Genomic DNA, 893,834 nt, shown 5'->3' with positions numbered 1-893,834 from the left:
GATGGCCGCGATCGAGGCCGTGCTGCACGCCCGCCGCAGCGACCCGCAGGTGGCGGAGTGGCTGGAGCGGGCTGTAGCGCCCAATGAGGCCGGCGAGGCCCAGTTGCGCGAAATCCGCCGCAGCTATGAGCGCGCCGTCAAAGTGCCAGCTGATCTGGCCAAGAAAATCGCCCAGGTGACCTCTGAGGCGCAGGGTAAATGGGCCGCCGCACGCGCGGATGAGGACGTGGCTGCCTTCCTGCCGGTGCTGGAGGAAGTTGTCGCGCTGAAACGCGAGGAAGGCCAGGCGCTTGCGGCTGGCGGCGATGTCTATGACGCCATGGTCGAGGACTATGAGCACGGCATCACCGGGGCAGGGATCGCGGAGATCTTCGACGCCATGCGCCCGGGTCTGGTCGAGCTGCGCGCCAAGGTGTTGGAGAGACCTGCGCCGAAGGGGCTGGAGGGCACCTTCGACGAAGCGGTGCAGATGAAGCTTACGCGCAAGGTCGCCAAGGTCTTCGGCTACGACATGGCGCATGGCCGCGTCGACAAAGCGGTGCATCCGTTCAGCTCCGGCTCGGGGCTGGATGTGCGGATCACCACGCGGACCAGCGAAAGTGATCCGTTCAACTGCTTCTATTCGACCATTCACGAGGTTGGCCATGGCGCCTATGAGCAGAATATCAGCCGCGACTACCTGCTGACCCCGCTCGGCAGCGGCGTCTCGATGGGCGTGCATGAAAGCCAAAGCCGGATTTACGAGAACCAGATCGGCCGCAGCCGCGCCTTTACCGGCTGGCTGTTTGGGGAGATGAAAGACGCCTTTGGCGATTTCGGGATTGCCGATGCGGATGCCTTTTATGCGGCAGTGAATGCTGTGCATAAGGGCTATATCCGGACCGAGGCGGATGAGCTGCAATACAACCTCCATATCATGCTGCGGTTCGGCCTGGAGCGCGCGCTGATGAGCGGCGATCTGGCGGTGAAAGACCTTGAGGCCGCCTGGAATGACCGGTTTGAGGCGGACATTGGCTACAACGTCGACAAGCCGTCGAACGGCTGTTTGCAAGATGTGCATTGGTCGGTGGGCCTGTTCGGCTATTTCCCGACCTACTCGCTGGGCAATGTCTATGCAGGCTGCCTGTATCAGGCGCTGCGCCGGGATGTGCCGGGGCTGGATGCAGAGCTGGCAAAGGGCGACACCAGCGGTGCAACCGGCTGGCTGAAAGACAACCTGCAGCAGCATGGCGGTTTGCGCAGCCCGCGGGACACAATCATTCATGCGTCCGGCATGGAACCCGGGCACCAGCCGCTGCTGGGGTATCTGGAGGAAAAATTCAGCCTGATTTACGGGCTCTGATCACGGGTGGCACAGCCTGGCGGGGCGCAGGAAATCCTGCTGCCCCGGAAATGCCGTATTTTATGTTTATTCTCGGAAGCTCATGGGGATGTGAGTAAGAGAGTGAACCGATGCATACAGCCGTATCATACCTGATTTTTGCCAGCTTCGTGCTGGCGCCGGCCCTGATCTGAGGCGCAGGTCTCAGATCAAAGCCATCCGTTCGGCCCGTTCAGGGTCCGGGAACGGGCGGTAGAGGCCGATCTCAGCCCTGGCGATCAGGGCGGAGACGTTTGAGTAGAGGCGTTCAACCTCTTCATCGTGCTCTCCTAGCACTCTGAAGGCTTGATCCAGCTGGGTCATGTCCTTGAATTCGATTTCCAGCAGAAAATCGCGGCAGTTTTCACTGGCCAGGTTCAGCTTGCGCCGCAGCAGACGCCACCCCAGCACCACGCCGCGCTCTTGCAGATACGCCATCCATTGATCGACCGCGCTGGCAAAGGAAAGCGCCTTGGCTTCGTGCTGCAGGTCGATGGAGCAATGGTACAAGTTCATGGGGCACACCCTTCCTGAGAGAACAGAACTTGACCGAAAGAATGGCAGATACCGGTTAGAGCTCGGTTAATTCAACGAACGCCGCCCCGGCAACGGGACGGCGTTCAATGTTTCCAATGGGATGCGGCTTATTCCTCGCCGCCGTCCTCATCCTCGCCGTTTTCAGCAATCCAGGCGACAGAGACCACTTCCTCACCTTTGCCGGTGTTGAACACCCGCACACCGCCGGCCGAGCGCGAGCGGAAGGAGATGCCATCAACCGGCACCCGGATCGACTGGCCCTTGGAAGTGGCCAGCATGATCTGGTCGTCCATCTCTACCGGGAAGGAGGCCACGATCTCGCCGCCGCGCATCGCCTTGTCCATAGCTGTGACACCCATGCCGCCACGGCCGCGCACCGGGTAATCGTGCGAGGACGACAGCTTGCCCGAGCCGCCGGTAGTGATGGTCAGGATCAGATTCTCGGCTGCCGACATCTCTGAATAAAGCTCGGTGGAGAAGTTCGGATCCTCAACCGCATCTTCATCTGAAGCTTCGGCATCGTCGGTAAGGCCGGCCATCGCCCGGCGCATCTTGAGGTAGGCGGTGCGCTGCTCCGGGGTGTATTTGGAGTGGCGGATCACCGACATTGAGACAACACTGTCCTCGCCAGTCAGCTTGATGCCGCGGACACCGGTGGACTCGCGCGAGTTGAACACGCGCACATCCGTGGAGCGGAAGCGGATGGCGCGCCCCGAGTTGGTGAACAGCATCACGTCGTCGTCTTCCGAGCAGATGCGCACATTCACCAGCTGGACAGAACCGTCTTCGGGCAGCTTCATCGCGATCTTGCCGTTGCGGCGGACGTTGGTGAAATCCGACAGGCGGTTGCGACGCACATCGCCGCCGGAGGTCGCAAAGACCACCTGCAGGTTTTCCCATTCGTCATCCGGCACATCGACCGGCATGATGGCGGCAATGGAGACCCCGGTCGGGATCGGCAGGATGTTGACAATCGCCTTGCCCTTGGAGGTGCGGCCGCCCTGCGGCAGGCGCCAGGTCTTCAGCTTGTAGACCATGCCATCGGTGGTGAAGAACAGCAGCTGCGTATGGGTGTTGGCCACGAAGAGGGTGGTGATCACATCCTCTTCCTTGGTCTGCATACCCGAGACGCCCTTGCCGCCGCGCTTCTGGGCGCGGAAGTCGGCCAGCGGGGTGCGCTTGATGTAGCCGCCGGAGGTCACGGTTACCACCATGTCCTCGCGCTCGATCAGGTCCTCGTCCTCCATGTCGCCGGACCAGTCGACAATCTCGGTGCGGCGCGGCACCGCGAAATTGTCGCGCACCTCGCGCAGCTCGTCGCTGATGATGCCCATGATCCGCTCGCGCGAGGACAGGATTTCGAGGTATTCCTTGATCTTGGCCGCCAGTTCTTCCAGCTCGTCAGTGACTTCCTTGACGCCGATCTGGGTCAGGCGCTGCAGGCGCAGTTCCAGAATGGCACGGGCCTGGGTCTCCGACAGGTTATAGGTCCCGTCGTCGTTCATGGTGTGGGTCGGATCGTCGATCAGGCGGATGTAATCGGCAATGTCCGAGGCCGGCCAGCGGCGGGTCATCAGCTTTTCACGCGCCTCGGCAGCGTCGGCGGAGGAACGGATGGTGGCGACGATCTCATCGACGTTGGAGACTGCAACGGCCAGACCGCAGAGGATGTGGCTGCGTTCGCGCGCTTTGCGCAGCAAATGCGCGGTGCGGCGGGCAACGACATCCTCGCGGAAGTCGATGAAGGAGGTCAGGAACTTGCGCAGCGTCAGCTGTTCGGGCCGGCCGCCGTTCAGCGCCAGCATGTTGCAGCCGAAGGAGGTCTGCATTGGGGTGAAGCGGAACAGCTGGTTCAGCACCACCTCGGGCGTGGCGTCGCGTTTCAGCTCTACCACCACCCGCACGCCGTTACGGTCGGACTCGTCCTGCACGTGGGCAACGCCCTCGATCTTCTTCTCGCGGACCTGTTCGGCGATCTTTTCGATCATCGCGGCCTTGTTCACCTGATAGGGAATCTCATCCACGACAATGGCATAGCGGTCCTTGCGGATCTCCTCGACACGGGTTTTCGAGCGGATGATCACGCTGCCGCGGCCCTCAAGGTATGCCTTGCGCGCGCCGGAACGGCCCAGCATGACGCCGCCTGTCGGAAAGTCCGGGCCGGGGATATAGTCGATCAGCTGCTCGCTGGTCAGGTCGGGTTCGTCGATCAGCGCCAATGTGGCGTCAATTACTTCGCCCAGGTTGTGCGGCGGGATGTTGGTGGCCATGCCAACTGCGATACCGCCGGCACCATTGACCAGCATATTCGGGAAACGGGCCGGAAGCACGGTCGGTTCCCGGTCCTTGCCGTCGTAGTTGTCCTGGAAATCGACGGTCTCTTTTTCGATATCTGCCAACAGCGCCGCCGCGGGCTTGTCCATGCGGACTTCGGTATAACGCATCGCCGCCGGGTTATCGCCGTCCATGGAACCAAAGTTGCCCTGGCCATCCAGCAGCGGCAGCGACATCGAGAAGTCCTGCGCCATCCGAACCAGCGCGTCATAGATCGCGCTGTCGCCGTGCGGGTGGTATTTACCCATCACGTCGCCGACCGGGCGGGCCGACTTGCGGTAGGCCTTGTCATGGGTGTTGCCGGATTTGTGCATGGCGTAGAGAATCCGCCGGTGAACCGGTTTCAACCCGTCCCGCAGGTCGGGGATCGCACGGCTGACAATGACCGACATCGCATAGTCGAGATACGAGTTGCGCATCTCGGTTTCGATGGAGACTGTCGGGCCATCGTATGCCGGACGTTCCGGCAAATTTTCTTCCATGTTTTCAGGAGTTTCCGGCGTATCGCTCACGTTGGATGCCTGCTCTTCATCTTAGGGCTATATATTGTGTTTGCACCCTAACAGATACCGTATATGGGGCGCAAGCAAACAGCCCCGGGTGCCGCAGCGAAACCGTTCAAGCCAGGATAACGCACTGTTTTTGCGGAAATTAACCATTTGCAGCCTAGCATCATAAAGAGGGGGCAAGAATTGGAGGCTGAAAATGGAGAGCAGCGAAACCGAACTGATGCTGAAAGGCTATGGGCTGACAACAGCGGAATTCACCTACCGGATGCCCGATTACATCCATGTCCTGAACACGTTTGTCTGGCAGGAATACGATCTGGCGCCCGACCATCCGCGGCTGTTTGAATTCATCGAATTCTGGCAGCGCGAAATCGAAGGCCCGCTGCATTCGGTCCGCTTTACACATCGCAAGATGATCGGTCCCGGCGAATGGCGCAATGTGGTCGGGGAGTTTCAGATCCACTGAACGCTTGTCTGCCTAGCGCCAAGCGTAAACCGCGCATCCGGTGGAGCCGCTGGAGGTGAAGCTTTTCCCGTCCGCTGCCAGACGGCCCCGCCAGGTAACCGTGATACCAGGAAAGTAGTCCGTGCCGTTGATTTGCTGTCCGTTCAGATAAACCTCGGTGTTGGCGTTCTGGCCCAGTGAGTTGCTGAGGCGGCCGTGGTACCTGTTGCCGCCCGCGTGGGTATAATGCACGTTTCCTGTGACCTTGATGACCAGCGCACAGGTCGCCTTGAATTTCCAGGAACCGGCCAAGGGCGCCGCAGACGCGGATTGAGCGGATGTGGTAACCGGTTTGGCTGCCGGCTTGCAAAGGCGGCCTGTGTGGCTTTGGATTTCCTCAAGTGCATGTGCCGTTCCCAGGTCGTCAACTCCCAACGCTGATTTTGATGCTTCAAGGTATGCCGCGAACGCCCGGCGCGTCCTTGGGCCTGCGATACCGTCGGCGTGTCCAGCCTTGCAGCCGATCTGGTTCAGGGCATCCTGAGTTTCGGCCATAATGTCCCTTGAGTCAGGAACAACAGGTAAGGCGGCAGGCTGTTCAGTTGCGGCTTCCTGGCTGGGCAGGACCGGCTCCAGCCCCTGTCTAAGCTGCAAGGCTACGGCATAGCTGTATTCGTCTTTGCGGGCGGCATAGCGCTCCAGAAAACTGTCGAGCGCCATCGGGGTGCCGATGGACCTGGCGATTTCGAAGTCCGCGTGCATGGAGCCAGAAACAGGTTCGGCAGAGGGCGATGAAGCGGCAGCCTGCGTGAAGTAAAACTCTCCGAGCAGTTCATCATAATAGGCCGGAAATTGGTTGTGCTGAACTGTGTGCGCCAGATCGCGGACCTCCAGGCGCAGGCCGGAAACCAGCGATCGAAGCTCCAGGCCGGGTTCCGACAAGAGCGGAAGCAATGTCCGGGTAAAGACAGAGTTTTCCGCCGTGTCGGTTTCATTCAGCCGGTCCAGGGCCAGCTGGCCCGCTCCGGCGGAGAAAACAACGAAGGTGCCTTGCGGTGCGTTCATCCGCCCCAACCCCCGCGCGGTTCCGATACTGCGGCCCTCGGTCAGCTGGAACGGGTTGTTCCGGCAGGCGTCTATAATCGCGATTGCCGACCGGGCCCCGGTTTTGCGGATCCTGTCGAGAAGGGACGAAAGTGCGATGGACTCGGATTTCACAAAGTCGCTGCCGCCAGCGCCGGGAACGGCAATATCGGTTGGCAGCAGGTAATTTTCACCGTCGATCTCAATGCCGTGTCCAGCAAAGAACACAAAGGCGGTATCTCCGGGTTCCAGCTTGGCAGTGAATTCGGAAATCTTGCGGTTCAGCCCGCGCCGGTCTTGATCCAAGGCCTCCACAAGAGTGAATCCAAGCTCATTCAGCTTGGCCCCGATTGCCTCTGCGTCTGCCCGTGCCTTGGCCAAGGCAGGTACATCCGTGTAGCGGTCGTTACCAATAACCAGGGCCAGCCTGTTCTGAGCAGCGGCCGAAAGAGGAAGAAAACAGAACGCAATAAGGCAAAGAAATCGCATGAGACATACCTGGCAAAACAAGCGGCTTTAGCTGCTACATTACCATAGACAGGCCAAAGGTGCGCCTGTTCTGGCAGACTCTCCTGCAATTTGGCCTAGGCGGAACAGCTAGCTCCACCCAGAACGCAAAATTTGGCGCAGTGGGGATGGTTCAGCTGCACCGGGCGTTCCGCTTCGGCCAAGGTTTCTCCCATCTCGAACTCCGGAGCGTAAGGCAGCAGCGTACAGGCGAGAACCGCGGGGCTGTCCGCGCCCTTGCGTTTGACCACCATCCGCGATGAAGCGCACATAACGCTCTCCGGGCTTTTGTTCAAGATACTCCAGCAAGCGGTTGTAATCTCAGGTACTTCCACGCTTTCATCCATCTCGGGGAAAAGCACGGTCTGACCCGGGTTTGCCGCGTCGATGGCAAAGTCATGGGCCGCAAAAAGTGTGGCATACCCGGCGCGGGCCTCTGCCTCGGTCTCCTGCCAGACGGTGCGCCCGGCAACTGCCATCTGGAAGCCGTTGTCGCGCAGCCACTCCATTCCGGCAATGGTTTTGGCAAAGCTGCCCGCACCGCGCTCCTTGTCGTGCAGCGCCTCGCTGTGATGGTCGACGGAAATCCGGAGGGTTAGCTTTCCTTTGAATTCTTCCAGCAGTTCCAGCAGCCCGGATTTTACCGATTTGCGCATCATCGGCCGCATGGCGTTGGTTAGTATCAGAACTTCGAAACCGCGCTCCAGCGAGGCACGGGCCATGGCGATCATCTGCGGATTCATAAACGGCTCGCCGCCGGTGAAACCGATTTCACGAACCGGCCAATTGCGTTCGGAAATCTGGTCCAGGTAGCATTGCACTTCAGCTTCGGTCAGATAAACCAGCGCATCGTTGGTGGGCGAGCTCAGAATGTAGCAGTTGCTGCATTCGATGTTGCAAAGAGTGCCAGTGTTGAACCAAAGGGTCTCCGGATTGCTGAGCGGAACGGAAGCGCGGTCCTGACCTTTGGCCGTCACAAAGGCGTCTTGAAACTTGCCTAGGTTCGCGACGGGTTTTTGCAGGTCTTTCATGCGGATGTCCTTTGGGGCAGTTCCTTTCGCGGGAAGCTACCTTATACTGGGCAGGAAATGAAAGCAGCCGGGCAGGCACATGACAGGGATGTGAGCGGCAGTGTGCCGCCTCTGCACCGGACCAACGCAGGAAGAAGTAAGGAATGGTTTCGCGAGTCATACCGGTTGATCCGTTCGACCTGGTGATTTTTGGCGGCACTGGCGATCTTGCGCAGCGCAAGATTCTGCCGGCGCTGTTCCGCCGCCACTGTGCGGGTCAGCTGCCGGGCGGTGAGCGGATCATCGGGGCTGCGCGCACCGCGCTGAGCAGCGCTGAGTACCGCACCGTTGTGGCTGAAGCCATTCGCAACCACGCAGGGCCAAAGGCCTGCGGCGGCGGTGCGCTTGAGAGTTTTTTGAAACGGGTCAGCTATGTTGCGCTGGATGCGCTGGGTGAAGGGGGCTGGGGGGCGCTTGCCACTGAACTGGACACCGCTGCCGAGGCACCGGTCCGCGTGTTTTACTTCTCGGTCGGGCCTGGGCTGTTCGGCCCGCTGGCCGAGCGCCTTCAGCAATATGGTCTGGCCAACGCGGATACCCGGATTGTTGTGGAAAAGCCCTTCGGCCGGGATCTCGGCTCGGCGCGGGAGTTAAACCGGACTCTGGCGGGTCATTTTGATGAAGGCCAGATTTACCGGATCGACCATTATTTGGGCAAGGAAACCGTCCAGAACCTGATGGCGGTCCGCTTTGGCAACATGCTGTTCGAGCCTTTGTGGAACAGCCAGTACGTTGACCACATCCAGATTACCGTGGCGGAAACCGTCGGCGTTGAAGGGCGTGAGGAGTATTATGAGCGCGCAGGCGCCATGCGCGACATGATGCAAAACCATTTGATGCAGCTTCTGTGCCTGATCGCGATGGAGCCGCCGGCCAAATTTGACCCCGATGCGGTGCGCGACGAAAAACTGAAAGTCATTCGCGCGTTGGATCCGGTAGAGCCGCATCATATCGTGCGCGGCCAGTATCAGGCGTGTTTGGATCCAGCGGATCCGCATCCCTCGTACCGCGGGCTGGTGGACAATGCGCGCAGCACCACCGAAAGCTATGTGGCGCTGAAGGCGCATATCAGCAACTGGAGGTGGGCAGGCACGCCGTTTTATCTGCGGACCGGCAAGCGGCTGGTGAACCGGTCCTCGGTGATCAACGTAATGTTCAAGGACGCACCGCACTCGATCTTCGGCGCCGAGGCGGGACGCCATGCCAATCACCTGAAGATCCGCTTGCAGCCGAATGAGGGCATCACTCTGAGCGTGACCATCAAGGAACCGGGACAGGGCGGCATGCGTCTGGTCGACGTGCCGCTTGACATGAGCTTTGCCGAAGCACTGGGGCCGGAAGGCGGCGATCCGCCGGATGCCTATGAACGTTTGATTATGGATGTTGTGCGCGGCAACCAGACGTTGTTTATGAGGGGCGACGAGGTAGAGGCGGCCTGGGCCTGGACGGATCCGGTGATTGCGGGCTGGAAGTCCCGGGGAGATGTGCCTAAACCCTACGAGAGCGGCAGCACCGGACCCGGCGATGCCGATTTGCTGATGCGCCGCGATGGGCGTGAATGGAGGGGGATAAACCCATGAAATTCAACGAATACCCTGACCGGGACATGCTGGCGATCGAAGTGGCAAATGAAATCGCGGGTGATTTGAAGACGCATCTTTTTCACCATGAAGGGGCCTCCTTTGCGGTGGCTGGCGGCTCGACCCCGGGGGCGATCTTTGATGATCTGTGCGCGGCAGACCTGGAGTGGGACCGGGTGCAGGTGATGGCGACTGACGAACGCTGGGTTGCAACGGACAGTGAACGCTCAAATGCACGGATGATCCGCGCGCGCCTGCTGCAGAGCCGGGCCGCTGCAGCACGGTTTTTGCCGTTTCATGTCCCGGCGCGGGAACCAGAAGATGTGCTGGCGGAACTGGAAAGCCAGGTCGTTCCCCAGCTTCCGCTGTCGGTGCTGCTGCTGGGGATGGGCGAAGATATGCACACGGCTTCATTGTTTCCCGGGGCGGAAGGGATCGAAGCGGCACTGGCGGCTGACGCTCCGGCGCTGACGGTGGTGCGGCCGGACAGCCAGCCGGAAGCCCGGATCAGCCTCACGGCGCGGGTGCTGGATGGAGCAATCGCCAAGCACCTGGTGATCTTCGGAGATGCCAAGCGCAAGGCGCTTGAGCAGGCGATGTCGATGCCGCCGGAAAGTGCGCCGATTCAGGCAGTTCTGTCCGAGATCTCCGTCCATTGGGCGCCTTGAATTCAGGAAAGAAAATTATGTTTACGGTATTGAAAGCGCTGCATTCCAAGACCTGCAGCGGAAAAATGGTTGATTTGTTTGCTGAAAACCCTCATCGCGCCGCTGAGTTCAGCGTGCGGTCCGGGTCACTCCTCTTTGATTACTCCAAAACATGGATCACAGCAGAAACGCGTGCAGAACTGATTGCGCTGTGTGAAAGCCGGGGTGTTGCAGACAGGCGCGCGGCGATGTTCGACGGCGGCCGGATCAATGAAACCGAACAGCGCGCTGTCCTGCATACGGCTTTGAGGGACCCTGAGGGACCAGAGCTTCTGGTCGACGGGCAGGACGTCCGGGCGCCGCTGCGGCACACGCTGGAGCGCATGGAGGATTTGGCGGGGCAGGTGCGCTCTGGGGCCTTTGCCGGACCGGGCGGTGCCTTCACTGACGTTGTCAATATCGGGATCGGTGGCTCTGACCTCGGACCGGTGATGGCTGCATTGGCGCTGGCGCCCTACCACGATGGCCCGCGCTGTCATTTTGTTTCCAATGTGGACGGGGCGCATATCCACGATATTCTGCAACGGATTGATCCAAAGACAACTTTGGTGATTGTGGCTTCCAAAACCTTTACCACCATCGAGACGATGACCAACGCTGCAACGGCTCGGCGCTGGGTTGTGGAGGGCGGTGGTGATCCGGCGCAGCAGTTTCTGGCTCTGTCGACCTCAGAGGAAGAAACCGCGGCCTTTGGTATTCCGCTCAAGCACGTGTTCGGGTTCGAAGATTGGGTTGGCGGGCGCTATTCGGTCTGGGGGCCTATTGGGCTCAGCCTGATGCTGGCCGTCGGGCCGGAGAATTTCCGTGCTTTCCTGGCGGGCGGCAGGGCGATGGATGATCATTTCCGCAGCGCGCCCTGGCAGCAGAACATGCCTGTGATGCTGGCGCTGACCGGTATCTGGCACAATCAGGTGTGCGGCCATCCGACCCGCGCGGTGCTGCCCTATGACCAGCGGCTGAGGCGGCTTCCTGCGTATCTGCAGCAGTTGGAGATGGAATCTAACGGCAAGTCAGTAGCGATGGATGGTTCGGATCTGCCGTATTCCTCAGGTCCGGTTGTTTGGGGCGAGCCAGGGACCAACGGCCAGCACGCATTCTACCAGCTTCTGCATCAGGGAACCTCTGTCGTGCCGGCCGAATTTATCGTGGCAGCACAAGGTCATGAGCCAGATCTTGCACATCATCACAAGCTGCTGGTGGCGAATTGCCTGGCCCAGTCCGAAGCGCTGATGTGCGGACGCAGCCTGGAGGAAGCCTGTGCGCTGATGCGGGCAAAAGGCTATGAGGGGGCCGAGCTGGAGCGTCAGGCGCGGCACCGGGTGTTCCCGGGAAACCGTCCTTCGACCACACTGGTTTTTCCACAGCTGACACCGCATGTTCTGGGCCAGATAATTGCCCTTTATGAACACCGGGTGTTCGTAGAAGGGGTGATCCTGGGGATCAACTCTTTTGATCAGTGGGGGGTGGAACTGGGTAAGGAGCTGGCCAATACTCTGGCGCCTCTGCTGGCTGGCGAGGCTAGTGCAGACGGCAAGGATGGCTCTACCCGCGCCTTGCTGGATTTCGTGCGCGAGGCCGGCAGCTGACGCCAGTTATGGAAGTTGCGGGGCGGGGACGCCCCGCAGTGCTGATCAGGGCAGGGTAATGCTGCTGGTGATCGTGTTGACGAATTTTCCGTTCGACGGATCCGTCAGGGAAGAGAAGGTGCCGCCGCCTTTCGCCCCGGACCAGGGGCCCGTTCCGCCGCTTAGTTTCCAGCTGCCGGTCAATGCACCTGAGGCGTCCATGCCCTCGGCGTGCCAATGCAGCACAACCTTGTCTCCGGCCTTGTCGGTAAAGGCGCAGATACCTCCGCCGGTGACCCCGGAGGGGGCAGCCTCGACTGCGCCAAAGCATGGCCCTGCGGCACCGTTCATCGGGTGTCCCGCCTCTTCCATCTCAACATTTTCATAAGAACTGCTGGTCTGGATAACCATGTAGCCGTCGGAAACTTCGGTGGGTGTGTTGTTTGCAATGCCAGTACCGGTGCCGCCCTGTTCCCAGGTCGTGCCTGCACCCGCGGTTGCGGCCCCAAAGGCGCACAGGAGTGTGGCGGCGAAATATTGTTAAGTCATACTGGTACCCTCCCAAACTGGCAGCCCAAACAAAGCGGGCCTGCCGGGGCAGTCTAACATAAGAAGACGGCTTGCGCGCGGTCTGATCCGTCAGGCGGTGGCGCCATGAAATTTGGCGGGAAGACTCTGAAAAATAAGGAGAGTTGGAGCGGGTAGCGGGAATCGAACCCGCGCCTTAAGCTTGGGAAGCTCGCATGATACCATTTCACCATACCCGCTTGTGAAGGCAGGAGTATGCCGCGGCGCCGGCAAGGTCAAGGGTGCCGCGGCGAAAATCTTTCAGGGACTGGATCAGCCGCGGCGGCGTCGGCGGCGTCCGCCTCCGGCGCCTTCGCCTTCGCCGCCGCCGGTGTTGAAGTTCACCTGCGGCAGGGTCACGACGGTTTCCAGGATCGGGAAGGGCTCCGCCGAGTTTGGAATGGCGGACGCATTCACGAAATGCTCCTGGAAGCGGGGTTCCACGGCGGTTTCGATCTTCTCGATATTGCGGACGGTTTCCTCAATCTCGCCGCGCGCTTTGGTATTCAAAAGCGCAATGCGGGCACCGGTCCCGGCGGCATTTCCTGCCGACGTCACCTTGTCCAGCTGACAGTCGGGAATCATGCCCAGCACCATCGCGTGTTTGGCGGAGATATGGGCGCCAAAGGCGCCGGCCAGCACCACGCGGTCTACGGTCTGGACGCCGAATTTATCCATCAGCAGGCGCGCGCCGGAGTAGAGAGCTGCCTTGGCCATCTGGATGGCGCGGATGTCCGGGTTGGTGACAGTGATGGTGGGCCCGCCCTCGGCGGAGCCATCCCACAGCATGTAGGCGTTGGTGCGCCCGTCGGCGATACAGCGGGCGGAGCCGGTTTGTTCGGCCGAACCGATCAGGCCTGAGGCGTCCAGAACACCCGCCAGACGCATTTCGGCAATTGCCTCGATGATGCCAGAGCCGCAGATGCCGGTGATACCGGTAGTGGCAATGGAGGCGGCAAAGCCGTCTTCATCCGACCAGATTTCCGAACCGATCACACGGAAGCGGGGCTCCTTGGTCTCAGGATTGATCTCGACGCGTTCAATGGCGCCTGGCGCGGCGCGCTGGCCGCTGGAGATCTGCGCGCCCTCAAACGCCGGGCCGGTAGGCGAGGAGCAGGCCAGCACTTTTTCCTTGTTGCCCAGCAGGATCTCGGCGTTGGTGCCCACGTCGACGACCAGAACCAGGTCTTCGGATTTGTCGGGCGCTTCGGACAGCGCCACGGCCGCGGCGTCGGCCCCCACATGGCCTGCGATGCAAGGCAGCAGGTAGACACGGGCGGCAGGGTGGATGTTGAGATCCAGCTCAACCGCGCGCAGCGCCAGTGCGTTGGAGGTGCCAAGTGCAAAAGGCGCCTGGCCCAGCTCAAATGGGTCAATCCCGAGGAACAGGTGGTGCATAACCGGGTTGCAGACGAATACGGCGTCGACAATCAGCGCCTTGTCGATCTCCGCTTCGGACGCGATCTGGGTGAAAAGCGCGTTCATGCCCTCGCGAACGGCGTTTGTCATTTCGACATCGCCGCCCTTGTTCATCATCGAATAGCTGACGCGGCTCATCAGGTCTTCGCCAAAGCGGATCTGCGGGTTCATGATGCCCGAGGAGGCCACTACTTCGCCGGTTTTCAGATCGCACAGATGCGCCGCGATGGTGGTCGATCCGAGGTCTACAGCCAAGCCGTAGACGGTGCCCTCATAATAGCCCGGCCAGATGTGCATGATCTTGGGTGGGTGGCTTTCGTCGCCCAGATGCACGGCGACGGTGACTTTCCAGCCGCCCTTGCGCAGGATCGGCTGCATGCACTGCAGGATGTGCAGGTCGGTCTTGACGCCCTTGAGGCCCCACTGGGTTTCCAGCGCTTCGATCAGCCGCTCCATATCGCCGGAGGGCTTGTGCATGTCAGGCTCTTCCACCTCGACATAGAACAGGCGGGTGGAGGGATTCATGGTGATGTCGCGAGCCTCGGCGCGTTTGCGCACCACCTGGCGGTGCACCTGGCTCTCCGGCGGCACGTCCACCACGATGTCGCCTTGGATCGTCGCCTGGCAGCCCAGGCGGCGGCCGTCGATCAGGCCGCGCTTGTCCTTGTAGCGCTGCTCGACCTTGTTCCACTCGCTCAGCGCGCCTTCTTCGACGGTCACACCGTGCTTGGGAAACTCGCCGTAAGACGGGGTGATCTGGCATTTCGAGCAGATGCCGCGGCCGCCGCAGACCGAGTCGAGGTCGACCCCGAGCTGGCGCGCAGCGGTCAGGATCGGGGTGCCGGCGGGAAAACGTCCGCGCTTGCCGGAGGGGGTAAACACAACGAGGGGTTCGTCAGTCATGCCTGTGGCCTTCTCATTCCGCAATTTAGGCGGAGCATATGGGCTTTTGCGGCAAGCGAAAGGCAAAGGGCGGCATTTTCCCGTCTGCCGGCGCCATTTTTGAATTTTTGATGACCTTGGGATGCGGGTTTTCAACGGTCTGGCGGCTTGGATCCTTGCCGGGTTTCAACCTCTTTCAGCCACGACAGAATCTCTGCCCGGTTGCCATCCAGCCGGGGCGCAGAGGGGCGGGTGGCAGGATCCGGCAAACCGCTCATCTTGATCGGGTTTCCGGCGGCGGTATAGGTGGCGTTTCCATCTTCCCCCAGCACGCTTACAACCATATTGCGGGCAAGGATCTGCGGATCCTCAAGCACCTGGTCCATGGATTGGATCGGCCCGGTTGGAATGCCAGCTTCCGAGAGCAAGGCGATCCAGTGGTCTGTGCTGCCGCCCAGGGTCACAGCTTCGATCAACCGCTTCAGTAGCCGGGCATTCTCGCAGCGCGCCGGATTGGTGGCAAAGCGGGGGTCCTGGGCAAGCGGCAACTGCAGCACCGTGCAGAGCTTGGTAAAAAGCGCGTCGTTCCCAGCTGCAATCACAAACAGCCCGTCTGAGGCATGGAAGGTTTCAAACGGAGTGATTGACGGATGCCGGGCGCCAGAGGGCTGCGGCGCGTCTCCCGTAACCGAAGTGATTGCAATCGCGTGTTCCAGCAGTGCCAGCTGGCTGTCCAGCATGGCAACATCGACGAATTTGCCTTCACCGGTCTGCTGAACCTCCAGTAGAGCTGCAAGAATACCGTGGCCCAGGAACATGCCTGCCACGATATCGCCGATCGAGGCACCGACCCGCACAGGCTCACGGTTCTTTTCGCCGGTGATTGACATAACCCCGCCGCGGGCCTGTACCACCATGTCATAGGCCGGTTTGAGGGCATCCGGTCCGGTATGGCCAAACCCCGACACCGCGCCATAGATCAACCGCGGGTGTTTAGCGTGCAGGTCCTGCCAGCCATAGCCGAGCCTTTGCATCACCCCGGGGCGGTAGTTCTCCAGCAGCACATCCGCCTGCGCCAGCAGCCGTTCGAACACCGCGCGGTCTTCCGCCGCCTTCACGTCCAGCGCGATGCTTTGCTTGCCGTGGTTGATGGTGGCGAAATAGGCGCTTTCGCCGTCCTTGAACGGCGGAAAGGCACGGGTGTCGTCGCCCCCGCCGGGGCGTTCCACCTTGATCACCCGGGCGCCGAGATCCGACAGGATCATCGAGCAATAGGGACCCGCCAGCACATGGGTCAGGTCCAGAACGGTGATGTTGTTCAGCGGGCCGGGCATGGCTAAATCCTACACTGTTTCCTCAGCTTTTCTGATACGCCGCCACTTGCGGGGCGCCTTGACCCAGATCAGCCGCACCCAAGAGTTTTTCTGCACTGCAGGAATTCTGGCCCGGGCCTCTTTTCCCCCGCGGCTTTCTGTGCCATAGGGTCACCGCCAAACGGGGTTATGCATGGGGATGACAAATGCAAATTCGTGAGGCTCTCACCTTTGATGACGTTCTTCTGGTGCCGGGCGCGTCCAGCGTGCTGCCCAACACCGCCGATACCCGCACCCGGGTGACGCGGTCGGTGTCGCTGAACATTCCGCTGCTGAGTTCGGCAATGGACACCGTGACCGAGGCACGGATGGCGATTGCGATGGCGCAGGCCGGCGGCATGGGCGTGATCCACAAGAACCTGGATACCGAGGAGCAGGCCCGCCAGGTGCGCCGGGTCAAGCGCTTTGTCTCCGGCATCGTTTACAACCCGATCACGCTGACGGCGGATCAGACTCTGGCCGACGCCAAGGCGCTGCAGGAACGCTACCGGGTGACAGGTTTCCCGGTTGTCGACGGCTCGGGCCGTGTTCTGGGCATCGTGACCAACCGCGACATGCGCTTTGCCTCCGATGACAGCACGCCGGTCTCGGTGATGATGACCTCCGACAACCTGGCCATGCTGCAGGAGCCGGCCGATCTGGAGGAAGCCAAGTCGCTGATGAAGGCGCGCCGGATCGAAAAGCTGCTGGTCACTGATGGCGAAGGCAAGCTGACTGGTCTGCTGACCTTGAAGGACACTGAACAGGCGGTTCTGAACCCCACTGCCTGCAAGGATGAACTGGGCCGTCTGCGCGTAGCTGCCGCAAGTTCGGTTGGTGACAGCGGTTTTGCCCGTTCCGAGGCGCTGATCGACGCCGGTGTAGACATCGTCGTGGTGGACACCGCGCACGGTCATTCCGCTGGCGTGATCGAAGCGGTGAAACGGGTCAAGGCACTGTCCAGCTCTGTTCAGGTGATTGCCGGTAACGTGGCCACTGCAGAAGCCACAAAGGCGCTGATTGATGCGGGCGCTGACGCCGTGAAAGTGGGCATCGGCCCGGGTTCGATCTGCACCACCCGCATGGTGGCCGGCGTGGGTGTGCCGCAGCTGACCGCGATCATGGATTGCGCCGCAGCTGCCGGCGATATTCCTGTCATCGCTGACGGCGGCATCAAGTTCTCTGGCGATTTCGCCAAGGCGATTGCGGCCGGTGCGTCCTGCGCCATGGTGGGCTCGATGATTGCGGGCACCGATGAATCCCCGGGTGAAGTGATCCTCTATCAGGGCCGGTCCTTCAAATCCTACCGCGGCATGGGCTCGATGGGCGCCATGGCGCGCGGCTCGGCCGACCGGTATTTCCAGAAGGATGCGGCCAGCGACAAGCTGGTGCCGGAAGGCATTGAAGGCCAGGTGCCCTACAAGGGCGGCGCCAATGCGGTGATCCACCAGCTGGTGGGCGGCTTGCGTGCGGCAATGGGCTATACCGGCTGCGCCACCGTCGACGAGATGCGCAAGAACTGCAATTTTGTCCGCATCACCGGTGCCGGCCTGAAGGAAAGCCACGTCCATGACGTGCAGATCACCCGCGAAGCGCCGAACTACCGGGTGGGTTAAGAGCCATGCAGGCCGCTTGTAAGAAGAGGGCAGGGGCATGACCCCCGCCGCCCGCCTGCAGGCGGCCATCGAAATCCTGGACCAGGTGCTGGCAGGCGCGCCCGCCGAAAAAGCGCTGACGTCATGGGGACGGCGGAGCCGCTTTGCCGGTTCCAAGGACCGGGCCGCAGTGCGCGACCATGTGTTCACCGCGCTGCGCTGCCTGCGGTCGCACGCAGCACTTGGCGGTGCCCGCAGCGGCCGCGGATTGATCCTGGGCGCCGTGCGTGAGGCTGGGCTGGACCCGGAGGAATTCTTCACCGGTGAGGGCCATGCCCCGTCGCCGCTGACCGGGCAGGAGCGGCAGTCGCCTGCTGCGCCCGAAGGGGCTGAGGCCCTGGACATCCCGGATTGGCTCTGGCCTGAGTTCAGCAGCAGCCTGGGTAATCAGGCAGAGGCCGCCGCCCGTGCCCTGCGCAGCCGGGCACCGGTGCATCTGCGGGTAAACACGGCCAAGGGCTCCTTGCAGAAAGCGCAGGCAGCGCTGGAGGTCGCGGGAGTCGCCGCTCAGCCGCATCCCGTCGCTGCAACCGCTTTGGAAATCACTGAAGGTTCCCGCAAGCTGCGCAATTCCAAACCCTATCAAACCGGGCTGGTGGAACTGCAGGACGCCGCCAGCCAGGCGGTGGTGGAGAAGCTGCCGCTTCGGAATGGCATGACGGTTCTGGACTATTGTGCTGGCGGCGGCGGCAAAAGCCTGGCGATGGCAGCTCAGGCCAAGCTTGATGTCTTTGCCCATGACGCCGACCCGAGACGCATGAAGGATCTGCCGGAGCGTGCGGCACGGGCGGGTGCCAAGGTTTCGCTCCTGGAAAGCTCGATGCTGGCGCGCAATGCTCCGTTTGACCTGGTCCTGTGCGACGTGCCTTGTTCCGGCTCTGGTTCCTGGCGGCGCTCGCCTGAAGGCAAATGGCGTCTGACCCGAGAGGACCTGCAGGCGTTGCAACAGACGCAATCGGAAATATTGCGCAAAGCGGCCCGCCTGGTGGCGCCGGGGGGCACATTGGCCTATGCGACCTGCTCAATGCTAATTGCTGAAAATAGCGAACAGGTTCAACAGTTTATCCGGGAGAGCCAGGAGTGGTTTCTTGCCGCAGAGCAAGGCTGGCAGGTACAAAACGGCACGGACGGTTTCTACGTTGCCGTGTTGACGCATACAAAAGGCGGTTGTTAGGCTTCACGCTGGAAAACCGTTGTGTTTCTTAACGTGGTTTTAACCAAAACCGCCGCGTTATGGCGGCATCAAGCACTGTTGATGGAGCCGTAATGTCCGTGCGCCAAGAAACCTCCGTTCCGGAATTGCGGGTGTACGCGCCTGAACATGCCAGGCTGGCAGCAATTGTGCTGCTTGCCTTGATTTTGCTGTTCGGCCCCTGGCTGCTGCCGTTGCCGGAGTGGATCGGCCGCGGTTTCGTGATGGTCGGGCTGACGCTGATGGCAGTGGCGGTTCTGATGGTGATCCAGACCCGGGTCCGGTTGAATGCGCGGGCGATGGCTGCGGAGCTGCTGACCGGTTTCATCGAGAAGGATGCCACGCCAAGCTTTGTCACCGATGACGACGGGGTGATCCACGCCTGCAACGGTGCTGCTGTTAAGCGGTTTCAGGATGCCAGCCGCGAAACGCTAGCAGGAACACTGCGCTCGGTGCTGGCGAACCCCTCAGCGGTGCTCTACCGGCTGCAGAGCCGGGCTAGGGTCGACGGCGCAGCACGCGAGGACATCGTGACCCGGCGCGGCCAAGTGCGGCTGGCGGTGCACCAGATGAATGGCGGAAGCTTCCTGTGGCGGGTGGAGGACATCCTGGACCGCGGTGGCAATGGGCGCGGAGCGGAAACGATGCCGGTTCCGATGATCACCGTCGGCCGCACTGGAGCGGTCCTGTTCATGAATGAAGCCGCCCGCGGCCTGATTGGCGAACGGGTAAAGTCCACCGACCGGCTGTTCCCTTCGCTTCCGGTTCTGCCCGGGCAAATCAACACGCTCAGCACCAAAACCGGTCCGGTTCAGGTGCTCGTCAGCGAAAAGAACCGCACCCAGGGGCGCAGCGAGTTGTTCCTGATGGAGGTGGATGAGACCGGGTTCGATTCCGCTCAGGCCGGGCTTGAAGCGCTGCCGGTGCCGTTCCTGAAGGTTGCGCCGACGGGCGAGATCCTGACAACAAACCGGATGGCCCTGCGCCTATTGGGGGTTGATAGCTGTGCGAACCTGAAACTGGGCCAGCTGATGGAGGGCCTTGGCCGCCCGATGTCCGACTGGCTGCGCGATACGGCGGACGGGCTTGCGCCGAACAAGTCCGAGTTCCTGCGCCTGTCGCGTGCGGACAAGGAAGTTTTTGTCCAGGTGACGCTCACGCGCGTTGTGGAAGAGGGCACTCCGGTGCTGATTGCGGTCTTGAACGACGCGACCGAACTGAAGACGCTGGAAGCGCAATTTGTGCAAAGCCAGAAGATGCAGGCGATCGGCCAGCTGGCCGGCGGTGTGGCGCATGACTTCAACAACTTGCTGACGGCGATCTCGGGCCATTGCGATCTGCTGCTTCTGCGCCATGACCAGGGCGACCAGGACTATGGCGACCTGATCCAGATCCATGAAAATGCCAACCGGGCCGCCTCGCTGGTCAGCCAGCTGCTGGCGTTCTCGCGCAAGCAGACACTGCAGCCGGAAATCCTGGATGTGCGCGACACGCTCTCGGACCTGACCCATCTGCTGAACCGTCTGGTCGGCGAGAAGGTCACCCTGACCCTCAGCCACGATCCGGTGATGAAGTCGATCCGCGCCGACAAGCGGCAGCTTGAGCAGGTTCTAATGAACCTTGTGGTGAATGCGCGTGATGCGATGCCGCAGGGCGGCGAAATCCGTGTCGAAACCGAAGTGATCTCTCTGGACAAACCGCTGGAACGCGACCGTGCGACCGTGCCTTCAGGGGATTGGGTGACGGTCAAGGTTTCGGACGAAGGCGTCGGGATTGCGCCGGACAAGCTGCAAAAAGTGTTTGAGCCTTTCTACACAACCAAGCGCACCGGCGAAGGCACCGGGCTGGGCCTCTCGACCGCATATGGCATCATCAAACAGACCGGCGGTTATATTTTTGTCGACTCGGTCAAGGGCCACGGCACCCAATTCACCTTGTTTTTTCCTGTGTTCAAACAGCAGGCTGAACAGGCGGTGGTCGAGACACCTGCCGAGACTGACGACAAGGCAGCATCGGCTAGCCAGCATGGCGAAGGCGTGGTGCTGCTGGTTGAAGACGAGGCGCCAGTGCGCGCCTTTGCGTCCCGAGCGTTGCGCATGCGCGGCTATACGGTTCTGGAAGCCGAATTTGCCGAGGATGCGCTGCGCACGCTGGAGGATCCGGGCCTGACCGTGGACGTCTTTGTGACCGACGTTGTCATGCCTGGCATGGATGGCCCCAGCTGGGTGCGTGAAGCACTGAAAGAGCGGCCCGATACAAGGGTGGTGTTTGTCTCGGGGTATGCCGAAGGCGCCTTTGGCGAAGCTGACCCGGATGTGCCGAACTCGGTATTCCTGCCCAAACCGTTTTCTCTCAATCAACTCACTGAAACGGTGCACGCTCAGCTGCACTGACCCCTTAAGAAAGCCGCCGGGACTGGCGGCTTTCTTGTTCAGCGCAGGAGTATTAACTCGTAGAGCTCAAACTCCGCCGGGCGCTTGTGCCGCAGATGCGCTTCCGCCCCGGGGCTCAGCACGAGGTCGCCTTTGGGGCTGATATTCTTGCGCTCCAGAAAAATCTCCTGCTGCAGGCGCTGCTCAAGAAACGTCTTTAGCTTGTCCTGATCCTCGTAGCGGAACAGATGGCTGACCTTGCAGCCATTCGGCTGGGCTTCCAGAAACTTGGCCTGGCTTCCGACATTTGCAAAACTTGGCGGCTTGCCCTTGCAGTAGGCATGCAGGAATTCCTCGAAGCTGACGCCCTTGGTCGAGTTCGGCCTGCCGTCCAGGCTTGGTCTTTGTCGGTACCTGTACCAGCTGCCCAGCCAGCTGACCGGTTCCCGCATGACGGCTGCGACTTCCAGCTCCGCTCCGCAAACCCGTTCATACATCGGCCGGATCCACCGGTTATATCGGTAGAGCGGGGCATGCTTCAGCTCTGGCGGGCCGGAAATCACCAGGTCCGCCCGGTTGCGCAATGCGGCATGAAAGGCTGTGGTGCCAGTCTTGGGAACAGACAGCAAGGCCAGCCGTTCCTTGAAAAATATCATCATTCCGTTAACTGCCCGGTAAAATTTCTTGCTCGGCTTTAACCATAAACCAATCTTTAACACCCTGGCCTTGATGTGGGTACATCAGATTTTGGGTTGCAATGTTCTCTTTTTGATCTCATAAGGAACAAGAGGTGAACAAAGCAGTGATTGCCGCGCGCCCCGGTGTGTGACACATAGAAAAGGACAAGGGACTATGGCGGATCTTTTGACCATGAAAAATAAAGTAAGTGGTGACAAGCAAAAGGCGCTGGACAGCGCGCTTGCCCAGATTGAGCGGCAGTTCGGCAAGGGCTCGATCATGAAGCTTGGCGACGGCAATGCCATGCAGGAGATCGAGGCGAGCTCGACCGGTTCTCTGGGGCTGGACATCGCATTGGGAATCGGCGGCCTGCCGATGGGCCGGATCATCGAAATCTATGGCCCGGAAAGCTCCGGTAAAACGACGCTGACGCTGCATTGCATCGCAGAACAGCAGAAGAAGGGCGGCGTCTGCGCGTTCGTTGACGCAGAACACGCGCTGGACCCGCAGTATGCGGCCAAGCTGGGTGTTGACCTGGACGAACTGCTGATCTCGCAGCCCGACACTGGCGAACAGGCGCTGGAGATTACCGACACGCTGGTGCGCTCCGGTGCGGTCAATATGGTCATCGTCAACTCGGTGGCGGCACTGACACCGAAGTCCGAGCTTGAGGGCGACATGGGCGACAGCAACGTCGGTGTGCAGGCGCGCCTGATGAGCCAGGCAATGCGCAAGCTGACCGGCTCCATCAGCCGCTCCAAATGCATGGTGATCTTCATCAACCAGATCCGCATGAAGATCGGCGTGATGTTCGGTTCGCCCGAAACCACAACCGGCGGCAATGCACTGAAATTCTACTCCTCCGTCCGCTTGGACATCCGCCGCATCGGCGCGATCAAGGACCGGGACGAGGTGGTCGGCAACTCGACCCGCGTGAAGGTGGTCAAGAACAAGGTGGCGCCGCCGTTCAAGCAGGTGGAATTCGACATCATGTATGGCGAAGGCATCTCCAAGATGGGCGAGTTGCTGGATCTCGGCGTTGCGGCAGGGGTCGTGAACAAGTCGGGTGCCTGGTTCTCCTACGGGGATGAGCGGATCGGTCAGGGCCGGGAGAATGCCAAGGTTTTCCTGCGGGAAAACGCCTCTGTTGCTTATGACATCGAGGACAAGATCCGCGCCGCCCACGGGCTGGAGTTTGAGCGTCCTGATGTGGGTGATGCAGACGACATCCTTGAGGCCTAAGCGCCGGACAATCTGATCAAATCCAGGGAATATCAGGGCGTGGCGCAGGCTGCGCCCTTTTTCGCAGGGCCATGCCGCTTCCCGCTGTGGACAGTGAGCCGGCGGGCGGGTAAACCTGCCCGGAACGCTTTTTTAAGCCCGCAAGAGATCCCGCACATGCCGACGCTCAACGATATCCGCTCTACCTTTCTGAACTACTTTGGCCAACAAGGTCACCAAGTGGTGGACTCCAGCCCGCTGGTGCCCCGCAATGACCCGACCCTGATGTTCACCAACTCGGGCATGGTTCAGTTCAAGAACTGCTTCACCGGGGTGGAGACCCGCGACTACAAGCGCGCGACCACCTCGCAGAAATGCGTGCGCGCGGGCGGCAAGCACAACGATCTCGACAACGTCGGCTACACCGCGCGCCACCACACGTTCTTTGAAATGCTTGGCAACTTTTCCTTTGGCGATTACTTCAAGCACGAGGCGATCCCCTTTGCCTGGGAACTGATCACCAAGGAATTCGATATTCCGAAGGACCGGCTGTACACCACCGTCTATCACACAGACGATGAGGCCTTTGAAATCTGGAAGAAGATGGGCGTGCCGGAGGACCGGATTATCCGCATCGCGACCTCCGACAACTTCTGGCAGATGGGCGACACCGGCCCCTGCGGCCCCTGCACCGAGATCTTCTATGACCACGGCGAGCACATCTGGGGCGGCCCTCCGGGCTCGCCTGAGGAAGACGGCGACCGCTTTATTGAGATCTGGAACCTCGTCTTTATGCAGAACGAGAGGTTCGCCGATGGCTCGATGGTGGATCTGGAGATGCAGTCGATCGACACCGGCATGGGATTGGAGCGGATTGCGGCGCTGTTGCAGGGCACCCACGACAACTATGAAACCGACCTGTTCAAATCGCTGATCGAAGCCTCGGCAAATGTCACGAATACCGACCCGTTTGGCGACCAGAACGTGCATCACCGGGTGATCGCCGATCACCTGCGCTCCTGCTCCTTCCTGATTGCCGAAGGCGTGCTGCCCTCAAACGAAGGCCGCGGCTATGTGTTGCGCCGGATCATGCGCCGCGCGATGCGCCACGCCTCGCTGCTGGGCGCCATCGATCCGGTTATGCATAAGCTGGTGCCGTCTCTGGTCCAGAAGATGGGCGCGGCCTATCCGGAGCTTGGCCAAGGCCAGGCACTGATCGAGGAAACCTTTGAGCAGGAAGAAACCCGCTTCCTCAAGACCTTGGACCGCGGTCTGAAACTGCTGGACGAGGCCTCCGCCGACCTGGGGCAGGGCGACGTGCTGCCGGGTGAAACTGCGTTCAAGCTGTATGACACCTATGGCTTCCCGCTCGACCTGACCCAGGACGCCCTGCGCGCCAAGGAGATCGAGGTCGACACCGATGGTTTCGATGCTGCGATGAAAGAGCAGAAAGAGAAGTCCCGCGCTGGCGGCATTGGCCTGGGTGAAGCGGCGGATGTGAAGGTCTACTTCGACATCGTCGACGCGGCCGGCACCACGGATTTCCTGGGCTATGAGACCGAGAAGGCCGAAGGCCAGATCATGGCCATCGTCAAGGACGGCGCGCAGGTGCCGTCCGCCGCCAAGGGCGCCATGGTACAGATCATCCTGAACCAGACGCCATTTTACGGTGAAAGCGGCGGCCAGGTTGGTGACATTGGCGTGCTGACTGTTGAGGGCGGCGCGGCCCGTATCACAGACACCAAGAAAGTGGAGGGCCTGTTCCTGCACATCGCCGAAGTGACCGAAGGCGAGATCACCGTTGGCCATGGCGCTGCGATGGAAGTGGACCACGTACGCCGCAGCCAGATCCGGGCCAACCACTCGGCCACACACCTGCTGCACGAAGCGCTGCGCAACGCGCTGGGGGAGCATGTGGCACAGAAGGGCTCGCTGAATGCCGCCGACCGTTTGCGGTTTGACTTTAGCCACAACAAAGCAATGAGCGCTGAGGAACTCTCCAAGGTCGGTGCGGAAGTGAATGATTTCATCCGTCAAAACACGCCTGTGTCCACCCGGATCATGACCCCGGATGACGCCCGCGAACTTGGCGCCCAGGCGCTGTTTGGCGAGAAATACGGCGAAGAGGTCCGCGTGGTTTCCATGGGCCGCGCGCCGACCGGCAAGGGCCACGATGGTGAGACCTATTCGATTGAGCTTTGCGGCGGCACTCATGTGAAGCAGACCGGTGACATCGGCACATTTGTGATCCTCGGTGACAGTGCATCCTCCGCTGGCGTGCGCCGGATCGAGGCGCTGACAGGGGCCGCCGCGTTTGCGCATCTGGAACGCGAAGCGGGCCGGATGGCTGAAGTTGCCGGCGCGCTGAAGGCGCAGCCTGCCGACGTGATGGACCGTCTCAAGGCGATGATGGACGAACGCAAGGCGCTTCAGAACGAGATTTCCAACCTGAAGCAGCAGATCGCCATGGGCGGCGGCTCCGGGGGCGGCGCCGAGGCCAAGGACGTCAACGGCAAGAAGTTCCTGGCCCAGGCTCTGCAGGGCGTGTCCGGCAAGGACCTGCGCGGTCTGATCGACAAGCACAAACAGAACCTTGGCTCTGGTGTGATCCTGCTGATTGCTGAAGACGACGGTAAAGTGGCTGTGGCTGCGGGTGTGACTGACGATCTGACCGGCGACATTTCCGCCGTGGACGTTCTGAAAGCCGCGGTGCCGGCTGTCGGCGGCAAGGGCGGCGGCGGCCGCCCGGATATGGCCCAGGGCGGCGGTAAGGACTTCTCTGGTGCCGAGGAAGCGATCAAGGCTGCCGAGGCTGTTCTGGCAGGCTGACCGTTTGGTCAAAAAAATGCTTGGTCTTTCCGGCAAAAGCCTTAGGCTGCCGGAAAGACCATAACCTTGGGAGGCTCCGATGCCCGCGCTTTGGATTGCACATGTGACCGTTACCGACGCCGATGCCTATGGCAAATATGCAGAGCTGGCGGGCCCGGCCATCGCCAAACACGGCGGCACGTTCATCGCCCGCGGCGGCCGGTTTGTGCAGCTCGAGGGCAAGGAGCGGCCGCGCAATGTGGTTGCCAAGTTCCCGAGTGTCGACGCGGCAGTCGATTGCTATCACAGCCCGGAGTATCAGGAAGCACTGAGCCACGCGCGCGGAGCTTCCGAGCGCGAGCTGATGGTGGTGGAAACCTCCGAATAATGGTCACCGCATTTGCGGAAATGTTGAAACGCCACTCAGGCCAGGGCTGGGTAGCGTGGATCGGCGTGCGTCCCGGGCGGCGCGAAGATGTGCTGGCACCTGAAGCCGTTGACATTTCGCTGGCTGGTCTGGACGGAGATCACGGCAAACAAGGCAAGCGCGCAGTCACTTTGATCCAAGCTGAGCATTTGCCGGTGATTGCTGCATTGGCAGGGCTTGACGCTGTTCAGCCGGACCAACTGCGCCGGAACTTTCTGATTTCGGGTATCAACCTGGCCGCGTTGCGCAAAGCCAGGCTGCAGATTGGCAGCGTTGTTCTACAGATCTCCGGCCCTTGTCCGCCCTGTTCGCGGATGGAGGAGGTGCTGGGCCACGGTGGCTATAACGCAATGCGCGGGCATGGCGGCTGGTATGCCGAGGTGCTTCAGCCCGGCAGAGTGGCCCTGGGCGGCAGCGTCACCCATCTGACGGATCCAGAATGAAAAACGGCGGCAGATTTTTCTGCCGCCGTTTTCTATTCGTTAGGCGCTGGCCTTGGACATCCGCTTGCGCTCATGCGGGTCCAGGTAGCGCTTGCGCAGGCGCACGTTGTTCGGCGTCACCTCGACCAGTTCGTCGTCGTTGATATAGGCAATCGCCTCTTCCAGCGACAGGGTCATCGGAGTGGTCAGGCGCACAGCCTCGTCCGAGCCGGAGGCGCGCACGTTGGTCAGCTTCTTGCCTTTCAGCGGGTTCACTTCCAGGTCGTTGTCGCGGGAGTGCTCGCCGATGATCATGCCGGTGTAGATGTCGGCCTGGGCGCCGATCATCATCTTGCCGCGGTCTTCCAAGTTCCACAGCGCGTAAGCCACAGACTGGCCGTTCTCCATTGAGATCAGCACGCCTGCGCGGCGGCCCGGAATGGCGCCTTTGTGCGGGGCCCAGCCGTGGAACACGCGGTTGAGCACGCCGGTGCCCCGGGTGTCGGTCAGGAATTCGCCGTGATAGCCAATGAGCCCGCGCGAAGGGACGTGGGCGATGATGCGGGTCTTGCCTGCGCCTGCGGGCTTCATCTCGACCAGCTCACCCTTGCGGGCGCCGGTCAGCTTTTCGATCACCGCGCCGGAGTATTCGTCGTCCACGTCGATGGTGGCTTCTTCGATCGGCTCCATCTTCTGGCCGTCTTCCTCGCGCATGATCACCTGCGGGCGCGAGATCGACAGCTCGAACCCTTCGCGGCGCATGTTCTCGATCAGAACGCCCATCTGAAGTTCGCCGCGGCCGGAGACCTCGAATGCCTCGCCGCCTGGGGTGTCGGCGATTTTGATGGCAACGTTGGACTCGGCTTCTTTCATCAGCCGGTCGCGGATCACGCGGGACTGCACTTTTTTGCCGTCACGGCCGGCCAGCGGGCTGTCGTTGATGCCAAAGGTCACGGTGATGGTCGGCGGGTCGATCGGCTGGGCGTCCAGCGGCTCGTCGACAGCCAGTGCGCAGATGGTATCAGCCACGGTGGCCTTGGACATACCGGCGATGGAGACGATGTCGCCTGCCTGGGCTTCTTCGATGTCCTGCTGGGCCAGACCGCGGAAGGCCTGGATTTTGGTCACGCGGAATTGCTCGATCTTCTGGCCGATGCGGGAGATTGCCTGCACGGTGGCACCGACCTTCAGGGTGCCGGTCTCGACACGGCCGGTCAGCAGACGGCCCACAAAGGGGTCGCTGCCCAGAGTGGTGGCCAGCATGCGGAAATCGTCGTTCTGCTTCTTCACCTGCTTGGGCTCGGGCACGTGGTTCACGATCAGGTTGAACAGCGCGCTCAGGTCCTTGCGGGGGCCGTCGAGCTCATTGTCGGCCCAGCCATTGCGGCCAGAGGCATACATATGCGGGAAGTCCAGCTGGTCCTCGGTGGCGTCCAGCGAGGCAAAGAGATCAAAGCATTCGTCCAGCGCCCGGTCGGGTTCGGCATCCGGCTTGTCGACTTTGTTCAGCACCACGATCGGGCGCAGGCCCAGGGCCAGCGCCTTGGAGGTCACGAATTTGGTCTGCGGCATCGGGCCTTCAGCGGCGTCCACCAGCAGCACCACGCCGTCGACCATCGACAGGATACGTTCCACTTCGCCGCCAAAGTCGGCGTGGCCGGGGGTGTCGACGATATTGATCCGGGTGCCGTTCCACTCGACCGAGGTCGGCTTGGCAAAAATGGTGATGCCGCGCTCGCGCTCCAGATCGTTGCTGTCCATGGCGCGTTCCGCCACAGCCTGGTTTTCGCGGAAGGCGCCGGATTGTTTCAGCAGCTCGTCGACCAGGGTGGTTTTGCCGTGGTCAACGTGAGCAATGATCGCAATGTTGCGCAAGTCCATGACGTTCGCCTTTGTAAGGAAGTTGCGCCGCGCATAGCCCGAACCCCGCACAAAGGCCAGAGGAAAACCGCCTTAAGCCTGCGCAAATGCGGATCAGTGGCCCGAGGACTTGGAAAACAGGTGGATGATGACGATGCCGGACATGATCAGAACCATACCGATGACGGCGGGCAGATCCAGCTTTTGCCCGAAGACAAAGAAGGCAATCACCGCAATCAGCAGAATGCCAAGGCCGGACCAGATGGCGTAGACAATGCCCACCGGCATGAACTTCAACGTCAGCCCCATCATGTAGAAGGAAAAGCCATAGGCGACCAGGACGATCAGCGACGGCCCCAGTCTGGTAAACTGCTGGCTGGCTTGCAGGGCCGTGGTGCCGATGGTCTCAGCCGCCACCGCAATGATCAGATAAAAGTAGTGAATCGGCATCTCTGCCTCCCTCATCCGTGCTACGGTCTTCCCGCGGGCCCATGCTCCCCGCCTATCCGATCTTCATGCCGCGGGGAAGTCCCGATGCGTCACCGGCTGGTCCGTTTCCGCAGGTTGCAGCAGATGAACACATACTTGTGCGTGGGCACACTGGACTGTGATTGGGGGGATTCTTAGGAGTATGTTCCATCATTAGACCAATTCCCGGGAATGCCGTCTGCATTCCTGCTGCAGGAAAGGGATTGCAGACATGTGCCGATGGGCTGCCTACACCGGATCCGAGATTTTTCTTGAGGACATCATTTCCAAGCCCGAACATTCGTTGATCGTGCAAAGCCAGCAGGCGGCGGAGGCCAAGACGGTGACAAACGGCGACGGGTTCGGGGTGGCTTGGTATGCCCACCGGGAAGAGCCGGGGCTGTACCGCGATGTCTATCCGGCCTGGTCAGATTGCAACCTGCGCGCGGTGGCCGGGCAGGTCCAATCCGGTCTGTTTCTGGCGCATGTACGCGCGTCAACTGGTTCAGCCACCAGCCGAAACAACTGCCACCCGTTTGCGGCCGGACGGTGGAGTTTTATGCACAACGGCCAAGTGGGCGGGTTCGAAAACTTCCGCCGCCACGCCGACATGTGCATTCCTGACGAGCTGTATGAATACCGCCGCGGTGCCACCGATAGCGAGGTGCTGTTCCTGCTTGCCTTGTCCGAGGGCCTGGATGCGGATCCCAAAAGCGCTTTGGAAAGGGCAGTGGCCCGGATGGAGGCGCTGTCCCGCGCCCGGGGCACCACGCCGCACATGCGTCTGTCGGTGGCGATGTCAGACGGAGTACGGCTGTTTGCCGCCCGGTATTCTTCGGACCGGATCGCGCCGACCGTCTACTACCGCTGGAGCGCGTGCATGAATGGCTGGGCTGTGGTCTCCGAGCCGCTGGAGCAGAGCGGCCATGCCTGGAATGAGCTGAAGCCCGGGGAGTTTCTGACACTGACCCGGGACGGGGCCAAAACCCAGCTCTTCCGTCCGCAACTGGCCTAAAGTCGTCCGGCGCCGCGGAACCAGGGCTCGATCTTTGCCCGAACATAGATCCAGACGCCGGGTGCGCCACGGCTGACCTTGCTGCCGACCCGGGCGTCGATCTGCGGCAGGCTGACGTCATAGTCGACCCAGCTGCCGCCTCCATTCAGCAGGTTCAGCAGCACCGGTTGCACCCGGTCGATGGATTTGGCAAAAGTGGCATCAGTGCTTTCCGCCGCCTCGAACTCTTCCCAGATGCTCCGCATCGGTTTGCCTTGCTCCTGGGGCAGCATGCCGAACAGGCGGTCGGCCGCGGCCTTCTCTGCCTTGGCCAGCGCGGCCAGCGCATCGGGATCAATCACACCGTGGATCGGCGCGTCGCCTGCGTCGATTTCCACCAGGTCGTGCAGCAGCAGCATTTGCAGTACCCGGTCCACATCAACCGTGTTTGTGCTGTGCTCTGCCAGCACCCAAGCGTAAAGCATGATGTGCCAGCTGTGCTCTGCCGAGTTTTCATGCCTTGAGCCGTCGCCAAGCTTGGAGGCGCGTTCGACCAGCTTGAGCTTGTCTGCTTCATTCAGGAAGGCGAGACGGTTTGTGAACGGGCTGCAGTCAAATCCAGTGTCTTCCCCCAAAAGCGACCTTGCATGATGATAGGCTTCAGGAAAGTCCTGCTCCAGCGCCGCCGCGCGGCCGCCGTGCAGGTTCTGGCGGACCACGCCGACATGCCAGTCCAAAGGCTGGGCGCCGTAAAGGGTTTGAAAAACCGGCTGACAGTGGTCCACCCGTTTGGCAAAGCGTGCATCCGGGCTCTCCGCCGCCTCGAATTCCTGCCAGAGGGAAAGAAATTCAGCGCCTTGATCGGCGGGCAACATGCCGAAAAGGCGCCTGGCAGCGGCTTGCTCAGAAATTGCGACCGCCTCCCAGTCTACCGCATCGGTAATCGGGTGATCGCCGGCGTCAATCTCCACCAGGTCATGCAGCAGCAGCATCCGGATGGCGCGGAAGACATCCACATCCGGACCGGCAAAGGGCGCCAGTACCAGCGCATAGAGCGCCAGGTGCCAGCTGTGCTCTGCCGAGTTCTCGCAGCGGCTGCAGTCCAGGATCAGGTTTTGGCGCTCGACATGGCGGAGCTTGTCCGCCTCAAGAAGGAATGCGAACTGGGCATCCAGCCGGTCACTCACGCTTCGCCCTTTGCTTCTAGCTGCGCCTGCAGTGCGCTGACTTTCTGATTGAGGAAATCGCGCGCCTTGCGTTCTGCCAGGCGCACGCGGATTTCGGTCAGGAATGCCTCTTCGAGCGACTGGGAGGCAGCGCCAAGCACCTGGCCCACCTCCACATAAAACCGCTCCTCACCGCAGGCATCCTGCACCTTGAGTGTATCGACCGCCAGTTTTTGTGCCAGCGTCTCGATCGTGCCCATCAGCGGGTGTTCTCCGTCAGGCGGCGCTTCACGTAATCGGTCACATCGCCGATCATCGTGTCCATATGCGGTTCCTGGAAGAAATGATCGGCACCCTCGATCTCATTATGAGTGATGGTGATGCCTTTTTGCTCATGCAGCTTGCCAACCAGGCTGGCGGTGTCCGCGGGCGGTGCCACACGGTCGGCGGTGCCGTTGATGATCAGGCCCGAGGACGGGCAGGGCGCCAGGAAGGAGAAGTCATACATATTGGCGGGCGGAGCCACCGAGATGAAGCCGGTGATCTCCGGGCGGCGCATCAGCAGCTGCATGCCGATCCAGGCGCCAAACGAAAAACCCGCAACCCAGCAATGCTTGGAGTTGGAGTTCATCGACTGCAGGTAATCCAGCGCCGAGGCTGCATCGGAAAGCTCACCCACACCCTGGTCGTATTCGCCCTGGCTGCGGCCGACGCCGCGGAAATTGAACCGCAGAACCGTGAAGCCCATGTTGTAGAACGCATAGTGGAGGTTGTAGACCACCTTGTTGTTCATGGTGCCGCCAAACTGCGGATGCGGGTGCAGCACGATGGCGATGGGGGCGTCTTTTTCTTTTTGCGGGTGGTAGCGGCCTTCGAGGCGGCCTTCGGGTCCAGGAAAGATGACCTCGGGCATGGGCGGTTAAAATCCTACTCTCGTTGTCGGTCTGCCGTCAGAAAACTTGACGGGTTCCGTCAGGCATCTTAGAACAGTTCTAATTAGGGGCGCGGGCCAAGCCATGCACCGTCAGGCTGAGATACGCACAGTCGGTGGCAAGGTCAATGTTTTCGCACACACGGGCCCGTTTCGAGGGGTAAATTATGAAGCTTTCCACCAAAGGGCGCTACGCGATGGTCGCGCTGGCGGATATCGCGCTGCAGCCGCAGGACGCTTTGGTGCCGCTGGGCGACATTTCCAAGCGGCAGGACATCTCGCTGCCCTATCTGGAGCAGCTGTTCGTCAAGCTGCGCCGGGCCGGCCTGGTCAACTCGGTGCGCGGTCCAGGCGGCGGCTACCGGCTGGCCAAGGCGGCATCTGAGATCCGGGTGGTCGATGTGCTGTCTGCCGTGGATGAAACCGTAGACGCGATGCACAAGGGGGCAGGCGCCTCCGGTGCGCTGTCCGGAAGCCGGGCGCAGTCGCTGACCAACCGACTGTGGGAAGGCCTCAGCGCGCATGTCTACGTGTTCCTGCACCAGACCCGCTTGTCCGATGTGATCAAGAACGACCTGGCGCCGTGCCCGGCGGTGCCCAGCCTGTTTGCCGTGGTGGATGACTGACCGTGCGCCCTGACTTCAGCAGCTACCCCGCAATCTGCGGTCTAGATGGGATCGATCTTTCGGTGCAAAGCCCGGAGGCCTTTGAGGCCTTTGGAGCGTTGGCACCCAGGATCGGCGCGGTGGCATCTGAGGACAGGCATCATGTGAAGGGCAGCGCACGGGCAAGGAAGAGAGCCCAGATCGAGCGGCTGGCCTTTGCCGGTATGACCGCGGGCGAGGTGTATGTATTCCTTTTCCGGGCAACGGTGACAGCGCAGGAGGCTTGGTATAGGTCCCGCCATTTCTGGGGCAGGCTTTACAACTGGATGACCGGGCCGGCAAAGGCACATATCGAAGTGCCTGGCCATTTGCTGATCCGTATGTTCGAGGAGACCGCAGGAGAAGCACCGTATTTTCTGCAGCCGGGCTACACATACCAGCTCCGTCTCGATTATGCCGAGGCCTTTGCAGATTTGTACAAAACCCCTTATGAGGCGGAAACGCTCCGGGAAAAGATGACTTTATGACTCGTGTTTACCTCGACCATAACGCTACTGCGCTGCTTCGCCCCGAAGCCAGGGATGCAATGATTGCGGCGATGGACGTTTGCGGCAACCCGTCGTCGGTCCATGCCGAGGGCCGGGCTGCCAAGGCACTGGTAGAGAAGGCGCGGGCGCAGGTTGCAGCAGCTTTCGGGGCGGATGGCGCCGACATCGTGTTCACCTCCGGGTCAACCGAAGGTGCCTCGCTGGCGCTGTCGGGACGCAGCCTGCACGGGGCTCCGGTGGAGCATGATGCGGTGCGGGCCTGGACCGTTGAGGACCTTTCCGTGACGCCTGAAGGTGCTGTGCAGGCCGGCATTCCGGAGCAATCCACCGTGCAGCTGGCAAACTCGGAAACCGGCATCGTGCAGCAACTGCCGGACGGGCTGGCTGTAACAGACGCGACACAGGCCTTTGGCAAACTGCCGCTGGCCTTCAACTGGCTTGGTGCCGAAATGGCGCTGATTTCGGCCCACAAGCTGGGCGGCCCCAAGGGTATCGGCGCGGTTGTAATGAAACGCGGCACCGATCTGCCGGCCCAGATCAAGGGCGGCGGTCAGGAAATGGGGCGCCGCTCCGGCACCGAAAATGTCATTGGAATCGCGGGCTTCGGCGCTGCAGCTGAAGCAGCCGGAAAAGATCTGGCAAATGGTGTTTGGGATAGGGTTGCACAACTTAGAAATATTCTAGAAAAGGCTCTTGTGGCTGGCGCAAGCCATACTATTTTTGTCGGGAAGGATCAGAAGCGGCTGCCGAACACTTTGTGTTTTGCGACACCGGGCTGGAAAGGCGAAACCCAGGTCATGCAGATGGACCTCGCAGGGTTTGCGATCAGCGCGGGCAGCGCCTGTTCCAGCGGCAAGGTGCGCGCCAGCGCAGTGCTGACCGCCATGGGGTATGACGAGGCCACAGCTCAAAGCGCGGTGCGCGTTTCGCTGGGGCCTGAGACGACAGAAGAAGACGTGCTGCGCTTTGCCGATGCGTGGCTGCAAAAAGAAAAGAAACATCGCGCCCGCGCGGCGTGAGTGAGGAGAAGACAATGGCCGCTTTGGACCAGACCCAAGTCAAGGAAGGTGTTGACCAGGAAACCGTGGACGCCGTCCGCGAGGTTGGCGGTGCGTATAAATACGGCTGGGAAACCGATATCGAGATGGAATACGCGCCCAAGGGCGTGAACCCCGATATCGTCAAGCTGATCTCGGAAAAGAACGAAGAGCCCGAATGGATGACCGAGTGGCGCCTGCAAGCCTTTGAACGCTGGGAGCAGATGGACGAACCGGACTGGGCGATGGTCAGCTACCCGGAAATCGACTTCCAGGACCAGTATTACTATGCCCGTCCCAAGTCGATGGAAGTGAAGCCCAAGTCGCTGGATGAGGTCGACCCCAAGCTGCTGGCGACCTACGAAAAACTCGGTATCCCTCTGAAAGAACAGATGATTCTGGCAGGAGTCGAAGGCGCAGGCGAGACCCCGGAAGAAGGCCGGAAGGTTGCTGTGGACGCGGTGTTCGATTCCGTTTCCGTCGGCACCACCTTCCAGAAAGAGCTGAAAGAGGCGGGCGTCATCTTCTGCTCCATCTCGGAGGCGATCCGCGAGCACCCCGAGCTGGTGAAGAAATACCTTGGCTCGGTGGTCCCGGTCTCCGACAATTTCTATGCGACGCTGAACTCTGCCGTGTTCTCCGACGGTTCCTTTGTCTACGTGCCGCCGGGCGTGCGCTGCCCGATGGAGCTGTCCACCTATTTCCGGATCAACGCGGAAAACACCGGCCAGTTCGAACGTACCCTGATCATCGCCGACAAGGGCTCTTACGTGTCCTACCTCGAAGGCTGCACCGCACCGCAGCGCGATACCGCGCAGCTGCATGCTGCGGTGGTGGAAATCATCATCGAGGAAGACGCCGAGGTGAAATACTCCACCGTCCAGAACTGGTATCCAGGCGATGAGAACGGCAAGGGCGGCATCTACAACTTTGTGACCAAACGCGCCGACTGCCGCGGCGACCGCGCCAAGGTGATGTGGACCCAGGTGGAAACCGGCTCTGCCGTGACCTGGAAATACCCGTCCTGCATCCTGCGAGGCAACGAGAGCCAGGGCGAGTTCTACTCGATCGCCATCGCCAACAACATGCAGCAGGCCGACACCGGCACCAAGATGGTGCACCTGGGTAAGAACACCAAGTCGCGTATCGTCTCCAAAGGCATCTCGGCCGGCAAGGCGCAGAACACCTACCGCGGGCTGGTGTCGATGCACCCCAAGGCGAAGGACTCGCGCAACTACACCCAATGCGACTCGCTGCTGATCGGCGACAAATGCGGTGCCCACACGGTTCCCTACATCGAGGTCAAGAACAACTCCTCCCGTGTGGAGCATGAGGCGACCACTTCCAAGGTGGATGACGACCAGCTGTTCTACTGCCGCCAGCGCGGCATGGACGAGGAAGAGGCGGTGGCCCTGGTGGTCAACGGCTTCTGCAAGGACGTGCTGCAGGCGCTGCCGATGGAGTTCGCCATGGAAGCGCAGCAGCTGGTCGCGATCTCGCTGGAAGGGTCTGTCGGCTGATGGCAGGCCCCTGGGCATCACCGCAGGGAGGCAAGAGCATGATCGTCACAACGACCAATAGCGTCGAAGGCTACCAGATCGCCGAGTACAGAGGCATCGTGGTGGGTGAGGCGATCATGGGCGCCAATGTGGTGCGCGATGTCTTTGCCTCGATTACCGACATCGTCGGCGGTCGCTCCGGAGCCTATGAAAGCAAGTTGCAGGACGCGCGCGAAACCGCGCTGGCAGAGTTGGAGGATCGCGCCCGGGCCAAGGGCGCAAACGCTGTGGTTGGCGTTGATCTGGATTACGAAGTGGTCGGGCAGTCCATGCTGATGGTCTCGGCCAGCGGCACCGCGGTGGTGCTGGGATAGGAATGAAACGGCCCTCTGGGGCTAGAGAATATCGCGAGCTTGAGGCTTGCACGACATGTGAGACGAGGAAAAAATGCTCGAAATCAAAAACCTGCACGTCAAACTTGAAGACGAAGACAAGCAGATCTTGAAAGGTCTGGACCTCAAGGTCGAAGCCGGCAAGGTGCATGCCATCATGGGGCCGAACGGCTCGGGCAAATCCACCCTGTCTTACGTGCTGTCTGGCCGTGACGGCTATGAGGTGACCGAAGGCTCTGCCGCGCTGAATGGCGAAGAGATCCTGGAACTGGAACCGGAAGAGCGCGCCGCAGCCGGCATGTTCCTGGCGTTCCAATATCCGGTGGAAATCCCCGGCGTCGGCAACATGACCTTCCTGCGCACTGCAGTGAACGCACAGCGCAAGGCCCGCGGCGAAGAGGAGCTGTCCGCTTCCGACTTCCTGAAAGAAGTGCGCGCCAAAGCCAAGACGCTCAAGATCGACGCCGACATGCTGAAGCGCCCTGTCAACGTCGGCTTTTCCGGCGGCGAGAAAAAGCGCAACGAAATCTTGCAGATGGCGATGCTGGAACCGAAGATGTGCATCCTGGACGAGACCGACTCCGGTCTCGATGTGGACGCGATGAAGCTGGTTGCTGATGGCGTGAACGCGCTGCGCGACGAAGGCCGCGGTTTCCTGGTGATCACCCACTACCAGCGTCTGCTTGACCACATCAAACCCGACGTGGTGCACATCCTGGCAGGCGGCCGTATCGTCAAGACCGGCGGCCCCGAGCTGGCTCTGGAAGTGGAAAACAACGGCTACGCCGGCATTCTGGCCGAGGTGGACGCGTAATGGCACTGGCTGAAGCAAAGCAAACCGCAACCGAGGCGCGGCTGGCCGCGCTGGAGCTGCCCGAGGGCGGCTGCCTCAAGGCAGCGCGCCAGGCCGCGTTGTCGCGGGTCCAGACCATGGGCCTGCCCAGCCGCCGCGACGAGTATTGGAAGTACACCCGTCCCGACACGCTGACCACAGCAGAGGCCCCCAAGGCGGCGGTCTTCGAGACCGGCGAAGCCCCGATGTTCGACGGCTTTGACCGCCTCAAGGTCGTGTTCGTGGACGGTGTCTTTGATGCAGACGCCTCGGACGACCTGTCTTTGGAAGGTATCTCCATTGAGCGGATCGCCGACATTTGCGAGAAAGACATCCATTGGGCCAAAGACTTGTACGGTGTTCTTGAGGCACGCGGACAGACTCCTGTTCAGCGCCCGCTGGCCGCACTGAATACGGCCTTTGCCACCGATGGCGTGGTGATTCATGTGACAGGCTCGCCCTCCAAGCCGGTGAACCTGGTTTACCGTCACGCGGATGAGGCGTCTGACGCGATCCTGCACCATGTGATCAAGGTCGACAGCGGCGCATCCGCAACGATCCTTGAAAACGGCCCGGCTGCAGCGCGGTTCAACAAATGCATGGAAATCGACGTAGCGGATGGCGGTGCTTTGCATGTGGTGCGGGCGCAGGGCCGCGACCATGAGCGCCGTGCTGCAACGCACATGTTCGCCCGCCTCGGCACCGAGTTGGTTTTTAAATCCTTCACTCTGACTGTAAATGGCGTGCTGACCCGCAACGAGGCTGTGGTCGAACTGACCGGCGACGATGCGGTTGCCCACATCGCGGGCGCCTGTGTCGGCGATGGCGACTTCCACCACGACGACACCGTTTTCATCACTCATGACGCGGTGAACTGCGAAAGCCGCCAGGTTTTCAAGAAGGTGTTGCGCAACGGGGCGACCGGCGTGTTCCAGGGCAAGATCCTGGTGAAAGAAGGCGCGCAAAAGACTGACGGATATCAGATTTCCCAGTCCTTGCTGCTGGATGACGACAGCCAGTTCCTGGCCAAGCCCGAGCTGGAAATCTACGCCGATGACGTGGCCTGCTCGCATGGCTCCACCTCGGGTGCGATCGACGAGGAAGGCCTGTTCTACCTGCGCTCGCGCGGCGTGCCCAAGGCAGAGGCAACTGATCTCATGACGCTGGCTTTCCTGGCCGAAGCAGTCGAGGAGATCGAGGACAGCGATGTGGCTGCGGCCATTATTGAACGCCTCGAAGGCTGGCTCGCCCGGCGCCACTGATGTCTGTCACCACGGATATCCCGGCTACCTACAAGGGGCCGCGCAAGGTTTTTGCGCGGCTTCTGAGCATGGGTGCCCGGGAGGACCGGCTGCTGATCTTCCTGATCAGCGGCTGTGTGCTGACCTTTGTCGCACAGATGCCGAAACTGGCCCGCGAAGCGCATCTGACCGGGCAGGAATTGAACATGCTGCTGGGCGGGGCACTGCTGGGTCTCGTCTTCATTGCGCCTCTGCTGCTCTACACTCTGGCTCTGGCGGCGCATTGGATCGCCCGCGCGGCTGGCGGCCAGGGGGATGCCTACCGGTCCCGTCTGGCGCTGTTCTGGGCGTTCCTGGCGGCAAGCCCGCTGATGCTTCTGAACGGCTTGGTTGCCGGTTTTATCGGAGCAGGCGGAGCCTTGAACCTGGTTGGTGCGCTCTGGTGCGCCGTGTTCCTGTGGTTCTGGGTGTCCGGCATGATCCAAGGCTATTGGGCAAAGCAATGAATGCGCTAGCGGCCTTTGCTTTGCTCACGGTAAAAGCCCCCAAGGAGGCTGCCCGGCAGATCCTGGCGCATGATTGGCCGCGGGAGGCGCTCTGGACCGCGTTTCTGCTGTCTGTGGTGCTCAGCACCATGGTCCATGCCATTCAAAACATTCTGTTTCCGCAGCCGGCTGGTGCGGGGCTGCTGCAGGTTCCGCCAGGCGTGTTTTTCGTGATGATCCTGGTTCTGCAGGCGGGCTTCATAGCCATGCTGACAACCGCCGGCCGCTGGCTCGGCGGTCAAGGGAACTTCGTTTCGCTGCTGGCACTGATAACCTGGCTGCAACTGCTGATGGAGGCCTTCAAGGCCGGGATAGTCGCCTTGGCTTTGCTGGTGCCGTTTCTTGCAGACCTGGCCGTTATCGCCGTGAACGTCATGGTGTTTTTTATCCTCTTGCACTTTGTCAATTCGGCGCACAAATTCGGCTCGGTATGGCGCTCGCTTGGGGTGGTCTTGATGGCCAGTGCACTGCTTTTGTTTGCCCTTCTCTTCCTCGTGGGTCTGATCGGCCCCGCAAATCTGGGACTGCCCGAAAATGTATGACGTGGACAAAATCCGCTCCGACTTCCCGATCCTGACGCGCGAGGTGAACGGCAAACCGCTGACCTATCTTGATAATGGTGCCTCAGCTCAGAAGCCGCAGGTGGTGATTGATGCGGTGACCAGGGCATACGCAGAGGAATATTCCAATGTTCACCGTGGTTTGCATTATCTTTCTAACCTTGCGACCGAAAAGTACGAGGCGGTGCGCGGTATTATTGCGCGCTTCTTGAACGCCGGCGACGAAAACACCATCGTGCTGAACTCCGGCACCACTGAGGGCATCAACCTGGTCGCCTATGGCTGGGCCATGCCGCGGTTTGAGGCGGGTGACGAGATCGTGCTGTCGGTGATGGAGCACCATGCCAACATCGTGCCCTGGCACTTCCTGCGCGAGCGCCAGGGGGTGGTGCTGAAGTGGGTCGATGTGGCAGATGACGGCAGCCTCGATCCGCAAAAGGTGATCGACGCGATCGGCCCAAAGACCAAACTGGTCGCGGTCACCCAGTGCTCCAACGTTCTGGGCACGGTTGTGGACGTCAAGGCAATCACCCAAGGTGCCCATGCCAAGGGTGTGCCGGTGATGGTCGACGGTTCGCAAGGCGCCGTGCATATGCCGGTCGACGTACAGGACATCGGCTGCGATTTCTACGCGATCACTGGCCACAAGCTCTATGGCCCTTCCGGCTCTGGTGCAGTGTACATCAAGCCGGAACGCATGGCCGAGATGCGCCCCTTCATCGGCGGCGGCGACATGATCAAGGAAGTCTCCAAAGAAGGGATCATCTATAACGATCCGCCGATGAAGTTCGAGGCCGGCACGCCCGGCATCGTGCAGACCATCGGTCTGGGTGTGGCTTTGGAATACATGATGGATCTTGGCATGGACAACATTGCCAAGCATGAAGGCAGTTTACGCGATTATGCAATGCAGCGGCTGACTGGGCTGAACTGGATCAATGTACAGGGGCAAGCACCCGGAAAAGCAGCGATTTTCAGCTTCACTATGGAAGGTGCGGCGCACGCTCATGACATTTCCACCATCCTCGACAAGAAAGGCGTGGCGGTACGCGCCGGCCACCACTGCGCCGGACCGCTGATGGACCATTTGGGTGTCTCCGCCACCTGCCGCGCGTCCTTTGGCCTCTACAACACCAGGGATGAAGTCGACACGCTGATTGACGCGCTGGAGCTGGCGCACGAATTATTCGCCTGACCCGGCAGACAGCGATAACGAAAACGGCGCCTCGATAGGCGCCGTTTTTTCTTTCAGGGCAGTATATTACCCTTGGATCTTATCCGCCCGCAGCGGGCAGGACAGGTACACTCCGAACTCCTTGCCCAAATCGCAACTGACCCGCGCGTGAACCTTGCCCTGACGGTCCAGGAACCGCTGGCTGTCCTCCACCGGAAAGATCCCCTCGTGCCAGATGTTCGGGTGGATATAGAGCCCTTTGGAGCCGTCGCACCAGAAGGCAACAACCTTCTCCGGTTTCAGATCATCGCCGGGCAGCGCTGCGGGAATGATGAAGGGTTTGTTGTCCAGCGGGTAGAACAGCTGGCCGCCGTCCGGGTGGTAGTTCATGTGCCACAGCAGCACCTGGTCCCGCGGTGCGGTCTGCGCCTCCACCTGCGCCTTTTGCGGGTCGGTGGACCAGCCCAGCACATAGTTGCCATTGACCGCTTCGTTCTCGCCATAGAGCACATCACCGCGCCAGTCGCCGCGGAAGGTGCCCTCGACCCAGCCTGCCTCGTCGCCAGTGCCGTCGTCAATCGGTCGCCAGCCCTGGGCGGGCCACTGCACGATCTCGATCTCGAAATTCTCGGGATCATCCACCAAGCAGCCATAGCCCTTGACGCTTTCCTCGGTGGCCCGGATCAGCGGCACCTCATGCCAGGGCAGCGAGGGTTTGGAACTGGCTTCAAAGATGTACTCGGGCGCGCTCATTTTGCAGAAACCCGCGCGTTCATGTGCTGATCCACCATGCGCTGCACCATCGGCGCAAAATGCCAATAGTCCGGCGTTTCCATATCTGCCCGCTTGCCGGCCTCATCCAGATAGCGCACGGCGATGATCTGCTTGAGGTTCGGGTTCTTCTCCATCTCGGTGACTTCCTCGGCATTCATCGGCCCGCCTTGCAGGTTCAACGAATGGATGGAAGCCTCTGATAAACGGTTGAAATATTCCGGTTTGGTGGCGCAGAGATAGCGTTTCGCCGCCACATGATAGCGCACGCAATCGGTGATTACGGAAGGGAAGAACTGTTCCAGCACCTCGGCGCCGGCTTCCTCGTGGAAGCGGTCCTCGGTGTCATCCATGCTGAAGGTTCCGAACTCGCTGGTGAAATGGCCGATATCGTGGAGCAGCGCCCCCACGATAATCTCTTCCGGCTGCTTGTTCTGCTCGGCAATGGTGGCGCCCTGCAGCATGTGCTCGGTCATGGTGACCGGCTCGCCCAGGTATTCCTCGTCACCGCGGCGGTCGAAGATGTCGCCAATGAAAGCGACAATATTGTCTTGGGTCAGCTTGCTGAAATCCGGCTTGCTCATGTCTCAGCCCTCCAATTGGGCGTTCAGCACGTTCAGGGTCGAATGCAGCCCGTCCTTGTCGGCGTAGCAGCCCTGCAGCCAGCGCGAACCGGATCCGGAATACCCCAGGCGCGCGTGCATCACGCGGGTATTGTCGACAATGAAGCTCTCGCCCGGCTCCAGCTTGAAGGAGACACCCATGTCCGGATCGTCGATGAACTCGCCCAGGCGGCGGTAGGCGGCGTAATAGGCTTCCATCTTGTCGAACGGAATGTCGACAAAAGGCGCTGACGAACGGTTGTTGAAGCGCATGCCAACCATCTCGCCATCCGGCGACAGCTCGATCATCGGGCGGCGCGACTTCAGATGCACGCCGTCGGACCCCTTGTATTCGAACCGGGCCGGGTAGCCTGCCAGCAGGGCGAAACCTTCGGGGTTTTCCGCTTTCAGACGTTCAGCGGCGCGGAAGCCGTCAACAACGATACTCTCACCGCCTTCAGCCGAGTTTTCCAGGCAATAGAGGATTTGCAGCGACGGCACCGGATCGCGGTAGGGGTTGTCGGTATGCGCCTGCAGGCCCAGCCCGGTATAGGCGAGGTTGGTCGGGTTCACCTCGGTGCGGACCTCGAAATACTTGCCGTAGTTGGTCTCGCGGACAAAACCGAACATTTCAGCGTTCTCGACCAGCGCGCCTTCGGTCACGGGGCCGTTCACCAGCTTGGCAAATCCGAGACGGGCAATCGTGTCCAGCCAGTCGCGCTTGACCTGGGGGTCGGATTTCACCTCGTTCCAGTCAAAGGCAGGCGCCGGCTTGCTGCTGTTCCAGGTCTCGATGCCCGGTGCCGTGCGGCCGAATTCAGACGCTTGGTCAACGTCATAGGCGTGTTCTTTCAACCAAGCACCTGGGAAGGTAACGGTTTTGCCTTCGGGTGCAAAAGTCACGGTCAGCGCGCCGTCTTCCACCAGTGCGGTGCTGATCTTGGTATCCGCCGGAATGTCACCGATGGTGATCAGCCGCTGGCCGTTGCCGGGCGAGCGGGTCTCGGGGTCCAGCGCGTTGTCGCGCAGCCAGATTGCGTGAAAGCGGCTGTCGCTGCCGTCTTCGAATGTCAGGGTCAGAAAGCTGCCGGATGCGTCAGCGGTCACGGAACGGGGCATGGTGTTTCTCCGGTTGGCCTGGTTCTCTCTTGCGCTGATACCGGCGCTGAGCCATCAAGAGAACGACGGAAATCAGGGTTTGAGAGTTAGGTTTTCTAATGACCAGGAAAGTCACCAAACAGGGGCTGCCGCCGCTTGATTGGCTGAAAGTGTTTGAGGCCGCAGGCAGGCATGGCAGTTTCACAGCCGCCGCTGAGGAGTTCGGCGCCACCCAGGCGGCGGTCAGCCAGCGGATCCGCAACCTCGAAGCTTGGCTTGGGCGTCAGCTTTTTATCCGGTCGGCACGTGGTGTGGCCCTGACTGTTGATGGTGAGAGTTATCTGCCCCTGGTGCACGATTCCCTGCGGGCACTGGAACTGGGGACAGAGAATATTTTCGGCCAAACCATCCGTGAACTGCGGATCGCGGCGTCGCCATCTCATCTGGATCTGCTCCTCCTGCCGCGGCTGGGGGCTTTCTCCAGGAAATTCCCCGAGTTGCGGATTGTTACTGAAACGGTGCCGAAACGGCTGGAGTTTGAAGCCGCCGAAGGAGCCTTGCACATCCGTTATGGCCGTGGCGGCTGGGACGGGCGGGAAGGTGTGCTTCTGGCCAATGAGGTGCTTCAGCCCATGACGGCCCCCGGACTGGGGAAGGATTGGCGGCAGCTTAAGGTCATTGAATTGCGCGGCGAGCGGCCAGGCTGGGCTGAGTGGGCCCGGGTTACCGGCGAACCTGAGCCGGAATCTGGGCAGGTGTCCGTGGATTCCATGGCCCATGCCTTGCGGGCGGCCCGGCTTGGAATGGGCGTGGTGCTGGGCTCGCAGGCCCTGGCAGCCAATCTGCTGCAGACCGGCCAGCTTGAAAGTGCAGAGGCTCCGGAGCTGACGACGATTGACGGCTACTGGCTGACCTGGCCGCCGAGCCTTGGGAAGTCATCCCGTCAAAAGGCGCTGCTGGAGGCGCTAAAAACAGCTTTGCAGGCGTGAAAAGCGCAAGGGTTTCGAATGGTCTAGTGGAAAGTGGCGCACCCATGAGGATTCGAACCTCAGACCTCTGCCTTCGGAGGGCAGCGCTCTATCCAGCTGAGCTATGGGTGCGTCGTTAAGCCGGGGTATAACCGCGCTTTGCTACCTCTGCAACGGGAAAAACCGCCTGTTTCCAATTTCATGACATGACCCGGCACCAATTGCCCAAAAGTCTTGGCCTTCAAACGAAAAAGCCTGCAACGGGACGTGCAGGCTTGCATTCTTGCAAAGGGTTAGGGGGTTAGCCGCGCCAACTGCGGACAACGCCGCAATCCATGTGCACAAAGTTGGAACGGTAATATTTGCCGACGCCGCCCGCGCGGCAGGCCTCGGCAGCCTTGGCCATCTGCGAAACGGAACGGGAAGACAGCCGCAGGTCGGCTGCCTGGCCGCGCATGTGCAGCGAGTTCTTTGCCACCCCGCGCGAGCGGCTGCGCAGCATCGCGTTGGTCTTGGGGCTGCGGTAGCCGGACAGCAGCATATAGGGCTCATTCACGTCCAACAGGTTGTGAGAGGCCGCCATGATGTCGATGGTGCGCAGGTCCATGTCCTTGACCTGATCTGTGCGCCAGTCCCGCATGAAGTGGTTGATTTCCTTGACCGCGTCCTTGATGTACTGGCCATCGATCCAATAGACCATGTCCAGACGTTCGCCGGTGCGGCCGGAGTACATGCGGATGCGCCGGATATCGCCGCCGCCGCGCAAGAATCCTGCTGCATTGGAGAAGGTCGGGGCCGCTGCCACTGCGGTTGCAGCAAATACACCCAAGAGAGAACGCCGGGAAATCCCCGTGCCCGCGGTTTCTGCCATTTTCACTGCGCCGTCCCGTACGCTTTTTCGTCCTGCCTAGTTGCCCGATGTTACGGGCCCGCTAACTTCTTAGTTAACGTGCGGCTTGTATGGCACACCCTAAATCGTGTTCCAACAATTCTTTGCCGCGGGAGTATGGATAGGATGGATTTCGGCAATTTCTTGCGCAAAAGGGGAGGGTGGTTCCACTTTTCCCCGCGACTGTTGCAGGGGAGTCCCATAGACGCGGCTCCGGTGCATCAAAGTTAACTTTTCGCGATTGTGAATGGACAACGAAGGCTGGCTTTTACCAGAATTTCAGATAGGCACTGCCAGAATTGACAAAATACGGCTCGAGGACCGGAGATTATGATGCGCGCTTCCGCTGGAAAGATTTTGCCAGGGTTCAAAGCCGGGCTGTTTGCCCTTGCATTGGGCGGCTTGATGGCGGGGGCTGTTTCCATCCCGGCGCAGGCCGAAATTTCGGCGGCTTTCCGCCAGGCGGTGGCTGAGGCTGCGTCGTCCAGCGATGCAGTGGCCCGGTTTTACCGGGAAAACGGGTATCAGGCGATCTGGACCGGAACGGACGAAGCCTCGCGCCAGCGCCGCAGTGCGCTGCTGGCGGCACTTGGAGAAACCAGCGCCCACGGGCTGCCGGACCGCTCGGCCCAGGTCAGCGCATTGATGCAGCAGATGCGCGATGCCCGCACGACCCGGGATATCGGCAACGTCGAGGCCGCGCTGAGCCAGGCACTGGTGGATTACGCTACCGACTTGCAGACCGGCCTGCTGGTGCCGTCACGGATCGACGACGGCATGGTGCGCAAGAAACACACTGTGGACGGCGCCGTCTTCCTGAACGGCATCCGTGACGGTCAGCCTTTCGCCTATATGCGCAGCCTGGTGCCCGCGTCGCCGCAATACCGCGGCCTGATGCGCGAAAAGCTGCGGCTGGAACAAATTCTGGCGGCTGGCGGCTGGGGGCCTGTGGTCAATGCCAAGAAGCTGGAGCCTGGCGATCAGGGGCCTGCCGTCATTGCCCTGCGTAACCGTTTGATGGTGATGGGCTACCTGCCGCGCAGCGCTGCGCGCAGCTATGACGCCGCCCTCGAAAAAGCCGTGCAAAGCTTCCAGTCCGACCACGGCCTGGAAACCGATGGCGTGGCCGGGGCAGGCACCATTTCCGAAGTCAACAAACCCGTCTCCGAGCGTTTGAAGTCGATCATCATCGCGATGGAGCGGGAACGCTGGCTGACCCCGGACCGGGGTGAACGGCATGTCCTGGTCAACCAGACCGATTTCACTGCAAAGATCGTCGACAATGGCGATGTGACCTTTGAGACCCGATCGGTGATCGGCAAGAACACCCATGACCGCCGCAGCCCTGAGTTCTCTGACGAGATGGAGCATATGGTGATCAACCCGAGCTGGTACGTGCCGCGCTCGATCATCACCAAGGAATACCTGCCGCAACTGCAGAACAACCCGGGCGCCGTCGGCCACATTCAAATCACTGACCGGCGCGGCCGGGTGGTTGACCGCAGCACTGCTGATTTCACCCAGTACACTGCACGGAACTTCCCCTATTCCATGCGCCAGCCGCCCAGCAGCCGCAACGCGCTGGGGCTGGTCAAGTTCATGTTCCCGAACAAATACAACATCTATCTGCACAACACCCCGCAAAAGAGCCTGTTTGCCCGCGAAGTGCGCGCGTTTTCGCATGGCTGCATCCGCCTGGCCCAGCCATTTGAATTTGCCTATGCGCTGCTGGCCAAACAAACTGAAAACCCCAAGGACTTCTTCCACCGCATCCTGAGTTCCGGCAAGGAAACCAAGGTTGAGCTTGAAACCAAAGTACCGGTCCACATCATCTACCGGACTGCAGTTGTCTCCGGCAAAGGCCGCGCGGAATTCCGCCGTGATGTCTATGGCCGCGACGCCAAGGTCTGGGCCGCGCTGGAACGGGCAGGGGTGGTGCTGCCCAGCGTTCAGGGGTAAATATCAGGCCCATACAGGATAATTCTGAAAGGGCCTGCCATGTTCACAATCCGCCAGATCGCCGAGTCCCTGGGTGCAGAAGCCCAGGGCGACCTGGACCTGCAGATCGCAGGCGCGGCCGAGCCGCAGGATGCTGGCGCCAGCCAGATCGCCATGGCTATGGCACCTAAGTATGCCGAAGGCCTGCAGGTGGGAAATGCACAGGCAGCGGTTCTGTGGGAGGGCGCCGATTGGCAGTCCTTTGGCCTGAAGGCGGCGATCTTTGCACCGCGCCCCCGCATGACCATGTCCGGCGTGACGGAGATGCTGGACCGCGGCCAGGGATTTGCCGAAGGCATCCACCCCTCAGCCGTTATCGACCCTTCGGCAGAACTGGGTGATGGGGTTTCGGTCGGTCCTCTTTCTATCATCGCGGCCGGTGCTAAGATCGGCGCCCGCTCCGTGATCGGCCCGCATTGCTATGTCGGTGCGGATGCGGTGATCGGCGAGGATGCACACCTGCGTGAAATGGTCTCGATCGGCGCCCGCGCAAGTATCGGCAACCGCTTCCGCGCCCAGCCTGGCGCGCGTGTTGGCGGCGACGGGTTCTCCTATGTCACACCCGAAGTCTCCGGCGCCGAAAACGCCCGCAAGACCTTGGGCGACCAGGGCGAGGCCAAGGCCCAGGCCTGGGTGCGCATCCACTCGCTGGGTGCAGTCACCATTGGCGACGATGTCGAACTTGGCTCCAATTGCACCATCGACAACGGCACCATCCGGGACACAGTGATCGGCAATGGCACCAAGCTCGACAACCTTGTGCACGTTGGTCACAACACCAAGGTAGGCAATGACTGCCTGCTGTGCGGCCAGACCGGCGTCTCCGGCTCGGTTGATATCGGCAACAACGTGGTTCTGGGCGGCCAGTGCGGCGTGGTCGACAACATCTTCATCGGCGATGGCGTGATTGCAGGCGGCGGCACCAAGATCCTTTCCAACGTGCCTGCAGGCCGGGTGATCATGGGCTACCCCGGCGTCAAAATGGAAACCCACACCGAGATGTACAAAGCACAGCGCCGTCTGCCGCGTCTGATGCGTGACATCGAATTGTTAAAAAAGGCTGTTTTCAAGTAGCGGCGTAGTTACTACATCTGCCGCAACAAGAAAGCCGGGGGTCCCATCATGAGCACACAGGACAAGGTCATCGCAATCATTGCAGAACAGGCGGTTCTGGAACCATCTGACGTGACCCTGGACAGCACATTGGAGGACCTGGGCATCGACAGCCTGGGTCTGGTCGAAAGCATCTTTGCCATTGAAGAGGAATTCGACATCTCGATCCCTTTCAATGCCAACGCGCCAGAGCAGAGCGACTTTGATATCTCCAACGTTGCTGCGATCATATCCGGCATCGACCATCTGGTTGCGGAAAAAGCGTAAACTCTCATGAAACAAGTCGTCATCACCGGGGCAGGAACGATCAATGCCCTGGGCCACTCTGTGCCAGCCACGCTTGAAGCCATGCGCGAGGGGCGCTGCGGAATTGGCGAGCTGGAGTTCCGTGATGTTGACCGGCTGGCGATCAGGATCGGCGGCCAGGTCCGCGGGTTCGAAGCCGAAGGCCGCTTCAACCGCCAGCAGATGAGCCTCTATGACCGCTTCACCCAGTTCACCCTGACGGCGGCCAAGGAGGCGATTGAGCAATCCGGGCTGGAGTTTCACGGCGAGCTGTCGGCCAAGGCCGGCGTGGTGCTGGGCAACTCCGGCGGCGGTATGCAAACGCTGGATGAGAATTACCGCAGCGTCTATGAGGACGGCAAGAACCGGGTGCACCCCTTTGTGGTGCCCAAGCTGATGAACAATGCCGCGGCCGGCCATGTGTCGATGCAGTTCAATCTCAAAGGCCCCAGCTTCACGGTTTCCACGGCCTGTGCCTCGTCAAACCACGCCATGGCGCAAGCGTTCCAGATGGTGCGGTCCAGCATGAGCCCGGCGATGATCACCGGCGGCTCGGAATCCATGCTGTGCTTTGGCGGGGTCAAGGCCTGGGAAGGTCTGCGGGTGATGTCCAAGGATGCCTGCCGCCCGTTCAGCGCCAACCGCAACGGCATGGTGCAGGGCGAAGGCGCCGGAATCTTCGTGTTTGAAGAATATGAGCACGCCAAGGCACGTGGGGCGGAAATCCTCTGCGAAGTCATCGGCTTTGCCATGTCATCTGATGCAGCGGACATTGTGATGCCCAGCAAGCAGGGCGCGGCCCGCGCCATTGCCGGGGCGCTGCAAGATGCCAGGGTCGATGCCTCGGACGTGGGGTACATCAACGCCCATGGCACCGGCACAGCCGCCAATGACAAGACCGAATGCGCCGCTGTCGCCGATGTCTTCGGCCCCCAGGCTGACCAGCTGATGATCTCCTCGACCAAATCCATGCACGGCCATCTGATTGGCGGCACCGGCGCGGTGGAACTGCTGGCCTGTATCATGGCACTGCGTGACGGGGTGATTGCCCCGACCATCGGCTACGAGGAGGCGGACCCGGAATGCGCGCTGGACGTGGTGCCGAACGAAGCGCGGGAGGCCAAGGTTGGTGTGGCTTTGTCCAACGCCTTTGCCTTTGGCGGGCTGAACGCCGTGCTTGCGCTGCGCAAGATCTGACCGCACAACGGAAAACGCCGCGGCTTCAAGGACCGCGGCGCTTCAAAAGACGGCTGATACCGCGGCTTACTGCTGGACCACATCCACTACGTCATAGCCTGCGGTGAACCCGCTCAGCGACAGTTTCATCTGCACGACCTGTTCCGGCGCCGGGGCGGGGCGCAGCGACAGCACCGCCTCACTGCCTTTCTTGAAGGCATCGATATCGCCCTGGGTCAGGCCGATTTGCGCCACGCAGCCCAGCTGGTTGCAGAAGGAATAATTGTACCGCTTGGCCGGGGCGCCGTCGACTGAGATAGTCAACGCGGCCGGCAGCAGGGTCTCCAGCGGCACGATCACGGTTGCACCTGCGACGGCCTGACCGCCTTGCTGTTCGATCCGGAACAGAGAAACCTCCGCGATCGGATTGCCCTGTGGCCCGGCCAGAACCTGCAAGAGCGAGCAGGGGTCGGTCTCGTTTTCAGTCTTGATGCAAGCCAGATCCCAGTCGCCGTGCTTTTCCTTGGAATACCGCTCGCCCAGCTGCGGGCCGTCCGTGACGGGTTCACCCAGATCCAGCAACTGGTCCGCTGTCGATCCCGTTTGCCCGCCCTGTTCGGCTGTTTCCGCCCCGGCGGCATCCGCGTCCTCGGCGGTTTCCTGTGCAGCCAGCGGCGCGGTCATCGCCAAGAGGGCGGCAAGCGTAATCGGGGTCAGGGATTTCAACATGAATGCCTCGTGTTTCTAAAGACGCTGCCACCGCATGTAACACGCTGTCTGGACAGTGTCAGGTCAATAACAAATGATCGGCGGGGAAATCCGCGCACATCTCTTCAAATCCGGTAACTGCTGCGGCAACAACAAAAAAGGGAACCCGCTGGCCCCCTTTTTCGTCATTGCGTCTCCCCGTCGGACTGGCCGACTTAGTTATTGCGTAGGACGTTACGAAAGGGCTGGCCATCGGTCAACATACAAGTTCAAAAAAATTCAATTCGGCATGGATTTGAGGAAAACGCTCTGCAGCACGGCAGGCGGCGCTTACAAGTGGTGCTGAAAAAAGAAGGCCGTGCACAAGGCACGGCCAGTCTGACAGGGAGGAAATGTCCGCCACGGCAACCGCATTTGCTGGGGCGGGCATGTTTGAGTGTCGCATCTAAAAGTTAACGTTGTATTGTTATTCACAGGAAAAAGAACGAGCAGGGAACAGGTATGGCTGAGAGTGTTTTTCTGGGCGGTGGCGGTGAATCTTATGGTGAAGCGCAAGGGTTGAAGCTGAAATATGCAAACCGGCACGGATTGATTGCCGGGGCGACAGGCACCGGCAAGACGGTCACGCTGCAAATCCTGGCGGAAGGGTTTTCCAATGCAGGCGTGCCGGTCATTCTGGCGGATGTTAAAGGGGATCTGTCCGGCCTCGCAAAACCCGGAACCGCAGAGCACAAGCTGCACGGCGCCTTTACTGACCGCGCAGACACGATCGGATTTGCGGACTACAGCTACCACGCCTGCCCGGTCACATTCTGGGATCTCTACGGAGAGCAGGGCCATCCGGTCCGGACCACCGTTGCCGAAATGGGGCCTTTGCTGCTGTCACGCCTGCTGGAATTGAGCGAAGCGCAGGAAGGAATCCTGAACATTGCCTTCCGGCTGGCGGATGAAGAGGCCTTACCGCTGCTGGACCTGAAGGATCTGCAGGCGCTGCTGGTCTGGATCGGCGAAAACCGCGGGCAGCTGTCCCTGCGCTACGGCAATGTCTCTCCTGCCTCCATCGGCGCGATCCAGCGCCGGTTGCTGGTTCTGGAAAACCAGGGTGGTGCCGGGCTGTTCGGAGAGCCAGCGCTGGAACTGGCGGATCTGATGCGTTGCGACGCGGCGGGCCGCGGCATGGTCAATATCCTGGCGGCGGACAAGCTGATGGCCGCGCCAGGCCTTTATTCAACGTTCCTTTTGTGGCTGCTCAGTGAATTGTTCGAGGAACTGCCTGAGGTCGGAGATCCGGATAAACCCCGACTTGTGTTCTTTTTTGACGAGGCGCATCTTCTGTTCGAAGACGCCCCGAAGGCATTGGTCGACAAGGTCGAGCAGGTTGCCCGCCTTATCCGGTCCAAGGGCGTCGGGATCTACTTCATCACGCAAAACCCGGCCGACGTTCCTGAGGACATTCTGGGCCAGCTCGGCAACCGCGTTCAGCATGCGCTGCGGGCGTTCACTGCCAAGGACCGCAAGAATTTGAAACTGGCTGCGGAAACCTATCGCGAAAACCCGCGGTTTTCGACCGAAGACGCGATCCGTGAGGTTGGTGTCGGAGAAGCGGTGACGTCAATGCTGCAAAAGAAAGGCGTGCCTGGCGTGGTTGAGCGCACCCTGATCCGCCCGCCGAGTTCCCAGTTGGGGCCGATCACGCCGGCGGAACGGGCGGCTTTGCTGAATACTTCAGATCTTGCAGCGAAGTACACTGAGACCTTGGACCGGCGCTCAGCCTATGAAATCCTAACCCAGAGGGCCCAGTCAGCTGCACAGCAGGCGGAAGTTTCCGAGGTCGAAGCAGAAGAGGCTGCGCAGCCGATGGCACGGGAGTTCAACGCTGCCAGGCGCTACTCCGGTGCGCGCGTCAGCCGCTCCTCCTCCAAGGCCTACCGCAAGCGGGACACTTTCGCTTCGGCGATGTCGCAAGCGGTCATCAAGGAACTGAAGGGCACCACCGGCCGCCGCATTGTCCGGGGTATTCTCGGCAGCCTGTTCAAGGGGCGGTGACGGAAAACGGGGCTGGCAGCAGCCAGCCCCGAGCCTCCGGCGGGAGTATTTTCCACCAGAAAGAAGCAAAAACGCCGCCTGGTGTGTCCGGGCGGCGTTTGACGTTTATTTTTCAGGGATCAAGCCGCGGGGGCTGAACCTGAGTACCAGCAGCAAAATCAGCCCCATGGTGAACAGCCGCATGTGCGATGCGCTTGCCAGCAGATGGGCTTTCAGACCGCTGCCCTCAGCCATGCCGGAGGTTACCAGTTCCATCAGCAAGATGCCCATCGGCTCTACCTTGATCCAGAAGAACCAGATCAGCATGCCGCCCAGGACTGCGCCAAAGTTGTTGCCGGAACCGCCGACAATCACCATCACCCAAATGAGGAAGGTGAAGCGCAGCGGGTTGTAGGTCCCCGGCGTCAACTGGCTGTCCAGCGTGGTCATCATCGCACCGGCAATGCCGCAGATCGCGGAGCCCAGAACGAAGATCTGCAGGTGGCGGCGGGTCACATCCTTGCCCATCGCCTCTGCCGCGGTCTCATTGTCGCGGATCGCACGCATCATCCGGCCCCAGGGGCTTTTGAGGGCCATCTGCGCCATCCACAGGAAGGCCAGCAGAACCGCAGTGAACAACAGCGCATAGCCCGCCTTGACGTAGATGGTCGAGGCCAGAACCGGATCCAGGCCGAAGCCCGCAGCGCTCTCCACAAAGGCGGGATCGTTTTGCAGATCCACCTCATAGGGCAGCGGGCGCGGCAGGCCGACCACGTTTTTCACGCCGCGCGAAAGCCAGTCCTCGTTCTTCAAGACCGCCAGAATGATCTCGGCAATCCCGAGAGTAGCAATCGCCAGATAGTCCGAGCGCAGCCCCAATGCAGTCTTGCCGATCAGCCAGGCCGCACCCGCGGCCAGCAAGCCACCCGCAGGCCAGGCCAGCAGCACCGGCAGGCCCAGGCCGCCGATATTGCCCTGCAGCGCCGGGTTGATCGCCTCAACCGAGCCCACTGCCGGATCAAAGATCGCGCGATAGACGAAGAAGCCGGCGGTCATGACAGCAACCAGGACCAGCATGCGTGCCTTGCCGGGGGCCATGAACTTGGTGATCATCACACCGGACACGACCGTCAGCGCCCCCATGACCAGCGCCATCACGATGCTGACCCCGCCAGAGGACCAGGCCTCAGGGATCACCGGAGTCGAGGTCAGCACCACGGCCAGCCCGCCCAAAGCGGTAAAGCCCATGATGCCGACATTGAACAGCCCGGCAAAGCCCCATTGGATGTTCACCCCGATCGCCATGATGGCCGAGATCAGCCCCATGTTGAGGATCACCAGCGCCGAGTTCCAGGAGCCGGAGAAGAACAGGAAGTCGGTCATGCCTTCCAAGAGGATCATCACGCCGACAAAGACGAAAAGAAAGGTATGCTTCATAGTCTCACTCATACCGCTTTCCCTTTGAAAAGGCCGGTGGGCTTGAACAGGAGGACAACAATCAGGATCGCGAAGGAAACCGCGAATTTGTAGTCGGTGCTGAGGAGCTGAACCAGCCCGTCAGGTGCCAGTGCGTCGGGCAGTGAGTAGTTCAGCACCTTCTTCCAGGCATAGGTGATCGTCACCTCGGAGAAGGCGATGATGAATCCGCCGGCAATTGCGCCCAGCGGATTGCCAAGGCCGCCGACGATGGCGGAGGCAAAAATCGGCAGCAGCAGCTGGAAATAGGTGAAGGGTTTGAACGACTTGTCGAGACCGTAAAGCACGCCGGCAATGGTCGCCAGCGCCGCCACGATCATCCAGGTGTACATCACCACGCGCTCCGGGTTGATGCCGGACAGCAGCGCCAGATCCTCGTTATCCGAGTAGGCCCGCATGGATTTGCCGGTGCGGGTCTTGTTCAGGAACCAGAACAGCACTGCCACCACGATGATCGCGGTGATCACGGTGATGCCCTGGGTGGTCTTGATCGCCAGGCCCTCATTCAGGCCGGTCATCTGCTTGAAGGTGCGCGCCTTGATGATGAAACGCTCACCATCAGCAAACCGCTGGTCGCCAGGGCCGATGATGAAACGCACGAGGCCGTTCATCATGAACATCACGCCGAGCGAGACCATGACGAAGATCACCGGTTTCGCCTTCTGCTCGCGATAAAAGCGATAGACGGTCCGATCAGTGAACAGCGCCAGCAGGATGGTGCCGGCAATGCCAAAGGGCAGGGCGAGCAGCGCAGTCGGCAGCACGCCAAAGCTGATGCCCATCGACTGGAATAGCCAGGTGAACAGGATCGTCACCATCGCGCCAAACGCCATGGTGTCGCCATGGGCAAAGTTCGAGAACCGCAGGATACCGTAAATCAGCGTCACGCCCAGCGCGCCGAGCGCCAGCTGGCTGCCATAGGCCAGCCCCGGAATGACAACAAAATTAGTAAGCGCCACAAGGGCGTTGAGGAAGTCCATTAGCTGACACCCTTTTCGCAGTTGCCACGGACGTTGATCCCAATGGCCACGAGCTGTTCGTTTTGATTGACCAAGACGCTAGAGGTGAGCACAAACTCATAGTTGCGAAACAATGCAAAGGTTTGAGCGCCAACTTGATCTTTTGCGCCGCCGACCCCGACGACAAGAGTCTCGGAACTGTTTTCTAACAGCTCAAACTCTAGCGGCGTGTCAGCCGGGTTTTCGATATAGCCAAACGATAAGGTTCTGTTAGCGGCATCAACCGACAGCTTGTGAAGCAGTTCTGTTTCTTCGCAATATGACTGAGTTTGACAGGCCTCAGTGGCTACACATGCAAGTTCCATCGCTTGAGTACTTGTGGAAGTGACCGCGAATGCCCCAAGGGCACCTAGCACCGGAAGTAATTGCATACTCAGCCCCCCAAGAACGACTTGCGCACTTCGGGATCGGCAAGAAGCTCTTTGCCGGTGCCGGTATAGGCATTGCGCCCCTGCACCAGAACATAGCCTTTGTCCGCGATCTCAAGCGCTTGCTTGGCGTTCTGTTCCACCATCAGGATCGGCAGCCCGGTGCGGGCAACCTCGATGATCCGGTCGAACAGCTCGTCCATGACGATGGGGGAAACGCCCGCGGTGGGCTCGTCCAGCATCAGAACCTTGGGTTTGGTCATCAGCGCGCGGCCCACGGCCACCTGCTGGCGCTGGCCGCCTGACAGTTCGCCTGCAGGCTGGCTGCGCTTTTCCCGCAGGATCGGAAACAGGGTATAGACCTGCTCCATCGTGTCCCGGATGTCATCGGTGCGGATAAAGGCACCCATCTCCAGGTTTTCCTCAACCGTCATCGAGGTGAAGATGTTGTGAGTCTGTGGCACAAAGCCCATGCCCTTGACCACCCGGTCCTGGGGAGACAGCGCGGTGATATCCTCGCCGCCCAGCCGCACGGACCCTGAGCGCACGTTCAGCATCCCGAACACCGCCTTCATGGCGGTGGATTTGCCGGCCCCGTTCGGGCCCACGATCACGGCAATTTCGCCGGGGTTCACGGCGATGGTGCACTCATGCAGGATATCCGGCCCCTTGCCGTATCCGCCTGTCATGGTGTCGCCAATCAAAAAGGGTTCAGACATCAAAGGCCTCCCTTGTTCTTCTGGCTGAAAATATCCCGGGGGAGCCGCGCAGCGGCGGGGGCAGAGCCCCAAAAACCAACAACTCTGCCCATCATGCTTCCAGCTTGTCTTTGTTCTTGAGACCCGTGCCCAGATAGGCTTCGATCACGTGCTCATTCGCCTTGATCTCGTCCAGCGTGCCCTCGGCCAGCTTCTTGCCTTCGGCCATGCAGATCACCGGGTCGCACAGGCGGCCGATGAATTCCATGTTGTGTTCGATCACAACAAAGGTATAGCCGCGTTCTTCATTCAGGCGCTTGATGGCATCAGCAATGGTGTAAAGCAGGGTGCGGTTCACACCGGCGCCAACCTCGTCGAGGAAGACGATCTTGGCATCAACCATCATGGTCCGGCCAAGCTCCAGCAGCTTTTTCTGGCCGCCGGACACCTGGCCCGCCTTCAGATCGGCGATATGGCTGATCGTCAGGAACTCCAGCACCTCATCCGCCTTGGCGCGCAGTGCGCGCTCCTCATCGGCAATCCGCTTGCGGCCGAACCAGGTGTTCCACAGGGTCTCGCCCGACTGGTTGCCCGGCACCATCATCAGGTTTTCCCGGCAGGTCATCGAGGAGAACTCATGCGCGATCTGGAAGGTGCGCAGCAGCCCTTTATGGAACAGCTCATGCGGGGGCAGGCCGGTGATATCCTCACCATCCATGGTGACACGGCCGGAGGTCGGCGGCAGAACACCCGCGATTACATTGAACAAAGTGGTTTTGCCGGCACCGTTCGGCCCGATCAAACCGGTTATGGACCCCTTTGCGATTTCCAGCGAAGCGCCGTCCACCGCGTGGAACCCGCCGAAGTGCTTATGCAAGTCCTCGACGACGATCATGTCATTTCATCCCCTGCCGCGATTTTGCGGCGTTTTTAACTTGGAACAGCCCGGGCGGAACCCGGGCTGCTCTTTTTCGGTTAGATTTCTGATGGTTATCAGCGGAAGCGCAGGGTTTCGTTCTTGCCGCCCTTCACTTCGATCTCGCGGTAGGAGCCAGCGCTCTCACCCGGGCCGATCAGCTCGACGCCGGTCGCGCCCTGATAGTCGATGTCACCGCCAGCGGCGAGGATTTCCAGCGCCTTGCCCAGTTCGCCCGGGTTGATCGGCTCGCCCGGGGCGTTGGCCACGTCCAGGATCTTGCCGACATAATCCGCCGGGTTGGTGGAGTTGGCAGCCTGCATCGCCAGCAGGAACAGCGCCGCTGCGTCATAAGATTCAGACGCATAGGCCGAGGTGCCGTCAAAGCCGCGCTCCTTTGCCATTTCGGCAAAGATTTCCGCGCCTTTGGAGTCAGAGCCTGCGATCTGGCCAAAGGAGCCGTCCAGGTCCGGGCCGACGTTGGCCGGCAGGGTGTCGCCGATCATGCCGCCAGGCAGGCCAAAGGTGTCAAACGCACCGGAGTCCAGCGCACCCTGAATGATGCCAAGGCCGCCCTGGTCCAGATAGCCTGCAACCACCAGGATGTCGCCGCCGGCCGATGCCAGCGCGCCGACTTCTGCGGAATAGTCGCCCTTGCCGTCTTCATGCGCGGTCACGATGGTGACTTCGCCGCCGACACCTTCAAAGGAGGACTGGATCGCGTCCGCCAGGCCCTTGCCGTAGTCGTTGTTGGTATAGGTCAGCGCGATCGAGTTGATGCCGCGCTCTTTCAGGATCTCGGCCATCACCTGGCCTTCGCGTGCATCCGACGGCGAGGTGCGGAAGAACAACCCGTTGTCTTCCATGGTGCTGAGGCCGGGCGAGGTCGCCGACGGTGAAATCATCACCATGCCGTTCGGGATCGCCACGTTTTGCAGGATGGCGCCGGTCACGCCCGAGCAGTCGCCGCCGATGATGCCGTTGGCGCCTTCAGCAATCAGCTTTTCGCCGTTCGCCACGGCCAGGCCGTTGTCGATGCAGCCGGTGTCGGCACGGATTGGAGTCACGGTGGCGCTGTCCAGCAGCTTGCCCGACTTGGTGACTTCTTCCATGGCCAGCTCGGCGCCGTCGCCCATGGCCGGGGCCAGCGATTCAATCGGGCCGGTAAAGCCGAACAGCACGCCCAGTTTCACTTCCTTGGCGTGGCCGCCGGCATAAGCGGTGCCAGCCGTCAGCGCAGCGGCCGCGGTGGCCATCAGCAGTTTCTTCATTTGAAAACTCCCATTGTTGGAACAAAAATGTTCACATCGGACCCTAGGCAAGGCGGTTGAAAAAGAAAAGACTTATCGAACCGGAACACTTTCCTTGGGCCGTTTGGTTGAGGCTGCATCTCCATAAGATCCCCGGATGCAGCGCGGGCGTGGCTCTACAGGGGAATCAGTGAAAGGAAAAGGCCCCGATGCTGCGAAAATCCCTTCTCCTGACGGCTGTCGTAACGTTTTTGACGGTTTTCTCCACGGCCCGTGCAGAAAACTTGTCCAGCAGTCAGGGAGAGCTCAAGGTCACCCGCATGGCAGAGGGATTTGACGTGCCTTGGGCGTTTGATTTCATGCCGGATGGCGGCGTGCTGGTCACAGAGCGGGACGGGCAGTTGATCTACGTCCGGCAGGGCCGCAAACAGCGCATCACGGGCGTACCTGCGGTAGCCGCGGAGGGGCAGGGCGGCTTGCTGGACGTGATGGTGCCGCGGGATTTCTCCCAAAGCCGAGAGATCTTCCTGACCTATGCCAAACGCCAGGGGAGCGGCGCAGGCACCGCGCTGGCCTCAGGCCGGCTGAGCCGGGACAACAGGCGGCTGACAGGTGTCAAACTGCTGTTTGAAGCTGCACACGGCGCGCGCGGCGGGCGGCATTTCGGGTCCCGTGTTGTCGAGGCACGTGACGGCACGCTGTTTGTATCGCTGGGGGAACGCGGCGACCGGCCCAGCGCTCAGGATTTGACGCGGCACCAGGGTTCGGTGGTCCGGATCAACCGGGACGGCACGGTTCCCGCAGGCAACCCGTTCACAGGCCAAGCCGGAGCACAGCCGGAAATCTGGTCCTACGGCCACCGAAATCCACAGGGGATGTCACTCGACTTGCAGGGCAATCTCTGGGTGGCGGAACACGGCGCCAAGGGCGGGGACGAGGTCAACCGGGTGCACAAAGGCGCCAACTACGGCTGGCCGGTGATTTCTTACGGCCGTCACTACTCCGGCCGGAAGATTGGCGAAGGCACCTCGAAACCGGGCATGGAGCAGCCGGAATGGTACTGGGACCCCTCGATCGCCCCCTCCGGCATGATGATTTATTCCGGCAGGATGTGGCCGCAGTGGCGCGGAGATATCTTCGTGGGGTCACTGAAATTCGACTATGTCTCGCGCCTGTCCGGCGGCCCTCTGCGTGAGGAAGAGCAACTGCGCAGCGATGAAACCGGCCGCATTCGGGACGTGCAGGAAGCGCCGGACGGCAGCATCTGGTTTGCGTCGGAAAGCGAAGGCGGCATTTTCCGGATTTCCAAGTAGCAGCCTTGCGATGTTAAATATGGCTGACAGATTTGCAGAAAAAGGAATTTATCATGCGCAACTACCTAGCTGCCGCCGCCGTGGCTGTCTTGGCCTTCATGCCCGGGCTGGCCTTGGCCCAAGACAGTGTGTTCAAATCCTATGCCAGCTATGAGCGGTTTTTGGACACGGTCATCATGAGCCGGGATTTCAAGCAGCTGATTATCCGTCTGGGCGGACGGGATGAATACACGCCGGAGGAGATGAGCAATGTGGAAAGGCAGTTGCTGTCAATCTACCCGCGGGATTTCTCTGGCGGCGTACTGGCGGTGCGTCAGGAACTGCTGAACGGTTTCAGCAGGGAAATCCGGATTTTCTGGGATGATAAGTCACTGCGCTATTGTTATTTCTACGCCTTCCTGCATGAAGTGGACGGAAGTGTGGTGGTGCTGAAGTTCGACCTCAACACCAACTCCGACGTGATCTTCGGGAAATTGTAGCAGCGTCCCGGGGGCATGCAGTATCACGCCTTGTACGTCGCCGCCTTGCTGCCGCGCTCGCGGTAGGGGGTGGTGTCGTAATGCGCCCGATAGCATTTGGAGAAATGCGACGGCGAAGCAAAACCGCAGGCCAGCGCCACGTTGATCACGCTCATATCGGTCTGCATCAGGAGATTGCGCGCCTTCTGCAGCCGCAGCTCCATGTAATAGCGCTTGGGCGAGCGGTTCAGGTAACGGCGGAACAGCCGCTCCAACTGGCGGGTGGACATGCCCACATCCTGGGCCAGCACCGAGGGGCTGATCGGCTCTTCGATATTGGCTTCCATCATCTGGATCACCATCGACAGCTTCGGATGCCGTACCCCGATGCGGGTCGGGATCGACAGCCGCTGGGTGTCCTGGTCGGTGCGGATCGAGGAATAGATCAGCTGATCCGCCACCGCGTTTGCCAATTCCTCGCCATGGTCGTTGGCAATCAGCTTGAGCATCAGGTCGATAGAGGAGGTGCCGCCGGCGGTGGAGACCCTGTTGCCGTCGATCACAAAGACCGATTTGGTCAGGTCGACCTCATCGAACTCCTCGGCGAAGCTGTCGGCGTTTTCCCAGTGGATGGTCGCACGCTTGCCGTCCAGCAGCCCGGCTTTGGCCAATGCATATGATGCGGTGCACAGCCCTCCGACAGTCAGGCCCTTGCGGGCTTCGCGGCGCAGCCAGGCCAGCAGTTTCTTGGTGGTGGCTTCTTGCACGTCGATACCGGAACAGACCATCACCACATCGTCCCGGTGCAGCTCGATCAGGTCGTCATCAAGCTGGAAGGTGGTGCCTGCCGAGCAGGTCATGGTGTCGCCGCCTTCGCCGATCAGCGTCCAGCTATAGCTGTCGTCTCCGTTCATCCGGTTGGCGATGCGCAGGCATTCGACAGCCGATGCGTAGGACAGCATCGTGAACTTCTCGAGCAGCACGAAGACAAACCGTTTTGGCTGGCCGGCTTCAGTTCCAGAATCAGCAGGCTTGCGTGGCGTCTGCATGGCGGGCGTCCTTCAAGAAACAAGTCGGGCCGCGGGGCGGGCACCGCGGCAGGTCGGGAAACCGTGCTCACAGCTTGCAGCCCGGGTCAAGTGGGCTCAATTCTAAACTGGTCTCTCCGGTGCGGATTTTGTATAGAGCACCCGTTATACCTTAAAGACCTCTTATGCGGAGATAAAGTCATGAGCGAATGGCAAAAATCGGACTGGCGCAGCAAGCCGCGGGTTCAGATGCCGGACTATACGGATGCGGCAGCTCTGAACGCTGTCGAGGCTCAGCTTTCCAACTATCCGCCGCTGGTCTTTGCCGGCGAAGCCCGCAGGCTGAAACAGCACCTCGGCGCGGCAGGCCGCGGCGAAGCCTTCCTGCTGCAGGGCGGCGACTGCGCCGAGAGCTTTGACCAGTTCAGCGCCGACGGCATCCGCGACACGTTCAAGGTGATGCTGCAGATGGCAATGGTGCTGACTTATGGCGCCAAGGTGCCGGTGGTGAAGGTGGGCCGCATGGCCGGCCAGTTCGCCAAACCGCGCAGCGCGCCGACCGAAACCGTCGATGGTGTCGAACTGCCCAGCTACCGCGGCGACATCATCAACGAGCTGGCCTTCACGTCCGAGGCCCGCATTCCGAACCCGCAGAAGATGCTGCAGGCCTACACTCAGGCCGCGGCCACTGTGAACCTGCTGCGCGCCTTCTCGACCGGCGGTTTTGCCGACATGAGCCGGGTGCATTCCTGGACCCTGGGTTTCACCGACGAACAGGAAGTCCAGAAATACAGCGAGATTGCGAACCGTATTCAGGATTTGATCGACTTCATGGCCGCTGCGGGCATCACCGCCGACACCACCCATGAATTCTCGACCGTGGACTTCTATACCAGCCACGAAGGCTTGCTGCTGGAATATGAAGAAGCGCTGACCCGTCTCGATTCCACCTCCGGCAAATGGCTGGCCGGCTCCGGCCACATGATCTGGATCGGCGACCGCACCCGTCAGCCCGACGGCGCCCATGTTGAATTCTGCCGCGGCGTGCTGAATCCGATCGGCTTGAAATGCGGCCCGACCACAACGGCTGAGGACCTCAAGGTGCTGATGTCGCGCCTGAACCCGGAAAACGAAGAGGGTAAGCTGACCCTGATCGCGCGTTTCGGCGCCGGCAAGGCGGGCGAGCATCTGCCGCGCCTGGTCCAGGCGGTAAAGGAAGAGGGCGCCAATGTCACCTGGGTCTGCGACCCGATGCATGGCAACACCATCAAATCCTCCACCGGCTACAAAACCCGCCCCTTCGACAGTGTGCTGCGCGAAGTGCGCGACTTCTTCGGCGTCCACAAGGCCGAGGGCACCATCCCGGGCGGTGTGCATTTCGAAATGACCGGCCAGGATGTGACCGAATGCACCGGCGGCGTCCGCGCAGTGACCGAGGAAGACCTGAGCGACCGTTACCACACCGCCTGCGATCCGCGCCTCAATGCCAGCCAGTCGCTGGAACTGGCCTTCCTGGTGGCCGAGGAACTGTCGGACCTGCGCGCCGGACAAAGCGCCCGCCAGGCAGGCTGAAACGCAAGAGGGGCTGCCAGGCAGCCCCTTCCTGACTCTTGTCGGTGCAATCCAGTCTGACAACAAAAGAACGCCCCGGGGGTTCTCCCTCGGGGCGCAGTGCATTCAAGTGCTATGACCTTGAACTTGTATGAGGAAATTCGTACCGGCGGACCGGATCAGTCGTCCCGGCTGACCACCAGCCGCAGATGCGGCGCGCCCTTGCGCTTGCCCTCCGCAGGCTCTGCCGCTTTTGCCGCCGCGGCCGGATTGCCTGCCTTGCTGCGTTCCAGCAGCGCCTTGGCTTCTTCCAGGATCGAACGTTCGTTCTTGAACCGGGCCTGGGTCTCGGCAAAACCGGGATTGGGCTGGTTCACATCCCGGCGCTCATCCCTGGCGGGCTCTTTCGATGCCCGCGGCTTGGCCTTGAACTCTGCCGAACCGGAGGCCTTGGCAACTGCCCGCATTTCGATCGAGGAAATCGAGAACCGCTGCGACGTAGCCGCGTTATCTTCCTCGCCGAACGCCACCAGCACCCCCAGAACCCGGCTGATGTCGCCCAGATCGCTGCGCAGCGGCAGCAGCAGCATGCGGGCCTCACGCGGCTTGCGCATCCGCGGGCCTTCGATCTGCAGCTCCAGTTCAACAATGGCGGGCGTGTCGAACATATGCTCCATCGCAGAGCTCAGCTGCTTGCGGGCCTCGGCGGTGAAAAACGCGGTGATCGGCATGCCGCGCACTTCCATGCCGGCCATTTCATTCAGCATCGAGCCGGCCAGGCGGAAACGGGCGATGCCCGGCGCAATCCGCTCAAGGATGAAGGTATGGCTCAGGATGTTTTCCAGCCCGCGCGGATCAATCTGCGACCGGCTCGGCACATCATCGCCCCGGCGCAGTGCAGTCCAGTAGGCTTCGGCCTGGCGCAGCGCCGACAGCGACCCGCCATTGCGGAAGCTGTTCATCGAAACCACATTTTCGCGTCCTGAGGACATGCCATTCCCACTGCGGCTGCCAAAAATCATCTCATCATCCCCTAAAACCCTGGGCCCGGTCTTTCCTGCCAGCTAGCCGCTGTCTTAAGACTTAGGGCCGGTTTGGTTACCCTGAAGTTAAGATGACACAATCTAATTCAAATTTGGACTACTTCTTTAAGCAATGGTTAACGCGGGCGGGTAGAGGCATTTATGCGATTGCGCTTGCACCCTATACTTTCGAGACAGTAGAGCAGATCAATCACCAGCAATAAGAGGGCACCCCCATGACCATCCGCAGCATGACCGCCTTTGCCTCAGCTCAAGGAAGCTCCGATCTGCACAGCTGGAGCTGGGAAGTCCGCTCGGTCAATGCCAAGGGGCTGGACCTGCGCTTAAGGGTGCCGGATTGGCTAGAAGGCCTTGAAAACCATGTCCGTTCCGTTCTGGGCAAGGCGCTGGCGCGGGGCAATGTCTCGCTGACCTTGCGGATTTCCCGGGCCGAAGACGGCGCAGGCCGGGTGCAGGTCAACACCGCCGTGCTGCAATCCGTGGTCAAGGCGCTGGCCGAGGCGCAATCGGCCGCCAGCCAGAACCGCCTCGAAGTGCAGCCCGCTTCGGCGGCTGAGCTTCTTGCCTTCAAAGGGGTGCTGGAACAGTCCTCCGGTGACGATGATCCCGCTCCCCTGGTCAAGGAATTGAGCAAGGAGCTGGAAACGCTTGTGGCAGAGTTTGTTAACATGCGCGAAGCAGAAGGCGGCGCGCTTGCCCAAATCCTTAACGGCCAGCTGGAGCAGGTCGCCGCGCTGACCCTGCAGGCCGCAGAGCGGGCGGAAGACCGCAAAGCAAAGATGTCAGAGACGCTGAGGGCCAATTTGGCCCGGGTGATGGAAAACGCCGATGGCGCCGATCCGGACCGGGTGGCGCAGGAACTGGCCCTGATCGCAGTCAAGGCGGACGTCACCGAAGAGCTCGACCGCCTCGGCGCCCATGTCACGGCCGCCCGCGATCTGCTGGCCAAGGGCGGCGCCGTGGGCCGCAAGCTCGACTTCCTCATGCAGGAGTTCAACCGCGAGGCCAACACGCTGTGCTCCAAGGCGCAGCATGCCGGCTTGACTGCGGTGGGGCTAGAGCTGAAAACCGTGATCGACCAGATGCGCGAGCAGGTGCAGAACATAGAATAAGAAAAGGAGTGCCAGATGGCGGACCGCCGCGGCCTTTTGATCATCCTCTCGTCGCCTTCGGGCGCCGGCAAATCCACACTGGCGCGCCGCCTGATGGCGTGGGACCCGGGCCTTGCCTTCTCGGTCTCCGCCACAACCCGTGCCCCGCGCCCGGGAGAGGAGCATGGCCGTGAATATTACTTCATGTCCGAGGATGAGTTTAAGCAGAAGGTGGCCGAGGGTGGCATGCTGGAGCACGCCCACGTGTTCGGCAATTTCTACGGCTCGCCCGCAGGCCCGGTGAAGGACACCATCAAGGCCGGCCAGGACGTGCTGTTCGACGTCGACTGGCAGGGTGAGATCCAGATCCGCAACTCCGACCTGGGCAAGCACGCGCTGTCGATCTTCATCCTGCCGCCGTCGATCACCGAACTGCGCCGCCGCCTGGAAACCCGGGCGCAGGACAGCGACGAGGTGATCTCCAAGCGGATGATGAAAAGCTGGGATGAGATCAGCCACTGGGGCTATTATGACTATGTGCTGGTCAACGACGACTTGGACGAGACAGAGGCCAAGCTGAAAACCATCGTCGAGGCCGAGCGCATGCGCCGCATCCAGCAGCCCAAGCTGCAGGACCACGTCCGCGCCCTGCAAACCCAGTTCGAGGAGCAGTCATGACCCTTTTCGCTCTTGGCGCCGACCAGCCGCAGATCCATGACGATACCTGGGTCGCCCCCGATGCCAACCTGATCGGCAAGGTGGTGATGGAGGCAGGGTCTTCTGTCTGGTTTGGCGTCACCATCCGCGCCGATCACGAGGAAATCCGCATCTGCGAAGGCACCAACGTGCAGGAAAACGTGGTGATGCACATTGACGCGGGCTACCCGCTGACCATCGGCAAGAACTGTACCATCGGCCACAAGGCGATGCTGCATGGCTGCACCATCGGCGAGAACTCCCTGGTCGGCATGGGCGCCACCATTCTGAACGGCGCGAAGATCGGCAAGAACTGCCTGATCGGAGCCGGGGCCTTGATCACCGAGAACAAGGAAATCCCTGACAACTCTCTGGTGATGGGCAGCCCCGGCAAGGTGGTGCGCGAGGTGGACGCGGTGCTGGCGCAAAAACTCACCCAAAGCGCGCTTCTCTATCAGGACAATATGCGCCGCTTCCGGGCCGAGATGAAACCGCTGTAAGCGGCTGGGTTTCACGCCGGCTGAACGCTGCTGCCATATGCCGGTTACATGGCGGCGCTAAGCAGGCCGGACGATTGAAAGCGGAGACCAGATGACAACGGAGCAAACAGACGGTTTCCTGGCCGCCATCCCGCTGCCTGCGGTGCTGGTGGACCAGACCGAACGGATCATTGCAGCCAATACTGAAGGTGCAGCGTTGCTGGGCCTGGGTATCTTGGGCCGTCACTTTGCCACCATCCTGCGCCAGCCCAGCGTTGCCACGGCGATAAATCCTGCCTGCGCGACAAGACGCCCAAAACCGCCAAGCACCTGTCCAACGACGGCGCCCAGGACACCGCCTTTGCCGTCACCCTGCGCTATGTGCCCGGCATCGGCGCCGTCAGCGGCGGCGCGGTGCTGGCCTGTTTCGACGACATCACCGAACGCCAGCAGGCAGGCCAGATGCGGCGCGACTTCGTTGCCAATGTCAGCCACGAGCTGCGCACGCCGCTGACCGCCCTGATCGGCTTTATCGAGACCCTGCGAGGCCCGGCCAGGGATGACGCCGCCGCCCGCGACCGCTTCCTGACGATCATGGAGGGAGAGGCCAGCCGGATGAACCGCCTTGTCGGCGATCTGCTGTCCCTGAACCGGGTCGAGAGCGAGGAACGGGTGCGCCCCAAGGCGCAGGTCGATCTCACCGGCCTGCTGTCCTCGACCCTGAAAACGCTGGCCCCGGTGGCAGAAGCCCGCGGTGTGAACATGACGCTGGAAGCGCCGGAAGGCGGTATTCAGGTCACAGGCGATCCGGACCAGCTGCAGCAGGTGTTCACCAACCTGGTTGAAAACGCTGTGAAATACGGCGGCGATCAGGTGCGGGTTGCGCTGACCTATGCAGAGCGCGATCCGTCGGTGCGCGCGCCTGCCGCGCTTGTCCAAGTCATCGACAACGGCCCTGGCATCGCCGCCATCCACCTGCCGCGCCTGACCGAACGCTTCTACCGGGCCGACAGCCACCGCTCCCGCGAGATGGGCGGCACCGGCCTGGGACTGGCCATTGTAAAACACATCATCAACCGCCACCGCGGCCGCTTGCGGGTTGAAAGCGAACTGGGGCAAGGGTCTGTTTTCACCGTGATTCTGCCGGAATAACCGGTCTGAACCCTGTCCCAACCGCAAGCCGCCTCCGGAAAAAAAACGGCGGCGGCTTTCCCGTTTGTGGCAGATTTTTTTCGCAGCAAACCGGCTTTGTCATACAGCCGTTACACACGTGTCACAAAAGCCTTAACAGCAGCTTCTAGGAGAGGCGGCAAGATCATCACGGGGTGATCGAACATCGAAACTCTTGGAGACAACAGATGTCCTTTGTGAAACTGACCGCTTCCGCCCTGGCGATTTCCGCCGTATCTGCCACCGCAGCCGCTGCGCGTGACCAGGTCCAGGTTGCCGGTTCGTCCACCGTTCTGCCCTATGCCTCGATCGTGGCCGAAGCCTTTGGCGAGAACTTCGACTTCCCGACCCCGGTTGTGGAATCCGGCGGCTCCTCCGCTGGCCTCAAGCGCTTCTGCGAAGGTGTGGGTGAAAACACCATCGACGTCGCCAACGCCTCGCGCCAGATCAAGGACAAGGAAATCAAGGCCTGCGCCGAAAACGGCGTGACCGACATCATCGAAGTCCGCATCGGCTATGACGGCATCGTCTTTGCCTCCGACATCAACGCCAACGGCTTTGAGTACACCCCGACCGACTGGTTCCTGGCGCTGTCCGACAAGATCCTGGTCGACGGCCAGCTGGTCGACAACCCGAACCAGACCTGGGCAGACGTGAACGCCAACTTCCCGGCCGTTGATATCCAGGCCTTTGTTCCTGGCACCAAGCACGGCACCCGCGAAGTGTTCGAAGACAAGGTGATCCTGGCCGGTTGTGAAGCCACCGGCGCGTTTGAACACCTGCTGGCTCAGGCGGAAGGCGACACCGATAAGGCCAAGCACAAAGCGGCTGAGAAAGCCTGTATCGCCCTGCGCACCGATGGCAAATCGGTCGACATCGACGGCGACTACACCGAAACCCTGGCCCGGATCGAAAGCAACAAGGACGGCATTGGCGTCTTTGGCCTGGCCTTCTACGAGAACAACACCGACAAGCTGCAGGTTGCCACCATGTCCGGTATCGTTCCTTCCACCGAAAGCATCGCAACCGGTGAATACCCGGTGTCCCGCCCGCTGTTCTTCTACGTCAAGAAAGCCCACATCGGCGTGATCCCGGGCCTGAAGGAATATGCTGAGTTCTTCGTCGCTGACGAAGTTGCAGGCGAAGACGGCCCGCTGGCCGAATACGGCCTGGTTGCCGACCCGGAACTGGCAGACACCCAGGAAGCGGTTGCCAATGAGGCCGTGATGGGCGGCAACTCCTAAGCTGCCCCGCCTGAGATCTGATCCCTGCCGGGGCGGAGCCAACCTCCGCCCCGGCGCTTCTTCCGCGGCAGGGCTGCCGCAGCCAATACGCCACCGCCAATACCGGAGCTTTTCATGCCCACTTTCTGGCTTGTTGCCCTCCTGCTTGCGCTTTCTGCCGCGGGCTATTACGGCGGCCGCCGCCGCGCGATTGCCACCGCTGCGGGCAATGTCAAAGACCTGCATTCTCTGCCAGCCTACTACGGCTACCACGTGGCCCTTGCGGCCTTTGTTCCGGCGATCGGCGCCCTGGTAGTCTGGCTGCTGGCCCAGCCCATGTTCATCGAGACCCGCGTCTCCGGCATGATCCCGGCGGATGCAGTTCCGGAAAGCTCCTCTATTGGCCTGGTGATGAGCGACGTGCGCCGGGTGGCCGAAGGGCTGGACCTGGCGGTGGAGCAGGGGCTGCTGACCGCCCGTGAGGCCCGCAACGTCGCTGACAGCGGTCAGGACGTCCGCGCTCTGATGGGCGAAGTGGGCGTGGCCCTGGGCGATGACGTGCGCCCGGAAGTGCTGAATGCCGCGCAGGCCTACCGCAACCTCTCGAACACCGGCCGCATCGCGATGACCGTGGTTGTCGCCCTGCTGGCGCTAGGCGGGTTTGCATGGGCCTACGGCAAGACCCATAAGGAATATCGCGCCCGCAACGTGGTGGAGCGTGCGGTGCTGGCGCTGCTGATCCTGGCCGCCTCGCTGGCGATCCTGACCACCGTCGGCATTGTTCTGTCGATGCTGTTTGAAACCAAAAACTTCTTTGGCCTGCACAGCTGGACCGACTTCTTCTTCGGCGCCACCTGGGCCCCCAACTTCCGTGGCGACAGTGAGCTGTCGATCCTGCCGCTGCTGTGGGGCACGCTCTACATCTCCTTCATCGCGCTGCTGGTTGCGGTGCCGGTTGGTCTGTTTGCAGCCATCTACCTGTCGGAATACGCCAGCAACACCGTGCGCTCCTTTGCCAAGCCGCTGCTGGAGATCCTCGCGGGCATCCCCACCATCGTCTACGGCCTGTTTGCGCTGCTGACCGTTGGCCCGGCACTGGCAGACCTCTTTGGCAAGGGCGGCCTCCTGGGCGTTGAATGGATGGCAGGCGCCACTTCGGTCCTGACCGCGGGCCTTGTCATGGGCATCATGCTGATCCCCTTCGTCTCTTCCCTTTCAGATGACATCATCAACGCGGTGCCGCAGGCGATGCGCGACGGCTCGCTAGGGCTTGGCGCCACTAAGTCGGAAACCGTGCGCCAGGTGGTGATGCCGGCAGCACTCCCTGGCATCGTCGGCGCGGTGCTGCTGGCCGCCTCCCGTGCCATCGGCGAGACCATGATTGTGGTCATGGGGGCGGGCGCAATTGCCAAGTTCTCTGCCAACCCGCTGGAATCGATGACCACCATCACCACCCGCATCGTCAGCCAGCTGACCGGCGACACCGATTTTGCCAGCCCCGAAACGCTGGTTGCCTTTGCCCTGGGGCTGACCCTCTTTGTCCTGACCCTCGGCCTGAACGTCCTGGCGCTCTACATCGTGCGCAAATACCGGGAGCAGTACGACTAATGACTGACCTCAGCCAAACCCCTGCAGGCGCCGCGCCCCGTAAACACGCGGCTCTCTGCTGGAAAAATCCCCGCGCACCCGCAAGCGCAACGCTGCGGAAACCCGGTTCAAAGCCTATGGCATCGCCGCTATCACCGCGGGGCTGATCATGCTGCTGGTGCTGGTGACCACCATCGTCAGCAAGGGCACCGGTGCCTTCCAGCAGACCTTTGTCACGCTGAATGTGGAATTGCTGGAAGCCAAGCTCGACAAAAAGGGCAACCGCGATCTGGCCGACATTAAGAAGGTCACCACCTTCGGCTACGCCCCGATCATCAAGGGCGCGATGGAAGCTGCGGTTGAGGATCTGGGCATTGAAACCAGCCTCAAACCCAAGCAACTGGCCGGCATCCTGTCCAAGGACGCCGCCGCACAGCTGAGAAACTACGTGCTGGCGAACCCGGACCAGATCGGCCAGACGGTGGAGTTCCGCTTCCTCGCCTCCAGCCGCGTGGATGGTTACCTGAAGGGCCGCGTCACCCGCGACAGCATTGTCAACGACAAGAACATCTCGCCAGAACAGCTTGATCTTGTTGACGATTTGGCCGTTGCCGGTGTGCTGGAAAAGACCTTCAATCCCGACTTCATCTTTGGCGCGGATGCCTCTGACGCCCGCCCGGAGGCGGCCGGCATCGGCGTCTCCATGCTGGGGTCGCTGTTCATGATGCTGGTGGTGCTGGCGCTGGCGCTGCCGATCGGCGTGGCCGCCTCGATCTATCTTGAGGAATTTGCGCCGCAGAACTGGCTCACCGACATGATCGAGGTGAATATCTCGAACCTCGCGGCGGTTCCCTCCATCGTGTTCGGTATCCTCGGCCTCGCGGTCTTCATCAATTACATGCACCTGCCGACCTCGGCGCCGCTGGTGGGCGGGCTGGTGCTGACGCTGATGACCCTGCCGACCATCATCATCTCCACCCGCGCCTCGCTGAAATCGGTGCCGCCGTCGATCCGCGACGCCGCCTTGGGCGTCGGTGCGTCGAAGATGCAGGCGGTGTTCCACCATGTGCTGCCGCTGGCCGCGCCCGGCATCCTGACCGGCACCATCATCGGCCTGGCGCAGGCGCTGGGGGAAACCGCGCCGCTCCTGCTGATCGGCATGGTCGGCTTCATCGCCTCCAACGCGCCGGAAACCCTGGCTGACGGGCTGCTGGCCCCGAACTCCGCAATGCCCGCCCAGATCTACGAATGGGCCAAACGCGCCGACCCGGCCTTCTATGAGCGCGCCTGGGGCGGCATCATCATCCTTCTTCTCTTCCTGGTGACCATGAACACGCTTGCCGTGATCCTGCGCCGCCGCTTTGAACGCCGCTGGTAAAAGGGCATAGTGCAATGAACGACATGACCGTGATGGATAAGACCGTGGAAACCCAGAACATTAAAATCGCCGCCAAGGACGTGAACGTCTATTACGGTGACTCCCACGCGATCAAAGACGTGAATGTCGAGATCGAGGACAAGACCGTTACCGCCTTCATCGGCCCCTCCGGCTGCGGCAAGTCGACCTTCCTGCGCTGCCTGAACCGGATGAACGACACCATCGACATCTGCCGCGTCAAGGGGGATATCCTGCTGGACGGCGAGGACATCTATGACAAGCGTGTCGACCCGGTGCAGCTGCGCGCCAAGGTGGGCATGGTGTTCCAGAAGCCGAACCCGTTCCCCAAGTCGATCTATGACAACGTGGCCTACGGCCCGCGCATCCACGGCTTGGCGAAGAACAAGGCGGAACTGGATGAAATCGTGGAGAAATCCCTGCGCCGCGGTGCCATCTGGGATGAGGTGAAGGACCGCCTTGATGCGCCCGGAACCGGCCTGTCCGGCGGCCAGCAGCAGCGCCTGTGCATCGCCCGCGCCGTGGCGACGGAACCTGAGGTGCTGCTGATGGACGAGCCCTGTTCAGCGCTCGACCCCATCGCCACCGCGCAAGTGGAGGAACTGATCGACGAGCTTCGCAGCCAGTATTCGGTGGTGATCGTCACCCACTCGATGCAACAGGCCGCCCGGGTCAGCCAGAAAACCGCCTTCTTCCACCTTGGCAACCTGGTGGAATTCGGCCCCACCGGCCAGATTTTCACCAACCCCAACGACCCGCGCACAGAAAGCTACATCACCGGCCGGATCGGCTGATCTATAGGAATATCAACATGGTAGAACAGCATATTGCATCGGCATTCGACCGCGATCTGGAGGCGATTCAGGCCCGGATCATGAAAATGGGCGGATTGGTCGAAGACGCGATCCGCGAAGCCGCACGGGCGCTCGAAACCCGCGATGAGGAATTGGCACTTGAAGTCCGCCAGGCGGACAAGGCCATCGACGGTCTGGAAGAGCTGATCAACGAGGAAACCGCCCGGCTGATCGCTCTGCGCTCGCCAGCAGCTTCGGACCTGCGCCTGGTGCTGTCGGTGCTCAAGATCGCCGGCAACCTGGAACGTATTGGCGACTATGCGAAAAACATGGCCAAACGCACCGGCGTTCTGGCCCAGGGCCCCAGCACCAGTGAAGGCGCCGCCGCCCTGCGCCGGATGGCGCGCGAAGTGGAGCGGATGCTGAAAGATGCGCTCGACTCCTACATCCAGCGCGATGTGGAACTGGCCGCCGACGTGATCGCCCGCGACCGCGACGTCGACCAGATGTACAACGCCCTGTTCCGCGAGTTCCTGACCCATATGATGGAAGACCCGCGCAACATTTCGGCCTGTATGCACTTGCATTTCATAGCAAAAAACACCGAACGCATGGGCGATCACGTGACCTCGATCGCCGAGCAGGTGATTTATCTGGTCACCGGCGAAAAGCCGGAGGAAGACCGCAAGAAAGCCGACACCACCTCGACCACACCGCAGGAGATCTGACCGATGGCTGCCGAACAGCCCACCGTTTTGGTTGTCGAAGACGAAATGGCCCAGCGGGAAGTGCTGGCCTATAACCTCGAAGCCGACGGCTTCCGCGTGCTGCGCGCAGAACATGGCGAGGAAGCGCTGCTGGTGGTTGAAGAAGACATGCCCGATATCATCATCCTCGACTGGATGATGCCGAACCTCTCGGGCATTGAGGTCTGCCGCCGCCTGAAGACCCGTTCCGAAACCCGCAATATCCCGATCATCATGCTCTCGGCCCGGTCAGAGGAAGTCGACAAGGTCCGCGGGTTGGAGACCGGCGCCGACGACTATGTGGTGAAACCCTATTCGGTGGTCGAGCTGATGGCCCGGGTGCGCACCCAGTTGCGCCGGGTTCGGCCTTCGACTGTGGGCGTGCGTCTGGAATACGACGACATCGTTCTGGACGCGGAAACCCACAAGGTCAGCCGCGCCGACAATCCGCTGAAACTTGGGCCGACCGAATTCCGCCTGCTCTCCACCTTTATGGAAAAGCCGGGAAGGGTGTGGAGCCGCGAACAGCTTTTGGACCGGGTCTGGGGCCGCGACATCTATGTCGACACCCGCACCGTCGACGTCCACATCGGCCGCTTGCGCAAGGCGCTGACCCAATTCGGCGGCAGTGACCCCGTGCGCACCGTCCGCGGCGCAGGCTACGCGCTCGGCTGAGAACTGGCACCAGGGGGTGTACGGGCGGTGCACAGGGGGTGCACACAAGGCACCCCCTCATTCTTCAGGCACTTAGCGCGGCAGCGGGTCCTCGGGCTGCGCCTTGCCAGCCAGCCATTCCCGGAATTTGACGAGCGCCGGGGCACCGGCTTTCCGCTCCGGCCAGACCAGGTAATAGGCGCCCTCGGTTTCCGCAGCCTCCCCGTGCAGGGCCACCAGGCGCCCCGTCGCAAGATCCTGCTCCACCAGGTAATCCGGCATCAGGGCAACCCCCAGCCCGTGCAGTGCGGCCTGGGTTATGGTTGCGAATTGATCATAGATTGTACCGCTCAAATTCGCGCCAGCCTCGAAGTCCTGAAGTGCAAACCAATCCGCCCAGGCGTTTGTCCGCGTCTGGATGTGCAGCAGGGGCAGCTTCAGGATGTCCCTCGGCTGATCGACTGTCCTTCCCTCCAGAAGCTGCGGCGCACAGACCGGCAGCAACTGTTCGTGCTTGAGCAGCAGTGATTGAGTCCCCGGCCAATCCGCATTTCCGAAGTGTATTGCTGCATCAAAGGGTTCAGTGGCAAAGTTGAATGGCTCCAGCCGGGTCGACATATTGATTGTCACATCCGGGTGCAGCCGGGCAAACTCCGGCAGGCGCGGCATCAGCCAGCGCATTCCAAAGGCAGGCAGAATGGCCAGGTTCAGCGTGCCGGCCAGCGGTGCAGCCTGCAGACGCAAGGTTGATTGCACGATCTGGTTCAGCGCCTGACGTATCTCGGCGGCATAGTCCTGCGCCTCATTCGTCAGTGAGAGCCGCTTTTGGTCCCGCTGCACCAGCTCCATGCCCAGTTGCTTTTCCAGCGTTTGCAGCTGCCGGCTGACGGCACCTTGGGTCAAGGCAAGCTCGTCTGCAGCGGCAGAGGCGCTGCCAAGCCGGTCCAGCGCCTCCAGGGCGCGCAGGGAAGAAATGGAAGGCAGAAACCGCCGTGGTGTGCTCATGTATGAGTATTTCGCATATGTGCTTGCCAAAGTCTCGCTGTTTTTCCCGGTAACCTGCCGTTAGGGTTCTGTGCAATTCACATCCGAAAGGCAGGACAATGACCGACACTCCCGAACTGCGCGCAAAGGATGCGCCGGACCTGGGCCGTTTCACATGGGAAGACCCGCTACGGCTCGACGATCAGCTGACAGAAGACGAGCGCATGATCGCTGCATCGGCCCGCAGCTATTGCCAGGAAAAACTTCAGCCGCGCGTCCTAAGTGCTTATGAAAACGAGGAAACAGATCCGGAGATCTTCCGCGAGATGGGCGCGATGGGCCTTCTGGGCACTACGATACCGGAACAGTACGGCGGCCTCGGCGGCGGCTATGTGTCTTATGGCCTCGTGGCGCGTGAAGTGGAACGTGTCGACAGCGGCTACCGCTCGATGATGTCGGTGCAAAGCTCGCTGGTGATGTATCCCATCTACGCATATGGCAGCGAGGAACAGCGCCAGAAGTATCTGCCGAAACTGGCCGCTGGCGAGTGGATCGGCTGCTTTGGCCTAACCGAACCTGATGCCGGCTCCGACCCCGCCAGCATGAAGGCCCGAGCGGAAAAAACTGATGGAGGCTATAGGCTTACAGGCTCCAAGATGTGGATCTCCAACGCGCCGATCGCGGATGTCTTCGTGGTCTGGGCAAAGTCCGAAGCTCACGGCGGCAAGATCCGCGGCTTTGTGCTGGACAAGGGCCTGAAGGGCCTCAGCGCGCCGAAGATCGAAAACAAGGCCTCGCTGCGCGCGTCGATTACCGGTGAGATCGTGATGGATGGCGTTGAGGTTGGCGAGGATGCATTGCTGCCGCATGTTCAAGGCCTAAAGGGCCCGTTCGGCTGTTTGAACCGTGCGCGCTATGGTATCAGCTGGGGCGTAATGGGCGCTGCCGAGGCTTGCTGGCATGCGGCTCGGCAATACGGGCTGGACCGGACTCAATTCGGCCGCCCGTTGGCCAACACGCAATTGTTCCAGCTGAAACTGGCCAATATGCAGACTGAAATCACCTTGGGCCTGCAAGCCTCGCTGCGGGTCGGACGCCTGATGGATGAAGCGAATGCCGCGCCGGAGATGATCTCGATCATCAAGCGCAACAACTGCGGCAAGGCTTTGGAGATCGCGCGGCATGCAAGGGATATGCATGGCGGCAATGGGATCAGTCTGGAGTTCGACGTGATCCGTCACATGGTGAACTTGGAGACCGTAAACACCTATGAGGGCACCCACGACGTACATGCACTGATTCTGGGCCGCGCGCAGACCGGGCTGCAGGCGTTTTTTTAACACTCCGGTGCGGCGCAGAGGCTTTCTTTGCGCTGCATTTTTGCAATTACTATTTGCGAAACCGCAAAATCTGAAGGGGCAGGGATTTCTGCAACGGATTTCGGCAGTGGAAACCTATTCCTGATCTCCATTTTGGATCCAAAACTTTAAAGACTGAGCGACGCCTTGGGCTGATTTCTCCTGGAAAGTCCGCTGAATGTCAGCCCCAGAGTTAATCTCAAAGCGGATTAAATGCGCATTTGCACGCAGATCCCTTCTGTGTGCCAAGCGGTCTGGCAGAACTTCAAACTCGGAAATGCTGTCTCAGAAACCTCAGCCGTTTTGCATGTCTGATGGCGCTAACCTGCATTCCCAAAGGCGTAGCAAGTTGTAACGGCAATTTTGCAAGGTGGTTTTGCGTGCTTACACACCCATTCACGCAAGGGCGGCAGTCAAAACTGGAGATGAGTGTTGCAAAAATATGTCTATTAACAACAGCTTAACACGGAGAGGTCGGGTTTGAAAGATGTCTTCTCATATGCTGGGCGCAGCCGTCGGCAGAACCTGTGTTGTCGTATGGTGCCTGGCTGGCAGGAGGCAAAAGCGGTCCTGCTGGACAAAGAAAGCGGGCCGGAGAATGAACTCCGGCCCGCCCGATTTCAATTTAGAAACGTAGCAGTTACGCTGGCAGGTGAATGTTGAACTTCTCCCGGATCGCCATATCGGTCGCAGCATCGAACCGGGCAGCGGCACGCTGGGACAGGATCTGCTCTTTCTTGGCGGTTGCCTTGGCGATCAGGTCCGGCTTGTCGAGCTCGGCCCATTCCTTGGGTGAAGTGCGGTCGCCCAAGTCGGGGTAGACATAGTCCACCTGCATCCGGCTGAGAGTCTGGTCGGTGCCCAGATAGTGGCCGGGGCCGCCCATGCAGGTGGCGCGCATCTGGTCCAGTGCCAGGGTTTCGTCGTTGACCTCGATCCCGCGGACGCAGCGCTGTGCCTGGCCGAGCAAATCGTTGTCCAGGATCAGCGACTCGAGACAGAACCCCAGCAGCGAGGCGTGCATGCCTGCGGCTTCATAAACCATGTTCAGCCCGGACAGGCCGGCCATTACGGCAGAACACATCTGCTCCCAGCCAGCCTGCATGTCGGGAAGCTTGGAATCCGATGCGCCGGCGGCAGCGCCGCCCGGCAGGTTGTAAAACTTGTGCATCTGGGCGCAGCCTGCGGTCAGCAGGGCCTGTTCGCCGGAGCCAACGGTCATGGCGCCGGTGCGCAGGTCCAGGCCGAACGGCCAGGTGCCGACAATTGCCGGAGCGCCGGGTTTCACAGCGTTCACATAAACCAGGCCGGCCAGGCACTCGGCAACCGCCTGGGTGATTGCGCCGGCAATGGTGGACGGCGCAGTTGCGCCCGCCATGCCTGCCGACAGCAGCAGAACCGGCATGCCGCCCTTGATGCACTCTTCCATCACTTCGCAAGATTCCGTCGCGAATTTCATCGGTGGAACCACAAAGCAGTTGGAATTCGACACAAAGGGACGTTCGCGCCATTTGTCTTCGCCGCCTGCAATCATGTGCAGCAGCTCCAGACCGGGTTTGACGAAATCCGGCTCGGTAAACGAAACGCCGACGTGTTTTGTGGTGCCGGCGCAGGAAGCGTAGATGGAGTTCAGGTCCATTTCGCAATTGTCAGGAATATCGCGGCAAACCATCGGGCGCTGCACAAAGTGGATGTTGTCCAGCTGGTCGCAAATACGGGCAGCGTCGTGCAGGTCCTGTACAGTGGAGTCGCGGTATTCGCGGCCGTGCACATCGACCATGCTCACCGCGGCGCCAGCGGTGCCGTAGTGCACGCGGCCGCCGGAAAGCTCGAGGTCGTTCTTGCCGTCGCGGCTGAACAAGGTGATCGAGCGGTTGGCCTTGGCGATGGTGTCTTCAACCAAAGCGCGGGGGAAGCGGATGCGGCCGTCATCGCCGAGGATGGCGCCGGCACCTGTCAGATAGTCGATGCCGCTTTGCGGCGCGTCGGCGAGGCCGATCTCTTCCAGCGCAGTCAGTGCGGCTTCGTGGATTTTTTCCATGTCCGCTTGGCTGAGCATTTTCAGTGCCGTGGACTCCATGCCGGGACGCACTGGACGCAGATGTTCCGGCAATGCGGCAGCCCGGGCTGCACGGCGCGCGTTACGCCCGCCGCTGCGGCCAGCGCGGGAGGAGGAGGCTTGATCGTTCATTCTTGGTGAGCCTTTCAGGAAGTTGAGTTGAAATACTGAAGTTCCTACTCAGTGCGGCCGGCCCCTGGCCGCACGGCCGCGCGCCGCACCAATGGTGCGGTAGATCAGGCTGACGTGGCAGCGTTCTCCTTGCATGCGGACTCCTGTGTCTTTGCCGGTAATTTGGCATGCGTTTGCGAAGTTTCTAGCACATAAACGACCGCGGTGAAAAAAACGACATGTTTTTCATGTGGGCGGAATTTGCGGAGGAGGGCCGTCGGGCGAATCTGCGTTTGAGTAAAATGCTATTATTTTTAATGATGTAACCTCTATTTTTAACGCTTTTCAGAGCCTTTGGTTCTTGGCAGTTTGGCGATGGGAACCGAATATTAAGCATTAATGGCGATACTGGGGTCCTTGGGGATGGCGCGCTGAAACAGCGCATTTCGAAGAAGGCACAGCCACATGCCGAAGGTTAGGAAGACCAAACACTGTCTGACAATTGCTGCAGCCCTGGCGGTCACGGCCATGTTTGCGCAATCCGGAGCGGCCGATGGCTGGGCAAACCCTGAAACAGGCAGCATGTTCCCGGCCGCCGCGGTTTCAGCTGACACGAAAACAAACTCCTTTCAGCTGGCTTACGGCCGTGACCTTGGCGGCATGATCCTCCGCGGAATCGCCGCGCGTGAACGTGAGGGCGTTCTGACACGCGCTGTGCATGCAGATGAAACACGGCATTTTAGATTGCTGGCCGGTTATGACTTTGGCCCGGCCACGGGTTTTGTGAGCCTGGGACGGCTGCAAGCGCGCTCTTCCACAGGCAGGCAGGAAGGCCCGCTGGTGGGCCTGGGAATGCGGGTCTCGCTCAACCGAGCTCTGCAGCTGACCGGGGAGCTCCTGCATCATGAGACGGAACCGGCGCAAGGCGGTGGCCGGCAGCGGGGGGAAACGCTTTCGGTGAGCGCCGCTTTCCGGTTCTGACCGGAGCAATTGGCCTGGTTTCCCGCTAGGAAGCAATCTTCTGCTTTTCAATGGCTTGGCAGAATTCCGCCTGTGCGGTCCGGCGGAAATGCGCAAGGAGCGACGGACTTTCGGCCAGTCACTGCCAGTTCAGAGGGCGTGAGCAGCCGGGCTCTGGAACTTCCTGCAACAAGACCTTTTGTAGCGTTCAACGGCGCACAGCCTGCGCCGGGACTGCAAAAGGAGAAGTCTGAATGACTCGTTTCGTAGCTATGACAGCCATCGCCACCGTTCTGGGCAGTGCGGCATTCGCCGGCAATGTGAGCGAGCCGGTAATCGAACCCGCACCGGCGCCGGCACCTGTGCCGGTTGCCAATGACGGCGGCGATTGGACCGGTTTCTACCTGGGTGGCCAGATCGGCCAGCTGGATGCGGACGCCAGCAGCGGCGCCTCGGGCGATGATGCCGCCTATGGTATTCATGGCGGGTACAACCACGATTTCGGCCGTTTCGTTCTGGGTGGCGAATTGGATTATGATGCCACGGACCTGGATCTGGGCGGCGGCGCCACCATCGATTTTGTTGCCCGCGCCAAGGTGAAGGCGGGGTATGACTTTGGCAATGTGCTGGCCTATGTCACTGGCGGTGTCGCCGAGGCCGACAGTTCTTTGGGCAGTGAAACCGGCGAATTCTACGGTGTTGGCCTTGCCTATCAGGTCACCGACCAGTGGCAGATCGGAGGCGAGGTGCTGGAGCATAACTTTGATGAGTTCGGCAGCTCGGGCGTCGGCTCCGATGCCACTTCGGTTTCGCTGCGCGCGTCCTTCAAGTTCTGAATGGTTTGAGTTGGGGGCGCAGCACTCCTGTTCCGCTGCGCCCTTGGCCGCCCGGTCTGCACCCAAGGCAGATGGGGCGGCCTCTGCATTTTACGGTTAATGGCTTGGCTGGGCGGCAACCGCGTGGTATGCAGCCCGTATGAACCAGATCTGCACCGCCATTATCTGCTGCATTACCTGCTGACATATCAGCGGGCTGGTTTCTGTCGTTTTCATTTCCCTGACAAGTTGCTAAGCCCGCGCTGCGCGCAAAGGGTGATGCCGGCCTGTTCTGGCTGGGCATGGAAAAGGAACCGGGCATGGAAACCAAGGACATAGAGATCAAGCTGCAGAATACGAAGACCCGCAAGAAAGAAGTCTTTGAGCCGATCGACGCCAGCAATGTGCGGATGTATGTCTGCGGCCCCACGGTTTACGACCGGGCGCATCTGGGCAATGCGCGCCCGGTGGTTGTTTTTGATGTCCTCTACCGGCTGCTGCGCGAAGTTTACGGCGCAGATCAAGTGACTTACGCCCGGAACTTCACGGATGTTGATGACAAGATCAATGCCCGCGCCGCCGAAAGCGGGCGCCCGATCAGTGACATCACGGCGGAAACCACCCAGTGGTTTCTGGACGATATGGGGCAGCTTGGCGCGCTGGAGCCCAACCATATGCCGCGGGCAACTGAGTATATCCCGCAGATGGTGGCGATGATCGAGGATTTGATCGCCAAGGGGCACGCCTACGCCGCCGAAGGCCATGTGCTCTTTGCGGTCGATAGCTGGAAGTATGGGTATGGCAAACTGTCCGGACGGTCTGTGGATGATATGATCGCCGGCGCCCGGGTGGAAGTGGCCCCTTACAAAAAGAACCCGATGGATTTTGTCTTGTGGAAGCCGTCCACGGATGACCTGCCGGGCTGGGACAGCCCCTGGGGACGCGGGCGTCCGGGCTGGCATATCGAATGCTCGGCAATGTCCTATGAACTGCTGGGCGAGACTTTTGACATTCATGGCGGCGGCAACGACCTGATGTTTCCGCATCATGAGAATGAAATCGCGCAAAGCTGCTGTGCCCATCCGGAAGGCGAGTTCGCCCGGTTCTGGCTGCACAACGAGATGCTGCAGGTTGAAGGCAAGAAGATGTCCAAGTCGCTAGGCAATTTCTTTACCGTGCGCGACTTGCTGGACCAAGGGTATCCGGGTGAAGTGATCCGCTTGGTGTTTTTGCAAACACATTACCGCAAGCCGATGGACTGGACCGACAAAAAGGCCAAGGAAGCCGAGGCAACGTTGCGCAAGTGGCGTGCGCTGACCGCGGGCATTGAGCCCGCGTCCAGCGCTGCTGCCGCGGTCCTGGCGGCTCTGGCGGATGACCTCAACACCGCAGGTGCCATAGCTGAACTGCACAAACTGGCAGCGGCTGGCGATGCAGCGGGGTTGTTGGCATCGGCACAGATGCTGGGATTGCTGGCCGACGAAATGGGCGGGTGGCTGGCTGCATCCTCTGTCGACCTTTCTGCTCATGAAACGCGGCTGTTCGAAACGCGTCAGAAGGCGATGGAAAGCAAGGATTTTTCCGAAGTCGATAGGTTGAAATCAATCTACATTGAGGCCGGGTTGGAAGTTCGTATGAGCAAGGCCGGCGTTGAACTTGTTCCCGGTGCAGGGTTTGATCCAGACAAGCTGGAGGCGCTTTGATGGTAAAAGAACGCCTCTATCTTTACGACACCACCTTGCGGGATGGGCAGCAGACCCAGGGGGTGCAGTTCTCGACCGCCGAAAAAAAGCAGATTGCCCAGGCGCTTGACAACCTAGGTATCGATTACATCGAAGGCGGCTGGCCCGGCGCCAATCCGACCGACAGTGCGTTTTTCGGTGAGGCGCCTACGACCCGCGCCACTATGACCGCCTTTGGGATGACCAAACGGGCAGGGCGTTCGGCAGCCAATGATGATGTTCTGGCTGCAGTGATGAATGCGGGCACCAGGGCAGTGTGCCTGGTGGGCAAGAGCCATGACTACCACGTGACCCATGCGCTGGGGATCGAACTGGAGGAGAACCTCGACAATATCCGCGCCTCGGTGGCTCATATCGTTGCCCAGGGGCGCGAGGCGCTGTTTGATGCCGAGCATTTCTTTGACGGCTACTTGGACAACCCGGAGTATGCGCTGGCAGCTTGCCGCGCGGCTCTGGAGGCGGGGGCGCGCTGGGTGGTGCTGTGCGACACCAATGGAGGCGCGCTGCCGGCCGAGGTGAGCCGGATCGTCAGAGACGTGGTCGCAGCCGGAATTCCAGGTGAGAAACTTGGCATACACACCCATAACGACACGGAAAATGCGGTCGCTTGCTCTCTGGCTGCGGTGGATGCCGGCGCGCGTCAGATCCAGGGAACGCTGAACGGGTTGGGTGAACGTTGCGGCAACGCCAATCTGACCGCGCTCATCCCGACGCTGCTGCTGAAAGAGCCTTATGCGAGCTGTTTCGAAACCGGAGTGAGCCAAGCGGCACTGGCAGGCCTGACCCGGATCAGCCGGATGCTTGACGACATCCTCAACCGGGTTCCGGTGCGCCAGGCGGCCTACGTCGGCGCCTCGGCCTTTGCCCATAAGGCCGGGTTGCATGCCAGCGCGATCCTCAAGGATCCGACGACCTACGAGCATATTGATCCTGCACAGGTTGGCAATGCGCGGGTGATTCCGATGTCAAATCAGGCCGGGCAGTCAAACTTGCGCAAGCGGCTGGCTGATGCAGGATTGAGCGTTGAAAAAAGCAACCCGGCGCTGGCCCGGATCCTGGAGCGGATCAAACGGCGGGAGACGGACGGATACTCCTACGACACGGCCCAGGCCTCATTTGAGCTTTTGGCCCGGGAGGAACTGGGGCAACTGCCTGAGTTTTTCGAGGTCAAGCGCTACAAGGTCACCGTCGAGCGGCGCAAGAACAAATACAACCGGATGGTCAGCCTTTCGGAGGCGGTCGTTGTGGTGAAGGTAGACGGCGAAAAGCGCTTGTCTGTCAGTGAGTCACTGGACGAAACTGGCAGCGACCGAGGGCCGGTGAACGCCTTGGCGCGGGCGCTGATCAAGGATTTGGGGCGCTATTCGGCACAGCTGGAAGACATGCGGCTGGTCGACTTCAAGGTGCGCATTACACAAGGCGGCACCGAGGCGGTGACCCGTGTCATCATCGACAGCGAAGACAGCCAGGGCCGCCGATGGTCTACGGTTGGGGTCAGCGCAAACATAATCGATGCCTCCTTTGAAGCGCTGCTGGATGCGATCCGCTGGAAGCTGATCCATGATAGCGGGGCCGGGCAGGCGGATGCAGTTTGACGCTGATCTGACTGCTTGTGCAGAGCAGGTTCAAAAGAGCGATCCTGACCGCTTCCTTGCGGCCATGGCGGCGCCGGTCCAGGCGCGGCCGGTGCTGTTTGCGCTGTATGCTTTCAATGCTGAGCTGGCCCGGGCGCCCTGGGCCAGCCAAGAGAGCATGATTGCAGAAATGCGGGTGCAATGGTGGCGGGACGTTGGAGCGGAAATTGCCCAATGCAGGCCGGTCCGCCGCCACTATGCAGCGACACCTTTGGGGCGGTTGCTGAAACCTGAACTGGCTGTCTGCATCGATGCCATGGCAGAGGCGCGGCGCTGGGACATTTACAAGGACCCCTTTGCCGATCAGGCGGAGTTCGACAGCTACATCGATCGCACCAGCGGTTCACTGATGTGGATGGCCGCGGCTTCGCTTGGACAGGCCGACGAAGAGGTTGTGCGGGGATTTGCCTATGGCGCGGGAGTTGCCAATTGGCTTCGGGCGATTCCGGAACTGGAAGCGCAAAGGCGGATCCCGCTATTGGATGGCACCCCGGAAGGTGTGCGAGCTTTGGCTGGCAAGGGGCTGGAAAGGCTGGAAAAGTCCTGGAAGTTCCGTAGTGAAGTGTCAGCGCAGGCCGGGTCTGCTCTGCTGCCCGGCTGGCAGGCCGCGGCACTGCTGAAACAAGCGATCCGCCAGCCGGAGAGGGTCGCTCTGGGACAGCTCGGGCAAAGCGAGTTTAGGCGCAAAGCCAGCCTAATGTGGAAGGCCGCTACGGGACGCTGGTAGCAAAAGGGCCCTTGGAGGGTGCCCTTCACATGCCAGAAGGACGGATCAGGCCTCCTTGGGCCGCAGGACAAGCCACATCAGGGCGCCACCTGCCAGCACCAGGAACGGGCCCATAGCCAGATTGACCGCATTCCAGCCGTCCACTGGACTGCCGCCCGAGCAGTTCATCAGCCCGCCGGATGCCAGGGACGCCATGGTGACGCCGCCAAAGACCAGAAGGTCATTCAACCCTTGCATACGGCCTCTTTCATGCGCGTCATGGGCGCCTGCCAGCATGGTGGTGGCGCCTATGAAACCAAAATTCCAGCCCAGCCCCAGAAGCACCAAGGCGATAAAGAAGTTTTCCAGGTCAACACCTTGCAGGGCCACAGCACCCGCGCCGGCCAGGATCACAAGGCCCGCAGCAACGATTTTTTCAACACCGAAGCGGGCGATCAGATGGCCTGTGAAGAAAGACGGAATATACATTGCGAGAACATGCCATGTGACAACATCTGCCGCATTGCCCTCGGTAAATCCGCAGCCGACCACAGCCAGCGGAGTGGAGGTCATCACCAGATTCATCAGGGCGTAAGACACCATGGCGCAGATCACTGCGACGGCTATCACCGGCGTTTTCAGCAGCTCCATGCGGCTGCGGCCCTTGGGGCTGTCCTGGCTGGGCGGCGAAGGTTTGGGAATATCCAGAAAGAGGAATAGGACCGCTCCCAGCACGTTTACCGCGATTACCGCCAGATAGGTGCCCAGGAAAGGCACAACAAAGGCCTGGCTGGTTGCCTTGACCACCTGCGGGCCGATGATTGCAGCAGCGAGACCGCCGGCCATGACATAGGAAATCGCCTTGGGGCGGTATGCTTCTGAAGCTGTATCGGCTGCGGCAAAGCGGTAGAAACCATGCGCACTCATGTAGACGCCGGTCAACAGGCTGCCCAGCAGGAAGATGGGGAAGGAACCCAGATACAACCCGTATGCGCCGATCATGCCGCCAAGCGCACCAAATGCTGCTCCGGCAAAGAATCCGGCCCGGCGGCCCCAACGCTGCATGATGGCCGAGATTGGCGTCGCTGCCAGCATTGAGCCGCCGACAATCAGCGAAATTGGCAAAGTCGCAAAACAGGGGTTGGAAGCCAAGGACTGGCCGGCCAGCCCGCCAATGGTGAAGATCATCGGCATCTGCGCGCCTAGGATCGCCTGTGCCAGTACAAGAACGGCAACGTTTTTCTTGGCGACCGCGTCGCTGGGGGTGGTCATGCTCATGGTCATGTGGGATGCGTAGCTGTGAATATGTTCAGGGGCAAGCCGCCGGAACGCCGTGAGCGATCACGCTTTCTTTCAGACGGCTGCGCAGGGGAAGTAACGTGGCGTCGGAGAAGCGGACATTTGTTCCCGGCATCGGCCGGATCATTCAATGCGATGAGTGCGTGAGCGAAGGGGCAGCCTGGCTGGCCCAAAGCGATGCCCGCTTTGCCGAAGCGTTGAGGCTGACGGGTCCGCTGCCGCTCAGGCGCAAGCCGGAAGGGTTTGCGCAGCTCTTGAGTGCAATAATCAGCCAACAGGTGAGCGTGGCTTCAGCCAATGCGATCTGGAATCGGATGAAGGACGCAAAACTGGCGGGGCCTCGCAAGATCATGCAGGCAACCGACGACGATCTGCGTGCTGCGGGCCTCAGCCGTCAGAAAATCCGCTATGCCCGAGCGCTGGCGGAGGCGCGTATTGATTTCAATGCATTGCGCGATTCTCCTGACGGCCAAGTGATAGCCACTCTGGTTCAGGTACCAGGGATTGGCGTCTGGACGGCCGAGATCTATGCGATGTTTTCGCTGGGGCGTGCGGATGTGTTTGCCCATGGCGATCTGGCGTTGCAGGAGGCCGCGCGGGTGTTGTTTGAACTGCCGGAGCGGCCAAAGGAGCGCGAGATGCGGCAATTGGCCGAAGCCTGGTCGCCCTGGCGGTCGGTTGCGGCCCGCATCCTCTGGGCCTATTACCGGGTGGCGAAGGACAGGGAAGGGATCCGATAACTCGTGTACTTAATGCCGGCCGTAAAGAGCCGCTTTCCGGCGAAACCCGCTCGGTTGTAGTGTTCCTGCATGGCTATGGGGCCAATGGCGCCGATCTTCTGGGGCTGGCGGATCCGCTGAGCGAACACCTGCCGGATACGCTGTTTGTGGCACCTGACGCACCCGAGGCCTGCGCCGGGGCGCCTTTTGGCTTCCAGTGGTTCCCGATCCCCTGGATCGATGGGTCGTCGGAAGAGGAAAGCATGCGTGGTATGCAGGCGGCCGTCGAGGATCTGAACGCCTTTCTGGACGCCCTGATGGTGGACGAGGACGTGCTGCCTGAGCAGGTGGTTCTTTTCGGGTTTTCGCAAGGCACCATGATGAGCCTGCATGTGGCGCCGCGGCGTGAGGATCCGGTTTCCGGGATTGTTGCCTTTTCCGGGCGCCTTCTGGCACCAGAGCTGCTGAAGGACGAGGCGGTGTCCAAAATGCCAGTGCTGCTGGTGCATGGGGACCAGGATGATGTGGTTCCGGTGCAATCGCTGCCGCAAGCTGCCGAAGCTTTGCAGGAAGCCGGTTTCCTGGACGTTTTTGCGCATATCCAGAAGGGAACAGCGCATGGTATCGCGCCGGATGGCCTAAGTGTTGCGCTGGCATTCATGCGCGACAAACTGAGTCTTTGAGCCTGCGCTGAACCGGAGGCTCCCGCCCTGTTGCTGTCCCATCAGAGATAGGACGCGCCAGGTTGGGCCCGGCGGCGCGGATGCGCCGCAAAATTCTTGAAAAGAATTTTGGCCGGAAAATTTGAATTTTCCGGTTCGCTGCCCGAATGTCAGTAACTCCACAACTGCGGCTCGGCGATTTCCAGCGAGTTTCCAGCCGGATCCCGGAAGTAGATCGACCGGACGCCATGAGGCCAGTCAAACTCAGCCTCGATAGCAATACCCGCTTCCCGCAACCGGGCACGCATCCGCAGCAAGTCTTCGCGCGGCTGCGCAAAACAGACATGCCCGGGGCCGCGGGCGCCATGGGGCGGGACCGGCAGCTCCGGGTTCCCCGGCGGTTTCACAGTCTCATCTGCATTGAAAAGAAGAAGGACAGAAGCTCCGCAGCGGTAGAATAGGTGGCGGTTCCCTATGCGCTGAATTTGCTCAAGCCCAAGGATACCGCCATAAAACCGTTCTGCGGCATCAAGATCGTCCACATAGAGGGATGCTTCAAGAATTGCTTTGGGGGCAGGGGCTTGTGAGACCATGGGAGCAGGCTATCAGCGCCGCCTGGGCCTGTCACCCTTATCCCTGCGGGGACCGGCTCCCTTTGGCCTGCGTGGTGGTTTTTGCGAAGGTTTAGGGGGGGCTGGCACGCGCGGCGGATCCAGGTCTTCCCATCCGCCTTGCGGTAATCCGTCCAAGGTCCAGGCGCCAATGCTGTAGCGGATCAAGCGCAATGTCGGGTGTCCAGCAGCTGCAGTCATTCGGCGCACCTGGCGGTTTCTGCCTTCGCGGATCGTCAGCTCGATCCAGCTGTCCGGTACCGATTTGCGGACCCTGACAGGCGGGGTGCGTGCCCACAGGCCGTGCGGTTCCGGGATCCGCTTGGCCTTTGCAGGCTGCGTTGGCCCGTCTTTTAGCTCTATACCTTCTGACAGAACCTTGAGTGCATCGTCATCAGGTATTCCTTCGACTTGAACCCAATAGGTTTTCTCCATCTTGTGCTTGGGATCACTGATCCAGGATTGCAGCCGCCCGTTGTCGGTAAGCAGCATCAGCCCTTCGCTGTCGCGGTCGAGACGGCCCGCGGCATAGACGCCGGGGCAGTCAATAAACTTGCTCAGAGTTGGCCGCGGGCTGCCCTGGCTGCCGCGGTCAGTGAACTGTGGCAGGACATCATAGGGTTTGTTGAAACGGATCAGGCGGGTCATGGCTAGCCAATAGGCTGGAGCAGTAGGCAAGGCAAGCGGGCAGCTTGTGGATAACTGTCACGGGGGCGTCATGGAAACAGCCTAGTCAAACTGCGACATATTGTGGGTGATCAGGGCTTGTCAGGCGCTAACCACGATATATAGTCAAAGTTAAGCTGGGGCGGGTTCCCCGCTCTGGTTCCGGGACGCGGAAGATCAGGGCGAGGAAGACGTTCACAATGGATGGCGATTTCAGAGCAGAGTTTGTCAGATCCCCGGGGGCTCTCAAGCAGCACCCGGCACTGGTATTGAATGCAGATTACCGGCCATTGTCATATTACCCCTTGTCCTTGTGGTCCTGGCAGGATGCGGTGAAAGCGGCATGGCTCGACCGGGTGGCCATCGTGGCCGAATATGACGAGGTGGTGCACAGTCCGAGTACTGAGATCCGAATACCGTCTGTGGTGGTTCTGAAAGATTATGTAAAACCTCAAAAGCGCGTGGCCTTCACGCGCTTTAATTTGTTTCTGAGGGATGAATTCCGCTGCCAGTACTGCGGCAGCAAGGGGGAGCTGACTTTTGACCACGTGGTGCCGCGGGCCGCAGGCGGGGTGACGAGCTGGGAGAATGTTGTGGCGGCCTGCAGCCCCTGCAATCTGAAGAAGGGTTCCAAGTCGCTGCACCGAGCCGGGATGTCCTTGCGCAAGCCACCGCGGCGTCCCGGAGCCGAGGAGTTGCGCAATACCGGCCGTAAGTTCCCGCCGAACCATTTGCATGAAAGCTGGATGGATTTCCTGTATTGGGACACCGAGCTGGACGCTTAAGTATCATTTGTAAGGTTTTGAAAATCCAAGTTTCCAGCCTCCTCAGTCTCGTGTTTTTCCCGCTGAGCGGGCGGCGGATGTTCAGATCCCCATGAACCCTGCCTGCACGGCCTGAAGACTTCAGGCAAAGACTGAAGAGGCCGGAGTTGCCGGCGGCCTCAATTCTGACGGGCCGCCGTTGCATGATGTTAGGACTTGGCGCGCTGGAGCATTCCGAACAAATCACGGGGATCATCCGGATCGGCCAGCATATCGAGATCGATAAAGTAATCGGTGCCCTTGATGCGGTCGCGGATGTAGCGCAGGGCCGAGAAGTCCTCGATCGCGAATCCGACGCTGTCAAACAGGGTGATCTGGCGGTCGCCTGTGCGGCCTTGCTTCTGGCCCGTTATCACTTCCCACAATTCGGTGACGGCAAAGTCCTCGGGCATCTGTTGGATTTCGCCTTCGATCCGGGTTTGCGGCGGATACTCAACAAAAACGTCCGAACGGCTGAGGATGCCAGCCGCCAGTTCTGTTTTGCCGGGGCAATCGCCGCCGATGGCGTTGATATGCACACCGCTGCCAACCATGTTGTCGGTCAGGATGGTGGCATACTGCTTGTCGGCTGTGCAGGTCGTGAGGATTTGTGCGCCTTCGATGGCTTCCTCCGGCGTTTTACAGGAAACCACTTCGATCCCCAGCCCTTGGAGATTGCGGGCGCATTTCTCTGTTGCCGCCCCATCCTTGTCATACAGACGCACGGATTTCAGGCCGATAATGGCTTTCATCGCCAGCGTCTGAAACTCCGATTGGGCGCCATTGCCGATCATCGCCATCGTGTCCGCGCCTTTTGGTGCCAGATACTTAGCGGCCATTGCTGAGGTCGCGGCGGTACGCAGTGCTGTCAGCATGGTCATCTCAGTCAGCAGCACCGGGTAGCCGGTGTAAACGTCCGCCAGCAGGCCGAAGGCTGTAACCGTCTGCAGACCTTCGGAGGTGTTCTTGGGGTGGCCATTCACATATTTGAACCCATAGGCCTCACCGTCCGAGGTCGGCATCAGTTCAATCACGCCAACGTCGGAATGGCTGGCCACACGGGGGGTTTTGTCAAACAGCTCCCAGCGTTTGAAATCCTCTTCAACATAACCCGCCAGGTCCTGTAGCATCTGTTCGACGCCCACGTGATGAATGAGGCGCATCATGTTGTCGACGCTGACAAAAGGCACCAGGGCCTTGTCCGAAGGCTGGGTCATGCGGTTTTCCTTTCACGGGGGCTGAGATGGATGCCTGCCAGCATGCAGCGCACCGATCCGCCAGCGGTTTCGATGGTTGGAATGGTCAGGGGAATCAGCTCAGCGCTCTGTTCGATGAGCGCAACCTGATCCGGGCGCAGCGTTTGAAGAGCCTTGGCTGAGAGAACCAGAACACGCCCGCGGCCGGTGAGTTCAAGCGCGTTGCCGGCGAAGCTGGAAATTTGCTCCGCTGTCAGGTCTATCACCCGCCGGCCAGTCTCTTCCAGCCGCGCAGCCACTTCAATGCGGCGGGCAGGGTCCACGATCATGTCCAGGCAGATCAGCGCGTATTCAGTGCCGATACCCATCAGAACATTGGTGTGATAGACGTCGCAGCCCGCTTCATCTTTGGCTTCGAACACCATGGGTTCAAAGTTGAAATGGGTGCAGAAACGCTCCAGCAGCACAGGATCGGCACGGTTCGATTTCACCGTGTAGGCGATGCGGCCAATGTGATCGAGCACCATGGCGCCGGTGCCTTCCAGCGACAACCCGTCCTGCTCCAGCCCTGAATAGTCGATGACGTCCTGGACGCGGTATTCGCGCTTGAGCAGTTCGATCACGTCCCAGCGGCGTTCCTTGCGCCTGTTTTCCGCGAACATCGGGTAGACGGCCACATGCCCGCCGGCATGAGTCGAAAACCAGTTGTTCGGGAACACACTGTCTGGCGTTTCGGTGCCGGTGTCATCAAATACATGAACTGTCACGCCTGCACCGCGCAACACTTCCACGGCGCCGTCAAATTCCGCCAAGGCCTGGGCGGAAGTGGCTTCGTCGGAGTCGTTCGCTGATGTTTGAAAGGCGTTATCACCCTGAGTTTCCGGGTTTGAGCGGAAATGATGCGGCCGGATCATGATCACCGCCGAAGGGGCTTGCAGGCTGCTCACTGGTAGCTCCGTGTCGGGCGGTCAAAGACGCGGCGGCCAAGCGCAGAGGCGCAGAGGTCCACCATCAGATGCGCGGTGCGGCCGCGTTCGTCGAGGAAAGGGTTCAGTTCCACAAGGTCCAAAGAGGTCATCAAGCCGGAGTCATGCAGGATTTCGCACACCAGATGCGCCTCCCGCACGGTGGCGCCGCCGGGGACAGTTGTTCCGACGGCTGGAGCCACCGAGGGGTCCAGGAAGTCCACATCAAGCGACACATGCAGCATGCCATTGGCCTGCGCCACCTGCTCAAGAAAGCGGTTCAGCGGGCCGGCAATGCCGTTCTCGTCAATGTCGCGCATGTCATGCGTGCGGATAGCACTGTCCGCCAGTGCCAGCCGCTCCTGGGTGTCAACAGACCGCAGGCCGATCATGCAGACGTTTTCCTGAGGCACCGGGTTGGCGACCTCAGGAAAGCCTTCAAAACCCTCGCGGCCAGTGAAATATCCAACCGGAGTTCCATGCAGGTTGCCGCTGTCGGTGGTTTCCGGAGTGTGAAAATCAGTATGGGCATCAAGCCATAGAACAAACAGCGGCCGGTTCTGCCTGGCTGCAAAACTTGCAGCCCCGGCGACTGACCCCAGAGACAAGGAGTGATCTCCCCCTAGAAAGACGGGCAGGCCGCATTCCAGCGCATCTTCGGCTGCCTGTGCCAGGCGGGAGGTCCAGCCAATGGTCTCGTTGCGGGCAAAGACAACACCGTCCTCACCATCAGGCTTATGCGAGTCAGGCGCCACATTGCCCAGGTCCTCAACAGTGTGGCCCAGCCCCTCCAATGCTTCGGTGATACCAGCCGTACGGTAGGCGTCAGGGCCCATCAGGCAGCCGGCCCTTCGTTTGCCGCTGTCAACCGGTGCGCCAATCAGGATGCAATGTTGCGATGTCACGGGTCTCATCTCTCAAAAAGTCAGCTTTCCTACTAGAGACTTCCGAAACGCGGTGGATTCCAGCGGACAATTTGACCATAACGGGGTGGCATTGATCAATTTGAGGTGGAAAATGGACAAAACGGATGAGCGGTTGGTATCAGCACTGCGCCATAACGCACGTGCTTCTTTGTCGGACCTTGCGTTGGAGTTGAACCTGTCGCGGACGACGGTCCGGGCCCGGATCGAACGCCTGCAGGCGCGGGGGGATATCCTTGGTTTTACTGTCGTGCTGAAAGAGGATGTACTGCGTGATCCGGTGCGCGGGCTTATGCTGATCGGGATTGAGGGCCGCGGCACCAGCCGGATTACCCGGCAACTGCAAGGCTTGCCGGAGGTTCGGGCGATTCATACCACAAACGGCCGCTGGGATCTGATTGTCGAACTGGGAACCGAAACCTTGGAAACGCTGGACACGGCCTTGGCGAAGATCCGCACTTTTGAAGGCGTTGTCAGCAGTGAGACCAATCTTCTTCTGGCAACCAAAAAGGATACTTAAAGTCCAGGAATACAGAATAAGGTCAGTGTGTTGCTGGTCAAATCTCAGCTTACTGGAAAGTTACCCCTGCTTGCGGGCATGGTTGGCGGCGGCAATCCACAGAAGCGCGAGGCCAAAGGACGCAATTGCATTCCAGCTTGCCATCGACAGGGACAGCATCTCCCACGGCACCTCGTCACAGCGGACCAGCGGCGCAGCCATGATCTGTTCCATCAACTGATCCGGAGACAACCCGCCGACCGGGCCGGAGGTGCAGGTGGATGGGCCCTCCCACCAGCCTCGTTCCACGCCCGTGTGGTAGGCGCCAACACCTGCCGTGGCCAGCGCGGCCAGAGCGCCGAGGTAAGGCAGAACCGCACCGGGAATGATCAATGCCAGAACACCGATCCCGGCCGCGGCGGCGTGGGGGTAACGCTGCCAGTAGCAGAGTTTGCAGGGTGCCATTTCGCCAAGGTATTGGAAACCCAGCGCGCCCAGCAGCAATGCTGCGGAACCGCCAGCGGCCAGTATGATCAGAAAACGATGCATGATCAGATGAACCTCACCATCAGAAAACCGCCGAACAGGATCACCATGAAGGCGGAAAACACCATACCCAGACGGCGTTCGATGAAATCCCGGATCGGAGCGCCAAATTTCCACAGCAGGCCGGCTACGATGAAAAAACGCAGCGCCCGCGCAAGGATAGAAGTGGCAATGAAAGTGCCCAGCGGCATCCCGGTCCATCCCGACATGATGGTGATAACCTTGTAGGGGAACGGCGTGATCCCGGCACCAAGCACAGCCCAGAAACCAAAGTCGTTGAACCTGGTATTGAACTCTGCCATTGCGCCGCCTTTGCCCATGGCCTCCAGCACCGGCTGTCCGATGCTCTCATAGAAGAAGGCGCCGATGACATAGCCCAGCACGCCGCCTGCAACGGAAGCCACCAGCGCGACCAGAGCAATCAGCCAGGCACGCGACGGCCGCGCCAAGATCATGGGGATCATCAGGACATCGGGCGGGATCGGGAAGACTGAGCTTTCGACAAAGGCAACTGCGCCCAGCCACCAAAGCGCCTTGGGGTGATCAGCCAGAGCCATCGTCCGGTCGTATAGCGGTTTCAGCATTCTGCGGCCTGCATCCTCAACGGCGTTTGCGAAGGGAGGTGGCATGTGTGCGGGTCTCCGTCAACCTTTGCTGCCAATGAAATTGCCACCCGGCAATTTTTCGGGTGCAAAGTTCCGTTTTGGCTCTGGACCTTGGCCGCGCGCTTGGCTAGGAACGGGACGTGGCCCAAGTGGCGGAATGGTAGACGCAGGGGATTCAAAATCCCCCGCTGGTGACAGCGTGCCGGTTCGAGTCCGGCCTTGGGTACCAATAAAAACAAAGGCCTGCAGCGTCTTCTTGCTGCAGGCCTTTGTTTTATCTGCTGCCGTTATCAGGGGCCGTTCCTGCAATCATCGCAGTCACATAAAGTCAGCGGCTGTCCTTCAATCCGTAGTCCGCAAAGGCTGCTGCAACTTCTGCCATTTCGGAATCGCTGAGTATATGCGGCTTGCCCAAAGTCAAACTGGTTGCATAGCCCTTTGCCAAGGTTTCCAGCTCCACCATCCTCCAGAGCGCGCGGGGCAGGCTTTCGCCAGTAGCTACGGCCCCATGATTGGCCATCAGGCAGGCGCTGCGGTCCCGCAAAACCCGGGTGATATTGTCCGACAGCTGCTGGCTGCCAAACAGCGCATAATCCGCAACAGGCACGTCATTGCCGCCAAATGCGGCCACCATATAGTGGCAAGCCGGAATCGCTTGCCGGTTCATGGCCAGCGCACTGCAATAAACCGGGTGGGCATGCACAACCGCGCTGACATCTGGTTTTGATTGCAGGATGGCCAGGTGAAACGGCCATTCCGTCGATGGCTTCATCTGGCGCTCTGGAATTGCGCCGCCGTTCAGGGGCATCTGCACCAGCATGTCCGGGGTCATTTTTTCGTATGGAACGCCTGAAGGGGTGATCAGCATCTGGTCGCCGGCACGCACCGAGATGTTCCCGGAGGTCCCCTGATTGATGCCGGTGATGTTCATTTCAAGGCAGGCATCGATCACAGCCTGCCGCAGTTCGATGCTGTCCTGATAGGGCGGTTTCATGGGCAGACCTCTGTCAGGCGGTTTTTGCGGCGGCCATTTCCGGGAAGAGCTCTGCAAGGCCTTCTTCGGACGCAGTGCAGACGCCGCGTTCAGTGATCAGCCCGGTGACCAGCCGGTTCGGGGTCACATCAAAGGCAGGGTTGCCGCCCGGGGTGCCGTCGGGGGTGACTTGCACCAGGCCGATACCGCCATCCTCGGTTCTGCCTTGAACATGGGTGATTTCGCGTTCGCTGCGTTCTTCGATCGGGATCTCGGAAACGCCGTCGGACACCGTCCAGTCGATGGTCGGCGAGGGCAGCGCAACATAGAAAGGCACGCCGTTATCTTTTGCCGCCAAGGCCTTGAGGTATGTGCCGATTTTGTTGCAGACATCGCCGCGGCGGGTGGTGCGGTCGGTGCCGGTGATCATCAGATCGACCTGCCCGTGCTGCATCAGGTGGCCGCCGGCATTGTCGGTGATGTAGCTGTGGCTGATGCCATGGCTGCCAAGTTCCCAGGAGGTCAGCGCGCCCTGATTGCGCGGACGGGTTTCATCCACCCAGACATGGATCGGGATACCGGCATCATGGGCTTGATACATGGGGCTGGTGGCAGTGCCCCAGTCAACAGTTGCGATCCAGCCGGCATTGCAATGGGTCAGCAGCCGGACCGGCTCACCATTGGGTTTCTTCGCGGCAATTTCCTTAATCAGTTCCAGGCCATGCGCGCCGATACTGCGGTTGATTTCCACGTCTTCGTCGGCAATTTCATGGGCCAATGCCAGTGCGGCAGCCGCGCGTTGGCCTTCAGTCAGCGGACGCAGGCGGGTTCGGCAGCGATCCAGCGCCCAGCGCAGGTTGATGGCGGTAGGCCGGGTTGCGTTCAAAAAGCTCCAGGCCTGGTCCATCGCCGCATCCGACGGGTCAAGGCGCATCGCCAGCGCCATGCCATAGGCCGCGGTGGCCCCGATTAGCGGCGCACCACGCACCCGCATCTCGATGATGGCGTCAGCGAAATCCTGAAGGGTGCTGACCGGTTGCACCCGAAAGTCATGCGGCAGCCAGCGCTGGTCGATGATTTCCAGCACGTCTGCGTCGTGGTTCCACCAAAGGGAGCGGTAGTGCGTACCATTGACTTTCATCGGAAGTTCCCTTTCCCGTATCAGTTCCGCTGCGAGGGGGCCCGTCGACGGGCTCTGACACCGGTTTCCCTGAAATGCCCGCGGCGCGCAAGGTTTCGATGACGCCAGGGAGAAAATCCGATGTTTCCGCACCGGAAAACCGGTCACACCGCGTGTTCAACTTGCAGAAGAAGCCAGCACGTTATTCAATGCGGTTAACGGTTTGGATACATAGCGGCGGTCCGCAACATGGGCCGCCAAGATTTTTCTTGCAGATTGAAAGGCTCAGCAATGAAGCGTCTTTGGAACAGGGGCCTGCCCGGGACAACCGGGCTTGCAGTGATTGCGGCAATCGGATTGGCGGCACCCGGGGCCATTGCGCAGCAAGGGGCGGCGCCCAAAGTGTCCGTTGCCCAGGCGGTGATCAAGCCGGTCAAGGAGACGTCCACCTTCATCGGGCGTGGCGAAGCGATCGATAAAGCCGACATCATGGCCCGTGTCAGCGGCTATCTTGAAGAGGTTCTGGTCAAGGACGGCGCCGAGGTGGAGCAGGGCGATGTTCTGTTCCGCATCGAGCGCAGCGCTTATGAGGCGGTGCTGGAAAGCCGCCGGGCGGAACTGGCGCAGGCCGAGGCCAATCTTGAACTCGCCTCGCTGGACCTGGCCCGTAAACAGGAGTTGTTCGAGCGCGGCTCAGTGCCGGAAGCCGATCGCGACACCGCCCGCGCAAATGAGCTGGTGGCCGAGGCCCAGGTGCGCGCGGCTAAGGCTGCGATCCTGCAGGCAGAACTGGATCTGAGCTATACTGAAATTCACGCACCCTTCTCGGGCCGGGTTGGGCGCGTTGAGGTCAGCATTGGCGACGTAGTGAGCCCGAGTGGCTCTGCCTTGGTCAACATCGTGCGGGAAGCACCCGTTTATGTGTCTTTCTCGGTGAACGAAAAGCAGTTCGTCGAAATCCTGCAACAGCTTGAGGCGGAAGGCATTGACCGTTCCGACACCGAAACCGCGCCCGAGGTCTTCGTCGTGTTGCCCAACGGTGCAGAGCTGGAAGAAAAAGGCCGCATCGCCTTTGCCGGCAACAGGGTGGACCCGGCAACCGGTGCGGTGACAATCCGGGCCGAGTTCCATAATGATCACCGGCTGATCCTGGACGGCGCCTTTCTGACCGTTGGCCTGCAATCCCAGGAAGCGGTGGACCGGATCATCATCAGCCAGGCGGCAATTCAGCGCGACCAGCAGGGACCGTTTGTGCTGGTGGTGGATGAGCAGAACCAGGTGCAGCAGCGATACATCGTGACCGGCGATGTTCAGGGCACGGGTATCATCGTGCTGGACGGCTTGACCAAGGGCGAGACCGTTGTTGTCGAAGGCCTGCAAAAGATCCGTCCTGGTGTGGAAGTGGACCCGGTGCTGGCCGGTCAGACTGGAGAGTAAGCGATGTTTTCCTCCATCTTCATCTCACGGCCAAAGTTTGCGATTGTCATTTCCCTTGTTTTGACGGTTCTGGGCGTGATCGGCTATTTCGCGCTGCCAGTGGCACAGTTCCCTGAAATCACGCCGCCGGTGGTGAATGTCACCGCCAGCTACCCGGGCGCCAATGCCGAAACCGTGGAAAAGAGCGTTGCTGCGCCAATCGAGGCGCAGGTCAACGGGGTGGACGGGATGCTTTACATGTCATCCACCTCGGCCGACAACGGCAGCTACTCGCTGTCGGTGACTTTTGAGGTCGGCACCGATCCAGACATCGCCTCGGTCAACGTTCAGAACCGGGTGGCGCAGGCGGTTGCTGCGTTGCCTGCGGAAGTCACCGCCAACGGCGTGGTGACCCAGAAAAGCTCTTCCAACATGCTGCTGGTAACGGCGCTCACCTCTCCCAATGGCACGTATGACAGCGTGTTTTTGTCGAACTATGCCGCGATCAACCTCAAAGACGCGCTTGCCCGGGTAGAAGGCGTGGGCAAGGCCGATATCCTGACCAACTTTGAATATGCCATGCGGGTCTGGCTGGATCCCAACAAGATGGCAGGCCTGGGCATTTCGCCCGGTGACGTGATAAATGCGGTGCGCGAACAGAACATCGAAGTTTCCGCAGGGCAGGTGGGGGCACCGCCTGTCCCCGGTGACCAGGTGTTTCAATACACGATCAAGTCCAAGGGCCGGTTGACCGAGGTCAGTGAATTCGAAGACATCGTGATCCGTACCGGCGATGGCGGCAGCACCGTGAGGCTGCGCGATATTGCGCGGGTTGAATTGGGTGCCTCCAACTACGGTTCTTCCGGCTATTATGACGGGGTGCCAGCCACCATTCTTGCGGTCTACCAAGCCCCAGGCGCCAATGCGTTGGCAGTGTCGGAGGCTGTCCTGGCTGAAATGGATCGGCTGTCCGCAGACTTCCCCGACGACGTCACTTACGCAGTTCCTTTCAACACCACCGACTTTGTCGAGCAATCGCTGAATGATGTGATCTCCACCTTGATGATGACCTTTGTGCTGGTGATCTCTGTGGTGTTCATCTTTCTCGGCTCTGTCCGGGCGACGATCATTCCGGCGGTAGCGATCCCCGTGTCGCTGACCGGGACCTTTGCCTTCCTTCTGCTGCTGGGCATGTCGCTGAACACCATCTCGCTGTTTGCGCTGGTGCTGGCCATCGGTATCGTGGTGGACGACGCCATCGTGGTGGTCGAGAACGTAGAGCGTATCATCGCCGAGGAAGGTCTGCCCCCCGCCGAGGCAACCCGCAAGGCAATGGGCCAGATTACCGGCCCGGTGATCGCCACCACATTGGTGCTGCTGGCCGTGTTTGTTCCGGTCACCTTCATGCCGGGCATCACCGGGCAGCTCTATTCACAATTTGCTGTGACCATTTCAGTTGCGGTGGTGATCTCCTCGGTTAACGCGCTAACGCTGTCTCCGGCGCTGTGCGGTATCGTACTCAAAGCGCGGTCCGGTCCGCCCAAAGGGCTGCTGGCACTGTTTGAAAATATGATTGGCGGCGTGCGCAGCGGTTACCTGAGTATCGTAACGCGTCTATTGCGGCTGCCGGTCATTGGGCTGGCGATCATCGCGGCTGTTGCTTTTGGCACTGGCAGCATCTTCAACACAACCTCCAAAGGCTTCCTGCCGGCCGAAGACAACGGCTATTTGTTTGTCGATGTGCAACTGCCTGACGCGGCAGCGCTGGGGCGGACTGAGACGGTGACAAGCCGGATCGACGAGCAAATCCGGCAGATCCCCGGCGTGCAGGGCACCGTGCTTGTCAATGGTTTCAGCTTGCTGAACGGGGCCGGAGCCAATGGCGCGATGATCATTGCCAACCTTGCGCCCTGGGATGAGCGGCAAAGCGAGGCGCTGCATCCCAACGCGATCCTCGGCCAGATCTATGGCATCGCCAATGGCGAGGCTGCTGCCAGCATCGTCGCCTTCAACCCGCCGCCGATCTCTGGACTCGGCATGTCCGCCGGCGTGGAGATGGCAGTGCAGCAAACCGCCGGCGGCACCCCGCAGGATCTGGCGCAGTCGGTTGGCTCGCTGGTCTATTCCGCCAATCAGCGGTCTGAGATCCAGCAGTCCTACACCACTTTCCGGGCGAACGTGCCGCAGGTGTTTGTCGATTTGGACCGGGAGAAGGCCAAGACGCTGGACGTGCCGATTTCCGAGGTCTTTCAGACCATGCAGGCGCATCTCGGGTCCTATTATGTCAATGACTTCAATCTGTTCGGGCGTGTCTATAAGGTCATGCTGCAGGCCGAGGGCTCTTACCGCGACAAGATCGAGGATATCGGCGGCCTGTACGTGCGGGCGCAATCGGGGGAGATGGTGCCGCTGTCGACGCTGATTGATGTCGAGAATGTTCTGGGGCCGGTACTGCTCAAGCGGCACAACATCTTCCGCTCGGCGACCGTGACGGCGGTTCCAGCGGCGGGATTATCCACTGGTGATGCCATCCGGGTCATGCAGGAGGAGGCGACCAAGGCTCTGCCACCCGGCTACGCTTTTGAATGGACCGGAACGGCACAGCAGCAGCTGGACTCAGCCGGCCTGGTGACGGTCATCCTGGCGATGGCGGTGCTGTTCGGCTACCTGTTCCTAGTGGCGCAATACGAAAGCTGGACCATGCCGGTGGCAATCCTGCTGTCGGTGATTGTGGCCTTGTTCGGAGCCGTTGCAGCAGTGGCCCTGGCCGGCAATGACATCAACCTCTACACTCAGATCGGGATGATCATGCTGATTGGCCTGGCGTCAAAGAACGCAATCCTGATTGTCGAGTTCGCGATGGAGCAGCGCGCGGCAGGCCTGTCGATCCGCGAAGCAGCGCAGGAAGCCGCAAAACAGAGGTTCCGCGCGGTAATGATGACCGCGCTGTCCTTCCTCTTGGGGGTGGTGCCGTTGATGGTCGCCTCCGGCGCCGGAGCGGCCAGCCAGCGCGCGATAGGTATCGCTGTTTTTGGCGGCATGCTGGCAGCCACGGTCGTAGGTGTGATCGTTGTTCCGGTGCTCTATGCAGTGATGCAGGGGATGCGGGAACGGGTCAAAGGCATTCCTGCCGCCAGCCCGGCAGAGTGAAAACAACCGGCCCCGCAAGCCACCAGGTTTGCGGGGTTTCTACACGCTGGCGTGCTGTTTTTCAGTGGCAGCGGTGCGCGCATGATGGGCCTGCCGCGCCCGAAGCCCGCGTTCATGCGCGGCGGACAGGATCAAATCCCATTTACGCGGCGTGCAGCGGAATTCCGGTTCCACGTCGCAAGTCAGCGGCGCATTTGCCTCACTCGGCATCTTACGGGCTTCGGCGGACACACAGCGTTCCAAAGCCCAAAAATCCGTCAGAGACGGATTGGCGTAAATCACTTGGCTAAGCAGCATCGCTGCAAGCTCCCTGTCAATCTGTTGGTCACGGCTACGGTTTCTTGAACCGCGGCTCAATTTTTGTGTGATGCTTACTAGCGTCACACTTTCGGTTTGTCACCTGTTTCCTGACAGGCACGTGCCGTATTTGCGTTGATTTATCCGCACACCCGGCTGCGCGGACAGAGCGCGGGAGTGCCATGGGCAGAAGAAAAAGAATCGCGCAATGGTTTGATGATGACGCAAGGAAATTTTTAGTGTGCAGCACCGTACTTGCATGGTTCAGAGACGGGGAAAAATGCGTAACTTGCGTCAATAAAGAAGAAATTGCCGCCACAATGGGTGCGTCAATAAATAGCACCCTTGACTTGGCGGGGTGCCGGTGAAACCCTGCTGCGCGTGCAAAATAATCGCACGCGCCTTGCCTGGCGGGCCCAAAACCCCGTGCCGTGAAAGCCCCGTAATACCGTTTTCACATCTGTGTCAGGCCGGGCTGCAAATCATAAGACAAGTGGGAGAGACTTGATCATGAAACACACCAAGCTGGCTATCGGTGCATTGGTGGCGGCGTCCTTTGCGGCGCCCGCAGCATTTGCTCAGGAATACATCACCATTGGCACCGGCGGCGTGACCGGTGTTTATTACCCGACCGGCGGCGCCATCTGCCGTCTGGTGAACAAGGGCCGCAAGGAGCACGGTTTCAAATGCGCTGTCGAATCCACCGGCGGCTCGGTCTACAACATCAACACAATCCGTGAAGGCGAACTGCAATTCGGTGTGGCGCAGTCCGACTGGCAGTACCATGCCTACAACGGTTCCTCCAAATTTGAGGAAAAGGGCCCGTTTGAAGGCCTGCGCGCCGTATTCTCCGTGCACCCGGAGCCGTTCACGGTTGTGGCCCGTGCGGATGCCGGCATCGCCACCTTTGATGATCTCAAGGGCAAGCGTGTTAACATCGGCAATCCGGGATCCGGCCAGCGCGGCACCATGGAAGTGCTGATGGGCGCCAAGGGGTGGGGCATGGAAGACTTCGCCCTGGCGACTGAGCTTAAGGCGGCTGAACAGTCTGCAGCGCTGTGCGACAACCAGATCGACGCAATGATCTACACCGTCGGCCACCCGTCCGGCTCGATCCAGGAAGCCACCACTGCCTGTGACTCGGTGCTGGTGACCGTGGACGGCGAAGCGGTGGAAAAACTGGTGGGCGACAACGCCTTTTACCGCACCGCGACCATCCCCGGCGGCATGTACCGTGGCTCGGACGCTGACACCCAGACCTTTGGTGTGGGCGCTACTTTTGTGACTTCGGCGGACGTCTCTGATGATGCGGTCTATGCGGTGGTCAGTTCGGTGTTCGAGAACTTCGACGCCTTCAAAAAACTGCACCCGGCCTTTGCCCATCTGAAGCCGGAAGAAATGATTGCGGACGGCCTCTCGGCACCGCTGCATCCCGGCGCGGCCAAGTACTACAAGGAAAAAGGCTGGATCGAATAACCGGCCTGGACCTTAGAACGGGGCGCAGCGGCGCCCCGTTTCGTTCCCCAGGGGTGGGGAGATAATATGAAGGCTGCGCCTGCAGGCAGCGGCCCAAGGGGAGATTATCCATGACATCCGATGCTCAGGGAAATCGACCGCTCAGCGAAGAAGAGCTTCAGGAACTGGTCGCGTCCTCCGACGCCGGCGCCCGCAACCCGGTGGGGAGCGTGGGGGTGTTTCTGGCTGTTGTCGCCGTCATCTGGTCGGTTTTCCAAGTCATTCTGGCCTCGCCGCTGGCCAATCAGCTGCTGCCTGGCAGCGTGATCAATAACTCACGGCAAATCCACTTGGCCTTTGCCCTTTTCCTAGCCTACGCCGCCTATCCTGCACTGAAGTCCAGCCCTCGGGGCCACATCCCGATCCAGGATTGGATTTTTGCCGTTCTTGGAACAGGCATCGCGCTCTATGGCTATATCTTCTATCAAAAAATCGTCGACTCCGGCGGCCTGGCTGATGATGTCGACAAATGGTTTGCTCTCGCAGGCTTGATCCTGTTGTTCGAAGCAGCCCGCCGCGCGCTTGGACCGGCGATGGCGATCATCGCGACCATTTTCCTTGCCTATGTTTTCTTCGGCTCGTCGGATTGGGTGCCCGAAGTCATCCGCTGGAAAGGCGCCAGCCTGAAAAAGGCGATGAGCCATATGTGGATCACGTCCGAGGGCGTGTTTGGCATCGCTCTTGGCGTGTCGACCAAATTTGTCTTCCTCTTTGTGCTGTTCGGTGCGCTTCTCGATAAGGCCGGGGCAGGGAACTACTTCATCAAAATGGCCTTTGGCGCGCTGGGTCACCTGCGCGGCGGCCCGGCCAAAGCTGCCGTTGTGGGCTCGGCTGCAACCGGTCTGATCTCCGGTTCGTCTATTGCCAATGTGGTCACAACCGGCACCTTCACCATCCCGCTGATGAAACGTGTTGGCTTTACCAGTGAGCAGGCGGGATCGGTTGAGGTCGCCTCGTCGGTGAACGGCCAGATCATGCCGCCGGTTATGGGTGCAGCCGCGTTCCTGATGGTGGAGTATGTGGGCATCTCTTATGTCGAAGTGATCACCCATGCCTTCCTGCCAGCCGCGATTTCCTACATCGCGCTGGTCTATATCGTGCATCTGGAAGCGGTGAAGCGGAACATGCCGACACTGGGCAACCGCGTCGTCTCAATGGGCCGCACCATCGGTGGCATGGCGTTGTTCTTTGCCGGTTTTGCCGGGCTGTGCTACGGCGTTCAGTATCCGGTGAAATGGATCGTGGCAGCGATGCCGAACGCCTCTGGCCTGACCCTGTCAGCTTTGCTGGTCGCGGTCTATGCAGGGCTTTTGTGGCTAGCCTCTGGCGTGGACGATCTTGTGCCGGATGATCCGAATGCCAAAACGGTTGAACTGCCGGTTGTGGCCGAGATCTATAAGGCCGGTTTGCATTATCTGCTGCCGATCATTGTGCTGGTTTACTTCCTGATGATCGAACAGAAGTCGCCGGGCCTCTCTGCCTTTTGGGCCACGGCGCTGCTGTTTGTGATCTTGCTGACCCAGAAACCGCTCAAGGCGATTTTCCGTGGTCAAAGCAACATGGCAGAAACTTTCGTTGATGGCGTCAAGGACCTGTGGAACGGGCTGATTGACGGAGCCCGCAACATGATTGGCATCGCGCTGGCCACCGCCACCGCGGGGGTCATTGTGGGCACCGTAACGCTCACTGGTGTCGGGCAGGTGATGTCCGAATTGGTTGAGTTCGTCTCGGGCGGCAACCTGATCCTGATGCTGGTTATGGTCGGCCTGCTGTCGCTGGTGCTAGGCATGGGGCTTCCGACCACTGCCAACTACATCGTCGTCAGTTCGCTGATGGCGGGTGTGGTGGTAGAGCTTGGCGCCCAGTCCGGACTGATTGTGCCGCTGATTGCGGTGCATCTGTTTGTATTCTACTTCGGCATCATGGCGGATGTGACGCCGCCTGTGGGGCTGGCCAGCTTTGCCGCCGCCGCGGTGTCGGGCGGTGATGCCATCCGCACCGGTTTCACCGCATTCTTCTACAGCTTGCGCACCGTGGCGCTGCCGTTTGTGTTCATCTTTAACACTGATCTACTGCTGATCGATGTGAACTGGATACAAGGGATCATCGTCGCCATCTCGGCGACCATCGCTATCCTGGTCTTCACTGCCGGCACCATGGGCTACTTCGTCAGCCGCAGCCGGATCTATGAAAGCATCCTGCTGATCGCGGCGGCCTTTGCGCTGTTCCGGCCGGATTTCTTCATGGACCGTGTGATGCCGCCATATGCTGAAGTCCCGCCTGCAGAACTGGTTCAGGCCCTGGATGCGGCGGAAGCGGGCGCAGAGTTGAGGATCACTGTGCAAGGTCCTGATTTTGATACTTCCAAGATCAAGTCCACGACTCTGGTCCTGGCTGCGGGCAGCAGCGGCGGCCAGCAAACAGTGGATGATTTCGGCCTGTTGATGCTGGAAGAGGACGGGATTGTGAAATTGGATGAGCCGATGTTCGGCAAACCCGTTGCTTCAAGTCTGGACAGCTTCGACTTCTACGCTGACGAACCGGTGCAGATCATGTCGATTGAAGCCCCGGCCAGCCAGTTGCCCAAGGAACTGATCTTTTTCCCCGCCTTGCTGCTGGTCGCACTGGTTGCGCTGCTGCAGCGCGGCCGCGGGCGTGAACAAGAAGGAGTAACGGCATGAGCAAACCCGTTCTTTGCGCCTTGGAATTGAGTGATCAGGCGTCTGATGAAAAGGTCCTAGCCCAGGCCGGTCGGCTTGCGGAGATGGACGGAGCGCAGCTTGACGTAGTCAACGTGTTGCCGGATTTCGGCGAAAGCTGGGTTTCGGGGTTCTTTGAGGATCACCACCATGAAAAGGCGGTAAAAGACGCCACCCTACGCCTCAGCGACCTTTGCGCCAAGGTTCTGGGAGAGGAGAGGAACGCTACGGTGCGCCACGTGGTTGCAACCGGCACCGCCTATCAGGAGATCCTGAAAGTTGCGGAAACCGCGGGCAGCGGTCTGATCGTGATTGGCGCGCACAAGCCGGACTTGAAAGACTATCTGCTCGGGCCCAATGCGGCCCGGGTGATCCGGCATTCGGACTGTTCTGTTTTCGTAGTCCGCTGACTGTTTAAGGGGCGCCTGCGGGCGCCCTTATTCATAGCCTGTCATCTCCAGATACCCTTTGCCGCTATGGCTTCCGGTGACAGATACCGGGCCTTCCCAATAGGAAAATGAGGTGCCCATCCAACTTTGAGAGTTAAGTGCTTGCACCTCTACGGAAATTCCTTTCTCAGGCAGGCTGGCCTGCCAGCGGGTTGGTATCTTGCGGCCGTGTACTTCGCTTAATTCCAGTGGCTTGGCTTGGAAACGTCCAGGCAGCAACGGCTGCGCCTCGCCGGTCTTTGAAATCCACGTGCCGGAGGTGAAATCGCCGCTGTCACCGCGCAGAACAAATCCCATTAGTTTTTCGCCGCTGTCAAAGCTTAGCGAAAACCAGTCCCAGCCGCTTTGATCTTCCGCTAACGGCTGGCTTGACCATTCTCTGTCCAGCCAGCCATGGCCGGTGACATCAACCGGTCCGTCCGGCAGGGTAAGTGTTCCGGAAACCTGGTAATGCGGCTGGGAGTAATAGTAGCTGGCCTGGCCGCTGGCGGACTTGACCGAGAAACCTTCATCCCCATGCCAGACAATCGGGCCGTCAGCCCGAAGGCTTAAATCATAAGAAAAGGCATGGTCGCTAGCGGTTAATCGCATCTTTTCGAGGTCGCTTCCCTCTGATCGCATCTGCCAGTTGCCGATCCAGGCCTCAAACGGTGCCGTGGTAACTCCTGCCTGACCTATCCCGCCCCGCGCGATGCGCTCTGCAAACAGATGGCGGCCAGGAGAGGTCACGGCTGCATGGGCCATCCAGATCTGCGGGCTTTGCCAGCCCTCGGCTTCGCCTGGTGCAAGGGCTGAGCGGAACAACGTCCATTGAACGCCATAGCTCTGGCCATCCGTCCCTTCAAGATTGGCTGTTAAGTACCACCACTCAATACGGAAATCTGGATGAGCGCCGTGATCGCGCGGAAAGGTCAGCTGGTAACCTCGCTGCGGAACAGAAAACCCTTCAGCTTCTGTTCCCAAGCCGGCGTAACTCTGCGGACTGGCCGCCGCGGCCCATCCACAGAGGAAAAATGCGAGGGTAAATCTAGCGTTCATTGGCAAACACCTTGAGAAGTTCAGATGGATCCAGCCGGCTGAGGCGGAAGGCGGGCAGAGCGGCGGCAACAACCGCAGCCAGAAGAGCAAGCAAAAACAGCCGAAGCCAGTCCGCCGGAAACAGATGCATTGGCAATTCCCAGCCGAAAGCTTCCACGTTGATTACTGCCAGCAGTGCCCAAGCCAGAACCAGGCCCAGAGGCAGCGCAAGCACCGCGGTAAGTGCGGCCAGCAGCACGCTGCGCAAAAGCTCCGCGAGTGCCAGATTCCGGCGGGTAAGCCCCATGGCCCAGACCGGCGCCAGCTGAGGCAACCGCTGGCTCCACAAGGTCAGGAGGCTGCTCAGCATCGCAAAGGCGGCAACGCCAAGCGTGAGTAGGTTGAGCGCCGCGGTCACCACAAAGGTCCGGTCAAAGATTGCCAGGGACCGGGCTTTGATGCTGGCTTGGTCGATCACGTTTTCTCGTTGAAGGTCAAAAGTCTCCCGGATGTAGCTGACAGTCTCAGCCACCTTTTCTTGGGGTAGCCGCAAACCGAATTGCCGGTTCGGGAGTGCCGGAAACCTGGCGAGCAGTTCCGGCAGCGAAACAATTGCCTGGCCATTTGGATTGCCATAGTCGGAATACACCCCGGCAATGTTCAGCTCCCAATCGGGGCCAAGCCGGAGAGTGCCGCCGGGGGCGAGGCCATGGCGTCTCGCAAGCTGCTCATTGACCAGCAGGCCATTACCGTTAGCGACCTGTTCCCAGACATCCGGCAGTCCCTCCAGCAAAGGCCAATTGTCGCGGTAGGTCGCGTCGTCCACAATTCCGTAAAGCCGCAGCGGCGCCCTTTGAAACCGGATGTCGGTTCGACGGATTGGCAGAACTGTCACGCCACGTCCCTTAAGCCAGGCGGCAAGTTCAGCCCCCTGAGCGTCAGTGTTTGCAGTGACATATATTTCCGCTGACAGACGTTGGTCCAGCCAGCCCACGAATGTGAGGCGGAAACTGGAAACCATTGTTCCCACGCCAATATTTGCCGCCAGTGCCAGTAATAGCGCCATCAGGGCAAGCGACATGCCAGGCAGCTGGGCCCGTGTGTCAGCCCACAGCCAATCGCCAAAAGGACTGCGGGAAAACCGTGCGCCCAGCCGGAGCCCAGTTGAGATCAGCAAAGGAAGCATCAAGGCAGCCCCCAGCATGATACCGCCTAGAAATACAAAACCGGCAATAAGCCCTTGAAAAAAGGATAAAACAAGAAGGCCCGCAAGGATGCTGGCCGCGCCGGCTGTGGCCGACAGAATATGAGTGCGGCCAGCTTGCTGCCCCCGGGCACAGGTCGCTGGACCGGCCAGCAAAGGCATGCGCGATAGGGCAAACAGGGATTGGGCTCCGGCCAAAAACGTACCGCCAAGCGCCATGCCCAGCCCCGAGATTGCCCAGAAAGGCCGCAAGGACAGACTGCCTTCAATCGGCGCGCCATACAGCCCGGCCAAAGTGGCGCTGACTCCCGGAAGAAGGGCGGCGGCCACAAAGTACCCGCCGGCGAGCCCGATCAACCCGGCGCACAGCGCAATGGCAGCCAGTTCCCCCGCAAGCAGCAGCATCAGCAGGCGCATCGGCAAACCCAAGCCGCGCAGGGTCCGGATCAGGCCGCGGCGTTGTTCCAGGCTCAATCCTATCGCACCTTGAACAATGAACAGGCCTACGGCGAAAGACAGCAAGCCGAAAGCCGTCAGATTGAGGTGGAAACTGTCGGTTAGCCGCGCGGTATCTGAAGCCGCGCTCGCAGCGGAAACCCGGGTCAGGTCCGGGGCGAGTACCTCAAGCGGCCGCAGGCCCGGGATTTGTTCGGGAAGCACCAGAAGGTAGCTGAGCGTGTCCGGCTGGCGAAGCAACTCACCGGCAAGGCTCAGGTCTGCGACCAGGACCGTAGGCGGTAAAGCCTCGGAACGGGTGACGGGATAGGGCGGATGCGCCGCTTCCACCAAAGGGGCAACATCCGGGTGCGCAAACACCCGGCCGGGTGGCAGCAGGGCATCAAGGGGCGATGCGCCTTCCAACTCCACCGCTTGCGCTAGGGCTGGAACCAGAGGATGGCTGAGCAGATCAACTCCCATGATTTCAAAGCTTTGCCGCCCGATCCTGGCTGACCCTTCCAGTACAGGTGCCAGCTGCCAGCCGGCCCGGCGCAAGGCGGCGTATTGAGCCAGTGAAATTGATCCATCCTCAGGAATAATCCGGTCCGCACCGGCGGTTCCCAGCTGTTCTGCGGCCTGGGCATAGCTTGCACGGGCTTCGCTGTTGATTGCTTGAACTGCCGACCAGAGACCGGTTGCCAGTGCTAGCCCTGCCATCAGGGTTGCCAGTTGCAAAGGGTGGCGCCGCCAGTGGGACAGGATCGTTAGCAGGGCAGCGCGGATCATGCGGTTTTGCCGTGCTGCAAATGCAGCCTCCGGTCCAGCATTTGCGCAATTGCGGCTGAGTGGGTCACCAAAAACAGCGCCGCGCCGCTTTCGCGAACCAGCTCCAGCATCAGGCTCATCACCGCATCACTGGTGTTTTCGTCCAGGTTGCCAGTTGGCTCATCCGCGAGCAGCAGCCTAGGCCGCACTGCCAGTGCACGTGCAATGGCAACTCTCTGCTGCTGTCCGCCGGAGAGCTGCTCAGGGTAGCGGTCAAGCAGGCCGGCCAGTCCAAGTTTTTCTGTCAGCCGGGTTCCCCAATCGGCCTGCCATCTGCCGCCGAGCCGCGCGTGCAGCGCAATATTTTGCTGCACAGAGAGTGAGGGGATCAGGTTAAACTGTTGAAATATAATCGAAACTGAACCACGTCGCAACGCCGCGCGCTCAGCATCACCCAGCCTGGAAAGCCGCGTGTTTCCGATTTCGATCTCACCGCTGTCAAAGCTGTCGAGCGCCCCGGCGAGGTGAAGAAGGGTGCTTTTGCCCGATCCGCTGTCCCCGGTCAAAGCGAGGCTGTGCCCAGCTTCAATATCCAGCGAGACACCGCGCAGAACGGCCATGTCCGGCGCTTGGCCGGGATAAATTTTCGTCACATCGCGGATTCTCAGAACCATTCTGCAGCTGCCTCCGGCGCTTGTGGTCGTCGCTCCTTGCAGCAGCACTCAATACCCACGGCTCGCAGAAGTCCAGTGCGGCACATTTGCAGAATTTACGGGACGCTTCCGCCAGTTTCGCGAAAGGCCATTGTAGAATGGTTTGCACAGGTGCAGCAATGGCTTGCCGATACTTCACAATGCCGGGAGGACAGAGATGACACTTTGGAACCAGTTGTTGTGGGGATCGGTTTACTTGAGTGTCTGCCTGGTACTGGAAATCAGCGTGCTGGTGTGGTGCGCCGCCGTCCTGAACAAATTAGCCGGGCGCTTTGTCAAACCATACCGGGCCTGGCAGCTTGGCTTGATGCTGGTTGTGGCCATTTTTATCATCCTGGGCGGCCACACCGCGCAGGTCTGGATTTGGTCGGCAGCCTTCGTCCTGGTCGGGGCGATCGGAGATTGGAACACGTCCGTCTATTTCTCTCTGGCGACCTACACCACGCTGGGCTACGGCGATGTGGTTCTGGGGCCCGCATTAAGGATCTTTGCCGCGTTTGCCGCAGTCACAGGGCTGTTTGGCTTCGGTATAAGCACGGCCTTTCTGGTGAGCGCCATGGGCCGTCTGTTTGCTCTTCAAAGGCAAGAAGATGCGGTTGGAGGTTAAAGCACAGGCGCCAGCAGCCGCGCCGCTGGTGCAAGCAGGCGAATTGATAGTGTTTGCTGTTCCAGAGGCTGCGCAAGGCCAGTTGCGCGAAGAAAGTCCCTTTCCAGCATTTCAGAAATTTCACCGGCTGAGACGGCATCAAAAAACAGCGCCATGGTCTCAAAGTTCAGCCGGAAAGACCGGTTGTCCAGGTTGGCCGTGCCGATCCCTGCAATGGTGTCGTCTATGACAAAACACTTCTGGTGCATAAAGCCGCCTTGATAGCGCAAGATCTTCACCCCAGCGTCTCTCAGTTCATCAAAAAATGCAAAGGCGGCCAGCCAAGGAAGGTAGTGGTCAATGGATTCCGGCAAAAGGATCCGAACATCCAGTCCGCTTAGCGCTGCATGTTTCAACGCTGCAAACACGTCCTGGTCTGGAACGAGATAAGGTGAAGCCAGCCAAATACGGCTGCTGGCTGCGGCGATGGCAGAGAAGAACAGCATTGAGCCATTGCCTGTGTTGTCGCCGGGGCCAGTGGCAACGATCAACGCCGGCCGGTCTTGCTCTGACGGTTCTGCCTCCCAGTTCAGCAGATCCAATACCGGCTCTTGCGAACGCCAGTGCCAATCCTCTGCAAATCCAAGCTGCAATTGCTGGACAACCGGTCCGGTCAGGCGCACATGCGTGTCGCGCCAAGGGCCAAAAGCGGGATCCAGCCCCATGTACTCATCCCCGGCGTTTAGCCCTCCGGTGAAGCCGACACGGCCATCCACGATGACCGTTTTCCGGTGGTTCCGGAAATTGATCCTCAGACGCCGCCAGGGGCGCCAGCGGCCCGCAGGATCTAAGGTATTGACGCCCGCTGCCTCCAGCGTCTGCAGATAATCCCGTGGCAGGCGGCGGCTGCCGATACTGTCCAGCATGAACCAGATCGTGACACCGCGTTCTGCCGCAGCAACCAGCCGGGCCTGCAACTGGAGGCCAAGATCGTCGGCACGCAGGATGTAATATTGAATGAGAATGTATTCTTTCGCATTTTCAATCTCTTTGAAGATGGATCTAAATGTGTTCTGACCATCTATCAAAAGCTCCAGGCCGTTTCCCCGGCACACTTCCGATCCGGCTATCCGTTCAAACGGAGCGGTGTTGACTTTTAGTGTGCCAGCGCCTTCAGATTGGGTGCTGGTATAGGTGCGGGCAGCTGTTACGGCTTGCTGCGCTGCCTTGCAGGCGCGCCAGTAACCTTTGAACCTGTGGTGGCCAAACACCATGTAAGCGGGCAGGGCCAAAACGGGTGCTGCCAGCAGAAACACAACCCAGCCGATTGCGCCTTGCGGAGTCCGTGCTGTTCGTGCCGCGCTGAGGGCCGCCAGCCCTGCGGCTGTCCAGGTTGCGGCCAGCGCCGCCGTGCTGAGAACAAACCAGAACATGCAAATCCTTAAAAAGTCCGCATTTACTTCAAACTAGTATCCGCAGAACCCGATCGCCACTTGTGGTCGGCGGAAAGAAAACCGCAGGTTCTAAAAAGCAAACTGTGCGGCTGGCAATTCGCTGACGGCTGTGGAAACGTGCACCTATGCCGATCCTTCCCCCTTTCCACTGTTGGCCCGCCGCCCTCCTTTCAGCCATCCGCCGTTTCAACAGGAAGAACGGCTGGGTGATGAGCAGCCATATTGCCATGTCGATGATGCTGGCGCTGTTTCCCTTTGTCCTGTTCACCGTCGCTCTGGCGGGGACGGTCGCAGGGATGCTGTCCCAAGACGTGGAAAGAGAGACCATGACCGAGCTGGTGTTTGGCGCTTGGCCGGACACCGTTGCCCGGCCTATTCTGGCCGAGCTGGAAGCAGTTCTGCAAACGTCGAGCCCGCAGCTGGCAACTTTGGGTGGGCTGTTTGCTCTGTACTTCGCCTCAAACGGGGTGGACGCGGTCCGGATAGCCCTGGTGCAGGCTTATCATGACACAGACACCAGGCCGTACTGGAAGACCCGCGGCATTTGCATCTGCCTGGTGGTTTTGGGGGGCGCAGGCATCCTGGCTGCAGCCGTGTTCGAATTGCTGCTGCCGTTGTACGTGCGCTATCTTGCAGACCTGCTGCCGTTCGCCCAGCTTTCCGGTCATTGGGAGAAAGGTTTGAGCGGCATGCTGGCTTTGTTGCTGCCAGCGGGTGCGGTTCTGGCTTTTCATATTCTGTTGCCGGGCCGGATCCACAGGATGCGCCGTATATTGCCCGGCGTTGCGCTCACCCTGTTTTTGTGGCTGGTGGCGGGCAGTGGTTTTGCAATCTACGTTAGTTCCTTCGCTCAGTATTCAGCCACCTATGCCGGGTTGGCGGGCGCAATGGCGGCGATGATTTTCCTTTACCTGAATGCCGCGATCCTGATCCTGGGCGCAGAGTTCAACGGCGCCTTGATCGATATGGCGGATGGGCAGCTGTCATAGCCTCCGCGGCTTTTCTGCAACTGTTTCTGCTTCTTCAACAATAAGGCGGCGTTGCCACAATTAGGCCGTTCGGCGGCCCCAATCGCCTTCTACTTTGCAGAAAAGCGGCGGATCCAGAAGGGGCCATCATGACAAAACTGCAAAACAAACTGCGTCATATGCGTCTGTTCGAACTGATGCGCCAGCGGGAAATGGCCAGCCATGTGAGCCGCAAGCTGCGGGTGTCACGACTGACAGATGGCGAAGGCGACGAGGCGATTTTGCTGCGCACCCTGGCCGAAAGGTCGCTGACCACGCCGCACAACCGCCGGATCTGACTGGCTCAGCCGCGGAATCCCGTGGCGACTACAAACTTCTCAGAGCTGTCCGAACGTGAAGAGGGCGGCTTTATGTTCATCACCTTGGTGAATTTCTGTTTCAGCAGTTTCTGCAGTTCGCCTTCGGCACCGCCAGCCAGAACTTTGGCAACAAAGGTGCCGCCTTCTTCCAGCACGTCAAAAGCGAAATATGCGGCGGTTTCGCACAGCGAGATAATCCGCAAGTGGTCCGTTTGCTTGTGGCCCGAGCTGGCCGCTGCCATGTCGGACATCACAACGTCAGCCTTGCCGCCGAGCCATTCTTTTACCTTGTCATCGGCACCATCGTCCATGAAGTCCAGCTGGTGAAACTCGGCACCGGCCAGGGGTTCAACTTCCTGCAAGTCCACTCCGATAATCCGGCCGACAGCCTTGCCGGGCTTTTCGCCCAGAGAATTGATCCGCTTCACCGCTACCTGCGCCCAGCCGCCCGGCGCACAGCCTAGATCCACCACGCGGGCACCATTCACCAGAAAGCGGAATTTGTCGTCCAGCTCCATGATCTTAAAGGCCGCACGGCCGCGGTAGCCCTCGGCCTGGGCACGCTTCACATAGGGGTCGTTCAATTGCCGCTGCAGCCAGCGGGTTGAACTGAGCTTGCGCCCGCGGGCGGACTTCACTTTGACCTTCAGGTCGCGCTGACCGCGGCCGGAGGTGTTTTTGCCAGTTGGTGTCTTTGCCATTTCGCCGCCTTCCGGACCACGTCCGGTGCCTCAGAATTCCAAGCCTTGGGACATAGGGTATTTGTAACGGAATTAGAAGGGGCCGTCTTCCAGAACCCCGTCAGCGCTCATCTGCGCGTAAAGCAGCCCCTCACGCAGGCCGCGGTCCGCAACCGACAAACGGTCAGTTGGCCAGCAGCGCAGTAAGGCTTGCAGGATGGCGGAGCCAGACATGATAAGCGCTTGCCGGTCCTCGCCGATGCGGGGGTCTCGTCGGCGGCCCTGGGGGCCAAGTTCCAGGTATCCGCGGATCACCTTGTCGATTTGATCGCTAGTCATCCGAAGACCGTCTACCTTGGTGCGGTCATAGCGCTTGAGCCCCAGATGCGAGGCAGCCACGGTCGTCACCGTGCCGGAGGTGCCGACAATCTGGAAGCCTGCACGCGCCTGCTCATCCTTATAGGGGGCAAAATCGGCCAGGTTTTCCTCGAAGAACCAGCTCATCAGTGCAAAGCGGGCCGCGTCATCCTCGACGTCGTTGAACTGGTCGCGCAAAGTGGCCACCCCCAATGGAACGGAAATCCAGTCCACAACTTTGGCCGCAGGGAAGGGGCTTTCGCTCGGATGAAAGCCATTGTGCAGGCGCATAATCGCCGACGGGCGGTCGCGGCGGGGAACCGTGGAGATGTCGATCCAGACTAATTCGGTCGAGCCGCCGCCGATATCGACGACCAGCAATTGCGTGGTCTTGGTGGAAACCAGAGGCGCGCAGGAGATTACTGCGAGGCGCGCTTCTTCCTCCGGCTGGATGATCTCCAGGTTCAATCCGGTCTCCCGTTTTACCTGGCGGATAAAGTCCCGGGAATTGCGCGCTCGGCGGCAGGCTTCGGTAGCGACCAGCCGCATCCGCTTGACCTTGTTGCGTTTCAGTTTCTGCTGGCAGATCCGCAGCGCCTGTATGGTGCGCGCCATCGAGGACCGCGACAGCCGTCCGGTCCGCTCCAGCCCGGCACCGAGCTGCACCGACTTGGAGAAACTGTCGACCACATGAAAACCGCTGCCCTTGGGCTGGGCGATCAGCATGCGGCAGCTATTTGTACCCAGATCCAGCGCCGCATAAAGCGCATCAGGATCGGGCCGGGCCGGTGCAGGGGTCTCAACCGCCTTGGGAAACGCGCCCGCACCTTTCGAGCGCCTGGGCGCCATAATTCACGCCCTCCGATTATCGTGTTAAGGACGACAATAGGTGCGCGCGGGCAGCGGCGCAAGCACCGGGCGGCAGAAGCAGAGCAATTTCCGTCCGGTACCGGAAATCTCATAATCCACATGAATATTTTTGCGCCCGTGCCCTGTGGCATTCGAAGGTGCACAAAGCTAGGGTCGCGGCAGGGAAAACGTCGCTCTATCTCTTCACGTTGTCGAAATTCGACCAACGTGCGGGCGGCCGCCACTCTAGAACGTGGTCTATCCAGGTTAGGAGGAAATCAGGGTATGCCCGACGTTACGATCGTATACTGGCGCGACATCCCCGCGCAGGTCATCGTTGGCAAAGGCCGCCGCGGCGCCAAACGGCAGCTGGAAGAGCGGTTTGAGCAGGCCATCGACCGTGCGGCGATGAAGGTGAACGCCAAGGATGCCGACGCCTATCTTGCCGAATGGCGCAAGGCAGCCCCCTTTGCTGCGGAAGGCGAGGCGGCTGATATCGCCGAAGCCGAGGCAACCCGCCTGGAGACAGAATATGATCAGGACCGCCTGAAAGCGCTGATCGCAAACGACGGATGGGCGTGAGCCTGACACCACTATGGGAGGCCGTGATGGCTTTGCTGAACTTTAAGAAACGCGATTCTGGCGCAGGCCAGGCAGCGACCCCTGAAATGGAGGCCTTCCTGAAGGGTTACTCCATCGAAGTGATGCCGCGCACCGCCGCCAAGGTCGAAGATTTCCGCGACCTTCTGCCCGCGGGTACCCGCGTCTACATCGCGCACATCGAAGGCACTCCGATCGAGGATATGGTCGCCACCGCCAAGCGCATCGCCGGCGAGGGCTACGATGTGATGCCGCATTTCCCGGCGCGGATCATCAAGGACAAAGCAACCCTGGGCGACTGGATCAACCGTTACCAAGGCGAAGCAGGCGTCAAGCAGGGCCTGATCCTGGCCGGCGGTGTTGCTAAGCCGCACGGTGATTTCGACAGCTCTATGCAGCTCTTGGAAACCGGCCTGTTCGACGACGCGGGCTTCACCAACCTGCACGTGGCTGGCCACCCGGAGCCGAACCTGGACATCGACCCCAACGGCGGCCGCGCCAACACCTACTCAGCGCTAGACTGGAAACAGGAATTCTCCAAGCGCACCGACGCTGAGATGGCGCTGGCAACCCAGTTCTGTTTCGAAGCCCAGCCGGTGATCGAGTGGGTGAACGAGCTGAAAGAGCGCGGCATGAACCTGCCGGTGCACATCGGTATCGCCGGCCCGGCCAAGCTGCAAACCATGATCAAATTCGCCATTGCATGCGGCGTCGGCCCGTCGCTGAAAGTGCTGCAGAAGCGTGCCAAGGACGTCTCCAAGCTGCTGCTGCCGCATGAGCCGGGCGAGATCCTGGCGGATCTGGCAGCCCACAAGGCAGCCAACCCGGACTTCCAGATCGAGAAAGTCCACTTCTTCCCGCTGGGCGGCATCAAAACCAATGCCACCTGGGCCATCAACAACGGCGGCGAGTTTGCCAAGCCGGTTAACTCCTGAGACCCTAAGGATCAAAAATGACCCGTACAGTCGTAAATCAAAAACAAAAACCGCGATCCTGGGCTTTGACGAGCCCTTCTGCGTGATCGGTGAGCGCATCAACCCGACCGGCCGCAAGAAACTGGCAGCCGAACTGGAAGCCGGTGATTTCTCCACCGTTGAGAAAGACGCCCTGGCCCAGGTGATGGCAGGCGCCAACATCCTCGATATCAACGCGGGCGTGGTGTACAACTCCAACCCGAACCCGAACGAGACCGAGCCGCCCTTGATGACCAAAATCGTCGAGCTGGTGCAGGGCCTGACCGATGTACCGCTGTGCATCGACTCCTCGGTTCCGGGCGCACTGGAAGCCGGCCTGGCCGCGGCTGAAGGCCGTCCGCTGCTGAACTCTGTGACCGGCGAAGAAGACCGCCTGGAAATGGTGCTGCCGCTGGTCAAGAAGTACAACGTTCCGGTCGTGGCGATTTCCAACGACGACACCGGCATCTCTGAAGATCCGGAAGTCCGCTTTGCGGTTGCCAAAAAGATCGTTGAGCGCGCAGCCGACTTCGGCATCCCGGCGCATGACATCGTGGTTGACCCGCTGGTGATGCCGATCGGTGCGATGGCAACTGCCGGCCAGCAAGTGTTCGAACTGGTCCGCAAGCTGCGTCTGGAGCTGGGTGTAAACACCACTTGCGGCGCCTCGAACATCTCCTTCGGCCTGCCGAACCGTCACGGCATCAACAACGCCTTCCTGCCGATGGCAATGGCGGCTGGCATGACCTCTGCGATCATGAACCCGGTTGCGCTGCCGGTCACTCAGAAGAAGATCGCCGAGAAGAAAGCCGAAGTCGAAGCCGCTGGCATCATCCTGCCGGAAGGCATGGACGACGAGGCCTTCGTTCAGATGTTCGGCCTGGGCTCGACCAAGCCGAAGGCCGGCAAGGAAATGGAAGCCATCCGCGCGGCCAACCTGCTGACCAACAACGACCCGCACGGCGGCGACTGGATCAAGTTCAACAAGGCACCGGCAGCCGAAGGCGAAGAAGGCCGCGGCCGCGGCGGCCGTTCCGGCGGACGCCGCCGCCGCGCCTGATCCGCGCTGCAGAAGATTGAATGAAAGCCGGGCCAAGTGCCCGGCTTTCTTTTTGCAAGTTGGAACTCAAAATGTGGTTTTGAGACCGGTTCCGAGGGCACGTCCACTCGGTTCACGTCAACGAAGAATTTGATTTGCGAGGGTGGTTTCAGCAGTCTTGGTGCAGCAAGCAGGCAGGGGCAAAGTTGAATGCGCCAATTGAGGCTGCGTTCGGAACTGGATCAAAATTGAAGCGGGCGGAAAGTGGAGTCTCGTAGAGGTCAAGTTAAAGGGTGCAAGTGCTGAGACCCGCCTCCTGCCATGCTACATTCCAGGTGTCCAGCAGCGAGGCCAGCGGAACGGCGGCGGAAGAGCCCTTGCTCCAGGCTTTCAGCCAATGGGCGATAGGCTGGGCATGAAAACAATCCGCCAGTACCGCAGTCAGGTCCGCCTCTGGGCAGTTGCTAGGATCTGCCAGTTCCGGGGGGGCAGCTAAGAGATACCGCTGGCTGGCGTTCTCTAGGAGAGCCAGTCAGCGGAGGCTTCGCTGCAGTGATAGAACGGGGTCTCACACAGTGCGTACGTGCGGCATTGTCGTACATGAAGGGCACCTGAATCATATTGCCGCCGGCCGATTACGACGACCTGGCGACCCAGCTCAAGCGAAGACTTCCAGCGGGATCGCGTATCAAAGGCGGATTCCTTCCAGCGGGGGCCGCCAGGCAGGTCGAAGCGGACCACCCACCAGGACGGGCTGGGGTTCATCCGCCGCCGCGATTGGCTGGCCATTGCCGGGGCGGCGGCGGGGAACTTCATCTAATGCCACCCGCGCCCCGGTTCCGAGCCGCAATTGGTGTTCTCCATCGCCGTTCTGCGCGACCGCACCGTTCTGCGGCGGTTCCGGTAGGCCGTGAACTTGACTTCGCAAGCATGCTGCCTGGCCTAGCGGCTGGATGCTGGCAAGCTCCTGTTTGAAAACAGCGGTCTCTCTATCGAAGAGATTGTAGTTGCCTGCAGGTTCGGGATCCACGGCGCATTCAAGCGGGCCTTTCAGAGCAAATACAGCAAAGGGACCTCGAACAATCCTGATGCAGCGCCGTAAGCCGCTCATTTGATAGCACACTGATTTTACGGTACGAAAATCGACAACGACGAGTGTCTGGATCGTACGGGGTTGTAGCGGCCGTTGGAAGATAGTGGCGGAGAGACAGGGATTCGAACCCTGGGTGGGCTTGCACCCACAACGGTTTTCGAGACCGCCCCGTTCGACCACTCCGGCACCTCTCCGCGGGGGTCTGGTGGGGCAGCGTTTAAGGTTGATTCCGGACCTGCGCAAGGGGGAAATGCAGCTTTGGCAAAAAAAGCCGGTTTCCCGTTGTCTGCCAAAGGTTTTTGCCTAGATTTGACTTATGCGTATTACTGTTCCGTTGCCCGCAATATTGACCCGTGCCGTCCTGCTGGTTTGCTTGGCACTCATCACCGCCATAAGGCCGGCCCAGGCGGCGGATCGCGACCAGGTGGAAGCGTTTCTTGAAGTCACGGGTTTTGACGTTGCCCTGGACAGTATTGCGCTCTCCGCGTCCAGCGCCCCGCTGATGCTGGGCGTTGATGCGGGTGCGTTTGGCAGCCAGTGGACGAAGATGTCCGAGGAAGTGTTCGACACCTCGGACATGCGGGCCCTGGCGCTGGAGATCCTCGAGGAAACCCTGGATGATGAAGCCTTGGATCATGCGGCTGATTTCTATGCCAGCGATTTGGGGCAGCGGCTGGTACGGGCCGAAAATGCCTCGCACCTGGTGGAAGACGACGAGGTTAAGCAAATCGCGGGAAACCGGATTATCTCTGACCTTGTCAGGGCCGGCAGCAAGCGTGTTGCCATGTACCAGCGCATGGGCACCGCCATTGACGCCGCGGGCACCGGGGTGAAAGCGCTGCAGCAGATACAATTCCGTTTTCTGATGGCCGCCGCCGCAGCGGGGGTTGTTGAGCTTGAGCTGGATGCAGACGGGCTGCGGGCGCTGATGAAAGAACAGGAGGGTGAGATGCGGCTCAGTCTACAGGCCTCCAGTCTGGCGGCCTCTGCATATACCTACCAGGAGTTTTCGGATGCTGAAGTGCAGGCCTATGTGGAGGCACTGGAGGAGGCTCCAATGCAGCGGGTGTACGAGTTGCTGAACGCGGTGCAATATGAAATCACCGCCAACCGCTTCGAAGAGCTGGCGCGCCGGATGGCAGAGCTGACGCCGGGGCAGGATATCTGACTCAATAAGGCATTCGGACAGTCCTGTGGAAATTGGTTGACAGCACAGTATTTCCGAACCATAAGCCCGCATCCCGGCCCGGAATCCGTGCGCCGGGATTTATTTGCAATACCGCCCTATAGGGGCGCGCTGTTCGAGGCGGCATCTGCCGAAACACCCGCAAGGGGGCCGTAGGACGCGGTTAGAAAAGGAAAAACGCACATGTTTGCGGTCCTCAAGACTGGCGGCAAGCAGTACAAGGTTCAGGCGGGCGACGTGCTCCGCGTTGAAAAACTGGCTGCTGATGCTGGCGAAACCATCCAATTCGACGAAGTTCTGATGCTGGGCGGCGACGCACCGGTTGTTGGCGCTCCGCTGATCGAAGGCGCTGCTGTGAAGGCAGAAGTCATCGACCAGATCAAAGGCGACAAGGTCATCAACTTCGTCAAACGCCGCCGGAAGCACTCCTCCAAGCGCACCGTCGGCCACCGTCAGAAGCTGACCCTGGTCCGGATCACCGAGATCCTGGCTTCGGGCGCAACCAAAGCTGCTCCGAAAGCCGCTGCCAAAGCTGCACCTGCTGCTGCAGAAGCCGCTGCCTCGGACGACCTGACCCAGCTGACCGGCGTCGGCCCCGCAGCTGCCAAGAAACTGGCAGAAGCAGGCCTCACCAGCTTTGCCCAGATCGCAGCCTTGTCCGAAGACGACATTGCTGGTATCGAAGCAATCAAAGTGAAGCCCGAGTGGGTTGAGCAGGCCAAAGAGCTGGCCAAAGGCTAAGGAGAGAGAGAATGGCACATAAGAAAGCTGGCGGTTCCTCACGTAACGGCCGCGACTCCGCGGGCCGCCGCCTTGGCGTGAAACTGTTTGGCGGCCAGGCCGCCATCGCAGGCAACATCATCGTGCGTCAGCGCGGCACCAAGTTCTGGGCCGGCGAAGGCGTGGGCATGGGCAAGGATCACACCCTGTTCGCAACTGCCGACGGTGCTGTAAGCTTCCGCAAAGGCCTGAAAGGCCGCACCTTTGTATCGGTTCTCCCAGTGGCGGAGGCCGCTGAGTAAGCCGACCCGAACGGTAAAGAAATCTTTAGGGGGATCGGCTATACAGCCGGTCCCTTTTTCTGTTTTCCGATTGTGAGTTGATCATGGTTTCCCCAGCATCGATGAACGCCCCGTCTTCTGCTTTCCGCGTGCTTGGCGCTCACGGAGCGTCAACGGGAAGTTTGGCGGAATTTGAGGGCGCTATGTCTTGCCGCAAGGGCAGGTCATGCACATCTGAACTGAAACGCTGCAAAAACAAGGGCAAATGCCACCGGAAGATCTTTGGCAGAGGAGGAGCATGTCCATGAACCTGGAGCAGATCGTGAACCAGCAGGTCATCGAAACCGAGCGTTTTATCCTGCGCCCGCTGCGAAAATCGGACGCCGGGCTGATCTCCCACTATGCGGGTGAAGAACGCGTGGCCCGTATGACGCGCTCGGTGCCGCATCCGCTGCCGCCCGGCGCGGTTGAGGCCTATGTGGCGCGGGCAATGGCAGAAGACCGCGACGAAGATGTCTGGGTAATTGACGGCACGGCAGATGGCGACGCCGAACTGAAGGGGCTGATCGGTCTGAAACGGATGGACCGGAACCAGTCCGAGGTTTCTTATTGGACGGCGCCGCCGTTTTGGAATACCGGGCTTGCCTCTGCCGCGTTGAAGGCGCTGGTGGATGCAAATCCGCAAGGCAACGATGCGATGTTTGCCGTCGTCTTTCAGGATAACCCCGCTTCGGCCCGGGTGCTGATCCATTGCGGTTTTGATTACTTGGGCGACGCCGAAAGCTATTCGGTGGCGCGCGACACCACCGTCCCAACCTGGACTTACAGCCGAAAACTGTGATTGGCGCGGCGCGCGCTTTGCGGTAAGGCAATCGAAACATCCCGCAAGGGCGTCAAGCGCTTGCGGGACACTTGTACTGCGCGGACGGGCAGGGTGCCTGCCGCATTAAGGAGCTGTCATGAAATTCCTCGATCTGGCAAAGGTCTATATCCGCTCGGGCGCCGGCGGGAACGGCTGCGTCAGCTTCCGTCGTGAGAAGTATATCGAATACGGCGGGCCGGACGGGGGAGACGGCGGCAAGGGCGGCTCGGTCTGGGCTGAGGTGACCGAGGGGCTGAACACGCTGATCGACTTCCGTTACCAGCAGCATTTCTTTGCTAAAAACGGTCAGTCCGGCATGGGCCGCCAGCGCACCGGCAAGGACGGTGACGACATTATTCTGCGTGTCCCCGTGGGGACAGAGATCCTGGACGAGGATGAGGAAACCGTTCTGGCTGACCTCACCGAACCCGGCGCCCGCGTGCTGCTGGCAAAGGGCGGCAACGGCGGTTTTGGCAACCTGCACTTCAAATCCGCGACCAACCAGGCGCCGCGCCGGGCCAATCCAGGCCAGGAGGGCGTTGAACGCACCATCTGGCTGCGGCTCAAGCTGATTGCCGATGCGGGCCTCCTGGGCTTGCCGAATGCGGGTAAATCCACCTTCCTGTCGGCCACCTCCAACGCCCGGCCCAAGATTGCGGATTATCCGTTCACCACGCTGCACCCGAACCTGGGCGTGGTCGGCATCGACAACACCGAATTTGTGGTCGCGGACATTCCCGGCCTGATCGAAGGCGCCCACGAGGGCCGCGGCATCGGCGACCGTTTCCTGGGTCATGTGGAGCGTTGCGCAGTGCTTCTGCATCTGGTGGATGGCACCTCGGAAACCGTGGTCGAGGATTACGAGACCATCATCGGCGAGCTGGAGGCCTATGGCGGCGAACTGGCCACCAAAACCCGGATAACTGCGCTGAACAAGGTTGATGCAATTGATCCCGACGAGCTGCAGGAAAAGCGCGCCGCGCTTGAGGAAGCTGTCGGCGGGCCGGTGCTGCTGATGTCCGGTGTCAGCCGTGAGGGTGTGAGCGAAGTACTGCGCGCCTTGCGGAATGAGATTGATGACGACCGCCTGAGGATGAAGCCTGCCGAGGAGGAAGAGCCTTGGCAGCCTTGAGCAGCGCGAAACGGATTGTCGTCAAGATCGGCTCAGCCCTGCTTGTCGACCGCAATAGCGGCGAGCTGCGCGCAGGCTGGCTGCACTCTCTGGCCAATGATGTCGCATGGCTGAAGTCGCATGGCACCAATGTCGTGCTTGTCTCGTCGGGTTCGATTGCCTTGGGCCGCGGTGTTCTGGGTCTGCCCCGTGCAGATTTGCCGCTAGAACAGTCGCAAGCGGCCGCTGCGGTCGGGCAAATCCGCTTGGCCCGTGCGTATGAGGAGGCCTTGGCGCCGCACCGCATCACGACTGCACAGGTGCTGGTGACACTGGAAGACAGCGAAAACCGGCGCCGCTATCTGAATTCCCGTGCGACGCTGGAAACATTGCTGAGCATGGGCGCCGTGCCTATCGTCAACGAGAACGACACCATTGCAACGGATGAGATCCGATATGGCGACAACGACCGGCTGGCAGCGCAGGTGGCAGTGACGGTGGGGGCGGATGCCTTGATCCTGCTGTCAGATGTCGATGGCTTTTACAGCGCCAACCCCGCCTTGGATCCGAACGCCAAGCGCTATGACCGGATCGATGAGATCACACCGGAGATCGAGGCAATGGCAGGCGATGGTGTTTCCGGCCTGTCCAAGGGCGGCATGATCACTAAATTGCTGGCCGCGAAGATGGCCACAGCGGCCGGCTGCGCCATGGCGATCACTGAAGGTTCGCCCCTGAACCCGCTGAAATCACTTGAGGAAGGCGCAACCTGTACCTGGTTCACCGGACAGGGCGACCCGCAAGGAGCCCGCAAGCGTTGGATCAGTGCAATGAAGACCCGCGGTGTGATTACGATTGATCAAGGCGCCGCACGCGCGCTGATGTCCGGTAAAAGCCTGCTGCCCGCGGGTGTCCGTCATGTGGAGGGTGACTTTGGCCGCGGCGATCCGCTGGCCATCCTCGGCCCAGACGGCCACAAGCTGGGGCAGGGGCTGTCACGCTATACCGCGGAGGAGGCCCGTGCCATCCAGGGGCGCCAGTCACAGGAGATCGAGGCGACGCTGGGCTATCCCGGCCGTGCCGCACTGATCCACCGCGATGATATGGCGCTTTGAGAGACTAGACGAATAGTTTATTCCAGCCGGCAAGCCGAAGACGTGCAGACAGGGACCGGCAAGGGTGCGAGACATATGAAAGATAATGAGAACATTCCCGCCGTGATGGCGGAGCTTGGCAAACGTGCAAAGCAAGCAGCGCAAATCCTGGCGACAACCAGTGCGGAACGCAAACACGCAGCCTTGATCGGCGCTGCGGAGGCGGTCTGGAGCCGCCGGGCAGAGATCATCGCAGCAAATGCCAAGGACTTGGAGTTCGGCCGAGGCAAAGGCCTGTCGGACGCGATGATGGACCGGCTGATGCTGGACGAGGCGCGTATTCAGGGCATCGTTGATGGCCTGCGCGCCGTGGCGGAACAGCGCGACCCGGTAGGCGAAGTGATGGAGGAGTGGGAGCAGCCCACCGGCCTCAAGATCCAGCGCGTGCGCACACCGCTGGGCGTGATCGGCGTGATCTATGAAAGCCGTCCGAATGTGACTGCCGATGCCGGCGCGCTTTGCCTGAAGTCCGGCAATGCTGTGATCCTGCGCGGCGGTTCCGAAAGCTTCCATTCCTCGCAGGCTATTCACGCCTGCCTGGCGGAGGGGTTGAAATCTGCAGGCCTGCCGGAAGACGCGGTGCAACTGGTCCCGACCCGCGACCGCGCTGCGGTGCAGGAACTGCTGACCATGACAGATTACGTCGATGTCATCGTGCCGCGCGGCGGCAAGGGGCTGGTTGGCCTGGTCCAGCGTGAGGCTCGGGTGCCGGTTTTTGCCCACCTTGAGGGCATTGTGCATATCTACCTCGACAAGTCTGCCGATCCGGAAAAGGCACTGGACGTGGTGCTGAACGCAAAGACCCGCCGCACCGGCATCTGCGGCGCGGCTGAATGCCTGCTGATTTATCAGGACATCGCAGCTTCGCTGGGCAAGATGGTTCTGGAGGCCTTGACCTCCGCCGGCGTGGAAATCCGTGCCGAGGCTGGGCTGCCTGGACCGGACAGCATGACCACTGCTACGGCGGATGACTGGGGTAAAGAGTATCTGGATTCCATCATTGCGGCCAAGCAGGTAGCGGGCATTGATGAAGCAATCCAGCACATCCGTACGCATCACTCTCAGCATACTGATTGCATCATCACCGAAGATGAGGCCGCAGTTCAGAAATTCTTCTCCGAACTCGACAGCGCCATCCTGATGCACAATGCCTCAACCCAGTTTGCCGACGGCGGCGAGTTCGGCATGGGCGCCGAGATCGGCATTGCCACCGGCAAGATGCACGCCCGCGGGCCGGTTGGGGCCACCCAATTGACCAGTTTCAAGTACCTGGTGCGCGGCAACGGTACGACACGCGCCTAAGGCATCAAAAACGCAAAACGCCGGGCAGGAAGCCCGGCGTTTCTTTGTGAAAATACTGCAAATCAGAATTGCAGCGTAATTTTCTCCAGGCTCTGTTCCAGCCTGACTGTGCGGTTGGCTTCCTTTGCAGCCTCAGGCAACAGGGCGAATTGAACCAAAGCCGGGGTGATTTCGGCATTGGAGTTCCCGCCGCTGACCCGGGCCCAAAGCTCATCATCGACCGCCAGCTTGCTGCCTTCGCCCATTACCGTCCATTTGCCGTCTGCGCAGAAAATCTTGACCGTTCCGCCATAGGGCAGGGCGCTTTCCAAGCACAACGCTGACAGCAGCGCCAAACGTGCTTCACTGCGGGTGCAGCCGTCCAGCGGCGACCATTGGTACTTGATACGGCCGGACTTGGAGATATCTTCCAGCACCGATACCACTTCGGCACGCCCCATCTGCTGGTCGCCGGCGGCGCCAAAGGCGATACGGAAGAAACGGATACGCGCATTGGCATTGGCAACGCTGTCTGAGATCAGCTCCAATTCCGGACCGGACATGCTGCCGGCCATGCCCAGCAGTTCCAGCCCGTTGTTGATGGCACCGACGGGGCTGATCAGATCATGGCAGATCCGCGACCCTACCAAAGCGGCCAGATTGGCGTTATCTACACCCATAACTTCTACTTCCTCCGAATTGGGCCACCCGCCAATGAATGACCTCAACGCTATTTTAGCCCCCGGAATGTTCGTCCGGCACCCGGATCACCCTGAGTGGGGCATCGGCCAGGTTCAGTCGAACGCGGGCGGCAAGATCACCGTGAACTTCCCCGATCAAGGCAAGCTTGTGATTGATGGAGCGCGCGTCTCCCTTATCCCCGTCTTTGAGCCATAACGGTTTATGAAGGGTTAACGAACTCATTCAAACTTGACTGATAACTTGCGCTTTCTTTGCCTCTCAGGCTAGTTGCGCGCAAGCCTGAACCACGCAGGATAGCCGAATGCAAGACCGTGCTCCGGAATTTTCCGTGAAAATAGCAGAAACCGAGGCAGAGCTGCGCGCGGCACAGGCCTTGCGCTATGATGTTTTTGTCCGGGAACTCGGCGGCGGCGGTGAATTGGTCGATCACAATGCCGGGCTGGAGCGTGACCGGTTCGACCCCTTTTTCGACCATATGCTGGTCACGGATGAAGCGACCGGCCAAGTGGCCGGTGTGTACCGTCTTTTGCGGGATGACCAGGCGGCAAAGGCAGGGCAGTATTATTCTGAAGATGAATATGACTTGACCTCTCTAAAGAGGTCTGGACGCAGATTGCTGGAACTTGGCCGTTCCTGCCTGCATGCTGACTATCGCGGCGGGACTGCGATGTTTCATCTCTGGGCGGGCTTGGCGGAATATGTAGAGGCGCACGGTATCGACGTTCTGTTCGGTGTCGCAAGTTTTCATGGAACCGACCTGCAGGCGCTGGCCAATCCGTTGTCGATGCTGCACCATAACCACTTGGCTCCCCGGGACATTCGTGTCCGATCAAAAGTCTTTGAAAACATGGACTTGATCAAGGAAAGTGATCTGGACCGCAGGCGCGCGATGGTGGAAACACCAGCCTTGATCAAAGCCTATCTGCGGCTTGGCGGTTTCGTCGGAGCGGGCGCCTACATCGACCATGGTTTCAATACCACGGACGTCTGCCTGATCCTGGACACGGCCCGGATGAATGAACGGCAGCGCAAGATCTATTCCGGAGGCCGCGGCCGCTCATGAGTATCAGCTGGCAAAGCGAGGAGGCGCCAGACCCGGTCCGGATCGCGCCGCTTGGCTGGGGTTTGGTGCTGCTCCGCGGGCTGCCGCTGGCGCTGCTGGTCTTTGGTGGTCTGCTGGTATTGCTTGCAGTGCGCCTGATCGAACGGCCCGTCTGCGGCCTGCACCGGCCGGTAACCCCGTTTATCACCCAGTTTGTCTGCCGCAACGCGTTCCGCATTCTTGGCATCGCTTACAGAACCCGCGGAACTCTGATGCGGGAGCGTGGCCCTGTAGTGGCCAATCATTCTTCCTGGCTTGATATCTTTGCGCTGAATGCTCGCAAGCGGATCTACTTTGTATCCAAGGCCGAGGTCGCCAATTGGCCCGGCATCGGCTGGCTGGCCAGGGCCACTGGCACCGTGTTTGTCGAACGCAACCCCAAGAAGGCGAAGGAACAGGCAGAACTGTTCGAACAACGATTGGGTGCTGGCCACAAATTACTGTTCTTCCCAGAGGGAACATCTACGGATGGCCTTAGGGTTTTGCGTTTTAAAACAACGTTGTTCGCGGCATTTTTCACGAAAGAACTTCGCAATAGCCTGCATGTCCAGCCGGTCTCGGTAGTGTATCACGCACCCAAGGGGGCACCCGCCCGGTTTTACGGCTGGTGGGGCGACATGGACTTTTGCCCGCACCTGCTCAAGGTGCTTGGGGCTGCGCGGCAGGGTTCTGTTGAACTCATCTACCATCCACCGTTGAAAGTGTCTGGCTTTGCGGACCGCAAGGCGCTGGCTGCCCGCGCCGAAGAGGTCGTGCGCGCGGGTCACCAAAAAGCCCTGGAAGGATGAAACCAAGGACGGTATGGCAATTTCCGCTGTTCAGCCCTTGCCACGCTTCCGGAACTGATCTATAGGCGCGCCTACGAACCCGCAGGCGGGGTTTGGCCTGATCAGGGGAGACATCCCTGACGGACCCCCGGTTGGAGCATCCGCTCTGAACCCCCGCCGAGGATAGAAACCGGAAAGGAAAGAATAGCATGGCTCTTCCCGAGTTCACCATGCGTCAGCTGCTGGAAGCTGGCGTACACTTCGGCCACCAGACCCAGCGCTGGAACCCGCGCATGTCGCCGTTCATCTACGGCTCGCGCAACGGCATCCACATCATGGACCTGACCCAGACTGTTCCGATGCTGGACCAGGCGCTGCAGGTTGTCCGTGACACCGTCGCCAAAGGCGGCCGCGTCCTGTTCGTCGGCACCAAGCGCCAGGCCGCTGGCCCGATCGCCGAAGCAGCCGAGAAGTCCGCACAGTACTTCATGAACCACCGCTGGCTGGGCGGCACCCTGACCAACTGGAAAACCGTTTCCCAGTCGATCAACCGCCTGAAGGAAATCGACGAAAAGATGACCTCCGGAGCCGAAGGCCTGACCAAGAAAGAGCGTCTGGGCATGGAACGCGACCAGGAGAAGCTGCAGGCCTCCCTGGGCGGCATCCGCGAAATGGGCGGCGTGCCGGATCTTCTGTTCGTCATCGACGTGAAAAAAGAAGCGCTGGCAATCGCCGAAGCCAAGAAACTGGGCATCCCGGTTGTGGCTGTTGTCGACACCAACTGCTCCCCCGATGGCGTAGACTACATCATCCCGGGCAACGACGACGCATCGCGCGCCATCTCGCTGTACTGCGACCTGGTGGCCCGTGCCGCTCTGGACGGTATGTCCGCTCAGCTGGGCGCTGCTGGCGTTGACCTGGGCGCGCTGGAAGAGGCACCGGCAGAAGAAGCCGTTGCTGAAGAAGCAGCCGCTGACGCCTGATCCGTCCTGTCACGGAACTGACATGCGGGGCAGGGTATCACCTGCCCCAAATCCGTTTTTGAATTGAGGAGAGCCTAAGATGGCAATCACTGCAGCAATGGTGAAAGAACTGCGCGAATCCACCGGCGCAGGCATGATGGACGCGAAGAAAGCCCTGGTCGAAAACGACGGCAACATGGAAGCCGCTGTCGACTGGCTGCGCACCAAAGGTCTGGCAAAAGCCGCCAAGAAATCCGGCCGTACTGCTGCGGAAGGCCTGGTTGCTGTTGTCGTCGAAGGCGGCAAGGGCGTTGCGGTTGAAGTGAACTCGGAAACCGACTTCGTTGCCAAAAACGGCGAATTCCAGGAAATGGTTGGCAAGATCGCGACCGCAGCTCTGGGCGTTGCCGACGTCGAAGCGCTGTCCGCAGCAGACTTGGGCGGCAAGACCGTTGCCGACACCCTGACCGACAAGATCGCCACCATCGGCGAGAACATGTCGCTGCGCCGCATGGAGTCGCTGGAAGGTGAGACCGTCGTGTCCTACGTCCACAACGCGGCCACCGCCGGCATGGGCAAGATCGGCGTTCTGGTCTCCATGAACGGCGGCGACGAAGCCATCGGCAAGCAGATTGCCATGCACATCGCAGCCGTGAACCCGGCCGCGCTGTCCGAAGCAGACCTGGACGCCTCCGTGGTTGAGAAGGAAAAGCAGGTCCAAATGGACATCGCCCGCGAATCCGGCAAGCCGGAGCAGGTGATCGAGAAGATGATCGTCGGCCGCATGAAGAAATTCGTGGCGGAATCGACCCTGCTGAACCAGCAGTTCGTGGTGAACCCGGACCTGACTGTGGAAGCTGCTGCCAAGGAAGCCGGCGCGACCATCACCGGCTTTGTCCGCGTGGAAGTCGGCGAAGGCATCGAAGTTGAAAAAGAAGACTTCGCAGCGGAAGTGGCAAAGGCCGCTCAGGGCTGATCAGCTTCACAGCTTTCAAAGTTTAAAAGCAGGCAGGATCGTCCTGCCGGCTTTTTTGTGCTGTCCGGGAATGGCCAAACACCGTGCAGCAGTTGGTTTAGCTGCGTGATTTCCATGGGGTCAAAACTGGAGGCCGGAGAGGGTGAGGGGCCCCACTGATGGGGATGGATGGGACCCCTCTGATATCCGGAATAGGACGCGGACGAATACACGCCTATTCCTGATAAGGTAGGAGAGCCTTGAAATCGCAAGGGTCGATACCCGAAGTTCCTTGGCTAAAGCCACCACTCACGGAACACGTGCAACATGCAGCGAATTAAACTAATACGGTAGTATAGAATTCCTTACCTTTTTGACGCTGTTTGGCGTCTGAAACTGCATACAATTTTCTTGTAACATGGCGGCGACACGTCCGCATAGCGCACGATTTTTAAACCTATATATTTCAACTGCTTACGTGACTATTTGGGAGTTTCTTCGACGGTTTTTAGCGCAGTGTCAGGCGTCGACGACATACATCTGGTTATGCAACGCTGCCTTCAGGACGGCTTGCGCTGTTGTCTCGACGGACAGGGATTCCCGGGCCAGCCGAAGATGCTTTTCAATGGTCGCTGGGGTCAACCCCATCAGCATTGCAATATCCTGAGTTGTCTTCCCATCGCCAACCCATTGCAGGACTTCACGCTGGCGCTTGGTCAGGCTGCGGTTCGGGGCCGTGTAGGGCAGGGTGAGGATTTTCAGGTGTGCGACATTGTTCATCAGTACGATGTCATCACCGCGTTCTTCCCAGAGGGCATCCACCTCATCCTGGCTCATACCCGGTTTGGCGGCCAAGGAAATCGCCCCTTTGTACCGTTTGGAAGCGGAATAAAAGCTGACCGTGTAACCGGCGTTCATGTCCAGTTTCTGGTTGAACTCATGCACTTTCTTGGCTTGTGGGCTGAGCGTGTCGCTGGCGGCCATTTCCTGGACAATACGCCAGCTGCCGGCACCTTCATTGTCCAACGCCCAGCGAAGCATCGGCGCGTGAAAATAGAGCCCTTTGTGCAGGAACCCGTTCAGGTATTCGCTCTGATGATTGGAAAGGATGACAAAATCGTCGGGATCGCCAAGGGACGTTTCCGTTTTGTAGCGTGTATAGCCATAGATCAGACGGTCAAAACCGAATTCGGCCATTTGCTGGACATGCCCGTGCCAAAGCTGTTCCAGGCTTTCTGCGCCGCAAACGAAATTCAGATACTTTTTAACTTTCATGCCTGTCAGATCTTTTTCAAGTGAGCTGCCAGAGCATCCATCGCCAGGAGATAACCTTGGGCGCCAAACCCGCAAATCTGTCCCAGCGCCGCCTTGGCAATAAATGACGTATGGCGGAACGGCTCACGGGCATGAATGTTAGTGAGATGCACTTCAACGGCCGGGATCTCTACTGAAATAAGGGCGTCCATCAAAGCAATAGACGTATGGGTATAGGCGCCGGCATTGAGTGTGATACCCTGATGGCGGCCTTTGGCAGCGTGAATGGCGTCGATGAGTGCGCCTTCGTGGTTCGACTGCAGGCAATCCACCTCGAACCCGAGCGCCTTGCCATGGGCTGCACAGGATTGTTCAACCATCTCCAGCGTGACCGAACCATAAATGTCCGGCTGGCGCGTTCCCAGCAGGTTCAGATTTGGTCCGTTCAAAACCAGAATGCTTGGCATCGATTGTTTTCCTCACAGTGTTTCTTTTGAACTTCTAAGGCAAGTTCGCCCGGAAAGCGAATACCGAAAGGCGCTTGAAACCGAAATTCCGGATTTTGGGTAAATAAGGATACAGATCGGCTTGAGCTGAAGCTGAGCATAACAAAAACGTGACAAATCACTGTCTTGCTCAAACTTTTTCTGGCTCATTCCTCAGCTTCGCAAAAGTTTCTGGAAACGGTACCTGCTGGCTGTCGCTCCGGGCGTATCAAGTTAAGATGACCTGCCCGAAACCAAGAAAGCCTGATCCATGCCGGACACCGCAAAAATACTTCTGGATCTGCTCGATTTAGAAGAACTGGACACCAACCTTTACCGCGGCTCTGGTTCCGGGGGAGAGACGCCAACACGGATCTACGGCGGCCAGGTAGTTGCACAGGCGCTGACTGCAGCTTATGCTTCTGTTTCCGGGCGCTTATGCCACTCGCTTCATGCATATTTCATCCGTCCGGGCGATCCGTCCCGTCCGGTGATCTATGAAGTCGACCCCGCACGCGATGGCCGCAGCTTCACTACGCGCCGCGTGGTCGCTATGCAAAACGGAAAGCAAATTCTGAACCTGGCCGCGTCCTTTCAAGCCCGGGAATCAGGCTGGGAGCACCAGCATGCCATGCCGGATGTGCCGCCGCCGGACGGTTTGGAGCCTCGGCATAAGATCCTTTTGAGAAATGCATTCCGGGTGGAGAGTGGCAAGCGCGGCGAGTTTGTCCGGCCTCGGCCGTTTGAAATCCGCGAAGTGGAGCCAAGGGATCCATTGACGCCTGAAAAAACTAGCGACGTCAATAACATGTGGGTGCGGATGGAAGCAGCAAAGGGCGCGGGTCCTGAATTGCAGCATATTTTGATGGCCTATGTTTCCGACTTTGGTTTGCTCGGATCATCCTTGCGGCCGCACGGTTTGACGTTTCACAAACCAAACGCCATGACCGCCAGTCTGGATCACGCAATGTGGTTTCATGCACCGGTCCAGTTCCAGAACTGGCACCTGTATTCAATGGATGCTCCGTTCACGGGGAACGGCCGCGGCTTCAACCGCGGAGCAATCTATACGGAAGATGGACGACTGGTCGCCAGCGTAGCGCAAGAAGGCTTGCTGCGTCCCATAAGGTACTGAAATGTAATATCTTCATACCGTAAGATGTGTTGACTGTTCAGCTCAATAAATAACATAATTCTGATTATAGGATTTATGGGCAAGGTAAAAGTGGATTCACAACCGAAGTGCAAATTCTTTACGAATACAGAAGCTTGCATGGAGGATGTTGAATGGGACGCCACTACTCTCACTTGAGATTGGACGAACGCCGCAAGATTGCCAAGTGGCTTGAAGCCAAAATGCCGATTGCGGAGATTGCGGATCGTTTGTGCCGTGATGCTTCGACAATCTACCGGGACATTAAACGGAACCGTTACACAAACTCTGAACTTCCCGAACTGGATAGCTATCACGCCGTAGCCGCGCAAGACATGTATGAGCGCCGCCGTGCCATTCATCGAAAGATGATCGTTTTCCCGGAACTCAAGGTTGCCATTGAGGACCGGCTCAAGGTCGGCTGGTCACCTGAACAGATCGCAGGCCGGATGCGCCTGGAGCGCCATCCAGTCCGCGTGAGCCACGAGACGATCTACCGTTTCGCTTATTCCAAGGATGGCCGGGCTGAAGCGTTCTACAGGCACTTGCCCGAACAGCGCCGGCGCCGCAGGCCCAGAGGGTATAGGCGGCATCATCGGACCCGGATCTTTGACAGCCAGAGCCTGTCACGCAGACCCGAACGCATTTCCGAACGTGCCGAGTTCGGCCATTGGGAGTGCGACCTGATGATGTTTCGCAAAGAGCATGGAAAGATCAATGTCACCTCCCTGGTTGAGCGCGTCAGTCGCTACGCTGTCGTCATGCGCAACGAAGATCGTCAGTCAAAGCCGATCATGGAAGCGCTGATCAACGGGCTCGCTCCCCTGCCCGCCGATGCACGCCAGTCGATCACCTTCGACCGTGGAACGGAATTCTCTGCATGGGTGCGGCTCAAAGACGGGATCGGAGCAGACAGTTGGTTCTGTGACCCGCAAGCACCTTGGCAAAAAGGTACCGTCGAAAACACAAACAACAGGCTGCGAAAGTACCTGCCCCGCTCGACCGAACCGGCGGCGCTGACAAATCGGTATTTAAGGTCGATTTGCCACCGCCTCAATTCCACGCCGCGCAAATGCCTCGGATACCGGACCCCCGCCGAAGTGTTTGAAAACCACCTGATAGAAATTCAGAACCGATTGGAATAAAAAGGGATATCGGAAACTGCACTTCACCGTGAGCTCACAAATCTGAAGATGCCTGCCAAAGAAAAAGGCTTCCTCTGATTGACAGAGGAAGCCAGTTATCACCGATCAGGCTCCTTCATTGACTGCCCGAGTGTATTCTTACCTGGGCCTTCTCGATGTTCAGAACGGGCGCACCCGCTCCGGATAGTATCGGAAGCAGCCAATTCCACTTCCAGCTCCCGTCTGCGCCACCGAGGGAAATCCAGAGGCGAAGACAGTATTCGTCAGCTGCAGCCCGAGGTTCCGCCGCAAGTGTTGCACTTCATGCAGGTGCCGTTGCGCACCAGCGTGTAGTTGCCGCATTCGCCGCAGGCTTCACCCTCGTAGCCTTGCATTTTTGCCTTGGTGCGTGCGTCCATGCCTGTGCTGGGCTGCACGGTTGCCTCACTGGTCTCCGGCACCAGCGACTGCAGCGCGGCAACCGGATCGGTGCCGGTGCCCAACACGCCCGCTTCGGTCTGGCCGCCTTGCAGCACCACCAGTTCCTGCGGCAGACGCTTGCGCAGATAGCCGGTCGAGGAAATTTGCTTGAGAACCTCCAGCGACCGCGTGGCAGCGCTTTCGCTCAGCTCGGAGACGTTGGAGACGCCTTCTTCCTCGCCGCGGCCCAGATCGTCGAATGTTGCGCCTTCCGGCTTAACATGCGCCAGATCGGTGCGGTCGAGATAGGAAACCGCCAATTCGCGGAATACATAGTCAAGGATCGAGGTTGCGTTCTTGATCGAGTCGTTGCCTTGGACCATGCCCGCGGGCTCGAACTTGGTGAAGGTGAAGGCGTCGACAAACTCCTCCAGCGGCACGCCGTACTGCAGGCCAACCGAGACCGCGATGGCAAAGTTGTTCATCATCGCCCGGAATCCTGCGCCTTCCTTATGCATGTCGATGAAGATCTCGCCCAGGGTGCCGTCCGAGTATTCCCCGGTGCGCAAGTACACCTTGTGACCGCCGACAACCGCTTTCTGGGTGTAACCTTTGCGCCGCTGAGGCATCTTTTCCCGATGGCTGCGGACCAGCTCCTTGACTACGACTTTCTCGACGATCTTTTCGGCCAGCACAGCGGCTTTCTCCTGGGTCGAGCCGCTTTCCAGCACCTCCGCCGCGTCGTCGTCATCCTCGACCAATGCTGCGGCCAGCGGCTGGCTCAGCTTGGAACCGTCACGGTACAGCGCGTTGGCCTTCACGCCCAGGCTCCAGCTGAGCTCATAAGCTTTCTGGCAGTCCTCGATAGTGGCCGAGTTCGGCATGTTGATTGTCTTGGAGATAGCGCCGGAGATAAAGCTTTGCGCTGCGGCCATCATGCAAATATGGCTGTCAACACTCAGGAAACGCTTGCCTTTCTTGCCACAGGGGTTGGCGCAGTCAAAGATCGCGTAATGCTCTTCCTGCAGATGCGGCGCGCCTTCAAGGGTCATGGTGCCGCAGACGTGATCGTTGGCCGCGTCGATATCCGCCTTGGTGAAGCCCAGGTGACGAAGCAGGTCGAAAGTCGGATCGTTCAGCTTGGGTGCCGGGATGCCCAGCACGCCGGTGCAGAAATCCTCGCCCAGGGTCCACTGGTTGAACACGAACCGGATATCAAAAGCCAATTCCAGCGCCGCATCCACCTTGGCCAGCTCATTGGGACCAAAGCCATGGCCAGCCAGCGAGGTATGGTTGATGCCAGGCGCATTGCCGATGGAGCCATGGCCCACCGCGTAAGAGACGATCTCTTCAATCTGCGCGGAGCTGTAACCCAGCCCCTCAAGCGCCGAGGGCACAGAGCGGTTGATGATCTTGAAATACCCGCCGCCCGCAAGCTTCTTGAACTTCACCAGGGCAAAGTCCGGCTCGATGCCCGTGGTGTCGCAGTCCATCACCAGGCCAATGGTGCCGGTCGGTGCAATCACCGTGGTCTGGGCGTTGCGGTAGCCGTGCTTCTCACCCAGCTCCAGCGCTTCGTCCCAGGCACTGGCGGCCAGATCGGTCAGCAGCGCGTCCGGGCAATTGGCGATATCCAGCGGAACCGGCTTCACAGACAATTGTTCGTAGCCGTCAGCGTTGCCCTTTGCAGCGTTGCGGTGGTTGCGGATCACCCGCAGCATGTGATCTGCGTTTTTCGCATAACCCGGGAACGGGCCAAGCTCGGAGGCAATCTCGGCAGAGGTTGCATAGGAGACGCCGGTCATCAGCGCGGTCAGCGCGCCGCAAAGCGCCCTGCCCTCATCCGAGTCATAGCCAAAGCCCATGTTCATCAGCAGGCCGCCAATGTTGGCATAACCCAGGCCCAGAGTGCGGAAATCATAGGACCGTTGCGCGATTTCCTTGGACGGGAACTGTGCCATCATCACCGAGATTTCCAGCGTCAGCGTCCACAGGCGGCAGGAATGCATGAAATCATCCGCCTGGAACAGCCCGTCTTTCAGGAAACTCAGCAGGTTCAGTGATGCCAGATTACAGGCGGTGTCGTCCAGGAACATGTATTCCGAACAAGGGTTTGAGCCGCGAATCTCACCGTCTTCGGGGCAGGTGTGCCACTCGTTCACGGTATCGTGGAACTGGATGCCCGGATCGGCGCAGGCCCAGGCTGCATGGCCTACCTTTTCCCACAGGTCGCGGGCCTTGATCACCTTGGCAACCTTGCCGTTGGTGCGGTTGAACAGCTCCCAGTCAGCGTCCTTTTCGATTGCGTGCAGGAACGCATTGGTAACGCGGATAGAGTTGTTGGAGTTCTGGCCGGAAACAGAGCTGTAGGCCTCGGAATCCCAGTCGGTGTCGTAGGTCGGGAATTCGATCGACGTATGGCCCTGCTTGGCGTAGTCCAGCACCCGCTTGATGTAGGTTTCAGGGATCGCGACCTTCTTGGCTTCTCGGATGGCCGATTTCAGTCCGCCGTTGACCGCAGGGTCGTAGGCATCGGCCTCAGCCCCGTCCCAACTCCGGATCGCCTCGAAAATGCCGTTCAGCATCTTCTCGTGCATCTTGGAGCCCGCGACGATGGACGCGACCTTCTGCTCCTCGATCACCTTCCACTGGATGAAGTCTTCGATATCCGGGTGATCGGCGTCGACGATCACCATTTTTGCTGCCCGACGGGTTGTGCCGCCCGATTTGATGGCGCCCGCCGCGCGGTCGCCGATTTTGAGGAAGCCCATCAGGCCAGAGGATTTGCCGCCGCCCGACAGCGGCTCGCCTTCGGCGCGCAGATGGCTGAAATTGGTGCCAGTGCCGGAGCCGTATTTGAACAGCCGCGCTTCCCGCACCCACAGGTCCATGATGCCGCCATCCTTGACCAGATCATCCGAGACCGACTGAATGAAGCAGGCATGCGGCTGGGGGTGTTCATAGGCGCTGTCCGACTTTGTCAGTTTGCCGGTCTTGTAATCGACATAGTGGTGGCCTTGAGCCGGCCCGTCGATGCCATAGGCCCAATGCAGGCCGGTGTTGAACCACTGGGGCGAGTTCGGGGCCGAGCGCTGGGTCGCCAGCATATAGCGCATCTCGTCGTAATAAGCGCGGGCATCTTCCTCGGAGGAGAAATAGCCGCCCTTCCAGCCCCAATAAGCCCATGCGCCCGCCAGACGGTCGAACACCTGCTTGGAGGAAGTCTCGCCACCCGGAACCGCGCCGTCGTCGGGCACCGAGCGCCACAGGAACTCTGGTACGCCTTTCTCGCGGACCTTCTTCAGACGCGATGGCACGCCGGCCTTGCGGAAATACTTCTGGGCGATGACGTCGCTGGCCACCTGGCTCCAAGAAGCAGGAATTTCGATGTTGTCGAGCCGGAAAACGATAGTTCCGTCCGGATTGCGGATCTCAGAGGTGGCAGAAACGAATGCCAGATCGGCATATGCATCCTGGCCCGGTTTTGTGTATTTCCGTTCGATCTTCATGCTCTGCCCCTTTTCAAGCACTCATCGTTCATATGTCCTAGTGCCCCCGCACCAGCCGGTTCCGGATGCAAAACATGCAAAATCCATGGCGCACACCTTGCATGGCGTACCTGAGGCCCTCGCCGACCATTCTTCACAGGACTGTCTGCTGTTTTCAGCGTTGTTGCCGAGGCGTCTCGATCTACCAGATCTAGTATCGCCGCAACCGGTGTCCACAATTTGGCGTATTCAGACACAAAGGGTCAACGTTAAATTTACACCTCCGTAACGATCTTTGCTGTTGACGCTTTCTGCGGTTTCCCGGGTCCGGCACTCCCCATTGATTCATCCACAGGACGCCCCCGGCAAAGGGCTTCCGGCAGCAGTGTTCAATGCCGCAAAATTCTTCCGGCCAGAGAACGACTTGCCACACAACAGGACAGAGCGGGCCAACCTCCCGGCCCGGGACCCGGGACAAATTCTGGACGAGTTAACCTCAACAGGCGGCCTGAACAACTTAACGATGAGCTTGCTGTAGTCTTGCGCATCGAAGTATTCAGAGCGGCGGAGGGCATTAACCTTCTGACGCTTCACAGCGGCAATTGGTTAAGGGTGTCTTAACAGAAGGTTAAGGAAGTATTAACACCCAGAATTGTAGAGAGGGAAAGTCGAACAGCAAATACGGGAAACGAATTTGTCAGGCGCATCCGCGCGAGAAGATTTGTTCCAGTTTTATGCTGAGAAGTGGTCGGGGCGGCGAGATTCGAACTCACAACCCCCTGTACCCAAAACAGGTGCGCTACCAGACTGCGCCACGCCCCGGACCGTGCGCTTTCCTATATCCGCGGAACTGATTTGAAAAGCCCTAACAGGGCCAAACAGCACGTTTGCCTGAAAAAACTTGATGCCGCATCTCAGTGCCGGCAGAGATGCCATAGCGATGCGCCAGTCCACCGTTGATTTCCAAAACAGCAAACACATGATCACCGCCAGGGATCGGCGTCAGATCGCCCGGAACAGCATTTCCATGCACCGAGGTCACCGTTCCGGTTTCATCCAGGAAAATGATATCCAGCGGGATAAGCGTGTTCTTCATCCAGAAGGCGGCGGGTTGCGGGTGCTCATAGACAAACAGCATCCCTGCCCCGCGCGGCAGGCTCTCCCGGAACATCAGGCCTTGCGCCCGCTCCTGTTCATCGTCTGCGATTTCGACGCTGAATGCGGTCTGCCCCCACGTCCCGCGCAGTTCAACCCTTCCAGGCTTGCACTCAGAAGCCGCAGCGGTACCGGCTCCGATGGAAAGCACAGCGCCCAAACTCCAGGAAAGCAGGCGCCGTCTCAACGTATCAATCCAGACTGCCAGGCATCAGCGCGGCTTCCCACGCCAGGACCTCAACCGCCATACGGCCGCGCTTTCCGTCAATCACGCGCATCGCCAAGGCCTCGCCCGGCTGCAGATCCGCAAGCCCGGACTGGCGCAGAACCTCAACGTGCAGGAACACGTCCTCACCCCGGCCAAAAACATTGGCAAAGCCGAAGCCCTTACCTTTGTCGAACCATTTAACACGGGCGGGCTCGAGCGGCTCGCTTTGCAGGCTGTCCATGTCCAGTTCGGCAAAATCGCTCAGAACCGGAGTGTCGTCGCGTTCGGGCGGGAGAATCGAAAGCACCTCAACGGCCTGAACGCCGCGGCCGGTCTGGTGAGTAACCACCTCGATCCGGGCGCCGTCCGCAACGGAGCTTTGACCGAAATTGCGCAGCACGTTCACGTGCAGAAGAATGTCAGGCCCACCCTCGTCAGATACGACAAAACCGTACCCTTTGGCCGGGTCGAACCACTTCACCAGCCCCTGTACCTGCTGCAAGCTGCTGAGATCTTCTGCCACTTACTTATTCCACCGCGTTTTTTTTATTTTGATGATGCCCTGATGCGCGATTCTGACCTTGGAATTCAAGCTAAAAAGTCCTGAAATTGTCACGAAACTGCTATTGACCCCAGGTAAACCTTAACCATTTGCGTCATGGGTTGAGGCGCATGATTTCCCATGCTGCGTTTGCATCCTTGCGCCGCCAGCGGAACCGGTCGTGCAACCGGAATGCGCCATCGGCCCAGAACTCTATCTCCACCGGAACCAGCCGGTAGCCGCCCCAGAACGGCGGCCGGTCCGGGTTAGTTCCTTTGGTAGCGGTGATTTTCGCAACTTCCGCCATCAGCGCGCCGCGGCTTTCCAGCGGTTGCGATTGCTGCGAGGCCCAGGCGCCCAGGCGGCTCTTGAGTGAGCGCGACTTGTAGTAATCATCAGCCTGTGGGCCCTCTTCCCGGGTAATTTCGCCGCGCACGCGAATTTGACGGCGCAGAGATTTCCAGTGCATCACAAAGGCGGCCTTGCCGGCGTGATCCAGCTCTTGCGCCTTGGCGCTCCCGTAATTGGTGTAGAATACAAAGGCAGCGTCCTCAATCTCCTTGAGAAGCACCATCCGGCTGTTCGGCAGACCGGTCTCATCCACCGTGGCCAGGGCAATGGCATTGGGATCATTGGGTTCGGCCTGTTCGGCCTCCGCCAGCCAGGCACGCGCGATGGCAAAGGGATCGTCGCCTGCAAAAATACCAGAACGGTCGGACATCGGGCACCTCGTATCGGAATTGAGTGCAACCTATGCAGCTTCCCGGCCATCGGCAAGGGCGTGCACCCTTGAAGCGCCCCGCGCGGCATACTAAACACCGTCTAATTCAAGAGATCACAGGCGGAGAACCTGCATGTCTAGTCAACTGATGGCCGGTAAGCGCGGCCTCATCATGGGCCTTGCCAATGACAAATCGATTGCTTGGGGGATCGCCAAGGCCTGCGCCGACGCGGGTGCCGAGCTGGCGTTTTCCTATCAGGGCGATGCCCTGAAGAAACGCGTCGGTCCGCTGGCCGAACAATTGGGCAGCGGTATCGTCCTGCCCTGCGACGTCTCGGATGAGGCCTCGATCGACGCCTTGTTTTCCGAGCTGGAAAGCAAATGGGGCAAGCTGGACTTCGTGGTTCACGCCATCGGCTTTTCCGACAAGAACGAGCTGCGCGGCCGCTACGTCGACACCAGCCGGGCCAACTTTCAGATGACCATGGACATCTCGGTCTTCTCCTTCACTGCTGTTGCAAAACGTGCAGAGAAGATGATGACCGAAGGCGGCTCGCTGCTGACCCTCACCTATTACGGTGCCGAGCAGGTTATGCCTCACTACAATGTAATGGGCGTGGCCAAGGCGGCGCTGGAAGCATCGGTCAAATACCTGGCCGAGGATCTGGGCAAGGACGGTATCCGCGTCAACGCAATCTCGGCCGGCCCGATCAAGACACTGGCCGCCTCAGGCATCGGTGACTTCCGCTACATCATGAAGTGGAACGAGTACAACTCGCCGCTGCGCCGCAATGTGACCATTGATGACGTCGGAAATTCCGCGCTCTACCTGTTGTCCGACCTCAGCTCCGGCGTAACCGGCGAGAACCTGCATGTGGATGCCGGCTATCACGTGGTGGGCATGAAGGCGGTCGACGCGCCCGACATCTCCAAGTAACTGAACCCATTGAGAGCCCAGGCCCCGGCCCGGGCTCCCGCCAGCTGACGCGAACCCGCGGGGAGCAAGAAACATGACCGACCGTCTGCCGCACGAAAAAGGCTTTCACATCAGCTGGGACCAGATCCACCGCGACTCGCGGGCCTTGGCCTGGCGCCTGGACGGGCAAGGCCCGGATGACGGCGCCTGGCGTGCGGTGGTTGCGATCACCCGCGGCGGCATGGCGCCGGCCATGATCGTCAGCCGCGAGCTGGACATCCGCACCGTCGACACCATCTCGGTGAAATCCTACCACCACCAGGCGCAGGGCGAGGCCGAAGTGCTGAAAGCGCCTGACGCCGAACTGATGGGCGACGGCGAGGGTGTTCTGATCATCGACGATCTGGTCGACAGCGGTAAAACCCTGGAGCTGGTGCGCGACCTCTACCCCAAGGCGCATTTCGCCACCGTCTATGCTAAGCCCAAAGGGCGGCCGATGGTCGACACCTTCATCACCGAGGTCAGCCAGGATACCTGGATTTTCTTCCCCTGGGACATGGCGCTGCAATATGTGGAGCCGTATCGCGGCAAGGATTGATCCCTTCTTCAGTTCTGGTTTCAGCATCAGCGCGCCTTTCGGGGCGCGCTTTTCTTTTGCCGGGCTCCGGGTAATTCCGCTTGCGGCGCCCCCTTTTGCCAAGGATAGTCTTGACGGACTTCCGCTGCAATTTCCGGCGCTGCATACTCTCTGGAGCCTTTGATGAACCGCACCCGCACCCAAGCCACCTTTGTCTCCCCGATTGTCGAATCACGCCGCTGGGTGGCCGGAGTTGAATTTCCGCCAGAGCGCCCGCTGCTGAACGTCAGCCAGGCCGCGCCCGCAGAAGCACCGCCCCAGGGTCTGCGCCAGGCATTGGCAGACGCCGCACTTAATGACGTGAACGCTCATCTTTATGGCCCCGTGCTTGGCAACGGCCCGTTGCGGCAGGCCTTGGCCCGGCAGATTTCAGATCACTACCAGGCAGCAGTTAACTCTGACCAGACCGGGATAACCTCAGGCTGCAATCAGGCCTTTGCTGCCGCTATTGCCGCACTTTGCGGTGAAGGCGACGAGGTGATCATCCCCGTGCCCTGGTACTTCAATCATAAGATGTGGCTGGATATTTCCGGCGTCACCGCTGTGCCGCTGCAGGCCGGCGCAGGCATGCTGCCGGATCCCGAAGCCGCCGCGGCACTGATCACCGAACGCACCCGCGCCATTGTTCTGGTTACCCCCAACAACCCCTGCGGTGTGGAATACCCCGATGGGCTGGTGCGGGCATTCTTTGATTTGGCCCGAAAAAACAACCTGTCTCTGATCGTGGATGAGACCTACCGGGATTTTGACAGCCGGTCAGGAGCGCCGCATGGGCTGTTTCAAATGGCGGACTGGGACCAAACCCTGATCCATCTCTACTCCTTCTCCAAAGCGTACCGCCTCACCGGCCACCGGGTCGGGGCCATCGCGGCCTCCCCAGAAATGATGTTCGAAATGGAGAAGTTTCTGGATACTGTCACGATTTGCCCGTCCCAGCTGGGCCAGGCCGGTGCTCTTTGGGGAATTGAAAACCTGCAGGGCTGGCTGGCGGGCGAGCGGCAGGAAATCCTCGACCGCCGCGCCGCCATCGAAGAGGGGTTTCCGGCGCTTGCGGCAAAGGGCTGGCGATTGCTCGGATGCGGAGCCTACTTTGCATATGTTGAACACCCCTTCGATCTCACGTCCGGCGAAATCGCACGCAAACTGGTCGCCGAGGCCTCTGTTCTGATGCTGCCTGGTTCCATGTTCATGCCCGAAGGGAACCCGGACGGCGCACGCCAGTTCCGGATTGCCTTTGCCAATGTGGACCGGGCGGGCATTCAAACGCTGTTTGACCGGCTGGCTGCCTTTAATCCCTGACAACCCTGCGGTTTGATCCGCAACCGTCTTGCCCCTCTGCGGGCAGCCGCGTATTCAGTCAGCGGCATTTCCCGCCGCCGGGCCAGCGTCCCGCGCGGCAGAACAATAAAGAGGGCATCATGGCCGCAGGCATGCAAAAGCTATCCAAAACCTTTGTCTGGATCCTGATGGGGATGCTCATCGTCGGCCTCGCCGGATTTGGCGCGGTGAATTTCACCAGCTCGGCGTCGTCTGTTGCCCAGGTTGGCGACGAAGAGGTCAGTATCGGCGATTATGTGCGCGAGCTGCAGCGGGAACAGCGCGCCCTGCAAGCGCAGACCGGCCAGGCCATGCCGATGTCGCAGCTAACCGCCTTTGGCCTCGACCGGGTGGTTCTGGGCCGGCTGATCTCGATCGCGGCACTGGATCACGAGGCGAAGGAACTGGGCCTGTCGATCGGTGACGAAAACCTGATCGAGGAGCTGGCTGCCATCGACGCCTTCCAAAGCGTGAACGGAGGTTTTGACCGCGAGGCCTACCGTTTTGCTCTCAGCAATGCGGGCTTGTCCGAGAAACAATTCGAAGAAGACTTGCGCCGCGAATCCGCCCGCACCATCGTACAGAACGCTGTTCTGTCCGGCGCCAAAATGCCGCAAACGCTGACTGATACCCTGACCGGTTTCATCGGCGCCCGCCGCAGTTTCTCTTATGTGCAGGTGAATGCTTCTGACATCGTTCTCACCTCGCAGGTGCCTTCGGACGCTGATCTCCAGGCTTTCTACGAAGCTAACCAGGCCCTGTTCATGCTGCCTGAGGCCAAGGTAATCACCTATGCCGCCCTGCGCCCAGGAATGCTGGTGGATGAGGTGGAAATCGACGAGGCTATGCTGCGCGACCTGTTCGACGACCGCTCCAGCCAGTACCAGGTGCCGGAGCGCCGCCTGGTTGAACGCCTGGTCTTTGCTGATGAGGACGCCGCGGCCAGCGCCAAGGCGCAATTGGAAACCGGCGGTGCCACCTTTGAAAGCCTGGTCGACGCCCGCGGCCTGACCTTGCAGGACATTGACCTGGGTGACGTGACCATGGGCGATCTCGGCGCAGCTGGAACCGATATCTTTGCCGCCCAAGTGGGAGATGTGGCCGGCCCCTGCCCTCGGACCTCGGACCGGCGCTTTACCGCGTGAACGGCCGCCTGGAGGCGCAGATCACCACTTTCGAGCAGGCCAAACCCGAACTTCGCGACGAACTTGCCTCGGACCGCGCCCGCCGTCTGGTGGAAGCGCAGGCCGAAGATATCGACGACTTGCTTGCGGGCGGCGCCACGCTGGAAGAGCTGGCCACCGAAAGCGGCCTGGAACTTGCCCGGATCAATTGGACCAGCGAAGCCAGCGATGGCATCGCCGCCTATGAAGGTTTCCGTGCCGCCGCCGCTGCCGTCACCGCCGAAGACTTCCCGGCAGTGGATTTCCTTGATGATGGCAGCTTGTTCGCCCTGCGTCTGGACGAGGTCCTGCCCGAACGCCCTGAGCCTTTTGCAGAGGCAAGGGAAAAAGTCCTGGCTGCCTGGCAGGCAGACCGCCTGGCAACTGCGCTGCGAGAGCAGGGTGAAGACTTGCTAGCCCAAGCTCAGTCCGCAAACGGCTTTGCCGAAGGTGCCGCGGTAAAATCCGAAACCGGCCTGACCCGCACCGCCTATATCGACACCGTTCCGGCGGATCTGGTCACCCAGGTGTTCGAGATGGATGACGGCGAATTCCGCCTGGTTCAGGATGCGGAATCGGCTGTGGTTGCCCGCCTGAACGCTATCCTGCCGCCCGAAGAAACCGACGATATGAAGCTGCTCACCCAGGCCTTGCAGGCACAGATGGACCAGGCGCTGGCTCAGGCGCTGTTCCAGGCGTATATGCAAGACGTCCAGACCCGCGCCGAACCCCGTGTAGACCAGCAGGCGCTGAACGCCGCGCAGGCAAACTTCCAGTAATCAAGGCAAGCACCCATGGCCCTGACCCCCGATTTCGACAGTTTCTCCAAGGCCTATGAGGCCGGCGAAAACCAGGTCGTCTACACCCGTCTTGCCGCCGATCTCGACACGCCGGTGTCGCTGATGCTCAAACTCACCGGCGCCCAAAAGGACGCTTTCATGCTGGAGTCGGTGACCGGCGGCGAAGTGCGCGGGCGCTATTCGATAATCGGCATGAAACCGGATCTGGTCTGGCGCTGCCACGGGGAGCAGTCGTCGCTGAACCGCACAGCGCGGTTTGACGCCGAGAATTTCACCCCGCAGCCCGGCAATCCGATGGACAACCTGCGGGCTTTGATCGCCGAAAGCAAAATCGACTTGCCCGATGATCTGCCGCAGGCGGCGGCAGGCCTGTTCGGTTATCTTGGCTATGACATGATCCGCCTGGTGGAGCATCTGCCGGATGTGAACCCGGATCCGCTCGGCCTGCCCGACGCGCTGATGCTGCGCCCTTCGGTCATTGCCGTACTGGACGGTGTCAAGGGAGAGGTCACCGTGGTGTCGCCGGTCTGGTCCAGCGACGGTCAAACAGCCAAGGCGGCCTATGCCCAGGCGGCAGAACGGGTGATGGATGCCGTGCGCGACCTTGAACGCGCCATGCCGGCCGAAAGTCGCGACCTCGGGGAGGCCCATGAAGTGGCGCCGCCCAAGTCGAATTTCACCAAGGACGGCTACAAGGCTGCGGTGGAAAAGGCCAAGGAATACATCCGCGCAGGCGACATCTTCCAGGTCGTGCCGGCGCAGCGCTGGACCCAGGCGTTCCGCGAGCCGCCCTTCGCGCTTTACCGCAGCCTGCGGCGCACCAACCCGTCGCCCTTCATGTTCTATTTCAATTTCGGCGGCTTCCAGGTGGTTGGCGCCTCTCCGGAAATCCTGGTCCGCGTCTTCGGGCAGGAGGTCACAATCCGCCCCATCGCCGGCACCCGCCCGCGTGGCGCCACACCTGAGGAAGACAAGGCGCTGGAAGCCGATCTGCTGGACGACAAAAAGGAACTGGCCGAGCACCTGATGCTTCTGGACCTGGGCCGCAATGACACCGGCCGGGTGGCCAAGATCGGCACCGTGCGCCCGACCGAGAAATTCATCATCGAACGTTACAGCCATGTGATGCATATCGTCTCCAACGTCGTTGGCGAACTAGCCGAAGACAAGGACGCATTGGATGCCTTCTTTGCCGGCATGCCCGCAGGCACCGTTTCCGGCGCTCCCAAGGTGCGCGCAATGGAGATCATTGATGAACTGGAGCCGGAAAAACGCGGCATCTACGGCGGCGGTGTCGGCTATTTTTCAGCAGGCGGCGACATGGACATGTGCATCGCCTTGCGCACGGCGATCGTGAAGGACCAGAACCTCTACATCCAGGCTGGCGGCGGCGTTGTCTACGACAGCGACCCGGAGGCGGAATATATGGAGACGGTTCATAAATCCAATGCCATCCGCCGCGCTGCGGCAGACGCCGCCCGCTTCACTGGCAACGGCAACCGCTAAGGCAAATCCTGGAAGCCCGGCAGCCTCTTTCTGGCCGAAAATACTCCCGCCGGAGGCAACGGCGTCCTGCAGGGCGCCGTTTTCTATTTCGGCAGCTTGGCTTCCAGGCTGGCGGAAACCGGCGCAAGCGCAACCCGGGACGCCCGGTCCTGCAGGCCCCAGATCAGCAGCGCCGAGATGGTATCGGGACGCAGCCGGCCCAGCATGATGACCGCGCCCTCCTGACCGGCCCGGAAAGCCGCCTGATCCAGAAACCGCCGGATCGCCCGCGGGTTCTGGCCGGCGCCGTCAAAATCACGGAACACCACACCAGCAGGCACCCCATCGCGCAACGCCAGCTTCTGCACGGTATTGAGACCGCTGTTCTGGGTCACCAGCCCAAACCCAGCAGAAGCCGCAACCGCTGACACCTGATCCGCCAGCGGCCTGTTTCCCTGCACGCCGCTCTCAACACCTTCCAGGATCGCCACCGCCTCGGGCAGTTTGCCGCGCCAGACCTCCAGCGCAGTTTCCGCGTCCTGCGGCGACGCGCTGCGCGGCAAGTCCGCCAGCATCAAAACCTCGAACCCGGCCGATCGCCGTGCCGCCATCTTGGCCGCGGCCTGCGGATCTTCCGGATCAATCGCAAAGCTCAGCGGGTAGGGAAACTCCGCCAGAGCCTCAGCGCCAACCGCGCCGGCATCGTCGATCAGCACAATCGACATCAAGGGCCGGCCATCCGGGTTTGCAAACGACTCGGCATTGGCGGCAAAGGGGCGGCCTTCCGGCGCGCCTGCTTCAGCCAGCACAGGTTCCGCGGAATTGTCCCGCTCCGTAAGCGGCACAACCGGCGTCCCGATCCCCGGCGACAGAGGCTCCGCTTCCTGCGTTTCTTCCGCAGTCACTGTTTCTGCGGCAGGCGCCGCCTCTATTGAACCTTCAGCCTGGCCCCCGCCCGCCGCACCGATCACTGGCAGGGTTGTTGCCTGCGGAGCGGTACCGATATCCGGAGCCAGAACAGCCGCGCTTCTGGAAATTTCCGGCTCTTGCGCGGGATCTATCTGAACAGCCTCAGCAGCGCCTGCCTCAGGTTCTGCGGACGCAGTTTCAATAGGGTTTTCCGGTTCGGGCGCCGGTTCCGTTGCCGCAACAACATCAGCTTCGGCACCGGGCGCCTCAGGCACCTGTGGCTGCTGGGCTTGGGGCAGGCTTTCACCGCTTGCCCGCACAACACCCGGCGCATCTGCGGTTTCGGGGCCGCCGCTGCCTGCCGTGGCAGATGTCAGCCCAACATCAGGCTTTCGGGCCGGAGAGGTGTCTGCTGAGGCCAGGGCACTCAAATCGTCGCCACCGTTCAGGGTTTCAGGGGCATAGGGCTGCGCTTCAACCAGGTCCGCATCCTTAACAGGATCACTGTCAAGCTGCAGCGAAACTTCGCCTTCGCCATTTGGCAGTTTCGGCGCGGCGCCCGGGTCAATCTGTTCCGGCTGCAGTGCCGCCTGCGCGCTGTCATCAGCCGGTTCTGCCGATGGCTCCGGCTGCGGCGGCTGCATGGGCGAAGACAAAGACAACATCGCCAGCCCGCCCGCAGCCAGCAATGCCCCGACACTCACGCCGCCCAGAAATCCACGCATGCCTGTTCCGCCTCTCAAATCCTATCTGCCGTGCTGCGCCACCCGGCCCGCCTGGACGCCGCCTTTAGCGGTCTTGCCCAGGCAATCGCCTCTCCTGCCCTTGACGCTGCCCCGTAACCCTGAACATGTATGTTGCGACCACTATACTGCGGCGCGGCCCCCGCCCGCCACCCTTAAAAGAGCCCGTCCCGATGCTGCTGCTGATCGACAACTATGACTCCTTCACCTACAACCTCGTCCATTACCTGGGCGAGCTGGGTGCGGAAATGGAAGTGCACCGAAACGACGCCATCAATGTGCAGGAAGCTATGGCGATGAAGCCCTCCGGCATCCTGCTGTCGCCCGGACCTTGCGACCCTGATCAGGCCGGCATCTGCCTGGCCCTGACCGAAGCCGCCGCCGAGACTGGCACCCCGCTGCTGGGTGTTTGCCTTGGCCACCAGACCATCGGCCAGGCCTTCGGCGGCAAAGTGGTCCGCTGCCACGAAATCGTGCACGGCAAGATGGGCAAGATGCACCATAAGGATATTGGTGTTTTCAAAGGCTTGCCGACACCTTTTGACGCGACCCGCTATCACTCGCTGGTCGTTGAGCGCGACAGCCTGCCGGAATGCCTGGAAATCACAGCCGAGCTGGAAGATGGCACGATCATGGGTCTCCAGCACAAGGACCTGCCGATTCACGGCGTTCAATTCCATCCCGAGTCCATCGCTTCGGAACACGGCCACGCACTGCTGAAAAACTTCCTCGATGTCATGAAGGTGCCCGCATGAGCGATCAGCTGAAACCGCTTATCGGGGCCGCCGCCGAACGCGCGCTCACCCGTGAAGAAGCTGAAACCGCATTTACCCTTCTGTTTGAGGGGGAAGCCACCCCGAGCCAGATCGGCGGACTGCTCATGGCCATGCGCACCCGCGGCGAAAGCGTGGATGAATTCGCCGCCGCCGCCGCCGTCATGCGCGCCAAATGCAATCCGGTGACAGCACCCTCCGGCGCCATGGACATCGTCGGCACCGGCGGTGACGGAAAGAACACCCTGAACATCTCTACCGCCACCGCATTTGTAGTGGCCGGCGCCGGGGTAACCGTGGCCAAGCACGGCAACCGCAATCTCAGCTCCAAATCCGGCACCGCCGACATGCAGTCGCAGATGGGCATCAACGTGATGGTTGGCCCGGAAGTTGTTGAAAAGGCAATCAATGAGGCGGGCATCGGCTTTATGATGGCACCCATGCACCACCCGGCTGTTGCGCATGTGATGCCGACCCGGCAAGAGCTGGGCACCCGCACTATCTTTAATATCCTCGGTCCGCTCACCAACCCGGCCGGCGTGAAACGCCAGCTGACCGGCGCCTTCAGCCGCGGGATGATCCGCCCAATGGCTGAAACGCTCAAGGCGCTGGGTTCTGAACGCGCCTGGCTGGTGCATGGTTCGGATGGTACTGATGAACTGACCATCACCGGCGTTAGCTGGGTATCAGCGCTTGAGGAAAACGGCGATGTCCGCGACGTGGAAATCCATCCGGAAGACGCGGGCCTTCCGGTTCACCCGTTTGACATGATCGTCGGCGGCACGCCGGAGGAAAATGCCATGGCCTTCCGGGTGCTTCTGCAAGGCACCCCGTCCGCCTACCGTGACGCAGTTCTTCTGAACTCCGCTGCAGCGCTGCTGGTTGCCGGCAAGGCCTCCGACCTCAAGGAAGGTGTGACGCAAGCCGCAGAGTCCATCGACAGCGGTGCAGCCAAGGCGAAAGTCGAAGCCCTCGCCCGGATTACGTCCGCCGCATGACTGGTCTTCCTCCCGGGCTGGGTGCTTGGTCCAGCCTGCCGTTCTTCTCCGGCGAATGGCCAGCAATCGCCGCGGCCCTTCACGATGACCCGCGGCAGATCCTGCCGCCGGAACATCTGCGGTTTGCAGCGTTTGAGCTGACCCAGCCCGGCTCCGCCCGCGTGGTCATCCTCGGCCAGGACCCTTACCCGACGCCGGGCCATGCGCACGGTCTTGCCTTTTCCGCTGAGCCCGATGTGCGTCCTTTCCCGCGTTCTTTGTCTAACATTTACAAAGAGCTGGAGGCGGATATTGGTGTGACACGCCCGAACGCTGACTTGCGCGGCTGGGCCCGTCAGGGCGTGCTTCTTCTGAATACCGCGCTCTCGGTTCCCGCCGGAGAGGCAAATGGACACAAGCACCTCGGCTGGCACCATCTGGTGCATCAGGTCCTGGAACTTACGTCAGAACGCCCCACCGCCTACATTCTCTGGGGAAATACGGCGCAAAAGCTTGAAAAACATATCAAACCGGGCGATCACCTGATCCTGAAAACCGCCCACCCCTCGCCCTTGTCGGCGCGGCGCGGTTTCTTCGGGTCCCGGCCCTTTTCAAAAGTGAACAATTGGCTTACCGCCCGCGGCGAGGATGCCATAGACTGGAATGCAGGAACGGAGGCCCAGGCATGAGTGGAACTGGTATGACCGAAAACGTGCTCGACAAGATCAAGGCCTACAAGCTGGAAGAAGTGGCCGCAGACAAGGCCGCCAAACCGCTGGAGGCGGTCGAGGCCGAAGCGCGCGAGGCCTCCCCGGTGCGTGGCTTTGCCGACAGTCTCCTGCAAGCCAACCGCACAGGCTATGGCCTGATTGCCGAGATCAAGAAGGCCAGCCCCTCCAAAGGCCTGATCCGCCCTGATTTCGCGCCGACAGAGCTGGCCAAAGCCTATGAGGCCGGCGGCGCCACATGCCTGTCGGTGCTCACGGACACCCCCAGCTTCCAAGGCGCAAAAGACTTCCTCACCCAGGCGCGTGAAGCCTGCGCACTGCCCGCGCTGCGCAAGGATTTCATGTATGACACCTACCAGGTTGCCGAAGCCCGTGCTCTGGGCGCCGATTGCATTCTGATCATTCTCGCCTCGGTTTCCGATACACAGGCTCAGGAACTGGAGGTCAGCGCGTTTGAATGGGGCATGGATGTGCTGCTGGAGGTGCATGACGCTGAAGAACTGGAGCGCGCCTGCAACCTGAAATCACCGCTGATGGGCATCAACAACCGCAATCTCAAGACCTTCGAAACCACGCTGGACACCACCCGCGAACTGTCCCGCATGGTGCCAGCAGACCGGACCATCGTCTGCGAAAGCGGCCTGTTCACTCCTGCGGACCTCAGCGACATGGCCCGGTATGGCGCCCGCACCTTCCTGATCGGCGAAAGCCTGATGCGCCAGGAGGACGTGGCCATGGCAACCCGCAGCTTGCTGGCCAATCCGCTGATGCCTGGCGCAATGTAATTCAAGGAGTTAGGTCATGAGTCTCACCCATTTTGACACCAAGGGCGACGCCCATATGGTCGATGTCTCGGACAAGGCCGTGACCTCCCGCATTGCGACCGCCGAGGGTCATGTCTCCATGGCGCAAGAGACCTATGCGATCATCTCCGAAGGCCGCGCCAAGAAGGGCGATGTGTTGTCGGTCGCCCGGCTGGCCGGCATCATGGGCGCCAAGAAGACGCCCGATCTGATCCCGCTCTGCCACCCTCTGCCGGTGACCAAGGTCGCGGTGGAACTGACGCTGGACCCGGACCTGCCCGGCGTCCGCATCGAGGCCACCGTCAAGACCACCGGCCAGACCGGGGTGGAGATGGAAGCGCTCACCGCCGTCTCCACCGCCGCGCTCACCGTCTATGACATGGCCAAGGCCGTGGACAAGGCCATGCAGATCGGCGGCATTCGCGTCACCCTGAAAGATGGCGGAAAATCCGGCAGGTACGAGGCGTAAATGATCCCTGTCAGTGAAGCCCGCACGCATCTGCTGGCGCTTGTCCGGCGGCTTGAACCCGAAGAAGTTCCTCTGGCTGAGGCTGCCGGCCGCGTGCTTGCCCAGGACGTCCAAGCGCGCCGCGACCAGCCGCCGTTCCCGGCCTCCGCAATGGACGGCTATGCGGTCAACGCAGCCGAGGTTGAGCTGCACGCGATGTTCAAGGTGGTCGGCGAAGCCGCAGCCGGCCATGCGTTCAGCGGCCGCATCGGTGCAGGCCAAGCCGTGCGCATCTTCACCGGCGCGCCAGTGCCAGAAGGCGCAAGTTTCGTTGTCATCCAAGAGGATGTCACCCGCAATGGCGACCTGATCACCATCACGGATGCCCCGGGCAGTAACAGCAACATCCGCCCCTGCGGCGGCGACTTTCAAAGCGGCCAGACCATCAACGCCCCCAAGCGTCTGGCACCGGCAGATATTGCCTTGCTAGCCGCCATGAACATCCCCTCTGTGCCAGTCACCCGCCGGCCCGATGTAGCCCTGATCTCCACTGGGGACGAACTGGTGATGCCCGGCGGAACCCCAGGCCCGGACCAGATCATCGCCTCCAACACCTTTGGCCTGAAGGCAATGCTGGAAGATCTTGGCGCCCGCGCCCGCATCCTGCCGATCGCGCGCGACACCGAGAGCTCTCTTCGCATGGCCTTTGAACTCGCCGAAGGCGCCGATCTGGTCGTGACGATCGGCGGCGCCTCTGTCGGTGATCACGATCTGGTTGGCAAGGTCGCCGCGGACCTGGGAATGGAGCGCAGCTTCTACAAGGTTGCCATGCGCCCAGGCAAGCCGCTGATGGCGGGCCGGCTCAATGGTTCAGCCATGGCTGGACTTCCAGGAAACCCTGTGTCTGCAATGGTTTGCGGCCACATCTTCCTCGCTCCGATGATCCACGCCATGCTTGGTATGCCGGCCGGAGCCCAAAATTTGAAGACCGCTGTTCTTGCAAATTCCTTGTCTGCCAACGGCCCCCGCGAGCACTATATGCGCGCCAGGGTAGAAGCCGGCGCAATCACCGCATTCGCCAATCAGGACAGTTCCTTGCTCACCGTGCTGAGTGAGGCCAATGCCCTCCTGGTCCGCGCTCCCAGCGACCCCGCCCGGAGCGCAGGCGAAACGGTACACTACCTGCCGGTCTAACCGCTCTTTCATCTTTCCCTAAATACTCCCGCCTCGCCGCCCGGCAAGCGGCGGTGCCGCTGTGAGGGTGCGCGCACTCTTTGGACACTTCGCACCCCGTTGTTGACACAAAACGTGAACATGCGTAGAACAAAAGAAAACTTGAGGCCTGGAGGGAGCGGCGATGCTCACAAAGAAGCAACTTCAACTGCTGGAATTCATTCACAAACGCCTTCAGCGCGACGGAGTTCCGCCCAGCTTTGACGAAATGAAGGTCGAATTGGATCTGCGCTCCAAATCTGGCATTCACCGGCTGATCACTGCCTTGGAAGAACGCGGCTTTATCCGGCGCCTGCCGCACCGGGCGCGCGCAATTGAGATCATCCGGCTGCCCGAAAGCCTGGGTGGTGAGCCCGAGGCGCAGGGGTTTTCTCCCAAAGTGATTGATGGCGGACAAAGCAAGGGTGTATCACCTGCTTCTGCGGCATCTGATCCGATGCGCCAGGCCGCGGTGGAACTACCCGTGATGGGCCGGATTGCCGCCGGCGTGCCGATTGAGGCAATCAGCCAGGTTTCCCATCAGGTCGCCGTGCCGGGCGGCATGATTGCCCCTAATGGCCAGCATTTCGCGCTGGAGGTTAAGGGCGACTCGATGATCGAGGCCGGGATAAACAACGGTGACATCGTGGTGATCCGGGAAACCGGGGCTGCCGACAATGGAGACATCGTTGTCGCGCTGGTCGAAGGACAGGAAGCCACCTTGAAGTATTATCACCGGCAGGGCGGCATGATCGCTTTGGAGGCTGCAAACCCGGCCTATGAAACCCGCCGCTACCCAGAGGATCAGGTACAGGTTCAAGGCCGCCTGGTTGGTCTGATCCGTACCTACTGACCCAGCGCATCCGGGAGGAACATCTGGCGGAGCCGGCTGACTGTTTCTCCTTCCGGGTGCCAGCTGGTCCACAGTCTCTCCCCGGCAGCATCCCGGGCCGTGCGCATCCCGGTATCCGCGCTCAAGGCAATACTGCCTGTTTGCCACATCACTTCGGGTGTGAGCAGCAGGCAGCTCTCCAGCGTGTCCGCCTCAACAGTGGAAACGATTATTTCTTCCTCTCTACAATTAGTTTTTCTGGAAAGCTTGCGCAGCCCGGGTGCATGGGTCAGCTGAAAATCCGGACCAATCCAAACAGGCAAATCCGCTTCAAAGGTCTTCCAGCGGGCCGCAGCCGCACTTTGGATGGAGGGATCGCCATCATTTTCAAGCCAGATTTCCGCAGTAAACCCCTGCCCTTTTGCCCGCGATAACGCCCGGCCCTCCGGCTCCATCACACCGATCAGCCCTCCGGAGTCCGAGATCAGAACGTCCGGCCGCTCCGCGCCGGTCCACACTGCCAGGGCCGCGGCGGCGGGCAGAAATCCGGCCAGGCGCAGCCGACCTTGCCAGATCACTGCAAACAATGCACCCGACGCCAGCAGCGGCAATACCCAGGCTCCCGGTGCCGGGACATAGGACAAGGCGCCGTCAACACCGGACACAAACTGCGCCACGCTCAAAATCCAGTCCATTCCCCATTGCATGACTTTCAAGCCGATGCCCTCCAGGCCAAGGGGAGCCAGGCAAAGTGCCAGCACGGCGGCCGGAATAACCACGGAGCCCATGACCGGAACCGCCAGCAAGTTTGCCAGCAGCCCATAATGCGGGACAGTGTTGAAATGCGCCGCGGCAAAGGGCGCGGTTGCCGCACCGGCCACAGCCGAAGAAATCACCAGCGCGGTGACCGGACGCAGCCAGCGCGGGCCAAGCGGTATCCCGCTATCCCGCAGCCCGGCAAAAACTGCAACCAAGGCGGCGGTGGCGGCAAAACTCATCTGGAACCCAGGGCTCAGCAGGCTTTCCGGCCGCCGCAGCAAGACAATCATTGCCGCCACCGCCACCGCCCGCAAAGTAATGGCACGCCGGTTCAGCAGCACCGCACCCAGCATCACAGCCACCATGACAAAGGCCCGCTCGGTTGCAACATTTCCGCCCGACAAAGCCAAATAGCCCGCTCCCGCGGTCAAGGCTGCAATAGCCGCCAGTTTTTTGACGGGCCAGCGCAAGGCAACCGGAGGAACCAGGCAAAACATCCCCCGCACTGCGGCAAAGATAAATCCGGTCAGCAGCCCCATGTGCAGTCCCGATATCGCCAGCAAATGCGCCAGATTGCTTTGCCGCAGCGCTGTGAGCGTCTGTTCTCCGACGCCGCTCCGGTCGCCGGCCGTGATCGCTGCGGCAAATCCGCCTGTTTCCCCCGGAATACGGTGCTGCAAATACTGCGCCAAGGAACGTCGAAGGCGCTCAATGGGCACTCCGTTTCCTGGCGCCTCGCTCAACAAAACCGGAACCCTTGTGTAGCCCAGGCCGCCCAATTGCTTGAACCAGGCATGGCGGCGGAAATCAAAACCGTCTGGCTCGGCGGGCCCCTGCGGCGGCAGCAGATGCGCTGTTGTCATCACCCGGGCTCCGGGGGGCGGCACATCAGCCTGGCCTTTCAGAGAAATCCTCACCCGTGCAGGCGTGTCCTGCGGTGCAACCCGGGACAGCCTGACCTGATCCAGGGTTAGCCGCAGTGCATCGGTGGGAGAGCGGTCCACCGACACCACCCGTCCTTCCACAGACCCGTAATAGCGGAAATCCAGGACAGGTTCCGCAACCCAATGCGCTCTGGCACCAGCCAGGCACAGCCCCGCGGCGGCGCAAGCTGGTGCCCAGAACAAAAACGCCAGGGCCCGCCGCCGCAACGCGCAAATGGCAGACAGGACGGAAATAACTGCGAGAACCGCAAAAACCGCGGCTCCGGGTTCCTGTTTCAGAAAGAAATAGCTTCCAATCCCAACGCCCAGGAACGCTGGCACCCAAGGAAAGAGATGTCCCCGCTGCACCTGCAGCGTATCTGCGATCGCAGCGTTCAGCCGCATGCTTGCCCCCCGCCTTCTGGCCCGGTAGACAGGCGGAAATACTAGGCCTCAGATGGTTTCCAAAAGGTAAATCCCGCACATGACCCAACCGGTTGTCACCCGTTTCGCGCCCTCTCCCACCGGCTTTTTGCATATCGGCGGCGCCCGCACTGCGCTGTTCAACTGGCTCTACGCCCGCGGCCGCGGCGGCAAGTTCCTGCTGCGCATCGAAGACACCGACCGGGAACGCTCGACCCCAGAGGCTACCGCAGCAATCCTGCAAGGCATGGAGTGGCTCGGCCTGGATCACGACGGAGAGGTGATCAGCCAGTTCGAAGGCGCGGACCGGCACGCCGAAGTGGCGAAACAGTTGCTGGCCGAAGGCAAGGCCTATAAATGCTTTGCGACCCAGGACGAAATCGCCGCCTTCCGCGAGCAGGCCAAGGCCGAAGGCAAATCCACCCTCTACCGCTCGCCCTGGCGCGACGCCGAAACCTCCAGCCATCCTGACGCGCCCTACGTGATCCGCATCAAGGCGCCGCAAGGCGGCGTTACCGTTATCAAGGATCAGGTCCAGGGCGACGTCACCATCAGGAACGAGCAGCTGGACGACATGATCCTGCTGCGCTCCGACGGCACCCCCGTCTATATGCTTGCCGTTGTGGTGGACGACCATGATATGGGCGTCACCCATGTGATCCGCGGCGACGACCACCTCAACAACGCCGCACGCCAGATGATGATCTATGAAGCGATGGGCTGGGACGTTCCGGTCTGGGCGCATATCCCCCTGATCCATGGCCCTGACGGGAAAAAACTCAGCAAACGCCACGGCGCCCTGGGGGCTCAGGAATACCAGGCCATGGGTTATCCGGCGGCCGGCATGCGCAACTACCTGGCCCGTCTTGGCTGGTCCCACGGCGATGACGAATTTTTTACGGACGCGCAGGCGCAGGAGTGGTTTAACTTCGACGGCATCGGCAAGAGCCCGGCCCGGTTCGACACCAAGAAGCTGGAAAACCTCTGCGGACAGCACATCGCCGTTAGCGGCGACGCTGCATTGCGGCAAGAGATTGAGGCCTACCTGGCGGCAGCTGGCGAACCTGCTCTGACTGACGCGCAGTCACAGGGGCTGGAAGCTGCGATGTATTGCCTCAAGGACCGGGCGCGCACCTTCCCTGAACTTCTTGAAAAAGCGCATTTTATCCTTGCCTCACGGCCAATTGAGCGGGATGCGAAGGCGGAAAAGGCGCTTTCCTCTGTATCCGATGGTATACTGGAAGAATTGACGCCGCAGCTGCAAAATGCTAGCTGGGTCCGAGACGATCTGGAGGCGCTTCTGAATGAGTTTGCAGAAGCACAGGGTACCAAGTTCGGCAAGCTGGCAGGCCCCTTGCGGGCCGCGCTCGCGGGCCGCGCAGTAACGCCTTCGGTGTTTGACATGATGCTGATTCTGGGCCGCGAGGAAACTTTGGCCCGGCTCGCTGACGCAACGGGCTGAAACCGGTCATTAACTTCCGGGTAAGCCTGTTTTGATACGACAACCCCTGCGCGAATTCGCGCAGGTGCTGCCCGCATGAAGACGCCCGAGCGGCAGCTTTCGTGCCTGTAACAGGAAGGGACATCCATGACCGACACACAGAAATCTGCCACGCTCAGCCTGAACGGCGAAAACTACGAGCTGCCCATTTTCTCGCCGACGGCCGGGCCCGATGTCCTCGACATCCGCAAGCTCTATGCGCAGGCAGGTGTGTTCACCTATGACCCGGGGTTCACCTCGACTGCCAGCTGCGACAGCACCATCACCTATATTGATGGCGGCAAGGGCGAGCTGCTGCACCGCGGTTACCCGATCGACCAGCTGGCATCAAAATCCCATTACCTCGAAGTCTGCTACCTGCTGCTCTATGGTGAACTGCCGACCGCAGCCCAGCTGGAAGATTTTGAGACCCGTGTGACCCGTCACACCATGGTGCATGAACAGATGCACAATTTCTTTCGCGGGTTCCGCCGCGACGCGCACCCGATGGCGACCCTGGTGGGCGTGGTTGGCGCGATGTCGGCCTTCTACCACGACTCGCTGGACGTGACCGACCCCTGGCAGCGCGAAGTGGCTGCCGTGCGTCTGATCGCCAAACTGCCGACCATCGCCGCGATGGCCTATAAATATTCGATCGGCCAGCCATTCGTCTATCCGAAGAACGATCTCGACTACGCTGCCAACTTCCTGCACATGTGCTTCTCGGTGCCGTCCGAGGAATACCATGTGAACCCGATCCTGAGCCGCGCGATGGACCGGATCTTCATCCTGCACGCAGATCATGAGCAGAACGCATCGACCTCGACCGTGCGCCTGGCGTCTTCCTCTGGCGCCAACCCGTTTGCCTGTATCGCGGCCGGCATTGCCTGCCTCTGGGGTCCGGCCCACGGCGGCGCAAACCAGGCCTGCCTGGAGATGCTCAAGGAAATCGGGTCCGTGGACCGCATTCCGGAGTTCATCGAACGCGCCAAGGACAAGAACGACCCGTTCCGCCTGATGGGCTTTGGCCACCGTGTCTACAAGAACACCGACCCGCGTGCCAAAGTGCTGAAACAATCCGCGGACGAGGTGCTGGAGCTGCTGGGTGTCGAAGACAACCCGCTGCTGCAGGTCGCCAAGGAACTGGAACAGACGGCGCTGAACGACCCCTACTTCATCGAGAAGAAACTGTTCCCGAACGTCGACTTCTATTCCGGCATCATTCTCGAGGCGATGGGTTTCCCGACCTCGATGTTCACCCCGATCTTCGCGCTGTCGCGCACCGTCGGCTGGATCTCGCAGTGGAAGGAAATGATCGCCGATCCGCAAAACAAGATCGGCCGCCCGCGCCAGCTGTACCTGGGCGAAACCATGCGCGACTACACCGACATCGAAAAGCGCTAAGCGCCGGTTCCAAGCAATTCAAACGCCCCGCAGTTTGCGGGGCGTTTTCCTTTGCGTATCCGCAGCAAAACCAACTCCGGCATTGCTGCGCTGCCCACGAAATCCGGAGCAAACCGGTAACAATCACGCATTTCCGGACGGACTGTTTCTTCGGGAAATTCAATATTAAAGAGTATTTGACTAAATAAAAACAACCCAATACTCAATTTGACAACTCACTCAATTATGGCAGAGCGTCCCACGAAGATACTCCGGCAGAACGCTGGCTGTCAGGCAGTTAAAGGATTGAAAAAATGATCTTTTTGATCTTACTCGGCACCGGCCTGGCCATCGGCGGCGTGGCGCTTGCACTGGATGATGACAATGACCAGGCCGCTGACAGCACAGGTGAAACGATTACCGGAACAGAAGATCGGGACTTCCTAAGCGGTACAGAGCTTGACGATACCATCCTTGGTGAATCCGGCGACGATGCCCTTGCCGGGACCGAAGGTGATGACTGGCTGCGGGGCGGTGGCGATCAGGACCTTCTGTCCGGCGGAGCAGGAAATGACTCTCTTGCGGGCAGCCTGGGCGCGGATTGGCTGCAAGGCGGAGAAGGAAGCGATACGCTTCTCGGCGGTTTCGGGAACGATGCACTCAATGGTGGCGAAGGTGCCGACCTCATGGAAGGCGGGGAAGGCAATGACGTGCTGTCGGGCGGGTTGAGTTTCGAGGCCGGCGACGAAGACCTTGCGGATGCATTGGACGATTTCCTGTCTGGAATAAATCCGCAGCTTGACCCAAGGTTTGACGAAGTTGAGGACGACAACGCTGTGGACACTCTATACGGCGGCGCGGGCCATGACACTCTTGTTGCCGGCGCGGGTGATGTGCTTTCCGGCGGCGGCGGCAGCAACGACTTCGTAACTGGCTATTGGAGCGAAGCCGGCAACCCGGCGACTGTGACCGACTTCAACGTGGATGAGGACCAGTTGGTCTACTACCACAAGGACAGTGAAGCTGAGCCTGATCTAACGCTTGAGAGCGAAGACAACGAAGCCGGCGGCCAGGATGCTATTCTGTATGCCGATGGCGTTGCCGTTATGCGTGTCGCCAGCGCCGGCGGCGTCCTGAGCCTGGCCACGCATGTTACGATGGTGGAATCCTACGTAGACTAAAATGCGCAAAGCAGCCCAGCCCGGTAAAGGGGCTGAGCTGCTTTGCCTGATTCAGCGCCCCTCGAATTTCGCGGGGCGCTTTTCCATGAAGGCTGTGACACCTTCCAGGAAATCCCGTGTCTTGCCGCATTGTCCTTGCAGATGCGCTTCTTCGGAAAGCTGCTCTGCCAGGGTGCGGCCGAAACTCTCCCGCAGCGCCGATTTGGTGGCAGCAAATGCCTTGCTGGGTCCTTGCGCCAGATAGGCGGCCCGCCCGCGCCACTGGTCCTCGAAACCATCATCCGGCACAGCTTCCCAGATCATGCCCCAATCGCTGGCCTGCTGGGCGCTGATGCGGTCGGCAAACAGCGCCGCACCCATCGCCTTGGCCAGGCCGATCTGGCGCGGCAGGAACCAGGTGCCGCCAGCATCGGGGATCAGCCCGATCCTGGTGAACGCCTGCATGAAAAACGCGCTTTCGCAGGCAATCACCACATCAGCTGCCAGCGCCAGGTTGGCGCCTGCCCCGGCGGCAGCGCCATTGACCGCGGCCACCACCGGCACCGGGCAGTCATAGATCGCCTGCAGCATCGGCAAGTACTCATCGCGCAGCGTGCGCTCCAGGTCCAGGCTCCCCGCGCTTGCTGCATCGCTCAGATCCTGACCGGAGCAGAAGGCATCACCGGACCCTGTCAGGACCACCGCCCGCGCCTCTGCAGCGGCAAGGCGTATCGCATGGGTGATCTCGGCGCGCATCCGGCTGCTCAGCGCATTCTTCCGCGCCTCGCGGTTCAAGGTAATGACCGCCAGCCCGTCCTGTAGAGAAAACAGGATTTCCTTGTATTCCATGGGATTGCCTCACATGACTTCATCCAAAGGCGGAGCCCGCCCAGCTGCAGGCATCGTGACGCAAAGCCGCTCTGCCGGAAAGGCAGACCCGGCGTCAATCCTCAAGGATTTTCCGGAGCCGCTCCTGTTCTTCCGCACTCAGGCTCTTCTCGGCGCCCCTGGGCGCCTGGGCCCGGCCGCGCACATAGACGATGGCAATCAGCAGCGCTGCCAGCAGCATCAGTGGGCCCGCCGCCCACAACAGCCAATTGGCGCCGCTGGTGGTCGGGCGCAGCAGCACATACTCGCCATAACGGGCAACAATGAAATCCATTGCCTCGCGATCGCTGTCGCCAGCCACCAGCCGCTCCCGCAGCAGCACCCGCAAATCCCGGGCCAGCTCGGCGTTGGATTTATCGATGCTTTCGTTGCGGCATACCAGGCAGCGCAGATCCTTGGACAGCTCGCGCGCGCGCCCCTCAAGCGCCGGATCCTCCAGCACCTCATCAGGTTCAACCGCGACAGCCGGGGCCGGCGCAAAAACCGAAACAGCCAAGAAACAAGCCAAAACCGCGATCAGGAAACGCATGTGCTTCATTCCGCTGGCACTCCCTCCGAAGGTGTCTTGCGCGCGCCAGCCGCCACGCGGAAGCGCCGGTCGCTGAGGCTGAGAAGCCCGCCAAGCGCCATCAGGATCGAGCCGCCCCAAATCCAGTTGGCAAAGGGCTTGATATAGGTCCGCATGGTCCAGCCGCCATCCGCCTGCTGATCCCCCAGCACCACATAAAGGTCGCGGGTCACGCGGTAGTCGATGGCCGCTTCGGTCGTGGGCATCCGGCTAACCGGGTAATCGCGCTTCTCCGGGAACATCACCGCTTCCGGCCGGCCGTTCCGGGTCACTTCTACGCGCCCCTTGGTGGTGAAGTAATTCGGCCCCTGCTCGCGGCTCACGTCCTTCAGCACCAAGGTAAAAGCGCCGACCTGGAACGGCTCGCCCAGCTGCGCGACACGGATGTCTTCCTGCTCCCAGGCGGTGAGGCCGGCGATGGCAAAGATGGTGATCCCAAGGCCCGCATGTGCCGTGGCCTTGCCCCAATCCGCCCTCGGCAGCCGCAGCATGCGCTGCAGGCGCCCGGATGTGCCACTGCGCAGCCACAGGTCAGCCAGCGCGCCAAAGACCACCCAGGACCCCAGGAACAAGCCAACCGGTCCAAGGGCAGAGCGGCCGGTCTGCATAACCCAGCCCAGCACACCCAGCGAAACCGCCAGCAGGAACACATAGCGCAGCTGCCAGGCCGTCTTACCGATCCGCCCGCGCTTCCAGGGCAGCATGGCGCCCACTGGCAGCAGCAACCCCAGAACCACCATGAAGGGTGTGAAAGCAGAGTTGAAGAACGGCGGCCCGACACTCAGCTTCCGGTCAAAGACCATCTCGGCCACGATCGGCCAGACAGTTCCGAAGAATACCACAAAGCAACTAACGGCCAGCAGGATGTTGTTTGCCACCAGTGCGCTCTCGCGGCTGATCATGCCAAACACGCCTTTGGCCTCCATCGCCTGCGCCCGGGCCGCAAACAGCGTCAGCGCGCCGCCGGTGAAGAAGGCCAGGATGAACAGGATGAACACGCCGCGTTCCGGGTCATTGGCGAAGGCATGCACACTGGTGATGATGCCGGAACGCACAATGAACGTGCCGACCAGCGAAAACCCAAAGGCAAGAATTGCCAGCAGGATGGTCCAGCTTTTCAGCGCCTCGCGCTTTTCCACCACGATGGCCGAATGCAGCAGCGCCGCCGCCAGCAGCCAAGGCATGAAGGACGCGTTCTCAACCGGATCCCAGAACCAGAAACCGCCCCAGCCCAGTTCGTAATAGGCCCACCAGGACCCCAGCGCGATGCCGATGGTCAGGAAGATCCAGGCCGCCAGCGTCCAGGGCCGCACCCAGCGCCCCCAAGCTGCGTCAATCCGGCCCTCGATCAGCGCCGCCACGGCAAAGGAGAACGCCATGCTCAGGCCGACATAGCCGAGGTACAGGAACGGCGGATGGAAGGCGAGGCCCGGATCCTGCAGCAGCGGGTTCAGGTCCTGGCCGTCAAACGGCGGCACGGTAAGGCGCAGAAACGGGTTGGAGGTGAACAGGATGAAGGCAAAAAACGCCACGCCAATGGCGGCCTGCACCGCCAGCACCCGCGCCTTCAGGGTCGGCGGCAGCCCGCCTCCGAACACTGACGCCAGCGCTCCAAACAGGCTGACGATCAGCACCCACAACAGCATCGAGCCCTCGTGGTTCCCCCAGGTGCCGGAGATCTTGTAGAGCATCGGCTTGGCGGAATGGCTGTTCAGCGTCACCAGCTTCAACGAGAAGTCGGAGGTGATGAAGGCCCACATCAGCGCCCCGAAAGAAAACGCCGTGAACAGGAACTGCGCCTGGGCTGCGGGCTCAGCCACGGCCATCCAGCCGGGCCAGCGTTTCTGTGCGCCGATCAAGGGGATAACGGCCTGCACGATGGCAATCATGAAGGCGAGAATTAGGGCGAAATGTCCGAGTTCTGTGATCATGTGCCGGTCTGTCCATGCCTGGTCTTCGGGGATGGGTTTTCTATACGCCTGTCTGGTGGCAGGGCCAATGGCAATCGCCGCGCCACGCCGCCGCAGTGGGTAAATTGTGATCAGCCGCGGCGGGTTTTCCAGGCCTCCAGCGCCGGATTGCCCTCGCTTTCGGTTGCCTCCAGCCTAGCGCCTGCCTCAGTGCCAGCGGAGGCCGCTCCGGGAGTGCCTGCCCGCAGCCGGTTCAAGGCAGTGATGTTCTCCACCGCCTGCGGCACCCGCGCCATACTGGCGGCCAAGCCATGCTGGAATTCCTGCGTCTTCAATTGGTGCCGGGCACCGAAATAGAACGACACGATGACACCCAAGAGCCACCACAGCGGTTCCGGCACCAGGGCCAGTCCCTGCATCCGGGCCGCAAACCACACCGGATCTGTCAGCGCCGCCCCCATCAGAGCCAGCGTTCCCAGTGCCAGCATCGGCCGCGGCAGCCGGTTCACTCCGTCCATGAAACGATCGAAGCGGCCCTTAGCAGGCTGCTGAAACTCCGCGCCAAGCTGGCTCAGCGCAGCGATCTGAACTTCATGCGTCCGTGCGGCGCCCGCTTCGGAGTTCTCGCGGAACACTTCAACTGTTTCCCGCAGCACATTGCGGCGGCTGCCGAAAATCAGCGTTAGTACATCTGTGATCAGCCCCATGATGCGGTCCTTTGCTGAAAGTCCTGCTGGCTCAGATGGTACCCGGGGGAGATGAACTCTTCCGCCCGCTTGATCCAGCCCCCCTTGCCGCCATTGCGGCTGCGGGCATATTTGCGGCTGGCGGGCCTCCGGTCTGCCAAACGGAAATAATAGTTGCGCCGGGCGATCCCATAGGCATCGCGCAATGCTTCCGCGCCAATTTGCGCAGCTTGCCCTGCCGCACCAGCCGTCTGCGGTCCGATGGCTCCGTCCACCGCAACCTCATAGCTCATTTCGCGCAGCAGCCGCTGCAGGATCCGCACCGCATTGCCGCCAGCGTTGACGTACATGTCAAACACCGTTGCCTGCAGGCACTCGGGCAGGCTGGCGATCCTTGGTGCCTCAAAGTAGTGACGGATGAAGATCTCAGCCGCTTGTTTGCGGGTCAGCGCGCGCACATCAGCAATGCCCACCGTGCCGTCTCCGGTCAGATCCAGCCCCAGCCGGCGCAGGGTTCCAATCGTCACCCCGAATTTTGTGGCGCCGCCTGGATCATCCGGATCGTTCACATATCCGCCTTCGCGCGCCACGATCTCCGCGGCGATTTCCTTCACACTCAGCATCGCATCTCACCCTTTTCCAGCCCCGCAACCCTGCCGGAAAAAGACTAAGATCCGGCAGCACCACCGTACGCTGCTTACGCAACACCCGGCCGCCCGCGCTGCCGCGCCGCGCAACGCGCGGCGCCGGGCCCAACGCAAAACGCCTCCCGGAAGGGAGGCGTTCTTGGGGCGGGAGCAGCTTGCTCCAGCAGCGGATTCAGGTTTCGGGCTCCTGATAGACCCCCTGTTCCTTCAGGGCGTCCATGACTTCCTTAGGCATATAAGTCTCGTCATGTTTTGCCAGGATTTCAGAGGCTTCAAAGACACCGTTCACATAGCGGCCGGTGCCGACCATGCCCTGGTTCTCTTCAAACAGGTCCGGCAGCACCCCGGTATAGGCGACCTGCACGGTTGCCCCGCCATCGGTCACCGCAAAGCGCACGGTCTCACCCTGGCCGCGCTGCAGCGAGCCTTCGGCCACCAGCCCGCCGATGCGGAATACCTCAGAGGGCTGCGGCGGCGCCTCGGCCACCTGGCTGGGCGAGCGGAAATAGTTGATCCCGTCCCGCATGGCATAGCCGATCAAAGCCGTGGCTACGACCAGGGCCACCGCGGCAACCGCGATGACCTGGATACGGCGCTGTTTCTTCAGGTTCTTCATGGTGTCCTCAATTCAGCCCATGCATCAGCGCCTTCCCCTGTTCAGGGGAACAGCGGCGCCATCATCAGGCCTTCGGTCTCTTTCTCACCTAACATCAGGTTGGCGTTCTGCAAGGCTTGGCCGCTGCTACCTTTTGTCAGGTTATCCAGCGCGGTGATCACGATGGCGCGGCCTTCGATCCGGTCCTGCGCGACGCCGATATGGCAGAAGTTGGAGCCGCGCACATGATGGGTGCTCGGCGCTTCGCCAAAGGGCAGCAGCTCGATGAAAGGCTCATCCGCGTATGCCTTGGCAAAACTGTCGTGGATCGCCTGTGCATTGCCCTTGACATAGACGGTGGCCAGGATGCCCCGGTTTGCGGGCACCAGGTGCGGGGTGAACTGCACCTTGACCGGGCGGCCTGCGAGTTTGCTGAACTCCTGGTCGAACTCCCCCAGATGCCGGTGAGTGCCACCGATGGCATAGGCGTTGTAGCCCTCGCTCAGCTCTGCATGCAGCAGGTTTTCCTTAAGCGACCGGCCCGCGCCGGAGACTGCACATTTCAGGTCCAGGATGATCTCGTCCAGGTCAATCACACCGGCCTCGATCAGCGGCCGCAGGGCAAATTGGCCGGTGGCGGCGTTGCAGCCTGTACCAGCCACCAGGCGGGCGGATTTGATCTCTTCCCGGTAGAACTCAGTCAGGCCGTATACCGCCTCTTCCTGCTGCTCCAGTGCGGCGTGCGGGTTGCCGTACCATTTCTCGTATCCCGCCGGGTCGCGCAGCCGGAAGTCTGCCGAGAGGTCAACGATCTTCAGGGTCTTGGGCAGCGCCGCGATCACTTCCTGGCTGGTCTTATGCGGCAGCGCGCAGAAACACAGGTCGATGCCGGAAAAATCGATCTCATTGATCTTGCACAGCACCGGCAGTTCCATATGGCGCAGGTGCGGGAACACCTGGGCCATGGTCATGCCCGCCTTGCGGTCGGCGGACAGGGCCGCGATTTCGATGTTCGGGTGCTGGGCAATCAGCCGCACCAGTTCGGCGCCGGTATAGCCGGAAGCGCCAAGGATAGCCACTTTGTGGGTCATGTCAGACCTCGTCTTTCAATATGATATGCCGGTTCCGCAGCCATCTGCGGAGAGAACTAACGGAGTGCGGGGCGGCGCACTTTGACCTGGAACAACATGCCAGGCCGAAAACACTCAGGCCGCCTGAAAGGTCATTTCCCGTCGGAGAAACTGGGTCGCCCGGTCGCTGACGCGCGAGGGATCACCGGTGGTGAAAAAGCCGCCTTCGCCTGCGCCATACATATCCGGATGGCGCTGCAAATAATCCGCCAGGCTGTCGGCCACCAGATTGCCCTGGCTGAACACCTTGACGTCCGGGCCCAGAGCTTCCTGAAATGTCTGCTCCATCAACGGGTAATGGGTGCAGCCAAGGATTGCAGCCTGCGGATGCGGCATCTTCCGTTTCAACGCATCGACGTGGGAGCGCACAAGCGCTTCGGCCAGGATCATGTCGCCATCCTCGATCGCATCGACCACGCCGCCGCAGGCCTGCGCCTCGACATCGACACCAATGGCCCGGAACGCCAGTTCCCGCTGAAACGCCCGGCTGGCGACAGTGGCAGGCGTTGCGAACAGTGCCACATGCTTCACCTCGACCTCGCGCGGCGGCGAATTGTCGCCCCACTGGCGTTCCGTCAGCGCTTCGATCAGCGGCACAAAAACGCCGAGCACCCGCTTTCCCTGGGGCAACCCGCCCTCCTGCATCCGGCGCAGCGCTGCGGCGGACGCGGTGTTGCAAGCAAGGATCACCAGATCGCAGCCCTTGTCCCACATGTCCTGAACCGCTGATTTGGTCAGCTGATAAACGTCCTCGGCATCGCGCACGCCATATGGCGCCCGGGCATTGTCGCCGTAGTAGAGGAAATTCACATCCGGCAGGCGCGCCTGCGCCGCATTGAGGACGGTCAGCCCGCCCAGTCCTGAATCAAAGATGCCAACAGCCATAACGCTCTCTCACACGCGGTGTTTTTCCTCGAACTCAATCCCGTTGCCGCGGGAATTGAGCGGTACCGGTGTCAGGTCATACGTGGCTTTTCGCAGGAAATCCATCATTGCTTTGGAGACTTTTGCGCGCGGGGCGGGAACACCCGGTCCAACAGGCGCGCCATTACTGCCGGCACCGGTGTGCCTGCCCGCTTGCGGAATTCCTTGACCAGCGGCCTCGGGCCGCAGCGGTCCGCCATCCCCACGGCCCAGTGGATCACATTCACCCGGCTGCAGGCGTTTATCCACAAGTGGTTCATTGCTCCGGCAGACCCGGCAGCTGCAGAATGGACAATGGATAGGCCGCAGGCCAGGCGGCGGTGCATTTTCTGAACCTTACCTTTCATTCCGGTGTGGCAGATTGGGGTCATCCAGGACTGGGGCTCTGCCCCAGACCCCGGAGTATTTTTGACCAGAAAGAAGCCACAGGCCTGAGGGAGCGGACAGCGCCGCGCGTCAGCGCGGCGCGGGGCCCAACCGCAAGGTGCCATTCTGCGAATGGCCCCGGGCGGGCGGGAGCGCTTCGCCCGGCTGTTCTATTCTGCCGCTTGCTTCAGAGACACACCGCCCTGGCGCAAGGCGGCAAGCAGTTCTTCGCGGCGTTTGGCCGCCTTTTGCTCATTGGCCAGCTTGACCGGACCGAAGCCGCGGATCTGCAACGGCAGTTCCGCCAGAGCGATCAGGGGCTCCATCAGGTCCGGGACGGCCTTTGGCAGCCACTCCTTCATGTCGCGTTCATACTGTTTGATCAGAGCCCTCTCCATCCTGCGTTCGGCGGTGTAGCCGAAAACATCAAGCGGTGTGCCGCGCAAACCCTTCAGCTTGGCCAGCAGCCTGAACCCGCGTTCCATGCCCGCGCCGAACTTGCGTTTCATCGGGCGGCCGTCGGGACCGGTGCCGCTCAGCATCGGCGGCGCCAGGTGATAGGAAAGTTTGAGGTCGCCCTCGAACTCGGCTTCCGCCTTGGCGCGGGTGTCGAGCAGCAGCCGGGCCACCTCGTATTCATCCTTGCAGGCCAAGAGCTTGTGGTATCCCTTTGCCACCGCCTCTTTCAGCGCGGGATCGCTGATACCATCCAAGAGCTTGCCATAGCGTTTCGCCAGCCCTTTGCCCTGGTAGGCAATCAAGTGGTCCTTCCGGAAGGCGATTTTCTCGTCCAGCGTCTTGGGCTGGTCCACCACCTTGGGTTCGATCAGCCTGGCCGCTTCTTCCGGGTTCAGCACAGCCCAGCGGCCGATATCAAAGGCACGCTTGTTGCGCTCCACCGCGGCGCCGTTCATCCCGATCGCCTGTTCGATGGCTTCATGGCTGACAGGCACCAGCCCCTTTTGCCAGGCGCCGCCGAACACCATCATGTTGGAGAAGATTGAATTGCCCATGGCGGCGCGTGCCAATTCAGACGCATCGAACAGATCAAGCCGGTTGCGCAGGCGCGCCTGCAGGGCAACTTCCAGGCGGTCAACCGGCACCTTGAACTCGGTGTTTTTGGTGAACTCGCCGGTGATGATCTCATGGCTGTTCACAACCGCACCAGTCTGGCCGGTGGTTGTCAGGCCCAGCGTCTTAGCGCCGGCACTCACCACCAGGTCGCCGCCGATCAGCGCATGCGCTTCGCCGGTGGCGATGCGGATGGCCGAGATGTCCTCGGGGTTGTTGGCAATCCGGCAGTGGATGTGGACCGCGCCGCCCTTCTGGGCGAGGCCTGCCATTTCCATCAGGCCTGCACCCTTGCCGTCGATCTGCGCTGCCTGCGCCAGCACTGCGCCGATGGTCACAACGCCTGTGCCGCCGACGCCGGTGATCACCACGTTATGGGTGCCGTCGATTGCGGGCAGGTCGGGCTGCGGCAGATGCGGCAGGTCGATATCGGCAGTGGCTTCTTTGCGGACCTTGGCACCTTCGACAGTCACGAAGGACGGGCAGAATCCATTGACGCAGGAGAAATCCTTGTTGCAGGAGGACTGGTCGATGGCCCGCTTGCGGCCGAGTTCGGTGTCCTTGGGCACGATGGACACGCAGTTAGACTGTACCCCGCAATCGCCGCAGCCCTCGCAGACGTCTGTGTTGATGAACACCCGCTGGTCCGGGTCCGGGAACAGGCCGCGCTTACGGCGGCGGCGTTTTTCCGCGGCGCAGGTCTGGATGTAAATGATGGCAGAGACGCCCTCAACCTGTTCGTACTCGCGCTGGATCTTCATCATCTCGGCGCGTTCGTGCATCCGCATACCTGCCGGGAACAGCGCGGCGTCGACGTCTTCCTTCTCGTCATAGACCACGGCCATGGTCTTCACGCCCATCGCCTGCAGCTCATGCGCGATCTGATGCGCCGTGAGGCCCCCTTCGGCCTGCTGGCCGCCGGTCATGGCAACGGCGTCATTGTAGAGGATCTTGTAGGTGATGTTGGTGCCTTCAGCGAGCGCAGCACGGATCGCCTGCACACCGGAGTGGTTGTAGGTGCCATCGCCCAGGTTCTGGAACACATGCTTGCGTGTCGAGAACGGCGCTTCGCCGACCCAGTTGACGCCCTCGCCGCCCATGTGGGTGAAGCCTGTGGTTTCGCGGTCCATCCACTGCACCATGAAGTGGCAGCCGATGCCGGCATAAGCGCGGGATCCATCCGGCAGGCGGGTCGAGCTGTTGTGCGGACAGCCGGAGCAGAAGTAGGGCAGCCGGGTGGCGATTTCCTCAGCGTTGTCGGCGCGGCGCGCCTCAGCCAGGCTTTCAAGACCTGCCTTGATTGCTTCGGTTTCGCGGCCTTCCTCGATCAGGATACCGCCCAGTTTCTCGGCGATCATGATCGGGTCCAGCGCAAATTTTGTCGGGAACAGCTCCTCGCGGTGCAAGGCGCCTGCCCCGCCCTTGTACCAGCCATAAACCCGGCGGCCGCGGCGGTCGTCAAAGATCGCTTCCTTGATCTGGATCTCGATCAGCTTGCGCTTTTCCTCAACCACCACGATCAGGTCCAGCCCTTCGGCCCAGTCGTGGAAGCCCTTCATGTCCATCGGGAAGGTCTGGCCCACCTTGTAGGTGGTGATGCCCAGCCGCTCGGCCATGTTTTCATCGATGTTCAGCAGCTTCAGAGCATGCACCAGATCCAGCCAGTTCTTGCCTGCCGCGACAAAGCCGATCTTGGCGCCGGGCTTGCCCCACACGCGCTTGTCCATCTTGTTGGCGTGGCTGAACGCCTCTGCCGCAAAACGTTTGTAGTCGATGATGCGGTTTTCCTGGCGGAAGCGGTCGTCATCCAGGCGGATGTTCAGCCCGTCGCCCGGCATGTCGAATTCCGGTGTGACGATCTCCATCCGCTCCGGGCGTGCATCAACCACGGAGGTTACCTCGATGGTGTCCTTCATGGTCTTTAGGCCAACCCAGAGGCCGGAAAAGCGGCTGAGCGCATAGCCATAGATGCCGTAGTCCAGGATTTCCTGTACCCCGGCCGGGCTGACGATCGGCAGGTAGCAATCCAAAAGCGACCATTCCGACTGATGCAGCACGGTTGAGCTTTCGCCGGTGTGGTCGTCGCCCATCGCCAGCAGGACGCCGCCGTGTTTCGAGGTGCCGGCCATGTTGGCATGCCGGATCGCGTCGCCCGAACGGTCCACCCCGGGCCCCTTGCCATACCACAGGCCAAAGACGCCGTCGTATTTGCCCTCGCCTCGCACTTCGGCTTGCTGCGCACCCCACAGAGCGGTGACAGCGAGATCCTCGTTCAAGCCGTATTGAAAGGTGACATCCGCCTCTTTCAACTGCTTCTCGGCCCGGCTCATTTGCAGGTCAACCGCACCCAATGGCGATCCGCGGTAACCGGTGACCAGCCCGGCGGTGTTCAATCCCGCTGCCACGTCGCGGTGCTTTTGCATCAGCATCAGCCGCACCAGCGCCTGCGTGCCGTTCAACAGCACCGGCGACTTTTCGAGGTCGTATTTGTCGTTGAGTGAGATCTCTTGCGTGCCCATCCGGTCCTCCTCAACCTTGGATTAGCTTGCCTAACTGAACCCAATAATAGGTCAGAATTGCTGACCTGTGTAGAGCTCTTTTTTCACATTTTTGCTCGCTTGCACTGCGGAAACTGATACATAACTAAGATTTCATACAGTCGGCCCGAAACGCACAGAAAGTAACGCATATGGATTGGGATAAGCTCAGAATATTTCACGCGGTCGCGGATGCGGGCAGCCTGACCCATGCCGGAGATAAGCTGAATCTGTCGCAATCGGCGGTCAGCCGCCAGATCCGGGCGCTGGAAGAGAGCCTGAATGCGACGCTTTTCCACCGCCATGCGCGCGGACTGATTCTCACCGAGCAGGGTGAACTGCTGTTTGACGCCACACAATCCATGTCCAGCCGCCTGGAAGCCGCCGCCGCGCGCATCCGCGACAGCGAGGAGGAAGTGTTCGGAGAACTTCGTGTGACCACCACTGTTGGGTTCGGCACCCTGTGGCTCGCGCCGCGGCTGACAAAACTGTACGAGCAATACCCCAACCTCAAAATCGACCTGATGCTGGAGGAGCGGGTTCTGGACCTTCCCATGCGCGAGGCCGACGTGGCCATCCGCATGAAGGAGCCCAGCCAGGCCGACCTGGTGCGCAAGCGGCTGATGACGGTGCGGATGGGGTTATATGCCTCTCCTGCCTATATTGAGCAACGCGGCACATTGGAAACGGTGGCCGATATTTCCGAACACCGCCTGATCTGTCAGAACCAGCGGTCTGCCCAAGTCGGCTCAGCCGCTGTTCTGGGCAAGGCGCTGATGGCGAATAACCCGGGCTCTCTGCTCACCGTAAACAACTATTTTGGTGTGCTGCAAGGCGTGCTGCATGATCTCGGCGTCGGCATTCTGCCGGATTATGTGACCGAAGAGTTCCCGGAACTTGTCGAAGTGCTGCCGCCAGAAGACCAGAACCAGGTGCCGGTTTACCTTGCCTACCCCGAAGAACTCCGCCACTCACAGCGTGTTGGCGCTTTCCGCGACTTTGTGCAGTCCGAAATCATGGCACACCGAAAGCACATGAAAGAGCTCGGCAAGCTCTAAGCGCTAAACTTCCGGCAAGGCAGGATTTTCCCGCGGCGGCGCAGAAAGCTGGCCGGTTTTCGATGCGTCAATCCAGTGCTGCGGACCAAGCCATGCAAATTGCGCATACCAGCATTGACGTTCATTTGGTGTTAATCCCCTTGAAGGGGCAGGCATGGCGCCCTAAATGATCCTCATGAAGGCGGCGGCTTCGCCCCCCTTCATACCTCCCTGTTGGACTTCGGCCGAGCTTAGTGCTCGGCCTTTTTTTTGGCAGCTAACCTGCTGGCTTCATTTGATTTACTTCACGCCCGTCTTAGCTGGCCAATGCCGGAATCAAAGGTTCGGAGAAGTTGTTGAAACAGACAGGGGCCCTTGCTTTATGGATAACCGGACGAAATTTGTTCCGTCACTGCAAGAATTCTTCAGACGCTGAGCGACTTTCGCAATGCTTGTAATTTCAGCCGCTTTCCGAAGCCCGGCCAAAATTTGCATCACTTTGAAAAGCCTGCAACTTCATCCGGGCGGCCTCGCCCGCAGCTGCGGCGCAAAGACGCCCTGTATGAGAACTGATCCGGATTTCTTTAATTCCACTTCCCCCGCGCCCTTCCTTGCCCTAAAAGGCGCGCAATCGCAGCCATTGGGGACGTTTACGGATGCAGGAACCCGCCATCACGCCTGAATTGATTGCTAACCACGGGCTGAAGCCCGAGGAATACGATCTGATCCTCGAAATCATCGGGCGGGAGCCGACCTTCACTGAGCTGGGCATCTTCTCGGCAATGTGGAACGAGCACTGCTCCTATAAATCCTCAAAAAAATGGCTGCGCACCCTGCCGACTGAGGGCCCGCAGGTCATTTGCGGCCCTGGCGAGAACGCGGGCATCGTGGACATCGGTGATGGCGACGCGGTGGTCTTTAAGATGGAAAGCCACAACCACCCCTCCTACATCGAGCCCTACCAGGGTGCTGCAACCGGGGTTGGTGGCATCTTGCGCGACGTCTTCACCATGGGCGCACGCCCCATCGCCTCGATGAACTCGCTGTCCTTCGGCGAGACCTCCCACCCCAAGACCAAACAGCTGGTCAACGGCGTGGTTGAAGGCATCGGCGGTTATGGCAACTGCTTTGGCGTGCCTTGCGCCGGCGGCGAAGTCCGCTTCCACCCGGCCTACAACGGCAACTGCCTGGTGAACGCATTCGCCGCAGGCCTGGCCAAGACCGACGGCATCTTCTACTCTGCCGCGTCGGGCGTGGGCATGCCGGTTGTGTATCTGGGCGCCAAGACCGGCCGTGACGGCGTAGGCGGCGCCACCATGGCCTCGGCCGAATTCGACGACACCATCGAGGAAAAGCGCCCCACCGTTCAGGTTGGCGACCCCTTCACCGAAAAGCGCTTGATGGAAGCCACGCTGGAGCTGATGCAGACCGGTGCTGTGATTTCGATCCAGGACATGGGTGCCGCGGGCCTCACCTGCTCGGCCGTGGAAATGGGCGACAAGGGCAAGCTGGGCGTGCGCCTGGACCTGGAAAACGTGCCGCAGCGCGAAGAGAACATGACAGCTTATGAAATGATGCTGTCGGAGTCTCAGGAACGCATGCTGATGGTGCTGAAGCCGGAGCTGGAAGCCGAAGCCCGCGCCGTGTTCGAGAAATGGGACCTGGATTTCGCTATCGTCGGCGAAACCATCGCAGAAGACCGCTTCCTGATCATGCACAACGGCGAAGTGAAGGCGGACCTGGTTCTGTCCAAACTCTCCTCGACCGCGCCGGAATATGACCGCCCCTGGAATGAGCCGGTCATCCCCGAAGCACTGACCGACGCCGACGTGCCGACCATCGACCCGATTGATGGCCTCAAGGCACTGCTGGCCTCGCCGAACTATGCCGGCAAGCAATGGGTTTACGAACAGTACGACACCACCGTCATGGGCGACACCCAGCGCCGTCCGGGTGCAGGCTCTGGCCTGATCCGCGTGCATGGCACCGACAAGAAACTGGCCTTCACCTCCGACGTGACCCCGCGCTACGTCAAGGCGAACCCGGTTGAGGGCGGCAAGCAGGCAGTGGCCGAAGCCTACCGCAACCTGACCGCCGTTGGCGCCAAGCCCCTGGCAACCACCGACAACCTGAACTTCGGCAACCCCGAAAAGCCCGAGATCATGGGCCAGTTCGTCGGCGCCATCAAAGGCATTGGCGAGGCCGTGGCCGCACTGGATATGCCGATCGTCTCCGGCAACGTGTCTCTGTATAACGAGACCGACGGCCAGGCGATCCTGCCGACCCCAACGATCGGTGCCGTTGGCCTGGTGGCTGCAGATGAAGAGCCGATCATCGGCGAAGCCCGCGACGGCCATGTGGCCCTGTTGGTGGGTGAAACCATCGGCCACCTGGGCCAGTCCGCCCTGCTTGCCGAAGTCTTCAACCGCGAAGACGGCGACGCGCCAGCGGTCGACCTGGCAGCCGAGAAGCGCAATGGCGAATTCATCCGCGCCAACCGTGACTTCATCAAGGCCTGCACCGACCTCGGCGATGGCGGCCTGGCACTGGCAGCCTTTGAAATGGCTGAGGAAGCCGGCGTTGGCGTGCAGATCGATGCAGGCGACACTCAAACCCTGTTCGGTGAAGATCAGGCGCGTTACCTGATTGCCTGCAACTTCGATCAGGCCGAAGCTCTGATGCTGGCCGCGGGCCAGGCCGGCGTGCCGCTGACCACCGTCGGCAAGTTCGGCGGAGACAGCATCAAGATCGGCGGCTCCGAGGCATCGCTGGCCGAGCTGAAGGAGATCTTCCGCTCCAGCTTTGCGGCTGCTGTCGCCTGACCGCACGGCTTTACAAGGCTCTGAACCAACAACATGTTCAAAGGCGGGATGGCAAAGTCATCCCGCCTTTTCTATTGAACCGGGAGCCGGCCTTTGCACCTTCCTGAGCTGAAAGAGGATTGCAGCCGCTGCGCAGCCCTGTGCTGCCTCGCTTACCCGTTTGAGCCGCATGAAGACTTCGGGCTGGTCAAAGCGCAGGACACGCCCTGCCCCAATCTTGGGCCGGACTTCCGCTGCACGATCCATGACGACCTGATCCCCTCCGGCTTCGGCGGCTGCGTCGCTTATTCCTGCGCCGGCGCCGGTCAGCGCGTGACGCAAGAGCTGTTTGACGGCGAAACCTGGCGCGATGATCCGGACCTCTTGCCCCATATGACCTACGCCCTGCGGGTGCTGCGCCCGATCCACGAAGCGCTCTTGGTTCTGCAGGAAGCCTCTGCCCTGCCTTTGCCTGCGGCGCTGCAGGACCGTTGCCAGGTATTGACCGGGGCGCTCTGCCCGGAAAATCCATCTTCGGTCTGGGATTTCGAGGAAGACGGCGTGCAGGATGCGCTCGCCGCACTGCCGGACTTCGTCGAGGCTGTTGCACCTTTTGCGCAAGGCCGCAGCTAATCCTGCTTGCACAGCCCCCGGCGCCAACCTACATTTTTACCAAACGAGATAAAGGACTTCCCCGGATGCCCATGCAAGCCCACGAGATTGAAGAACTGCTGCGCGAAGCCTTCCCGGACGCCGAAATCCAGGTCGGCGGCACCGATGGCGTGCATATGTCGGCGATGGTTGTCGACGAAAGCTTCCGCGGCAAGAACCGCGTCCAGCAGCAGCGCGCCGTCTATGCCGCGCTGAAGGGCAAGATGGACGGCCCCGACGGCGAGCTGCACGCGCTGGCGCTGACGACGAAGGCGCCGGAGTAAGCGCTATGTCCTTGTTCACCTCCATTCTGGTTCTCGGCATTGTGGTCATGACCGCCATTGTGGCGTTAGTTTCCCAGCGCCGCCGCCCTTTGGAGGAGGACGACACAGACCCGAACTACCATACCCTGCGCTCTGATTATCAGTCGGGCATGGGCGGCGGCTCTGTCCGGACCTGGAAGGTTCCGAAAGACCCGCAGGAATACGCGCGCTTTTTCGTTCCCAGGAGCAAACGGAAATAGCGTTTTGCACATTCCGGCAAGCCTCCTGGCGCGGATTGGCAAAACGCACGTTATTACCTATATGACGGCCAACGGAAACGGCGCAGCAGCCGAAAGGAAATGGATTAATGACCGACGTAAAGACCCGCATTGACGAAACCGTCAAAGCCAGCGACGTTGTGCTGTTCATGAAAGGCACCAAGGAAATGCCCCAGTGCGGCTTCTCCTCGCGCGTGGCGGCGGTGCTGAACTACATCGGCGTGGACTACACCGATGTGAATGTCCTGGCGGATGAAGAGATCCGCGCCGGCATCAAGGAATACTCCGACTGGCCGACCATCCCGCAGCTCTATGTGAAGGGCGAATTTGTCGGCGGCTGCGACATCATCACCGAGATGACACTGTCCGGCGAACTGGACGGCATGTTCGACGAAAACGGCATCACCTTCAACAAGGATGCCGCCGACAAGATCCGCGAAGCCAACGGCTGAGCAAGGCTGCGCCAAAAAGAAAACCCCGCCGAGGCTTGTCTGCTCCGGCGGGGTTTTTCATGCCTGACGCAGATCAGACGTAGCTGCCGACAACCAGATAGTCGTTGCTGAAGGTATCACCGGCACCCAGCAGACGGGCAATGACTTCACCGCGCTCCAAAATCAGCGCATCACCAGTTTCATCGTCCTTTTCGACAGTGTAGTCGCTGCGGACCGGGGTGACCTCGTTGCCGTTCCCGTCATCAATGATGATCTGAACACCATCCTCGCCAAAGGTGTAGTCCTCGATGATGATGACTTCGTCACCCTCCTGGCCCACAACCAGCTCAAACTCGTCAGAGCCCGCACCGCCATTGCCGGTGTCCCCCTTGCCAAGAGCCAGGTTGTCGTCGCCCTCGCCGCCGACCAGCGTATCGGCGCCATCTGCAGCGGTGGAAACAAATACATCCGTCACCGGGTCCGGGTTTTCTTCATCACGGAACCGGGCAATTTCCTCGGCTGTCAGCTCGCGGTTCAGGTTCACCCCGTTCAGCTCGTCATCGCCCAGACCGCCGCTCAGGTAGTCGGCGCCATTGCCGCCGGACAAAGCGTCGTTCCAGGCGCCGCCTTCCAGCACATCGTCGCCATCACCGCCGAACAGCGCATCGATTTCATCGCCGCCGTTCAAAGTGTCATCTCCACCCTGGCCATAGGCAATATCGTGGAAACCGCCGCCAGCGACACTGTCGTCCCCGTCTCCGGCATAAACTACATCCTTGCCCTCGCCTGCGTCCACAGTGTCATCGCCTGCGCCGGCGTTCACCGTGTCAAAGCCGGTTCCTGCGTCGATCAAATCATCGGTGCCGCCATAACGGAGGTCATCTGCGGAATCCGTGGGTTCGGTGTTCAGGTCTTCACCGTCATTGTCGCCAATGCTGATGGCCAGGCCCGCGACAGCCAAAGTTCCAAGCAGAATTGCTGCAATCATCCGAACTTCCTTAAATTGACCTAAAAACATCTCTAAATTGTACTATGCGGGTTTGCCTGCCAGGTCCAGAGACCAGGCGCAACAGCCGTGCACCGCAGCTTCAAAACTGCGTTTCAACTCCGGAAACAATCTATAGGCGGCCCCAAGGCCGCCCTGAAGTCACACAGGACAGAAAGGCGTGCCGACAGTTATTCCCCGGGCGTAAATTCAAGCTGCTCAAGTGAAAAACTGCTGCCCGCGCCGGTCAGCCGCGCCACTAGGTTCCCGCTTTCCAGGATCAGCGCATCATCGCTGCCGTCTTCCTGCTGGACACTGTAGCCGCCTGTGTCCGCGCCCGCGATACGGATGCTGTCAGTCCCGGCCTCGTAATCCTGGATCGTGATGACAGCGGTGCCGGCGTCCGCCGGATAAAGCTCAAAAACATCACGCCCCGCGCCGCCATTGCCCGTATCTCCGGCGCCCAAAGCCAGGTAGTCCTGGCCATCGCCGCCGTTCAGCGTGTCAGCTTCGTCATCCGCCGAAAGGCTAAAGATATTCTCCGCAATTTCTTCACCTTCGCGCAATTGCGTCAACGTGTCTGCGTCCGGTTCGGGAACCACGCTGACGCCAAAGATATTGTCGTTGCCGCGCCCGCCTTCCAATAGATCGGATCCCGCACCGCCCGAGATCACGTCATCCCAGTCGCCGCCCAGCACGGTGTCGTCGCCCGTGCCGCCCAGCAGAATATCCTTGCCTTCCTCGCCCTCCAGCAGGTCATCTCCGTCACCGCCGAACAGGATGTCGTGAAAGCCGCCTCCAGACAGCCGGTCATGACCCGCCTCGCCAAACAGGATATCCTTGCCCAGCCCGCCGGCCACTGTGTCATCCCCGCCGCCCGCCGCGACCTGATCATTGCCGCGTCCGGCATCAATGCTGTCGGCGTCATCGCCAAGCTGCAGCCGGTCCGAGTATTCGGTCGGTTCCGTGTCAGGAACATCCTCTTCCGGCTCCGGAATATCGACATCAAAGCTGCTCATCGAGACACCGGCAACAACCAGCACCGCTAGGATCATCGCTTCCAACACTTTGCTGCTCCACTGCCTCAGGTCATTTTCCTGTGCAGCGAATTTACCGAAAATTGTTGTTAACCACGAGGCTTCAGTAGCTGCACGGCTTGAAAAACAGTGTTTCCGGCGGATCCAGCAAAGGCCCGGAAACGGACAGAATTCTGCCTTATTCCCAGGTCCTTAGAAGGCAAACTAACTGGTCAGGCGCCCGGCTGCGCCTTTTCTTCAAGCTCCTGAGCCAGTGCTTCGCTCCGCGCTGCCAGCTCTGCCAGGGTTTCCGCGACCTGGGGCGGAACAATCGGCACTTCAATGCGCTCGGGTTCCGGCGCGGGTGCCTCCCGCAGTTCTGCCAGTTCCCGCTCGCGCTCGGCAAGCTCGGCCTCGACTTCCTTGATCCGGTCTTCCACCGCAGCGGTCTTGTCCGCCAGCATCAGCCCGGCCATCAGCAGCATCCGCGCTTCGGGCATCCTGCCGATTTGGTCGGACAGAACCTGCGCCTCGTCGTCCAGCATCTTGGCGGCGGAATGCAGATAGCTTTCCTCGCCTTCCTGGCAGGAGACTTCAAAACTGCGGCCGCCGATATGAATGGTTACTTCGGGCATCAGACTTCCTCCCCTTCCGGCAGGTTGCGGGCATTGGCCAGCAGTGGCTCCAGCTTGGCCAGGACCGCGTTCACCTGGGCCTGATCACTGGCCTGTGCTGCGCGCAGCCCCTCAATTTCAGCCTCCATGGAGGAGTTGATCAGCCCGGCATCCCCCAGGCTCTGGGCGTTGGCATCGCGCAATGCAATGTTGGAAGCACGCAATTCCTCATTGGCCTGACGAAGCTGCTGCAATTCAGTGTCCAGCCTCAGCAGGGTTTCATTCTGGTGCGCGATCTCGGCACTCAAGTCCTGAGCCGGAGCCGCTTCAACCGGTGCCACAGCCCCTGCCTGCGCCTCCTCCAACTGCGACATCAGACTGTCATTCGCGGCCTTGACCTCAGCAAGCTGATCTTCCAGGCCTTCCTTCTCGCTGGCAGAGGTATTGGCAGCCGCTTCCAGCTCGCCCTTCAGACGCGAAACCTCTGCCCGCAGCGCTTCCTTCTCGGCCGGATCACCGGCCTCGTTGCGCAGCAGTTCAAGCTCAGCCTGCATGGCCGCGACATCCTCGCTGGCCGCAGGCGCCTGACCGCCGGCCTCTTGCAGGCGGGCGTGCAGCACTTTCACCCGCTCTTCAAGCTGGGCATTGGCGAGCTTTTCTTCTTCCAGCGCCTGCTCAACTTCGGCGTTGGCCGCGCCCGCAGCCGCAGCCTCTGCCGCTTTGGCGGCCTCAGCTGCTGATGCCTCTGCCTTGGCAGCGGCGTCCTCGGCCCTTGCCTGGTCCGCAGCGCGCGCCTCTTGCAGCGCGGCAGAGCCTGCACTGATACGCTCCAGCGCGGCCTGGATGCGGCCTTGCAATTCTTCAATCTGGTTCATGCCTGTCCCTCACCCGTCCACATCTTTTCCATATTCTCTCCGGCGCACCTGCGAATTGAACGCAACACCGCTGACATGGGCCAGTTCTTCTCTCTCAGGAATAAATCACCCCCCTTTGCGTTTCAACCACTTGCCGCGCCAAGTTCGCGCAGCAAGGCAGACATGCGCGCAAGCATGCTTGATCTTTGCGGCATCGCTGTTATTGAGCGCAGCAAATGCCTGTTAACGCCAAAGGACAATCCAAGTGGACCTGACAGCCCTGCGCACCGCAAACCCCGAGCATTGGAACAAAGCCGCCGCCATCCGCGCGCTGGCGCTGGACGCCGTTGCTGCCGCAAACTCCGGGCACACCGGCATGCCGATCGGCATGGCCGATGTGGCGACCGTGCTGTTCGAAAAGCACCTCAAATTCGATGCATCGAACCCGCAGTGGCCGGACCGCGACCGTTTCATCCTGTCCGCGGGCCATGGCTCGATGCTGATCTATTCGCTGCTGTATCTCACCGGCGACAAACAGGTCACCCTGGATCAGATCAAGAACTTCCGCCAATCCGGCGCGCTGACCGCAGGCCACCCGGAGAACTTCCTGCTGGACGCTGTTGAAGTCACCACCGGCCCGCTGGGCCAGGGCATCTCCAACGCCGTCGGTTTTGCCATGGCTGAGGAAATGCAGCGCGCCCACTACGGCAAGAAGGTCGTGGATCACCACACCTATGTGATCGCCGGCGACGGCTGCCTGATGGAAGGCATCAGCCAGGAGGCCATCGGCCTGGCAGGCCGTCACCAACTGGGCAAGCTGATCGTGTTCTGGGACAACAACAACATCACCATCGACGGCACCGTTGAACTGTCCGACCGCACCAACCAGGTGCAGCGCTTCAAGGCGTCGGGCTGGCAGGTGCTGGAAATCGACGGCCACGACCCCAAGGCCATCGACGAGGCCATCGAGGCGGCGAAGAAATCGAAAAAGCCGTCGATGATTGCCTGCAAGACCCACATCGCCCTGGGCCACGCCGCACAGGACACCTCCAAAGGCCACGGCGCCCTGACCGACGCAGGCCAGCTGCAGGCGGCCAAAGACGCTTATGGCTGGACCGGCGGCGCGTTTGAAGTCCCAGCCGACATCAAATCCCAGTGGGAAGAGATCGGCGCCCGCGGCAAGTCCGAGCGTGAAGCCTGGGAAGCCCGCTTTGCCGAACTGTCGCAGCAGAAGCAGGACCGTTTCAACCGCGCCTATGCGCTGGACGCGCCCAAGAAACTCTCTGCCGCCATCAAGGCACTGAAAAAGCAGGTAAGCGAGGAGCAACCCAAGGTTGCCACACGCAAATCCTCGGAAATGGCGCTGGCCGTCATCAACCCGCTGATGCCGGAAACCGTGGGCGGCTCTGCCGACCTTACCGGCTCCAACAACACCAAGACCGGCGACCTGGGTGTCTTTGACACCGACAACCGCAAGGGCCGTTACGTCTACTGGGGCATCCGCGAGCACGGCATGGCAGCCGCGATGAACGGCATGACCCTGCACGGCGGCATGCGCCCCTATGGCGGCACCTTCTTCTGCTTCACCGACTATGCCCGCCCGGCGATGCGCCTGGCCGCACTGTCGAAAATCCCGACCGTGTTTGTGATGACCCACGACTCGATCGGCGTCGGCGAAGACGGCCCGACCCACCAGCCGGTTGAACACCTGGCAATCTGCCGCGCGACCCCGAACACCTATGTGTTCCGCCCGGCCGACACCGTGGAAACCGCCGAGGCCTGGGAGATTGCCCTGACCGCCAAGGAAACCCCCTCGGTAATGACCCTGACTCGTCAGAACCTGCCGACCGTCCGGACCGAGCACAAGCTGACCAACATGGTCGAAAAAGGCGCCTATGTGCTGGCTGAGGCTGAAAACAAGCGCCAGGTGATCCTGATCGCCACCGGTTCCGAGGTTTCGGTTGCGATGGAAGCCAAGGCCAAGCTGGAAGCCGAAGGCATCGGCACCCGCGTCGTCTCCATGCCCTGCATGGAGCTGTTTGCAGCCCAGGACGAAGCCTACCGCCGCAAGGTCCTGCCCGCAGGCCCGGTCCGCGTCGGCATCGAGGCCGCCGTGCGCGATGGTGGCTGGGACCGCTGGCTGCTGGGCGAGCGCGGCCAGGAGAAGAAAGCCGGTTTCGTCGGCATGGACCGCTTCGGCGCCTCCGCCCCCGCAGGCGAGCTGTTCGAACGCTTCGGCATCACCGCCGAGGGCACAGTGGCGAAAGTGAAAGAGCTGCTGGGTTAACACCCGAAACTTAGATCATGACCTAGGGCACCCTAAAGGGTGCCCTTTTCTATTTCTGGTCGGCCATCCGGCGAAGGTTGCATCCGATCAAGCCTGGCTCACTTGAATGATCAGGTCATGGGGCACGTCTTTTAGACTGGTCTGCCAAGCTTGCTTTCGTCCAACAACTTTCTCTAGTCGGAGGCGCATGATATCTTCTGCTCGCCGTGACGCGACTTCAGGAAAACTCGTTTCAACTGCCTGTAGCAACCAGCCTTGAGGGTTACTCTTGCTCAACTCAACGGTCTTCGTTTCGGTTCCGTAAGTCAGACTGTAGAGAAACAAAGGCATTTTGATCTCCAATGTAAGCTATTAGTAAATTGGATCTCTGCTGGAAGGCCCGCAAAGCGTTAAAACTGAGTATAAACTAGCAGGACCAACGGACTTTTAGTGACCTGCCTTGCTTGCTCCAAGCTTCCCTAGAACCGGCCCGATCACCTTCGTCGCCAGCGGGATCAGCAGCAGCCCCAGCGCGACGCCAAACACCCCGTCCATCGCGGCCTTGGCCGTCCACTCGGCAAAGCCTTCCCAGGCAGAAGGCACCGCGTGGCCCACGGCATAGGCCCAGTCGTGGATCAGATGGCCCAGCCAGCCAAAGCCCAGCACCTCCAGCCCGTGAATGATGATGGAGCCGCCGACCCACAGCATCGCCGCGGTGCCGACCACCGACAGGATCTTCATCAGCACCGGCATGAACTTGACCAGCCCGCGCCCCAGCCCCCGGCCGATAGGCGTCGGCGCGTTGTTCGTCAGGTACAGCCCCACGTCGTCCATCTTCACAATCAGCGCGACAGAGCCATAGACCGCCAGCGTCACACCAATCGCCACCACCGCCAGAGTCGCAGCCTGCATCCAGACATTCGGCGCCTCGATGGCGGCCAGCGCGATGGTCATGATCTCCGCCGACAGGATGAAGTCGGTCTTGATCGCACCCTTGATCTTCTGTTCCTCCAGATGGCCAGGATCCTTGACGCTCATATCCTCGTCAATGGCGTGGCTGGCGTGCGGGAACAGCACGTGAAAGATCTTCTCAGCACCCTCAAAACACAGGTAGGATCCGCCCAGCATCAGCAAGGGCGTGATCAGCCAGGGCGCAAAATTGGCCAGCAGCATCGCAACCGGCAACAGGAGTATCAGCTTGTTGAACAAGGAGCCGCGAGTGATGCGCCAGATGATCGGCAGTTCGCGCGCGGGGGCAAAGCCCTGCAGGTACTTCGGTGTCACTGCCGCATCGTCGATGATCACGCCCGCGGTCTTGGCTCCGGCCTTGCCCGCTGCCGCCGCCACATCGTCGACCGAGGCCGCCGCAACCTTGGCAATCCCTGCCACATCATCCAGCAGCGCCAGCAAACCGCTCATACCAATTCCCTCAAATCCTGTTCGCGTTTGGGGGCAATCTGCCCGGTTCCGCGCCGCAGCACAAGCGTTAGCGCCACCGCGCCTCGAGCGTTGATTTCCGTTACCGCCACCGCCGCAAACCGTTACCGCCAACATCATGATTTTGCGCTAACAGTTTCATTTAATGCCGCTTTTACCCCTTTAGACCACATCCGCCCCGGTCTATATGGCGGCCAAAGGTTTTGCTCGCTTGGAGACGTACTCATGACCATCAAAGTCGGGATCAACGGTTTTGGCCGCATCGGCCGCTGCACCCTGTCGCATATCGCCGCCTCGGGCCGCGACGACATCGAAGTGATCAAGGTGAACGCCACCGGTCCGCTGGACACCGCGGCGCATCTGATCAAATACGACTCCGTGCATGGCCGTTTCCCCGGCGACGTCACCATCGGCGAAGGCACCATGAACCTGGGCCGCGGCGACATGCAGATGTTCTCCACCTACGACATGAACGAGCTGGACTGGTCGGGCTGCGATGTTGTTCTGGAATGCACCGGCAAGTTCAACGACGGCGAGAAGGCGAAGGCGCACCTGGAGCGCGGCGCCAAGAAAGTGCTGCTGTCCGCCCCCGGTAAAAACGTCGACAAAACCATCGTGTTCGGCGTCAACGACGACCAGCTGGAAGCCGGCGACACCATGATCTCCAACGGCTCCTGCACCACCAACTGCCTGGCGCCGCTGGCCAAGGTGCTGGACGAGGCCTTCGGCATCGAGCACGGCATCATGACCACCATTCACGCCTACACCGGCGACCAGCCGACCCTGGACCGCCGCCACAAGGACCTGTACCGCGCCCGCGCTGCGGCCATGTCGATGATCCCGACCTCGACCGGCGCCGCCAAGGCCCTGGGTGAAGTGCTGCCGAACCTGAAGGGCCGCCTGGACGGGTCCGCCATCCGCGTGCCGACCCCGAACGTCTCCGCTGTCGACCTGACCTTCCGCGCCGGCCGCGACGTGACCGCCGAGCAGATCAACGCTGCCGTCAAGGAAGCGGCTGAAGGCCCGATGAAGGGCGTTCTAGGCTTTGAGCCGGCGCCGCTGGTCTCCACCGACTTCAACCACACCCCGGAAAGCTCGATCTTCGCGCCGGACCAGACCCGCGTGGTCGAAGACCGCATGGTGCGCGTGCTGGCCTGGTACGACAACGAGTGGGGCTTCTCGGTGCGCATGGCCGATGTGGCTGTTGCCATGGGCAAACTGGGCTGATACCGGCCTTAACAGCTTGAGAATGCACGCCCGCTCAGGTTATCTGGGCGGGCGTTTTCTTTACGGCGGAGCCTTCATGACCAACCGGATTGCCATCTTCCTCGGCCTGTTCCTGATCTCCGCAGCCGTCATAGACATCGCCCTGTTCGGCGACGCACATATGATCTTCCTCGGCAAGAAGTTCTTTGCCTTGATCGACTGGGTCGCCTTCTGGCGCTGACCCGCGGCCGCCAGCCAACTGCATGCGCTTCAGCCTGCCGCTGGCGGAGTTGCTTCTTGCTGGTTGAAAATACTCCGGGGTGAATTGGCCAAGGGCCAAGAGGGGCAGCGCCCCTGCCCCGTCCCCCAGCCAAGCACATTCCGCCGCGGGTTTGCTCGCCGCTTGTTCAGCCCGTCTTGCCCAGCCGCTCCAGCAGCCGCTCCTTGACCAGGGGCGTCACGAATTTTGACACATCCCCGTCCAGCCGGGCGATTTCCTTGACCAGTTTGGAGGCAATCGCCTGATGCCGGGCTTCCGCCATCAGGAACACCGTCTCCACCGAGCTGTCCAGCGCCCGGTTCATGCCGACCATCTGGAATTCATACTCGAAATCAGCCACGGCCCGCAGACCGCGGACGATGATCTGGGCGCCGACGTCGCGGGCGCAGTCGATCAGCAGGTTCTCAAACGGATGCGCCACGATTTCGGTGCCGGTCTCGGCACACAGCTTGGCGCATTCCGCCTCGATCATTTCGACCCGTTCTTCCAGGTTGAACAATGGCCCCTTGTCGCGGTTGATCGCAACGCCGATCACCAGCTTGTCCACCAGCGCGCTGGCGCGGCGGATGATATCGATATGCCCGATGGTGATCGGGTCAAAGGTGCCGGGATACAGACCCACGCGCATGGGCGGCCTCCTGCCTTGTCAGAATTTCTGCGCACGCAAACACATTTGCATGCGCGAATGCAAGAGGGCAGAAATACGGACGCCCTGCCTGCGGCTCAGTGCCCCATGATCATGTCCTGCAGCGCGTCCTTTTCCATCGCGACCTGCGCCAGCTGCGCCTTCACGGCATCGCCAAGTGTCACGATTCCAATGAGTTTTCCGTCCTCGACCACCGGCATATGGCGAAACCGCCCATCGGTCATCTGCTGCAGGATCTCACCCACATTGGACTGGCTGGTGCAGGTGACCAGCTCGCGCGTCATATAGCCGCTGACCGGCTGGTCCAGGCATCCGGAACCGGCTTTGGCCAGTTCCCGCACAATATCGCGCTCAGACAGGATCCCGTCCGGATACTCGCCGTCAGCAGAAACCACTACGGTGCCAAAACGGTTGTCCGACATCACTTTTGCAGCCTCGGCAACGCTCGCATGCAGAGGCACGGTGACAACACCGGAGCCGGCCTTTGACTTCAAAATCTCCTGAACAAGCATTCTGCGCACACCTCCGAAATATTATTGCGTATTTCAGAGGTTTGCCGCAATGCAGCTTTAAGTCAAGGCTTCCAGCCGGGCCACCTCGTCGCGGATGCCTTTGGACAGGGCTTGCGCAAATCGGTTCAGCCGCTCGCTGCGCTGGTCCCCCTGATGGCGCACCAGATGGAAACTGCGGGTCAGGCTGACCTTGTCCGTCAGGATCTTGCGCAGCATCCGGTGGGCCGGCAGGCTGAAATCATGTGCGACGCAGATAGCCGTGCCCTGCGCCGCCATCTTGATCTGCACCGAAACGGAATTCGAGGCCAGCGCGACCCGTTCGATGCCAATGTCGTTCAGGTAGTCAAGCTCCTTGTCGAAGATCATGTCGGGTATGTAGCCGATCATTTTATGGCCCTTCAGATCTTCCAGACGGTTCAGCTGCGGGTGCTGCTTCAGGTAGTGGCGCGACGCCACCAGGTGCAGCCTGTAGTCGCAAATCTTCTGCACCAGCAGCTTGCCCGCGGTCGGCGCGCTGACGGTGACAGCCATATCCGCTTCCCGGCGGCTGAGATTGATCACCCGCGGCAGAGCGACGATTTGAATATCCAGATCCGGATTGTCTTCGGCGATCTGCGCGCAGACCTGCGGCAAAATGTAATTTGCGCTGCCATCCGGCGCGCCGATGCGGATTTGGCCTGACAAGGTGTCATTGGGTCCCGTCAGCGCTTCGGTGCCCGCACGCATCGCCTGCTCTGCCGCTTCTGCATGAACCAGCAGACGGTCGCCAGCCGCGCTCAGCGCATAGCCCTGCGGGGACTTCACAAACAGCGGGGTTTCCAGTGCTGCTTCAAACCGGGCAACCCGGCGGCCCACCGTGGCAGGGTCCATCTTCAGAATGCGCCCTGCCCCCGACAGGCTCGCCTCCCGGGCCACAGCCAAAAACACTTTCATATCATCCCACTGCGGATCCATTGCGCCGGTTCCTCCGTGCTTATGCTAACGATGCGTTAACCTTTTGCGTTCCTGCAAAGCCTCTTTGAAATCTTTCCTCTTTTCCGGCGTTTTTTGCAAGCCTAGGATTGCTGTCAAGGAAAACAGGAGGATCCGATGCAAGAACTCGGCCACTTTATCAACGGTAAGCTCTCTGCCGGCACTTCGGGCCGCTTTGACGATGTCTTCAACCCGGCCACCGGAGAAGTTCAGGCGAAACTGGCAATGGCCAGCGCAGCTGAAACCACCGCAATCATCGAAAAAGCCGCTGCTGCACAGCCCGCATGGGCTGCAACCAACCCGCAGAAACGCGCCCGTGTGATGATGAAAATGGTCGCGCTGATGAACCGCGACATGGACAAGCTGGCCGAGGCACTGAGCCGCGAGCACGGCAAAACCATCCCCGACGCCAAGGGCGACCTGCAGCGCGGCCTGGAAGTCGTCGAATACTGCGTCGGCGCACCGCAAATGCTGAAGGGTGAATTCACCGACAGCGCCGGCCCCGGCATCGACATGTTCTCCATGCGCCAGGCGCTGGGTGTTGTCGGCTCCATCATGCCGTTCAACTTCCCCGCCATGATGCCCCTGTGGCATGTTGGCCCGGCCCTGGCCTGCGGCAACGCCGTGGTGCTGAAGCCGTCCGAGCGCGACCCCTCCGTGCCGCTGATGCTGGCTGAACTGTTTGTTGAAGCCGGTCTGCCCGAAGGCGTGTTCCAGGTTGTGAACGGCGACAAGGAAGCCGTGGACACCATTCTGGACAGCGAGATCATCCAGGGCGTCTCTTTCGTGGGCTCCACCCCGATTGCGCAGTACATCTATTCCCGCGCCACCGCCAACGGCAAGCGCGCTCAATGCTTCGGCGGCGCCAAGAACCACATGATCGTGATGCCCGACGCTGATCTGGACCAGGCCGCTGACGCACTGGTCGGCGCTGGCTTTGGCGCGGCCGGCGAACGCTGCATGGCAATCTCGGTTGCGGTTCCGGTTGGTGAAGAAACCGCCGACAAGCTGATCGAAAAGCTGATCCCGCGCATCGAAAAGCTGAAAGTCGGCCCCTATACCGCAGGCGACGACGTCGACCTGGGCCCGGTGGTCACCGCAGCTGCCAAGGACCGTATCCTGGGCCTGATCCAGTCCGGTGTCGATCAGGGCGCGGAACTGGTTGTCGACAACCGAGACTTCTCTCTGCAAGGCTACGAAGACGGTTTCTTTGTCGGCCCGCATCTGTTTGACCGTGTCACCACCGACATGGACATCTACAAGCAGGAGATCTTTGGCCCGGTGCTTTCCACTGTGCGTGCAGGTACTTACGAAGAAGCCTTGAAACTGGCGATGGATCATGAGTACGGCAACGGCACCGCGATCTTCACCCGTGACGGCGACACCGCGCGCGACTTCGCATCCCGTGTGAACATCGGCATGGTCGGCATCAACGTTCCGATCCCGGTTCCGCTGGCCTACCACACCTTTGGCGGCTGGAAGAAATCCATGTTCGGCGACCTGAACCAGCACGGCCCCGACAGCTTCAAGTTCTACACCCGCACCAAGACCGTGACCTCCCGCTGGCCCTCGGGCATCAAGGAAGGCGGCGAGTTCAACTTCAAGGCCATGGACTAAGCTTCTGCGTTCAAAGAAAAATCAAAGGCCCCGGATTTCCGGGGCCTTTCTTTTTCCGCCCCATTCGCCGGGCATCACCCGCAATCCGTCACGACGTGAACCCGCAACTGTGAAGGAATAAACCTGTTTGCGGCAAAATTTCCCTTGCTCTGCCCGGCTGGTAGTCTATCCGGTCTGCACCACTCAAGAACAACGGCAGGCGCATGAGCAGCACCCAGATTCCCGACCGGCCCGGCGCGGCCGAAAAGACAGCACGCGAATGGGTCAAGGTGCTGGCCCACTACCGGGAACCGGATCATCTGCGCAGTGCCTTCGAACTGGCTGTCACTGTTGTGCCCTTCCTGGCGCTCTGGGCGCTGGCCTGGTGGTCGCTGTCCGTCAGCTATTGGCTGACCCTTGCCATCTCGGTTCCGATCGCCGCCTTTCTGCTGCGCCTGTTCACCATCCAGCATGACTGCGGCCACGGGTCCTTCTTCCGCAACCGCCATGTGAGCGACTGGGTCGGGCGGATCATTGGCGTGCTCACGCTCACGCCTTATGATGTCTGGCGCCGCACCCACTCGATCCACCACAGCACCCACGGCAACCTGGGAAAGCGCGGCATGGGCGACATCCACACGATGACCGTTGCCGAATACCGCGCAGAAAGCCGCTGGGGACGGCTGATGTACCGGCTCTACCGCCATCCGGTGACGCTGTTCGGCATTGGCCCCGGCTATCTGTTTTTCCTGCAAAACCGCATCCCTTACGGCCTGATGAACCAGTCCCGCTACTGGATCAGTGCGATGGGTACAAACGCCGCGATCCTCGCAGCACTTGGCGCAATCTGGTACTTTGGCGGCCTGATGCCGCTGTTGCTGATTTTTGTGCCCGCCACGCTCATTGCCGCGACGGCCGGGCTGTGGCTGTTTTACGTTCAGCACCAGTTCGAGACCACCCAATGGGAGCAGGAAGAAGATTGGCAGTTGCATGACTCTGCGCTGCACGGCAGCTCACACTATGTGCTGCCGCCGGTGCTGCAATGGCTCAGCGCCAATATCGGCATTCACCACGTGCATCACCTCTACAGCCGCATTCCCTTCTACCGGCTGCCGCAAGTGCTGCGGGACCACGCAGAGCTGGCCGAAGGCAACCGCATGACCATCCGCGAAAGCCTGGCCAATGCGCGGCTGCACCTGTGGGACGAAGACAGCAAGCGGCTGCTGTCTTTTGCCCAGGCCCGCCAGCTTTACGGCTGATACCTGCCCGGCGCAGCGGCGGGTTCCTGCCGCCCGCGCCTACACAAGCTTGTGAGGCGGATCAAATCCGCTATTGGGCCCCTAGGAAAACCCGTGTGCTTGCTTATCTTGCTGCGGAGTTTTCGAGCAGCCCGGCAGAGGACAAGATGACCAAACTCCGCATGACCCGCCGCGCCGCCCTGACCGGGCTTGGCGCAACCCTGGCCACGCCTGCGCTCTTGCGCGCCCAATCTTCCGACGCGTTTCCGCAAAGCGAACCGGCCATCCGCGAAGAAGTGCCCGTGCAGCGTAACATTTCGGCTTTTGCCCAGCAGGATTGGCGGGTGCATTTCGATGAGCTGGGGGTTGGCTGCTTGCTGGCCGATATCAGCTCCCGCGCCCTGCACTATTGGGGCGGGGACGGCGAGACGTACCGGCTGTTCCCTTCCTCGGTGCCGATGACCGAAGAACTGACCAAGCGCGGCTATACCAAGGTTGTGCGCAAGCGGGAAAACCCCAGCTGGACCCCAACCGCTTCCATGCGGGAACGTGACCCCACCCTGCCCCAGCGCATCGGGGGCGGCGAACCCGGCAACCCGCTGGGCACCCGCGCGATGTATCTGGACTGGCCCGCCTACCTGGTGCATGGCACCCACGACACCCGCAAGATCGGGCGGCAAAGCTCTTCCGGCTGCATCGGGCTCTACAACCAGCATGTTGAAGAACTTTATGAGATGGTTCAGATCGGCACCCAGGTCCGGCTGGTCTGAACCAGCCCGGCGCGCCGTCCGAAGGCGCGTTGAACAGTGGGGCGCAAACCGGTTTGCGCCCCTTGGCCATGCTCTTTGGAATTGACCCTAAATGGGCCGCAAACCGATGTGGGCCGGCTTCAGTCCCGCTTCATACCGTTCCACGGTTTTCTCCAGCAGCCGCTCGAAGTTGCGGGTGAATTTTTCAGTGTCATAAAGAGGGCCGGACTTGATGCCCTCCCCGACCCGCGATTTCACGTCCGCCAGGTATTCCGCCTCCTGCGCCAGCTTGAGCGCGATCGTTTCATACTGCTGCGGCGTCGCGGCAATCAGTTCCTTCATGCCAACGGTGGTCAGCAGGCTGGCCGCAACCCGCGCAGCAAATTGTTTGCCGGCCTTGGTGACTACGGGAACCCCGGCCCAAAGTGCGTCACTGGCGGTCGTGTGGGCATTTACGTTGAACGTATCCAGGAAAACATCCGCCAGCGGCAAACGGGCCAGGTGCTCATCCTGCTGGGCAAAACCTGCAAAGACAATCCGTTCTTCCCCAATGCCGCGTTTGGCGGCTTCGGCAAGAATGTTTTTCTTGATGATGTCATCCAGCGCGTAGAACCAGAGCACGCTGCCCGGCACCTGCTTCAGCAGGTTCATCCAGATATCGAATTCCTCTGGCGAAACCTTGTAAGGGTTATTGAAGGAGCAGAACACCAACGCATCTTCCGGCAGCCCCACACCGGCGCGGGTCGGTGTTTCCTCTGCAGCCTGGCGGCGGTCATCGTTGGATTGATAACAGTCCGGCATATAAAGGATTTTCTCCGAATAATATTTGCGGAACCGGGACGGCACGGTCACCGGGTCGGCAATCATGTAGTCCATTTCCGGAACACCAGTGGTCCCGGGGTATCCCAGATAGCTCACTTGAACCGGCGCCAGCCTGTAATCAAACAGGTTCACGCGGTTGCCCTTTGTGTGGCCCTTCAAGTCGACGGCGATGTCCAGATTGTCCGCGTGTGCTTGAGCGACAATGTCCTCGCTCGGCGCCTCTGCAACATAGCGGTACACGTCAGCGGAATCCTCTGCCCGCTGACGGCCCGCGTGCTCTTGCCGTGCCCCATAGTCGTAGATGTAGATCTCGAACTTGCCGCGGTCATGCAGTTCGAACATGCGGCCGATCAGGAACATCGTGGCGTGGTTGTAAAAGTCGCAGGAAAAATAGCCGATCCGGATTTTCCCGGACTTTTTCAGCGGCCCGCTGAATTTGGCAGGTTTGCTGCAAACCCTGGCAAAGTTCGCCGCCTGCTCGGAATAATGCCTCTGAATTTCCGGGTCATCAATAACGCTCAGGAATGAAAACGGATCAATAGTGGCCATAAACTTGGTACGGCTCTTAGACTTTTTACTGGACCTCGCAATGTCCGACCAGTCGCACTTGCGCCGCATCAAATGCGTCAAACGCGCCAGCACCACCTCGTTCGAAGGGTCAAATTTCAAAGTGTCCTTAAAATAATTTATTGCCTCTTCGTCCTGACCGATCCGCATCAGGTAACTGCCAATATACGCCAGGCACAGGGGGTTGTGCGGCTCAAGTTTCAAGGCCTCAATATGGCTGAGAAGCGCCTGATCTCTTTTCTCCATCAGCTCCAGCACTTCACCAAGTGTGGTGTGGATCTGCCGGTTCCGGCTATCAAGCTTAACTGCTTCCCTCAGCAGGTGCACGGCGTCATCCACCTTGCGCTCAAGCGCCTTGTTGCAGGCCAGCTTCCAAAGCTGCACAGCCTGTTCCTGGGGTGTCCCCTTGAGATCGGCCTGCACACCGCGCTTCATTGACATAGCAAGGTTTGCCCGGTGATTGGCCGCCAGGGCACCGGTGAAATCCGGCATTGGCCCGGTTTTGGCTGCTTTTGCGCCTGAGGAAGCCAGAAAATGCTGCGCCCCTGAATTCGACACTGCGTCTACTCCTTTTGGAATGTCCTGCAGGATTCACCTGCAATGGGTCTCTTTGAGGCAGAGTTTCCGCGAAGTTTCTTAATTTTCCCCTCATCGCCCTCCCGGTTCCGGCCAGATGGCCTGCGGCATTGATGCACGGCGGCTTTGCAATTGCGCAGCTTGCCTCCGCTCCCTGGGGCGGCTATTAAATAAACAACTGTTCAATTCATGCGCTTGCGGGAGGAGCTGCACATGGACTTCGCACTGACCGAGGAACAGACGGCCATTTTCGACATGGCCCATGCCTTTGGGCAAGAGAACATCGCGCCGCATTCCCGCGCGTGGGAAAAGGACGGCTCCATTCCCAAAGCGCTGTGGCCGCAATTGGCGGAACTGGGCTTCGGCGGCCTGTATGTCTCCGAGGAATACGGCGGCTCCGGCCTCAGCCGCCTGGACGCCACCCTTGTGTTCGAGGCCCTGGCAATGGCCGATCCGGCAGTTGGGTCCTTCCTGTCGATCCACAACATGTGCGGCGGCATGATCGACAAGTTCGGCTCGGAAGAGACCAAGCAGAAATGGCTGCCCAGCCTGTGCACCATGGAGAAGATCTTCTCCTACTGCCTGACCGAACCGGGCTCCGGCTCTGACGCGGCGGCCCTGAAAACCCGCGCCGAGCGCAGCAATGAGGGCTACGTGGTGAACGGCACCAAAGCCTTCATCTCCGGCGGCTCCTATTCTGACGCCTATGTCGTGATGTGCCGAACCGGCGAGGACGGGCCCAAAGGCATCTCTACAGTGGTGGTCGAGGACGGCAACCCGGGCCTCTCCTTCGGCGCGCTGGAGGACAAGATGGGCTGGAAGGCGCAGCCCACCTCGCAGGTTCAGTTCGACGATTGCGCAATTCCTGCGGACAACCTGATCGGCGAGGAAGGCAAAGGTTTTTCCTATGCGATGGCCGGGCTTGACGGCGGGCGGCTTAACATTTCGGCCGGGGCGCTTGGCGGCGCCCAGGCTGCGCTGGACCAGACCGTGCAATACATGTCGGAGCGCAAGGCCTTCGGCAAATCCATCAACCAGTTCCAGGCGCTGCAATTCCGGCTGGCAGAGTACGAAACCCGGCTGCAGGCCGCCCGCACCTTCCTGCGCCAAGCCGCCTGGAAGCTGGATACCGGCGCCCATGACGCCACCAAATTCTGCGCCATGGCCAAGCTGATGGTTACCGACACCGCCTTTGACGTGGCCAACGGCTGCCTGCAGCTGCACGGCGGCTATGGCTATCTGGCCGACTACGGCGTCGAGAAGATCGTGCGCGACCTCAGGGTGCACCAGATCCTGGAAGGCACCAACGAGATCATGCGCCTGATCGTCGCCCGCCAGCTTATTGCGGAGTAGCAGGCGCCCAATACAAATGGAGCTCCCACTATGAGTGACATCCATATCCGCAAGTCCGGCCAGGCCGGCCGCATCACTTTCACCCGCCCGAAGGCGCTGAACGCGATGAGCTATGAAATGTGCATGGCTATCGACGCCGCCATGCGCAGCTGGGCCAATGATGAAGCGGTCAAACTGGTGGTGATCGATGCCGACGGCGACAAGGCCTTTTGTGCAGGCGGTGATATTGCCGAGCTTTATGACACCGGCACCAAGGGCGACTATTCCTATGGCCGCACCTTCTGGCGCGATGAATACCGGCTGAACGCGCGGATCTTCGAATACAACAAGCCGGTAGTCAGCTTCATGCAGGGGTTCACCATGGGCGGCGGCGTCGGCATCGGCTGCCACGGCACCCACCGGGTTGTCGGCGAGACCAGCCAGATCGCCATGCCGGAAGTCGGCATCGGGCTGGTGCCGGACGTGGGCGGTTCGCTGATGCTGGCGATGGCGCCGGACCACCTGGGCGAATACCTGGGCATGAGTGCCGCGCGGATGGCGGCTGATGATGCGATCCTGGCAGGCTTTGCCGATTATTTCATCCCGCAAGAGCAGTGGCCGGACCTGACCGCCGCGCTGGAGGAAAGCGGCAGTGCCAAACCGGTGGAGGACGCAGCTCAGCCCGCGCCGGAGGGCAAGCTGCGCGCAGCCCGCGAGGACACCGCAAGACACTTCGGCAAGGACAGCCTGGAGGACATCCTTACAGGTCTGGAGGCCGAGACCAGCGAATTTGCCGCAGCCGCGCTGAAATCGCTGAACCGCAATTCGCCGCTGTCGATGGCCTGCACGCTGGAGATGCTGCGCCGCCTGCGGGCCGATGGCCCTGCCATCCGCCGGGCATTGGACCTGGAATACCGCTATACCTTCCGCGCCATGGAACAGAGCGATTTTCTGGAAGGCATCCGGGCCCAGATCATTGACAAGGACCGCAATCCGCAATGGCAATATGCGGGCAAGGATGTCCCGCTGCAGGCGGTCGAGGACATGCTGGCGCCGCTGGGCGCGGAAGCGCTGACATTTGAGGAGGACGTGCAATGAAGATCGGATTTATTGGACTGGGCAATATGGGCGGGCCGATGGCCGCCAACCTGGCCAAGGCAGGCCATGACGTCACCGGCTTCGACATGGCCGACGTCAGCATCGAGGGCGTGACCATGGCCGCATCCGGCCCCGAGGCCGCAGCAGGCGCCGATGCCGTCATCACCATGCTGCCCAACGGCGCTATCCTGCGCTTGGTCGCAGCCGAGGTCCTGCCGGCAATGGCCAAGGGCGCAGCCTTCATCGACTGCTCCACTGTCGATGTGGACTCTGCCCGTGCCGTGGCCGTGCAAGCCGCAGATGCAGGCCTGCTGTCCGTCGACGCACCGGTTTCCGGCGGCATCGGCGGCGCGGCAGGCGGCACGCTCACCTTCATGGCCGGCGGCTCTGCAGACGCCTTTGCGGCGGCGGAACCGCTGTTCGCCATCATGGGCCAGAAGGCCGTGCATTGCGGCGAGGCCGGCGCAGGCCAGGCTGCCAAGATCTGCAACAACATGATCCTCGGCGTCACCATGATCGCCACCTGCGAGGCTTTTGCCCTGGCCGACAAGCTGGGCCTCGACAGACAGAAGATGTTCGACGTGGTCTCCACCTCCTCCGGCTACAGCTGGACCATGAACGCCTATTGCCCGGCCCCCGGCGTCGGCCCGCAATCGCCTGCCGACAACGGCTACCAGCCAGGCTTTGCGGCGGAATTGATGCTCAAGGACCTTGGCCTCAGCCAGCAGGCGGCGGAAAGCGCAGACGCGGACACACCGATGGGCGAACTGGCGATGGCGCTCTACAAAAAGTTTGTCGAAGATGAAGGCGGCCAAGGGCGGGATTTTTCAGCCATGCTGCCCCGGTTTGAGCAGCGCAGCCGCAAAAACTGACAATTTACTCCGTAAGTTCAAAATCTTAACGAACGCCAACACAACGAAAGGGCAGCCCGGTGACAGCTGCCCTTTCCGTTTCAGTTATCGGAAATACCCCTAAAATTCGATTAAACTCCAGAATTCCGGCACCCCTCTGCCACAGTTCTGTCCAAGTTCAGCAGCATTCCGGTAAGCAATCGTTAAATCTTGCCCGCCGGAGACAGGCTGACCGCCATGGCCACTGCAACGGAACTCAATATCAACACCTCTGCCACCGCCACTCAAATGGCGGAAGAGATCTTTGGCGATGGTGTGACGGTCAACAGCGCCAGTTACAGCGGCGATGCCCTGTCCTCGGGCATCTACACCGGTGCAGACACCACCACCCCCGGGGTTGCGCCCGCGGACTCGGGTGTCATCCTGTCGACCGGCTATGCCCGCGACTTTACCAACAGCGATGGCTCCACCAACACCAACGTCCGCACCAACACCAGCACCAACACCACCGGTGCCAACAATGATGCAGACTTCAACGCCCTGGCCGGCGCCCCCACCCGCGACGCCTCCTTCATGGAGATCGACTTCACCCCGGACGGCGACCTGCTGACCATCGACTTCGTGCTCTCCTCCGAAGAATACCCCGAGTTCATCAACTCGCAGTACAACGACGTGGTCGGCGTCTGGGTGAACGGAGTAGAGGCGCAAGTCTCGATCGGCGACGGCACTGCCTCGATCGGCAACATCAACGGCGGCACGGAAAACATCTATGTCGACAACACCGGTGATCAGTTCAACACAGAGATGGACGGGTTCACCATCACCCTGACCTTTGTGGCTCCGGTCAATCCCGGCGTGGTCAATACGCTCAAGATCGGCGTCGCCGACACATCCGACAGCAGCTATGACACCAACCTGCTGATTGCCGGCGGATCTGTGCAAACGGCGGTTGTTGCCCAGGACGACCAGGAAGACATCGCCATCAACAAGACCCGGGTGATTGATGTGCTGGACAATGACAGCACCACCTCCGGCACGCTGACCATCACCCACATCAATGATCAGGCAGTCGCGGCCGGAGATACCGTCACGCTGACCACCGGCCAGCAGGTCACCCTCAACGCCGACGGCACCCTCACTGTGGTGACGGATGGCGATCTTGAGACCGTCTACTTCAACTACACTGCCGACAATGGTTTGGGGAACACGGACACCGGCCTGGTCGAGATCAACCAAACGGTGCCCTGCTTCCTGCGCGGCACGCTTATCCGGGTGCCGGGCGGCGAAATCCCGGTCGAGGATCTGCGCCCTGGCATGCAGGTGCTGACCTACGACAACGGCCCGCAGGAATTGCAATGGATCGGCAGCCGCCGCACCGCCTGCACCCCGCAGACCACGCCCATCCGCTTTGCCAAAGGCACTTGCGGCAACCACCGCGACCTCTGCGTTTCACCGCATCACCGGATGCTGGTCTCAGGGCCCCATGCGCAGTTGCTGTTCGGCGAGGACGAGGTGCTGGTCAAGGCCAAGGATCTGGTCAACGACAGCACCGTCCGCCCGGCGCAGGAGATGGCGGAGGCGGAGTACTTCCACCTGCTGTTCGGCCGCCACCAGATCCTCTGGGCAAACGGCGCGCTCAGCGAAAGCTACCAGCCCGGGCCGGAAACAACTGCCGGATTTGATTCCGGCACCCTTGCGGAAATCCAGGAGCTGTTTCCAGAACTCTGCGCGGAATCCGGCCGCGGTTACGGAAATGCCGCCCGTCTGGCCTTGCGCAGCTATGAGGCGCGGGTTCTTGCCGCCGCCTGACGTCCCATCCGGCGGGCTGCCGCCGCTGTTTGCCCGCACTCTTGGCATTTGCGCCGCACCCAGTATGTGAAAGGCAGCCAGGAAAGGACGCCCGTAAATGGTACGCCGTTACATTGTATCCGTTGTTATTGTTGCTGCAGCCTGCGCGGTGGCGATTCCGCTTGCTGCCGGCAATGGCCAAGGCAAAGCCGAAAAACCCGGTTTCCACTGCCCGCCCGGCCTTGCCAGGAAGTCGCAGCATTGCGGGCCGCCGGGCCAGGCCAAGAGGTTCTACCGCCGCGGCGACCACATCCTGGAAGACTACATCTGGATCGGCGATCCGGGTCATTGGGCACCCGATCCCTATGGCAGCTACGTTCAGGCCGGAGGCTACGTCTACCAGGTCAACCGGGAAACCCACAAAGTGCTGCGCCTGATCGGCGCTGCTGCGGCGCTGGCAGAGTGAGCCTTTACACGCTGCCCAAGATTCGCAACTTACGCCGCGCTGCCTCCGGCGGGGATGCATCCGGCCAGATGAAGACTGGATCCGCTCTTCTTCTGGCCGAAAATATCCCGGGGTGAATTGGCCCGCAGGGCCAAGAGGGGCAGCGCCCCTCTCCCACCAAACCTGCGGGGCAGCGCCCCTCCCGTTATTCCGCCGCCACCTTCCGAGCAGACAGAATGTCTTTCAAGTAGCGCCCCGTATGGCTGCGTGGCTCATCCGCCACCGCTTCCGGCGTGCCGGCCGCGACGATCTCGCCACCGCCGTCACCGCCCTCCGGGCCGATGTCGATGATCCAGTCGGCGGTCTTGATCACATCCAGGTTGTGCTCGATCACCACCACTGAGTTGCCCTGCTCCACCAGCTCGTGCAGCACCTCCAGCAGCTTCTTCACATCTTCAAAATGCAGACCTGTGGTCGGCTCATCCAGAATATACAGAGTCCGCCCGGTGGAGCGTTTCGACAGCTCCTTGGACAGTTTCACCCGCTGCGCCTCGCCGCCTGACAGCGTCGTCGCCTGCTGGCCCACCTTGATATAGCCCAGGCCCACCCGCATCAGCGCGTCCATCTTGTCGCGGATCGCCGGCACCGCCTGGAAGAAGCCTTGCGCGTCCTCCACCGTCATGTCCAAAACATCGGCAATGCTCTTGCCCTTGAATTTGATCTCCAGCGTCTCGCGGTTGTAACGCGCGCCCTTGCAGGTCTCGCAGGTCACATAGACGTCGGGCAGGAAATGCATCTCGATCTTGATGACGCCATCGCCCTGGCAGGCCTCGCAGCGGCCGCCCTTGACGTTGAAAGAGAACCGCCCCGGTTTGTAGCCGCGCGTCTTGGCCTCCGGCAGGCCGGCAAACCAGTCGCGGATCGGGGTGAAGGCGCCGGTATAGGTCGCAGGGTTCGATCGCGGCGTGCGCCCGATCGGGCGCTGGTCGATGTCGATCACCTTGTCCAGATGCTCCAGCCCCTTGATGCTCTCGCAGGGCGCTGGGGTCTGGCGCGCGCCGTTGAGGCGCATCGAGGCGGTCTTGAACAGCGTCTCAATCGTCAGCGTCGACTTGCCGCCGCCGGACACGCCGGTCACGCAGACAAACTTGCCCAGCGGGAATTCCGCCGTCACCTCTTTTAGATTGTTGCCGGTGGCCTTCACCACCTTGATCTTTTTCTTGTTGCCCTTGCGCCGCTTGGCCGGCACCGCAATCTCCCGCGTCCCGGCCAGATATTGGCCAGTGATCGAGTTGGTGTCGGAGGCAATCGCATGCGGCGTGCCGTGGCTCACCACCTCGCCGCCATGCACGCCGGCGCCAGGGCCGATGTCAAAGACATAATCCGCCTGGCGGATCATGTCCTCGTCATGCTCCACAACGATCACTGTGTTGCCTTGGTCGCGCAGGTTCTTGAGCGTGCCGATCAGCCGGTCATTGTCGCGCTGATGCAACCCGATAGAGGGCTCGTCGAGCACATAAAGCACCCCGGTCAGGCCGGAACCGATCTGGCTCGCCAAACGGATACGCTGGCTCTCGCCACCGGACAGGGTTCCGGAAGAACGAGACAGCGTAAGATATTCGAGCCCCACGTTATTCAGGAACCCAAGCCGCTCGCGGATCTCCTTCACAATGGCCCGCGCAATCTCTTGCTTTTGCTGGGTCAGATGGTTGGGCACATCCTCGATCCAGGCCAGCGCCTCGCGGATCGACAGCTGCACCACCTGCCCCACATGCACGCCTGCGATCCTCACCGCCAGCGCCTCGTCGCGCAGCCGGTAGCCCTCGCAGTGGTGGCAATGACGGTTGTTCTGATAGCGCTCGAATTCCTCACGGATCCAGTTGGAATCCGTCTCGCGGTAGCGCCGCTCCATATTTGGAATGACGCCCTCGAAGGTGCGCTCCACCTGGTAGACCCGTCCGCCCTCGTCATAGCGGAACATGATTTCCTCGTCCCCGGAGCCATACAGAAACACCTGCTGCACATGCTTTGGCAGGTCCTTCCAGACGGTATTCTTGTCAAACTCATAGTGCCGCGCGATGGCTTCGATGGTTTGCAGGAAATAGGGCGACTTGCCCTTGCGCCAGGGCGCCAGCGCACCATCATAAACCTTCAGAGACTGATCCGGCACCACCAGCCGCTCGTCAAAGAACAGCTCGACGCCCAGCCCGTCGCACTCCGGGCAAGCCCCGAAGGGCGCATTGAAGGAAAACAGCCGCGGCTCGATCTCAGGGATGGTGAAGCCGCTGACCGGGCAGGCAAAATTTTCGCTGAAGGTAATCCGCTCCGGATCACCCTCGCGCGGCGCGGTTTCCAGAATGGCAATGCCGTCGGCCAGATCCAACGCGGTACGAAGGGAGTCCGCCAGCCGCGTCTCCATGCCGGTCCGAACCACCAGGCGGTCGACCACCACGTCGATGTCATGGCGGAATTTCTTGTCCAGCTTGGGCGGTTCGTCCAGTTCATAGAACTCGCCGTCCACTTTCACCCGCTGGAATCCCTGTTTGCGCAGCTCCAGGAATTCCTTCTTGTACTCGCCCTTGCGGTCGCGGACGATCGGCGCCAGCAGATAGCCGCGGGAGCCCTCCTCCATCTCCATGATCCGGTCGACCATGTCCTGCACCTGCTGCGCCTCGATGGGCAGCCCGGTGGCCGGCGAGTAAGGCGTGCCGGCGCGGGCAAACAGCAGGCGCAGATAGTCGTAGATCTCTGTCACCGTGCCAACGGTGGAGCGCGGGTTCTTCGAGGTGGTCTTCTGCTCAATCGAAATCGCCGGGCTCAACCCGCTGATGTGATCCACATCCGGCTTTTCCATCATGTCGAGGAACTGGCGCGCATAAGCACTCAGGCTCTCGACATAGCGGCGCTGGCCCTCGGCATAGATGGTGTCGAACGCCAAGGACGACTTGCCCGAGCCAGACAGGCCGGTGATCACCACCAGCTCATCGCGCGGAATATCCACGTCGATGCTCTTCAGATTATGCTCGCGCGCGCCGCGCACTTCGATGGTTTTCAGCTCAGCCATAATGCCCCCGTGCCCGCGCCGCCGAACCCATGGCGGACGCCCGCCCTACAGATAGGGAATGCGGCGGAAAACGCCAAGCCCCAAAAGAGAACAATGCGCGAACAGGATGAAACTTGCTGACAGCAGCTGGCAGCAGCCGGAAATCCTGCGTTTTCCGGCCCGGAATTCGGTGCGAATTCCGGCGCGCCGCGCATCCGCGCGGCGCTTGGCCCAACGGGAACGGTCCCTGAAAAGGGTCCGGTGACGGGCGGGAGCCGCTGACTGTCCCGACGCTAAGCCCAGGCGCGCCGCCGCACAGACAGCAGCTGGTGCACCAGAATACCCGCCAGGAACAACGCGCAGACCACCAGCATCATGCCGCCGTAGCCCGCCACGCCCAGCGAGCCCAGCAGCAGCGGCGTGCCGATCACATTGCCAGCATTGCCCGCCTGCGACATGGCGCCGTTTGCCTCGGCCTGGTCTGCGGCAGAGATGTTCAGCTGCGGGACAGAGGCAAAGCTGCCGCTCTGCACCAGGCCAAAGGCCGCGGCCAGCGCAAAACACGCCAGCCAGTCCCCTGGCATGGCCCACAGCCACAGGCCCGCTGCTGCGCAAAGCGCAAACCCCAGCTGGATCAGCTTCACCGCCGGCATCACCCGCAGGAGTGCCACGCCCAGAACCATTGACGTCGCGATGGAGATCAGCGGAAACGCCCCCATCACAAACCCCCGCTGCCCCTCCGGCAGATGCGGCGGCAGCACCGTCAGCAGCGCCACAAAGCAGGTGGTATAGAACAGCCAGCCCGCGGCCGGCGCCAGCTTGAACGGCGAGCGGTAGATCTGCAGATGCAAGGCCGCCAGATTTGCCAGCCTCGGCATGGGCTGGCGCTGAGGCACCGGCAGGTCGCGCATCGCCCGCTGCAGCAACACCGCCAGCGCGGTCATCAGCACCGCATGGGCGGCAAACAGCGCCAGAATCCCGTGGGATGCCACCAGCGGCAGCCCCAGCCAATTGAGCAGCGCAAAGGCCACGCCAAAAAACGTGCTCCACACCGTCAGCGCCGCGCCCCGCTGCCTGTCACTGGCCAGCAGCGCCATCAGCGTCGGCCCGGCCACCACGATGCCCAGATGCGACAGCCCTTCGATCAGCCGTGTCGCCAGAAACAGCCCGTAGGGCAGATGCAGCACCTGCAGCGCCGACATCGCCGCCCCGGTCCACAAGGCCCAGACCAGCGCCCGCCGGAAGCCAAAGGCAGAGACGAACAGGCCCGCCGCCACACCCAACAGAACGCCGACAACCCCGGTCATCGAAACACTCAGGCTCAGGCCAGCACCGGCTTCAGGGTACAGCGCGCCAAGCTGTTCAAAAACAACCGAAACCTTTCCGTATTGCGCCGCAGCCCCCAGACCAGCAGCCCAAACCGCCAGAATCGCGCCCCAGCGGGTTTTACTGGATGCAACCATGACCGCTGCCCCTGTGTTCATGTCCGGCCTCTGGTTACCGCGGCGCGCAGCCAGAGGCCAGAGCGCCTACAGAAACTGACGCAACGCCCCAGAAAAGAACTGCGCCACAAAAAAGGCGGCCCGTCACAGGCCGCCCTTTCGAACTCCGCTTGACCGGAAGCTTACATGTGGATCACCCGGTCATAGGCGTCGAGCACTGACTCATGCATCATTTCGCTCAGCGTCGGGTGCGGGAAGACGGTGTTCATCAGATCTTCCTCGGTGGTCTCCAGCTGGCGGCCCACCACGTAGCCCTGGATCATCTCGGTCACTTCGGCGCCAACCATATGGGCGCCCAGCAGTTCGCCGGTTTTGGCGTCAAAGATGGTTTTCACCATGCCCTCGGCCTCACCCAGCGCAATCGCCTTACCGTTGCCGATGAAGGGGAAGCGGCCGACCTTGATGTCATAGCCCAGTTCCTTGGCTTTCGCCTCGGTATAACCGACGGAGGCGACCTGCGGCTGGCAGTAGGTGCAGCCGGCGATGCTTTCGGGCTTCACCGGATGCGCGTGTTTGCCTGCGATAAGTTCGGCCACCATCACGCCCTCGTGCGACGCCTTATGCGCCAGCCAGGGCGCGCCAGCGATGTCGCCGATGGCATAAAGGCCATCGACACCAGTGCGGCAGTACTCGTCAGTGATCACATGGGTGCGGTCGACCTTGACGCCCAGCTCTTCCAAGCCCAGGCCCTCAACGTTGCCGACGATCCCCACGGCGGAAATCACGGTGTCGAACTCTTGCTTCTCAACCTTGCCGCCCACCTCGATATGCGCGGTGACTTTACCCTTGCCGCGGTCCAGCTGCTTGACCATGGCTTTCTCCATGATCTTCATGCCCTGTTTGACAAAGGCCTTCTTGGCAAAGGCGGAGATTTCCGCGTCTTCCACCGGCAGCACCCTGTCCATCACCTCAACCACTGTCGTTTCGGCGCCCAGCGTGTTGTAGAAGCTGGCAAATTCGATGCCGATGGCGCCGGAACCAATGACCAGCAGCTTCTTCGGCATGCGGACCGGTTGCAGCGCGTGCTTGTAGGTCCAGACCAGATCGCCATCGGCTTCCAGCCCCGGGAGTTCGCGGGCGCGGGCGCCGGTGGCCAGCACGATGTTCTTGGCGGTCAGATCCTGCGTGCCCTTGTCGGTCTTGACCGAGACCTTGCCCTTGGCCGGAATGGACGCCTCGCCCATCACCACGTCGATCTTGTTCTTCTTCATCAGATGGCCGATGCCGGAGGACAGCTGTTTGGCCACCCCGCGCGAGCGTTTCACCACCGCGTCCAGGTCATAGCCGATGTTTTCCGCCTTCAGGCCGAAATCCTTGGCGCGCTCCATCAGGTGGAACACTTCCGACGAGCGCAGCAGCGCCTTGGTCGGGATGCAGCCCCAGTTCAGGCAGATGCCGCCCAGGTGCTCACGCTCCACTACACAGGTCTTCAGCCCCAGCTGCGCAGCGCGGATGGCGGCCACATAGCCCCCCGGCCCGGCGCCGATTACGATCACGTCATAGGATTGTGCGGCCATGGTGTCCCCTCGCCTAGAACAGGTTTCAAAAACTAGTTTACCGTTAAACTAGTTTTTTCTGCACTGCAATCACACTGTGCTGCGGCATAGCGGCCATGCAATTTCCAGCCATTTTTGCAACACCAGCCCGCTCAGGCTATGCCGGGTCCATCCGGCTTTCCAGCCCAATCGGTTGCTTTGCCGCAATAGATAACCGCAATACCCTGCGCAAAAGAAAACGCCGCGCCCCAACCGGGACACGGCGCTTGCCATCAAATTCAGTCTCAGGTCAGCCGGCCGCTTGCATCTGCCGCACTGTTTCGCCGTAGCCGCCTGCCATCACGTAATCCAGCTCCGGTCCGGTGCTGGCGCGGTGCAGCGCCTCGTTGCGGTAGGGAAACCGGCCGAACTGGCGGATCACCTCGCGGTGGGCGCGGGCATGCAGCAGGTTGCTGGTGCCGGTCTTGGGCATCCGCTCCATCATCAGGCGGATGCAGCGTTCCTGGTCGCAGAGGTTTTCCGAATGCATCAGCGGCAGGTAGAAGAACTGCCGCGCCGGCTCGTCGATCTTCATGTCCCACTTCTTGTTGATCGCCACCTTCGCCGCCGACAGCGCCGCCCGGTCGGACGCAAACGCCTTGCCTTCACCGCGGAACATATTGCGCGAGAACTGGTCCATCAGGATGATGTAGGCCAGCGTGCCGCTCGGGTAGGTGAGCCAGAAGGAGAACTTGCCCTCGCAAGCCGCCTCCCAGGTCTTTTGAAACTTCTCGCGGATCTGTTGATCCAGCGCCTCATCCTGCAGATACCATCCCTTCTCGCCGACTTCGTCGAGCCAGAATGCAAGTATCTCTTCGGGACCAGCCATCGGTCTGTAACTCCAAGTTTTTCCTGACCTTAACTTCAGGCCATTTTACATTGCGTTTACAAGTAAGCTTGGGTCACATTTTGCAACAGACAAGGGGGCTGTGTGAAATAATCCTCACAATTCCCGCTGGTTAGCGCAATCAGCCCGCTTCTTGGGCAGTTTCCTGCTCCTCCAGTTCCGTTTCGATGGCATATTCCTGAGCAAACTCCACCGCAACCGGCGTTGCCGTCGGCGTCATCACGGTGAAGCTGCCGGTCTCCTCGACGGGGACAGAGGCACGCTGGGTCGAGCGGTAGGCGGCATAGGCGGCCATCACAAACATCAGTGCAGCGATGAAGGTAAAGAACCCGGCCGGGCCAAAAACCGCATCCCCCATCAGCCAGCCGGTGATCACGGGGCCGGCAATGGCCCCCAGCCCGTTGATGAACACCAGCCCGCCGGAAGCCGCCGCCATGTCGTCGTGGTCCAGGTAGTCGTTGGTATAGGCGATCAGCAGCGAATAAAGCGGGTTGGACAGGCCGCCGATGAAGAAGGCCGCCACCAGCAGCATCTTGAAGTCGCTGCCGAACAAGAAGCCATGCACAGCCGCGCCGCCGCCGACCAGGGCGACAAACAAGATCAGAACCCGGCGGTCCATCCGATCGGACAGCCAGCCCAGCGGATACTGCAGGATCGTGGCCCCGACATAGAAGGTGGCAATAAAGATCGACAGCTCGGTCAGTGTCAAACCGGCGGCGGTGCCGTAAACCGCGCTCATGCCGAATTGGGCCGAGAACACACCGCCCAGCAGGAACATGCCGACACAGCCCAGCGGCGAGATCTTCATCAGCTCTTTCAGTGTCATCGGCTTGGTGGTGTCAAAGGCCGGGGTCGGCGAAATCGACAACAGAATCGGGCCAAAGGAGATCGAAACCAGGATCGAAGCGATGATGAACGCTTCATAGCCGCCCGGGTCGCCGATCTGGATCAGGCCCTGCGCGGTGACGATGCCGATCATCTGCACGATCATGTAAAGCGACAGCGCCTTGCCGCGGTTGCTGTTGTCGGCGGCATTGTTCAGCCAGCTCTCGGCGGTCACATACACGCCGGAGAAGCAGAAACCGATGATCACGCGCCCCAGCCCCCAGGCAACAGTGTTGGGCAGGATGGGGTAAAGGATCATCACCGCCGAGATGAAGGAGGCCAGTGCCGCAAACACCCGCACATGGCCCACCCGGCGGATCATCTCCGGCGCCAGCCGCGAGCCGCCCAGGAAGCCAACGAAATAAGCGGACATCACAATCGACATCTCAAAGGAGGAAAACCCCTCCAGGTCGCCCCGGACGCCCAGCATGGTGCCCTGCAGGCCGTTGCCCACCATCAGCAAGCATACCCCCAAGAGCAGCGCCCACGCGCTCGACAGCACCTGCAGCATTTCCATGCCTCCTTTGAAAGCAAAGCAGCCCTCCACAAGGGACGGGCTGCGGTCACAATTGATTGTTATGTCCCGGCGATCAAGGCTCAGGCGCCGTGTATCGCTGATTCTGATTGCAGTTTCGTGACCCCGGTCAAACCGCCGGCGCCCGCGTCGCGGCGCTTGTCTATGGATTCGCGCCGCTTTTCTGAAGTGTATCCGCCTTGGCGGGGATCAAAAGCGACGCGTCGCCATAAGAAAAGAACCGGTAGCCGCTGCGCACGGCGTGATCATAGATCCGCAGGATTTCCTCCTGCCCCATCAGGGCCGAGACCAGCATCAGCAAGGTCGACTTCGGCAGGTGGAAATTGGTCATCAGCGCATCCGCCACCTGGAACGTGAACCCCGGGTAGATGAAGATGTCGGTATCGCCTTCCCACGGATGGATCTGCCCGTCCCTGGCGGCGCTTTCGATCAGCCGCAGCGCTGTGGTGCCAACCGGGATCACCCGCCCGCCAGCCGCCTTGGTGGCCGCGATCTCGGCCGCGGCCTGCCCGCTCACCTTGCCCCATTCCGCATGCATCCGGTGGGTGGTCACATCTTCCACCTTGACCGGCAGGAAGGTGCCCGCGCCCACATGCAGCGTGACATAGGAAATCTCCACCCCGCGCGCGGCCAGGGCTTCCAGCAGCGGCGCATCGAAATGCAGCGAAGCCGTGGGCGCCGCCACTGCGCCGCTGTTCCTGGCCCAGACCGTTTGATAGTCGGTCTTGTCCTGTTCATCCGCGGCGCGTTTTGCAGCAATATAAGGCGGCAGCGGCATCGCGCCGGCCTCGGCCAATGCGGCGTCGAAATCGGTGCCGCTGAGGTTAAAGCGCAGTTGCCCCTGCCCGTCCGACACTTCTTCCAGCGTCGCGCTCAGCTTTTCGGAGAACACAATCTCCTCGCCCTGCTTGATCTTTTTCAGCGGCTTCAGCAATGCCGCCCAGCTGCCATCGGCACGCGGCTCCAGCAGGGTCGCCTCGATCTTGGCCGCCACTGGCCCTTGCGCACTGTCGCGGTGGCGCAGCCCGCTCAGGCGTGCAGGGATCACTTTGGTGTCGTTCAGCACCAGCCGGTCGCCGGGCTGCAGCCAGTCCACCAGATCGGTCACATGGCCGTCATGCAGAGCGCCGCCCGCGGCCACCAGCAGCCGCGCCGAGCTGCGCGGATTGGCAGGCCGGGTAGCAATCAGATCGTCGGGCAGGTCGAAGTCGAAGTCACTGAGTTTCATGGCGCGCGCTATAAGATGTGCTGCAGGGAAAATCTATGGCGATTTTCCAAGTTTGCGAGGGGCCGCGGCACAGGTCACCTCTCGCCGCCGCGCGGTTTGCGGTACTCCTCCCGCTGTTCCCGGGCGGCTTCTTCTTCGGCGGAAAAGGCCCGCTCCTGGCCGGGCACCTTGGGTGCCGGACCGCGGAACACCTCACGCAGGAAACCCGGCGCCAGCCCCGCCAGCGGGTTCACCGAAACCGAAGGATCATCCGCGGTGCCGCGCAGGGTGAAGGTGAACCCGATCAGCCCCTCGCCGTCACGCGGCGCCAGGATCCGCCCGATGGCGTTCACCAGATAGATCGGCGAGATCACCCCGCGCATGTTCAGCCTGCTGCTGTTCAGGTCATAGTTGCCGTCAAGCGACAGCCCCATCGACGGCCCGACCGCGCTGCTTTGATGCAGGATCAGATGCGACGCGCCCAGCCTGAACCGCCCCTCCATGCTGGTGAACAGGATGCCCTGGCCAGTCATTTCATCCAGCAGCCCCACCAGGCTGATGGCGTTCAGGATCGCGGCCATCGAGGGCGCATTGCGCACCCGGATGTTGCGCACATTGACCTTGCCGTCATATTCGCCGGGCCTGTCCGCCGGGATCAGCGTCATGTCGAAACTGCCGCCGCGGCCATGTTCGAACACCCCGGCAGAGCGGAACACACCGCCCGCGTCATTGGCGCGGATTCGCGAGGCGGTGCCGCCGTTCTGCGGCACCAGCGTGCCCGCCACCGGGGTCTGGCCGTTCAGCCGGGCAGTGAACTCGCCGTTCATGCCGCCCCGCGTCGAAAACCGGCCCTGAAAGTTCTGCAGCCCGATACTGTCCGTCACCTGCAGGTTCTGCAGCCGCAGCGTGATCGGCCCCGAATTGCCGCTGCTGCCGCCAGTGCTTTCCGAAGTTGCAGAAAACGGCGACCGGTTCAGATCCAGCCGCCCACCGGTCACTTCGATTGCAGGCGCCGCAGTGCCGCGGCCCCGGAAGGTCACCGCACCCTGGAACCAGTTACCGACCCGGGCGGAGGAAAACACCGCCTGGTCAAGCCCGCCGCTCTTGTGTGTGGTCACCCGGCCAGTTGCGGCGAGGCCCGGCGCCTGCAGCTCCAGCCGCTCCACCGTGGCGCTTTCTGCCAGCACCGCCGACAGCGACAGCTTGCCCTCAGCCTCTTCCCGCTTGCGCCAGCCCACATCCGGAATGCGCAGCCCAACCCCTGCCAGATCCGACTCCAGTTGCAGCCGCGGCGGCTGCCCCGGCTGCAAGTCGACCGCATAGCGGCCCTGGCCCTTGCCGAACACCGACCGCCGGGGCAGGCCCAGATTGAATGCCTGAACCGCGTCCTCCGACAGCTCGATGGTGCCCTCAACCCGGCTGTCCGGCGCGGCCTCCTTGCCGACCTGCTGCCGCCAGCTGGCGCTCAGCGGCACCCCGGACAGGCTGCCATCGCCACTGATCCGCACCTCGCCCTGGTTTCCCTCGACCTGCAACAGCGCAGCCGCCGCCACATGGCCCGGCACCAGCGTGCTGCTTTGAACAGCCCGCGCCTGGCCCCGGTAGTGATACAGGATCTCCTCCACCGGCACCTGTTTCTTGAGCGGCAGCGCCAAGGTGCCCGAGGCCTCCACCTGCCCCTGCGCCAAATCCACCGGCAGCCCGGCCTTGTCCATCACCAACAGCGGTTCCCGGTTCAGCAGGGACAGGGCCGCAGTGGCAGAACCGCGGGCCTCGATCCGGGCAATGCCCGGCGTGCCGTCGCGGGCCGAAGTATCGGGGATAATGAAGGAGGTTCCGGCGACATCCACCGCGCCGCCCTGATCCGCAATCACCTGCCCCCTGGAGGCCGTCACCACAAAACGGGTGCCGTAAAGGCTGAGCTGCCCTGCCGCCCGCCGCACCGGCGGCATGAATTTCTGAAACAACACCTCGGCTTCTTCAAACGCCAGATCCAGGCTGATGAAGGGTTTGCCGCTGCCGCGCCCGCGCATGTGGAAGCCGACATCCCGCACCGTTCCCTTGCGCAGGTTCTCCCGCACCCAGCCGCGCGGGTTCGGCGCCAGCGGCTCCGGCCACAGCTCCTTGACCCGGGCAACGGAAATCTGGTCAACCCGGCCGTTCAGGTCATAATCCCAGCCTTCCGCCCCGGCGCCGATGTCGCCATTGAAATGGATCCGGCTTTGACCATCGCGCACCAGCATCTCCCCCAGCTGTAACCGGAAAGGTTTCAATTGGAGGTCGAAATCCGCGTCCAGCCCGGGGAATTGCACCGGTGTTTCAAACAGCTGCTGCGGGTTCAGCTCCAAATTGGAGAACCGCAGCTGTCCCACCAGCCCGGCCAGCTGGCCGTTCTCGATCCCTGCCAGGCTGGCCTGCCCCTGCATCACACCCGACCCCCAGCCGCTCTGAACGCTCAGCTCGCTGAACTCCAGCACCTGCCCCGCGGGATCATAGGTGAAATAGCTGCGCGCGCCGGTGATCGGGACCGGCTTGGTCTGTGCTTCCGGCTGGATCACCCCTTCGCCGATGCGCAGGCTGGCCTGCACCGGCTCGATGGCGCCATCCTCCTCCACACCGCCGCGCAGCGCGCCCGAAATCGGCGCCCTCAGCACGCCCAGCCAGCCAAGCGCCGGGCTTTGCAGCGCTATATCCTCACTGGCGAGATCCGAAATCAGCACCCCGAAATCCGCCTCCGGGCTGCCAAGTTCGGAGGTATAGCTGGCCTCGACCGTGCCGACCTCGCCGCGCCCGCTCAGCACCGAGAAAGCCGCCGTAAGCGACACCGACTGACCATCCCGCTGCAACCCGATCTGACCGCCGTCCAGCGTCCAGCCCCGGCCCAGCCGGTCATCGGTGTAAGTCAGCGTCAGGGCGCTGGTTTCCACCCCGGTCAGCGCCGCCAGCACCGGTTTCTGCAACTGGCTGTCCCATTGCTCGATCAGCTCCGCCAGGGTGCCCGCCTGCCGGTACGGCAGCCCGCCGCTGGCAAAACTCAGCGCAAAGGAGCCGTCCTTGTTGCGGCGCAGAGCGGCAAACAGCCCGCTGAGCGCAATCCGCTTGGGCTGCACCTTGCCGCGCAGCAAGGGCCGCATGGCCAGGCTTGCCTGGGCATCCGCAAGCTGGGCGAACACGGTTCCGTCAGGGTGGCGCAGCACCACATCCTTGAGGCTCACCCGCGGACGCAGCCCTTCGTTGACCACCACATGGATGGCGCCGAAGTCGATCTGCAGCCCGTTCAGATGCTGCTCGATCCGGGTCTCCACCCGCTGGCGCACCCAGTCCGGCGCGTCCAGCCGGGTGCCAATGCCGAAATAGACCGCGCCCGCGCCCAGGAAGCACAGCAGCGCCAGCACCCAGGCCAGCCCGCGCAGCAGCCGCCAGCGCCAGCGGCGGCGCGCCGGTTTTTGCGGCCCGCACAGGCCGGTCTCCGCTGCCTGGTCAGGGCCGCGGACCGGCACCGCCTCTGCGGCGGCGCTGTTTTTCCCGCCGTCAGGTCCGATCTCAGCTTTCCCTTTGCTGCTCATTGATTATGTTTGCCGCCCAGTGAATTGCTCAGAAATCCGGAGACAGGCCTTGCTAGACGTATCAGATCCCGCCCCTTCCTTTACCCTGCCCCGCGGCGGCGGCGGAGAGGTCACATTGTCCAGCCTCCAGGGCGCGCCCGTGGTGCTGTTCTTCTACCCGCGTGATGATACCCCCGGCTGCACCAAAGAATCCATCGCCTTTTCAGAGGCTTTGCAGTCCTTCGCCGATGCCGGCGCTCACGTTTTCGGGATTTCCAAGGACACCGTCGCCAAGCATGAGAAATTCACCGCAAAACACACGCTGACAACACCTCTTCTGTCGGACGCGGAGGGCACGGTCTGCGAGGACTATGGCGTCTGGAAGGAAAAGAACATGTACGGCAGGAAGCATTGGGGAATCGAGCGCTCGACCTTCCTGATCGATGCCGGCGGCCGGATCGCCCGTGTCTGGCGCAAGGTCAAGGTTGATGGCCATGCCGATGAGGTGCTGGAAGCGGTCCGCGCCCTGTAACGCCGCAGCGGGGGCGCTCCCGCCAGATCCGCCAGCGCCTGTGCAGGCACTGGCTTCCCTGTTGGGCCCGGCGCCGCCCGCTGGGCGGCGCGCACCGCGCTTGCGCGGTGCCATGCCCAAGGCCGCCAGGGGGATCAGCCTGCTGATCTCCCGCGGGCGCGGGAGCGCTCCGGTTTCCGCACTGGACTCTGCCGCTGAATTCAGGTGAACCCGGAACCGCCGCACCGCCGCTTCAGGAGAGACGCATGACCGATCAGCCCCTTTCGCTTGCCGAACGCGCCGCCGAGGTTCTCACCACTGCGGACGGCCGGGAGAAAACAGCCCTGTCCCGCCGCCATGCTGCCGCGTGGTTCGCCAGCCGCAAGGGCGAAACGCCGCAGATCGCCATCGGCACCGCCTCCCCGCCGATGCATCCGGCGCGGCCCCAGGAACCCGAACTCCTGAACCCCCGCGACGTGCCCAAGCGCAAGCCGGGTTCTGAGGCGGGCCGCATCGCGCTGCTGCACGCAGTGGCGCATATCGAGCTCAATGCTGTCGATCTCCACTGGGACATCATCGCACGGTTTTCCCATGTGCCGATGCCGCTCGGATTCTTCGACGACTGGGTCAAGGCTGCGGATGAGGAATCCAAGCATTTCAACTTGATGTGCGATTGCCTTGAAGCACTGGGCAGCCATTACGGCGCCCTGCCGGCCCATGCAGGCATGTGGCGCGCCGCCGAAGACACCGCCGGCGATCTGATGGGCCGCCTTGCCGTGGTCCCGATGGTGCTGGAGGCCCGCGGCCTCGATGTGACACCGGGTATGATCGGCGTGTTCCGCAAGGCAAACCTGCCCCAGGCGGTGGACGCGCTGGAACTGATCTATGCCGAGGAAGTTGCCCATGTCGCCTACGGCTCCAAATGGTTCAATTTCCTCTGCGGGCGGGACAATCTGGACCCCAAGGAAGAGTTTCATGCCCTGGTGCGCAAATACTTCCGGGGCGCGCTGAAACCGCCCTTCAACGAGGAAAAGCGCGCCGACGCAGGCCTGCCGCCGGATTTCTACTGGCCGCTTGCGGATCAGGTGAAGCCGCTGCCGGGCTGGTGATCTCCGCCCCTTGCAGCACCGCCGGCAGTTTGACCGGGCGCCCGGTCAGCCTAGTTTTACCTGCAGCCTTCCAAGGCCTGACAAGGCAGAACCCAGCAACCGGTCGGCAACATGTTTGATAACGATTTTCCACTGTTAAGCGCTGCCAGCCTGGTGGCGCTGATCCTGCACAAGGCCGGCTCCGGCCCCATCACCCTGAAAAGCTGCGAAGAGGCGCTGGCCAATCTGTTCCGCCAGGCCAATGAAGATCCCGGCCTGCCGCCGCAGGACCTGCGCGGCCTTCTGGCCGGCCATCTGAACGATCTGGAAATCGCCCGCATCCTCGAGCCGGAGCAAAACGGCAGCTGGCAGCTCACCCGCCGCGGCCGCCAGGCGCTGAAACGGCATCCCGAAGGGCTCGACCAGACCGATCTGGCGAAATACCCGGAGTTTGCCGCCCATCTGCGCGACACCGCCCACCGCGCCTGCGGCATGGATCCGCGGATGAACAGCTATGACGAAGGCTATCTGGCCCGGCGCCGGGGGCTGTCCTTCACCGCAAACCCCTACGCCTTCGACAACGTCGACCATCAATCCTGGGAAAACGGCTGGATGGAGGCCCTGGAAGAGCGCCAGGGCTAGCACCCTGCCCGCCGCCCTGCCCGGCAGCCTGCCCGCCAGCCAGGAAACGGCTGCACAAGCCGCCGCGCGTTCGGCAGATTTCCGCCTATCCTGCGCTGCCTTCCCCCGGTTTCCGGCGCAAAGGGTCAACAGGCTTGCCCTATGGCCGCGCCCTGTCTATTCACTTCGCCCAAGGAGGCGGCACTGCGCTCACTGCGCTGCCTCGCAAGAAGGGACAGGGAACGGACCTTGCGCACTCGGCTCGCGATCAGAATTCATGCTTTCCTGGAACGCCGCTTTCCTGAGCGGCGGGTGTTCCTCAAATCAGACAGCGATACGCGGTTCATCCGGCTGCGCTCGGAGACCCAATTGGTGGCGGTGGCCGGCATCACCCTGTTTGTTGCCTGGGCCATTGTTGCAACTGCCATTGTGCTGATGGACAGCATCGGCGCCGGCAATTTCCGCGAGCTGGCCAAGCGCGACCAGCAGACCTACCGCGAGCGGCTGAATGCCCTCTCCGAAGAACGCGACGCCCGCGCCGAAGAGGCTTTGGCAGCGCAAGAGCGCTTCAACGCCGCGCTGGCGCAGATCTCGATGATGCAATCCGAATTGCTGGCCTCGGAAACCCGCCGCCGCGAACTGGAAACCGGCATTGAGGTGATCCAGACCACCCTGCGCGACACCATGACCCAGCGCGACAAGGCCCGCAAGACACTGGCCCGGCTGCAGGACGAAGCCGAAGACGAGACCGGCACCTATGCGGATATGGCCAGCGCGGCCGCGCAAACGGATATGCTGGCCGAGGTCCTGTCGGACACCGCCGCCGAGCGCGACCAGATCCTGGCCGATGCCCGGGATGCCATCAGCCAGCGCGACGAGCTGCAGCTGGAACTGCAGCTGATGGATGAACGCAACAGCCAGATCTTCCGCCAGCTCGAGGAAGCGGTTGCGGTCTCGGTCACCCCGCTCGACAAGATGTTCCGCAGCGCCGGCATGCCCACCGACCGGATCCTCGAACAGGTGCGGCGCGGCTACAACGGCCAGGGCGGCCCGCTTGAACCCCTGGCAATGTCGACCCGCGGCGAGGAGCCGGCACCGGAAGAGCTGCGCGCCAACAAGATCCTGGCGCAGCTGGATCAGCTGAACCTCTACCGGCTGGCGGCCCAGCAAGCGCCTTTTGCAACGCCGGTGAACCTGGGCCAGGTCCGCCAGACCTCGGGCTTCGGCTACCGGCGCGACCCCAAATCCGGCGGCCGCCGCCTGCACAAGGGCTCCGATTTCGCGGGCCGCACCGGCACCGACATCTTTGCCACCGCCGACGGCGTGGTGACCCATGCGGGCTGGCAGTCCGGCTACGGCCGCCTCGTCACCATCCGCCATGCCTTCGGCATCGAAACCAGATACGCCCATAACTCCAAGATCCGCGTGACAGAGGGCCAAAGGGTCTCGCGCGGGGATCACATTGCTGATATGGGTAACACCGGACGGTCCACCGGGACTCACCTCCATTACGAGGTCAGGGTCAACGGGCAACCTGTAAACCCCATGATCTATATCAAGGCTGCGAGAAATGTTTTCTAAGAGCAAAATCAACGAGCCCGGGCCGAAGCAGGCCGACGCAACCCCGGCACCCGCTGCTGCGCCGGCGGCTCCGGTCAGCGATTACAAGGCTTCCGCCCCCAAGGCCAAGCCCGCCGCATCGCTGCTGAGCTCGGACCTGCACATCACCGGCAACGTGAAAACCACCGGCGACATCCAGGTCGAAGGCACTGTCGAAGGCGATATCCGCGCGCATCTGCTGACCGTTGGCGAAACCGCCACCATCAAAGGCGAAGTCACCGCCGATGACGTGGTGATCAACGGCCGCATCGTCGGCCGCGTGCGCGGCCTCAAGGTGCGCCTGACCTCCACCGCGCGGGTCGAAGGCGATATCATCCACAAGACCATCGCGATCGAAAGCGGCGCCCATTTTGAAGGCTCGGTGCAGCGTCAGGACGACCCGCTGAACCCGGGCGGCCGCAAGGCAGCCCCGGCGCCTGCACCGGCCGCAGCCCCGGCCCCGTCGGCCGCTGTCCAAGCGGCCACCGCCGCCCACAAAGCCGAAGGCTGAGCCCCTCCCATTTGCGCCGGGCACTTGCCCGGCCTGCTCCAGGCGCCGCAGGCTGATCCCTGCGGCGCCTGTTGCATATCAAGCCTTTGCCCACTGCACAGGGTTTCGTAACAGCGCAGGCTTAGTGCCGGCAAAGACAGGCACCGCAGCGAGTTTACGTCACGTTAAGGAATCCATTACCTTGCGCTTTGCCAAACAAAGAGGCATTTGAGCAATCCAGCACACAACTTATTGGTTTTCTTATGGCCGTCTTCACCGTGAATGACTCCAGCCGTTCCTGGAGCGTACAAGATCTTCAAACCTACCGCGTTCTTAATCAAACGGTTGGTGACGTAAATCCCGGGCAGATCGAAATTCTCGGCAATAATTCTTCCGGCCGCCCTTCAAGCCTGACACTCACCGGCAGTTTCTCCGCCTTTGGGGCATCCATTTTCGGAACCGTCCGCGGAATCACTCATAAAATCGACGGTTCCATGGCCATGTCAGTGACCGGAATTGATGTCTCCTTTACCAAGTTCAACAGTTCGTTTCCGTTCTCCAGCGGCTTTGTCGAGGAAGCAACTGAAGGCAACGACACGTTCAATATCAATTCCACAGCCGGCGGTTTCTGGAGTGCGGGTGCAGGCAACGACACCATCAACGCCGGCAGGGGTGACGACACGATTTCCGGCGGCACAGGCACCGACCGCGCCGTAATCGCGGACCGGATCGGCGATGCAGAATTTTCCACAAGCTTTGGCTCCACGGTAATTGAAACTTCGCAAGGTACAGACCGCCTCACCTCAGTTGAACTTGTTAAGTTCGACAATTTGCTGGTCAGCCTGCGCACCGGCTCAACCTCTTCCAACACCCTTAATGGCGACACCCGCGGTGCCACCAAAAACGACCTGCTGCTTGGCGGCGATGGCAATGACACGATTTCCGGCAAGTCCGGACAGGATCTTTTGCTTGGCGAAAACGGTAACGACCGCCTCGTCGGCGGAGCCGGAAGTGACAAACTTATAGGCGGCAACGGCAACGATGTCCTCTATGGCAGCAATGGGACAGACACTCTTATCGGCGGAACCGACGACGACAGACTTCTTGGTGGCTCAGGACTGGATCGCCTGACAGGCGGCAGCGGCAAAGACACCCTCAATGGTGGCAGCGGCAAAGACACCCTCAATGGCGGCAGCGGAAGCGACCAGATGTACGGCGGCAAGGGCCAAGACATATTGAACGGCGGCAACGGCAACGATACGCTCAAAGGCCAGGATGGCAACGACACGCTCATGGGTGAGGCCGGCCGCGACCTGCTAATTGGCGGCGGCGGCGATGATGTGTTTGCCTTCCTCAGGCGTCAAGGCAACGACACCATCCAGGATTTCACCCTCGGCGAAGACCTGATCCAAATCGGCTCAGGCGGCGCCAGCCTGGATGACCTCAGCTTTACCAGCAAGGGAGCTGACGTGCTGATCTCCATTGCCAATGCAACAATCCTGGTGGAAGACATAACCCGCGCCGAGTTGCGCGATGCGGACAACTTCCTGTTCTGACCATCCTACCAGCCCGCAGACACTTGCGCCCTTGGCCGTTTCAACCTTGTGAGACATCGGCAATGCCCTGGGCCAGCCACGAAAAAAGGCCCGCCCCAATTCAGGAGCGGGCCTTTTCATGCAGGTAACCCAATCAGTTATTCGGTCACGGTCACCTTGGTCATCGCGTCGGGCTGGCCGACAACCGCACCGTTGTTCCCGGCGCCGCGCTTGATCGCGTCCACCACATCCATGCCTTCGGTCACCTTGCCGACAACCGTGTACTGGCCGTTCAGGAAATGGCCCGCATCAAACATGATAAAGAACTGCGAGTTGGCACTGTTCGGGCTTTGCGAGCGGGCCATGCCCACCACGCCGCGGTCAAACGGCAGGTCGGAGAACTCGGCCGGCAGGTCCGGACGGTTGGACCCGCCGCGCCCGGCATAGCTCATATCGCCGCCCAGCTTGCCGAACTCGACATCGCCGGTCTGCGCCATGAAGCCCTCGATCACCCGGTGAAACACCACCCCGTCATACTGGCCTTCAGCTGCCAGCGCGGTGATTTGCTCCACATGCGCAGGCGCCACATCCTCGAACAGGTCGATCTTGATGGAGCCATTGGCCTCGCCCTCGACCTGGATTTCCAGGCCGGTCGCGCCCGCTGGCGCGCTGCTCAGCACGCCAAAGGCAGGCCCCGCCGCCAGCAGGGCCAATGCGGTCAGGCATTTACGCATCCGCAGCAACCTTGACCGAAATCATCCGGTCCGGGCTCGCAGGCGGCTCGCCGCGGGTGATCGCGTCGACATGCTCCATGCCTTCGATGACACGGCCATAAACGGTGTACTGGCCGTTCAGGAAGTGGTTGTCCTTGAAGTTGATGAAGAACTGCGAGTTGGCGCTGTCCGGGTTGGCAGAGCGCGCCGCACCCAGGGTGCCTCGGTCATGCGGAAGTTTCGAGAACTCGGCCGGCAGGTTCGGCAAGTCAGAGCCGCCGGTGCCCGCCATGCGGATGTTGAAGCCATCTTCCATGTCACCGTTGGCCACGTCGCCGGTCTGCGCCATGAAGCCGTCGATCACGCGGTGGAAACAGACGTTGTCATACTCGCCGGCACGCGCCAATTCCTTCATGCGCTCAGCATGCTTCGGTGCCACGTCGGGCAGCAGCTCGATAACAACATTGCCGTCCTTCAGCTCGATGATGACGGTGTTTTCGGGATCTTTAATCTCGGCCATCTGGCCCTCCTGTCGTCGAAATTTGCAACGATAGTTAAGGGTAGCGCCACCAAATGCCAAGGGAGCATTGACTGATACGCAAAAACCCCCGAAACAGCGCCCGGATTTGACCGCATTTTCACCATAAGGGGGCTCTCAGGATGGGCTGGAAAACACTCGACGACATGGATCTGAACGGCAAGCGCGTGCTCGTGCGTGTGGACATCAACGTGCCGATCGTCGACGGGGTGGTCACCGACTCCACCCGCATCCGCCGCATCGCCCCCACCGTGGCCGACATCATCGCCGCAGGCGGCAAGCCAATCCTGCTGGCCCACTTCGGCCGCCCGGGCGGCGAGCGCCGCGAGAACCTGTCGCTCAATCAGCTGGTGCCGACGCTGGAACGCGCCTTTGAAACCAAGGTCCTGTTTGCCGCCGATTGCGTCGGCGCCGGGGCTGAGGCCGCCGCAGATGCGCTGCAGCCGGGTGAAGTGCTGCTCTTGGAGAACACCCGCTTCCACGCCGCCGAGACCAAGAACGACCCGGACCTGGCCGCCGGGATGGCGCGCCTGGGCGAGGTCTACTGCAACGATGCCTTCTCTGCCGCCCACCGCGCCCATTCCTCGACCGAGGCCATCGCCCGCCTGCTGCCCGCCTGCGCCGGCCGCCTGATGCAGGCCGAGCTGGAAGCGCTGGAAAGCGCCCTGGGCCAGCCCCAGCGCCCGGTGACCGCCGTGGTTGGCGGCGCCAAAGTCTCCACCAAGCTGGAGCTGCTGGGCAACCTGATCGAGAAAGTCGACCACCTGGTGATCGGCGGCGGCATGGCCAACACCTTTCTGGTCGCCAAGGGCCTGCCGGTCGGCATCTCCCTGGCCGAACGCATCATGAAGGACACCGCCGCCGAGATCCTCGCCAAGGCCGAGGCCGCAGGCTGCGAGATCATCCTGCCCTCCGACATCGTGGTCGCCAAGAAGTTCGAAGCCCACGCCGATCATGACACCCTGCCCGCCGATCAATGCCCCGAGGACGGCATGATCCTGGACGCAGGCCCCGACAGCCTGGCCCGCATCAACGAAGTGTTCGAGACCAGCAAGACCCTGATCTGGAACGGCCCGCTGGGCGCCTTTGAGCTGGAGCCCTTCGACACCGCCACCAACGCCGCTGCGCTCAAGGCCGCCGCCCTGACCCGCGCAGGCCAGCTGATTTCGGTCGCAGGCGGCGGAGACACCGTGGCCGCGCTGAACGCTTCAGGTGCTGCGGGCGATTTCAGCTATATCTCCACCGCCGGCGGCGCCTTCCTGGAATGGATGGAAGGCAAAGTGCTTCCCGGCGTTGCCGCATTGGAACAGTAAGTCTAACCCGCACTCAGCATGACCGCGCCCCGGCCTTCCCGCCGGGGCGTTTTCTTTGTCACGGGACAATAAAGCCTTTGCCGCAAGTCACTGCCTGCCCCTAGCGTCTTCCGCAGATATCCGGAACAAGGAGGCACAGGGATGTTTCAGGAGCGCATGACCCGCCTGCGGCAGAAGATGGCAGAGGCCGAAATCGGCGTGGCCCTGATCACCGACGACGACAATGTCTATTACCTGACCGGCTACTACGACTACCTGCATATGGAGTTTGGCCGCCCCACCATCCTGGTGGTTCCCTGCGACGGCCCTTCCCTGCTGATCACCCCGGTGATCGACGTGGTGATGGCCGAGGAGGTCGCCCAAGTGGACCGCATCGCTGCCTGGAACGACGGCGACGGCGCCGAGTGGCGCGCCGAACTGCCAGACGCCTTGGCAGGTGCTAGCCGCATCGCCATCGAGCCGGACCACATGCCGCCAATGGTGCGCGCTTGTGTCGATGAACTCGCGGGCAGCAGTGAAATCGCCAGCATCACCCCGGCGCTTTCCGACCTCAGGATGATCAAATCGGCGGAGGAGCTTCAGCTGGCCCGCCACGCTGGTCAGGTCGCAGGCGCCATGATGTCCGCAGGCCGCGCCGCCATTGCCGCCGGCGTGCCGGAATATGAGGTCGCCATTGCCACCTCCCAGGCTGGCACCCGAACTGCCGCGGACCTGCTGCGCGCCCATTACAGCGATGCCAACATGTCCCCCAGCACCCATTTCCTGCAGATCATGGCCTCAGGCCGGGAGATCACCAAGACCCATCATCGCGCCTCTACCCGCGTCATGCAGCAGGGAGAGCCGGTGTTCCTCTGCTTCTGCGGCATGACCAATTTCCACCGCTTCAAACTCGGGTTTGACCGCACCTTCTGGATTGGTGAGGCAGACCCCGAGCAAGCCCGCATCTACGAAGTGGCCGTAGCCAGCCAGAAGGCCGCGCTGGACGCTCTAGGACCAGGGGTGGAGGCTCAGGACGTGCACCGTGCCTATGCCGAGGTTATCCAGGACGCAGGCTTCAGCTACCCGTTCCGCTGCGGCCGCGCCACCGGCTTCAGCTTCCTTGAGCGCCCGCAGCTTGTGACCGGGGATACCACCGTCTTGCAGCCCGGCATGGTTTTGGCTGTCGACGGCTCCGTCTCAACAGACACATTCCGCGCCCAGGTTGGCGACAGCTTTATCATCACCAGCACAGGCTACGAGCAGATCACCTCCCACCCGAAGGCGCTGCAGGATATGATCCTCTGACCACCGCCTCCGCGCCCGCCGTCACACGCGCACAAAATCACCCCTGTGGACAAATTTGGGATTCCCAAGCCGATTCGGCTGTGGCATAGTCGGTTCAGACGCCGGCAAACGGTGCAAAATACAACACAAGCAGTAACATACAGGCACTCCCAACGTGACCCGAAGCAACCGCCCGCCGCTGGGCGCCATCGCCTTTTTTGCGACCGCCTTTGCGCTCAGCGCGTATTTCACCTTTGCGGCGGTGCAGGGCGATTTCGGTCTGTTCCGGAGGGTCGAGATCCAGGCCGAAGCCGAAGAGCTGCGGCTGGATCTCGGCCGTCTCCAATCCCAGGCCGCGGAGATGGAAAACCTCACCCGCCGCCTCTCCGACGACTACCTCGATCTCGATCTTCTGGACGAACAGGCCCGCTCGGTGCTCGGCCTTGTCCGCGCCGACGAGATCGTCATCCGCTGAAGCCCCCCCTTTCCGCAAAACCGCGTCCGGTTCCGCAAGAAACCGTTTCCCTGCAAACTCCGGCATGCCTGCCCGGCTGCCGCCTGCGTGGCATTTTTGCGCGGTTTGCGCGGTTTTTTACGCGCTGGAAACCCCGCGGCAGAATAACACTACCCAGGCGGCGAAAAACCCGCTATCAGTTTGTTTAACACTAAACTATCTAGCCTGCAGGGGGAGCCGACCACCATGGCCGCTAGAAAAAGCGCAAAGAAACCAAACGTTTCTGCCGAAGAACTGACCAAGTACTACCGCGAAATGCTGCTGATCCGCCGATTCGAGGAAAAATCGGGCCAGCTCTATGGCATGGGGCTGATCGGGGGCTTCTGCCACCTCTACATCGGCCAGGAAGCGGTTGTCGTGGGGCTCGAGGCCGCCGCCGAGGAAGGCGACAAGCGGATCACCTCCTACCGCGACCACGGCCACATGCTGGCCTGCGGCATGGACCCCGATGGCGTCATGGCCGAACTGACGGGCCGCGAGGGCGGCTATTCCAAGGGCAAAGGCGGCTCCATGCATATGTTCTCGAAAGAGAAGCATTTCTATGGCGGCCACGGCATCGTCGGCGCCCAGGTGCCGCTGGGGGCGGGCCTGGCATTTGCCGACAAATACAAGGGCAACGGCCGCGTCACCTTTACCTATTTCGGCGACGGCGCTGCCAACCAGGGCCAGGTCTATGAGACCTTCAACATGGCCGCGCTCTGGGATCTGCCGGTGATCTTCGTGATCGAAAACAACCAATACGCCATGGGCACCGCCCAGGCGCGCTCCACCTCCACCCCCGACATTTATACCCGCGGCGCCGCATTCGGCATTCCGGGCGAAGCGGTCGACGGCATGAACGTCCTCAGCGTCAAGGAAGCCGGCGAACGCGCCGTCGCCCACTGCCGCGCGGGCAAGGGCCCCTATATCCTGGAAGTCAAAACCTACCGCTACCGCGGCCACTCGATGTCGGATCCGGCCAAATACCGCACCCGCGAAGAGGTCCAGAAAATGCGCGAAGAGCGCGACCCGATCGAGCAGGTCCGCGACATGCTCCTGACCGGCAAGCACGCCACCGAAGAAGACCTCAAGGCGATCGACAAGGAAATCAAAGAGATCGTCAACAAATCCGCAGACTTCGCCAAGGAGAGCCCCGAGCCCGCCCTGGACGAGCTCTGGACCGACATCTACGCCTGAGAGGGAAGACCAAGACATGGCAACTGAAATCCTGATGCCCGCCCTGTCGCCGACCATGGAGGAAGGCACCCTGGCCAAATGGCTGGTCAAGGAAGGCGATACCGTGAACTCCGGCGACATCATGGCCGAGATCGAAACCGACAAGGCCACGATGGAGTTCGAAGCCGTCGATGAAGGCATCGTCGGCAAGATCCTGATCGGCGAAGGCACCGAAGGGGTTAAGGTCAACACCCCGATCGCGGTGCTGGTCGAGGACGGCGAAACCTACGACGCATCGGCAGCAGCAGCCCCGGCGGCCGAAGCTCCGGCACCCGCAGCCGAGGCTCCGGCCCCTGCCCCGGTTGCAGCAGCCGCAGCCGCACCGGTGGCCTCCGTCACGCTGGAGCCTGACTACCCGGAAGGCACCGAAATGGTGCAGACCACGGTCCGCGAAGCCCTGCGCGACGCCATGGCCGAAGAGATGCGCCGTGACGAAGACGTGTTCCTGATGGGCGAGGAAGTCGCCGAATACCAGGGCGCCTACAAGGTCAGCCAAGGCCTGCTGGACGAATTCGGCTCCAAGCGGGTGATCGATACGCCCATCACCGAGCACGGCTTTGCCGGCATCGCCACCGGTGCTGCCTTTGGCGGCCTGCGCCCGGTTGTCGAATTCATGACCTTCAACTTCGCCATGCAGGCGATTGACCACATCATCAACTCCGCGGCCAAGACGCTCTATATGTCCGGCGGCCAGATGGGGGCCCCGATGGTGTTCCGCGGCCCCAATGGCGCGGCCGCCCGCGTCGGTGCCCAGCACTCCCAGGACTACGCCGCCTGGTACATGCAGATCCCCGGCCTCAAGGTGGCGATGCCCTACTCCGCCGCTGACGCCAAGGGCCTGATGAAGACCGCCATCCGCGACGACAACCCGGTGATCTTCCTGGAGAACGAAATCCTCTACGGCCGCGCCTTCGACGTGCCCAAGCTGGACGATTACACCGTGCCCTTCGGCAAGGCCCGCATCTGGCGCGAAGGTTCGGACGTCACCATCGTCTCCTTTGGCATTGGCATGCAATACGCGCTGGAAGCCGCGGACAAGCTGGCCGAGGAAGGCATCAGCGCCGAAGTCATCGACCTGCGCACCTTGCGTCCGATGGACCTGCCCACCGTCATCGCCTCGGTCCAGAAGACCAACCGCCTGGTCACCGTCGAGGAAGGCTGGCCGCAGGGCTCCGTCGGCAGCTACATCGCCTCCGAAGTGCAGCGCGACGCGTTCGACTATCTGGACGCGCCGGTTGTGGTCTGCACCGGCAAGGACGTGCCGATGCCCTATGCCGCCAACCTGGAACGCCACGCGCTGATCACCACGGATGAGGTGGTCGCGGCGGTGAAACAAGTGACCTACCGGTAACCAGATGAAAAAGCGCTGGCTGTTTCTCCTGATCCCATCTGTATTCTCTGCTGGTTTTGCATCAGCAGAGATCAAAGATGGACTGCACAACGCGATGATGAACTCATACATCAGCGATCTTAAGAAACAGGCTGGCCGCTGCTCCGAAACGGGAGAAAACTAAATGCCCACCGAAATCCTGATGCCCGCGCTGTCCCCCACGATGGAGGAAGGCACTCTAGCCAAATGGCTGGTCAAGGAAGGCGATACTGTCTCCTCCGGCGACCTGATTGCCGAGATCGAAACCGACAAGGCCACCATGGAATTTGAAGCCGTGGACGAAGGCGTGGTCGGCAAGATCCTGATCGCCGAAGGCAGCGAAGGCGTGAAGGTGAACACCCCGATCGCGGTGCTGCTGGAAGACGGCGAAAGCGCCGATGACATCGGCAGCGCATCCGCGCCCGCCGCAGCACCTGCTGCAACGGCAGAGCCGGGGCCCGCCCCCGCACCCTCTCCTGCCACCGCAGCACCCGCCCCGGCGGCACCCGCAGCACCCGATGGCAGCCGGATCTTCGCCTCGCCGCTGGCGCGCCGCATCGCTGCGGACAAAGGCCTGGACCTGAGCGCAATCAAAGGCTCCGGCCCAAAGGGCCGCATCGTCAAAGCCGACGTCTTGGATGCCCAGCCGCAGGCTGCTGCAGCTCCGGCGCCTGCTGCCGCGCCTGCCGCAGCAGCTCAGGCCCCTGCCGCCGCAACACCCGCTGCCGGCCCCTCGGCCGATATGGTGGCCCGCATGTACGAAGGCCGCGCCTACGAGGAAGTCTCGCTCGACGGCATGCGCAAGACCATCGCTGCCCGCCTCAGCGAGGCCAAGCAGACCATCCCGCATTTCTACCTGCGCCGCGACATCCAGCTGGATGCGCTGCTGAAGTTCCGCCGCGAACTGAACAAGCAGCTCGAAACCCGCGGCGTCAAGCTCTCGGTCAACGACTTCATCATCAAGGCGGTGGCGCTGGCGCTGCAAGCTGTGCCCGACGCCAACGCGGTCTGGGCCGGCGACCGGGTCCTCAAGATGAAGGCCTCCGACGTGGCCGTTGCCGTCGCCATCGAGGGCGGCTTGTTCACCCCGGTGCTGCAGGACAGCGACACCAAATCCCTGTCGGCGCTCTCGTCCGAAATGAAGGACCTCGCCTCCCGCGCCCGCGAGCGCAAGCTGGCGCCGCATGAATACCAGGGCGGCTCTTTCGCGATCTCCAACCTCGGCATGTTCGGCATCGACAATTTCGACGCCATCGTGAACCCGCCGCACGCGGGCATCCTGGCGGTCGGCTCCGGCGTCAAAAAGCCGGTTGTCGGCGCCGATGGCGAGCTGAAGGTTGCCACCGTGATGAGCGTCACCATGTCGGTTGACCACCGCGTGATCGACGGCGCCCTGGGTGCGGACCTGTTGAAGGCCATCGTCGATAACCTGGAAAATCCCATGGTGATGCTGGCGTAATGCGCTCCGGCTCTCAGCCGCGACAGACCACCGCAAAAGACCGGGTCCGCCCGGTCTTTTCTGTTTTCGACCGCGCCGGCACCGCGGGCCGTTCGCAACGTGATGCAATGTGACCCGGGCGGCAGTTGTTCTGTTTGCTGCCAGGCTCCACCTTGAACCTGAAACCCGGTCCCGCAACCGGCCCAGCCTCAGAAACAAGGTGTCCCATGCCCCGCAGACATGTCCTGCCAGCCGTGCTTGCCGCCGCCGTGCTTGCCGCCGCTTTCCCGGCGCCGCCGGAGGCCAAGCCAAACGGCTACCCGGGCGAACACAGCTCCCTGAAACCGCCGGACCCGGAAGCCGCCGCCGCCCGCAAAGCCAAACGCCAGGAACGTGCCGAACGGCGCCGCCAGAGGAACGAAGACCGCAGGCTGCAGCGCCGGCAAAAGCAAAGCGGCAGCGCAAAATAGCGCTGCCGCCCCTTCTTCTTTGTAAAAATACTCAAAATCCCAGGGCCTGCGCCCCGCGGCTCACTCCGCTGCCGGCGATCCGGCCGGCACCACCTGGTCCATGTTGACAGAGGGCTGGTCGCAGCCCGCCTCGCCCACGATCCTGGCCGGAACCCCGGCCACCGTGGTGCAGGGCGGCACTTCAGCCAGCACCACAGAGCCGGCGGCAATCCGGCTGCAATGGCCGACCTTGATATTGCCCAGCACCTTGGCGCCGGCCCCGATCAGCACGCCATCGCCGATCTTGGGGTGGCGGTCCTCTTCTTCCTTGCCGGTGCCGCCCAGGGTCACCGAATGCAGCATCGAGACATTGTCTCCCACCACCGCGGTTTCGCCAATGACGATGGAATGGGCATGGTCGATCATGATCCCCTTGCCGATGCGGGCGCCGGGGTGAATGTCGATCCCGAAAATCTCGGAGGTGCGCATCTGGAAGAAATAGGCCAGGTCCTTCTGACCAATGTCCCACAGGTAATGGCTGACCCGGTAGGCCTGCACCGCCTGGAACCCCTTGAAATACAGGATCGGCTGCAGCAGCCGGTGGCTGGCCGGGTCGCGTTCGTTGATCGCCATCAGGTCGGCGCGGGCCGCCTCGACCAGCTCATTGCAATCGGCATAGGCGTCATCGACGATTTCGCGCAGGATGGTCATCGACATCTCGTTCGAGGACAGCTTGGCGGAAATCCGGTAGGACAGCGCCTTCTGCAGCGATTTGTGATGCAGGATACAGGCATGGATCAGCCCGCCCATCAGCGGCTGCGAGGCAACCGCCTCTTCAGCTTCACGGGTAATCCGGTCCCAAACAGGATCGACCGGGGTCACGGCTTGGCGCGTTTTGATCATGGCTCAGCATCCTTTCTCCGCTCAAGACTGCCATCTAAGCTTCTTTTCGGCAAACGCAAACCCGTGATGGCGTATATTTGCGGCATGAATGAGTCCGAACAGCAGAAATGGAAGGCGCAAATCCCGGCCGGGCCGCACAGCCTTGCCCGCGAGGACAGCCCGGGCGCGGACGGGGAGCGGCAACTCCGGTAATAGCTCGGAAAGCAGGGAGGATATCGTACCACGGCGCCTGTAACCGGGCTTGGCCGCGCGCAAATGCATCTCCGGCGCGTCCGGTTAAGCCTTTGCCGCGAGGGACAGCTGCGGTCAAAGCCAAGCGGCCCCGCGCCGGGCGCCTTGGCGCGCGGCGCTGCGCCCAACGGCTGGCCGGGCAGGTTTCCTGCCTGGGTCAGCGGGCGGGAGCACCGCCGCCGCCTCTGGCCAGAACCGCCGCGGCTTGGCGCAGCACCAGCCGGGTGCAGGCCAGATACTCCGGGTCATCCAGGAACGGCTCATCCGCCAGCCGCCAGGCCCGGGCCGCCGCTGACAGCGACCCGTCGCCCCAGCGCGGATGCAGCGCACCATGCGCCAAGGCCTCCGCCGCCCCCCTGAAGATCCGGCAGCACAAGGTCCTGCGGTCTTCTGCCGGCACCGCCAGCAGCGCCCGCGCCGCCGCCGATATATCGCCCGGCAGCAGCGGCCGCCTCATGCCAGCTCCAGCCGCGCCGCCAGCCCGGCGCCATAGCGCGCCGATAGCTGGCTGACTTCCAGGACAGCGCCGGGCATCACCCCGTCTGCCGCCTGGCTTGCCGCCGGATACGCCCACTGCGGCATCGCAGAGGTCTCCTGCCGCAGCACGGTGCTGCCCTGAAGCACCCTGATCCGGTAGGCCTCCGTCTCCTCGCCCAGCGGCACCTCGGGCAGCTCCCAGCTGTCGCCATCGACCCTTGTGCGGCGGATCCAGCTTGCGGTCAGGTCTTCTCCCAGCACGCCCGCCGCGCGCAGATGCACCGGCGCATAGGGGCGCAGCCCGTTGCCGTCGAAACTCTCCTGCAGATGCACATAAGAAGGATCATCCAGCGCCCGCCGCGCCGGGCCGATCCGGTAATGGCGCAGCCGCTTCCTCTGGCCCGGCGCCAGCTCCATCTGCAGCGGCGTGCCATCCAGCAGCACCACGAACGAGCCCGCCGGCCAGACCTCCGGCATCAGCCCGTCGCTGCCCTGCTGGCCGCGCAGGCGCCCGCGCAGCAGATAGGTCCGCGGTGCGATCAGCTCCGCCTCGCGGAACTGGAACAGCTCCCAATTGCCGGCCGTGCCATCGCCGATGGCCATCGCATTGGCGCCGTTCAGGACCGCCTGTTCGCCGCGGCTCTCCAGCGTGCCGGAGATCAGCTTCACCTGCAAATCCGCCCCCAGATCCCAGCGTCCGGCCCCGGCCGCCGCCAAGGGCGTTTGCGTCACCCCCACCACCTGCCGCGCGGCAATCACCTGCTCCAGCACATAGTTTTCATCCTCTTCCGCGCCGTAAACCGCGACGCTGCCGGGCCAGGCCTCGGCGGTCACCGCCAGATGCGGCGCATGCGGCACCTCATCGCCGCGCAGCAGCGGCAGGTCCATGAACAAGGGCAGCACCGGCCCCGGCGCCGCAAAGGCGTTGACGCCCGGCAGCTCCTCCGCCACCACTGCAAGGTCATAGACCCCGGGTTCAATCCGCACCGCCTCCACCAGCTGTGCCTCGGCCTGCTCAACACGGTCGATCCGGTACAGCTGATCCCGCCCCTCCAGCGGCAGCGAGACCACATCCCCGGCCCCCAGATGCAGCATCGAGGGCGGCAGCTGCAACCGCACCGTATCGCGCGAGATCCGCGTCTCCGCCAGCCAGCGCGCCACCACCTGGCGCGCCTCGGCCCGGGTCAGCGCCAGCGGCAGCTCGTTCTGGCTGACCGCATGGGTGGCCTCATCCGGCAGCACCGCCTCCACCGCGCCCGTGGCATGATCGCCGCCCCATTCGGTGAACTGCAGCCGCACCCGCCCGGCCAGTTCGGCGCCGCTTGAGCGGCTCAGCTCCGTGGTGCCCTGCATCTCGTCGCTTTCCGCCAGATGCTCCGGCGCCAGGGCCTCTGCCCCGGTGCCCTTGCGCATCCGGAAACGCAGCACCCCGTCGCGTTCGATCGCATCGAACCCGTGCCGCAGCATCAAGGGCTGCAGTGCCGCACGGGCATCGCTGACATCCGGGGTCACATAGCCATGCACCACCCCGTAAAGCCCCGTCACGTCAATATCGCTCAGCCCGGCCCGGCGGCAGATCTCCTCCACCACCGAGGCCAGCGTGCGCTGCCCGGCCCGCCCGTTGAGCCAATGGCCGCGCAGGTAATTCTCGCCGTCGTTCCAGATCTCCAGCCGGTTCGGAAACGCCGGAAACGGGCGCGCATCCCAGGCCCAGACATAGGCATTGGACATATCCAGCATCCGCCCGCCGTATTCCTCGGAGACCGGGTTGTTGGCCGGGTCCTCCCAATAGCCCAGGATCGCGCGCAGGTAATGAATCTGGATAAGATCATCCCGCAGGCCATTGGAAAATCTTGGAAGTTTCGATTCCGAGCTTTTCGGGTCCAGAAACTTGTTGGGCTGATTGGTGCCCTTGTCGATGGCCGCGCAGCCCAGTTCGGTGAACCAGACCGGCTTGGACTGCGGCTCCCACTCCGTGGGCAGGGCCTGGCGTACACCGTTGATCCGGTCGTAGTGCTGGTGCAGCCACCAGTTGCGGATGTCCTTGTAGCGCCAGATCCAGGGCTCCTCATAAGCACCGTCGGTGATCTCGGTGCGGATCTGCGCTTCGCGGGCTTCGGGGGAATGGTAATACCAGTCATAGCCCTCGCCGCCCTCGACATTGCTGCGCAGATAGTCCGGATCATAAATCGCAGGCACGCCGGCTTCGGCATCCAGATGATCCTCGCCCTCGCGCCAGTCGGACAGCGGCATGTAATTGTCGATGCCGATAAAGTCGATCTCCGGGTCGGCCCACAGCGGATCCAGGTGGAAATACCGGTCGCCCTCGGGGGATGTGTAGCCCCAGTATTCCGACCAGTCGGCGGCATAGCCGATCTTGGTCTGCGCCCCCAGCAGGATGCGCGCCTCAGCCGTCAGCGCCCGCAGCGCCGCCACCGCCGGGAAGCCCGCGGCTCCGCGGATCTGCGTCAGCGCCCGCATTTCCGAGCTGATGCAAAAGGCCTCGACCCCGCCCGCCGCCGCGCAAAGCGCCGCATTGTGCAGGATAAAGCGGCTCAGGCTCCACTCCTGCGGCCCGCTATAGCTGACGGTGCCGTCGCCAACGGTGAAATCCGCCGCGGTCACGGTGCCAAAGAATGCCGCCACTTCCGCATCCGCCGCCGCAGTCCCGTCCGGCGTACCGGGCTGCCCGGGCGCCTGCGACAGGGTAATGCGCCCGCGCCAGGGCAGATGCGGCTGGCTGGGGGCGCCGGTCCAGGGATCGGGCAGCGCGTTGCCCTCTGCCTGGTCCATCAGGATGAACGGGTAGAACATCACCCTGAGGCCGCGCGCCTGCATCTCGCGGATCGCCTCCACCACCGAGCCATCCGCCGGCGTGCCGCCATACAGCGGACCGTCTTCGTTGCTCAGCACCAGTTCAGCCGCGTCCCGGGTCAGGCCGCTGACGCTCCAGGCCATACTGCCCTCGGCGTCCTTGTGCTCCACCTTCGGCATCAGGCTGCATTCGCCGCAGCGCAGGTCGCCGCCGAACCAGGAGACAATCAGCGAGGCCGCCCCGCAGGACGGCAGCTCTGCCTCCAGCGCGTTAAGCGAGGTGTTCAGATCGGACAGGCCCGAGGGGGTATGCGCATTGGCCGGTTTCGACGATCCCGGCCCGCCGGAGTAATGCACGGTTTGTGCCGCCAGCGCGTATTCGCCGGTGCCGGGCATCAGCGCCACCCCCTGCACCAGCTGGCCCAGGTCCCCGCCGTGGGAACTGCTGTCCTGCTGCTCCGGGCGCAGCACATCAAAAGAGAACTGCGGCACTCGGTTGCCGAACCGGGCCAGCTCCAGGTTTTCCATCACCACATAGGCGGTGCCGCGGTAGGCAGGCACCTGCCCTGCGCCTTCGATCGCCTCCATCACCGGGTCGGGCAGCTGGTCCTTGCTGCCGCGGTAGACGGTCAGGTTCAGATCCTTGAGCGCCACCTCCTCGCCATCGGCCCAAACCCGCGAGACTGAAGCAATTTCACCTTCGCACAGCGCCACTGCCAGCGACACCGAATAGCTGTAGCTGGTCACCTGCGGCTGGCTTGGCCGCCCCTTGCCGCCGCCGCCGCCGCTGGTGGCTGCGGTTTCCAGAAAACGGGAGGACCAGATCACCTGCCCGCCCAGCCGCATCCGGCCATAGACCTGGGCCGCGGGCGCACCGTCGCCTGCCTGGGTCAGCCGGAAGCGGTCGACCTTGCCGGTTTCCACCGCCGCCGACCCCTGGCCCAGGAGCCGCTCATCGATCAGCCGGCCCAGGGTCGCCCCCACCGCGCGCCCGATCACCGCCGAGGACAGCCCGGCAACAGTGCCGCCAATGGTGCCGCCGATCGCCGCACCCGCGGCCGAGAGAAGAATGGTTGCCATCAGATCAGCTCCTTGAAATCAGCAAGTAGTCAGCATGAAGTCAGCGCGGCAGGAAATTGAAACCGCGCCACGATGCGGCGCTGCCAGGGCGGGCTCAGCGGGCTTTCCACCACCCCATGGCCCGCATAGGCATGGATGAAGGCCGGACCGGCGCGGCCCTGTCCCGCCTGGCCGCCAGGCCAGGCAGCGCCCGCCCCGCCGTGCAGGCGGGCGCTGCCCCCGCTGCCGCAGGCGGTGTCCCGCGCGACCCGGGACTGCACCCCCAGATGCTTGGCCACCGAGCCTTGCCGCATCCGGAACAGGATCACGTCGCCCGGGGCGGCCTGTTGCAGCGGCTTCTCCGCCAGATGCCGCCGCGCCGCCTGCCACAGCGCCTCGGCGCCCTGCGGCTCGGACCAGTCCATGGTGTAGGCAGGCGGCACTTCCGGCTCCCGCCCGTAGAGCGCGCGCCACAGCCCCCGGATCAGGCCAAGGCAATCGCAGCCCGCCCCCTTGCAGGAGGCCTGATGCACATAGGGCGTGCCGATCCAGGCACGCGCGGCAGTGACAACCCGGACGCTCACCTGCGGCTGCCCCCGGTATTGCTGCCCGACTGGCGCGGCACCGCCATCACCCAATCCTCGCCAGGAATATCCGGGAAGCCCTGGAAATTCAGCAGGTTGTTGAACTTCAGCCGGCAGGTTTCCTGGCGCTTGTCGCACCCCGCCTCCAGCCGGACCCGGTCGCCCGGCGCCACCAGCGCCCGGACCGGCTCCCACAGGGTGATGCTGCGGCCATCCGCCCGGCTCTGATCGGCCTTGATGGCGGCCCACAGGCCTTCGGCCGCGCCGCTCAGAACCGACAGCCGCCCACCGCTGAACCAGCCCGGCTCAAACCCCGGCAGCCCCTCCCAGTGGAACGTCTCATTGCGCTCCACCTCACCGGCCTCAAGCTCGGTGGCATAGCCGGGCGTGTCCAGATCGAACCGGCAGGCTGCATCGCCCAGAACGGCCGTGCAGGGTTTCTGATAAATCCGCCCCTGCGGCTGGTTCAGCGCATCGGTCAGCCCGCGCAGCTCTGCCTCAAAGGCGCCGCCGGCCCGGCGGATCTCGCCGATGGAGCCGCGGAACTGCAGCCAGCGCATCGACACATCCTGCCAATTGACCAGCCAGCAGCGCACCCCGGCGCCATCAAAGCGGCCCGCCTCGATGTCCTCGCCGCGCACCGCAGCATCGCTCAGCACGCCCAAGGCTTCGGTGTTGTCAACCGACAGGCCGGTGGCCTGCTGCACTGCCCGCGCGGTCAGCCCGCTGCCGGGCTGAAACGTCATCCCGCCGAATTCCAGCACACAGTCATGATCGGTAAAGCCCAGCACCCTGCCATCGCGCCGCTCCACCGCCCAGGCCCGGCACAGGGTGGTGATCCCGCTTTGCAAATGGGTGCGGAAGGCGTCAGACAGCCCGCTCATACCCGCACCTCCACCACCGGAACCGCCGGCGCCTCGCCCGCCTGGAACGAGGCAACGCTGGTCTGGATGCTGCCGGTGTCAAAGCGCACCGGCACGTCAAACTCGAACCCGGCCACGATGCTGCGCCCCTGTTCCGGCGGATGGGCCAGGGTGATCAGACCGGTGGCGGTGTCCAACTCGTAATCGATGCCCTCCCGCAGCTCATCCTGGTCGATGCCGACCCGGACGGTGCCGGCCACCGGCTTGGTGATCGGGCGCTGATAGGTAAAGGCGCCGGAGCGGTAGGTCTTGGCCAGCTGGAACGCTGCCGTGCTGCCGTCGCCGCCCGCAATCACCTGGTCGCGGAAATCGGCCTCGGCGCTGGGCCGGGCGGATTTGTAGTCGCTCCAGTCCTTCCAGCGGAAGCCATAGAGCTGCCCCTGGCGGGCCTCGAAGAAAGCAATCAGCACCTCGATATCCTCCAGCGAGCGAAGACCCAGCCCGGCATCATAGCGGCGGCGGGAGTGCGCCCAGGGGGTGTTGCGCTCCTCGAACCCATTGGCCAGCGTCACCACATCGGTGCGCCGCTCCGGGCCGCCGACAGAGCCGAAGCTGAGCGAAGCGGGAAATCGGATTTCGTGAAAATTCATGTGCTTACCCTCCGGTCTTTAGCGGTTGCGCCCGCCGCGGCTCAGCGCGCGGGACAGCTGTGCGGCGATCTGGCTGCGGCTGCGTTCAAAGCCTTTGACGTCCGGGGTGGAGACATTCATCACCACATTGACGCCGCCGCCGCCCTGGCTGCGCACCCCCAGCGACCCATCGGCGCCGCGGGTCAGCGGCAGGATCGCCTCGGGCCCGGCTTCGCCCATCAGACCCGTCGCGCCGCGCATCGGGAAGGTCACCGGCCCGGTCACGATCCCGCCCTTGGCAAAAGGCATCACCTTTCCCTGGCTGAAGGCCGCGCCATCGGCAAAGGGCAGGATGTTGCTGATCAGCGCTGTCAGACCGTCCGTCATCATGCCGCCGACATGGCTGGTGACCGGCTTCATCGCCGCATTGTAGGTGGTGCGGATCATCGAGCGCGCCAGCGTGTCCATCGCCTCCGACAGATTGCCGCCGTCGAACACCAGCTCGTCAAAAGACCGCCGCAAGCCTTTGGAAAGACTGCGGTCCAGGATCTGCGCGTCGCGGCCGGTTTCGGAAAACCCTTCCTTCACCCGCCCCAGCACTTCTGCAAAGGCAGAGGCCATTCCGGACGCTCCGTCCAGCGCTTCTCCCAAAGCTTCACCCTGCAGTTCCAGTTCTGCCATCGAAGATGTGTCAGCCATCTGTTGTCTCCTTTTCCTGCGGTGGCGGAAGGTCCGGGAAGTCCTGCATCAGCGCGGTGAGGCGGTCGCGGCCCAGCGGCTGCGGCGCCGCCGCCTCGCCCAGCATCAGCCGCAGCTCAGCCGGGGTCAGCTGCCAGAAATCGCGCGGCAGCAGTTTCAGCCCGGCCATCCCGGCGCGCATCAGCGCAGGCCAATCCAGCTTGCTCATGGGCTCTCGGGCACGGAAAAGCTGCGCACCAGCAGTTCCGCCGCCACTTTGGCCGCCTGCAGCGGGCCGCCGCCGATGCTGGCCGCGGCCAGCTCTTCGCGGCTGAGGTCATGGCCGCCGCCCTGCAGACCGGCCGCCAGCAGCGCCAGCACATCGCGGGCCGAGAACCGTCCCTGCTCAAACCGCTGCACCAGCTCCACCAGGGTGCCTTCCTCCAGCGCGGCCTCCAGCCCCGCCAGCGCGCCCAGCGTCAGCTTCAGAACATAAGGTGTTCCATTCACGAGCAATTCCGCCTCGCCTGCGTGGGGGTTCACCATCAGATCAGACCGCCGTGAAGCTGAGGGCACCGGCGCTGGCGAGGCTCAGCTCATAGGTTGCCTCGCCATTGTGGCTGCCGGCATATTCCAGCGCAGTCACCTGGAAGGCCCCCTGCACGATGCCGAAATCGGGGATGATCACCTGGAACTCCGGCGTGAGGCCATCAAAGAACAGCTGGCGCGCCCGTTCGTCGGTGGCCTCGTCACGAAAGATGCCGGAGCCGGAGATGCTGGCCGAGCGGACGCCTGCACCGGCCAGCAATTCACGCCAGCCGCCCTGGCTTTCGAGGCTGGTCACATCGACGCTTTCGGCGTTGAAGCTGATCCGTGTGGCGCGCAGGCCGGCGATGGTCTCGAACAGGCCTGCGCCGTTCATGTCCACTTTGACCAACAGGTCCTTGCCGTTTTGAACTGTCATGGGGTTTCTCCCGGTATTTCAATTGGTTTGATGGTGTTGGTGAGGTCACACGTCATCCACGCGCGCCCGGAAGCGCAGGGTGATCCGGCGGGTGCCGCCGCTGAGACGCTCGGCCTTGGCCCGGTCGAACCAGAGGCCGGTCAGCTGGCCGCGGGTCAGCGGCACCGAGGCCCCCACCAGCGCGTCGCAGACCGCCGCGGCCGCGGCCTTGGCGTCGGCAAACCCGGCGGTGTCGGTGGTGACGGTGATGAAGAACCGGTGCTCGGCGCCGCCCGCAGTCTTGTCGGAGCGGTCCAGCACCTCTTCGCTGCCAAGCGTCACATAGGTCTGCGGCAGGGTTCCGGCGGGGAGCGCGTCGTAGATTGCACCGCCCACCAGCGCGGTGAGGCCTGCGTCTCCGGTCAGATGGGTGTAGACGGCGGATTGCAAACCGCCTGCGATGGCATAGGTCATCCGCTCACCTCCTCAACCGCGAAACAGGTGAGGTAGCGGGTGCCGTGGCCGGATTCCGCAACCGCATCAATGCGGTAGAGCCGATTTCCTTCGCGGAACCGCTGATCCGGACGCGGACGGGACGCAAAACCTACTGGCGAAGAGCGCAGGGTAATCCGGTATTTCTGCAAAGACAGACTGTCACCGGCCACACGGCCCGAGAGCGCCTTCACCTCGGCCCACAGGGTCCCGAGCGCCACCCAGGTCTCAGTATAGCCGCCGGCGCCGTCAGAGACGCGCTGCGGGTCTTCCAGCATCAGCTGGCGGGAAAGCTTGGGGAGGGGTTTCACGACACACCTCCCAGGGTCAGCCGCAGGGTGCGGTAGCGCTCGATCAGGCTGGTGACGCCAAAGGGCATGCAGCCGCCGTGCAGGCCGGTGTCGGCGCGGTATTCGTAGTAATGCGCCGCCAGCAGCATCACCGCCTGGCCCAGGTCGGCAGGCAAGCCGCCCCAGTCCGCAGCCATGCCGGCCTGCAGTTCGATCCGGGCCAAACCGCCGGACGGGATCGCCGGCAGAAGGCTGCCCGCGGGGCGCAGGCGCGGGGTCTGGCTGTCGCGCTCCAACCGGTAAAGGGAGGCGGCCAGCACCGTCTCGCTGCCGCCGGCATCGCGCAGGACCACTTCGGTGACGGCCTGCACCGGGGCGATCGGAAGCACCATCTGCGCCCGGTCGCGCCAGTGACGGGTCTCAAGGGAAAAGTCACGGGTAATCAGCGCCTTGCCGGTCCTAGCTTCGATCGCGGCCAGGGCGGCGCGCAGAAAGCCAAACAGCACCTCGTCCTGCAGGCTGTCCTCGCCGAACCCGGTGCCCAGACGCAGATGCGCCTTGAACTGGGCCAGCGGCAGTGCGGCCTCGGGCACGGGGGTTACTTCGCTCAGCATCATCATCTCACTCCTGTGGGCGTCCCCCGTTCCGGCCCTGATCTGATGTCCATGTCAGGTTTGGCAGGCACGCACCGTCTCCTGCCGCTCGGACGGAGGGGGAGCAGCTAGACGGCAGAAGACTATGGGGGGCGTGCCTGCCGGCGGACCGGGCTGCCGGTCCGCCATCAGCGCGAGCCGGTTAGCTCGTGCCGAATTTCATCAGTTTGATCGCGGCAAAATCGCTGACATCGCCGCCGACGCGCTTGGTGGCATAGAACAGCACATGCGGCTTGGCGCTGAACGGGTCGCGCAGCACGCGCAGGTCCGGGCGCTCGGCGATGGTATAACCGGCCTGGAAGTCGCCAAAGGCGATGGAGAAGCTGTTGGAAGCCGGGTCCGGCATGTCCTCGGCGATCAGCACCGGGTAGCCCATGAGGCGCGCAGGTTCACCCGCGGCCAGCCCGTCCGACCACAGGAAGCGGCCATCGGCGTCCTTCAGTTTCCGCAGCATTCCCGCGGTCTTGGAGTTCATAACGAAGGTGGCATTGGCGCGGTATTCCGCCCCCAGCGCATAGACCAGGTCGATGATCGCGTCGCCGTTGCCGGCCTCGCCATTGGTGCCCGAGACGACGTAGCCGAGGTTGCCCCAGCTCCAGCTGTCATTCTCTGCCACCGGGTGGAACAGGAAACCCTTGGGCTTGTCGATGCCGTCGCCGTTGATGAAGGCATCCGCCTCGGAGCGGGCGAATTTGTCGGCGATGCGGCCGGCCAGCCAGCCTTCGATGTCAAAGGCGCTGTCGTCCAGCAGCCGCTGCGAGGCCTTGGGCAGCGCGCTCAGCTCATGCAGCGGGATGGCGATGCGGTCGATGGTGCCGGTGGCGGTCTCCGCCGCCGGGTCGGTCTCGGTCGCCCAGCCGGCGCCCATCTCGGTGTGGTCGATCAGCACGTCGTAAGAGGTCGCCTCCACATGCACCACCGAGGCCACCGCACGGATCGAGGCCGAAGAACTCAGCACCGATTTCACGGTCTCTGCGGTCTGCGGATCAACCAGGTAGCCGCCGTCGCTGTTGACGGCCGTGGACATCGCCTTGCCTTCCAGCTCGAGGCCGCGCAGGCCGTCATCGTCGCCGCTGCGCAGGTAGGCGTTGAACGCCTTCTGATGCGGTGCGCCCGCGTCCTGGCTTGCGGCCAGATGGGGGCGGTTCTGAGAGATTGTCTTACGGTCCAGCATGTTCACTCGCTCTTCTGCCTGTTTCAGCCTTGATTGCACGTCGTCCTGAAACCCCTTGAATTCATGAAGAAAGCCTGCCATGGCCTGCTTGACTTCATACGCCAGGGGCGCTGCATCCCCGGTGTTTGCCGGGAGGTCTTGATTGCTCATGATCGGTGTCCTGTTTTAGGGCTGGCCTGCCTTGAGACCGTTGGTGATTTGCCGCAGGCCGTCGGCCAATGCGCGCAGCGCCTCGACCTCGGAAGCTGCGGATTTGGCGGCGACCCGGGCGGTGGGCAGCATCGGGAAGGTGACCAGCGACACTTCCCACAAATCCACCTGAGTCAGATGGCGGCTGCCGCTCTGGCCGCGAGTGGATTTCACGGTGCGGTAGCCGATCGAGAGGCCGTCAATGGCGCCCGCTTCGATCAGCGCGGCGGCTTCGGCGCCCTTGGGGGTGGCGGTGAGGATGCGGCCCTTGACGTAAAGCCCGCGCTGGTCCTCGCGCACCTCGTCCCAGACCCCGATCGGCTGCGCCGGGTCGTGCTGCCACAGCATCTTGACCGTGCGGCCCTGATCCTTGAGTGCTTTCAAGGAGGCCGCATAGGCGCCGCGCTCTACCACGTCGCCGCCCTGATCGGTCTGGCCGAACAGGCTGGCGTAACCCTTGATTTCGGTTGCATCCTTCAGCGAGAGATTCTCGCCGAAACGTGCGAATTTATGTTCAAGCTGGGGTGTTCCCTGCATGATATTTGCCTCGTAAGTTATTGCAGTTACGGCAGTTGCACGGTCAGAAAGGATTGGAAGGCCTGCGCCAGGATCACCGCAGCAACGCCGTAGACGGTGAGCCACAGCCGTTTCTCCAGCCGCTCCATCATCTGCTCGATCCGGTCGAGCCGGCGGTTCACTGCTTCGTGCTGGATCTGGGCGACCCGCTCATGGGCGGACAGGCGCAACCCCGGTGAACAATCGAAAGCGTGCATCGGGTGCTCAGTCATCCTGTCCGCCCTCCTGCGCCGGGGCCTGTGCGGGAAGCCCCAGCAAGCGGCGTTTCTCTTCGGTGGTGAGGAAGTCTGCGGTGGACACCCGCCGCCACTGCGCCTCGCGCTCAGCCGCCAGCGCTGGCAGCTGGTCGAGGTCGGGTTTCAGGCTCAGCGCCTCGCCGGTCCAGCCGGTCAGCCAATCGGCCAGCGCGGCGGTGACCTTGGCCACCAGCGGCAGCACCGTCAGCCGGTAAAAGGCGCGGTTGGCCTCCTGGTAGTTGGCGTAGGTGGCATCGCCGGGGATGCCCAGCAGCATCGGCGGCACCCCGAAGGCCAGCGCGATCTCGCGGGCGGCGGTGTCCTTGGTCTTTTGGAACTCCATGTCCGAGGGCGAGAACCCCATCGGTTTCCAGTCCAGCCCGCCTTCCAGAACCATGGGGCGGCCTGCATTGCGGGCACCTTGGAAATTTTCCTGAATCTGGTCGCTTAGATTGCGGAATTGATCTTGGGACATCTGCCCGTTTCCGTCAGATCCTTTCCAGACCAGCGCACCCGAAGGCCGCGCCGCGTTGTCCAGCAGCGCCTTGGACCAGCGCGACGCCGCGTTGTGGACATCAATCGCCATGGCTGCGGATTGCAGCGGCGACAACCCGTAATGGTCGTCCTGAGGGTGGAAGCTCTTGATGTGGCAGACCGGCGATTGCGTCCCGTCGACGGTGAACCGGTGCTTGCGGGCGCCCACGGTGTATTCGAAGCCGGCGGGCCAGCCGTCCGGCCCCGGCACCACGCTCATCCGGTCGGAGCGCAGCACATGCAGTTCCACCGGAGTGCCGGTGTCCGAGGCCACCGCCTCAATATAGGCGTTGCCCGACAGCAGCAGGTGGCCATAGAGCGCTTCCAGCAGCTCTGCCTGGCCCTGCGCCGGGTTGGGGCGGGCCAGCAGCGCCAGCCAGGGGTGGCTGTCAAAACGCTGGCGGCTGTCCTGCAGCACCAGCGGCACCGCGGCGGCGGCCTCGGCAATCATACGGATCACCCGGTGGCCGACCGGATTGCCGGCAAAGCCGCTGCGGGTCAGGGACACGCTGTCGCGCGGGCTCCAGGCGACACGGCCTGCGCCCTGCCAGGACACCACGCGGGCGGTCTGGCTGGCTTTCTGCTCCAGCGGAGTCTCTGTGGTTTCGGGCTTGTTGCGCCGCAGCAGGTCAAAGACCATTGTCCGCTCCTTGTTCCTCAGGATCCGGCGCCTTCCGGCCGTGGTGGCCAATGCGCCTTTGCTGAGGATGATTAATGACAGAAAGGCCTGAAGATTTGCCGAGGGGTGCGTACGCACATGACGCAACACCCCGGCCTACCGAATTGATTTCAAACAAAAACCGCCTGCCAAACGGCAGGCGGTTCATGGGTTGCAAGCGGGTATTTCCAGCCGCGGGCGCGGCCTTGCGGGGCTGTTACAGCATCCGGACCTGCGGCATCCGGTGGTGCGCCGCCGGGGCAATGATCAGCTCGTGCAAGGCCCAGACCAGCGCGTCCAGCCGGTCAGGAGATCCCTGCCCCCGGAACCCCTGCGGGGTCATCTGGCACATCTGTTCCTCCAGGTCTGCCAGCCCCGGCAGATGGCGGACCCGGCCCTGCTCGTAGAGGGCCGCCACAGGCTCTGCCCGTGCCGCCTTGCCTTTGCGTGCATGCAATGCCCGGAAGGGCACCAGCGGGTCCGTCTGGCGCAGTACCGTCTCCACCAGGGCGCCGCCCTGGTTGACCTCTGCCACCACCCGCTCCGCACCATAGCGGTCGCGGGCGGCGATCACCGCCTGCGCCCAGGCCAGCGGCCCGACGCCCTGCACCGTGCAATCGGCAAGCACATAGGCCTGCCAGTCCTGCGGCGTGCCGCGGGTGACGGCACCGGCCACGACGATGCCGCAAGCGTCGGAGGATTTGCCCGCGCTCACCGCCGGGTCGACGGCGACCACAATCCGATCCAGCGGCGGGGCATCAGATGCCTGCGCCGCCTCCAGCCCGGCCGTGGTCCAAAGGGCCCCCCGCACATCCGACAGCATCACCCCATCCAGTTCCTGCCGCCCCAGCCGCGTGCCGGCATAACGGGCCCGCATTTCCGCGATGAAGGAGGGGGCGAGGTTGGCGCTGTTGGCCTCGGTCGGCGCGTGGGTGCGGACAGTGCTGGGCGACGCCAGCAGCCGTTTCAGCACCGGCGCGTTGCGCGGCGTGGTAGTGACGCAGGCGCGCGGGTCGCGCCCCAGGCGCAGGGCAAACTGCAGCATGTCCCAGCACTCCTGCCCCTTCTTCCACTTGGCCAGCTCATCCGCCCAGGCGGCATCGAACTGGGGGCCGCGAAGGGCTTCGGGGTCGCTGGCGGAAAACGCCTGTGCCTCGGCGCCGTTCGGCCAGGTGAGCTTGCGCTCTGACGCCTTCCACTTGGGCCGCCGGTCCGGCGGCGAGCAGGCCAGGATACCGCTGTCGCCGTGGATCATCACGTCGCGCACCTGGTCATAGGTCTCGCCGACCAGCGCCACCCTGCGCGCGATGCCGGGATCATGCGGCCGCGCGCCTTCCACTTGCGCGCGGACCCATTCGGCGCCCGCCCGGGTCTTGCCCGCGCCGCGGCCGCCCAGGATCACCCAGGCGCGCCAGGCGCCTTCCGGCGGATGCTGATGGGCCAGCGCCCAGAAGTCGAACAGATGCGGCAAGGCGCACAGCGGTTTGCCCTTCAGCTCATCCAGAAACATCTCCTGGAGAAAACACGGCACGGATGCCAGAAAGGCGGCTTTCGACTTCTCTGCGGGCGGCGTCAAAGTCGAGTTCATGTTCGGCGTTGAGCATACGGGCGAAATCGGCGCTTTGTTCTGCAATGGTTTTCCCAACTTTCTGACAGTCCCGGATCAGATCGCTGAGTTTAGCGACCTGGCTTTTGCCACCGGTGCTTTCATCGGTGCCATTGATTTCGAGCTGCTCCCGCAGTTCTTCTGCTTCATTGCGCAGGCGGTGGATCGTGTCCTGCAGCGAGCGCAGCAGATCCGCCGTGTAAAGGACCTGCCTTTGGAGGACGGGGCCACCGTCCTGCCCAGCCTGCCCGGTCTGGTGTTTTGTCATTGGGTGTTGCCTGTCTCATGCGTGGTTGACCCGCACGAGAGAAAGAAGACGGCCGCCGGTCGTATCACCCGGGTCCGTCCTTGTTTCTTCCAGCTGCAACACAACCTATACACGAAAAACTTCTAAATGTCAAGCTGTATGTGGCAGGGTGAAAAAATAATCCCAACAATTTTAAGCACCTGAGCCCGTCCCGCCGCCGGGCAAAGCCCGCGCACCAGGAACCCTGCATCTAGCAATTTGTTAAGACGTTTGAAGAATTCCGTGGAAACTCTTTCTTAAGACTGAGCGGCGCTGCACCGCCAATCTTCCGCTTTGGCCGGATGTTAGGCAACACCGCACAGCAGAGCCCGCCGGGGCAGCAGGAAAATTCTCTTCAAAAAAGGGCGCACCAGGGCGCCCTTTGCACGCCCGGTCTCCGCCGGGTGGACGGCATCAGTTGTTTTGCTGCTTCTGGGCTTCGATCTCGCGCCATTTGGCGACGTTGCGGTTGTGCTCCTGCAGGGTCTCGGCAAAGGCATGGCCCCCGGTGCCATCCGCAACAAAGAAGATGTACCCGGTCGCATCCGGGTTCACCGCAGCTTCCAGGCTCTCCACCCCGGGGTTGGCAATGGGGGTCGGCGGCAAGCCCTCGATCACATAGGTGTTCCAGGGGGTTGCGCGGCGCAGCTCGCTTTGACGCAGGCCGCGGCCCAGAACGCCTTCGCCTTTGGTCACGCCATAGATCACCGTCGGGTCGGTCTGCAGCCGCATGCCGCGGTTCAAGCGGTTGGTAAAGACAGAAGCCACCACGCCGCGCTCGGAAGCCACACCGGTTTCCTTCTCGATGATCGAGGCGAGAATCAGCATCTCCTCCGGTGTTTGGACCGCCGCATCGGCAGAGCGGCCCTCCCAGGCGGCATTGACACGCAAGAGCTGGCGTTCCTGCATCTCGGCCAGAACATCCGCACGTTTGGTGCCCGGGGTGACCTCATAGCTGTCCGGCGCCAGCAGCCCTTCGGCCGGGCGCTCGCCCGCATCGCCCGCCAGCACATCCATCGCCTTCAGCGCTTCGACCACCTGCCAGCTGGTCACGCCTTCAGCCAGTGCAATGCGGTAACGGGTGTCGCTGTCCTGGCGGGTTTCGGTGTATTCCGCCGGGACCTCATCTGTTCCAAGGATGAATTCGGCTTTTTCCGTGAACTTGTTTGTCGCGGGATCCAGCTCGCGCACTTCAGCCTGGGTGCGGGTCACACCGATGCGGTAGACGATCTCGGTGCCGCAGGTGGAGGCGCCGGAGGTGGTGATCCGGCTGACGATCTGCTCCATCGAGGCGCCGGGTTCCACCAGGAAACTGCCGGCCTTCAGCTGGCCGGTCTTCTCGCTGTATTTGGCGCCCAGCCGGAACAGGGTGCCGGAGGCGACCGCGCCCTGGGTTTCCAGGTCGCGGCTCACCCGTGTCATATTCGAGCCCCGCTCCACCCGCAGGCAGATCGCCGTCTCCAACGGCCCTTCAGCGGTGTATTGCGATTTGCCCCACAGGATGAAGCCGCCCAGAAGGAACAGCGCCGCAATGAGGACCGTCAGCATATTGGAGGCGAGGCTGCGCCACATTACTCAGACTTTCCGAAGATCACGGAGGCGTTGGTGCCGCCAAAGCCAAAGGAGTTGGACAGCGCCACCTCGATCTTGCGCTCGCGCTTGGCGTTGGGCGCCAGGTCGACCGCGGTATCAACCGCCGGATTGTCCAGGTTGATGGTCGGCGGAGCGACCTGGTCGCGGATCGCCAGGATCGAGAAGATCGCCTCGATCGCGCCGGCCGCGCCCAGCAGGTGGCCGGTTGCGGATTTGGTCGAGGACATGGTGACATTGCCTGCGTGATCGCCCAGCAAGCGTTCGACCGCGCCCAGTTCAATGGTGTCGGCCATGGTCGAGGTGCCGTGGGCGTTGATGTAATCAATCGCCGAGGGTTCCAGGCCGGCGTTCTTCAGCGCTGCCTTCATCGAGCGCTCGCCGCCTTCGCCGTCCTCGGAAGGCGCGGTGATGTGATAGGCGTCGCCCGACAGGCCGTAGCCCAGCACCTCGGCATAGATCTTGGCACCGCGGGCCTTGGCGTGCTCATAGTCTTCCAGCACCACAACACCGGCACCTTCGCCCATGACAAAACCGTCACGGTCGGCGTCATAGGGGCGCGAGGCCGCCTTGGGGTCGTCTGCGCGTTTGGTCGACAGTGCCTTGCAGGCGTTGAAGCCGGCGATGCCGATTTCGCAGATTGCCAATTCCGCACCGCCTGCGATCATCACGTCGGCGTCGCCGGATTTGATCAGCCGGGCCGCGTCGCCGATGGCGTGGGCGCCGGTGGAACAGGCGGTCACAACTGAGTGGTTCGGACCCTTGAAGCCGAACCGGATCGACACCTGGCCCGAGATCAGGTTGATCAGCGCGCCGGGGATGAAGAACGGCGACACCCGGCGGGGGCCTTTTTCCTTGATCATCACGGCAGTGTCGGCGATCGACGACAACCCGCCGATTCCGGAGCCGATCATCACGCCGGTGCGCAGGCGGCTGTCCTCGTCCTCGGGGGTCCAGCCCGCATCGCGCACGGCCATATCGGCGGCAGCAATACCATAGAGGATGAAGTCGTCGATCTTCTTCTGCTCTTTCTTGATCACCCAGTCATCCGGGTTGAAAGAGCCCCCGGTGCCGTCGCCGCGCGGAACTTCGCAGGCGTAGGTGGTGGTGACGCCGCTGGCTTCGGCATCAAACAGGGTGATCGGACCAGCGCCCGACTGGCCGTCCAGCAGCCGCGACCAGGTTTCTTCAACACCGCTGGCCAGCGGGGTGACCAGGCCCAGTCCGGTGACTACTACTCGACGCATTCCTTGCTCTCCTTTGCCTCGGCAATCCGTCCGTCCAAATAGCTTGGAATGCCCCGCGGGTGCAAGAGCGGGCTAAGCAGGGAGTTGACCCTGCGGCAGGCGGATTTTTGCGGGAAAATTAAGTTGCGGGAATACTTGCTTAACCAATCTCCCGTAAGTTGACCATACCACATTAAATCAACTTGGCTTCCGTCCTCCAGGAATGCCACAGCGGGCTGGAGATCTGGGCCAATTTTGCTCCAGCCCGTTTTTCTGCCCCTCCGCCACGGTTCGGACATTGGGTCAGGTCCCAATCATTAGCCCCTTGCGGATCCGTCCCCCCTGCAATTCAGCCGTTTTACCTCCGCCAGTCCCGTCGCGCTCAAAACTCCTGCGTCATGGCTGGTCCCGCGCCGTCGTCTCAGCATTCCCTCTGCGCAATTGCCGTTCGCGCACCATCGGCGCAGCATTAAAGGATCCTGCGCCAAATGACGCGGCGCTGGATTACAGAAAGCCTGAACCGGCCGCCAATTGAAGCCCCCCCGCCTTGGCGCAACAGCGGCAGACCCGCGGCCGGCCCGGCAGATTTTTTCCGGACGCGATGGAAAACAGCGTGCTCCCGCGCCCGCGGACGATCAGCGGGCTGACCGTCCTGGCGGCCTTGGGCATGGCACCGCGCCGCGGCGCGGTGCGCGCCGCCCTGATGGGCGGCGCCGGGCCCAACAGAACCGCCGGCTTCTGGCAAGAAGCCGGACGCGCTGGCGGGAGTACTCCGGAACCGGAATCATCCGCGGCGTTAACCGCTAATTCGGATCTCTGCGCCATAATTTTGCCTGGAAGGAATGAAGGAACGACTCCGCCATGCGTCAATGGCTTCACATTGCGGCTCTCCTGCTGGCTGCCTCCCTATTGCCGGGCCTTGCCAGCGCCAGCTGTGCCGTCCACCGGGACCTGTCGAATCTGCACCGGGCCTCCAAGGGGTTTCTCTCCTACCTTGGCTCCGGCCAGGGGTCTTATCACGTGCAAGCTTTGCAAAGCTGGCTCCGCACCCACCCGCCTGCCCCGCTGCGCCAGCGCATGCGGGCCGTTGGCATTCAATCCGTGGAAGCCGGCACTCTGCAGCTTCTGCAAAAACAGAAGGCGCTGCTGAAGATCCTGTCAAGCCAGGGCCGTGCAGTTGCCCTGGAAAGCGCCCGCCACATGGGGGTGCACGACTTGACTGCGGATTTCGGCACCCAGGTGGAGGCGCTGCCCTGCGACCAGGTGAAGGAAGCGGGCAACGGCAGCAAACTGGTCGCCGTGGCCGCCGATGATGCCCGCCAGCGCCAGCAGATGATCAATGCCGCCATTGCCTGGCTGTCCTTCCTGGTTCTGGGCGGCAGCGTGCTCTATTTCCTGGACCGCATCGGCATCCGCAAGATCCGCCGCACCAAACGCTACCCCTGTGCGGTTCCCTGCACACTTCAGGCCGGAGCGCGGACGATTCCGGCCCAGCTGGTGGACCTGAGCCGGGCCGGCGCCAAGGTCCACCCGGATACGCCCTGCGAGGTTCCGGGGCGGGTCACGCTCAGTTTTGGCGGGCACACGGTTGCAGCGCAGGTGCGCTGGCAGACCGCGGACTACATCGGCGTGCAATTTTCCAAGGATTTCAACTTCCTGCAGCTGCACCGCCTGCTTGAGGCCTTCCCGATGGAAGACACGGATGCGCCCCGCGGTGTGTCCCGGGAGCCGCCGGGCCTGGGGGCCTGACAGCATCACCCTCCGCCTGCCGGCAGCAAAGGGCCGCCCGGCGAAAGCTGAGCGGCCCGGTGCCTGGATGAGCGGTCCGCCGGTCCAAAAACCGGCGGCAGCGGGCTGATTGCTTTACTGCAGTTCCGCAACAGGCTCCGGTTCAGGGCGCGCAACGGCAAGCGCTTCCTCGACCGTCAGAGACTTCCGGAACAGCGCCCGGCCCACCATGGCGCCGGAAATGTTGTAGATATATTTCAGCCGCGAGATGTCATCCGAGCTGCGCACCACCCCATGGGCAATCACCGGGGTGCGCGATTTTTCGGCCAAGCCGGAAATCAGGCCAAGCTGGGCCTCGAGATCGGACATGTCGCTGTCGATGTCGGTTACAATGATTCCCGCCAGCGGCGCGGTGTCGAAGGCCGCGATGAAATCTGCCGGCGAAATCGCCCCGGCCTGGCGCCAGCCATCGGTCATCACCTGGCCCTGGTACACATCGACCGCCAGCACGATCTGGTCGGGGTGATGCTTGGCCAGTTCCTGCACCAATTGCGGATCGCGCGCCGCCAGGGTGCCGATCACAATCCGCCCGGCGCCTTTGTCGATCCATTGCTCGACATGCTCGCGCGAGCGCATGCCGCCGCCCAGCTGCACCGGAATGCCGGCGCCGCGGATGATATCGCCGATCAGCTCTTCATTGCTGTAATCGCCCTCAATCGCATTGAAATCAGTCACATGCATCCATTCCGCACCCGCGGCGGCAAAGCCCTTGGCGGTTTCGACCGGGTCCACATGCCAGATCTGCGGCTCGTCCAAGCGGCCTTTTTCGAGGGTCACGCAGCGGCCGTTCTGAATCTCCATCGTGGGGTAAATCATCATAGTGCCTATCTCCTCTGTTTTTGCCTCTTGAGGAGAGCTTAGCACAGTTACCCGGGACCGATACGGCGCATCCTGCGAATTTACGCCCAGATTGCGGCGCTTAGAAGGGCGCTGCCGATAGCGCAAACAGGATCGGCTGGCCAGATCGCCGCGGCAGCAGAATCGCTTGCAGCCGGCAAAAGAAAACGGCGCCTTCCCCGCTGGGAAGACGCCGCTTGTTCCGGTCATCCGGAAGCGTGGTTCAGGACGCTTCGGAGATGAACTTGACCGCGTCGCCGAAGGTCTGGATGGTCTCGGCTGCGTCGTCCGGGATCTCGATGCCGAACTCTTCTTCAAACGCCATCACCAGTTCAACGGTGTCCAGGCTGTCTGCGCCCAGATCGTCGATGAAGGAGGCGTTTTCGGTGACTTTGTCTTCTTCAACACCCAGGTGCTCAACAACGATCTTCTTAACGCGATCTGCGACGTCGCTCATGTCTCTTCCTCGTCTTTCAGGGCACTCTGCCCGGTTCTGCCCTTGCCCGTTCGGGCGGCGTGGTTTTTGCCCGGAGCGGGCGGTGTGATCCCCGCCGGGCGGGGACAGTGCGGCGTTTCCGTTAGGAAAGGCCTGCGCGAATATGGGCCGCCTATAACATAGACCGCGGCCAAGGCAAACGGTTTCGCTTGGTCACCTGAGCCGCGGCAGCCCGCGCCTGGCCGCTATGAAGCGTGCAGATGGCCCCGCAATCAAGTCCTTGCAAGAGCAAGGCGTGAATTTTTTCGCAAATTCACCGCTTTTCAATCGCTTGGCGGCGGAAACCGGCTGCAGGGGGCGGCCGGAGCCCTGGTGCCGGGAGTGAAAAAGCCCCGCAGAAGACCTGCAGGGCTTTGCGCGCAGCAGACCCGCTGCGCGCTCAGATCATTGCCATGCCGCCGTTCACATGCAGCGTTGTGCCGGTGACATAGCCGGCTTCCTGGCTGGCCAGATACAGCACGGCAGAGGCGATTTCCTTCGATTCTCCCATCCGGCCGGCAGGGATCTGGGTCAGGATCGCATCTTTCTGGGTGTCGTTCAGCTTGTCGGTCATCGCGGTGGCAATGAAACCCGGCGCAACCGCGTTCACGGTGATGCCGCGGTTGGCGACCTCATAGGCCAGCGATTTGGACATGCCGACCATGCCGGCCTTGGAGGCGGCATAGTTGCCCTGGCCCGGGTTGCCGGTGGCGCCGACAACGGAAGAGATGTTGATGATGCGGCCCCAGCGGGCCTTCATCATGCCGCGCAGCACACCGCGGCACAGGCGCATGGTGGAGGTGAGGTTCACGTCCAGCACGCTCTGCCATTCCTCGTCCTTCATGCGCATGAAAAGATTGTCGCGGGTGATGCCGGCGTTGTTCACCAGGATGTCGACGGAGCCCATCGCCTCCGCCGCCTGTTTCGGCAGCGCTTCGACCGACTCCGGGTCGGACAGGTTGCAGGTCGCCACATGGGCGCGCTCGCCCAGTTCTGCGGCCAGCGCCTTCAGCGGCTCTTCGCGGGTGCCGGACAGCGCAACGGAGGCGCCGGCTGCGTGCAGCGCACGTGCGATCTCGCCGCCGATGCCGCCGGACGCACCGGTCACCAGGGCATTCTTGCCAGTCAAATCAAACATGTCGTTTCCTTTTTGAACGCTCCGGCCCGCCACAGGCGCCGTTTTCCGGCACGGAAAACGGGCCGGAATTTTTTGCAAAATTCCGGTTACCCTGCGGCCGCGGCTTGCGCGTCTTCCGGGGTGCTCACCTGGCGGCAAGCCAGCGCCCGGTCGATCTTGCGGATCATGCCGGACAGGGCTTTGCCTGCGCCGATCTCCCAGAATTCGGTCACGCCCTTGGCGCCCATTGCCTGCACGCTTTCGCGCCAGCGCACCGAGCCGGTGACCTGCTCGACCAGCAGCTGGCGGATCTCATCGGGGCTGGTGACCGCATCGGCGCGGACGTTGGCAATCAGCGGCACTGCCGGGGATTTGATACCGACGCCGGCCAGCGCTTCGGCCATCGCATCAGCCGCCGGCTGCATCAGGGCGCAATGGAACGGTGCGGAGACCGGCAGCATCACCGCGCGCTTTGCACCTTTTTCCTTGGCGATCACTGCTGCGCGCTCTACCGCGGCCTTGGCACCTGAAACCACGACCTGGGTCGGATCATTGTCGTTGGCAGCCTGGCAGACTTCGCCCTGCGCGGCTTCTTCGGCCACCGCGCGCACGGCTTCCAAGTCCAGGCCCAGGATTGCCGCCATCGCGCCCTCGCCCACCGGCACGGCGCTTTGCATCGCCAGGCCGCGGGTGCGCAGCAGGCGCGCGGTGTCCGCAACCGAAATCGCACCGGCAGCAGCCAGCGCGGAATATTCGCCAAGCGAATGGCCCGCAACGAACGAGGCTTTTTCAATTGTGACTCCCTCGGCCTCCAGCGCGCGCATCGCGGCCATGGAGGTGGCCATCAGCGCGGGCTGCGCGTTCTGGGTCAGGGTCAGTGTTTCTATCTCACCTTCCCAGATCAGCTGGCTCAGCTTCTCTCCCAGCGCCTCGTCCACCTCGTCAAAGACGGCCTTGGCGGCCGGATAGGCATCGGCCAGCGCCTTGCCCATGCCGATGGTCTGGGCGCCCTGCCCGGGGAACACGAATGCGATCGTCATTGAAGACCTCGTCTGTTTTAGCGTTTTGCCTGATGTAACGGCCCTTTCCCATGCGTACAAGCAAAGCTGCACGTTGCGCACCAAACCTGTGCAGGAATGAAGGGCGCGCGAATATTGAACGGAGCTGAGGTGTTGCTAGGTTGAGAGCACCTTCCGAACACAAAAGGACCCAATGTCCCATGCCCCGCCAGAACACCTTTCAAAGCTATGGCAGCGTCGCCAAGACGTTTCATTGGCTGACCGCCCTGCTGATCTTCTCGGCTTTCCCGCTGGGCTATTTCGCCAATGAGCTGGCGCAGGAGATTCAAAGCCCCGGGTTTGACGGCAGCCAGGATGTGATCGAGCGGGCCACGCTGCTGTTTTCGCTGCATAAAACGATCGGTGTTACTGTGTTCTTCACGGCGCTGCTGCGCATTCTGTGGGCGCTGCGCCAGCCCAAGCCCGGGCTGCTGCATCCGGACCGCAAGGCAGAGGCGCTGGCGGCGGAGATGGTGCATTGGCTGCTTTATGGCTCGCTGGCGGCGGTGCCGCTGAGCGGCTGGATCCACCATGCGGCGACCAGCGGCTTTGCGCCGATCTGGTGGCCGTTCGGGCAGAGCCTGCCGTTTGTGCCGAAATCCGAAGCGGTGGCCGGTGTCTTTGCCGGGTTGCATTGGGTGCTGGTCTGGACCCTGGCCGCCTCGCTGGGGCTGCATGTTGCAGGCGCGCTGAAGCACCATGTGATCGACCGTGATTCCACGCTGCGGCGGATGCTGCCGGGCAGCGGCGACCTCCCGGAACCGCCCGCGCAAAGCCACAGCCTGGCACCGCTGGCGGCGGCTTTGATGGTTTGGGCCGGCGCCTTGGGCGGCGGTGCTGCGATCGGCGTGTTTGGCGGCCACGGCCACGACCCTGCGGAAGCCCATGCTAATGAGGGCGGCAGCACAACCGGCACCGCAGCGCCCGTTGTTGCGGCGGCGGCGCCCGCAGGCGCCTGGGCAGTCCAGTCCGGCACGCTGGGGATCTCCGTCACCCAGATGGGCAGCGTTATCCAGGGCAGCTTTGGCGAATGGACTGCGGTGATCAACTTCGAGGAACCTGCCGCTCCGGGTCCGGCCGGCGACGTGGAAGTGGCCATTGCCATCCCGTCGCTGGAACTGGGGTCGGTCGCGAGCCAGGCGATGGGAGCTGACTATTTCGACAGCGCCAATTTCCCCACAGCCCTGTTCAAGGCGGACATCGAAAAGCTGGCGGAGGGTTACCAGGCTGTTGGCACGCTGACGATCAAGGGCCAGACAGTGCCCGCCACCCTGCCCTTCACGCTGGAACTGGAGGGCGGCGCTGCGCGGATGGCCGGCGGTTTGACGCTGAACCGGCTGGACTTCGGCGTCGGCAAGAGCCTGCCGGATGAAAGCTCACTGGGTTTTGCCGTGGATGTTGCAGTGGAGCTGGAGGCCAGCAAGTCCGAGTGATCCCAGCCCCATGTGCGGGCGCGGCCCTCCCGCGCCTGCCAGGCGCACCGGCTGTGCCGGAGCCCCTGGCAGCCTTGGGCCCGGCGCCGCGCTGACGCGCGGCGCTTTGCCGTTTCGCGGACAGCGCCTGCGCCATTCAGCTGGTGCCGTTCAGAAGGTCCGTTCCAGGATCGCCACATCGATCTGCGGCAAGCCGGGATCCCGGCCCGGAAACACGCCGCGCCCGGTCTCGGCAAATCCCCATTGCGCATAAAAGGGCACCGCGTTCAGCGTCGCCTCGATCCGCACATGCCCGCGCCCATCCGGCAGGGCATCCGCCAAGGCGCGCTGCATCAGCCCCGCCCCCGCGCCTTTGCCGGTATGCCCGGCGGCAACAAACAGGCGTTTGACCTCGCCCGGCTCGCCATGGGCAAAGCCCGCAGGCACCCGGCCCGCCATCCAGCTGTCCACAACCTGTTGCGGATAGGGGTCAGGCGCCAGCGGCGCGACCGAGGCGCGAACCAAATCAAAGATCTGCTGCACGTCTGCCGCGTCTGACCGCCTGTACCGGATTTCCCCGGCTGAGATCTTGCCTGCTGCCATCATCCGCCTCCCTTGCCCCTGCCGGTATCTGCCGGTATCTGCCGGGGTTCTTGCACGGCGGCGGCAAAGCTGGCAACACTCATCGGCTGCAACATTCAGGGATCGATCAACCTATAACAGCGATCAATGCCGGTGCCGGTAATAGCCGCCATGCCGGGTGCGGTGACGGTGAATGCCGCGGTGGTAGTGACGGTGGTGCCCGGCGCGGTGCCGCGGCCGGTGCGGGTGGTAGGAACTGCGCGGCTGATAGGAATAGCTGTGGCTGCTGTGGCGGTGTTTGCGGTCGTCCAGGCTCTTGACGATGATGCCCAGGGTAATCAGCCCGGCAATCGCGCGGGCGGCGTCGTCTCCGGAGCCATGGGCGGCTGCAGGCGGCGTGTATGCCAGGTTGATGGCCAGCGCCAAAGCCGCGCCGGCCGATGTAAGATAGCCTAAGCGGAACATGGTGCCTCCTTTCCGGGGTGGCCGAGGGGCCGTCTTCAGGATGCACCGGAGCGCGGCTGGTGGCCAATGAACTCCTGTCACGCTTTGGGGAGGCGTATTCAGCCGGGAACAGCCGGCCTGGCCTGGGTTCAGGCACAAGAAACCGCCGGCCCGCTAGAGACCGGCGGCCTTGCTCAACGGGCGGAGGCTCAGCCTTCGGCTTTCATTGCCTCAATCGAGATCTTGATGTTCACCTCGTCGCTGACGAAGGGCGCAAACTGGCCGAGGTTGAAGTCGGAGCGCAGCACAGTGGCGGTTGCGTCGAACCCGGCCCAGGGTTTCTTGGCCATCGGGTGCTCGCCAGCCTGGTTCAATTGTGCGTCCAGCACCACCGGCTTGGTCACGCCGTTCAGGGTCAGGTCTCCGGAGATCTTGGCAGTGTTTTCGCCAGTGACTTCGATCGCAGTGGAAGAGAAGCTGACAGTTTCATCCTCCGCCGCATCAAAGAAATCCTTGGTCATGAAGTGGTCGAACCGGGCCTGCCAGCCGGTGAACATCATGGCAAGCGGCATCGAGACCGAAACGGAGGAAGCCGCCGGGTTGTCCTGATCGAACATGATCTCGCCCTCAAAGCCGGAGAACATGCCCCAGGTGGTCGAATAACCCAGGTGGTTGTAATCAAAAAGGATCTGGCTGTGGCTGGCGTCGAGAACATATTTTTCGGGCGCTGCGGCAGCACCGGTTGCAGCAGCGGCGGCCAGGGCGGCGGCAAGCAATGTCTTTTTCATGGGGAATGGCTCCGTCTGTTCACTTCATGTGGCATCAGATGTGGGGGCAGGCTTCCCAAAGGGGAAGCCCGCAAAATCCAACAGTATCTGTGAACCGGCGAACAAAAAACCCGGCGAATAAAGCGACGGAACCCGCCTGCCCGCGCGTGCAACCCTGTTCAGGACAGAATCCGCACCGCGCCGCTCAGCTGGTCGCGCAGATGGCTGCGCATCGCGGCCGAGGCCACCGGCAGCTCGATCAGCAGGCTGCCGTCGGTCTCGAACATCTGCACGGTGGCGGCAGTGAGCCGCACCCCGCCCAGGGTGTCATAGCTGCGGCGCAGGACGGTGCGCGGGCGGCCGCGGCTGTCGCGCTGCAGCACCCGCAGCTCCCGGCGCACCGGATCGAAGCAGGCCTCAGGCTGGTTGGCCGGCTCATGGGCGGTCATCAGCACCAGCCCGGTCAGCAGGAAGGCAACGGAAATCCCGAACCGGATCAGGTTCGTATCCGGATCTGCCCCGGCCCCGGGCGCCAGCCACAGCCCGGTGGAGCTGAGGATCATCGCCGCGCCGAGCACCCGCAGCAGCACAACCCGGACCTTCCAGTTTGCCTCCACTCTCAGGCTGAGCGGCACCGCACGGGCCGCAGCGCTGAATTTGCCGGCCCCGGGAACCCGGGACACCTGCGGAGGGGTTTGATCTGTCAGTGCCATGGGCCTGCCCTTTCTCAAGCTGCCTGCGCCGGAATTTCCCCGGTGCCGCGGCGGTTTTCCGCGTTAAGGCTTCGTTAATAGTTGAAGAACTGCAATTGGGCATGAATGAGGCGAGCCTGCGGTAAAGCCGCGGCGTATCCCTCCAGACGTCCGGAACCTGCGGTTTGACCTTGCTCTTTCGGCCTCAGCCTGTATAGGGGGCCTGCTTCCGCACCTCTTTCGATCCGCGCAGCCTCTCGTGACCTGGCAGCGGAAGCAGCAAATGCCCGGTCTATGAAATGCGCCTAGACACAAACAGGAGTTCGCATGCCACTCTATGAGCATGTCATGATTGCGCGTCAGGACCTGTCCAACTCGCAAGCAGAAGGCCTTATTGAACACTTCGGTGCTGTTCTGTCCGACAACGGCGGCAAGCTGGTCGACAACGAGTACTGGGGCGTCAAGACGATGGCCTACAAGATCAACAAGAACCGCAAGGGCCACTATGCCTTCCTGCGCACCGACGCACCCGCGTCTGCCGTGCAGGAAATGGAGCGCCTGATGCGTCTGCATGATGACGTGATGCGCGTCCTGACCATCAAGGTCGACGAGCACGCCGAGGGCCCTTCGGTCCAGATGCAGAAGCGCGACGAACGCGACGGCCGTCGCGAGCGCCGCTGATCAACGCTTGAGAAAAGGACGCTAAATCATGGCAGCCAAACCGTTTTTCCGCCGCCGCAAGGTTTGCCCGTTCTCGGGCGACAACGCGCCGAAGATCGATTACAAAGACACCCGTCTGCTGCAGCGCTACATCTCTGAGCGCGGCAAGATCGTGCCTTCGCGCATCACCGCCGTTTCGGCCAAGAAGCAGCGTGAGCTGGCCCGTGCTATCAAGCGCGCCCGCTTCCTCGCCCTGCTGCCCTACGCCGTGAAGTAAGGAGATAAGCAGATGCAAGTTATCCTTCTTGAGCGCGTTGCAAAGCTGGGCCAGATGGGCGACGTCGTCGACGTCAAACCCGGTTATGCCCGCAACTTCCTGCTGCCGCAGGGCAAGGCAAAAACCGCATCCGAGGCCAATATCGCCTCTTTTGAGGCCCAGAAAGCGCAGCTGGAAGCGCGCAACCTGGAGACCAAGAAAGAAGCCGAGGCCCTGGCAGAGAAGCTGGACGGCCAGCAGTTCATCGTGATTCGCTCCGCATCGGACGCGGGCGCGCTGTACGGCTCCGTCACCCCGCGCGACGCTGCTGATGCGGCCACCGCGGACGGTTTCACCATCGACAAGAAACAGGTCGCCCTGATCGCTCCGATCAAGGAACTGGGCCTGCACTCGGTCGCCGTGAAGCTGCACCCGGAAGTCGAAGTCGAGATCAAGATGAACGTTGCCCGTTCGGCAGAAGAAGCCGAGCTGCAGGCATCCGGCAAATCGATCCAGGAGCTGGCCGCCGAAGAGGAAGCCGCTGCTGAATACGAGATCGCCGAACTGTTCGACGATATCGGCTCTGCTGCGTCTGACGACGACGACGCACCGGCAGCTGAAGCCGCTGGCGAAGAAACCAACTGATCCTTTCCGGATTGGCGAAACATGGGAAAGGCCGTCTTTTGAGGCGGCCTTTTTCTTTTGCGATTAACAACTTGCAAAGCTTTCTTAAGTTTTAAGAACTTCCCCGGACCGGCGTAAACCATTCGTTTGCCCTTAGCCGCCACGATGGCTGCGGGTGACAAGAAAGGGGTGTGCCATGCAAGATGCATTGGAGCAGGAAGAACTGGCCCTGCGGCGCAGGCTGCTGTTCCGGCTGCTGCGGGGCCACAGGTTCGACCGGCCGGACTTCAAGACCGAAGCCATTGCCGATCTGGTGCCGCAGGGCATGATCCAGGCTGGGGCAGAGCTGTTTGAAGCCACCCGCCCGGCCCGGCTGCATCAGAACTGAGGCCTGGGCCGGCACCGCCGCAAGCCATTCTCATGGCGCCCGGCGGAAATATCATGTGGTGCTTGATGCCATAGGCAGTAAGTTCCCGCCGTGACACATTTCATTTGCGGCGGGATCCATGCAGACACGAGCGCCTCTTAGCCGGGCCGGGATTTTTCCGGAGGCAGACCTGCCGGCCGGCCAGACACTGCTGAATGAAGGCAGGCAGCTGGCAAGCCTGTGGAGCGTCGGCAACAGCGCTTTTCAACTGGCCACGGGCTGCACCAGCGAGGCTGAATACAAGCGCCGGCAAATGGCTGCGGACGCAGTCATGCAGCATGCCCACCTCGGTTTCCGGGACCTTGCGCATACGGTGGAGGCCACGGCCTCGGTCTATGAGGCTTGCGATGCACGCGGCGCCCGGATCGACCGCTTTGGCATGTGTCTCGACTGGTCAATGGGATTTCCGCGCGCAGAGCGCCGCGAACAGGCCCGCGGCACCGGTATCTTGCTCAAGAGCGATGAGGACTTTGCACGCCTCACCCAGGCCGCGCCGGCCGCGATGCATTTCGGCGACTTCATGCTGGGCTTTCCGGCAGCGCTGGAAAACACCTGCTCAGCGCTGGCAGCCGGTGCCACAACCATCGGCAACCTGGGCCAGTATTTCACTTTCCGCCTGCCCGGCTATGCGGATGACGTGGAAACCACCGCCGCCACGGTCAAGGCGCTTGGCCTGATCGCCGCGCAGCCGGTTGAGGTTCTGGTGCATTCAAACCTCGATGACGGCTATGCCGCTGTCTACGAGGACCTGACGTCTGCACTTGGCCAGGCGATGCTGGAGAAATACATCGTAACGGATCTGATCGGCGCGCCCTATGCGGTGTGCTACGGCCACCATTTCACTGAGCCGCTGACCCGGATTGCCTTCCAGCGGGCGCTCGCCGTGCTCTGTGACGGCGTGCCCGGCTCGCAGGTCTATGGCGCAACTGTGCTCTACAAGGGTACCCATGCCGAAAACTATGCGGGCCTTTCTTCCTACCTGCTGGCCGACATCGCGGCACAGCGGCTTTTGCCGACCGGCCACGCCGTGAACCCGGTGCCCGTCAGCGAAAACGAGCGGATCCCGGACGCAGGCGAGATCATCGCCGCGCAGTGCCACTTGCACCGGATGCGGGAGCTGGCCGAGGGGTATCTGCCGCTGTTGAACATCGACGCCATTGATCAGGTGCGCAATACCCTGCTGGCCGGGGCCAGGGGGTTCTGCAACAGGGTTCTGCACGGCCTGCAGGAGGCGGGCATAGATATTTCCGACCCGTTTGAACTGCTGCTGGCCCTGCGCCGGGTTGGCGGGCGGGCGCTGGAGCAGCGCTTTGGCGCAGGCCAGCCACGCCCGGACATGCCCGGGCGGCGTCAGCCGGTTGTGGCTGCAACCACCTTCACGGACATCGAGGCAGAGGCGGAGGTGTTCCTGGCGAGCCCGGCCGGAGGATCTCTCACGGCCCTTGCCCGTCCGGGCCTCTGCATCCTGACCGCAACAACCGATGTGCACGAGCATGGCAAAATGCTGCTGGACACGGTCTTTGCGCGGACAGGCTTCACCCTGGCCGATGGCGGCATCTCCAGCGACCCGGCGCAGGTCGCGGCGGCGGCCATTACCCATGGTGCGGATGCCATTGCGCTCAGCACTTATAACGGCGTTGCGCTCCGCTATGCCCGGGAATTGCTGCAAGCACTTTCCAGCCAGGGCGCGGAGATCCCTGTGCTGATCGGCGGCCGCCTGAACGAAATTCCAGCGGCCAGCAACACCAGCCTGCCTGTGGACGTGAGCCGCGAATTACAGGAGCTGGGGCTCTGGCCCTGCCCGGATCTAACTGCTGCAAGCCGCTGTCTGCAGCATCTGCTGCGGCGCGGCCGGGACGCATGATCTGCGGGTCCGGGTGCGTTTCACCGGGGAAACGGCAACTGCCATCCAGGCGCCCGCAAGGGGCCGGGTTTGCGCTTGTAGGGACCGCGGAAAATTGGGAAACAGCCGCGGTCCCTTCTGCCCGACTTGGTCAGCTGCCCCACAGGCGTGAGGGGCAAACTGCCCTGAGGGTTGGTTCTGCCTCAATGCGCACCCCCAACATGTAGTGTTTATATCTAATTAACAATTGCATTGATTTTAAAGTTTGACACAAATCCCAAGGGTTCTCCCCGGCAGGCCTTTGCGCCGCCAGATTGCCGCCGCTTGCGGACGGCATGAGAGAAAAAGCGCCACCGCCCGGGGGTTCCGGTTGCAGCCCCGGCGCCCGTCTGTAGGCTGGCCGCAGATCCCGATCCCCCAACCCACCGGAGGCCAGATGAAACGCCGGGTTTTGCTCTCCCTCATTCTCGCGGCCGGCGCGCTGGCCGCCTGCGGCAGCCGTGCAGATGCACCGCCGCCAGCCTATGATCCGCCGCTCTTTCCCAACGAAACTCCGGAGCTGAGGCAGAAGATCAACCATTGGGCCGACCACTATGAGGTGCCGCGCAGCCTGGTGCACCGGCTGGCGGTGCGCGAAAGCACCCACCGGCCATGGGCAGTGAACCGGCCGTATTACGGGCTGCTGCAGATCCTGCCCGCCACTGCCCGCTCGATGGGGTTCCAGGGCCGGCCCAAGGACCTGCTGGATGCGGACACCAACCTGAAATACGCGGTGAAATACCTGCGCGGCGCCTGGCTGATCTCCGATGGCAGCCAGGACCAGGCGGTAAAGCACTATTCGCGCGGCTATTATTACGAGGCCAAGCGCCGCGGCATGCTCAAGGAAACCGGCCTGCGGCCCTGACCTCGTCTGTGCCGCACAATCCGCAGCGCCCTGCAGGGGCGCTGCCCGGCCCAACGGGACGCGTTGTCTTGCGCAGCAAGGCGGCAAGGCCGGGCGGGAGGGCCCGCTTGCGGCCCGCATTTTAGGGGAATTGTAATCAGCTGCGGCTTAACTGGCGCCATGCTGAGCCTGATCAAACTCCTTCTTCCCGCCCTGATGCCATCCTGGCGTTTTTTCAAGTCGATTGACCCCTCCCCAAGGGTGGAATGGACACTGCTGGAAAATCCAGGCAGCACGGCCTCTTCCTGGCAGGAGTTCCGCCCCCGGCCCCGGCATCTGTCCCTGGCGTCCATGGCGCGGCGGATGCTGTGGAACCCGCACTGGAATGAGGGCCTGTTCCTGGTCAGCTGCGCAGAGCGGCTGACCCTCAACCAAACGGAACACAGCCTGCAGGAAATCCAGCGCCGGATCGCGGCACAGCTTTCCCGCACCCTGCCCGCAGGCGCAATGCAGCCTTATCTCCAATTCCGCCTCGTCTTCATCGACCGGGACGAAGATGGAAGCCTGGTGCAGGCCGTTACCTATCAGTCGGAGCCGTGGCCGATCCCGCCTGAGGCCGCGGCATGAGCCTGGAGCTTGCCCTGCGCATGACCGAAATCCTGCTGGGCTTTGCCTTTCTGCTGCAAAGCCTTGAGCATCTGGGGGGATTCCGCAATGAGCAGATCATTCACGGACCCCGGCTTGTCCTCAGCGGGCTGCTGCTGGCGGGCCTTGCCACGCCCTGGGTCCTGCTGGGGCTGCTGGGCTTGGGCCTGCTGCATCTGCGGCGCTTCCAGGGTCCCTATAACGGCGGCAGCGACAAGATGAGCCTGCTGATCCTCTGCTGCCTCACCGCCGCCCGCTGGCTGCCGTCCGTGCAATGGCAGGAATACGCCTTTGCCTATCTCGCGGGGCAACTGGTGATCTGCTACTTCATCTCCGGCCAGGTGAAGATCGTGAACCCAGAGTGGCGCTCGGGCCGGGCGCTGCAGGATGTGTTCCGGTTCTCCGCCTACCCGGTCAGCGAAGGCTTGCGCGGTCTTGCGGACTATCCGCGCCTGCTGTGGGTGATGGGCTGGGCGGTAATGCTGTTCGAGGTGGCATTTCCGCTGGCGCTCTTCAGCCAAGAGGCGTTGGTGCTGGCCCTGTTCACCGCGGCCCTGTTCCATCTGGCCAATGCCTGCCTGTTCGGGCTGAACCGGTTCTTCTGGATCTGGCTGGCCGCCTACCCGTCCCTTTTTTGGCTGCAGGAGCGGGTAATCCTGTAACGAAAAGGCCGCCCTTGGGGCGGCCTTTCCTTAACTCTGAGAGCTGAGGAGGATTACTCCTCTTCCAGCGCCTCCACAGCCTTTTGCAGGTCATCTTTGGAGACTTCTTTCTCTTCCACCTTCGCCTGGGAGACGATGTGGTCGACAACCTTGTCTTCAAAAATCGGCGCGCGCAGTTGCTGCTGCATCTGGGCGTTCTGCTGGATGAACTCGAAGAACTGACGCTCCTGGCCCGGGTACTGGCGGGCTTGCGCCATGATCGCCTGGGTCATTTCGGCGTCGGTCACTTCGACCTCGGCTTTCTGGCCCAGTTCGGCCAGCAGCAGGCCCAGGCGCACGCGGCGCTCGGCCAGGGTGTTGTGCTCGTCGGTGGCTTCGATTTCAGGATGGTTGTGGCCCTGCACGTCCGGGTTTTCCTCGTGCCACAGCTGGTGTGCGATCTGCTTGGCTTCGGCTTCCACCAGCGACGGCGGCAGGTCGAAGGAAACCAGGGTGTCCAGCTTGTCCAGCAGCGCGCGCTTCATCACCGCGCGGGCAGCACCGGCGTATTCGGCTTCCAGACGCTCGGAGATCTGGCCTTTCAGGCCGTCCAGGTCGTCAGCGCCGAATTTTTTCGCCAGCTCGTCGTCGATCTCGGCCGCTTTCGGGGCTTTGACCTCTTTCACCTTGCAGGTGAAGACAGCCTCTTTGCCGGCCAGGTGCTCTGCACCGTATTCTTCCGGGAAGGTGACGTTCACGTCTTTTTCTTCACCGGCTTTGGTGCCGACCAGCTGCTCTTCGAAGCCGGGGATAAAGGAGTTGGAGCCCAGGGTCAGCGGGTAGTCGTCGCCTGCACCGCCGTCAAAAGCTTCGCCGTCAACCTTGCCCAGGAAGTCGATCACAACCTGGTCGCCGTCTTCAGCTGCTGCGCCTTCTTCACGCGCTTCGAATTCCTTGGCTGTTTCAGCCAGGTTGTTCAGCGCCTCGGTGACGGCTTCGTCTTCGGCCTTCACAACCAGTTTTTCCAGCTCGACGCCGGAGAAGTCGACTTCGGGGATTTCCGGCAGCGCCTCATAGGACATCTCGACGTTGACGTCGTCGCCTTCTTTCCAGTCTTCGTTGGTCATCTTGACGTCGGGCTGCATCGCCGGACGGTCGCCGCTGTCCTCGAAGTGCTGGTTCATGGCGCCGTCGACGGCTTCCTGCATCGCTTCGCCCATCAGGCGCTGGCCAAACTGCTTTTTCAGCAGCGCCATCGGCACTTTGCCCTTGCGGAAACCCTTCATTTCGATTTCCGGCTGCGCTTCGGCGAGCTTCTCGTTGACCTTTTCGGCCAGCTCGTCAGCGGTGACGGTGATGGCGTAGCCGCGTTTCAGACCTTCGTTCAGCGTCTCGGTGACCTGCATCATATTCCCCATAAGAGATTCGGAGCGCATGCACGCAGGCGCCCCCAGACAATTTGCGGTCTTCTATGTGGACAACGGCGGCGGCGCAAGAGGCATTGCCTGCTTCACCGTGGAATTGGCCGTTTTCCCATGCATTTTCCGCTGGGGTTCAGCCGCTGCAAACGAAGAAACACGCCCCCGAAGGGACGTGTTTGTGTTCTGAAACCGAGGGAGTTGAGAGATCAGAACTTCCAGCGCGCGCCTGCCAGGATCACATTGGCATCCTGATAGGTGGTGGCACTGGTGTCGGCATAGGAATAGTCGCGGTAGGCCAGATAGGTTTCGACGTTCAGACTGTCGATTTTCTGAACCGCGGCCACGCCCCAGGATTCCGCGCTGTCGCCAGCGGTCACCATGTCGGAGCCGTCATAGTAGTCGACCGAAAACGCGGTGGAGCCCGCAGCAATCAGGTCTGCCTTGTAGCCAAGCTTGGCATAGGCATAGGTGCCTGCAATGTCGCGCTCGCCCGCGGCCACATTAAGCGACAGACCGGTGGATTTGTGCAGCACCGCAAAGGAGCCGGAGATGTCGCGGCGGTCGGCCTCGCCGGTTTCTTCGGTCCAGGAGGCGCCGATACCGGTGTCGATGGCAAAGCCTGCAGCATCGTCATTGGCCCAGCGGACCGCAACATCATAGCTTTCGCGGTCATTGGCGTCACGCAGCACATCGGTGCCATAGGAGGTCGAGAACGTGAAACCGGCCAGTTCCGGCGAATTGTAGCGGATCCGGCCCAGACGGCTGCCGTCCAGATCGGTGAAAGCATCGCCGATTTCCACGCCGCTCAGCGCCCCGCCGCTGGTGCGGAATGCGTATCCGCCCGCGGAATTTGCCACCGAGTTGGAGGCGCCAAGTCCGGTGCCCGAGAAGTCCGCGCCGGTAATCCCGTCGGTTGCCATCGACCCTTGGCCTGCCGAGAAGCGGCCATAGCGCGCAGTGTCGAACTGGAAGTCCACATGGCGGATGTTGGTCCGGTCCCAGCTCACGTTGTCGCCGGTGGTCAGCTGGTTCACCCCGTCTGAGGCGCGGAAGCCAAAGGCGGTCTCAAAGTTGAACCGCAGGGTGTTTTCGCCAAAGCTCTGCTCCAGCCAAAAGCCGATGCGCGAGTTGGAGGCTTCGTTGTCAACGAGGCGGTTGAAGTCTTCCTGACCGTCATCAAAGGACTGGAAGGACGGGTTGAACTGGCCGTACCAGCGGAAGCTGCCGCCGGACTCACTGGTGTAAGTGGGGCCGGCCATAGCCGGGGCTGCCGCAATGGCCGCCAGCGCAACTGCCCCGGCGCGGGATGCATATTTGATGCTCATTTTCTTGAGTTTCCTGTTCCGTCGGCTGCGAGCCTCTCCATCCCTGAGACCGCGGCCTGGCAACGGGCTAACACGCGTTTTTTTGAGCCTTCAGGGTTGAAATCCCCGTTGAATTTCACGTCGCCAGAATAGGCGGATTTTCGCTCATGACGCTCCCGTTGAAAGCATAAAACCGCTCGCGAACAGGGGCTTACGTGATCTTAATCACATTCGGCGCAGCGCGTTTTGCAGATGCGCCATGCGGTTCATGCAACTCTTCGAAATTGCTCAGTCTACCGTGTCTTTTTGCACAGGCCGCCGATGCCTCCCGGGCAGAGTATTTCAGCAGCGCAAGCGCCTTACTGCGGCTGGTTCCGCGCATCACAAATGTCAGAAAAACCGAACGGTTGCGGCCTCCAGCCGGGCGGCAGCCCCCCAGGGCATAGCAAAACAAAAGGGTTCCGGTTCCGGCTGGACCCAACGCCCTTGCGTTCTCATTTGGCAAAGAAGTCAAGTGGTGCGGGTGAAGGGACTTGAACCCCCACGCCTTGCGGCGCCAGAACCTAAATCTGGTGCGTCTACCAATTCCGCCACACCCGCACGTGCCGCAAAGCCCGCGGCCTTGCGTGCCGCGCTCAATAACAAAGCTTTGCAGGGGATGCGAGAGAAAATCGCACAGGCTGCCATCGGTGCAGGACAGCAACAATCCGTCCGCATAATTGCAACAATAAGCGGGTTTTTGCCGGAATAGGCTAGGCCTGGAATCCGGTTGTGCCGTAGTTTCGGAAAAAAATTCTGAGGCAAACAGAGCGAGCAACATCATGAAACCGTTTGGCAATGCGGCCTTGCGCGCGCAGCTGGCTGCGCGTGGCCAGGCTCAACCCCGACGGCTGTTTCAGGGCAGCCAGAACATCAGCCTGCTGCGCGGCACCATTGTGCTGACCCGCGAAGGCGAACGCGCGGCGGAAGAAATCAAGGCAGGCGACAGCCTGATCACCCGCACGCAGGGAATGGCGCAGGTGGAGGCCGTCAAAACCCGGCGCGCCATGCTGCAGGCGGTGTGCATTTCAGCCGGTTCGCTTGGCGACACCCGGGGGGAGGGCGACCTCACCGTGCCTTGGGATCAGCGGGTTCTGGTGCGTGACTGGCGTGCAAAGGCGATGTTCGGCCAGCCGCAGGCGGTGGTGCCGGCCTATGAACTGGTGGACGGCGAATTCATCCGTGACATGGGCCTGCAGATGATGGATCTCACCATCCTGGAATTCTCCCGCCCGCATGTGATTTATGCAGGCGGTTTGGAACTGGCAGCCGCAGCGCAAGCCCCCGAGGACCTACGCCCAGCGGCTTGACACTGCGTCATAGCCCCAGTTTCCGGAACACCGCGGGGATCTGCTCCGGCAGGTCCTCGGCGATCAGGCCGGGGCCGAATTCCAGCGCGCACTCGACGTGAATGTATGCAGCGGTTTCGGCCGCCTGCATCGGTGCGAAGCCGCGCGCCAGCAATCCGGTGATGAAACCCGCCAGCACATCCCCCGACCCGGCGGTTGCAAGCCAGGGGGCGGAACGCTTGTAATGGGCAGAATTCACTGAACAGCGCCCGTCCGGCGCCGCGATCACTGTGTCCGGCCCTTTGAACAGCACCACGCAGCCCGCACGTTTTGCCGCCTCGCGGGTGGCGTCTACCTTGGAATAGGCCGGGCCCGCGGTGGCGGGCGCGTCCAGCTTTTCCGCCAGGTCCGGGAACAGCTTGGCAAATTCGCCGCCATGCGGGGTCAGCACGCAGTTTTCGTGCAGGATTTCAAACAGCGCTTCCGGCTTCAGTTCAAACCTTGTGAGCGCATCCGCGTCCAACACGGTGGAGCGGTTTTCCTTCAGCACAGCCATCACCACCGCCTGCGTATCGGCACCGCGCCCGAGGCCGGGGCCAAGGCAGACCGCATTGAAGCGCTCATCCTCCAGCATTTCGCTGACCCCATGCGCGCCGTCGATCTGGCGCAGCATGATGGCGGTCAGGTTGGCGGCATTTTCAAACATCGCTGAACGCGGCGAGCCGACAGTGACCAGCCCTGCCCCGATGCGCAGGGCTCCGCGGGCAGCGAGGCGGGCAGCGCCGGTTTTACCGTGGCCACCGGAGAGGACGAGGGCGTGGCCCTCATTGTATTTGTGCCCCCCCCCCGATTTATCGAGCATTGGGTGCGGAAACCCCGGAGATTTCAAAGGACGCCCGCAAAACCGGGGTTCAAGCAACCGGACTCGCTCTAAATCCGTATCCTGCGCACAGGCAACTGTTCTTTCCATCGCGTCGCCCCGGAGCCCGATGTCAACAACTTTGACACTAGCTCCATTGCAGCTTGGATTTCCGGAATAGTGGCCAATTTTCGGGCTGTGAAACGTCACTGTGAGTTCGGTTTCGAAGACAAATGACGCCCATGAAACGAACGTGCTGCCAGCAGCCTGTCCGCTGTCGATCCTTTCTTGAGACAAAAGCGCAAACCCGGAATTGGCACACAAACCAGAAGGCAGATCTACCGAAACTCTTCTAAGTTTCATCCCGGCTCTCTCGCCTTTCACTTCGGGCTTCCAACCACGTCGCCAGTCATAAAGGCCTCGAACTACGTCGCGAACCAATTCTGGAAGCGGCCGCGAAAGTCCGGTACCGAACAAAGCGTCTATCAGAAGAGTTGGCTGAAGTACCGAGGATCGAAAATCTTCAGACAGCGGTTTTGTCTCACCCAGCTCCCGCCACCGCTCATAATTCGCCTTGGCATCCGGCGGCAGCTTTTCCGGGTCTCCGTAGAGGAACACCTCCACCTCCCAGCCCCGCTCCTTCAGCAGCCGCGCCACCACAAAACCGTCGCCGCCGTTGTTGCCCGGCCCGCACAGGACAACGGCCCGGCGCGGGCTTTCATCTTTCCCCAAATACTCCGGGGAGCGCGAGGGGCCGGCCCCTCGACCGCTTTCAACAGGCTCCGCCAGCTCCGGCCACTCCTCGAAGATGGCCTCCACCACCCCCTGCCCGGCCCGCTCCATCAGTTCCAGCCCAGTCACCTCGCCGGATGCAATGGCGGCCTGCTCGATGGCCCGCATTTGGGCTGCGGTCAGCAGTTCGGTCATGTTTCGCCCTTCCCCGATTCAATTCTGCGCATTTTCCAGGCGCAGTGCTTAATTTTTAGGCAGACAGCTTCAAATCCCGCCTTCAAATGCCGCAGCTGCACAGCCTTGCATTGCTGCCTTCATTTAGAAGTGAAATGACACCCCCAACAAGCTTGCGAGGAGCCCAGGCATGAAAAAGATCGAAGCCATCATCAAGCCTTTTAAACTGGATGAGGTGAAGGAAGCGTTGCAGGACGTCGGCGTCCAGGGTCTTTCTGTCATCGAGGTCAAGGGTTTCGGCCGCCAGAAGGGCCACACTGAGCTTTACCGCGGCGCCGAATATGTGGTCGACTTCCTGCCCAAGGTGAAAGTCGAGGTTGTGCTGGACGACGATCAGGTCGACCAGGCGATCGAGGCCATTGTCGACGCCGCCAAGACCGACAAGATCGGCGACGGCAAAATCTTTGTCTCGCCCGTCGAGCAAGCCATCCGCATCCGTACCGGCGAGACCGGCCCGGACGCGCTGTAAACACACACGAAATCTCCAGATACCTATATCAGAAGGACCAAGGGAATGAGCGTAGACGCAGTTCTCAAGACTCTCCGTGAAGAAGACGTGGCCTACGTCGACATCCGTTTCACCGACGTGCGCGGCCGCTTGCAGCATGTGACCGTGGACGTGGACCTGGTCGACGAAGACTTCCTGGAAGAAGGCTTCATGTTCGACGGCTCCTCGATCGCCGGCTGGAAGTCGATCGAAAACTCCGACATGAAACTGATGGCCGACACCACCTCGGCCTATATCGATCCGTTCTACGCGGAAAAAACCCTGTGCCTGCATTGCTCCATCGTTGAGCCCGACACCGGCGAAGCCTATGAGCGCGACCCGCGGGGCACCGCGCAGAAAGCGGAAGCCTACCTGAAGTCCTCCGGCATCGGCGATGTGGCCTATATGGGCCCGGAAGCGGAATTCTTCCTGTTCGACGACGTGCGTTACTCCAACACCATCAACAAGGTGTCTTATGAAGTTGACGCAACCGACGGCTCCTGGAACACCGACGCCGAGTTCGAAATGGGCAACATGGGCCACCGCCCGGGCCTGAAGGGCGGCTACTTCCCGGTGAACCCGACCGACGAAGCACAGGACCTGCGTTCCGAGATGCTGTCGACCATGAAGCGCCTGGGCATGAAGGTCGACAAGCACCACCACGAAGTGGCCTCCTGCCAGCACGAGCTGGGCCTGATCTTCGACAGCCTGACCAAACAGGCCGACGAACTGCAGAAGTACAAATACGTGATCCACAACGTGGCGCACGCCTACGGCAAATCGGCCACCTTCATGCCGAAGCCGATCTATGGCGACAACGGCTCGGGCATGCACGTCAACATGTCGATCTGGAAAGACGGCAAGCCGCTGTTTGCAGGCGACAAATATGCTGACCTGTCGGACGAGGCGATCTACTTCATCGGCGGCATCCTGAAGCACGCCAAGACCCTGAACGCCTTCACCAACCCGTCCACCAACTCCTACAAGCGCCTGATCCCCGGCTTTGAAGCCCCGGTTCTGCGCGCTTACTCCGCCCGCAACCGCTCCGGCTGCGTGCGTATTCCGTGGACCGAAAGCCCGAAAGCCAAGCGCGTCGAGGCCCGCTTCCCCGATCCGGCGGCAAACCCCTACCTGTGCTTTGCCGCGCTGCTGATGGCCGGCCTGGACGGCATCAAGAACAAGATCGATCCGGGCGAAGCCATGGACAAGAACCTCTACGATCTGCCGGCCGAAGAGCTGGAAGGCATCCCGACCGTCTGCGGCAGCTTGCGCGAAGCCATCGACGCCCTGGCCGCCGACCACGACTTCCTGCTGCAGGGCGACGTGTTCACCAAGGACCAGATCGACGGCTACATCGAGCTGAAGATGGAAGAGGTCCACAAGTACGAGCACACCCCGCACCCGGTGGAATTCGGCATGTACTACAGCTGCTAAGCTGTCCCCGCCAAAATATAGAAAGGGCACCCGGCCGGGTGCCCTTTTTTGCTGTTACAGCTTCCCACTCAACTAACACCCCCGCACGGCCGCCACCAGGCAGTCCGCGAACGCTGCCTTAGAACAGAAAATCGTCCTGGCTGAGGTCACCGAGGCTGATGCCCGCCAGGGTCACCGTATTTCCAGACGTGTCATCAATAAGAACATCCGCGCCGGATTGCGACATATGGCTGTTCATTAGATCGTTGTAGGAGTCGATTCCGGAATTCGCCGACAAATCTATGAGATCAGTTCCTCCGTGCTGAAAGTCGGTCACTGTGTCTGCCCCGGACATGTCCCCGAAAATAAACGTGTCGCTATCTTCCCCGCCGAGCAGCGTATCGTCTCCACGGCCGCCGATTATCCTGTCAGCGCCGCGCCCGCCCTCGATCCAGTCATCACCGCGGCCACCGTTCAAATCGTCATCGCCTGAATGGCCTTTCAGAGTATCCGCGCCCTGGCCGCCAATCAGCTTGTCCCCCTGCTGCCCGCCCGTCAGCCGGTCCATGCCGCCACCGCCTTCAAGCCGGTCATTGCCCCAGCTCCCGAACATGACGTCGCGGCCATCGCCGCCAAGCATTGTGTCATTTCCGCCTTGGCCCCAGAAATGTCCGCGCCCGCCATCAACCGATAAATGGTCATCGCCGCTCTGGCCGATCAGGACACTGTCCCGGTGCGTTGCCACCCGTGTGCCGCTGTTCGGTCCGGTAATTACAGCGGCTTCTCCCCAGGTTCTCAGCATATATGTTCCTATACTCTGGCCCAAATAGGATTCCGCGCTCAGGTAGTAGGTTCCCGTTTCAGTCGGCGTGAACAGCAGAAGCGAGTCAAATTCGATCCCGCCATCATCATTCCGTGCAACCTCAGTTCCATCGCTGTCTCGCAGGTAAACATACGGGTCTCTCAGGCTGCCCTTATTTGTATGGGTCGCTTGCATGCCAAAGGCATAGTCCACCCCGGCAGTCAGCTCTATCGAAACCCAATCCAACTCGTCTATCCGCAGCAATTCGCCGTAAAACCGGTCGCCAATTTCAAGGCTATAAGGGGTGGAACTGCCGTCCGGCGCTTCTGTAACCTCTACAATCCGGGACATAACGGGGTCTGCTCCTCAAATAACTGGACCTATGTTTCAAAAAAAGCAGCAATGAGCCCTAACCATCCAAGGGGCAGCACGCGCATCAACAGTATAGGCTGCGGCGGGGCAGCGTTCCTCCCCCCGCGCACCGCGCACCGCCAATTTTAGCTCTGCCGCCTTGGCCTGACCGGAAAATCCGCTGGTCTAGAACAGGAAATGTTCCTGGCTCAGGCTGGCAAGACTGACATTGGCCAAGGTCGTGGTATTTCCAGCCGTATCATTGATGACAACATCCGCGCCTGATTGCGAAATATGGCTGGCCATCAGATCATCGTAAGAGTTGATTTCGGAATTCCTCGACAAATCAATTACATCTCCCCAATCAGGTTTAAAATCGGTGATGAGATCATTGCCGGCCCGGTCGGCAAAGACAAAGGTGTCTTCATTACCGCCTCCGGACAAAGTATCGTCACCACGGCCGCCGGAAAGCGTGTCACGGCCGCTATCGCCGACAAGCACGTCGTTTCCGCGCCCGCCGCGCAATTCATCATGGCCGCTATAGCCCTTCAGACTGTCCGCTCCGGAACCGCCGATCAGTGTATCCTGGTGCCTGCCTCCGGTAAGCCGGTCCCTGCCGCCACCGCCCTCGATCAGGTCGTTGCCCCAGCCGCCAATCATGGTGTCACGGCCGTCGCCACCAATCAAAGTGTCGCGGCCTTTCCAGCCCCAGAAATGGCCGCGGCCGCCGTCTACAGACAAATGATCATTGCCCGCCTCTCCCACCAGCACACTGTCCCAGTCGGTAGCGACCAGCCTGCTGCCTTCAGCGGAGGCAACAGCGGCCTCGCCCCAGGCTTTCAGCATGTAAGTGCCAAAGCTGGAAAACTCAAAGGATGTCACTTCAAGGTAATAAGTGGCCGTTTCAGACGGCGTGAACACCAGGAGTAAATCGCCGCGGATGCCTTGATTATCATCACTGGCCACCACATTCCCGTCACTGTCTCTCAGGTTCAGAAAGGGATTGCCCAGCGACCCCCTGTCCGTAGCCCCGCCTTGCAGGCCAAAGGCATAATCCTCGCCAGCAGTCAGTTGAACGGACACCCAATCCGGGTCTTCACTCCCCCACAGCGCTCCAAAAAACCGTTCTCCAACACCAATGCTATAGGGTGTGGAACTGTCGTTCGGTGCGTCTGTTATTTCATCATTCCGAGCCATGGATCGATTCCGTTGAGAAAATTTCAGGTTATTGGAAATGCAATCAAGAAGAGAAAGTTTCGGTTTGCAATATGCGTTGAATTGCTTGCTCTTGCAACACCATCCAGTCCTTGTATGTGCCGCAGCGATCACCAGGGCGGCTGGCGGGTTTGGTTTTAGAACCCTTGATCTGAACCGCTTGCGGCGTTAGTGCAGCCGGTTCCACTTGCCGCACAGGAGCCCGCCATGCCTGCCCCCAGCACTCTTGGCATCGATTTTGGAACGTCCAACTCAGCCGCCGGGATTGCGGTTGCGGGCCGGCCCTGGCTGGTCGAGATGGAGCCTGGTGAACAGACACTCCCCACAGCAGTATTTTTTGAAGAGAACACATGCCGAATGCGAATTGGACACAGCGCCGCCCGGGCTCTGATCAGCGGCGACGAAGGCCGGTTTATGCGGGCGCTGAAAAGCCTGCTTGGCACGCCCCTCTTGCAGGAGGAACGGCGCTTTGGCGGTGAGCGGCTGAGCTTTGCCACACTGATCGCGCGGTTCCTGGCAGAGATGAAACGCCGGGCAGAGACTGCAACGCATATGGAATTCAGCCATGCGCTGTCGGGACGGCCTGTGCGGTTTCACTCCAAGGATGAAGAGCGCAACGTTCAGGCCGAAAAGGACCTGCGTGCCTGCTACCTTGAAGCCGGATTTCAGGACGTGCTGTTCATGTATGAGCCCGAAGCAGCCCTGCGCGCTGCAGCGCCTGTGCCGGGCCTGGGTCTGATTGTCGACATCGGCGGCGGCACTTCGGACTTTACCGCCTTCGAGCAGCAGGGGAACGGCCGGCCCCGCATTCTTGCGTCAAACGGAGTCCGGCTGGGCGGCACCGATTTCGACCGTCAGCTCAGCATTCATCACGTGATGCCCTTGCTGGGCCGCGGCAGCCCGATCCGCAACAGCTTCGGCGGCGGCACGCTGCCCGCGCCCAACCGGCTGTTCAACGATCTGGCCACATGGCAGATGATCCCTTTCCTCTACACGCCGGAAAGCCGCCGGGCGGCCAGGGACCTGGAAGCCAATGCAGCGGAGCCGGACAAGCTGGCGCGCCTGGTTGCGGTGCTGGAGGACGAGCTGGGTCACGAGCTAGCCTTTGCTGTCGAACGCGGCAAGATACGGGCCAACGGAACAGATGGCGCAGCCGCGATCGACCTGAAACTGCTGGAGCGCGGCCTGTCCGTGCCGCTGCCCGCAGAAGATATGAACCGGACCCTGGCGGAACAGACCGCCGCCATCGGCGCCTGCGCGGCGGAAACGCTGGCACAGGCCGGTATTTCTCCGGACCGGGTGGAGCGGATTGTGCTGGTCGGCGGCTCTTCGCTGCTGGCAGCAGTGCAGGCGCAGATGCAGGCGCTTTGTCCAAATGCCCGCACCGAAACAGCAAATGCCATGACGGCCGTCGCCGATGGCCTGGCCCTGGCCGCAGCTGGGGCCTTTGCTTAGGCGGATGGGAACCATTGCAAGGAATTCCCGTTAGACAAAGGGCGCCAGCACGCTAGGCTGCAAGCGCCCGAGTCACATTTCGAGAGTTCCTTCATGCGCCGTTTTCTGGCCCCTGCCCTGATTTCCGCCCTGCTTGCTTCCCCGGCTCTGGCTGCCACCTGCGGCAACACCTCTGCCGGGTTTGACGCCTGGAAACAGGAGTTCACACGCGACGCCAGGCGCGCGGGCGTACGCAAGGCCGGGCTGCAGGCGCTGGCCTCCGCGCAATACGCGCGCCGTACCATCGCCGCCGACCGCAACCAGAAGAGCTTCAAGTATTCGCTGGAGAAGTTCATGCAGATCCGCGGCTCTGCCACCATCGTGGCCCAGGGGCGCAAGCGCAAGGCGCGCAACCCGGACTTCTACGCTGCCCTGGAACGGCAATACGGCGTGCCCGCCGGCGTGCTGATTGCCATCCACGGCATGGAAACCGCCTTTGGCAACTACATGGGTGACAGCCAGGTAGTCTCGGCCATTGTCACCTTGACCTACGACTGCCGCCGCTCGGACTTTTTCCGCCCGCATGCGCTGGGCGCGCTGAAGCTGGTGGATCAGGGCGCCATCACGCCCGCGACCCTTGGCGCCAAACACGGCGAGCTGGGCCACACGCAGTTCCTTCCAGGCAATGCCCTGGAATTCGGTGTGGATTGGGATGGCAACGGGCGTGTCGATTTCTACAATATGGGCGATGCGTTGGCGTCCACCGCCCACTACCTGCGCCAGAAGGGCTGGAAGCCCGGCAAAGGTTACCAGGATGGCGAACCCAACTACCGCGTTCTGAAGGAATGGAATGCCGCAACTGTCTATCAGCAGTCGCTGGCCATCATGGGCCACCAGATCGACGGCTGACCGCTATCCCGTCCGCTTACGGAACCTTTGCGCCCGCAGCTTCCGTAGGCAGGCGGGTCCTTGGCGCAGTGCCACCCAAAACAGTCTCCGCGATTCCCGCCCCATTGTAGGCCCTAAGGCATCAATGTGTCCGCCCGCCGCCACAGTTGAGCCGTAATCCAGCCGTCAAAAGCGACAAATTTCAGTTAATTTCACTTGATTTCAACCACTTACAGATTGCCCCATTCTTGAACACTGCGCTTTGGTTGTTTCTGTACCTGGGGCGTTGCCTGCCCCACTTTCAACTACTTCAAATTTTACTCTTTCTTTATCGGCACCCTGAATGGAGGATCCGGAAGGTGGCAGAGAAGGTGAATTACACAGGCAGGCTTGGGCTGGAATACCGTGACTCCGGCACTCTCTCGGCTGCAGTAACTGCAGTTGTGGACACGCTCGAGGATTTCGGCCACTCCGCGGACCGGATCGATGCCCGCGCCGAGAACACTGCCAAGCTGCAAAGCGACCACTACCTTGCGACTGTCCGCCTGCGCCGGGTGCCGCTGAAGCGCGCCAGCAAGCTGACCGGCAGCATGCTGCAGCCTGCCGCCCTGCTTGAGCTGTCGCTGACACCGGTCTACCCCAGTCATTGCGATCAGGAACTGTCGGAACTGCTGCTTGCGGAAATGCTGCACCGACTGCTGCCCGAGGTGGAGGCAACTTCGGTCGAGTGGCTGGAGTCCGAGGTGGCGCTGACCTGCGAGCAATTTCTGAGCGCGTTTGAGCCGCAGCAGCAAGAGGCCGGACGGGAGCCTTCAACGGCCAAGCAAACGGCAATGCCCCGCCCCCGCGGCCGCGCCTGCTTTACCCCGGTCGAGGAAACCGCGCAGGAGCTCGAGGTTCACTGCGACCGTGCCTTTGCAGCCGCATTGGACGACCGGAAAGCCGCCACGGCCTCTGCTCTTGCCCGCACGCCCGCCCTTGTGGAGGATCTGCGCCAGGGCTGGGGCAGCCAGCTGCGGTCCTCGGTTGTTGCCGCCTTTTCCCTCTCAAGCACCAAACGCCTGCGCTTTGTCAGCCATTTGCTGCTGCTCACCGCACTGATCCTGTTCCTGGACAGCGCCGGAATGGTACAGGCCGCCCGGCCCCTGGTCCCCTGATCCTGGGTCAGCCCGGCTGATCCGGAGCGCTGTCCTGCGTCCCCCACTGCCGCATCACGTCTCCACGCGCCAGCACGCGGGTATGAATGGCAAACACAACGGCGCGGCTCTGCGGCAGCCGCAGAATCATCTGCTTTTCGCTGCGCAGGAAATCCGCCCGCGCCCCCTGCGGCCGGTCCCTCGGCGCAAACTGGCTGCGCGGCTGAAACAGTGCAGGATCCTGGTACCACAGCGCGTTGAACCGCCATAACGGCCGCCCTGCCTGCACCCCGTCAAACAGCCGCTGCACCCGGGCTGCCATGCCTGTATCATAGCTGTCCACCGGCACATGGATGCCGGCCAGCGGCCGCATGAATTTTTCCGCTAGCATCCAGCTTGCAGGAAAGCATAGCACCGCACCTGTCAGAACATGCTCCTCCGCGCCGTCCGGTTTCTGCAGGATGCAGAAGTCCTGCTGCGCAATCCGCCCCAGGGTGCCAAGCGGATCCTCCCGGTCAACCGGCACTGCCGCACCATCCGGACGGACCGCCGAATCCCGGGCACCGGGATCGACCGTATCCAGCACCGTCTGCAGCAATTCCTGCGCTGCCGCTATGGCGCCAGCGTTCAGCTGCAAAACCTCCTGCCGCCGGTCGGACAGCAGACGCGCGCGCTCTGCCATCTGGCCGCGGTAGGCGTCATCCGGCGAAAGCCAGCCCTCCGGCGCAAGCGGCTGAATACCGGGGAGTTTCTTCTCCTCCAGCGGATTGTAGGGAATGGTTTTCTGCAAAATCGCGGTCATTCTCTTCCGATAGCACCCCCTGGACCGGAAGCCATCCGCGACGTTGCATCATAGGTCAGAAACGACCGGGGAATCAGTCGTTTTCTGCAGCAATTCCGGCGGCGGCAATGGGCACATTGGACAGGATTGAACAGAGCTGTGCAGCGACGGAGGCCACGCATGAACGAGCATTACCGCGACATCCGCAAGATCGACCCGACCCGCGGCGCCAATCTGGGTGACAATACCCCGAACGACAATGACCGTGTCGAGATCGGCCCGACCCAGCTCGCCTTCTCCGAATGGGCCGAGGCCGGGCTGCAGCTGCCGGACTTGCAGGCGATGCGAAAGTTCCGCTGGGAACGGCTGGTCAAGCACATCAACGACCGCGGCTATGCGGGCCTTCTGGTGTTTGATCCGCTGAACATCCGCTATGCCACCGACAGCACCAACATGCAGCTGTGGAACACCCACAACCCGTTCCGCGCCCTGCTGGTCTGTGCCGATGGCTACATGGTGCTCTGGGACTATAAACAGTCGCCTTTCCTCAGCGAATTCAACCCGCTGGTGCGCGAACAGCGCGCGGGCGCCGACCTGTTCTACTTCGACCGCGGTGACAAGGTGGATGTGGCCGCCGACGTCTTCTCCAACGAGGTCCGCAAACTGCTGGAAGAGCACAGCGGCAGCAACAAGCGCCTAGCGGTGGACAAGATCATGCTGCACGGCCTGCGCGCGCTGGAAGCCCAGGGCCTGGAGATCTTCCCCGGCGAGGAACTCACTGAGAAATGCCGGGCAGTAAAAGGTCCAGATGAGATCCTGGCGATGCGCTGCGCCAGCCACGCCTGCGAAACCGCGGTGGCTGAAATGGAGAGGTTCGCCCGCGAAAACGTGCCCGGCGGCAATATCTCCGAAGATGACGTCTGGGCGGTGCTGCACGCGGAAAACATCCGCCGCGGCGGCGAATGGATCGAAACCCGCCTCCTGGCCTCCGGCCCCCGCACCAACCCCTGGTTCCAGGAATGCGGCCCGCGGATCATCCAGAACAACGAGATCATCAGTTTCGACACTGATCTGGTCGGTTCTTACGGCATTTGCATCGACATTTCCCGCAGCTGGTGGATCGGCGATGAAAAACCGCCCGTGGAGATGGTCTATGCCATGCAGCACGGGCTTGAGCACATCCGCTATAACATGGAGATGCTGAAACCGGGCGTGAACATCCAGGATCTGTCCCGCGCCTGCCACCCGCTCGATGCGCAGTTCCAAAAGCAGAAATACGGCTGCATGATGCACGGCGTCGGCCTGTGTGATGAATGGCCGCTGGTAGCCTATCCCGACGCGATGGTCGAAGGCGCTTTCGACTATGAGCTGGAACCGGGCATGGTGCTGTGTGTCGAGGCACTGGTTTCCCCCGAAGGCGGCGATTTCTCGATCAAGCTCGAAGACCAGGTGCTGATCACCGAGGACGGCTACGAAAACCTGACCAAATACCCATTCGACAAGGAGCTGCTGGGCGAAGCGTAGCGCCCGGCTGCCGGTCCCTCCCAGCGGGAGGGTCCGGCTCCTCCTGCGGCGCCGCCAGGCGCCACCGTTTAACAATAGCTGCTCAGGAACGGCTGCAACTTGTCCCGCAGCACCAGCACGCCAGGAGACTCCGTCACCTCCTCCAGCCGGGTGAGCGGCACCCAGGCCAGAGCGTGGGATTCACTGCTGGGTTCAACTTCGCCCGCCTCCGCCTGAAACAGATAGCGCACGTCGTAATGCAGATGCGCGCAGTCACGGGCATTGGCCGGGATTTCGTGGATGTCGACGTCAAACACGCGGTCTGACAGTGCCCGGATCCGGCTGAGCCCGCTTTCCTCATAAGCCTCTTTCAGCGCTGCAAAGGGCACATCGGCGATACCATCGCAATGGCCGCCCAGCTGGTACCAGCGGTTCAGCTTCCGGTGATGGGTCAGCAGCACGCATTTCATGTCCGGCGACATGACAAAAACCGACCCGGTCACGTGGCCGGTTCCGGGATTGCGCCCGAAGGCTTGCGGCTCGCTTCTGCAAAACGCCTGCAGCCGCTGCCACATTTCCCGCTCCTGTGCGTCCTGCGGGCTGTAACACCCGATACCTGCTATGCTGCCGCCGCTCATTTGCCTTCACCTTCCCGTGACGTCCGGGTCTGTTGCCTTGTTCATGACCCAAGGAGCGCTCAATCTATGCGGAACACCCAACAAAGGCCACGCCCATGCCCACGGAACGTATTTCCTTCCCCGGCCACGCCGGAAACACCCTTGCTGCCCGCCTCGACCTGCCCGAGGGGCCGGTCCTGGCAACTGCGCTCTTTGCTCATTGCTTCACCTGCTCCAAGGATATCCCCGCCGCGCGGCGCATAGCCGGACGGCTGGCCGCCATGGGGATTGCCGTTTTGCGGTTCGATTTCACCGGCCTCGGCCATTCCGAGGGCGAGTTTGGCAATACCACCTTCAGTTCCAATGTGGCGGATCTGATCATGGCCGCGCAATACCTGGCATCGCGCAACATGGCACCGTCGCTGCTGATTGGCCATTCGCTGGGCGGCGCAGCCGTACTGCGGGCGCGGGCCGGCATTCCGGCCATCAAGGGGGTGGTGACCCTGGGCGCGCCATTTGATCCTGGCCATGTATCGCATCACTTCGATGCAGCCTTGCCGGAAATCGAAGCCAAGGGCCAAGCCGAAGTCTGCTTGGGCGGGCGGCCCTTCGTCATCGGCAAGGAGTTTGTCGACGACATCACCGCCGAGGCGCTGGAGCCCGCAATCGCAGATCTCAGGGCCGCGCTGCTGGTGCTGCACGCGCCGCGCGACGAAACCGTAAGCATCGACAATGCCGCGTCGATTTTCACGGCTGCCAAACATCCCAAAAGCTTTGTCACCCTGGACGATTCCGACCACCTGATTTCGCGGCCCGCGGATGCGGAATACGCGGCCGAGGTGATTGCGGCCTGGGCAAGCCGCTACATCGATATGTCGCCGCCCGCGCCGCCGCCCGGAGCGCCGGAGGGCATCTTGCGCGTCACCGAAGCCGATCCGGATGGCTTCCTGCAGGACGTCCAGTCCGGCCCCAGCCACCACACTTATGCGGATGAACCGCTGGCCTATGGCGGCACCAACCGCGGCATGTCGCCTTACGGCTTTGTCGCCGCGGGGCTTGGCGCCTGCACCTCGATGACCCTGCGCATGTACGCCCGCCGCAAAGGCTGGCCGCTGGAAGGTGTCAGTGTTGATGTGAGCCACGACAAGGTGCATGCGCAGGACGCCCAGCCAACGGGTCCCGCGAAGATCGACCAGTTTACCCGGGTGATCCATCTGTGCGGGCCGCTGAGCGAAGAACAACGCGCCAAACTGATGGAAATCGCCGACAGATGCCCGGTGCACCGCACCCTGGAAAGCGGTGCCAAAGTGGTGACCCGCCTGGATGCCAAGGATCATTCAGCCGCGGTGTAAGGCTGCCTGGCGTGCTCCCGCGCCCGGCCATTGCAGGAAACCTGCAACGGCTGCGGCCTTGGGCCCGGCGCCGCACTTTGTGCGGCGCCGGGCCCAACTGCGGCAGGCCTTCGCATGAAGGCCGCAGCGCAGGCGGGAGAGCCCCGCTACTGTTCCGCGTACCTTCCTGTGGTGATGTCACCGCCTTCGCCGACAAACCGCAGCGCCGCCCCATCGGTTTCCAGTGCGAAACAGGCCCACAGGTCCGACGGCGGCCAGGTCGAGCAATATTTGCCGTCCCGCACGCCCCAATAGCCCCAGCTGTCATGGCCAGCATTGTAAAGCGTCCGGCCAGAGGCGCGGAATTCCTGCCAGGCGCCGCTGCCGTAAACCAGCTTGCGCCCTTCCAGCGCCTGCTGCACCTCTTCCCCGTTCAGCACCTGCCATTCGCCCGCCCAAACGGGCGAAACCGCGCATGATACCGCAATCATCAGGGCAATCTGCCTCATGCCGTCCTCCCAGACTTGCTGTCTCTCCTCTCCTCCTCTAATAGGCCGGGCATCTGCTGCACAATCACATAAAGGTGCTTTCGCCCATGATCCCGCGCTATGCCCGCCCCGAGATGACCGCCATCTGGTCGCCTGAGACCAAATTCAAGATCTGGTACGAGATTGAGGCCCATGCCTGCGAAGCCATGGCGAACCTCGGCGTGATCCCGCGCGAAAACGCCGATGCGGTGTGGAAAGCCAAGGACCTGGAGTTCGACGTCGCACGCATCGACGAGATCGAGGCCGTCACCAAGCATGACGTGATTGCCTTCCTGACCCATCTGGCTGAGCATGTGGGCTCTGAGGAAGCCCGCTTTGTCCACCAGGGCATGACGTCTTCGGACGTGCTGGACACCTGCCTGAACGTGCAGCTGGTGCGTGCCGCCGACCTCCTGCTGGACGGTATGGACAAGCTGCTGGCCGCATTGAAGAAACGCGCGCTGGAGCATAAGCACACCGTCCGCGTCGGCCGCTCCCACGGCATCCATGCCGAGCCCACCACGATGGGCCTGACCTTTGCCCGCTTCTATGCGGAAATGGACCGCAACAAGAACCGCCTGGAAAAGGCCCGCTGGGAAGTGGCCACCGGCGCCATCTCCGGTGCGGTCGGCACCTTTGCCAATATCGACCCGGCGGTTGAAGAACACGTCTGCGAGCAGCTGGGCCTGCGGCCTGAGCCGATCTCGACCCAAGTGATCCCGCGCGACCGCCACGCGATGTTCTTTGCCACCCTCGGCGTCATTGCCTCCTCGATCGAGAACGTTGCCGTGGAAATCCGCCACATGCAGCGCACCGAGGTGCTGGAAGGCGCGGAGTTTTTCTCGATGGGCCAGAAAGGCTCCTCGGCAATGCCGCACAAGAAAAACCCGGTTCTGACCGAAAACCTGACCGGCCTGGCGCGCCTGGTGCGCATGACCGTGGTTCCGGCGATGGAGAACGTGGCCCTGTGGCACGAGCGCGACATCTCGCACTCCTCGGTGGAGCGCGGCATCGGCCCGGACGCCACCGTCACCCTGGATTTTGCCCTGCACCGTCTGGCCGGCGTTATCGACAAGATGCTCGTGTTCCCTGATAACATGCTGGAAAACATGAATAAATTCCCCAGCCTGGTGATGTCTCAGCGGGTGCTGCTGGCGCTGACACAGGCAGGTGTCAGCCGCGAAGACGCCTATGCCATGGTGCAGCGCAATGCGCTGAAAGTCTGGGAAGACCGCGTCGACTTCCGCGAGTTGCTGCTGGCAGATGCGGAGGTGGTTGCCGCCCTGGGCGAAGAGGCGATCAACGAGAAATTCGACATGGGCTACCACACCAAGCATGTCGACACGATCTTCCGCCGGGTGTTCGGCGAGTAAGCCAGGCCTAGCTGCTTTATCAGAAACGCCCCGCAAGTCCGGCGGGGCGTTTTTCTGCTCCATCCAACAGTTTCCGGCGGTTATTCGGTCTGCCTCCGGACGTTTTCGTCAATCGAATGCCTGCAGATCCCCGCCGAGATAGGATTTTGCCGTATCGATCTGCCACGGATAGGCATAAACCGCCTTTGAGTTTTCAACCTGCTGCAAGAAAGAATTCAGATCCTTGGCGGCGGACGCTTGCGTGAACTCGCCCCCTAAGCCCTCCCTGGCCCCCACGGCTTTTACCCAGCCCTTTGCATAGTCTACTTTTGCATAGGGCTGCGCAAAATTGGCGTCGAAAGTGCTGGACAGCACTGCTGCCGAGTTCAAATTTTCCAGCGCCTTTTCAAAGCGCAGCAGCGTATTGTCTGTATCTTCGGAATCCAGCACTAGGTAGACACCCTTGTTATAGAAGAAATGCGCCTGAAGGTCATAGGCAAAGGCTTTGGAGTTTACACCCGCCTTCTGGACCAATTCATCAATTTCCATCTGCATTTGGTCGGTCGGATAGCTGATTGCAAAACGCTTGACGTTTTCCCTGACATAAGCACTTGGGTTCAGCGCATGGGAGAGCATGAACGTTACCACCTCAGCCGGCACATCCGGTGCTTGGGACAAATCGTTCCAGGGATCCGGGCGGCGCCGCGACAACACCCAGGTGATCGCGCCGATTTCCCGCTCTGTCGCATTTGCCGGGTTTTGCGCAACTTCTTCAATCCATTCCCGGTATAATCCGAAATGCGCAAGCAGTGTTTTCCGTGCTTCATGCCGGAGTTCATATGTATCGCTCTCCAGCGCGTTGCGGACGTCCTCCAAATCTGCAGGCTCAGGAGTTTCACTTGCAAAAGCCGGCCTCACCAGGCCGCCAAGCCCGGAGGGAAGCAAGGCGGCGGAATCGTCCGGCAAATCGGCGCCAACGTCTTCAATCGGCGCTTTCAGCGGCGGTTTGATTTTCAGCGCCGGCCTTGGGCCGCAATAAGCCTGGCCGCCAGGAAGAAAGTCAACTTTGTCAATCGCCAGAAGGGAATTGCCCTCACCCAGCGAATAATGTGCTGTCAGATACATCTCGGCGCCTTGTGCCGGGACACTGTTAACTCGGCAGCGCACAACAAAGTCATCGGCAAACCGCACATCGAAACTGAGAGCAGACAACGGTTGATCGTGCAGCACCACCCATTCGATACGGGTATCCAGGCCAGCGTCACCGGGCACTTCTCTCGCAAAAAATCTGGCGACCCCGGCCGCCTTCACTTTTGCACCTTTGGACAGGTTATCTATGGAGCCGATATAGACATGCTTTCCGCCAATGAATGCCGGAATGATGTTTGCCGTGGCATGCACCACAAGCAGCAAAAGCGCAACGCCCCACACTAGGTATAAATTGCGCCGGAACATCGTTGCATTCTGGGAAAAGCCGCCTTCTGTGGCCTCCATCAGACGTTGCGAGAGCGCCTTATGCGCATAAACAATCAGGAACAGCGCAATAACCGTCGGCACTCCAGACGCAAGCAAGCGGAAACTGTCCTGATTGGTTACAAGAAACTTTGCAATGTCGCTCATAGGCAGAACTCCCAAGAATAACTTTTGCTAGTATTTCATCTTCCGTACCACACACTTTAAGTTGAGTCACCTGACATGAATTCCCGCAAAGCCATGATCATCCTTCTTCTGCGCAGCACAGTCCCGGATTGGAAAATTCTGCAAAAACGCATTCGTGATGCGAATAAATTCGCTGTCCCGCGGGTTCTCTGAGTACATTGAACGTGACTTTGCACATCAGGAGTTGATGATATGCGTTATTTTGCTCTGGCCGCCGCCTTGACCCTTCCGATGGCGGCCTTTGCCGCCAGCGGCAACGACTGGAACCCGCCCAAACCCACCGAGACCACCAAGACCTGCAAGGGAAAACGGGTTTGGGACGAGGAAAAGAAACGCTGTGTTCGGGCCCGCAAATCATCGCTGAACCAGCAGGAACTGATGGGCGCGGTGCGCGAGCTGGCCTATGCCGGCCGCCAGGAGGACGCCCAGGCGGTGCTCAGCGCAATGGCTGACCAACAGGATTCTCTGGTGCTGACCTATTGGGGCTTCACGCACCGCAAACAGGGCAATTTCGACTTGGCACAGGTCTATTACGATCAGGCGCTGGCTCAGGATCCGGATAACATCCTTGCCCGTTCGTATATGGGCCAAGGCCTTGTGGAACAGGGAAAATACGGGGCTGCCCTGATACAATGGAAAGAAATCCGGGCACGGGGCGGTGATGGCACCTGGGCTGAAGCATCGCTGCGCAACGCCTTGGAAACCGGCGCGTCCTACAGCTACTAGGCTTCAGCATTTTTTTACGGCTTGCGGCCTATCCTGCTCCCGGATCAAGAAAATCTTTGGTAGGGTGCGAGAATGCCTCAAGACAATATGCTGGCACTTCCCATGGCGGGCGGCGGAATGGATGCGGGCGGTTTTGCAGCCCCGGCCCCGCTGGGTGGCGGCGGCGGTGCCGGCGGGCTCAGCGGCAAGGCCAAGGCCGCAATCATCGTCCGGCTGCTGCTGAACGAAGGCGCGGAAATCCCGCTGGAGGAGCTGCCGGATGACCTGCAGCTGGAGCTGACCAAGCAGATGGGCAATATGAGCATTGTCGACCGTGATACGCTGAACACGGTCGCCAATGAGTTTGCCGATTTGCTGGACAACGTCGGCCTGCACTTCCCCAATGGCCTGGCGGGCGCTTTGAACGCCATGGAAGGCAAGATCAGCCGCTACACCCACAGCCGCCTGCGCAAGGAGGCCGGGGTGCGCCAGTTCGGCGATCCCTGGGAACGCCTCAAGCAACTGCCGCCAGAGGATCTGGCGGGGCTTGCCGAGGCTGAAAGCACCGAAGTTGCTGCCGTGCTGCTGTCCAAGCTGGACACTGCCAAGGCGGCGCAGATGCTGGCGCATCTGCCGGGACCCGTGGCCCGCCGCATCACCTATGCCGTCAGCCAGACTTCTAACGTGACGCCGGAAACCGTGGACCGGATCGGGCTGTCGCTGGCGGCCCAGGTCGAAGCCCGGCCCGAAGTCGCCTTTGATGAAACCCCGGGCCAGCGCCTGGGCGGCATCCTGACAGAGGCAGCGGCGGCAAAGCGCGATGAGGTTCTGACCGCGCTGGACGAGGAGGATGAGGAGTTTGCCATCAAGGTGCGCAAGGCGATTTTCACCTATGCGCTGATCGGCGAACGGATGCAGAAGACCGATGTGCCCAAGCTGATGCGGGTCCTGTCGCAACCGGATCTGGTCACCGCCATGGCCTTTGCCACCGACGAAGAGGACGTCGCCACCAACGATTTCCTGCTGGCCAATATGTCGAGCCGGATGGCCGACAACATCCGCGAGGAAGTGGCCGAACGCGGCAAGGTCAAGCGCAGCGACGGCGAGGCCGCCTTCAGCATGATCATCTCGGCAATGCGCGATCTGGTGGCCACCGGCGATATCGAATTGAAATCGGATGAGGAAGAAGACGGCGAGTGATGCAAACCGCTGAATGACCGCTCCGGCGGCCCTCCGCGCGGCCGCTGCGAGAGCTGCTTGTGCCTGCCGCGGTGCGGGCTTATGATGCGGGCTTCCAGCCGCCTTCCTGCGCCGCAGCCATCCGGACCCCATGCCCGTCGACCCTTCCGAACTCTCCACCTGGAGCCATGCCAAATACTATGGCAGCAACCTGTTTCTGCGCGGGCTGCTGCTGGGTGCAGGCCTGATCCCCTACCGTATGCGGGTGCCGCTGCTGGGCCGGCTGGTCACCCTCATGGGCCGCGCCGCCGGCTTTGAAAAACGGGTGCGCGACAATCTGAAACTGGTCAACCCGGAGCTGTCAGGACTGGACGCCAAGCAGCTCTACCGGGATGTCAGCGACAATGCCGGCCGGATGATTGCCGAGCTTTATGCGGGCCAGGAGTTCTTTGAGCGCGCCCGCAAGGCCCCCATTACCGGGCCCGGGCTCGAAGCTCTGGAAGCCGCGCGCGCGGCAGGCCGGCCTGTCCTGCTGGCCACCGCTCATTTTGGCAATTACGATGCCGCCCGCGCCGCGCTGGTGGCCCGCGGCCATGAGATGGGCTCGCTCTACCGGCGGATGGCAAACCCCTATTTCAACGAACATTACGTTGCCGCCATGAAGGCAAATCACGACCTGATGTTCGAACAGGGCAAACGCGGCATGGTCGAGCTGGTCCGTCACCTCAAGAAGGGCGGTATCGCGGCTATCGTCACCGATCTGCACGCCCAGGGCGGCGAGCTGATCGATTTTTTCGGCAAACCGGCCGTCACCTCAACCGTGCCGGCCGAACTGGCGCTGAAATTCGGCGCTGCGCTGATCCCGGTCTATGCGGTTCGTCAGGAAAACGGCTTGGATTTCGAGATCGTGATGAACGCCGAAGTGCCGCATTCCGATCCGCTTACCATGACCAAGGCCTTGAGCGCGGATCTGGAAGCCATCGTGCGCAAGCACACCGGCCAATGGTTCTGGATTCACCGCCGCTGGAAACACCAGGCTGCCTTCCGCAAGCCTGAGCCTGAAGTAGAACCGGCCAGGGATTGATCCGCTGAGTTAATCTGCCCGGGCCGCGGCAAGGATGCGGCCAAACGGGGCTTCCTGCACCAGAACTGCAGCCGGAAGATCACCCGGGACCGGCACCGAGACCTCCAGATCTCCTGCGCCGTCCCATTCGGCAGCGATTTGCCAATCCTCCACCACATTGGAGTAAGACAGCGTGCGCCCGGCCAGCTCGCCGCGCTTGATGCTGACGGTCCGCTCCGGCGTGTAGCGCACCACTTGCACCAGAAGCTTGCCGTCCGGCATCTGCACCCGCGGCTGCAGCCGGATCACCAGCTCCTCGCCCCGCCGCTCGACCGCCAGCGACACCGGCCGCGGCTGGTCCTTGTGTTTGGCAATGGCATCCGCCACTTTCATCGCATCGGCGCCTACCACGTCATCCTGGCCCATGATGATCATCTGCGGCGTATAGATCATCCGGCGCCCGCCCACATGGGCATAGCCCTTTTGCCGCTGCGTGTGCGAAGGCCGCGCAAACGCGTCCTTCCAGCCAATGTAGTCCCAGTAATCCACATGCAACGCCAAGGGCAGCACGTCCTCGCGTGCGGCCAGCTTGTGCAGCAGCGCATCGGCCGGCGGGCAGGAGGAACAGCCTTGCGAGGTATAAAGCTCCACCACCACAGGCTCTGCCGCGGTTTGGCCGTAAACCGGAAGGGCCAGGCCCAAAGCTGTGACTATCGACGCCAGAAGTTTCATGAATCGCCCACGCTGTTTCTTAGGCTTCTGGTCTAAAGATGTGGCTGCGGTTACGCCAATCAATCATTTTTGAGCCGGGTTTGAACCCGGTATCGCGGCACTTACCGCAAAAAATGTGTACAATCGCATACAAAAGTGCTGCCTGCGGCGTTTGGGCTATTGAATGCTTAATCTTCCTCATGCATTTAGCAGGCAGCGAATTCCCGATCTGAAATTCTTGAGGGAGGCCAAACATGCCTATCACCGTCGGTCAGGACAATGCCAACGCACGCAGAACGCTGAGCGTTAACGGCAAGTCGATTTCCTATTACTCCATTCCCGCCGCCACCGAGGCCGGCTTTGGCGACTTTTCCAAGCTGCCCGCCGCACTGAAAGTGGTGCTGGAAAACATGCTGCGATTTGAGGACGGAGGCTTCTCCGTCTCCACCGACGACATCAAGGCCTTTGCCGAATGGGGCGCCCAGGGCGGCAAGAACCCGCGCGAGATCGCATACCGCCCGGCCCGCGTGCTGATGCAGGACTTCACCGGCGTTCCCGCCGTTGTCGACCTGGCGGCTATGCGCGACGGCATCGTCGGCCTGAAAGGTTCCGCCGCCAAAATCAACCCGCTGGTGCCCGTCGATCTGGTCATTGACCACTCGGTGATGATCGACGAATTCGGCAACCCGCGCGCGTTCCAGATGAACGTGGACCGCGAGTATGAGCGCAACATGGAGCGTTATCAGTTCCTGAAATGGGGCCAGAACGCGTTCAACAATTTCCGCGTTGTGCCGCCGGGCACCGGCATCTGCCACCAGGTGAACCTGGAATACCTGGCGCAGACCGTCTGGACCGACACCGACCAGAACGGTGAAGAAGTCGCCTATCCGGATACCCTGGTTGGCACCGACTCCCACACCACCATGGTGAACGGCGCCGCGGTTCTGGGCTGGGGCGTTGGCGGGATCGAGGCCGAGGCCGCGATGCTGGGCCAGCCGATCTCGATGCTGATCCCCGAAGTCATCGGCTTTGAGCTGACCGGCCAGATGGTCGAAGGCACCACCGGCACTGACCTGGTTCTGAAAGTGGTTGAAATGCTGCGCGCCAAGGGCGTTGTCGGCAAGTTCGTCGAATTCTACGGCGAAGGTCTGGACCGGCTGCCGCTGGCCGACCGAGCCACCATTGCCAACATGGCGCCGGAATACGGCGCCACATGCGGCTTCTTCCCGATCGACGGCGAAACCCTGCGCTACCTGCGCAACACCGGCCGCGACGAGGACCGTATCGCCCTGGTCGAAGCTTACGCCAAGGAAAACGGCTTCTGGCGCGGTGCGGATTACAACCCGGTCTACACCGACACCCTGACCCTAGACATGGGCAGCATCGTTCCTGCGATCTCCGGCCCGAAGCGCCCCCAGGACTATGTCGCTCTGACCGACGCCAAATCGGCCTTCGCCAAGGAGATGGAAGAGACCTTCAAGCGTCCGATGGGCAAGGAAGTCGCCGTCAAAGGCGAAGACTACACCATGGAGTCGGGCAAGGTCGTGATCGCCTCGATCACTTCCTGCACCAACACCTCCAACCCCTATGTGATGATCGGCGCCGGTCTGGTCGCACGCAAGGCAGCCGCTCTGGGCCTCGACCGCAAGCCCTGGGTCAAGACCTCGCTGGCACCGGGTTCGCAGGTTGTGTCCGCCTATCTGGAGGCCGCGGGCCTGCAGGAAGACCTGGACAAGGTCGGCTTCAACCTGGTGGGCTACGGCTGCACCACCTGTATCGGCAACTCCGGCCCGATCCAGCAGGAGATCTCCGAAGCAATTGCCGAGGGCGATCTGGTGGCAACCTCGGTCCTGTCGGGCAACCGCAACTTTGAAGGCCGTATCTCACCTGACGTGCGCGCCAACTACCTGGCCTCGCCGCCGCTGGTCGTGGCCTACGCGCTGGCCGGCACCATGGACATCAACCTGGCGTCTGACCCGATTGCTCAGGACAAGGATGGCAATGACGTCTACCTGAAAGACATCTGGCCCTCGACCCAGGAAGTCGCGGAACTGGTCGAACAGACCGTCACACGCGAAGCCTTCCAGTCGAAATACGCCGACGTCTTCAAAGGCGACGATAAATGGCAGGCGGTGGAAACCACCGATGCGGAAACCTATGACTGGCCCGCGACCTCGACCTACATCCAAAACCCGCCCTACTTCCAGGGCATGGGCACCGAGCCGGGCACCATCTCGAACATCGAAGGTGCCAAGGTTCTGGCGGTTCTGGGCGACATGGTCACCACCGACCACATCTCGCCCGCCGGCTCCTTTGCCACCACCACCCCCGCAGGCCAGTACCTGCTGGAGCGCCAGGTGCAGCCGCGTGAGTTCAACTCCTACGGCTCCCGCCGCGGCAACCACGAGATCATGATGCGCGGCACCTTTGCCAACATCCGCATCAAGAACGAGATGCTGGAAGGCGTCGAAGGCGGCTACACCAAAGGCCCCGATGGCGCGCAAACCTCGATCTACGAGGCCTCGATGGCGCATCAGGAAGCGGGTACCCCGCTGGTGGTGTTCGGCGGTGAACAGTACGGCGCGGGCTCCTCGCGCGACTGGGCGGCCAAGGGCACCGCGCTGCTGGGCGTCAAGGCGGTGATCGCCGAGTCGTTTGAGCGTATCCACCGCTCCAACCTGGTGGGCATGGGCGTTATCCCGTTTGAATTCACCGGCGGCGACACCCGCAAGTCGCTGGGCCTCACAGGCGATGAAACCGTGTCGATCAGCGGGTTGGACACCATCCAGCCGCTGCAGGAAGTGCCCTGCTCGATCACCATGGCCGATGGCTCGGTGAAAGAGATCACCCTGAAGTGCCGCATTGATACCGCGCCCGAGATCGAATACATCGAACACGGCGGCGTGCTGCACTACGTGCTGCGCAACCTGGCCAAATCCTAAGGCTGCCGCAATTCCGGAAGTTCAAAGGCGCCCCTCGGGGCGCCTTTTTCACTGCCTGCGCGGCGATGGCTATTGCGTGAAATCGAAGCCGCCCAGAATTTCGGCAATCCTGCCATCGGCCCTCAGTTCCGAAATGGCCCGGTTGAATGCGTCCAGATATGCATCCGCGCCGGCCGCTTTGGAGAGGCCGAAATGCGAATACCGGCTGGAAATCGGCTCAGCGATCCGGCCGATCCTGTCCTGCCAGCCATTCCGCGTCACCTGATGCCATCCGACGGCATCGTCCAGGGCAACAAGGTCCAGCTGGCCAAACAGCAGCATCTGCATCAGGCTGCCGGCATTGCTGCTTCGGACAATCGGATTGTGCCGTTCGAACGCAGCCTCCATTTCCTCATCTATGACACTGGCGTTCACCATTCCCAGCCGCAGCTGCGATACTTCCGCAAACCCCTCTCCCAGCTCCAGCCCGCCGGGATAACGGCGCCGGCTGAACCATAAAGTGTTTGTTTGCAGAAAGGTGCCTTCAGTAAAGGCCAGGTAGCTTTCCCGGCTGGAGGATCTGAACAGCGGCAGAATGCCATCCGCTTCCCCGCTCTGCGCCTGCGCCTGGCACCGCTGCCAGGGCAGCAGTACAACCACGGCGCTCAGCCCCTCGATCCGGCTGGTCACTTCTTTCAGCAACTGGACCTTCAGCCCGCCGGAGGGGATACCACCAGCTCCCATGGTATAGGGCGGATAGGGATCATAGCAGAACCTCAGAACGGTTTCGTCCCGGGCCTGCACGGGGGCCGCCGCAATCCAAGCAGCCGCCGCCCCGGTCAGGAGCGCCTTGAGGTAACGGAACCGCGCCATCAAACCACTGGCCTCCTTCCAGAATTTGGCCCGTCGGAGAGCTTGCCCCGGCGGAATATCCCAGCCTGACCGGCTAAGCGTGATACTGCGCCAGTTACGGCAAACTGGGAAGCCGCGATTTGTAGCGCTGGCCAGGCTAAATCACCGTTCCTGCGTTCCAAATCCCCATCTCCGCGTATCCAGCCTGAGCCGGGCTGCCGCCCATGCCCAGCCACAACCCTAGCGCTACGCGAAAAACGTTAATACCGGCTATACCGGTTAGTTCAGCTGTGCAAAGGTGCTTTTCACAAATACGTTAAATGCTAACAAGACTACCGCAAAACCAGGCGAAAGAGCATGAAAGAAGCTGCGATTACCGTCGTTTACCCGGACGTGGACACGTTCGAGGACCATGCACAGGCGGTGCTGGACATGCTTCCAGACACCCGTAATTTCCCCGGCTGCCTGCAAGCGCACGCAGGCATCAACCGGGAGCGTTTCGAGATCGCCGTCTTCCACATCTGGGAGTCGCTGGAACACTTGGACCGCTACCTGACCTGGCGCGCCGAGCGCGGTGATTTCGATGCGCGCAGCGCCACCATGCGGCGCGAGCAGGATTTTCGCACCTTCTCAGTGCCCTGAGTGGACCCCGGCCCTTTGGCCGGGATCGTTATCCTAGGGCAAGGCCGGCTGCGCTCGCCTTCGAAAACACGGCCGCAAACACCGGAGGAATTCGGGGGTTTCACATCCGCCTCCCCTTGCAGCTGAGGATCAGTAGGCAACGGTGAAAATCTGCCGGGGATGTTTGGGCACTTCCACCTCATCCAGCAGGGCAACTGCGTAATCTTCGGCAGAAATCCGGCTGTTGCCCTCGGGATCAGTCAAAAGGGTCCGGCCGCCCAGGCGGAACACCCCGCTGCGCTCGCCAGGCTCGATCAGGCCCGCAGGCGCCAGAACGCTGTAGTCCAGACCGCTTGCCGCGATTTTCCCGAAGGCTTGCCGCATGCCCTGCGCTTCTGCCTGGTAAGGCTCCGGCACCGCATCTGCAACCGGCGAACCATCCGGCAGGTTCAGCGAACCCGCGCCGCCAACCAGCAGCAGCCGGCGGCCATCAAGACCCGCTATCAGGGCGTCGGCATAGGTGTTTGCCTCCGCGACCGCATCGCCGCTGCTGCGCGGGCTGACCGCACCGATGACCACATCCGTCTGCGCAGCCAGTTCCGCCAGCCGGGCTGTATCCCGGACGTCCAGCCTTTCAGCGCGCAGGCCCGTGCGCGGTTCGGCATTTTCCGGGCTGCGCACGGCTGCAACCACCTCATGGCCGCGGTCCAATGCTTCGGCTGTGATCCGCGATCCGATCATCCCGGTTGCGCCAATAATCAGGAGCTTCATTCCGCTTCCCTTTCATCCTATAGTTACCAATGAGAACCAGATAGGCGCCTGAAACTGGTGCCGGAATACGCATTTCTTCGTCACATGGTTACCTGAAAGGAACCGCCATGAGCCGCCGCCGCGCCATCGAATACGACTGTCCCGTCCGCGATGTTCTGGACCGGATCGGCGATGCCTGGTCGGTGCTGCTGGTGATCGAACTGGCCAAAGGCCCCTGCCGGTTCAACGCGTTGCGGCGGGTTATCGGCGGAATTTCCCAGCGGATGCTGGCAGTCACCCTGCGCAATCTTGAACGCGACGGGCTGGTCAGCCGCACCGTTCTGGACCTCTCGCCGCCTCAGGTGGAATATGCGCTGACCGAGCGCGGGCACTCCCTGTTTGGCACCATACGCCAACTGGCCAGCTGGGCCGATGCACATCAGCCGGGCATCCGCGCTTCCCGGGCGGCCTATGACGCGGCGCAGCGGGCAGAGATCTGAAACAGCCCGCCTGCACAGGATCTGTTCGCAAACATCAGGTTGCCCCCGCCGCCCCAAGCGGAAATAGTGGCGCCATGAACCAGACTGACAGCATCACCGGCTACCACGCCCATATCTATTTCGACGAAACCACTGTCGAGCAGGCCAGCGCCCTGTGCCGCCAGGCTGCCGAGCGGTTCGGAGTCCAGATGGGCCGCGTCCACGAGAAAAACGTCGGCCCGCATCCGATGTGGTCCTGCCAGCTGGCTGCGGATCCGGATCAATTCGCTGAACTGCTGCCATGGCTGGCGCTGAACCGGGACGGGCTGATCGTGTTTGCCCATCCGGAAACCGGCAATCACCTGGAAGATCACCGCGATCACGCCATCTGGCTGGGTACCGGGCTGGAGCTGAATCTCAGCATTTTCGGCTGACCCGGCGCAAATTTACCAGAAATTTCCGGTGATCTGCTAGGGTTCTCGCACCCTCAGCAATGCGGAGCGTTTCGTGACGGAAGCCGTAATCATACTTCTGCAGCCCTTGCCCGGAAAATACACCGAGCTGGCTGCGCTGGTAAAAAAGATGGTCGAGCAGGTCCGGGACTATCCCGGCTGCCTGCAGGCAGAGACGCTGCTCGCGCCGGAGCGGGACGAGATCGCCGTGTATCAGCACTGGAGCAGCGCCGAAGAGCTGAGCGAATACCTGATCTGGCGCTCCAAACAGGAAGACTTCGGGAAAGTCTATGCGCTGTCAGCGGAAGAACCTGATTTCAAGACATTCACGCTCTGCACGCCCTTGTGACACCGCAGCACCCACAGAAGGATCTGCTGCTCTCCTGTCAAGGTGACAAATATATATTTTACAGTCACCAAAAGTAGCGGCGTTCAACCTTTTCGGTTTTAGTCAGAAAATACTTAAGGGGACTTCGAGATGCCTGCGCATATTCAAGCTGGTTTCCGGATTGTTTTCCAAATTAATGAGTCCGGCGAAGGTCCTACAGTGCTCATCGAACCGGCCTCGCTCGACATCGTGACCAAAGTCGGCGTTGACGGTTTCACCTACCCCCCTTGCACCCAGCGACCACTCCGAAGATGATCCTGTCGCGGAAATTGTCATGGCCGCCCTTGGCGCCTGCCTCAACGGGACTGGCCTGGACGGCGATCACCTGCCACAGTTTGCAACCCTGGCCACGTGGGATGCCTGGGCCGCCTCCGTGACAGTTGGCGAGCCGAAGGGAGCCTCCGCTCCCAGCCAGTTCATCACCTGTGACGACGTAGGCGGAACTGCTTTCCGCGCGCTCCTGGGCACAGATGGCGACGAAACCCCTACCGGCAGCAGCAAATGCAACTTCCTGGATGTCTGCGACGGCAAGGACTCTCTGAACGGCAGCAGCGGCCGAGGCCGCCTGTTCAGCGGAGAAGGCGGCGACTCCCTGACCGGCCGGGCCGGCAATGATTGGCTCGATCCCGGCGGCAACAAATTCTGGAACCAGTTGCGGACCGGCGCCGGCAGGAACACCATTTCGCTCAGCTGTGTCACCGAAGGTTTCAACGATTTCTACCACGAAGACCTCAACCAAGGCATCGCCGCCCGCATCGGAGGCGATGCAATTACGGCGGTAATCGAAAAGAGCGGCACTGGCCGGCCGGAAGCCGTCGACATCGCCAAGCCGATGCAATCCGGCTGGAATACAGAAACAGGCGGCCATTTCTGCCTTGATTACAACAGATCCGCGGAAAGCGGCATCCGCGTCAATCTGGAGAATGGTATTGTCTACGACGACGGTCTGGGCGTCCGAGACCGGATCAGAAGCGATGTTTTCGAACGCCGCGCCAGCAAATTTGACGACCGGATCACCGGCTCCGGCAGCGATGAGCCTTTCATTACCCAGCGCGGCGATGATAACCTGTTTGGCGAGGCTGGGGACGGCTTCCTCAATGGCAGAGCGCGCGACGACAAACTGTCTAGCGGTGAAGGCTTTAACACCTATGTGTTCAATGGCGGCAATGACCGCATCAGCGACTACGGCTTTGGCACCATCCGCGTTGAAAGCTGGTTCCTGGGCGGGTTCGAAACGGCACTATCGGCCGTCGATGGCGCTTTGATCGTCGATTGTAACGTTGTTGCGGATTTCACCAGCGGCAACCGGCTGCCTCTGCAGAACTATGACAATCTGGACACCTTCTTCGCCACAACATCCATTTTTCTGACCAGCTACAAAACGAAAAGAGCACCGGAAACGGAGCTCTTGTTCTTTTCCGCTATGCCGCTGGCAATTACCGCCCGGTCGCCTTTTCCATCGCCGGGCGCAGTGTGCTTTCGATCACCCGCTGGGTCACCGGGCCGGCAAAGCGCAGCACGATCTTTCCTTCGCCATCCACGACAAAGGTCTCCGGCACGCCATAGACCCCCCAGTCGATACCAGTGCGGCCGGGCAGATCATGAAGAATTGCTGCATAGGGGTCGCCCAGTTCCTCCAGGAAAGCCGTGGCGTTCTTCAACTGGTCCTTGTGGTTGATGCCATAGACCGGGATGCCTTCTTTGGACAGCGCATCCAGATTCGGATGCTCGGCGCGGCAGGGCGCACACCAGCTGGCCCAGAAATTCACCAGTTTCACATTGCCGTCGCGCAGAGTATCCGCATCGAAGCCGGGCTTACCGGTGAAGGTTTCAGCTGTCAGTTCCGGCGCCGGCTGGCCCTCGCGGGTGGACGGCAGGCTGTTCGGATCTTCACGGAACATGCCTACCAGCGCCAGGCCGACAAAACCTGCAAACACCACAACCGGAACCGCCATCAGCGGAGAGATCTTAGCCATTGCGCTTCATCCGCGTTTCCAGGGTTTCCATCTCCCGGCGCACCTTGCGGCCGCGCCAGATCGTCAGCACCACCAGCGCTGCCAGCAGCGCCAGCGAGGCACCATAGGCGGACAGCACCGTATCAGCGTATTTTCCAAGATCGGGCATCAGGCCTCCAGCCGTTCACGCGCCATCAATGCCTTGATGCGGCGGGCGCGGATTTCAGTTCCAGTGCGGTAGAACACCAATGCAATGAACAGCAGCACAAATCCTGCCATGCATACATAGAGCGGGTTGGAGAACGCATCAGCCACGTTCTCCTTTTCATCCAACGACAGCGACGCCCCCTGATGCAGCCCCTGGTTCCAGAAGTTAACCGCATAGCGGCTGAGCACCGCAAAGACCGAGCCCACAAGGCAGAGGATCGAGGTCAGGTCGGCGGCGGTGTCGGGATTGTCGATCGCCTCCCAAAGGGCGATGTAACCGAGGTAGAACAGGAAAAGCACCAGGAAGGAGGTCAGCCGCGGATCCCAGGCCCACCAGGTGCCCCACATCGGCTGCCCCCAGATCGCGCCGGTGATCAGCGCAATCACCGTCATGACCACGCCCACGGGCGCTGCCGCACGGGCCGCCAAAGCGCTGACATGATGGCGGCGGATCACCCAGACCAGCGAGGTAACCAGCATCATGAACCAGGCGTTGATCGCCATCAGCGCCGAGGGCACATGCAGGAAGATGATCTTGACGGTGGAACCTTGGCGGTAATCGTCAGGCGTGAAGAAGAAGCCCCAGACAAGGCCAACGGTGATCAGCACCGCAGAACTGATCCACAAGGCCGGCATCACACGCTCGGTGGTGGCCAGGAACTTCTTCGGGTTGGCGTATTCCCAGATCGACATGGTGGCTATTTAGCTCTTGTTCTCGGGTTTCTCAATTCACGGGCGCGGCATAGGTCAGCGCAAATTGACGCGCAGGACAGCGGCACTGGCAAAGGGCAGCAAGGCGATGGAAGCGGCGGAAATGCCCGCCAGCAGCAGCATGGGTGTCTGAACCGCCATGCCCTCGGCGCCGCGGCGGGCCACTTCGGAGCCGAAGATCAGCGTCGGCACATAGAGCGGCATCACCAGGAGCGACATCAGCAGGCCGCCGCGCTTCAGCCCAACAGTCAATGCGGCGCCAAAGGTGCCGATGACGGACAGCGCAGGTGTGCCCAGCATCAGGGAGATCACAAGCCATTGAAAGCCCTGCACAGGCAGGTTCAATAGCACCCCCAGCACCGGCGCCGCCATCACCAGCGGCAGACCAGTGGTGATCCAATGGGCCAGCGCCTTGATGGTGACGGTGCTTTCCAAGGGCAGCGGCGCAGTGGCCAAGAGGTCGAGCGAGCCGTCCTCCCAATCCAGCGCCAAGAGCCGGTCCAGCGACAGCAGGCAGGCCAGCAGCGCGCCCAGCCACAGAACACCCGGTGCGATCCGCATCAGCAATTCGGACTGCGGTCCGACAGAGAACGGCACCATTACGGTCACGATCAGGAAGAAGGCCAGCCCCAGCCCAAAGCCGCCACCGGCGCGGAAGGCGAGCTTCAGGTCCCGCAGCAAAAGCGCAATCACAGGAAGCCTCCGTCAAAATCGTCGATCTCTGGCGGCTTGGCCTTGAAGGGGCCGACGTCCAGCACCTCCGCCTCCAGGCCCAGGTCGATATGGGTGGCAATCAGGGCGGAACCGCCCTGCCCCAGATGCGCCCGCACTGCATCCGCAAACATCGCGACAGAGGTTTTGTCGAGACTGACGGTCGGCTCATCCATGATCCAGATGGGGCGGCCCGTGACCAGCATCCGACTCAAGCCCAAACGGCGTTTCTGACCCGCCGACAGCGCACCGGCCTGCCGGTCGCGCAGGGTTTTCAGGTCGAACCCGGCGAGCGCCTGTTCAATGCCATTGCGGCCAAAGACGCTGGCCCAAAAGGTCAGGTTCTCCGCCACGGTCAATGTAGGCTTCAACCCATCGGAATGGGCCGCGTAAGCGATCTGGTCCTCTGCGCCTTCGACCCGGCCCCTCAGCGGCGGCTGCAACCCGGCCACGGTGCGCAGCAGGGTTGTCTTGCCGATGCCATTGGGCCCGCGCAGGATCAGCGCGGTGCCGGGCACCAGCGCAAAGCTCAAGGCCTCCAGCACCGGGATGCCGCCGCGGGCCACGCTCAGATCCGTCACAGTCAATGTCATGAAGTTCGCTTATCCCATTGCTCCGGCGCATGAAAAGAGCATTCAGCGGATGCCCGCTTTGCGGCAGGTCAAATACATCGGAAATTCATCTTCAGACCGGCAAGGCGGCCAGTGCAATCCGCCGTCCCTCGGACAACAGCACATTGTAGGTGCGGCAAGCCGCAGGCGAATTCATCGCCTCGACGCCCAGTCCCGCGTCCTCCAGCGCCTTGCGCAACTCTGCCGGAATATGGGCGATCTCGGGACCGGTGCCGATAAACAGCACATCAACCTCCCCGGCCAGTGCCAGCAGCGGTGCGGTATCCTCCATGCCTCCCCAGCCCGCAGTGCCAACCGCCGACGTCAGCACGCCGCCCTGATGCACCTGCCCGCCAATGCGGAAGAACCCCGCACCATAGCCGTCAACCGGCTGCGCGTCCGTATAGCTCACTTCGTTCAAGCGCATGTGCGGGTCCTTTCAGTCAAACACCGGGAGGCTGGATACCACGGCCAGCGCAATCACGGAATAGGAGGCAAAGCGGTAAAGCTTCTCCAGCTTGGGATCGAACAGCGCTTTGCCGGTCAGTGTGGTGACCACGTAAGGAATGCCCAAAAGCCCGGCCAGGATAAAGGCCTGCAGGCTGGCCAGCCCGCCGAAGATCAGATTGACCGCAATCACCACATCCAGCGCGGCCAGGAACACGATGGTGTTGGCCCGCACCCGCGCCACATCGCGCACATTGGCCAGATAGAACACAATCACCACTGGCCCTGTCAGCCCGGTCATGCCGCCAACCACCCCGGCCGCGCCACCAATAGAGAACCGCCCGGGCCAGCCGATCTTACCCTGCCAGCGCCAGCCCGAGACCACCGCCGCCAGCGTCAGCCCGATCACGCCTGCGGCCACCCAGCGCACTGTCAGCGGATCCATCTTCCCCATCAGCCACAGGCCCGCAGGCACCGTCACCGCGGCGGCCATGGCCAGCGCGCCAACCTCTGCCTTGTCGGCCTTGCTCCAGGCCTGCGGGAACAGGGTGATGGTGGAAAACACCCCCATCAGCACCATCAGGAACACCACATCCGCCGAGGGCAGGAACTGCGCCCCGACGGGCACAAAGATCATCGCAGTGCCAAAACCAGTGAAGCCGCGGACAAGACCCGCGGCTCCGATGGTGACAAGCAGCCAAAACAACCCCGGTGTGGCCAGGGCTGCGTCAAAAGCCTCAAGCATCGATGTTCGAGAACTGGTTGCCGGTGGTATTGGCCTGTTTCGACCAGTCGCGCTTCACCCCCAGCTTCAGCAGAATGGTGGAGGCAACAAAGACCGACGAGTAGGTGCCGACCACAACACCCCAGATCATCGCAAAGACAAAGCCGCGGATCACGTCGCCGCCCAGCACATAGAGCGAGATCAGCGCCAGCAGGGTGGTGACCGAGGTCATCACCGTCCGGCTGAGGGTCTCGTTGATCGACAGGTTCAGAACCTCTGCCAGGTCCTTCTTCTTGTAGCGGCGCAGGTTTTCACGCACCCGGTCGAACACAACCACGGTATCGTTCAGCGAATAGCCGACGATGGTCAGCAGGGCTGCGATAATGGCCAGGTCGAACTTGATCTGCAACGCCGCAAAGACGCCGATGGTCAGCACGACGTCATGCACCAGCGCCGCCACCGCGCCCAAAGCGAACTGCCATTCAAACCGCAGCCAGATGTAGACCAGAACAGCAGCAATCGCCAAAGCGACGGCCAGCACCGCGGTCTTGATCAGCTCGCCCGAGACCTTGGGGCCAACGGATTCGACCGCGGCAAACTTGATGCCCGGCGCCACCGCATCCAGCGACTGGTTCAACGTCTCGATCATCTCGCCCGAGATCGCCTCGCCGCCTTCCTGCGCTTGGATGCGGATCTGCGACACATGCTGGTCGTCGTCGAAGGCCGGGTCGAACACTTCGGTGATTGAAATGTCGCCCAGCTGGTGCACCGCCAGCGCATCACGGTAGGCGCCCACATCCACAGGCTCAGAGGCCTCAGTGCGGATGGTGGTGCCACCGCGGAAGTCGATGCCGAAGTTCAGGCCCTGCAGCGCAAAGGACGCAATGCCGATCACCAGCAGCAGCGCCGACAGGCCCAGCCACAGCTTGGCCTTGCCGAAAAAGTCGAAGGAGGTTTCCTGGGGAACTAGTCTCAGCCGCATATCACACCTCAATCGTTTTCGGACGGCGCCGTTCAAACCACATGACAATCATCAGGCGGGTGACAAAGATCGCGGTGAAGACCGAGGTCATGATGCCCAGACCCAGGGTGATCGCAAACCCGCGCACCGGGCCGGAGCCCATGGCGAACAGGATCACCGCGGTGATGAAGGTGGTGATGTTGGCGTCGAGAATAGCGCTCAGCGCCTTGGAGTAGCCTTCGTCAATCGCCTTGGCCGGGCCGCGGCCCGCCTTCAGCTCTTCACGGATGCGTTCAAAGATCAGCACATTGGCATCCACCGCCATACCGACGGTCAGAACAATACCCGCAATGCCCGGCAGGGTCAGCGTGCCGCCAATGAGGCTCAGCATGCCAAAGATCAGCGCGATGTTGAGGATCAGCGCCACATTGGCAAACAGGCCAAACAGGCCATAGCTGAGGCCCATGAACACCAGCACTGCGATAAAGGCCACGATGGTTGCGATCTTGCCCGCATCAATGCTGTCCTGGCCCAGTTCTGGACCGATGGTACGTTCTTCCAGGAACACCAGCTCTGCCGGCAGCGCGCCTGCGCGCAGCAGCACGGCCAGGTTGGTGCTTTCCTCAATGGTGAAGTTGCCGGTGATGATGCCGGAGCCGCCCGGGATATGCGATTGGATCACCGGAGCTGAGACCACCTCGTCATCCAGCACAATGGCAAAGGGCGAGCCAATGTTCTCAGCCGTGTAGTCCCCGAACCGGCGCGCACCGGAGGTGTTGAAGCGGAAGGTCACCGCAGGCCGGCCGTTCTGATCGAACGAGGGCTGCGCATCCACCAGGTCCTCGCCGGTCACAACGGCGGCGGACTCGATGGTGTAGTATATGCCTTCTTCATCCAGCGACGGGATCACTTCGTTGCCGATCCCCGGCGCCGCATCCGGATCACTGCCGCGGCCGGCAACCGGATTAAAGGTCAGCTGTGCGGTGGTGCCGATAATAGCTTTCAGTTCCGACGCGGATCCAATGCCAGGCACCTGAATCAGGATCCGGTCGGCGCCCTGGCGCTGAATGGTTGGCTCGCGGGTACCGACCTCGTCAATCCGGCGGCGCACGATTTCCAGCGCCTGGCGCACGGTGCGGTCGTCCGAGGCGATCTTTTCCGCCTCGCTCAAGCGCACCACCAGGATGTCCCCCTCGGCGGAGACCTCGATGTCATTGGCACCGACGCCGGTCAGCGTGGTGATCGGATTGGCCAGACCCCGCACCACTTCCAGCGCGCGGGCCATGCCGTCAGGCTTGGACAGTTTCAGACGAATTTGATCTGCCGACCCAGGCTGGCGGCGGAAAGTGCCGACTGTGTCCCGCTCAGGCCGCAGCGCGTCGCGCACCTCCGGCCACAGCGCATCCATCCGCGCTTCGTACACATCGCTGACCTGCACTTCGGCCAGCAAATGCGCACCGCCCCGCAGGTCGAGGCCGAGGTTCACCAGCCCCGACGGCAGATACGATGGCCACTGGCCCGCAACTTCCAGCCGCTGCGGCGTCTCGCCCTTGGCGATGATGTCGGCGGCCGCATCATTGGCCTGTTCGACGCGGGTGTAAAACCCGTTTGGCAGGGCAAGCATCAGACCGGCTGCGCATACCAGCCAGATCAGCACCCTCTTCCAGAGATCAATTTGCAGCATTGCCCTGCCTTTTCAGATCGTTGCGGGAAACGCTTAAGATGCCGGCTCGGTCTTGTTCAGAACCTGGGCAATGGTCGCCTTGACCACGCGCACCTTGACGCCTTCCGCGATTTCCACCTCGATCTCGCCGTCTTCCTTGACCTTGGCCACCTTGCCGATGACACCGCCCTGGGTGACCACCTGGTCGCCGCGGCGCAGGCCGTCGACCATCGCCTGATGCTGCTTCATCTTCTTCTGCTGCGGGCGGATCAGCAGGAAGTACATGATCGCGAAGATCAGGATAAGCGGGAGAAATTGGGCGACTGCGCCACCGTCCATGGGATATTCCTTCTGTCAAAGCGGCATGGGGTTTCATGCCGGAATTTTGCAGCGGAACCTATGCGTTGAGGGAAAGGGTTGCAAGGCTCACACCGCGCTCAACAGGGCCAAATCCGCCCCCCGGCGATGTTGTTCGCATATAAGGAGGCGCCCAGCACTCCTGACGCAGGTTTTTTGGGTGCTTCCGGCTCCTCAGAAACGCAGCTGAGAGATTGCGGCTTGAGCACGCGAAACCCTCTCTGGCGGCCTAATCAAAGCCTCCAAGACAGTGCAAATCAACGCTTCCAGAACCGCTTCGGTTTGGGCTTTTGTGCCTTGAGGTACTTCTTCAAGTCGGTAAAGCCGCCAACCTTGACGCCATCAATAAATACAAGAGGCGTCGTGGTGATGTGATGCTTGTCTTTGAAAGCATCAGTTTCACGGCGCGTTCGGAGGATGTGCTCCTCCACTTCAAACTTCTCACGGTGCAGCAGATCACGGGCCGCGGTGCCGTAGCCACAGGTGTAGTTGGGCAATTCCATGCGGTAAAGTACGGCCTTAGACATTTGAGCGGTCCCTCTTGTTCCCGGCCGATTTCGGGTGTTGACCCGTCTTACGCAAGATCAGACCGATCACTTTGGCGTGGGCTATCTTTGGTTCTTCCACTGCATCTAATTGCCACAGTCAGCACGCCTGATTTTGCCTGCCCGAATTGCATTCATAAAGGAGTGACCCGAACGGCTCCGGATTTGCAGAAAGCTGCAACGCAGGAACAGTCTGGATCCACTAGGCTGCCCCCTCTTCCCCTTTCTGCACCCTTGCGTCATAGGATGGGTCTACTGATTCAAATACCATTCAACGCTAGGAGAGACTTCTCATGCATGACATCCGCGCTATCCGCGAAAATCCTGCCGCATTCGACGCCGCTGTGGCGCGGCGCGGGGATGCGGGTGTGTCGTCAGAGATCCTGGCACTGGATGAGGCACGCCGGGCCAAGATCCTAGCGGCCGAAACCGCACAAGCTGAGCAGAACAAGGCCTCCAAAGAAGTCGGCGCCGCCAAGGGCCGCGGCGATGAGGCTGAGTTTGAACGCCTGCGCGCGCTGGTGGCGGAGAAGAAGGCCGAAGTGGCGGCGATGAACGCGGAGGCCAAGGAGCTGGACCAGCAGCTGACCGATATGCTGGGTACCATCCCCAACCTCGCGCATGACGATGTGCCGCAGGGAGAAGATGAGGACGACAACGTCGAAATCCGCCGCTGGGGCGAGCCCAAGGCGCTCGATTTCGAGGCCAAGGAGCATTTTGAAATCGAAGGCGTGAAGCCGGGCATGGACTTTGAGACCGCGGCCAAGCTCTCCGGCAGCCGCTTTGTGGTGCTGTCCGGTGCGGTCGCCCGCATCCACCGGGCGCTGGCGCAGTTCATGATCAACACCCATGTGGACGAAAACGGCCTGACAGAAACCTGGACCCCGGTGCTGGTGCGCGAAGAGATGATGTACGGCACCGGCCAGCTGCCCAAGTTCGGCGAGGACAGCTACAAGACCACCAACGGCTGGTGGCTGGTGCCGACGGCTGAGGTCACGCTGACCAATATCGTCAACGGCATGACGGTTGAGGAAGGCTACCTGCCGCGCCGCTATGTGGCGCACACCCAGTGCTTCCGCTCGGAGGCCGGCAGCGCGGGCAAGGACACCGCCGGCATGCTGCGCCAGCACCAGTTCGAAAAGGTCGAGATGGTCTCGGTTACCCATCCGGACAAAAGCCTGGACGAGCATGAGCGCATGACCCGCTGCGCCGAGGACATCCTGGAGCGTCTGGGCCTGCCCTACCGCACTATCGTTCTGTGCACCGGCGACATGGGCTTTGGCGCCCGCAAGACCCACGACATCGAGGTGTGGGTGCCCGGCCAGAACACCTACCGCGAGATTTCCTCGGTGTCGGTCTGCGGCGACTTCCAGGCGCGCCGGATGAATGGCCGGTTCAAGCCCGCAGACGGCGGCAAACCGCAATTCGTGCACACGCTGAACGGCTCTGGCCTGGCGGTGGGCCGCTGCCTGATCGCGGTACTGGAAAACGGCCAGCAGGCGGATGGTTCGGTTCAGCTGCCCGAGGTTCTGGCGCCGTATCTGGGCGGTAAGCTGACCCTGACGGCCGGGGGCGAACTGGTCTGACCTGACTGCAGGGCTGAAACTCGGAAACCGGCGCCACCTTGCGCCGGTTTTCTTTTGAAATCAGGCGGATGCCCTCACTTCTTCGCCTTCTTCTTTTTCTTCTTGGCGGATTTACCCTTTTGCAGGCTCTTGCCTTCCAGGATGGCCTTTGCCTTGGCTTTTTCCTTTTCAATCGCCCGCTTTGCCTTGGCTTTCACCTTCTTGGCTTTCTGCTTCGCCTTGTCCTGAGCCACCGCGAAAGCCACCGCCAGCGACGCCGCCTTGCGCTTGGCCTTCAGGGCCTTGGCCTCTGCCTTGGCCGCCTTGTCCTCGGCCGCGGCCCGGGCTGCTTCCGCCTCCGCCAGCCGGGCATCCATCTCTGCTTTTTGCACCTCAGCCTCCTGTCCGCCCGCCTGACCGTTCACCCGCTGCGCCGTTTTGACCGCAGGCGCAGAACCGGTTTCGGCCATGGCCGCTTCCTTGAGCCTGGCAGCGCGGTTCACGCCAATCCCTGGAATGCTGCACAGCTTCGCGTCCTCCAGCGCCGCCAGCGCCTCAGCCGTCGTTACGCCGTTTGCCAGCAGGATCCTGGCCAAGGCAGGCCCCACCCCGGTCAGCTTCTCAATAGGAGTCATGCCTGGTTTTCTCCCCCGTTTGCCCCGGTATGCTTGCCGCTCTCAGATTTGCACGGTTCCAGTCACGCTGGAAAGGGGACCAGGCATTTTTTGTCTTCGTCCCAGAGCTTTAACGTCAGCGCCCGGATGGCTTCCGGGAACTTGATGCGGCGCAGACCGATCTCCTCCGGCAGGCTGTAGTGGCATTGACGCAGCCGGTAGGACGGGATGCGGGCGTTATAGTGGTGAATGTCATGCAGGGTGATATTGGCGACCGCCATGTCGAAAATCCAGCCGAAATCGAGGCAGGAGGAGCCCTGCAGCGCCGCCACCTGAGGATTGAGGTCCGGGCGGCGGTCCCAGTAGGTGTCCTCGAAGTTATGCTGCAAGTAGACCAGGAACACACCAATCATCCCGCCGAGAAAGGAAAAGGCGAGCCAGGTCCAGATCCCGGTCATTCCCGCAGCCCAATAAAGCAGCGCCAGCATCGCCACGATCACCAGATTGTGCAGGATCACTCCCAGCGCTCCGAAGCGGGCGGTGTTCTTGGGCCAGCGGTACCGGATGAAATAGGTGAAAGCCGCCCCCAAGGGCACCAGCACCAGGGGATTTCGGTACAGCCGGTAGCCCAGGCGTTCCCAGAATCCAGCCTTCTCCCACTCCCGCAGCGTCATGGTGTGGATCTCGCCGGTCTCCCGGTGCTCCAGGTTGCCGATATTGGAATGGTGCAGGTTGTGGTTCTGCTTCATCACCTCAAACGGCGCAAAGGTGAAGGGCGACAGCACATGGCCTGCGATCTCGTTCTGCAACCGGGTTTCAAACAGCGAATGATGGCCGGTGTCATGCTGCAGCACGTAAAGGCGCACCGCGGCAAAGGCAAAAACCACCCCCGCAGGCAGCAGGGCATACCAGTATCCGGCGTATGTTATGGCCGCCGTCAGCGCAGCGAAATAAACCGCAAAGGTGCCGCAATAGCTGAGCAGCGCCAGCCGGTTGTCCTTTGCAGTAAACTTGCGGGTATGCGCCCTCAGATCCATGTATTCGCTCATAAATTTGCTTTGTGACAGCCGTGCGAAAGAGACGGCTCATCCAAGGTTAAACCTCAGATAATCCCGTGCAGCCCAAAGACAAGGCCCCCGGCCTGCAGCATTACAACCAAAGAGGTAGCAAACCCGCCGGGCAAATGAAATGCGGCCGGATGCGCCAGCGGCCTGCCGGCAACAGACCGCGCACCCGCATCGGAACGCAAAAACGCCGCCCGTCAGGGCGGCGCCGGGCCCAACGGGGCTGGTGCATTCACTTGAATGTGCCAGGCCGGGCGGGAGAACGCCGCCCAATGCCCGGGTCAGCTGCCGGGTTTCTTCAAATGCTTGGCCAGGGCACCGGCGTTCTTCTGCCGTTTGCCCTTGTAGGGGTTCTTGTCGCCCTGCCCGCGCATGTACAGGCGGATCGGGGTGCCCGGCATGTCGAAATCCTCGCGCAAGCCATTGACCAGATAGCGGGTATAGCTTTCCGGCAGCTTGTCGGGATGCGAGCACATCACCACAAATCCCGGCGGCCGGCTTTTGGCCTGGGTCATGTAGCGCAGCTTGATCCGTTTGCCCTGCGGCGCAGGCGGCGGGTGCTGCTCCAGCATGCCAACCAGCCAGCGGTTCAGCGCCGCGGTCGGAACCCGTCGGTTCCAGACGCCATAGGCGCGCATGATTGCCTCATGCAACCGGTCCAGCCCCTTGCCGGTCTTGGCCGAAACCGTCACCAGCGGCGCCCCGCGCAGCTGCGGCAGCAAGCGGCCGAAGGCCTCTTTCAGATCACGCAGTTTTTCCTGCTTGTGTTCTTCCGCGTCCCATTTGTTGACCGCCACCACAACCGAGCGCCCCTCGCGCTCTGCCAGGTCGGCAATCCGCAGGTCCTGCTGCTCAAACGGGATGCTGGCGTCCAGCAGCACCACAACAACCTCGGCGAATTTCACCGCGCGCAGACCGTCGGAGACGGAAAGCTTTTCCAGCTTTTCCTGCACCTTGGCCTTCTTGCGCATGCCCGCGGTGTCAAACACCCGCATCGGCACGTCTTTCCAGTTGATCCGCAGCGAGATCGCATCGCGGGTGATCCCGGCCTCGGGCCCGGTCAGCAGCCGGTCCTCGCCCAGGATCTTGTTGATCAGCGTCGACTTGCCCGCGTTGGGCCGGCCCACCACGGCAACCTGCAAGGGCTTGGCGTCGGTCGGGACAGGAATGATCTCTTCCTCGTCCTCGCCGATTTCCTCGTAGACCTCGACATCGGTGACCGGAGAATGATCCACGGCCTCGGCTTCGAACTTCTCCGCCAGCGGCTGCAGGATGCCGTAAAGATCCGGCATCCCCTCCCCATGTTCACCCGACAGGCGCAGCGGCTCGCCCAAGCCCAGGCCATAGGCTTCCAGCACGCCGGCCTCGGCGGCGTTGCCCTCGGCCTTGTTGGCGGCCAGGATCACATGCGCCGACTTGCGGCGCAGGATGTCGGCAAAGATTTCATCGGTCGGCGTCACCCCGGTGCGCGCGTCGATCATGAACAGGCAGATGTCGGCCATGTCGACAGCACGCTCGGTCAGGCGCCGCATGCGCCCCTCCAGCGAGTTGTCGGTGGCGTCTTCCAGACCCGCGGTGTCAATCACGGTGAAGCGCAGATCGCCCAGCCGCGCCTCGCCTTCCCGCAGGTCGCGCGTGACGCCGGGCTGGTCATCGACCAGGGCCAGCTTCTTGCCCACGAGGCGGTTGAACAGGGTGGACTTGCCCACATTGGGACGGCCCACGATGGCGAGGGTAAAGGACATCAGACCAACTTTCTGCGATTCAGACGCGCCCCATAGCGCATCTTGGCGGCAACCGCCAGAGCTCAGCGGTAGGCCAGCAGATCACCCTTGGAAGAAACCACGTAAAGCGTGCGGCCGGCAATCACAGGCGCGGTGGTGGCACCGCCCGGAACCTCGACGGTGCGGGCCAGGCTGCCATCCTCGGGATTGAAGAAGCGCAAGAGCCCGTCATTGGAGGCGATGATGATCTGCCCGCCCGCCAGCACCGGGCCGTAGTGCACATAGACCTCGCCGCGCTTGCCTGGCTTGTCCTTGAGGAAGCCAGGCAGGTCCACCGCCCAGATCACCTCGCCGCTGTCCGCATCCAGGCGCAGCAGCCGGTTCTGGTCGCTGACCTGGAACAGGCTGCCGCCTGCCGGCCAGGCGGTTCCGGCAGCCCCTTCGCGCGCGGTCCACAGCCGGTCGCCGGTATCCAGGTCGATAGCCACGGTGCGGCCCGAGTTGTTGCCTGCATAAAGCCGCTTGCCCGAAACCACCGGCGCGCCGGTCACATCGCTGATCCGCGACAAGGTCTGTCCGGTGCGGCGGCCGGAGACCGAGGCGCTCCAGCGCCGCAGTCCGCCGCGGCGGAAGGTGGCAATCAGATCGCCCGAGCCGAAGGCAAAGACCGCCAGGTCCCGGGTTACCACCGGTGCCGGCGCCCCCAGGATATTCGATGCCGAAGGCGCCCCTTCGATCTGCCAGGCAATGCGGCCATCCTTGGCGTTCACCGCCCAGCCGGTTTCATCGCCTGCAACCAGATACACCAGCCCGCCGCTGACCCGCGGCTGACCCGACCCTGTGGCCTCCAGCTCCTGGCGCCAGATCAGGCTGCCGTCCGCCGCATCCAATGCTGTCAATACGCCGAAACCGGACGAAACATAGACAACACCATCGTCATAAGCCAAACCGCCGCCGGTGGCCTGGCCTTCATCATCCTCGGCGGGGATCAATTCGCTCTGCCAAAGCACCTGCCCCTGCGGCGACACCGCCGAGACCCGCGCCGCACTGTCCAGCGTGTAAACACGCCCGCCGCCGGCCACCGGGGTTGCGGTGATGCGCTGGCGGCGCCCGTCGCCTTCGCCGATCGGCGCGGACCAGACCCGCTGCGGTGCCGCAGACAGCGCCGGATGCGCGGTGCGCCCGGCCTCGGCGCCGTGGCCCTGCGCCCAATCCGCATTGGCCACCTGTTTGGGCAGCGAAATTGCGCGCGCCTGGTTCACAACCTCCGCAGCAGCGTCCGGGCGGATATCCTCACGCTCGCCGCGCAGGATGATCTCTTCCTCGGCGCAGGCCGCCAGAAGAGCAGCTGCTGCGGTGCCGCACAAAAGCGCCCGTACCCGGGAGAAAGTCTTTGTTGTTGTCATTGCCCTGCCCTGTCTTCTGCCGATTGTGTTCCGCAACATCCCATCCGCGGAGCGCCTTACCCCTCTGGCGCAGCAGCATCCCCGACGGTGCCGCCAAGCGCCACAATCACCTGAGTTGCACGTTCTTTCAAGTCCGCGCTGACCGCCGCGTCGGCCGCAATCTCCCGCAGCCGGGCAATTGCCGCCTCGCCATTGCCTTCTTCGGCATCCAGCAGCGCCAGCTGCTCAGAGGCCAAAAGCGCCAGCGGCGCGCCCGGCTGGGCCAGCGCCTCATACTGCAGGCGGCGGTCCGCAATGCTCAGCGTTTCAGACTGCAGAGCCAGCGCCTTGAAGCTGGCAATGTGGCGGTAGATCAACGGCAGCTCGCCGTCGATGGCCACGGCCTCCAGCTGGGCAACGGCCTCCGCAGTCTTGCCTGCGTCGGCCAGAACACCTGCCTTCAGCATGTTCAAAATGGCCGCGCCGCCGGTGCTGTCCGCGGTCACCGCGGCCAGGGCTTCCGCCTGGGCTTCGCTGCCTTCGATCTCCAGCGCCGCGGTAATCCCGTCGCCCAGGGCCTCTGCCGCGGCCCGGTCCTGCGCCTTGGTATATTCACGGAACGCGGCACCGCCGACAATCAGTGCAACTGCCACGCCGCCAATCCAGCCATAGCGCTTGAGCATCAGGTAGAACCGGTCACGGCGGACCTCTTCGGTCACCTCATCGATAAAGCTGTCGGTATCGCTCATGAAAAGCCCCTGATATGCGCGGCCCGGGTCCGTGCCCCGGCCGTATTGAATGCGTCGCGCCCCTCATACCGCGCCTCTAAGGACAAGCCAAGTGGCCCGTTTGCACCGGAAACATCTGCTTTCGGGCCGGAAAAGCAAGAAATGTGAACTGAACCACTTAGTTTAGAATGGACATCGCCTATATGAAGTCTATCACATACGCGCGAGTCCCTTCGTGATAGCGCCAGGCCAGCGCCCAGGCTTCACCCCAAGGGATCAGACAGGAAACAGGAAAGGCCCAACCATGCGTATCGTACCGGTACTGACCGCCGCAGCAGTGATGACCGCCCTCTATCTGGTGGTGATTGAGCGCGACGATCTGATGGCCTTTGCCCGGGGAGAGGAAGCTGCCGAGGCGGCTGAGACCAGCCCTGAACCTGCCGAATCCCAAGAACTCGCCCAAGCTGAAGACGCCCGTGTCGGCGTAGTGGCGCTTCACAGCAAGGCGCGCACCATCGGCAGCGCGGTGATCCTGCGCGGCCAGACCCAGGCGATCCGCCAGGTTGAGGTGCGGGCGGAGACCACCTCTACCGTGATCTCCGAGCCGCTGCGCAAAGGTGCCCATGTCAAAAAGGGCGACTTGCTGTGCGAATTGGACCCGGGCACCCGCCCCGCCATGCTGCTGCAAGCGCAAGCCCAGCTGAAAGAGGCTGAAATCAACCTCACCGCCGCGTCGAAACTGTCCCAGGGCGGGTATGCATCCGAAACCCGGCTGGCCGGTGCAGAGGCCGAAGAACGCTCCGCCCTGGCATCCGTCGCCTCGGCAGAACGCGAGATTGCCCACCTGCGGATCACCGCGCCGTTCGATGGGCTTCTGGAAAGCGACACCGCAGAACTGGGCAGCCTGCTGCAGCCCGGCAGCCTTTGCGGCACCGTGATTCAGCTGGATACCATCAAGCTGGTCGGCTTTGTGCCCGAGGCGGAAGTGAACAAGGTGGAACTGGGCGCCGAAGCAGGCGCCGAACTGGCCACTGGCCAGCGGGTCCAGGGCAAGGTCACCTTCCTCAGCCGCTCCGCCGATCCCAATACGCGCACCTTCGAGGTCGAGATCACCGTGCCCAACCCGGATCTCAGCATCCGCGACGGCCAGACCGCTGACATTGCAATCTCCTCTGCCGGGCGGCTGGCGCATAAGGTGCCGCAGTCGGCACTGACCCTGAACAACGAGGGCCAGCTGGGCGTGCGCGTTGTCGGATCCGATAGCACCGTGGTATTCTACCCTGTGCAGCTGCTCAGGGATGAGGCCGACGGCGTCTGGCTGGGCGGCCTGCCTGAAAACGCAGACGTGATCGTGGTGGGACAGGATTTCGTAACCGAAGGCGTCGCTGTGGCGGCCACCTACCGGGAGACTGAACAGTGATTGGCATCGTCGATTGGGCCGCCGGCCGTGCCCGGATGGTCCTCGCCTTCATAGCTATCTCGCTGCTGGTCGGCGGGTTTGCCTATTCCATGCTGCCCAAAGAGGGCGAGCCGGACATTGAAATCCCGGCTCTGTTCATCTCTGTCCCCTTCCCCGGCATCTCAGCCGAGGATGCAGAATCCCTGATGGTCAAGGTGATGGAGACCGAGCTTGCCGACCTCGACGGGCTCGACAAGATGACCTCCACCGCTGCCGAGGGCTATGCCGGGGTGGCGCTGGAGTTTGAGTTCGGCTGGGACAAAACCGCAATCATGGCCGACGTGCGCGACGCCATGGACAAGGCCGAGGCGGAATTCCCCGAAGGCGCCGAGAAATACTCGATCACCGAGATCAACTTCTCGGAGTTCCCGATCGTCATCGTGAACCTGACCGGCGCCGTGCCGGAACGGACGATGGCCCGCATTGCCAAGGACTTGCAGGACGACCTTGAGGCATTGGACGCGGTGCTGGAGGCCGGCATCGCCGGCAACCGGGACGAGATGGTCGAGGTGCTGATCGACCCGCTGCGGCTGGAGGCCTATAACGTCACCGCGCTGGAGCTGATCAATGTTGTGCAGAACAACAACCAGCTGATTGCAGCGGGCGAAGTGGAATCCAGTCAGGGCGCCTTCTCGGTCAAGATCCCCTCTTCCTTCGATGACGTCCAGGACATCTACCAGCTTCCGATCAAGACCAACGGCGACCGGGTCGTCAAACTGGGCGAGCTGGCGCAGATCAATTTCACTTTTGAAGACCGCGAAGGCACCGCCCGTTTCAACGGCGAGGACACGGTGGCGCTGCAGGTGGTGAAGCGCAAGGGCTACAACCTGATCGACACCGTCAACCTGGTGAAAGAGACCATCCAGGCCTCCAAGGCCAAATGGCCGCCGGAACTGCAGGCCGCGGTTGAGGTGGGCACCTCCAACGACCAGAGCCGGGTTGTCGGCTCCATGGTCAGCCAGCTGGAAGGCTCGGTCCTGACCGCCGTCGCCCTGGTGATGATCGTTGTGCTCTCCGCCCTTGGCAGCCGCGCTGCCCTGCTAGTGGGCTTTGCGATCCCCACCTCTTTCCTCTTGTGCTTTGCCTTCCTCGCGCTGATGGGCGTCACCATTTCCAACATGGTGATGTTCGGGCTGATCCTGGCAGTCGGCATGCTGGTCGATGGCGCCATCGTGATCGTGGAATACGCCGACAAGCGCATCCGCGAGGGCTCCGGCCCCATGCACGCCTATGTCGAGGCTGCGCAGCGGATGTTCTGGCCGGTGGTCTCTTCCACCGCCACCACGCTCTGCGCCTTCCTGCCGCTCTTGTTCTGGCCCGGCGTGCCGGGTGAGTTCATGGGCATGCTGCCCGTCACCATGATCTTCGTGCTGTCCGCATCGCTGGTGGTGGCATTGATCTACCTGCCCGTTATGGGCGGCGTCACCGGCCGCATCAGCCGCACCTTTGAGGGCGCTTCCCGCGCCCTGCGCATGGTCGCACCCTGGTGGCTGCGCGCGGCTTTGGTGCCGCTTCCGATGTGGGGCATGTTCGCAGGTGCCATGCAAATGCTGAACCCGGCCTATCTGCTGGGCACAGGCGCAGGTATGGGCGGCGTTCTGTTCGGCGGGCTGGTCTTCACCCTGTCGGCCTTTGCCGCCTCCATCACCCTCAGCGCGGTGAAGATCGAGCGCGAGCAGACAGAAGCCGCGCCCGGCTACCGCCACACGCCGTTTGGCCATGTGATCAAGTTCATCGCAGGCAACCCGATCATGCCGGTGCTTACCATCGTGGCCGTGGTGTTCGCCATTTCCAGCGTGTTTACCGCCTATGGCGAGAACAACCGCGGCGTCGAATTCTTTGTCGATTCGGAACCGGAGCAGGCCTCGGCCTATGTCCGCGCCCGCGGCAACATCTCGCTGCACGAGAAGGACGGGATGGTCCGCGCCGCGGAAGACATCATCCTGCAGCACCACGCGGTGATCAATGTCTTCTCCTTTGCCGGCGACGGCGGCCTCAACACCGACAGCTCCGGCGCGCAGCTGCCGCCGGACACCATCGGCCAGGTCCAGTTCGAGATCATCCCCTGGGAGGACCGCCCCACCCAGACCGAGCCGCTGGACGGCTGGTTCGGCGGGCTGCTGACCGAATACCTGGGTGTTGAAAAGGAAATCATCGCCGAGGAATACGGCGGCAACACCGTCCTGGACGAACTCAATGCCGAGCTGGCCAAACTGCCCGGTTTCGAGGTCGAGGTCCGCGCCCTGGCGCAAGGCCCCGCCACCGGCAAACCAGTGCACCTGCGCCTGCGCGGCGACGATTGGGAAGACCTGACCGCCGCCACCCTGGCCGCCCGCGCGCATTTCGAGAACACGCCGGGCCTGATCCTGATCGAGGACAGCCTGCCGCTGCCTGGCATCGACTGGCAGATCGACGTCGACGTCGAAAAGGCCGGCCGCTACGGCGCCGATGTGGCCACCGTGGGCGCCATGGTGCAGCTGGTCACCCGCGGCATCCTGCTGGACACCATGCGGGTCGACAGTTCGGATGAGGAAATCGACATCCGCGTCCGTCTGCCGGAACAGGACCGGGTGCTGTCCACTCTGGACAGTCTCAAGGTCCGCACGCCCGACGGGCTGGTGCCGCTGTCAAACTTCATCACCCGCAAACCAGTGCCGAAACTTGCCCAGATCAACCGCATCGGCCAGGAGCGGTATTATGACGTCAAGGCGGATGTGACAGCCGGCCTCAGCAAGGTCGAGGCAGAAGATACGGACACCGGCGAATTGAACCGGCTGGCCCTGCTCAAGGAACTGCCAGAGGGCACTGCCGCATCGGGTGACACCCTTACCGCCCCCAACGGCAGCACGCTGGAGCTGGTGCAGCTGACCGGCGCCGAAAGCTTTGAAGCCGTGCAGGCGGCAATCAGCGAGGGCGCCAAGATCGTTCCGGTGAACCCGAACGAGCGGATCATGTTGATCACCGAGTGGCTGGAAACCAACCCGCTGCCGCGCAGCATCTCCTGGGAATGGACCGGCGACCAGGAGGAGCAGGAGGAATCCGGCGCCTTCCTGTCCAAGGCGTTCCTGGGCGCCCTGGCGCTGATGTTCGTGATCCTGCTGGCCCAGTTCAACAGCTTCTACAATTCGGTGCTGGTGCTCTTGGCGGTGGTGCTCTCCACCACCGGCGTGCTCATTGGCATGCTGGTGATGAACCAGCCGTTCTCGATCATCATGACCGGCACCGGCATCGTCGCGCTGGCGGGGATCGTCGTGAACAACAACATCGTGCTGATCGACACCTACCAGGAATACGCCAAGAAGATGCCGCGGATCGAGGCGATCATCCGCACCGCCGAGGCCCGCATCCGCCCGGTGCTCTTGACCACCATCACCACGATGGCCGGCCTGACGCCAATGATGTTCGGCGTCAGCCTGGACTTTATCAACGGCGGCTACTCGATCGACAGCCCCACCGCCCTGTGGTGGAAACAGCTGGCAACCGCCGTGGTCTTTGGCTTGGGGATTGCCACCGTGCTGACGCTGGTGCTGACACCCTCGCTGCTGGCGGTCCGGGTCTGGTTCTCCACCTACATGCGGGCTCTGGGCCGGGCGCTGTCGCGGATCACCCGCGGCCGCTCCAGCCGCATCGCCCAGGACAGCCGCCTGTTCAAGAAGGCCCGCCAGCTGCCCTCGACCGAAATCCAATGGGTCGAGGATGAGGCGCCTGCCGCCCCTCAAGATGAGGCGGAGGAAGACAAACCCGAGCCGCCCGCCCCCCAGGGCCGCCTGCGGGCCGCAGAATAACAAAAAGCCCCGCTCCGGCGGGGCTTTTCCTTCGCTGCGGCCTGCGAAAACCGGCCTCAGGCATGATCAGTCGGTGAAGGTGTACTCGCCCAGATCGCACAGATCGAGACCGAAATCCTCTGCCTCGGACCCGTCCGAAAAGCCGCCGCGGATGTCGTAGACGCAGGTGCTGGCGCCATCGGCAATCAGCACACCGATTTCGTAACCCGGCGCCAGGTAGCCGCCGTCCAGCAGGTTCTCTTCCCAATTGTCCGACGCGGCGGGCGACACGTTGAATTCGACCAGTTCCGCACTGCTGTCATTGACCAGCAGGAAATCCAGATCCTCGGCAAAAGCAGGCGCCTGGAAAGCCAGCAGAGCAGCAGCAGAAGCGGCGGGCAGTAGTTTCTTCATCTAATCGTCCTTTCAGCCGGGCCGCACGGCGCCATGCCGCAGGTCCCGGAATAGATGCACTTTAAATTCGAAACACCACCGGTCAATGGGGAAAGCTCCTGGCCGCTTCCCCGGTCCCGGACCGCTATGCCCGCCACTGCTGAAATTCACGCTTCCGCAGGAAAGTTCTGCTAGCTGCTGACGGCAAGTGAGAGTGAACCTGGGAAGACCGCGCATGACACGGCATCACATCTTCTGGAAAGGATTAGCCGCCGCGGCTGCCCTGCTGCTGCTGGCATCCGGCGCCCGCATCACCGCGCAAACCGCCGCGCACATCCAGCCCGCAACCGTTGTCGTGCCCCACGGCCTGGAGGCCCGCTCCACGGCGTTGATCGTGACCGGATCCGATGGCTGGACCGGGGAACTGGCGGCGCGGGCGCAGCGGCTGTCCGAAATGCATACCCTGGTGATCGGCGTTGGCGGACAGCAGTTGCTGGCCCAGGCCGGCGGGGACTGCGCCGCCGCAGCGCCGCTTTTGTCGGATCTTGCCCGCCGCATTCAGCAGCAGGAAGGCGCGCTGTCCCGCACCCCCGTACTGACCGGCTACGCCGAAGGCGCCGCCATCGCCCTGCATGCCGCCGATGCCGCTCCTGAGCAGTTCAAGGGGCTGGTCACGGCCGGCTTCACGGACCTACAACCGCCGTGCAGCGGCACTGCGCTCACGGATGCCCGGCAGGGCAAGGCGCCCCTGCGCTGGCTCGACGTGGTGCAGCCCGGCAGTACTTCGGTGGCCGAAGGCGTGGCAGGCGCAACTGTTGTGCAGCCAGAGCCCAGCTCCCGCCGGGCCTTCTACCAAAGCTACCTGCGCCTCGCAGGCACGGATCATGCCTTTGATACAGGGACCACGGCCACCGGATCCGGTCTCGACGGGCTGCCGCTCACCATCCATCAGGACAGCAGCGCACCTGTAACAGGCACCTATGCCATCTTCCTGTCTGGTGATGGCGGCTGGGCCAGTTTCGACGAGCAGATTGCAGACCGGCTGGCCGCCCGCGGCATTCCCGTGGTGGGCATTTCCAGCCTGCGCTACATGTGGCGGGAAAAGCAGCCGGAACAGATCGCGGCGGACATCTCCCGCATCGACTCGCATTTCCGCAGGGCCTTTGGCCGCGACCGGGTGCTGCTCCTGGGCTTTTCGCTTGGCGCCAACACCCTGCCCTTTGCCGCCGCCGGCCTGCCCGCCGGGCTGCGTGCGCGGCTGGCGGGGATCGGCCTGATTGCACCGGAAACCCACACCGGCTTTGAAATCGTGGCCGGCGGCTGGCTGGGCCAGCGCACCGGTTCGGTCGCCGTGGCCCCGGCCATCGGCGCGCTTGCCGCCAGCCTCCCGCCAGAGCGTGTCCTGTGCCTCTATGGGCGCAAGGAAACCGTCAGCGCCTGCCCCGCCGCGCGCCTGCCCGGTATGCAGCGGCTGGAGTTCGACGGCGGCCACCATCTGGGCAAGGACTATGGCCGCATCGTGGAGGCGCTAACGGCACTGGCCGTGAACGGCAGCTGACACGCACAGGGCGGTTTCGCGCCCTCCCCTGTTCCGCCGCGTTAGCAGATCCGTCTAAGAGACAGTGGATCCGGAACAGACGGCCTCATCAGACTGCCGCCGGCATTTGAAATCTCTAAAACTTTCCCCATTTGACAGGACCGGCCAGGACACTGCCAACAGCCTCATAGGTATTGCCAACCCACTGTCTTCAAGCCATTTTTTCTCGCTTTCCTGATGTTCCTCCATCACCCCGGAAGCGCCTGCTGCGCCCTAACTTGGCCGCATGCGTCATTTCCCTCCGGAATATGACGCATTTCCAGGCTTTTCACTGGAAAATCCGCGCCTTCGGGCCTCCAGCCGACATCTTCAACCTTCACGATATGTTATCGTTTTCATGCCAAGGAGATGCATGGAGCTGATACCTTCCCGCTCTGCGTGTTCTTTTCGGTTGGGGAAACAATATGTCACTACGATCTCAAATCCTCGCATTGATCGCGATCCCGCTAATCGCCCTTGCGGGTATCGGCGGTTTCAATGCCTTCGACGACTGGCAGCGTTACCAGGCTGCCCAGGTCACCCAGGCTGAAACCCAGGAATCCATTACTCTTCTTGAAGTCGTTCACTACCTGCAGGTCGAGCGCGGCCTCTCGGCCGTCTACCTGTCTTCGGGCGGCGAAACCGGAGCCACCGATCTGCAAGGCGCTAGGAGCAAGGCAGATACCGCCAGGCAGTCGGTGCCGGCTTCCGCGGCCAGCACCTTGAAACACCTGAACAGCCTTGCGGGACTGCGCGAGTCCGTCACCACGCAGGAACTCAAGCCCGCCCAGATGGGCGCGCAGTACTCCAAGATCATCGCCGATATCCTGAAGGACGTCAGCGTCCAGCTGCTGCATCAGAAAAACGCCGATCTGGCACAGGTCAGCACCGGCCTTGTCACCATGGCCTACGCCAAAGAGGCCGCCGGCCAGCAGCGGGCGGCAGGCGCCGGCGGGTTCGGCAACGGCAGTTTCAACCTGAAACTCTACCGCTGGTACGCCAGCACCGGTGCGGTCGAAAGGCAGCTCTTGGATATCGCAGGACTGGCCCTGGGCCAAATGCTGCCCGGGCTGAACATCCGCCAGGGCCTGGAGCCCACCGGCCTGCCCGGCATCCGCGAGCAGGTGCTTGAGGCCGGCCCCGGCGCTCCGGCTCCGGCCTATACCTCGCGCGACTGGTTCGAGCGGGCATCCCGCTGGGTCACTTCGCTGCATGAGGTGGACACCACTGTCGCCAAGACAATGATCACCATGGCGCAGGAAGAGGCCACCAGCGCCCGGAACGCCCTGATCGTCACCCTGGCTGCGGTTGCACTCTCGCTGATCACTAGCAGCATCATCGGCCTGCGCCTGATCACCGCTTTCACCAAACAATTCGGCGCCCTGCAGTCGGATCTGGACAAGCTGGCCCGCAAGGAATTCGACTTTGAACCGGCCTTCCTGGACTCCAAGACCGAAGTCGGCAACCTCAGCCGTGCGATGGAGAAAACCCGCGCTTCGCTGGCCGAGGCAGAGGACAAGCTCGCCAATATCGAGGCCAGCCGCATCGCCGACCGCGGCGCCGTGGTGGGCAAGCTGGACGACCATCTCGCCCGCCTGTCGAACCGCGATCTGGAATGTTCCATCGACGAGGCCTTCCCGGAGGAATACGAAGAGTTGCGCAAGAGCTTCAACACCACCGTCGCGAACCTCAAAGAGACCATCGAGCAGGTGATCTCGGCCACCGGCAGCATCCACAATGGCGCCACCGAGATCAGCACCGCGTCGGACGACCTGTCGAACCGCACCGAAAGCCAGGCGGCGACACTGGAAGAAACCGCCGCAGCGCTGGAAGAGCTGACAGCCTCGGTGAAATCCTCGGCCGAAGGCGCGCGCAATGTCGAAATCACCATGGAGGAAGCCCGTCAGGAAGCCGAAGCCAGCGGCGGCATCGTGCGCAAGGCAGTGGAGGCCATGACCGCGATCGAGCAATCCTCGACCAAGATTTCGCAGATCATCTCGGTGATCGACGACATCGCCTTCCAGACCAACCTCCTCGCCCTCAACGCAGGGGTGGAAGCGGCCCGGGCGGGCGAGGCCGGCAAGGGCTTTGCCGTGGTTGCCTCGGAAGTGCGGGCGCTGGCGCAGCGTTCGGCGGACGCGGCGACCGAGATCAAGACCCTGATCGGCGACAGCTCCAAGCAGGTCGGCCAGGGGGTGGATCTGGTTGGCGAAACCGGCGAGGCGCTGAACAGCATCGTCGGCCGCGTCAACAACATCTCCGAACTGGTGTCCAACATCGCCGAAGGCGCCGCCGAGCAGTCGACCGGCCTCAGCGAGATCAACACCGGGGTCAGCCAGCTGGACCAGGTGACCCAGCAGAACGCCGCCATGGTGGAGGAAGCCACCGCTGCCGGCCATATGCTGCACTCCGATGCCAGCAAGCTGGCAGACCTGATGGGGCAGTTCAATATTGCCGGCGCAGCGGTCTCTGCGGGCAGCAAGGCCCCGGCGGCAGCCCCTGCTGCACCCAGCGCCCATGGCGGCGACATGGATTTCGATGCCGCGGTGCCCATGCCCGCGCAGGCAGCCAACGCCAAATGGGACGATTTCTAGAACCGCCCAGATACCTGACACAGAAAAGGCCGGTCCCTGGACCGGCCTTTTTGCTGCGCGGCGCAACTGCCCGCAAGTGCCGGATGTCAGGCTGCGTCCTGATCCGCCTGCTGCCGCTGCCACAGGCGTGCATAGCGCCCCTCCTGCGCCAGCAGTTCCTCATGGGTTCCGGTCTCGGCAATCTCGCCCTGCTCCAGCACCACGATCCGGTCAGCCTCGGCTATGGTCGACAGCCGGTGCGCAATGGTGATCACCGTGCGCCCCTGCCCGGCCCGCGCCAGCGCCTCCTTGATCTCCTGCTCAGTGTCGGTGTCCAGCGCCGAAGTCGCTTCGTCCAGCAGCAGCACCGGCGGGTTCTTCAGGAGCGTGCGGGCAATGCCCACCCGCTGCTTTTCACCGCCGGACAGTTTCAGCCCGCGCTCGCCCACCTGGGTGCCGTAACCCTCCGGCAGAGCCATGATGAAATCGTGGATCTGGGCATCGCGCGCCGCCTGTTCGATCTCTGCCTGGCTGGCGCCATCACGGCCATAGGCGATGTTGTAGCGGATGGTGTCGTTGAACAGCACCGTGTCCTGCGGCACCACGCCGATCGCCTGGTGCAGGCTCTTCTGGGTCACATCCCGCACGTCCTGCCCGTCGATCTTCAACGCCCCGCCGGTCACGTCATAGAAGCGGAACAGCAGCCGCCCGATGGTCGATTTGCCCGAGCCGGTCGAGCCGACAATCGCCACCGTCTCCCCGGCCTCGGCCTGCAAAGAGACGCCTTTCAGGATCTCGCGCTCCGGCTCATAGCCGAACCGCACATTCTCCAGCGTGATCCGTCCGCCGTTCACCGCCAGCACCGCGGCGCCCGGGCGGTCGCTCACGTCGGCGGGCTGCTCCAGCAGGTCGAACATCTCGCCCATGTCGACCAGGCTCTGGCGGATTTCGCGGTACACGGTGCCCAGGAAGTTCAGCGGCACGGTGATCTGGATCATATAGGCGTTGACCATGACAAAATCGCCAACCGTCAGCGCGTCTTTCTCGACGCCGATGGCTGCCATCACCATCACCCCGATCAGACCTGCGGTGATGATCACGCTCTGCCCGAAGTTCAGCGCCGCCAGTGAGTAGGCCGTTTTCAGCGCCGCCTGGGCATAGCCCCGCATCGCCCCGTCATAGCGCGCCGCCTCGCGTTCCTCGGCAACGAAATATTTCACCGTCTCGAAATTCAGCAGGCTGTCGATGGCTTTCTGGTTGGCGTCGGTGTCCTGCTTGTTCATCTCCCGGCGCAGCTTTACCCGCCATTCGGTGACCGCAAAGGTGAACCAGACATAAAGTGCGATGGTGCCTGCCACCACCAGCAGATACCAGGCGTCAAACAGCACCGTCAGGATCACTGCAACCAGCGTCAGCTCCAGGATCAGCGGGCCGATGGAAAACAGCATGAAGCGCAGCAGGAACTCGACGCCCTTCACCCCGCGCTCGATGATCCGGCTCAGCCCGCCGGTCTTGCGGGTGATGTGATAACGCATCGACAGGCGGTGGATATGGGTAAAAGTCTCCAGCGCCAGCCGCCGCAGCGCCCGCTGCCCGACCGGGGCAAAGACCGCGTCGCGCAGCTGCTGAAACCCGGTGGTCAGGATCCGAGACATGCCGTAGGCGACCGTCAGGCCAACAGCTCCCAAAGCCAGCGGCGGCACGCCCTCGCCCGCCAGGCTGTCAACCGCCCCCTTGTAGAGCATCGGCGTATAGACTGCGATCAGCTTGGCCGCCACCAGCACCGCCAGCGCCAGAACCACGCGGACCTTCACCGCGCGGTTGTCTCTAGGCCACAGATACGGCCCGACCTTGCGCAAGGTGCGCAAGCCTGAGCGGCGTTCGTCTTCGGCGATGTCTGCTTGGGTCGGTGCAGAGGCCTGGTCGGTCTGGGTCATGGCAAATCCTGGCTAGACCTTCAGAGATACGCACCTGATCACGGATTTGCGAGGGGCGGAGGTAAAAAACGCGCCGCAAGGGCGCGTTTTTGTTCTGTTATTCGGGTACAGTAAACACTTGCCCCGGATAGATCAGATCCGGGTTGCGGATTGCGTCACGGTTGGCCTCGAACACCCGCACGTACAGGAAACCGCTGCCGTATTTCTCCTGCGAGATGGCCCAAAGCGTATCGCCCTTCTGCACCGTCACCGCCCGCACCAGCGGCGCAGGCTGATCCGGTGTTGCATCGCCACCCGGCTGCACCAGAGCCTCGGGGGCCTCGCGTTTGAACGGGGTTTCCAGACGGCTGACCACGGCGCCGCTGGTCAGTTCGATCTCATCCAGGCGCAACGTGTAGATACCAGGCTCCACGCCCTCCAGCCGCCCGTTCCAGCGGCCATCCGCACCGGTATCCAGCTCAGCCACCGGCGCATTGTCCACATAGACGCGCACCCGCGAATCCGGCCGCGCCCGGCCCGCCAGTTCGACACCGCCTGTGCCGTTGTAGCTGATCGAATCCAGCGCAACCTCATCGCTCAGCCCGGGATCGGCAGGGATCGCAGGCTGCACCACCTCGATGCCGTCCGCATCCGCCCGCAGCACGGCAACAGCCTGGCCCTGCGGCTGCGGCGCATCAGGTTCTCCGGCCAAGGCCGGATCTTCCGCCGCAGGTGCTTCGGCAGCGGGGTCCGCAACATCCTGTGCCGGCGCCTCCGCATCTTTTGTCCCGGATGCGCCAGCAGCGCTAGTCCCCTGGCCAGCAGAGGACGCGCCTTCAGGCTCGACCGCCCCGGTGCCGGCGTCCGGATCCAAAGCTGCAACCTGCTCGCCGCCTTCAGCGGTGTGTTCAGCGCCAGCAGCAACACCGTTCTGGTCAGCCGCACCAGCGGTTTCTGCGGATTTAACCGCCGCAGTCTCCGCAGGCTGTTCTTCCTCTGCCGCCGCCACCGGGCTCACCGGCGCCAGAATGAAGGAGGCGCCCGACGTGCTTTGCTGGCCTTCGTGCTCTGCCAGCAGCGAGACCACCCGGGCCTCGGCGCTTGCCGGGATATTGGTCAGCGACACGAACTCTCCACCGGCCGGCACCTCGACCTGTTCCAGAACCTCGCCATCCAGCAGCACCGACACTTGCACGCCCGCTTGTGCACGGCCCGCAATCACTGCAGCCCCATCGCTGTCGACGCGCACCAGGTCCAGCTCCGGCGCCTCAAGCACAAAAAGCTCTTCCTTGGCATCCGGCTCCTGCACCGCCGGGTCCGGAACGGCCTCAGCCTCTGCAGCCGGTTCCGCCAGCGCAATCTGCTCTCCGGCCTCTTGGGAAGCCGCATCATCTTGCGCCGTTTCTGTTCCGTTTCCATCCGTTACGGCCGGTTCTTCAACCGCTGCAGCATCCACGGCAGATTGCGTCTGTGCAGGATCCTCTGCCACCGCCTGTCCGGTCTCATCGGCCCCGGCATTCTCCGCCGCAGCCGTTTCCGTCCCGGCATCTTTGGACTGGCCCAGCCCGTTGTTCTGCAGTGGCTGCCCGGATTTATCACCGTCACCGGTAAATGCGCCGCCGTTGGCTGCCGCCTGGCTGCCTGCCTGGCCGCCATTTGCCGCGCCTGGATCCGGTTCCCCCGAACCGAACACCCCTAGCTGAAACAGCACCACGCCGCCCAGCACCACGACTGTTCCGGCAATACCGCCAAGTGTGAGGGCCCCCAGACCCCCGCTTCCAGATGCATCCGCCATTGCGATCCCTTCAAGAGTTGCGGAATGTGGCCTTCCGCTTAGTTGAGCAAATCTAGCAATCCCGCTATCACGGGTCAAAACACCAATTGCGTTTCACCTTGAAATTCCACGGAAAGGCTGGCCGATGAGCATCAAATCCGTTTGTGTCTATTGCGGATCCCGCGCCGGCGCGCAGACCGCATATGCCGAAGCCGCCCGCGAATTCGGCGCCCTGCTTGCCGGAAACGGGATGCGGCTGGTCTATGGCGCCGGCGATGTCGGGCTGATGGGCGAGGTTGCCCGCGCCGCGCAATCAGCGGGTGCCGAGACCTTCGGCGTGATCCCCGGCCATCTGGAGCGGCGCGAAGTCGGCAAGTCAGATCTCACAACCTATGTCGTCACCGAGACCATGCACGAGCGCAAGAAGGTGATGCTGTGGAACGCCGACGCTGTGGTGGTGCTGCCCGGCGGCGCCGGCTCGCTGGATGAGCTGTTTGAGGCCCTCACCTGGCGTCAGCTGGGGCTGCACGACAAGCCGATCGTGATCCTCAATACTGCCGGATACTGGGATAAGCTGCGCGATCTGCTGGACCATGTCGTGGGTCAGGGCTTTGCCGGTCAGACGACCGCAGACTATCTGATCTGGGCCGACACGCCAGTGGCGGCCATTGCCGCCCTGCGCGACGCCCGTTCCTGACGCAGCGCCGAGGCCGAGAACCCCCCTACTGCGCTCCAGATCAGCGCAAAGGCGATGCCGTGCCACGTCGTAAAGGGTTCGGCAAAGACCAGCACCGCGACCAGGAATTGCAGCGTCGGGTTCAAATACTGCAGCACCCCCACCGTGCCCAGCCGCACCCGTTTGGCGGCATAGCTGAACAGGATCAGCGGCAGACCCGTCAGGATGCCGGAAAACGCCAGCATGGCGGCGTCCCGCGGCCCTCCCAGGAACCCTGCCCCGCCGGTCGTCCAGATCACGGCCAGCGCCACCGGCAGGATCAGCAGCACCTCAGCCGTAACGGAAACAACCGGCCCCAGCGGCAGTTTCTTCTTGGCCACGCCATAAAGCGCAAAGCTGACCCCAAGAACCAGCGCGATCCAGGGCGCGACCCCCAGCCCAAAGGCCAGAACCGCCACTGCAAGCGCCGCCAGTCCGATGGCCGCGCCCTGCGCCCGGGTCAGCAGCTCACCAAAAACCAGCCGCCCCAAAAGCACGCTGAGCAGCGGAAAGATGTAGTAGCCGAGGCTCGCCTCTGTTGCGTGCCCGGTCTGAACCGATGAAATAAACACAAACCAGTTGAGCGAGATCATCGCCGTCGCGCAAACCAGCAGCCCGGCGTTGCGCCATGTGCCCAAAGCGGCCCACAGGGCGCCGATCCGCCCCTGCACCAGCAGCACGCCGGCAAAGAACAGGAACGACCACAGCACCCGGTGCGACAGCACCTGCTCCGGCGGCACATGCGACAGCGCCTTGTAATAGATCCCCGACAGCCCCCAGACCACGCAGGCCGCAATCATCGCCAGGATGCCTTTGGCCGATTCACTCATTGGCTGTCCTCCCCAGCAACGCATGAGTGCCTTGCAATTTGGATGCAAGCAGCAAGTTGCCCAGAGCGCCCAAACAGATGCGCCAAGACGTCCCTTGGCGCATCTGGCTCCGGATCACTGCGCAGCAGGGTCAACGCTGTATTTGGCAATCAGGTTCCGGACATTGCTTGCCGTTTCCTGATCTTTGGCACTTGGCTGAACACCGCTGACCTTTTCGGCACCGGCAACGGAGCTTTCCCATTTGATGCCGCAGCCATCAAAATCCTCGTCGTCCACGCGCGCCCTCGCTTCCAGCTTGAGACATGCACGGTTGACCTTATGCAAGAGGGCTGCAACCTGCCACTCCTCCAATTTCCAGTTCAATCCCGCATTGATCGCCTCACTGGAGGCCAAATACACGTCCCGTAAAGGGCGCTCTTGACGGGCCACGTCAAAATCCGCGGTCCGGGACCGGTCAATCAGCTCGACAAACTTTTCATCGACCTTGCCGCAGGCAGAGGCAAGCGCAGATAGGCTTGGAGTCAGCGTGCTCTTGAAGGCCTGCAGATCCTCGTTCTGGAGCTCTGTTCTTTGCTTCACTCTCTGAAGGCTCTCGATCCCGGCCCTGGCTGCCGATGCCTGGCCCACGGGGACAACGCAGGAGGTCACCACTGATTGCCCAAAAATAACAGTAACATCCCGGTAGGTCGCCAGATATTCAACCAAAACGGGCACCAAGTGGCGAGCCCGCAAAATTGTCCGCAACAGTTCGATGGGTTCCAGCGCAAGAATTTTTTTGACATTTGCCTTTAATTCCAGATTGTCAAACCCTTGCTTCAGCGCATCGTAGAGCGATTTGTTCACGGTAAAGGCCAGCCGTTCAAAATCCAGCGCGGTCGCTCCGTTTCCGGCAATCATTTCGGCAGAACAATTACTGACCTGAACCGCCGTTCCTTCATTGTTCAATTCGGGCCGGCAAACCGGCTGTGCCTCCTTCAGCGCCAGAATGGTGGCGTACAGCTCATCGATGGCAGCGGAAGTCAGCTTGGCTTCACTGGAACTTTGCGCAGTTTCAGCAATGAACGGAGCAGTCAGGGACAGCGTGACAATGAACCGGTTCACCCGCTGTTCATGGCCGCGGGCAAACAGGGCATGCCTGTCTGCCAGGAAGCCTAGATTGCCGCCGGGATAGCCTGCTTCGCGTTGCAAAAGGCTGCAGGACGCCAAACTCATAATCGAAACCAGCACTACAAAATATCGCATTTAAGAAATCCCCCAGGAAATACACTCCTCTTAACGGCGAGCAGGTTCCCCTAGGTAAAGATAAAACGCAATAAAAAACCCCGCCTTTCCGGACGGGGTTTTAAATTCTTCTTTTCCGGTCGTTATTACATCCGCGAGGCGACGTTTTCCCAGTTCACCAGGTTGTCCAGGAAGTTGGTCAGATAGGCCGGGCGCTTGTTGCGGAAGTCGATGTAGTAGGAGTGCTCCCACACATCGCAGCCCAGCAGCGCGGTCTGGTTGAAGCACAGCGGGTTGACGCCATTCTCGGTTTTGGTGACGGCCAGCGAGCCGTCGGCGTTCTTGACCAGCCAGGCCCAGCCGGAGCCGAACTGGCCCGCGCCGGCGGCGGAAAACTGTGCCTTGAACTCGTCAACCGAACCGAAGGATTCGACCAGGGCCTTTTCCAGCTCCCCGGGCATCGCGCTGGTCCCAGGGCCCATCATTTCCCAGAACTGGTTGTGGTTCCACAGCTGCGAGATGTTGTTGAAGATGCCGTTCTGGGCAACCGCGCCTGCATCATAGGTGCCGGTGATGATCTCTTCCAGCGACTTGCCTTCCCACTCGGTGCCGGCAATCAGCTTGTTGCCGTTGTCGACATAGGCCTTGTGGTGCAGATCGTGGTGGTATTCCAGGGTTTCCGCCGACATGCCTTTGGCAGCCAGAGCGTCATGTGCATAGGGAAGATCGGGAAGTTCAAAAGCCATTTGGGCCCCCTGTGAAATAAGTTTGCGTTCCTGCGCAGATACATGCTGTGTGCGCGCTATCAGGTCAAGAGCCAACACGGCAAATCAGTGCGGGGCCTATGTGCAGATTTCAACGGGTCCGGCGGCGCTCTTGCAGCAGGGTCAATCCAAGGCCGCGTCGATCCGCGCCAGCTGCGACAGGCTGCGGTGCCTCCGGCAGGTCCCTGACCCGCGCGGCAGCTGCCCGCCTTCCACGAGACGGATGGATTGAATGCTCATTTTCAGGTTTGCCGTATTCAGAACCGCCCGGAACCGCGGTTCTGCCTGGCCGTTTTCAGCGGCAACCGCCAGACCGGGCAGCGACCAGCTGAGCGCGTAGGTCGTGCCGCTGCGCTTTGCGACCCTGGCAGGAACCGTGACACCAAACGCCGCATCCTCAACCTTGGCGGTTGAAAAATCCTCTGCGAAATGCACGGAAATGCGGCTGGGTATCCAGGAGGCGCCGGACAGCGGTTTCAAATCGCAGCTGAAGCTGGTGCCGACCATCGCCGCCGCGCCGGCAAGCGTAAAAACCAATGCCAGAAACCCGCATTTCGGCACACCCATCTGCCGCCCCCCAAAACCATCTCACAGGGCTGCCTCCCAGGCCGGGTAACAGCCGCAAAATCAATCAGTTGCATTCACTGCAAAGGTCTTTCTCCGGATCCTGCGCCAGCGGAAAATGCGGCGCTCCGGATGTCTTGGGCCACCGTAAATGACGCACCATGGCGTCACAAGCAAAAAGCGAGTAATAATTTTATTAAACACCCAAGGCAATGCATGGGCGCGCTGCGCCGCAGCATGGCATCATCTTCTGCGGGTCCGAAGGGGCCGGGCCGGACGGCCGGCGATCCGGAACACCAGGAAAACCCTATCCGGCGTTAAGGCTGCATTTCCCGATACCGCGCGGTTCAGGCCCGTGCATTCCCGGGAACAGGACATCCATGAACAGCTTGTTCTTCTTGAAGTTAAACATTGCCTCATAAAACACATTGCCACGATGGGTGTTCTTCCAGCGCGGCACGTCTTCCAGAGTCCAGAAAAGCTTCACTGTTGCAGCAGAGCGAGGTTTCACAGTTACGTCTATTGGCCCGCCGTACCGTTTGCCAATCAACCGGTCGTGGACCTTCGCCGTGGCCCGGCTGTCCCCGAACTCAACCGTAATGGTCTCAGGGATCCACTGCTCAAGCACTGGCGCATATGTTGTCACGTCGCAAACGAATGTTTCTTTTGCCTGCGCGGCCTGCGCTCCAAGTACAAGAGCAGCAGCAGCCGAAAGTACTTTAAAGGTCTTCACCTTAAACTCCTAAAATCAGTCCGCAATTCAGCCCAGCCGGCCGCCAGGCACAAAAAAACGCCCCTTGCTCGGCAAGGGGCGTTCAAATAGCTAGCTTCAAGTCAGGGTTTAGTAAACACCAACTTTCGACTGCGGGTGGGCGGCGGTGCTCAGCAGTTTGAACACATACTCCCCGACCGAGCGGAAGCAGACGATATAGAAACTGCCGTCTTCGTTCAGCCAGAAGGCACCGGCCACCTGCGCCAGGCGCGAGCGGCGGAACTGGCCAGGAACAAAGGCCGCGCCGTCAAAGTCCACCGGGCTCACCTTGCCCAGCACCTCGCGCGCGCCCTCGCCCGACAGGCGGAAGAAGGCACGGGCGTCGGATACGTTCACCGCCAGCGCGTGCTCGCCCTTCAGTGCCTCGGACACCTCGGCGGTTTTGGCAACCGCGTCCTCGTAAGGCACCAGCAGCAGCAGCTCGTCGGTGGACATCCAGGCAACGGCGCCGTTTTCGGCAACATTGACAGAGCCCTGAGCCGGAACCTCAGCGCCGGTGGCGGCTTTGACAGCCGCCTTCAGCGCCGATGACCCCAGATCGCCGCGCAGGGTGATCATCCCCTGCAGGCCGGCATCTTCGACCTTGGCCAGCCCGGTATACTGGGCGCCGTTCAGTACGGAAACAGCCTTAGACATTCTGCTTCTCTCCATCCTTGTCGTAGAAGACCGGGTCAACGATCTTGGCTTTGTAAGTCTTGCCGTCAGTGCCCGGGAACTCGATCACTTCGCCCATCCGCTTGGGACCGTGCTTGACCAGGCCCATGGCGATGCCCTTGTTCAGGGTGGCGGAGAAGTAAGTCGAGGTGACCCGGCCGATCATGTTGCGCTGGCCGTTGGCGTTGACGCCTTCACCCACCGCATAGGCGCCGTCGGGCAGCACGGAACCGTCGACGGTTTCCAGGCCAACCAGCTGCCAGCGCTCCGGATCGACCATGTGCGAGCGCGCCTGCGCGCGTTTGCCCAGATAGTCTTCCTTCTTCTTCGACAGCGCCCAGTTCAGCCCCAGATCCTGCGGGATCACAGTGCCATCGGTTTCGTCGCCGATCATGATAAAGCCCTTCTCGGCGCGCAGAATGTGCAGGGTCTCGGTGCCATAAGGCATGACACCGAATTCCTTGCCTGCTTCCATCAGCGCATCCCAGAACGCCTGACCCTCAGAGGCCGCAACCGCGATCTCATAGGACAGCTCGCCCGAGAAGGAGATCCGGTAAGCACGCGCGTCAAACCCGCCGATCTTGCCGTCACGCCATTCCATAAAGGGCAGCGCCTCTTTCGAGACATCCATGCCGCCGCCGGCTGCCGCGTTCAGCTTTTCCAGCACCTTGCGGGCGTTAGGGCCGACCACAGCCACTTGCGCATACTGCTCGGTCACGTTGGCAACATAGACTTTCCAGTCCCACCATTCGGTCTGCAGCCATTCTTCCATCCAGCCGTGGATGCGCTCGGCGCCGCCGGTGGTGGTGTGGCACAGCCAGGTGTCCTCGTCGATGCGGGCAACCACACCGTCGTCCATCAAAAAGCCGTTCTCGGTGCACATCAGGCCATAGCGGCATTTGCCGATCTTCAGCGTCGACATCATGTTGGTGTACATCATGTCCAGGAACTTGCCTGCGTCGGGGCCCTTGACCACCAGCTTACCCAGGGTCGAAGCATCCAGCAGGCCCAGGTTTTCGCGGGTGTTCTTCACCTCGCGGTTCACCGCGGCATGACGGTCCTCGCCCGGGCGGGTGATGGCGAACGGGCGGCGCCACTGGCCGACCGGTTCCCAATCCGCGCCGTTCCGGTCCATCCAGTCTGCAATCGGTGTCTTGCGCACCGGCTGGAAGATCTCGGCCCGTGCCTCACCGGCGATCGCGCCCAGCGAGATCGGGTGGTAGGGCGGACGGAAGGTGGTGGTGCCCACCTGCGGGATTTCCGAGTTCAGGCTGTCGGCCAGAATGGCCAGACCGTTGATGTTGGACAGTTTGCCCTGGTCGGTGGCCATGCCCAGCGTGGTGTAACGCTTGGTGTGCTCGACGCTTTCATAGCCTTCGCGGGCTGCCAGCTGCACGTCCGACACTTTCACGTCGTTCTGATAATCCAGCCAGGACTTCATGCGCAGCTTGATGTCCGCCTTGGCCGGCATCAGCCAGACCGCTTCCATCTGCACTTCCGCCTCGGACTCGCCTTTGGCAGCCGCCACGGTTTTCGCCGGGAAGCCAGCCTCTTCGGCCGCCTTGGCACCAGCTGCCGCTGCGTCTTCCAGCAGCGCGCCCAGGCCGAATTCGCCGTTGGCGCTACCCGCCGGAACCACAAAGCCGGTTCCGTCATGGCCCAGCGGCGGACGGGAGGCATCGGGGCGGAAGTTGGCGTTTTTCTCGTCCCAGATCAGCTTGCCGCCGCAGTGGGACCACAGGTGCACCACCGGCGACCAGCCGCCGGACATGGCAACTGCGTCGGCCTGCACGGTCTCGCGGGCACCGCCTTCACCGTTCTGGGCGCAAATGGAGACCTCGGTCACGCATTTGCCGTCCTTCACCTTGGCGATGGCCCGGCCCAGCTCGACACGGATACCCTTCTCGCGGACTGCTTCCATCAGCGCGCCGCCGCCGGTTTCGCGGGTGTCGACCACGCGGACCACTTCGACGCCTGCGTCATGCAGCACCAGCGCGGTGCGGTAGGCGTCGTCATTGTTGGTGGCAACCACAACCTTCTGGCCCGGGTTGATGCCCCAGTTGACCACATAGTCGCGCATCGAGGCCGCCAGCATGACGCCGGGAACATCGTTGCCTGCAAAGGACAGCGGACGCTCAATCGCACCGGTTGCGGTGACGATACGGGTTGCACGGATCCGCCACAGCCGGTGGCGCGGGCCGCCCTGGCCCGGCGCGTGGTCGGTCAGGCGCTCATAGCCCAGGGCATAACCATGGTCATAGACGCCCGAGCCCATGCAGCGGTCGCGCAAGGTGACGTTGTCCATTTCGCGCAGCTCGGCCAGGGTCTTTTCGATCCAGGCTTCGGGCGCTTCACCGTCGATGGTGCCGCCGTCGACCGGCGCGCGGCCGCCCCAGTGGCTGTTCTGCTCCAGCACCAGAACCTTGGCGCCGGTTGCCGCAGCGGCCTTGGCCGCCTGCAGGCCGGCAACGCCGCCGCCGATGACCAGCACATCTGCGAAGAAGTAGAAGTGCTCGTAGGTGTCGGCGTCCTTCAGTTCCTTGTCGGGGGCAGCGCCCAGACCGGCGGACTTCCGGATGATCGGCTCATAGACGTGCTTCCACAGCGGACGCGGGTGGATGAACATCTTGTAGTAAAAGCCGGCGGTCAGGAAACGGCTCAGCTTGTTGTTCACCGCCAGAACGTCGAACTCCAGGCTCGGCCAGTGGTTCTGCGACTGCGCGGTCAGACCCGAGAACAGCTCGGTGGTGGTGGCGCGCTGGTTCGGCTCGTAACGGTCGCCCACGCCCAGCTGCATCAGCGCATTGGGCTCTTCCGACCCCGACGCCACGACGCCGCGCGGACGGTGGTATTTGAACGACCGGCCCATCATCACCTGGCCGTTGGCCAAGAGTGCGGATGCCAGAGTATCGCCGGCATAGCCCTTCATGGACTTGCCGTTGAAGGTGAAGTCGATCTGTTTGGAGCGGTCGATCAGCCGGCCCTGATTGGCGAGACGCGTGCTCATGTGCTCAGACCTTTCAAAAGAAAAGCGGGTGTTTCAGTCAGGCGGAGGATCATTTCTGCTCGTCCGCAAATTCACGCCAGGTCCAGCCCGGCCGCTTGGCAGCGATCTTGTCGATGATCTCCTGCGTCGGCACCGAGGTCTGGGCCGTGTAGGTGCCAAAAACCTCCAGCGTGGTGGTGCAGCGCGCGGCGTGGAACCACTTGCCGCAGCCGTTGGCATGGCGCCAGCGTTCAAAGTGAACGCCTTTAGGGTTTTCGCGCATGAACAGGTAGTCATGGAACTCATCATCCGAGGAGCCGGGGCCAAAGCGCTTCAGATGCGCTTCGCCGCCCGCGGCCAGTTCGGTTTCTTCGGCTTTGACGCCGCAGTAGGGACATTCAAGGATCAGCATAGGCAGAACCTCCAGCTTGAATTTTCAACGCGGCAACCCAAAGTGAATCTCATGTTTGCTTTGATTCTCATTGCGGTAGCTGCAGTATTTCTTCTTGTCGCTTTCTTCGATTGGCGCCGGGATGAACGCATTAACCCGGCTGGCAAGTTCAAGGGCCCCGCGCCCGTCAGATTTGTGAAACACGTTTTGTGCCTCATGTTCGACGGTGTGGCGAGCGGCCCTTGACCGGCCGCGCCCGCGTCAGTGGGCCACGCCCGCAGCAACGCTTTCGTCGATGAATTTGCCTTCTTTGAAGCGGTTGATCGAGAACTCCTCGGTCAGCGGCGAGTGGCCGGTGGCCATCAGCTCTGCCATCGCCCAGCCAGAACCCGGGATCGACTTAAAGCCGCCGGTGCCCCAGCCGCAGTTGATGAAGCAGTTCTGAACCGGGGTCTTGGAGATGATCGGCGAGCGGTCGCCGGTCACATCCACGATGCCGCCCCACTGGCGCAGCATCTTCAGGCGGCTGACCATCGGGAAGGTCTCAACAAGCGCGCGCACGGTTTCTTCGATATGATGGAAAGAACCGCGCTGGGTGTAGTTGTTGAACCCGTCGGTGCCGCCGCCAATCACCATCTCGCCCTTGTCCGACTGGGACATGTAGCCGTGCACGGTGTTGGCCATCACAACCACATCCATGCAGGGTTTGATCGGCTCAGACACCATCGCCTGCAGCGCCACGGATTCCATCGGCAGACGGAAGCCCGCCATTTCCGACAGAACGGAGGCGTTGCCGGCAACGATCATGCCGATCTTGTCGCAATCGATCGGGCCTTTGGTGGTGTCGACACCAACGGTGCGGCCGTTCTCGGTGCGCACGCCGGTGACTTCGCACTTCTGGATGATGTCCATGCCCATATCGGAACAGGCACGCGCATAGCCCCAGGCCACAGCGTCGTGACGCGCAGTACCGCCGCGTTCCTGATAGAGGCCGCCGAGCACCGGGTAACGCGGGCCGTGCAGGTTGATGATCGGCACGATCTCTTTCACCCGCTCCGGAGTGATCCATTCGGTCTGCACACCCTGCTGCTGGTTGGCATGCGCAGTGCGCTTGTAGCCGCGGATCTCATGCTCGGTCTGCGCCAGCATGATCACGCCGCGCGGGCTGAACATCACGTTGTAGTTCAGATCCTGCGACATGGTCTCATAAAGGCTGCGCGCCTTTTCATAGATCGCAGCCGAGGGATCCTGCAGGTAGTTCGAGCGGATGATGGTGGTGTTCCGGCCCGTATTGCCGCCGCCAAGCCAGCCTTTCTCGATAATTGCGACATTGGTAATGCCGAAGTTCTTGCCCAGGTAGTAGGCAGTGGCAAGGCCATGCCCGCCCGCACCCACGATGACGACATCGTAGTGGCGTTTGGGTTCCGGCGAGCGCCAGGCGCGCTCCCATCCGGTGTGATAGCGCAGGGCTTCCCGCGCAACAGCAAAGACTGAATAGCGTTTCATGAGCGAATCCGATGGTTCGTGTCTGCTAGCGGGTATGCCCTAAACGCATGGGCTACCCGTGCCGTTTATCGTCCCCTTTCTGCGTTATTGCGACATATCTTAATGACGCATTGCGGCATGTCTCGCGACGGCGCGGCAGTTTGGCCCTTTTGTTCGGCTGCCCCCGCATATAGATGAAAACCAAACTACGGAGACGGCATGGTTTTCTGGACAGTCACCGCCCTAATCGCCTTTGCAGCAGCGCTGCTGCTGGCAATGATCATCATTCGCGCCCGCGAGCAAGGCGAACCTGCCGCGGCCTACGACCTGCGCGTCTACCGCCAGCAATTGCGCGAAGTGGACAAGGACCTGGCCCGCGGCGTGATCAATGAAGGGGACGCCGAGCGCATCCGCACCGAAATCTCGCGCCGCATCCTGGCCGCCGACGCACAGCTGCAAAAACGCAAGACCGGCCCCGCCCAGCCGCAAGCCCTGTCGCTGGGCTTTGCCATTGCCACTGCGCTGCTGATCACCGGCGGCACCCTGGGGGTCTACTGGCAGCTTGGCGCCCCGGGTTATGGCGATCTGGGCCTTCAGGACCGTATCCGCCTGGCAGGCGAGCGCGCCGAAAACCGCCCCTCGCAAACCGAGGCCGAAGCCGAGGTGCCCGCGCTGCCCAAGCCCCAGGTCGAAGAAGGCTACATCCAGCTGGTCGAACAACTGCGCAAGACCGCAGGCGAACGCAAAGATGATCCCCAGGGGCAGGCCCTGCTGGCCCAGCACGAGGCCAACCTCGGCAATTTCCAGGCTGCCTATCAGGCCAAGGAAAATTACATCCGCCTGGCAGAGGGCCAGGTCAACGCCCGCGACTTCACCGAACTGGCCGAGCTCCGGATCATGGCGACCGGCGGCTACGTCTCGCCGCAAGCCCAGACCGACTTGCAAAAAGCCCTGGCCATCGACCCCGCCCACGGCCCCGCGCGGTATTACTGGGGCCTGATGCTCGGCCAGATCGGCCGCCCGGATCTCGCCTACCGTGAATGGGCCGCAGCCCTGCGCGCAGGCCCCGCGGACGCGCCATGGGTCCAGGGCATCCAGGGCCAGATCGAGGAAATGGCCTTCCGCGCCGGCGTCCAGCACCAGCCCATCGCGCCCGGCGGCGCCAGCCCTGCCGCCCTGCCCGGCCCCAGCGCTGAGGACATGGAAGGCGCGGCAGAGCTGACGGCAGACGAGCAGCAGGAAATGATCCGCGGCATGGTCACCCGCCTGTCGGACCGGCTGGCAACCGAAGGCGGCAGCGCCGAGGAATGGGCCCGCCTGATCGGTGCCCTGTCGGTTCTGGGCGAGACCGAGCGCGCCCGCACCGTCTATGACGAGGCCCGCGGCGCGTTCGAGGCAGACGCAGAGGCGCTGGCACTGCTGGAAACCATCGCCGCCCAGGCAGGACTGACAGAATGATCCATGACGCGTTTGAAGACTTCGCCGCCGCCCTGCCGCCGATGAACGCGCTGATGGGGCTGGACCTGGGCACCAAGACCATCGGCGTTGCCGTCTCCGACCGCATCGGCGCGGTGGCGACACCATTGGAGACCGTCAAGCGCAAGAAGTTCTCGCTTGATGCCGCGCGCCTGCTGGAAATCATCCAGCAGCGCGACATCAGCGGCATCCTCCTCGGCCTGCCCCGCAATATGGACGGCACCGAGGGCCCCCGCTGCCAATCCACCCGCGCCTTTGCCCGCAATCTGGCCCAGCTCACCGATCTGCCGATCTCCTTCTGGGACGAGCGCCTCAGCACCGTGGCGGCAGAAAAAGCGCTTCTTGAGGCAGATACGACACGCAAACGCCGCGCAGAGGTTATCGACCACGTCGCGGCCTCCTATATCTTGCAAGGCGCATTGGACCGGATGCGGCATTTGAAGAACGGATGAATGATGACTGACGACGTATGGAAACGGGACGAAATCCAAAGCCCCTGCATCAAGATCTGCGTCGTCCACCCCGAGGCGCGCATCTGCACCGGCTGCTACCGCTCCATCGACGAAATCCGCGACTGGTCCAAAATGACCAATGATGAGCGCGCGGAGATCATGGACGCCCTCCCCGCCCGCGCCAGCAAACTCGTCAAGCGCCGCGGCGGCCGCGGCGCAAGGTTAAAACGCAGCTGAGCATGTCGCTCAAAAGTGGGAACCGGTTTTGAGCTTCTCGGACATGCGCAATTATTAACGCAGCGCGCGGCAGGGTAAGGCTCTGTAAATCATGCGGAATAAGTGCTGACCCAATGTTTCGCGCGCGAAACATTCAGGTAGAATTGCTGACCTATTTCACGCGTACTCCCGCGCGTGTTCAAAGAAAAACACGAGCCTTTGCACTTGTCTCATCAAGGCAGTAACGTTCCGAGGAAATTCTACCTTACACTTCTGGTATTCCTTTGACGAACCCTGAAAACCCTGACGAGCGCTATTACTTCGAAATCTGGAGTGGCCCGGCCAAACCGATGGAGGACAGAAATCCCAGTATTGCCTATTGTGAGAACCACAACGGCGACTTTGACTATGGCCTCGCTGCAACTGATTTCGAGATGGCTGCAGAAGCTCTAATTGGAGTGCAGCTAAGCCAACCTGTAGTTGGTAATTGGACTGCACCGGTGCTCCACTTAATCCGGCAGACACTCGAACTAAAGCTGAAAGAATTAATTGAAACAATTGGGTGGAGAACAAAAAGCCAAAAATCCCCAATGAAGCATGGTCACAGTCTAGACAAATTGTGGTCGCAAGGCCGACAATGGTTAGTGGACAATGGATACCAACTAGAACTTGACGCTAGGCTAAAGAACACAGATGGCCTGATCGAAAACCTTCATGCGATCGACCCTACAGGTGACCTGTTTCGTTTTGGAACCTCTCTCAAAACAGCTTTTGGGCGCGAAAAGAGCTCGGACCGCGTAGGATACAATCAGGAAATGCTTTTTTCCGAATTCAAAGACGCTTGTGGGTGTCTAAACCATTGGACCGGCGTGCTCATGCGAGAAATCATTCAAGCTGAGCAAGGTTGGACGCAAGACCCATACTTCGACAAAGACGATTTTCCCAAGATTAACGCTGCAACTTAAAGTACCCGCAGCCTACCCCTCCGCCAGCCACCCTTTGGTCCAATCCGCCAGCTCAGGCCGGAAATAGGCAATCATCCGCCCCTCTTCCGGCGCGCTTGCCCCCTCGCCCCAGGGCGCAACCCCGTGCAGGCACAGCCGGTGCATCAGGTAGGACTCGCCCGGCTTGGCGGGCACGGTGATCCGCGGGCAGGTCTCGAACACCTCTGCGCGGGCGGCGGTATAGGCATCGGTCACATCCACATCCGCCCAATCTTCCTGCGGCACGCCCTCGAATGCGGCGGCAAAGGCGCGGCGCATGATCCTGTGGCTGCCTTCCCAGATCACCAGCGGCGAGGCATCGGGGCTGCTGTCGTTCAGCGGAATGCCTAGCACCCAAGCATGCGGCTCCTCCACCTTGCGGCGGCGGTGCTCGCCGTACATCTTGACCCCGTCCACATGCGCCGCATCGCGCTTGACGCGGTAGCGGAAGGCGGCCTCGCCTTCACCCGGACGCGGCCGCGGATAGCCCGGAAAGACCGAGGACACCTGCGCCCGGTGCAACTCCGGGATGGGCCCGAGGTGCTGCGTGATGAACTCCACCGGCGCCCCACCCAGCGGCGGCCCGTCCGGCAGGCGCCCTGCGGCGTCATTCGGCAGGGCATCCACACCGATGAACCAGGTGCGCTCGCACTGGAACCACTCGGCACAGGCCGGATCATCCAGCGACCGGACCCCATGCTGCAGGGCATCCGCTGCCCAGGCGGCGATTAGCGGGTCCTGGCCAAAGCGCACCCAGCCCTTGTCCTGAAACTGTTCGAACTGCTCGTACTGCTTGTTCATTTTCATCAATATCCCAGCGCTTTACGCAGCATGTTAAGGGCGACCAGCACCAAAAACGCCCCGAACAGCCGCTTCAACGGCTTGGGGTCCATCGCATGGGCCAGCTTGACGCCGTAAGGAGCCGTGATCAGGGTCATCGCAATCACGATAAAGAACGCCACCAGGTTGACCGCACCGATGGTGAAAGGCGGCCGCGCGGCCGGGTCCACTTCCAGCAGCAGGAACCCCGCAACCGAAGGCACCGCGATGATCACGCCAAAGCCGGCGGCGGTGGCCACCGCCCGGTGCACCGCCACCCCGTGCAGGGTCATCAGCGGCACGCCGAAGCTGCCGCCGCCAATCCCCATCAGCACCGACAGGAAGCCGACCGCAGGCGACAGCGCCGCGCGCCTGCCGCCCTTGGGCATCGCCTCCGCCAGCCGCCACTCAGAGCGGCCCAGCCCCAGGTAACAGCCGATCACCAGTGCCAGCCCGCCGAACACGCCTTGCAGCACGCCAGAGCGCAGCGCCGAAGCCGCCAGCACGCCTACGATGGCGCCGGCAGCAATGCCGACCCCCCAGCCGCGCAGGATCTCCCAATCCACCGCGCCCTTCTTGTTGTGGCTCATGACAGAACGCACCGAGGTCACGATGATCGTCGCCAGCGATGTCGCCAGGCAGATCTGCATCAGCTGATCGCCGCCATAGCCAAGGGTCTGGAAGGCATAGAAGAACGCAGGCACCAGAACGATCCCGCCGCCAACACCCAGAAGCCCTGCCAAGACGCCGGCAAAGGCCCCGATCACAACCAGCAGCCCGCCCATCTGCATCAGCAGCGCAGGCTCCGGCCACAGGGCGGCTGTCACGGCGGGATCAGTCATGCGGGGCACCTCAGGCTTTTGCGTCACCGGCAAAGGGTTAGCTGCCGCCCAAAGGATGCACAAGCCACTAGCGTGTGAGGCGTTCCGTCACGCTGCGGCGCGGCTCTCCACCTGCGCCAGCGCCTCCAGCACCAGCTCCGGCCCGGCGCCCGCCCGGCAGGCGCCTTCGGACAGCATCCGCCGCCATTGCCGCGCGCCCGGCTTGCCCGCAAACAGCCCCAGCATGTGCCGGGTGATCTGGTTGAGCTTGGCGCCTTCGCCGAGACGCGCCTCGATATAGGGCAGCATCTGCTGCACCGCCGCGCCCGGCTCGCTGACCGCGCCAGTGCCATAAATCTCAGCATCCGCCGCACAGAGCACATCGGCAGGCTGGTGATAGGCCGCACGCCCCACCATCACCCCGTCCAGCCCGCGCTCCAGATGCGCCCTGGCCTCGTCCAGCGTGGCAATGCCGCCGTTGATGGAGATATGCAGATCCCCAAACGCCGCCTTCATCCGGTGCACCAGATCATAGTCCAAAGGCGGAATGTCCCGGTTCTCCTTCGGTGACAACCCCTGCAACCAGGCCTTGCGCGCGTGGATGGTCACACGTTTGCAGCCCGCCGCGCGGATCTTCTCCAGGAAATCCGGCAGCACCTCCTCCGGCTCCTGTTCATCAACGCCGATGCGGCATTTGACAGTGACTTCCACCTTCACCGCCTCGCGCATGGCAGCAACGCAATCGGCCACCAGCTCCGGTGTCTGCATCAGCACCGCGCCAAAGGCACCGGACTGCACCCGGTCGCTGGGGCAGCCGCAATTGAGGTTGATCTCGTCATAGCCCGCTTCCGCCCCCAGCCGCGCTGCCTCGGCCAGCTCTGCAGGGTCCGACCCGCCCAGCTGCAGCGCCACCGGATGCTCTTGCGGATTGAAGTCCAGCAAATGCAACGCCCCGCCCCGCACCAGCGCCGGCGCGGTCACCATCTCGGTATACAGCAGCGCCTCACGGCTCAGCAGCCGGTGCAGATAACGGCAGTGCCGGTCGGTCCAGTCCATCATCGGTGCCACGGAAAGGCGCGCGGCTTGGTGCAAGGGGGCAAAATCTGTCATGCCGCGCCATATAGGCCCTGCACGCCCGCCTGCCAAGCCGATCTGCTTCGGAGCCGCGTTCGCGTGAGCACGGACAGCCTGGGACAGGGGGCGGGATCAAGAGAAACCGCCGCGGGGCCCCGCCCAATGGCGGGGATACGGCTGTTTTGCTTGAGGCCGGCCGCTGGCGCTGGCAGGCAGGGATCATGTGAAGGCGGGTTTGAAGCCCGTATCTGCTTTGGAGAGCCCTGAGCGCTCTTCTCTTCCTCTACCCGGCCAAGGACGGCAGGTAGAGGACGATCCCCGGGAAGGCGACCAGCAGGGCAATGGTCACCCCGTCCGCAATGAAGAACGGCGTCACGCCGCGGAACACGTCCTGCACGCTCAGGTCATCGCGCACCCCGGCGACCACAAAGCAGTTGAGGCCGATGGGCGGGGTGATCAGGCAGAACTCGGCCATTTTCACCACCAGGATGCCGAACCAGATCGCGCACATGGTGCCGCTCATGCCAAAGGCGCTGTCTGCCGCCGCCACGCTCTCGCCGCCATTGAGCGCCATCACCGCCGGGTAGACCACCGGCAGCGTCAAGAGCAGCATGCCGATCGCATCCATGAACATCCCCAAGACCGCATAGGCCAGCAGGATGCAGATCAGGATCAGCATTGGCGACATCTCCAGCGAGGTGATCCAGTCCGAGAACGCCCCCGGCAGGTCGGCAAAGCCCAGGAACCGCACATAGATCAGCACCCCCCAGATGATGGTGAAAATCATCACAGTAAGCTTGGCGGTCTCCAAGAGCGCCGATTTCAGCTCTGCCCATTTCATGCCTTTAAAAACGGCCATGCAGAAGACCACAAAGGCGCCCAGGGCGCCGCCTTCGGTGGGGGTTCCCCAGGCATCGCCGCCAAAGGGGTTGTAGACAAAGCAGATGATGATCACGACGACAAAGATGATCGGCAAGGCCCCCGGCAGCGATGCAAACCGCTGGCCCCAGGTGAAGCCCTTGACCGGCGGGCCGACGGATTTGAAGATAACCGCGATGCCCACAATCAGCAGCCCGTAGATCACCGCCGAGAAGGCACCCGGGATAAAGCCGGCCAGCAACAGCTTGCCCACGTCCTGCTCCACGATGATGGCATAGATCACCAGAATGGCCGAGGGCGGGATCAAGGAGGCCAGCGTGCCGCCTGCCGCCACAACGCCTGCTGCAAACTGCTTGTTATAGCCGATCTGCAGCATCTCCGGGATCGCGATGCGGGCAAAGACAGCGGAGGTGGCAACCGACGCACCCGACACAGCCGCAAAACCCGCGGTGGCAAAGACGGTAGAGACCGCAAGCCCGCCGGGCAGCCAGGCGATCCAGCGCTTGGCGGCCTCGAACAGCGCCCGGGTCAAGCCTGCGTAATAGGCCAGGTAGCCGATCAGGATGAAGGTCGGAATGAGGCTGAGCGCCTGGCTGGAGACCTTTGAATGCGGCACCTGGCCCGCGATCTTGACCGAGACGGTCAGCGCCTTGCCAAACCGCGCCGGATCATAGCCGAACTTGGCCCAGAAGATCCACACCAGGCCGATGAGGCCCGCCAGGCCGGCGGCAAAGGCCACCCGCATCCCCAGCACCACCATCGCCAGCAGGCCGCCGGTGACCCACAGGCCGATTTCAATGGGTTCCATATATCTTACCCCTGCCCGCTGCCACTTGTGTCATGGCCTTCCAGCTGCTCGGCCTCTGCTGCCGCCTGCTCCGCCGCGCTCTGGATCAGCGGCACCGCCACCGGCGCCTCCAGCCCCAGCACAAGCGCGCGGCCATAGCCCCAGATCTGCAGCGAAAGCCGCAGCCCCAGCACCGCAAAGGCCACCGGCGCCAGCAGCTTGGCGGGCCAGATCGGCAGGCCGATGTCGATAGAGCTGTCGCGGCTCCACCAGGGTGCGGCAAAGTCAAAGGAGCGCAGGAAATGCGACCAGCTGCCCCAGACCAAAGCCGCGATCAGCACAAAGATCAGCAGCACTGAGACCAGCTCGAACAGCCACAGCGCCCGTCCCCGCAGCGCGCCGATGAAAATGTCCATGCGGATATGGGCGCCGTCGCGCTGCACGAATGCGATGCCCATGAAGGCGATCAGCGGCATGATCTGCTCGATCCAGTCCACGTAACCGGGCAAGGGCGCGTTCGCCGCATTGCGCCCGCCGACCGAGACCACCGCCAGGATCATCAGCGAGAACACCGCAATGCCGCTGAGCAGTGCCAGCACACGTTCCGCTTTCAGTAACCCCCGGTCCAGCCTGCTGATCAGGCTGCCGTCCTCCAGGACTGCTGCTCCTGCCGCCATTTTGTATTTCCCCAAACCGTGAGATAGAAAACTATCGCCCGGCTGAAAGGCCGGGCAGCGCCCGGCCTCCCCCACGGGAGGGCACTTCGCACCCACCCGAGGTCGGGCGCTGCCCTAGGTACTTAGCTGCCCGAGCGGTGATCGCTCAGCGTTTTCTGCACCAGATCATACAGCTCCTGCGCCGGCAGGCCTTGGGCGGTCATGTCCTCGATCCACTGGGCACGGATCGGGTCGGCGGCCACCTTGCGGAACTCGGCCAGCTCTGCGTCGGAAATGGTGACCTTCTCCACGCCCTTCTCGGCCAGCACGCTGTCCCATTTCGCAAGCAGCTCGCCATAGTTGGCCAGATAGTGATCAATCGCCTCAGCAATCGAGCTGTCCAATGCTTCGCGCTCCGCATCGCTCAGCGCGTCATAGGCATCGGTGTTCACCACCACCGGGCAGTTCACGGTGCCGGGGTTCAGGTTCGCGGTCCACCAGTCGGCGCGGTTGATGGTGCCAAAGGCCAGATGCGCGTGCTGAGCAAAGGCAACGGTGTCCACAACACCGGATTCCATTGCATTGTAAGCCTCCGTCGCGGTCACTGAGGTCGGCACCGCCCCCACGGCAGAGAACGCCTTGCCGATGCCGCCGGTGGCGCGCACCCGCATGTCCTTGAACTCACCCAGCTCGTCACGCGGCTCGCCGGTGCCGACAATATTGTACTGCGGCATCGGCGAGGTCATCAGCAGCTTGGCATTCCAGCGCGCCAGATCCGCCTGCACCGCCGGATGCGCATAGACCGCATTGGCCACGGCCACCTCTTCCTCCAGCGTGTTCACGCCCAGGAACGGCAGTTCCAGCACGGTGATCGAAGGGTTCTTGTCGCGGTGGTAGCCAGCGCAGAACTGCGCCATCTCGAAGGCGCCGATGGAGATTCCGTCGAGGTTCTCCTTGTTCTTGCTGAGGCCGCCATAGCTGATGTTCAGGGTGAACTCGCCGCCGGTCTTTTCACTGACCAGCTCGGCCAGTTTCTCCACATGCTCGGTAAAGGCGCGGCGCTTGCCCCACAGGGACACGTTCCATTCCGTCGCGGCAGCCTCGCCCGCCAATGCAACGCCCGCAGTTGCCGCAACAGCGGCAGTCAGAAATTTATTCATGATGTAACTCTCCCGAATTGCGCCCTTTTCCGCGTTGGCAGGGGCCAAGGGCGGGCGCTTGGGCGTCAGGCTAACGGCTTGCCCGCGCGCTGCCAACCCCCAGGGCGGAAAGGTTACGCAGCGACTCGCGCCAGGCGCGCAAGGCCGGGGCTGATGCTCCTGTTAAAGCGGCAGGTGGCACAATATGCCGCAGCGCGGCAGCAGCATGTTTCCGCCAACGGCGCGCACCCTGCCCGGTCCGGCTGCAACTGGCCCCGTAAAGCAGCCGCAAACGCATTTACAGGCAAGCCATTGATTTTGCGCAATCTGAAAATCAAAAACGTCATCAACTTTACAAAGGTGTAGCGCTCAGGGAAATTCGTTCACAAGCAAATGCTTAAAAACCCGCTGGTTATTCACAAATTTTCAGCCTGCTCTATTATCGGTTCGCAGGAGGAAACGGTTTGACAGCCGCGGCACAGCGTTGTCGTTTGTCTTGCCAATAAAATTTCTGGGAGGAAACCGCATGAACGCGCTGCACGCAGACGCTGTCTATCCGCCATCCGACGAAACCGTTGCCCGCGCGCATGTCAATGCCGCGAAATACCAGGAGATGTATGACGCCTCTCTGTCCGATCCCGAAGCATTCTGGGGCGAACAGGGCAAGCGCATCGACTGGATCAAGCCCTTCACCCAGGTGAAGGACGTGAATTACAACTTCGGCAATGTCTCGATCAACTGGTACGCCGACGGCACCCTGAACGTCTCGGCCAACTGCATCGACCGCCACCTGGAAACCCGCGGCGATCAGACCGCGATCATCTGGGAGCCGGACAGCCCCGAGGATGAGGCCCAGCATATCTCCTATAGGGAGCTGCACCGCCGCACCTGCCGGATGGCCAACATTCTGGAATCAATGGGCGTGCGCAAGGGCGACCGGGTTGTGATCTATCTGCCGATGATCCCCGAGGCGGCCTATGCCATGCTGGCTTGCGCCCGCATCGGCGCCATTCATTCCATCGTCTTTGCCGGCTTCTCCCCCGACGCGCTGGCGGCCCGTATCAACGGCTGCGACGCCAAGGTGCTGATCACCGCAGACGAAGCGCCGCGCGGCGGCCGCAACACGCCGCTGAAATCCAACGCCGACGCCGCCCTGCTGCACACCAAGGACAGCGTGAAATGCCTGGTGGTCAAACGCACCGGCGGCCAGACCACCTGGGTGGACGGGCGCGACTACGACTACAACGAGATGGCGCTGGAAGCGGATGACTACTGCGCCCCGGCCGAGATGAACGCCGAGGATCCGCTGTTCATCCTCTACACCTCCGGCTCCACCGGCCAGCCCAAGGGCGTGGTGCACACCACTGGCGGCTATCTCACCTATGCCGCGATGACCCATGAGATCACCTTTGATTACCATGACGGCGACATCTACTGGTGTACTGCCGACGTGGGCTGGGTGACCGGCCACAGCTATATCGTCTACGGGCCCTTGGCCAATGGCGCCACCACGCTGATGTTCGAAGGCGTGCCGACCTACCCCGATGCCTCGCGTTTCTGGCAGGTCTGCGAGAAGCATAAAGTCAACCAGTTCTACACCGCCCCCACCGCGATCCGGGCGCTGATGGGCCAGGGTCCTGAGTTCGTTGAGAAATGCGACCTCTCGGCACTGCGCACCCTGGGCACCGTGGGCGAGCCGATCAACCCGGAAGCCTGGACCTGGTACAATGAGGTAGTCGGCAAGGGCAAATGCCCGATCGTCGACACCTGGTGGCAGACCGAGACCGGCGGCCATCTGATGACCCCGCTGCCAGGGGCGCACGCGATGAAGCCGGGTGCGGCGATGAAACCCTTCTTCGGCATCCAGCCGGTGGTTCTGGACCCGCAGTCCGGTGTCGAGATCGAGGGCAACGGCGTCGAGGGCGTCCTGTGCATCAAGGACAGCTGGCCGGGCCAGATGCGCACCGTCTGGGGCGACCATGAGCGGTTCGAGAAAACCTATTTCTCCGACTACAAGGGCTACTACTTCACCGGCGACGGCTGCCGCCGCGACGAGGACGGCGATTACTGGATCACCGGCCGGGTCGATGACGTGATCAACGTCTCCGGCCACCGCATGGGCACGGCCGAGGTCGAAAGCGCCCTGGTTGCCCACGCCGCCGTGGCCGAGGCCGCCGTGGTCGGCTACCCGCATGAGATCAAGGGCCAGGGCATCTACTGCTATGTGACCCTGATGAACGACCGGGAGCCTTCGGATGAGCTGCGCAAGGAGCTGCGCACCTGGGTCCGCACCGAGATCGGCCCGATCGCCAGCCCGGACGTGATCCAGTGGGCGCCGGGCCTGCCGAAAACCCGCTCCGGCAAGATCATGCGCCGCATCCTGCGCAAGATCGCCGAGAACGACTTCGGCAGCTTGGGCGATACGTCGACCCTTGCCGATCCGTCGGTGGTCGAGGACCTGATCGAAAACCGCGCAAACAAGGGGTAAGCAGACATGAATATGGCAGTCCTCACCCGTCCCGCCGTGCTGATCCTGCTGGGGCCTCCGGGCGCCGGCAAGGGCACCCAGGCGCGGATGCTGGAGGAAAAATTCGGCTATGTGCAGCTGTCGACTGGCGATCTGCTGCGCGAAGCGGTTGCGGCTGGCACCCCCGCGGGCCTCGCCGCCAAGGCAGTGATGGAAGCGGGCCAGCTGGTCAGCGACGAGATCGTGATCAACATCCTGCGCGACCGCCTGGCGGAGCCCGATTGCACCAAAGGCGTGATCCTCGACGGCTTCCCCCGCACCACCGTACAGGCAGAGGCGCTTGACGATCTGCTGGCGGAAACCCAGCAGAAGATCAACGCTGCGATCAGCCTCGAGGTGGACGACGCCGCGATGGTCGAACGCATCTCCGGCCGCTACACCTGCGCAGGCTGCGGCGAGGGCTACCACGACAGCTTCAAGCAGCCCGCAGAGGCCGGCAAATGCGACAAATGCGGCAGCACCGAAATGAAGCGCCGTGCTGACGACAACGCCGAAACCGTTGCCAGCCGGCTGGAGGCCTATCACGCGCAGACCGCGCCGCTGATCGCCTACTACGGCGGCAAGGACGTGCTGAAGACAACAAATGCCATGGGCGACATCTCCGGTATCGCCCAGGACATGGCGGCCATCGTGACCGAGGCCACCAGCTAACCAACAAGAAACGGGGCCTGCCTGACCCGCAGGACCCCGTCCCCTGACATTGGAATACCCATCGGCACCGCCCTGGCGGACCGGAGGAGTCATGCCTGTACGCCCGTGAACCCGGCGGCAGGCAAATGGAGAGAGCTTGCCTGAGAACACTCGCAGGCAGGTTCAGGAGGAAGAAGGAGGAGCCGCCATGGCGGACCAAACCACAAACGCCGCAAAGGCCGCCGAAGCCGACAAGGGCTATTGGGCGGCCAATGTGCGCATCATTCTCGTCAGCCTGGTGATCTGGGCTGTTGTATCATTCGGCTTCGGCATCCTGCTGCGCCCTGCCCTGTCGGGCATCAGCGTCGGCGGCAGCGATCTAGGCTTCTGGTTCGCCCAGCAAGGCTCGATCCTGGTGTTCCTGGGGCTGATCTTTTTCTACGCGGTCCGCATGAACAAGCTGGACCGTGAATACGGCGTGGAGGAAGAATAAGATGGACCAGTTTACCATCAACCTGCTGTTTGTGGGCGCCTCCTTTGCGCTCTACATCGGCATCGCGATCTGGGCCCGCGCGGGCTCGACCTCGGAATTCTATGCCGCCGGCCGGGGCGTTCACCCCGTCACCAACGGCATGGCCACCGCGGCGGACTGGATGTCGGCGGCGTCTTTCATCTCGATGGCGGGCCTCATCGCCTTTACCGGCTATGACAACTCCACCTTCCTGATGGGCTGGACCGGCGGTTATGTGCTGCTGGCGCTGCTGCTGGCGCCCTACCTGCGCAAGTTCGGCAAGTACACCGTGTCCGAGTTCATCGGCGACCGGTTCTATTCCCCGACCGCGCGCGTGGTGGCTGTGATCTGCCTGATCGTTGCATCGACCACCTATGTGATCGGCCAGATGACCGGCGTCGGCGTGGCCTTTGGCCGCTTCCTGGAGGTCTCCAACACCGCAGGCCTGCTGATCGGCGCCTGTGTGGTCTTCGCCTACGCCGTGTTCGGCGGCATGAAGGGCGTGACCTACACCCAGGTTGCCCAGTACTGCGTTCTGATCACGGCCTACACCATTCCGGCAATCTTTATCTCGCTGCAGCTGACCGGCAACCCGGTCCCGGCCCTGGGCCTGTTCGGCGACCACGCTGCATCCGGCGAGCCGCTGCTGGCAAAACTGGACGCGATTGTGACCGAGCTGGGCTTCAAGGAGTACACGCTGCATCACGCCGACACGTTCAACATGGTGCTGTTCACCCTGTCGCTGATGATCGGCACCGCGGGCCTGCCCCACGTGATCATGCGCTTCTTCACCGTGCCGCGCGTGGCGGATGCCCGCTGGTCGGCCGGCTGGACCCTGGTGTTCATTGCGCTTCTGTACCTGACCGCTCCGGCCGTTGGCGCCATGGCCCGTCTGAACATCACCGAGATGATGTGGCCCAATGGCGGCATCGAAGGCGGTGCTGTGACCGTGCAGCAGATCGAAAACGATCCGCAGTACGACTGGATGGCCACCTGGCAGAAAACCGGCCTGCTCGCTTGGGAAGACAAGAACGGCGACGGTGCGATCCAGTACTACAACGACAAGAACCCCGATCTGCAGGAAACCGCGGCAGCCAACGGCTGGGCCGGCAATGAGCTGACCAAGTTCAACCGCGACATCCTGGTTCTGGCCAACCCTGAGATTGCCAACCTGCCGGGCTGGGTCATCGGCCTGGTGGCGGCTGGCGGCCTGGCGGCGGCACTGTCCACTGCGGCGGGTCTGCTGCTCGCGATCTCCTCGGCTGTGTCGCACGACCTGATCAAGGGCTCGATCAACCCGAACATCTCGGAAAAAGGCGAGCTGCTGTCGGCCCGTATCGCCATGGCCGTGGCCATCGCGGTGGCAACCTATCTGGGCCTGAACCCGCCGGGCTTTGCCGCACAGACCGTGGCGCTGGCCTTCGGCCTCGCAGCCGCCTCGATCTTCCCGGCGCTGATGATGGGCATCTTCACCAAGGTGAACAACAAGGGCGCAGTGGCCGGCATGCTGGCAGGCCTGATCGTCACCCTGGTCTACATCTTCCTGCACAAGGGCTGGCTGTTCATCCCGGGCACCAACTCCTTCACCGATGCAGACCCGCTGCTGGGCACCGTCAAATCCACCTCCTTTGGTGCGATCGGCGCAATGGTGAACTTTGCGGTGGCCTACTTCGTCTCCAAGTCGAGCGAAGCCATCCCGGCCGAGATCGAAGAGCTGGTCGAAAGCGTCCGCATCCCGCGCGGCGCCGGCGCCGCGCAGGACCACTAACCTCCCCTGGGCGGGCCGTCCCTCGGCGGCCCGCCACCTCCCTGATGGTCCCGCCCGGCTTTTTGCTGGCGGGACCATTTTTTGCCAATGGCAACACTCAATTACAACAGGATTGCGTCCGACCCCAGGGTGGGCGCAATCGCGCCCGCCCTGCGGGGCGGGTCGGACGCGATCCGGGCTGCTGTGCACCCCGGGAAGACAGTTCGAACCACCTGAGAAGGAAAAGCGAATGCCCCTTTCCGAAACTGCCCTGCTCCGCTTTCTGTCCTCGGTGCATCCCTACGACAGCCTGGAACCGGCACTGCTGCAGGACCTTGCCCCCAAGTTCCGCCAGATCGACGCCGCTGCCGGCGATCCCGTCTATGCGCTGAACGAGGAGCTGAAGGGCCTCTACCTGGTCCATACCGGCGAGGTCGAAGTGACCGACGAAAACGGCATCCCCGTTTCCATCCTCGGCCCCCGCAACTCCTTTGGCGAGCGCGGCCTGACCCGCAGCGGCCGGGCGGTGACCTCAGCCAAAGCCACGGCAGAAACGCTCTTGCTCCTGCTGCCCAAGGCGGACTTCCACACCCTGATGGGCAGCCAGCCGCAGGTCGCAAAATTCTTCGACCGCCGCCGCCCCGGCAGCCGCGAGGGCAACAGCCTGGCCACCACAAGGGTCGAGGCCATCATGGCGCGAAACCCCGTCACCTGCTCCGGCGGCCTCACCTGCCAAAGCGCGGCGCAGCTGATGCGCAACCATTTCATCTCCTCAGTCTGCGTCACCGACGGGGACAGCCTGCAAGGCATTCTCACCACCCGCGACCTGACCGGCAAAATCCTTGCGGCGGGCAAGCCCATCTCCACCCCGGTCAGCGCTGTGATGACCCCGGATCCGCTGACCCTGGCGCCCTCCGCCATCGGATCCGACGTGCTGCACATGATGATGGAGCACGGCATCGGCCATATCCCGGTGGTAGAGGCTGGTCGGCTGGCCGGGATCGTGACCCAGACCGACCTCACCCGCTTCCAGGCGGTCAGCTCGGGCGAGATGGTCTCGGCCATTGCACGCGCCGGCTCGGCCGCGGAAATCGCCAAGGTGACCGCCGAAATCCCCCGTCTGCTGGTGCAATTGGTAGCAGGAGGCAACCGGCATGAGGTGGTGACCCGGCTGGTCACAGACATTGCCGACACCGCCACCCGCCGCCTGCTGGCACTGGCAGAGGAGAAACTGGGCCCTGCCCCGGTCCCCTACCTGTGGCTGGCTTGCGGCTCGCAGGGCCGGCGCGAGCAGACCGGTGTCTCCGATCAGGACAACTGCCTGATCCTGTCTGACGATCTGGCGCCGGGGGATGCGCCCTATTTCGAACAGCTCGCCGAGTTTGTCTGCGACGGGCTGAACACCTGCGGCTACGTCTATTGCCCCGGCGGCATGATGGCGTCCAGCCTGCGCTGGCGGCAGCCGCTGCGTGTCTGGCGCGACTATTTCCGCGGCTGGATCGCCAAGCCCAGCCCCGAGGCGCAAATGCTGGCCTCGGTGATGTTCGACCTGCGCCCCATCGGCGGCGATGCCGCCCTGTTTGCGGACCTGCAGCAGGAAACCCTGGCGGCTGCCCGCGCAAACTCCATTTTCACCGCGCATATGATCGCAAACTCCCTGAAGCACACGCCGCCGCTGGGGCTCTTGCGCGGGCTGGCCACCATCCGTTCGGGCGAGCACCGCAACACGCTGGACATGAAACACAACGGCGTGGTGCCGGTGGTGGACCTGGGCCGGATCTACGCGCTGCAAGGGGAGCTGGCTGAGGTCAACACCCGCGCCCGGCTGGAGGCGGCAGAGTTTGCCGGCGTGCTCAGCCTCTCCGGCGCGCGGGATCTCATGGACGCCTATGACCTGATCGCCCAGACCCGGCTGGAGCATCAGGCCGCACAGATCCGGGCGGGCCAGGCACCGGATAATTACCTGGCGCCTTCGGATCTGTCGGACTTTGAGCGAAGTCATCTGCGCGACGCCTTTGTTGTTGTAAAGACGATGCAATCGGCGGTTGGGCACGGTAAAGGCATGTTAAGCTGACAGCAGCGCTTGCGGAGCGCACAGATGCCTCCGGCGGGAGTATTTTTGGAAAGATGAAAGAGCCGGCCGGATTTTGAAGAGGGCAAAGGATGTTTCTGGAACTGATTGCGGTGATTTTTGCGGGCATTGCGGCGGCGGGCGTGGTGATGCTCCTGAACCGGGTGCTGAAGGGGCGGCTGCCGCGCTGGATGGCGCCGGTGGCGGCGGGGCTGGCGATGATCGGCGTCACCATCGCCTCGGAATACGGCTGGTACAGCCGCACCGCGGCCGGTCTGCCCGAGGGTCTGGTGGTGGCGGAAACGGTGGAGAACCGCAGCTTCTACCGCCCCTGGACCTATGCTGTGCCCTACATCGACCGTTTTGCCGCCATTGATACCGCCACGATGAAAAGCCATGCGGACCACCCGCAGGTGCATCTGGCAGAGATCTATTTCTTCGGCCGCTGGGCTGCGGTGACCAAACTGCCGGTCTGGCTGGATTGCGGCGCCGGGCGGCGGGCGCTGTCCGCTGGCACGGCGGAGTTCGCCGGCGGGCTGCCGGAGGGGCTGAACTGGATTGAACCGGGCGCTGATGATGCGATCCTGGCCACTGTGTGCGGAGGATAGCGATGCTTACCCGGCTCAGCTTGCGTTTGCGGATTTTCCTGTTTTTCTGCCTGCTGGCCCTTGGCGGCATTGCGGTGACCGGCGGGGCGCTGTGGCTGGGCTACAACCGCGCCGGGCAGCCCGGGCTTTCGGATGCATTTCTGTTTTCCGGTCTGCTGAGCACATTTGCCATCCTCGGGCTTTGCGCCGGGATCTGGCTGCTGTTTGACGAAAACGTCGCCAAACCGATCGAGCGGCTGGCCGCCGATATGCGCGCCCGCGCCCATGCCGGGGTGACCGGCAAGATGGACACCCGCAGCGCCCGTTACCTGGGCGACCTGGCCGCCGCGGCAGAGGGGCTGGCGGGCCAGCTGGGCGACAGCGCCCTGTCCGCCGCCGAAGCCATCGCCCGCGAAACCGAGCATCTGGAGGCGGAGAAAACCCGCCTCGCCGCGCTGCTGACCGACATCCCCATCGCCACCGTCATGGCCGGCCCGTCGCATCAGATTGTGCTTTACGACGGCCAGGCGGCCGCGGTGCTGGCGCAGGAGGCACCGCCCCGGCTGAACGCGCCCCTGTCCGGCTATCTGGACATGAACGGACTGGAAGCGGCCTACGGGCGGATGGCGCGCAGCGGCATGGAGGTGCAGGCGGAGGTCAAGAGCGCCAGCGGCACCCAGGTGTTTGATCTGCGGCTGAAACCGCTGGGCGGCGCGCCGGGCTATATCATCCTGTTCGAAGGCACCCACGCGGGGCTTGCGCCGGAAGACCCCCGGCCTCTGGTCTATGACTTTGCCTTGCTGAACAGCGGAGCATCAGCGGAGGAAGACCGCCCGCTGTCCGCCTTCAGCTATGCCGTCTTTGACACCGAAACCACGGGGCTATTGCCGCATAAGGACGAGATTGTGCAAATCGGCGCCCTGCGGGTGGTGCGCGGCCGCATCATCGAGGCCGAGCAGTTCGAGACCCTGGTGGACCCGGGACAGCCGATCCCTGCCGTCTCCTCCCGGGTGCACGGGATCACCGATGCCATGGTGCAAGGCGCCCCCGCCATTGCCGAGGCAGCCCGCGCGTTCCACCGCTTTGCCTCGGATGCGGTGATCGTCGCCCATAACGCCCCCTTTGACATGGCCTTCCTGCACCGCCACGCCAAGCAGGCCGGCGTCAGCTGGGACCAGCCGGTTCTCGACACGGTCCTGCTGAGCGCGGTGCTGTTCGGCGCCTCGCAGACTCACACGCTGGACGCGCTGTGCGACCGTCTGGGGGTCACCATCCCGCCGGCCCTGCGCCACACCGCCATGGGGGACGCCCGCGCCACTGCCGAAGTCTTCTGCAAGATGCTGCCCATGCTTGAGGCGCGCGGCCTCACCACCTTTGGCAAGGTGCTGGAGGAGACCCGTAAACACGGCCGCCTCATTGAGGACATGAACTAGGTAGACAATCGGCCTCATGCGTGGCAGGTCACGGACCGGAACCAGAAAAAGGCACGCGACATGGCCGAAACCAGCTTTATTCCAGGGCCGGATACCGCCCGGGCCTACCGCGATGCGCTCGGCAGCTTCGGCACCGGGGTAACGGTTGTCACCACGCAGACGGAACGCGGCCCGCTGGCGATTACCGTGAACAGTTTCACCTCGGTGTCGCTGGAGCCGCCGCTTTTGCTGTGGTGCCCGGCGCGGGCATCGCTGCGCCATGATGCCTTTGTGTCGGCTGCCACTTTCGCCATTCACGTGATGGCGGAGGACCAGCTGGGCCTGGCCAAGCATTTCGCCGCCAATGGCGAGGACTTCAGCGCTGCCGCCTGGCAGCCGAATGCCCTGGGCGCTCCGGCGCTGGAGGGGGTGCTGGCGCGGTTCGACTGCCGCCATTTCGCCGCCCACCCGGCCGGCGACCACACCATCATCATCGGCGAAGTGGCCAGCGTCACCACCCGCCCGGGCAAAGGGCTGATCTTCAAGCGCGGACAATACGGCGGGTTTCTCGAGCAGACTTGATGCCCGCCAGATGCCCGCCTGCAGGCGGGCGCCGGAATTATGCAAGAATTCCGGCCCGTTTTCCGTGCCGGAAAACGCCCGGCCGCCGGCACATGGACTCATTCCTGCTGTCTAATCCTGCAGCCCCCCTGCCGCTTCAGCCTGAGGCGCTTCACGGCTGTTTTCCCCGCGGGCCAGGCGCTGCGGCAGCACCGCAGACGCGGACAAATCCATGCCTGCCTCCATCTGCAGCGCCCGTTGCGGGCAGATCGAGATGCACAGGCCGCATTGAAAGCACAGCGATTCCACAAAGCTCAGCTCGCCGCCGCTTTCGCTCAGCGTCAAGGCGTCCGACGGGCAGACCCAGACACAGCTGCTGCATGTGGTGCACAGGGTTTCATCCAGGCGGACCGCGCCATAAGGCGCCCGCTCCGGCAGCGCGACATGCTCCGCAGCGGCCGGCAGCAAGGCCGCCGCGCTGGCCCGGGCGGTGTCCCGGCGGCTGCCAACGGCCAGCACCTCCGGCGCCACCGAAGGAAAGGGGAAAACCCTGCCCGCCAGGCGCCGCTCCAGGGCGGTGTCCCTGTCAAACAGCTGGATCCTCCCCCGCCCGCCAAGCACCCCGGCCAGCTCCGTTTCCTGGCTCTGCGCCTGGCGGCCGGAAGGCTTACGGCAGCTCTGCAAATGAATGATGTCAAACCCGCCTGCCAGCGCATGCAGCAGATCCGCATGGCCGATCCTGTTCAGGCAGCACAGCGCCACCGGGATCACATCGTTCTGCCAGGCCTCCGTTCCGGCCAGCCCGGCCAGCCCGGCCAGCCCCGCAGGTTCGGTCTCATACAGCACCAGAACCTGCGCCCGGCCGCTGTCCTGCTTGCGCGCATGCGCCTTGCAGCACAGATCCATCAGCGGCAGCGCACCGCTGCGCCCGGCCGCATCCCGCAGCACGCTGCGCGGCTGCGCCGCATACCGGGAATGGCACCCGGCGGGGTCCTGCTGCGGGCATAGGCAGAGATAGTGCGGCGGATGTCCCGCCTGCATCTGCGCGTCAGAGATATGAACCCGCATCTCTCCCATAAAGTCAGGCTAGCACAAAAACACTCTCCCCAAGCGTGTATTTTGAAAAAGACACCCGATTATTGCATTTTTAACAAAATTGCCACCGGAGAGCGGTCTCCGGTGGCAGTTCATGACATCTTGGCGCGTAAAAAGGCTTACTTCAGCGCCGCATCGGTGATCGCATGGGTCCAGGCCCCCTCAGGCGCCTTGGTGATCACCGGATCTGAGCCGCCGCCCATCAGGGTCGACACGGTACGCTCGTAGTCCGCCGGATCCAGCGCCCCGTTGCTGCCCGCAGTCAGCTTGGCAATCTCGCCCATCATCCGTTTCTGATGGGTCTCGGTCTGCGCACCGGAGGCATCATTGTCCAGAACGATCTCCGCGGCTTCATCCGGGTTCTCCTCGGCATATTTCCAGCCCTTCATCGAGGCCCTCACGAAACGCTCCATCTTGCCGGTGAATTCCGGATCGCTCAGCTTCTCCTCCAGCACATAAAGGCCATCTTCCAGCGTCGCCACGCCCTGATCCTCATACTTGAAGGTGATCAGCTCATCGGCGCCGACACCGGCATCAATGACCTGCCAGTATTCATTATAGGTCATGGTCGAGATGCAATCGGCCTGGCGCTGAAGCAGCGGGTCGACGTTGAAACCCTGCTTCAAGACTTCCACACCGCTCTCGCCCTTGCCTTCGGTGGAAATCCCCAGCTGGCTCATCCAGCTCATAAACGGGAACTCATTGCCAAAGAACCAGACCCCCAGGGTGCGGTTGGCCAGATCGGCCGGCGCGGCAATGCCGGTGTCCTTCCAGCAGGTCAGCATCATGCCCGAGGATTTGAACGGCTGGGCGATATTGACCAGCGGCAGGCCCTTTTCGCGCGCCGCCAGCGCCGCGGGCATCCATTCCACCGTCACATCGGCGCCGCCGCCGGCAATCACCTGGGTCGGCGCAATATCCGGGCCGCCCGGCAGGATGGTGACATTCAGGTCCTCGTCCTCATAGAACCCCTTGTCCAGCGCCACGTAGTAGCCTGCGAACTGTGCCTGTGTCACCCATTTCAGCTGCAGCGTCACGTCGTCCGCTGCCTGGGCCGCACCTGCCGCCCCCAGCGCCAAAGCCGCTGCTGTCATAATGTGCTTCATTGGTAAGTTCTCCCTATTGGTTTTTGATTTTACCTGTTGGTGTTATTTTCTTTTCACTTTCCCGTATGTGCTGTGCCCGCTCAACCTCTTTGTGACGGATGCCAGAAGGTAAAGCTCTTCTCGATCAGCGCCACCAGCCCGTAGAAGGCCGAGCCTGCAAGGGCAGCCACCACAATTTCGGCCCAGACCATGTCCAGCGCCAGCTGGCCGACACTGGTGGAAATGCGGAAGCCCATGCCCACGGTGGGCGAGCCAAAGAACTCCGCCACAATCGCCCCGATCAGCGCCAGCGTGGTGGAGATCTTGAGGCCATTGAACACAAACGGCAGCGCCGCCGGCAGCCGCAGCTTGAAAAAGCTCTGCCAGTAGGTCGCCGCATAGGTCTGCATCAGGTCGCGCTGCATGGCAGAGGTCTCGCGCAGGCCCGCCACCGTGTTCACCAGCATCGGGAAAAACACCATGACCACAACAACGGCGGCCTTGGAATGCCAGTCGAACCCGAACCACATCACCAGGATCGGCGCAGTGCCGACAATCGGCAGCGCCGCCACGAAGTTGCCGACCGGCAGCAGCCCGCGGCGCAGGAAATCGCTGCGGTCGACCAGGATCGCGGTCAGAAACGCCGCGCCGCAGCCGATCACGTAACCGCCCAACGCGCCCTTCAGGATCGTCTGGGCAAAATCCTCCCACAGAATGGGAATGCTGGACATAAACCGCTCCGCAATCACCGACGGCGCCGGCAGGATCACCAGCGACACCTCCAGCCCCCGCACCAGCAGCTCCCAGACCAGCAGCACGGTGATGCCGAAGATAGCCGGCACCAAGAGCTGCACCGCCCGGGTTTTCGACGCCGGGCTGTTCGCCAGCCGGCTGTTCAGCCACCACCCCAGGCACCAGACCAGAACGGCAAGGATAACCATCACCATGACATGATCCCCCTGTTCATCTGGCCCAAAATATCCCGGGTGAGCCGCAGAGCGGCGAGGGCAGAGCCCTCCCTCCAATCATCCATCATGCCCGCACCCCCATCCGGCTCAGGACCAGCTTCTCGATCAAGCCCAGCAAGGCCACCAGCGCCGCCGCCAGAATTGCCGCCGCAAACAGCGCCGACCAAATCTGCACCGTCTGGCCATAGTAGCTGCCGGCCAGCAGCCGCGCGCCCAGCCCCGCAACCGCGCCGGTCGGCAGCTCGCCGACGATGGCCCCCACCAGGGACGCCGCAATGCCGATCTTCAGCGAGGCAAACAGATACGGCATCGAGGACGGCAGCCGCAGCTTCCAGAACCCTTGCGAGGTATTGGCATTGTAGGTCTTCAACAGATCCAGCTGCATCGCATCCGGCGCGCGCAGGCCCTTCACCATGCCGACAACCACCGGGAAGAAGCTGAGATAGGCCGAAATCACCGCCTTGGGAATGATCCCCTGCACCCCGATGGAATAGAGCACCACGATGATCATCGGCGCCAGCGCGATGATCGGGATGGTCTGGCTGACAATCGCCCAGGGCATCACCGACATATCCATCACCCGGCTATGCACGATCCCCACCGCCAGCAGAATGCCGAGGCCAGTGCCGATGGCGAAGCCCAGCAAAGTGGCGCTCAGCGTCACCTGCCCGTGATAGATCAGGCTGCGCTTGGAGGTGATCTTTTTCTCCACCGTGGTCTCCCACAGTTCCACCGCCACCTGATGCGGTGCCGGCAGCCGCGGGCGGTCCTGGACCCAGGTGTCATTGATGGCAAAGGCGTTCTTGGCCACCAGCCCGATCTCGCTCATATCCCGGCGTTCCTTGGCGGTGGCCGGTGACACTTCCGCCCCTGCCCGCTCGGCCTGATCCAGCACACCCTTGATGTTCATCGGCACGCAGGCCGCATACCAAAGGGCGATGATGGCGGCGACAACGGTGAGGACGGCAACAAGGCTCTTCATGCTCGCGCCCTCCCCAGCCGGCAGCCGGCCGGTGCACAGGGGGTGTACAGGGGGTGCACAGATGGCACCCCCCAATTCCGGCGGGTCGTGCTGGCAAATTCAGTCATCGCCATGCCCCGCCCGCAGACCCTCGCGCACCCGGTGGGCGATCTCGATGAACTCCGGGCTGTCGCGGATATCCAGCGGCCGTTCCTTGGGCAGCGTGCTGTCGATCACATCATGAATCCGGCCGGGCCTCGGCGACATCACCACGATCTTGGTCGACAGATACACCGCCTCCGGAATCGAGTGGGTGACAAAGCCGATGGTCTTGTTGGTCCGCGCCCACAGCTTCAAAAGCTGCTCGTTCAGATGGTCACGCACGATCTCGTCCAGCGCCCCGAAAGGCTCGTCCATCAGCAGGATATCGGCGTCAAACGCCAGCGCCCGCGCGATACTCGCCCGCTGCTGCATCCCGCCCGACAGCTGCCAGGGGAATTTGCCGCCAAAGCCTGACAATTCAACAAGTTCCAAGACTTGGTTAACGCGCTTTTCCTGCTCTGGCTTGGAATATCCCATGATCTCCAGCGGCAGCTTGATGTTCTTGGAGATCGTCCGCCAAGGGTACAGCCCCGCCGCCTGAAACACATAGCCATAGGCCCGGTTCCGGCGCGCCTCATCCGGCGTCATGCCATTCACGGACAGGCTGCCGCCGGTCGGTGTTTCCAGCGCCGCGATACAGCGCAGAAAGGTGGTCTTGCCGCAGCCCGAAGGCCCGATGAAGGAGACAAAATCCCCCTTGTTGATCTCCAGGCTCACATCCTTCAGCGCATGCACCGGCCCGTCGTTTGTCTGGAATGTCAGGTCCAGGTTCCTGGCCTCGATCACGCAGTCTGCGGGGGCAGGTGCGGACGCGGCGGCCTCGGGACGGATTGCCTGGGTGGTCGGTTCCATATTCATATCTTCGCCTTGATTTCACACAGGAAAACGGGCCGCCGTTACCGGCAGCCCGCTCCTGATTTACACGCCTGTTGCCGGGATGCCGGTGCGTTCCACCGGGCGCGGCGCCGTCAGTTCCTTCCAGGTCGACAGCGCCTTGTTCACCGTGGTGTTGGCCTCCCGGGCGACGAACTTGCCGTGGCCCTCCTGGCACTTGATCTCGCCATCGTGCACCGCCACATGGCCGCGGGTCAGGGTAAAGCGCGGAAGGCCCTTCACCTCATGCCCTTCGAACACGTTGTAGTCGATCGAGGACTGCTGGGTATCCGCCGAAATCGTCTTGCGCTTCTCCGGGTCCCAGACCACCAGGTCGGCGTCGGCGCCAACCAGAACCGCACCCTTTTTCGGATAGCAATTCAGGATCTTAGCGATGTTTGTTGACGTAACCGCAACAAACTCGTTCGGGGTCAGGCGGCCGGTTTCCACACCGTGCGTCCACAGCATTGGCATCCGGTCCTCCAAGCCGCCGGTGCCATTCGGGATCTTGGTGAAATCGCCAACGCCAGTGCGCTTCTGCTCGGTGGTAAAGGCACAATGGTCCGTCGCCACGACGGACAAGGAGCCCGACTGCAGACCGGCCCACAGGCTGTCCTGATGCTGCTTGTTGCGGAACGGCGGCGACATCACCCGGCGGGCGGCGTGGTCCCAATCTTTGTTGAAATACTCGCTTTCATCCAGGGTCAGGTGCTGGATCAGCGGCTCACCCCAGACCCGCTTGCCCTGCATCCGGGCGCGGCGGATGGCCTCGTGGCTATCCTCGCAGGAGGTATGCACCACGTAGAGCGGAACGCCTGCCATATCGGCAATCATGATGGCACGGTTGGTGGCCTCGCCCTCCACCTGCGGCGGCCGGGAATAGGCATGCGCCTCAGGGCCATTATTGCCTTCCGCCAATAGCTTAGCGGACAGCTCTGCCACCACATCGCCGTTTTCGGCATGCACCATGGCGATGCCGCCCAGCTCTGCCAGCCGCTGGAAGGAGGCATAAAGCTCGTCATCGTTCACCATCAGCGCGCCCTTGTAGGCCATGAAATGCTTGAAGGTGTTGATGCCGCGCTCCTGCACCACGGTCTTCATGTCTTCAAAGACCTGCTCCCCCCACCAGGTCACTGCCATGTGGAAGGAATAATCGCAATTGGCGCGGGTCGATTTATTGTCCCAGCGCTTCAGCGCGTCCAACAGGCTCTCGCCCGGATTGGGCAGCGCAAAGTCCACCACCATGGTGGTGCCGCCTGCAAGCCCTGCACGGGTGCCGGACTCAAAGTCGTCCGAACTGTAGGTGCCCATAAAGGGCATCTCCAGATGGGTATGCGGGTCGATCCCGCCCGGCATCACGTAACAACCGGTGGCGTCCAGTTCCTCATCGCCTTTCAGGTTCGGGCCGATCTGGGTGATCACCCCGTTTTCAATCAGAACATCGGCCTTATAGGTCAGATCGGCGGTCACAACGGTGCCGTTCCGGATGACTTTACTCATGGTTACAACTCCCTGAATTGGGGCGCATTTTCACGCCTCCATTTATTCATAAAGAACAAGATCCCTTGTTCATCTGGCCGAAAATATCCCGGGGGAGCGGCCCTAGTGGGCCGCGGGGGCAGCGCCCCCTATTCAACAATCTCCGCGGTCTCGACCACCGCATGAAACAGAACATTGGCGCCGGCCTCGGCCCATTCCTTGCTGATCTCCTCAGCCTCATTGTGGCTGAGACCGTCGACACAGGGGCACATCACCATGGCGGTGGGTGCCACCCGGTTGATCCAGCAGGCATCATGGCCTGCGCCGGAGATGATATCGAGGTGCGAATATCCCAGCCGCTCCGCCGCGCTGCGCACCGCGGTGACGCAGCCCTCGTCAAAGGCAACGGGATCAAAGCCGCCCACTTTTTCGAATTCGATCCCGACACCCATCGCCTCGGCAATCTCAGTGCCCTTTTCGCGCAGGCGGTTCTCCATGTCAGTGATCACGTCCAGATCGGGGCTGCGAAGATCGACGGTGAAGACCACTTTGCCCGGGATCACATTGCGGGAGTTCGGGTAGACGTCGATGTGGCCCGCCGCGCCCACCGCATGCGGCGCGTGGCTCCAGGCGATCTCGTCCACGGTCTCCAAGATCCGCGCCATCGCGAGGCCTGCATTGCGGCGCATCGGCATCGGGGTGGAGCCGGTATGGGCGTCCTTGCCGGTGATGGTCACCTGGGTCCAGCTCAGGCCCTGGCCATGGGTCACCACACCGATGTCCTTGCCCTCGGCCTCCAGGATCGGGCCCTGCTCGATATGCAGCTCAAAAAAGGCGTGCATCTTGCGGGCGCCGGTCTCCTCGTCGCCGCGCCAGCCGATGCGTTTCAGCTCATCCCCGAATGTCTTGCCTTCGGCGTCTTCACGCGCGTAAGCCCAGTCCTGGGTATGAATGCCAGCAAAAACACCCGAGGACAGCATGGCCGGCGCATAGCGGGTGCCTTCCTCATTGGTGAAGTTTGTGGCCACGATCGGATGCTTCGTCTTGATGTTCATATCGTTGAGAGAGCGGATCAGCTCCAGCCCTGCCAGCACCCCCAGCACCCCGTCGTATTTGCCCCCCGTGGGCTGGGTATCCAGATGCGAGCCGACATAAACCGGCAGCGCGTTCGGATCGGTCCCCGCACGCATCGCAAACATATTGCCCATCTGATCGAGCCCCATGGTGCAGCCCGCGTCTTCGCACCACTTCTGAAACAGCGCGCGGCCCTCGCCATCCTCGTCCGTCAAGGTCTGGCGGTTATTGCCGCCCGCGACGCCGGGGCCGATTTTGGCCATTTCCATCAGGCTGTCCCACAGCCTGTCGCCATCGATTTTCAAATTCTGTCCAAGCGACGTCATCTCAGCTTCCTTCCCTGTTCACCCGTCTTTGCAGGCTTCGGCCGGCGTTTTCGCCGTTTCCGGTGGCTTTGAGTGCTGGCCTGTCACCGATCCGGTCCGCCTGGGTCCGCCCAATGATTTGACCAACTGGTCAAACTCACGCTATCACGGGTTCACATTCAGTCAAGAAATTGCCGCACGCCCCTTGAAAAAATCGGCGCTTTTGCCGGAAATAGGTGAAATTCCGCGCTTCAGCTGGCGAGCGCGGCAAAACAGACAGGACAGACATGCCCGCAGACCGCGCGCCCACCCGAATTCAGAAAAAGAATCGCGCCGCCATTCTGGAGGCCGCATTGGATGTGTTTTCCAGTCATGGCTTCCGCGGCTCCACGGTCGATCAAATCGCCAAGGCGGCCGGGCTTTCGAAGCCGAACCTGCTCTATTACTTCCCCTCCAAGGAGGCGATCTTCAACGAACTGATGGCGGGGCTTCTGGACACCTGGCTGGATCCTCTGCGGTCTCTGAACCCGGAAGGCGAGCCGCTGGAGGAGATCCTCGCCTATGTGCAGCGCAAACTGCAGATGAGCCGGGATTTCCCACGCGAAAGCCGGCTTTATGCCAATGAGATCGTGCAGGGCGCGCCGCGTTTGCATGATGTCATCGCCAGCGACCTGAATGGGCTGGTGGAGGAAAAAGCGCAGCTTTTACAAGGCTGGATGGATGCGGGGCGGATCAACAGGGCGCATCCCAAACACCTGCTGTTCTCGATCTGGTCGCTGACCCAGCACTATGCGGATTTCGACGCCCAGGTGCGTACCCTGATGGGGGATGAAGACCCGTTCGACGCCGCACCGCAATACCTGGAAACCCTTTACCGCCGGATGCTTACGCCAAAAACCTGATCTTCTGGCAGCAGTCGTGCCGCCGCAAGAGAAGCACTCCCGCGCCCGCAGGGGCATCAGCCATGCTGATGCCCCCTTGGCGGCCTTGGGCCCGGCGCCGCGCAAAGCGCGGCGCCGGGCCCAACGGGAGACGGTCTCCTGCAAAGGAGGCCGGCGACGGGCGGGAGGACACCCGAAGCCGGCCCTGGCAGAGGTTACTCTGCCGCTGTTGCTGCCGGATTGTTCGGATGGGTGGTCCAATTGGCGTAGTCGTCCGAGACCACTTCACCGGTGCGTTCGTCGATCTGGCCGGCGGCGACTTCTTCCATGGTGATGCACCCTTCAACCGGGCAGACATTCACACAGAGGTTGCAGGCGACGCATTCGTCGTCCTTCACCGTGAACACCCGGTCTTCGCTCATCGCAATCGCCTGGTGCGAGGTGTCCTCGCACGCCGCAAAACACCGGCCGCATTTGATGCAATCGTCCTGGCTGATCTTGGCCTTGGTGACATAGTTCAGGTCCAGATACTGCCAGTCGGTCACATTCGGGACCGCCATGCCGATGAAATCCTGGGTGGAGGTATAGCCCTTCTCATCCATCCAATTGGACAGGCCCGAGATCATCTCCTTCACCACATTGAATCCATAGGTCATCGCCGCGGTGCAGACCTGCACATTGCCGGCGCCCATCGCCATGAACTCGGCCGCATCGCGCCAGGTGGTGACACCTCCGATGGCAGAGATCGGCAGACCCCGGGTCTGTGCATCACGGGCGATTTCCGCCACCATGTTCAGCGCAATCGGCTTCACCGCCGGGCCGCAATAGCCGCCATGCGTGCCCTTGCCGCCAATGGTCGGCTCCGGCGCCATATTGTCGAGGTCCACCGAAGTGATCGAATTGATGGTGTTGATCAGGCTGACCGCATCGGCATTGCCGGCATTGGCCGCGCGCGCCGGGTGGCGGATGTCGGTGATGTTCGGGGTCAGTTTCACGATCACCGGCTTGGAGTAGTATTTCTTGCACCACTCAGTGACCATCTGGATGTATTCCGGCACCTGCCCCACGGCGGAGCCCATGCCGCGCTCCGCCATGCCGTGCGGGCAGCCGAAGTTCAGCTCGATCCCGTCGGCGCCGGTGGCCTCCACCTGCGGCAGGATGTCTTTCCAGGCCTGCTCCTCACACGGCACCATGATCGAGACGATCACGGCACGGTCCGGGTAGTCCTTCTTCACCCTTGTGATTTCCTCCAGGTTGGTTTGCAGCGGCCGGTCGGTGATCAGTTCGATGTTGTTGAGGCCCAACAGGCGGCGGTCGGCGCCCCAGATCGCGCCATAGCGGGGGCCGTTCACATTGACCACGGGCGGGCCCTCGGCGCCCAGGGTCTTCCAGACCACACCGCCCCAGCCGGCCTCAAACGCGCGGCGGACATTGTATTCCTTGTCAGTTGGCGGCGCGGAAGCCAGCCAGAACGGGTTGGGGGATTTGATCCCCAGAAATTCTGTCGTCAGATCAGCCATTTGATCTCTCCTCTTAAGGCTCGCTCCGGGGCAGTTTGACTGCGCCCGGGCTGGCTCAGCCCATCAGGCTGGAGTGAATGTCCATTGCAGCGTCGCGGCCTTCGGCCACGGCGGTCACGGTGAGGTCCTCGCCGCCCGAGGCGCAATCGCCCCCGGCCCAGACCCCGGCCATTGAGGTGCGGCCCGTGTCACTGACCTTGATCTTGCGACCCTCAAGCTCCAGCGCGTCGGGCTGGCCCTCCAGCGTCTGGCCGATGGCCTTGAAGACCTGATCGGCGGCCAGCCGCACTGTCTCGCCGGTGCCGGAGACCTTGCCGTCTGCGACCTGAGTATACTCCAATTCGATTTCCGCCGCTGCGCCATTGCCATGCACTGCCTTTGGCATGACGTTGAACATAAGCTTCACGCCCTTGGAGGCCGCCAGATCCTGCTCAAACCGGCTGGCGCCCATATCGTCACGGCTGCGCCGGTAGGCGATGGTGACGTTTTCTGCCCCCAGCAGTTTCGACTGCACCGCGGCGTCCACCGCGGTCATGCCGCCGCCGATCACCACCACATTGCGGCCCACGGGCAGCGCGGTCAGGTCCTCCGCCTGACGCACATCAGCGATGAACTCCACAGCGTCACGCACACCGTCCTTGTCCTCGCCCGGCGCACGCAAGGCGTTAACCCCCGCCAGACCGATGGAGAGGAACACAGCGTCATAGCCGGAGATCAGCCCGTCCAAGGACAGCTCGGCGCCCAGCTTCTTGCCGTAATCCATTGTAATGCCGCCGATCTGCAGCAGCCACTCGACCTCGCGCGCGGCAAAGTTATTGGTGGATTTGTAAGCCGCGATGCCGAATTCGTTGAGGCCGCCCGCCTTGGGTTTGGCGTCATAGACCACCACATCGTGGCCCAGCATCGCCAGCCGGTGCGCCGCCGCCAGGCCGGCCGGACCGGCGCCGACAACGGCCACTTTCTTGCCAGTAGCCGCGGCACGGGTGAAGGGATGCTCCCCCTTTTCCATCAGCGTGTCGGTGGCATAGCGCTGCAGGCGGCCGATCTCGACGGGCTTGCCTTCCGCAGTTTCGCGCACGCAGGCCTCTTCGCAGAGCGTCTCTGTCGGGCAGACCCGGGCGCACATGCCGCCCAGGATGTTCTGCTCCAGAATGGTGCGGGCCGCGCTTTCGGCGTGGCCTGCCTGGATCTCCCGGATGAACTGGGGAATGTCGATGCTGGTCGGACATGCGGTCATGCAGGGCGCGTCATAGCAGAAATAGCAGCGGTCCGCCGCCACGGCTGCCTCATGCGCGTCATAGGCTGGGTGCAGGTCCGAGAAATTCTCGGCAATGCCGGCAGCGTCCAAACGCGCTGCCTGAATGCCGGATGCCTGATGGCTGGTCGCCATTGGGTGTCTCCCTGATTGTCTGTTTTTCTTGCCTATCAGAGTGCCACAGTCTGATTTTTTATCAACTGGTAAAATTTTTGATCGCGGCAAAAAAATAACCGCCCCGAAAAGAGCGGCTTGCAAAGATTTGATTTCACGCCAGAAACCCGGCGGCTGGCTAGGCGGTCATTTGCGCAAGATGGCCTGTTTTTATCCAGATTTTGGCGCCGTCCTGGCCCGCGACGGCATCAAACCGGCCTCCCGGGGGCAGCCGCAGCCAGTCCCAGCGGGTGAATGCCTCGCCACTTTCCGCATAGCTGCCAGCGACCACAAAGACCTCCATCCCGCCGGGCGCGTCGAGGCTGACCGCCTGCCCCGGCGCCCAGTTCTGCAGCGTCACCGTCTCCACCGCATCCCGGAACAGCTCCTGCTCTGGGGCATGCCCGCCGGTGCCAACACTCACCTCCGTGCGGTCCTCCGGATCAAATTGGTGCAGTTTCACCAGGATCACCGCCCCCTCTGCCGCGGCAGGCGTGTGACGGGTCGTGGGCGGGTTGCGGACATAGGTGCCGGCCGGAAAATCGCCATGCTCATCCTGAAAAACACCGTCGAGCACCAGGAACTCCTCGCCGCCGTCGTGCACATGCGGGGCAAAGGCAGAGCCCGGTGCAAAGCGGACGATTGTAGTGGCGCGCGCCACCTCCTCGCCGATACGGTCAAGCATCTTGCGCTCCACCCCCGGCGCCGGGCTTGCCACCCAGGGTGTTTCGTCGAAATGCACCGCGGCACGTTTGCTGAAGTCGGCGTTGATCCGCATCTGGCTCTCCCTTTGCTGATCCCAGCAATGTGGCCGCTGGGCTACGGCGGGGAAAGAGCCTTCACGAAACTGTGCGGAGCACTCCTAGCCCGGCAGCACCGCCGTGGCTTCGATCTCGACCTTCGCCTCATCCTCGACCAAAGCCGAGACCACCACCATGGTCATGGCCGGGAAATGATACCCCATCACCGCGCGGTAAGCCTTGCCGACCTCTGCCTGATGCGCCAGGTACTCTGCCTTGTCGGTCACATACCAGGTGAGCCGGGTGATATCCCCCGCAGAGCCGCCCGCGGCCTCGACCACCGCCAGAATATTGCGCAGCGCCTGGCTCATCTGGCCGATGAAATCCTGCGCTTCAAACACCTGATCCGCGGTCCAGCCGATCTGGCCGCCGACAAACAGCAGCCTGCCTTCGGCCACCATGCCGTTGGCATAGCCTTTGGCAGGCTTCCACCCTTCCGGGTGCACGCTTATGGCCGGCATGGCGGGCTCCTTTGCACTGTTTCGCCTGGCCCCGACACTACCTGCGGCGCGGGATTTATTTCAAGCTTAAAGTTTATTTCATCCGCGCCCCGCGCACCACCCGCAAAACAAAAGGGCCGCGCAGGTCTGCCCCGCGCGGCCCTTTTCCGGATAAGACAGGCCGGGTTACATCCCCAGCGCTTCCTTGTACATCTCCAGCACCGCCTCTTCTTCGGCGATGTCGTTCTCGTCGCGTTTGCGCAGGGCGATGATCTTGCGCATCACCTTGGTGTCATAGCCGCGCCCCTTGGCTTCGGCCATCACCTCTTTCTGCTGTTCGGCGATGGTCTTCTTCTCCTCGTCCAGACGCTCGAACCGCTCGATGAACTGGCGCAGTTCGCCAGCGGTCACACGGTAGTTTTCGCTCTTTTCGTCTTCGGTGATGTCCATCTGCGGCTCCGTCGGCATTGGCTGTCAATTGCTGTCGGAGCAAGGGGATAGCGCCCTGCCTGCCGTGCTGCAAGCAGGGAAAGCGAAACCGGCGCACAGTGCGGCAAAAACCGGCGCCCTGCCCCCGGTGTCTTGCGTGCAGGGCCAGGATCGGCTAGGCGCGGCAGAGCCCGATAAGCGCAGGAGCCACGCCTATGTTCGATCTAATTGTCTGGACCGGAGCCGCCTTGTCCGTTGCGGGCCTCCTGGGGCTGATCTGGTGCATCATCAAGGTCGCCAAGGCACGCCGCCAAAATCTGGACGACGAGGCCCTGCGCGCCGTTGTGCAATCTGTGCTGCCCTACAACCTGGGTGCCCTGCTGCTGTCGGTCCTGGGCCTGATGCTGGTGATGGTGGGCATCTTCCTGGGCTAAAGCCCCGGCGTCCGCCCTTGCCGCCAAGTCACACTGGCCAAATCACACCGGCATGTTGTCGAACATTTCCTCAACCGCTTCTTCGCACAGCGCTGCCTCCAGGCGGCGGAACCGTCCGGGAACCACCTCCCCCTTCTTGCGCATGTAGTCGAGCAGCCGGATGAATTCAGGCCGCATCGCCAGCCGCTCGGCACCGGTCTCGCCTTGTATCCGGGTCTCCAGCGCTTCGACGGTATGCAGCAGTTCTTCCTTGGTCATAAGCAGTCCTCCCTACGTCACGCGATTGTGCCAGTATTTCGCAACAGCAATGCGAAAACCCGCAAAAAATGAGAGCAGCGGCGGAAATTTGCGCAGAATTGCCGGTCCGCTGACGGTTCAACAGGCAAATGCTGCTGTGCAGCCAGGATACCGCAGCGCAGCAGGGCCTGCCTTGACACAAATCAGGCCATCGCGATGATTTCAGCAGGACACCGGATCTTGCGGCGGCAGGCTTGAATACATATTCTCAAATCAATATATGTCATGCTGGAACCAAACCCGGACCCACAACACCGGACCCAAGGGAGAGTGACAGATGACCCCGGCCGTCAAAGCCTTCTTCGATGAAGCAACCAACACCGTCTCTTACGTTGTGCGCGAGCCCGAAGGCTCGGCCTGCGCCATCATCGACTCGGTTCTGGATTACGATCAGGCGGCCGGGCGCACCTGCACCGCCTCGGCGGATGAGATCATCGCCTGGGTCAAATCCAAAGGGCTGCGGGTCGAGTGGGTGCTGGAAAGCCACGTGCATGCCGACCACCTCTCTGCCGCGCCGTATCTGCAGCAGGAACTGGGCGGCAAGATCGGCATCGGCGATCAGATCACCGTGATCCAGGACACCTTTGGCAAGATTTTCAACGAAGGCACCGAGTTTCAGCGCGACGGCAGCCAGTTCGACCAGCTGTTCCGCGAGGGCGATGCGTTCATGATCGGCCAGATGCGCGGCGAAGTGCTGCATACGCCGGGGCACACGCCTGCCTGCCTCACCTATGTGATCGGCGATGCGGCCTTTGTCGGCGACACGCTGTTCATGCCGGATTTCGGCACCGCCCGCTGCGATTTCCCGGGCGGTTCCTCCGAAGATCTTTACAACTCCATCCACAAGATCCTGGCGCTGCCGGATGAGACCCGGGTGTTTGTCGGCCATGACTACAAGGCGCCCGGGCGGGATGATTATGCCTGGGAAACCACGGTGGGCGAGCAGAAGGCGCTGAACGTGCACATCGGCGAAGGCCGCAGCATCGAGGACTTCACCGAAATGCGCGATGCCCGCGATGCGACCCTGGGCATGCCGCGGCTGATCCTGCCGTCGCTGCAGGTGAACATGCGCGCAGGGCAGATGCCTGAGCCGGATGCACAGGGCGACGTGTTCCTGAAAATCCCGGTCAACAAGATCTGACCGGCGCCAGCGGAGAGAAACAATGGAAGCGGACTGGATTTGGGCGTTCGCCGGCGGCGGGCTGATCGGGCTTGGCGGCGCGGTCTATCTCTTGGGCAATGGCCGCGTCATGGGGGCCAGCGGAATCTTAGGCGGTCTGGCAGACCGCAGCGGCTGGAGCAGCGCGGCGGAGCGGTTGGCCTTCATCGCCGGGGTGATTCTGACGCCGCTGCTGATCGGCATCCTGGCAGGCCGCACCCCGGACACGCACGTCACAACCAGCGCGCCGCTGCTGATCCTGGCCGGCCTGCTGGTCGGCGTTGGCACAAGAGTGGGCAACGGCTGCACATCCGGCCATGGCGTCTGCGGCATCTCCCGGCTGTCGCTGCGCGGGGTCACGGCCACTGCCGTCTTCATGGCTGCCGGGGTTGCCACCCTGGCAGTGCTGCGGCAGCTGTTGGGGGTGATCTGATGCTGAGACTTTTTCTCGCCACGGCAGCCGGCAGCCTGTTCGGCGCCGGGCTGATGCTCTCCGGCATGACCGACACCGCCAAGGTCCAAGGCTTCCTGGACATCTTCGGCGCGTGGGACCCGGCGCTGGCGTTTGTCATGGGCGGCGCCCTGCTGCCGATGGCCGTGGCCTGGCGCCTGGCTAACGGCCGCACTCCGGCCGCCGGCGGCAGCTTCCCTGCCCCGCCCGGCAGCAGCCTGGACCGGCGGCTGATCCTGGGCGCGCTGCTGTTCGGCGCGGGCTGGGGGCTGGCCGGGCTTTGCCCCGGCCCGGCAATGGCCTCGCTCAGCTACAACGGCTGGCAGGGGGTGCTGTTCATGGCAGCGATGGTCTGCGGCATGATGGCCGCGCCGGCGCTCAGCCGGCATCTGGACCGGCGCGCCGCAAACGCGTAAAGGGGTTGGCATGGATGCACGCGTTATCACCCCCCGCTATTCGGTCTCGCCGCAGATCTCGGCTGAGGATCTGCCCGCCATTGCCGCTGCCGGCTACAAGACGGTGATTTGCAACCGTCCGGACGAGGAAGTGCCGCCCAGCCATCAGGCCGAGGCGATCCGCGCCGCCGCCGAGGCCCAAGGGCTGCGGTTCGAGGTGCTGCCGCTGACGCACCAGACCATGACACCGGACAATGTCGCCCTGCAGCGCGAGCTGTATGAAGGCTGTGAAGGCCCGGTTCTGGCCTATTGCGCCTCTGGTACCCGCTGTTCGGTTGTGTGGGCACTGAGCCAGGCCTGCGACATGTGCGCCGATGATATTCTGCAAAAGACCGGAGCCGCGGGTTACCAGCTTGACGGGCTGCGCCCGGCGCTGGACTCTCTGGCCGAAAGCTGAGCCTGGAATTCCTTCCCGCCGTGGCAGCTGGTTCGCAGTCAGCGGCCGGCGGGCTTGTGGCTTTGGCCGCTTGCGCACGTGACAGCCAGCCCGCAAGCCCGCCGCAGTCGCGGACCAGCTCTGCCTGCGGCAGCAATTTCTTCCGCTTTGAGCTTTGTATCCGGGCTGTGCCTGCCTGACCCGCTCAGGCAACTGGATCACGCCGCGGGGCTGCGGCGGGTTTGCTGTCTCAGTTTGCGTCCGGCAAGGCGCCATCCAATCCGGCCAGCTGCGAGATTTCCGCCGCTGCATCGCCCGGATCGAAATCGCCCAGCCCGTCGCCCGGCAGGTCCGGAAGATCAGGCAATCCGCCCTCCAGGCCATCCATGCCAAGCGCACCATTGCCGCCAAAGCCGCCCAGATCCATCGCACCATCCAAGCCGTCGCCCAGGCCGCCATCAAGGCCGCTCATGAGATCACCAGCGCCGCCTTCCAGGTCGAATCCGCCGCCGCCATCAAGCGCTGGAGCCGCTTCCAGCGCGGGCAGGCCCATGTCGTCCATCGGCTCCTGCAGGCCCTGCGCGGCGATTCCCATGTCCAGCGCAGGCGGCATCGCTGCGGCCGGATCAGCGCCAGTGCCATCTGAGAAACCCATCGCATCCGCACCGGCATCGCCGACCAGTTTGGTCCTGGGCTGGTTCAGCCGCACCGCGCGCGCGCCGTTCATCTGCCCCAAGCGTCCCTGTGCCACGGGCTGGCCGCCAATGGTCAGCAGATCGGTTTCATATAAGAAGGCCTGATCCAAGGGCAGCGTGTCGCCGACCTTCAGGCTTGCAAACTCGTTCAGCGGCACCCGCATCTTGCACAGGACAGCGGACAACTCGGCCCGGATCGAGCTCATGTTGCTGCCCAGCGACGGGCCTTGGGCCGCGCCGCCCTGGCTGCCTTGCAGTTCCTCGGCAGTGGGTTCGGGAAGAATCAGCTTCATCACGCCCTGCATGGCGCCGCAGGCCAGATCGAGGTTCAGTTCGATCACCCGGTAGTCCTCAGCTTCCATTCCCAGCACCAGACTGCGCACGTTTTCAACCTGCGCACCGAAACGGTAGCCGGAAAAGATCGCCTGATCCGCATGGCCATCCAGCATCGACACCACCTTGGCAAAGGTGCGTTCCAGGAATTCCGAGGTCATTGCGGCATCAGTGGGGGTATAGTGGCGCTCGTCCGGGGCCTTGCCCATGACGGTGCCAATGGTCTGCTGCTGGATCAGCGCCGTTACCGTAGGTGCATCCATGCTGGCTGCGCCCATCCTGCCATGCGGGCAGTCCAGCACCACCAGAAGATCCTTGTCCGACAGGTGTTCAGAGAGATCCTCGGGGATACGGTTGGCCTGGCGCGCGGCCAGCACCGCCATCGGCAGATCACACAGATCGGCGGCCGCGCGCGCGATCGAGCGGCGCAAAGCTTTCAGTGTCAGGGAACTGCTGAGCGCCCCGACGCCTTCCTTTGTCGCTGCCAGCTTGCGTGCAAGCACACTCTGCTTGCCGCTGCCCGCCTCTGCTGCTTCTGTTTCAGACATAGTCTGGGTAACCTGCCTAATTTAGCGCCCCGTTTTCATGGTTTTACCCGAAAGGAGGTTAACAACTTCTGTATTTTGAAAACGCTTAAGCCGCCTTTTCACCTGCAGCAGGTATGGAAACCCGGAAAGCACCGCCGCTGCGGCCGGACAGATAGGAAACATCGCCGCCCAGCCGTTGCATGACCTCGCGGCAAATCGCCAGGCCAAGCCCGGCGCCGCCTGCGCGCTCGGGGCTAACACGCGCAAATTTCTCGAAAATCATCTGCTGGCAGTCTGCTGGCACACCACTGCCGTTATCGGTGAAATCCACATGCAGCCGCCCGCCTGCTGCGGAGGCCGAAATGGTCAGCTCGGGCCGGTTTGCGTCGCAGTATTTCTGGGCGTTTGCGATCAGATTGATAAAAACCTGCGCCAACCGGTCAAGATCGGAAGAGATGCGGAAGGTCTCGGCCTCCGGGCTGCGATGCACCCTGAGCGCCCGGTCCGAGCCCGCCAAGGCGGCCGAGACCGCGTGATCCAGCACCTCTCCCAGGGTTCCGGCCGTCATGTTGAGGCTGACCTGGCCGTTTTCCAGCACGCTGAGATCCAGCAGGTCGTTCAGCAGGCGCGTCAGCCGCAGCGTCTCGTCATGAATGATGCCGGCATAATGCTGCTGCTCCTGCGGGCTGAGCTGGCCATCGTCGCGCAGGATCTCGGAAAACGCCCGGATCGAGGTCATCGGCGTGCGCAGCTCATGGCTCACCTGGCTGAGGAAAGCATCTTTCTGCTCAGAGATCTGGGTGAGTTTTTCATTTGTTTCCCGCAGCTTGCGGGCGGTCGCCGAAAGTTCCGCGGATTGCGCTTCCAGACGGCTGGAATATTCCAGCATCTGCGCGGTTTCATCCGCCACCGCCAAAAGATCCTGGACCGATACCGAGGAGCCGCCGACGATCTGACCGATCATCGCATGTGCGGCGGCGGCACCGATGGAAGCGCTGAGCTCACGCTCAAGCCGTTCCAGAAAGGCCGGTGTCGGCTCCGGCAGCGGACCGCGGCCGCCCTGGCGCAGCCGCTCGCGCTGAAAAAACGCCTGCGCCTCATGGGCGCCAAGGATGCGTTGCGACATGATCATCAGGTCTTCGCATTGCGCCACCGAGCCGGTCCAGCCGCGCGGGCCCGCGGAATGTTCGAAGACATTGACGAATTGAGCGCCTTGCAGCCGTTCAATCGGGCTGGGAAAGCTCATCAGCGACACCAGGCAGAAGGCCAGCGCATTGAGGCTCATCGACCACATCACCGCATGCACGGTCGGGTCCAGCCCCTCGATACCGAACAACGCCTGCGGGCGCAGCCAGCTGAGGCCGAACAGCCCGCCGCGCAGGATATGGTCCGGCAGCAGGCCGCCACCCAGTGCCGGCAGCAGCATGGTATAAAGCCAGATGGCAAAGCCGACGGTCAGACCGGCCAGGGCGCCACTGCGGGTGGCGCCGCGCCAGAACAGCCCGCCGACCAGTGCCGGCAGGATCTGCGCCACGCCGGCAAAGGAGATCAGCCCAATCGCCGCCAGCGCCGCAGCACCGCCGGAGAGGTGATAGTAGAAATACCCCAGCGCCATGATCACCGCGATGGACACCCGGCGCGAAAACAGCACCACATCGCGCACGTCGCCGGAAACCGAGGCCTGGCGGCTTTGCAGGCGCAGCCAGACCGGCATCACGATGTGGTTCGATACCATGGTCGAGAGCGCCATGGCCGCGACAATCACCATCGAGGTCGCAGAGGAGAACCCGCCGAGGAAGGACAGCACCGCCAGCCCCTGCTGGCCCTGCTGCAAGGGCACCGTCAGCACGAACATGTCCGGGTTCGCGCCCGCAGGCAGCAGTTCCAAGCCGACAACCGCAATCGGCACCACAAACATCGAAATCAGAAGCAGATACAGCGGGAAGGCCCAGGAGGCGATGCGCAGATGGCGCTCGTCCTCGTTCTCAACCACCATCACCTGAAACATCCGCGGCAGGCAGACAAAGGCCGCCGCCGCCAGGAAGGTGACCGTGGCCCAGCGGCTGCCATCAACGTTCCACTGGCCGATCTGCGAGGCATCAATGCGTTGCAAGGTTTCTCCCACACCGCCGGCCACGCCCCAGACTACAAAGACACCCACCGCCAGCAGCGCCGCCAGCTTGACGATGGCCTCCAGCGCCACGGCCGTGACTACGCCATGGTGGCGCTCATTGGCATTAAGGTTCCGGGTGCCGAACAGGATCGCAAAGACCGCAAGCCCCACCGCTACCCAAAGGACAGTGGAGGACTCATTATAGCTGCGCAGCGGATCAGCCTCGGCAAAGATGGCAAAGGACAGCGTAATAGACTGCAGTTGAAGGGAAATATAGGGCGTCACCCCAATCACCGCGAGGATGGTCACGCCGGTCGCCAGCAGGTTAGACTTGCCATAGCGCGACGACAAGAGGTCAGCGATGGAGGTGATCCTCTGGCTGCGCCCGATGCGCACCAGCTTGCGCAGACCCCACCACCAGCCGATCATCACCAGCGACGGACCCAGGTAGATGGTCACGAACTCCAGACCCGAGCGCGCCGCGTAGCCGACCGCGCCGTAAAAGGTCCAGCCGGTGCAATAGATCGACAGGGACAGCGTGTAGATCAGCGGCGAGCGCATCCAGGCGGCGCTCTTGCCGCGGGTTGCCATCCGGTCGGCCCAAAATGCGATGAAGAACAGGAAGGCCACATAGCCCAGGCAGACAAAGGCAAGCACGTTCAGGGAGGCCATCAGCGCTCCTCCGCCTCACCGGGCGCCCTTGCCCCGTCCGGTCCGCCGCCGGTCCAGTGATCCGCCCACCGCTGCACCGCCAGGCTGAAGGCGAAACAGGCTCCGATCAGCCCGATCCAGACCGCAAAGACATAAATGATAGCAGTGGACATGCTGACCCCGCCGCGGGCCGCCGGATGGGTCGAGGCTTCGGGCCACAGCAGCGGCAGCGCCAGCAGCAAGGCCCCCAGAACCGGCAGCAACCGGGCGATATCCATCAGCCTGCGGCGGCGGTAGGTATGGCGTTCCGCGCGGGTGCCGGTCTGCTCCTCGCCGCTGTCCCGGGTCATCCCTGGCTGGCCTGGGCGTGCAGATCACGCACTGCCGTCAGCACCTCGGCATTGGAAAACGGCTTGGTCATGAAACGGGTGACACCGGCCTTTTCCGCCATCTCCCGGTCGCGCATCTGGCCGCGGGCGGTCAGCATCAGCACAGGCAACGCCTGCATGTCCTCTTGGGTCCGCAGCTCTCGCACGATTTCCAGCCCGCTTTTCCCTGGCAGCATCAGGTCAAGAATCACCAGATCCGGATTGGCGGCCTGAATCACCTCCACAGCCGTCGCGCCATCGGTATGCGCATCCACGCTCCAGCCGTCGCGCGTCAGCAGAAACCGGATGGCCTCGGTGATATTCGGCTCATCCTCGATCAGAACAACATGCCTGCCCATCAGCAGAATTTCCTCCCGGCGCTTCCCACCGGCGCTGTTTCCAACAAGCGGCCCGGACACGCATTCAATTTCACGCAGGTTAGCCGCGCGGCCTTACTGCTGTCAAAACTCTTCCTTCAGGATCGACGGCTCGCGCCGCGCCGGACACCCTTGGCGCGGACAAATCCGGCAGCTGGCGCCAACCGGCTGGGCGTCCTCGGCCTCTTTGCCGCCCGGCAGGATCAGCATCACCGCGCGGTACATTGGATCATGCCCGAAATCCGGCATCTCCTGCGGCCAGGCCACCGCCATACAGTCAAAACCCGCCGCAGCGCGCCCATGCTGCACCACACTGCGCCGCACCGGCACATTCGGATGCACCAGCGCGGTATATAGCGGCCACAGCGGACAGGACGCCCCGAACCGCGGCATCGCAAAACCGGTCACAGGCTTGCGGAACAGCAAGGTTCCCGAGGCATCGCAGATCACCAGCCCCGCCTCCTGCCCCAGCATCTCCTCGGGCAGCGCGGCCAACCGCCGCAGCACTTGAGGCATCGTACAGCTGAACTGCCGTGCCAGCGCCGCCGGGGCGATTCCGCAGCTGGCCAGCACCTGCTCCAGATCGTTCAGCGGCAGCGCCCGGGCATCAGCCTGGTACTGTTCCAGCGCCGCGCGCGCCAGGCTGCGCGCTGCATCGCTGACCAGCAAAGGCGCGTCCTGCAGCAAGTCTTCCGGCCGGGCTGAGCCATCCTCCAGCGCCGGGAAATGAAACCCGTTTGCCTGGAAAAAGGCCTCGGCCTCCTCCTGCGGCATGCCGCGGCGGTCTTCGCCGGTGCCGCCCTCATCGAGAAAATTCACCAGTTCCCGGCTGCTTTCGGCCAGCCGCAGCGAATCCTCGTTGAGGTTCTTGTGAAAGCGGTCCAGCCACTCCGCCTCCAGTTCGCCGGTTTCCGCCAGGATCGAGGCGGTGGAGCGGATCGCCGCAGCGGTCGACAGCACCTCATGCACCGAGGCCGCCAGATTGGGATCATGGGTCAGCCGGTCCGACAGTGTCTCCACCGTGCGCTCCAGCGTGGCGATGCGGCGGTGGCCCGCCGCCAGCACCTCGGCCCAGCCCGGGAAGCGGCCTGCAAATTCATCCACCCGGTCCAGTTCCGCCACCGGAACGCCGCTGTCCGCTGCCGCCTCGCGCAAGGTGGAGATCAGCGCCGCCTCCGCCCCCTCGCTCAGCATCGAGGGCTCGACACCAAGAACCCCGGCAATGCCAACCAGCAGTTTCCCGCCAATTCTGCGCCGGTTGTGCTCAATCAGATTGAGGTAGGAGGCCGAAATCCCCGCCTCCCGCGCCAATTCGGCCTGGCGCAGCCCGAGGATAAGCCGCCGCTCGCGGATCCGGCTGCCGGTCAGGGTGTCGCGTGCCATATCGCTGGCTCTCCAAATATACTTCCAATTCAAGGGCTTTCTGCAACGCAATATAAGTTTGTTTACAGAATGCCACAGAATACTGTTCAGTTATTTACAGAATTTTCAAGCAATAAAAGGGTTTTATTGCCTGAGTTTACATGACCCCCTCATACTGATTTTGCACGAATTGTGCTGGTACCGCGCAGAAGTGAGGAGCTGCAAGGGACCAATCATATTAGGGAGGAATACATGTCTAAATTCGACGTTTCGCGCCGGGGTCTTTTGCGGACCGGTGCCGTAGCAGGCGCAGGACTTGCGCTGCCGACCATCTTTACAGCGCAAAGCGCGCACGCCTTTACCAATGAACCGACCGGCGGCACCGTTACCCTCGGCTTCAACGTGCCCCAGACCGGGCCTTACGCGGACGAAGGCGCCGACGAGCTGCGCGCCTATGAGCTGGCGGTCGAGCATCTGAACGGCGGCGGCGACGGCGGCATGATGAACACCTTCAGCTCCAAGGCGCTGCAGGGCAACGGCATCCTGGGCAAGAAGGTTCAGTATGTCACCGGCGACACCCAGACCAAATCCGACGCTGCCCGCGCCTCTGCCAAGTCGATGATCGAAAAAGACGGCGCCATCATGATCACCGGCGGCTCGTCCTCCGGCGTGGCGGTGGCCGTGCAGGCGCTCTGCCAGGAGGCAGGCGTGATCTTCATGGCGGGCCTGACCCACTCCAATGACACCACAGGCAAGGACAAGCGGGCCAATGGTTTCCGCCACTTCTTCAACTCCTACATGTCCGGTGCCGCACTGGCGCCGGTGCTGGCAGGCGCCTATGGCACTGACCGCAAGGCCTATCACCTGACCGCTGACTACAACTGGGGCTACACCACCGAAGAAGCGGTCAAATCCTCGACCGAAGCCATGGGCTGGGACACCGTCGCCGCAGTGAAAACCCCGCTGACCCAGACCGACTTCTCGTCCTACATTGCCCCGGTCCTGCAGTCCGGCGCCGATACGCTGGTGCTGAACCACTATGGCGGCAACATGGTGAACTCGCTGACCAACGCGGTGCAGTTCGGCCTGCGCGACAAGCAGGTGAACGGCAAGGACTTCCAGATCGTCGTGCCGCTCTACTCCCGCCTGATGGCCAAAGGCGCAGGCGCCAACGTCAAGGGTATTTTCGGCTCCACCAACTGGCACTGGACGCTGCAGGATGAAGGCTCCAAGGCCTTTGTGAAGAGCTTCGGCACCAAATACGGCTTCCCGCCGAGCCAGGCCGCGCACACCACCTATGTGCAGACCCTGCTTTATGCCGATGCGGTGGAACGCGCAGGATCCTTTGCGCCCTGTGCTGTCGCTGAAGCGCTCGAGGACTATGAGTTCGACGGGCTGGGCAACGGCAAGACGCTGTACCGCGGCGCCGACCACCAGTGCTTCAAGGACGTGCTGGTCGTGAAGGGCAAAGAGAACCCGACGTCTGAATTCGACCTTCTGGAAATCGTCGAAGTCACACCGGTTGATCAGGTCACTTATGCCCCGGATCACCCGCAGTTCTCCGGCGGCGCCCTGGGCACCTGCAACAACGGCGCCTGAAGCGGCCGCTTGATCTGCACCTGAACAGACGGGCGGCGGGCTTTCCCCGCGAAGGCCCCCGCCCCCTGCTGCTCCCGCAAAAGCCGCCCTGTGACGGGCTGTACCGCTTTATGCACTCACACTTTCAGAGAGTGGGACAATGGACGCCATAATCCTCCAAATCCTGAACGGGCTCGACAAGGGCTCAGCCTATGCGCTGATCGCGCTGGGCCTGACACTCATTTTCGGCACGCTGGGCGTTGTGAACTTTGCCCATGGCGCATTGTTCATGATCGGCGCCTTCTGCGCGGTAACCCTGAGCCGCATCCTGACGCTGAGCCACACGATCATCGACGAGACGCAAAAGGACTTTCTCGGCAATCCGCTGAAGGTTGAGGTCCCTTATGTGCATGACCTGTTCGGTATAGCCACGGGCGATGCGATCATCGACTGGGCGGTGCCCCTCTCGGTCCTGTTTGCCATTCCGATCATGATCCTGGTCGGCGTGGTGATGGAGCGCGGGCTGATCAAGCATTTCTACAAGCGCCCGCATGCGGACCAGATCCTGGTGACCTTCGGTCTGGCCATCGTGCTGCAGGAAGTCATCAAGTATTTCTACGGCGCCAACCCGATCCCGACCCCGGCCCCTGCGGCCTTCAAGGGCTCGCTGGATTTCGGCGCCATGCTGGGCTTTGACCCGAACCTGATCATCTATCCCTACTGGCGGATCATCTACTTCGGCTTTGCCGCAGTGATTATCGGCGGGGTCTTTGCCTTCCTGCAATTCACCACCTTCGGGATGGTGGTCCGCGCTGGCATGGCCGACCGCGAGACCGTCGGCCTCTTGGGCATCAACATCGACAAGCGCTTCACCATCATGTTCGGCATCGCGGCTGCGGTCGCAGGGCTGGCCGGCGTCATGTACACGCCGATCAACTCCCCCAACTACCACATGGGCATGGACTTTCTGGTCCTAAGCTTCGTCGTTGTGGTTGTCGGCGGCATGGGCTCCTTGCCCGGCGCGGTGCTGGCAGGTTTCCTGCTGGGCGTGCTGGAGAGCTTTGCCTCAATGCGCGAGGTCATCGACATCATTCCGGGCATCAACCAGATCATCATCTATCTGGTCGCCATCATCATTCTGCTGACCCGCCCGCGGGGCCTGATGGGCCGCAAAGGCGTGATGGAGGACTAAGACCATGTTCAACCTGAACAAAAAAGACCTGAGCCTCCTGATCATCGTCGCGGTTCTGACCCTGTTCGCACCGTTCATCCTGAACCCCTTCCCGGCGGGCAGCGCGATGGCGCAATTCAACGCGGGCTATCCTGACCTGATGCAGCGGTTTGTGATCTTCGGGATCTTCGCCATCGGCTTCAACATCCTCTTCGGCCTCACCGGCTACCTGTCCTTTGGCCATGCGGCCTTCCTGGGTGTCGGGTCTTATGCGGCCGTCTGGATGTTCAAGCTCCTCAGCATGAACGTCATCCCGGCGATCCTGCTGGCGGTGATCGTCTCCGGCCTGTTCTCGCTGCTGATCGGCTTTGTCTCCCTGCGCCGCTCGGGCATCTACTTCTCGATCCTGACGCTGGCCTTTGCGCAGATGATGTTTGCCCTGGCCTATTCGGTGCTGACCCCCATCACCGGCGGTGAGACCGGCCTGCAATTGGCGCTCGACGATCCGCGCATCCTGGGCGTCAGCCAGACCGCACAAGGCAACATCCCGGTCCCCGGCCTGTTCGGGCTGGAGATGCGCGACAGTGCCGAGCTGGTGATCGGAAGCTGGGTCTTCACCTTCAACGTCGGCTACTACTTCTGCGCGCTGGTGCTGCTTGCCTCCTTCTATCTGGCGATCCGCATTTTCCGCTCGCCCTTCGGCATGATGCTGCGGGCGGTGAAATCGAACCAGCAGCGGATGAACTACACCGGCCTGAACACCCGGCCCTACACGCTGGCCGCCTTTGTAATCTCCGGCATGTATGCAGGCCTGGCAGGCGGTCTGATGGCCTCGATGGACCCGCTGGCAGGCGCTGAGCGTATGCAGTGGACAGCATCGGGCGAGGTGGTGCTGATGACCATCCTCGGCGGTGCCGGCACGCTGATCGGCCCGGTGCTGGGTGCAGGCTTCATCAAGTACTTCGAGAACATTTTCTCCAAGATCAACGACAACGTCCTGCACAGCTGGTTCAGTTTCCTGCCGGACGGGCTGGAGGACGCGGTGGTCTTCATCATCCACCCCTTCATCGGCAAGGGCTGGCACCTGACCCTGGGCATCCTGTTCATGCTGGTGGTGATCTTCCTGCCCGGCGGCCTGGTCGAAGGCGGTCAGCGGATCCGGGGCTGGCTCAAGAACCGCAAGACCAAGGACAACGGTTCGGCCTCCCATGAAACCAACCCTGCGGAATAAGGAGGCAGTGAGATGAGTATCCTTGAAGTCAAAGACGTGGGGAAACGGTTCGGCGGCCTGCAAGCGCTGTCCGAGGTGAACCTCAGCGTGAAGGAAAACTCGGTCCACGCGATTATCGGACCGAACGGCGCGGGCAAGTCCACCCTGCTGAACTGCCTGGTGGGCAAGCTGATCCCCGACACCGGATCGGTCATGTTCGACGGCCAGTCGGTGCTGGGCCGCGCCCCTTACGAGATCAACCAGATGGGCATTTCCCGCGTGTTCCAGACGCCTGAGATCTTCGGCGATCTGACGGTGCTGGAAAACATGATGATCCCCTGCTTTGCCAAGCGGGACGGCGCGTTTGAACTGAATGCCCTGTCCGCAGTGCAAAGCCAGAAGGACATCCTGGAGAAGGCCGAGCACATGCTGGAAGAAATGAACATGGCGGACAAGCGGCACATGCACGCCGCCGCCATGTCGCGCGGCGACAAGCGGCGGCTGGAGATCGGCATGTGCCTAAGCCAGGAACCGCGCCTCTTGCTGCTGGACGAACCCACCGCCGGCATGGCGCGTGCCGACACCAACAACACCATCGACCTGCTGAAACAGATCTCTGACGAGCGCGACATCACCATAGCCATCATCGAACACGACATGCATGTGGTGTTCAGCCTGGCCAACCGGATCACCGTTCTGGCCCAGGGCACGCCGCTGGTCGAGGACGACCCGCAGAACATCCGCGGCAACCCGAAGGTGCGCGAAGCCTATCTGGGCAAGTCGGCGTAAGGAGGAACCACAATGAACGTCAAACCCGATTTCTCCAGGAACGCCAATGTGGCTTCCACCGCGCCGGCCTTCCTGTCGGTCTGGGATGTGCACGCCTACTACGGCGAAAGCTACATCGTGCAGGGCATCAATTTCAACGTCCACGAGGGCGAGATCCTGGCCCTGCTGGGCCGCAACGGCGCAGGCAAGACCTCAACCCTGCGCTCGATCGCCCGCACCGGCTCACCCATGGTGACCCGCGGCGAGATCTGGCTGGACCATAAGCCGCTGCACAAGATGTCTTCTTACGAGGCCGCGGCGGCAGGCCTGGGCCTGGTGCCCGAGGACCGCCGCATCATCCCCGGCCTGACGGTGGAGGAAAACCTGCAGCTGGCGCAGATCGCGCCGCCGATCGGCTGGTCGCTGGAGCGCCTCTACGACCTGTTCCCGCGCCTTGGCGAACGCCGCAAGCAGGAGGGCGTGACACTGTCGGGCGGTGAGCAGCAGATGCTGGCGATTGCCCGGGCACTGGCCCGCGACATTAAGGTGCTTTTGCTGGATGAACCCTACGAAGGCCTGGCCCCGGTGATCGTCGACGAGATCGAAAAAACCCTCATCCACATCAAGGAACAGGGCATGACAACTATCATTGTCGAGCAGAACGCAGTGCGCGCCCTGGAACTCGCCGACCGTGCGGTGATCCTTGATACCGGCGGCATCGTGTTTGACGGCACCGCCGCCGAGGTTCTGGAAAACGAGGAGCTGCGTGCAGAATACCTGGCAATCTGAAAAATTCATCTCCGTCGTGCCGGCCACCCGCGTGCCGGCACTGGCAGCCTGAGGCCGGCTCTTCCCAGAGCTGGCCTCTTTTTTGCACCCTGGCAGCCACGGCGTCTGCGAACGCCTGTTTCTCCTCCATAAACCCCGGTTATACGCCCCTTATTTCAGGCCCTATCCAACTCTGCGCCTATTCTGCCGGGCCGCTCTTGCGCCGAAGTCTGGGCCACGGCCCGCGGATCTTGCTGCGGGAACATGACCAACGCAGAAAGGACCGCTCCCATGCGCAACTCCCTGAAACTCCTGGCCCTGGCTCTCGCCCTTCCGGCAGCCGCCGCCTTTGCCTCGGGCACCGCCATCAGCCCGGATACCGAAATCAAACTCCGTGACCTGCTGACCGGCCAAGGCTATGCGGTGACCGAAATCGAAGCCGAAGACGGCCTGTTTGAGGCCGAGGCCACCAAGGACGGCAAAGCGTATGAGTTTTATCTGAACGAACAGCTGGAAGTGGTGAAGATCGAAGAACACAGCGAAGATGGCGACTGAGCCCCCATTTGAACCGTCCCGGACGTTCCAGCGGCGTCCGGGGCCGGGAGGATAGACCATGCACAATTCATATATCTGGGATCCCGTGGTGCGGCTTTTCCATTGGCTTCTTGCCGGCAGTTTCATTGCCAACGCGCTGTTTACGGATCCCGAAGGCACCCTGCATCACAACATCGGCTATTTCATTGCCGCGCTTGTCGGCTGCCGCCTTGTCTGGGGGCTGGCCGGCAGCCGCTACGCCCGGTTTTCCAGTTTTCCGCCCAGTTTCAAAGCGGCGGCAGAGCAGCTGGAGGACATCGCCATTCGGCGCAGGAGCTGCCACAAGGGCCACTCCCCTCTGGGCGCGCTGATGATCTACAATCTGCTCCTCTCCCTGCTGGGCATTGCTTTGACCGGCTGGATGCTGACGACAGAGCCGTTTCTCCATTCCGCCGGAGCAGAGGCTCTGCACGAGATCCTGGTCCATTGGGCGGAGGCCTCTGTCCTGCTGCATGTTGCGGCGGTGCTGTTTGAAACCCGCCGTACCAAAGTCAGGCTGGCCCGCGCGATGATCACCGGCTACAAGAACCTGCCCTGAAGTTCAGCGGAGATCTGATAATGGCTCAAAACCGGCAAGACCCGGCCAAACCCTGGATCCTGATTGCCGTCATCGCCGTGCAGGCCCTCTGCGCGGCGGTGTTTTTGGGGGATATGTTTGCCGACCTTTCCGGCATGGAGGCCGGCGAGGCTGAGCAAGGCGAAGGCCCGCATGCCTATATCGAGGGCGTGGCGGCGGTGGCCCTGCTGGCCGCCATCGTGATCGAGACCCGCATCCTGATGTGGCTGTTGCGGCGCGCGGCGCATCTGGAGGACAGCCTGAATTCGGCCCAGGCCGCAGTGCAGGAGATGATCGACGCAGAATTTGCCAACTGGGGCCTGACACCGGCAGAGCTGGATGTCGCGACTTTCCTGGTCAAGGGCCTCAGCACCGCGGAAATCGCCGCCATGCGCGGCAGTGCCGAAGGCACGGTCAAGGCGCAGCTCAATGCGATCTACCGCAAATCCGGCACCAGCAACCGGGCCGAACTGATGAGCCTCTTGATCGACACGATGATGGGCCACCGCCCGGCGGCTGCAGGCAGCGGCTCTGCCCGCACCGCCTGAACAGCCCTCACAGCATTTTGCGCAGCTCGGTCTTCAGCACCTTGCCATAGTTGTTCTTGGGCAGCGCCTTGATGCGCAGATAGGCCTTGGGCCGCTTGAACCGGGCAATCCTGCTGTTGCACAGTTCGTCCAGCTCCGCCTCCGGCGCGTCGCCCACGACAAAGGCCACCACCTCCTCGCCCCAGTCCGCATGCCGCCGCCCCACCACCGAAACCTCGCACACGCCTGGGTGCATAAGCAGCACCTCCTCCACCTCGCGCGGATAGACGTTGGAGCCGCCGGTGATGATCATGTCCTTGGACCGGTCCTGCAGCGTCAGGTAGCCGTCTTCATCCATCACGCCCATGTCCCCTGTCATCAGCCAGCCCTTCACCAGCGTCTTGGCCGTCGCCTCCGGGTTATTCCAATAGCCGGGCATCACCGCATCGCCGCGCACCATGATCTCGCCATGGTTGCCCGCCGGCAGCAACTCCCCCTCCGGCGTGCCGATGCGCACCTCGACCACGCTTTGCGCCTTGCCGACGCTGGCCAGGCGGTCCTTCCAGCGCGGATGGGTGCGGTCCTGCACATCGTGGCGGGACAGAGCGGAAATCGCCATCGGGCATTCGCCCTGGCCATAGACCTGCACAAAGACCGGGCCGAAATGCTCAACCGCCTCGACAATGTCAGCGACATACATCGGCCCGCCGGCATAGACGACGGTGCGCAGCCCCTCGCCCTTGCGGCCCAGCCGTTTCGCCTCAGCCGTCATCCTGGTGACCATGGTGGGTGCGGCAAACATGTGGACACGGCCAAAATGCGCCGCAAGGTCAAAGATCTCTGCCTCGTCAAAGGCGCCAGACACCGGACAGACATGACGTGCGCCCGCCAGCACGTGCTGGATCGCATAGATCCCCGCGCCGTGACTCATCGGCGCCGCGTACAGCGCATGGTCCTCAGCGCTCACCTGATCCACATCGGCAAAATAGGCGATTGCCATGTTCACCAGCATCCGGTGGGTGATCATCACCCCCTTTGGCCGCCCGGTGGTGCCCGAAGTGTAAAACAGCCAGGCCAGATCGCCGGGCGCACGGGAAACCGGGTCCGCCACAGGCTCCGCCTGCAAGGCCGCAGCATAATCCGCACCCGTGATGTCGACGCAACGGGCCTCAGCCTCAGTGGCAGCGACGGCTTCTGTCAGCCCGGGTGAAGTAAACACCAGCCGCGTGCCCGAGTTCTGCAGGATGAACTCCGCCTCCTTGCCGTGCAGTTTGGCGTTGATAGGCACTGCCGCTGCTCCGGCATGCCAAATACCGAAAAGCGCAACCAAATAGTCGGGGCAGTTCTTCATGAAGATGCCAACCCGGTCACCCGGCTGGATGCCCTGCCCTTGCAGCCATCCCGCCACCGACGCCGCCCGCGCATGGAAGGCGGCATAATCCGCGACCAGTTTCTGACCAAGATACAGCGCTGGCCGCGCCCCCTCTGCCGCCGCAACACGCTGCAGCCATACTGCCAAGTTCATATGCCCATCCTCTCCGGCTTGCCCCGCAGCGCGCAACGTGGCACGCAAGGACAAGCCCCTTCAATTCCGAAGAAATACCCGGGTAGACCTACCATATGAGCGATCTCGCCTTTGACCACGCCCCTGTGGGCCTTGCCGTGCTGGAACGCCGCGTCATCACGCGGTGCAACCTGCAATTCGCTGCCACCTTCGGCGGCGCGCCCCAGGATTACACCGGCCTGCCGGTGGCGGACCTCTACCCCAGCCGCGAAGATTACCAGCGCATCGGTGCGGTGCTGCAGCAGCCCGAGGCGCAATCCGGCAGCTACAATGACGAACGCATCATGCGCCGCCGCACAGGCGAATTGTTCTGGTGCCGGGTGCGCGGCCGCTCCCTCACGCCCGAGGCGCCGTTTCAGACCGGCGTCTGGTCCTTTGCCGACATCTCCGAGGACCGCCCGGTGGTCTCCCTCACCCCGCGCGAGCGCGAAGTGGCGATCCTCACCTGCAAGGGGCTGTCGGCCAAGGAGATCGGCAAGCAGCTGAACCTCTCCTACCGCACCGTAGAAAGCCACCGCGCGCATCTGTTGCAGAAATTCGGTGCCCGCAAGCTGCCGGAACTGGTTGCCAAGCTCACCGGCATGCCGCTCTGACACAAAAAACCGGCGGGCAATTGCAAATCCGTCAATCTGTCTCCATGTTACGCCAAGCATCGACAGCGCTTCACTTGCAGGAAAGCTTGCCGTATAAGCGCGCTAATTTCCTGCCTGCCGGGCCTTTCAGGCCCAATCAGGCGCGTCGGAACCGGCTTGAGGACAAAATGACGAATAAATCTCACGAAGCGGATGTGGCCTTCATCAAGGCGCTGGCGGAACTGCTGCGCGAAAACGATCTGACCGAACTGCAGGTGAAGCGGGAATACGGCGACGATGACAGCCTGAATGTGCGCGTCTCCCGCCAGACCGCCATGGCCGCCGCGCCGGTGCAGGTTGCCGTGCCTGCCGCCGCCGCCCCGGCCCCGGTTGCTGCCGCAGCAGCCGCTGCCACCGCACCCGCTCCGGCAGCTGCCGCCGCCGACGATCCCGCCAGCCATCCCGGCGCCGTGACCTCGCCGATGGTCGGCACCGTCTACCTGGCTCCGGAACCCGGTGCCGCTGCCTTTATCTCGATCGGCCAGCAAGTGAGCGAAGGCGACACTCTGCTGATCGTCGAAGCCATGAAGACCATGAACCACATCCCGGCGCCGAAGTCCGGCGTTGTGAAGCGCATCCTGGTCGAAGACGGCGCCGCTGTGGAGTTCGGAACCCCCCTGGCCATCATCGAGTAAGGATCTGCCATGTTTGACAAGATCCTGATTGCCAACCGGGGCGAGATCGCCCTGCGCGTGATCCGCGCCTGCCGGGAAATGGGCATCAAGTCGGTTGCGGTGCATTCCACCGCCGATGCCGACGCAATGCACGTGCGCATGGCCGATGAATTGGTCTGCATCGGCCCGCCTTCCGGCACCCAAAGCTACCTGTCGATCCCGGCCATCATCTCCGCCTGCGAGATCACCGGCGCCCAGGCGATCCACCCGGGCTACGGCTTCCTGTCGGAAAACGCCAACTTCGTGCAGATCATCGAGGACCACGGGCTGACCTTCATCGGCCCCTCGGCCGAACACATCCGCATCATGGGTGACAAGATCACCGCTAAGGAAACCGCCAAGAACCTCGGCATTCCGGTTGTTCCGGGTTCCGACGGCGGCGTGCCGGATGTGACCACCGCCAAAAAGGTGGCCGCCGACATGGGCTACCCGGTGATCATCAAGGCCACCGCCGGCGGCGGCGGCCGCGGCATGAAGGTGGCGCTGAACGAAGCGGAGCTGGAAATCGCCTTCTCCACCGCCCGCTCGGAGGCCAAGGCCGCCTTTGGCAATGACGAAGTCTACATGGAGAAATACCTCCAGAAGCCGCGCCACATCGAGGTGCAGGTCTTTGGCGACGGCAAGGAGACCGGCATCCATCTGGCCGAACGCGACTGCTCCCTGCAGCGCCGCCACCAGAAAGTCTTCGAAGAGGCCCCCGGCCCCTGCATCACGCCGGAAGAGCGCGCCCGCATCGGCAAGATCTGTGCCGACGCTATCGGCAAGATGGGCTATTCCGGCGCCGGCACCGTCGAGTTCCTCTATGAGGACGGCGAGTTCTATTTCATTGAGATGAACACCCGCCTGCAGGTGGAGCACCCGGTGACCGAGGCCATCTTTGGCGTCGACCTGGTACGGGAACAGATCCGGGTGGCCGAAGGCCTGCCGATGTCCTTCACCCAGGACGATCTGGAGATCAACGGCCACGCCATCGAGGTGCGGATTAACGCCGAGAAACTGCCGAACTTTGCCCCCTGCCCGGGCAGAATCACCGCATTCCACGCCCCCGGCGGGCTGGGCGTGCGGATGGATTCGGCGCTTTATGACGGCTATTCGATCCCGCCCTACTATGACTCGCTGATCGGCAAGCTGATCGTGCACGGCCGCGACCGGACCGAGGCACTGGCGCGTTTGAACCGCGCCCTGGGCGAGCTGATCATCGACGGCATCGACACCACCGTGCCCCTGTTCCACGCGCTGCTGCAGGAGCAGGACATCCATACCGGCGACTACGGCATCCACTGGCTGGAACGCTGGCTGGAAGAGAACACACCGGGCTAAAACCTCACGGGGCGCGTGCCGCAGGCAGCGCCCCGTTTTACATTTGCGACCAATTCCCGTTTATACTGCCCGGCACCATGAGCTTGACTGCGGACCTTTTGCTGCACGCCTATTCCGCCGGTGTTTTTCCAATGGCTGAACACCGCGACGACCCCGAGGTATTCTGGGTCGACCCCAAGCGGCGGGGAATCCTGCCGCTGGACGGCTTCCGCGTCTCGCGCTCATTGGCCAAGCGCATCCGCAACGGCGGTTTCGAGGTCACCGTGAATCAGGATTTCGCCGGAGTAGTCGAAGGCTGCGCCGACCGCGCGGAAACCTGGATCAACAGCGAAATCCGCGACCGCTATCTGGATTTGCACCTGATGGGCAACGCCCATTCGCTGGAGGTCTGGCACCGGGGCGAACTGGCCGGCGGCACCTATGGTGTCTCCCTTGGCGGCGCGTTTTTCGGTGAAAGCATGTTTTCGCGCCAGCGCGATGCGTCCAAGGTTGCCCTTGCCTATCTGACCGACCGGCTGGTTCAGGCAGGCTATGTGCTTTGCGACACCCAGTTCCTGACGCCGCACCTGGCGTCCCTGGGCGGCATCGAGATCACCCGCGCCCGCTACCGCGCCATGCTGCGCGAAGCCTTGTCAATTGATGCGGAATTTGCCCGCCCCGCGGTGCCCGCGCCTCAGCTGCTGCTGCAGCGCATGACCCAGACGTCGTAACGGCTGTGATCCAACGCATTCAGCGCCGGGCTGGAGGCGATCATCCAGCCCTGAAAATGCGTCGCGCCGTTGCCGGGATCCCGCACCGACAGAAAGGCAAAGGCATCCCCTGTCGGGTTATCGGCAGGAAAACGGCAATCCGCCACAGTCACTAGCAGGCCGAACATCTCCGCACTGCCGCCGATGGCCACCTCGGCATCCATCGTATGCCCGTTGACCTTGTCCAGCGCCCGCAGCACCGCTGCAGAGCCCTGCGCCGCCTGCTCCTGCGCCCAGGCAGGCGCGGCCAGCAATGCAGCCGTCAGTACAGCGGCAAGACGCCTCAAGATTCGTCTCCGCTGCCCGCCACAAACTTCACCAGCAGCGAAATCAGGCTGACAGCGCCCTGGGTGTCCTCGATCTCATCGCCCGCCTCGAAGGCAAAGGGCGAACCGCCCGGCATGATCTCGACGAAATTACCGCCCAGCAGGCCTTCGGAAGAGATCACAACAGCGCTGTCGTCGGGGATCTCGATGCCGTCCTGCACCGCAAACCTGGTGTCGGCGCGGAAGGTTTCGGGGTTCAGGTCAACGCCGGTCACAGTGCCGATCTTGACACCGGCCAGCCGCACATCGGTGCCAACGCTGACCCCCTCCAGCGAGCGGAAAGAGGCGCTGAGGTCATAGGTCGCGCCCGCGCGCGACAGACCGGCGGCCTGGCCCGCGTAAACGGCAAAGCCAATGGCTGCAGCCAGCACGACACCGCCGGCAAAAACTTCAGTAGGATTGTGGGACATGTAACCAGCCTTCTGGCAGATATTTTATTCGGGCACCCAGGCTTCGTAGTCGCTGCGCTCTTTCGGCGCGCCGCCCGCCCGGATCGAGCCTGCCGGCGCATAGGCCATCATGGTGCCGGTCAGGTTTTCCTGATGCGGCTTTTCCCAGGCCTTGTGCTTCAACGGCTTCTCGCTCGGGACTTCGTCAAAGGTGCGGTGCAGCCAGCCGTGCCAGTCCGGGCTTACCCGGCTTGCTTCGGCTTCACCGTTGAACATCACCCAGCGCTTGCTGTCGTCCGCGTTGCGGTAGAACCTGTTGCCCTGATCATCTTCGCCGACTTTGATACCCTTGCGGCGGGTATAAAGCGCAGTGTTCAGGGTGGAACCGTTCCACCAGGTCACAGCGCGCAGAAGAGAGTTCAGGATTCCCATGGGTGCCTCCGGATTTTTCCAGCTCTGATATGGCCCAAATTCCCGCCGGGGTCCAGTGGCTTGCGCCCTCTGGCAGCGTCCCCGGCGGGATTTGGCAATTTTGCTTCAGCCCTGTTTCCAAGACCCTAACGGCTTCAGCCCTCTGCGGGCGCCAGCGCCGTGACTTCGATCTCGATGCGGAACTTCGGATCGATCAGGTTGCACTCGATCATGGTCGCCGCAGGCGGGTTGGCGCCAAAGGCCTCCGCCAGAACCGGCCAGCAGGGCTCGAACTCCGCCGCATCCGGCAGGTAGTAGTTGACCCGTACCACATCCGCGAATCCGGCACCCGCCTTCTCCAGCGCCGCGCCGATGGTTTCCAGCGCCGATTTGCACTGCGCCACAACATCGTCGCCCTGCCCCACGGTGCCCGCCACATGCACAAACCCGCCTGCCACCACAGCGCGGCAATAACCGATCTTGGCTTCAAACTCGCCACCTGACGAAATCCGCTTGATCATGCCCCTAACCCTTCTTCTGGCCCAAAATATCCCGGGGGCGCAGCGGCCTGCCGCTGCGGGGGCAGAGCCCCCTCTCCCACCTGCCCCAAAAACAAACGGCGCGGAGAACACCGCGCCGTTTGACTTGAATTCTGTCCGTTTACCCCGCCGACGCCGGCTCTTTCTCGGCGTCCGCGTGGATCATCAGCGGCTGCGCCTCTGAGGTCACCGCCTCCTCATTCACAACCACCTTGGTCACACTGTCCATACCCGGCAGATCGAACATGGTGTCCAAGAGGATGTCCTCCATGATCGAGCGCAACCCGCGCGCACCGGTTTTGCGTTCGATCGCCTTGCGGGCAATCGCCTTCAGCGCCTCATCGGTGAAATCCAGCTCGGTGTCTTCCAGCTCGAACAGGCGCTGGTACTGTTTGACCAGGGCGTTCTTGGGCTGAGTCAGGATGATCACCAGCGCATCCTCGTCCAGATCTTCCAGCGTTGCCAGAACCGGCAGGCGGCCGACAAATTCCGGGATCAGGCCGAATTTCAGCAGGTCTTCCGGCTCCAGATCCTGGAAGATTTCACCGACGCCGCGCTCGTCATTGTCGCGCACATCAGCGCCAAAGCCCATCGCCGAACCCTTGCCGCGCTGCGCGATGATCCGGTCGAGACCGGCAAAGGCACCGCCGCAAATGAACAGGATATTGGTGGTGTCCACCTGCAGGAACTCCTGCTGCGGATGCTTGCGCCCGCCCTGCGGCGGAACGGAGGCCACGGTGCCCTCCATCAGCTTCAGCAGCGCCTGCTGCACCCCCTCGCCCGACACGTCGCGGGTGATCGAGGGGTTCTCCGATTTGCGGGTGATCTTGTCGACCTCGTCGATATAGACGATACCGCGCTGCGCGCGTTCGACATTGTATTCCGACGCCTGCAAGAGCTTCAGGATGATATTCTCGACATCCTCACCCACATAGCCCGCTTCCGTCAGCGTGGTCGCATCCGCCATGGTAAACGGCACATCCAGGATCCGCGCCAGCGTCTGCGCCAGCAGCGTCTTGCCGCAGCCGGTGGGGCCGATCAGCAGGATGTTCGATTTCGCCAGTTCGATGTCCGATCCCGCCTTCTGGGCATGGTTCAGACGCTTGTAGTGGTTATGCACCGCAACCGACAGCACCCGCTTGGCGGTGGCCTGGCCGATCACGTAATCATCCAGGACCTGGCAAATATCCTTGGGCGTCGGCACCCCATCGGTGGCCTTCAGCCCCGAGGCCTTGGTCTCTTCGCGGATGATATCCATGCACAGTTCAACGCATTCATCGCAGATGAACACGGTGGGGCCTGCGATCAGCTTGCGCACCTCATGCTGGCTCTTGCCGCAGAAGCTGCAATAGAGGGTGTTTTTGCTGTCGCCGCCTGAATTCGTCGCCATGGTCTACCTTTCAGTCCGCCCGGTCTGCTGCGCCCGCGCTTTGGAGCAATCCAACTTTTGGCCAGCTTAAGCCAGTGCTCAGGCCGCCACAATGTGAAAGTGTGCCCCATTCTTTGCGCGGGGCACACGGGTCATCACAACCGCAGGCGTCAGGCCTGCTCGTCATCGCCCTTGGCGCGATTCTCGACGATCTCGTCGATCAGCCCGAATGCCTTGGCCTCTTCCGGCGACATGAAATTGTCGCGCTCCAGCGCGTCGACGATCTTGTCGTATTCCTGGCCGGTGTGCTTGACGTAGATCTCGTTCAGCCGCTTCTTCAGCTTCAGGGTTTCCTCGGCATGGATCATGATGTCGGTCGCCTGGCCCTGGAAGCCGCCCGAGGGCTGGTGCACCATCACGCGGGAATTGGGCAGCGAAAAGCGCATGCCCGCCTCGCCGGCAGTCAGCAGCAAAGAGCCCATCGAGGCCGCCTGGCCGATCACCAGGGTCGAGACCTTGGGCTTGATGTACTGCATGGTGTCATAGATCGACAGGCCGGAGGTCACCACGCCGCCGGGGCTGTTGATGTACATCGAGATTTCCTTGGACGGGTTTTCCGCCTCAAGATGCAAGAGCTGCGCCACGATCAGCGAGCTCATCCCGTCGTGCACCGGACCATTCAGGAAAATGATCCGCTCCTTCAGCAGGCGGGAAAAAATGTCATAGGCGCGTTCGCCCCGGCTGGTCTGCTCAACCACCATCGGGACCAGGGTGTTCATGTATGTTTCTCTGGGATCAATCATCTCGACCTGCCTGCGTTGTTTATGTCCGGCACCATACCCGACAGAGTGTTACCTGAGTCTTAGTATCGCCACTTTTGACCTGCAAGAGGCGGCAGCCATTTTCACGGCGGCGCAAACCTGTGTCCGGTGTCGCAATCCGCTGGAACGCTGTCGCTATTCTCGGGCTGCAGCCTGCAACAGCGCCTTAGGAAACACAACCAAGTCCGAATTCCGTGCCGGGGTCCCGCCATGACCGATGACAGTTTCGTTCAGAAAGGCGCCGCAGCCAATCTCGCCGTCCCTTTCGAAGGCGCGCCGCAGGATTTCTATTTCCTGCTTCTGCCCAAGGCGACGATGCTGCCGGTGGCCGCCGCGATCGAACCGCTGCGCATTGCCAACCAGGTGACCGGCACCCGGCTTTACCGCTGGTATATCATGACAGAGGACGGCCAGCCTGTGCATTGCTCCAACGGCATGGTGGTGACGCCGGACACGCCGCTGCAGCCGCTGCCCTCGGATTCACTGGGTTTTGTCTGCGCCGGCGTCGAGCCGCATAATGCCGCCAGCGAAGTGACCCTGAACTGGCTGCGCCGTGAAAGCCGCTTTGGCCGCTCCATCGGCGGTGTGTGCACCGGCGCCTTTGCGCTGGCCCAGGCCGGGCTGATCAAGAATCACAAATTCACCCTGCACTGGGAGAACCAGCCCGGTTTCCTGGAAAGCTACCCCAACCTGACCCCCTCGCCGAATATCTTCGAAATCTCTGGGCCCCTGATGACCTGCGGCGGCGGCAATGCGGCCACCGACATGATGCTGCACCTGATCGAGGAGCGCCACGGCAAGCAGCTGGCGATCATCGTCGCCGACATGTGCCTGCATGTGCGTTCCGGCGGCCAGGCGGCGCCGCAGAAATCGAACTATGCGGTGGCCATCGGCAGCCGCAACCAGCGCCTGCTGAACGCGCTGCAGCTGATGCAGGAATTGATCGAGGAACCCCTGTCCATCGGTGAGCTCTGCGACCGGCTCGACATCTCCCGCCGCCAGCTGGAGCGGCTGTTCTCTCGCTACCTGAATCAAAGCCCGATGCATGTCTATTTCGACATGCGCCTGAGCCACGCCTTTGCACTGATGAACGAAACCTCGATGAGCGTCACCGAAATCGCGCTGGCCTCAGGCTTCAATTCCGCCACCCATTTCTCGCGCCAGTTCAAGCGTAAGTTCGGCGCCTCCCCGCATTTCTTCCGCAAGGGCTGGAGCTGACGGCCCCGGTTTGATCCAGCGCAAATCGCATTCGGTTCAGCCGGCGTAAAGGAGCACCCCAAACACTCCTTTACGCCAGGCCCGACCGATGACCACCAAGCGATCCGAACTGCTGATGCCCGCGGGCAGTCTGCGCAAACTGAAGATGGCCATCCTCTACGGCGCAGATGCTGTCTACCTCGGCACCCCGGACTTGTCATTGCGCACCAAATCCGAGTTCTCGCTGGAAGAGGTGATCGAGGGCGTGGAGTTCTGCCACCAGCACGGGCGGCGCGCCTATCTGACGCTAAACCTGTTCTCCCACAACAAGGACATCCCCAAGCTGGACGAATATATTGAAACCGTCCGCAAAGTGCGCCCCGACGGGCTGATCATTGCCGACCCTGGCGTGTTTCAATACGTCAAGGAGTGCGCGCCGGAGATCCCGCTGCACGTTTCCACCCAGGCCAATATCTGCTCTTGGCTGTCGGTGAAGTTCTGGCAGGACCAGGGCGCCGATCTGGTGGTCCTGGCGCGCGAGGTCTCCTATCCAGAGCTGGCCGAGATCCGCGAAAAATGCCCGGATATCAAGCTGGAAGCCTTCGTGCACGGTGCCATGTGCATGACCTATTCCGGCCGCTGCCTGCTCTCCAATTTCATGGCCGAGCGCGGCGCCAACCAGGGCAATTGCGCCAACAGCTGCCGCTGGAATTACGGCGTGCGGATGCGGCTGAAGGACGGCACCGTGCAGGAGCTGGACATCAACGAGAGCAACGCCGGCATGTTCGAATTCCTGCTGGAGGAAGGCTGCCGCCCCGGCGAGCTGATGCCGATCGAGGAAGACGGGCGCGGCTCCTATATCCTCAATTCCCGCGACCTTTGCATCATGCCGAAACTGGACGGCTACCTGAAAATCGGGGTAGACAGCCTCAAGGTCGAAGGGCGCGGCAAATCTGAATACTACGCCGCCATCGTGGCCCGCGCTTACCGCATGGCCATTGACGACTACTACGCAGACCCGGAGGGCTGGGACCCCAAACCCTACATGCGCGAGCTGGAGGCCGTCGGCAGCCGCGGCTACACGCTCGCCTTCCATGACGGGCGCCTGAACAATCTGGCGCATGACTATGAACACACGGCAAGTCTCGCCCAATGGGAATATGCCGGCGTGGTAACCGAAGTGACAGAGGACGCCTTCCACGTTCTGGTCAAGGCCAAGCTCACTGCCGGCGAGGTGCTGGAATTTGTCTCCCCCATCGCCCGCGAAACCATGCTGCTGCGGGTCTATGATTTTGAGGTTGCCAAAGACAGCACCCGCACAGAGGTGGTGCACGGCAGCACTCAGACCGTGATCTGCCTTCCATTCTCCCTGTTCGATCACGAGGACATCGAGGCGCTCAAGACCCGCTTCCCGGCCTTTACCGTCCTGCGCAAGGAACGCGCCCTGACCGAAGAGCAATGGAACCGCATCCGCTTTGACAAGCTGACGCAAGCCCTTGAGGTCTCCGGCAAGGACAACCCCAAAGCCTATGTGCGCCGCCGCGATGCTCTGGCCGAAAGCATCGCGCAGGACAGCAACGAAAAGCGCTTCAAGACCAACCGCACCGGGACCGAGGGCTGCTGCGGCAAGGGCTGCAACGGCTGCCTGATCTTCTGGCAGGATCCGCAGTACGAACGGGCCCGCACCGCCCTGGAAAAGCGCAAGCAGGGCGAAATGCTGAGCCGGGTCGAAGCCTCGGAACTGCGGCTGCCGGCCAGTTAACCCGCGCGCTCCGCCCGGCCCCGGTTTCCGGCACGGAAACCGGCCAAGAAAATTCGAATTTTCTTGGCCGGAATTCGTGCCGAATTCCGGCCGCCCCGCCGCAGGCTCAGCCGAACATGTCAGAGGTAATCCCGGCGTACCAGCCGATGCTTTCCTCATAGGTCACTTTGCGCAGCTCGGCATCTTCGCCGGTCTGGCTGATGAAGCCGTCCACCTTGGCAATCTTCTCGTCCGTCGCCTGATAGGTCGCCCCCACCTTCACACCGTCATTGGTGCCGATCAGCGACCAGCAGGTATTGGAGAACTTCGCTGGGAACACCTTGCTGTCCGTCAGCGCCCCGCGCACCGCCATCGCCGCCACCTTGGCTTGCGAGTTGGCCGAGAACCCCGATTTCGGCATGTCGCCCTGCGCGCAGGCATCGCCCAGCACATGGATGTTCTCATCAACCCGGCTCTGCATCGTGTGGCCGCTCACCGGCGCCCAGTTGCCCTCGGTAATGCCCGCCATCTCGCAGATCCGCCCCGCCTTCATCGCCGGGATCACGTTGCAGGCATCCACCGGGGTCACCTCGCCATCAATGGTCACCGTCATCGCATCCGGATCGACCGAGACATTGCCGCCGCCGAACTCCTCGCCGATCCAGTCGATCATCCCGTCGTAATGGTTCCCCCAGCCCTCCTGAAACAGCGCCATCTTGGAGAACTTCGGTTTGGGATCGGCAATGATGATCTTGGCCGTGGGGTTCCGCTGCTTCAGCACATGCGCCACCATCGACACCCGTTCATAAGGCCCCGGCGGGCAGCGGTAGGGGTTGGGCGGCGCCACCATGGCAAAGGTGCCGCCTTCCGGCATCGCCTCGATCTGCGCCTTCAACAGCTCTGACTGCGAGCCCGCCTTGTAGGCATGCGGCATCTTGTTTTGGGCGGAGACATCCCAGCCCTCAACCGCACCGTCGACAAAATCGATGCCTGGCGACAGGATCAGCCGGTCATAGGGCAGCGTGGCACCACCCGCCAGGCTGACAGTCCTGGCGTCCCGGTCGATGCCCACGGCCCAGTCATGCACCACGTTGACGCCGTATTGGCTGGCCAGCGTGCCATAGCTGTGGGCGATGCCCGCCAGGTCCTGGAAGCCGCCGATATAGAGGTTCGAGAAAAAGCAGGTGTAATAGGTCCGGGTCGGCTCCACCAGAGTAACATCAATCGCCCCCTTGCTGTCCTTGGCGATGTAACGCGCCGCAGTCGCGCCGCCGGCACCGCCGCCAACCACCACCACCCGCGGCTTGCCCGCACCCAGCACCGCGGGTGCCTGCAGCGCCGCCGCTGCGGCCGCGCCGGTGCCAAGAAACTTGCGTCTGTCTACAGCCATTTTACTACCCTCCCTTTCAAAACAACAAAACGCCGGAGCCTCACTCCAGCGCACCAAAATACGCGGCCAGTGCTGCAATCTCCTCATCCGACAACCGCCCCGCCATCATCTGCATCACCGGATGCGGGCGGATCTTCCGCTTGTAGGCGTGCATAGCGATGACAAAATCCTCCTGCGGCCAGCCGATGACCGGGGGGATGCCATCGTAACTTCCATCCGTCTGATGGCATGTGGTGCATTCGCTGGAGAGATATTCGCCGTAGTCCCGGTCCCCCGCGATTGCCAGCGTCTCTGGCGGCAGTGCCACCTCGACCTTACGTGCAGTCGGCGCGGCCTCCGGTATGTCCTGGGGGCTGTCGGAGAACTGGCGCAGGTAAGCCAGCACATCGCGGCGGTCCTGCGCCTCTTTCAGGCCGCGGAATGCCATCCGCGTGCCGCTCACCAGCGCCTTGGGGTTTTCCAGATAGGCGTCCAGATGCTCCAGGTCCCAGACCATCCCGTCCTTGCGGGCCCGAACGATGCTATTGGAATACTTGAACTCCCCGAACTGCGCCACCTTGCGGCCGAAAATCCCGTTCAGCAGCGGCCCGGTCTTGTGGCGGGCCCCTGGCCCGACTTCATGGCAGGACGCGCATTGCTCGAACACATCCTTACCGCGCAGGGCGTCTCCGATCGGGGCGGCGCCCTCGCTGGCCCGGGCCGCGCCAGCCAGCGCAGCCCAAACCGGTATCATCAACGCCAGATGGCGCAGCATGTTACTGGGAATAGGACTTGAGGTAGGCAATCACCGCCTCGATGTCCCCTTCCTTCTTCAGCCCTGCAAAGGACATCTTGGTCCCCTTCATGTACTTTTTCGGCTTGGCCAGAAAGGCCGCCAGTTCAGCCTCGTCCCAGACCAGCCCGCCCTCGGCCGCCGCCTTCATCGCCTTGGAATAGCGGAAGCCCTCCGCATGGCCCGCAGGCGCGCCGATGATGCCGTTCAGGATCGGCCCGGTCTTGGACTTGGCCCCATCGCCGACCTGATGGCAGGCCTTGCACTTTTTGAAGGCCTTCTCACCCTTCGCCACCAATGCCGGATCCAGCACCGCCGCAACCTCCACAGGCGCCTCCGCCTCCACTGCCGCTTCTTCGGCCGGCGCAGCTTCACCCGATGCAGCCGTGCTTTCCTCCTCCGGCGTCACATCCAGCACCATGGCCCGCATGGTGATCTCCGCGTTCTCCTTGCAGTTCTCCATGCACGGCTCCGGGTTCCAGAAGTGCTTCTCCGCCTCCAGCCGGTCATCCAGAATAAATCCTGCCGCATTCGGCAGATCCACATCCGCGAAAGTCTCTTCCGACAGCACAAACTCGTCATCCACCAGATCGTTGGAATAGAGGATATAGGCCACAATAGCATAAACCTCGTCCGGGGTCAGAGACTGCGCGTCGCCAAAGGGCATCGAGCGGTTCACATAGTCCCAGGTGGTCGAGAGATACGGCCAGTAGGAACCCACGGTTTTCAGCGGGTCGTCATGGTCCAGCGTGTCCTGCCCGCCCGCGAGCTTGGGCCAGTTGCCGACGCCTTCGGCAAAGTCGCCATGGCACACGGCGCATTTCTCGGCAAAGACCTCCTCGCCGGTGAACACATCGCCCGAGCCCGCAGGCAGGCCGGTGCCGTCTGGGGCAACATCCAGATCCCAGGCGGCGATTTCCTCCGGTAGTGCAGCGCGGCCCAGGCCGTATTTCTCTGCCGCAACTGGAGAAGCAATCAGACCCAGAAGTGCTGCGGCGGCCACTAAATTCCGCCTGGCCGACAGGCCGGGCAGCGCCCGTCCGCCCCCCTGGGCGGGCGCTACGCATCCCGCCCGCGGCCGGGCGCTGCCCTCAGCACCCATGCTCAACCCGTTAAGAAACTTCGACATTTTCCGCCTCCCCGTTTGCCTTGACCCACCAGGTCTGGATGGCGTTGTTGTGATAGATCGAATTCAGCCCCCGCACCTCGCGCAGCTGCGCCTTGGTGGGCTGCACATAGCCGGAGGCATCGCGCGCACGGCTTTGCAGCAGCATCTCGGAGCCGTCCCAGTTGATGTCCAGATAGAACCGCGTCAGCGCCTTGTCGGTGCCCGGCGCCGCCAGCCGCGCCTCAGACCAGCTCTTGCCGCCGTCCAGCGACACATCCACGCCGGTAATGGCTCCGCGCCCGGACCAGGCCAGGCCGGTGATCACCAGCGGCCCACGCCCGTGTTTGACCGGCGCCTGCGGGCTGGGGCTGGTGACAACGGATTTCGCATCCATCTCCCAGGTCCATTTGCGGCTGACGCCATTGGCCAGCGTATCGGTGTATTTTGAGGTCTCCTCGCGGCTCTCCACCGGCTGGTCCATGACCTCAACCCGGCGCAGCCACTTGACCCACATGTTGCCTTCCCAGCCTGGCACCACCAGCCGCACCGGATAGCCATGCTCCTTGCGCAGCGCCTCGCCATTGGCCTTAAAGGCCACCAGCACGTCGTCCATCGCCTTTTCCAGCGGGATCGAACGGCCATTGGACGACGCATCCGCGCCCTCGACGTAAACCCATTTGCCCTCGGGACTGACGCCGGCCTCTTCCAGAAGCGTCCGCAGGGAGACGCCAGAGTATTCCATGTTATGGATCATGCCATGGGTGAACTGCGCCCCGTTCAGCTGCGCGCCGGCCCATTCCATGCCGGAATTCGCGGCGCATTCGCAGAAATAAACGCGGTTCTCTCGCGGGAAGCGCTCCAGGTCCTCATAGGTGAACACCAGCGGCGTCTCCACCAGCCCGTTGATCATCAGCCGGTAGTCTTCCTTGCGCAGCTCGATCGCACCCGAGTGGTGCCGCTCAAAGGCACAGCCCTGCGGTGTGATCGTTCCATCCAGCGCATGGATCGGCGTGAAGTTGATCGACGAGATGGTGTCCGCCGTCAGCCACTCCACGTTGCGGCGCACCACGTCGCTTTCATACTGGATTGGCAGGCCGTAAGGCGTGGCATCCACCCCCTCGCCCAAACCGCTGGCCCAGTCCTGAACTTCGGTAATCAGCGGATCCGGCGTTGCGGCCCTGGCAGCCCCTGCCGCCACCGCCCCTGCCCCGGCAGCCGCCGCCCCGGTCAGGAACTGGCGGCGCGAGGGTGCCAGGCTCTTGGCGTCGTCACTCATATCTCATTGCCTCCTCACATAGATAAATTCACGTTCGTGAATTCAACTGCGTAAATTTTTTTGTCTTGTCAGCCCCGCCGGGGCGGGCGCCGTTTAAGCGCCCGCCACCTGCACGGAGGTGTTCGGATTCAGGGTCACGGTGCCAAGCTTGCGGATATGATCCTCGACCACATCCCAGATCATCGGCCCCTCGGTGCCTTCGTTCACGCTGGCCCAGCCGGCCACCACATAGGATTTCGCCGGATCAATCGCCTCGCCGGTCTTCAGCAAGGTCATTTCCGTGATCCGCTGCCCTTGAGGTTTGGTGATGTCGATCCGGTAGCCCATGCCGCCGATCCGCACCATGTCGCCGCCCTGCTGATAATAGGGGTCGGGGTTGAAGATGTTGTCGGCCACATCCTCAAGGATCACCTTGATGAACTCCCCTGTCATCTCCGACCGGTACGCCTGCCCATAAGACATCGAGGTCACGTTCCAGATGTCCTCACGCGTGATGTCGTCGCCCGGCACCAGCGACGGTCCCCAGCGCACGCCCGGCGACATGGCGATATCCGCCTCCCGCTCGCTCAGCAGCGCATCGCAGATCAGGTCGTCCCAGGTGCCGTTGAAGTTGCCGCGGCGATAGAGCAGCGTATCGGTCTGGCCGATCACCTCCTCCAGCTGTGCCTTGTAGGGTGCGCGTTCGGCGTCAATCAACTGCGCCACTGCGGGATCCGGCGCGATCACGTCCGAGAACACCGGGATCAGCTTGTGCCGCAGCCCCATCAGCTGGCCGCCCTGCACATCCAGATCCACGCGCGAGACAAACTTGCCGTTCGACCCGGACGCGATGATATGGGTCTTGCCGACCAGCACCGGCTCCGGCAGCGCGTCGTGGGTATGGCCCGACAGGATCACGTCGATGCCCTGCACCTTGCCCGCCATCTTCTTGTCGACGTCAAAGCCGTTGTGGCTGAGCACCACCACCAGATCTGCGCCCGCGGCGCGGACCTCATCCACCATGGCCTGCATGTTCTCGTCGCGGATACCGAATGAATACTCCGGGAACATCCAGCCCGGGTTGGCAATCGGCATATAGGGGAAGGCCTGGCCGATCACCGCCACCTTGGCGCCGCCGCGTTCAAAGAACTTATAGGGTTTGAACAGCTCGGCCGGCTCATCCCATTCGGCGTCAAAAATGTTCTGGCCAAGCGCCGCAAAAGGCAGGCCCTCGACAATCTCATTCACCCGCTCAGACCCCAGCGTGAATTCCCAGTGAAAGGTCATCGCATCCGGCTTCAGCGCGTTCATCACATTGACCATGTCCTGGCCCGCCGTGTGATGGCAGGTGTAGGAGCCATGCCAGGTGTCGCCGCCGTCAAACAGCAGCGCATCGGGGCGGTCGGCGCGGATCGCGTTGATGATCGTCGCCATCCGGTCCAGGCCGCCAACACGGCCGTAACCCTTGGCCAGCGAGGAAAAATCATCATAGGTCAGCGCATAGGCCGAAGGGCTGCCGTCCGCGATGCCATAGGCCTTGCGGAAGTCGGCACCGGTGATATGCGGCACATGGCCCTTGTTGGCACCGACGCCCAAATTGATCGACGGCTCGCGGAAATGGATCGGCTTCAATTGCCCATGAATATCGGTCACATGGATCAGGCTGATGTTGCCAAAGGTGTCAAACTCCAACAGCTGGTCCTGGGTCAGCGACTGCTGCGCAGCCAGCCGCGCCCAATTGCCAAAGCCTGACGCCCCCACCATGGCTGATGCTGCCATGGAAACCTGCAGAAAATCGCGGCGCGAGATCATGAGTACCGGTATCCTGTATGCCTGCGCGACACATTCGCGCAAATGAATGTTTCAAAAGAGACACGCCCCGCACCTGGACACAGGCGCGGGGCGCAAAGATCAGTTGCGGACAGAGGGGGCTTCGACCGACAGCCCGTTGCCGCGCGAGGCCACATAGAGCTCCAGTGCCACAAAATCCGCCGAGCCGGGTTTATAAGTCTCGGCGCGGGTGTCGCGCACGCAGCCCTTGAACCGCGCATGCGCCGTGTTCAGCTTGGTGTTCTTCAAACGGTACACCGGGAAGCCGTTGATCTGGCCCTGGCTCAGGTGGTCGGCACGGATCATGTTGCCATAATTGTCCTCATGGCAATTCGCGCAGGACAGTTCCAGCTGGCCGGTGCGGGTGTAATACATTTCCTTGCCCTTTTCCCAGGTGGGCTGGGCCGGGCCGTCGATGGCTACATTCACCGGCATGCCGCGGGATTGCACCGAGATCAGTGCTTCCATCGCCGACATCTGGCTGCCGGTGTATTTCCACTTCTCCGCACCCATGTGGTTCTCACGGCAGTCGTTGATCTGCATGTTCAGGGTGCGGACTTCGCCGGCGGCCTCGCTCCATTTGGGATAGACCGCGCGCACGCCCTTCATGCTTTCCTCGACATCATCGTGGCAGGAAGCGCAGGACTTGCCCTCGGAGCCTTCTACAGTGTTCCAAGCATCCAGAGCCTGATCAACAAAGATCATTGCCGGATTTTCAAAGTCGTCCATCTGCAGGGCCTGGGTTTCATCCTTGCGGAAGTGCCAGCCCGACATAATCTCATCAACCGCATCCGCGATATGCGCAGGCGCGGCGGCCTTGGTGACCATCTCGATTTCCTCGTTGACCACCAGCGTGTCGTCATCGGGGCCTGCACCTGCCGCCATAGGCAGCGCCAGCACAGCGGCAATTGCTGTGATTGCCTTTTTGTTCATTCCCTGTCCTCCCTTGGGTGCCTGCTCTGCCCGGCGCAAACCGGACAGAACGCGTGCCTGAGATCCGGAACGGATCAGCCGATGGCGATTTTCTTCTTGGTGTCGTAGACCGAGCCGTCGTCGTCATACCAGGTGAAGACAAACTCACCGGCTTCCGGCACGACAGCGTCGAACTCGAAGTAAGGGTTGGTGGAGATCGCGGGCTCCATCGCCACGTCCAGCACCGTCTCGCCATTGAAGGCGCAGGTGAAGCGGTTGATGATCGAGCGCGGGATCAGGTTGCCCTCTTTATCCTTGCGCTGACCGCTTTCCATCTTGTGGCTGATCAGGGTCTTGATGGTGACCGTATCGCCGGCAGCAGCGGTTTTCGGGACCTTGACGCGGGGTTTAACACCGGATGCCATGTCTTTAATTCTCCTTAAGAATTCCGTTCAGGGAGCGGACAGCCTCAGCCGCCGCAGCCGCCGATGGTCACTTTGACGGTGGCGCTTGCCTTGGCGAAGGAGCCATCGGCCAGCTTGGCAACCGCAACCACATCCTGGGTGCCTGCCAGGCGGATCCGGGTCGAGGCCGACTGCTGCGCCGCACCGGGGCCAAAGTTGAAGGTCGCCACACCCGGTTCCGGGTTGCCAGTGGCCAGCACCAGGATCGCGGTGGCGCCTTCGGCAGCCACGGACACCGGCACGGTGTTGCCGTTCTCGGCGATTTCCGGCGCGGTCAGGGTAACGCCGCCCTCGGCAATATCCGCCCCGCCGGTAAAGGCAGCGATCCGGTCATCCGCAGCCGCGTTCACCTGGAACGGCAGCACGGTAACCACGGCAGCACCCAGACCCAGGGCCAGGGTCTCACGGCGTGAGAACTCCATCATATCTCTCCTATTCATTCACATCGGCAGCAGGACCGGGCACAAGGTCCGTCCGGCGCCTCACTCTTCTTTCAGTGTCGCCAGGAACGCGACCACATCTTCGATTTCCTGCGCCGTCAGGATCGGCGGCAACGGCTCTGCCCCGGCATCACCGGTATAGGCATCGCCCGGGCGGGTGAAACCGTCGACCTTGTAGAAGGCCGGCATCATGGTGCCCTCGAATGTCATCTTGGCATTGGCCACCAGCCCGCGCAGCTCTTCCTCGCTCCAGCGGTCGCCTGCGCCATCCAGCGACGGGCCGATCTCGCCATGGAACGGCACATCGGCAAGTGCTGTCACCTGATGGCAGGCCACGCAGTTGCCCTTGGACTTGGTCCCGGCAATCACCGCACCGCTGGCGGCATCGCCCGCAACACCGGTCAGCGAGGAGGCGACCTCGCCGTATTCGCCATACTGCACCGCTTTCGGAGCAACCTCTCCGGCTATCGCCGCGGCACCCGCCAGGCTCAGCGCCAGTGTCAGAGATGTAAGCTTCATGTATCCTCCCAATGGCTGCCGCATCTGAGTGCGGTTGCTTAGCTGCTGCATACCGTAGGCCACAGCCGGACCCATACGCAACAACAAATTCATTATTGTGAATTTTTGCATTTTGTGCGCCGGACCCCTAGTCTGCGGATCCATTATTGCGCTCTTGGATCATGCGCGCGTGATAGCGCTGGAAATCTTCTCCGTTATCAAGCGCATAGCGCTTTTCATTGACCCATGTAAACATGTCCAATGTGGTTCCCGCGCCAAAAGCGCCCGGCATCATCGCCACTGCTGCCTCCGGGGCTGTGACGTTTTCGCTCACCTCCTCAGGCAGGAACAGAATCGTCGGCGTGAACAGCACGCCCCATTTGCGCGCCATCTCCTTCTCCGGCAGCGCCGCGCCGTCAAAGTCAGTGACCTCCACATCGCCATAGAGGTTCAGCTGCACGACAAAGAAATTCTCCTCAATGTACCGGCTGATTTCCGGCCGGGGAAAGGTCTCCTCGTGCATCTTGGTGCAATAGATACAGCCACGCTGTTCAAAGATCAGCGCCAGCCGTTTGCCCTCGCCATTGGCCTCTTCCAGGTCCTCGCGCAGATCCTTGAAGGTTTCCCGCATCCACGCGGTCGTGTGCAGCCCGTCATCCCCCAGTTCCGCCGCGGACAGAGGTGCAGACAGGGGGACAGACAGGGGCGCGGCCAGCACCGCCGCCATTAACACTTTCGCAAGACTTCTCAGCATGTTGGCCTCCACATTTCATTTATCCGATTGAGCTGAACCCCGGCATCCAGCGGATCATCGCTTCGGCGATCAGCCGCACACCGCCGGTGGCGATCAGCACCGCAAACAGCACCAGCATCGCGCCCATGCCCTTCTCGACCCAGGCAAAAGCCGCGCGGTGCCGCGCCACCCAGCCCAGGAACGGCTGCGCAAACAGCGCCGCCACCACAAAGGGCGCTGTCATCCCCAGCCCGTAAACCAGCAGCAGCACCCCGCCGCGCCAGATGTCGCCCATGCCCGACGCAATCATCAGGATCGACGCCAGCGCAGGCCCCACACAGGGCGTCCAGCCAAAACCGAAGGCCAGCCCCATCAGATAGGCGCCCAGCACAGTCGAGGGCTCCGCAGAACTCTCCACCCGCGCCTCGCGGTACAACAGCGGGATTTTTACAGCGCCCAGAAAATGCAGCCCGAACAGCAGCAACAGCGCCGCCGCGCCATAGGACAGCACCTCCAGGTATTGCCCAAACAACTGCCCCAGCGCGGTTGCGCCCATGCCCATCAGCATGAACACCGTGGTCACCCCGGCGGCAAAACAGCAGGCCGAAACCAGCAGCCGCCGCTGCGCGCCAGCGGCAATGGCCCCGTCACCGCGCAGCTCCGCCATCGACAGCCCGCCCATGTAAGACAGGTAAAACGGCACCATCGGCAGAATGCAGGGGGTGAAAAAGCTCAGCAAACCTGCGATCAAGGCGCCAAACAGGGTAATCTCCAGCATCTCTCCCCCTGGCTGGCCCACGCGAACGTTATCCGGGCCCCGCTTGTGTCATTCACATATTCGAATTACGTTGTATCAGATAAGGCCGTCAACAGGTGGAATGACACATATGCACGCAATCCGGCAACTGGCCGCAGCCGCGGCTCTGACCCTGACTGCCCTGCCCGCCTGGGCGGCGGAACTGGTGATGGTCGAACAGCCGGGCTGCGAATGGTGCGCCCGCTGGAACGAGGAGATCGCCCCGATCTACCCCAAGACAGCCGAAGGCAAGCACGCGCCGCTGCGCCGGGCCGACCTGCGCGCCCTGCCAGATGATGTTAAGCTGGCCCGCCGGGTCCTGTTCACCCCCACCTTCCTGGTGGTTGAGGACGGCAAAGAACAGGCCCGGCTCGAAGGCTACCCGGGCGAAGATTTCTTTTGGCCTTTGCTGGCAGATTTGCTAACCGCCCATACAGGCTTTGTTGATAATACGCACACTCAAGGCGGCAGCTGACGGCCCGCACGGGGTAAAGAAGAGGAGTGCGGCGCCAGCGCGCCGCTCAGGAGACAACAGATGGCACTACCGCAGTTTTCCGCGGACATGGATCCGGCAGAAATGGACAAGATGGTTGAGAATGCAACCAAAGCGTCCAATTTCCTCAAGGCGATCAGCCATGAGGGCCGATTGATGATCCTGTGCCATCTGGTTTCGGGCGAGAAATCGGTTACTGAGCTGGAGGAGCTTTTGTCCGCCCGCCAGGCCGCCGTCTCACAGCAGCTTTCCCGCCTGCGGCTCGAAGGGCTGGTCATTCCCCGCCGCGAGGGCAAGGCGATCTACTACCGTCTGGCAGACGACAAACCCCGCCGGATGCTGGAAACGGTCTATGACCTGTTTTGCAACGACGGCAGCTGAACCTTTTTGAATGTTTGACCTCCTGACAGAACACCAGATAGCCGCCTGTTTCGGGCTGCTGGGCGGTGTTCTGCTGGGACTGGCCGCGCGGCTGGGACGGTTCTGCACATTGGGCGCTATCGAAGACCTGCTCTACGGAGGTTCATCCCTGCGGATGCGGATGTGGGGCGTGGCCATCGGCGTGGCTGTCACCACCAGCTTTGCACTGATCGGGCTGGGTCTGGTGGATGCGGGCCAATCTTTTTACCTCTCGATCCGCTGGATGCCCGCCGCGTCCATCCTCGGCGGGCTGATGTTCGGCTACGGCATGGCGCTCAGCGGCAACTGCGGCTACGGCGCCATTGCGCGGCTTGGCGGCGGCGACCTGCGCAGCTTTGTGATTGTGCTGGTGATGGGCGTCTCCACCTATGTGGTGCTGGCAGGCCCCCTCGCCCCCTTGCGGAACTATTTCTTCGAACAGCAAGACGTCACCACCGACATCCCGCCGGGACTGGCCCATTACGCCGCCGCCTGGAGCGGCCTGCCGCTGGCCGCCATCGGCGTCACTGCCGGCGTTCTGATCCTGATAGCCTCGCTCGCCAGCGCCGAAATCCGCAGGGACAGACAGGCGCTGTTCTGGTCCGCTATCGTGGGTCTGGCCGTCACCTCCGGCTGGGCAGGAACCACTTACGTCAACGCCGAAGGGTTCGAGGCGTTGCCGGTGGTCTCCCACTCCTTCTCCGCTCCCTTGGGCGAGACCATCCTCTGGACCATGACCGGCTCCTTGCGCCCGCTGTCCTTTGCGGTCGGCTCCATCGCCGGGGTCTGGACCGGCGCCTTCACCGGCTCGCTGATCAAGGGGCATTTCCGCTGGGAGGCCTGCGAGGACCCGCGCGAACTGCGCCGCCAGATCATCGGCGCCGCGATCATGGGCGCCGGCGCGGTGATTGCCATGGGCTGCACCGTCGGCCAGGGCCTCAGCGCCATTTCCCTGCTGGCCGTTTCCGCCCCGGTCACTCTGCTGGCCATCTTTGCCGGCGCCGCCATCGGTTTGCGCCAGCTGATCGAGGGCTTCCGCCCGGCAGAATAACCCGCTGTCCCCGCGGGGACAGGCTGCAAAAACCGCTGCTGCCCCCAAAGGGAAAACGGCCTCATCTTCTTCTGGCGGGAAATATCCCGGGGGTCGCTATGGATGCGCTATTGGTTCAAGCCCCAATGGCGACGGGCAGCGCCCCTGGGCTGCAAACAGGCAGAACCGAAAGCCCGCCTCATGTGACAATTCAGTTAATCCGCATTAACCTTTAAACCTCTGTTACAAGCCTGCCCATGATGGCCCGGGTCCGCCGCGTTGCGGCATTGATCAAAATCATTTCTGGAGCCAGCCATGGACCGCAAGCAGATCATTGATGATGCGCAGACCGGCAACAAGGCCGAAGCCTTTGAGGCCTTTGACGATTTTCCCGCCAACCCGAACCTCAGCCGCACCATCGGCGATGTGATCGCCGAACGCTACGGCCGCCGGGAACTGCTGAAAGGCCTGCTCGGTGTCTCCGCCGCCGCCGCCCTGTTCGGCAGCTCTGCCCTGACTGCACCGCGCCGGGCAGGCGCCGCTGAAACAACGGCAGAAAGCCGCTATGCCTTCGGCGAATTGCCCGGAGGCATTGACGGCACCCACCACGTGGCCGAAGGCTATGACGCTGATGTGCTCCTGCGCTGGGGAGACCCGGTCACCGCCGAGGCTCCGGAGTTCGACGTCATGAACCAGAGCGCCCAGGCGCAGTTGCAGCAGTTCGGCTACAACAACGACTATGTCGGCTTTCTGCCGCTGAACGCCGATGGCACCCGCGGCCTGTTGTGCGTGAACCACGAATACACCAACGAAGAAGTCATGTTCCCGGGCCTCGGCCGCCAGGACAAGGCGGATTTCGCCGACATGACCAAAGATCTTGTGGACATCGAGATGGCGGCGCACGGCGGCTCGGTGGTGGAGATCTTTCGCGGCGCAGACGGCAAATGGTCCGTCGTGCGGGATGGAAAATACAACCGCCGCATCAGCCCGCTGAACACCGTCATGACCATCAGCGGCCCCGCTGCAGGCCATCCCCGGATGCAGACCAGCGGGGACCCCAGCGGAACGCAGGTCACCGGCACCCTCAACAATTGCGCCGGCGGCATGACACCCTGGGGCACCTGGCTGATGGCGGAGGAGAACTTTCACGGCTATTTCTGGACGGACAAGCTGGATGCGGACGGCAAGCCGGATCTCTCGGACCAGCCAGAGGCCGCGCAGATGAAACGCTACGGCGTGCCAGGCCGCTGGTACGCCTGGGGCAAATACCACAACCGTTTCAGCATCGACGAAGACCCCAATGAAGCCAACCGCTTCGGCTGGGTGGTAGAGGTTGATCCGCGTGCCCCCCATGCCATGCCGGTCAAACATACAGCCCTCGGCCGCTTCAGCCATGAAGGCGCCGAAACTGCCACTTCGAAAGACGGCCGCCTGGTGGTCTACATGGGCGACGACGCACGGTTTGAGTATCTGTATAAATATGTCTCGGCAGGCAGGGTCTCGGAGGATCGCGCCGCCAATTCGCAACTGCTGAGCACAGGCACGCTCTACGCGGCGCGATTTGACGGCGGCGGCGCGGTCCGCTGGCTGCCGCTGGTGCACGGGCACGGGCCGCTGACGGCGGAAAACGGGTTTGCCAGCCAGGCGGACGTGCTGATCAGCGCGCGCCTGGCAGCCGATGCCCTGGGCGCCACCCCGATGGACCGCCCCGAAGACGCCCAGCCCCGCGGCGACGGCACCGCCTATGTCATGCTGACCAACAACTCCCGGCGCAAAGCGGGCCAGACCGATGCGGCCAACCCGCGCGCGGATTCGCGTTTCGGCCATATCATCGAGATCAAGGAAGACAGCGGCGATCATGCCGCAACCACAGGCCGCTGGTCGATCCTGGTGAAATGCGGCGACCCTCAGATTGCGGACGTCGGCGCCGAGTGGCACCCGGACACCTCGGAAAACGGCTGGTTCGGCTCGCCTGACAACTGCGCCTTTGACGCCGAGGGGCGCCTGTGGGTCGCCACCGACCAGGGCAGCAAATGGGGCAGGACCGGCAAACCGGACGGGCTTTACGGGGTGGAGACCGAAGGGGAGCTTCGCGGCCATTCCAAACTGTTCTTCCGCTGCCCGGCAGGGGCCGAGCTGTGCGGGCCGTGCTTTACCCCGGATGGCGAAACCCTGTTCCTGGCGGTGCAGCACCCGGGCACCGATGGCACCAAGGATCTGGCAGGTTTCGAGCGTGCTTCAACCTTCGAGGACCCGGCCACCCGCTGGCCGGATTTCGCACCCGGCATGCCGCCGCGCCCCTCGGTTGTCGCGGTGACCCGCAAAGGCGGCGGCAAGATCGCGGTCTGATCCCGTAACCCGCCGGTATCAAGCGGAGCGCACCCCGGACGGGGTGCGCGCAGGTTTCAGCCCTGGCGGGCGGTTTGCCGCCTGCCGCACGCTATTGTGACACCGCAACGGCACCGCATGGCCTAGATAGGGGGCAAGGTAATTCGGAGGTTTGCCATGGGTTTCAAACGACTGACCGCAGCCCTGTTCCTGGCGGCCACTGCCGCCACCGCCGGGAACATCCCAGCGCGCGATGGCTGGGCGGTGCACGGCACCTCCAAACCCTACGAACAGCTGATCAAGGATGTCAAAGCCGCCGCCAAGGCCGAAGGCCTGGGCGTTGTGACCCAGGCCGGGCCGACCAAGGCGGCCGCCGCACGCGGCATCACCATTCCCGGCAACCGGGTCATCGGCCTGTTCAACAACGGCTTCGCAGTCAAGATCCTGGCGCTCTCCACCGCCGCGATGATCGAAGCGCCCATCCGTATGTATGTGACGGAAGAGGATGACGGCAGCGCCACACTGGCCTACAAACTGCCCTCGCATGTCTTTGCGCCTTACGCGGATGAGGGCGGCGAAGCGCTGGTTGCCCTGGCAGAACAGCTGGACCGCCGCTTTGCCCTGATTGCAGACCGGGCAATCAAATAGCTCTGCCAGCTTCTTTCTGGTCTTAAATACTCAAATCACCGTCCTTTGCGCCAAAATCCGCCGCAGCATTTCTCACACTGGCGTGAGAGGGCTTGCGCGCCGCCGTATCCTCGGCAATCTGGCGGCAAATCAACGGATTGGACACACATGATGACAGAGACCCTGCGCGCGGCCGATGTTCTTGCCCGGCGGCTGTATGAGGCGGGCTGCCGCCACGCCTTTGGCATGCCCGGCGGCGAGGTGCTGACTTTGGTGGATGCTTTGACCAAGGCAGGCCTCACCTTTCATCTCGCCAAGCACGAGAACTGCGCAGGCTTCATCGGCGAAGGCGTGCACCACGCCGGCGGCGCCCCGGTCATTCTGGTCGCCACGCTTGGCCCTGGCGCGCTGAACGGCATCAATGTGGTGGCCAATGCCCATCAGGACCGGGTGCCGATGCTGGTGCTGACCGGCTGCGTAGATGCCGCCGAGGAACAGAGCTATACCCATCAGGTGCTCGACCATCGCGCGGTGTTTGCCCCGATCACCAAGGCGACCTTCCGCCTGGATGCCGGGGCCGCCGATCTGATCGCTGACAAGGCTGTCGCCATCGCAACCGAACCGCGCAACGGGCCGGTGCATATTGACGTGCCGATCTCCACCGCAGACGCGCCGGCCAGGGATCGCGGCACCCGCCGCGCGCCTGCAAGTCCCAGCGCGCCAAGCGGCGAGGCATTGGCGCAGGCGCGTTCCTGGCTGGCGGCCGCCACGCGTCCGGTGGCGGTGATCGGCCTGGATGCGCTGCAGGAAAACGCTGGCAGCGCCATCCGCAGCTTTGTTGAAAAACACCAGATCCCCTTTGTGACCAGCTACAAGGCCAAAGGCATCATCCCCGAAGACCACCCGCTCTGCCTGGGCGGCGCGGGCCTGTCGCCGCTGGCCGACAGGCACCTGCTGCCGCTGGTGCGAGAGGCAGATCTGGTGCTTTCGATCGGCTATGACCCGATCGAGATGCGCCCGGGCTGGCGCGATGTCTGGGACGTGAAGACGCAAAACGTCATCGACATCGCCCCCGAAGCCAACACCCATTACATGCATCAGGCCGGCCTCAACTTTCTGACCGCCATTGCACCGGCGCTTGAGGCGCTCTCAGAAAGCACGGCGCCGCGTGAGACCTGGGCAAACGGCCGCCCCGCCGAGGTCAAAGCGGCCCTGGCCGCGGCCTTCCCCCATGACGATGTTTGGGGCCCGGCCGGCGTCATCGCCGAATGCCGCGCCACCCTGCCAGCGGAGACGCTCGCCACTGCCGACAGCGGTGCCCACCGGATCCTGCTGAGCCAGATGTGGGGCTGTTCTGAGCCGCGCGGGCTGATCCAATCCTCGGCGCTGTGCACCATGGGCTGTGCGGTGCCGATGGCGATCGGGCGCAAGCTGGCGCAGCCGGAACGCCCCGTGGTCAGCTTCTCGGGTGATGCCGGGTTTCTGATGGTGGCGGGCGAGCTGTCCACCGCCGCCGAACTGGGCGTGGCACCCATATTCGTGGTCTTTGCCGACGCCAGCCTCGCCCTGATCGAACTCAAGCAGCGCCAGCGCCAGCTGGCCAATGGCGGTGTCGACTTTGCCGAACATGATTTTGCCGCCATGGGCCGGGCGTTCGGCGGCAACGGGGTCACCGTCACCAGCCGCAGCGCATTGCGCGCCGCCCTGCAGGATGCAATGGCAGCAGACAAGTTTACCGTCATTTCAGCAGTGATCGACCGCGGAGGCTACGATGGACGGATCTGATCTTCTCCCCCATGGCGCGCTGAAGGGCGTCAAGGTTCTGGACCTGTCCCGCATCCTGGCCGGTCCCACCTGCACCCAGCTCTTGGGCGACCTCGGCGCCACGGTGATCAAGGTGGAAAACCCCAAGACCGGCGGCGATGACACAAGGCAATGGGGGCCGCCCTATGTGGTGGATGCGGAAGGTCAGCAATCCGACCTCTCAGCCTATTTCATGTCCGCCAACCGTAACAAACGCTCGGTTGCCATCGACATCACGACGGAAGAAGGCCAGCAAGCCATCCGCCGCTTGGCGGCAGAGGCTGACATTCTGATTGAAAACTTCAAACCCGGCGGGCTGGCGAAATACGGGCTGGACTATGCCAGCGTCAAGGACGATCTGCCCGGGCTGATCTACTGTTCGATCTCCGGCTACGGCCAGACCGGCCCCAACAGCCACAAACCCGGCTATGACATCATGGCGCAGGGCTTTGGCGGTATCATGTCGCTGACCGGCGAGCCCGAGGGCCAGCCGATGAAGGCAGGCGTCGGCATCGCCGATGTGATGTGCGGCATGTATGCCTGTATCGGTATCCTGTCGGCGCTGCACCACCGGGAAAAAACCGGCGAGGGCCAGCAGATCGACCTGGCGCTGGTCGATGCCCAGATTGCCTGGCTGATCAACGAAGGCGTCGCCTATCTCAACACCGGCAATATCCCCAAGCGCCGCGGCAATGAACACCCCAGCATCATGCCCTATGGCGTCTATGAAACCTCCGACGGCCATGTGATTCTGGCGGTGGGCAACGACAGCCAGTTCCAGCGCTTCATGGAGTTCCTGAAGCTGGAAGGCCTCGCCGGGGATCCGCGCTTTGCCACCAACCCTGCCCGGCTGCAGAACCGCGACGCGCTGAACGCCGTCCTGATCCCCACCGTGCAACGGTACACGACGGATGAGGTGCTGGCGGCGATGGAGGCCCGCAAGGTGCCCGCCGGCCCGGTGCAGAACCTGGAGACGCTGTTTGCCACCGGTCAGGTCGCAGCCCGCGACATGGCGATCCCGATGCAGACCGCCGCAGGCCCGGTGAAACTGCTGGGCAATCCGCTGAATTTCTCCCGCACGCCTGTAACATACCGGCACGCCCCGCCCCGCTGCGGCGAGGGAACGGAAGAGATTCTGGCCTCTGACACCCCGTTTGGCAGCGGCTAAGCCCCCAAAACACGGCAGTTTTCCGCCAAGTGTTACAATTTCCGGCAAATCACCGCCAAACCGGCGGTGGTTTCGCTGCCCCTTAACCATTCCTGTTGCAGGAATTTCGGCGGAAATCTTACACATCCGGCGAATTTCACGGTCAAACACACACAGGCCATCACCAAAGCGCGAGCGGGGTTCGCCGGCACCAATCTGATGATCTAATCTTCAGCAGGACACGGAAACCGCTTTTCAATTCGAGAACAAAGATTGGACTCCCATGACGCATGATATCTTCGGCCAAGACAGCAGCCTGACCGATGCAGCAGCCCTGCAGGATTGGAATGCCGTGCAGCTGGGAGTTCTGGCCCATGCAGCCGTGACCGCCGACCACCTGGGCGCGGTGCTGAAGGCGGCGCCGGAGTTTGCCCTGGCCCATGCGATCAAAGGCCTGTCGCTCTTGATGCTGGGCCGCCGGGAGCTGCTGCCGACCGCGCAGGACGCGCTGCGCGATGCCAAGGCGTTCTACGACGGTGCCCTGCCGCGCGAGCGCAAATATGTCGACGCGCTGGAAAACTGGCTGGCGGGCCGCCCCAGCCTGGCAATCCGCCGGATGGAGGAAGTGCTGGACATCTTCCCGCAGGACACGCTGGCGATGAAACTCAGCCATGGCATCCGCTTCATCATGGGCGACCCTGAGGGCATGCGTGCTTCGATCGAACGGGTGATGCCGGCCTATGCGCCGGACCACGCGGGCCGCGGCTACCTCCTGGGCTGCCACTCCTTTGCGCTGGAGGAAACCGGCGATTACGAACGCGCCGCCAACGCCGGCCGCCAGGCGCTGTGGATGGCACCGGATGATGCCTGGGGCCTGCACGCCGTGGCGCATGTGCACAACATGACCGGCAATGCGAAATCAGGGCTTGAGTGGCTGCATGGCCGCGAAGAGGCCTGGGCCCATTGCAACAACTTCCGTTACCACGTCTGGTGGCACAAGGCACTGATGCATCTGGACCTGGGCCAGATGGACGAGGCCGTCGCGCTCTATGACACCGAGGTCCGCAAGGACAAGACCGACGACTACCGCGACATCTCCAACGCCACTTCGCTCTTGGTCCGGCTGGAGCTGGAGGGCGTCGAAGTGGGCAACCGCTGGGAGGAGCTGTCCGAGCTTTGCGCCAACCGGACCGAGGACGGCAGCCTGATTTTTGCCGACCTGCACTATTTGCTGGCCCTGACCGGCCACCGCAAGGAAGACGCCCACAAGATGGTGCAGCGCATCCATGCCGACGCCGAAAAGGGCGGCTCGGAAGCCTGCGAGCGCATGGGCAGCCCCGGCTGCGCCGCCGCCGACGGGCTGGAGGCCTTTGGCGAGGGCAATTACACATCCGCCTTCACCCATCTGTCCGCCGCCCGCGGCACCCTGCAGCTGGCCGGCGGCAGCCATGCGCAACGCGATGTTTTCGAACGCATTACCATTGATGCAGGCCTGCGCGCAGGACAGCTTGACGCGGTCGAGGCAATCCTGGATGACCGCCGCAGCAAACGCGGCGGCGCCGAGGACAATTACGCCCTGGCCCGCCGCACCTTGATCGCCGACGCGCGGGACAATTCCGGCGCTGCCAGCGTTCCCGCCGAATAAGACCTCGAGGACGACCACACACATGTCCAGCGTTGCGCCCTTCCCCGGGCAACAGACAGACCAAGGCGCCGCCAACCGGGCCGCGCCGCCGCCGCAATCGGCGCAGCCGCGCGTGCGCGACCCCCGGCTCGACTTCTACCGCGGCATCGCCATGTTCATCATCCTGATTGCCCATATCCCGGGCAACCGCTGGACCGGCTGGATTCCCGCCCGCTTCGGGTTCTCCGACGCAACCGAGATCTTTGTGTTCTGCTCCGGCATGGCCTCGGCCATCGCATTCGGCGGCTCCTTCGCGCGGCGCGGCTGGTTCCTGGGCACCGCCCGGGTCCTGTTCCGCTGCTGGCAGGTGTTCTGGGCCCATATCGGACTGTTTGTCTTTATCGCTGTCTCGATGGCGGCCATCGACCTTTATGGCGGGTTTGAAAAAAGCTATGTGAACTCGCTGAACCTGGGCCATTTCTTCAAGGATCCGATGACCCAGCTGGTGGGGTTGTTCACCCTCACCTATGTGCCCAACTACTTTGACATCCTGCCGATGTACCTTGTCGTGCTGATGCTGATGCCGCTGTTCATGGGTCTGGAAAAGGCGGGCCTCTGGGCCGTTGGCCTGGCCTCGGTGCTGATCTGGCTGACCGCCAACCCCTATATCATCGGCCTTGGCCCCGACGGGTTGTCGCTGCCTGCCGAACCATGGTCGGAGCGCGAATGGTTCTTCAACCCCTTCGGCTGGCAGCTGCTGTTCTTCACCGGCTTTGCCTTCATGAAGGGCTGGCTGCCGAAACCGCCGGTCTCCAAACTGCTGATCGTGCTGGCCGCGGCCTTTCTGATCCTGTCGGCGCCCTATGGTTCGTGGAAAGTCTTCACCTGGGTCGAGGCCGCAAGCCCCGAGCTGGCTGACCTGATCAAGCCCGGCCGCGATGCCATCGGGGAATGGCGCGAAAAAACCGACTTCGGCCTCCTGCGCTATGCCCACTTCCTGGCGCTGGCCTATCTCGGCTGGGTGGCAGCCGGCGAGGGCGGCAAGCGGCTGATTGCTTCCGGCTCCTCCACCGCGGCGCGGGTCTGGGAAGTTCTGCTGAAAATCATCACCAAAGTCGGCCAGCAATCGCTTGCAGTGTTCGTTTTCTCAATGGCACTGGCACGATTTATCGGCTTTGCGCTTGACCAGACCGACCGCGCGGTTATGACCACCGCATTCGCCAATCTGGTTGGCTTTTCTTTAATCATTGGGTGCGCTTATGGCGCCGCCTGGTTCAAGTCTCAGCCCTGGAGAGCCAAGAAATGAGCTCTTTTTCCCGCCGTTCCTTCCTGGCTGCCGCGCTTGGCAGCACCGCCCTGGCCGCACTGCCCGGGGCTGCCAGTGAAGCGATGCCGTTCACCCATGACTTTGTGGTCGCCAAGGCCCGCGCACTGGCGGCTAAGGCGTACGCCGAACGCCCCATGGTGCCGCAGGATTGGCTGGATCAATCCTACGACGACTACAAGGCGCGCTGGTTCCGCACATCGGACGCGCTGTGGGCGGGGACCGATCGCAGCTACAACGTCGATTTTTTCCTGCCCGGCCTCTACTTCCCGCGCGCAGTGCAGGTGCATGCCGTCACCGACGGCATGGCGGAGCATGTGCCCTTTGACATCGACCTGTTCGAAAAGAACAAGAAGGCGCCGGATCTTACCACCGAGGGCAACCTCGGCTATTCCGGCCTGCGCCTGCGCACTGATCTGGGCCACCCCACCAAGAAGACCGAGTTTGCGGTTTTCCAGGGTGCCAGCTATTTCCGCGCCATCGGCATCGGCAACAACTACGGCCTGTCCGCCCGCGGCCTGGCCCTGAAAACCGCCGACCCCGAGGGCGAGGAATTCCCCGAATTCACCGACTTCTGGCTGGAGGCGCCGGCGCCCGGCCAACGCTCGATGGTGGTGCACGCGCTGATGGATTCGCCCTCCGTCACCGGCGCCTACCGCTTCACCATCACCCCCGGCACCAGCGCGGTGATGGATGTGGAGGCGACGCTATTTGCCCGCGAGGAGCTGACCCACGCAGGCCTGGCGCCGCTGACGTCGATGTTCCTGTTCGACGCCACCAACCCGGGCCGTTTCGACGATTTCCGCCCCGCTGTCCACGACAGCGAAGGTCTCCTGGTCCTCAATGGCAACGGCGAAACCCTGTGGCGCCCCCTGGCCAACCCGAACCGCTTGCAGGTCTCGTCCTTCGTCGACACCAATCCGCGCGGCTTCGGCCTGATGCAGCGGGCGCGGAAACTCTCAGATTTCAACGACCTGGAAGCCTTTTATCACAAACGCCCCTCGCTCTGGGTCGAGCCCAAGGAAGATTGGGGCAAAGGCGCCGTCACCCTGGTTGAGATCCCGGCGGACAAGGAAATCTACGACAATATCGTCGCCTACTGGCGCCCGCGCGAACCTTATGAGGCTGGCTCCGAGATCAAGCTGAACTACCGCCTCACCTGGGGCGAGGAACCGGTTCTGTCGATGCCGCGGGTGATCAACACCGCCACCGGCGAGCGGATCTTTGGCGGCGATGGCCGGATCGTGACCATCGACTTTGAAGCCCATCCATTGTTTGACGGCGGCCCGGACAGCCTGGACATCCATATTTCCTCGCCGCAGGCCGAAACCAGCGAGGGCGTTTTGCAGCGCAACCCGGAAACCGGCGGCATGCGGCTGGCCTTCTACTTCGACCCGGGCGAAAGCACCCACGCCGAGCTGCGCGCGCAGCTGCTGAAAGACGGCAAAGCCGCTTCCGAGGTATGGCTTTACAGGTGGACGTCATGAGCAATCTGGAGCTGATGCCGCCGGAACAGCCGCTGGCGATGCCCGCACAGGACTTCTCTGCCGATTTCCGGGATGCCGCCGCACCGGGCGGCCAGGCACCGCGGCAGGTGGCCCTGTGGCGCATCCTTGCGTTTTCGCCTGCCATGGTGGCCACGGCTGCGCTCACCTGGGTGATGCAGGGCTGGTTCATGGACGGCGGCTTTTCGGTTCTGGAGCTGGTGCTGCTGGCGCTGATTGCCTTCAACTTCTTCTGGATCGCCTTCACGGTTTCCACCGTGCTTCTGGGGCTCTACGGGTTGTCGCGCCGGGAAAAGACGACGGGCCGCGGCGCCGCCCGCCCGATGAAGGTCGCGCTGTTGATGCCGGTCTATAACGAAGTGCCCTGGTATGTGCTGGGCAACGCCCAGACCATGCTGCAGGAGCTGCACGGGCGCGGCGGGTTGCACGACTATGCGATGTTCATCCTGTCGGACACCCGCGACGACGCCATTGCCGAACAGGAACGCGCCAGCGTCGAGGCGCTGCGCAGCATGCTGCCGGAAGGCGCCGAACTCTACTACCGCCGCCGCCCCGACAATGAGGGCCGCAAGGTCGGCAATATCGCTGACTGGGTGCGCCGCTGGGGTGCGGAGTATGAGGCGATGCTGGTGCTGGACGCCGACAGCCTGATGACCGGCCGCGCCATTGCACGCCTCGCCGATGCGCTGGCGCGCGATCCTGGTGCCGGCCTTATTCAAAGCTACCCGCAGCTGATCGGCGCGCAATCGGTCTTTGGCCGCATGCAGCAGTTTGCCAATGGCGTCTATGGCTTGTCGCTGGCCGAGGGCCTGGCCCGCTGGGCCGGGCATGAAGGCAACTACTGGGGCCACAACGCCATCATCCGCACCCGCGCCTTTGCGGCCTGCGCCGGCCTGCCGCTGCTGCGCTCGCGCTTTGGCGGCGGCGAAAAGCTGATCATGAGCCATGATTTTGTCGAAGCCGGCCTGTTGCGGCGCGCCGGATGGTCAGTGCGTTTCCTGCCCCGCATCCGCGGTTCCTACGAGGAAACGCCGGCCACCCTGATCGACCACATCCTGCGCGACCGGCGCTGGTGCCAGGGCAACCTGCAGCACCTGAACCTGCTGGGCGCCAAGGGCTTCCGGGCGGTCTCGCGCTTTCATCTGTTCCATGGCGCCATCGGCTATCTGATGGCCCCGGTGTGGTTTGCGCTGCTGGTGCTCTGGGCGGTGATCGGCCTGGGTGAGGAAGCCTCGGTAATCAGCTATTTCAGCGAAGCCAACCCTCTGCGCCCAAGCTGGCCGGACATGACCGAGCCCAAGCATGTGCTGGTGATCCTCTTGATCTATGCCATGCTGCTGGCGCCCAAGATGCTGGCCGCCGCCGCCATGCCGCTGACCGGCGCGCGGTTCTCGGAATACGGCGGCGGAGTGCATTTCGTGCTGTCTTTCCTGTCGGAGGTGGTGCTGGCGATCCTTTATGCGCCGATCCTGATGGTGCAGCAGATGATTGCGGTGTTCCGCACGGCCTTGGGCCTGCAGCGCGGCTGGGCGCCCCAGGCGCGTGACGGCGGCAGCTATTCGCTGCGCACGCTGATCACCTGCCACGCGCTGGAAACCGTCAGCGGCGTGGCGCTCTGGGCCGGTATCCTCAGCGGCACGGTGTCGCTGTGGCTGGCCCCGATTGCGCTGTCGCTGGTGCTGGCGGTGCCGCTGTCCGCGCTCTCCGGTGTCAAGACGGTGAACCGCATCCGCAACTGGATGGCCACCCGCGAGGAATTCACCGAGCCGCAAATCACCCGCGCCGCCCGCGCAGCCCGTGCAGACCTCAAGGCTCTGCTTGACGGTGCCAGCGCCCGCGGCACTCCGGCCGAGTAAGCCCCAGCCGCAGCGGAAGGCTCCCGCGCCCGCAGGATGTCCCGGCTTACGCCGGGCCACACTTGGCGGCCTTGGGCCTGGCGCCGCGCTGAGGCGCGGCGCGGTTGCGCTCTGCCTGCAGCCTCAGCAGTCTATGTCCGCCAGTCCTGAACAAACGCCGCTGCAGCGCGCCCGCAGGGCGCGCTGCCGGGCCCAACGCTTTGCCGGAAATCTTTGATTTGCGAACAAAGGGGCGGGAGAACACCCCTGCCCCCGTTTGCGCGTCATCTCACCTGACCGCCTGCACCTGACCGGTGTCATCTGACCGCAGGCTCATCCTCGAACCAATCCGCCATCAAACCGGCCCAGCCTTCCGGCACCGCGTGGCCGCCGTCAAACAGCACCAGCTCGATTTCCGCCCCCGGGCCGCAGTCCCAGCGGCGGCGCAGCTGCCCGTCCTCAGCCCAGGCCCGGTCCGGTGCATGCGAGGCGCAGCCATTGGCCTCGCGCCAGGTTTCCAGCGCGGCAAAGACGTCGCCCTGCTCCCAGCGGCCGCCGCCAAGGACGCGCCCTTCCAGCGGCACCACCCCGTCGCGCCAGCCATGCACTTGCAACAGCCGCACCGGCCCTTCGCAAGTCCCGGGCTGCGGACGCCAGAAGGCGCCGGATACGGGGGCGTAGGCGGCAAAAGCCGCCGGATCGCGGCAGGCCAGGTAATGCACCATGAAGGCACCGGCTGAGAACCCGGCCAGCACAGTCCGCGAGGAAGACGTGCCGAAGCGCTCGGAGGCATCCGCCAGCACCGAAGCAAAGAATACGCCTTCGTCCCTTCCTTCATCGAAAGGACCAAAGCCCCAGTTCTGCGGCCCGGAGCCATCGCGTTTGCGCCCCTCCGGCGCAATCACCGCATAGCCGCGTCCGGTCAGACCCTCGACCAAAGCCGTATTGCGCAGCACCTGGCGGCCGCTGCCGCCATAGCCGTGCAGGAACATCACCACCGGCGCAGGCGCTGCCGCCGCCTCCGGCAGCACGATATGATAGCGGCCGTCCGCAACCTCGCACGCGCCGTCCTCGCCCTCGCAGCCGGCGGAAGCCGCACCGCCCGCAAGTCCCATCATCGCCGCAACCGCGGCTCGGGCTGTCCATCTAATCATCATCCCTCCCATCGGGCCACCGGCAGGTTGCCGGCAATCCAGCCGGGCCCCACGCTGGATCCCAGCATGCCCTCGGGCACATCAATCACATTGGTGAACCCCGCCTGCGCAAGCGCCAGCGTCAGCCGGGCGGAGCGCACACCGCGGGCGCAGATCAGCGCGACCGGCGCAGAGGGATCCGGCCCCGCAACCGCCTGCAGCGCCGCGATGAAATCCTCGCGCCGCATGTCGATCTGATGGCTGCCCACCGGCACGCCCGAGCTGCGCCATTCCTGCGGCGTGCGGATATCCACCAGCGTCACTTCCCCCTGCCGCGCCGCAGCAAAGGCCTCCGCCGCCGAGAGCCGCGGATGATCGTGATCGGGGGGCTGCCTGCGCTGCCACCAGAGGCCCGCAGCCGCCGCAGCAGCCGCACCGCCCAGCACTACAAACCGCCGGGACCGTCCCGGCTGCTCCGCTTGTGATCCGGCCATGCGCCCTCCACGCCCGTTTGCCGCCCCGGCCCGCGGCCGGTGCTTTCCATCTGCTCTAGCAGGCGGCGCGGATTCCTTCACCATCAGGCGCCGATTCCACCGGTCAAGTTCTTGTTATTGCGCGGCGGCTGCCCAATTATGCCGGTGAAAAGCGTAGTCTTTCCGCTCCAGCCTGCGGCAATCTTACCCCATCCCGGGCTGCGGGGGTGGCTCTGCGCAGAAAAATTGCTTAGCACTGGTTCAAAAACGACGCGCCAACCCGACAGGAGACCTGCACGTGTCCCTATTCCTGATTGCGGCCCTGCCATTTCTCGGAGCCGTTTTCCCCGCGCTGCTGATCCGCGCAGGCCGAAATGCGGCAGCCGCTTCCGCCGGGCTGACCACATTTCTCGCCTTCACCGGCCTGATGCTGCATATCCCCGCCATTTTCCGGGGCGAGACCGTCTTTGCCGCCGTCGACTGGCTGCCTGCCCTGGGGCTCAACGCCCATTTCTTCCTCGACGGGCTGGGCTACCTGTTTGCGGCCATGATCCTGGGCATCGGCCTCCTGATCATCCTCTATGCGCGGTTTTACCTCTCGCGCGAGGATCCGATGGGGCAGTTCTACAGCTATCTGCTGTTGTTCCAAGGCGCCATGGTCGGCATCGTTCTGTCCGACAACATCCTGCTTTTGCTGGTGTTCTGGGAACTTACCTCGCTTTCCTCCTTCCTGCTGATCGGCTATTGGAAGCACCTGCCCGAAGGCCGCCAGGGTGCACGCATGGCACTGACCATCACCGGTTCCGGCGGGCTGGCGATGATCGCGGGCATGCTGATCCTGGGCCATATCGCCGGTTCCTATGACCTCAGCGTCATCCTGCAGAACAAAGAGGCGATCCAGTCCTCGGACCTTTACCTGCCAGCGCTGATCCTGATCCTGCTTGGCGCCTTCACCAAATCGGCACAGTTCCCGTTCCATTTCTGGCTGCCGCACGCGATGGCCGCGCCGACGCCGGTTTCGGCCTACCTGCACTCTGCCACGATGGTGAAGGCCGGGCTGTTCCTGATGGCGCGCCTGTGGCCGGTTCTGGCAGGCACGCCGGAGTGGTTCTATATCGTTGCCACCACCGGTCTCGTGACCATGCTGGTGGGCGCGGTGATTGCGCTGTTCAAGGATGATCTCAAGGCACTCCTGGCGTTTTCCACCGTCAGCCACCTGGGCCTGATCACCATGCTCTTGGGCTTTGGCACCAAGATCGCCGCAGTGGCCGCCGTCTTCCACATCATCAACCACGCCACTTTCAAGGCGGCGCTGTTCATGACTGCGGGCATTGTCGACCACGAGGCCGGCACCCGCGACATCAAACGCCTTGGCGGTCTGCGCCACCTGATGCCGGTCACCTTCACCATCGGCATGGTGGCGGCACTGTCGATGGCGGGCATCCCGCCGCTGAACGGCTTCCTCTCCAAGGAGATGATGCTGGAGGAAGCCGCCCATACCGTCTGGAACGGCTCGCATCTGATCGTGCCGGTGCTGGCGGGGATCGCGGCACTGTTCTCGGCCGCCTATTCCTTCCGCTTCATCGCGCATGTGTTCCTGGGCCCCAAGCGCGAGGATTACCCCGGCCACCCGCATGACCCGACACCGGGCATGTGGATCGGCCCCGCCTTCCTGGTGGTGCTGGTGGTTCTGATCGGCCTGGCGTCGGCCAAGATCGCGGGGCCTATGGTCGCCACCGCCGCGGGCGCGGTGATCGGCGGGGGAGAGCTGCCCTATTACTCGCTGAAGCTGTGGCACGGGCTGACCCCGGCGCTTTATATCTCCATCGCAGCCGTCGTGGGCGGCGCGGTGCTGCTGGCGCTGCACAAACCGCTGCAGGCGGTCTGGAACGCCCTGCCCCGCCCCGAGGCCAAGACCATTTTCGAGGGTGCCATCCGCGGCTTTACCCTGCTTAGCCGCGGCCTGACAGAGGGGCTGCACAACGGCATGCTGACCCGCCACGCGACAGTGATGGTCACCTTCACCGTGGCAATCTCCTACCTTGCATACCAAAGCGGCATTCTGAGCGCCGCCACCCGAGCAGTGCAGGACCCTGGCATCCTGCCGGTGGTGGGCTGGTTCGTGCTGGTGGTTGCGACGCTGTTCATCGTCGCCAAGCACCGCAACCGCCTGCTGGCGCTGGTGCTGATCGGCGCTGTTGGCCTGGTGGTGTCGCTGTCGTTCAACTACCTCTCCGCCCCGGACCTGGCGCTGACCCAGATCTCGGTCGAGGTGGTCACCATCATCCTGATGCTGCTGGCGCTGAACTTCATGCCCAAAGAAACCCCGGTCGAAACCCCTGCCTTCATCCGCATGCGCGACGGCGCCCTGGCGATCGTGGCGGGCCTTGGCACCGGCGGGCTGATCTATGCGCTGATGATGCGCGATTTTGCCTTCCCGACGATCTCGGACTTCCACCTCGCCAATTCCTACAAGGGCGGCGGCGGCACCAATGTGGTGAATGTGATCCTGGTCGATTTCCGCGGTTATGACACCTTTGGCGAGATCATCGTTCTGGGCATCGCCGCGGTGGTGATCTTTGCCCTGACCGAGGCGGTGCTGGGCTCCAAGGTCCGCGCCTATCTCTTGAACCGCGAACCGGACCTGCCGCAGGCCGGCGATGCGCATCCGCTGATGATGGTGGTGGTTACCCGGGTGCTGATGCCGCTGGTGCTGATGGTGGCCGCCTATATCTTCTTCCGCGGCCACAACCTGCCTGGCGGCGGCTTTATCGCGGGCCTGATCGCGGCAATTGCCATCATCATGCAATACATGGCCTCCGGCTTCAGCTGGGCCGCCGAACGGCAGCGGTTCTTCTATCACGGCATCATCGGCTCCGGCGTCTTGATCGCGGCCGCCACCGGCATCGGCGCCTGGTTCAACCGCAAGCCCTTCCTGACCAGCGATTTCGGCTATCTGCACTGGCCGCCGCTGGAAGAGTTCGAATGGGCCACCGCAGCATTGTTCGACCTGGGCGTTTTCCTGGCCGTGGTCGGTGCGGTGCTGCTGGCGCTGGAAAGCCTGTCGCGCTTTGCCTGGCAGCCAGGCATGAGCAGCGAGCACGCGATGGACATCAACCCGGCCCGCGAAGAAGCGGCCAAGGCCGGCAGGGAGGGATAAGGCATGGAACTTCTCGTCGCTTCGGCCGTCGGCATTCTGACCGCGGCCGGCATCTACCTGATCCTGCGCCGCCGCAGCTTCCCGGTGATCCTGGGCCTGTCGCTGCTGACCTATGCGGTCAACGTCTTCCTGTTCGCCACCGGGCGGCTGGTCTCCGGCGCGCCGCCGATCCTCAACAAATATGAGGAGGTCGTCTATACCGACCCGCTGCCGCAGGCGCTGGTGCTGACCGCCATCGTGATCTCCTTCGGCATGACAGCCGTGGTGGTGATGGTGGCGCTTGGCGCTTACCTCTCATCACAGAACGACCGCACCAACATGCCAGGCCGAGCCCGAAGGCGCAGGAGACGACGAATGAACCACCTCCTGATTGCCCCGGTGCTGCTGCCCGCCATCGTGGCGCCCTTCATCATCATGGTGGTGCGCCACCACATGGACCTCACCCGGATCTTCTCGGTCGCCAGCACCGTGCTGCTGGCCGCGGTGACGCTGGCGCTCTGGGCGATGGCTGCAGACGGCACCGTGCATGTCTATGAACTCGGCGACTGGCCTGCACCCTTTGGCATCGTGCTGGTGCTGGACCGGCTGTCGGCAATGATGATCGTGCTGACTTCGATCCTGGCGCTGCCGATCCTGCTCTATGCCATCGGCTCCGGCTGGGACGCGCGCGGCGCCAACTTCCATGCGCTGTTCCAGTTCCAGCTGATGGGCATCATGGGCGCCTTCCTGACCGGCGACGCCTTCAACCTGTTTGTCTTCTTCGAAGTACTGCTGATCGCCTCCTACGGGCTGATGATCCATTCCGGCGGCGGCCGCCGTTTTCAGGCAGGCGTGCAATATGTGGTCTACAACCTCCTGGGCTCGACCCTGTTCCTGTTTGCTCTTGGCACGCTCTATTCCGTCACCGGCACGCTGAACATGGCGGATCTGGCGGTGAAAGCGGCGGAGATGCCAGCGGATGACACCGCCCTTCTGCGCGTCGGCGCGGTGATGCTGCTGCTGGTCTTTGCCATCAAGGCGGCCCTGCTGCCGCTGCATTTCTGGCTGCCCTCAGCCTATGCCAATGCGCCGGCCCCTGTGGCGGCGCTCTTTGCCATCATGACCAAGGTCGGCGCCTATGCGATCCTGCGCATGTTCACCCTGGTCTTCGGCCCGGATGTCGCGGCCACCACCGGCCTCAGCGAGGCCTGGCTGCTTCCCGCCGCGCTGCTGACCCTGATAGCTGGCGCCATCGGCGTGCTGGGGTCCAAGAAGATCGGCCGGGTCGCGGCCTTTGGCGCCATCGCCTCGATGGGCACGCTGCTGATTGCGATCTCGCTGTTCACCGAGACCGCCGCCGCCGCCGCGCTCTACTACCTGGTGCACTCGACCCTGGCCGCGGCGCTGCTGTTCTTGGTTGCCGACCTGGTGGTGGAACGCCAGGGGCCTTGGATCTTTGTCAACAAGCCGATGGCCCAGACCGGGCTGATCTCTGCCCTGTTCTTTGCCGCCGCCATTGCCCTTACCGGCATGCCGCCGCTGTCGGGCTTCCTGGGCAAGCTCCTGGTGCTGGACGCCACCCGCGGCGCCGATCTGGCAGCCTGGATCTGGGGCGTGATCCTGGCCGGCTCGCTGATCACCATCATCGGCATGGCGCGGGCCGGCTCCATCCTGTTCTGGAAAGGCCACGGCCTGCCGCAGGACGAAGAGGAGCCGGAAGAAGCCGGTGAGGCCGTTGCGGCAAGGCCCGCCCAGCTGCCCTTTGTGGCCTGCTTTGCGCTGCTCGGCGGGCTGGTGGCACTGACGGTCTTTGCAGGCCCCGCCACCTATTACGCTGAACAAACCGCGGCCCAGCTTTATGCCCCGGCGGAGTATATTCAGGCCGTGCTTGGGAAGGAGGCACAATGAAACTGCTCAGGCGGCTTGTCCCGCACCCCCTTCTGACCCTGCTCTTGACCGGCACCTGGCTGTTGCTGGTCAACGGCTGGTCGCTGAATTCGCTGGTGTTCGGCTTCATGCTGGGGATCCTGATCCCCTTTGTCACCCAGCCCTACTGGCCCGGCCGCCCGCGCATCAGCCGCCCGTTCAAGGCCATCGAGTATGTCTTTGTCGTGCTGTGGGACATCATCCAGGCCAATATCGTCGTGGCCCGCATCGTGCTGTTCAAACCCAATTCCGAGCGGCGCCCCAACTGGATCACCATCCCGCTGGACCTGAAAACCCCCGAGGCGATCACCACCTTGGCCGGCACCATCACCATGACCCCCGGCACCCTGTCGGCGGATGTCTCGGACGACGGCCACTGCCTGCTGGTCCATTGCCTCGACGCGCCGGATCCCGAGGCCGTGCGCGACGAAATCAAACAGCGCTATGAGCGCCGGCTGATGGAGATTTTCGAATGATCGAAACAGCTTCGCAATTCGCCTTCGGCTGCTTTGCCCTGGCGGTTCTCTTGAACCTCTGGAAAGTGGTCACCGCACCGGAAATCGCCGACCGCATCCTGGCGCTGGATACCATGTTCATCAATGCCATCGCGCTGATGGTGCTGTATGGCTTGGCGCTTGGCACCGCGATCTTCTTCGAGGGTGCGATGATCATCGCCATGCTCGGCTTTGTCTCCACCGTGGCCTATGCGCGCTTCATCCTGCGCGGCAACATCATCGAGTGAGGGACCCGCATGGACAGCCTGTTTGAATTCCTTGTTGCCGCCTTCCTGGTCATTGCCGGGATCTTCGGCATTGTCGGCTCCTACGGGCTGATCAAGCTCAACGACCCGATGTCGCGCCTGCACGCGCCGACCAAGGCCACCACCCTGGGCGTCGGCGGGGTGCTCTTGGCCTCGCTGCTGAACGCGGCGGCCTTCGGCAAATACTTCTCGGTGCATGAGCTGATGATCACCCTGTTCCTGTTCCTCACCGCCCCCATCACGGCGAATTTCATTGCCAAGGTGCACATCCACCGGCAAGAGACCCGCGAGAGCATGCCCTCGGCCGGGGAGGACCATCACTGGGCCACCCATGACACGCCCGGGGACGAGGAACAGAACACCGAAGGCCGCACCGACGCGGCCCAGTAAGGGCCCGCGCCTGACCGGCACCGGCCCGCCGCAGAGGCAGATAGAGATATGGACTCCTCCCGCTTGCCGCTGACCCGCGATCTGGTGCTGGTGGGCGGCGGCCATACCCACGCGCTGGTGCTGCGCAAATGGGGCATGAAGCCCCTGCCCGGCGCCCGGCTCACCGTGATCAACCCTGGCCCCACCGCCCCCTACTCCGGCATGCTGCCGGGCTTTGTCGCCGGCCATTATGACCGTGACGAACTGGACATCGACTTGGTGCGGCTGGCGCGGTTTGCCGGGGCAAGGGTGGTTCTGGGCGCCGCCGAACATATCGACACCGCAGCCCAGCTGGTGCATGTGCCCGGCCGCCCGCCAATTGCCTATGACGCGGCCTCGGTCGATGTCGGCATCACTTCCGCCATGCCGGACCTGCCGGGCTTTGCCGAACACGGCATCCCGGCCAAGCCTTTGGGCCGGTTCGCTGCCCAATGGTCTGCCTTCCGCGAAGGCGATGGCCCGGCTCATGCGGCTGTGATCGGCGGCGGCGTTGCCGGCGCGGAGCTGATCCTCGCCATGGCCTATGCTCTGAAGCAGTGCGGCCGCCTGGCCCAGGCAACCCTGATCGACAGCGATGCGGCGTTGCGTGCGATTGGCTCCAAGGCCCGCCATAAACTCCGCCGCGCCCTGGTTGAGCATGGCGTCCGGCTGGAGGAAAACATCCGGGTCGACTGCGTCGCGGATGGCTGCATCCAGTTGCAGGACGGGCGGGAGATCCTGTCGGATTTCACCACCGGCGCGGCCGGCGCGCGCCCCTACGGGTGGCTGTCAAACAGCGGGCTGGACCTGCAGGACGGCTTCATCCGCATTGGTGAAACGCTGCAAAGCTCAGCCCCCAATGTCTTTGCCACCGGCGACTGCGCCCATATGGACTTTGCCCCGCGCCCCAAGGCCGGCGTTTATGCGGTGCGCCAGGCGCCAGTGCTGTACCACAACCTGCGCGCCCTGCTGACCGGCGATGCGCTGCGCAAATACACGCCCCAGAAGGACTACCTGAAACTGATCTCCATGGGGTCGAGGGAGGCGCTGGGCGAGCGTTTCGGCACCACCCTCGCAGGCCCCTTGATGTGGACCTGGAAAGACCGTATCGACCAGGCCTTTATGGAGAAATTCCGGGATCTGCCGGCCATGGACAGCCCGCCGCTGCCACCCGAACACACGCTCGGCATGGAAGAGGCACTTGGAGACAAGCCCATGTGCGGCGGCTGCGGCGCCAAGGTGGGGCGCGGCGCACTGCTCTCCACGCTTTCCGGGCTGGGCAAGACAAACCGCAAGGACATCACTCCGCTGCCTGGCGATGACGCCGCGCTGCTGACCACCGGCGGCGCCAGCCAAGTCATCAGCACTGACCACTTGCGCAGCTTTTGCCAGGATCCGGTGACGATGGCGCAAATTGCCGCCGTGCATGCGCTTGGCGACATCTGGGCCATGGGCGCGGAACCGCAGGCGGCCACCGCCAGCCTGATCCTGCCGCGGATGGCGCCGGAGCTGCAGGCCCGCACTCTGCAGGAAATCATGAGTGCTTCATCAGAGGTGATGGAAGACGCCGGCGCCGCCATTATCGGCGGCCATACCTCGCTGGGGGATGAGCTGACTGTTGGCTTCACCGTCACTGGCCTCTGCCCCCGCCCCGCGATCACCCTGGCAGGCGCGCAGCCGGGTGATGCGCTGATCCTGACCAAGCCGATCGGCTCCGGCGTGCTGATGGCGGCTGAGATGGCGGGCGGGGCCAAGGGCGAATGGGTGGCCGCCGCGCTGGAGCTTATGCGCCAGCCGCAAGGCACCGCCGCCCGTATCCTGCAAACCGCCCATGCGATGACCGATGTCACCGGTTTTGGCCTCATCGGCCACCTGCTTGGCCTCTGCGAAGCCTCCGGCACGGGCGCCGAGCTGTTCACGGGCCGCATCCCATTGATGCCGGGCGCTGCCGCGCTGGCAGAGCTTGGTCTACGGTCTTCGCTGTTCCCGGACAATCAGGCTGCCGCGCCGGAACTGAAAACCCGGGGCTGGCAGGACCTGCTGTTCGACCCGCAAACCGCAGGCGGATTGCTGGCGGCGGCGGCGTCCGGGGAGGCCGAGGCGCTGGTAGAGCAGCTGCAAGCCGCGGGCTACCCCGCCGCGATCATCGGCAGGGTCACGGCGGCCGCGGGCGCAATCACCCTTTGCGCCTCGCCAGCGCCGGCGCAAAGGGCCGGCCCCTCTTGGCCCTGCGGGCCAATTCACCCCGGAGTATTTCGGACCAGAAAGAAGCCCGGACAGGCATTGCGTCTTTCTGGTTACAAATACTCCCCGCCGGAGGCGCGCTGCGCGTCAGCGCGGCGCCAGGCCCAACGGGAGCGGTGCATCTCTGATGCACCAGCGACGGGCGGGAGAACCGGCTACAGGCCTGCCATGACCTCGGCCAGGCGGGCCGCGGCGCTGTTCAGCCCGGCTTCGTCCAGCCTTGCTGTTTCCACCGTGGCAACCACCCCGGCTCCGATCGCCGCGCGGGACTTGCGGTAGGCCGGGTCGTAGTGCTCGGCCATCAGCAAGGCGGTCAGCCCAGGCTTGTCGCCTTCGGCGATCTTTTCAAACCAGCCATCGACCACCGCGCCTGAACGATGGGCGCGCAGAGGTCCGAGCTTTTCGCGCAGCCGTTCTGTGTCCGACAGGATATCGTCGTAGGCCTCTACCAGGTAGCGGCAGCGCGCCTCTGCCGGGACCTGCAGCTCAATCCGCGGCGCGGGCTTCATCGCGTCCCAGACCGCAGGCGGGATGATGCGCTGGCCGATCTTGTTCGATTCCGCCTCTACCAGCACCGGGCGCGCGGGATCCAGCCGCATCAGCGCCCCCGCCACCGCCGATTTAAACCCCTTCTGCGAGGGCTGCGGCGCCGGCATCTCCCCCAGAAGCGAGCCGCGGTGATTGGCCAGCCCCTCCAGATCCAGCACCTGCACGCCCAGCTGCCCGGCCCGCTTCAGCACCTCGGTCTTGGCTGAGCCGGTATAGCCGTCCAGCGCCACCAGCCTATGCGGCAGCGCGCAGTCATACATCGCCTTGTGCACCAGCCGGCGGTAGCTTTGATAGCCGCCCTCCACCACCTCGGCGCGCCAGCCGATCTGCTGCAGCATCCAGGTGAAAGAGCCCGACCGCTGGCCGCCGCGCCAGCAGTAGACCAGCGGTTTCCAGCCGCCCTCGTGGTGGCTCAGGCTCCGCTCGATGTGACCCGCCGCATTGCGGAACACCATCGCCGCGCCCAGCTTGCGCGCCTTGAAGGGGCTGTCCTGGACATAGATGGTGCCGACTTCGGCGCGCTCGTCATTGTCCAGCACCGGCAGGCTGATTGCGCCGGGCACATGGTCTTCGGCAAATTCCGCCGGGCTGCGCACGTCGATCACGGTATCAAAGCCGTGGGCATAGAACTCTTGCAGGGATGTGAATTTCAGCGCCATACCCCTGCTGTAGCGCGCGCCATGAGCAAGGAAAAGCCGCAAATGCCGCCGCCGCGGCAATAAGGCTTGCGCGCAATGCGCACGGCGCATTAATCAATCCCGGACAGACAGAGACCAGCCGGGGCAGAAGCCCCGCGGCGCCGCAGCGGCAAGGACCCGGATGCCATGGACATCGACCCTTTGGACATACATGCGCTTCCCGGGCATCTGATCCGGCGGCTGCATCAGATTTCCGTGGCCCAGTTCATGGAATGCATGGCTGCGGAAGGTGTCGACCTGACACCGGTTCAGTTCTCTGCCCTGGCCGCCATTCACCGCCATCCAGGGATTGATCAGGCCTCGGTGGCCGGGCTCATCGCCTATGACCGCGCCACCCTCGGCAAGGTTGTGGACCGGCTGGTCGAGAAGGACCTGGTGGCCCGCAAGGTGTCCAGCGCCGACCGCCGCGCCCGCGAGGTCAGCCTGACCCGCGCCGGCACCGCCCTGCTGAAACGCATCCTGCCGCATGTCCGCGCCGCCCAGCCCGGCATTCTGACCGGCCTCAGCGAAGCAGAACAGGAGACCTTTGTTGCCCTGCTGCAAAAAGCCACCCTGGCCGCCAATGAGCTGAGCCGGGCGCCGCAGCGCGATTTGCCGGGCGGCCGCAGGACCGGAAAACCCGCCGCCCAGGCCGCAGAATAACCTCAGATCAGCCGGCCGCGCGGGATGTCCCCCTCCTCGAAGGGTTCGATCAGATCCGGCCCCTCGGCCCGGTTGGAGTTCACCGCGGGATCCACCCTGTGATAGTCCAGCAGCCCCTCCTTACCCGGCTGCATCAGCGCCGCGGCGCCGCGGCCTTCTTCACCCAGCCATTTGCCCCAGTCCTGCGGCTCCAGGATCAGCGGCATCCGGTGGTGGACCGGCGATAGCCCCTCATTTGCCGCAGTTGTGACAATCGCGCAGGTCTTGACCGCTTCTGCTGCCCCCCAGCTCTGCCACACCGCGGCAAAGGCCAGCGGGGCGCCGTCGCTGCGATGGATGTACCAGGGCAGCCGGGCGCCTGCTTCCGACTTGGTCCACTCGTAAAACCCGGTGGCGGGGATCAGGCAGCGGCGGTTGCGGCAGGCATCGGAAAAAGCGGGCTTTTTCGCGATGGTTTCGGCGCGTGCATTGATCAGCAGCGGCCCGGCTGATTCGCTCGCATACCAATGCGGCAGGAACCCCCAGCGCATCTGCACCAGCTGGCGGCCGGTCTCTCCGGCCTGCACCGCGTGCACCGCATTGGTCGGGCAGACATTATAGTTCGGCACCTGCGGCAGGTTGTTTGCGGGCTGCGCTGCAAACAGCTGCGCCATCGCATCGTTCGGCAGGGTTATTGCAAATCGTCCGCACATTCCGCACTACTGGCCCGCACATTCATTGGAACGCCCGGCGGGCGCCCGCAAAAGGCTATACCGGATGCAGAAAAGCGAACAGGACCTTCTGGCAAAAATCTCTGCCCAGCTGAACGCCGGTCAGTTCGCCTCTGCGGCCAAGGCAGCCCGCAGCGGGGTCCAGAAGTTCCCCCGCAACCCGGCCTTTGCCAATTTCGCAGGCCTCGCCCAGGCGCAAGCGGGCAAGCACCGCGATGCTGCGGTGTTTTTTGCCAAGGCCATGAAGCTGGCGCCGCGCCATGAGGAGATCGAGACCAACCTGATCCAGGCTCTGGTTCTTTCCGGCCAGCAGGACAAGGCGCAGGAGCTGATCACCCGCTGCCTGCCCCGCCACCGCAACCCCGCCGGTCTGCACGATCTGAACGCCCAGTCCCTCAGCCGCAGCGGAGACCTTGAGGCCGCGCTGGCAGCCGCAACCGCCGCCAAAGAGGCCGGGCCGGACAATCCGCGTGCCTTCTATCTGCGCGCCTCGATCCTTACTGCGCTTGGCCGAACGGGTGATGCGCTGGCCGAGTATCAAGCGCTTGCGGCGCTGACCCCCAAAGACCCGCAGCCGCTGTTGGAAAGTGCAAATGCTCTGACCCGGCTGTCCCGGCTGAACGAGGCGCGCGAGGTTTTGAACGTGGCGCTGAATCTGGCACCGGATGCGGTCCAGGCCCATGCGCAGCTGGGTATGCTCTCTGCCATGCTTGGTGAAAGTGAAGCTGCGTCAGGACACTACCGGGAGGTTCTGAAGCGCGCACCGGCCCACGGCGGTGCTTACCTGCAACTGGCCAAGCTGCAAGATGCAGAGGCCAACCAGGCAATGCTGCCGCAGCTTGAAGCCGCCAAGGCGCAGGCTGGAGGCAACAGCCACAACCACGCGCTGATGTGCTTTGCCCAGGCCGCGATCTGCAAACAGGCAGGCAAGGCGGAGGACAAGGCCGGCCTGCTGAAAACCGCAAACCGGATCGAAGCGGAGCGCCGCCCCTATGATGCGGCAGCCGCCACCCGGCAATTCCAGGCGCTCATCCGGTCCGCTATGCCCGCAGAAGCTGAAACCGAAGCTCCGGCGCCCATCTTCATCCTCGGCCTGCCGCGCTCGGGCACCTCGCTGCTGGAGCATGTGCTGTCGGCCTCGGGCTCGGTCTTCGGCTGCGGGGAGCTGTCCGGCGGCGATGCCATCGCGGCGGCAGCCGCCGCCGGTGACGATGCCGCAGACACGGCCAATCTGGCCCGCAACTACCGCGCCGCCCTGCCCGGGCTTCCCGCAGACACCAGCCATTTCATCGACAAACTGCCCGCAAACTACAAGATTATTGGCCCGTTGCGAGCCGTCTTCCCGAATGCCCGCTTCCTGCACCTGCAGCGCGACCCGCGAGACGTGGCTTTGTCCATGTGGCGCGCCTATTTTGCCCAGGGCGGATTGAATTTTACCTTTGATCAGAAGGCGATGTCGCATGAGGTTAACCTTTACCGCCAATACATGGACCACTGGCACGCGGCATGCAGCGGCAGCATTCTGGACGTGCCCTACACCGCCCTGACCAGCGATCTGGAAACCACCGGGAAACAGGTGGCAGAGTTCTGCGGCCTGCCCTGGGAGCCCGCCATGGCGCACCCTGAAAAGAACGCCGCTTCGGTCCGAACCGCCAGCGCCCAGCAGGTGCGCGAAAGGGTGCACAGCCGCTCAGTCGGTGGCTGGAAACAGCAGGAAGCGGCGCTGAAGACTTTCCTGCGCGGCCTGAAGCCCGCCCTGTGGCCGGAACTGGAACTCTAGCGCCTAGGCCCGCCATTGCATCCCCATGGCGGGATATGGCACATCCCTTGCATATGCCGGACAGCTCCGCGCCGGTGCGGGTTTGCAGACAGATAGGTCTCATGACACTGAACAACGATCTCCAGGCCGCACACGGCTTTCTGAACCAGGGCAAATTCAAACTGGCGCTGAAGCAGTCCAAGGGCGGCATGAAGCGGCACAAGAACCATCCGGATTTCCCCAATATCGCCGGGATCTCCCTGTCGGGCCTGGGCAAGCACCGCGACGCCGTTCCCTATTTCAAGAAGGCCCTGGCCCTGGCGCCCGGCTTTCACGATGCGCGCAAGAACCTGGCCCAGACGCTGCTGTTCCTGCAGCAGGGCGAAAGCGCGATGAAGCTCTTGGAGCGGGTGCTGGGCGATCTGCCCGGCGACCCGGCGGCGCTCTATCTGAAAGCGCAGGCACAGCTGGTGCTGAACGAGACTGAAGCCGCCATCGAGACCGCCAGCGGCGCCTTGGCCAAGGACCCGCGCCAGCCGCGGATGCTGCGCCTGCGGGCCATGGCCTGGAAGACGCTGGGCGACGAGAAGGCGGCGCTGGAGGATTACCAGGCCACACTGCGGCTCAACCCCAACGACGTGGACGCGCTGGTCAACATCAGCCTGCCGCTGGCCCGCATCATGCGCCAGGACGATGCCACCGCCGCCGCGCAAAAGGCCGTGGCCCTGGACCCCGGCAATCTGGAGGCCCGCCGCCGCCTGGCCAGCCAGCTGATTTCCAACGGCGAATCCGAGGCTGCCCGCGAACAGTGCCTGGCGGTCATGCAACTGGATCCCAAGGACACCCAGGTGCTGGAGATGCTGGCCCGCCTCAACAGCCGCGAACAAAACACAGAGCTGATGCCGGTTGCCAAAAAGGCGCTGAAAGCCGCGCCGCCGCGCTCGCAGGACCGCGCCAATGCCGCCTTTGCGCTGGCCCGGATCACCGACCAGGGGGGCGACAAGGAGGCCTTTGCCGCCCATAACGACGAAGCCAATGCCTGTATGGCGGCGCAAAACCCCTATGACTACGAGGGCAGCGAGCGCCAGTTCAGCCGCATCATGGCCGCCTTCCCGGACGTGATCACCCCGGCAGAAACCAAGCAGGACGGCCCGCGCCCGATCTATGTGGTGGGGATGCCGCGCTCCGGCACCACGCTGACGGAAACCGTGATCGGCTCGCACCCGCAGGTGTTCCCGCTGGGCGAGCGTGGCGTGCCCAGCTTCCTGCTGCATTCCTTTGTGGACAAGGAACAGGACTTCACGGCCGAGGCGGCCCGGACCTTCGTCTCCGAGGACATCAGCCGCCTGCCCGAAATGCCCGAAGGCACCACCGCCTATGTCGACAAGATGCCGGACAATTACAGGCTGCTGGGCCATCTGCTGACCGCCTACCCGGAGGCACGCTTTATCCACCTCTGCCGCGATCCGCGCGATGTGGCGATGTCGATCTGGCGCGGCTATTTCTCCGGCAGCTCGCTCACCTATGCCTATGACCTCAAGGCGATGGCGCACCGGTTCAATCTCTACGGCCGGCTGATGCAGCACTGGCGCCAGGTGATGCCGGGGCGGCTTTATGATCTGCGCTACGAGGATCTGGTCGGCGATATCGACGGCGAAAGCCGCAAGCTGGCCGCGTTCTGCGGGCTGGACTGGGTCGAAGACATGGCCCACCCCGAACGCCACGAGGGCCAGGTGCTGACGCTGTCAAATACCCAGCTGCGCCAGAAGGTGCACAGCCGCTCTGTCGGAAAATGGGAGAAATATGCCGATGTTCTGGCGCCCTTCATCGACGGTCTGGACCCGGAAATCTGGCCGGAAATCAAAGGGTAACCCGGGCTACTTGGTGTAAGCCTTGCGCGCCAGCTCGATGCGGGCGTCCATCATCGACATCTCTTTCAGGATCTCCTGCCGGCGGCAGCGGTCGCCGGCCTCGCGCAGCTCGGCCCGCAGCCGCTGCAATTCGCGCGACAGGGTCACGAATTCCGGCACCCCGCCGCTTTCGCGCACCAACCGGTTGACCAGCTCGTTTTCCGGGTCATCACAGTCCGGCAGCGGCTTGCCGGCGCCTTCGAGGTTGTCAAAGGCACCGTCCTTTTCGGCGGCTTCGATACGGGCGTTGATGAGGTCGATCAGCGGATGGTCCATGGCCCGCATTCTGCCATGGCGGCGCGGCAGGTAAAACCCTTTGCGGCAGGCATCAGCCTGGCCAAGGGCCAGGCAGCGTTTGCCCCGGCAGCGGGGGGCAAACGCGCGCCCCCGCCGCTGGCGCGCCGGAGCCTGCAGGGCGTCAGGCTGCCCCCTCCTGCTCAGCCGCCGGGTTGGCAATCTGCCAGGCCTCCAGCGCCTCGATCCGGGCAATCCAGCGGTTGATATTGCTGTAGCCCTGAACCGGGTACCGGCAGGGCTCGCGGTAGCACAGGATTGCCCCGACCGAGACATCCGCCGTAGTCATCTGATCCCCCACCAGCCAGTCGCGCCCCTGCAGATGCCCGTCCAGCACCTTGGCGTATTTGTGAAAATCCGCTTCCGCCGCCGCCATATCAATGTCCTCGCGCCCGAAGAAATGCCGCGAGATGAATTTGCTGCAGGCGGGCGTCCAATGGCACCCCTCCCAGAACTGCCAGCGCATGATGTCGTAGCGCGCAGTCGAGCGCGGCCACAGCGGCGTGTCATGATCCGTGCACAGCCGGTTGATGATCGCATTGGATTCCCACAGAGAACTGCCGTCCTCCTCCTCCAGCACCGGCACCTTGGCATTGGGGTTGAGCGCCAGCAGATCCTCCTTGAACTGATCCCCGGCCTGCAGGTCGACAATGTTCTGGGGCAGATCCAGCCCCAGCAGGTTGCTGACCACCAGCAGCTTGCGGGAATTCGGCGACGGCGGAAAGACATGGAGTTTCATCAAGAGCCTCCCTGGCATCATTATTTAACACAATTGTTAAATATCAATATCCGCAGCACCCGTCAACCGGAAACCCGGCGGCACGCCCTTCCAGCCGCATTAACTAACCCGTAGCAAGGGTTTATAATCTATGAAGAAATTGCGTCAGCATCACTGTCCCAATGTTTCGCGCGCGAAACATTGGGACAGCAATTGCGACCTATTCAGACCGGCTGATCCGCCCATCGGTGTAAGGCATGTAAGCCCCTTGCGCCGCAAGATATTCTGCCACCACATCCGCCACATCCGGCCCGAAGTCATAGGCGTTCCTGCCATCGCCTTCAAACATCGCATAGCCATCGCCGCCGTTGCGCACATAGTCGTTGGTGACCACCAGATAGGTCTTCTGCGGGTCAATCGGCACAAAGCCGCCCCCCTCCGCCACTCTCACCTCGCGGATCCGCCCCGCATTGGGCGCAACCGACGCGTCCCAGGTGAAGGACAAACCCGCCACCTGCGGAAAACGGCCCTTCACGTCCTCCACCTGGCTGACCCCGTTCTCCAGCGCCGCGACCAGCACCTCCCCCTTGATTTCAAAGGTCGAGAGCGTGTTCTGGAACGGCAGCACGGTCAGCACCTCGCCCATGGTCACCGCGCCTGCATCCAGGCTGGCGCGGATGCCACCGGAATTGGCGATGGCAATGGTCACACCCTGATCCCTCACCCGGTCCAGCATCGCATCCGCCACCAGGTTGCCCATCTGGCATTCCTGCACCCGGCAAACCGCACGGTCCCCTTCAATGGCGGCAGCGGTTTCAGCCACCACCTTGTTGCGGATCTCATCCAAAGGCTGCGCCAGCTCGGCAATCCGGTGCAGCGTGCCCGCATCTTCAGAGACGCCCGCATCCATGATCAGCGGCTCCCCCGTGGCGTTGACAACATTGCCCGCATCATCAAATGTCACGTTCAGCTCACCCAGGAACTTGCCATAGGCGTAGGCCTGCACGATCGGCACCCCGTTGACGATGGTTGGATACGGCCCCGCGGCCTTGTCAGAGACATTGGACAGGTAGGTGTTGGTATGGCCGCCAACGATCACATCGACGCCGGAGGTCTGCGCCGCCACTTTCTGGTCGACGCCATAGCCCGAATGGCTGAGCACGATGATCTTGTTCACCCCATCCGCCGTCAGCCGGTCGACTTCGGCCTGCACCGCTGCCACCGGATCGGAAAACGTGACGTGCCCGCCCGGGCTGGCAAGTTCATGCATGTCCTCAGGGGTCAGGCCAATGAGGCCGATCCGCGCGCCGCCGCGGGTGATCACCGCGGATTTCCTCAGCACCCCGGCCAAGGCCGGCTCCGCCGACACATCCGCGTTGGACATCAAGACCGGAAAGCCCACCGCATCCATGAACCCGCGCAGCACCTCCGGCCCGTCGTCGAATTCATGGTTGCCCACGGTCATCCCGTCATAGCCCAGCTTGTTCATGAACTCGGCCGCGGCCTTGCCCTTGTAATAGGTGTAGAACAGCGAGCCCTGGAACTGGTCGCCGCCATCAACCAGGATCGAATTCCCGGCCCGCGCCCGCGCCGCGGCAATGGCCGTCACCAGCCGGGCGGTGCCGCCGAAACATTTGCCTTCGGCCTGGTCCTCCGCGTCGCAGGCGCTGTCGTATTTGTTGATCGGCTCGAACCGGGAATGGAAGTCGTTGGTGTGCAGGATGGTGAGTGTGTACTCCGCTGCCGCGGCGCTGGCGGTCAGGGCCAGGGCTGCAACCGGTGAAAGAATCCGCGCGATCATGAGATTTGCTCCCGTTGTTTTGGCCTGATGGTGCGCGCAACGGCCGTGCCCGTCAAAGGGGAAAAGCGGGTCTGCGGCCTCTCCCAGCGTCAACGGGCCTGCCCCGGTCCGCCTGCCAAAACCCGGGCGCGGGCCAATCCCCCTTGATTCATCAGCAAACGCAGGGCATCAGGCGCTCATGCTGATTTACAAGATTTTCCGGGCGGACGAATGGGCCGCTTTGCAGGCGGCGGGCGAAACCCAAGGCGCGCCAATTGATGTGGCGGACGGCTTTGTCCATTTCTCCACTGCAACTCAGGCAGCCGAGACTGCCGCCAAGCATTTTGCCGGCGCTGAGGGGCTGACCCTGCTGGCCTGCGATGCCGGCGCGATGGGGGAATACCTGAAGTGGGAGGTCTCCCGCGGCGGCGCCGAGTTCCCGCATCTCTACCGCAACATCCGCCTGAGCGATGTTGTCTGGTCCAAGCCGCTGCCGCTGGCGGGCGGCGCGCACCAGTTCCCGGAGGAAATGGTATGAAGCTGACCGAAAAGCTGGCGCTGGCCGCCCTGCACAAGCTGGATCCTGAGGCCGCGCATGGGCTGTCGGTCAAGGCGCTGACGATGGGTTTGACGCCGGCGCCCGGCCCGGTGACCTCCGCGCGGCTGAAGACCTCGCTGGCAGGAATTGAGCTGCCGAACCCTGTTGGCCTTGCCGCAGGCTTTGACAAGAACGCCGAGGCGCTGGCGCCGCTGTCAAAATCCGGCTTCGGCTTTATCGAGGTCGGCGCGGCGACGCCGCGCCCGCAGCCCGGCAACCCCAAGCCGCGCCTGTTCCGCCTGACCGAGGACAAGGCCGCGATCAACCGCTTTGGCTTCAACAACGAGGGCATGGAGGCAATCGGCGCCCGGCTGGCGCAGCGGCCGCGCGATGCCGTGATCGGGCTGAACCTCGGCGCAAACAAGGACAGCGGGGACCGTGCCGCGGATTTCGCCAAAGTGCTAGCCCACTGCGGCGCGCATTTGGATTTTGCCACCGTCAATGTGTCCTCCCCCAACACCGAGAAACTGCGCGATCTGCAGGGCAAGGCGGCTTTGTCTGCTTTGCTGTCAGGTGTGATCGAGACCCGCGAGGGCCTCAGCCGCCGGGTGCCGGTGTTCCTCAAGATCGCCCCGGATCTGGACCGTGAGGGGATTGAGGACATTGCCGCTGTCGCCGTTGAAACCGGCATCGACGCGGTGATTGCCACCAACACCACCCTGTCGCGCGACGGATTACGCAGCGCCCACAAGGGCGAGGCCGGCGGGCTGTCCGGCGCGCCGCTGTTTGAGAAATCCACCCGGGTTCTGGCGCAGCTGTCGGAGCTTTTGGACGGCAAGGTGCCGCTGGTCGGCGTCGGCGGCATCAGCTCGGCGGAGCAGGCCTATGCCAAGATCTGTGCTGGGGCTTCTGCGGTGCAGTTTTACACCGCGATGGTCTATGGCGGGTTGTCGCTGGCGGGCGATATTGCCCGCGGACTGGACGCGTTGCTGGCGCAGGACGGGTTTGACACCGTCTCGCAAGCGGTTGGAAGCAAACGGAAGGATTGGCTGTGATCACCTATTGGCATTACCCGAAATGCTCAAAATCCCGCGCAGGCCTGGCGCTGATCGAGGAGCGCGGCGCAGAAGTGCAGACGCGGGCCTATCTGGAAGAGGCGCCCTCTGTTGAAGAGCTGAAGGCGGTTCAGGCCGCGCTTGGTGTGTCCGCGGTTGAGATGATGCGGACTGGCGAGAAGGTCTTCAAGGAGCTGAGCCTTTCCAAGGACAGCGCCGAGGACGCGCTGCTGGCAGCGATGGCGGAGCATCCGATCCTGATCGAGCGCCCGATTGCCATCAAGGACGGCAAGGCGGTGATTGGCCGCCCGACCGAGGCGATCGAGGCGCTGCTGTAACGGGCCCCGTTTCCCGGCGCGGGAAACGGCCAAAAATCCTGCGAGGATTTTTGCGGTGCAAAGCACCGGTTTTCCGCGCCGGAAAACGGGCCGGAATTCTCGCAGAATTCCGGCGGGTTCAGGTGCCGACCTGCGCCTCCAGCCGCGGGTAGCGCAGGCCCAGCGTCACGCCGCGGGCGATGTTCAGCACAATCAGCGCAGCCCATAGCCCGTGGTTGCCAAAGGCCGGCACCAGAACCAGCAGCGCCGCCACGTAAATGGCCACCGATTGCAGCATCGCCCACCGCATGTCGCGGGTCCAGGTGGCACCGATATAGATACCGTCGAACATGTAGCTGGCCACGCTGAGCGCAGGCATCACCACAGCCCAGATCAGGAACATCCGGCCCGCCTCGCGCACTTCGGGAGAGGTGGACATCAGGTCGATCAGCCAAGGGCCGCCAAAGGCAAAGGCGATCCCCAGCAGCACCGCACCGCCAACACCCCATTGCGAGGTGATTACCGAGGCCCGGCGCAGGTCCTTGCGGGCCTTTGCCCCGACTGCACCGCCGACCAGTGCCTCGGCGGAGAATGCAAAACCGTCCAGCGCAAAGGCGGTGATCTCGACAAATTGCAGCAGGATCTGATTGGCGGCAAGGTTCACGTCCCCCACACCGGAGCCGATGAACAGGAAGGTGGTGAAGGAGCCGGTCAGCAGCACCGAGCGCACCATGATGTCGCCATTGACCTGCATCATCCGCTTGAGCCGGGCCCGGTCGAAGACCCTCCCCCAGTCGCGCCATTGATCGCCTGCAAAAGCATCGCGGCAGAGATACAGGCCCAAAGCCAGCCCGGTCCATTCGGCAATCAGCGTCGCCGTGGCGACGCCTTCGACACCCCAGCCGAGGCCGAGCACGAACCACAGGTCAAGCGCGATGTTCAGCCCGTTCATCCAGACCTGCAGCAGGAACACCCCGCGGGTGCGCTCGACTGCGATCAGCCAGCCGGTGACGGCGTAAAGCCCGATCGTGGCAGGCGCCCCCCAGATGCGGATTTCCAGATAGTCGCGGGCGAGCCCCTCGACTGCGGCACTGGCCGGCGCCAGCGCAAAGGCGCCCCAGAATACGGCCGATTGCGCGAGGATGAAAACGGCGCCTGCGGCAAAGGCCAAGAGCAGGCCGCGCATCAGGAGAGCGCCGGTTTCCGCCCAGTCCCCGGCCCCGCGGGCCTGAGCGGCGAGGCCGGTGGTGCCCATGCGCAGGAAGCCGAAGATCCAGTAAATGGTGGCCAGGATCACCGCACCGATGCCGACGGCGCCGATCGGAGCGGCCTCGCCCATCTGCCCCACGACGCCAGTGTCCACGGCGCCCAGTATGGGCACCGTCGCATTCGACAGCACAATCGGCAAAGCGATCTTGAGCACCCGTTTGTGGGTGATGTCCGTATCTGCGCTGGTCATGTGCTCAGCCTTCGCCGTTCTGGTCCTGCGGCATCAGGAAATGGCCGGTGGCCTGGGCAAAGAGCTTGTCCTTGTGATCCTGCCAGGCCTCCACATGCACCGAGGCATAGCGGCGCCCTGACCGGTTCACCCGCGCCCGCGCATAGGCGTCGCGCGGCAGGCCGGAGCGCAGGTAGTCGACGGTGAAATCGATGGTCTTGGGCTGGCGCGGCAGGTTGCCCTTGGCCATTTCCGCTGGATCAAGCGCGCCGCTTTCGATGCGCGGCCACAGGTGCGACCAGTTGAGCGTGATCATCGCGGTGATTTCCAGGAAGGCGGCTGTCACCCCGCCGTGGATTGCAGGCAGGAAAGGATTGCCGATCAGCTTGTCATCGAAGTTCAGCTGCGCCGTCAGCTCATCGCCGCGGCGGTCAAAGGTCACGTTCAGGAAGCGGATATAAGGAACCGAGTCGACCAGCGCCGACAGCGCGGCATCGCGGCGCTGCTTGACCACCTGCATGGGTTCGGGACGGGGGCGGCTCAAAACTTGCTCTCCACGGTAAAGGCGCCGGATGCTGTGGCGACGGGGCGGTCTTCGTCCTCGTCCATGGCCACGGCGCGGACAAAGGCAACGGTGCGGGTGATCTGGTGGCAGGTGGCGCGGGTGGTGATCGCCTGCCCCGGGGTTGCGGGGCGCATGTAGTCGATGCGCAGGTCGATGGTGGCGGTGCCGCCGGGCGCCGAAGGATGCGCCATCACCGCGGCGCCGCAGCAGGTGTCCATCAGAGCGGAAACCGCGCCGCCGTGGATCACCCCGGTGGCCGGGTCGCCCACCAGCTTCTCGTCATATCCCATGCGGATCTCGGCCGTGCCGTCGCCCAGCGCGGTCAGCTTCATGCCCAATTGCTTGGCATGGGGGATGGCTTCGATGAACTGGCGCGCGAACTCTGTCTTGTCGGCCATTTGGCTGTCCCTTCGGATTGTCTGCCTCATCTTTGGCCCTGGCATGGCCCGAGCGCAAGTGTGCCGCCGCGGGAGGTTGCCATGTTCGCTGCAAGTGCATAGGTTCCCGGCAAGGGAGAAGATGGATGGCCGACAACAGATTGTCATTCAAGGAAATGTGCGCCGAGTTCGAGGTCACGCCGCGGACGCTGCGCTACTATGAATACATCGAATTGCTGCAGCCGGACCGCGAAGGCCGGTCGCGGTTTTACGGTGCGCGCGAGCGTGCCCGGATGAAGCTGATCCTGCGCGGGCGCAAGTTCGGCTTTCAGCTGGAAGAGATCCGCCAGTGGCTCTTGATCTATGAGGAAGAGGGCAACAACGCCCAGAACCATGCCTTTATGGAAATGGCCGACCGGCAGCTGGTGGAACTGGAAAAACAGCGCGAGCAGATCAACGAAGCCATCGAAGAGCTGAGCGCGCTGCGCGAAAGCACCCGGGCGCTGCTGAAGTAGTCCAGCCCCCCGTTTCCGGACATGCAGCCCCGCCCGTTGAGGCGGGGTTTTCTGTTGTGGCTGGGGCAGCTGGATTCGCCTGATCCCAAGCCAAATCCCAGGTCTCCCCTGCTGCGGGAGCCGCCGGTTTTGCGGGCGGAGACAGCGTTACGTTGCGTCACTTTATGTGCGTTTTGCGAACCTCTCACAGTTTCGAAAGTGACGTGACGTACAACTTACGTAAACGTAAAGTCAGTCTTGCAAGCTGGCCGCCCTGCGCACAGCTTGTCTTTGCACCAAGCCGTAAGAGTAACGACGATGACCAACGAGACCATGACCATCCGGGAAATGTGCGAGGCCTTTGACGTGACCCCGCGCACCCTCCGGTTCTACGAGGCCAAGGAACTGCTGTTCCCGATCCGCGAAGGCCAGAAACGGCTGTTCACCAAGCGCGACCGCGCCCGGCTGAAGCTGATCCTGCGCGGCAAGCGGTTCGGTTTCAGCCTGGAGGAGATCCGTCAGCTGCTGGACCTTTACCATGTGGACGAACAGCGGCTGACCCAACTGACCAAGACCTATGAGATCGCCCAGGAGCGGCTCGCCGATATGGAACGCCAGCGCGAGGAGCTGACGGAAGCCATCGAAGACCTGAAGGAGCAGCTGGCCTGGGGCGAGAAGATGATCGCCTCGATGAAGGCCGGAGAGAAAGCCGCCGAATAGGCTGCCCTGCCCCGGCAGACGACCTGAAACAAGAAACCCGACGAGGACCGAGATGCCAGCCTACACAGCCCCTGCCAAAGACGCCCAGTTCATCCTGCACGACGTGCTGAAGGTCTCCGAGAGCGATACGCCCGGATACAGCGAGCTGGAGCGGGACTTCACCGGGGCGGTGCTGGAAGAAGCCGGCAAGGTGGCCAGCGAAGTGCTGCATCCGCTGAATGCGGTGGGCGACACCGAGGGCTGCCGGCTGGAGAACGGTGTGGTCTATACGCCCGCGGGGTTCCGGCAAGCCTTCGAGCAGATGAAAGAGGGCGGCTGGCCGGGCATCGACATGCCGGAGGCCTTCGGCGGCCAGAACATGCCCTATGTGGTCGGCACCGCGGTGGGAGAGTTCTTCTCGGCCGCTAACCAGGCCTTTACCATGTACCAGGGGCTGACCCATGGCGCGGCCTCGGCCATTCTGGCGCATGGCACCGAGGCGCAGAAGGCCACCTATCTGCCCAAAATGGTCAGCTGCCAATGGACCGGCACCATGAACCTGACCGAGCCCCATTGCGGCACCGACCTGGGCCTGATGCGCACCAAGGCCGAACCGCAGGGCGATGGCAGCTACAAGGTCTCGGGCCAGAAGATCTTCATCTCCGCCGGTGAGCACGACATGGCGGAGAACATCGTGCATCTGGTCTTGGCCAAGATCCCCGGCGGCCCGGACGGCATCAAGGGTGTGTCGCTGTTCATCGTGCCGAAGTACCTGGTGAATGCGGATGGGTCTCTGGGCGAGCGCAACGGCGTTGCCGTCGGCAAGATCGAAGAAAAGATGGGCATCCACGGCAACTCCACCTGCGTGATGAACTATGACGGCGCCACCGGGTATCTCCTGGGTGAAGAGCACAAGGGCATGCGCGCCATGTTCACCATGATGAACGAGGCGCGTCTGGGCGTGGGCATGCAAGGCCTGGCGCAGGCCGAGGCCGCCTATCAGAACGCGGCAGTCTATGCCAAGGACCGGCTGCAGGGCCGCGACGTCACCGGCGCCAAGAACCCGGACGGCCCGGCCGATCCGCTGATCGTGCATCCGGACATCCGCCGCTCGCTGATGGACCAGAAAAGCTTTACCGAAGGTGCGCGCGCGTTCCTCCTGTGGGGCGCCACGCTTATTGACCAGGCCCACCGCGCCGGTGACAAGGACGCCGACGGTCTGATCTCGCTGATGACCCCGGTGATCAAGGGCTTCCTGACCGATCAGGGCTACGACATGACCGTGCAGGCGCAGCAGGTCTATGGCGGCCATGGCTACATCGAGGAATGGGGCATGTCGCAATACACCCGCGACGCCCGCATCGCAATGATCTACGAGGGCGCCAACGGCGTGCAGGCGCTGGACCTGGTGGGCCGCAAGCTGGGCCAGCATGGCGGCAAATACGTGCTGGCGTTCTTTGACCAGGTGAAAAGCTTCTGCCAGGAAAACAAGGATGTTTCAGAGGCTTTCAGCAAGGATTTCATTGATCCCCTGAAGGCCGCCTCCAAGGATCTGCAGGCGGCGGGCATGTTCTTCATGCAGAACGGCATGAAGGATCCCAACCACGCGCTGGCGGGCTCTTACGACTTTATGCATCTGTTCGGGCAGGTTTGCCTGGGCCTGATGTGGGCAAAGATGGGCAAGGCGGCGCAGGAAGCGCTTGACGCGGGGTCGCCTGACGCGGCGTTCTATGAGACGAAACTCGTAACCGGCCGGTACTATATGGCACGGCGGCTGCCCGCGACCAAACTGCACCTGGCCCGCATCGAAAGCGGCGCAGATGCGGTGATGGCGCTGGACGCAGACGCCTTCTGACGCCATCGGGCGCCCTTCCCCGGGCGCCCGGTTCCAGCCCCGGCCGGTGCCTTTGACATTTTGAGGACCAGATATGCCGAAACGTTTCCGCCTGACCCGCCGCCTGCCGATCGCCATGACCGAAGACGGCTACCGCAGGCTCAAGCGCTTTGCCCATGAGGCCGGGCTGGATGAGGGAGAGGCGCTGTCGTTCCTGTTCGAGAACTTCGACAGCGTGACCGATCACGAAAACCTGGGCCACCGGCTGCGGCTGTTCAACGCCGAGCTGGAGGCCCGCAAGAGGTAAGCCCCAAAGGGCACCAAGGGAGAGCCATGACCAGCACGCGTTCCGCATGGATGACGGATGAGCACCAGATGCTCGCCGGGATGACCGCTCAGTTCATCAGCAATGAATGGGCGCCCAGGTTCGAGGCCTGGCGCAAGCAGGGCATGATGGACCGGGAGACCTGGTCTCAGGCGGGCGATCTGGGCCTGCTCTGCCCCTCTGTGCCCGAGGCCTACGGTGGTGCCGGCGGCGATTTCGGCCACGAAGCAGTGATCCTTATGGAAGGCAGCCGCGCCAATCTGGCCAGCTGGGGCCATGGCATTCACTCCGGCATTGTGGCGCATTACATCCTCGCCTATGGCACCGAGGAGCAAAAACAGCGCTGGCTGCCGAAGATGGTGACGGGTGAACTGGTCGGCGCCCTGGCAATGACCGAGCCCTCCACCGGCTCGGACGTGCAGGCCATCAAGACCAAGGCTGTGCGCGACGGCAACGCTTACCGGTTGTCGGGTCAGAAAACCTTCATCACCAACGGCCAGCACGCCAACCTGATCCTGGTGGCAGCCAAGACCGACCCGTCAGCAGGCGCCAAGGGGGTATCGCTCGTTGCGGTCGAAACCGATGGCGCCGAAGGCTTCAGCCGCGGCCGAAACCTCGACAAGATCGGCTGCCACGCGGCGGACACCTCCGAGCTGTTCTTCAGCGATGTGGAGATCCCGCCGGAGAACATCCTGGGCGGCGCCGAGGGCCAGGGGTTCTACCAGATGATGCAGCAGCTGCCGCAGGAGCGGCTGATCATCGCCTGCGGCGCGGTCGGCGCGATGGAAGGCGCGGTGGACCGCACCATCGCCTATTGCAAGGAGCGCGAGGCCTTTGGCGGGCCGCTGACGCAATTCCAGAACACCCGCTTCAAACTGGCGGAATGCCTGACCAAAACCCGCGTTGCACGGGCCTTTCTGGACGAATGCATCGCCGAGCATCTGCAAGGCGCGCTGACCGTCGAGAAAGCGGCGATGGCGAAATACTGGCTGACCGATACCCAGGGCGAGGTGCTGGATGAGTGCCTGCAGCTGCATGGCGGCTACGGCTACATGCAGGATTACGCGGTGGGAGAAATGTGGGCCGACGCAAGGGTGCAGCGGATCTACGGCGGCACCAATGAGATCATGAAAGAGCTGATTGCGAGGGCGCTGTGACACAAGGGGCGGCAGCGCAGACAGCAAGGCCGGGATGCCTCCGGCGGGAGTATTTGGAGAAAGATGAAAAGAGCAGGTCCACCCTGCCCCGCCTTACCGCTTGGCTATCGGATTTATCGAGGCAGGGTTTCACCTTTCGCGGCCATCGGCTCTCCAGCCTGTCCCGCACCGCCATTTTGCGGACATTAACCCTAACAAACCTTAAAACTCTTTCATCTTTCCAAAAATACTCCACGGGGGTGCGGGGGTGTGAAACCCCCGCTCCAACAGCAGAAACAGGGAACACCAGATGACCATCAAACTTCATTGCTTCGGTGAAAGCGGCAACTCCTACAAGGCCGCGCTTGCACTGGAACTTTCGGGCCTGGCGTGGGAGCCTGTCTTTGTCGATTTCTTCGGCGGCGCGGCGCGCACCCCTGAGTTCCGGGAGTTTTCCGCTATGGCCGAGGCGCCGGTGCTGGCGGACGGCGATCTGACACTGAGCCAGTCGGGCGCGATCCAGCAGTATATCACCGACAAGACCGGCAAGTTCGGCGGCGCGCCGGAAGACAAATACGAAGTTCTGCGCTGGGTGCTGTGGGACAATCACAAGATGTCCAGCCAGGCAGGCATGACCCGTTTCCTGATCAACTTTCTGCCAGAGAAGCACCGCTCTGCCGAAGTTGTTGCTTTCATGCAGGGCCGATTGAAGGCTGCCTATGCCACTCTGGAGAACCATTTGCAGGGGCGTGGGTGGATCGTGGGCGATGGCCTCACCAATGCCGACATCAGCTGCTGCAGCTATCTCTATTATCCGGAGCCCTTTGGCTTTGACCGCGCCGAGTGGCCCAATATCGACGCCTGGCTCACCCGGATCAGTTCACAGCCTGGCTGGAAACACCCCTATGACCTGATGCCCGGCAACCCGTCGGACCGCGCTTGAGGAGAAGACACATGACCGAAGCCTATATTTATGACGCTTTGCGCACGCCGCGGGGCAAGGGGCGCAAGGATGGCGCCTTGCATGAGGTGACCTCGGTGCGCCTGTCGGCCTTGACGCTGAACGCGATCAAAGCACGCAACAACCTGGAGGGCCACGCCGTCGAGGATGTGATCTGGGGCAACGTGACCCAGGTGATGGAACAGGGCGGCTGCCTGGCGCGCTCTGCCGTGCTGGCCTCCGATCTGGATGAGCGCATTCCGGGCCTGGCGATCAACCGCTTCTGCGCCTCTGGCATGGAAGCGGTGAACCTGGCCGCGAACCAGGTGAAGGGCGGCGCGGGCGATGGCTATATCGCGGGCGGTGTTGAGATGATGGGCCGGGTTGCCATGGGCAGCGACGGCGCGGCGATTGCGGTGGACCCGAGCCTCGCGATGGAGACCTACTTCGTGCCGCAGGGTATCTCTGCCGACATTATCGCCACGGAATACGGCTTCAGCCGCGATCAGGCGGACGCTTTGGCGATGGAGAGCCAGCGCCGGGCCGCCAAGGCCTGGGAAGAGAAGCGGTTCGACAAATCAGTAATCACCGTCACCGACCAGAATGGCCTGCCGATCCTGGCTCATGACGAATACATGCGCCCCGGCACTGACATGCAGGCGCTTGGCTCGCTGAACCCGGCGTTCCAGATGATGGGCGAGCAGATGCCCGGCTTTGATAAGGTCGCCATGCTGAAATACCCGCATCTGGAGCGGATCAATCACATTCATCATGCGGGCAACTCTTCCGGCATCGTGGATGGCGCTGCGGCGCTGCTGATCGGCAACAAGGAGTTTGGTGAACGCCACGGGCTGAAGCCGCGGGCGCGGATCAAGGCGACTGCCAAGATCGGCACCGACCCGACCATCATGCTGACCGGCCCGGTGCCGGTGACCGAGAAGATCCTGGCGGATACCGGCATGGCCATCGGTGACATTGATCTGTTTGAGGTGAACGAAGCCTTTGCATCCGTCGTGCTGCGCTTCCAGCAGGCGTTTGACGTCGATCCGGAGCTGGTCAACGTCAACGGCGGCTCCATCGCCATGGGCCACCCGCTGGGCGCCACCGGGGCGATCATCATTGGCACGCTGCTGGATGAGCTGGAGCGGCAGGACAAGGAAACGGGCCTCGCCACCCTGTGCATCGCATCGGGCATGGGCGCGGCCACCATGATTGAGAGGGTGTGATGCCGAAGCTGGACCTATCCCAATTGCCCTGGCGCACCGGCTCCGGCTATCCCGGAAAACTGGCTGAGCCTTGCGCCGGCCGCAGCGTGCAACCTTTGGGTGACCCCGGCGGGCTGACGCAATACGGGGTCAACATGGTGCGGCTCGAGCCGGGCGCGGCCTCTTCCCTGCGCCACTACCACATGGAGCAGGATGAGTTCGTGATGGTGACCGAAGGCATCTGCACGCTGATCGACGATCAGGGCGCGCAGGAGATGCTGCCGGGGGACTGCGCCGCCTTTCCAGCCGGCGAGGAGAACGGTCACCATCTGGTGAACCGTTCGGACAAGCCCGCGGCCTTTCTGGTGGTGGGTACCCGCACCGCAACCGAGACCGGCTATTACAGCGATTTGGACATGATGGTGAGGTTCGCGGGCGGCGACTTCACCTTCACCCGCAAGGACGGCAGCCCGTTGACGGCTGACCAGACCGGAGAAGACACATGAGCGATTTCAAATACGACGTGGACGCAGACGGCGTCGCAATCATCACCTGGGACGCGATCGGCAAGTCCATGAATGTCCTCACCCGCGAGGCCTTTGGCCTGGTGGAGGAATACGTGGATCGGGCGCTGGCGGACGAGGGTGTCAAGGGCATCGTCATCACCAGCGGCAAGAAGGACTTTGCCGGCGGCATGGATTTGAACGTGCTGGCCACCATCCGCGAGGAATCCGGCGATAACCCGGCCCAGGGGCTGTTTGATTTCACTATGGGCGGCCACCGCATTCTGCGCAAACTGGAACTCGCCGGCATGGACCCCAAGACCAAAAAGGGCGGCAAGCCGGTGGCCTGTGCCATCAACGGCACCTGCGCCGGCATCGGCACCGAGATTGCGCTGGCCTGCCACCATCGGGTGATGACCTCGAACCCTAAGGCCAAGATCGGCCTGCCGGAGATCATGATCGGAATCTTCCCCGGCGGCGGCGGCACCACGCGGTACTCCCGCATGGTGGGTGCGATGGCGGCGGCGCCTGTCCTGCTTGAAGGCAAGATGATGGACCCGAAGAAGGCCAAAGGTGCGCAGCTGATCGACGCCGTGGAGGATGATCCGGTTGCCGCGGCCAGGGACTGGGTGCTGAACGCCAAAGACGCCGATCTGGTCAAACCCTGGGACGCCAAGGGCTACAAAATGCCGGGCGGCGCTCCCTATCACCCAGCTGGCTTCATGACCTTTGTCGGCGCCTCTGCCATGGTGAACGGCAAGACCCAGGGCGCGTTTCCGGCGGCCAAGGCACTGCTGTCCTCTATCTATGAGGGCGCGCTGGTTGATTTCGACACCGCGCTGAGGATCGAGGCGCGGCATTTCACCTCGATCCTGATGAACCCCTCCTCCTCGGCGATGATCCGCAGCCTGTTTTTGAACAAACAGGCGCTGGAGAAAGGTGCCGTGCGGCCCAAGGACGTGCCGGACCAGTCGGTGAAGAAAATCGGCGTTCTGGGCGCGGGCATGATGGGTGCTGGCATCGCGCTGGTATCCGCGCGGGCAGGAATGGAGGTCGTGCTGATCGACCGCGACCAGGAGGCCGCCGACAAGGGCAAGGCCTACTCCGCCGCCTATATGGACAGGGGCATTAAACGCGGCAAGGCAACCGAGGACAAGAAAGAGGCGCTGCTGGCTCAGATCACCGCAACGCCTGATCTGGAGGCGCTGAAGGGCTGCGACCTGATCATCGAGGCGGTGTTCGAAGACCCGGGCGTCAAGGCCGAGATGACCCGAAAGGTCGAGGCGATCATCCCTGAGGACTGCATCTTTGCCTCCAACACCTCCACCCTGCCGATCACGGAACTGGCCAAGGCGTCCAGCCGGCCGGAACAGTTCATCGGTATCCACTTCTTCTCGCCGGTTGAGAAGATGCTGCTGGTGGAGATCATCAAGGGCAAGGAGACCGGCAGCCGGGCGGTGGCCAAGGCGCTGGATTACGTGCGCCAGATCCGCAAGACGCCGATCGTGGTCAATGATGCGCGCTTCTTCTACGCCAACCGCTGCATTATTCCTTACATCAACGAAGGCATGCGGATGATCACCGAGGGCGTCTCGCCCGTCCTGATCGACAACGCCGCGCGGCAGCTGGGCTTCCCGGTGGGACCGGTGCAGCTGACGGATGAAACCTCGATTGATCTGGGCGCCAAGATTGCCCGCGCCACCAAGGCGGCGATGGGTGAGGCCTACCCGGAAAGCCCGGCGGATGATCTGATCTTCTGGATGGAGGATGAGGGCCGTCTGGGGCGCAAGGCCAATGCGGGGTTCTTCGACTACGATGAGAAGGGCAAGCGCATCGAATACTGGAAAGGCGTGCAGGAGAAATACCCGCTGGCTGCCGAACAGCCCGATCTGATCGAGGTGCAGGAACGTCTGATGTTCGCGCAGGTGCTGGAAGCCGTGCGCGCGCTGGAGGAAGGTGTTCTGGAAGACATCCGCGAGGGCGACGTAGGCGCCATTCTGGCCTGGGGCTTTGCGCCCTGGTCCGGCGGGCCGCTCAGCTGGCTGGACATCCTGGGCACGCCCTATGCGGCAGAGCGCTGCGATGCGCTGGCGGCCGAACACGGAGAGCGCTTCGCCTGCCCGGCGCTGCTGCGGGAGATGGCGGAGAAAGGCCAGAGCTTCTACCGCCGTTTTGCCCCGGAGCAATCCGTGGCGGCCTAGGGGCGCCGGTCATACAGAAGGCCAGCCATCAGCGGCTGGTCTTTTCTTTGTTCAACAACAACTTGCCGCTCAAAGCTCATCTACATGGAGACAGAGGGACGCGCGGTCTCTGCCCCGGTCTGCGCCGGCAGGAACTCTTCCTCGGCGATCATCGACAGCACCAGCCCGCGCGCCTCTTCCGGCGGCAGGACGCGGTAGGCGCTTTCCTCGTTGAAGACCCGGCCGCACATCAGGTTGCGCGGCGCGGCGGAAAAGCCCAGCATGCCGGCCTCAAGATAAATCACCTGGTCCTGGGCAAACCGCGGCGTGATCAGATCGAGCTGCGCTCCGGGGTGCATCCGGCGGATGCCGCGGTAGCCTTCCAGCGTGCAGGCGGGCACCACAGCAAAGGGATCGCCCTGGGCATCCTCTACCAGTTCGCTTTCCAACAGCACGCCCTGATCCGGCATCAGCCACAGAGGCACCCGGTTCATCAGCGCGTCGCGCGGCACCAGAAGCGGGCAGCGGGCCGGGTCCAGCTCGCCCTCGCCCGGCACGATGGTTTCACGCTGCAGTTCCACGATCGGCTGCATACCATGGTCAAAAGTCAGCACCTTGTCGCCAACCGCCAGCGCCTCAACCTCGCGCCAGCCGAGGTTGGAGGCTACATGGGTGCCTGCCAGAAACCCGCCCTGCCCCGCGGAAACCAGAGGAAAACCGCTGTTCATTGCCCGTCCTTGCGGCATCTGCGAGCGTTTCAGGAGCCAATCCAGCATCCGGTGTCCTTTCCTGCGGCCGAGGCGGCGAGGCCCCAGGCAATTATGGTTAATGCTTCAAAACTGCGGCAGCATGGGCGCTGAATTGCGGCAAGAACCGGTCATTGTTCACGCAACAGTGCCAATCTGTGCAAGATTGGCCGGATTACCCGGCCAAGGCTGCGCAAAATCACCGTTCATGTCACCGGGATAGAACCGAATTGTTAAAAGAGTATTCAAATTGAGCGATATCGGCGGCGCAGGCCGCGGCAATCGCTCCGGCGGCGGCCTCGTCGTAATAGGGCCGCCAATCCCGTTCCCGCTCGGTTTCATTGACCCGCGGCAAATCCAGCGTGAAGCCCAGATGATCGAACAAAGGCTTGGCGTCCTGCTGAAAATGCTCCAGCCGGATGTACAGGCTGCACTGTTCGCGCCCGTCCGCATGGCGCAAGTAGCTGGAGGCCGGGCTGCCGCGGAAGGCCGCGATGATCTGCGGGTGCTGCACAAAGGCGCGGAACTCCAGGTCCTGCGCCAATCCGATGGCCGGATGGCTGAAGGCCTGCCCGCGCAGCCAGTGGTAATAGCTCACCGCCCGGTCCCAGGGGTTGCGCACCAGGGTAAAGGCAAACAGCCCGCGCAGCGCCTCGTCCGGCACCAGCCCGCCGATGTCAGCCAGCGTGGAGTGTTTCCAGAGCCGCCCGCGCGCCGCAGCCTCTTTCAGGCGGCGGCGGCGGCGCAGGGCTTTGGGGGTGTCGCCCAGCATCATGTCATCTGCCATGGCGCGCGCCTCCAGCGCCAGCGCCAGCGCCGTGCCGCCGGTCTTGGGGATATGGATAAAGACGTATTTGCGGCCCAGCGACAGGATCATGCCCCGACCCTAGGAGATTGAAGGCAGGAAAGAAACATGAGGAATGCGCCTGATAGCGCATGCCTCCGGCGGGGATATTTCCGGCAAGAGGAAAACCTGCGCCTTCCCGCTTCTTTCTGGTTCAAAATACTCCGGGGTGAATTGGCCCGCCAGGGCCAAGAGGGGCAGCGCCCCTCGTCCTTCAAACCTGCGGGGCAGCGCCCTTCCCCGTTACTTTGACCGCAAAGCGATGGTCGAGCCTGCTGCGATGATCAGGCCGATTCCCAGCACCTGCCAGAAATCCAGCGCCTGGCCGAAGACCAGCCAGGCGAAACCCGGGCCGACAATCATCACCGAATATTCGAACACCGACACAAAAGACGCCTCACCCAGTTGATAGGCCTTGGTGATCAGGAACACCCCGCCCACCGCAGCAAAGCCCTGCAGCAGCACCAGATGCCAGATCTCCCAAAGCGGCCAGACCCAGCTGCGGGTGATGAACCCCTCCGGCACCGGCTGCGGCCAGAGCTCCAGCCCGGCCAGTGCCAGCCCGCCAAACAAGGCCTGCACCAGCAGATAGGCAAACAGCATGGCAACTGTGCTTTCGCCCTGGCACATGCGGCCCGTGGCGATGGAGCCAAGCGCATAGAACAGCCCCCCTGCCACTGGCAGCAGGATCAGCCAGTCGAAATCCGCGGGATCCGGCTGCAGCACCAGCAGCACCCCCAGGAAACCGGCGGCAACCGCAGCGATCCGCACCCAGCCGATCCGCATCCGCAAAAACAGCACCGAGATCACCACGATCATGATCGGCGAGGTGAACAGCCCGGCCAGCGCCTGGGCAATCGGCATCAGAGCGACGGCCGAGAAATAAAACACCATCGACACCGCCAGCAGCATCGCCCGCAGGGTTACGGGCCAGACACGCCGCGGCGCCATGCCGCCAAGACCGGCCCGCGCCATCAGCCACAACAGCGGCAGCGCCACCACGGTGCGCAGGATATAGAACTGACCGAGTCCGATATGCTCCGCCATGGCCGGCACCGCGTTGTCGGTCATGCCGATGATGACCATCGCCGCGACCATGGACTGAGCTGCGGCAGTGTTTGAGCCGTTTGCGGCAGAAAGAACAGCTGTTTGTTTCATAGGCTTTCCATTGCCCGCAACTTTCCGCAATATCTGTTCTCTAAACGACACCAAAGTGATTCAGGGGAGGAAACTGATGGGGTGGATGGCGGATGAAACCGGTCTGGAGAAGACCGCCGCGAATTATGTGCCGCTGACGCCGCTCAGCCATCTGCAGCGCGCGGCGCAGGTGTTCCCGGATCATCTGGCGGTGGTTTACGGCAAGCACCGCAAGACCTATGGCGAGTACCACGAGCGCTGCAGCCGGCTGGCCTCTGGCCTGGTCAAACTGGGGGTAAAGCCCGGCGATGTGGTCGCCACATTGCTGCCGAACATCCCGGCACAGGCCGAGGCGCATTTCGGCGTGCCCGCCTGCGGCGCGGTGCTGAACACCATCAACACCCGGCTGGATGTGGGCACGGTTGCCTATATTTTCGACCATGGAGAAGCCAAGGCGGTGCTGGTGGATCCGCAGTTCCTGGAACTGGCCGAGGCCGCGGTAGAAGAGATGGAAGGTCCCGCTCCCGTCCTGATCGAAGTGGCGGATGACCAGGCCAGCTGGCACGCCACCGGCCGCCACATGGAATATGAGACGCTGCTGGCCAGCGGCGATCCCGCATTTGACTGGATCATGCCGGAAGATGAATGGGAAAGCCTGGCGCTGAACTATACCTCCGGCACCACCGGGCGGCCCAAGGGCGTGGTCTATCATCACCGCGGCGCTTACCTGATGACCACCGGAACGGTGATCTCCTGGCGGATGACCCTGCATCCGGTCTATCTGACCATCGTGCCGCTGTTCCACTGCAACGGCTGGAACCACACCTGGATGATGCCGGTGGTGGGCGGCACCCTGGTCTGCTGCCGCGACATCACTGCGCAGAACATCTACAACGCCATCCACTATGAGGGCGTCAGCCATTTCGGCGGCGCGCCGATCGTGCTGAACATGATCGTCAACGCGCTGGCCGAAGAGCGCCGGACATTCGATCACACCGTCGAGGTCTTCACCGCCGGCGCCCCGCCTGCGCCGGCGACCTTGTCCAAGATCGAGGATCTGGGTTTCAACGTCACCCATGTCTACGGCCTGACCGAGACCTTCGGCCATGTCACCGAATGCTATTGGAAAGCCGATGAGTGGGACGGGCTGGACAAGGCAGGCATTGCCGGCAAGAAGGCGCGCCAGGGTGTTGCCATGCCGATGCTGGAGCCGGTGGTTGTGCGCGACAGCGAGCACAATGTGCTGCCGATGGACGGCGAGAGCCAGGGTGAGATCGGCCTGCGCGGCAATGTGGTGATGAAGGGCTATCTGAAGAATCCGGAAGCCACTGCCGAGGCCTTCAAAGGCGGCTATTTCAACTCCGGCGACCTGGCTGTGCAGCATGCTGATGGTTACATCCAGATTGCAGACCGGGCCAAAGACATCATCATCTCGGGCGGCGAAAACATCTCTTCGGTTGAGGTCGAGGGGGTGCTGATGGCGCACCCCGATGTGCTGCTGGCCGCGGTGGCGGCGATGCCGGATGAGAAATGGGGCGAGGTGCCTTGCGCCTTTGTCGAACTGAAACCGGGTGCCAAGGAAGACGCGGCGGCGCTGATCGCCTTCAGCCGGGAAACGCTGGCAGGCTTCAAGGCGCCCAAGAAAGTGGTGTTCCAGGAGCTGCCCAAGACCTCGACCGGCAAGATCCAGAAGTTTGAACTGAGGAAAATCGCCAAGTCCTTGTAACTTTTCACGGCGAAACGGCATTTCGGGGCGGCAAGCAAATTGCCGCCCCTGTTTTATGTGATTATTCTGTCTCCAACAAAAAAGGATGGGGGCCGGGCTGGCTGCATGACGGCATTGAAGGAATTCGAGCGGCTGGAGGCTGCGGGCCTGTGGCGCGCAGATCCGGAAACGCAGCGGCGGGATGTGATCATCTCGCTGGGCGATGCGACGCTGACCATTTCCGGCATGAACGACCGCCCGCTGGCGCATTGGTCGCTGGCCGCGGTCGAACGGGCCAACCCCGGCGAGTTCCCGGCCCTGTTCCACCCCGATGGCGACCCTGGCGAAACGCTGGAGATCGCCCAGGATGAAACCGCCATGCTGGAGGCCATTGCCCGGGTGCAAAAGGCCATCGGCCGGTCGCGGGCGCGGCCGGGACGGCTGCGGGCAGTGAGCATCCTTGGGACATTGGCGCTGGTTCTGGCCCTGTCGGTTTTCTGGCTGCCCGGCGCCGTGACCCGCCATGCGGTCAGCGTGGTGCCCGACATCAAGCGCAAAGCCATCGGCCAGGCGCTGCTGGGGCGGATCGAGCGGGTCTCGGGGCCCGCCTGCGCGACGCCTGAGGCGGCGCCGATCCTTGCCAAACTGGCGCAGCGCACCGGTGTGCGGCAGCTGGCGGTGCTGCGCTCAGGGATCCCCGGCAGCCTGCATCTGCCCGGCGGCATCGTGCTCTTGAACCGGTCCTTCGTGGAGGATTTCGAGGATCCGGCGGTGGCTGCGGGCGCGATCCTGGCCGAGCGTGCCCGCGCCGAAGCCCGCGACCCGATGGCAGAGCTGCTGGAGGCCGGCGGTTTTCTGGCCACTTTCAAGCTGCTGACCACCGGCGAGCTGGACCGCCCGGCGCTGGATGCCTATTCCGAGGCCACCCTGGCCAGCCCGCGCCCGGACCTGCCGGACAGCGTGCTGCTGGCTGAGTTTGCCCGCGCCGCCCTGCCCTCCTCCCCTTACGCCTATGCGCTGGACATCACCGGCGAGACGGTGCTGGGGCTGATCGAGGCGGACCCGATGGCCGGGCGCGAGCTGGAGCCGGTGCTGAACGACCGCGACTGGGTGCAGCTGCAGAACATCTGCGGTTAGGCCGCCGGCCCGCAGTCCTCTGCGGCCGGCTGCCGGAGGCCAGGCCGGCTAGCCTTTCTGCCTGTCGAATTCCGCTTGCTTGAATTCAGCTTCCATCATGTGCGCCTTCATCGCGGGCAGGCCGATGGCCTTCAGCGCGATCACGGAAGCATAGATCAGCGTTGCGGTGGCCAGCGCATCCAGGAACCAGGCCAGCGGCACCGCAGCAAGGCCCAGGCCGCCAGACAGCTGCGCCAGCGCAGCAATGGTCCAGATCCCGGTCAGCGCATGCAGCGCCAGCGCGATCCAGAAACCGGCGCAATAGGGGCAATGCCATTGCTCGTAAAGCGCCTGCAGCGGCCGCGGCAGCAGTGCCAGCAGCCCGTTGAACCAGGTCCCCCACTCCGGCAGCTTATCCCAGATCAGCAGATGCAGCGCGGTTCCCATCAGAACAAGTTCAAAACTCATGCGTGTGTTCCTTCCAGAGTCTCTTTAGTTAGTTAGCTTGACTTACTTTTTTACTCAAATGAATGCCGCCCCTCAGCCCGGTCCGGCGGCTTTTGCCAGTGCAGCTTCCAGCGCCGGGCCGTCCAGGCCGGAGGCTTCCGACAGGAAACTCCTGGCCGCCGCCTGGTACATCTCCTCGCCTGTCTTCAGCATTTCCTGCCCGGCTTGGGTCAGCAGGATGTGCTGGGCCCGGGCGTCGTAGCGGCAGGGCAACCGCTCCACCAGCCCGCGTTCGGTCAGCTTGACAACCATGGCGCTGGCCGAGGCCTTCTTGACGCCCAGATCCGCAACCACGTCCTGCAGGTGCTGGCCGTGGTCTTCTTTGCAGGTCTTCCTGGCTTCCTGATCCTTGATGGCACGCAGGTATTCGTACTCGCTGTGGCTGAGTCCGATCCGCCCCCCGTCCCGGGCCCAATGCCGGTGGGCATGGCGGTGTGCCAGTTCGATCAGTTGCGCCAGGGTCATGCGGCCTCCACTTGGTATGGAAGGCTAACTAATCACTTTCCAGCGCCTGTCAAGAGGCCGCAGCCGAACCGAAGCAGGATTTGCCACTGCACCAGACAGACGAAACCCGGCCCTGCATCCGCCTGGGCCGGGTTTGAGATACCGTGTGAAGAGAGACTGGAAGGACCTATACAGCCCCCCCTCTGGATCACTTGCTGATCCTAGCGCCGGAGAACCCTGCCCCCTGCACCGCGCTCAGCGCTGCCGCAGCCTGTGCGTTGCTATGGAACGGGCCTGCGAGGACCACCTTGTAAGGCTGCCCCTTGCGGCTGAGGGTGCCAAGACGCACCGGCAGGCCAGTGCCGGCCAGCTTGCGGGCGGCGGCCTGTGCCTGGGCGGCATCCTCAAAGGTCGCAGCACGGACATAGCGCGCCGCTGCCGCCTGTTCGGGCGCGGGCGCATCCGGCGCCGAGCGGGTGGACAGCCGCAGTGCCGCCGGGGCCTCTGCCTCGGACGGGCTGTAGCGGGCCTCGCGCGGGAGAGTCACCGCGGGCCGGTCCAGCGGCAGCTCAACCAGGCGGCGCGGCACGCCGTTGGTCCAGATCTGCGCCATTTGCGCATCGCCCTCAGGCGTGCGCACACCGCGCATCGGGTTCAGGCGGTTGTCGGTCCGCTGAACCGTCTGATAGCCGGAGGGCGCCTGAGCAAAGCTGGTCACCACCGCCGGGCGCGCCGTGCGTTCGGCCCGCTGCGGGTTGAGGCGGCCGTCGGTCCAGACCGGGCGGTAGCCTGCCGGCACGGTGAAACTGTTGCTGAGACGGCGGTCCTGGTGGATGTGCTTTTGCACGATGCGGGTGTTCGGTGTCAGCCGCAGCGACGACTGCGGGCCGACATCCTGGCCGCCGTAGGTGACCGGCGAGGCGGCCTGCGGACCGCAGCGCGCGCCGGTTGCATTGGTGTACTGGCGGCTGATCTCCGACAGGCCTTCGCAGCCATCAGCTGCAGGTGCCTGAGCGGGGGCTGCCGGAGCTGGCGCGGGCGCTGGCTTGGGTGTTACCCGGACAACTTTCTTGGCTGCGGGCTTGGGCGCCGGGGCAGCGGGTGCCGGAGCGGCGGAGGTGGATTGCCGGGTGCGGCGCGGTTTTGCGGTGGTGACCACCTTGGGTGCTGCGCCGGCAGCGGCGGCGGGTTTCGCCGCGGCCGGCGCAGCGGGCGCCGGTTTGGCCGCAGTTGTCTGCGCGGGCTGCTGGCTGGGTTCCAGCGTGATCAGCTCCGGCGGCGGCGCCGTTTGCCGCTGCCGGGTCGTACCTGCCAGTTTGGTTGGTTCAAACCCGCAAACCTGCTTGCGCGAGCGGGTCACCCGCGGCACCCAGGTCACATTGCCGTCGATGCCCGCCCGGACATAGACACAGCCGCGGCTGTCCACGAATTGGCGCCCCTTGAAAGACGCCGGAGGATATTCGGCTGGCGGGCTTGTCGGGCGCAGGGTTTGTGCCTGTATACCTGCTGCGCCTGTAGTCCCCGCGATGATGGCCAGTGCAATAATTCTAGTTATTTTCATTCCTGCGCCCCACGAAATATGGGGGCAGGATGCCCAACTCTTGCCTGTGAGTAAAGATTCCGCGGCAACAATAAGGCAGCAACCGGGCAGTTTTTGCGCCAATTGGAACTAATTTGCGCTCATATCCGGAGCAGAAGCCAAGGCGCTGTGCGGCGCCTTGGCCGGCCATGGATCACTTGGTGCCGAACATCCGGTCGCCGGCATCTCCGAGGCCCGGCAGGATATAGCCCTTCTCATTCAGCTGGCGGTCCAGCGAGGCGGTGACGATCGGCACATCCGGATGCGCCTCTTTCATACGCTCAACGCCCTCGGGGGCGGCCAGCAGGCAGAGGAAGCGGATGTCGGTAGCGCCGGCCTCCTTCAGCAGGTCGATGGCGGCGGCCGAGCTGTTGCCGGTGGCCAGCATCGGGTCAACAGCGATCACCAGACGGTCCTTCAGCCCTTCCGGCGCCTTGAAGTAATATTGCACCGGTTTCAGGGTTTCCTCGTCGCGGTAGAGGCCGACAAAGCCGACGCGGGCCGAGGGCACCAGTTCCAGCACCCCGTCCAGCATGCCGTTGCCCGCGCGCAGGATCGACACCAGCGCCATTTTCTTGCCCGCCAGGATTGGCGCTTCCATTTCCTCCATCGGGGTGTCGATGGTGGTGGTGGTCAGCGGCATTTCGCGGGTGATTTCATAGGCCAGCAGCTGGGTGATTTCGCGCAGCAGGCGGCGGAAGCCCTGGGTCGAGGTCCCCTTGTCCCGCATCAGGGTCAGCTTGTGCTGCACAAGCGGGTGATCAACAACGGTCAGATGGTCGGTCATGGGGACACTCCTAAAATCTGGTTTTGCGCGCTTTTACGGGCTTGGCGGCGGCAGGCAAGCAGGTTTTGACCATCAGGTCAAAGAAATCGCTTGCCGGGGCCTTGGGCCGGGACATTCAGGTGGGCCGCAACAGACGCGGCCACATCGGCGAATTTGACCTGCCCGATACTGCCGGCGTCAAGCCCTGCGATCAGAACAGGCACCTGTTCGCGGGTGTGGTCGGAGCCAGGCCAGCTGGGGTCGTTGCCGTGATCGGCAGTCAGCAGCAGCATGTCGCCCTTGCGCAAGCGCGGCAGCAGGCGGCCCAATTCCGCGTCGAACCACTCCAGCGCGCGGGCATAGCCGGAAATGTCACGGGTGTGGCCGTAGTGACTGTCGAACTCGACAAAATTGGCGAAGGTGAGGCTGCCGTCCTCCGCCGTCTCCACCGCGTCAAAAAGGTGCTGCATCAGTTTGGCATCCGGGCCCTTTTTCAGGGTGTCGATGCCGGACATGGTGAAGATATCGCCGATCTTGCCGATCGCATGGACCTTGCGCCCCGCGTCCTGCACCCAGTTGGTCAGCACCGGCGCGGGCGGGGTAATGGCATAGTCGCGGCGGTTGGCGGTGCGGGTGAAGCCCTGCTCCGGCGTGCCGGTGAAGGGGCGGGCAATGACCCGGCCGACCTTCATCGCATGCAGCCGCGGGGCAACGGCCTCGCACAGGGCCAGCAGGCGGTCGAGGCCGAAGCTTTCCTCATGCGCGGCGATCTGGAAGACGCTGTCGGCTGAGGTGTAGCAGATCGGTTTGCCGGTCCGCATGTGTTCCGCGCCAAGGCCGTTGATGATTTTGGTGCCGGAGGCGTGGCAATTGCCAAGAATGCCGTCGGTGCCGGCCTGCCCGGCGACAAAGGTGGTCAGGTCTTCGGGGAAGGAGGGCGCCTGGTCGGGGAAGTAGTGCCAGTCCCAGGGCACCGGCAGGCCGGCCAGTTCCCAATGGCCTGACGGCGTGTCCTTGCCGCGGCTCAGCTCGCTGGCGCAGCCCCACATCCCCTGCGGTTCGGCGTTCAGCCCCGAAAACGGCACCGAGGACGCCAGCCGCATCGCGGCCCCCAGGCCGAGGCGTTCCAGGTTCGGCAGGTCAAGCGGGCCGCTGCGCCCGTCCTCGGCCTCACCCGCTGCGCAGGCTTGGGCGATATGGGCCAGCGTGTTGGCGCCGAGGTCCGGCAGGTCGCCGTTGAAGAAGGTGCCGGCATCCGGCGCGCCGCCGATGCCTGCGGAATCCATCACCACAAGAAAGGCACGGGGCATCAGCAGATCCTTTCGTGAACCAGCGGCGGCAGGGTGTCCGGCACATCGCCGATGGAGATGGCTGCAAAGGCTGCGGCCTCTGCCATGTCTGCCGCGTCATCGCTGGCGGCGTGGATGCGGGCAAGCGTCTCCCCTGCCCCGATGTTCTCGCCCAGGCGGACGATGTCCGAAATCCCGACGCCCGGGTGGATACGGTCGCTCTCGACCATCCGGCCGCCGCCAAGGGCGACAACCGCCAGGCCAAGCGCCTCTCCGTTCATGGCTGTCACATAGCCGGCAGAGGGCGCTTTCACCTCCCGCACCACTTCGGCGCCGGGAAGATGGTCCTGCCAGCTGGCGGCAAAATCCGCAGGACCTCCCATGGCGGCGATCATCCGGGAGAAACGCTCCGCCGCCTGGCCGTCGCTGAGGGTTGCTGCAATCTTTGCTGCACCTCCCCTTGCCTCGGCTGCGAGGCCTGACAGGGCCAGCAGTTCACCGCCCAGAATGGCGGTTATCTCAGCCAGCGGGCCTTGTGCGCCGCCGGTCAGCACTTGCATCACCTCTGCCACCTCCAGCGCGTTGCCAAGCGCGGGCGCCAGCGGCTGGTTCATGTCGGTGATCAGCGCCGAGGTCTTGCAGCCCGCCGCATTGGCAGTGTCGCACAGCGATTGCGCCAGCGCGCGGGCATCATCCGCAGTCTTCATAAAGGCGCCGGAGCCGATTTTCACGTCCAGCACCAGCGCGTCCGGGGAGGCGGCGAGTTTCTTGGACAGGATTGAGGCGGTGATCAGGTCCAGGCTTTCCACCGTCGCGGTCACATCGCGGATTGCATAAAGCCGCTTGTCCGCCGGAGCGATCTGCGCCGTGGCGCCAACGATGGCGCAGCCGGTGTCCTGCATCATGCGGCGCAGATGGTCTTCGCTGACGCTGGTGGAGACGCCGGGGATGGCCTCCAGCTTGTCCAGCGTGCCGCCGGTGTGGCCCAGCCCGCGCCCCGAAATCATCGGCACATAGGCGCCGCAGGCCGCCAGAGCCGGCGCCAGCAGCAGCGAGACGCAATCGCCCACGCCGCCGGTGGAATGCTTGTCCAGCACCGGGCCGTCCAGGTCCCATGCAAGCACATCGCCGGTGTCGCGCATCGCCAGCGTCAGGGCGCGGCGGCCTTCGACACTCAGGCCCTGAAGGCAGACCGCCATGGCAAAGGCGCCGGCCTGGGCGTCAGATACCGCACCGCTGGCCAGACCTTCGGCAAACCAGCGCAGCGCGTCCTCGCCGGGTGTATCACCGCGCCGCAGCTGTGCGTTGATGGCGCGGGCGTCCATCAGGTCCGCTCCATATGGCCCGCATCAAAGGCGCCGGGCAGCAGGTCGCCGATGGTGGTTTCCCGCTCGGCGCCATCGGTGGTGCCCATGGTCACCTTGACGCTGCCTGCGCCGAATTCCTTGAGCTTCTGGCGGCAGCCGCCGCAGGGCGGCACCGGCGCCGGGCTGTCGGCGATCACATAGACCTCGGCCAGTTCCGTCTCTCCAGCGGCCACCATGGCGGCGATGGCGCCGGCTTCGGCGCAGGTGCCCTCCGGGTAGGCCACGTTTTCGACGTTGCAGCCCACATAGATCTGACCCGAGGCAGAGCGGATGGCGGCGCCAACCTTGAAATTGGAATAGGGCGCGTGGGCGTTTTCGCGGACAGCGGTGGCGGCGGCTTTGAGGCTCATGGTGATTCCCCGGTTTTTGATCATTTGGTCAAGATGCCGCAGGATAGCGGCAGGTGCCGGGGAAGGTGAAGCCTCTTTCTTGAGGAGCGGGCCGGGCCGCGGGCGGCCCAGCGGTTCCGTGTCAGCCCAACACGGTATTGAAAACGCCGGGCAGCGTGACTTCCAGCAGTTCCACATCGTCAGACGGATCGCTGAGGCGGGTCTTCATGCCGGGCGGGATGACAAAGGCATCGCCCTGCTCCAGGCGGTACGGCTCGCGGCCTTCGCCCTCCAGCGTGACTTCACCGTTCATCACAAAGGTGAAGTCGATGTCGGTGTCATGCGCGGCCCATTGCGGATCGCCCGCGCCCCGGCGCACCACCTGCACGCCCGCGACGCCCTTGGTGTTATCCGCAATGGTGGTGTCGCGGCAGATGTAGCCCGGCAGGCGGAACGGCGTCCACTCGGCACCTTCGGCCTTGTTGTAGACGAACCGCTGTCCCTGCCATTCCCGTTCAGGGCGGTAATGCGGCGTTGGCAGGGTCATTTCGTGGTCGATTTCGGTGACATGCTCTGCCGGCACGCCGATCTCGATCACCTGCACGTTGTCGCTGGCCTCCAGCACCCGGTGGCGGATTTCGGGGGGCTGGATGAAGCAATCGCCTGCGGTCAGGCGCATCTTTTTGCCCTGATCCTCGTAGACCACATCGACCCAGCCATGGATGCAGAAGATCAGTTGGAAGCCGACCCGGTGGAAATGCACCATGTCGGGCACCGGGCCGCCGTCGGGAATGCGGATGTGGCTGGCGATGATCGAGCCCCCCAGCCGGTCCGGCACCAGGTCGCGGTAATGCATGCCCGCGCGGCCGATGATCCAGGGCGCCTGATCTTTCAGGCGGCGGACCACGAAACTGTGCACTGTCTCGGGCATCACCATCGGCGGGTGGCGTTCTTCGATCTCGATTTTGGTGCCGTTGGGGGCGGTCAGGCGGCGCTGTCCTTTGGCAAATCCATCAGGATCTTCCGTCAGAATGCGGATTGTGCCGGGGCCTTCCGCGGCGCCCTTTTCTACCCTGAGCCGCAGCCCGTGTCCGGAGAAGACGGCAGTGCGCGGGTCGTCCGCCGGATAGATCATATCCATCTTCATCCCCAAAACCTTGGTGTAAAACGGAATATCGTTGCGCAGTTCATCTGTCGGCAGGCGGAATTCGGCGATTACGTCGCTCATTTTTAACTCCCAATTCATTTGGCAGGAGAGTGGCCTTGCGGCAGTGTGATTGCAAGAACCCGCCGCCGCCTCTGCCGCCGCGTCCATTTGCGTCAGTTTGGGCTAGGTTTCCGGCAGAAAAAATGGTTTAACGCTAAACAATAGAGTTTCCGAGGAGCGCCTGATGTCCGATTCACAGAACCTGCGCCAAGCTGCGCTCAACTATCACGAGTTTCCGCAGCCCGGTAAGCTGGAGATCCGCGCGACCAAGCCGATGGCCAATGGACGCGACCTGGCCCGGGCCTATTCGCCCGGCGTGGCGGAAGCCTGTACCGAGATCAAGGCCGATGCGGCCAATGCCGCCCGCTATACTTCGCGCGGAAATCTCGTTGCGGTTGTATCGAACGGCTCGGCGGTTCTGGGGCTCGGCAACATCGGCGCACTGGCCTCCAAACCGGTGATGGAGGGCAAGGCGGTTCTGTTCAAGAATTTCGCAGGCATTGATTGCTTTGACATTGAAGTAAACGAAAGCGACCCGGAGAAGCTGGCGGATATCGTCTGTTCGCTGGAGCCGACCTTTGGCGCCATCAATCTTGAAGACATCAAAGCGCCGGATTGCTTCATCGTCGAGAAGATCTGCCGGGAGCGGATGGGCATTCCGGTTTTCCACGATGACCAGCACGGCACTGCGATTGTGGTGGGAGCTGCAGCCAAGAACGCGTTGCATGTGGCGGGGAAGTCCTTTGAAGACATTAAGATCGCGTCCACCGGCGGCGGTGCGGCCGGAATTGCCTGCCTGAACATGCTGGTGAAGCTGGGGGTGAAGCGCGAGAACATCTGGCTGTGCGACATTCACGGGCTGGTCTATGAGGGCCGCGAGGAGGACATGAACCCGCAGAAAGCGGCCTTTGCCCAGGCCTCTGACAAACGAACATTGGACGAGGTTGTGGAGGGGGCAGACCTGTTTCTTGGCCTGTCCGGCCCCAATGTGCTGAAGCCGGAAATGGTGGCAAAGATGGCCAAGCGCCCGATCATCTTTGCACTGGCCAATCCGACGCCGGAGATCATGCCGGAACAGGCGCGCAAGGTGGCACCGGATGCGATCATCGCCACGGGCCGCAGCGATTTTCCCAATCAGGTCAACAACGTGCTGTGTTTCCCGTTCATCTTCCGGGGGGCGCTGGACGTAGGCGCGACCGAGATCAACGACGAAATGCAGATTGCCTGTGTCGACGGCATTGCTGAACTCGCCCGCGCCACGACCAGCGCCGAGGCTGCGGCAGCCTATAAAGGCGAGCAGCTGAATTTCGGTGCCGACTACCTGATCCCGAAGCCCTTTGATCCGCGCCTGGTGGCAGTGGTTTCCTCTGCCGTGGCCAAGGCGGCGATGGAAAGCGGCGTGGCCACAAGGCCGATCGAGAACATGGGCGCCTATAAGCAGAAGCTGAACCAGACGGTGTTCAAATCGGCGCTTTTGATGCGTCCGGTGTTTGAGGCCGCCCGCGCTGCTGCCCGCCGTATTGTCTTTGCCGAGGGCGAGGATGAGCGGGTGCTGCGGGCCGCGCAGGCGATCCTGGAGGAAACCACCGAAACCCCGGTCCTGATCGGCCGGCCCGAGGTGATCGAGCGGCGCTGCGAGAAACTGGGGCTGGATGTGCGCCCGGGCCGGGATTTCCAGCTGGTGAACCCGGAAAACGACCCGCGCTATTACGATTACTGGAACAGCTACCACAAGGTGATGCAGCGCAAAGGGGTAACACCGGATCTGGCCAAGGCGATCATGCGCACCAACACCACCGCCATCGGCGCCATCATGGTGCACCGGGGTGAGGCAGACAGCCTGATCTGCGGCACCTTTGGCGAGTACCGCTGGCACCTGAATTATGTGCAGCAGGTTCTGGGCGGCAACAGCTATTCGCCGCATGGGGCGCTTTCGATGATGATCCTGGAGGACGGGCCGCTGTTCATTGCCGACACCCATGTGCGGATTGAACCGACCCCGGCGCAGATCGCCGAAACCGTGATGGGCGCCGCCCGCCATGTGCGCCGCTTTGGCATTGAGCCGAAAATCGCGCTGTGCTCGCAATCGCAGTTCGGCAATATCTCCTGCGACACCGGCTCGCGCCTGCGGGACGCGCTGGAGATCCTGGACGGCAAGCGCCGGGATTTCGCCTATGAGGGCGAGATGAATATCGACACCGCGCTGGACCCTGAACTGCGCGGGCGGATCTTCCCCAACTCGCGGCTGGAGGGTGCGGCCAACGTGCTGATCTTTGCCCATGCGGATGCGGCCTCTGGTGTGCGCAACATCCTCAAGATGCGGGCCGGCGGGCTGGAAGTGGGGCCGATCCTGATGGGCATGGGCAACCGGGCGCATATCGTTTCACCGTCGATCACCGCGCGCGGGCTTTTGAACATGGCCGCCATTGCCGGCACCCCGGTGGCGCACTACGGTTAACCCCGCGGCTGGGCAATTTCCGCTGGCCGCCCATCCCGGGAGGCCAGCAAGGGGGACCAGTCATGAGAGGGCATTGCCACTGCGGCGCCGTGCATTGGGAGAGCCAGGCCGAGGCGGCCTGGAGCTGCTATTGCCACTGCGCCGATTGCCGCCGCAACTGCGCGGCACCTGTCACCGCATTTTTCGGTCTGCCGCATGACGCGGTGGAATGGTCCGGCGCGGCGCCCGCGGTTTACAAGTCCTCGGAGACTGTCGAACGGCTGTTCTGCGGTGCCTGCGGCACCCAGATGGCCTACCGCAATGCGCGCGACACGGTGAACATTCACCTCTACACGGCGACGCTGGAAAGCCCCAGCGATATGCCGCCGCGGTTTCACGTCTTCCACTCCGAACATGTCACCTGGCTGGACCTGAAGGACAGCCTGCCCCGCTATGCAAAATCCGCAGGCGGGTGATTCCCGGTCACACGCCCGGGTTTGCAGCTGCGTTATTTGCAGATTTGCAAATCCGGGCCGTGAGCGCTGATTATTCTGCAGCAAAGCCCGGTTTGCAAAGCCGTCCGCCTGCTAACTGCGGCTTTGCTGTAAACATTTTACAGGCTCCCGGAGTCCAAGGCGTGAAGCTGTAAATTCCTTGACCAACCTTGCGTGGGACCGGCTGAAAACTTGCCCGTTTGCCGCATTCTCGCCTAGGCAGAAGGCAGGAGGAGATGAACACCATGGGATATCAGGACATTTACGCCAGCTGGCAGCGGGACCCGGAAGGTTTCTGGATGGAGGCCGCACAGGCGATCAGCTGGGACCAGGCCCCGAAGCAGGCGCTGTTTGACAAGGGCGACGGGCTTTACGAGTGGTTTGCCGATGCCAAGGTGAACACTTGCTACAATGCCGTTGACCGCCATGTCGAGGAAGGCCGCGGCGAGCAGACTGCCATCATCTATGACAGCCCGGTCACCCAGACCAAACGTGCGATCTCCTATGCCGAGCTGCGCAACCGCGTTGCCACCCTGGCAGGCGCCCTGCGCGCCAAGGGGGTGGAGAAAGGCGACCGCGTGATCATCTACATGCCGATGATCCCCGAGGCGCTGGAAGCGATGCTGGCCTGCGCCCGCATTGGCGCGGTGCATTCGGTGGTGTTCGGCGGCTTTGCCTCCAATGAACTGGCGGTGCGGATCGACGATGCCAAGCCCAAGGCGATCATCGCCGCCTCCTGCGGCATCGAGCCGGGCCGCACCGTGCATTACAAGCCGCTGCTGGACGGCGCGATTGAGCTGGCCGCGCACAAGCCCGACTTCTGCGTGATCTTCCAGCGCGAGCAGGAGGTGGCCGAGCTGACCCCAGGCCGCGACGTGAACTGGCACGGCTTCCAGTACGGTGTGGAGCCTGCGGAATGTGTCCCGGTCGAGGGCAACCACCCCTCCTATATCCTTTACACCTCCGGCACCACCGGTCAGCCCAAGGGCGTCATCCGGCACACCGCGGGCCAGCTGGTGGCACTGAACTGGACCATGAAGAATATCTATAACGTCGATCCCGGCGATGTGTTCTGGGCCGCGTCGGATGTGGGCTGGGTCGTGGGCCACAGCTATATCTGCTATGCGCCGCTGATCCACGGCAACACCACCATCGTGTTTGAAGGTAAGCCCGTCGGTACGCCGGATGCGGGCACCTTCTGGCGGGTGATTTCCGAGCATAGGGTGAAAAGCTTCTTCACCGCCCCCACTGCTTTTCGCGCCGTGAAGCGCGAGGATCCCAAGGGCGGCTACGTCAGGAAATACGACCTCTCCTGCCTGAGCCAGGTGTATCTGGCCGGCGAGCGCGCCGACCCCGACACCATCACCTGGGCACAGGAGCAGCTGAAGGTGCCGGTGGTCGATCACTGGTGGCAGACAGAGACCGGCTGGTCGATTGCGGCGAACCCCTTGGGGATTGAAGAACTGCCGACCAAGCTTGGTTCGCCTGCGGTGCCAATGCCGGGCTATGAGGTGGACATCCTGGATGAAGGCGGCAACCCGGTGGCGCCGGGCGAGCTGGGGGCCATTGCGGTGAAACTGCCGCTGCCGCCGGGTACATTGCCGACGCTTTGGAATGCCGAGGACCGGTTCAGGAAAAGCTATCTCACCACCTTCCCCGGCTATTACGAGACCGGCGATGCGGGCATGAAGGACGAGGACGGCTACCTCTACATCATGGCGCGCACCGATGATGTGATCAACGTGGCCGGGCATCGCCTCTCGACCGGTGGCATGGAAGAGGTACTGGCGGGCCATCCGGACGTGGCAGAATGCGCCGTGATCGGCGTCGCCGACAGTCTCAAGGGGCAGATGCCGGTGGGCTTTCTGTGCCTCAATGCCGGTGCGGACCGCGACCACGGCGACGTGGTGGCCGAGGTCGTGAAGCTGGTGCGCGAGAAGATCGGCCCGGTTGCCGCTTTCAAACTGGCGGTGGTGGTGGATCGCCTGCCCAAGACCCGCTCCGGCAAGATCCTGCGCGGCACCATGGTGAACATCGCAGATAGCACGCCCTGGAAGATGCCGGCAACGATCGACGACCCGGCAATCCTGGATGAGATCACTGTTGCGTTGCAGAGCATCGGCTACGCCAAGTAACGCACGCGTTTCCCGGCGCGGGAAACGGTCAAAAATCCTGCGAGGATTTTTCTAGGCTCCGCCCGAAGGCGGAGCCTGTTTTCCGCGCCGGAAAACAGGCCGGAATTCCCGCGGAATTCCGGCGCGCTGCCGTCCGGTTTCGCTTGCAACTCTGCCCTGCCCGCCTAGGCTGCGGACAAGGAGGCTTGCGCATGACATATCCGGACATCTGGCGCCTGAGCGCTGCAGAGCTGACGGCGCTGACCCGCGCAGGAGACCTGAGCGCGGAGACGGCCGTCGAAGCCTCTGTCAGCCGCATGGCAGAAGTAAATCCGGCCTTGAATGCGGTGGTCGAGGATCTTAGCACTGAAGCTCTGGAACGGGCCCGCGCTCTGGACAAGGCCCGTGCGTCCGGTGCCGAACCAGGACCTCTGCACGGCGTGCCGGTCACCATCAAGATCAATATCGACCAGGAGGGGCATGCCACCTCCAACGGTGTTACCGCGCTGAAGGATCTGATTGCCCCCGCTGACGCCCCGGTTGTTGAGAACCTGCAAAGGGCAGGCGCGGTGGTGATCGGGCGCACCAACACGCCGGAGTTTTCCTTCCGCGCCGATACCGACAATCCGCTGCATGGGCGTACCCATAACCCCTGGGGGCGGCATATCTCACCCGGCGGGTCTTCGGGCGGTGCCGGTGCCGCGGTGATGGCCGGGATCGGCGCGCTTGCCCATGGCAATGACATTGGCGGCAGCTTGCGCTTTCCAGCCGCCGCCAATGGCGCGGTCACCGTGAAGCCGGGCCTGGGCCGGGTGCCCGCCTGGAACCCCAGCCAATCAGCGGAACGCGGGCTGCTGGCGCAGCTGATGTCGGTGCAGGGGCTGATCACCCGTTCGGCAGAGGATTTGCACCTGTCGATGCCCAGCCTGATCGCACCGGACCCGCGCGACCCGTTCCATGTGCCCCTGCCCTGGCGCGGAAAGGCCTTGGACGGCCCGGTCAAAGTGGCCTTCACCCAAAACACCCACGGATATGATCTGCACCCCGAGGTCGAGGCGGCGCTGGATTTTGCCCGCGATGCGCTGACCGACGCAGGCTATGCGGTTGAGGAAGCGGAACCACCCAATGTGTTCGAGGCCGGGCGCACCGGTTACCGGGCGCTGATGGGGGAAATCTATGCGCTGATGAAAGGCGATGTGGATGCGGCCGGCTCGCAGACCGTGCGCGATATCTTTGCGGTCTATTTCCAGGAGTTCCCGCCCTTTGCCGGAGACGAGCTGTTGCAGATGATGGCCAAGCGCACGCATTACGCCAGGGCCTGGTCGCTGTTCCTGGAAGACTACCCGCTGATTTTGTCGCCCTTCCTGCCGCAACCCTTCTTCAAACCGGACCGCGACACCGAAGGTGCGGAAGGGGTGCATGAGGTGCTGGGCTGTGCGGTCTATTCCTATGCAATGAATTTCCTCGGGCTGCCTGCGGCCTCGGTTCCCGCGCGCCTTGCGCAGCTGCCGGCGGGCCCGCAGCCCATCAATGTGCAGATCGCCGCCCGCCGCTGGCGCGAGGATCTGGCGGTTGATGCCTGCGCCGCCATCGAAGCCAGAGCAGGCCGCATGTGCCTGCCGCTTTGGGACAAGATGGAGGTTTCCGGAACAGGCGGCGGCTGACAAATTCCAGCGCCTTACAGCAAGATCGCTGCCCGGCCGTCGGGTCCCCCCCCTGCGCCCCCCCTACTGAAATGGCAGGCGTTGCCGGAGTTTCCCGCCTGCCCGCTCAGGCCGTTTGCTCCTGCCGGCCCGTGCAGGCAAGGCCAAGTCTTGCGCTGGCTGGCCGTGGTGACAAGTGAAAGACGGGCAGGCACTTTCAGCCGCTTAGCCAGCACCCTGAAAACACAAGGTCCCGGGGAACGGACCGAACCGCCCCCGGGGATCTTCCTAACCCAGGTCACTCACTACAAAACGTGCTCAACTCGCCGCATTTAGCGGACCCGGCGTTCTGGCACAGGTTCCGTGGGCTTTACCGGCAAATAACGCAAAACTGGTACAACACAACATACCGGCAGGGCTCTTGGCTCTTTAGCCCCTGGCAGATGCCATCCACATCCGCCTGTGTATAAATGATCGCACAGAATTGTTACCGGGAAGTTCACAAGTTCGTGAATGGCGCGTTAAACGCTTACGTAAACTGCTCGGAAATAAGCCTTTCTTCCAGACCGTGACCGGGGTCGAACAGGATCTTGTGGCGGATGACCGGGTCGGTCCGGATCTCCACCCAGTCGATATCCGCCACCGAAATCGAGTCCGCATCTGCCATCACCGGACGTTTGCCCGCCTCCAGAACGTCAAAGCGCACCATTGCATTGCTGGGCAGCAAGGCGCCGCGCCAGCGCCGCGGCCGGAAGGCAGCGATGGCTGTCAGCGCCAGCACATCAGCACCAATCGGCAGGATCGGGCCATGGGCGGAATAGTTGTAAGCGGTGGAGCCCGCAGGCGTCGAGACCAGCGCCCCGTCGCAAACCAGTTCATCCATCCGCACCCGGCCGTCCACCGAAATTCTGAGCCGTGCTGCCTGCGGCCCGGCACGCAGCAGCGAGACCTCATTGATCGCAAGCGCCTTGTGGACCTTGCCGCGCCGGTCCATGGCAGTCATGGACAGCGGGTTGATGATCTCCTGCTCGGCTTCCTCCAGGCGTTCGATCAGCCCGTCCTCGCGGTATTCGTTCATCAGGAATCCCACGGTGCCGCGGTTCATGCCATAGACCGGCGCCGGGTGATTTACCATGGTATGCAGGGTGCGCAGCATGAAGCCGTCGCCGCCCAACGCCACGATCACATCGGCCTTTTCCGGCGTCTCCTGGCCATAGCGGCGGCTCAGCGTTTCGAGCGCGTCTTGCGCCACGTCCACGTCGCTGGCCAGAAATGCGATTCTCAAACTCATGAAATCTGTTTCCGGTGTTAGGCATGTGGTTCCGAAACAATCACAGCTTTCCGCCGATGGCCATAGTTGCCGTTCTGTCGCAGGGATATGTCGTTTTACGGGGTTCCGGCGCAATGAAGTTTCCGATAGGAAATCCCTCAATTCTGATCCCTACTCTAACGGAGCCACCATGACTGAAGCGACCCGTGACCCCGGCTTTTTCACCCAGTCCCTCTCTGAGCGCGATCCTGAGCTGTTTGCCTCGATCACGGCCGAGCTGGGCCGCCAGCGCGACGAGATCGAGCTGATCGCCTCCGAGAACATCGTCTCGGCCGCGGTGATGGAAGCGCAAGGTTCCGTGCTGACCAACAAATACGCCGAAGGCTACCCGGGGCGCCGCTACTATGGCGGCTGCCAGTATGTCGACGTGGCCGAAAACCTGGCGATCGACCGCGCCAAGGCGCTGTTTGGCTGCGAGTTTGCCAACGTGCAGCCGAACTCCGGCTCCCAGGCCAACCAGGGCGTGTTCCAGGCGCTCTTGAAGCCCGGCGACACCATTCTGGGCATGGATCTGGCCTCCGGCGGCCACTTGACCCACGGTGCGGCGCCGAACCAGTCGGGCAAGTGGTTCAACGCGGTCTCCTACGGCGTGCGCCGCGACGACAACCTGATCGACTACGACCAGTTGGAAGCGCTGGCGGTCGAGCACCAGCCGAAGCTGATCATCGCCGGCGGTTCGGCGATCCCGCGGGTCATCGACTTTGCCCGCTTCCGCGCCATTGCCGACAAGGTCGGCGCCTATCTGCATGTCGACATGGCGCATTTCGCAGGGCTGGTTGCGGCTGGCGAGCACCCCTCGCCCTTCCCGCATGCGCATGTGGCCACCACCACCACCCACAAGACCCTGCGCGGCCCCCGCGGCGGCATGATCCTGACCAATGACGAGGCGATTGCCAAGAAAGTGAACTCGGCGATCTTCCCCGGCATCCAGGGCGGCCCGCTGATGCATGTGATCGCAGGCAAGGCGGCGGCCTTCGGCGAGGCGCTGAAGCCCGAGTTCAAAGAGTACCAGAAACAGGTGAAGGCCAACGCGGCGGCGCTGGCGGATCAGCTGATCCAGGGCGGGCTGGACATCGTCACCGGCGGCACCGATACGCACGTCATGCTGGTCGACCTGCGTCCCAAGGGCGTCACCGGCAACATCGCCGACAAGGCGCTGGGCCGCGCCCATATCACCACCAACAAGAACGGCATCCCGTTCGATCCGGAAAAGCCCACCGTGACCTCGGGCCTGCGCCTGGGCACGCCCGCAGGCACCACCCGCGGCTTCGGCGAGGCGGAATTCCGCCAGATCGCCGACCTGATCATCGAGGTGATCGACGGGCTGGCGGCCAACGGTGAAGAGGGCAATGCGGATGTGGAAGCCGCGGTGCGCGCCAAAGTGGCGGACCTCTGCGCCAGGTTCCCGCTCTACCCGAACCTGTAAGGCCTTGCAGGATTGAGAGACAGAAACCGCCGCAGCCCAGCAGCTGCGGCGGTTTTGCGTTGACAGCCTTCTGTTCGGCGATCAGAACTCCCCCTTCGCGTGCTCTGGGCCAGGGGGGGGGAGTGATGGAAAACGGATGGGACACCTCTGCCGGGGCCTGGATCAGGCTGATGGGAGAGAATGGGGATTTCAGCCGCCAGCATGTTCTGGACGGGCCGATGCTGGAACGGGTGAAGCTGCGCGACAATCCGCGTGTTCTGGACGTCGGCTGCGGCGAGGGGCGGTTTTGCAGGATGGCTGCCCCCTATTCGTCCCAGGTTGCAGGAGTGGACCCGACAGAGGCACTGCTGAACCGCGCACGGACCCTTTCGGACGGTGCCTTTGTCAAAGGCAAGGCTGAGGCGCTGCCTTTTGAAGACGCCAGTTTCGATATTGCTGTCAGCTACCTGACTTTGATCGACATTGCAGATGCCAAGACCGCACTGTCAGAAATGGCGCGGGTCCTGGCGCCCGGCGGGCATCTGCTGATTGCGAACCTGAACGGCTGGGCCACAGCATCGCAGACCAAGGGAAATGGCTGGACCCGCGATCAGGATGGCGCGTCGCACATGTGCGTCGACCGCTACTTCGAAGAGCATTCCCACTGGGGCGAATGGAAGGGCATGCGGATCAGGAACTGGCACCGCCCGCAGGCCTTTTACATGCAGGCCCTGCTTGGAGAAGGTCTGACCCTGACGCATTTCGACGAACCGCTGGCAACCGGCGGAGCGCGTGCGGCCAGCTATAACCGGGTGCCCTACCTGTACCTGATGGAGTGGCAAAAGCCTTTGCCGCCAGTCTGAACGCAAAACCGCTCCGGCCGGTGGCCGGAACGGTTTGCCTGCTGGTGCTTCAGATCAGTAGGAGGAGCCCTGATCCTTCAGCGCGTCTTCCAGCAGTTTTTCGTTGCGGGCTTCCTCGATCTTGCGGATGCGGTCTTCGCTGGAGCGGTTGTCGAAGCGGTACTTCACCACGTTGATCAGGCTCAGTGTCAGCAAGAGCACGCCCATCGCCCAATAGCCCTTGGTTGCCAGCGGCACCTCAGTGGAGAGCCAGAGGGAAATCCCCAGCATCCCATAGGCCAGGCCCACGCCGGCCAGGTTCAGCAGAATGATCAGTTTGTTGTCGGTGTTTTCGTTAAGCATTGAATATCTCCAGGGTCAAAATCAGATTGGCGGGACTGCACGACAGGTGCGGTAAGCAGCTGTTTTTGCTCAGTTCTTGGATTGCAGCCGGCTCAGTACATCGGCGGCGGTGCTGCGGCTGCGGGGGCCGAAGCCTGCGTCGGCCAGATCGTCGGCGATGGTTGTGTTGTTCAGCTCGCCGTCGATTTCGCGCAGGATCTCGCCCTGCTCAAACGGGTCGTCGCGCTGCAACACTTCGCCAATCAGGGCTTCCGCCTCCTCCACTGGGCTGTCGCCGGCCGCATGTTTGCGGATGCGGCGCTGGATGTCCTGCTCGCGCCGGGTGGCGCGGGCGGCAATCGCGCCCTGTTTCAAGTCGGTGATCCGGCGGCTGGCGGTTTCGACCGACTGGCGCAGTTGCAGGATCCGCGTCTCCAGCCGGTCGAGGGTCTGGCGGCGCACCGTCAGTTCGTTCTCCATCTCGGCCACAGCCTGGGCTGCGCTTTGAGCCAGATCCTCGCGCCCTGCCTCAAGTGCTTCGCCGGCCCGGGCCATCAGATCCCGAATGCGCGCTTCCAGCGCCTCCACCTGGCGCAGCTCGCCGCGCTGGCGCTGGATCAGGCTGGCCAGGGTCAGCTTGGCTGCCTTCAGGTTGGCCTCAGCCTCGCGGATCTTCTGGGTGATCAGCTCGATCGAGAAGGTCTCGCGCAGTTGCTCTTCGGCCCGGGCATTGGCACCGGTGATCAGGGTCTTCAGAGTGTTGAACATCGCTTCCTCCGCTTCTTGAACATCGTTCACATGCAGAGTGATCGCACATCCCTGAACGACGTTCAAGAATTATTTTGAACGCCGTTCAAAAAAATCTATCTGTTTCCGATCTGGCAAAGAACCTGGGCAATCATCGCTTCGATTTGTTCCGGCGGCACACCGGAGATCCGCCGCTCCATCCCCAGCAGCACGATGCCATGCACCGAAGAGAACAGCGCCCGCACCATCAAGCCGGTTTCCTCGGGGCCCTTGTCCGGAAACAGCTCCGCCACCGGGCGGGCGATGTTGGCAAACAGTCCCTCCAGTGCTTGCAGGTACCAATCCGGCACCGGCCCCTCCGCCGTCATCTGCAGGTCGAACAGCGCCCGCCACAGATTGGTGTTTTCCACTGCAAACCGCAGGTAGGCGTTGCTCATCAGGATCAGGCGGCGGGTGGGCGGCTCCTGCCCCGCATCCGCAACCGAGGCTTCAACCGCGGCACCCAGGTGCTGGAAGGTGCGGCCGTTCACTGCCATGATGATGGCGGTCAGATCGTCATAAGCATTATAGATCGCCCCCAGTGCGCAGCCTGCGTCCTGTGCCAGATCCCGGGCCCGCAGCGCCCCTGCCCCGTCCCGGGCGATGCGGATCTCTGCCGCTTCCACCAGTTTTTCCCGCAGCGCTGCCTTGCGCGCTTCCACTTTGCCTGCCATGGCGCTCCGCCTTCACTTTTTTTGAACCGCGTTCAAAATACCGGCCGGAGCGGCGGCGTAAAGCGGGAATTCAGATCAGCCCGCGCCAGCGCAGCACGATAACAAGCAGCGCCAGCACCACGAGAACGGAGAACGCCATGCTGCCCAGCACGCCCAGCCAGAATCCTTTGCGGCGGTCGGCAAGGTCGATCTTCTCCAGATGCGCCTTCACTTCACGAGCCGCGCCGCGCAGCGGTTTTTCATCGACGGTCAGCCGCAGTTTGGGATGATCCAGCAGCGGCAGCGCATCCGCGATCTTCATGCCCTGCTTGTAGATCCGGCGGGGAATGCGGCGGCGGACGCGTTTCAACGCGGCGGCCAGGTCGCCCGAGGCATGCTCGCGCTCTTTCAAAAGCGCACGGATGTCTTCGATGTCCTGTTCCAGGCTGGCGGCCATACTGGCACTCTCCCTTTACTGCATTCTGCGCCACACTACTCCGCCAGCCATGCTGCCTCAATGGGGGTGGCAAGCCTTTGCCTGCGCGGCTATCAAGGCGGTATGCTGAACACGATCACACATGGCTCCGCCACGGACAAACCGCCGCTTCTGATTGCCCATGGGCTCTATGGCTCGGCCCGCAACTGGGGTGTTATTGCCAAGCGCCTGTCGGACGAGCGGCTGGTGGTGGCTGCGGATATGCGCAACCACGGCGACAGCCCGAGGACGGACAGCCACACCTACCCGGAGCTGGCGGCGGATCTGGCCGAAGTGATCGCTGCGCATGGCGGACAGATGGATGTGATCGGCCATTCAATGGGCGGCAAGGCGGCGATGACGCTGGCCCTGAACTACCCCGAAGCCGTGCGCCGGCTGGTGGTCGCGGACATTGCGCCGGTGGCCTATGGGCACACGCAGATCCAGTACATCCACGCGATGCGCTCGGTGGATCTGGAAACCGTTCAGCGCCGCCCCGAAGCTGCAGCGCAGCTGGCAGAGGCCGGGGTGGAACCGGCCCTGCAGAGCTTTTTCACCCAGTCGCTGGATATCCCGAACAAGCGCTGGAAGCTGAACCTGGACACGCTGGCGGATCAGATGCCGAACATCATGTCCTTCCCCGGGATGGAGGCGTCATGGGGCGGCCCTGCGCTGTTCCTGTCAGGCGCCGAGTCGGACTATGTGCTGCCGGAGCACCGCGATCTGATCCGCGCCCGCTTCCCCGCCGCCCGCTTTGCCAAGCTGCCCGGCGCGGGCCATTGGCTGCACGCCGAGAAGCCGCGGGAATTTGAGGCCGCCGCACGGGTGTTCCTGAACGCTTGAAGCGCGTCAGGCGCCGCGGGTGTAAAGCTGCTTGGCCACCAGCCAGGCCACCGGCAGACCCAGGACCGCGCCAATAGCTGCCGAGGCCAGAATTGCCGGAACCGTGCTCATTCCTGCAACCAGGACCACGATCACGCCAACGCCTGCCAGGCTGCTGCCGATCAGCGAATAAAGAACGGATGCAAGGCGCAACATGGGGTCTCTCCTATAGCTGCCGAGTCTCTTTGCGTACTTGCATAGGGAGAGCGGCCGGCCGCTGCCTTGATCAGGATCAGATGGCACACCAATCAAAAAAGACGGCCCCGAAGGGCCGCCAGCAGCTGACTATCCGGGGAGGAACTGGTCAGCCGATTTCCACAAAGACCCGGCCGCCTTCAACCCTTACCGGGTAGGTCTTGAGGTCTTCATGCACCGGCGCCGACAGTGCCTTGCCGGTGCAGATGTCAAAGCGGCCGCCGTGCAGCGGGCATTCGATGACGCAGTCGATCACCAGCCCGTCCTCCAGGCTCTGCTCCTCATGGGTGCACATCAGGTCAGAGGCAAAGAACCCCTTTTCGGTGTTGTAGATCGCGTATGACTTGCCCTCATGCTCCCAGGAGATCAGGTCTTCCTCGTCGATGTCATCGGTGGCGCAAGCGTCAATCCATTGGCTCATGCTTTTGGCTCCTGAATATTGTGTTTTGTTGCGGCGGGTTCAGGCGTGAACCGGCGTCCATTTGTCCAGCGCTTCGCGCAACCTCTCGTGCTCGCCGCCGGTCATGGCGACGGTGTGGGCCGCATCGGGGAAGGTTCCGGCCTTCACCTCGTCGCGGAAACCGGTGAGGCCTTTCTCGCGCTCGGCTGCCAGGGCTTTGCGCACCGACAGCATGTCGGCCCAGGCCTTGGCATGGCGCGGCGGGTTTTCGACGTCGCCGCAAATGTCCATCATGAAGGAGAAGATGATGTCGCCGCCCGAGCCCGCACCGATGGAATGCGTGACCAGCGAGGTACGCTTATTGATCTCCTGCAGCGCCTCCACCGCGACGCATTCGACCTCCGCCGCATAGGCGCCGGCATCCTCCAGCCGTTTGAAGTCCTGAAACAGGCGCATCGCCTCTTCCGCGGTCTTGCCGATGGTGCGCAGGCCGCCCACCCGGGTCGACAGCCGCGGCACCAGGCCGAGGTGGCCCTGCACGCAAAGCCCCTCGCCCGCCAGCCGCTCCACGGTTTTCAGTCCGCGCGGGGTGTAGATCGCATCGGCACCGTGTTCGGCGACCCGGATGGCAGCGCGCAGGGCTTCGTCCTCGGTGGCGTATTGCACCATGGTCTGCGAACCGGTGACAAAGGTGTTGGGCGCGCCGCGGCGGATGGCTTTGATATCCACATCGGCGATGGTGATCAGGTCGATCCCCAGCGCCTCCAAAGTGGCGGCCTCTTCCTCGGTCTGGGCATCCACCTGGGTCATCTTCACACCTGCGGCCTTGTTGGCCTGGATGCAGGAGACGGTCAGGTTGCGGCGGGCCGGCTGCCCGCCATAGGTATAGATGGTCTTCATCGCTGCCTCACATGGTCCGCTGCGCGACGCGCTCGACCGGGCCGCCGTCGGTGATCATATGCGGCGCCTGGCGGATGGTGGCGGCCTTAGTCGGGCGGCCCAGGCTGCGGCGCAGCACCACCGACATCACCTCGAGGTTGGTCTTGAAGAACCCCGGATCCGGTTCCGGCAGCTGGTCCTGCACCGCCTCTGCCAGTTTCGGCAGCGCGTGGAACGGCACTTGCGGATACAGATGGTGTTCGACATGGTTGTTCATCTTCATATAGAGGAACTCGGCCAGCCAGTTGCTGCGGAACGAGCGGGTGCTTTCCAGGATCGAGGGCGAGTTCTCCTGCAGCTCCACATGCTGGATCAGGGTGAACAGCAGCATGACAGGCGCGCCCAGAACCCGCGGGATGACGATCAGCCAGACCGGCCACCAGATGCCAAAGAAGGGTGCCGCAGCGATCAGCGCATAGATCGCCAGCATGATGCGCGCGTTGCGGGTCATCTTGGCGAACTCGCCTTCCGGCGTGACCATCTTCATGGTGTCGGTGTAATGGCCCACCGCCAGATGCACAAAGACCTGCATATGGAAGCGCAGCAGCGCAAAACCGGTGATTTCGGCCAGCCAGCCGCCAAAGCCCATTGGCGTGTCAAAGGGCATCTGGCTGTCCTTGCCCACCCACCAAGTATGGGTGTGGTGGTTGGTGTGGGTGTAGCGGCGGTGCAGCGGCTCCTCCATGTAGAGGAGCGATGTGATCCACAGCACCGCCTCGTTCAGCCAGCGGGTTCGGAAGGCGGTGCCATGGGCGGTCTCATGGCTGAAGGAATAGGCAGGCACTGTCAGGAAGATGCCGTGCAACAGCATTGCGGGCCACATCCACAGAGTGCCGAGCGTGGCCCAGACCAGCGTGCAGGTGGCGGCCAGGAAGGCAACCCACTGCGCGATATAGATCAGGCCGGGCTTGTCGCTGCGGGCGGCAATGGATTTGAGCGTCTTTTTGTCGAGTTTCACGCCCGAGGACGCAGCATTTGTAGGAACGTAATCAGGCATCTGGAACCTTCTGGATGGCTGAAGAGGTGTTTCGATTGGATGCAGCAAACCGCCGGGCAGCTGTCGCAACTGCCCGTGGCCTCATTGCCTGCATGGAGTGCCTGCTTAGCTGGCGTAGTTGGAGCCTTCGTCGTCCAGGATCGCCTTCAGCTCAGCCAAATGGCGTTCCGCCTGATCCGGGTAATCCTCCAGCTCCTGCGCGGTTTTCTCGGCGACCGCGTCGCTCAGCACCCGCAGTTTCTGGCCGGTTTGCAGAGCGCGGATAAAGGTCTCGGCGGCGCGCTCGAAGTAGTAGAGGCGATTGAACGTGTCCGCGACGGTATCGCCGATCACCAGCACGCCGTGGTTGCCCATGATCATGGTCTTGACCTTGGGGTCGGTCAGCATCGAGGCGCAGCGCTCGCCCTCGCTGTCAAAGGCCAGCCCGCCGAACTCATTGTCGACGACATAGCGGTTGTAGAAAGTGGCGGTGTTCTGGTCGATCGGCGGCAGGGTGCTGTCGGCAAGGCAAGCCAGCACGGTGGCGTGGATCGAATGCACATGCATCACGCAGCGCGCATGCGGGCACAGGCGGTGGATTGAACCGTGCAGGCCCCAGGCGGTCGGGTCCGGCGCATCGGGGCGGTCCATGGTCTTGGGATCGTTGGCATCCAGGAACAAGAGGTCCGAGGCCTTCACACGGCTGAAATGCACCTGGTTCGGGTTCATCAGGAATTGGCTGCCATCCTCGTTCACCGCCAGGCTGAAGTGGTTGGCCACCGCCTCATGCATGTTCAGCCGTTCGGTCCAGCGGAAGGCCGCGGCCATGTCGACGCGCTCCTGCCAATGGGTGAGGTTCGGGCTCAGGTCCGCTTGCTTGTTCATTCTGGCGCCTCCCAAAAGTTGCTGCACTATTGGTGCCAGCCGCAATCGCTGCTGACAAACGATTGATTCACGCGTAATGCATTAATTGAACTAATGCATAGGTCATGTGTCCATGTCTTCGTCGCTGTCTTCCCCCGGATCGCCCTCACCGTCCCTGCCCCCGCTCACCTGGCTGCGCGCCTTTGAGGCCAGTGCGCGGCACCTGTCGTTCACCCGCGCCGCCGGCGAGCTGAACCTGACGCAATCGGCGATCAGCCAGCATGTGCGCAGCCTGGAGAATTTCCTGGGGCGTGAGTTGTTCATCCGCAAAACCCGCGCCTTGGAGCTGTCGGAGGCCGGGGCCAATTACATGCCCATCGTGCGTGAGGCCTTTGACCTGATTGCGGCCGGCACCCAGGCCTTTACCGGCGGCGATCAGGGGCGGCATCTGGTCTTGCAGTGCAACATGGCGTTCTCGGTGTTCTGGCTGTCGCCGCGCCTGCCCCGTCTGTACGAAAGGTTCCCCTGGCTGGTGCTGAACATCGTGACCCCTATCTGGGATCCGGAGCGCCATGCCAGCTCGGCCGGGACCGAGATCCGCTTTGGCCGTCCGAATGACATGTCGGCGGCCGCGGTCCGGTTGACGCGGGACCGGTTCTACCCGGTCTGTGCCCCGGGCTATCAGGGCGGCGCGGTGGATTTCAGCACCGCGCATCTTTTGGATTGTGCCGGCGTCACAGGCTCTTGGGGCGCGTGGTTCAAGTCCCAGGAGCGGCCGTTAGAACGCAATCACGAGATCCAGCTGGCCTCCACTTATGTAATTGCCATGACCGCCGCGGTGAACGGCGCCGGGATTTCCATGTCGCATGACACGCTGGCGGGCGGGCTGCTGAAGAGCGGCCAGCTGGTGAAAGCCAGCGACCATTCGGCGGAGCTGCTGGAGAACTATTTCCTGCTGCCGCCGCCAAGCCATGCCAGCACGCCGGCCTCGCGGGCGTTTCTAGAGTGGCTGGAGGATGAATTACCGCCAGTGTGAAGCTGAACATCAGGTTCGCGCTCGGCCCTGGGTGGGTGCGAAGCGCCCTCCCGTGGAGAGGGTCGGGCGCGGACCGGGCCATAGGCCCGTCCCAAAGGACATTTTCAACTTTTCCAAACATCACCTGCAAAAAGTGCGCTAACCGCCCGCCTCTTGCGCGTTAAGCCGCGCGCGGCTATATGCGCGGCACCGGTCGCAGCCTACCCGGTCACCAAAACAAGGGTTCAAACATGAAGACTATCGTTATCTGCTCGGGCGGGCTGGATTCCGTTTCGCTTGCCCATCTGGTCGCTGAGGAGCATCAGCTGACCCGTCTTGTCTCCTTCGACTATGGCCAGCGCCACAAGAAGGAACTCGACTATGCCGCCGCCGCAGCCGAACGGCTGGGCGTGCCGCATGACATCATCGACATGCGCAGTATCGGCGCCGCGCTTTCGGGCTCTGCCCTGACCGACGACATCGATGTGCCGGACGGCCACTATGAAGAAGAGACCATGAAGGTCACCGTGGTGCCGAACCGCAATGCGATCATGCTGACCATTGCCTATGGCATCGCAGCCGCAAACGGCGATGACGCCGTGGCAACGGCGGTGCATGGCGGCGACCACTTCATCTATCCGGACTGCCGCCCCGCATTCACCGAAGCGTTCGACGCGATGCAGCGCGCCGCATTGGACGGCTATGCCGACGTGCAGCTCTACACCCCCTTTGTACACCGCACCAAGGGCGACATTGTCACCGCAGGTGCTGCGCACAACACCCCCTTTGCTGAGACCTGGTCCTGCTACAAGGGCGGCGACAAGCACTGCGGGCGCTGCGGCACCTGTGTCGAACGGCGCGAGGCCTTCCACCTGGCGGGCGTTGAAGACCCGACCGGCTATGCCGACCCGGATTTCTGGAAGGCCGCCGTTGCAGGCAAGGACGGCGCCTGATGTTCCGGATCACCAAGGAGTTCCACTTCTCCGCCTCGCATCAACTGACGCACCTGCCGCCCGATCATCAATGCGCCCGGATGCACGGGCACAACTATATCGTGGTGGTCGAGCTGGCAGGCAAAGAATTGAACAGCGATGGCTTTGTGCGCGACTATCACGAGCTGAAGCCGCTGAAGGACTACATCGACGGCACCTTCGACCACCGCCACCTGAACGACGTGCTGGATTGCCATTCGACCGCCGAGAACATGGCCAAGCACTTCTATGACTGGTGCCAGGCCCGCTGGCCGGAGGTGACTGCGGTGAAAGTCTCAGAAACCCCGAAAACTTGGGCGGAGTACCGGCCATGACCCTGCGCATCGCGGAAATCTTCGGCCCCACCATCCAGGGCGAAGGCGCCCTGATCGGGGAGCCAACGGTCTTTGTGCGCGCAGGCGGCTGCGATTACCGCTGCGCCTGGTGCGACAGCCTGCATGCGGTCGACAGCGCCTACCGCCACGATTGGGCGGTGATGGCACCGGAGGAAGTCATGGGCGAAGTGCGCCGCCTGTCCGGTGGCAAGCCGCTTACGGTGTCGATCTCCGGCGGCAACCCGGCAATCCAGGACTTTGCCCCGGTGATCGCCTATGGCAAGGCCGAGGGCTACCGCTTTGCCTGCGAGACGCAAGGTTCGGTCAGCAAGCCGTGGTTTGCGGATCTCGACACCCTGGTGCTGAGCCCCAAGCCGCCCTCCAGCGGTGAAACAGTGGATTGGAAGGCCTTCGACCAATGCCTTGAGGCAGCACAGGGCTGCGGCCAGGCGGTGATGAAGATCGTGATTTTCAACGATAAAGATTACGCCTGGGCCAAGGCCGCCGCCGAACGCCATCCTGAGCTGCCGCTGTACTTGCAGCCTGGCAACCCGGAAGTTGACCCGGAGCTGCCCGTCGACGTGCAGCAAGCCACCGACCGGCTGCTGTGGCTCATCGAAAAAGTAACCGGCGACGGCTGGTTCACCCCCCGCGTCCTGCCCCAACTGCATGTGCTGGTCTGGGGCAACAAGCGCGGCGTCTGAAGATTAGGAACCCTGACATGTCCGACAGCATCTACAGCAACCTGAAGCAACTGGGCGGCGATACCATCGTGCCGCAAAGCCCCGAACAGGCGGAACTGGAGCGGGTGCAGAACCCGCAGGCCGACGTGGCCTACAACGTGCGCTTCACCGCGCCGGAGTTCACTTCGCTCTGCCCGATGACGGGGCAACCGGATTTTGCCCATCTGGTGATCGACTATGTGCCGGGTGAGTGGCTGGTGGAAAGCAAATCGCTGAAACTGTTTCTCACCTCTTTCCGCAACCACGGCGCCTTCCACGAGGATTGCACCGTCTCCATCGCCCGCCGCCTGGCGGATTTCCTGGAGCCGCAATGGCTGCGCATCGGCGGTTACTGGTACCCGCGCGGCGGTATTCCAATTGACGTGTTCTGGCAGACCGGCCCAATGCCCGAAGGCGTCTGGATCCCCGATCAAGGCGTACCGCCCTACCGCGGCCGCGGCTGACGCGCCACAGCCGCAGGTTATCGCAGGCAGCCCGGCAGTATCCCTGCCGGGCTGTTGCATATCAAAGGAAGCCCGCGGCCGCAGGCTGCAAAACTCCTCCGGCGCAGCCGCGCTCTTAAGCATATCAGCAGGTTTCTGTTGCCGCCAGGCGGGCCCGGCCCCTAGGCTTGCGCTCAATTGCCCAGGGGAGTTTCAGGTTTGAGCGACACAGTCATCTATTTCGACGGATGCACCACCTATGGTCATGCTGGCGGCACCGTTCAGGTCGAATTGCAAACAAATATGCTTGACCCGATGCCCAGCGGCGGCGTCGAGGTGCGAAGCGAAGTGACCGCCCGCCTCAGATGCAGTGCCGCCGGAGCCCAGCAGCTGATCGAAGCCCTGCAACGCGCAGTCGCCATGGTGAACGAGCCCTCGTCCGGCACGGATCCGGTCAAGAACTGACACTTGCGGCTGCCTGGGCAGCCCTGGGCCAGATCATGGGAAGTCAATGGTGCGGACGGCGGGACTCGAACCCGCACGGCCATAAGGCCAGGAGATTTTAAGTGTCGAAGGTATTCTTTGATATCAGACTGTTGGTGACTCTAGAAACATAGTACCGGTGCCTCGAAGTAGGTGCTGGTACTTCACCCTCGAACTCGACTAGTCGCGGGACGGAGTTGCCTTTCGCTGCACATGCAGCCTGGAACCCCTGCGTGTCCGCTTCGTGCGCATACTGACGCAAGTAAACGCTTTGCTTTCAAGATGCACTCTAGAAGGGACTGGGGGGAATTCGTTCCCTCTCCATCTATTCAGATGATCCCTGCGGACGCCCGCCTCAGGCGCCCGCAGATCTGCATCAGAACAATGTGATATCGTTCTGGATGCTTTCCACGCTGGTCACATTCTGACCCATGATCGTCAAGGTGTCGCCGGAATCAAAAGTGAAAACGACAGCGCCATTTTCAAAAACGGCCTTTTCAAGAGCTTCGGAATGACTTGAGATATCCAGATCCAACTCTGAAAGTTTCAGGGTGTCGCTGCCATCCCCAAAGTCCGTGATGGTATCGTTGCCAGCTGCGAAGATGAACGTGTCGGCGCCGTCGCCACCGGTCAACTCGTCGCTGCCCTCACCGCCGTCCAGCGTGTCTTCTTTGGTTCTAAGAAGCGTATTGTCCATGCTGCCGCCGAACAGCTTGTCATCGTCTTTGCCGCCGATCAGAACGTCGGTTCCCACTCCGCCGATCAGCGTGTCGCTGCCGTTGCCGCCATCCAGGGTGTCTCCCCATTCGCCACCCATCAGCAGGTCGCTACCGTTGCCGCCATAGAGCTCGTCACTGAGCTGCCCGCCCTCCAGCGTATCGTTGCCAGCATTGCCGATCAGAGTGTCATGGCCCACACCGCCGATGAACCAATCGTTCCCTGACGCCCCCCCGGAAATTGCATCCCCCTGATCGGAGCCGATGACCGTGGCACCGTTAATGCCCTCAACCGTGATATCGGCCTGTACCGAGGTTAACCCCCTCTTGAAGATCACGCCGGAAAAATCATAGGTGCCATTTCCTTGGACAAAAAACGCCTCCTTGTTTGTATCAATGATTTCGATCCCATCGAAATCATTGGCAGGACCTCCATTGGCCGAAGTTCCGGACCCGATGGTGAGATTATCGCCAGCATCAATAATGAATTTCAGCGTATCAATCCCTTCACCGCCATCGATCACATCCTCAAAGATAAGGTCATCTGCGGTTCTATGAATGATCGTATCTTCGCCATCACCGCCGAGAACGGTGTCGATACCCTTGCCGCCATCCAATTCGTCAGCTTTGGTTCCCCCATCCAGAGAATCATTGTCTTTGCCGCCGATCAAAACGTCGGTTCCCACCCCGCCGATCAGCGTGTCACTGCCATTGCCGCCATCCAGGGTGTCTCCCCATTCGTCACCCATCAGCAGGTCGTTACCGTTGCCGCCATAGAGCTCGTCACTGAGCTGCCCGCCCTCCAGCGTATCGTTGCCAGCATTGCCGATTAGAGTGTCATGGCCCAGACCGCCGATGAACCAGTCGGCCCCTGAAGATCCGCCGGTAATCGCGTCCCCCTGATCGGACCCGGTGACTGTGGCACCGTCATTACCGGTAACCGTGATATCGGCCTTTACCGAGGTTAACCCCTTCTTGAAGACCACGCCGGAAAAATCATAGGTGCCATTCTCCTGGACCAAAAATGCCTCGTTGTTTGTATCGAAGAATTCGATCCCATCGAAATCAATGGCTGGGCCTCCATTGGCAGAGATTCCAGCCCCGATGGTGAGATTGTCGCCAGCATCTATAATGAACTTCAGCGTATCAATCCCTTCACCGCCATCGACCACATCCTCAAAGATCAAGTCATCTGCAGTTCTGTGAATGATCGTGTCTTCGCCATCGCCACCCATAATGGTGTCGACGCCCTTGCCTCCATCCAATTCGTCAGTTCCGATGCCGCCGTCCAGAAGGTCATCGTTGTTGCCGCCATTCAGCGTATCGGCCCCTTTGCCGCCCAGGAGGGTGTCATTACCTGCTTCGCCTTCCAGTAGATCTGAGCCGTTGTCGCCAAGCAGATTGTCCGTTCCTGCGCCGCCATAGAGTTGGTCGCTCCCGCCGCCGCCTTCCAGCTGATCGGCACCTTCAAGTCCGAAAAGCGTGTCTTTTCCACCAAGTCCTTGGAGAGTGTCCCCTCCCGTGCCGCCAGTGAGATAATCCGCACCGCCAGTGCCTTGCTGCACATTTCCAGTCGTCATAATGAGTCTCCAATCAAAAACATGACGAGTCCCACTAAGTTTAGGTTAAGAATTGATTAACCGGCTGCCAGATGCCTAGGCAGCATTCAACCAGGCGCACAGCATTAAGCCTATCGCGGTTTGATGGTGCTGAGCGTTGAAGCCTGAAAAGCAGTAGCCTCAATGAAATGCTCCGCGCTCCTTTGTTAGACGCTCCACAATGCCGCCGCAGCCCTTGTAGGCGACCATAGTCTATGGTCGGGACAAAGTAGCCGTTCGCTGCAAACAACGTCCTGATCGTGCCCTACGACCGCCTTGCGCAATATGCGGACTAGGCAATGGGGAGTTGACTGGTCAATGCAACGATTGGACGCATCTAAATACCGCTGGAGTACAGTAAAACAAAGAGTAACTGTTTGCTCTCACCGTTTAAATCATGCAACCTCTGGTCAGCCCAAACGATCCCCAAGCAAGGACAAAGCTTTGTCAAACTCAAGATTGAGAGTAAAAGAATTAAACTTAACAAACATCGGTCCATTCCCAGAGTTAAATATTAGCTTCAACGGCAACTCTGGCATTAATTTAATATGCGGAGATAATGGTGTCGGGAAAACGACTGTACTTGAAGCGATTACCGCATCATTCAGCATTGGAAGTAATCACCGATTGAAACGCCGGCAATCCGCTGTGCATGGATTGTTGAACCTGAAGTTTCAAGTGGACAGAGTGGAAAGAAACGTCAACTTCCAAATAAACGAACTGGATCCGAAATCGGGTGAGTTTATTAACTCGAGAATGCCGGAGGCTGTTAACTTAATTCACATAAGAGCTTCACGCGATCTTCAATACTTTCAACAGCAATCGATAAGTCGCGACCCAGACTTTGATTTGAATAATTTCAGCAAGCGTGTAACCTCGGACCCTTCGCCAAATGAAGTCAAGACTTGGTTAACGAACAGATATCTTTTGGCGCCTCACGCGAGCAAGAGTAGCTGGACGCCGCAAATGCTCGAGAACTTGGAAACAGCAAAGAAGTTCTTCGAATTATTAGATCCGAATGTTGCATTGGACCAAGTGGATGTAACTTCATTCGAAGTAATGGTGTCTACACCGAACGGCGTCATTCCATTTGAACTTATGTCTTCTGGCTTCCGCTCAACATACTTTCTACTTCTGAGCATATTAAAAGAAATTGAATTTCGAAAACTGGATGTATCAGCTAGTGAATTTTCTGGCCTTATACTAATCGACGAGATAGATCTACACCTTCATCCTACGTGGCAGCAAGAAATTGGACGTGTGCTCACTTCAGCTTTTCCAGATGCTCAAATTATCGCAACAACACACAGTCCGCATGTAATTCAAACCACTGATGCTAATGATGTAATTTCACTCAGGAGAAATCAAGACGGAAAAGTGGAACTTAAATCAATTCCAACTAGCAAGTATGGATACCTTGGGTGGACCGTTGAGGAAATATTAGAAGAAGTGATGGGTGTAGAAAATACAAGAACCATTCCCTTTCGCAAAGCTATGCGTGAATTTGACGAGGCCTTGGATCTTGAAAACTCTGAGAAGGTAAACGAAGCATTATCTACATTAAGAGAAATGCTTCACGCTCGAAACCCAATTAGAAAATTGCTGGAAATACAATCGGCTCCATTTGCCTTTGATCAAAGATCAGGTGGGTCGTTCGGTGATTAAGTTATCGCGCGGAGAGAAGCCAGATTTCCTGAGTGAACAAACAGTCCAAGACTTGACTAATCGCTTTAAGGAAACAGGAAAATCAGTCTGGAACACAAAGAGCATCAAGCTTCCTCTTCTCGAAAGTTCTGGCAATAAGTGCGCTTATTGTGAGACGAATATTAGTGAAGAGTCGAAATACATGGAGGTCGAACACTTCAGGTGCAAGGATCAGTTTCCGGATCGAGTCGTTGAATGGGAGAACCTCCTACCTTCATGCAAGCGATGCAACGGTCGTAAGGGTTCTTACAACGTTGACACAGATGGAGAGATTGTCAATCCGTATGATACCACCCCTGCCGACCACATGTACTTTCAGAACTATAGATTGCGTTGGCGTGATGAAATAGGCCGAAGAACCATAATTGATGCTCTGTATCTCAATGACTCCGAGAGATTGGTGAGTGTTAGAATGAATTTGGGTGAATCTGTCTGCACGGCTCTAGAGACAATTCGTAGCGATCTCGAAGACTACCAAAATGGCGACGCAACTGTTCGCAAATGGGCGAAAATTGTTCGAGGAACAGAAAGATTGCTGCAAGTAGCACAACCTGGGTCAGATTTCAGCGCGCTGGTCGCGACAGTTTTGCTCACAGACCCTGACTATTTATGGATTCGTGAAGAGCTCTCAAAGTTCCCAGATTGGGGAAACTTGGCCCAACTTGAGGAGATGGCGAGGAGCCTGATCTTGGTACCGTGATTCTGCCCTTCTATTTTTGAACCGAGGAACGGCTTTCCCCTAACAGGCTGCTGAAGAAGTCGGCTCTCGACGCGGCCTGAGGAACATGATTCACCCTCAGCACAATTTCGGCGGGGGTTGGTGATGCGCGGGACGGACGAAGCGAGCGGATCGCTTTTCAGCTATGTCGATCTGGAAGAGCGCATCCCAGCACGGCACCCTCTCCGCAAGATCAGGCAGGTGGTCAACGACGCGCTGGCCAGTCTGGATGCCGATTTCGAGGCGGTCTACACCGATTTCGGCCGCCCCTCGATCCCGCCGGAACGGCTGATCCGGGCCAGCCTGCTGCAGATCCTGTTCTCAATCCGCTCCGAGCGGCAGTTGATGGAACAGATGCAGTATAATCTGCTGTTCCGCTGGTTCGTGGGCCTCGGGATCGACGATCCGGTATGGGTGCCGACGGTGTTCACCAAGAACCGCGACCGGCTGCTGACGGCCGACATGTCGCGCAAGGTGATGGCGGCTATCCTGGCGCATCGCGAGGTCGCGCCGCTCCTGTCGGACGACCACTTCTCGGTCGATGGCACGCTCATAAAGGCCTGGGCATCGATGAAGAGTTTCCAGCCGAAGTCGGCGGGCACGCCGCCCGGCGATGATAGGCCGGATGACCCGCCCGCGACATCCATTGCCCCTGCCGCACAACCCGCCCAGACCGAACCCGAGACCGCTCCAATGCCCCGCTACAGCCGCCGCACCCGAAATCCCGAGGTCAACTTCAAGGGCGAGAAGCGTTCGAATGCGACCCATGCCTCGGTCACCGACCCGGACGCACGGCTCTATAAGAAATCCCCTGGCACAGGTGCGGTGCTGTGCTTCATGGGGCATGCGCTGATGGAGAACCGGCACGGGCTGGTTGTGCAAGGCGACCTAACCCACGCTGACGGCCGCGCCGAGCGAAAGGCTGCGCTGGACATGCTGCACCGCCACTCCCCCGGATCGACCCGGCGGCTGACCTTGGGAGCCGACAAGGGATACGATGCGGCCGAATTCGTCGCAGATCTCCGCCAGGCCTGCGTCACCCCGCACGTCGCCAGGAAGGCGCGGCATTCAGCAATCGACGGTCGCACAACCCGGCACAAAGGCTATGCCCTGTCCCAGAAGCACCGCAAACGGATCGAGGAGGCGTTTGGCTGGGCCAAGACCGTTGGCGGCATGTCCCAGACCGTCTATCGCGGCGCCGAACGGGTGCAGTCGCGCTTCATCCTGACGCTCGCAGCCGGAAATCTCGCCCGGCTGCCCCGGTTGCTGGCGGAATGAGGCTGGAGGGGGGGACGCAGGCCTGCTTCCAGCCACCCAATCCGGAAGACCGATGAGAGAACTCATTCCACCACGGAGAACAGCGTCCCACTGGCCTGACTAATTCAGCGGCCTGCTAATTCTAGCTTTCGCGCGGAGGGCCTGCTTCTTGCCCTGTTGTGGGCAAGAGCTATGTCTGCTTTGTGCTGTTCGCGCCATGCTGCGAGGGCGAAGGATTAGCAGGCGACCAGAGTCCGCTTAGGGCTCGGAGCGGCGGTTGCGCTTTCGCAATAGGCGAGTAAGCTGCGTTCAACAAAGGAGCAAGGCATGGCGAGGGAGAAGCCAGTTCGAGAACGTGCAGCTCGTGCACTCTGCGAGTTCGAGGGGTATCCGCCAGATATCACCATGGACGGAGCCCCAATGTGGGTTTCTTATTTGCCGGAGGTGGACGTCGTGCTTCGGGCGGCTTTGGGTGATGAGGTTTTGACGGCTATGAGGGCCGTAGATGAGAAACCAGAGTAGAAGGGCTCCTCAAGCCAACTGAAGAACGAACAGGTGGCCAAGCGCCGCAAGAAACTTAGCTAAGGAAATGGTTATGAAGAGGCCAACGGGCATTCACCGCACAAAGCGCCCATTCGATGTCGAAGATGACGTTCGGGTCGATGACAGCGGTATGGGGTACGACATTCCGGAATCTCGCTACCGGGCAAATCGTTATGAGCCACCAATTGAAAGTTTGCCCTGGCAGGCAGCAAAAGACGTCGAATAAATTGGTATATACTGTCCGAGGTCCGGAGCAGGCCATCTGTACGCTCCGTTGAGGCCGGACTTTCTGCTGCAACTGAAGGTGGGTTGCAGTAGTGTGGATTTGTGTGTCAGGTTGTGTAAATTTTTGGATTTGTCTAAAAGATTTTACGGAGGCTCAGATGGCCAGCAGGCTAGTCGACAACGGTGTCCTTGGGTATCAGCTATTAATTGAGGAAGGCGACACTGGCACAACCATCACCCTGCCTGTCAGTACGCAGAATTCCCACTCAGTGCAGGTCCTTATCGACACCTTTTCCAGCTCCCCGTACCGGTTGGGGCAGGAAATTCAGGTTAGCGCCGAAATCTCCCGCTTAGGCGTTAAGGGCGAAACTTACTCCTCCGCGCAGGACGACACATTTGAAGAGATCTTTCAAATATCTGTAACTGGCTGGAGCGCGGACAGTATCACGCTTCAGGTCACCTATCCCGAAGATCTTATTATCTCTGACGAGATCGGTGGGTATCTCAATTTCGGCTTCAACCTCAATATCGAGCGTTCGCTTGAGTTCCGAGGCCTAGTGGGTTTTTCCGACGGGCAGCCAGTTTATATGTGGCTGCCTACGGACCCGTTGACTTATAGCAGAAACGTGTCTGTCGAGGTGAAGCTCGAGGACAATGACAAGTTTGGCGGCAGCGGCTGGCCTGCAGTGCAGCAGGATTTCTATGAGCGGTACATGAAGTTCAAGCCGCAACTGGATCTCCTGGAGCGCCTGTCCCGTGACATCCGGCTCCTGAATGACCTCGCGGTGGAACAGAAGGAAAAAACCGGAGCGGCATGGACAAAAGCTTCGTATGATATTCTGGAAGTTGTTACCGGCATTACCGGCGAGATGATTGAGAACGCCCTGGAAGCGACCGGGCGGCAGAAGACCAGCCGGGCGGAAGCCAGAGTGCTTGAGAAATTCCTGCGGTCTGACCGTTCCTCTTCGGAAAAACTGGTGGATGCGGTGAAGTCGCTGAAGGAGGATCTTGAGGATCTGCCTTTGCATGGGGCTTTGGGAAGGCTGGCCAAAATTCTCAACCCGGTCGAACGTTTGGTTGACATCTATGATGTCGCGACTGCTTTGGTCGACCCGGTAAGCGAGACCTTGTCATTGCGCTACCTGAAACGAGAACTGGCTGCAGCGCAGAACGAAATCGACACGCTTTTTCAGGATCCTGACTTCGCCAGGGAAACGGTTGAACTTTTCAACTTCTTTTCAGAATACGGCGATGACGCAGTGAAGGATGTGGATCTGATCCGCAATCCGTTCATCGGGACTGGCTTTGAGGAATATCACGAACTGCGGGTCGGGACGTCGGTGTCAGGCGGCGGTGTGAAGTTTACCGATACGCTCAAGGTCAAGAACCCTCCTGGAGCGGATAAGGCCGACTTTTCAGAGGTAAAGGCCGATATGGATGTCCGGCTGGGCAGCGGCCGGGATCAGATCGCCACGGGCAGCGGCGCTGATGTGGTTAAAACGGGTAGCGGCAATGACACTGTCTATGCAGGAAGTGGGAATGATCTGGTGCGGGCCGGTGAAGGCCGCGACCACAGCTGGGGCGGGGGCGGCAACGACACGCTGATGGGGCAGAAAGGCAATGACCGCCTGTACGCCGGGGCAGGCCGCGACACATTGGAGGGTGGCAAAGGCAATGACACCCTGAAGGGCGGCAGTGGCCGGGATACTTTCATCTTCGCAAAGGGAGATGGCAACGATCTGATAGAAGACTTCTCAACTGAGTCAGACTTTATTCTGATCAGGCGCGGCGCCTCAGAATTCGATGATCTCAAGTTCAAAGCCGTAAAGGGAGATGTCGTGATTTCTTTCAGGAATGTTGAAATCCGGATAAATGACTCTGAGCTGGATGACGTCAGGGACGCAGACAATTTCCTGTTCTAAGCGGATTGGGGTTACTCTATCTGGGTGATCCAGTCTCCAAAGGCCATCTTCGAACAACCTGCGGCGCGGGTTAGTGTCAGCGAACTGACCTAGCAGGCCGCTGAATTAGTCAGGCCAGTGGGACGCTGTTCTCCGTGGTGGAATGAGTTCTCTCATCGGTCTTCCGGATTGGGTGGCTGGAAGCAGGCCTGCGTCCCCCCCTCCAGCCTCATTCCGCCAGCAACCGGGGCAGCCGGGCGAGATTTCCGGCTGCGAGCGTCAGGATGAAGCGCGACTGCACCCGTTCGGCGCCGCGATAGACGGTCTGGGACATGCCGCCAACGGTCTTGGCCCAGCCAAACGCCTCCTCGATCCGTTTGCGGTGCTTCTGGGACAGGGCATAGCCTTTGTGCCGGGTTGTGCGACCGTCGATTGCTGAATGCCGCGCCTTCCTGGCGACGTGCGGGGTGACGCAGGCCTGGCGGAGATCTGCGACGAATTCGGCCGCATCGTATCCCTTGTCGGCTCCCAAGGTCAGCCGCCGGGTCGATCCGGGGGAGTGGCGGTGCAGCATGTCCAGCGCAGCCTTTCGCTCGGCGCGGCCGTCAGCGTGGGTTAGGTCGCCTTGCACAACCAGCCCGTGCCGGTTCTCCATCAGCGCATGCCCCATGAAGCACAGCACCGCACCTGTGCCAGGGGATTTCTTATAGAGCCGTGCGTCCGGGTCGGTGACCGAGGCATGGGTCGCATTCGAACGCTTCTCGCCCTTGAAGTTGACCTCGGGATTTCGGGTGCGGCGGCTGTAGCGGGGCATTGGAGCGGTCTCGGGTTCGGTCTGGGCGGGTTGTGCGGCAGGGGCAATGGATGTCGCGGGCGGGTCATCCGGCCTATCATCGCCGGGCGGCGTGCCCGCCGACTTCGGCTGGAAACTCTTCATCGATGCCCAGGCCTTTATGAGCGTGCCATCGACCGAGAAGTGGTCGTCCGACAGGAGCGGCGCGACCTCGCGATGCGCCAGGATAGCCGCCATCACCTTGCGCGACATGTCGGCCGTCAGCAGCCGGTCGCGGTTCTTGGTGAACACCGTCGGCACCCATACCGGATCGTCGATCCCGAGGCCCACGAACCAGCGGAACAGCAGATTATACTGCATCTGTTCCATCAACTGCCGCTCGGAGCGGATTGAGAACAGGATCTGCAGCAGGCTGGCCCGGATCAGCCGTTCCGGCGGGATCGAGGGGCGGCCGAAATCGGTGTAGACCGCCTCGAAATCGGCATCCAGACTGGCCAGCGCGTCGTTGACCACCTGCCTGATCTTGCGGAGAGGGTGCCGTGCTGGGATGCGCTCTTCCAGATCGACATAGCTGAAAAGCGATCCGCTCGCTTCGTCCGTCCCGCGCATCACCAACCCCCGCCGAAATTGTGCTGAGGGTGAATCATGTTCCTCAGGCCGCGTCGAGAGCCGACTTCTTCAGCAGCCTGCTAGGCACCAAGCTATCCGAAATGATCAATGACAGCAGCTGAGACCAGCTAGCCAATCAGCACGACAAACAGCGTTTCTGACGCCGAAATGAGGTGCCTCACAGGGGATCGACAGAACGTAGAAGGCTACCAGAACGTCGGCCAGCAAAAGGTGTTTGACGGCTGCGCCGAACAGGTTTGCATCGGAGATAGAGCCGTCTCCGTCCGCTTGACCGCTGCCGACTGCCGTGGTGGTGATTGCCACCGAAGAAGCTGAATCGGTGTCGATTGCTGACCCGTCCGGGCCGTGGATTTTCTCGCTGGTAGCCCCCTTTGCTGGATTTCGGCAACCGGATCCGAGCCGTTGATTACGCCCCCTCCGGACGCGTCTTTTTTTGAATCCGCTAACAGGCAGCCCTACTTGACGGTACAACCCGTTGGGAAAGCGACAGATAGTTAAAGTTTCCCTAACTTGATGATCGCTTCAGTAACAGAAACTTCAACAATCGGGAGTACACCTTTAGGCGTAAATTTGCCCGTGAAACTATACGTATGCTGCATCGAAACTCTTCGCTCGTCAGCTACTATTCTTGACAGAACAGTCGAAACGGTTACCTATGGTGCTTAAATTTTCTAAATATTTCTCGCGCCCTCCATCGCCTGAGGATGGACAGCGCAGTCCACGCCGGGAAGCACAACTGATGTCCGAAGTTGATGAGGTTCTTTCGAACAAGACTCAGCCTTCGCCTGTTTCTGATGACCACACCTTTGAAAAGGCTGTGACTCAGGCAAGAATTAGCCATTCAACCCACACCCTTACGAACAGATCAATCCTTCACGCCCAGCATGTTGTGAAAGAGTTGTTACAGCTGGCTCTTGATCAGAAGGCTGATGTGTTTGTCAGTTCAGGGAGCCTGAACTCTGATTGTTTTACTGGGGATGTGCTAAGCCTCGGGGATAGATTGATCGCGCGAGGTCAGAGAATTCTTGCAGTTGTTGAGGAGACGAACCCAGAGAAATTGCGACAAAACTTGTTCGCAAAGTTGATCGCGTGCCAACCTGAAAAGTCACTTTTTGCGCCTGCCCCCGGCACAGACACTGAGCATTTCTCACACTTCATAGTAGTTGACGGTCACGGTTTCCGTTTCGAAACAGACCATCAACTCGCGAAGGCCGTTTTGTCCTTTAACCAACCCGACATTGCTGAAGATCTGAAATCCGAGTTTAATTACTATCTTTCGCTTTGCCATCCGATCCACTTAGAGTAGACCTACACTACTCGACGACAATTAAAGTTCTCCGCAAGCAATGCCGATTCAGTTTTCTGACGTCTCCCAGTTGTGCTCGCTTGGCCTTGCCGTCGCGGCACTAGGTATTGGCGTTGATTCCGTGATGGTTCCCCGCTTGGAAAAGTTGCGGGACAGCGCCCTGGCTCAGGCCAAAAAGGTCTGTGAATCTCAGGACCTCTACGATCGCATTTCACGGGCCAGAAAAGATGCAGAAAGTGAGAGGGACGGAAGATCTATTGAAAAGAGTCTCTCTAACTTCGATATTCTCGAGGGCCTGCGTGATGACCTCGCAGAACGTAAATTCTTTCAAGAGCTCTCATCAGGTGTTTTCTTCGGCGGGTCTATAGTCCGCTCTCTTTTGGCCACAATGATAGCATTTGTCGTTGTGCTCATCTTTGCTGTTTTGGGTGAACTGCAGGCTCCTGCTTCGGTCACCGCAAACAAGGCCGGAATTTTAACTTTTGAAGTCATGGCTTGGTCCATCATCGCCGCAGCTAAATTCAAGACGCAAAACCTTGCGTTGCTCACGACTTCAATAATAACCTACCAAGCCTTCTCTCTCAGCTGGTACACGAAAAAGTGGAGGAAGCAGCTCAGCGAACTCAACCAGAAAAACCAAACTATAAGCGAGATCGTGGGCAAGCTGGAAATCTACCAGAATTTGAAGCTTCCGGTTGGAAAGTGACTGCTCCGGAGCTTTAGCATTTGGCTTCCAGTTTGGGTGCGATGACTCTGGAGAGCAACTTTCTGATCCTACTTTTTTCAGAAGTGTTTAACCGGACTGCCTAGCCTGACTTGGATTGCAGGTCTGCGATTCTACGAATCTTATCAGCGTTGCATTTGGCCGTTGCTTTCCATTTCAGAGCCAATTCAGAAAACCCTCCCACTGTAGGTGGCCCCTTCACCGGCTCTCGGCATGGCGTGGTCAGATCCGGCGGAATAACGGGCTCGACAAAGACCGGTTCCGGCCGCAGCCACTCACATCCGGTCAAACACGTCGCGCAGGAAAGGAGAAAGAGGCGCATTGTAGCCCTCCTGTTGCCGCAGTCGGCTCAGCTCGGCATCCAGGCTTTGCTGCTCCTCCCGCATACGTTTCAAGTGGGCATTGTGAACTGTCCGTTGTCAGGGATTTTGGGACAGATTGCGGCGTGATCTAAGAGAGGGTCTGGCTCATCTGGTGGTCTGATTATGCTGCGGATTTGCGGTGAAGCAAGCGCCGCGTTTCGATGGTCTTTCGTTTGATCCTTTCTCGTTGTTTTAGAATGGCTTGCCCTCGCCCGAAGTAGACGTCAGCGGGTGTCAGGTTCAGCAGGCTCTCGTGATAACGGTGGTGATTGTAGTGCTCGACGAAGGTGCCGATCTTCTGCCTGAGGTCGCCCGGTAGGTAGTAGTTTTCCAGCAGGACGCGGTTCTTCAAGGTCTGGTGCCACCGCTCGATCTTGCCCTGGGTTTGCGGGTGATATGGCGCACCGCGAACGTGATGCATCTGCTGATCTTCCAGCCAGTCAGCCAACTCGCCAGAGATGTAGCTGGAACCGTTGTCTGATAGCAGCCGTGGCTTGTGCAGAACCTTCGCCTGGTTGCAGCCCGAGGCTTGCAGCGCCAGATCCAGGGTGTCGGTCACGTCGCCCGTCTTCATCGTCGTGCAGAGCTTCCAAGCGATGATGTAGCGGCTGTAATCGTCCAGGATCGTGGATAGGTAGAACCAACCCCAACCGATGACCTTGAGATAGGTGAAGTCAGTCTGCCACAGCTGGTTGGGACGCGTTGTCTTGTCCTGGAACTCGTCTGCCGCCGACAGAACCACGTAAGCCGGGCTGGTGATCAAATCATAGGACTTGAGGATGCGATAGACCGAAGCCTCTGACACAAAATACTTTTCCGTGTCAGTGAAGCGCACGGCCAATTCGCGCGGCGACAGTTCGCTTTCCTTCAGGGCCAAGTCCTTGATCCTCTCCCGGACCGCCTCGGGAATGCGGTTCCAGACCCGTGGCGGCCTGGGGCGGCGGTCCTCAAGCGCCTCAGGGCCGCCAGACAGATACCGGTCATACCAGCGGTAGAAGGTCGCTCTGGGGATGCCCAGTTTGTCCAGCGTGCGTTTGGTTGGCAAATGCGATCCTTCCACCAGCCGGATGATCTCCAGCTTCTCGGATGCGGGGTACCTCATTCGCCATCGCCCCCATCCCCGAGTATGCTTTTTTTCAGAAGGCGCAGTTCCAATGCCTGCTCGGCAACGACCTCTTTAAGATCGCGCGCCTCACTTCGCAGATCCTTGACCTCGCTCGACGTCGCTGCACGCGCCGTGTCGCCCGCCAGGCGCTTCTTCCCAGCCTCGAGGAATTCCTTGGACCAACTGTAATAGAGGCTCTGAGCAATGCCCTCGCGGCGGCACAGCTCAGCAATACTGTCCTCGCCCTTCAGGCCGTCCAGAACGATCCTGATCTTCTCTTCCGCTGAATACTGCTTGCGGGTGGCCCGGCGGATATCCTTGACGACCCTCTCGCCGTGGCTCTGCTTGGTTCCGGGTTTCTGTCTCATCTCCACTCCTTGGCGGTTACGATGTGCCAGAAACCCTCTCTTATCAAATCAGCCTAAACTGTCCCATTGGCGCTGACGTCAGACAGGAAGTTCGTACATCACGGCCAGCATCGGCAGGCGGATCTCGCCGTCCCTCACCGCCCTGGCCGTCTGCAGCTCATTCTCGAATTGCCCGGTTGGCCTCTCTTTCGACTGCGTCGTGATCTGCAGGAAGAAACCCTCGGGCCGGGACTTCAGCCCGCCCCGCAGCTCAATGAAGATCTCCGGCGCCTTGTGCTTGCTGCCCAGAACGTGGGTTTCATCGACCAGGATGTAGCACCCCTTGGAGCCGGTCACGACGTCACCGTCAGCCGACAGGATCATGATAACCGCCTCGGTAACCAGGTGGGTGATCTGTTTCTGATGCGTCTGGACCTTGAACAGCTTGGACAACTGATCATCCAGGGCGATGATGCCTCGCGCAGTCTTGAAGGCGATGCCGGCGATCTTCTGAGTGGGAGCAATCAGCAAGAGCTCGGCCTGCGGCCGCTCATTCATGATCGCCGCCGTTACGATTATCCCGGCCGAGATCGCTGATTTCCCGTTCTTCTTGGGAACCAGCAGGAAGAATTCCCGCAGCATGCGCCGTTTGGTTTCCGGATTATAGCTGCCGAAGATGACCCGAACGAAGTCCAGGACCCAGTCATCGCAGATCTCGCCGAAGGTAGGTGTGCCAGGCAGATCCGGAACCTTCAGCCGTTTGAAGATCCGGAGCGCTTTCTCTGCCACCTCGTCATAGAGCGGCAGCTCCGGAATGAGCGACAGACCTTTCAGGATGCGGTCTTCCCAGTCCGGAACAGCCGTGTTCCATTCCGGGTCGACACCCATCTCTTCCAGGTCGGGCAAAAGATCCAGCATCAGTGAAGACCCGGCTTGAGGTCATCACCCCAGCCATCATCTGAAGAGCCGTCGGCGACATCGCTGGCATCCCTGAGCGCCTGCTCCTTCTTGCCCAGCGGTTTCCTTCGGCCCGGCTTTTCTTGAGCGTCCCGGAGATAAGCAGCGCTCAGCATCAGATCGTTTTTTGCGATCATCTGGTCGAGGAGGCGCTGCGCACCGACATTCCCGTCCGCGGCCTGTTCCATGACCTTTTCAAACCGCCATGCGTTAAGCCGGTCCCGCTGGATGTCACGGCGCTTAAGCTCCGAAAAATAATACCTTTTTAGCGTAGGCACCGAGCAGTGAACGGCGTTTGCAATGCTCTCACTTCCCCATCCCAAAGCCAGTAACATCATGACTTTATTTCGGTTTTTCTGGGTCGGCTCATGTTTGGGCCTCCCTCTTTTTCCGCTGGGAAGCCGTACTGGATCGCCGAACAGGTCGAATTGTTCTTCGGGCAAGAAAAAAATCTCCGCGTGATTGGGGGGCGGGTCTGGCGTCCGGGGCGGTCGGAGGGATTTCCCCCCCTACCCCCCTACGCGAGGCCGCGGCGCTCGAGGCTTTGCTTAGTGCTGGCGTGCCAGGCTTTGCTGACCGACTGCAGGTTGTCTTCATCCCAGAACAGATCCCAGTCGCCGCGGTGCGGGACGATGTGATCGACCTCCGGGCTGTTGGGCTCAGGGTACTTGCCGACCAGGGCAACACCAGTCTGCTGGCAGATGTAGTCGTCGCGTTCCAGGATCTTCAGCCGCAGCTTCTGCCAGCGTGCGGTATTGAGCCAGTTCTTTGACCGGCGATCCAGATCATCACCGTGACCTGATCGTGGTTTACGTTTGAACCGGGAGGGCTCAGCCTTGAGCCTGGATGGCAGACCGCGCCCTTTCAGTACACCCATCTGGATACACAGCTTTCTTAGCTTACCTTGTCGAAGGACAGCAGGTATTCGCCACCCAGTTCGAACTGGTCAATCGCAGCAGGGTTGGTGATGCACATCTCGATCTTACCGCTGGGCGTATACTTGGCTCAGCCTTCATTGCCATCACAGAACACCGGCTACATTTCAATGGTGGCCACCTGGTCGCACTCTCCGATCTTGGGGCTTTGATGGTGGATCGCGCTGACCCAAAACTTTGCTTGGACAGTCATCTGCCTTCTCCTTCTTGTTGAACTGGTTGCGCGGGCAGGACTCGAACCTGCAACCTCCTGGGTATGAACCCGGCGAACTGACCAGCTGCTCTACCGCGGCATAGAAACACAAACGCCCGGCAGCAGGGTCTCTGCTCCGGGCGCAATTTGTGATGATGACACATGCCTGCCATCCGGGGAGGCTAACTGTCAACAGGATCGGCGCACCGGTATCCTTGCATGCGGTCCAACGCAGAGCACAGTGACAGCCTCAGTCCTTCCCTGCTCTTCTGATCAACGGACCATCCGTGCTTCTTCAAAACATCGGCGATCGCCATGTTTCCAAGGCACACCAGGTCAACCAGCCGTCGCACGTAGATAGCTTGGCGCTTGCGCCCTTCAGGCCGGATCCGCCTGACTTCCTTTGCCAGCCCGTTGCCGATCCGGCGGTGCAGTGCACGAAGTCTGGCAAAGTCCTGGAACACCGCAGCTTCCCGGTCACCGCCGTATGAACTTTGCCGCAGCGACTCGAGGGAGGAGCACTTGACCCCTGACGCATTGCAGCGCTCAGTCAGCGCAGCATAGTCACGGGCCGCAAAGATTTGACCATGGGTGAATGGCGGAACGAACGGCCCGGCTTTCTTGCCTTTGTCCGCATGGCTGCGCTGCGCCTGATCGGTCATCTTGTCGAACACATCGCGAACCCGGGCACCGCTTTTGCCTCTGTACCCCATGTGCTCCACCCGGGTTTGACCGGCGCCATGAGCTACCATTGCCATCGGATCAAAGGGCAGCAGCTCACCGCGTGCCGGCGCTGCTGGCATCTTGTCACTGCACCCTGCCGGTATGGCGCATCCGGACTTCACCATGCGTAGCGCGAAGTCGACGCGCGCCGCCTCTGTCATGGGAACTAGCTGCGCTACACCATCCCGATCGACTGCCACCAGGACGTCCCCATTGGCTGTACGATCACCTACCTTAACCGCGCTCGTAGCTTTCTGAGCCTTGGCTGCCATAGCTTCTGCCTCTTTCTGCGATGCGTAACGCTTCCTGCTGCACCGTTACGCCACCGTTACGCCCAGCGTTTCAGTGGCAAGTCTTTGTTTATTAATATCTTTCTTTCAATAAATAGAGTTGTGAAACAGCGTAACGCTTAGATCTGAATACATCCTCGCGCATGCGCGCGCCTCAGGAAGGCGCTGACTGCACCGTTACACCGTTACATGCATGAATTTTTCGGGTCTTTATCTAATAATATCAATTTCTTGCCCGCTCAACTTCAACCGTAACGATGGCGTAACGCTCACATCTTCACCGTTACGGATGCCCAACGATTTCACCCATCTGCCCCCTCTGTTTCAGCATCGGTCTTTTCCTCAAATCCCGGGAGGAAACGCGCGGGGACGATTAAGCCCCGTTGTGGTGGCTGGCCTCCCGTGCGCACAGAGCCCGGAGCGGGCTTGATATCGGGATCAGTGTCCAATGCATCCCGGTGGCTGCCACCGCGCCACCTGGTGCCTGCCAGAGCCTTGTCCAATTGCTGGTTCCGAGGATTGGCTATGAACAGGTCACGCTGAAACCTGTCCCCTGGCATGACCCTAAGCCCGAGCCGGGCTAGAAGCTTGTTCTCATATTCCCCGGACTTGGCGTCTTTGTATTCCTGGATGGCCAGGATGAGCTCATTTACCTGAACAAGCCCGCCATGGTCTTTGTGGATATAGGATGTGAGAATATGCCGCAAGCAACTCTGGGCCTCAGTCTCATCTTCGGAGGCCTGGTATTGCTCTATCAGAGGAGCTGCTATGGACCTTGCACGCTCGAGCCTGACGAGATCCTTTTCTCCGTTATCCGCATCTAGCAGCGGCGCTTCAAACAGCATCAGATCCCAACCGGCAAGCATCGATCCGATGGTGTCACCAACCCGAGCACTACCACCCAGACCTTGCACCATGGCGTTATATATCCTGTACGTCTGATCCCACCGCTGAGGAGCCAACCGGAGCATTCTGCGCCAGACCATTGGCCCAAACTTGGCTGCATCCTGCTCCAGTTCTATCAGACGCAGGGCATCATCCTCTGGCGTCCCAGAGGGTTCGCGAGATCCCATTGCCAGGACGACAAACCTGTTCTGGTCCTGCGGCTCCATTACACCGGGAATGATCGAGGCGAGCAGCCCGGCCCCATAAAGTTCAAACCGGATGCCCGCGTGATCGGAGGTCCCTTTAGCCACCCTGGCACCTTTGGCGCCAGACATCAGGCGGAAGAGTCCAATGACCTCTTCGATCTGACCATCGCCCTTTCTCTCTGATTCGTCGAACAGGCGGGCATAAGCCATCCTGTTCGTAAGCTGACGCACTGCCGCAGCAGAGGTGGTTTCTTCGACACCATTTGACATGCCGCCCAGCAGGCTCGAGATGATGTTCAGCAAGGTCGACTTGCCGCAGGAGGTTTGCCCCCGAATCCACATATGCGCGCGCCAATCCGGGTACTGCCCGAGCACGGCTTGACCGATCCAACCGATGACCAGATCGCCGGCACATGGAAGCCGCCAGGCCCACCCTCTTTGAATGCGCTCACGTATCCAGTCCAATTCATCAGCTGACACGATTTGCTCGCTTGGGCCGCTTCGCGACGGCACCGCAGGGTAAAGAGCGCCGCTCACCATTCGGCCCACCTGTTCCTCTTCTGGCGCGACTTCGAGCTTCTCGCCGAGATGAACGATTGGGTGGGCAGTTGCTCCTCTCCAGGTACCGAAGTGACGGATCGGCCGAGAAACATCGTAAAGCGGGAGTTCACTGCAGGCCCGCATCAGCTTGTCGGCGGCGATCGTGGAATTGAATTCGATATCTTTCGACTTCGGCGGGGCAAGATCCTTTAGATGCCGCAACGGTGTTTTCGAACCTGCTAGAAGGTTCACCAGGTTCTGCCGGTTAGAGATCGCGCCAGCACTCAACTCTGTGAGCTCCCCCCTGGCAGACAGGAAGTAATACCTGCCGCTGGTGGATCCCAGCGGTTGAACCGGGAAGTTGCCAGGCAGAATGCTGCTCTTCTTTGGACCACTGTCTGCGCCGCCACCCCCACTAACGCGTTTTCTGCGGTGCCCGCTGGAGGAAGCCGCGCTGGCACTCTTCCGGGGCGGGCTCTCAGAAGGCGCGCCTGAGGGAGGTTGCGAAGAAGATCCGCCGTCCATCGGTTGGATTATCTCCTCGCTTTCGAACGCGCTCTGCATTTCGTCATCACCGGCCATAGCTTGTCCCTTTCATTCTTGCTTATTGACCTGACCGCCGCGGGAAACGGCAGACAGACCTATTTCGCCCCGGAACCGATCCTGACGATCGAGGCGCGCAGCCCCGGCCGGAAGTACATCGCCCGCTTCAGCCCGCATTCCAGTTTCAGACGTTCGGCCGCGCTTTCCCCCGTCTGCAGAAACACAAGGCGCTTCACCCAGTGCGGAGGAACAAAACACTTGCTATCTTCCAGATCCGGGCTGCCGGAATACCGCTTACCCGCCTCCTTCAGCATCTTCCCGGCCATGTTCTTGAGATCGATACCCGCCCAGAAGGCCGCGGTCTCAATCCCGGAGGCACGCGCGGCGAACGCTCGCAGAGTGACCTCGATGCTGGCGCCCATCACCAGGGCCTCATGCTCTTCCGGCGTATCCAGCGGTATGAAGCCGCCCGACTTGGATCCGCACACCATGTCGGCCGGGAACGCCTGGCCATTGTGCTCGATCGGAGCCCGGCCGTGAGGCGGCGCCATATCCACCCAGGTTTGATGAACCCCCAGGATGCACCAGCCCTCGTCATAGATGGCTGCCGTCATGCACGGCCCCTTGTGCAGCTCCAGGTACGCACCGCCAATCTTTTTGATATATGAGTGCTTCAGAACGAACCGAAGGCAATCTGGGATCTCAGGCAGCTCGATCCCGCATGAAGCCAGGTAGGGTCCAACAATCCCGCGGTGACCACAACCAGACCGGCTCCAAAGCGCCTTGGCATCGGTAACCGCCTGCCTGCGCCAGGGATTGTCTTCCGGCGCGGGCGGTCGCGCCGGCGCAATCGGTGTAACAGTGTCAAAGGGGTCGCTACGGTCCACGAGATCTACTCCGTCCATTACGATTTCGCCTTACGAAACTTGCCGTCCGGATCGACCCGCTGCAGGAACTTCAGCCGGTCGCTGTCACCCATGGTTTCCCACAGCACCACGAACAGACGCTTGCGGGCGACGGACGCAAACTGCGTGCGCTCGATCCGCCGCAAGCCCTCTCCGACGTAAGCCTCCAGCTCTTGTGGAGTGGCGAGATCTGCCCACCACCTGGCATCTTCCCGGATGTCACCAAACGAAGTCAGTTCCGGTGAACCCGCCCCCGCTATGTCAAGCCAGGCGGCCAAAAGCTCGGCGACCGGTCGCCACTCCCGCTCCCGCACGTTGACCAGGCAATCATGCAGGTGGTTCAGCAGAGCCCTGGCTTCAGCGTCACGCTGATCGATATTTGGCCTCGCATTCAAACTCTTGCTCCGATGGCACCGTCGACAGCCCCTTTGCGCAGGAGCAGCCGGAATGACCTGACCGCCAGGGCGTAGTCTGAATGCTTAGCAAACTCCGGATCTTCGCGAAGCTCCCCTACCCGGTCGCGGATCCGCACCAAGTCGGTCCGTGAAACGAACGCTTCCAGATTTAATGCACACAGTCCCCGGTCTTCCCAGAGCATTGCGAGCCAGGGCTTCAGAATGCGGGCTTGGTAGAGTTGGACCTGCCCTGACCGCTCTGATCCTGCCAAGGCACGCAGCGCCCTAGTTATAACGGATTGCCCGTATTTCCGTTCAGCATATCCACGGATCAGTGCGATCGAGTAGATCTCCCCCGCGTCCCGCTGCCGGGAGGTCCTGTTGTATTGCATCAACCGGCAGCCCGCGGCCGACACGGCTGCATCAGCCTTCCTGGCCCATTCCTCCCCGGCCGTCAGGGCAGCCTTAAAGATATGGAACGCGCTGACATTGGTCCGCTCGCTGTTGATTGCTGAAAAGCAGGCTGCCTGCTGCTGAAGCGAGATCTCGGCAATCAGAACCGGCACCCGGGGTATCCCGGCCAGCGCTGCGCCATGCACCCTGTGCTGGCCGTCGATGATGGCAAACAACCTGCCGCCGCAAGGCGCTACTGTGACTGGCGTGAACTTGGCCCAATTGAACGTCTCTGCAATCTTATGGATCACCCGCCAGTTCTTTTCACCAAGCGGCCGCTGGTAGCTGTCGTCAACGACCATGCTGCTCACATCCAGCCAGCGCAACTCTGGCTCCGAGCGTGGAATATCCACTTCTATGGCTGGCCGCGCGGAAACATCGATCGGGCGAAGCGTCATTCCTGGTCCTCCTCCGGCGGCAATCCGGCTTCCAGTTCGTCAATTCTGTGGGCAAGGCGGCGCAGTTGAGTGCCCATGCCACGCTGAACAAACCCGGTGAACAGCGGCCGCAAGAGCTTGGGTTCAGTGGCCTCACCAGCAATCAAAGCGAAGGTTTTGCCGTGTTCCGGGTGGTTGCAGACCTCGAACAAGATATGCCCGACCCGGAAGCCTTCGCGCTTGTAGGTCGCGGGATCCGGATGCCGCCGGCGGGTTTTGACGCTGTGTGCACTCATGCTGCCTCGCCCGGAAAATGGGCGTGCGGTGGAAAGACCAACCGCACGCCCCTGTCTAACAGGGAGGTAAAGGGGGCTGCATGCAGGCGCGCCAGCCCCCGTTCAGCGCGTGTACCGGGGTACGGCACCCCGTCGCCTGCCGCATTACAGCAGGCAACCGGTGCTTGACACACGCCCCAGCTGCCTGCACCTCTCGCAAAACGCCAATATTTGACGAAAGGAATCCTTGAATGGATGGTCTCACCCCGGAAGAGCAGCGACTTCAGGACTTGGAGACCCGTGCGCACTCCAACAACATGCTGATTGCGCTGATGATGGCCTGCAACGCTCGAAATGAACCCCTGACACCTCAGCAACTCTCTGAACTGAAACCCTTGCTGTATAGGTGTTTCAACGAGACCGAGATGATGGAAGCAGTCTTTGAAACCGGCGAGTTCGCCGAGGAAATCCTGAACTTTGTTTTCAATACCTCCTCGGAAGAGATTACGCCGAATCCCTGACAAACTCCGCCTTTCCTTCGACACGGACAATCTTGGTGGGTTTGCATGCATGCCCACCGCTTTCGGCTGCCTTTCGACGCTGCCACTCGAAGATTTCCAGCCTGCAGCGGTATCCGATGTCGAACCGGTACCGAAACCAGTGAACAACCTTTTGGCGGAATGTCTTATGATCTGCTGGCATAGGCCTGCCTCCTCTTGAACAACGTGATTGGTGAAAGGAAAAACGATGTCTGACGCCGGAGAAAACCCACACAGCCTCCAGCGGGCCATGGAGCAGGAAGCCAAAATCAGCGCCTTGAAGCAGCAGGTCGCCACACAGGCAGCACGCATGGCAAAGGAAACCCGGAACCCGGAAGAGTTCATCATGACGCTCACCGCCCCTTTCCTACAAGGCCTGGAAGACGCCGAAGACCTCGACCCAGCCATGCAAATACTGCTGGAAGCCAGCGCAGAGCTGGCCGAGGACGTGGAGCAGATCGCTCTGTCACAACTGTAAGACGCAGCGTTTCAACCTCCAGCCTCCTGAGTGCGGAGAGGAAAGCTTGCTCTGTCGGGGGCGTCTGGCCGGTCATTTTCTGCCCTCCCGGCCGAGCTCTGCCTCGGTCGCGATACGCAGGTCCCGGAACCCTGCCTCGGCCTCACCGGCTTCCTTCGCAATCAATGCCGGATCGCCGGAACCGATTGCGGCAGCAACAGCCTCACCGGATTCCTTGGCAGCCCTGGCTGCCAGGACCGCGCGCGGGATTGATGGCGGAACATTTCCTTCCGGTATCTCCCCCAACGCCTGCAACACCCGCCGATCGCCGGTAAGCGCCATGAGTGCATAGAGATCGAAGATGTCCCAGGCGCGACTGCCGTTCATCTTGCGGGAAAACCCGCCGTAATCGACCTCCCGGTCTTCCAGGCTGCGCCCTTCCCAATACTCAGCGATCTCCCGGGCAGCGCAGTTCTGCTTGCCTGGGTAGTGGCGGGTCACCAGTCCGCGCATCAATGTGTGCAGGTAGGCGCGTTGGTTAGCCATGGTGCGCAACCCCATTGTTTTGGTGCGCCCAACATAGCGTGCCATCTAGTGTGAATGAACACGGCAAGATCAGATCAAGGGGCAACACCGGGTGCTTCATTCAGCGGTCTCCGCCCGTTTAAAGCGGAACAGAATATGTGGGCATTCAAGCCCACTCTCCCGGCACATATCGCTAACCACCCCAAACCAAGACGCCGGCATCGTGCCATCCCAGACCGCTTGGGAGATCGCTTTTTTGCCAGCTTCAGGCTTTTTATTCGCGTCAAAGATCCGCAGGCGTACATCTTCGCGTCCAAGCGCATCGAGCAGTTTTCCAACAGTCGGATTTCGAGGATCGAAGGTCATGAAACCAGTTATCTAAATTATTTAGATACAGTCAAGCCACCAAACCTTGGATAGTCTAATTTTTTTAGAGGAAGTAACCTCAGGCTCATGGAGCATAAGAGAGTCACAGGCAAGTTTTCGGAGATCTCAAATCGTCTTAGAGCAGTTCGAGCCTTCTATGAGATGAGCTCAAAAGACTTCGCTGAAGGCGCCGGGGTTCCGACGAAAAGCTACTCCCAATGGGAGAGCGGCAGTTTCCGGATATCTATCGACGGCGCGTTGAAAATACAGGAACGGTACGGGCTTTCCCTCGACTTCATATACTTGGGCAAGTTGGATGCATTGCCGAACAAGATAGCAATTGCCCTGTCATCTAGCCCCCTGCTCAAAAACTCGAGCGCATCTACAGAAAGCCCGGACTGAGCCGCAGCAACGAGCAACGCATCCAATAGTTCGTCTTCCACTTTCCGGCCTCCTCAACCGGGAGTAGCATCCCGCCTTTGCATCTGTTATGCAACAAAGTACACACTGTGTGGAAAATGTTAGACAGATGGCGAAAATTCACGACAAGATCGACGCCCTCCTGCACGACCTCGGGCTTTCACGAAGGGCCGCGGCTAAAAGGTGCGGCTTGAAGCCTGGCACATTCAATAGCGCCTTAAAAAACAAACGGGAAATCGGATGGTCAACGGTCGACGCCCTATCGAGAGGGCTTGGGGTTTCGTTCAGCTATTTTTCGTCCGCAGGCGTCGAACTTTCCCTTACTCAGGAAGCGCACGAGCAAGAACTGAAGCAGCGCGCCCACTCAATTCTCGACTCCCGGCTGAAATCGACTGCCCGAAGCCAACAATACGTCGGCACCGATGTTTCTTTGCAGGACTTCCTCGACTGGTGGTTTGCAAACAGCGGCCGCCTAGAGGGCTTTGATCAGTTAGCCCATCGAGTAGATACCTTTGAAGTTCCAGACAAAGAAAGCAACCGGATTTAACCGATTTCGGTCGGCCCCAACAGCTTGGCAGCAATATGTTTTGAGGTTTCAAACAGCTCTCGCTTAAAGCAAACGCTCAACGGCTTCAGTGAGAAGCTGAACGCCGACCTAGTGCTGGCTCACAGCGAAGCCATCAGCAAGGGCGAGCCAGTCATAACCCACCCCTCAATTGACGAACACCTGCTAAACGGGCGCAGATTCACCCGTCAGTACAGGCGCGTACTTGCGCCTGTCTATTTGCCCGACGGCAAGCTATTGGTTGTCAACTTTTCCCAAGACATCAAGTTCTAACAGATCACACAGCAACATGTGCTCCAACTCTGTTCTCGAAGCAGATACGAGCCACTCACTGCTACTTCGCACTTCGGGCTCCGGTTCGCGCCATCGCTGCGCCTTGGGAATGGATCTAGAGAAACCATAGACGAGATCCAGCCTCGCTTGCATGTGACTTTCCGGAATGAACGCATAGACCCAGTCGATGCTCCACTTCAAAACCGTCAGAGCGTGGAGCATGCGCATAAATGGCTTTAAGCGGTCGCCACGCCTGCCCCTATGCCCAGCTTTAAAATGCAACTCACCGATATAGGCCAAACGACCACGATATTCAGAAACTACCGTCTCCGCCACGGCCTCGACACCACCTCCAGTTTTACCGGGGAACTGATGGCGAGAAGTTCGCAACAGGTAGTCCGCGAGGCTCTCTCTTCCCAGATCCTGGAGCATTGCCGCTGCACCACCCACATAATTGCCACCCTCCTTCAGAAACAGCCAAAATGCTGTGTTTTCAGTGTGGTCTGCTCGGACCGCGGAAAATCCGGGCATCTGAAACGTTCGGCCAGTATCCATCGCAAGACTTGGAACCCGATCGAAGTCCGAGGTCATTTCTATTTCCAAGCCTTGCCCCTCCAAAGCCTGCAGATAACCCGAAACCACCCTTCCAAGTTCCAGCTCATTCATGGTCAACTTCCCCGCTAAGACATTGAGATAAATTCAATTCTGACAACTTAACCGATTTTTGGTTCGCACATCAGGCTCCTTAGATCTAAGTTTTTTAGATTTTCTTCTTGAACATCTAAATTATTTAGACTTTACTGCCTCCAGAAAGGGAGGCCCAAAATGCGTACAGCCAGAACCAGCCAAACCGTCAAAGACGCGCTTGAGATCTGCAGTAATCCAGATCAATTTTGCAATATCCCTTCGCTGTTCCAGTCATCCTGGGCAACGCTCAAGGAACAACGCGGCCAGCGGATGAACCTAGGCACACTGCCGCCGATGGCGCACCGCGTTGAGCCGAACTGCAGCCTGATCTCCCGCATCCGAAGCCACGCACAAGCCAATGGCTACCAGCTGCGGAACCACGGCCTGCCCCGCCCCAAGTAGTCTCTTCGCGCCGGCTTGCTTCGGCACGATCGCGCGGGCGGAACGCTCCCCGTCAAATTCCTCCTCCGCCCGCGCACTCAACATCCCAATCAAGAATTGCCAAGGCCCGAAACCTGCCAAGGCGAGCACTGGCCGGAGGGAAGAGGCACCCTCCGGCCCCTTTAATCACGCTCGCCCCGGGCGCAACGCCACCACTCACGACAGACGGAGCCAGGGCGGGATCAGGAGAACCGCATGCAACAGCAGTGCACACCCACACCGATGAACGCATACTCCGCGGCCCTAAACCTGCGGGACCTCGGCACCAACGGCCGGGCCGAGCTCTTCAGTGCCTTTGGCGGCAAGGTGCGCCCTGCTGACGAGACCCCGGTCGACCATGCCGACACCAGGTGGGTTGTGGAGTTTCAAGGGATCTCCGCCGAAGGGGCTGACTTTCCGGAGGCCATGGATGCCTGGATCACCAAAGTCATCCAGCACCACGAGAAGGCACGCACCTGGTTGGATCAGATCCAGGAACTTGCCCGCGACGGTGATGTGCATCACAGCATCTGCGAGCCGGAGTTTTCTGAAGAGGGTCGCGACCCTCAAGCCGCGAGCTGGTTGTGGATGGTCGTCCTGCTCCCCGCCGGCGCCCTCTTCTGGATCGCTCTCCACGCTGCCTGGCTGGGCCTCAGATCACTGTTTTAGCCCCGCCCTGGCCTTGATCCGTGAGTGAGCCAGGGCGGGAGAAAGGAGGAACCATGAACACCGTCGCCCCGCCAGAATTGGAGGACTGAAAATGAAGAGCCGCCGGCAGAAAGATCCCCTGATGCACGTTCCTCGCCCGTCGACCAACCGACGATCACAGCGGTCGGCCATCTCGCAGGCTCAAACAGCCAGTGCCAATTACAGGAAGAATATCCCAATCACGCTGAAACCCCTGCCCAACGAATTAAAGAAGGACGCCTAGGCCATGGAAAAGCTCTACGTCACGGACGCAGAAATCGCCAAAGCGCTTGGCATGAAGCTTCCGTGTTTCAAGGGTAAATCAACCATGCTCGAACAGCAGTACGGGTTTCCGCGGATTGACCCGGCTGTGGGGCTCCGCCATCGTGAGGCAGTTGAGGAATGGGCGCGCGAGCGCAACATGAGAAAAGCGACGACGCGTCCCGAGTGGTTGTCGAAAACCAACCAAGAGAACCCTAATGCCTTTTGAACAAAGCGTGTGGGATGACAGCGATCCCACTTATGCGCCGTGCTTAAAGCACCGCAAAGACCGCGGCACCTATTTCTGGAGACCTCCCAAGAAATACCTGGATGCTGGCTACTCCCTCAGGACTTACCCCTTGGACGGCAAGGAAGGTGACGGTCAGGATTTAGAGCGCGCCCGCCACTGTCGTGCCCTGACCCGCGAAATGCTGGAATGGTACGAAGGAAAAAGGAACGGCCGGCAACCTGGCACCTGGGGCTGGCTGATCGGCCGCTACAAAGCCGACGAATTCAGCAGTATATGGGAAGTCCAGCCTCAGACGCGGGAACAGTACCTTAAGATACTGCGGTATCTGGAGAATGCCATCGGCGAGGTTCTGATTGCCGACACCGACTATGAGCGCATCATGATGTGGAAGCGCCAGATGGTGGAGAACGGCCGCTCTGTTCACTACATCAGCAATTGGTTTCGTCACTGGAGCCTGATCGTTTCTCACGGGATCAAGATCGGCAAGGATGACGGCGTGCGAGAACAATGTCTGCAGATCAAGGCGATCCGCGAAGAGATGCGTATTCAGGCCCCGCCACGGCGCAGCACTTTTGCCACCCGCGACCAGATCGAGGCCGTTGTGCAAGAGGCCGACCGCCGCGGCTGGCGCCATGTTTCCTTGGCGGTACTGATCCGGTTCGAATTCTTGCTGCGCGGCGTGGACGTACAGGGCCAATGGGTCAACGCCGGAGGTCGGCGGGGCGGCATACAAGACGGCGGCCAAATGTGGGTCGACGGCCTAACCTGGGACATGTTCGACGCTGAGCTCAAAACCTTCTCGAAAGTCATCAGCAAGACAAGGAAGAGCCTGCCAGATCCGTACGAATTCGATCTGACCAACACGCCTAACATTCGCCGGCGTCTGCAGGCTGTTCCCAAGGAACAGCGGACAGGGCCTGTCATTGTTCTGACAACAGGGCGGCCGCCGAAGAACGGAGGGATAACTCGGAACTTCAAGAAAATCGTCCGCGACCTGAAGCTGCCGGAGAAACTTCAAATCCGCGACACCCGGTCTGGAGGGATCACAGAGGCGAAAACGCTGGTCGATCCGAAGACGCTTCAGCATGCCGCCCAGCATACGCAGGGCTCGACCACGGACATTTACACCCGTGACCGTTCAGGCGCCGCGAACAACGTTGTAGCGCTCAGGAAAAGGCGCTGAGAACGCAACGAGTACCAACTTGAGTAACCAACGAGTACCACCTCAATTTTCTGGAATGGCGCACACTGGAGATTTCCTTTTGAAATCAATGGTGCGGACGGCGGGACTCGAACCCGCACGGCCATAGGGCCAGGAGATTTTAAGTCTCCGGTGTCTACCATTCCACCACGTCCGCACTGGGCCCGGAACACGGCGCCCTAGCCGCAGGTCTAGCCTCCAGACAAAGCACGGACAATCGGTTTTCAGAGTTTACAAAAAATTTTTCCCGTCATGCGGTTGCCGCTACAGCTCCACGTCCCCGGACCCCGGCGGCGCAAGCGGTCCTCCGGGGGCCGCGAGATGGCGTTCCGGCAGCCAGGGATTCAGCGCCAGCGCTTCGGTGAGGGCAACGCGCGCCTCGTCCAGCCGTGACAAGCCATAAAGCGACAGCGCCCGCCCGCTCATCGCGGCGATGTGGCGGGGCGACAGCTCCAGCGCCCGGTCCAGATCAATCAGCGCCGCAGCAAAATCCCGGCGCAAGTAGTGCACGAAGGCGCGCTGGTTATATCCCTCGGCATAATCCGGGCAATAGGCGATCAGCTGGTTGAAGTCCTCCAGCGCGCCAAGAAAGTCAAAAGATGACCGGCGGGTCATGCCGCGGTTCAGTATTTCCTGCGCCTGCTCATCCGGGGCATCAGCCCAGAGTTCCCACATCCTGCCGGCAATCTCGCGCGCCTGACCTTCGGTTTCGGCCTGCTGGACCTCATTCAGCAGCGCGTCCAGCGGCGCGTTGTGGTCAGGTGCTGCCGGGCACTCCGCTGCGGCAGCAGAAGCCGTAGCCATGCCGCAAACAGCCGCTGCGGCGGCAAACGCGGATCGGAACGGGGTTTGGAGCAAGGAAAACAGCATACCTCTATGCTGGCACAATTGCGTCAGCGATCAAGTCAACTGGCCGTGCGCAAGGTTACAGCGGCCCCAGCGCGCCGTCCTCCTTCACCGCCTCCATCGCCACATAGGTGGAGGTTGAGGCGACATGCGGCAAGGAGGAGATCTTCTCGCCCAGCACCGCCCGGTAATCGGTCATCGAACGGGTGCGCACCTTCAACAGGTAGTCGAAATGCGAAGCCATCATATGCGCCTGCTCGATTTCCGGCAGTTTTGCCACCGCCGCGTTGAATTTGGCCAGAGCGGCTTCGCGGGTGTCGTTCAGTTTCACCTCGACAAAGGCCACATGGTCGAGCCCCAGCCGGATCGGATCCACCAGCGCCCGGTAGCCGGTGATGATGCCCTCCGCCTCCAGCCGCCGCAGCCGGGTCTGGGTCGGTGTCTTTGACAGGCCGATCCTGCGGGCAAGGTCGGCGATGGAGATCCGGCCGTCCTCAGCCAGGACATTCAGAATCGCGCGGTCGGGCCGGTCAAGATCTTCAGAGTTCATTCGGACTTTCACTTACGCAATTTTTCGCCATCCCGGACTATGCATAGCGCATCTTTAGGCGATTGTCCCGCCTGAAAGGATGTATTCTAAGCAAAAGCCCTGCACACCTTATGTGGAGTTACCTGCATGACCACCCAAGCCAAACTGCGCCACCGGATCGACGCCGGCACCTATGCCGACCAAGCAGCGATCCGCGACCAGCTGATTGCCCAGGCAGCCCTCTCCGATGCCGACCGCAGCCGTATCTGCGCCAACGCCGCCGCCTTGGTGCGCGACATCCGCGGCCATTCGGCGCCGGGGCTGATGGAGGTGTTCCTGGCCGAGTACGGCCTGTCGACCGACGAAGGTGTCGCGCTGATGTGCCTGGCCGAGGCGCTCTTGCGGGTGCCGGATGCCGACACCATCGACGCACTGATCGAGGACAAGATCGCGCCCTCCGACTGGGGCAAGCACCTGGGCAAATCCACCTCTTCGCTGGTCAACGCCTCCACCTGGGCTTTGATGCTGACCGGCAAGGTACTGGACGAGGAACGCAGCCCCATCGGTGCCCTGCGCGGCGCCATCAAACGCCTGGGCGAGCCGGTGATCCGCACCGCCGTCAGCCGCGCGATGAAGGAAATGGGCCGCCAGTTCGTCCTGGGCGAAAGCATCGAAAGCGCCATGGACCGCGCCGCCGGGATGGAGGCCAAAGGCTACACCTATTCCTACGACATGCTGGGCGAGGCTGCCCGCACCGAGGCGGATGCCGCCCGTTACCACCTGGCCTACTCCAAGGCGATCTCGGCCATTGCCGCTGCCTGCAACAGCGACGACATCCGCAAGAACCCCGGAATTTCAGTGAAACTCTCCGCCCTGCACCCGCGCTATGAACTGGCGCAGGAAGAGAGTGTGATGGAGCACCTGGTGCCGCGCCTGAAGGCGCTGGCACTGCTGGCCAAGGCCGCCAAGATGGGCCTCAATGTCGATGCCGAAGAGGCCGACCGCCTGTCGCTATCGCTGGAGGTGATCGATGCGGTGGTCTCGGACCCGGCGCTGTCGGGCTGGGACGGCTTTGGCGTGGTGGTGCAGGCCTATGGCCCGCGCACCGGCCTAGCCATCGACGCGCTGCATGAAATGGCCAAAAAGTACGACCGCCGCTTCATGGTCCGCCTGGTGAAAGGCGCCTATTGGGACACCGAAATCAAGCGCGCCCAGGTCGAGGGCGTCGACGGCTTCCCGGTCTTCACCTCCAAGGCGCTGACCGATGTGTCCTATATCTCCAACGCCCGCAAACTGCTGGGGCTGACCGACCGGATCTACCCGCAGTTCGCCACCCATAACGCGCATACCGTCTCCGCTATCCTGCACATGGCCGAGGGCATCGGCAATGAACGGTTCGAGTTCCAGCGCCTGCATGGCATGGGCGAGACCCTGCACGGCATGGTGCTGGAGCAGAACAAGACCAACTGCCGGATCTATGCGCCGGTGGGGGCTCACCGCGATCTCTTGGCCTACCTGGTGCGGCGCCTGCTGGAAAACGGCGCCAACTCTTCCTTTGTGAACCAGATCGTGGACGAGAACGTCCCGCCCGAAGAAGTCGCTGCCGACCCCTTTGCAGAGGTTGCGGACATCACCCGCAAAATCCCGACCGGGCCAGAGCTTTATGCGCCGGAGCGCCCCAATTCCAAAGGTTTCGACCTTGGCCATGCTCCGACGCTGGCGCGGATTGAGGAGGCCCGCGCGCCCTGGCGGACCCATTCCTGGGAAGCCGGGCCGCTTATCGCTGGCGAGGCACAGCCCGAGGAGCCGCTGGATGTGACCAACCCCGCAGACCTCAGCGCGGTAGGCAAGGTGCGCTATTGCTCCAGCGCCGATCTGGAAACCGCATTGGCCGCAGCGGCCCCATGGAATGCCCCGGCGGCCGAGCGGGCCGCCGTGCTGAACAAAGCCGCCGACCTCTATGAGGAGCACTTCGGCGAGCTGTTTGCGATCCTCGCCCGCGAGGCCGGCAAGACCATCCCCGACGCAGTGGCAGAGCTGCGCGAGGCTGTGGATTTCCTGCGTTATTACGCCGCCCGCATCCCCGACGCGGAACCCGCTGGCGTGATCTCCAGCATCTCGCCCTGGAACTTCCCGCTGGCGATTTTCACCGGCCTGATCTCGGCGCCGCTGGCTACCGGTAACGGTGTGCTGGCGAAACCCGCCGACCCTACCCCTCTGGTCGCCCACCGTGCAGTGCAACTGCTGCATGAGGCCGGGGTGCCGCGCCATGCGCTGCAGCTGCTGCCAGGCCGCGGCTCCAAGGTCGGCGCCGCCATCACCGGTGATGCGCGGGTGGCTGGCGTCAGCTTCACCGGCTCCACCGCCACCGCCATGCGCATCCGCGCCACCATGGCCGACACCATGCGCCCCGGTGCGCCGCTGGTGGCAGAGACCGGCGGGCTGAACGCGATGATCGTCAACTCCACAGCGCTGCCGGAACAAGCAGTGCAATCGGTGGTCGAAAGCGCCTTCCAATCCGCTGGCCAGCGCTGCTCCGCCCTGCGCTGCCTCTATTTGCAGGATGACATCGCTGACAACGTGCTTGAGATGCTGCAGGGCGCCATGGATCTGCTGCAGGTGGGCGACCCCTGGCACCTTAGTACCGACAGCGGCCCGGTGATCGACGACAAGGCGCGCGCGGGCATCCTGGCCCATATCGCCAAGGCCCGCTCGGAAGGCCGTGTGCTGAAAGAGATCCGGCCGCCGCAAGCCGGCACTTTTGTCGGCCCGACCCTGATCGAGATTCCGGACATCGCCTGGATGGAAGAGGAGATCTTCGGCCCGGTCCTGCATGTGGTGCGTTTCAAGTCCCAGGAGCTGGACAAGATCATCGGCGACATCAACGCCACCGGCTACGGACTTACCTTTGGGCTGCACACCCGCATCGACGACCGGGTGCAGCATGTCTGCGACCGGGTGCATGCGGGCAACCTCTATGTGAACCGCAACCAGATCGGTGCCATTGTCGGCAGCCAGCCCTTTGGCGGCGAAGGCCTGTCGGGCACCGGACCCAAGGCGGGCGGCCCCGACTACCTCAGCCGCTTCTGCGCGCCGGACCGGAAGCAAAGCAGCAGCCGGTGGGAAACTACCACCTCAGCGGTGCCCGCAATCAGCGGCGTGCCTGCACAGCCCGTAACCACCACTCTGCCCGGCCCGACCGGCGAGTCGAACCGCCTGACCCTTTCCGCCCGCCCGCCGCTTCTGTGCATGGGACCCGGCGCCGAGGCCGCCGAGGCGCAGGCCAAGGAAGTTATCAGCCTGGGCGGCACCGCGATGAAGGCCGATGGCATGTTCGACCTGCAGCGGCTGGAAACGCTGCAAGGCATAGCCGGCGTGCTGTGGTGGGGCGACGAGGCCACCGGGCGGGAAATCGAGCAGGCTCTGGCCAAGCGTAACGGCCCGATCACCCCGCTGATCCCCGGCAAACCCGACCGCGCCCGCGTCCTCGCCGAACGACACGTCTGTGTCGACACCACTGCCTCCGGCGGCAATGCGCAGCTCTTGGGCGGCATGGCCTGAGGAGCAGCCGATAAGTGCTTGACGCTGGGCCATTTCCGGCCCAGCGTTTCCCCATGTTTCCATTACGAGATCACAACCCCTCCGGCCGCACGCCCTATGTCGTCTACGCCCTGATGGCGGTGAACATTCTGGCCTATATCTACTATTCAGCCAGCTATGCCTCGCCCCGCGCGCTGGCTGTATTCTATGACGCCTACGCAGTGGTCCCGGCCGAAATCAGCCACGGTTACGGGTTCGAGACCCTGTTCACCTCCATGTTCATCCATGCAGGGCTGATGCACCTGGGGGGCAATATGCTGTTCCTGTGGATCTTCGGCGATAACCTGGAGGATGAGATGGGCCATCTTCCCTTTCTCGCCTTCTACCTCGCCAGCGGCATCGGCGCCGGGCTGATCCATGTGTACTCGGCCCCCGGTTCCTGGGTGCCCACGGTCGGCGCCTCCGGCGCGATTGCCGGGGTGATGGGCGGCTATCTTTTGATGTTCCCCAAGGCCCGGGTCGATATCCTGCTGGTCCTGATCATCTATTTCCGCATTTTCACCATACCCGCCTTTGTCATGCTGGGCCTGTGGCTGGCGATGCAGTTCTTCGGAGGCCTCGGATCCGACCCCGACCAGGGCGGCGTCGCCTATTGGGCCCATGCTGGAGGCTTTGCCGTCGGGCTGTTCCTATGCCTGCCCCTGTGGCTGCGGCGCGGCGGTCCTGCGTTCTGGAACAAAACCCACGGGCTGCCGCCGCATCCGGAAAACGAGTACGAATACTCCGCCAGCCGCATCCCCAAACTGCCGCGCAAGAAGCGCAATCCGGGGCCTTGGGGGAAGTAGGCAAAGCTCTATAATCTTGCGAAAATAGCAGTCATTTTGGAAAACAAAAAATGATCAAAACCTTCATTTACAGTTGGGCACTAATTTTGCCAACACTGGCTTTTGGAGCAAACTGGCATTCATTCGGCACATGCAGCTTTCACACCGATCCAGACGGCGACGAAGCTTTCCAATTGACAAGCCAATCAGGGTGCCGACAGGATTTCTATGGTGGCACAGGCTTTGGACAAAGCGTATTCACATGGGAAAACGGCAACGTGGTCAACCTTGTGTACGAGATTGATCAGTACGGCAGAGAAACTTGGCAGCTAAACAGCAAACCAGTGCTTTTGCCAAACGTGGAATTCGGACGAGACGGAACCTCCGCAACTTTTGGCAATTGCTACGTTACAAAAGCGGAAAATGGATTCGAGACAACTTGTTTCAAGAGAATTGGCAAGCAGTTCCAAGGCCACTAGCCCGGCGAGGAGACACCCAATGCCCCACCTGAAAGCCACCTGCCACTGCGGCGCCGTTGAGATCGAGGCGGAGTTCCCCGAAGGCCTCGCCTCTGCCGTGCGCTGCGACTGTTCCTTCTGCCGGCGCCGCGGGGCGGCTGCCGTCACCGCCATTGCCGCCAGCCTGAAGGTGCTGAAAGGCGGCGAGAACCTCAGCCTCTACACCTGGGGCAGCCACACGGCGAAACACTATTTCTGCAAGACCTGCGGGATTTACACCCACCACCAGCGCCGCTCCGATCCGAAGGAGTGCGGCGTCAACCTGGGCTGTATCGAGGGCGCCAATCCGCGGACGCATCCGGAAACCTATGGCGAAATTGGCTGGCACGACGGGGTGAACCACCCATCCGATCAGTAGTTTAACATGCTGAGGGCAGCGCCTGATCCTGGGGACGGGTGCAACAGCGCCCTCCCTTTGGGGGTGGGTCGGGCACTGCCTGGCCCACCGGCCAGACGAAACATAAAAACGCGACCCAAAGGCCGCGTTTCCATTGCTTCAGATTTCCGGGACTGGATCAGCCGCGGATCACCTTGGCGAAATTCTCGAAGATCGGTTCGTTCGAGCAGACAACGGAGCCGCTGTCGATGATGCCCGCGTCCGCGTCGATCGCCTCGGCCAGGCCGCCGGCCTCTTTCACGATGATGATGCCTGCGGCCAGGTCCCAGGCATTCAGGCGGCGCTCCCAGAAGCCCTCGTAGCGGCCAGCAGCCACATAAGCCATATCCAGCGCGGCAGAGCCCCAGCGGCGCACACCGGCGCAGGCAGGCATCAGGCGGGCCAGATCCTGCAGGGTCAGCGGCAGGTCGGCGCGGCCGCCAAACGGCACACCGGTTGCAAAGATCGACTCGATCATCCGGTGGCGGCCCGACACGCGGATGCGGGTGTCGTTCATCCAGGCGCCGGCGCCCTTTTCGGCAAAGAACATCTCGTCCTTGGCGGCGTCATAGACAACGCCCGCGACGATCTTGCCCTTGTGCTCCAGCGCGATGGAGATCGCCCAATGCGGCAGGCCGTGCAGGAAGTTTGTGGTGCCGTCCAGCGGGTCGACGATCCAGCGGCGGGTGGGGTCTTCACCTTCGATCTCGCCGCCCTCTTCCGCGATCCAGCCATAGGTCGGGCGGGCATTGCGCAGCTCTTCCTTGATGATTTTCTCAGCGGCGATGTCGGCCTTGGAGACGAAGTCGCCCGCGCCTTTCATCGACACCTGCAGGTTCTCCACCTCGCGGAAGTCTTTTACCAGGGAACGGCCTGCCTTGCGGGCGGCCTTGATCATCACATTGAGGTTTGCGCTGCCAATCATATCTGCAGAATCCTGTCACGTCGGGGAGATGCCGGGTCAATGCGTGCCTATACGCGCCCTGCCCCCGCTTGCCAAGGGGCTTTGCCGTATTGGCTTCAACTGCTTTGACGCCCCGTCAGGGTCCTTGCAGATGTTGAATTCCCGCCCTGCGGCGCCCAAACTCCGCGGCAAGCAATTGAAGGAATCCCCCCATGACCGGACAGATGCAGCGCATTGTACTGGCAAGCCGCCCCGAGGCGCAGGCCAGCGAAGAGAACTTCCGCCTGGAAGGCATAGACATGCCTCAGCCTGGCGATGGAGAAGTGCTTGTAAAAGTTCACTATATGTCGCTGGATCCCTATATGCGCGGGCGCATGAACGCGGGCAAATCCTATGCGCCGCCTGTCGAAGTGGGCGAGACCATGACCGCCGGCGGCGTGGGCGAAGTGATGGCCTCGAACAGCCCGGACTTCCAGCCGGGCGACTTTGCCCTGGGCATGTTCGGCTGGGCCAGCCATGCCTGCGCAAAGGCCGCGGAGATCCGTAAGCTGGATCCGGATCTGGCGCCGCTGACGACTGCGCTTGGCGTTCTCGGCATGCCGGGGTTTACCGCCTGGCATGGCTTGGATGCCTACGGGAAGCCCCAAGCGGGTGAGACACTGGTGGTGGCCGCCGCCACCGGCCCGGTCGGATCAATGGTCGGGCAGCTGGCCAAGCAGAAAGGCCTGCGCGTCGTCGGAGTCGCGGGCGGCGCGGACAAGTGCAAGCTGGCAGTCGAGACCTTCGGCTTTGACGCCTGCCTCGATCACCGCGCCTATGCCAGCGCCGAAGCGCTCAGCGAGGCGCTGGCGGCGGAGTGCCCGAACGGCATCGACATCTATTACGAAAACGTCGGCGGCAAGGTGCTGGAAGCGGTTCTGCCCTTGATGAACAACTTCGGGCGCATCCCGGTTTGCGGCATGATCGCCTGGTACAACAGCGCCGAAACCAGCCTGACCGCACCTGCCATCTGGCGCTCGGTGCTGACCAAATTCCTGTCCGTGAACGGCTTCATCATCTTCAACCATTACGACCGCTATCCGCAGTTCCTGCAGGACGCTGCCCCCAAGATCGCCAGCGGCGAAATCAAATACCTGGAAGACATCGCCGATGGCCTCGAGAACGCCCCCAAAACCTTCCTGTCGATGATGCAGGGCGGCAATACCGGCAAGCAGATTGTCAAGCTGGTTTGACCCCAGCCGTTACGCTGCAATTTCGCGTAACCGCGCGGAGCGGGCACGGAAGCCGGACCGGCGCCGGGCCGCTCCGCGCCGAGCCAGACGCTGCGCCTATTTCAACTGCAGCTTACGGGCTTCGACCCTGGCCAGGCGGATCAGCTCCTGCATGAAGGGCTTCTCGCGGTCCTCCGCCCGGACTGCCGCATAAAGCCTGCGGGTGATACCCGCCTTGGTCAGCGGCCGGGTCACATAGTCCGAGGAATATTTCACCTCCCGCACCACCCAGTCCGGCAGCACCGAAACACCGCGGTTCGAGGCCACCAGCAGCAGGATCACCGCCGTAAGCTCCACCTGCCGGATCGTGGCCGGCTCCACCCCCGCAGGGATCAGCAACTGGCTGAACACGTCCAGCCGGGTTTTCTCCACCGGGTAGGTGATCAGGTTCTGGCCAATAAAATCCTGGGCCTCGATATGGGGCTTGTCCGCCAAAGGATGCTGGGCAGAGGCCACAAACACCGCATTATAGTCAAACAGCTCGATAAACTCGACACCCGCAATGTCCTCTGGGTCGGAGGAGACCACCAGATCCACCTCCTCCTTTTGCAGCGCGGGCAGCGCGTCAAAGGCCAGGCCGGGGCGGATATCCACGTCCACGTCACCCCAATTCTTGCGAAAGCCTTCCAGCACTGGAAACAGCCATTCGAAACAGGCGTGGCACTCGATAGCAATATGCATCCGGCCAGTGTTACCCTCGCGCAGCGCGGAAAATTCCGCTTGCGCCGCCTCCACTTGCGGCAAGACCTGCTCGGCCAGCCTGAGCAGCCGCAGCCCCGCAGGCGACAGTTTCATCGGCTTGGAGCGGCGGATGAACAGCTCGACGCCCGCCTGGTCCTCCAGCCCCTTCACCTGATGACTCAAGGCACTTTGGGTGATGTTCAGCTGGTCAGCCGCCCTTGCCAGCCCGCCGGCCTCATGAATGGCCTTGATGGTGCGGAGATGGCGGAATTCGATGTGCATCCTATCACGTCACTCATGTTGTTCTTGAGAATTATGAAATTGTCTCACATTGCTGCAGATGCAACAAGAGGCGAAATCAACCTAGCGAGAGACCCCGAGCATGACGACGCCCAAGATTTCCTTTGAATTCTTCCCGCCGCAAACTCTCGAAGCCTCCTTCCGGCTTTGGGACACCGTGCAGGTCCTCGCTCCGATGGATCCTCGGTTTGTGTCCGTGACCTATGGCGCAGGCGGCACCACCCGCACGCTGACCCGCGATGCAGTGGCGACGCTGCACAAATCCTCCGGCCTGAACGTGGCCGCGCATCTCACCTGCGTGAATGCCTCCAAAGCCGAAACGCTGGAGATTGCCGACCAGTTTGCCGAGGCCGGCGTGACTGAGATTGTCGCCCTGCGCGGCGACCCGCCCAAGGGCGAAGGCAAGTTCACCCCGCACCCCGACGGCTTTGCCAATTCGGTCGAGCTGATCAAAGGGCTGAAAGCGCGCGGCAATTTCAACATCAAGGTCGGCGCCTATCCGGACCGCCACCCGGAGGCCGCCGATCAATCCGCCGATGTGGACTGGCTGAAGCGCAAGCTGGACGCCGGTGCAGATGAAGCCCTGACCCAGTTCTTCTTTGAAGCCGAAACCTTCTTCCGCTTCCGCGACGCCTGCGAGAAGGCCGGGATCGACGGCAGCAAGCTGACGCCGGGCATCTTGCCGATCGAAAACTGGAAAGGCGCCCGCAATTTTGCCAAGCGCTGCGGCACCATCATTCCCGATTGGGTCGAGAACGCCTTTGACAAAGCGCTGCGCGACGACCGCGAGGAACTGCTGGCCACCGCACTTTGCACCGAGTTGTGCTCGGACCTGATGGAGGGCGGCGTGGAAAAACTGCATTTCTACACGCTGAACCGGCCGGAGCTGACCCGCGACGTCTGCTTTGCCCTGGGAATCACCCCCAAGGTCGCTCTGTCGAACGTGGCGTAAGCATTGCACCCGTGGCCGCGCGGTTTCTAATGGAGGGAACTTCCCCGCCAAGGACCCGCGCGCCATGCACTACGCCACAAAACCCGCCGACCTCTTGACCATGGAGCAGATCACCCGGATCTCCGGGCTCGCGTTCATGCAAGGCATTCTGGACGGCCGCCTGCCCGGTCCGCCGATTGCACAGACTTTGGGTTTTCATCTGCACAGCGTGGAAGACGGCCAGGTCGTGTTTCACGGCACGCCGGAATTCCACGTCTGCAACCCCATGGGCACCGTGCATGGCGGCTGGTACGGCACGTTGCTGGACAGCGCCATGGCCTGCGCAGTGATGACCAAGGTGCCGCAGGGCTCGGTCTACACAACGCTGGAGTACAAGATCAACATCCTGCGGCCGATCCCGCTGGGCACCAGGATCAGCTGCACGGGCGCCATCGACCACGCGGGCCGCTCCACCGGCGTCGCTCATGGCGAGCTGCGCGGGGTTGAAGACAGGCGCCTCTATGCCACCGGCTCCACCACCTGCATCGTAATGCAGATCTCCCCTCAGTAAGGTGTGTTTTGCGGCCTTGCCGCCCGCCTGCATCCGGCTATGCTGCGGCGCACAACACGCCTGCCGGAAAAGGACCGTCCATGCCACCGAGCAGCTTCGCCCGCGCCGCCACCGCCCGCATCCAAATTCTGGCGCCAGCCAGCGAGCTGGACTTCCTGGACACTCAATCTGTTGTCCTGCCCAAGCCACTGACACCGCTGGAAGCCTGGAACCTGATGCACGCCCGCCCGCTGCCTGGGCTGAAGCTGGCGTTCTGGCTGCGGGACACGGTCTCGGCCTGCTTCGGTGTCAAACGCATCGGCGGATTTTCCGGCCAGCCGCGCACATCTGTGCAGGCCGGGGACAAGCTGGATTTCTTCCTGGTGGAAGCGGTGTCGGACACAGTCCTGACACTCACCGCGAGGGACAGCCATCTGGACGTGATGACCTGCATCACCTGCAACAGCGATGTGCTCTCCATCACGTCCTCCGTGAAGACGCATAACTGGTTCGGCCGCGCCTACATGATCCCTGTCCGCCCGGCCCATAAACTGATTGTGGCCAGGATGCTCAAACGGTTCTTACAATAGCCAGAGGAACTAAGACGAAAACCTACGCAGAGAACTTTCCTGTCCGCCCAACAAACCAGCGGGCTAACGAGACAGTGCGACCAGCAAGGGAACTCAAAGATTGAAGCCCAAAAGATTGTTCAAACACATCCTCTACTCCTTTAAGAAACCGACCTTACAGTTACTTTCCATTTCTATTTTGTCGTCAGCCTTTGCGCCGGCCAGCGCCTCGGAAAACGATTTATCGTTTGTCCAAGAGTTGGGCCGTCCCGCAAAAATTTCCTATTTCAATCCAGTTCCCGGACTACAGGAAAAGTTACATGAGATTGACGAGAATAGCGAGATTGACACCGACGCAGGTTGGCGCATGTTCAGTGAACCTGACGTGTGGCTGTTTTTTCTAGCAAACGGGGACGAAATTGAAATATTACCCGTTGAAATAATTTCCTTTTTAAGGCGAGAAAAACAGCGGCCAAGCGGGCCGTTTTCAAGATATGAGATTACCTTTCCGGATGGCAGCAAAAAGCTTCTGCTATTCACGATGATGGAACCGTTTCTGAAGCATGATCTGACCTCTTATCGCTGTAAAATTGCATTCACAGTCAAATGGGCCATTACGGCATCTCCCCAAGCGCTACAGCAGGACGTCCCAATGAGCTGTCCTTGAGAGGCAATTTGCCGAAAATTCAGGTCTTGGAAGCTGTCGCTCCCCAAGCCGCAGCCGCCCCCTTTTCCGAAGCGGCGCTGACGCTGCTGTGCAGACGCTCGCTGCCATCAAGACCAACGCGGCGGCGGCTGCGCAGCAGAAAGATCTTGCCCCAGCCCCGCCAGGTGCCGACCGAAGGTGCGCTGGGATCCACCGGGAACCGCATCCGCCAGTCCAGCGGCAGCGGCAAACCGCGGTCCTCTGCCTTTTCCAGCATCCAGACCAGGGAAAGATTGGCCTTGGGCCGGGCGTCCTCATATCCTCCCAACTGGCCGCCGATATCGCCATGGGCGCCGCGGAACCAGACCTGCTCCATCCGGCCGGTCCAGCCCTCAGGGCAATCCCACAGCACCGGTTTGAACACATCGCGCGTCTCATCCATTGCCAGCGCGTGGAAACCGCTTTTGACGTGGTGGCCCAGATGGTGATTGTGGAAATTGTGCCGGTTCTCCGCCCAGCGCCACAGCAGCGGCAGCCGCAGGCCCAGCGCCTTGACGGTATCCCAGACGCCGACCATTTCGATCTCCACCTCGTCATGGCAGTGCGCCTTGGTAAATGCCCCCGCAGTCCTGGACCGTCCGTTCAGCCGGTAATGGCGGTAGGCGGTGCGGATGTTGCGGACGGTGGCGTGCTCCGCCGTCAGCAGGCCGATGCGGTCAATGACGCCTGCCAGCGAGCGCACCGCATAGGCGCCGCGGGAGTAGCCCAGCAAATAGATCTTGTCGCCGGGCCGGTAGCGCGAGGCCAGATAGCCATAGGCGCGGCGGATCTGCCGGTTGATGCCGCGCCCCATCATCACATCCGGCGCGCTGCCCCAGCCTTTCCATTGCACACCGGATTCATAGAAAACCGAGACCTGCCCGCCCATCTCCCGGCACAGCTTGTAGGCTTGCCCGGCATGGGTTTCATGGCCTTCGTCCAGCGTCGACATGGTGCCGTCCAGGATGATCACATGGGCATGCGGCCCGCGCAGCTTGGTTTCGCCGGAATGCTCCGAGCGCAGCGGCCGTCCCAGCCACCCTAAAACCCGTTTACTCAGCTGCGTCAGAAACATCCCTAAGCACTTCCCAAATCTTCAGCGGGGTGAACGGCATGTCCACCTGCCGCACACCGCGGTCCCAGACCGCGTCCTGCACCGCGTTTGCCACAGCAGCCAAAGCGCCGACGGTGCCCGCCTCGCCGCAGCCCTTCATCCCCATCGGGTTCTGTGTCGAAGGCACCGGCTCGGAGGTAAATCCAATCATGGGGACGCCGTCCGCACGCGGCAAGGCATAGTCCATGAACGATGCCGTGAGCAGCTGGCCGTCCTCATCATAGACGACACGCTCCAGCATGGCCTGTCCCAGTCCCTGCGCAACCCCGCCATGCACTTGACCCTCGGCCAGCATCGGGTTGATCAGATTACCAAAATCGTCAACTACAGTGTAGCGCTCCACGGCGGAATGCCCAGTCTCCGGATCAATCACGACCTCGGCAACATGGGCGCCGTTCGGAAACGAGCGCCCCGGCAGCCGGGCCCGCGCCGCGTGACGCTGCAAATCGAGCCGCCCTTGCGCGCGGGCCATCTCTGCCGCTTCCAGCATTGTCGGCGTCAGGTTTGATCCCGGCGCCCGGAAGGTCACTCCGTCAAACTCGACTGCATCTTCCGCAACCCCCATCTCTTCTGCCAGGAAGGGCGTAAAGGCGGCAATCATCGCGTCTACCGCCGCAAGCGTGGCATTGGCCTGGGTGGTCACCGAGCGCGAGCCGCCGGTGCCGCCGCCCTGGGCGATGCGGTCGCTGTCGCCCTGGATCACCTGGATGTTCCCGGCCGGGATACCGCTCTGGTCGGCCAGGAACCGGGCATAGACGGTTTCATGCCCCTGTCCGTTGCTTTGCGTGCCGACATAGATTTTCACCCGGCCCTCCTCCAGAAACTCCACTTCCGCGCCTTCCGAAGGATCGCCCAAAATGCTTTCGATATAGTAACACAAGCCAACGCCCCGGTACTTGCCGCGTTTACCATCTGCGTCGCGCCGGGCTGCGAATCCTGCAATATCAGCCTCTTGCGCGGCACGGCTTAAGACTTTGCTAAAATCCCCCACATCATAGCTCTCCCCGGTCACAGTGGCATAGGGGAAGGCCGCGGGCTTGATGAAGTTGCGCCGCCGCAGCTCCCAGGGATCCACCCCCAATTCGCGCGCGGCCCGGTCCATCACCCGCTCCAGCACATAGATCGCTTCGGGCCGCCCGGCGCCGCGGTAAGCGTCTACCTGCGCGGTGTTGGTATAGATCCCCTCCACCTGCAGCCAGGCGGTCTGGATGTCATAGACCCCCGCCAGCACCCGGCTGAACAGCTGGGTTTGAATCGGCTGCCCGAAATGCGCGTTATAAGCGCCAAGGTTGCAGCGGGTGGTGACCCGATAGGCTGTGATCTTCAAGTCCGCGTCAAAGGCCAGCTCCGCCAGCGACGTCAGATCCCGGCCGCCGTTGTCGCTCAGCATCAACTCGGTGCGGTCGGCAATCCAGAACACCGGCCGGCCCAGCGCGCGGGCAGCATGGGCCACGGCAAAATATTCAGGATAGGCAAAAGCCTTCATGCCAAAGCCGCCGCCGACATCCGGGATCGTGACCTTCACATTTGCCGCTTCAAGGCCAAGCTTGGCAGCCAGCTGGTCTTTCATCCCCCACACGCCTTGCCCACCAAAGCAGAAATGCAGGCGGCCGTCTTCCATTTCAGCAAAACAGCCGCGCGGCTCCATCGAATTGACGATGATCCGGTTGTCCTCAACTTGCAGGGCCACGGTATGGGCGGCACTCCGGAACGCGGCCTCCGTCTCCGCCTCGTCGCCCATGCCCCAGTCAAAGGCCTTGTTGTCCGGCACGCCGCCATGCAGCGCCTCGCCGCCCGGAAAAAGATCCAGCTTGATCGGCAAGTCATCAATACCCAGCTCGATCAGCTCTCCCGCGTCGCGCGCCTGGTCCAGTGTTTCGGCAATGACAACAGCCACCGGCTCACCGACATAGCGCACCCGGTCCCGGGCCAGCATCGGCCGCTCCGGCGCAGCGCCGTCCGAGCCGTCCCGGTTCTTAACCGTCGCCCCGTCCATCGCAACGGTGATGCCGGCCGCTTCCAGGTCCGCCAGGGTGAGCACCAGATGGACGCCGGCGCTTTCCCGGGCGTCTTCAACGTTCAGCGCCGTAATTACCCCATGCGCAACCGGGCTGCGCAGCACCCAGGCACGCAAAGCATCATTGGGCGCGGCGTCCTCGATGTAACGGCCTTGCCCGGTCAGAAACCGCACATCCTCGACCCGTTTCACCGGCTGGCTTTTCCCGAATTTGTCCATGCTCGCCCCCCTGTCCCGCGCTGGCTGGTGTTCAGGGGGCCGAGACTACCCTTAGCTGGCCGGTTGTCCAGCCAGCTCTATCACCGTCGCCACGTCACTGAGCCCATAGCCGTTGAACTGCGTGCTCATCGCCGAGGAATAGGCGCCAAGCCCCGGGAACAGCACGTAATCCCCCGTTGCAGCGTCACAAGGCAGCGGCAGGCCGTCCGGCAGCCGGTCCAGGCTGTCGCAGGTGGGACCAAACACCACCCGCGGCCTGCGTTCGCCTGCCCGGTGCTTGCCATCGCCGGACACCACCTCAACCCGCCCCGGCAGGCCCATGTCGCGGATGTCGACCAGCCCGCCATAGATGCCGTCGTTCAGGAACACGACCCCGCCGTCCTTGCGCATCCCCTTGATGCGGGCCGCGAGGGTGAAGCTCTCGGACACCATCGCCCGGCCTGGTTCGCAGATCAGGGTGGGGCCGGCCGTGCCAAAGGCCTTGTCCGCCGCTTTTCCGATTGCAGAAAAGACCTTCTCCAGATCCGGCGCCTCGCCATCCCGGTTCGCGGCAAATCCGCCGCCGACGTTCAGCCGGGCAATCTGCACACCCGCGTCATCGACAATCTTCTTGGCCGCGTAGATATACTCCACCCAAGCTGCCTCATCCTCGCACTGAGTGCCGGGGTGGAAGCACAGCGCCGGAGTCCAGCCCTTGGCCGCTACTTGCTTGAGCAATTCCATCGCCTCTTCTGGCGCCGCGCCGAACTTGCTGCCGAAATCATAGGCAGCCCCTGCAACCGGCAAGGCAAAGCGCACCGCCAGTTCGCAGCAACGCGGCACCGCGTCCAGCTTCTCCAGCTCGCTCAGCTCATCCACCGACCAGCTGGCGACGCCATGTTCAATCCCGGCAGCAATCTCCGCCTCGGATCGCATCGGGTTATTGTAATGCATGACCGCATCCGGACTGGCGGCACGCACCGCCTCCATTTCCGCGGGCGAGGCCACGTCAAACGCCGTAATACCCGCGGCCACCAGATTGGACAAAACAGCGGGGTGCGGGTTTGCCTTAACCGCGTAGGTCACCAGTCCCGGAAACCCCTCACGGAACCGCCGCGCCACCTCATGCAGAACCCGCGGCGAGAAATACAGGATCGGATGATCCGGCGCGCTGCGGGCCAGGTGGGATTCAGGCGAAAGCCAAAGCGGAGGAATCTGCTGCATCGGGTAACCCTCATTCGTTTTACATATTTTCCAGAAGTTTCCCGTCGATATCGCTTGGCACTTCGCCTATAGTGCCGAAAACTTTCGTCAGATCGCAGGCTCCACATGCAAACCGACGACACCGATCAGCGCCTTGTCACCTTGCTGCGGGAAAACGCCCGCCGCCCGGTGGCGGAGCTTGCCCGCCATCTGGGGCTGGCCCGCACCACCGTACAAGCGCGGATTGAGCGGCTGGAGACCTCTGGTGTGATCACTGGCTATACCCTCAAATCCTCCGCTGCCGTCCGGCCGCCGCTGCAGGCGACGGTGCTGATGTCGATTGAGCCGCGCTCAGGGCCGGAAGTGCTGGCCCGTCTGCGCGGCCTGCCTGGTGTGGAGGTGGTGCACACCACCTCGGGCCGCTTCGACCTGCTGGCGCAGGTGGTGGCGCAAAGCACGGCTGAGCTGGACGAGACCATCGACCGCATCGCCGAAGCGCGCGGTGTGCGGTCCTCTGAAAGCCTGATCCATCTGGCAACCAAGCTGGACCGGACCGGCCAGTAGCCTTCAGACGCTCCGCACATAGTCCAGCAGCCAGTCCCGGAACAGCCGGGCTGCCGGGCGCATGGCGCCGCGGTCCGGGTAGACCAGGTGGTAGGCTTCCTGCCCTGGCACGGAAACCTCCGGCAGGCACGGCACCAACCCGGCTGATTTCATCGCGGCGTCAGACGCAGGAGCGCGGGCCAGCGCAATGCCAACGCCCTGCGCCGCCAGCTCCGCGGCCATCAGAGAATTGTCGGCAAAGAAGTACCGCGCCTGCCCATGCGGCAGCCGCAGGCGCTCAAACAGCTGCACCCAGCTGGCGCGGTGGGTAGATACTTCTATCAGAGGAAGTTGAAACAAGTCCTGCGGAGCCCGGATTTGCGCTGCGGTCTCAGGCAGCGCAACCGGGTAGAGGACCTCCCGCAGCAGTTCGTCGCTTTCGGTGCCAAACAGGGCCGGATTGCCGAAAACGATCTGCAAGTCGGTGAACCGGTTGGCAAAATCCGCCGCCATATTGCCCGTGCTGAGCGCCAGATTGACCTGAGGGTGCGCCGCCTGGAAGTCCGGCAGCCCCCGGGCCAGCACCCCATGGGCAAACAGCAGCACCGATTGCACAAACAGCCGTTGCTCGCGGCTCTCTCCGAACAGCCCCGTTGTGGCGGTCTCCAGCATCAACAGTGACTGCTGCACCGAGGGCAGATAGGCCCGCCCGGCCTCGGTCAGCGTCACCGCATGGGCGTGGCGGTGAAACAGCGGCGTGCCCAGCTGAGTCTCCAGCGCCTTCACCTGCTGACTGACGGCGGCCGCCGACATGTTCAGCTGCGCCGCCGCGCGGGCAAAGCTTTCGGTGCGGGCTGCCGCCTCGAACACGCGCAGCCAGTTGAGAGAGGGAATCCGTGTCGCCATCTGCGCAGGCTAAGCTGAACTTAGCCTTACCGGCAAGACATACCGTTCTGAGAAATTCTGCCTCCCGCGTAACCTCCGAGCCAGCGAACAGAGATGCGCGCCCGCGCAGCCTCTCCCACCAGCCAGATGAGAAACGAGACATGACAAGTCCCGCCAATGCACCGCGGCCCAAGCGCAAGATTTGGAATTTCACCCCGCAGCTGCCGATCCAGACCTCTCCCTATTGGGACTGGCCTTTGAGGCCGCTGGCCTCGATCAAATACCTGCTGCAAAGCTGGAACCCGCTGGCGCTGCGGGCGCTCTTGCTGGTCTTTGCGATCATCACCTGGAATTTCTTCACCCCGTCCCTGGACCGCATCGCCACGCTCAGCTGGGACTGGGTGGCCGAGATCTGGTTCCGCAACTTCTGCATCCTGATGGTGGTGGCCGGCGGCCTGCACCTGGCGCTGTGGAAGTTCCGGACGCAAGCCGATGAGTACCGTTACGACATGCGCCCGATGATGAAGGGCGCCAAGGTCTTTACCTTCAAGAACCAGGTCTGGGACAATATGTTCTGGACGCTTGGCCCGGCGCTCACCTTCTGGACCTTCTGGGAGAGCTTCATCCTCTATGCCTATGCCAACGGCTGGGTGACGATGATCACGCTGGAGGAGAACCCGATCACCTTCATCCTGATGACGATCTTCATCCCCATCTGGGCGGGCTTCCACTTTTACTGGCTGCACCGGCTGCTGCATGTGGGCGTGCTTTATACCAAGGTGCACGCCTGGCATCACCGCAATATCAACACCGGCCCTTGGTCCGGCCTGGCGATGCACCCGGTCGAGAGCTTCTTTTTGATGTTCGACACCATGATCTTCTTCCTGCTGCCGTCGCATCCCGTGCTGGCGATCTTCCTGCTGTTCCACCACGGCATCGGCGCCCCGACCTCACACGCAGGGTTTGAACATCTGAAGTTCGGCAACAAGGCGAAGTTCCTGGTCGGCGACTTCTTCCACCAGCTGCACCACAAGTTCTTCGACTGCAACTACGGCACCTGGGAGACGCCCTGGGACGAGTGGTTCAACACCTTCCATGACGGCACCGACGAGGGCAACGAAATGGTCAAGGAACGCCGCCGCAAGATCTGGGCTGCCGAGTAAGCACGCACCACAGCACACATTGCCGGGCCTGTATCGGCCCGGCTTTCCTATTTGAAAGACAGGGGAAAACGATGAAAAACATCTACACCTTCGGCCGCCGCCCGGCACAGCGCAATTACACCGTCCGGGACCTGATCGATCTCAAGAAAACCGGCGAACGCCTGACCATGTGCAACCCCGCCAACGAGGCCGAGATCCGGGCCTGCGTCGATGCGGGCATCGACCTGCTGACCCTCTGGGACGTGCATCTGGACATGGCGCGCGAAATCGCCCCCACCCATTTCGCGGGCACCGCAATGAACTGGGGCCAGTTCGCCACCAACGACGAGATCATGCGCCACGCCATTACCTGCATGGAAAATGGCGCCGACATGTATTTCACCAACCGCTCTTACGATGTGGTCGAAATGCTGGCCAAGGAAGGCATTCCGGTGCAGGTGCACATGGGGCTGGTGCCCTCGCTCAGCCATTGGTGCGGCGGCCTGCGTGCCTTTGGCCGCACAGCGGAAGAGGCGATGCAGATCTACGACACTTTCAAACGCTATGAGAACGCCGGCGCCTTTGCCTGCGAGATCGAATGCGTCGCCGAGGATACCCTGCGGCTCCTGAACGACCGCACTTCCATCGTCACCATCTCTCTGGGCTCGGGAAACGCGGGCGACGTGATCTTCTTGTTCATGACCGACATTTGCGGCGAAGCGGAAAACCCGCCGCGCCACGCCCACGCCTTTGGCGACCTGGGGCGGCTGCACAAGCAGATGTACCAGGAGCGGGTCGCGGCGCTGCAAGAATTCCATTCTGAAGTGCGCGCCAGAAACTTCCCCTACAAGGCACAGGCGATTGCCATGCATGACGGCGAGCTGGAAAAGCTGCACGAAGCACTGGACAAGCTGTAACAAGCTGTCAGCGGAGTTAACAGGTGCGCGCCCCTTGGGCGCACGCTGTACTTAGCGCCTTCGGCGCAGGTTTTGAGTATTTTCAACCAGAAAGAAGCGGTAAGATTCCATTAACCAGAATCGCCGCACTCTCCTTATGCGGTACAGGCTGGAGAGCCGATGACCGCACCAGGAAGAGGCTGCCCCTGCCGGAGGCAGGATTATCCCTTGAGCGGACGGACGGCCCGCGGCAGGGGCGCTTCGGACCTGCTTCTTTCTGGTCAAAAATACTCATATCGCCGCCGCCGGCCGCAAACGCGACGGTTCCGGCCAAGAAATCCCCATATCCTGCTTCCCCTTCCCTGAACCATTGGGTAATTGATCCGGCAGTTGCATGAGGGATGACGAGCGATGGCGATGGAAAAGACGTTCAACGCAGGCGAAGCCGAAAGCCGCCTGTACAAGGCCTGGGAAGACGCCGGCTGCTTCAAGGCGGGTGCTAATGCCAAGCCCGAGGCCTCGACCTATTGCATTATGATCCCGCCGCCGAACGTGACCGGCGTTCTGCACATGGGCCATGCCTTCAACAACACCCTGCAGGACATCCTGATCCGCTGGAAGCGCATGCAGGGCTTTGACACCCTGTGGCAGCCGGGCACCGACCACGCGGGCATCGCCACCCAGATGGTTGTCGAGCGCGAGCTGGCCAAGACCCAGCAGCCGTCCCGCCGCGAACTCGGCCGCGAGAAATTCCTGGAGAAGGTCTGGGAATGGAAAGAGAAATCCGGCGGCACCATTGTCGAGCAGCTGAAACGCCTCGGCGCGTCGTGCGATTTCTCCCGCACTGCCTTTACCATGGCAGGTGCTGCGGGCGACACCCGCACCGGCCACGAGAATTCCCCCAATTTCCACGACGCAGTGATTAAGGTCTTTGTGGAGATGTACAACAAGGGCCTGATCTACCGCGGCAAGCGGCTGGTCAACTGGGACCCGCATTTCGAGACCGCGATTTCCGACCTTGAGGTCGAGAACATCGAGGTCGCCGGCCACATGTGGCACTTCAAATACCCGCTCGCAGGCGGCGCCACTTACGAATACGTCGAGAAAGATGAAGACGGGAATGTCACCCTGCGTGAAACCCGTGATTACATCTCCATCGCCACCACACGGCCTGAGACCATGCTGGGCGACGGCGCGGTGGCCGTTCACCCCTCGGATGAGCGCTATGCGCCCATCGTTGGCAAGCTCTGCGAAATCCCGGTCGGCCCCAAGGAGCACCGCCGCCTGATCCCGATCATCACTGATGAGTACCCGGACAAGGACTTTGGCTCCGGCGCGGTGAAGATCACCGGCGCGCATGACTTCAACGACTATCAGGTTGCCAAGCGCGGCGGCATTCCGATGTACCGCTTGATGGACATGCGCGGCCAGATGCGCGCGGACGGCGACAGCTACGAGGCCGCCGCGACCCTCGCCATGTCTGTTGCCAAGGGCGAGAAGACCCTGACCGAGAATGAAGCCGACGCCGTCAACCTGGTGCCGGAGAACTTGCGCGGTCTGGACCGGTTTGAGGCCCGCAAACTGGTGGTCGAGCAGATCACCAGCGAAGGCCTGGCGGTGATGGTCAGCGAGACCAAAACTGTCAAAGGCGAGGACGGTGAGGAGACGCAACTTACCGAGACCGTCCCGTATGTCGAGAACAAGCCGATCATGCAGCCCTTTGGCGACCGTTCCAAGGTTGTGATCGAGCCGATGCTGACCGACCAGTGGTTTGTGGACGCGGAAAAGGTTGTCGGCCCGGCGCTGGATGCGGTGCGCAATGGTGATGTGAAGATCCTGCCGGAATCGGGTGAGAAGACCTATTACCACTGGCTGGAAAACATCGAGCCCTGGTGCATCTCGCGCCAGCTGTGGTGGGGCCATCAGATCCCGGTTTGGTATGGCCCCGCAGTGATCCACGGTACCACCGACGACGGCGAGTTCGATATCTGGCAGCCCGACGAGCCGGTCGCGTTCTGTGCGTCAAACTATGAAGACGCGCTGGAACAAGCTGCAAAATACTATTCTGAATCGAATGCCTTTGGGTATTTGATCGCAGAAGAAGCCGAAAATGCGTCAGCATCACTCGGCGACCAAGATGAAAACGGCCAGCCGATCAAGCTCTGGCGCGACCCCGACGTTCTCGACACCTGGTTCTCCTCCGGCCTCTGGCCGATCGGCACGCTGGGCTGGCCGGAATGGACCGAGGAGACAAAAAAATACTTCCCGACCTCGACCCTGGTCACCGGTCAGGACATTCTGTTCTTCTGGGTTGCCCGGATGATGATGATGCAGCTGGCGGTGCTGGACGAAAACCTGCCGGTCAAGGAGCGCATTCCCTTCGACACCGTCTACCTGCACGGGCTGGTGCGCGATGCCAAAGGCAAGAAGATGTCGAAATCCACCGGCAACGTTGTGGACCCGCTGGAGATCATCGAGGAATTCGGCGCCGATGCGCTGCGCTTCTCCTCTGCTGCGATGGCCGCGCTTGGCGGCGTGCTGAAACTGGATATGGAGCGGCTCAAGGGCTACAGGAACTTTGGCACCAAGCTGTGGAATGCGGTGAACTTTGCCCATTTCAACAAGGTCTATGACGAATCCGTCCCGGCCTATGCCTGCCCGGATGCGCAGGCTGCTGTGAACCAGTGGATCATTGGCGAGACCGCCAAGGTGCGCGTGGAAGTGGACGCCGCATTGGAAGCCTACCGCTTCAACGACGCGGCCAATGCGCTTTATGCCTTTGTCTGGGGCAAAGTCTGCGACTGGTATATCGAGCTGTCGAAACCCCTGTTCGGCTCCGAAGATGAGGCGGTGATCGCAGAGACCCGCCAGACCCTGGGCTGGGTGCTGGATCAGTGCATGATCCTGCTGCACCCGATCATGCCGTTCATCACAGAGGAGCTGTGGGGCAACACCGCCAAGCGCGAGAACATGCTGGTGCATGAGGACTGGCCGTCCTACGGCGCTGAGCTGGTCAATGCGGATGCAGACGCCGAGATGAACTGGGTGATCACCGCGATTGAAAACATCCGCTCCACCCGGGCGCAGATGCATGTGCCGGCGGGCGCCAAGATCCCGATGGTGGTGACGGAGTTCTCCGATCAGGCGCGCTCTGCCTGGGAAAAGAACCAGGCGATGATCCAGAAACTGGCCCGCATCACCGCGCTGGAGCAGGTGGAGAGCTTCCCCAAGGGCTGCGCTTCTGTTGCGGCGCCCGGAGCCACCTTCGGCCTGCCTCTGGCGGATGTGATCGACGTGGACGCCGAAAAGGCGCGCCTGGAGAAGACCCTGGGCAAGCTGGCCAAGGAGCTGGGAGGCCTGCGCGGGCGGCTGAACAACCCGAAATTTGCGGCCTCCGCGCCGGAGGACGTGGTGGCGGAAGCCAAGGCCAACCTCGCCGCGCGCGAGGAGGAGGAAGCCAAGGTCAAGGAGGCGCTCGCCCGGCTGGCCGAGATCGGCTGATCCCGCCAATCGCAGATTTGGGAACGCCCGCCGCTTTGGCGGGCGTTTTCATTTTCCGCGCAGGTCTTTGAAACAAGCGCAAATTCCGCACGGAACGGGGAAATTCTTAACAACCGCCCCATTGTCTTTGGCGCGGTTTTGTATCAGCCTGCTCACAACCATAAAATGCAGGGACACAAACGCCATGCCCAAGGGATACTGGGTAGCACACATCGACGTGGACGATACCGAGCGCTACAAGGACTATGTTGCCGCCAATGCTGCACCTTTTGCGCAATACGGCGCCCGCTTTTTGATACGCGGAGGCCAGAAGGAAATCCGCGAGGGACAAATGCGCGCCCGCACCGTGGTGATTGAATTCGAGGATTTCGCCACCGCAAAAGCCTGCTATGATTCAGTAGCCTATCAGGACGCCAAAGCCTTGCGCGATCCGGTGTCCGCTGGTGATATGGAAATCATCGAAGGCTACGGCGGCTGATGCCGCCTGCACTGCTGCCCGGGGTCCGCTAATGCCGCTGCTCAAGAAATTTTTCCAAGCTTTCCGCCCCTCCGAGGCCCCGGCGCTGCCGGATCCGGACGCCGAGCTGGCGCTGGGGGCGCTTTTGGTGCGGGTGGCGCAGTCGGACCGGGACTATCAGCTGGAAGAAATCAGCCTGATCGACCGGATTCTGGCGCGTCTCTATCAGCACAACGCGATTGAGGCCGCCAAGGTGCGCGCCACCTGCGAAAAACTGCATGCCGCGGCGCCGGAGACCGATACCTTCGGGCGGCTGATCCGCGAGACCACCGGGCTGGAGGAACGCCTGGCGGCGCTGGACGCCCTGTGGGAGGTGGTGCTCGCCGACGGCAATGAGCATCCGGGCGAAATCACCATTGTCGAGGATGCCCGCAAGGCCATGGGCCTGTCTTATGCCGACAGCCAGAAGGCCCGCGCCCGCGCCACAGAGAAATTCACCGGCAAGGCGGCCGGGCTGCAGGAGGGCAGCTGATGTTCAAGGAGCTGCTGCAACGTTTGATGGAGCCTGCCCCCGCCCCGCTGGACGACGAAGGCGCGCGGATGGCGCTGACCGCGCTCTTGGTGCGCATTGCCCGCTCGGATCACAATTATTCCGAAGTGGAAAAGGATCGCATCGACCGGATCCTCGGCACCCGTTACGGTCTGGATACGGGCAGCGCCCTGATCCTGCGCGAACAGGCTGAGGCGATGGAGGCCGAGGCCCCCGATACCGTGCGCTTCACCCGCGCGATCAAGGACGCGGTTGCCTATGAGGACCGTACCGGCGTAATCGAGGCGCTGTGGCAAGTGGCGCTGGCCGATGGCCGGCGCGATGCAAATGAGGATGCGCTGCTGCGGCTGTCTGCCAGCCTGCTGGGCGTTTCGGATATGGACAGCGCTCAGGCGCGCAAACGGGCAGAGGCTGCTTTATGATTGCTCACCTAGGAATGTACGACCGGCCGGAAACGGCACACGCAAATGACCGGTTCTGGGCTTCGATCCGCGACCATCTGGGCGGCGGGCCCGAGGCGCTCACCCGCGATGCAGACTTCTGGGAGGTTTGGAAATCGCCGGAACTTTTGCTGTCGCAAACTTGCGGCTGCCCCTACCGCACCCGGCTTTATGGCGAGGTCGAGCTGGTCGGCACTCCGGATTACGACCTGCCGGGCTGTCCGCCCGGCTATTACAACAGTGTCTTCATTGCCCGCAGCGAGGATGCCGGCATGCCGCTCAGCAGTTTTGCGGGCCGCCGCCTGGCCTATAACGAAGCCCTGTCGCAGTCTGGCTGGGCCGCGCCGATGGTGCATTTGCATGACCGCAGCATTTTGCCGGGCGCCCTGGTCGAAACCGGCGGCCACAAGCTGTCGGCAGAGGCGGTTGCGGAAGGCCGCGCCGATTTTGCTGCCCTTGATGCGCTGACCTGGGAGTTGATCAAGGAATACGATGAGTTCGCAAACGGGCTGGCAGAGATCGAACGCACCGTTCCGACCCCGACCCTGCCCTATATCACCGCGATCGGCGGTGATGCCGGGGCTCTGTTCACCGCCATCGAAGCCGCCATCCGCGGGCTTGATGACGAGACCCGCAGCCTGCTGCACCTCAAGGGTCTGGTGAAGATCACCCCCGCCGACTATCTGGCAGTCCCCACGCCGCCCGGACCCGTGCTGACCGAACAGCGCATCCGCGCCGCCGAGCTGACGTAACGCTCCCTTCCAAAATGGCGGCCTGCCCCGCCATTTTGACGCCTGCCCTGCCGGTTTGTGCGGTTTGAACGTTGCATTCGGTCTTTTTTTCGGTCCAATAAGAACGAATTTCCACTCACAGGGACAAAGACACCTTGACCGACACATCGCCCGTTCTGCAAATTCGCGGCCTTCATAAATCCTATGGCGAGCTGGAAGTGATCAAAGGCGTCGACATCACTGCCCACAAGGGCGACGTGGTTTCGCTGATCGGGTCTTCGGGATCGGGCAAGTCCACCCTTCTGCGCTGCTGCAATCTGCTGGAAGACAGCCAGCAGGGCGAAATCCTGTTCAAGGGAGAGCCGATCACCTGGACCGGCCAGGGCCTGAACCGCCGCCCGGCTGACGCCAAGCAAATCCTGCGCATCCGCACCAACCTTTCGATGGTGTTCCAGCAGTTCAACCTGTGGGCCCATATGACCATCCTGCAAAACGTGATGGAGGCCCCCGTGACCGTGCTGGGCCGCGACAAAGACGAGGTTGAGGAAAAGGCCCGCCACTACCTGACGAAGGTCGGCATCGGCGACAAATGCGACGTCTACCCGGCACAGCTCTCTGGCGGCCAGCAGCAGCGCGCGGCGATTGCCCGGGGCCTGTGCATGGAGCCCGAGGCGCTGCTGTTTGATGAGCCGACCTCTGCGCTCGACCCCGAGCTGGAGCAGGAGGTGATCAAGGTGATCAAGGACCTTGCCGCCGAGGGCCGCACCATGCTGATCGTGACCCACGACATGAAGATGGCGGCGGATGTTTCCAGCCACGTCGTGTTCCTGCACCAAGGGCTGATCGAGGAAGAGGGCTCTCCGGACGAAGTCTTTGGCGGCACCCGCTCAGAACGGCTCCGCGCCTTCCTGTCCTCGACCCGCCACGCACACTGACCGATAAACAACAAATCCAATAACCAATCAGAACGGGAGTAAATACATGAAATCTCTGATTCTTGGCACCGCCGCCCTGGCGCTGACCGCGGGCATGGGGCTGGCGGACACCGTGCGCCTGGGCACCGAAGGCGCCTATGCGCCGTGGAACTTCGTGAACGACGCCGGCGAAATCGACGGCTTTGAGCGCGAGCTGGGCGACGAGCTGTGCAAGCGCGCCGAACTGACCTGCGAATGGGTCAAGAACGACTGGGATTCGATCATTCCGAACCTGGTCTCGGGCAACTACGACACCATCATCGCCGGCATGTCGATCACCGACGAGCGCGATGAGGTCATCGACTTCACCCAGGCCTACACCCCGCCGGATCCCTCCGCGTACCTGGCCCAGTCCGCTGATGTGGACCTGGCCGGCGGCGTGATCGCAGCCCAGGCGACCACCATCCAGGCCGCCTTCATTGCCGAGCAGGGCTGGACCCTGGTTGAATTCGCAACCCCGGAAGAAACCGTCGCAGCCGTGCGCAGCGGCGAAGCGGATGCGGTTCTGGCCGATAACAGCTTCATTGACACCATGGTCGGCGACGGCCTCGTGAAGCTTGAGCGCACCGAATCCATCGGCGGCGGCGTTGGCATGGGCTTCCGTGAATCCGACGCGGAACTGCGCGGCAAGTTCGACGCGGCGATCCAGTCGATGAAAGACGACGGCACGCTGAACACCCTGATCGCCAAGTGGGAAGTGGCGTCCCAGTGGTAATCTGATCCTCAGACAGGATCTGCAGGCCCGCGCGCCGCGGCACGCGGGCCTCATTCATTCTCTTCCGGCTGCTCCGCTGCCGGGCGTGAACACAGAAAGACAGGGCACATATGTTTTCCTATTGCACGGACCCATCCACGCTTGAGGGGCTGAGCTGGCTCAGCTGCTACCTGACCACAGGCAAGCATATGAACCTTTACATCTCGGTCTTTGTGGTTCTGACCCTGCTGGCGATTACTGCTCCGGTGGCCCTTCTGTTCGGCTTTGGCGCCGCCAGTGCCGCGCGGTCGAAATTCCTGCCGCTGCGCTGGTTCGGCATGGGCTATACCAGCATCGTGCGTGGCGTGCCGGACATTGCCTTTTTCCTGTTCTTCGTCATCGCGCTCGACCAGGCGTTTGAGTGGATGCGCCACAAGGTGAAATGCCCGGACTGGGATCAGCCGATCCGCCAGGGCATCGATTTTGTCGTCTGCGACGCGGCCAAGCTGCCGCTGTCCACCGCGCCGCAATGGGTGCATGAAACCTACGGCTTCTTCCTCGCCGTGCTGACCTTCTCCATCGTGTTCGGCGCCTTTGCCGCCAATGTCCTATATGGCGCTATGCGCGCTGTTCCTCGCGCTCAGATCGAAACCGCCGAGGCCTATGGCATGACCAGCCGCCAGGCCTTCTGGCGCATCCTGGTTCCGCAGATGTGGGTCTATGCGCTGCCAGGCCTGTCGAACCTGTGGATGGTGCTGATCAAGGCCACGCCGCTCTTGTTCCTGCTGGGGGTCGAGGACATCGTCTATTGGGCGCGGGAGCTGGGCGGCACCAAGACCGCACGGTTCACCGACTACCCGCACCCGAACTGGCACGTCTGGTATTTTGCCGCGCTGCTGGTCTTCTACCTCTGCTTCACCAAAGTGTCCGAGGTCGCCCTGGACCGCATCATGAAGCGCCTGACCAAAGGCCAGGCCACCGCGGGCGGCGAAGCACAAAGAAAGGCTGCGGCATGAGTTGCGTTGAAACCATCCAGGCCTATGCCTTCCGCTCCCTGGGATTTGGCGAACGGCTGCTGCCGCGCGGCGAATATACTCTCTGCGAGCATTTCACCCTGATCGGTTCCGGCCTGATCTGGAACGTCTACTTTGGCGCGCTGGCGCTGGTGACCGGCTTTTTCCTGGCTGTGGCGCTGGCAGTCGGCAAGGCCAGCCCCAGCCCCAAGTGGCGCAAGCCGGCAGAGTGGTTCATCTTCATCTTCCGCGGCAGCCCGCTGTTCATCCAGTTCTTCTTTGCTTACGCCTGCTTCCTCAGCCTGAAAAGCGTCTCCAGTTTCTTTGACCCGTTCACCTCGGCCTGGCTGGGCGCGCTGATCGTGCTGTTCTTCAACACCGCCGCCTATTCGGGCGAGATCTTCTATGGCGCGCTGCTATCGATCCCCAAGGGCGATATCGAGGCCGCGGATGCCTATGGCATGACCGGCTGGACCCGGTTCCGCCGTATCACTTTCCCGACCATGATGCGGCTGGCCTGGCCCGCCTATACGAACGAGGCAATCTTCCTGTTCCATGCCACAACGCTGGTGTTCTTCTCGGGCTTCCCTGCCTGGCGGCAGAAGGGCGACGCGCTTTATTACGCCAGCTATTTCGCGGACAAGACCTTCAACCCCTTTGTCCCCTACCCGATCCTGGCCTTCTACTTCATCCTGCTGACACTGCTGATCATCTCGATCTTCGGCTTCGTGAACCGGCGGCTGAACAGGCACCTGCCGCAAGAGCGGCGCAGCAAACCCAAGCTGAGGCTGAACCTGATCCGCTAACCAAGAATGGCTCCTCCGGGAGCCATTTTTTTCGCCGTTTCATCCCGGTGGCGGGCAGCGGCGCGGATTGCGGCCGCCGGAAACGCCAATTTCTCCTGAGAAATCCACGCGAAACGGCAGTGCTGAAAACTTTTGATCAAATTATCTTGGCGAATGGATTTCCTTGCGCTAGGGTTGGCGCAACGCATTCATGGAGCCCCCAATGGACCTGTCCGCCCTCAAGACCATCCGCATTGCCGCCTGTGACATGAACGGCCAGATGCGCGGCAAGCGCCTGCCTGCGGATATGGCCGCCAAGCTGGACAAGGGGGCTGCGCGGATGCCGATCTCCACCCTCAACGTCGACCTCTGGGGCCGCGACGTTGACGACAATCCGCTGGTGTTCGAGACCGGCGACGCCGATGGGGTGATGCTGCCGACCGAGCGCGGGGCGGTGCCGATGCCCTGGCTCAAGAGCGCCTCGGCGCTGGTGCCGATGGCGATGTACTGGGAAGACGGCGCCCCCTTCCTGGGCGACCCGCGCCATGTGCTGGCCGAAGTGCTCTCCCGCTATGCGGCCCGCGGCTGGACGGTGGTGGCCGCAACCGAGATGGAATTCAGCCTGCTGGATGACAGCGGCCCGCAACCTGCGCCGCCGATCGACCCGTTCACGGGGCGCGAGCTTGACCAGCAGTCGGTGCTGTCGGTGGCAGAACTGGACGCGTTCGACGATTTCTTCACCGATCTCTACGACGGGGCCGAGGCCATGGGCATCCCCGCACAATCGGCGATTTCAGAGGCCGGCCTGGGCCAGTTCGAGATCAACCTCAACCACCAGGAAGCCATGCGCGCCGCGGATGACGCCTGGCTGTTCAAGGCCTTGGTAAAAGGACTTGCGCGCAAACACGGCTTTGCCGCGACTTTCATGGCCAAGCCTTATGCTGAAGAAGCCGGCAACGGCATGCACGTGCATTTTTCCGTCGAGGACAAGGACGGCAGCAACGTCTTCGATAACGGCGGCGAAGAAGGCTCGAACCTCCTGATGCACGCGGTGGCCGGCTGCCTGGCGGCGATGCCTGCCAGCTCGCTGATCTTTGCCCCGCACGGCAATTCCTACGACCGGCTGGTGCCGGGTGCCCATGCGCCGGTGAGCGCTGCCTGGGCCTATGAGAACCGCACCGCCGCCATCCGGATTCCCGGCGGCAGCCCAAAGGCGCGCCGCATCGAACACCGGGTCGCCGGCGGCGACATCAACCCCTATCTGATGCTCGCCACCGTGCTGGGCGCCGCCATGGCAGGGATCGAGGACAAGATGCAGCCCCCCGCCCCGTCCGACGGCAACATCTATGAGATCCAGGGCCTGCCGCAACTGGCCGCCGACTGGGAAACCGCAATCAACTGGTTCGACACCGACCCGCTGATTGCCCGCATCCTGCCAGACCTGGCAATCCGCAATCTGGTGATGACCAAGCGGCAGGAACTGCGCGGCTTTGCCGAACGCCCTAGGGAGAGCCATTGGCTGTCCTGGCTGGAAGCGGTATAGAGCCGCCTTGGCTAGGGGTCTTGCCTGCTCATGCCCCCTTAGCTAGGCTCAATTTGATCAAATCTGGTGACTTATGAAAATCGGCATCCTGCAAACCGGCCACTCCCCCGAAGACCTGTTTGGCCCTTTTGGCGATTATGACGGCATGTTCCGCGACATGCTGGATGGCAACGGCTTTGAGTTTCAGACCTGGGCCGTGGTGGACGGCGTGCTTCCGGACAGCGCCGATGACGCCGACGCCTGGCTGATCACCGGTTCCAAACACGGCGCCTATGAGGACCACGCCTGGATCCCGCCGCTGGAAGAACTGATCCGCGAGATCAACGCAAAGAAACAGCCGCTGGCCGGCATCTGCTTTGGCCATCAGATCATCGCCCAGGCGCTCGGCGGCAAGGTCGAGAAATACGCAGGCGGCTGGGCCGTCGGCCGTGTCACCTATCAAGTGGACGGCAAGGACCTGACCCTGAACGCCTGGCACCAGGACCAGGTGGTGGAATTGCCCGAAGGCGCCCGGGTGCTGGGCGGCAACGCCTTCTGTGAGAACGGCATCCTCGCCTATGGCGACCACATCATTTCCTGGCAGCCCCATCCTGAATTCCCCAGCGCCTTTGTCGGCGGCCTGATCGAAAAGCGCGGCCGCGGCGTGGTGCCCGACGACCTGCTGAACCGTGCAGCCGCTGAGCTGGACGCCCCCGTGGACAACCCTGAAATCGCAACCTTCCTCGCAGAGTTTTACAGGAAAGAGAGGACCTAATGTCAGCCTGGCTCGACACCCTTCCCGAAGCAGCACAAGCCTATCTGGAGGGGCGTCGTCTCGACGAAGTCGAATGCGTTATCTCGGACCTGCCCGGTATCGCCCGTGGCAAGGCGGTACCGGCATCGAAATTCGCGAAGACCGATTACTTTCATCTGCCCGACAGCATCTTCTACCAGACCATCACCGGGGACTGGGCCGATGCCGCGGATGACGACGGCTGGATCGAAAAGGACATGACCCTGAAGCCGGACATGTCCACGGCAACCGCCGCGCCCTGGACCGGCGACTGGACCCTGCAGGTGATCCATGACGCCTATGACCGGGATGACAGGCCGATCCCCTTCTCGCCGCGCAACGTGCTGAAACGTGTGGTGCAGCTCTACCACGACAAGGGCTGGAAGCCGGTTGTGGCGCCGGAAATGGAATTCTTCCTGGTTGCCCGCAACATCGACCCGGCCAAGGAGATCGAGCCGATGATGGGCCGCTCCGGCCGCCCGGCTGCGGCGCGCCAGGCCTATTCGATGACCGCGGTCGACGAATTCGGCCCAGTGATCGACGACATCTACGACTTTGCCGAGGCGCAAGGATTCGAGATCGACGGCATCACCCAGGAAGGCGGCGCCGGCCAGCTGGAGATCAATCTCCGCCACGGCAACCCGGTCAAGCTGGCGGATGAGGTCTTCTACTTCAAACGCCTGATCCGCGAGGCGGCGCTGCGGCATGACTGCTTTGCCACTTTCATGGCCAAGCCGATCGAGGATGAGCCGGGCTCGGCCATGCATATCCATCATTCGATCCTGGACATCGAGACCGGTGAGAACATCTTCTCTGGGCCCCAAGGCGGTGAAACAGATGCGTTTTATCATTTCATCGCGGGCTTGCAGAACCATCTGCCGGCCGGGCTTGCGGTGATGGCGCCTTATGTGAACTCCTACCGCCGCTACGTGAAGGACCACGCAGCACCCATCAATCTGGAATGGGCGCGCGACAACCGCACCACCGGCATCCGCATCCCGCTGTCGGGGCCAGAAGCGCGGCGGGTGGAAAACCGCATCGCCGGCATGGACTGCAACCCCTATCTGGGCATCGCGCTGTCGCTTGCCTGCGGCTACCTTGGCCTGATCAAGGAAGAGCGCCCGCGCAAGCAGTTCAAGGGCGATGCTTACGAAGGTGAAGGCGATATCCCGCAGGTGATGGGCCAGGCGCTGGATCTGTTCGAAGGTGCCACAGAACTGCACGAGGTGCTGGGGCCGGAATTTGCCCGCGTCTACTCCATCGTGAAACGCGCGGAGTACGAGGAGTTCCTGCAGGTGATCTCGCCCTGGGAGCGCGAGCATCTGCTGATGAACGTGTAAAGGCCCGGGCGCTGCCGCCCGCAGCCGGCGGCAGCGCAATTGAGTATTTATGGAAAGATGAAAAGGGAGCGCCGCGTGCTGTCCGCTGCGGCGGCGTTCTTGGCTTGAGGTGAAGCTATGGCAATGAACCTGCTCTATTCCAATGATCGCAAAGGCGAATATCCAAACAGCTGGTATGCGGCGACGGCCATCCCGATGCAGCCGTTCCCGGCGCTGGACGGTGACGTCAAAGCTGACGTCTGCATTGTCGGCGGCGGCTATACCGGGTTGTCGGCGGCACTCCATCTGGCAGAGGCCGGGATGGATGTGGTGCTGCTGGAAGCGCAGCGGGTAGGCTTTGGTGCCTCGGGACGCAATGGCGGCCAGCTCGGCAGCGGCCAGCGGATGGACCAGGAAGGGCTGGAAGCGCTGATGGGGGAACCCGAAGCGCAAAGGCTCTGGCAGCTGGGCGAGGTTTCCAAGGACTTGGTGAAATCGCTGATCGCGAAGCATGGGCAGGACTGCCACCTGAAACCCGGCGTTGCCTGGACCACGTTCTCTGAAAAGGAGTCCGCTGAACTGCATGACTATGGCCGCCACTTGCAGGACCGCTACGGCTATAGCGGCATCGAGCTTCTGGACAAGGAAGCCTGCTGGGCCATGTGCCCCTCTCCCGCCTATAAGGGCGGCATCCTGGACCACGGTGCCGCGCATCTGCATCCGCTGAACTATGCCTTCAGCCTGGCCCGCGCCGCCTCCGCTGCCGGTGCCCGCATCTTTGAAGGCAGCGAAGTGCTGGATATCCAGGAAGGCGGCAGGCTCCGCATCCGCACCGCGGGCGGCTCGGTTACCGCCGATCACCTGATCCTGGCCTGCAACGGCTACCTGGGCGGCCTCAATGGACAAGTCGCCGCGCGCGTCATGCCGATCAACAACTTCGTGGCCGCAACCGAGCCGCTCGGAGACGAGGCCGCCCGGGTGCTGGCCCGCGACGTCGCCGTGGCGGATACCAAATTCGTGGTGAACTACTTCCGCCTCAGCCACGACAAGCGGCTGCTGTTCGGCGGCGGCGAAAGCTACGGCTACCGGTTCCCGGCAGACATCTCCGCCACCGTGCGCAAGCCGATGACAGAAATCTTCCCGCATCTGAAGGACGTGAAGATCGATTACGCCTGGGGCGGCACGCTGGCGATCACCATGAAGCGGATGCCCTATCTGGCCCGCCTGGCACCCAACGTGCTCACCGCCTCCGGCTATTCCGGCCACGGTGTCGGCACCGCCACCCATGCGGGCCAGCTGATGGCACAAGCCATACAAGGACAGGCTGAAGGCTTCGACGCCATGGCCCGCGTTCCCACGCCGCGATTCCCCGGCGGCCCGCGGATGCGCTCGCCGCTGCTGGTGCTGGCCATGACCTGGTTTGCCCTGCGCGACCGGCTGGGGATCTGATCCCCGCCGGAAACTCAGCCGGAATCCGCGCGAACTCCGCAACAGTTCTGTGAAATCTTGCCTGCGGCGGCAATTTCCGCCGCGTTGCCTCTTGGCACGGCTCCGCCATAGTTTTACATTTCTTGAAGCAACAATTCAGGATTTTGAAATATGGCTCTGCCGCCCAACGTTCATGACGCTGAACCCATTCCCGCAGCTGCCCGCGACGCCATCGACGCGCTGATGCAATCCGGCGACCTGTTCCGCTATACCGCGCCCGAAAATGCCCCGGTCACGCTGCTGGAACAGGAATACGCCGCGCTTCTGGGCAGCAAATACGCGCTGGCGGTCTCCTCCTGCTCGGCGGCGCTGTTCCTGTCGCTGAAAGCGCTAGGCCTGCCCCGCGACGCCCGTGTGCTGATCCCCGCCTTCACCTTTGCTGCCGTGCCCTCCTCGGTGGTCCATGCCGACTGCGTGCCGGTGCTCTGCGAGGTGGGCGATAACTACCGCATCGACATGGCTGATTTCGAGGCCAAGCTGGACAGCGTCCAGGCGGTGATCATCAGCCACATGCGCGGCCATACGTCGGACATGGATGCCATCATGGCGCTCTGCGATGACCGCGGCGTCCCGGTGGTCGAAGATGCCGCCCATTCGCTTGGAACCACCTGGAACGGCCGCAACATCGGCACCATCGGCAAGGCAGGCTGCTTCTCCTTCCAGTCCTACAAGATGGTGAATGCAGGTGAAGGCGGCATCCTGATCACCGACGATGCCGATCTGGTCGCCCGCGCCGCCATCATGTCCGGCGCCTACGAGCACAACTGGAAAAAGCACAAAGGCCCGCACGGCGAAAACACTCCGGACCTGCAGCAGGCCTTTGGCAAATGGCAGAACCAGCTGCCGCTTTATAACCTGCGGATGAGCAACCTCTCCGCCGCCGTGATCCGCCCGCAGCTGCCGGAGCTGGAACGCCGGGTGCGACTGGGCCTTGCCAACCACAATTATGTGGCTGAGCGGCTGAATGCCTCGCCCTTCTTTCAGGTGCCGGAACCGCTGGCGCCGGAAAGCCGCGCTCCGGATTCCATCCAGTTCAACCTGGCAGGCCTCAGCGAGGAACAGACCCGCGCCTTTGCCATTGCGGCCGAAGCCAAGGGCGTCAAGGTGCAGGTCTTCGGCCTCTCCACCGACAACGCCCGTGCTTTCTGGAACTGGCAGTTCCTGCGAGATCAGCCCGACCTGCCGCAGACCCGCGCCATGCTGATGAAGGCCTGCGACGTGCGCCTGCCGGTGCGTCTCACCCGGGCCGAGCTAGACGTGATCGCGGAGATCCTGCTGGCCGCGGTGGAAGAGACCATGAGCAAGGCCGCCGCCTGACCGCCCCCTTTGCCTTGAGGCATGAAAGCTCCGGCCCCTGCGCCGGGGCTTTTTCGTGATTGCAATCCTGGCTTGTGCCATCCAACTTGCCGCCATGACACCGCTTCCCGAATTCGAACGGCGCCCGGCCACTGCGCTGGTCGCGATGGCCAATGCGCTCGGCATGGGCGATGCCATCCCGGACCAGGACCTGACCCGGATCATCCAGGCGGTTGTCTCCAGCCGGGCTGAGCGGGCCGCGCTGCTGGCCGCCGTCCGCGCCGCCAATGATCCCGGCAGCGGCCTCACCGTGGCCGACCTGCTGACCGCCTTTGCCGCCGGGGCCGGCGAGGCGGAAGCCCGGGAGCGCGACAGCGATCAGGTGCTTGGCCAATGGGCGCAGCGGCTGGCAGCCGGCGCCTTGCTCGCCAGCTTCGGTGCCGCCATCGCGGGCACCGTCACCGGCAGCGCCGCCTTCGGCCTCACGCTGCTGTCCTTCTCCGGTTTCATCTTCTCCACCGCCTCCCGCCTCGGCAGCCGCTCCCGCATGCGCCTCAAGGCGCAAGACCGCGAAGCCGCGGAAACCCTGGCCCGCCATGTGCTGGAAGCCGCCAAATCCGCCGGAGGCGAAGACTGATATGGAATTTTCACCCGTCCCCCCCTATATTGGTCCCGAACGCGGAATTCCGCATGATTGAGGCTTTGGGACTGTATATGGGACTGGAAACTGTCATCGTCAGCGCAATTGCCGGGGCTTGCACCCTGTCCTTTGCCGCCAGCGTCTATCTGTTCTACCGCGCCAAGCCGCAGCCCGAGGCCAAGGACATCGACGAGATCGTCCGCAACGCGCCCTACCACCGGCTGCACAACATCCTGAAAATCAAGCCGTAAACCCGGCTGCTGCCGGTTTCGCCGCTCTGGCCGGATGCCGCCGGCCGGAATGGAAAGGCACCGCGCCAGCGGTGCCACGCCCAACTGTGAACCGCATTCTTCGAATGCGCGTGAACAGGCGAGAGCCCCCCGGAACCCGGGAAACCCCGCCCGCGGATCACTTCATCTTCGACAGTTTCTCCTGCAGCTCGGCCAGCTGCTTCTTGATGTCGTCCAGGTCCTCGCCGCCTTCGGACTTCTCTTCCTCCGGTGCGCCGCCGGTCCAGCCCGCGGTGCCAAAGCCGCCGGTCATCGCCTTCAGAAACGCCTCCTGCTGCGCCTTCATGGCTTCGAACCCGGGGATCTGCGCCATCGGGTTCATCGCGTTCATATTTTCCATCATCTTCGACTGGCTTTCGCGCAGCATATCGAAAGATGTCTGCAGGAACTGCGGCATCACCCCGCCGCCGGGCACCATATAGCTGCGCACCAGGTCGTTCAGCACATTGACCGGCAGCACGTTCTCGCCGCGGCTTTCATGCTCGGCAATGATCTGCAAGAGATACTGGCGGGTCAGGTCATCGCCGGTTTTCAGATCGACGATCTGCACCTCGCGCCCGTCCCGGATGAACCCCGCGATATCCTCCAGCGTCACGTAATCACTGGTCTCGGTGTTATACAGCCTGCGGCTCGCATACCGTTTGATCAGCAGGGGCTTGTCCTGTTCCGCCATCCGTTCCCTCCCAGGCGATGATGCATCGCAGCGAAGCCTATGCCAGCGCAGAACAAAATGGAAGCCTCAGCGTCATTTCAGCAATATTTGTTCTCCCGGCCCTATGCGAGCGGACAATGCTGCACCTGCAGCCGGAGCTCTTGACCTCAACCCCGCTTCAGCTTTTACAGATGATCCCCGCAACAGAATCTGCAACAGGAGAGCGCGGGCAATGAAAGTCCTGATCCTTGGCGGCACCGGGTCCATCGGCACCGCAGTCACCCAAGAACTGATCCGCCACGGGCATGAGGTCACCGGCCTCAGCCGCTCGCAGCAGGCTGACAGCAAGCTTTCCGCCATGGGCGCCCGCCCCTTGCGCGGCGATCTGCGCCACCCCGGCGCCTGGGCGCGGGCGGTTTCCGGGGCAGACGGGCTGATCCAATTGGCCGCCGCATTCGATGAAGACATGGGCGCCGCCGACACGGCTGCCATCACCGCGATCCTGCGCCAGGCCGCACTGCGCCCCGGACCGCTGCGGCTGATCTACACCGGCGGCTGCTGGCTGTACGGCGCCACCGGCCGCCGGGTGGCGGATGAGGCCAGCCCGATGCGCCCGATCAAACCCTTTGCTTGGATGCAAAGGAACGCTGCAACGGTGCTGGCCTCTCCCGCTCTGTCCGCCGCTGTGATCCACCCAGGCATGGTCTACCATCAGGACGGCGGCGTATTTTCCCGCTACTTGCAGGCCGCCCGCAACGCCGCCCCGTTCGAGATCTGGGGCAGCATCTCCACCCGCTGGCCGCTGGTGCAGCGCGAGGATCTGGCCTGTGCCTACCGACTGCTGCTTGAAAACCCGTGCCTGACCGGCCATTTCAACGCCAGCGCCGAGGCCGGCGTGCAGGTCTCGGACATCACCGGCGAAATCGCCCGCCGCCACGGCCATGACGGCAGCTATGTGGTGCGCTCGCTGAAACACGCGCTGATCAAATACGGCGATTGGGCCGAGGGCCCCACGCTGGACCAGCAGATGGCCTCGCACAAGCTGCGCCGCCTGGCCGGCTGGCAGCCGCGGTTCACCAGCTTCCGCGACGCGCATTTCTAAGAGCCCTGCAAAACTCGCTGAACCTTCCGCAGAGCGTCTGTGGCAAAAGTCACAGAAAAAGATTCTCAATATGATATACTTCAGGGCAAGTCTTTTGAGTTTGTGGTGGCAAGGAATATGGCTGACCAAGGGGACAGAAAAAGACAAGCTGCCATTCTGATTGCTGACGTGGCGGGATTCTCCGCGCTGGTCGAGGCCGGAGAGCCCGATGCTGTTGCCGCAATCCGGCATCTGGCGGAGCACATCATCGCGCCTGCCGCGCAACGGTACTCCGGCGAGCTTGTCAAAACGCAAGGGGACGGCTTTCTGCTGGCCTTCCCCAATGCGGCGCAGGCGGTCAAGGCTGCCTTGCTGATCTCCAGGAAAACCGAAGCCCCGGCGCAGGGCAAGACTCTGACCCTTAGGATCGGCATCCACGCAGGTGCCGTGCTTGCAGCCGGGGGCGACCTCTATGGCAGCGCTGTCAGCATCGCCGCCCGTCTGGAATCCCTCGCGGCACCCGGTGAAATCTGCGTCTCCGGCACCGTGCAGCGGCAGGCCCGGGGCAAAGTCGGCGCCTCCTTCGAGGACCTGGGCTTGCAATTGGTCCGCAACATATCCGAACCGGTCCGCCTGTTCCGTGTTGCCCGAAACTCAATGCCCGCGCCCGAGGCCGAGGGCCCCGCTGCCGAAGTCTCCGCCGCGGTCCTGCCCTTCGTGAGCCGCTCGCCGGACGCGCCATCCGCCGCCGCCTTGGCGGAGTGCCTGACCGAGGATGTCACCATCGGCCTCTCCCGCTTCCGGGACCTGCGCATGGTGTCCTGCACCACGGCGCTCCGCTATGCCGCCGAAGCCGGCAACACCGCCCCCGCGGCGGTAGAACTTGGCGTCCGCTACCTGGTGGAAGGCAGCGTGCGGCAGTTGCCCGGCAAGCTGCGGGTCACGGTGACGCTGACAGAAGGCAGCAGCGGTTCGGTGCTGCTGAGCCAGCGCTATGACCAGGAGGCCGCGGGTTTCAGCGCCCAGGATGCGCTGGCAGCGGAAATCACCCAGACCCTTGCAGGGCAGCTTCAAGCGGAAGCAAAACGGAAATCCCAGCAACTGACAGCCAGCGCCGGAGTGGAAACGCCCCGGGAACTGGTCCTGCGGGCCAAGGCCCTTATTCTCAACTCGCGCGAAAGCCTGGCCCGGTGCAGGGCGCTGTACCACCAGGCCTGCAGCAGCGACCCGGGCAGTGCCGCAGCGCATTCCGGCCTGGCGCTGACCTACCTTGTGGAATGGATGAGCGGCTGGAGCATGTCCCCGGAGGACACTCTGGACAAGGCCTTCCCGCTGCTGCGCCGCGCCGCCCGCATCGACCCGCTGGACAGCGTCGCGCAGCGCCGCCTTGCCGTCATGCATCTGTGCAAGGGAGAGTTTGCCCTGGCCAAGGACCATTTCCAGCGTGCCCTGGAGCTGAACCCGAATGACACTGATGCCATGGCCTTCCGCGGCCTTTCATTTGTGTTCCAGGGCCAGCCGGGCAAGGCGATTGCCGAACTGGAGCGAGCCTCGGCCCGCAACCCGTTCCATCCGACATATTTCCACTGGTTCCGGGGGCTTGCGCTGTACATGTGCCGGGAATACCGGCCCGGCATCGCCGAAGTAAACAAGGCGGTTGCGCTGTTTCCCGGCTTCCCCGCTCCGCACCGCCACCTGGCGGCCTGTTATGCCCAGGCAGGCGACAAGAGCGCCGCCGCCCGGGAATGCGGGCGCATCCTGGACATGGAACCGGAGTTTTCCATCGCCAGCATCTGCAAAACGCTGCCCTTTGTCAGGGCCGAGGACCTGGAGCATTACTGCGACGGCCTGCAGCGGGCCGGGCTGCCGGCCTGATCCCCGCAACGCAACCCGCAACGCAAAAGGGCAGGCCTTGCGGCCTGCCCTTCTTCACGGTCCGGCACCTATCAGGGAGGAGAGCCGGGGCCGGTCCGTGGACGTTCTTACTTCGCAGCCGCTTTCTTGGCGGCGGTGGTCACATCAGCGGTGGCCTTCTTCACAGCGGCGGTGGCTTCTTCCGAGGCTTCCTTGCCGGCAGCCATCATCAGTTCCACGGTGTCCATCTGAACCTTCTTGGCAACTTCAGCAAAGGCAGCCAGGTTTTCGGCAGCCACTTCGGCGGAAGCGGAGGCGAAATCGGTTGCGGCCTTGGCGTAGTCTGCCGGATCTTCCTGGACCTTGGACACGGTGCCCAGCTTGGCCAGGGTTTCCTTGGTCCACTTGCTGGAGATCTCAGCGGATTTCTCAGCAGCGTCCAGCGCAACGGCGGACAGCTTTTCGTTCAGGGCAGCGGTGGTCTTGAACGCGTCTTCCATTGCCTTGGTGTCAACCGGGAAGGCGCCCATGAAGTCTTTCATCATCGCGGTGAAGTCTTGGGTCTTTGCCATAGTTCTAATTCCTCAGAAAGCTGCGGCAGGACCATCCTGCGCTCTTCAGCATGAGGGGAATATCGTTTCTGCACCGCAGCATTTCAAGAGTTTTATTGCTGCGCTGCAGAAAAAATCCGCAAAACATGTGAAATCAACGGTTTGCCTTGACCTTCACATAGGTGCCCGGTGCTGGAACCAAAGAGGGATAGCCCGAATCCCCCACCTCGCGGGCGGGAACCTGCTTGCCGGAGCGCTTTTTCAGCCATTCCTGCCAGCGCGGCCACCAAGAGCCCTCGTGGAACTCCGCCTGCTCCATCCAGGCGGCGCTGTCGCCCTTCAAATCGGTGTTGGTGTAATGGCCGTATTTCTTTTTGCTGGGCGGATTGACGATGCCCGCGATATGGCCGGATTCCGACACGATAAAGCTCTTGCTGCGCGAGCCCATCTGCTGCACGCCGGCATAGCAGTCTTTCCAGCGGGCAATGTGATCGGTCTCGCAGGTGATCGCCATCAGCGGCACATCCACATCGCGCACATGCAGCGTGTGGCCCATCAGCTCAAACCCCTCGCCGGCAAACTCGTTGTTCTGGCACAGGCCCCGCAGATACTGCACCGCCATACGGCCCGGCAGGTTGGCACCGTCGCCGTTCCAGTACAGCAGATCAAATGCCGGCGGGGTTTCCCCCATCATGTAGCTTTTGACGGCGGGGCCATAGATCAGATCCTTGGAGCGCAGGAACGACATCGTCCGGGCAATCACCCAGGACCGCAGCAGCCCCTCCTCTTCCACCTGCGCCTCGATCCCGTCGACAAAGTCGTTCTGCAGGAACGGCGTGAACTCGCCCTGGTCGCCGAAATCGGTGAGCGTGGTAAAGAAGGTCGCCGATTTCACCGATTTGTCACCGCGCTGTTTCAGCAGCGACAGTGTCAGGCTCAGCGTAGTGCCGGCGATGCAATAACCCACCGCGTTGACCTGCTTGACCTTGCAGATCTCCTTGACCGTCTCGATCGCGGTCAAAAAGCCCTCCTGCATGTAATCTTCCATGCCCACTTCGGCATGGCTGGCATCGGCATTGACCCAGGACACCACAAACAGCGTATACCCCTGCTCGGTCACCCATTTGATCAGGCTGTTCTGCGCCTTCAGGTCGAGGATGTAAAATTTGTTGATCCAGGGCGGGAACAGCACAATCGGCGTCTCATGCACGGTTTCCGTGGCCGGCTTGTACTGGATCAGCTCCATCATCCGGTTGCGGAACACCACATCGCCGGGTGTGGTGGCGATATTGGTTCCCAGTTCAAAGGCGCTCTCATCCGCCAGCCGCACCACCAGCTCGCCGTTGTTGGCCTCCAGGTCAGTGACCAGATTCTCCAGCCCGTCGATCAGCGACTGGCCTTCGGTCTCCACCGCCTTCTCCAGCGCATCCGGATTGGTCGGCAGGAAATTGGTCGGTGCCATCATTTCGATGATCTGGTCGGCGAAATAGGTCAGGCGCTGTTTGTCCTTGCCGTCCATCTCGCCGGCATCCTGCACCGCCTTGCGAATGGCATCGGCGTTGGTCAGGTACTGCTGCTTCACATAATGGAAATACGGGCTGGTTTCCCACAGCGGATTCGAAAAACGGCGGTCCTTGGGGCCGCCGTCATCCGTAGGTTCCATCTGTCCGGCAAGCGCCTTCTGCGCCTCGGCGAAATTCAGGACCGACTTGCTCCAGTACTCCAGTTGGTGCTCCAGCAGCTTGGCGGGGTTCTGCATCGCCTCCGCCCAATAGGCGGTTGCTGCGCGCGCATAAAGCTCTTGATTCGGGCCGTCCAGCGCCGGGTTATGCGGGACCTTCTGGGACAGGACATCGGCCAGGCGTTTACTCAACTGCTCCACCCGGCCCATGTTTTCTTTAAGTTTTTCAATACTCTCGGGGCTGGCCGCGGCGGATAATTCTTCACTTGTTGTCATAGAAAGGAATCCCTCATAGGCTTTCTGCTATGCAGAATAACGTTCTGCAAAAATAAGGGCAAAGCGGCGATTGGTCCGATAGTCCGGATTTGCCGGTGACGTTACGCCGGTTGGGAGCGCGAAGGAGGCAGGCATGCGGTACATGATGACCTACGATCTGATGGAAACCGTCCGGAACACCAACCAATGGCTGGGCGCCACGGCCCTTTCCATGGCATCTTACCCGGTCTTCTCGGCATTGCCAAACCCTGCCCTCAGCTGGATGGCCGCCTGGGGCGAGGTGACGGAACGCACCTACCAGCGCATGGTGGTAAAGCCCGACTGGGGCATCCCCTCCTTCACCTGCGAGGACGGCAAGGACCATCTGGTCGACATCACCACCGTGATCGAACGCCCCTTTGGCGACCTCATCCATTTCAAGGTCAACGGCCGCGAAGAACAGCCGCGCAAGGTGCTGCTGGTTGCCCCGATGTCCGGCCATTACGCCACCCTCCTGCGCTCCACCGTGCAAAGCCTGATCAGAAACTGTGAAGTCTACGTGACAGACTGGCACAATGCCCGCGACATTCCTGTTTCCGCTGGGAAATTCGATGTTGAGGACTACACGCTCTATCTGGTCGATTTCATGCGCGAACTGGGTCCTGACACCCATGTCGTCGCCGTCTGCCAGCCGGTGCCGCTAACGCTGGCCGCCACCGCCTACCTGGCTGAGCGCGACCCCAAAGCGCAGCCCTCTTCGCTAACCCTGATCGGCGGCCCGGTAGACCCGGACGCCACCCCGACTGAGGTCACCGACTTTGGCCGCCGCGTCACCATGGGCCAGCTGGAGGAGACCATGATCCAGCAGGTCGGCTTCAAATACAAAGGGGTGGGGCGCAAGGTCTACCCGGGCCTGTTGCAGCTCGCCTCCTTCATGTCGATGAACGGTGAGCGCCACACCAAGGCATTTGTCGATCAGATCCAGCGGGTCTCCAAGGGTGAGGCCTCAGACCATGACGCCCACAACCGCTTCTACGACGAATATCTGGCGGTGATGGACATGACCGCGGAATTCTACCTGTCGACGGTCGAGCGCATCTTCAAGAACCGCGAGATCGCCCGCAACGAATTCGTTGTGAACGGCCACAAGGTGGATTTCTCCAAGATCACCGATGTCGCTGTCAAAACTGTCGAAGGCGCCAAGGATGACATCTCCGCCCCCGGCCAATGCATTGCGGCGCTGGACCTCTGCACCGGCCTGCCGGAAGAAAAGAAAGCCAGCCATGTGGAACCGGATGCCGGCCACTATGGCATCTTCGCGGGCCGCAGCTGGCGCAACAACATCCGGCCGCTGGTGATTGATTTCATGAACGCCAACAGCCGCAAGACACCGGCCCGCCGCAAGCCCGCGAACAAGAACACCGCGGCCTGACCCGGTGGCCGCGGCGCAGACGTTCTCCTGCAATTGCGGAGCCTTATGCGGCGAAGTGTCCGCAGAAGGCATCCGGGGCGGCACCCGCGTGGTTTGCTATTGCCCCGACTGCCGCGCCAATGAGCTCTACCACGGCCAGCCGGACCCGGCACCGGACCCGGTCGACCTGTTCCAGCTCTCCCCCGATGCGATCACCATCAGCCAAGGCGCCCAGCACCTGAAGGCGATCCGTCTTGGCCCCCGCGGCCCCTTGCGCTGGTATGCCGCCTGCTGCGGCACGCCCTTTGCCAATACGCTGGCCAAACCCGGCCTGCCCTTTGCCGGCCTGCGCTCGGACCTGTTCAGCGGCAAGGACGCGCTTGGCAAGATCCGCGCCCAGGCCTTCATCCCGGCGCCCGGCAAACAATCCCGCACCAAAGGCGGCGGCGTCATGGCCTGGGGCATCATCAGCCGGATGATCACCAGCCGCCTTTCCGGCCGCTGGAGGGATACCCCGTTCTTTGACGCAGACAGCGGCAAGCCGGTCTCCGAGCCTGAACTTCTCAGCAAAGAACAGCGCGCAAGGCTTTATTCCTGATTTCAGGAGACAGATTCCGGCGCAGGTGCAGGAACCGCCAGCCAATGCAGCAGCGCGCGGTTGACCGCATCCGGGTCTTCCAGCACCGGGAAATGCCCGGCCTCAGGCAAGATCTCCACCCGTGCTTCCGGGATCAACTGCGCCAGCAGCTCATGTTTCGCAGACGGTACCATGGTGTCATGCGCCCCGCCCAGCACCAGCGCCGGCACATGCACCCGCCGCATGGTCGCCTGCTGGTCCGGCCGCCGCTGCAGCGCCCTGGCCTGCGCCACATACAGCTCCGGCCCCAGCTCCATTCCCATGTGGCAGAACAGGTTATGCACCTCCAGCCGCGACGGCCCCGGCGCCAGGCACTCCAACGGCAGCGTCTCGCGCAGCACATCCTCCAGCCGTCCGGTGCGTGCCGCGATAATCTGCGGTTCCCGGTCTGCAGCCTTCTCCGGCGTCTCCGCAAGCGGGCTCGCCCCCATGATACACAGACGGCTGATCCGCTCCGGCGCCCGCCGCACCAGCTCCATTGCCAGAATGCCGCCCATCGAAAGCCCGGCAAGGGAAAACCGCGGCGGCAGATGCGACAGCATCCTTGCGGCGATCTTCTCCACCGTGTCGCCGCCGGCCAGCGGCAGCACCATTACCGGCATACTGCCGGAAAATGTCCTGATCTGAGCATCAAATATCCGGCCGTCGCACATCATTCCCGGCAGCAGAACCAAAGGTTCGCGGCACGGTTGCTGGTCATAAGGCATGTCCTGCCCTCGCGGTTTTGCCTTCCACCCGTTGGTTCAACTCTGCGGAGAACAAATCCCGGGATCAAGAAAAACCTCACGCCAGCGGTGATTTAGAAAGCAATTGCCGCCGCCGGGCCACGCCTAATGGCCGTTCCAGCAAAAGGCGCCGTTCTCCGCCAGCCTGGAAAACGGATTGAAGGCAATCTCCCAGATGTGCCCGTCCGGGCTGCGGAAATAGCCGTGATGGCCGCCCCAGAACACATCCTGTGCTGGTTTCAGCACCTCTGCCCCGGAAGCCTCCGCCGCGGCCAGCAGCTCTGCCACCTCGTCCTTGGTGCGGGTGTTGTGGCTCAGCGTCATGGCTCCGGTGCCCAGCTCCTGCTCCGGCACCCCGATTTCCGCCGCCAGCGCCGCCAGCGGATATAGCCCCAGGGTCTGGGAAATCAGATCAAAGGCAATCACCCCGTCCGGGCTCTCTGCCCGCTGCCAGCCCAAGGCCTCATAAAAAGCAGCCGCCAGCTCCATGTCCGGCACCCCAAGCGTGATCAGGCTTATCCTCTGCTCCATGGCTCAATCCCTTGTTTTCTCGAATCTATTCATTTTCCATAACCGCCGCGAAATCGTGCCGGGCTGGAAAATATGCGTCAGCCTCCGTCCAGAACCTCCAGCACGGCATCCTCAATCATCTTCAAACAGGCCTCATCCGAGAACCGGTGATCCGCATCCTTCACCAGGCTCAGCCGCATGTCCGGACAATCCGCATGCTCCAGCAGCCGCACCGCCGTTTCCGTCGACACCGCCGTATCCGCCGTGCCCTGCAGGCAGCGCACCTTGAAGGGCAGGTTCAGCGGCGCCCGCAAGACCAGCTGCTGGCGGCCATCCTCTACCATCCGCTTGGACACATAATAGGGCTCCATGTAGTCGCTGGGCAGCTCCACATAGCCCCGGGCGTCCAAGTCTGCCTTCTGCGCCTCCGTGAAATTGGCCCACCAGCCATCCTCGGTGAAATCCGGCGCTGCGGCGATGGTTACCATGCCCTTGATCCGCTCCGGCATGGCGCGGGCCAGCAGCAGCGCCTGCCAGCCGCCCATGGATGAGCCTACCGGCACGATCTCCCCGCCGGTCAGCTTCGCCACAGCCTCCAGCGTGTCCTGGTGCCAGTCGCCGATGCAGCCCTCCTCGAATGTGCCAGAGCTTTCGCCATGGCCGGAATAATCGAACCGCAGAAATGCCTGCCCCCGCGCCTTGGCCCAGGCCTCCAGATGCACGGCCTTGGTGCCTTCCATGTCGGACTTCAGCCCGCCCAGGAACACCACGCACGGCCCCTGCCCCTCGCTCTTGTGATAGGCAATCCGGCGGCCTTGGGCGGTCTCAAGGAACGAAGTGGCGGGCATGTTTCAGGTCTCCTGTCGGTTTGCCCAAGATGTGGCACGGCTGCGCCTGCCCCGCAAGCCGCGGAACTGCCTCTTGCCAGCGCCCTGCCTGCTTCCTTATGGTCGCCGGAAATTTTCAGGGACCGCAGGGCATGTTCAAGTTTCTCAAAGGCATAGTACTGGCAATTTCAGCCGCCGCAGTGGCGCTGACCACCGCCTGGGCCGTGCTGGCGCTGTGGTACCGGCTGCCGTTCGGCACCCTGCCGCGCGCCGCTCTGGCGGGGGGCTTTGCCCTTCTCGGCCTCACCGTCCTCATCGCCCTGTTCCGCCGGAAAGCCCTGCGCGCCCTCACAACCTTCACCCTGGCGCTTGCGGCAATGATCCTGTGGTGGTCCACCCTGACCCCGCCGGCCAATGGCAACTGGTCCCCCGACGTAGCCCGCCAGGTCACCGGCCAGGTCGAAGACAACATCCTCACCCTCTCCGGTGTGCGCAATTTCTCCTGGCAAACGCCTGAGGAGTTTTCCGAAGCTTGGGAGGTCCGCAGCTACGACCTGACCACGCTCCAAACCGTGGACCTGTTCATGTCCTATTGGGCAGGCCCGCAAATGGCCCATATGATCGTCAGCTTCGGTTTCGCAAACGGCGGTCAGATCGCCTGGTCCGTCGAGGTGCGCCGCCAGACCGGCGGCGGCTTCTCCCCGGTGGCCGACCTGTTCAAATCCAACACCCTGGTGCTGATCGCCGCGGATGAACGTGACGTGATCGGCACCCGCACCAATGCCCGCGGCGAGGATGTGCAGCTGTTCCGCATCGATGTGAGCCCGGACACCGCCCGCGCCCTGCTGCTGCGCTATGTGGCCGCCGCCAACAGCCTTGCCGCCCGGCCGCAATGGTACAATTCGCTGACCACCAACTGCACCACCGTGGTGATGGACCTGATCCGCAGCTTTGCCGACGACGTGCCGCTGGACTGGCGGCTGCTGGCCAACGGCTACCTGCCGGACTACGCCTGGGAGCAGGGCGTGCTCGACCAGACCCGCAGCGTCGAAGAACTGCGAGCGCTTGGCAGTATCACCCCGATCGCCCAGGCCCATGGCGTCACTCCGGATTATTCCGCCGTGATCCGCGACGGCGTCCCGTCCCCGGCAGCAAACTGACCCTGCTTCTTTCTGGTCAAAAATACTCCGGGGAGCGCGAGGGGCCGGCCCCTCGCCTGCTTGACAGCTGCCGCTGCACCTGCGAAAGCAGCCGGACGACATAACCCGCAACCGGGCGTTCAGTGGGCGCCAAACCGACGAGGAGAGCCAACAGATGGCCGAAATCTCTCTCACCTTCCCCGATGGCAATGCACGATCCTTTGACGCAGGCGTCACCCCTGCGCAAGTGGCCTCCAGCATTTCCACCTCGCTGGCCAAAAAGGCCATCTCCGCCACCGTCAACGATCAGCATTGGGACCTGCAGTGGCCGATCGATGCAGATGCCACCATCGCCATCCACACCATGAAGGACGAGGTCCAGGCGAACGAGCTGATCCGCCACGACCTGGCCCATGTCATGGCGCGCGCAGTGCAGGAAATCTGGCCCGACACCAAGGTCACCATTGGCCCGGTGATCGAAAACGGCTGGTATTACGACTTCGACCGCGCCGAGCCCTTCACCCCCGAAGACCTCGGCACCATCGAGAAAAAGATGAAGGAAATCATCAACAAGCGTGATGAGGTCCGGACCGAGGTGTGGGAACGCACCCGCGCGATCCAGCATTACACCGACAACAATGAGCCCTATAAGGTCGAGCTGATCGAAAGCATCCCCGGCGATGAACCGCTGCGGATGTACTGGCACGGCGATTGGCAGGACCTCTGCCGCGGCCCGCACCTGCAGCACACCGGCCAGCTGCCGGGCGATGCCTTCAAGCTGATGTCGATTGCCGGCGCCTACTGGCGCGGCGACAGCGACCGCGCCATGCTGCAGCGGATCTACGGCGTTGCCTTCACCGGCAAGGAAAAGCTGAAGGCCCACCTGACCATGCTGGAGGAGGCCGCCAAGCGCGACCACCGCAAGCTGGGCCGCGAGATGGATCTGTTCCACCTGCAGCCCGAAGCGCCGGGCCAGATCTTCTGGCACCCCAACGGCTGGAAAATCTACACCCAGCTGCAGGACTACATGCGCCGCCAGCAGACCCGCGGCGGCTATGTCGAGGTGAACACCCCGCAGGTGGTTGACCGCAAGCTGTGGGAGGCCTCGGGCCACTGGGACAAATACCAGGAAAACATGTTCATCGTCGAAGTGGACGAGGAGCACGCCCGGGAAAAGGCCGTGAACGCGCTGAAGCCGATGAACTGCCCCTGCCACGTGGAGATTTTCAAGCAGGGCCTGAAATCCTATCGCGACCTGCCGTTGCGGATGGCGGAATTCGGCTCCTGCAACCGCTACGAACCCTCGGGCGCGCTGCACGGCATCATGCGGGTGCGCGGCTTCACCCAGGACGACGCGCATATCTTCTGCACCGAAGAGATGATCGCGGATGAGACCAAGCTGTTTCTCGACTTCCTGTCGAATGTCTACAAGGACCTCGGCTTTGAAAGCTTCAAGGTCAAGTTCTCGGACCGCCCGGAAACCCGTGCCGGCACCGATGAACAGTGGGACAAGGCAGACAAACTGCTGCAGGAAGCCTGTGAGGCGGCAGGCTGCGCCTACGATCTCAACCCAGGCGAAGGCGCCTTCTATGGCCCGAAGCTGGAATTCGTGCTGACCGATGCGATCGGCCGCGACTGGCAGTGCGGCACCCTGCAGGTGGACTTCATCATCCCCGAACGCCTGGGCGCAACCTATGTCGGTGCCGACGGCGAGCGCCACACTCCGGTCATGCTGCACCGCGCCTGCCTGGGCTCGTTCGAGCGTTTCATCGGCATTCTGATCGAGGAACACGCAGGCAAGCTGCCGTTCTGGCTGGCGCCGCGCCAGGTGGTAGTCGCCTCGATCACTTCCGATGCGGATGACTATGTGCAAGAAGTCGTCGCCGAGTTGCAAAAGGCCGGCGTGCGGGCTGAAGCCGACATCCGCAACGAGAAGATCAACTACAAGGTCCGCGAACACTCGGTGGGCAAGGTGCCGGTCATCCTCGCCGTCGGCCACCGCGAAGTGGAAGAACGCACCGTCTCCGTCCGCCGCCTCGGTGAAAAGCAGACCAAGGTCGAGTCCTTGGAAAATGTTACAAAGGCGCTGGCCCTCGAGGCCACCCCGCCGGACCTTCTGTAACATTTCGCTCCAATTGCAACACAAACGGCCTCCAATCGGGGGCCGCTTTCATTTTACGCACCGCGAAACCATATAAAAACAAGACCTTAACCTGGAATCCGGTGCAACCCTTGCTGACGCAGCTGTGAGACACGGCCTCGTGACTTAACCTCCTGAAAACCTCGGGTTAGTGTTTTCCTGTCATCACAACACCGCATGCTAAAACCGAAAGGAATTTACGAGATGTCGAACACCGCAAAATCCCTGGCCGTTGCTGGTGCCGTTGCCGCCGCTCTGACTGCAGCATCCACCATCCCCGCCGCCGCCGCCACCAAGGAAAAATGCTACGGCGTGTCGCTGGCAGGCCAGAACGACTGCGCTGCCGGCCCCGGCACCACTTGCGCGGGCACCTCGACCGTCGACTATCAGGGCAACGCCTGGACCCTGGTTGACGCAGGCACCTGCGAAGGCCTGGAACTGCCGGCACAGGCAGACGGTTCCGCACGCAGCGGCTCGCTGGAGCCGCTGGAGCGTGACCTGCCGGCATAATTGCCGCTAAAGTACCGGGCGGGAGTGCGAATTCCCGCCCCTTTTGCACCCTGATACAGGACCTGCCATGCTTGACGCCGCTGCACATGACAAACTGCCCGCCGCCCCCGGCGTGGGCTACAAGCCGCAGCATTTTGCCCAGATCACAGAGGATGCGGGCAGCGTCAAATGGCTGGAAATCCACGCGGAAAACTACATGGGGGACGGCGGCCGCCCGATCGCGCAGCTGCGCCATCTCTGTGAACGCTTTGCCATGTCGGTGCATGGCGTCGGCCTCTCCATCGGCGGCGAAGGCCCCTTGGATGCAGATCACCTGGCCCGGCTCAAGCATCTGGTTTCCTGGCTGAACCCCGCCAGCTTCTCCGAGCATCTGGCCTGGTCCACCCACGACAGCCATTTCTACAACGATCTGCTGCCGCTGCCCTATACGGACGCCAGCCTCCAGCGCATCTGCAGCCACATCGATCAGCTGCAGGACACCATTGGCCGGCGGATGCTGCTGGAAAACCCCTCCAGCTACCTCGCCTTTGCCGAAAGCACCTGGTCGGAACCGGAGTTCCTGGCTGAAATCTCCCGCCGCACCGGCTGCGGCCTCCTGCTGGACGTGAACAACGTCTTCGTCTCTGCCACCAATCTGGAGTTCTCGCCGCAGGGCTATATCGACGCCTTCCCGCTGGACAAGGTTGGCGAAATCCACCTTGGCGGCCATGACGAGGATGAGGACGACCACGGCCGCCCCCTGCTGATTGACAGCCACGGGCGTGAAGTGGTGAACCCGGTCTGGGCGCTCTTGGACCACACGCTGGCGCAATCCGGCCCCAAGCCGGTGCTGATCGAATGGGACAACGACGTCCCCGATTGGCCGGTTCTCGAGGCCGAAGCCGCCCGCGCCGCAACCGCGCTGGAGCGCGTCCCGGCATGAGCGTCACCCAGGCAGACTTCACCCGCGCCATGATGGATGCGGGCCAAGCGGTGCCGGATGGTCTGACCGACCACCTGGACCAGCCCGCAGGCCGCCGCTTCAGTGTCTACCGCAACAATGTTGCTGTCTCGCTGACCGAAGCGATGCACAGCGCCTTCCCCGTGATTGCCAAGCTCCTGGGCAAGCAGAACATGGACGGGCTGGCAGGCATCTACCTGCGCCAGCACCCGCCCTCCTCGCCGCTGATGATGTTTTTTGGCGAGCATTTCCCAGAGTTTCTGGAAGGCATGGAGCAGCTCAAACACCTGGGCTACCTCGGCGATACCGCCCGGCTGGAGCTTGCCCTGCGCGGTGCCTACCACGCCGCGGATGCCGCCCCGATCGCGCCTGAGGCGCTTGGCGCCCTGACGCCGGACGCGCTAATGAACACGCGCCTGACGCTGGCTCCTGCCGTGCAGGTGCTGCGCTCGCCCTGGCCGGTCCACGGCCTCTGGCGCTACAACACCGAGGACGGCGCGCCCAAGCCTGAGCCCCAGGCGCAGGACGTGCTGATCACCCGCCCCGAATTCGACCCCATTCCCCAGGTTCTGCCGCCCGGCGGCGCAGTCTGGATCCGCGCCCTGATGGGGGGCGCTGCCATTGGCGAGGCCCTGGAACAGGCCGCCGCCGAAGACGAAACCTTCGACCTGGGTGCCACGCTGGCCCTGCTGTTGCAGGGCGGCGCAATAACAGGACTGGATAGCAAAGGGTAAGACCATGCACGCACTTGTTTCCACTTACACATCCCTCCTCGGCAAGGCCGACCGGATGTCGGACTTCGTCATTCCGACACTGGCGCGGCTGGTTTTTGCCGCCGTCCTGCTGGTCTATTACTGGAATTCCGCAGGCCTGAAGACGGACGGCTCGATCTTCTCGCCTTCCGCCGGCGCTTTCGGCCAGATCTTCCCGCACGCGGCTGAGGCGGTTCTTTATGACGTCACCCAGCTGAACATCTTCCAGCGCCTGGTGATCTTTGCCGGCACCGTCGCCGAATACGTTCTGCCGGCACTGATCCTCATCGGCCTGCTCACCCGCCTGGCCGCGCTTGGCACCATCGGTTTCATCTGGGTGCAGACCATCGTTGACGTCACCGGCCACGGCGTGAAACTGGGCAGCCTGTTCAACAACGCTATTGAACTGGTCGACCAGCGTGTGATGTGGAGCTTCCTGCTGCTGGTACTGGTCTTCAAAGGCGCCGGCGCCCTGTCGGCTGACGCCTTGGTCCGCAAGGTCGCAGCACCAGCCGAAGCCTGATCCCGCAGCCATGACCGCAAAAGGCGCCCTGCCCCCGGGCAGCGGCGCCTTTTTCATGTTTTGAGATGTGGATCAGAAATGCGCTTTGGGCTCATCCGGCTTGCCTGCGGCCAGCGCCAGCAGCCCGGCCAAAGCAGCAAAACTCAGCGGGAAAACCGTAAATACGTTGAACCCGAACCCGGCGTACATTCCCGCGGCCGAGCCCAAGAGCAGGATGCCGCCCCAAAGGGCCCGCGCCCGTGCCATCGCACCGCCCGCGATTGCCAGCAGCGGCGACAGCACCGCCAGAAGCCTCAGCTGGCCCACATTGTCGACCTGCTCGGCCAGTCCTTCGACCTCGCCAAAATGTTCCACAGCTGTGGTGTAGACATAGCCGAAGAACCCGACCACCATGCCGAAAATCCCGGCGATAATTCCCAGAACTAGCGCTGCATTGCGCATCATGCGTCTCCCGAATGTACCGGTCTGACTTAGGCAGCCGGTCAGGCCGCACCAAGGGCCGCGCGCGTGTTCTGATCCCAACCCAGGAATAATTCCCCGTCGCGTTCAATCAGCGGCCGCTTCATCAATGCCGGATGCGCCCGCAGCAGCGCCAGCGGCTCGCCTGCGCGCTCGGCCTCATCCAGCCCGCGCCAGGTGGTTGATCGCGTATTGACCAGCTTGGCCCCGAACTGCCCGTAAGCCGCCTCCAAAAGACCCTCTGGCATGCCATCCGTGCGGATATCGACCAGAACCAAATCTGGAACCGTTTTCAACGCCTTACGGCAAGTATCGCAATTCTTCAGCCCGTAGATTTTCATGCTTCCCTCAATGTTTCGCAACGGAACTCACACAATTTATGGTAGAATTCATCACTTTCTCTTGATTTTCATCCAGCCCGTGCAAAACTCCAAGTTGTCCGGTCTCGCCCTGCCCACTACCTGCAGGGAACGGGCCGGATGCCGTGGGAGAACCCCAGGGCAAAGTGCAAAGTAGAAGGAGACACGGGAAATGCCAAGCGGCACCGTGAAGTGGTTTAACACCACCAAAGGGTATGGGTTTATTGAACCTGATGAAGGCGGCAAGGATGTGTTTGTGCACATTTCAGCGGTGGAGCGCTCCGGCATGACCGGCCTCGCCGACAACATGAAGATCGGCTATGAGCTGACCGAAGGCCGTGATGGCCGGAAAATGGCTGCAGATCTCAAGGCGATTTAAGTTTTCCAAGCCAGCGCTGCGCCCGGGCTTCAGCTGGGCGCAGGCTATTGCGCAGGCCTGTCAGGCCCGCCGCAGGTACTCAACCATCACGCAGGCCGGATCGCTGTTGCGAAGCTCCGTTTTTCCGGCCACGCTCCATTCGTCTGCCTGAAACTCCGGGAAAAACGCATCCGCTGCGTCGATGCTCAGATCCACCTCGGTGATCAGCAGCCGGTCGGCCATCTCCAGCATGCCGCGGTAGATCCCCTCGCCGCCGATCCCGTAAACCCGGCGGTAGCCCTGCGCATAGGCCGCCTCAACCGCTGCCCCAATCGACGGCAGCACCGTCTCCGCTGCCTGCGGATTGGAGGACACCACCAAGTTCAGACGGTTCTTCAACGGTTTCACCGGCAGGCTGTCCCAGGTATTGCGCCCCATGATGATGGCGCCGCCCAGCGTCTCGCGCTGGAACGCCTTCAGATCCTCCGGCGCATGCCAGGGGATGTCATTGTCCTTGCCGATGGCACCATTGCGCGCCCGCGCGGCGATCAGGGTAATCATCCGTATTTTCCTTTGAAATCAGACCGCAACCGGCGCCTTGATCACCGGTTCCGGGTCATAATTGAGGATCTCGAAATCCTCGTATTTGAAATCGAAGATCGAACTCACCTGCCGCGTAATCCGCAGCTGCGGCAACGGTTTCGGTTTGCGCGACAGTTGCAGCTTCACCTGCTCCACATGATTCGAATAGATATGCGCATCGCCCATCGTGTGCACAAAATCCCCGGCCTCATAACCGGTCACATGCGCCAGCATTGCCAGCAGCAGCGCATAGGACGCAATGTTGAACGGCACCCCCAGGAACATATCCGCCGAGCGCTGATACAGTTGCAGATGCATCTTGCCGCCCGCCACCCGCACCTGCCACAGCGTGTGGCATGGCGGCAGCGCCATATCGGGCACATCACCCGGGTTCCAGGCCGAAACGATCAGCCGGCGGCTGTCCGGGCTTTTGCGGATCATCTCAACCAGATCCGCAATCTGATCAACGGAACCAGCGCGGTACAGCGGCTCATCCCCGGTGGTGCCCTCCGCCAGCTCCAGGCGCGGAAACCGGCGCCACTGATGGCCGTATACCGGCCCCAGATCACCGTTTTCATCCGCCCATTCATCCCAGATCGAGACGCCGTTTTCCTTCAGATAGCGGATATTGGTATCCCCGGACAGAAACCACAGCAGCTCATGGATGATCGAGCGCAGATGCAGCTTCTTCGTGGTCACCAGCGGAAAGCCCTCCGCCAGCGGATACCGCGCTTGCATCCCGAAGCAACTGATCGTTCCGGTGCCGGTGCGGTCGCCCGAAGGCTCCCCGTGATCCAGAATATGCTGTAGCTGATCCAGATACTGCTGCACGGATTCTCCCCCTGTCCTGCGCCGGAAATTCACGGTCTGGAATACCCGCTGCACCGCCCGGCGCCAAGCGCTATTATCACCAGCGCAGCGTCTCTGAATACAACATATGCCACAACCTGGACCAATGCAAACAACATACAGGTAGCGCATTCGCCACGGTTGCGCCCAATTCCTTACGGCTCAATTGACTTTGCTGCCATCGCGGCCAAAGGTAGCGCAAAACGATAATACATATTGAGGTAATGGCAGATGAGGCGCTTTTGGCTAGGGCTTGCGGCGGCGTCCGCACTGTCCGCGTGCGGCGGGGGCAATCCCTTTGGCAGCACAACAACGGACGATCCTGAAACGGGCACCAGCCGCGAGGGCCTCCCTCCTGGAACAACCAGTCCTTCCGCCGGTTCGGCCATTTTCCGCTCCGAGCCCACTGAAGCCGACGGCGGGGCACGGGGCGACGGTTTTGCCACCGACATTTCCTACGATGCCGCAACCGACACCTTCTCCGTCGACAACCTAGGCTTCGACGGGGACAACTCCTATGCCCGCGGAACAGCTGTCAGCAGTCTTGGCCCGTATTCCGTGTACGAGGCCGACGCCACCTACCCAGACATCATTGACGGCGAGCCGATCAACCAGTTCACCCACCGCGCAATTTACGGTGTCAGCACGTCTGGCAACACTCAATTTGCGATCGTCCGCACCGGGCAATACGTGGACTACGGCTTCGGCGGTTTCATTTACCAGCGCGACAACGGCGTGACGCTCCCGACAACAGGCCAGGCGCAGTACAGCGGCACCATGGCCGGCATCCGGGACTTTGAGGGAGCGGGCGGCTTGGAATACACCACCGCGGACGTGACCATTGCCATCGACTTTGACGATTTCAATGACACCACCGGAACCCGCGGCGACGCCATCAACGGCAGCTTCACCAACCGCCGGATTCTTGACATCAACGGGAACGACATCACAACGGATGTCCTTAATCGCATCAACACGGAAAACTCGCTCAGTCTGACCGGCATTCCCGTCCTAACCTTTGATGTCGGGCCGGGCAATATGGATGACAACGGCGAAATCATCGGGACGCTGAACAGTTACTACACCGACAGCAATGGCGATCTTCAAACCTACGAAAGCGGCAACTATTATGCCGTCGTTTCAGGGGACAATGCGGAAGAAATCGCAGGGGTCGTCGTTGTGACCAACACAATCGACCCGGCCGGGGCAACCACGCGGGAGACCGGCGGCTTTATTGTCTATAACAACTGATCCGCAATGGCCATTCACCTCAAGGCCTGGCGCGGTGCAGTTCAGGCGGCACTGTTTGCAGCAGTGCCGCTGGCGATTTCGGCTGCGCCGCCGGAGCAGAAGCAGGCCGCATCTCCGCAGCAAGTACTGCAGACCGCGGCGCTGGCGCTGAAAGCCGGGGATTCCCGCAGGGCCTACACCTTTTCCGCGGCCCTGCTAAAGCGCGACCCCCGGGACCGGACTGCACTGCTGATAAACTCCCGCGCGGCCCGGTCGCTTGGCGATTTCCAGGAGGCTCGACGCGCGGCCAAAAAGGCTTGGAAACTGGCCGAGAGCGGCGAACAGAAATACGCAGCCTCGATGGTGATGGCCCAGGCACTGTCCTCCGGCGGCCACAAGACCCTCGCCCAATTCTGGCTGCGCCGGGCGGTAGAGCATGCCCCTACCCTGCGGCATGAAAGCCGCGCCGTCCGGGACTTTCAGTACCTGCGGGCAACCACCCCCTGGCATCATCAGCTTTCCTTTTCGGTGACCCCGGACTCCAATGTGAACAATGGCTCTAGGGAATCCACGATTTACCTTCCGATGGCCGGCGTGCACTTAGGCCTCACCGGCTTGGCCCAAGCCCTCTCCGGCATTGAATATGCAACCCGAATCAATTCCCGCTACCGGTTCAAAGTCAGTGAAACCCGGGCGCACGACCTGGTCCTGGCAGCCGAATACCGCACCTACACATTGTCATCCGATGCCAAGGCCCAGGCACCTGGCGTCAAAGGCAGCGACTTCGCATTCGGCTCCCTCCTGGCAGGCTATGCGCACAAGGGACTGAACCTTCGCCGGCAGGGCGAATACCGCTTTGGCGCTCAAGCAGGGCAAACCTGGTACGGCGGGGCTACTTATACGCGACTGCTGCGGCTCAATGCCGGGCAAAGCTTCAAGCTGACACCGCAGCGCACGATCGGCGCGCGCATCATGGGCGAACGCCAGTTCGGTGTCAGGACCAATGACCTCGATACGCTGCGCGGCGATTTTTCCTATAACTTCCGCCTGGGGTCCGGCCTCTCCGTCTGGAGCAATCTGTCCGTGGCCCAAACGTCCTCTGATAACCGGCAAAATGAATTCTCGGAGGTGAGCCTGCAGACGCAGATCACTTTGCCCAAACCAGTTCTTGGGGCCAGTGCGCGGTTCGGCCTGTCTGCGCGCACCCGGGATTATGATGTGTCCCTTTACAGCGTCAACGGCCGCCAAGACGACCGGCTCACTGCCGATTTCTCGCTAACGTTCAAGCAAATCGATTACTACGGTTTCAATCCAACCCTGCGGATTTCCGGATCCACCACGGACAGCAATGTCAACCTTTACAAATCCAACCGCTACGGTGTGAACTTCGGCATACAATCCGCCTTCTGATCCCTCTCGACATCATCGGGCTGAAGGTTAATCTGCAGCCGGAACTCGCGCATTCAGGAGACACCCATGCCGCTCACCTATCTGCACACCATGGTCCGGGTGAAGGACCTGGAAAAATCCATGGCTTTCTATGAACTTCTGGGCCTCAAGCAGACCCGCCGCTGGGATTATGAAGCGGGCCGCTTCACTCTGGTTTTCATGGCACCGCCGGGCCAGGAGGAGGCCCCGTTGGAGCTCACCTGGAACTGGGACGGCGACGAGGCGCTGCCCAGCGACAGCCGCCATTTCGGCCATCTCGCTTACGGGGTGGATGACATCTACGCCGCCTGCCAGCACCTGATGGACAATGGCGTCACCATCAACAGGCCGCCGCGCGACGGCCGCATGGCCTTTGTGCGCTCGCCGGACAATGTGTCGGTTGAGCTGCTGCAAAACGGCGAACCGCTGGCCGCAGCGGAACCCTGGGCCAGCATGGAAAACACCGGCCATTGGTGACCCCTTTGCGCGCGGCCACGCCTGCCGTATCCGCTCCGGCGGAAAAGTTTTAAGAAAAACTTTTGCCAGGACTTTTCGAAAAAGTCCTGCGCGCCGCTGGCGCGGCGCAAGCCCGCCTGCAGGGCGCGGGCCGTTATCCGGCGCAATGGGCGGCGTCCCGCTGCGCTGACGGCTGTGACGGGCCGGGTTGCTGACCGGGCTGAAATTCTGCCGCCCGCCCCGGGGCGCTCAAGGCCTGCAATTCCGGAACCGCCCCGGCGCCCGGCAGCACGCATCTGAAAGCAGCAGAACCGGAACCGGCAGCGCTGTCCCATTCCGAAACGCAGAAAACCCGGCGCAGCGCCGCCTTGGTGCTGCCCGTTCCGCGCGGCTGTCCCGCCGCTCTTTGGTTTCCTGCAACCATCAAACCAGGTAATAAGGGCGGCCGCTTCTGCAACCATCTGCCATGGCCCCTTCGCCCGGGTCCCGGCGCTTTGCCCTTCAATACGTCCAGAGCACGGTTTCCCTTCATGCCCTGTTTCGGCCCGCCGGTGTTCCCCCGGCCTGTTCAAAGCCCGTTGCCTGCCGGGACACGCCCCGGCCGGACACTTAGTAGATATAGCGGATCTGATCCGACCAGTAGCGCTCCACCCGCTTCAGCGACGCGGTGATGTCCTCGATCCCTTCGGACGAGATCACGTTCTTGCCTTCCAGACCTTCAGCGTGGCGGGCGAACAGGGCCGACACGATATCGCGGATTTCCCGGCCGCGCTGGGTCAGGCGGACCCGCACCGAGCGGCGGTCGATCTCGCAGCGCTGATGGTGCATATAGCCCATCTCGACCAATTTCTTCAGGTTGTAGCTGACATTGCTGCCCTGATAGTAGCCGCGGGTCTTCAATTCCCCTGCGGTCACCTCGTTGTCGCCGATATTGAACAGCAGAAGCGCCTGGACCGCGTTGATCTCCAGCACGCCGACACGCTCAAACTCGTCCTTGATGACGTCCAGCAGCAGACGATGGAGACGCTCGACCATTGCCAGCGCCTCCAGATAGCCAGTCATAAACCCTTTGCGGTCCGTCTGGCCGATTGGCATTTCCATACTCATTCGCATCTCCGACTCGAATTTGCTCTTGAGGCAAGATGCCAACAATTCCCGAAAAATCAGTTAAGCCGGGATTTTATTATTTTTGGTACGTTTGCGCTATGTCTCCGATCAGCTCCCGGAATTGTTCTGCAGGGGCTGCCTGGCCTGTAACCCATTGGTACAAATCCTGGTCGTTTTCATGCAGCAGCGCCTCATAGAGATCCAGCCGGCCATCGTCCATTTGCGCCAGATTGGCTGCGGCAAAACCCGAAAGGAGAATGTCCATCTCCTTGATTCCCCGCCTCATTGAGCGCATCTGCAGCCGTTTCAGCCGGATCTCGCGGGACTCGCTCATACGGCCGCCTCTGCGGTTTCAGCGGCCTGCAGCAGGTTGCGCAGCTTCTTCTCCAGCCGGGCGGCGCGTTCCGCATTGGTGCGCATCTCGCCGCGCAACTCGCGCATTTCTTTCAAAATGCCGGCAAAATCGCCCAGGTCCACTTCGCCCGAGGCCGGTTCCGGCATGCCTTCGCCCTCGCCGGTCAGGAGCCAGGACATCGACACATTCAAAACGCCCGCCATCATCGTCAGCTTATTGGCGCGCGGCTCGGACAGATCCTGTTCCCAGGCGGTCAGCGTCGCTTTCTTGATGCCCAGCCGCCGCGCCAGCTGCGCCTGGGTCATGGCCGCAGCTTCGCGCGCGGCTGCCACGCGATCGCCAAAAGTTGCTGCATCCGGGCCGTACCAGTCAGTCTCCTGCGCTTCCATCGTCAGTTCTCCATATCTGTTGCCAATGCAGCTTGATCGCTGTCTGGCGGCACCCTATGACAGTTCCGCAGAACATACAAACCAGGGCCAGCCTTATGTCTTTCCTGTCGGATACCCTCAGCCGCGTCAAACCGTCGCCGACCATAGCCATGACCGCAAAAGCGGCTGAATTGAAGGCCGCGGGACGCGACGTCATCGGTCTTTCCGCCGGCGAGCCGGACTTTGACACGCCGCAGAACATCAAGGACGCGGCCGTCGCCGCCATCGCCGCAGGCAAGACCAAATACACCGCCCCCGACGGTATTCCGGAGCTTAAGCAGGCCGTTTGCGCCAAGATGAAGCGCGACCACGGGCTGGACTACACGCCCGCGCAGGTCTCCGTCGGCACCGGCGGCAAGCAAACGCTGTACAATGCTCTGATGGCCACCCTGAATGCCGGCGACGAGGTGGTGATTCCCGCGCCCTATTGGGTCTCCTACCCCGACATGGTGCTGCTGGCGGGCGGCACGCCGGTGATTGCCGAAACCTCGATCCAGACCAATTTCAAGCTGACCGCGGATCAGCTCGAGGCCGCAATCACCCCCAACACCAAATGGTTCATCTTCAACTCGCCGTCGAACCCCACCGGTGCGGGCTACAGCTGGGAAGAGCTGAAGGCGCTCACGGACGTGCTGCTGCGCCACCCGCATGTCTGGATCATGACCGACGACATGTATGAGCACCTCGCCTATGACGGGTTCGAATTCTGCACTCCAGCGCAGGTTGAGCCCGCACTTTATGAGCGCACCCTCACCTGCAATGGCGTCTCCAAAGCCTATGCCATGACCGGCTGGCGCATCGGCTATGCCGCGGGCCCGGAAAAGCTGATCGGCGCCATGCGCAAGGTCCAGTCGCAATCCACCTCCAACCCCTGCTCTGTCAGCCAATGGGCCGCGGTTGAGGCGCTCAATGGCACCCAAGCCTTCCTGGCGCCCAACAACGAAAAATTCGTGCGCCGCCGCAACCTGGTGGTCTCCATGCTGAACGAGATCGACGGCATCTCCTGCCCAGTGCCAGAGGGCGCCTTCTACGTCTACCCCTCCATCGCCGGGCTGATCGGCAAGACCACGCCCGCAGGCAAGGTGATCGGAAACGACGAGGATTTCGCCACCGCCCTCCTGGAGGAAGCCGATGTCGCTGTGGTCTTTGGCGCAGCGTTCGGGCTGTCGCCGAACTTCCGCGTCAGCTACGCTACATCGGACGAAGCGCTGGAGAAGGCCTGCACCCGCATCCAGAAATTCTGCGCTTCGCTGACCTGAACAGGAGACAAAACATGAGCGCCGAACTGCCGGAATACTACTTCCGCGTCCGTGAGAACGGCGCTTTTGTCTTCCGTGTCGATACCGAAAACCGCCAGAGGCGGATCGAGATGGACCAGATTGCCGTTGTGAACATCCGCAACGGCGAAATCAAACCGCATGGCCAGCGCGCGCTTTCGGATCAGGACATCACAGAGATCAAATCCTGGATGGAGGCCCGCGCCGCCACCCTGGCGGCCCGCGATGTGGACGACATCCACCGCGCCATCGACCACCTGAACCTCACAACCCATTGGGCCAACAGCCGCGCCACCGATGAGCAGCTGGAAGAGGTCACCGACGCGCTCCTTCTGGCAATGCACGACCTGCGCAGCGTGCTGGTGCGCAAGAAGGCCGACCGGCTGATCAAGGCCCGCGAAGGTGAATAGGCGGCTTCAGCCGCAGAAGCGCGACCGCACCCTGTAAGAGCGGAAGCTCTGCCGCGGCAGGGGTTCAACCCTGTCTTGCGTTTGCAATGCCTGATACGGAACGGGCGGCTCCGGAACCGGCCGCCGGCGCAGCCCGCTGTCCTCCCCCGCCCGCGCAAGGTCCCGGCGCCTCTGCCGCTCTGCCTCCCGCCGTCTGAAACGCAGCTGTGCATTTTCTTGCGCCTCCAGGCCCAGTTCAAACAAGCGGCGGCCGGGCTGCGGATCCAGCAGCGCCGGGCCAGGCACCTCCAGGCGGGCGGTCTGGCAGATAAACTGCGCTTCCAATCCGGCCAGCCAGCTGCGGTCCGGGCGCGGCTTGCGCAGGGTCACGATATGGCCCGCCTTGCCCCCCAGCCCGCGGACCGCAAATTCCAACGGCTCCGGCATCTGGAAATGCTGCGTTCCGGGACCGAACAGCGCCTCTTCCCCCTGCCACTGCGTTCCGCTGGCAAAGCGCAGCACGAAACGGCCCGGCGGCACCAGCACCTTGAAGAAGCTCCCGCCCTCGATATAGGCGGCCAGCGCATCCTCCCCGCCCGCTTCCGCCTTGAGCACCAGGAAATAATCTGCGCCCGGCGGGCTTTTAACCTGCAGCGGAAAGACGGCAGGCAGCCCGGTGCGGTTCCACATCAGCCCCGCCGGCGGCCCGGCGGCGCCGGTTTCCGCCTGCAAGCCCCCGGTCAGCAAACAGGCCGCAACTGCGGACAGCATCAGCTGCCGCAACACAGCGGAAAACCGGAATTCGGGCAATGTGTCTGGCATGGCCGGTGCCTCCCTTCCGCCTATATGGGGGCTGCGGCGCGTTTACATAAGCCGGCTCCGGGTAACCTTCGGTTAAAACAACTATAAGCTGATTAATGACTCATTAATACAATCGAATTACCACTTCGATTGTACTGCCATCCGGCAGCCCGGCAGCCGCTTCGACGGCACGCGCCGCAGCACGTCTCACTTTGATTACCAGTTACAACAGGATGCCCCATGCAACACCTCTTTCTGACCTATGCCGCGACCGCCCTTGCAGCCCTGCTCACCGGCACCGCCGCCCATGCGGTTGACGCAGGCCACGTCGGCGATGACGTCATCGCAGCGCAGCGCGCCGCCCTTGCCGCCAGCACCAATGGCGCAGGGTTCGGGCCGCAATCGCCGCGCGACATTAACGCCGCCGCAGGCACAAACGGCCGCAGCTTCGAGGCCGCCCCCGCCTATACCGCAATGAACCTGTGCAACATCCACTTCCACGAAAACGCCGAGCACCGCGGCGGCGAATTCACCACCTACGCCGGCAATGGCGACGGCAAGGGTTATGGCACCGGCTACAAATACGACGGCACCTTGACCGCGGCAGAGCTGGCCCCGTTGGAGCATCCCATCGCCGACAAGGGCCATGGCGGCCTGCAGCCCGGCGACACGATCGAGGTCCACTACGTCCACTCCACCGCCCAGGTGCAGCCCGGCCCGACCCTGGGCGCCTGCCTCAGCGAGGCGATCATGAACCCGCAACTGCGGGTCGAGGCGCAGGTCTTTGTGCTGGTCAACGATGACACCGCGCTGGATTTCGGCGAACTGGCGCAGCTCGGCATGGCAGGCGGGCTGCATCAGGCCGCCAATATTCCCAGCGACACCGGCACCCCGGTGCAATATGCCGGCTCCACCACCGGCCCCAGCTATAACGAGGCCGGATCCCCCCTGCAGGTCAGCTGGAGCGTCCGCCCGCAGGTGGCCAAGGTGAACATCCACTCGGTCGGCAAATGGCTGGAGAACAACGTCTTTGACGAGGACCACGCCCACGGCGTGCGCAACCTGGTGAGCAATCCAAGTCTGCTGTCGCAAATCGGCAATTGACCCGAACGGCCGTGCCGGTGCTGCAGCGCCGGCCGCCTGTCCTGCGGCTGTCCCCCCTCGCAGGCCAGGCAAAGGGCTTCACGCTGCCCGCGTGAAGCCCTTGCTTGCTGCAAACGGTCAGGAAGCCTTGGCGCCTGCTGCGTCCTTCATGGCGTCGACACCCTTCTTCCACAGGTTGCCCTGCCACAGCTCTTCCAGCCCGGTTTCCCCGCTGGCCCCCTTGGTGGTCAGATAGTCATAGTAGGAGGTCGGCTTGTGCCCGGTGATGTTGTAAAAATCCGGGCTGCAGCGGGTGTAGAAACCGTTGGTCAGATATTCGAAGAATTCGGCGCGGGTGGCACCAAAATCCGCCTCGAACTGCTCCATCGACTGCGCCCGGTATTCGATCTCCTTGCCCATGGCACGACCGAGGTCGGCAGCGATCTCCGCCATCGACTGCGGCGCCGGGCCGGTGATGTCATAAAACTTGTTGCCGTGCCGCTCCGGCCCTTCCGCCAGCACCACGGCCGCCGCCTCGGCAATGTCGCGGGTGGCCACGAAGGAATTGCGCATGTCCCCCAAGGGGTTTGAGAACCAGCCTTCGGCCTCAATGGTTTCGCAGTCGGTCTTCAGCAGGTGGTTCATGAAAAAGTTGTTGCGCAGCGCGGTCACGTTCAGGCCTGCATCAATCAGCGCCTTCTCGCCCCACCAGTAGTGCTGCAGCATCAGCGGAATGCCTGCGCCTGCGCGCGAGGCATGGGTGTCCGCATCATAATCAGCGGTATTGGTGTCCGCTCCCATGCAGCTCACGCGCACCACATGTTTGATCTGGTCTTTGCGCGCGCCCAGCTCTTTGCAGAAGTTCAGGTGCCCTTCCAGCATCGGGTCCAGCGAGGCGGAGTAGACCGCCGAAACACCCTCCAGCGCCGCCTCCCAGGTGGCCGGCTCCGACAGGTCGAACTTCACCGCCTCATCGGCGCCCAGTGACGTCAGCATCTCCACCTTGGACTCGCTGAAGTAACAGGCCCGCACGGTGAATTCACCGGCCTCTGCCAGGCGTGCGACCAGTTCGCGGCCAATGCGGCCGGTGGCCGAGGTGATCAGAACAACGGGTTTGGACATAGGAAAGCCTCCGGCTGCCGCGCGCTACCCCAAAGCAGCCCGCGCATGATTTGCAAATCTGCGCGGACCCTACAGCGGCCCCCCTCTGCTGTACCCCCGAAACCCGACGCAAAATGCCACGGTTTCGCCAGCACAAGCTGTCACTCTGCGATGTCTTCCGCCCACAGCTCCGGCTTTTCACGGATGAACCGCTGCATCAGCGCGATGCAGTCCGGATCATCGGCAATCACCACTTCAACACCGCGCGACCGCAAAAACTCTTCGTTGCCGCCAAAGTTCTGCGTGTCGCCAATCACCACCCGGGGAATGCCGAACTGCACGATGGTGCCGCTGCACATCATGCAGGGCGACAGCGAGGTATAAAGCACGGTGTCCCGGTATGTCTTCTGCCGCCCGGCTTTGCGCAGCGCGTCCATCTCGCCATGGGCAATCGGATCGCCCTTCTGCACCCGCTGATTGCGCCCCTGCGCCACCACCTGGCCGTCCCGCGCCAGAACTGAGCCGATCGGGCAGCCGCCCTCGTCAAACCCCGCCCTGGCTTCCTCATAGGCAATCCGCAGCAGGCGCCTGTCGTCGTCGGTCATCATCGGGAACGGCCTCTTTGCTGAATGAATACAAACTCTTCAGAAACTTTGCCCGGGGCTGCGCAAGCGGTCAAGCCGCGCGCATCACGCGGCCTGCCCCACCAGCTTGATCGACTGCCGCCAGAACCGCAGCATCAGGAACAGCCCGGCAACCGACAGACCGGCCACCAGCCCCGCCCAGACGCCAACCCCGTCCCAGCCCAGCACGAACCCCATCACATAAGAAGCCGGAATGCCCACGGCCCAATAGCTCAGCACCGCGATCACCATCGGCACGCCGGTGTCCTGCACCCCGCGCAGCAGACCCAGCGCAATCGCCTGCATCCCGTCCATCATCTGAAACAGCGCCGCCGCCGCCAACAGGCCTGCACCGATCAGCAGGATCTCTGCCTTGCGCGGATCCTCCGGGTCCAGGAACAGCGACATCAGCGGGTCGGGAATGGTCAGGAACAACGTGACCCCCACCACCGAAACCGCCAGCGACATCGCCGTCACCACCTTGCCGCCGCGCGCCATATGCGCCCGGTCCTGACGGCCAAAAGCATTGCCCACCCGGACGGTGGCCGCATTGGACAGGCCCAGATGCACCATGAACGTCAGCCCCGCCAAGGAGATCGCAATGCCGTGGGCGGCCAGCGGCACCGTGCCCAGCCAGCCCATCATCATCGCCGAGGCGGCAAACAGGCTGGTCTCGGCCAGCGTCGTGAGGCCAATCGGCGTCCCCATGCGGAACACCTTGCCCAGCATCTCCCAGTCGGGGCGCTGGAAGTTCTTCAGCAGCTCATGCTCCGGCAGCACCTTCAGCGCATAGGCCAGCACCAGCGCGAACGACACGCCATTGGTCACCAAAGAGGCCACCGCCGCCCCGGTGATCCCCAGCTCCGGCGCCCCCCAGTTGCCGAAGATCAGCGCATAGTTCACTAGCGCATTCAGCACCGCCGCCAGCACCGACATCCACAGCACCACCTGGGTATGCTCCAGCGCCGCCAGATAGGATTTTGCCACCATGTACAAAAGCGCCGGGAAAATCGCCCAGCCGGCAATCTTGAGGTACTCCGCCGCATCATGCGCAACCCCTGCCTCCTGCCCCAGCATGAGCAGGATCGGCTCCGACCACCACAGCAGCGGCACCGCCAGCGCGCCATATACCAGCGACAGCCACAGCCCCATGCGGGTTGAACGGCGGATCTGCCGCTCCTCCCCGGCCCCGGCAGCGGCCGCCACCATCGGCATCACTGCAAAGGCAAAACCCGACCCCAAGAGGAAGATCGAGAAGAAATAGGTTGAGCCCAGCGTCACCGCCGCCAGCTCCGCCACCCCGTACCAGCCCAGCATGACGGTATCAGTGAGGCCGATGGCAAACTGTGCCACATGGCCGCCGATCAGCGGCAGGCCCAGCACGGCAATCGCACGGGCATGGCCGCCAACGGACATCCCGGAAACTTTGGTCGCTAACATACTCATACTGCCAGCCATATGACGGCCCGCAGCCCCCCGCAAGGGCAGAGTTCCCTTGCCAGTGCACAGGTCAGTGGTAGTAATCTGCACAAGGTCCACACCTCGCAGGAGCCCCCTTGATGACCGACGCTTTCGCCCAGCTGATCCCCGATGCCCGCCGCTTTCTGGCCGGGCTTCAGCAGAACAACAGCCGGGAGTGGTTCAAAGATCACAAGGAACAGTATGAGACACAGCTCAAATCCCCGTCGCTGCTGCTTCTGGACGAGGTCGCGCAGGCAATCTCCAAGCGCAGCGGCGCCAAGGTCGCAACCAAGCTGTTCCGCCCCCAGCGCGATGTGCGGTTTTCCAAGGACAAGCCCCCCTACAACACCCATCTGCACATGATGTGGACCGTGAACGGCGCCGGCTGCGCTCTGTTCTTCGGCATCGCCCCCGGTTACTGCACCGCCGGCGGCGGCATCATGGGCTTCAGCAAGGAGCAGCTCCCCCGCTGGCGCGAAGCCCTGGACGGCGAATGGGGCGACGAGGCCTCAGCGCTCCTCGGCGTGCTGGCGCTTGGCGGCTTTCCCGCCAAGGAGCCCGAGCTGAAGCGTGTGCCCTCCCCCTATGGCAAAGCGCATCCCCACGGCCCCCAGCTGCGCCGCAAGTCGCTGACCCTCTGGCACGAGATGACCAAGCAAGAGCAAGCCGCCCCGATGGCCGCGCTGATGTCGGCGCATCTGACCCTGTCGCCGCTGTTTGCGATGCTGGAGGGGGCTTTGTCGGAGTGAGGCTTCATGGATGGCTGCATCTATTTCAGCTTCAAGCCGCACCAAGCAAGAAACCGTTTCCACAACCAGAAAACTGGAACAAGGAAAACCAGCCCCAGATACCCTTCTTTGTAAGAGTTTCCAGGGACCACGGCAGAGGCAAGTGCAGTTCCTCCAATAGCGACCGCAATTGTTAAAACCAACAAGACGAAGACACCAAAAACGATAAATAGCGGCTTCGAGTTCAACTAAGCCTACTCCATAGGTGGATGCATTGGGCAAGGCCTAATTTCCTCGCCCCCGCTTCCCCACTGCGCGGCACGCCGATGAGATGCCCGCATATCAATCCACAAACGGGGTGGAACCGTCCCAACCCGCACTGTTCCCCGCTGGCGTCGCTACCGGTACCGTCGATACTGACGGCGCAGTCACAACGGTGTTCTGCCCTGTTTCCGCAAGTGCCAAGCCGCCTCCCCCTGAAGCACAAGTGCCGGAAAAAATCTTGTATTGCGGTGCAGACGGCAACACGGAGACGTTGAATTCCCCAACAGAACCATTGCCGCATACATGGCTAGAGGCGTGTGCCCTGATCTCCTGTGCCGTCCAGTCGGCACCAGCACTGCCGCTGAACCGGCCATTCCCGTCATTGTCGAATTGCAGCTCATTGCTGGCAGGCGCGCCGCCGCACGCCGCGAGCAACGCAAAACAGGCAAGAGACAGTACGGGGTTAATATTTTTTTTGATCATGAATTACTCTCTTCTATGCTTGATCCAGCCAACTAGTAAGCTGCTGCCCCGTCAGGCCTGTCCCGGCATCTCCAAGCCCCCCAAAGGCTCCCGGCTGCTCTACTTCCTCAACACCTTCGCCACTTCCTGCACTGAGGCCAAAACAAAGAGCGTTACAAACCCCCAGTTGGATGCTGAAAAGTCTCCACTTTCGTAAGGGAAAACAAAAAGTGTTATCCCGGCAAAGACGAACAGGTAAATCCATACCTTGAAAGGGATCTTCTTAATAATCCTCAGCACGTTTCTCACCAAACCTGGGATGGGTACACTCCTTACTTAGGCGTTGACTTCTTCGCACGTGGAAGTTGCCGGCCAGCCCTCCAGATTGTCAACCCTATTGCCAGAAGAATGCCAACAGCCATCCAGTTGGCTGCTGGCTCCAAAAGACGCGCCTCATTTTCCCCAAGAGGCGGGACCGGAAGTCGCTTGGAAATGTCAATGCCGGGTTCATCGGATGGACAGCCAAACCCATACCGCGCCCAAGACAAACGGCAAGGCGATCAGTTTCAAAAGGGCGCCGCTCGCCTGCGGCAAAGGCTCGACCCCCTCACAAAGCCCGCAGCATGATCTGGCTGGCCAGCACTGCCACAACGGCCCCGGCCAGGATCTCCAACAGTGCCGCCGCCCGCAGCGCGCCGGTGCCTTCCATCTGCGCCAGCGCCCCCTTGCGCATGGTGACGGCTGCAACGGCCACAGCCACGGTCACCGTCGCCGTGCCCAGCCCCATGGCAAAAGCCCCGGCGATCCCCGCCCACAGCACGCCCATGCGCCAGGTCAGCAGCAGCAGGAACACCGCCCCGGTGCAGGGCCGCAGCGCCACCGCGCCGGCAATCGCCAGCGCATCGCGCAGCGAATGGACACTTGCAGCCTCTTCCATCGTCGGCCCGTGCCGGTGCCCGCAGGAAGCGCAGACCCCGTCCCCATGGTCATGCCCGTGGTGATGATGGTCATGGGAGTGGCCAAGGTGCTGATGCCCGGCGTGCGCCGCCGCCGGAACCGCACGGCTTGCCAGCAGCCGCCGCACGCCGCGAACCAGCAGCCACACGCCAACCAGCGCAATCAGCCCGTAAGACAGCGGCGCCAGCACATCCTCGGCGGCGCTGGTCAGCTGCTCGCGCCCCCAGTCCAGCAGCATGAGCCCGCCCGCCACCAGCACCACTGCCGTGGCCGCCTGCGCCAGCGAAGACGCCAGCGCCAGCCCCGCCAGCCGCATCAAGGGCACAGGCTTGCCCAGGCCATAGCCGCCGATCACCAGCTTGCCATGGCCCGGCCCGGCCGCGTGAAAGAACCCATAGGCAAAACACAAGGACAACAGCGCCGCCAGCGCCCCAGGCTCACCCGTCCGCAAGGCCCTGAGGCCTCGTGCCATCGCATTCTGCGCCTCGCGCTGGCCGTCTGCGGCCCAGGCAGAGACCGCCCCAGCACCGCCAAAGCCCCAAAGCCAGACCGCCAAAGCCACCACGGCCAGCGCCGCTATTGTTAATAAAACCTTCACCTTACGCACCGCAGCTCAAGCGCAGAGTATCGGCAAAAGCTTCTCCGACTTTCGGATAGCTCTCCTCAGCCTGCTCCGCAGGCATCGCATAGAGCAGCTCCTCCACCAGGGTATAGGCCTGATCCAGGTCAGGCGGCGTGATACTGCCTTGGCAGCCGCCGCTGACTTCCAGCCCCCGGTTCACCGTATAGGCGGTGTAATAGGCCGGATCATAAGCCTTGATCACCATCCCGTCCGCCGCCTGCGGCCGCAACAGCGCCCGCCGGTGCCGGGTGGTGATCCGCCCGTCCGAAACCTCGGTCGACAAATGCTCCGGCGCGCCCAGCGCCAGCGCTTCACCGCCCAGCGTCAGATAGGTATCGCCCTCGAACCCCTCAACCCAGGCCATGTCAAAGCCCTGCAGCTGCGCCAGCTCCTCCGCCGTCAGCGCGCCGTCATAATCGCTGTCCAGCGCCCGGTCCTCGAAGATCAGCAGCGAATAGAACTCGTCATAGGCCCAGGTGATCTCCACCGCCTGCAACTCGCCCGCGTCCGAGACAACCGCCTTCACCGCTGTATCGACAAAGATATGCGGATGCGCCCCAGCCGCCGCCGGGACCAGCAGAGAAACCGCAAGCAAAAGACCAAAACGCTTCATGCCCAAAGGTCTACGCCCTGCACCGCGCGCCCGCAACAGCTAGCTGGCGGTGCAAGCAGGTTTCAGCACGCACAGGCCCGGGATGCAGCGCCTTGCCCTAGGATTTGACGGGACCGATGGATCACATGATACACCCGCCCGGCAACCCGCGGACCAGGTGCGCAGCCAACGGGCCGCCTGCTTCTTTCTGGTTGAAAATACTCCGGGGTGAGGCCCGCCAGGGCCGAGGGGCAGCGCCCCTATTTATGCCCCCAATCGTCCGGGTTCTCCGAATTGTTCGGGCTCAGCCCCAGCACATCGCCGCGGGTAGAGCATCCCAGCCCCAGAACCGTCCGGTTGGCATAGGAAAAATAGGCCGTCACCTGATTGATCTCCAGAATCTCGCCGTCCTCGAAACCAGCCTCCCGCAGCGCCGCCACATCCGCTTCGCTCACGCTGGCAGCTGCCTCGGTCAGCTTGCGGGCATAGCCCATCGCCAGGATTTGCGCAGGCTCAAGCGGCGCGCTTTCCGGCTTGCGCGCTTCGATCGCCGCCCGGATTGCCAGCCCGCGCGCCTTATCCCCCAACAGCCGCTGCAGCCCTGCAAAATGATGCTCGACGCAATAGGCGCAGTCGTTCAACGACGAGACCCACACGCCCAGCACTTCAAGAAACCATTTCGGCACCTTGTTGCCCGTGTGGTGCAGCACATTCTTGTAGATCGCCATATGGCCTTCCATCGAATGCGGCCGCAAGGAGTGCACCATCATGATGTTGTCGACGTTGTTTCCCGGCCCCGTCACCCGCTCATAAAGCTTCTTCAGCTTGCCGGTTGCCTCTTCAAACGGAACGGTCCTGATCCAGGCCATGTCTCTCTCCCTGATTGCTTGGCTGGGAGACTAACGCCTGCGCATTGCAAGGAAAGAAGAAACCGAACGTCACAATCCGTATGCCAGGCGGCACCGCCGCCCCGCGCCTGCCTGCCCCCCCCGGCAGGCGCGTTCAACGGTTCCGCTTGGGGAAACGTTGCTTCCCTATCCCGCCGGATGCCAAGCATCCCGGTTCCGCACTGCGCCCGCCCAGGCAGGCGCGGGGCTCAGCACTTAACCCGCAGCCTCCCGCGCTACCGCGGCAATGGCCGCCCGCACATCCGCCTCGCGGCTGCGATGGTTGGTGACCGCGGCCCGCAGCATCACCCGGCCCTGCGACCGCGTGGTCGAGAACACCGCCTCGCCGCTTTCCTGCAGGGTCTGGGCAATCCGCGCATTCACCTCCGACTGCGCCGCAGACGCCAGATCGCTGCGCGCGGTAAACACGCAGACGTTCGACACCACCGGCGCCCCCAGTTCCATCAAGGGCTGCGCCCCGACCTCGGCCGCCATAAACGCTGCCAGCGCGCAATTGCCGGTGATCGCCTCAGAAAACGCCGCCTCGCCATAGGTCTCCAGCGCGGTCCAGATCTTCAAAGCACGGTTGCCGCGGCTCAGATCAATACCGTAATCGCAGAACCACGGCTCACCGCCCGCCAGCCCGCGCTCGGCGCCCTCCAGGTACGAGGGCCGCGCCGCAAAGGCCGCCCGGTGCTCATCCTCATTGCGCAGCAAGGCCATGCCGCAGTCATAGCCCACATACATCCACTTGTGGAAATCCAGCGCAATGCTGTCGGCCCGCCCGATCCCGTCGCTGAGCGACCGGTAAGGCTCCGCCGCAATCCGCGTCCAGGCGCCAAAGGCCCCGTCCACATGCAGCCACAGCCCCAGTTCCGCCGCCGCATCCGCCAGCGCGTTCAGATCATCGTACAGCCCCAGGTCCACCGACCCGGCAGTGCCCACCACCAGGAACGGCAGCGCGCCTGCGGCCTTGTCCTCTGCCACCATGCGCGCCAGCGCACCGCAATCCATCTGCCCGCCCGCCAAAGGCACCTTGCGCAGATTGTCCGAGCCGATGCCCAGCAGCTCCACCGCCTTCAGCGTCGCATTATGCACCCCCTCGCCGGCATAGGCAGTCAGCCGCACAGCGCCCTGCCCCTCTTTGCGCAACGCCTTCAAAACCCGCAGCCGCGCCGCCTGAAAGGCAATCACCGTGGCCTGCGAGGTGCCGGTGACCAGCAGCCCGCTGGCCCCCTCCGGCATCCCCATCTTGCGGCGCGTCCAGTCCACCACCGCGCGCTCCATGTAATTGGCACCGTGATCGCGCCCGCCCATATTGGCGTTGACCGCCGCCGCCGCCAGTGAGCTGATCAGGTCCGAGGCCAGCCCCGATCCCTGCACCCAGCCCCAGAAGCGCGGATGGGTGTTGCCGCCATGGTAGGGCAGCACGTCACGGATAATCCGGTCCACGGTCTCCTGCGGCCCCCGCGCCTCCGCCGTCACCGCATAGCGCGCATCAATATCCTCCGGCACCGGCTGCCAGGGGCGCTCCGCCGCCAGCTGCATCTGATCCAAGGCCGCATCCAGCATCCGCTGCGCCTCAGCCCGGAACGCCGCCCAATCCTGCGTCCTGATCCCTTTTTCAGCCACCTCCGCGCCCTCCTCCTGCCGTTCGCTGGCCGCAGGTTTAGACTGCAGCAGGCCAACCTGCACGGAGAATATCGACGCAGGTGGAGAACCGAATTCTACATTCGCCTTTCTCCAATCGAGAGCGGCCACCCCAGCTGCGGCACAGCGGCAGGATCAAAACGCTTTGCCCGCCTTCAGTTCCGAGAACATCCGCTTGACCTTCTTGTCGCCAAAGACCTGATAGAAACTCTCAGCGTCGATTTTCTCAAAGCGGATGCATTCCTCCTCACCCCACATCTTCACGAAATAACAGACCCGCCCCCGCGACTTGACCTTCCAGGCCGTGGTTTCCGTCTTGCCATCCCACAAGACATCCAGGGTTCCATTTGGCGCGAAATACATTGCCCCCTTGCTCACTGGATACGTGTTTCCCGTCAGCAACTGCCTCACTTCCTTCTTGGAAAAGGACGGTCCTGCTGCAGCCGGAGTTGCCATCGCGATAACAACGAAGAAAACGGAAATTGCCCTTGCAAGCTGCATGGCTCCCTCCATTGGTTACTAGTTAAAGATGATTGGCTAATGCAGACGCACCTTACCACAGTTGCAGTTTTCATTCAAAGTTTAACCGTTCCGGTTGACGGGCTTCCCTTTCCGCCAGCTTATCCACAGCCCCTAGTGTCCCTCTTCCACCCGGCCCCAACACCTGCCATAATGGCTGCCAATCAACACCAAGGAAGAGCAGCTCCCGCACATGGCCGACGACCTCCTCAGCACGCCTGCAGCCGAAACTTACGACGCCTCCTCGATCGAGGTTCTGGAAGGGCTTGAGCCGGTCCGCCAGCGCCCCGGCATGTATATCGGCGGCACCGATGAGCGCGCGCTGCACCACATGGTGGCCGAGATCCTCGACAACTCGATGGACGAGGCGGTGGCCGGACACGCCAACCGGATCGAGGTGACGCTGCATTCCGACTACGCCGTCACCATCTCCGACAACGGCCGCGGCATCCCGATCGACCCGCACCCCAAGTTCCCGGACAAATCCGCGCTGGAGGTGATCCTCTGCACCCTGCATGCCGGCGGCAAGTTCTCCGGCAAGGCCTACCAGACTTCCGGCGGCCTGCATGGCGTCGGCTCCTCGGTGGTGAACGCGCTCAGCGATTCCATGGTCGTGCAAGTGGCCAAGAACAAGGAACTGTTCGAACAGCGCTTTTCCCGCGGCCTGCCTTTGGGAGGGGTCGAGAAAATCGGCGCCGCCCCCAACAAGCGCGGCACCTTCGTGACCTTTCATGCCGACGAGGAAATCTTCGGCCACCACCGCTTCAAGCCCAAGCGCCTCTTCACCCTGGTGCGCTCCAAGGCCTACCTGTTCTCCGGCGTCGAAATCCGCTGGAAATCCGAGATTGACGACGGCGAAACCCCGACCGAGGCCACCTTCCACTTTCCCGGCGGCCTCAAGGACTACCTGACCGAAGTCCTTGGCAAATCCTCCGTCTACGCAGACGTGCCCTTCGCCGGCAAGGTCGAGTTCCGCGAGAAATTCGGCGAGCCGGGCTATGTCGAATGGGCGATCAACTGGACGCCATCGCGCGACGGTTTCACCCAGTCCTACTGTAACACCGTCCCGACGCCGGAGGGCGGCACCCATGTCACCGGCTTCTGGTCCGCAATCCTCAAGGGCATCAAGGCCTACGGCGAGCTGGTCGGCAACAAGAAGGCCGCCCAGATCACCCGCGACGACCTGATGGCCGGCGGCTGCGCTCTGGTCTCCTGTTTCATCGCCGACCCGGCCTTTGTCGGCCAGACCAAGGACCGCCTGTCGACCGAGGCCGCCTCCAAGATGGTCGAAAACTCCGTCCGCGACCATTTCGACAACTGGCTCGCCGCCGACACCAAATCCGCCGGCGCCATCCTCGACTTTCTCATTCTGCGCGCCGAAGAACGTCTGCGCCGCAAGCAGGAGAAAGAGACCCAGCGCAAGTCCGCCACCAAGAAACTGCGCCTGCCCGGAAAACTCACCGACTGCACCTCCAAGGACCGCTCCGGCACCGAGTTGTTCATCGTCGAGGGCAACTCCGCGGGCGGCTCCGGCAAGGGTGCGCGCAACCGCACCAACCAGGCGCTGCTGCCGCTCAAAGGTAAAATCCTCAACGTCCTCGGCGCGGCCTCCAACAAGCTCGGCTCAAACGCCGAGATCAACGACCTCTGCGAGGCGCTTGGCGTCGGCCTTGGCACCAAGTTCAACCTTGACGATCTGCGCTATGACAAGATCATCATCATGACCGACGCGGACGTCGACGGCGCCCATATCGCCTCGCTGCTGATGACCTTCTTCTTCACCCAGATGCGCCCGCTGATCGACGGCGGCCACCTCTACCTCGCCTGCCCGCCGCTGTTCCGCCTGACCCAAGGGGCGAAACGCGTCTACTGCCTGGACGAGGCCGAGCGCGACACTTGGCTGGAAAAAGGCCTCGGCGGCAAGGGCAAGATCGACGTCTCCCGCTTCAAAGGTCTTGGCGAAATGGACGCCAAGGACCTGAAAGAGACCACCATGGACCCCGCCACCCGCAAGCTGATCCGCGTCACCATCGACGAGGACGAGCCCGGCGAGACCGGCGACCTGGTCGAGCGCCTGATGGGCAAAAAACCCGAGCTCCGCTTCCAGTATATCCAGGAGAACGCGAAGTTCGTGGAGGAGCTGGATGTTTGAGGGATACTTGATTGAAGTTATTTAAGTTTATTGGCGTTCGTTACGCTCTTGAAACCCTTGCCTTCCGTAGACTCAAGGTTTCGAAACCGCTTGAGACGAATGATCCGTTTGAAATGTGTCCGTTTCATTTCACATCAGACCAAAGCCGTGAACACTTTCGTAGAGTGATGAAATCTCACACTAGAAATCGCGGCTTCGTTTCATTTAGTGCCAACTGCGAGAGCCCATCAATGTGGGCAAATTACTCCGACAATCATCAAGGCATTTGTCTCGGCTTTGAAGCCAGCGAAAAATCGTTCTTCACTTCAAAGCCGCAAAACTTCCTCACAAAGATCGACTATGTAGAGGAGTTTAGAGCATTCAACTCAGCCGCCCTGTCTGGTGACAACACTAAGCTAATCAATGATGAAATTGATTACGCAATGCGCACCAAGTCAAACCACTGGGCATACGAAGAAGAGTATCGAGCGTTTACTGGCGACACCGAAAGCGATACCAGTTCAATAATCACTTTCCTTCCATTCGGAAGCAACATGGTTCTAAAGGAAATTATCTTGGGGCACCAATCTCGAATTGCACCCAGCGATATTCATATTCTAACCGAATCCCTCGAAGTACAGCTCTTTAAAGCAACGCCTTCCAAACTAAAGTTCGCAATGGAAAGAATCCCGCTGGAAAGAAGCTGATTGGGTAGCCGCCGCAACACAAGGCCCGTGCCTGACCTTGGGAGGGCGCGAATGCGCCTTCCCGGGGGAAGGTCAGGCGCGGGCCGTGCCGCTGCGCGCCACGTCCCAGGGGACATCCTGCCAGCGCCGCTCTTTGATTTGCGCGGTTCGGCGCGAAGGGCTCCGCCCGTCCGAACCTCAAACGCTCCCCCGGAGCGTTTGCCGCTGCGCGGACCGGTTCGAACTCCCGGAGGGAAGGTCAGGCGCGGGCCGTGCGGCTAACGCCTCACGTCCCCAATGGGCACACCGCCCCCCCCCCTTTCACCTTCCCAAAATACTCCCGCCGGAGGCATCCGACGACAGGTCCGCGGCTGCCTGGGCGGGCGCGGATGCGCCTGCCGGGGTGAAGAGGGACCGTCGCGCCAGCGGCGCGGCGAAAGCCCGATGAACGGCAGGCGCAGACCGGGCCGCAAGCGACCCGGTCAAGGGTGTTGCGCGAACCTATCCAACACCGCACGCCCCGCTTGCGCGCCCTTAACCCCGCTCTGCCATACTCCCACCCGTCGCGACACCGGTGCGGACTGACACCCCGCACCACCAGGAGATACGGGACCCCCCAAGACCACCTCTTCATCGAGTGCAGGGGTTTTCCGCACAGAGAGCTTTCGAGCGGACATGGGGGCTTGCGACCCCCGGCCCGGCCCTCCGCCACCGGCCCGATGGGGTCATGGCGGCGCCGCCACCTCTTACCGGCTTCGGAACATATGGCCAGACGGCCCCAAGCAGCAGACACCGGACGGAGCCGCCTTCCGCCCGGCCTGAAACCTGTTCGCGCACGGCCCCTGCGGCCCGCTCCATGACACATATGTGAAGCCTGTTGCCTGAAACCCCTTTCCCTTCTTATGGTTAGGCCGGAACCCTCAACGACGGAAAACAGGCATGGCCTTCATCGCAGACAACCAGCTGCCGCTGCTCTTGCTGTTCTTCTTTGCGGGCCTCGTTGCCACCGCCTTCCTGTTCCGCAAACCCGCAGGCCACCGCGCCTGGAAGCTCGCTGATCTGGTCTGGGTGCTGCTCGGCGGCTTTGGCGCACTGGTGGCGGTGATCTCGGGCATCTACGCCGCCAACTCATCCCGCCTGGAGCGCCAGATCGACATCGCCTATGCCGCCACCGCGGCCTTTGACCGCGACGCCGCCCGCTTCCGCCTGCGGTTCTGCGATCCCGCCTATGACGCCGACATCGCCGTCCTTTGCGAAAAGGTCGAATTCCTCTCCGCCTCCACCGCGGGCAACGCCGAACTGCCCCTGTTCATCGCAGTGACGGATGAGGTCGCCCCTTTGCGCGGCCTCAGCTTCCTGTTCGGCGGCAGCACGGAGCAGGACGAGATGGAGGAAATGGAGGCCAAGGCCAGCGCCTTCGACCCCGAGGCGTTTCTGGTCTTCACCTCGCTCGACGCCCCCGCCCAGGCCGCGGTCGACAACATGCGCCGCAAGGTGCCTGCGATTGCCGGCGACTATCTGATCATCGCCCGCGCCTATGACGACCTGATCGGCCATGTCGCCACCCTGAAAGAGGAATGGGAGTTCCTGCAGGACAACGCCCATATCCTTGTCTTGCAGATCATCGCGCTGTGCCTGGTCAGCTTCGCCGCCCCCTTCCGCCTCGGCAAATCCATTGTCGAGCTGCGCGCCCGCCGCTAACCTGACCCGGCACCCCACTGAGGCCTCTCCATGCGCAGCTTCGATGAAATCCACGGCATTTCCGCAGACCGCCACGGCGGCGCAGCAGCGCTGGAAGAAAAGCTCGGCAAACCCGACCCCAATATAACCAATCTGCCCGAAGACCGCTGGCTGTCGGTGATGACCAAATGCATCTTCCAGGCGGGCTTCAACTGGAAGGTTATTGAGGCCAAATGGGACGGGTTTGAGAAACTCTTCCACGGCTTCGAACTGGGGCCTTGCGCCTTCATGGACGACCGCGAGTTCGACGCCATCCTCGGCGATACCCGCGTGGTCCGGAACGGCGCCAAGCTCGCCACGGTGCGGGCAAACGCCAGCCTGCTGATGGAGCTGCGCGATCAGGGCGGCGCAGGCGCGGTGCTGGGCGGCTGGCCCTCCGCCGACTACACCGGCCTCTTGGAGATGCTCAAGACGCGCGGCGCCCGGCTCGGCGGCAACACCGGCCAATACGCCATGCGCTTTGCCGGGCGTGACAGTTTCATCCTGTCACAGGACGTCACCGCGCGCCTCATCGCTGAAGGGGTGATCGACAAACCCGCCAGCTCCAAAACCGCCATGAAGGCCGTGCAGGCTGCGTTCAATACCTGGATGCAGCAATCCGGCCGCTCGCTCACCGAAATCAGCCGCGTGCTGGCGATGAGCTGCTAGGGGACGGCGCGCACGGATGATCCGCCTCCTGCTCCTTGGCTTGCTGTTCCTCGCCGCTTGCGGCCGGCCGCTGACGGAGTCAGAGCGCGCCTACCTGGCCGGGATCCATGGGGCGGAGCTGAACGCGGACAGGGTGCGGCTGGTCAAGGGCGCACCGGTGGCCGCCATCACCTTCCGCCGCACACCCCGCCCCCGCGTCACCTGCCGCGAGCGCATCCTGCCGCCGGTCAAGGAGGAGATCGTCACCTCCAAACCCGCCGCCGTGGCCCTGTTCAACCGGATCTTCTTTGTCCGCGACTGGTACACGGAGAACTACCTGCCGGAGTATCCGGAGAAGCTGCACCTGGTGGAGGCGATGCTGCTGGCGCATGAGGCCACCCATGTCTGGCAATGGCAGAACCGCAGGCGCACCGGGTACACGCCGCTGCACGCCGCCGCCGAACACGGCAACAGGCGCGACCCCTATCTGTTCGACCTCGAGGGTGATCCGGATTTCCTCAGCTACGGTTTTGAACAGCAGGGCGCGATCATCGAGGAATACGTCTGCTGCCGCGCCCTGGCGCCGCAGGCCGCCCGCACCAGGCGGCTGCACCGGATGCTGGCGGCTGCGATGCCGGTCAGCGATCTGCCGCAAAGCCGCACGCAGGATGTCTATCTGCCCTGGAAAGATGCCGAGCTCGACGGCATCTGCGACTGACCCGCCGCCGTTTTCATACAATGAAAACGGCCATGAAAAATCGATTTTTCATGGCCGGAATTCGTGCCGAATTCCGGCACAGCGCCCTACCGCAAGCTGCGGACCACGCGAAAACCGATGTCCAGCGACCTGGTCTGCGGCGCAAAGGAGCTGCGGTTCGCCGACCGGGCGTAGGCTGCGCTGTAATGCGATGTTCCGCCACGCGCCACCCGGCGGCAGCCCGCCGCTTCGGGCACTGCCTGCGGATAGCCGGCAAAACCCGCATAGGCGCCGGCATCATAACAATCCTGCACCCATTCCGAGACGTTCCCGTGGATATCGTACAGACCAAAGCCATTGGGCGGATGTTGCCCGGCGGCCACCGCCCTTACACTCATCAGCGCCTGCAAATCACTTGCGCTGCGGGTATCAACATTGGCCGCCTCCTCCGGCAGCTCCGCCCCGGTGTGAAAGGCGGTTCCGGTTCCCGCCCGGGCAAAGAACTCCCACTCCGCCTCGGTCGGCAGGCGGTAGCGGTGGCCGGTAATCTCTGTCAGCCAGCCCAGATAGGCCCGGGTGTCCTCCCAGCTCACATGAATGACCGGGTTGCGCCCCCGGCCCCAGCCGGCATCGCCGGGCACATACTCGCAGCCGCCCGCATCCGCGCAGGCCTGCCAGTCGTCAAAGGTCACCTCGAACCGGCCCGCCGCCAGCCCCGGCGGCACCGTGACCCGGTGCTGCGGGCCTTCATCGCCGCCGCGCCCCGGCTCCTCCGGCGCAGAGCCCATCAGGAAGGTCCCAGCTGGCAGCTCCACCAGCTCAGGGCAAATGCGGCAATCCTTGAACACCCGTCCCTGCGCTGCCGCCGGGGCAGGCAAGGCCCAGACCGCAAGTGCCAGCAGCACTGCACCGCCAGCCAGCCCCTGCCCGTATGCGCCGATCATGATGCCCCCGCTGCCGCAACCCCTGGCGCCCATCTAGAGCGGTCCGTGCGCACAAGGCCACACACATTCTGGTGACGCCCCGCGACGGCATCACGGCCGCCCGCCGCAACGTAGCGCTTGCCGCCGCCCCGGTGCCTGGTCCACAAAGGCTGCAAAACACATCCGGGAGAGCAGGACCATGACCCAATACGCCCTGATCATGCTGGCCGCAGGGCTTGGCATTCCGGTGCTGGCAGCGCTGAACGCCGCCTTGGGCAAGCTCATCGGCTCGCCCGCCTCGGCGGCCGTGGTGCTGTTCCTGATCGCGCTGGTCTCTGCCATCGCCTATGCGCTGATTGCCGGCCCCCAGGCCCTGGCCAAGATCCCGGCGGCGCCCAAACACCTGTTGCTGGCGGGCGTTCTGGTGGCCTTTTACGTCTTGTCGATCACCCATGTGGCGCCGCATTTCGGCGTCGGCAACGCGGTGTTCTTCGTGCTGATCGGCCAGCTGATCTCCGCCGCGGCGATCGACCATTTCGGATTGTTCGGCGCCCAGATCAGCCCCCTGACGCTCACTCGCGCGGCGGGCATTTCGGTGATGGCGCTGGGGGTCTGGATCACCCAGATGGCCTGAGCCCGGCAGTGCAGGCTGCAGCCCGGCCAGCGGATTTTTTCCCGCATCACCCGGGCCGCGCAACCGAAAGATTTCAGGTTCGGCGGTATGTGTTCATCAGAACGCCGCCGCCCGTAACTGACGCCCCTTTCAGTTCCCATCCCGAGGATGGCATCCCAGGACCCAGCAGCCGCCGGCCATTTCCCAAAATAACCGGAAAGACGGCCAGGCGGAGTTCATCCACCAGGCCATGAGCCAGCAGCGCAGAAACCAGCTCGCAACTGCCATGCACCTGCAGCCTTGGCCCCTCCTGCCCCTTCAGGTCCCTGACCGCCGCCATCGCATCGCCCGGGAGCACTTCTGAGTTCTCCCAGCCAGCCTCACCCAGCGTGTTGGAGGCAACGTATTTCTTCGCCCCGTTCAACAGGTCTGCGACCGGGTCACCCTCAACACCGGGCCAGTGTGCGGCAAACGCGTCAAAGGTTTTCCGGCCAAACAAAAAGGAAACCGGCCCCTGCATCCATTCGCTGAAAACCCGCGGCATGACGCCGCCGGCATAAGGCGCTGCCCAGCCGCCCTGCGTGAAACCGCCGGACCTGTCCTCGTCCGGATGCATGGGCCCCTGGGCCACACCATCCATAGAGACAAAGGACAGCACCGAAATATCACGCATATTCAGTTCCTTGACTTGAGCCAAGGGCTGAGAGAGCCCGCTGCGGCGCGCGCCTCTATCCCTTGCCGGAGATCTTGATATTGCCCTGCAGCTGGGCGCCGCTTTCGGTGGCCATGGTCTTGGCCGAGACATCCGCCTGCACCTGCGAGCTGGCCGCCAGCCGCAGGTCGTCGCATTGGATCTTGCCCTTGTACTTGCCCTCGACGGTCACCGACTGCGCCGACAGGGCGCCATCCACGGCGCCGCCCGCATGCACGGTCACGGCCTGCGCCGACAGGTCGCCCGCCACCCGGCCGCGCACCTCGACACTGCCTTGGGACGAGGTGACATTGCCCTCGATGGTCACATCTTCTTCGATCACGGAGTTCGCCACGTCTCAGCCCTTTACCTTGCGCAATTGATGCCAGCCTAGCCCGGAAGCTAAGGCTTGGCCACCTGATAGCAAGGCCCGCCCCCGCGCCAAAGCCCGTCCGGCAATCCCGGCAGAGATCCGCTCAGCGGCCGCGGACAGCGCGGCGCGCGCCCCGGCAGGCGGGGCGCCTTGGTCTCAGGCCGCCGCAACTGCGGGATAGTCCTTCTCCGCAAACACCTTCAGCTCCTCCATGATGGTCCCGAAGTTCTTTGCCAGACCGCGCTTGAGCAGCGGATAGATCATGTACCCCAGGGCGGTCAGGGACACATTGGAGTCCCAGGTGATCTGGGACCGGTCCCGGCCCAGAGCCTTCACGGTCAGCGTCACCACATTGACCCGCACCGGGAACACCGGCGGCGTGTCGACGGGGACAACGTCAAACACAAGGCGTTTGTTTTCAGCCGAATAAGACAGGATCTTCTCGCGCGCCTTCAGGCCGTTGGGTTTGTCGGTGAATTCGCAGACCCGGCCCTCCATCGGAGCCCCCTGAACCGGTTCACTGCCCTCAGTCCGGTAGGATTTATGTACAAAACCCATCCACTTGTAGGCCTGGTCAAAGTCATCGGCGACGATCCTCCACATCAGATCTGCGCTGCGATTGACGGTTACTGATTTGATAATTCTCATAGATTTCTCCACTTCGTTGGCACATTGTGAACCCGGTTGAACGGCTGCCGGACTTGGCAGATCGTTTGATGCACCCCGTGTAACACTTGTTACACACCGTACAAGTGGCGGGAGATGTTTTTTTGAGAGGCCAGTTTGACCAAGGACAAGATGACTGAAGCGGACTCAGCAGCGGCCGGCGTGCGCGGCCGGCTGCTGCAGGCGGGAACCGAGCTGTTTGCCGAAAAAGGGTTCAAAGGCGCATCTGTGCGGCAGATCTGCGCGCGGGCCGGAACCAGCATGAACATGATCCACCACTACTTCGGCAGCAAGGACGGGCTGTTTGACGCCATCGTGCTGCAGTTTTCTTCCGACGTGTTTGAAGTCCCCAGCCAGATGATCGCCCGCCCGCCAAAGTCGCAGGAAGATTTTGCGGTGCGCTTCGAACTGTTTGTCGAGCAGACCCTGAACGCGCTTCTGGCGCACCGGCTGGTCTATGCGATCATTTCTCAGCAGCCGGAAACACCGCCGGCGCTGGCCAAATGCACCAACGGGTTTGGCGGGTTCCTCGCGGCGGCGTCGGAACAGGGGTATCTGAATCCGCGGCTGGACTGGGAAATGGTCACCGGCTTTGTGATGGACCGGCTGACAACGCAAGTGATGCTGGCCAACGGCGCCCGCAGCCGCGGCGAGCCCGCCCGGATAGATGACCCGGACTACCGCACCCGATGGCTCGCGGCCAACACAGAGCTGTTCCTGAACGGGCTGGCGGGCTGACGGGACCGCCCGCTGCCAAGCACGGCCTGTCCCGCTTTCACCTTTCCAAAAATACTCCCGTCCCGCTGCCCGGCAGGCAGCTTTGCCGCCGGAAGGGGGAGGCTCTGCGCCCTTGGGGCGCAGAACACTTACACTGCCGCCAGCAGCCCATCCTCCAGTTTCACCTGCCGGTCCATCCGCGCTGCCAGTTCCAGGTTATGGGTGGCAATCAGCGCCGACATCCCGGTACCGCGCACCAGCTCCATCAGCGCCGCAAAGACCTGGTCCGAGGTGCCCGGATCCAGATTGCCGGTCGGCTCATCCGCCAGCAGCACCCGCGGCGCATTGGCCAGCGCCCGGCAAAAGGCGACCCGCTGCTGCTCACCCCCTGACAGAGCCGCCGGGCGGTGATCCGCACGGGCACCCAGCCCGACGGTGCCCAGGAGTTCAGCGGCCCGCGCGGCGGCGGCTTTCTGCGCCGCGCCATTGGCCAGCTGCGGCAGAACGATGTTTTCCAGTGCGGTGAACTCGGGCAGCAGGTGGTGGAACTGATAGACAAACCCCACTTCCTGGCGCCGCACCCGGGTGCGGCGGCGGTCGCCTTTGCGGGTGATGTCTTCGCCCGCCACCCGCACCTCGCCGCCGTCCGGCGTGTCCAGCAGGCCCGCGATATGCAGGAGCGTCGACTTGCCCGCGCCCGAGGGGGCCACCAGCGCCACAACCTCGCCCGCCTGCAGGGTGAGGTCGGCGCCGCGCAGCACGTCCACCTGCCCCGGCGTGCCCTGCAGATAGGATTTGGTGATCCCCTTCAGCTCCAGCGTGATCTCACTCATAGCGCAGCGCCTCCACCGGGTTCAGCCGCGCCGCGCGGCGGGCCGGGAAAATGGTCACGAAAAAGGACAGCCCCAGCGACAGGGCAATGGCCGAGAGCACATCCGCCAGCTTCAGCTCGGCCGGCAGCGCATAGATGCCGCGGATCGACGGGTCCCAGACGCCGCCGCCCATCAGGTAGTTCACGAAAGAGAAGATCGGATCAATGTAAAGCGCAAACAGGCAGCCCAGCACCACGCCGCAGACCGTCCCCAGAACGCCTGTGAAGGCGCCGCAGATGAAGAAGACCCGCATGATGGAGCCTTCGCTGAGGCCGATGGTGCGCAGGATTCCGATGTCGCGGCCCTTGTTCTTGACCAGCATGATAAGGCCCGAGACGATGTTCATCGCCGCGATCAGGACAAGGATCGACAGGATGATGAACATCACATTGTCCTCGACCTCCAAGGCCCGCAGAAAGCCGCCCGAGGCATCGCGCCAGGTCCAGACGCCGGCGGTGCCGCCCACGGCCTGCAGGATGGCCGCCGCCATCGCATCAACACCCTCCGGGTCTTCGACCATCACCTCGATCTCATCCGCCACGCCTTCGCGGTTGAAGAAGCCCTGCGCCTCCGCAAAGGGCAGATAGACCCGGGTGCGGTCGATGTCCCAGCGCCCTGCGGTGAAGATATAGACCACCTCATAGGCATTGACCCGCGGGCTGGTGCCAAAGGCGGTCTTGACCCCGTTGGGGGAGATCAGCTTGATCTTGTCGCCAACCGTGACGCCAAGCTCGCGCGCCACTCCGGAGCCGATCGCCAGCCCCTCGCCGAACCGGGAGAGGTCGCCGATCGCCTCCTCGCTTTGCGCGACACCGGGAATGCCCTGAATGTCGGCGGTTGAGATGCCATAGACCTCGACACCCGCATTGCGCTGGCGGCGGCTGGCCATCACCTGGCCCTTGACCAGCGGCGCGGCCCGGGTGACGCCGGGCACCGCTGCCACCTGACCGGCCAGCGTCTGGTAATCCTTCAGGGTGCGGTCCACCACCCCGGCCTCGTTCACCTCGCCATAGGAATAGAGCGTGACATGGGCATTGGCGCCCAGAATTGTGCCGACAAATTCCGACCGGAAGCCCGAGCGCACGGCCAGTGTGGCAATCAGCGCGAACACCGCCAAAGTGATGCCAATGAGGCTGATCCAGGTCATCACGCTGACCCCGCCCTCGGCCTTGCGGGCACGCAGGTAGCGCCAGGCGATGATCCATTCGAAACGGGAAAACGGCGGAGGTGTCGTGGCCATATAGGGGTCCTGCCCGGAAATTTTGCGCTAACCTGTGCCGGCGCGCCGCCGGGGTCAAGGCAGGCCGGTGTTTTTCTGCGCAAACCGCCGCCGCCGGGCGCCAAATCTTTTCAGTAAAAGATTTGCCAAGAGTTTTCCTCAAAACTCTTGGGCGGGCCGCCGGCCCGCCGGACGCCCCCGCGTCACGGGCTGCCGCAAATCCCTCTTGCCTTGCATTCGCCCGGCAGCAAGGCTTTACCGGACGGGTTCCGGTACCAATGGGTGAAAGCGATGGACAGATACTTCAAACGCGCGCTGCCGCATCCGCCGCTGCGCGCCGTGGTGATGGCCGGGCTGGGCGCCTTTCTGGCGATTGCGGTTCTGTCGCTGCTCACCACCCACGCCAATCTGCTGCTGCTGATCGCCCCTTTCGGCGCCAGCTGCGTGCTGCTGTTCTCGGTCCCCGCCAGCCCGCTGTCGCAGCCCGCGCATGTGGTCGGCGGCCATGTGCTGGCCACCGCCGTCGCGCTGACGCTGAACGCGCTGCTGCCGGATACCTGGTGGGCGCTGGCGCTGGCGGTGGGGCTGTCGATTGCCCTGATGGCGGCGCTGCGGCTGACCCATCCGCCCGCGGGCGCCGACCCGCTGGTGGTCTTTGCCACCGATCCCGGGATTTCCTTCCTGTTGTTTCCTGTGCTCAGCGGCGCCGTGGCGCTGGTGGCCATCGCTGTGGTGTTCCACCGGGTCTCGGGCCATGAATACCCGCTGAAACACGGCTGAGCGCGCAGGCAGGCTCAGAGCGCCAGCATCGCCGCCACAGGCACCCGCAGCGCTTCGCCCAGGGCCCGCGAGTCCGCCGCCTCCAGGTGGTAGCCGTCTGCGTCCGAAGCCCGTGCCACCTGCGCCGCATCAAAGAAGCCGCAGCCCAGCCGGTCCGCCAGCGGCGCGATCACCGCGGCAAGCTCTTCGGATCGCGCCACTTTCTCCGGAGTGAGGTCCGGATCCGCGCAAAGGCTCATCGGCGGCGGCGCCACCAGCAGCACCTGCGGCGAGACCGCCTCCGGCATCCGCCAGGGGTGGTGGCGGATGATCTCCACCAGCCGCTCCAGCCCGTCGCGGATCAGATGGGTGGCGTGGCCCTCGTAAACATCATTGGTGCCCAGCATGACCGCCACCAGGTCCAGCGGCGCGTGGCTGTGCAAGAGCATCGGCAGCACCGCATCGCCGCGCATCTCCACACAAGCCGAGTTGCGTGCATGAACCGTGGTGCGCCCGCGCAGGCCTTCGGCAAAGACCATGGCGTCCGCCAGCCCCGCGCCCAGCGCCGCCGGCCAGCGGTCGCGGTAGCCGTGGCGCCCGCCCGTATGCGGGTCGCTGCCCCAGGTGATGCTGTCGCCAAAGGCCAGAATCTGCTTCATGTCATGTCCTCCCTTGCGCCTACCCTGTTGCCGCCGCCTTGCACGGACAAGAAAAAGGGAGCGTCACCGCCCCCTTTTCCGGAATTTTCAATCTGTTGCGCGCCGGGCTTCAGAAACCGCGGCCGGTGGGGTGGGCCTTGTAGACTTCCACAACCTTTTTGACCGCCTCTTCCGGGGACAGCTCCTCGCTCTCGCCGCTGCGGCGTGAGGTCAGCTCCACCACGCCGTTCTTCAGCCCGCGCGGGCCAACGGTGATGCGCCAGGGCAGGCCGATCAGGTCCATGGTGGCGAATTTGCCGCCCGCGCGCTCATTACGGTCATCATAAAGCGGGTCCAGCCCGGCGGCGGTCAGCGCCGCATAGAGCTGGTTGCAGGCCGCGTCCGCCTCGTCGTCGCCCTGCTTGAGGTTGACGATGCCGCAGTGGAACGGGGTCACGCCCTCGGGCCAGATGATGCCCTTGTCGTCGTGGCTGGCCTCGATGATGGCGCCCAAGAGGCGCGAGACGCCGATGCCGTGGGAGCCCATGTGGACCGGCACGTTCTTGCCGTCCGGCCCTTGAACGGTGGCGCCCATGGCGTCGGAATATTTGGTGCCGAAGTAGAAGATCTGACCGACCTCGATGCCACGGGCGACACGGCGGCGCTCCTCGGGGATCTGGTTGAACAAGGCCTCGTCATGGGTCTCGTCGGTGCGGGCGTATTTGGAGGTGAACTCCTCCAGCACGCTCTGGCACTGTTCGACGCTGTCATAGTCGATCTCGCGGTCGCCGAAGGTCAGATCGGTGACGGCGCTGTCATAGAAGACCTCGGACTCGCCGGTGTCGGCCAGCACCAGGAATTCATGGGTGTCGTCGCCGCCGATCGGGCCGCTGTCGGCGCGCATCGGGATCGCCTGAAGCCCCATGCGTTCGTAAGTGCGCAGGTAGCTGACCAGGTGGCGGTTGTAGGCGTGCAGCGCGTCCTCTTTGGTGAGGTCGAAGTTGTAGCCGTCCTTCATGTAGAATTCGCGGCCCCGCATCACGCCGAACCGCGGGCGGATCTCGTCGCGGAACTTCCACTGGATCTGGTACATGGTCAGCGGCAAGTCCTTGTAGCTGCTGACATGGGCGCGGAAGATGTCGGTGATCAGCTCTTCCGCCGTCGGGGTGAACAGCATGTCCCGGTCATGCCGGTCTTTCACCCGCAGCATCTCCTGGCCATAGGCCTCATAGCGGCCCGACTCGCGCCAGAGATCAGCGGACTGCATGGTCGGCATCTGCATCGGGATATGGCCCGCGCGGATCTGCTCGTCATGCACGATGCTTTCGATCTTCTTCAGCACCTTGAAGCCCAAGGGCAGCCAGGAATAGATCCCGGCGGCGGATTGCTTGATCATCCCGGCGCGCAGCATCAGCCGGTGGCTGACGATCTGGGCTTCCGAGGGGTTCTCTTTCAGAACCGGCAGAAAATAGCGGGACAGGCGCATCTTGGCTCCATCGGTGATGTGGGTTCGAGTTCCCGCCCGGTTTAGTGGGTGATGGGGGTGCGGGCAAGAGGAGGATCCAACTGCGGTGCCCTGGGTGGCAAGGGTGCCAGGCTGCACCCTTGGGACGTGGCGCGCAGCGGCACGGCCCGCGCCTGACCTTCCCCCCGGGAAGGCGCATTCGCGCCCTCCCAAGGTCAGGCCCGGGCCTCGTGTTGTGGCCGCTCTGCAAAAGAGCGTTTCAGCGGGCGGCAGCACCGCCCGCTGTTCTCTCAGATCACATCTTCGCCCGCTCGGCCCGAAGCGCCAGCCACAGGCAGTAGCACATGATCAGAACCACCAGCGTGAAGGGGATGCCGGTCGAGACCGCCGCGCCTTGCAGCGCCGACAAGCCGCCGCCGAGCAAGAGCGCAATCGCGACCAACCCCTCTAGCGTGCACCAGAACACCCGCTGGATCACCGGCGCGTCCATCTTGCCGCCCGCCGTGATCGTGTCGATCACCAGCGAGCCGGAATCGGACGAGGTCACGAAGAAGATCACGATCAGCACCAGCGAGATGGGGGCCACGATTGAATACAAAGGCAGCTCCTTCAGGAAACCGAACAGCGCGCCCTCAGGCTTGTAGCTGTCGATCACGGTCGCTTTGACGCCCTCGGCGCCGCCTGCGTTCAGCATGTCGATGGCGCCGCCGCCAAAGGTCGACATCCATAGCGCGCAAACGGCGGTGGGGGCGATCAGCGCACAGAGCACAAATTCACGCACTGTGCGGCCCTTGGAGATGCGGGCGATGAACATGCCCACAAATGGCGACCAGGCGATCCACCAGGCCCAGTAGAAGGTGGTCCAGCCGTGGAAGTAGCTGGTGTCCTCGCGCCCGAAGGGGTTCGACAACGCGGGCAACAGTTGAACATAGTCCACCATGACGCTGAAATAACGCGATATCGCGGCGCCGATGCCGGTGACCAGGATCACAAAGATGAACAGGCACACCGCCATCACCATGTTGATCTCGGACAGGCGTTTGACGCCCGCGTCCATGCCCATCAGGACCGAGCCCAGCGCGATTGCGGTGATGCCGATGATCAGCAGCACGACAACCGTCGGGGATGGCTCGATCCCGAACACCTCGTAAAGCCCCGCGGCAACCTGCTGCGCGCCCAGGCCCAGCGAGGTGGTCAGCCCGAACAGCGTGGCAAAGACCGCCAGCGTGTCGATGGCATGGCCCCACCAGCCCCAGACCCGCTCGCCCAGGATCGGATAAAACGCCGAGCGCAGAGTCAGCGGCAGATCGAGGTTGTAGCAGAAGATTGCCAGCGACAGGCCGACCGCGGCGTAAACCGCCCAGCCCTCCAGCCCCCAATGGTGAATGGTGCCGACGATGCCGATATATTCATTGCCCGGCTGGGTGGCGTCGATATTCAAGGGCCGCGCCGCGCCGCCTTCGGAGAAGTTGTAGTAAACCGGCTCCAGCACGCCAAAGAACAAGAGGCCGATGCCGATGCCTGCCGCGAACATCATCGCAATCCACCCGGCATAGGAATAATCCGGCTTGGCATCCTTGCCGCCAATGCGGACAGAGCCGACCGGCAGGATGATCAGCGCCAGGCAGAACAGGGTGATGACATCCACCGACAAGACCAGGAACCAGTCAAAAGTGCTGGTGAGCCAGGGCCTGAGCCAGCCAAAGAAGGTGGCTGCGGCCTCCTGGTTGGCGAGCGCGATCAGCACGAAAGCGGCAATCAGGATACTGGAAATCAGGAAGACAGGATTGTGGATGTCCAGGCCGAACGGCCGGATATTGTCCTGTCCCAGCTCATACTCCGTCTCGAAGTCCCAGACCCTCGGGTCCGGGTCGAGCATTTTCTTTGTCTCCGGCATTTTTCCTCCCCTTATACTTATCAACAACCTCCCCAGTGTCGCATCAAACGGCCAAATCACCTAATTCCGCGGGTCCGGCGGCAGTTTTGCACCTGCGGGGGCGCATCCCGGGCCTGGGTCAGCGGGGGCGGTGCCGCATGCCGCATTTGCGACAGCGCGTCGCAAAAGAACTTGAATCGCCATTCAAGATTCGGAACTGTTACCGGAAACACCGCTCTCAACAGGGATAAGGGAGAGAGACGTGGCGAAGACCATTACCGAACCGGCACGCGAGATTCCGGTCATTCATGAAACCGAGGTGCTGGTGGTGGGCTCCGGCCCCGGCGGGCTGGCGGCGGCCTTGGCGGCGGCGCGGGCCGGGGTGGAGGTCACCCTCATGGACCGTTTCGGCTGCTTTGGCGGCAATATCACCACCGTGGGGGTCGAGGGCTTTGCCTGGTACCGGCATGAGCAGACAGTGGAGGCGCATGGCATCGGCTGGGAGTTCGAGGAGCGCGCCAAGGCGATGGGTGCAGCGGTGCCGGAAAGCCAGTCGCTGTCTTATGAGCTGGACAGCGAGGGGTTCAAGCTGGTGGCGGACAGATTGGTCGAGGAGGCCGGCATCCACCCGATGCTGCACCGGGTCTTTGTGGCGCCGATCCGCGAGGGCAACCGGATCACAGGTGTGATTGTCGAGAGCAAGGCGGGCCGCGAGGCGGTGCTGGCGAAACGGGTGATTGACGCCACCGGCGATGCCGACATTGCCCATATGATGGGCGCGCCCTGCGTGAAAACCCCGGTGGAGGAAATGCAGGCGGCCTCGGTCATGTTCCACATCGCGGGCGTCGACAAGCAGAAATTCATGGAGGGCGTGAAGGCCGATCCGCAGACCTATGCCAATTGGTCGACCGGCGAATGGCAGGTGGAGACTTCCGGCAAGGAAGACGATATGTTCTCGCCCTTCCTGGCCAAGCCGTTTTCCCAGGCGATCCGCGACGGGGTGATTCCAGCACATTTGAATACCATCGGCGGCACCTGGGGCGCGGTGCATGACAGTGGCGAGATGACCTATATGAACCTGGTGCATCTGGCGGGCATCGACGGCACCGATCCCGACAGCATGACCAAGGGCGAGATCGAGGGGCGCAAACAGGCGATGCATGCGATTGATGCGCTGCGCGCCTATACGCCGGGCTGCGAGGGCGCACGGCTCAGGAATTTCGGCATGACCATCGGCATCCGCGACACCCGCAAGATCGACGCGGTTCATAACATCACCGAGGACGAGACACGGCATCAGGGCCGGTTCGAGGACACCATCGGCATTTATCCGGAGTTCATCGACGGCTACGGGGTGCTGATCCTGCCCACAACGGGCCGCTACATGCAGATCCCCTACCGGTCGATGCTGCCCAAGGGGGTTGAGAACCTGCTGGTCGCCGGGCGTGCCATCGGCGGAGACAAGATCGCCCATGCCGCCACCCGCAATATGGCCTGCTGCGCGGTGGCTGGCCAAGGCGCGGGCATTGCTGCGGCACTGTCGGTAAAGGCGGATTGCGGGTTTGGCGAAGTGAACATTTCGGATGTGCAGGCAGAGCTGAAACGCCAGGGCGTGAGGATCCATTGATGCAAAGCATTCCCACCATCGACATCACACCACTGCGGGAAGGTGGCCACCCGCAGCGGAAGCAAACCGTCGAAGCCATTCTGGCGGCGGCGGAGGACATTGGCTTCCTGTCGATCACCGGCACCGGTGTGGTGCCGGAGACCGTGGAGGCGGTGCGCAGCGCGGTGCGGGCGATCTTTGCCGTGCCGGAGAATTCCAAATGGGATCAGGCGATTACCCGGGAGAATTACCGCGGCTATATCCCAATGGGATTCTTCACGCCCAATGATGGCTCGGGCACCGCGGACAAATACGAGGGCTACAAGCTGCACCATGAGGTGGCGGTTGACGCCCCCATCCGCGCCGCCTGCCCTCTTTATGGCCCTAACCGCTGGCCGGTGGAGGTGCCGCAGGCGCGCGAGGTGATCCTGGATTACTGGGCTGAACTGGACGGGGTGTTCCATCTGCTGCTGGGGGCGCTGGCAGAGGGGCTGGGGCTGGACTCGGCGGCCTTTCAGGACCCGTTCCGCGATCCCCTGACCAACATGACCCTGCTGCACTACCCGCCGCAGGCGCCGGATGAGGAAGGGTTTGGCATCCACCCGCATAAGGACACCGACGCGCTGACCATCATCGCGCCGGACCCGGTCGGAGGACTGGAAGTGCAGACGCGCTCCGAAGACGGGACTGGCGGCTGGATCACCCCGGACTGCCCGCCCGGCGGCTTTGTGGTCAACATCGGCGACATGCTGGAGCTGTGGTCCGGCGGGCGGCTGGTCTCCACCCCGCACCGGGTGGTGAACAAGAGCGGCAAGGAACGCTACTCCTTCCCCTATTTCGCGGTGCCGCGCCATGACGTGGTGGTGCAGCCGCTGCTGCCGCCGGTTGCAGGTTTTGACCGGCCTTCGGTGCATTGCGGCCATTGGTCGGCAGAGATCTGGCGCACCAACTGGCCGGATGAGGACGCGGACGAAGACACGCCGGAACTGGGCACTTTGCACAGTTAAGGGCCCTAGCTGAAGCAGCGCCCCGCCCCGAACGGGGCGGAGCGCCCGCCCACACTGTGAGGGCGGGCGCTGCCCGGCCTGCGGCCGGGCGGGACCTCATCCACCGTTTGCCCCCCGTTTGCCCCCGGGGTTTTCCGCCTTATCCCCGTCTTGCCCACAGGGGAATGGCGCCGCCCCCTTGCATGACCCTGCCCCTTCGGGAAAGACTGGTGCCAAGATCCTGAACCACACGGACCTAGGACGGGCAGACAGTCATGGCGCTACCAGCGAAACAGCAGTTCAAGTACTGGGGCATTGCCGCCATCGTCTTTGCGGTGGTGATGTGGGCGCTTGGCAATGTGCTGATGCCCTTCATCCTGGGCGCCGCCATCGCCTATATGATCGACCCGGTCGCCGACCGGCTGGAGGCCTGGGGCATGAGCCGCACCGGCGCCACCGCCGCCATCACCGTCGGCACGCTCTTGATCTTCCTGCTGCTGCTGCTTGTGGTGGTGCCGACGCTGATTGCGCAGATGATCGACCTGGCGCAGGTGCTGCCGCAGCTGGTGCGCGACGCCCGGGCCTTTGCCACCGAGCATTTCCCCGCAATCTTTGAGGAAAACAGCCGCATTCACCAGGCCGTCACCTCTTTTGCGCAGACGCTGCAGTCGCGGGCCGTTGGCATGCTGCAATCGGTGCTGGGCGGCGCGGCGTCTTTCCTGAACATCGTGGTGCTTTTGGTGATCGTGCCGGTGGTGGCGGTCTATCTGCTTCTGGATTGGGACCGGATGGTCGAACGCATCGACGAGCTTTTGCCGCGCGACCACCAGCCGGTGATCCGCCGCATCGCGGGCGAGATCGACGCGGTGCTGGCGTCCTTCATCCGCGGCATGGGCACCGTTTGCCTGATCCTGGGCACCTATTACGCGGTGGCGCTGATGCTGGTGGGGCTGAACTTTGGCCTGGCCGTGGGCTTCATCGCCGGTCTGGTCACCTTTATCCCCTACCTCGGCGCCCTGATCGGCGGCGCGCTGGCCATCGGCCTGGCGCTGTTCCAGTTCTGGGGCGACTGGGTGTCGATCGGGCTGGTGGCGGGCATCTTTGCCATCGGCCAGGTGGCGGAGGGCAATTTCCTGACGCCCAAGCTGGTGGGCGGCTCGGTCGGGCTGCACCCGGTGTGGCTGCTGCTGGCGCTGTCGGTATTCGGCGCGCTGTTCGGTTTTGTCGGCATGCTGGTGGCGGTGCCGGTGGCTGCAGCCTTGGGGGTGCTCATGCGGTTCCTGACCGAGCAGTACCTGGACAGCCGCCTGTACCAGGGCCAAAGCCACCGCGATGCGGAAAAACTGTGACACGGAACAAGACGATGGCGCAGCAGCTCAGCTTCAAACTCCCTGCAAAACCCGCGCTCGGGCGGGAGGATTTCTTTGTCACCGCCAGCAACGCCATGGCGGTGTCGCTGCTGGAATCGGGCTTTGCCTGGCCCAGCGGCAAACTGGTACTGACCGGGCCCAAAGGGTCAGGCAAGACCCATCTGGTGCATGTCTGGGCGGACCAGTCGGGCGGCCGGATCGTCAATGCCACCGAACTGACCGAGGACACCGTGCCGGACCTGGCCCGGTCCCCGGTTGCTGTGGAGGACGTGCCGGTGATCGCCGCCGATGCCGCGCGGCAGAACGCTCTGTTTCACCTGCACAATCTGGTGCTGGCCAATGGCCATGCGCTGATCATGACCGGCCAGCAGGCGCCGAACCTCTGGGGGCTCAGCCTGCCGGACCTGCAAAGCCGGGTGCAGGCCGCCACCCATGCAGAGCTGCAGGCGCCGGACGACCAGCTTTTGGCGGTGGTGCTGGCCAAGCTGTTCAACGACCGCCAGATCACCCCGAAACCGGATGTGATCCCCTATCTGGTGGCGCATATGGACCGTTCCTTTGCCACCGCGGCGCGGGTGGTGCGGCGGCTGGACCACCTGTCGCTGGCCGAGAAACGCAACCTGACGCGGCCGCTGGCGGTGCGCGGGCTGACCGAAATCCGCGAGGCAGGCCCGGAAAATGACGCATCCGCAAGCGGTTGACCCCTGCCCGCCCTTCGCCCATCCTGTTGCCGGATCGCAAGACGGAGCCCTCATGGATATGATTCAGGACGCCTCGGACGCAAGCCTTGCCGAGTGGGGCCCCTTCGGCCGCCCGATCTTTGACGATCCCGGCGCCCGGGCGCTGTCGCGGGTCGGCGTGGTGGATGTCGGCTCCAACTCGGTGCGCCTGGTGGTGTTTGACGGCGCCGCGCGCAGCCCGGCCTATTTCTATAACGAGAAAATCATGTGCGCCCTGGGGGCCGGCCTGTCCGAAAGCGGGCGGCTCAATCCCGAGGGGCGCAGGCGGGCGCTGTCGGCGCTGCGCCGGTTCCAGCAGCTGGCGACGGGCATGGGGCTGCCGCCCTTGTCGGCGGTGGCCACGGCGGCGGTGCGCGACGCCGAGGATGGGCCGGAGTTCTGCGAGGAAGTCCTGCGCGAGACCGGCCTCAATATCCATGTGATCGACGGCCGCGAAGAGGCGCGGCTGTCCGCGCAGGGGGTGCTTTTGGGCTGGCCCGGCGCCTATGGCCTGATCTGCGACATCGGCGGCTCCTCGATGGAGCTGGCGGAGATCCAGGACAATACCGTCGGCAACCGGGCGACCTCGTCGCTGGGGCCGCTGAAGCTGCGCGACATCAAGGGCGGGCGCAGGGGCCGCAAGGAGCACATCAAGGAAGTGATCGAGCAGCTGAAGGCCGAGATGGGGCCGCAGCGCGACCGCCTGTTCCTGGTCGGCGGCAGCTGGCGGGCGATTGCCCGCGTCGACATGCACCGGCGCGGCTACCCCTTGAAGGTGCTGCATGAATACCGGATGAGCGCAGCCGACGTGCGCGCCACCGCGAAATACATCGCCGAACACGGCATGGACACGCTGCGCAGCGCCTGCGGCATCTCCTCCAGCCGTGCCTCGCTGGTGCCCTATGCCATCGACGTGCTGACCCGGCTGGTCAAGACCTTCAAACCCAAGGACATCGCGGTCTCCAGCTATGGCATCCGCGAGGGGCTGCTGTACGAGCAGATGCCGCAGCGCCTGCGCGAGCGCGATCCGCTGATCGAGGCCTCGCGTTTTGCCGAGATGAAAGACGCCCGCATCCCCGGTTTCGGCAAGACGCTGTATGATTTCGTGAGCCCCTTGTTCAGCGGCGCCCGGCACAGCAAGCGGCGGCTGATCAAGGCCGCCTGCCTGCTGCATGACGTCAGCTGGCGGGCGCATCCCGACTACCGCGCCGAGGTCTGTTTCGACAATGCCACCCGCGCCAACCTGGGCGGGCTGAAGCATTCCGAACGGGTGTTTCTGGGCCTGGCGCTCTTGCACCGCTACAGCAACAAGCGCCAGGGCAGCGCCTTTGCGCATCTTTACGGGCTCTTGGACGAGAAAAGCCAGCACGAGGCCGAGGTGCTGGGCAAGGCGATGCGGTTCGGCGCGATGCTGATGGTGACCGGCAAGGGCGAGATCGGCTCTTTGCGCTGGCAGCCGCGCAAACGGGTGCTGCATGCGGAGCTGCCGGAGCCTGCGCGCGCCTTGTACGGAGAGGTTGCCGAATCCCGGCTGCAATCGCTGGGCAAGGCGCTGGAGGCCGAGGTGCTGCTGACGTTCCGCAAAGCCGGGACGGCTGCGGCATCGTGAAAACGGCGGCAGGCGTCAGATTTCGGTGACGCCTTCCTCTGCCCCTTCCTCAATGTCGGCGGGCGCCTTGTCCTTGGTCTTCTTGCGGATGATGATGTCGCCGTTGGGCAGGATTTCGGGCAGCTCGTAAGCGCTCCAATCCTCCACCTCCTTGGCGATATCCGCCAGCGCGGGGCCCATTTCGGCCAGGAATTCTCCCATCGACGGGCCGATTTCCTCCATCAGCCCCTGCAGGTCCTCAAGCGCCGGCGCCATCTCCTGGCGCAGGCCTTCCCACAGCAGTTCCGCCCCGCGCTCCATCAGGGAAGAGCCATTGTCTTCCTCCCCTGCCTCCTGGGCAGCAAGCGGAGTTGAGAGGACGGCGGTCAGGGCGGCAGGCAGGAGGATCTGTTTCATGATGCCAATATAGGAGGGTCTGAAGGGCGGGAACAGAGGCGTTGTCCGGCAGCGGCCCCGCCGGGCGGGTGTCTGCCGCCGGACTGATCGTTGCGATCCCGGCCGGCAGCAAACGGTCTGCCGCAAAAAGCAGAGGTTGGGAAAACACTTGGCAGAGCAAAAACCTGCAGCCTACTCTGGTGCTGGGGTCAGGGACCTTAGGTCAACGGGTCCCGGCCCCAATGGTAGTTTGTATGTGTATGTAACCAGTTTTTGGGGTGTCTTATGGGACAAAAAATTAGCGCCTCCGTTGGAAAGGGAGGCAAAAACCAGCCAAACGACGTCAAAGCGATCCAATCGCTGCTCAATCCGTTTTCTGGCGATGCCGGGTTTTCAAAACTGAAAACCGACGGCAAGCCCAGCGGCAAATTGGACAAGGCCATCAGCAGCTTTCAGGAAAAGATCTGCGGTTTCCGGCCAGATGGGCGGGTGGACCCGGGGAAACGCACGATCAAGAAACTCCTGGCCGGACCGGCCAAGGCCAAGGCCGAAAAGAAAAAGGAGGAGAAAGAAATCCAGAAGGTGAAGTCGCAGGAGCACCAGAAGGCGCTTGCGGCGGTCAAGAAGAACTTGGAAAAGGCCGCAAAGACGCAAAAGGTCTCTTCTACCGCCTGGGGCGCCATGTGGGAGAGCATCGCCAAGGAAGCGGAAGCGCTTTACGAAACCTACTGGGCCAGCGGTGAAAAGAAGGGCGGCCTGGGGTCTGCCGACGAGGCAAAAAAACAGGCGAAAAAGATCTCTGACAAAATGAACAAGGAGATCAAAAAGAAAATCGACGACTCGATCAAGGAAGCCGACACCGGCGGCAATACCTATCCCGGCAAGGTGACCGGCAAAACGCAGGGTGTGAAGAAGAAGATCATTGAAGCTTTGCTTGCGGTCTCCTCTCATTACGAGGGCACGCCGATCGTTGTCGTCTCCGGCCTGCGCGACAAGAGAGGCCAGGCCCGGGCGATGTTCAAATACTGGGACAAGCATCTCAAGAAATACGGGAAGAACGGCGACATCTACTGGTTTGTCCGGCAGCCGAAATACCAGGAGCTGTGGAAAGAGCTGGATGATCTGAAAATGGTCAAGAAAGACCTGAGCGGCTTTGTGAAATGCATGCTGGAAAAAGCACCCTGGGGCAGCGTTTCCCGCCATCTGAGCGGCGAGGCGGTGGATATTTCGACATCGACCGACAAGAAGATCATCAAGGCCCTGTCGATGGTGATGAACTATTTGCCCGAAAAGGATGGCAATTCCGAAGGTGTCAAGTGCCACCACTTCGACAACAAGACAGGGATCAATTTCCCGATCACTGACGGCATGCGGGCGAAGTTTCCCAAGTAGGCCAAAGCCGCCGCCCTTTGCCGTACTGGCGCAAACCTGCGGGTACGGCGGCCGGGCTGCCTGCCGTTCCAGCGAAAGACCATGCGCCGGCCCGGCAGTATTCGCGATTCTCAGGCCACACTGATGTCCAGCGTCACCGGGAAATGGTCGGACGCGTTCAGCAGCGCGTTGCGCATGTCGTCATCCTGGTAGCATTCGCCATCTTCAAACGGATGCCAGATGCGCCACTGCGGCTGATGGCCCATCAGGCTGTGCGAGATCATCACATAATCCAGAAGCGCCCGGAAATAGCGTTTTGTTTCCGGGTTGTAGAAGCGGGAGGTGCTGGGCGGCGACGCCGCCCTGAGGCGGGTCAGGCTTTGCGCATGGGGGTCGTTCAGCAGATCGCCCATGACAATCTCGACCGAGGATTGGCCAAAGAGTTTTTCGTACTGGTCCAGCCCCGGCCCGTCGTTGAGGTCGCCCATCACCACCACATGTCCGCCGGCGGCAGTGTGCTCTGCCACCCGCCGGTGCAGCCAGATCGCCTGCGCCAGCTGCTTGCGCCGGTTGGCGATGGAGACGGCGGTGATCTCGTCGCGGGACTTGGCCCCATGCGGCGCCTTGGATTTCAGATGCGCGCCGATCATCCGCAGCTTGGTGCCGCCCTTGGTGGTGACGGCCAGTTCCAGCGGCGGCTTGGAGAAGCGCACCTCGTCCTCGCGCGCGTCGATATCCAGGTCGATGCGGAACACGCCGTCGAACTGCGGCGCCTCTGGCGTGGAGCGGGCGTCGTGCACCGCATCCAGCACGTCCGGGTCGTAGAGCAGCGCGATCTCCTGCTGGGTGTCGTTCGGAAAGCCGCTGACCGCCTCGCGCGCCCTGAGGCCAGCCTCGGCAGCAAAGCGTTCCAAGGCGCGGGTGGTGCGCTGGGTTTTGCCGGTGTTGGGGGCCTCCACCACCATCACCGCATCGGCATCGATGCGGCGCAGCACATGGGCAATGGCGCGGCCTTGGGTGTAGCGGTCCACCCCGTGGCGCGAGGACGGCGCGCCATCCAGCAGCAGGTTGTCCTGGCTGTCAAACAGGTTGGCGAACCATTCGATATTATAGGTGGCCAGCCGCATTGCCGCAGCATCCGTTGATCTCGTCCCAGGCGCGGTTGATGTCGATCATCCGTTTCTCGGCCAGCCTGACGGCCTCCTCGGGCACCCCCCGCGCAATCATTGCATCCGGGTGGGTCTCGCGCACCAGCTTGCGCCAATGCTTGCGGATCTCCTCCTTGGCCATATCCGGGGAGACACCCAGCACGGTAAAGGGATCCTTGGGCGCATCGGGCACAAACCGCGCCCTGAGCGCCTGAAACTGCTGCGGGGTCTGACCGAAGATGCGGCTGACTTCCTCCAGGAACTCATTCTCGCCCGGGTGATAGAACCCGTCCGCCATGGCGATGTGAAACAGCCCCTCCATCAGGTCGCAGAGCGTGGTGGGATCGCCTGCAAACATCCGCTGGATGCGGCGGGCGTACTCCTGGTAACCGGCGACATCGGTGCGCGCCATGTCAAACACCCGCGCAGCCCCAGCCTCGTCATCGCGGGCGATCTGGAACACTTCGCGGAAGGCGGTGACCTCGTCCCGCGTGACCTGGCCGTCCGCCTTGGCCATCTTGGCACCCAGCGCAATCACGGCGATGGCAAAGGCCACGGTCCTCTCGGGCGGCGCGCGCAACCGGTCGAAGACATCCGTCAGGCTTTCGCCCTTGGCAAGCGCGGCCAGCGCGTCGGAGATGCGGGTCCAGAGTGACATTGTGCCAGCCTAACGGTCTTTGCCGGGGCTGTCAGGGGCGGGAATTCCGGGCGTCAGGATTTTCTGCATGAAGATGGTGTCCAGCCACTGCCCCCATTTGCAGCCCAGTTCCGGCATTCTTGCCGTTTCCACATAGCCTAAAGCTGCGTGAAAACCGATGGCACCGGGGTTGGCGCTGCTGACGCTGGCGATCAGCACATGGATGCCCGCCTGTTTTGCCTTCTCCTCCAGCGCCTGCAGCAGGCCGCGCCCAATGCCCTGCCCTTGCGCCGCGGGATGCAGGTGGATGGTGTGCTCTGCGGTAAACCGGTAGCCGGGGCCGGAGCGGAAGGGGAAGAAATGCGCGTGGCCGAGGATCTCTCCGCCCTGCTCCGCCACCAGATAAGCGCCCTGGCTGGCGGCGATCTGTTCGCGCACCTGTTCTGGCGTCTTCTCAACGGTGTTGAAGGTGGCCAGCGTGCCGCGGATCACCTGGTTGGCGATGGCGCAGATGGCATCGGCGTCGGCCGGGGCGGCAGAGCGGATGATCATCTGAGCACCCTGGCCCCATGCGGGGTGTCGAATTCCGCCATCAGGGCCGGCGCGCCCTGCTCTACTGCGACACGCGGATCGCTCAAAATCCGGGTCAGCGCGGCTTGCAGATCTGTCGCCTCGGGGTGGCTGAGCACAAGGCGGCTGAGGCGGCAACCGGATTGCGGCAGCCTGGCGGCGGGCGGCTCTGCCTGCCACTGCAGCACCGCGGGGAAGATATTTTCGAACGGCAGCAAACCGTCCGCTGGCACTGTCATCAGCCAGCTGAGGTCGCCGCGCTGCATCTGCACATACCGCTGCGCATGGGGCGGCAGCAGAAGCTTCTCCGCTTCCAGATCCTCGCTGCGCAGGATCCAGTTGTTCAGCCTTGCCGGGCCTTCGAAGCGGTCCAGGTTGAACCAGCGCGGCTGCTCCTGCGGCTGGGTCCCGGGGTCGATGGCAATGGCCTCAAGGTACAGCCCGTCTTCCAGCCCGATGAGGCGGTTATGGGTGCCATAGCGCGCATGCTGGCCGCCGGGGCCAAGCGCGATGCCCAGAGCGTCTTCGGTATGCTCGACAGCCTCTTCCAGCGTTTCGCCTGCCACGGCCAGATGATCGAGTATCATTTGCGCGCCTCCCCGGTTTGCGGGCTGAGACTAGCGGGACAGCGGCGGGGTGCAAGGCGGGATTTACCGCCAGCAGGCACGGTTGAACCTTACAATGACGCAACTGGGCGGCTTAAAGTGCAGTCATCTCTAACGGGAAGACCAAAATGAACAGGCTTACACCGCCCAAGGACGCAGTGACCTACAAAACCAGTGACGGGCTGGAGTTCTGGATGGACTACCAGCATGCAGAAGAACCCTATAAGGCGCCCACCATTCGGACGGCAGATCCAGAAGTCCGTATCATTTTGTGCCCATTCCAATGCACGTCAATCAAGCGTATTTAATGCAGTATCATGGTACTTCGATTGTTTTTTCGCATCCAAACGATGCATCCCGCCTACACAACGATGTGCTTGACCGGTTAAGTGAGGCGAACCCAGGTACGGACTTGGTGATCACCAACATCGGCCATCATACGCAATGGACAGCTACGTTTTTTGATCTGGAAGCCGAAACCTGCGAAGATCGCACTTTTGATATCCCCTCCGATGACTACTTCAAGTCGTTTGAGGAGCAAGAAAAAATGACATTGCTGTTTCGAGAGTTAATGGCTTGGGCAGTCGACGGGGCCATTACTATGGCCAGAGGAATGCATGCTAATCCAAATTTTGAATTCAAGCAGCAGACTGTAGACTTTGACTACCGGCTGAAAAAACGCCTAGCTGCAGGCGGTTACATCGCCTGAGCTCGATACCCTCAGAATACTTTTGCACGAGCCCTCAAGTCCCAATTTTTGCGGGCACTCTCATTCGACGTTAGGTAATCCTTCCGGGCAACTCCAGACCGCCCCATTATGTGGCATCCCGTTTCTTTCTGGTAAAAATACTCCCCGGGGGGTCAGGGGGGCTGGAAGCCCCCCTGCTCTGCTCAGCTGCGCGCTTCGCGGATCAGGCGCAGGATGTCCTGGGCGGCTTCCGGGATGTTGGTGCCGGGGCCGAAGATGGCCTTGACGCCCTTCGAGTACAGGAACTCGTAGTCCTGCTGCGGAATGACGCCGCCGCAGATCACGATGATGTCGCCTGCGCCTTCGGCTTCCAGCGCCTCGACCAGCTGGGGTGCCAGCGTCTTATGGCCTGCAGCCTGGGACGAGATGCCGATCACGTGGACATCGTTGTCGATGGCGTCCTGGGCGGCCTCGGCGGGCGTTTGGAACAGCGGGCCCACGTCGACGTCAAAGCCGATGTCGGCAAAGGCGGTCGCGATCACCTTGGCGCCGCGGTCGTGGCCGTCCTGGCCCATCTTGACCACCAGCAGACGCGGGCGGCGGCCTTCTTCTTCGGCGAAGTCCTCGATCGATTTCTGGATCGCGGCAAAGCCTTCGTCGCCCTCATAGGCCGCGCCATAGACGCCTGCCAAAGTCTTCACTTCCGCACGGTGGCGGCCGAATTCCTTTTCCATCGCCATGGAGATTTCTCCGACTGAGGCCCGCGCGCGGGCGGCTTCGACTGCGGCTTCAAGAAGGTTGCCGCTGCCGGCCTCGGCGCGGCGGGTGAGTTCATCGAGGGCGGCCTGGCAGGCTGCCTCGTCGCGCCCGGCGCGCATTTTCTCAAGCCGGGCGATCTGGGCGTCGCGCACCGCGTGGTTGTCGACGTCGAGGATGTCGATCGGGTCTTCCTTGTCCTTGCGGTACTTGTTGACGCCAACCACAACCTCGTCGCCGCGGTCGACCATCGCCTGGCGGCGGGCTGCCGACTCTTCGATGCGCAGTTTGGGCATGCCGCTCTCGACAGCCTTGGTCATGCCGCCCATTTCCTCAACCTCTTCCATCAGCGCCCAGGCTTTTTCGATGAGGTCGTTGGTGAGGCTTTCGATGTAGTAGGAGCCGGCCAGCGGATCGACCACATTGGTGACGCCGGTTTCCTCCTGCAGCACCAGCTGGGTGTTGCGGGCGATGCGGGCGGAGAAATCCGTCGGCAGCGCGATGGCTTCGTCCAGCGCGTTGGTGTGCAGGCTTTGGGTGCCGCCCAGAACCGCCGACATCGCCTCATAGGCGGTGCGGATCACGTTGTTATAGGGGTCCTGCTCCTGCAAGGAGACACCGGACGTCTGGCAGTGGGTGCGCAGCATCTTGGAGCGTTCGGACTTGGCGCCAAACTCAGTCATCACCCGGTGCCACAGGGTGCGGGCGGCGCGCAGCTTGGCGATTTCCATGAAGAAGTTCATGCCGATCGCAAAGAAGAAGCTGAGGCGGCCTGCGAATTTGTCCACATCCATGCCGGCATTCAGTGCGGCGCGCACATATTCGCGTCCGTCGGCGATGGTATAGGCCAGCTCCTGCACCAGATTCGCGCCGGCCTCCTGCATGTGGTAGCCGGAGATCGAGATCGAGTTGAACTTGGGCATCTCGTTCGAGGTGTACTCGATGATGTCGGAGATGATCCGCATCGAGGGTTCCGGCGGGTAGATATAGGTGTTGCGGACCATGAACTCCTTCAGAATGTCGTTCTGAATGGTGCCCGCGAGGACCGATTTGTCGTGGCCCTGCTCCTCGCCTGCGACGATGAAGGAGGCCAGCACCGGGATCACCGCGCCGTTCATGGTCATCGAGACCGAGACCTTGTCGAGCGGGATGCCGTCGAACAGGATCTTCATGTCCTCGACAGAATCTATGGCGACGCCGGCCTTGCCGACATCGCCGACCACGCGGGGGTGGTCGCTGTCATAGCCGCGGTGGGTCGCAAGGTCGAAGGCAACCGAAACCCCTTGCTGGCCCGCGGCCAGGTTGCGGCGGTAGAAGGCGTTGGATTCTTCCGCAGTGGAGAAGCCCGCGTACTGGCGGATGGTCCAGGGGCGGCCTGCGTACATGGTCGCCTTCACCCCGCGGGTGAAGGGGCCAAAGCCCGGCAGAGTGCCCATATGGGGCAGCTCTTTGGTGTCTTCCTCAGTGTAGAGCGGTTTGACCTCGATGCCTTCCAGCGTCTGCCAGTTGAGGTCATCAACCGCCCGTCCGCGCAGCTCTTTCTCAGCCAGAGCCCGCCATTCGTCTTTGTTTGTCATCAGGTCTTCCTCTTGTCAGGTCGGTACGGGGCGGGTTCAGGCCCGCCGCCAGTTTATCCGGGTCAAAGACCAGCGAGGCGGCGCCATCGGCACCGGCTGCCAGCCACATCATGTCGTCGGCATAGCGTTCACGCAGGAGTGCGGCCTGCGTGTCGTCAAAGGGGCGCCAGCGGCCCGTTCCTTGGGGCAGCTTGGCGGCGGTGGACCCGGGCACGCTGGCCTTGAGGTCCTGCAGGCAGAGCGAGGCGTTGAGCCGCACCCGCGCATGGGTCTTGGGCGCCTCAGCTCCGGTCAGCGCCTCCAGCTGCGCCTCGGGCCGGGAGCCGAAGGTTTCGAACGGCAGCACCTGCAGGCGTGCATCCGGCACCGCGCAGGCAATATCGGTGATCACGTCGCGCCAGCTGCGCGGCGCCTGCGCCAGCCGGTCCAGCTGCGCAGGCGACGGCACCCGGTGGCCGCGGGCGACCGCATAGGCCAGCGCCGACGTCCAGTAGCTGTCCAGGCTGCGGATGCTGAGCGCCACATCGGAAACGGTGCGGCCAAACGCCTGGGAGAACCGCGCCATCCGCTCTCCAACGCCGCCGTAAAGGTCGCCGAGGCGCAGGTTCTCGCGGATTGTGCCCATCATGTTTTCTTCGCTGACCAGCAGCTGATGCACACCGTTGTCCCGGCAAGTTGCCAGCTGGATCTGCAGCCGCCCGCGGGCACGCTGCGCCAGGTTGCGGCCGGTCACGCGGGCGGGTCCTGGCTGAATGCCGTGGAACAACCCGTTCCGGGTGCGGAACGGGCCCCAGAAGCCGATGCCCTGTTTGCCAAGGCCTTGCGCGTTCTGGCGCATGTATTCCTGGAACGAGGTGGTGGCGCAGCGGTGGGCGCCAATATGAAGGATCACTTTCATCGTAGCACGGAACCTCTGATGGAGGGCCGCAGGCCGCAGCCCGGTCAAGGGGAATTGCGCAATCATGGCCGGCAACCCCTCATTATCCCGTTAACGATGATATTTTTTGACCAAGTCACGGATTTCTCAGTCGCATTTGCCGCCGCGGACCATATATTCAACACAACAGGAGAGATCATGAGAGCAATCCTAAGCGTTGTTTTGGCAGGTTTTCTTCCGGTGGCGGCTGCGGCTGCCGACGGCAGCACACCCGAATTGATCCAGCCCGGGTATGATGCGGCGCTGGCAGATTTCCAATGGACGCACCGCCCGGTGGTGGTGTTTGCCGACAGTTCCGAAGACCCGCGGTTCCAAGAGCAGATGGAGCGGCTGATACAGGGCGAGGACGCCTTGCGGGCGCGTGACGTGGTGGTGCTGACGGATACCGACCCGGCCGCGAAATCGGCCCTGCGCAAGAAACTGCGGCCGCGCGGCTTCATGCTGGTGCTGCTGGGCAAGGACGGCGGCGTCAAGCTGCGCAAGCCGCACCCGTGGACGGTGCGCGAGCTCAGCCGCACCATCGACAAATTCCCCGACCGGCTGCGCGAAGTGGAAGAGCGGCGCGGCGGCTGAGCAGTCAGCCGTTGCCGCGGACGTAGATCAGCGCCATCGCCTGTTTGTCCAGCACCAGCATGGCGTGGCCGTCGGGCACAAAGACCAGATTGGACGCCGGGTTGCGGATCGCCTGATAGTAGATTGATTTCACCAGATCCGACATGCAGTTGACCCCCGCGAGGCCGGAATTCAGCACCCCCAGCCCCTGCGGCAGGTTGCGGGACATGATGTCCTCGGTCACCGCGTTGGGGGATTTGCCCGAGACCGCAAAGACCACCGGCTTGCCCGCATCCAGCATCTTCATGCCGGTTTCGATCGAGCGGGCGCGGTCCAGCATCGAGGTGATGCGCGGGCTTTCGGCGGTGTGGAACACCGCTGCCGTGCAGCTGGATGAGGATTGGAAGAAATAGGTCTCCCCCAGTTCGACCCAGGCGGACAACTGGGCGCGCAGGGCGTCCTCCTTGTCGAGCGCGCAGCCGGACAGGATGGCCAATGCGGCCAGAAAGCAGGTCAGGAGACGTATCATGCGGCACCTTGAAGTCGTCAAACCGTGTCAGTGTCGCAGAAATTCCTGAAGATTTCGTGCATGCAGCCATGCGGAGAGGGGCAGGCACGCCAACGGGGGCGGGAAAACCCGCCTGCCCGTCTGCATATGTGCCTGCCCCAAGGTGCATTATTCGAATTCCATGATCACATCGTCGACCGCCAGGCTGTCGCCGGCGCCCGCGTTGATCTTGGAGACGACACCTTTGCGTTCGGCGCGCAGGATGTTTTCCATCTTCATCGCCTCGACGGTGCAAAGGGCCTGGCCCTCCTGGACCTCCTGCCCCACTTCGACGTCGACCTTCACAATCAGGCCCGGCATCGGGCACAAGAGCATCTTGGAGGTGTCCGGCGGCAGTTTTTCCGGCATCAGCTCGGCCAGTTCCGCCTGCCGCGGGGTGCGCACCTTGACGGTCAGCTCGGCACCGCGGGAGCGGACGCGGAAGCCCTGGGTCACTTTGCCGACCTTCAGCACCAGGGTCTCGCCGCTGACATCCAGAGTGGCCAGCTGGTCGCCCGGGGTCCAGTCGGAGGCCACCCGCAGTTCGGAACCGTCGTCAAAGCGCACGGTGGCGCCTTCACGGTCGGCATCGGTCACCACATTGAAGGACTGGCCCTGCAACGAAACAACCCAGTCGGTGCCCACCTTGCGCTCGTGGTTGTCCATCCGGCCGGAGACGCGGGTGCGGCGGATTTCGGCAACCCGGTGCATGGCGGCACAGGAGGCTGCGATCTTGCGCAGGTCGGCCTCGGGCAGTTCGACGCCTTCGAAACCGTCCGGGTATTCCTCGGCGATGAAGGCGGTGGTCATGTCGCCGGAGACGAATTTCGGATGGTCCATCACCGCCGCCACAAACGGCAGGTTGTGGCCGATGCCCTCCACCTCGAAGCTGTCGAGCGCCACGCGCATCGCTTCGATCGCCTCGCCGCGGGTCGGGGCCCAGGTGCAGAGCTTGGCGATCATCGGGTCGTAATACATCGAGATCTCGCCGCCTTCATAGACGCCGGTATCGTTGCGCACCGCCGATGCGCCGGTGGGCGCGTCGCCATGCCAGGTGCCGTTTTCGGCCATCGGGCCGGCGGCGACCTCTGCCGGCGGGCGGTAGCGGGTCAGGCGGCCGATGGAGGGCAGGAAGTTACGGTAGGGATCTTCGGCATAAAGACGGTTTTCAATCGCCCAGCCGGTGAGTTTGACGTCTTCCTGGCGCAAGGGCAGCTCGCCGCCATCTGCGACGCGGATCATCTGTTCGACCAGGTCGACGCCGGTGATCAGCTCGGTTACCGGGTGCTCCACCTGCAGGCGGGTGTTCATTTCCAGAAAGTAGAAATTCTTGTCGCCGTCGACGATGAATTCCACGGTGCCGGCAGAGGAATAGCCCACCGCCTTGGCCAATGCCACGGCCTGCTCGCCCATCGCTTTGCGGGTTTCCTCGTCCAGGAACGGCGACGGGGCCTCTTCCACGACTTTCTGGTTGCGGCGCTGGATCGAGCATTCGCGCTCACCCAGGTAAATGCCGTTGCCGTGTTTGTCGCACAGCACCTGGATTTCGATGTGGCGCGGCTGGGTGACGAATTTCTCGATGAAGATCCGGTCGTCGCCAAAGGAGTTCGCCGCCTCGTTCTTGGAGGACTGGAAGCCTTCGCGGGCCTCTTCGTCGTTCCAGGCGATCCGCATGCCCTTGCCGCCGCCGCCGGCGGAGGCCTTGATCATCACCGGGTAGCCGATTTCGTTGGAGATCCGCACGGCCTCGTCGGCGTCATCGATCAGACCCATGTAGCCGGGCACGGTGGAGACGCCTGCTTCTTGCGCGATTTTCTTGGAGGTGATCTTGTCGCCCATGCTTTCGATGGCACCGACCGGGGGGCCGACAAAGGCGACGCCTTCAGCTTCCAGAGCCTCGGCGAATTTGGCGTTCTCGGACAGGAAGCCATAGCCCGGGTGCACGGCTTGGGCGCCGGTTGCGCGGATCGCCTCCATCACCTTGTCGATGACGATATAGGATTGGTTGGCGGGCGGCGGGCCGATGTGGACGGCCTCATCCGCCATTTGCACATGCAGGGCCTGCTTGTCGGCGTCGGAGTAGATGGCAACGGTCTTGATGCCCATCTTGCGCGCGGTTTTGATCACGCGGCAGGCGATCTCGCCCCGGTTGGCGATCAGGATCTTGTCAAACATAGGCGGTCCCTTTGTATTCTGGCCCTTGGTCCTTGGCATTCCGGAATGCAAAACGCCGCGCCCGGGGCGAACCCAGGCACGGCGCATGCGCGATGTCACGAGCGGCCCCATAGGGCCGGCTGTTCAGATGTGCTGCGGCCGCGGCCTTAGCACTTGCGGGGGTTTTGCTCGCAGTAGACGAGGTTGGCCGCAACGCCGATTGCGGCGCCGGTGATCGGGTTGGCATCCAGCAGCAGCGCGCCCGCTGCGCCGGCGCCGCCGCCGTAAACGATCCGTTCGCCGGCGGTGTCGCCGCAGGCTGCCACGAGGCCAAGCAGCGAGACTGCCGCGATGAGAGTTTTTGCCCGCATGTCCAGTTTCCTTCTTCCGGGGACGTCAGTGTCCCGGCGGAATTTGCAGGCTTGACAGGCTGGGGCAACGGTTCCGTCGCGGGGGCGGAAAGTTGGGCGGAGGCTTGCCGCATTGGGGGGGGTATACGGCAAGCTTCCGCCAGTGCCTGAAGGGGATAAAAGACGGGCAGGCCGCGGATGGGGGCGCGAACCTGCCCGTTCAGGCGAAGGGGCCGGAACAGATGCTCGGCACTGCAGCGTGGCTGCGCTGCTTGACCCACGATGCACGGGCTTGCGCCCCCTGTAAGCCCCTGAAATGCAAGGCGCTTGATTTGGGCAAATTCCTGCTGAACTGGAAGGCCCATGTGCAATTTCACGCCGAAACTGCGATTGGTGCCGCAGCAAGTGGCGCCAGAGCGCAACGGCGCTGTCACATCGCCGTGACAGGCCTGGCGCGGATCCGGGCGGCGGGCGGCCAGCGGCTGATGCGCGCGTGAACAGAGGCGGTGCAGCGGCGCCGGAATTTGCCGCACTGGCAGATACTTGACCGATCGGTTCACAAACCCGGCAATGCCGCGTGATTTCTGATCACTTTTCCAAGCTTTGGAAGTCACGATGGCTCGCCTTGATGTCATTTCCCCCCGTTTGCGGTCCGTGAAAGCGTGTCCGCACACCATTGAAGGAGGAGGGATAACCCCATAAATCAGGTGCATAAAGGGCGTGTTGCCCTGGCTGCTGCTGCACTTGCCGGCAGCGCCGGGCTGGCGCAGGCGGACACAAGTACCGAATTGCAGGAACTGCGCGCGCGGGTCGAGGCCCTGGAAGCGGAGAACCAGCAGGTCACCGGCGCCCCCGGCGATTTCCGGCTGGGCAATACCGCCGTCGACATCTACGGCTACGTCAAGGCCGACTTCTTTTACGATTTCGATTTCACCCAGGGCGACACCGCCTTTGTCAACAACATCGGCGAGCCGGTCAACGCCACCGACGGCGAATTCGGCGCCACGGTGCGCCAGTCGCGGCTGGGCGTGCGCACCACCACCGAAAGCGATTTCGGCACCCTGCGCGGCCAGCTGGAATTCGATCTTTTCGCCTCGGGCGGCACCTCCGAGCTGCGGCTGCGCCACGCCAATGTTCAGATCGGCGACAACTGGCTGGTCGGCCAGTACTGGACCAACTTCATGCCGCTGGGCGAATACCCCACCAGCGTCGAGTTCAACGGCCCCGTCGGCATCGCCTTTGCCCGGGTGCCGCAGATCCGCTACAGCAACAGCTTTGGCGACGGCTTCGACTACAGCCTGTCGCTGGAGGAAAATGTCTCGGCGTCCAGCGATCCGGTGGCCACCGCGGCCTTCCAGTACAGCAATGACCTGTTCACCGCGCGGATTGCGGGCCTGGCCGGCACCGTCGAAAGCGGCGGCGTGGAGGTTGATCAGACCGGTGTGACCCTGTCGGGCTCGATCCGCCCCTGGGACGGCGGGCTGTTCCAGGCGACTTATGTGGACGGCGAGGCGCTGGGGCCGCTGCTGATCGGCCTTGGCGATGCGGTTGTCGGCGGCCAGGCCAACGACGTGGAGGGCTACACCCTCGAGTTCCGCCAGGACCTGGGTGAGAAATGGAACGTCGGCATCGGTTACGGGCGCGAGGATTACGATCTGGCGACCTCGACCGGCAGCCTGTCCTTCACCGAGCTGGAGACCGTTCACGTGAACGCCTTCTTCAACCCCACCGACAATCTGACGCTGAGCGCCGAATATATCTTTGGCGAGCGCAACGACACCATTTCCGGCAACACGTTTGACGGTGACCGTGTGCAGTTTGCGGTGCAGCTGAACTTCTAGAATGTGTCCCCCCGGACGCAGCGGCAGGCATCGCGGAGAGATCCGCGGTGCCTGTTGCGCTTTATTGGTCCGGGGCTCAGCCATTAGTCGAACGCCTCCGGGAAGGACGCGCGCGCAACCGCCTCGTCGATGACCAGCAGCGCCTCATAGCTTTCGGGATCAAAGGGATCCTCGGCCGGCACCACCTCGCGGCCGAACAGCCAGCTCAGGCGGCCGGCATCCAGGTTGCCGCGCTCGAACGGCTCGGTGCCGAAGTGCTCCCACAGCGCCGTCATGAAGGTAAGGTCGACGCGTTTGTCGACATTCTTGCGGTCGCGGAAGCGCTCGCGCCGGGTCAGCGGCGTCACCCCCTTGGGGTTCGGGCGGCGGATGGTGAATTGGAAATCGGTGCCGGGCATACGGCCCGGGAACCCGCGGTGTTTCAGCATTTGGGTGCCTCCTGTCCGGCACCCTGCGGGCGGGAAAGGGCCGGCCGCAGGGCCGGACCCTTATGGTCGTTACTTGTATTTGCCGGTGAAGGCCGGCTCTTGCGAGATCGGCTCGGGCTCGACCACGACGAATTCTTCTTCCTGCTGGGCGCAGGCTGCAACGGCGGCCAGCAGGCCTGCCATGGCGATAAGCTTGATGCTCTTGGACATCTCTGTCTCCTGATTACAAATGCGAAACCTGCGGGGGCCTCGCCGCCCGCGTGCCTCAACCTCAATGTGAAGGCAGCCTGATGGCTGCCCGCGCCAAGGATAGCGGGGTTTGCGCCCGAGTCACATGGCAATAGCGGCAAATGACAGGGTTGTGGCTGCAATGCCGCAAGAATCCGCCTATCTGAAGTATGCCGCGCAAGATGTTGTGGATGCATCAGAAAGCCTCCCACATGCAGCTTGCGTCTTGCGGGCGGTATGCTTCGAAAAACTGGGTGGCGGCGGGGTCCTGCGCGCCAAAGGGCAGCATCCGGTCGGACAGCGAAATCACCACCCGGGCGGGCTTCAGCCCGTGTTCCGCCAGGTAGGGCAGCGCCAGTTTCTCGCAAAGGTGGTCCATATCAGGTGCCGCAGCCTCATAGCTGACGGTGCCGGAGCCGCGGGCGATATCCGGCGCCACAAAGCGGAACCGCACCCAGGTCTGGCCTGGCGCGTCATCCAGCAATACCTCGGCAAGCGTCACCTGCTGGCCCGAGGGCACGGCAACAGGCTCGCTGGCATCCGCTGCGGCGGTGAACAAAGCGAATGGGAAAGCCGCCAAAAGTCTGCAGCCCCGGCCCCCGGTTTCCCGGGCTCCTCCGGCCAGGGCTGCAGGCGCAGCACAAAAAGCGCGCGCTGTCTGAATTTGACTGACGCGGATCATGAGGCTGATTCGCTCTTCATGTCAATTTTTGCCGCAATTTTGTGCGGATTCTTCGCTTTCGAACCGGTTTCAGGGCACAGGCCGCCCTTGCGCCTGGTGGCATGGCGCAGCCAGCGGGCGCGGTTGCCGGGGTGTTCCAGCACATCCGCGATCAACTGGGCCGCATTCGAAGGCACCCGCCCCATCACCTGCCCGCCCGCGCGGATCCGCAGCCCCTGCCCTTCCGCGGTGACGTTCACCACCGGAGAAAAGCCGCGCAACGGCTGCAGCTTGCGCCACATGTCCTGGCGGACCTGGTGGGCCAGCCGCAGGGGGTCACCGCCGGGCAGCACCGTCTCCGCCGCGACGTCGAAACGCGCCGGCAGACGGCGCGACAGCGTCAACCCATCTTCCTTTTGCGTGATATGCCAACGGCTGCGGGACAAGACCGGAGCGCCCTCTTCTTTCTGGTTGAAAATACTCTCGGGGGCGCGGGGGCAGACAGCCCCCGCTCTACAGCCGCAATTACAGCGGAATGTTGTCGTGTTTTTTCCACGGGTTCTTCAGCTGCTTGCCCCGCAGGGAAGCAAAGGCGCGGGCGACCCGGCGGCGGGTGGACTGGGGCATGATCACCTCGTCGATGAAGCCGCGCTCTGCCGCCACAAACGGGTTGGCAAACCGGTCTTCATAGTCCTTGGTGTGGGCCGCGATCTTCTCCGCATCGCCGAGGTCGGCGCGGTGGATGATCTCGGTGGCGCCCTTGGCGCCCATCACCGCGATCTCGGCGGTCGGCCAGGCGTAGTTGAAGTCGCCGCGCAGGTGCTTGGAGGCCATCACGTCATAGGCGCCGCCATAGGCCTTGCGGGTGATCACGGTGACCTTGGGCACGGTGGCTTCGCCATAGGCAAACAGCAGCTTGGCGCCGTGCTTGATGACGCCGCCGTATTCCTGGGAGGTGCCCGGCAGGAAGCCCGGCACGTCAACAAAGGTCAGGATCGGGATCTCAAAGCAGTCGCAGAAGCGCACGAAGCGGGCGGCCTTGCGGCTGGAGTCGATGTCGAGGCAGCCCGCCAGCACCATCGGCTGGTTTGCGACAACACCCACGGTCTGGCCCTCAAGACGGATGAAGCCGGTGATGATGTTCTTGGCGAAATCTTCCTGGATCTCGTAGAAGTCGCCCTCGTCCGCCACCTTGGTGATCAGCTCCTTCATGTCGTAGGGGCTGTTGGGGTTTTCCGGGATCAGCGTGTCGAGGCTGCTCTCGATGCGGCCGGGTTCATCAAAGAACGGGCGCACCGGGGGTTTTTCGCGGTTGTTCAGCGGCAGGAAGTCGACCAGGCGGCGCACTTCGGCCAGCGCCTCGACGTCGTTTTCAAAGGCGCCGTCGGCGACGGAGGATTTTTTAGTGTGGGTGGAGGCGCCGCCCAGCTCCTCGGCCGTCACCACCTCGTTGGTCACGGTTTTCACCACGTCCGGGCCGGTCACGAACATGTAGGAGGTGTCTTTGACCATGAAGATGAAGTCGGTCATCGCGGGGCTATAGACCGCACCGCCCGCGCAGGGGCCCATGATGACGGAGATCTGCGGGATCACGCCGGAGGCCATGATGTTGCGCTGGAAAATCTCGGCGTAGCCGGCCAGCGCGTCGACGCCTTCCTGGATGCGGGCACCGCCGGAATCGTTGATGCCGATCACCGGCGCGCCGTTCTGCACTGCCATATCCATGATCTTGCAGATCTTCTGGGCGTGGGTGGCGGAGACCGAGCCGCCGAGCACGGTGAAGTCCTGGGAGAAGACATAGACCTGGCGGCCGTTGATGGTGCCCCAGCCGGTGACCACGCCGTCGCCTGCCGGCTTGTTGTCTTCCATGCCAAAATCGGTGCAGCGGTGGGCGATGAACATGTCGAACTCTTCAAAGCTGCCCTCGTCCAGCAACAGCTCGATCCGTTCGCGGGCTGTCAGCTTGCCGCGCCCATGCTGTGCGTCGATGCGGCGCTGGCCGCCGCCCAGCCGCGCGTCTTGGCGGCGGTCTTCCAGCTCGGAAAGGATGTCTTTCATGGCACATGTCCCCTGTAGATTTCAGCGCGACCATATATTGCGCCGCAGCGAAGCCAAAGGACATTATCGCAAATTTGCAAATCGTTTGCATATGAGGTTGGCAAAGTTGGAAATCAGCAAACCCCGGCTGCTGCAACCGCAGCCCGGCAATGCACATAGGTGTCTCCCGGAATGCGCGATAGACACGGGCGGCGGGCTGCTCTAAGGCAGATGGTATGTCCACATATAAAGCCCGTGTTTCCGGCCAGCGGACCCCTCCGCGCATTTTCACTCTGATCCTGCTGGCAGGCCTGTCGGCGCTTGGCATGAACCTGCATCTGCCGTCGCTGGCGGGGATGGCGGAGTATTACGCGGTCGATTACCGGCTGATGCAGCTGTCGGTGGCACTGTATCTGGCGGGCAATGCGGTGGTGCAGATCTTTGTCGGACCGATTTCCGACCAGATGGGGCGGCGGCCCGTGATCCTGGCCAGCATTGTGCTGTTCCTGCTGGCGACGCTGGGCTGTATTTATGCGCCCACCGCCGAAGCCTTCCTGATGTTCCGGGTGGCGCAGACCGTCGTAGCCGCCACCATGGTCCTCAGCCGTGCTGCGGTGCGCGACATGTATGACACCGATCAGGCCGCCAGCATGATCGGCTATGTCACAATGGGCATGGCAGTGGTGCCGATGATCGGCCCGGCCATCGGCGGCTTCCTGGACCAGTGGATGGGCTGGAAGACCAATTTCTGGCTGCTGTTCCTGGTGGGCGCCGCCACGCTGGCCATCACCTTCACCGATTTCGGCGAGACCGCCCGCAAGAGCGGCAAGACGCTGACCGCGCAGTTCCGCGAGTATCCCGAGCTGCTGCGCTCGCCGCGGTTCTGGGGCTATTCGCTGGCCTCAGGCCTCGCCTCGGGCTCCTTCTTTGCCTACCTGGGCGGCGCGCCGTTTGTCGGCACCCAGGTTTATGGCCTCAGCACCGCAGAACTGGGGGTCTTTTTCTCCGCCCCCGCAGTTGGGTATTTCGCCGGCAACTTCGTATCCGGCCGCTATTCCACCCGGATCGGCATCAACCGGATGGTGCTGTGGGGCTGCATGGTCAATGGCGGCGGCGTACTGGTGTCGCTGCTGATCGCAGCGGCCGGCGCCGATACGGTGTGGACGTTCTTCGGCCTTATGTGCTTTGTCGGGATCGGCAACGGCATGGCCATTCCCAATGCCACCGCTGGCGCGATCTCGGTGCGGCCGCATCTGGCGGGCACCGCCTCGGGCCTGAGCGGTGCGATCATGATCGGTGCAGGCGCGGCGCTGAGCGCCTTTGCAGGCATGCTGCTGGTGCCAGGCTCCACCGCGGTGCCGCTGCTGGCGATCATGTTTGCCACAGGTGTCTGCGGGCTGATCTCGATCCTGCTGGTGGTCTGGCGGGAGCGGCAGATCGGCGCAGAATGAGCGGCACAGGCTTGCCGGCCGGACTTTGCAATTCTACAGTCTGCACGGATTGATTTTGCAAAGGCATGCCCCATGGCCACCCAGAAACTCTATGCCGGCGCCAAGCTGCGCGAGATGCGGCAGCGGCTGGAGCTGACGCAGAAGGACTTTGCCGCCAAGCTGGGGGTCTCGCTGCCCTATCTGAACCAGATGGAGAACAACAACCGGCCGGTCTCGACCACGGTGGTGCTGGCGCTGGCGCAGGAGTTCGGCATGGATGTGACCGAGCTGAGCGCCGGCGACAGCGAGCGGCTGGTCAGCGACATGCGCGAGGCGATGGCGGACCCGGTGTTTGCCGATGATGCGCCACCCTTGGCAGATCTGCGGCTGACGGCATCAAATGCGCCGGCCCTGGCGCGGGCGTTTCTGTCGCTGCACCGGGCCTACCGGCAGACCCATGAACGGCTGGCCTCCTTGGATGAGGCGCTGGGGCGGGAGGATGCGCGCATCCAGGCTTCCCCTTGGGAAGAGGTGCGGGATTTCTTCCATTACTGCGACAACTACATCGACGCGGTAGATCATGCGGCTGAGCGGTTTGCCGCGACCAGCGACATCCGGGCGGCGGCGGTGGCCGAGCTGGAGCGCGGCGGCATCACCGTGCGGCAAACCGAGATGGAGGGGCTGCGGCATTATGACGGCGCGGCCAAGGTGCTGCATCTGTCCAACCGCTCGGCGCCGCAGACGCAGCTGTTCCAGATGCTGTTGCAGGTGGCACTTCTGCGGCAAAACACTTTGCTGGAAGCGACGCTGGACTTTGCAAAATTCCAGAGCGAGGAGGCCCGGGCCATCGCCAAGATCGGCCTGGCCAATTATTTTGCCGGGGCTGCGCTGATGCCCTACACGCGGTTCCTGGAGGCGGCGCAGGCCTGCCGCCACGACCTGGAGCTGCTGGCAATCCGCTTTGGCGCCTCGATCGAGCAGATTGCGCACCGGCTGTCGACGCTTCAGCGGCCGGGCGCCAAGGGGCTGCCGTTCTTCTTTGTCCGCGTGGATCAGGCCGGCACCATCACCAAGCGGCACTCGGCCACGCGGCTGCAGTTTGCCCGGTTCGGCGGCGCCTGCCCGCTGTGGAACGTGCACCGGGCGTTTGAGACCCCGGGCCGGTTCCTGCGCCAGCTGGCGGAGACACCGGACGGTGTGCGCTATATCTCGCTGGCGCGCGACGTGTCAAAGCCGGGCGGTTCTTACGGCGCGCCGGTGCGCCGCTATGCGATTGCGCTGGGATGCGAGGTGCGCCATGCCGACGCGCTGGTCTATGCGGACAATCTGGATGTGAACAACGACAGCGCTTATGAGCCGATTGGCATCTCCTGCCGGATCTGTGAGCGCAAGGACTGCCACCAGCGCTCGGTCCCGCCCTTGGAGCGGCGGCTGACCATCAACCCCGGCCAGCGCGGCGTGCTGCCTTATGAGGTGAGCTGAGGGCGCCGCTTGCGGCGCAATTTTCTTAAAATAAGAAAATTGCCAAGGATTTTCAGAAAATCCTTGGGTCCGCCAGATTGAAGCCTGCTCAAACGAAGGCAGCCGTCAGAACCAATGTGTCAAGCGGGCCATATGGAATTGGAACAGCTGGCTCAGATTGCCGGCCGGGTCAGCCGTGGCATCCCTGGAAATCAGCCCTCTGATCAATTCCTGGCCGTGTTCCCTGTCATGATTGAATAACACAACTTCGGTCACACGGCTGCCTGGCAGCTCCTGTACCGAATGAAAACCCTGGAGAGCTCGGTACCGCGTAGAGGTGGTCCCAAGACAGCGTCCGGCCTGCTGCTGAACAAGTCTGGCGCAGTATCGCTCGCGTTCGGCTAAGTAGCGCTGCTTCGGGGAGGAAAAATCTCCGGCCGTGTAAGGCGCGATAACTTCGATAGACGCCTCGGCCCGCCCATCGCAAGACAAACAGCGGTAATCGGCGCGGGTGGCACCGAACTGAACCTCCCAATCGCCATCCCGCTTCAAACGCTCAATCAAAGGAGACTTAGCCAGCCAATCCATTCGGGTTTCCCCCGCAGCAGCTGGCTGCGCGAAGGCTATACAGAACGGAAGAAAACACTTCAGATAGAATTTCAACGATCCGCGCTCCGGAACAACCAGTACCGGGTCAGCCTAGGCAGCGCTTTTGAACAATTCAACCTGGGGGGAGATGGCGGCCGCAGGTCCACGCGTAGCCTTTTGGGCGATTCACACGGCCCTTTATCGAACAGATCGGGTGGTCGGCAAATTTTACAAATTGTACACAGGGTGTGCCGGGATCACCGTGGCAACCCGCAGTCAAGAAATGCGCCGGTCTTAGCCGCGCAGCTTGCTGAGCAGCGCCGAAACCAAGGAGGTTTTTCCGGGCTGTTCGATATCGGGATGGCTGATTTCCTCGGCGGTCAGCACCCGACGGACGGCTGCCAGGATTTCCGCGTCGCTGGCCTCCGCAGCGATGCCCTGAATGTCCTCACCGAAAGCGGTCTGGCAGGTCTGTTCCATCTGGCATCTCCTCAACTCGAAACTCAAGCGGCGGCCCGGATATAGGCGCATCCATTTGCTGTACCCAGACTATACCAAAGCGCGCGGGATCGCCCCATTTTAGCTAGAATTTGAGGAAATTGGTTAATGTTCGGCCACGCTACGGGAACAGTCCGCCTGCGGGGGCGCATTGTTTCCGGAAGCGGCGCAATGGCCGCCGGAAGAGCCAAAATCCGGCCACAGTCCGGCAGCGCCAACTGCTTCAAATTTGCAGCAAAGTGATTCTCTTCCGGGCGGTTTCCAGGCGCCGTTCCGCCTGCAACAACTAAGAAGGGCGCCCGAGGCGCCCGTCTGTCCGGTTTTGCAATGGCGGCTTCAGGCCTTGGACAGGATCCCCCAGATCTCATCCTTCAGCGCGGCGCGCTGCTTGCGCATATCGGTTTCGGCCTGGGCGCTCACCGGTTCCACGTTGGTTTCGGCCCGGTGCACGGCACGGTTCACTTCGTGGTACTCATCCGCCAGCTTGGCGAAATGGGCGTCGGACGTCTTCAGCTCGCTCATCAGCGCAGCCTTGTCCGGGAATTCCTGGGCCAGTTCATGGGGCGTGTTGGACACCTGTCCGCTCCTTCTCATTAGGGTCGTGAACAGGTTATGCGCCCCGCAGCGCCGCCACATTGACGCGGATCAAAAGATGCGGCATCCGGTCGGATTTTCAGGCGGAAAGTAAGCCGCCCGCACGGTGGGGAGGTGGCGGGCGGCTTGCTGGTGCGTCGCAGGTCAGCGCTGCGCTTCGCGCCAGTTCGGGTTGAACCACGGCTCTGCGTTCGACGACGGCAGACGGCGGCCCAGGATGTGGTCGGAGGCCTTCTCGCCGGTCATGATCGAAGGGCCGTTGAGATTGCCGTTGGTGATGCGCGGGAAGATCGAGCTGTCGGCGACGCGCAGGCCGTCAACGCCGATGACGCGGCATTCCGGGTCGACCACCGCCATCGGATCATCGGCCGCGCCCATCTTGCAGGTGCCGCAGGGATGATAGGCGCTTTCCACGTGCTCGCGCAGGAAGCCGTCGATTTCATCGTCGGTCTGCAGATCGGTGCCGGGCTGGATCTCGTGCTTGAGGAACGGTTTCATCGCGTCCTGGGCAAAGATCTCCCGCGTGAGGCGCACGCATTTGCGGAAGTCGATCCAATCCTGTTCGGTCGACATATAGTTGAACAGGATCTTGGGCGCGTCCTTGGGATCGGCGGAGGCCAGGGTGACCTCGCCTCGCGACGGCGAGCGCATCGGGCCGACGTGGGCCTGGAATCCATGGCCTTCTGCCGCGGCCTGGCCGTCGTAGCGGACAGCGATGGGCAGGAAGTGGTACTGGATATCCGGGTAGTCCACCCCCTTGTCGGAGCGGATGAAGGCGGCGCTTTCGAACTGGTTCGAGGCGCCCAGGCCGGTCTTGGTGAACAGCCACTGTGCCCCGACCAGGCCCTTGCCGACCAGGTTCCAGTATTTGAACAGGGTGATCGGCAGTTTGCAGGCGAACTGGAAATAGAACTCCAGGTGGTCCTGCAGGTTCTGGCCGACGCCGGGACGGTCAGCAACCACATCGATACCGTGTTCGGCCAGGTGCTTGGCCGGGCCGATGCCCGAGAGCATCAGCATCTTGGGGGAGTTCAGCGAGGAGGCCGCCAGGATCACCTCGGCGCCCGCGCGGATCACCTCCACCTTGCCGCCGCGTTCGATCTCGACGCCGACCGCACGGCCGTCCTCGATCACCACCTTGCGGGCGAAGGCGCGGATCATGTCGCAGTTTTCGCGCTTCAGTGCCGGGCGCAGGTAGGCATTGGCAGCGGACCAGCGGCGCCCCTGATGGACCGTCATCTCCATCGGGCCGAAGCCCTCCTGCTGCTCGCCGTTGTAGTCCTGGGTGACTGGGTAGCCGGCCTGCGCGCCCGCCTTGACGAAGGCGTCGTGCAGCGGGTTGTCGCGGGGGCCGCGGGTCACATGCAGAGGGCCGTCCTTGCCGCGCCAGTCCGGATCGCCGCCGTGGCCGCGGTCGTTCCAGGTTTCCATGCGTTTGAAATACGGGAGCACATCGGCATAGGACCAGCCGGCCGCGCCGCTATCGGCCCAGTGGTTGTAGTCGCCCGCGTGGCCGCGCACATAGACCATGCCGTTGATCGAGGAGGAGCCGCCGATCACCTTGCCGCGCGGGCAGACCAGCTCGCGCCCGCCCAGATGCGGTTCCGGCTGGGATTTGTAGCCCCAATCATAAAGCGGCATGTTCATCGGATAGCTGAGCGCCCCCGGCATCTGAATGAGCGGCCCGGCGTCGGTGCCGCCGTGTTCGATAATCAGGACCTTCTTGCCCGCCTCGCTGAGCCGGTAAGCCATGGCACAGCCGCGCCAGCTGGCACCGACGATCACATAATCGGCCACATAATCCGCATTCATCGCGTCTCTCCATTGCTGAGACCGGGTGCTGCCTTGCCTGCCCGGCTCTGCCTTGCTTTGCCTTGATGCTGCCCGCGCCGGCAGGCAGCACCTGATGTCATGCGCCCTGCCCTGATTGCCCTTTTGGGCAATGGGAGGGCGGGCGGGAGTTGCCCAAAAGGGCAATCAGAACGCCGCTTCGACGTCGCCCATGCGCACGTAGACGGACTTCACCTGGCTGAAGTGCTTGATCGCCTCTTTCGAGTTCTCGCGGCCCACACCAGACGCCTTCACACCGCCGAACGGCGCCTCGACCGGCGCGTCATTGTAGGAGTTGATGAAGCAGCTGCCGGCCTCCAGCCGGCCGATCACCCGGTGGGCGCGGGTGAAGTCTCTGGTGAAGACGCCGGCGGACAGGCCGAATTCGGTGTCGTTGGCACGGGCGATGACTTCTTCTTCGGTGTCGAAGTCGAGAACCGACATCACCGGGCCGAAGATTTCCTCTCGGGCGATGGTCATATCGTCGGTCACATCGGCGAACACAGTCGGCTGGATATAGTAACCGTCCATGTCTGCCCGTGCGCCGCCGCAGACAACGCGGGCGCCCTCTTCTTTGCCCTTCTCGATGTAGCCCAGCACGATGTTCATCTGGTTTTCGGTGACCATCGGGCCAAAGCTGGTGGCTTCATCCATCGGGTCACCGATCACGGCATTGCCAGTGCGCTCGGCCAGGCGGGCGAGGAACTTTTCCTTGATGCCCTTCTGGACAAACACGCGGGTGCCGTTGGAGCAGACCTGGCCGGAGGAGTAGAAGTTGCCGTTGATGGCGCCGCCGACGGCATTGTCCACATCGGCGTCGTCGAAGATGATCAGCGGCGACTTGCCGCCCAGCTCCATGGTGACGTGCTTCATGCCTTCGGCAGCGGCGGCATAGACCTTCTTGCCGGTCGGCACCGAGCCGGTCAGCGAGACCTTGTCAACGCGCGGATCGGTGACCAGCGCGCCGCCGACCTCGCCCATGCCCTGGACGACATTGTAAAGGCCCGCGGGCAGGCCGGCCTCGTGCAGGATCTCGGCCACTTTGAGGGCGCAGAGCGGGGTGGTTTCCGAGGGTTTGAACACCATGGAGTTGCCGCAGGCCAGCGCAGGCGCGCCTTTCCAGCAGGCGATCTGGGTCGGGTAGTTCCAGGCACCGATGCCGACACAGAGGCCCAGTGCCTCACGCACGGTGTAAACCCAGTCTTCGCCCATCGGAATATGCTCGCCGGTCAGCGAAGCCGCGAGGCCGCCGAAGTATTCCAGCGCGTCGGCGCCGGAAGTGGCGTCCGCGACCAGGGTTTCCTGCAGCGGCTTGCCGGTGTCGTAGGTTTCCAGCACGCTGAGCTCGTGGTTGCGCTCGCGCATGATGTCGGCGGCGCGGCGCAGGATGCGGCCGCGCTCGGTGCCGGTCATCTTGGCCCATTCTTTCTGGGCGGACTTTGCGGTGGAGAGCGCCTGTTCGACGATGGCCGGGGTGGCGGCGTAGACGGTGGCGATTTGCTCACCGGTCGCGGCGTAGATCACCGGGATCGGAGTGCCGGACGTGTCTTCGACGTATTCGCCATTGATGAAATGGCTGGCTTTGGGCTGTGCGGGGTGGGTCATAATATCATGCCTCCGGCGGGGATATTTGGGGCCAGAAGAACTGGCGGGATGCTGATTTCGGGTTATTCGCCGCGGGGAAAGCGTTTGCTTTCCTCGAGGTTGTCGAGATTCATGTGGTTGCGCATGTAGCGCTCGGAGGCCTTTTGCAGCGGCTGGTAGTCCCAGGGGTAATAGCCGCCCTGGCGCAGCGCCTCGTAGACGACCCAGCGGCGGGCCTGGCTGGCGCGGACGTCTGCGTCGAAGGTCTCCAGGTTCCAGCGGGCCTCTGACTTGGCGCGCAGGGTTTGCAGCGTGCCGGCATGGGCCGGATCGTCCGCAAGGTTGTTGAGTTCGTGCGGGTCGGCCTCCAGATCAAACAGCTGATCGGGGTCCAGCGCGCAGCGGTTGTACTTCCACTTGCCATAGCGCAGCGACACCAGCGGCGCATAAGACGCCTCAGCCGCGTATTCGATGGCGACCGGGTCGGTGCGCTCCGTTCCATTGGCCAGCGGCACCAGATTCTGGCCGTCGGTCCAGGGTTCAATCTCACCCATATCGACACCGGCCAGCGCACCCAGCGTCGGGGTCACGTCCAGTGTGGAGACCGGGGTTTCGATGAGGCCCGCGGGCAGGTCCGGCGCCGAGATCATCAGCGGCACCCGCGAGGAGCCTTCGTAGAAGCTCATCTTGAACCACAGGCCGCGCTCGCCCAGCATGTCGCCGTGGTCGGAGACAAACAGGATGATCGCCTCCTGCCGGGTGGTTTCCAGCACGTTCAGGATCTCGCCGATCTTGTCGTCCAGATAAGAGATATTGGCGAAATAGGCGCGGCGGGAGCGTTTGATGTCTTCTTCTTTGATGTCGAAGCTGCGCCAGTCGTTGGCGTCAAAGATCCGCTTGGCGTGGGGATCGTGGTCCTCGTAGTCCATGGCGGGAACTTCGGGCAGCAGGTGCTCGCAATCCTCATAGAGATCCCAGTACTTGCGGCGCGCCACGTAAGGATCATGCGGATGGGTGAAGGAGACGGTGACGCACCATGGGCGGTCGTCCAGCCCGCGCGACAGCTCATAGAGCTTGGCTGTGGCGTTGTAGGCCACCTCGTCGTCGTATTCCATCTGGTTGGAGGTTTCCGCCACCCCTGCCCCGGTGACGCTGCCCATGTTATGGTACCACCAGTCGATCCGCTCACCCGGTTTGCGGTAATCCGGAGTCCAGCCGAAATCGGCCGGGTAGATGTCGGTGGTCAGGCGGTCCTCGAACCCGTGCAGCTGGTCGGGGCCGACGAAGTGCATCTTGCCCGAGAGGCAGGTGTAATAGCCCGCGCGGCGCAGGTGGTGGGCGTAGGTCGGGATGTCGCTGCGGAACTCAGCCGCGTTGTCATAGACGCCGGTGCGCGACGGCAGCTGGCCGGACATGAAGGAGGCCCGGCCCGGTGCACACAAGGGCGACGCGGTATAGGCGTTTTTGAAGCGGGCGGAGCGTTCCGCCAGTTTCTTGAGGTTCGGCGCGTGCAGCCAGTCGGCCGGGCCATCCGGGAAGAGTGTCCCATTCAATTGGTCAACCATCAGGATCAGGATATTCGGGGCACTCATCGCGGACCTCCCAGTAAAAGCGATGTTTTCGTAAAGGCGCCCGGCGGGCCCGAGGGCACCGCCAGGCAGTTGAGGCTGGACCGACTATTCGGGGAAACAGAGATCCAGCCGGGAGACCGCCCTTAGTGGGCCGCCTTGATCTTGTCGAAGTCGAGCGTGTTTTCCTCGGGCGAGGCGTCGATGCTCATCACTTCGCTGCGCTTGGCGATCATGATGTAAGCCAGGCAAGCCACATAGATGCCGATCACCACGGTTCCAATCCACTGGATCTGCAGCCACTGGCTCTGGAAAGCCAGGGTCAGGCCGAACAGAACCACGGCGTTGCCGACAACATAGGGAATGGTGCCGAAGCGCTGCGCGGTCAGGTTCAGGTTGTCGGTGTACAGGCGGATCAGCGAGTCAAAGGAGTTGACCACGAAGATGATGCCCACCGCGACCATGGAGACATTGATCAGCAGCGTCGTTTCGATGCTGTTCAGGTGGTAGTAGTAGAGCACCGAGAACCAGATCCCCAGCGGGATCGACGGGAACACCAAAAGCGCCGCCAGAACCTGCCAGGTGCGCAAGCCGCCGACAAAGCGGGAGGTAAACTGGCCGATCATGATCGACCATGCGAACCACCAGAACAGGTAGAACTCGTGATAGTCGGTCAGCGGCAGCACGAACTTGTGGATGTTGGCAAAATAGCCGCCGATGTTGGAGGCGGTGTCCGCGAACGCGCCCAGGCCCATGCCGGCATAGGCCCACATGCCCAGGATCAGCGCCAGGAACAGGCCGGTGGAACCCACCGACAGGATGCGCACATACTTGATGTCGGTCGAGGAGAAAGCGGCAAACAGGATCACCAGGAAAGTGATGACATAGAAGGCCGGGATCACGCTCTCGCCGTCGCCCATGAAAGTGGCGTAATACGGCAGGTAGACCAGGAACAGCGCGCCGGTGAAGGCGCAGGTGCCGATGATGACGATGTTGTTGATCAGTTTCACCAGCGGGATTTCAAAGAACTTCACCCGCGGCTCGATCACACAGAAGTAGAAGGTGGTCAGGAAGTAGAAGCCCCAGATCAGGAAGCCCCAGAAGCCGAACTCCAGCGCCAGCGGGTTGGTGAAGCCATAGGCGGGGTTGTTCTCCACATCTGCGTACAGCGGGAAGTCCCAGGCCAGCGGGAACATGATCAGGCCCACGTCCAAGCCGGAAGTGAACAGGATTGCGATGAAGGTGAAAAGGTGAACGGGGGTCACGCCGACGTTGCGGACGTTCCACCACTTGATCACGCAGAACGCCACCAGCGCAAAAGCCAGCAGAATCCCGAATGAGATAATGTAGGTCATATGTCCCTCCCATTTGCGGGCGGTTCCCGCCCCAAGACATGGGACGGGTACATACCACAGCTATCTGATCCGCTAAACGGTTTTTTAAACGGTCATTCAAGAATTGATTTCACGCTAACAACAGTTGAAACGGCGGCCCAATTGCCGCACTACTTTATCATGAGCAGGAAACGCATCCGGGACATCCGCAACGAGGAACTGATCGAGGCAACCATCGTTGCTGTGCACGAGCGTGGCTATGGTGTTGTCACCATGGCGGAAATCGCCAGGGAGGCCGGGGCGTCGGCGGCGTCGATCAATTACTACTTCGGCTCCAAGGAAGGGCTGATGGAGGCCACGATGCGGCACCTTCTGAGCAAGCTCCGCACCGCGATGACCGAAGGTTATGCAACCGCACGGACCCCGCGGGAGCGGCTTTATGCAGTGATGGATGCGAACTTTGCCGATACGCTTTACACCGTTCCGCAGTGCAGTATCTGGATGCAATTCTGGGCAAACGCCCCCTATTCGACGCGGCTGAGCCGCCTGCACCGAATCAACCGGGCCCGGGTGCGCAGCCATGTTCTGGCCGAGCTGCGGACGGTGCTGCCGGAGGATCAGATTGAAACCGCCCGCCAGGCGCTGCAGTGCTACATGGACGGTGTCTGGCTGCAGGCGGCGCAATCGGAGCGCCCGCTGGACCCCGCCGCAGCCCGCGCAGCGGCGCACCGCGTGGTGGATCTGGTCATCCCCTGAAACGGACTTTGCCGCTTAGAAACCGTTCCGGCGGTAGACGAGCCGGGTGCCGCGCGGCAGGTAGTCCAGCGCCAGCTCCTCCCCGGTCAGGATCCGGATCCGGTAGCACAGGCTGCTGCCGCGCTCCCGGTCCCAGGCCATCAGGAAATCGCCGGGCTCCTGCCCGTTGCGGCAATTGCCCTGCACCGATACGAACTCTGGCGGCATCCGGCTGCCGTGATAGCTGGCGCGGCGGACCGATCCGGCGATCGTGAAACGGTCTTCGGGGTCTTCCACCGATGACCACTCCCCCTGCATCTGCTGCAGCATCTTGTCAAAGCGGTTAGGGGTACGGGGGGTGACACTGCGCAGGGCGAGCTCCCCATAGGCGCCGAAGGCCGACCTCAGCACCCCGTTGACCTGAAGCGGCGCACCGCGCTGCAGGCCTTGCAGAAAGGCGAACTGGGGATCGGCAAACCCATCCCCGCCTTCGGTGCTGATCTCCATGCCGTCCGCCACAAAGCGGCAGCGCACCCTGGCCCGGAGCCTGAGCCGGGCGCAGCCCTGAAAGATGACCTCAGCGGTATAGGTGTCATCGGCCCCGGCCGCCGCAGCGGAAACCGGTGCAGCGATGCGCAGCGAGCGGGCGCCCAGCATGACCTTGTGCCCCGCCGCATCCGCGCGGGCCTTGGCAAAGCCCTGCTCGGTGTAGCCGCGGCTGGCGCAATTCTTGCCGCCCTGAATGCGGAATGTGCCTGGCGCCGTGCAGAACCGGACGCTGTCGTCCCGGAACCTGCGCCCCGGGCTTTCGGCGCGGTAATAAAAGAACTTGCCGCGATGCCCTGCCAGCACTGCCGCGCGGCAGTCGCCCGGCCGCAGCGCATGCCAGCCGTCCGTCACCCAGCCCTCCGCGCCGCGGGAGCTGACCGCCAGCAGGTGAACGGCACCGGTATCATTGCAGATACTGGCGGCGGCCGAGCCGGCCCGCGGATCAAGAAGGGCAGCTGCCAGCAGCAGCGGCAGCCAAAGAAACAGCGCCATTCATAGCCCCCTGACAGTGCAGTAAGGGTGGGAGAGTACCTTGGGATTGTAACACCTATAAGAAGATTAAACACCGGTTGCGTTACCGGAAGGTGTAAGCGCTTTCTTTTTGATCCTGGCTTCACGCCAGGAGATGAAGCTGACCGCAGCCAGGATCAGCACGCCGCCGGAGACAACCCAGATGTCTGCGGGCTCGCCAAAGACCAGGGCGCCCAGCAGGGTTGCCCAGACCAATTGCAGGAAAGTGACGGGCTGCGTGACCGCGACCGGCGCGGCCGCAAAGGCGAGGGTCATGGTGTAGTGGCCGGCAGTGGCAAAACAGGCGACCCCGAACAGGATGGCGGTCTCGGCCAGGGTTGGCGGCACCCAGACCGCCCAGGCAAAGGGCGCCAGGCCGATAGTGACGAAGACGGAGAGCATCGCCACCACCACCGCCGGACTGTTGCTGCCGACGGTGAACTTGGCAATCAGGTAGGAGGCGCCGAAGGACACCGCCGTAAACAGCATGGCGATATGGCCGGGCGAGACCTCGCGGAAGCCGGGGCGCAGGATGATCATCGCGCCGATCAGCGCGACCGCGATGGCGGTGATGCGGCGGAAAGCCAGCTTCTCGCCCAGAAACAGCGCCGCGCCCAGGGTGACATAGACCGGCGACAAGTAGTTCATCGCGGTGACCTCGGCCAGCGGGATCTGGGTCATGGCATAGAACCACAGAATCACGCCCGCCGTATGCACCACGCCCCGGCCGGCAAACAGCGCCCAAAGCCGCGGCGTCAGGCGCGCCTTGCGCAGGGCGCCGATCATCGGAATCAGAAAGACCAGCCCCAGAAGATAGCGCAGAAAGGCGCTTTCGGCGGGCGGAATGCGGGTGCCGAGATGCTTGACCAGCGCCGTCACCGCCACGAAGCAGAGGCCGGTTACCACCATCCAGAACACACCCTTCAGAGGGTTCTGCGCAGCTTGGGAGGCGTTGGCGGTCTGGCTCATGGCGGTGACAGAACACCCGTTCGGGCGCAGGCGCAAGGCTTCACATGTGAATTATTTGCGCGGCCCGGGCAGCGGGGTGAACTCCTGATCATCGCCCGGCGGCAGCTGGAAACGGCCGTGCTGCCAGTCGCCTGCGGCCCAGGCCTGTTTGGCGGCCTCGATCCGGTCGCGCGAGGAGGCGACGAAATTCCACCAGATATAGCGCGGCCCGTTCAGCGTCTCACCGCCCAGCGCCATCAGGCGTGCACCTTCGGCGCCTGCGGTTACGGTGATCCCGTCACCGGGGCGGAACACCATCATGCGGCCCGCCTCGAAGGTATCGCCAGCGATTTGCACCGAGCCTTGCGTGACATAGAGCCCCCGGTCCTCATGATCGGAGGGCAGCGGCAGCTTGGCGCCCGGATGCAGCACCACATCGGCATAAAAGGTTTCCGAATAAAGGGTTGCCGGGGCTTTCTCACCCCAGGCATTGCCAAGGATCAGACGCACGGTCTTGCCCTCGCCCTCCAGCACCGGCAGCGCGTCCTTGCCGTGATGTTCAAAGGCGGCAGGCACATCCTCGTGGCTGTCGGGCAGCGCAATCCAGGTCTGGATGCCGAACAGGCTGCTGGGGTTTTGCCGGGTGGCGGTAGAGGTGCGCTCTGAATGGGTGACACCCGCGCCTGCGACCATCCAGTTCACCTCGCCCGGGTAGATCATCTGGTGCGTTCCCAGGGAATCCCGGTGCTCGAACTCGCCCTGATAAAGGTAGGTGACGGTGCCCAGGCCGATATGCGGATGCGGACGCACGTCGATGCCCTGACCGGTCAGGAACTCGGCGGGGCCGGCCTGGTCGAAGAAAATGAAAGGACCGACCATCTGGCGGCGCGGGGCGGGCAGCGCGCGGCGGACCTCAAAGCCGCCGAGGTCGCGGGCGCGCGGGATGATCACGGTTTCGATGGCGTCCAGGCTGCCCGCGTCGGGGCATTGCGGTTCCAAGGCCGGGTTCCAGCTCATCTTTCCCTCTTCTTTGCAGCTATAGAGGAAAGGTAGGCTGTTTGTGCGCGAACGTAAGGCCGGCCCGCGCACAGGCGGTGTTCACCGGGCGCTGCTCATCACATCAGCAGCAGCTTGGCCGCAATCGCCCACATAGTAAGGCCGACGATGGCGTCCAGCGCTTGCCAGGCGCGCGGGCGGGCAAAGACCGGGGCCAGCAGGCTGGCGCCGTAACCGAGGGTAAAGAAGAAGGAGAAGCTGGCGAGGGTGGCACCGGCGGCAAAGACCAGCGGCTCGGGGTATTGGGCGGAGATCGAGCCGAGGAGCACCACCGTATCCAGGTAGACATGCGGGTTCAGCCAAGTGAGCGCAAGTACGGTCGCAAGCACTGGCAGCAGGGCGGCGCCTGCCCCCTCTTGCGCGGCCTCCAGAGTTTCGCCGCCCTTCCAGGCCGCATGCAGCGCGCGGGCGCCGTACCAGATCAGGAAAGCGGCACCGCATAGACGCATAGCCTGTTCGAACCAGGGCAGCGCCACGGCGAGGGTGCCGAACCCGAACACGCCCGCGGTGATCAGCACCGCATCGGAGCCGGCACAGGTCAGGCAGATCCAAAACACATGCTGGCGCCGCAGCCCCTGGCGTAGGACAAAGGCGTTCTGGGCGCCGATCGCCATGATCAGGCTGAGGCCAAGGACAAATCCGGCAAACAGGCTGGGGGGCATTGCGGTCTCCTTCGTTGTTTCAGGATTTGACTACTGCCTGCCCTCACATTAATCCAGTTAAAGAAACTTATGTCAGATTAGAGCTACTAATGCAGATGGACCCCAGCCAGCTGGCAGCCCTCAGCGCGGTTCTGCGGCTTGGCTCATTTGAGGCAGCCGCGCATTCGCTGCGGGTGACGCCCTCGGCCATTTCCCAGCGGATCAAGGCGCTGGAGGACCGGATCGGCGCGGCGCTGGTGCTGCGGGGTGCGCCTTGCACGGGGACCGCAGCGGGGCTGCGGCTGGCCAAACACGCCGAGGACATCGGCCTTTTGGAGGCGCAGCTGGCGCGGGAACTGGCGTTGGAGGGCGGAGACGGCCCGGTGCGGCTGCGGATTGCGGTCAATGCCGACAGCCTGGCGAGCTGGTTCATCCACGCCATGGCGGGTGTTGAGGGGGTGCTGTTTGATCTGGTGGTGGATGATCAGGACCACAGCGCCGAGTGGCTGAAACGCGGCGAGGTTTCAGCGGCGGTGACGGCCAGTGCGCGGCCGGCGACCGGATTTGATGCCTGCCCGCTGGGCGCGCTGGCCTATGCGGCGACCGCCAGCCCCGCATTCGTGGCGCGCTGGTTTCCAGACGGGGTAACGGCAGAGGCCGCGGCGCGGGCGCCCTGCATGATCTTCAACGCCAAGGACAATCTGCAGCGGCTGTGGCTGGAGCGGAACGTGGCGCCAGGGCTGGCGCCGCCCGCGCATTTCCTGCCCTCGACCCAGGCCTTCATCGATGCCGCTGCCGCAGGGCTGGGCTGGGGCATGAACCCGCTGGCAATGGTGGCGGAAGACATCCGCTCCGGCAGGCTGGTGCCGCTGATTGCGGACACCGTGCTGATGGTGCCGCTGACCTGGCAGGTCTCGCGGGTGATGGCCCCGGCCCTTGCGGAGGTGACCCGGGCGGTGCAGAAATCTGCCAAGCAGTATTTGACACAAGACCGATAGGATGGCGCACAGATGTTTGCCAAGAACGCCCTGAGTTACAAGCCGCTCCCCCTGCCCGACAGGGCCGGGTACTCCGATACGCAGATGCAGGAAAAGGCGGCAGAGTTCCTGGCCCATATGCGGCGGCGGCATACGGTGCGGGATTTCACGGACCAGCCGGTGCCGCGGGAGGTGATCGCTAATTGCATCCGGGCCGCGGGAACCGCCCCCTCGGGCGCCAATCATCAGCCTTGGTTCTTTGCCGCGATCTCGAACCCCGCACTGAAGGCGCGAATCCGGGAAGAAGCCGAAGAAGAGGAGCGCAAGTTCTATGCCGGCGGCGCGGGAGATGAGTGGATCAAGGCACTGGAGCCGATCGGCACCGATGCGGACAAACCCCATTTGACCACTGCGCCCTGGCTGATTGTGGTCTTTGCCCAGCGCTGGGGCGAATTCGAAGATGGCACCAGGTTCAAGAACTATTACGTGCCCGAAAGCGTGAACATTGCCACCGGCGTTTTGCTGACGGCGCTGCATACCGCGGGGCTGTGCACCTTGACCCATACGCCGAACCCGATGAAATTTCTGAATGGCGCACTGGACCGGCCGGCCTCGGAAAAGCCCACCATGATCATTGCGGCGGGCCATCCGGCCGAGGATGCCACTGTGCCCTCGGTGGCCAAGCTGAAAAAACCGCTGGAGGAGATTTGCACATTTGCGGAGTGACACTGCTTAACGCGGCGAAGGCGGCAGGCGCCCGGAAAATTCGAATTTTCCGGCCAATTTTCTTGCCAGAAAATTGCATCGCCCCTGGCAGGCGGCGCGGCTGATGCCGCAGGCCTTCTCCCTCTCCCGCAGCCTGGGCCTGCAGGTTCTTGCACCGCGGGCAGCGGTGGTGGCGGGCTGGCTGGCGCTCAATCAGTGGGTCAAGCTGCCGGTGCCGCTGGCCTTTGCCCTGATGGCGGCGGACGGAGGGTTTCTTTGGTGGCAGTTCCGTGCCTTTCAGCGCAGCGCGGATGCCCATCTGCGCAGCACCGGGGCCATGGCGCCGGTCTGGGGCGGCTATCTGCTGATGCTGTTTGCAGGATTTGCCGCGCTCACGCTGTGGTGGGATGCCCTGCTGATTGCACGCCATGTGGAAGAGGCGCCCTATGCCGAGCAGCAGGCCCGGAACCGTGCCGCGCTCTATTCCTTGACCCTTTCCGAGGACGGCAGCACGCTTGTGTTCGCGGGCGAGGTGACTTTTGGCTTGACCCGCCGGATGCAGCAGATGGCCGAACAGGCGCCGGGGCTTCGCACGGTTGCGCTGGACAGTCCCGGCGGGCTGATTGCCGAGGCCCGCGGCGCCGCCCGGCTGATCCGGGACCGGGGGTTCGAGACCCGGGCGCAGGGCCTGTGCGCCTCGGCCTGCACCCTGATGTTTGCAGCCGGCCGCCGCCGCAGCCTGGGCGCTGCAGGGCAGCTGGGCTTTCACAGCTATGCATTGCAGTTCGAAAGCGGCCTGCCGCAGATCGACCTGCAGAAAGAACAGGCAAAGGACCGTGCGTTCCTGCTGGAGCAAGGCATCACCGCGAAGTTTGCCAGCCGGATTTTTGCAGCCCCGCACAGCGGCCTTTGGATCCCGGAGCGGCAAGAGCTGCGGGACGGCGGCGTCTTGACCGAGTGAGCCCGCCGCATGCGGCAGGGGGCAGGAAGGGGGCGCTGCCCCCTCGGCCTGGCGGCCACACCCCCGGAGTATTTTTAACCAGAAAGACGCAGCGGTTCAGACCGGTGCGGCCTGCGGCAGGCAGAAAAAAGGCCTGCCGGACAGGCAGGCCTTGATCGATTGCGTTCGGTGCAGGATCAGAGTTGCGCCATGACCTCGTCGGAGGCCTCGAAATTGGTGGTGACGCGCTGCACGTCGTCATCGTCTTCCAGCGCATCCACCAGCTTCATCAGCTTTTGCATGCCTTCCAGGTCCAGCTCGGTGGTGGTGCTGGGCTTCCAGACCAGCTTGGTCAACTCGGATTCGCCCAGCTCGGCTTCCAGCGCGTTGGAGACGTCGTTGAGGTCCGTATCGGCACAATAGATGATATGGCCGTCCTCGGAGCTTTCGACGTCCTCGGCGCCCGCCTCAATTGCCGCCATCATCACGGTGTCAGCATCGCCTGCGGAAGCGGGATAGGTCACTTCGCCCTTGCGCTCGAACATGAAGCCGACCGAGCCGGTTTCGCCCAGGTTGCCGCCGTTCTTGGAGAAGGTGGAGCGCACGTTGGAGGCGGTGCGGTTCTTGTTGTCGGTCATCGCCTCGACGATCACCGCGACACCATTGGGACCATAGCCTTCGTAACGGATCTCGTCATAATTTTCGGCGTCGCCGCCGATGGCCTTCTTGATCGCGCGTTCGATCACGTCCTTGGGCACGGATTGGCTTTTGGCTTCCTTCACTGCCAGGCGCAGGCGCGGGTTCTTGTCGGGATCGGGGTCGCCCATCTTGGCGGCCACGGTGATCTCCTTGGCCAGCTTGGAAAACAGTTTGGACCGCGCCGCGTCCTGACGGCCCTTGCGGTGCTGAATGTTTGCCCATTTTGAATGGCCTGCCATGGTGCATCCTTGCTGCTGAATTTGCGAATTTGCGCCCATATAGCCCGCGCCGGGGGGGGCTTTCAAGCGCCCCTGCCCTGCCTTCCCCCTTGTTCCGCGGGGTTTCACGGCTAAGCTGGCGGCATGACATATGATCAAGCCGTTTTGTTTGCGTTATTTGCTGCTGTCTTTGCCCTGCTGCTCTGGGGGCGTTTCCGTTACGATCTGGTGGCCTTTGCCGCGCTGATGGCGGGCGTCGTGCTGGGGGTGGTGCCCGCGGGCGAGGCCTTTGCGGGCTTTGGCCATCCGGCGACGCTGGTGGTGGCGCTGGTGCTGATCGTCTCTGCCGGGCTGGTGCGGTCAGGGGCCGTGTTCCTGATCACCCGGACGCTGGTGGACAGCGCCCGCGGCCTGGGCGGCCATATCGCGCTGATGGGCGGGGTTGGCGCGGTGCTGTCGGCCTTCATGAACAATGTGGCGGCGCTGGCGCTCTTGATGCCGGTGGATATCCAGACCGCGCGCAAGGCGGGCCGCGCGCCGGGGCTGAGCCTGATGCCTCTGTCCTTTGCCACCATCCTCGGCGGCATGGTGACGCTCATTGGCACGCCGCCCAATATCATCATTGCCGCGATCCGCGAGGAGACGCTGGGCGCGCCGTTCAGGATGTTCGATTTTGCCCCGGTGGGCGGCGCGGCGGCACTGGCAGGCTTGGCTTTCGTGGCGCTGATCGGCTGGCGGCTGATCCCGGCGCGGGAGAATGCAGCCGGCGCGTCGGAAGCGCAGCTGGCGCCTTATATGGCGGAACTGACGGTCGGCGCCGGCTCAGAGCTGATCGGCAAGCGGCTGGGGCAGCTGGATGAAGAGGCTGAGAAGGCGGATGTGGCCATTCTCGGACTGATCCGGGATGGCAAGCGGCGTTACGGACGTTCCGCCGCAGCCCTGCTGAGGGAAGGTGATGCGCTGGTGCTGGAGGCCGTGCCGGAGGCGCTGGACGAGTTTCGCAGCGCCCTGAAACTGGATTTCGCTGATGCCGCGCGGCAGGAAAAGCTGACCGCCGCCGGCGACGGGCTGGAACTGGCCGAGGTGGTGGTGCCCGAGACCGCCCGTATCCGCGGCCGCAGCGCCCAATCCATCGGCCTGGCCTGGCGGCAAAGTGCGGTGCTGCTGGGAGTGTCGCGCCAGGGCCGCCGGATCACCCGGCACATCCGGCAGACCGAAATCGAGGCCGGCGACATCCTGCTGCTGCTCTGCCCGCGCGGGCGCAGTGCGGATGTGACCGACTGGCTGGGCTGCCTGCCGCTGGCGGAACGCGGGCTGGCGGTGACGGCAAATGACAAGACCTGGGCGGCGATCGGGTTGTTTGCCGCCGCGGTGCTGGCGGCATCGGTGGGGCTGCTCTATTTGCCGGTGGCCCTGGGGCTGGTGGCCATCGGCTATGTGCTGCTGAAGATCCTGCCGGTGGCGGAGATCTATGACCATGTGGAATGGCCGGTGGTGGTGCTGCTGGGCTCGATGATTCCGCTGGGCGCAGCGCTGGATGCATCGGGCGGCACCGCCCTGATTGCGGGTGCGCTGACCGGGCTGACGGCCGGGCTGCCCGCCTGGGCGGTGCTGACCGTGCTGATGGTGGTCACCATGACGCTGTCGGATGTGCTGAACAACACGGCAACCGCCATTGTGGCTGCCCCCGTCGGCATCCAGATGGCGGAGACGCTGGGTGTCTCGCCCGACCCATTCCTGATGGCGGTGGCGGTCGCAGCGTCGGCGGCGTTCCTGACCCCTATCGGGCACAAGAACAACACACTGGTTCTGGGGCCCGGCGGCTACCGCTTTGGCGATTACTGGCGGATGGGGCTGCCGCTGGAAGCACTGGTCATTGCCGTGTCTATCCCGGCCATTCTGGTATTCTGGCCGCTGTAACGGGCGGCGCAAAACTTTTCCGCAAAAGTTTTGGCAAAATCCTTTTCAAGGATTTTGGCGCCTGCGCGCCGGCGGCAGCGCCGGGTCTCCCGCCGAAATGCGTGTTGCGGCGGGGCGGGTCTTGTCCTGCCCGGCGCAACCGCGTACCACGGCGCAATGCGAATTCTGTTTCTTGGCGATGTGATGGGTCGCGCCGGGCGCCGTGCCATCACCGAAACCCTGCCGCGGCTGCGCCAGGAGTGGCGGCTCGATTTTGTTGCGGTGAACGGCGAGAACGCCTCCAACGGCATGGGGCTGAGCGGCGAGCATGCCAAACTGATGCTGGATGCGGGCGTCGATTGCCTGACGCTGGGCGATCATGCCTTTGACCAGAAGGACATGCTGCAGTTCATCGAGAAAGAACAGCGCATCATCCGGCCATTGAACTTTGCCAAGGGCGCCCCCGGCCGCGGCTTCCGCCTGTTCCAGGCGCCCGGCGGGCGCAAGGTTCTGGTGGTGCAGGTGCTGGGCCAGGTCTTCATGAAGCGGGCCTTTGATGATCCCTTTGGCGCGGTCGAGGCGGTTCTGAAGTCGCACCCGCGCGGCGGGCTGGCCCAGGCGATCATCGTCGATGTGCATTGCGAGGCCACCTCCGAGAAAATGGCAATGGGGCATTTCTGCAACGGCCGTGCCTCACTGGTGGTGGGCACCCATACCCATGTGCCGACAGCGGATGCGCAGATCCTGTCCGAAGGCACCGGCTACCTGACCGATGCGGGCATGTGCGGCGACTACAACTCGGTGATCGGCATGGACAAGGCGGAACCGATGCGCCGGTTCCTGACCGGCATGCCGAAATCCCGCTTCACCCCTGCAAATGGCGAAGCCACCCTGTCCGGCGTGTTTGTCGAGACCGATGACCGCACAGGCGCCGCCAAGCAGATTCGCATGGTGCGCAATGGCGGGCTGCTGCAGGAGGCTGCGCTCTGAGCACGGCCCGGCTTCTCCTGAAGGCGCCCTTTGCGGGAGGATTTATCCGCCAGGACGCTGTTTGTTGTAAAAAGTCCTGAAACCGCCCGGCAACAGGCGGGGCTGCACGGAATTTCTTGCTCAGCTCAATGGTTTCAGGGAAACTGCGCGATGGCGGTGCGCCCTCGGGCCGTATAAACCCGCCGGAAACAATATGGGCATCGTCACGGTAAATGCAGTTCTTCCAATTTGGTGACACCGGCAGCGCGCTTCTGGCGATCGCCATTGTCCTGGCCATGTTTGTCGCCTTCCTGCGGGAAACCTATCCAACCGAAGTTGTTGCCCTGACCGGCGTGGCCGCGATGCTGGCCACCGGGGTCCTGCCCTATGACAAGGCGCTGCCGGTGCTGGCAAACCCGGCGCCCTGGACCATTGCGGCGATGTTCATCATCATGGGAGCTCTGGTGCGCACCGGCGCGCTGGATGCCTTTACCCAGATTGCCAAGAATCAGGCCGAGGTGAATCCAAAGCTGGCCATCGCGCTGCTGATGGGTTTTGTCGTGGCGGCCTCTGCCGTGGTTTCGAACACTCCCGTGGTGGTGGTGATGATCCCCGTCTTCATCCAGATTTCCCGCACCTTGAACCTGTCAGCCTCCAAACTGCTGATTCCGCTCAGCTATGCGGCGATCCTAGGCGGCACGCTGACGCTGATCGGCACTTCGACCAACCTGCTGGTGGACGGCGTGGCCCGGGCCCAGGGCCTGGCCCCGTTCAGCATTTTCGAGGTGACCCCGCTGGGGCTGATCCTGGTGGTCTATGGCATGGTGTACCTGAGGTTCATCGCGCCGCGGCTGCTGCCGGACCGCGACAGCATGGCGATGCTGCTCAGCGACAAGTCCAAGATGAAATTTTTCACCGAGGCGGTGATCCCGCCGGACAGCAACCTCATTGGCCGCGAAGTGACAGGTGTGCAGCTGTTCAAACGCCCCGGCGTGCGGCTGATCGACGTGATCCGCGGCGATGCCTCGCTGCGCCGCAACCTCAAAGGGGTGGAACTGCAGGTCGGCGACCGGGTGGTGCTGCGGACCCGAATGACCGAGCTTTTGAGCTTGCAAAGCAACAAGGAGCTGAAGCGGGTGGACCAGGTCTCGGCGGTGGAAACCGAAACCGTCGAAGTGCTGATCACCCCGGGCTGCCGCATGGTCGGCCGCTCGCTGGGCGCCATGCGCCTGCGCCGCCGTTACGGCGTCTATACGCTGGCGGTGCACCGGCGGAACCAGAACATCGGCGTGCAGCTGGATGATCTGGTGGTGCGGGTCGGCGATACCCTGCTGCTGGAAGGCGCGCCGGCCGATATCCAGCGCCTGGCGGCGGATATGGATCTGGCAGATGTCTCGCAGCCGACCCAGCGCGCCTACCGCCGCAGCCACGCGCCGATTGCCATCGCCTCGCTGTTTGGCATTGTGCTGCTGGCAGCCGCTGGGATTGCGCCGATCCTGATGCTGTCTGTCTTTGCCGTGGCACTGGTCTTTGTCACCCGCTGTATCGACGCGGATGAGGCGTTCTCCTTTGTCGACGGCAGCCTGCTGGCACTGATCTTCTCCATGCTGGCGATCGGGGCGGCACTGGAAAGCTCCGGCGCCGTCGAATTGATTGTCAACGCCATTGCACCGTTCCTGTCCATGCTGCCGCCCTTCCTGCTGGTCTGGGCGGTCTATCTGCTGACCTCCGTTCTGACCGAGCTGGTCTCAAACAATGCGGTGGCAGTGGTGGTGACCCCGATAGCCATCGGCCTGGCGCAGGCGATGGGTGTCGACCCGCGGCCGCTGGTGGTGGCGGTGATGGTGGCGGCCTCGGCCTCTTTTGCCACCCCGATCGGCTATCAGACCAATATGCTGGTCTATGGCCCCGGCGGTTACAAGTTCAGCGATTTCCTGCGGGTGGGCATTCCGCTGAACCTGAGTGTCGGCCTGCTCGCCTCGCTGCTCATTCCGTTCATCTGGCCGCTCTGATCCAGCTTCCGGCCGGGAACCGCGGCGGGTCTCCGCCCTTGTGCCCGCCCGTTTACGCGAATTTATGAAAGCCATGCCCAGATGACACGGGGAACGTGTTAACAGGAAGAGGCAATGGATTTCAGAAAGCTGTTTCTGGTCGCAGTGCTGGCCGGTTCCACAGCCATTGCGCTGGTTTCGCAGGCCTGGGCAGACCATGCGGTTCTGCCCGCACCGGCTGCGGCGCCGTTCCAAAATCCTTGCAAAGGATTTTGGAAAACTTTTTGAAAAGTTTTGCCAGGATTTTTCGAAAAATCCTGGCTCGCAGCCCGCCTTAGCGGCTGAATTGGAGAATGCGGCTTTCGGTGACCATCATGTCCAGCGGCTGATCCGTGGGCTCCAAGGGCAGATCTTCCGCTTCCTGGGCATCAAAGGCAAAGCCGATGGCCAGGGTTGCCCGCTTGCCGCGCAACAGCTCCAGCGTGCGGTCGTAGAAGCCTCCGCCATAGCCCAGCCGCCCGCCCTTGGCGTCAAAGGCGACCAGCGGCACCACCACGATTTCCGGCTCAAAGAAATCATCCGCCTCCGGAACCCGCGCGCCGAAGGGGCCGTCGCGCATCGCGCCGTCCGGCTGCCAGCGGCTGAATTTGAGCGGCATTCCCTCGCCCATGATCACCGGAACGCCGACGGGCCCATGCGCTGCCGCTTCGGCCATCACCGGCAGCGGGTCGATCTCGGTACGGATCGGCATATAGCCGGCCAGCGGCACACCGCGGTAACCCGCCAGCACCTCAGCCAGGTGGCCTGCCACGCCCGGCAGGTTGCGGGCATGCGCCTCCTTGCGGCGGGCAAAGGCAGCCTTGCGGGCGGCAGCTTTAATCTCGGTCAGATCCGTCATGGCTCTCTCCTACAGCAGTACGGCGGCGGCCAGGCCCAGGAAGGCGAAGAAGCCGACCACATCGGTCACGGTGGTTACAAAGGCACCGGAGGCCAACGCCGGGTCAATGTTCAATTTCTCAAGTAGAACCGGGATCACCGTGCCCGCCAGCCCGGCCACGACCAGATTGATCACCATCGCGACGGCAATCACACCGCCCAGCATCGGCGAGCCGAACCAGGCGATGCCGACGACCCCCATCACCACCGCGAAGATCAGCCCGTTGACCAGCCCCACAAGCACTTCGCGCCGGATCACCCGCCAGACGTTGGAGCCGGTGAGGTCGCGGGTGGCAATCGCGCGCACGGCAACGGTCAGCGACTGGGTGCCGGCATTGCCGCCCATCGAGGCGACAATGGGCATCAGCACCGCCAGCGCCACGATCTGGGCAATCGCCGCCTCGAACTGGGCAATCACCAGCGAGGCCAGCACCGCGGTCACCAGGTTCACCGCCAGCCAGGGAAAGCGGCGCTTGGTGGTCTCGATCACCTTGTCGGCCAGCGAGCTTTCCTCGCCGACGCCGGCCAGGCGCAGGATGTCTTCTTCGTGTTCTTCATCCAGCACCGCCATGGCGTCATCGATGGTGATGACGCCGACCAGGCGGCCCTCCTCATCCGTGACCGGCGCCGAGATCAGGTGGTACTGGTTGAAAGCATAGGCCACGTCTTCCTCATCCTGATCCGCGGGGATCACCTGGAAGGTTTCCTCGACCAGATCCTTCAGCGGCACCTCGCGCTTGGACCCCATGATCCGGCCCAGGGTGACATTGCCAATCGGATGGGTGCGCGGATCGACCAGGACGACGTGGTAGAACTGTTCGGGCAGATCATCGGAGTCGCGCATGAAATCAATAGCCTGGCCGACATTCCAATGTTCCGGCGCCATCACCACCTCGCGCTGCATCAGGCGGCCGGCAGAGTTTTCCGGGAAGCTCAGCGACTGCTCGACCGCAACCCGGTCGGCGTCCTCCAGCGCATCCAGAATGGCTTCCTGCTGCGGCTCCTCCAGATCTTCCAGGAGGTCGACCACATCGTCGCTTTCCAGCTCCCGCACCGCCTCGGCCAGAACCGCAGGGTTGAGAATTGCGATCACGTCCTCGCGGATGCTTTCGTCCAGCTCCGACAGGATTTCGCCGTCGAACTCACGGTCATAAAGCCGGATCAGGTCTTCCCGCTCCTGCGGGCTGACCTGTTCCAGAAGGTCGGCGATGTCGGCGGCGTGCAGATCTTCCAGCAGCGCCGTCAGCTCTGCCTGATCGCCGCGCTCCACCGCGTCGCGGACCTGCGCCACCAGGGTGCGGTCCAGATCATAGGCGTCGTCGTGGGACAGGTCACCGGTGATGTTGTCGCCGCTGCTCATGTGATGCCCCCCGGAGTGTTTTCTTGAGTGTTTGCCTGCAAAATAGAAGAAGCGCCAACCGGAAAACAACGGCAAAGGCCCAATTTACCGGAGCATGAGGCGCGGGTATCCTGCGCACGGCGGATTTGCAAGGAAAGGCTGGACGGAATGGCTGCAGATTACATTCTGAAGGGGCAAGTGCTGTCTTTTTCCCACTCTCCCTTCGGCGGGGGGAATCCTGAGGAGGCCGCCCGGCTGGACGAGGCCGTGGGCCTGAGCGGAGACAAGGTCGCCGGGACCGGCACCCTGGCAGAAATGCAGGCGCTGCTGCCGGGGGCGCTGATCGTGGATTACGGCGCCAAGCTGATCACGGCGGGGTTTGTCGATGCCCATGTGCATTATCCGCAGACCGCAATCATTGCCAGCTGGGGCAAGCGGCTGATGGATTGGCTGAACAGCTATACCTTCCCGGAGGAAATGCAGTTTGCCGACCGCACTTACGCGGATGAAATTGCCAATCGCTACCTGGACCTGACCGCGGCGCATGGCACCACAACGGTGTGCAGCTATTGCACGGTCCATCCCGAAAGCGTGGAGGCGTTTTTTGCCGCCGCGCAGGCACGCGGGCAGCGGGTGGCGGCAGGCAAGACCTGCATGGACCGCAATGCGCCGGAGGGGCTGCGGGACACGGCGCAGTCGGCCTATGACCAGTCGGAGGCACTGATTGCCCGCTGGCACGGGGCGCACCGGCTGGAATATGCCATCACGCCGCGGTTTTCGCCGACCTCCAGCCCTGAACAGCTGGAGGCGATGGGGGCGCTTTGGGCCAAACATCCGGAATGCCTGATGCAGACGCATCTGAGCGAGCAGACCGATGAAATAGCCTGGGTCAAAGAACTGTTTCCGCAGGCGCGGGATTACCTGGACACTTACGAAGAATTCGGCCTGCTGGGCGCCAAGGGCCTGTATGGCCATGCGATCCATCTGGAGGAGCGCGAACGGCACCGGCTGCGGGAATTCGGCGCCGCGCTGATCCATTGCCCGACCTCGAATACCTTCATCGGATCGGGGCTGTTCGACATGGCGGGGCTGATGGCGGAGGGACAGCGGATCGGGCTGGCAACCGACACCGGCGGCGGGTCGAGTTTCTCAATGCTGCGCACCATGGCGGCGGCCTATGAGATCGGCCAGCTGCGCGGCACGCCGCTGCACGCAGCACAACTGCTGTGGCTGGCGACCCAAGGGTCGGCGGCAGCCCTGCGGATGGAGAGCAAGATCGGCAATATCGCCAAGGGTTTGGAGGCGGATCTGGTGGTTCTGGATCTGGCCTCGACACCGGCGATTGAACAGCGGTCGGCGCGTGCAGAGGATATCTGGGAGGCGGTGTTTCCGACCATCATGATGGGGGACGACCGCGCTGTTGCCGCCGTTTGGATCGGCGGCCGGCGGGTTTAGGCGAGGCGCTGGCGCGCCTCTGCCTCCGGCGGGAGTATTTTCACAAAGAAGAAGAACGGCGTCCTCAATCCATTAGCCGTTGCGCCAGCTGGCCATGGCGTTCCAGAAGGCGCGGCATGTCCAGCGTGGCCATCTCTCCGTTGCGGACGATCTGCTTGCCTTCGACAAACAGATGCTTGACCTGGGTTGGGCCGGCCAGCAGCAGCGCGGCAGCATCCCAGCTGCCGCTGGAGGCCACGCCGGTGGTGTCCCAAATGGCAATATCGGCCCTTTTGCCCAGTTCCAGACGGCCGCAGTCGGGGCGGCCCAGCACATCGGCGCCGCCGCGGGTGGCGATCTCCAGCGCCTCATAGGCGCTCATCGCATCAGCACCGTTTGCCACCCGCTGCAGCAGCATCGCCTGGCGCGCCTCGCCGCTGAGGCTGGCCATGTCATTGCTGGCGGAGCCGTCCACGCCCAGCCCCACCGGCACGCCGGCATCGCGCATCGCGCGCACCGGCGCGATGCCGCTGCCCAGGCGGCAGTTGGAACAGGGGCAATGGGCAACGCCGGTACGGGTTCTGGCAAAGAGATCAATCTCCTGCCCGTCGAGCTTAACGCAATGGGCGTGCCAGACATCGTCGCCGGTCCAGCCCAGTTCCTCGGCGTATTGGCCGGGCCGGCAGCCGAATTTCTCCTCGGAGTAAGCGATGTCCTCGTCGTTTTCGGCCAGGTGGGTATGCAGCATGACGCCTTTGTCCCGGGCCAGGATGGCCGCGTCTCGCATCAGGTCGCGGCTGACCGAGAAGGGCGAACAGGGCGCCAGGCCAACCCGGCACATGGAGCCCTCAGACGGGTCATGAAAACCATCCACCACCCGGATCATGTCGTCCAGAATGGCGCGCTCGTCTTCGACCAGGCTGTCCGGCGGCAGCCCTCCGCCGCTTTCGCCGATGCTCATGGCGCCGCGGGTCGGGTGGAAGCGCAGGCCCACTTCGCGGGCGGCGTGGATGGTGTCCTCCAGCCGCGAGCCGTTGGGGTAGAGGTAGAGGTGGTCGGAGCTAAGAGTGCAGCCCGACAGCGCCAGTTCCGCGAGGCCCAGTTGGGCGGAGACGAACATCTCGTCCGGGGTGAAGCGTGCCCAGATCGGGTAGAGCCGCTGCAGCCAGCCGAACAGCAGCGCATCCTGGGCGCCTGGCACCGCGCGGGTGAGGTTCTGGTAGAGGTGGTGGTGGGTGTTGACCAGCCCCGGTGTCACCACGCAGCCGCGGCCAGACACGGTTTCGCCGGTTGTCTCCAGCCCCTGCCCTATCGCTGCGATCTGCCCCGCCCGGATCAGCACATCGGCGCCATGCAGCACTTGGCGCGTGCCATCCATCGTCAGGATGGTATCCGCATTTTGAATCAGGATTTCCGCCATTATCACACACTCCTATTGGCAGCCCGCTTCAGAGGAATGTGTGATGAGCCGATGGAAAACGGGCGAAGAACCGGCCTGCGGCACAAGTTATACGCAGGGGCTTCCGGTTTCAAGCTGCAGTGGACCGGCAGGTCAGGTCCGCCGCAGCAGCTCCAGCGCAACGGCGTGGATTTCAGGATTGGCAGCCGCCAGGGCCCGTCCGCCATTATGCGCCGGGTTGCCCTGCCAGTCGGTGACGATGCCGCCCGCCGCCTGGATCAGCGCAATCGGCGCTTGAATGTCATAGGCGTTGAGGCCCGCCTCGATCACCAGATCCACCTGTCCCGCCGCCACCAGCGCATAGGCATAGCAATCGGTGCCATAGCGGGTCAGCTTGGCCCGGGCCGCAACCCGCTCGAACCCGGCGCGCTCCTGCGGGGTGCCGACTTCCGGGAAAGTGGTGAACAGAATCGCATCTTCCAGTGCCGCAGTGGCCCGGGTCTGCAAGGCACGCTCGCCGAGCGGGCCGGTCATGACGGCAATCTCCGGGCCGCCGCAGAAGCGCTCGCCGGTGTAGGGCTGGTCGATCACGCCAAGGAAGGGGCCGTTTTCATCCGAGAGCGCAATCAGCACCCCCCAGGTCGGTGTGCCGCTGATAAAACCGCGGGTGCCATCAATCGGGTCCAGCACCCAGGTGCGGCCGGAGCTGCCCTGTTCGCTGCCGAACTCCTCGCCCAGGATGCCGTCATCGGGACGCAGTTCTGCCAGCACCGCCCGCATCGCCTGTTCGGCAGCGCGGTCGGCCACGGTGACAGGATCAAACCCGCCCTCCAGCTTGTTTTCGGCATTCAGGGAAGCACTGCGGAAATGCGGCAGGATGGCAGCGCGGGCTGCGTCTGCCATCCTGTGCGCAACATCAAGATCGGAAAATGCGGCCTGTGTCATGCCCTTAGGGGTGCCACCCGGCCGCCTTCATTGCAAGCGCAAATCCCGCGCCTGCCGGATTCGCACTGCAATCGTATTTTACTGGCTGTCCGGGTTTCAGGCAGCGTCGCTCAGCACCCGTGCCAGTTCGAACAGGCGGCGGCGCTGATTCTCCGGGATCGCGTAATAGGAACGCACCAGATCAAGCGCTTCCTTGTCGCCCATCAGATCCTCCGGCACGGCTGCCTTATCCGCAGGCGCCTTGCCTTCTTCCTGCAAGCCTTCGAAGAAGAAGCTCACCGGTACCTCGAGCGCATCGGAAATGTCCCAGAGCCGGGAAGCGCTGACCCGGTTGGCACCGGTTTCATACTTCTGAATCTGCTGGAATTTGATGCCGACCTGCTCGGCGAGTTGCTGCTGCGTCATGCCGATCAGCCACCGGCGGTGGCGGATGCGCTTTCCCACATGCACGTCAACGGGATGAGCCATGCGTTTCTCCTAGTCTCATAAAATCCGGCTTTGCCCGGACCGCTGTATTCCATAAACTGTTTCGGCGAAGTCAAATCCATACCAGAAACAAGTTCCCCATCAGAGCGATCTGAGCTCAACCTCTATGCAAAAGTGTACAACCCTTGCGATTGATTGCAAGGCTGCCGTCGCCCCGCCTCCGGTCTCGAAGGTCAAGCGCATGATTTCACGCAGCATTTTTCTAAACGTTTTATTGCCAATCAGCTGCTGATCGCGTACCTCCCCAGAAATAGCGAGGTGTGTTCTGCAGCAGCACCCCGCCAGTGTGACTGCGCGAATCACGCTGATTCCCGCAAAAGGTGAGGAAAAAACATGCAGGCTTATCAAGTTTCCGCCTTCGGCAGCCCGGCTGCCCTGACCGGTTTGGACTGTCCGCCCCCCGGCCCCGGCCAGGCCGCGGTCTCGCTGCGCGCCTGCGGGCTGAACTTTGCCGATCTGCTGATGCTCAAGGGCACTTACCAGGACACCCCGGAGCCGCCCTTCACGCTTGGTCTGGAGGCTGCCGGGGTGGTGACAGCGCTTGGCGAGGGGGCCGGAGGGTTCGCCACCGGCGACCGGGTGGCGGTGTTCAGCGGCTCCGGCGGGCTGGCGGAGGCCGGAGTGTTTGACTGTGCGCGGATGATCCGGATCCCGGACACAATGAGCTTTGAGCATGCGGCGGCGATGCAGATCGCCTATGGCACCAGCCATATGGCGCTGGACCATTGCGCCCGCCTGCAGCCCGGCGAGACGCTGCTGGTGACCGGCGCTGCGGGCGGCGTTGGCCTGACCGCGGTAGAGATCGGCAAACTGATGGGCGCAACCGTGATTGCGCAGGCCCGCGGCCGGGACAAGCTGGAGGTCGCGGCGGCCGCCGGGGCCGATCACCTGATTGATGCGGGAGAGGATCTGCGCAGCGCCGTCAAAGGCCTGGGCGGTGCCGATGTGATCTATGACGCCGTCGGCGGCGATGTCTGGAAAGCGGCCTTCCGCTCTGCCAATCCCGGCGCCCGGCTGCTGCCGGTGGGCTTTGCCGGCGGCGAGGTGCCGCAGATTCCGGCCAACCATCTGCTGGTGAAGAACCTGACTGTGATCGGGTTTTACCTCGGCGGCTGCATGACGTTCCGCCCGGAAGCGGTGCGGGCCTCCTTTGAAACCCTGTTTGCATGGCATGGCGAAGGCCGCATCAAACCGCATATCAGCCACACATTGCCGCTTGACCGGGCTGCGGACGGCCTGGAGCTGCTGCGCAGCCGCAAGTCGACCGGCAAGGTGGTGATCACCATGGGCGGCAACAGCTGACACCCCGCTCCGGGTCCAGCCCCCGGCGGCCCGGCGGCACTCCCGCCCGTCGCCGGCTCATTTAAAAAATGCGCCGCTCCCGTTGGGCCAGGCTCAGCACCAGCGGTGCTGAGCCTGGCCCAAGGCCGCCAAGGGTGGTCTGGCGCAGCCAGGGCATCCTGCGGGCGCGGGAGCGCTTTGCCTGCCGGCGCTGCATCGGATTGCCGCCGCAGCTGCAACCGCAAACCCCGCCCTTCCCGAAGACGTCAGCTTGCCGCGCGCAGCGGCACCGGGCGCATGGCTGAAAACCCCTGACGGATCAGGGCCGCCAGCTCTTCGACATAGGGTGCCCGCACTTTTTCGCCGCCATAGAGGTTGATGTGCTGCACCGGCAGTTCCGGCAGCGCTCCGCCGTGGTCGATCAGCTCCTGATGCGGCGGCTGGGTGCCTTCGAGCAGCACCCCCACCGCCAAGTCGGCGCTGACCGTTGCTTCCACCGTGCGGTCGGAATCGCTGTCCAGCGCCATCTCCCAGGCAGTGCCTGCCGCATCCAGCGCCGCGGTCGCCTCGGTGCGGAAAATACACTTGCGGCAAAAGCCCAGCCGCAGCGGCCGCTGCCGCCAGGCAGAGCCGTTCACCGCGCCAACCCAGCGCAGCGGCATCTGGTGGATGGTTTCGCTGCCCTCGCCCGCGCCGGTCTCGGTGGTCAGGATCAGATCCATCCTGCCGCGCGCGAACTCCGACTTCAGCTCGCGGGTGTTGGAGGTGCACAGGTTGACATTCACCCGCGGGAAGCTTGCGTTGAACCGCTGCATCACCTGCGGGATCACCGGATGCACCACGTCATGCGGCACCCCAAGGATCACCTCGCCTTCGAAGGCCTGGTCGGTCAGCCGGGCGATCACCTCGTCATTCATCGCCACCATGCGGCGGGCATAGGCCAGCAGCTGCTCGCCCGAGGCCGTCAGCGCGATGCCGCGCCCGGAGCGGTCCAGAAGGTCCAGCCCCAGCAGCTCTTCCAGCCGCTTCAGCTGCATCGACACCGCCGACTGGGTGAGATGCAGAAAACCCGCGGCACGGGTCACCCCGCCATGGTCCGCCACCGCCACAAAAGAGCGGAGCGTGGTGATATCAAGATTTCTAACCATCACAACACCTGATGAGTTCTATCAAAAACATTCGTTTTGAAAATATGGCACATGCCTCCATATTCATCAACAGAAATGATCACCCGAAAGGGAACCATCACAAACTTAACTGAAGGATCCACGCCATGACCTATCTGACCTCCACCCGCTCCGCCCATTGCGCCGCCGCCAAGCCGCGGCTTTCGCTGACCGCCCGCATCGGCCTGCACCTGGCCGCCTGGCGCCAGCGCCGCCAGCTGGCAAAACTGGACGCCCGGGCGCTGGAAGACATCGGCGTGACCCGCAGCGAAGCCGAAACCGAATCCCGCCGCAGCTTCTGGAGCGCGCCGGACCACTGGAGCTGCTGATCCCCAAAGGCGCTGCAGCTGCCAGGAATTGAGACGGGCCGCCCTGCCGCGGCCCGTTTACCTGTTTTTCCTCTAAATCTTTGCTTGAAATACTTGAACCACAGCGCGCTTCCCCCGATATTTACCGGGAAAGCTGCCGGCCGCGGCCCTGTTCGCACGCCGGCAGATAGGGAGTAGATTACGGAGACCATTGCAGATGGCACAATTCGACACCATCCGGTCTGCCGCCGGCGCCCGCGCCGCGCAGATTGACGAGGGCCTGCGCGCCCATATGAACAAAGTCTACGGCACCATGTCCGCAGGCACATTCATCACCTTCCTGGCCGCCTGGGCGATTGCCGGGCTGGCGGTGACCTCGGACCCGGCGGCTGCCGTGGCCCAGCTGAGCGCTGACAAGTATCTGACGAATCTCGGCTACACGCTGTATGCGACGCCGCTGAAGTGGGTAATCATGTTTGCCCCGCTGGCCTTTGTCTTCTTCGGCTTCGGCGCCGCCGTGAACCGCCTGTCGGCGGCCGGCGTGCAGACCGTGTTCTATTTCTTTGCCGCCCTGATGGGCCTGTCGATCAGCTGGATCTTCATCGCCTTCACCGGCGAGAGCATCGTGCAGGTGTTCCTGATCACCTCGATCGCCTTTGCCGGCCTGTCGCTGGTGGGCTACACCACAAAGAAGGACCTGTCCGGCATGGGTTCCTTCCTGATCATGGGCGTGATCGGCCTGATCGCCGCTTCGATCATCAACATTTTCCTGGCCTCTTCGGCGCTGGCCTTTGCGGTGTCGGTGATCGGCGTTCTGGTCTTCGCAGGCCTCACCGCCTATGACACCCAGCGGATCAAGAACGACTACCTGCAGATGGCCCACGCGGGCGACCAGGAGTGGCTGGGCAAGGCGGCCATCATGGGCGCCCTCAGCCTCTACCTGGACTTCATCAATATGTTCATGATGCTGCTCTCATTGTTAGGGAACCGAGAGTAAACCTCTCTAACGTCCACTCAGGACCGATGGAGCCTGCCAAGACCCAGTCTTGGCAGGCTTTTTTGCTTCTGAAACACCCCATCCTAAGCCCGCAAACCAAGGAAGATGGGCTCAATATCTTTCAGCCGAAAATAAAAAATTTCGTTTTCTGAGAATTAGCCAATGTTCTCAGCAAATTAGAACGAAAAACGGCTCGAAAGAAGTTTACAGTGTCAAAACCTGCCCCTTTACGTTTCCAGATTACATCGTGCATCTCAGACGGGCGCCAGAGGTATCTCCTGATAGATCGGGTGACGCACTCGTCCAATCTGATAGGCGGCCTATACGAATCTTACCTTCACTCGTCGTCCTACGCCCCAGCTTCATCATACAAAGCCCTCGAGCATGTCTCAGCACTTTTGACCTGGGATGCAGAAACGAAGGGCGAGGTGGCCAACCAGCTGACGTACGGTCAGCCGATGACCGAGCCTCAAATTCGGCAATTCAAGCGCTGGCTGGAATCCCGAGCTGCATGTGGAGTGTCCGTTGTCAGGGATTTTGGGACAGATTGCGGCGTGATCTAAGAGAGGGTCTGGCTCATCTGGTGGTCTGATTATGCTGCGGATTTGCGGTGAAGCAAGCGCCGCGTTTCGATGGTCTTTCGTTTGATCCTTTCTCGTTGTTTTAGAATGGCTTGCCCTCGCCCGAAGTAGACGTCAGCGGGTGTCAGGTTCAGCAGGCTCTCGTGATAACGGTGGTGATTGTAGTGCTCGACGAAGGTGCCGATCTTCTGCCTGAGGTCGCCCGGTAGGTCGTAGTTTTCCAGCAGGACGCGGTTCTTCAAGGTCTGGTGCCACCGCTCGATCTTGCCCTGGGTTTGCGGGTGATATGGCGCACCGCGAACGTGATGCATCTGCTGATCTTCCAGCCAGTCAGCCAACTCGCCAGAGATGTAGCTGGAACCGTTGTCTGATAGCAGCCGTGGCTTGTGCAGAACCTTCGCCTGGTTGCAGCCCGAGGCTTGCAGCGCCAGATCCAGGGTGTCGGTCACGTCGCCCGTCTTCATCGTCGTGCAGAGCTTCCAAGCGATGATGTAGCGGCTGTAATCGTCCAGGATCGTGGATAGGTAGAACCAACCCCAACCGATGACCTTGAGATAGGTGAAGTCAGTCTGCCACAGCTGGTTGGGACGCGTTGTCTTGTCCTGGAACTCGTCTGCCGCCGACAGAACCACGTAAGCCGGGCTGGTGATCAAATCATAGGACTTGAGGATGCGATAGACCGAAGCCTCTGACACAAAATACTTTTCCGTGTCAGTGAAGCGCACGGCCAATTCGCGCGGCGACAGTTCGCTTTCCTTCAGGGCCAGGTCCTTGATCCTCTCCCGGACCGCCTCGGGAATGCGGTTCCAGACCCGTGGCGGCCTGGGGCGGCGGTCCTCAAGCGCCTCAGGGCCGCCAGACAGATACCGGTCATACCAGCGGTAGAAGGTCGCTCTGGGGATGCCCAGTTTGTCCAGCGTGCGTTTGGTTGGCAAATGCGATCCTTCCACCAGCCGGATGATCTCCAGCTTCTCGGATGCGGGGTACCTCATTCGCCATCGCCCCCATCCCCGAGTATGCTTTTTTTCAGAAGGCGCAGTTCCAATGCCTGCTCGGCAACGACCTCTTTAAGATCGCGCGCCTCACTTCGCAGATCCTTGACCTCGCTCGACGTCGCTGCACGCGCCGTGTCGCCCGCCAGGCGCTTCTTCCCAGCCTCGAGGAATTCCTTGGACCAACTGTAATAGAGGCTCTGAGCAATGCCCTCGCGGCGGCACAGCTCAGCAATACTGTCCTCGCCCTTCAGGCCGTCCAGAACGATCCTGATCTTCTCTTCCGCTGAATACTGCTTGCGGGTGGCCCGGCGGATATCCTTGACGACCCTCTCGCCGTGGCTCTGCTTGGTTCCGGGTTTCTGTCTCATCTCCACTCCTTGGCGGTTACGATGTGCCAGAAACCCTCTCTTATCAAATCAGCCTAAACTGTCCCATTGGCGCTGACGTCAGACAGCCAGAGTTTCAGGAGTTTCATCGTGACGGATCAGGAGTGCATTTCCTTCCGTGCCCACTAAACGAAATGACCGATAAACTGCTTAATCTGCAGAGCGAGATGCCATCTGCGCAGATCATCAGCGCCGTGCGCGATGGGCCATGTGGGGTCAACACTATCAACGCCATCTTCCATGCTGACCGCACTCAGGGAATGCCTGAGAGGTTTGGTTTTTGCCCTGGTGAACCAGTGATCTGGACAGTCAACGACTACAATCTCGATCTAATGAATGGCACCTTGGGAACTGTTTTGACACTGGCAGAAGACCGGCTACTGATTGATTTTGAAGGGGAAGAAAAGTGGATCGAACAGGCTGATACAAATGCACTGGATCTGGCTTATGCGATCACAGTCCACAAGGCCCAAGGAAGTCAGTTTTCAAAGGTGATATTTCCGCACACGCGAAGCCGCATCAGCAGCAAGCAACTCATCTATACTGCAATAACCAGGGCAACATCCAAGGTCGTTGTTCTTGGTGAGCAGTCTCAGCTACGAGCGTCCCTCACGCATTCCTTTGATGCCTCCCGCCGCACGACGCTAATAACGGATTTGGCGCGAACGCAATTTGGCCATCACGCGAACAACCCAACCCGGAGCGCTTCACCGATCACATAGAAAATACCTCTATCAGAAAAAAACCTACTGGAACCTATGTGGTCAACTGATATGCCAAAAAACTGGTCGTTCTCCGCCACTCTTGCAACTACCATCCGGGCAAAGTCTCCTCTTGTGACGGGTTTGACCTTCTTACGATCTGGGCTGTTTTTGCAGCCAGAAAGGGCATCCGCCCTCATTGAAATCTTCGCGCCCCGCCCCCACTTTTAACGGGAATAACAGCCATTTAGATCTGCTTAATGATGATAAAACCTTCCGGAATAGATGATCGCCCAGAGCAACTTCGACCACCCGTATTAAAAGAGGTCGGGGTAACCGAGAGCGAAAGATACTTAGCAAGCCTCGCAGAAAAGTCCTTCCTAAATCTCTGGTCCTACCCAAGCCCGTACAGAGACCAGAAGACTGGAGGAAACGGGCGCGGTGATGGCAAAGAACTCTGCGATCTGCTCGTAGTGTGTGGCGATCATATAATCATTTTCTCGGAAAAGAGCATTGAGTGGCCATCTGGTGAATTACCCATTGCCTGGGTGCGATGGGTTAAGCGGGCAGTGATAGCTGCAGCCAAACAGGCCAAAGGTGCGGAAAGATGGATTGAAGAACATCCCAATCGTATCTTCCTGGATCGAAACTGCGAAAATCCCTTTCCGATTGATTTTCCAGAACCAGGGAAGCGTAAGTTCCACCATGTGATCGTAGCACGGGGTGCGTCGGATCAGTGCAAAGAGTATTTCAAAGGCCATTCTGGCAGCTTGATGATCCAGCCCAATCTGAAGGGGAACATGAATTGCCCAAAGGACCCAGGTGAAGCGGCCCCCTTCGCCATTGGCGATGTGACCCCGGATGGATCCTTCGTGCATGTTCTCGATGACGTGTCCCTTGATATCGTTATGCGGGAACTGGACACCGTCCGGGACTTCGCGGATTACCTCGAAAAGAAAGAAGAGTTTGTTCGATCCGGGCGCCTCCTATCCGCTCAAGGTGAAGAAAACCTGCTTGCTTACTATGCCATCAGAATCAATGAGGACGGAGACCATGATTTTGTCATAGATGACGAGACGCCAGAGATTTCGATTGAACGCGATCATTATCAAAACTGGATTACCAATCCCCAGTACCGTGCCAAAAAGTCCGCAGACAAGGTTTCTTACCTTTGGGATGCTTTTGTTACCTTGTTCACCGACCATATGCTGAATGGCACGTCTATCACGCTTGATGGTCATGACTTCGAACTGAGCAAGAACGAACTCGGTGTTCGCTACATGGCTTTGGAGCGGCGCTTTAATAGGCGCATTCATGGCGAAGCTATTAGGGGAGCCCTGGAGGCAAGTATCAAGGAAGATGCCTTTTTCCGCTTGATGATTGCACCGGCACAATCAGCAGAAAACGAAACCGCATTCTTCATAATGACATTCAAGTATCATGACTGGATGGATGCAAATGGTGGGTATGAGAAATATCGAAGAATTCGCACCGAACGGGCGATGATCTATGCCCGTGGTGTCCTGGAAAAATACCCTCACCTCAAGCGGATCGTTGGGATTTCCCGCGAACCTCCCCAGCAAGGACGCGGTGTATCTGAAGACTTGATCTATGCCGAACAATGCGATTGGACCGACGTAGAACGCGAGCAAATTCAAAAAGATTGCAAAGAAATCGGGGTTCTGCAACGGCCGCTGAAAATGCGGCATGTGGATGAAGAAGAGTATCCTGAGTTGACACAGATACTTTTTGAACGCCCTCACACTCCAAGAATAATAGTGCCCAATCGAAAACAAAGGCGAAAGCAGGCAGCAAACCAGCGAAAAGGCAAGCGAAGGAAGTGATACAGGGGACCCGTCCAATCGCTCTGACGAGGAAGAACGCACTTTTTGCTGACCATGATGAAGGCGGCCGTGCCTGAGGCCGCATCGCTTCGCTTATCGCCACGGGAAAGATGAACGACGTCGAACCCTTCGCCTACCTCAAGGCCACCCTCGATACCATCGCTGCAGGTCACACCGTTGAGCGGCTCGATGCACTCCTCCCCTGGAACCCCCAACTGTCAAGCTGATCCTGGGTGAGGTGGAAACGCCGCTTACTTATTGTACGAGAGTTCGACTTTCATTTCGCTCGCACGATCGTTGGTAGTTAGAGTCCAGCGTTGTTCACTGAGAATACTCCCGTCGTCGCAAATCTTCTTTGTTGATGTCGACGTTGAGGCCGGATTTAATACCATCCAGAGGACGCCAATAGCAGCGTCTCGCTTGCCATACTCAAGACCATGCTCATCCAATATTCTGTTGATTTCGGAAATCAGCGCTCGATCGTCCATTATTCATCTCTCTCCATTCAACCCGCGCAAACTATATCACCTGGACGATTCTGGGTAATGAGCTTTGCAACAGCGATGCGGCACGTTTCCTTGAGGATTTGCACGCGAACATTTTTTCGCAATGATCCCAAGAGCCGTTGGAAGAGGAGGATCCCGGTCGACGAGCTCTATGAACATGACCTTGGAATACAAACAACCAGATCAGGCCAGCCACGACAGCGATCAATGCGAGCCCCATTGCGGCCTCGACGCCCCTTGCCCCTGATCATCGATATCTTTTGAGCGGTGCCCTGCTCCGCTCGTATTCATGCATGAATAAAATTTTCTGTGCGCTCTGGACGACAAGTTGGTGTTGGCTTCCATTCGGGCAGGTCGAGCAATCGTTCGGCTCGCAGAGCCTATATCTCGCGTAGCGGGGCGGGCGATTGCGGTGCTAAGAGGCGCATGATCACCATGATTTTTTCCAGGTAAATTCGCTTACCCTTCCCTACTGCCTACCCAAACCAACAGTGTCCAAGCCTAACGCATTTCCCCCAGACCTTCCTGAAACCTCTCGAGGAAACTGACCATCTTTGCGATGATCCGCTCGGCAACAGACTTTCGCGTCAGAATTCCTGGCTGAGTACGCACCGCTTGTAGAACTTCGTCAGTGAGGGGAGCTTTGTTCGAAAACTGAAATGCTTCCAACAGCCCATTGAAACGATCCGGGTCCAAATCCTCCTCAGAGCACAGCGTTTCGAAGGCTTCAGTCTGCTTCTGTTTCCAGAATTGCCAAAAGGTTTCGATGGTCTCTTCCTCCGACTTCGACTTGGGAAGATAGGATGAGATAAACTCCTCGATCAGTTCGCGTTTGCTTCTCAAGCGCGGCTCCGACCCAAGCAGGTCGAGAACAGCTTTCTGTTTGGCCTCGGCTTCTTCTGCATCATCCGCATCCCCGGACGACATCGATGCCAACAGAGCGAGAATGTAGGCGACGTTGATGTTGTCGCGCCGGATCAACTCGAGCTCAAAATCGACTTCATCGACTATCGACGCCTTTTGATCATCATCTTTGTTGGCCTTCACACGATCATGGATGTCCAAGTATTTGCTCTTATAGTCCTCGAACCTTTGCGGATCGAGAACCAGGTCCTCTGTCGAGAATTCAGCGAACGTCGACAGGACGTTCCGGATCCGCATGAGCTCACGAAAGGCCCTGACAAAAGCAAGGATGTCTTCTTCAGATTCCAACTTGTCGACAGCATTCGGTGTAGCCGCAATCTGGAAGAGATCCATGGCGGCTTTGTTGAACTGATCGACATGAACTTGATACGGCTCGATCAGGATCTGGTCACTTGCATCCCGGTTTGAGAAAAGCGCGATGGCGTCATCGACCTTTTCCTTCAGGTTCCGGAAACATACAACATTGCCCTGTGATTTCACCTGCCCAAGAATGCGGTTGGTACGCGAGAATGCCTGGATCAGACCATGGTATCTCAGGTTCTTGTCCACATAGAGTGTATTGCACGTCTTGGCGTCGAAGCCGGTCAGGAACATGTTGACGACCAACAGGATATCGATGCCCTTCTCGGGCACGAAGTCCTTCTTGTCCCGCCATTTCATGCGCTTTGCCAAGCCTTTGTAATAGACGTAAAAGGCCTTGCCATCCTTGACGCTGTTGTTGGTGCCGAACATGGCATTGTAGTCGGAGACATAGGAGGCCAGCTTGTCCCGGCTATGCTGACTCTGCGCGTTGACAGGGCCGCCAGTCACGTCTGCTTCACCAATCAGACCGTTAGCCTCAGCATCCTCTTCATTCGCAGCGAACGTGAAGATGGTGGCGACCTTCAAATCATGCAGGCCTGCGTCCTTCCTGCTCTTGAACGCCTCGTAGTATTTGGTCAGGGCCTCTACGGAACCAACGCACATGATGGCACTGAACTGACGCTGGTGTGTCTTCCTGTCGTGGTTCTGGATCACCCAGTCGACAACGTTGCCAATCCGCCTTTCGTCGTCGAAGAAGCCTTTAAGATCAAGGCTTGCAACCTCCTCGTCGCCAATCAGAGATCCATCCTTGCGCCGAAGCTTGCCCCAGTACTCAACCGAGAACCGCAGGACATTCTCGTCTCTGATCGCGTCGGTGATGACATATTTGTGGAGAGGCTCATCAAAGAGCTTTCTCGTGGTTTGCTTGCCCACGGCGTTCTCTTTGAGGATCGGCGTGCCGGTGAAACCAAACAGCTGAGCCTTGGTGAAGAATGCAACGATGTTCCTGTGGGTGTCTCCGAATTGAGAGCGATGACACTCATCGAAGATGAAGACCACCCGCTGATCTTTCACGCCCTGGAGAGCCTTTTCATGACGCTCTCTGGTGATGGCAGTGTTCAGCTTCTGGATCGTGGTGACAATCAGCTTGGTTTCGCCTGAGAGCTGCCTGACCAGTTGATTGGTATTGTCTGTGCCATCCACTGATCCAGGTGAGAAGAAGTTGAACTCCTTCGTCGTCTGATAATCCAGATCCGCCCGATCCACGACAAAGACAACCTTGTCCACCTTGGGATTCTCAATCACCACCTGGGCAGCCTTGAAGCTCGTCAGCGTTTTGCCCGATCCGGTCGTGTGCCAAATACAGCCGTTCTTCCGCCCCTTCATGACCCGGTCCAGGATCCGCTCGACCGCGTAGTACTGATAGGGGCGCAGCACCATGAGGATCTTGTCGCTCTCATGCAGAACGATGTATTTGGCGATCATCTTCGAGACGAAGCACTTTTCCAGGAAACCGTCTGCAAACTTGTCCAGGCTCTTGATCGGTTCGTTGTCTTCCTCAGCCCAATAGAAGGTCTGCTTGAAATCCTGATGCCGGTTGTTGGCGTAATACTTGGTGTTCACGCCATTCGAGATCACGAACAGCTGCACATATTGAAACAAGGCGTTGCCGGCCCCAAAGCTGTGCCGCTGGTACCGGTTGATCTGGTTGAAGGCCTCGCGCAGTTCAATGCCACGGCGTTTCAGCTCGATCTGGATCAGCGGCAGGCCGTTCACCAGCAGCGTTACGTCATAGCGGTTCTTGTAGGCCCCTTCCTGAGTTACCTGCGTCGTGACCTGGTACCGGTTGCGGCACCACTCATGCTTGTTGAAGAACTCCACCCAGGCCGTGGTGCCATCATCCCGCTGCAAGGCAAACTGGTCGCGCAGGGTCTTTGCTTTGTCGAAGACATTGCCCTTCTCCAGATGATTCAGGATGGTGCGGAATTCCCCTGGGGAGAATTTCAGGCCATTGTGCGTTTCCAGCTGGGTTTGCAGGTTCGAGGCGAGGGCTACGCTGTCAGGAATGGAGACGGCCTGCCAGCCCAGCCCCTCGAGTCGTTTTACAAGGGCCGCTTCGAGCTGGGCTTCGGACTGAACGGACATAAAAAATCCTTTTGGGGAATAAAATCAGAGAAACATCTTTTGCAGGAGACCCTTTTTGAAGGTCTCCATTTCGGAAATCTGGGCGGATACAGCGTCGATCTTGGCGTCGATGGCGGAAAGGAAGTCCGCGATTTTGCGTTGCTCGTCTGGGTGGGGAAAGTGAAGGCAAATTTTCAGGAAACCCTTCTTTGAGATGTTGTATCGAGTGCTTCCTTGCGCGAGCTTGAATACACTTTCCCGATATTCGGCGCAGCGGAAAAGGTAACGTGAGAAATCTGGCAACACCTCAGAAAGGCTATTGGGCCTGTATCCAAAGCAGAAACTGTTCAGGTACATCTCTTTCGGATCATTCAAAACAACCGATGCAAAACCAACCTCTGTCGGTGTCTCTGATGACGTTGTAGCCAGGATATCACCTAACTGGACCTTGGATTGCCTCTCGTTGGGGGCGACCTGAACAAATCCGCACTTTCTTAGATCAATAGACGACGAATCAAAGACCTGCTTATAGGTGATGAAGGGCTTCCCCTGCCCAAAGTCGACAGAAGTTTTCCCGGACAATCCGCTATAGAGCGTCCCCATGTCGCTCAATTTCCGCTCCTCCCAATCCGGAAAAGCGGATCCGTCGTCTTGGGCAAAGCGCAGCGAGCGACTAAACAGCCGCTGCATCACCCCACGCTTGTACTTCTCCAACGCGGTTCTCTTTTCGGTGAGAAGGGTGAGTTTGCCATCAGTCGCTACAAACATCTTCGCCACACGCTCTTGTTCGTCGAGGGGTGGCAAATTGATGGGCCATTTGAACCATTCTTCCAGCTTGAAAATCATCTTCTCAATATGAACGCCAATGCTGGAGTGAAAGAAGGTCTGCTGCACATAAATCGAGTGAACAAGGTAGCGCAAATAGTCCAGGCGTAGCATCGGCTTAGGTGCCAAAACCGAATACTCGTTGGACACAATAGAACCATCAAACTCTTGGCCAACGAACCCGCATGCGCCATGCACGATCTGACGTTTGGAAATCAGGAAGTCTCCTTCCTGAATGTGAAATTGTGTTTTCACAGATATCTTGCGTCCCAGCATGCGACCGCGATGTTCAATTCCTCCACGCGAGCGCTTGACCGTCACCAAGTCATATTCCGCGTCGTCTTTCATCTCAACGGGTCGTTTTACAACGTCAAAAAGATCCCCGAAACGGTATCTCGCCCAGCCTGCAGGCGTGGCTGACAGGTGTGGAATGCCCGGCTGTACAGACTTAGGGAAAGTCCTTTGCACAGCACTCATACTGGTGCCTCCAATCCCAGTTCAGAACAGAACTCGCGGAGGGTTTCATCCACCTGCTTCATCTCAACATTCAGATCATGGATCCGCGCCGTGACGGCCTCCAAATCCACCTCTGGTTCCGGCTCAAACGTGTCCACATAGCGGGGGATGTTCAGGTTGAAATCATTCCCGCGGATCTCTTCCAGGTTGGCGCGATGGCTGAAACGCTCTTCCTCCGCCCGCAAACGATAAGCCTCGACAATCCGCTCCACATCCCCGTCGCTCAGATTATTCTGGTTCTTGCCTTTCTCGAAACAAGTCGAGGCGTCAACGAACAGAACGTTTTCGTGCTCCTTGCATTTCTTGAAAACCAGGATGCAAGTTGGAATTCCTGTGCCATAGAAGATGTTGGCCGGAAGGCCGATAACCGCATCCAGCCAGTTCTTGGTTCCCACCAGAAATTCACGGATCGCCCCTTCGGCCCCACCACGGAACAGCACCCCATGCGGCAGCACCACTGCCATGGTGCCGTCTTCGTCCAAGTGGTGCAGCATGTGCTGCACAAAGGCGAAGTCAGCCTTGGAACTGGGGGCAAGCTTGCCATACTCCGAGAAACGGTCGTCGCTTTCAAAAATCTTGCTGGCCGACCACTTTGCAGAGAACGGAGGGTTGGCCACGATGGCCTCGGACAGCAGCCCGTCATGCTGGGGATGTTCCAGCGTATCTTCCTGCCGGATGTCGAAATTCCGGTAATGCACCCCATGCAGGATCATGTTCATCCGCGCGAGGTTGTAGGTGGTTCGGTTCAGTTCCTGGCCAAAGAAATCCCCCACGTGCTCAACCTCGCGGGCCACGCGCAACAACAGGGACCCGGATCCGCAAGTGGGATCGTAAACGGAACGAAGGCGGGTTTTGCCTGTGGTCACGATCCGGGCCAGGATGGTCGAAACTTGCTGAGGTGTATAGAATTCCCCTGCTTTCTTTCCCGCCCCGCTGGCGAACTGCCCAATGAGATATTCATAGGCATCGCCCAGGACGTCAGACCGGGCGTCCTCAAGCTGGAAGTCGATTGCATCAAGGTGCCCCAACACCTTGGCGATAACCGTATTCTTGGCTTCTTCAGTGCTGCCAAGCTTGCTTGAACTCAGATCCAGGTCTTCAAACAGGTTGTCGAAATCATCCTCGGACTCAGTGCCCATGGTGGATTTCTGAATGTTGTTCAGGATCTTTGCCAGATCAGAGAGGATGAATGTATTTGGCTCAGCACCCTTGGCCGCGATGGCGCTGAACAGTTCGGAGGGCTTCAGGAAATATCCCAGCGCTTCGATCGTGTTCTCCTCGACCGCTTTGAGAATGCCACTATGAACAGCATCATTCTCATCAAGGCTTGCAAAGGTCAGGCCATCGGCTTTGAGGATCTTGTCGGCATAGAGATTCAAGCGTTCCGACAGGTACTTGTAGAAAATGAAACCCAGGATGTAGTCGCGGAAACCATCAGCATCCATCCGCCCCCGGAGAACATTCGCTATATCCCAGAGCTTTTGCTCAAGCTTCTTCTTTTGTTCGTCTGTCACGCTGTTGGCCTTTATAAGTCTTGGTAAGGTTCTACCAACAGTCGATTGGATTGAAACCTGAATTTCAGAAGCGAGTTCTTGAAGAAGCTTCGCATCCGGCTATGCGGGCAGACGTAGCATGACCGCTGCACGAGTTCCAACAGAAGTGGCTGAAAGCTTGGAAGGAACCTTCGAAATCCGCCATGCCATATTGGACAGGAACCCGCCTCTCTCGAGAAGATGTGTACCCTGCTCAGATAATAACGTTGCAGATCAGAGCTGTGCCTGCGGGTTGGAACTGGAGCAAGAACGAACGCCAAAGACTTTCCTGGCAACGTAGATGCAATGTACCCGGCTACATCGACTTTCCTCTGGAAGGCTCCAGAACTTCCGCCAATTTCCAGTAAGGAGCGTCCTGCCTGAACTTCTCTGCCAGCTTGGGATCAATGATGGGGTCCCGCCCAGAGGTTTTGAGCAGGAAATACAAACAAGACAAAGCCGCCCAGGTCACCAAAATCATGGAAGCAATGACAATCCATTGGAAACCGCTGATTTCGGCCGACAAGCTCATTGCCCCTCCGTTCGTGGTGATGGCGTTTACATGGTATCTCAGGATAGTTTAACACTACCTCCCCGTCGCGGCCACAATGCTTCTGACCCGCTACTGAGGGTGGCTTCGACCAATTGACTGAGATTAAGCCGGAAAACTGCACAATATAGACCATTACCCATTGAAAATGCTGCGAAAAACAGAACTACCTTTACAACTCCCGGAAAATCGCAGCCTTACAATCCGCCTCGAAGAACCAAGCAACCCTTTGGAAACACTGACTGATACAGATGACTTACGCTTTTTCACAATACATAATTGCTCCAGCTGCTTGGAAACCGCGAATAAGCGAAATCCACATTCCAAAGACAGCGGGGGCGGATCACAACGATCCGCCCCTTTTCATTTTGACACTCATAACAAGAAGGAATTCGCCATGAAGATCATTGAAATTCCCGCATCCGCCGCCGAGCGGCTGCTGCCGCTCCTGCAGGACCTGCATGCGCTGCACGCGGCCTATCAGCCAGAGCGCCACATTCCCGGGCCTGGCAGCGCCGAACTGGCAAGCTGGCTGCAGGAATGGCTGTCCGGGCCCACGGTCTGCGCACTGGCCGCAGAAAGCCCGCAGGGCAGCCTGCTGGGTTACGTCATCTTCGAAATCCAGAACCGCCCCGCGCTGCCTGTCCGCGCGGCTGAAACCCGTGCCATGCTGCACCACATCTCGGTGACCGAAGCCTGGCGCCGCATGGGTGTCGGCAAGGCGCTTTTGGAGGCGATGAAGGCACGGGCGCTGGAGGCGGGCGCCACGGTGGTCGCGGCCACCTATGCCCCTTTCAACACGGCCTCTGCCGCCTTGATGAAAGGCATGGGGCTGGAACCCGTGCTCACAATGGCGGAGTGGCGGGCATAAGGGTCAAACCATGAGCTGACGGCCGGTTGCTCAGGAACCGGCCGCAGTGCAGTCCAGACCGGCGGAAATGGCGATTGTGCCGCGCTGGCTGGCGACTTCCCGCACTTCGCCATCCGGGCGGCAGCCGGAGGCCGCCGTCACCAGGCCGAGGAATTCAGCCTCGGATATCTCTGGCAGGCTGGGCACCACGCTGTTTTCCGGAACGCTCAGCACCGCCATTCCGGCACTGCCGGAACGGACCAGGCACAGGGTCAGTTCCCGCCCCTGCAGCTGCACGATCTTGTCCACCACCGCCCGGTCCGCGGCCGCTGGCCCGGCATCCGGAATCGGCTCTGCCGCCTGCAAAGGCTTTGCCGCCACAACAGGCGGCAGAGGAACCGCGGTTCCGGCGTCAAAGGAACTCGAAACCGGCGCCCCGGCTGCGGCCAGCCCGGCCGCAAACAAAAAGACTCTCACAGCACATCCACCCACGTGTTCTTTAACCCACTGGTGTCAGCATAGGCGGTAATTGCGGCACAAACGTGCCCGGCCGCCTAAGCGGGGACAGCAAAACATTCCGCATTTTAACCGAATGCGAATTGGCCCGCCCCGGTTCCGGCCGCTCAAAAGAAAACGGGCCGCGGCTGGCGCGACCCGTTTCAAATCTGTGCCGAAGGCAAGGCTTACTTGATTTTGCCTTCTTTGTACTCGACGTGCTTGCGCACAACCGGGTCGTATTTGCGCACAACCATTTTCTCGGTCATGGTGCGTGCGTTTTTCTTGGTCACATAGAAGTGGCCGGTGCCCGCGCTCGAGTTCAGGCGGATCTTGATGGTGGTCGGCTTCGCCATGGTGCTTCTCCTGCGTCCGAAAAGGCAGGGGCCTCTCGGTAAATTCCTATCTGAAGCCCGGCTTTTACCCGCCCTGTGCCTCAAGTCAACAGCCAAATCGCTCCGAAGCCGCCCAGGAAGGCCAATTTAGACGGCCGGGTGGCTGCATAGGGGATTCCGGCTGCGTTCCCCCCGGTTGCGACGCGGTGAAACATCGCCTTAGCGGCCGTTTGCCCCATTTCATTGGCTATCCAGCCGCACGACAGCCCGAAGGCCCTGCTGATGCCTGAGCACAGGGAGACCAGTTCCAAAGAACCACAACCGAATCTTCTGGTGCGCGCTGTGGCCGCCCTGACGGTGTCCCTGCGCTATAAGCTGCTGGCGGCCTTTCTGACCGGAACCGGGCTGCTGATTATCCTCGCCCTTCTGGGACTGCAATCCTTGCAACAGGCAAATGAGCGCACCCGGCACCTGATCCGCGACCAGCAGCGGATCCACACCTACAGCCTGATCTACCAAAGCGCCAATAACGCCATGGCCTTTGCCTATTCCAGTGCACTGGAACTCCGTGATCCGGCAACACCTCCAAGCGAACAGTTGATGAATGAAGTCAACAACCTGGCTCTGTTCCTTGCCAGGGCCATCCGGAAACAGGACCGTGAAGGCACTCTCAAGGATCCCCACCTGGCAGAAATTCGGAAAGAGGCGCAGGCACTGCCATCCATCGCCTTCGAAATTTCCCGCAGACGGCACGCAGGAGATTTCGAAGAAGTCGCCGAATTGGCCAGACACAGCTTCGTGCCCCGGACCAGACGGATACAGCGCAGCGCTTATACGGTTGCCACCAGCATCAGGGATGAGATGGACCGGCGGGCAAGGGAAACCAGCCTGGCCTACAGCCGCGCGCGCAATTTGGTGCTGGGTGCCAGCCTGGCTGCGGTAGCGCTGTCGCTGCTGGCAGGCTACCTGATCTCTTCCTCCGTCCTGTGGCCGGTGGAACAGATCGGCCGGGCGGTGTCTGCCGTGGCGTCCGGAAACTTTGGCGCCCGGGCGAATGTGCCCAACCGGGACGAGTTTGGCGGGCTGGCGCGGAATGTGAACAGCATGAGCCGGGAACTGGGCACGCTCTATGAGGAGGTCAACACCCAGAAAGAGGAGCTGAAATCCTGGAACAGCGCGCTGGAACGCAAGGTGGCGCATCAGGTTGCCGAGCTGGAGCGGACCAGCCGCCTGCGCCGCTTCCTGCCGGAGCCGGTGGCGGCGATGATCGTGAATGCGGGTGCGGGCAGCACCCTGCTGAACAGCCAGCGCCGCACGGTGACGGTTCTGTTTGCCGATCTGCGCGGTTTCACCGCCTACGCCAGCTCAGTTGCCCCGGAACAGGTGATTGCCGCGCTCAACGCTTTCCATCAGGCCTCCGGCCCGCTGATTGAAGCGGCCGGCGGCACGCTGGAGCGGTTTCTGGGCGACGGCCTGCTGGTGCTGTTCAACGCGCCGCTGCCCTGCGAGGACCCAGCCGGGCGGGCGCTGGCCCTGGCACAGCAAATGCAGGCTGCCTTTCCGGCTGCGGTGCGCCGCTTTCAAACCGGCGGCAGCCGAATTGGCCTGGGGATCGGGATTGCCACTGGCGAGGCAACAACCGGCCAGATCGGCTTTGAGGGTCGGCTGGACTATGCAGCGATTGGCGCCGCGCCGAATCTCGCAGCCAGGCTATGCAGCAAGGCGGGCGGCGGGCAGATCCTGCTGTGCGAAACCACCGCACGGGCCATCGGCGCGGGCCTGAAAAAGGCCGGTGTATTCGACCTCAAGGGTATTCCCGGGCCGGCCACCGCCTATGAGCCAATGGAACGCGCAGAAGGCCTGTAAGCCGGATCCTGTCCCCCCTGCCCCGTAAGGCAGGGATCGATGGCCATTCATCTAGGCGGCGCATTGCTGCGCCACTCAAGCTGCCAACCCGGTCCCTCTCGGCTGAAGCGAACCTAGCGGCGGTTTTCCGGAGAACCGGAACCTGCCCGCGCGGGGACCCTATTTGGCATTGCTCCCGGTGGGGCTTGCCGTGCCGCCCCTGTTGCCAGGGGCGCGGTGGGCTCTTACCCCACCGTTTCACCCTTACCAGCCCGGAGGCTGGCGGTCTGTTTTCTGTGGCGCTTTCCGTCGGGTTTCCCCGCCCGGGCGTTACCCGGCACCGCTGCTTCATGGAGTCCGGACTTTCCTCCCGCGCGAGGAGATCCCCGCGCCGGCGGCCATCCAGCCTTCTGCGCGGGCCGAGGGGTAGAAACAAAGGCAGGCCGGGTCAAGCGGATAGTTGGGCAGCAGGGGCGCTGCCCCTCTTGGCCCGTGGCCAATTCACCCCGGAGTATTTGGGACCAGAAAGAAGCCAAGGCTGTGGACGTTCAAGCGAGGGCCCCGAGATCTTCAGCCGCCAGCGGACCGCGCGCCCAGGGGCGGAACCGAAGGCGCACAGCCGCGAGCAGCGTTTCATCATCTGCCGGGGCGGTGAAACCGGCTTTGCAGGCGGCTCTGCGGAACAGATCTGCCGACGGTTTGGGCGCGGGGCTGGCGCTGCCGGCAGGCCTTGCCAGCCCCTGGCGGGCCAAACGCGGCCAGTCAAACCGCGGGCCTGGATCGGATTTGCGCCCCGGCGCCATGCAGGAATGGCCGATCACACCTGACGGCGGGATGCTCCAGCGCTGCATGATCGCGCGCATCAGATCTTCGAGCGCTGCCATCTGCGGTGCGCTGAAGGGATGGGTGCCGAGGTTGTCGAGTTCGATGCCGATGGAACGGGAGTTGATGTCGTCCTGGCCCTGCCACTCCCCGGCGCCGGCGTGCCAGGCGCGGCTTTCTTCGGCGACCATTTGCCAAAGCGTGCCGTCTGCTCCGATCAGGTAATGCGCGGAGACCTCTGCCGCGGGGTCGCAGAGCCGCTCCAGGGCGGCCTGGGCGCTGTCCATTGCCGTGTAGTGAAGTACAATCAGGGACGGTGTCAAACCGTCCCTGCGGGCTCCGGAATTCGGGCTGGGGTGCCAGAGGGCGCCCGGATGATCAGGCTTCAGCTGATCCGGCGCCATCAGTTCTGAACGGCGAGCCGGTAGGGTGCCGGGTCCCAGCCGCAGGCAAAGCCGTCGCCATCCGGATCCAGCGCCTTGCGGTCGCGCTGCGGCCCGCCCTGTTCGAGAAACGCCACCTGGGCGGCGTCAGGCGAGGCGAACTCGGCGCAGTTCTTCTGGTTGCGCGATTTCAGGTTGATGCCCGAGCGGCTGTAGATCCGCACGCCCTTGGGATTACTGGTGCTGAGCGCATAGCGGACGATATTGGGGCCTGTGCTCTCGGTTCTTTGCGGCACTGCCACCGGCTGCACCTGCTGGTATTGCGCTTTTTGGCGCTGCAGCCTTTCCGCATCGCTTTCGATCGACTGGCGGGAGGACACTGCCTGAAAGTCGTTCTCGTCGGAAATACCGGGATTCCCGGCCTGCTGCGGCGCCGGGTTGGACGGGCTGGCCTGCAAGGGTGCGGTGCCGGAATTCGATTGCGACGCCGCCAGGGCCGCGGCGGCCTCGCGGGCGATATCCTCATCGCTGCTGCCCGCATCTGCGGTACGGAACGTGCCCGCCGCAGCGACAGACCCGGGGCTGCGCGGCGCCGGGGCAACCCGGTAGGGTTCGGTGGACACCCGCGCCGGCGGCACCAGGGGCTCGCCAATGATCGTGGTCCCGACTTCCGGCGGCGGTGCAAAGGGGTCGCCGTCGATGCCAACGCCGGCGGCGCTGTCGGGGACTTGCGGGGAACAGGCAGCCATAACCAGAAGGCTGCCTGCGGCGGCATAAGATGCGAAGACGCGCATGGGGTACCTGTCAGCTCTGCTCAATTGCTTGAGCAGAGGTTTACCACCATTGCTGCGGCTTGGCTACAAAACCTGCGGCATTCTCCAGCGCATAGGCAGTGTTCAGCAGATCGCCCTCTTCCCAGGGTTTGCCAATGAGCTGCAGGCCCAGCGGCAGGCCCTGGCCGTCCAGGCCCGCAGGCACAGCAACGCCGGGCAGCCCTGCCAGGTTCACGGTGACGGTGAACACGTCATTGAGGTACATCTGCACCGGATCCGCGTCCTTCATCTCGCCCAGGCCAAAGGCCGCCGACGGGGTGGCCGGGGTCAGGATGGCGTCGACACCGGCGGCAAAAACGTCCTCGAAGTCCTTTTTGATCAAGGTACGGACGCGGCGGGCGCGGTTGTAATAGGCGTCATAGAAGCCTGCCGACAGCACATAGGTGCCGATCATGACGCGGCGCTGCACCTCGGAGCCGAAGCCTTCGGCGCGGGTCTTCTCGTACATCTCGGTGATGCCGTCGCCTGCTTCCAGCGCGGCGCGGTGGCCGTAGCGCACGCCATCATAGCGGGCCAGGTTCGAGGAGGCTTCGGCAGGGGCGATCACGTAGTATGCGGGCAGCGCGTATTTCGTGTGCGGCAGCGAGATGTCGACGATCTCGGCACCGGCCGCCTTCAGCATGTCTGCGCCATCGGCCCAGAGCTTTTCGATCTCGCCGGGCATGCCGTCCATGCGGTACTCTTTCGGGATACCGATTTTCTTGCCCTTGATGTCGCCGGTCAGCATCGCCTCGAAATCCGGCACCGCCAGTTCGGCAGAGGTCGAATCCTTGGGGTCGTGGCCGCACATGGCCTCCAGCATAATGGCCGCGTCGCGCACCGATTTGGTCATCGGGCCGGCCTGATCCAGCGAGGAGGCAAAGGCAACGATGCCCCAGCGCGAGCAGCGGCCGTAGGTCGGCTTGATGCCGACGGTGCCGGTGAAGGCGGCGGGCTGGCGGATCGAGCCGCCGGTGTCGGTGCCGGTCGCCGCAAGGCAGAGATCGGCGGCGACAGCGGAGGCGGAACCGCCGGAGGAGCCGCCCGGGGTCAGCTGGGCATCATCGTTGCCGCGGCGCCAGGGGCTGACGGCATTGCCATAGACGGAGGTTTCGTTGGAGGAGCCCATGGCGAACTCATCCATGTTCAGCTTGCCCAGCATGACCGAGCCGGCATCGGCCAGCTTCTGGCTGACGGTGGATTCATACTCGGGCTTGAAGCCTTCAAGGATACCGGACGCCGCCTGGGAGGGCACGCCCTTGGTGCAGAACAGATCCTTGATGCCGACCGGCAGGCCGCACATGGAGGGAGCATCGCCCGCCTTGATACGTTCGTCGGCGGCCTTGGCGCGCTCCATGGCGATTTCGGGCGTCTTGTGGACGAAGGCGTTCAGCGCATCAGCGGCGTCAATCGCCTTGAGGCAGGCCTCGGTCAGCTCGACGGAGGTGGTGTCGCCCTTGCGCAGCGCGTCGCGGGCCTCCGCCAAGCCCAGTTTGTTCAGATCGCTCATGTCTCTTACTCCACAACCTTGGGCACTGCGAAAAAGCCTTCGCGGGCGTCGGGGGCATTGGCCAGCACTTTGGGCTGCTGATCACCGTCGGTGACTTCATCAACGCGGCGCTTGAGGCGTTGCGGGGTGACGGAGGTCATCGGTTCGACGCCGTCCACATCCACCTCGTTCAGCTGCTCGATGAAGCCGAGGATATTGTTGAACTCGTCTGCCAGCGCCGGAAGTGCTGCATCCTCGACCTTGATCCGGGCCAGTTTGGCCACCTTGGCGGCGGTGCTTTGGTCAATCGACATGGAAACCCTCATCTCGTGTTACTGAGGCATTTACCGCCGCACCGGCTTGCCTGCAAGCCTGCAAACCCCTCACCGCCCAAGGAACCTGGGACAGGCCAAATTGCCGGCACGTCCGCATTTCATTTCATCCTTGGCCTGATAGGCTGCAAGCCAGAACAACGGGAGGAGATTTTGAGATGAAAGTGATTTGGCTGGGCCATGGCTCATTCCGCATTGAAACCGAAGGACAGGTGCTGCTGGTGGACCCCTGGCTGACCGGCAACCCGGTGCTGCCGGAAGATCAGCACGAGGCCGCCATTGCGGGTGCAACCCATATCCTGCTGACCCATGTGCATTTCGACCATGTGGTGGATGTGCTGCCGCTGGCGAAACGGCTGGGGGTGCCGGTGGCCGGGCAATACGACCTGATGGGGCTATGGGCCGAGACCGAAGGGGTGGAGACCATCGGTTTCAACAAGGGCGGCACTGTCGATCTGAACGGGGTGAACGTGTCGATGGTGCCTGCCTCGCACAGCTCGACCTTTTCGACGCCCGAAGGCCTGCGCACCGGTGGCAGCGAGGTGGGGTTCATGATCCGGGCTGAGGGGAAAACGCTCTACCTGTCCGGCGATACCGATATCATGGCCGATATGGAGTGGATGGGCGATTACTACAAGCCGGACGCAGGCATCCTGTCAGCGGGCGGGCATTTCACCATGGACATGAAGGCCGCGGCCTATGCCGCCAAGCGGTATTTCAATTTCAAGACGGTGATCCCCTGCCACTACAAGAGCTTCCCGATCCTGGAGCAATCGGCACAGGAGCTGATCGACGGCCTGCCGGGGGTTGAAGTGATTGAGCCGGAGGTTATGCAGGCGATCGAACTCTGACAGGCATCCGGACGGCAGCGCGGGCTCTCCCGCCCGTCGCCGGATCTGCGGTGCAGATCCGCTCCCGTTGGGCCGGGCGCCGGGCCTGGCGGCCCGGCGCGGTTCCGTCAGACGGCGGCCTTCAGCGCAGGCGGCGAAAACGCTTGCCGTGCCGCCGCAGCTTTGGCACGGCAATGGCAGCCATGGGCATGATCATTGATCAGCCCCATCGCCTGCATGAAGGCAAAGGCCGTGGTGGGGCCCACAAACTTCCAGCCGCGTTTCTTCAGCGCCTTGGACAGCGCGAAGGATTCGGGGCTGGTGGAGGCGGTTTGCGGCTCAGGCAGATCCTCGGGCCTGGGCTCGAAGCTCCAGAAGAAGGCAGCCAGCGACCCCGCCTCCGCAACCAGGTCACGGGCACGGGCTGCGTTGTTGATCACCGCTTCGATCTTGCCGCGGTGGCGGATGATGCCTTTGTCCTGCAGCAAACGCTCCACATCCGCCTCGGTGTACGCTGCCATTTCGTTGAAATCAAACCCGGCAAAGGCGGCGCGGAAGTTCTCGCGCTTGTCCAGGATCGTGCGCCAGCTGAGGCCGGACTGAAAGCTTTCCAGGCAAACCTTCTCGAACAGCCGGATGTCGTCCCCAACCGGATAGCCCCACTCCTCGTCATGATAGCGCAGGAAATCCGGGGCCGAGCCCGCCCAGGCGCAGCGGGGCAAACCATCCGGCGCGGTGAACAAGCGGCTCATTCCGCGGCCCGCAGGAAATCGAGCCGCGGGTCCATCATGGTGGGCGCCACGCCGATGATTTCGGGCTCGACAACTCCGCCAGAGACAAACGGGTCCTGGGCGACGCGGGCAAACAGGGCCTCTTCGCTTTCGCCAACCGCAAGGATCGCGCCGCCCTCGCCATCGGTCATCGAGCCGGCGGCCAGGAACACCCCGTCCTCAAATCCCTGCCGCAACCAGGTCTTGTGGCCTTCGAGATACTCGGCCAGGCGTTCCTTTTGCGCTGCAAATGTCAGCAAAATGAAATACATGCATGTCTCCTTTGATGCGTATCAGCCGGAAGCCGCCGCAGGCACCTGGCCGGTGAGCCAGGCCTGCATCTGTTCAACTTCGCTTTCGATGAAAGCCGTGTCCCTGAAGGCCTGCGCCAGCGACGCCACGCCCTGGCTGCGGGCAAGCAAATGCATCGCCAGCGCGTCGGAGCGGTTGCCGCAGCCCAGCTCCTGAAACTGGCGGCAAAGCCAATCGCGGAACAGAGTGAAAATGGCATTGGCCTGTCCTTGCGCGCCGTGATCAAGCTTGGCCAGTTCCGAGACCAGCGTGCCCACCGGGCAGCCGTAGAGCGTGATCTTGGCTTGATTGGCGATCAGGATGCGGATGAAGCAGGTGATGCGGCCGGCCGGGCTGGCGCCCTGGGCCTGCCAGTCCTGCAGCATGGCACGCGTGTTGCCCAAGCGGCGGCTGATCACCGCGTCAAGAATCTCGTCCTTGGTTTTGAAATGATAGTAGAAGTTGCCGCGCGAGATACCCACGGCAACAGCAATATCGGCAAAGGACGTCGCCTCGAACCCGCGTTCATAGAACAGCTGGTCCGCTGCTTCGGCAATCCGGTCTTTGGTGGCTGGCTGCGGCATTTGCGACTCTAGGACAATTGACCTATTTTTTCAATTAGGACATTCGACCTAGAAAAGCAACAGTCAAGAAAGACGACGGCACGTCACCATCCGCCGAGTTAGCGTTTGGCAGCGAAGAAATCTTTGAGCAGCGCTGCCGCTTCCGCTTCGGCGATGCCGTCATAGACCTCGGGCGCGTGATGCGCCTGCGGGTGGGAGAACACACAGGCACCATGGGCCACCCCACCCGATTTGGGATCGGAGGCGCCATAATAGACGCGGCGGATGCGGGCGGCGGCAATGGCGGCGGCGCACATGGCGCAGGGTTCCAGCGTCACATAGAGATCATGGCCCGTAATGCGTTCGCTGCCCAAGGCCGCGCAGGCTTCGCGGATCACCAGCATTTCGGCATGGGCGGTCGGATCATTCAGCTCGCGCGTGCGGTTGCCCGCCAGTGCAGCCACCTGCCCGTCCGGTGCAATCAGCACCGCGCCGACAGGAACCTCGCCGCGCTCTGCTGCCAGCCGCGCCTGCTCCAGCGCTTTGTCCATATGCGATTTGAAAGCCATGCCCCTACCTGCCCGCGATTGCGCGCTTTCGCAAGGCGGCGGAATGCTCTATGGCAGCCTCATGAGCAAAACACCCGCATCCCCCAAAGGCAAACCCGGCCCGAAATCCCAGCCCCGCAAGGCCCCCGCCGAACCGGACACCGGCGCAGCCCCCGAAGGCGGCCGCATCGCCAAGGTGCTGTCGCGCGCAGGCGTCGCTTCGCGCCGCGAGGCCGAGCGCATGATCGCCGAGGGCCGCGTGTCTGTGAACGGCAAGAAGATCGACAGCCCGGCGCTGAACGTGACGGCCAAGGACCGGATCCTGGTGGACGGCCAGCCCCTGCCCGAGGCGGAGGCGCCGCGGATGTGGCTCTATCACAAGCCCTCGGGCCTGGTGACCACCAACAGCGACGAGAAGGGCCGCAAGACGATCTTTGACGCGCTTCCGGAGGAGATGCCCCGGGTCATGACCGTTGGGCGGCTGGACCTCAACTCCGAAGGGCTGCTGCTGCTGACCAACGACGGCGGCATCAAGCGCAAGCTGGAGCTGCCTTCGACCGGCTGGCTGCGCCGCTACCGGGTGCGGATCAATGGCCGCCCCAAGGACGAGGACTTCGCCCCGCTGCGCAAGGGCCTGGTGATCGAAGGTGAACGCTTTCAGCCGATGACGGTGACTCTGGACCGCCAGCAAGGCGCCAATGCCTGGGTGACTGTAGGTCTGCGCGAGGGCAAGAACCGCGAGATCCGCCGGGCGATGGAGGACATTGGTTTCAACGTGAACCGCCTGCTGCGCGTGTCCTACGGCCCCTTCCAGCTGGGCGACCTGAAGGCGGGCGAGGTCGAAGAACTGCGCCCGCGGGTGGTGCGCGACCAGCTAGGGCTGGAGCCCGAAGAGGAAAAGCCGGCACGGCCAACCCGCTCCCGCACCGGCAAGCCGGGCGGAAAACCGGCAGGCAAACAGCCGGGCAAACAGCCGGGCAAACCTGGTGGCAGGCCCGGCGCAAAGGGCCTGGGCGCATCCGGCAAGCCCGCAGGCAAAGGTTCAGCCCCACGCGGTGACCGCCCTGCCCAGCGCGGCGGCGCCAAGCGTCCGATCGGCAAGAATCCCCGGCGCTGAGGCATTTACACAAGACTTCCCCCTAGCAAGACCGCCAGCTATCCCCTAGATTTCCAATCAGTTAATCTTCGCTGGCCTTTGGGGGAGCTCGCGTGCAGAAAATTGCCTATGCCGCCCTTTTGATCCTGATGCTGGGCCTCAGCACCGGCTGGATTGTGGGAGGCTGACCGCATGGCACAGCGTTTCGGCGGCAAATACAGCCCGGACGGCAAGTCTGCCTCGCAGACAACAGCGCCTGCGCAATCATTCCGAAATGCCCAGGTCGACCCGGTGGGGGTGCGCGCGAACCTGATGTTCGTGCCGCCTGCCGTTCTGACCCTGCTGTCCTTGAACGATGGTGCAACTGGCCTCGCATTGGGGCTGGCTGGCGCCGGTCTCTGGACCGGCGCCGCCTTTCTGCTGCGCGAAGGACTGAAGGCGCAAGCCGCCTTTGATGCCCGTAAAGTGGCCCGCAAACCCGCCCTGCCCCGCAAGATCCTGGCAGCCCTGCTGGCCGGCAGCGGCGCGGCACTGGCGGCGTGGAAGGCCGAGCCCGGCATTTTGATTGCTGCGGTTTATGCGGCAGCCACAGCTGGATTGCATATCGCCGCCTTTGGCATCGACCCGCTGCAGGACAAGGGTGTCGAAGGGGTCGACGATTTCCAGCAGTCCCGGGTCGCCCGCGCGGTTGATGAGGCCGAACAGAGCCTGGCCGCGATGAAGGACGCCGCCCTGCGCGCCCGCGACCGCCGGGTTGAGGCGCGGGTGGAACAGTTCCAGGCCGTCGCCCGCGACCTGTTCCGCACGGTCGAGGAAGACCCCCGCGACCTGACTGCCGCCCGCAAGTACCTGACGGTCTACTTGCAGGGCGCCCGCGACGCGACGGTGAAATTCGCCGACATTTACGCCCGCAGCCAGGACGCCCAGGCCCGCGCCGGCTACATGGCGCTTCTGGATGATCTGGAACAGAATTTTGCCGCGCGCACCCGCAAGATGCTGGTCGAGGACCGCGCGGATCTGACCGTTGAAATTGATGTGCTGCGCGACCGGCTGCAGCGCGAAGGGGTCCAGCTGGACCGGAATTGATGAGTGAGGAAGCCTTTCATGTCTGAAGCCATTCAACAAAAAGCCGCAGAGGCCGAGGCCCTGGTAAAGGAAGTCACAGCCATTGAGCTGCCCGAACCCGTGGCCGAAGTGCAGCCGCTGGAACAGGCCGATGCGCAAGCCGGCGAGGCGATCCGGGTGCGGATGGACCAGATCGACATCGCCGATACCAACTCGATCATCCATTTCGGCTCCGCCGCGCAGGGTGAACTGCAGACCATCAGCCAGGCCATGCTCGCGGACGTGCGCAACAAGGATGTGGGCCCTGCGGGCGACTCCTTGCGCAATATCGTCACCGCCATCCGCGGCTTTTCGGTCTCGGAATTGGATGTGCGGCGCAAGCCGACCTTCTGGGAACGTCTCTTGGGCAAGGCGGCGCCCTTCGCCAAGTTCACCGCACGCTATGAAACCGTGCAGGGGCAGATCGACAAGATCACCGATGATTTGCTGGGGCACGAACACACGCTGCTGAAAGACATCAAATCGCTCGACATGCTCTATGAGAAGACACTGAGCTTCTATGACGAGCTGGCCCTGTACATTGCCGCGGGCGAGGCCAAGCTGGCGGAACTGGACGGCACCGCGATCCCTGCCAAGGAAGCAGAAGTACAGGCTGCGCCGGATGAGGATCAGGTCATGAAGGCGCAGGAGCTGCGCGACCTGCGGGCTGCCCGCGATGATCTGGAGCGCCGGGTGCATGACCTGAAGCTCACCCGGCAGGTCACCATGCAGTCGCTGCCCTCGATCCGGCTGGTGCAGGAAAACGACAAGTCGCTTGTGACCAAGATCAACTCGACCCTGGTGAACACCGTGCCGCTGTGGGAAACCCAGCTGGCGCAGGCGCTGACGATCCAGCGCTCGGCCCAGGCTGCGGCCGCGGTGCGCGACGCCAACGACCTGACCAACGAGCTTATGAAATCCAACGCCGCCAACCTGCGCCAATCCAATGAGATGATCCGCCAGGAGATGGAACGCGGGGTCTTTGACATCGAAGCGGTGAAACAGGCCAACGCGGACCTGATCGGCACCATCCAGGACAGCCTGCGCATCGCCGATGAGGGCAAGGCCAAACGCGCCGCCGCCGAAGCCGACCTGCAAAAGATGGAAGCCGAGCTGCGCGACACCCTGGCCGCCGCCAAGGCACGCCGCGACGGGGTCGGCGACACCGCCGGCACCGCGGTTCCGAACTGACCGGAGTGGCTTGGACGCAGGCACATACGGGAGCTCTGAAGACCGGCGCCGCCTTGCTGGCGGCGGCTGCCCTATCCGCGTGCCTGCCCTTTGCCCAGCCGGAATCGCTGGTGCCCCAGGCCCGCCCGGCGCAGCCTGAGCCGGCGGTTTACAAGCCCTCTGCCGACAGCGCCCAGCTGGCCTATTACTATAACGTCTTGCAGCGCGACCTGCTGACCCGCGGGCTGCTGCGCACCGATGGCGGCGGGCCGGACACGCCTTATGACGCCGAGGACCTGGCCGAAAGCTTTGAGGCACTGGCGTTTTACGACGAATACGGCGGTTCCGGCATTTCCGGCGGCTTGGGCCGCTGGGCCGGGCCGGTGCGGATTGTCTCCGAATTCGGGCCATCGGTGCCGCCCGGGCAGCGGGAGGCGGACCGGCAAACGGTCACCGGCTATGCGGCGCGGCTGGCGCGGATCACCGGCCATCCCGTCAGCACCGTGGCCGCGCGCGCCAATTTCCATGTGATCTTTGCCAGCCTCGACGACAGCGCCTTTGTGGCCGAACGGGTGCGCGAACTGCTGCCGGCAATCAGCGCCAGGGATCTCTCGTTGCTGGCCGCACCACCGCGCAGCTTCTATTGCCTGGTGGTGGCAGGCGGGCCGCAAAGCGATCCGCTCTCCTATACTCGCGGCGTCGCACTGATCCGCGCCGAGCACCCGGATCTGGTGCGCAAAAGCTGCGTGCATGAGGAAGTGGCACAAGGCCTGGGCCTCAGAAATGACAGCCCCCGGGCGCGGCCCTCGATTTTCAACGACGACGACGAATTTGCGCTGCTGACCAGCTTTGACGAAAAACTGCTGCAGATGCTGTATGATCCAAGACTGAAGACCGGGATGAGCCTGGAAGAAGCCCGCCCCGTGATCCGCATTCTCGCCCGCGAGGCGATGGGCCAGGAACTATAGGCCGCCACATGAAGAGGACCTGATGCATGGGTATTTTTGATTTTCTCAAAGGCGAATTCATTGATGTCATTCACTGGGTGGATGACACCCATGACACCATGGTCTGGCGGTTCGAGCGTGAAGGCCATGAGATCAAATACGGCGCCAAGCTGACGGTGCGCGAGGGCCAGGCGGCCGTGTTTGTGCATGAGGGCCAGCTGGCGGATGTGTTCACGCCCGGTCTCTATATGCTTGAGACCAACAATATGCCGATCATGACCACGCTGCAGCACTGGGACCATGCCTTCCAGTCGCCGTTCAAGTCGGAGATCTACTTTGTCGACACCACCCGCTTCAGCGACCTGAAGTGGGGCACCAAGAACCCGATCATCTGCCGCGACCCGGAATTCGGGCCCGTCCGGCTGCGCGCCTTTGGCACCTATACCATCCGGGTGGCCGATCCAGCCCGCTTCCTGACCGAGATCGTCGGCACCGATGGCGAGTTCACCATGGACGAGATCTCCTATCAGATCCGCAACATCATCGTGCAGGAGTTCTCCCGCGTTGTGGCCGGCTCCGGCATTCCAGTGCTGGATATGGCCGCGAACACCGGCGACCTGGGCAGGCTGGTCGCAGCAGAGATTTCCGGCACCCTGGCCGAGTATGGCCTGATGATGCCCGAGCTTTACATCGAGAACATCTCGCTGCCGCCCGCGGTGGAGGAAGCGTTGGACAAGCGCACCCAGATGGGCGTGCTGGGCGACTTGGGCCGCTACACCCAGTTTTCCGCAGCCGAAGCGATGACCGCGGCGGCGCAAACCCCGAACAGCGGCATAGGTGCCGGCATGGGAATGGGCATGGGGATGGCGATGGCCCAGCAAATGGGACAGATGGCAGCGGGTCAGCCCTCCGGTCCCTGGGGCGCCCGCCCCGCCCCCGCTGCCGCTGCACCGGCAGCGCCTGCCGCAGCCCCGCAGGCCGCCCCCGTGGCGCCGCCCCCGCCGCCGGTCGAGCACGTCTGGCACATTGCGGTAGACGGACAGACCTCCGGCCCGTTTTCCAAGGCCCGGATGGGACGGATGGCGCAGGAGGGCACGCTGACCCGCGAAACCCATGTCTGGACCCCCGGCCAGGACGGCTGGAAACGCGCAGGCGACGTGATGGAGCTGGCGCAGCTCTTCACCATCCTGCCGCCGCCTCCCCCGCCGCCGCCTCCGGCAGGCTGACCTGCGCCCGATTGCCCCTAACCTCCGCTGCACGACAGGCTTGCTCCCGTGACCATGCCCCCGCCGCCGCCCTCTTCTGCGGCCTCCAACAATGAAGAGAGCCACCGCTTCCCCTGCGAGCAATGCGGCGCGGATTATTCCTATGATCCAGCAAATGGCACGCTGACCTGCGGCCATTGCGGCCATACCAACAGCATCCGCAGCGGCCCCTGGACGGGAGGCGCCCTGCAGGAGCTGGATTTCCGCGCCGCTGTGGCCGACCAGCTGCCGGAAGCGGAAATCGAAGTGACCCGCGTCTCCGCCTGCCCCAACTGCGCGGCACAGGTTGAGTTCGCCCCGGACACCCACGCCAAGGAATGCCCTTTCTGCGCCACCCCGGTGGTCACCGGCACCGGCGAGAACCGGCACATCAAGCCCAAGGGCGTGCTGCCCTTTGCTATAGCGGAACGCGAAGCCCGCAAGGCCATGAGTACCTGGCTGGGGCAACTGTGGTTCGCCCCGAACGGCCTCAAGGACTACGCCCGCAAAGGCCGGCGCATGCAGGGCATCTATGTGCCCTACTGGACCTACGACGCCCAGACCCGCAGCAGCTATTCCGGCCAGCGCGGCACCGTCTATTACGTGACCGAAACCTATCAGCAGGATGGCGAGACCAAGACCCGGCAGGTCTCCAAGGTGCGCTGGACGCCGGTTTCGGGCCGGGTGCAGCGGTTTTTCGACGATGTGCTGGTGCTGGCATCAAAGAGCCTTCCCAAACGCTACACCGAGGCGCTGGAGCCTTGGGACCTGTCGCAGCTGGAGCCCTATCAGCCGCAGTATCTGGCGGGGTTCCGGGCCGAAGCCTATACGGTGGATCTGGAAGCCGGATTTGCCGAAGCCGGGCAGAAGATGGACCGGGTGATCGAACGCGATGTCCGCTTTGACATCGGCGGCGACCGTCAGCGCATCGGCCATATCGGCACCAAGATGTCCGAAGTAACCTTCAAGCACATCCTGCTGCCGGTCTGGCTCGCTGCCTACAAATACCGCGGCAAGACCTACCGGTTTGTGGTCAATGGCCAATCCGGCCGGGTGCAGGGAGAGCGCCCCTATTCGGCGATCAAAATCGCCGCCGCTGCCCTGGCCGCCGCGGCGGCGGTTGCTGCGGTTGCCTATTTCGCGGGACAGCAGTGACACTGCCCCGGCACGCCTGGGGCACCGCAAAGCTGATAGCAGCACCATCCCTGCTTCTTTCTGGTAAAAAATACTCCGGGGTGAATTGGCCGCAGGCCAAGAGGGGCGGCGCCCCTCTCTGCAACTCAGCGGCGGCACCGGGCGGCCGCAAACAAGACACATCCGGAGAACAGACATGCGCGCATTGATACAACGGGTCAGCGAGGCCTCGGTCACCGTGGACGGTGAAGCCATCGCAGAAACCGGTCCCGGCCTGCTGGTGCTGATCTGCGCCATGCAGGGCGACGGCGAGGCCGAGGCGGAGCAGCTGGCCGCCAAGATCTCCAGGCTGAGGATCTTCCAGGACGAAGCCGGCAAGATGAACCGCTCGGTTCTGGACACCGGCGGCAGCGTTCTGGTGGTCAGCCAGTTCACCCTGGCCGCCGACACCCGCCGCGGCAACCGGCCCGGCTTTTCCGCCGCGGCAGCCCCGGCCGAGGGGAAACGGCTTTATGAATATTTTGCCGCCCGGCTTGCAAGCCTGGGGATCAAAACCGCCACCGGGCAGTTCGGCGCCAGCATGAAGGTGCGGCTGCTGAATGACGGGCCGGTGACCATCTGGATCGACACCGGCGACGCTTGACCCCTTGGCGCCGGCACAGCCCCGGCTGCCGCAAAGATGCCGGAACCCCGGCGGCAGCAGGCCCCTGCAGCCCGGCACGGGCTTTGCCGGATGCGGCACGGGCGACGTTTTTTGGCCTGGAAGCATCGATTCTGTCACACAGGCAGGCTGTTTCCGGGCGCACCGGGGCAGATTCATAAAAAAACCGCCAAATGCGGGCACAAAAATTTCTTGTCGCATTCCAGATGTTTTTTTGATTTACAATTGGCACCAAACCCAAAAACGGCACCTCATCTCAAAAACGCGACATCAATCCAACGGAACTCACAGCCCCGTGAGCATCTGCGCCGCGCCCCCTGCGAATAACGCTTGCGAGGTTGCGGCAAATCGGCAAATCTTGAACCACCAATCAAGAAAAAGGTGCTGGAGGCACCACAACCAATCGGGAGAACTCCATGAACAGACACATGCAGTATCTGGCCAGTCAGGCTGCGGCAGGCAAACTGTCGCGCCGCGACTTCCTGGGCAAAGCCGCCGCACTGGGCTTTACCGCTGTTTCCGCAAACCTGCTGCTGTCCAGCGCAGCCCAGGCCGCCGGCCCGCAAAAAGGCGGCACCCTGCGCATGGCGCTGCAGGGCGGCTCCACCACCGACAGCCTGGACCCGGCGCTGACCACCAACCAGGTCGGCCTGATGCTGATCCGGATGTGGGGCGAACCGCTGGTCGAACTGGCGCCCGACGGCGGCATCGAAGGCAAGGTCGCCGAGAGCTTTGAAGCCTCCGCCGACGCCAGCGTATGGACCTTCAAGCTGCGCCCGGGCGTGATGTTCTCGAACGGCCAGGCGGTGACCGCGGACGACGTTGTCGCCACCATGGACCGCCACTCGGGCGAGGAAACCAAATCCGGCGCCCTGGGCATCATGCGCGGCATCAAGAACGTGCGCGCCGACGGCGACACCGTTGTCTTTGAGCTGGACTCGCCCAACGCCGACCTGCCCTATCTGCTGTCCGACTACCACCTGGCAATCCAGCCCAACGGCGGCAAGGACGATCCGGCAGCCGCCATCGGCACCGGCCCCTATGTGCTGAAAGACGTCAACATGGGCGTCCGTTTCGTGGCCGAGAAGAACCCCCACTACTGGGGCGATCTGGGCAACGCGGACACCCTGGAGCTGGTGGTGATCAACGACAACACCGCCCGTGTTGCCGCGCTGCAGTCCGGCCAGGTCGACCTGATCGACCGGGTGCCGCCGAAAACCGCCAAGCTGGTCGGCCGCGCGCCGGGCGTCACCGTGCACTCCACCGCTGCTGCCGGCCACTACGTGTTCATCGCGCATTGCAACACCGCACCGTTCGACAACAACGACGTGCGGATGGCGCTGAAATACGGCATCAACCGCCAGGAAATGGTCGACAAGATCCTGAACGGCTATGGCTCGGTCGGCAACGATACCCCGATCAACGCCTCCTACCCGCTGTTCACCGAGTTCGAGCAGCGTGAATATGACCCGGACAAGGCCATGTTCCACCTCAAGAAGTCGGGCCATGACGGCGGCATCCTGCTGCGCACCTCGGACAACTCCTTCCCGGGCGCGCCGGATGCGGCAGCGCTGTTCCAGCAGTCCTGCGCCAGCGCCGGCATCAAGCTGGACATCAAGCGCGAGCCGAACGACGGCTACTGGTCGGAAGTCTGGAACGCGCAGCCGTTCTGCACCAGCTACTGGGGCGGCCGTCCGACCCAGGACCAGATGTTCTCGACCGCCTACAAGTCGGACGCGGACTGGAACGACACCCGTTTCTTCAACGAGAAGTTCGACCAGATCCTGGTTGCCGCCCGCGGCGAGCTGGACACCGCCAAGCGGACCCAGATGTATGCCGACATGTCCACCATCCTGCGCGACGAAGGCGGCTTGATCTGCCCGATGTTCAACGACTTTGTCGATGCAACCACCGACAAGATCGACGGCTGGCAGGAAGGTGTCAAAGGCCAGCCCCTGATGAATGGCTACGCGCCGATGAAGATGTGGGTCAAAGCCTAATATGTCTCCGATCGTAAAACTTTTGGCTCAGCGCATTGCGCTGAGCCTTCTATTGTTGCTGCTCATCTCCGTGGTGATCTTTGCCGGCACGATCGTTCTGCCTGGTGATGTTGCTCAATCCATTCTCGGCCAATCCGCCACCCCCGAAGCCCTGGCCAACCTGCGCAAGGAACTGGGCTTGAACGAACCGGCGCTTGAGCGCTATTTCTCCTGGCTGTTCGGCGCGCTGCAGGGCGACCTGGGCACAGCACTGACCAGCGGACAGGACATCACCACCGCGATTGCCGGCCGTTTTGGGAACACTCTGTTCCTGGCCTTCTGGGCCGCCGTGGTTGCCGTTCCCCTCGCGATTTTCCTGGGCCTTCTTGCCGTCCGCTTCAAGGACCGCTGGCCTGACAAGCTGATCTCGGCCGTGACCCTGGCCTCGATCTCGATCCCCGAATTCCTGATCGGCTACGTGCTGATGTTCGTCATCGCAGTGAAACTGCGCTGGTTCCCGTCTGTTGCAATGGTCAACGACAGCATGAGCCTGTTTGAAAAACTGAACGCCATCGCCCTGCCGATCGCCGTGCTGACACTGGTTGTTCTGGCCCACATGATGCGGATGACCCGCGCGGCCATCCTCAACGTGATGCAGTCGGCCTATATCGAAACCGCCGAACTGAAGGGCCTCAACGCCTTTCAGGTGATCTACCGCCATGCGTTCCCGAACGCGATCGCACCGATCGTCAACGTGGTGATGCTGAACCTCGCCTATCTGGTGGTCGGCGTCGTGGTGATCGAGGTGGTCTTTGTCTACCCCGGCATGGGCCAGTACCTGGTGGACCACGTGTCCAAACGTGACGTGCCTGTTGTCCAGGCCTGCGGCCTGATCTTTGCCGCCGTCTATATCGGTCTCAACATGATCGCCGATATCGTCGCCATCCTGAGCAACCCGCGCCTGAGGCACCCGAAATGAAGAACATCCCTATTTCCGCAGTCATCGGGCTGTTCTTCACGGCCCTCTACTTCCTTGCCGCAATCTTTGCCCCGCTGCTGGCGCCCTATGGCGTTGGCGAGGTGGTCGGCGATGTGTGGGAGCCCTCCAGCTCTGAATACCTGCTGGGCACAGACAACATCGGCCGCGACCTTCTCAGCCGGATGATCTACGGCGGCCGCACCACCATCTTCATCGCCACCGCTGCGACTGTCCTGTCCTTCACCCTGGGCTCTGTCCTCGGCTTCTTTGCCGCGGTGATGGGCGGCTGGGTCGACCAGGCGCTGTCGCGCTTTGTCGACCTGGTGATGTCGATCCCGACGCTGATCTTTGCGCTGGTGGTGCTGTCGGTTGCGCCGGTCACCATTCCGATGCTGATCATCGTGATGGGCCTTCTGGACGCCACCCGCGTCTACCGCCTGGCCCGGGCCGTCGCGGTGGATATCGAAGTCATGGACTATGTCGAGGCAGCCCGCCTGCGCGGCGAGAAGACCGCCTGGATCATCTTCCGCGAGATCCTGCCCAACGCCCTGTCGCCGCTGATCGCGGAGATGGGCCTGCGCTTCATCTTTGCGGTTCTGTTTGTCTCCACCCTGTCCTTCCTGGGCCTGGGCGTGCAGCCGCCTGAGGCTGACTGGGGCGGCATCGTGAAAGAGAACAAGGAAGGCATCGTCTACGGCATTCCTGCGGCTCTGATCCCGGCCTTTGCCATCGCCACCCTGGCGATCTCGGTCAACCTGGTGGCTGACTGGGTGCTGAACCGGACCACATCGCTGAAAGGAGGCCGCGGATGAGCGATACCCTGTTGAAAGTCCGCGGCCTGAAAATCGGCGCGACCATCTTTCCGCCCGGCGAAAAGCCCCGCGACATCGAGATCGTGCACGGGGTCAGCTTTGACCTCGCGCCCGGCAAGGTCCTGGGGCTGATCGGTGAATCCGGTGCCGGCAAGTCCACCATCGGTCTTGCCTCCATGGCCTATGGCCGCGGCGGTGTGCAGATCACCGGCGGCGAGGTCTGGGTCAATGGCCGCGACATCCTGAAGAGCGGCCACCGCGACGTGCGTTCTCTGCGCGGCGGCGAGGTGACCTATGTGTCGCAATCGGCAGCAGCCTCCTTCAACCCGGCCAAAAAGATCATGGACCAGGTGGTCGAGGCGGCAGTGGAGCAGAAGAAATTCTCCCGCAAGGAAGCCGAAGACCGTGCCCGGGTGCTGTTTGCCAAACTGGGCCTGCCGGATCCGGACAACATCGGCGACCGCTTCCCGCACCAGGTGTCGGGCGGCCAGCTGCAGCGCTGCATGACCGCGCTGGCGCTGTGCCCGGAGCCGGATCTGGTGGTGTTCGACGAACCAACCACCGCGCTTGATGTGACCACCCAGATCGACGTGCTGATGGCGATCAAGGAAGCGATCCGCGACACCGGCGTGGCCGCGCTCTACATCACCCACGACCTGGCGGTTGTGGCGCAGGTGAGCGACGACATCATGGTGCTGAAGATGGGCAACACCGTCGAATACGGCAATGTTGACCAGATCATCAACAACCCGCAGGAGGAGTACACCAAGGCGCTGGTCTCGGTCCGCTCCATCGAGCACGAGGAAAAGGCCCCGACGCCGGATCCGGTGCTGAGCGTGCGCAACATCACCGCGCGCTACAAGGGCACCAGCTTCGACGTTCTGAAGAACGTGAATGTCGATCTCTACCCCGGCCAGACCCTGGCCGTGGTGGGTGAATCCGGCTCGGGCAAATCCACCCTCGCCCGGGTGATCACCGGCCTGCTGCCCCCGCGCGAAGGCGAGATCGAGTTTGCCGGCCGCAAGCTGTCGCCAGACCTCAAGGGCCGCACCCGCGAGGACCTGCGCGAGCTGCAGATGATCTACCAGATGGCGGACGTGGCGATGAACCCGCGCCAGACCGTCGGCACCATCATCGGCCGCCCGCTGGAATTCTACTTCGGCATGCGCGGCGCGGAGAAGAAGAAGCGGATCATCGAACTGCTGGATGAGATCGAACTGGGCGAAAAGTTCATCGACCGCTATCCGGCGGAACTGTCCGGCGGCCAGAAGCAGCGTGTCTGCATCGCCCGCTCGCTGGCGGCCAAGCCCAAGATGATCATCTGCGACGAGGTCACCTCGGCGCTGGACCCACTGGTGGCGGACGGCATCCTGAAGCTGCTCCTGGACCTGCAGAAGATCGAGGACGTGGCCTATCTGTTCATCACCCACGACCTGGCGACGGTACGTGCCATCTCGGACAACATCGCGGTGATGTACCAGGGCCAGGTCCAGCGCTACGGCGGCAAGTCCAAGGTGCTGAGCCCGCCGTTCGACGATTACACCGACCTGCTGCTCAGCTCTGTCCCCGAGATGCGGCTCGGCTGGCTGGAAGAGGTGATCGCCAACCGCAAGATGGAAAGCGCCGGCAACTGAACCGGCGGATATTCCGCAGCCTGGCCCCTGCCCGCATTGCGGGCGGGGGCTTTTTCTTATTCGGCTCCCCTGCAATTTGTGGTATTTTATTGCCACCGGGGAGAATGCGGCGGAACCAGCCGCAAGTAATAGTAATATAACTGAGCGTGGCTGTTTCCTCATGCAGGCCTAACCCAAATCCTCCGGGCAGTTTTGCTTTTGCGGCGGAACAGGAGGGACTGCCATGACGGACTGGGCCATTCACGGATTTGAAATCGCGAACTGCAACTGCGTTCCCGGCTGCCCCTGCCAGTTCTCGCAACTGCCCAATGATGGCACCTGCGAGGCGATGCTGACATTCCGGATCGACACGGGGCACTACGGGGAGACCAGCCTGGACGGGCTGCTGGCGGCAGCCATCTACAAATGGCCCGGGCCGATCCACGAGGGCAACGGCGAGATGCAGCTGATCATCGACGAGCGGGCAACGGCGGGTCAGAAAGCCGCGCTCGAGGCGATCATGACCGGCCAGGACACCGCCGAATTCGCCACCATGTTCTTTGTGTTCAACGCCATGTGCACGACCCGGCATGAAACCCTCAGCGCCGCGGTCAGCCTGACTTATGACACCGCAACCGGCAAGGGCCATGCCAAGGCCGGCGATATCGGCGAAACCTCGGTAGAGCCGATCCCCAACATCGTTTCCGGCGCGCCGCATTCGGTGCAGATCAAACTGCCCAACGGCTTCGAATATGCCGAGGCCTCGGTGGCTCGGGGCAGCACCAAAACCCCCGGCTCTGCCATAAGCCTGGAGAAGAACAGCAATACTCACGCCCACGTCGCCGAGCTGCACTTGACCGGTGCAGGCGTTCAGCGGGCGGCCTGACCTGCCATGGGCCGGCCGCAGCACACCGATGGGCAGGCCGAACGGCTGGCCCGCCATGACCGGGCCATAGTGATCGGCGCCGCCGGGTTTGTCGTGCTGCTGAGCGCGCTTTACACCATCTTCGGCGTTGGCATGGAGATGAGCGCTGTCGAGATGACCCGCATGGCCCGCCCGATCGGCGAACCGATGCAAATGGGCAGCGGCACTGTCTGGACGGCGTCCTATGCCGTGCTGATCTTCCTGATGTGGTGGGTCATGATGGTCGCGATGATGACCCCCAGCGCAGCACCGGTGCTGCTGCTGTTCACAGCTATCAAGAAAGCCGGATCCCGCCCGGACCAGGCCCCGCTGCTGGGCCTGGTGTTCCTCAGCGGCTATCTCTTGGCCTGGGGAGTGTTCTCAATCGCAGCCACCGCCTTGCAGTGGGGGCTGGAAACAGTTGGCCTGTCAAACGGCCCAATGATGTCGCTCAGCAGCCGTGCCCTTGGCGGTGCACTTCTGCTGGCGGCGGGCGCCTATCAGTTCACCCCCTACAAGCACGCCTGCCTTACCCATTGCCGTTTGCCGGTGCATTTTCTGACCGCGCACAACCGCACAGGCTTGGCTGGTGCTTTGCTGATGGGCGCCCATCATGGAACCTTTTGCCTGGGCTGCTGCTGGGCGCTGATGCTGCTGCTGTTTGCCGGCGGCATCATGAACCTCTACTGGATTGCAGGCCTGGCGCTTTATGTGCTGGCCGAAAAGCACTTTGCCCATGGCCGGCTGTTCACTGCTGCCACCGGCGGACTGCTGGTCCTGGCCGGCAGCTATGTTCTGGCCACTGGCCTGTAATGCCCTGCTGCGCCGAACCGGGACACGCAGTGGAAAAAACCGCTCCAAAATGACGGTTTCAGACCATTTGTCCGTTTTTTGAATGGCCCTTCAAGAAAGTGACACGTAGATGCCGCAGCTAGGCGTCCGCTAGGCAAAAGGATTCGGCGAATGGACAACAAACTCCTGCTCATCATTCTGGACGGTGTGCCGTGGCGCAATTTCCGCCGGCTGTTCGGAAACCTGGAAGGCTGGGTGGACAGCGGCGATGCCCGCGTCTGGAAACTGCGCTCGGTGCTGCCGTCGATCTCGGCCAGCTGCTATGCCTCGATCCACACCGGGGTTGCGCCCGCCATCCACGGCTCCACCGGCAACGCCAACGTCTTCCGCCTGAAGGAGAAGGACGTGTTTTCCCAGGTGCGCGAAGCCGGCGGTGTGACCGGTGCCGTGGCGCACAGCTACTGGTCCTCCTTCTTCAACCGCCACCCCTTCGATTACGTGCGCGACATCGAATATGACGAGCCGGAGAGCAAGACCATCAACCATGGCCGTTTCCACTCGATGACCGGCTACGGCAAGGACAACCAGATGACGCCCTCGGATGTCGATCTGTTCGGCACCCTGACCAATCTCTGCCTGCGCTTCGGCCTCGACTACGGCATGCTGCACACCTGCACGCTGGACTGCATGGGCCACCGGTTCTTTCACGACTGCCAGGAAATGGACCACGCCTGTTTCGTGATGGACGAGATGCTGGCCCCCTTCATCACCCGCTGGCGCGACCTGGGCTATGAGGTGATCGTCACCGCCGACCACGGCCAGGACGAGCGCGGCCACCACGGCGGCCGCGGCGCACTGCAGCAGGAAACCGCGCTCTATTACTTTGGCGAGGCCGACGGCCCCGACCATGACGAGGTGATCGACCAGCGGCAGCTGGCCCCGACCATCCTGAAACGCCTGGGTGCACCGGTTGCTGACACCATGAAGCACGAGTCCTTCCTGAAGTAACCCGGCACCACTGACACTTGCGCGGCGGCTTTGTGCTAGACTGGCACAAGGCCGCCGTTTTCATTTGTCAGGAAGGATTGCCATGAAGTCCCTTGTGTTTGCCGTTTCCCTGCTGGCCTCCCCTGCCGTGGCCAGCGATGCCTGCCATGACCTCTGGTTCACCCGCAACGCAGTGATCGACCGTGCCGGTTACTGCTTCGGCTCGCCGCTGGGCCAGGCGGTGTTCAACAACGGCGATTGCATCGGCAAATCCGTCTCGCTGCCGCCGCAGGCCGAACGCATGGTGGCGCTGGTCAAGGAGATGGAAGCGCGGTTCGCCTGCCGGGTAAACAACAAGCGGACCTCCCTGGATCTGGATGACCTGTTCCTGCGTTATCAGCTGTGGGACTTGCCGGTGCGCGATGAATACGAGAGCGCCTGCCTGGGCTGGCTTGGCCCGGTCATGGGCCTGCGCGCCGGACACCGCCCGGATGCGCCGCTGGTCGGGCAGATCACCCCCGGCGACTATGTGAACTACTCGCATATCCCGGTGGGCAGCTGGACCTATGTCACCACCTCCGGCCCCGACTGGCAGGTGACCAGCGGCGGCTGGCTGGATACCTCGCTGTTTCAGGAGCACTGCCAGGATTACGCAGGATAGTCAGTCCTCGTAGGACCATACCCCCTGCCCCAGCGCCTCGATCGCAACCGAGATCCGCTCGAAACTGTCGCGGGCCCGGCCGACGCTGTGGCGGGCGCGCAGGTAGCCGTGGATCAGCCCCGGCTCGTTGATCCAATGCGCCTTGCCGCCGGCCGCCAGGATGCGGTCGCGGTAATCGCGGGAATTGTCGCGCACCGGGTCGCAATCGGCGCTGACCAGCACGGTCGGCGGCAGGTCCGAAAAGTCGCTGTCCGCCAACGGCGCATAGAGCGGGTCGTTCTCCGGCGGCTCCCCGTCCGCCCGGATGCGATGGTAATACAGCACATCCTCGCGGGTCAGCATCGGCGCCTGGGCATGTTCGATATAGGAACCCTGGTTCATATCACCGCCAAAGGCTCCATAGATCAGCACCTGGCCCAGGATCGCCTCGGTGCGGCTGCGGCCATGATGCGCCACCGCGGCGCACAGGTTGGCCCCGGCGCTGTCGCCCATCAGCACAATCCCCTTGCCATAGGCCGCTTCGACCCAGCCCAGCACCACCCAGGCGTCCTCGAACGCCGCCGGATGCTTGTGCTCGGGCGCCAGCCGGTAATCCACCGCCACCACCCGGTAGCCGGTCTGGGCGCAGATCTCGGCGCAGACGTCGTCATGACTGTCGAGCCCGCCGACCACAAACCCGCCGCCATGGCAGAACATCACTGTCCGGGTCGGGTCGCCCGCGGTATAGATCCGCACCGGCACACCATTGGCCGAGATATCCTCGACCGAGACCACATCCGGCCGCGGCACCCGGAACTCCTGCGCCATGGAGTTGTATATCCGGCGCTGTTCTTCGATGGACATGTCGACAGCATCATCGGGATAGAGCTCTCCGGTCTTCTGGATGAAGTCCCAGGTCTCCTCGTCGATCAGCTTTTCATAGTCCATCTGCGAGCCTCCCAGTGCCAGTGTTTTTCCAGAGCCTAGGCAGAGTTTCCCGCAAATGGAATGCCTGAAAGAAAAAGCGCCCCGGAGGGCGCTCTTTATCTCACGTCAGTTCCGGGGCCTCAGGCTGCTGCGGCAGGCTCCCAGGGCCGGGTGAAATTGTTCAGCACGCCGTTGATCTCGGCTTCAGAGCTGCCATTGGCAGCGACCTGCGCCACCAGCCCGCGTTTCTTGTCGTCGGTGACACTGACAACCCGCGCCGCCAGCCCGGCCGCCTCCAGCGCGCCGTTGTAGACGCGGGTGATCGCGTGCTTGCGCAGGTCCGGCTTGAACACCTTGCCAACCGCGGTTTTCGGCAGCGCGTCCAGCACCGTCAGATGTTTGGGCACCGCAGCGCGTTCATGCACGTGCACCTTGCAGTACTCCAGCAGCTCCGCCTCGCTGACAGAGGCCCCCTCAACCAGTTCGACAAAGGCGCAGGGCAGCTCGCCCGCGTGCGAATCCGGCTGGCCGATGGCGCCGGCAAAGGCCACAGCCTCATGGCCCAGCAGCGCCTCTTCGATCTCGGCCGGGTCGATATTGTGGCCGCCGCGGATGATCAGATCCTTGGCCCGGCCGGTGATCCACAGGTAGCCCTCCTCGTCGATCCGGCCCAGGTCGCCGGTGCGCAAATGGGTGTCCTGATAGTAGAGATCCGCGTTCTTGTCGGCCTCGGTATAGGTGTTGCCGGCAAAGACACCGGGGCTGGAAACACAGATCTCGCCCACTTCGTCGGCACCGCATTCCAGCGGGCCATCATTGGTCTGCTTGACGATGCGCACATCCGTATAGGGGAACGGGATGCCGACCGAGCCGACCTTCTTCTCGCCGCCCGGCGGGTTGCAGGAAACCAGGCAGGTGGCCTCTGTTAGCCCGTAGCCTTCGACAATCGCCACGCCCGAGACTTTCTCAAACCGCTTGAACAGCTCCATCGGCATCGGCGCCGACCCCGAAAACGCCGTTTTCACCGAAGAAATATCCGCATCCACCTCCCGCTGCATCAGCGCCGAAACAGCGGTGGGCACGGTGATGATAAAGCTGATCTTCCAGCGTTCGATCAGCTTCCAGAAGTTGTCAAAGACGCCCTCGCCGCGGTAGCCCTGCGGCGTCGGGAACACCACATGCGCGCCCGAGGCAATCGCCGCCATCATGATCACATGCACCGCAAAGACATGAAACAGCGGCAGCGGGCACATGATGTTGTCTTCTTCGGTGAACAACAGCGTGTGGCCGATCCAGCCGTTGTAGATCAGGCCGGAATACTTGTGCTGCGCCACCTTGGGCATGCCGGTGGTGCCGCCGGTGTGAAAATAACACGCCACCCGGTCGCCATCACTGTCGGCAAAACTCAGCGTCTTGGGATGCTTGGCCATCTCCCTGGAGAAATTCAGGTAGTCCGCATGGCTCGGCCGGCTGTCCAGCTTGGGCCGCAGCAGCGGCACGATCCAGGATTTGGGCGGTGTCAAATAGCGGTTCAGGTCCACCTCCAGCACCGTGTTCACCCCCGGTGCATGGCGCACCGCCTCGGCCACCTTTTGCGCGACGTCCGTTTTCGGGAAGGGCCGCAGGGTCACCACCACCTTGGCCTTGGTCTCGCGCAGGATCGATGCGATCTGTTCCGGCTCCAACAGCGGATTGATCGGGTTCACGATCCCCGCCACTGCGCCCCCCAGCATGGTCACCAGTGTTTCGTGGCAGTTGGGCAGCACGTAGGCGACCACATCCTGCTCGCCCACTCCCAGCGCGCGGAACATGTTGGCGGCCTGGCTCACCTGATCCTTCAGGGTGCTCCAGGTCAGGGTTTCCGCCTTGTCCTGCGGGCCCGAGAAAATCTGATAGCTGACCGCCTTGCTGTCCGGGTATTTGCCCGCGGTGCGCGATAGCAGCCCGTACAGCGTAGCCGGAAGCTCCCGCGCCTCCCACGGCATTTCGTTCTGCAGCGCGTCGCGGTCCGCGATTCCGGAAAAACCCATAGATCTCCTCCCCGTTCCCCCGGTGCACAGCCGGTGTACGCCCGGTGCACGGAGTGTGTCCTGTTTTTGCCCAGACTATTGCAAACGCGCAGTTGCGCAAGCGCCGGGTCGGGGTCACGCCAAGGCAATTTGCCCGATGACGTGGCGCCAAGCCCGGATCCCGGACCGGTTCCAGGCAAAAACGCCCCGGAACCGGTCCGGGGCGCCAGAAGTCTTACGCAGTGCTGCGGCTATTCCGCCGCCAGCCCTTCAGTGAATTGCAGCTTGGCCAGCCGTGCATAAAGCCCGCCCGCCGCCACCAATTCGTCATGGGTGCCAGAAGCCACAATCCGCCCCTGGTCCATCACCACGATCCGGTCGGCCTTTTTCACCGTGGCCAGCCGGTGCGCCACGATCAGCGTCGTGCGGCCCTGGCTCAGCTCGTCCACAGCCGCCTGCACCAGCCGCTCGCTTTCGGCGTCCAGCGCCGAGGTGGCCTCATCCAGCAGCAGCACCGGCGCATCCCGCAAAATGGCGCGGGCAATGGCAATCCGCTGCTTCTGGCCGCCCGACAGCATCACGCCGCGCTCGCCGACAAAGCTGCCATAGCCGTCGGGCAGCTTCGAAATGAACTCATGTGCCGCGGCGGCCTTGGCAGCGGCCTCGACTTCCGCATCCGAAGCATCCGGCCGGCCAAAACGGATGTTTTCAAGCGCCGAAGCGGCAAAGATCACCGGATCCTGCGGCACCAGCGCAATGTGGCGGCGGAACTCATCGCGCTGCAGATCGGTCAGCGCCATGCCGTCCAGCTTCACCGCCCCCTGGTTGGGGTCGTAAAACCTCTGCAGCATCTGGATGATGGTGGTCTTGCCCGCCCCCGACGGGCCGACAAAGGCAACCGTTTCACCTGGCTGCACCTTCAGCGACACCGCCTCCAGCGCCGAGACATCGGGGCGCGAGGGATAGCGGAACGACACATTGTCAAACTCAATCGCGCCCTTCACCGGCGCCGGCAGCACCTGCGCCGCAGCCGGATCCAGCACGGTATCCTCGGCGTTCAGCAATTCCACCAGCCGCTCGGTCGCACCTGCGGCGCGCTGCAGTTCGCTCCAGATCTCCGACAGGGCAGCAACGGAACCGGCCACCAGCACCGAATAGATCACGAACTGGATCAGGGTGCCCTCGCTCATCAGGCCCGCGCGCACGTCATTGGCGCCCATCCACAGGACGCCGACAATGCCGGAGAACACCAGGAAGATCACAATGACAGTCAGATAGGCCCGGGTCTGGATACGGCGGCGTGACACGTCATAAGCGGTCTCGGTCATCTCGCCGAATTTCAAGCGGCTTGCTGCCTCATGGGTATAGGCCTGCACCGTCTGCACTGCCCCCAGCGCCTCGCCTGCATTGCCCGAGGAGGCCGCGATCCAGTCCTGGTTCTCTTTGCTGATCGCCCGCAGGCGGCGGCCCAGCACCAGGATCGGCACGATCACGGCAGGCACGATCAGCAGCACCAGCATCGTCAGCTTGGCCGAGGTCAGCAGCATCAGCACCATGCCGCCCAGGAAAATCAGCAGGTTGCGCAGCGCAATGGAGACGGAGGAGCCCAGCACCGACTGGATCAATGTGGTATCGGTGGTGATCCGGCTCAGCACCTCGCCGGTCATGATCCGCTCATAGAACTCCGGGCTCATGCCGATCACCCGGTCAAACACCGCCTTGCGGATATCGGCCACCACCCGCTCCCCCAGCCGGGTCACCAGCGCATAGCGCACACCGGTGCCAACCGCCAGCAGCGCCGCAATCACCAAAGCCGCGCTGAAATAGAGGTTCAGCAGCTCGGAATCGGAGACCCGGAAATTATCCACCACCCGGCGCACCGCCAAGGGCAGCGTCAGCGACAGCCCGGCCGTCATCACCAGCGCGCAGGTGGCAGCGAACATCAGCACCCGGTAGGGCCGCATAAACGGCCACAGCGCCGAAAGCACACCAATTTTCCGCGAGCTCGCCCGCTCCTGCTCCGCGTTCGGGGCCGCCTGATTTCGCGCCATTCCGGATCCTTCAAACAGTCTTGCGCCGTCACGGGCCCGCGCCCGCCGCATATGCCAAGGTTCATGGCCCCGCAGGCAATCGGCGTCAAGCGTTCAGCAGTTTAAATATATGCAAGAAAACAGGCATCCGCCGCGGCAGATCGTACCAGTTCAGAAGTTCCGGGAAGGTCTGGAGCGGGTAGCGGGAATCGAACCCGCACCTTAAGCTTGGAAGGCTCTTATGATACCATTTCACCATACCCGCTCAGGACATTTGCTGATGTATGGGAAGCGTCCGGCGAGGTCAACCATCTTGATTTCGATTATCCCCGCCCAGCCGGAAAAAACGCCGCGCCCCTTGCGAAAACCCGGCAAGCTGCTCAAATGACACTGTATTCCAGCCGCCTGGCTTCACCCTGCTTCCGGATCAGCGCCTTGACCTCAATCCCGCCCGTTGCCGTCATCACCGCCCATGGCCAGCCCTCTGACCCGGCACCCGCCGAGGCAGATCTGGCGCAGCTGGCTTTGGCGGTTGCGCCGCATCTGCCGGGCTGGGAGGTCCGCTCCGCCACGCTTTCCACCGCCAGCCGTCTCGAAAAGCAAACAGCCGATGGCGCCCTGATCTACCCGTTCTTCATGTCCCGGGGCTACTTCACCGCCAAGGTGCTGCCGGAGCGCCTGAACGGCGTCAGCTGCCGGATGGCAGCACCGTTCGGCTTGGATCCCGGCCTTCCGCAGCTTGCCGCCCGGGCGGTGCAGGACGCGGCCGGCAAACAGGGTTGGGACCTGCATGGCCTGCATCTGCTGCTGGCCGCCCACGGCTCTGCCCGCGGCCCCAAAGCGGCAGAAGCGGCCGAAGAATTTGCCGCCCGCCTGCGCCCTCTGCTGCCGGGTTGCGCGGTCTCGCCCGGCTATGTCGAACAAGACCCCCGGATCGCCGCCGCGGCGGCGCCCTTGCCTGCCCGCACCTTCTGCCTGCCGTTCTTTGCCCAGGCCGGCGACCATGTGAAACAGGATCTTCCAGCAGCCCTGGAGACGGCCCGGTTCAAAGGAATTGTGCTGCCGGTTGCCGGCGCCCTGCCCGGTGCGCCAGAACTGATCGCCGCAGGCATCCGTGCCGCGGCCGCCGGCAGCGCCCCTTGACCGAAGTCCACTCAAATGAAATTCTAGCCATCCAGAAAGAAAAGCAATTTTTGGCCCGGGCAGAGGCAAAACGCCTCTTGCACCGGCGCCGGGCATGTGATTAATCACGCCTACACCACGGATGGCGAGTTGGCGGAGTGGTGACGCAGCGGATTGCAAATCCGTGTACACCGGTTCGATTCCGGTACTCGCCTCCAAATAAAATCAGGCACTTACGCCGATTTCACGAAAGCGCCGCGAAACGCTCTCAACACACCTCTCAACATTCCTGTTTCGGCTCCGTTCTGTTCTCCCGGCGCGCACAGGGGATTTTAAGTTCCAGTTGAACCGCGCAAAATCAGCACCTTGGCCAATTCCACTCCCACAGACAAAGCGGAAACAAAGGGGGAAAGTGGGAGCGGCGCAACCGCTCCTTACCTGGACTGCTGCGCCAGCATAACCAAGGAAAAACCCATCTTATGAAGCGCCTGGGTCACCTCAGGCTTTGAGATGTCCACTTTGCCTTCCCGCCTCCAGACGCCAAGTGCGACTTCCACATCGTCAGGGAAGGAAATCCCCATGCCCTCTGAAATGATCAGCAAAGCAGTTTCCTGAGGCGAGAGCCCTGCTGCTTTTCCGACTTGCTGCATTTCAGAGCGCCATGACCCCTCGAATGTGTTTGGCGGCACAGCCATGGCCGCCAGCGCTGTATTCACCTTAAAGGGATAAAAGAAACTCAAACCCAATCTCCTTTGGCCAATCATTTCTTGGGCCGAGACTTCCCCCTTGCACGAGAAAGCCGCATAGCATTCGCGTTATAGTCGCGTTGGAACTGCTCAAGCAACCCGGTCAGATCGTCCCCCTTGCGATAAAGCAGGCTGCCAGCCTCGCCGCTGCTGTGGACATAGACAAGGCAGCCGCGGTCCCAAACCGTTCTGACGGCGGCTTCAGCGTCGGATTGCGATAGGCCGATGCACAAGGGCGTGTGAAAGAAGATCTGCTCATCTTTGGCCGCGTGCTTCAGATCCCTGAACAGGTACTCCCGGTCCACCAGGATCTTTTCCGGCTTGGTCGATCTGACCCCGCGCACGTCATCCTTAAAGACGCCCGCGTTTGGCCTATCAACATCCGCGCCCCAAGCTCTGGCGGCGGCCATTTGGTCGCCCAGTTCCGGGCGCCCTTCTTTGAGCATGATGTAGACGGTTTTTCCGGTCGTGTCGGGCACTTTTTATACAGCCTCACTGCGCGATTTCTTTTTATCGCTATCTAAAAAGCGTTGCCAGAGTCAAGCGACTCACTTATTATCAACGTTATAAAAGTTATCTCATTCTCTGGAGGCTTGAATGGCGACAATTGAGGTCACACTGACCGAAGACGAGATCCACGAGGCCTGCAAGTATTGGGCAACCACCCGCATTCTCAATGAAGGGCGGGCAATGTCTTCCCAACTCAGCGCCACTGTCTGCGAGGGAAAGCCAACCGGCACGCTCAACAGCTGCAAGGTCTGGGTAGAGACAGACCGAATGAAGAAATCCACCTAACCCCGGAGGGACCAATGCCCCAAGAATTGATCGACAAGTACATGTGGCCTGCGCTCGCGTGGTTCGGCGCGGTTGCTCTGGTGGCGTTCATCAGCATTTGGACGTCCAACAGTTTCGCATGGAAGATGAAGTGCATCGACGCTGGCGGCGATTACTTGGCCAGCTCAGGCGTATGCCGCCTTAGCGGCAAATCCAACTAGCCCCCGCCCCCCAGAACGACAAAAGCCCCGGTGATTGCCGGGGCTTTCTGTTTGCCTGTGCAGCAGCAGGCTCTATTCATCCAAGATGTCCACGCGGGAAATCGCCTTGGCCCAGGCGTCAATTGCAGCCAGGTCGGCGCCGGTTGGCGCGGCATCCCAAGCCAGAGCCGCCACGTGCGAGCCAAGGGAATACCGGTTTGTCTGACCGATGCGCCCGCCCCAAGCCAGCCCGGCACTGCCGTAGCTGAAGGCGTCCTCTGTCCCGGCGGCCTGAGCCGCGCCGTCGATCCGCATGCCGTTGGAGTCGACATAGTTGGCATAGAGGTTATAGCCCCGTGGGGACCCGCTGAGCGCTTCGATATAGTCGGGCTCAAACTCCTGCCCGGTCGCATATTTGTACTCCGTGGCGCTGCCCGGCGCATAACCAAGCAGTCCGCTTTCGTGGTAAATCGCCAGGGTGTCTTGAGCGCCGGAAATCTGCACCCTGTTTGAGGCGTTGGTGAATTGGCCAACAGCCAGGAGCGCGCCCGCGGCCAGCACGGTATAGGCGGTGTCTTTCAGCAGAATGTTGTTTTCATCGTAGCCCCAGGCAAACCGGCGCCCCTGGAACAGCAGGTCACCAGAGCTGATGATCTTCGCGCTGCCGGTGCCTTCGGGAACCATTTCGTTGCCGGTGCCCATCTGGTCGTAGATCTTGGTGATGGTGCCGGTGTTGGCGCCAACATGCGCCTCCAAGTCGCTGATAGCCAGATACCCTTCGGAATCAAAGCCGATGTCGGTCTCGGTGGTGCCGTTGCTGACCCTGATAGCGTTGCCGCTGTAGGTGGAAAGCATCCGGTAGAGGCCATAGGCCACATCCGGCTTGTTGGTCAGGCCGTCCAGCACATCCACCCATTCGTGCGGGGCCGAGGTCTTGGCGCTGGCGTGCGCAACCGCCTGGCCGCATTTGGTGCCCAGCAGGCGATACCCGGCGTTGTTGTTGTGGATGGCCTCGGTTGCGTGCTGGTTCTCCTCCTGACCCTCGACAAACACTGTGTAAGCCATTCGCTGGGCGAGCTGGGAGTTCACCGCCGTGATCTTCTCCCGGTTGGGGATGCCGGCATAGGTCCACTCCGGCGGGCCGCCGTGCAGAACCCACGGCGCGCTTGCGGCGCTCCAGGCGGTGCGGATGCCCTCAATGCAGCGCTTGGCCTTGTCGTAGAGGTCCGAGAAGTCGCCGCCGGTGTCGTTCTCGTTGCACGGATGCCCGAAGAAGATCGGCGTTTTGGTTGCATGGCCTGGGAAACTGGTGGCAATGGCAGCGTCAACGGCGGTTTTCCAGTTGCCGGATGTGTGCGCCTTGTAGAGCGCGCCGGAAACCTCGGTGGCCGAGGCGGCATCGCCGATGTCCCAAGCTGCGCCCGCCCCGTCTGGGTCCCATGGCCCGGAGCCGCCCACATCACCGCCATTGTAGACGCCGCGCCCGCCGACTGCCGTGTTGACAATCAGGTACTTGGTGTTCGGGTCCAGGCTGTTCAGATATTTGGCGAAGTTGATGGCCGGCGTGGTGCTGTCGGTCGAAAGCCCGCCCGGCCGGGGAATACCGGTGGACACGTCCAGCAGGCCAATCGTGCCGTCAGCGCTGAAGAAGTGATAGACGTTGCTGTGCTCGTCCAGCGAGGCGCTGAGCGCAGCGCCAGCGCTGTCATCGCCGCCAGTAGTGTTGGAAGCGCCCACCAAAACAATAGGCTGAACAGCAGGCTGCGAACCGGTTGCACCGCCTCGCGTTGACAAGCCCAGCCCCATTTTAAGTCCGATCATCCGTTATCCTTTCTTCGGCTCGCGCCCGGACAGGGTTTCCACCTTGTCGCCGCAATCCAGGAGGGCGTGCCGGTCTCGGGACCACATCGCCTCAATTTGCTGATCGCTCAGCCAGCCAGCGGGGATCTGGACCGGCTGGCGGCATGGGTCAGCGCCATCAACGGATGGCGTTAAGCCGGCGCACCCGGCTAGGGCCAAGGCAGCGCTCCACCGCAACAGGTTCCGCATAGGCTTGCTCCTCCAGTTTGCGGGACAGTTGGTCGCGCTCGCGGGCGATCAGCCGCCGCGCTTGCTCCAGTTTCCGCCCCGCCTCGATCCGGGCTAGGCGCTCAGCGTTGTGGCGGGCTTCACTCGCGGCAAAGCCCAGCCGGTAGCCCTGCCAGCCGGCGCCGCCTGCAATGACCAGCCCCGCAACCAAAAGGCCGAGTATTACCGCAGGCTTCATGCCAACTCACTGCAGAACGCTGCGGCACCGCAATAGATGGCCTCTGCGAGTTCGTCTTTGCGCGCGTCTGCCACATGGCAGAACCGAGCATTGCCTCCGAAATACGGCTCCACCAGGATTGCCGGGCAGCGGCCAGCCCACAGAGAACGGCCGCCCCGGTCACCGCGACCGCGCTTCAGAATGCCGTCATCTTGGTTTTGCATCACTGCCAGCATTCGTGATTGCACCTCCGCCGCCAGCATCATCGAGCCGGGCGTTCCGCTGGAGAGTGTCAGGCAACCTTCGGCGCGCGGATCAGCGCTCCCGTTAAAATGCAGCTCGATAGAGCAATCGGCGCCCCAGGCATTCACCTGCGCATAAACGCGATCAATCTCCTGGCTGTATCCTCGCCCCGATTCCCGCCGGAACACTTGCACATTCTTCGGCTCAATGTCCTGAATCAGTTCTGCAAGATGGCCGTTCCAGTCGTATTCTGTTCGGCCGTCAGTAATTCGCACCGCGCCTTGCGCACGGGCGTTATGACCGATAACGATTGCCAGTTTCATCTTTCTCTCTCCTCATGCGGGATTTTCGCAGCAGCTCTGACCAACTGCATCAGCAGCCGCGCAACGGCCCTGCCTTCGATGCCGAGCGCCAGCAGGCCCAGCACCAGATACGCCCACCGGGGCGGTGCCTTGGCCATGATGTTGAAAGCGTAATCGGCGATGAACAGGGCGCTGATTGCCACCACTGCCACCGCACGAAACCACGGAAATCCGGTTTCGGCCTCGTTCATGTCATCCATGCGCAAACAGCCTCACCAATCCCCAGGCCAGCAGGAACAGAAGTGCGAACCCGAACCCTTGAGGCGCCACAGACATTGCGAGGAGAAGCGGAGCGCCGACGTGGTACATATCAGCGTGGTTCCGGCGGCTATTCAGAAAGCGTTTCACGATCAATTCCCCGCCGAAATGCGCTTGCCGGTCCAGGTGATCCAGTTGATATCCTGGGTTGAGCCGCCGCCATGGCCGGTGATTTTGAGTTTCACCGATCCGGCTGAGGCGAATTTCACCTGCCCGGTAATGGCAATGAAGTCCGCCGCCTGCGATGCATCCAGATCCTTGCTCGCCTTGGCGAAAATCGTGGACCCATCCAGCTCGAAGTCAACGCGCATCGTATTGGCGCCGGAATTGCTCTTGAACTGCACCAGGGCGTAATACTCCCAGACCTCGCCCGCTGCGCCCGATGCCACCCCGGTTGACAGGTTCAGATTGCTGCCGATGTCAAACTCCGCAGCGGACAGCCCCGTGGGGTAGAGCGTGGACGCAGCCGTCGCCAGATCTATGTCGTTCTCATCGGTGACGGAGAAACACGGGATCTGGTACTGGAAGGTGCCAACAAGCGCCTTCGGGCCATCGGTCGGGTGCAGTTCCACCACGTCCACCCGGTCCGACTTCATGGGGCCGGTGGTGGCCGACAGGATCAGCGAGCAGGCCCGGCTGGACAGGTTCAGGAGCTTGGCCCACCACGCCGCGCCGAAACCGCGCTGTTCCACCAGATCGGCGGCCAGCTCGTCCTCGGTGCCCTCCCCGGCGCCGCTGTTGGCCGTGGCGTAGGGGATATAGACCGCGACGCCCGCGCCCATGCCGACAACGTTCGCGCCGCGCGGAGCATAGGAGGCCAGGCGCTGGACATAAAACGGCTCGCTGTCCAGAAGCTTCCACGTCCGGTTGCGCTTGACGCTGGAGCCGCCGCCGCTGCCGGTCGCTGTTGCGTCCTGGGCCGCCGTGAAGGTGTAGCTGTTCGCGTCCACCACTGTAACCCGGTGGGTGCGGTTCAGGTTCTGCGCCGGGATGCCGTTGGTTGCGTCAGCTCCGCGGATATTGACCTCGCGCCCGTCGTCGCTGCCATCGGTCGCCAGCCCGTGGCCGGTGTCCGTCACGGTGACAACCGCGCTGCCGTCCGTGGTCGCAAGCGGGTCCGTGCCAAGCGTCACGTCGTTTGCGGTGTCCACCTCGCGCGGGTGCTCGTTCACCAGCCATTCGCTTTGCCCTGGCAAAAGCCCCTCGCGCACACCGTGCCGGCTGTCCTGCTGCAGGCGACCGTTGAAATCGGGCTGGTGCGCAAGCTGGATCTTGTGGCCGTGCGTCAGGGTCAGGGTGTCGGCAACCACAAACTGCTGGTCGGTCTGGTTCCAGCGCTTGATCGACACATCCGCGCTGCCGTCTGTGAACTCCATCACCACATAGTGCAGATCGCTGGTCGGCACGCCGGAGGCGGCGTTATAGGCACCCGGAATCCGCATGTTGATGTTGAGGAACCGGCAACCTGCGAAGAGAATATCATTCGGGCCGTCCACGTCGTCGTCGGCTTCCCCGGCATGGCCCGAGAACCAGACATCGACCGAGTACCCCGGCTCCCGGATCAGGTTCAGGAACCAATCGCTTTCGGCATGGTTGCCGTTGCCGCTGGCGCCGACCAGGCCCGTGCCCTGCAGCGGCTGGTGGGTGCAAACCACGATGAATTTGCCATGGGCGTTGGCCTCGAAGACAACCCGCTTGAACCACTCGCGGACATGCTCCGGGATAACGCCGGCGGTCTGCGGCAGGTAATCGCTCATGTGGATGGTGCGGACGCTGCCCCAGTCCACATGGTAGAACCCGGGCGCCAGATACCGGCGGGCCTCGTGGAAGGTGCGGGCATGCTCCTGCTCGTCCCACTGGCCATAGTTGTTGTCGTGGTTGCCGGAAACCTCGAACACGCGGGACCGCGGCACCGGCAGGCGGGAATAGACATCGCTGATATAGTCCGGCAGGGTGTACTCAGGGTCTTTGCCGGTGTCCTTCTGCCGCCCCTCGTCCACCACGTCGCCGCAATGAAACACCGCCCGGGCATCGCTGAAGTTGGTGGAAATATCATCCATCACCCCGCGCCAAGCCGCCACCTGGTCGTGGCCGTGCGTGTTGTCGCTGGAGAACTGATGCACCGGCTGGCCGTCCGACAGGAAGATCCAGCGCATGGAAGCGGGCTTCAGGATCTTGCTTTCAAGGCTGGAAACCGTCTCCTGCGTGACATTGTCAGCCTCATACATGACCACATCAACAGCATCGGTGACACGGACCTTATAGCTGCCGTCCTTGGCATAGATGGCCGGGAAGTAGCCGCCGGAATCAGCGATGATCGGGTGCGCGTGCGCGGTGGTAAAGCCGCTGTCGGAATAGACCGTCGCCGCGGTCGTGGCCCCGGCCTCGAACACATAAAGCTTGGCGCCGCTGATCGGGTCGCCGTTGTTGTTGAGGGCGCGGGGAAACGCCTCGAAAGCAAATCTTGCCATTGGTGCCTCGTGGGATCAGAAAAAGGACGCTTCGCGCAGCCGGCGGTCGCGGTTCACGCCGTCATTGTGGGAAGCAAGAGAGGAAATCGCCGACCGGGCGTCACCGCCTCCGCGGACGGCATGCGCCACGCCAGCGAGATCATCGCCCCAAGCGCCAGCGCCGTAGTTATAGGCCAGCGAGACAAGCGCGGCCTGCTGCCTTGGATCGAGGGCATTGTACCGCTCCTCGCCAACAGCGCGGATCACGGAGGGCTCAAACTCAGAGCCGACGCGGCGCGCCAGATCCCGTTCCGCCCCAGCCCGGTCCACTGCCATACCCTGCCGCACCGGGATAACCCGGCCGTCTTCGGTCGTGATCGTGTCCGACCCATAGCCCAGCCGGTAAGCGTTCACGTCCCAATAGGGCGTTTCGCTGAACCCCTCGAACTCCCGCAGGAGCGCCAGAGTGTCCCCGCCGCCCCTCGTCGGGCCGCCATAGGCCGCCAAGGCGTTCTGCTGAGGCGTCTGTGGCAGGTCCGCCAGGGCGTTCTGCATCCGGCGCGCCTGCGCCATCTGCGCAAGCGCATTGCCCGCGACGTTCGCGGATTGCAGTTTGGGAAGCATGGGGCCTCCTGATTGTGCTTGAAATTGGAGGCCCCTGCGCACATCTTGAAAGGATGCGCAAATTCCTCATTCACGCGGCGATTGCCGCAGTCCTCATCAACGCCCCGCTGTCCGTGTTCTTCATGGGGTGGGGGTTGAAGTTGATCTATGAAGCCGCAGGCATGGTCGTATTCTTGGGCGCCTGCGCCTCGATCTCTATTGCGTCTCTAGGAGTTGCTGCCCTGTTTGATAAGAGCCAAGGCCAAGAGATCCTCCCACCACGCGCCCGATAAGAGCCGCTTGCGCGTCCTTGAGCGGCTGGCCCGCCATCGCCTGGCGCACGGCAGCAAGCGCACGCTGCGCCTCCTCGCTGCGAATATTCACCAGGCGGTCAGCGATTTCATCGAAAATGGCCTTTTCGCGTGCCGACATGCTGCGCGGGTCAATCCCGGTGATGGTGCGGGTGATGTCCTGCGCGGCCTCCAGCGGGTTGCCCATGTTGCCAGCGGTGCGCCGCACCATGCCGGGGGCCGCCTCATCGGACACTTGCCCCTGAATGGATTGGCGGATCGCGGTCTTTGAGTTGGTGGCAATGGCCGCCCGCAGCTCCAGCGCCGCGGCGGTACGGTCCAGCTCCTGCAGCAGCCGGTTTGCCCGCTGCGTGCCAAGGATCTGCTGCAGCTTGCCCACGTTCGCCCGGCTGGACATTTCCTTGACCAGCTGCATGGCCTCCCGCGCGTCAGTGTTCGGGTCGGTGATCGTGCGGCGCACGTTGGACAGCGCCTCCTCGATGCCTTCCCGCAGCCCCTGGCGCAGCGCCTGCTTGGCCTCAGCCGAAACACCTTGGCGCATGAACTGCTGAACGTCTTCCAGCGTGGTGCGGCGGGACAGCATGTTTTTCCCCAGCGCCAGTGCTTCGTCGCGCTGGATTTTGTCGCCGCCGATGCGCAGCGCCCGACCATACTCCGGCACCGCCTCGCGCACCGCATCGCGCAGCTGGGCAGACAGGCGCCGTGCGCGGTTCCCCGCCTCGGTGAAGCGTCCGAACTGGTCGGTATTGCCCCGCGCCACGTCGTCCAGAGCGCGCTTGAGAAAATCGAGCTGCTGCACGTTCGGCATTTCACGGAACGCCACGCTGCCATCGTCCGCGATTTCAGCCATGATCTGCTGATTGCGAAGGCCCGCCGCGGTCATGGCGTCGTTCGCCTCTTGCACTGCAGACTGCATGGTGCGCGCCGGGACGCGGGAAAGCACATCCTCGACCTTTCGGCCAGATGCCGCAGCGTAGTCAATCGGCTTGGAATAGGCGAGGTCATAGGCCGCCGTGCGCGCCGGGGAGGTTTCAGAGGCGATGTTGCGCGCCGCGGTCTTTACCCCGCCAGGCTTGCCAAGAAGCCCGTCGAGGGTTTGCCCGAGACGCTGCCCCACCTGTGCTGCACGGGTTTCCGCCGCATCGCGCGCAACGCGCAGCGCCGCGCCGCCGGTATTGGCGCTTGCGTCCAGAAGCGCCGCCGTACCCGGACCAGCGTCCGCCAGCATGGCATCATCCCCGAGCTGCGACAGCCGCGCCGCCGCCGCGTCGAGGTCGTCGTTAGCCAATGCCTGCTTGACCACGCGCGCCGCCTCCGGCTTGAGCCCGAACTCATCCGCGATGGTGCGGACGTCCAGGCGCTTGAAGCGGCGAGCCATAGCGGTTGCCCCCTCACCGATGAGGCTTGCGAAGGGGCCAAGCGCCGCCGCCATGCCGCCGCCAATCAGCGCGCCCTTGCCAGCCTCCGCCAGCCTGCCGCCATCCTCTGCCCGGCCTGCGAAGGAAGCCGCGCCTTCCGCTGCGCCCGCCGGGGCCGCTACAGCCCCGGTGCGCAGCGCTCGCATCAGGGCGTTCCCGCCTTTCATGATGAAATCGCCAGCCTTGGCACCTGCTCCGGCAATAGCCACCGGGGCCGCAGCAGCGATGCCCCCGCCGATGTTCAGGGCAACAGACTGCCCCGGCCTCTGACGCTCAAAGGCATCTGATACCCGGCGCATGTTTTCCGCCGTCTCCGGCTGCCCCAAGGCCTCGACTGTTTCGTCGGCCCATTCTCCAATGAAGGGGATGCCTTGAACCGCCTCCTGCACGCGGCCAGCAACCGGATACGCCGCAATCACGCGTTCATCCTGCGCGGCCTGCAATGCCGGGTCCACCACCTGCCCTGCCTCATTCGTGAACGCGCCCTCCGGCGGCTGGCCGTAGGTGCCATCCGGGTTCCGCTGGGCGCTCTGTTGCATTCGAGCCTGGGCGGCACGGCGCGCGGCGGCGGCCCTTGCCTTCTTTGCATCGCTCATTGCTGGCCCTCATAATCGCCCAAGATCGCCTGACGCTCCAAGGGCGTCATGTATTGCCAAAGGTCCATGTCCCCTTGGTCGAGGAATGCCGGGGGCTGCTCCGGCACGTCCGGGCCTCCTGTCTCGCGCTCTTTGACCTGTTGCCCGCTCTCGCGGGCTGTGTTGATCAGTGCGCGGTCGCGAACAAGCATTTGCTGCGGAGACATGCCCGCCTCGATGGCGTTCACGGCGCGCACTCGCGCCTGCCGTTTTGCCTCAATCACCGCTGGTCCATCGCCCGGCTGGGGGAGGTAGACCCGCCCGTAGCTGTCTTCTTCCTGCTGGGTGATCGCGGCGCCGGTGTCCTTGCGGAGAATGGCCTGTAGGAACTCAGTGCCGGCCTGCTGGGCAACCTGGAAGTCCTCGCTCTGGAATTCCCGGCCGATCCCGAGCGGAACCGACTCCGCGATGCGCTCCCCGCGGTTGGCAAGGTTGCCCGCCACAGGCTCCAGAACCTGCAGAGCGCCACGCGCACGGGTGGAGTAAACGTTGTCCTTGGACTGCCCCTCGGTGAAAGGCTTCATGCCCGCAGGGCCGCGCTGCACAATCGGTTGGCCATCAGGGCCATAGATGATTTCACTGCCTTTTTTTGCCTGGGCGTAATCAATCCGGCTCAGAGGCTCACGCCCGGCGGCCTGTTCTTCCTGCACGTAGCGCCCGTATTCATCCGGCGGCTTCGGCCCGGCCATCTGCTCCAGAATATCCGCCGCGGAGGCATAGCTGTTCAGCCACGCCTGCCGGTTCTCGAACTGGCCCACCAGATCAGGCGCTCCGAACTGCGTTGCAATCGCGTCCCACCGCTCCGGGGTTTGCGCCGACGACGCCGCGAACACGCCCTGTCTGATAGCCTCTGCCTGCTTGGCTGCCTCCGCCGCGTCCAGGCTGGCCGCGTATTTCTTCATTTCCAAGTCAAACACCTGCGCCTGCCGGTCTGCCCCCTGCTGCCGCAGATCCATCGTCTGCCGGGTGTCCTGCACGTTCAGTGCGGCCATCGGGTCCACCCCGGCCAGCGCCGCCAGGGCGTTCTGATTGCCCTGCGCGATGCCCTGCCCGTGCTGCTTATATACATCGTCCAGCCGCTTGTTGCGGTTGAACTGCGCCAGCGCGTTGCCGGTGCCGACAGCGCGCGCCACATTGCCAAGAACGTTCGGACCCATCAGCCAAATACCCCCATCTGGTTCAGCGTCATCAGCCCGGAAATATCGCCGATTGTGCTGTTGAGCGCGTTGCCCTGGTTGATGTAGCCGCTGGCCCGCGCATTGCCCGCCGCAAGGGCGTTCTGGCCCACTGCACCAGCATAGTTCTGCCCGGCGCCGATCTGCTGCTGAGTTGCTGTCTGGCCGATGCCCGCAATGCCTGCGAGGCGGTTGAAGGCGTTGCCGAACTCCTGAGACGCAAGGCCGCTGGCATAATCCGCGCCCGCCTTCAGTGTGGCGCCGGACAGGCTCATGCCGTTCGCGGCGGCCCGGCGGCTGATTGCCTTCTGCCCCTCATCGAGGCGGAACTGATAGCCCGGATCGTTCAGGAAGTTGACGCGCCGGTCGTCAAGGTGCTGCTGCGCGCCCGCCCGGTTGTCGTAGGTTTTCAGCACCCGGCCCGCGTCGTTGTAGACCTCGAAATCCCCGCCCTTGGTCTTGCGCTTGAAAATCTGGTGCCCGCCGGAGCCGAAGGACGGCCCGTCGCCAATCCCCGCCATGCCCATCAGCGCGGCAAGGGCGTTGCCACCGGCCTCGCGCTGTGGTTCGGTCAGGTCAACCGATCGGTCGAAGATATAGCGCTGGGTGGCGTTGGCCTGGTCTGCGGCCTGCGTCTGCGCGTCTGCCGCCTTGGATGCGCTCTTGGCGCTCACGGCGCCACCAATGAGGGAGCCGCCCACAAGGGCGCCAACTGTGCCGATAGCCATTATATCGCCTTTCTGTAGCCCGTTTCCACGCGCTGATAGCTGCGCAGCGCGCGCTCGGCGCCGGGAAGCGCCTCAAGTGTAGACATGCGGATCTCTGCCGCGCCGGAGGCCTCTGCCCACCGCTCGAAGCGGCGCAGCAACCGGAGGCCCTGGCCATCCTCGGCCCACCAAAACAGCTCATAGGCAATCAGGTGGCCGCGATTGAAAAATGACGGGGCAATAAGCCCGCCGATCATGCCCTGCCTGCTGCAAAACAGCCCGCCGCCCGCCGCAATCGTTTCCAGCGTGGCCCGGAAGTCCTCCGCGACAAACGGTGCCCCCGTGCTCGCCGCCGCATGGAACCGGCGGCCCAGCTCCAGGCAGCGGCCTAGGTCTTGATCTGCCAATTCACACCGGATCCGGACAGGCCCAAATTGGCCTGCGTCGGCAGCTTAAAGGTGGTCGAGGTGCTGCCGTAGGTGTTTCCCACAACCGCATAGAGCGCCGGGTACTTGTTTTTCTTGACCCACTGGCCCAGGAACAGCCACTCGCCGCCCTCTGGCTCACTGCTGGCCATTGTGGGGGCCAGAGCGCCCGTTTTGAGCCTCTGCGCCTCATGCTTATTCGCCCGGTTCAGCAGCATTTCCAGCCAGCGGACAAAGAGCTGTTTTAAGCCGGCGGATTGCTGCGGGTTCAGGTGCGGCAAATCAGCCATCAGCTATACTCCACCCCGTAGATGTCGCGCTGCACCGGATCTGTAATGCGGATGCGGAACTGAAACCGCCGTGCCGCGCCCAGCCCGTGCCAGGTGATCCGGCGGAAGAACTCGCCCAACGCGCCCAGCTTGCGCCACTTTTCGCCGCCCCAGGTGCGCCCGTCCTTGCTGACTTGCAGCATGACATTGCCCTGCGCGTTCACGTCGCCCGCCTCGATGTTCATATGCACCCGGTTGACGGTGAAATACTCCGCCCGCGCCACCGGCTGGGAAATCGCCTCCGCCTCCAGCACGCCGCCCAGGTCCTGATAGGTGTTTTCGTCCAGCGTGGCGATTTTGCCGCCGGTCGTGCCGACGTAGAAGGTCGATCCGACCCGCGCCGAACAGGTCGCTGCAAACGCCATTTCGCCCACGCCGGTTGAGAGCTCGCACCACAGGCCGGTTGTCAGGTCGTAGGCCAGCGCCGGGCGGTCGGTGAAGCGGATCACAAAGAACTTGTGCCCCCTATCATCCACGATGAAGGCGCGGCCCATGGTTCCGGCCTTGATCACGTCCTCAACCTCGCGGGTGCTGATCACCCCCGGGGTGTCGCCGCCGGAGCGGTAGGCCCGCAGGTCCTCGCCAACCCAGAACACCGAATTGTCCTCTTTCGCCATGGTGCCGGCGGTGGCGCCGCGCTCTTTCAGGGCCCCGGGGTTGCGGGCAAACGGGAACGCCGCCGCGCCGCTGTTGTACCAAACCTCAGTCGTGGTGCTGCCGAACATCCAGAGCTGGTTGTGGTCCTCGATGATGCCCACCAGCTTGTCGGGCGCGTTTTCCGCAAAGGCGAATTCCAGCGCGTCAAAGGTGGTGCCGTCCTCGGTGATGGTGATGGCGTCTTCCCGGCCGCCGGAGCTGCCAATGACGATGAAATAGCCGTCCATATAGGCCACGCCCACCGGATCGGTGATTGCGCCCGTGGTGTGGCCCGTGGTGGTGGTGCCGTCGCACACGTAATAACGCCCGCCTGCCACGATAGCGATTTGCGTGGAGCTGACGGCCATCTGCGTGTTTACGTCGTCCAGGACCGAGCCAACAACAGTCACGGCCCCATTCTTGATCTTGAACACATTGCCGCCCGCAACGGTGTAAAGCGCGCCGCTCAGCGCCACGGCATCCCGCACGGGGGAAGCATTGGGGGCGAACTGCTCCAGCATCCCGGAACGACCGATCAGCACGCCCGCGGCGTAGCCGTCAGACTGGCGCAGAAACAGGTTCTTCAGCCGCTCGCCGCTGTAGCCCGGGGCGCTCTTGCTCTGCCGTGCAAAGGGGATGATCGGCATTACTCAGCATACTCCCCGGCGAAGAAGACCGAGCCTTCCCGGTCAAACGCAAACGCCTTGTCGTACAGGACCTCTGCCCGGCTCACGACGGTTGGGTTGTCGAGGCCGTAGGTTTCCGTCAGCCTTGAGGCTAGGCCATACATCGCGGCTGCCCACATTTCCCCGGGCAGATCCAGGGTGTCATTCTCGCTTGCGATATCCTCAAGCTCACGCTGATAGGTGAACTCGACGGTTTCACCGGATGCGGTCGCCAGCACCGGCCACACATAGAGCAGAGCCGCTTCCCGCTGCCTGTCATAATAGAACTGGGTGGGTGTTCCGGTCGCCGCTTTCTGGGGCAGCGCGTCGTATTCCTCCCGGGTCATCCGGACCATGGGGGTTTCGATGCCGTTGCGCTTGAACCGCGCGCTTTCGATGGCGATAGGCCGAACCGGCGACAGGGTGTAAGAGGCCGCCGTGGTCAGGGCCAGGCTCCCCGAGGTCTTCGTCCAAACGCTGGCCGGTTCATTCTGCCAGTCCTTGAGCATCAGGTTCAGCTCATCAACCGCGGTCGCCATATCCCCCGCGTCCGGGGACTCGCCAATACCTGTGACCCTGGCCTTGCGCAGCGCGGTCGTGCAAAGCTGCCGCACAGTCTTGGTGCCATTCACTGCCATCAGAGATCCTCCGGGGAAACTTCATTGCCCGACCCAGGCGACACGTCAGTGCCTTCGCTATCAGGCCGAACCCAAGGCGCCGCCTGGCGGTCTTTCTTGCCCTTGACGCGGTCCTGCGGGTGGCGCGGCTCCCAACAGCCGTTGGTGCCGGGGCCGCTGCACACGCGGAACCCGGTCCATTCCTTGCGGAGCTGATGGTTCTTGAACTCAAAGCCGCAACGGTCGCAAACGACCTTCCAGGCACCGGGAGAGAAATTCATTCGCACGCACCCATGTAGTGCGGCGGGACAATCTAGCCCCGCCGCTGTTTAGCTTGCGGTGATCTGCGCCGCTTGCAGCGCGGCGTTCAGCTCGTTGACCTTGGCAGCCAGAGACGCGATTGCGTTCCGCACTTCTGCCTGGTCGTAGGTGGCACCGATGGCAGCAATGGTGTCCGCTGCGGTGCCGCCGCTGTTATCGGTCAGATCCACGATTGCCAATTCCTGCACCTCAGAGGCGTTCAGGATCGGGCCGCGGATGCCGTTCGGAAAGTTGGTTGCAGGCATTGTCTGCTCCTTTCATGCAGAGGGGGCAGCCGAAGCCGCCCCGCTCAGGTTATGCCCCGGGCGACCCGAACACGCCGCGCCAGTCACCCCAGCCAGAGGCGTAGCGCTCGGTGGCCTTCATGCAGGCGTTGGTGGTGTCGAAGTCGTTGTCCTGGGTCATTTCCAGCTTCCAGCGCTGCTGGCGGATCAGACCTTCCGGGCAGTCGGTCTTGATGAACCACGCACCCGCATCGGTCAGGTAGTCCCAGACCACAACGCCACCCGGCAGCATTCCCAGCTCCTTCATGGCGTTGATATCGTTGTTCGCGGTGCCGGACTGGTTCACCGAGGAGAGGATCCGGGTGGCCTCGAACTCCAGCTCCGGCGGGACGATCAGTTTCTGCCCCTTGAGCTGGATGCGCAGGCCGCGGCTGTCCTTGGCTTGGCGGATCTGCGTCAGCATGTCCTCGATGGACGCCTCGGACAGGTCCGCGGCGACGGCCAGTTCGTTGGACTGGGAGCCGCTCAGCGTCGGGTGGTCAGTCGCCAGAAGCTCCTTGCCATCGCCGCCGGTATAGGACGAGTTGAAGCCGCGGTTCAGGACGTTGGCGAACACGTTTTCCTTGGTCTGGCGCATGGAGCGCGCCAGCTTGGCGGATTTGCGCATCGCCACCAACTCATACTGGTTGTCGGAGATCGCCTCTTTGGAGATCTTCGCGCCCAGCCCGTAGGTGACGTTGGTCAGCCGCGAGGTGTAGCCCTGCGCGTCGGTGTCGTAGGAAACGCTGTCCGCTTCCGCCTTAACCGGCGCCAGGCCGTAGCCGGTTTCTTCGACATATTCCTCGTAGGCTTTGTTCGAGCTGTACTCGTCAAAGACCATGTCGCAGACCATCGGCTTTTCAGCGTAGGTCTTACCGAAGAATTTCTTCACACCCGGCCAAAGGGCCTTGGGATGCGAACCAGTGGTGGTAACAGCCATGTCTAGCCCTCCTTAGATGCCGATGGCGCCGTGCGCCTCGGTGTGGTTGTTGATGCGGACCAGGCACTTGGTGAACGCCGAACCGGCTTCATTGTCGGCGCGGTTGATCACGCTGAGAATGGTAAGCTGGTTGGAGGCGTCGGCCGCCGGAACGTCGGACGTGGTGTCCAGTTCCGCGCCGGACTGGCCGGTGTTGGTATCGCCGGTGTTGGTGTAGATCAGCACCGCATTCAGCCCGACCTGAGCAGCGGCGATTGCGCCGTCAGCTTGGATCTCGAACTCGGTTGCCGGGTCGTCATTGACGAAGACCACGCCGCCGGTCGAGGCCGGGATATACCGGCGGCCCAGAGCGTCCGGGTCAGCAGCCACAGCGACAATCACGCCGGTGATGGCGTTGCCGTCGCCTGCGGTAGCCTTGTTCACCTCGGCCAGAGTTCCGATGGGGAACTCGCCAGCGCCGGGCGCCGAGACCTGGGCGGTGTTGGCGGTGCCGGTCTTCACAACCGGGTCGCCAGGGAAGAGGGCCGTCGCGTAGCTTGCCGGGACGTGATAAGCACGCACCCGGGCACCAGACAGACCGCGGGGATGCCCCACGGGACGCAGCCCAAAGGGAGTATCTGCATTTGCCATTTTGATGGGTTCCTTGAAGGACGCCCCGTCAGGTCATCGAAATGCCTTCATGCGGGACGTAATCAGCTTGTGAGCTGCCGTTGCGGGCGTTGCCGCGGCGCAGCTCGGCGAGTTGCTTATCAAGAGCCGATTGCGCTTCGGCCCGGTCGTCTTCGTAAAACGTCTTCAGTTTGCGCGCGAGATAGGCCCGCTTGGGCGAACCATCCTTGTGTGCGCCCACGATGATGGACACCTTGCCGCCGAGGTCGGTGTTGTCTTCTTTCTGACCGTCCTCCGGGACCAGATCCCAATCGTCGTGCTGGGTCTTGAGTACAATACGCCCGTTCTGCTCGTCGTTGATCCAGCGGTAGGCGTATTTCGAGTGATCCAGAAGATCCGGGTTCACTCCAAGCTTGCCGAGCGTCTGCCCTGCCGACTTGCGGCGGCGGCGCTCAGCTTCGCGCTTCGGGCTGCGGTCTTCTTTTTGGCGGCCTGGCTCACGCTGCATTGAAGTCATTTGCGAATTCCTCTCGATCTTCTTTCGTGTCCTTGAAAACGCCCTGATCAACAAAGCGCTTGAACTGCGATTTCGCCTCAGAAGGCAGCTTGACGAATGCCCCCTGGGCATTGGCAGCACCTCCAGCGAGGCCGCCGGGGTCAACCGCCTGGCGCGGCTTGGGCCGGGGCTCCGGGTCGGCAGCCTTCGGAAAATAGGCCGGGTACATCTTGCGCAGCTCCGCCTCGGCGAATTCGATCTGCTTCTGCGTCGGCTGCGCCATGATATCCGGGCGGGCGTCGATCAGCTGCTTGCCGGTGTTGAACAGAACCGGGTTGCTCAGCCACGCGCCCTGCTCCGAGGCCTGGTACTGCGCCAGATACGGATCGGGCTGCGGGGCCGACGGCTGAGGCTCTTGCGGCTGCTGCTTCATCAGGCTTTGGCGCTCGCGCTCCAGCTCATCAAAGCGGTCCGGGTCCGCATCGGCGGCGGCCTGGCGCTGCTGCTGGGTGATGCGGCCCATATCGGCCTCATACCGTGCTTTCTGGCGCTCCAGGGCGGCGGTGTTCATCGCCTCCATGCGACGGGCGGTTTCGCGCGCCTCACGCTCCTGCGTTTCCAGCTTGTCGCTCATGGTGGAGAAGATGCGGGATCGCTTCACGCGGTCCAGGAACTCCTCCGGGTTGTCGATGTAGCCGGCGGGTTTGTCGCCCTGCCATTCGTCCGGGCTTTTCCAGCCGAACAGCCGGGCCTCGTCGGCGTCCTCATCGGACCACTGCGGCGCGGCGGGTTCAGGAGGCGGAGCCTCTTGCTCGCTGCCGGTGTCCAGATCGGCGCCAGCGTCAAGGTCTTCGGCCTCAGGGGCGTTCTGCAGGTCGTCGGTCATGCCATCACCCCCGCAATCGCCTTGTCCTTCATCAGCCAGTATTTCTCGCCATCAGCGCCCTTGATCTCGGTCGCCTGGTACTTCGAGAAAACCACGCGGTCGCCCGCTTTCGGCTTCTCCGAATGGTCCGGCCAGCCCTCGTAGTTGTAGGTGAATGCGGCCGGGGATACGGCGATCAGGTCGCCCTCCATCTGGCCGTATTGCTCGCGCTCCTTGGTGTCGTCGGGCAGGTACAGCCCCCCGGTGGTCTTTTCCTCAACCGCCTTGGGCTTCACCACGACGTTGTATTCAACGGGAATGATCCCGCTCGGGTTCTTCATCTGCTCTCTCCATGACTTCTTTCACGTCTTCTGCGGAGCTTTCAAAGAAATCCTCCGCCCATTGCTCAACCAAGAGCAAAGCCTTGCGGTCCGCCTCCGGCCACGGCTGGCCCGACAGATAGGCCTCCACCATTGCCGAACGGCGCCGACTGCATACCTTGCGCATTGCCTCCCGCAGCAGCTCCGTTACCGGATGCCCCTTCCAGGCTTCCAAATCCTCGGACAGCAGCTTCAAGTCGCGCACGGTCTTCCTCCAAAATCTTGAACAACGCATCCATCCGGCTCTTTTTCGCTTCGAGCTGGACGCGCGCGGTGTCGTTGTCGGCCTTCGTCAGGTTTTCGATGACCTGGCTGCGGGTTTCCTCAACCTGCGCCAGCTTCAATTCCACATCGGCCATTTTCAGGGCCAAGTCGGCCTGTGCCGCCTGCATCTGCATCATGCCCATTTGCTGCTGCATCGGGTCGGGCTGCGGCATCAGCGCCTCCACGTCCTCGATATCCATCGCCTCGGACATGCGGGACAGCGCCTCGCCCTGATCCACAATGCCCGCCTGCGCCCATTCGAACAGCATCTGCGCCTTGGCCGCCTGCTGCATCTTGGTCACGCTGCGCGGATCGGCCACCGGCTGCAGGTTCATGTCGGACAGGTCGAAGTCCCGCTGCGGGTCGGCGGGCTGCTCCTCGTCCAGGAAGGCGTTGTACTGCTCGGGGGAGACGGTTTCGGCGTTGATCCCCGCAAGCAGCGCGTATTCGCCCTTGAGCGCCCGGAAAATGCGTTTGTAGGCCGCGGTGAAGACCATCATACCCTGTTCGATCAGGGCGATGGTCGTGGTGGCGGTCTGGTTCTGGCGCGGCGCCTCTCCGGTCATCACGTCCTGAACGCTTGCCAGCTCGCGGCCCGCGTCGATCATCATGCCGAGCATCTGGAACAGGGTCGCGTCGGGGCCGGGGAAGGTCATCGGCACGATACCGTTGCGCACCTCCTGGCCGGAGCTTTGAACCATCTTCCATTCGCCGGGCCGGTGCCGCTGCGCCCCGCCCTTCATGCGGAACTCCGAGCCGATGAAGCCGCCGCCGAGGGACGAGTAGTGCCCCGCATCGAGCAGCATGTTGATAATGCTGTTGATGGTCTCCGAAATGTCGCCCAGCAGCAAGCCTAGGCCGGTGCCGTGGAACCCGCCATCCAGCGACGGCAGGAACTTGAAGGCCACGAAGTAGCTGCCGCGCTTGATGCTGCGGATGCCGGCTGCGTATTCCTCGACTTGCGTAGTGGTCGCAATGACAGTTTCCCCGGTGATGGGGTCTTGCATCGGCACCTCGACAGACACTTGGCGCTGCTCGGTAATGAATTGCACGTCAGTCTCGCGGAAGTCCGCCACCAACCGCACAACGGTCTTCGTCTCAACGTGGATCGTCACCACATACGGCTCTGGATAGCCGTCCTCGTCCAGATCCAGCCTGGTGTGCTGCTCTACAAACTCCTGCTGGCCCTGCGCGTCCTCCGGGTCGTCGGAGAACTCAAACTCGACAAAGCTGCCGGAGCGGATGCGCTGCTCGATCTCCACCGGGTACAGCGGAAGCTCCTCAGAGCAGCGCGGCGCGTCCGTCAGGTTCTTCACCTTGTCGTTGACGATGAACTTGCCGGGATCGACCAAGCGGCAACGGGCACGGCCGGCCGCCGGGTCATACCACCATTTGCGTACCATCGTGCCGACGATGGGTAGCTGGACCAGAAGGTTATCGGTCTCCTCCTCCCATTCCTCGATAGGGCCGGACAACTGGTAGCTCATGAAGGTAGAGACCCGCAGCGCACGGGACGCTTTCAGCCCGCCTTGGTCATTACCCCACACCTTGGCTTTCACCACCTGATCTGGTGTCACAATCGCCGGGTAGGCGCGGGCGTTGAACTGCAGCGCCGCCGAGGTGACCAGCGGGTATTTGACGTTAGCGGCGCCGCTGAACGGGTAGCTCTTATCCTCTTTCACCAGGGAAGCCAGCTTGATCCCGCGCTCCATCTTCTGGAACCACTCGGACATGCTGGCCTTATCGAGGTCGTAGTCGCGCATCACCTGCTGGGCGATCTCGCGCAACTGATCCTCGCTCATTTCCGCCGCGAGGTTCTGAGACTGGACGGCGAAGGCAACAAACTCTTCGGGAGAGACCGGAGGTTCCTCCTGGGCCTGTTCGTCCTGCGTCATGTCAGCGTCATATGCCATCAGTACCCCGTGATGTCGTTGCGGTCGTGGTCCGCTTCGTCGTTTTCTTCCCAATCGTCGTACAGATTGGGGGACTGGTAGCCGCAGGCGAAGGTCATGAACCCGTCCGCGCCGTGGCTGTTCACATCGTGGCGGGGCCTGTCTTTCCAGACTTCCCGCTCGTCGTCCCACTCCTTGCGGAAGTGGCGCAGGCGCTTGATGCCCGTGGCGCAGTCTGTTTCATCGAAATCGCAGGATGCGAACACCTGGCGCGCGGCGTCGATGGCATCCATCTTGTTCGCTGTCCGGCCTACAATCTTAGGCTTCAGCCCGTGGCGCTCAGCCTCTCCCAGGCGTCCATTTTCCAGGAACAGATCTTCGCGCTTTCCATCGTGCGGCCAATAGTGATCTCCGAAATATGCGTCACGCTCCTGCGCCCACTCCTTGAGCCAGCGCGCGTAGTGGCTGATATGCTCGCCGCTATTCTCATAGTAGCCTATGAACCTGTTGCGATCGCCAACGCGCTGGTGCAGCCAAATCGTGTTCAGGTCGTTCCGGCCCAAGTCCCAGAAGGTGTTGACCGGGTATTTCGGATCATATGGGAAGCGGCCGATATTACCTCGCTTGTCCGCGTGCGCGAGCTGTGCCGCGAAATAGGCACCCTCAATCGCCTGCTCAAAGGCCTCCTGCGGCGTTGACGGGTTCTCCCGCTTCATATCCCCGCCAAGAAGCTGCTCTTGCTTGACCCACCAGGCTTTCTGCCCATCGGTCAGGTCGATATCGTGCTCAAACCTCAGCTTTTCGAAGTAGGTCTTGTGCTCCGCCAGGAACCGCACCGCCGCGGCGTCATAGGTATACTTGGCGTCCTTCCACCACGGGAAGAAGTGGAACTTGAAGGGCCCCTCGCCGCGCATTGCCTTGTCGGCATATTCGAAGAAAAACCCTTCCTGCCCCTCTGCCGTGCTCTCAATCGTTTTCGGGTTCTTGCCGACAGCCGGGAAAGCACCGGTCACAATTTCCCGCGCCTTTTGCGGGTACTTCGCGCAAATCTTTCCGAACTCAGAGACGTGCAGCCGCTGCAGAGTCCCTGAGCGCGCCGAGGTCGCCACCCTGACGCTTGAGCCATGCTCGAACCTCAAGAGGCCGGCGCGATCATTCCTTGCAGGCCGCCTCTCTTTGATCAGGTCCGGCAGGTTGTCATATGGGTACTTGATCTTACTGTCGAAGATCTCGTTTGCGTCGTTCAGGGTGTGCGCGATGATCGCCGCCCTATGGTCATTCAAGAAAACCGCCTCATCCAGGCTGACAATGCACATCAGCGTTGTGAACCCGAGTTGACGCGCCTTCAGGATGATATCCTCGGTGCTGGCCTCCTGCAGGTATGCAAGCTGCGCCTCGTTCGGTGTGAACTTGACCCTCTGCCCGTCCTTGTCCGTGATGTAGTAGAGATTGCTCAGCCGCCAAAGAGGGTCGCAGAACTGATCAACCACTTTGGCATCAAGAGCCAATGCGCCTGCTCTCGCCTGAAACCAAACCAAGAAGCTCTGCCAACGCGTCACCGGCCTCAACCTTGCTTTCGGTCTTGTCAGCAAGGCCAATTTCACGAGCGATGATGTTGGGGTTCAGCAACTCAGCAGCGGCACCCTCGAACTTCTGCGCCCGGATGATCTGCTCCACACGCGTGATGACCTGAGATAAATCTTCCCGATTGTCACGCCACTCCTTCCAAGTGCGCTCTGCAATATCCAGAAACACGCACAACCCGCCGATAGTCATGGCGCGCATCTTGGATAACTCGATAACCGTCGGCTCGCCCTTTTTCTGCGCGACCCGGGCCTCTTTCAACGGGTTATCCTCTACCCACTCGAAATATTCCAGGCACGCATCCCAGAGGTCGCTTGCGTGCTCGAATTTCGGGTTTGCGCCGTGAGAGGATCGCGCCTCCCAGAACCGGTTGCCTTTTGGTGCCGCCATGCCGCCCTCTCTCGTCTTCGGGCGTGGCTGGTTATGCCACGTCTATGATACTTACTGTTCCTGCGTCGGTGCATTCGAACTCACGCTGCCCGCCTGCCGGGATGTAATGGCCGGTTGATGCCGTTGCCGCCGTACCGCCGAAGCGGATACGCATTGCCTCGTCTGCGTGGATCTGCAGAACGTCGCCAGCGGACAGGGTGATATCGCCGCCTGCGTCCTCAAGGTTTGCCGCGGTGGTGCTAGTGGTGAATGCGCCGGAGGTCTTCACGCTGGACGCCAGAAGGCCACCCGAGCCGATGCGGCGCCCGTAGGTGCCGACTGAAAAGCTTGCTGTGCCCATGGTTCAGGCTCCTGTTTTGACGCGCTCGAAATGGCCGGCAACGCCTTCGAAGAGGCGCTCCAGCATATAGGCACGGATCTCGGTGTTTTCGGCGTTCAGTGGGACGCCGTGATGATCCAGGATGAAATCCACAATGTGGCTGCACTCATGGACGATAGTCCCGGCCGCCACGCCTTCAGGCAGGTGCAGAGAGAACCAGTGGACGCCCTCGCTGTCGCTGTGCATGGAGGCCATCCCGTTCGCCGCACGACCGTGAAAGCCGTGGTTGTGGATGCCGAGCACCTTCTCGTGATAGCGGGCCATTTCGTCCAAATCGTGGAACAGCGCAACCTGCGCCCGGAACGGCAGCACGTCAAACACTGCATCAGCCATCGGCTTGCGCTTTGCCATATCCGCTCCTGTGTTGGGTTCCCGCCGTCCGCTATTCAGCAGAGTCTTCATGCCATGGGATGCCCCGCACCTACTGTTGACGCCCGAGGGCGCATAGCGGTGCTGTCCGGTGGCGGGAAATGCCGGTGAATGAGGACGTACGGGGCGAATTCGTGAATTGCGTAGCACGCGGCCAGGGTCTGTTGCCTTCGCTCACCCAAGCCCGCTGGCGCGACCGGCCATAGCCAGGTGCGCGCCGATATTCCCAGCAATATACCACATCTTGCGGATGTATCAAGTGGTTGTGCCGCATCACAGCGCGGTCAAAAGAAGCAACCCCCACCAGCCGCCAAACAAACATACGAGCAAGCCGTACCAGCCCGCCGCGCCCCACATGGCCACGCGGATAAAGTCCGGCTCCAAGCCAAGGTGCGGGGCAAGAAGCCATGCCGCTCCGGCAGCCAGCCACGAAATGACTGCCGGGACGCCCAGCAAGAGCCAAGCAATCTGACTTCCGCTCACGCTGCTCCAGTGGTTGAATGCGCTGCTATCCATCACGCCGCCCCCTTCACGTCCAGCGGGTCAATCCGCACCTTCACCGCGCGCCCGAACATCTCCGCCTCGGCCTCGATCATGGGGTGCATGTCATGGGCCGCCTGCACCATGCGCAGGAACTTGGCGGCGCGCTCCATGAACGGCCCTGCCAGAACCTCCAGCGCTTCGCCGGGCTGGTATTGGCACATGGCCGCCCGGTCCCGGCTTTCGATGATCCGCTGCGCCTCTGCGTTCTCCTGCTCAACCTTGCTGAGGAAGGGCTGAACATGTCGGCGGACCTCCTGCGGATTTACGGCCATCAGCGAGGAGCCGAGCCCGCGGCACTGGATGGCCTTGGCGAACATCGCCGCCGGGATATCTGCGAAGATGTAGCCAGGCAGATAGGGCGAGGTAATCGGCTCTGCGTGGCGCTTCTTGCCCTGGCGCTTGAATTCGATCTTGCGCGGCGCGAACGCCTCAAGGCCGAGGGCGCGCAATTGGCGCTCCACGGCGAATTCCCCGCGCTCTTTCTCGGCGCCCGGCTCGGGGGCAATGTGCCGGGTGGTCGTGATGCCCAGATACCATGTCATTCCTGCCTGTCTCCTGCCTGCTATGCTGCGAAGTTGCTGCGGATATCCGCAATGCTGCGCGGGCCTGTCAGTACCGCCCCCATGCGCTGGTAGATTTGCCGCTCAACTTCCCGGAGGTGCGGCAGGTTGGTGTAGGGCCGCGTCACCTCGCGCTGCGCCAGCTCCAGCGGGAATTGCGAGACGGTCGAGCCGATCCATGCGCCAGGCCAGAACCGGCATTCAGCGCGGGTCATGTTCGGGGCGCTGTCACCAGAGGACAGGGCCGCCGCCGTGACAGTGCCGTCAGCGATGCGCAAGACAACCCACGGGCGGACCTTGCCGCCGGTCAACTTGGCAATGAACACGTCGCCGCGGCGCAGTTCGTCAATGCACGCAGGGGCGCGGCAACCTTCATCGCTGATGGCCGGCTGGGCCGCCCTGCCCCGCCCTTCGCCAGCCTGAACCACTGTGTTCAACAGCGTCTTGACTTCGCCCTTGGCAAATGTGGCTTGCTTGCCGTTGCCGATCTCGTTCATCAGGCGCGCTGCGCATGCGGCAGCAGTTTCTTTCGGTGCTTCTGTCATGCCGCCCTCTATGCCTCATGCCGCGCTTTGGGTTTCGCCCGCCGGGTGCGCAGCGGCTGGCCCGCCGCCACCTTCACCAGTGCCGCCGCCAGGGCGTCCCGGGTGTTCGGGCTGTACCGCTGGCGCTTCATCACGTTCTCCAGGATGTACTCGGCGTTCAGCTCCTGCTGGCGCTGGATGCGCTCCAGGCGCTCGCCGGTCTTGCCGCTGGGATGTGCCATGCCTGCCTCCTAGAACGGGATCTCGTCGTCATCGATGTGACCGCCGCCGTAGCCGCCGCCATCGTATCCGCCGGAGGACTGGTCATAGCCGCCCCGGTCCTGCTGCTGGCCGCCGCCGTTCGGGTTGCCGTCCAGCATGGTCAGCGTGGAGCCGAAGCCCTGAAGCACGACCTCGGTGCTGTACCGGTCCTGCCCGCTCTGGTCCTGCCACTTGCGGGTCTGAAGCTGGCCCTCGATGTAGACCTTGGAGCCTTTGCGCAGGTACTGCTCGCACACACGCACCAGGCCCTCGTTGAAGATCGAAACGCTGTGGAATTCAGCCTTTTCGCGGCGCTCTCCGGTGTTCCGGTCCTTCCATCGCTCGTTTGTTGCGACACGGAGGTTGCAGACCTTCCCGCCGTTGGAGAAATTCCTCACCTCAGGATCAGCGCAAACGTTGCCAATCAGCATGACTTTATTCAGGCTACCGGACATATGATGCCCCCTCTTTGATTTTGCGAACAGTCTCGCGGTTGATGTCGAATGCGTCGGCAACTTGTGCCGGTGAATGGCCGCGATGCAGCCTGCGGCGCACTTCTTGGACGACCTGCTCCTTGAGATGCTTCCTTGTTCCCCCCTCCGTTCGCCCCTTGGCCTTTGCGTCCGCCATGTTCTCGGACCTTGTGCCAAGGAATAGATGCCTGGGGTTTACGCAGGCGCGATTGTCGCACTTGTGGCAAACATCAAACCCTTCAGGAATCTCCCCATGGAACAGGAGGAAAGCCTTTCGGTGGGCGCCCATGTTCCGCCCTTGGTGTGAGGTGTGCCCGTATTCGTTACCCTTACCGGCACCAGTCCAATTCCAGCAGGCGTCGTCGCTCGCGAAGCTATCGACCTTGCGGAGGAATTCGATTATTCGATCCAGGCTGCCGGCCATTACGCTGCCTTTCCGATTTGCTGCTCATATTGCTTGATGCCATGAGCGATTGTGGTGTGGTTGCGGTTGAAGAACTTGCCAATGTCCTCCTGCGAGAACTTGGCTTTGCGCGCCAAGGCCCAGCACTTCCGGCGGGCATGGATCAGCACCTTGTCCCGCAAGTGCTGGTGGCTGAGGATCAGAGCCGCCGTTGTCCCGGCCTCAGCCGCAACAGCCTCCACAATCCCGCCTAGCTCTTTCTGCGAAGGCGCAACCGTGCGCTGTTGGTACCAAGCCCGCATCCCGTCCTTGTGCGCTTCCTCGGTCATTTGGCCAACCAGAGCCGCGATTTCCTGCTGGTGGCGGGCCAGCATTTCGGAAAGGGTCTCGGTCATTCCGCAGCCCCCTGTGCAGAGGCGCCGAAATAGGGCAGGACGTGAGAGCCGTAGCGGTTCGCCATCAGGCGGGCCGCATCCTGGCCGTAGACGTGCGACCAGCGGCGCGCGCTGCCGGTGCGGTATTTCTCCAGCGTCTCAGCCGTCACCAGCCGCTCAGCGGTCAGTGCCGGGGCAGTGATGCCCCACAGCAGCGGTTCAGCCACCGCATCGCCGTTGTTCATCTTGTCCGCGGTATTCTTCAGGCGGTCGGTGCTGTAGCTCTCCTGCGCCCGCATTTCCTTGGTGCCGGGGAAGGTCATGCACTCGACAAAGGCGCCCTGCGGCGGCCAGGCATAACTGCTGTGGTTGTCGGCCACCCGGTCAAACGCTTTGCCGATGTTCTCGACGTAGCCCTCTTTGCTGGAGATAGGCAGCCGGCGGGCAAAGGCGTTAGCGATGGCCTCGATGGTTTTTTCCTGTGCGCCTTCGCTCAAACCATGCGGGGCCTTGTAGCGTTCCAGAAACCCGATCAACTCGACACTTGCCACTGCGATGCGTTCTGCGAAATTCATATCAGCCTCCTGTCCCGGTGTATTTGCTGAGAAGCCGTTGCTTCAGCTCCTCTGAAACCCCAAAAGAATTTTCATCCCTCCTCCTTCGCCCCCCTCTGGGGGGTTGGGGGGATAGGTTCTTTCCAGGTTCATTGGTGAGGTTCGTGTCGCAATTTGCGACTACCCCCGTCGCAGGGGTGCGACTTTTCCCGTCGCATTTTGCGACTTTTCCCCCCGTCGCATTTTGCGACTTTTCCTTGTGCTTGGATGAGGGGCCCAACACCACATCTAGATGCAGCTCGTACTGGTTTGACCCGCGCCCACCCTTGTCGTCACCCTTTGCGTGACGGGTGACGAGGCCAAATTCCTCCAGGGATTTGAGGTGCCGGAACACGGTTGCCCGGTCCATTTCGCACTCATCAGCGAGCCGCTGAGCGGAGGGATTGCAGCGCCCGGTCTCCTTGTTGTGGAAGTCCGCCAGCTGGATCAGCACCACCTTAGCGGCAGGCTTCAGGCCCTTCACATTCGCCGCCCAAATCAATGCAATGCCGCTCATTGGATCACCTCTCGATATTCGATGCCCAGAACCGCCAGAGCCTCGGCCACGCTCGAGACGACGGCCTTTTGCCCGGTCCATGTGGCGTGCCATTTCACCTGCGGCGGGGTCAGCTTGCGCTCGCTGGGAGGCTTGGCGCCGTCCTTCACCTCGATCAGGAAATTCTGCCCCCGGAAGCCAACGGCGAGATCCGGGAAGCCTTCACCTGCCGTGTGCGTCGGCGTGACGGTTGCGCCAGCCGCGCGCAGGGCCTTGACGATTTCACCCTGGTTGGCGTCCACCTTGGCTGCGTAACGTCTGCTCATGCTTTCCCCCAGATGCGCGCCCAGAGACGGGCAGCGAGCGATTTGCGGGGCGGGTTCGCCAGAATGGCATGCGTGGCGCGATAGGCGGCCTCACGGGCGCTGTGCTGGCCCCGGGTGTCCTTGCGGGCCTTGGCGGCCTTATAGGCGGTGATGGCGGCGGTGCGGTTCATTTCCAGTTTGCCTCCAGCTCTTGTGTCTTTGCGTCGAAGGCAGGGCCGTGCAGATCGTCGTTCCACTTGCCGTCCCGGCGCAGCACAATGCGGAGAGCGAACAAGCAGCAGGAGGCTTTCTGGCGGGCGATGGCAGCAAGAACCGGGTCAGACATAGCCGCGCTCCTTGTCCCATTTCTGGAAGGAGTAGCCGCGGCCCCAGTGGCAGACGATCTTGCCCCGGCAGGCTGGAATGCGCTTGCGGAGCCTGCAGATCAGCGCGCGGATGATCTTTGGGTCGGGCACGTCACCAGCCGGCTTGGTCGAATAGATCATGTCGAACAGCTCATCCCGGGCAACCACATTCGGCGCCCTGTCGAATAGCGTGGCAGCAATCAACCGCTCCGAGCGCGGCAGGTGAACGCCCCAACGGTCAACCGGATGATCTTTGGCAGCGAAGACCGGCAAGCTCTGCTCGATAACGCCGAGAAGATAATCCACGGCCTCAAGCGGCTTCATGTCATAGGCGGCTTCGCGGATCTGGGCGATGCTGCTCATGCCACCACCTTTTCGCGCAGGCCCTTGTTGTAGAGGCGCAGAATGGATGCGGTGCCATGGCGGGCAAGCTGGCCGCCCTGCAGCTTCACGAGCTGGCGGCAATCGTCCTTGAGGCTGTCAAAGTCGATATCAGCCAGCACTTTTTCCAGACGATCCAAGTCGGCCTCAGCGTCAACGAGTTTGGCAACCGCCGCGCCCGTCGCCTCTACAGCGAAGGCTGTCAGGAGGTTCGGCTGCGACGGCTGCGCATCCCGCAGCATTTCGAGCGTGGTGAAGGTCAGCCCCCGGCCAATCACCTTCACCAGCTTCTCAAGCTTGGCAACGGCGCGCGTTTGATGCGGGGCAAGCGAGCAGCCTACGGCAACGTCTGCGCTGATGCCGAGTTCATCCATGATTTCCTGCGCCTTAACCGCAGCATCATCGCCAGCCGCAACGCGGGCGCGGAACTTGTCGATGCTGGCAACAGAGGTACGGTTCACGTTGACGCCGACAAAGGCCTTGGCCTGGTCTGCCACATCCGCCTTGAAGGCCACCGCCGGCACAACCGAGGCGCCTGCGGACCAAGCCATGATCGCCCGGTGCTGACCGTCGATGCAGGCGTAAAGATCATCACCGACAGGGACCACGGAGATTGCACCGAATTTGCGCCAGTCGAAATCCTTGAGGGCGCGCTTGATCCGAACCAACCCGCCGTCAGAAACCCGGCGCTGATACGTGCGGTCAATCACGATCTGGTTGGGACGCAGCCAGAGGAGTTCCAGGGTGTCAGAAGGGTTGTCTACAAAGGAGGTGCGGGTAAGGCCGAAGCCTTCCGCCACTTCGGGAATTGGCTCAAAGCCCTTGCGGTCGCTCATCGGGAAATCACTCTTTGGGGGTCAATCTGGTGCCGGAAAAATTCAACGCCCGGCTTGTTACTGCTCGACTGACCACTGCCTCTGTTGGGGGTTCAGGGATCGGGAAGAACGGTCAGGGCGGAAATAGATGCGCAACCAAGGCTTTACTGCCGCCCTGGTTGCGCGCACCTTTCGCAACACGCCAATGTTGAACGAAAGGAGTCCGTGTGACCCTGCTAGAAGAGATTTCGGACCTAAGCGCCATAGCTATCCCTTTCCTTGCTGCACTCTTGTTTCTGCTGCAGTCCGGGACGCTCAAATGGGTAATCACCAAAGGCCGTCGGTATGTAACCAAAAAGGAGCGCGTGAAGCATGATCAAATGGAAGATGATCAGGACGAGCAGCAGTGAGTACAGCCGGGCAACCCAGATGCTCCGAGGGTCTGCCCAATGGTGCTGGCAGCCTTGGCTTTCTTTGGAATGACGCATCACCCTTCCCCCATCTTGCGGATGGCGGCCTCGGCCTTGGCCTTGAAGCGGACAAGGCGGCGGTAAGCACGGCGCGCGCGGGCTTCGTACCAGCGCGCAAGGAGGTGCCAGTAAAAGCTCACTTCGGCCCCTCCATGCGCTGAAAGACAACCTCTGCGCCGGCGATCAGCAGGACGGTGAACACAACCGTGCTGGGCGCGTCGTTCTGGCATTGCAGCCAGTTGGTGACGGTGCGCGGGGCAACACCCAGAGCGCGCGCCGCAATGCGCGACAGCTCGCTTTCATTGGAGGACGGGAACGCCGCCCAGAGCAGATCGGCGAACAGTTTGCGCGCCGATTTCTTGCAACCAGTCCTTTTTGCAAGATTTTTCCATCCCTCATGCACACGTCTGATACGTGCAGAGGAAACAGACATACCACCAGAAGCGGGAGCGCCGGTCATTGCTGGCGCTCCTCGCTGGATTTCTTCTTGCGGGCAGCCCTCAGCTCCCTCTGGTACGCTTTAAGCTTCGCCTGCCTTTCTTCGTCCTGCGCCTTCCTCTTTTTGGCGCGGGCATACAGCAGAGCATCACCGCAAGCGCGGAGGCCAATCGTGGACGCTTTCAGCCCACTTTCCTTGGCGATTTGATCGATCGTCTTGATGATATCGGTGTTTGGCATAGCGCCATTTTTTGGCATCTGCCAACTTTTGTCAATCGGCAAATGCCAAATTGCTCTTGGCAACTGCCAATATTAACATGGCAACATGACGAAAAGCGCATTCTATCAGAGACTTGAAGAACGCATTAAGCATCTCGGCATGAGCGTTGCCGAACTGTCCCGTGCGTCAGGCGTCCCGTACCATCAAATACACACATGGGGGCGGCGCGAGAACGCCATTCCAAACGCTGACGCGCTGGGGAAAGTCGCTACCGCTCTCAGCGTCCCGCCTGGGCATTTGCTGCACGGCGATCCGATTGATGATCCGGACGGCGGCCTCCGCGGCGAACTGCAAGATCTATTAGATCAGCTATCTCAGGAAGAGCTTCGTGTTCTGAAAGCCGCTGCAGAAGCGATGCGCGCGAAGGGCCAGCAGGAAGACCACTGATCTCCCGCAGTAAGGCCAAAACTTCCAACTTTCCTTTCCCACTTCGCATCTTATCGTTCACGATACTTCCCTATCAATTCTGCCCATTCGCGAGTACGGTTCGCGCTAAGATTGTTGTACCCCTATTGACCGAGTGTCAACTATTCCCCAAATAGTTGTCATATGTCCATTTCTTGCGGGTAGAAGCATGAACGAATTTAGGGCCATCGTTGGGGAGCGCATCAAGGCTGCCTGCGAAATCTCGGGCATCAGCCTGAAGCGCGCTTGCGCCCAGGCTGGCCTGAACTACAACACCACATTCAACCAAATCAGGCTGCAGCGGGATATCCCGGCCTCAACCGTCGCGCTTCTTTCCGAGGTCCTAGGCGTCCCCCTGAACTTCTTCTTTCCGCAGAGCAGCGACCCCGATAGCCAGCGCGGCGCCGAAGATACGCGCCTTGCCCGCAAGGTCAATCTCCAGCGCGCCAAAGTGACGCGGGCCGGCTTCGACGTGACCTCCGACCACATCCTGGACTGGTACAGGGAAGAAGGCGCGCAACTGAAAAACTGGCAGTGGTTTGCCGACCAGGTGGATCTCTACAAGCCAGTCGAGGCGACTGACCGCCTGATGCATCCGATCAGCTTTGGCAGCAACAGCATAACCATGGAGCGCCTCTTGTTCTCTTGCAAGGACGACTATTACCAGACGGTAGGCGCAATGAACCAAGCCAGATTGAACCATGCCATGGAATCACATTGGGCCGCACAGGGACGCGGGTTTGTTGTGACCGACGAGGTGATTGACGAGGTCATCAAGGGGCAAAAGGTGGTGGCCGGCTACAGGAAGATCACCATGAAGGTGACAAATGATGATGGGCTTCCTGTAACCGCCGTTTTCTCTAAGTTAACTTGGCTGAAGGGCTAGCCGCCCCTCGAAGGTTTCCCTGTCCTCCACAAGAAAGACCTGATTGTTCGCCAGCCCTTCCGGTATCGGCGAAACCCACTGCACCGCGTTGTCGATGATTTGCCCGAACTTGTACACGCGCGCCAGCGGCCGGTGCTCCAGATTGATGATCGTGTACAGCCGGTCAAAGCGCCACAGGCTCAGCGAGAGGAGTTTCGCATACTCCACGAGCGCGCTCAACTTCGAGATGTTGCCCTGCTCCGCCTCGGCGACCTGCACCCCACCGAAGTAGACAAGCTTACCGTGCAAGGCGTCTTGGACGCCCGGCGACACAGACGCCACTGGGCATTCGCGGCTTGGGTACTTGCTCGCGCACAGCTCCCGCCAGTATCTTTCGAACCTCTCGCCAGTCAGGTTCGCGAACCTTGCGGAGATGCAGGCCACAAAAACACCATCCCTCTTGAGCGCAAGCCAAAAGGCTGCCCCATTTTCTATCTGCCCGGGTTCGATCTCCGAGACCGGGTGGACGCTCCTTTTGCCAACGCCGGCCATCATGGCCTTTATCTCTGCCGGTTCACTGACCTGCACCGCCTCAAGGCCCCATCTTGCCAGGCGCCCATCAAGTTCCCCGAGGCGCGCTGAGATAGCATCTTCGATCATTCTGTCTTCCTTTCTTGACACGCCAAAACACACGCTTTGGCTGTCGGAAGACTGCACATTCGACTCAAGGGTGACTACGAATATCGGCCGCGTGCCGCAAACGCGGTTTCGGCAAAATTTGGCAAAAGCCAATTTTTCACTTGATGTTTGGCAATTGCCAAATTATCTTAGTTCTCAAGCAAAGGGAGAACCGAGATGAACAGCGCAGTCGAGACGATCCAGAACTACTACGGCGCCACCCGCGCAAACCTGAGCCTGGCCGGTCGCAAGCCGCGCCGCCGCTACAGTGAAATGCTGCACCTTGAGGATTTCGATATCGACAGCGGTTCTCTTGCGGTTGAGGCGGGTTTTACCTTCGACGTGACCCGCGAGGATGCGGACCCGTCCACCGGCTACCTGACCGAGACATGGACCGTGACCGGCGAGATTATCGCCGTGAAGGTGTCCGGCCACACCATCCGCCGCAATCTGGCTGATCCCTACAACTGCGACCTGCTGAACTTCATCAGCGAGGACACCGCAGCCGCAAAGGCGGATTTGGGCAGCTATGAGCTGTTTCTCTGCGAGCAGATCCAGACCGAATACGAAAACGGCGACCGCGCTCTTGGCAGCGCTCTGGCGGCGGAGTGACCGTCATGCATACCGACACCCCAATCATTCAGGAGGCGCGCCGCATGGCCACCTCCGCCCCGGCGGCAAGCAGCCACCACTCACAACGGACAGCCCGCCGGGATGAATTCGACGCCGAGAACCGGGGCCGCAGCGCGCAGGTCTTTGAGGACTACAACGGGGGCCAAGAGGAGCCGCAGCGCTGGCTGCACTCCTGGGCGGCGGCGGTGATCATTGCCGCCTCCCTCGCCCTCCTGGCCCTGTTTCTGGCCAATGCAGCCTGGGCGCATCTGTTCCCGCCCATCTGCCCTCACTGAACTCCCCTCGGGCGCCATACCGCCAACGTCCCGGCGCCCCACTCACCCCCGGCGGCAGCATTGCCGCAACTCTGCGCCGCTGGGGGACTTTTCTTAGGAGCGAGATATGAACCAAGTTGCACAAGTCCAGCCGCAAGAGGCCGCCCTGCCCGCTGCTGACCCGATGGTGAGCATGATCGAGCGGGTTGTGATGGACCCCAGCGCCGATTTGGACAAGCTGGAGCGGATGCTTGCCATGAAAGAGCGGATGGACGCGGAGTCCGCGCGCCGCGCTTTCAGCGATGCTATGGCAGCCTGTCAGGCCGAAATCACACCCGTAGCCAAGAACAAGAACAACGACCAAACCCGGTCCAAGTACGCCGACCTCGCCGCCATCTATGCGGCCTGCAAGCCCATTGTCGCGCGGCACGGGTTCTCATTCTCGACGTTTCCGGCGGCGACGGAGAAGCCCGGAATGATGGCGGTGCGCTGGACGCTGCGCCACCAGGGCGGCCATGAAGAAAGCGGCATCGCCGAAATCCCCCTTGATGACAAAGGCATGAAGGGTACGGCAAACAAAACTCAGACCCATGCATTCGGAAGCACGGCCAGCTATGCGCGCCGGTATCTGTTCAGCATGATCTTCGATGTCGCCACCAGCGACGATGACGACGGCCAAGCCGCCGGCCGCGGCGAGCCGATCAGCGCCAGCCAGTATGACGAGCTGCGCGAGCTGATCGAAGAAGCGGGCATCACCGAGGAAATCGTCTGCACTGCTGAAAAGCTCGGCGCGCTGCATGACCTGCCCGCGCAGCACTTCGCCCGCGTTGCTGGCCGTCTGCGCCAGACCATCAAAGACCGGAGCGCGCAGCAATGATACAGCAAGGCACCGACGAATGGCACGCCCTGCGCCTGGGCAAAGTGACCGCCTCCAAGGTCAACGATGCCATGATGGACACCAGCAAGGCCGGATACCAGAACTACCGCGCGCAGCTTGTTTGCGAACGGCTGACCGGGCGCCCTACCGAGACATTCAAGAGCGCCGCCATGGATCAGGGCAATGAGACTGAGCCGCAGGCGCGGGCGATGTACACCATGACCACAGGCCGGATGGTGCAGGAGGTTGATTTTATCGACCACCCGTCAATCAGCATGGCCGGCGCATCGCCTGACGGGCTGGTGGGCGAGCCGGGACTTGTCGAGATCAAATGCCCCCAGCCAACCGAGCATATCCGGGTCATGACCGGCGGCGTGATCAAGAAGGCATACCGCGAGCAGGTGCAGTGGCAGATGGCTTGCACGGGCCGCGAGTGGTGCGATTTCGTGTCGTTCTGCCCTGACCTGCCCGACGACCTGGCGCTGCACATTGTGCGCATCGAGGCTGACAGCGAGGCGATCAGCGACATGGAGGCCGCCGTCCGCGCCTTCCTGCGGGACGTTGAGGCGATGGTCCACAAGCTCAACGGAAAGGCGGCTGCCTAATGTCACAGCATCCCCTGAACTTCAAACCCGCGGCGATGGTGCTGGATGGCAAAGAGTGGGTGCCGGCCGATTGGGCCTATGCTCTGGCCGACGCCCTGCGCGAGAAGCAGCGCAGCCAGCAATCGCACAACCACCAGTTTGCGGAGCTCCATGACCTCTGGGCCAACTTGCCGCATCAGCACGGCAACGCGCCCTATGCTGCCTCGCCCGAAGCCTTCCGTAAGCACGGCCTGATCGCCACCGGCCACTGCGATGTGGACACCATTGACTGCGAAAGCCACGAGGTGGCCTGCCGGGTTGCGCCGGTTGTGGCGGCCAATGCCCGCAAGGCGCACGGCTACGCCCTGGTGGTGGTCCGCGGCCCGCTGGTGATCTGCTCAACCCCGCACAGCCAGTCCTTCAAGGCAATGGGCAAAGAGCGTTTCCACAAGTCCAAGGCAGACGTGCTGGATTGGGGACATGCCTTGCTGGGGGTGCGGCCATGAACATCGCCAACCGCGGGCCTTTGGGCCTCAAGCAGCCCAAGGCCAAGAAGGACGCCGAATACCTGCGCAAGGTCCGGTCCCTGCCGTGTGCGGCCTGCGGGCGGACAGGGCCGAGTGAAGCGCACCATTGCAGGGATAGGCCAGATCACGACGAACAGGGGCTGTATGTCCAGCTACCTGGCGCGGCTCAGAAGTCGGCTGATGCTGATGCAATCCCGCTCTGCTCGCACGACCACCGACTGTTCCATTTGCACCGGTCTGAGTTTCACAGCCTTTACGGCAAGGACTACTCGTACATCGCGCCAACGCGAGCCGATGTGTCTGATATAGAGGTGGATTTCTAATGAAAATCTCTGTCGAAGAATTGAAAGGGCGGCTTCGGTACGACCCTGAGACGGGAAACATTTATTGGCGCGAAGGGCAAAGATTGGCCGGGCGGCGAGCCTTCACCCACAAAGGGAAGCGCGGCTACCTTGTCAGCAACTTTAAGTGCAACGGCAAGAGCACAACGATTTCGGCGCACAGGGCGGCATGGGCATTGCATCACGGCGAATGGCCGACTGGTCAGGTTGACCATATCAACGGCGACCGGACAGACAACCGCATCGAGAACCTTCGTGACGTTGTGAACGCGGAAAACGCCAGAAATTCCGCCATGAACTCAAACAACACCTCCGGTGTGTGCGGCGTGTACCTGCACCGGCAAACCGGAAAGTGGTGTGCCCAGATCAGCGCCTTTGGCAAAACGGTTGGACTCGGCCTTTTCGCGGACAAGTCGGACGCTGTGATTGCCAGGAAGGCCGCTGAGCGAGTGCTTGGGTACCACCCGAACCACGGCCGCGCGCCAACGCAAGACAGGATCCGCTGATCCTCTGACAGTGACCGGGCACAGACCACAACCATACGTCCGAAGCCTCCGCATCCCGCGCAGGCCGCAGAGCACACGAGCGAAACGTTTGGTCGGGCTGACCTTTGCTACCGAAACGCGACGTTTCACCGCCCGGTCACTTTCTGAGAACCAGTGAGACAGGAGAAAGAGCAGTGAAGAACAAACTGACCGACCTGAATGACCACCTGTTCGCACAGCTTGAGAGGCTGTCTGATGAGGGTATGTCGGCAGAGCAGATCGACCAGGAGGTGAAGCGCGCGGGGGCTATGGTTTCCGTGGCAGACAAAATTACCAGCAACGCAGATCTTCAACTCAAGGCGGCCAAGCTGTTTGCTGAGCATGGCGCGTCTGTCCTGCCGCACCTTCCCCAGATTGGTGGCGCAAAGCAATGAAGGGCCGACAGATCGCATACAGCGCAGAAGAACTGGCGTGGGTCAAGGTAAACGCCAAGCGCCCCCGCAGAGACGCACACGCCGAGTTCTGCGCTAGGTTTGGGCGTTCCGACGTATCAGTCGATAACTACAAAGCCCTCTGCAACCGCAATGGGTGGAAAACTGGCCGCTCCGGCTGCTTTGGCCGGGGGCACAAACCGCACAATAAAGGCAAGCCGTTCAAAGTGGCTGGTTCTGAGAAAGGTCACTTTAAGCGCGGGCAGATCAATGGCCGCGCGGCGGATCGCTACAAGCCTATCGGAACCGATCGCACGAGCAAGGACGGGTATATCGAGCGCAAGATGCACGACGGCCAGCCTTCGAAAACCCGCTGGCAGCTGGTGCACCTGCTGCGCTGGGAAGAAGCCAACGGGCCACTGCCGGAGGGGCACTGCCTCAAGTGCCTGGATGGCGACAAAACCAACACTGAGCCGAGCAACTGGGAGGCCATCCCGCGCGCACTTCTTCCTCGCCTCGCTGGCGGGAGATGGAGGCGGCTCAACTATGATGATGCAGAGCCGGAAGTGAAGCCCGCCCTGCTTGCCATTGCGAAACTAGAGCATGCCGCCCGAGAGGCGGAGAAAGGAGACACCCATGCATGACACCGACACCACCGAGAGCCAGCGCGTGACCGCGGGCGAGTTGCGCGCCTTTATTGAGCGGGTGGAACGGCTCGAAACGGAAAAACAGACCGCCGCTGAGCAGCAGAAAGAGGTGTTCGCCGAAGCCAAGGGCCGCGGCTACGATACGAAAATCATGCGCAAGATCATTGCCGAGCGCAAGAAAGACCCGGACCAGCGCGCAGAAGAAGCCGCCGTTTTCGAGATGTACGCGGAGGCTGTCGGCCTGTGACCTTCTTTGCCCCCATCCCCTCGCTTACCGACCGCATCCGCGCCGACGAACAGGCGATGCGGATCATGCACGAGCTGAAGGACGCAGCGAACAAAATGCGCCGGCCGCCGAAGTCCTGGGATCTGCAGCAGAAGCTGGGGAGGGGCAACAAGTCCTTCCCGACTTCGCTCTACAGCCTGCTGAACGCGGGCCTTGTGGACCGCAAGGAGCCGTCAGGCCGCCTTACTCTCACCCATGCCGGGTGGGAGCTTCTGGGGGAACAGCCCCCGTTCTGGATGGAGGATGCAGCGTGAGCATCGACACAAGCACAGAGGCCGTAGAGGCCCGCTGCCAGCACCTTGATCACGTCGCCCATGACCGCCAGTCCGCGGATGCCGCGTTAATGCGGGCGCTGGCGGCCGAGCGGGATACCGCCGAGAACCGCGCCTATGATTTGGCCTATGTCATTTGCGGCGGAGAGGATGCACCTGGATTGCTGGAGAGCATCAGCACCCACGATCTGGCAGACATGATCACCCGCGAGCGCGCCGCGGCCCGGGACCAGTGGGAAGCAGCGCACAATGCCGGAAGAGAAGCCGGGCGCAAGGCGGCGCTGGAGGAGGCAGCGGAGCTGTCAGAGCATTACGCCAGCCACTACCCGCAGGGGTCGGATGGCCGAAACACCTTCACGATCCTGGCCGACACCCTGCGCAAGCGGAAGGATACCCCCAATGACTGATCAACCCGAACTGCCGACCATCCATAGCGCCGAAGCCGCTGCGTATTCATCAGTCGTGGGGCAGTCGATCCTGCTCCTCAATGAAGCTGGCGCGTGCATAGGTCAACTCGCAGTCCTTGGGACCGATGACCCGCAAGCCATCGCCCGCGAAATCGCTGCTGCAATCTCAGCACCAAACCGGCGTGCCTATCAAGTTGGTGTTGCCGTGGGCAAGGCATCCTCCCAGCCCCCACAGGTAACGCCGGAACAGAGGCCGATCACTAAAGAGCACGCACAGATGATCCTGCCGCATCTGTTGATGCTGAAAGAAACTCCACGAACCTTCTACGGCCCCTGGCTGGATGCGCATATCGAAGTCCTCCGTCCCATCGCAAAGGAGGGAAGCTGATGGGCAAGCATGAACCAGTCACCAAGCCGCTTTGGCGCCCGGCGGATCTGCGCAAGGCTGTGACCGAATGGGCGGCGCAGGGGTTTTCTGTGACCATCGACCCGGACGGGAAGATCCACGTCACCCCGCCGAGCGTCGAAGTGTCCGGCAACCCGATTGATCTTGTGGACTTCAAGCGATGAAACGCGACCTGCCGGCACATGTCTACAACAAGAAGGGCGTGCTGTACTTCCAGCGCCGCGGCTATCAGACCACACGGATTGATAGCCGCCCGGGGACCAAGGAATTCGCGCTGGAGTACGCCGCCCTGCTGAACGGGGCCCAACCCTCCCCGGCCACCGGCAAGACATTCTCAGCCCTTGTCGCGAACTATGAGCGCAGCCAGCGATACAAGCGCCTGGCGCCCCGCACAGCGCGGGATTACGACAAGGTGCTGTCATGGGTGCGGGAGAAGCTAGGGCCCATCCAGATTGACAGCGTGCGGCGCAAGGACGTGATCCGGGCCCGGGACGCAAACTCGGACGCGGTGCGCTTTGCCAACTACATTGTGCAGGTGGTGCGGATTCTGATGGAACACGCGATTGACCTTGGCTGGCGCGACGACAACCCGGCCAAGGGCGTTTCGCTGCTGAAGGCCGACACCAAACCGCGCGAACCGTGGCCGCCGGAGATGATCGAGAAATTCCGCACCAAGGCTGACGGCCGGGCGCTGCTGGTCTTCGAACTCTGCCTTGGCACCGGCCAGCGGATCGGCGACGTTCTCAAGATGCGCTGGAGCGACATAGAAGGCGATGGCATCAACGTGGCGCAGGGAAAGACCGGTGCGAAGCTGTGGGTGCCGTTCACCTCGCACCTGCGCGCCATCCTGGCGGACACGCAGAAGATTGGCCCGACGATCTGCGCATGGGGCCACGGCAAGCCGACCAGCTACCGCAGTGCGCATGAGGCAGTGATGAACGTGCGCAAGGTGATTGGCGCCGAGGAATTCGACCTGCACGGGCTGCGCTATGCCGCGGCGGCGGAGCTGGCGGCACTGGGCTGCGATGATGATCTGATTGCGGCTGTGACCGGCCACACCACCAAGGCGATGATTGCCAAATACGCAGGCTCGACACGGCAGAAGGTGCGGGCTTTGGAAGCGCAGCGGAGGCGCAAGTAGCCTTCGCAACTTTCACGGTTTGTTTCCGCTTTATTCCGCCTTTCTCTCAACACCACATTGTTTAAAATCAATGGCTTGGGTTCGGATTGCAAATCCGTGTACACCGGTTCGATTCCGGTACTCGCCTCCACTCTTCCCCGCAGATAATCCGTGCCTTGCCAAAGGCTTAGCGATCCAGCGGAAGCCTGTACCGCCGTTCGGCACTCGAGCAATCCGCTGCGCGGCGGCCATTCGGCTGCCGGTTGCCGCTGCTGCCGCGGCCTCCGGCAACCAGCGTGCCTACCCCTTCAGCCGGAACCGCTGTATCTTGCCGGTCTCGGTTTTCGGCAGGGCGCCGGTAAAGACCACCGACCGGGGGTACTTGTAGGGCGCAATCGCCGCCTTCACATGGTCTTGCAGCAGCTTCACCAGCGCATCTGACGGCACCTGACCCTCTGCCAGTACCACATGCGCCTGTACGATCTCGCCTCGCGCCTCGTCCCGCACGCCGACGACAGCGCATTCCGCAACTGCCTCATGCGACAGCAGCGCCGCCTCCACTTCGGGGCCTGCAATGTTGTAACCGGCCGAAACAATCATGTCGTCGTTGCGCGCAGCAAAATGCAGGTAGCCATCCGCATCCCGGATGAAACTGTCGCCGGTGACGTTCCAGCCGTCCCGCACATATTCGGCCTGCCGCTCGTCTGCCAGATAGCGGCAGCCCGTCGGGCCTTTGACCGCCAGCCGCCCGGCCTCGCCGCGGGGCGCCTCATTGCCGTCGCGGTCCAGCACTTTGACCTGATAGCCGCCCACCGGCTTGCCGGTACAGGCGGGCCGGTGGTCGCTGAACCGGTTGGTGATGAAGATATGCAGCATCTCGGTGGCGCCAATCCCGTCCAGCATCGGTTTTCCGGTTTTCTGCATCCACTCCTCATAGACCGGCGCGGGCAAGGTCTCCCCCGCCGACACCGCCGCCCTGAGCGACGACAGATCCGCCCCTTCTTCCATCGCCCGCAGCATGACGCGATAGGCCGTCGGCGCGGTAAAGCAGACGGTGGCCTTGTATTTCTCGATGATCTCGATGAGGTTCGGCGGCGTGGCATTTTCCAACAGCGTCGCCGCCGCGCCAAAACGCAGGGGAAAGATCGCCAGCCCGCCGAGGCCGAATGTAAAGGCCAATGGCGGCGAGCCGACAAACACGTCCTCCGGCTGCACATCCAGCACTTCGCGCGCATAGCTGTCGGCGATGATCAGCAAATCGCGGTGGAAATGCATCGTCGCCTTGGGCGAGCCGGTGGTGCCGGAGGTAAACCCCAGCAGCGCCACATCATCGCGCCCGGTCTTCACCGCCTCATAGGCCACCGGCTTCTCCAGCGCCAGCCGGTCCAGCTCAGCGTCATGGTTGGAGGTGCCGTCAAAGCCCACAACGGTCTTCAGGAACTTCAATTCCTTGGCGCAGGCCACCAGTTCGTCCTTCAGCCTGGTGTCGCATAGCGCGTGCGAGATCTCCGCCTTGTCGACGATCTTGGCCAGCTCCCCCTTGCGCAGCAGCGGCATGGTGTTGACCACCACTGCCCCCGCCTTGGTTGCCGCCAGCCAGCAGGCGACCATCGCCGGATTGTTGGCGGAGCGGATCAGCACCCGGTTGCCCGGCTTCACGCCCAGATCCTCGCTCAGCACATGCGCCAGCCGGTTGGTCCAGTCCGCCAGCTCCTTGTAGGTGCGGTAGCGGCCGTTGCCGATCAGCGCGGTATGGTCGCCGAACCCCTTCTCCACCATCGCATCGGTCAGCTCCACCGCGGCGTTCAGGTATTCGGGATAGTCGAACCCCTCCAGCAAAAACTCGGGCCATTGATCCGCAGGCGGCAGGTTATCGCGGGCAAAGCTGTCCGCATGGGCGGTTGGTCCCAGCATCTCAATTCGCTCCCTGAAAGGCGCCCAGCGCCTGGCGCGCGATTACCACCCGCTGCACGTCCGAGGCGCCCTCATAAATACGCAAGGCGCGAATATCGCGGTACAGTTCCTCCACCTTCTGGCCGCGGCGCACGCCATCGCCGCCATGCAGCTGCACCGCCTTGTCGATCACCGCTTGCGCCTGATCGGTGGAAAACAGCTTGGCCATCGCTGCCTCGCGGGTGACCCGCGCAGCACCGGAATCCTTGGCCCAGGCGGCGCGGTAAACCAGCAAGGCCGAGGCATCCACATCCAGCGCCATATCGGCGATATGCCCCTGCACCATCTGCAGATCAATGAGCGGCGCCCCCTGCACCTGCCGCGTGCTCACCCGCGCCAGAGACTCGTCCAGCGCCCGGCGGGCAAAGCCCAAAGCCGCGGCAGCCACTGTCGAGCGGAATACATCCAGCACCGACATCGCAATCTTGAAACCCTGCCCCGGCTGCCCCAGCAAGGCCGATTTCGGAATGCGGCAATCGGTGAACCGCAAGGTGGCCAGCGGATGCGGCGCAATGGTTTCCAGCCGCTCCGCCACCTCGAACCCGGGCAGGCCCGCGGGCACCACAAAGGCGCTCAGCCCCTTGGCCCCGGGTGCCTCGCCGGTGCGGGCAAACAGCGTGTAGACATCGGCAATGCCGCCATTGGAGATCCAGGTCTTCTCACCGTTCAGCACATAATGATCGCCATCGGGCGTTGCCGACATGGTGGAATTCGCCACATCCGACCCCGACTGCGGCTCGGTCAGGGCAAAGGCCGAGATTGCCTTGCCCGCCCGGGTCAGCGGCAGCCACTCCTGCTGCTGCGCCTCAGTGCCAAACAAGGAAACCGCCCCGGTCCCCAGCCCCTGCATGGCAAAGGCAAAATCCGCCAGCCCGTCATGGCGCGCCAGCGTCTCGCGGATCAGGCACAGGCTGCGCACATCCAGCCGCTCCCCCGCCATCGCCCCGGAATGCCGCGTCCAGCCGCCCTCGCCCAGTGCGGCCACCAGCGCCCGGCAGGCCGCATCGGTGTCCGCATGATCAATACCCGCCAGCTGCGCCCCAGCCCAGGCCTCCAACTCCTCTGCCAGCGCCCGATGCCGGTCCTCGAAGAACGGCCAGCTCAGAAACGTCCTGTCCGCCATGGCGCGGCCCTCCCGGTTTCATCTTTCCCAAAATACTCCCGCCGGAGGCTCCCGCGCCCTCCTCTGGCGCAGGTTCCAGCGGTGTCACAACTCAATCGCCTTCAAACAGCGGCTTTTCCTTGTTCACAAAGGCATGGTAGGCGCGTTCGAAATCCGCCGTCTGCATGCAGATCGCCTGCGCCTGGGCCTCGGCCTCGATCGCCTGTTCGATCGACATCGACCATTCCTGCGCCAGCATGGTCTTGGTCATCATGTGGCCAAAATTCGGACCAGCCGCGATCCGCGCGGCCCAGCTCTGCGCCTCCGCTTCCAGCTCGTCCGCCGCAACCAGCGTGTTGTGAAAGCCCCAAGCGTGGCCCTCTTCAGCACTCATCGACCGGCCCGTGTACAAAAGCTCCGCCGCCCGTCCCTGGCCGATGATCCGCGGCAGGATCGCGCAAGCGCCCATGTCGCAGCCCGCAAGCCCCACCCGGGTAAACAGGAACGCGGTCTTCGCTTCCGGCGTCGCAATCCGGATGTCCGAGGCCATGGCGATGATCGCCCCCGCCCCAACGCAGACCCCGTCAATCGCCGCAATCACCGGCTTGCCGCAGTTGACCATCGCCTTGACCAGATCGCCGGTCATCCGGGTGAAGGCCAAAAGCTCCTTCATGCTCATACCAACCAGCGGCCCGATAATGTCATGCACATCGCCGCCCGAGCAGAAATTGCCGCCGTTGGAGGCGAAGACCACCGCCTTCACCTCATCATCATAATGCAGATCGCGGAACCAGTCGCGCAGCTCCGCGTAACTCTCAAACGTCAGCGGGTTCTTCCGCTCCGGCCGGTCCAAGGACACAGTCGCGATGCCATCCTCTATCCGGCACAGAAAATGCTCAGGCTCCCGGTTCACCTTCATGCCTTGCCGCCTTTCTCCAGCCGCCGCACCACCGCATCCAGGCTTTCGGCAATGCCTTGCGCCTGATCCGCCGCCAGCCCGTCAAAGGCTGCATCGATCCAGCCCTCATGCGCTTCCGCCTGACGTGAAAACTCAATCCGGCCCGCCTCTGTCAGCCGCACCAGATTGGCGCGCCGGTCGCCCTCGACCTTCTCGCGCTGCACATGGCCATCCTCGACCAGCCGCTCGACAATGCCGGTCACATTGCCGTTGGAGACTTTCAGAACCCCCGACAACTCGCTCATCTTCAAGCCTTTTTCGTGCTGCATCAGCGCCGCCATCACGTCAAACCGCGGCAGCGTGGTTGCAAACTCCCGGCGCAGGTTCTCGCGCACTTCGCTCTCCACCGCCTTGGTGGCCTTCAGCACCTTCAGCCACAGCCGCAGCCGGTCTTTCGATGTCGTGCTCAAATTTCCCCTCCCGACACGCTCATTGCGTGCCCATTGACCGAAGCCGCGCCTTCGGAGGCCAGAAACACCGCCGTGGCCGCCACTTCCTCAGGCGTGATCAGCCGCTGCATCGGGTTGCCGCCAACCACCATCTTCAGCGCCTGTTCCCGCGAAATCTCCTGCCGGGCCATCAGCCCGGTGATCGCGCTCTCCGCCATCTCGGTATCCACAAACCCGGGGCAGACCGCGTTGCAGGTGATGCCGCGCTTAGCCACGTCTTGCGCCACCGAGCGCACCAGCCCCAGCACCCCGTGTTTGGAGGCCGCATAGGCCGGGATCTGCGCCCCGCCCTGCAAAGACGCGGTGGAGGCGATGGCAATCAGCCGCCCGCCGGGTTTCATCCCCGCCCGCAAGGCCGCCCGGAAGGTCAGGAAAGTGCCCGTCATGTTGACGGTCAGGGTCCGCTGCCAATCCTCCAGCTCAACATCCTCGATCCGCGCCGCCACACCGGTGCCGGCATTGGCAATGACCACATCATAGGGCGCATCAAACAGCGCCTGCACCTGCGCCTCATCGGTGACATCGGCGGTGCGGATCTCCAGCCCCAGCCCTTCCGCCGCCGCCTCCAGCGGTTCCCGCCGGCGCCCGGCGATCGTGACATGGCAGCCGTCCGCGGCAAAAGCATGCGCAATCGCCTTGCCGATCCCCGTGCCGCCGCCTGTGACCAGAACCCTGCGTGTCATGCCCGGATCACCTCCGCCTCACGGTCCGCCAGGCGCCAGGCCTGATCGCGGCCCGCGTGATAGGGCAGCGGCCAGCCGCCATGCCGGTCACCGATCCGCGCCGCCTCATGCAGCGTCCAATAGGGATCCGCCAGATGCGGCCGCCCGACGCAAACCAGATCGGCCCGCCCCGCCATCAGGATCGAATTGGCGTGATCCGCCTCATAGATATTGCCCACCGCCATGGTGGCAATCCCGGCCCCATTGCGGATGCGGTCGGAAAACGGGGTCTGGAACATCCGGCCATAGACCGGCTGCGCGTCCGTCGAGGTCTGCCCGGCGGAAACGTCGATAATATCCGCCCCGGCAGCGGTGAAGGCTCTGGCGATCTCCACCGCCTCCTCCGGTGTGACACCCTCATCGCCGACCCAATCGCTGGCAGAGATCCGCACCGACATCGGTTTGTCTTCCGGCCAGACCGCGCGCATGGCCCGGAACACCTCCAAGGGATAGCGCAGGCGGTTTTCCAAGGAACCGCCGTACGCATCGGTGCGATTGTTCGATTTTGGCGAAATAAAGGACGAAATCAGATAGCCATGCGCCGCATGAAGTTCGATCATGTCAAATCCGGCACGCGCCGCCATTTGCGCTGATGCAACAAATTCGTCGCGAATTTGATCCATTTCACCGCGCGTAATCTCCCGCGGGGCCGGGTTGTTATCAGACCACGGGATGGCAGAGGCCGAAACCGTCTCCCAGTTCCCCTCCGCCAGCGGCGCGTCCATTTCCTCCCAGCCCAGCTGGGTCGAGCCTTTGCGCCCCGAATGTCCAATCTGACAGCAGATCTTGGCACTGGTCTCGCCGTGCACAAAATCCACCAGCCGCTGCCAGGCCGCCTCATGCTCCGGTGCATAAAGCCCCGGGCAGCCCGGCGTGATCCGCCCCTCAGCCGACACACAGGTCATCTCGGTATAAACCAGCCCCGCCCCGCCCTTGGCACGTTCGCCGTAATGGATCAGATGCCAGTCGGTCGGGCAGCCCTCCACCGCCTTGTACTGCGCCATGGGAGAGACCACGACACGGTTCTTCAGCTCCATCCCGCGCAAGGCGTAGGGCGCAAACATCGGCGGCCGCACCGGTGCATCCGCGGGCGCGCCTGCCTTGTCCTGAAACCACTTCTCCGCGCTCTCAAGCCACTCCGCATCCCGCAGCCGCAGGTTCTCGTGGCTGATCCGCTGCGACCGGGTCAGCAGCGAGTAATTGAACTGCACCGGGTCCATATCCAGATAGCGCTCAACTTCCTCAAACCACTCCAAGGAATTGCGCGCCGCTGACTGCAGCCGCAGCACATCCAGCCGCCGTTCCTCCTGGTAGCGTTCAAACGCGCGCTCCAGGGTCGGCTCGCTGCTGACCAGCTCCGCCAGCGCAATGGCGCTGTCAAACGCCAGCCGCGACCCTGACCCGATGGAGAAATGCGCGCTGGCCGAGGCATCGCCCAGCAGCACCACATTCTCGTGGTACCACTTCTCGCACAGCACCCGCGGGAAGTTGATCCACACCGCCGCGCCGCGCAAATGCGCCGCGTTGGAGATCAGCGCGTGCCCCTCCAGATGATCCGCAAAAATCTCTTCGCAGGTGCGGATGATCTCCTCCTTGCTCATGCCTTCAAAGCCCCAGGCCTCCCAGGTCTCGGCAGAGCATTCCACAATCACCGTCGCGGTATCGGCGTCGAACTGATAGGCGTGAATCCACATCCAGCCGTGCCGGGTCTTCTCAAAGATGAAGGTGAAGGCGTCGTTAAACTTCTGATGCGTCCCCAGCCAGATGAACTTGCAGGGCCGCACGTCGATTTCCGGTTTGAAATGTTCCGCGAACTCATTACGGACACTGGAATTCAGCCCGTCGCAGCCGACCACAAGTTCATAGTCCTGCTGATACTCCGCCGCGGGTTTCGCCACCGTTTCGAACTGCAGGTCCACGCCCAGCTCGCGCGCCCGGTCCTGCAGCAGCAGCAGCATCTGCTTGCGCCCGATCCCGGCAAACCCATGGCCGCCCGACACCGTGCGGGTGCCGTTATGGACAACGGCAATGTCGTCCCAATAGGCGAAATGATCCCGGATCGCCGCGGCGCTTTGCGGGTCATTGGCGCTCAGGTTTTCCAGCGCGTCATCCGACAACACCACGCCCCAGCCGAATGTATCATCCGCTTTGTTGCGCTCGATCACCGTGACCTCGGCCTCCGGCTGGCGCAGCTTCATCGAGATTGCAAAGTAGAGGCCCGCAGGCCCGCCTCCCAGACAGGCGATTTTCATGATCATCCTCTCCCGCTTTGCGCACGTCTCTGGGTTCAGGATAAGCGGGGCAGCAAAAACTTCAAGCCTAAAGTTTTAAGCTTGAAGCAAACTGGCAAAACGACCCTCAGCGGCACTGCACCAGCGGCCGCCATCAAGTCTTGAAGTCCGCAAATGGCCGCGCGTCAGAGCGCGCGCAGGTATTGCATCACCGCAGGCCGCACCGCCTGGTCGCCGCGGTGGCGGGCGTCGGAAATGATCTTGCGCAGCTCGCCCAGGTCCACCCGCAGCAGCAGCGATTTCACCGGCCCGATCGAGGCCGGGCGCATCGACAGCGTACGGATACCCATCGCCGCCAGACAGACCGCCTCGACCGGGCGCCCCGCATCCTCGCCGCAAAAGCTCAGCGGCGTGCCGGAGATCGCGCAGCGCTCCACAATCCGTTCAATGAAGCTCAGAAAGCTGACGTTCAGCGTATCATAGCGGCGGCGCACCCGTTCATTCTCACGGTCAGCGGCAAAGAAGAACTGCTTCAGGTCGTTGCCGCCGATGGAGATGAAGCTCACCTCGTCAAAGAACTTCTGCGGCGCATAGGCCAGCGAGGGCGTCTCCAGCATGGCTCCGACCTTCAACTCGGACGGCAGCACATGGCCCAGGATGCGCTCGCGCTCGATGGTCTTGTCGACCTCGGCCTTGGCAGCGCGGTATTCTTCAAACTGGGCGACAAAGGGAAACATGATCGACAGCGGCCGGCCCTCTGCGGCGCGCAGCAGCGCCTGCAGCTGCATCCGCATCACCCCGGGCTTGTCCAGCCCCACCCGGATCGCCCGCCAGCCCAAGGCCGGGTTCGGCTCATCCGTCGGCGTCATATAGGGCAGCACCTTGTCCGAGCCGATGTCCAGCGTGCGGAACACCACCGGCTTGCCGTGCGCCGCGTCCAGCACCCGCTTGTACAGCGCCACCAGCTCCGAGCGCTTCGGCATCTGGTTGCGCACCAGGAACTGCAGTTCGGTGCGAAACAGCCCCACCCCTTCGGCGCCGGAGCCGTCCAGCGACGGCAGATCCGCCATCAGGCCGGCATTCATCACCATGTTGATGTGCTGCCCGTCGGTAGTCACCGCAGGTGTATTGCGGATCGAGGCATAGCGCTCCTGCGCCTGCGCATGCATCGCAATCTTGTCGCGGAAGGCGCCCACCACGGTTTCGTCCGGGCGCAGATGCACCACGCCCTGATCGCCATCCACCATGATGTGGTCGCCGTTCAGCGCCTCGGTGGTGATGCGCTTGGCATGCACCACCAGCGGAATCGCCAGCGCCCGCGCCACAATCGCCGCATGGGAGCCGACCGAGCCCTCCTCCAGCACAATCCCGCGCAAGCTGCGGCCGTATTCCAGCAGGTCGCCGGGGCCGATGTTGCGGGCAATCAGGATCGGGTTTTCCGGCAGCTCCGCCCCGGTTGAGGTCCCCTGCCCGGTCAAAATCCGCAGCAGCCGGTTCGACAGGTCGTCCAGATCGCTAAGACGTTCGCGCAGATAGGCATCCTGCACCTGGCTCATCCGGGCGCGGGCCTGGGACTGTTCCTTCTCCACCGCCGCCTCGGCGCTCAGGCCGCGGGCGATGTCCTCTTCCATCCGCCGCATCCAGCCCTTGGAATTGGCAAACATCCGGTAGGCCTCCAGAACCTGCAGCTGCTCCTTGTCGCCGTTGCGCGAGACTTCCAGCATCTTGTCGACACCAACCCGCAGCTCCTCAACCGCAGCGTTCAGCCGTTCCAGCTCGCGCTGCGGGTCGTCGGCAATCGGATTGGTTACGATCACCCGCGGCTCATGCAGCCAGACGTGACCCTCGGCGGCCCCCTCCTGGGCCGAGCCGCCATGGATCAGAACCGCCTGCTGGTGCAGCGGCGACAGCGCCGCGCCCTCGCCGACAAAGGCGCCCAGCTCGGTCATCTCGGCGATCACCATCGCCACCACTTCCAGCGCATAGACCGCATCGGCGGAAAACTCCCGCGCTTCCTTGGACTGCACCACCAAAACGCCCAGCATCTCGCCCAGCCGCTGCACCGGCACGCCGAGGAAAGAGGAAAACCGCTCCTCCCCCGTTTCAGGCATATAGCGGAACCCTTTGGCGTGCGGCGCATCCGGGGTGTTCACCACCTTGCCGTATTTCGCCACCCGGCCCACCAGGCCCTCGCCGATGCGCATCCGGGTCTGGTGCACCGATTCGCGGTTCAGGCCCTGGGTCGCACACAGCTCCAGCGTCTCCTCGTCGCGGAACAGATAGACTGAGCACACCTCGGTCCCCATGCTGTCGGCGATCAGATGGGTGATCTTGTCGAGCCGCGCCTGGCCGGCATCATCGCCCGCCATCGCCTCCCGCAAGCGAACCAGAAGCTTCCTGCTTTCGGATTCCGTCGTGTCAGCCATTGCCACCCTCTCCCGGGCATAGTCCCTGTACGCTGCCGCCCCGTCAGCCTCCGGGGCGGATTCCGCCCAGAGTAGTGCGCCAGCGCTCTCTCCTCACCCACTTGTCCCACCCCGGCGGGAAAAGTCCAAGTGTTTTTGCAGCATTGCCTGCAATCATGGCGGACCGCCGGGGTTTTGGGCAGATTACCGCCAGCGGCCCGGCACACACAACAAAGGCGCCCGAACGGCGCCTTTGCAACAATCGGAAAACTGTTTTCAGAAAAGCGCTTACGCGGCCTTGTCCAGTTCGAACGCATCATGCAGCGCCTGCACCGCCAGCTCCATGTACTTGCGGTCGATCAGCACCGAGATCTTGATTTCCGAGGTGGTGATCACCTTGATGTTGATGCCCTCATCCGACAGCACCTTGAACATCTTGGCCGCCACGCCCGACTGCGACCGCATGCCGATGCCGACCACCGAAACCTTGGCCACATCCTTGTCGGCCAGCAGCTCGGCGTAGTTCAGCTCGCCCTGCTCCTTGATACCCAGCAGCGCCTGCTCGGCACGCGCCACCTGGTCCGTCGGGCAAGAGAAGGTCATGTCGGTGCGGCCGTCCTCAGAGACGTCCTGCACGATCATGTCCACATTCACGCCCGCGTCGCTGAGCGCGGTAAAGATGGTCGCCGCGATGCCGGGGCGGTCGGCCACCGACTGCACGGTCAGCTTGGCTTCGTCACGGGAATAGGCCACACCGGCCACAACATTGGATTCCATGATTTCCTCCTCGTCGCAGACCAGGGTTCCGGCCTCGTCGGACTGTTCCTCAAAACTCGACAGCACGCGCAGCTTCACCTTATAGCGCATTGCCAGTTCAACAGAGCGGGTTTGCAGGACTTTGGCCCCCAGCGAGGCCAGCTCCAGCATTTCTTCAAAGGCGATCTTATCCAGCTTGCGCGCCTTGTCGCAAATCCGCGGGTCGGTGGTATAAACCCCGTCCACATCGGTGTAGATATCACAGCGCTCAGCCTCGAACGCCGCGGCAAAGGCCACCGCAGTGGTGTCCGAACCGCCCCGGCCCAAGGTGGTGATCCGGCCTTCCGGGCTGATCCCCTGGAAGCCGGCCACCACAGCCACCTTCATGCCCTCGGCAAACTTGGCGCGGATGTTCTCCGGCGGGATCTCCTCGATCCGGGCCTGGCTGTGCGCCGAAGAGGTCTTGAGCGGCACCTGCCAGCCCTGCCAGCTGCGGGCAGGCACATCCATCTCCTGCAGCGTCAGCGCCATCAGGCCGGCGGTTACATTCTCGCCCGAGGACACCACTGCGTCATATTCGCGCGCGTCATACAGCGGCGAGGTCTCGTCGACCCAGCCCACCAGCTCATTGGTCTTGCCGGACATGGCCGACACGATGACGATCACGTCATATCCCTTGGCCACCTCAACGCCGACGCGTTTGGCGGCGCGGCGGATGCGGTCCAGGTTGGCGACGGATGTGCCGCCGAATTTCATCACAAGTACGGGCATATGGAACGGGTCTCCCTGCCTTGCGGGTTTCGATCCTGTGCCTCATAGGCGAGCCGCCCCCCAAGGGCAAGTCCGCGTATTGTAGCAATACAAGGCGCCGCCCGGAATTCCCCCTCCTCCCTTGCGGTCAGAGCAGCGCCCGGCCCTCGGAGCAAGGCGATGAGCTTTGGGGCAAACGGAATTCGAACGCGAATTCCGTCCAGAAATCCTGCGAGGATTTCCGGCGGTCTCAGACTGCAGCCTTCGCCCGGGGGCAGCCCCCGGTTTCCGCGCCGGAAACCGGGCCGAATTCCTCGCAGGAATTCGGCTACCCCCGCAAACGCGATGACCTGACCCTTGGAGCAGGCGGACCAGGAACCAGCTCAGCCGCGCCAGAACCTTACTGTCAGGATCGCGTAAACCGCCATCAGCTCCAGCCGCCCGATCAGCATCGCCGCGCTCAGGATCCATTTCGCCGGATCGTTCAGTGTCGAGAAGTTGCCCGCAGGCCCGATGGTCTCACCCAGCCCGGGGCCGATATTGGCCACCGCCGTTGCCGCTCCCGAGACTGCGGTGATGAAGTCCAGCCCGGTCAGCGCCAGCGCCCAGGCCACCATGCCCAAGGTCACGATGAAGAACATGAAGAAGGAAATCACCGAGCTCAGCACCTCGGCATCCACCGGCCGCCCTTCATAGCGCGTGATGAACACCCCATGCGGCGAGCGGATCCGCTGGATCTGGCCGCGGATCGAGGCAAACAGCAGCTGGTAGCGGAAGATCTTCACCGAACAGGCGGTCGAGCCCGCACAGCCGCCGATCAGCCCGGTGAAGAAGAAGATCATCACCAGGAAGCTGCCCCACTGCATGTAATCGGCACTGGCATAGCCGGTGCCCGACATGATCGAGGTGATATTGAACAGCGCCGAGCGGACAGAGGCCTCCGCCCCATGCGACTGCGCGTAATACAGCACCCCCGCCGCGGTGGCGACCAGCAGCCCCAGCGTCAGCATGAAGCCGCGGATCTGGCTGTCCCGCAGCATCGGCGTGCCATGGCCGTTGATCAGCTGCACATAGCGCACGAACGGCAGTGCCGCGAGGATCATGAAAACCGCAGCCGCATATTCCACCGGTCCGGAAAAGGCCCCGAAGGAGGCGTCGTAATTGGCAAAGCCGCCGGTGGCGATGGTGGTCATCGCATGCACAAGCCCGTCAAACGGCCCCATGCCCATCACCATGTAAACCAGCATGCAGGCCATCGTCAGCGACACGTAGATCAGCGAGATCTGCTTGGCGATCGCCTGCGCGCGCGGCAGGATTTTCCCAAAAGTATCAAAGCTTTCGGACTTAAAGATCTGCATCCCGCCGACCCGCAGCTCAGGCAGGAACACCATCGCAACAACAATGATGCCGATGCCGCCCAGCCACTGCAGGATGCCGCGCCACAACAACAGCCCGCGCGGCAGATCATCCAGCCCCGAGATCACCGTGGACCCGGTTGTGGTCAGCCCCGACATCGCCTCAAAAAACGCATCGACAAAGCGCAGCTCGGTCGCCCCCAGCATCAGGGGGATCGCCCCGAACAAGGGCAGCGCCAGCCAGACGGTGGTGGTCAGAAGGAAGGTCTGGCGGATGCTCAGCCCTTCCTTGACGCCATTGGCGCAGCTCAGGGCCAGCAGCCCGCCCACCAGAATGGTAAACACCGCGCTTTCCAGGAACACATGCCATTCGCCGCGGCCATCCAGCAGATCGACCAGCAGCGGGAACAGCATCATCGCTCCCAGAATGACGACCAAAAGGCCGATGACATATCCAACCGGACGGAGATCCAACATGCGGCGCAGCGTTGGCCCTGCGCGCCGCAAGTGTCAAGCCTGCGGGATCAGTCCCCGCTGCTGCTGGTGCCGGCAGCGTTGCGCGCGGGCATCTGCGGCGGGCTTGAGGGTTTGCGCGGACGTTTGGAGGCAACCTCCGGTTTCCCGTCCGGCTTACCCTTTGCGGACGTTTCCTGCACAGGCGCCTTGGCCGCAGCAGGTTTCGCCGCCTGCGTCTCCCGGGCAGTTGCCGGCCTGGCCGTTTCCGCCCGGCGCGCAGAAGCCCCCCGGAACTCCGCAGGCTTTTCCCCCGCCGCATTCCCGGCTGCTGCGCCCTGCTGCGGTGCAGGCTGCCCTGCCGCCTGGGCAGGCTTTGCGGGCTTGGCGGCCTCCTTGGCGGGCGCCGCGGGTTGCGGGGCTGCCGGAGCCGCCGCCGGACGGGCCGCCTTGACCGGAGCAGCCTGCGCTGCCGGTTTTGCAGCCGCACGGGCCGGCGCCTTGCGCGCAGCAGGTTTGCGGGGCGCCGGTTTGCGCGCCGCGGGTTTCTTGGCGGCAGCCTTGGCCGCTGCCGTATTCCGGGCCGTAGCCTTGTCCCGCGGCGCCGCCTTGGCCTCCGCTTCGGGAGCCTCCTGCTGCGCGGGTTCTTCCGCAGCCGCCGGAACAGCCGCCCCCAGCAGCCGCCGCTGCGCCTCCGCCAAGGACTGCGCCAGACGCATCTGCTCATATGGCGTTTGCAGCACGGCCTCTGCCGCCTGCCGCCACAGCCTCAGCTGCAGGCCTGCCGCAAATCCCGCCCATTCATGCGCCCTGGCCGTCAGCCCGGCCATCTGGTGAAAGCTCGTCATCTGATACTCCTTAGGTCCTGCACTGGCCTTGCCCCGGATGCCTGCTGCATTGTCCGGGCAAGATTGACAGGGAGCAGGCGCCGGCAGCCCTGAGGGCCGGATGCAGCGGAAAACGGGCCGTCAAATGCAGACACCTGCGCACAAGCTCCCTCCTCCCCCGGAAAGACTTCCCAAGGGATTCGCCCAGCAGGCTAACATGCGATTCTGCACAGCAGCGTAAAACCTGCGGCAATGCAGCAATTGCCGCAGCTCAAACGGAGGCCTGCCCGGAATTCAGGCAGCCCTGCCCGTTTCAGTCACCCTTGATGAATCAGGGTTGAGAACAGCTTGGGGTCCAGGCTCATCGCCTTGAACAGCGGCCCTTGCGTCAGCACACTCACCGCATCATGGCTGTGCAGGCTTTCCTGATGGCTCGCCACCACCCGGAAGTCGCCGATCCGCGCATCGCCTTGCAGCGCCTCGCAGAACAGCCGCGCCGCATCCTCGACAAAGATCGGGTTCGCCGCGTTGAGCTCAGCAAAGGCCTGCTCATCCTCGCGCTTCACCATAACCTGGGTCTCGGTCGGCACCGCGCGGCGGCACAGGTCGATCAGGTCCTCGAACCACAGCTTGGCCCCGCCCGGCACCGCCTGCACCGAAATCCGCGCAACCGAGCGCTGCGAATGCGGCGTCGCCAGCTGGCCGCGCGCCTGACGCGCGTGTTCCGACAGCTCCAGCGAGCACGGGCAGGTCGAGGAATAGACATAGTCCAGATGCATGATCTTCTCACGCACGCCGTCATGGTCCACCAGTTCCAGCGCGATGTCATAATACTGGTAGCCGCTGAGGCCGGAGCGCAGGCTCTCCACCCGCGCCGGGAAAGAGAACCGCATCTGGATTCGCGCATCCGGGCTGTCCAGATCGCTCAGGTAATCATCCAGCGCCGCCGCCATCACTTCATAGCTGAAGGTCCGCTCCGCGTGTTTATAGAAGGTGCGCATGATCCGGGACATGTTGATGCCCTTCTTGCCCGCATCCAATGACACGGTGCCGGTCACGCTGGTTTCCAGCGTCAGGTCACCGTCGTCGCGGGTGTGAAAGCGGATCGGCAGCCGGAAGTTCGAGATCCCCACATGCTGGATCTGCTCCTGCGCACCGCGGATCAGGCTTGTCGGCCCGTTCTGCAGGTCGGGCAGCGTGGCGCGATAGGCCTCGTCCGACTTGAAATCCTCTGGGTAATGCCGCGACAAATCCGGGTAATTGCCCACCTCGCGGCCGGGCAGCAGCCGCGCCACCGCCGGGTCCAGCTGGGCAATCTCGGTTTCGGTCACAGTGCCGGCCCAGGCCCGCAGCACATCCAGCGCGGCGGCCGCAGCCTCGCGGTCCGGAGCCTCTGCGGCATCGCGGGTGTGAATGTTCATCAGCGTTTCCCCCAAGTCATACGGGCCCCATATAGGGTCCGGCAGGCCTTTCCCATATACTGTTACGCGGCAAAATTCAAAACGGATCCGCCATATGCGGCAGGATTCGCCCCTTAACGGACCCCCAGCGCCTCTGCAAGCGCTCTCAGACGCCGCGAGCGCGACTTGTAGTGCGCCGTGATCAGCACATAGGGCCGCGGCATCTCCAGCGCAGGCCCCGCCAGCCGGTGCAGCCTGCCGGCCCTCAGTTCCCCGGACACCACCTGCTCCGGCAGCAGGGCAACCCCCAGCCCCGCCTGCACCAGCGACACGGCGGATGGCACCGATGGCGCGACAGCCGCCGCGGGGTCCTCGCGCGCGATACCGTGCTGCACGAAATACTGCCGCCAGCCGGGAACCGAGGTAATTGTCGCGCCCCAGTTCACCTCTACCAGCGGCGCCGTCTGTAGATCGGCCCCGGGTTCGCTTCCCACCGGCACCAGCTGATCGGTGAACAGCTCCTGTGTACGGTAGTCCGGATGCTCGCCGCCATAAGACAGCCGCGCGTCGATCCCTGCCGCTTCCAGCTCGATGGTGTCATCCTCGATCCTGAGCTGCACCGGCACGTCAGGCCGCTCAGCCGCAAAGGCTTTCAGCCTATCCGGCAGCCACAGCTGCGCCAGCGCCGGCGTTGCCGAGATCACCAGCGGCCGCCGCTTGCCGCCCTCAGCCAGCGCCTGGGTGAAACTGGCAATCTCCGCCAGCGCCATAGCCGCCTTCTGGTAATAATCGCGCCCCGCATCGGTCAGCCGCACCTGATTGGCGCGGCGGGTGAACAGCTTCAGCCCCAGCCAGTCCTCCAGGTTCTTCACCTGCATCGACACCGCCGCCGAACTCACCCCCATCTCCTCCCCCGCAGCCGAAAAACTCCCGGTCCGGGCAGCACATTCAAAGGCGCGCAGGGCATTCAAGGGGGGCAGTTTCATACCCGCACACTGCAAGATTTTCTTATGCTCGCCAAGATATTTTATAGTGGTCAGAACATCGCCCAGCGCGCAGGTTTTCCAAGAAGACCCGAGGCAAAACCAAGGACAACAAAATGCACGATATTCTGGATCTGGAGCGCTACCCCCTCGACCGCCCCGGCAGCCCCGAATGGCAGGCGCTGGTGGACCGCTGCCGCGCCGAATTGGCAGCGGACGGCATGTTCAGCCTCGACGGGCTGATGAAGGCAGAGGTGGCCCAAGGCGCCGCAGATGCGCTGAAACCCAAGTTCGAAACCGAAAGCTTCCGCCACGAGCGCGAGCACAACATCTATTTCAAGGACGCAATCGACGGCCTCGCCCCGGACCACCCTGCCCTGCAGCGGTTCAAGACCTCGAACCTGACGCTCTGCGCCGACCAGTTCGCGGGCTCCCCCGTCCTGCAGCTTTATGAATGGCCGCCCTTTGTCGCCTTCCTGGCCGCCACCATGGGCAAGGAACAGCTTTACATCATGCAGGACCCGCTGGCACGGGTGAACGTGATGTCCTACGGCGAGGAGCAGGCGCTGAACTGGCATTTCGACCGCTCCGAATTCACCACCACCATGCTGCTGCAGGCGCCGGATCAGGGCGGCGAGTTCATTTACAGTCCTGAGCTGCGCAGCGACGATGACCCGAACTACGACGGCGTCGAACGGCTGTTGAACGGCAAGGACCCCAACATGCGCGCGGTGACCCTGTCGCCCGGCACCCTGAACATCTTCCGCGGCAAGAACTCGCCGCACCGGGTGGGCACTGTCAAAGGCGACAGGCACCGGGTGATTGCGGTGTTCTCCTTCTACGACCGCCCCGGCGTGATGTTTTCTGCCGAAGAGCAGATCGGCTTCTACGGGCGTGCGGCATGACTGAGCTGGCTGTATTCAAGGACGAACGCAAACGCACCTTCCTCAACGCGGAAGGCGCCGACAAACCGCTTAAATCACCACTGGGCCAGGACGTTCTGGACCGCGCCCGCGCCTTCCGCCTGCAACGGCTGCGCGATGAGATGGCGCGTCAGGATGTGGCGGGGCTCTTGCTCTATGATCCGGTCAACATCCGCTATGCGTTTGACTGCTCCAACATGTCGATCTGGACCGCCCACAATCCGATCCGCTATGCGCTGATCCTGAACGGCGGCCCCGGCATCATGTTCGAATTCAAGGGCTGCGAGCATCTGAACGACGGCCTGCCGGGGGTGGACGAAATCCGCAAAGCCATCGGCTGGATGTTCATGTGCGCCGGCGACAAGGCCACAGACCGCCTCACCCCCTGGGCCGCCGAGATCGCCGGTCTGGTCAAGCAATACGGCGGCGGCAACATGCGCCTCGGCGTCGACCGGATGGAGCCGGAAGGCGTGCACGCCCTGTCGGAACTTGGGCTCCAGATCCTCGACGGCGGCCAGATCACCGAGACCGCCCGCGCCATCAAATCCGCCGATGAAATTGAGCTGATGCGCTGGACCATCCGCGTCTGCGAGGCGGGCATGGCGCGGATCTACGAGCATTCGGTTCCGGGTGTGACCGAACAGGAGCTCTGGGCGCATCTGCATTTCGAGAACGCCCGTTCAGGCGGCGAATGGCTGGAAACCAAGCTGCTCACCTGCGGCCCCAACACCAATCCCTGGTACAAGGAATGCTCCGCCCGCGAATGCCGCGAGGGAGAGATGATTTCCTTTGATACCGACATGATCGGCCCCTACGGCTATTGTGCGGACCTGTCGCGCAGCTGGACCTGCGGCTATGTGCCGATGAACGACACGCAAAAGCGGCTGTATGCGGCGGCGCGGCAGCAGATCGGCCACAACATGGCCCTGTTGCAGCCGGGCCTGAGTTTCGCGGAATTCAACGCCAAAAGCTGGCAGATTCCGGAACCCTACCAGCCCTACCGCTACTCACTGGCGGCCCATGGCGTCGGCATGGCGGATGAATGGCCGGTGGTGCCTTTGCATGTGGACTTCGACGGCGCCCATGGCGGCCGGTTCGAGGAGAACATGGTGATCTGCATCGAAAGCCTGATCGGCGAGGAGGGATCCGAGTCAGTCAAGCTGGAAACCCAAGTGCTGGTCACCGCGGACGGGCCAGTGCGGCTGGACAGTTTCCCCTGGGAGATGTGATCCCCCGAAACAAAGAGAGGGGGCTGTCTGCCCCCTCTTGAGCCTCCGGCTCAATTCACCCCCGAGAGTATTTCAGACCAGAAAGAAGCAGCTTTCCGGCGGTTTCTCAGGCTTGCGCGGCCTCCAGCGCCGCGGTCAGGTCGGCGATCAGATCGTCGGCATCTTCCAGGCCGACCGAGAAACGCACCAGGCCCGGGGTGATGCCCAGCTCGTCCTTCTGCTCGTCGCTCAGGCGCTGGTGGGTGGTGGTCGCCGGGTGGGTGGCAATAGATTTGGCGTCGCCCAGGTTGTTGGAGATCACCGGAATGGTCATTGCATTGAGGAACTTGAACGCCGCCTCCTTGCCGCCTTTCAGATCCAGCGAGAACACGGTGCCGCCCTTGCCGTCCAGCTGGGTCTGCACCAGCGCGTTCTGCGCGTGGCCCGGCAGGCCCGGGTAGATCAGCCGTTCCAGCGTCGGGTGGCCTTCCAGAGTTTCGGCAATCTTCAAGGCGCTGTCGGCCTGGGCATTGACCCGCAGGGTCATGGTCTCCATGCCCTTCAGCATCACCCAGGCATTGAACGGGCTCAAGCTGCCCCCGGTGTGCTTCATGTAAGGCTCCAGCGTGCCGCGGATGAAATCCTTGGTGCCCAGCACCACCCCGCCCAGCGCCCGGCCCTGGCCATCAATGTGCTTGGTGGCGGAATAGATCACCACATCGGCGCCCTGCTCGATCGCCTTGGAGAACACCGGGGTCGAGAACACATTGTCGATCACTACGGTGGCGCCAACCGAATGGGCGATCTCAGAGACTGCCTGAATGTCGATCACTTCCAGCGTCGGGTTCGACATCGATTCAAAGAACACCGCCTTGGTGTCCGGACGCATGGCGGCGCGCCACTGGTCCAGGTCGGTGCCGTCGACAAAGGTGACCTCGACGCCGAACCGGGCCAGGATGTTTTCCAGGATATACAGACAGGAGCCGAACAGCGCCTTGGCCGAGACCACATGGTCGCCTGCCTTCAGGAGCGAGGTCAGCGCGCCATTGACCGCCGCCATGCCGGAGGCGGTGGCAAAGGCGTCCTCGGCGCCTTCCAGCGCCGCGATGCGCTGTTCGAACATCGCCACGGTCGGGTTTCCGTAACGGGCATAGATGAACTCATCCGGGCCGGTCTGAATAAAGCGGGCTTCAGCCTGCTCTGCGTTCTCATAGACAAAGCCCTGGGTCAGGAAAATCGCCTCGCTCACCTCATTGTACTGGCTGCGGCGGGTGCCGCCATGGACCAGCTTGGTGCGCTTTCTCCAGGTATCGCTCATCTTCGGTCTCCTCGCGCCCGCGGCGCATAAAAAAACTCCCGTCCGGCCAAGCGAAAGGGAGTCCTTCTCGTCCTGACCTCTTTAGCGGCTTGTTTAACGTGGCCCGCAATCCGGTTACAAATCGCCACAGGTAGTGGATTGCCTTTACGCCCGCATCGGGATTTGGTCAAGCCGCGGCTTGTCCGCGCCTGCCCCGTCACACGCATGTGTTCCGCCAGCCCCCTTGCCGGCAGCCCGGTCCCTGTGGTCCTCTTGGCGCAAACCGCAGCGGAGGCCGCAGATGCAAGACCCGGTTCACCTTTACTACTGGCCCACCCCCAACGGCTGGAAGATCTCCATTGCCCTGGAGGAAATGGGCCTGCCTTACGAGGTCACCCTGATCGATATCGGCAAGGGGGACCAGTTCGCGCCGGAGTTTCTGAAACTTTCCCCCAACAACCGGATGCCTGCGGTCACTGACCCTGACGGCCCCGGCGGCGCGCCTGTTTCGCTGTTCGAAAGCGGCGCCATCCTGCAGTATCTCGCCCGCAAGACCAAGCGGTTCTATGGGGCGGACGAACGCGCCCGGCTGATGGTGGACCAATGGCTGATGTGGCAGATGGGCGGGGTTGGGCCGATGGCCGGCCAGGCGCATCACTTCCTGAAATACGCACCGGAAGAGATCCCCTATGCCCAGGACCGCTACCGGGGTGAGGTTGCCCGCCTTTATGGGGTACTGGACCGGCAGCTGGCAGAGAATGAATACGTGGCAGGGCCGGACTATACGATTGCCGATATGGCCATCTGGCCCTGGGCGTCGCTGTGGGAAGGCCAGCAGCAGACGCTGGAGGACAAGCCGCATCTGGCCCGCTGGCTGGAGCTGATGTGGTCCCGTCCTGGCGTGGTTGCGGGCCGGGGGCTGCATGCGGACCTGCGGGCGGACCGCTCGGACAGCAAGGCGCAGCAGGTGCTGTTTGGCAAGTGACGGAATACGGCGCCATCGGGCGCCGTGCCTATGGCGATGGGGTGAGCGCCGTCGTGGAAACGCTCCGGGGGAGCGTTTCAGGCGCGAACGGGCGGAGCCCGGGACCAGAAAGAAGCGGGAACGCAGCCCGCCGCAGGCGGGCTGCCGGGCCCAAGGCTTTTTCTCTCATCCATGATGAGAGGCAAAGGCGCGGGAGCCCTTGCTTTCCTGTGGAACGCCGCGGGCTTACTCCGCAGGGCCGGCTTCTTCTTCCACGCCGTATTTCTGGAACAGCTGCCCCTGGAACATGAAAAAGGCAAACATCGCAACCGGCAGGCCGAAGGTCTTGAAGTAAACCCAGGTGTCGGTGCTCTGGGTGCGCCAGATCAGCTCATTTGCCAGCGCCAGGCCAAAGAAGAAACCGCACAGCCTGCGGGTCAGGATCATCCAGCCCTCCTGCTTGAGCGGCATCACCTCTTCCATCACCACCTTGAGCCAGCTCTGCCCGCGCAGGAGGCCAATACCCAAAAGCCCGCCGAACAGCACATAAAGCATCGTCGGCTTCATCTTGATGAAACGGTCGTCGTTGAACCAGACTGACATGCCGCCGAACAGCACCACCATCACCAGCGTCGCAAACTGCATCTTCGACAGATGCCCGGTCAGTTTCCACAAGGCCAGCGTCGAGGCCACCATCAGCGGGATGAAGGCGGCGGTGATGACGATGAAGCCCTTGTATTCGCTGCCGCCGATCAGGAAGATCCCGTCCTTCAGCTTCAGATAGCCGATGAAAAACAGCACGATGGGGCCGAACTCCAGCACCATCTTGAGGGTCGGGTTGATCTTCTTCGCCGTCATCGGGCCTCCGGTCTGCATTTCGCGCGGGCTCAGCCGCCCATTTCCACTATCACGGCGCCCAGCGCGATCAAAGCCATCAAGGCAATGCGGCGGGGGCCGACGGTTTCTTTCAGCACCAGCCAGCCGATCAGCGCGGCAAAGACGGTGGAGGTCTCCCGCAGCACTGCCGCTTCGCCCACCTTGTCCAGCCGCGTCGCCAGCATGATGGCGCCAAAGGAGGCAAAGGCCACCAGCCCGCCAAAGACCCCCTTCAGCATCAAGGGCCCGGGCGCAGGCGGCTGTGCCATCCGCCGCCACCGGGCCAGCGCAATGACCGGGAACACCAGCCCGTCGATCATGAAAAACCAGGCCAGGAAGGTGAAGGGATCCGCTGTCGCACGGATGCCATAGGCGTCATATGTGGTGTAAGCGGCCACAAACAACCCGGTGATGAAGGCAAACAGCAGCGCAACCCCGAAGGTGTCGCGGTTGCTTTCCAGGAAGACAAAGTTATAGGCCGCGAGGCCGAATATCCCGGCCAGCAGCACCGCCACCCCCAGCCATTGCACCGGTGTGAACACCTCGCCGAACAGGAAGAAGGAGCCGATCACCGTGAACAGAGGCCCGGTGCCGCGCACCACCGGGTAGACCACCGTGTAGCTGCCCTTGGTATAGGCCATCGCCTGGAACAGCTTGTAGAAAACGTGGATGATCCAGGCGATACCGAAGATCAGCCACATATGCGGCTCCGGCCAGGGCACCACGAACAGCGCAAAGGGTGCCGCCATCACGCAATAGGAAAAGTCGATCGCCCCGCGCGACAGCCAGGGGTCATGCCGCCCCTTCTGCAATGCGCCGAAGACCGCGTGCAGAAAGGCCGCCCAGATGGCCAGAAACAGCGCCGCCTGATGCCCGGCCTCGGTGCCTTCCAGGGAGATCAGCCAATCGCTCAAATCAAATGCCTTTGCTCAGCCGGGGGCGCTGCCCCCGGACCCCCGGAGGTATTTTGAACCAGAAAGAAGCTGGCCTCAGATTTTCTCCAGACCGGTCAGCGCTGCCGCAAATTCTTCCGGGTCAAACGGCGCCAGATCGTCGATCTGCTCGCCGACGCCGATGGCGTGGATCGGCAGGCCGAACTTGTCGGCCAGCGCCACCAGCACGCCGCCCTTGGCGGTGCCGTCGAGCTTGGTCATCACCAGCCCCGAAACATCCGCCAGCTGCTGGAAGGTGCCAACCTGGCTCAGCGCGTTCTGGCCGGTGGTGGCGTCCAGCACCAGCAGGGTGTTGTGCGGCGCGGTCTCGTCCTTCTTGCGGATCACGCGGACGATCTTGGCCAGCTCCTCCATCAGGTCGGCGCGGTTCTGCAAACGGCCCGCGGTGTCGATCATCAGAAGGTCGGCGCCATCCTCCTGCGCTTTCGTCATCGCATCAAAGGCCAGCGAGGCCGGGTCGGAGCCTTCCGGCGCGGTCAGCACCGGCACGCCCGCGCGGTCGCCCCAGACCTGCAGCTGCTCAACCGCAGCGGCGCGGAAGGTGTCGCCGGCGGCAATCACCACCTTCTTGCCCGCGCCCTTGAACTGGCTGGCCAGCTTGCCGATGGTGGTGGTCTTGCCTGAGCCGTTGACGCCAACAACCAGCACCACCTGCGGGCGCTTGGCATAGACCGGCAAGGGCTTCGCCACCGGCTCCATGATGCGCGCGACTTCCTGCGCCAGGAGCTCCTTGATCTCGCGGCTGGAGACCCGTTTGCCCATCCGTCCCTCGGCCAGGTTGGCAGTGACGCGCAGCGCCGTGTCCACCCCCATGTCGGCGGCGATCAGCAGCTCCTCCAGCTGCTCCAGCATGTCGTCATCCAGCGCCCGGCGCGGCTCGGCAGCCGTGCCACGGCCGATCAGGCGTCCCAGGAGACCGGGCTTTTTCTCCGGCTCCGGGGCTGGCTGGGGAGCGGGCGCAGGCTTGGCCACAGGCGCAGGCTGCGGCGCCGGGGCTGGATCCGCCTCCGCTGCGGGCTCCGGCACGGCAGGCTCCGGCGCCGCCGGGGCCGCGGGCGGTTCTGCCGCAGCGGTTTGCGCTTCCGCGTCCGCGCCATCCTCGACAATTGCGTCGAGCCCCTTCTCGAGCTTCGACGAGGATTTGAACAGCCGCTCCTTGAGCTTTGAGAAAAACGCCATCTTGGTCTCCGCGCAGAAGGTTGGCACTGGGGTTTGCCCCCCACCTAATGCGGATTTGCCCCAAGTGCAAAGCACCGGCGCCCTTGCGGCCGCAAAAAATGCAGGCCGCCTTCGGGCTTGGCCGCAGGCCGGGCGCTCTGGCACAATGGCACCATGCGCCTGATACTGACGATTCCCCTTCTTGGGCTGCTGGCCCTGCCCGCGCCGGCGGCGGCCGGCGCGCCGCTCACCGGCGAGCAATTCGACCGCTACACGCAAGGGCGCACGCTGTTTTACGGTTTTGGCGGCGCCCTGTACGGGGTCGAGCGTTACCTGCCCGGGCGGCGGGTGATCTGGTCCTTCCTGGACGGCAAATGCCAGGAAGGCAGCTGGTACGAGGACGCGGGCCAGATCTGTTTCCTCTATCAAGACCGCGACGATCCGCAATGCTGGAGCTTCGATCTGACGCCGGGCGGGCTGACCGCCCGGTTTGAAAACGACCCCGCCGCCACCGAACTGTACGAGGCCGAGGAGATCGGCGAGGAGATGCTGTGCTATGGCCCGGACGCCGGAGTTCTGAGGCGGCTGTCGCGCAGTGAGTATTTAGGACCAGAAAGAAGCCGCAGACGGCCGCTTAGAACAGCGAGCCCTGGCTGCCGCCGCTGCCCGGCGGTTTAGGGGCTGTCTTCTTGGCGGCGGGCGCGGCTTCGGGGGCGCCGAGATCCAAGGTGCCATCGGCGAATTCGATTTGCAGCGGGCCGGTTTCGGCAGCGGCAGCCCGGGTGGTGAGGATCTCTTCACCCGACCGCACCACCGCATAGCCGCGCTGCAGCGTTGCCTTGTAGCTCAGGATGTCCAGCTGGCGGCCTGCGGCGGCAAGGCTTTGACGCTGCTGGGCAAGGCGCTGGGTCTGCGCCGCGTCCAATCTCTGCGCCAGCCGGGTAAGCGCGTCCTTGCGGGCCGCCATCTCGCGTTCGATGGGGCGCAGGCTGAGGCGGGAAGAGAGGTTTTTCAGCCGGTCGCCGCGCGATTGCACCAATGTGCGCAGAGTGGCCGGGCGCAAGGAAGCCGCGGTTTCGCTGAGCCGCAGGCGGCGGCGCTGCACGCCCGAAATCAGCGCATTGGGCAGGCGGTCGGAGATCCGGTCAAGCCGCTGGCGCGGAGTTTCCAGGAGCGTGTCGGGCTTCGGCAGCGCCCGCGACAGATCACCCAGCCGCTGGCGCCTGAGCTGCACCGCCTGGCCCGCCGCACGGGCCAGCCGCGCGCCCTGGTTTTCTGCCCAGGCCATCAGCTCCAGCCGCACCGGCACCGCCAGTTCCGCTGCCGCGGTCGGGGTTGGTGCGCGGCGGTCGGAGACGAAATCGATCAGCGTGGTATCGGTCTCATGCCCCACCGCCGAAATCAGCGGGATCTGCGAGGCCGCCGCCGCCCGCGCCACGATCTCCTCGTTGAAGCCCCACAAATCCTCGATCGAGCCGCCGCCGCGGGCGACGATGATCAGATCGGGCCGCGGCAGCGCGCCGCCCGGCGTCAGGTGGTTGAAGCCGTCGATGGCGCGGGCCACTTCGGGCGCGCAAGTTTTCCCCTGCACGGCGACCGGCCAGACCAGCACCTTGCGCGGGAAGCGGTCGCGCAGCCGGTGCAGGATATCGCGGATCACCGCACCGGAGGGAGAGGTCACCACGCCGATGATCTGCGGCAAATAGGGCAGCGGCTGCTTGCGTTCAGGCGCAAACAGCCCCTCGGCCTGCAGCTGTTTCTTGCGCTTTTCCAAGAGCGCCATCAGCGCGCCCTGGCCGGCAACCGCGACCTCATCCACGTTCATGTTGTATTTGGACTGGGCGCCAAAGGCCGTCAGGCGGCCGGTGACCACCACTTCCAGCCCTTCCTCGGGCACCACTGACAAGCCGCTGACCTGCCCCTTCCAGGTGGTGCAGGCCAGCACAGAGCGGTCATCCTTGATGTCATAGTAGAGATGCCCGGAACGCGCCTTGAACACGCGCCCCACCTCGCCCTTCACCCGGATGCGGCCAAAGGTGCCCTCCAGCGTGCGTTTCACTTCGCCGGAAATTTCCGAAACGGTGAATTCGGGCGCGTTCTGCCCGGGCTGAGGGTCGTCAAACAGGTCGGACATCGGGGGCTGCTCTCCTGCGGCCTTTGGCCGGTCTTGTTTTGAACTCGCGCGCAGCATAGAACGCGCGGCAAGCAAGGCAAGCCCCGGGAGGCGATCCGGGGCCACAGGGCTCAGGCAGATCGGAGAATGCGCCAATGAACATCCTTATCCTCGGCAGCGGCGGGCGTGAACATGCACTGGCCTGGGCAGTGATGCAGAACCCCAAATGCGACAAGCTGATCGTGGCGCCGGGCAATGCAGGTATCGCCCAGATTGCCGATTGCGCAGCCTTTGACATTGAGGACGGCGGCGCAGTGGCCGCCTTTGCAGCCGAAAACGCCATTGACTTTGTGATTATCGGCCCCGAGGCGCCGCTGGCCGCAGGCGTGGCCGACCGGCTGCGCGAGGCCGGGCTGCTGGTGTTCGGCCCGTCCGGGGCGGCGGCGAAACTGGAAGCCTCCAAGAGCTTCACCAAGGAAATCTGCGACGCGGCCAATGCCCCTACTGCAGGCTATGGCCATTTCACCGATGCCGAGGCTGCCAAGGCCCATGTGCGCCAGCACGGCGCCCCGACGGTGGTCAAGGCCGACGGGCTGGCGGCCGGCAAGGGCGTGATCATCGCCATGACCGAGGACGAGGCCATTGCCGCCATCGATGACATGTTCGGCGGCGCCTTTGGCGGTGCCGGCGCCGAGGTGGTGATTGAGGAATTCATGGACGGCGAAGAGGCCTCGCTGTTTGTGCTGGTGGATGGCGAGGACGTTCTGGCGATCGGCTCCGCCCAGGACCACAAGCGCGTCGGCGAAGGCGACACCGGCCCCAACACCGGCGGCATGGGCGCCTATTCGCCTGCGCCGGTCCTGTCGGCAGAGGTCGAGGCGAAAGCGATGGACGAAATCGTGAAGCCGACCATGCAGGTGATGGCGGAGCGCGGCATGCCCTATCAGGGCGTGCTTTATGCGGGCCTGATGATCAAGGACGGACAGCCCCGGCTGGTGGAATACAACGTCCGCTTCGGCGACCCGGAGTGCCAGGTGCTGATGATGCGCCTGGGCGCCCAGGCGCTGGACCTGATGCACGCCGCCGCCGAGGGCCGCCTGGGCGAGGCACAGGTGAACTGGGCCGGCGACCATGCGATCACCGTGGTGATGGCGGCTGAAGGCTATCCGGGCTCTTACGAAAAAGGCACTGTGATCAAGGGGCTGGACGCGCTTCCCGAGGACAGCAGCAACATGGTGTTCCACGCGGGCACCAAGGCTGAGGACGGCAAGGTGCTGGCCGTTGGCGGCCGGGTGCTGAACGTGACTGCCCGCGGCGAAACCCTGCAGGAGGCCCGCGACCGCGCCTATGCGATGGTGGACGGCGTGGACTGGCCCCAGGGCTTCTTGCGCCGCGACATCGGCTGGCGGGCGCTGAAATAGCGGCCGCACCGCCGGCAGGCGGGGCGCTCCCGCCTGTTCCCGGCCGGTCAGAGACCGGCCATCACAGTTGGGCGCGGCCGGGCGCAAGAGCGCCCGGCGCTGCCGTGCAAAGGCCCGCGCGGGCCGGCTGCCCCCGGTGAAGTGCGTTTTGCAAGCTCCGTCCACCGCGGCGCGGCACCCGTTGCCTTGCGCGGTGGCTTTTGCGGCGCTTGGTGCAGCACCGCCCCGGTCCGGATGAGGGCGCTGCGCGGGCCCAATCCCTGACGGCGCGTGCCCAGGAGACCGCAACCGCCCGCCCTGCCCTTCGCCCGGCGGGCTTGGTGCAGGAAAACCGCAGATCAAGCGGGGATGAGTCCCCGTCCCGCCCCGCCTCCTTTTTTGAATGAGCCCCCCTGAACAGGCCAGCCGGGTTTCCGCCGGCCCGCCCGCGCGGACCCGGCGCCCTACAGGGTGTTCAGATCGCTCAGCACCAGGAAGCGGCGGCGGAACTGATCCAGCATATCCGGTTCCAGGAAATCGGCCGGATGGGTGGTTCCAAAGGCGGCAAAGCTGCGTTCCTTCATCTCCGCCAGCTGGCGTTCGATATCAAGCTGGCCAATGCCGGGCGGCAACCCCAGCGCGGTTTCGAAAATCGTGCGCAGCGGCGGTGAGCCGATGATATTGTACCAATGCGCATTCTCACTGCCGCCGGCATCGGCGACATCCTGCAATTCGCGCTCCAGCGCCAGCGCCAGCCGCATATTGGGGTCGGAATTTCCGATCTCAACTTCAAACTGCCGGGTGGCATAGAGATCGGCCAGCTCCTCGGCGAACCCTTCCGGATACTCCCGGCCAACCTCTCCCTTGTTAAAGGAGAAGGCCCCCACCATCGCCTTCAGGCCAGTGTCATAATGGAGGTTGGCAAAGGAGATATCGGAGGACAGATCTGATTCAAACGCTCGGATCACGGTGTCGAAATCGGTGCTCCGCTTGCTTTGACCAAAGACATCCAGCGTTGCCTCAAACAGGTTCAGGTCAAAAACCAGCTCGCGGGGGTTGGTGAAAGTGCCCAGTTTACTGGTGATTTCATCGGACAGCACCTGGATCTTGCTGGGCTGTTCCGGCCATTCGTTCTGGAAGGCGTCGGCAAAGTTGCGATAGGCCAAATTCTCTGTCTGGTTCACAAAGGAATCCGGGTCTGACAGATCGGACTCCAGAACCTGGCGCAGGAAATCCTCGCCCGGGTTGCTGAGGAAGAAGGCATCCAGAGACTCCTCCAGCAGCTTGGGGTTCGACAGCAGCTCCTCCGGATCGGTCATCTCGTTGATGTCGGGCCAGCCAAAGCCGAATGCCTCGGAGACGGCGAGATAGCGGGTGTCCTCCAGCTGGTTCACAAAGGAATCGGGATCGGTGGTATCCAATTCCAGCACCCGGCGCAGGAAATCCGGGCTGGTGCGCTCCAGGTCAAAGGTCTCGATGACCGCCTGCAGCAGATTTTCATCGGCCAGCAGATCGTCGGCACTGGCCAGCCCCTCCGTGTGCTCGTTGAACTCCGAGATCAGCGCCTCGATGCTGTTGTCATATTCCGGCGGCGCGCCGAAATTGAACTGGGCGGCAAAATCGGCGTAGCGCGGATCGCTCAGCTTATTGGCAAAGGAGGCCGGATCGGTGGGGTCGGATTCCAGCACTTTCTGCAAGAAAAACTGATTGTTTTCCAACCCTTCCAAACCAACGTTGCTGAGCGCCTTGGTCAGCAGTGTGCGGTTGGACAGCAGATCATCCGGCGTGGTGATGCCCGCAAACTCATTCTCCGCCCTGGCGCTGGGAAGCTGGGGGCCGTCCGCGCTGCCAAAACCGAAAGTTTCCGCCAAGGACAGGTAGCGGCTGTCGTTGAGCCGGTTTGCCAGCGACAGCGGATCGTTCATATCTGATTCCAGCACCTCCTTGATGAACGCCCTGTTGTTGATGTCCTCATCAAGGCCAAAGGCGCCAAGCGTCACCGACAGCAGGTTGAAATCATCCAGCAGCTGGTCCGCGGTCTGGACATTGGTGATCTTCTGGCTGAAGTCCTGAACCGCCCGGTCAATGACCGGCGATTTCTCGAACACCTCCTGCTGCTGGTCGCGGGTCCGCTGCAGAAAGGTCCACCCGCTGATGCCGGTGCCGAACACATAGGGGGTAAAGCTCACGCGCCTGTCTCCTGTAAAACCGGTCCAGGCAGGCGCCTGGAACTGCTCATCCGGCACAGGGTAGCCGAAAGCGGTGAACAAATCTGAAACGCCCGGCACGTCTGCTGCGGCACGGGCCTGCACTGCGGGGGAAGGAGGCAGAAGCAGGCCGGCGCTCCCGCCTGTTCCCGCCCCTCCTGCCGGAGGGGCCTCACAGTTGGGCATGGCGCCGGGCCTGCGGCCCGGCGCGGGCAGCGCTCAGCGGCAGGCCAGCGCCGCCTGCAGCCCGGTGCCCGGGCGGAACGGGCCGATGCCGCGGCTGCGGATCCGGCCGCCCTCCAGCCGGGATGCCATGATTCTGAGCCAGCCGCCGCTGACGGTGATCAGCTCGGGCCCCTGGCCGCAGTCGCGGATGCCGGAGGTGATGAACGCCTCGCCAATGCGGTGATTGGTCAGCCCGGGCTTGCTGGCCACCTCGTGCAATGCGCCATCCCGGAACCGCCAGATGCGCAGGGTCTTTGCCAGATGCGGCCGGTCGACATAGGCAATTTCCACATGCCCGTCGCCATCCAGATCCGCGGCGCCAATGGGCGCCAGCCAGCGGTTGCGGGTGCCGATATGCGGGGTTTCGGCGATCTTCACGCCGCGCGCGTCATAAACGGCCAGCTGCGCCCCCAGCGCCACGTCGGTCTCGACCGCCAGCACCTCGGCCCTGCCGTCGCCGTCCACATCCGCCAGCCGCGGCGCGATGTCCTCGAACACATGATCCAGGGGCAGGCGAATCAAAATCTCGGATGTCTGATAGACAGCCTTGGCCGGCAGCCCGCCGGAGCCGGTATCTTCCACCGTCAGCACCAGCGCGCCGTATTCCACGTCATCGCCCAGCACCGCATGGCCATAGCGGGTGGTTGGTTCGCTGTAGCGGGCCGAGACAATCCTGTCTTCAGCCGCCAGCGCAGAAGGGCCGGCCAGGGCCAGCCCCAGGCACAGCGCCCGCCAAACGCGGCGGGCAAAACGGGGCCGGACGCGCAACGGAAGACGCCGCGCCGCCGCCCCCGCAGGCATCAGATCTGCTTTTCGGGCATATGCACGACGAGGCCGTCCAGCGCCTCGCTGACCTTGATCTGGCAGGTCAGGCGCGAGCGGGCCGGATCGGGCTCATAAGCAAAGTCCAGCATGTCCTCTTCCATGTCGTCCTTGGCCGGCAGCTTCTCGACCCAGTCCGGCGCGATATACACATGGCAGGTCGAGCAGGCGCAAGCGCCGCCGCAATCGGCCTCGATGCCGGGAATGTTGTTGTCGCGCGCGCCTTCCATCACGGTCAGCCCGTTGGCCACATCCACCACGTGCTCGGTGCCGTTGTGCTCGATGTAAGTGATCTTTGCCATTGTCAGCTCTCTTCCCTTTTCCGGTACTTGGGCGACTGTGTAGCCAAGCGCCTGCGGCGGTGCCACCCCCAATTGCGACCCGATGCTGCCGCTGCTGGACTTTCCGGCACAATGTTCTATGTTTGTTCGCACCCAATAATTCTCACCCGCGGAGCCCGTTTCCTCATGCCAGCCCCCGCCGCTGCCGGTCCGGACACCCCTCAGCCCGCTCCTGCCCCTCAGCCCGCTCCCGCACCAAAGCCCTGGCCGCGCCCGCCCCATTGCCTGCCCGCCGCCCGGCTGCAGGAGCCGCCCCAGAACGCCCGCATCACCGTTGCGGGCCTGGTGATCCTGCGCCAGCGCCCGGGCACCGCCAAGGGGGTGATCTTCGTCACGCTGGAGGACGAGACCGGCGTGGTCAACGTAATCGTCTGGCGCAAGATCTACGAGGCTTTCCGCCGCGCGGTGATCTCGGGCCGGCTGCTGCGCGTCACCGGGCGGCTGCAGCGGTCCCATTCGGTCAGCCACGTGATCGCCGAGGCGGTCGAGGACATTTCGCCGATGCTCGACTTCCTGCTGGCAGAGCAGGGCCGCCAGCACGATCCGGCCTTTGCGCAGGGCTCCGAACTCGGCTAGGCTGCCGCCAAATCACAAGCGCTCCGCAGCAGGCCAACAGACCGGCAGCGGCGCCGGCAGAGGCACCCGGGCATGACGCCATCCACCTTCAAGACCCGCCGCAGGCAGGCGCCTGCGCTGCTGCTGGCGGCGCTGACGGCCCTGTCCGCCTGCGTCCAGCCGCAGCCCGGCGGCGAGGCCGCCCGCGACGGCCGCTATGCCCCGCCCGGTGCAGCCCCCGGCACCTGCTGGAGCAAGCATACCTCCCCGGCGGTGATCGAGACCGTCACCAGCCAGGTGCTGGCAGAGCCCGCGCAGCTGGACAGCAGCGGCCAGGTGCTCCGCCCCGCGGTCTTCCGCACCGAGACCAGCCAGCAGATCGTGCAGCCGCGCCAGGAACGCTGGTTCGAAATCCCCTGCCCGGCCTCGATGACCCCTGACTTCATCCGCACCATCCAGCGGGCACTTGCCGCCCGCGGGCTCTACCGCGGCCCCATCCACGGGCAGATGGACACGGCAACCCGCACCGCCGTGCGGCACTACCAGGCCCCGCTGGGGCTCGACAGCGGCACCCTGTCGCTGGCCTCCGCCCGCAAGCTGGGGCTGGTCGCGGTGCCAGGCTGAACCAGACGGTTCAGTTGCCCGGTTCCCCGCTGCCGAACCCTCTGCTAAGGTCCCGCCAAGGGCCCGGCTGACCGGGCTGCCAATGCTAAGAGACCGGCCATGCTGAAAACCCGCCTGCCCGATACCGGCTTTCTCTCCGGCGCCTCCGGCCCGTTGCGGCGGATGCTGGAAAGCCAGGCCGCCGAGGTGCGGCTGCGCCAGGGTGAGGTGCTGTTCGAACAGGGCGACCCGGGCGACGCGCTTTACGCCATTGCCGAGGGCGCGCTGGAGTTCTCGGTGCTCTCGGCCTCGGGCCGCAAGCTATCGCTGGACATGATGCGCCCCGGCGCGGTGTTCGGCGAGATCACCCTGTTCGACCCCGGCGAACGCACCGCCACCGCCATTGCGGCAGAACCCAGCCGGGTGCTGCGCCTGCGCAGCGGCGACGTGCTGGCGCAGATCCGCCAGCACCCGGACCTGGCCGCCGACCTCTTGCGGCTGGCCGGCCAGCGGATGCGCTGGATGAACACCCAATTGAACGAGCAGGTGTTCCTGCCGATGCCGTTGCGGCTGGCGCGCAAGCTCTTGTATCTTGCGCCTGAAGGCCGCGACGGCCGGGTGGCCCTGTCGCAGGCGGAACTGGCGGAATTTGTCGGCGCCACCCGCGAGGCGGTTTCCAAGACCCTGGCGGCCTGGAAACGCAGCGGCCTGGTCGGCATCAGCCGCGGCGGCGTGCAGATCCTAGACCGCAGCGAGCTGGCGGTGCTGGCCGAACCGGATTCCATCTGAGTCCTTCGCTTTCTGCGGAAATCTCCCGGAAAATCAGCCTTCTGTAATCCCGGTCACAGAAACCGCAGCCGCCCTGCGGCATAACCATCCGCAGACGGCCATTATCCGTTCCATCCCAATGGCCGCCTGTCCAACAAGAGCCATGTGCCCGCCAGCACATGGCTCTTCCCTCTTGCGCACCGGCTGCCCCCGGCGCAGCGGAAAACATCTGTTTTCCGGGCCGTTTCCCGCGCCGGGAAACGGCATCCGGCCAGCCGCAGCCCCTCCGGCGGCGGACCGCAAAAGTTTTCTGAAAACTTTTGCCCAAGACTTTTCAGAAAAGTCTTGGGCCGCATCTCCGCCTCAAGGCGCCATCCTCCGGGCCATCCCGCCCCTCTGGTTCAAGAAATATTCACTTAGCCATTCCCCGGCACGGCCGCTACGGTGCCGCGCATGGCATATGATTACGACAAACTCTACCGCGGCACCCCGGAGGCGCTGGGGCCGCCCTCTCCTGCTTTCACCACCTTTTTTGAACAGCTGGGAGCGAGCGGGCTGGACGTTCTGGACGCAGGCTGCGGCCAGGGGCGCGACGCGCTGTTCATCGCCCGCCTGGGCCACCGGGTCACTGGTATCGACCTGTCCCCGCATGGCATCCGGGACATGCTGGCCGCCGCCCGGCGGGAAAACCTGGATGTGGCGGGGCACACTGCCGATCTCACCAGATGGGCGCCGGACAGGGGCTATGACATCCTGCTGTTCGACCGCACCCTGCACATGCTGGCCGCGCCCCAGCGGCTGGCGCTCCTGACCCGCTGCCTGCCGCATCTGCGGCCCGGGGGCTGGGTGCTGATCGCGGACGAGCCGCGCAATCTGGAGGGGTTCCGCCAAGTCTTTGCCAGCCAGCCCGGCATCTGGCGCCGCGAAAAGGACAGCCGCGGTCTCCTGTTCATGCAGCGCGCCTGAGCCGGGCAGCAAAAAAGGCCGGGCATCCGCCCGGCCTTCGCCATGATTTCAGGCAATAACTGTGCGGATCACTCCGACAGGTTCAGCGCCACAAAGCGCGGCTCGCCGCCGCGGCGCACCAACAGCAGCAGCGACTTGCGCCCCGCCTCCTTGGCCTCAGACACGCGGGCTTCCAGCTCACTGATCGAGGCAACTTTCTGCTGGCCCGCCTCGGTGATCACATCGCCGGCGCGCAGGCCCTTCTCCCAGGCTTCCGAGGTCTCGTCCACCGACAGGATGGCCAGGCCCTCAACCCCCTCTGCCACGTTCAGTTCGCCGCGCAGCTGGTCGTTCAGAACGCCAACCGACAGGCCCAGCAGCTCTTTCTCGGAGACATCCGGGCCGCCGCCGCCGTCCTCGGGGCCGGTGGCCACACGCTCGGCATCCTCGCGCCGGCCCAGGGTCACGCGCAAGGTCTCGGTCTTGCCTTCGCGGTAGACCACCAGGCGCACGGTCTTGCCCACCTCCGCATTGCCGACCTGGCGCACCAGGCCGCGGGTGTCCTTCACATCGATCCCGTCAAAGCTGACAATCACGTCTCCGGCCAGAACCCCTGCCGCCTTGGCCGGGCCTTCCGGCACATCGGTGACCAGCGCGCCGCGGGCCTTCTCCAGCCCGATCGCTTCGGCCAGATCCGCATCCACATCCTGGATCTTCACACCCAGCCAGCCGCGCCGCGTCTCGCCGTATTCCTTCAGCTGGTCGACCACCTTGACCACCACGTTGGAAGCCATCGAGAAGCCGATGCCGATGGAGCCGCCATTGGGCGACAGGATCGCGGTGTTCACCCCCACCACATCGCCATCCATGTTGAACAGCGGCCCGCCCGAGTTGCCCCGGTTGATCGCCGCATCGGTCTGGATGTAGTCGTCATAAGAGCCCGACAGCTCGCGGTTGCGGGCGGAAACGATGCCCGCGGAGACCGAGAACCCCTGGCCCAGCGGGTTGCCCATCGCCACCACCCAGTCGCCGACACGGGCGGTGTCGCTGTCGCCGAATTTGACCCATTTCAGCGGCATCGGCGCCTGCACCTTCAACAGCGCAATATCGGTGTTGGGATCGGTGCCGATCACCTTGGCCGGCAGCAGCTCCTTGGGCTGGCCGTCACCGGGAAAGAACTCGATCTCGATCTCGTCGGCGCCTTCGATCACATGGTTGTTGGTGACGATATAGCCATCCTCGGAGATCACGAACCCCGACCCCAGCGCCGAAGACCGGCGCGGCCGGTCGCCGTTGCCATTGCCGTTGCGGTCCTGGAATTCGCGGAAAAAATCCTCAAACGGCGAGCCTTCGGGAACGATCCCCTGCGGGCCGGTGCGCCCCTCCACCACGGTGGTGGTGGTGATGTTGACCACCGACGGGCTGACCTGTTCGGCCAGCGGCGCCAGGCTCTCGGGCCGGGCCAGCGCGGCGGCCGCCTGCACCAGCAGAACCGCCATGCTCAGCACGGCCAGCCACATCAGGCGCATCCTCGCGCCGCTGCCGCGTGCCTGGCGGGTAATTGCAATTGCCTGTGGCTGCACGGAACTACTCCTTGTCATCTTTTCGTTCTTCTAATTTTTCTCCCCCGCCCGGGCGGGCGCAAAGGCCGGAAATGCCGGGAGGAGTCTTATGGACCCAATGTAGGAACTTCCGCCCGTCCCGCAACAAATGTTGCAAGGAATAAAGCCGCTGTGACCCGCAAACCGGGCCCCGGCGCCGGACATGCGCCCCGCTGAGGCCATCCTAGCAGGGAAAGATTACCTTTTCGCTGAAAATCTGCGTGTGCCGCGGCCCAATGGAGCCAGACCATCCGAAACGGATTGCACCGGCCTGTCCTTGGGTTCCCCGGCAAGAATGTTCTGCCCGGCCGCAGGCCGGGCTGCGCCGGCCCGCCCCCCGGGGCGGCGCAATTGCGCCTTCCCGCGGGCCTGCGCAGCCCTTTCCGCGCAACCTCATCAGTTTGAAAAACCTGCGGCCTGCCAGGCGCCAGCCGCAGCGCCGCCTCAAAACCCGAACCGGAACGCCAGCCAGACCAGGATCAGCCCCAGCGCCAGCGCCGCCAGGCCGGCATTGCGGCGTTCCGCCTCGCTCAATGTGCGCAGGATCTCCAGAAGCCGCTCCACAAGCGAAGGGGCCAGTGCATACACCAGCCCCTCTGCAATCAGCACCAGCCCGAGGGCCAGAAGGATGAACCCCATTACCGGGATGCCTTCCCGTCCGAGGACTTCAGGTAGTTGAAGAACTCATTGTCCGGCGACAAGACCAGCGAGGAGTTCCCGGCCAGCAGCGAATTCGCATAGGCATTGAGCGAGCGGTAGAATTCAAAGAACTCCGGATCGGCGCCATAGGCCGCAGCAAAGATCGCGTTGCGTTCGGCGTCGGCCTCACCGCGGATGATCTCGGCTTCGCGCTCGGCCTCCGACACCAGCTCGACCACGGTACGGTCGGCCTGGGCCCGGATCCGCTGCGCCGCCTCGTTGCCGCGGGCGCGCTCGTCAGTGGCTTCGCGCACACGCTCGGCCCGCATCCGCTCAAAGGTCGCGTCCAGGTTTTCCGCCGGCAGGTCGGTGCGCTTCAGGCGCACGTCGATGATGGCAATGCCCAGCGCGCGGGCATCGGCAATCGCGCCATTGCGGATCCGCAGCATCAGTGCGGCGCGGTCGGACGACAGGATGTCGTTGGAGCTGACCGAGCCCAGCACTTCGCGGGTCTGCGCCCGCAGGATCGAATCCAGACGGTTTTCCGCGGTGGCGATACCGCCGGCACCCACCGCCTGGCGGAACCGGTTCACGTCCACGATGCGGTACCGCGCAAAGGCGTCGACCACCAGGCGGCGGTCGTCCGACGGGGTGATCTCCAGCGGGTCGATGTCACGGCTCAGGATGCGGTCGTCATAGCGCACCACCTCCTGGATCACCGGGATCTTGAACGCCAGGCCCGGATCCTCCTTGACCGAAACCACCCGGCCGAACTGCAGCACCAGCGCCTTCTCGCGCTCGTCCACGATAAAGACCGACGACAGCGCAGCGATCACGCCGATCACCAGCACCGGTAGCAAAAGAGTTGTCTTACGCATCAGTTGCTTCCTCCGCGGCGCAGTTCATTCAGCGGCAGATAGGGCACGACGCCCTGGCCTTCGCCGGATTGCTCATCGAGGATGATCTTGTCGACCCGGCCCAGGACCTCTTCCATGGTCTCCAGGTACAGGCGCTTGCGGGTCACTTCCGGTGCCTTCTGGTACTCTGCCAGAACCGCGGTAAAGCGGCTCGCCTCACCCTGGGCTTCGTTCACGACCTGGGCGCGGTAGCCTTCGGCCTTTTCCAAAAGCTCCGCCGCCTGGCCGCGCGCTTCGGCCAGCGCGTTGTTGGCATAGGCGTCGGCTTCGTTCTGGCGCCGGTCGCGTTCCTGTTCAGCGGCCTGAACATCGCGGAAGGCCGCAATCACTGACGCAGGCGGGTCCGCCTTGTCAAAGTTCACCCGGATGATGTTGATGCCAGAGCCGTAATCATCCAGCGTGAGCTGGATCAGCTCCTGCAGCCGCGAGGCGATAATACCGCGGTCGCGGTTCAGGATCGGCGCCAGCTCGGACTGGGCGATGATCTCGCGCATGGCCAATTCCGACACCGCCCGGATGGTGGTGCGCGCATCGCGCAGGTTGAACAGGTATTTCGCCGGATCGTTGATGTTCCAGACCACCTGGAAGTCGATGTCGACGATGTTCTCGTCGCCGGTCAGCATCAGCCCCGCATCCGAGCTGCGGCCGCCGCCCACACCGATATCCTCGGTCTGTTCGCGGGTCACCGGCAGGACCTCCCGGGTCACCAGCGGCCAGGGAGCAAAGTTCAGGCCCGGCTGGCCGGTGGCCGAATACTCGCCCAGGAACAGTTCAACCGACTGTTCTTCCGGCTTCACGGTATAGAAACTCGCCAGCCCCCACAGCACAGCCGCGGCAATGGCGCCCAGGCCCAGGGTGCCCTTGGTGAACAGCGGCGCGCCGCCGCCTCCGCCGCCGCGTCCGCCGCGGCCGCCGCCGGATCCGCCGCGGCCGCCCATCAGGACGCGCAGCTGCTCCTGGCCTTTCTTCACCAGCTCATCGATTTCGGGGATCTGGGGATCTTCCGGCTTGCGGCCGCCGCCGCCATTGTTGCCGCCGTTGTTGCCCCGGTTGCCTCCGCCGCCGCCAGAGGAACCGCCGCCCCCCCAGGGGCCACCGCTATTGCCCGCCATAAGTCTCCTATCTGTTTGCTGCCGCCCATGATGCAGGATGACGGGCGGCATGAGTTCTGGTTCTTGCCGGAACGCCCGATCAGGTCGAACGCACCGGAGTTTTCAGGGTTACCAACTCTTCCGACATTGTCGGATGCACTGCAACCGTACGGTCGAAATCTTCCTTGGTTGCCCCCATTTTTACGGCGATTCCGGCCAGCTGGATCATCTCTCCGGCTCCGGGTGCGACGATATGGCAGCCCAGCACCTTGCGGGTTGCCTTGCTGACCACCAGCTTCATCAGCACTTTCTGGGCCCGTCCGGCAAAGCTTTGCTGCATCGGCTTGAAGGAGGTGGCGTAAACCTCGATCGCCTCCTGCGCCGCCGCCTCTTCCTCGCTGAGGCCGACGGTGCCCATCTCCGGCTGGGTGAAGATCGCGGTCGGGATCAGGTCATGGTCGGGGCTGGTCGGGTTGCCTTTGAACACGGTCTCAACGAACGCCATGCCTTCGCGGATCGCCACCGGCGTCAGGTTCACCCGGTCGGTCACATCGCCCACGGCAAAGACCGACGGCACCGCGGTCTGGCTGTAGGCATCCACCACGATGGCGCCGCCCTTGCCGCGCTCGATGCCGATCTCCTCAAGGCCGAGGTTATCCGCATTCGGCGCCCGGCCCGTGGCATACATCACCTTGTCAAACAGATGGCTGTTGCCATGGGTGTCGGTCACCCGGATCTTGCCGCCTTCTGCGCGCATTTCGGTGACATTGGTGTTCACCTGCAGGTCGACGCCCGCCTCCACCATGCCTTCGGCCACCACGCCGCGGGCCTCCTCGTCAAAGCCGCGCAGGATCTGCGGGCCACGGTAGAATTGGGTGGTCTTCACGCCCAGCCCGTTCATGATGCCCGCAAACTCCGAGGCGATATAGCCGCCGCCGACAATCAGGATCGATTCCGGCAGTTCGTCCAGGTGGAAAATCTCGTTCGAGGTGATCGCCAGTTCCGAACCCGGGAACTCCGGCACTGTGGGCCAGCCGCCGGTGGCGATCAGGATATGCTTGGCGGTCTTGCGGGTGCCGTCGGCCAGCTCGACGGTATGGGCATCGGCCAGCCTCGCGCGCTGGTCAAAGCTTTCGACGCCGTTGTTTTTCAGGATACCCCGGTAGATGCCTTCCAGCCGGTCCAGCTCTGCGTGCAGCTTGCCTTTGAAGGCATCCCAGCTGAACGCGCCGGCCTGAATATCCCAGCCATAGGCCTGCGCGTCCTCCACCATGCCCGAATATTCGGAGGCAAAAACCATCAGCTTCTTCGGCACGCAGCCGCGGATCACGCAGGTGCCGCCATAGCGGTCCTCTTCGGCCAGCGCCACCTTGACGCCTTCCTGCGCCGCAACGCGTGCTGCGCGCACCCCGCCCGAGCCGCCGCCGATGACAAACAGATCGTAATCAAAGCTCATGTATTTCCGCCCTTTGCAGTTCTTGTGATGGTATCCCACAACCGGAGACCAAACGCCATATGCCCAAGTGGGCCTTCCTGCGCCGCTTTCAACCGTCCGCGCTGATTTCACACAGGGTTGTGCGGCGGAAAACTCTCATTTCGGTTAAAGCGGCCGCCGCAGCCGCCGGAAACGGAATTCACACGCGAATTCCGTCCCGAAATCCTGCCAGGATTTCAGGCCCGCCCAGCCGCGCCCAGGCCCGCCACCCCGGTTTCCGCGCCGGAAACCGGGCCGAATTCCTCGCAGGAATTCGCACTGCCGCACACAGATCAATCCTGCAGATCGGTGAACAGGTTGTCGGACTCGGCAAAATCCAGCTTGTCCTTCTCGACGGTGCCCTCGTTGATGTCGCGCACCTCGACCCGGCCGTCGCCATAACCGATCACCACGGTGTCGCAGATGTCGATGAACAGCCCGTTTTCGACCACACCGGGGATCTGGTTCAGCACCAGCGCCAGCTGGCGGGCATTGCCGATCCGGTTCAGATGCAGGTCCAGGATATAATTGCCTTCATCGGTCACAAAGGGCGCATCGCCGTTCATCCGCAGCGTGGTGCTGCGGCCCATCACATCCATCGACACCAGGGTTTCTTCCAGCAGTGCCTGGCTGCTCTGCCAGCCGAACGGCAGCACCTCCACCGGCAAGGGGAAGGCGCCCAGGGTCTCGACCGACTTGCTGGCATCGGCAATCACCACCATCTGGTCCGAGGCGGTGGCCACGATCTTTTCCTGCAGATGCGCGCCGCCGCCGCCCTTGATCAGGTTCAGATCGGTGTCGAACTCATCGGCCCCGTCGATGGTCATGTCCAGCCATTTGGCCTCATCCAGCGGCACCACATGGATGCCCACATCCCGCGCCAGCGCCGCCGTGCGGCTGGAGGTCGGCACCGCGGTGATCTTCAGCCCGTCGCGGCTCACCATCTCGCCCAGGCAGCGCACCAGCCAGGCGGCGGTGGAGCCGGTGCCCAGGCCAACCCGCATCCCGTCCTCCACCATCTCGGCGGCGCGCTTGGCGGCCACGAATTTCGCCTTGTCGATGGGGGATAGTTCTCCGGTCATCCTCTGGCTCCCTGAAGTGGTGTTTGCACATCTTATAAGGGGTTTACCCGGACCGCGCGAGAGGGCTTGGCGCGGATTTAACGGCAGCCTGGCTGGAAATCATCCGCCCCCGGACTATAGCTCATCTTCCTAGGGGACCATTATTCATGCTGAACTTCGACGAAGAAACAACACGCTTGCTCGAAGACGCCTATCAGGGCGCCGATGTATCGCGGCGGCGGCGGGCGACGTTTGACGCACTGGCGCCGGAGCCGGGAGAGCACATCCTGGACCTGGGCTGCGGCAACGGGCTCCTGACACTGGAGCTGGCCCGCGCCGTCGGCCCTTCCGGCCATGTCACCGGGCTGGATGCCAGCCCGCAAATGCTGGCCGCCGCCCATCAGCGCATCAATGGCCGCGCCAATGTCACGCTGGTTGAAGGCCACGCCGCCCAGCTGCCCTTTGATGCCGCCAGCTTCGACAAGGCGGCGGCGCTGCAGGTGTTCGAATACCTCACCGACCGCCGCCCGGCCCTGCGCGCCCTGCACAAGGTGCTGAAGCCCGGCGGGCTGCTGGCGGTGGGCGACATCCACTGGGACACCCTGGCCTGGCACAGCGACAACACCCGCCGCATGGAACGCATGCTCGAGGCCTGGGGCCGCCACATGGCCGTGCATGACCTGCCCGCCCTGCTGCCCGCAGAGATGAGCACCTGCGGCTATGAGCCATTCTCGATGCAGCCACTGACCATCTGCGACACCACGCTGCGGCCGGACGGGCTGGCGGCAATGATGATCCAGCTGATCCGCGCCTTTGCCGTCGGCACCGGCGCCGCAGACGAAGACGACGCCGCCGCCTGGGCGCAGGAGCAGCAGGAGCTGGCAGAGGAAGGCCGCTTCTTCCTGTCGCTCACCCATTTCGTCTGCACCGCCCGGCGGATCTGACCCGGCGCGGCACCCCGCCCAGCCCGCACCCGGGGCCGCGGCAGCGCTCCCGCGCCTTTGAACCTCATCAAAGATGAGCCGCAAAGCCTTGGGCATGGCAGCCCGCCTGCGGCGCGCTGCGCCCCCGCTTCTTTCTGGTCCCAAATACTCATTCCGCCAGCCGCCGCAGCCGGCACCGCCCGGGCTGGCGCGCGCCCCAGCCTCCGCCCGGAAACGGTATGCCGCCGCCGGCAAAGAAAGCCTCTGGCAAGCGGCCCGTTTGCAGCCTAAGAAACATGCATCACAAAGGCGGGTTTCCTATTGGAAACGCCGGAAATGAACACACCCCGCGACGCTTTGCGACATAATATTGCGCCATGACACCAGAATACCGCCTGCATTACGCCCCCGACAACGCCTCGCTGATCATCCGCCTGGTGCTGGAGGAGCTTGGCCTGCCCTATGAAACGGTGCTGGTCGACCGCGCGTCAAAGGCGCAGCGCAGCCCCGGATATCTGGCGCTCAATCCCAACGGGCTGATCCCGGTGCTGGAAACGCCGGACGGTGCGCTGTTTGAGACCGCCGCCATCCTCCTGTGGCTGGCCGACCGTCACGGCGCCATGGCCCCCGCACCGGACAGCCGGGAGCGCGCCGCCTTCCTCAAATGGCTGTTCTTTGCCTCCAACACGCTGCACGCCGATCTGCGGATGCTGTTCTACCCGGAGAAATACATCGGACCAGACGCGGCCCAGCAGGACCAGCTGCAAAAAGTGCTGCGCCAGCGGCTGCACCAGCATCTGACCAACCTCGACAGCGCCGCCGCAGACCGCCCGGCCTGGCTCGGCGCGCCGCAGCCTTCGGTGCTGGACTATTACCTCGCCTGCCAGATGCGCTGGATGGCGCTCTACCCGGCCAACACCGGCAAATCCTGGTTCGTGATGGCCCAATACCCGCATCTGCAGCGGCTGTGTTCCGCGCTGGAGCACCGCCCCGCCGTTGCCGTTGCGCGCGAGGCCGAGGGCCTCGGCGCCACCCCGTTCACATCCCCGGCCTACGCCAATCCCCCAGAAGGATCAGCCACCTAATGTTCCTCTCCGTTTTCGACATGTTCAAAGTGGGCATCGGCCCGTCCTCCTCCCACACCATGGGGCCGATGGTCGCCGCCGCGCGCTTCCTCGGCATGATGCGCGCCTCGCCCTTTGAATTCCACGGGTTGCGCGCCTCGCTGCACGGCTCGCTCGCCTTCACCGGCGTCGGCCACGCCACCGACCGCGCCACCATTCTGGGTCTCGGCGGCTTTGTCGCCCATGACTATGACGACGCCAAGGCCGAGGCCTTCCTGGCCGAGCTGGACAAGACCCATACCATGCACCCCGAGGGCCTGGGCGAATTGCACTTCGACCCCAAGGCCGACATGATCTTTGATTACGATCACACGCTGCCGGGCCATTCCAACGGCATGATCCTGATGGCCACCGACGCCCAGGGCGACGTGATCCTGAAACAGGTGTTCTACTCGATCGGCGGCGGCTTTGTCGTGACCGAGGAAGAACTGGCCGCAGGCAAGGCCACCGACGAAGGCGAGCCGGTGCCCTTCCCCTTCAAATCCGCCGCCGAAATGCTGGAGATGGCCAAATCCAGCGGCAAATCCATTGCCGGCATGAAGCGCGCCAATGAGATCGCCCGCGGCTGCGAGGACAGCCTGGCCAAGGGCACCGCCCGCATCTGGCAGGTGATGAACGACTGCATCAACCGCGGGCTGGAGCGCGACGGCATCCTGCCTGGCGGCCTCAAGGTGCGCCGCCGCGCCAAGGGCATCTATGACGCGCTGATGGCCGAACGCGGCATGAACCTGACCGCGCCGCACACCATCAACGACTGGATGAGCGTCTATGCGATGGCGGTGAACGAGGAAAACGCGGCCGGCGGCCAGGTGGTGACCGCACCCACCAACGGCGCCGCGGGCACCCTGCCCGCAGTGATCCGCTACTACCTCGACCACGTGCCGGGCGCCTCGGAGAGCCATGTCGAGGACTTCCTGCTGACCGCCGCCGCCATTGCCGGCCTGGTCAAATACAACGCCTCGATCTCGGGTGCTGAGGCCGGCTGCCAGGCCGAAGTCGGCTCCGCCTCCGCAATGTCCGCCGCAGGCCTCTGCGCCGTCATGGGCGGCACGCCGGAACAGGTGGAAAACGCCGCCGAGATCGCGCTGGAGCATCACCTGGGCATGACCTGCGACCCGGTGAAGGGCCTGGTGCAGGTGCCTTGCATCGAACGCAACGGGCTGGCGGCGATCAAGGCGGTCTCCGCCGCCTCTCTTGCATTGCGCGGCGACGGCCAGCACTTTGTGCCGCTGGACGCCTGCATCGAGACCATGCGCCAGACCGGCGCCGATATGCACGACAAATACAAGGAAACCTCGCTCGGCGGCCTCGCCGTAAACGTGCCGAACTGCTGACGCAATGATGTTCCGTCTTTCCTGGGACGTGGCGCGCAGCGGCACGGCCCGCGCCTGACCTTCCCCCCGGGAAGGCGCATTCGCGCCCTCCCAAGGTCAGGCCCGGGCCTTCTGTTGCAAGACGGCGGCAAGAAAACGCACCACATCCTTTGCCGGATGGCGGCGTTCCCCTCCATTCCCCGCAACTCCAGCTTGCGCTGCACACCGCGCAAGCCTAGCGTGGCGCCATGACACAGGACCGCCCCCTCCTTGGCATCGCCCTGATGCTGGGCTTCTGCGTGACCATCCCGGTCTGCGATGCCATCGCCAAGCTGCTGGGCGCCCACATCCCCGTCGGGCAAATGGTCTTCGCCCGCTTCGGCTTTCAGGCGGTGCTGCTGGTGCCCTTTACCTGGATCCTGGGCCACTCGCTGAAAATGCCCCGGCATGTGCTGCCCTACGTACTGCTGCGCACCCTGCTGCAAATGGGCGGGGTCGGCGCCATGTTCACCGCCTTCAAGTACCTGCCGCTGGCCGATGCGGTGGCAATCGCCTTTGTGATGCCCTTCATCATGCTGCTCCTGGGCAAATACGTGCTGAACGAACAGGTCGGCCTGCGCCGCCTCGGCGCCTGCGTGGTCGGCTTCACCGGCACCCTGCTGGTCATTCAGCCCAGCTTTGCCGCGGTCGGCTGGAATGCGCTCTGGCCGGTGCTGGTGGCGGTGATCTTTGCCCTCTTCATGCTCGTCACCCGCAAAATCGCCAAAGAGACAGAGCCGGTCCCGCTGCAAGCGGTCTGCGGCCTTCTGGCCAGCCTCTTCATGCTGCCGATGCTGTGGTTCGGCGACAGTGCCGGCCTTGCGGGCCTCAACCTCAACGCCCCGCCCAGCCACACCTGGAGCCTGCTGGCCGCCACCGGCGTGCTCGGCACCATCGCCCATCTCCTGATGACCTGGAGCCTGCGCTATGCCCCCACCGCAACGCTCGCCTCGATGCAATATCTGGAAATCCCGGTGGCGGTGTTCTTCGGCTGGCTGATCTTCTCCGAGCTGCCCAACACCCTCGCCGCCTTCGGCATCCTGCTGACCATCAGCGCAGGCCTTTACGCGGTGCTGCGCGAGCGCAGGGCATCGGAAACCGAAGAACGCATCAACCCCGCCTGAGGCCCCGCCCGTCAGCCCTGCCCGTCAGTCCCGCCGCAGCGCCCCCAGCACATCCCGCAGCAGCCGCCGCGGCACGATCACCAAAAGGCCAGGCCCCTCCGGCTCCAGCCGCACCATCCCCGTCGCCCGGTTCGAGGTGCCAATCCGCCCCATCGGCGACATGCGCAAACCGTCAATCGGCCACTCCAGCCCCTCGGACCGCCCCTGCACCGCCTGCATCGGAAACAGCGAGATCACCTCCCCCGCCTGTGCCGGCAGCACCACCGGATGGGTCAGGTGAAAGATCACCTCACGCTCCCCCACCAGCACGCAAGGGCTGTCATGGCCCTGCACCAGCGTGTTGAAGGCCGCCAGCTGGTGATCCACCCGCGCGCCCAGGAACCCCACCGCCAGCACCGCCGGCGCCGCCACCATCCGCAGCGCCTTGTCGAAATCGGTGCTGTCCTGCTCCGCCACCCGGTGCAGGCTCTCTGCCGGCAGCTGCGCCCGCACCGCCTCCGGCAGCGAGTTGAAATCGCCGATCACCGCCTGCGGCACATGCCCCGCCGCCAGCGCCGCCGCCGCGCCGCCATCCGCCGCAACCAGCACCGGCGCCAGCGCCAAAGCCTCCTCCAGCGCCCCGGCAGCGATCTCGCCGCCGCCCACCAGGGTGATTGGTTCGATTTGGTCAACAATCTTCGCGGTCATAGGCGCAATTCCTGCCAGTTTTGGAAACAGGTCACAATGTGAACACAAAATGATACGATCAATTGCACGGATTCGAGCAAAATTGGTCCTTCTAGCCAATATGGTGAACGACAACAGATGTGACGAAGACGAGCGAGCTGATGGTACATAACAACAAAGTCTTGACCGTATCCTATGGAACCTTTTCCTGCACATTGGAAGGGTTTGAGGATTCCTTCGGCACGATGAAGGCGATTGCCGAATATTTCCGCGACCTGGCCGCGGATGACCGCTACTTCGGCGCCGAGCCGCCGCAGCCCGATGCCGACATGCTGGCCCGCATTGCCCAGCGCGAGATTGCCCGCCAGGTCGAGGCCCGCACCAGCGACGGCGGCATCCACCTGCGCGCCGCCACCCCGGCACTCGGCGCAGCCGCGGCCGAAGCTCCCGCTCCGGCCCCCGCGCCCGCAGCAGCCCCGGCGCCCGCCCCCGTAGCCGAACAGCCTGCCCCGGCCCCTGTTGCGGAAGAGCCGGCAGCAGAAGCCCCCGAAGCCCCCGCAGCCAAGGCCGTGGAACCGGAAGCCCCGGCCCAGGAGACCGCAGCAGAAGATACTGCAGAACCGGCAGCAGAATCAGCAGAAGACACCGCGCCAGAGATTGAAACCGCCGTTGCAGAGGCTGCTGCCGAAGCGGAAGCGGAAGCGGTAGAGGCTGAGGTGACCGAAGCCGCCGCGGCAGCAGAAGAAGCCGCGGAAGAGATTGCCGAAGCCGAAGCCGAAGCCGAAGCCGAAGCCGAAGCCGAAGCCGAAGCCGAAGCCGAAGCCGAAGCCGAAGCCGAAGCCGAAGCCGAAGCCGAAGCCGAAGCCGAAGCCGAAGCCGAAGCCGAAGCCGAAGCCGAAGCCGAAGCCGAAGCCGAAGCCGAAGCCGAAGAAACCATCACCGCTGTGATGGAAACCGCAAGCGAAGAAGCCGCTGCCGATGCAGATGCTCCGGAGGTTGAGCTGCTGGAGGTCAATGAGGCAGAAGCGGAGGCAGACCAGCAAGAGGATGCCGCGGAGGCTCCGGCCGCCGCCGCCGAAGACACCGTGCCCGCCGCCGACAGCATCGCCGCCAAGCTGCAGCGCATCCGCGCCGTGGTGGCCCAGGCGCCCGAAGAGGACTTCAGCGAAGACGAGCACGCCGATGACGTGCTGGAAAACGCTGCCGAGGACATCTCCAGCGCCCTCCTGGACGACGACAGCGCAGGCGCACCGGATTTCGACGACGAGGGCGACGACGAGATCGCCAAGGCGCTGGACCGCCTGGACCTGACCTCCTCCGCCGCGCAGGACCCTGCCGAAGCCTCTGATCCGGCGGACGCCCTGGGCAATCCGGACGAAACGCTCGGCGGCAGCCTGTTCGAAAACCTGCGGCCTGACAGCGCCGAAGCTCCGGCCGCAGAGGAAGACACGGATGCAGAGGATCAGGACAGCGGTTCGGAAAACCTGCTGACAGAAGAAGCCGCGCCCGCGCCGGAACGGCCGCCGGTGCGCGTGCGCATCGCCAAGGTCAAGCGCAGCGATTTCGAAAAGGCCGTTGCCTCGGGCCGCCTCCAGGAAGCCCCCGGCACAGCGGAAGCGGCGGCGGGCGAAGCAGCAGCAGCCGAAGACGCGCTCTCGAAAGAGGATGAAGCCGATCTGATGCGCGAGCTGGCCGAGGTCGAAGCGGAAATCCTGGCCGCCTCCGAACGGCCCGAAGACAGCACCGCCCCCGGTTCCGCCCCCGGTGCCGAGGCAGAGACCGGCGCCGCAGACCCCGCCGCCTCCAGCCTGGCCGACAGCGATGTCACCCGGCTGATGGCCGCAGCGGACGAAAAGCTCGAAGACCCGGATGCCGCCTCCTCGCGCGAGGCCTACAGCCAGCTGCGCGCCGCGGTTGCCGCCACCAAGGCGGACGGCCCCGCAGGCACCGCTGGCAGCGACGAGGCCAAACCCTACCGCGACGACCTGGCCAGCGTGGTGCGCCCGCGCCGCCCGGAAGCCCGCCAGGGCGGCTCCGAACGCCCGGCCGGCGCCGCAGCCCGCCCGGCGCCGCTGAAACTTGTGGCCGCCCAGCGCATCGACGAAGGCACAGCAGATCAGAAGCCGGTGCGCCCGCGCCGGGTTTCGGCTGCGGTCCTGGGCGAAGATGCCGGCGATGCGGGCAACGGCTTTGCCGCCTATGCGGCTGAGCGCGGCGCCGCCGAACTGCATGACCTGCTGGAAGCCGCTGCCGCCTACATGAGCTTTGTGGAAAACCGCGACCACTTCTCGCGGCCGCAGCTGATCAGCAAGGTGCGCAGCGCCGGCGGCGGCGACTTCAACCGCGAAGACGGGCTGCGCTCCTTCGGCCAGCTCCTGCGCGACGGCAAGATCGAGCGCTCCGGCAACGGCAAGTTCACCGCCTCCGGCGACATCGGCTTCAAGCCTGGAAAACGCGCCGCGGGCTGATCGCCCGGACAGATCAAAGACAAAAAGGCGGCCTTGCGGGGCCGCCTTTTTTTGCAGGACCGGGCCCGCTTCTTTCTGGTCCGAAATACTCCGGGGTGAATTGACCGTCAGGTCAAGAGGGGCAGTGCCCCTGTTCCAATCAAGCCTGCGGGGCAGCGCCCCTCCCCCTAGTCGGTCCCGGCGTCCGGATCTTCCTTGCCAACGCCGCGGAACACGAATTTGAACGGCAGCACCCAGACCACGCCCAGCGCCACATAGACCAGCAGCTCCAGCCACAGCGGCGGCCGGTCCAGAAGGTTCATCACCGTCACCGCTGCCACGATATACAGCGGCATCCCCACCAGCAGGATCACCAGGGCCCAGCGCCGCCGGGCCTTGTAGCTCAGGCCTTGCTTCTCAGCCATCAGTCGGCAAACGGGTCGGTCACCAGGATGGTGTCGTCCCGCTCCGGGCTGGTGGACAGCAGCGCCACCGGGCAGTCGATCAGCTCTTCCACGCGCTTCACGTATTTGATCGCATTGGCCGGCAGGTCGTTCCAGCTGCGCGCGCCCTCGGTCAACTCGCTCCAGCCCGGCATTTCCTCGTAGACCGGCTTGCAGCGGGCTTGGCTGTCGGCGGCAGTCGGCAGGTAGTCCAGCCGTTCGCCGTCCAGATCATAGCCAACGCAGATCTTCAGCGTCTCAAAGCCGTCCAGCACGTCCAGCTTGGTCAGCGAGATCCCGTTGATGCCGGAAGTGGCGCAGGTCTGGCGCACCAGGCAGGCGTCGAACCAGCCGCAGCGGCGCTGGCGGCCGGTGGTGGTGCCGAACTCATGGCCGCGGGTGCCCAGGCGCTCGCCATCGGCATCCGGCTTGCCTTCGCCGTCCAGCAGCTCGGTCGGGAACGGGCCTTCGCCCACACGGGTGGTATAGGCCTTCACAATGCCCAGCACATAATCGATCGAGCCCGGGCCGATGCCCACGCCGGTTGCCGCCTGGCCCGCGATCACGTTGGAGGAGGTCACAAACGGGTAGGTGCCGAAATCAATGTCCAAAAGCGCGCCCTGCGCCCCTTCAAACAGGATCCGCTTGCCGGATTTGCGCTTCTCGTTCAGCACCTTCCAGACCGGTGCCGCAAACGGCAGGATCTGCGGTGCAATCTCTTTCAGCTGGGCAATCAGCGCGTCGCGGTCGACCGGGTCAACGCCCAGGCCCTTGCGCAGCGGATCATGGTGCTGCAGCGCGCGGTCGACGCGGGCAATCAGGGTCGCCTCATCGGCCAGGTCGGCAACGCGGATCGCCCGGCGGCCCACCTTGTCCTCATAGGCCGGGCCGATGCCGCGGCCGGTGGTGCCGATCTTGGTGCCCTTGGAGGCCGCCTCTTCGCGCGCCCGGTCCAGCTCGCCATGCAGCGGCAGGATCAGCGGCGTGTTCTCGGCGATCATCAGGGTTTCCGGGGTGATCTCCACGCCCTGTTCCTGAACCGTCGCAATCTCTTTCATCAGATGCCAGGGATCCAGCACCACGCCATTGCCGATGACCGACAGCTTGCCGCCGCGCACCACACCCGAGGGCAGCGCGTGCAGCTTGTAGACCTTGCCGTCAATGACCAGCGTGTGGCCGGCGTTATGGCCGCCCTGGAAGCGGGCGATCACATCCGCGCGCTCGCTCAGCCAATCCACGATCTTGCCTTTACCCTCGTCGCCCCACTGGGCGCCGACTACGACGACGTTGGCCATATCCGGTCCTTTACAGTCTTTGGTTCAAACCCACGCTCATATAGCGATGCCGCGCAGGCAGGGGAACCGCAAATTCGCCGCAGGAGAAGGCTTAGCCAAGGATTTCGCCCTATCACGGAGGGCCGCGCCTGCCTGGGCGGGCGCGAATGCGCCTGCCGGGGGGCAGGCAGGCGCGGCCCGGCGGTGCCGCCGGGCGATTCCCTTTCCCCCTGCCTCCCAAAAAAGGCGTCCGGTGTTGCGCACACACCGTACGGTGCCTTCATGCGATGCTCATTTCCCTATGCCACATTCCCAAATGATCGCGATCCCCCGCCATGGCCCCGCGCGCGGGGCCATGACACGAGGCGCAGGCATCTGTGTGGCTGGCTGCGCGACACCCCGGAGACCGGCCCCGATAAAAAGGGGGTCGTCCAGGAGCTTCTGTCCGAGCAGGCCCCGCGGGGCCTGTCCACCTCCACCCGGCGGCGCCGCCCCCTTAACTGGGCTTCAGCGCAAAACGGAAACGAAACAGCAGATACGGCAAGAAAAACCGCCCCGGCCCCAAGCAGCCCCGGCGGGCGAACCTGCTGTCTGTTCAGTCCCTTAACTGAACAGGCGCGCCATGCGGTGTGCTGAGATAGGCCTCCTCCCAGCGGCTGCGCATCACCTCGGCCTCGGCACGGCTGGCCGCGCTGTCCTCGGCCAGAAACATCTCCAGCGTTTCCAGCCAGGCGCGGAAATAATCCTCGCCGCCGTCCAGCTCCCGGCTGAGGCCATGGCGCTTGAGCGTCGCGGAAAACCGCGTCACCCACTCGCCCCAGCTGAACCGCCCGGCTTCATTCAGATGCACCGTCAGGGCAAACACCTGCGCATGCCAGGGCTCGGCAAAGACCGGCTCAGGCGCTGCAACGTCAGGACAGCCGCTCATAACGGCTCCAGATAGCTCTGCCACAGATCCAGCACCACCTCATCCTCCGGGTGTTCGGCATGCGCCCACAAGGCGCGGGCATGAAACCGCACCGCATAAAGCGGCTCCGGCGCCTCGCCCAGCCCATGGGCGCTGCTGTCGGGAAACACATGGGTGCCATGCAGCCGCAGAATATAGCCCTGCGCCCCCGCGGCGTATTGCGGCAGCCGGGTATGGCCGCCGTCAACCAGCGCATTATCCGCGGGGATTCGCGCCCGCACCGCCTGGCCCGGATGGAACCGCGGCGCCGGCCCGCCGTCGCGGTCCGCAGGCCCGCCCTTGGCCAGCGCAGCGGCAACATTCTCTGCCTTCAGGGCCCGCTCCGCCAGCGCATGCAGCCCCGCTGCGCCCTTGCCCTGCAGGTCTTCGCGCGTCAGAACGCCCTTCTCGACCAAGAGATCCGCCAGCGCCGAAATCCATTTCTCATAATAGGAAAAGCGGGTGTAATCCTTCGGCGACAGCCGCTCGCGGGCATGGCGCGAGGTGTCGATATTCCACTGCCCCAGCGCGCCGCAAGCCAGCGTCACCGCCAGGGCGCGCGCGTGCCAGTCCTCGGCAAAAACCGGCGCGTCTTCCGCCTCCGGGCTCACCGGCCCGTCGCCGAATTGCCCGCCCATGTCATGCACCCGGGTCATGCCGGCGCCTCCCCCGGCACCTTCGCCAGTCCCGTGCCGATCATGCTGTCGCGGGTGACCAGCGCGGCCAGCTCCGCTTCGCCCAAGCCCTCGCTGCCCTCAGGCCGCATCGGCAGCACCAGATAGCGGACCTCCGCGGTCGAATCCCAGACCCGCACCGCGGTCTCCGGCGGCAGGCTCACCCCGAAGTCCGCCAGCACCTTGCGCGGCTCGCGCACCGCACGGGCGCGGTAGGCGTCGGATTTGTACCAGCCCGGCGGAATGCCCAGAAGCGGCCACGGGTAGCAGCTGCACAGGGTGCAGACGACCATATTGTGCTGGGCGGGGGTGTTCTCCACCACCACCATATGCTCGCCCTGACGCCCGTAATAGCCCAGCTCCGCCAGCACCGGATCCGCATCCGCCAAGAGCGCCGCCTTGAAATCCGGATCGCTCCAGGCCTTTGCCACCACCCGGGCCCCGTTCTGCGGGCCAATTCTGTTCTGGTAGGTGTCGATGATCTCCTCCAGCGCGGCGGGGTCGATCAGGCCCTTTTCAGTAAGAATTGTCTCCAGCGCCTTGACCCGCAGGGCGGGATCAGGCGGCAGAAGGGCGTGCGGGTGGTCGGAATGATCATGAGGCATGCCCCATGCTGCTCCGCCCGCCGGGCTGCTGTCCAGTCACGTTTCCTGATGCAAACAATCACGTTGCGTGACCTTCCGCCTGTGCTGCCCCCTGTTCTGGCGCCTGTGCTGCCGTCCATTCCAAGGCCCTGAAAGGAAACTCCCGGCCCCCGGCCAACTCCGCCCTTGCCCCCCCGGGCAATCTTGCCTATTTACGCCCGGTACTCAGCCAACCGCCGCAGGGACCCATGGAAAACGTTGTTCTCATCATCCATCTTCTTCTGGCTCTCGGCCTTGTTGCCGTGGTGCTGCTGCAGCGCTCCGAAGGCGGCGGATTGGGCATGGGCGGCGGCGGCGGCGGCGGTGCCGTCTCGGGCCGCGCGGCGGCAACCGCGCTTGGCAAGCTGACCTGGATCCTGGCCATCGCCTTCATCTGCACCTCGATCACCCTGACCGTGATGGCCGCGCAGAAATCCGCGGGCGCCTCGGTCACCGACCGACTGGCGGTTCCGCAGGCCGAACAGGGCGAGGCCCCGGCCGCGCCGGCACTTGGCAGCGATCTTCTGCCGCCGGGCGAGGGCGACAATGCACCGCTGGTGCCAGCCCTGGACTGATCCACTATACCTTGACGGGTTCTTAGGAACCGCAACAGCATCTTGCGGTTCCCTTGCGCTGCGCGCGCGAATCCTTTATATATGAAGTCCCGTGATGCAGCGGTTTTTGGAGCCTATTCCAACCTCCGCCGGGCAGCTTGATTCTGACTTCTCACGGGGGCAGCCGAACAGACATGGCGCGATTCATCTTTATCACTGGCGGTGTGGTTTCATCCCTGGGCAAGGGCCTGGCCTCCGCCGCTTTGGGCGCGCTTCTGCAGGCCCGCGGCTATTCGGTCCGGCTGCGCAAGCTGGACCCTTATCTGAACGTCGACCCGGGCACCATGAGCCCGTTTGAACATGGCGAGGTGTTTGTCACCGACGACGGCGCCGAGACCGACCTGGACCTGGGCCACTACGAGCGCTTCACCGGGGTGCCTGCGCGCAAGACCGACTCGATCTCCTCGGGCCGGATCTACACCAATGTGCTGGAGAAGGAACGCCGCGGCGACTACCTCGGCAAGACCATCCAGGTCATCCCGCACGTCACCAATGAAATCAAGGACTTCATCTCCATCGGCGAGGATGAGGTCGATTTCATGCTCTGCGAGATCGGCGGCACCGTCGGCGATATCGAGGGCCTGCCCTTCTTTGAAGCCATCCGCCAGTTCGCCCAGGACAAGCCGCGCGGCGAATGCATCTTCATGCACCTGACGCTGCTGCCCTATATCAAGGCCTCCGGCGAGCTGAAGACCAAGCCGACCCAGCACTCGGTGAAGGAGCTGCGCTCCATCGGCCTGGCACCGGACATCCTGGTCTGCCGCTCCGAAGGGCCGATCCCGAAGAAAGAGCGCGAGAAGCTGGCCCTGTTCTGCAACGTGCGCCCCGACAGCGTGATTGCCGCGCAGGACCTGAAATCGATCTACGAGGCGCCGCTGGCCTATCACCGCGAAGGCCTGGACCAGGCGGTGCTGGATGCCTTTGGCATTGCCCCCGCCCCGAAGCCGAACCTGGAGCGCTGGGAAGATGTGGCCGACCGCATCTACAACCCGGAAGGCGAAGTGAAGGTGGCCATCGTCGGCAAATACACCCAGCTGGAAGACGCCTATAAATCCATCGCCGAAGCGCTGACCCACGGCGGCATGTCGAACCGGGTGAAAGTGAAGATCGAATGGGTCGACGCCGAACTGTTCGACGAGGAAGACGCAGCCCCGCATCTGCAGGGCTTCCACGCGATCCTGGTGCCCGGCGGCTTTGGCGAGCGCGGCACCGAAGGCAAGATCAAGGCGGCGCAATATGCGCGCGAGAACAACGTGCCTTACCTGGGCATTTGCCTCGGCATGCAGATGGCGGTGATCGAAGCGGCGCGCAACGTGGCGGGCATCGCCGAGGCGGGTTCCGAGGAATTCGACCACGAGGCCGGCAAGAAACGCTTTGAACCGGTGGTCTACCACCTCAAGGAATGGGTGCAGGGCAACCACAAGGTCAGCCGCAAGGCCGATGACGACAAGGGCGGCACCATGCGGCTTGGCGCCTATGACGCGGCCCTGGCCGAAGAGTCGCTGGTCGCACAGGTCTATGGCGGCACCCATATCGAGGAACGCCACCGCCACCGCTATGAGGTGGACATCAAATACCGCGAGAAGCTGGAGGCCTGCGGGCTGCACTTCACCGGCATGTCGCCGGACGGCCGCCTGCCGGAGATCGTCGAGTGGCAGGACCACCCCTGGTTCATCGGTGTGCAGTTCCACCCGGAGCTGAAGTCCAAACCCTTCGCGCCGCATCCGCTGTTCGACGATTTCGTGCGCGCCGCCAAGGACACCTCGCGGCTGGTATGATCTGCAGCAGGCGGGGCGCTCCCGCCGGCTCCGGGCCAATCAGAGATTGACCCTCACCTGTTGGGCCTGGCGCCGCCAAGGCGGCGCTGGGAGAAAACGGAAAAAGGCGGGCCGCAGGCCCGCCTTTTGCATTTTGATTGATTGGATTGGGCCGGGTCAGAACCCGTGCATCCGCTTGGCCCATTGGTAGGCCACCACCAGCCCCTTCATCCGCGGCAAAAGGTACAGCGAGGCCCCCACCGTGATCACCGACATGATGATCGCCAGCGTCCAGGGGTCCGGGCGCAGCTGCATGTAGACGATGTGCAGCGCAAAGCCGAGGATGTGGCCGACCACCAGGATGGTCAGATAGGCCGGGCCGTCATCGGCGCGCTGATGGTGCAGCTCCTGACCGCACTCGGTGCAGCTGTCGTTCACCTTCAGATAGCTGTGCAGCAGCTTGCCCTCGCCGCAGTTCGGGCAGCGCAGGCGCAGGCCCTTCCACAATGCGGGCTTCATCTCCCGCTGCTCCTCTTGCACCAGATCAGTCCCGGTCATTGCGCATCTCCTTGGGTTTGGCTGCCTGATAGCGTGATTCTGATATTGAATGCAATCAATATGCATACATTGATGTTGCATTTATTGTAGCACTCTGACATTGAACCAATCAATCACGGTACAATGCGCCGGACACCCGGCGGGAGACACAGCAGATGAAACAATGGGCCCCGACCCGGCTGGAAGGCGAAAAGCCGCGCTACCTGGAAATTGCCGAGGCGATCAAGGCGGACATTGACGAGGGCGTGCTCTCCCCCGGCGACCGGCTGCCGCCGCAGCGCCGGGTGGCGCAGGATCTGGGGGTGGATTTTTCTACCGTATCAAGAGGTTACGCCGAGGCGGTGCGGCGCGGCTACATCGAGAGCTTTGTCGGCCGCGGCACCTTTGTGAAGGCGCTGGACGCGCTGCCGGAGCGCCCCGACCCGCGCCGGGCGCTGGAAGAAGACCCGATGATGAACATGCCGCCGGAACCGGACGACCCGGCGCTTTTGGCGCGGATGCAAAAAGGGCTGGAGCATGTCTCCGCCAACCTGCTGCCGCTCCTGCGCTATCAGTCGGTGACCGGCAGCCCGCAGGACCGCGCCACTGCCGCCGATTGGATGCAGGCCAACGGGCTGCACTGCGCGCCCGAGCGGCTGGTGATCACGCCGGGGGCGCATGCCAGCCTTTACGCGGTGCTGACGGTGCTCTGCGAGCCGGGCTCGACGGTCTTGTGCGAGGATGTGACCTACCCCGGGCTGCGCTCCATTGCGGCGCGGCAGGGGATCCGGCTGGTCGGGCTGACCAGCGACAAGGACGGCATCCTGCCGGAGGCGCTGGAAAAGGCCATCACTGACCACTGGCCCGCGGCGCTTTACCTCAACCCGACGCTGCAGAACCCCACCACACGCACCATCCCGGCCAAGCGGCGTCAGCAGATTGCCGCGGTGCTGCAAGCGCATGATCTGACGCTGATCGAGGATGATGCCTATTGCTTTGTCGACAATGGCGCGCCTGCGGCCATCAGCAGCCTGGTTCCGGATCTGGGCTGGCATATTGCGGGGCTTTCCAAATGCTTTGGCGCCGGGCTGCGGCTGGCCTATACCACGGTGCCGAAACGGGCGCTGCTGGGGCAGTTCAGCCAGGCCCTGCGGTCGATGCATGTGATGGTGTCGCCCTTGAACCTGGCGCTCTTGGGCCGCTGGATCGAGGATGGCACCGCGGCAGAGATCCAGCGGTCGGTGCGCAAGGCCGCCGTGGAGCGGCAGGCGCTGGCGGCGGAAATGCTGCAGGAGTGTTTCACCGACAGCGACCCGCTGGCCTTCAACCTGTGGCTCACCCTGCCCCGCGGCACCAGCCGGGCCGAGGTGATGGGCCGGATGGCGGGCCGCCAGATCGGCATCATGCCCAGCGATGCCTTCACCGTCACCGGCCTGCCGGAGGAAGCGGTGCGGGTGTGCCTGGGCGGGCCGATCGGCCTGGAGGAGCTGCGCGCGGATCTGATCGCGCTGAATGACGCGGTGACGCGCAAAGACTGGCTGGGCTAACGCCGAACCGGCGTCTCGGGCCAATGGGTGCCTTTGCCTGATTTCCCGCAAAGCAGAAAAGCGCGGACAGGCCATTGCCCTTTGGTTGAAAATGATGTTGTTCCAATGCGTTAAGTATTGAACGGAGACTACTATGAAGCGATTTTCTTTTCTGGCGCTGGCACTTGCCTGGACCGCGCCTGCCTGGGCAGAACCTGTGCCCCGGTTTGATGAATTTCTGACCATCATGCGCAAGCACAACTGCAGCTTGACGTGGGCCGAGGCTCAGCAAGTCCTCCTGGCAGATGCCGGGTTTGAACAGGATGGTCTCAAGACCATCGTCAGCTACGCCCGCAAGAACGGAATTGCCAGCCTGGAGAACAACAGCAAAGGCGGCAGTGCTGACGGGGAATCCCTGGTCTTGTCAGAGGCCAGCTGCAAAGGCTGAGCTGAAAACACCGGCAGGCTTCAGGCCTGCCGGAAACCCGCAAATCACCGGTCGCAAGGCACCGGAGCCTGGCCTGGGGAGCGCGCGGATCTGACCGTGCTGAATGACGCGGTGACGCACAAGGACTGGCTGGGCTGAGCCGCGGCTGGTAAACTCAGGCTGATGAACAGGAAACTCCGATGATCCGCGCCTTCCGCAACCTGATTGAACGCCAGCTGACCAAGGCGCAGGCCGAGGGGCAGCTGCAGGGGCTGGAGGGCGAAGGCAAGCCGCTGCCCGACCGCAGCGGCGAGGCGCATGTGGACGCCGGGATGGCGGCGGGGATGCGGATCATGGCCGAGGCCGGCGTGGTGCCGGAGGAGTTCGGGCTGAAGGAACAGCTGGCCCAGGCGCGCAAGGACTATGCCGCGCTGACGGACCCGGAGCAGCGGAAGTCCGCCATGGCGCGCATCTCGGAACTGGAAATGCGCTACAACATGGCGCGCGATGCCCGCAAATCCTTCTTCCGTTAGCGCTACACCCCGTTGTTTCCCGGCGGATTCGCGCTATAGACAGCGCCAAGACAGACCATTCCCAAGAAGAGTGACGCATTATGGCAAAAGACGCTTCCACCCGTCAGGAACAACTCGACCGTATCGCCACCGGCCAGGGCTTCATTGCTGCGCTGGACCAGTCGGGCGGCTCCACCCCGAAGGCGCTGGCGCTTTATGGCGTGAACGAGGACGCCTATAGCGGCGATGACGAGATGTTCGCCGAGATCCACAAGATGCGCACCCGCATCATCACCTCGCCGAGCTTTGGCAAGGACCGCATCCTGGGCGCGATCCTGTTCGAGAAGACCATGGACGGCGAGATTGAAGGCAAGCCGACCGCGGATTTCCTGTGGGGCAACTGCGGCGTGGTGCCCTTCCTGAAGGTCGACAAGGGCCTGGCCGATGAGGCCAATGGCGTGCAGATGATGAAGCCGATGCCGGAGCTGGACGCGCTGCTGGCGCGGGCCAACGACAAGGGCATTTTCGGCACCAAGATGCGCTCGGTGGTGAAGGAAGCCAATGCCGGGGGCATCAAGGCGGTTGTCGCCCAGCAGTTCGAAGTGGGCCGGCAGATCGTTGCGGCCGGGCTGGTGCCGATCATCGAGCCGGAAGTCGACATCAACTCTGCCACCAAGGCCGAGGCCGAGGACATCCTGAAGGGTGAGATCAAGGCGCAGCTGGACGCCCTGCCCGCTGACAGCAAAGTGGCCCTGAAGCTGACCATCCCGACCCAGGCGGGCCTGTATGACGATCTGGCCGATCACGCCAATGTGGTGCGGGTTGTGGCGCTGTCGGGCGGTTACACCACCGACGACGCCTGCGCGCGCCTGTCGCAGAACGCCAAGATGATCGCCTCCTTCAGCCGGGCGCTGACCGAGGGGCTGAACGTGGCGATGTCCGATGCGGAATACGATGCCGCCCTGGGCGCCAACATCGGCAAGATCTACGACGCCTCGCTGTAAGCCTGGTGGGGAGAGTTTCCGAAGGGGCCGCGCGGCTTGCGCGGCCTTTTTCGTTTGCAATCAAAGGCCTGAGCGGCCGGCGCAGCAGACCGCCAGCACCAGGCCTGCGCCGCTGAGAAACGGCAGCCAGAAAAACCGCAGCGCGGTCAGGGTGAACCATCCGGGCTGCTCCTCCGGCGCCTGGCCGGCACCGCCCAGCCAGGCCCAGAAAATCAGGGCAGAGGCCGAGATCAGCACCCCAGACAGGGCCAGCAGCCAGCGGGCGGAACCGGGCATCTGCGCCTCAGCCGCCTGCCGCCTGCCGCGGGCTTCCAGCCATCCGCTCACGCCGCTTCGGTCAGCGACGGGCGCAGGCCGGTGCAGCTGACCCGGTTCTCGTTCGAGGCCAGGTAGCGCTGCGCCTCCTCGAAATCCCGGAAGCTCAGCGCCTCGTCGTAGAAATAGGTGACCCGATCCCCGGTCCGGGACAGCAGGCCGCCGCTTTCGAACAGGATGAACCATTTCTTGCGCACCAGTTGCATCAGCCTCACTCCTTTCTGAAGCCCGGATGAAGCGGTCTTTGCCCCAGCCGGTTCTCTTGCGTTTCCATGGGGTGCAAACAGCCGTCCGGAGGCCGCCATGGCCGTCCCGGTGTTGAAAATCAGTTGCTGATTTGGCCTGATTTGCGCCCTCCTGATGGCAGGTTTCGCGCCCAGATATTGCCAAAAGGTTAACAGGGTTTTCTGCTGGATTTGCGCGGCATCATTCTGCCGCCGGGCGGCGGTTTCCCGCTTGTATCGGCGGATTTTCGGAAGGTTTGGCGAAAATCCGCTGCTGCCGGAAGCGGGCTGCAAAAGGAGTGGTGCGCCCGTGCCGGGCGCGGCCTGCGGCCATGAGTATTTGAGACCAGAAAGAAGCCGGAAGGCGGCACTCAGCCGGCATCGCGCGGGGGTTTCTGCAGCCCTGCTGCCACCGCCTGCATCTGGTCCGGCTTGCCGATCAGTTCCGCCTGTTCGGCGCTTTCGGCCAGCAGCACATCGGCCTGGGCGGCGCCGCTTTCGGCCTGGGTGATGAGCCGTTTGGCGGCGCGGATGGCGGAGGGGCTTTGCGCGGCGATGGTTCTGGCCAGCTCATTGGCGCGGAACAGCGGATTGGGGGCAAGCTCGCTGACCAGCCCCCAGTCCAGCGCCTGCGGCGCCTCGACCGTCTCAGCCGTGTAGGTGAGGCGGCGCAGGATGTCGGAGCGGACCAGCCGCGGCAAGAGCGCCATGCCGCCCATGTCCGGCACCAGCCCCCATTTCATCTCCATCACCGCAAGCTGCGCCTCCGGGTGGGCGACGCGGATGTCGGCGCCCAGCGCGATCTGCAGCCCGCCGCCGAAACAGGCGCCGTGGAGGGCGGCTATCACCGGCACCGGCAGGCGGCGCCAGATCATCGCCGCCTCCTGGAAGTCATTGGCGTCTTCGTGGGTGCGCTGCATCAGCCAGCTTTGCACATCGCGCTGCGCCAGTCCTGCGAGGGCGGCCAGGTCCATCCCGGCGCAGAAGCTTTTGCCGGCGCCGGAGAGCACCACGGCGCGCGCCTCCGAAGCCGCCACCTCCCGGCCTGCGGCGATGAGGGCGGCGATCATCTCTTCGGTCAGCGCGTTGTGCTTGTCCGGGCGGGCCAGCGTGACATAGGCGATGTGGTCCTTGTAGCCGGTGGTGACTGTGGCCATGCTCTGCTCCCCGCTGCTGCTGCCTGCCCAGCTTGCCCCGGTTTAAGGCCGCAGGCCAGAGCAACGTGGGGGCAGCGTCAGGGCTGCAGCGGCATCCGGGCGAAGAACGGCGACTCGAGGGTCATGATGTAGAGCTGCCCGTCCATCACCTTGCCGCCGGTGGTGACGCCGAGGCGGCCGTCCGGGTCTTGCAGGCTGCGCAGGATGTTTCCTTCACCGTCGAACTGGATCAGCATGCCGCGGTGGATGGGGGCTGGGCGCACCAGCGGGCCGAGGCGCCAGATGACTTTGCGCAGGAACGGATAGGGCATCAGTTTTTCCGACGGCACCCGCGGGCTGGCGAAGGCGAGCCAATAGGTGCCGTCGCCCTGGGCCTCGAGGTTGTCGGGGTAGCCGGGGAGATTGTCCAGGAACACCTCCTGCTCGCCCTGGCGCGGCCCCTTGAGCCAGAGCCGGTGAACGCGGGCGCGGCCGGTCTCGTTGATCAGCAGGAAGTCTTCGTCCGGCGAGAGGGCGATGCCATTGGTGTAGATAAAGCCGGCGGCGAGTTTTTCGGCGCTGCCATCGGGGCGGATGCGGGCCACATAGCCGCTGTCCGATTGCTCCCAGATGGTCAGGATAGAGGTGGGTTTGGTGCCGCCCATGGTTTCCGGGTCGAAGCGGTCGGAGGAGTTGGAGATATAGACCGTGCCGTCGCGGGCCACGTCGAGCTGGTTGGCGTAGACGATGGGCGCGCCGTTGATGTCTGCGGCCAGCGTTTCCAGCGTGCCGGGGCCGGTCCAGCGCATCAGGCCGCGGAAGCTGTCAGCGATGTAGAGCGCGCCGTCCGGCCCGGCCTTGAGCCCCAGCGGGCGGCCGCCGAGGCGGTCCTCCAGCACCGGAACCTCCCCGTCGATGCGGTAGAGATTGCCGGCAAGGCTGGTGGTGTAGATGGCGCCGTCCGGGGTTTGGGCGATGTCCTCCGGCCCTAGGTCCCCATCCGGCAGCGTAATCAGCGCGGCCGCGTCCAGCCCGTTGTTTTCAGCGTAACCGCCGGTGAACCCGGGCGGTGCCGGCGGGTGATAGGCCACCGGATCGACCGGCACCGGCCAGAACAGCAGGTAAGCCAGGGCGGCGGCGGCAAGGGCAAGGAAAAGGCGCATCTGAAAAATCTCCGGCAAACTCCCGGCCTTCTTCGGCCTTATGGCACGGCGGCGCAAGCCTTGCCCTGATTTGCGCCATGGGGTTATCTGCCGCCATGACTGGTCCCCGCTATACCCCGCTTGCGCAATCGCTGCCCGCCACCGTGCCCTTTACCGGCCCCGAGACCCAGGAGCGCGCCTGCGGCCGCGCATTTGCCGCGCGGCTGGGGGCGAATGAGAATATTTTCGGCCCCTCGCCCAAGGCGGTGGCGGCGATGGCGCAGGCGGCGGGGGATATCTGGATGTATGGCGATCCGGAGAGCTATGACCTGCGGCAAGCGCTGGCGGCGCATCACGGGGTGGCGCCGGAGCACATCATGGCGGGCGAGGGCATCGACGGGCTGCTGGGCTATCTGGTGCGGCTGCTGGTTGGACCGGGCGATGCGGTGGTGACCTCGCTGGGGGCCTATCCGACCTTCAACTATCACGTGGCGGGATTTGGCGGCGTGCTGCACACGGTGCCCTACAAGGATGACCGCGAGGATTTTGAGGCGCTGTTTGCCAGGGCGGCGGAGGTGGATGCAAAGATCGTCTACCTGGCCAATCCGGACAATCCGATGGGCAGCTGGCACAGGGGAGCGGAGATTGCCGCGGCGCTGGATCATCTGCCCGATGGGAGCCTTTTACTGCTGGATGAGGCCTATGTGGAATGCGCGCCCGCAGGCACCGCGGCACCCGTCAGCGCCGATGACGCGCGGGTGGTGCGGATGCGGACGTTTTCCAAGGCTTACGGCATGGCGGGCGCCCGGGCGGGCTATGCCATCGGCCATCCGGAGCTGATGGCTGCCTTCAACAAGGTGCGCAATCATTTCGGCATGAACCGGGCGGCACAGGCGGGGGCGCTGGCCGCCCTGCAGGATCAGGATTGGCTGGAGCATGTGGTGGCTGAGATTGCCGCGGCGCGGGTGCGGATTGCCGGGATCGCGGCACAGAACGGGCTCAGCGCCCTGCCCTCGGCGACCAATTTCGTGGCCATCGACTGCGGCCGGGACGGCACATTTGCCAAGGCGGTGCTGGAGGGGCTGGTGGGCCAGGGGGTTTTTGCGCGGATGCCGTTTGCGGCGCCGCAGAACCGCTGCATCCGCATCAGCTGCGGGCCGGAGGCGGAGATGGAAGCCTTTGCCGCCGCCCTGCCGCGGGCGCTGGCGGCGGCGAGGGCCGGAACGGGCGGCGGCTGAAACCCGCCAGCAGCGCCCGGATCGCGGCAGTTTTACCGGACATTCACCCTTGCTGGACTACTATTTAGAAGTAGAACCGGGAGAATTGTCATGCGTGACCCTGAACTGCCGGCCGGTATGCCGGATTTCTTCACTGCCGCAATCACCTTTGCCGGAATCAACCTGATGTGGATCTTCTTTGTGGTCTGGGTGATGTACGGGCTGGCGCCGGTGCTGGTGCTTGCCGTGCTGATCAACCACTTCATCACCAGGCTGGACATCCGGCTGAACTCGCAGAAGGCATAACGCTGCCTCCTGCCGGGCTGCGGGGGCTGCTAGCGGCCGGCCAGTGCCGCCGCTGCGGCCTCCAGCGCGCCTGCCCCATGCGGAATGCCCAGGGCCTTGAGGCCGGTTTCGACGCCGCCCAGGAGCCCCATCACCATATGCCCGTTCACGTGGCCCATATGGCCCAGCCGGAAGAACCCGTGCCAGTCCGGGCTGTCCGAGGGCGCCATGCCGAGGCCGATGCCAAGCGTCAGCCCCAGGTGCTGCTCCAGCCATTCGCGCAGGCGGGTGCCGTCCGGCGCCGGCATATGCAGCGCCGTCACCGCGGTGGAGCGCAGGGTCCGGTCCGGCACATTCATCCGCAGCGGGCCTTCGGTGCCCCAGGCCTCGCAGGCCGCCCAGATGGCGCCGGCCAGATGGGCGTGGCGGTTCCACACGTTTTCAATGCCTTCGGCGTGGATCATGTCCAGCGCCGCGCGCAGGCCATAGAGGTGGTGGGTGGGCGCGGTGCCGCCGAAATACTGGTAGAACTCCGCTGGGCTGGCGCGCGGCTTCCAGTCCCAGTAGCGGCTGATCCGCGGCAGGGCCTCGCGGGCGGCGGCGGCCTTGCCGTTGAAGAACACAAAGCTGAGGCCCGGCGGCACCATCAGCCCCTTCTGGCAGGCCGAGACCATCACGTCGACGCCCCAATCGTCCATCTCGAACCGCTCGCAGCCCAGCGAGGCGATGCAATCGGCCATCAGAAGCGCCGGGTGGCCGCAGGCGTCCAGCAGGCGGCGCAAGCCCGCCACGTCGTTGCGGATGGAGCTGGAGGTGTCCACATGCACGCCCAGCACAGCCTTGATGCGGTGTTCCTTGTCTGCGGCCAGCCGCTCGGCGATCCGGTCCGGATCCCAGGGCGCGTGGTTGCCGAAGTCCAGCACTTCGGTTTCAATGCCCAGCCCCTCGGCCATTTCCGACCAGCCGATGGCAAAGCGGCCCGAGGAGGGCACCAGAACGGTATCGCCGGGGCGCAGGGTGTTTTGCAGCGCGGCCTCCCAGGCGCCGTGGCCGTTGGAGATGTAAATCGCCGCGTGATGATCCGTGCGCGCCACCCGGCGCAGGTCCGGGATCAGGGTGGCGGTCATGCCGATCAGCTCGCCTGCGTAGATGTTGGGCGAGGCCCGGTGCATCGCCTGCAGCACCTGGTCCGGCACCACCGAGGGGCCCGGGATCGCCAGGTAGGGCCGTCCGGCCGACACGTTCACTGATCCGCTCATCACTGATGCTCCTGCCCATCGCTGTGCTTGAGGACACACTACCCGGCGCGCCTGCGGGGTCAATTCCCGGCGCCGCAGCGTCACGGCGAATTGCTTGCACCCTGATTTTTAGCTGCTTAAATGGCTCGGGCATGTCAAAAAGGCCTGAAATGACCCGAATTCCCTGCCGGACCCTCCCCGCATGAGCCAGCCCCATAAATCCTCCCGCGAGCTGTTCGGCTGGCTGTGGCGCGGTTACCTGCGCAAATACATCGGCCTCTTGGGCGTTGCGGTGATCTTCATGCTGATCGAAGGCGCCACCATGGGCGCGCTTGGCTACATGATGCAGCCGATGTTCGATCTGGTGTTTGTGGCCGGCAATACCAATGCGCTGTTCTGGGTCAGCCTGGCGTTCCTGGCGATCTTCTCCTTGCGGGGGATTTCCAGCGTCACCCAGAAGGTGCTGCTGAGCAAGGTCTCGCAGACCTCTGCCGCGCATCTGCGCAAGGACATGCTGGCCCGCCTGATCCGCCAGGACCCGGCGTTTCACCAGCAGCACCCGCCGGGGCTGCTGCTGCAGCGCATTCAAAGCGACGTGGGCGCGATCAATTCGGTCTGGCAGGCGGTGATCACCGGTGCGGGCCGTGACCTGGTGGCGCTGGTGGCGGTGCTGAGCGTCGCCTTCAGCATCGACTGGCGCTGGACCCTGATCCTGCTGATCGGGGTGCCGGTGCTGCTGCTGCCGATCTCCACCATCCAGCGCTATGTGCGCAAGAAGGCGTCGCGGGCGCGGGATCTGGGGGCGGATCTGGCGACACGGCTGGACGAGATTTTCCACGGCATCGTGCCGGTGAAGCTGAACCGGCTGGAGGATTACCAGGTCGGCCGGTTCTCCGAACGCACCGACGAGTTTGTCAAATCCGAGGTGAAGGCGGCTTTTGGCACCTCCTCGATCTCGGGCATGACCGATATCATGGCGGGCGTCGGTTTCATGGCCGTGCTGCTTTATGGCGGCAACGAGATCATTGCCGGCGAAAAGACCGTCGGCCAGTTCATGAGCTTTTTCACCTCCATCGGCCTGTCGTTCGAGCCGATGCGGCGGCTGGCCAATATCTCGGGCGTGTGGCAGGCGGCGGCGGCGGCGCTGGAGCGGATCAAGGAGCTGCTGGATGCGCCGATCCTGCTGACCGAGCCGGAGCATCCCAAGCCCGCGCCCGAAGGCCTGCCGGACATCCGGCTGAGCGGTGTGGACCTGAGTTATGGCGATGCGCAGATCCTGCACGGGCTGGATCTGGTTGCCGAGGCCGGTAAGACCACGGCGCTGGTCGGCGCCTCGGGGGCCGGGAAATCGACGATCTTCAACCTGCTGACCCGGATGGTGGACCCGCAGCAGGGCGCGGTCACGGTGGGCGGGGTCGCAGTGCCGGACCTGCACACCGGGGCCTTGCGCGGGCTGTTCTCGGTGGTGACCCAGGAGGCGCTGCTGTTTGACGAGACCCTGCGCGAGAACATCGTGCTGGGCCGCACCGATGTCAGCGATGAGGAATTGCAGGCGGCGCTGGAGGCCTCGCATGTGGCCGATTTCCTGCCCAAGCTGGAGCACGGGCTGGAGACCCGGGTGGGGCCGCGCGGCTCTGCCCTGTCGGGGGGCCAGCGGCAGCGGGTGGTGATTGCCCGGGCGCTGTTGCGCAACACGCCGGTGCTGCTGCTGGACGAGGCGACCTCGGCGCTGGATGCGCAATCGGAGAAAGTGGTGCAGGCGGCGCTGGACAAGCTGGCCGGCGGGCGCACCACGCTGGTGATCGCGCATAGGCTGTCGACGATCCGCAATGCCGACAAGATCGTGGTGATGGACCGCGGCCGGGTGGTGGACCAGGGCAGCCATGACGAACTGCTGGCGCGCGGCGGGCTTTATGCCGATCTCTACCGGCTGCAGTTCCAGGACGGTAAGACGGTGGTGGACACCGCAGGCATCGCCGCCCAGGCGGAACAGGTGCCGGAGGGCGCGGCCAGCAGCAAGGAACGCTGGTTCCGCCGCTTTGCCAGGAAGGTGTTCGGCTGAGGCGGGGCGGGCGCCCTCCCGGATGATGGCCGGGCACGGCCCGGCCTTGGGGCCGGGGGCGGGCGGCGCTATTTCCGGTAGCTGTCCGCCAGTTTTGCAGGCGCTGCGCCGCAGAAGTATTTTGCCAGCGTCCAGAGGTTCCGCGCCCCGCGCCTGAGCCAGCCTGCCCGCTGGTAGCGCGCGGCGCTGGTCAGCGCCGCTGCGGGCAGCAGCGTTACGGTGCCGAGGCGGCGCACCAGCGCCACATCCTCCATCAGCGGCTGATCGGGGTAGCCGCCCGCAGCCTCGTAGTCTGCGCGGCGGATCAGCAGGCCCTGATCGCCATAGGGCAGCCCGAACAGGCGCGAGCGCAGGTTGGCCCAGCCCGCCACCCAGGCAGGCATCAGCCCGCGCGCCCGGAATTGCAGGCGGAAACAGGCGGGGCAGCCCTGCCCCTCTGCCAGATGCTGCGCCACCGCCGCAGCCCAGCCCGGCGCCAGATGGGTATCGGCGTGCAGCACCAGCAGCCAGCCGCCCTGCGCCGCCGCGCAGCCCCGGCGCAGCTGGCCGCCGCGGGACGGCGCGCCGCTGATCCATTCGGCGCCTGCGCCTTCGGCGATGGCGCGGGTGGCGTCGGTGGAACCGCCGTCGCTGACCACCAGTTCGCGGATCAGCCCGGCCGCCAGCCCCTCCATCAGGTGCTCCAGCGTGGCGGGCAGCTCTTCGGCCGCATTGAGGGCGGGGATCACGATACTGACCGGCGCGGGCATGGAGGCGTCCTTTGCGGATTTGCTGTTTTCTTCCGCTCTGCTTCCTATATCACTGGGCGAAACAGTCCAATGCCCCCCAATACCCCAACTGCCCCATGCGGGCCGACAGGAGACAGACATGAGCGAGCGCCGCATCCTGCGCCTTTCCGGTGCCGACACCCGCAGCTTTTTGCAGGGGCTTGTCACCAATAATGTGGACCGCCTGGAGGGCGGCCTGGTCTATGCGGCACTGCTGACGCCGCAGGGCAAGTATCTGGCGGATTTCTTTCTGGCCGCTGATGGCGATGCGGTGCTCTTGGATGTGGAGGCCGCGCTGGCCGAGGACCTCATGAAGCGGCTGAACATGTACCGGCTGCGCGCCGATGTGCAGGTGGAGATGACGGACCTGCAGGTCAGGCGCGGCACCGGCCCGGCGCCGGAGGGCGCGCTGGCGGACCCGCGCCACGGGGACATGGGCTGGCGGCTCTATGGCGCTGAGGGCGGTGATGACGGCAGCGACTGGGACGCGATCCGGGTGGCGCATTGCATTCCGGAAACCGGCGTCGAGCTGGGGCCGGAGAGCTATATCCTGGAGGCAGGGTTCGAGGCGCTGAATGGCGTTGATTTCCGCAAGGGCTGCTATGTCGGCCAGGAGGTCACCGCGCGGATGAAGCACAAGACCGAGCTGCGCAAGGGCTTCCGGACTGTGGAGGTCGAGGGCGCGGCGCCGGTTGGAACGGAGATCACCGCCGAGGGCAAGGTGGTTGGCACGCTGTTCAGCCAGTCCGGCGGCAAGGCCATTGCCTACCTGCGGTTTGACCGCGCCAAGGGGGAGATGCAGGCGGGCGGCGCCCGCGTCACCTGGCCCGCGTGAGCGGGCTGGCGGATACGGTTCTGTCCCTGCTGGGCGCGGAGGTTGCGCGCGCCCGCCCGCTGCATGGCGGTGATTTGTCGGAAGTGCAGCTTCTTTCCTTAAGCGATGGCCGCCGGGCGGTGGCCAAGACCGGGCCTCTGGTTGCAGCGGAGGCTGCGATGCTGCGCGCGGTCCGGGACGCAGGTGTGCCCGCACCGGAAGTGCTGGGCGTTTCCGGCCCAGTGCTGCTGATGGAGGCGCTGGAGGAAACCGCGGCCAGCGCAAAGGGCTGGCAGGCGCTGGGGCATGCCTTGCGGCAGCTGCATGCGGCCACAGGTCCGTTTTACGGCTGGGCGGAGAATTACGCCTTTGGCCCGGTGGCGATTCCAAACGCACCAGCGGAGAGCTGGGTGGAGTTCTGGGCCAGCCGCCGCCTGCTGGCGGCCCCGGACGCGCTGCCCCGCGATCTGCGCCTGCGGATCGAGGCGCTGTGCGCACGGCTGCCGGAGCTGCTGCCCGATACGCCGCCCGCCGCCCTGCTGCATGGCGATCTGTGGCGCGGCAATGTGCTGTTCAGCGGCAAGGCCGCCTATCTGATCGACCCGGCCTGCTACCATGGCGACGCCGAGGTGGATCTGGCGATGCTGCATCTGTTCGGCGCCCCGCCTGCGGCATTCCATGACGCCTATGGCGATCTGGAGCCGGGGTTTGAAACCCGCCGCCATATCTACCAGCTGTGGCCCGCGCTGGTGCATCTGCGGCTGTTCGGCACCAGTTACCGCAGCATAGTGGTGGCGCGGCTGGAGGCACTGAATGCCTGACAAGCCTCTGTTCATCCCCTTGCGCTACAGTCGCGGGCTGAACCTGCGGGTGATTTTCTGAAAGGGTATATGATGCGACTGATCTTTGCCGGGTGCCTGGCGGCGCTGTCTGCCTCTCCCGCGCTGGCGGGCTACTGGGGCTACAAGGACTGGCATGTCACCGTTGAACCGCATGAGACGGAGCAGGACAGCTATCTGACCTGCCGCGCCTGGACCGGCGGCGATGGTGATCCGCTGCTGGCGCTGGAGGTGTTTTCCGGCGATGCCGGCCCGCCCGCCTTTTACCCGATGGCGCAGGTGCAGGAATATGCGCCGCGCCATTACCCGACGCTGATGCAGCAGGGCGGCACGGTGGACTTCCTCTTTGACTTCGACCGGACGTTTTCCATCGCCGCCGGCATCACCGCCTGGATCAATGAGGAAGGCCTGGCCGAGGCCGAAAGCGCGCTGCGGTTCCAGGACCATCTGCCAATGCTTCAGGCCATGAGACAGGGGCGATGGGTGGAGATCTGGGCGGGCAGCGACATGCTGTATGAGGCCTCGCTCAGCGGGTTTACAGCAGCCTATGGCAAGATGATGGATGAATGCGGTTTCAGCCTGGCGCTGCCTGCGGGGTAAGTCCATAGGCCGGCCGCACGCAAAAGTTTTGTGAAAACTTTTGCCAAGACTTTTCTGAAAAGTCTTGGGCGTTGCGTTGAAACAGAAAAAGCCGCCCCGAGGGAGGGCGGCTTTTCCGTCTTCCGGGACGCGGGCCGGATCAGGCGCGCTCGGAGTATTCCATGGTCTCGGTGTTGACCACAATCATCTCGTCCTGGCCGACAAACGGCGGCACCATGACCTTGACGCCATTGTCCAGGATCGCGGGTTTGAAGGAGTTGGCCGCGGTCTGGCCTTTGACGACCGGCTCGGTCTCGACGATCTTGCAGGTGACTTTCTGCGGCACGGTGGCGTTCAGCGCCTCGCTCTCGTAAAACTCGACCACGATGGTCATGCCGTCCTGCAGGAACGGGCGGCGGTCGCCCAAGAGGTCCGCGGGCAGTTCGATCTGCTCGTAGGTCTCGGCGTCCATGAACACCAGCATGCCGTCGCTCTCATAGAGGAACTGCTGGTCCTTCTGCTCGAGCCGCACGCGCTCGACCTTGTCCGCGGAACGGAAGCGTTCGTTCAGCTTGGAGCCGTTGCGCAGATTGCGCAATTCGACCTGGGCAAAGGCGCCGCCCTTGCCGGGCTTGACGTGATCGACCTTCACCGCTGCCCACAAACCGTCATTATGTTCCAAAACGTTGCCGGGACGGATTTCGTTGCCGTTGATCTTGGGCATGGGAAAATGCCTTTCGGATGGTTGTTGAAAACTTGCAAGCCCCTATATCTGGCAGGCCGGCTGCTGGCAAGACAAGGATATGGTATGGAGGATCTGTGAAGAAGGTATGCGCAATTTGCATGAAAGCTATGCATCTGCGGCCTATCCGAATCGTCACAATTCCGCCATAAGCAGCGCTACGCCGAAAATTGCAATAGCAAGAACAACAAGGGATACGAGATGCGAGATTTCGTAGACGGCACCGCTTATAATAACGAACAGGGCAACCGCGCCCGCAAATTGTTTGCAGCGGTTGTGCTGGCCGCACTGGATGATGCCATCGCCGACGACAAGAAATACGGCAATGGCCCGGAACAGATCGCCCGCTGGGCACGCTCGCGCGATGGCCGCGAAGTGCTGTCCTGCGCCGGCATCGACCCGAACGAACGGGTTGTGGAAGGCCTGATGGACTTCGTGGGCCGCGGTGTGCGGACCTCGGTTGCACTGTCGCGTGAAGAAAGCGAACGCCGCAACGCTGCGCAGGCTGAAGCCGCCTAAGGCTTCCCTTGCGCATTGCTGAAAAGCGCGCCCTTAGGGGCGCGTTTTTCTTTTGCCCGCGCCTGCTTGCCGCCAGGTCAGCCTGTCGCGCGGCGGCTGCTGCGGGACGCTTGCGGCACAGCCCCCATGGACGGCTGCGTCTAACCTGCTATGCAGGCCCGTGACAGACGGGATGCAGGCAGGGAGCGGACAGCAGGATGACACGGGCGCGTTCAATCATGATCCAGGGCACCGGCAGCAATGTCGGCAAGTCGCTCATCGTGGCGGGGCTGGCGCGCGCCTATGTGCGCCGCGGGCTGAAGGTGGCGCCGTTCAAACCGCAGAACATGTCCAACAATGCGGCCGTGACGCCCGAGGGCGGTGAGATCGGCCGCGCGCAAGCCTTGCAGGCGCGCGCCGCGATGCGCCCGCCCCATACCGACATGAACCCGGTGCTTTTAAAGCCAGAGACCGACACCGGCGCCCAGGTGATCGTGCAGGGCAAGCGCCGCGGCACCCAAGGCGCAGGCTCCTTCATGCGCGACAAATCGGGCCTGCTGGAGGCGGCGCTTGAGAGCTACCGCCGCCTGGCAGCGGATGCCGATCTGGTGCTGATCGAGGGCGCGGGCTCGCCAGCCGAGACCAACCTGCGCAAGAACGACATTGCCAACATGGGCTTTGCCTGCGCCGCCGGGGTGCCGGTGGTGATTGCCGGCGACATCCACCGCGGCGGGGTGATTGCGCAGATCGTGGGCACCCATGCGGTGCTGGAACCGCAGGACCTGGAACGCGTCGCAGGGTTCATGGTGAACCGCTTCCGCGGCGACCTGAGCCTGTTTGATGCGGGCCGCGACGATATTGCGGCGCGCACCGGCTGGCCGTCCTTGGGCGTGGTGCCCTGGTTCTGGGATGCCTGGAAGCTGCCGGCCGAGGACATGATGGACATTGCCTCACGCCAGGGCGGCGCCTGCAAGGTGGTGGTGCCGCAGCTGGAGCGGATGGCGAATTTCGACGACCTGGACCCGCTGGCGGCGGAGCCGGAGGTGACGGTGGAGATCGTGCCGCCGGGGCGCGCCCTGCCCGGCGATGCGGATCTGGTGATCCTGCCCGGCAGCAAATCGACCATCGGCGACCTCAATTACCTGCGCGCGCAGGGCTGGGACATCGACATCCTGGCGCACCACCGGCGCGGCGGCCATGTGCTGGGCCTGTGCGGCGGCTATCAGATGCTGGGCCAGACGATCGACGACCCCGAGGGCGTTGACGGGCGGCCCGGCAAGTCCGAAGGGCTGGGCCTGTTGGATGTGCACACGGTGATGGCAGGGGAAAAGCGGGTGACGCTGACCGAAGCGGTCACCCGCGACGGCAATCTGCCCGTCAGCGGTTATGAGATCCACATGGGCCGCACCACCGGCGCCGATTGCGCCCGCGCCTGGCTCAGCATTGACGGGCGGGCCGAGGGGGCTGCCTCTGCCGATGGCCGGGTGAAAGGCTCCTACCTGCACGGGCTGTTCTCCGCGGATGCCTTCCGCGCCAGCGTATTGGCAAGCCTGGGGCATGAGAGCCAGGCCGGGTATGAGGATGGGGTCGAGGAGACGCTGGATGCGCTGGCAGAGCATCTGGAGCGCTATATGGATCTGGACCAGCTGCTGGCGCTGGCGCAGCCTGTCAAGGCCTGAGCCCCGGTTCCGGCGGCACTCCCGCGCCCGCCGCCCTGCCCTGGCCACAGCCAGGACCGTCCGCGGCCTTGGGCGTGGCGCCGCGCAGGGCGCGGCGCCACGCCCAACGGGCGGGAGGCTTTGTCAAAAGCCGCGCGCCGGGCGGGAGATCCTCCTTTGCTTTGGTGCTTCGCCTGCAAGGGGCTGCGGCGCCTGGCAGCGCCCTGGCTGAGATTCTGGCCGGCTGAGATTCCGGCTGCCACTTTGGCTGTCGTGAAAGCGCGGCCGGACGGCCCCGGCACCCGGCGGCCGCCGGGCGGCACAAAAAAGGCGCCCCTTGCGGCGCGCCTGGCCGGTGGCTGAAGCTCAGGCTTCTGCGCTCAGAGCAGGTCGTGCGCGGCCAGCGCGCGGTGAATTTCACGGCGCACCAGCTTGCGCACATTGCGGGTGATCCGCTCGCCCAGCGGACCCTGCAGCTCTTCCCGCACGATGCTGGCCACCAGGTCGCGCAGGCTGTCTTCATCCAGATAGGTCTCGCCGGCCTCGGCCAGCGTTTCCAGGGCCGCGCCGGTGAAGGCGGCCTCAACCACGGTTTCCGCTGCCTCTTCCTCAGCCCCGGCCGGGATTTCAGCGCTGGAGACCGCAGCCGAGGCGCCGCCTTCATCCCGGGCGGCGGCGTCCGCCTCCGCAGCGCTGTCCAGCGCCGGGCGGCGGGCGGCCAGCGGCGCGTCCCGCCATTCGATGGTATCGGGTCCGGCGCCGGCAAACGGCGCCTCGGTCTGGCTGTCCGGCTCCCAATGCTGCTGGACCGTATCCTCGGCGCGGGCGCCGCGGGCTTCGAGTTCGGCAATCTTGCGCACCACGGATGCCGCGCGGGCGCCAGCAGTGACGGCCTCGGGAGGGGCCACGGGAGGGGCTGCGGCTGGCGCGTCTGTCTCAGGGCCTTCTGAAGTCTCATCCGCCCAGGCGGCGTCCGCGGCGGCAGCATAAAGAGTCGCCTTGGGGTCGGCCCAGGGCGCATCCGCGGCCTCCAATTCCGCCCCGGCCTCCGCTGCGGGGTGCTGCTGCTGGTCCTCCGGCGGGCCGTCCCGCTCCGGTTCCGTCTGCTCAGCCGGGGTTTCCACCTCGTGGGCCGTACGGTGCCGGAAGGCAATGGGCGGGTCTTCGGCGATGGCGTCGGAGACATCCGGGGTCCCGGATGGCTCCGCTGTGTTCTGGAGGTCCGGTTCCGGCAGATCTGCCGCGATGCTGGGCGTTTCGGCACCCTGCGGCGCGCCGGTGGAGGTGTCTGGGGCGGCGTCTGGGCCAGTGTAAGCGCCCGTGTATGGGCCCGTGTCTGGGGCGGCCCCGGCTTCTAGCGCGGTGCTGTCTGCGGGTTCGGCCTCCTGCACGCGCAGCGCAGGGGTCAGCACCAGCCGCGCAGCCGGCTCGGGTGCGGCAGGCTGCGGGCGGGGGTCATCGCTCACCAAGCGGCGGATTGACGACAGGACATCTTCAATCTCGGCGTGGGTAACTGGGTCGGACATTTTTTAAACCACTCTTGCCTCTTGTCACAGAGTGTAGCGGCCTTGCCGCCACCGCACAACCGGTAGCAACAATTGTCAGTTCCGCCCCAAGGCCTTGAGCACCCGGTCCAGATCCTTGCCGCGCTTGCTGTGCTGGGCGGGGGCGTCCTTGACCAGATTGTAATAGAGAGTCGGGTCGTAGATCTCGACCGCCAGCCCCAGGTGCTCGGCCGTCAGCAGTCCCTGCGCCTGCAGCAGCTGATAGGCGGCAATCGCCTGGTTGGCACGGGAGTTGACCTGTTCGGTCTGGGCGTCGAGGTATTCCTGCTCGGCCTGCAGCACGTCCAGCGTGGTGCGGGCGCCGAGAGTAGCTTCCTCGCGGATGCCGTCAAAGGCCACCTTGGCCGCGCGCACCCGCTCGTTGGAAGAAATCAGGCTGACGCGGGCGGTTTCCACGTTGAAATAGGCAGAGCTGACGTTCTGGCGGACAATCCGCTGGGTGTTGATCAGCAGGCCGCGCTGCGCATCGGCGCTGGCAATGGCACGGCGCCGGGTCGCCGCGTTGCGCCCGCCCGCATAGAGATCCTGGCTCAGGGTGATGCTGACACTGGAGTTGCTGTCCAGGCCAAAGGAATCCTGAATATTCTCGGACACGCCGGCAGCGGCCCGGAAGTTCACCGACGGCCCCAGCGCCTTGGTTTCGGCCTCTACCAGATAGTCATTGGCCTTGACCCCGTGCTGCTGCTGCAGCAGGTCCGGCTGGTTGCGGGCGGCAATGGATTGCGCCTGGTCGAGCGAGGCGGTCTGCCGCGGCAGGGCCGGCTGGCCCGCGATCGAGCGCGGCGCGTGGCCCACCACCTGCTGGTAGGTGGCCTTGGCGGTCAGCAAAGTGCCTTCGGCATCGGTCAGGTTGGCGCGCGCAGCCGCCACCCGGCTTTCCGCCAGGGCGACATCGGTGCGGGTCACCTCGCCAACCTCGAAACGGTCTTGCGCCGCCTTCAGTTCTTCTTGCAGCAAACGCAGGTTGTTGCGGCGCAGCGCAACGTTTTCCTGGCCCTGCAGCACGCCCACATAGGCCTGAACCGCGTTGAACAGAACGGTCTGCTCGATCCCCAGCAGCGCCTGGCGGGTGGCCAGGACGGTTTCCTGTGCCGCCCGGGTGCGCAGCCGCAGCTCGCCGCCGTCATAAAGCAGCTGGTTCAGGACAATTTCCGATTCCAGCGTATTGTCGGTGTTGTTGAAAAACTGGCCGGTCAGGCTGCTGGTGGTGCGGGAATAGCTGTGCCGCGCGGTCACGGTCCATTGCAGCAGCGGCCTGAGCTGGGAGACGGCAATCGCCACATCCTCGTCCGCCGCCCGCAGCAGCGCCCGGTTCTGCTCCAGCAGGCCGCTGGTCTTATAGGCGCCGATCATCGCATCGGACAGGTTGTCGGCCGCAGCTTTCAGCGGCACCAGCGCCGTGACGGCCACGCCGCCGGCAAATACAAAAGCCTTAAACACACTCGCCGGAAATTTCATTCGCATCGGTTGCCTTATCTTTTGCCGCGCCGCCAGCCGCGGTGAGTTCATCTGCACACCGGGCGCGCAAAAAACCTGCGCCCGGCCTCTCCCCTTCACATCCGGCTGCACCCCCAGCCGCCGCATCCGCCCCCGGAAAGGGTCAGAGCGCAAATTCCCGGGCCGCGGCAAAGCCCGGCAGAACCGGCGCGCCGGCATTGAAGGCAAACCGCCAGGAGACCTGGGTGCCGCTCTTGTAGCCGATCTTCACCTCGCCCAGCGCGCCCGTCACCATCAGCGCCGCAATCCGGCCGCCGTCCTTGAGCTGCGCCAGCAGCGCCGCGGGCAGTTCTTCGGCCCCGCCCTGCACCAGGATCACGTCATAAGGCCCGTGCTCGGCTGCGCCTTCCGCCAGCAGCCCGGTGTGGACAATCGCGTTGTCCGCCCCGGTCTCGGAAAGCAGCGCCTGCGCATCGGCGGCCATGTCTTCGTCTTCCTCGACGCCGATCACCATCTGCGCCACCCGGGCCGCCACCGCCGTGGAATAGCCCAGCCCGCAGGCCACATCGAGCACCAGTTCGTCGTTCTGCAGATCCACCGCATCCAGCATCTTGGCCAGGGTGCGCGGCTCCAGCAGCACGCGGCTGCCGTCAAGCGGCACATTCTGGTCGGCATAGGCCGCCTCTGCCTGCGCATCCGGCACAAACTGCTCGCGCGGGACTGCCAGCATCGCTTCGATGATCGGGTATTTGGTCACATCCGACGGACGGATCTGGGTGTCCACCATCATGCGGCGGCGCTCAGTGAAATCAGGCATCTGCTAAACTCATGTGTTCAGTCGGTCAGGCAGGTTGTGACATATCCCGGCCACCTCGGCAACGGGCCTGTGGCGCGAATGGCTAAAGTAGTGCGGTACGGCAGCGGGACAACTGCCGGCCGGGGTTTCCCGCCTTTCCAAACGGCAAAAAGCCAGCCCGCCGCAGCGCTGCCAGCTTCAAGACGTGCAAGGGCAAAAGCCCCGCCGTTACAAAGCCCCGCCGCTACAAGGCGCAGCTTTTGCAGAAAGGCGATGCCGGGCGCTGGTCCAGCCAGTCGTCGCTCATATTGTCGCCGCAGATCTGGCAATAGCCGTAAGACCCCTCGCGCAAGCGGGCCAGCGCCGCGTCGATGCGGCGCAGCTCATCCAGGCTGGCCTTGGCGGGGCCATCGCAAGCGCCGCGCCCCCGCGGCAGCTGCCGCTGGGCCGGCCCGGGCAGTCCTGTGCCCAGCTCAAGCCCGGTATTGGCCAAATGTCCGGCAAGCTCCAGCCGGCGCACCTCAAGTGTTTGCTTTCTATTGGAAAAGTCCATCTGCACACTCTCCAGCTCACGTTGCGCGCAACCTGCCGCCAGGTCAAGGTTACGGCATTGATCCAGATCAAAATACTCGCGATTTATGGGGGACTCACTACCCTATAAGTTGCAAATTTTTGGTAAATGCCGGCGGCCGGGCAACCGCCGCGCCTGCGGTCACGGGGCGCAGGCCTTGCAGAACGGGGGTGGCGGGCAGCAGATCCAGGCGCGCATCGGAAACCAAGGCGCCGCAGCCGGCGCAGATGCCATAGCTTCCTTCGCGCCGATGCGGTGCAGCTCGTCCTGTTCGGCCAGCCCGGGGCTGTCCGGCGCCTGCTTGCGGATGGCTGGATCCAGCGGGCGCCCTCCTGCCCGGTCCGTTTCCCAGGACCAGGAGAGCCCGCCGCGTTACCGGGTCACAGCAGGCATAGGATGAACTGCTCGATCCTGCCGGAGCCGAACAGCACGGCCAGCGCATTCAGCAGCAGCGCCGTCCCCACCACCCAGTGGATCACCCTGTCGCCGGTCACCCAGGGGAAGCGGTCCGCGCTGGCAATAAACCCCTCCGCCTGCTGCCCCTCGCCCTGCTGCCCCTCCCCCTGCTGCCAGGTGAACCTGTCCTGCAAATAGCGGTCAATTCCGGGCAGGAAGCGGTTGCGCACCTCGATGTCGCGCCGCATCACCAGCAGCACCGCCAGCATGGCCAGGAAGCTCACACCATTCAGCAGCCGCTCCGTCAGCCCCGGCAGGTCAAACCCGTAGGTGCCCGCCAGCACCGCAAGCTGGATGGAGATCACATGCTGCACCCGGCTCCACAGCAGCCCGTTCTGGTGCCGGTACTGGTTCAGAAGCTCCTGGAAAACGACGGCATTTTCCTCTGCTCCGCCAATGAACTGCGGGCCTGCCCCGTCTCTCTCCTGTGCCACAAGCGCCCCCTCCTCTGGTCCGGACTGATGCGCGCCCCCGGCAGCAGGCGCACTGCAGCAGGAGATAGCCCGGCCCCCGGCGCCAGCAACCGCCGCGCGATTCCGCAGCGCCCGGACCGCCGCAAAAAGGAGGCTCTGGCGCAGGGCAGTGCGGCTTGCTAGACATCTGCAAACGGGTTTGAGCAGACATGAGGAGCCGTTACCGATGATGCGGATTTTTGCCAGAGGGTTTGCCAGAAGCCTTATCTGCGGGCTGATGCTGCTGGGGCTTGCGGCCTGCGAGACCGCCAAGGGCGCGGGGCGCGACATTTCCAAGGCCGGCCAAGCGATCAGCGGCGCCGCGCAGGACGTGCAGGACGCGCTGTAAGGTTTTTGGTTTTATGCGGAACGCCCGGCCCCCCGTAGTGCGTTTCCGGGCCGGGCGTTTTCATTTGCCGGGTTATTCGATCCCCAGCATCGCCTTGGCCTCGGCCAGAATGGCGACCGAGGAGGCATGATCGCCGCCTTCATGCAGGGCCTCGCCCTCGTCGCGCAATTCCTGAACCGTGGCCAGATCGGCCTCGCTGAGATCGGTTCCGGCAGCAATCGCCGCGTCGATCTTGGCCATATCCGCCGGGCACTGGCCGGAGAGCGCCGGGGACGCCAGCAGGCACAGCGCCGCGGCCAGGGTGGTGAGTTTCACTGTTTTGGTGGTCATGGGGCCATCCTCCGAAAGTTTGGCTGGAGGGAGGATAGCAGTTTTGCGGCGGGTTTTCAGCCGGAGGGGTGGTGGATGGGCGGAACCGGCGGAGGTTGGCGCATCGGGTGAGGCGGGTTTTGGCCGGGGCGGTCCACATCGACCTACTTAGCCGCAACGGGGTAAGCACCAGAAGCAATTGTGGGCACCACAGAACAACCCTAACAGCTCAACACTCGCTGCCGCGCAACAGTCAGTACCGCGCATCTCGAATTAACACTCGACAAAAGGTCACCTCATCGCGCAGAGTCACCACTAGGTTGAAACAGGTACACTCAAGTTTTCAAACACCACAGGTTAGTCCACCACGATGCCAAATCGAATTGATAGTTTTGATGACGTAACCATCCTCAGACTGTTCGGCGCGCAAGCCGCCGAAGACGAAAAAGCAGAGCGCTTAAAAAACTACTTCGTCAAGAACAAGTCTTATGAGAGACTCAAGGCCGACATCCCTCTTCGGCTGGTTGTTGGCCACAAAGGAATTGGCAAAAGCGCTCTATTAAAAATTGCCTACTTAGAAGATGTAGAGGACGACATCTTAGCGATTTGGCTACAACCTAATGATATTGCTCGTGCCTGGTCAGTGGATGGCTCGTTCGTCGATCGAGTCGAAGCAATCAAACAAAACGTTCTGAATATAATAGCGGAAAAATCCCTGGATGCACTGGACGTTTTCGGACGAAAAGTAGAAGACAACATAGCTCTTTCAAGCGTCCGCCATTTATTTTCATTTGTTGTTAGCAAACTAAAAGAGCAAGGAGGGCCTTGCCTTGATAGCGAAATCACCTCACGCTTCCTACAAAACAAGATCATCAGAATATATATCGACGATATCGATAGAGGCTGGTCTGCCACTGAAAAAGACATTCAAAATATCTCCGCCTTAATTAATGCCGCACGTGACTTGCAAAACGAAGACGAACGCCTTCAATTTCGCCTGGGGATACGAACTGACGCCTACAACCTTGTTAGAAGTGACAATGAGTTTGGGGACAAGTTTGACCCCTACAAAATTGAAGTTCGATGGACCAACCATGACATTCTTGTCGTAATGGCAAAGCGGGTTGCGGACTATTTTGAAATAGATGTTTCGGCAGACGAACTACTACGCATGAAGCAAAATGACATTGCTCGCTACTTTGAACCTGTTCTCGTCGAACGATTTGAAGGTGCTGGACACTGGTCGAATGCTCCCATTCACAAAGTACTTTTGTCGCTGACAAGAGAGCGCCCAAGAGACTTGGTCAAACTACTTTGGGGCGCAGCCCAAAAAGCGGAATCCCAAAGCAGCCCCAAGATATACACCATTCACCTGACAGACAGTTTCCCTGAGTATTCCAAAGGAAGAATTTCAGACTTGATTTCAGAATTCAGAAGCGAACTTCCAGAAATTGAAAGAGTCCTATACTCGATGAAACCCACTGCCAAAGAGGTCAAAGAAAAGGAAAAGAAGTTTCTTTACACGAACGACGAACTCATAGCTAAGCTCAATGGGATAGCAAAAAATCAAAACATCTTTTTCAAAAATGGATCAAAAGCAACAGGCCAAAAACTAGCAGAGTTTCTATTCAAGATTGATTTTGTCGTCGCTCGCAGAGACGAAGAAAACATAGTTCGCAGGTATTATTACAGCGATCATAGCAAACTTCAATCCAACTATACTGACTTTGGCTTTAAGTGGGAAGTCCACCCAGCTTATAGATGGGCTTTAAACCCCATTGGAGTTACGGAGCTTTTAAAGTCCATCGAGCTATGATCAAGAAGTAGCTACGGGGCACCTACAATCGCCACCCACATATTTTTTGGAAACACTCGGCAGTATTCCCAGACAGCAGAACAGTACCGGGCGGGCACGCAACCGGCAGCCAACCGCTTCAGCCCGCGCGCCCTCGAAAATGGCCAGCTTCAGCTGTCCATTTTGAGGGCGGAAATGAACGCCTCTTGCGGGATATCCACCTTGCCGAACTGGCGCATCTTCTTCTTGCCCGCTTTCTGCTTGTCCAGCAGTTTCCGCTTCCGGGTGGCGTCGCCGCCGTAGCATTTCGCGGTCACGTCCTTGCGCAGGGCGGAGAGAGTCTCGCGGGCGATCACCTTGCCGCCGATGGCCGCCTGGATCGGGATCTTGAACATGTGGCGGGGAATGAGGTCCTTCAGCTTTTCGCACATGGCGCGGCCGCGCATTTCGGCCCGGTCGCGGTGGACCATGGTGGAGAGCGCGTCGACCGGCTCGTCGTTCACCAGCACCGACATCTTGACCAGGTTGTCCTGGCGGTAGCCGGTCATCTGGTAGTCGAAGGAGGCATAGCCCTTGGTCACCGATTTCAGGCGGTCGTAGAAGTCGAAGACCACCTCGTTCAGCGGCAGGTCATAGACCGCCATGGCGCGGGAGCCGGCATAGGTGAGGTCTTCCTGAATGCCGCGGCGGTCCTGGCAGAGCTTCAGCACGTCGCCGAGGTATTCGTCGGGCACCATGATGGTCGCCTTGATGCGCGGCTCCTGGATGTGGTCGACCTTGGAGGGGTCGGGCATGTCGGCGGGGTTGTGCAGCTCGATCATCTCGCCGGGCTCGTTGTCCTTGCCCTTCATGTAGATGTGGTAGATCACCGAGGGCGCCGTGGTGATCAGCTCGATGCCATGCTCGCGCTCGATCCGGTCGCGGATGACTTCGAGGTGCAGAAGGCCCAGGAAGCCGCAGCGGAAGCCAAAGCCCAGCGCGGCGGAGGTTTCCATTTCGAAAGAGAAAGAGGCGTCGTTCAGGGCCAGCTTGTCGATGGCGTCGCGCAGGTCTTCGAATTCCGCGCTGTCCACGGGGAAGAGGCCGCAGAACACCACCGGCTGCGCGGGTTTGAAGCCGTCCAGCGCCACTTCGCAGCCGTTGCGGTCATTGGTGATGGTGTCGCCGACGCGGGTGTCGCGGACCTGTTTGATCGAGGCGGTGAGGAAGCCGATCTCGCCTGGGCCCAGGCTGTCGACCATCTGCATCTCCGGGCGGAACACGCCGACGCGGTCGACGTGGTGCAGGGTGCCGTTGGACATGAACTTGACGCGCATGCCCTTCTTCAACGTGCCGTCCATGATGCGGACCAGAACGATCACGCCGAGGTAGGCGTCGTACCAGCTGTCCACCAGCATGGCCTTCAGCGGCGCGTCCAGCGTTCCTTGCGGTGCGGGCAGTTCGGTGACGATGCTTTCCAGCGTTTCGCGGATGCCCTGGCCGGTCTTGGCCGAGACCTGAATGGCGCCGGTGGCGTCGATGCCGATCACATCCTCGATCTGCTCTGCCACCCGGTCGCAGTCGGAGGCCGGCAGGTCGATCTTGTTCAGGACGGGCACGATCTCATGATCCGCCTCGATCGCCTGATAGACATTGGCCAGCGTCTGCGCCTCGACGCCCTGGGTGCTGTCGACAACCAGCAGCGAGCCTTCGACCGCGCGCATGGAGCGGGAGACCTCATAGGCAAAGTCGACGTGGCCGGGGGTGTCGATCAGATTGAGCACATAGGTTTCGCCGTCGTTCGCAACATAGTCGATGCGCACGGTGTTGGCCTTGATGGTGATCCCGCGCTCGCGCTCGATGTCCATCGAGTTGAGCAGCTGCTCCTTCATATCGCGGTCCTTCACCGTGCCGGTCTCCTGGATGAGCCGGTCGGCAAGGGTGGATTTCCCGTGGTCGATATGGGCCACGATGGAGAAATTGCGGATCTTTGAGAGCTCAGTCATGGTGAGGCATATGATTTGGAATCACGTATTGGTCAAGCGGGCGCATCGAGTCCGCGTAAGATAATCAAAAACAGGGCATTTGGCTTGGATAACTTGAGTGCGTTCTCAAACTTTGAGCAACTAGAGGAGTGGCTAAGAGATCAACCAGCTTCAATGTGGCAGGCGATGTCTGGGAGAGCCTCATTACGCAGCCTACCGGCCGTTATGGCAGCGGTCGAAGCACAGCTTGGCCAGACGACTGGTTCTCACATCCTGTTGCATTGTCTGTGGGCGACTCTACGCAGCTTAACCTTCAGTAAGTTTTCCATCGAAACTGACCTAAACTTACAGCGCCCGCTCCTAGATAAATTAAAGAGTATGAACCGGTTAGCGGCTCCTATCACTGGGCTTCAAGAAGCAATTTTGGCGGCTACATTTCCACTAATCTCAGGAATGCAATCAGAAAACGCCTTGTGGGCGCTAGATCACTCAGCAAAGTCCGTCGGCTTCATCCATATCGGCGCACTCTTTGCGACGCCTGATAGCCCTATTGACCAGTCGCCAGCGTTTTTTGCCGCCAATGTTACGCTTACTGCGGATGCTCAGAACACCAGAGGCCATACGTCTGTTGAGTTGCTAAACTTACCGCTTTGGACGCGTGAAGACTACTCTCAGCTTGCACTGGAATTGTGGGAAAAGTTTAGAACCCTGCATGGAAAGAGCCCCATTTGGTCCTTTTGGTGCAATTGGTACCAAGGCTTCCTAGATGGCAAGCCTCTCGATTGGGAACTTCAACGCCGAGTTGCCTTGATCGACGACGCAATCTGGGACGCAGGCCCCGAAGCCGTCGCCGCCGAAATCGAGCGCATCAGGGCAGAGATGCTCTCCGAAAAGCTGCCGATGGCCGAGACCATCGAGCTGAACCCGGATACCGGCAAGTTCCGCGCGGTTCCGCTCGACATCGCCAAGCCAAGCCTGCTCGCGGCCACCCTCACCCGGGTTGAGGATACGCTTGAAGACGTGCTTGCCAGCCCCTCCAACGGGCTGCACGAACGATCACGGGAGGTTCGCGATCTGCGCCGGGCCGTGGCCAAATACGGCAATGATCCGCAGCAAATCGAAATGGGTTTTGTCAGCGCTTACAAGTCGCTTACACGGCAAATTCTGAATGATGACCTGCCGCCTAGCGAAGAAAACCTGGCTTTGCAGGATGCCCTGGAAGAAGGCGCGAGGGGGATCAGGGCCACGCACCCGGACGTCGCTGCAAACCGCAAGATACTGTCTGAACAGGCAATCCGCGAGCTTCCCGAGACTGCGGCGGAGCAACTCAGGGAGGCACTTCCTGAACTGGTGGCAATCTCCGATCCAGAGCTGGCAGAAGACTGGCAGCATGATATTCCGCAGCTGATAAACGATGCGACACTCCCTCTACCCTCCGGCGCGCCGGCGCTGCCAGGTGCCGACGAGGCAACCAGGATTTTCAGCCGCGCTGCAAAGATCAGTCTGCTGCTGAAAGCAAGCGAGGTTGTCCACAAGATCGACGGGAGTGCGGGCTACAAAGGCGCCCGCATTGTTCTTACAGTGGCGGGCCTGGTTACTTTGGGACTTGCTATTTTTTAACCCACCCGCCCGGCGGCACGCCGGGCCGCGCCTGACCTTCCCCACGGGAAGGCGCGATGCGCCTCCCCAAGGTCAGGCGCCGCCCTCCGCGATTTGTCACTCCGGGTACGCCCCTGCCCTCCCCGCCCCTCCCAAACGCCGCAAATTCTCCGCTCTCCCTGCGCAGGTCTCCGAAATGCGCTATACTCGCCCTATTCCGCGAAACGCGCAGACCTCTGGTGGGAGTCACGAGCAAAGGAGGACAACCCGCATGGATGCCATCAAAGCCAGTGAATATGCCCGCGCGCTTTATGCCGCGCATGGCGACAAGGCCGAAGCGGAGGCCGCACAGAAGATGCGGGCCTGCGAAGAGGCCGGCAAGGACGATGAAGCGGCGGACTGGAAAGCCGTGCGCCAGGCCGTGCGCGCAATGCGCGGGCCGAACCAGGCCTGAACAACGGCCCTGAAAACTGCAGGGCTGGAGGGCCGCCGGCGCGGCGCTCCAGCCCGCGTGATCCTCCCGTTCACCATGATTGAAACGCAGCCCCGCTTGCGCCATAGTGCGGGCAGTTCCGCGGGCGTCAGACCCGCTTTTTCAAGATACGGGGCTCGAGCCAGATGAAACTCCTCCTCACCGCGGCGCTTTGCGCCGGAACCCTGGGCCTGATGGCGCCGGTTCAGGCAGAGGCCGGCGCGATTGAGCGCGCCTGCCGCCAGTCGGACCGCAATGCCGCCACGCCGTCCTTGTGCAACTGCATCCAGAAAGTGGCCAACCGCAGCCTGTCGCGGGCCGAGCGCAAGACCGTCTCGAAATGGTTCGGCGACCCGCATCAGGCGCAGGTGGTGCGGCAGTCCTCCAACCGCAGCGACGAGCGGCTGTGGGAGCGTTACAAGCTGTTTGGCGACCGCGCCGCCCGCACCTGCGGCTGAGCCCGGACAGGTTTTGATCGATATCCAGGGCGCCCTCCCCGGGCGCCTTTTTTCCTGATTTGATGCATTTTCTCTGCGGCATTTTCGCAGGCAGCGGCGCAGCGCGTTTTGTCCCCTTGACCGGCCCGCCGCTTGGCTGAAAAAACGGCGTAAGCTATTGGAGCAGTTCATATGTTGATCAAGGGCGTTTCCTTACGCGGGCTGGAAGTGTTCGAGGCTTTGGCCAAGACCGGATCGGTGGCTCAGGCGGCAGAGATGACGGGGCTGAGCCAGCCTGCGGTCAGCCAGCAGATGCGCAACCTGGAGAAGGCGCTGGACAGCGAGCTGATCGACCATGGCCGCCGCCCGATGGTGCTGACGCCCGCCGGGCGCAGCTTTCTGGCCCGCACCGAGGCGGTGCTGGGCGAGCTGCGGCTGGCCCAAAGCGAGCTGACGGTGATGGATCTGACCCATCTGCAGGCGCTGTCGATCGGGATGATCGACGATTTCGACAATGATCTGACACCGCGGCTGGCAACTATTCTTGCGGATAGCCTGACCCAATGCCGGTTCAAGATGATCACCGCCTCCAGCCATGACATCGTGCGCGCGATGGAAGCGCGCGAGCTGCATATCGCAGTGGCCGCCACCGCCGGGGGGCTGCACGAGGGGCTGGTGGAATATCCGCTGGTGCGCGACCCGTTCATCCTGGTGGCCCCCAAGGGCGCGCTGAGCGACGCAGCCCGGGCAGCCGAGCAGCTGCGCGACCTGCCTTTCCTGCGTTATGCCCGCGAGCAGCTGATTTCGCAGCAGATCGAGGGGCTCCTGGCGCGGCAAAAGCTGGAATTCGAGGACCGCTTCGAGGTCGGCTCGCATCTGGCGCTGATGGCGATGGTGGCGCGGCGGATCGGCTGGGCCATCACCACGCCGCTGGGCTATATGCGCGCGGGCCGCTTCCACGGCGAGATCGACGCCTTCCCGCTGCCCTTTGGCGAGATGTCCCGCACGATCTCCCTGTTCACCGCGGCCGATTGGGCCGACCGGGTGCCGCGCGATGTGGCGGAGACGGTGCGCCGCTTGGTGCAGAGCCAGATGATCGACCCGGCGGTGCAGCAGATGCCGTTCCTGGCGGGTGGCTTCCGGGTGATTGCAGAATAGGGTCTGAACCCTTCAGAGCGCCGCCTTGAGCCCCTTGGCAGCCTGTTCTATCAGATCCAGGCAGCCGTCGAAATCGCGGGTGTAATAGGGGTCCGGCACGTGATCGGCACCGGAGTCGGGCGCGTATTCGGTGAACAGGCGCACCGGGGTTCCGCTGCCTGCGGGACGCAGGGCTTCGATGTTGTCCAGATTGCTGGCATCCATGGCGATGATCAGGTCGAAGCTGTTGAAATCACCGCGCTGGAACTGGCGCGCGCGCAGGTCCGAGATGTCCAGCCCGCGCGCCCGCGCCGCCGCCTGCATCGGACCATAGGGCGGCTCTCCCACGTGGTAGGACGCGGTGCCGGCACTGTCGGTTTCCACGTCCGGGCAAAGCGCGCGGAACACGCCTTCAGCGGCCGGCGAGCGGCAGATGTTTCCTAGGCAGACAAACAGAATACGGGTAGGCATTGGGTCATGGCTCCTGCTGGACAGGGGCAGTGATAGGAGGTTCCGAGGCTTTGGGAAAGAGGACTGCGGGAAAGAGCGCGAAGATCGTGATCCTGACCGGCGCCGGGATTTCTGCTGAAAGCGGGCTCGGCACTTTCCGGGATGAGGGCGGATTGTGGGCGCAGCACCGGATCGAGGACGTGGCAACGCCGGAGGGCTTCGCGCGCAATCCGGACTTGGTGCACGGGTTCTACAATGCGCGGCGCAGGCAGGCGGCGGGGGCGGCGCCCAATGCGGCGCACCGGGCGCTGGCCCGGCTGCAGGCGGAGCACCCCGGCGAGGTGGTGATTGTCACCCAGAACGTCGACGGCCTGCATGAGGCCGGCGGCGCCCAAGCCGTGCTGCATATGCATGGCACGCTGGCAGGCGCGCTCTGTGCCGCTTGCAGCCACCGCTGGACAGCACCGATGGAAATGCAGACCGGCCAGCCCTGCCCCGCCTGTGCGGCGCCGGCAGGCCGCCCCGACGTGGTCTGGTTTGGCGAGATGCCGTATTTCATGGAGGAGATCTATGCCCATCTGGCCGGGGCGGATCTGTTTGCCGCCATCGGCACCTCGGGCGAAGTCTACCCCGCCGCAGCCTTTGTCGATGAGGCGCAGCTGGCCGGCGCCCATACGGTGGAATTGAACCTGGAGCCGTCGGCCACCGCCTCCCGCTTTGCAGAGCGCCGCTTTGGCCCGGCCAGCGAGATTGTTCCGGGCTGGGTGGCCGAGCTGCTTACCTAGCCTCAGGCGGCAAAAAGCCCGCCACAGGGGCGGGCTTTGGGCGCGAAGGAGGGCTGCGGCGCAGTCTGACGCCGCGCCCGCCCTGTCCTGCGGTTTTAGTTGGAGTGGCCGGAGTGATCCGTGCTGCCGTGGCCTTCGGCCTTGCGCTCCAGATCCACCGGGATCTCGATCTCGACCTCGCCGGCTTTCTCGAACACCAGCGTCACTTTCACCACATCGCCATGGTTCAGCGCCTGTTTCAGGCCCATGAACATCACATGGTCGCCGCCGCGCTGCAGCATATGGGTGGCGCCGGCGGGAACGGCAAAGCCTTCCTCCACATGCATCATCTTCATGACGCCGTCATCGCCTTCCTTGTGGGTATGCAGCTGCACCCGCGCCGCCACATCAGAACGCACATCAATGAGCTGATCATCGGCTGCGCCCTTGTTCATGATCTGCATGAAGGCGGCCCCGGCCTTTGCGGTGGGCGACGAGACGCGCGCGTATTGGCCGTGCACCATGATCATGGCATCGCCTGCAAAGGCGGAAGTGGCAAAGGCGGCAGCAGCCGCGGCTGCAAAGACAACAGACTTCAGGGACATGTTCTGTCTCCTCATACTTGGGTTTTCAATTTTCAGATGGGTATGGGGGCCGGTCAGGCGGCGGCTGGCGGCGCCCGGGCGGTGGCCTGCAGGACATGCTGCACCGTGGCCAGGGCGGCCCGCTGACCGGCCGGCGCTGCGCTGCAGACCGCAACCGGCAGCACCAGCCCCGCGGGCTGCACCACCGCATCCAGCACATGCATCACGCAGTCGGGGCAATTGTGCGGCGGTTTGACCGGCTGGCCCTCGTTATCCACATAGACAACCACCGCGCCAGTACCGGTGCAGATCACCATCCGGCCTGCGGCGTCACGCTCCCCCTGCCGGGCGGCAGCGCTGTGCGCCGTCAGGGCGACAGTCAGGGCCAGGAACAGGCCAAGGAATATGCGCAGGGCGTGCATCATCACCGGCAGGTATGCCCACAAGCCAAGCCGCCTGCAAGGCGCAACCCTGCGGCAGATTGCGCAAACGCAAACACCGCGCAGAGTTGCCTCTGCGCGGTGTGTGTAATCCGATCCGGTGAAGGGATCAGGCCAGGATTATCAAGCCTGTGCGGCTTGTGCCTTGGCGATCTCTTTCTTCACTTTCAGCGCGGTGGCCGACAGCTCTTCGTCCTTGGCTTTGGCCAGGAACGCGTCCAGGCCGCCGCGGTGGTCGACGGAACGCAGAGCAGCTGCGGAGATGCGCAGCTTGATGCCGCGGCCCAGAACTTCGGACTGCAGGGTCACGTCGTTCAGGTTGGGCAGAAAGCGGCGCTTGGTTTTGTTGTTGGCGTGGCTGACATTGTTGCCAGTCATCGGGCCTTTTCCGGTCAGTTCGCAACGGCGCGACATATCATCATCCTTCGTTTTTTGGTGGCTCCGGCAGTCCGGCGCCAAATCACAAGGGGCGCCGCCATTGGCTGCGCCCGAAAACTGGTCCGCTGCTCTTACGCTCAACCGGCAACAGCGTCAAGTGATTCAACTCAGCTTTCTTGCGGGCCTTACTGCCCCTTTTCCAGGGCCGCCGCAAGCCTCTCCAGACCGGCATCCGCAGCCGCCCCAAGCTGCGGCCGGCCGCGCTGGCGGGCCACCCGCGCCAGCTTCTGCCAATAGGTGCGCGACAGGCGGCGGCGCTGCCGGTGCAGGTCCAGCACCCGCGCCGCGTTCAGCGGCCCGTCGCGCAGCAGCGTTTGCAGGTCCCAGAAGCTGCCGCCCTCGCGGATCACCTGGCTGGCCGGATGGCCGCCGCAGGACAGGCGGCACAGCTGCAGGTCCGGGAACACCGCCTGAATGAACCGCGCGTGGTTCAGGTCCATCTTGCGGAACGGGTCGAACAGCACCACCCCCTGCACGTCATGGCGGCCATAGCGCACCAGATCGCCGAGTGCTGCATCAAAGGCCTTTGCCTCCTTGCGGCGCCGGTCATGCGGCACTGCGCCTTGGGCAATGGTGTATTGCGGCGAGACCGCGATCAGCCGTTTCAGATGCAGGGCCGCGGAGAACCGCAGCGCCGCGTAGCCGCCCATGGAAAACCCCATGGCGGAGACGTCGCTGTAGCCCTTGGCCAGATCCTTCAGGCTGCGCGACAGCGCCCTGGTCTCGCTGTTGATGTACCAGTCATTGTTGCGCGGCTGGATATGCAGATGCGCATAACCGTGGCCGGTCATGTTTCTGACCGGGCCGCGGTCTTCGAATTCCCCTGCGGCAGCAACCCGCTGACGGAAAGTCACAAACAGCCGCTCCGCGCCCGGGTTGAACAGCGAGGCACGCAGCTTTTCGCCGTCAAAGACCCGGGTTTCCTGCATCGCTTCAGCCTTTCAGGTGGTCCTGCAGCATCTGCTGCGCCGCCGCCGCGGGGGTCAGAGCGCCCTTGGCCACCTGGGTGGACAGCTCTGCCATTGCGGCCTGGGCCGCGCCCGTGTGCAGCCGGGCCAGCAGCGCCTGGCGCACCTCCTGGTCGAACCAGTAACAGGACTGATCCGCCCGGCGGCGGTCCCAATGGCCGTTTTCGCGGCGCCATTCGGTCAGCGCCTGCATTTCCTCCCAGGCCTGCTCCAGCCCGTGCTCTTCCACCGCCGAGACCATCAGCGCCTTGGGGAAGCCCTCCGGGTCCTGCGGGCGCTTGCGCAGCAGCCGCAGCGCGCCGGCATAGTCGGCGCAGGTGCGGGTGGCGACGGGTTTCAGCGGCCCGTCGGCCTTATTCACCAGGATGAGGTCGGCCATCTCCATGATGCCGCGCTTCACCCCCTGCAGCTCATCGCCGCCCGCAGGCGCCAGCAGCAAGAGGAACAGGTCCGACATCTCTGCCACCACGGTTTCCGACTGGCCGACGCCGACGGTTTCGATCAGCACCACGTCAAAGCCTGCCGCCTCGCACAAAGCAACGGCTTCGCGGGAGCGGCGGGCGACGCCGCCCAGGTGGCTCTGGCTGGGGGACGGGCGGATAAAGGCGTTCTTCTCGCGGCTCAGACGTTCCATCCGGGTCTTGTCGCCGAGGATCGAGCCGCCGGAACGGGCCGAGCTGGGGTCCACCGCCAGCACCGCCACCCGCAGCCCGAGGCCGGTCAGCAGCATGCCGAAGCTTTCGATGAAAGTGGATTTGCCGACGCCGGGCGTGCCCGACAGGCCGATGCGCAGCGACTGGCGCTTGTGTTTGGCCAGACCCGACAGCAGTTCGCCCGCCTTGGCGCGGTGATCTTCGCGGCCGCTTTCCACCAAGGTAATCGCGCGGGCCAGCGCCCGGCGGTCGCCGTCGAGGATCTTTTGTGTCAGCTGTTCGGTGTCCATGCGCGTCTTCCTGTCGTGTTGGGCGGACCTTGGCGCAAGCCATGCCGCAAAGTCCAGCCCCTGCCGTCTGGCGGGCACCCTACATCAGCAGGCGGTGCAGGAAAGGCGGCAAATCCGCCGCGGTTGGTGCGGTTTGCGCAGCGAAAGAATGGCGATTTGGCGCCGGAGAACCAAATTGCTACTGCGATCTACCGCCCGGCGGCACCGCCGGGCAGCGCCCGTCCGCCCCCACGGGCGGGCGCTTTGCTTCCCGCCCTCGGACGGGCGCTGCCGTAAGTGGAGATTTCAAAGGCAGTTATCACAGACACACTGCTAGACCTCCCGCCCCCCTTTGGCGATAAGGCGGCATGACCAGATTGCCGATCGAAGACGCCCTCCCCGAACTGCTGGACGCCCTGCGTACCCGCGGCCGTGCCGTGCTGCAGGCGCCGCCAGGTGCGGGCAAGACCACCCGGGTGCCGCTGGCAATGCTGGAGGCCGGCCTCACCCAGGGCCGCATCGTGATGCTGGAACCCCGCCGCCTCGCCGCCCGTGCCGCGGCGGAGCGGATGGCGGAGACTCTGGGCGAGAAGCCGGGCCAAACCGTCGGCTACCGGGTGCGCGGCGATGCCAAGACCTCCAAGACAACCCGGATCGAGGTGGTGACCGAGGGCATCCTGACCCGGATGCTGCAATCGGACCCGGACCTGCCCGGCGTCGGCGCGGTGATCTTTGACGAATTCCACGAACGCTCGCTGAACGCCGATCTGGGGCTTGCTTTGTGTTTGGAGGTGGCAGGCGCCTTGCGCGATGACCTGATGCTGCTGGCGATGTCGGCGACGCTGGACGCCGGGCCGGTGGCGGCGCTGATGGACGCGCCGATGGTGACCTCTGAGGGCCGCAGCTTTCCGGTGGAGACGCGCTGGCTGGACCGCCCCCTGCCCGCTCAAGGACGGCGTGTGGATGCGCTGGTGGATCTGGTGGTGCAGGCGGAGAGAGAGACAAAGACTACAGGCGGCGGCATTCTGGTGTTCCTGCCCGGCGAGGGCGAGATCCGCCGCGCGGCGGGCGCGCTGGAGAAACGCCTGCCCGGCCATTGCCATATCCGGCCCCTGTTCGGCGCGCTGCCCTTTGCCGAGCAGCGCGCAGCGATCCAGCCGGAACCGCAGGGGCGCAAAGTGGTGCTGGCGACCTCGATTGCCGAAACCTCGCTGACCATTCAGGACATAAGGGTGGTGGTGGATATGGGCCAAGCGCGGCGCGCACGGTTTGATCCCGGCTCCGGCATGTCGCGGCTGGTCACAGAAAAGGTGACCCGCGCCGAGGCCACCCAGCGCCAGGGCCGCGCGGGCCGGGTGGCAGAGGGCATCTGCTACCGGCTGTGGACCAAGGGCGAGGAAGGCGCGCTGATGGCGTTTCCGCCGGCTGAGATCGAAAGCGCCGACCTCACTGCGCTGGCGCTGGAGCTGGCGCTGTGGGGCGCCGCGCCGGAGGACCTGATGTTCCTGACCCAGCCGCCGGCGGGCGCGATGGCAGAGGCGCAGGCACTTTTGCACATGCTGGGTGCCTTGGATGCGCAGGGGCGGATCACTGGCCACGGCAAGGCGCTGGCCGCCCTGCCGCTGCATCCGCGGCTTGGGCATATGCTGCTGCAGGCAGGCCCCGAAGCCGCACCGCTGGCGGCGCTCCTGGGCGAACGCGATCCGCTGCGCGGCGCGCCTGCGGACCTTTCGTTGCGGATGAAGGCGCTGCGGGACCCCAAGGGATTTCAGCGCGGTCACCCGTACCAGCTGAACCGGCCCGTCGTGGAGCGCATCAAGAGCGAGGCGCGGCGGCTGGAGAAACAGGCAGGCCGCCGCGATGCGGGCCTGTCTGCCGCGGCAATGGCAGCGCTTGCCTATCCCGACCGCGTGGGCCAGCGCCGCAAGGGAGATAACCCGCGGTTCGTGTTGTCCGGCGGCAAGGGCGCCATTTTGGACGGCGGCGACACGCTGGCAGGCGCGCCGTTCATCGTGGCGCTGGATACCGACGGCAACCCGCGCGAAGCGAAGATCCGCATGGCGGCGCAGATCCCGCAAGGCGAGATCCGCGAGCTGTTTGCCGGCCAGATCGCCTGGCACGACAGCTGCGATTGGTCCAAGCGCGACCGCCGGGTGGTGGCGCGTCAGCAGGAGCGGTTCGGTGCCGTGGTGCTGGACGACCGGATCTGGAAAGACGTGCCGCCGGACGCGGTGGCCAAGGCAATGCTGGACGGGGTGCGCGACCTGGGCCTGCGGCTGTCAGGAGCCGCAGCGAGGCTGGCCTCGCGGGTGGAGCTGGTGCGGGCGGAAGGCCATGGCCTGCCGGACTTCTCCCTTCCCGGCCTGACGGAAACGCTGGAGGAGTGGCTGCTGCCGATGCTGGACGGGGTGAAATCGGCCGAGGACTGGAAACGCTTTGATCTCCTGCCCGCGCTCAAGGCAGCCCTCAGCTGGGACCAGACCCAGCTTTTGGACCGCGAGGCGCCGGGCAGCTTTGTCACCCCTTTGGGCCGCAAGATCCCGATCGACTATGCGCTGGAGGTGCCGGAGATCTCGGTCCGCCTGCAAGAGCTGTTCGGTGTCAGCCGCCACCCTTCCGTAGGCGGTGTGCCGCTGAAGATCACGCTTCTGTCGCCGGCCCAGCGGCCGATCCAGATTACCCGCGACCTGCCCGGCTTCTGGGCGGGGTCTTATGCGGATGTGAGGAAGGACATGCGGGCGCAATACCCCAAGCATCCCTGGCCCGAGGACCCCACCGAAGCCGACCCGACGCTGCGCGCAAAACGCCGCAAGTAGCGGACCGCAGCGGGCCGCAGGCGCGCTGCCCGGCCCAACGGCTGGCGGCGCATCTTTGATGCGGCGGCCAGCGGGCGGGAGCCCCGGCCTGCGCGCCGGGCCGGCCGCAGCCCCTGCCTTGCAACCCCGGCCGATCAGGCGTAGATTCCGGCACTTACATATAAAACACGGGATCAACCCCAACAACGAAGGCAGACACCCCATGACAAGCCCCCTGTCCCGCGCCTGGGAAGCGATCATCAAACCGATGCTGCAACGGCCCGCCCGGGTGCAGGTTGCGGCCCTGTGCAGCCGTTCCGGAACGGACGGCAAGGAAGTGCTGATGATCACCAGCCGCGGCACCCGCCGCTGGATCCTGCCCAAGGGCTGGCCGATCGAAGGCATGGACGGGCCGGAATCGGCGCTGCAGGAAGCCTGGGAGGAAGCCGGGGTCAAGGCCGCCAGCATTTCGCCGCAGCCGGTTGGCGAATACCATTTCACCAAGCGCCACGACAACGGCACCGAAGAGCCTGTCACCACGCTGATTTTCGAGGCCGAAGTGGAGCAGCTTGAGGATGATTACCCGGAATCCTCCGAGCGCACCCGCCAGTGGATGAAACCGGCGGACGCGGCCACCCTTGTGGATGAGCCCGAGCTGCAGGACATCCTGCGCCGTTTGTAAAAGTTCTGTGACATTTTCATGTCAGAAGCTTGATCCGTTTCCTGAGCGGGGGTAGGCGCGTGCGCAGACCCCGGAATCAGGAATGCATCGATGAGCCACGAAGATCAGCGACCGCAATGGAGCACGCTGGATAAGGATCTGAACAGGATCTCCCAGCTCGAACTGGCCACAACCTATGCCTCCCGCCCGCTGGTGGCGCCGGGCATCGCGCTGGCCTTCATCGTGCTGGCGGGCCTTGCTGCCGGCGTCTTCTTCGGCGGCTCGGCGATGAGCATGGTGGTGATCGCGGCGGCCGCATTCGGCGCCTATATGGCGATCAACATCGGCGCCAATGACGTGGCCAACAACATGGGGCCGGCGGTGGGCGCCAATGCGCTGACCATGGGCGGCGCCATCGTGATCGCCGCTGTCTGCGAAAGCGCCGGCGCGCTGCTGGCGGGCGGCGATGTGGTCTCGACCATTTCCAAGGGCATCATCGATCCCGCCGCGGTCTCCAGCAGCAGCATTTTCATCTGGGCGATGATGGCGGCGCTGATCTCCTCGGCGCTGTGGGTGAACCTGGCCACCTGGGTCGGGGCACCTGTTTCCACCACCCACTCCGTCGTGGGCGGCGTGCTGGGCGCCGGTGTGGCCGCCGCAGGCACCGCCGCGGTGAACTGGCCCACCATGGGCAAGATTGCCGCCAGCTGGGTGATCTCGCCGGTGCTGGGCGGGGTGATCGCCGCGCTGTTCCTGGCCTTCATCAAGGCCAAAATCATCTATCAGGACGACAAGATCGCCGCCGCGCGCCGCTGGGTGCCGGTGCTGGTCGGCATCATGGCCGGCGCCTTTGGCGCCTATCTGGCCCTCAAGGGCCTGAAGAAGATCGTCAAGATCGACCTGCAGACCGCACTGCTGATCGGTGCCGCCGCCGGTGCGCTGGCCTATGTCATCACCGCGCCGCTGATCAAGCGCCAGTCCGAGGGCATGGAGAACCGCAACAAGTCGCTGAAGGCGCTGTTCGGCCTGCCGCTGGTGATCTCTGCGGGCCTGTTGTCTTTTGCCCATGGCGCCAATGACGTCGCCAATGCGGTCGGCCCGCTGGCCGCCATCGTGCATGCCACCGAGTTTGGCGATTTCGCCTCCAAGGTGGCAATCCCGACCTGGGTGATGGTGATCGGCGCCTTCGGCATCTCCTTCGGCCTGTTCCTGTTCGGCCCCAAGCTGATCCGCATGGTCGGCAGCCAGATCACCAAGCTGAACCCGATGCGCGCCTATTGCGTGTCGCTGTCCGCCGCGATCACCGTGATCGTCGCCAGCTGGCTGGGCCTGCCGGTCTCCTCCACCCACATTGCCGTGGGTGCGGTGTTCGGCGTCGGCTTCTTCCGCGAGTGGCACATGGAGCGCCGCCTGAAGAAATCCGCCGCAGGCCGCCCGCCGGAAAAACGCATCGCGCCGGAAGAACGCCGCCGCCGCAAGCTGGTGCGCCGCAGCCACTTCATGACCATCGTGGCGGCCTGGGTGATCACCGTGCCCGCCGCAGCGCTGCTGTCCGCGGTGATCTACCTGCTGCTCAACACCTTTGTGAGCTGATAGGTTCCGAAGCCGGAACAAAGACCCCCGCGCCATCCGGCTGCGGGGGTCTTTCTTTGACTTGCCAGCGGCCCTCTAGAACCGCTCCACCCAGGGCCGCAGCACCAGTTCGTCACTCCAGGCGGAGCGGTGCTGGTTGATCAGGTGCATGTATTCCTGCGCAATGGCATCGGGGTCCAGCATGCTGTCGGGGCTGTCCGCCGCCTCCACCCGCTCAGGGCGGGCAGCATTGCGGATGCCGCCGTCGATATTGACCCAGGCCACATGGATGCCCTTGGGGTGCAGCTCCCGCGCCATCGCCTGCGCCAGCCCGCGCTGCGCAAACTTGCCCATGGCAAAGGGCGCCGATTGGGCAAAGCCCTTGACCCCGGCCGAGGCGCCGGTGAACAGGATTGTACCGCGCCGCCCTTCGGCGGGCTGCTGCGCCAGCATCCGCCTGGCCGCCGCCTGCCCCAGCAGGAAGGCGCCATGGGCGGTGACCTCCACTGCCTTGCGGACCGCCTCCGGATCCAGCTCTGCCAATGGCCCGCGCACCCGGGCCGAGGGGTTGTAGCAGGCGACGCGTAAATCGCCCGGCAAGCCCTCCACCAGCCGGGCCATCCCCGCCGTATCGGTGCCGTCCAGCTGGTGCAGCTCCGCGCCGGTCTCCGCCGCCAGCGCCTCCAGCTTGGCGGTATTGCGCGCGCTGAGGTGCAGCGCATAGCCCGCCCCCGCCAGCGCCCGCGCAAAGGAGGCCGACAGCCCCGCCCCTGCCCCTGCGATCAGGGCAACTGGTTTTGATGATGTCTGTGCCATGGCAAGGCCTCCGCTGTTCCGACATTAGAAAGCTGGCGGCAAAGGGGATCTGGTTCAAGAGGCGAGAGCGCCGCCGCACCCAAGCAAAAGACGGCTTACCTGCCCCCGTTCTCTGCTGGCGCGCGCTGCAAATCCCCGGCTTTCTGCGGGGATTTCAGCACTATCGGCACAACAGGTGCGCCATCGCTGGCAAGGGCGTGTTGCATGAACACCGGTGTATCCGCAGGGATAAGTGTTTCGCTGCGGGCCGTTTCCAGAAAAATGTGTTTGCTGTTTTCCGGGCTGATCTCAAGCCAGCCGGGGTCATCCAGCGTGCCGCTGAACAATCCCACCGCCCCCGTAAAGCGTTCGAAGGTTTGAAACAGCTTGGTGCCGCAGGTGCCGCAAAAATTGACCTGTATTTCCTTGCCGCTGCCCTCCGAGACATGAGTGAAACTCCTGGGCGCGCCTTTGCACAGCTTGAAGTCTGCCGAGGCAAAGGCCGGTTGAACCATATAGGCGGCACCGGTGGAGCGCTGGCAAAACGTGCAGTGGCACATGGTCACTCTGGCAGGCTGGCGGGCGATTTCGTACCGGATCGCACCGCAAAGACAGCCACCTTGGGTTCCTGGCATGGACGTATCTCCTGTCATTGGGATCAAGTACAGTGCAAGGCAGGGCCAGGACGCGAATGCGGACCGTCACCGCGAAAAACTGCAATCAGACCGCTGCGGAACCTCCGGCCGTTTCATTGAACGGAGGCTGCTTCCACCTGATGCCCGGCTGCCCGCCAGGCGTTCCTTGCCGCGGCCAGCTCCGCCTGCCGCACCAGCAGATAGTCCCGGCAGAAGGTCGAGATAGCAAAGACCCCCAGGCCGGCCTCTGACACCGGCCGCACCGCCGACAGCACCACCCCCGGCGCGTCGAAATCATAAAGGTCAGAGACCTGAAACGCCGCCCAGCCGGCAGAGCTTTCGCTGCCCTCCGGCACCCGCTCCGCCAGGCAGACCACAGAGATTTCATCCCCGGCATGGGTCGCATTGACCAGCCCCGGCCCGCTCACCCAGGCAGGCAAAGCGGTGCCGGGCGCAAGCCGGGACACGGCGTATTCACCGGGCAGCCCGCGCAGCAGCAGCTTGACATGCATCGGTCCGGATCAGCCTTCCAGGCACCAGCGCATGATGGCCTTCTGCGCGTGCAGACGGTTTTCCGCCTCGTCAAAGATCACCGACTGCGGTCCGTCCATAACGGCGGAGGTCACCTCTTCCTCGCGGTGGGCCGGCAGGCAGTGCATGAACAGCGCATCGGGTTTCGCATGCGCCATCAGCGCATCGTTCACCTGATAGGGGCGCAGCATATTGTGGCGGCGTTCCTTGGAGGACTGGCTGTCATGCATTGACACCCAGGTGTCGGCGACAATCAGATCGGCGCCTTCCACGGCCTTCGCCGCGTCGCGCTCAACCACGATCTTGGATCCCGCCTTGCGCGCCAGCCCCATGAATTCTTCCTCCGGGTCCAGCTGCGCGGGACCGGTGAAGGTGAGGTCAAAGCCGAACTGACCGGCCGCATGGATGAAGGAAGCACAGACATTGTTGCCATCGCCGCACCAGACCACTTTCTTGCCCTTGATCGGGCCGCGGTGCTCCTCGTAGGTCTGCACGTCAGCCATGATCTGGCAGGGGTGGGTGCGGTCGGTCAGGCCGTTGATCACCGGCACGTCGGAATATTCCGCCATTTCGGTCAGCACGGTCTCGTCAAAGGTGCGGATCATGATCATGTCGACATAGCGGCTGAGGACGCGGGCGGTGTCGGCGATGGTCTCGCCATGGCCCAGCTGCATGTCCTTGCCGCTCAGCACCATGGTCTGGCCGCCCATCTGCCGCACGCCGACGTCAAAAGAGACGCGGGTCCGGGTCGAGGGTTTTTCAAAGATCAGCGCCACCATCCGGTCCTTCAGCGGCAGCTCATCATCCAGCGCGGCCCTGGGGCGGCCCAGGCGCGCCTGCTTGGTGGCCTTGGCCTGGTCGATGATCACCCGCAGGTCGGCGGGGGCGGTTTTGTGGATGTCGAGGAAGTGTTTCATATCGGTATCGCTTTTGGCTGGCGAAGGCCGGGGGCGCTGCCCCCGGACCCCCGGAGTATTTCGGACCAGAAAGAAGCTTAGGCGGCTTCAACCTGGGCGGCGGTTTTGTCCAGGCGGCTGACGGCCTCGGCGATGTCCTCATCACTCAGGGTCAGAGGCGGCAGCAGGCGGATCACATTGTCCGCTGCCGGAACGGTGATCAGCTCGTTCTCATAGCCTGCATTCACCACATCCATGTTCACCGCCTTGCACTTGAGGCCCAGCATCAGGCCGGACCCGCGCACCTCTTCGAAGACGCCGGGATGGTCTGCGATCAGCCCTTCCAGTTTCTGCCGCAACAGGCCCGCCTTGCGGTTCACCTCCGCCAGGAATGCCTCATCAGCGACGTGGTCCATCACTGCACAGCCCACCGCGCAGCCCAAGGGATTGCCGCCGTAGGTGGAGCCATGGGTGCCCGCGGTCATGCCGCTGGCGGCCTCTTCCGTGGCCAGCACCGCACCCAGCGGGAAGCCGCCGCCAATGCCCTTGGCCGACATCATGATATCAGGCGTGACACCCGCCCATTCATGGGCAAACAGCTTGCCGGTGCGCCCGACGCCGCATTGCACCTCATCCAGGATCAGCAGCAGCCCGTGCTCATCGCAGATCGCCCGCAGCGCCTTCAGCTCCGCATCGGGCACCACACGGATGCCGCCTTCGCCCTGCACCGGCTCGATCATGATGGCGGCGGCGGTCTCAGAGATGGCATTGGTCACGCCATCCAGATCGCCAAAGGCCAGATGCACGAAGCCGGGCAGCAGCGGGCCGAAGCCCTTGGTCATCTTCTCGGACCCCGCCGCCGCAATCCCCGCCGACGACCGGCCATGGAAGGAGCCGTCAAAGGTGATGATCTCCACCCGCTCCGGCTGGCCCTTGTCGTAGAAATACTTGCGCGCCATCTTCACCGCCAGCTCGCAGGCCTCGGTGCCGGAATTTGTGAAGAACACGGTATCGGCAAAACTATGTTCCACCAGCTTGTCCGCCAGCGCCTGCTGCTGCGGGATCTGGTAGAGGTTGGAGACATGCCACAAGTTCTGCGCCTGCGACGTCAGCGCCTCCACCAGCGCCGGATGGGCATGGCCCAGCGCATTGACCGCAATGCCTGCCCCCAGATCCAGAAAACGTCGCCCGTCCGCCGTGGTCAGCCAGGCGCCTTCGCCTTTGACGAACTCAAGCGGTGCACGGTTGTAGGTCGGCAGAACGGACGGGATCATCAGGATCATCCTTTTTCAAAGATAGAGGCCAAAGCTGTGACGCAAGCCAGGCCATAGGTCAACGGAATTGGGAAGGAATGTGCCCAACAGCGGCACAACAGATCAAAGGGCCGGTTACGCCAGGCGGCGTCGGCGTCGCGAGATGGTGATATTTACGCGTTTGATCATGGGATGGCTCCATAACGGAGGTTTCCCCGAAAGAAAACCCCTTCCGGAGCCTTTTGCCGCCATTTCGCCGTTCCCGCCCGGCCCCTGCTTCTTTCTGGTCAAAAATACTCCGGGGTGAATTGGCCGCGAGGCCAAGAGGGGCAGCGCCCCTCTTCCCTTCACACCTGCGGGGCAGCGCCCCTCGCCCTGCCTGCAAATTACCTCAGCGGCCGGCGCCTTTCCCCTTGCATCCCGCGGCGGCTTGCCGCACCGCTGGGGCCATGAGCATCGCCACACCGCAGAACCCGGCCCTGGCCGCCGCGCTGATCCTGGCGGCAACCACCTTCATTGCCGCCACCACCCTGCTGGCCAAGGCGCTGGGGACCGAAGCCCTCGGCGCGCCGCTGCACCCGATGCAGATCAGCCACGGGCGGTTTCTGTTTGCCTTCATGGGCATCTCAACGGCGGTCCTGATCCTGCGGCCCAGGTTCATCCGGCCGCATTGGGGCTATCACATCGGCCGCACCTCTTTCGGCTGGGCGGGGGTTACGCTGATGTTTGCCTCGGTGGCCTATATCCCGCTGGCCGATGCCACCGCGATCACCTTTCTGAACCCGGTCTTCGGGATGCTGCTGGCCATTCCGCTCCTGGGCGAGCGGGTCGGCCCCTGGCGCTGGGGAGCTGCGCTGATTGCCATGATCGGCGCGATGATCCTGCTGCGCCCCACGCCTGCCAGCTTCCAGCCTGCGGCGCTGCTGGCGCTGACCGCCGCCGCGGTAATGGGAATGGAGCTGATCTTCATCAAGAAACTGGCAGGCCGCGAGGCGCCCTTGCAGGTCTTGTGGTTCAACAATCTCCTGGGCCTGGCCATCGCGACCTGCGCGGTGCTGCCGGTCTGGCAGATGCCTACGCCTTCGCAATGGGGGGCGCTGGCAGCGCTTGGCCTTTTGATGGCCTGCGCCCAGGCCTGTTTCATCAACGGGATGGCGCGGGCCGATGCGTCTTTCGTGGCGCCGTTCAGCTATGCCACGCTGGTCTTTGCCGCACTTTATGACTTCCTGGGCTTTGGTGCGGTCCCGGATGCCATCACCGTGCTGGGCGCGGTGATCATCCTGGCGGGCGCCGCCATTCTGGCCTGGCGGGAGGGGCGGCAAAGGCCGCAGGCGCGCGCCTCAGTCCCCGCCGCGAAATAGCGTTCACGGAAAGTTTCTCCCAGCCCCAGGCCCGGCAGCGACCGCCGCGTCGAAAACCGGCATTTTCCGCATATGTTCCGCCGCCACCCTGATCCCCAGCAGGACAGGAGGGACAGATGCACGAGCGGCGGATACCTGATTGGCTGCGCCATGCGCCGGTGCCCTCGGTGCAGGACTTCGGCATTCTTGCTGGGCTGGAGGCGGTGGTGCGCGGCATCCTGATCTCGGTGTTTCCGCTGATCATGTACCGGGCGCTGGGGGATGCCGGGCTGGTCTCGGCCTCATATTTTGCCGTCGGCGTCTTGTCGCTGATTGCCGGGATGATGGTGCCAGGGCTGATCCGGCTGCTGCCGCGCCGCTGGGCCTATTCGCTGGGGGCCGCGATGTTTGTCCTCTCCGCCGGATTTGCGATCGAGGGCAGCCCGGCCTCGGTTCTGGCGGCGCTGGCGCTCAACACCGTGGCCTCCGTTGTCACTTTCATCTGCTTCAACGCCTATGTGCTGGATTACATCGCCCGGGTGGAGCTGGGCAGATGCGAGACCTCGCGGATGTTCTATTCCGCCGTGGGCTGGACCGCCGGGCCGGTGGCGGGCGTGCTGCTCCTGGAGTGGCGGGCGCCTGCCCCCTTCCTAATCTCGGGCGGCGCGGCGCTGATCCTGCTGGCGGCCTTCTGGTGGATGCGGATGGGCAACGGCAAGCAGATCGCCCGGGCGCGCGGACCGGCCTCCAGCCCCTTGAAATACGTCCCCCGTTTCCTGGCCCAGCCGCGGCTGGTCACCGGCTGGCTGTTTGCGGTGATCCGCTCGGCGGGCTGGTGGATCTATGTGGTCTACCTGCCGATTTTTGCCATCGAACAGGGCCTGGGAGAGGAGCTGGGCGGTATCCTCCTGTCCGCCACCAATGCCGCCCTGTTTGGCGCGCCGCTGCTGCTGCGGCTGGTGCAAAGGCACTCGATCCGGCTGGCGGTGCGCGCCGGATTTCTGGGCGTGACATTCTGCTTTGGCGCTGCGGGGCTGGCCCAGGGCTGGCCGATGGTGTCGATTACGCTGCTGGTCGCGGGGTCTGCGGCGCTGATCCTGCTGGACATCTGCGCCGGGCTGCCCTTCCTGATGGCGGTGAAACCTTCGGAGCGGACCGAGATGTCGGCGGTCTATTCCAGCTACCGCGATATTTCCGGCATCCTGACGCCGGGGGCGGCCTGGCTGGTGCTGCTGGTGGCGCCGGTGGCGGGGGTTTTCACCGCAGGCGCCGCCGCCACCGCGGCTGCCGTCTGGCTGGCGGGCAAGCTGCATCCGCGGCTGGGGCACCGCAAGCTGGCACCGGCGGCGGAACCGCTGCCGGCGGAATGACGGTGTCAGGGTTTCAGGCGGTAGCCGCTGCGCAGCATCACCCAGGCCAGCAGGCAGACGGCAAAAGTGGCGCCGCTGCACACCGCCAGCCCCAGCCAGGGCGAGCTGTCGGAGGTGCCGATCACCCCGAATCGCACCCCGTCGATCAGGTAGAACACCGGGTTCACATGGCTGATTGCCTTCAAAACCGGCGGCAGCGCCTCAACCGAATAGAAGGTGCCGGACAGGAACGCCAAGGGCGTCACGATGAAATTGGTGATCGCCGCCATCTGATCGAACTTGTCGGCAAAGACCCCGGCGACGATGCCAAGCCCGCCCAGGAAAGCCGCGCCAAGCACGATGAACACCAGCGCGACCAGCGGATGCGCGGGCACGATCTGCAAGACCGCCATCAGCCCCAGCCCGATCGCCAGCGCCACCAGCGTGCCGCGCGCCACGGCGCCGGCCAGATAGCCCAGCAGGATCTCCAGCCCCGACAAGGGCGGCATCAGCGTGTCGACGATATTGCCCTGCACCTTGGCGATCACGATCGATGACGACGTATTGGCAAAGGCGTTCTGGATCACCGTCATCATCATGATGCCCGGCGCCAGGAAGGTGAGGAACGGCACCCCCATCACATCGCCGCGCTTGGGGCCGATGGCGATGTTGAAGATCATCAGGAACAAGGCCGCGGTCATCAAAGGTGCCAGCAGGGTCTGGGTCCAGACCGCCAGAAACCGCTTCACCTCACGCCAGGCCAAAGCCTTCAGCCCCATCCAGTTCACATGCCCGAACCGGCGCGCGCCAAGTTCGACCTGATAGCCCTGATCCGCCATGCTGTCTCCAATTCCTCTGCCTTGCCTGCATAACCTCTGCGGCTAGGGGCGCAAGATGCCTTGTAACTCCGCCCGGAGTGATTAAAATAGGAGATCACACGGAATTTAATGGCGGCCCGCAGAACCCCTGGGGCCGCTATTGGCTTGGAAAGGCAACATATGTCCTGGACAGACGAGCGCGTCGAACTGCTCAAGAAAATGTGGGGCGAGGGCCAGTCGGCCAGCCAGATCGCCAAGGAACTGGGCGGCGTCACCCGCAACGCCGTCATTGGCAAGGTGCACCGCCTCGGCCTGTCCAACCGCAACAGCGGCGGCGCCAAGGCCGCCGAGCCGAAGGAAAAGCCCGCAGCAGCCCCGGCCGCCGCGGCGCCGAAACCTGCGGCTGCGCCCAAGCCCAAGCCGCAGCCCAAGACTGAACCGGCGCGCCCCGCTGCCGCACAGCCTGCGGCTGAAGCGAAACCGGCAACGCCTGCACGGCGCCAGATCATCCCGGCCGGCCAGCCGCTGCCGCCGCAGCCTTCGGCCAATGAAATCAGCCCCGAGGCGCTGGCCAAGGTCAACGAGATTGAAAAGAAAGCCAAGAAGCTCACCCTGATGGAGCTGACCGAGCGCACCTGCAAATGGCCGGTGGGCGATCCGGCAACAGAGGACTTCTGGTTCTGCGGCCTGCCCGCACAGCAGGGCAAACCCTATTGCGAGGCACATGTGGGCGTGGCGTTCCAGCCGATGTCCTCGCGCCGCGACCGCCGCCGCTGAGGCGCCGCGCCGCACCGCATCCGAAACCCGCGCCCCGGCGCGGGTTTTTTGTTTGACAGGCGCCCGCTGCAATCATCAGCCGGCGGCTGTGCGGCCCATGGGTCTCAGGCCGGAAGTGTTGCAACGCTGGTGATCACCGCCGTTGCAGCCAGAATGCCCAGCATAAGCCCCGCTTCCGCTTCGATGGAGCGGGCCAGATGCCGCCCGGCCCGGGGCTCTCCGGCCTGCATTGCCGGAACAAAGCGCAGCTTGTTTGCTGCCGCCAGCGAAAGAAGCGCCGCCACCAGGCCCAGCTTGACCAGCAGGGTCCGGCCATAGCCGGTCGAAACCAAAGCTGCCGGGGTCCCCACCAGCTTCCAGGCCATCAGCAGCCCGGCCAGGATCAGCACAGGGACAATCACCATGGCCGCCTGGCCGAACCGGTGCCCCAGCAAAGCGGCGTTATGCAGTTGCCCGGGCTGCCGCGACAGCCAGTGAAGCGGCAGCAGGATCCCGATCCAGAACGCCGCCCCCGCAAGGTGGAGCATCAGCAGCAGCCGGGCACCGGTCAGCTCCAGCGCCGGAACATGGCCGATCCCGGTCAGCGACCACAGCCCCAGCCCGCCGCCGCACAGTGCAGCCCAGCGGCCGGAACCGGGCCAGAGCAGCCCGGCAACCAGCAGGGCAGCCCCTGCGAGCCGCCACAGCAAAGCGCTGCTGGCCGGGGTCTGCCACAGCAAGCCCAGCATTTCCGGGTCGGTCATCCCGCCGGCATCCCCGGTCAGCGCAGCCCCGCGCAGCAGAAAGCTCAGGACAGAGGCGGCCAGGGCCAGGCATGCCAGCGGGACCGCTTGCCTGCGGAGCCGGCCATCAAGCGGCGACAGCAGCGCTGGAAAGGCAACCCGCGCCAGCATCAGCCCGGCCGCGCCCGCAAAGCCTGCATAAAGCGCCAGCTTCACCAGGATCGCGGCGAGTTCCCAGCTATCCGGAAGGCTCATTCGACTTCGAACGAGAACTGGCCCTTCATGGTGTGGCCATCGGCCCCCAATCCGCGCCATTCAACACGGTAGGGTCCTGCCCCCATGCCCTCCAGCGGCAGGGTGAACGACTGCGCAAAACCTGTCTGCCGGCCCAGATCCAGCTGCACCGGCGGCTGATCCCGATGCACCAGTTCCACCCGTGTCAGCCGGATGCCGCCGGCAAATTCGAGGCTGAGTTGTGCCGGAAGCGCGCTGATCACCGCGCCATTTGCAGGGGTTGTGCTGTCCAGCGGGGAATGCGCAGCCGCACCGCTGCCGATTGCAGCAATCCAGACAGCGGCGGCAAGATTTTTCATTGGGCCGGCCCTCAGTTGTTTCCATTGCAGCCCGGGGGGTCGCGGACAGCGGGCGCATCCGGCGCAGAACCGGCTGCGTGCCGCCAAATTGCCAGCAGCGAAATCCCTTGCCAAGCGCAATTGCACGCATTTTCAGGCTGCTTTGCCCGCCCGTCTCCAGCGCGCCTGCCGCCCTGCCGGCCCCTGCAGGCTGCGAACCGGCAAAAAACCCGCGCTCGCCAGCGCGGGTTTCCTGTCTTGCCTGTTGTTATGGCAGGAGGCCTGCGTCCTGGAGCCCTTGCAGGGCCTGAACCAGTCCTGTGCCGGATCAGTTGGTGACCGGGCCTTCGGAGGTGAACTTGGGGATCACATTGCCGGAGGCGTCCTTGGGCTCGATGCCCGGCCAGTTGCCTTCGGCGATGTTGATGTTGCCGGGGATGTCCTCTTCCCAGAAACCCACGACCACATCGGTGATGTTCAGATACAGCTTGTCATCAACGATGCGCCACAGGTTCGGGTTGGCCGGAACCTTGCCGCCCTTGGACACGCCATAAGCGCAGTGGCCATCGTATTGCGGCGCGTAATAGGCCGGGTTTTCCAGGAACTTGTCGCGGTTTTCCGCGGTGGAGAAGGCCCAGGTGGCGCCGTTGTAGTCGGCGGTGAAATCCGCATTGCCGCGCACGGCAGCCGTCTGCGGCGTGCCCACCGGGTTCATCTCGAGGCTGCGGTAGGCCACCACGTCATAGCCCGACACGGCATAGCCGGTGCCGTCGACATACTGCTCGCCCGCAAAGGCGGGTGCGGCAAAGGTCAGCGCTGCCACGGCAGCAAGTGCAAAACGCTTCATGAAATCATCCCTTTCATCGGTGATCGCTTCAACTTGGGCACCGGCATCCTATCCGGCCTCGGGTCTGACATTATAGGCCCTGAAACAAATGCGAAGGGGGGCTCACGCCTCTGTGTCCGCAAACGAGTCCCCGTGAGCATTTTGAAAAATTTCCGCCGCCCATACCTTCCAGTCATTGGAATTTGTAAATATCCCCTTATCTCAGCCTGAGCCAATTGCCGCAGCGCGTGCGATTGACCGCAAACAGGAAACAATCAGAACAAGGCCCGACAGATGAGCGACACCCCCTACACCCCGCCCAAGGTCTGGACATGGGACCAGGAAAACGGCGGCGAATTTGCCTCCACCAACCGCCCCATTGCCGGTGCGACGCATGACAAGGCGCTGCCCGCGGGCAAGCACCCGCTGCAGCTTTACTCGCTGGCGACCCCGAACGGGGTGAAGGTCACCGTGATGCTGGAGGAACTCCTGGCCAAGGGCCATACGGGCGCCGAATACGACGCCTGGCTGATCCGGATCGGCGACGGCGACCAGTTCGGCTCCGGCTTTGTGGAGGTGAACCCGAACTCCAAGATCCCGGCGCTCCTGGACCGCAGCGGCGAGGAACCGGTGCGGGTGTTTGAAAGCGCCTCGATCCTGATGCATCTGGCGGAGAAGTTCGGCGAGTTCCTGCCCGCAAGCGGTGCAGCGCGCACCGAGACGCTGAACTGGCTGTTCTGGCAGATGGGCAGCGCGCCCTACCTCGGCGGCGGTTTCGGCCATTTCTACGCCTATGCGCCGGAGAAATTCCAGTACCCGATTGACCGCTTCGCGATGGAGAGCAAGCGGCAGCTGGACGTGCTGGACCGGCAGCTGGCAGAGCGGAGCTACATCGCGGGTGAAGACTACACCATCGCCGATATGGCGATCTGGCCCTGGTACGGCCAGCTGGTGCTGGGCCGCCTTTATGATGCGGCCGAGTTCCTGGACGTGGAAAGCTACACCCATGTGGTCCGCTGGGCCAAGGCCATCGACGCCCGCCCGGCGGTGCAGCGCGGCCGCATGGTGAACCGCTCCTTCGGCGATCTGGAGATGCAATTGCACGAGCGCCACGACGCCAGCGATTTCGAGACCCGCACCCAGGACAAGCTGGAACCGGCGGCGGAGTAACCGCCTGGCCGCAAACATCCCGGCCCTGGCCTTGCCGGGTGCTCCCGCGCCCGCGCACCCCCGGGCAAGGCCCGGGCTTGCTTATGCGGCCTTGGGCCCGGCGCCGCGCTGACGCGCGGCGCCTCCCCGATTGCGGGCCGCCCCTGCCAGTTTCCGGGTCAAGGGCTGCGCCAGCAGCCGCGCATCGCGCGGTTTACCCTTGACGCGGCAATTGGCAGACACAGCCTTGCCAGGGCGCTTAAGGGCAGGCCTGCCCTTAAGCGCTTCCCAGCAGGCTTCCTTGCGCTGTGCGCAGCACAGCGCCACGCCCAACTGTGAGGCGCATTCTGCGAATGCGCTGGAACAGGCGGGAGCCTCCCCCTTCCTGTTCTTTCAACCGCTAAACCAGCCGCGGCGGCTTGTCCGGGTTGCTGCCCGGGATTTCCGGCTGATAGCTTTGCGGCTCCGGCGGCTGCGGCAGGTCGAACCGCAGCCCGACCCGGGCCAGGCTGGCGGCCACCAGGTCCTCGGCCTCGAAAAACGCAACATCCATCGCCCCGGCCTCAATCCCGGAGAAGGTCAGCGCTTCGCCCGCCGCCTTGGCAAGCGAGGCCTGCGCGGCCTCCTTGGCGCCGACAAAACCCAGCAGATGCCCCTGCCCGCCGCCGGCATAGCGCACGCCCGCCAGATAAGCCGCCGCCGCCAGCCCGCCTGCAGTGGCAAGCTTGGCATCCAGCGCCGTCAGCAGCGCCTCCGGCAGGCCCTTCGGCGGGGTGAATTCGGTGACGCCTGCCTCCACCTCTTCCGGCGCATGGCCGAGGGTCTGATCCAGCCAGGCGATGGCCTCTGCCGGGATCAGCAAGGCTGAGGGCGCCACCTCTAGGTTCAGCCCCAGGCCAATTTCCTGCCCGCCCCCCTGCCCGGCCAGCATCTGGCATATCACCCGGCCCGACAGCGCCGCGTAGGGAACAGGCCTGCCTGCAAATTGCGCCAGCCGCTCCTCACGGTCGAACACCAGCACAAAAGCCCCCTCCGGCGTCTCGAACAACTCGGGCGAGATCTGATCGCCGTCCGCCTCGGCCGCCAGCATCAGGAACAGCTCCGCATCCGCCAGCCGCTCATAAAACCGCAGCCGGGCGGCATCGTCCCCGGGCGCGGCCTCCATCGCCGCATGGGCCAGATCCAGCGGGGTCTCTTCTGTCATCGCATCAGCTCCTTCACCCTGGCCTGCAGAACCGGCAGCAGCTCCGCCTCGAACCAGGGGTTTTTCTTCAGCCATCCGGTATTACGCCAGGAGGGATGCGGCAAGGGGAAGACCTGCGGCGCATGATCCCGCCAGCCCTGCACCAGCGGCGTCACAGAGCCTTTCCAGCCAAGGTGATAGCGCTGCGCATGGGCGCCGACCAGCACCTTCAGCTGCACCTGCGGCAGCTGCGCCATCACCCGCGCGTGCCAAGTCCTGCCGCAGATGGCAGGCGGCGGCAGATCGGCCTTTTTGCCGTTGTAGCCGGGAAAACAGAAGCCCATCGGCACCACCGCCACCCGCTCCTTGTCGTAGAACTCCGCCTCGCTCAGACCCAGCCAGGCGCGCAGCCGGTCGCCGGAGGGATCGGTGAAGGGGCGGCCGCTTTCATGCACCCGTGCCCCCGGCGCCTGGCCCGCAATCAGGATCCGGGCAGCGGGGCGGAACCACACCACCGGCCGCGGTTCATGGGCGGTGGCGGTGGCGGCAAACCGCTCTGCACAGATCCGGCAGGCGCGAATCTCTGCCTTCAGCTGCCGCGCCGCTGCCATTGTTTCCGCTTCGGAACCAGTCATCTGCTGCCCCGCTTTCCGGCTCAGCCGGGAAAAAACCTGCGCCGGCCCCCGGATACACGCCAATTTGGTTAAGACTTGGTTGATGAATTATGTCACAATTCGACATAATAAGGCCAAATTCCCCGCGTAGGCCATTAACACTCTTTTGATATCAAAGAGGCACGGGCGCGTTTGAAGGCGCTTGGACAATGAGGCAGACAGAGCCCGCAATGGGCCGCACGGGCAGCACCGGAACCAGCGATGCTTGAGTTTGAAAACGTCAGCAAGTCCTTTTGGACGGGAACCCAGCGCAAGGTGATCCTTGACCGCGTGTCGTTCCGTATCGAGCCCGGCAAATCGCTGGGTGTGCTGGCGCCAAACGGCACCGGCAAGACAACGCTGATCAACATGATGGCCGGATTGGAAAAACCCGACGAGGGCGAGATCCGCCGCCATTGCAACATCTCCTTTCCACTGGGCTTCATGGGCGGGGTGATCAGCCGCCTGTCCGCCATGGAAAACAGCCGCTACATCGCCAAGCTCTACGGCCTCGACCCGGATTATGTGGAGGCTTACTGCCGCTGGCTCTGCGGGCTGGGGGAGTATTTCGACCAGCCGATCGGCACCTATTCCTCGGGCATGCGGGCGCGGTTCAGCTTTTCGCTGATGCTGGCGCTGGATTTCGACATCTACCTGATCGACGAAGGCATGCCCAGCACCACCGATGTGGAGTTCAACCGCAAAGCAGGCGAAATCCTGCAGGAGCGGCTGGCCACCACCACCATCGTCATTGTCTCCCACCAGGCCAAGACGCTGGAGAAATTTGCCCGTTCCGCGGCTGTCCTGCTGCAGGGACAGCTGCATATGTTTGACACTTTGGAAGAAGCGAAACAGCTCTATGACTACGAAACCGAGAGCTAAGAAGTTCCGCATCCGCCGCAGCCCCGCCGCTGCCGCCGAAGCGCCGCCGCAGGCCGCAGGCCCTGCCGCCGCCGCGGAGCCCTCCGCGCCGCAGCAGCCGCCGCGCCCGGCGGGCAATGCCGCCGCAGCGGCAGCGCAGCCGCAGGCGCAAGCACGGACCCAAGCTCAGGCCCAGGGTCAGGCACAACCGCAGGCTCAGGCTCAACCTCAGGCAGCGGACCGCCAGGCCGGCGCCGCTGCGCCGATGGCGGGCATGGTCAGCTCGCCCCGCGAAAGCAAGATGGAAACCGACATTGAGGCGATCCGCCAGGAGGGGCTGACCGGCCGCCAGCTGCGCCTGGCCCGCCGGATGGCGCAGAAGCACAACCTGGCCGCCACCTCGGACTTCGAGGCGGTGCGGATGCTGCGCGAGCGCGGCATCGATCCGTTCAAACGCGCCAACATGCTGGAGCTGGTGGTGCCGCAGAACAAGGCGCAGCCCGCGGGCACCCCGCCCGCGCCGGGCTCCGTGCAGCTGCCGCAGACCGTGCCGGCCGCCAAGACCACCCTGCCCTCGACCGAGCTCAGCCCGGCAGAGCGGCGCAGCCGCGAAATCCAGGAAATCCAGCGCGATATCGCCCGCCGCCGCCGCCGCAAGCTGACGCTGCTGGCGGCACGGCTGGCGTTCTTCGTGATGCTGCCGACCCTGGCCGCGGGCTATTACTTCTACTCGGTGGCGACACCGATGTTCTCCTCCAAGTCGGAGTTCCTGGTGCTGCAGGCCGACGGCGGCGTCGGCGGCGGCGTCGGCGGGCTGCTCAGCGGCACCCAGTTTGCCACCAGCCAGGATTCCATCGCCGTGCAGGGCTATCTGCAATCCAAGGAGGCGATGCTGCGGCTGGACCAGGAGGCCGGCTTCAAGGCGCATTTCACCCAGGACATCCTGGACCCGATCCAGCGGCTGGAAGAGGATGCCTCCAACGAGCAGGCCTATGCGACCTACCAGCGCAACGTGAAGATCGGCTATGACCCGACCGAAGGCGTGGTGCGGATGGAAGTCTCCGCCGCGGATCCGGCCGTCGCGGCAGAATTCTCCCGCAAGCTCATTTCCTATGCCCAGGAGAAGGTGAACAACCTTTCGCAGCAGAAACGCGCCGACCAGATGTCCGAATCCGAAGCCGCGCTGACCGATGCCGAGGCCAAGCGCCGCGCCGCGCAGCAGAACCTGGTGGTGCTGCAGCAGCAGGGCGCCGTCCTGGACCCCGAAGGCGTGGTCGCCTCGCTGCGCCAGCAGATCAGCACCTTTGAAATCCAGCTGGAGGAAAAACGGCTGGAGCTGGCCGCACTGCAGGACAACGCCCGCCCCAACCGCGCCAAGGTCTCCGGCGCAGAGGCCGACATCCGGCGGCTGGAGGCGGTGATCGCCAGCCTCAACAACCGCATGGTCGATGCCTCGGCCGGCGAAAACTCGCTGGCCAATCTGCGCATCCAGATCCAGATGGCCCAGGCCGACCTCGCCACCCGCGACCTGATGCTGCAATCGGCCTTGCAGCAAATGGAAACCACCCGCCTGGAGGCCAACCGCCAGGTCCGCTATCTGACCACCGCGGTGGAGCCGGTGCCCAGCGAGGAACCCTCCTATCCGCGCAAGTTCGAGAATACCGTTTTGGCATTCCTGATCTTTTCCGGTATTTACCTGATGTGTTCGCTCACCGCGTCCATCCTGCGCGAGCAGGTCTCCTCGTAAAGCCATCGGAAGCCACGATCGGAATCCCATGAAAAACGTATCTGTCGCCGGATTGAACATCGGCAATGACCGCCCGCTGACCCTGATTGCAGGCCCCTGCCAGCTGGAAAGCGCCGACCACGCGCAAATGATTGCAGGCCTGCTGAAGGAAGCCTGCGGCAAGGCCGGCGCCCAGTTTGTGTTCAAGGGTTCCTTTGACAAGGCCAACCGCACTTCGCTGAATGCCAAGCCCGCCCTGGGCCTGGACAAGGGCCTGGCGGTGCTGCAATCCGTGAAGGACAGCATTGGCGTGCCGGTGCTGACCGACATCCACGAGGCAGAGCAATGCGAACCCGTCGCCGAGGTCTGCGACATCATGCAGATCCCCGCCTTCCTGTGCCGCCAGACCGCCCTGCTGCTGGCCGCGGGCCGCACCGGCGCCGCGATCAACGTCAAGAAGGGCCAGTTCCTGGCACCCTGGGACATGCCCAATGTGGTCGCCAAGATCGAAAGCACCGGCAACGAGAAGATCCTGCTGACCGAGCGCGGCGCCTCCTTCGGCTATAACCGCCTGGTGGTCGACATGCAGTCGCTGCCGGAAATGGCGCGCACCGGCTATCCGGTGGTGATGGACGCAACCCACGCGGTGGCCCAGCCCGGGGGCCTGGGCGGCGCCTCTGGCGGGCAGCGCGAATTTGCCCCGGTCCTGGCCCGCGCCGCCGTGGCCACCGGCATCGGCGCCGTGTTCACCGAGACCCATCAGGACCCCGACAACGCCCCCTGCGACGGCCCCAACATGATCTATCTGGATCAGATGCCGCAGTTGATTGACACATTGATGCAGTTTGATGCATTGGCCAAAGCCAATCCGATCCGCATTTAACAAAGAGATTTCGACATGACCAAACCCCTGCCCGAGGTGACCCCGAACACCTGGAGCTTTCTGCGCGACGCGATGATCACGCCGACCGGTTTCCGCGAATACGACGCCCGCTGGAAATACCCGGAGGAGATCAACCTCCCCGGCATGACAGCCCTGGGCCTCGGCCTCGGCACCCAGATGCGCAAGCGCGGCATCGACCCGGTGATCGCGGTCGGCAACGACTACCGCGACTATTCCCTGGCGATCAAGAACGCGCTGATCCTCGGCCTGATGCAGGCCGGCATTCAAGTGAAGGACATCGGCCCGGCGCTGTCGCCGATGGCCTATTTCGCCCAGTTCCACCTGGATGTGCCCGCGGTCGCCATGGTCACTGCCAGCCACAACCCCAACGGCTGGACCGGCGTCAAGATGGGCTTTGACCGCCCGCTGACCCACGGCCCCGACGAGATGGGCGAGCTGCGCGGCATCGTGCTGAACGGTGAAGGCCAGGCAGCACCGGGCGGCTCCTACGAATTCGTCGATGGCGTGAAAGAGGCCTATCTCGACGACCTCGTTGGCGATTTCAAAATGTCCCGCCCGCTGAAAGTTGTCTGCGCCACCGGCAACGGCACCGCCTCCGCCTTTGCGCCGGAGCTGTTCAAGCGCATCGGCGTCGAGGTGGTCGAGAGCCACAATGAGCTGGACTACAGCTTCCCGCATTACAACCCGAACCCCGAAGCGATGGAAATGCTGCACGACATGTCGGCATCGGTAAAGGCTTCGGGCGCCGATCTGGCGCTTGGCTTTGACGGCGACGGCGACCGCTGCGGCGTGGTCGATGACGAGGGCGAGGAGATCTTTGCCGACAAGGTGGGCGTGATCATGGCGCGCGATCTGTCGAAGCTCTACCCGAACTCGACCTTTGTGGCAGATGTGAAATCCACCGGCCTCTTTGCCTCCGACCCGGAGCTGCAGAAGAACGGCGTGACGGCGGATTACTGGAAGACCGGCCACAGCCACATGAAGCGGCGGGTCAAGGAAATCGGCGCGCTGGCAGGGTTCGAGAAGTCCGGCCACTACTTCCTGGCCGAACCGGTGGGCCGCGGCTACGACTGCGGCATGCGGGTCGCGGTCGAGGTCTGCAAGATGCTGGACCGCAACCCGGGCCAGTCGATGTCGGACCTCAGGAAGGCACTGCCCAAGACCTGGTCCACCCCGACCATGTCCCCCTATTGCGCCGACACCGAGAAATACACCGTGCTGGAACGCCTGGTGCAGAAACTGGTGGCCAAGCATGAGGCGGGCGAGCAATTCGCGGGCCGCGCCATCAAGGAAGTTGTGACCGTGAACGGCGCCCGGGTGATCCTCGATAACGGCTCCTGGGGGCTGGTGCGCGCCTCCTCCAACACCCCGAACCTTGTGGTGGTCTGCGAAAGCTCCGAAAGCGAGGCGGAAATGCGGGCAATCTTTGCCGATGTCGACGCGGTGATCCGCACCGAACCGCTGGTGGGCGACTACGACCAGACCATCTGACCTTGGCCAAGAGGTTTTTCGCCTGCTGTCGCAGGCGATCCGCGCCCGCCTTCGGCGGGCGCTTTTTTCTTTGGCTGAGAAGCGATCTAAGGTCAGGTCTGCCCTTAGATGCGCGTTCTCCAGTGTAAAACGCCTGCAGCCGCGTCAAGGACACGCCGGGCCATGCCCGGTGGCCTTCGGCCATCCTTGACCCGGCCTCCGGCTTGGGCCCGTTAATCGCCGCCGAGCAGGCGCAGCAGCTGATCCCGGGCCTCCTGTTCGATGCGCTCTTTCAGCACATCGTTCAGATCCTGCTCCGGCGCGATCTCCGTCTCCAGGTTCAGTTCCTCGCCCAGCTTCTGGCGCAGCCGGTCCTTGGCTTCCTGTTCGACGTCATCGATCCGGGTCTGCAGCGCCTGGCTCAGATCCGGGCGGATATCCGGGTCCGCCCAAGGGCCGGTGACCCGCACCGGGATGGTCAGCACCTGGTCGCTGCCTGCCCGCACGATCTGCGGCGTGAACAGGTAATCCAGATCCCGCGCGCCCAGGCCGATCCGCCCCTTGCCATCCGCCCGGAACCCCTTGAGCAGCACCAAGAGGTCCTCATTGCGCAGGTTGCCGCCCTCGATCGTGTAGCTGGCGGTCAGCTGGTCGAATACGGTGCTGCCGCCATTGCCCCCCGAGCGCATCAGCTGCTCCAGATCAAAGCCGGTGAAAAAGCCCTGATCCGCCTCCAGCCAGCCCTTGCCGCTGAGCGAGCGCATCACCGCATCCACCGAATTGCCGGAGCCGAGAAACTCCAGCTCGCCCAGCGCTTCGCCATTCAGGCGGCTGTAGCCCGCCGTCTCGCCCAGGGCCCGCTCCAGCCGGATGCCGTTGAAATTCAGCTTGCCGCCCACCGACAGGCCCCCCCGGTTGTTGGCCACCACCTGCCCCTGCACCTGGCCGCCGAACATCGCCGCGGGCAGGAACTTCAGCACCGCCCGCGATCGCTCCACCGTCAGGTTCAGCTTGCTGGCGCCCAGCTGGATGCCGCCGGTGTCCAGACTGTCAAAACTGAGATCAATGACAGCATCCGCCAGCCCCAGCGCCGAGGCATCGATCCTCTCCCGGGACCAGCCCTCTGCCGCCGCCCCATCGCTGCCGCCGCCACCGCCTGCCAGCGCAGAGAAATCCAATGCCCCGCCCTGCAGCTGCGCGGTGATCTTCGGGCGCTCCAGCAGCACCGCATCCGCCGCGCCGCTCAACCTGTTGGAGCCCAGCTCCACCGCCATGTCCCGCATCGACAGCCGCCCGTCCGCGGTATAGGTCACATCAGCGCCGAACACCGACTTCTGCGCAAACCCATCCGGCAGGAACACCCCCAGCGCCACCGCAGTCTGCAAGGCATCCTCCGCCCCAAACGTCAGCCGCCCGCCGGCCTCGCCGCGGATATCGGCGTGGCCGTCAAAGCGGCCCTTGCCGCCGGGCACAGCCACCGTCGCCCCGACCGAGGAGACCTCCCCGGCCAGGAACGCCGCAAAGGTGCCGATCTCGGCGTCCACCTCCACCGGCTCGCCCGCCGGGCGCAGGGTCGCCTTCACCTGCACCGTGCCATCCGGCTCCGGCCACAGCAGGCTGAGGTCGATATTCTTCATCTCCACCGGTGTTTCCCCATGCGCCGCATAGCGCAGCGAGGCGCCGGTCAGCGCCACCGCCTCGATCCGCAAAGGCAGCGCACCGCTGCCGCCGCCAGAGCCGCCCGCAGCCGCCGTGCCCCCGTCAAAGACCCAGTTGCCGGTGCCATCCTCCCGCGTTGCCAGGTTCAGATGCGGCAGGATGGCGGAAATCTCGGTCACCCGCACATTGCCCTGCAGCAGATCCGCCGCCGCCACCCCGATGGTCAGCCGCTCGGCGCTCAGCATCGGCTCCGGCCCGGCCCAGCCGGCATTGGCCAGCGTCACCGCATCGGCCTTGACCCCCAGGGTGGGCCAGAAGGTAAACCGCGCCTTGCCGCCGATCTCCAGCTTGCGCCCGGTCTGCGCCTCCACCTGATCGGCGGCCAGCTGCGCAATCTTCTCGCCCGGCAACAGCAGCACCAGCCCCAGCAGGACCGCCACCGTCAGCACCAGCGCCGTCGCAATCCGGATAATCAGCCTCATCACCCCACTCCTCATGTCTTGTCCCCCATTCCGGCAGCCTGCTCCGGCAAGGGTCTTTTCCCCAGCTTACCGCGTGGAGGGGCAGGCGCAATGCGGGATGTGGTTCCTCAAACGAGAGGTTCGCGCCCGTCCCGGGGGGGGGGCGCTCGTCGCGCCCGCCGCCGTGCTGCCAGCACGCCTCCGGTATGACGGGGCGGGCCGGGCGCGAACCGGATCGCTTTGCGATCCGGGAAGACTGTCCTGCTACCGGAGCCTAAACCGCTGGCGCAAGCCAAGCCCGAGGAAGAACAGCAATGGCAGGCTGGCGACGGTCTGGACGCCGGAGAAGAATTGCAGCACCGCAGGAAGCGCCTTCAATTCCTCCAGCAGAAACGTCCGCCCGAACCCAAACAGCGGAAACAGATTGGAGAAGCTGAGCGCCATCGCCGATCCCATCGGGCGTTCGATCACCTCATGCGGCGCCGGCACGCAGCAGCCGGAGAAATACCCCCAAAAGGCGGCAAAGCCCAACGCCCAGATCCCCAAGAGCCACAGCGTCGGCCGCAGGATGGAGTAGCCGTATTCCGAGAACAGGCCGAACAGCAGATAGGGCAGCCGCTGCCAGATGGAGCCGATCTTGCCGGCAAAATGCATCTCGCGGCGGAAGAAGAAATGCTCGTCTTCGGGCAGGCCTTGTTTGGCAAGGATGTGGCGGATGGTTGCGCAGCTGTCGCGGGCGACTTCTGAATCCTGTTTTGTCTGGTAAGGCCAGTAGACAACACCTTTCAATTTACTGTTGGCCTTAACCTCACTGTGGGTCGGTTCTCCACGAGCGGTGAATGTAGTTCTGTCGTCCAGAATGGCACCCGAAAAATCCGGATAGGCATTTAGAAATCTGGACTGGCGAAAAGAGGTCGGGTTCTCAAAATGACAATCTCGAAAGCTGGGGAAACTGACCTTATCTCCGCCGGGGTCACCAAACACAGCATCTAGAAATCTAGCTCTCCCATGAAACCTCACCATCTCAAACGAAGACCTGCTTAAGAAAATAGTATCGAAAAAATTCGCATCCTCAAAAAATTCTACTCTACCGAAAGAAACGTAATCCTTGAATGTAGAATCATGAACAACAACTGATTTGTGAAATTTAGCTTCAGAAAAAGATACATCATCGCCGAAAGTAGCGGAGAAGCTCGTGCGACCAAAGAAGGATACTCCTAGAAAATTTAGATCGTTCTCAAAAACAGCTCTCCGGATTGAAAGATCACCCAAGAACAGCGCGTCACTAAAGTCGACATCCTTTTTGAAACGAACTTGTGAAATGTAGACTCCACTCGGAAAGCACCAGCGCTGAAACTCCAAACTATCTTCAACAGTGATTTTGGACAAACGTATGGGGTGACGTGGGTCGGGAAAGTTTGGTACTGCACAATGTGGACTGTTTCTTTTTCTGTACTCGGTCTCAAATTTGGAAACAATCTCACCATGGATACTTTTCCAATCCAGCAAATCGGCAGAAGTAATTGCGCCGACGTCAGAGAGTTTTTGCCTTTCCTCCTTTGTCAGTGCTTGCCACGCCCAAGCATTCCAAATCGCCCTATTGTGGTCATGATCATCCCCATAAAGCGTCATCAGAACATACCAGGGGTTCTCATTGGCGGGCTTCAGTTCGGGCTCCGGAGCGGCCGGGGCCGGCGCTTCTGTCTCGTCACGCATCAATCGCTCTCGTCATGCAAATTTGCTTTGCCGCAGGCTACGGGCTTTGGGGCTGCCGCTTCAACCTCTAACGGAGGGCAGCGCCTGACCTTGGGGAGGCGAGTAGCGCCTTCCCAGGGGGAAGGTCAGGCGCTGCCCGGCCTGCGACCGGGCGATAGAAAAAGTGGCAAAATGCACCGCCCCGGTGCACAGGGGGTGCACAGGCGGTGCACGGCCGGCACCGCCCGTTTTCCTTGCCTCCTGCCGCATTCCTGATATATGCGCGCGCATGACCCGTACCCCGTCCAGCAACCCGCCCAGCCTCCGCCCTGACCTTGCTCCGGAACCGCAGTTCCGCGACGCGCCCCGTGACGGCCAGCCGACCCTCGGCATGGTGTCGCTCGGCTGCCCCAAGGCGCTGGTGGACAGCGAGCGGATCCTGACCCGGCTGCGCGCCGAGGGCTACGGCATCTCGCCCGATTACGCCGGTGCCGATGCGGTGATCGTCAACACCTGCGGGTTCCTGGATTCCGCCAAGGCGGAAAGCCTGGAGGCGATCGGCGAAGCGCTGAAGGAAAACGGCAAGGTGATCGTGACCGGCTGCCTGGGCGCCGAGCCCGACTATATCCGCGAGCATCACCCGCGCATCCACGCGGTCACCGGCCCGCATCAGTACGAACAGGTGCTGGACGCGGTGCATTCAGCAGTGCCGCCCAGCCCGAACCCTTACGTGGACCTGCTGCCCGCGGCGGGTGTGAAACTCACCCCGCGCCACTTCAGCTACCTCAAGATTTCAGAGGGTTGCAACCATAAGTGCAAGTTCTGCATCATCCCGGACATGCGCGGGCTACTGGCCTCCCGCCCGGTCCACGCGGTGCTGCGCGAGGCGGAGAAGCTGGTGGAGGCTGGCGTGCGCGAGCTGCTGGTGATCAGCCAGGACACCTCCGCCTACGGGCTCGACCGCAAGTACTCAAGCCACCCCTGGAAGGGCGCCGACGTGCGCAGCCATATCCTCGACCTCTCCCGCGAATTGGGCAGGCTGGCCCCGGCGGAGGACCTCTGGGTGCGGCTGCATTATGTCTACCCCTACCCGCATGTGCGCGAGCTGATCCCGCTGATGGCGGACCCGGACAACGCGCTGCTGCCGTACCTGGACATCCCCTTCCAGCACGCCCACCCGGACGTGCTGCGCCGCATGGCCCGCCCCGCCGCCGCCGCCAAGACGCTGGACGAGATCAACGCCTGGCGCGCCACCTGCCCCGACATCACCCTGCGCTCCACCTTCATCGTCGGCTACCCGGGTGAGAGTGAGGCGGAGTTCCAGCATTTGCTCGATTGGATGGACGAGGCGCAGCTGGACCGAGTGGGTTGTTTTAAATACGAAAACGTCGACGGCGCCCGTTCCAACGATCTGCCCGACCATGTGCCGGAAGAGGTGAAGCAGGAGCGCTGGGAGCGGTTCATGGAGAAGGCCCAGGCGATCTCAGAGGCCAAGCTGGCGGCCAAGGTCGGCCAGACGATGCAGGTGATCGTGGACGACATCGACGAAGACGGCATCGCCACCTGCCGCACCAAGGCCGACGCACCGGAGATCGACGGCAACCTGTTCATTGACGAGGGAACGGATGGGTTGCAGGCGGGTAAACTGGTAACCGTTGAAGTTGATGAGGCCGGGGAGTATGATCTGTGGGGTAAACTTAGGTAACCCTTGAGAATATAGTGAAAATTCGTTTTCTTTCAAACTTTGCCCTAGGCTGTTGTGTAGGCGCAGTCTCTGCCTTCATTCTTGCTTGGGTCACCGACGAAACTGTGAGCGAAGCATACCAGAAGAACTGGATTTACCTGTTCTCTGCTTTGGTTACCTTATTTGCAGCATCCCTTGCTCTAATGGGAACTTTGTCCGTAATTTCCAACCAAAGCAAAATCGCTAAAGATCAAAAGGACGCGTCTCATCGCGCTGCAAAGGCAACTCTGCCTTTAGCACTTTCCGAAATGGTAAGAGTGTGCGACGCCGGCATTGCATACGCGAGCGAAGACCCACCATTCTTTAAGACTGTGGGAAACCGCTCGAGATATGAAAAAGACACAGCAATCTCAGCTGAAGTTCTGGCAACAATACGATCCTGCATTGAGTTTTCCGACCATAAATCTGCAAAATGGTTGTCAGTTCTCGTACAGCACTATCAAATTGCAAATGTGCGTTTTCTTTCCAACTTTGACATCCTTCCGGCCGGATTTGACGACAACGAAAAAGCAGATCACATTGTAGATTGGATCGTAGTGAAAGCGTTAGTCGAACATCTTTTCGACTACTCTAGGGGTGCGGAAACAGCGCCGGAAACCCTCAACTCTTCGTATTTCAGACTGCCACTCTTTGCTTCATGGTATCACAAGCCACTGGGGGAAAAAGTGAATGAGCGCATTACGGAAACAATGGGTTTTCACACCCCGTTCACCGCAGAAAGGTTTCTATTGTCGAGGAACTAAAGCCTTTTCAGTTCACGATCAGCGCCTGACCCTGGGTGGGTGCGAAGCGCCCTCCCGTGGGGAGGGTCGGGCGCTGCCCGCGCTTTGCGCGGGCACTTGGCTTCCCTACAACCCAACCAGCACCACCACCCACGTCACGCCAGCCGCAACCGCTGTCACCGCCACGCCGGCGCTGCCGGCGTCCTTGGCGCGGCGGGCCAGCTCGTGGTGGTCCTTGGAAATGTAATCCACCGTCCGCTCAATTGCGGTGTTCATCAGCTCGGCCGCCAGCACCAGAATGCCCAGGGCCAGGATCAGCGCGCGTTCGGCGGGCTCCAGCGGCAGCCACAGGGCCAGGGCGGCGGAGGCCAGGTTGGCCCAGACCCAGGTGCGGAAGGAATGCTCATTGACCCAGGCGTCGCGGCAGCCGGCCCAGCTCCAGATGGTGCGCCGTTTCAATTGGTTCAGAAAATACGTCATCGCGGCACTTTGGCGGCAGCACCGGCGGGGTTCAATAGGCGATGCTGACGGAAATGCCGCGGCGGATGGCCGGACCCGGACTTGACCGCCTCGTGCGCGGAGGCCACCCTTTGCGGGAGACACCAGCCAGGGAGAGCCCCCAGCCATGCCAAGCGACAACACCGGTGCACCGGAGATTGCCCAGAAAGCCCCCTTCCCCGTCGAGGTGAAGGCGGGGAAATCTTATTTCTGGTGCGCCTGCGGCAAGTCCAAGAAGCAGCCGTTCTGCGACGGCTCGCATAAGGGGACCGGGTTCGAGCCGGTGAAATTCACCGCCGAGAAGGATGGCAAGGTGTTCTTTTGCGGCTGCAAGCAGTCGCAGAAGACACCGCGCTGCGACGGCAGCCACTCGAAGCTGTAACGCAGGCCAAGCTGTAACAGGGCCAAGCAGTAACAGGGCCAAGCTGTAAAACGGTCCAAGCTGCAGGACGGGCCGGGCGGCACCACGGCTGCGGCGCGGTCAGCCCATCAGCCGTTTGAAGATCTTCGCACTGGGGCAGAATTCCGGCACCGCGGGCGCGTCGCTCTCGCGGCGGGCAGAGTTCCACAGCGCGCAGGACTTGCTGCAACCGGCGCCGCGGCACTGGGTGACCATCTGCGCATGTTCCAGCCCGCTGAGACGGCCGGCGCGCATTTCTGCGGTGAGGTCCACTCCTGCCGCTTTGGCCACGGCCTGCAGCAGCCACAGGTGGCGGAAGATATTGCCCAGGCCCTCAGCCTCCGCGGCCATGTCCTTCATGGGGTAAGGTCTTTCAGCTGCATCAGGGCGTCCGCATTGCGGCAGCCCGGCATCGGGGCCGCTGCGGTCCGGTTGGCGTCCAGGAACGCCTCGCAGCGCTGCGGCGCATCACAGCCGCGGCAGCGGGTGATCATCGCCGCCCAATCCTCGGGGCTGATGGTGCCGGCATCAAAGGCGCCGGACAGATCGGCGCCCACGGCCTGGCCCATCCGGGCCACCAGCCGCAGGTGGTACAGGGGGTCTCCCAATGGCTGCATGTCACGCACTCCTGAATTGGCAAAGGCTCAGCCGTGCTGCTCGTTCAGATAGGAGAGCAGGTCGCGGTTGCGGCAAAAGTCAGGGGCCTCCGCACCCGGGCGCGGGCCTTGCGCCAGCCAGTTCTGGCAGGCGCCGACGCCGCCGCAGCGGCTGCAGCGCAGCACCGCTTCGGCGATCTCGTCAAAGCGCAGGTTGCCTTCCACCGCGTCCTGTTCCAGGTCGAGGCCGACGGTGGCGGCCATCCGGTCGAACAGCTCGGCGTGTTTCTTCAGCTCGGCTTGGGTGGTCATCGCGCGCATCCCCTGTAAATCATTCATCTGGGGTGCAGATTACCCGCGCGGCGGCAGCGTCAACTTGATGCAGGTCAAACGGGACCGGATTTATGCGGATTTCCCGCCTAGGTGGACCATATACGCACGCACTGCATCCTGAACGCGCCGGAACCGGTCGCCGCCCAGCTTTTTGCCGCCATACCAGCGGGTGACGATGATCACGTGATCCTTGAGGCCCTCGCGCTCCATCATCCGCAGGATCACCATGCCGGCCCCGGTCTCGCCGTCATCCGCCTTGAGCCCGCCGGCGGGCAGCACCGCCGCCCAGGTGTTGTGGGTCGCCTTGGCATAAGAACGGTCGGTCTTAAGCTCGGCCAGTACCGCGTCGACCTCTTCACGCGAGGTGGCCCGCGCGCCGGTCACCGCGTATTTCGAGCCGCGGTCGGTCAGAACCACGCCAAGCATGGTCAGCGCGGGTGCAGTCTGGTCTTTGGCCATGCTCAGTTCAGCCCGTGGCGGTCGATGGTGGCCTGCACCACCCGCACCCGGTCCGGGTTGGCGGGGTGGGTGCCCAGGAAGCGGTCGCCCGGGTCCGGCAGCCGGTTGAAGAAGCGCACGCCGACGCTGGGGCGGTAGCCGGACTGATGGGTGATGATGGTGCCCAGCTCATCCGCCTCCAGCTCGAAATCCTTGGAGTAGGTGCGCGAGCCGACAAAGCCGCCCAGGTCCTGTGCGCTGGACACCGTGGCCGCGCTGCCGCCTGCCAGCGCGGTGATCAGCCCCGCGCCGACGCTGACCAGCGCCGAGTTCTGCGCCTGCCGCGCCAGATGGCCGCGAATGTGGTGCGCCGCTTCATGCGACATCACAAAGGCCAGCTCGTCGTGGTTGGCAATCTGCCCCAGCATCCGTTGGGTAAAGGTGATCACCGGCCGGCCGGAGCGGTCGAGGCTCTGGTAGGCGTTGGGCGGCGCATTCGGGTTCGGATCGACCCGGATCAGGAAATCGCAGTTCAGGCCTTGGGTGCGGCGGCGGCATTCGCGCTCGGCCACCGGCTCCACCCGGCGGGTGACCGAGGCAAAGGCCTGCCGCGCCTGGGCCGGTGCCATCCCCTTCACCCGTGGCGTCTGCACAACGGGCGCGGCCTGCGGCGCGGGCTCTACCGCCACATCGCAGGCGCTGACAGTCAAGGCGAGCAAACACAGAAAACGGCGCATGGCGGATCCTCTTGCGGTTCGCCGCCACTCTATCGTGCAAATCCGGGGGATAGCAATCGCACAGCGGCGGAACATTGCCGCTGCAACAGCGTGATAGTCAGCAATTGCAAGGCCTTGCCAGGCAGCGCCCCCAATGGCAGGCTGGAGGCATGTTTACCATCGAACATGAATTCAACTCGACGGTCATCACCCTGGTGGACGAGGACAGCACCCCGCTCAACGAGGATGTGACCATCAATTCCTTTGCCGAATGCGTCACGGTCGAGCAATTCGACCCGCGCACCGACAGCGTGCAGAAGATCACCCTGTCGCATAACCAGGTGCGGGATCTGGCGGCGGCGCTGGATCTGCCCGAGGGCGTCTATAGGCTGGTGCCCGACGAGGATTAGGATCAGCCCACGGCAGTCAGGCCGGGCCGGTATAGACAAACAGCTTGCTGCGGGAGGTGCTCCCGCGGTGCAGCTCCAGGTTTGAGGCCGCCGTGCCCATCGCCAAGGCCAGCAGCTGGCGGATGGCGTCATTGGCCTTGCCATTCTCCGGCACGGCAGTGACCGAGACCTTCAGCACGCCCTCCGCCCCGGCAATAGCGTTGCGGGCCGCCTTGGGCGTGGCCCGGACTGCAATCTCTGCGCCCGGCACGCATAGATGCGTCAAATCCGGCAGGTCTTTCTTTTTTGGCTTTCCCATACCGCCACACATGCTTTGTTCACCCCGGAAAATCCATAGACATTGCCGGTTTTGCGCGGCTATCACACGGTCTGAGAAACCCCAGCCCGCCGCCTGCTGCATCCGCAGCACACCTGCGGCCCGCAAGCCCAGACGGCTCTTGAATAATCCCCCATGGCCGCCGAAATAGGCGGCACCAGATGTAAAAAGGTTTCACATATGCCCGCACGCAATGATGCTGCCCTGGAGTTCCTGCTGTCGCGCCGTTCCCGCCCGGCCAAGACGCTGGTGGCGCCCGCGCCCACACGCGAAGAATTGCGGCCGATCCTGACCGCTGCCGCCCGCACACCCGATCACGGCAAGCTGGAGCCCTGGCGCTTTATCGTGGTGGAACAGCCCGCCATGACCCGCCTCGCCGCCCTGACTGAGGAGGCCGGCGCGCGTCTTGGCAAAAGCGCCGAGGACATTGCCAAGGGCCGCAGCCAGTTCGACATGGGCCAGCTCGCCGTGGTGGTGGTCGAAGTGCAGAAGGACAGCGCCAAGATCCCGGCGCTGGAGCAGACCTATTCCGCCGGCGCCGCCTGCCTGGCACTGCTGAATGCGGCGCTGGCGGCAGGCTGGGGCGCCAATTGGCTGAGCGGCTGGGCCAGCCACAACGCGGGCTTTGCCAAGGCGGCCTTTGATCTGGCGGCACACGAGCGCATCGCCGGCATCATCCACATTGCCACCGAAAGCACCGCCCCGCCCGAACGCCCGCGCCCGGACCTGGATGCGGTCACAACCTGGATGAGCGAATGATCTTCACTGCCTTTTTCAAGACCCTCGGCCAGACCGGCGACCCGCGCTTCCGCAAGGTGCTGTTCCTCGGTATCGGCCTCAGCATCGCGCTGCTGTTTGCCGCCTATGCCGCCTTCCTGATGCTGATCCAGTGGCTGGCCGGGCCGCAGGTGACCCTGCCTGTGCTGGGCGAGGTCACCTGGATCGATGACCTGTTGTCCTTCGGCTCGCTGTTCTTCATGCTTTTCCTGTCGGTGTTCCTGATGGTGCCGGTGGCCTCGGCCATCACCTCGATGTTCCTGGAAGAGGTCGCCCAGGCGGTGGAGGACAAACATTATCCCGCGCTTCCGCCCGCCGCCAAGGTGCCGTTCTGGGACGCGGTCAAGGACACGGTGAACTTCCTCGGCCTGCTGATTGCGGCCAATGTCATGGCGCTGTTCCTTTATGCGCTGTTTCCTCCCGCCGCACTGTTCATTTTCTGGGGGCTGAACGGCTTCCTCCTGGGGCGGGAATATTTCACCCTCGCCGCCGCCCGCCGGGTCGGCACCGCAGAGGCCAAGAAGCTGCGCAACCGCCATTCCGGTACCATCTGGGCCGCCGGCACGCTGATGGCAATGCCGCTGTCGGTGCCGCTTTTGAACCTGGTGATCCCGATCCTGGGCGCCGCCACCTTCACCCATATCTACCACGCGCTGTCCCGCCGCTAGGTGCGCGCCCCCGGCCGCAGCCGGGTCAAGGCCGGCGCCAGCCGCCGCGCGGGACGCGCGGTTCAGCCTTGACGCGGCGAAGGCCGGAATACACTCGAACCGGCGTCTTTAAGGGCAGACCTGCCCTTAAAGCGCTTCTCAGCAAGTTTTTCTGATTTCAATTTTGCGATGCAGCCCGCTCCAGCCCGCAAGGGCTGGCCACCGCCGCGCCGCGCGCCAGCGCGGCGCCACGCCCAACCGGCGCGGAGGCATTTTCAATGCCTCCCGCTCCGGGCGGGAGCGCCTCGTTTCCGATCAGCCGGGGCCGGTGCTTCACGGCTGGTCCGGCAGCATGCCCATCCAGTCGAAATCCCGCACCGAAATCACCTCAGAGATGACGATGCCGCAAATGACGGCCCACAATACAGCGGCCACGCCAGTGGTGATCCAGGCCTTCTGCTTCAGAAAGTGCTTCTCCGGCGCGCCCGCATGGGTGCCGGGCACCACCTCGCCCTTGTCGCCCTGGGTCTGCAGCCGGATCGGAATCACCACCAGGAAGGTCAAGAACCAGATCACCGCATAAAGCACGATCGCTGAGGTAACACCCATCTTGCTGGTCTCCCGGAGTTGCCCTGCCCCGCATCGGGGACAGGGTGCTCATAGCCTCAAACTTCCTCGAGTTCCACCAGGCAGCCGTTGAAATCCTTGGGATGCAGGAACAGCACCGGCTTGCCATGGGCGCCGATCTTCGGCTCGCCGGTGCCCAGCACCCGCGCGCCTTCCGCCTGCAGGTGATCGCGCGCCGCCAGGATGTCCTCCACCTCATAGCAGACATGGTGGATGCCGCCCGCCGGGTTCTTCTCCAGAAACCCGTTGATGGGCGAGTTTTCCCCCAGCGGATACAGCAGTTCGATCTTGGTGTTGGGCAGTTCGATGAACACCACGGTCACCCCGTGATCCGGCTCATCCTGCGGCTCCCCCACCTTGGCGCCCAGCGCGTTGCGGTACTGGGCCGAGGCGGCCTCCAGATCCGGGACAGCAATGGCAACATGGTTCAAGCGGCCAATCATTTCCTTGTGCTCCTCTCACAAATGGTCCTCCGCCCCGGTTATGGGGGCAATGCTGCGCCGCGGCAAGTGCGCCATTTCGCGCGGGGGCTGCTTTGCCCGCGGCGGCGCGCGCGCCGTTAACCTGTAATTAGCCTCGAATCCCTAGCGTCGGAACATATCCCGCAAGGAGCATATGTTATGGACGATTCGGAACTGTTTGCTGCCGCCCAGCGCCTGCCCACCACCCGCCGCCCGCTCTTGGGCCTGACCATCCTGGTGGTCGAGGACAGCCGCTTTGCCTGCGAGGCCTTGCGGCTTTTGTGCCTGCGCAGCGGTGCCCGCATCCGCCGCGCCGACTGTTTGAAATCCGCCCGCCGCCATCTGCAGGTCTACCGCCCCTCGGTGCTGATCGCCGACGTGGGCCTGCCGGACGGCTCCGGCCTTGACCTGATCCGCGAACTGGCCGAGGCCAGCCCCCGCCCCAGCGTGATCCTTGCCACCTCCGGCGATCCGCTGCTGGAGGGCGCCGCGCTTGAGGCCGGCGCTGCGGGTTTCCTGGAAAAACCGATCACCTCGCTGGCAGCGTTCCAGCAGAAGATCCTGTCGAACCTGCCCGCCGACCGCCAGCTCTCCGGCCCCCGCGCCCTGGATGACGAGACGGTGGAACCCGATTTCCTGGCCTACCGCGATGACATGGCGCATGCCGCCGATGTGCTCAGCATGAACCAGGAAGAGAAAACCCTGGCCTATCTGGCGCAGTTCCTTGGCGGTGTTGCCCGCAGTGCCGGCGACGATCCCCTGGCGGAGGCTGCCGACCGTCTGGCCCGCGCCCGGCGCAAGGGCAAACCGCTGAGCCAGGACACCGCGGCCATCGCCGGCCTGGTTCAGGAGCGGCTGGAACGGCGGGCGGCGATCTGACATGGTGGAAGCCTTTCTCATCGCCCTGACCACCCTCGCCATCGTGCTCTACGGCCAGACCCGGCTGGACGCCCGCGGCATCCGCCGCAACCGCCGCCAGTCCGAAGACCGGCCGCTGATCCTCCGCCCGCGCCAGCGCTAACACCCGCCCGGCAGGCTTTGGCCCCGGTTCAAGGGACCCGGGCTTTAGAGACTCAGGTTCAAGCGGCAGATGAACGGCAGGTCTGCGGACGCGCGCTGAACGACTGCCCGGAACCCGCAGCCGCTTCCCGGCCCAATTGCAGATCAGGCGCCTCCCAAAGTGCTGACCGCCTTAGCAGTCCACGCCCCCGCCCGGTGCTGCAAACGCGGCGCACGGCAAGCGCCGGGCCGCCCCATCCCGCAGGCCCCGGCAATACAGCAGCGAAAACATGACCAGGCCGTCACACCAGGCCCCCAGTCCGGGCCGCCAAACCAAGTCGGCAGACCCAGGCAGCAGCAGCCCGCCCCCTCTCCTTTGCATCCAGAAACCCTCCCGCGCCCGCAGGTGCGGCTGCTGGCGCAGCCACCCCTTGGCGGCCTTGGGCCCGGCACCGCCTGAAAGGCGGTGCCGGGCCCAACGGGAGGATGCCTGTTCGCAGAACAGGCGGACGACGGGCGGGAGCACCTTCTGCGCGGGCCGCCAACTTCAAGAAACTGCAGCCCTGCTGCCATCCTTCCGGCTTGCCGCAGGCCGCCAGGCGGCTGCGGGCCGGGGTCAGGACCCGTTCACCCTGCACCGCTGGTTTGCCTGATTCTGCTTCTGACAAAACACAGCCCCGCTGGAATGGCGGTTCTCCCGCACAGCGCTGCAGCGCGGCTCAGGGAAGTTATCCAGCAAATCCGCCCCCCTGAACCGCCGTAAAGCAGCGGCTTTGACCATTTAGAACCGCCGCCAGCCCGCGCACGCCACCCTGCTCTGTTGCCGTTTGCGTGCCAGCGGCGCAGGGCACCGCCCTAACAGGCCGCTGAATTAGTCAGGCCAGTGGGACGCTGTTCTCCGTGGTGGAATGAGTTCTCTCATCGGTCTTCCGGATTGGGTGGCTGGAAGCAGGCCTGCGTCCCCCCCTCCAGCCTCATTCCGCCAGCAACCGGGGCAGCCGGGCGAGATTTCCGGCTGCGAGCGTCAGGATGAAGCGCGACTGCACCCGTTCGGCGCCGCGATAGACGGTCTGGGACATGCCGCCAACGGTCTTGGCCCAGCCAAACGCCTCCTCGATCCGTTTGCGGTGCTTCTGGGACAGGGCATAGCCTTTGTGCCGGGTTGTGCGACCGTCGATTGCTGAATGCCGCGCCTTCCTGGCGACGTGCGGGGTGACGCAGGCCTGGCGGAGATCTGCGACGAATTCGGCCGCATCGTATCCCTTGTCGGCTCCCAAGGTCAGCCGCCGGGTCGATCCGGGGGAGTGGCGGTGCAGCATGTCCAGCGCAGCCTTTCGCTCGGCGCGGCCGTCAGCGTGGGTTAGGTCGCCTTGCACAACCAGCCCGTGCCGGTTCTCCATCAGCGCATGCCCCATGAAGCACAGCACCGCACCTGTGCCAGGGGATTTCTTATAGAGCCGTGCGTCCGGGTCGGTGACCGAGGCATGGGTCGCATTCGAACGCTTCTCGCCCTTGAAGTTGACCTCGGGATTTCGGGTGCGGCGGCTGTAGCGGGGCATTGGAGCGGTCTCGGGTTCGGTCTGGGCGGGTTGTGCGGCAGGGGCAATGGATGTCGCGGGCGGGTCATCCGGCCTATCATCGCCGGGCGGCGTGCCCGCCGACTTCGGCTGGAAACTCTTCATCGATGCCCAGGCCTTTATGAGCGTGCCATCGACCGAGAAGTGGTCGTCCGACAGGAGCGGCGCGACCTCGCGATGCGCCAGGATAGCCGCCATCACCTTGCGCGACATGTCGGCCGTCAGCAGCCGGTCGCGGTTCTTGGTGAACACCGTCGGCACCCATACCGGATCGTCGATCCCGAGGCCCACGAACCAGCGGAACAGCAGATTATACTGCATCTGTTCCATCAACTGCCGCTCGGAGCGGATTGAGAACAGGATCTGCAGCAGGCTGGCCCGGATCAGCCGTTCCGGCGGGATCGAGGGGCGGCCGAAATCGGTGTAGACCGCCTCGAAATCGGCATCCAGACTGGCCAGCGCGTCGTTGACCACCTGCCTGATCTTGCGGAGAGGGTGCCGTGCTGGGATGCGCTCTTCCAGATCGACATAGCTGAAAAGCGATCCGCTCGCTTCGTCCGTCCCGCGCATCACCAACCCCCGCCGAAATTGTGCTGAGGGTGAATCATGTTCCTCAGGCCGCGTCGAGAGCCGACTTCTTCAGCAGCCTGCTAAAGCAGCAGCCCTGGGTCCTCCGCCATGTCCAGACCGGGAAAAACACCGCTCTCCAGACCGGATTTCCCGGCTTGCATCAAACCATGCAGCAGCCAGGCAAGGTGGCGCCTCACATCTCCTGTCGGCATCAGGTCGCGCCGCGCGTAAAGATCCGCCTCGGCCAGCCCTGGCCAGCGCCCGAATACCCGGCCGCCGCGCACCGCGCCGCCTGCCAGCAGCATCGCGCCGCCGGTGCCATGATCGGTGCCGCCGGTGCCGTTTTCCCGCACCGTCCGGCCGAACTCGGTCACCGCCACCACCGCCGTCTTGCCCCAGACTTCCGGCCCCAGGCCGCTGTGCAGTTCCATGACACTCTCCGACAGCCGCCCCAAAGCCGCCTTCAGCCCCCGCGCCTGGCCGGAATGGGTGTCCCAGCCATTGATGGAGAATGCCGCGATCCGGGCGTCGCCGCGCAGCTGCCGGGCCGCGTATCCGGCAATCTCCGCATGCGCCTTGCCCGCCGGGGGCCGCTGCATACCGCTGCCACCGGCTTCACCGCCATCAAGATTCAAGGACATGTCCTGGCGGGTCAGCTCCAAGGCCTCGTTCAGTGCCCGGTGGAACAGGGGATCCTCCTCCATCAGCAGGCCCGCCAGCCGCTCTGCCTGCGGGCTCATCGCCAGCCCGGCGCCCGGCGCCCATTGCGAGACCGGTGCCGCCCCGTCCATCAGCAGCATCCGCTCCCGGCCGATGGCAAAGGCAGTGCGCGCCTCTGCCCCGGGCATCTGCTGCAGCAGCCGGTTCAGCCAGCCGCCTTTCGCTTCCCCCAGTCCTGCAGTTCCGGCTTCCAGCAGGTCCTGGCCGTCGAAATGGCTGCGCCGGTCGCGGTAGGGTGTGGACACGGCCTGCACAAAGGCCAGCTCCCCCTTGCGCCAAAGCGGCAGCAGCGGCGCCAGCGCTGGATGCATGGCATAAAACCCGTCCAGATCCGCCGCCCCGGCCTCCGGCCCGCCGGAGAGGCTTTGCCGCAGCCCGGCAAACGCCGGGTCGCCATAGGGCTGCACCGCATCCAGCGCATCCATGCCGCCGCGCAGGATGATCACCACCAGCCTGTTGTCCCAGGGCGCCGCAGCAAAGGTGACCGGCGTGATCAGCGGGCTGGCGGCCAGCGAGCAGCCCATCGCGGCAGAGCGTGTCAGAAGGGAACGTCGGGTCAAGGGCATGGAAATTCCTCCGGTCAGCGGCGCTGGAAGGCAGGCGAGGCCAGCACCAGGCCGACCCCCTCAGCGCCGGTTTCGGCGGCACTTGCGGCAAATTGCACCCGCTCATTGGCATAGCTGCCCAAGGCCGAGCGGGCAAACTCACGCGGGTCCGGCAGCGCTTTCTGCAGACGCTGCGGCACCGCCATGGCCCAGTGCAGCCGTGCCGCCAGCGCCTGCGGCGTCACCCAGGCCGCATCTTCCTCCGGCCAGCCATCCGGGCCGCCGGAAAACTCCCATCGCTGCCCCATCGGCGTCAGCGGCGCCAGCAGCAGGCGGCGGATTTGCCTAGGCTTCAGCGCCGCCATGCGCGCGGCCGGCAGGTTCAGCGCACGGCAGGCCGAGGCCACATAGCCGAACGGCGGCTTCACATTGGCCAAGTCCGGCTGCCAGGCCTCCGGGTGCTCCAGCAGCGCTGCATAGACCGGCATCAGCGCCCCGCCGGATTCCTCAAACCGGTCCGCCAGATGCGAGACCAGTGCGGGCGCAGGCGTGTCAGAGACGAAATGCACTGCAAGCTTCCAGGCGATATGCCGGGCAGTGGCCGGGTGGCGGGCCAGATTCCGCAAGGCTGCGTAGACCTGGTCCAGCCGCGGCTTGCCGCCGCCATAGGTTTCCCCCAGCACGGTTTCGGGCCCCGGTTCCGCCATGCCGGGACGGTACGTGAATTCAACTTCGCGCGAAATCGTCAACCCGGTGAACAGCTCGGCCAATTGCCGCACATCTGCCTGACTGTAGGGACCGCCCACCCCCAGCGTGTGCAGCTCCAACACCTCCCGCGCGAGGTTCTCGTTTAACCCGGCCAGACGCTTCCGGCGCTTGGCAGCCCGGCTGCCCGGCCCGGCCGACCGGTTCTGATCCAGGTAATGCAGCATCATAGGGCTGGTAACAGCTGCAACCAGCATGTCTTCAAAGCGCCCGCCTACATGCGGCCGGATCACGCTTTCGGCATAAGGCGCAGCAAGCACACGCATAGCGGGTGTCTTGCCCTGGGCTGTAAAATGATCAGCCCAAAACAGCACCAGCCGCTCGCGGAACGCATCCTGAGTATGAATATGGCGCAAGAGCCTTTGCCCATGCCAGCCATCGCGGGCACGGTAATAATTGCGCCGGTAGTTCTTGAACGCTTTGTCAGCGGCCGGAAATCCGTCTTGACCGATTTGCCGTTTGCGCTCCTTGCTCAGCCTCCGGAATTCAAGAACACCCGCAGCGGCCTCATCAAGGCCACTGATCGGAAACTTAAGCATCATTTCATCGATGCCCTGCAGCCGGTTCAGCATCTCCTCGGCCGCCCCCGGCGGCGGCACCAGCGGCGACAACCCGGCCCCGAACCGGATTTCCGCCAAGTCTCCATCAAACCGCATCGCCTCCCCTTCCCTGAGCCGCTGTGATGCCCGCAAACTAAAACAACTCCGCCGGGACCCACAGCACAATCTGAAATCATACGCAGGGATTTGCCGGATCCGTCGCTGTTATTCAAAAACACCCAGGCGATATGTGCTAACCGCTGCCACAAAGAACCGTTTCTTCGCGGCAAGAAAAAGGCCCGGCAGAATACCGGGCCCAAGAGCAGTCAAGTGCTGGCGCTTACTGATCCTGCGGGATCACGCGCAGGCCCAGTTCCATCAGCTGTTCGCTGAGCGGCTCGCTTGGCGCTGACATCATCAGGTCTTCGGCGCGCTGGTTCATCGGGAACATGATGACCTCGCGGATGTTCGCCTCATCCGCCAGCAGCATCACCATGCGGTCGATGCCCGCCGCGCAGCCGCCGTGCGGCGGGGCGCCGTACTGAAACGCGTTGACCATGCCGCCGAACCGTTTCTCGACCTCTTCCTTGCCGTAACCGGCAATCTCGAAGGCCTTGAACATAATCTCCGGCTTGTGGTTCCGGATCGCGCCGGAGACCAGCTCGTAGCCGTTGCAGGCCAGATCGTACTGGAAGCCCTTCACCGCCAGCGGATCGGACAGCAGCGCGTCCATGCCGCCCTGAGGCATCGAGAACGGGTTGTGCTCAAAGTCGACCCTGCCGGTTTCCTCGTCCTTCTCGTAGATCGGGAAATCGACGATCCAGGCAAAGGCAAAGCGGTCCTTGTCAATCAGGCCCAGCTCTTCGCCAATGACGGTGCGGGCCTTGCCGGCAACGCCTTCAAACGCCTTCGGCTTGCCGCCCAGGAAGAAGGCCGCGTCGCCAACACCCAGGCCCAGCTGCTGGCGGATAGCTTCGGTACGCTCGGGGCCGATGTTCTTGGCCAGCGGGCCTGCGGCCTCGATGCCTTCGCCCTGGTCACGCCAGAAAATATAGCCCATGCCCGGCAGGCCTTCGCCCTGGGCAAACTTATTCATCCGGTCGCAGAACTTGCGGGATCCGCCGGTGGGCGCCGGGATGGCGCGGATTTCGGTGCCTTCGTTTTCCAAGAGGTTTGCGAAGATCGCAAAACCGGAACCGCGGAAATGCTCGGAGCAGTCCTGCATCTTGATCGGGTTGCGGAGGTCCGGCTTGTCGGTGCCGTACCATTTGGCGGCATCCTTGTAGGAGATCTGCGGCCAGTCCGCTGCGGCGTCCACCTTGCGGCCCTGCCCGAATTCCTCGAACACGCCTGCCATCACCGGCGCGATAGTGTCGAACACATCCTGCTGGGTGACAAAGGACATTTCCATGTCGAGCTGGTAGAAGTCCGCGGGCGAGCGGTCAGCGCGCGGGTCTTCGTCGCGGAAGCAGGGCGCGATCTGGAAATATTTGTCAAAGCCCGACACCATCATCAGCTGCTTGAACTGCTGCGGCGCCTGCGGCAGCGCATAGAACTTGCCCGGATGCAGGCGCGAGGGCACCAGGAAGTCGCGCGCGCCTTCGGGGGAGGACGCGGTGATGATCGGGGTCTGGTATTCGTTGAAACCGATATCCCACATCCGCTTGCGGATCGACTGGATCATGTTGGCGCGCAGCACCATGTTCTTCTGCATCTTCTCGCGGCGCAGGTCCAGGTAGCGGTAGCGCAGGCGGGTTTCCTCAGGGTATTCCTGCTCGCCGAAGACCATCAGCGGCAGTTCCTCGGATTTGCCCAGCACTTCGATGTCGCGGATGAAGACTTCAACCTCGCCGGTCGGGATCTTGGGGTTCACCAGGCTCTCGTCGCGCGCCAGCACGTTGCCATCGATGCGGATGCACCATTCGCTGCGGACCTTTTCGATCTCGGCAAAGACCGGGCTGTCGGGGTCTGCCATCACCTGGGTCACGCCGTAGTGGTCGCGCAGGTCGATGAACAGCAACCCGCCGTGGTCGCGGACGCGGTGGACCCAGCCCGACAGGCGGACGGTTTCACCGACGTTGGATTTGTTCAGTTCGGCGCAGGTATGGCTGCGGTAGGCGTGCATGGCTCGGCCTTTCGTTATGCGGGTCGCAGGTCCTTGGGGACCGTCATTCGGGAAATGCGCTAAGGGCGCGGAATTCGTCCGGGGTGGTACACAAGGTTGCAGCGCGCTTGTCAAGCAAACAGGGGTATTTCCGCGCGGTCTGACGTCTGAAATCGGCGGTTCCCGGTGCCAGCGGGGATCTCCCGCCCCTTCCCGCCCCATCGCTGGCGCGATCAGGCGGCAAGCGTTGGGCCGGGCGCCGCGCCTGCGGCGCGGCGCGCAGCGCACCCCAGGGTGCGCTGCCGGGCCCAAAGGGCAACGACCCGCTGGCGCCAGCCTGCGGGCCTGTTGTCCGCGGGAGCGCCCCGCCTGGATCAGGTCCCGTTACACCAGCTTTGCCGGGATCAGCCCGCGCAGGGCGTTGCCCATGTGCAGGGCCTGCGCACCGTGCAGATCTTCGAGCCGCAGCACCGCCTCCGCGCATTGGCCGCTCTCCAGCAGCACCTGCCGCAGGATGCCCGGCAGCAGGCCGCAGGACAGCGGCGGCGTGACGACCCGGCCATCCGCAAGGGTGACGAAGAGATTGGTGATGGTGCCTTCGCAAGCCTCGCCGCGCTGATTGAGGAACAGCAGCTCGTCCGTGCCATCCGGCAGCTCAGCCCGAGCGGTGTCATAAATCGCACGGCGGGTGGTCTTGTGCTGCAGCCAGATGTCATCTGCCTCAAGCCGGGACTCTGCAACGGCCAGTCTCCACTCAGACGGCGTCTGTCCCAATGGCACGGTGGTCAGCTCCAGCTTCCCCTGCGCATCCAGCGTCAGGCGGCAGCGCAGCGGCGTACCGCCGTCAGCTTCAGCCAGCACGCTCTGCGCCCGTCCCGCGTCAAAGGGAATGCCAAACGCCGCCGCACTGCGCGCCATCCGGGCCAAGTGCTGCAACGGGTGCCGGAACCCCTGTTCCGGATGCCAGCCCAGGGTCTCGATCAGGCGGAAAGCGGGATCGTTCTGGACGGCGTCACGCGAGCGAACCGGGCTTTCCATAGCGCTTCCTCATATTCGGACTCGGCCGTGCTGTCCCAGACCACGCCGCCGCCCACATTGAGCGTCGCGCGGCCCTCTTCCAGCATCAGGGTGCGGATTGCCACATTGAACTCGGAGGCGCCGTCCGGTGCAGCCCAGCCGATAGTGCCGCAATAGATGCCGCGCGCCCAGGGTTCCAGCTCCGCCAGGATCTCCATCGCGCGGATCTTGGGCGCGCCGGTGATGGAGCCGCAGGGGAACAGCGCGGCAAAAATCTCTGCCAGCCCCGCACCGGGCCGCAGTTTTGCACGGACCAGGGAGACCATCTGATGCACGGTGGCATAGCTTTCCACTGCAAACAGCTCCGGCACATGTACGGAACCGGTCTGCGCCACGCGGCTGATGTCATTACGCAGCAGGTCCACGATCATCAGGTTTTCGGCGCGGTTCTTTTCATCCTGGCGCAGGAAGTCGCGGCGCCGCGCGTCCTCCACCGGATCATCGCTGCGCGGCTGGGTGCCTTTCATCGGCCGGGTTTCGATCATGCCTGACGCATCGGTGCGGAAGAACAGCTCCGGCGAGCGCGACAGCAAGTCCGGCAGCCCGTCCTGTTCGACCAGCACCCCGTGGCCCACCACCTGTTTGGCTTGCAGCGCGGCATAGAGCTCCTCAGCGGTGCCATATGCCTGCGCATCAATCGGGAAAGTCAGGTTGGCCTGATAGATGTCGCCCTTGCCGATGTTGCGGTTCACCTCGGCGAAGGCCTCGGAGTAGCGCTCATAGGTCCAGCGGGGGGTAATGCCCTCAAGCCCCGCTTCGCCTGGCCGATAGGCCGGGCATCGCCCGTCCGCCCCCCCGGGCGGGCGATACTCGCCCCCCCGCGGCCGGGCGCTGCCCTCAGCGTTCTGCGGCAGCGGTTCCTCATAAACCCCGAAACACATCAGCGGCAGCCGCCGGTCCTTTGGCATCCGCCCTGCCAGCTTCGGCTCCAGCGCATAGCCCAATTCATAAGACGCATAGCCCGCCAGCCAATGCCCCTCAGCGCGCGCCGCGTCCAAAGCGGCCAGCGCGGCAGGCACCTCTTCCGGCCCGTCGGCGCGGATCACGCGCAGCGGCTGGTCGAAACATGTGCCGGCCCCCAAGGGCCCCTGATCAAAGCGAATCCGCACCGGAATTGACTCCCTGAGCTGTTGGGCTCCACATATATCCGTTCGCTATGCGAACAAAAGGGGTGGATGCGGCATTTTCATTTCCGTTTCCGATCCCCCTTGAACCTTTCTGCGCGGTCCCTATAACGCAGGACAATTTGGGCGCTCGCCAGCGCCCCTGATTCAAAGCCTGCCCGCGCGAAAACCGAAGGAAGCCTGCCATGCCCAAAAGAACCGACATCCAGTCGATCATGATCATCGGAGCGGGGCCCATCGTCATCGGGCAGGCCTGCGAATTCGACTATTCCGGCGCCCAGGCCTGCAAGGCCCTGCGCGAAGAAGGCTACCGGGTCATCCTGGTGAACTCCAACCCGGCCACCATCATGACCGACCCGGGCCTGGCCGACGCCACCTACATCGAGCCGATCACCCCCGAAGTCGTCGCCAAGATCATCGAGAAAGAACGCCCCGACGCGCTGCTGCCGACCATGGGCGGGCAGACCGGCCTCAACACCTCGCTGGCGCTGGAAGAGATGGGCGTGCTGGACAAATTCGGCGTTGAGATGATCGGCGCCAAGCGCGACGCCATCGAAATGGCCGAAGACCGCAAGCTGTTCCGCGAAGCGATGGACCGCCTGGGGATTGAGAACCCCAAGGCCACCATTGTTACCGCACCCAAGCGTGAAGACGGCTCTGCCGATCTGGACGAAGGTGTCCGTATCGCGCTGGAAGACCTGGATGAAATCGGCCTGCCGGCGATCATCCGCCCTGCATTCACCCTCGGCGGCACTGGCGGCGGCGTGGCCTATAACCGCGACGATTACATCCATTTCTGCCGTTCGGGCATGGATGCCTCGCCGGTGAACCAGATCCTGGTCGATGAATCGCTGCTGGGCTGGAAAGAATACGAGATGGAAGTGGTGCGCGATACCGCCGACAACGCGATCATCGTCTGCTCCATCGAAAACGTCGACCCGATGGGCGTGCACACCGGCAACTCGATCACCGTGGCCCCGGCGCTGACGCTGACCGACAAAGAATACCAGATCATGCGCACCCACTCGATCAACGTGCTGCGCGAGATCGGCGTGGAAACCGGCGGCTCCAACGTGCAGTGGGCGGTGAACCCCGCCGACGGCCGCATGGTGGTGATCGAGATGAACCCGCGGGTGTCGCGCTCTTCCGCGCTGGCGTCCAAGGCAACCGGCTTCCCGATTGCCAAGATCGCCGCCAAGCTGGCGGTGGGCTACACCCTGGACGAGCTGGACAACGACATCACCAAGGTGACCCCGGCGTCGTTTGAGCCGACCATCGACTATGTCGTCACCAAGATCCCGAAATTTGCTTTTGAGAAATTCCCGGGCTCCGAGCCGTACCTCACCACCGCGATGAAGTCGGTCGGCGAGGCGATGGCGATCGGCCGCACCATCCACGAGTCCCTGCAAAAGGCGCTGGCCTCGATGGAATCCGGCCTGACCGGTTTTGACGAGGTGGAAATCGACGGCGTCAATGCGGGCACTTGGGAGCCTGCGGGCGACAAGGCGGCCGTCATCAAGGCGATCGGCCAGCAGACCCCCGACCGGATGCGCACCATCGCCCAGGCGATGCGCCATGGCTTGTCCGACGATGAAATCCAAGCCGTCACCAAATTCGACCCCTGGTTCCTGTCCCGCATCCGCGAGATTGTCGAGGCCGAGGCAGAGATCCGCGAAAGCGGCCTGCCGGGTGACGAAAAAGGCCTGCGCGCGCTCAAGATGCTGGGCTTCACCGACGCCCGCCTGGCCAAGCTGACCGGCAAGTCCGAGGCCGAGGTCCGCAAGGCCCGCCGGGTGCTGGGCGTCAACGCCGTGTTCAAGCGGATCGACACCTGCGCCGCCGAATTCGAAGCGCAGACCCCATACATGTACTCCACCTATGAAACGCCGGCCTTCGGCGACGTGGAATGCGAGGCCCGCCCCTCGGACAAGAAGAAAGTCGTCATCCTCGGCGGCGGCCCCAACCGGATCGGCCAGGGCATCGAGTTCGACTACTGCTGCTGCCACGCCTGCTTTGCGCTGACCGACGCGGGCTATGAGACCATCATGATCAACTGCAACCCCGAGACCGTGTCGACCGACTATGACACCTCGGACCGGCTGTATTTCGAACCGCTGACGTTCGAGCACGTGATGGAAATCCTGCGCACCGAGCAGGAGAACGGCACCCTGCATGGCGTCATCGTGCAGTTCGGCGGCCAGACCCCGCTGAAACTGGCCAACGCGCTGGAAGCCGAAGGCATCCCGATCCTGGGCACCTCCCCCGACGCCATCGACCTGGCCGAAGACCGCGAGCGCTTCCAGGCGCTGGTCAACCAGCTGGGCCTGAAACAGCCGAAGAACGGCATCGCCTCCACCGACGAGCAAGCGCTCGCCATTGCCGAGGACATCGGCTTCCCGCTGGTGATCCGCCCGTCCTACGTGCTGGGCGGCCGGGCGATGGAAATCGTCCGCGACATGGACCAGCTGAAACGCTACATCGCCGAAGCCGTTGTCGTCTCCGGCGACAGCCCGGTGCTGTTGGACAGCTACCTGGCCGGCGCGGTTGAGCTGGACGTGGACGCGCTCTGCGACGGCAAGGACGTGCATGTCACCGGCATCATGCAGCACATCGAAGAGGCCGGCGTGCACTCGGGCGACAGCGCCTGCAGCTTGCCGCCCTATTCGCTCGACAAGGCCATGATCGAACAGGTCAAGGAACAGACCAACGCCCTGGCGCTGGCGCTGAACGTGGTCGGCCTGATGAACGTGCAGTTCGCCATCAAGGATGATGAGATCTACCTCATCGAGGTGAACCCGCGCGCCTCGCGCACCGTGCCGTTTGTGGCCAAGGCAACCGACAGCGCCATCGCCTCCATCGCCGCCCGCGTGATGGCCGGCGAGCCGCTGTCGAACTTCCCGATGCGCGCGCCGTACGAGCCGGACGCCGGCTATGACGTCAACACCCCGATGGCCGACCCGATGACCCTGGCGGACCCGGACATGCCCTGGTTCTCGGTCAAAGAGGCTGTGCTGCCCTTCGCCCGTTTCCCGGGCGTCGACACCATTCTGGGCCCGGAAATGCGCTCCACCGGCGAAGTCATGGGCTGGGACCGATCCTTTGCCCGCGCCTTCCTGAAGGCGCAGATGGGCGCCGGCATGGTGCTGCCCGCCTCCGGCCGCGCCTTCATCTCGATCAAGGACGCCGACAAGGGCCAGCTGATGCTGGATGCTGCCAAGATCCTGGTGGAGCAAGGCTTTACCCTGGTCGCCACCCGCGGCACCCAGACCTGGCTGGACGGCCAGGGCGTCGCCTGCGAGCTGGTCAACAAGGTCTATGAAGGCCGCCCGCATGTGGTCGACATGCTGAAGGACGGCGGCGTCCAGCTGCTGATGAACACCACCGAAGGCGCCCAGGCGGTCGAGGACAGCAAAGAAATGCGCTCGGTCGCGCTTTATGACAAGATCCCCTACTTCACCACCGCCGCCGGCGCCAACGCCGCAGCGCGCGCGATCAAGGCCCAGGCCGAAGGGGATGTTGAGGTGAAGAGCTTGCAGGGCTAAGCCAGCCTTCCTCTGTACCAGAACAGCCAAAGCCCCGGGAACTCCCGGGGCTTTTCTTTAGCCTGCTGGACCGCTTAACCCGCCTTGCGCATCAGGTCCTGCAGCGTGTGGCCTACGCCCGTTGCAATCGACACCTTCTTGCCGCCCATCTGCGCCTTAGCAGAGATCACCGACACCAGCCGCGGCGGGCGGCCGGGCTGCAGCTGCAGCAGCGGCGAGCCCGAGGCTCCGAAATCCACCAGGCAGGTGGTGACCAGCATGGCCTGCCTGGCTGCCAGCACCTGGCAGGCGTTCTGCCGGTTCAGGGTGGTGGCCTTGTGATAGGAGTAAAACAGCACATCAACCTGATCCCCCCGCCCCGGTGCCGCGGCCAGGGTCAGCGGACGGATCTTCTCGGGGCTGATCGGCCGGTCCAGCCGCAGCACCGCCAGGTCGTATCCGGTCTGGGCGCGGCCGCTGGTGCGGTGCTCATAGCCCGGATGCAGAACCGCCTTCACCACCTTGCGCGCGGCCTTGGCGCGGCGGCCGTTCAGCCCGGCCTCAAACCTGATCCGGCGGGGGTTCACCTTGCGCCCGTTCTGCGGGCTGTAAAGGCAATGGGCCGCCGTCAGCACCAGATCCGGCGCAATCAGGCTGCCGGTGCACATGCTGCGTCCGGAAATGTTCAGCCGCCCGACAGCCTCCCAGCCCGGCACCGACTGCACGGTGGCCGGCCCCGCTGCGGCAGCTCCGGCGCCGCATGTGATCAAGGCCGCTGCGGCAAATCCCAGTAATCGTCTCATGACCCACTCCATGTTCCCACGCTGCCAATCTGGGTGAGTCCTGGGGCCGGAATGGGGCCTGCCGCGGTGCCGCGCGGGCAGAAAGATGGGCAGAATGAGGCAGGATTAACAAAGGCTTAATGCAACCCTAGAGGGTGGCATCCGGGCCGCCAAATCCCCTTGTTTTCTTAACAGTCCCGGACGGTTTTCGGAAAAACCCTTTAAAAATCCCGGAAAAGCTTAGAGGCTTTGTTAGGAGGCCAGCCCGGGGTTTCCCCTGTTTCCCCGGGATTTCCACCCCCAGCGGTAACTTCGGGTCCCAAATGCGGCACAAATGAGCCTTAACAAACGCCTAACCCGCGCAGCGGGTGCTGCCCAATTCTTTAACGCGGCCCGGCCGGTTTCTGCCGGACCGGTTTGCCGCAGGGCTTGCCTGGGACTGCGCCCCGCGGCACAGTTGCCCGGACCCGAGCAGCAACAAGGAGCGCCCAAAATGCGCCTGCCCATCCTCCTGACAGCCCTGCTGGCACTCGCCGCCTGCGACGTGCCGGTGATCCCGCTGATCTGAAACCCAAAAAAGCCCCGGCAACAGCGCCGGGGCTTTTCTCATTCGAACCGGACAGGCCTGCCGCGGTTATTTCTGCGACACCCGCTTGTGCACCTCTGCGGCGCTCTCCACCCGCTCTGAATAGCGGTCGGTCAGGTAATCCTTGCGGCCGCGCACCAGCCAGGTGAATTTCACCAGCTCCTCCATCACATCCACCAGGCGGCGGTAGAACGGCCCCTCGGGCAGGCGTTCGCCTTCCGCAAATTCCAGCCAGGCCTTGGGGATCGAGCTTTGGTTCGGGATCGTCACCATCCGCATCCAGCGGCCCAGGATGCGCATCTGGTTGACCGCATTGAAACTTTGCGAGCCGCCCGAGACCTGCATCACCGCCAGCGTCTTTCCTTGCGTGGTGCGGATACCGCCCTGCAGCGACAGCGGCAGCCAGTCGATCTGCAGCTTCATGATGCCGGTCATCGCGCCGTGGCGCTCCGGGCTGGACCAAACCATGCCCTCGGACCAGACAGCCAGATCGCGCAGTTCCGCCACCTTGGGATGCTCTGCCGCGCCCGCATCATCGGGCAAAGGCAGGCCGGAGGGGTCAAAGATCCGGGTCTCGCAGCCCAAGGCCTGCAGCACCCGCGCCGCCTCCTCCGCCGCCTTGCGGGAATAGCTCACCTCCCGCAAGGAACCATAGAGCAGCAGGATGCGCGGCGCATGGCGCGGATCGCCGGGTGCGGCCAGCGCGTCAATGTCCACCGGGTGCAGCTGATCCGCCGCCACCGCGGGCAGATCGCTCACATCAGGGGCCTCAGGCACTCTCTTCTTCCAGGTGCAGTTTCATGTCCAGCAGGACCTGCTGCAGCAGAACCGTCTCGCGCAGCAGCCGCTTGGCCTCGTTGACGGTGATGATGCCATCCTCGATCGCTTCCTGGTATTCGCTCATCAGCTGCGCAAAGCGCTGGCTCAGCGCGATCACATCCGCATTCACCCCGCCGCTGCGGCCGGTTTCCTCGGCGCTGCCGTTGCCGTTATAGGACAAGGTGATGTTTTTCAGATCCGCCAGCGCGGAGGTGACATGCGGATAGGACGCCGCGCCCTCCAGCTTGGCCACCGCATCCACCGGCATGAACCGGTCCGCGTGCTCGGCATTGTCCGAATAATAGCGCCCCAGTGTTGCCTTGGACTTGCCGGTGATCTGGCATGCCGCCTCGATGCCGACATCCTTCACCAGTGCCTCGGTGTGTTTCTTCAGATACGTCCCGATTTCAGCCATATACTTCCTACCTGGCTAGACCGCCGCTCCCATGGGGAACGAACTGGTTAATTTCCCATGTCCGAGTTGTAGAGGAATTGCGATACCTTATCCATCCCTCAGGTTTTCAGGGATTTAGCGAGTGACATGGTGCAATTGGTGCCTGTTGTCCAGTGCAAAGCAGGGCTGGTGAGTGAAGCCCTGCTGTTAGGGTAATTGGTCTGCCCGGAACCTGTGCTCTCCGGGGCATCCGGCCGCGGCTGTTTTTTTCAGGGTTAGTTCCGCCCTTGCCGCGCCTGCCCCGGCGGGCCTTCCTGCAAAGCCTTTGCAGGCTGGCCCGCTGCCCGCCGCGGCAGGCAAATGCCCCGGTCCGGCATCATCCCCGACGAATCCGGTTTTCCCCGCGCCCCGGCGCAGGTAAACCCAGCCCCATGGCCAAGCTCTATTTCAACTACTCCACCATGAACGCAGGCAAGTCGACGGTGCTGCTGCAGGCCTCGCACAATTACCGCGAGAACCATATGGATACCTATCTGCTCACCGCCCGGCTGGACAACCGGGCCGGCACCGGCAGAATTGCCTCCCGCATCGGTATCGGCGAAGAGGCAGACATGTTTGCAGCCGGCGACGATCTCTTTGCCCGTATCAAGCGGCGCCTGGCCCAGGGCCCGGTGGCGGCGGTCTTTGTCGATGAGGCCCAGTTCCTGGAACCGGACCAGGTCTGGCAGCTGGCCCGGGCAGTGGACGACCTGCGGGTGCCGGTGCTGGCCTATGGCTTGCGGGTGGATTTCCAGGGCAAGCTGTTTCCCGGCTCCGCCACCCTCTTGGCACTGGCCGATGAAATGCGCGAGGTGCGCACCATCTGCCACTGCGGCAAGAAGGCCACGATGGTGGTGCGCCAGGATGATCAGGGCCGGGTCATGACCGAGGGCGACCAGGTGCAGATCGGCGGCAATGAAACCTATGTCTCGCTCTGCCGCCGCCATTGGCGCGAAGCCGTGGGCGGCCTGCCCAAAAGCAAAACAGCAGCGAAATAATCCGCTGCTGCTTCTTTCTGGTTGAAAATTCTCCGGGGTCCGGGGCAGCGCCCCGGTTCCGAAGGCCCGCCTCAGACCCGGTTCGGCAGCGCCTCTCCCGCCAGGTAGGCGGCAACATTGTCCAGCGCCATATGGCCCATGTTGCTGCGCACCTCCTCGGTGGCGGTGCCCAGATGCGGCAGCAGGGTGGCGTTGTCCAGATCGATCAGCGCCTGCGGCACCTTGGGTTCGAACTCATAGACATCGAGCCCCGCACCGCCGATGCGGTTGTTTTGCAGTGCTTCAATCAGCGCCGCCTCCTCGACCACTTCGCCGCGGGCGATGTTGATCAGATGCGCATGGCTCTGCATCGCGTTCAGCACCCCGGCGTTGATCAGGTGATAGGTCTCGGGCCCGCCCGGCACCGCCACCACCAGGAAATCCACCTCAGCCGCCATCGCCGTCAGGCTTTCGGCGCGGCCGGCCGGGAAATCCAGTTCCTTGGGCGAACGCGCCACATAAGACACATCCATGCCAAAACCGAAATGGCAGCGCCGCGCGATTGCCTGGCCGATGCGGCCCATGCCGGCGATGCCGACGCGTTTGCCGGTGGCGTGCAGCCCCAGCATCTGGGTCGGGTGCCAGCCCGCCCAATCGCCCTTGCGCAGCATCCGCTCGCCTTCCGAGGCACGGCGCGCCGACATCAGGATCAGCGTCATCGCAATATCGGCGGTGGCATCGGTCACCGCCCCCGGCGTGTTGGTCACCTCGACGCCGGCCGCCCGCGCGGCCTCCACGTCGATATGGTTGTAGCCAACACCGAAGTTGGCCAAGAGCTTGCAGCGGGGCGTGCCCGCCTTGGCAAAGATCTCTGCCGAGAACTTGTCGCCCAGCGTCGGAACCACAATGTCGAACTCGGACAACGCGCGCAGCATCTCTGCCTCGCTCATCACCGCGTTGGTCTCACGGATCTCCAGATCCCCGAACGCCTCCCGCGCCCGGGCCTCCACCGCTGCCGTCATCGGCCGCGCAATCCAGATTTTCATCTCAGTGCATCCTCCCGCCCAGCGGGACCTTTCCGTCAGGCCCGGCCAGGAATATTTCTCCATCCTCATCCGGCAGGCCCAGCACCAGGATCTCTGACATGAACTTGCCGATCTGCCGCGGCGGGAAGTTTACGACGGCCAGAACCTGCTTGCCCACCAGCGTTTCCGGCATGTAATGCGCCGTAATCTGCGCTGAGCTCTTTTTTACGCCAATATCCGGCCCGAAATCGACCCAGAGCTTGATTGCCGGCTTGCGGGCCTCGGGAAACGGCTCCGCACGGACCACTTCGCCGACCCGGACATCGACCTTCAGGAAGTCGTCAAAGGAGATCTCAGCCACGCGACAGCTCCTTGGAGCGGTTGGTGGCCGCCGCCACCGCGCGATTCAAGAGTGCCGGGAAGCCGTCGTCATCGTCCATCAGCACTTCCAAAGCGGCCTGAGTGGTGCCGTTGGGGCTGGTCACATTGATGCGCAGCTGGCCGGGGCTTTCCTCGGCCGCTTCCGCCAGCGCGCCCGCGCCCGCAACAGTTGCTTTGGCCAGCTGCATCGCCAGCTCTGCCGGCAGGCCCTGCGCCTCGCCCGCAGTGGCCAGGGTTTCAATCAGGTGGAACACATAGGCGGGGCCAGAACCGCTGACGCCGGTCACCGCGTCCATCTGGCCCTCATTGTCCAGCCGCACAACCTGCCCCACCGCCTGCAGCAGCCCTTCGGCGCGGTCCAGATCGGCGGCGCCGGTATGCTCATTGCCGATAATCGCGGTGATGCCGCGCCCGACCGCAGCCGGCGTGTTCGGCATCGCCCGCACGATCGGCGACTGCGCGCCCAGAACATCCTCAAAGGTTGCGATCGAAGTGCCCGCCGCCACGGAAATGAACAGGGTGGACCCGTTGCCGTAGCTCTGCAGCGTCGGCAGCGCTTCGCCCATCATCTGCGGCTTCACGGCGATCAGCACGATACCCGGCGCCGCCGGCAGCTCTGCATTGATATGAACACCGGTGCCCTGCAGCCACTCCGAGGGGCGCGGGTCGATCACCCAGACAGAGGATGCGGGCAACCCGCCCTCCAGCCAGCCGGCCAGCATCGCCGACCCCATCTTGCCGCAGCCCAGCAGCACCAGCCCGCGGGCAGCGATTTCCGTCATGTCCATTTTGGCCCCTCCCCAAATCTTAAGGTCAGGGCAAAGTCTTACGCCCGGCCGTAGGCCTCTGCAATGGCGACCTGCATCGCCTCATCGGCGCTGCGCTGTCCCCAGACCGCCAGCTGGATCGCCGGGTAATAGCGTTCCGCATTGGCGACGGATGCATTGATCATCGCGTCGATCTGCTGCGGGCTTGCCATCTGCCCGCCGGCCAGCATCAGCCCATAGCGGAACAGCATCAGCTTGTGGTCCTCCCAATAGGTGAAGGACCCTTCCCAGCACTGGTCGTTCATCCGGTTGATCAGCTCATACAGCCGCGGCAGCTCCGCTTCCGGCGGCTCCATCTCAAAGCTGCAGACCAGCCGCAGGCATTCCTCGTAACCGGACCAGGCCAGCGTCAGCGAATAAGTCCGCCACTGCCCCTCGACCGACATGGCGATCTGGTCATCGCCGACCCTGTCGAAGTCCCAGTCGTGGCGCGAGGCCAGATGTTCGACAATGTCGATCGGGTGGATGTCTTCTTCCAGGTGAAGCTCGGATAGTGCCATGATGCCACCTCTCTTTTTGCCTAGCACAGCAGGCACAGAGGTGCCCAACAGCTAGGTTTTTCTGCTATGGGCCGGGGAGGCATCCCCGCTCCCATACCAGATATGGTGGGCCTGAATTCAGGATCTGGCAACCCTTTATTTTGGGGATATCTGCAATAACTTGTGGATGAACTATCCACAGCCCTCAAAATGCCGGCCTAGCGACTATGGGGCGGCGGCCGCCGCAGGTAAAGCCGGAATTGCCTGGCCAGCGTTGATTTCCGCCGTTCCCGCCCCCATACCTTGCGGCGGAGGCATGCGCATGACGATCGAAGACATCTGGCCCAAGTACCAGGCCCGGCTGCGGGCCTTCCTGCGTTCCCGGGTGGCAAACCCGGAAGACGCCGAAGACCTGCTGCAGGACATTTCGATCAAGGTCTTCACCGGCCTGCCCGCGCTGCAGGACAGTGCCAGGCTGCAGCCCTGGCTCTTCCAGACCGCCCAGCGCACGATCATCGACCACTACCGCAAGAGGGGCCGCCAGGCGCCGCCGCACCCTGATGACCTGTGGTACGCCAAGGACGATCCCGGGATCCGCCAGGATCTGGAGGCCTGCGTCGAGCCCTTCATCCAGTCGCTGCCGCCGGAAACCGCCCGCATCCTGACGGCCGTGGACCTCCAGGGGATCCCGCAGCGCGACTACGCGGCCGCAGCGGGCATCCCCTACTCGACCCTCAAATCCCGCGTGCAATCGAGCCGCACAGAACTGCGCAAAGCCTTCGAGGCCTGCTGCGGCTTCACCCTGGACGCCCGCGGAAGCATCGCAGAATACCACCCTAAATCAGACAGTTGCAAAAAATGCTGAGCTAATCGCCGTCTTTTCCCTTTGCCGCGCGTCTTACAGGGCGAACCATCGGAAAAAGGAAAACACGATGATCCGGATTATCAGCTTCAAAATCTGCCCGTTTGTACAGCGGGTGACGGCGCTGCTGGAGGCCAAAGGCGTGCCCTACAGCATCGACTACATCAGCCTCAGCGACAAGCCGCAGTGGTTCCTGGACCTCTCCCCCACCGGACAGGTGCCGCTGCTGGTGACTGAGGACGGAACCGCGCTGTTTGAATCAGACGCCATCACCGAATACGTGGACGAAATCACGGCCCCGCTGCAGCCCGGCCTGACGCCCGAGCAGCGCGCCCTCAACCGCGCCTGGAGCTATCAGGCCAGCAAGCACTACCTGGTGCAATGCTCAACCATGCAAAGCGCGGACAAGACCGTCCTGGACGAACGCATGGCCAAGCTGCGCAAGGCTTTTGACAAGGCGGAAAAACAGCTTGGCGAAGGGCCGTACTTCTCTGGAGGAACCCTTGGCAATGTGGACATCGCCTGGCTGCCGCTGCTGCACCGCGCCGCACTCGTCCGGGCGCACAGCGGTTATGACATGCTGGCAGGCCGCCCCAAGGTGCAGGCCTGGCAGCAGGCGCTGCTGGACACCGGCCTCGCGCAGAAATCGGTGCCGGAGGATTTCGAGCAGAAATTTGCGGAGTTCTACCTGGCAGAGCGCACCTGGCTGGGCCGCGGCGCCAATCTGAACGAGGCACCGGCCGAAACGCCCGCAGCCGCCAAATCCGGCTGCTGCGGCTGACCCCTGACGCAGACCGGCCAGCCTGCCGCCCAGGCTGGCTGGCCACTCCCTCAGCGGAAGGCCGGCCCGTGCGCCCAGACGGTCAGCGACCTGCGCTCGCCGCGGGTCACCGGCGTCACCTGATGCAGCAGGAAACTGGGATACACCGCAGCGCTGCCCTGCACCCGGCTGGCCGTCACCACATGGGCACCCGGCATGATCTCCAGATCGCCGCCGTCATAAGACCCGGGCTTGCTCAGCTGCACCACCAGGCTCAGCTTGCGCTTGCCCGCCACCGGCCCGTCGCCGATATCGGAATGCCAGGCAAAATGGCCCCCGTCCTCCTCCTTGTAGCTGGCGGCCTGCGGGCTTTCGGCAAACTCGCGCAGGTCAAAGCCAAAACGCTCCTTGTTGGCGCGGCGCACCAGCGAGATCAGCCGGTCCATCACCCAGCCGGTGCCCGGCACCTCATCCAGCCACACCACGCTGGAGCGGCGCAGGTTATGATCCCTGCCCTGCCCCAGCAGCCGCGCCTCGCTGTCCGGCGCCGCCTCCGTCTTGCGGATGATCTCCGCGCATTCCTGTGTGCTGAAGGCATTGGGTACCGAGTAGACAGACACCATGCTGTGATCCCTCTGATGAAGCTGAGGCAGCATGCACCGCGGGCCGCGCCCTGCGCTGCGCCGATTTCGACCATGCGGGCGGAAAGCGACCTGTTTTTATCCACAGGCCCGCAGGGCAGCCATGCGCAGATTGCAGACCTGCACAAGGCACAAAAAAGCCCGCCGCGGCACACGCCGCAGCAGGCCTCATAACACCGTAGAGCGGGCAATCTGCCCGCCGCCCGCCCCGGGCAAGCAAACCGCCCGCCGGCGGTCTTACTTCTGCACCGCCTCCAGCGCGTCCAGACGGGCCTTCAATGCCTCATTCTCTTCCCGCGCCTTCTGCGCCATCGCGCGCACCGCGTCAAACTCCTCGCGGGTGACAAAATCGCGGTCGGCCAGCCAGCGGTCGATCATGCTCTTCAGCGCGGTGTCGGCCTCATCCTTGGCGCCCTGGGCGACGCCCATCGCATTGGTCATCAGCTGGGAAATATCGTCCAGGATCTTGTTCCGGGTCTGCATCGTCTTCTCCGTATCAGGCTTAGCCTCTATATGGGCAAGCAAAGCCGCGGCGGCAAGCCGTTGACTCTTCTTAACATGCAGAGGCATTCAGACGCATATGCAGGCCCTGATCCCATTTCCCGACCTCTCGCCCGAGATTTTCACCATTGCCATCGGCGGATTCGAGTTTGCCCTGCGCTGGTATGCGCTGGCCTATATCGCAGGCATCGTCATCGCCTGGCGCCTGGCGGTGGCCGCGTTGCGCCGCCCGGCGCTGTGGCCCGCCGGCCAGCCGCCGATGAAGCCGCAACAGGTCGAGGATCTGCTCACCTGGGTCATCCTTGGCGTCATTCTCGGCGGGCGGCTGGGCTTCGTGCTGTTCTACCAGCCTGCCTATTACCTGGCCAACCCCGGCGACATCATCAAGGTCTGGCAGGGCGGCATGGCCTTTCACGGCGGCCTCATCGGCGTGATCCTGGCGTCCTGGATCTACGCCGCGCGCCATAGCATCCCGCGCCTGCAGATGGCCGACCTGGTGGCCCATACCGTGGCGCCGGGCCTGCTGCTGGGCCAACTCAGCAACTTCATCAACGCCGAACTTTGGGGCCGCCCCACCGATCTGCCCTGGGGCGTCGCCTTCCCCGGCCCCGCGGCGCAAGACTGCGGCCAGGCATTGGGAGACCTCTGCGCCCGCCACCCCTCGCAGCTTTACGAGGCACTGATGGAGGGGCTGATCCTCGGCGCCCTGCTCTTGTACCTCGCCTGGCGCCGCAACGCCTTCCACACCCCGGGCCGTCTCTTGGGCGTGTTCCTTGCGGGCTACGGTGCCGCCCGTTTCATCGTCGAGTTCTTCCGCCAGCCCGATGCCCAGTTCGTCTCCCCCGGCAACCCGCTGGGGCTGGCCTGGCATATCGACGGCATCGGCCTGACGCAGGGCCAGGCGCTGTCGCTGCCGATGATCGCGATCGGCCTCTGGTTCCTGATCCGCGCCCGCCGCGCGGCCCGGAGCACCGCATGAGCCTGCTGGACCACCTGACCGCCCGCATCCGCGCCGATGGCCCGATGTCTGTGGCGGACTACATGGCCGACTGCCTGCTGCACCCGCAGTTCGGCTATTACACCACCCGCGACCCGCTGGGCGCCCAGGGCGATTTCACCACCGCGCCGGAAATCAGCCAGATGTTCGGCGAACTCCTCGGCCTCGCCCTGGCGCAGGCCTGGCTCGACCAAGGGTCCCCCGCCCCCTTCACCC

Annotated in this window: 886 protein-coding genes, 11 tRNA genes, 1 other RNA gene, 9 pseudogenes and 1 riboswitch (2 of these 908 only partly in view); of the genes and pseudogenes, 429 read left to right on the top strand and 478 right to left on the bottom strand. The window is 62.7% G+C overall.

The genetic code is table 11. The features are described from left to right. Positions 1-1,342: the 3' portion of a carboxypeptidase M32 gene (locus ACXAEH_RS05530; protein ID WP_475031465.1), read on the top strand. Its footprint begins 128 nt before the window's first position; the window shows 1,342 of its 1,470 coding nt (coding positions 129-1,470); the start codon falls outside the window, past its left edge; its stop codon occupies positions 1,340-1,342. 183 nt (positions 1,343-1,525) lie between these two features. Here the strand turns inward: ACXAEH_RS05530 and ACXAEH_RS05525 are convergent, their stop codons facing one another. Together ACXAEH_RS05525 and gyrA are read right to left on the bottom strand one after the other, a co-directional pair. Continuing rightward, positions 1,526-1,876, bottom strand: coding sequence for a DUF6614 family protein (locus ACXAEH_RS05525; RefSeq protein ID WP_475031464.1), 351 nt, complete (start codon positions 1,874-1,876; stop codon positions 1,526-1,528). Between the two features lie 128 nt (positions 1,877-2,004). Continuing rightward, positions 2,005-4,713 (bottom strand): DNA gyrase subunit A, encoded by a 2,709-nt coding sequence (gene gyrA, locus ACXAEH_RS05520; protein ID WP_475031463.1) that lies wholly within the window; start codon positions 4,711-4,713, stop codon positions 2,005-2,007. 223 nt (positions 4,714-4,936) lie between these two features. On the opposite strand from gyrA, the gene ACXAEH_RS05515 reads away from it, so the two are divergent. Beyond that, on the top strand, positions 4,937-5,206 hold the full coding sequence (locus tag ACXAEH_RS05515; RefSeq protein ID WP_039123636.1) for an usg protein: 270 nt from the start codon (positions 4,937-4,939) through the stop codon (positions 5,204-5,206). 12 nt (positions 5,207-5,218) lie between these two features. Here the strand turns inward: ACXAEH_RS05515 and ACXAEH_RS05510 are convergent, their stop codons facing one another. Further along, on the bottom strand, positions 5,219-6,757 hold the full coding sequence (locus tag ACXAEH_RS05510; RefSeq protein ID WP_475031462.1) for a caspase family protein: 1,539 nt from the start codon (positions 6,755-6,757) through the stop codon (positions 5,219-5,221). Positions 6,758-6,852: 95 nt separating this feature from the next. Beyond that, the gene (locus tag ACXAEH_RS05505; protein ID WP_475031461.1) at positions 6,853-7,806 is read right to left on the bottom strand and encodes a radical SAM protein; all 954 of its coding nucleotides are present in this window, start codon (positions 7,804-7,806) and stop codon (positions 6,853-6,855) included. A gap of 143 nt (positions 7,807-7,949) precedes the next feature. Between ACXAEH_RS05505 and zwf the strand changes: the two genes are divergently transcribed. From zwf to pgi, 3 genes are read left to right on the top strand one after another with little or no spacing between them, the layout of a single operon-like run. Beyond that, positions 7,950-9,425, top strand: a complete 1,476-nt coding sequence (gene zwf / locus ACXAEH_RS05500; RefSeq protein ID WP_475031460.1) for a glucose-6-phosphate dehydrogenase — start codon at positions 7,950-7,952, stop codon at positions 9,423-9,425. Further along, positions 9,422-10,093: a 6-phosphogluconolactonase gene (pgl, locus tag ACXAEH_RS05495; protein ID WP_475031459.1), complete on the top strand. Its 672-nt coding sequence runs from the start codon at positions 9,422-9,424 to the stop codon at positions 10,091-10,093. Before zwf ends, pgl begins: the two co-directional genes overlap by 4 nt. A 17-nt stretch (positions 10,094-10,110) precedes the next feature. Further along, entirely contained in the window at positions 10,111-11,718 is a 1,608-nt protein-coding gene (pgi, locus tag ACXAEH_RS05490; protein ID WP_475031458.1) for a glucose-6-phosphate isomerase, read from the top strand. A 45-nt stretch (positions 11,719-11,763) separates the two neighbouring features. Here the strand turns inward: pgi and ACXAEH_RS05485 are convergent, their stop codons facing one another. The 4 genes from ACXAEH_RS05485 to ACXAEH_RS05470 form a co-directional block, all read right to left on the bottom strand. Next, the gene (locus tag ACXAEH_RS05485) at positions 11,764-12,108 is read right to left on the bottom strand and encodes a hypothetical protein (protein ID WP_475031457.1); all 345 of its coding nucleotides are present in this window, start codon (positions 12,106-12,108) and stop codon (positions 11,764-11,766) included. A 282-nt stretch (positions 12,109-12,390) separates the two neighbouring features. Continuing rightward, a tRNA-Gly gene (locus ACXAEH_RS05480) sits at positions 12,391-12,464 on the bottom strand. A gap of 73 nt (positions 12,465-12,537) precedes the next feature. Next, entirely contained in the window at positions 12,538-14,586 is a 2,049-nt protein-coding gene (locus tag ACXAEH_RS05475) for an ASKHA domain-containing protein (RefSeq protein ID WP_475031456.1), read from the bottom strand. 131 nt (positions 14,587-14,717) lie between these two features. Next, positions 14,718-15,899 (bottom strand): CaiB/BaiF CoA transferase family protein, encoded by a 1,182-nt coding sequence (locus ACXAEH_RS05470; protein WP_475031455.1) that lies wholly within the window; start codon positions 15,897-15,899, stop codon positions 14,718-14,720. A 185-nt stretch (positions 15,900-16,084) separates the two neighbouring features. Between ACXAEH_RS05470 and guaB the strand changes: the two genes are divergently transcribed. The 3 genes from guaB (at position 16,085) to ACXAEH_RS05455 (ending at position 21,157) form a co-directional block, all read left to right on the top strand. After that, positions 16,085-17,533 (top strand): IMP dehydrogenase, encoded by a 1,449-nt coding sequence (gene guaB / locus ACXAEH_RS05465; RefSeq protein WP_475031454.1) that lies wholly within the window; start codon positions 16,085-16,087, stop codon positions 17,531-17,533. A 37-nt stretch (positions 17,534-17,570) separates the two neighbouring features. Continuing rightward, on the top strand, positions 17,571-18,746 hold the full coding sequence (locus ACXAEH_RS05460) for an RsmB/NOP family class I SAM-dependent RNA methyltransferase (protein ID WP_475031453.1): 1,176 nt from the start codon (positions 17,571-17,573) through the stop codon (positions 18,744-18,746). Positions 18,747-18,838: 92 nt separating this feature from the next. Continuing rightward, positions 18,839-21,157, top strand: a complete 2,319-nt coding sequence (locus ACXAEH_RS05455; RefSeq protein WP_475031452.1) for an ATP-binding response regulator — start codon at positions 18,839-18,841, stop codon at positions 21,155-21,157. A 38-nt stretch (positions 21,158-21,195) separates the two neighbouring features. On the opposite strand, the gene ACXAEH_RS05450 is transcribed toward ACXAEH_RS05455, so the two are convergent. Next, a complete protein-coding gene (locus tag ACXAEH_RS05450; RefSeq protein WP_475035526.1) occupies positions 21,196-21,795 on the bottom strand; it encodes a gamma-glutamyl kinase in 600 nt (199 codons plus the stop codon). Between the two features lie 193 nt (positions 21,796-21,988). Between ACXAEH_RS05450 and recA the strand changes: the two genes are divergently transcribed. The 4 genes from recA to ACXAEH_RS05430 all read left to right on the top strand — a co-directional run bounded on the left by recA (position 21,989) and on the right by ACXAEH_RS05430 (position 26,713). Next, positions 21,989-23,056 (top strand): recombinase RecA, encoded by a 1,068-nt coding sequence (gene recA / locus ACXAEH_RS05445; RefSeq protein WP_475031451.1) that lies wholly within the window; start codon positions 21,989-21,991, stop codon positions 23,054-23,056. 156 nt (positions 23,057-23,212) lie between these two features. Continuing rightward, a complete protein-coding gene (alaS, locus tag ACXAEH_RS05440) occupies positions 23,213-25,864 on the top strand; it encodes an alanine--tRNA ligase (protein ID WP_475031450.1) in 2,652 nt (883 codons plus the stop codon). A gap of 79 nt (positions 25,865-25,943) precedes the next feature. Further along, entirely contained in the window at positions 25,944-26,231 is a 288-nt protein-coding gene (locus tag ACXAEH_RS05435) for a DUF1330 domain-containing protein (protein ID WP_475031449.1), read from the top strand. Further along, a complete protein-coding gene (locus ACXAEH_RS05430; protein ID WP_475031448.1) occupies positions 26,231-26,713 on the top strand; it encodes an MOSC domain-containing protein in 483 nt (160 codons plus the stop codon). Before ACXAEH_RS05435 ends, ACXAEH_RS05430 begins: the two co-directional genes overlap by 1 nt. Before the next feature lie 39 nt (positions 26,714-26,752). On the opposite strand, the gene typA is transcribed toward ACXAEH_RS05430, so the two are convergent. Together typA and ACXAEH_RS05420 are read right to left on the bottom strand one after the other, a co-directional pair. After that, positions 26,753-28,573, bottom strand: coding sequence for a translational GTPase TypA (gene typA, locus ACXAEH_RS05425; RefSeq protein WP_475031447.1), 1,821 nt, complete (start codon positions 28,571-28,573; stop codon positions 26,753-26,755). 93 nt (positions 28,574-28,666) lie between these two features. Next, positions 28,667-29,002, bottom strand: a complete 336-nt coding sequence (locus ACXAEH_RS05420; protein ID WP_475031446.1) for a DMT family transporter — start codon at positions 29,000-29,002, stop codon at positions 28,667-28,669. Between the two features lie 250 nt (positions 29,003-29,252). On the opposite strand from ACXAEH_RS05420, the gene ACXAEH_RS05415 reads away from it, so the two are divergent. Then, the gene (locus ACXAEH_RS05415; RefSeq protein WP_475031445.1) at positions 29,253-30,035 is read left to right on the top strand and encodes a class II glutamine amidotransferase; all 783 of its coding nucleotides are present in this window, start codon (positions 29,253-29,255) and stop codon (positions 30,033-30,035) included. On the opposite strand, the gene ACXAEH_RS05410 is transcribed toward ACXAEH_RS05415, so the two are convergent. The 3 genes from ACXAEH_RS05410 to ACXAEH_RS05400 are packed head-to-tail and all read right to left on the bottom strand — an operon-like array spanning position 30,032 to position 32,093. Then, the gene (locus tag ACXAEH_RS05410; RefSeq protein ID WP_475031444.1) at positions 30,032-31,201 is read right to left on the bottom strand and encodes an HD domain-containing protein; all 1,170 of its coding nucleotides are present in this window, start codon (positions 31,199-31,201) and stop codon (positions 30,032-30,034) included. The two genes, ACXAEH_RS05415 and ACXAEH_RS05410, sit on opposite strands and share 4 nt — an antisense overlap. Further along, a complete protein-coding gene (locus ACXAEH_RS05405) occupies positions 31,198-31,440 on the bottom strand; it encodes a hypothetical protein (RefSeq protein ID WP_475031443.1) in 243 nt (80 codons plus the stop codon). The genes ACXAEH_RS05410 and ACXAEH_RS05405 overlap by 4 nt, the downstream gene beginning before the upstream one ends. Further along, the gene (locus tag ACXAEH_RS05400) at positions 31,440-32,093 is read right to left on the bottom strand and encodes an alpha/beta hydrolase (RefSeq protein WP_039123655.1); all 654 of its coding nucleotides are present in this window, start codon (positions 32,091-32,093) and stop codon (positions 31,440-31,442) included. The genes ACXAEH_RS05405 and ACXAEH_RS05400 overlap by 1 nt, the downstream gene beginning before the upstream one ends. A 185-nt stretch (positions 32,094-32,278) precedes the next feature. Here ACXAEH_RS05400 and iscR point away from each other — a divergent pair, with 185 nt between their 5' ends. From iscR to ACXAEH_RS05350, 10 genes are all read left to right on the top strand, one after another. Then, on the top strand, positions 32,279-32,737 hold the full coding sequence (gene iscR, locus ACXAEH_RS05395; protein ID WP_475031442.1) for a Fe-S cluster assembly transcriptional regulator IscR: 459 nt from the start codon (positions 32,279-32,281) through the stop codon (positions 32,735-32,737). A 2-nt stretch (positions 32,738-32,739) separates the two neighbouring features. Further along, a complete protein-coding gene (locus tag ACXAEH_RS05390) occupies positions 32,740-33,243 on the top strand; it encodes a hypothetical protein (protein WP_475031441.1) in 504 nt (167 codons plus the stop codon). Next, positions 33,240-34,283, top strand: coding sequence for a cysteine desulfurase family protein (locus ACXAEH_RS05385; protein WP_475031440.1), 1,044 nt, complete (start codon positions 33,240-33,242; stop codon positions 34,281-34,283). Before ACXAEH_RS05390 ends, ACXAEH_RS05385 begins: the two co-directional genes overlap by 4 nt. 14 nt (positions 34,284-34,297) lie before the next feature. Beyond that, positions 34,298-35,821 carry a Fe-S cluster assembly protein SufB gene (sufB, locus tag ACXAEH_RS05380; protein WP_475031439.1) on the top strand — a complete coding sequence of 508 codons (1,524 nt, stop codon included), beginning with the start codon at positions 34,298-34,300 and terminating at the stop codon, positions 35,819-35,821. A gap of 38 nt (positions 35,822-35,859) precedes the next feature. Continuing rightward, a complete protein-coding gene (locus ACXAEH_RS05375; RefSeq protein WP_475031438.1) occupies positions 35,860-36,174 on the top strand; it encodes a YbjQ family protein in 315 nt (104 codons plus the stop codon). Between the two features lie 73 nt (positions 36,175-36,247). Then, complete coding sequence (gene sufC / locus ACXAEH_RS05370; RefSeq protein WP_475031437.1) at positions 36,248-37,006, top strand: Fe-S cluster assembly ATPase SufC; 759 nt, start codon at positions 36,248-36,250, stop codon at positions 37,004-37,006. Beyond that, positions 37,006-38,286 (top strand): SufB/SufD family protein, encoded by a 1,281-nt coding sequence (locus ACXAEH_RS05365; RefSeq protein ID WP_475031436.1) that lies wholly within the window; start codon positions 37,006-37,008, stop codon positions 38,284-38,286. Before sufC ends, ACXAEH_RS05365 begins: the two co-directional genes overlap by 1 nt. After that, a complete protein-coding gene (locus ACXAEH_RS05360) occupies positions 38,286-38,771 on the top strand; it encodes a YIP1 family protein (protein ID WP_475031435.1) in 486 nt (161 codons plus the stop codon). Before ACXAEH_RS05365 ends, ACXAEH_RS05360 begins: the two co-directional genes overlap by 1 nt. Continuing rightward, complete coding sequence (locus ACXAEH_RS05355) at positions 38,756-39,352, top strand: YIP1 family protein (protein WP_475031434.1); 597 nt, start codon at positions 38,756-38,758, stop codon at positions 39,350-39,352. Before ACXAEH_RS05360 ends, ACXAEH_RS05355 begins: the two co-directional genes overlap by 16 nt. Then, entirely contained in the window at positions 39,345-40,565 is a 1,221-nt protein-coding gene (locus tag ACXAEH_RS05350; RefSeq protein WP_475031433.1) for a cysteine desulfurase, read from the top strand. Before ACXAEH_RS05355 ends, ACXAEH_RS05350 begins: the two co-directional genes overlap by 8 nt. A gap of 66 nt (positions 40,566-40,631) precedes the next feature. On the opposite strand, the gene ACXAEH_RS05345 is transcribed toward ACXAEH_RS05350, so the two are convergent. The 3 genes from ACXAEH_RS05345 to tmpA are packed head-to-tail and all read right to left on the bottom strand — an operon-like array spanning position 40,632 to position 43,036. After that, positions 40,632-41,297, bottom strand: coding sequence for an ureidoglycolate lyase (locus tag ACXAEH_RS05345; protein ID WP_475031432.1), 666 nt, complete (start codon positions 41,295-41,297; stop codon positions 40,632-40,634). Further along, on the bottom strand, positions 41,294-41,899 hold the full coding sequence (tmpB, locus tag ACXAEH_RS05340) for a (R)-1-hydroxy-2-trimethylaminoethylphosphonate oxygenase (protein WP_475031431.1): 606 nt from the start codon (positions 41,897-41,899) through the stop codon (positions 41,294-41,296). The genes ACXAEH_RS05345 and tmpB overlap by 4 nt, the downstream gene beginning before the upstream one ends. 3 nt (positions 41,900-41,902) lie before the next feature. Then, positions 41,903-43,036 carry a 2-trimethylaminoethylphosphonate dioxygenase gene (tmpA, locus tag ACXAEH_RS05335; RefSeq protein ID WP_475031430.1) on the bottom strand — a complete coding sequence of 378 codons (1,134 nt, stop codon included), beginning with the start codon at positions 43,034-43,036 and terminating at the stop codon, positions 41,903-41,905. 98 nt (positions 43,037-43,134) lie between these two features. On the opposite strand from tmpA, the gene ACXAEH_RS05330 reads away from it, so the two are divergent. Continuing rightward, positions 43,135-44,004, top strand: a complete 870-nt coding sequence (locus tag ACXAEH_RS05330; RefSeq protein ID WP_475031429.1) for a LysR family transcriptional regulator — start codon at positions 43,135-43,137, stop codon at positions 44,002-44,004. Positions 44,005-44,038: 34 nt separating this feature from the next. Here ACXAEH_RS05330 and ACXAEH_RS05325 read toward each other — a convergent pair. Then, a tRNA-Arg gene (locus tag ACXAEH_RS05325) sits at positions 44,039-44,115 on the bottom strand. 169 nt (positions 44,116-44,284) lie between these two features. Next, positions 44,285-44,854, bottom strand: coding sequence for a peptidoglycan L,D-endopeptidase MepK (gene mepK, locus ACXAEH_RS05320; protein WP_475031428.1), 570 nt, complete (start codon positions 44,852-44,854; stop codon positions 44,285-44,287). 348 nt (positions 44,855-45,202) lie between these two features. Here mepK and ACXAEH_RS05315 point away from each other — a divergent pair, with 348 nt between their 5' ends. From ACXAEH_RS05315 to ACXAEH_RS05300, 4 genes are read left to right on the top strand one after another with little or no spacing between them, the layout of a single operon-like run. Beyond that, positions 45,203-46,831 (top strand): L,D-transpeptidase family protein, encoded by a 1,629-nt coding sequence (locus ACXAEH_RS05315; protein WP_475031427.1) that lies wholly within the window; start codon positions 45,203-45,205, stop codon positions 46,829-46,831. 39 nt (positions 46,832-46,870) lie between these two features. Beyond that, positions 46,871-47,944: a UDP-3-O-(3-hydroxymyristoyl)glucosamine N-acyltransferase gene (lpxD, locus tag ACXAEH_RS05310; RefSeq protein WP_475031426.1), complete on the top strand. Its 1,074-nt coding sequence runs from the start codon at positions 46,871-46,873 to the stop codon at positions 47,942-47,944. Positions 47,945-47,992: 48 nt separating this feature from the next. After that, positions 47,993-48,250, top strand: coding sequence for an acyl carrier protein (locus tag ACXAEH_RS05305; protein ID WP_475031425.1), 258 nt, complete (start codon positions 47,993-47,995; stop codon positions 48,248-48,250). Positions 48,251-48,256: 6 nt separating this feature from the next. Further along, positions 48,257-49,465 carry a beta-ketoacyl-[acyl-carrier-protein] synthase family protein gene (locus ACXAEH_RS05300; protein ID WP_475031424.1) on the top strand — a complete coding sequence of 403 codons (1,209 nt, stop codon included), beginning with the start codon at positions 48,257-48,259 and terminating at the stop codon, positions 49,463-49,465. Between the two features lie 66 nt (positions 49,466-49,531). Here the strand turns inward: ACXAEH_RS05300 and ACXAEH_RS05295 are convergent, their stop codons facing one another. Next, on the bottom strand, positions 49,532-50,173 hold the full coding sequence (locus tag ACXAEH_RS05295) for an invasion associated locus B family protein (protein WP_475031423.1): 642 nt from the start codon (positions 50,171-50,173) through the stop codon (positions 49,532-49,534). A gap of 480 nt (positions 50,174-50,653) precedes the next feature. Here ACXAEH_RS05295 and ACXAEH_RS05290 point away from each other — a divergent pair, with 480 nt between their 5' ends. Continuing rightward, complete coding sequence (locus tag ACXAEH_RS05290) at positions 50,654-52,198, top strand: helicase HerA-like domain-containing protein (RefSeq protein WP_475031422.1); 1,545 nt, start codon at positions 50,654-50,656, stop codon at positions 52,196-52,198. Positions 52,199-52,303: 105 nt separating this feature from the next. Here ACXAEH_RS05290 and ACXAEH_RS05285 read toward each other — a convergent pair whose 3' ends face one another. The 6 genes from ACXAEH_RS05285 to ACXAEH_RS05260 form a co-directional block, all read right to left on the bottom strand. Continuing rightward, a complete protein-coding gene (locus ACXAEH_RS05285; RefSeq protein WP_475031421.1) occupies positions 52,304-53,626 on the bottom strand; it encodes a branched-chain amino acid ABC transporter permease in 1,323 nt (440 codons plus the stop codon). Continuing rightward, positions 53,623-54,633, bottom strand: coding sequence for a branched-chain amino acid ABC transporter permease (locus ACXAEH_RS05280; RefSeq protein ID WP_475031420.1), 1,011 nt, complete (start codon positions 54,631-54,633; stop codon positions 53,623-53,625). Before ACXAEH_RS05280 ends, ACXAEH_RS05285 begins: the two co-directional genes overlap by 4 nt. Beyond that, positions 54,633-55,043: a hypothetical protein gene (locus tag ACXAEH_RS05275; protein WP_475031419.1), complete on the bottom strand. Its 411-nt coding sequence runs from the start codon at positions 55,041-55,043 to the stop codon at positions 54,633-54,635. The genes ACXAEH_RS05280 and ACXAEH_RS05275 overlap by 1 nt, the downstream gene beginning before the upstream one ends. A 2-nt stretch (positions 55,044-55,045) precedes the next feature. Beyond that, positions 55,046-55,759, bottom strand: coding sequence for an ABC transporter ATP-binding protein (locus tag ACXAEH_RS05270; RefSeq protein ID WP_475031418.1), 714 nt, complete (start codon positions 55,757-55,759; stop codon positions 55,046-55,048). A 91-nt stretch (positions 55,760-55,850) separates the two neighbouring features. After that, on the bottom strand, positions 55,851-56,633 hold the full coding sequence (locus ACXAEH_RS05265) for an ABC transporter ATP-binding protein (protein WP_475031417.1): 783 nt from the start codon (positions 56,631-56,633) through the stop codon (positions 55,851-55,853). Positions 56,634-56,731: 98 nt separating this feature from the next. After that, positions 56,732-57,925: an ABC transporter substrate-binding protein gene (locus ACXAEH_RS05260; RefSeq protein WP_475031416.1), complete on the bottom strand. Its 1,194-nt coding sequence runs from the start codon at positions 57,923-57,925 to the stop codon at positions 56,732-56,734. 188 nt (positions 57,926-58,113) lie between these two features. On the opposite strand from ACXAEH_RS05260, the gene ACXAEH_RS05255 reads away from it, so the two are divergent. Together ACXAEH_RS05255 and ACXAEH_RS05250 are read left to right on the top strand one after the other, a co-directional pair. Beyond that, positions 58,114-59,217 carry a PQQ-dependent sugar dehydrogenase gene (locus tag ACXAEH_RS05255; protein ID WP_475031415.1) on the top strand — a complete coding sequence of 368 codons (1,104 nt, stop codon included), beginning with the start codon at positions 58,114-58,116 and terminating at the stop codon, positions 59,215-59,217. Between the two features lie 53 nt (positions 59,218-59,270). Beyond that, positions 59,271-59,696, top strand: coding sequence for a hypothetical protein (locus ACXAEH_RS05250; protein WP_475031414.1), 426 nt, complete (start codon positions 59,271-59,273; stop codon positions 59,694-59,696). 23 nt (positions 59,697-59,719) lie between these two features. Here ACXAEH_RS05250 and ACXAEH_RS05245 read toward each other — a convergent pair whose 3' ends face one another. Continuing rightward, positions 59,720-60,724: a GlxA family transcriptional regulator gene (locus ACXAEH_RS05245; protein WP_475031413.1), complete on the bottom strand. Its 1,005-nt coding sequence runs from the start codon at positions 60,722-60,724 to the stop codon at positions 59,720-59,722. 180 nt (positions 60,725-60,904) lie between these two features. Here ACXAEH_RS05245 and ACXAEH_RS05240 point away from each other — a divergent pair, with 180 nt between their 5' ends. Then, a complete protein-coding gene (locus ACXAEH_RS05240; protein WP_475031412.1) occupies positions 60,905-62,275 on the top strand; it encodes a class II 3-deoxy-7-phosphoheptulonate synthase in 1,371 nt (456 codons plus the stop codon). A gap of 158 nt (positions 62,276-62,433) precedes the next feature. Here the strand turns inward: ACXAEH_RS05240 and ACXAEH_RS05235 are convergent, their stop codons facing one another. Next, a complete protein-coding gene (locus ACXAEH_RS05235; RefSeq protein ID WP_475031411.1) occupies positions 62,434-63,276 on the bottom strand; it encodes a PAS domain-containing protein in 843 nt (280 codons plus the stop codon). Positions 63,277-63,512: 236 nt separating this feature from the next. Between ACXAEH_RS05235 and ACXAEH_RS05230 the strand changes: the two genes are divergently transcribed. From ACXAEH_RS05230 to phoB, 10 genes and pseudogenes are all read left to right on the top strand, one after another. Continuing rightward, entirely contained in the window at positions 63,513-64,409 is an 897-nt protein-coding gene (locus ACXAEH_RS05230; RefSeq protein ID WP_475031410.1) for a YicC/YloC family endoribonuclease, read from the top strand. Positions 64,410-64,424: 15 nt separating this feature from the next. Then, the gene (gene gmk / locus ACXAEH_RS05225) at positions 64,425-65,066 is read left to right on the top strand and encodes a guanylate kinase (RefSeq protein ID WP_475031409.1); all 642 of its coding nucleotides are present in this window, start codon (positions 64,425-64,427) and stop codon (positions 65,064-65,066) included. After that, a complete protein-coding gene (locus tag ACXAEH_RS05220) occupies positions 65,063-65,584 on the top strand; it encodes a gamma carbonic anhydrase family protein (protein WP_475031408.1) in 522 nt (173 codons plus the stop codon). Before gmk ends, ACXAEH_RS05220 begins: the two co-directional genes overlap by 4 nt. A 91-nt stretch (positions 65,585-65,675) precedes the next feature. Beyond that, a pseudogene (locus ACXAEH_RS05215) lies at positions 65,676-66,715 on the top strand (sensor histidine kinase). Positions 66,716-66,921: 206 nt separating this feature from the next. Beyond that, the gene (locus tag ACXAEH_RS05210) at positions 66,922-67,977 is read left to right on the top strand and encodes a substrate-binding domain-containing protein (protein ID WP_475031407.1); all 1,056 of its coding nucleotides are present in this window, start codon (positions 66,922-66,924) and stop codon (positions 67,975-67,977) included. 114 nt (positions 67,978-68,091) lie between these two features. Further along, positions 68,092-69,564 carry a phosphate ABC transporter permease subunit PstC gene (pstC, locus tag ACXAEH_RS05205; protein ID WP_475031406.1) on the top strand — a complete coding sequence of 491 codons (1,473 nt, stop codon included), beginning with the start codon at positions 68,092-68,094 and terminating at the stop codon, positions 69,562-69,564. Then, positions 69,564-70,921, top strand: a pseudogene (pstA, locus tag ACXAEH_RS05200) (phosphate ABC transporter permease PstA). The gene pstC and the pseudogene pstA overlap by 1 nt, the downstream one beginning before the upstream one ends. Before the next feature lie 14 nt (positions 70,922-70,935). Next, positions 70,936-71,733 (top strand): phosphate ABC transporter ATP-binding protein PstB, encoded by a 798-nt coding sequence (pstB, locus tag ACXAEH_RS05195; RefSeq protein WP_475031405.1) that lies wholly within the window; start codon positions 70,936-70,938, stop codon positions 71,731-71,733. Positions 71,734-71,750: 17 nt separating this feature from the next. Next, positions 71,751-72,461, top strand: a complete 711-nt coding sequence (gene phoU, locus ACXAEH_RS05190; RefSeq protein WP_475031404.1) for a phosphate signaling complex protein PhoU — start codon at positions 71,751-71,753, stop codon at positions 72,459-72,461. Between the two features lie 3 nt (positions 72,462-72,464). Next, on the top strand, positions 72,465-73,154 hold the full coding sequence (gene phoB / locus ACXAEH_RS05185) for a phosphate regulon transcriptional regulator PhoB (RefSeq protein WP_475031403.1): 690 nt from the start codon (positions 72,465-72,467) through the stop codon (positions 73,152-73,154). 72 nt (positions 73,155-73,226) lie between these two features. On the opposite strand, the gene ACXAEH_RS05180 is transcribed toward phoB, so the two are convergent. Beyond that, the gene (locus ACXAEH_RS05180; protein WP_475031402.1) at positions 73,227-74,138 is read right to left on the bottom strand and encodes a LysR family transcriptional regulator; all 912 of its coding nucleotides are present in this window, start codon (positions 74,136-74,138) and stop codon (positions 73,227-73,229) included. Between the two features lie 98 nt (positions 74,139-74,236). Here ACXAEH_RS05180 and ACXAEH_RS05175 point away from each other — a divergent pair, with 98 nt between their 5' ends. Next, the gene (locus ACXAEH_RS05175; protein WP_475031401.1) at positions 74,237-75,457 is read left to right on the top strand and encodes an acyl-CoA dehydrogenase; all 1,221 of its coding nucleotides are present in this window, start codon (positions 74,237-74,239) and stop codon (positions 75,455-75,457) included. Between the two features lie 658 nt (positions 75,458-76,115). Here ACXAEH_RS05175 and ACXAEH_RS05170 read toward each other — a convergent pair. Continuing rightward, positions 76,116-77,666 (bottom strand): trimethylamine methyltransferase family protein, encoded by a 1,551-nt coding sequence (locus ACXAEH_RS05170; RefSeq protein WP_475031400.1) that lies wholly within the window; start codon positions 77,664-77,666, stop codon positions 76,116-76,118. Between the two features lie 561 nt (positions 77,667-78,227). Between ACXAEH_RS05170 and ACXAEH_RS05165 the strand changes: the two genes are divergently transcribed. From ACXAEH_RS05165 to ACXAEH_RS05145, 5 genes are all read left to right on the top strand, one after another. Further along, positions 78,228-78,626, top strand: a complete 399-nt coding sequence (locus tag ACXAEH_RS05165) for a hypothetical protein (RefSeq protein ID WP_475031399.1) — start codon at positions 78,228-78,230, stop codon at positions 78,624-78,626. 233 nt (positions 78,627-78,859) lie between these two features. Further along, positions 78,860-79,441 (top strand): outer membrane protein, encoded by a 582-nt coding sequence (locus ACXAEH_RS05160; RefSeq protein WP_475031398.1) that lies wholly within the window; start codon positions 78,860-78,862, stop codon positions 79,439-79,441. A 299-nt stretch (positions 79,442-79,740) separates the two neighbouring features. Further along, a complete protein-coding gene (gene cysS, locus ACXAEH_RS05155) occupies positions 79,741-81,123 on the top strand; it encodes a cysteine--tRNA ligase (RefSeq protein WP_475031397.1) in 1,383 nt (460 codons plus the stop codon). Beyond that, positions 81,123-82,757: a citramalate synthase gene (gene cimA / locus ACXAEH_RS05150; RefSeq protein ID WP_475031396.1), complete on the top strand. Its 1,635-nt coding sequence runs from the start codon at positions 81,123-81,125 to the stop codon at positions 82,755-82,757. Before cysS ends, cimA begins: the two co-directional genes overlap by 1 nt. Continuing rightward, a complete protein-coding gene (locus ACXAEH_RS05145; RefSeq protein ID WP_475031395.1) occupies positions 82,747-83,523 on the top strand; it encodes a squalene/phytoene synthase family protein in 777 nt (258 codons plus the stop codon). Before cimA ends, ACXAEH_RS05145 begins: the two co-directional genes overlap by 11 nt. Before the next feature lie 45 nt (positions 83,524-83,568). Here the strand turns inward: ACXAEH_RS05145 and ACXAEH_RS05140 are convergent, their stop codons facing one another. Then, positions 83,569-84,786, bottom strand: coding sequence for an MFS transporter (locus tag ACXAEH_RS05140; RefSeq protein WP_475031394.1), 1,218 nt, complete (start codon positions 84,784-84,786; stop codon positions 83,569-83,571). A 95-nt stretch (positions 84,787-84,881) separates the two neighbouring features. Between ACXAEH_RS05140 and ACXAEH_RS05135 the strand changes: the two genes are divergently transcribed. Both ACXAEH_RS05135 and ACXAEH_RS05130 read left to right on the top strand, forming a co-directional pair. After that, positions 84,882-85,541: a DNA-3-methyladenine glycosylase family protein gene (locus ACXAEH_RS05135; protein ID WP_475031393.1), complete on the top strand. Its 660-nt coding sequence runs from the start codon at positions 84,882-84,884 to the stop codon at positions 85,539-85,541. After that, a complete protein-coding gene (locus tag ACXAEH_RS05130; protein ID WP_475035524.1) occupies positions 85,538-86,203 on the top strand; it encodes an alpha/beta hydrolase in 666 nt (221 codons plus the stop codon). The genes ACXAEH_RS05135 and ACXAEH_RS05130 overlap by 4 nt, the downstream gene beginning before the upstream one ends. 149 nt (positions 86,204-86,352) lie before the next feature. On the opposite strand, the gene ACXAEH_RS05125 is transcribed toward ACXAEH_RS05130, so the two are convergent. Continuing rightward, positions 86,353-86,775 (bottom strand): VOC family protein, encoded by a 423-nt coding sequence (locus ACXAEH_RS05125; protein ID WP_475031392.1) that lies wholly within the window; start codon positions 86,773-86,775, stop codon positions 86,353-86,355. A 12-nt stretch (positions 86,776-86,787) separates the two neighbouring features. Next, positions 86,788-87,441: a pseudouridine synthase gene (locus ACXAEH_RS05120; protein ID WP_475031391.1), complete on the bottom strand. Its 654-nt coding sequence runs from the start codon at positions 87,439-87,441 to the stop codon at positions 86,788-86,790. Between the two features lie 218 nt (positions 87,442-87,659). Between ACXAEH_RS05120 and ACXAEH_RS05115 the strand changes: the two genes are divergently transcribed. Continuing rightward, positions 87,660-88,244, top strand: a complete 585-nt coding sequence (locus ACXAEH_RS05115) for an HNH endonuclease (RefSeq protein ID WP_039123724.1) — start codon at positions 87,660-87,662, stop codon at positions 88,242-88,244. 188 nt (positions 88,245-88,432) lie between these two features. On the opposite strand, the gene ACXAEH_RS05110 is transcribed toward ACXAEH_RS05115, so the two are convergent. Genes ACXAEH_RS05110 through rocF form a run of 3 tightly spaced genes read right to left on the bottom strand, consistent with a single transcriptional unit; the run spans position 88,433 to position 91,328 of the window. Beyond that, on the bottom strand, positions 88,433-89,479 hold the full coding sequence (locus ACXAEH_RS05110; RefSeq protein ID WP_475031390.1) for an ornithine cyclodeaminase: 1,047 nt from the start codon (positions 89,477-89,479) through the stop codon (positions 88,433-88,435). Then, complete coding sequence (gene ctlX, locus ACXAEH_RS05105; protein ID WP_475031389.1) at positions 89,476-90,405, bottom strand: citrulline utilization hydrolase CtlX; 930 nt, start codon at positions 90,403-90,405, stop codon at positions 89,476-89,478. The genes ACXAEH_RS05110 and ctlX overlap by 4 nt, the downstream gene beginning before the upstream one ends. After that, positions 90,402-91,328, bottom strand: a complete 927-nt coding sequence (gene rocF, locus ACXAEH_RS05100) for an arginase (RefSeq protein ID WP_475031388.1) — start codon at positions 91,326-91,328, stop codon at positions 90,402-90,404. The genes ctlX and rocF overlap by 4 nt, the downstream gene beginning before the upstream one ends. Positions 91,329-91,440: 112 nt before the next feature. On the opposite strand from rocF, the gene ACXAEH_RS05095 reads away from it, so the two are divergent. Beyond that, complete coding sequence (locus ACXAEH_RS05095) at positions 91,441-91,866, top strand: Lrp/AsnC family transcriptional regulator (protein WP_475031387.1); 426 nt, start codon at positions 91,441-91,443, stop codon at positions 91,864-91,866. A gap of 60 nt (positions 91,867-91,926) precedes the next feature. Here the strand turns inward: ACXAEH_RS05095 and ACXAEH_RS05090 are convergent, their stop codons facing one another. Next, on the bottom strand, positions 91,927-92,394 hold the full coding sequence (locus ACXAEH_RS05090) for a disulfide bond formation protein B (protein WP_475031386.1): 468 nt from the start codon (positions 92,392-92,394) through the stop codon (positions 91,927-91,929). A 2-nt stretch (positions 92,395-92,396) separates the two neighbouring features. After that, complete coding sequence (locus ACXAEH_RS05085; RefSeq protein WP_475031385.1) at positions 92,397-92,975, bottom strand: YqaA family protein; 579 nt, start codon at positions 92,973-92,975, stop codon at positions 92,397-92,399. A 164-nt stretch (positions 92,976-93,139) separates the two neighbouring features. Here ACXAEH_RS05085 and ACXAEH_RS05080 point away from each other — a divergent pair. Then, positions 93,140-93,225 (top strand) — tRNA-Leu (locus tag ACXAEH_RS05080). Positions 93,226-93,324: 99 nt separating this feature from the next. On the opposite strand, the gene ACXAEH_RS05075 is transcribed toward ACXAEH_RS05080, so the two are convergent. After that, positions 93,325-93,990, bottom strand: coding sequence for a class II aldolase/adducin family protein (locus ACXAEH_RS05075; protein ID WP_475031384.1), 666 nt, complete (start codon positions 93,988-93,990; stop codon positions 93,325-93,327). Between the two features lie 13 nt (positions 93,991-94,003). Beyond that, positions 94,004-95,110, bottom strand: coding sequence for an S-methyl-5-thioribose-1-phosphate isomerase (mtnA, locus tag ACXAEH_RS05070; protein WP_475031383.1), 1,107 nt, complete (start codon positions 95,108-95,110; stop codon positions 94,004-94,006). Between the two features lie 381 nt (positions 95,111-95,491). Between mtnA and ACXAEH_RS05065 the strand changes: the two genes are divergently transcribed. Both ACXAEH_RS05065 and ACXAEH_RS05060 read left to right on the top strand, forming a co-directional pair. After that, complete coding sequence (locus ACXAEH_RS05065; protein WP_475031382.1) at positions 95,492-96,526, top strand: efflux RND transporter periplasmic adaptor subunit; 1,035 nt, start codon at positions 95,492-95,494, stop codon at positions 96,524-96,526. Positions 96,527-96,529: 3 nt separating this feature from the next. Further along, positions 96,530-99,655, top strand: coding sequence for an efflux RND transporter permease subunit (locus tag ACXAEH_RS05060; RefSeq protein WP_475031381.1), 3,126 nt, complete (start codon positions 96,530-96,532; stop codon positions 99,653-99,655). 39 nt (positions 99,656-99,694) lie between these two features. Here ACXAEH_RS05060 and ACXAEH_RS05055 read toward each other — a convergent pair whose 3' ends face one another. After that, on the bottom strand, positions 99,695-99,952 hold the full coding sequence (locus ACXAEH_RS05055) for a hypothetical protein (RefSeq protein ID WP_475031380.1): 258 nt from the start codon (positions 99,950-99,952) through the stop codon (positions 99,695-99,697). A gap of 510 nt (positions 99,953-100,462) precedes the next feature. On the opposite strand from ACXAEH_RS05055, the gene ACXAEH_RS05050 reads away from it, so the two are divergent. The 3 genes from ACXAEH_RS05050 (at position 100,463) to ACXAEH_RS05040 (ending at position 104,576) form a co-directional block, all read left to right on the top strand. Beyond that, positions 100,463-101,428 (top strand): TAXI family TRAP transporter solute-binding subunit, encoded by a 966-nt coding sequence (locus ACXAEH_RS05050; RefSeq protein WP_475031379.1) that lies wholly within the window; start codon positions 100,463-100,465, stop codon positions 101,426-101,428. Between the two features lie 110 nt (positions 101,429-101,538). Beyond that, positions 101,539-104,148: a TRAP transporter permease gene (locus ACXAEH_RS05045; RefSeq protein ID WP_475031378.1), complete on the top strand. Its 2,610-nt coding sequence runs from the start codon at positions 101,539-101,541 to the stop codon at positions 104,146-104,148. Next, positions 104,145-104,576, top strand: coding sequence for a universal stress protein (locus ACXAEH_RS05040; protein WP_475031377.1), 432 nt, complete (start codon positions 104,145-104,147; stop codon positions 104,574-104,576). Before ACXAEH_RS05045 ends, ACXAEH_RS05040 begins: the two co-directional genes overlap by 4 nt. A gap of 27 nt (positions 104,577-104,603) precedes the next feature. On the opposite strand, the gene ACXAEH_RS05035 is transcribed toward ACXAEH_RS05040, so the two are convergent. The 3 genes from ACXAEH_RS05035 to ACXAEH_RS05025 are packed head-to-tail and all read right to left on the bottom strand — an operon-like array spanning position 104,604 to position 108,713. Further along, on the bottom strand, positions 104,604-105,653 hold the full coding sequence (locus ACXAEH_RS05035; RefSeq protein WP_475031376.1) for a lipocalin-like domain-containing protein: 1,050 nt from the start codon (positions 105,651-105,653) through the stop codon (positions 104,604-104,606). Beyond that, on the bottom strand, positions 105,643-108,060 hold the full coding sequence (locus ACXAEH_RS05030; protein WP_475031375.1) for an FtsX-like permease family protein: 2,418 nt from the start codon (positions 108,058-108,060) through the stop codon (positions 105,643-105,645). The genes ACXAEH_RS05035 and ACXAEH_RS05030 overlap by 11 nt, the downstream gene beginning before the upstream one ends. Beyond that, positions 108,057-108,713, bottom strand: coding sequence for an ABC transporter ATP-binding protein (locus tag ACXAEH_RS05025; RefSeq protein WP_475031374.1), 657 nt, complete (start codon positions 108,711-108,713; stop codon positions 108,057-108,059). The genes ACXAEH_RS05030 and ACXAEH_RS05025 overlap by 4 nt, the downstream gene beginning before the upstream one ends. Before the next feature lie 196 nt (positions 108,714-108,909). On the opposite strand from ACXAEH_RS05025, the gene ACXAEH_RS05020 reads away from it, so the two are divergent. Then, positions 108,910-109,359, top strand: coding sequence for an ion channel (locus ACXAEH_RS05020; protein ID WP_475031373.1), 450 nt, complete (start codon positions 108,910-108,912; stop codon positions 109,357-109,359). Here the strand turns inward: ACXAEH_RS05020 and cls are convergent. Further along, entirely contained in the window at positions 109,356-110,771 is a 1,416-nt protein-coding gene (gene cls / locus ACXAEH_RS05015) for a cardiolipin synthase (RefSeq protein WP_475031372.1), read from the bottom strand. The genes ACXAEH_RS05020 and cls overlap by 4 nt on opposite strands. Before the next feature lie 146 nt (positions 110,772-110,917). On the opposite strand from cls, the gene ACXAEH_RS05010 reads away from it, so the two are divergent. Together ACXAEH_RS05010 and ACXAEH_RS05005 are read left to right on the top strand one after the other, a co-directional pair. Continuing rightward, entirely contained in the window at positions 110,918-111,781 is an 864-nt protein-coding gene (locus ACXAEH_RS05010; protein ID WP_475031371.1) for a YihY/virulence factor BrkB family protein, read from the top strand. A gap of 128 nt (positions 111,782-111,909) precedes the next feature. After that, entirely contained in the window at positions 111,910-112,098 is a 189-nt protein-coding gene (locus tag ACXAEH_RS05005; protein WP_475031370.1) for a hypothetical protein, read from the top strand. 5 nt (positions 112,099-112,103) lie between these two features. On the opposite strand, the gene ACXAEH_RS05000 is transcribed toward ACXAEH_RS05005, so the two are convergent. Continuing rightward, entirely contained in the window at positions 112,104-112,820 is a 717-nt protein-coding gene (locus ACXAEH_RS05000) for an RlmE family RNA methyltransferase (protein WP_475031369.1), read from the bottom strand. A gap of 72 nt (positions 112,821-112,892) precedes the next feature. Beyond that, positions 112,893-114,005, bottom strand: a complete 1,113-nt coding sequence (locus ACXAEH_RS04995; protein ID WP_475031368.1) for a Ppx/GppA phosphatase family protein — start codon at positions 114,003-114,005, stop codon at positions 112,893-112,895. Between the two features lie 285 nt (positions 114,006-114,290). Here ACXAEH_RS04995 and ACXAEH_RS04990 point away from each other — a divergent pair, with 285 nt between their 5' ends. From ACXAEH_RS04990 to ACXAEH_RS04980, 3 genes and pseudogenes are all read left to right on the top strand, one after another. Then, on the top strand, positions 114,291-114,587 hold the full coding sequence (locus ACXAEH_RS04990; RefSeq protein WP_039123815.1) for a virulence factor: 297 nt from the start codon (positions 114,291-114,293) through the stop codon (positions 114,585-114,587). Between the two features lie 26 nt (positions 114,588-114,613). Beyond that, positions 114,614-115,540 carry a methylenetetrahydrofolate reductase gene (locus tag ACXAEH_RS04985; protein WP_475031367.1) on the top strand — a complete coding sequence of 309 codons (927 nt, stop codon included), beginning with the start codon at positions 114,614-114,616 and terminating at the stop codon, positions 115,538-115,540. Positions 115,541-115,557: 17 nt separating this feature from the next. Then, positions 115,558-116,618: pseudogene (locus ACXAEH_RS04980) on the top strand (dihydropteroate synthase). A 1,176-nt stretch (positions 116,619-117,794) separates the two neighbouring features. Here ACXAEH_RS04980 and ACXAEH_RS04975 read toward each other — a convergent pair. Next, positions 117,795-117,884, bottom strand: a tRNA-Ser gene (locus ACXAEH_RS04975). A gap of 122 nt (positions 117,885-118,006) precedes the next feature. Here ACXAEH_RS04975 and ACXAEH_RS04970 point away from each other — a divergent pair. The 7 genes from ACXAEH_RS04970 to ACXAEH_RS04940 all read left to right on the top strand — a co-directional run bounded on the left by ACXAEH_RS04970 (position 118,007) and on the right by ACXAEH_RS04940 (position 124,306). Then, positions 118,007-118,858 (top strand): DUF2059 domain-containing protein, encoded by an 852-nt coding sequence (locus ACXAEH_RS04970; RefSeq protein ID WP_475031366.1) that lies wholly within the window; start codon positions 118,007-118,009, stop codon positions 118,856-118,858. A gap of 201 nt (positions 118,859-119,059) precedes the next feature. After that, the gene (gene rplU, locus ACXAEH_RS04965) at positions 119,060-119,617 is read left to right on the top strand and encodes a 50S ribosomal protein L21 (protein WP_475031365.1); all 558 of its coding nucleotides are present in this window, start codon (positions 119,060-119,062) and stop codon (positions 119,615-119,617) included. Between the two features lie 11 nt (positions 119,618-119,628). Then, positions 119,629-119,898 (top strand): 50S ribosomal protein L27, encoded by a 270-nt coding sequence (gene rpmA, locus ACXAEH_RS04960; RefSeq protein ID WP_008553710.1) that lies wholly within the window; start codon positions 119,629-119,631, stop codon positions 119,896-119,898. A gap of 283 nt (positions 119,899-120,181) precedes the next feature. Then, positions 120,182-120,718, top strand: coding sequence for a GNAT family N-acetyltransferase (locus ACXAEH_RS04955; protein WP_475035521.1), 537 nt, complete (start codon positions 120,182-120,184; stop codon positions 120,716-120,718). A 118-nt stretch (positions 120,719-120,836) separates the two neighbouring features. After that, positions 120,837-121,871 carry a GTPase ObgE gene (obgE, locus tag ACXAEH_RS04950; protein ID WP_475031364.1) on the top strand — a complete coding sequence of 345 codons (1,035 nt, stop codon included), beginning with the start codon at positions 120,837-120,839 and terminating at the stop codon, positions 121,869-121,871. Next, the gene (proB, locus tag ACXAEH_RS04945) at positions 121,859-122,965 is read left to right on the top strand and encodes a glutamate 5-kinase (RefSeq protein ID WP_475031363.1); all 1,107 of its coding nucleotides are present in this window, start codon (positions 121,859-121,861) and stop codon (positions 122,963-122,965) included. Before obgE ends, proB begins: the two co-directional genes overlap by 13 nt. A 75-nt stretch (positions 122,966-123,040) precedes the next feature. Continuing rightward, entirely contained in the window at positions 123,041-124,306 is a 1,266-nt protein-coding gene (locus tag ACXAEH_RS04940) for a glutamate-5-semialdehyde dehydrogenase (protein ID WP_475031362.1), read from the top strand. Between the two features lie 62 nt (positions 124,307-124,368). Here the strand turns inward: ACXAEH_RS04940 and ACXAEH_RS04935 are convergent, their stop codons facing one another. Continuing rightward, a complete protein-coding gene (locus ACXAEH_RS04935; protein ID WP_475031361.1) occupies positions 124,369-124,965 on the bottom strand; it encodes a histidine phosphotransferase family protein in 597 nt (198 codons plus the stop codon). A 34-nt stretch (positions 124,966-124,999) separates the two neighbouring features. Here ACXAEH_RS04935 and ACXAEH_RS04930 point away from each other — a divergent pair, with 34 nt between their 5' ends. The 5 genes from ACXAEH_RS04930 (at position 125,000) to tsf (ending at position 128,794) form a co-directional block, all read left to right on the top strand. After that, positions 125,000-125,182: a DUF3553 domain-containing protein gene (locus ACXAEH_RS04930; RefSeq protein ID WP_141890353.1), complete on the top strand. Its 183-nt coding sequence runs from the start codon at positions 125,000-125,002 to the stop codon at positions 125,180-125,182. A 106-nt stretch (positions 125,183-125,288) separates the two neighbouring features. After that, positions 125,289-126,050 (top strand): L-ornithine N(alpha)-acyltransferase, encoded by a 762-nt coding sequence (olsB, locus tag ACXAEH_RS04925; RefSeq protein ID WP_475031360.1) that lies wholly within the window; start codon positions 125,289-125,291, stop codon positions 126,048-126,050. Then, the gene (gene olsA, locus ACXAEH_RS04920; protein ID WP_475031359.1) at positions 126,047-126,877 is read left to right on the top strand and encodes a lyso-ornithine lipid O-acyltransferase; all 831 of its coding nucleotides are present in this window, start codon (positions 126,047-126,049) and stop codon (positions 126,875-126,877) included. The genes olsB and olsA overlap by 4 nt, the downstream gene beginning before the upstream one ends. 188 nt (positions 126,878-127,065) lie before the next feature. Continuing rightward, positions 127,066-127,839 (top strand): 30S ribosomal protein S2, encoded by a 774-nt coding sequence (gene rpsB, locus ACXAEH_RS04915; RefSeq protein WP_475031358.1) that lies wholly within the window; start codon positions 127,066-127,068, stop codon positions 127,837-127,839. A gap of 79 nt (positions 127,840-127,918) precedes the next feature. After that, entirely contained in the window at positions 127,919-128,794 is an 876-nt protein-coding gene (tsf, locus tag ACXAEH_RS04910) for a translation elongation factor Ts (RefSeq protein WP_475031357.1), read from the top strand. A gap of 498 nt (positions 128,795-129,292) precedes the next feature. On the opposite strand, the gene ACXAEH_RS04905 is transcribed toward tsf, so the two are convergent. Both ACXAEH_RS04905 and aroQ read right to left on the bottom strand, forming a co-directional pair. Next, positions 129,293-130,048 (bottom strand): helix-turn-helix transcriptional regulator, encoded by a 756-nt coding sequence (locus ACXAEH_RS04905; RefSeq protein WP_475031356.1) that lies wholly within the window; start codon positions 130,046-130,048, stop codon positions 129,293-129,295. Between the two features lie 5 nt (positions 130,049-130,053). Beyond that, positions 130,054-130,494 carry a type II 3-dehydroquinate dehydratase gene (gene aroQ, locus ACXAEH_RS04900; protein WP_475031355.1) on the bottom strand — a complete coding sequence of 147 codons (441 nt, stop codon included), beginning with the start codon at positions 130,492-130,494 and terminating at the stop codon, positions 130,054-130,056. A 289-nt stretch (positions 130,495-130,783) separates the two neighbouring features. Between aroQ and ACXAEH_RS04895 the strand changes: the two genes are divergently transcribed. Next, positions 130,784-131,647, top strand: a complete 864-nt coding sequence (locus ACXAEH_RS04895) for an acyl-CoA thioesterase (RefSeq protein ID WP_475031354.1) — start codon at positions 130,784-130,786, stop codon at positions 131,645-131,647. A 152-nt stretch (positions 131,648-131,799) separates the two neighbouring features. Then, the gene (locus ACXAEH_RS04890) at positions 131,800-132,810 is read left to right on the top strand and encodes an IS30 family transposase (protein WP_475031353.1); all 1,011 of its coding nucleotides are present in this window, start codon (positions 131,800-131,802) and stop codon (positions 132,808-132,810) included. Positions 132,811-133,073: 263 nt separating this feature from the next. Here the strand turns inward: ACXAEH_RS04890 and ACXAEH_RS04885 are convergent, their stop codons facing one another. The 5 genes from ACXAEH_RS04885 to pdxH form a co-directional block, all read right to left on the bottom strand. Beyond that, complete coding sequence (locus ACXAEH_RS04885; RefSeq protein ID WP_475031352.1) at positions 133,074-136,718, bottom strand: vitamin B12-dependent ribonucleotide reductase; 3,645 nt, start codon at positions 136,716-136,718, stop codon at positions 133,074-133,076. A gap of 724 nt (positions 136,719-137,442) precedes the next feature. Then, positions 137,443-137,519 (bottom strand) — tRNA-Pro (locus tag ACXAEH_RS04880). Positions 137,520-137,562: 43 nt separating this feature from the next. Continuing rightward, positions 137,563-138,012, bottom strand: a complete 450-nt coding sequence (locus tag ACXAEH_RS04875) for a DUF192 domain-containing protein (protein WP_475031351.1) — start codon at positions 138,010-138,012, stop codon at positions 137,563-137,565. A gap of 31 nt (positions 138,013-138,043) precedes the next feature. Then, positions 138,044-138,583, bottom strand: coding sequence for a cold-shock protein (locus ACXAEH_RS04870; RefSeq protein ID WP_475031350.1), 540 nt, complete (start codon positions 138,581-138,583; stop codon positions 138,044-138,046). Between the two features lie 133 nt (positions 138,584-138,716). Further along, positions 138,717-139,322 (bottom strand): pyridoxamine 5'-phosphate oxidase, encoded by a 606-nt coding sequence (pdxH, locus tag ACXAEH_RS04865; protein WP_475031349.1) that lies wholly within the window; start codon positions 139,320-139,322, stop codon positions 138,717-138,719. A gap of 133 nt (positions 139,323-139,455) precedes the next feature. On the opposite strand from pdxH, the gene fabI reads away from it, so the two are divergent. The 5 genes and pseudogenes from fabI (at position 139,456) to trpE (ending at position 145,661) form a co-directional block, all read left to right on the top strand. Next, positions 139,456-140,259 carry an enoyl-ACP reductase FabI gene (gene fabI, locus ACXAEH_RS04860; protein ID WP_475031348.1) on the top strand — a complete coding sequence of 268 codons (804 nt, stop codon included), beginning with the start codon at positions 139,456-139,458 and terminating at the stop codon, positions 140,257-140,259. 73 nt (positions 140,260-140,332) lie between these two features. Beyond that, positions 140,333-140,836: a xanthine phosphoribosyltransferase gene (gene gpt, locus ACXAEH_RS04855; RefSeq protein WP_475031347.1), complete on the top strand. Its 504-nt coding sequence runs from the start codon at positions 140,333-140,335 to the stop codon at positions 140,834-140,836. 162 nt (positions 140,837-140,998) lie between these two features. Then, a complete protein-coding gene (locus tag ACXAEH_RS04850) occupies positions 140,999-142,174 on the top strand; it encodes an aminotransferase (RefSeq protein ID WP_475031346.1) in 1,176 nt (391 codons plus the stop codon). Between the two features lie 119 nt (positions 142,175-142,293). After that, positions 142,294-144,134: pseudogene (locus tag ACXAEH_RS04845) on the top strand (peptidyl-prolyl cis-trans isomerase). A 15-nt stretch (positions 144,135-144,149) separates the two neighbouring features. Then, positions 144,150-145,661, top strand: coding sequence for an anthranilate synthase component I (trpE, locus tag ACXAEH_RS04840; protein ID WP_475031345.1), 1,512 nt, complete (start codon positions 144,150-144,152; stop codon positions 145,659-145,661). Positions 145,662-145,744: 83 nt separating this feature from the next. Here the strand turns inward: trpE and ACXAEH_RS04835 are convergent, their stop codons facing one another. Further along, entirely contained in the window at positions 145,745-147,274 is a 1,530-nt protein-coding gene (locus ACXAEH_RS04835; protein ID WP_475031344.1) for a divergent polysaccharide deacetylase family protein, read from the bottom strand. 191 nt (positions 147,275-147,465) lie between these two features. Here ACXAEH_RS04835 and ACXAEH_RS04830 point away from each other — a divergent pair, with 191 nt between their 5' ends. The 7 genes from ACXAEH_RS04830 (at position 147,466) to lexA (ending at position 153,086) form a co-directional block, all read left to right on the top strand. After that, positions 147,466-148,047, top strand: coding sequence for an anthranilate synthase component II (locus tag ACXAEH_RS04830; protein ID WP_475031343.1), 582 nt, complete (start codon positions 147,466-147,468; stop codon positions 148,045-148,047). Beyond that, entirely contained in the window at positions 148,044-149,063 is a 1,020-nt protein-coding gene (trpD, locus tag ACXAEH_RS04825) for an anthranilate phosphoribosyltransferase (protein ID WP_475031342.1), read from the top strand. The genes ACXAEH_RS04830 and trpD overlap by 4 nt, the downstream gene beginning before the upstream one ends. Continuing rightward, on the top strand, positions 149,060-149,731 hold the full coding sequence (locus tag ACXAEH_RS04820) for a uracil-DNA glycosylase (protein ID WP_475031341.1): 672 nt from the start codon (positions 149,060-149,062) through the stop codon (positions 149,729-149,731). Before trpD ends, ACXAEH_RS04820 begins: the two co-directional genes overlap by 4 nt. Positions 149,732-149,742: 11 nt before the next feature. Then, positions 149,743-150,555, top strand: a complete 813-nt coding sequence (trpC, locus tag ACXAEH_RS04815) for an indole-3-glycerol phosphate synthase TrpC (RefSeq protein ID WP_475035520.1) — start codon at positions 149,743-149,745, stop codon at positions 150,553-150,555. Positions 150,556-150,571: 16 nt separating this feature from the next. Continuing rightward, complete coding sequence (gene moaC, locus ACXAEH_RS04810; protein ID WP_475031340.1) at positions 150,572-151,042, top strand: cyclic pyranopterin monophosphate synthase MoaC; 471 nt, start codon at positions 150,572-150,574, stop codon at positions 151,040-151,042. Then, a complete protein-coding gene (locus tag ACXAEH_RS04805; protein ID WP_475031339.1) occupies positions 151,043-152,215 on the top strand; it encodes a molybdopterin molybdotransferase MoeA in 1,173 nt (390 codons plus the stop codon). It abuts the gene before it with no gap. A 163-nt stretch (positions 152,216-152,378) separates the two neighbouring features. Continuing rightward, the gene (gene lexA, locus ACXAEH_RS04800; RefSeq protein WP_475031338.1) at positions 152,379-153,086 is read left to right on the top strand and encodes a transcriptional repressor LexA; all 708 of its coding nucleotides are present in this window, start codon (positions 152,379-152,381) and stop codon (positions 153,084-153,086) included. Here lexA and ACXAEH_RS04795 read toward each other — a convergent pair. After that, positions 153,080-155,152, bottom strand: a complete 2,073-nt coding sequence (locus ACXAEH_RS04795; protein ID WP_475031337.1) for a ComEC/Rec2 family competence protein — start codon at positions 155,150-155,152, stop codon at positions 153,080-153,082. The two genes, lexA and ACXAEH_RS04795, sit on opposite strands and share 7 nt — an antisense overlap. A gap of 79 nt (positions 155,153-155,231) precedes the next feature. Between ACXAEH_RS04795 and gltX the strand changes: the two genes are divergently transcribed. The 3 genes from gltX (at position 155,232) to ACXAEH_RS04780 (ending at position 159,214) form a co-directional block, all read left to right on the top strand. Further along, positions 155,232-156,632: a glutamate--tRNA ligase gene (gltX, locus tag ACXAEH_RS04790; protein WP_475031336.1), complete on the top strand. Its 1,401-nt coding sequence runs from the start codon at positions 155,232-155,234 to the stop codon at positions 156,630-156,632. A gap of 126 nt (positions 156,633-156,758) precedes the next feature. Continuing rightward, on the top strand, positions 156,759-158,054 hold the full coding sequence (locus ACXAEH_RS04785; RefSeq protein ID WP_475031335.1) for a citrate synthase: 1,296 nt from the start codon (positions 156,759-156,761) through the stop codon (positions 158,052-158,054). Between the two features lie 293 nt (positions 158,055-158,347). Next, positions 158,348-159,214 carry a calcium-binding protein gene (locus tag ACXAEH_RS04780; RefSeq protein WP_475031334.1) on the top strand — a complete coding sequence of 289 codons (867 nt, stop codon included), beginning with the start codon at positions 158,348-158,350 and terminating at the stop codon, positions 159,212-159,214. 51 nt (positions 159,215-159,265) lie between these two features. On the opposite strand, the gene ACXAEH_RS04775 is transcribed toward ACXAEH_RS04780, so the two are convergent. The 10 genes from ACXAEH_RS04775 to ACXAEH_RS04730 all read right to left on the bottom strand — a co-directional run bounded on the left by ACXAEH_RS04775 (position 159,266) and on the right by ACXAEH_RS04730 (position 170,497). Further along, complete coding sequence (locus ACXAEH_RS04775; RefSeq protein WP_475031333.1) at positions 159,266-160,042, bottom strand: enoyl-CoA hydratase-related protein; 777 nt, start codon at positions 160,040-160,042, stop codon at positions 159,266-159,268. A 94-nt stretch (positions 160,043-160,136) separates the two neighbouring features. Next, positions 160,137-160,610, bottom strand: a complete 474-nt coding sequence (locus tag ACXAEH_RS04770) for a cytochrome c-type biogenesis protein (RefSeq protein WP_475035518.1) — start codon at positions 160,608-160,610, stop codon at positions 160,137-160,139. Positions 160,611-160,615: 5 nt separating this feature from the next. Continuing rightward, on the bottom strand, positions 160,616-162,580 hold the full coding sequence (locus ACXAEH_RS04765; RefSeq protein ID WP_475031332.1) for a heme lyase CcmF/NrfE family subunit: 1,965 nt from the start codon (positions 162,578-162,580) through the stop codon (positions 160,616-160,618). Between the two features lie 110 nt (positions 162,581-162,690). Continuing rightward, complete coding sequence (locus ACXAEH_RS04760) at positions 162,691-163,266, bottom strand: holin family protein (protein ID WP_475031331.1); 576 nt, start codon at positions 163,264-163,266, stop codon at positions 162,691-162,693. Then, on the bottom strand, positions 163,257-163,868 hold the full coding sequence (locus ACXAEH_RS04755; protein WP_475031330.1) for a holin-associated N-acetylmuramidase: 612 nt from the start codon (positions 163,866-163,868) through the stop codon (positions 163,257-163,259). The genes ACXAEH_RS04760 and ACXAEH_RS04755 overlap by 10 nt, the downstream gene beginning before the upstream one ends. A 196-nt stretch (positions 163,869-164,064) precedes the next feature. Continuing rightward, on the bottom strand, positions 164,065-164,508 hold the full coding sequence (ccmE, locus tag ACXAEH_RS04750; RefSeq protein ID WP_039166449.1) for a cytochrome c maturation protein CcmE: 444 nt from the start codon (positions 164,506-164,508) through the stop codon (positions 164,065-164,067). A 41-nt stretch (positions 164,509-164,549) separates the two neighbouring features. Then, positions 164,550-165,578 (bottom strand): N-acetyl-gamma-glutamyl-phosphate reductase, encoded by a 1,029-nt coding sequence (gene argC, locus ACXAEH_RS04745; protein WP_475031329.1) that lies wholly within the window; start codon positions 165,576-165,578, stop codon positions 164,550-164,552. A 114-nt stretch (positions 165,579-165,692) separates the two neighbouring features. Further along, on the bottom strand, positions 165,693-166,502 hold the full coding sequence (locus ACXAEH_RS04740) for a glutamate racemase (RefSeq protein WP_475031328.1): 810 nt from the start codon (positions 166,500-166,502) through the stop codon (positions 165,693-165,695). A 9-nt stretch (positions 166,503-166,511) separates the two neighbouring features. Next, a complete protein-coding gene (locus tag ACXAEH_RS04735; protein ID WP_475031327.1) occupies positions 166,512-166,790 on the bottom strand; it encodes a hypothetical protein in 279 nt (92 codons plus the stop codon). 287 nt (positions 166,791-167,077) lie between these two features. Continuing rightward, positions 167,078-170,497 carry an indolepyruvate ferredoxin oxidoreductase family protein gene (locus tag ACXAEH_RS04730; protein WP_475031326.1) on the bottom strand — a complete coding sequence of 1,140 codons (3,420 nt, stop codon included), beginning with the start codon at positions 170,495-170,497 and terminating at the stop codon, positions 167,078-167,080. Positions 170,498-170,667: 170 nt separating this feature from the next. Between ACXAEH_RS04730 and ACXAEH_RS04725 the strand changes: the two genes are divergently transcribed. The 6 genes from ACXAEH_RS04725 to grxD all read left to right on the top strand — a co-directional run bounded on the left by ACXAEH_RS04725 (position 170,668) and on the right by grxD (position 175,997). Further along, complete coding sequence (locus tag ACXAEH_RS04725) at positions 170,668-171,573, top strand: LysR family transcriptional regulator (RefSeq protein ID WP_475031325.1); 906 nt, start codon at positions 170,668-170,670, stop codon at positions 171,571-171,573. A gap of 635 nt (positions 171,574-172,208) precedes the next feature. Then, positions 172,209-174,374: a phosphoribosylformylglycinamidine synthase subunit PurL gene (gene purL, locus ACXAEH_RS04720; RefSeq protein ID WP_475031324.1), complete on the top strand. Its 2,166-nt coding sequence runs from the start codon at positions 172,209-172,211 to the stop codon at positions 174,372-174,374. A 93-nt stretch (positions 174,375-174,467) separates the two neighbouring features. Next, positions 174,468-174,986 carry a hypothetical protein gene (locus tag ACXAEH_RS04715; RefSeq protein WP_475031323.1) on the top strand — a complete coding sequence of 173 codons (519 nt, stop codon included), beginning with the start codon at positions 174,468-174,470 and terminating at the stop codon, positions 174,984-174,986. 65 nt (positions 174,987-175,051) lie between these two features. After that, positions 175,052-175,288, top strand: a complete 237-nt coding sequence (locus ACXAEH_RS04710) for a BolA family protein (protein ID WP_027237713.1) — start codon at positions 175,052-175,054, stop codon at positions 175,286-175,288. A 5-nt stretch (positions 175,289-175,293) separates the two neighbouring features. After that, positions 175,294-175,527: a hypothetical protein gene (locus ACXAEH_RS04705; RefSeq protein WP_475031322.1), complete on the top strand. Its 234-nt coding sequence runs from the start codon at positions 175,294-175,296 to the stop codon at positions 175,525-175,527. 107 nt (positions 175,528-175,634) lie between these two features. Continuing rightward, positions 175,635-175,997 carry a Grx4 family monothiol glutaredoxin gene (grxD, locus tag ACXAEH_RS04700; protein ID WP_475031321.1) on the top strand — a complete coding sequence of 121 codons (363 nt, stop codon included), beginning with the start codon at positions 175,635-175,637 and terminating at the stop codon, positions 175,995-175,997. Positions 175,998-176,070: 73 nt separating this feature from the next. Here grxD and ACXAEH_RS04695 read toward each other — a convergent pair whose 3' ends face one another. The 4 genes from ACXAEH_RS04695 to ACXAEH_RS04680 all read right to left on the bottom strand — a co-directional run bounded on the left by ACXAEH_RS04695 (position 176,071) and on the right by ACXAEH_RS04680 (position 179,466). Further along, positions 176,071-176,964 (bottom strand): calcium-binding protein, encoded by an 894-nt coding sequence (locus tag ACXAEH_RS04695; protein WP_475031320.1) that lies wholly within the window; start codon positions 176,962-176,964, stop codon positions 176,071-176,073. Positions 176,965-177,152: 188 nt separating this feature from the next. After that, complete coding sequence (locus ACXAEH_RS04690; RefSeq protein WP_475031319.1) at positions 177,153-178,028, bottom strand: calcium-binding protein; 876 nt, start codon at positions 178,026-178,028, stop codon at positions 177,153-177,155. Positions 178,029-178,210: 182 nt separating this feature from the next. Beyond that, complete coding sequence (locus ACXAEH_RS04685; RefSeq protein ID WP_475031318.1) at positions 178,211-178,612, bottom strand: cell division protein ZapA; 402 nt, start codon at positions 178,610-178,612, stop codon at positions 178,211-178,213. After that, the gene (locus ACXAEH_RS04680) at positions 178,612-179,466 is read right to left on the bottom strand and encodes a coiled-coil domain-containing protein (RefSeq protein ID WP_475031317.1); all 855 of its coding nucleotides are present in this window, start codon (positions 179,464-179,466) and stop codon (positions 178,612-178,614) included. Before ACXAEH_RS04680 ends, ACXAEH_RS04685 begins: the two co-directional genes overlap by 1 nt. Before the next feature lie 244 nt (positions 179,467-179,710). Here ACXAEH_RS04680 and tkt point away from each other — a divergent pair, with 244 nt between their 5' ends. Further along, a complete protein-coding gene (gene tkt, locus ACXAEH_RS04675) occupies positions 179,711-181,732 on the top strand; it encodes a transketolase (RefSeq protein WP_475031316.1) in 2,022 nt (673 codons plus the stop codon). Between the two features lie 87 nt (positions 181,733-181,819). On the opposite strand, the gene ACXAEH_RS04670 is transcribed toward tkt, so the two are convergent. Both ACXAEH_RS04670 and ACXAEH_RS04665 read right to left on the bottom strand, forming a co-directional pair. Beyond that, on the bottom strand, positions 181,820-182,074 hold the full coding sequence (locus tag ACXAEH_RS04670) for a hypothetical protein (RefSeq protein ID WP_475031315.1): 255 nt from the start codon (positions 182,072-182,074) through the stop codon (positions 181,820-181,822). Positions 182,075-182,158: 84 nt separating this feature from the next. After that, entirely contained in the window at positions 182,159-183,130 is a 972-nt protein-coding gene (locus ACXAEH_RS04665; RefSeq protein WP_475031314.1) for a DUF808 domain-containing protein, read from the bottom strand. 243 nt (positions 183,131-183,373) lie between these two features. Between ACXAEH_RS04665 and gap the strand changes: the two genes are divergently transcribed. Together gap and ACXAEH_RS04655 are read left to right on the top strand one after the other, a co-directional pair. Next, positions 183,374-184,375: a type I glyceraldehyde-3-phosphate dehydrogenase gene (gap, locus tag ACXAEH_RS04660; protein ID WP_475031313.1), complete on the top strand. Its 1,002-nt coding sequence runs from the start codon at positions 183,374-183,376 to the stop codon at positions 184,373-184,375. Between the two features lie 76 nt (positions 184,376-184,451). Further along, positions 184,452-184,595 carry a hypothetical protein gene (locus ACXAEH_RS04655; protein WP_475031312.1) on the top strand — a complete coding sequence of 48 codons (144 nt, stop codon included), beginning with the start codon at positions 184,452-184,454 and terminating at the stop codon, positions 184,593-184,595. A gap of 166 nt (positions 184,596-184,761) precedes the next feature. On the opposite strand, the gene coaD is transcribed toward ACXAEH_RS04655, so the two are convergent. The 3 genes from coaD to ACXAEH_RS04640 form a co-directional block, all read right to left on the bottom strand. After that, positions 184,762-185,262: a pantetheine-phosphate adenylyltransferase gene (gene coaD, locus ACXAEH_RS04650; protein WP_475031311.1), complete on the bottom strand. Its 501-nt coding sequence runs from the start codon at positions 185,260-185,262 to the stop codon at positions 184,762-184,764. Positions 185,263-185,357: 95 nt separating this feature from the next. Further along, complete coding sequence (locus tag ACXAEH_RS04645) at positions 185,358-185,792, bottom strand: CBS domain-containing protein (RefSeq protein ID WP_475031310.1); 435 nt, start codon at positions 185,790-185,792, stop codon at positions 185,358-185,360. Positions 185,793-185,849: 57 nt separating this feature from the next. Then, entirely contained in the window at positions 185,850-186,746 is an 897-nt protein-coding gene (locus ACXAEH_RS04640; protein ID WP_475031309.1) for a LysR family transcriptional regulator, read from the bottom strand. A 135-nt stretch (positions 186,747-186,881) separates the two neighbouring features. Between ACXAEH_RS04640 and ACXAEH_RS04635 the strand changes: the two genes are divergently transcribed. The 3 genes from ACXAEH_RS04635 (at position 186,882) to ACXAEH_RS04625 (ending at position 190,368) form a co-directional block, all read left to right on the top strand. Further along, complete coding sequence (locus ACXAEH_RS04635) at positions 186,882-188,381, top strand: CoA-acylating methylmalonate-semialdehyde dehydrogenase (RefSeq protein ID WP_475031308.1); 1,500 nt, start codon at positions 186,882-186,884, stop codon at positions 188,379-188,381. A gap of 203 nt (positions 188,382-188,584) precedes the next feature. Next, positions 188,585-189,619 carry a fatty acid desaturase gene (locus ACXAEH_RS04630; protein ID WP_475031307.1) on the top strand — a complete coding sequence of 345 codons (1,035 nt, stop codon included), beginning with the start codon at positions 188,585-188,587 and terminating at the stop codon, positions 189,617-189,619. 146 nt (positions 189,620-189,765) lie between these two features. Then, positions 189,766-190,368 carry a L,D-transpeptidase gene (locus ACXAEH_RS04625; RefSeq protein WP_475031306.1) on the top strand — a complete coding sequence of 201 codons (603 nt, stop codon included), beginning with the start codon at positions 189,766-189,768 and terminating at the stop codon, positions 190,366-190,368. 87 nt (positions 190,369-190,455) lie between these two features. Here the strand turns inward: ACXAEH_RS04625 and ACXAEH_RS04620 are convergent, their stop codons facing one another. Next, a complete protein-coding gene (locus tag ACXAEH_RS04620; RefSeq protein WP_475031305.1) occupies positions 190,456-192,294 on the bottom strand; it encodes an O-linked N-acetylglucosamine transferase, SPINDLY family protein in 1,839 nt (612 codons plus the stop codon). A 231-nt stretch (positions 192,295-192,525) separates the two neighbouring features. Here ACXAEH_RS04620 and ACXAEH_RS04615 point away from each other — a divergent pair, with 231 nt between their 5' ends. The 5 genes from ACXAEH_RS04615 to ACXAEH_RS04595 all read left to right on the top strand — a co-directional run bounded on the left by ACXAEH_RS04615 (position 192,526) and on the right by ACXAEH_RS04595 (position 197,847). Continuing rightward, positions 192,526-193,665, top strand: coding sequence for an acyl-CoA dehydrogenase family protein (locus ACXAEH_RS04615; protein WP_475031304.1), 1,140 nt, complete (start codon positions 192,526-192,528; stop codon positions 193,663-193,665). A 30-nt stretch (positions 193,666-193,695) separates the two neighbouring features. Beyond that, on the top strand, positions 193,696-194,742 hold the full coding sequence (locus tag ACXAEH_RS04610) for an enoyl-CoA hydratase/isomerase family protein (RefSeq protein ID WP_475031303.1): 1,047 nt from the start codon (positions 193,696-193,698) through the stop codon (positions 194,740-194,742). Next, entirely contained in the window at positions 194,739-195,614 is an 876-nt protein-coding gene (gene mmsB / locus ACXAEH_RS04605; RefSeq protein ID WP_475031302.1) for a 3-hydroxyisobutyrate dehydrogenase, read from the top strand. The genes ACXAEH_RS04610 and mmsB overlap by 4 nt, the downstream gene beginning before the upstream one ends. A gap of 216 nt (positions 195,615-195,830) precedes the next feature. Further along, on the top strand, positions 195,831-197,402 hold the full coding sequence (locus ACXAEH_RS04600; RefSeq protein ID WP_475031301.1) for a Hint domain-containing protein: 1,572 nt from the start codon (positions 195,831-195,833) through the stop codon (positions 197,400-197,402). 97 nt (positions 197,403-197,499) lie between these two features. Next, positions 197,500-197,847 carry a hypothetical protein gene (locus ACXAEH_RS04595; RefSeq protein WP_475031300.1) on the top strand — a complete coding sequence of 116 codons (348 nt, stop codon included), beginning with the start codon at positions 197,500-197,502 and terminating at the stop codon, positions 197,845-197,847. 184 nt (positions 197,848-198,031) lie between these two features. Here ACXAEH_RS04595 and uvrA read toward each other — a convergent pair whose 3' ends face one another. The 7 genes from uvrA to ACXAEH_RS04560 all read right to left on the bottom strand — a co-directional run bounded on the left by uvrA (position 198,032) and on the right by ACXAEH_RS04560 (position 210,946). After that, a complete protein-coding gene (gene uvrA / locus ACXAEH_RS04590; protein ID WP_475031299.1) occupies positions 198,032-200,890 on the bottom strand; it encodes an excinuclease ABC subunit UvrA in 2,859 nt (952 codons plus the stop codon). A 272-nt stretch (positions 200,891-201,162) separates the two neighbouring features. Then, a complete protein-coding gene (locus ACXAEH_RS04585; RefSeq protein WP_475031298.1) occupies positions 201,163-202,332 on the bottom strand; it encodes an MFS transporter in 1,170 nt (389 codons plus the stop codon). Between the two features lie 161 nt (positions 202,333-202,493). Next, a complete protein-coding gene (gene lpdA, locus ACXAEH_RS04580; RefSeq protein ID WP_475031297.1) occupies positions 202,494-203,888 on the bottom strand; it encodes a dihydrolipoyl dehydrogenase in 1,395 nt (464 codons plus the stop codon). 268 nt (positions 203,889-204,156) lie between these two features. After that, a complete protein-coding gene (locus ACXAEH_RS04575; protein ID WP_475031296.1) occupies positions 204,157-204,735 on the bottom strand; it encodes a DUF924 family protein in 579 nt (192 codons plus the stop codon). A gap of 139 nt (positions 204,736-204,874) precedes the next feature. Continuing rightward, a complete protein-coding gene (locus ACXAEH_RS04570; protein WP_475035516.1) occupies positions 204,875-206,149 on the bottom strand; it encodes an MFS transporter in 1,275 nt (424 codons plus the stop codon). A 166-nt stretch (positions 206,150-206,315) separates the two neighbouring features. Continuing rightward, positions 206,316-207,401 carry a tRNA preQ1(34) S-adenosylmethionine ribosyltransferase-isomerase QueA gene (gene queA, locus ACXAEH_RS04565; RefSeq protein WP_475031295.1) on the bottom strand — a complete coding sequence of 362 codons (1,086 nt, stop codon included), beginning with the start codon at positions 207,399-207,401 and terminating at the stop codon, positions 206,316-206,318. Positions 207,402-207,475: 74 nt separating this feature from the next. Further along, positions 207,476-210,946 carry a YhdP family protein gene (locus ACXAEH_RS04560; RefSeq protein WP_475031294.1) on the bottom strand — a complete coding sequence of 1,157 codons (3,471 nt, stop codon included), beginning with the start codon at positions 210,944-210,946 and terminating at the stop codon, positions 207,476-207,478. 49 nt (positions 210,947-210,995) lie between these two features. Between ACXAEH_RS04560 and ACXAEH_RS04555 the strand changes: the two genes are divergently transcribed. From ACXAEH_RS04555 to ACXAEH_RS04530, 6 genes are all read left to right on the top strand, one after another. Beyond that, the gene (locus ACXAEH_RS04555; protein ID WP_475031293.1) at positions 210,996-211,457 is read left to right on the top strand and encodes a peroxiredoxin; all 462 of its coding nucleotides are present in this window, start codon (positions 210,996-210,998) and stop codon (positions 211,455-211,457) included. 245 nt (positions 211,458-211,702) lie between these two features. Continuing rightward, positions 211,703-212,545 carry a ferritin-like domain-containing protein gene (locus ACXAEH_RS04550; protein WP_475031292.1) on the top strand — a complete coding sequence of 281 codons (843 nt, stop codon included), beginning with the start codon at positions 211,703-211,705 and terminating at the stop codon, positions 212,543-212,545. A gap of 111 nt (positions 212,546-212,656) precedes the next feature. Then, on the top strand, positions 212,657-213,166 hold the full coding sequence (locus ACXAEH_RS04545) for a ribosome modulation factor (protein ID WP_475031291.1): 510 nt from the start codon (positions 212,657-212,659) through the stop codon (positions 213,164-213,166). Between the two features lie 228 nt (positions 213,167-213,394). Continuing rightward, positions 213,395-214,726, top strand: a complete 1,332-nt coding sequence (locus ACXAEH_RS04540) for a DUF5930 domain-containing protein (protein WP_475031290.1) — start codon at positions 213,395-213,397, stop codon at positions 214,724-214,726. Next, a complete protein-coding gene (locus ACXAEH_RS04535) occupies positions 214,716-215,255 on the top strand; it encodes a bactofilin family protein (protein WP_039166346.1) in 540 nt (179 codons plus the stop codon). The genes ACXAEH_RS04540 and ACXAEH_RS04535 overlap by 11 nt, the downstream gene beginning before the upstream one ends. Before the next feature lie 242 nt (positions 215,256-215,497). Beyond that, positions 215,498-216,790, top strand: a complete 1,293-nt coding sequence (locus ACXAEH_RS04530; protein WP_475031289.1) for a calcium-binding protein — start codon at positions 215,498-215,500, stop codon at positions 216,788-216,790. A gap of 137 nt (positions 216,791-216,927) precedes the next feature. On the opposite strand, the gene ACXAEH_RS04525 is transcribed toward ACXAEH_RS04530, so the two are convergent. Together ACXAEH_RS04525 and ACXAEH_RS04520 are read right to left on the bottom strand one after the other, a co-directional pair. After that, the gene (locus tag ACXAEH_RS04525) at positions 216,928-217,503 is read right to left on the bottom strand and encodes a peptidylprolyl isomerase (protein WP_475031288.1); all 576 of its coding nucleotides are present in this window, start codon (positions 217,501-217,503) and stop codon (positions 216,928-216,930) included. Then, positions 217,496-218,002, bottom strand: a complete 507-nt coding sequence (locus tag ACXAEH_RS04520; RefSeq protein ID WP_475031287.1) for a peptidylprolyl isomerase — start codon at positions 218,000-218,002, stop codon at positions 217,496-217,498. Before ACXAEH_RS04520 ends, ACXAEH_RS04525 begins: the two co-directional genes overlap by 8 nt. A gap of 140 nt (positions 218,003-218,142) precedes the next feature. Here ACXAEH_RS04520 and ACXAEH_RS04515 point away from each other — a divergent pair, with 140 nt between their 5' ends. From ACXAEH_RS04515 to ACXAEH_RS04485, 7 genes are all read left to right on the top strand, one after another. After that, entirely contained in the window at positions 218,143-219,333 is a 1,191-nt protein-coding gene (locus ACXAEH_RS04515) for a phosphoglycerate kinase (RefSeq protein ID WP_475031286.1), read from the top strand. Between the two features lie 141 nt (positions 219,334-219,474). Further along, a complete protein-coding gene (locus tag ACXAEH_RS04510; RefSeq protein ID WP_475031285.1) occupies positions 219,475-220,617 on the top strand; it encodes a M24 family metallopeptidase in 1,143 nt (380 codons plus the stop codon). A gap of 154 nt (positions 220,618-220,771) precedes the next feature. Then, entirely contained in the window at positions 220,772-221,071 is a 300-nt protein-coding gene (locus tag ACXAEH_RS04505) for an FtsB family cell division protein (RefSeq protein ID WP_475031284.1), read from the top strand. A gap of 225 nt (positions 221,072-221,296) precedes the next feature. Continuing rightward, complete coding sequence (gene pdhA / locus ACXAEH_RS04500; RefSeq protein ID WP_475031283.1) at positions 221,297-222,286, top strand: pyruvate dehydrogenase (acetyl-transferring) E1 component subunit alpha; 990 nt, start codon at positions 221,297-221,299, stop codon at positions 222,284-222,286. 16 nt (positions 222,287-222,302) lie between these two features. Further along, entirely contained in the window at positions 222,303-223,676 is a 1,374-nt protein-coding gene (locus ACXAEH_RS04495) for a pyruvate dehydrogenase complex E1 component subunit beta (protein ID WP_475031282.1), read from the top strand. Positions 223,677-223,680: 4 nt separating this feature from the next. Then, on the top strand, positions 223,681-223,839 hold the full coding sequence (locus tag ACXAEH_RS04490) for a hypothetical protein (protein WP_475031281.1): 159 nt from the start codon (positions 223,681-223,683) through the stop codon (positions 223,837-223,839). Further along, positions 223,840-225,153 (top strand): pyruvate dehydrogenase complex dihydrolipoamide acetyltransferase, encoded by a 1,314-nt coding sequence (locus tag ACXAEH_RS04485; RefSeq protein WP_475031280.1) that lies wholly within the window; start codon positions 223,840-223,842, stop codon positions 225,151-225,153. 509 nt (positions 225,154-225,662) lie between these two features. Here the strand turns inward: ACXAEH_RS04485 and cysE are convergent. The 21 genes from cysE to fabF all read right to left on the bottom strand — a co-directional run bounded on the left by cysE (position 225,663) and on the right by fabF (position 244,293). Then, positions 225,663-226,484, bottom strand: a complete 822-nt coding sequence (cysE, locus tag ACXAEH_RS04480) for a serine O-acetyltransferase (RefSeq protein ID WP_475031279.1) — start codon at positions 226,482-226,484, stop codon at positions 225,663-225,665. 388 nt (positions 226,485-226,872) lie between these two features. After that, the gene (locus tag ACXAEH_RS04475) at positions 226,873-227,172 is read right to left on the bottom strand and encodes a DUF7742 family protein (protein WP_475031278.1); all 300 of its coding nucleotides are present in this window, start codon (positions 227,170-227,172) and stop codon (positions 226,873-226,875) included. Further along, complete coding sequence (locus ACXAEH_RS04470) at positions 227,169-231,086, bottom strand: baseplate multidomain protein megatron (RefSeq protein ID WP_475031277.1); 3,918 nt, start codon at positions 231,084-231,086, stop codon at positions 227,169-227,171. The genes ACXAEH_RS04475 and ACXAEH_RS04470 overlap by 4 nt, the downstream gene beginning before the upstream one ends. A gap of 29 nt (positions 231,087-231,115) precedes the next feature. After that, positions 231,116-231,649 (bottom strand): C40 family peptidase, encoded by a 534-nt coding sequence (locus ACXAEH_RS04465; RefSeq protein WP_475031276.1) that lies wholly within the window; start codon positions 231,647-231,649, stop codon positions 231,116-231,118. Further along, positions 231,646-232,533 (bottom strand): DUF2163 domain-containing protein, encoded by an 888-nt coding sequence (locus ACXAEH_RS04460; protein WP_475031275.1) that lies wholly within the window; start codon positions 232,531-232,533, stop codon positions 231,646-231,648. The genes ACXAEH_RS04465 and ACXAEH_RS04460 overlap by 4 nt, the downstream gene beginning before the upstream one ends. Next, complete coding sequence (locus ACXAEH_RS04455) at positions 232,530-233,162, bottom strand: phage distal tail protein, Rcc01695 family (RefSeq protein ID WP_475031274.1); 633 nt, start codon at positions 233,160-233,162, stop codon at positions 232,530-232,532. Before ACXAEH_RS04455 ends, ACXAEH_RS04460 begins: the two co-directional genes overlap by 4 nt. Positions 233,163-233,180: 18 nt before the next feature. Beyond that, on the bottom strand, positions 233,181-233,840 hold the full coding sequence (locus ACXAEH_RS04450; RefSeq protein ID WP_475031273.1) for a phage tail tape measure protein: 660 nt from the start codon (positions 233,838-233,840) through the stop codon (positions 233,181-233,183). Further along, positions 233,833-234,048, bottom strand: coding sequence for a rcc01693 family protein (locus ACXAEH_RS04445; RefSeq protein ID WP_475031272.1), 216 nt, complete (start codon positions 234,046-234,048; stop codon positions 233,833-233,835). Before ACXAEH_RS04445 ends, ACXAEH_RS04450 begins: the two co-directional genes overlap by 8 nt. Beyond that, entirely contained in the window at positions 234,045-234,365 is a 321-nt protein-coding gene (locus tag ACXAEH_RS04440) for a gene transfer agent family protein (protein ID WP_475031271.1), read from the bottom strand. Before ACXAEH_RS04440 ends, ACXAEH_RS04445 begins: the two co-directional genes overlap by 4 nt. Positions 234,366-234,369: 4 nt before the next feature. Continuing rightward, the gene (locus tag ACXAEH_RS04435) at positions 234,370-234,783 is read right to left on the bottom strand and encodes a phage major tail protein, TP901-1 family (protein WP_475031270.1); all 414 of its coding nucleotides are present in this window, start codon (positions 234,781-234,783) and stop codon (positions 234,370-234,372) included. A gap of 45 nt (positions 234,784-234,828) precedes the next feature. Next, positions 234,829-235,236 carry a DUF3168 domain-containing protein gene (locus ACXAEH_RS04430; RefSeq protein WP_475031269.1) on the bottom strand — a complete coding sequence of 136 codons (408 nt, stop codon included), beginning with the start codon at positions 235,234-235,236 and terminating at the stop codon, positions 234,829-234,831. After that, positions 235,233-235,565, bottom strand: a complete 333-nt coding sequence (locus ACXAEH_RS04425; RefSeq protein ID WP_475031268.1) for a head-tail adaptor protein — start codon at positions 235,563-235,565, stop codon at positions 235,233-235,235. The genes ACXAEH_RS04430 and ACXAEH_RS04425 overlap by 4 nt, the downstream gene beginning before the upstream one ends. Continuing rightward, positions 235,562-236,161, bottom strand: coding sequence for a head-tail connector protein (locus ACXAEH_RS04420; protein WP_475031267.1), 600 nt, complete (start codon positions 236,159-236,161; stop codon positions 235,562-235,564). The genes ACXAEH_RS04425 and ACXAEH_RS04420 overlap by 4 nt, the downstream gene beginning before the upstream one ends. 178 nt (positions 236,162-236,339) lie before the next feature. Beyond that, positions 236,340-237,521, bottom strand: coding sequence for a phage major capsid protein (locus tag ACXAEH_RS04415; RefSeq protein ID WP_475031266.1), 1,182 nt, complete (start codon positions 237,519-237,521; stop codon positions 236,340-236,342). 15 nt (positions 237,522-237,536) lie between these two features. Beyond that, positions 237,537-238,097, bottom strand: a complete 561-nt coding sequence (locus ACXAEH_RS04410; protein WP_475031265.1) for an HK97 family phage prohead protease — start codon at positions 238,095-238,097, stop codon at positions 237,537-237,539. Between the two features lie 26 nt (positions 238,098-238,123). Then, positions 238,124-238,348: a GTA head formation protein, RCAP_rcc01685 family gene (locus tag ACXAEH_RS04405; RefSeq protein ID WP_024090123.1), complete on the bottom strand. Its 225-nt coding sequence runs from the start codon at positions 238,346-238,348 to the stop codon at positions 238,124-238,126. Continuing rightward, the gene (locus ACXAEH_RS04400) at positions 238,341-239,546 is read right to left on the bottom strand and encodes a phage portal protein (protein ID WP_475031264.1); all 1,206 of its coding nucleotides are present in this window, start codon (positions 239,544-239,546) and stop codon (positions 238,341-238,343) included. The genes ACXAEH_RS04405 and ACXAEH_RS04400 overlap by 8 nt, the downstream gene beginning before the upstream one ends. Positions 239,547-239,781: 235 nt before the next feature. Next, complete coding sequence (locus ACXAEH_RS04395) at positions 239,782-241,074, bottom strand: DNA-packaging protein (protein ID WP_475031263.1); 1,293 nt, start codon at positions 241,072-241,074, stop codon at positions 239,782-239,784. Continuing rightward, the gene (locus ACXAEH_RS04390; protein ID WP_475031262.1) at positions 241,061-241,438 is read right to left on the bottom strand and encodes a recombinase; all 378 of its coding nucleotides are present in this window, start codon (positions 241,436-241,438) and stop codon (positions 241,061-241,063) included. Before ACXAEH_RS04390 ends, ACXAEH_RS04395 begins: the two co-directional genes overlap by 14 nt. A gap of 432 nt (positions 241,439-241,870) precedes the next feature. Beyond that, on the bottom strand, positions 241,871-243,028 hold the full coding sequence (gene mltG, locus ACXAEH_RS04385; protein ID WP_475031261.1) for an endolytic transglycosylase MltG: 1,158 nt from the start codon (positions 243,026-243,028) through the stop codon (positions 241,871-241,873). Continuing rightward, positions 243,028-244,293: a beta-ketoacyl-ACP synthase II gene (fabF, locus tag ACXAEH_RS04380; RefSeq protein WP_475031260.1), complete on the bottom strand. Its 1,266-nt coding sequence runs from the start codon at positions 244,291-244,293 to the stop codon at positions 243,028-243,030. The genes mltG and fabF overlap by 1 nt, the downstream gene beginning before the upstream one ends. A gap of 840 nt (positions 244,294-245,133) precedes the next feature. On the opposite strand from fabF, the gene ACXAEH_RS04375 reads away from it, so the two are divergent. Next, the gene (locus ACXAEH_RS04375) at positions 245,134-246,021 is read left to right on the top strand and encodes a PilZ domain-containing protein (RefSeq protein ID WP_475031259.1); all 888 of its coding nucleotides are present in this window, start codon (positions 245,134-245,136) and stop codon (positions 246,019-246,021) included. A 114-nt stretch (positions 246,022-246,135) separates the two neighbouring features. On the opposite strand, the gene ACXAEH_RS04370 is transcribed toward ACXAEH_RS04375, so the two are convergent. From ACXAEH_RS04370 to fabD, 4 genes are all read right to left on the bottom strand, one after another. Beyond that, entirely contained in the window at positions 246,136-246,879 is a 744-nt protein-coding gene (locus tag ACXAEH_RS04370; protein WP_475031258.1) for a 1-(5-phosphoribosyl)-5-[(5-phosphoribosylamino)methylideneamino]imidazole-4-carboxamide isomerase, read from the bottom strand. Between the two features lie 241 nt (positions 246,880-247,120). Then, positions 247,121-247,354, bottom strand: coding sequence for an acyl carrier protein (locus ACXAEH_RS04365; protein ID WP_005982462.1), 234 nt, complete (start codon positions 247,352-247,354; stop codon positions 247,121-247,123). A 418-nt stretch (positions 247,355-247,772) separates the two neighbouring features. Continuing rightward, positions 247,773-248,510 (bottom strand): 3-oxoacyl-ACP reductase FabG, encoded by a 738-nt coding sequence (gene fabG / locus ACXAEH_RS04360; RefSeq protein ID WP_475031257.1) that lies wholly within the window; start codon positions 248,508-248,510, stop codon positions 247,773-247,775. An 86-nt stretch (positions 248,511-248,596) separates the two neighbouring features. Then, complete coding sequence (gene fabD / locus ACXAEH_RS04355) at positions 248,597-249,529, bottom strand: ACP S-malonyltransferase (protein ID WP_475031256.1); 933 nt, start codon at positions 249,527-249,529, stop codon at positions 248,597-248,599. A 179-nt stretch (positions 249,530-249,708) separates the two neighbouring features. On the opposite strand from fabD, the gene ACXAEH_RS04350 reads away from it, so the two are divergent. Further along, complete coding sequence (locus ACXAEH_RS04350) at positions 249,709-250,980, top strand: cytochrome b/b6 domain-containing protein (RefSeq protein ID WP_475031255.1); 1,272 nt, start codon at positions 249,709-249,711, stop codon at positions 250,978-250,980. A gap of 150 nt (positions 250,981-251,130) precedes the next feature. On the opposite strand, the gene ACXAEH_RS04345 is transcribed toward ACXAEH_RS04350, so the two are convergent. The 4 genes from ACXAEH_RS04345 to ACXAEH_RS04330 all read right to left on the bottom strand — a co-directional run bounded on the left by ACXAEH_RS04345 (position 251,131) and on the right by ACXAEH_RS04330 (position 253,465). Continuing rightward, entirely contained in the window at positions 251,131-251,562 is a 432-nt protein-coding gene (locus ACXAEH_RS04345) for a GNAT family N-acetyltransferase (protein WP_475031254.1), read from the bottom strand. Between the two features lie 123 nt (positions 251,563-251,685). Continuing rightward, positions 251,686-252,006: a hypothetical protein gene (locus tag ACXAEH_RS04340; RefSeq protein WP_475031253.1), complete on the bottom strand. Its 321-nt coding sequence runs from the start codon at positions 252,004-252,006 to the stop codon at positions 251,686-251,688. A 188-nt stretch (positions 252,007-252,194) separates the two neighbouring features. Continuing rightward, positions 252,195-252,773, bottom strand: a complete 579-nt coding sequence (locus tag ACXAEH_RS04335) for a YceI family protein (RefSeq protein ID WP_475031252.1) — start codon at positions 252,771-252,773, stop codon at positions 252,195-252,197. 158 nt (positions 252,774-252,931) lie between these two features. Further along, on the bottom strand, positions 252,932-253,465 hold the full coding sequence (locus tag ACXAEH_RS04330; protein WP_475031251.1) for a hypothetical protein: 534 nt from the start codon (positions 253,463-253,465) through the stop codon (positions 252,932-252,934). Positions 253,466-253,771: 306 nt separating this feature from the next. Between ACXAEH_RS04330 and rpsF the strand changes: the two genes are divergently transcribed. The 8 genes from rpsF to ACXAEH_RS04290 all read left to right on the top strand — a co-directional run bounded on the left by rpsF (position 253,772) and on the right by ACXAEH_RS04290 (position 259,444). Then, the gene (gene rpsF / locus ACXAEH_RS04325) at positions 253,772-254,125 is read left to right on the top strand and encodes a 30S ribosomal protein S6 (protein ID WP_475031250.1); all 354 of its coding nucleotides are present in this window, start codon (positions 253,772-253,774) and stop codon (positions 254,123-254,125) included. Positions 254,126-254,153: 28 nt separating this feature from the next. Continuing rightward, positions 254,154-254,381, top strand: a complete 228-nt coding sequence (rpsR, locus tag ACXAEH_RS04320) for a 30S ribosomal protein S18 (RefSeq protein ID WP_005982441.1) — start codon at positions 254,154-254,156, stop codon at positions 254,379-254,381. 12 nt (positions 254,382-254,393) lie between these two features. Further along, positions 254,394-255,005, top strand: coding sequence for a 50S ribosomal protein L9 (gene rplI, locus ACXAEH_RS04315; RefSeq protein ID WP_475031249.1), 612 nt, complete (start codon positions 254,394-254,396; stop codon positions 255,003-255,005). 175 nt (positions 255,006-255,180) lie between these two features. Further along, complete coding sequence (locus ACXAEH_RS04310; protein WP_475031248.1) at positions 255,181-255,372, top strand: hypothetical protein; 192 nt, start codon at positions 255,181-255,183, stop codon at positions 255,370-255,372. 292 nt (positions 255,373-255,664) lie between these two features. Next, positions 255,665-257,275 carry a cobalamin-dependent protein gene (locus tag ACXAEH_RS04305; protein WP_475031247.1) on the top strand — a complete coding sequence of 537 codons (1,611 nt, stop codon included), beginning with the start codon at positions 255,665-255,667 and terminating at the stop codon, positions 257,273-257,275. A gap of 415 nt (positions 257,276-257,690) precedes the next feature. After that, positions 257,691-258,158 carry a transglycosylase SLT domain-containing protein gene (locus tag ACXAEH_RS04300; RefSeq protein WP_475031246.1) on the top strand — a complete coding sequence of 156 codons (468 nt, stop codon included), beginning with the start codon at positions 257,691-257,693 and terminating at the stop codon, positions 258,156-258,158. Between the two features lie 195 nt (positions 258,159-258,353). After that, the gene (locus ACXAEH_RS04295; protein ID WP_475031245.1) at positions 258,354-258,764 is read left to right on the top strand and encodes a hypothetical protein; all 411 of its coding nucleotides are present in this window, start codon (positions 258,354-258,356) and stop codon (positions 258,762-258,764) included. Next, positions 258,761-259,444: an HTTM domain-containing protein gene (locus ACXAEH_RS04290; RefSeq protein WP_475031244.1), complete on the top strand. Its 684-nt coding sequence runs from the start codon at positions 258,761-258,763 to the stop codon at positions 259,442-259,444. The genes ACXAEH_RS04295 and ACXAEH_RS04290 overlap by 4 nt, the downstream gene beginning before the upstream one ends. Positions 259,445-259,497: 53 nt before the next feature. On the opposite strand, the gene tig is transcribed toward ACXAEH_RS04290, so the two are convergent. The 3 genes from tig to ACXAEH_RS04275 form a co-directional block, all read right to left on the bottom strand. Next, a complete protein-coding gene (tig, locus tag ACXAEH_RS04285; RefSeq protein WP_475031243.1) occupies positions 259,498-260,829 on the bottom strand; it encodes a trigger factor in 1,332 nt (443 codons plus the stop codon). Between the two features lie 221 nt (positions 260,830-261,050). Further along, positions 261,051-262,169 (bottom strand): porin, encoded by a 1,119-nt coding sequence (locus tag ACXAEH_RS04280; protein ID WP_475031242.1) that lies wholly within the window; start codon positions 262,167-262,169, stop codon positions 261,051-261,053. A gap of 494 nt (positions 262,170-262,663) precedes the next feature. Further along, a tRNA-Leu gene (locus ACXAEH_RS04275) sits at positions 262,664-262,748 on the bottom strand. Between the two features lie 221 nt (positions 262,749-262,969). Here ACXAEH_RS04275 and ACXAEH_RS04270 point away from each other — a divergent pair. Then, the gene (locus tag ACXAEH_RS04270) at positions 262,970-263,497 is read left to right on the top strand and encodes a Hint domain-containing protein (protein ID WP_475031241.1); all 528 of its coding nucleotides are present in this window, start codon (positions 262,970-262,972) and stop codon (positions 263,495-263,497) included. Between the two features lie 7 nt (positions 263,498-263,504). Here ACXAEH_RS04270 and ACXAEH_RS04265 read toward each other — a convergent pair whose 3' ends face one another. Continuing rightward, positions 263,505-265,262 (bottom strand): NAD(P)H-hydrate dehydratase, encoded by a 1,758-nt coding sequence (locus ACXAEH_RS04265; protein WP_475031240.1) that lies wholly within the window; start codon positions 265,260-265,262, stop codon positions 263,505-263,507. 169 nt (positions 265,263-265,431) lie between these two features. Here ACXAEH_RS04265 and ACXAEH_RS04260 point away from each other — a divergent pair, with 169 nt between their 5' ends. Continuing rightward, positions 265,432-265,770, top strand: a complete 339-nt coding sequence (locus ACXAEH_RS04260) for a P-II family nitrogen regulator (protein ID WP_008554830.1) — start codon at positions 265,432-265,434, stop codon at positions 265,768-265,770. A gap of 45 nt (positions 265,771-265,815) precedes the next feature. Next, positions 265,816-267,222: a type I glutamate--ammonia ligase gene (glnA, locus tag ACXAEH_RS04255; protein ID WP_475031239.1), complete on the top strand. Its 1,407-nt coding sequence runs from the start codon at positions 265,816-265,818 to the stop codon at positions 267,220-267,222. Between the two features lie 118 nt (positions 267,223-267,340). Here glnA and ACXAEH_RS04250 read toward each other — a convergent pair whose 3' ends face one another. Together ACXAEH_RS04250 and ACXAEH_RS04245 are read right to left on the bottom strand one after the other, a co-directional pair. Beyond that, positions 267,341-268,354 (bottom strand): calcium-binding protein, encoded by a 1,014-nt coding sequence (locus tag ACXAEH_RS04250; protein WP_475031238.1) that lies wholly within the window; start codon positions 268,352-268,354, stop codon positions 267,341-267,343. Between the two features lie 186 nt (positions 268,355-268,540). Continuing rightward, positions 268,541-269,551, bottom strand: a complete 1,011-nt coding sequence (locus ACXAEH_RS04245) for a calcium-binding protein (RefSeq protein WP_475031237.1) — start codon at positions 269,549-269,551, stop codon at positions 268,541-268,543. A 225-nt stretch (positions 269,552-269,776) separates the two neighbouring features. Here ACXAEH_RS04245 and ACXAEH_RS04240 point away from each other — a divergent pair, with 225 nt between their 5' ends. The 3 genes from ACXAEH_RS04240 to ACXAEH_RS04230 all read left to right on the top strand — a co-directional run bounded on the left by ACXAEH_RS04240 (position 269,777) and on the right by ACXAEH_RS04230 (position 273,048). Further along, positions 269,777-271,024 (top strand): Hsp70 family protein, encoded by a 1,248-nt coding sequence (locus ACXAEH_RS04240; RefSeq protein ID WP_475031236.1) that lies wholly within the window; start codon positions 269,777-269,779, stop codon positions 271,022-271,024. Between the two features lie 93 nt (positions 271,025-271,117). Further along, on the top strand, positions 271,118-271,912 hold the full coding sequence (locus ACXAEH_RS04235) for a lytic murein transglycosylase (RefSeq protein WP_475031235.1): 795 nt from the start codon (positions 271,118-271,120) through the stop codon (positions 271,910-271,912). Between the two features lie 338 nt (positions 271,913-272,250). Further along, the gene (locus ACXAEH_RS04230) at positions 272,251-273,048 is read left to right on the top strand and encodes a hypothetical protein (RefSeq protein WP_475031234.1); all 798 of its coding nucleotides are present in this window, start codon (positions 272,251-272,253) and stop codon (positions 273,046-273,048) included. A gap of 7 nt (positions 273,049-273,055) precedes the next feature. Here ACXAEH_RS04230 and ACXAEH_RS04225 read toward each other — a convergent pair whose 3' ends face one another. After that, positions 273,056-273,829: a heme-dependent oxidative N-demethylase family protein gene (locus tag ACXAEH_RS04225; RefSeq protein ID WP_475031233.1), complete on the bottom strand. Its 774-nt coding sequence runs from the start codon at positions 273,827-273,829 to the stop codon at positions 273,056-273,058. Between the two features lie 159 nt (positions 273,830-273,988). Here ACXAEH_RS04225 and dddP point away from each other — a divergent pair, with 159 nt between their 5' ends. Continuing rightward, entirely contained in the window at positions 273,989-275,332 is a 1,344-nt protein-coding gene (gene dddP / locus ACXAEH_RS04220; RefSeq protein ID WP_475031232.1) for a dimethylsulfonioproprionate lyase DddP, read from the top strand. Between the two features lie 68 nt (positions 275,333-275,400). On the opposite strand, the gene ACXAEH_RS04215 is transcribed toward dddP, so the two are convergent. Then, positions 275,401-275,949, bottom strand: a complete 549-nt coding sequence (locus tag ACXAEH_RS04215) for an NUDIX hydrolase (protein WP_475031231.1) — start codon at positions 275,947-275,949, stop codon at positions 275,401-275,403. 95 nt (positions 275,950-276,044) lie between these two features. Between ACXAEH_RS04215 and ACXAEH_RS04210 the strand changes: the two genes are divergently transcribed. Then, positions 276,045-277,280: a bifunctional alpha/beta hydrolase/OsmC family protein gene (locus ACXAEH_RS04210; protein ID WP_475031230.1), complete on the top strand. Its 1,236-nt coding sequence runs from the start codon at positions 276,045-276,047 to the stop codon at positions 277,278-277,280. Between the two features lie 146 nt (positions 277,281-277,426). Here the strand turns inward: ACXAEH_RS04210 and ACXAEH_RS04205 are convergent, their stop codons facing one another. Then, complete coding sequence (locus tag ACXAEH_RS04205; RefSeq protein WP_475031229.1) at positions 277,427-277,768, bottom strand: hypothetical protein; 342 nt, start codon at positions 277,766-277,768, stop codon at positions 277,427-277,429. Positions 277,769-277,854: 86 nt separating this feature from the next. Between ACXAEH_RS04205 and purB the strand changes: the two genes are divergently transcribed. Continuing rightward, positions 277,855-279,159, top strand: a complete 1,305-nt coding sequence (gene purB, locus ACXAEH_RS04200) for an adenylosuccinate lyase (protein ID WP_475031228.1) — start codon at positions 277,855-277,857, stop codon at positions 279,157-279,159. A gap of 108 nt (positions 279,160-279,267) precedes the next feature. Here purB and ACXAEH_RS04195 read toward each other — a convergent pair whose 3' ends face one another. Next, complete coding sequence (locus ACXAEH_RS04195) at positions 279,268-280,758, bottom strand: hypothetical protein (protein ID WP_475031227.1); 1,491 nt, start codon at positions 280,756-280,758, stop codon at positions 279,268-279,270. Between the two features lie 231 nt (positions 280,759-280,989). On the opposite strand from ACXAEH_RS04195, the gene ACXAEH_RS04190 reads away from it, so the two are divergent. From ACXAEH_RS04190 to ACXAEH_RS04180, 3 genes are all read left to right on the top strand, one after another. Beyond that, a complete protein-coding gene (locus ACXAEH_RS04190) occupies positions 280,990-281,523 on the top strand; it encodes a tetratricopeptide repeat protein (protein ID WP_475031226.1) in 534 nt (177 codons plus the stop codon). A gap of 72 nt (positions 281,524-281,595) precedes the next feature. Next, positions 281,596-282,702 carry a flagellar motor switch protein FliG gene (locus ACXAEH_RS04185; RefSeq protein WP_475031225.1) on the top strand — a complete coding sequence of 369 codons (1,107 nt, stop codon included), beginning with the start codon at positions 281,596-281,598 and terminating at the stop codon, positions 282,700-282,702. 130 nt (positions 282,703-282,832) lie between these two features. Beyond that, positions 282,833-283,765, top strand: coding sequence for a lysophospholipid acyltransferase family protein (locus ACXAEH_RS04180; RefSeq protein WP_475031224.1), 933 nt, complete (start codon positions 282,833-282,835; stop codon positions 283,763-283,765). Between the two features lie 9 nt (positions 283,766-283,774). On the opposite strand, the gene ACXAEH_RS04175 is transcribed toward ACXAEH_RS04180, so the two are convergent. After that, positions 283,775-284,476 carry a DUF1223 domain-containing protein gene (locus ACXAEH_RS04175; RefSeq protein ID WP_475031223.1) on the bottom strand — a complete coding sequence of 234 codons (702 nt, stop codon included), beginning with the start codon at positions 284,474-284,476 and terminating at the stop codon, positions 283,775-283,777. Between the two features lie 233 nt (positions 284,477-284,709). Here ACXAEH_RS04175 and acnA point away from each other — a divergent pair, with 233 nt between their 5' ends. Beyond that, positions 284,710-287,397 carry an aconitate hydratase AcnA gene (gene acnA / locus ACXAEH_RS04170; RefSeq protein WP_475031222.1) on the top strand — a complete coding sequence of 896 codons (2,688 nt, stop codon included), beginning with the start codon at positions 284,710-284,712 and terminating at the stop codon, positions 287,395-287,397. 69 nt (positions 287,398-287,466) lie between these two features. Here the strand turns inward: acnA and ACXAEH_RS04165 are convergent, their stop codons facing one another. Continuing rightward, positions 287,467-288,249 carry a substrate-binding periplasmic protein gene (locus tag ACXAEH_RS04165; RefSeq protein ID WP_475031221.1) on the bottom strand — a complete coding sequence of 261 codons (783 nt, stop codon included), beginning with the start codon at positions 288,247-288,249 and terminating at the stop codon, positions 287,467-287,469. A 336-nt stretch (positions 288,250-288,585) separates the two neighbouring features. Here ACXAEH_RS04165 and ACXAEH_RS04160 point away from each other — a divergent pair, with 336 nt between their 5' ends. After that, a complete protein-coding gene (locus ACXAEH_RS04160; RefSeq protein ID WP_475031220.1) occupies positions 288,586-288,870 on the top strand; it encodes an antibiotic biosynthesis monooxygenase in 285 nt (94 codons plus the stop codon). A 129-nt stretch (positions 288,871-288,999) separates the two neighbouring features. On the opposite strand, the gene ACXAEH_RS04155 is transcribed toward ACXAEH_RS04160, so the two are convergent. Further along, complete coding sequence (locus tag ACXAEH_RS04155) at positions 289,000-289,620, bottom strand: NAD(P)-dependent oxidoreductase (RefSeq protein WP_475031219.1); 621 nt, start codon at positions 289,618-289,620, stop codon at positions 289,000-289,002. A gap of 107 nt (positions 289,621-289,727) precedes the next feature. Between ACXAEH_RS04155 and ACXAEH_RS04150 the strand changes: the two genes are divergently transcribed. The 3 genes from ACXAEH_RS04150 to ACXAEH_RS04140 all read left to right on the top strand — a co-directional run bounded on the left by ACXAEH_RS04150 (position 289,728) and on the right by ACXAEH_RS04140 (position 290,879). After that, on the top strand, positions 289,728-290,099 hold the full coding sequence (locus ACXAEH_RS04150; protein ID WP_475031218.1) for a winged helix-turn-helix transcriptional regulator: 372 nt from the start codon (positions 289,728-289,730) through the stop codon (positions 290,097-290,099). Between the two features lie 74 nt (positions 290,100-290,173). Beyond that, positions 290,174-290,512, top strand: a complete 339-nt coding sequence (locus tag ACXAEH_RS04145) for a DOPA 4,5-dioxygenase family protein (RefSeq protein ID WP_475031217.1) — start codon at positions 290,174-290,176, stop codon at positions 290,510-290,512. Between the two features lie 73 nt (positions 290,513-290,585). Next, positions 290,586-290,879 (top strand): antibiotic biosynthesis monooxygenase family protein, encoded by a 294-nt coding sequence (locus ACXAEH_RS04140; RefSeq protein ID WP_475031216.1) that lies wholly within the window; start codon positions 290,586-290,588, stop codon positions 290,877-290,879. Between the two features lie 253 nt (positions 290,880-291,132). Here ACXAEH_RS04140 and ACXAEH_RS04135 read toward each other — a convergent pair whose 3' ends face one another. From ACXAEH_RS04135 to ACXAEH_RS04080, 12 genes are all read right to left on the bottom strand, one after another. Beyond that, positions 291,133-291,786, bottom strand: a complete 654-nt coding sequence (locus tag ACXAEH_RS04135) for a hypothetical protein (RefSeq protein ID WP_475031215.1) — start codon at positions 291,784-291,786, stop codon at positions 291,133-291,135. 568 nt (positions 291,787-292,354) lie between these two features. Beyond that, positions 292,355-292,894, bottom strand: a complete 540-nt coding sequence (locus ACXAEH_RS04130; protein ID WP_475031214.1) for a DsbE family thiol:disulfide interchange protein — start codon at positions 292,892-292,894, stop codon at positions 292,355-292,357. Then, entirely contained in the window at positions 292,887-293,042 is a 156-nt protein-coding gene (gene ccmD, locus ACXAEH_RS04125; RefSeq protein WP_475031213.1) for a heme exporter protein CcmD, read from the bottom strand. Before ccmD ends, ACXAEH_RS04130 begins: the two co-directional genes overlap by 8 nt. After that, positions 293,042-293,773 (bottom strand): heme ABC transporter permease, encoded by a 732-nt coding sequence (locus ACXAEH_RS04120; protein ID WP_475031212.1) that lies wholly within the window; start codon positions 293,771-293,773, stop codon positions 293,042-293,044. Before ACXAEH_RS04120 ends, ccmD begins: the two co-directional genes overlap by 1 nt. A gap of 54 nt (positions 293,774-293,827) precedes the next feature. Then, positions 293,828-294,484, bottom strand: a complete 657-nt coding sequence (gene ccmB / locus ACXAEH_RS04115) for a heme exporter protein CcmB (protein ID WP_475031211.1) — start codon at positions 294,482-294,484, stop codon at positions 293,828-293,830. After that, positions 294,481-295,095, bottom strand: a complete 615-nt coding sequence (gene ccmA, locus ACXAEH_RS04110) for a heme ABC exporter ATP-binding protein CcmA (RefSeq protein WP_475031210.1) — start codon at positions 295,093-295,095, stop codon at positions 294,481-294,483. The genes ccmB and ccmA overlap by 4 nt, the downstream gene beginning before the upstream one ends. A 91-nt stretch (positions 295,096-295,186) precedes the next feature. After that, on the bottom strand, positions 295,187-295,540 hold the full coding sequence (locus ACXAEH_RS04105; protein WP_475031209.1) for an Mth938-like domain-containing protein: 354 nt from the start codon (positions 295,538-295,540) through the stop codon (positions 295,187-295,189). A gap of 12 nt (positions 295,541-295,552) precedes the next feature. Next, the gene (locus tag ACXAEH_RS04100; RefSeq protein WP_475031208.1) at positions 295,553-296,266 is read right to left on the bottom strand and encodes a TSUP family transporter; all 714 of its coding nucleotides are present in this window, start codon (positions 296,264-296,266) and stop codon (positions 295,553-295,555) included. Positions 296,267-296,297: 31 nt separating this feature from the next. Continuing rightward, positions 296,298-297,266, bottom strand: a complete 969-nt coding sequence (secF, locus tag ACXAEH_RS04095; protein ID WP_475031207.1) for a protein translocase subunit SecF — start codon at positions 297,264-297,266, stop codon at positions 296,298-296,300. A gap of 1 nt (position 297,267) precedes the next feature. Continuing rightward, positions 297,268-298,929, bottom strand: coding sequence for a protein translocase subunit SecD (gene secD / locus ACXAEH_RS04090; RefSeq protein WP_475031206.1), 1,662 nt, complete (start codon positions 298,927-298,929; stop codon positions 297,268-297,270). A gap of 33 nt (positions 298,930-298,962) precedes the next feature. Beyond that, positions 298,963-299,247: a preprotein translocase subunit YajC gene (gene yajC, locus ACXAEH_RS04085; RefSeq protein WP_039130110.1), complete on the bottom strand. Its 285-nt coding sequence runs from the start codon at positions 299,245-299,247 to the stop codon at positions 298,963-298,965. 275 nt (positions 299,248-299,522) lie between these two features. Next, positions 299,523-299,792, bottom strand: a complete 270-nt coding sequence (locus tag ACXAEH_RS04080) for a glutaredoxin family protein (protein ID WP_475031205.1) — start codon at positions 299,790-299,792, stop codon at positions 299,523-299,525. A gap of 311 nt (positions 299,793-300,103) precedes the next feature. Here ACXAEH_RS04080 and serS point away from each other — a divergent pair, with 311 nt between their 5' ends. Further along, positions 300,104-301,396 carry a serine--tRNA ligase gene (gene serS / locus ACXAEH_RS04075; RefSeq protein ID WP_475031204.1) on the top strand — a complete coding sequence of 431 codons (1,293 nt, stop codon included), beginning with the start codon at positions 300,104-300,106 and terminating at the stop codon, positions 301,394-301,396. 74 nt (positions 301,397-301,470) lie between these two features. Here the strand turns inward: serS and ACXAEH_RS04070 are convergent, their stop codons facing one another. The 5 genes from ACXAEH_RS04070 to ACXAEH_RS04050 form a co-directional block, all read right to left on the bottom strand. After that, the gene (locus ACXAEH_RS04070; RefSeq protein ID WP_475031203.1) at positions 301,471-302,010 is read right to left on the bottom strand and encodes a helix-hairpin-helix domain-containing protein; all 540 of its coding nucleotides are present in this window, start codon (positions 302,008-302,010) and stop codon (positions 301,471-301,473) included. Positions 302,011-302,072: 62 nt separating this feature from the next. Then, a complete protein-coding gene (locus tag ACXAEH_RS04065; RefSeq protein ID WP_475035514.1) occupies positions 302,073-303,026 on the bottom strand; it encodes a fatty acid desaturase in 954 nt (317 codons plus the stop codon). Positions 303,027-303,334: 308 nt separating this feature from the next. Next, positions 303,335-304,798 (bottom strand): ribosome biogenesis GTPase Der, encoded by a 1,464-nt coding sequence (gene der, locus ACXAEH_RS04060; RefSeq protein ID WP_475031202.1) that lies wholly within the window; start codon positions 304,796-304,798, stop codon positions 303,335-303,337. Positions 304,799-304,860: 62 nt separating this feature from the next. Further along, the gene (locus ACXAEH_RS04055) at positions 304,861-306,183 is read right to left on the bottom strand and encodes a PQQ-like beta-propeller repeat protein (RefSeq protein ID WP_475031201.1); all 1,323 of its coding nucleotides are present in this window, start codon (positions 306,181-306,183) and stop codon (positions 304,861-304,863) included. A 56-nt stretch (positions 306,184-306,239) separates the two neighbouring features. Then, positions 306,240-306,911, bottom strand: a complete 672-nt coding sequence (locus tag ACXAEH_RS04050; protein WP_475031200.1) for a hypothetical protein — start codon at positions 306,909-306,911, stop codon at positions 306,240-306,242. A gap of 283 nt (positions 306,912-307,194) precedes the next feature. On the opposite strand from ACXAEH_RS04050, the gene ACXAEH_RS04045 reads away from it, so the two are divergent. After that, positions 307,195-308,310, top strand: coding sequence for an efflux RND transporter periplasmic adaptor subunit (locus ACXAEH_RS04045; protein ID WP_475031199.1), 1,116 nt, complete (start codon positions 307,195-307,197; stop codon positions 308,308-308,310). Continuing rightward, positions 308,307-312,134: an efflux RND transporter permease subunit gene (locus tag ACXAEH_RS04040; RefSeq protein WP_475031198.1), complete on the top strand. Its 3,828-nt coding sequence runs from the start codon at positions 308,307-308,309 to the stop codon at positions 312,132-312,134. Before ACXAEH_RS04045 ends, ACXAEH_RS04040 begins: the two co-directional genes overlap by 4 nt. A 66-nt stretch (positions 312,135-312,200) precedes the next feature. Here ACXAEH_RS04040 and ACXAEH_RS04035 read toward each other — a convergent pair whose 3' ends face one another. Then, a complete protein-coding gene (locus ACXAEH_RS04035) occupies positions 312,201-312,527 on the bottom strand; it encodes a hypothetical protein (protein ID WP_475031197.1) in 327 nt (108 codons plus the stop codon). 214 nt (positions 312,528-312,741) lie between these two features. On the opposite strand from ACXAEH_RS04035, the gene ACXAEH_RS04030 reads away from it, so the two are divergent. Further along, on the top strand, positions 312,742-314,064 hold the full coding sequence (locus ACXAEH_RS04030) for an AcvB/VirJ family lysyl-phosphatidylglycerol hydrolase (RefSeq protein WP_475031196.1): 1,323 nt from the start codon (positions 312,742-312,744) through the stop codon (positions 314,062-314,064). A 443-nt stretch (positions 314,065-314,507) separates the two neighbouring features. Beyond that, positions 314,508-316,676, top strand: a complete 2,169-nt coding sequence (locus ACXAEH_RS04025; protein ID WP_475031195.1) for a methyl-accepting chemotaxis protein — start codon at positions 314,508-314,510, stop codon at positions 316,674-316,676. A gap of 86 nt (positions 316,677-316,762) precedes the next feature. Here the strand turns inward: ACXAEH_RS04025 and ACXAEH_RS04020 are convergent, their stop codons facing one another. Both ACXAEH_RS04020 and ACXAEH_RS04015 read right to left on the bottom strand, forming a co-directional pair. After that, entirely contained in the window at positions 316,763-318,592 is a 1,830-nt protein-coding gene (locus tag ACXAEH_RS04020) for an ABCB family ABC transporter ATP-binding protein/permease (RefSeq protein ID WP_475031194.1), read from the bottom strand. Positions 318,593-318,689: 97 nt separating this feature from the next. Further along, positions 318,690-320,366: a LysM peptidoglycan-binding domain-containing protein gene (locus ACXAEH_RS04015; RefSeq protein ID WP_475031193.1), complete on the bottom strand. Its 1,677-nt coding sequence runs from the start codon at positions 320,364-320,366 to the stop codon at positions 318,690-318,692. 124 nt (positions 320,367-320,490) lie between these two features. On the opposite strand from ACXAEH_RS04015, the gene ACXAEH_RS04010 reads away from it, so the two are divergent. Then, on the top strand, positions 320,491-321,042 hold the full coding sequence (locus ACXAEH_RS04010) for an LOG family protein (protein WP_475031192.1): 552 nt from the start codon (positions 320,491-320,493) through the stop codon (positions 321,040-321,042). Here ACXAEH_RS04010 and rarD read toward each other — a convergent pair. The 9 genes from rarD to ACXAEH_RS03965 all read right to left on the bottom strand — a co-directional run bounded on the left by rarD (position 320,979) and on the right by ACXAEH_RS03965 (position 330,748). After that, on the bottom strand, positions 320,979-321,890 hold the full coding sequence (rarD, locus tag ACXAEH_RS04005) for an EamA family transporter RarD (RefSeq protein WP_475031191.1): 912 nt from the start codon (positions 321,888-321,890) through the stop codon (positions 320,979-320,981). The genes ACXAEH_RS04010 and rarD overlap by 64 nt on opposite strands. A 114-nt stretch (positions 321,891-322,004) precedes the next feature. Then, complete coding sequence (locus tag ACXAEH_RS04000) at positions 322,005-323,132, bottom strand: hypothetical protein (protein ID WP_475031190.1); 1,128 nt, start codon at positions 323,130-323,132, stop codon at positions 322,005-322,007. Between the two features lie 125 nt (positions 323,133-323,257). After that, a complete protein-coding gene (locus ACXAEH_RS03995; protein ID WP_475031189.1) occupies positions 323,258-323,857 on the bottom strand; it encodes a superoxide dismutase in 600 nt (199 codons plus the stop codon). 141 nt (positions 323,858-323,998) lie between these two features. Next, entirely contained in the window at positions 323,999-324,442 is a 444-nt protein-coding gene (locus ACXAEH_RS03990) for a hypothetical protein (RefSeq protein ID WP_475031188.1), read from the bottom strand. 304 nt (positions 324,443-324,746) lie between these two features. Next, positions 324,747-325,172 (bottom strand): hypothetical protein, encoded by a 426-nt coding sequence (locus ACXAEH_RS03985; protein WP_475031187.1) that lies wholly within the window; start codon positions 325,170-325,172, stop codon positions 324,747-324,749. Positions 325,173-325,280: 108 nt separating this feature from the next. Further along, positions 325,281-325,847 (bottom strand): sarcosine oxidase subunit gamma, encoded by a 567-nt coding sequence (locus tag ACXAEH_RS03980; protein WP_475031186.1) that lies wholly within the window; start codon positions 325,845-325,847, stop codon positions 325,281-325,283. Further along, positions 325,840-328,872 carry a sarcosine oxidase subunit alpha family protein gene (locus ACXAEH_RS03975; protein ID WP_475031185.1) on the bottom strand — a complete coding sequence of 1,011 codons (3,033 nt, stop codon included), beginning with the start codon at positions 328,870-328,872 and terminating at the stop codon, positions 325,840-325,842. Before ACXAEH_RS03975 ends, ACXAEH_RS03980 begins: the two co-directional genes overlap by 8 nt. 49 nt (positions 328,873-328,921) lie before the next feature. After that, on the bottom strand, positions 328,922-329,263 hold the full coding sequence (locus tag ACXAEH_RS03970; RefSeq protein ID WP_039166089.1) for a sarcosine oxidase subunit delta: 342 nt from the start codon (positions 329,261-329,263) through the stop codon (positions 328,922-328,924). A 240-nt stretch (positions 329,264-329,503) separates the two neighbouring features. Beyond that, a complete protein-coding gene (locus tag ACXAEH_RS03965) occupies positions 329,504-330,748 on the bottom strand; it encodes a sarcosine oxidase subunit beta family protein (RefSeq protein WP_019295425.1) in 1,245 nt (414 codons plus the stop codon). A 198-nt stretch (positions 330,749-330,946) separates the two neighbouring features. On the opposite strand from ACXAEH_RS03965, the gene ccmI reads away from it, so the two are divergent. From ccmI to ACXAEH_RS03945, 4 genes are all read left to right on the top strand, one after another. Next, a complete protein-coding gene (ccmI, locus tag ACXAEH_RS03960; protein ID WP_475031184.1) occupies positions 330,947-332,185 on the top strand; it encodes a c-type cytochrome biogenesis protein CcmI in 1,239 nt (412 codons plus the stop codon). Beyond that, positions 332,182-332,655 (top strand): Holliday junction resolvase RuvX, encoded by a 474-nt coding sequence (gene ruvX / locus ACXAEH_RS03955; RefSeq protein ID WP_475031183.1) that lies wholly within the window; start codon positions 332,182-332,184, stop codon positions 332,653-332,655. The genes ccmI and ruvX overlap by 4 nt, the downstream gene beginning before the upstream one ends. 3 nt (positions 332,656-332,658) lie before the next feature. Beyond that, the gene (locus ACXAEH_RS03950) at positions 332,659-332,892 is read left to right on the top strand and encodes a DUF1289 domain-containing protein (RefSeq protein ID WP_475031182.1); all 234 of its coding nucleotides are present in this window, start codon (positions 332,659-332,661) and stop codon (positions 332,890-332,892) included. 263 nt (positions 332,893-333,155) lie between these two features. Further along, positions 333,156-333,836 (top strand): hypothetical protein, encoded by a 681-nt coding sequence (locus tag ACXAEH_RS03945; protein ID WP_475031181.1) that lies wholly within the window; start codon positions 333,156-333,158, stop codon positions 333,834-333,836. A 12-nt stretch (positions 333,837-333,848) separates the two neighbouring features. On the opposite strand, the gene ACXAEH_RS03940 is transcribed toward ACXAEH_RS03945, so the two are convergent. The 6 genes from ACXAEH_RS03940 to ACXAEH_RS03915 all read right to left on the bottom strand — a co-directional run bounded on the left by ACXAEH_RS03940 (position 333,849) and on the right by ACXAEH_RS03915 (position 340,050). Next, positions 333,849-334,661 carry a phytanoyl-CoA dioxygenase family protein gene (locus ACXAEH_RS03940; protein ID WP_475031180.1) on the bottom strand — a complete coding sequence of 271 codons (813 nt, stop codon included), beginning with the start codon at positions 334,659-334,661 and terminating at the stop codon, positions 333,849-333,851. Continuing rightward, complete coding sequence (locus ACXAEH_RS03935; protein WP_475031179.1) at positions 334,661-335,515, bottom strand: sulfite exporter TauE/SafE family protein; 855 nt, start codon at positions 335,513-335,515, stop codon at positions 334,661-334,663. The genes ACXAEH_RS03940 and ACXAEH_RS03935 overlap by 1 nt, the downstream gene beginning before the upstream one ends. A gap of 87 nt (positions 335,516-335,602) precedes the next feature. Further along, positions 335,603-336,604: a tRNA dihydrouridine(20/20a) synthase DusA gene (gene dusA, locus ACXAEH_RS03930; RefSeq protein ID WP_475031178.1), complete on the bottom strand. Its 1,002-nt coding sequence runs from the start codon at positions 336,602-336,604 to the stop codon at positions 335,603-335,605. 247 nt (positions 336,605-336,851) lie between these two features. Beyond that, positions 336,852-338,255 (bottom strand): TRAP transporter large permease, encoded by a 1,404-nt coding sequence (locus tag ACXAEH_RS03925; RefSeq protein WP_475031177.1) that lies wholly within the window; start codon positions 338,253-338,255, stop codon positions 336,852-336,854. Between the two features lie 5 nt (positions 338,256-338,260). Beyond that, entirely contained in the window at positions 338,261-338,911 is a 651-nt protein-coding gene (locus tag ACXAEH_RS03920) for a TRAP transporter small permease subunit (RefSeq protein ID WP_475031176.1), read from the bottom strand. Positions 338,912-339,033: 122 nt separating this feature from the next. Further along, the gene (locus tag ACXAEH_RS03915) at positions 339,034-340,050 is read right to left on the bottom strand and encodes a C4-dicarboxylate TRAP transporter substrate-binding protein (protein ID WP_475031175.1); all 1,017 of its coding nucleotides are present in this window, start codon (positions 340,048-340,050) and stop codon (positions 339,034-339,036) included. 505 nt (positions 340,051-340,555) lie between these two features. Here ACXAEH_RS03915 and acs point away from each other — a divergent pair. From acs to ACXAEH_RS03875, 8 genes are all read left to right on the top strand, one after another. Next, positions 340,556-342,517 (top strand): acetate--CoA ligase, encoded by a 1,962-nt coding sequence (gene acs, locus ACXAEH_RS03910; RefSeq protein ID WP_475031174.1) that lies wholly within the window; start codon positions 340,556-340,558, stop codon positions 342,515-342,517. Between the two features lie 6 nt (positions 342,518-342,523). Continuing rightward, complete coding sequence (locus tag ACXAEH_RS03905; RefSeq protein ID WP_475031173.1) at positions 342,524-343,207, top strand: adenylate kinase; 684 nt, start codon at positions 342,524-342,526, stop codon at positions 343,205-343,207. A 187-nt stretch (positions 343,208-343,394) separates the two neighbouring features. Next, positions 343,395-343,679 (top strand): DUF4212 domain-containing protein, encoded by a 285-nt coding sequence (locus tag ACXAEH_RS03900; protein ID WP_475031172.1) that lies wholly within the window; start codon positions 343,395-343,397, stop codon positions 343,677-343,679. 1 nt (position 343,680) lies between these two features. Continuing rightward, complete coding sequence (locus tag ACXAEH_RS03895) at positions 343,681-345,465, top strand: sodium:solute symporter family protein (protein WP_475031171.1); 1,785 nt, start codon at positions 343,681-343,683, stop codon at positions 345,463-345,465. A gap of 229 nt (positions 345,466-345,694) precedes the next feature. Continuing rightward, positions 345,695-347,518: a DUF294 nucleotidyltransferase-like domain-containing protein gene (locus ACXAEH_RS03890; RefSeq protein ID WP_475031170.1), complete on the top strand. Its 1,824-nt coding sequence runs from the start codon at positions 345,695-345,697 to the stop codon at positions 347,516-347,518. Between the two features lie 89 nt (positions 347,519-347,607). Next, the gene (locus ACXAEH_RS03885) at positions 347,608-348,123 is read left to right on the top strand and encodes a hypothetical protein (RefSeq protein ID WP_475031169.1); all 516 of its coding nucleotides are present in this window, start codon (positions 347,608-347,610) and stop codon (positions 348,121-348,123) included. Between the two features lie 2 nt (positions 348,124-348,125). Further along, positions 348,126-349,535: a 3'-5' exonuclease gene (locus ACXAEH_RS03880; RefSeq protein ID WP_475031168.1), complete on the top strand. Its 1,410-nt coding sequence runs from the start codon at positions 348,126-348,128 to the stop codon at positions 349,533-349,535. Between the two features lie 60 nt (positions 349,536-349,595). After that, positions 349,596-350,096, top strand: a complete 501-nt coding sequence (locus ACXAEH_RS03875; RefSeq protein ID WP_475031167.1) for a flavin reductase family protein — start codon at positions 349,596-349,598, stop codon at positions 350,094-350,096. A 111-nt stretch (positions 350,097-350,207) separates the two neighbouring features. Here ACXAEH_RS03875 and ACXAEH_RS03870 read toward each other — a convergent pair whose 3' ends face one another. The 7 genes from ACXAEH_RS03870 to ACXAEH_RS03840 all read right to left on the bottom strand — a co-directional run bounded on the left by ACXAEH_RS03870 (position 350,208) and on the right by ACXAEH_RS03840 (position 358,038). Continuing rightward, positions 350,208-351,143 (bottom strand): 4Fe-4S dicluster domain-containing protein, encoded by a 936-nt coding sequence (locus tag ACXAEH_RS03870; RefSeq protein WP_475031166.1) that lies wholly within the window; start codon positions 351,141-351,143, stop codon positions 350,208-350,210. 146 nt (positions 351,144-351,289) lie between these two features. Further along, positions 351,290-352,276 carry an ABC transporter substrate-binding protein gene (locus ACXAEH_RS03865; protein ID WP_475031165.1) on the bottom strand — a complete coding sequence of 329 codons (987 nt, stop codon included), beginning with the start codon at positions 352,274-352,276 and terminating at the stop codon, positions 351,290-351,292. Between the two features lie 80 nt (positions 352,277-352,356). Beyond that, positions 352,357-353,202, bottom strand: coding sequence for an ABC transporter permease (locus tag ACXAEH_RS03860; RefSeq protein WP_475031164.1), 846 nt, complete (start codon positions 353,200-353,202; stop codon positions 352,357-352,359). Positions 353,203-353,287: 85 nt separating this feature from the next. After that, the gene (locus ACXAEH_RS03855) at positions 353,288-354,205 is read right to left on the bottom strand and encodes an ABC transporter permease (protein WP_475031163.1); all 918 of its coding nucleotides are present in this window, start codon (positions 354,203-354,205) and stop codon (positions 353,288-353,290) included. Positions 354,206-354,304: 99 nt separating this feature from the next. Next, positions 354,305-355,144 carry an ABC transporter ATP-binding protein gene (locus ACXAEH_RS03850; RefSeq protein WP_475031162.1) on the bottom strand — a complete coding sequence of 280 codons (840 nt, stop codon included), beginning with the start codon at positions 355,142-355,144 and terminating at the stop codon, positions 354,305-354,307. Between the two features lie 60 nt (positions 355,145-355,204). Next, positions 355,205-356,659: a dihydropyrimidinase gene (gene hydA, locus ACXAEH_RS03845; RefSeq protein WP_475031161.1), complete on the bottom strand. Its 1,455-nt coding sequence runs from the start codon at positions 356,657-356,659 to the stop codon at positions 355,205-355,207. 128 nt (positions 356,660-356,787) lie between these two features. Next, positions 356,788-358,038: a Zn-dependent hydrolase gene (locus ACXAEH_RS03840; RefSeq protein WP_475031160.1), complete on the bottom strand. Its 1,251-nt coding sequence runs from the start codon at positions 358,036-358,038 to the stop codon at positions 356,788-356,790. A 266-nt stretch (positions 358,039-358,304) separates the two neighbouring features. Between ACXAEH_RS03840 and ACXAEH_RS03835 the strand changes: the two genes are divergently transcribed. Further along, positions 358,305-358,919 (top strand): TetR family transcriptional regulator C-terminal domain-containing protein, encoded by a 615-nt coding sequence (locus tag ACXAEH_RS03835; protein WP_475031159.1) that lies wholly within the window; start codon positions 358,305-358,307, stop codon positions 358,917-358,919. 194 nt (positions 358,920-359,113) lie between these two features. On the opposite strand, the gene preA is transcribed toward ACXAEH_RS03835, so the two are convergent. The 5 genes from preA to ACXAEH_RS03810 form a co-directional block, all read right to left on the bottom strand. Then, positions 359,114-360,418, bottom strand: coding sequence for an NAD-dependent dihydropyrimidine dehydrogenase subunit PreA (gene preA / locus ACXAEH_RS03830; RefSeq protein WP_475031158.1), 1,305 nt, complete (start codon positions 360,416-360,418; stop codon positions 359,114-359,116). A 55-nt stretch (positions 360,419-360,473) separates the two neighbouring features. Beyond that, positions 360,474-361,808 (bottom strand): NAD(P)-dependent oxidoreductase, encoded by a 1,335-nt coding sequence (locus ACXAEH_RS03825; protein ID WP_475031157.1) that lies wholly within the window; start codon positions 361,806-361,808, stop codon positions 360,474-360,476. A gap of 157 nt (positions 361,809-361,965) precedes the next feature. Beyond that, entirely contained in the window at positions 361,966-362,604 is a 639-nt protein-coding gene (locus tag ACXAEH_RS03820; protein ID WP_475031156.1) for a cupin domain-containing protein, read from the bottom strand. 84 nt (positions 362,605-362,688) lie between these two features. Further along, positions 362,689-363,087: a RidA family protein gene (locus ACXAEH_RS03815; protein ID WP_475031155.1), complete on the bottom strand. Its 399-nt coding sequence runs from the start codon at positions 363,085-363,087 to the stop codon at positions 362,689-362,691. A gap of 165 nt (positions 363,088-363,252) precedes the next feature. Next, positions 363,253-363,516: a DUF2312 domain-containing protein gene (locus ACXAEH_RS03810; protein WP_008553759.1), complete on the bottom strand. Its 264-nt coding sequence runs from the start codon at positions 363,514-363,516 to the stop codon at positions 363,253-363,255. 194 nt (positions 363,517-363,710) lie between these two features. Between ACXAEH_RS03810 and ACXAEH_RS03805 the strand changes: the two genes are divergently transcribed. Further along, positions 363,711-363,929 (top strand): hypothetical protein, encoded by a 219-nt coding sequence (locus tag ACXAEH_RS03805; RefSeq protein WP_475031154.1) that lies wholly within the window; start codon positions 363,711-363,713, stop codon positions 363,927-363,929. Positions 363,930-363,971: 42 nt separating this feature from the next. Here the strand turns inward: ACXAEH_RS03805 and ACXAEH_RS03800 are convergent, their stop codons facing one another. Next, positions 363,972-364,187, bottom strand: coding sequence for a hypothetical protein (locus tag ACXAEH_RS03800; protein ID WP_475031153.1), 216 nt, complete (start codon positions 364,185-364,187; stop codon positions 363,972-363,974). 316 nt (positions 364,188-364,503) lie between these two features. On the opposite strand from ACXAEH_RS03800, the gene ACXAEH_RS03795 reads away from it, so the two are divergent. The 4 genes from ACXAEH_RS03795 to ACXAEH_RS03780 are packed head-to-tail and all read left to right on the top strand — an operon-like array spanning position 364,504 to position 366,688. Further along, positions 364,504-365,367, top strand: a complete 864-nt coding sequence (locus tag ACXAEH_RS03795; protein ID WP_475031152.1) for an MBL fold metallo-hydrolase — start codon at positions 364,504-364,506, stop codon at positions 365,365-365,367. 22 nt (positions 365,368-365,389) lie between these two features. Further along, complete coding sequence (locus tag ACXAEH_RS03790) at positions 365,390-365,818, top strand: YeeE/YedE family protein (protein WP_475031151.1); 429 nt, start codon at positions 365,390-365,392, stop codon at positions 365,816-365,818. Then, positions 365,818-366,252 carry a DUF6691 family protein gene (locus ACXAEH_RS03785; RefSeq protein WP_475031150.1) on the top strand — a complete coding sequence of 145 codons (435 nt, stop codon included), beginning with the start codon at positions 365,818-365,820 and terminating at the stop codon, positions 366,250-366,252. Before ACXAEH_RS03790 ends, ACXAEH_RS03785 begins: the two co-directional genes overlap by 1 nt. A gap of 10 nt (positions 366,253-366,262) precedes the next feature. Continuing rightward, the gene (locus tag ACXAEH_RS03780) at positions 366,263-366,688 is read left to right on the top strand and encodes a protein tyrosine phosphatase family protein (RefSeq protein ID WP_475031149.1); all 426 of its coding nucleotides are present in this window, start codon (positions 366,263-366,265) and stop codon (positions 366,686-366,688) included. 229 nt (positions 366,689-366,917) lie between these two features. On the opposite strand, the gene ACXAEH_RS03775 is transcribed toward ACXAEH_RS03780, so the two are convergent. The 5 genes from ACXAEH_RS03775 to ACXAEH_RS03755 form a co-directional block, all read right to left on the bottom strand. Then, on the bottom strand, positions 366,918-368,243 hold the full coding sequence (locus ACXAEH_RS03775; protein WP_475031148.1) for a FliM/FliN family flagellar motor C-terminal domain-containing protein: 1,326 nt from the start codon (positions 368,241-368,243) through the stop codon (positions 366,918-366,920). Positions 368,244-368,328: 85 nt separating this feature from the next. Further along, the gene (locus ACXAEH_RS03770; RefSeq protein WP_475031147.1) at positions 368,329-371,007 is read right to left on the bottom strand and encodes an ATP-binding protein; all 2,679 of its coding nucleotides are present in this window, start codon (positions 371,005-371,007) and stop codon (positions 368,329-368,331) included. Continuing rightward, positions 371,007-371,336, bottom strand: coding sequence for a hypothetical protein (locus tag ACXAEH_RS03765; RefSeq protein ID WP_475031146.1), 330 nt, complete (start codon positions 371,334-371,336; stop codon positions 371,007-371,009). Before ACXAEH_RS03765 ends, ACXAEH_RS03770 begins: the two co-directional genes overlap by 1 nt. Next, positions 371,333-371,713, bottom strand: a complete 381-nt coding sequence (locus tag ACXAEH_RS03760; protein WP_475031145.1) for a response regulator transcription factor — start codon at positions 371,711-371,713, stop codon at positions 371,333-371,335. Before ACXAEH_RS03760 ends, ACXAEH_RS03765 begins: the two co-directional genes overlap by 4 nt. Positions 371,714-371,815: 102 nt before the next feature. After that, positions 371,816-373,114 carry a short-chain fatty acyl-CoA regulator family protein gene (locus ACXAEH_RS03755; protein ID WP_475031144.1) on the bottom strand — a complete coding sequence of 433 codons (1,299 nt, stop codon included), beginning with the start codon at positions 373,112-373,114 and terminating at the stop codon, positions 371,816-371,818. A gap of 231 nt (positions 373,115-373,345) precedes the next feature. Here ACXAEH_RS03755 and ACXAEH_RS03750 point away from each other — a divergent pair, with 231 nt between their 5' ends. From ACXAEH_RS03750 to ACXAEH_RS03715, 8 genes are all read left to right on the top strand, one after another. After that, positions 373,346-374,692, top strand: a complete 1,347-nt coding sequence (locus tag ACXAEH_RS03750) for a substrate-binding protein (RefSeq protein ID WP_475031143.1) — start codon at positions 373,346-373,348, stop codon at positions 374,690-374,692. Between the two features lie 139 nt (positions 374,693-374,831). Continuing rightward, on the top strand, positions 374,832-375,863 hold the full coding sequence (locus ACXAEH_RS03745) for a branched-chain amino acid ABC transporter permease (RefSeq protein WP_475031142.1): 1,032 nt from the start codon (positions 374,832-374,834) through the stop codon (positions 375,861-375,863). A 4-nt stretch (positions 375,864-375,867) separates the two neighbouring features. Continuing rightward, the gene (locus ACXAEH_RS03740; RefSeq protein WP_475031141.1) at positions 375,868-377,073 is read left to right on the top strand and encodes a branched-chain amino acid ABC transporter permease; all 1,206 of its coding nucleotides are present in this window, start codon (positions 375,868-375,870) and stop codon (positions 377,071-377,073) included. 12 nt (positions 377,074-377,085) lie between these two features. Then, entirely contained in the window at positions 377,086-377,841 is a 756-nt protein-coding gene (locus ACXAEH_RS03735) for an ABC transporter ATP-binding protein (RefSeq protein ID WP_475031140.1), read from the top strand. Between the two features lie 12 nt (positions 377,842-377,853). Further along, positions 377,854-378,609, top strand: a complete 756-nt coding sequence (locus ACXAEH_RS03730) for an ABC transporter ATP-binding protein (RefSeq protein WP_475031139.1) — start codon at positions 377,854-377,856, stop codon at positions 378,607-378,609. A gap of 270 nt (positions 378,610-378,879) precedes the next feature. Further along, positions 378,880-379,143, top strand: coding sequence for a PepSY domain-containing protein (locus ACXAEH_RS03725; RefSeq protein ID WP_475031138.1), 264 nt, complete (start codon positions 378,880-378,882; stop codon positions 379,141-379,143). Positions 379,144-379,201: 58 nt separating this feature from the next. Beyond that, positions 379,202-379,720, top strand: a complete 519-nt coding sequence (locus tag ACXAEH_RS03720) for a cytochrome b/b6 domain-containing protein (protein WP_475031137.1) — start codon at positions 379,202-379,204, stop codon at positions 379,718-379,720. A gap of 20 nt (positions 379,721-379,740) precedes the next feature. Then, the gene (locus tag ACXAEH_RS03715) at positions 379,741-380,286 is read left to right on the top strand and encodes a helix-turn-helix transcriptional regulator (RefSeq protein ID WP_475031136.1); all 546 of its coding nucleotides are present in this window, start codon (positions 379,741-379,743) and stop codon (positions 380,284-380,286) included. A 7-nt stretch (positions 380,287-380,293) separates the two neighbouring features. Here the strand turns inward: ACXAEH_RS03715 and ACXAEH_RS03710 are convergent, their stop codons facing one another. Further along, positions 380,294-381,790 carry a class I adenylate-forming enzyme family protein gene (locus ACXAEH_RS03710; protein WP_475031135.1) on the bottom strand — a complete coding sequence of 499 codons (1,497 nt, stop codon included), beginning with the start codon at positions 381,788-381,790 and terminating at the stop codon, positions 380,294-380,296. Positions 381,791-381,885: 95 nt separating this feature from the next. Between ACXAEH_RS03710 and ACXAEH_RS03705 the strand changes: the two genes are divergently transcribed. The 4 genes from ACXAEH_RS03705 (at position 381,886) to aat (ending at position 385,165) form a co-directional block, all read left to right on the top strand. Beyond that, complete coding sequence (locus ACXAEH_RS03705) at positions 381,886-382,422, top strand: PAS domain-containing protein (protein WP_475031134.1); 537 nt, start codon at positions 381,886-381,888, stop codon at positions 382,420-382,422. 167 nt (positions 382,423-382,589) lie between these two features. Beyond that, positions 382,590-383,096 (top strand): acetyl-CoA carboxylase biotin carboxyl carrier protein, encoded by a 507-nt coding sequence (gene accB, locus ACXAEH_RS03700; RefSeq protein ID WP_475031133.1) that lies wholly within the window; start codon positions 382,590-382,592, stop codon positions 383,094-383,096. A gap of 9 nt (positions 383,097-383,105) precedes the next feature. Beyond that, positions 383,106-384,455, top strand: coding sequence for an acetyl-CoA carboxylase biotin carboxylase subunit (gene accC, locus ACXAEH_RS03695; RefSeq protein WP_475031132.1), 1,350 nt, complete (start codon positions 383,106-383,108; stop codon positions 384,453-384,455). Between the two features lie 77 nt (positions 384,456-384,532). Then, positions 384,533-385,165: a leucyl/phenylalanyl-tRNA--protein transferase gene (gene aat, locus ACXAEH_RS03690; RefSeq protein WP_475031131.1), complete on the top strand. Its 633-nt coding sequence runs from the start codon at positions 384,533-384,535 to the stop codon at positions 385,163-385,165. On the opposite strand, the gene ACXAEH_RS03685 is transcribed toward aat, so the two are convergent. The 6 genes from ACXAEH_RS03685 to ACXAEH_RS03660 all read right to left on the bottom strand — a co-directional run bounded on the left by ACXAEH_RS03685 (position 385,129) and on the right by ACXAEH_RS03660 (position 389,041). Beyond that, positions 385,129-385,491: a DUF2155 domain-containing protein gene (locus ACXAEH_RS03685; RefSeq protein WP_475031130.1), complete on the bottom strand. Its 363-nt coding sequence runs from the start codon at positions 385,489-385,491 to the stop codon at positions 385,129-385,131. The two genes, aat and ACXAEH_RS03685, sit on opposite strands and share 37 nt — an antisense overlap. Next, positions 385,488-385,940, bottom strand: coding sequence for an outer membrane lipid asymmetry maintenance protein MlaD (gene mlaD, locus ACXAEH_RS03680; RefSeq protein WP_039130300.1), 453 nt, complete (start codon positions 385,938-385,940; stop codon positions 385,488-385,490). The genes ACXAEH_RS03685 and mlaD overlap by 4 nt, the downstream gene beginning before the upstream one ends. Positions 385,941-385,964: 24 nt before the next feature. Next, complete coding sequence (locus tag ACXAEH_RS03675; protein WP_475031129.1) at positions 385,965-386,351, bottom strand: NADH:ubiquinone oxidoreductase subunit NDUFA12; 387 nt, start codon at positions 386,349-386,351, stop codon at positions 385,965-385,967. 134 nt (positions 386,352-386,485) lie between these two features. After that, the gene (locus tag ACXAEH_RS03670; RefSeq protein WP_039130305.1) at positions 386,486-386,851 is read right to left on the bottom strand and encodes a RidA family protein; all 366 of its coding nucleotides are present in this window, start codon (positions 386,849-386,851) and stop codon (positions 386,486-386,488) included. A 139-nt stretch (positions 386,852-386,990) separates the two neighbouring features. Beyond that, positions 386,991-388,259, bottom strand: a complete 1,269-nt coding sequence (clpX, locus tag ACXAEH_RS03665; RefSeq protein ID WP_039130307.1) for an ATP-dependent Clp protease ATP-binding subunit ClpX — start codon at positions 388,257-388,259, stop codon at positions 386,991-386,993. 149 nt (positions 388,260-388,408) lie between these two features. Next, complete coding sequence (locus tag ACXAEH_RS03660; protein ID WP_475031128.1) at positions 388,409-389,041, bottom strand: ATP-dependent Clp protease proteolytic subunit; 633 nt, start codon at positions 389,039-389,041, stop codon at positions 388,409-388,411. A gap of 228 nt (positions 389,042-389,269) precedes the next feature. Here ACXAEH_RS03660 and ACXAEH_RS03655 point away from each other — a divergent pair, with 228 nt between their 5' ends. Beyond that, positions 389,270-390,277 (top strand): GlxA family transcriptional regulator, encoded by a 1,008-nt coding sequence (locus ACXAEH_RS03655; RefSeq protein ID WP_475031127.1) that lies wholly within the window; start codon positions 389,270-389,272, stop codon positions 390,275-390,277. A gap of 88 nt (positions 390,278-390,365) precedes the next feature. Then, on the top strand, positions 390,366-392,018 hold the full coding sequence (locus ACXAEH_RS03650) for a peptidase U32 family protein (RefSeq protein ID WP_475031126.1): 1,653 nt from the start codon (positions 390,366-390,368) through the stop codon (positions 392,016-392,018). Between the two features lie 106 nt (positions 392,019-392,124). Here the strand turns inward: ACXAEH_RS03650 and ACXAEH_RS03645 are convergent, their stop codons facing one another. The 11 genes from ACXAEH_RS03645 to ACXAEH_RS03595 form a co-directional block, all read right to left on the bottom strand. Next, positions 392,125-393,387, bottom strand: coding sequence for an FCSD flavin-binding domain-containing protein (locus ACXAEH_RS03645; protein WP_475031125.1), 1,263 nt, complete (start codon positions 393,385-393,387; stop codon positions 392,125-392,127). Between the two features lie 40 nt (positions 393,388-393,427). Continuing rightward, positions 393,428-394,141 (bottom strand): c-type cytochrome, encoded by a 714-nt coding sequence (locus ACXAEH_RS03640; RefSeq protein WP_475031124.1) that lies wholly within the window; start codon positions 394,139-394,141, stop codon positions 393,428-393,430. A gap of 1 nt (position 394,142) precedes the next feature. Continuing rightward, positions 394,143-395,288, bottom strand: coding sequence for a c-type cytochrome (locus tag ACXAEH_RS03635; RefSeq protein WP_475031123.1), 1,146 nt, complete (start codon positions 395,286-395,288; stop codon positions 394,143-394,145). Then, on the bottom strand, positions 395,272-396,543 hold the full coding sequence (soxC, locus tag ACXAEH_RS03630; protein WP_475031122.1) for a sulfite dehydrogenase: 1,272 nt from the start codon (positions 396,541-396,543) through the stop codon (positions 395,272-395,274). Before soxC ends, ACXAEH_RS03635 begins: the two co-directional genes overlap by 17 nt. 93 nt (positions 396,544-396,636) lie before the next feature. Further along, positions 396,637-398,334, bottom strand: a complete 1,698-nt coding sequence (gene soxB / locus ACXAEH_RS03625; RefSeq protein WP_475031121.1) for a thiosulfohydrolase SoxB — start codon at positions 398,332-398,334, stop codon at positions 396,637-396,639. 99 nt (positions 398,335-398,433) lie between these two features. After that, positions 398,434-399,285: a sulfur oxidation c-type cytochrome SoxA gene (gene soxA / locus ACXAEH_RS03620; RefSeq protein WP_475031120.1), complete on the bottom strand. Its 852-nt coding sequence runs from the start codon at positions 399,283-399,285 to the stop codon at positions 398,434-398,436. 74 nt (positions 399,286-399,359) lie between these two features. Next, complete coding sequence (gene soxZ, locus ACXAEH_RS03615) at positions 399,360-399,689, bottom strand: thiosulfate oxidation carrier complex protein SoxZ (protein ID WP_039130330.1); 330 nt, start codon at positions 399,687-399,689, stop codon at positions 399,360-399,362. A 44-nt stretch (positions 399,690-399,733) separates the two neighbouring features. Continuing rightward, positions 399,734-400,150 carry a thiosulfate oxidation carrier protein SoxY gene (gene soxY / locus ACXAEH_RS03610; protein WP_475031119.1) on the bottom strand — a complete coding sequence of 139 codons (417 nt, stop codon included), beginning with the start codon at positions 400,148-400,150 and terminating at the stop codon, positions 399,734-399,736. Between the two features lie 60 nt (positions 400,151-400,210). Beyond that, a complete protein-coding gene (gene soxX / locus ACXAEH_RS03605) occupies positions 400,211-400,687 on the bottom strand; it encodes a sulfur oxidation c-type cytochrome SoxX (RefSeq protein WP_475031118.1) in 477 nt (158 codons plus the stop codon). Positions 400,688-400,814: 127 nt separating this feature from the next. Then, the gene (locus ACXAEH_RS03600; RefSeq protein WP_475035512.1) at positions 400,815-401,393 is read right to left on the bottom strand and encodes a thioredoxin family protein; all 579 of its coding nucleotides are present in this window, start codon (positions 401,391-401,393) and stop codon (positions 400,815-400,817) included. Positions 401,394-401,439: 46 nt separating this feature from the next. Further along, positions 401,440-402,177 carry a cytochrome c biogenesis CcdA family protein gene (locus ACXAEH_RS03595; RefSeq protein ID WP_475031117.1) on the bottom strand — a complete coding sequence of 246 codons (738 nt, stop codon included), beginning with the start codon at positions 402,175-402,177 and terminating at the stop codon, positions 401,440-401,442. A 109-nt stretch (positions 402,178-402,286) separates the two neighbouring features. Here ACXAEH_RS03595 and ACXAEH_RS03590 point away from each other — a divergent pair, with 109 nt between their 5' ends. The 11 genes from ACXAEH_RS03590 (at position 402,287) to mdoH (ending at position 416,331) form a co-directional block, all read left to right on the top strand. Then, a complete protein-coding gene (locus ACXAEH_RS03590) occupies positions 402,287-402,670 on the top strand; it encodes a hypothetical protein (RefSeq protein ID WP_475035511.1) in 384 nt (127 codons plus the stop codon). 60 nt (positions 402,671-402,730) lie between these two features. Then, the gene (locus ACXAEH_RS03585) at positions 402,731-403,069 is read left to right on the top strand and encodes an ArsR/SmtB family transcription factor (protein WP_475031116.1); all 339 of its coding nucleotides are present in this window, start codon (positions 402,731-402,733) and stop codon (positions 403,067-403,069) included. Positions 403,070-403,079: 10 nt separating this feature from the next. Then, positions 403,080-404,138 carry a YeeE/YedE family protein gene (locus tag ACXAEH_RS03580; RefSeq protein ID WP_475031115.1) on the top strand — a complete coding sequence of 353 codons (1,059 nt, stop codon included), beginning with the start codon at positions 403,080-403,082 and terminating at the stop codon, positions 404,136-404,138. Between the two features lie 294 nt (positions 404,139-404,432). Beyond that, positions 404,433-406,466 carry a PhoX family protein gene (locus ACXAEH_RS03575; protein ID WP_475031114.1) on the top strand — a complete coding sequence of 678 codons (2,034 nt, stop codon included), beginning with the start codon at positions 404,433-404,435 and terminating at the stop codon, positions 406,464-406,466. Positions 406,467-406,622: 156 nt separating this feature from the next. Continuing rightward, positions 406,623-407,093 carry a DUF302 domain-containing protein gene (locus ACXAEH_RS03570; RefSeq protein ID WP_475031113.1) on the top strand — a complete coding sequence of 157 codons (471 nt, stop codon included), beginning with the start codon at positions 406,623-406,625 and terminating at the stop codon, positions 407,091-407,093. A 150-nt stretch (positions 407,094-407,243) separates the two neighbouring features. Further along, a complete protein-coding gene (locus ACXAEH_RS03565) occupies positions 407,244-408,857 on the top strand; it encodes a thiamine pyrophosphate-binding protein (RefSeq protein WP_475031112.1) in 1,614 nt (537 codons plus the stop codon). After that, positions 408,844-410,043: a CaiB/BaiF CoA transferase family protein gene (locus ACXAEH_RS03560; protein ID WP_475031111.1), complete on the top strand. Its 1,200-nt coding sequence runs from the start codon at positions 408,844-408,846 to the stop codon at positions 410,041-410,043. The genes ACXAEH_RS03565 and ACXAEH_RS03560 overlap by 14 nt, the downstream gene beginning before the upstream one ends. A 262-nt stretch (positions 410,044-410,305) precedes the next feature. Beyond that, the gene (locus ACXAEH_RS03555; protein WP_475031110.1) at positions 410,306-411,667 is read left to right on the top strand and encodes a tetratricopeptide repeat protein; all 1,362 of its coding nucleotides are present in this window, start codon (positions 410,306-410,308) and stop codon (positions 411,665-411,667) included. 22 nt (positions 411,668-411,689) lie between these two features. After that, complete coding sequence (locus ACXAEH_RS03550; protein ID WP_475031109.1) at positions 411,690-412,952, top strand: OpgC family protein; 1,263 nt, start codon at positions 411,690-411,692, stop codon at positions 412,950-412,952. Further along, entirely contained in the window at positions 412,949-414,457 is a 1,509-nt protein-coding gene (locus tag ACXAEH_RS03545; protein WP_475031108.1) for an OpgD/OpgG family glucan biosynthesis protein, read from the top strand. The genes ACXAEH_RS03550 and ACXAEH_RS03545 overlap by 4 nt, the downstream gene beginning before the upstream one ends. Continuing rightward, entirely contained in the window at positions 414,454-416,331 is a 1,878-nt protein-coding gene (gene mdoH, locus ACXAEH_RS03540; RefSeq protein ID WP_475031107.1) for a glucans biosynthesis glucosyltransferase MdoH, read from the top strand. Before ACXAEH_RS03545 ends, mdoH begins: the two co-directional genes overlap by 4 nt. Before the next feature lie 296 nt (positions 416,332-416,627). Here mdoH and ACXAEH_RS03535 read toward each other — a convergent pair whose 3' ends face one another. After that, a complete protein-coding gene (locus ACXAEH_RS03535) occupies positions 416,628-417,464 on the bottom strand; it encodes a CE1 family esterase (RefSeq protein WP_475031106.1) in 837 nt (278 codons plus the stop codon). Next, positions 417,464-417,937 carry a rhodanese-like domain-containing protein gene (locus tag ACXAEH_RS03530; RefSeq protein ID WP_475031105.1) on the bottom strand — a complete coding sequence of 158 codons (474 nt, stop codon included), beginning with the start codon at positions 417,935-417,937 and terminating at the stop codon, positions 417,464-417,466. Before ACXAEH_RS03530 ends, ACXAEH_RS03535 begins: the two co-directional genes overlap by 1 nt. Positions 417,938-418,214: 277 nt before the next feature. Here ACXAEH_RS03530 and ACXAEH_RS03525 point away from each other — a divergent pair, with 277 nt between their 5' ends. The 6 genes and pseudogenes from ACXAEH_RS03525 to selD all read left to right on the top strand — a co-directional run. Next, on the top strand, positions 418,215-421,076 hold the full coding sequence (locus ACXAEH_RS03525; protein WP_475031104.1) for a monovalent cation/H+ antiporter subunit A: 2,862 nt from the start codon (positions 418,215-418,217) through the stop codon (positions 421,074-421,076). 3 nt (positions 421,077-421,079) lie between these two features. Then, entirely contained in the window at positions 421,080-422,963 is a 1,884-nt protein-coding gene (locus tag ACXAEH_RS03520) for a monovalent cation/H+ antiporter subunit D (protein ID WP_475031103.1), read from the top strand. Further along, positions 422,960-423,457 (top strand): Na+/H+ antiporter subunit E, encoded by a 498-nt coding sequence (locus ACXAEH_RS03515; RefSeq protein ID WP_475031102.1) that lies wholly within the window; start codon positions 422,960-422,962, stop codon positions 423,455-423,457. The genes ACXAEH_RS03520 and ACXAEH_RS03515 overlap by 4 nt, the downstream gene beginning before the upstream one ends. Further along, positions 423,454-423,723, top strand: a complete 270-nt coding sequence (locus tag ACXAEH_RS03510) for a K+/H+ antiporter subunit F (RefSeq protein ID WP_475031101.1) — start codon at positions 423,454-423,456, stop codon at positions 423,721-423,723. Before ACXAEH_RS03515 ends, ACXAEH_RS03510 begins: the two co-directional genes overlap by 4 nt. Positions 423,724-423,732: 9 nt before the next feature. Continuing rightward, positions 423,733-424,131, top strand: coding sequence for a Na+/H+ antiporter subunit G (locus tag ACXAEH_RS03505; protein WP_475031100.1), 399 nt, complete (start codon positions 423,733-423,735; stop codon positions 424,129-424,131). A gap of 48 nt (positions 424,132-424,179) precedes the next feature. Then, positions 424,180-426,333, top strand: a pseudogene (gene selD / locus ACXAEH_RS03500) (selenide, water dikinase SelD); the annotation flags it as partial. A 215-nt stretch (positions 426,334-426,548) separates the two neighbouring features. On the opposite strand, the gene mnmH reads toward selD, so the two are convergent. Then, complete coding sequence (gene mnmH / locus ACXAEH_RS03495; protein WP_475031099.1) at positions 426,549-427,601, bottom strand: tRNA 2-selenouridine(34) synthase MnmH; 1,053 nt, start codon at positions 427,599-427,601, stop codon at positions 426,549-426,551. 165 nt (positions 427,602-427,766) lie between these two features. Between mnmH and ACXAEH_RS03490 the strand changes: the two genes are divergently transcribed. Continuing rightward, positions 427,767-428,282: a MarR family winged helix-turn-helix transcriptional regulator gene (locus ACXAEH_RS03490; protein WP_475031098.1), complete on the top strand. Its 516-nt coding sequence runs from the start codon at positions 427,767-427,769 to the stop codon at positions 428,280-428,282. A 2-nt stretch (positions 428,283-428,284) separates the two neighbouring features. On the opposite strand, the gene ACXAEH_RS03485 is transcribed toward ACXAEH_RS03490, so the two are convergent. Continuing rightward, on the bottom strand, positions 428,285-428,974 hold the full coding sequence (locus ACXAEH_RS03485) for an SOS response-associated peptidase (protein WP_475031097.1): 690 nt from the start codon (positions 428,972-428,974) through the stop codon (positions 428,285-428,287). Positions 428,975-429,038: 64 nt separating this feature from the next. Between ACXAEH_RS03485 and ACXAEH_RS03480 the strand changes: the two genes are divergently transcribed. Both ACXAEH_RS03480 and ACXAEH_RS03475 read left to right on the top strand, forming a co-directional pair. Beyond that, the gene (locus ACXAEH_RS03480; RefSeq protein ID WP_475031096.1) at positions 429,039-430,772 is read left to right on the top strand and encodes a tetratricopeptide repeat-containing sulfotransferase family protein; all 1,734 of its coding nucleotides are present in this window, start codon (positions 429,039-429,041) and stop codon (positions 430,770-430,772) included. A gap of 101 nt (positions 430,773-430,873) precedes the next feature. Next, complete coding sequence (locus ACXAEH_RS03475; RefSeq protein ID WP_475031095.1) at positions 430,874-432,622, top strand: sulfotransferase; 1,749 nt, start codon at positions 430,874-430,876, stop codon at positions 432,620-432,622. Between the two features lie 6 nt (positions 432,623-432,628). Here the strand turns inward: ACXAEH_RS03475 and ACXAEH_RS03470 are convergent, their stop codons facing one another. The 3 genes from ACXAEH_RS03470 to ACXAEH_RS03460 all read right to left on the bottom strand — a co-directional run bounded on the left by ACXAEH_RS03470 (position 432,629) and on the right by ACXAEH_RS03460 (position 435,474). Further along, a complete protein-coding gene (locus ACXAEH_RS03470; protein ID WP_475031094.1) occupies positions 432,629-432,937 on the bottom strand; it encodes a DnaJ family domain-containing protein in 309 nt (102 codons plus the stop codon). 142 nt (positions 432,938-433,079) lie between these two features. Further along, entirely contained in the window at positions 433,080-433,694 is a 615-nt protein-coding gene (locus ACXAEH_RS03465; protein ID WP_475031093.1) for a glutathione S-transferase family protein, read from the bottom strand. A gap of 199 nt (positions 433,695-433,893) precedes the next feature. Continuing rightward, entirely contained in the window at positions 433,894-435,474 is a 1,581-nt protein-coding gene (locus ACXAEH_RS03460; RefSeq protein WP_475031092.1) for a bifunctional metallophosphatase/5'-nucleotidase, read from the bottom strand. 178 nt (positions 435,475-435,652) lie between these two features. On the opposite strand from ACXAEH_RS03460, the gene ACXAEH_RS03455 reads away from it, so the two are divergent. From ACXAEH_RS03455 to arsC, 3 genes are read left to right on the top strand one after another with little or no spacing between them, the layout of a single operon-like run. Next, complete coding sequence (locus ACXAEH_RS03455) at positions 435,653-435,991, top strand: DUF952 domain-containing protein (RefSeq protein WP_475031091.1); 339 nt, start codon at positions 435,653-435,655, stop codon at positions 435,989-435,991. Further along, positions 435,988-437,046: a quinone-dependent dihydroorotate dehydrogenase gene (locus ACXAEH_RS03450; protein ID WP_475031090.1), complete on the top strand. Its 1,059-nt coding sequence runs from the start codon at positions 435,988-435,990 to the stop codon at positions 437,044-437,046. The genes ACXAEH_RS03455 and ACXAEH_RS03450 overlap by 4 nt, the downstream gene beginning before the upstream one ends. Further along, positions 437,043-437,384 (top strand): arsenate reductase (glutaredoxin), encoded by a 342-nt coding sequence (arsC, locus tag ACXAEH_RS03445; protein WP_475031089.1) that lies wholly within the window; start codon positions 437,043-437,045, stop codon positions 437,382-437,384. Before ACXAEH_RS03450 ends, arsC begins: the two co-directional genes overlap by 4 nt. 118 nt (positions 437,385-437,502) lie before the next feature. On the opposite strand, the gene ACXAEH_RS03440 is transcribed toward arsC, so the two are convergent. The 3 genes from ACXAEH_RS03440 to ACXAEH_RS03430 are packed head-to-tail and all read right to left on the bottom strand — an operon-like array spanning position 437,503 to position 439,764. Continuing rightward, positions 437,503-438,822 (bottom strand): MATE family efflux transporter, encoded by a 1,320-nt coding sequence (locus ACXAEH_RS03440; protein ID WP_475031088.1) that lies wholly within the window; start codon positions 438,820-438,822, stop codon positions 437,503-437,505. Positions 438,823-438,826: 4 nt separating this feature from the next. Next, positions 438,827-439,345: a PaaI family thioesterase gene (locus tag ACXAEH_RS03435; RefSeq protein ID WP_475031087.1), complete on the bottom strand. Its 519-nt coding sequence runs from the start codon at positions 439,343-439,345 to the stop codon at positions 438,827-438,829. Further along, on the bottom strand, positions 439,342-439,764 hold the full coding sequence (locus tag ACXAEH_RS03430; RefSeq protein ID WP_475031086.1) for a PaaI family thioesterase: 423 nt from the start codon (positions 439,762-439,764) through the stop codon (positions 439,342-439,344). Before ACXAEH_RS03430 ends, ACXAEH_RS03435 begins: the two co-directional genes overlap by 4 nt. Before the next feature lie 125 nt (positions 439,765-439,889). Here ACXAEH_RS03430 and ACXAEH_RS03425 point away from each other — a divergent pair, with 125 nt between their 5' ends. The 9 genes from ACXAEH_RS03425 (at position 439,890) to ACXAEH_RS03385 (ending at position 449,080) form a co-directional block, all read left to right on the top strand. Beyond that, positions 439,890-440,258 (top strand): MerR family transcriptional regulator, encoded by a 369-nt coding sequence (locus ACXAEH_RS03425; RefSeq protein WP_475031085.1) that lies wholly within the window; start codon positions 439,890-439,892, stop codon positions 440,256-440,258. Between the two features lie 297 nt (positions 440,259-440,555). Continuing rightward, entirely contained in the window at positions 440,556-440,957 is a 402-nt protein-coding gene (locus ACXAEH_RS03420; protein WP_475031084.1) for a MerR family transcriptional regulator, read from the top strand. Between the two features lie 52 nt (positions 440,958-441,009). Next, positions 441,010-442,791, top strand: coding sequence for an acyl-CoA dehydrogenase C-terminal domain-containing protein (locus ACXAEH_RS03415; RefSeq protein ID WP_475031083.1), 1,782 nt, complete (start codon positions 441,010-441,012; stop codon positions 442,789-442,791). 73 nt (positions 442,792-442,864) lie between these two features. After that, complete coding sequence (locus ACXAEH_RS03410; RefSeq protein WP_039130431.1) at positions 442,865-443,077, top strand: hypothetical protein; 213 nt, start codon at positions 442,865-442,867, stop codon at positions 443,075-443,077. A 26-nt stretch (positions 443,078-443,103) separates the two neighbouring features. Continuing rightward, positions 443,104-444,252, top strand: coding sequence for an acyl-CoA dehydrogenase family protein (locus ACXAEH_RS03405; RefSeq protein WP_475031082.1), 1,149 nt, complete (start codon positions 443,104-443,106; stop codon positions 444,250-444,252). A 289-nt stretch (positions 444,253-444,541) separates the two neighbouring features. Beyond that, positions 444,542-445,174 (top strand): glutathione S-transferase family protein, encoded by a 633-nt coding sequence (locus ACXAEH_RS03400; RefSeq protein WP_475031081.1) that lies wholly within the window; start codon positions 444,542-444,544, stop codon positions 445,172-445,174. Positions 445,175-445,185: 11 nt separating this feature from the next. Then, a complete protein-coding gene (locus tag ACXAEH_RS03395; RefSeq protein ID WP_475031080.1) occupies positions 445,186-446,397 on the top strand; it encodes an acetyl-CoA C-acetyltransferase in 1,212 nt (403 codons plus the stop codon). Then, the gene (locus ACXAEH_RS03390; RefSeq protein WP_475031079.1) at positions 446,397-446,882 is read left to right on the top strand and encodes a cupin domain-containing protein; all 486 of its coding nucleotides are present in this window, start codon (positions 446,397-446,399) and stop codon (positions 446,880-446,882) included. The genes ACXAEH_RS03395 and ACXAEH_RS03390 overlap by 1 nt, the downstream gene beginning before the upstream one ends. Then, positions 446,879-449,080: a 3-hydroxyacyl-CoA dehydrogenase NAD-binding domain-containing protein gene (locus ACXAEH_RS03385; RefSeq protein WP_475031078.1), complete on the top strand. Its 2,202-nt coding sequence runs from the start codon at positions 446,879-446,881 to the stop codon at positions 449,078-449,080. Before ACXAEH_RS03390 ends, ACXAEH_RS03385 begins: the two co-directional genes overlap by 4 nt. Before the next feature lie 80 nt (positions 449,081-449,160). On the opposite strand, the gene ACXAEH_RS03380 is transcribed toward ACXAEH_RS03385, so the two are convergent. From ACXAEH_RS03380 to ACXAEH_RS03370, 3 genes are all read right to left on the bottom strand, one after another. Next, a complete protein-coding gene (locus tag ACXAEH_RS03380; protein WP_475031077.1) occupies positions 449,161-449,835 on the bottom strand; it encodes a Hint domain-containing protein in 675 nt (224 codons plus the stop codon). 181 nt (positions 449,836-450,016) lie between these two features. Continuing rightward, entirely contained in the window at positions 450,017-450,682 is a 666-nt protein-coding gene (locus tag ACXAEH_RS03375) for a sulfotransferase family 2 domain-containing protein (protein ID WP_475031076.1), read from the bottom strand. Between the two features lie 210 nt (positions 450,683-450,892). After that, on the bottom strand, positions 450,893-451,807 hold the full coding sequence (locus ACXAEH_RS03370) for a DMT family transporter (RefSeq protein WP_475031075.1): 915 nt from the start codon (positions 451,805-451,807) through the stop codon (positions 450,893-450,895). Positions 451,808-451,883: 76 nt separating this feature from the next. Here ACXAEH_RS03370 and ACXAEH_RS03365 point away from each other — a divergent pair, with 76 nt between their 5' ends. Beyond that, entirely contained in the window at positions 451,884-453,512 is a 1,629-nt protein-coding gene (locus ACXAEH_RS03365; protein WP_475031074.1) for an AMP-binding protein, read from the top strand. A gap of 105 nt (positions 453,513-453,617) precedes the next feature. Then, entirely contained in the window at positions 453,618-454,628 is a 1,011-nt protein-coding gene (locus ACXAEH_RS03360; RefSeq protein ID WP_475031073.1) for a hypothetical protein, read from the top strand. Positions 454,629-454,676: 48 nt separating this feature from the next. Here the strand turns inward: ACXAEH_RS03360 and ACXAEH_RS03355 are convergent, their stop codons facing one another. The 8 genes from ACXAEH_RS03355 to ACXAEH_RS03320 all read right to left on the bottom strand — a co-directional run bounded on the left by ACXAEH_RS03355 (position 454,677) and on the right by ACXAEH_RS03320 (position 462,116). Next, positions 454,677-455,075 (bottom strand): hypothetical protein, encoded by a 399-nt coding sequence (locus ACXAEH_RS03355; RefSeq protein ID WP_475031072.1) that lies wholly within the window; start codon positions 455,073-455,075, stop codon positions 454,677-454,679. Positions 455,076-455,147: 72 nt separating this feature from the next. Further along, entirely contained in the window at positions 455,148-455,579 is a 432-nt protein-coding gene (locus ACXAEH_RS03350; protein ID WP_475031071.1) for a MarR family winged helix-turn-helix transcriptional regulator, read from the bottom strand. A gap of 187 nt (positions 455,580-455,766) precedes the next feature. Then, positions 455,767-456,984, bottom strand: coding sequence for an SPOR domain-containing protein (locus tag ACXAEH_RS03345; protein ID WP_475031070.1), 1,218 nt, complete (start codon positions 456,982-456,984; stop codon positions 455,767-455,769). A gap of 307 nt (positions 456,985-457,291) precedes the next feature. After that, positions 457,292-457,924, bottom strand: a complete 633-nt coding sequence (gene upp, locus ACXAEH_RS03340; protein ID WP_039130463.1) for a uracil phosphoribosyltransferase — start codon at positions 457,922-457,924, stop codon at positions 457,292-457,294. Positions 457,925-458,001: 77 nt separating this feature from the next. After that, positions 458,002-459,213, bottom strand: a complete 1,212-nt coding sequence (locus ACXAEH_RS03335) for a phosphopentomutase (RefSeq protein ID WP_475031069.1) — start codon at positions 459,211-459,213, stop codon at positions 458,002-458,004. After that, positions 459,213-460,517, bottom strand: a complete 1,305-nt coding sequence (locus ACXAEH_RS03330) for a thymidine phosphorylase (RefSeq protein ID WP_475031068.1) — start codon at positions 460,515-460,517, stop codon at positions 459,213-459,215. The genes ACXAEH_RS03335 and ACXAEH_RS03330 overlap by 1 nt, the downstream gene beginning before the upstream one ends. Beyond that, positions 460,517-460,933, bottom strand: a complete 417-nt coding sequence (locus ACXAEH_RS03325) for a cytidine deaminase (RefSeq protein WP_475031067.1) — start codon at positions 460,931-460,933, stop codon at positions 460,517-460,519. The genes ACXAEH_RS03330 and ACXAEH_RS03325 overlap by 1 nt, the downstream gene beginning before the upstream one ends. Before the next feature lie 97 nt (positions 460,934-461,030). After that, a complete protein-coding gene (locus ACXAEH_RS03320; protein WP_475031066.1) occupies positions 461,031-462,116 on the bottom strand; it encodes a cupin domain-containing protein in 1,086 nt (361 codons plus the stop codon). A gap of 163 nt (positions 462,117-462,279) precedes the next feature. On the opposite strand from ACXAEH_RS03320, the gene ACXAEH_RS03315 reads away from it, so the two are divergent. From ACXAEH_RS03315 to ACXAEH_RS03300, 4 genes are all read left to right on the top strand, one after another. Further along, positions 462,280-464,553, top strand: a complete 2,274-nt coding sequence (locus ACXAEH_RS03315) for an NADP-dependent malic enzyme (RefSeq protein WP_475031065.1) — start codon at positions 462,280-462,282, stop codon at positions 464,551-464,553. Between the two features lie 62 nt (positions 464,554-464,615). Further along, a complete protein-coding gene (locus tag ACXAEH_RS03310) occupies positions 464,616-465,008 on the top strand; it encodes a GFA family protein (RefSeq protein ID WP_475031064.1) in 393 nt (130 codons plus the stop codon). A gap of 263 nt (positions 465,009-465,271) precedes the next feature. Next, entirely contained in the window at positions 465,272-467,161 is a 1,890-nt protein-coding gene (gene prpE, locus ACXAEH_RS03305; RefSeq protein ID WP_475031063.1) for a propionate-CoA ligase PrpE, read from the top strand. 191 nt (positions 467,162-467,352) lie between these two features. After that, the gene (locus ACXAEH_RS03300; RefSeq protein WP_475031062.1) at positions 467,353-468,804 is read left to right on the top strand and encodes an amidase family protein; all 1,452 of its coding nucleotides are present in this window, start codon (positions 467,353-467,355) and stop codon (positions 468,802-468,804) included. Positions 468,805-469,312: 508 nt separating this feature from the next. On the opposite strand, the gene ACXAEH_RS03295 is transcribed toward ACXAEH_RS03300, so the two are convergent. Continuing rightward, positions 469,313-470,074, bottom strand: a complete 762-nt coding sequence (locus ACXAEH_RS03295) for an NAD kinase (RefSeq protein WP_475031061.1) — start codon at positions 470,072-470,074, stop codon at positions 469,313-469,315. 169 nt (positions 470,075-470,243) lie between these two features. On the opposite strand from ACXAEH_RS03295, the gene glyA reads away from it, so the two are divergent. Together glyA and ACXAEH_RS03285 are read left to right on the top strand one after the other, a co-directional pair. Continuing rightward, positions 470,244-471,539, top strand: coding sequence for a serine hydroxymethyltransferase (gene glyA, locus ACXAEH_RS03290; RefSeq protein WP_475031060.1), 1,296 nt, complete (start codon positions 470,244-470,246; stop codon positions 471,537-471,539). 125 nt (positions 471,540-471,664) lie between these two features. After that, positions 471,665-472,381, top strand: a complete 717-nt coding sequence (locus ACXAEH_RS03285; protein WP_475031059.1) for a class I SAM-dependent methyltransferase — start codon at positions 471,665-471,667, stop codon at positions 472,379-472,381. 54 nt (positions 472,382-472,435) lie between these two features. Here ACXAEH_RS03285 and ACXAEH_RS03280 read toward each other — a convergent pair whose 3' ends face one another. The 4 genes from ACXAEH_RS03280 to ACXAEH_RS03265 all read right to left on the bottom strand — a co-directional run bounded on the left by ACXAEH_RS03280 (position 472,436) and on the right by ACXAEH_RS03265 (position 474,598). Beyond that, the gene (locus ACXAEH_RS03280; RefSeq protein WP_475031058.1) at positions 472,436-472,723 is read right to left on the bottom strand and encodes a YiaA/YiaB family inner membrane protein; all 288 of its coding nucleotides are present in this window, start codon (positions 472,721-472,723) and stop codon (positions 472,436-472,438) included. Between the two features lie 69 nt (positions 472,724-472,792). Then, entirely contained in the window at positions 472,793-473,470 is a 678-nt protein-coding gene (locus ACXAEH_RS03275; RefSeq protein ID WP_475035509.1) for a PspA/IM30 family protein, read from the bottom strand. Between the two features lie 95 nt (positions 473,471-473,565). Then, positions 473,566-474,162 carry a TetR/AcrR family transcriptional regulator gene (locus tag ACXAEH_RS03270; RefSeq protein WP_475031057.1) on the bottom strand — a complete coding sequence of 199 codons (597 nt, stop codon included), beginning with the start codon at positions 474,160-474,162 and terminating at the stop codon, positions 473,566-473,568. 70 nt (positions 474,163-474,232) lie between these two features. Beyond that, positions 474,233-474,598 carry a hypothetical protein gene (locus ACXAEH_RS03265; protein ID WP_475031056.1) on the bottom strand — a complete coding sequence of 122 codons (366 nt, stop codon included), beginning with the start codon at positions 474,596-474,598 and terminating at the stop codon, positions 474,233-474,235. Between the two features lie 60 nt (positions 474,599-474,658). Here ACXAEH_RS03265 and ACXAEH_RS03260 point away from each other — a divergent pair, with 60 nt between their 5' ends. Further along, positions 474,659-475,459: an alpha/beta fold hydrolase gene (locus ACXAEH_RS03260; protein ID WP_475031055.1), complete on the top strand. Its 801-nt coding sequence runs from the start codon at positions 474,659-474,661 to the stop codon at positions 475,457-475,459. A gap of 6 nt (positions 475,460-475,465) precedes the next feature. Here ACXAEH_RS03260 and ACXAEH_RS03255 read toward each other — a convergent pair whose 3' ends face one another. The 5 genes from ACXAEH_RS03255 to ACXAEH_RS03235 all read right to left on the bottom strand — a co-directional run bounded on the left by ACXAEH_RS03255 (position 475,466) and on the right by ACXAEH_RS03235 (position 478,893). After that, positions 475,466-475,654, bottom strand: a complete 189-nt coding sequence (locus tag ACXAEH_RS03255; protein WP_475031054.1) for a hypothetical protein — start codon at positions 475,652-475,654, stop codon at positions 475,466-475,468. A 148-nt stretch (positions 475,655-475,802) separates the two neighbouring features. Further along, positions 475,803-476,114 (bottom strand): non-heme iron oxygenase ferredoxin subunit, encoded by a 312-nt coding sequence (locus ACXAEH_RS03250; protein WP_475031053.1) that lies wholly within the window; start codon positions 476,112-476,114, stop codon positions 475,803-475,805. Positions 476,115-476,153: 39 nt separating this feature from the next. Further along, positions 476,154-476,993: a 3-methyl-2-oxobutanoate hydroxymethyltransferase gene (locus tag ACXAEH_RS03245; RefSeq protein WP_475031052.1), complete on the bottom strand. Its 840-nt coding sequence runs from the start codon at positions 476,991-476,993 to the stop codon at positions 476,154-476,156. A 7-nt stretch (positions 476,994-477,000) separates the two neighbouring features. Beyond that, the gene (locus tag ACXAEH_RS03240) at positions 477,001-478,029 is read right to left on the bottom strand and encodes a fatty acid desaturase (protein WP_475031051.1); all 1,029 of its coding nucleotides are present in this window, start codon (positions 478,027-478,029) and stop codon (positions 477,001-477,003) included. A gap of 105 nt (positions 478,030-478,134) precedes the next feature. Continuing rightward, entirely contained in the window at positions 478,135-478,893 is a 759-nt protein-coding gene (locus ACXAEH_RS03235) for a class II aldolase and adducin N-terminal domain-containing protein (protein WP_475031050.1), read from the bottom strand. A gap of 112 nt (positions 478,894-479,005) precedes the next feature. On the opposite strand from ACXAEH_RS03235, the gene ACXAEH_RS03230 reads away from it, so the two are divergent. From ACXAEH_RS03230 to ACXAEH_RS03205, 6 genes are all read left to right on the top strand, one after another. After that, the gene (locus tag ACXAEH_RS03230) at positions 479,006-479,908 is read left to right on the top strand and encodes a LysR family transcriptional regulator (RefSeq protein WP_475031049.1); all 903 of its coding nucleotides are present in this window, start codon (positions 479,006-479,008) and stop codon (positions 479,906-479,908) included. Positions 479,909-480,138: 230 nt separating this feature from the next. Next, entirely contained in the window at positions 480,139-480,840 is a 702-nt protein-coding gene (queC, locus tag ACXAEH_RS03225) for a 7-cyano-7-deazaguanine synthase QueC (protein ID WP_475031048.1), read from the top strand. Beyond that, positions 480,840-481,193 carry a 6-carboxytetrahydropterin synthase QueD gene (queD, locus tag ACXAEH_RS03220; protein ID WP_475031047.1) on the top strand — a complete coding sequence of 118 codons (354 nt, stop codon included), beginning with the start codon at positions 480,840-480,842 and terminating at the stop codon, positions 481,191-481,193. The genes queC and queD overlap by 1 nt, the downstream gene beginning before the upstream one ends. Next, positions 481,190-481,897: a 7-carboxy-7-deazaguanine synthase QueE gene (queE, locus tag ACXAEH_RS03215; protein WP_475031046.1), complete on the top strand. Its 708-nt coding sequence runs from the start codon at positions 481,190-481,192 to the stop codon at positions 481,895-481,897. The genes queD and queE overlap by 4 nt, the downstream gene beginning before the upstream one ends. 17 nt (positions 481,898-481,914) lie before the next feature. Then, entirely contained in the window at positions 481,915-482,379 is a 465-nt protein-coding gene (gene queF / locus ACXAEH_RS03210; protein ID WP_226429056.1) for a preQ(1) synthase, read from the top strand. Between the two features lie 198 nt (positions 482,380-482,577). Then, positions 482,578-482,823 carry a hypothetical protein gene (locus ACXAEH_RS03205; RefSeq protein WP_475031045.1) on the top strand — a complete coding sequence of 82 codons (246 nt, stop codon included), beginning with the start codon at positions 482,578-482,580 and terminating at the stop codon, positions 482,821-482,823. Positions 482,824-483,217: 394 nt separating this feature from the next. Here ACXAEH_RS03205 and ACXAEH_RS03200 read toward each other — a convergent pair whose 3' ends face one another. After that, a complete protein-coding gene (locus ACXAEH_RS03200; RefSeq protein ID WP_475031044.1) occupies positions 483,218-485,137 on the bottom strand; it encodes a calcium-binding protein in 1,920 nt (639 codons plus the stop codon). A 336-nt stretch (positions 485,138-485,473) separates the two neighbouring features. Between ACXAEH_RS03200 and ACXAEH_RS03195 the strand changes: the two genes are divergently transcribed. The 4 genes from ACXAEH_RS03195 to ACXAEH_RS03180 all read left to right on the top strand — a co-directional run bounded on the left by ACXAEH_RS03195 (position 485,474) and on the right by ACXAEH_RS03180 (position 491,524). Beyond that, positions 485,474-486,820, top strand: a complete 1,347-nt coding sequence (locus tag ACXAEH_RS03195) for an AAA family ATPase (RefSeq protein WP_475031043.1) — start codon at positions 485,474-485,476, stop codon at positions 486,818-486,820. Beyond that, a complete protein-coding gene (locus ACXAEH_RS03190; RefSeq protein ID WP_475031042.1) occupies positions 486,786-487,559 on the top strand; it encodes an HNH endonuclease in 774 nt (257 codons plus the stop codon). The genes ACXAEH_RS03195 and ACXAEH_RS03190 overlap by 35 nt, the downstream gene beginning before the upstream one ends. Positions 487,560-487,682: 123 nt before the next feature. Further along, positions 487,683-488,855 carry an IS5 family transposase gene (locus tag ACXAEH_RS03185; protein WP_475030626.1) on the top strand — a complete coding sequence of 391 codons (1,173 nt, stop codon included), beginning with the start codon at positions 487,683-487,685 and terminating at the stop codon, positions 488,853-488,855. A gap of 905 nt (positions 488,856-489,760) precedes the next feature. After that, on the top strand, positions 489,761-491,524 hold the full coding sequence (locus ACXAEH_RS03180) for a calcium-binding protein (protein WP_475031041.1): 1,764 nt from the start codon (positions 489,761-489,763) through the stop codon (positions 491,522-491,524). A gap of 208 nt (positions 491,525-491,732) precedes the next feature. On the opposite strand, the gene ACXAEH_RS03175 is transcribed toward ACXAEH_RS03180, so the two are convergent. Together ACXAEH_RS03175 and ACXAEH_RS03170 are read right to left on the bottom strand one after the other, a co-directional pair. After that, positions 491,733-492,905: an IS5 family transposase gene (locus ACXAEH_RS03175; RefSeq protein ID WP_475030626.1), complete on the bottom strand. Its 1,173-nt coding sequence runs from the start codon at positions 492,903-492,905 to the stop codon at positions 491,733-491,735. Positions 492,906-493,036: 131 nt separating this feature from the next. After that, a pseudogene (locus ACXAEH_RS03170) lies at positions 493,037-493,151 on the bottom strand (DMT family transporter); the annotation flags it as partial. 514 nt (positions 493,152-493,665) lie between these two features. On the opposite strand from ACXAEH_RS03170, the gene ACXAEH_RS03165 reads away from it, so the two are divergent. Further along, positions 493,666-494,232 (top strand): hypothetical protein, encoded by a 567-nt coding sequence (locus ACXAEH_RS03165; RefSeq protein WP_475031040.1) that lies wholly within the window; start codon positions 493,666-493,668, stop codon positions 494,230-494,232. A 40-nt stretch (positions 494,233-494,272) separates the two neighbouring features. After that, positions 494,273-494,938 carry a hypothetical protein gene (locus tag ACXAEH_RS03160; protein WP_475031039.1) on the top strand — a complete coding sequence of 222 codons (666 nt, stop codon included), beginning with the start codon at positions 494,273-494,275 and terminating at the stop codon, positions 494,936-494,938. A 100-nt stretch (positions 494,939-495,038) separates the two neighbouring features. On the opposite strand, the gene lysC is transcribed toward ACXAEH_RS03160, so the two are convergent. The 12 genes from lysC to ACXAEH_RS03100 form a co-directional block, all read right to left on the bottom strand. Further along, positions 495,039-495,278, bottom strand: a complete 240-nt coding sequence (lysC, locus tag ACXAEH_RS03155; RefSeq protein WP_475031038.1) for an Rz1-like lysis system protein LysC — start codon at positions 495,276-495,278, stop codon at positions 495,039-495,041. A 161-nt stretch (positions 495,279-495,439) separates the two neighbouring features. Continuing rightward, a protein-coding gene (locus ACXAEH_RS03150; protein WP_475031037.1) for an IS3 family transposase occupies positions 495,440-496,791 on the bottom strand; the annotation gives its coding sequence in 2 pieces (ribosomal slippage) (positions 495,440-496,455 and positions 496,455-496,791; 1,353 coding nt in all). Positions 496,792-496,869: 78 nt separating this feature from the next. After that, positions 496,870-497,688: a terminase large subunit domain-containing protein gene (locus tag ACXAEH_RS03145; protein ID WP_475031036.1), complete on the bottom strand. Its 819-nt coding sequence runs from the start codon at positions 497,686-497,688 to the stop codon at positions 496,870-496,872. After that, the gene (locus ACXAEH_RS03140) at positions 497,688-498,170 is read right to left on the bottom strand and encodes a resolvase (RefSeq protein ID WP_475031035.1); all 483 of its coding nucleotides are present in this window, start codon (positions 498,168-498,170) and stop codon (positions 497,688-497,690) included. The genes ACXAEH_RS03145 and ACXAEH_RS03140 overlap by 1 nt, the downstream gene beginning before the upstream one ends. Positions 498,171-498,244: 74 nt before the next feature. Further along, positions 498,245-498,604 carry an HNH endonuclease gene (locus tag ACXAEH_RS03135; RefSeq protein ID WP_475031034.1) on the bottom strand — a complete coding sequence of 120 codons (360 nt, stop codon included), beginning with the start codon at positions 498,602-498,604 and terminating at the stop codon, positions 498,245-498,247. Between the two features lie 274 nt (positions 498,605-498,878). After that, positions 498,879-498,956, bottom strand: a tRNA-Met gene (locus ACXAEH_RS03130). Between the two features lie 81 nt (positions 498,957-499,037). After that, on the bottom strand, positions 499,038-499,850 hold the full coding sequence (locus ACXAEH_RS03125; RefSeq protein ID WP_475031033.1) for a hypothetical protein: 813 nt from the start codon (positions 499,848-499,850) through the stop codon (positions 499,038-499,040). A 320-nt stretch (positions 499,851-500,170) separates the two neighbouring features. Continuing rightward, entirely contained in the window at positions 500,171-502,081 is a 1,911-nt protein-coding gene (locus tag ACXAEH_RS03120; protein ID WP_475031032.1) for a hypothetical protein, read from the bottom strand. A 59-nt stretch (positions 502,082-502,140) separates the two neighbouring features. Continuing rightward, positions 502,141-502,947, bottom strand: a complete 807-nt coding sequence (locus ACXAEH_RS03115; RefSeq protein ID WP_475031031.1) for a DUF7146 domain-containing protein — start codon at positions 502,945-502,947, stop codon at positions 502,141-502,143. Continuing rightward, complete coding sequence (locus ACXAEH_RS03110) at positions 502,947-503,342, bottom strand: hypothetical protein (RefSeq protein WP_475031030.1); 396 nt, start codon at positions 503,340-503,342, stop codon at positions 502,947-502,949. Before ACXAEH_RS03110 ends, ACXAEH_RS03115 begins: the two co-directional genes overlap by 1 nt. Beyond that, positions 503,339-504,193, bottom strand: coding sequence for a hypothetical protein (locus tag ACXAEH_RS03105; RefSeq protein ID WP_475031029.1), 855 nt, complete (start codon positions 504,191-504,193; stop codon positions 503,339-503,341). The genes ACXAEH_RS03110 and ACXAEH_RS03105 overlap by 4 nt, the downstream gene beginning before the upstream one ends. Continuing rightward, a complete protein-coding gene (locus tag ACXAEH_RS03100; RefSeq protein ID WP_475031028.1) occupies positions 504,190-504,468 on the bottom strand; it encodes a hypothetical protein in 279 nt (92 codons plus the stop codon). Before ACXAEH_RS03100 ends, ACXAEH_RS03105 begins: the two co-directional genes overlap by 4 nt. A gap of 230 nt (positions 504,469-504,698) precedes the next feature. Here ACXAEH_RS03100 and ACXAEH_RS03095 point away from each other — a divergent pair, with 230 nt between their 5' ends. Both ACXAEH_RS03095 and ACXAEH_RS03090 read left to right on the top strand, forming a co-directional pair. Further along, on the top strand, positions 504,699-504,968 hold the full coding sequence (locus ACXAEH_RS03095; protein ID WP_475031027.1) for a hypothetical protein: 270 nt from the start codon (positions 504,699-504,701) through the stop codon (positions 504,966-504,968). Between the two features lie 226 nt (positions 504,969-505,194). Next, positions 505,195-505,464, top strand: a complete 270-nt coding sequence (locus tag ACXAEH_RS03090; RefSeq protein ID WP_475031026.1) for a hypothetical protein — start codon at positions 505,195-505,197, stop codon at positions 505,462-505,464. A 72-nt stretch (positions 505,465-505,536) separates the two neighbouring features. Here ACXAEH_RS03090 and ACXAEH_RS03085 read toward each other — a convergent pair whose 3' ends face one another. Both ACXAEH_RS03085 and ACXAEH_RS03080 read right to left on the bottom strand, forming a co-directional pair. After that, positions 505,537-506,034, bottom strand: coding sequence for a hypothetical protein (locus ACXAEH_RS03085; protein WP_475031025.1), 498 nt, complete (start codon positions 506,032-506,034; stop codon positions 505,537-505,539). A gap of 51 nt (positions 506,035-506,085) precedes the next feature. After that, complete coding sequence (locus ACXAEH_RS03080; protein ID WP_475031024.1) at positions 506,086-506,334, bottom strand: hypothetical protein; 249 nt, start codon at positions 506,332-506,334, stop codon at positions 506,086-506,088. A gap of 87 nt (positions 506,335-506,421) precedes the next feature. On the opposite strand from ACXAEH_RS03080, the gene ACXAEH_RS03075 reads away from it, so the two are divergent. Beyond that, the gene (locus ACXAEH_RS03075) at positions 506,422-506,736 is read left to right on the top strand and encodes a helix-turn-helix transcriptional regulator (protein WP_475031023.1); all 315 of its coding nucleotides are present in this window, start codon (positions 506,422-506,424) and stop codon (positions 506,734-506,736) included. Between the two features lie 127 nt (positions 506,737-506,863). Beyond that, positions 506,864-507,301, top strand: a complete 438-nt coding sequence (locus tag ACXAEH_RS03070; RefSeq protein ID WP_475031022.1) for a helix-turn-helix domain-containing protein — start codon at positions 506,864-506,866, stop codon at positions 507,299-507,301. Between the two features lie 252 nt (positions 507,302-507,553). On the opposite strand, the gene ACXAEH_RS03065 is transcribed toward ACXAEH_RS03070, so the two are convergent. Then, on the bottom strand, positions 507,554-508,258 hold the full coding sequence (locus ACXAEH_RS03065) for a hypothetical protein (protein ID WP_475031021.1): 705 nt from the start codon (positions 508,256-508,258) through the stop codon (positions 507,554-507,556). A 159-nt stretch (positions 508,259-508,417) separates the two neighbouring features. Between ACXAEH_RS03065 and ACXAEH_RS03060 the strand changes: the two genes are divergently transcribed. The 4 genes from ACXAEH_RS03060 to ACXAEH_RS03045 all read left to right on the top strand — a co-directional run bounded on the left by ACXAEH_RS03060 (position 508,418) and on the right by ACXAEH_RS03045 (position 511,080). Then, the gene (locus ACXAEH_RS03060) at positions 508,418-508,681 is read left to right on the top strand and encodes a hypothetical protein (RefSeq protein WP_475031020.1); all 264 of its coding nucleotides are present in this window, start codon (positions 508,418-508,420) and stop codon (positions 508,679-508,681) included. A 234-nt stretch (positions 508,682-508,915) separates the two neighbouring features. Beyond that, on the top strand, positions 508,916-509,368 hold the full coding sequence (locus tag ACXAEH_RS03055) for a hypothetical protein (protein ID WP_475031019.1): 453 nt from the start codon (positions 508,916-508,918) through the stop codon (positions 509,366-509,368). Positions 509,369-509,633: 265 nt separating this feature from the next. Further along, entirely contained in the window at positions 509,634-509,876 is a 243-nt protein-coding gene (locus ACXAEH_RS03050; protein ID WP_475031018.1) for a hypothetical protein, read from the top strand. After that, positions 509,866-511,080, top strand: a complete 1,215-nt coding sequence (locus ACXAEH_RS03045) for a hypothetical protein (RefSeq protein WP_475031017.1) — start codon at positions 509,866-509,868, stop codon at positions 511,078-511,080. Before ACXAEH_RS03050 ends, ACXAEH_RS03045 begins: the two co-directional genes overlap by 11 nt. A gap of 89 nt (positions 511,081-511,169) precedes the next feature. On the opposite strand, the gene ACXAEH_RS03040 is transcribed toward ACXAEH_RS03045, so the two are convergent. From ACXAEH_RS03040 to ACXAEH_RS03030, 3 genes are all read right to left on the bottom strand, one after another. Continuing rightward, positions 511,170-511,255: transfer RNA gene (locus ACXAEH_RS03040), tRNA-Leu, on the bottom strand. 107 nt (positions 511,256-511,362) lie between these two features. Beyond that, complete coding sequence (locus ACXAEH_RS03035; protein WP_475031016.1) at positions 511,363-511,902, bottom strand: tetratricopeptide repeat protein; 540 nt, start codon at positions 511,900-511,902, stop codon at positions 511,363-511,365. A gap of 121 nt (positions 511,903-512,023) precedes the next feature. Then, the gene (locus ACXAEH_RS03030; protein WP_475031015.1) at positions 512,024-512,494 is read right to left on the bottom strand and encodes an Lrp/AsnC family transcriptional regulator; all 471 of its coding nucleotides are present in this window, start codon (positions 512,492-512,494) and stop codon (positions 512,024-512,026) included. A 126-nt stretch (positions 512,495-512,620) separates the two neighbouring features. Between ACXAEH_RS03030 and putA the strand changes: the two genes are divergently transcribed. From putA to ACXAEH_RS03010, 4 genes are read left to right on the top strand one after another with little or no spacing between them, the layout of a single operon-like run. After that, complete coding sequence (gene putA, locus ACXAEH_RS03025; RefSeq protein ID WP_475031014.1) at positions 512,621-516,034, top strand: bifunctional proline dehydrogenase/L-glutamate gamma-semialdehyde dehydrogenase PutA; 3,414 nt, start codon at positions 512,621-512,623, stop codon at positions 516,032-516,034. Positions 516,035-516,087: 53 nt separating this feature from the next. After that, entirely contained in the window at positions 516,088-516,858 is a 771-nt protein-coding gene (locus ACXAEH_RS03020; protein WP_475031013.1) for a rhomboid family intramembrane serine protease, read from the top strand. A gap of 50 nt (positions 516,859-516,908) precedes the next feature. Further along, a complete protein-coding gene (locus ACXAEH_RS03015; RefSeq protein WP_475031012.1) occupies positions 516,909-517,316 on the top strand; it encodes a hypothetical protein in 408 nt (135 codons plus the stop codon). A 19-nt stretch (positions 517,317-517,335) separates the two neighbouring features. Further along, the gene (locus ACXAEH_RS03010) at positions 517,336-517,713 is read left to right on the top strand and encodes a GFA family protein (protein WP_475031011.1); all 378 of its coding nucleotides are present in this window, start codon (positions 517,336-517,338) and stop codon (positions 517,711-517,713) included. A gap of 157 nt (positions 517,714-517,870) precedes the next feature. On the opposite strand, the gene ACXAEH_RS03005 is transcribed toward ACXAEH_RS03010, so the two are convergent. After that, positions 517,871-518,656 (bottom strand): inositol monophosphatase family protein, encoded by a 786-nt coding sequence (locus tag ACXAEH_RS03005; RefSeq protein WP_475031010.1) that lies wholly within the window; start codon positions 518,654-518,656, stop codon positions 517,871-517,873. A 191-nt stretch (positions 518,657-518,847) separates the two neighbouring features. On the opposite strand from ACXAEH_RS03005, the gene ACXAEH_RS03000 reads away from it, so the two are divergent. After that, positions 518,848-519,867 (top strand): NADP-dependent oxidoreductase, encoded by a 1,020-nt coding sequence (locus ACXAEH_RS03000; RefSeq protein ID WP_475031009.1) that lies wholly within the window; start codon positions 518,848-518,850, stop codon positions 519,865-519,867. A 96-nt stretch (positions 519,868-519,963) separates the two neighbouring features. Here ACXAEH_RS03000 and ACXAEH_RS02995 read toward each other — a convergent pair whose 3' ends face one another. Further along, a complete protein-coding gene (locus tag ACXAEH_RS02995) occupies positions 519,964-520,869 on the bottom strand; it encodes a LysR family transcriptional regulator (RefSeq protein WP_475031008.1) in 906 nt (301 codons plus the stop codon). 100 nt (positions 520,870-520,969) lie between these two features. Here ACXAEH_RS02995 and metF point away from each other — a divergent pair, with 100 nt between their 5' ends. From metF to ACXAEH_RS02975, 4 genes are all read left to right on the top strand, one after another. Then, on the top strand, positions 520,970-521,839 hold the full coding sequence (metF, locus tag ACXAEH_RS02990; protein ID WP_475031007.1) for a methylenetetrahydrofolate reductase [NAD(P)H]: 870 nt from the start codon (positions 520,970-520,972) through the stop codon (positions 521,837-521,839). A gap of 64 nt (positions 521,840-521,903) precedes the next feature. After that, positions 521,904-522,389, top strand: coding sequence for a PaaI family thioesterase (locus ACXAEH_RS02985; protein WP_475031006.1), 486 nt, complete (start codon positions 521,904-521,906; stop codon positions 522,387-522,389). An 80-nt stretch (positions 522,390-522,469) separates the two neighbouring features. Continuing rightward, positions 522,470-522,958 (top strand): DUF2867 domain-containing protein, encoded by a 489-nt coding sequence (locus ACXAEH_RS02980; protein WP_475031005.1) that lies wholly within the window; start codon positions 522,470-522,472, stop codon positions 522,956-522,958. Between the two features lie 115 nt (positions 522,959-523,073). Next, the gene (locus ACXAEH_RS02975; RefSeq protein ID WP_475031004.1) at positions 523,074-523,604 is read left to right on the top strand and encodes a hypothetical protein; all 531 of its coding nucleotides are present in this window, start codon (positions 523,074-523,076) and stop codon (positions 523,602-523,604) included. A 19-nt stretch (positions 523,605-523,623) separates the two neighbouring features. Here ACXAEH_RS02975 and ACXAEH_RS02970 read toward each other — a convergent pair whose 3' ends face one another. The 3 genes from ACXAEH_RS02970 to ACXAEH_RS02960 are packed head-to-tail and all read right to left on the bottom strand — an operon-like array spanning position 523,624 to position 528,175. Beyond that, positions 523,624-524,697, bottom strand: a complete 1,074-nt coding sequence (locus ACXAEH_RS02970; protein WP_475031003.1) for a DUF2235 domain-containing protein — start codon at positions 524,695-524,697, stop codon at positions 523,624-523,626. Then, complete coding sequence (locus tag ACXAEH_RS02965) at positions 524,675-526,972, bottom strand: xanthine dehydrogenase family protein molybdopterin-binding subunit (RefSeq protein WP_475031002.1); 2,298 nt, start codon at positions 526,970-526,972, stop codon at positions 524,675-524,677. The genes ACXAEH_RS02970 and ACXAEH_RS02965 overlap by 23 nt, the downstream gene beginning before the upstream one ends. A 51-nt stretch (positions 526,973-527,023) precedes the next feature. Further along, on the bottom strand, positions 527,024-528,175 hold the full coding sequence (locus tag ACXAEH_RS02960) for a type III PLP-dependent enzyme (protein WP_475031001.1): 1,152 nt from the start codon (positions 528,173-528,175) through the stop codon (positions 527,024-527,026). Positions 528,176-528,280: 105 nt separating this feature from the next. Between ACXAEH_RS02960 and ACXAEH_RS02955 the strand changes: the two genes are divergently transcribed. Continuing rightward, positions 528,281-528,718 carry an Lrp/AsnC family transcriptional regulator gene (locus tag ACXAEH_RS02955; protein WP_475031000.1) on the top strand — a complete coding sequence of 146 codons (438 nt, stop codon included), beginning with the start codon at positions 528,281-528,283 and terminating at the stop codon, positions 528,716-528,718. Between the two features lie 3 nt (positions 528,719-528,721). Here ACXAEH_RS02955 and ACXAEH_RS02950 read toward each other — a convergent pair whose 3' ends face one another. After that, the gene (locus tag ACXAEH_RS02950) at positions 528,722-529,603 is read right to left on the bottom strand and encodes a LysR family transcriptional regulator (protein WP_475030999.1); all 882 of its coding nucleotides are present in this window, start codon (positions 529,601-529,603) and stop codon (positions 528,722-528,724) included. A gap of 140 nt (positions 529,604-529,743) precedes the next feature. Between ACXAEH_RS02950 and ACXAEH_RS02945 the strand changes: the two genes are divergently transcribed. The 18 genes from ACXAEH_RS02945 (at position 529,744) to ACXAEH_RS02860 (ending at position 548,074) form a co-directional block, all read left to right on the top strand. Continuing rightward, entirely contained in the window at positions 529,744-530,745 is a 1,002-nt protein-coding gene (locus ACXAEH_RS02945) for a sterol desaturase family protein (RefSeq protein ID WP_475030998.1), read from the top strand. Between the two features lie 71 nt (positions 530,746-530,816). Further along, positions 530,817-531,641: a 3-methyl-2-oxobutanoate hydroxymethyltransferase gene (locus ACXAEH_RS02940; protein WP_475030997.1), complete on the top strand. Its 825-nt coding sequence runs from the start codon at positions 530,817-530,819 to the stop codon at positions 531,639-531,641. A gap of 390 nt (positions 531,642-532,031) precedes the next feature. Next, complete coding sequence (locus tag ACXAEH_RS02935) at positions 532,032-535,121, top strand: valine--tRNA ligase (protein ID WP_475030996.1); 3,090 nt, start codon at positions 532,032-532,034, stop codon at positions 535,119-535,121. Between the two features lie 184 nt (positions 535,122-535,305). Next, positions 535,306-535,599 carry a DUF1330 domain-containing protein gene (locus ACXAEH_RS02930; RefSeq protein ID WP_475030995.1) on the top strand — a complete coding sequence of 98 codons (294 nt, stop codon included), beginning with the start codon at positions 535,306-535,308 and terminating at the stop codon, positions 535,597-535,599. Between the two features lie 37 nt (positions 535,600-535,636). Beyond that, positions 535,637-536,110: a tellurite resistance TerB family protein gene (locus tag ACXAEH_RS02925; RefSeq protein WP_475035507.1), complete on the top strand. Its 474-nt coding sequence runs from the start codon at positions 535,637-535,639 to the stop codon at positions 536,108-536,110. Further along, positions 536,110-536,550 (top strand): tellurite resistance TerB family protein, encoded by a 441-nt coding sequence (locus tag ACXAEH_RS02920; protein WP_475030994.1) that lies wholly within the window; start codon positions 536,110-536,112, stop codon positions 536,548-536,550. The genes ACXAEH_RS02925 and ACXAEH_RS02920 overlap by 1 nt, the downstream gene beginning before the upstream one ends. Further along, positions 536,547-537,320, top strand: coding sequence for a phosphate/phosphite/phosphonate ABC transporter substrate-binding protein (locus ACXAEH_RS02915; RefSeq protein ID WP_475030993.1), 774 nt, complete (start codon positions 536,547-536,549; stop codon positions 537,318-537,320). Before ACXAEH_RS02920 ends, ACXAEH_RS02915 begins: the two co-directional genes overlap by 4 nt. A gap of 134 nt (positions 537,321-537,454) precedes the next feature. Continuing rightward, on the top strand, positions 537,455-538,234 hold the full coding sequence (locus ACXAEH_RS02910; protein ID WP_475030992.1) for an ABC transporter ATP-binding protein: 780 nt from the start codon (positions 537,455-537,457) through the stop codon (positions 538,232-538,234). Between the two features lie 46 nt (positions 538,235-538,280). Next, positions 538,281-538,988, top strand: coding sequence for a transporter substrate-binding domain-containing protein (locus tag ACXAEH_RS02905; protein ID WP_039124692.1), 708 nt, complete (start codon positions 538,281-538,283; stop codon positions 538,986-538,988). Positions 538,989-539,098: 110 nt separating this feature from the next. After that, on the top strand, positions 539,099-539,983 hold the full coding sequence (locus ACXAEH_RS02900) for an ABC transporter permease (protein ID WP_475030991.1): 885 nt from the start codon (positions 539,099-539,101) through the stop codon (positions 539,981-539,983). After that, entirely contained in the window at positions 539,980-540,786 is an 807-nt protein-coding gene (locus ACXAEH_RS02895) for an ABC transporter permease (protein ID WP_475030990.1), read from the top strand. Before ACXAEH_RS02900 ends, ACXAEH_RS02895 begins: the two co-directional genes overlap by 4 nt. A gap of 202 nt (positions 540,787-540,988) precedes the next feature. Further along, positions 540,989-542,308, top strand: coding sequence for a glutamine synthetase family protein (locus ACXAEH_RS02890; protein ID WP_475030989.1), 1,320 nt, complete (start codon positions 540,989-540,991; stop codon positions 542,306-542,308). Positions 542,309-542,381: 73 nt separating this feature from the next. Beyond that, positions 542,382-543,062, top strand: coding sequence for a type 1 glutamine amidotransferase (locus ACXAEH_RS02885; RefSeq protein ID WP_475030988.1), 681 nt, complete (start codon positions 542,382-542,384; stop codon positions 543,060-543,062). Next, positions 543,062-544,420 carry a glutamine synthetase family protein gene (locus ACXAEH_RS02880; RefSeq protein WP_475030987.1) on the top strand — a complete coding sequence of 453 codons (1,359 nt, stop codon included), beginning with the start codon at positions 543,062-543,064 and terminating at the stop codon, positions 544,418-544,420. The genes ACXAEH_RS02885 and ACXAEH_RS02880 overlap by 1 nt, the downstream gene beginning before the upstream one ends. 117 nt (positions 544,421-544,537) lie before the next feature. Then, entirely contained in the window at positions 544,538-545,848 is a 1,311-nt protein-coding gene (locus ACXAEH_RS02875; RefSeq protein ID WP_475030986.1) for an NAD(P)/FAD-dependent oxidoreductase, read from the top strand. A 150-nt stretch (positions 545,849-545,998) separates the two neighbouring features. Next, the gene (locus ACXAEH_RS02870) at positions 545,999-547,204 is read left to right on the top strand and encodes a DegT/DnrJ/EryC1/StrS family aminotransferase (protein WP_475030985.1); all 1,206 of its coding nucleotides are present in this window, start codon (positions 545,999-546,001) and stop codon (positions 547,202-547,204) included. A 94-nt stretch (positions 547,205-547,298) separates the two neighbouring features. Continuing rightward, complete coding sequence (locus ACXAEH_RS02865) at positions 547,299-547,820, top strand: hypothetical protein (RefSeq protein ID WP_475030984.1); 522 nt, start codon at positions 547,299-547,301, stop codon at positions 547,818-547,820. 77 nt (positions 547,821-547,897) lie between these two features. Further along, positions 547,898-548,074: a hypothetical protein gene (locus tag ACXAEH_RS02860; RefSeq protein ID WP_475030983.1), complete on the top strand. Its 177-nt coding sequence runs from the start codon at positions 547,898-547,900 to the stop codon at positions 548,072-548,074. A 157-nt stretch (positions 548,075-548,231) separates the two neighbouring features. Here ACXAEH_RS02860 and phaR read toward each other — a convergent pair whose 3' ends face one another. Further along, entirely contained in the window at positions 548,232-548,786 is a 555-nt protein-coding gene (phaR, locus tag ACXAEH_RS02855) for a polyhydroxyalkanoate synthesis repressor PhaR (protein WP_475030982.1), read from the bottom strand. Between the two features lie 211 nt (positions 548,787-548,997). Between phaR and ACXAEH_RS02850 the strand changes: the two genes are divergently transcribed. Both ACXAEH_RS02850 and ACXAEH_RS02845 read left to right on the top strand, forming a co-directional pair. Continuing rightward, positions 548,998-549,867 (top strand): NAD-dependent epimerase/dehydratase family protein, encoded by an 870-nt coding sequence (locus tag ACXAEH_RS02850; protein WP_475030981.1) that lies wholly within the window; start codon positions 548,998-549,000, stop codon positions 549,865-549,867. A gap of 117 nt (positions 549,868-549,984) precedes the next feature. Beyond that, positions 549,985-551,721, top strand: coding sequence for an adenylate/guanylate cyclase domain-containing protein (locus ACXAEH_RS02845; protein WP_475030980.1), 1,737 nt, complete (start codon positions 549,985-549,987; stop codon positions 551,719-551,721). A gap of 107 nt (positions 551,722-551,828) precedes the next feature. Here ACXAEH_RS02845 and ACXAEH_RS02840 read toward each other — a convergent pair whose 3' ends face one another. Beyond that, a complete protein-coding gene (locus ACXAEH_RS02840) occupies positions 551,829-552,272 on the bottom strand; it encodes a phasin family protein (protein ID WP_039158562.1) in 444 nt (147 codons plus the stop codon). Between the two features lie 133 nt (positions 552,273-552,405). Next, the gene (locus ACXAEH_RS02835) at positions 552,406-554,208 is read right to left on the bottom strand and encodes a PHA/PHB synthase family protein (protein ID WP_475030979.1); all 1,803 of its coding nucleotides are present in this window, start codon (positions 554,206-554,208) and stop codon (positions 552,406-552,408) included. 133 nt (positions 554,209-554,341) lie between these two features. Between ACXAEH_RS02835 and phaZ the strand changes: the two genes are divergently transcribed. Together phaZ and ACXAEH_RS02825 are read left to right on the top strand one after the other, a co-directional pair. Beyond that, the gene (gene phaZ / locus ACXAEH_RS02830) at positions 554,342-555,619 is read left to right on the top strand and encodes a polyhydroxyalkanoate depolymerase (protein ID WP_475030978.1); all 1,278 of its coding nucleotides are present in this window, start codon (positions 554,342-554,344) and stop codon (positions 555,617-555,619) included. A gap of 4 nt (positions 555,620-555,623) precedes the next feature. After that, positions 555,624-556,196 (top strand): DUF6151 family protein, encoded by a 573-nt coding sequence (locus tag ACXAEH_RS02825; RefSeq protein ID WP_475030977.1) that lies wholly within the window; start codon positions 555,624-555,626, stop codon positions 556,194-556,196. A 2-nt stretch (positions 556,197-556,198) separates the two neighbouring features. Here ACXAEH_RS02825 and ACXAEH_RS02820 read toward each other — a convergent pair whose 3' ends face one another. The 3 genes from ACXAEH_RS02820 to ACXAEH_RS02810 form a co-directional block, all read right to left on the bottom strand. Further along, positions 556,199-556,942, bottom strand: coding sequence for an alpha/beta fold hydrolase (locus ACXAEH_RS02820; protein ID WP_475030976.1), 744 nt, complete (start codon positions 556,940-556,942; stop codon positions 556,199-556,201). A 123-nt stretch (positions 556,943-557,065) separates the two neighbouring features. Beyond that, positions 557,066-557,491, bottom strand: a complete 426-nt coding sequence (locus ACXAEH_RS02815) for a VOC family protein (protein ID WP_475030975.1) — start codon at positions 557,489-557,491, stop codon at positions 557,066-557,068. 77 nt (positions 557,492-557,568) lie between these two features. Continuing rightward, on the bottom strand, positions 557,569-558,318 hold the full coding sequence (locus tag ACXAEH_RS02810; protein ID WP_475030974.1) for an alpha/beta hydrolase: 750 nt from the start codon (positions 558,316-558,318) through the stop codon (positions 557,569-557,571). 131 nt (positions 558,319-558,449) lie between these two features. Between ACXAEH_RS02810 and ACXAEH_RS02805 the strand changes: the two genes are divergently transcribed. The 6 genes from ACXAEH_RS02805 (at position 558,450) to ACXAEH_RS02780 (ending at position 564,301) form a co-directional block, all read left to right on the top strand. Beyond that, positions 558,450-559,457 carry an Lnb N-terminal periplasmic domain-containing protein gene (locus tag ACXAEH_RS02805; protein ID WP_475030973.1) on the top strand — a complete coding sequence of 336 codons (1,008 nt, stop codon included), beginning with the start codon at positions 558,450-558,452 and terminating at the stop codon, positions 559,455-559,457. A gap of 154 nt (positions 559,458-559,611) precedes the next feature. Continuing rightward, positions 559,612-561,558 carry a threonine--tRNA ligase gene (gene thrS / locus ACXAEH_RS02800; protein ID WP_475030972.1) on the top strand — a complete coding sequence of 649 codons (1,947 nt, stop codon included), beginning with the start codon at positions 559,612-559,614 and terminating at the stop codon, positions 561,556-561,558. 222 nt (positions 561,559-561,780) lie between these two features. Then, positions 561,781-562,086, top strand: a complete 306-nt coding sequence (locus ACXAEH_RS02795; RefSeq protein WP_039124669.1) for a BufA1 family periplasmic bufferin-type metallophore — start codon at positions 561,781-561,783, stop codon at positions 562,084-562,086. A 67-nt stretch (positions 562,087-562,153) separates the two neighbouring features. Continuing rightward, on the top strand, positions 562,154-563,008 hold the full coding sequence (gene bufB / locus ACXAEH_RS02790; protein ID WP_475030971.1) for an MNIO family bufferin maturase: 855 nt from the start codon (positions 562,154-562,156) through the stop codon (positions 563,006-563,008). Next, entirely contained in the window at positions 563,005-563,760 is a 756-nt protein-coding gene (locus ACXAEH_RS02785) for an HvfC/BufC N-terminal domain-containing protein (RefSeq protein WP_475030970.1), read from the top strand. Before bufB ends, ACXAEH_RS02785 begins: the two co-directional genes overlap by 4 nt. Before the next feature lie 4 nt (positions 563,761-563,764). After that, positions 563,765-564,301: a DoxX family protein gene (locus tag ACXAEH_RS02780; protein WP_475030969.1), complete on the top strand. Its 537-nt coding sequence runs from the start codon at positions 563,765-563,767 to the stop codon at positions 564,299-564,301. A gap of 72 nt (positions 564,302-564,373) precedes the next feature. Here the strand turns inward: ACXAEH_RS02780 and ACXAEH_RS02775 are convergent, their stop codons facing one another. Next, positions 564,374-564,742, bottom strand: a complete 369-nt coding sequence (locus ACXAEH_RS02775; protein WP_475030968.1) for a hypothetical protein — start codon at positions 564,740-564,742, stop codon at positions 564,374-564,376. A 41-nt stretch (positions 564,743-564,783) separates the two neighbouring features. After that, the gene (locus tag ACXAEH_RS02770) at positions 564,784-565,101 is read right to left on the bottom strand and encodes an ArsC/Spx/MgsR family protein (protein WP_475030967.1); all 318 of its coding nucleotides are present in this window, start codon (positions 565,099-565,101) and stop codon (positions 564,784-564,786) included. Positions 565,102-565,291: 190 nt separating this feature from the next. On the opposite strand from ACXAEH_RS02770, the gene ACXAEH_RS02765 reads away from it, so the two are divergent. Beyond that, on the top strand, positions 565,292-565,498 hold the full coding sequence (locus ACXAEH_RS02765; RefSeq protein ID WP_039124664.1) for a cold-shock protein: 207 nt from the start codon (positions 565,292-565,294) through the stop codon (positions 565,496-565,498). Between the two features lie 60 nt (positions 565,499-565,558). Here ACXAEH_RS02765 and ACXAEH_RS02760 read toward each other — a convergent pair whose 3' ends face one another. Beyond that, complete coding sequence (locus tag ACXAEH_RS02760) at positions 565,559-566,038, bottom strand: dihydrofolate reductase (RefSeq protein ID WP_475030966.1); 480 nt, start codon at positions 566,036-566,038, stop codon at positions 565,559-565,561. An 18-nt stretch (positions 566,039-566,056) separates the two neighbouring features. Continuing rightward, positions 566,057-566,890, bottom strand: a complete 834-nt coding sequence (locus tag ACXAEH_RS02755) for a thymidylate synthase (protein WP_475030965.1) — start codon at positions 566,888-566,890, stop codon at positions 566,057-566,059. A 249-nt stretch (positions 566,891-567,139) separates the two neighbouring features. On the opposite strand from ACXAEH_RS02755, the gene ACXAEH_RS02750 reads away from it, so the two are divergent. The 3 genes from ACXAEH_RS02750 to ACXAEH_RS02740 all read left to right on the top strand — a co-directional run bounded on the left by ACXAEH_RS02750 (position 567,140) and on the right by ACXAEH_RS02740 (position 570,043). Beyond that, entirely contained in the window at positions 567,140-568,159 is a 1,020-nt protein-coding gene (locus ACXAEH_RS02750) for a hypothetical protein (RefSeq protein WP_475030964.1), read from the top strand. A gap of 63 nt (positions 568,160-568,222) precedes the next feature. After that, positions 568,223-569,548 (top strand): surface lipoprotein assembly modifier, encoded by a 1,326-nt coding sequence (locus ACXAEH_RS02745; RefSeq protein ID WP_475030963.1) that lies wholly within the window; start codon positions 568,223-568,225, stop codon positions 569,546-569,548. A 66-nt stretch (positions 569,549-569,614) separates the two neighbouring features. Further along, positions 569,615-570,043, top strand: a complete 429-nt coding sequence (locus tag ACXAEH_RS02740; RefSeq protein WP_475030962.1) for a VOC family protein — start codon at positions 569,615-569,617, stop codon at positions 570,041-570,043. Between the two features lie 588 nt (positions 570,044-570,631). Here the strand turns inward: ACXAEH_RS02740 and ACXAEH_RS02735 are convergent. From ACXAEH_RS02735 to ACXAEH_RS02725, 3 genes are all read right to left on the bottom strand, one after another. Next, entirely contained in the window at positions 570,632-571,129 is a 498-nt protein-coding gene (locus ACXAEH_RS02735) for a MarR family winged helix-turn-helix transcriptional regulator (protein ID WP_475030961.1), read from the bottom strand. A gap of 76 nt (positions 571,130-571,205) precedes the next feature. Then, positions 571,206-571,463 (bottom strand): FAD assembly factor SdhE, encoded by a 258-nt coding sequence (locus ACXAEH_RS02730; RefSeq protein WP_475030960.1) that lies wholly within the window; start codon positions 571,461-571,463, stop codon positions 571,206-571,208. Further along, the gene (locus ACXAEH_RS02725) at positions 571,460-571,873 is read right to left on the bottom strand and encodes a helix-turn-helix domain-containing protein (protein ID WP_475030959.1); all 414 of its coding nucleotides are present in this window, start codon (positions 571,871-571,873) and stop codon (positions 571,460-571,462) included. Before ACXAEH_RS02725 ends, ACXAEH_RS02730 begins: the two co-directional genes overlap by 4 nt. 95 nt (positions 571,874-571,968) lie before the next feature. Here ACXAEH_RS02725 and ACXAEH_RS02720 point away from each other — a divergent pair, with 95 nt between their 5' ends. Beyond that, positions 571,969-573,171, top strand: coding sequence for a pyridoxal phosphate-dependent aminotransferase (locus ACXAEH_RS02720; protein WP_475030958.1), 1,203 nt, complete (start codon positions 571,969-571,971; stop codon positions 573,169-573,171). A gap of 14 nt (positions 573,172-573,185) precedes the next feature. Beyond that, entirely contained in the window at positions 573,186-573,599 is a 414-nt protein-coding gene (locus tag ACXAEH_RS02715; RefSeq protein WP_475030957.1) for a hypothetical protein, read from the top strand. A gap of 6 nt (positions 573,600-573,605) precedes the next feature. On the opposite strand, the gene ACXAEH_RS02710 is transcribed toward ACXAEH_RS02715, so the two are convergent. After that, positions 573,606-574,400, bottom strand: a complete 795-nt coding sequence (locus tag ACXAEH_RS02710; RefSeq protein ID WP_475030956.1) for a hypothetical protein — start codon at positions 574,398-574,400, stop codon at positions 573,606-573,608. 219 nt (positions 574,401-574,619) lie between these two features. On the opposite strand from ACXAEH_RS02710, the gene ACXAEH_RS02705 reads away from it, so the two are divergent. Next, on the top strand, positions 574,620-575,483 hold the full coding sequence (locus ACXAEH_RS02705) for a delta-class carbonic anhydrase (RefSeq protein WP_475030955.1): 864 nt from the start codon (positions 574,620-574,622) through the stop codon (positions 575,481-575,483). A gap of 117 nt (positions 575,484-575,600) precedes the next feature. Here the strand turns inward: ACXAEH_RS02705 and ACXAEH_RS02700 are convergent, their stop codons facing one another. From ACXAEH_RS02700 to ACXAEH_RS02690, 3 genes are all read right to left on the bottom strand, one after another. After that, a complete protein-coding gene (locus ACXAEH_RS02700) occupies positions 575,601-576,584 on the bottom strand; it encodes an NAD(P)H-binding protein (RefSeq protein ID WP_475030954.1) in 984 nt (327 codons plus the stop codon). Positions 576,585-576,724: 140 nt separating this feature from the next. Continuing rightward, positions 576,725-577,168, bottom strand: coding sequence for a nucleoside deaminase (locus ACXAEH_RS02695; protein ID WP_475030953.1), 444 nt, complete (start codon positions 577,166-577,168; stop codon positions 576,725-576,727). An 84-nt stretch (positions 577,169-577,252) separates the two neighbouring features. Beyond that, positions 577,253-578,626 (bottom strand): MATE family efflux transporter, encoded by a 1,374-nt coding sequence (locus ACXAEH_RS02690; RefSeq protein ID WP_475030952.1) that lies wholly within the window; start codon positions 578,624-578,626, stop codon positions 577,253-577,255. Between the two features lie 119 nt (positions 578,627-578,745). Here ACXAEH_RS02690 and ACXAEH_RS02685 point away from each other — a divergent pair, with 119 nt between their 5' ends. Further along, the gene (locus ACXAEH_RS02685) at positions 578,746-579,396 is read left to right on the top strand and encodes a TIGR02453 family protein (protein WP_475030951.1); all 651 of its coding nucleotides are present in this window, start codon (positions 578,746-578,748) and stop codon (positions 579,394-579,396) included. A gap of 321 nt (positions 579,397-579,717) precedes the next feature. On the opposite strand, the gene ACXAEH_RS02680 is transcribed toward ACXAEH_RS02685, so the two are convergent. The 6 genes from ACXAEH_RS02680 to ACXAEH_RS02655 form a co-directional block, all read right to left on the bottom strand. Further along, positions 579,718-580,122, bottom strand: coding sequence for a hypothetical protein (locus tag ACXAEH_RS02680; protein ID WP_475030950.1), 405 nt, complete (start codon positions 580,120-580,122; stop codon positions 579,718-579,720). A gap of 586 nt (positions 580,123-580,708) precedes the next feature. Beyond that, the gene (locus ACXAEH_RS02675; protein ID WP_475035506.1) at positions 580,709-581,656 is read right to left on the bottom strand and encodes a nickel/cobalt transporter; all 948 of its coding nucleotides are present in this window, start codon (positions 581,654-581,656) and stop codon (positions 580,709-580,711) included. A gap of 1 nt (position 581,657) precedes the next feature. Next, positions 581,658-582,293 (bottom strand): DUF1007 family protein, encoded by a 636-nt coding sequence (locus ACXAEH_RS02670; protein WP_475030949.1) that lies wholly within the window; start codon positions 582,291-582,293, stop codon positions 581,658-581,660. A gap of 239 nt (positions 582,294-582,532) precedes the next feature. After that, on the bottom strand, positions 582,533-583,141 hold the full coding sequence (locus ACXAEH_RS02665; protein ID WP_475030948.1) for a carboxymuconolactone decarboxylase family protein: 609 nt from the start codon (positions 583,139-583,141) through the stop codon (positions 582,533-582,535). 234 nt (positions 583,142-583,375) lie between these two features. After that, entirely contained in the window at positions 583,376-584,791 is a 1,416-nt protein-coding gene (locus ACXAEH_RS02660) for a pyridoxal phosphate-dependent decarboxylase family protein (protein ID WP_475030947.1), read from the bottom strand. A 153-nt stretch (positions 584,792-584,944) separates the two neighbouring features. Next, positions 584,945-585,310 (bottom strand): hypothetical protein, encoded by a 366-nt coding sequence (locus tag ACXAEH_RS02655; protein ID WP_475030946.1) that lies wholly within the window; start codon positions 585,308-585,310, stop codon positions 584,945-584,947. A 211-nt stretch (positions 585,311-585,521) separates the two neighbouring features. On the opposite strand from ACXAEH_RS02655, the gene parE reads away from it, so the two are divergent. The 5 genes from parE (at position 585,522) to ACXAEH_RS02630 (ending at position 591,230) form a co-directional block, all read left to right on the top strand. Further along, positions 585,522-587,480 (top strand): DNA topoisomerase IV subunit B, encoded by a 1,959-nt coding sequence (gene parE, locus ACXAEH_RS02650; protein WP_475030945.1) that lies wholly within the window; start codon positions 585,522-585,524, stop codon positions 587,478-587,480. Between the two features lie 11 nt (positions 587,481-587,491). Continuing rightward, complete coding sequence (locus ACXAEH_RS02645) at positions 587,492-588,166, top strand: DUF2971 domain-containing protein (RefSeq protein ID WP_475030944.1); 675 nt, start codon at positions 587,492-587,494, stop codon at positions 588,164-588,166. Positions 588,167-589,084: 918 nt separating this feature from the next. Next, the gene (locus tag ACXAEH_RS02640) at positions 589,085-589,846 is read left to right on the top strand and encodes a hypothetical protein (protein ID WP_475030943.1); all 762 of its coding nucleotides are present in this window, start codon (positions 589,085-589,087) and stop codon (positions 589,844-589,846) included. Between the two features lie 30 nt (positions 589,847-589,876). Then, positions 589,877-590,533 carry a DNA-3-methyladenine glycosylase I gene (locus tag ACXAEH_RS02635; RefSeq protein WP_475030942.1) on the top strand — a complete coding sequence of 219 codons (657 nt, stop codon included), beginning with the start codon at positions 589,877-589,879 and terminating at the stop codon, positions 590,531-590,533. Positions 590,534-590,549: 16 nt separating this feature from the next. Then, complete coding sequence (locus tag ACXAEH_RS02630) at positions 590,550-591,230, top strand: hypothetical protein (protein WP_475030941.1); 681 nt, start codon at positions 590,550-590,552, stop codon at positions 591,228-591,230. Positions 591,231-591,316: 86 nt separating this feature from the next. Here the strand turns inward: ACXAEH_RS02630 and ACXAEH_RS02625 are convergent, their stop codons facing one another. Beyond that, positions 591,317-592,153 carry a formylglycine-generating enzyme family protein gene (locus tag ACXAEH_RS02625; RefSeq protein ID WP_475030940.1) on the bottom strand — a complete coding sequence of 279 codons (837 nt, stop codon included), beginning with the start codon at positions 592,151-592,153 and terminating at the stop codon, positions 591,317-591,319. 178 nt (positions 592,154-592,331) lie between these two features. On the opposite strand from ACXAEH_RS02625, the gene ACXAEH_RS02620 reads away from it, so the two are divergent. Then, positions 592,332-592,766 (top strand): DMT family transporter, encoded by a 435-nt coding sequence (locus ACXAEH_RS02620; protein ID WP_475030939.1) that lies wholly within the window; start codon positions 592,332-592,334, stop codon positions 592,764-592,766. A gap of 73 nt (positions 592,767-592,839) precedes the next feature. Here ACXAEH_RS02620 and ACXAEH_RS02615 read toward each other — a convergent pair whose 3' ends face one another. The 3 genes from ACXAEH_RS02615 to ACXAEH_RS02605 all read right to left on the bottom strand — a co-directional run bounded on the left by ACXAEH_RS02615 (position 592,840) and on the right by ACXAEH_RS02605 (position 594,457). After that, positions 592,840-593,418 (bottom strand): dihydrofolate reductase family protein, encoded by a 579-nt coding sequence (locus ACXAEH_RS02615; protein WP_475030938.1) that lies wholly within the window; start codon positions 593,416-593,418, stop codon positions 592,840-592,842. Positions 593,419-593,473: 55 nt separating this feature from the next. After that, a complete protein-coding gene (locus ACXAEH_RS02610; RefSeq protein ID WP_475030937.1) occupies positions 593,474-593,791 on the bottom strand; it encodes a bactofilin family protein in 318 nt (105 codons plus the stop codon). Between the two features lie 174 nt (positions 593,792-593,965). Next, positions 593,966-594,457: an SRPBCC family protein gene (locus tag ACXAEH_RS02605; protein ID WP_475030936.1), complete on the bottom strand. Its 492-nt coding sequence runs from the start codon at positions 594,455-594,457 to the stop codon at positions 593,966-593,968. Between the two features lie 150 nt (positions 594,458-594,607). Here ACXAEH_RS02605 and ACXAEH_RS02600 point away from each other — a divergent pair, with 150 nt between their 5' ends. Continuing rightward, the gene (locus ACXAEH_RS02600; RefSeq protein WP_475030935.1) at positions 594,608-595,213 is read left to right on the top strand and encodes a TetR/AcrR family transcriptional regulator; all 606 of its coding nucleotides are present in this window, start codon (positions 594,608-594,610) and stop codon (positions 595,211-595,213) included. Between the two features lie 128 nt (positions 595,214-595,341). Here the strand turns inward: ACXAEH_RS02600 and ACXAEH_RS02595 are convergent, their stop codons facing one another. Together ACXAEH_RS02595 and ACXAEH_RS02590 are read right to left on the bottom strand one after the other, a co-directional pair. Beyond that, entirely contained in the window at positions 595,342-596,025 is a 684-nt protein-coding gene (locus ACXAEH_RS02595; protein WP_475030934.1) for an ABC transporter ATP-binding protein, read from the bottom strand. After that, positions 596,018-597,304: a lipoprotein-releasing ABC transporter permease subunit gene (locus tag ACXAEH_RS02590; RefSeq protein WP_475030933.1), complete on the bottom strand. Its 1,287-nt coding sequence runs from the start codon at positions 597,302-597,304 to the stop codon at positions 596,018-596,020. The genes ACXAEH_RS02595 and ACXAEH_RS02590 overlap by 8 nt, the downstream gene beginning before the upstream one ends. Positions 597,305-597,574: 270 nt before the next feature. On the opposite strand from ACXAEH_RS02590, the gene ACXAEH_RS02585 reads away from it, so the two are divergent. Beyond that, positions 597,575-598,063, top strand: a complete 489-nt coding sequence (locus ACXAEH_RS02585) for an HPP family protein (protein WP_475030932.1) — start codon at positions 597,575-597,577, stop codon at positions 598,061-598,063. Between the two features lie 14 nt (positions 598,064-598,077). On the opposite strand, the gene ACXAEH_RS02580 is transcribed toward ACXAEH_RS02585, so the two are convergent. The 3 genes from ACXAEH_RS02580 to ACXAEH_RS02570 form a co-directional block, all read right to left on the bottom strand. Then, positions 598,078-598,701 carry a GDSL-type esterase/lipase family protein gene (locus ACXAEH_RS02580; RefSeq protein WP_475030931.1) on the bottom strand — a complete coding sequence of 208 codons (624 nt, stop codon included), beginning with the start codon at positions 598,699-598,701 and terminating at the stop codon, positions 598,078-598,080. Between the two features lie 109 nt (positions 598,702-598,810). Continuing rightward, the gene (gene proS / locus ACXAEH_RS02575; RefSeq protein ID WP_475030930.1) at positions 598,811-600,166 is read right to left on the bottom strand and encodes a proline--tRNA ligase; all 1,356 of its coding nucleotides are present in this window, start codon (positions 600,164-600,166) and stop codon (positions 598,811-598,813) included. Between the two features lie 274 nt (positions 600,167-600,440). Continuing rightward, positions 600,441-602,042, bottom strand: a complete 1,602-nt coding sequence (locus ACXAEH_RS02570) for a BCCT family transporter (protein ID WP_475030929.1) — start codon at positions 602,040-602,042, stop codon at positions 600,441-600,443. A 241-nt stretch (positions 602,043-602,283) separates the two neighbouring features. On the opposite strand from ACXAEH_RS02570, the gene ACXAEH_RS02565 reads away from it, so the two are divergent. From ACXAEH_RS02565 to ACXAEH_RS02545, 5 genes are all read left to right on the top strand, one after another. Continuing rightward, the gene (locus tag ACXAEH_RS02565) at positions 602,284-603,648 is read left to right on the top strand and encodes an FAD-dependent oxidoreductase (protein ID WP_475030928.1); all 1,365 of its coding nucleotides are present in this window, start codon (positions 602,284-602,286) and stop codon (positions 603,646-603,648) included. After that, on the top strand, positions 603,648-604,634 hold the full coding sequence (locus ACXAEH_RS02560) for an isopenicillin N synthase family dioxygenase (RefSeq protein WP_475030927.1): 987 nt from the start codon (positions 603,648-603,650) through the stop codon (positions 604,632-604,634). The genes ACXAEH_RS02565 and ACXAEH_RS02560 overlap by 1 nt, the downstream gene beginning before the upstream one ends. A 254-nt stretch (positions 604,635-604,888) precedes the next feature. Then, complete coding sequence (locus ACXAEH_RS02555; protein ID WP_475030926.1) at positions 604,889-605,962, top strand: AI-2E family transporter; 1,074 nt, start codon at positions 604,889-604,891, stop codon at positions 605,960-605,962. A gap of 14 nt (positions 605,963-605,976) precedes the next feature. Then, positions 605,977-606,684, top strand: coding sequence for an HdaA/DnaA family protein (locus ACXAEH_RS02550; protein ID WP_475035504.1), 708 nt, complete (start codon positions 605,977-605,979; stop codon positions 606,682-606,684). A 52-nt stretch (positions 606,685-606,736) separates the two neighbouring features. Then, positions 606,737-608,311 carry a Ppx/GppA family phosphatase gene (locus ACXAEH_RS02545; protein WP_475030925.1) on the top strand — a complete coding sequence of 525 codons (1,575 nt, stop codon included), beginning with the start codon at positions 606,737-606,739 and terminating at the stop codon, positions 608,309-608,311. Positions 608,312-608,326: 15 nt separating this feature from the next. Here ACXAEH_RS02545 and ACXAEH_RS02540 read toward each other — a convergent pair whose 3' ends face one another. Continuing rightward, positions 608,327-608,707, bottom strand: a complete 381-nt coding sequence (locus tag ACXAEH_RS02540) for a hypothetical protein (RefSeq protein ID WP_475030924.1) — start codon at positions 608,705-608,707, stop codon at positions 608,327-608,329. A gap of 264 nt (positions 608,708-608,971) precedes the next feature. On the opposite strand from ACXAEH_RS02540, the gene ACXAEH_RS02535 reads away from it, so the two are divergent. Beyond that, the gene (locus ACXAEH_RS02535) at positions 608,972-610,078 is read left to right on the top strand and encodes a peptidoglycan-binding domain-containing protein (protein WP_475030923.1); all 1,107 of its coding nucleotides are present in this window, start codon (positions 608,972-608,974) and stop codon (positions 610,076-610,078) included. A gap of 110 nt (positions 610,079-610,188) precedes the next feature. Here the strand turns inward: ACXAEH_RS02535 and ACXAEH_RS02530 are convergent, their stop codons facing one another. From ACXAEH_RS02530 to ACXAEH_RS02515, 4 genes are read right to left on the bottom strand one after another with little or no spacing between them, the layout of a single operon-like run. Next, positions 610,189-611,184, bottom strand: a complete 996-nt coding sequence (locus ACXAEH_RS02530) for an endonuclease/exonuclease/phosphatase family protein (protein WP_475030922.1) — start codon at positions 611,182-611,184, stop codon at positions 610,189-610,191. Beyond that, the gene (locus ACXAEH_RS02525; RefSeq protein WP_475030921.1) at positions 611,165-611,863 is read right to left on the bottom strand and encodes a TerB family tellurite resistance protein; all 699 of its coding nucleotides are present in this window, start codon (positions 611,861-611,863) and stop codon (positions 611,165-611,167) included. The genes ACXAEH_RS02530 and ACXAEH_RS02525 overlap by 20 nt, the downstream gene beginning before the upstream one ends. 9 nt (positions 611,864-611,872) lie before the next feature. Further along, complete coding sequence (locus ACXAEH_RS02520; protein ID WP_475030920.1) at positions 611,873-612,394, bottom strand: N-acetyltransferase family protein; 522 nt, start codon at positions 612,392-612,394, stop codon at positions 611,873-611,875. After that, the gene (locus ACXAEH_RS02515) at positions 612,391-612,999 is read right to left on the bottom strand and encodes a VOC family protein (RefSeq protein WP_475030919.1); all 609 of its coding nucleotides are present in this window, start codon (positions 612,997-612,999) and stop codon (positions 612,391-612,393) included. Before ACXAEH_RS02515 ends, ACXAEH_RS02520 begins: the two co-directional genes overlap by 4 nt. A 301-nt stretch (positions 613,000-613,300) precedes the next feature. Here ACXAEH_RS02515 and ACXAEH_RS02510 point away from each other — a divergent pair, with 301 nt between their 5' ends. Further along, positions 613,301-613,726: a hypothetical protein gene (locus ACXAEH_RS02510; protein WP_475030918.1), complete on the top strand. Its 426-nt coding sequence runs from the start codon at positions 613,301-613,303 to the stop codon at positions 613,724-613,726. Positions 613,727-613,908: 182 nt separating this feature from the next. Here the strand turns inward: ACXAEH_RS02510 and scpA are convergent, their stop codons facing one another. Then, positions 613,909-616,038, bottom strand: coding sequence for a methylmalonyl-CoA mutase (gene scpA, locus ACXAEH_RS02505; protein ID WP_475030917.1), 2,130 nt, complete (start codon positions 616,036-616,038; stop codon positions 613,909-613,911). Continuing rightward, entirely contained in the window at positions 616,004-616,936 is a 933-nt protein-coding gene (locus ACXAEH_RS02500; protein WP_475030916.1) for a hypothetical protein, read from the bottom strand. Before ACXAEH_RS02500 ends, scpA begins: the two co-directional genes overlap by 35 nt. A 177-nt stretch (positions 616,937-617,113) precedes the next feature. Here ACXAEH_RS02500 and ACXAEH_RS02495 point away from each other — a divergent pair, with 177 nt between their 5' ends. Continuing rightward, the gene (locus tag ACXAEH_RS02495) at positions 617,114-617,548 is read left to right on the top strand and encodes a DUF4174 domain-containing protein (protein ID WP_475030915.1); all 435 of its coding nucleotides are present in this window, start codon (positions 617,114-617,116) and stop codon (positions 617,546-617,548) included. 4 nt (positions 617,549-617,552) lie between these two features. On the opposite strand, the gene ACXAEH_RS02490 is transcribed toward ACXAEH_RS02495, so the two are convergent. The 3 genes from ACXAEH_RS02490 to ACXAEH_RS02480 form a co-directional block, all read right to left on the bottom strand. Next, on the bottom strand, positions 617,553-618,056 hold the full coding sequence (locus ACXAEH_RS02490; protein ID WP_475030914.1) for a hypothetical protein: 504 nt from the start codon (positions 618,054-618,056) through the stop codon (positions 617,553-617,555). 147 nt (positions 618,057-618,203) lie between these two features. After that, positions 618,204-620,249, bottom strand: a complete 2,046-nt coding sequence (locus tag ACXAEH_RS02485; protein WP_475030913.1) for an acetyl-CoA carboxylase biotin carboxylase subunit — start codon at positions 620,247-620,249, stop codon at positions 618,204-618,206. Between the two features lie 146 nt (positions 620,250-620,395). Next, entirely contained in the window at positions 620,396-620,599 is a 204-nt protein-coding gene (locus ACXAEH_RS02480) for a hypothetical protein (protein ID WP_475030912.1), read from the bottom strand. A gap of 686 nt (positions 620,600-621,285) precedes the next feature. Here ACXAEH_RS02480 and ACXAEH_RS02475 point away from each other — a divergent pair. After that, positions 621,286-622,419, top strand: coding sequence for a DcaP family trimeric outer membrane transporter (locus ACXAEH_RS02475; RefSeq protein WP_475030911.1), 1,134 nt, complete (start codon positions 621,286-621,288; stop codon positions 622,417-622,419). An 83-nt stretch (positions 622,420-622,502) separates the two neighbouring features. Here ACXAEH_RS02475 and ACXAEH_RS02470 read toward each other — a convergent pair whose 3' ends face one another. From ACXAEH_RS02470 to ACXAEH_RS02450, 5 genes are all read right to left on the bottom strand, one after another. Next, a complete protein-coding gene (locus ACXAEH_RS02470; RefSeq protein WP_475030910.1) occupies positions 622,503-622,847 on the bottom strand; it encodes a hypothetical protein in 345 nt (114 codons plus the stop codon). A 69-nt stretch (positions 622,848-622,916) separates the two neighbouring features. Beyond that, positions 622,917-623,057 (bottom strand): hypothetical protein, encoded by a 141-nt coding sequence (locus ACXAEH_RS02465; protein ID WP_475030909.1) that lies wholly within the window; start codon positions 623,055-623,057, stop codon positions 622,917-622,919. A gap of 214 nt (positions 623,058-623,271) precedes the next feature. Further along, complete coding sequence (locus ACXAEH_RS02460; RefSeq protein WP_475030908.1) at positions 623,272-623,634, bottom strand: DUF6497 family protein; 363 nt, start codon at positions 623,632-623,634, stop codon at positions 623,272-623,274. A 119-nt stretch (positions 623,635-623,753) separates the two neighbouring features. Beyond that, complete coding sequence (locus tag ACXAEH_RS02455) at positions 623,754-624,140, bottom strand: hypothetical protein (RefSeq protein ID WP_475030907.1); 387 nt, start codon at positions 624,138-624,140, stop codon at positions 623,754-623,756. Positions 624,141-624,261: 121 nt separating this feature from the next. Then, positions 624,262-625,794, bottom strand: a complete 1,533-nt coding sequence (locus ACXAEH_RS02450; RefSeq protein WP_475030906.1) for an acyl-CoA carboxylase subunit beta — start codon at positions 625,792-625,794, stop codon at positions 624,262-624,264. Positions 625,795-626,009: 215 nt separating this feature from the next. On the opposite strand from ACXAEH_RS02450, the gene ACXAEH_RS02445 reads away from it, so the two are divergent. Next, positions 626,010-627,224, top strand: coding sequence for a multidrug effflux MFS transporter (locus ACXAEH_RS02445; protein WP_475030905.1), 1,215 nt, complete (start codon positions 626,010-626,012; stop codon positions 627,222-627,224). Between the two features lie 72 nt (positions 627,225-627,296). Further along, a complete protein-coding gene (locus ACXAEH_RS02440; RefSeq protein WP_475030904.1) occupies positions 627,297-628,685 on the top strand; it encodes a helix-turn-helix domain-containing protein in 1,389 nt (462 codons plus the stop codon). A 105-nt stretch (positions 628,686-628,790) separates the two neighbouring features. Here the strand turns inward: ACXAEH_RS02440 and ACXAEH_RS02435 are convergent, their stop codons facing one another. The 7 genes from ACXAEH_RS02435 to ACXAEH_RS02405 all read right to left on the bottom strand — a co-directional run bounded on the left by ACXAEH_RS02435 (position 628,791) and on the right by ACXAEH_RS02405 (position 636,681). After that, a complete protein-coding gene (locus ACXAEH_RS02435; RefSeq protein WP_475030903.1) occupies positions 628,791-629,252 on the bottom strand; it encodes a hypothetical protein in 462 nt (153 codons plus the stop codon). A 294-nt stretch (positions 629,253-629,546) separates the two neighbouring features. After that, positions 629,547-629,732: a hypothetical protein gene (locus ACXAEH_RS02430; protein ID WP_475030902.1), complete on the bottom strand. Its 186-nt coding sequence runs from the start codon at positions 629,730-629,732 to the stop codon at positions 629,547-629,549. A 354-nt stretch (positions 629,733-630,086) separates the two neighbouring features. After that, positions 630,087-630,326: an HP1242/YdcH family protein gene (locus ACXAEH_RS02425; protein ID WP_475030901.1), complete on the bottom strand. Its 240-nt coding sequence runs from the start codon at positions 630,324-630,326 to the stop codon at positions 630,087-630,089. A 162-nt stretch (positions 630,327-630,488) separates the two neighbouring features. Further along, positions 630,489-632,156, bottom strand: a complete 1,668-nt coding sequence (betA, locus tag ACXAEH_RS02420; RefSeq protein WP_475030900.1) for a choline dehydrogenase — start codon at positions 632,154-632,156, stop codon at positions 630,489-630,491. Positions 632,157-632,321: 165 nt separating this feature from the next. Continuing rightward, positions 632,322-633,779, bottom strand: a complete 1,458-nt coding sequence (betB, locus tag ACXAEH_RS02415) for a betaine-aldehyde dehydrogenase (RefSeq protein ID WP_475030899.1) — start codon at positions 633,777-633,779, stop codon at positions 632,322-632,324. Positions 633,780-633,841: 62 nt separating this feature from the next. Next, the gene (gene betC, locus ACXAEH_RS02410; RefSeq protein ID WP_475030898.1) at positions 633,842-635,350 is read right to left on the bottom strand and encodes a choline-sulfatase; all 1,509 of its coding nucleotides are present in this window, start codon (positions 635,348-635,350) and stop codon (positions 633,842-633,844) included. Positions 635,351-635,472: 122 nt separating this feature from the next. Beyond that, a complete protein-coding gene (locus ACXAEH_RS02405) occupies positions 635,473-636,681 on the bottom strand; it encodes a BCCT family transporter (RefSeq protein WP_475030897.1) in 1,209 nt (402 codons plus the stop codon). A gap of 159 nt (positions 636,682-636,840) precedes the next feature. Here ACXAEH_RS02405 and betI point away from each other — a divergent pair, with 159 nt between their 5' ends. After that, positions 636,841-637,416, top strand: a complete 576-nt coding sequence (betI, locus tag ACXAEH_RS02400; RefSeq protein ID WP_475030896.1) for a choline-binding transcriptional repressor BetI — start codon at positions 636,841-636,843, stop codon at positions 637,414-637,416. Positions 637,417-637,431: 15 nt separating this feature from the next. Here the strand turns inward: betI and ACXAEH_RS02395 are convergent, their stop codons facing one another. The 4 genes from ACXAEH_RS02395 to ACXAEH_RS02380 form a co-directional block, all read right to left on the bottom strand. After that, positions 637,432-638,436: a DUF1036 domain-containing protein gene (locus ACXAEH_RS02395; protein ID WP_475030895.1), complete on the bottom strand. Its 1,005-nt coding sequence runs from the start codon at positions 638,434-638,436 to the stop codon at positions 637,432-637,434. Positions 638,437-638,502: 66 nt separating this feature from the next. Then, on the bottom strand, positions 638,503-639,453 hold the full coding sequence (locus tag ACXAEH_RS02390; protein WP_475035503.1) for a DMT family transporter: 951 nt from the start codon (positions 639,451-639,453) through the stop codon (positions 638,503-638,505). Positions 639,454-639,474: 21 nt separating this feature from the next. Beyond that, entirely contained in the window at positions 639,475-640,419 is a 945-nt protein-coding gene (locus tag ACXAEH_RS02385; protein WP_475030894.1) for a pirin family protein, read from the bottom strand. A 98-nt stretch (positions 640,420-640,517) separates the two neighbouring features. Next, positions 640,518-641,120, bottom strand: coding sequence for a LysE/ArgO family amino acid transporter (locus ACXAEH_RS02380; RefSeq protein WP_475030893.1), 603 nt, complete (start codon positions 641,118-641,120; stop codon positions 640,518-640,520). An 89-nt stretch (positions 641,121-641,209) separates the two neighbouring features. Here ACXAEH_RS02380 and ACXAEH_RS02375 point away from each other — a divergent pair, with 89 nt between their 5' ends. The 3 genes from ACXAEH_RS02375 (at position 641,210) to ACXAEH_RS02365 (ending at position 643,742) form a co-directional block, all read left to right on the top strand. Beyond that, positions 641,210-642,097 carry a LysR family transcriptional regulator ArgP gene (locus tag ACXAEH_RS02375; RefSeq protein ID WP_475030892.1) on the top strand — a complete coding sequence of 296 codons (888 nt, stop codon included), beginning with the start codon at positions 641,210-641,212 and terminating at the stop codon, positions 642,095-642,097. Positions 642,098-642,109: 12 nt separating this feature from the next. Continuing rightward, entirely contained in the window at positions 642,110-642,802 is a 693-nt protein-coding gene (locus ACXAEH_RS02370; RefSeq protein WP_475030891.1) for a nitroreductase family protein, read from the top strand. A 73-nt stretch (positions 642,803-642,875) separates the two neighbouring features. Beyond that, positions 642,876-643,742, top strand: coding sequence for a COG3904 family protein (locus tag ACXAEH_RS02365; RefSeq protein ID WP_475030890.1), 867 nt, complete (start codon positions 642,876-642,878; stop codon positions 643,740-643,742). 176 nt (positions 643,743-643,918) lie between these two features. Here ACXAEH_RS02365 and ACXAEH_RS02360 read toward each other — a convergent pair whose 3' ends face one another. Then, a complete protein-coding gene (locus ACXAEH_RS02360; protein ID WP_475030889.1) occupies positions 643,919-644,659 on the bottom strand; it encodes a YebC/PmpR family DNA-binding transcriptional regulator in 741 nt (246 codons plus the stop codon). Positions 644,660-644,782: 123 nt separating this feature from the next. Here ACXAEH_RS02360 and ACXAEH_RS02355 point away from each other — a divergent pair, with 123 nt between their 5' ends. The 3 genes from ACXAEH_RS02355 to ACXAEH_RS02345 all read left to right on the top strand — a co-directional run bounded on the left by ACXAEH_RS02355 (position 644,783) and on the right by ACXAEH_RS02345 (position 649,518). Then, positions 644,783-646,558 carry an SLC13 family permease gene (locus ACXAEH_RS02355; RefSeq protein WP_475030888.1) on the top strand — a complete coding sequence of 592 codons (1,776 nt, stop codon included), beginning with the start codon at positions 644,783-644,785 and terminating at the stop codon, positions 646,556-646,558. A gap of 156 nt (positions 646,559-646,714) precedes the next feature. Next, the gene (locus ACXAEH_RS02350; RefSeq protein ID WP_475030887.1) at positions 646,715-647,527 is read left to right on the top strand and encodes a TIGR00282 family metallophosphoesterase; all 813 of its coding nucleotides are present in this window, start codon (positions 646,715-646,717) and stop codon (positions 647,525-647,527) included. Between the two features lie 212 nt (positions 647,528-647,739). Beyond that, positions 647,740-649,518, top strand: coding sequence for an SLC13 family permease (locus ACXAEH_RS02345; protein ID WP_475030886.1), 1,779 nt, complete (start codon positions 647,740-647,742; stop codon positions 649,516-649,518). 313 nt (positions 649,519-649,831) lie between these two features. On the opposite strand, the gene ACXAEH_RS02340 is transcribed toward ACXAEH_RS02345, so the two are convergent. Both ACXAEH_RS02340 and mgtE read right to left on the bottom strand, forming a co-directional pair. Beyond that, positions 649,832-650,395, bottom strand: a complete 564-nt coding sequence (locus ACXAEH_RS02340; RefSeq protein WP_475030885.1) for a 5-formyltetrahydrofolate cyclo-ligase — start codon at positions 650,393-650,395, stop codon at positions 649,832-649,834. A 9-nt stretch (positions 650,396-650,404) separates the two neighbouring features. Continuing rightward, positions 650,405-651,793, bottom strand: a complete 1,389-nt coding sequence (gene mgtE, locus ACXAEH_RS02335; protein WP_475030884.1) for a magnesium transporter — start codon at positions 651,791-651,793, stop codon at positions 650,405-650,407. Positions 651,794-651,940: 147 nt separating this feature from the next. Here mgtE and guaD point away from each other — a divergent pair, with 147 nt between their 5' ends. Beyond that, positions 651,941-653,227, top strand: a complete 1,287-nt coding sequence (gene guaD / locus ACXAEH_RS02330) for a guanine deaminase (protein ID WP_475030883.1) — start codon at positions 651,941-651,943, stop codon at positions 653,225-653,227. A 64-nt stretch (positions 653,228-653,291) separates the two neighbouring features. Here the strand turns inward: guaD and ACXAEH_RS02325 are convergent, their stop codons facing one another. The 3 genes from ACXAEH_RS02325 to ACXAEH_RS02315 form a co-directional block, all read right to left on the bottom strand. Next, on the bottom strand, positions 653,292-654,626 hold the full coding sequence (locus ACXAEH_RS02325) for an 8-oxoguanine deaminase (RefSeq protein WP_475030882.1): 1,335 nt from the start codon (positions 654,624-654,626) through the stop codon (positions 653,292-653,294). 132 nt (positions 654,627-654,758) lie between these two features. Continuing rightward, positions 654,759-655,550 carry a histidinol-phosphatase gene (hisN, locus tag ACXAEH_RS02320; RefSeq protein ID WP_475030881.1) on the bottom strand — a complete coding sequence of 264 codons (792 nt, stop codon included), beginning with the start codon at positions 655,548-655,550 and terminating at the stop codon, positions 654,759-654,761. Positions 655,551-655,646: 96 nt separating this feature from the next. Then, positions 655,647-656,018 (bottom strand): helix-turn-helix domain-containing protein, encoded by a 372-nt coding sequence (locus ACXAEH_RS02315; RefSeq protein WP_475030880.1) that lies wholly within the window; start codon positions 656,016-656,018, stop codon positions 655,647-655,649. Positions 656,019-656,369: 351 nt separating this feature from the next. Between ACXAEH_RS02315 and ACXAEH_RS02310 the strand changes: the two genes are divergently transcribed. Then, positions 656,370-657,338 carry an NADPH:quinone oxidoreductase family protein gene (locus tag ACXAEH_RS02310; protein WP_475030879.1) on the top strand — a complete coding sequence of 323 codons (969 nt, stop codon included), beginning with the start codon at positions 656,370-656,372 and terminating at the stop codon, positions 657,336-657,338. Between the two features lie 245 nt (positions 657,339-657,583). Here ACXAEH_RS02310 and ACXAEH_RS02305 read toward each other — a convergent pair whose 3' ends face one another. Next, entirely contained in the window at positions 657,584-658,465 is an 882-nt protein-coding gene (locus ACXAEH_RS02305; protein WP_475030878.1) for a LysR family transcriptional regulator, read from the bottom strand. A gap of 125 nt (positions 658,466-658,590) precedes the next feature. Between ACXAEH_RS02305 and ACXAEH_RS02300 the strand changes: the two genes are divergently transcribed. Together ACXAEH_RS02300 and ACXAEH_RS02295 are read left to right on the top strand one after the other, a co-directional pair. After that, on the top strand, positions 658,591-658,812 hold the full coding sequence (locus ACXAEH_RS02300) for a DUF1127 domain-containing protein (protein ID WP_475030877.1): 222 nt from the start codon (positions 658,591-658,593) through the stop codon (positions 658,810-658,812). A gap of 196 nt (positions 658,813-659,008) precedes the next feature. Beyond that, entirely contained in the window at positions 659,009-659,788 is a 780-nt protein-coding gene (locus ACXAEH_RS02295; RefSeq protein ID WP_475030876.1) for a Bax inhibitor-1/YccA family protein, read from the top strand. A gap of 592 nt (positions 659,789-660,380) precedes the next feature. On the opposite strand, the gene ACXAEH_RS02290 is transcribed toward ACXAEH_RS02295, so the two are convergent. After that, positions 660,381-661,732 (bottom strand): IS3 family transposase gene (locus ACXAEH_RS02290; RefSeq protein WP_475030875.1). Its coding sequence is split into 2 segments (ribosomal slippage): positions 660,381-661,396 and positions 661,396-661,732, totalling 1,353 coding nucleotides; the frame shifts between segments, so codons are not numbered across the junction. Between the two features lie 152 nt (positions 661,733-661,884). On the opposite strand from ACXAEH_RS02290, the gene ACXAEH_RS02285 reads away from it, so the two are divergent. The 3 genes and pseudogenes from ACXAEH_RS02285 to ACXAEH_RS02275 form a co-directional block, all read left to right on the top strand. Beyond that, positions 661,885-662,472 (top strand): ATP-binding domain-containing protein, encoded by a 588-nt coding sequence (locus tag ACXAEH_RS02285; protein ID WP_475030874.1) that lies wholly within the window; start codon positions 661,885-661,887, stop codon positions 662,470-662,472. A gap of 239 nt (positions 662,473-662,711) precedes the next feature. Continuing rightward, positions 662,712-664,295 (top strand): hypothetical protein, encoded by a 1,584-nt coding sequence (locus ACXAEH_RS02280; protein ID WP_475030873.1) that lies wholly within the window; start codon positions 662,712-662,714, stop codon positions 664,293-664,295. Between the two features lie 11 nt (positions 664,296-664,306). Further along, a pseudogene (locus ACXAEH_RS02275) lies at positions 664,307-664,522 on the top strand (transposase domain-containing protein); the annotation flags it as partial. A 780-nt stretch (positions 664,523-665,302) separates the two neighbouring features. Here the strand turns inward: ACXAEH_RS02275 and ACXAEH_RS02270 are convergent. The 4 genes from ACXAEH_RS02270 to ACXAEH_RS02255 all read right to left on the bottom strand — a co-directional run bounded on the left by ACXAEH_RS02270 (position 665,303) and on the right by ACXAEH_RS02255 (position 671,557). Beyond that, positions 665,303-668,173, bottom strand: coding sequence for a type I restriction endonuclease subunit R (locus ACXAEH_RS02270; protein ID WP_475030872.1), 2,871 nt, complete (start codon positions 668,171-668,173; stop codon positions 665,303-665,305). Between the two features lie 24 nt (positions 668,174-668,197). Continuing rightward, a complete protein-coding gene (locus ACXAEH_RS02265) occupies positions 668,198-669,454 on the bottom strand; it encodes a restriction endonuclease subunit S (RefSeq protein WP_475030871.1) in 1,257 nt (418 codons plus the stop codon). Then, positions 669,451-671,007 carry a type I restriction-modification system subunit M gene (locus ACXAEH_RS02260; protein ID WP_475030870.1) on the bottom strand — a complete coding sequence of 519 codons (1,557 nt, stop codon included), beginning with the start codon at positions 671,005-671,007 and terminating at the stop codon, positions 669,451-669,453. Before ACXAEH_RS02260 ends, ACXAEH_RS02265 begins: the two co-directional genes overlap by 4 nt. 334 nt (positions 671,008-671,341) lie before the next feature. Next, positions 671,342-671,557 carry a hypothetical protein gene (locus tag ACXAEH_RS02255; RefSeq protein WP_475030869.1) on the bottom strand — a complete coding sequence of 72 codons (216 nt, stop codon included), beginning with the start codon at positions 671,555-671,557 and terminating at the stop codon, positions 671,342-671,344. Positions 671,558-671,972: 415 nt separating this feature from the next. Here ACXAEH_RS02255 and ACXAEH_RS02250 point away from each other — a divergent pair, with 415 nt between their 5' ends. Continuing rightward, positions 671,973-672,446, top strand: a complete 474-nt coding sequence (locus ACXAEH_RS02250) for an N-acetyltransferase family protein (RefSeq protein WP_475030868.1) — start codon at positions 671,973-671,975, stop codon at positions 672,444-672,446. 30 nt (positions 672,447-672,476) lie between these two features. On the opposite strand, the gene ACXAEH_RS02245 is transcribed toward ACXAEH_RS02250, so the two are convergent. Both ACXAEH_RS02245 and rpmG read right to left on the bottom strand, forming a co-directional pair. Then, complete coding sequence (locus tag ACXAEH_RS02245; protein WP_475030867.1) at positions 672,477-672,902, bottom strand: hypothetical protein; 426 nt, start codon at positions 672,900-672,902, stop codon at positions 672,477-672,479. A 206-nt stretch (positions 672,903-673,108) separates the two neighbouring features. Then, the gene (gene rpmG / locus ACXAEH_RS02240) at positions 673,109-673,276 is read right to left on the bottom strand and encodes a 50S ribosomal protein L33 (protein WP_008554190.1); all 168 of its coding nucleotides are present in this window, start codon (positions 673,274-673,276) and stop codon (positions 673,109-673,111) included. Between the two features lie 261 nt (positions 673,277-673,537). Here rpmG and ACXAEH_RS02235 point away from each other — a divergent pair. Then, positions 673,538-675,031: pseudogene (locus tag ACXAEH_RS02235) on the top strand (adenylate/guanylate cyclase domain-containing protein); the annotation flags it as partial. 71 nt (positions 675,032-675,102) lie between these two features. Here the strand turns inward: ACXAEH_RS02235 and rnpB are convergent. The 5 genes from rnpB to gatC all read right to left on the bottom strand — a co-directional run bounded on the left by rnpB (position 675,103) and on the right by gatC (position 678,920). Continuing rightward, positions 675,103-675,514, bottom strand: an RNA gene (gene rnpB / locus ACXAEH_RS02230) — RNase P RNA component class A. A 134-nt stretch (positions 675,515-675,648) separates the two neighbouring features. After that, positions 675,649-676,326, bottom strand: a complete 678-nt coding sequence (locus ACXAEH_RS02225) for an N-acetylmuramoyl-L-alanine amidase (RefSeq protein ID WP_475030866.1) — start codon at positions 676,324-676,326, stop codon at positions 675,649-675,651. Beyond that, positions 676,326-677,099 carry a hypothetical protein gene (locus tag ACXAEH_RS02220; protein ID WP_475030865.1) on the bottom strand — a complete coding sequence of 258 codons (774 nt, stop codon included), beginning with the start codon at positions 677,097-677,099 and terminating at the stop codon, positions 676,326-676,328. Before ACXAEH_RS02220 ends, ACXAEH_RS02225 begins: the two co-directional genes overlap by 1 nt. 40 nt (positions 677,100-677,139) lie before the next feature. Further along, positions 677,140-678,627, bottom strand: coding sequence for an Asp-tRNA(Asn)/Glu-tRNA(Gln) amidotransferase subunit GatA (gene gatA / locus ACXAEH_RS02215; RefSeq protein WP_475030864.1), 1,488 nt, complete (start codon positions 678,625-678,627; stop codon positions 677,140-677,142). Between the two features lie 5 nt (positions 678,628-678,632). After that, the gene (gene gatC / locus ACXAEH_RS02210; protein ID WP_475030863.1) at positions 678,633-678,920 is read right to left on the bottom strand and encodes an Asp-tRNA(Asn)/Glu-tRNA(Gln) amidotransferase subunit GatC; all 288 of its coding nucleotides are present in this window, start codon (positions 678,918-678,920) and stop codon (positions 678,633-678,635) included. 176 nt (positions 678,921-679,096) lie between these two features. On the opposite strand from gatC, the gene ACXAEH_RS02205 reads away from it, so the two are divergent. Further along, positions 679,097-679,789, top strand: a complete 693-nt coding sequence (locus ACXAEH_RS02205; protein WP_475030862.1) for a metal-dependent hydrolase — start codon at positions 679,097-679,099, stop codon at positions 679,787-679,789. 107 nt (positions 679,790-679,896) lie between these two features. Here the strand turns inward: ACXAEH_RS02205 and ACXAEH_RS02200 are convergent, their stop codons facing one another. The 4 genes from ACXAEH_RS02200 to ACXAEH_RS02185 all read right to left on the bottom strand — a co-directional run bounded on the left by ACXAEH_RS02200 (position 679,897) and on the right by ACXAEH_RS02185 (position 681,961). Continuing rightward, positions 679,897-680,520: a DNA-3-methyladenine glycosylase I gene (locus tag ACXAEH_RS02200; protein ID WP_475030861.1), complete on the bottom strand. Its 624-nt coding sequence runs from the start codon at positions 680,518-680,520 to the stop codon at positions 679,897-679,899. Further along, on the bottom strand, positions 680,517-680,810 hold the full coding sequence (locus ACXAEH_RS02195) for a YciI family protein (RefSeq protein ID WP_475030860.1): 294 nt from the start codon (positions 680,808-680,810) through the stop codon (positions 680,517-680,519). Before ACXAEH_RS02195 ends, ACXAEH_RS02200 begins: the two co-directional genes overlap by 4 nt. Before the next feature lie 21 nt (positions 680,811-680,831). Continuing rightward, a complete protein-coding gene (locus tag ACXAEH_RS02190; protein WP_475030859.1) occupies positions 680,832-681,413 on the bottom strand; it encodes a TetR/AcrR family transcriptional regulator in 582 nt (193 codons plus the stop codon). Positions 681,414-681,511: 98 nt separating this feature from the next. Further along, on the bottom strand, positions 681,512-681,961 hold the full coding sequence (locus ACXAEH_RS02185; protein WP_475030858.1) for a nucleoside deaminase: 450 nt from the start codon (positions 681,959-681,961) through the stop codon (positions 681,512-681,514). Between the two features lie 61 nt (positions 681,962-682,022). On the opposite strand from ACXAEH_RS02185, the gene ACXAEH_RS02180 reads away from it, so the two are divergent. The 15 genes from ACXAEH_RS02180 to ACXAEH_RS02110 all read left to right on the top strand — a co-directional run bounded on the left by ACXAEH_RS02180 (position 682,023) and on the right by ACXAEH_RS02110 (position 698,023). Further along, a complete protein-coding gene (locus tag ACXAEH_RS02180) occupies positions 682,023-683,057 on the top strand; it encodes a pseudouridine synthase (RefSeq protein ID WP_475030857.1) in 1,035 nt (344 codons plus the stop codon). Between the two features lie 171 nt (positions 683,058-683,228). Further along, on the top strand, positions 683,229-684,122 hold the full coding sequence (locus ACXAEH_RS02175; RefSeq protein WP_475030856.1) for a 5-bromo-4-chloroindolyl phosphate hydrolysis family protein: 894 nt from the start codon (positions 683,229-683,231) through the stop codon (positions 684,120-684,122). Between the two features lie 18 nt (positions 684,123-684,140). Next, on the top strand, positions 684,141-685,331 hold the full coding sequence (locus ACXAEH_RS02170) for a toxic anion resistance protein (RefSeq protein WP_475030855.1): 1,191 nt from the start codon (positions 684,141-684,143) through the stop codon (positions 685,329-685,331). A gap of 5 nt (positions 685,332-685,336) precedes the next feature. Further along, on the top strand, positions 685,337-686,278 hold the full coding sequence (locus ACXAEH_RS02165; RefSeq protein ID WP_475030854.1) for a DUF2927 domain-containing protein: 942 nt from the start codon (positions 685,337-685,339) through the stop codon (positions 686,276-686,278). A gap of 26 nt (positions 686,279-686,304) precedes the next feature. Further along, positions 686,305-687,483 carry an SPFH domain-containing protein gene (locus ACXAEH_RS02160; protein WP_475030853.1) on the top strand — a complete coding sequence of 393 codons (1,179 nt, stop codon included), beginning with the start codon at positions 686,305-686,307 and terminating at the stop codon, positions 687,481-687,483. Positions 687,484-687,537: 54 nt separating this feature from the next. Beyond that, positions 687,538-688,656, top strand: a complete 1,119-nt coding sequence (locus ACXAEH_RS02155) for a primosomal protein N' (replication factor Y) - superfamily II helicase (RefSeq protein ID WP_475035501.1) — start codon at positions 687,538-687,540, stop codon at positions 688,654-688,656. A 175-nt stretch (positions 688,657-688,831) separates the two neighbouring features. Continuing rightward, positions 688,832-689,278, top strand: coding sequence for a D-aminoacyl-tRNA deacylase (gene dtd, locus ACXAEH_RS02150; RefSeq protein WP_475030852.1), 447 nt, complete (start codon positions 688,832-688,834; stop codon positions 689,276-689,278). Positions 689,279-689,712: 434 nt separating this feature from the next. Continuing rightward, positions 689,713-691,296: an ABC transporter substrate-binding protein gene (locus ACXAEH_RS02145; protein WP_475030851.1), complete on the top strand. Its 1,584-nt coding sequence runs from the start codon at positions 689,713-689,715 to the stop codon at positions 691,294-691,296. Position 691,297: 1 nt separating this feature from the next. Continuing rightward, positions 691,298-692,254: an ABC transporter permease gene (locus tag ACXAEH_RS02140; RefSeq protein ID WP_475030850.1), complete on the top strand. Its 957-nt coding sequence runs from the start codon at positions 691,298-691,300 to the stop codon at positions 692,252-692,254. Then, complete coding sequence (locus tag ACXAEH_RS02135; protein WP_475030849.1) at positions 692,251-693,066, top strand: ABC transporter permease; 816 nt, start codon at positions 692,251-692,253, stop codon at positions 693,064-693,066. Before ACXAEH_RS02140 ends, ACXAEH_RS02135 begins: the two co-directional genes overlap by 4 nt. Then, complete coding sequence (locus ACXAEH_RS02130) at positions 693,063-694,700, top strand: ABC transporter ATP-binding protein (protein WP_475030848.1); 1,638 nt, start codon at positions 693,063-693,065, stop codon at positions 694,698-694,700. The genes ACXAEH_RS02135 and ACXAEH_RS02130 overlap by 4 nt, the downstream gene beginning before the upstream one ends. A 223-nt stretch (positions 694,701-694,923) precedes the next feature. Further along, on the top strand, positions 694,924-695,565 hold the full coding sequence (locus ACXAEH_RS02125; RefSeq protein ID WP_475030847.1) for a DUF1326 domain-containing protein: 642 nt from the start codon (positions 694,924-694,926) through the stop codon (positions 695,563-695,565). A 6-nt stretch (positions 695,566-695,571) separates the two neighbouring features. Next, positions 695,572-696,396, top strand: coding sequence for a DUF2182 domain-containing protein (locus tag ACXAEH_RS02120; protein WP_475030846.1), 825 nt, complete (start codon positions 695,572-695,574; stop codon positions 696,394-696,396). A 150-nt stretch (positions 696,397-696,546) separates the two neighbouring features. Beyond that, positions 696,547-697,383, top strand: coding sequence for an alkaline phosphatase family protein (locus ACXAEH_RS02115; RefSeq protein WP_475030845.1), 837 nt, complete (start codon positions 696,547-696,549; stop codon positions 697,381-697,383). An 82-nt stretch (positions 697,384-697,465) separates the two neighbouring features. After that, a complete protein-coding gene (locus ACXAEH_RS02110) occupies positions 697,466-698,023 on the top strand; it encodes a DUF4453 domain-containing protein (protein WP_475030844.1) in 558 nt (185 codons plus the stop codon). Here the strand turns inward: ACXAEH_RS02110 and ACXAEH_RS02105 are convergent, their stop codons facing one another. From ACXAEH_RS02105 to ACXAEH_RS02090, 4 genes are all read right to left on the bottom strand, one after another. Beyond that, positions 698,024-698,950, bottom strand: coding sequence for an alpha/beta hydrolase (locus tag ACXAEH_RS02105; RefSeq protein WP_475030843.1), 927 nt, complete (start codon positions 698,948-698,950; stop codon positions 698,024-698,026). Positions 698,951-699,069: 119 nt separating this feature from the next. Continuing rightward, entirely contained in the window at positions 699,070-700,959 is a 1,890-nt protein-coding gene (locus ACXAEH_RS02100) for an acyl-CoA synthetase (protein WP_475030842.1), read from the bottom strand. A gap of 230 nt (positions 700,960-701,189) precedes the next feature. Further along, positions 701,190-702,989 carry an ABC transporter transmembrane domain-containing protein gene (locus ACXAEH_RS02095; RefSeq protein ID WP_475030841.1) on the bottom strand — a complete coding sequence of 600 codons (1,800 nt, stop codon included), beginning with the start codon at positions 702,987-702,989 and terminating at the stop codon, positions 701,190-701,192. Positions 702,990-703,159: 170 nt separating this feature from the next. Then, a tRNA-Gly gene (locus ACXAEH_RS02090) sits at positions 703,160-703,233 on the bottom strand. A 119-nt stretch (positions 703,234-703,352) separates the two neighbouring features. Here ACXAEH_RS02090 and ACXAEH_RS02085 point away from each other — a divergent pair. Next, positions 703,353-704,111, top strand: a complete 759-nt coding sequence (locus ACXAEH_RS02085; RefSeq protein WP_475030840.1) for a CbiX/SirB N-terminal domain-containing protein — start codon at positions 703,353-703,355, stop codon at positions 704,109-704,111. Between the two features lie 123 nt (positions 704,112-704,234). Next, a tRNA-Cys gene (locus ACXAEH_RS02080) sits at positions 704,235-704,308 on the top strand. A gap of 216 nt (positions 704,309-704,524) precedes the next feature. Here the strand turns inward: ACXAEH_RS02080 and ACXAEH_RS02075 are convergent. Together ACXAEH_RS02075 and ACXAEH_RS02070 are read right to left on the bottom strand one after the other, a co-directional pair. Beyond that, positions 704,525-704,830 (bottom strand): hypothetical protein, encoded by a 306-nt coding sequence (locus ACXAEH_RS02075; protein WP_475030839.1) that lies wholly within the window; start codon positions 704,828-704,830, stop codon positions 704,525-704,527. A 20-nt stretch (positions 704,831-704,850) separates the two neighbouring features. Further along, positions 704,851-705,315, bottom strand: a complete 465-nt coding sequence (locus ACXAEH_RS02070; RefSeq protein ID WP_475030838.1) for a hypothetical protein — start codon at positions 705,313-705,315, stop codon at positions 704,851-704,853. 118 nt (positions 705,316-705,433) lie between these two features. On the opposite strand from ACXAEH_RS02070, the gene ACXAEH_RS02065 reads away from it, so the two are divergent. After that, positions 705,434-705,631 (top strand): hypothetical protein, encoded by a 198-nt coding sequence (locus ACXAEH_RS02065; RefSeq protein ID WP_475030837.1) that lies wholly within the window; start codon positions 705,434-705,436, stop codon positions 705,629-705,631. Positions 705,632-705,645: 14 nt separating this feature from the next. Continuing rightward, a complete protein-coding gene (locus tag ACXAEH_RS02060) occupies positions 705,646-705,831 on the top strand; it encodes a hypothetical protein (protein WP_475030836.1) in 186 nt (61 codons plus the stop codon). Positions 705,832-705,903: 72 nt separating this feature from the next. Here the strand turns inward: ACXAEH_RS02060 and ACXAEH_RS02055 are convergent, their stop codons facing one another. The 39 genes from ACXAEH_RS02055 to ACXAEH_RS01865 all read right to left on the bottom strand — a co-directional run bounded on the left by ACXAEH_RS02055 (position 705,904) and on the right by ACXAEH_RS01865 (position 733,755). Next, positions 705,904-707,631 (bottom strand): hypothetical protein, encoded by a 1,728-nt coding sequence (locus tag ACXAEH_RS02055; RefSeq protein ID WP_475030835.1) that lies wholly within the window; start codon positions 707,629-707,631, stop codon positions 705,904-705,906. 157 nt (positions 707,632-707,788) lie between these two features. Continuing rightward, entirely contained in the window at positions 707,789-708,076 is a 288-nt protein-coding gene (locus ACXAEH_RS02050; RefSeq protein ID WP_475030834.1) for a hypothetical protein, read from the bottom strand. Beyond that, positions 708,073-708,621 carry an N-acetylmuramoyl-L-alanine amidase gene (locus ACXAEH_RS02045; RefSeq protein ID WP_475030833.1) on the bottom strand — a complete coding sequence of 183 codons (549 nt, stop codon included), beginning with the start codon at positions 708,619-708,621 and terminating at the stop codon, positions 708,073-708,075. The genes ACXAEH_RS02050 and ACXAEH_RS02045 overlap by 4 nt, the downstream gene beginning before the upstream one ends. Then, positions 708,618-708,860 carry a hypothetical protein gene (locus tag ACXAEH_RS02040; protein WP_475030832.1) on the bottom strand — a complete coding sequence of 81 codons (243 nt, stop codon included), beginning with the start codon at positions 708,858-708,860 and terminating at the stop codon, positions 708,618-708,620. The genes ACXAEH_RS02045 and ACXAEH_RS02040 overlap by 4 nt, the downstream gene beginning before the upstream one ends. A 150-nt stretch (positions 708,861-709,010) precedes the next feature. Further along, positions 709,011-711,389 (bottom strand): metallophosphoesterase family protein, encoded by a 2,379-nt coding sequence (locus tag ACXAEH_RS02035; protein WP_475030831.1) that lies wholly within the window; start codon positions 711,387-711,389, stop codon positions 709,011-709,013. A gap of 15 nt (positions 711,390-711,404) precedes the next feature. After that, positions 711,405-711,992, bottom strand: coding sequence for a lysozyme (locus tag ACXAEH_RS02030; RefSeq protein ID WP_475030830.1), 588 nt, complete (start codon positions 711,990-711,992; stop codon positions 711,405-711,407). 195 nt (positions 711,993-712,187) lie between these two features. Beyond that, positions 712,188-714,296 (bottom strand): hypothetical protein, encoded by a 2,109-nt coding sequence (locus ACXAEH_RS02025; protein WP_475030829.1) that lies wholly within the window; start codon positions 714,294-714,296, stop codon positions 712,188-712,190. Continuing rightward, entirely contained in the window at positions 714,293-715,492 is a 1,200-nt protein-coding gene (locus ACXAEH_RS02020) for a hypothetical protein (protein WP_475030828.1), read from the bottom strand. Before ACXAEH_RS02020 ends, ACXAEH_RS02025 begins: the two co-directional genes overlap by 4 nt. Further along, on the bottom strand, positions 715,492-716,238 hold the full coding sequence (locus tag ACXAEH_RS02015) for a hypothetical protein (protein ID WP_475030827.1): 747 nt from the start codon (positions 716,236-716,238) through the stop codon (positions 715,492-715,494). The genes ACXAEH_RS02020 and ACXAEH_RS02015 overlap by 1 nt, the downstream gene beginning before the upstream one ends. After that, positions 716,238-716,474, bottom strand: coding sequence for a hypothetical protein (locus ACXAEH_RS02010; protein ID WP_475030826.1), 237 nt, complete (start codon positions 716,472-716,474; stop codon positions 716,238-716,240). The genes ACXAEH_RS02015 and ACXAEH_RS02010 overlap by 1 nt, the downstream gene beginning before the upstream one ends. A gap of 131 nt (positions 716,475-716,605) precedes the next feature. After that, a complete protein-coding gene (locus tag ACXAEH_RS02005; protein WP_475030825.1) occupies positions 716,606-716,932 on the bottom strand; it encodes a phage tail protein in 327 nt (108 codons plus the stop codon). Continuing rightward, the gene (locus ACXAEH_RS02000; protein WP_475030824.1) at positions 716,932-718,254 is read right to left on the bottom strand and encodes a hypothetical protein; all 1,323 of its coding nucleotides are present in this window, start codon (positions 718,252-718,254) and stop codon (positions 716,932-716,934) included. Before ACXAEH_RS02000 ends, ACXAEH_RS02005 begins: the two co-directional genes overlap by 1 nt. Next, entirely contained in the window at positions 718,254-718,910 is a 657-nt protein-coding gene (locus tag ACXAEH_RS01995) for a phage adaptor protein (RefSeq protein WP_475030823.1), read from the bottom strand. The genes ACXAEH_RS02000 and ACXAEH_RS01995 overlap by 1 nt, the downstream gene beginning before the upstream one ends. After that, on the bottom strand, positions 718,910-719,170 hold the full coding sequence (locus ACXAEH_RS01990) for a hypothetical protein (RefSeq protein WP_475030822.1): 261 nt from the start codon (positions 719,168-719,170) through the stop codon (positions 718,910-718,912). Before ACXAEH_RS01990 ends, ACXAEH_RS01995 begins: the two co-directional genes overlap by 1 nt. Before the next feature lie 48 nt (positions 719,171-719,218). After that, positions 719,219-719,455, bottom strand: coding sequence for a hypothetical protein (locus tag ACXAEH_RS01985; protein WP_475030821.1), 237 nt, complete (start codon positions 719,453-719,455; stop codon positions 719,219-719,221). A 49-nt stretch (positions 719,456-719,504) separates the two neighbouring features. Next, complete coding sequence (locus ACXAEH_RS01980; RefSeq protein WP_475030820.1) at positions 719,505-720,413, bottom strand: phage major capsid protein; 909 nt, start codon at positions 720,411-720,413, stop codon at positions 719,505-719,507. Positions 720,414-720,425: 12 nt separating this feature from the next. Further along, positions 720,426-721,007 (bottom strand): hypothetical protein, encoded by a 582-nt coding sequence (locus tag ACXAEH_RS01975; protein ID WP_475030819.1) that lies wholly within the window; start codon positions 721,005-721,007, stop codon positions 720,426-720,428. Positions 721,008-721,071: 64 nt separating this feature from the next. Then, on the bottom strand, positions 721,072-721,539 hold the full coding sequence (locus ACXAEH_RS01970; RefSeq protein ID WP_475030818.1) for a hypothetical protein: 468 nt from the start codon (positions 721,537-721,539) through the stop codon (positions 721,072-721,074). Further along, positions 721,520-722,404, bottom strand: coding sequence for a hypothetical protein (locus tag ACXAEH_RS01965; RefSeq protein ID WP_475030817.1), 885 nt, complete (start codon positions 722,402-722,404; stop codon positions 721,520-721,522). Before ACXAEH_RS01965 ends, ACXAEH_RS01970 begins: the two co-directional genes overlap by 20 nt. Then, on the bottom strand, positions 722,401-722,724 hold the full coding sequence (locus ACXAEH_RS01960; protein ID WP_475030816.1) for a co-chaperone GroES: 324 nt from the start codon (positions 722,722-722,724) through the stop codon (positions 722,401-722,403). Before ACXAEH_RS01960 ends, ACXAEH_RS01965 begins: the two co-directional genes overlap by 4 nt. Positions 722,725-722,789: 65 nt before the next feature. Then, a complete protein-coding gene (locus tag ACXAEH_RS01955) occupies positions 722,790-724,940 on the bottom strand; it encodes a hypothetical protein (RefSeq protein ID WP_475030815.1) in 2,151 nt (716 codons plus the stop codon). After that, positions 724,940-726,427, bottom strand: a complete 1,488-nt coding sequence (locus ACXAEH_RS01950; RefSeq protein WP_475030814.1) for a terminase large subunit — start codon at positions 726,425-726,427, stop codon at positions 724,940-724,942. Before ACXAEH_RS01950 ends, ACXAEH_RS01955 begins: the two co-directional genes overlap by 1 nt. Further along, a complete protein-coding gene (locus ACXAEH_RS01945; RefSeq protein WP_475030813.1) occupies positions 726,417-726,893 on the bottom strand; it encodes a terminase small subunit in 477 nt (158 codons plus the stop codon). Before ACXAEH_RS01945 ends, ACXAEH_RS01950 begins: the two co-directional genes overlap by 11 nt. Before the next feature lie 31 nt (positions 726,894-726,924). Then, positions 726,925-727,233, bottom strand: a complete 309-nt coding sequence (locus ACXAEH_RS01940) for a hypothetical protein (protein ID WP_475030812.1) — start codon at positions 727,231-727,233, stop codon at positions 726,925-726,927. A 3-nt stretch (positions 727,234-727,236) separates the two neighbouring features. Continuing rightward, the gene (locus tag ACXAEH_RS01935) at positions 727,237-727,623 is read right to left on the bottom strand and encodes a hypothetical protein (protein ID WP_475030811.1); all 387 of its coding nucleotides are present in this window, start codon (positions 727,621-727,623) and stop codon (positions 727,237-727,239) included. A 291-nt stretch (positions 727,624-727,914) separates the two neighbouring features. Beyond that, the gene (locus ACXAEH_RS01930) at positions 727,915-728,157 is read right to left on the bottom strand and encodes a hypothetical protein (RefSeq protein WP_475030810.1); all 243 of its coding nucleotides are present in this window, start codon (positions 728,155-728,157) and stop codon (positions 727,915-727,917) included. Then, positions 728,157-728,726: a transcription termination/antitermination protein NusG gene (gene nusG / locus ACXAEH_RS01925; protein WP_475030809.1), complete on the bottom strand. Its 570-nt coding sequence runs from the start codon at positions 728,724-728,726 to the stop codon at positions 728,157-728,159. The genes ACXAEH_RS01930 and nusG overlap by 1 nt, the downstream gene beginning before the upstream one ends. Before the next feature lie 20 nt (positions 728,727-728,746). Further along, positions 728,747-729,289, bottom strand: coding sequence for a hypothetical protein (locus tag ACXAEH_RS01920; RefSeq protein ID WP_475030808.1), 543 nt, complete (start codon positions 729,287-729,289; stop codon positions 728,747-728,749). Between the two features lie 8 nt (positions 729,290-729,297). Beyond that, entirely contained in the window at positions 729,298-729,510 is a 213-nt protein-coding gene (locus ACXAEH_RS01915; protein WP_475030807.1) for a hypothetical protein, read from the bottom strand. A gap of 9 nt (positions 729,511-729,519) precedes the next feature. Continuing rightward, a complete protein-coding gene (gene ssb / locus ACXAEH_RS01910; protein WP_475030806.1) occupies positions 729,520-729,984 on the bottom strand; it encodes a single-stranded DNA-binding protein in 465 nt (154 codons plus the stop codon). Next, on the bottom strand, positions 729,974-730,426 hold the full coding sequence (locus ACXAEH_RS01905) for an HNH endonuclease (RefSeq protein ID WP_475030805.1): 453 nt from the start codon (positions 730,424-730,426) through the stop codon (positions 729,974-729,976). Before ACXAEH_RS01905 ends, ssb begins: the two co-directional genes overlap by 11 nt. After that, on the bottom strand, positions 730,426-730,800 hold the full coding sequence (locus ACXAEH_RS01900) for a helix-turn-helix domain-containing protein (RefSeq protein WP_475030804.1): 375 nt from the start codon (positions 730,798-730,800) through the stop codon (positions 730,426-730,428). Before ACXAEH_RS01900 ends, ACXAEH_RS01905 begins: the two co-directional genes overlap by 1 nt. Continuing rightward, the gene (locus ACXAEH_RS01895; RefSeq protein ID WP_475030803.1) at positions 730,797-731,354 is read right to left on the bottom strand and encodes a hypothetical protein; all 558 of its coding nucleotides are present in this window, start codon (positions 731,352-731,354) and stop codon (positions 730,797-730,799) included. Before ACXAEH_RS01895 ends, ACXAEH_RS01900 begins: the two co-directional genes overlap by 4 nt. 1 nt (position 731,355) lies before the next feature. After that, positions 731,356-731,889, bottom strand: a complete 534-nt coding sequence (locus ACXAEH_RS01890; protein WP_475030802.1) for a helix-turn-helix domain-containing protein — start codon at positions 731,887-731,889, stop codon at positions 731,356-731,358. Then, complete coding sequence (locus tag ACXAEH_RS01885; RefSeq protein ID WP_475030801.1) at positions 731,886-732,194, bottom strand: hypothetical protein; 309 nt, start codon at positions 732,192-732,194, stop codon at positions 731,886-731,888. The genes ACXAEH_RS01890 and ACXAEH_RS01885 overlap by 4 nt, the downstream gene beginning before the upstream one ends. After that, on the bottom strand, positions 732,191-732,364 hold the full coding sequence (locus tag ACXAEH_RS01880) for a hypothetical protein (protein WP_475030800.1): 174 nt from the start codon (positions 732,362-732,364) through the stop codon (positions 732,191-732,193). Before ACXAEH_RS01880 ends, ACXAEH_RS01885 begins: the two co-directional genes overlap by 4 nt. After that, the gene (locus tag ACXAEH_RS01875; protein WP_475030799.1) at positions 732,361-732,519 is read right to left on the bottom strand and encodes a hypothetical protein; all 159 of its coding nucleotides are present in this window, start codon (positions 732,517-732,519) and stop codon (positions 732,361-732,363) included. Before ACXAEH_RS01875 ends, ACXAEH_RS01880 begins: the two co-directional genes overlap by 4 nt. Next, the gene (locus tag ACXAEH_RS01870) at positions 732,512-732,901 is read right to left on the bottom strand and encodes a helix-turn-helix domain-containing protein (RefSeq protein WP_475030798.1); all 390 of its coding nucleotides are present in this window, start codon (positions 732,899-732,901) and stop codon (positions 732,512-732,514) included. The genes ACXAEH_RS01875 and ACXAEH_RS01870 overlap by 8 nt, the downstream gene beginning before the upstream one ends. Then, positions 732,898-733,755: a hypothetical protein gene (locus ACXAEH_RS01865; protein WP_475030797.1), complete on the bottom strand. Its 858-nt coding sequence runs from the start codon at positions 733,753-733,755 to the stop codon at positions 732,898-732,900. Before ACXAEH_RS01865 ends, ACXAEH_RS01870 begins: the two co-directional genes overlap by 4 nt. 206 nt (positions 733,756-733,961) lie before the next feature. On the opposite strand from ACXAEH_RS01865, the gene ACXAEH_RS01860 reads away from it, so the two are divergent. Beyond that, positions 733,962-734,144, top strand: coding sequence for a hypothetical protein (locus ACXAEH_RS01860; RefSeq protein ID WP_475030796.1), 183 nt, complete (start codon positions 733,962-733,964; stop codon positions 734,142-734,144). Between the two features lie 77 nt (positions 734,145-734,221). On the opposite strand, the gene ACXAEH_RS01855 is transcribed toward ACXAEH_RS01860, so the two are convergent. From ACXAEH_RS01855 to ACXAEH_RS01845, 3 genes are read right to left on the bottom strand one after another with little or no spacing between them, the layout of a single operon-like run. After that, on the bottom strand, positions 734,222-734,344 hold the full coding sequence (locus ACXAEH_RS01855) for a hypothetical protein (protein WP_475030795.1): 123 nt from the start codon (positions 734,342-734,344) through the stop codon (positions 734,222-734,224). Then, on the bottom strand, positions 734,341-734,664 hold the full coding sequence (locus ACXAEH_RS01850; RefSeq protein WP_475030794.1) for a hypothetical protein: 324 nt from the start codon (positions 734,662-734,664) through the stop codon (positions 734,341-734,343). Before ACXAEH_RS01850 ends, ACXAEH_RS01855 begins: the two co-directional genes overlap by 4 nt. Beyond that, positions 734,661-734,882, bottom strand: coding sequence for a hypothetical protein (locus ACXAEH_RS01845; protein ID WP_475030793.1), 222 nt, complete (start codon positions 734,880-734,882; stop codon positions 734,661-734,663). The genes ACXAEH_RS01850 and ACXAEH_RS01845 overlap by 4 nt, the downstream gene beginning before the upstream one ends. An 85-nt stretch (positions 734,883-734,967) precedes the next feature. Here ACXAEH_RS01845 and ACXAEH_RS01840 point away from each other — a divergent pair, with 85 nt between their 5' ends. Together ACXAEH_RS01840 and ACXAEH_RS01835 are read left to right on the top strand one after the other, a co-directional pair. Continuing rightward, positions 734,968-735,309 carry a helix-turn-helix domain-containing protein gene (locus tag ACXAEH_RS01840; RefSeq protein WP_475030792.1) on the top strand — a complete coding sequence of 114 codons (342 nt, stop codon included), beginning with the start codon at positions 734,968-734,970 and terminating at the stop codon, positions 735,307-735,309. A 187-nt stretch (positions 735,310-735,496) separates the two neighbouring features. Beyond that, a complete protein-coding gene (locus ACXAEH_RS01835) occupies positions 735,497-736,213 on the top strand; it encodes a helix-turn-helix domain-containing protein (RefSeq protein WP_475030791.1) in 717 nt (238 codons plus the stop codon). Here ACXAEH_RS01835 and ACXAEH_RS01830 read toward each other — a convergent pair. After that, a complete protein-coding gene (locus ACXAEH_RS01830) occupies positions 736,193-736,852 on the bottom strand; it encodes a hypothetical protein (RefSeq protein ID WP_475030790.1) in 660 nt (219 codons plus the stop codon). The two genes, ACXAEH_RS01835 and ACXAEH_RS01830, sit on opposite strands and share 21 nt — an antisense overlap. A 195-nt stretch (positions 736,853-737,047) precedes the next feature. On the opposite strand from ACXAEH_RS01830, the gene ACXAEH_RS01825 reads away from it, so the two are divergent. The 16 genes from ACXAEH_RS01825 to ACXAEH_RS01750 all read left to right on the top strand — a co-directional run bounded on the left by ACXAEH_RS01825 (position 737,048) and on the right by ACXAEH_RS01750 (position 744,291). Beyond that, on the top strand, positions 737,048-737,482 hold the full coding sequence (locus tag ACXAEH_RS01825; protein ID WP_475030789.1) for a hypothetical protein: 435 nt from the start codon (positions 737,048-737,050) through the stop codon (positions 737,480-737,482). A gap of 5 nt (positions 737,483-737,487) precedes the next feature. Next, positions 737,488-737,778, top strand: coding sequence for a hypothetical protein (locus tag ACXAEH_RS01820; protein WP_475030788.1), 291 nt, complete (start codon positions 737,488-737,490; stop codon positions 737,776-737,778). A gap of 106 nt (positions 737,779-737,884) precedes the next feature. Next, positions 737,885-738,634, top strand: coding sequence for an ERF family protein (locus ACXAEH_RS01815; RefSeq protein WP_475030787.1), 750 nt, complete (start codon positions 737,885-737,887; stop codon positions 738,632-738,634). Further along, a complete protein-coding gene (locus ACXAEH_RS01810) occupies positions 738,631-739,239 on the top strand; it encodes a lambda exonuclease family protein (protein WP_475030786.1) in 609 nt (202 codons plus the stop codon). Before ACXAEH_RS01815 ends, ACXAEH_RS01810 begins: the two co-directional genes overlap by 4 nt. Continuing rightward, positions 739,239-739,724, top strand: a complete 486-nt coding sequence (locus tag ACXAEH_RS01805) for a hypothetical protein (protein WP_475030785.1) — start codon at positions 739,239-739,241, stop codon at positions 739,722-739,724. The genes ACXAEH_RS01810 and ACXAEH_RS01805 overlap by 1 nt, the downstream gene beginning before the upstream one ends. Continuing rightward, positions 739,721-740,068, top strand: coding sequence for a DUF968 domain-containing protein (locus ACXAEH_RS01800; RefSeq protein ID WP_475030784.1), 348 nt, complete (start codon positions 739,721-739,723; stop codon positions 740,066-740,068). The genes ACXAEH_RS01805 and ACXAEH_RS01800 overlap by 4 nt, the downstream gene beginning before the upstream one ends. Next, positions 740,068-740,592, top strand: coding sequence for an HNH endonuclease signature motif containing protein (locus tag ACXAEH_RS01795; RefSeq protein ID WP_475030783.1), 525 nt, complete (start codon positions 740,068-740,070; stop codon positions 740,590-740,592). Before ACXAEH_RS01800 ends, ACXAEH_RS01795 begins: the two co-directional genes overlap by 1 nt. 173 nt (positions 740,593-740,765) lie before the next feature. Then, positions 740,766-741,005: a hypothetical protein gene (locus tag ACXAEH_RS01790; RefSeq protein WP_475030782.1), complete on the top strand. Its 240-nt coding sequence runs from the start codon at positions 740,766-740,768 to the stop codon at positions 741,003-741,005. Beyond that, a complete protein-coding gene (locus ACXAEH_RS01785) occupies positions 741,002-741,646 on the top strand; it encodes an HNH endonuclease (protein ID WP_475030781.1) in 645 nt (214 codons plus the stop codon). The genes ACXAEH_RS01790 and ACXAEH_RS01785 overlap by 4 nt, the downstream gene beginning before the upstream one ends. After that, positions 741,639-741,896, top strand: coding sequence for a DUF2312 domain-containing protein (locus ACXAEH_RS01780; RefSeq protein WP_475030780.1), 258 nt, complete (start codon positions 741,639-741,641; stop codon positions 741,894-741,896). The genes ACXAEH_RS01785 and ACXAEH_RS01780 overlap by 8 nt, the downstream gene beginning before the upstream one ends. After that, positions 741,893-742,189: a hypothetical protein gene (locus tag ACXAEH_RS01775; protein ID WP_475030779.1), complete on the top strand. Its 297-nt coding sequence runs from the start codon at positions 741,893-741,895 to the stop codon at positions 742,187-742,189. The genes ACXAEH_RS01780 and ACXAEH_RS01775 overlap by 4 nt, the downstream gene beginning before the upstream one ends. After that, entirely contained in the window at positions 742,186-742,614 is a 429-nt protein-coding gene (locus tag ACXAEH_RS01770) for a hypothetical protein (RefSeq protein WP_475030778.1), read from the top strand. Before ACXAEH_RS01775 ends, ACXAEH_RS01770 begins: the two co-directional genes overlap by 4 nt. Next, positions 742,607-743,002 (top strand): hypothetical protein, encoded by a 396-nt coding sequence (locus ACXAEH_RS01765; RefSeq protein WP_475030777.1) that lies wholly within the window; start codon positions 742,607-742,609, stop codon positions 743,000-743,002. Before ACXAEH_RS01770 ends, ACXAEH_RS01765 begins: the two co-directional genes overlap by 8 nt. After that, positions 743,002-743,184 (top strand): hypothetical protein, encoded by a 183-nt coding sequence (locus ACXAEH_RS01760; RefSeq protein ID WP_475030776.1) that lies wholly within the window; start codon positions 743,002-743,004, stop codon positions 743,182-743,184. The genes ACXAEH_RS01765 and ACXAEH_RS01760 overlap by 1 nt, the downstream gene beginning before the upstream one ends. Next, on the top strand, positions 743,181-744,161 hold the full coding sequence (locus tag ACXAEH_RS01755; protein WP_475030775.1) for a site-specific integrase: 981 nt from the start codon (positions 743,181-743,183) through the stop codon (positions 744,159-744,161). Before ACXAEH_RS01760 ends, ACXAEH_RS01755 begins: the two co-directional genes overlap by 4 nt. A 64-nt stretch (positions 744,162-744,225) precedes the next feature. Then, positions 744,226-744,291 (top strand) — tRNA-Cys (locus tag ACXAEH_RS01750). 149 nt (positions 744,292-744,440) lie between these two features. Here ACXAEH_RS01750 and ACXAEH_RS01745 read toward each other — a convergent pair. The 12 genes from ACXAEH_RS01745 to ACXAEH_RS01690 all read right to left on the bottom strand — a co-directional run bounded on the left by ACXAEH_RS01745 (position 744,441) and on the right by ACXAEH_RS01690 (position 760,487). Next, positions 744,441-746,054, bottom strand: a complete 1,614-nt coding sequence (locus tag ACXAEH_RS01745; protein ID WP_475030774.1) for an AMP-binding protein — start codon at positions 746,052-746,054, stop codon at positions 744,441-744,443. 1 nt (position 746,055) lies between these two features. Continuing rightward, a complete protein-coding gene (locus ACXAEH_RS01740; RefSeq protein ID WP_475030773.1) occupies positions 746,056-747,216 on the bottom strand; it encodes an acyl-CoA dehydrogenase family protein in 1,161 nt (386 codons plus the stop codon). A gap of 91 nt (positions 747,217-747,307) precedes the next feature. Continuing rightward, positions 747,308-748,114: an enoyl-CoA hydratase family protein gene (locus ACXAEH_RS01735; RefSeq protein ID WP_475030772.1), complete on the bottom strand. Its 807-nt coding sequence runs from the start codon at positions 748,112-748,114 to the stop codon at positions 747,308-747,310. Beyond that, positions 748,111-748,563 carry a MarR family winged helix-turn-helix transcriptional regulator gene (locus tag ACXAEH_RS01730; protein WP_475030771.1) on the bottom strand — a complete coding sequence of 151 codons (453 nt, stop codon included), beginning with the start codon at positions 748,561-748,563 and terminating at the stop codon, positions 748,111-748,113. The genes ACXAEH_RS01735 and ACXAEH_RS01730 overlap by 4 nt, the downstream gene beginning before the upstream one ends. After that, a complete protein-coding gene (locus ACXAEH_RS01725; RefSeq protein ID WP_475030770.1) occupies positions 748,560-749,285 on the bottom strand; it encodes an SDR family NAD(P)-dependent oxidoreductase in 726 nt (241 codons plus the stop codon). Before ACXAEH_RS01725 ends, ACXAEH_RS01730 begins: the two co-directional genes overlap by 4 nt. Then, positions 749,282-751,576 (bottom strand): bifunctional salicylyl-CoA 5-hydroxylase/oxidoreductase, encoded by a 2,295-nt coding sequence (locus ACXAEH_RS01720; protein WP_475030769.1) that lies wholly within the window; start codon positions 751,574-751,576, stop codon positions 749,282-749,284. Before ACXAEH_RS01720 ends, ACXAEH_RS01725 begins: the two co-directional genes overlap by 4 nt. A 164-nt stretch (positions 751,577-751,740) precedes the next feature. Beyond that, entirely contained in the window at positions 751,741-753,981 is a 2,241-nt protein-coding gene (gene ptsP, locus ACXAEH_RS01715) for a phosphoenolpyruvate--protein phosphotransferase (protein ID WP_475030768.1), read from the bottom strand. Between the two features lie 267 nt (positions 753,982-754,248). Beyond that, entirely contained in the window at positions 754,249-755,487 is a 1,239-nt protein-coding gene (locus ACXAEH_RS01710; RefSeq protein WP_475030767.1) for an aspartate kinase, read from the bottom strand. A gap of 362 nt (positions 755,488-755,849) precedes the next feature. Next, positions 755,850-757,298 carry a TrkH family potassium uptake protein gene (locus ACXAEH_RS01705; RefSeq protein ID WP_475030766.1) on the bottom strand — a complete coding sequence of 483 codons (1,449 nt, stop codon included), beginning with the start codon at positions 757,296-757,298 and terminating at the stop codon, positions 755,850-755,852. 47 nt (positions 757,299-757,345) lie between these two features. Next, entirely contained in the window at positions 757,346-758,122 is a 777-nt protein-coding gene (locus ACXAEH_RS01700; protein WP_475030765.1) for a hypothetical protein, read from the bottom strand. 296 nt (positions 758,123-758,418) lie between these two features. Further along, on the bottom strand, positions 758,419-759,522 hold the full coding sequence (gene folE2, locus ACXAEH_RS01695; RefSeq protein ID WP_475030764.1) for a GTP cyclohydrolase FolE2: 1,104 nt from the start codon (positions 759,520-759,522) through the stop codon (positions 758,419-758,421). 113 nt (positions 759,523-759,635) lie between these two features. Next, positions 759,636-760,487, bottom strand: coding sequence for a LysR family transcriptional regulator (locus tag ACXAEH_RS01690; protein WP_475030763.1), 852 nt, complete (start codon positions 760,485-760,487; stop codon positions 759,636-759,638). Between the two features lie 113 nt (positions 760,488-760,600). Between ACXAEH_RS01690 and ACXAEH_RS01685 the strand changes: the two genes are divergently transcribed. Beyond that, positions 760,601-761,389: a HalD/BesD family halogenase gene (locus ACXAEH_RS01685; protein WP_475030762.1), complete on the top strand. Its 789-nt coding sequence runs from the start codon at positions 760,601-760,603 to the stop codon at positions 761,387-761,389. Further along, positions 761,386-762,636, top strand: coding sequence for a M24 family metallopeptidase (locus ACXAEH_RS01680; RefSeq protein ID WP_475030761.1), 1,251 nt, complete (start codon positions 761,386-761,388; stop codon positions 762,634-762,636). Before ACXAEH_RS01685 ends, ACXAEH_RS01680 begins: the two co-directional genes overlap by 4 nt. A 106-nt stretch (positions 762,637-762,742) precedes the next feature. Here the strand turns inward: ACXAEH_RS01680 and metZ are convergent, their stop codons facing one another. Further along, a complete protein-coding gene (gene metZ, locus ACXAEH_RS01675) occupies positions 762,743-763,933 on the bottom strand; it encodes an O-succinylhomoserine sulfhydrylase (RefSeq protein ID WP_475030760.1) in 1,191 nt (396 codons plus the stop codon). Positions 763,934-763,993: 60 nt separating this feature from the next. Then, positions 763,994-764,071: riboswitch (SAM riboswitch) on the bottom strand. A gap of 142 nt (positions 764,072-764,213) precedes the next feature. On the opposite strand from metZ, the gene ACXAEH_RS01670 reads away from it, so the two are divergent. Beyond that, positions 764,214-764,897, top strand: coding sequence for a glutathione S-transferase N-terminal domain-containing protein (locus tag ACXAEH_RS01670; RefSeq protein ID WP_475030759.1), 684 nt, complete (start codon positions 764,214-764,216; stop codon positions 764,895-764,897). Between the two features lie 225 nt (positions 764,898-765,122). On the opposite strand, the gene ACXAEH_RS01665 is transcribed toward ACXAEH_RS01670, so the two are convergent. From ACXAEH_RS01665 to ftsY, 3 genes are all read right to left on the bottom strand, one after another. Further along, positions 765,123-765,734, bottom strand: a complete 612-nt coding sequence (locus ACXAEH_RS01665; protein ID WP_475030758.1) for an inner membrane-spanning protein YciB — start codon at positions 765,732-765,734, stop codon at positions 765,123-765,125. 29 nt (positions 765,735-765,763) lie between these two features. Then, positions 765,764-766,666, bottom strand: coding sequence for an EamA family transporter (locus ACXAEH_RS01660; protein WP_475030757.1), 903 nt, complete (start codon positions 766,664-766,666; stop codon positions 765,764-765,766). A gap of 75 nt (positions 766,667-766,741) precedes the next feature. Next, on the bottom strand, positions 766,742-767,884 hold the full coding sequence (ftsY, locus tag ACXAEH_RS01655; RefSeq protein WP_475030756.1) for a signal recognition particle-docking protein FtsY: 1,143 nt from the start codon (positions 767,882-767,884) through the stop codon (positions 766,742-766,744). A 153-nt stretch (positions 767,885-768,037) separates the two neighbouring features. Here ftsY and ACXAEH_RS01650 point away from each other — a divergent pair. Continuing rightward, a pseudogene (locus tag ACXAEH_RS01650) lies at positions 768,038-768,439 on the top strand (hypothetical protein); the annotation flags it as partial. A 58-nt stretch (positions 768,440-768,497) separates the two neighbouring features. Here the strand turns inward: ACXAEH_RS01650 and xseA are convergent. Beyond that, positions 768,498-769,997 carry an exodeoxyribonuclease VII large subunit gene (gene xseA, locus ACXAEH_RS01645; RefSeq protein ID WP_475030755.1) on the bottom strand — a complete coding sequence of 500 codons (1,500 nt, stop codon included), beginning with the start codon at positions 769,995-769,997 and terminating at the stop codon, positions 768,498-768,500. A gap of 134 nt (positions 769,998-770,131) precedes the next feature. Between xseA and purD the strand changes: the two genes are divergently transcribed. After that, complete coding sequence (gene purD, locus ACXAEH_RS01640) at positions 770,132-771,397, top strand: phosphoribosylamine--glycine ligase (protein ID WP_475030754.1); 1,266 nt, start codon at positions 770,132-770,134, stop codon at positions 771,395-771,397. A gap of 443 nt (positions 771,398-771,840) precedes the next feature. Here the strand turns inward: purD and ACXAEH_RS01635 are convergent, their stop codons facing one another. The 3 genes from ACXAEH_RS01635 to ACXAEH_RS01625 all read right to left on the bottom strand — a co-directional run bounded on the left by ACXAEH_RS01635 (position 771,841) and on the right by ACXAEH_RS01625 (position 774,932). Beyond that, positions 771,841-773,565: a DUF1217 domain-containing protein gene (locus ACXAEH_RS01635; RefSeq protein ID WP_475030753.1), complete on the bottom strand. Its 1,725-nt coding sequence runs from the start codon at positions 773,563-773,565 to the stop codon at positions 771,841-771,843. Between the two features lie 237 nt (positions 773,566-773,802). Then, positions 773,803-774,609, bottom strand: a complete 807-nt coding sequence (locus ACXAEH_RS01630; protein ID WP_475030752.1) for an FG-GAP repeat domain-containing protein — start codon at positions 774,607-774,609, stop codon at positions 773,803-773,805. Then, complete coding sequence (locus ACXAEH_RS01625; protein WP_475030751.1) at positions 774,609-774,932, bottom strand: 2Fe-2S iron-sulfur cluster-binding protein; 324 nt, start codon at positions 774,930-774,932, stop codon at positions 774,609-774,611. Before ACXAEH_RS01625 ends, ACXAEH_RS01630 begins: the two co-directional genes overlap by 1 nt. Positions 774,933-775,097: 165 nt before the next feature. On the opposite strand from ACXAEH_RS01625, the gene ACXAEH_RS01620 reads away from it, so the two are divergent. The 4 genes from ACXAEH_RS01620 (at position 775,098) to ACXAEH_RS01605 (ending at position 777,863) form a co-directional block, all read left to right on the top strand. Further along, positions 775,098-775,547, top strand: a complete 450-nt coding sequence (locus tag ACXAEH_RS01620) for an OB-fold nucleic acid binding domain-containing protein (RefSeq protein ID WP_475030750.1) — start codon at positions 775,098-775,100, stop codon at positions 775,545-775,547. Between the two features lie 72 nt (positions 775,548-775,619). Then, positions 775,620-776,150: a peptidoglycan-binding domain-containing protein gene (locus tag ACXAEH_RS01615; RefSeq protein ID WP_475030749.1), complete on the top strand. Its 531-nt coding sequence runs from the start codon at positions 775,620-775,622 to the stop codon at positions 776,148-776,150. Between the two features lie 99 nt (positions 776,151-776,249). Continuing rightward, positions 776,250-776,918, top strand: coding sequence for a Crp/Fnr family transcriptional regulator (locus ACXAEH_RS01610; RefSeq protein ID WP_475030748.1), 669 nt, complete (start codon positions 776,250-776,252; stop codon positions 776,916-776,918). Between the two features lie 432 nt (positions 776,919-777,350). Beyond that, positions 777,351-777,863: a class I SAM-dependent methyltransferase gene (locus ACXAEH_RS01605; RefSeq protein ID WP_475030747.1), complete on the top strand. Its 513-nt coding sequence runs from the start codon at positions 777,351-777,353 to the stop codon at positions 777,861-777,863. 68 nt (positions 777,864-777,931) lie between these two features. Here ACXAEH_RS01605 and ACXAEH_RS01600 read toward each other — a convergent pair whose 3' ends face one another. The 6 genes from ACXAEH_RS01600 to rpiA all read right to left on the bottom strand — a co-directional run bounded on the left by ACXAEH_RS01600 (position 777,932) and on the right by rpiA (position 784,646). After that, positions 777,932-779,425: a Do family serine endopeptidase gene (locus tag ACXAEH_RS01600; RefSeq protein WP_475030746.1), complete on the bottom strand. Its 1,494-nt coding sequence runs from the start codon at positions 779,423-779,425 to the stop codon at positions 777,932-777,934. A gap of 462 nt (positions 779,426-779,887) precedes the next feature. Beyond that, entirely contained in the window at positions 779,888-780,082 is a 195-nt protein-coding gene (locus ACXAEH_RS01595; RefSeq protein WP_475030745.1) for a DUF2065 family protein, read from the bottom strand. Next, a complete protein-coding gene (hflC, locus tag ACXAEH_RS01590; protein WP_475030744.1) occupies positions 780,082-780,960 on the bottom strand; it encodes a protease modulator HflC in 879 nt (292 codons plus the stop codon). The genes ACXAEH_RS01595 and hflC overlap by 1 nt, the downstream gene beginning before the upstream one ends. Continuing rightward, positions 780,960-782,111 carry an FtsH protease activity modulator HflK gene (gene hflK, locus ACXAEH_RS01585; RefSeq protein ID WP_475030743.1) on the bottom strand — a complete coding sequence of 384 codons (1,152 nt, stop codon included), beginning with the start codon at positions 782,109-782,111 and terminating at the stop codon, positions 780,960-780,962. The genes hflC and hflK overlap by 1 nt, the downstream gene beginning before the upstream one ends. Before the next feature lie 79 nt (positions 782,112-782,190). Beyond that, positions 782,191-783,546 (bottom strand): glutathione-disulfide reductase, encoded by a 1,356-nt coding sequence (gene gor, locus ACXAEH_RS01580; protein ID WP_475030742.1) that lies wholly within the window; start codon positions 783,544-783,546, stop codon positions 782,191-782,193. 311 nt (positions 783,547-783,857) lie between these two features. Further along, positions 783,858-784,646: a ribose-5-phosphate isomerase RpiA gene (gene rpiA / locus ACXAEH_RS01575; RefSeq protein ID WP_475030741.1), complete on the bottom strand. Its 789-nt coding sequence runs from the start codon at positions 784,644-784,646 to the stop codon at positions 783,858-783,860. Positions 784,647-784,792: 146 nt separating this feature from the next. Here rpiA and ACXAEH_RS01570 point away from each other — a divergent pair, with 146 nt between their 5' ends. The 4 genes from ACXAEH_RS01570 (at position 784,793) to ACXAEH_RS01555 (ending at position 789,148) form a co-directional block, all read left to right on the top strand. Then, on the top strand, positions 784,793-785,569 hold the full coding sequence (locus ACXAEH_RS01570; protein ID WP_475030740.1) for a methyltransferase domain-containing protein: 777 nt from the start codon (positions 784,793-784,795) through the stop codon (positions 785,567-785,569). Between the two features lie 356 nt (positions 785,570-785,925). Beyond that, positions 785,926-786,633, top strand: coding sequence for a glutathione S-transferase family protein (locus ACXAEH_RS01565; protein WP_475030739.1), 708 nt, complete (start codon positions 785,926-785,928; stop codon positions 786,631-786,633). Further along, positions 786,633-788,006, top strand: coding sequence for an L-serine ammonia-lyase (locus ACXAEH_RS01560; protein WP_475030738.1), 1,374 nt, complete (start codon positions 786,633-786,635; stop codon positions 788,004-788,006). The genes ACXAEH_RS01565 and ACXAEH_RS01560 overlap by 1 nt, the downstream gene beginning before the upstream one ends. Positions 788,007-788,233: 227 nt before the next feature. After that, positions 788,234-789,148, top strand: a complete 915-nt coding sequence (locus ACXAEH_RS01555) for a DMT family transporter (protein WP_475030737.1) — start codon at positions 788,234-788,236, stop codon at positions 789,146-789,148. A gap of 24 nt (positions 789,149-789,172) precedes the next feature. Here the strand turns inward: ACXAEH_RS01555 and ACXAEH_RS01550 are convergent, their stop codons facing one another. Further along, positions 789,173-789,835: a thiamine diphosphokinase gene (locus tag ACXAEH_RS01550; RefSeq protein ID WP_475030736.1), complete on the bottom strand. Its 663-nt coding sequence runs from the start codon at positions 789,833-789,835 to the stop codon at positions 789,173-789,175. 140 nt (positions 789,836-789,975) lie between these two features. Here ACXAEH_RS01550 and ACXAEH_RS01545 point away from each other — a divergent pair, with 140 nt between their 5' ends. Continuing rightward, entirely contained in the window at positions 789,976-792,282 is a 2,307-nt protein-coding gene (locus tag ACXAEH_RS01545; protein ID WP_475030735.1) for a chemotaxis protein CheA, read from the top strand. A 167-nt stretch (positions 792,283-792,449) separates the two neighbouring features. Here ACXAEH_RS01545 and ACXAEH_RS01540 read toward each other — a convergent pair whose 3' ends face one another. The 5 genes from ACXAEH_RS01540 to nthA form a co-directional block, all read right to left on the bottom strand. Further along, positions 792,450-792,686, bottom strand: a complete 237-nt coding sequence (locus ACXAEH_RS01540; RefSeq protein ID WP_475030734.1) for a DUF2842 domain-containing protein — start codon at positions 792,684-792,686, stop codon at positions 792,450-792,452. Beyond that, entirely contained in the window at positions 792,686-793,999 is a 1,314-nt protein-coding gene (locus tag ACXAEH_RS01535; protein ID WP_475030733.1) for an adenylosuccinate synthase, read from the bottom strand. The genes ACXAEH_RS01540 and ACXAEH_RS01535 overlap by 1 nt, the downstream gene beginning before the upstream one ends. A gap of 574 nt (positions 794,000-794,573) precedes the next feature. Further along, positions 794,574-794,906 (bottom strand): nitrile hydratase accessory protein, encoded by a 333-nt coding sequence (locus tag ACXAEH_RS01530; protein ID WP_475030732.1) that lies wholly within the window; start codon positions 794,904-794,906, stop codon positions 794,574-794,576. Further along, the gene (nthB, locus tag ACXAEH_RS01525) at positions 794,903-795,580 is read right to left on the bottom strand and encodes a nitrile hydratase subunit beta (RefSeq protein ID WP_475030731.1); all 678 of its coding nucleotides are present in this window, start codon (positions 795,578-795,580) and stop codon (positions 794,903-794,905) included. The genes ACXAEH_RS01530 and nthB overlap by 4 nt, the downstream gene beginning before the upstream one ends. After that, on the bottom strand, positions 795,577-796,203 hold the full coding sequence (gene nthA / locus ACXAEH_RS01520; RefSeq protein WP_475030730.1) for a nitrile hydratase subunit alpha: 627 nt from the start codon (positions 796,201-796,203) through the stop codon (positions 795,577-795,579). Before nthA ends, nthB begins: the two co-directional genes overlap by 4 nt. Positions 796,204-796,430: 227 nt before the next feature. Between nthA and secG the strand changes: the two genes are divergently transcribed. Together secG and ACXAEH_RS01510 are read left to right on the top strand one after the other, a co-directional pair. Then, positions 796,431-796,796 carry a preprotein translocase subunit SecG gene (gene secG / locus ACXAEH_RS01515; RefSeq protein ID WP_475030729.1) on the top strand — a complete coding sequence of 122 codons (366 nt, stop codon included), beginning with the start codon at positions 796,431-796,433 and terminating at the stop codon, positions 796,794-796,796. A gap of 173 nt (positions 796,797-796,969) precedes the next feature. Next, positions 796,970-798,613 carry a CTP synthase gene (locus ACXAEH_RS01510; protein ID WP_475030728.1) on the top strand — a complete coding sequence of 548 codons (1,644 nt, stop codon included), beginning with the start codon at positions 796,970-796,972 and terminating at the stop codon, positions 798,611-798,613. A 156-nt stretch (positions 798,614-798,769) separates the two neighbouring features. Here ACXAEH_RS01510 and ACXAEH_RS01505 read toward each other — a convergent pair whose 3' ends face one another. Continuing rightward, positions 798,770-799,150: a DUF983 domain-containing protein gene (locus tag ACXAEH_RS01505; RefSeq protein WP_475030727.1), complete on the bottom strand. Its 381-nt coding sequence runs from the start codon at positions 799,148-799,150 to the stop codon at positions 798,770-798,772. Positions 799,151-799,305: 155 nt separating this feature from the next. Here ACXAEH_RS01505 and ACXAEH_RS01500 point away from each other — a divergent pair, with 155 nt between their 5' ends. From ACXAEH_RS01500 to ACXAEH_RS01485, 4 genes are all read left to right on the top strand, one after another. Then, on the top strand, positions 799,306-800,676 hold the full coding sequence (locus ACXAEH_RS01500) for an aminotransferase-like domain-containing protein (protein WP_475030726.1): 1,371 nt from the start codon (positions 799,306-799,308) through the stop codon (positions 800,674-800,676). A 133-nt stretch (positions 800,677-800,809) separates the two neighbouring features. Then, on the top strand, positions 800,810-801,103 hold the full coding sequence (locus ACXAEH_RS01495; protein WP_475030725.1) for a hypothetical protein: 294 nt from the start codon (positions 800,810-800,812) through the stop codon (positions 801,101-801,103). A gap of 179 nt (positions 801,104-801,282) precedes the next feature. Next, positions 801,283-801,615: a DnaJ family domain-containing protein gene (locus ACXAEH_RS01490; RefSeq protein ID WP_475030724.1), complete on the top strand. Its 333-nt coding sequence runs from the start codon at positions 801,283-801,285 to the stop codon at positions 801,613-801,615. An 80-nt stretch (positions 801,616-801,695) separates the two neighbouring features. Continuing rightward, complete coding sequence (locus ACXAEH_RS01485; protein WP_475030723.1) at positions 801,696-802,598, top strand: fructose bisphosphate aldolase; 903 nt, start codon at positions 801,696-801,698, stop codon at positions 802,596-802,598. A 60-nt stretch (positions 802,599-802,658) separates the two neighbouring features. Here ACXAEH_RS01485 and ACXAEH_RS01480 read toward each other — a convergent pair whose 3' ends face one another. From ACXAEH_RS01480 to ACXAEH_RS01465, 4 genes are all read right to left on the bottom strand, one after another. Beyond that, positions 802,659-802,925 (bottom strand): hypothetical protein, encoded by a 267-nt coding sequence (locus tag ACXAEH_RS01480; RefSeq protein WP_475030722.1) that lies wholly within the window; start codon positions 802,923-802,925, stop codon positions 802,659-802,661. Beyond that, a complete protein-coding gene (locus tag ACXAEH_RS01475; RefSeq protein ID WP_475030721.1) occupies positions 802,922-803,119 on the bottom strand; it encodes a hypothetical protein in 198 nt (65 codons plus the stop codon). The genes ACXAEH_RS01480 and ACXAEH_RS01475 overlap by 4 nt, the downstream gene beginning before the upstream one ends. Positions 803,120-803,508: 389 nt before the next feature. Further along, the gene (locus tag ACXAEH_RS01470) at positions 803,509-804,294 is read right to left on the bottom strand and encodes a crotonase/enoyl-CoA hydratase family protein (protein ID WP_475030720.1); all 786 of its coding nucleotides are present in this window, start codon (positions 804,292-804,294) and stop codon (positions 803,509-803,511) included. Positions 804,295-804,371: 77 nt separating this feature from the next. Beyond that, a complete protein-coding gene (locus ACXAEH_RS01465; RefSeq protein ID WP_475030719.1) occupies positions 804,372-805,436 on the bottom strand; it encodes an SMP-30/gluconolactonase/LRE family protein in 1,065 nt (354 codons plus the stop codon). Between the two features lie 95 nt (positions 805,437-805,531). Here ACXAEH_RS01465 and ACXAEH_RS01460 point away from each other — a divergent pair, with 95 nt between their 5' ends. Further along, positions 805,532-806,653 (top strand): pyridoxal phosphate-dependent aminotransferase, encoded by a 1,122-nt coding sequence (locus tag ACXAEH_RS01460; protein ID WP_475030718.1) that lies wholly within the window; start codon positions 805,532-805,534, stop codon positions 806,651-806,653. A gap of 90 nt (positions 806,654-806,743) precedes the next feature. After that, the gene (locus ACXAEH_RS01455; protein ID WP_475030717.1) at positions 806,744-806,938 is read left to right on the top strand and encodes a histidinol phosphate aminotransferase; all 195 of its coding nucleotides are present in this window, start codon (positions 806,744-806,746) and stop codon (positions 806,936-806,938) included. Between the two features lie 29 nt (positions 806,939-806,967). Here ACXAEH_RS01455 and ACXAEH_RS01450 read toward each other — a convergent pair whose 3' ends face one another. Beyond that, a complete protein-coding gene (locus ACXAEH_RS01450; RefSeq protein ID WP_475030716.1) occupies positions 806,968-808,176 on the bottom strand; it encodes a pyridoxal-phosphate-dependent aminotransferase family protein in 1,209 nt (402 codons plus the stop codon). 181 nt (positions 808,177-808,357) lie between these two features. On the opposite strand from ACXAEH_RS01450, the gene ACXAEH_RS01445 reads away from it, so the two are divergent. After that, on the top strand, positions 808,358-810,217 hold the full coding sequence (locus ACXAEH_RS01445) for an ABC transporter ATP-binding protein (RefSeq protein ID WP_475030715.1): 1,860 nt from the start codon (positions 808,358-808,360) through the stop codon (positions 810,215-810,217). 68 nt (positions 810,218-810,285) lie between these two features. Here the strand turns inward: ACXAEH_RS01445 and ACXAEH_RS01440 are convergent, their stop codons facing one another. Then, a complete protein-coding gene (locus ACXAEH_RS01440) occupies positions 810,286-810,966 on the bottom strand; it encodes a TIGR04283 family arsenosugar biosynthesis glycosyltransferase (RefSeq protein WP_475030714.1) in 681 nt (226 codons plus the stop codon). A gap of 118 nt (positions 810,967-811,084) precedes the next feature. Between ACXAEH_RS01440 and ygfZ the strand changes: the two genes are divergently transcribed. From ygfZ to ACXAEH_RS01425, 3 genes are all read left to right on the top strand, one after another. Further along, positions 811,085-811,819 carry a CAF17-like 4Fe-4S cluster assembly/insertion protein YgfZ gene (gene ygfZ / locus ACXAEH_RS01435; RefSeq protein ID WP_475030713.1) on the top strand — a complete coding sequence of 245 codons (735 nt, stop codon included), beginning with the start codon at positions 811,085-811,087 and terminating at the stop codon, positions 811,817-811,819. Continuing rightward, positions 811,816-812,619 (top strand): fructosamine kinase family protein, encoded by an 804-nt coding sequence (locus tag ACXAEH_RS01430; RefSeq protein WP_475030712.1) that lies wholly within the window; start codon positions 811,816-811,818, stop codon positions 812,617-812,619. Before ygfZ ends, ACXAEH_RS01430 begins: the two co-directional genes overlap by 4 nt. A 72-nt stretch (positions 812,620-812,691) precedes the next feature. Next, positions 812,692-813,237 carry a hypothetical protein gene (locus ACXAEH_RS01425; RefSeq protein WP_475030711.1) on the top strand — a complete coding sequence of 182 codons (546 nt, stop codon included), beginning with the start codon at positions 812,692-812,694 and terminating at the stop codon, positions 813,235-813,237. Positions 813,238-813,376: 139 nt separating this feature from the next. Here the strand turns inward: ACXAEH_RS01425 and efp are convergent, their stop codons facing one another. Further along, the gene (gene efp / locus ACXAEH_RS01420; RefSeq protein ID WP_039132797.1) at positions 813,377-813,940 is read right to left on the bottom strand and encodes an elongation factor P; all 564 of its coding nucleotides are present in this window, start codon (positions 813,938-813,940) and stop codon (positions 813,377-813,379) included. Between the two features lie 219 nt (positions 813,941-814,159). Between efp and ACXAEH_RS01415 the strand changes: the two genes are divergently transcribed. Together ACXAEH_RS01415 and ACXAEH_RS01410 are read left to right on the top strand one after the other, a co-directional pair. Continuing rightward, positions 814,160-814,477 (top strand): DUF6280 family protein, encoded by a 318-nt coding sequence (locus ACXAEH_RS01415; protein ID WP_008556013.1) that lies wholly within the window; start codon positions 814,160-814,162, stop codon positions 814,475-814,477. Between the two features lie 197 nt (positions 814,478-814,674). Continuing rightward, entirely contained in the window at positions 814,675-816,135 is a 1,461-nt protein-coding gene (locus ACXAEH_RS01410) for a cobyric acid synthase (RefSeq protein ID WP_475030710.1), read from the top strand. 359 nt (positions 816,136-816,494) lie between these two features. Here ACXAEH_RS01410 and ACXAEH_RS01405 read toward each other — a convergent pair whose 3' ends face one another. The 5 genes from ACXAEH_RS01405 to ACXAEH_RS01385 form a co-directional block, all read right to left on the bottom strand. Further along, entirely contained in the window at positions 816,495-817,640 is a 1,146-nt protein-coding gene (locus ACXAEH_RS01405) for a hypothetical protein (protein ID WP_475030709.1), read from the bottom strand. Positions 817,641-817,715: 75 nt separating this feature from the next. Next, on the bottom strand, positions 817,716-819,143 hold the full coding sequence (locus ACXAEH_RS01400; protein WP_475030708.1) for a TolC family outer membrane protein: 1,428 nt from the start codon (positions 819,141-819,143) through the stop codon (positions 817,716-817,718). Between the two features lie 136 nt (positions 819,144-819,279). After that, positions 819,280-819,933: a protein-L-isoaspartate O-methyltransferase family protein gene (locus ACXAEH_RS01395; RefSeq protein WP_475030707.1), complete on the bottom strand. Its 654-nt coding sequence runs from the start codon at positions 819,931-819,933 to the stop codon at positions 819,280-819,282. 223 nt (positions 819,934-820,156) lie between these two features. Further along, complete coding sequence (locus ACXAEH_RS01390; protein WP_475030706.1) at positions 820,157-820,465, bottom strand: TraR/DksA family transcriptional regulator; 309 nt, start codon at positions 820,463-820,465, stop codon at positions 820,157-820,159. A gap of 398 nt (positions 820,466-820,863) precedes the next feature. Then, positions 820,864-821,373 (bottom strand): hypothetical protein, encoded by a 510-nt coding sequence (locus tag ACXAEH_RS01385; protein ID WP_475030705.1) that lies wholly within the window; start codon positions 821,371-821,373, stop codon positions 820,864-820,866. A gap of 256 nt (positions 821,374-821,629) precedes the next feature. Here ACXAEH_RS01385 and ACXAEH_RS01380 point away from each other — a divergent pair, with 256 nt between their 5' ends. Then, positions 821,630-821,740 carry an entericidin A/B family lipoprotein gene (locus ACXAEH_RS01380; RefSeq protein WP_475030704.1) on the top strand — a complete coding sequence of 37 codons (111 nt, stop codon included), beginning with the start codon at positions 821,630-821,632 and terminating at the stop codon, positions 821,738-821,740. 72 nt (positions 821,741-821,812) lie between these two features. On the opposite strand, the gene ACXAEH_RS01375 is transcribed toward ACXAEH_RS01380, so the two are convergent. Then, positions 821,813-822,070 carry a hypothetical protein gene (locus ACXAEH_RS01375; RefSeq protein ID WP_475030703.1) on the bottom strand — a complete coding sequence of 86 codons (258 nt, stop codon included), beginning with the start codon at positions 822,068-822,070 and terminating at the stop codon, positions 821,813-821,815. Positions 822,071-822,419: 349 nt separating this feature from the next. Between ACXAEH_RS01375 and ACXAEH_RS01370 the strand changes: the two genes are divergently transcribed. Further along, positions 822,420-823,865, top strand: a complete 1,446-nt coding sequence (locus ACXAEH_RS01370) for a P-loop ATPase, Sll1717 family (protein ID WP_475030702.1) — start codon at positions 822,420-822,422, stop codon at positions 823,863-823,865. Positions 823,866-824,014: 149 nt separating this feature from the next. Here ACXAEH_RS01370 and lepA read toward each other — a convergent pair whose 3' ends face one another. Then, positions 824,015-825,829: a translation elongation factor 4 gene (lepA, locus tag ACXAEH_RS01365; protein WP_475030701.1), complete on the bottom strand. Its 1,815-nt coding sequence runs from the start codon at positions 825,827-825,829 to the stop codon at positions 824,015-824,017. A gap of 432 nt (positions 825,830-826,261) precedes the next feature. Between lepA and ACXAEH_RS01360 the strand changes: the two genes are divergently transcribed. The 4 genes from ACXAEH_RS01360 to ACXAEH_RS01345 all read left to right on the top strand — a co-directional run bounded on the left by ACXAEH_RS01360 (position 826,262) and on the right by ACXAEH_RS01345 (position 829,474). Then, positions 826,262-827,428: a hypothetical protein gene (locus tag ACXAEH_RS01360; protein WP_475030700.1), complete on the top strand. Its 1,167-nt coding sequence runs from the start codon at positions 826,262-826,264 to the stop codon at positions 827,426-827,428. Positions 827,429-827,678: 250 nt separating this feature from the next. After that, positions 827,679-827,861 (top strand): hypothetical protein, encoded by a 183-nt coding sequence (locus tag ACXAEH_RS01355; RefSeq protein WP_039132816.1) that lies wholly within the window; start codon positions 827,679-827,681, stop codon positions 827,859-827,861. A gap of 164 nt (positions 827,862-828,025) precedes the next feature. Continuing rightward, positions 828,026-828,337 carry a hypothetical protein gene (locus ACXAEH_RS01350; RefSeq protein ID WP_475030699.1) on the top strand — a complete coding sequence of 104 codons (312 nt, stop codon included), beginning with the start codon at positions 828,026-828,028 and terminating at the stop codon, positions 828,335-828,337. Positions 828,338-828,508: 171 nt separating this feature from the next. Next, the gene (locus ACXAEH_RS01345; RefSeq protein WP_475030698.1) at positions 828,509-829,474 is read left to right on the top strand and encodes a LysR family transcriptional regulator; all 966 of its coding nucleotides are present in this window, start codon (positions 828,509-828,511) and stop codon (positions 829,472-829,474) included. A 12-nt stretch (positions 829,475-829,486) separates the two neighbouring features. On the opposite strand, the gene ACXAEH_RS01340 is transcribed toward ACXAEH_RS01345, so the two are convergent. Beyond that, positions 829,487-829,924, bottom strand: a complete 438-nt coding sequence (locus ACXAEH_RS01340; protein WP_475030697.1) for a low molecular weight protein-tyrosine-phosphatase — start codon at positions 829,922-829,924, stop codon at positions 829,487-829,489. Between the two features lie 50 nt (positions 829,925-829,974). On the opposite strand from ACXAEH_RS01340, the gene ACXAEH_RS01335 reads away from it, so the two are divergent. Further along, positions 829,975-830,688, top strand: a complete 714-nt coding sequence (locus ACXAEH_RS01335) for an NAD-dependent deacylase (protein ID WP_475030696.1) — start codon at positions 829,975-829,977, stop codon at positions 830,686-830,688. A gap of 95 nt (positions 830,689-830,783) precedes the next feature. Here ACXAEH_RS01335 and ACXAEH_RS01330 read toward each other — a convergent pair whose 3' ends face one another. From ACXAEH_RS01330 to meaB, 5 genes are all read right to left on the bottom strand, one after another. Then, entirely contained in the window at positions 830,784-831,272 is a 489-nt protein-coding gene (locus ACXAEH_RS01330; RefSeq protein ID WP_475030695.1) for a copper chaperone PCu(A)C, read from the bottom strand. Positions 831,273-831,325: 53 nt separating this feature from the next. Then, positions 831,326-831,676, bottom strand: coding sequence for a DUF2946 family protein (locus ACXAEH_RS01325; protein WP_475030694.1), 351 nt, complete (start codon positions 831,674-831,676; stop codon positions 831,326-831,328). Positions 831,677-831,814: 138 nt separating this feature from the next. Beyond that, on the bottom strand, positions 831,815-832,105 hold the full coding sequence (gene rpmB, locus ACXAEH_RS01320) for a 50S ribosomal protein L28 (protein ID WP_039159598.1): 291 nt from the start codon (positions 832,103-832,105) through the stop codon (positions 831,815-831,817). A gap of 149 nt (positions 832,106-832,254) precedes the next feature. Continuing rightward, positions 832,255-833,058 (bottom strand): alpha/beta fold hydrolase, encoded by an 804-nt coding sequence (locus tag ACXAEH_RS01315; RefSeq protein WP_475030693.1) that lies wholly within the window; start codon positions 833,056-833,058, stop codon positions 832,255-832,257. A 4-nt stretch (positions 833,059-833,062) separates the two neighbouring features. Beyond that, positions 833,063-834,040 carry a methylmalonyl Co-A mutase-associated GTPase MeaB gene (gene meaB / locus ACXAEH_RS01310; RefSeq protein ID WP_475030692.1) on the bottom strand — a complete coding sequence of 326 codons (978 nt, stop codon included), beginning with the start codon at positions 834,038-834,040 and terminating at the stop codon, positions 833,063-833,065. Between the two features lie 347 nt (positions 834,041-834,387). On the opposite strand from meaB, the gene hrpB reads away from it, so the two are divergent. From hrpB to ACXAEH_RS01295, 3 genes are all read left to right on the top strand, one after another. After that, positions 834,388-836,835, top strand: coding sequence for an ATP-dependent helicase HrpB (gene hrpB, locus ACXAEH_RS01305; RefSeq protein ID WP_475030691.1), 2,448 nt, complete (start codon positions 834,388-834,390; stop codon positions 836,833-836,835). 202 nt (positions 836,836-837,037) lie between these two features. After that, a complete protein-coding gene (locus ACXAEH_RS01300; protein WP_475030690.1) occupies positions 837,038-837,496 on the top strand; it encodes an NUDIX hydrolase in 459 nt (152 codons plus the stop codon). A gap of 90 nt (positions 837,497-837,586) precedes the next feature. Next, positions 837,587-839,068 carry an inorganic phosphate transporter gene (locus tag ACXAEH_RS01295; RefSeq protein ID WP_475030689.1) on the top strand — a complete coding sequence of 494 codons (1,482 nt, stop codon included), beginning with the start codon at positions 837,587-837,589 and terminating at the stop codon, positions 839,066-839,068. Between the two features lie 75 nt (positions 839,069-839,143). On the opposite strand, the gene ACXAEH_RS01290 is transcribed toward ACXAEH_RS01295, so the two are convergent. The 5 genes from ACXAEH_RS01290 to ACXAEH_RS01270 form a co-directional block, all read right to left on the bottom strand. Then, positions 839,144-839,863, bottom strand: a complete 720-nt coding sequence (locus ACXAEH_RS01290) for an SDR family NAD(P)-dependent oxidoreductase (protein WP_475030688.1) — start codon at positions 839,861-839,863, stop codon at positions 839,144-839,146. 95 nt (positions 839,864-839,958) lie between these two features. Continuing rightward, positions 839,959-840,477: a GFA family protein gene (locus tag ACXAEH_RS01285; RefSeq protein ID WP_475030687.1), complete on the bottom strand. Its 519-nt coding sequence runs from the start codon at positions 840,475-840,477 to the stop codon at positions 839,959-839,961. Positions 840,478-840,590: 113 nt separating this feature from the next. Further along, positions 840,591-840,989 carry an ACT domain-containing protein gene (locus ACXAEH_RS01280; protein WP_475030686.1) on the bottom strand — a complete coding sequence of 133 codons (399 nt, stop codon included), beginning with the start codon at positions 840,987-840,989 and terminating at the stop codon, positions 840,591-840,593. A gap of 9 nt (positions 840,990-840,998) precedes the next feature. Next, positions 840,999-841,925: an ornithine carbamoyltransferase gene (gene argF, locus ACXAEH_RS01275; protein WP_475030685.1), complete on the bottom strand. Its 927-nt coding sequence runs from the start codon at positions 841,923-841,925 to the stop codon at positions 840,999-841,001. A gap of 77 nt (positions 841,926-842,002) precedes the next feature. Then, positions 842,003-843,178, bottom strand: a complete 1,176-nt coding sequence (locus tag ACXAEH_RS01270) for an acetylornithine transaminase (RefSeq protein WP_475030684.1) — start codon at positions 843,176-843,178, stop codon at positions 842,003-842,005. Between the two features lie 428 nt (positions 843,179-843,606). On the opposite strand from ACXAEH_RS01270, the gene ACXAEH_RS01265 reads away from it, so the two are divergent. Both ACXAEH_RS01265 and ACXAEH_RS01260 read left to right on the top strand, forming a co-directional pair. Beyond that, entirely contained in the window at positions 843,607-844,518 is a 912-nt protein-coding gene (locus ACXAEH_RS01265; protein WP_475030683.1) for a DMT family transporter, read from the top strand. A gap of 116 nt (positions 844,519-844,634) precedes the next feature. Continuing rightward, the gene (locus ACXAEH_RS01260; protein ID WP_475030682.1) at positions 844,635-845,867 is read left to right on the top strand and encodes an MFS transporter; all 1,233 of its coding nucleotides are present in this window, start codon (positions 844,635-844,637) and stop codon (positions 845,865-845,867) included. A 5-nt stretch (positions 845,868-845,872) separates the two neighbouring features. Here the strand turns inward: ACXAEH_RS01260 and ACXAEH_RS01255 are convergent, their stop codons facing one another. Then, entirely contained in the window at positions 845,873-846,685 is an 813-nt protein-coding gene (locus tag ACXAEH_RS01255; RefSeq protein WP_475030681.1) for an ABC transporter permease, read from the bottom strand. Between the two features lie 159 nt (positions 846,686-846,844). Between ACXAEH_RS01255 and ACXAEH_RS01250 the strand changes: the two genes are divergently transcribed. Next, entirely contained in the window at positions 846,845-847,441 is a 597-nt protein-coding gene (locus ACXAEH_RS01250; RefSeq protein WP_475030680.1) for a GcrA family cell cycle regulator, read from the top strand. Positions 847,442-847,545: 104 nt separating this feature from the next. Here the strand turns inward: ACXAEH_RS01250 and ACXAEH_RS01245 are convergent, their stop codons facing one another. The 3 genes from ACXAEH_RS01245 to ACXAEH_RS01235 form a co-directional block, all read right to left on the bottom strand. After that, the gene (locus ACXAEH_RS01245) at positions 847,546-848,418 is read right to left on the bottom strand and encodes a copper resistance D family protein (RefSeq protein ID WP_475030679.1); all 873 of its coding nucleotides are present in this window, start codon (positions 848,416-848,418) and stop codon (positions 847,546-847,548) included. Further along, entirely contained in the window at positions 848,415-848,756 is a 342-nt protein-coding gene (locus ACXAEH_RS01240) for a copper resistance CopC family protein (RefSeq protein WP_475030678.1), read from the bottom strand. Before ACXAEH_RS01240 ends, ACXAEH_RS01245 begins: the two co-directional genes overlap by 4 nt. 307 nt (positions 848,757-849,063) lie before the next feature. Continuing rightward, on the bottom strand, positions 849,064-849,582 hold the full coding sequence (locus tag ACXAEH_RS01235; protein WP_475030677.1) for a YHS domain-containing (seleno)protein: 519 nt from the start codon (positions 849,580-849,582) through the stop codon (positions 849,064-849,066). Positions 849,583-849,855: 273 nt separating this feature from the next. On the opposite strand from ACXAEH_RS01235, the gene yghU reads away from it, so the two are divergent. After that, positions 849,856-850,731: a glutathione-dependent disulfide-bond oxidoreductase gene (yghU, locus tag ACXAEH_RS01230; RefSeq protein WP_475030676.1), complete on the top strand. Its 876-nt coding sequence runs from the start codon at positions 849,856-849,858 to the stop codon at positions 850,729-850,731. A 379-nt stretch (positions 850,732-851,110) separates the two neighbouring features. Here yghU and ACXAEH_RS01225 read toward each other — a convergent pair whose 3' ends face one another. Together ACXAEH_RS01225 and ACXAEH_RS01220 are read right to left on the bottom strand one after the other, a co-directional pair. Beyond that, positions 851,111-851,914 carry an SseB family protein gene (locus tag ACXAEH_RS01225; protein WP_475030675.1) on the bottom strand — a complete coding sequence of 268 codons (804 nt, stop codon included), beginning with the start codon at positions 851,912-851,914 and terminating at the stop codon, positions 851,111-851,113. Continuing rightward, complete coding sequence (locus ACXAEH_RS01220) at positions 851,911-852,528, bottom strand: uracil-DNA glycosylase family protein (RefSeq protein WP_475030674.1); 618 nt, start codon at positions 852,526-852,528, stop codon at positions 851,911-851,913. Before ACXAEH_RS01220 ends, ACXAEH_RS01225 begins: the two co-directional genes overlap by 4 nt. Before the next feature lie 240 nt (positions 852,529-852,768). Here ACXAEH_RS01220 and ACXAEH_RS01215 point away from each other — a divergent pair, with 240 nt between their 5' ends. Genes ACXAEH_RS01215 through ACXAEH_RS01200 form a run of 4 tightly spaced genes read left to right on the top strand, consistent with a single transcriptional unit; the run spans position 852,769 to position 857,528 of the window. Further along, a complete protein-coding gene (locus tag ACXAEH_RS01215; protein WP_475030673.1) occupies positions 852,769-853,428 on the top strand; it encodes an ABC transporter ATP-binding protein in 660 nt (219 codons plus the stop codon). After that, positions 853,406-855,154, top strand: coding sequence for a KpsE/RkpR family capsule polysaccharide export protein (locus ACXAEH_RS01210; RefSeq protein WP_475030672.1), 1,749 nt, complete (start codon positions 853,406-853,408; stop codon positions 855,152-855,154). Before ACXAEH_RS01215 ends, ACXAEH_RS01210 begins: the two co-directional genes overlap by 23 nt. 28 nt (positions 855,155-855,182) lie before the next feature. Then, positions 855,183-856,016, top strand: a complete 834-nt coding sequence (kdsA, locus tag ACXAEH_RS01205) for a 3-deoxy-8-phosphooctulonate synthase (protein ID WP_475030671.1) — start codon at positions 855,183-855,185, stop codon at positions 856,014-856,016. 15 nt (positions 856,017-856,031) lie between these two features. Further along, a complete protein-coding gene (locus ACXAEH_RS01200; RefSeq protein WP_475030670.1) occupies positions 856,032-857,528 on the top strand; it encodes a phosphomannomutase/phosphoglucomutase in 1,497 nt (498 codons plus the stop codon). A 212-nt stretch (positions 857,529-857,740) separates the two neighbouring features. On the opposite strand, the gene ACXAEH_RS01195 is transcribed toward ACXAEH_RS01200, so the two are convergent. Both ACXAEH_RS01195 and ACXAEH_RS01190 read right to left on the bottom strand, forming a co-directional pair. Beyond that, complete coding sequence (locus tag ACXAEH_RS01195; RefSeq protein WP_475030669.1) at positions 857,741-859,648, bottom strand: AsmA family protein; 1,908 nt, start codon at positions 859,646-859,648, stop codon at positions 857,741-857,743. A 243-nt stretch (positions 859,649-859,891) separates the two neighbouring features. After that, complete coding sequence (locus ACXAEH_RS01190; RefSeq protein WP_475030668.1) at positions 859,892-861,343, bottom strand: pentapeptide repeat-containing protein; 1,452 nt, start codon at positions 861,341-861,343, stop codon at positions 859,892-859,894. Between the two features lie 268 nt (positions 861,344-861,611). Here ACXAEH_RS01190 and rimO point away from each other — a divergent pair, with 268 nt between their 5' ends. Both rimO and ACXAEH_RS01180 read left to right on the top strand, forming a co-directional pair. Continuing rightward, positions 861,612-863,027 (top strand): 30S ribosomal protein S12 methylthiotransferase RimO, encoded by a 1,416-nt coding sequence (rimO, locus tag ACXAEH_RS01185; RefSeq protein ID WP_475030667.1) that lies wholly within the window; start codon positions 861,612-861,614, stop codon positions 863,025-863,027. Between the two features lie 14 nt (positions 863,028-863,041). After that, positions 863,042-863,809 carry a hypothetical protein gene (locus ACXAEH_RS01180; RefSeq protein ID WP_475030666.1) on the top strand — a complete coding sequence of 256 codons (768 nt, stop codon included), beginning with the start codon at positions 863,042-863,044 and terminating at the stop codon, positions 863,807-863,809. 105 nt (positions 863,810-863,914) lie between these two features. Here ACXAEH_RS01180 and ACXAEH_RS01175 read toward each other — a convergent pair whose 3' ends face one another. Beyond that, entirely contained in the window at positions 863,915-864,268 is a 354-nt protein-coding gene (locus ACXAEH_RS01175) for a diacylglycerol kinase (protein ID WP_475030665.1), read from the bottom strand. Positions 864,269-864,413: 145 nt separating this feature from the next. Between ACXAEH_RS01175 and ACXAEH_RS01170 the strand changes: the two genes are divergently transcribed. Further along, positions 864,414-864,668, top strand: coding sequence for a CDGSH iron-sulfur domain-containing protein (locus ACXAEH_RS01170; RefSeq protein WP_475030664.1), 255 nt, complete (start codon positions 864,414-864,416; stop codon positions 864,666-864,668). Positions 864,669-864,767: 99 nt separating this feature from the next. Here the strand turns inward: ACXAEH_RS01170 and ACXAEH_RS01165 are convergent, their stop codons facing one another. The 5 genes from ACXAEH_RS01165 to ACXAEH_RS01145 all read right to left on the bottom strand — a co-directional run bounded on the left by ACXAEH_RS01165 (position 864,768) and on the right by ACXAEH_RS01145 (position 866,790). After that, entirely contained in the window at positions 864,768-865,046 is a 279-nt protein-coding gene (locus ACXAEH_RS01165) for a DUF6455 family protein (protein WP_475030663.1), read from the bottom strand. Continuing rightward, positions 865,043-865,303 (bottom strand): DUF6455 family protein, encoded by a 261-nt coding sequence (locus ACXAEH_RS01160; protein WP_475030662.1) that lies wholly within the window; start codon positions 865,301-865,303, stop codon positions 865,043-865,045. Before ACXAEH_RS01160 ends, ACXAEH_RS01165 begins: the two co-directional genes overlap by 4 nt. 27 nt (positions 865,304-865,330) lie before the next feature. Beyond that, positions 865,331-865,594 (bottom strand): DUF6455 family protein, encoded by a 264-nt coding sequence (locus tag ACXAEH_RS01155; protein ID WP_475035500.1) that lies wholly within the window; start codon positions 865,592-865,594, stop codon positions 865,331-865,333. A gap of 90 nt (positions 865,595-865,684) precedes the next feature. Next, positions 865,685-866,074, bottom strand: coding sequence for a YigZ family protein (locus tag ACXAEH_RS01150; RefSeq protein WP_475030661.1), 390 nt, complete (start codon positions 866,072-866,074; stop codon positions 865,685-865,687). A 2-nt stretch (positions 866,075-866,076) separates the two neighbouring features. Continuing rightward, complete coding sequence (locus tag ACXAEH_RS01145) at positions 866,077-866,790, bottom strand: M48 family metalloprotease (RefSeq protein WP_475030660.1); 714 nt, start codon at positions 866,788-866,790, stop codon at positions 866,077-866,079. Between the two features lie 149 nt (positions 866,791-866,939). On the opposite strand from ACXAEH_RS01145, the gene ACXAEH_RS01140 reads away from it, so the two are divergent. Next, complete coding sequence (locus tag ACXAEH_RS01140; protein WP_475030659.1) at positions 866,940-867,179, top strand: hypothetical protein; 240 nt, start codon at positions 866,940-866,942, stop codon at positions 867,177-867,179. 16 nt (positions 867,180-867,195) lie between these two features. Here ACXAEH_RS01140 and ACXAEH_RS01135 read toward each other — a convergent pair whose 3' ends face one another. Next, the gene (locus tag ACXAEH_RS01135) at positions 867,196-867,477 is read right to left on the bottom strand and encodes a DUF167 domain-containing protein (protein ID WP_475030658.1); all 282 of its coding nucleotides are present in this window, start codon (positions 867,475-867,477) and stop codon (positions 867,196-867,198) included. 198 nt (positions 867,478-867,675) lie between these two features. Here ACXAEH_RS01135 and ACXAEH_RS01130 point away from each other — a divergent pair, with 198 nt between their 5' ends. Together ACXAEH_RS01130 and ACXAEH_RS01125 are read left to right on the top strand one after the other, a co-directional pair. Next, a complete protein-coding gene (locus ACXAEH_RS01130; RefSeq protein WP_475030657.1) occupies positions 867,676-868,254 on the top strand; it encodes a nitroreductase family protein in 579 nt (192 codons plus the stop codon). Further along, positions 868,251-868,940, top strand: coding sequence for an EI24 domain-containing protein (locus tag ACXAEH_RS01125; protein WP_475030656.1), 690 nt, complete (start codon positions 868,251-868,253; stop codon positions 868,938-868,940). Before ACXAEH_RS01130 ends, ACXAEH_RS01125 begins: the two co-directional genes overlap by 4 nt. Before the next feature lie 312 nt (positions 868,941-869,252). On the opposite strand, the gene ACXAEH_RS01120 is transcribed toward ACXAEH_RS01125, so the two are convergent. Next, positions 869,253-869,528: a DUF1467 family protein gene (locus ACXAEH_RS01120; RefSeq protein WP_475030655.1), complete on the bottom strand. Its 276-nt coding sequence runs from the start codon at positions 869,526-869,528 to the stop codon at positions 869,253-869,255. A gap of 56 nt (positions 869,529-869,584) precedes the next feature. Further along, positions 869,585-869,989 carry a methylmalonyl-CoA epimerase gene (gene mce, locus ACXAEH_RS01115; protein ID WP_039135336.1) on the bottom strand — a complete coding sequence of 135 codons (405 nt, stop codon included), beginning with the start codon at positions 869,987-869,989 and terminating at the stop codon, positions 869,585-869,587. 177 nt (positions 869,990-870,166) lie between these two features. Here mce and ACXAEH_RS01110 point away from each other — a divergent pair, with 177 nt between their 5' ends. Continuing rightward, complete coding sequence (locus ACXAEH_RS01110; protein ID WP_475030654.1) at positions 870,167-870,886, top strand: response regulator; 720 nt, start codon at positions 870,167-870,169, stop codon at positions 870,884-870,886. Between the two features lies 1 nt (position 870,887). Beyond that, entirely contained in the window at positions 870,888-871,028 is a 141-nt protein-coding gene (locus ACXAEH_RS01105; protein WP_475030653.1) for a hypothetical protein, read from the top strand. A 952-nt stretch (positions 871,029-871,980) separates the two neighbouring features. Here the strand turns inward: ACXAEH_RS01105 and ACXAEH_RS01100 are convergent. The 6 genes from ACXAEH_RS01100 to ACXAEH_RS01075 form a co-directional block, all read right to left on the bottom strand. Continuing rightward, on the bottom strand, positions 871,981-873,153 hold the full coding sequence (locus ACXAEH_RS01100) for an IS5 family transposase (RefSeq protein WP_475030626.1): 1,173 nt from the start codon (positions 873,151-873,153) through the stop codon (positions 871,981-871,983). Positions 873,154-873,233: 80 nt separating this feature from the next. Further along, positions 873,234-874,439 carry a DUF1501 domain-containing protein gene (locus ACXAEH_RS01095; RefSeq protein WP_475030652.1) on the bottom strand — a complete coding sequence of 402 codons (1,206 nt, stop codon included), beginning with the start codon at positions 874,437-874,439 and terminating at the stop codon, positions 873,234-873,236. A 14-nt stretch (positions 874,440-874,453) separates the two neighbouring features. After that, positions 874,454-875,839 (bottom strand): DUF1800 domain-containing protein, encoded by a 1,386-nt coding sequence (locus ACXAEH_RS01090; RefSeq protein WP_475030651.1) that lies wholly within the window; start codon positions 875,837-875,839, stop codon positions 874,454-874,456. Positions 875,840-876,062: 223 nt separating this feature from the next. Next, positions 876,063-877,847 (bottom strand): aspartate--tRNA ligase, encoded by a 1,785-nt coding sequence (gene aspS / locus ACXAEH_RS01085; RefSeq protein WP_475030650.1) that lies wholly within the window; start codon positions 877,845-877,847, stop codon positions 876,063-876,065. 363 nt (positions 877,848-878,210) lie between these two features. Further along, on the bottom strand, positions 878,211-878,864 hold the full coding sequence (locus ACXAEH_RS01080) for an aminotransferase class IV family protein (protein ID WP_475030649.1): 654 nt from the start codon (positions 878,862-878,864) through the stop codon (positions 878,211-878,213). Next, positions 878,807-880,012 carry an aminodeoxychorismate synthase component I gene (locus ACXAEH_RS01075; RefSeq protein ID WP_475030648.1) on the bottom strand — a complete coding sequence of 402 codons (1,206 nt, stop codon included), beginning with the start codon at positions 880,010-880,012 and terminating at the stop codon, positions 878,807-878,809. The genes ACXAEH_RS01080 and ACXAEH_RS01075 overlap by 58 nt, the downstream gene beginning before the upstream one ends. Positions 880,013-880,212: 200 nt before the next feature. On the opposite strand from ACXAEH_RS01075, the gene carB reads away from it, so the two are divergent. Beyond that, entirely contained in the window at positions 880,213-883,569 is a 3,357-nt protein-coding gene (carB, locus tag ACXAEH_RS01070; RefSeq protein WP_475030647.1) for a carbamoyl-phosphate synthase large subunit, read from the top strand. A gap of 74 nt (positions 883,570-883,643) precedes the next feature. Here carB and ACXAEH_RS01065 read toward each other — a convergent pair whose 3' ends face one another. The 3 genes from ACXAEH_RS01065 to ACXAEH_RS01055 all read right to left on the bottom strand — a co-directional run bounded on the left by ACXAEH_RS01065 (position 883,644) and on the right by ACXAEH_RS01055 (position 886,150). Further along, positions 883,644-884,351, bottom strand: a complete 708-nt coding sequence (locus ACXAEH_RS01065) for a trypsin-like serine peptidase (protein WP_475030646.1) — start codon at positions 884,349-884,351, stop codon at positions 883,644-883,646. Between the two features lie 613 nt (positions 884,352-884,964). Then, entirely contained in the window at positions 884,965-885,693 is a 729-nt protein-coding gene (gene arsH, locus ACXAEH_RS01060) for an arsenical resistance protein ArsH (RefSeq protein WP_475030645.1), read from the bottom strand. Then, entirely contained in the window at positions 885,686-886,150 is a 465-nt protein-coding gene (locus tag ACXAEH_RS01055; protein ID WP_475030644.1) for a hypothetical protein, read from the bottom strand. The genes arsH and ACXAEH_RS01055 overlap by 8 nt, the downstream gene beginning before the upstream one ends. Positions 886,151-886,560: 410 nt before the next feature. Between ACXAEH_RS01055 and ACXAEH_RS01050 the strand changes: the two genes are divergently transcribed. Then, the gene (locus ACXAEH_RS01050; protein ID WP_475030643.1) at positions 886,561-887,166 is read left to right on the top strand and encodes a thymidine kinase; all 606 of its coding nucleotides are present in this window, start codon (positions 886,561-886,563) and stop codon (positions 887,164-887,166) included. Between the two features lie 71 nt (positions 887,167-887,237). On the opposite strand, the gene ACXAEH_RS01045 is transcribed toward ACXAEH_RS01050, so the two are convergent. The 4 genes from ACXAEH_RS01045 to ACXAEH_RS01030 are packed head-to-tail and all read right to left on the bottom strand — an operon-like array spanning position 887,238 to position 889,878. Beyond that, the gene (locus ACXAEH_RS01045) at positions 887,238-888,191 is read right to left on the bottom strand and encodes a 2-hydroxyacid dehydrogenase (protein ID WP_475030642.1); all 954 of its coding nucleotides are present in this window, start codon (positions 888,189-888,191) and stop codon (positions 887,238-887,240) included. Between the two features lies 1 nt (position 888,192). Further along, a complete protein-coding gene (locus ACXAEH_RS01040; RefSeq protein ID WP_475030641.1) occupies positions 888,193-888,531 on the bottom strand; it encodes a tRNA-binding protein in 339 nt (112 codons plus the stop codon). Next, complete coding sequence (gene proC / locus ACXAEH_RS01035) at positions 888,524-889,339, bottom strand: pyrroline-5-carboxylate reductase (RefSeq protein WP_475030640.1); 816 nt, start codon at positions 889,337-889,339, stop codon at positions 888,524-888,526. The genes ACXAEH_RS01040 and proC overlap by 8 nt, the downstream gene beginning before the upstream one ends. A gap of 38 nt (positions 889,340-889,377) precedes the next feature. Then, entirely contained in the window at positions 889,378-889,878 is a 501-nt protein-coding gene (locus tag ACXAEH_RS01030; RefSeq protein ID WP_475030639.1) for a type III secretion system chaperone family protein, read from the bottom strand. Positions 889,879-890,179: 301 nt separating this feature from the next. Here ACXAEH_RS01030 and ACXAEH_RS01025 point away from each other — a divergent pair, with 301 nt between their 5' ends. Both ACXAEH_RS01025 and ACXAEH_RS01020 read left to right on the top strand, forming a co-directional pair. Next, positions 890,180-890,722 (top strand): sigma-70 family RNA polymerase sigma factor, encoded by a 543-nt coding sequence (locus tag ACXAEH_RS01025; protein WP_475030638.1) that lies wholly within the window; start codon positions 890,180-890,182, stop codon positions 890,720-890,722. Between the two features lie 67 nt (positions 890,723-890,789). After that, complete coding sequence (locus tag ACXAEH_RS01020) at positions 890,790-891,500, top strand: glutathione S-transferase family protein (protein ID WP_475030637.1); 711 nt, start codon at positions 890,790-890,792, stop codon at positions 891,498-891,500. A 50-nt stretch (positions 891,501-891,550) separates the two neighbouring features. Here ACXAEH_RS01020 and ACXAEH_RS01015 read toward each other — a convergent pair whose 3' ends face one another. Both ACXAEH_RS01015 and ACXAEH_RS01010 read right to left on the bottom strand, forming a co-directional pair. Continuing rightward, positions 891,551-892,102 carry a 2OG-Fe(II) oxygenase gene (locus ACXAEH_RS01015; RefSeq protein ID WP_475030636.1) on the bottom strand — a complete coding sequence of 184 codons (552 nt, stop codon included), beginning with the start codon at positions 892,100-892,102 and terminating at the stop codon, positions 891,551-891,553. A gap of 255 nt (positions 892,103-892,357) precedes the next feature. Continuing rightward, on the bottom strand, positions 892,358-892,603 hold the full coding sequence (locus ACXAEH_RS01010; protein ID WP_475030635.1) for an accessory factor UbiK family protein: 246 nt from the start codon (positions 892,601-892,603) through the stop codon (positions 892,358-892,360). Positions 892,604-892,700: 97 nt separating this feature from the next. Between ACXAEH_RS01010 and lgt the strand changes: the two genes are divergently transcribed. Further along, positions 892,701-893,600, top strand: coding sequence for a prolipoprotein diacylglyceryl transferase (lgt, locus tag ACXAEH_RS01005; protein ID WP_475030634.1), 900 nt, complete (start codon positions 892,701-892,703; stop codon positions 893,598-893,600). After that, positions 893,597-893,834, top strand: the start of a protein-coding gene (locus tag ACXAEH_RS01000) for a class I SAM-dependent methyltransferase (protein ID WP_475030633.1). It continues 830 nt past the right edge of the window; 238 of the gene's 1,068 nt are visible here — the first part of the coding sequence; it begins with the start codon at positions 893,597-893,599; its stop codon lies beyond the right edge, outside the window. Before lgt ends, ACXAEH_RS01000 begins: the two co-directional genes overlap by 4 nt.

The sequence above is a fragment of the Leisingera sp. ABM4_060 genome (assembly GCF_056158765.1).
This window is presented reverse-complemented; position numbering and strand designations above follow the sequence as displayed.

Bases quoted from the DNA above. Each gene is read 5' to 3' on its own strand.
- ptsP (WP_475030768.1), bottom strand. From the start codon at position 753,981: ATGGCTGACACGACGGAATCCGAAAGCAGGAAGCTTCTGGTTCGCTTG.
- ACXAEH_RS05430 (WP_475031448.1), top strand. From the start codon at position 26,231: ATGGTCACCGCATTTGCGGAAATGTTGAAACGCCACTCAGGCCAGGGC.
- ACXAEH_RS01290 (WP_475030688.1), bottom strand. From the start codon at position 839,863: ATGGCACAGACATCATCAAAACCAGTTGCCCTGATCGCAGGGGCAGGG.
- ACXAEH_RS01285 (WP_475030687.1), bottom strand. From the start codon at position 840,477: ATGCCAGGAACCCAAGGTGGCTGTCTTTGCGGTGCGATCCGGTACGAA.
- ACXAEH_RS04205 (WP_475031229.1), bottom strand. From the start codon at position 277,768: ATGAGGCAGATTGCCCTGATGATTGCGGTATCATGCGCGGTTTCGCCC.
- ACXAEH_RS02550 (WP_475035504.1), top strand. From the start codon at position 605,977: ATGGCGCAGCAGCTCAGCTTCAAACTCCCTGCAAAACCCGCGCTCGGG.
- mltG (WP_475031261.1), bottom strand. From the start codon at position 243,028: ATGTGGCGCAGCCTCGCCTCCAATATGCTGACGGTCCTCATTGCGGCG.
- ACXAEH_RS04560 (WP_475031294.1), bottom strand. From the start codon at position 210,946: ATGAGCAGCAAAGGGAAAGCTGAGATCGGACCTGACGGCGGGAAAAAC.
- ACXAEH_RS03335 (WP_475031069.1), bottom strand. From the start codon at position 459,213: ATGCCCCGTGCCTTTCTTGTGGTGATGGATTCCGCAGGCATCGGCGGC.
- ACXAEH_RS04055 (WP_475031201.1), bottom strand. From the start codon at position 306,183: ATGACAACAACAAAGACTTTCTCCCGGGTACGGGCGCTTTTGTGCGGC.
- ACXAEH_RS02380 (WP_475030893.1), bottom strand. From the start codon at position 641,120: ATGCCCCCCAGCCTGTTTGCCGGATTTGTCCTTGGCCTCAGCCTGATC.
- ACXAEH_RS03860 (WP_475031164.1), bottom strand. From the start codon at position 353,202: ATGGTGATGGTTATCCTTGCCGTTCTGGTCTGGTGCCTGGGGTGGTGG.
- ACXAEH_RS02700 (WP_475030954.1), bottom strand. From the start codon at position 576,584: ATGTCCAAACCCGTTGTTCTGATCACCTCGGCCACCGGCCGCATTGGC.
- ACXAEH_RS05330 (WP_475031429.1), top strand. From the start codon at position 43,135: ATGACCAGGAAAGTCACCAAACAGGGGCTGCCGCCGCTTGATTGGCTG.
- ACXAEH_RS05350 (WP_475031433.1), top strand. From the start codon at position 39,345: ATGTATGACGTGGACAAAATCCGCTCCGACTTCCCGATCCTGACGCGC.
- ACXAEH_RS01100 (WP_475030626.1), bottom strand. From the start codon at position 873,153: ATGCGCGGGACGGACGAAGCGAGCGGATCGCTTTTCAGCTATGTCGAT.
- ACXAEH_RS01535 (WP_475030733.1), bottom strand. From the start codon at position 793,999: ATGGCCAACGTCGTCGTAGTCGGCGCCCAGTGGGGCGACGAGGGTAAA.
- ACXAEH_RS04490 (WP_475031281.1), top strand. From the start codon at position 223,681: ATGAAAAAGCGCTGGCTGTTTCTCCTGATCCCATCTGTATTCTCTGCT.
- ACXAEH_RS01165 (WP_475030663.1), bottom strand. From the start codon at position 865,046: ATGAAGGACATGGCCGCGGAGGCTGAGGGCCTGGGCAATATCTTCCGC.
- ACXAEH_RS02960 (WP_475031001.1), bottom strand. From the start codon at position 528,175: ATGCAGCAGATTCCTCCGCTTTGGCTTTCGCCTGAATCCCACCTGGCC.
- ACXAEH_RS03810 (WP_008553759.1), bottom strand. From the start codon at position 363,516: ATGGACATCACCGAAGACGAAAAGAGCGAAAACTACCGTGTGACCGCT.
- ACXAEH_RS02500 (WP_475030916.1), bottom strand. From the start codon at position 616,936: ATGAAAGTGATCCTTCATATTGGCGCCCACCGCTGCGCCACCACCTCG.
- ACXAEH_RS02170 (WP_475030855.1), top strand. From the start codon at position 684,141: ATGTCTGAAGCCATTCAACAAAAAGCCGCAGAGGCCGAGGCCCTGGTA.
- ACXAEH_RS02025 (WP_475030829.1), bottom strand. From the start codon at position 714,296: ATGAGCGATGCAAAGAAGGCAAGGGCCGCCGCCGCGCGCCGTGCCGCC.
- ACXAEH_RS01735 (WP_475030772.1), bottom strand. From the start codon at position 748,114: ATGAAGGTGAACCGGGAGCCTGAGCATTTTCTGTGCCGGATAGAGGAT.
- ACXAEH_RS04245 (WP_475031237.1), bottom strand. From the start codon at position 269,551: ATGGCTCGGAATGATGAAATAACAGACGCACCGAACGACAGTTCCACA.
- ACXAEH_RS04395 (WP_475031263.1), bottom strand. From the start codon at position 241,074: ATGTTTCTGGATGAGCTGAAGGGCAAACCGCTGTGCGCCTTGCCGCAT.
- ACXAEH_RS04365 (WP_005982462.1), bottom strand. From the start codon at position 247,354: ATGAGCGACGTCGCAGATCGCGTTAAGAAGATCGTTGTTGAGCACCTG.
- pstC (WP_475031406.1), top strand. From the start codon at position 68,092: ATGCCCACTTTCTGGCTTGTTGCCCTCCTGCTTGCGCTTTCTGCCGCG.
- queE (WP_475031046.1), top strand. From the start codon at position 481,190: ATGACCCTGCGCATCGCGGAAATCTTCGGCCCCACCATCCAGGGCGAA.
- ACXAEH_RS02325 (WP_475030882.1), bottom strand. From the start codon at position 654,626: ATGGCGGAAATCCTGATTCAAAATGCGGATACCATCCTGACGATGGAT.
- betI (WP_475030896.1), top strand. From the start codon at position 636,841: ATGAGCAGGAAACGCATCCGGGACATCCGCAACGAGGAACTGATCGAG.
- ACXAEH_RS05165 (WP_475031399.1), top strand. From the start codon at position 78,228: ATGTTCCCGGCCGCCGCGGTTTCAGCTGACACGAAAACAAACTCCTTT.
- cls (WP_475031372.1), bottom strand. From the start codon at position 110,771: ATGTTCTGGTTTGTTCTCAGCACGGCGGCGCTGGCCGCAACCTGGACA.
- ACXAEH_RS02760 (WP_475030966.1), bottom strand. From the start codon at position 566,038: ATGATTACCCTGATCGCCGCGCGGGCGCGCAATGGTGCCATCGGCAAG.
- ACXAEH_RS04185 (WP_475031225.1), top strand. From the start codon at position 281,596: ATGCCTCAAGACAATATGCTGGCACTTCCCATGGCGGGCGGCGGAATG.
- thrS (WP_475030972.1), top strand. From the start codon at position 559,612: ATGGCCGAAATCTCTCTCACCTTCCCCGATGGCAATGCACGATCCTTT.
- ACXAEH_RS05345 (WP_475031432.1), bottom strand. From the start codon at position 41,297: ATGAGCGCGCCCGAGTACATCTTTGAAGCCAGTTCCAAACCCTCGCTG.
- ACXAEH_RS03965 (WP_019295425.1), bottom strand. From the start codon at position 330,748: ATGAAACGCTATTCAGTCTTTGCTGTTGCGCGGGAAGCCCTGCGCTAT.
- ACXAEH_RS03975 (WP_475031185.1), bottom strand. From the start codon at position 328,872: ATGAGCACGCGTCTCGCCAATCAGGGCCGGCTGATCGACCGCTCCAAA.
- ACXAEH_RS01550 (WP_475030736.1), bottom strand. From the start codon at position 789,835: ATGACCGCGAAGATTGTTGACCAAATCGAACCAATCACCCTGGTGGGC.
- kdsA (WP_475030671.1), top strand. From the start codon at position 855,183: ATGAAAAACGTATCTGTCGCCGGATTGAACATCGGCAATGACCGCCCG.
- aat (WP_475031131.1), top strand. From the start codon at position 384,533: ATGAGCTTGACTGCGGACCTTTTGCTGCACGCCTATTCCGCCGGTGTT.
- ACXAEH_RS02180 (WP_475030857.1), top strand. From the start codon at position 682,023: ATGAGCAAAACACCCGCATCCCCCAAAGGCAAACCCGGCCCGAAATCC.
- ACXAEH_RS02000 (WP_475030824.1), bottom strand. From the start codon at position 718,254: ATGCCGATCATCCCCTTTGCACGGCAGAGCAAGAGCGCCCCGGGCTAC.
- gyrA (WP_475031463.1), bottom strand. From the start codon at position 4,713: ATGGAAGAAAATTTGCCGGAACGTCCGGCATACGATGGCCCGACAGTC.
- ACXAEH_RS02060 (WP_475030836.1), top strand. From the start codon at position 705,646: ATGCCCCAAGAATTGATCGACAAGTACATGTGGCCTGCGCTCGCGTGG.
- mdoH (WP_475031107.1), top strand. From the start codon at position 414,454: ATGAGCAATCTGGAGCTGATGCCGCCGGAACAGCCGCTGGCGATGCCC.
- ACXAEH_RS03250 (WP_475031053.1), bottom strand. From the start codon at position 476,114: ATGAGCCAATGGATTGACGCTTGCGCCACCGATGACATCGACGAGGAA.
- ACXAEH_RS03790 (WP_475031151.1), top strand. From the start codon at position 365,390: ATGGAAGCGGACTGGATTTGGGCGTTCGCCGGCGGCGGGCTGATCGGG.
- purD (WP_475030754.1), top strand. From the start codon at position 770,132: ATGAACATCCTTATCCTCGGCAGCGGCGGGCGTGAACATGCACTGGCC.
- ACXAEH_RS01800 (WP_475030784.1), top strand. From the start codon at position 739,721: ATGAACATCGCCAACCGCGGGCCTTTGGGCCTCAAGCAGCCCAAGGCC.
- queF (WP_226429056.1), top strand. From the start codon at position 481,915: ATGTCCGACAGCATCTACAGCAACCTGAAGCAACTGGGCGGCGATACC.
- ACXAEH_RS02615 (WP_475030938.1), bottom strand. From the start codon at position 593,418: ATGCGTGATATTTCGGTGCTGTCCTTTGTCTCTATGGATGGTGTGGCC.
- mtnA (WP_475031383.1), bottom strand. From the start codon at position 95,110: ATGAAAGTCAATGGTACGCACTACCGCTCCCTTTGGTGGAACCACGAC.
- ACXAEH_RS04280 (WP_475031242.1), bottom strand. From the start codon at position 262,169: ATGAGCATCAAATATGCATCCCGCGCCGGGGCAGTTGCGCTGGCGGCC.
- cysS (WP_475031397.1), top strand. From the start codon at position 79,741: ATGGAAACCAAGGACATAGAGATCAAGCTGCAGAATACGAAGACCCGC.
- ACXAEH_RS03485 (WP_475031097.1), bottom strand. From the start codon at position 428,974: ATGTGCGGACGATTTGCAATAACCCTGCCGAACGATGCGATGGCGCAG.
- ACXAEH_RS02065 (WP_475030837.1), top strand. From the start codon at position 705,434: ATGGCGACAATTGAGGTCACACTGACCGAAGACGAGATCCACGAGGCC.
- ACXAEH_RS03935 (WP_475031179.1), bottom strand. From the start codon at position 335,515: ATGACTGATCCCGCCGTGACAGCCGCCCTGTGGCCGGAGCCTGCGCTG.
- ACXAEH_RS02480 (WP_475030912.1), bottom strand. From the start codon at position 620,599: ATGCGGGCAAAAACTCTCATCGCGGCAGTCTCGCTGCTTGGCCTCGTG.
- argC (WP_475031329.1), bottom strand. From the start codon at position 165,578: ATGACCCACAAAGTGGCTATCCTTGGCGCTTCCGGCTATACCGGCGCC.
- ACXAEH_RS02055 (WP_475030835.1), bottom strand. From the start codon at position 707,631: ATGATCGGACTTAAAATGGGGCTGGGCTTGTCAACGCGAGGCGGTGCA.
- ACXAEH_RS01345 (WP_475030698.1), top strand. From the start codon at position 828,509: ATGTTGATCAAGGGCGTTTCCTTACGCGGGCTGGAAGTGTTCGAGGCT.
- ACXAEH_RS03725 (WP_475031138.1), top strand. From the start codon at position 378,880: ATGCGCAACTCCCTGAAACTCCTGGCCCTGGCTCTCGCCCTTCCGGCA.
- ACXAEH_RS04730 (WP_475031326.1), bottom strand. From the start codon at position 170,497: ATGGGCACGCAAGAGATCTCACTCAACGACAAATACGACCTCGAAAAG.
- ACXAEH_RS02370 (WP_475030891.1), top strand. From the start codon at position 642,110: ATGTTTGCCAAGAACGCCCTGAGTTACAAGCCGCTCCCCCTGCCCGAC.
- ACXAEH_RS02310 (WP_475030879.1), top strand. From the start codon at position 656,370: ATGCAGGCTTATCAAGTTTCCGCCTTCGGCAGCCCGGCTGCCCTGACC.
- olsB (WP_475031360.1), top strand. From the start codon at position 125,289: ATGCAAGACCGTGCTCCGGAATTTTCCGTGAAAATAGCAGAAACCGAG.
- ACXAEH_RS03370 (WP_475031075.1), bottom strand. From the start codon at position 451,807: ATGAAACAAACAGCTGTTCTTTCTGCCGCAAACGGCTCAAACACTGCC.
- ACXAEH_RS03550 (WP_475031109.1), top strand. From the start codon at position 411,690: ATGTCCAGCGTTGCGCCCTTCCCCGGGCAACAGACAGACCAAGGCGCC.
- ACXAEH_RS03815 (WP_475031155.1), bottom strand. From the start codon at position 363,087: ATGCCGGCCATAAGCGTGCACCCGGAAGGGTGGAAGCCTGCCAAAGGC.
- ACXAEH_RS04410 (WP_475031265.1), bottom strand. From the start codon at position 238,097: ATGCAGGGAACACCCCAGCTTGAACATAAATTCGCACGTTTCGGCGAG.
- betA (WP_475030900.1), bottom strand. From the start codon at position 632,156: ATGAATGCGGATTATGTGGCCGATTATGTGATCGTCGGTGCCAGCTGG.
- ACXAEH_RS01150 (WP_475030661.1), bottom strand. From the start codon at position 866,074: ATGGCCAAAGACCAGACTGCACCCGCGCTGACCATGCTTGGCGTGGTT.
- ACXAEH_RS05420 (WP_475031446.1), bottom strand. From the start codon at position 29,002: ATGCCGATTCACTACTTTTATCTGATCATTGCGGTGGCGGCTGAGACC.
- ACXAEH_RS01935 (WP_475030811.1), bottom strand. From the start codon at position 727,623: ATGGCAAAGCGCAAGCCGATGGCTGATGCAGTGTTTGACGTGCTGCCG.
- putA (WP_475031014.1), top strand. From the start codon at position 512,621: ATGACCACCCAAGCCAAACTGCGCCACCGGATCGACGCCGGCACCTAT.
- ACXAEH_RS02360 (WP_475030889.1), bottom strand. From the start codon at position 644,659: ATGGCAGGCCATTCAAAATGGGCAAACATTCAGCACCGCAAGGGCCGT.
- ACXAEH_RS03750 (WP_475031143.1), top strand. From the start codon at position 373,346: ATGTCTAAATTCGACGTTTCGCGCCGGGGTCTTTTGCGGACCGGTGCC.
- ACXAEH_RS05180 (WP_475031402.1), bottom strand. From the start codon at position 74,138: ATGAGCACACCACGGCGGTTTCTGCCTTCCATTTCTTCCCTGCGCGCC.
- ACXAEH_RS04150 (WP_475031218.1), top strand. From the start codon at position 289,728: ATGAGCCGCCGCCGCGCCATCGAATACGACTGTCCCGTCCGCGATGTT.
- ACXAEH_RS04695 (WP_475031320.1), bottom strand. From the start codon at position 176,964: ATGATTGCAGCAATTCTGCTTGGAACTTTGGCTGTCGCGGGCCTGGCC.
- ACXAEH_RS03385 (WP_475031078.1), top strand. From the start codon at position 446,879: ATGAGCGATTTCAAATACGACGTGGACGCAGACGGCGTCGCAATCATC.
- ACXAEH_RS04765 (WP_475031332.1), bottom strand. From the start codon at position 162,580: ATGATCACAGAACTCGGACATTTCGCCCTAATTCTCGCCTTCATGATT.
- ACXAEH_RS02525 (WP_475030921.1), bottom strand. From the start codon at position 611,863: ATGTCACTCTGGACCCGCATCTCCGACGCGCTGGCCGCGCTTGCCAAG.
- ACXAEH_RS01465 (WP_475030719.1), bottom strand. From the start codon at position 805,436: ATGCGCCTTTTCCTTGCCCTTGCCGCCGCCGCCCTGGCTTACCTGCTG.
- ACXAEH_RS04795 (WP_475031337.1), bottom strand. From the start codon at position 155,152: ATGCGGCTGAACGCTGCGATCGCAGATACGCTGCAGGTGCAGCGGGGA.
- ACXAEH_RS02545 (WP_475030925.1), top strand. From the start codon at position 606,737: ATGGATATGATTCAGGACGCCTCGGACGCAAGCCTTGCCGAGTGGGGC.
- ACXAEH_RS04235 (WP_475031235.1), top strand. From the start codon at position 271,118: ATGCGCCGTTTTCTGGCCCCTGCCCTGATTTCCGCCCTGCTTGCTTCC.
- ACXAEH_RS02875 (WP_475030986.1), top strand. From the start codon at position 544,538: ATGGCAATGAACCTGCTCTATTCCAATGATCGCAAAGGCGAATATCCA.
- ACXAEH_RS01620 (WP_475030750.1), top strand. From the start codon at position 775,098: ATGCCAGCCCCCGCCGCTGCCGGTCCGGACACCCCTCAGCCCGCTCCT.
- ACXAEH_RS05120 (WP_475031391.1), bottom strand. From the start codon at position 87,441: ATGACCCGCCTGATCCGTTTCAACAAACCCTATGATGTCCTGCCACAG.
- ACXAEH_RS03865 (WP_475031165.1), bottom strand. From the start codon at position 352,276: ATGAAGCACATTATGACAGCAGCGGCTTTGGCGCTGGGGGCGGCAGGT.
- gltX (WP_475031336.1), top strand. From the start codon at position 155,232: ATGACCCAACCGGTTGTCACCCGTTTCGCGCCCTCTCCCACCGGCTTT.
- ACXAEH_RS03590 (WP_475035511.1), top strand. From the start codon at position 402,287: ATGCACGCAATCCGGCAACTGGCCGCAGCCGCGGCTCTGACCCTGACT.
- ACXAEH_RS04190 (WP_475031226.1), top strand. From the start codon at position 280,990: ATGCGTTATTTTGCTCTGGCCGCCGCCTTGACCCTTCCGATGGCGGCC.
- ACXAEH_RS02980 (WP_475031005.1), top strand. From the start codon at position 522,470: ATGCCACCGAGCAGCTTCGCCCGCGCCGCCACCGCCCGCATCCAAATT.
- ACXAEH_RS04165 (WP_475031221.1), bottom strand. From the start codon at position 288,249: ATGGCGCGGTTCCGTTACCTCAAGGCGCTCCTGACCGGGGCGGCGGCT.
- ACXAEH_RS04045 (WP_475031199.1), top strand. From the start codon at position 307,195: ATGCGTATCGTACCGGTACTGACCGCCGCAGCAGTGATGACCGCCCTC.
- guaD (WP_475030883.1), top strand. From the start codon at position 651,941: ATGGCTGCAGATTACATTCTGAAGGGGCAAGTGCTGTCTTTTTCCCAC.
- ACXAEH_RS01825 (WP_475030789.1), top strand. From the start codon at position 737,048: ATGAACAGCGCAGTCGAGACGATCCAGAACTACTACGGCGCCACCCGC.
- ACXAEH_RS04145 (WP_475031217.1), top strand. From the start codon at position 290,174: ATGAACCAGACTGACAGCATCACCGGCTACCACGCCCATATCTATTTC.
- soxB (WP_475031121.1), bottom strand. From the start codon at position 398,334: ATGATCTCGCGCCGCGATTTTCTGCAGGTTTCCATGGCAGCATCAGCC.
- ACXAEH_RS01710 (WP_475030767.1), bottom strand. From the start codon at position 755,487: ATGCCCGTACTTGTGATGAAATTCGGCGGCACATCCGTCGCCAACCTG.
- phaR (WP_475030982.1), bottom strand. From the start codon at position 548,786: ATGGCGGAACAGGACAAGCCCCTGCTGATCAAACGGTATGCGAGCCGC.
- ACXAEH_RS03765 (WP_475031146.1), bottom strand. From the start codon at position 371,336: ATGACCCGGGACAGCGGCGAGGAGCAGACCGGCACCCGCGCGGAACGC.
- parE (WP_475030945.1), top strand. From the start codon at position 585,522: ATGGCCGACGACCTCCTCAGCACGCCTGCAGCCGAAACTTACGACGCC.
- ACXAEH_RS01785 (WP_475030781.1), top strand. From the start codon at position 741,002: ATGAAGGGCCGACAGATCGCATACAGCGCAGAAGAACTGGCGTGGGTC.
- ACXAEH_RS02810 (WP_475030974.1), bottom strand. From the start codon at position 558,318: ATGCCCGCCACTTCGTTCCTTGAGACCGCCCAAGGCCGCCGGATTGCC.
- ACXAEH_RS04390 (WP_475031262.1), bottom strand. From the start codon at position 241,438: ATGACAAAACACCAGACCGGGCAGGCTGGGCAGGACGGTGGCCCCGTC.
- ACXAEH_RS01960 (WP_475030816.1), bottom strand. From the start codon at position 722,724: ATGAAGAACCCGAGCGGGATCATTCCCGTTGAATACAACGTCGTGGTG.
- ACXAEH_RS03770 (WP_475031147.1), bottom strand. From the start codon at position 371,007: ATGGCCTCCCTGAACGTGCTTGCCTTTGTCTGCCTGGGCTATGTGGCC.
- ACXAEH_RS02085 (WP_475030840.1), top strand. From the start codon at position 703,353: ATGACACTGTATTCCAGCCGCCTGGCTTCACCCTGCTTCCGGATCAGC.
- ACXAEH_RS03125 (WP_475031033.1), bottom strand. From the start codon at position 499,850: ATGGCAGCCAAGGCTCAGAAAGCTACGAGCGCGGTTAAGGTAGGTGAT.
- upp (WP_039130463.1), bottom strand. From the start codon at position 457,924: ATGACCGACCATCTGACCGTTGTTGATCACCCGCTTGTGCAGCACAAG.
- ACXAEH_RS04625 (WP_475031306.1), top strand. From the start codon at position 189,766: ATGACCAAACTCCGCATGACCCGCCGCGCCGCCCTGACCGGGCTTGGC.
- ACXAEH_RS01280 (WP_475030686.1), bottom strand. From the start codon at position 840,989: ATGCATGTCAAGCTGCTGCTGCGCGGGCTGCCCGGTGAATACGCCGTG.
- ACXAEH_RS04935 (WP_475031361.1), bottom strand. From the start codon at position 124,965: ATGGGTGTAGATAACGCCAATCTGGCCGCTTTGGTAGGGTCGCGGATC.
- ACXAEH_RS02495 (WP_475030915.1), top strand. From the start codon at position 617,114: ATGAGAGCAATCCTAAGCGTTGTTTTGGCAGGTTTTCTTCCGGTGGCG.
- ACXAEH_RS03075 (WP_475031023.1), top strand. From the start codon at position 506,422: ATGGAGCATAAGAGAGTCACAGGCAAGTTTTCGGAGATCTCAAATCGT.
- ACXAEH_RS01135 (WP_475030658.1), bottom strand. From the start codon at position 867,477: ATGGGAAAGCCAAAAAAGAAAGACCTGCCGGATTTGACGCATCTATGC.
- ACXAEH_RS04600 (WP_475031301.1), top strand. From the start codon at position 195,831: ATGGCCACTGCAACGGAACTCAATATCAACACCTCTGCCACCGCCACT.
- ACXAEH_RS05285 (WP_475031421.1), bottom strand. From the start codon at position 53,626: ATGAGTGAGACTATGAAGCATACCTTTCTTTTCGTCTTTGTCGGCGTG.
- ACXAEH_RS03925 (WP_475031177.1), bottom strand. From the start codon at position 338,255: ATGGAACCCATTGAAATCGGCCTGTGGGTCACCGGCGGCCTGCTGGCG.
- ACXAEH_RS01755 (WP_475030775.1), top strand. From the start codon at position 743,181: ATGAAACGCGACCTGCCGGCACATGTCTACAACAAGAAGGGCGTGCTG.
- rplU (WP_475031365.1), top strand. From the start codon at position 119,060: ATGTTTGCGGTCCTCAAGACTGGCGGCAAGCAGTACAAGGTTCAGGCG.
- ACXAEH_RS03800 (WP_475031153.1), bottom strand. From the start codon at position 364,187: ATGACCAAGGAAGAACTGCTGCATACCGTCGAAGCGCTGGAGACCCGG.
- dtd (WP_475030852.1), top strand. From the start codon at position 688,832: ATGCGCGCATTGATACAACGGGTCAGCGAGGCCTCGGTCACCGTGGAC.
- ACXAEH_RS03265 (WP_475031056.1), bottom strand. From the start codon at position 474,598: ATGGCCGCCAGCCTGGAACAGGACATCGAAGACATCCGTGCGCTTTTG.
- ACXAEH_RS01155 (WP_475035500.1), bottom strand. From the start codon at position 865,594: ATGACCACCCAAGCCGAGCTGAAGAAACACGCCGAGCTGTTCGACCGG.
- ACXAEH_RS02030 (WP_475030830.1), bottom strand. From the start codon at position 711,992: ATGCTTCCCAAACTGCAATCCGCGAACGTCGCGGGCAATGCGCTTGCG.
- hisN (WP_475030881.1), bottom strand. From the start codon at position 655,550: ATGACACAGGCCGCATTTTCCGATCTTGATGTTGCGCACAGGATGGCA.
- gor (WP_475030742.1), bottom strand. From the start codon at position 783,546: ATGAGCTTTGATTACGATCTGTTTGTCATCGGCGGCGGCTCGGGCGGG.
- ACXAEH_RS05305 (WP_475031425.1), top strand. From the start codon at position 47,993: ATGAGCACACAGGACAAGGTCATCGCAATCATTGCAGAACAGGCGGTT.
- ACXAEH_RS04105 (WP_475031209.1), bottom strand. From the start codon at position 295,540: ATGCGCTTGAACGAAGTGAGCTATACGGACGCGCAGCCGGTTGACGGC.
- ACXAEH_RS02155 (WP_475035501.1), top strand. From the start codon at position 687,538: ATGCCCCCGCCGCCGCCCTCTTCTGCGGCCTCCAACAATGAAGAGAGC.
- ACXAEH_RS01415 (WP_008556013.1), top strand. From the start codon at position 814,160: ATGCGAGATTTCGTAGACGGCACCGCTTATAATAACGAACAGGGCAAC.
- ACXAEH_RS04345 (WP_475031254.1), bottom strand. From the start codon at position 251,562: ATGGCAGCAGGCAAGATCTCAGCCGGGGAAATCCGGTACAGGCGGTCA.
- ACXAEH_RS03360 (WP_475031073.1), top strand. From the start codon at position 453,618: ATGACGGCATTGAAGGAATTCGAGCGGCTGGAGGCTGCGGGCCTGTGG.
- ACXAEH_RS01140 (WP_475030659.1), top strand. From the start codon at position 866,940: ATGTTTACCATCGAACATGAATTCAACTCGACGGTCATCACCCTGGTG.
- ACXAEH_RS04370 (WP_475031258.1), bottom strand. From the start codon at position 246,879: ATGATGATTTACCCCACGATGGAGATTCAGAACGGCCGCTGCGTGACC.
- ACXAEH_RS03375 (WP_475031076.1), bottom strand. From the start codon at position 450,682: ATGATCCTGTCGCTGGGCCGCAAATACGTCTTTATCCATATCCCCAAG.
- ACXAEH_RS01455 (WP_475030717.1), top strand. From the start codon at position 806,744: ATGCGTGACCCTGAACTGCCGGCCGGTATGCCGGATTTCTTCACTGCC.
- ACXAEH_RS01850 (WP_475030794.1), bottom strand. From the start codon at position 734,664: ATGACCGGCGCTCCCGCTTCTGGTGGTATGTCTGTTTCCTCTGCACGT.
- ACXAEH_RS03185 (WP_475030626.1), top strand. From the start codon at position 487,683: ATGCGCGGGACGGACGAAGCGAGCGGATCGCTTTTCAGCTATGTCGAT.
- ACXAEH_RS02850 (WP_475030981.1), top strand. From the start codon at position 548,998: ATGAAAGTCCTGATCCTTGGCGGCACCGGGTCCATCGGCACCGCAGTC.
- tmpB (WP_475031431.1), bottom strand. From the start codon at position 41,899: ATGAGCAAGCCGGATTTCAGCAAGCTGACCCAAGACAATATTGTCGCT.
- ACXAEH_RS01020 (WP_475030637.1), top strand. From the start codon at position 890,790: ATGATCCGGATTATCAGCTTCAAAATCTGCCCGTTTGTACAGCGGGTG.
- ACXAEH_RS05315 (WP_475031427.1), top strand. From the start codon at position 45,203: ATGATGCGCGCTTCCGCTGGAAAGATTTTGCCAGGGTTCAAAGCCGGG.
- ACXAEH_RS04495 (WP_475031282.1), top strand. From the start codon at position 222,303: ATGGCAACTGAAATCCTGATGCCCGCCCTGTCGCCGACCATGGAGGAA.
- ACXAEH_RS04830 (WP_475031343.1), top strand. From the start codon at position 147,466: ATGCTGCTGCTGATCGACAACTATGACTCCTTCACCTACAACCTCGTC.
- ACXAEH_RS03890 (WP_475031170.1), top strand. From the start codon at position 345,695: ATGCCCCTTTCCGAAACTGCCCTGCTCCGCTTTCTGTCCTCGGTGCAT.
- sufC (WP_475031437.1), top strand. From the start codon at position 36,248: ATGCTCGAAATCAAAAACCTGCACGTCAAACTTGAAGACGAAGACAAG.
- ACXAEH_RS03745 (WP_475031142.1), top strand. From the start codon at position 374,832: ATGGACGCCATAATCCTCCAAATCCTGAACGGGCTCGACAAGGGCTCA.
- ACXAEH_RS04570 (WP_475035516.1), bottom strand. From the start codon at position 206,149: ATGCTGCAGGTGCTGTCGAGCGCGTGGGCGCTGCTCTTGGGGGTATGC.
- ACXAEH_RS02750 (WP_475030964.1), top strand. From the start codon at position 567,140: ATGAGGCGCTTTTGGCTAGGGCTTGCGGCGGCGTCCGCACTGTCCGCG.
- ACXAEH_RS02485 (WP_475030913.1), bottom strand. From the start codon at position 620,249: ATGTTTGACAAGATCCTGATCGCCAACCGGGGCGAGATCGCCTGCCGC.
- ACXAEH_RS03115 (WP_475031031.1), bottom strand. From the start codon at position 502,947: ATGGACGGAGTAGATCTCGTGGACCGTAGCGACCCCTTTGACACTGTT.
- rpmB (WP_039159598.1), bottom strand. From the start codon at position 832,105: ATGTCGCGCCGTTGCGAACTGACCGGAAAAGGCCCGATGACTGGCAAC.
- ACXAEH_RS01025 (WP_475030638.1), top strand. From the start codon at position 890,180: ATGACGATCGAAGACATCTGGCCCAAGTACCAGGCCCGGCTGCGGGCC.
- ACXAEH_RS03415 (WP_475031083.1), top strand. From the start codon at position 441,010: ATGCCAGCCTACACAGCCCCTGCCAAAGACGCCCAGTTCATCCTGCAC.
- ACXAEH_RS01360 (WP_475030700.1), top strand. From the start codon at position 826,262: ATGCAATCAGAAAACGCCTTGTGGGCGCTAGATCACTCAGCAAAGTCC.
- obgE (WP_475031364.1), top strand. From the start codon at position 120,837: ATGAAATTCCTCGATCTGGCAAAGGTCTATATCCGCTCGGGCGCCGGC.
- ACXAEH_RS02005 (WP_475030825.1), bottom strand. From the start codon at position 716,932: ATGGCTGATTTGCCGCACCTGAACCCGCAGCAATCCGCCGGCTTAAAA.
- ACXAEH_RS05005 (WP_475031370.1), top strand. From the start codon at position 111,910: ATGACAAAACTGCAAAACAAACTGCGTCATATGCGTCTGTTCGAACTG.
- ACXAEH_RS01805 (WP_475030785.1), top strand. From the start codon at position 739,239: ATGTCACAGCATCCCCTGAACTTCAAACCCGCGGCGATGGTGCTGGAT.
- accC (WP_475031132.1), top strand. From the start codon at position 383,106: ATGTTTGACAAGATCCTGATTGCCAACCGGGGCGAGATCGCCCTGCGC.
- ACXAEH_RS04885 (WP_475031352.1), bottom strand. From the start codon at position 136,718: ATGAAGATCGAACGGAAATACACAAAACCGGGCCAGGATGCATATGCC.
- ACXAEH_RS02140 (WP_475030850.1), top strand. From the start codon at position 691,298: ATGTCTCCGATCGTAAAACTTTTGGCTCAGCGCATTGCGCTGAGCCTT.
- ACXAEH_RS05460 (WP_475031453.1), top strand. From the start codon at position 17,571: ATGACCCCCGCCGCCCGCCTGCAGGCGGCCATCGAAATCCTGGACCAG.
- ACXAEH_RS05375 (WP_475031438.1), top strand. From the start codon at position 35,860: ATGATCGTCACAACGACCAATAGCGTCGAAGGCTACCAGATCGCCGAG.
- ACXAEH_RS02870 (WP_475030985.1), top strand. From the start codon at position 545,999: ATGGCTCTGCCGCCCAACGTTCATGACGCTGAACCCATTCCCGCAGCT.
- ACXAEH_RS04295 (WP_475031245.1), top strand. From the start codon at position 258,354: ATGCCATCCTGGCGTTTTTTCAAGTCGATTGACCCCTCCCCAAGGGTG.
- ACXAEH_RS03455 (WP_475031091.1), top strand. From the start codon at position 435,653: ATGCTGATTTACAAGATTTTCCGGGCGGACGAATGGGCCGCTTTGCAG.
- ACXAEH_RS02905 (WP_039124692.1), top strand. From the start codon at position 538,281: ATGAAATCTCTGATTCTTGGCACCGCCGCCCTGGCGCTGACCGCGGGC.
- ACXAEH_RS03565 (WP_475031112.1), top strand. From the start codon at position 407,244: ATGACAGAGACCCTGCGCGCGGCCGATGTTCTTGCCCGGCGGCTGTAT.
- ACXAEH_RS03450 (WP_475031090.1), top strand. From the start codon at position 435,988: ATGAAGCTGACCGAAAAGCTGGCGCTGGCCGCCCTGCACAAGCTGGAT.
- ACXAEH_RS02640 (WP_475030943.1), top strand. From the start codon at position 589,085: ATGGCCTTCATCGCAGACAACCAGCTGCCGCTGCTCTTGCTGTTCTTC.
- cimA (WP_475031396.1), top strand. From the start codon at position 81,123: ATGGTAAAAGAACGCCTCTATCTTTACGACACCACCTTGCGGGATGGG.
- ACXAEH_RS02945 (WP_475030998.1), top strand. From the start codon at position 529,744: ATGACAAGTCCCGCCAATGCACCGCGGCCCAAGCGCAAGATTTGGAAT.
- ACXAEH_RS03980 (WP_475031186.1), bottom strand. From the start codon at position 325,847: ATGTCTAAGGCTGTTTCCGTACTGAACGGCGCCCAGTATACCGGGCTG.
- ACXAEH_RS01510 (WP_475030728.1), top strand. From the start codon at position 796,970: ATGGCGCGATTCATCTTTATCACTGGCGGTGTGGTTTCATCCCTGGGC.
- gpt (WP_475031347.1), top strand. From the start codon at position 140,333: ATGACCGACCGTCTGCCGCACGAAAAAGGCTTTCACATCAGCTGGGAC.
- ACXAEH_RS02690 (WP_475030952.1), bottom strand. From the start codon at position 578,626: ATGTTAGCGACCAAAGTTTCCGGGATGTCCGTTGGCGGCCATGCCCGT.
- ACXAEH_RS04585 (WP_475031298.1), bottom strand. From the start codon at position 202,332: ATGGTTGCATCCAGTAAAACCCGCTGGGGCGCGATTCTGGCGGTTTGG.
- ACXAEH_RS05515 (WP_039123636.1), top strand. From the start codon at position 4,937: ATGGAGAGCAGCGAAACCGAACTGATGCTGAAAGGCTATGGGCTGACA.
- ACXAEH_RS02705 (WP_475030955.1), top strand. From the start codon at position 574,620: ATGCAACACCTCTTTCTGACCTATGCCGCGACCGCCCTTGCAGCCCTG.
- ACXAEH_RS05090 (WP_475031386.1), bottom strand. From the start codon at position 92,394: ATGCATCGTTTTCTGATCATACTGGCCGCTGGCGGTTCCGCAGCATTG.
- ACXAEH_RS02840 (WP_039158562.1), bottom strand. From the start codon at position 552,272: ATGGCAAAGACCCAAGACTTCACCGCGATGATGAAAGACTTCATGGGC.
- ACXAEH_RS01330 (WP_475030695.1), bottom strand. From the start codon at position 831,272: ATGTCCCTGAAGTCTGTTGTCTTTGCAGCCGCGGCTGCTGCCGCCTTT.
- ACXAEH_RS02470 (WP_475030910.1), bottom strand. From the start codon at position 622,847: ATGCTGAAACACCGCGGGTTCCCGGGCCGTATGCCCGGCACCGATTTC.
- ACXAEH_RS03405 (WP_475031082.1), top strand. From the start codon at position 443,104: ATGACCAGCACGCGTTCCGCATGGATGACGGATGAGCACCAGATGCTC.
- ACXAEH_RS02780 (WP_475030969.1), top strand. From the start codon at position 563,765: ATGCACGCACTTGTTTCCACTTACACATCCCTCCTCGGCAAGGCCGAC.
- ACXAEH_RS01820 (WP_475030788.1), top strand. From the start codon at position 737,488: ATGCATACCGACACCCCAATCATTCAGGAGGCGCGCCGCATGGCCACC.
- ACXAEH_RS01865 (WP_475030797.1), bottom strand. From the start codon at position 733,755: ATGAGCGACCGCAAGGGCTTTGAGCCAATTCCCGAAGTGGCGGAAGGC.
- ACXAEH_RS01460 (WP_475030718.1), top strand. From the start codon at position 805,532: ATGACTGGTCCCCGCTATACCCCGCTTGCGCAATCGCTGCCCGCCACC.
- ACXAEH_RS02220 (WP_475030865.1), bottom strand. From the start codon at position 677,099: ATGCGCGTCTTCGCATCTTATGCCGCCGCAGGCAGCCTTCTGGTTATG.
- ACXAEH_RS01830 (WP_475030790.1), bottom strand. From the start codon at position 736,852: ATGATCGAAGATGCTATCTCAGCGCGCCTCGGGGAACTTGATGGGCGC.
- ACXAEH_RS03175 (WP_475030626.1), bottom strand. From the start codon at position 492,905: ATGCGCGGGACGGACGAAGCGAGCGGATCGCTTTTCAGCTATGTCGAT.
- ccmE (WP_039166449.1), bottom strand. From the start codon at position 164,508: ATGAAGAACCTGAAGAAACAGCGCCGTATCCAGGTCATCGCGGTTGCC.
- ACXAEH_RS03940 (WP_475031180.1), bottom strand. From the start codon at position 334,661: ATGAAAATGAACAAGCAGTACGAGCAGTTCGAACAGTTTCAGGACAAG.
- lpdA (WP_475031297.1), bottom strand. From the start codon at position 203,888: ATGGCCGCACAATCCTATGACGTGATCGTAATCGGCGCCGGGCCGGGG.
- ACXAEH_RS02605 (WP_475030936.1), bottom strand. From the start codon at position 594,457: ATGAGAATTATCAAATCAGTAACCGTCAATCGCAGCGCAGATCTGATG.
- proC (WP_475030640.1), bottom strand. From the start codon at position 889,339: ATGGACATGACGGAAATCGCTGCCCGCGGGCTGGTGCTGCTGGGCTGC.
- ACXAEH_RS01030 (WP_475030639.1), bottom strand. From the start codon at position 889,878: ATGGCACTATCCGAGCTTCACCTGGAAGAAGACATCCACCCGATCGAC.
- yghU (WP_475030676.1), top strand. From the start codon at position 849,856: ATGAGCGACACCCCCTACACCCCGCCCAAGGTCTGGACATGGGACCAG.
- ACXAEH_RS03555 (WP_475031110.1), top strand. From the start codon at position 410,306: ATGACGCATGATATCTTCGGCCAAGACAGCAGCCTGACCGATGCAGCA.
- ACXAEH_RS01105 (WP_475030653.1), top strand. From the start codon at position 870,888: ATGGTGGAAGCCTTTCTCATCGCCCTGACCACCCTCGCCATCGTGCTC.
- rplI (WP_475031249.1), top strand. From the start codon at position 254,394: ATGCAAGTTATCCTTCTTGAGCGCGTTGCAAAGCTGGGCCAGATGGGC.
- ACXAEH_RS04820 (WP_475031341.1), top strand. From the start codon at position 149,060: ATGACTGGTCTTCCTCCCGGGCTGGGTGCTTGGTCCAGCCTGCCGTTC.
- ACXAEH_RS04755 (WP_475031330.1), bottom strand. From the start codon at position 163,868: ATGCTGAGTGTGAAGGAAATCGCCGCGGAGATCGTGGCGCGCGAAGGC.
- ACXAEH_RS03920 (WP_475031176.1), bottom strand. From the start codon at position 338,911: ATGGCGGCAGGAGCAGCAGTCCTGGAGGACGGCAGCCTGATCAGCAGG.
- hflK (WP_475030743.1), bottom strand. From the start codon at position 782,111: ATGGCGGGCAATAGCGGTGGCCCCTGGGGGGGCGGCGGTTCCTCTGGC.
- rimO (WP_475030667.1), top strand. From the start codon at position 861,612: ATGACCCGTACCCCGTCCAGCAACCCGCCCAGCCTCCGCCCTGACCTT.
- ACXAEH_RS05400 (WP_039123655.1), bottom strand. From the start codon at position 32,093: ATGCCCGAGGTCATCTTTCCTGGACCCGAAGGCCGCCTCGAAGGCCGC.
- ACXAEH_RS04400 (WP_475031264.1), bottom strand. From the start codon at position 239,546: ATGGTCTTTGACCTGCTGCGGCGCAACAAGCCCGAAACCACAGAGACT.
- ACXAEH_RS04645 (WP_475031310.1), bottom strand. From the start codon at position 185,792: ATGCTTGTTCAGGAGATTTTGAAGTCAAAGGCCGGCTCCGGTGTTGTC.
- ACXAEH_RS04430 (WP_475031269.1), bottom strand. From the start codon at position 235,236: ATGACCTATGCCATCGCAGGCGGTTTGCAATCCGCCGTCTACACCCAT.
- ACXAEH_RS01765 (WP_475030777.1), top strand. From the start codon at position 742,607: ATGACTGATCAACCCGAACTGCCGACCATCCATAGCGCCGAAGCCGCT.
- ACXAEH_RS01300 (WP_475030690.1), top strand. From the start codon at position 837,038: ATGACAAGCCCCCTGTCCCGCGCCTGGGAAGCGATCATCAAACCGATG.
- ACXAEH_RS04210 (WP_475031230.1), top strand. From the start codon at position 276,045: ATGCCCACGGAACGTATTTCCTTCCCCGGCCACGCCGGAAACACCCTT.
- ACXAEH_RS03655 (WP_475031127.1), top strand. From the start codon at position 389,270: ATGACCGATGACAGTTTCGTTCAGAAAGGCGCCGCAGCCAATCTCGCC.
- ACXAEH_RS03410 (WP_039130431.1), top strand. From the start codon at position 442,865: ATGCCGAAACGTTTCCGCCTGACCCGCCGCCTGCCGATCGCCATGACC.
- ACXAEH_RS03475 (WP_475031095.1), top strand. From the start codon at position 430,874: ATGACACTGAACAACGATCTCCAGGCCGCACACGGCTTTCTGAACCAG.
- ACXAEH_RS02440 (WP_475030904.1), top strand. From the start codon at position 627,297: ATGGCCACCCAGAAACTCTATGCCGGCGCCAAGCTGCGCGAGATGCGG.
- ACXAEH_RS03230 (WP_475031049.1), top strand. From the start codon at position 479,006: ATGTCTTCGTCGCTGTCTTCCCCCGGATCGCCCTCACCGTCCCTGCCC.
- ACXAEH_RS02225 (WP_475030866.1), bottom strand. From the start codon at position 676,326: ATGGCGCCGGATCAGCTGAAGCCTGATCATCCGGGCGCCCTCTGGCAC.
- ACXAEH_RS02020 (WP_475030828.1), bottom strand. From the start codon at position 715,492: ATGGGTCCGAACGTTCTTGGCAATGTGGCGCGCGCTGTCGGCACCGGC.
- ACXAEH_RS04455 (WP_475031274.1), bottom strand. From the start codon at position 233,162: ATGAATTTTCACGAAATCCGATTTCCCGCTTCGCTCAGCTTCGGCTCT.
- ACXAEH_RS04525 (WP_475031288.1), bottom strand. From the start codon at position 217,503: ATGCGTAAATGCCTGACCGCATTGGCCCTGCTGGCGGCGGGGCCTGCC.
- ACXAEH_RS01545 (WP_475030735.1), top strand. From the start codon at position 789,976: ATGGTACATAACAACAAAGTCTTGACCGTATCCTATGGAACCTTTTCC.
- ACXAEH_RS02540 (WP_475030924.1), bottom strand. From the start codon at position 608,707: ATGAAACAGATCCTCCTGCCTGCCGCCCTGACCGCCGTCCTCTCAACT.
- ACXAEH_RS04510 (WP_475031285.1), top strand. From the start codon at position 219,475: ATGTTTCAGGAGCGCATGACCCGCCTGCGGCAGAAGATGGCAGAGGCC.
- ACXAEH_RS02805 (WP_475030973.1), top strand. From the start codon at position 558,450: ATGTTCAAGTTTCTCAAAGGCATAGTACTGGCAATTTCAGCCGCCGCA.
- ACXAEH_RS01980 (WP_475030820.1), bottom strand. From the start codon at position 720,413: ATGGCTGTTACCACCACTGGTTCGCATCCCAAGGCCCTTTGGCCGGGT.
- ACXAEH_RS02625 (WP_475030940.1), bottom strand. From the start codon at position 592,153: ATGATCGGCGCATACGGGCAGGGGCTGGCTGGCGGTGCAGTGCTGCTG.
- ACXAEH_RS02110 (WP_475030844.1), top strand. From the start codon at position 697,466: ATGAAGTCCCTTGTGTTTGCCGTTTCCCTGCTGGCCTCCCCTGCCGTG.
- ACXAEH_RS04445 (WP_475031272.1), bottom strand. From the start codon at position 234,048: ATGAGCAAGCTGGATTGGCCTGCGCTGATGCGCGCCGGGATGGCCGGG.
- ACXAEH_RS04450 (WP_475031273.1), bottom strand. From the start codon at position 233,840: ATGGCTGACACATCTTCGATGGCAGAACTGGAACTGCAGGGTGAAGCT.
- ACXAEH_RS04485 (WP_475031280.1), top strand. From the start codon at position 223,840: ATGCCCACCGAAATCCTGATGCCCGCGCTGTCCCCCACGATGGAGGAA.
- ACXAEH_RS04850 (WP_475031346.1), top strand. From the start codon at position 140,999: ATGAACCGCACCCGCACCCAAGCCACCTTTGTCTCCCCGATTGTCGAA.
- ACXAEH_RS04195 (WP_475031227.1), bottom strand. From the start codon at position 280,758: ATGAGCGACATTGCAAAGTTTCTTGTAACCAATCAGGACAGTTTCCGC.
- ACXAEH_RS02040 (WP_475030832.1), bottom strand. From the start codon at position 708,860: ATGGATGACATGAACGAGGCCGAAACCGGATTTCCGTGGTTTCGTGCG.
- ACXAEH_RS05210 (WP_475031407.1), top strand. From the start codon at position 66,922: ATGTCCTTTGTGAAACTGACCGCTTCCGCCCTGGCGATTTCCGCCGTA.
- ACXAEH_RS05295 (WP_475031423.1), bottom strand. From the start codon at position 50,173: ATGTTGAAATCCCTGACCCCGATTACGCTTGCCGCCCTCTTGGCGATG.
- ACXAEH_RS04595 (WP_475031300.1), top strand. From the start codon at position 197,500: ATGGTACGCCGTTACATTGTATCCGTTGTTATTGTTGCTGCAGCCTGC.
- ACXAEH_RS05025 (WP_475031374.1), bottom strand. From the start codon at position 108,713: ATGGTTCTGAGAATCCGCGATGTGACGAAAATTTATCCCGGCCAAGCG.
- ACXAEH_RS03235 (WP_475031050.1), bottom strand. From the start codon at position 478,893: ATGAACAAGCAAGCGGACCTGAGCCCGAACCTCACCCATTGGCAGGAG.
- ACXAEH_RS05170 (WP_475031400.1), bottom strand. From the start codon at position 77,666: ATGAACGATCAAGCCTCCTCCTCCCGCGCTGGCCGCAGCGGCGGGCGT.
- ACXAEH_RS03840 (WP_475031160.1), bottom strand. From the start codon at position 358,038: ATGACGTCGCTTGGACAGAATTTGAAAATCGATGGCGACAGGCTGTGG.
- ACXAEH_RS02265 (WP_475030871.1), bottom strand. From the start codon at position 669,454: ATGAGTGCTGTGCAAAGGACTTTCCCTAAGTCTGTACAGCCGGGCATT.
- ACXAEH_RS01265 (WP_475030683.1), top strand. From the start codon at position 843,607: ATGAGCATCGCCACACCGCAGAACCCGGCCCTGGCCGCCGCGCTGATC.
- ACXAEH_RS01780 (WP_475030780.1), top strand. From the start codon at position 741,639: ATGCATGACACCGACACCACCGAGAGCCAGCGCGTGACCGCGGGCGAG.
- ACXAEH_RS04120 (WP_475031212.1), bottom strand. From the start codon at position 293,773: ATGTCGATCTGGGAATACGCCAACCCGAAGAAGTTCCTGGCCACCACC.
- ACXAEH_RS05485 (WP_475031457.1), bottom strand. From the start codon at position 12,108: ATGGTTATCCAGACCAGCAGTTCTTATGAAAATGTTGAGATGGAAGAG.
- ACXAEH_RS05030 (WP_475031375.1), bottom strand. From the start codon at position 108,060: ATGATCCGCGCTGCCCTGCTAACGATCCTGTCCCACTGGCGGCGCCAC.
- ACXAEH_RS01565 (WP_475030739.1), top strand. From the start codon at position 785,926: ATGACACCAGAATACCGCCTGCATTACGCCCCCGACAACGCCTCGCTG.
- argF (WP_475030685.1), bottom strand. From the start codon at position 841,925: ATGAAACACTTCCTCGACATCCACAAAACCGCCCCCGCCGACCTGCGG.
- ACXAEH_RS04635 (WP_475031308.1), top strand. From the start codon at position 186,882: ATGCAAGAACTCGGCCACTTTATCAACGGTAAGCTCTCTGCCGGCACT.
- ACXAEH_RS03000 (WP_475031009.1), top strand. From the start codon at position 518,848: ATGACCGGACAGATGCAGCGCATTGTACTGGCAAGCCGCCCCGAGGCG.
- ACXAEH_RS04460 (WP_475031275.1), bottom strand. From the start codon at position 232,533: ATGAGCGGGCTGTCTGACGCCTTCCGCACCCATTTGCAAAGCGGGATC.
- ACXAEH_RS03395 (WP_475031080.1), top strand. From the start codon at position 445,186: ATGACCGAAGCCTATATTTATGACGCTTTGCGCACGCCGCGGGGCAAG.
- ACXAEH_RS01985 (WP_475030821.1), bottom strand. From the start codon at position 719,455: ATGCCTGCAACCAACTTTCCGAACGGCATCCGCGGCCCGATCCTGAAC.
- ACXAEH_RS05405 (WP_475031443.1), bottom strand. From the start codon at position 31,440: ATGGGCACGATCGAGACGCTGGCACAAAAACTGGCGGTCGATACACTC.
- ACXAEH_RS05160 (WP_475031398.1), top strand. From the start codon at position 78,860: ATGACTCGTTTCGTAGCTATGACAGCCATCGCCACCGTTCTGGGCAGT.
- ACXAEH_RS03515 (WP_475031102.1), top strand. From the start codon at position 422,960: ATGAAACTGCTCAGGCGGCTTGTCCCGCACCCCCTTCTGACCCTGCTC.
- ACXAEH_RS02715 (WP_475030957.1), top strand. From the start codon at position 573,186: ATGAGCGCCGAACTGCCGGAATACTACTTCCGCGTCCGTGAGAACGGC.
- ACXAEH_RS03065 (WP_475031021.1), bottom strand. From the start codon at position 508,258: ATGAATGAGCTGGAACTTGGAAGGGTGGTTTCGGGTTATCTGCAGGCT.
- nthA (WP_475030730.1), bottom strand. From the start codon at position 796,203: ATGCCTCATGATCATTCCGACCACCCGCACGCCCTTCTGCCGCCTGAT.
- ACXAEH_RS03425 (WP_475031085.1), top strand. From the start codon at position 439,890: ATGGCCGACAACAGATTGTCATTCAAGGAAATGTGCGCCGAGTTCGAG.
- ACXAEH_RS02010 (WP_475030826.1), bottom strand. From the start codon at position 716,474: ATGATCGGCGGGCTTATTGCCCCGTCATTTTTCAATCGCGGCCACCTG.
- ACXAEH_RS05475 (WP_475031456.1), bottom strand. From the start codon at position 14,586: ATGACTGACGAACCCCTCGTTGTGTTTACCCCCTCCGGCAAGCGCGGA.
- yajC (WP_039130110.1), bottom strand. From the start codon at position 299,247: ATGGACGGTGGCGCAGTCGCCCAATTTCTCCCGCTTATCCTGATCTTC.
- purL (WP_475031324.1), top strand. From the start codon at position 172,209: ATGCAGGAACCCGCCATCACGCCTGAATTGATTGCTAACCACGGGCTG.
- ACXAEH_RS01875 (WP_475030799.1), bottom strand. From the start codon at position 732,519: ATGTCTGACCCGGTTCTTGCTGCCATCGCCCGCCAGAAAGCCTCCTGC.
- secD (WP_475031206.1), bottom strand. From the start codon at position 298,929: ATGCTGCAAATTGATCTCTGGAAGAGGGTGCTGATCTGGCTGGTATGC.
- ACXAEH_RS04020 (WP_475031194.1), bottom strand. From the start codon at position 318,592: ATGACCCAGACCGACCAGGCCTCTGCACCGACCCAAGCAGACATCGCC.
- ACXAEH_RS04995 (WP_475031368.1), bottom strand. From the start codon at position 114,005: ATGGCGCCCAGGCGCTCGAAAGGTGCGGGCGCGTTTCCCAAGGCGGTT.
- ACXAEH_RS02145 (WP_475030851.1), top strand. From the start codon at position 689,713: ATGAACAGACACATGCAGTATCTGGCCAGTCAGGCTGCGGCAGGCAAA.
- ACXAEH_RS01605 (WP_475030747.1), top strand. From the start codon at position 777,351: ATGGCATATGATTACGACAAACTCTACCGCGGCACCCCGGAGGCGCTG.
- ACXAEH_RS02635 (WP_475030942.1), top strand. From the start codon at position 589,877: ATGCGCAGCTTCGATGAAATCCACGGCATTTCCGCAGACCGCCACGGC.
- hflC (WP_475030744.1), bottom strand. From the start codon at position 780,960: ATGCGTAAGACAACTCTTTTGCTACCGGTGCTGGTGATCGGCGTGATC.
- ACXAEH_RS03785 (WP_475031150.1), top strand. From the start codon at position 365,818: ATGCTGAGACTTTTTCTCGCCACGGCAGCCGGCAGCCTGTTCGGCGCC.
- meaB (WP_475030692.1), bottom strand. From the start codon at position 834,040: ATGGACACCGAACAGCTGACACAAAAGATCCTCGACGGCGACCGCCGG.
- proS (WP_475030930.1), bottom strand. From the start codon at position 600,166: ATGCGCCTGTCCCGCTATTTTCTGCCGGTTCTGAAAGAGAACCCCTCG.
- ACXAEH_RS01445 (WP_475030715.1), top strand. From the start codon at position 808,358: ATGAGCCAGCCCCATAAATCCTCCCGCGAGCTGTTCGGCTGGCTGTGG.
- ACXAEH_RS01375 (WP_475030703.1), bottom strand. From the start codon at position 822,070: ATGACCACCAAAACAGTGAAACTCACCACCCTGGCCGCGGCGCTGTGC.
- ACXAEH_RS02445 (WP_475030905.1), top strand. From the start codon at position 626,010: ATGTCCACATATAAAGCCCGTGTTTCCGGCCAGCGGACCCCTCCGCGC.
- ACXAEH_RS03315 (WP_475031065.1), top strand. From the start codon at position 462,280: ATGTCCGATTCACAGAACCTGCGCCAAGCTGCGCTCAACTATCACGAG.
- ACXAEH_RS02490 (WP_475030914.1), bottom strand. From the start codon at position 618,056: ATGATACGTCTCCTGACCTGCTTTCTGGCCGCATTGGCCATCCTGTCC.
- ACXAEH_RS02375 (WP_475030892.1), top strand. From the start codon at position 641,210: ATGCAGATGGACCCCAGCCAGCTGGCAGCCCTCAGCGCGGTTCTGCGG.
- ACXAEH_RS03365 (WP_475031074.1), top strand. From the start codon at position 451,884: ATGGGGTGGATGGCGGATGAAACCGGTCTGGAGAAGACCGCCGCGAAT.
- ACXAEH_RS01200 (WP_475030670.1), top strand. From the start codon at position 856,032: ATGACCAAACCCCTGCCCGAGGTGACCCCGAACACCTGGAGCTTTCTG.
- ACXAEH_RS04680 (WP_475031317.1), bottom strand. From the start codon at position 179,466: ATGAACCAGATTGAAGAATTGCAAGGCCGCATCCAGGCCGCGCTGGAG.
- ACXAEH_RS01080 (WP_475030649.1), bottom strand. From the start codon at position 878,864: ATGGAAAGCCCGGTTCGCTCGCGTGACGCCGTCCAGAACGATCCCGCT.
- ACXAEH_RS04250 (WP_475031238.1), bottom strand. From the start codon at position 268,354: ATGTCCCGGATTGTAGAGGTTACAGAAGCGCCGGACGGCAGTTCCACC.
- ACXAEH_RS03510 (WP_475031101.1), top strand. From the start codon at position 423,454: ATGATCGAAACAGCTTCGCAATTCGCCTTCGGCTGCTTTGCCCTGGCG.
- ACXAEH_RS02175 (WP_475030856.1), top strand. From the start codon at position 683,229: ATGGCACAGCGTTTCGGCGGCAAATACAGCCCGGACGGCAAGTCTGCC.
- ACXAEH_RS01930 (WP_475030810.1), bottom strand. From the start codon at position 728,157: ATGGATAGCAGCGCATTCAACCACTGGAGCAGCGTGAGCGGAAGTCAG.
- ACXAEH_RS01210 (WP_475030672.1), top strand. From the start codon at position 853,406: ATGACTACGAAACCGAGAGCTAAGAAGTTCCGCATCCGCCGCAGCCCC.
- ACXAEH_RS02450 (WP_475030906.1), bottom strand. From the start codon at position 625,794: ATGAAAGACATCCTTTCCGAGCTGGAAGACCGCCGCCAAGACGCGCGG.
- ACXAEH_RS05045 (WP_475031378.1), top strand. From the start codon at position 101,539: ATGACATCCGATGCTCAGGGAAATCGACCGCTCAGCGAAGAAGAGCTT.
- ACXAEH_RS01685 (WP_475030762.1), top strand. From the start codon at position 760,601: ATGCACGATATTCTGGATCTGGAGCGCTACCCCCTCGACCGCCCCGGC.
- ACXAEH_RS04030 (WP_475031196.1), top strand. From the start codon at position 312,742: ATGACACGGCATCACATCTTCTGGAAAGGATTAGCCGCCGCGGCTGCC.
- ACXAEH_RS05265 (WP_475031417.1), bottom strand. From the start codon at position 56,633: ATGATCGTCGTCGAGGACTTGCATAAGCACTTCGGCGGGTTCCACGCG.
- ACXAEH_RS02345 (WP_475030886.1), top strand. From the start codon at position 647,740: ATGCAGTTCTTCCAATTTGGTGACACCGGCAGCGCGCTTCTGGCGATC.
- ACXAEH_RS04475 (WP_475031278.1), bottom strand. From the start codon at position 227,172: ATGAGGCGGCCGCTGCTGCCGGGCGATATATCGGCGGCGGCGCGGGCG.
- ACXAEH_RS02900 (WP_475030991.1), top strand. From the start codon at position 539,099: ATGTTTTCCTATTGCACGGACCCATCCACGCTTGAGGGGCTGAGCTGG.
- ACXAEH_RS03570 (WP_475031113.1), top strand. From the start codon at position 406,623: ATGGGTTTCAAACGACTGACCGCAGCCCTGTTCCTGGCGGCCACTGCC.
- ACXAEH_RS02860 (WP_475030983.1), top strand. From the start codon at position 547,898: ATGGGACTGGAAACTGTCATCGTCAGCGCAATTGCCGGGGCTTGCACC.
- lysC (WP_475031038.1), bottom strand. From the start codon at position 495,278: ATGCGCCTCTTTCTCCTTTCCTGCGCGACGTGTTTGACCGGATGTGAG.
- ACXAEH_RS01700 (WP_475030765.1), bottom strand. From the start codon at position 758,122: ATGACGAGCTTTCACCAGATGGCCGGGCTGACGGCCAGGGCGCATGAA.
- ACXAEH_RS02555 (WP_475030926.1), top strand. From the start codon at position 604,889: ATGGCGCTACCAGCGAAACAGCAGTTCAAGTACTGGGGCATTGCCGCC.
- ACXAEH_RS03440 (WP_475031088.1), bottom strand. From the start codon at position 438,822: ATGACCAGCGCAGATACGGACATCACCCACAAACGGGTGCTCAAGATC.
- ACXAEH_RS04610 (WP_475031303.1), top strand. From the start codon at position 193,696: ATGAGTGACATCCATATCCGCAAGTCCGGCCAGGCCGGCCGCATCACT.
- ACXAEH_RS01745 (WP_475030774.1), bottom strand. From the start codon at position 746,054: ATGCTGGGACCAACCGCCCATGCGGACAGCTTTGCCCGCGATAACCTG.
- ACXAEH_RS02770 (WP_475030967.1), bottom strand. From the start codon at position 565,101: ATGAAAATCTACGGGCTGAAGAATTGCGATACTTGCCGTAAGGCGTTG.
- ACXAEH_RS02285 (WP_475030874.1), top strand. From the start codon at position 661,885: ATGACCGATAAACTGCTTAATCTGCAGAGCGAGATGCCATCTGCGCAG.
- ACXAEH_RS03010 (WP_475031011.1), top strand. From the start codon at position 517,336: ATGCCCCACCTGAAAGCCACCTGCCACTGCGGCGCCGTTGAGATCGAG.
- ACXAEH_RS01815 (WP_475030787.1), top strand. From the start codon at position 737,885: ATGAACCAAGTTGCACAAGTCCAGCCGCAAGAGGCCGCCCTGCCCGCT.
- ACXAEH_RS01725 (WP_475030770.1), bottom strand. From the start codon at position 749,285: ATGACACGCAGGGTTCTGGTCACAGGCGGCGGCACGGGGATCGGCAAG.
- ACXAEH_RS02200 (WP_475030861.1), bottom strand. From the start codon at position 680,520: ATGAGCCGCTTGTTCACCGCGCCGGATGGTTTGCCCCGCTGCGCCTGG.
- ACXAEH_RS02100 (WP_475030842.1), bottom strand. From the start codon at position 700,959: ATGGGTTTTTCCGGAATCGCGGACCGCGACGCGCTGCAGAACGAAATG.
- ACXAEH_RS01705 (WP_475030766.1), bottom strand. From the start codon at position 757,298: ATGTTGGATCTCCGTCCGGTTGGATATGTCATCGGCCTTTTGGTCGTC.
- ACXAEH_RS05270 (WP_475031418.1), bottom strand. From the start codon at position 55,759: ATGTCTGAACCCTTTTTGATTGGCGACACCATGACAGGCGGATACGGC.
- ACXAEH_RS04405 (WP_024090123.1), bottom strand. From the start codon at position 238,348: ATGACTGAGCACCCGATGCACGCTTTCGATTGTTCACCGGGGTTGCGC.
- ACXAEH_RS03900 (WP_475031172.1), top strand. From the start codon at position 343,395: ATGGCGGACCAAACCACAAACGCCGCAAAGGCCGCCGAAGCCGACAAG.
- secG (WP_475030729.1), top strand. From the start codon at position 796,431: ATGGAAAACGTTGTTCTCATCATCCATCTTCTTCTGGCTCTCGGCCTT.
- ACXAEH_RS03295 (WP_475031061.1), bottom strand. From the start codon at position 470,074: ATGAGTTTGAGAATCGCATTTCTGGCCAGCGACGTGGACGTGGCGCAA.
- ACXAEH_RS02895 (WP_475030990.1), top strand. From the start codon at position 539,980: ATGAGTTGCGTTGAAACCATCCAGGCCTATGCCTTCCGCTCCCTGGGA.
- cysE (WP_475031279.1), bottom strand. From the start codon at position 226,484: ATGATCAAAACGCGCCAAGCCGTGACCCCGGTCGATCCTGTTTGGGAC.
- ACXAEH_RS03795 (WP_475031152.1), top strand. From the start codon at position 364,504: ATGACCCCGGCCGTCAAAGCCTTCTTCGATGAAGCAACCAACACCGTC.
- ACXAEH_RS04655 (WP_475031312.1), top strand. From the start codon at position 184,452: ATGACCAACCGGATTGCCATCTTCCTCGGCCTGTTCCTGATCTCCGCA.
- ACXAEH_RS01490 (WP_475030724.1), top strand. From the start codon at position 801,283: ATGATCCGCGCCTTCCGCAACCTGATTGAACGCCAGCTGACCAAGGCG.
- ACXAEH_RS03005 (WP_475031010.1), bottom strand. From the start codon at position 518,656: ATGATTGGCAGCGCAAACCTCAATGTGATGATCAAGGCCGCCCGCAAG.
- ACXAEH_RS04050 (WP_475031200.1), bottom strand. From the start codon at position 306,911: ATGAGCGATACCGACAGCTTTATCGATGAGGTGACCGAAGAGGTCCGC.
- ACXAEH_RS03970 (WP_039166089.1), bottom strand. From the start codon at position 329,263: ATGCTGATCCTTGAATGTCCCTACTGCGGCGTCAAAGCCGAAGAAACC.
- ACXAEH_RS05060 (WP_475031381.1), top strand. From the start codon at position 96,530: ATGTTTTCCTCCATCTTCATCTCACGGCCAAAGTTTGCGATTGTCATT.
- ACXAEH_RS03895 (WP_475031171.1), top strand. From the start codon at position 343,681: ATGGACCAGTTTACCATCAACCTGCTGTTTGTGGGCGCCTCCTTTGCG.
- ACXAEH_RS03520 (WP_475031103.1), top strand. From the start codon at position 421,080: ATGGAACTTCTCGTCGCTTCGGCCGTCGGCATTCTGACCGCGGCCGGC.
- ACXAEH_RS04710 (WP_027237713.1), top strand. From the start codon at position 175,052: ATGCCCATGCAAGCCCACGAGATTGAAGAACTGCTGCGCGAAGCCTTC.
- ACXAEH_RS03530 (WP_475031105.1), bottom strand. From the start codon at position 417,937: ATGGCCGGATCACAAGCGGAGCAGCCGGGACGGTCCCGGCGGTTTGTA.
- ACXAEH_RS04930 (WP_141890353.1), top strand. From the start codon at position 125,000: ATGAATGACCTCAACGCTATTTTAGCCCCCGGAATGTTCGTCCGGCAC.
- ACXAEH_RS01405 (WP_475030709.1), bottom strand. From the start codon at position 817,640: ATGTCCGACCCAGTTACCCACGCCGAGATTGAAGATGTCCTGTCGTCA.
- ACXAEH_RS02935 (WP_475030996.1), top strand. From the start codon at position 532,032: ATGGCGATGGAAAAGACGTTCAACGCAGGCGAAGCCGAAAGCCGCCTG.
- carB (WP_475030647.1), top strand. From the start codon at position 880,213: ATGCCCAAAAGAACCGACATCCAGTCGATCATGATCATCGGAGCGGGG.
- betB (WP_475030899.1), bottom strand. From the start codon at position 633,779: ATGACCCACCCCGCACAGCCCAAAGCCAGCCATTTCATCAATGGCGAA.
- phoU (WP_475031404.1), top strand. From the start codon at position 71,751: ATGGTAGAACAGCATATTGCATCGGCATTCGACCGCGATCTGGAGGCG.
- ACXAEH_RS03585 (WP_475031116.1), top strand. From the start codon at position 402,731: ATGGCACTACCGCAGTTTTCCGCGGACATGGATCCGGCAGAAATGGAC.
- hydA (WP_475031161.1), bottom strand. From the start codon at position 356,659: ATGAGTAAAGTCATCCGGAACGGCACCGTTGTGACCGCCGATCTGACC.
- lpxD (WP_475031426.1), top strand. From the start codon at position 46,871: ATGTTCACAATCCGCCAGATCGCCGAGTCCCTGGGTGCAGAAGCCCAG.
- ACXAEH_RS04985 (WP_475031367.1), top strand. From the start codon at position 114,614: ATGGCTTTGCTGAACTTTAAGAAACGCGATTCTGGCGCAGGCCAGGCA.
- ACXAEH_RS01260 (WP_475030682.1), top strand. From the start codon at position 844,635: ATGCACGAGCGGCGGATACCTGATTGGCTGCGCCATGCGCCGGTGCCC.
- ACXAEH_RS03720 (WP_475031137.1), top strand. From the start codon at position 379,202: ATGCACAATTCATATATCTGGGATCCCGTGGTGCGGCTTTTCCATTGG.
- ACXAEH_RS01570 (WP_475030740.1), top strand. From the start codon at position 784,793: ATGCTGAACTTCGACGAAGAAACAACACGCTTGCTCGAAGACGCCTAT.
- ACXAEH_RS04300 (WP_475031246.1), top strand. From the start codon at position 257,691: ATGAAACGCCGGGTTTTGCTCTCCCTCATTCTCGCGGCCGGCGCGCTG.
- fabG (WP_475031257.1), bottom strand. From the start codon at position 248,510: ATGTTTGATTTGACTGGCAAGAATGCCCTGGTGACCGGTGCGTCCGGC.
- ACXAEH_RS02890 (WP_475030989.1), top strand. From the start codon at position 540,989: ATGGACCTGTCCGCCCTCAAGACCATCCGCATTGCCGCCTGTGACATG.
- ACXAEH_RS03545 (WP_475031108.1), top strand. From the start codon at position 412,949: ATGAGCTCTTTTTCCCGCCGTTCCTTCCTGGCTGCCGCGCTTGGCAGC.
- ACXAEH_RS01795 (WP_475030783.1), top strand. From the start codon at position 740,068: ATGAAAATCTCTGTCGAAGAATTGAAAGGGCGGCTTCGGTACGACCCT.
- ccmA (WP_475031210.1), bottom strand. From the start codon at position 295,095: ATGACATTGACTGTGACGGATCTGAGCGTGGCCCGCGGCGGCATCCCG.
- ACXAEH_RS02915 (WP_475030993.1), top strand. From the start codon at position 536,547: ATGATTGCTCACCTAGGAATGTACGACCGGCCGGAAACGGCACACGCA.
- ACXAEH_RS05020 (WP_475031373.1), top strand. From the start codon at position 108,910: ATGACACTTTGGAACCAGTTGTTGTGGGGATCGGTTTACTTGAGTGTC.
- ACXAEH_RS01485 (WP_475030723.1), top strand. From the start codon at position 801,696: ATGGCAAAAGACGCTTCCACCCGTCAGGAACAACTCGACCGTATCGCC.
- ACXAEH_RS02820 (WP_475030976.1), bottom strand. From the start codon at position 556,942: ATGCCTTATGACCAGCAACCGTGCCGCGAACCTTTGGTTCTGCTGCCG.
- iscR (WP_475031442.1), top strand. From the start codon at position 32,279: ATGAAGCTTTCCACCAAAGGGCGCTACGCGATGGTCGCGCTGGCGGAT.
- ACXAEH_RS02385 (WP_475030894.1), bottom strand. From the start codon at position 640,419: ATGAGCTGGAACCCGGCCTTGGAACCGCAATGCCCCGACGCGGGCAGC.
- ACXAEH_RS02940 (WP_475030997.1), top strand. From the start codon at position 530,817: ATGAAAAACATCTACACCTTCGGCCGCCGCCCGGCACAGCGCAATTAC.
- ACXAEH_RS03020 (WP_475031013.1), top strand. From the start codon at position 516,088: ATGTTTCCATTACGAGATCACAACCCCTCCGGCCGCACGCCCTATGTC.
- ACXAEH_RS03060 (WP_475031020.1), top strand. From the start codon at position 508,418: ATGCGTACAGCCAGAACCAGCCAAACCGTCAAAGACGCGCTTGAGATC.
- ACXAEH_RS02560 (WP_475030927.1), top strand. From the start codon at position 603,648: ATGCAAAGCATTCCCACCATCGACATCACACCACTGCGGGAAGGTGGC.
- ACXAEH_RS03120 (WP_475031032.1), bottom strand. From the start codon at position 502,081: ATGGCCGGTGATGACGAAATGCAGAGCGCGTTCGAAAGCGAGGAGATA.
- ACXAEH_RS03195 (WP_475031043.1), top strand. From the start codon at position 485,474: ATGCAACGATTGGACGCATCTAAATACCGCTGGAGTACAGTAAAACAA.
- ACXAEH_RS01615 (WP_475030749.1), top strand. From the start codon at position 775,620: ATGACGCCATCCACCTTCAAGACCCGCCGCAGGCAGGCGCCTGCGCTG.
- ACXAEH_RS02430 (WP_475030902.1), bottom strand. From the start codon at position 629,732: ATGGAACAGACCTGCCAGACCGCTTTCGGTGAGGACATTCAGGGCATC.
- ACXAEH_RS05050 (WP_475031379.1), top strand. From the start codon at position 100,463: ATGAAACACACCAAGCTGGCTATCGGTGCATTGGTGGCGGCGTCCTTT.
- ACXAEH_RS02930 (WP_475030995.1), top strand. From the start codon at position 535,306: ATGCCCAAGGGATACTGGGTAGCACACATCGACGTGGACGATACCGAG.
- ACXAEH_RS05085 (WP_475031385.1), bottom strand. From the start codon at position 92,975: ATGCTGAAACCGCTATACGACCGGACGATGGCTCTGGCTGATCACCCC.
- ACXAEH_RS03480 (WP_475031096.1), top strand. From the start codon at position 429,039: ATGCAGAAAAGCGAACAGGACCTTCTGGCAAAAATCTCTGCCCAGCTG.
- ACXAEH_RS02050 (WP_475030834.1), bottom strand. From the start codon at position 708,076: ATGAAGCCTGCGGTAATACTCGGCCTTTTGGTTGCGGGGCTGGTCATT.
- ACXAEH_RS01970 (WP_475030818.1), bottom strand. From the start codon at position 721,539: ATGACTTCAATGCAGCGTGAGCCAGGCCGCCAAAAAGAAGACCGCAGC.
- ACXAEH_RS03460 (WP_475031092.1), bottom strand. From the start codon at position 435,474: ATGATCGCGCGGATTCTTTCACCGGTTGCAGCCCTGGCCCTGACCGCC.
- ACXAEH_RS01905 (WP_475030805.1), bottom strand. From the start codon at position 730,426: ATGGCCGGCAGCCTGGATCGAATAATCGAATTCCTCCGCAAGGTCGAT.
- ACXAEH_RS04550 (WP_475031292.1), top strand. From the start codon at position 211,703: ATGACCGATCAGCCCCTTTCGCTTGCCGAACGCGCCGCCGAGGTTCTC.
- ACXAEH_RS05175 (WP_475031401.1), top strand. From the start codon at position 74,237: ATGACCGACACTCCCGAACTGCGCGCAAAGGATGCGCCGGACCTGGGC.
- guaB (WP_475031454.1), top strand. From the start codon at position 16,085: ATGCAAATTCGTGAGGCTCTCACCTTTGATGACGTTCTTCTGGTGCCG.
- ACXAEH_RS01055 (WP_475030644.1), bottom strand. From the start codon at position 886,150: ATGGCTGAAATCGGGACGTATCTGAAGAAACACACCGAGGCACTGGTG.
- ACXAEH_RS05415 (WP_475031445.1), top strand. From the start codon at position 29,253: ATGTGCCGATGGGCTGCCTACACCGGATCCGAGATTTTTCTTGAGGAC.
- ACXAEH_RS04970 (WP_475031366.1), top strand. From the start codon at position 118,007: ATGCGTATTACTGTTCCGTTGCCCGCAATATTGACCCGTGCCGTCCTG.
- ACXAEH_RS05290 (WP_475031422.1), top strand. From the start codon at position 50,654: ATGGCTGAGAGTGTTTTTCTGGGCGGTGGCGGTGAATCTTATGGTGAA.
- ACXAEH_RS05220 (WP_475031408.1), top strand. From the start codon at position 65,063: ATGACCCTTTTCGCTCTTGGCGCCGACCAGCCGCAGATCCATGACGAT.
- ACXAEH_RS05435 (WP_475031449.1), top strand. From the start codon at position 25,944: ATGCCCGCGCTTTGGATTGCACATGTGACCGTTACCGACGCCGATGCC.
- ACXAEH_RS03350 (WP_475031071.1), bottom strand. From the start codon at position 455,579: ATGACCCTGGCGCAACTGATCGAACTGGCACACCGCCATGCCCACCGG.
- ACXAEH_RS01170 (WP_475030664.1), top strand. From the start codon at position 864,414: ATGCCAAGCGACAACACCGGTGCACCGGAGATTGCCCAGAAAGCCCCC.
- ACXAEH_RS02995 (WP_475031008.1), bottom strand. From the start codon at position 520,869: ATGCACATCGAATTCCGCCATCTCCGCACCATCAAGGCCATTCATGAG.
- ACXAEH_RS02580 (WP_475030931.1), bottom strand. From the start codon at position 598,701: ATGAAGCAGATTCTGGCCTTTGGCGACAGCATCACCTGGGGCAGCGAC.
- ACXAEH_RS05145 (WP_475031395.1), top strand. From the start codon at position 82,747: ATGCAGTTTGACGCTGATCTGACTGCTTGTGCAGAGCAGGTTCAAAAG.
- ACXAEH_RS01845 (WP_475030793.1), bottom strand. From the start codon at position 734,882: ATGCCAAACACCGATATCATCAAGACGATCGATCAAATCGCCAAGGAA.
- ACXAEH_RS03710 (WP_475031135.1), bottom strand. From the start codon at position 381,790: ATGAACTTGGCAGTATGGCTGCAGCGTGTTGCGGCGGCAGAGGGGGCG.
- ACXAEH_RS03275 (WP_475035509.1), bottom strand. From the start codon at position 473,470: ATGTTCAACACTCTGAAGACCCTGATCACCGGTGCCAATGCCCGGGCC.
- ACXAEH_RS02435 (WP_475030903.1), bottom strand. From the start codon at position 629,252: ATGGATTGGCTGGCTAAGTCTCCTTTGATTGAGCGTTTGAAGCGGGAT.
- ACXAEH_RS05010 (WP_475031371.1), top strand. From the start codon at position 110,918: ATGCCGATCCTTCCCCCTTTCCACTGTTGGCCCGCCGCCCTCCTTTCA.
- ACXAEH_RS01900 (WP_475030804.1), bottom strand. From the start codon at position 730,800: ATGACCGAGACCCTTTCCGAAATGCTGGCCCGCCACCAGCAGGAAATC.
- tig (WP_475031243.1), bottom strand. From the start codon at position 260,829: ATGCAGGTCACCGAGACGCTGAACGAAGGTCTGAAACGCGGCTACGCC.
- ACXAEH_RS01630 (WP_475030752.1), bottom strand. From the start codon at position 774,609: ATGCCTGCGGGGGCGGCGGCGCGGCGTCTTCCGTTGCGCGTCCGGCCC.
- ACXAEH_RS03875 (WP_475031167.1), top strand. From the start codon at position 349,596: ATGGCCGAAACCAGCTTTATTCCAGGGCCGGATACCGCCCGGGCCTAC.
- ACXAEH_RS02280 (WP_475030873.1), top strand. From the start codon at position 662,712: ATGATGATAAAACCTTCCGGAATAGATGATCGCCCAGAGCAACTTCGA.
- ACXAEH_RS01015 (WP_475030636.1), bottom strand. From the start codon at position 892,102: ATGGTGTCTGTCTACTCGGTACCCAATGCCTTCAGCACACAGGAATGC.
- scpA (WP_475030917.1), bottom strand. From the start codon at position 616,038: ATGACAAACAAAGACGAATGGCGGGCTCTGGCTGAGAAAGAGCTGCGC.
- pdhA (WP_475031283.1), top strand. From the start codon at position 221,297: ATGGCCGCTAGAAAAAGCGCAAAGAAACCAAACGTTTCTGCCGAAGAA.
- ACXAEH_RS03255 (WP_475031054.1), bottom strand. From the start codon at position 475,654: ATGTTGCGCCTTGCATCCGTTCTTTATTCGCTGATCGGCAGCAGCCTG.
- rpmG (WP_008554190.1), bottom strand. From the start codon at position 673,276: ATGGCGAAGCCGACCACCATCAAGATCCGCCTGAACTCGAGCGCGGGC.
- ACXAEH_RS01395 (WP_475030707.1), bottom strand. From the start codon at position 819,933: ATGCCTGATTTCACTGAGCGCCGCCGCATGATGGTGGACACCCAGATC.
- ACXAEH_RS01315 (WP_475030693.1), bottom strand. From the start codon at position 833,058: ATGCAGGAAACCCGGGTCTTTGACGGCGAAAAGCTGCGTGCCTCGCTG.
- ACXAEH_RS03950 (WP_475031182.1), top strand. From the start codon at position 332,659: ATGACTGACGACGTATGGAAACGGGACGAAATCCAAAGCCCCTGCATC.
- ACXAEH_RS05300 (WP_475031424.1), top strand. From the start codon at position 48,257: ATGAAACAAGTCGTCATCACCGGGGCAGGAACGATCAATGCCCTGGGC.
- ACXAEH_RS04290 (WP_475031244.1), top strand. From the start codon at position 258,761: ATGAGCCTGGAGCTTGCCCTGCGCATGACCGAAATCCTGCTGGGCTTT.
- ACXAEH_RS05115 (WP_039123724.1), top strand. From the start codon at position 87,660: ATGGATGGCGATTTCAGAGCAGAGTTTGTCAGATCCCCGGGGGCTCTC.
- tsf (WP_475031357.1), top strand. From the start codon at position 127,919: ATGGCAATCACTGCAGCAATGGTGAAAGAACTGCGCGAATCCACCGGC.
- ACXAEH_RS01245 (WP_475030679.1), bottom strand. From the start codon at position 848,418: ATGAGCCTTCCGGATAGCTGGGAACTCGCCGCGATCCTGGTGAAGCTG.
- ACXAEH_RS05470 (WP_475031455.1), bottom strand. From the start codon at position 15,899: ATGCCCGGCCCGCTGAACAACATCACCGTTCTGGACCTGACCCATGTG.
- rpsR (WP_005982441.1), top strand. From the start codon at position 254,154: ATGGCAGCCAAACCGTTTTTCCGCCGCCGCAAGGTTTGCCCGTTCTCG.
- ACXAEH_RS02725 (WP_475030959.1), bottom strand. From the start codon at position 571,873: ATGGAAGCGCAGGAGACTGACTGGTACGGCCCGGATGCAGCAACTTTT.
- nthB (WP_475030731.1), bottom strand. From the start codon at position 795,580: ATGACCCGGGTGCATGACATGGGCGGGCAATTCGGCGACGGGCCGGTG.
- ACXAEH_RS04705 (WP_475031322.1), top strand. From the start codon at position 175,294: ATGTCCTTGTTCACCTCCATTCTGGTTCTCGGCATTGTGGTCATGACC.
- ACXAEH_RS01965 (WP_475030817.1), bottom strand. From the start codon at position 722,404: ATGACCGACGACCTGCAGAACGCCCCTGAGGCCGAAGACCTTGACGCT.
- metF (WP_475031007.1), top strand. From the start codon at position 520,970: ATGACGACGCCCAAGATTTCCTTTGAATTCTTCCCGCCGCAAACTCTC.
- ACXAEH_RS01955 (WP_475030815.1), bottom strand. From the start codon at position 724,940: ATGGCATATGACGCTGACATGACGCAGGACGAACAGGCCCAGGAGGAA.
- secF (WP_475031207.1), bottom strand. From the start codon at position 297,266: ATGCGGCTGAGACTAGTTCCCCAGGAAACCTCCTTCGACTTTTTCGGC.
- ACXAEH_RS03650 (WP_475031126.1), top strand. From the start codon at position 390,366: ATGACCACCAAGCGATCCGAACTGCTGATGCCCGCGGGCAGTCTGCGC.
- ruvX (WP_475031183.1), top strand. From the start codon at position 332,182: ATGATCCATGACGCGTTTGAAGACTTCGCCGCCGCCCTGCCGCCGATG.
- ACXAEH_RS02985 (WP_475031006.1), top strand. From the start codon at position 521,904: ATGCACTACGCCACAAAACCCGCCGACCTCTTGACCATGGAGCAGATC.
- ACXAEH_RS02885 (WP_475030988.1), top strand. From the start codon at position 542,382: ATGAAAATCGGCATCCTGCAAACCGGCCACTCCCCCGAAGACCTGTTT.
- ACXAEH_RS03330 (WP_475031068.1), bottom strand. From the start codon at position 460,517: ATGGACGCCCGCGCCATCAACGCACAGCTGCGGCGCGGTGATACACCC.
- ACXAEH_RS04955 (WP_475035521.1), top strand. From the start codon at position 120,182: ATGAACCTGGAGCAGATCGTGAACCAGCAGGTCATCGAAACCGAGCGT.
- ACXAEH_RS01895 (WP_475030803.1), bottom strand. From the start codon at position 731,354: ATGAATTTCGCAGAACGCATCGCAGTGGCAAGTGTCGAGTTGATCGGG.
- ACXAEH_RS01125 (WP_475030656.1), top strand. From the start codon at position 868,251: ATGATCTTCACTGCCTTTTTCAAGACCCTCGGCCAGACCGGCGACCCG.
- ACXAEH_RS03380 (WP_475031077.1), bottom strand. From the start codon at position 449,835: ATGCTGGATTGGCTCCTGAAACGCTCGCAGATGCCGCAAGGACGGGCA.
- ACXAEH_RS03095 (WP_475031027.1), top strand. From the start codon at position 504,699: ATGGATGGTCTCACCCCGGAAGAGCAGCGACTTCAGGACTTGGAGACC.
- ACXAEH_RS03595 (WP_475031117.1), bottom strand. From the start codon at position 402,177: ATGCTGGAGATTACCCTGTTTGGCGCCTTGATCGCAGGTTTGCTGAGC.
- ACXAEH_RS03280 (WP_475031058.1), bottom strand. From the start codon at position 472,723: ATGCTTAACGAAAACACCGACAACAAACTGATCATTCTGCTGAACCTG.
- ACXAEH_RS03100 (WP_475031028.1), bottom strand. From the start codon at position 504,468: ATGAGTGCACACAGCGTCAAAACCCGCCGGCGGCATCCGGATCCCGCG.
- ACXAEH_RS05455 (WP_475031452.1), top strand. From the start codon at position 18,839: ATGTCCGTGCGCCAAGAAACCTCCGTTCCGGAATTGCGGGTGTACGCG.
- ACXAEH_RS04740 (WP_475031328.1), bottom strand. From the start codon at position 166,502: ATGGCTGTTGGCATCTTTGATTCAGGACTGGGCGGGCTGACCGTCCTC.
- ACXAEH_RS01175 (WP_475030665.1), bottom strand. From the start codon at position 864,268: ATGACGTATTTTCTGAACCAATTGAAACGGCGCACCATCTGGAGCTGG.
- ACXAEH_RS04435 (WP_475031270.1), bottom strand. From the start codon at position 234,783: ATGACAGTTCAAAACGGCAAGGACCTGTTGGTCAAAGTGGACATGAAC.
- ACXAEH_RS03825 (WP_475031157.1), bottom strand. From the start codon at position 361,808: ATGGCGACCAGCCATCAGGCATCCGGCATTCAGGCAGCGCGTTTGGAC.
- queD (WP_475031047.1), top strand. From the start codon at position 480,840: ATGTTCCGGATCACCAAGGAGTTCCACTTCTCCGCCTCGCATCAACTG.
- ACXAEH_RS01990 (WP_475030822.1), bottom strand. From the start codon at position 719,170: ATGAATTTCTCTCCCGGTGCCTGGAAGGTCGTTTGCGACCGTTGCGGC.
- soxC (WP_475031122.1), bottom strand. From the start codon at position 396,543: ATGAGTGACGACGCCAAGAGCCTGGCACCCTCGCGCCGCCAGTTCCTG.
- ACXAEH_RS03580 (WP_475031115.1), top strand. From the start codon at position 403,080: ATGTTTGACCTCCTGACAGAACACCAGATAGCCGCCTGTTTCGGGCTG.
- rpmA (WP_008553710.1), top strand. From the start codon at position 119,629: ATGGCACATAAGAAAGCTGGCGGTTCCTCACGTAACGGCCGCGACTCC.
- preA (WP_475031158.1), bottom strand. From the start codon at position 360,418: ATGGCTGATCTGACGACAGAATTTCTGGGGATCAAATCCCCCAACCCG.
- ACXAEH_RS04515 (WP_475031286.1), top strand. From the start codon at position 218,143: ATGGGCTGGAAAACACTCGACGACATGGATCTGAACGGCAAGCGCGTG.
- ACXAEH_RS01885 (WP_475030801.1), bottom strand. From the start codon at position 732,194: ATGAGCAGACGTTACGCAGCCAAGGTGGACGCCAACCAGGGTGAAATC.
- mgtE (WP_475030884.1), bottom strand. From the start codon at position 651,793: ATGAGCAGCGGCGACAACATCACCGGTGACCTGTCCCACGACGACGCC.
- ACXAEH_RS01390 (WP_475030706.1), bottom strand. From the start codon at position 820,465: ATGGACTTTTCCAATAGAAAGCAAACACTTGAGGTGCGCCGGCTGGAG.
- ACXAEH_RS01890 (WP_475030802.1), bottom strand. From the start codon at position 731,889: ATGAGCGGCATTGCATTGATTTGGGCGGCGAATGTGAAGGGCCTGAAG.
- ACXAEH_RS02765 (WP_039124664.1), top strand. From the start codon at position 565,292: ATGCCAAGCGGCACCGTGAAGTGGTTTAACACCACCAAAGGGTATGGG.
- soxZ (WP_039130330.1), bottom strand. From the start codon at position 399,689: ATGGCATCCGGTGTTAAACCCCGCGTCAAGGTCCCGAAAACCGCTGCT.
- lexA (WP_475031338.1), top strand. From the start codon at position 152,379: ATGCTCACAAAGAAGCAACTTCAACTGCTGGAATTCATTCACAAACGC.
- ACXAEH_RS01190 (WP_475030668.1), bottom strand. From the start codon at position 861,343: ATGCGTGACGAGACAGAAGCGCCGGCCCCGGCCGCTCCGGAGCCCGAA.
- ACXAEH_RS01920 (WP_475030808.1), bottom strand. From the start codon at position 729,289: ATGACAGAAGCACCGAAAGAAACTGCTGCCGCATGCGCAGCGCGCCTG.
- ACXAEH_RS05360 (WP_475031435.1), top strand. From the start codon at position 38,286: ATGTCTGTCACCACGGATATCCCGGCTACCTACAAGGGGCCGCGCAAG.
- ACXAEH_RS03015 (WP_475031012.1), top strand. From the start codon at position 516,909: ATGATCAAAACCTTCATTTACAGTTGGGCACTAATTTTGCCAACACTG.
- ACXAEH_RS03355 (WP_475031072.1), bottom strand. From the start codon at position 455,075: ATGAGTTTTGAACTTGTTCTGATGGGAACCGCGCTGCATCTGCTGATC.
- ACXAEH_RS02570 (WP_475030929.1), bottom strand. From the start codon at position 602,042: ATGCCGGAGACAAAGAAAATGCTCGACCCGGACCCGAGGGTCTGGGAC.
- ACXAEH_RS05510 (WP_475031462.1), bottom strand. From the start codon at position 6,757: ATGCGATTTCTTTGCCTTATTGCGTTCTGTTTTCTTCCTCTTTCGGCC.
- ACXAEH_RS01625 (WP_475030751.1), bottom strand. From the start codon at position 774,932: ATGGCAAAGATCACTTACATCGAGCACAACGGCACCGAGCACGTGGTG.
- phaZ (WP_475030978.1), top strand. From the start codon at position 554,342: ATGCGGTACATGATGACCTACGATCTGATGGAAACCGTCCGGAACACC.
- ACXAEH_RS01690 (WP_475030763.1), bottom strand. From the start codon at position 760,487: ATGAAACTGCCCCCCTTGAATGCCCTGCGCGCCTTTGAATGTGCTGCC.
- ACXAEH_RS03885 (WP_475031169.1), top strand. From the start codon at position 347,608: ATGTTTCTGGAACTGATTGCGGTGATTTTTGCGGGCATTGCGGCGGCG.
- ACXAEH_RS04805 (WP_475031339.1), top strand. From the start codon at position 151,043: ATGATCCCTGTCAGTGAAGCCCGCACGCATCTGCTGGCGCTTGTCCGG.
- ACXAEH_RS02695 (WP_475030953.1), bottom strand. From the start codon at position 577,168: ATGACCGACGACGACAGGCGCCTGCTGCGGATTGCCTATGAGGAAGCC.
- ACXAEH_RS05035 (WP_475031376.1), bottom strand. From the start codon at position 105,653: ATGAACGCTAGATTTACCCTCGCATTTTTCCTCTGTGGATGGGCCGCG.
- ACXAEH_RS03240 (WP_475031051.1), bottom strand. From the start codon at position 478,029: ATGCCTGATTACGTTCCTACAAATGCTGCGTCCTCGGGCGTGAAACTC.
- ACXAEH_RS03035 (WP_475031016.1), bottom strand. From the start codon at position 511,902: ATGGCTACGGCTTCTGCTGCCGCAGCGGAGTGCCCGGCAGCACCTGAC.
- ACXAEH_RS02250 (WP_475030868.1), top strand. From the start codon at position 671,973: ATGAAGATCATTGAAATTCCCGCATCCGCCGCCGAGCGGCTGCTGCCG.
- ACXAEH_RS04520 (WP_475031287.1), bottom strand. From the start codon at position 218,002: ATGGCCGAGATTAAAGATCCCGAAAACACCGTCATCATCGAGCTGAAG.
- ACXAEH_RS02300 (WP_475030877.1), top strand. From the start codon at position 658,591: ATGACCTATCTGACCTCCACCCGCTCCGCCCATTGCGCCGCCGCCAAG.
- gatC (WP_475030863.1), bottom strand. From the start codon at position 678,920: ATGTCGATTGACCAAAGCACCGCCGCCAAGGTGGCCAAACTGGCCCGG.
- ACXAEH_RS02670 (WP_475030949.1), bottom strand. From the start codon at position 582,293: ATGAAGCGTTTTGGTCTTTTGCTTGCGGTTTCTCTGCTGGTCCCGGCG.
- mepK (WP_475031428.1), bottom strand. From the start codon at position 44,854: ATGGCAGAAACCGCGGGCACGGGGATTTCCCGGCGTTCTCTCTTGGGT.
- ACXAEH_RS03505 (WP_475031100.1), top strand. From the start codon at position 423,733: ATGGACAGCCTGTTTGAATTCCTTGTTGCCGCCTTCCTGGTCATTGCC.
- ACXAEH_RS01370 (WP_475030702.1), top strand. From the start codon at position 822,420: ATGCCAAATCGAATTGATAGTTTTGATGACGTAACCATCCTCAGACTG.
- ACXAEH_RS01400 (WP_475030708.1), bottom strand. From the start codon at position 819,143: ATGCGAATGAAATTTCCGGCGAGTGTGTTTAAGGCTTTTGTATTTGCC.
- ACXAEH_RS04260 (WP_008554830.1), top strand. From the start codon at position 265,432: ATGAAAAAGATCGAAGCCATCATCAAGCCTTTTAAACTGGATGAGGTG.
- soxX (WP_475031118.1), bottom strand. From the start codon at position 400,687: ATGAAGCTTACATCTCTGACACTGGCGCTGAGCCTGGCGGGTGCCGCG.
- ACXAEH_RS01120 (WP_475030655.1), bottom strand. From the start codon at position 869,528: ATGGGTGTTACCTCAGCGATCGTGCTTTATGCGGTGATCTGGTTCTTG.
- ACXAEH_RS01440 (WP_475030714.1), bottom strand. From the start codon at position 810,966: ATGCCCGCGCCGGTCAGTATCGTGATCCCCGCCCTCAATGCGGCCGAA.
- ACXAEH_RS03905 (WP_475031173.1), top strand. From the start codon at position 342,524: ATGAATATGGCAGTCCTCACCCGTCCCGCCGTGCTGATCCTGCTGGGG.
- ACXAEH_RS04725 (WP_475031325.1), top strand. From the start codon at position 170,668: ATGGATTGGGATAAGCTCAGAATATTTCACGCGGTCGCGGATGCGGGC.
- ACXAEH_RS04330 (WP_475031251.1), bottom strand. From the start codon at position 253,465: ATGGCACTGACAGATCAAACCCCTCCGCAGGTGTCCCGGGTTCCCGGG.
- ACXAEH_RS01450 (WP_475030716.1), bottom strand. From the start codon at position 808,176: ATGAGCGGATCAGTGAACGTGTCGGCCGGACGGCCCTACCTGGCGATC.
- queC (WP_475031048.1), top strand. From the start codon at position 480,139: ATGAAGACTATCGTTATCTGCTCGGGCGGGCTGGATTCCGTTTCGCTT.
- phoB (WP_475031403.1), top strand. From the start codon at position 72,465: ATGGCTGCCGAACAGCCCACCGTTTTGGTTGTCGAAGACGAAATGGCC.
- ACXAEH_RS04240 (WP_475031236.1), top strand. From the start codon at position 269,777: ATGCCTGCCCCCAGCACTCTTGGCATCGATTTTGGAACGTCCAACTCA.
- ACXAEH_RS02865 (WP_475030984.1), top strand. From the start codon at position 547,299: ATGACACCGCTTCCCGAATTCGAACGGCGCCCGGCCACTGCGCTGGTC.
- rpsF (WP_475031250.1), top strand. From the start codon at position 253,772: ATGCCACTCTATGAGCATGTCATGATTGCGCGTCAGGACCTGTCCAAC.
- ACXAEH_RS01835 (WP_475030791.1), top strand. From the start codon at position 735,497: ATGAACGAATTTAGGGCCATCGTTGGGGAGCGCATCAAGGCTGCCTGC.
- ACXAEH_RS03915 (WP_475031175.1), bottom strand. From the start codon at position 340,050: ATGAATAAATTTCTGACTGCCGCTGTTGCGGCAACTGCGGGCGTTGCA.
- ACXAEH_RS02590 (WP_475030933.1), bottom strand. From the start codon at position 597,304: ATGGCCACGACACCTCCGCCGTTTTCCCGTTTCGAATGGATCATCGCC.
- ACXAEH_RS02115 (WP_475030845.1), top strand. From the start codon at position 696,547: ATGGACAACAAACTCCTGCTCATCATTCTGGACGGTGTGCCGTGGCGC.
- folE2 (WP_475030764.1), bottom strand. From the start codon at position 759,522: ATGAACATTCACACCCGCGATGCCGCAGAGGCTCCGGACCGCGAGGCT.
- ACXAEH_RS02795 (WP_039124669.1), top strand. From the start codon at position 561,781: ATGTCGAACACCGCAAAATCCCTGGCCGTTGCTGGTGCCGTTGCCGCC.
- ACXAEH_RS02740 (WP_475030962.1), top strand. From the start codon at position 569,615: ATGCCGCTCACCTATCTGCACACCATGGTCCGGGTGAAGGACCTGGAA.
- ACXAEH_RS05255 (WP_475031415.1), top strand. From the start codon at position 58,114: ATGCTGCGAAAATCCCTTCTCCTGACGGCTGTCGTAACGTTTTTGACG.
- hrpB (WP_475030691.1), top strand. From the start codon at position 834,388: ATGACCAGATTGCCGATCGAAGACGCCCTCCCCGAACTGCTGGACGCC.
- ACXAEH_RS01350 (WP_475030699.1), top strand. From the start codon at position 828,026: ATGAAACTCCTCCTCACCGCGGCGCTTTGCGCCGGAACCCTGGGCCTG.
- moaC (WP_475031340.1), top strand. From the start codon at position 150,572: ATGAGTCTCACCCATTTTGACACCAAGGGCGACGCCCATATGGTCGAT.
- ACXAEH_RS01065 (WP_475030646.1), bottom strand. From the start codon at position 884,351: ATGAGACGATTACTGGGATTTGCCGCAGCGGCCTTGATCACATGCGGC.
- acs (WP_475031174.1), top strand. From the start codon at position 340,556: ATGAACGCGCTGCACGCAGACGCTGTCTATCCGCCATCCGACGAAACC.
- ACXAEH_RS04010 (WP_475031192.1), top strand. From the start codon at position 320,491: ATGAGCATCAAATCCGTTTGTGTCTATTGCGGATCCCGCGCCGGCGCG.
- ACXAEH_RS02045 (WP_475030833.1), bottom strand. From the start codon at position 708,621: ATGAAACTGGCAATCGTTATCGGTCATAACGCCCGTGCGCAAGGCGCG.
- rpiA (WP_475030741.1), bottom strand. From the start codon at position 784,646: ATGACCGGAGAACTATCCCCCATCGACAAGGCGAAATTCGTGGCCGCC.
- ACXAEH_RS02195 (WP_475030860.1), bottom strand. From the start codon at position 680,810: ATGTATTTCATTTTGCTGACATTTGCAGCGCAAAAGGAACGCCTGGCC.
- ACXAEH_RS04215 (WP_475031231.1), bottom strand. From the start codon at position 275,949: ATGAGCGGCGGCAGCATAGCAGGTATCGGGTGTTACAGCCCGCAGGAC.
- rpsB (WP_475031358.1), top strand. From the start codon at position 127,066: ATGGCTCTTCCCGAGTTCACCATGCGTCAGCTGCTGGAAGCTGGCGTA.
- ACXAEH_RS02630 (WP_475030941.1), top strand. From the start codon at position 590,550: ATGATCCGCCTCCTGCTCCTTGGCTTGCTGTTCCTCGCCGCTTGCGGC.
- ACXAEH_RS05250 (WP_475031414.1), top strand. From the start codon at position 59,271: ATGCGCAACTACCTAGCTGCCGCCGCCGTGGCTGTCTTGGCCTTCATG.
- ACXAEH_RS01665 (WP_475030758.1), bottom strand. From the start codon at position 765,734: ATGACGGCGAAGAAGATCAACCCGACCCTCAAGATGGTGCTGGAGTTC.
- ACXAEH_RS04130 (WP_475031214.1), bottom strand. From the start codon at position 292,894: ATGGCTAAGATCTCTCCGCTGATGGCGGTTCCGGTTGTGGTGTTTGCA.
- ACXAEH_RS05125 (WP_475031392.1), bottom strand. From the start codon at position 86,775: ATGGTCTCACAAGCCCCTGCCCCCAAAGCAATTCTTGAAGCATCCCTC.
- der (WP_475031202.1), bottom strand. From the start codon at position 304,798: ATGTCCTTTACCCTCGCCATCGTGGGCCGTCCCAATGTGGGCAAGTCC.
- soxY (WP_475031119.1), bottom strand. From the start codon at position 400,150: ATGGAGTTCTCACGCCGTGAGACCCTGGCCCTGGGTCTGGGTGCTGCC.
- ACXAEH_RS05140 (WP_475031394.1), bottom strand. From the start codon at position 84,786: ATGACCATGAGCATGACCACCCCCAGCGACGCGGTCGCCAAGAAAAAC.
- ACXAEH_RS01160 (WP_475030662.1), bottom strand. From the start codon at position 865,303: ATGCAGCCATTGGGAGACCCCCTGTACCACCTGCGGCTGGTGGCCCGG.
- ACXAEH_RS02655 (WP_475030946.1), bottom strand. From the start codon at position 585,310: ATGCAGCTTGCAAGGGCAATTTCCGTTTTCTTCGTTGTTATCGCGATG.
- ACXAEH_RS02535 (WP_475030923.1), top strand. From the start codon at position 608,972: ATGGGACAAAAAATTAGCGCCTCCGTTGGAAAGGGAGGCAAAAACCAG.
- ACXAEH_RS02595 (WP_475030934.1), bottom strand. From the start codon at position 596,025: ATGAGTGAGATCACGCTGGAGCTGAAGGGGATCACCAAATCCTATCTG.
- glyA (WP_475031060.1), top strand. From the start codon at position 470,244: ATGACTGAAGCGACCCGTGACCCCGGCTTTTTCACCCAGTCCCTCTCT.
- fabF (WP_475031260.1), bottom strand. From the start codon at position 244,293: ATGCGTCGAGTAGTAGTCACCGGACTGGGCCTGGTCACCCCGCTGGCC.
- ACXAEH_RS04535 (WP_039166346.1), top strand. From the start codon at position 214,716: ATGTTTTCTAAGAGCAAAATCAACGAGCCCGGGCCGAAGCAGGCCGAC.
- betC (WP_475030898.1), bottom strand. From the start codon at position 635,350: ATGAGTGCCCCGAATATCCTGATCCTGATGGTTGACCAATTGAATGGG.
- ACXAEH_RS05260 (WP_475031416.1), bottom strand. From the start codon at position 57,925: ATGAAGAAACTGCTGATGGCCACCGCGGCCGCTGCGCTGACGGCTGGC.
- ACXAEH_RS02685 (WP_475030951.1), top strand. From the start codon at position 578,746: ATGACCGACGCTTTCGCCCAGCTGATCCCCGATGCCCGCCGCTTTCTG.
- ACXAEH_RS01540 (WP_475030734.1), bottom strand. From the start codon at position 792,686: ATGGCTGAGAAGCAAGGCCTGAGCTACAAGGCCCGGCGGCGCTGGGCC.
- ACXAEH_RS03990 (WP_475031188.1), bottom strand. From the start codon at position 324,442: ATGGGTGTGCCGAAATGCGGGTTTCTGGCATTGGTTTTTACGCTTGCC.
- ACXAEH_RS01720 (WP_475030769.1), bottom strand. From the start codon at position 751,576: ATGAAAATCGCCTGTCTGGGAGGCGGGCCTGCGGGCCTCTACTTTGCA.
- ccmI (WP_475031184.1), top strand. From the start codon at position 330,947: ATGGTTTTCTGGACAGTCACCGCCCTAATCGCCTTTGCAGCAGCGCTG.
- ACXAEH_RS01530 (WP_475030732.1), bottom strand. From the start codon at position 794,906: ATGAGCGGCTGTCCTGACGTTGCAGCGCCTGAGCCGGTCTTTGCCGAG.
- ACXAEH_RS01215 (WP_475030673.1), top strand. From the start codon at position 852,769: ATGCTTGAGTTTGAAAACGTCAGCAAGTCCTTTTGGACGGGAACCCAG.
- grxD (WP_475031321.1), top strand. From the start codon at position 175,635: ATGACCGACGTAAAGACCCGCATTGACGAAACCGTCAAAGCCAGCGAC.
- ACXAEH_RS05245 (WP_475031413.1), bottom strand. From the start codon at position 60,724: ATGCAGACGCCACGCAAGCCTGCTGATTCTGGAACTGAAGCCGGCCAG.
- glnA (WP_475031239.1), top strand. From the start codon at position 265,816: ATGAGCGTAGACGCAGTTCTCAAGACTCTCCGTGAAGAAGACGTGGCC.
- ACXAEH_RS02315 (WP_475030880.1), bottom strand. From the start codon at position 656,018: ATGGCTCATCCCGTTGACGTGCATGTGGGAAAGCGCATCCGCCACCGC.
- ACXAEH_RS04780 (WP_475031334.1), top strand. From the start codon at position 158,348: ATGATCTTTTTGATCTTACTCGGCACCGGCCTGGCCATCGGCGGCGTG.
- ACXAEH_RS03390 (WP_475031079.1), top strand. From the start codon at position 446,397: ATGCCGAAGCTGGACCTATCCCAATTGCCCTGGCGCACCGGCTCCGGC.
- ACXAEH_RS02130 (WP_475030848.1), top strand. From the start codon at position 693,063: ATGAGCGATACCCTGTTGAAAGTCCGCGGCCTGAAAATCGGCGCGACC.
- ACXAEH_RS02665 (WP_475030948.1), bottom strand. From the start codon at position 583,141: ATGGCCTGGATCAGGACCGTTCCGTTTGAAGAGGCAACCGGCAAGCTG.
- ACXAEH_RS04440 (WP_475031271.1), bottom strand. From the start codon at position 234,365: ATGGTGAACCCCCACGCAGGCGAGGCGGAATTGCTCGTGAATGGAACA.
- ACXAEH_RS04175 (WP_475031223.1), bottom strand. From the start codon at position 284,476: ATGAAACTTCTGGCGTCGATAGTCACAGCTTTGGGCCTGGCCCTTCCG.
- ACXAEH_RS05110 (WP_475031390.1), bottom strand. From the start codon at position 89,479: ATGACCCAGCCTTCGGACAAGGCCCTGGTGCCTTTTGTCAGCGTCGAC.
- mlaD (WP_039130300.1), bottom strand. From the start codon at position 385,940: ATGTCCCACAATCCTACTGAAGTTTTTGCCGGCGGTGTCGTGCTGGCT.
- ACXAEH_RS01680 (WP_475030761.1), top strand. From the start codon at position 761,386: ATGACTGAGCTGGCTGTATTCAAGGACGAACGCAAACGCACCTTCCTC.
- aroQ (WP_475031355.1), bottom strand. From the start codon at position 130,494: ATGCCAAGCATTCTGGTTTTGAACGGACCAAATCTGAACCTGCTGGGA.
- ACXAEH_RS03400 (WP_475031081.1), top strand. From the start codon at position 444,542: ATGACCATCAAACTTCATTGCTTCGGTGAAAGCGGCAACTCCTACAAG.
- ACXAEH_RS03160 (WP_475031039.1), top strand. From the start codon at position 494,273: ATGCCGATTCAGTTTTCTGACGTCTCCCAGTTGTGCTCGCTTGGCCTT.
- ACXAEH_RS03135 (WP_475031034.1), bottom strand. From the start codon at position 498,604: ATGGGTGTACTGAAAGGGCGCGGTCTGCCATCCAGGCTCAAGGCTGAG.
- mce (WP_039135336.1), bottom strand. From the start codon at position 869,989: ATGATTGGCCGCTTGAACCATGTTGCCATTGCTGTCCCGGATCTGGAG.
- ACXAEH_RS04180 (WP_475031224.1), top strand. From the start codon at position 282,833: ATGCCCGTCGACCCTTCCGAACTCTCCACCTGGAGCCATGCCAAATAC.
- ACXAEH_RS04340 (WP_475031253.1), bottom strand. From the start codon at position 252,006: ATGTTCCGCTTAGGCTATCTTACATCGGCCGGCGCGGCTTTGGCGCTG.
- ACXAEH_RS04835 (WP_475031344.1), bottom strand. From the start codon at position 147,274: ATGCGTGGATTTCTGGGCGGCGTGAGTGTCGGGGCATTGCTGGCTGCG.
- ACXAEH_RS04785 (WP_475031335.1), top strand. From the start codon at position 156,759: ATGACCGACACACAGAAATCTGCCACGCTCAGCCTGAACGGCGAAAAC.
- metZ (WP_475030760.1), bottom strand. From the start codon at position 763,933: ATGAGCGATACCTGGAGAAAGCGCACCAAGCTGGTCCATGGCGGCACC.
- ACXAEH_RS02970 (WP_475031003.1), bottom strand. From the start codon at position 524,697: ATGTTTCTGACGCAGCTGAGTAAACGGGTTTTAGGGTGGCTGGGACGG.
- ACXAEH_RS04665 (WP_475031314.1), bottom strand. From the start codon at position 183,130: ATGAGCGGTTTGCTGGCGCTGCTGGATGATGTGGCAGGGATTGCCAAG.
- pgi (WP_475031458.1), top strand. From the start codon at position 10,111: ATGTTTACGGTATTGAAAGCGCTGCATTCCAAGACCTGCAGCGGAAAA.
- ACXAEH_RS03310 (WP_475031064.1), top strand. From the start codon at position 464,616: ATGAGAGGGCATTGCCACTGCGGCGCCGTGCATTGGGAGAGCCAGGCC.
- ACXAEH_RS03575 (WP_475031114.1), top strand. From the start codon at position 404,433: ATGGACCGCAAGCAGATCATTGATGATGCGCAGACCGGCAACAAGGCC.
- xseA (WP_475030755.1), bottom strand. From the start codon at position 769,997: ATGTCCGACCTGTTTGACGACCCTCAGCCCGGGCAGAACGCGCCCGAA.
- ACXAEH_RS03070 (WP_475031022.1), top strand. From the start codon at position 506,864: ATGGCGAAAATTCACGACAAGATCGACGCCCTCCTGCACGACCTCGGG.
- ACXAEH_RS02255 (WP_475030869.1), bottom strand. From the start codon at position 671,557: ATGAGCTTGTCGGCCGAAATCAGCGGTTTCCAATGGATTGTCATTGCT.
- aspS (WP_475030650.1), bottom strand. From the start codon at position 877,847: ATGCACGCCTACCGCAGCCATACCTGCGCCGAACTGAACAAATCCAAC.
- ACXAEH_RS01090 (WP_475030651.1), bottom strand. From the start codon at position 875,839: ATGCGGTTTGATGGAGACTTGGCGGAAATCCGGTTCGGGGCCGGGTTG.
- ACXAEH_RS01380 (WP_475030704.1), top strand. From the start codon at position 821,630: ATGCTGCTGGGGCTTGCGGCCTGCGAGACCGCCAAGGGCGCGGGGCGC.
- accB (WP_475031133.1), top strand. From the start codon at position 382,590: ATGACGAATAAATCTCACGAAGCGGATGTGGCCTTCATCAAGGCGCTG.
- ACXAEH_RS01410 (WP_475030710.1), top strand. From the start codon at position 814,675: ATGACACGGGCGCGTTCAATCATGATCCAGGGCACCGGCAGCAATGTC.
- ACXAEH_RS02775 (WP_475030968.1), bottom strand. From the start codon at position 564,742: ATGCGCAATGCAGCGCTAGTTCTGGGAATTATCGCCGGGATTTTCGGC.
- zwf (WP_475031460.1), top strand. From the start codon at position 7,950: ATGGTTTCGCGAGTCATACCGGTTGATCCGTTCGACCTGGTGATTTTT.
- ACXAEH_RS03045 (WP_475031017.1), top strand. From the start codon at position 509,866: ATGCCTTTTGAACAAAGCGTGTGGGATGACAGCGATCCCACTTATGCG.
- ACXAEH_RS04685 (WP_475031318.1), bottom strand. From the start codon at position 178,612: ATGCCCGAAGTAACCATTCATATCGGCGGCCGCAGTTTTGAAGTCTCC.
- ACXAEH_RS01995 (WP_475030823.1), bottom strand. From the start codon at position 718,910: ATGGCAGTGAATGGCACCAAGACTGTGCGGCAGCTTTGCACGACCGCG.
- ACXAEH_RS01050 (WP_475030643.1), top strand. From the start codon at position 886,561: ATGGCCAAGCTCTATTTCAACTACTCCACCATGAACGCAGGCAAGTCG.
- ACXAEH_RS03085 (WP_475031025.1), bottom strand. From the start codon at position 506,034: ATGGCACGCTATGTTGGGCGCACCAAAACAATGGGGTTGCGCACCATG.
- ACXAEH_RS05075 (WP_475031384.1), bottom strand. From the start codon at position 93,990: ATGAAACCGCCCTATCAGGACAGCATCGAACTGCGGCAGGCTGTGATC.
- ACXAEH_RS01010 (WP_475030635.1), bottom strand. From the start codon at position 892,603: ATGCAGACCCGGAACAAGATCCTGGACGATATTTCCCAGCTGATGACC.
- ACXAEH_RS02920 (WP_475030994.1), top strand. From the start codon at position 536,110: ATGTTCAAGGAGCTGCTGCAACGTTTGATGGAGCCTGCCCCCGCCCCG.
- ACXAEH_RS04025 (WP_475031195.1), top strand. From the start codon at position 314,508: ATGTCACTACGATCTCAAATCCTCGCATTGATCGCGATCCCGCTAATC.
- ACXAEH_RS03200 (WP_475031044.1), bottom strand. From the start codon at position 485,137: ATGACGACTGGAAATGTGCAGCAAGGCACTGGCGGTGCGGATTATCTC.
- ACXAEH_RS01500 (WP_475030726.1), top strand. From the start codon at position 799,306: ATGAAACAATGGGCCCCGACCCGGCTGGAAGGCGAAAAGCCGCGCTAC.
- recA (WP_475031451.1), top strand. From the start codon at position 21,989: ATGGCGGATCTTTTGACCATGAAAAATAAAGTAAGTGGTGACAAGCAA.
- ACXAEH_RS03030 (WP_475031015.1), bottom strand. From the start codon at position 512,494: ATGAACTCTGAAGATCTTGACCGGCCCGACCGCGCGATTCTGAATGTC.
- ACXAEH_RS01255 (WP_475030681.1), bottom strand. From the start codon at position 846,685: ATGGCGGATCAGGGCTATCAGGTCGAACTTGGCGCGCGCCGGTTCGGG.
- ACXAEH_RS01740 (WP_475030773.1), bottom strand. From the start codon at position 747,216: ATGGCGGACAGGACGTTTCTGAGCTGGCCGTTCTTCGAGGACCGGCAT.
- ACXAEH_RS03850 (WP_475031162.1), bottom strand. From the start codon at position 355,144: ATGAATATGGAACCGACCACCCAGGCAATCCGTCCCGAGGCCGCCGCG.
- ACXAEH_RS03775 (WP_475031148.1), bottom strand. From the start codon at position 368,243: ATGTCTGAAACAGAAGCAGCAGAGGCGGGCAGCGGCAAGCAGAGTGTG.
- soxA (WP_475031120.1), bottom strand. From the start codon at position 399,285: ATGAACAAAAAGGCAATCACAGCAATTGCCGCTGTGCTGGCGCTGCCT.
- clpX (WP_039130307.1), bottom strand. From the start codon at position 388,259: ATGGCGACGAATTCAGGCGGCGACAGCAAAAACACCCTCTATTGCAGC.
- ACXAEH_RS03995 (WP_475031189.1), bottom strand. From the start codon at position 323,857: ATGGCTTTTGAACTTCCCGATCTTCCCTATGCACATGACGCTCTGGCT.
- prpE (WP_475031063.1), top strand. From the start codon at position 465,272: ATGGGATATCAGGACATTTACGCCAGCTGGCAGCGGGACCCGGAAGGT.
- lepA (WP_475030701.1), bottom strand. From the start codon at position 825,829: ATGACTGAGCTCTCAAAGATCCGCAATTTCTCCATCGTGGCCCATATC.
- ACXAEH_RS01240 (WP_475030678.1), bottom strand. From the start codon at position 848,756: ATGAAAAATCTTGCCGCCGCTGTCTGGATTGCTGCAATCGGCAGCGGT.
- ACXAEH_RS05230 (WP_475031410.1), top strand. From the start codon at position 63,513: ATGACCATCCGCAGCATGACCGCCTTTGCCTCAGCTCAAGGAAGCTCC.
- dddP (WP_475031232.1), top strand. From the start codon at position 273,989: ATGAACGAGCATTACCGCGACATCCGCAAGATCGACCCGACCCGCGGC.
- ACXAEH_RS02835 (WP_475030979.1), bottom strand. From the start codon at position 554,208: ATGACAACAAGTGAAGAATTATCCGCCGCGGCCAGCCCCGAGAGTATT.
- ACXAEH_RS03715 (WP_475031136.1), top strand. From the start codon at position 379,741: ATGGCTCAAAACCGGCAAGACCCGGCCAAACCCTGGATCCTGATTGCC.
- ACXAEH_RS02735 (WP_475030961.1), bottom strand. From the start codon at position 571,129: ATGAGTATGGAAATGCCAATCGGCCAGACGGACCGCAAAGGGTTTATG.
- gmk (WP_475031409.1), top strand. From the start codon at position 64,425: ATGGCGGACCGCCGCGGCCTTTTGATCATCCTCTCGTCGCCTTCGGGC.
- ACXAEH_RS04270 (WP_475031241.1), top strand. From the start codon at position 262,970: ATGAAACCGTTTGGCAATGCGGCCTTGCGCGCGCAGCTGGCTGCGCGT.
- ACXAEH_RS03560 (WP_475031111.1), top strand. From the start codon at position 408,844: ATGGACGGATCTGATCTTCTCCCCCATGGCGCGCTGAAGGGCGTCAAG.
- ACXAEH_RS04895 (WP_475031354.1), top strand. From the start codon at position 130,784: ATGCCGGACACCGCAAAAATACTTCTGGATCTGCTCGATTTAGAAGAA.
- ACXAEH_RS04160 (WP_475031220.1), top strand. From the start codon at position 288,586: ATGAAAGAAGCTGCGATTACCGTCGTTTACCCGGACGTGGACACGTTC.
- ACXAEH_RS04760 (WP_475031331.1), bottom strand. From the start codon at position 163,266: ATGGGGCTGATCACAGATGTACTAACGCTGATTTTCGGCAGCCGCCGC.
- ACXAEH_RS03465 (WP_475031093.1), bottom strand. From the start codon at position 433,694: ATGAAACTCCATGTCTTTCCGCCGTCGCCGAATTCCCGCAAGCTGCTG.
- ACXAEH_RS03645 (WP_475031125.1), bottom strand. From the start codon at position 393,387: ATGGCTGTAGACAGACGCAAGTTTCTTGGCACCGGCGCGGCCGCAGCG.
- acnA (WP_475031222.1), top strand. From the start codon at position 284,710: ATGCCTATCACCGTCGGTCAGGACAATGCCAACGCACGCAGAACGCTG.
- ACXAEH_RS01870 (WP_475030798.1), bottom strand. From the start codon at position 732,901: ATGAGCAGCATCGCCCAGATCCGCGAAGCCGCCTATGACATGAAGCCG.
- ACXAEH_RS01560 (WP_475030738.1), top strand. From the start codon at position 786,633: ATGTTCCTCTCCGTTTTCGACATGTTCAAAGTGGGCATCGGCCCGTCC.
- ACXAEH_RS03635 (WP_475031123.1), bottom strand. From the start codon at position 395,288: ATGTCGAAGTTTCTTAACGGGTTGAGCATGGGTGCTGAGGGCAGCGCC.
- ACXAEH_RS02205 (WP_475030862.1), top strand. From the start codon at position 679,097: ATGAAAGTGATTTGGCTGGGCCATGGCTCATTCCGCATTGAAACCGAA.
- pdxH (WP_475031349.1), bottom strand. From the start codon at position 139,322: ATGTCCGACCGTTCTGGTATTTTTGCAGGCGACGATCCCTTTGCCATC.
- ACXAEH_RS03820 (WP_475031156.1), bottom strand. From the start codon at position 362,604: ATGCGGATCAACGCCGACTTCAGCAAACGTGCCGCGGTGCATTTCGAC.
- ACXAEH_RS04135 (WP_475031215.1), bottom strand. From the start codon at position 291,786: ATGGCCGCCTGTTTCTGTATTCCAGCCGGATTGCATCGGCTTGGCGAT.
- ACXAEH_RS04375 (WP_475031259.1), top strand. From the start codon at position 245,134: ATGCGTCAATGGCTTCACATTGCGGCTCTCCTGCTGGCTGCCTCCCTA.
- ACXAEH_RS02355 (WP_475030888.1), top strand. From the start codon at position 644,783: ATGACATATGATCAAGCCGTTTTGTTTGCGTTATTTGCTGCTGTCTTT.
- coaD (WP_475031311.1), bottom strand. From the start codon at position 185,262: ATGCGCGTGGGTCTGTATCCCGGCACCTTTGACCCGATCACCATCGGG.
- ACXAEH_RS05365 (WP_475031436.1), top strand. From the start codon at position 37,006: ATGGCACTGGCTGAAGCAAAGCAAACCGCAACCGAGGCGCGGCTGGCC.
- dusA (WP_475031178.1), bottom strand. From the start codon at position 336,604: ATGACAGATTTTGCCCCCTTGCACCAAGCCGCGCGCCTTTCCGTGGCA.
- ACXAEH_RS01595 (WP_475030745.1), bottom strand. From the start codon at position 780,082: ATGGGGTTCATCCTTCTGGCCCTCGGGCTGGTGCTGATTGCAGAGGGG.
- ACXAEH_RS02600 (WP_475030935.1), top strand. From the start codon at position 594,608: ATGACTGAAGCGGACTCAGCAGCGGCCGGCGTGCGCGGCCGGCTGCTG.
- ACXAEH_RS04225 (WP_475031233.1), bottom strand. From the start codon at position 273,829: ATGACCGCGATTTTGCAGAAAACCATTCCCTACAATCCGCTGGAGGAG.
- ACXAEH_RS02680 (WP_475030950.1), bottom strand. From the start codon at position 580,122: ATGATCAAAAAAAATATTAACCCCGTACTGTCTCTTGCCTGTTTTGCG.
- ACXAEH_RS03705 (WP_475031134.1), top strand. From the start codon at position 381,886: ATGAGCGATCTCGCCTTTGACCACGCCCCTGTGGGCCTTGCCGTGCTG.
- ACXAEH_RS01130 (WP_475030657.1), top strand. From the start codon at position 867,676: ATGCCCGCACGCAATGATGCTGCCCTGGAGTTCCTGCTGTCGCGCCGT.
- ACXAEH_RS01355 (WP_039132816.1), top strand. From the start codon at position 827,679: ATGGATGCCATCAAAGCCAGTGAATATGCCCGCGCGCTTTATGCCGCG.
- ACXAEH_RS02620 (WP_475030939.1), top strand. From the start codon at position 592,332: ATGACCCAATACGCCCTGATCATGCTGGCCGCAGGGCTTGGCATTCCG.
- ACXAEH_RS04530 (WP_475031289.1), top strand. From the start codon at position 215,498: ATGGCCGTCTTCACCGTGAATGACTCCAGCCGTTCCTGGAGCGTACAA.
- ACXAEH_RS02465 (WP_475030909.1), bottom strand. From the start codon at position 623,057: ATGTCCAAGAGCATCAAGCTTATCGCCATGGCAGGCCTGCTGGCCGCC.
- ACXAEH_RS01110 (WP_475030654.1), top strand. From the start codon at position 870,167: ATGGACGATTCGGAACTGTTTGCTGCCGCCCAGCGCCTGCCCACCACC.
- ACXAEH_RS03870 (WP_475031166.1), bottom strand. From the start codon at position 351,143: ATGCGGGTTCATATCTCTGACGCGCAGATGCAGGCGGGACATCCGCCG.
- ACXAEH_RS01470 (WP_475030720.1), bottom strand. From the start codon at position 804,294: ATGGCCACAGTCACCACCGGCTACAAGGACCACATCGCCTATGTCACG.
- ACXAEH_RS03300 (WP_475031062.1), top strand. From the start codon at position 467,353: ATGACATATCCGGACATCTGGCGCCTGAGCGCTGCAGAGCTGACGGCG.
- gatA (WP_475030864.1), bottom strand. From the start codon at position 678,627: ATGAGCGATCTGAACAAACTGGGCTTGGCGGAGGCCCGCGACGCGCTG.
- ACXAEH_RS03735 (WP_475031140.1), top strand. From the start codon at position 377,086: ATGAGTATCCTTGAAGTCAAAGACGTGGGGAAACGGTTCGGCGGCCTG.
- ACXAEH_RS02035 (WP_475030831.1), bottom strand. From the start codon at position 711,389: ATGGCAAGATTTGCTTTCGAGGCGTTTCCCCGCGCCCTCAACAACAAC.
- ACXAEH_RS01195 (WP_475030669.1), bottom strand. From the start codon at position 859,648: ATGAGGCTGATTATCCGGATTGCGACGGCGCTGGTGCTGACGGTGGCG.
- ACXAEH_RS03260 (WP_475031055.1), top strand. From the start codon at position 474,659: ATGGGGGTGGCAAGCCTTTGCCTGCGCGGCTATCAAGGCGGTATGCTG.
- fabD (WP_475031256.1), bottom strand. From the start codon at position 249,529: ATGACGATCGCATTCGTGTTCCCCGGGCAGGGCGCCCAGACCATCGGC.
- ACXAEH_RS01425 (WP_475030711.1), top strand. From the start codon at position 812,692: ATGCGACTGATCTTTGCCGGGTGCCTGGCGGCGCTGTCTGCCTCTCCC.
- ACXAEH_RS03490 (WP_475031098.1), top strand. From the start codon at position 427,767: ATGGACATCGACCCTTTGGACATACATGCGCTTCCCGGGCATCTGATC.
- ACXAEH_RS02730 (WP_475030960.1), bottom strand. From the start codon at position 571,463: ATGAGCGAGTCCCGCGAGATCCGGCTGAAACGGCTGCAGATGCGCTCA.
- ACXAEH_RS05240 (WP_475031412.1), top strand. From the start codon at position 60,905: ATGAGCGAATGGCAAAAATCGGACTGGCGCAGCAAGCCGCGGGTTCAG.
- ACXAEH_RS04000 (WP_475031190.1), bottom strand. From the start codon at position 323,132: ATGCGATATTTTGTAGTGCTGGTTTCGATTATGAGTTTGGCGTCCTGC.
- ACXAEH_RS03055 (WP_475031019.1), top strand. From the start codon at position 508,916: ATGCAACAGCAGTGCACACCCACACCGATGAACGCATACTCCGCGGCC.
- ACXAEH_RS05275 (WP_475031419.1), bottom strand. From the start codon at position 55,043: ATGCAATTACTTCCGGTGCTAGGTGCCCTTGGGGCATTCGCGGTCACT.
- nusG (WP_475030809.1), bottom strand. From the start codon at position 728,726: ATGACATGGTATCTGGGCATCACGACCACCCGGCACATTGCCCCCGAG.
- ACXAEH_RS01610 (WP_475030748.1), top strand. From the start codon at position 776,250: ATGCTGAAAACCCGCCTGCCCGATACCGGCTTTCTCTCCGGCGCCTCC.
- ACXAEH_RS03090 (WP_475031026.1), top strand. From the start codon at position 505,195: ATGTCTGACGCCGGAGAAAACCCACACAGCCTCCAGCGGGCCATGGAG.
- ACXAEH_RS03805 (WP_475031154.1), top strand. From the start codon at position 363,711: ATGTTCGATCTAATTGTCTGGACCGGAGCCGCCTTGTCCGTTGCGGGC.
- ACXAEH_RS03180 (WP_475031041.1), top strand. From the start codon at position 489,761: ATGGCCAGCAGGCTAGTCGACAACGGTGTCCTTGGGTATCAGCTATTA.
- ACXAEH_RS02520 (WP_475030920.1), bottom strand. From the start codon at position 612,394: ATGATCATCCGCTCTGCCGCCCCGGCCGACGCCGATGCCATCTGCGCC.
- ACXAEH_RS05000 (WP_475031369.1), bottom strand. From the start codon at position 112,820: ATGGCAAAGACACCAACTGGCAAAAACACCTCCGGCCGCGGTCAGCGC.
- ACXAEH_RS02305 (WP_475030878.1), bottom strand. From the start codon at position 658,465: ATGGTTAGAAATCTTGATATCACCACGCTCCGCTCTTTTGTGGCGGTG.
- ACXAEH_RS04630 (WP_475031307.1), top strand. From the start codon at position 188,585: ATGAGCAGCACCCAGATTCCCGACCGGCCCGGCGCGGCCGAAAAGACA.
- ACXAEH_RS01045 (WP_475030642.1), bottom strand. From the start codon at position 888,191: ATGAAAATCTGGATTGCGCGGCCGATGACGGCAGCGGTGGAGGCCCGG.
- trpE (WP_475031345.1), top strand. From the start codon at position 144,150: ATGGCCCTGACCCCCGATTTCGACAGTTTCTCCAAGGCCTATGAGGCC.
- ACXAEH_RS03165 (WP_475031040.1), top strand. From the start codon at position 493,666: ATGTCCGAAGTTGATGAGGTTCTTTCGAACAAGACTCAGCCTTCGCCT.
- ACXAEH_RS03835 (WP_475031159.1), top strand. From the start codon at position 358,305: ATGCCCGCAGACCGCGCGCCCACCCGAATTCAGAAAAAGAATCGCGCC.
- ACXAEH_RS04015 (WP_475031193.1), bottom strand. From the start codon at position 320,366: ATGGCGGATGCATCTGGAAGCGGGGGTCTGGGGGCCCTCACACTTGGC.
- ACXAEH_RS02955 (WP_475031000.1), top strand. From the start codon at position 528,281: ATGCAAACCGACGACACCGATCAGCGCCTTGTCACCTTGCTGCGGGAA.
- ACXAEH_RS01250 (WP_475030680.1), top strand. From the start codon at position 846,845: ATGTCCTGGACAGACGAGCGCGTCGAACTGCTCAAGAAAATGTGGGGC.
- ACXAEH_RS02785 (WP_475030970.1), top strand. From the start codon at position 563,005: ATGAGCGTCACCCAGGCAGACTTCACCCGCGCCATGATGGATGCGGGC.
- olsA (WP_475031359.1), top strand. From the start codon at position 126,047: ATGAGTATCAGCTGGCAAAGCGAGGAGGCGCCAGACCCGGTCCGGATC.
- ACXAEH_RS01940 (WP_475030812.1), bottom strand. From the start codon at position 727,233: ATGGGCACAGCAAGCTTTTCAGTCGGCACCTACGGGCGCCGCATCGGC.
- ACXAEH_RS01880 (WP_475030800.1), bottom strand. From the start codon at position 732,364: ATGAACCGCACCGCCGCCATCACCGCCTATAAGGCCGCCAAGGCCCGC.
- ACXAEH_RS03285 (WP_475031059.1), top strand. From the start codon at position 471,665: ATGGAAAACGGATGGGACACCTCTGCCGGGGCCTGGATCAGGCTGATG.
- ACXAEH_RS03740 (WP_475031141.1), top strand. From the start codon at position 375,868: ATGTTCAACCTGAACAAAAAAGACCTGAGCCTCCTGATCATCGTCGCG.
- ACXAEH_RS04545 (WP_475031291.1), top strand. From the start codon at position 212,657: ATGTTTGATAACGATTTTCCACTGTTAAGCGCTGCCAGCCTGGTGGCG.
- ACXAEH_RS03780 (WP_475031149.1), top strand. From the start codon at position 366,263: ATGGATGCACGCGTTATCACCCCCCGCTATTCGGTCTCGCCGCAGATC.
- ACXAEH_RS01840 (WP_475030792.1), top strand. From the start codon at position 734,968: ATGACGAAAAGCGCATTCTATCAGAGACTTGAAGAACGCATTAAGCAT.
- fabI (WP_475031348.1), top strand. From the start codon at position 139,456: ATGTCTAGTCAACTGATGGCCGGTAAGCGCGGCCTCATCATGGGCCTT.
- ACXAEH_RS04065 (WP_475035514.1), bottom strand. From the start codon at position 303,026: ATGGATCTGAGGGCGCATACCCGCAAGTTTACTGCAAAGGACAACCGG.
- queA (WP_475031295.1), bottom strand. From the start codon at position 207,401: ATGAAACTCAGTGACTTCGACTTCGACCTGCCCGACGATCTGATTGCT.
- ACXAEH_RS04070 (WP_475031203.1), bottom strand. From the start codon at position 302,010: ATGACTCCTATTGAGAAGCTGACCGGGGTGGGGCCTGCCTTGGCCAGG.
- efp (WP_039132797.1), bottom strand. From the start codon at position 813,940: ATGCCCAAGATCAACGGCAACGAAATCCGTCCCGGCAACGTTTTGGAA.
- ACXAEH_RS02880 (WP_475030987.1), top strand. From the start codon at position 543,062: ATGTCAGCCTGGCTCGACACCCTTCCCGAAGCAGCACAAGCCTATCTG.
- ACXAEH_RS02185 (WP_475030858.1), bottom strand. From the start codon at position 681,961: ATGGCTTTCAAATCGCATATGGACAAAGCGCTGGAGCAGGCGCGGCTG.
- ACXAEH_RS01270 (WP_475030684.1), bottom strand. From the start codon at position 843,178: ATGATCCCGTCCGTTCTGCCGACCTACAACCGTGCACCGCTTGAGTTC.
- ACXAEH_RS01670 (WP_475030759.1), top strand. From the start codon at position 764,214: ATGCAAGACCCGGTTCACCTTTACTACTGGCCCACCCCCAACGGCTGG.
- ACXAEH_RS03755 (WP_475031144.1), bottom strand. From the start codon at position 373,114: ATGGCACGCGACACCCTGACCGGCAGCCGGATCCGCGAGCGGCGGCTT.
- ftsY (WP_475030756.1), bottom strand. From the start codon at position 767,884: ATGGCGTTTTTCTCAAAGCTCAAGGAGCGGCTGTTCAAATCCTCGTCG.
- ACXAEH_RS02350 (WP_475030887.1), top strand. From the start codon at position 646,715: ATGCGAATTCTGTTTCTTGGCGATGTGATGGGTCGCGCCGGGCGCCGT.
- ACXAEH_RS02190 (WP_475030859.1), bottom strand. From the start codon at position 681,413: ATGCCGCAGCCAGCCACCAAAGACCGGATTGCCGAAGCAGCGGACCAG.
- ACXAEH_RS03245 (WP_475031052.1), bottom strand. From the start codon at position 476,993: ATGAAGACCATCTATACCTATGGCGGGCAGCCGGCCCGCCGCAACCTG.
- ACXAEH_RS04420 (WP_475031267.1), bottom strand. From the start codon at position 236,161: ATGATGCTGAGCGAAGTAACCCCCGTGCCCGAGGCCGCACTGCCGCTG.
- ACXAEH_RS04035 (WP_475031197.1), bottom strand. From the start codon at position 312,527: ATGAAGAAACTACTGCCCGCCGCTTCTGCTGCTGCTCTGCTGGCTTTC.
- ACXAEH_RS02295 (WP_475030876.1), top strand. From the start codon at position 659,009: ATGGCACAATTCGACACCATCCGGTCTGCCGCCGGCGCCCGCGCCGCG.
- ACXAEH_RS04350 (WP_475031255.1), top strand. From the start codon at position 249,709: ATGCCCCGCCAGAACACCTTTCAAAGCTATGGCAGCGTCGCCAAGACG.
- ACXAEH_RS05505 (WP_475031461.1), bottom strand. From the start codon at position 7,806: ATGAAAGACCTGCAAAAACCCGTCGCGAACCTAGGCAAGTTTCAAGAC.
- ACXAEH_RS03105 (WP_475031029.1), bottom strand. From the start codon at position 504,193: ATGACGCTTCGCCCGATCGATGTTTCCGCGCGGCCAGCCATAGAAGTG.
- ACXAEH_RS01220 (WP_475030674.1), bottom strand. From the start codon at position 852,528: ATGACTGGTTCCGAAGCGGAAACAATGGCAGCGGCGCGGCAGCTGAAG.
- gap (WP_475031313.1), top strand. From the start codon at position 183,374: ATGACCATCAAAGTCGGGATCAACGGTTTTGGCCGCATCGGCCGCTGC.
- ACXAEH_RS03420 (WP_475031084.1), top strand. From the start codon at position 440,556: ATGACCAACGAGACCATGACCATCCGGGAAATGTGCGAGGCCTTTGAC.
- ACXAEH_RS01235 (WP_475030677.1), bottom strand. From the start codon at position 849,582: ATGAAGCGTTTTGCACTTGCTGCCGTGGCAGCGCTGACCTTTGCCGCA.
- tmpA (WP_475031430.1), bottom strand. From the start codon at position 43,036: ATGCCCCGTTCCGTGACCGCTGACGCATCCGGCAGCTTTCTGACCCTG.
- ACXAEH_RS03080 (WP_475031024.1), bottom strand. From the start codon at position 506,334: ATGACCTTCGATCCTCGAAATCCGACTGTTGGAAAACTGCTCGATGCG.
- sufB (WP_475031439.1), top strand. From the start codon at position 34,298: ATGGCCGCTTTGGACCAGACCCAAGTCAAGGAAGGTGTTGACCAGGAA.
- ACXAEH_RS02530 (WP_475030922.1), bottom strand. From the start codon at position 611,184: ATGCGGCTGGCCACCTATAATATCGAATGGTTCGCCAACCTGTTTGAC.
- ACXAEH_RS01945 (WP_475030813.1), bottom strand. From the start codon at position 726,893: ATGGCGGCACCAAAAGGCAACCGGTTCTGGGAGGCGCGATCCTCTCAC.
- ACXAEH_RS02270 (WP_475030872.1), bottom strand. From the start codon at position 668,173: ATGTCCGTTCAGTCCGAAGCCCAGCTCGAAGCGGCCCTTGTAAAACGA.
- ACXAEH_RS02120 (WP_475030846.1), top strand. From the start codon at position 695,572: ATGGGCCGGCCGCAGCACACCGATGGGCAGGCCGAACGGCTGGCCCGC.
- ACXAEH_RS03600 (WP_475035512.1), bottom strand. From the start codon at position 401,393: ATGGCGGCGGTGCTGGCCGCGCCCCTGTCTGTCCCCCTGTCTGCACCT.
- lgt (WP_475030634.1), top strand. From the start codon at position 892,701: ATGCAGGCCCTGATCCCATTTCCCGACCTCTCGCCCGAGATTTTCACC.
- ACXAEH_RS01915 (WP_475030807.1), bottom strand. From the start codon at position 729,510: ATGGCACATCCCAGCGGCAAGACCGGCGAGCGCCTGGAGCGCATCCAG.
- ACXAEH_RS03675 (WP_475031129.1), bottom strand. From the start codon at position 386,351: ATGGGAATCCTGAACTCTCTTCTGCGCGCTGTGACCTGGTGGAACGGT.
- trpD (WP_475031342.1), top strand. From the start codon at position 148,044: ATGAGCGATCAGCTGAAACCGCTTATCGGGGCCGCCGCCGAACGCGCG.
- ACXAEH_RS01495 (WP_475030725.1), top strand. From the start codon at position 800,810: ATGAAGCGATTTTCTTTTCTGGCGCTGGCACTTGCCTGGACCGCGCCT.
- ACXAEH_RS05280 (WP_475031420.1), bottom strand. From the start codon at position 54,633: ATGGACTTCCTCAACGCCCTTGTGGCGCTTACTAATTTTGTTGTCATT.
- ACXAEH_RS04415 (WP_475031266.1), bottom strand. From the start codon at position 237,521: ATGAGCAATCAAGACCTCCCGGCAAACACCGGGGATGCAGCGCCCCTG.
- ACXAEH_RS01760 (WP_475030776.1), top strand. From the start codon at position 743,002: ATGGGCAAGCATGAACCAGTCACCAAGCCGCTTTGGCGCCCGGCGGAT.
- ACXAEH_RS02845 (WP_475030980.1), top strand. From the start codon at position 549,985: ATGGCTGACCAAGGGGACAGAAAAAGACAAGCTGCCATTCTGATTGCT.
- ACXAEH_RS02125 (WP_475030847.1), top strand. From the start codon at position 694,924: ATGACGGACTGGGCCATTCACGGATTTGAAATCGCGAACTGCAACTGC.
- ACXAEH_RS04770 (WP_475035518.1), bottom strand. From the start codon at position 160,610: ATGCGTTTCCTGATCGCGGTTTTGGCTTGTTTCTTGGCTGTTTCGGTT.
- ACXAEH_RS04470 (WP_475031277.1), bottom strand. From the start codon at position 231,086: ATGGCAACCATTCTTCTCTCGGCCGCGGGTGCGGCGATCGGCGGCACC.
- ACXAEH_RS01325 (WP_475030694.1), bottom strand. From the start codon at position 831,676: ATGATGCACGCCCTGCGCATATTCCTTGGCCTGTTCCTGGCCCTGACT.
- ACXAEH_RS04775 (WP_475031333.1), bottom strand. From the start codon at position 160,042: ATGGAATACAAGGAAATCCTGTTTTCTCTACAGGACGGGCTGGCGGTC.
- ACXAEH_RS02135 (WP_475030849.1), top strand. From the start codon at position 692,251: ATGAAGAACATCCCTATTTCCGCAGTCATCGGGCTGTTCTTCACGGCC.
- mnmH (WP_475031099.1), bottom strand. From the start codon at position 427,601: ATGGCGCTGAAATTCACATCCCTGCAAGAGTTCTATGCCCACGGCTTT.
- ACXAEH_RS02340 (WP_475030885.1), bottom strand. From the start codon at position 650,395: ATGACGGATCTGACCGAGATTAAAGCTGCCGCCCGCAAGGCTGCCTTT.
- ACXAEH_RS01810 (WP_475030786.1), top strand. From the start codon at position 738,631: ATGATACAGCAAGGCACCGACGAATGGCACGCCCTGCGCCTGGGCAAA.
- ACXAEH_RS02815 (WP_475030975.1), bottom strand. From the start codon at position 557,491: ATGGAGCAGAGGATAAGCCTGATCACGCTTGGGGTGCCGGACATGGAG.
- bufB (WP_475030971.1), top strand. From the start codon at position 562,154: ATGCTTGACGCCGCTGCACATGACAAACTGCCCGCCGCCCCCGGCGTG.
- ACXAEH_RS04940 (WP_475031362.1), top strand. From the start codon at position 123,041: ATGAAAGATAATGAGAACATTCCCGCCGTGATGGCGGAGCTTGGCAAA.
- ACXAEH_RS03660 (WP_475031128.1), bottom strand. From the start codon at position 389,041: ATGATTGATCCCAGAGAAACATACATGAACACCCTGGTCCCGATGGTG.
- typA (WP_475031447.1), bottom strand. From the start codon at position 28,573: ATGGACTTGCGCAACATTGCGATCATTGCTCACGTTGACCACGGCAAA.
- ACXAEH_RS04905 (WP_475031356.1), bottom strand. From the start codon at position 130,048: ATGAAAGTTAAAAAGTATCTGAATTTCGTTTGCGGCGCAGAAAGCCTG.
- ACXAEH_RS03430 (WP_475031086.1), bottom strand. From the start codon at position 439,764: ATGGCCGACAAGACAGAGTTCGCGCGCCAGTTCATCGAAGCCATCCCC.
- purB (WP_475031228.1), top strand. From the start codon at position 277,855: ATGATCCCGCGCTATGCCCGCCCCGAGATGACCGCCATCTGGTCGCCT.
- ACXAEH_RS01555 (WP_475030737.1), top strand. From the start codon at position 788,234: ATGACACAGGACCGCCCCCTCCTTGGCATCGCCCTGATGCTGGGCTTC.
- ACXAEH_RS02710 (WP_475030956.1), bottom strand. From the start codon at position 574,400: ATGCCAGACACATTGCCCGAATTCCGGTTTTCCGCTGTGTTGCGGCAG.
- ACXAEH_RS03760 (WP_475031145.1), bottom strand. From the start codon at position 371,713: ATGGGCAGGCATGTTGTTCTGATCGAGGATGAGCCGAATATCACCGAG.
- alaS (WP_475031450.1), top strand. From the start codon at position 23,213: ATGCCGACGCTCAACGATATCCGCTCTACCTTTCTGAACTACTTTGGC.
- ACXAEH_RS03050 (WP_475031018.1), top strand. From the start codon at position 509,634: ATGGAAAAGCTCTACGTCACGGACGCAGAAATCGCCAAAGCGCTTGGC.
- mmsB (WP_475031302.1), top strand. From the start codon at position 194,739: ATGAAGATCGGATTTATTGGACTGGGCAATATGGGCGGGCCGATGGCC.
- ACXAEH_RS04640 (WP_475031309.1), bottom strand. From the start codon at position 186,746: ATGGATCCGCAGTGGGATGATATGAAAGTGTTTTTGGCTGTGGCCCGG.
- ACXAEH_RS04615 (WP_475031304.1), top strand. From the start codon at position 192,526: ATGGACTTCGCACTGACCGAGGAACAGACGGCCATTTTCGACATGGCC.
- ACXAEH_RS03670 (WP_039130305.1), bottom strand. From the start codon at position 386,851: ATGATCAAGCGGATTTCGTCAGGTGGCGAGTTTGAAGCCAAGATCGGT.
- ACXAEH_RS02515 (WP_475030919.1), bottom strand. From the start codon at position 612,999: ATGATACTCGATCATCTGGCCGTGGCAGGCGAAACGCTGGAAGAGGCT.
- ACXAEH_RS02965 (WP_475031002.1), bottom strand. From the start codon at position 526,972: ATGGACAAATTCGGGAAAAGCCAGCCGGTGAAACGGGTCGAGGATGTG.
- trpC (WP_475035520.1), top strand. From the start codon at position 149,743: ATGACCGAAAACGTGCTCGACAAGATCAAGGCCTACAAGCTGGAAGAA.
- ACXAEH_RS05095 (WP_475031387.1), top strand. From the start codon at position 91,441: ATGGACAAAACGGATGAGCGGTTGGTATCAGCACTGCGCCATAACGCA.
- ssb (WP_475030806.1), bottom strand. From the start codon at position 729,984: ATGTCCGGTAGCCTGAATAAAGTCATGCTGATTGGCAACGTTTGCGCT.
- ACXAEH_RS05525 (WP_475031464.1), bottom strand. From the start codon at position 1,876: ATGAACTTGTACCATTGCTCCATCGACCTGCAGCACGAAGCCAAGGCG.
- ACXAEH_RS05235 (WP_475031411.1), bottom strand. From the start codon at position 63,276: ATGATTTTTGGCAGCCGCAGTGGGAATGGCATGTCCTCAGGACGCGAA.
- ACXAEH_RS03730 (WP_475031139.1), top strand. From the start codon at position 377,854: ATGAACGTCAAACCCGATTTCTCCAGGAACGCCAATGTGGCTTCCACC.
- ACXAEH_RS02720 (WP_475030958.1), top strand. From the start codon at position 571,969: ATGTCTTTCCTGTCGGATACCCTCAGCCGCGTCAAACCGTCGCCGACC.
- ACXAEH_RS03535 (WP_475031106.1), bottom strand. From the start codon at position 417,464: ATGATTAGATGGACAGCCCGAGCCGCGGTTGCGGCGATGATGGGACTT.
- ACXAEH_RS04155 (WP_475031219.1), bottom strand. From the start codon at position 289,620: ATGAAGCTCCTGATTATTGGCGCAACCGGGATGATCGGATCGCGGATC.
- ACXAEH_RS03320 (WP_475031066.1), bottom strand. From the start codon at position 462,116: ATGAGCGACGTAATCGCCGAATTCCGCCTGCCGACAGATGAACTGCGC.
- ccmD (WP_475031213.1), bottom strand. From the start codon at position 293,042: ATGCCCGATCTTGGAAAATACGCTGATACGGTGCTGTCCGCCTATGGT.
- ACXAEH_RS02510 (WP_475030918.1), top strand. From the start codon at position 613,301: ATGCACGTCAATCAAGCGTATTTAATGCAGTATCATGGTACTTCGATT.
- ACXAEH_RS04335 (WP_475031252.1), bottom strand. From the start codon at position 252,773: ATGAAAAAGACATTGCTTGCCGCCGCCCTGGCCGCCGCTGCTGCAACC.
- ygfZ (WP_475030713.1), top strand. From the start codon at position 811,085: ATGAGCGAGCGCCGCATCCTGCGCCTTTCCGGTGCCGACACCCGCAGC.
- ACXAEH_RS04890 (WP_475031353.1), top strand. From the start codon at position 131,800: ATGGGACGCCACTACTCTCACTTGAGATTGGACGAACGCCGCAAGATT.
- ACXAEH_RS02395 (WP_475030895.1), bottom strand. From the start codon at position 638,436: ATGGCGCTGTTTCTTTGGCTGCCGCTGCTGCTGGCAGCTGCCCTTCTT.
- ACXAEH_RS01475 (WP_475030721.1), bottom strand. From the start codon at position 803,119: ATGCAACTGGTGCGCAAGAAATGGTTCATCCTGTTCGAAAGCGGCGGC.
- ACXAEH_RS02095 (WP_475030841.1), bottom strand. From the start codon at position 702,989: ATGGCGCGAAATCAGGCGGCCCCGAACGCGGAGCAGGAGCGGGCGAGC.
- ACXAEH_RS03640 (WP_475031124.1), bottom strand. From the start codon at position 394,141: ATGCTGCGCCATCTGGCGTTGATGATACCGGTTTGGGCTGCGCTGGCT.
- ACXAEH_RS04305 (WP_475031247.1), top strand. From the start codon at position 255,665: ATGGCTGCGGACGCAGTCATGCAGCATGCCCACCTCGGTTTCCGGGAC.
- pstB (WP_475031405.1), top strand. From the start codon at position 70,936: ATGAACGACATGACCGTGATGGATAAGACCGTGGAAACCCAGAACATT.
- ACXAEH_RS04310 (WP_475031248.1), top strand. From the start codon at position 255,181: ATGCAAGATGCATTGGAGCAGGAAGAACTGGCCCTGCGGCGCAGGCTG.
- ACXAEH_RS04575 (WP_475031296.1), bottom strand. From the start codon at position 204,735: ATGGCTGGTCCCGAAGAGATACTTGCATTCTGGCTCGACGAAGTCGGC.
- ACXAEH_RS03855 (WP_475031163.1), bottom strand. From the start codon at position 354,205: ATGAAGAGCCTTGTTGCCGTCCTCACCGTTGTCGCCGCCATCATCGCC.
- ACXAEH_RS05450 (WP_475035526.1), bottom strand. From the start codon at position 21,795: ATGATGATATTTTTCAAGGAACGGCTGGCCTTGCTGTCTGTTCCCAAG.
- ACXAEH_RS01295 (WP_475030689.1), top strand. From the start codon at position 837,587: ATGAGCCACGAAGATCAGCGACCGCAATGGAGCACGCTGGATAAGGAT.
- ACXAEH_RS01340 (WP_475030697.1), bottom strand. From the start codon at position 829,924: ATGCCTACCCGTATTCTGTTTGTCTGCCTAGGAAACATCTGCCGCTCG.
- ACXAEH_RS05055 (WP_475031380.1), bottom strand. From the start codon at position 99,952: ATGCTGCTTAGCCAAGTGATTTACGCCAATCCGTCTCTGACGGATTTT.
- ACXAEH_RS02105 (WP_475030843.1), bottom strand. From the start codon at position 698,950: ATGGACTATGAAAAGCTGATCGACGAGGAGACCTGGGACTTCATCCAG.
- ACXAEH_RS05385 (WP_475031440.1), top strand. From the start codon at position 33,240: ATGACTCGTGTTTACCTCGACCATAACGCTACTGCGCTGCTTCGCCCC.
- ACXAEH_RS03270 (WP_475031057.1), bottom strand. From the start codon at position 474,162: ATGGCAGGCAAAGTGGAAGCGCGCAAGGCAGCGCTGCGGGAAAAACTG.
- ACXAEH_RS04265 (WP_475031240.1), bottom strand. From the start codon at position 265,262: ATGACCGAACTGCTGACCGCAGCCCAAATGCGGGCCATCGAGCAGGCC.
- ACXAEH_RS03880 (WP_475031168.1), top strand. From the start codon at position 348,126: ATGCTTACCCGGCTCAGCTTGCGTTTGCGGATTTTCCTGTTTTTCTGC.
- ACXAEH_RS02405 (WP_475030897.1), bottom strand. From the start codon at position 636,681: ATGACCTACATTATCTCATTCGGGATTCTGCTGGCTTTTGCGCTGGTG.
- ACXAEH_RS01095 (WP_475030652.1), bottom strand. From the start codon at position 874,439: ATGCCCTTGACCCGACGTTCCCTTCTGACACGCTCTGCCGCGATGGGC.
- ACXAEH_RS05040 (WP_475031377.1), top strand. From the start codon at position 104,145: ATGAGCAAACCCGTTCTTTGCGCCTTGGAATTGAGTGATCAGGCGTCT.
- ACXAEH_RS03145 (WP_475031036.1), bottom strand. From the start codon at position 497,688: ATGCTGGATCTTTTGCCCGACCTGGAAGAGATGGGTGTCGACCCGGAA.
- rarD (WP_475031191.1), bottom strand. From the start codon at position 321,890: ATGAGTGAATCGGCCAAAGGCATCCTGGCGATGATTGCGGCCTGCGTG.
- ACXAEH_RS03325 (WP_475031067.1), bottom strand. From the start codon at position 460,933: ATGATCAAAAACCGGGGAATCACCATGAGCCTCAAAGCCGCCGCCACC.
- ACXAEH_RS02585 (WP_475030932.1), top strand. From the start codon at position 597,575: ATGGACAGATACTTCAAACGCGCGCTGCCGCATCCGCCGCTGCGCGCC.
- uvrA (WP_475031299.1), bottom strand. From the start codon at position 200,890: ATGGCTGAGCTGAAAACCATCGAAGTGCGCGGCGCGCGCGAGCATAAT.
- ACXAEH_RS02950 (WP_475030999.1), bottom strand. From the start codon at position 529,603: ATGGCGACACGGATTCCCTCTCTCAACTGGCTGCGCGTGTTCGAGGCG.
- ACXAEH_RS02160 (WP_475030853.1), top strand. From the start codon at position 686,305: ATGGGTATTTTTGATTTTCTCAAAGGCGAATTCATTGATGTCATTCAC.
- pgl (WP_475031459.1), top strand. From the start codon at position 9,422: ATGAAATTCAACGAATACCCTGACCGGGACATGCTGGCGATCGAAGTG.
- ACXAEH_RS01505 (WP_475030727.1), bottom strand. From the start codon at position 799,150: ATGACCGGGACTGATCTGGTGCAAGAGGAGCAGCGGGAGATGAAGCCC.
- ACXAEH_RS04990 (WP_039123815.1), top strand. From the start codon at position 114,291: ATGCCCGACGTTACGATCGTATACTGGCGCGACATCCCCGCGCAGGTC.
- ACXAEH_RS02015 (WP_475030827.1), bottom strand. From the start codon at position 716,238: ATGGCTATCGGCACAGTTGGCGCCCTTGTGGGCGGCTCCCTCATTGGT.
- ACXAEH_RS03470 (WP_475031094.1), bottom strand. From the start codon at position 432,937: ATGGACCATCCGCTGATCGACCTCATCAACGCCCGTATCGAAGCCGCC.
- ACXAEH_RS01145 (WP_475030660.1), bottom strand. From the start codon at position 866,790: ATGCGCCGTTTTCTGTGTTTGCTCGCCTTGACTGTCAGCGCCTGCGAT.
- serS (WP_475031204.1), top strand. From the start codon at position 300,104: ATGCATGACATCCGCGCTATCCGCGAAAATCCTGCCGCATTCGACGCC.
- ACXAEH_RS04080 (WP_475031205.1), bottom strand. From the start codon at position 299,792: ATGTCTAAGGCCGTACTTTACCGCATGGAATTGCCCAACTACACCTGT.
- ACXAEH_RS01225 (WP_475030675.1), bottom strand. From the start codon at position 851,914: ATGACAGAAGAGACCCCGCTGGATCTGGCCCATGCGGCGATGGAGGCC.